The sequence below is a fragment of the Microbacterium murale genome, assembly GCF_014635185.1.
Classification (GTDB): domain Bacteria; phylum Actinomycetota; class Actinomycetes; order Actinomycetales; family Microbacteriaceae; genus Microbacterium; species Microbacterium murale.
In genome coordinates, this window is sequence record NZ_BMCM01000001.1 from 225,360 (window position 1) to 1,129,659 (window position 904,300).

The window sequence follows — 904,300 nt, forward strand, 5'->3', positions numbered from 1 at the left end:
CCCCGCGATGGGAAGGAAGATCACTCCACCGGTGATGGTCAGCAGCCGCTCGCCGGATTCCGCTTCGAGATCGGCCCAGTCCCGGTAGGCGGACTGCGCCAGACGGACGTACTGGGTTGCGCCGTATGAGGTCCGCACGATGCGCGAGGTGTCGTGCGATGCTCCGCGCACGTGCCCGAGTTCATACTGCTCGAAGGCGACGACCTTCGCCCCGCGACGGGCGAGCTGATACGCGGCGGCGCTGCCGAGCGCTCCCATTCCGACGACTGCGACCTCGAATGACTCCATGACGCTTCACTGCTCCTTCTGCGGGTGGGATTCACGCAAGTGTGAGGGAGTGCGCGGGCCCTCGTATATGGATCGAAGCTCCATGTTGATCGGGTCAGGATGTGTGGGATGCACGGCGAACGCTCGCTCGTCACACGAGAAGGTCCGTCCCGTTTCAGGGACGTTTCCGATCGCGCCTATCTCGGCTGCGAGGCTCAGACGGGTGCCGACGCTGATGCCAGCAGATCGTCCGGCCACCCGTCCGGGAGGGGCTCCCCTGTGCGGTCTCCGACCTGGCGCATCAGCAGCCGTGCAGTCTGAAGAAGATGACGGTTCATCTCATCGCCTGCTGTGCGCGGATCGCCCGCGAGCACAGCATCCACGATGGGCAGATGCTCTTCATGCACGTCCAGGAGGCTGCGCGAACGGTCGAACGTGGATGCGTCCATCACGAGAGTCAGCTCGCGCAGGGCGCGCACATGCGCGGTGAGTCGGTCATTGCCCATGGCGTCGAGGATGCGCTCATGCATCATGATGTCCCGTTCGACGAAGGCGGCCACATCGTCCTTCTGCGCCGCATCGCGCATGACCTCGAGATCTTCCTCGAGCAGTCGCGCTCGTTCTGGAGTGCAGTGCGCTGCCGCGAACCTGGTGGCGGGGACCTCGAGCAGCAGTCGCAGTTCGAAGATGCGCCGGATGTCGTCCACACCGATTCCTCGAACGCGAACGCCCCTGTTGCGTTCCACCGTCACCAGGCCTGCTTCTGCCAACCGCAGCACGGCGTCGCGCGTCGGTGTCCTTGAGACGTCGAAGCGCTCGGCGAGCGCGTAGATCGAATGGAGGCTGCCCTCGGCCAGCGCACCGGAGACGATCTCCATGCGCAGACGCTCGAACAGACGATCCGAGATCGTCGCACGCTCGTGCATCGCCGCCTCCTGCTGCCGCCACACGCGGCAGTCGACTCTACCCGCTCGACAGCACGCGGTGCATCTGCAGGCGCCACGCCGGGCGCGCTGCAGATGCCCCACCGTCGATCAGTGCGTGACCCAGGCGTTCTTCAGGTTGTAGCGCGATCCATACGGATCGGTGGCGTACCCGTGGAACGTGTCGGCGTTCCACATCTCGAACTTCTGCGGGACCGCCATCGGGATGAGGATGAGGCCCTGGTCGGCGACCTCGGTCGTCAGCTGTTCGATGAGGTCTGCCTTCTCGTCGGCGTCGGATGTGGCCTTCGCCTCGGCCAGCAGGGCCTTGGCGGCATCTGCATCGGCGTTGCCGTCCCAATGGTTCATGGCTCCGGATTCCGACAGGAACGGGTCGAAGTAGAACGTCGGGTCGGCACGGTAGCTCCACGGCAGCGACACGAGATCGGTGAAGGTCTCACCGGCCGTGAAGATCGGCGAGAGCTCTGATGCCGGCGTCGCCTTCAGATCGAGCGTGATACCGGCCTCGGCGAGCTGCTGCTGCATTTGCTCGTAAATGGGATGCTGCGACTGGACGGCATCCGAGAAGTACGACAGCACGATCGTCGGGTTCGGCTGCCCTGCCTCGTCGAGCAGCTTCTTCGCGGCGTCCACATCCCTGGTGTAGTTCGGGGTGTTCTCATCCACGCCTGGGGTGGCCGGGTCACCGGCGGGGACGACGAGCGACTCCTCACCGTGTCCGAGCATCGCGACATCCACGAGATCCTGCCGGTCGAGCGCCAGTGAGACGGCCTGACGGACGCGGACGTCCGAGAGCGGACCCGACTCGGGGTTGATGAAGATCGGCAGCGTCTGAGTGAAGGCGGGATCGCCCAGCGTGAAACCGGCGGCCACCGCTTGGTCGGCGATGCTCCCGTCGCCGAACCACGCCGCATCCGCCGTGCCCTGCTGCAGAGCCGCCAGACGTGTGCTCTCATCCGCGATGATCGGCATCTCGATCGTGTCGAGGTAGGGCTTGCCCTCCTCCCAGTAGTGCTCGTTCTTGGAGAGCGTCATCGAGACGCCGTCCTCCCAGGCAGTCAGCTGGAACGGACCGGTGCCGAAGGTACGCGTCTGACGCTCCTCTTCGGTGGCGTTGCCGTAGCCCTCACGGCCGACGATCATGAAGGTCTCGCGGTGCGCTGCGGCGTTGAGGAACGTGCCGTTGGGCTGGCTGAAGGTGAATGTCACTGTGAGGTCGTCGGTCGCGGTGACCGACTCCAGTCCGAGGAGATAGGCCTTCTTGCTCGTGGTCGCCGCCTGGTAGCTCTCAAAGGTGTAGACGACGTCGTCCGCGGTGAAGTCTGATCCATCCGCGAACTTCACACCTTCTCGGAGCGTGAACACGTAGGTGAGCTCGTCGGGCTGGTCGTATTCGAGGGCGAGGCCCGGTTGGATCTCACCGTTCTCGTCTCTCGTGAGCAGGGTCTCGTATGCCTGGTCCATGATCGTCTGTGCGGCGAGGGCCGTGGCGACCATGGGGTCGACACCTCCGCCGAGAGGCTGGATGTCGATCGCGTAGGTGGCTGTACCTCCGGCGACCGGCTCACCGGCGTCGCCGGTTCCGTCTGGTCCGGTGGCGGATGGGCCGCTGCAGGCCGTCACCGCCAGGGTCAGCGCGGCGATGGTGCCGAGCAGGGATAAACGCAGGGAGTGTTTCATCGTGATGTCTCCTTCAATGCATTCTTGGTGGGAACTCCTCGACCAGGGCCGATCGAGGAGTGGTTGAGAATGATGTTCTCGGGGTCGTCGCCGCCTCCGACCCTGACGATCTGTTCGGCGACGAGGCGGTGCAGCAGCAGGCGCATCGCATCGGTGTTGCCGCCGACGTGCGGGGTGACGAGCGCGTTCGGCAGATCCCACAGCGCATGTCCATCCGGCAACGGCTCCGGATCCGTGACGTCGAGTGCCGCGGACAGCCGTCCGGATGTCAGCTCCGCGACGAGCGCCTCGGTGTGCACGACGGGCCCGCGTCCGACGTTGACGACGATCGCGCCGTCTGCGAGCGCGGCGAGGATGCCGGCATCCACGAGACCGGCCGTCTCGGAGCTGAGCGGCACGGTGCAGATCAGGGCGTCTGCGCCCTGAACGATCTCGGCGAGCACCGAGACCGGGTGGATGACCGTGCCGTCGTGGAGGGTGCGCCCGGTGCGGGCGATGCACACGATCTCCGCCTCGAAGGGTGCGAGGCGTCTGACGACCTCGCGGCCGATGCCGCCGTGGCCGAGGACCACGACGCGCTTGCCCCAGAGACCGGGGCTGCGGGAGTTCGCCCATGTCGCCTGCTGCGCGAACGCGGGGATGCCACGGCTCGCCGCGAGCAGCAAGGTGCAGGCGAGCTCGGCGGTCTGATGTTCCATGGCGCCGGCGGCGTTGGCGAGCACAGCGTGCGGCGGCAGGTGCGTGGCGACGCCTTCGCTGCCGAGCGAGAGCAACTGAACGAGGCGGGCGTTCGTCGCGAGCGGAAGCGATGCCGCCAGCGCGGGGATCCCGACGTAGGTGGGGTTGGGAGTGGGGCTGGTGGTGTGGAAGGGCGAGACGACGACGTCGATGTCAGCGGGGTCGGCGCCTTCCGGGGGCGAGAGGAAGTCCCAGCCGATCAGCCGAGCCGTGACGCGCCCGCCGATGAGCCGCTCGATCTCAGCGCGGTCGATGACGGGTGGCAGGGAGACGGTGATCATGACACTTCGTTCCAGGCGCCGTCGAGCACCGTCGCGCGCACGCCGATCGCAGCGATCTCGGATATGTCGACATCGATCGGGCTGCGCTCCAGCACCGTGAAGTCGGCGAGGAAGCCGGAGGCGACGCGGCCGAGACGATCCTCCATCCCGGCGATCCACGCGCCGTTCACCGTGACCGTGTTCAGCGCCTCGGCGACCGTGAGCTGTTCGCCGTCGCCGATGATCGCTCCGCTGCTGCTGGTTCGATCGGCGAGCACCTGCACTGCCCGCAGGGGCGACCCTGCCAATGGGCGATCGGTGCTTCCGACAATGCGGATGCCGGCATCGGTCAACGACCGTCCGCGATACAGCCACGGCGCACGGCTGACACCCATCTGCGCCACGAAGTCGTCGCCGGAGTCATAGAGGAACGACGGCTGACTGACGATCGCGATGCCGAGTCCGGCCAGCACGGAGATCTGGTCGGGACGGATGAGCCCGCCATGCTCGATGCGATGACGACGATCGATGGTGCCGCCATGAGATGCTGCCTGCCGGAAGGCTTCGATCGCGACGTCGATCGCCTCGTCGCCGATCGCGTGCACGGCCAGCTGCCAGCCGGCGCGGTGCCCGTCCACGATGCCGGCGATCAGGTCCTCTGGGTCGATGCTGTACTGCCCGCGCTCGTCCGAACCCTCATAGGGTTCGGTGAGCCGCGCGGTGCGCACCATCATTCCGCCGTCGATGACGACCTTCAGCGCGCCGATGCGAAGGCGGTCGGAACCGAGACCGGTGCGAAGGCCGACGTCGAGACCTCGCTCGAAGCCGTCGCCGTGTCCGCCGAGCACAGGGTGCAGCGCGTCCAGGCTCGGCATCAGCTGCATGCGTACCGGGATGCGACCGCTCTCTAGCAGCCGCAGATGCGTGCTGATATCGAGCGGGTTGAGACTGCCGATGCGGCCGCCGGCCCCGGCATCCATGCAGAAGGTCACGCCTTGCCGCCGTGCCGCCTCCGCGGCGATCTCGATCGTGCGGCCGGCCTCGTCGAGCGAGAAGGGCAGCCGCTGGGCGCGGACGAGATCCTGTTCGACCTCGTGGAGGACGCCCAGATTCCGCTCGGCGAAGTCGCGGTCCACTGCGCCGGGGATGTCGCGGATCACGGAAGAGGAGATCACGGAGGAGTGGCTGGAGATGTGACGCGCCCAGGCCTTGCGCCCACCGGCGGCGCGATCCAGTTCTGCGGCCGTGAGGTCGCGTCCGATCACCCGCTGGTCGTAGCCGCTGATCTCGACCCACTGCTCGGGGGCGAACGACGCTGAGCCGTCGGCGATGATCGTGAGGGCCTCATCGACGGTGCCGGCAGCGCTGATGTCGATGGCGAGCAGACCCTGGCCGGTCAGCTGCAGGTGGGTGTGCGAATCGATGAATCCGGGAAGGACGGCCGCCCCGCCCGCATCGATCATCTCCACGGCATCCAGGCCCGCGACGTCGTCGTCGAGACCGACGACACGGCCACGCCACAGACCGATCCGGCCCGCGGTGGGGCGTTCGGGATCGAGGGTGACGACCTGCGCGTTCTCGATGATCGTGTCGAGTCGCATCAGTGACCAGGCCTCCTCGCGTCGGGCTCCTGCAGGGTCTCGGTCATCCGCTCGGCGACCATGCGTGCCTCCTCATCGGCAGAACGTCGAAGATGCTCCTGGGTGGCGATCCTGTCGGCCTGCGTGCGGTTCTGCCCGAACTTCGTCTTTGCCTGGGCACTCTCCACGTGGATGCGGAAACCCATGACGAGCGGCAGCAGACTGTCGATCCGCTTGTCGGCGACATCGTCGATCTTCCAAGGTCCGCCGTCGGACGGACTCTTCAGAGCCTCGTGGACACGAGTGAGTTCGACGAGGTGCGCACGGAGTTCGCTCGTCTCGCTCATCGGCTCGCTGCGTCCCTGCAGGTGAGCGACGCTGAAGTTGTAGGTCGACAACCCGGGTGCCGTGTACCAGTCGGGGCTCACATACGCGCGCGCTCCGTGGAAGATGCACAGCACCTCCTTCCCCGCGGCGATCGCCTCGGAGAGCGGATCGACCCGCGGGATGTGACCGATGAGCGTCATGCGCTCACCGTCGTCTTCGAGCAGCAGAGGGAGGTGCGCTGCGCGCATAGGGGCTTCCACGACGAGTGTGGCCAGGGCGTGCGCGCTGATGAGCTGCGCGACTTCTTGGCGGGAATCTGCGGAAAAGAGTGGATTGATCCACATGTGTTCTAGTACACTTTCTAACTATGCTAGCTGATGATCTCCCCACCCTAGTGTCGTCGAGCGCGATAGCGAAAGCCTTTTCTGCGGCGATCGCCAGCGGGGAGCTCGCCGTCGGCACTGCACTCCCGTCGATCCGCTCGCTCTCTGAAGAGATCGGCGTGAGTCCTGGCACGGTCGCCCTCGCATTCCGCCTGCTGCGCGAGCGAGGCGTGATCACGTCTGCGCATGGCAAGCGCAGTCGTGTCGCAGAACGCCCACCGATCCCTCGCCCGTTCCGCCTTCCGCTGCCGGACGACGTACGCGATCTGTCCACGTCTTCGCCGGACCCCGCGCTGCTTCCCGACGTCGGCAGCTTCCTCTCCCCCGACCTCTACGCACCGCGCCTGTACAACACGCCCGCGCTGGATGACGCGCTCGTCCCGATCATGTCGGCGCAGTTCGCCGCAGACGGCATCGACGGGCAGCTGACCGTCGTCAACGGCGCGCTGGATGGCATGGAGCGGATTCTCGCCACGCACCTCCGCCCTGGCGATGCCGTGATCGTCGAGGACCCGCAGTGGGTCTCGTCGCTGTCGCTGTTCCGCGTCCTCGGACTCACGGTCGTGCCGGTGCCTGTCGACGACGAGGGCATGATCCCGAGCGCTCTCGCCGAGGCGCTCGGATCCCGCCGGTCGGCGGCGCTTATCCTCACGCCACGCGCCCAGAACCCGTACGGCTCGGCTCTTTCCCCCGAGCGCGCCGAGCGTCTGCGCGCTGTCATCGCGAAGACGCCGGAGCTGATCGTGATCGAGGACGACCATGCGAGTCTCATCGCGGGAGCCCCCGCGTCGACCTTGGCCACCGGTCGCCAGAAGTGGGCGGTCATCCGCTCGATGAGCAAGGCGCTGGGGCCGGATCTTCGGATCGCTGTGATGAGCAGCGACGCGGAGACGGCCGATCGCGTGGAGGGTCGACTCCTGCTCGGGCCCGGCTGGGTGAGTCACCTGACACAACGACTGGTCGCCGCCGTGCTGTCCGATGAGCAGGCGGTCGCGCAGATCGCGACTGCGGAGCGCGTGTACACGGAGCGACGGAGCGCCTTCGCCGGCGCGCTCGCGGACCGCGGCATTCCGAGCGTCGGACGATCGGGCATGAACGTGCTCATCCCCGTCGCCGAGGAGAGCACTCTCGCCGGCTTCCTCCTCACCCGCGGCTGGGCGGTCAGAACCGGCGAGCCGTTCCGCCTCCACACACCGCCCTTCATCCGGGTGACGACCGCCGCTCTGAAACCGGAGGATGGCGTCCGCCTGGCCGACGATCTGCGATTCGCGCTGGGCGGAGAGCGCTACCGACCGGCGTGAGCGGTTGACATACTGCCGCCGCCTGTGAGTAGCATGCTACTCATGTCCCTCGTTGAGCCAGAGCTGTCGCGGTCCGACGTGACCGACGTCGTCTCAGCGCTGCGCCGCGCAGTCGGCGGCGAGGTCGACGACGGCAGCCGCCGCCGTGCCGAGTACTCCAGCGACGCCTCCAACTATCGGGTGCCGCCGCGCGTGGTCGTCTTTCCCCGGGATGTCGACGATGTTCTGGCCGTGGTCGATACGGCCAGAGCGACACGCACTCCCCTGACTTCACGCGGCGCCGGGACATCTGTCGCGGGCAACGCCGTGGGCCCCGGGATCGTGATGGACTTCTCCCGGCATCTCTCGACGATCCACGAGATCGATCCTGTCGAACGCATCGCCCGTGTCGACCCTGGCGTCGTGATGGCCCGCCTCCAAGATGCCGCTGCGCCCTTCGGCCTGCGGTTCGGGCCCGATCCCTCCACATGGGCGCGTTGCACGATCGGCGGAATGATCGGCAACAACGCCTGCGGATCGCACTCCCTCGCTTACGGGCGCACAGTCGACAACGTCATCGATCTCGACGTCATCGACGGCCGCGGGAGACGTTTCGACGCAGCATCCGGTTTTCATGCCGTCACCGGCATGGACGCCTTCGTCAGCGCGAACATGGCGACCATCCGCACCGAGCTGGGCCGCTTCGGCCGCCAGGTCTCCGGCTATTCGCTCGAGCACCTGCTGCCCGAGAACGGGCGCTCACTCGCCAAGGCGCTCGTCGGAACCGAGGGCACCTGCGCCGTCATCCTCGGCGCGACAGTGCGGCTCGTCGAGAAGGCGACCGCCCCTGTGCTCATCGTGCTCGGCTACCCCAGCATGGTCGCGGCGGCCGACGATGTGCCGAATCTGCTCACGCATCGTCCCGGTTCGATAGAGGGCCTGGATGCCCGGCTCGTCGATGCGGTGCGCGATGCCAAGGGTGCGGGTGCCGTCTCGGCGCTTCCCGAGGGCGCCGGCTGGCTGCTCGTCGAGGTGTCGGGCGAAGACCTGCGCGATGCCGAGGCCGGCGCCGCGCGTCTCATCGCGGATGCCGCGGCGATATCCTCCCGAGTCATCGCCGACCCCGTCGCCGCACGGCCGGTCTGGCTCATCCGCGAGGACGGAGTGGGGTTGGCCGGGCGCACCGCGGCCGGAGCGCAGGCCTGGCCCGGTTTCGAGGATGCCGCGGTACCACCTGAACGGCTCGGGCAGTATCTGCGCGACATGGACGAGCTGTTCGATCAGCACGGGCTGTCCGGCATGCCGTACGGGCATTTCGGCGACGGCTGCATCCACGTGCGCCTGGACATCCCGCTCGAGAAAGACGGCTCGGCCCTGCGTGCGTTCATGGTGGATGCCTCTCGCCTGGTCGCGAGTCACGGTGGATCGCTCTCCGGAGAGCACGGCGACGGGCGTGCACGCAGCGAGCTGCTGCCGCTGATGTACTCGCCCGCCGCGCTCGAGGCATTCGCCGGATTCAAGCGCCTGTTCGATCCGGACGACCTCTTCAATCCCGGCGTCATCGTGCGCCCCGCCGCAGTTGACGCCGACCTGCGCCGCCCGCAGGCCCTCCCGCTGCTGCGCGCCGACGGCATGGCCTTCGCACACGACGACGGAGACTTCACGAAGGCTGTGCACCGCTGCGTCGGCGTCGGCAAATGCCGCGCAGACAACACGGCATCCGGCGGATTCATGTGCCCCTCGTATCTCGCGACCTCTGACGAGAAGGACTCGACCCGCGGCAGAGCACGCGTGCTTCAGGAGATGATCAACGGGCAGCTGGTCACCGACGGATGGGCCTCGGCCGAGGTCGAAGACGCACTCGATCTCTGCCTGTCATGCAAGGCCTGTGCGAGCGACTGCCCCGCCGGGGTCGACATGGCGGCGTACAAGGCGGAAGCACTGCATCGTCGGTACCAGGGGCGATTGCGTCCGATCACGCACTACGTTCTCGGCTGGCTGCCGCGCTGGGCACGGCTCGCGTCGCCCTTTGCTCCGATCGTGAACGCTGCCCTGCGCGTTCCCGGTGTCAGCCGCCTCGCGCTGCTGCTCGGCGGCATGGACACTCGCCGGTCGATCCCCTCCTTCGCCCGCCGCAGCTTCCATTCCTCCGCACGCAAGCGCGAGCGCGGGCGCCACAGCGCCCCCGCCCCCGCGCAGCGTCGGGTGCTGTTGTGGGCCGACTCCTTCTCCGACAGCTTCAGCCCGGACATCCCTGTCGCGGCCATCGAGGTGCTCGCGGATGCCGGAATCTCCGCCGTGCTGCCGGAGAGCCCGCAATGCTGCGGCCTGACGTGGATCTCGACCGGACAGCTGAACGGGGCGCGGCGCAGACTGACCGCTCTCGTCGACGCCTTTCATCCCTACGTCGCGGACGGCGTGCCGATCGTCGGCCTCGAACCCTCGTGCACGGCGGTGCTGCGCTCCGACCTGCTCGAGATCCTTCCTGACGATCCGCGGGCACGCGATATCGCCCGGAACACGTTCACGCTCGCCGAAGTGCTCACCGGTCGCACGCCCGTCAGACCTGATCCTTCCTGGAGTCCCCCCATCCTGGACGGCGCCGAGATCGTCGTGCAGCCGCACTGCCATCAACACGCCGTGATGGGCTTCGCCGCCGATGCGGAGCTGCTCGGCCGGATGGGCGCGACCGTCACGGAGCTCGCCGGATGCTGCGGCCTGGCCGGCAACTTCGGTATGGAGCGCGGCCACTACGACGTCTCGGTCGCCGTAGCCGAGAACGCGCTGCTCCCGGCGTTGCGCGCCAAGTCGGAGACCGCGGTGTTCCTCGCCGACGGCTTCTCCTGCCGTACGCAGGCCGACCAGCTCGCCGACATCCCCGGCATCCATCTCGCCCAGCTCATCTCCGGCGCGCAGGACCGCGCGCCCCGACCGAAGGACCGCACATGACCACAGCGACCGGCATCTACATCGACGGCGCCTGGCACGACGTGTCGGAGCACCGGGAGAACATCAACCCGTCCGATCACAGCGACGTCATCGGACTGTTCGCCAGGGCGGAGCGCTCTGCCGTCGACGACGCGGTGGATGCCGCCACCCGCGCTTTCCCCTCCTGGTGGCGCTCCTCACCGCAGCGTCGTGCCGATCTGCTCGAGGCGGTCGCCGCCCGGATCATCGCCGATGCCGACACGCTGGGCACGCTGCTGGCGCGCGAGGAGGGCAAGACTCTCGTCGAGGCGAAGGGCGAGGTGATGCGCGCCGCGCACATCTTCCGGTTCTTCAGCGGCGAGGCGCTGCGGATGCACGGAGAGCGTCAGGCGTCGACACGCGAGGGCGTGACCGTGAACCTGCTGCGCGAGCCGCTCGGAGTCGTCGGGATCATCGCGCCGTGGAACTTCCCCATCGCGATCCCCGCATGGAAGGCCGCACCAGCACTCGCCTACGGCAACACCGTTGTCATGAAGCCGGCCGAGCTGGTTCCGGCGAGCGCCGTCGCGTTGACCCGCATCATCCACGACGTCGGCTTCCCACCGGGCGTCTTCAATCTCGTCACCGGTTCGGGGTCGGTCATCGGCGACGCCATCGCCGCGCATGAGGGCGTCGCCGCTGTGACTTTCACCGGGTCCGAGCCGATCGGGCGCCGGGTCGCGGCGACCGCGGTAGGGCGCCTGGCTGAGGTACAACTCGAGATGGGTGGGAAGAACCCGCTGATCGTCCTCGCCGACACGGACCTCGACGTGGCCGTCGACTGTGCGGTGCAGGGCGCCTTCTACTCCACCGGGCAGCGGTGCACGGCATCCAGCAGGCTCATCGTCGAGGCGTCGATCCATGATGAGTTCGTCGATGCCGTGCTCGGCCGGATGGCGCAGTTGCGTGTCGGACACGCGCTGGCGGATGCGACGACGATCGGCCCCGTGGTCGACGAACGGCAGTTGGAGACCGATCTGCGCTACCTCGGGATCGCCCGCGGCACCGCGGGTTCCATCGTCCACGGCGGCGAGGTGATCGACAGCGACACCGAGGGAAACTTCCTCACTCCGGCGCTGATCGTCGGAGCGAGCAATTCCGACACCGTGAGCCGCGAAGAAGTGTTCGGCCCGGTCGCATCCGTCATCAGCGTCAGCGACTACGACGAGGCCGTCGCGGTGGCGAACGACACTCCGTTCGGACTCGTCGCCGGCATCTGCACGCGCTCACTGCGTGCGGCGGAGGACTTCCAGTCCCGCTCCGACACCGGCATGGTCATGGTGAATCTGCCGACGGCCGGCGTCGATCCGCACGTGGCGTTCGGGGGACGAAAGGGCTCGAGCTTCGGACCCCGAGAGCAGGGCGCTCACGCCCGCGACTTCTTCACCCAGACGAAGACGGCGTACGTGCGTCCCTGATTACGCGGCGCAGGCTCTCGAGCCGTACGGCTGCCTGCACTCGGAAGCGGAACTCGGAGTCGTCCCACTCGCCTTGGAGGAGTGCGTGAACGCGTTGCAGACGCTGCTGCACGGTGTTCTTGTGGATGTGCATCTTCTCTGCGACCGCCTGGCGACTCTCCCCGCTGTCGAAGAAGCATGCCAACGTCTCGAACAGGGCCGTACCTCGCCGCTCGTCCCAGGAGAGGACCGCCCCGAGCAGGTCGCCCACGAACCGTGTCGCCGACTCCGGGTCCGCGGCCGCGAGCGAGTGATACGGCGCGAACAGATCGGATGACACGGTGGTGGCCTCGATCCCCAGCGCGGGAAGGAAGCCGAGGTCGGCCGTTGCACGCTCCACTGCGCCGGCGAGACCGGCGGTCCCCGTGACAGGGCTGCGCGCCACCGCGGTCAACGCCTGCTCGCGCAGCCGGTCCGCCAGGATCCGTCGCACGCGCTCGCTCTGAGCCACGGCATCGCCGGTCGTCCAGGCGATGATCAGACGATGATCGCGATGTGCGACGAAGCCATCCTCTGCGACGGCTGCGGCGGCCATCGACGCGGCATCCGCCACGTCACGATCTCGCAGATCGATCACCGCGCAGCCGATGATCGGTGCCGAGAACTCCACGCCGTCATCGCTCGCCGAGTCGGAATCGCCATCGTCGATCACCTTCAGCAGCCAACGCGCGCGGCGCTCTGCGCGAAGCGCGCTCGCCGCCTCGCGCTTGAATGAGACCAGGGCCGCCACATGACCTGCGCGCTCGAGTGTGCGCTGGTCGACATCATCGATGTCGCCGCTGCCCTTCGAGCCGCTCCCCTCCGCGATGATCGCGCCGACGATGCGGTCGGCACCGAGGATGGCGACGAGAATCCAATGCGATCCACGTGCCTCGAACGATTCGGCGTGGCCGCTCGCCTGGCTGGCCTCCATCGCATCGCGTATGGCCCGACGGGGCGGTAGCGTCCCGTCTCGATGCAGCGCACGGCCATCCTCGTCGAGCGCCCAGACTTTGCGTTCCAGACGGCGCGCGACGGTGGAGACGAGATCGACGACCGTGGCGCCGGACATCACCGCCGAGGTCAGTTCTTCGTGGATGCCGCTCGCACGCTCGGTCGCCGCGAGATGCCGCTCCAGCTCGCGATACGCCTCCTCGGCGCGCGCTGTCGCGGCGGCCCGTTCGGCGAGAGCTCGCGCCGTGTGGAGGACGGCGGCCGCGTGGTCGGCGAACGCGGAGAGGAGAAGAATCTCTTCCGGCGTGTATTCGTAGCCGAAGCGGTTGCACGCGAAGAGCGCACCGAGCACCTCATCGCCGACGGCGAGGGGCACTCCGAGGAAGGAGACCAAGCCTTCCGCCTCGACCGCTGCGTCGATACGGGGGTCGTGCGGTGTCTCGCTCATCTGCTGATAGCGCGCGACCCACGCTGGTTCTCGCGTGCTCGCCACCTTGCTGGCGAGCCCGAAGCCCGCGGGGACCAGCAGGTCGCGGAACTCCGGAGTCACGGTGCCCGCCGAGTGGCGCACGCGGAGATCGCCCGCGTCATTCTCGACCTCGGAGAGGTAGGTGACGTCGGTTCCCATGAGCTCGTGGGCTCGTTCGACGAGACGCTTCAGGACGTCGTCGACGTCTTGAAGGCGCACGAGTTCGCGTGCGGTGGAGAAGAGCGCCTCGACTTCGGCCGCCCGGCGGCGCAGACGCGCGTTGAGCAGCTGGGACTCCCGCACGGAGGCGATGACTTCGCCAGCATCCGAGGCGCTCATGCCCGATCGTTCGAGAATCCCTCCCACGCCGGCATCCGACTGCCCTGGTTCGGCGCGCGAAGCGGCGAGCACCTCACGAGCGAGCTCGGAGGCGGTGAGCTCCGAGCCAGCCATATGACCCTCCGTCTGGATTCGAACGCGCGATCCGCTCAGTCTATGAGCTTGTGAGAGGGGAATACCGGTGCCCGGCGCTCGCCGAAAGCCGCCAACCCCTCCCGCGCATCATCGCTGGTGAAGGCTGCCTGTCCGAGCTGCGCCTCGAGGCGGAACGCATCCTCGAGCGGCAGGTCGGAGAGAGCGCGCACGGCGCTCTTGATCGTGGCGACGGCGGTGCGGCTCTTCGACAGCAACTCGTCCGCGATCCCGTGCGCGGCATCCAGCAGGTCAGCCGCCGGCACGATGCGATTCAGGATGCCGTAGCGCAGGGCGGTCTCCGCGTCGATCCGGTCGCCCCGGAGCATGAGATCCATTGCGAACGCGTAGGGGATCTGTCGGACGAGCCGGGCGAGCGTTCCGCCCGCCGGCACCACCCCGACACCGGTCTCGGGAAACGCGAAGCTCGCCTCCTCCGTGGCGAGCCGAATGTCGGTCGACAGCAGGATCTCGAAGCCGCCGCCCAGGCACAGTCCGTTCACCGCGGCGATGACCGGTTTGTCCAGCTGCGTGTGCTTCTGATGCGCAGCATCCCATTCGCTGATGTCGAAGCGTCCCTCTGTGAGAGCCGGGATCGACTCGCCGAGATCGGCGCCGACGCAGAACGCACGGGGCCCTGCGCCGGTGAGGATCGCCACGCCGATGCGAGGATCGTCCCTAACCTCGGCGAATGCCTCTCCCAGCTGCTCGTACATGGCGAGAGTGAGCGAATTGAGCTTGTCCGGGCGGTCGATCGTGATCACCGCAGTCGCGCCGGAACGATCCAGCCGAACCCGCCCCATCAGATCGTCCCCGCGTCGCGCAGCGCATCGATCTCGTCGCTCTCGAAGCCGAGCAGATCACGCAGGATCTCGGCGGTGTGGGCGCCCTTGTCCGGAGCCCTGCCGCTGGTGCGCGCAGGAGTGACATCGAGCTTGACCGGTGACCCGAACGTCCGCAATGATCCGTATCCCGGATACGTGGTCTCCACGACCATGTCGCGGGCCGCGATCTGCGGATCCTCGACGACCTCGCCGATGTCCTTCACCGCGCTGAGCGGCACCAGGTCTCCGGCGAGTTCCTCGAGTTCCTTCTTGGTGCGGCCCTGGAACCATCGCTCCACCATCGGCTTGACCCGTTCGCGGTAGACGACCGCGTCGAAGCGGTCTGCCATCGCATGCAGGTCGGGGTTGCCCGCATGGTCCTCGGCGTCGCCGAAGATCTCGCAGGAGATCTTCCAGAACTTGTCGGTGTAGCCGCCGAAGAAGACGAAACCGTCCTTGCAGGGGAACAGCTCGTACGGGCGGACGAAGGGGTGCGCGTTGCCGAGCGGCTTCGGGATCGTTCCCTCCGTCGTGTACGCGACGACCGCGTTCTCGGTGAGAGTCAGCACGGAATCCTGCTGCGAGATGTCGACGAGCTGTCCCTTCCCGGTCGACTCGGCGTGACGCAGCGCGGCGAGAACGCCGATGACGCCGTACAGGCTCGCCGCAAGGTCGCCGATGATCGTCCCCACCCGCGTCGGCGGGCCGTCGGCCGCGCCGTTCATCGACCACAGCCCTCCGGTGGCCTGCGCGCTGTTGTCGTACGCAGGCCGCTTGCGGTACGGCCCGGACTGTCCGTACCCGCTGAGTGCGGCGTAGACCAGTCGCGGGTTGACCTCCCGCAGTCGCGAGTAGCCGATGCCGAGCTTGTCCATGGTGCCCGGACGGAAGTTCTCCACCAGCACGTCCGCACTGGCGACGAGCCGCTCCAGGAGCGCAGCGCCCTCCGGGTGTTTGAGGTTCGCGGTGAACCCGAGCTTGTTGCGGTTGTACTGTGCGAAGAAGCCGCTCATCGGCTCATCGCCCTCGCGGTCGAGCATCGGCGGGAACGTGCGGGTGTAGTCCGGGTCATCCGGATGCTCCACCTTGATCACTGTCGCGCCGAGATCCGCGAGGATCATGGAGCAGTACGGCCCTGCGACGACGCGGGTCACATCGACCACGACGACGCCGGCGAGGGAGCCTGGAGTCGCGTCGAAGTTCCCCAGAGCGGCCAGGGTGTCGCGGATCTCATCGGTGATCATCGTGCGTTCTCCTCGATCTCGGCGGCGGCGGATTCGGCGGTGGTGGATTCAGCGGTGGTGGTCTCGATGCCGGCCGAACGCTCGGAACGGCGCTGCAGCCGGTGCAGCAGGGTGGATGCCGCGAGCGTGATGAGTCCCGCCACGACGATGTACACGGCGATCGACCACGATCCGCCAGTCGATGCGAGGAGCTCGAGATAGATGACGGGGACGAACGCGGAACCGACGATCGTGCCGATCCCGAGCGCGAGGGACATGCCGGTGTAACGGATTCGCACCTCGAAGGCCTGGGCGTAGAGGACGCCCAGCGTTCCATAGGTCGCGCAGAAGCCGACAGTCGTCGCGATGTAGGCCACGTATGCGGCGACAAGGCTGCCGGTGTCGATGAGCCAGAACGCCGGGAAGGCCACCACGATCGACAGGACCGTCCCGATGGCGAAGACACGCCACACGCCGAACCGGTCTGCGAGCCAGCCGGCGAGGGGAAGCCCCGCCAGCGCGAGCACCGAGCAGACTGTGGCGATGACCAGCATGTCCGAACGTCCGTGGCCGATGAACTCGGTGCCGTACGTGAGGCTGAACGTGAACAGCATGTAGAACACGGCCCCGATGACGGCGAAGCTCAACGCGGCGAGCAGCACCTGAGCGGTGTGCGTCTTGAGGGTGTCCCAGAGCGGAACGCGCGCCTCTTGACCTGCGCGGCGCATCGCCTCGAACTCCGGCGTCTCCGCGATGCGCAGTCGGATGAACAGCCCGATCAGCACGAGGACAGCGCTGACGAGGAAGGGGATGCGCCAGCCCCAGGCCTGGAAGGCATCGCCGGGGAGTGCGACGAGCGGCAGGAAGATGAGGGTCGAGAGCGTCAGGCCGAGTGCGAGTCCGACCTGCGGGAAGCTGCCCAGGAATGCTCGACGCCCGGGTTTCGCGTGCTCGACGACCAGAAGCACTGCTCCACCCCATTCGCCGCCGAGGGCGAAGCCCTGGATGAACCGGAGGAGCATGAGGATCACCGGCGCCGCAACGCCGATCGTCTCGTACGTCGGCAGCAGGCCGATGACGAACGTCGCCGCTCCCATGGTGACGAGGGAGACGACCAGCACCTTCTTGCGGCCGATCCGATCCCCGAAGTGGCCGAAGACGATCGACCCGAGTGGGCGACCGAAGTAGCCGACGGCGATGCCGCCGAACGCGAGGATCGTGCCGACCAGCGGATCGAAGTCAGGGAAGAACAGCGCATTCAGGATCAGCGCGGCCGCGGTCGAGTAAGCGAAGAAATCGAACCACTCCACCGTCGTACCCACGACGCTCGAGGCGACGATCGTCCGAATCTGCGACGGGGGCGCCACGTGTTCGTCCGCGGGCGTCTCTACCGTGCTCATCTCGCTCCATCCCGCGACCGTCACCGGTGAAGATCGCTCCTCAGCGATCGTGGCATCGACCGCATCCGGCGCATATGGTCGCTTCGCCATATTCATGCAGCCCGAAGTAGCGGTCTCGCACATGTCCAACGCCTTCTGCGGGAGGCGCAGTTCTACCCGCCGCGTTCGTCCGAGCGGGGAGATCGCCGACGGCGAGCGAATGTTGCGGTGTGTGTCGGCTCTTGTTGGCCGATGCACGACGGCGACCTACCGTATGGAAGAAGACATCCGCCGACCGAGGAGATCATCGTGTCCACCCCGCTGCACCGCCTTTCACCCCTCGAGGTGACGGAGCGTGCGGCGTGCATGTGCGACCACGGCGACGTCTGCTCCTCGTTCGCACCAGGACACGCCCTGCATCTGATTCAGGCGCGCCTCGCGTCGGCGACGCCGAGCGACTGGGTCGACGGGATCGTCGAGCAGGCGGATGCCGTCACCGGCGAGCTGCGTGTGCGCAGTCTCGACGGCGATCAGCACTCGCTCTGGAATGCGTCCGGTGCCGCGCTCGAGGCGCCGGAGGGCACGCCGGTGGCTCTGCACTCGCGATACAACGTGCTCGCCGTCGGTCGCGTGCAGTTCAACGTCGCCGCGGTCTGAGCGGCAGGACTGCGCTCAGGCGGTCGCCATCATCATGTTCTTCATGTCCATGCAGGCGTCCATGCATGCCTTGCAGGACTGTGCGCACATCTTGCAGACCTCGCTGTGAGCGGCGTGCTCCATGCACTCTTCCATGCACATCTGACACATCGCGATGCAGGCGTCGAGCATCGCCATCATGACTGCGGGCGTCATGCCCTGCATCCGCATCATCGAACGCATCATGGTGTTGCACATATCTGCGCAGTTCATGCATGCCGGCGCGCAGTCCATCATCTGCATGGAACAGACCGTGCACGCCTGCTCACAGGCCGCGCACGCATCCATGCACGCCTGCATGACCGCCATGTCCATCGCTTCCATGCCCGGCATCGCCTTCACATCCGCCGACATGGCACCCATCATCATCGAATCCATCGCACACCGCTTTCGTCAGGGCTTTCGCCTTCGAGAAGCGGGCAGGAGACCCGCCTGACGCCAGCGTAATGCCGTTGCGCGCGGGCGTCGATGGCGATCTTGCGCGGTCGCGTCCCGCCCCGGCCACCAGGGCGTAGTCTCATCACCGTGCCGGCATTCTCCTCGCTCCAGCGGCTCGTCATCAGCATCGCCGTCCTCGCATCGTTCGTGACGTTCCTCGACGGAACGGTCGTCACCGTCGCGCTGCCCGCGATCAGGGACGAACTCGGCGGCGGCATCACGACCCAGCAGTGGGTGGTCGACGCCTATCTCATCACGCTCAGTGCTCTCATCCTGCTGGCCGGATCCCTGTCCGACGCGTACGGCCGCGTGCGCATCATGCGCATCGGCCTCATCGCGTTCGGCATCGCATCCGTCGCAGTGGCAGCGGCGCCGGAGCCGCTCACGCTCATCATCGCCCGTGCCCTCCAGGGTGCCGCAGGCGCCCTGCTCGTGCCGAGTTCACTCGCCCTCATCATGGCGACCATGCGCGGCGAGCTGCAATCACGGGCCATCGGCGTGTGGACGGCCTTCACCACTGGTGCTCAGATCGCCGGTCCGCTCCTGGGCGGACTGTTCGTCGACCTGCTGTCGTGGCGGTTCGTCTTCCTCATAAACGTCATCCCGATCGGCATCACGCTCATCCTGCTCGCTCGCCTGCACCTGCCCGATCAGCCGCGTGGCGCGCGCGTGGACTGGTGGAGCGGGATGCTGTGCGCGGTCGGTCTCGGCGCGGTGGTGTTCGCCCTCATCGAGCAGCCGAACCTCGGTTGGGGCTCACCCGCGATCTGGATCCCGGGTCTCGTCGGCGTCGCACTGTTCATCGTCTTCCTGCTGCGCCAGCCCAGCTCGCCCGCACCGCTGATGCCGCTCTCGCTCTTCAACGCCCGCAACTTCGCATGGGGCAACCTCGCCACCCTGTTCATCTACGCCGCGCTCTCCTTGAACGGATTCGTCATCGGCGTCTACCTGCAGGAGGGTGCGGGACTTCCCGCGACCGCGGCGGGCCTGGCGAGCCTGCCGATCACGATCCTGATGATCCTGCTCAGCTCGCAGGCGGGCGCGTGGGCTGGCAAGCTCGGGCCGCGGCTGTTCATGACGGTCGGGCCCTTGCTGATGGCCGCCGGCGCGCTGCTCCTTCTCACCGTCTCGCTGGAGTTCAGCTACTGGTGGCAGGTGCTCCCGTCGATGATCCTCCTCGGACTCGGACTGTCACTCACTGTCGCACCGCTCACCTCTGCCGTCCTCGGCGCCATCGACGAAAGCCGTTCGGGCATCGCATCCGCCGTCAACAACGCGATCTCCCGCGTCGCCGGTCTCATCGTCGTCGCCATGCTGTCGACGATCGTCGGCGGCACGCTCGACCTCGACGGATTCCACAACGCGGCATGGGTCACCGCGACGCTCATGGCGCTCGGCGGAGTGATCTCGTGGATCGGCATCAGGCGACCGGTCGCGCAACCCAGCGAACCCGCTGATCAGCCGCACACCTGACCCGCCGGATCACCGCCCGAGCGCGCCGAGCAGCTCCACGAAGTGGTCGAGGTCGGCCGGCGACCAGGTGCGCAGCCGCTCGCCGATGCGTCCCTCATAGCGAGCACGCGCGATCGCGATGCGCTCCTGCGCGAGATCTGTCGCGACCAACAGGCGTGCACGCCGGTCTTCGGGATCGGGGACGCTCTCGACCAGACCGAGTTCTTCCAGTTGACGCACCTGGCGGCTCACGGCCGACTTGTCGGTCTGCAGCCTCTCGATGATCGCGCTGGCAGACGTCGCCTTGCCGCTCGCGATCGAGGTCAGCACCTGGTAGCCGAGCGGCTGCAGGTCGGGATGCACGGTGACAGCCGCCTCGCGCCAGCTCACGCGGATGCGCGCGAAGAGCCGGCCCAACTCATGTTCGACCCTGCTGACCGCCTGGTCGAGTTCGCTGCCTTCGAGCACCCCGTCGCCGGTCTCAGGATCGGATGCTGCGGCGCCGGGAGCCACGGGTTCGGGAGACGACGCACTCATGATCGCCAGTGTACGGCGAAGCCCCGCCGCAGCACGCCTCGGGGGCGATGGCTGCGACGGGGCTTCTCCTGCTCGGACATCAGACCTCGGCGAGAAGGCGGAACACCTTCGATGCGGCGTGAAGCTCGTCGGGCGTCAGCTCGGCGAGGATCTCGCGCAGCCGCTCGGCGTGGTCGCCTCTCAGATCGGCGAGGATCTCGCACGCAGCCGGCGTCGCCGTGAGCACACGCTGGCGTCCGTCGTTGTCGTCCGGGCGCGATTCGAGAAGATCGAGATCCTCCAGCATCCGCACCTGACGGCTGACGACCGACTTGTCCATCTCGAAGCGATCGGCGAGCTGATGCGCGTTCGCGTTGCCCGCCCTGGCGATGAACGTCAGCAGCTTGTAGCCGGATGGCTGCAGCTCGGGGTGGATCCGTGCAGCGGCTTCCTTCCAGAGCGACCTCGCCCTCGCGAAGATCAGGTTCAGATGTCCCTGGAACTCCGCGAGGGCTTCATCGATGTCGGTCGGCACCGCAGTGTCGGCGGCGGTCATGTCAGCGCCCGTTCTCACGATCTTCGCGCTCGAGCACGGTCACCGAACCCGTGGTCGGAGATGAGGACTCAGCGGTGCTGATGCGGATGGTGCCGGTCGACGTCGTCGCTCCCACCTCGGCCTCGGCGAACTCGATCGCGGATTCCTCTGCCTGATCGCGCAGCTGTTCGGCGGCGTTCTTCGTCGACAGCGGCTTGTTCCTGATGAAGGCGATCGCGATGATCGACAGCACGGCGAGCGGGATCGCGATGATGAAAGCCTCTGCGATGCCTTGACCGTAGGCGGATTCGACGATGGTGCGGATCGTCTCTGGCATCTCGGACATGTTCGGGACATCGCCGGATGCGAGGTGCTTCAGAGCGTCGATCTCGTCGGGAGTCGTGGGCGTGAAGCCCTTCAGCCCGCTCGCGATGTACGTGCCGACACTCGTCGACAGCACGGAGCCCATGATCGTGACACCGATGGTGCCGGCGATCGTACGGAAGAAGTTGACGTTCGAGGATGCGGCGCCCAGCTGCGTGGGAGGCGTGTCGTTCTGCACGATCAGCGTGAGGTTCTGCATGACCATGCCGAGGCCTGCGCCGAGCACGAACATGTAGACCGCGACGAGCGGGAACGGCGTGTCATAGCGCAGGGTGGCCATGAGGCTGACGCCGACGGTCGCGAGCACGGAGCCCGTGATCATCCAGCCCTTCCACTTGCCGAACCGGCTCACCAACTGGCCGATGATGATCGAGGCGCCCATCTGACCGATGATCATCGGGATCGTCATGAGGCCGGACTCGGTCGGCGTGGCGCCGCGCGCGAGCTGGAAGTACTGCGCCAGGAAGACCGACGTGGCGAACATCGAGACGCCGATCGCGATCGAGGCGATGACCGACAGCGTGAACGTGCGGTTGCGGAACAGCGACATCGGGACGATCGGTTCCTTCACGAAGAACTCGACCGCGATGAACCCGAGGATGGCGACACCGGAGAAGACCGCGAGCATCACGCTGGTCGACGAGTCCCACTCGAACTGGCTGCCGCCCATCGACACCCAGATCAGCAGGCTCGAGACGCCGACGGCGAGCAGGACGATGCCGAAGTAGTCGATCGACACCTTGGTGCCGCGCTGGGGCTTGGGCAGGTGCAGCGTGAACTGCAGGAGGATGAGTGCCACGATCGCGAAGGGAACACCGACGAAGAAGTTCGCGCGCCACCCCAGCGTGTCGGTGATGAGGCCACCCAGAAGCGGGCCGCCGATGGTGCCGAGCGCCATGATGCCGCCGACGACGCCCATGTACTTGCCTCGTTCACGCGGCGAGATGATGAGCGCGACGGCGATCATGACCAGCGACATCAGGCCGCCGACACCGATGCCCTGGATGACACGCACCGCGATGAGCATGTTGGTGTCGGTCGAGAATCCGGCGATCACCGTACCTGCGGTGAAGAGGATGAGAGAGAGCTGGACGAGGATCTTGCGATCCATGAGGTCGGCGAGCTTGCCCCAGATCGGCGTGGAGACCGCGGTCGCCAGAAGGCTCGCGGTGATGACCCAGGTGTACTGGGACTGGGTGCCGCCGAGGTCGGCGATGATGACCGGCAAGGATGTCGACACGATGGTGCCGGACAGCACGGCCACGAACATGCCGACGATGAGGCCGGAGATCGCGGTGAAGACCTCGCGCGCAGAGCGCTTGGTCTCCGGGGTGGGTGAGGTGTGGGATGTCAAAGTGGAATGCTCCTGCGTCAGAAAGTTGATCTACATCAACGATAGACGCATAGTTGCTTCAAGTCAACTGTAGCGCGATGTCAACTAATCGAGTCACCTCCGGGCTGGATAGGCTGACTCCGTGATCAGAGTGGGGGATGCGGTCGGCAGAGCACGCGGCGCCGTCGTTCGCGTTTCTCGCACCGCCTTCAGCCGGCGAGCCGCACCCGCGTGGATCGCCGGAGCTGCCGTAGTGGCCGGCCTCGTGACGATCGTCGCCTTGGGCGGACTCGGCAGGAGCGAGGCGACGCCGACTCTCCTCACCGCCGGCGATGAAGTGAGGATGCCGCTCTACGCCGTCACTGTGCTCGACGCTGCGCTCACCGACGAGGTCGAAGAAGAATCCTTCAGCGCAGAGCCCGGCGAGACGTTGGTGATCGTCACAGTGCAGCTGGAGAACCTCACCGACCGGCCGATCGGCGTCGGTCTGGCTGCCGACAAGGTGGAATCGCACCTCATCGGCCTGAGCAACCCTCTCCTCAGCCTCACGGGCATGACACCGACCGAAAGACCTCGGGTATGGCGCGGCGACGGCTCCGCGGGGCCCGTCTTCCTTCAGCCGGGAGTGCCGAGCGAGGTCACGCTGGCATGGACCGCACCGGATGCCGTCTTCGCAGACGGCATCGTCGAACTCGACGTGTACGAGGCCGTCGAGTCACACGGTCAGATCCTCATCTCGGCCGACCACATCAACTGGCGGCGCGGCGACCTCACCGCGAGGATCACCGTCGATACGAAGGACGGCCGATGAAGCGCGCCCTCCCCTGGCTGCTCGGTGCGGCGCTCGCCCTCACGGCCGGCGTCATCAGTGTCAACACCCCGGGCGACGAGGTGTACCGCGCTCCGTTCCTGATCCAGGGCGCAGGCGGTCAGCATCCGGTGACTTCGCGCACGTTGACCGCGACGGTGCTCGACACGTCATTCGCCGACCGGGTGACGGTCGACGACGCCGATTGGCATGCCGACGGCAACTGGCTCGTCGTCACCGTCGCAGCGTCGGCACCACGGACCGAGGTCGATGCCCGTATCCAGCTCGCGACACTCGTGATCGGCGACCGGGTCTTCCGATCGAGCGAGCGTCCGGGCGACTCCATTACGGATGCCGATCTTCGCGTCGGCGTCGACACGGTGGGGATGCTGGCTTTCGAACTTCCTCCGGACGTGCAGACGGGCAGCGGCGAGCTGCGCCTGACCACCTCTTTCGCCACCCCGGTGCTCGACGACGTCGTCGTGCTGCCGTTGTCGCTCGATGATCTGCCGCGGGTTGAGAACGTCGATTTCGCCGCCCCGACGCTGGCCGTCTCGTGAGGCAGCGCATCGTGACGTGGTGGAAGCGCCGGCGCGTGGCCGTGGCGGCACTCGCTGTGGCCGCGGTCGCCAGCGTCGGTGTGCACGTGTGGCTGGATGTCATCCCCTCGGTCCAGTCCCAGGCGCAGACCATCACGAACATCGACGATGGCGACAGCGTCGAGATCGCCGGTCAGACGATGTCTCTGCGCTCGGCACGGTGGGATGAGTTCGAGGCGCCGGAAGGGATGCGAACGGTCAGCGTGCGGCTGAACGCCGGCGGCGGCGAAGACGCGACCTGGTGTCGTGAGTTCATCCTGGCCGAAGCGCATGGCGATCGGGCGTGGCTGGATGCTCGCTCCGTCGTCGATGTGCCGTACGACGCGGGCGAGGCCTCGTGCCGCGACGAGTCATTCGCCTACGAGATCCTTGCGGTCTTCCTCGTCCCTGACGATGCCGTCGGGCCCTTCCACTTCGACATTCCCGGCGAACCCGGTGATGTGACCCGATTCACCGTCGAGGAGTGACTCGTCGGCGTCTGCGCCGCCGACCGTCTCCCTCGAGTCGAGCCCTGCCTCCGGGCGCGCGATGACCGCGTCATACGCCGTGGCCACGATCGCCACGCGCAGCGGCTCGGCGACGGCGGCCACCGCGATGGTGAGGAGCGGCAGGAAGGCCGACCAGAACCAGGTCTCGTGGCCTCCCACCGTGCGCAGCAGGGCCTGAGTACCGAGTCGTTCGGCGAACGCCCAGAGCGCGTACGCGAGCACAGCCGCTCCGAAGATGACCGGCCCGCCTCGCCAGACGACGGCGACTGCCGCCCACAGGCTCTCGAAGCGCTGGAGCATCGTCCGTGACAGCGTCGCGGCTGTGCCGCGCAGTGCGGCGAGGCCTCGCTCGACCGGCGCCGGTGCAGAGCTGAAGGTCGTGCCGTAGATGACACCGGCGACGGCCAGCCAGGCGGCGGGGACGAGCAGCACGGCGGCGAACACGCCGAAGATCCACAGCATCCCCTCCCACAGCGCCGCGATCGGAGCGATGTTGAGCGCGAACCAGTCGCCGATGCCCTGCAGCCAGCCCATGCCGGTCGTCCCGTCGAGCCACTGCCTGGTGTCTCCCCACCACTGGACGACGAGGGTGAAGAGCATGAAGGTCCACAGCACCTCGGCGTAGGCGGCGAGCGCCAGCGTCCACGAGGGGAGCCGCGCGCTGTACTTCGAGAATGCGAGACGGGCGGCGAGCGCGATCACCAGCACGGTGATCGGCAGCACGCCGACTGACACCAGGCCACCTCGATCGCCGAGCTGCTCGGCGTCGAAGTTCGCGTCGTAGAACGCTATTGAGCTCGCGATGTTGAAGAACTCGTACAGGTCGGTGTTCAGCATCCCCCACGCCGAGTAGAAAGCGAAGAACGGCAGGATCGACACGAGGACCACCCGTCCGAACTCCCGGTATCCCTCGGTCGCGGGCGCCGCGACGTGCGGCAGCGACCGCCGCACGGTGAGGTACATCGCGACGTACGCGATGAGCTTCGCCGCGACGGCGAGCGGAAGCAGCAGCAAGCCCCCGAGTGTCGTGTGCCCGCCGACGAAGCCGGCGAGCTGCAGCAGCAGCTGGTGCACGGCCTCTCCCCCGAGGTACCACGCGATCAGCGCCGGCCAGTGCCGCGCGAGGATGCGCCCGAACGTGCGGAGGGGCTGTGGCATGGACCTAACGTATCGGAGCGGGCTCCGAGGGATGCGGTTCATCGCCGACAGCCAGCTGCGCTTCGCGCAGCGCCGTTCGCATCCGCCTTAACACGTCTGCGTTGGCCGGGTCGGATGCGACGTTGCGCACCTCGTCCGGATCCGCATCGAGGTCGTACAACTCCCACTCCCCGGGATAGGTGAACGTCCCTGTCCCGGGGAGGCCAAGCCCGTCGTTGTAGAAGTAGATGAGCTTGTGGCGCGCCGTGCGGTAGCCGTAGTGCGCAGGCGCGCGATGGAAGATGTCGTCGTGCTCCCAGTAGCGGTAGTAGAAGCCGTCCGGCGCTTCGGAGCCGGCCACACCGCCGAGATCGCCCAGGAAGCTGCGGCCCTGCATCTGCGGCGACACATCGACGCCCGCGGCATCCAGAATCGTCCGCGCGAAATCCACGTTCGTGACGATGCCCTCATGCCTGATGCCCGCTGGGATCTGCCGCGGGTACGACATCACCAACGGCATACGAATCGACTCTTCGTACATGAAACGCTTGTCGAACCACCCGTGATCGCCGAGGAAGAACCCCTGATCGGAGGCGTACATCAGCAAGGTGTCATCGAACTCGCCGCGCGCCCGAAGCCAGTCGCTGACGCGCCCGACGTTCTCGTCGACCGCGTCGACGCATCGCAGGTAATCCTCCATGAAGCGCTGGTACTTCCACAGCGCCTCGTTCTCGTAAGAGAGCCCGGCCGGAGGATCCGCCTTCAGGTCGTCGGTGTTGAGGTTCTCGGCGATGCGCATCGCCGCACGCCGCGACGACGACGTGCGTGTGGCATAGTCGTCGCCCCAGGTGCGCGGAACCGGGATTGGCTCGCGATGACGTTCAGCGTGCCGCTCGGCCGGCTGCCACGGGCGATGCGGTGCCTTGTGCCAGATGAGCACGCACCACGGTTCATCTCCCTCGAGCGATTCGAGCCAGCGCAGCGCCAGATCGGTGATCAGGTCGGTCGCGTATCCCTTCTCGGTGCGCAGACCGCCAGCACTGAGGAAGGTCGGGTCGATGTACTCGCCCTGCTCGATCAGCACGTCCCAGTAGTCGAACCCCTCGGGGTCATGCCCCTCACCGTCGCCCATGTGCCATTTGCCGACGATCGCGGTTCGGTAGCCGGCATCCTTCAGCTGCGACACGAACGACCGCTGCGACGCGTCGATCGGCGTCACCAGAGTCGTCACGCCGTTGATGTGGCTGTAGGTCCCGGTGAGGATCGACGCCCGGCTCGGAGAGCACAGCGAGTTCGTCGCGAAGCAGTTCTCCACGAGCGCACCAGCCTCCGCGATCTCATCGATCCGCGGTGTCGTGTTGACGACCGAGCCGTATGCGCCGATGGCGTGCGCGGCGTGGTCGTCTGTGAGGATGAGCACCACATTCGGGCGCCGTGTCATGCGAGCGATGCCTCATCCCCGCTGACGCGATACGTCGTCTCGTCGAGGCCCGACTGGGTCGGATCGTAATCGACCTCCCCCACGTCATACATCGTCGTCATCCAGTGGTAGAAGTTATCGCCGCGCTCGCGCAGCACGGTGTAGAGCCGTTTCATCATTCGCTGGCGCACCGGCACCATCTCCGGATGGTCGTAAACGTTGAGAAGCTCATCCGGATCGGCGTGCAGATCGTAGAGCTCGTTCACGGAATCGGGATTCACGACCAGCTTGTGATGGTCATCTCGAAGCATCCGCTGCGGATACGGGAAGTGATGTCCGTGGAACTCGCACACGATGTCCTGGGCCCAGTCCGGCTGCTGCTCGCCCCGCGCCATCGGCAGCAGGCTGCGCGAGTCGATCGCCGGCGAAGGGTCGATTCCCGCGAGATCGAGTATTGTCGCCGTGGCGTCGAGCAGGCTCACGAACTCGGTGCGCACCTGGCCAGCACGTCCGCCCGGCACCCGCAGAATGCCCGGCGTGCGGTAGATGTCCTCATACATCGCAGGACCCTTGTCATGCAGCCGATGCGATCCGGTGAACTCACCGTGGTCGCACGTGAAGAACACCGCCGTGTCGTCGACGAGCCCGAGTCGCTCGAGCGCGTCCATTACGCGACCGATCTGCTCATCGATGAGCGCCACATAGCCCCAGTAGATCGCGATGAGCTTGCGCGTCACCTCGAGAGGCATCGTGTCGAAGGTCCAATGCGCGCTGTAGTTGCGCTGCACGGGCGGCTTGCCCTCGAACGTCTCGGCGATCGACTTCGGAAGTTCGATCTGCTCCGGATCGAACATGTCGAAGTACGCATCGGGAACGATGTACGGCAGATGCGGACCGAAGAAGTTCAACTCGAGGAAGAACGGCTTGCCGTCACGCTCCGTGTCCGCCGCGTATTGCTCGAGAAGCTCGATGGTCCGCGTGGCCAGGTAGTACTCGAAAGTCGCCTCCACCGGCTGGTGGAGCCGGGCAGCCAGAAGGTTGCCCGGCCCGCCATTGGGCAGCGTGCCTCGGATGCGGTCACTGATCCGGTAGGGCGGAAGGTCGCGCTCGCGCAGGAAGCCGAGGTAGTCCTCGTTCTCGACGGGGTTGTGCCAGCCGGGAAGATCAGGACCGTCGAAACCGAAGTCCGCGGCGTTCTTCTCGGTGCCGGCGTGCCATTTGCCGACCAGGCCGGTGTTGTATCCGTTCTCTCTGAGCGCCTCGACGAAGGTGAAAGTGCCTTCGGCGAGGTCTTCGCGATACCCGACGTTGCGCTCGTGGTTGGCGAGCACTCTGTGGCGGAACGGCGCCTGCCCGGTGAGCAGGCTCGCCCGCGCCGGCGTGCAGATGGCGGTCGGTGTGTACCAGCGATCGAACCGCGTACCGGTGCGCGCCAGCTCATCGAGCACAGGCGTCGCCGCCAGGGCGTTGCCGTACGCCCCGAGCGTGTCCGCGCGGTGCTGGTCGGTCATGAGGAAGAGGATGTTGCTCGGCATTAGGAACTTACTCGCCAGCCTTCAGGAACAGGTCACCGGTGTAGAACTCGGACGGGTCGACAGGGGCCTCGAGCTTGCCGGCCTCCACGAAGTAGTCGACCATTCCCGACAGCCACTTGTTGACAGTGCCGTCCTCGGTCATCGTGTCGATCTCGTCGAGCGACAGAACCTGCACGTTTCCGGCGTCGGCCTTGACCTGCTCCGGGTCGAGTGCCGAGAACTCTGCGGTGAGCGTGATCGCCTCGTCGAGGTTCTCCGCCCTGAACTCGGTCGCGTCGCGCAGCGCCTTGAGCACGCGGTCCACCTTCTCCGATTCGTCGGCGACGACGTCATTGCCGGCGACGAACACGGTCGGGAACGACACGGTGTCCTCGAAGTCGCTGTTCTCCGCGAGGGTGACGAGGTCGGGCACCTGCTGTTCGACTGTGGCGAGCGCGGGGTACCAGAATCCGGCGCCGTCCACCTGCTTCGACGACAGGGCGGCGACGATCGCCGCCGGCTCCATCGCGACAGCGTCGATGTCGTCCTTCGTCATCCCCGCTTCCTTCAGTGCGAGCGTCAGGATCATGTCACCGGACGTGCCCTCCGGATAGGCGACGGTCTTGCCCTTGAGGTCTTCGATCGAGTCGATACCGGCCTGCGCGACCACGCGGTCGGCCTGGCCGAGGGTGTTGATGGCCACGACCTTCGCCTGGCCGGACGCCGGCAGCCACATGGCGCCGGGACCGATGTAGCCGAAGTCCAGATCGCCGGTGCCGAGCGCCTGGATCTGCAGCGGACCGTTGGTGAAGGTCTGGGCGTTCACCTTGAGTCCGTACTTGTCCCAGAGTCCCTGGTCCTCAGCGATGGCCAGCAGGCTCGTGCCGTTGAAGTCGGGGATGTAGCCGAAGTCGACGTCGAGCACGTCGTCGTACTCGCTCTCGACATCCTCTGATCCCGTGTCGCCGCCAGGCGCGGTGCAACCGGCGGCGAGGAGCAGGACAGCGGCGCCCACGGCTGCGGAGCCGAGGATTTTTCGGGTGATTCGCATTGCATTTCCCTTCGGATGGGTAACGCGTCAGGACGACGCGGTTCCGGCGACGATGCCGGCTTCTTGGTGGTAGACCGAATGCCATACGCGGTTGCGCAGTTCGGTGAACTCCGGGCTGAGCCGGACGTCTTCCGCGCGCGGATACGGCAGGTTCACATCGATGACGTCGTAGATGCGCCCAGGGCGAGCGGCCATCACGATCACGCGGTTTCCGAGGAATACGGCTTCATCGACGTCGTGCGTGATGAACATCACGGTGCGCTTCTCACTGCTCCAGGTCTCGAGCAGCTGTTCCTGAAGCTTCACGCGGGTGAGTGCGTCGAGAGCCCCGAACGGCTCGTCCATGAGCAGGATCGACGGGTTCACCGCGTACGCACGTGCGATGGCGCAGCGCTGCTTCATGCCGCCGGAGAGCATCTTCGGCAGCGCGTCGGCGAACTGCTCGAGGCCGACCATCCGGATGAAGTGCTCGGCGCGCTCACGACGCTCGGCCTTGGGAAGGCCCGCCAGTTTGAGACCGAACTCGACGTTCTTGCGCACGGTCAGCCACGGGAACAGCGCGTACTGCTGGAAGATCACTCCGCGCTCCGGGCCCGGTCCGTGCACACTCTTGCCGTCGACGAGCGCTTCTCCGGCGGTGGGCTCTTCGAGCCCCGCGAGGATGTTCATCAGTGTCGATTTGCCGCACCCGGACGGGCCCACCACGGTGACGAACTCGTTGTCGGCGATGTCGAGATCGACCCGTTCGAGTGCGACGAACTCGGTGTCCTTGAGTTCGAAGGTCTTGCGGATGCCGCGGACGGAGATCTTCGCGGGGTTCGTTGTGTCGTTCATCGGCGTTCCTGCCATGCGGTGAGCTTCGTTTCGGCCAGAAGAAGAAGTCGATCCATCGCCAGGCCGAGGATGCCGATGATCACGATGTTGACGAAGATCGTCGCGAGGTCGTAGTAGATCTGGGCCTGCTGCATGCGGAACCCGAGACCGGCCTGCGCGGCGAGCAGCTCCGCTGCCACGAGCGTCGCCCAGGCGGAGCCCAGCCCGACTCGCATGCCGACGAGGATGAACGGCGTCGAGGCCGGCACGATCACCCGTGCGAAGATCGTGCCGTCCTTCGCACCCAGTACTCGCGCCGCGTTGATCAGCGTGCGGTCGACGCTGACGACTCCCTGGTAGGTGGAGATCACACAGGCGAGGAATGCCGCGAGGAAGATCACGAACACCTTCGGAAGCTCGCCGATACCCATGAGCACGAGCACGAGCGGCAGCAGTGCCAGTGGCGGGATCGTGCGGAAGAACTGGATCCACGGTTCGAACAGGCCGCGCGCCGCGGTGTACCAGCCCATCAGGAAGCCGACCGGGATCGCTGCAGCCGTGCCGAGCACGAAGCCGGTGAGCACGCGAGCGAGGCTCGCGACCACGTCCTCCTGGACGATTCCGGCGTTCCACATCTGGATCGCCTTCTGCAGCACCTCGGGTGGCGTGGGCAGCTGCAGTCCGCTTTCGGCGAGCACCCACCAGATGGCGATGCCGCCGACGATGGACACCGCGTTCAGGATGACCAGCTTCATGCGCTTGGACATCCGTCGCCGCGGCGCCCTGCGTCCGGTGCCTGGCCCCGGGAGTGCGACACCGGTCGTCGCGGTTCCTCCGGATGCGACGGATCGAGCCGCCGCCTGCTCCATCGAATCGGTCACTTCGATCACCTGCTCCATCGGTCGCCCCGTAGGACATCTGCTCTGGGTCGTGCGCTCATCGTGCGCTCCTTCGGTGCTGGGGTGCGGGTTCGGCCGACTCGGCGTCGGGGTAGCCGGCCAGCAGGGGGGATTGGTGGAAGATCGCGGCGATGGCGCCGAGTGCCCCACCGTCGTCACGCAGTTGCGCGGCGCGCACGATCTGGGGCTGATCCGAGGGAATGGAGTACAGCTCGAAACGCAATGCCGCCGCAGCCGCCTCGACGAGCGCGGGCGCGACGTGCACGATCTCGCCCGCGATGACGACTTCGCGCGGGTTGAGCACCATGGCTGCGGCGCCGAGGACTCGGCCGATGGTCGAGCCGACATCGCGGAGCACCGCGTCGATGTGCGGGTCACCCTTCGCCACGGCCGCCTCGAGGTCGTCGAGGCTCTCGATCTGCACCCCGGCTTCGCGGCAGGCGCGCATGATCGCGGGGGCGGATGCGATCGTCTCCAGGCATCCGCGCTTGCCGCAGCGGCAAGTGGTACCGGTCGGGTCCGCTGTGACGTGACCGAGCTCCCCCGCGAACCCGCGCGATCCGGTGGCGAGACGTCCGGAGACGACCAGGCCGCCGCCGACGCCGTCGGCGAGGCGAAGGTAGAGGAGGTTGTCGACGGCATCCGGTCGGGCGATCGCCTCGGCGAGCGCCGCGAGCCTGGTGTTGTTGTCGACCATCACCGGTGCAGCGAAGCGGGCGGCGAAGGCGGCTTCGACGCCTTCGGGTGCGATCCGGCCCTTCCAGTTGACGGCAGGTCGGGCGGAATGCTCGGCCGTGTACGGACCCGGCACGCCGATCCCGACTGCCTGCAGTGCTCCGAAGTGCACTCCGGTCTCTTCGGAGAGTCGGTCGATGCGGTCGAATGCCTGGTTGATGCGGTCCGGCCACGCCGTACCGTCGGCATAGCGCGCGACCCCTTGCGCGATCACTTCGTGCGAGGCGTCGGCGACCACGATGTTCACTCGGCGGTGGCCGAAGTCGACGCCGAGGTACTGACCCGAACCCGGGTCGAGCGCGAGCCGCTCGGCAGGCCGTCCGCTGCCGGCTCGGGTCGACGCGTCGGTGTCTGCCACAACGATCGCTCCGCGCTGAAGAAGCTGCGCAGTGATCTCGGAGAGCGTCGTGCGCGACAGCCCGACGCGTGCCGCGAGGTCGCCACGGCTGAGTGCTCCGTGTGCGCGCAGTGCAGCCAGCACGCGCTCCTCGTGCGTTCTGCGCACCAGGGCGTGGACTCCGATCGTCATTGACATGAGAGCAAGATTCTCAGGGTCGAATTTTTCCGTCAACACCCCGACAAAAAAATCCTCGTATTTGATCGCACAGCGTCAGAACCACTGCCCCGGCCCACTTCTGCGGGCCGGGGCAGCAGCACTATGTGACGGTGACCGTGATCGGCTTGGACGAGGTCTCACCGTGCTCATTGATGAAGACGACGACCAGCGTGTGCGTGCCGGACGCGACACCGGCGAGCTCGACGTCGGCGTGCTGTGCGGCCGGCGTCGCAGAGGTCAACGAGCCGGACCCGACCTCCGCACCGTCGAGTTCGAAACGGTACGCAGTGGCGTTCGTCCCCCACCAGAGGTCGGCAGTGACGGTGAATGCGTCGTCGCGATCCCAGTTGTCGTGCGAGACGATCGGCACTGACGGAGCGGCATCGCGTACTGTCACCGTCGTCGAGGTCGTGCTCGTCGCGCCGTACGGGTTGATCAACTCGGCGGTGTACTCGTATGTGCCGTTGTCTCTGCCCTCGACGGGAACGACGACGTGCTGCGGCGCGCCCGGGGTCACATCGAGGGGCCGCTCGTGCACCAGGTCTCCGTTCTCGTAGACGCGCACCGAACGGCCCGGCGTGCCCCACCACAGGTCCACCGCGATCTCGTAGTCGCCGTCGTGAAGTCCGTACTCGTGGCCGCTCGTGTCCGAGAGCGTCGCACGGCCAGGGGCCCGCGATTCGATCGACCCCTGCGCGACCGCCAGCAGGTCGCCGTTCGGGCCGGAGTGCTCCAGCCGCACGACACCGGGCAGCGCGGCGTCATCGATCTTCGACGGCTGCGCCCAGTATCCCGCGTTGGGATTGCGGAAGAACGTCGCCCAGACCGTGCCGTCCTCATCCTCGAACATGTTGTTGTGGCCCGCGCCGATCGCGGCTGTGTATCGGGGCGAGTACGGCCCCTCGAATGAATCGGAGACGGCGACGATCGCGTCGTACTGGTCCTTGACGCCGCCCGAGTCGGGCAGATATGACCACGTCGGATCGTCCGGCGTGCCGAACTTCAACGCCCACGCGGCGTGCATCAGGTAGTACTTGTCTCCGACCTTGCTCACCGTCGCTCCCTCGAGGTAGGGCTCAGGATCGTACGCCTGTTGATCGAAGCGCGGCAGGTCCGTCGGGTTCTCAAGGTTCTCCATGTCCGGCGTCATCTTCGAGTAGAGGTCGTTGTGCAGCACGAGATAGGTCGCGTCGCCGTCCTGGAAGAGGCCGCCGTCGATGTGGTAGTATTGCGGGTTCGTCGCCTTGACCGGTTCGCCCAGAGGATGCTCGATGCTCGCCTCGATATTGCGGTACGGCCCCTCCGGCCCTCCATCACTGACGAGCATGAACGTGCCGGTGAGTCTGCTCTGGTCGCCCATGGTCGCGGCCAGGTACCACTTCCCGTTGATGTAGTGCAGCTCGGGCGCCCACACATTGCCCGCCTTGGTGGCCGGGTTGTTCGGGTTCCTGTACGACTGCCAATCCGCCACGACCGTGCGGTCGGATGTGTTCTCGCCGACGAACTCGGGCGACCATACCTTGCCCTTGGGCTGGTCCGGGTGGATGCCGGTGGTGTCGACCAGGTTCCACGGCCCTTCCAGGGATGGGGCGATCCACACATAGATCCCGTCATTCCACGGCGCGGCCTTGGTGAGGCCCGGCACGCGGGTCGTGCCGGTCGCGACGTACATCGTCGCGCCGTCGACCTCGAAGCGGTTCACGTAGGTGTCCCTGATCCACACCTGTCCCCGCTCTTCATCCTGCGGACGGAGCTCGAGTTCGAGGATCATCGAGTTCTGGTCGTCGGGCATCAGCTCCGGACTGCCGTCGGCCGCGCCGTACGGGGCGTCGGGCATTGCCTGTGTTGCCGCGGCGAGTGCGGAGGAGTCGGTGCCAGCGGCGCCTCCTCCGCTTCCCACGAGCAGGGCCGCTGTCAAGGCTGCGGCGGTGAGTACAGCTGTCGGGGATCGCATGGGATGGTTCTCCTTCATCATCGAAGACGCCGAATGGGTGCGCGTCAGCGCCGTGCCAGTGGCACGACGGGTATCGGATCCTCGTGGGGTTCCGCGGTCGCTCAGACTCGCCGCGCACGAGGATGCTGGGTGTGTCCGACCCATGAAACGGGCAGCGATTTAATCCGTCAAGAGGCCGGCGGAAAGAGATCCGGCAGCCGTCTCCTCCGCTGCTGCTCAGCCGGAGTGCAGGGCGGTCAGGATCACGACAGCGAGCGAGACGAGGCCGATGGCGAGGACGAGCGCGGCGAGAACCGCGATAATCGACGCCCCGGGCAGCACCCCGCGATCGCCGTCGCGGACGAGCACGCTGTTCACGGCACGGTACCGCCGGCGCGCCGCGAGCCAGAGCGTGGCTGCCAATGCCAGTCCGGCGACGCCGCCGAACGCCCATGCCGGATGTCCGAACGCGACGGGCAGCAGGCGCAGAGCGATGAGTGAGCCGGCGCCGAGGGCGAGTGCCGTGCGGCGCCACGCCAACTCGGTGCGCTCCGGCTGCAGCCCAGGGTCGAACAGAGTCATCGCAGCAGGATTGCGAGCAGCAGGAGCAGACCGGCGAGCGAGACGGCGACCCCGAGCACCGCGCCGAGCGGCGACGACGGCAGCGGCTGCGCGAGGCGCATCGCGCGCTCTGCCCTCCCCCACCCGAACCAGGCCAGTACGGGTGTCACGATGCCGGCGATGACGAGCACGAGCGATGCTGCGAGCCGCAACCCTTGGTGCAGTTCCAGTCCGAGGAGCTCGAGCGCGACGCCACCGGCGAGTAAGGCGAGTGCGGTGCGGATCCAGGCGAGGAAGGTGCGCTCATTCGCGAGGGTGAAGCGCGCGTCTGGCTCTGTCCCATGGCCGTACACCGATGTGGGAAAGCGCGCGCGGCCGCTCACAGGGCCACCGTCCGGAACCCGGCGTTGCCCATGGACGAGTCCGGCGTGTTCTGCGAACGTGCCGAGTTGCGGTAGCGGTTGCAGTACGAGATGTGGCACAGGTAACTGCCCCCGCGCAGCACCCGCGCGTCGCCACCGGCAGGGCCGGTCGGGTCGGATGCCGGCGATGAAAGGTAGTACGAGGCATCGAAGCGGTCGGCGCACCACTCCCACACGTTGCCTACGGGCTGCCACAGCCCGTAGGCGTTGGGAGTGAAGGTGCGCACCGGGGCCGTCGTCGACCAGCCGTCCTCCTCGGTGTTACGCGTCGGGAACTCTCCCTGGAAGATGTTCGCGCGCCAGCCACCGGCATCCACCTCGTCGTCGCCCCATGGATACTTGGCGCCCTCGATACCGCCGCGCGCGGCGTACTCCCACTCGGCCTCGGTGGGCAACCGGCGCCCCGCCCACTCGCAGTACGCGACGGCGTCATTCCAGCTCACGTGCACTGCCGGGTGGTCGCCGAGTTCGTCGACGCTCGACCCTTCCCCGCCTGGGCGGCGCCAGTCCGCGCCACGCACTCCGCGCCACCACGGGGTCTGCGGCGGTACGCCAAGGATGTCGTCCTCCGGAGCCGTCACCGCGAGGTGGAAGACCGCCGAATAACCGAATTGCTCGGCCTCGGTGCGATACCCCGTGGCATCGATGAACGCCGCGAACGCTTCGTTGGTGACCGTGGTCGCGTCGATCGAGAAGGTTGAGAGCGAGACCGGATGCCGCGGCACCTCACCGTCCGCGACGTTGCGATCGCCGGAGGAATCGCCCATCACGAAGGTGCCGGCGGGTATGACGACCTGCTCGATCCTGTGGGTCCCACTTCTCCCCTGCGCCGTGGTGCGTTCCGAGCGCGCGCCGATCGAGAGGAGGGCCGAGCGCGCCGGAGCACCGCATCCGCAATCGCAACCCGCTGAATCGTCAGCCATTTCCGTCCTCCGTATCGACGCCGTTTCGATGGTACCCACGCTGCGACGGCTCGCCGACTCGCGAGAGCTTTCGCAGCGCCGCAGGGTGCGCTCGCGCTGATACTGTGACGTCGGTGGACGCTGTGTCCCTGGGGCCGGCCGAGCTGGAGAGAACTCGACATGAAGCGAATGCCACGATGGCGTCTGGCGCGGTTCGCGATGCTGGCCGCGGTGGCGGTGCTCGTCGGGACGATCGCCCCTTCTCTCACGTCGAGCGCTCCCGCGACGGCTGCGACGGACGGCCAGATGGTGTACCCGGCATCGGGATCGATCGTGTCCAAGGTGGGTGACGGATGCCGCTCGAACTACCGCGATCATGACGGCATCGACATCTCGGGTCAGGGCGGTACACCCATCCTCGCCGCATACGACGGCGTCATCAAGACGCGCGGCTTCAGCAACAGCTACGGGTACTACGTCGACATCCAACACACGTCCGGGTACGTCACGCGCTACGCCCACATGGTCGCGCAGGGATCGGTCGCCCCTGGTGCGCAGGTCGTGCGCGGCCAGCAGATCGGCATAGTCGGCAACACCGGCGCGTCGACGGGCGCGCACCTGCACTTCGAGGTGTGGCGGAACGGATCCGTGTACACCGCGATCAACCAGGGCTTCGTCTGCCTGTCCACCGTCACGCGGGGCGGAACAATCCCGCTGGTCTTTCCCGGGCTCGGCACGGCTGCGCCCGCACCGGTGATGACGGGCGATTACAACGGCGACGGAAAGGCCGACCTCCTCGGCGTCGCCGGAGACAGCGATCTTCATTTCCTCGCGGGCAACGGGAGCGGCGGGTTCCTCAAGGGATCGATCATCACCAGTGCGTGGGGAATCCACCGGCACCTGACCCACACGGATCTCAATGGCGACGGCCGCTCCGACATGCTCGTCGCGCGCAGCGACGGAGTGCTCGAGTACTACGCGGGGAACACCAGCGGCGGGTTCGGTGCGTACGGCACGCCGGGCTCCGGGTGGTACGGGATGCTGCATGTGACGTCGGGCGCCGACTTCACGGGTGACAGTCATCAGGATGTCCTCGGCGTCTCAGCAGCCGGTGTTCTCACGATCTATCGCGGAAACGGCACCGGGGCGCTCCCGGGACCGCATACGGTGGCCGGGAGCGGCTGGAACACCATCCGGTTCATTGCCGGCGGCGACTTCAACGGCGATCGGCTCGGCGACATCATGGCCGTCGGCAATGACGGCAACCTCTACTTCTATCCCGGGCTCGGCGGCCGATTCGGCACCAGGGTCACGATCGGCAGTGGTTGGGGCGCGATGACGGCGTTCACCGGGGGCGTCGACTACAACGGGGACAAGAATGCGGACCTGATCGCGCGCACCTCGTCGGGTGAGCTCTACCTGTACCCGGGAGACGGGACGGGAAGGGTCAGGGGCGGAACACTCATCGGCTCCGGGTGGGGCGGGTACCTGCAGATCGAGTGACGCGCCGGGGTCGAGACCGGACATCGGTGTCTGCGTGCACTCTCTACGATGAGACCATGACCTCAGCTCCGAAGGCCTCGACCATTGCTGTCGTTCTCCTGCTTCTCGGAGGGGCGCTCAGCGGCTGCGCGCCGGAGGCGTCGGAAACGAAGCCGACGCCCATGGCTGGGGAGACGTCGACAGCCGCCTCCCCATCCCCGACGCCTGGTCCTGTTTCACCGACCGCTTCGCCGGAGCAACCAGAGACTCCCCCGGCGTTCACCGAGAGTGAACTGGTGCAGATCTGCATCGACGCGACGACGTCCGCGTACGACCCCGGTGTCGTATTCGATGCCCAGGGCGCGCGGATCGAGAAGCGCACGGTGCCGCCGGAATGGCTCGTGCTGGTGCCCGCTCAGACCAACGGCTACGACGGGGAGTCCGTGTGCACGATCGGCGGCTCGCCGGCGGATCCGGACATCGAGATGGCGTCGGGATCCATTCAGCCGCTACCGGAGGAGCAGATCCAGCGGCTCATCCGCGGCGAGAACGAGGGTGGGGAGTGACCAGCCGATCGCTGGAGCGCGTCACGCGCACGTGGATGCTCTTCATCAGCGGCTGATCGCTCTGCGCACTGAAGTCGGCGTTGCCGACCAGGACGTTCATCTCCGGCATGTAGCCCGCAGCGCTTCCCCGAGGGGTGTCGTACGCCACCGCGCGGTACTCGCGCAGTTCGCGCTGCGAACCGTCCTTCGATGTCGAGACGATGTCGACGAGGTCACCCTGCCAGATACCCCGGTCGCGCATGTCGGCCTCGTTCAGGAAGATGAGCTCGCGCAGGTTCTTCACGCCGCGGTAGCGGTCGCTGGCGGAGTAGATCGTCGTGTTCCACTGGTCGTGCGAGCGCATCGTCTGCAACACCAGCATGTCCTCCGCCGCCGGCCGTACGTCGTGCAGGGCGGGAGCAGAGAAGTCCGCCTTGCCTGATGGCGTGCGGAAGTCGCGCTCGCGAGCCGGCTGCGGGATGCGGAAGCCGTTCGGATGCGAGACGAGCTCGTTGAAACCCTCGAAGCCGGGCAGCACCTTCGCCATCACGTCGCGGATCAGGGCGTAGTCCCGCCCATACGACTCCCAGGGCGTCGCACTGCCGGGCATGGTCGCCCGCGCCATGCGCGCGATGATGTCCGGCTCGGAGAGCAGGTGCTCGGATGCCGGCTTCTTCTTGCCGACCGACAGGTGCACCATGCTCATGGCGTCCTCGACGGTCTGGCCCTGCAATCCGCTGGCCTGCTCGTCGCGTTCGGTGCGTCCGAGGCACGGGAGGATGAGGGCCTTCTCACCGTGCACGAGATGGCTGCGGTTGAGTTTCGTGCTGACCTGCACGGTCAACGCGCACTGGCTCAGCGCCTCCGCCGTGTACGTGGTGTCGGGCGCCGCGAGCACGAAGTTGCCGCCCAGACTGACGAAGACCTTGACGGCGCCCTCGTGCATCTTGTGGATGCTGGCGACGGTGTCGAGCCCCGGCTCGCGCGGCGATGTGATCCCGCAGACCTCGTCGAGCTTGTCCAGCAGCCAGGCCGGCGAATGGTGGTTGATGCCGCAGGTACGGTTGCCCTGCACGTTGCTGTGACCGCGGACCGGCGCCGGCCCTGCACCAGGGCGCCCGATGTTGCCGCGGAGCAGCAACACGTTCGTGAACTCGCGGACCATGTCGACCGCGTGCTCCTGCTGGCTCACCCCGAGACACCAGCTGATGATCGTCTTGTCGGCCTTCAGGTAGATCGCACCCGCCGCCCTGATCTGCTCCTCTGTGAGGCCGGACTGCTGCACGAGCTCAGCCCACGGCGTCGCCTCGACGACGGCGCGATACTGCTCGATCCCCTGGGTGTGCTCGGCGATGAATTCGGTGTCGAGCGCGTTCGGGTCGGTCTCGGCCGCCTCGAAGACGACCTTCGCGATGCCGCGCATCAGCGCCATGTCTCCGCCGATGCGCACCTGCAGGTCGAGCGTGCCGGTCTCGTGCGTCTTGAAGAGCGCCATGTCGACGAAGTCGTGCGGCACGATGGTGCGGCGGGATGCGGCTTCGATGAGCGGGTTGACGTGCACGACCTGCGCGCCGTTCTTCACAGCATCCGACAGTGCGGTCAGCATGCGCGGAGCGTTCGAGGCGGCGTTCACGCCGAGCAGGAAGAGGGCGTCGGTCTGCTCCCAGTCCTCGACCGTCGTGGTGCCCTTGCCGGAACCGATCGATGCGGTCAGTGCGCGGCCGGAGGCCTCGTGGCACATGTTCGAGCAGTCCGGCATGTTGTTCGTGCCGTACTCGCGGATCATCAGCTGATAGAGGAAGGATGCTTCGTTGCTGAGCCGTCCGGAGGTGTAGAAGGTGGCCTCGTCGGGGCTGTCCAGAGCGCGCAGCTCCTCGCCGATGAGCCTGAAGGCATCGTCCCAGCTGATCGGCGCGTAGCGGTCGGTCTCGGGGTCGTAGACCATCGGCTCGGTCAGTCGGCCGGCGTTCTCCAACTCGTGGTCGGTCCACTGCGAGAGCTCGGTGACGGTGTGCTGCGAGAAGAAGCCGCTGCCCACGCGCTTGTGCGTCATCTCCCACGTGACGTGCTTCATGCCGTTCTCGCAGATGTCGAGCTTCAGCCCCTTCTGGTCGTCCGGCCATGCGCATCCAGGGCAGTCGAAGCCCTTGATGGGATGGTTCATGGTGAACATCGCCAGCGCGCCGCTCACCGGCCGCTTCGATTCCAGCAGCACCTCGCCGACCGACAGCGCCGCGCCCCATCCTGCCGCGGCGTGCTCGTAGTCCTCCTGCGACCACGGCCGCGTGGTGACGGGCCCGTATCCGCCCTGCCTGGGTTCGGACGACATCAGTCCGAGCGCTGCGCCGTGCTTGCGGTCGTCATCGATGGTCATGTCCTGCACCTTCCGTCACGAGCAGATCGTCGGATGCCGCCTGCTCCACCCGCACGCGGTGCGGATGCGAGTACACGTTCATGCTCCGCCCCCGGAGGAATCCCACCAGGGTCAGACCCGACTTCTCTGCGAGCTCGGCGGCGAGCGACGAGGGTGCGGACACTGCGGCGAGGACCGGGATGCCGGCCATCACGGCCTTCTGCACGAGCTCGAAGCTGGCCCGGCCCGACACCTGCAGCACGGTCCCGCGCAGGGGCAGCCGGTCGTTCAGCAGCGCCCAGCCGATGACCTTGTCGACGGCGTTGTGACGGCCGACGTCTTCACGCAGCACGAGGAGTTCGCCGGTGGCCGCGCTGAACAACGCCGCCGCGTGCAGTCCGCCGGTCTTCTCGAAGACGTCCTGTCTCTCACGCAGCCGCACCGGGTACGTGACGAGATCCGCGGCATCGACGACCACGTCATCGCCTGCGACGTCGTAACGGGAGACGGTCTCCACCGCGTCGATGCTGGCCTTTCCGCACACACCGCAGGAGCTGGTCGTGTAGAACGCCCGAGCGACGTCGGGTGCGGGCGGCGGCACACCGGGAGCGAGCGTGACATCCAGCACGTTGTACGTGTTCTCCACGCCGCCCGTACCAGGCCCACCGCAGTGGATCGCCGAATGGAATTCCTCACCAGCGCCGATCACGCCCTCGGAGACGAGGAAGCCGGCGGCGAGCTCTACATCAGCACCAGGGGTGCGCATCGTCACGGCCAGCGGTGTTCCGCCGACGCGGATCTCGAGCGGCTCCTCGACGGCGAGCGTGTCGACTCGACGGACGACACCGTCGTCCAGTGCGATCCTCATCACCGACCGCCGTGTCGTGATCCGGCCCATGCCTTCGAGCGTACCCCCGGCTGCGGCTCAGGGACGGGCTAGCGTTGGATCCGATGATCACGATCGACGAGCACCGCGCGCGCATCCTCCACGCCGCCGGCCGCCTGCCCGCAGTGGAGAGCGCCCTCACGGATGCGCAGGGCCTGGTGCTCGCGAGCGACGTGGTCAGCCGCTGGCCCACACCGCTCTTCGACAACTCGGCGATGGACGGCTACGCCGTCCGCGCGGCGGATGCCGTGGCCGGCGCAACGTTGAGGATCGTCGCCGACGTGGCTGCCGGGTCGGACGAGGATCCCGTGCTCGGGCAGGGCGAAGCGGCGCGCATCATGACGGGCGCCGCGATCCCTTCCGACGCGGATGCCGTCGTGCCGCTGGAGCACACGGATCTGGGCACCGCGATCCGTGCCGTGGCGCCCGAACAGATCACGATGCTCGTCGCGCCGGAACGCGGCGCGCACATCCGCCGCCGCGGCGAGGATGCGCCGAGCGGGGCGCTGGCCGTGGCATCCGGAACACCACTGAGCCCGTGGCAGCTCTCCGCCATCGCCTCGGCGGGATTCGAGCAGGTGGCTGTACGCCCCGCCGCCCGAGTCGCGATCATCTCGACGGGCAGTGAGCTCATCGCGCCGTCCGGTACGCCCGCGCGCGGGCAGATCCCCGAGTCGAACTCCGTGCTGCTGGGTTCGGCCGTGCGGAATGCGGGCGCCGTCATCACCAGCATCCGCGTCGTCTCCGACGACCCCACCGAGCTTCGAAACGCGCTCGACGATGTGGATGCCGACGTCGTCATCCTCTCCGGCGGGGCGAGCGTCGGGGCCTTCGACGTCGTCAAGGCGGTGCTCGGCGGTGAGCACGGTGTGCGATTCGATCAGGTCGCGATGCAGCCGGGCAGGCCGCAGGGTTTCGGCGTGCTCGATTCGGGGCTGATCGCGTTCTGCCTTCCGGGGAATCCGGTGAGCGTCGCCGCATCATTCGAGATGCTCGTGCGCCCCGCACTGCGGCAGATGGCCGGGTTCACCGTCGTCGACCGGCCTCGCGTCGTCCGTGCGGCCGGATCTGCGTGGGCCAGTCCCGAGGGGCGAGTCCAGATCCTGCCCGCAGTGTTCGACGACGAGACCGTCCGGCCGGCGACGCGAGGTGGGAGCGGCTCTCACATGGTGACCTCGCTCGCCGCCGCCACCGCGTTCGCCATCGTCCCCGCAGAGGCCGCACGCGTGGAAGAGGGAGACGCCGTGACGGTGCTGGTCTTGTCATGAACGTGCCTGCCACTGCGGCGCTCGTGCTGGCCGGTGGGCGGTCGTCTCGGCTGGACGGCGTGGCGAAGGCGACGGTCGAGGTCGACGGCATCCCGCTGATCGATCACGTGTACGCCGCGGTCCGTGCGTGCACACCGATCATCGCGGTCGGACCGGACGATATCGGACGCTCCGGCATCCGTGTCGTGCGCGAAGACCCTCCGTTCAGTGGACCGGCAGCGGCCGTCGCTGCCGGTGTCGTTGCTCTCGATGGTTCGGATGCCGTCGAGGCGTGGCTGCTCGCCTGCGATCTCCCCCGCGCGACCGAGCTCGTCGCGCGGCTCTCGGAGGTGCCGATCCCCCACGGTGCCGACGCCGTCGTCGCCATGGACGGCGAGGGTCGGATGCAGTGGCTCGCCGGCCGCTACCGCGTCTCCGCGTTGAGGGACGCCGTAGCGCAGCATCCGGAAACCGCCGGAGTGTCGATGCGGAAGCTCTTCGAAGACCTCCGCCTTCACCCCGTCGATGACGACGGCACTGCGGTCGATCTTGATACCTGGGCGGCCGTCGAGGACTATCGAAGCACGCGAAAGGACGACCATGCCTGATGCTCCCGAAGACCTCGACGCCTGGGTCACGGCGCTCGCCGAATCCCTCGGACTCCCTGCCAACCAGCATCCGATCGGCCTGCTGCTCGACCTCACCCGCGATGCCGCGCACGGGGTCGTGCGTCCGGCCGGCCCGTTGACGACGTACCTCGTGGGACTCGCGGTCGCGCAGGGCATGACGGTCGAGGATGCTGTCGCCCGCGCCCGCTCGTCGATCGACGAGTGGAGGACCGACCCGCCGGAACCGGCCTGAACGGGCCGCAACCTACCTGATCGGGTAGGGGCAAACGGTTCGAGAGTAGGTATCTTCCTCGGCGCGACTGGGACAGTCTGGATGTGCGGAGATCCTCCGCCCACGAGGAAGGACGAAGATGTCTGGAAACAGAGCGGTCGCGTACGAGGGCCCCGGGGTCGTGAAGGTGATCGACACCGCCTACCCCGACTTCGAGCTTCACGACGGACCAGGAGTGAACCCCGCGAACGTCGGTCGCAAGATTCCGCACGGCGTCATCCTCCGCACGGTCGCGACCAACATCTGCGGGTCGGATCAGCACATGGTGCGCGGTCGCACGACGGCCCCTGAGGGGCTCGTGCTCGGTCATGAGATCACCGGCGAGGTGGTCGAGGCCGGCCCGGATGTCGAGTTCATCAAGGTCGGCGATATCGTCTCGGTGCCGTTCAACATCAGTTGCGGACGCTGTCGCAACTGCAAGGAGGGCAAGACCGGCATCTGCCTGAACGTCAATCCTGACCGCCCGGGCAGCGCGTACGGCTACGTCGACATGGGCGGATGGGTCGGCGGGCAGGCCGAGTACGTGCTCGTGCCGTACGCGGACTGGAACCTGCTGAAGTTCCCGGACCGCGACCAGGCGCTGGAGAAGATCCTCGACCTCACGATGCTGTCCGACATCTTCCCCACCGGTTTCCACGGTGCTGTCACCGCCGGAGTCGGCGTGGGCTCGACCGTGTACATCGCCGGCGCCGGACCCGTGGGTCTCGCGGCGGCGGTCGGTGCGCAGCTGCTGGGTGCCGCCGTCGTGGTCGTCGGTGACATGAACGAGGATCGCCTTGCGCAGGCGCGCAGCTTCGGCTGCGAGACCATCAACGTCGGCGAGGGCTCGGTGCCCGACCAGCTCGATCAACTGCTGGGGGTGCCGGAGGTGGATGCTGCGGTCGATGCCGTCGGCTTCGAAGCGCGCAGCGAGGGCCACGGGGCGAAGGCCAAGGAGGCCCCGGCTACCGTGCTCAATTCGCTCATGGATGTGACGGGCGCGGGCGGCGCTATCGGCATCCCCGGTCTTTACGTAACGGGAGATCCCGGCGCGGTCGACGATGCAGCCAAGGTCGGATCGCTCTCGATCAGTCTCGGCACCGGCTGGGCGAAGTCGCTCTCCTTCACCACCGGACAGTGCCCGGTCATGAAGTACAACCGGCAGCTCATGATGGCGATCCTGCACGACAAGGCGCATATCGCCACCGCGGTCAACGCCAAGGCGATCACGCTGGACGAGGCGCCGCAGGGCTACGCCGAGTTCGACGCGGGCGCCGCCACGAAATACGTCCTGAACCCCAACGGATACATCAAGGAGCAATCATGACCACCGTCAACCTCGAAGACGCACGTCGCGTCATCGCCGCCGCCGAGAAGAAGGCCACCGAGATCGGCCAGCCCATGAACATCGCCGTCGTCGACTCCGGCGGCAACCTCGTCGCGCACGTGCGACAGGACGGCGCATGGATCGGCAGCGTCAACATCTCGATCAACAAGGCGTGGACCTCGAAGGCCTTCGACATCTCGACGAAGGATCTGGGCGACAACTCGCAGCCGACGCAGCAGTTCTTCGGCATCCAGAACACGAACGGCGGCAAGGTCGCGATCTTCGCCGGCGGCATCCCGCTCGTGCGCGAAGGCGTGGTCGTGGGCGCAGTGGGCGTCAGCGGCGGCTCCGGCGAGCAGGACCACTCTGTCGCAGAAGCCGGAGCGGCAGCGCTCTAGGCATTCACGAGAGCTCCCCGCCCAGACGGGTGGGGAGCTCTCGGGTAGGTTGGCGTCATGTACAGCGAGGATGCTTCTCCGGGAACACGCCGGCTCCTGGTCGATCTGGACCGCACCGTCGCGGATCAGGCCGATCGCCACGCGCTGGAACTCGAGTCTCTGCTGGCGATCCTGAGGTCGCCACGGCTCGACGACCGATCGGCGAGATCGTCCGCGATCGACACGGCGGCGTCGGCGCTCGTGCGACTGAGGACCGAAGCCGACGAGCAGCGCAGCTCGATACTCGAGCCGGTCGTCGGAGCGTTCGCGCGACTGAGAAACGATCTGCGCCCGCTGGAGCGGTTCGGTTCTCTCGAGATCCAGTTCGTCGAGCCGCCCGCCACCGGACGGGCTCTGCCCAGCGAGGTCGCCCACGCCGCACGGGCGATCGTCCGCAACACCATCCTCGGCCTGGTCGACGGCGGCGAGGTCAATCGCGTTCGCGTGCAATGGGACTGCGACGGGCTGAACCTTCTCGTCAGCATCCGGGACGACGGGCGCGGCAATCTGACCGTGCACGACGAATCGCTGCGTCCGATCGCCGAGCGCGTCAGCTCCCTCGACGGCGTGCTGAGCGTGGATGCGACGCCGGGGTGGGGTTCCTCTGTGGATGTGCGGCTGCCCCTGGATCCGCGGTCCGACACCAAGCCGCTTGCGAGCGGAGTGCTGCTGACCGTGCGCGAGCACGATGTGCTGCGCCTCGTCACGGCCGGAGAGCGCAACCAGGCGATCGCCGCTCAGCTCGGGATCAGCGCCAACACGGTCAAATTCCACGTATCGAACCTGCTGCGGAAGGTCGGCGCCAGCACGCGGGCGGAGCTGACGGCGCTTGCGCTGGCACGGTAGGACTACGCTTCGGGCTCCTCCTGCAGAGCACGGACCTCGATACGGCACTGCAGCGCGGCGGACGCCATGGTCGCCCATTCGACTGCGGCATCCGTATCGGCAGCCTCGATCACCCAGAAGCCGCCGACGTATGAGGCCGCCTCCACGAACGGCTCGTCGAGCACCTGCGTCTGGCCAGAGGAGACATCGACGGTCTTCGCGCTCGAAGGCGGGTACAGGCCACCGGCGAAGACGAAAGCACCGGAATCCTTCAGCGCGGTGTTGAACTCGTCGACGGCTGCCATGACCGCGGCGAGCTCCGCCGGGTCGAACTCCTGCATCGACTCCATCGTCGGCTCGGTCGCCGAGTCGTGCGGCACGGTCAAGAAGTACTGAGTCATGATTGATCCTCTCGGTTCTGGGCCACCGGATGTCGCCCTCTCACTACTACGTCGAACGAAACAAGCACGGATCGACATCGTCCGAAAGCAATTCCCGAAAGACGGCGTTCCGGGCAGGATGGAACCATGACCATCCACCCTCTCGAATCCCGACCGTGGCTCGATTCCTATGCGGAGGGCGTCCCTGCGGAGATCGAGAAACCGACGCAGACGCTGCCGAAGATGATGTCGGCGAGTGTGAAGGCATTCGGAAGGCGCCCAGCGCTTGAGTTCTTCGGTGCTGTCACGACATATCGGGATCTCGGAGAACAGATCGAACGCGCGGCGGAGGGGTTGCGGCGACTCGGAGTCGGCAAGGGAGATCGAGTCGCCCTGGTGTTGCCCAACTGCCCGCAGCATGTCGTGGCCTTCTACGCGGCGCTCCGCCTCGGTGCGATCGTGGTCGAGCACAATCCGCTCTACACGCCACGCGAGCTGAGGCACCAGTTCGAGGACCACGGTGCGCGCGTCGTGGTCGTCTGGGACAAGGCCGTGGACGTGGTCGACGGCCTTCCCGCAGACCTCAAGGTCGAGCACATCGTGAGCGTCGATATCACGGCCGCGATGCCCTTCTCGAAGCGTCTGGCGCTTCGCCTTCCCGTGTCGAAGGCTCGTGCGTCCAGAGCGAAGTTGACCGGCACTCCCAAAGCACGGCACCTCGTCGCCTGGAAGCAGTTGGTCAGTCACAAGCGGCTCTCCCGGCGCGTGGCCGGGCCGACGCTGAGCGACACGGCTCTATTGCAATACACGAGCGGGACCACGGGCACTCCGAAGGGCGCGATCCTCACCCACTCGAACCTCCGCGCCAATGCGATGCAGGGGCGGGCTTGGGTGCCAGGACTCGTCGATGGCGAGGAGACGTTCTACGCCGTGCTGCCCCTGTTCCACGCGTACGGCATGACGCTCTGCCTGACCTTCGCGATGAGCATCGGGGCGAAGCTCGTCCTCTTCCCGACCTTCGATCTGGGTCTGGTCACCGAGGCCTCGCGGTCGAGCCCGCCCACCTTCCTCCCGGCCGTGCCGCCGATCTACGACGCGCTGGCCCGTGCGGCTTCCCGCGGAACCATCGATCTCTCGACGGTCAGGTTCGCGATATCCGGAGCGATGAGCCTGCCCGTCGCCACAGTGCAGCGTTGGGAGGAGGCGACCGGAGGTCTACTCGTCGAGGGCTACGGCATGACCGAGAGCTCACCGGTCGCGCTCGGCAATCCGATAGGACCGACCCGCCGTCCCGGCACTGTCGGCGTGCCGTTTCCCAGTACGGAGATCCGGGTCGTGGATCCCGGCGATCCCGCCGTCGATATGCCGGCCGGCGAGCGCGGCGAGCTCCTCATCCGAGGCCCGCAGGTCTTCCAGGGGTACTGGGAACGGCCGGGCGACACCGCGGATGCCCTGCTGGCGGACGGCTGGCTCCGCACCGGGGACATCGCCGAAGTCTCCCCCGATGGGTTCGTGACCATCGTCGATCGCCTCAAGGAGCTCATCATCACGGGCGGGTTCAACGTGTCGCCCAGCGAAGTGGAGAACGCTCTGGAGGCGCATCCCGATGTCGTCGGTGCCGCCGTTGTGGGTCTTCCGCGGTCCAGCGGAGGTGAGGAGGTCGCCGCTGCCGTCGTGCTCCGAGAGGGCGCTGCGCTCAATGCGGATGCCCTGCGAGATTTCTGCCGCACCCGGCTCACACCGTACAAGGTGCCTCGCCGCATCGTCGTCATCGACGACCTGCCTCGGTCGCTCATCGGCAAGGTTCTGCGTCGCCAGGTGCGGGAGCGGATGCTCGCTTAGGTCGTCATCGCGACCTGGATGCGGCGGTCGAGATCATCGAGCTCGGCGAGCAGCTCAGCGGCCACCCAGACACGATCGCGCTTGCGGCCGGTGATCTCCTGAATGAACCCGGCGTCGGCGAGCTGTTCTATCGCCAGGTAGGTGGCCTGCGCCGACGCCCCTGATCGCGTTTCGGTCTCCGCTGCGGTCATGACCGGGTGGTCATAGAACGCGGGGATGAGGGCCGCGGCCGCGGAACCGTTCCGAGGTCGCAGCTCCTCCATCCATTCGGCGGGAAAAGCCTTGATACGTGCGATGGATTCTCGTGAGCAGATCGCGGCAGACTTCGTCGATCGTGCGAACAGGTCGATCACCGGCGACGGCTCACCCTTGCGATATTCGCCGAGCGCGGCGAAGTAGTCGTCGCGCTTCGCGAGCAGGCCACTGGCGAGAGGGACTACGGCGTTGCGAGTCACACCTCGGCGGCGGAGCACGGCCGACACCATGGCGCGACCGATGCGACCGTTGCCGTCGGTGAAGGCGTGGATCGACTCGAACTGGGCGTGCCCGATCGCCGCCTGCGTCAGCACGGGGACATCGTCACGGTTGAGGTAGGAGATCAGATCGTGGATCAATGCGGGCACCCGCTCGGGGGCGGGCGGCACGTGCAGGGCGTCTCGAGGAGAGTAGTCGCTTCCGCCGATCCAGTTCTGCATGTCCCGCAGACGCCCGGCGTAGGACGCTTCCGTCGGATCGTCCTGCATCAGCGCGCGGTGCGCCACCAGGAGATCGTCGAGCTCGAAGCGTCCGCGGTCACCGACGACCGTGACCAGGCTGTGCAGCGCGGTGCTCGCGGCCACCATACTGGTCGCCGAGGTGTTCGAGCGGTTGCCGGCGAGAGCCTTGGCGTAGTCAACCGCATCAGCGGTGATGCGTTCGATCTTCGACGACGCGACCGACTCCGTGCGCATCATGAAACGGCTCATCGCCGCCGAGTGACCCTCGGCATCCGTGTCCGCCTGGGCCACGGCGAGCAGAGCCTCCTCAGAGGTGACGACCGTCTTGACGGGCGGGAGGTAGTCCAGCTCCGCGATCATCGGAGGGATCGTCGCGTCGACGAAGCTCAGCATCCGATCTGCTCGTGTGCCTCCGCGCATCTGTTGCCGCCATGGCAGCACTTCGACGTCATGCGCAGGCCATGGCGTACCGAGCCGCTCAGGTGATCCCATACTTGATTATCTCACACGATAATCAAGGTTTGCCGGTGCAACCTTGATTAATTGCACCACTGTTCAAGGTGGCCACGCCACACATGAAGAAACCCCCGATTTCTCGGGGGTTTCCATGGCGGTGACGGTGGGATTTGAACCCACGGTAGGGGTGAACCTACACAACATTTCGAGTGTTGCACCTTCGGCCGCTCGGACACGTCACCGCGGAAGAGTTTACGCGACCCCGGCCCCTCGCGCGAATCGGCGAGTGGCGGGCTCTCACCAGGCTGCAGCGACCTCGGCGTGCGTGCGCAGAATCCCCTCGGTGGTGCCCTCGGGCGCCCGCCCGATACCGCACTCGGTCGCAACGCCGAACGCCTCGGCGACAGCGGATGCCGCAGCGATCCGCCGCAGCGCCCCCTCGACGCCGTCCTCCCGGTGCACGAGCCCCAAGTAGAGCTCGGCGACCGGAGCAAGCGAGGCGAGCGGCGTGAAGTACTCCGCGTCATCGCGCGCGATCGGCACCGGCAGATGCAGCCACGTCAGCTCGCGACCCGATGCCGCGATGACGGCGTTCGCGTAGCGGACGAGAGTGCCGGCATCCGTCGGTTCGAAGAAGTGCTTCTCACCCGCATCGCCGTAGCAGAGGTGCACCCCGGCCTCGACGTCCGCGGGCACGGCGTCGACGAGCACGGCGAGCCGTGCGACCAGCCCGACGAAGGGGTCGCCCTCCCACCAGGCATCCATCACCTTGCCGTATCCCGCGGCATGTTCGATGATCCCCATCTCGCTCGCGACGTCCCACTGCACCGCAAGATCCTCGTGCGGCACCGCAGCCAGGATCTCATCCAGTTCTCGCAGCATCGCCGCCGTGTACACCGGCTCGAACGCCGCACGGTCCTCGCCCGAGAAGAACGACGAGATGATCGCCACCGGCGTCGGCAGCGACACCTGGAAGCGGATGCCGGCCGGCACAGCCCCTTCGTCGCGCAACCGCCTGAACACCGCATATGACTCGATCGCAGCATCCGCATAGCCCAGCGGCGGCGGCACGATATCCGCCGCATCCACACCGTCGGCGATGCGGAGAGGACGCGCATCCAGCCCCGCCTTGAAGGGGATCGGCTGATCGCCCACCCGCTCGATGCCGTCGGCCTGGCCCAGCACGTCGGGCTGGAACATGATCCAGTGGAACCTCTTACCCACCTCGCCGTCGGGGATGCGCTTGAGCCGATCGTCCAGCAGCGCCGCCGCCGTACGCATCGTCGTCTCGGCATCATCGAAATTCACACTGCCCACGAGGAGGGCGCCCTGCGGCTGAGTCATGCCTCCAGGCTATCCGCCCGGGCGGTGCCGGTCGCGGCATCCTGCTTTGTCGGCACCCGCTGGTTAGGATGGCCTTACGAGCGGACGGAGACGCCGGCCCGGAAAGGTTCACCACATGAGCTTCATCACGTCATCGGCGTTGCAGGCGACGGGATACGTCACCCTCGACCGATACGACCAGGCGGCCGACCCTGCAGAGTGGCTGGACCTCGAGTACGTGGGCTGGCGATCTTCCGGCATCACACGATTCGCGCCTCTCGCAAGCTACGCGGGCGACATCGAGTGCAACGGCTTCTGGAACCACACGCCCCCGCGTACCGACAAGGATGGCGTCTGGATCCCGTCGCAGGTCGAGAAGGCGCCGAACCTCGCCCGACGAGCGCAGGAGCCGGGTGCGAACGTCGGCCGGTGCCGCGTGATCGAGCTGCAGCCCAACACGTATGCCGATGCGATCTACAACCTGCACCAGGACGACAACAACCGCATGAACGAGGAAGGCGACGGCTGGGTCGTCCGCGCCTGGTTCAACCTCACCGATGACCCGGACTCGCTTCTCATCCTGCGCGAGGATCGCTTCGACCCGAGCACCGAGGTGCGACTTCCGCTGCCCGCCGGCAGCCGCATCATCGTCGACACACAGCGCTTCTGGCACGCCGTCTGGCATCGTGGCCCCTCGCCGCGCTATTCGCTCATCACGTCATGGACTTCGGGGCCGGAGCTCGACGCGTACATCGAGGCGAACCATGGCGAACAGCATCCGCAGACCGTCGCACTCGATCCGCAGATCATCGACGCGGCTCAGGTCGAGATGCACCGGCGCATCGAGGAACGCCGCAAGGCGTTCGAGGCGCAGGGCATCGTGATGGAGCCGCCCGCCGACCTGTACAGCTGAGGGGCGGCGCCTCGCCGAGCGGGCTGCGAGGTGGCTCCTTTGGCCGCACCGACGCGCGGGATGCGGCATATCGCGACACCTCCCCACGCGCGACAGCCGCGCCGCCCGCCCGAGGTGGTCCCTTTGGCCGCATCCGCACGAGCGATGCGGCATATCGCGACACCTCACGGGACGAACAGGCGCTCAGACCGTGCGGCCCCCTTCGATCCGCACGACCCGGTCCACTGTCCCCTCCGGCGGCTCGACGTGCGAGATGAGCAGCACCGACTGCTCGCCCGCGGCGCCCAGCAGATCACGCAGCAGGGCATCGGATGCGTCGGGATCGACCCCTGCGGTCGGCTCATCCAGCACGAGCACGGGGAATCCGCGCAACAGGGCTCTGGCGAGCGCGATGCGCTGCGCCTGACCGCCAGATACCAGAGCGCCGCGGTCGCCGACGCGCGCATCCAGTCCGCCGCGTTCCCGCACCCACGCGCCGAGGCCGACTCGGTCCAGCACGTCGAGCAGCTCCTCGTCGGTCGCGGTGTCGCGGGCGAACAGCAGATTCTGACGGATGTCCTCGTCGAACAGCTGCGGGCTCTGCTCGCACAGTCCGACGGTACGTCGAAGAGCAGAGCCCGATAGCACCGCGGCATCCGTCCCGCCGATCGCGTACTCGCCCACTGAACGCAGGAAGCCGACCAGCACCGCCGCCAGCGAGCTCTTGCCCGCGCCGCTCGGCCCAGACACGAGCACGCGCTCACCCACAGCGAGATCGAGCGATACTCCGCGCAGCGCCGGTGCGCCACCTGGCCAGGACGCACGTACGTCGCGCAGGTGCAGCGCCGTTCCGGCCGGAACGTCGTCGGTGCCGGCATCCGGTCGGAGCTCCTCCGGCACCGACGACGGCAGCACGTCGACGATCCGCTGGGCGCTCGCCCGCACGCTGCGCCATGACGACGCCGCGATCGGCACGGCGCCGAACACCTCGAAGACCACCATCGGCACGAGAACGACGACCGCGAGCCACGGTCCGTCGATCGCGCCGGTCACCAGGCCTGGTGCTGTGACGGCGAGCGCCCACACCGACGCCACCCCGGCGAGCACCGACACGACACCGGCAGCGACCGCCTGCGCCAGCGACCCGCGGGTGACCGCCCGGCGAAGAGCGCCATCGGCCCGCTCGACGCGCATGCGGGCCTCGGGCTCGGCGCCGTACGCGAGCAGCACGTCGAGACTGCCGAAGTAGTCGACGACGGATGCTGAGAGCTCGGCCCGCAGCGACGAGATCTGCAGCTCGGCCCGCGAACCGAACAGCCAGCCGAGTCCGACCGCGACCAGCGCCGCCACCACGAGGCATACTGCGAGCGTGAGTGCTGCGGGCGGCGACACGAACGCGACGAAGCCGACCGCACCGACGGCGACGACAGCCGTCACGGCAAGCGGCTGCACCACGCGCAGCGGCAGATTCTGCAGGTTCTCGACATCGTCGACGAGCGCGGAGAGCACCTGTCCGCGGTCCGTCTTCCCAAGGCCCGCAGGCGAAAGCGGAATGAGCCTGCGCACCATGTCGGAGCGGGTCGCGGCGAGTTGGCGCAGCGCCGCATCGTGACCCGAGAGCCGCTCCAGGTAGCGGAAGACGGCACGCGAGACCGCGAAGAAGCGCACGCCGACCACCGCGACCGACAGCGGCACCAGGGAATCGACGATCGAGGCGCTGATGATCAGCCAGCCGCTCACCGCGAGCAGTGACACGGCTGCGGCCGCCGACAGCACGCCCCAGATCAGCCCGGGCAGGAATCGCCGCACGGGCGGCTGGGCGAGACGCAGGATGTTCTTCACACGACCACCCCCAGCGCCACGACCTGATCGGCGATTGCGCGCGCGGTGCGGCGGTGTGAGACGAACAGGACCGTGGCGCCGGCATCCGCCCGCTCTCGGAGCGCAGCCCACAGGCGAGCCTCGGTACCGGCATCCAACGCACTCGACGGCTCGTCGAGCGTGAGCACGCGCGCGGGGTCGGCGGCATGCCGATACAGCGCCCGCGCGACGGCGACGCGCTGCGCCTGCCCGCCGGACAGCCCGCTCCCCTGCACTCCGAGTTCCTGGGCCGGGTCAAGATCGGCTGCGCACGCGTCATCGAGGGCTTGGCGGATGCCGTCGGCATCCGGGTCCGGATCGCCCAGCGCCACGCTCGAGGCGATCGTGCCCTGCATGAGTCCCGGCGCCTGGCCGGCCCAGGCGAGCCAGTCGGAGGGGGCGAGGGTGCGGACGTCGCCGCCGGCGAACACCGCGTCGCCCTCGAAGTCCGTCGCACCCCGCAGCGCAGCGAGCAGGCTGGACTTTCCTGAGCCGCTCGGGCCCTCGATCAGCGTGATCGTGCCGGGGCGTGCGGTGAACGAGACCGGCGGGAGGTCGCGGACTCGGAGGTCGGCCACGTGCAGGGTGGCGGCTTCGACCGGGGCGGATTCGACCGGGGTAGCGGCTTCGACTCGCTCCGCTCGCTCACCCCGTTTCGTCTCGCTGCGCTCGCTCAACGACCCGCGGCCGAACCCCTGCGGGTCGTTGAGCGACGGAGCGGAGCGACGGAGACGAAACGGGTTGAGCGAACGAGCCGAAGGCGAGGGAGTCGAAACCTGGCTCCCGCCAGCATCCAGCACATCGAACACGTCTTCGGTCGCCGCCACGCCCTCGGCCGCGGCGTGGAACTGCACCCCGACCTGGCGGATCGGCAGGAACGCCTCGGGCGCGAGCAGCAGCACGAACAGTCCGACCTCGAGCGGCATATCTCCGGCCAGCAACCGGAACCCCACTGTCACGGCGATGAGGGCGACCGCGAGCGATGCGAGCAGCTCCATCGCGAAGCCGGAGAGGAACGAGAACCGCAGCACCTTCATCGTCTCGCGGCGGTACTGATCGGCTGTGGCCTCGATCTGCGTCGCGGCCCGTCGATCGCGGCCGAACAGCCGCAGCGTCGCCAGCCCCTGCACCGTGTCGGCGAAGCGTGCGGCGAGATGCTGCAGCGTCTGCCACTGCTTGCGCTGGACGGTGCGAGTGGCGATGCCGATGAGGATGAGGAACAACGGGATCAGTGGCAGAGTGATTGTCGCCGTCAGCCCGCTCGGCCAGTCCTGCCACCACATCACGAGCACGATCACCGGCGTAGCGATCACGGTCAGTACGAGCTGCGGCAGATACCGCGAGAAGTAGGTGTCCAGCGCCTCCAGCCCATGGCCGGCCGTCACCGCGAGCGAGGCCTGATTGCGCCCGGCCAGCCACCCCGGTCCGAGCCGCCCGACGGCTCTGATCAACCCCGACCGCAGCTGCATGCCGGTGCGCGCCGCGGCGGCCGTGCCTGCGGCATCGGATGCGGCGATCAGCGCCCCCCGCAGCAGCGCGAGCCCGAGCAGCCAGACGAGCGACGCCACAACTGAGCGGCCGGCAAGAACCCCGGTGACGGCATCCGTCAGGAACCACGCGAACGCGATGACGACCACGGTCTGCAGCACGCCGATCACTGCGGCGAGGACGAAGAATCCTCGCGCGGCACCGGCGTACCGCAGCAGCCTCGGATCTACAGGTTTCACGCGTGCGCCGGCGCCCCCTCGATCGATGCGCGAGTGACGCGCTTGCGGAACACCCAGTATGTCCAGCCCTGGTACAGCAGCACCAGGGGCAGTGCCACCAGGGCCGTCCAGCTCATGATCGTCAGCGTGTACGGAGTGCTCGATGCGTTCTCGATCGTGAGGCTGTAGGCCGGGTCGATCGTGGACGGCATCACGTTCGGGAACAGCGCCGCGAACAGCATCACAACCGCGAACAGCGTGGTGGCCGCGCCGAATCCGAACGCCCACCCCTCGCGTCCGCGAAGGTTCGACGCGATCGACAGCACCAACGACAGTGCGGCGAGCGCGGCCAGCACGAGCACCGCGATCGAGAAGTGCGCGGTCACCGTCCACACCAGGAAGACCGCCGCGACGACCAGCGTCACCAGACCTGCGCGGAAGGCGAGGCGCCTGGCATCCGCGCGCAACTGCCCATCGGTCTTGAGCGCGACGAACGTGACGCCGTGCGTGAAAAACAGCAGCAGCGTCACGGCGCCGCCGAGCAGTCCGTACGGGTTCAGCAGATCGAACACCGTGCCGATGTACACGTGCCGCTCGTCCAGTGCGACGCCCTGCACGATGTTCGCGAATGCGACGCCCCAGAGGAACGCCGGCACGGCCGAGCCGATGACGATCATTCGGTCGAAGCCCTGCTTCCACTTCAGCCCGTCGCGCTGGTGCCGGTACTCGAACGAGACGCCGCGCAGGATCAGCGTGAGCAGGATCAGCAGCAGTGGCAGGTAGAAGCCGCTGAACAGCGTGGCGTACCACTCGGGGAACGACGCGAACAGGCAGGCTCCGGCGACGATCAGCCAGGTCTCGTTGAGATCCCACACGGGACCGATCGTGTTGATGATCTGTCGGCGGGTCACGTCGTCGCTGTTCTTACCCACGCCGCCGAGAAACGGCAGCGACATCCCGACGCCGAAGTCGAAGCCGTCGAGCACGAAGTATCCGACGAAGAGGAAGGCGATGATGCCGAACCAGAGTGTTGCAAGATCCATTTCGCATCCTTCCGATCAGTACACGGCCGACGGCGCTGGCGCCGCCTCGTCATGGGTCTCGGTCGTGTCCGGGCCCTTCTGGGCTGCCCGGATGATCAGCTTGACCTCGACGACGGCGAGCGCGGCGTAGATCACGGTGAACGCGATGAGCGAGATCAGCACCTCAAGCCCGGATGTACCGGGAGAGACGCCGTCGCGGGTACTCATGAGCCCGAACACGATCCAGGGCTGGCGCCCCATCTCGGTGAAGACCCAGCCGACGATGTTCGCGAGCAGGGCGAGCGGGTACGACCAGATCGCGAGCTTCCACATCCACTTCGCCGGCGGCTTCTTCGCACCCTTGCGCGTGACCCAGAGTCCGACGAGGGCGATGAACGCGTGCAGCATCCCCAGGCCGATCATCCAGCGGAACGCCCAGTAGGTGATCCAGAGAACCGGTGCGAAGTTGTCGATCCCGAGGTCCGCGTACTGCACGGCATACTCGGCGTTGAGATCGTTGATGCCGTGCACGCAGGCGTCGAGCGTATGCGTCGACAGCAGCGACAGCAGGTACGGCACCCGGATCGAGAACAGCTCCGAACTGCCGTCCGGCGTGCCGAGCGTGAACAGGCTGAACGAGGCGTCCGCACCGCAGACGGTGTCGAAGGTCGCCTCGGCCGCCGCCATCTTCATGGGCTGCGCCGCGTACATGGCGAGCCCCAGCTGGTCGCCGGTGAGCGCCACACCGGCGGTGGACACCAGCATCCCCCACAGGCCGAATTTCAGCGAGATGCGCATGGTGTCGGTGTGCTGGCCGCGCATGAGGTGCCAGGCCGAGACCGAGATGATGACTCCGGCGGCGAACATGAATGCGCCGAAGATCGTGTGCGGGAACGCGGCGAGCGCGACCGGGTTGGTCAGCAGCGCCCAGATGTCGACGAGTTCGGCACGGTTGGTCACCGGGTTGTACTCGTAGCCGACGGGGTTCTGCATGAATGCGTTGGCGGCGATGATGAAGTACGCCGACAGGATGCTGCCGATCGAGACGCACCAGATGGTCGCGAGGTGCAGCTTCTGCGGCAGCTTGTCCCAGCCGAAGATCCACAGTCCGATGAAGGTCGCCTCGAAGAAGAAGGCCAGCAGTCCTTCGAACGCCAGCGGTGCGCCGAAGACATCGCCGACGAAGCGCGAGTAGTCCGACCAGTTCATGCCGAACTGGAACTCCTGCACGATTCCGGTCACGACGCCCATGGCGAAGTTGATGAGGAAGATCTTCCCGAAGAATCGCGTCAGGTGCAGATAGTGGATCTTGCCGGAACGCACCCATGCCGTCTGGAAGATCGCTGCTGCCAGCGCCATGCCGATCGTGAGGGGCACGAACAGGTAGTGGTAGATGGTCGTGAGACCGAACTGCCATCGGGACAGCACCAGTGGATCAAGCCACTCCATCAGAGGACTCCTTCTCTCGAAGGTGCATTGCCTGCACCCGGGAGTGGGCCGGAATCGGCCCGCAGACGAGACGTCGTTGGCGTTGATTCCAGTATCCCGCGCGCCCCATCCCGGCATGGCCGAAAAGGGCCTCAGGGCGATAGGGATGTCGGATGCCGTCGATAGCGGCGAGACATGGCCGACGGCGCGGGCGTCGGTGTCGGATGCCGCGGCTAGCCTGTAGGCATGGCAACCCGTCGTCCCGCTCCTGCTGCTTTCGTGTGCACCGAATGCGGATGGACGACCTCGAAGTGGGTCGGCCGCTGTGGCGAGTGTCAGCAATGGGGCACCGTGCAGGAACAGGCGGCGAAGACCGGCATCCTGCGCCAGATGACACCGCTCGCGCCGGGAGCGGATCGCGCTGCGCGCCCCATCACCCAGATCAGCACGGTCGACACGCCTCGTCGCTCGAGCGGCGTGGGAGAGTTCGACCGGGTTCTCGGCGGCGGCATCGTTCCAGGTGCGGCGATCCTGCTGAGCGGCGAGCCCGGAGTCGGCAAGTCCACTCTGCTGCTCGAGGTCGCGGCCCAGGCTGCGCGCGGCGGTCGCCGGGTGCTCTATGCGAGCGCCGAGGAGTCCCAGGCACAGGTGCGACTGCGCGCCGAGCGCACCGGGGCGCTGCACGACGAGTTGTACCTCGCGAGTGAGACCGACCTCGCCACGATCCTCGGCCACATCGACGAGGTGAAGCCGCAGCTCGTGATCATCGACTCGGTGCAGACCGTGTCATCGTCGCTCTCAGACGGCGCGGCGGGCCAGCCCAGTCAGGTGCGCGAGGTGGCGGCCACCCTGATCCGGGTGGCGAAGGAGCGGAGCCTCCCGATCATCATCGTCGGGCACGTGACCAAGGATGGGCAGGTCGCCGGCCCGCGCATCCTCGAGCACCTCGTCGACGTCGTCTGCCACTTCGAGGGTGATCGGCAGACCGCGCTGCGGTTCATCCGCGCGCTCAAGAACCGCTTCGGCCCCACCGATGAGGTCGGCTGCTTCGAGATGACCGGCGACGGCATCGCCGAGGTGCCAGACCCGAGCGGGCTGTTCCTCGGACATGGTTCGACCGAGCCTGGCACCTGTGTCGCGATCTCGATGGAGGGTCGCCGAGCCCTGCCCGTCGAGGTGCAGGCACTCACGGTCGAATCCACCGCACCCAATCCCCGTCGCGTGGTGTCTGGGCTGGATTCGGCACGTGTGGCGATGGTGCTGGCGATCGTCGAGAAGCGCGGTCGCATCCCCACCGGAAAGCTCGACGTCTACGTGTCCACCGTCGGCGGCGTGCGGTTCACAGAGCCCGCGGCAGACCTCGCGATCGCGATCGCTGTGGCAGGTTCGATCCAGCAGTTCTCGGTGCCGCGCACGATCGCGGCGGTCGGTGAACTCAGCCTCGCCGGCGAGGTGCGCGCGGTGACCCAGGCGGCGCAGCGGCGCTCCGAGGCGAAGAGACTCGGATACGACCAGGTCTTCGATGAGCGCTCGAAATCGCTGGATGCCGCGCTGAATGACGTGAAGTCACGCAGTCGGTCGTCGCATCCCGCGAAGCCGCGCCGCGAAGTCGACGCCCCGCCGTTCTGAGTCGAGGCTTCGATGCCCTGTCAGGCGTCGAGTGCGGCCAGCAGCTCGTCCGGCGACGCCTGCATCGGATGCGGCCCCGCGATGTCCAGGAACACCGTGGTGATCGTGTCGCGGTGCGTGGTCAAGAATCCGTGCAGCCACTGCGGCGAGTAGATGCCGACGCCAGGAGGCAGATTCGCTGGCTTGTTCTTGGCGTCGCTGAACAGCAGAAGCGCGACGTCCCCGGTAGTCGCATCGCGGTAGGTCCAGACCTCGCCACCGTCGAGCGGGTTGTCACGGTCGCCTGACCTCAGCAACGGCACGACCGTCGTACCGTGGCGCAGCGCAAGCGCCACGGCTGCCATGTCCTGCTTCTCGAGCGCCTGCGCGAGCGCTTCGGAGCGGAACTCCTCCGGCGCGGGCTTCCTGCCCGCACCCTTCGACTTCTTCGCTGCCATGCATCCAGCCTAGAGACTGATCACGATGGGCCGAGTCGGAAGCGAGGGAAACGATTGGGGCCCTCTCGAGTAGTCCAGTGGGGACTGGAGTACTCGAAAGGGCCCTCGAACTCTCGAACGGTGAAATGTCGAAGCGCTGGGGACGCTGTGAACGACGCCACTGGGGATGGCTTGCACCGAAGATCTCGAGAGCTGTTCCAATGGTATCCCAAAGTCACGCGGTCTGTCTGCATGGGTTGCGCGAAACGCGGTCAGCGCCGCCGCGTCCCAAGTCGACACGCGTACTCAATAGAGCAGGATCTGGCGTGTCTCGACGCCCTCGAAGCCGCCGATCGACACCGCCACGTGATACGAGGCTCCGCCACCCGGCGCGCGCGGACGGTTCTCCTGATCGCACGTCGCGACGTCGGAGCGCGTGCGGTCCCACTGCACCGGCGTGGCGCTCGTCACCGTCTGCCCCGCCGCGAGCGTGACGACCATGCTGCTGGGGCTCTCCTGGCAATCCGTGGAGCGCCACCACGTGTCGCTGCCGCTGGCCACGGTGAACACCTGAGTCGTCGAGCCGACATCGATCGTGCAGTCCGCATCCCCCTTGTTCGTCAGCGAGATCGAGAGCTGAGGGAGCACGCCCGAGGGATAGGTGTCGGCATCCGTGACCGCTTCGACGGTGACATCGCGCGCTTGGCACGGCGCTGCGGTCGCAGGCTCGTCGGAGGTCGGTTCCGGCGAGGGGGTGTCCGTCGCCGTCGGTGTCGAGGTCGGGGTGGATGCCGGCGTGGACGTGGACGTGGGCGCAGGTTCTGCCCCGGCATCCGCCCACGGCTGTGCGATGGCGAGCCAGACGCCGGCAGCGATCGCCGCGACCAGCAGGATCAGGCCACCGAAGAAGACGAGTCGCCGCCGCCGGTAGACGGCCGCTGTCCTGGGGCGCCCGCTCATCACAGGTTCTTCAGCATGCGCGTGTTGCCGAGGGTGTTCGGCTTCACGTGCGCGAGATCGAGGAACTCCGCGACACCCTCGTCGGGGCTGCGCAGCAGTTGCGAATAGACATCCGGATCGACGACCTGCTCGCCGATCTGCGAGAACCCGCGGCGGGTGAAGAAGTCGACCTCGAACGTGAGGCAGAACAGTCGCCGCAGGCCCAGCGCGATCGCGCGCTCCTCGAGCCCCTCGACCAGGGCACGCCCGACGCCGTGGTGCAGCCAGTCGTCGCGCACGATCAGGGTGCGCACCTCGCCGAGGTCCTCCCACATGACGTGCAGCGCACCGCATCCGATGAGTTCGCCGTCACGCTCGGCGACGACGAACTCCTGTACGTATCCGTAGAGCACCGCGAGATCCTTGCCGAGCAGGATGCGTCGCTCGACCAGCGGCTCCAGCAATCGATGGATGCCGAGGATGTCGGCGCTGCGCGCCGGGCGGACGGTGTACTCGCTCACGTGTCCAGCCTAAGCTCGCGGCGCCTCATGCCCTGTATTCGCATACTGGTTGCCGCAGGCAACTATCGGAGTAGAATGAGGTCGTGCCCACTGATCCGAAGTCTCCGTCCGCAGCGCTGCTGGCGTCTCTCACGCACCTCATGACCAACTGGGCATCCACTCGCACTCAGGCTGCGGTCGCCGAGGCGGCGGGCGTCGAAATGGATCCGATCGACCTTCCCCCGCTGTACGTGCTCGGACTTCTCGGGCCGTCCCGCGCAGGAGATCTCGCCGCTGCGATGCACGTGACCCGGCCGACGATGAGCAAACAGCTCGCGCGCCTCGAGCGTGCGGGTCTCATCGAGCGACACGTCGATTCAACCGACGGCAGAGTGACCATCATCGATCTCTCCTCGAGCGGCGCCGCCGCACACGAACTTCTCGTCGCACGCGGCGTCGAGATGCTCGACGAGGCGATCGCGGACTGGGACGATGCCGACGCCGCCCGGTTCGCCACCCAACTCAGTCGATTCGTCGATGCGCTGAGCACCAGCACCGACCCAGCCGTTCACACACCCGTGGACGCAACCATGCGGCCGTCACAACGGCCGCGAAACGGAGGAACCCCATGACCCGCACCTATGTCGTGACCGGATCCGCTTCCGGCATCGGAGCGACCACCGCTCAGCTGCTGCGCGACCGCGGCGAGCGAGTGATCGGCATCGATCTGAACAACGCCGATGTCGAGGCAGACCTGTCCGCTCCCGAAGGACGCACCGCCGCAGCAGCGAAGGCGATCGAGATCGCAGACGGCATCATCGACGGCGTGATCGCGTGCGCCGGAATCTCGGCTCCCATCCCGAAGACGATCTCGGTCAATTACTTCGGCGTCACCGAGCTGCTCGAGCAGTTGCGCCCGGCACTGGCGAAATCCGAAGCGCCGCGCGCGGCGGTCGTCTCCTCCATGGCGTCGTTGCAGCGCCACTCGGCCGAGATGGTCGACGCCGCCCTCGACGGCGATGAGGCGAAGGCTCTCGAGATCGGTGCGGAGCTGTCCGCACAGGGACCTCAGGTCGGATACCTCGTGTACCCGTCGTCGAAGCGTGCTCTGTCGCGCTGGGTGCGCCGCCAGTCGATCTCTCCCGAATGGGCCGGTAACGGCATCCCACTGAACGCCGTCGCCCCCGGCACCGTGCTGACGCCGATGACCCAGAAACTTCTCGAGACCGAAGAGAGCCGCGCGATGGTCGACGCGAACGTTCCGATGCCGCTGAACTACCACCAGCCGCCGGAGTCGATCGCGAACCTGCTCATCTGGCTGACGAGCGTAGAGAACACCCACATGGCCGGCCAGGTCATCTACGACGACGGCGGCGCCGAGGTGTCGTTGCGCGGAGACGACGTCTGGTCGTGGGCTGACAAGAAGTAGTCGCAGATACGAGAACGGGCGGATGCCGAAGCATCCGCCCGTTCGTCGTCTATGGGGGCCTACTCGCCGGAAGCCGCCGCCAGGTCGGGGCTCGAGGTGATCGCGCCACCGGTGTTGATGCCGACCGAGACCTTCTCGCCGCGCGGGGCGGTCTCGAACTGGAACTTGCCGTCCTCAGCATCCACCTTCACGTGGTCGCCGGGGTTGAGCTCGCCGTGGAGGATCTTCTCCGACAGCTGATCCTCGATCTCGCGCTGCATCGCACGACGCAGCGGGCGAGCGCCGAGCGCTGGGTCGAAGCCGATCTCGATGAGACGCTCCTTGGCCGACTGCGACAGCTCCACCGTCATGTCGCGGTCGAGCAGACGGTCGCTGAGGCGCTTGACGAACAGATCGACGATCTGCACGAGCTCGGGCTTGGACAGCTGCGGGAAGACGATGACGTCGTCGACGCGGTTGAGGAACTCGGGCTTGAAGTGCCGCTTGAGCTCTTCGTCGACCTTGCCCTTCATCCGCTCGTAGCTGGTCTGCGCGTTGCCCTCGATCTGGAAGCCCACCGGGCCTCCGGCGATCGCGGACGAACCGAGGTTGGTCGTCATGATGATGACCGTGTTCTTGAAGTCCACGACCCGACCCTGACCGTCGGTGAGCCGACCCTCTTCGAGGATCTGCAGCAGCGAGTTGAAGATGTCGGGGTGCGCCTTCTCGATCTCGTCGAACAGCACGACGCTGAACGGCTTGCGGCGCACCTTCTCGGTGAGCTGGCCACCCTCTTCGAAGCCGACGAACCCGGGAGGGGCACCGAACAGCCGCGAGACGGTGTGCTTCTCGCCGAACTCGCTCATGTCGAGCGAGATCAGGGCGCCTTCGTCATCGAACAGGAATTCGGCGAGCGCCTTGGCGAGCTCGGTCTTTCCGACACCGGTCGGGCCGGCGAAGATGAACGAGCCCGAGGGGCGCTTCGGGTCCTTCAGACCCGCACGCTGGCGACGGATCGTGCGGGAGAGCGCCGCGATGGCCTCTTCCTGCCCGACGACGCGCTGGTGCAGCGCCTTCTCCATGAAGACGAGTCGGCTCGACTCCTCTTCGGTGAGCTTGAACACCGGGATGCCGGTGGCCTGAGCGAGGACCTCGGCGATCAGGCCCTCGTCGACCACTGCTGCGGTCGCGACGTCACCGGAACGCCACTGCTTCTCGAGGCGCAGGCGCTCGGCGAGCAGGCTCTTCTCCTCATCGCGCAGGGAAGCGGCCTTCTCGAAGTCCTGCTCCTCGGATGCTGCTTCCTTCTGCTCGCGCACGGCGGCGATCTTGTCGTCGAATTCGCGCAGCTCGGGCGGGCTGGACAGGATCGACAGGCGCAGGCGGGCGCCGGCCTCATCGATCAGGTCGATGGCCTTGTCCGGGAGGAACCGGTCGGCGACGTAGCGGTCGGCGAGGTTGGATGCCGCGACGATCGCGCCGTCGGTGATCTGCACCTTGTGGTGCGCCTCGTAGCGGTCGCGCAGTCCCTTGAGGATGTTGATCGTGTGGGGCAGGCTCGGCTCGGCGACCTGGATCGACTGGAAGCGGCGCTCGAGCGCAGCATCCTTCTCGAAGTGCTTGCGGTACTCGTCGAGCGTCGTCGCACCGATCGTCTGCAGCTCGCCGCGGGCGAGGAGAGGCTTCAGGATGCTGGCCGCGTCGATCGCGCCCTCTGCGGCACCCGCACCCACGAGGGTGTGGATCTCGTCGATGAAGACGATGATGTCGCCGCGTGTGCGGATCTCCTTGGTGACCTTCTTCAGGCGCTCCTCGAAGTCACCGCGGTAACGGGAACCGGCGATGAGCGAGCCGAGGTCGAGCGAGTAGAGCTGCTTGTCCTTCAGCGTCTCGGGCACATCGCCCTTGACGATCGCCTGGGCGAGGCCCTCGACGACGGCGGTCTTGCCGACGCCAGGCTCCCCGATCAGGACGGGGTTGTTCTTGGAGCGGCGGGAGAGGATCTGCATGACCCGCTCGATCTCCTTCTCGCGCCCGATCACCGGGTCGAGCTTGTTGTCCCGGGCAGCCTGGGTGAGGTTGCGGCCGAACTGGTCGAGCACGGCGGATCCGCCCTGGGCGGCCTGCTGGCTGTCGTTCGTGGTCGCGCCGACGGCGGCGGGCTCGCGGCCAGGAGCACCGGAGAGCAACTGGATGACCTGCTGGCGCACCTTGTTCAGGTCGGCGCCCAGCTTGACGAGCACCTGAGCGGCGACGCCTTCACCCTCGCGGATGAGGCCGAGCAGGATGTGCTCGGTGCCGATGTAGTTGTGGCCGAGCTGCAGCGCTTCGCGCAGGCTCAGCTCGAGCACCTTCTTGGCGCGCGGCGTGAACGGGATGTGGCCGGTCGGCTGCTGCTGGCCCTGGCCGATGATGTCCTGCACCTGCTCGCGGACGGCGTCGAGGGAGATGCCGAGCGACTCCAGGGCCTTGGCTGCGACGCCTTCGCCCTCGTGGATGAGGCCGAGCAGGATGTGCTCGGTGCCGATGTAGTTGTGGTTGAGCATCTTCGCCTCTTCTTGGGCGAGGACGACGACACGACGGGCACGGTCTGTGAATCTCTCGAACATTGTCAACTCCTTGGTTCGCACGGGGCGAATGCACTGACGCCAGACGGCTCTTCAGCGCCTGTATATCGAGAGTAACGACCGCGCCGGTCGGGCAAGGCCGTGTTCGCCGTCGGCATAGCGCGCCGCTGCGTACTCACGCCGAGCTGAGCAGCACGACCGCGACGCCCGCTGCAGCGAGCCCGACGGCGCGACGGAGGGTGAGGCACTCGTGCAGCACGAAGATGCCGAGCAGCACCGGAATCGCCGGGTACAGAGAGGCCAATGTCACGGCGATGGCGAGCAGCTGCTCCCTGGTCGCCAACAGGTAGAGGGTGAGCCCGAGCGCTGCGCCGGCGCCGATGAGTGCAGCCTTCGCCGTGTCCGCGGCTCTGACGGGGCCGACATTCTTGGCCATGACCAGCACCGGCGTGAGTACGAGGGCGGCGGCGACGGCTGAAGCGAGCGCGAGCACTCGTCGACTCTCCCTCGCCCGCGACTTCTCGAACAGGGCGTGTCGCCGGAAGCGCCGGTGGACTAATGTTCCCGCCCGGGGTTGACGGCATTATCGACAGTCGTTATGTTAACGGAAGTCGATAACAACGATATTCGATATGGAGGATCACATGGACACGCGCAATGGACGCCCATCGATGGTCGAAGGCGTGACTCTCGGACTGGTCGCGACTGGCGCCGTGAGCATCGGAGTCGCATCCGTCGTCGGCGCAGTGGGCGCGGGGATCGAGATCTTCGGGTCGCCGGTTCCGGTGAGCCTGCCGGTCGACGGCGCGGAGATGACTTCGCTCTCAGATGCCGACGGCATCGCCGCTGCGGAGTACACGCAGTCGCTGGTGTCGTTCGAGACGCTGGATGCGGGAACCCGCTGGCTGCTGCTCGCAGAGATCGCGCTGCCGGCGCTCGCGACGGTCATCGTGTGCGCGGCGCTGTGGTGGCTGGGGCTGTCGTTGATCCGGCAGCGGGCGTTCCGCAAGTCGATGGTTCCTGTTCTGGCGACGGCGGCGTTCGCACTCGTCGTGACGGGCATGATCGGTCCGCTGTTCGGTGCGATTGCTCGTGCTCAGGTGGTCGACCAGCTCACGGCATCCGGCGCCGACACGGGTGGATTCTGGATGTTCCTGTTCGAGTTGAACCCGGCCTCGATCGGCTGGGGCATCGCTCTGGCACTCGTGGCGACCGCGTTCGAAGTCGGTCAGCGGATGCAGCGCGACACGGCAGGGTTGGTGTGACGATGGCTCGCACTCCCGAACTCCAGGCTCGGCGCGACCGCAGCGACCTCGTGACCGGCATCATCGTCGGCGCACTCGTGATCGCATTCCTGCTGTTCCGCGGCGCGAACGCCGTCGCATCCCTCTTCGCAACGCCGGGCGCCGTCACCGTCGACGCCCCCATTCCAGCTCAGGTGATCTCGACCGGGCTGGGCGAGGGGGCGGAGGCGACGATCACGAGCGGCACCCTCGTCGTCGCTGATGTCAGCACCATCAGCGTGGTCTGTCTCGTGCTCGCCATCGTGCTCAGCACTTTGGGGCTCGTCGCGGCAGCTGCTCTCGGTGTGTGGAGCTGCATCCGGATGCTGCGCGGGAGGGTCTTCGACCAGGTGAACGTGCGGCTGCTGTTCGGCTTGTCGATGAGTCTTCTGATCGCCTGGGCGGGAGAGTACTGGTTCCGAAACATGGGACTCAACGGCGTCTTCGCCGCGCTGGACGATGAGTTCCGCGGCCAGACCGCACTCAACCTTGCGGGCATCTCGCTCGCGGTCGCGGCGGTCGCCGTCGGTGTGCTGGTGCTCGTCTTCCGTCGAGGCGCGGCGCTGCAAAAGGATGCGGAGGGGCTCGTATGACTCCGGCGACCTCCGAAGAGGAGGACACCGGCATCCACTGCCGGCTCGATGAGTTGCTCGCGGAACGTGGGATGACGCTGACCGAGTTGAGCGCGAGGGTCGGGGTGAGCATCGTGAACCTCTCTGTTCTGAAGAACGACCGGGCGCGGGCGATCAGGTACTCCACGTTGCGGGCGATCTGCGACGTGCTCGGGTGCGAGGTCGGCGAGCTGCTGGTGCTCGCTGAACAGCGATAGGGACGCACTATCGCTATTTCGCGATGGCACACCACAGAAGCGTTGGCCGCGCATTCGACCGGGCTCTTCGGAATAGCTCTGCGAGCGATCCGCCCGCCTCAGGCGGCGGGCCAGAATCGCTTCTCGGGTGGGTCGATCCCGCCCCAGGCATAGGACAGCGCCGCTCGTCGATGCAGCACGAATTGCTCTCCGTCGCGGTGATGCAGGAGGAAGTCACCTCTGCCGTTGCGGGTGATCCGCCACCGGCCGTGATGCAGGTTCATGTGGTGAAAACGACATAGCAGGATGCCGCGGTCGATGTCGGTGCGCCCCGCATCCGCTTCCCACTCGTCGATGTGGTGCGCTTCGCAGTATGACGCGGGCCGATCACAGCCCTTCCAGCGGCACCCGCCGTCGCGAAGTGCGAGCGCGATGCGCTGCTTCGGTGTGAACAGGCGCTGCTCACGCCCGACGTCGAGGGGATTGCCGCAAGAGTCGACGGTCACTGGAGTGACCCCGCTCTCGCACATGCGCTGCGCGACCGCGCCGTTGGGCATCGCGAGGAGTCCATCCTCGGTGTGCGCGACCGGCGCGAATGCTCCACCTGCTCCGACGACCTGGACGAGTCGCACTCCCGCCTGGCGCGTGCCGAACACACTCTCGGCATCGGCGAGGACACCGGCACGGAGCACGTCCATGAGCAAGTCGTACGCGAGTTGGTCATTGGTGCGCGGGTCATCAGCGAGATCTGCAGCGCGAGCCTTCTCCTCAGAGTCGACGAATCGCGGGCCACCGCGCCGAGGGCGCAGAGCGGCGTCGAACATCGCCGCGAGGAACGCACCACCCTCGTCGTCGCACGCCATGCTCGCGCGCAGCACGCCGTCGGCATCGCGGTACGTGCGGAACATCCGCTTCTCGTGCCTGGCCAGGAATCGCGCCTCGGCTCCTTCGGCGTCGAGCAGATCGCGGATCATGCGGGCCGCCGCGCCCAGTTCTTCAACAGTGCGTTCTGTCGCCTCCGCGATGAGCTGTTCGCAAGCCTGCGACCAAGCCTCGCGGTTCGCCGCTTCGACCGCAGCGAGCTCCGCGGTTGGCAACGCGTCGTCAGGTGCCGGTGGCGCCCCCAGGCCGCGCCGGATCGCGTCGTACTGTGCCGTCGTCAGCGCCCCGGTCTGCAGTGCGATGCGCAGCGGCTCATGCCAAGGCGCGGGCTTTCCCGCATCACAACCGGCATCCTCACCATTGCGACCGGCGTCCGCGTCAGCATCCGCTTCGTCGGCCTCACCGGCGCCTCCCGAATCGCCCTCGGCACCCGTTCCTCCGGCGCCAGAGGCCCCCGCGCCCTCGAGCAATCCCTGCCCCACGCGAACGTCGCGCGCGGCCTCACCCTTCGTCGACCCGGTGAGTTCTTGCACAAGGCTCGCGGACGATCGATGCCCTTGCGACTGCGCCAATCCGGAGTGCCCAGAGGCACGCGTCGACCTGTCTCCGATGATGCCCGCAGCCACGACTCGGATCTGGTCCGCTGCTCGTGACACTTTCGCTGATTCCCGCAGGACGGCGAGGATCTCGGCATCCGCCATCTCCACCATCCGTGTTGTCGCCTGCTCGAGGTCGGCACCCTCGCCGAGCCGCTCACCCAGCGTGGGGATGAGCGATGCAACGTCGGTGAAAACTGCCATAGTTCATACTCTCAGTGACTACTGACATTCGAAACTAAATACGCACTTCTGTGGATAACTCGCTCCAGATCCGCCTGAACCGCGACGCGAGGTGAGCGTGATGGCGGCATCGATCCGCTCAGGGAACCAGCCTCGAACCATACGAAGCACCACTCTGTGCCAAATAACGCAAGCGCCCGGCGAAAGAGTGAACACCGCACTTTCGGTCGACATCGGACATGTTCAACCCGGAATCACAAGCCGCTCAGCGACAAACCGGTTAGCGCCTCGCGACAGCGGAGTTCGCCGGCGCCACGGGCATCCCTCCCCATCGGGACGGCCCTCCCGATAACACTCGACTGCGTAGGCTCGAGATCATGAACATCGACCGGAACCTGCGCTCCCGCATCCTCATGACCCTCCCGATCGCGGCCGTGGCACTCTCGCTCGCGGCCTGCGCCGGCGGGCCGGGCGGCGGCTCCGGCGGATCGGACCGCCCCTCAGCCGACGAACTCAGCACCGGCATCACGAAGATCCTCGAAGACAGCGGGCAGAGCGACCTGCTCACCGCGGACCAGGTCGACTGCATCGCCGGAGAGTTCCTCGACTCCGAAGTCTCCGATCAGGACCTCAAGAACATGGCCGGCGGAGAAGATCTGCAGACTTCCGAGGAGGCGAAGCAGCTCGTGACGACGACCATGCAGGAGGCCGTCACCACCTGCGCGGCCACCGAGTGACCTCGCGCGGCTGAAACAGCTTTCAAGGATGACGGATGCTTCGGCATCCGTCATCCTTCGTCATCTCCGCACCGAGAACGCACAGCGGCTCCTAACGTTGATGGGCACGGCGCACATCCAGCGCCCTTCGACTTGGAGTCTCATGAGCAGCACTACCCGCGCCCAGAAAGCGCCTGACAACCGCAGCCCCGCCCGCAAGCTCCTGACATCGTTCGGGTTCCAGATCCTTGCGGCCCTCGTCCTCGGCATCGCCGCCGGGCTCATCGCCGTACAGCTCGGCGCCAGCAAGGAGAACCCGACCGTCCTGTCGGACACCCTCGGCACGATCGGCAGCTCCTACGTCACCCTGCTGCGCACCGCAGTCGTTCCGCTCGTCTTCGCCGCGATCGTCGCGAGCATCTCGAACCTCCGCCGAGTGCAGAACGCCGCGCGCCTCGCCGGCCAGACCCTGCTCTGGTTCGCGATCACCGCCTTCATCGCGGTGACCATCGGCATCGTGCTCGGACTCGTCCTCCAGCCCGGTGCGCGTGCCGGCGAGGGCCTCGAGACCGGCGAGCCGCACAACGTCGGCTCCTGGTGGAACTTCCTGATCGGTCTCATCCCGCAGAACTTCCTCGGCATCGAGGTCGGAACGTCCCTGGACGCGACCACCGGCGAGGCGACGTCAAGCGTCGACTTCAACATCCTCCAGATCATCGTGATCTCCGCCGTCGTCGGCATCGCCGCGCTCAAGGCCGGACGCAAGGCCGAGCCGTTCCTCGCCTTCACCGAATCATTCCTCAAGGTCATCCAACGAGTGCTGTGGTGGATCATCCGCATCGCGCCCATCGGCACCTTCGGCCTGATCGGAAACGCCGTCGTCCAGTACGGATGGGACAAGCTCACGTCGCTCATCTGGTTCGTGGCCGCCGTGTACATCGGCCTCGCACTGGTGCTGTTCGTGGTGTATCCGATCCTCGTGAAGACCCACGGGCTATCGATCAAGCAGTACTTCTCGGGCGTGTGGCCCGCAGTGCAGTTGGGCTTCGTCAGCCGTTCATCGCTGGGCACGCTCCCGCTCACGCAGCGCGTCACCGAGCGCAACCTCGGAGTGCCCAGCTCGTACGCGTCCTTCGCCGTGCCCTTCGGATCGACGACCAAGATGGACGGATGCGCGGCCATCTACCCCGCGATCGCCGCGATCTTCGTCGCGCAGTTCTTCGGCCTCGAACTGAACTTCATCCAGTATCTGCTGATCGTCCTGGTCTCGGTCGTCGGCTCCGCCGCCACCGCCGGCACCACCGGCGCGACCGTGATGCTCACCCTCACCCTGTCGACGCTCGGCCTGCCCCTCGAGGGCGTCGGACTGCTGCTCGCGATCGACCCGATCCTCGACATGGGCCGCACCGCGGTGAACGTCGCCGGCCAGGCGCTGGTGCCCACGATCGTCGCGAAGCGCGAGGGCATCCTCGACGAGGAGCTCTACAACGCTCCCCGCGAGGGCCTGCCGTTCGCCGACGATTCGGACGAGGATGCCGTGTACGAGGCCGCTGCGGAAGCGGAGCCCGCGAACCGCTGACGCTTCCCGCGAGACCGAGTCTGCGGCGCGAGACTTCCGTTCCCACGGCAGGTTTCGTGCCGCAAACTCGGTTTCGCCCCACGAAAAGGAGGGCGCCGCTAGGCGCGCCCCGGAAGCCGCATCGCCCCTCGCGTGTCCAGCGCCAGCTCCTCAGCATCCATCGCCGTGATCAGCTCGCGCATCACTTCGTCATCCAGGTTCCCGGCATCGCGTTCCTCCAGCAGAACCTCGCGCCGCACCTGCAGCCAGCCGCGGGAAAGCGCGACCATGTCCTCTGCGGACGGCCGCGCAGCCGCTTCCTCCGTCTCCTGCGCATGATCGGTGTCGGCCTCGACCCTGGTCATGCGGTTCGCGAACGCGTCGAACATCGCGACCTGTTCCGGTCCGTACTTCGCCGCCCATTCTTCGCGCTTGCCCGTGAGAAACGCCTTGCCCGCCTCGCGGCTGCGCGCGCGCACCGAGGCGAGGGCGCGCTCGTCCGCCTCGTGATCGACGTCGCTCGCCACTCCGAGACGACGGATCAGCAGCGGCAACGTGAGACCCTGCAGCAGCAGCGTGCCGACGGTGACGATGAACGCGACGATGACGATCGCATGCGAGGGTCCGGTTGGCAGCTCCGCAATATCGGCCGCGGCCAGCGCGGTCGCCAGAGTCACGACCCCGCGCATGCCGGCCCAGGAGATCACCGCGTTGTCCTTCCACGTCAGCTGCAGCCCGGCCATCCGCTCTCTGACGATGTGCGTACGCAGTTCCTCCGCGCTGTACGATCCCCACCGCTTCGACTTCTGGCGCCGCGCATCGAAGGCGCCGGACGCGACCGTTCGATCCCATCGGGCCAGGCGCCGACGGTCCTGGAAACTCGCCCACGCATGCGCGGGATAGATGAACAGCGGTCGTACCACCAGCACGACCAGCAGCACGGCCGCCGAGAGCCACAGGATGTGCTCGACCGACTCATCGCCGAGGTCATTCAGCACGCGCCGGAACTGCAGCCCGATGTACGCGAACACGAAGCTCTCCAGCAGCAGATCCGCCGACAGCCACAACGGGGCCTCCTGCTGCCTGGTCGTGTAGTCGGTGCGAGGAGCGTTGTATCCGACGTACAGCCCCATCGCGACGACGGCGAGCACGCCGGATCCGCCGAGGTGCTCGGCGATCGCATACGCCCCGAACGGCACGAGCAGCCCGAAGGTGCCGATCACGACAGGGTCTGCGACCCGCATGCGCAGCTGATGCAGGAGGATGCCGAACACGAGGCCGATCACGACGCCGATCACGACCGCGAGAATGAACTGCCAGATGCCGTCCCACACGGTGATGGCCGCACCACCGATGATCGTCGCCGCGAACACCCGGTAGAGCGTCAACGAGGTGGCGTCGTTGATGAGGCTCTCCCCCGAGAGCACCGTCATGACGCGCCTCGGCAGTCCGAGCTTTCGACCGATGGCGGCAGCGGACACGGCATCCGGAGGTGCGACGATCGCACCGAGCAGCAGTGCACCCGGAAGCGTGAGCGCAGGGAAGATGAGCCAGGCGACGAGACCGGCCGCGGCCGCGGTGAGCAGCACCAGCCAGATCCCGAGCCTGCGGATCTGCGGAAGGCTGCGCTTGAATCCGACGAACGACACATCCAGCGCCGCGGAGTACAGCAGCGGAGGCAGCACGAGATTGAGCAGCACGTGCCCGTCGATCGTCATCTCCGGCATGAAGGGCAGGAAGGATGCTGCGAGCGCGACAACCGTGACGAGCAGAGGTGCCGGCCAGCCTCGCCATCTGGCGATCGCCGCCACGATGACGGCTCCGACAAGCACGTAGAAGATCTCGGCATCCATGTGTGAATGTTAGCGATGCTGACAATGGGCCAGGACGGAATGCCGGCGCGATGCCCGAGGTTGCACCTCACGATGACTTCTGCAGCCCCCGCCCTCTCCGTCCTTGACCTCGTCCCGGTTCGCACCGGCCAGACCAGTGCGGAGGCTATCGCGGCATCCCTCGGTCTCGCCGAGATCGCCGACCGTCTCGGCTATCGCCGCTACTGGTTCGCCGAGCACCACAACATGCCCGCCGTGGCATCCACGACTCCCCCGGTACTGATCGCCGCCGCAGCCTCGCGGACCGAGCGGATGCGACTGGGTTCGGGTGGCGTCATGCTCCCGAACCACGCGCCGCTGATCGTCGCCGAGCAGTTCGCCGCCCTCGAGGCGATCGCGCCTGGTCGCATCGATCTCGGTCTCGGTCGCGCCCCCGGCAGCGACCCCGTGATCACCCAGCTGCTGCGCACGACGGGCACCACCAGCGACGTCGAGCAGTTCCCGCGCTACGTGCAGGACATCTCACTGCTGCTCTCGGGCGAGGGCGCGACCGTGCGCTTCACCTCCGGCGGCGAGTACACCGTGCACTCCACGCCGGCGGCGACCGGCGCGCCCGTCGTCTGGCTGCTCGGCTCGAGCGACTACTCGGCCCAGCTCGCAGCATCCCAGGGCCTTCCGTATGTCTTCGCGAACCACTTCTCCGGCCAGGGCCTCGAGCGCGCGCTCGATCTCTACCGCTCCGGCTACCAGCCCAGCGAGGCGCATCCGGAGCCGCGCACCTTCCTCACCGTCAACGCGGTCGCCTCGCCGACGGTCGATGAGGCCGAGGCCCGTGCCCTGCCGCAGCTGCGCATGATGTCGCGCCTGCGTCTGAACAAGCCCCTCACGGCCCTCGAGACGGTCGAGGAAGCACTCGCCGCCGAAGCGGATGCCGCGACCGAGCAGGTCGTGCAGGCGGCACGGGAGCGGTGGTTCGTCGGCACCGGAGAGTCGGTCGCCGCAGAGGTGCGCGCGTTCGCCGAGACCTACGGTGTCGACGAGGTCATGCTCTCCCCCGTGGCGGGCGCGTACAACGCCGAGGCGATGGATTCCGCCGCAGGTCGGGCGCACACGCTGGAGCTCATCGCCGCCGCGCTGTAGCGGCGGCTGGGTCGGGGTCTGGCCTTATCCGCGGCCCGGGGGTACCGTCGGCAGTGCCGGCATTGTCGGCCATGTCGGAAGGGAGTTCGATGATGAGCACCACTGCGTCTGTGAACAGCAAGACCCGAGGACTCTGGGTCGCATACGGAACCAACGGAGTCGTCGGCAGCATCCGCCATTCAGACGACGGATATGTCGTCGTCATGAGCGCAGCGGATGCCGCGACCGGCACCTACCCGTCGCTCGAAGTGGCCAAGGGTGCGCTGTACTCGCACATGATCCCCGGCAGCGGCTGGCCGCGCTACCAGGAGCACTGAGGGCGGTTACTCCTCAGGGGCGCCGGAGAGCAGGTCGCGCAGCCAGTCGCGCGCCTCGACGAACACGTCGTCGGCGTAGCGGTCGGGATAGTGCACGATCTGCCGATCGGCGCGCGGGTACGAGCCGAGGAACACCACGCGCGGACTGAAACGACGGATGCCGAGCAGGGCGTCGGCCATCCGCTCGTCATGCACGTGTCCGTCGGCGTCGAGCACGAACCGGTATCGGCCCAGCTCGTCGCCGATCGGGCGCGACTCGATCAGCGACAGGTTGATGCCGCGAGTCGAGAACTGCTCGAGCATCTCGAGCAGCGAACCGGGGCGGTCATTGGGCAGCTCGACGATCAGCGACGTCTTGTCGGCGCCGGTCGGCATCGGCGGAGTCGCCGTGCGCGTCACGAGCACGAAGCGCGTGACGGCAGAGGTGTTGTCGCCGATCTCCGAGGCGAGCACATCGACGTCGTAGTGCTCCGCGATCCCTGGAGGAGCGATCGCCGCCTGAGCCGGCAGCGTGCCGTCGAGCACGCCGATCGCGGATGCCACGTTGCTGGCGGCAGGTACGTGGGAGTGCCGCGGCAGATGCTCGCCGAGCCATCCGTGGCACTGCGCGTACGCCACCGGATGCGCGGCGATCGAGGTCACATCCTCGAGCTTCGTGCCCGGCGCTGCGACGAGGACGAAGTTCACCTTGACCAGGTACTCGCCGATGATGCGAAGGCCCGGCAGCGTCGCGAGGGCATCCTGAGTGGTGGAGACGCCGCCCTCGATGGAGTTCTCGATCGCGATCATCGCCGCGAAGCTGCGGCCCTCGAGCACGTCGGCGAGCGCCTCGCCGACGTTGAGCACGGGCCGCCGCTCCTGACCCCACGCCTCTGCCACCTGGTCGAGTGCGGCTTCCGTGAAGGTCCCCGCTGGTCCGAGGTAGCTGTAGGTGCGCCGTTCAGTCACGCGTTTCACCCTAGCCCTTCCATCGGCTGTGAGAACCGGGTGGCGATGATGCGCGCAGAGCGAGATCGGGGCAGACTGAACTCATGACGAGCCGTGCCGGCCTCCCCGCGGAGGAAAGTGACCTCATCGATGTCGACGAACTGATCGCCGCGTACTACGACCGCGTGCCGGATCCGTCGGTTCCGGCACAGCGAGTGGTGTTCGGCACCAGCGGGCACCGCGGCTCATCGCTGTCGAAGAGCTTCAACGAGCAGCACATCCTCGCCACCACCCAGGCGATCGTCGACTACCGCCGTTCGCAGGGGATCACCGGCCCGCTGTTCCTGGGCCGCGACACGCACGCGCTGTCACTGCCGGCGGAGCGCAGCGCGATCGAGGTGCTGATCGCCAACGATGTCGACCTGCGTGTCGACTCCCGTGATTCGTACGTGCCGACTCCCGCACTGAGCCACGCCATCCTCACGCACAACCGAGCCCTGGCTCCGGATGCTGCGGGTCGGGCTGACGGCATCGTGGTGACCCCGTCACACAATCCGCCACGCGACGGCGGATTCAAGTACAACCCTCCGCACGGCGGCCCGGCCGACACCGATGCGACCGGCTGGATCGCCGACAGGGCGAACACGCTGATCGAGGGCGGTCTGGAGGAAGTGAAGCGCAAGAGCTTCGCCGACATCGATTGGGATTCGCTGCCCAACTACGACTTCCGAGGCGCCTACGTGCGCGATCTGTCGACGATCATCGACATCGACGCGATCAAGAAGGCGGGCGTTCGGATCGGCGCGGACCCACTGGGCGGAGCGTCCGTCGAGTACTGGCAGCTGATCAAGGAGCTGCACGGTCTCGACCTCACCGTCGTGAATCCCGAGGTCGATCCGACGTGGCGTTTCATGACGCTGGACTGGGACGAGAAGATCCGGATGGATCCGTCGTCCCCGAACGCGATGGCCTCGCTGGTCGCTCGGCGCGGGGACTTCGATGTGCTCACCGGTAACGACGCCGACGCCGACCGGCACGGGATCGTCACCCCGGATGCCGGCCTCATGAACCCCAACCACTACCTCGCCGTCGCGATCGACTACCTCTTCTCGCACCGGGCGGAGTGGCCGAGGGATGCCGCGATCGGCAAGACCCTCGTCTCGTCGATGATCATCGACCGCGTCGCCGAGTCGCTGGGGCGTCGGCTGCTCGAGGTACCGGTGGGTTTCAAGTGGTTCGTGCCAGGGCTGCTCGACGGCACCGTCGCGTTCGGCGGCGAGGAGTCGGCCGGGGCATCGTTCCTGCGGCGCGACGGGAGCGTGTGGTCGACCGACAAGGACGGCATCCTGCTCTGCCTGCTCGCCGCCGAGATCATTGCCGTGACCGGCAAGAGCCCGTCTGAGCGCTACGCCGAACTCGAGCAGGCGTTCGGATCATCCGCGTATCAGCGCGTCGACGCCCCGGCAACTCCGGAGCAGAAGGCCACGCTCGGAAAGCTCGCGCCGGATGCCGTGACCGCCACGACCCTCGCGGGCGAGAAGATCACGGCGAAACTGTCACATGCACCGGGCAACGGCGCCGCGATCGGCGGGCTAAAGGTGCAGACCGAGCATGCGTGGTTCGCCGCACGGCCGTCCGGCACGGAGGACGTCTACAAGCTGTACGCCGAGAGCCTGCTCGGCGCCGAGCACCTCGCCGAAGTTCAGGAAGAGGCTCGCGCGGTCGTGTCGGCCGCGCTGGGCGGCTGACACGACCGCAGCGGGTCAGTCCGCGACGGCAGGGGCGCCGAGCAGCTCGCGCACGCGGCTGGAGACCCGGTGGAACTCCGGCGTCTCCAGCACCGTCGCATAGTCGCGCTCAGCCGGCAGGTCGACACGGTGCTCCTCGAGGATGCGCCCTGGCCGCGGGCTCATGACGACGACACGGGTGGCGAGGTAGACGGCCTCGGCCACCGAGTGCGTCACGAGCAGCACGGTCGTACCGGTCTGGCTCGTGATCCGGTTGAGTTCGACGTTCATCCGCTCGCGCGTCAGCGCGTCCAGCGCACCGAACGGCTCGTCCATCAGCAGTACACCCGGCTCATGCAGCAGCGCGCGGCACAGCGACACACGCTGCTGCATGCCTCCGGACAGCTCGTGCGGAAGCGCCTTCTCGAAGCCGGTCAGCCCTGTCATCTCGATGAGCTCGTCCGCGCGGGCCTGCGCCTTGCGCATGTTCATGCCGCGCATCTCCGCCTGCAGCAGGATGTTGCCCCGCACGCTCCGCCACTCCAGCAGAGCGGCCCGCTGGAACACGAACCCGATGTCCTGCCTCGGCCCGCGGACCTCGTCTCCCTTGAGCTTGATCGATCCGCCGCTGGGAGTGGTGAGACCGGCGACGGCCTTCAGGAGCGTCGACTTACCGCATCCGGACGGTCCGGCGATCGTGATGAACTCCCCCGCCTTCACATCGAGGTCGACGCCTTCGAGCGCCGTGACCTGTCCGCGCTTGGACGCGAATGTGATCGCGAGGTCCTTGATCTCCAGCACGGATTCGCCGCTGGGTGTCGCCGTCATGTCTGCTCTTTCCTGAATCTGCGTCGTCGGCATCCGAGGACTCGCTACTCGCCTGGCGCGAAGGACGCGTCGAAGTACGTGTCGACGTCGCCGTCACCGGAGATGAGTCCGGCATCCGTCAGCACGGTGAGGGTCGCCTCCCAGTCTTCGGTGGCGTTCACGCCGGGCGCCTTGCCCTCGGTGGCATCCGTGGTCAGAAGCTTGATCGTCTCTTCCCACTGGTCGAGCAGAACATCCTTCTCGGGCATCTGCGGGTCCTTGCCGTCCATCGCGGCGACAGCCGCCTCCGGGTCTTCCTGTGCGGCGGCGAACGACTCACTCGTCGCGGCGACGAGCTCCTTGACGAGTTCGGGATCGCCCTCGATCGTCGAGACGGGTGCGATGAGACCGTTGCTGAAGAAGTTGAGTCCCGCGTCCGAGTAGCGCAGGTAGGTCATGTCCTTGCCGCTCTTCGCGGCGATCGTCGGACCCTGGTCGTGCGCGAATCCGATCAGACCGTCGACCTGTCCGGAAAGGACTGCTGCGATCTTGCCTGCGGCATCGAGGTTCTGCTGGGTGACGTCGGATTCGCTCAGCCCGACGGCCTCGAGGTAGGCGGGGAACGTCGTGGTCGGTGCATCGCCGGCAGAGACCGCGATCGTCTTTCCCTTGAGATCTTCCGGCTCCTCGATGCCGGAGTCTGCGAACACCTGCACGGCGGAAGGAGTCGTCTGCAGGAAGACACCGACGCTCTTGATCGCGACGCCCTTGTCGATGTTGGCGAGCACAGCCGGGGTGTCGGCCCAGCCGAAGTCGACCTGTCCCTGACCGACCGCCTGTGCGGTCTTGGTCGAGCCCTGACCGGCCTTGATGGTGAGGTTGATGCCGTGCTCCTCGAAGATGCCCTGCTCGACGCCGTAGTAGAACGCGGCGTGCTCGCCATAGGGGTACCAGTTGAGCATGAGGGTCACATCGGTCATCTCACCCGACGCCTCACCTCCGTCTCCGGCCGGGGCCTCGTTCGCGCCACCGCATCCGGTGAGGGCGAGCGCGGATGCCGCGATCAGAGCGATCGAGCTGAGGACGGTTCCTGACTTCTTCATCAGTTTTCCTGCTTTCCTTGGGGTGCAGTCGGTGCTTCTGGGGCTGGATATTGTGCGCGGTCAGAGCCGCACGGTGGCCGAAGCGACATCGCGCTTGGACGCGTGCCACGGGATGAGGAACTTCTCGGCGATCTGGATGATGCCGAAGAGGATGACGCCCATGAGCGACATGATGATCAGTGCCGCGAAGAGCATCGCGGTGTCGAGGTTGCCGTTGGCCTGGAGGATGACGTAGCCGAGACCCTCGTTCGCGCCGACGAACTCGCCGACGACCGCACCGGTGACGGCGAGGGTCGCAGCCACCTTCAGCCCGGAGAGCAGTTCCGGCAGAGATGCCGGGAGTCGCACCTTGAGGAAGGTCTTGAACTTTCCCGCGCCCATGGTCGAGGCGAGCTGCAGGATCTCCGGATCGACGGTGCGGAGCCCGGCGAGACCGGAGATGACGACCGGGAAGAACGCCATCAGGACGGCGACGAGGATCTTCGGCTCCGCGCCGAACCCGAGCCACACGACGAACAGCGGGGCGATCGCGATCTTGGGGATGACCTGGGCGAACAGGATCACGGGATAGAGCGTCTGCTCCAGCCCCTTCGAGTAGACCATGACGACGGCGACGAAGAGTCCGACGACGACGGCGATGATGAAGCCGATGACCGTCTCGTAGGTCGTCACCCAGGTGTGCTGCATCAGGTACGCGAAGTTGTCGGCGAACGCGTTCCAGGTGTCGGCCGGGGACGGGATGATGAACGGCTGCACCCACTTCAGCCCGGTGGCGATCCACCACAGTGCGAGCACCGCGATGACGAAAACGACCGGGTGCCAGTTGCGTGACAACCAGCCGGCGATCGCGTTCGGCTCGCGGTGATCGCGGTCCTTGCCCTGCGCGACGGCGAGCGTCATGGTGGCGTTCTCGGGTGACGACATGGAATCCTCGACATCTTCGTCTGTGGGTGCGGGGTAAATCTGGGAAAGCGTATTCCCATCGGCGTTGGTGCGAGTTTATGTCTCCGATCGGGCCGTGTCAATCTGCCCGGAAATCGACACTCCGACTCGCTCGCGCTCGCTCAGTGCGGGTCTCCGCGAGAACCGTGCCGGCGGCGGTCAACCAGCGCGCAGGATCGGCGAGGGCCGCGTCAGCCGAGCCAGCGAGCTCGGTCAGTGAAGCGGATGCCGCGAACAGAGCGCGATCGGCATCATCGGTGATGCGTCCGGCGACGATCAGCGCCGGCACATCGGCATCCGCGGCGAGCGCGGCGACGAAAGATGGCACCTTGCCGTCACCCGACTGACCGTCGTAGGAGCCCTCACCGGTGATCACGACGTCGGCAGCACTCACCTCCGAGGCCAGAGAGATGAGTCGCGCGACCTCTCCTGCGCCGGGCACGAGTCGCGCTCCCCAGGCCACGAGCGCCCCGCCCACCCCGCCGGCAGCGCCCGCACCGCTGGTGGACGCATCCAGTTCGAGCAGTTCGGCGAGACGGACGAGCGCGGCATCGACGCCGTCGCGATCGGCGGCATCCACCAGGCCCTTCTGCGGGCCGAACACGTGGGCGGCACCGCGCGGGCCGGTGAACGGGTTCGTCACGTCGGAGAGCACCAGAATCTCGGGGGCGGCACGCAGCTCCGACAGATCGGCGTGTGCGACTCGCAGCAGACCGCGTGCGCCGGACTCGACTTCGATGCCTTCGACATCAAGGAATCGTGCCCCCAATGCCGACAGCATCCCGATGCCGCCGTCCGTCGACGCGCTCGAGCCGATCCCGAGCACGAGGCGCGAGACGCCGTGGTCGAGCGCGGCGGCGATCGCCTGGCCGAATCCGCGGGAGTGCGCCCCGAACGGGCGCAGCTCGTCGAGCAGCTCGATCCCGGACGTCGAGGCGAGGTCGATCACCGCAGTGCCGTTCGGCGCGTCGTCGGATGCCGGAAGCAGCAGCCAGTCCGTCGCAACCGGCACGCCGGCCGGGCCGTCGACCGTGAGCGGCATCCTCCGCGAGCCCGTGACCGCGGCGGCGAACGCCGACACCGTCCCTTCTCCCCCATCGGCCATGGGTCGCAGCACGATGTCGGCTGTGGAGTCGGCCGTGAGCCAACCGCGCGCGATCGCCGCCGCGGCATCCGCTGCCGTGATCGTGCCCTTGAAGCTGTCCGGGGCGATGACGACGCGGGTCATCGTCCGACCGCCTGGGCGGTCGTCGAGAGGGCCGGCGTGCTCGCACGCACGAGCACCTCGAGAGGAGCGTCGGTCTGCTGCCACTCGTCGTCGACCGTCGCTCTGAACGCCTGATAGCCGAAGTCGCTCAGCGGCACGCGGACGGTGGTGAGCTGAGGGGTGACGTCGCGGCTCGCCGGGGTGTCGTCGAACCCGCACATCGCGATGTCGTCGCCGACCGATCGTCCCGCCTCGCGGATGGCGGTCATCGCCCCGATCGCGATCACGTCGCTGAGCGCGAAGACGAGCGTGCCCGGTTCCACACCGTCGGCGAGTGCGGCCGCCATTGAGGACACACCCGATTCTCGGGCGAAGCTGCCGCGGTACTCCCGCAAGACCGTGCCGCCGCCGGCTTCGAATCCGGCGTGGAATCCACCAAGGCGATCATCGGATGTGCGCACGCCCTCCGCCGCTCCGATCGCGATCGCCCGACGGTAACCGAGGCGCGCCATCTCGCTGCCCAGGCGTTCAGCGCCTCCGTGGTTGTCGATCCGGATGCTGCGATCCCCGCCCGGCCCGAATGTGACGGTGCGCGCGCCGAGCGAACGGAACACCTCGAGCTCCTCGGCGGTGGAGCCACCGCCGTCGTCGGTGCGCGATGCGGCCAGTATCACACCGCGGGGATGCTGGCCACGCAGCGCCCGCAGGATCTTCCTCTCCCGCGCGTCGTCGCGCTCGGTGATGGCGACCGTGACGATCAGGCCTTCCTCGTCTGCGCCGCGCGCGACGCCGGAGGCGATCAGTCCGAAGAACGGGTCGGCGATGTCGGCGACGAGCAGTGCGATCACCGCGGAGGTCCCCCGCGCCGTGGCTTGAGCCGAGGCGTTCGCGGTGTAGCCGAGCCGATCGGCGGCCTCCTCGACGCGCTCACGGAACGACTCGGCGACCTTGCGCGTCGAACCGTTCAGCACGCGGGAGGCCGTCGCGAGAGACACCCCGGCCTCACGTGCGACATCGTGCAGCGTCGGCGTCTCGGAGCGCGGACGCGATTCACGGGGTGTCATGCGTTGATCCTAACGAGCGGCTGCGGAGCGAATGGCGCCGCGCAGCGTCGCGGTTTCGGCGGCGAGAAGGTCGGGGTCATCGCCCGGTACGAACTCCAGCAGCGCGTCGCGCGGAGTGGGGCTGCTGTCGGCTGCGGCCGCGAAGATCCGACGCCACAGCTCGCCGCGGTCGTGCAGGCGCAGCCGCTGGGTCTCCGGCCACCACGAGAAGACGTGCATCGCGCTGACGTGCGGCGCGATCGCCTCGTACTCCGAGACCGCGAGGTCATCGGACGCGGCGACCGTCGGCTGCCAGTACGTGCTGAGCGCCGCACTGTCGACCTCGTCGAGCACGCGCAGCGTGGCGGATGCATCGTCGGCGAGCGTGCCGGAGTGGAACTCGAGCGCGAGGCCGATGCCGCGCCGTTCGGCTTCGGATGCCGCGGACCGCAGCCGCGCGATGGTCACGGCCCTCTCGCCGGGCGTCGCGTCGGCGGAGCCCACGCGCCCCGCCCATACGCGTACGCGGTCGGCGCCGAGTGCTTCAGCGCTGTCGAGGATCGGAGTGATCTCCTCCCCTTCCTGTGCGCGGAAGTACGAGCCGTAGGAGGCGACGGCGAGCCCGGCATCCGATGTCGCCTTCGACACCTGCTCCGCACGAGCGGTGTCGCCCGGAGGAACGTGCACGTCGCCGCCCCACTCGATCGCCTCCAGCCCGGCATCGGCCGCGAGAGCGACGATGCGCTCGGGGGCGAGTGCGCGGAAGGTCACCGAGCACAGGCCAGGACGGATCGTCGTCATGGAGTCATCCTCTCAACCCGCGCCGCGTGATCACCTCAGGTGAGGGCTCACCGTCGCGGTGAACGCCTCGGCCGTGCGCCGCACCACGTTCTGGGCGCTGTCGGCCCAGATGTCGGCGTTGAAGATCTCCACCTCGATGTCGCGGTCATAGCCGGTCGCGACCACTGCCTCGGTGAGCGAGGCGAAGTCGATCACACCGTCGCCCATGTAGTGCCGCCCGAGCAGCACATCGACGGGCAGCGGGGTCTTCCAGTCGCACACCTGATACGTCGCGATACGACCCTCGCGGCCCGCACGGGCGATCTGTTCGAGCACCTGCGGATCCCACCAGATGTGGAACGTGTCGACGGCCGCCCCCACGACATGTGCGTCGAAGTCCGCGGCGATGTCGAGCGCCTCGCCGAGCGTCGAGACGACAGCACGGTCGGACGCGTACATCGGATGCAGCGGCTCGATCGCCAGCGTCACACCGGCCGCCTTCGCGTCCTCAGCAAGCGCACCGATCGCATCGCGCACGCGCTCTCGCGCACCGACGAGGTCGCGGTCGCCTTCGGGCAGTCCGCCGGCGACGAGCACGAGCACGGCCGTCGATCCTTCCGCGCCGGCCGCGGCGAGCGTCGCGGTCTCCTCGATCGCCCGGCGGTTGTCGTCGAGCGCTGCGATCCGTTCGGCACCTTCCGGGAGCGTGAAGAACCCGCCACGGCAGTGCGTGGAGAATCGCAGCCCTGAGTCGGACAGCATCCGCGCCGCCACGTCCAGCCCGACCTCGTTCACCGGCTCGCGCCAGAGACCGATCGCCTGGATGCCGGCGCCGGCCGTAACCTTCAACGCCTCTTCGAGGTTCGCGTACTTGATCGTGGCCTGGTTGATCGACAGGCGCGGATCTGCGGCGCTCATGCGACGGTCCTTCCTGCATCGATGCCGTTCAGCCGCAGCATCCCGTGCCAGCGTTCTCGGGCCAGTTCGGGGTTCTCGAGGGCGAGCGAGGTGTTCGCGAGCTCGATGATGCGGCTGAGGTGCGGCAGGCTTCTGGCCGAGTGGAGTCCCCCGACCATCTGGAACGCGGGCTGGTGACCGTTGAGCCAGGAGAGGAACGCGACGCCGGTCTTGTAGTAGAACGTCGGCGCGGCGAACACCTGGCGGCTGAGTTCCTCGGTGGGGCCGAGGATGCGCCGGTACGCCTCGGGGTCGCCCGCGTCGAGCGCTTGGATCGCGGCGGATGCCACGGGCGTGATCGCCGCGAATGCTCCCAGCAGTGCGTCGGAGTGCGTGCGCGTGGTCGTTTCGACGCGCTCCGCTTGCTCAACGCGTTTCGTCTCGCTGCGCTCGCTCAACGACCCGATGTCACCGCCGATCAGGCCGACGTAGTTGAAGTCGTCGCCGGTGAACATGCGCACGCCCTCGGGAAGGCGCTCGCGCACGGAGATCTCGGACTCCGCGTTGAGCAGACTCATCTTGACGCCGGCGATCTTGTCCTGGTTCTCGGCGATGATCTGCAGGAGCACTTCGGATGCCGTCTGCCAGTCCTTCGCGCCGAAATAGCCCTCAAGCGCAGGGTCGAACGCGGTTCCGAGCCAGTGCAGCACGACCGGCACGGTCGCGGATTGCAGCACCTCGCGGTACACGCGGCGGTAGTCCTCGGCATCCTTCGCCACCCGCGCGAGGTGGCGGGACGCCATCAGCACAGGGCCGGCGCCGGCTTGCTCTTCCGTGAAGTGCAGCTGCTCCTTGTACGCGTCGATCACCTGGTCGAGCGTGATGTGCGCCTCTTCGACGTGGTCGGTGTTGACTCCGACGACGACCGATCCGCCCTCTTCCCGCGCGACCTGCGCGCTGCGGGCGATGAGCTCGCGGGTCGCCGCGGCATCCAGCCCCATGTTCCGCTGGGCGGTGTCCATGGCATCGGCGACCCCGAGGCCCCAGGAGTAGACATTGCGGCGGAACGCGAGCGTCGCGTCCCAGTCGATGTCGGCCGGCTGCCCCGGCGTGTTGTCGGCGTGCACCTTGGGCACGACATGCGCCGCGGCGTAGGCGACGCGGCTTCGCAGCGGAGCGGTCGGACGTGTGTAGATCCCGGACTCGTTCAGCGCAGCATCCGATGTGCTGCCGTCAGGAGAGAGAAGCCTCAGCGTGTTCATCAGAGGGACAGCTTCTCGATGGCGATCTTGCGGCCCTCGGCGCTCGAGGTCAGCCCTGCCTCGGCGAACTGCACGCCCTTGGCGCCGGCGAGCAGATCGAAGGGGTAGTCGGTGCCTTCGACGAACGAGGTCAGATATTCCTCCCACTGCTGCCGGAAGCCGTTGAGGAACACGTCGTTGGTCGGAACGCTCTGCCAGTCGGCGTCGTAGTCGCGGGTGTCCTCGAGGTCGGGGTTCCACACCGGCTTGGGGGTGGCATTGCGCGGCTGGATCTTCGCCCCGAACAGTCCGACCACGGCCGAGCCATGCGTACCGTCGACCTGGAACTCGACGAGCTCGTCGCGGTTCACACGAACGGTCCAGCTGGAGTTGATCTCGGCGACGATGCCGCCCTCGAGCTCGAAGATGCCGTAGGCGGCGTCTTCCGCCGTCGCGACGTACTTCTCGCCGTTCTCGTCCCAACGCTCCGGGATGTGGACCGCCGCCTGCGCGTAGACGCTCTTGACCTCGCCGAACAGGTTCTCGAGCACGTAGTTCCAGTGCGGGAACATGTCGGTGATGATGCCGCCGCCGTCTTCCGTGCGGTAGTTCCAGCTCGGGCGCTGCGCCGGCTGCCAGTCGCCCTCGAACACCCAGTAGCCGAACTCGCCGCGCACCGAGAGGATGCGGCCGAAGAAGCCGGAGTCGATCAGGCGCTTGAGCTTCTGCAGGCCTGGGAGGTAGAGCTTGTCGTGCACGACGCCGGTCTTGACTCCGGCATCCTTCGCGAGGCGTGCGAGCTCGAGGGCCTCCTCCAACGACTCGGCGGTGGGCTTCTCGGTGTAGATCGCCTTGCCTGCCGCGATCGCCTTGCGGATGGCGGACGCGCGCGCCTTCGTCACGAGGAAGTCGGCGTAGATCTCCCACTTCGGATCGGCGAGGGCCGCGTCGAGATCGGTCGTGTAGTCATCGATGCCGTGCAGGGCGGCGAGTTCGGCGAGCTTGGCCTCGTTGCGTCCGACCAGGATCGGCTTGACCGTGACCTTCGTGCCGTCGGCGAGCTCGATGCCGCCCTGATCACGGATGGCGAGGATGCTGCGCACCAGGTGCTGCCGGTAGCCCATGCGCCCGGAGACGCCGTTCATGATGATGCCGATCTCGCGGGTCGTCGCCTGTGACATGTGTGATCCGTTCTGTGGGAAGCCGCTGTGCCACCCGATGGGTAAGCGCTTTCCGACATGATGTCACGTTCGAGGCGATCGACGCAACCGCCGTTCTCGGGCGCCGCCACGACCGGGCTGCGGCTCAGGCCCTGGCTGTGCTGTGCCTCTCGATCAGGCGGGTGCCGATGATGCGCCTGACATCCTGGTCGGATGCGGCGACCTCGGTCACCTCGCCTTCGATCTCGGCCACCAGCGCGTCGACGGCAGCGACGGCGAGCGCCGTGAAGTCCTGGCGGACCGTGGTCAGCGGCGGACGGTAGTTCGCGGCATCCGGTACGTCGTCGAAGCCGATCACGCTGACCTGATCGGGCACGACGTGCCCCTGCTCTGCGAATCCGCGGATGAGCCCGAGTGCCATCTGATCGTTCGCGCTGAATACGGCAGTCGCCTCTGCCAGTTCGACCGCTGCGAGGTAACCGGACTCGGCCGACCAGTCGCCGCGCACCAGAGGGTTCGGGGTGATCCCCTCCGTCTGAAGCGTCTCGCGCCAGCCGCGCTCGCGCTCCGCAGCGGCGAACGAGTCCGCGGGGCCCGCGAGGTGCCAGACGTTCTCGTGTCCGAGCGCGAGGAGCCTGCGCGTCGCCGCCGCCGCACCGCCGGCGTGGTCGCTGTGCACCACGAGCAGTCCGGAATCCGCCGGCGCATCCACGACGACGAGTCGCAACCCCTGCGGTCGATCCTCGGCCGTGGCGAGCGCGGAGGCCTCGTTCAACACGATCGCGCCATCCACGCCCTGATCGCGCAGCCGCTCGAAGGCGTCGGAGACCGTGTCGCCCGCGGTGACGAGCAGAAGTGCGTAGCCACGTTCCTCAGCCGCTTCCGCTGTGGCCTGCAGCATCCGGGAGTTTCCGACTGTGGCGAGCGTCGTCACTACGAGGCCGATCGTCTGGGTGCGTCCGGTGCGCAATGCGCGGGCGGCGCGATGCGGGCGGTAGCCGAGTTCGACCATCGCCTTCTCGACACGAGCGCGCGTGGCGGGATCGACGCGGGGGCTGCCGTTGACGACTCTGGACACCGTCTGGCCGGAGACTCCGGCGCGGCCCGCGACCATGGCCATCGAGACACGGCCCGAAGTCGGTCTTGCACCACCCATCCGACTCTCCCTCTTGCCGTTCACAGCTCACAACTCCTGAATGTTGACGTTACCACCGCCGGAGAGGTACCGTGTTGACGTGAACATCGAAGAATCTCCGGAGTTGCGCGCAACCGAACTCGGCGCCGGCGTCATCAAACGCTCCACCACGCTGGCCGACGGCCGCGACCTCATCTACTACGACGACCCGGGCACCACCCTGGGCGCAGAGCGCGCCGTCGACGCCCGCACCCTCGATCCGCGCCCCGACACCGCGACGATGCGCCTCGACATTCTCACCGGCGACTGGATCACGGTCGCCGCGAACCGCCAGAACCGCGTCATGATGCCGGGCGCCGACGCCGATCCGCTCGCACCGCAGACGCCGACGAACCCCTCGGAGGTTCCGTCGCTCTACGACGTCGCCGTCTTCGAGAACCGCTCTCCCGCCTTCGGCCCCGCACTCACCGAGGCTCTGGGCACCGCGCCCGCCGCGTCGAACCCGCCTCGCGGACTCGATGACCTCGACGCCCTCGGTCTCGGCCGCACCCGCACCTCGGTCGGCCGCTGCGAGGTCGTCTGCTTCAGCCCCGACCACTCCGGCTCGTTCGGCACGCAGTCGGTCACTCGCGCCCGCACCGTGATCGAGGCATGGGCCGACCGCACCGCCGCCCTGTCGCAGCTGCCCGGTATCCAGCAGATCTTCCCGTTCGAGAACCGCGGCGAGGCGATCGGCGTCACGCTGCCGCATCCGCACGGCCAGATCTACTCCTACCCGTACATCACGCCGCGCACCCAGCGGTTGCTGGAGAGCATCGATCGCACGGCGCCCGATCTGTTCCAGCGCATCCTCGAGTTCGAGCAGGGCTCTGAGCGGATCGTTCTCCAGGGCGAGCACTGGACGGCGTTCGTGCCGTTCGCCGCGCGCTGGCCCGTCGAAGTGCACCTGATGCCGAACCGTCACGTCGCCGACTTCGCCGAGACGACCGAGGCCGAGCGCGATGAGCTCGCCCCGCTCTATCTGCGCCTGCTGCGCGGCGTCGATGCGCTCTACGAGACCCCGACCCCGTACATCGCCGCGTGGCATCAGGCTCCGGTGAACGTCGCGCGCGACTCGGTGCGACTGCACTTGGAACTCACGAGCCCGCGCCGCGGCGCGGACAAGCTGAAGTTCCTCGCCGGCTCCGAGGCAGCCATGTGGGCATGGACAGCGGAGATCCCGCCGGAGCAGTCCGCCGCACGGATCCGCGAGGCCATCGCACGTGCAGAGGAAGCCAGCGCATGACCGCTCAGGACGACGCGACCACGCTCTTCGAACAGTTGACCGGTCAGTCCCCCGACGGCATCTGGTCGGCGCCTGGTCGCGTGAACCTGATCGGCGAGCACACCGACTACAACGACGGCTTCGTGCTGCCGTTCGCGATCCCGCATCGCACATATGCCGCGGTCGGCATGCGCGACGATGGGCGCATCCGCGTCGCGTCGACATTTGCCGATGACGCGCCGGTCGAGGTAGCCCTCTCCGAGCTCGCGACGCTCTTCCCCACCCCTACCGGTGAAGCCCCGGCGGTCGCCGAATGGGCGGCGTATCCGCTCGGCGTCGCCTGGGCGCTTCAGCTGGCCGGCGCCGCAGGACAGGGCGTCGACATCGCGATCGCATCCGATGTCCCCGTGGGCGCTGGACTGTCGTCGTCCGCCGCGATCGAGGGGGCGACAGCATCCGCCCTCAACGACCTCTGGGACGCAGGACTCGACCGCACAGCGCTCGCCCGTATCGGCCGCCGCGCCGAGAACGAGGCGGTCGGGGCCCCCACCGGGATCATGGACCAGATGGCATCCATGCTCGGCGAACCCGATGCGGCGATCTTCCTGGACTGCCGCACGCTCGACGCGAATCTCATCCCAGTCGGCATCGCCGAGGCCGGACTTGCGATCCTCATCATGGACACCCGCGTGCAGCACGCGCACGCAACCGGTGGCTATCGCGAGCGCCGTGAGGCGTGTGAACGCGGTGCCGCGATCATGGGTGTGCCGTCGCTGCGTGACGTGTCCGTCGACGATCTCGCTCGTGCCGAGGAGCTCATGGATGATGTGACCTTCCGCCGCGTGCGCCACATCGTGACCGAGAACCAGCGCGTGCTCGACACCGTCACCACGTTGCGGGAGAGTGGCGCCAGTGCCATCGGCGACCTGCTCGTCGCGTCGCACGCGTCGATGCGCGACGATTTCGAGATCTCGGTCCCGGAACTCGACACGGCGGTCGAATCCGCGCTGGCTGCGGGTGCCATCGGTGCACGCATGACCGGCGGCGGCTTCGGCGGTGCCGCGATCGCTCTCGTCGAGCAGGGCGCGGTGCACGCTGTGTCGGATGCCGTGACCGCCGCCTTCGCGGCATCCGGATTCGCATCACCGCACCTCTTCACGGTGACCCCCGCTGCCGGCGCCCGCCGCGACGCCTGACCGCGAGACCGCAACACCACGCCGAGACCGCGGCGAATCGCGTACGTCTCGGCGTGGTGTTGCAGGCTCGGCGAGCTACTCGGCGTCGGCCTCGGCCAGGACTCGTCGGATGTCGTGCCGGCTGCGGATCTTGCCCGTCTTGATCCCGTCGGTGATGACGACCTCCTGCGAGGCCGTGACGACGGGAACCTCTTCGCCCTCGGCATCCAGGATCTTGCCGTCCCTGATCGTGTCGCCGTCGAACAGGGTCTCGTTCGCGAGGAGGCGGGCGAGATCCTCCTCACGGATGACGCGTCCCGTTCCGGGGATGAAGGCGGAGCGCTCGGCCGACTTCCCGCCCAGGTGGTTGAAGAGCAGGTTCAGCAGCACGGCCATGATCGCGGCGGACGAGATGCCGGAGTGCAGGATGATGCCCACCCAGCTCGGCAGCGCGTCGTAGAACGTGGGCATGACGACGGGGATCACGCCGAAGCCCAGCGAGACGGCGACGATCACCATGTTCATGTTGCCCTCGTAGTTCACCTTCGCGAGCGTGCGGACGCCTGCTGCCGCCACAGACCCGAACAGCACGATTCCCGCTCCACCGAGCACGGGCGGCGGCACGGCTGCGACCAGCCCGCCGACGATGGGCAGCAGCCCGAGCACGACGAGGATCACTCCGCCGGCGCTCACGACGAACCGCGACTTCACGCCGGTGATCGCGACGAGCCCGACGTTCTGCGCGAATGCTGACTGCGTGAACGAGTTGAACACCGGGGCGACGGCGGACGAGATCATGTCGGCGCGAAGGCCGTTCGCGATCCGCTTGGAATCGACCTTGGTGCCGACGATCTCGCCGACCGCGATGATGTCTGCCGTGGTCTCGGTCATGGTCACGATGATCACTATGAACATCGAGATGATGCTGGCGATGCCGAATGTCGGAAGGCCGAACGCGAAAGGCTGCGGGAGCGCCACGATCCCGCCGTCTGCGATGTTCGAGAAGTCCGCCCATCCGACGATGCCGGCGAACGCGGTGCCGAGCACGATCGAGATGAGGATCGCCAGCCGCGAGACCGTCGGAGACGCGACCTTGCTCAGCACGAGCACGACGAGCAGCGTTCCCATCGCCAGGCCGATGTTCTGCAGACTCCCCCACATCGGATCCTCCGGCGACGTGCCGCCCATCGCCCAGCTCGCCGCGACCGGCATCAGCGTGAGGCCGATCGTCGTGATCACGGTTCCGGTCACGACGGGCGGGAAGAACCGCACGATCATGGCGAAGAAGGGAGCGACGATGAGGCCCGCGACGGATGCCGCGATCACGGCGCCGAACACACCGGGAAGCCCCTCGCCCGCGGCGAGGATGGCCGTCATCGTCGCGACGCCGGAGAACGAGACGCCCTGCACCAGCGGCAGCTGCGATCCGAAGAACGGCACACCCCACGACTGCAGGATCGTGGCGAGACCACCGATGAACAGGCACGAGGCGATGAGGAGGCCGATCTCGCCCGGCGCGAGGCCGGCGGCATTGCCGATGATGAGCGGCACCGCGATGATGCCGCCGTACATCGTCAGCACATGCTGCAGTCCGTAAGCGAAGGTCGGGCCGAGGCGGAGCCTCTCGTCTTCAGGTCGGCGGGTCCTGGGCGTTCTCGACATTGATCTCTCCGTTGAGGTTGTCATGGGCTTGCAGTACTTCCGAATCGTGGAAGCTATTTTCCACAATTGCGATAGCGGCGATGCTAGCACCGAATGATCTCGCGTGCTAGCGTACGAGCGCCGGCCCTCCACGAGCCGGCCGGCGGAACAGCAGACGCCGAGAAACCTGAGCTGGCGGCCCGAGCCCCAGCCCTGTGTCGCCAGAGAGTAGGCGACACCATGACACGTATCTGGCTCCGCGATCCGCTCGCGATTCACCTGGGATCGGATGCCGATCCCGCGGCCGCTGCGCGCGGCATCGTCGTCGACACGGCGCTCGGAACGATCGTCGAATTGGTCGGTCGTGGCGAGCAACCACAGGTCGACGAGGTGTTCGACGCCGGCTCGCATGTGATCACGCCCGGCCTCATCAACACGCATCACCACTTCTACCAGACCCTCACCAGGGCCTGGGCGCCGGTCGCGGATCTTCCGCTGTTCGGGTGGCTCGTCAACCTGTATCCGGTATGGGCGCGGCTCACCCCTCGGGCTCTGGAGCTGGCGACGACCGTGGCGATGGCCGAACTGCTCCAGTCCGGCTGCACGACGGCGGCCGATCACCACTACCTCTTCCCGACCGGCATGGACGATGCGATCGACATCCAGGTCGACGTCACCCGACGGCTGGGCATGCGCGCGATGCTCACGCGTGGTTCGATGTCGCTCGGAGAGGACGACGGCGGGCTGCCTCCGCAGCGCACCGTGCAGGATCCAGATGTCATCCTCGCGGATTCGGAGAGGCTGGTGAATCGCTACCACGAGCGCGGTGACGGCGCGAGGGTGCAGATCGGCCTCGCACCGTGTTCGCCGTTCTCGGTGACGACGTCGCTGATGGCCGACTCGGCGACGCTGGCGGAGCGGCTCGACGTGCGACTGCACACCCACCTCGCCGAGACGCTGGACGAGGAGCAGTTCTGTCGCGAGCGCTTCGGCATGCGCACGGTCGAGTATCTGGACTCGGTCGGATGGCTGTCGAATCGCACCTGGCTCGCGCACGGAGTGCACTTCAACGAGGACGAGATCGCGGCGCTCGGTGCCGCGGGCACTGCGGTCGCGCACTGCCCCACCTCGAACATGCGCCTGGCAAGCGGCATCGCGCGTGCCGTGGAATTGGAGGATGCCGGAGTGCCGCTCGGGCTGGGCGTCGACGGTTCCGCGTCGAACGATGCCTCCAACATGATCCGCGAGGTGCGCCAGGCGCTGTACCTGCAGCGGCTGCGGTACGGCACCGAGCAGGTCTCGAGTGCGCGCGTGCTCGACTGGGCGACCGCCGGATCCGCAGCTGCCCTCGGCCGCACCGACATCGGCCGGATCGCCGTCGGCATGCAGGCCGATCTCGCGATGTTCCGGCTCGACGGCCTCGCGTTCTCCGGCTCTCACGACCCGATCGCCGCTCTCGTGCTGTGCGGCGCTGAGCGCGCCGACCGCGTCATGGTCGGCGGCGAGTGGCGTGTGCGCGACGGCGAGGTCGTCGGCCTGGACGTCGAGGCGCTCATCGCCGAGCACCAGCAGGCCGCCCGCGCCCTCGTCGCCGGCGTCTGACACCCGTCCGGCAGGCGGTGTCGGGCCTGAAAGAATGGATGCTTCGAGGAGAAGGAGCCACATGTCCTGGATCGTCACCGGCGGAGCCGGCTACATCGGAGCGCACGTCGTGCGTGCACTCGCGGATGCCGGGCTCACACCGGTCGTGCTGGATGACCTGTCCAGTGGCGTCGCGTCGTTCGTCCCGGAGGGCGTGCCGTTCGTTCAGGGCAGCATCCTCGATTGCGACCTGGTCGAGAAGGCGCTCCGCGACCACCGGGCCGAGGGCGTCATCCACGTCGCGGGCTTCAAGTACGCCGGGGTCTCGGTGCAGCGGCCGCTGCACACCTACGCCCAGAACGTCGAGGGCACGCGCGTGATCCTCGAGGCGATGGAAGCCGCCGGCGTCAGCAACATCGTCTTCTCCTCCTCCGCTGCTGTCTTCGGCACCCCCGACGTGCCACTGGTCGTCGAGGAGACCGCGAAGAAGCCGGCGAGCCCTTACGGTGAGTCCAAACTGATCGGCGAGTGGATGCTGCGTGACCAGGCGATCGCGACGGCCGAGTCCGAGCATCCGCTGCGCCACACCTCGCTGCGCTACTTCAACGTCGTCGGATCCGCCGACCCGACCGTCTACGACGTCAGCCCCCACAACCTCTTCCCGATTGTGTTCGAGGCGTTGCTCGCCGGCAAGACTCCCCGCATCAACGGTGACGACTACGCCACGGAAGACGGCACGAACGTGCGCGACTACGTGCACGTGGGCGACATCGCGGCCGCTCACGTGGCGGCAGCCAAACGCCTGGCGTCCGGCGAGAGCATCGAACCGGCGTACAACCTCGGCTCCGGCGACGGCCTGAGCGTGAAGCAGATCATGGATGCCGTCGTGCGCGTCACCGGCATCGACTTCACGCCCGAGATCGGCCCTCGCCGTGCCGGCGACCCAGACCGCATCGTGGCGACAGGCGAGCTCGCCGCCCGCGACCTGGATTGGAAGATGCGCTATACAGTCGACGAGATGGTGCGCACGGGCTGGGAGGCGCGGCGCGCGGCCGAGTAGACCGACTCAAGGTGCTGCGACGACGTCGCGGGCGCGGATCGGGTAGAGGAAGAAGCACACCCACGCCAGCATCGTGAAGGCCATCGGCACGACGGCGAGCATGATCCGGATGCCGCCGTCTACGGCATCCGGCTGAGCATCGCCGAGCGCGGCATCGAAGCCGCTCGCATTCAGCACCCACGCGGCGACGACCGCCTGCAGCACCACGGACCCGCGCACGACGAACCCGTTCACGCCGAAGTACACGCCCTCACGCCGATGCCCCGTGCGCGCGGCGTCGTCGTCGATGATCTGGGCGAGCACGACCTCGAGCAGCTGCAGCAGTCCGCCGACTCCGACACCGACCGCGACGCCGACCAGCGCCGCACCGAGCACCGAACCCGGCACCAGGTAACCGAGCACCGCGACGGCGAAGACTCCGACCGCCCAGAGCACCGCCGTCCGCGGCGACGTGCGCTGCACCACCCTGCTCCACAACAGGATCGCCGGGATCGCGACGACGAAGATCACACCGAGAAGGATGCTGCTCTCCCCCTCCGCGGCATGCAGCGAGTACCGCGCGTAGAACGGGATGGCCGCGAGGATCACGGCTATCGCGGTCTGCACGAACAGCGACCCGAGCACGTACGGCACGAACGCGCGGTTCGCGAAGGTGTAGCGCAGCTGCGCCGTCCACTTCATCGGGGCTTCCAAGGCGACCTCGCCTCGACGCTCGAGCATCCCGCCGGCGAACGACCAGACGAACAGCACCAAGCACACCAGACCCAACGCGATCGCCATGCCGGGCCAGCCGATGCTGTCGTACAGCAGCGGGGCTCCGGCCGTGCCGAGGATCATGCCGACGATCGCGAACACCTGCCGCGGCACATTGCCGCGGGAGCGCTCGGCCGTCGTGCGGAAGATCTCCGGGAACAGCGCGGAGATGTTCAGCACGACCACCACGAACGCGATGTCGTACACGGCGACGACGACGAGGAACCAGGCGATCAGGCCGCCTGCGGACAGCGCCGGCGGCATCCAGATCAGCGCGAACGCCACGACGAGCGGAACGATCCCGAGCCCGATCCAAGGAATCCGACGCCCCCACGGCGTGCGGATCCGGTCGGACAGCGCCCCCACCAGCGGGTTGAGCAGGGCGTTCAGGATGCCGTGCGCGATCATCGCGGCAGCCACCCATTCCGCAGGCACGGCGAGGTGGGCGACGTAGAAGTAGACGACGAACGCGGAGAACGTCTGCGCCATCAACTGGATCGGGAACCCAGAGGCCCCGAATGCCACAGACTGAGCGCGGGTGGGCGCAGCATCCAGACGACGATCGCGGATACGCGCTGCAAGGCTCATTGCTAAGGCTCCCGTTGGCGCTGCGCGTCACTCAAAGATTGCGTTGCACACTGCGCAGCGCACGCCAGCTTATCCGGATGAGTCCTTCCTGCTCGATGGTTTCGCGAATGACAGGATCGGAGAGCAGCCGCCGCTCGTAGCCGCGTTTCGCCGCGCCGTAATCGACCGCGGCGCGCAGCTCGTGCCCGTCGACCATCGGATGCAGATAGATCTCGGTCACCCCCGCAGGCACCGCGCGCAGCAGCGCCACGAAGCCGTCACGGATCTGCTCGTACGTCTCTTCAGCGTCGGTGCCCTCGCCCGCCAACTCGAACGGATGCGTCCAGAGTCGGTCGAGGATGACGATCCCCGCAGCGTCCGCGGCTGCAGTGGCACGGTCGAGCGCCGGCTGCATCGCCGTGTCGATACCGACGCCGTCGGCGATCCGGGGCAGCCGGAACGGAAGCCCGTGACGGGAGGCGAGCGCGAACACGGGGCCGAGGAAGTCCCTCCCGGTGTAGAGCCCGTAGACCGAACCCATGTGGTTGTCGAGGTGCGTGACGTCGACGCCGGCGGTGAGCGCGGCGTCGATCTGCGCCGCGAGTTCGGCCGTGACGTCTTCCATCGATGCCCGTTCTTCCACGGTTCGCACCTCGGTCGGGAAGCAGCCGTCGCGATCGACGAGGCTCGTCCCCGCGCCGGTCAGCGGGCGCCAGCGGTAGCGGCTCCACTCGCTGGTGAGCACGAGGTGCACGCCCACGCTCGCATCGGGATGCGCAGCCGCGAACTGGAGCGCTTCCGGCGCCCATGCGCACGGCAGCATGACCGTCGATGAATCGAGGTGACCGGCGACCAGCAGCTCGGTGATCGCCTCGTTCGCCGCGTGGCACATGCCGAAGTCATCCGCGTTGAGGATGATCGCGCGCGCTTCGCCGCCGAGTCCAAGTCGGGTTGTGAGATCCGATGGCGCCGTCATCGGGCGACCATGCCGCCGATTGAGGCGAACCTGGCGAACATGGATTCACGAAGGGCGGATGCCGCCTGACCGATCGCGCCGACCATCGTCGCCTCTCTCCCGAACGCCGAGGGGACGAATCGCAGCGCGAGCAGATGCGACAGCGCCTCTGCCGCGCGGTCGACCGCGGCCACGAAACACGGATGCGCCGCGTGACCCGCCAGGACGAACGCCTCCGGATCGATCACCAGCGTCACGCTGCCCGCGACGATCACGAGACGCCTCGCCAATTCGTCGACCATCGCCTTCGCCGCGGTATCGCCATCGGCACAGGCGTCGAGGTGCACCAGCAGCGGGTCAGCCGGATCCCTGCCGTGCAGGAGCGCGAGATCCTCCACGACGTCCTCGTTGAGCACAGGCACGCCGATCGGCACCGGCGGCTGGGGAACGTATTGCACCTCGCCCGCGATTCCGGCGGCGCCGCGACGCAGCACCCCGTCGAGAACGGTGCCCGCGCCGAGTCCCTGGTCGATCATCAGGAGCGTGAAGCTCGACAGGTCCTGTCCGACTCCGTTGTCCGATTCGGCGAGCGCGGCGAGGTTCACGTCGTTCTCGATGTGGACGGGGCACTCGACGTGGGCGACGAGAGCTGTGCGGAACGCACCGCCGTCCGGCCCCTGGTCGTCTCTGATCTCGCCGTCGGGCGTGACGATCCCCGGCATGGCGACGACGACATGGCGCAGCGGCCCCCGCGCATCCTGGCGGCACTCGGCGATCAGAGCGGCGATGTCGGCGGCGCGCTCTTCGATGTGACCGAGCGGCGCATCGCTCTGGGCGCGTACTGCACCGGTCGGGTCGACGAGCGTGACGTGCATCGAGGCGTGGTCGACATGCACGGCCGCCGCGAATCCGAGCCCCGGATGAAGGGAGACCCGGGTCGCCGCCGGACCACGCGTGGCTCGGTCCACCCCAGCGGTTGCTACGGCGTCCCCGGCTTCGAGCATCCGAAGGACCTGAGTGACGGCTGTCCGCGACAACCCGGTCTCACCCATCAACTCCGCTCGAGTCAACGGCCCGCGTCGTGCCAGCGCCTCCAGGATCGCTCTCACGTTCATCGTTCGCAGCAGGGTCTGTGGACCCGCCAGAGGTTTGGTCACAACGTTTCCTCGTGCATCGTTGCGGCCAGTATGGCACGCCGTGTCTCACATAGCGACACTTTGTGTCGCACTCATCAGACGAAGATCACGAGGCACCCCGATACTCTCTAGTCGTGACCGCATCGCCCATCGCCACCACTGCTTCCGGTCGCGTGCGCGGCTTCTGGCGAGACCACGGCACACCCGCGGCATCCGCAGCCTTCCTCGGCATCCCGTTCGCCAGAGCGCCTATCGGCGCACTCCGATATGCGGCGCCCGTGCCACCCGAGCCGTGGACCGACGTGCGCGACGCCACTGAGTACGGCGCCACCGCGCTGCGCGCAACGGGCACCGACACACTCATCCCCGAGCCCGCGATCGCCGGCGACAACACCCTGAACGTGAACGTCTTCACGCCCTCGTTGGATGCGTCACTGCCGGTTCTCGTGTGGATCCACGGCGGCGGCTACACCGAGGGCTCACCCGCAAGCCCCTGGTACGACGGCAGCACCTTCAATCGCGACGGCGTCGTGACGGTGTCGATCTCGTACCGGCTCGGTTTCGACGGGTTCGGCTTCATCGAGGGCGCGCCCCACAACCGCGGAGTGCTCGACTGGATCGCCGCCCTCGAATGGGTGCAGAAGAACATCGCGGTCTTCGGCGGCGACCCGAGCCGCGTGACGATCGGCGGGCAGTCCGCGGGCGGCGGAGCCGTACTGGCTTTGCTCGGGATGCGGTCGGCGCAGCATCTGTTCCGCGGAGCGATCTCGATCTCAGGTGCGCTGGCCGACGTGCCGCTCGATCACGCTCGAGAGCGCTCGAGTCGGCTGGCTGCGCTCGCAGGCGTCACCGCCGATGTCGAAGGCTTCCGCTCCGTCGACGAGGCCGCACTGCACGGTCTGCAGAGCGAGGCCGCGAGCGCCAAGCACGGCCTGGCCGCGCTTGCCGATCAGCTTGCGAGCGGCCCGTCGTGGGGGCCGATGATCGACGGCGACCTCATCTCCGAGGCGACCGTCGACGCGCTGCGTGCGGGGGTCGGCGGCGACAAGCCGCTGCTGCTGGGCGCCGCCGATGACGAGTTCACGATGGTCGCGGAGCGCGAGCGATCGAAGCTGCGACTGATCCCCGCGGCATTGCTGATGCGCCTCTTCCTCGGCAATCGCGATGCACGCCGGGCGTACCTCGAGGCGAATGCGCCGCAGCGGGCGAAGGGCACCGCCGCGATGATCGGGCGCTACATCAGCGACCACGTGTTCCGCGCGCTCGTGCCGCGCGTCGCGGAGGCGAGGAACAGAGCGGATGCCCCGACCTGGGCCTATCGGTTCAGCTGGGTCTCGCCCGCCAAGGGCTGGGCGTGCCACTGCCTCGACGTGCCGTTCTGGTTCGACGGCCTCGACCGGGAGCGGGTGGAGGCCCTCGCGGGGGCGCACCCACCCCAGTCGCTCGCAGACGAGATGCACGCGGCCGCGGTGCGCTTCATCACGGATCGGGATCCGGGCTGGCCGGCCTGGCGTTCACGACCGGGGACGACACGGGTGTTCGACGGGGCGGGCCCGCACGTCACCGATACTGCCTACGACAGCGTGCTCGCACTGCTCTGACGCTCAACGACCCGAACGAGCCCCGAGCCGTTCGAGGATCTCGCGCACGATCTCCTCGGGCGTCTTGTCGACCACGACGACCATGCCGGCCTCGTCGGAGTCGAGCTCTTCCAGCGTCGCAAGCTGCGAATCGAGCAGCGCTGGCGGCATGAAGTGCCCCGTCCGCGCATCCGCCCGACTGCCGAGCAGTTCCCGCGAGCCGTGCAGATGCACGAACAGCACGCCGGGCGCCGCCGCGCGGATGCGGTCCCGGTAGACGCGACGCAGCGCGCTGCAGGCCAGCACGAGACCATCGCTCTCGTGAGCGGCGAACCGGCCGCCCACCGCATCGAGCCACGGCCAGCGGTCCTCGTCGGTCAGCGGCGTCCCCGCGTTCATCTTCGCGCGGTTGGCCTCCGAGTGCAGGGGGTCGGCGTCTTCGAACGTGACGCCGAGCGCCGCGGCCAGAGCGATCCCGACCGTGGACTTGCCTGCGGCCGAGACGCCCATGACACAGATCAGAGGCGCGCTCTCGCCCGGTCTCGCATCACCAGTCATGAACAGTTCCGTCGGCGAGGCGGTTGTACGGCAGGTAGGCCTGCTCGTACGGGTACTTGCCCGCCTCGTCCATGTTGAGCTCGACACCGATGCCCGGGTTGTCACCCGGGTGCAGCAGGCCATCCTTCCAGGTGAACGACTGCTCGAACACCTGGTCGGTCTTCGCGCCGTGCTGCATGTACTCCTGGATCCCGAAGTTGTGGATCGCCAGCCCCAGGTGCATCTGAGCCGCCATGCCGACCGGCGAGATGTCGGTGGGGCCGTGGAAGCCCGACTTGATCTGGTACAGCGCCGCGTAGTCCATGGTCTTCTTCAGCGGGGTGATACCACCCATGTGGGTGACTGCGCCGCGCATGTAGTCGATGAGCTGGTCGCGGATGAGGTCCTTGAAGTCCCACACCGTGTTGAAGATCTCACCGATGGCCAGCGGCGTCGTGGTGTGCTGACGGACGAGCTTCAGCGCCTCCTGGTTCTCAGCCGGGGTGCAGTCCTCGAGCCAGAAGAGATCGTACGGCTCGAGCGACTTGCCGAGCTTCGCGGCCTGCAGCGGCGTCACACGGTGGTGGCCGTCGTGCAGGAGCGGCATCTCAGGGCCGAACTCGTTGCGAACAGCTTCGAAGACACCGGGGAGGTGACGCAGGTACGCACGGGTGTCCCAGTCCTCCTGCACCGGCTTCGCACCCCGGCGTGCCGGCTCGTGGTCGTAGCGCGCTTCGCCGCCGCCGGTGTCGGCCGCCTGCGACGCGATGCCGTAGATGGCCTTGAGGCCCGGGACGCCGGTCTGCACGCGGATCGCGCGGTAGCCCTGCTCCTGGTGCGAGCGGATCGAGTCGAACAGCTCGGGCAGCTCCTTGCCCGACGCGTGGCCGTACGCGAGCAGACCCGAGCGGGATGCGCCGCCGAGCAGCTGGTACAGCGGCATTCCCGCCGCCTTCGCCTTGATGTCCCACAGCGCCATGTCGACGGCGGCGATCGCGGCCATCGTGACCGGACCGCGGCGCCAGTAGGCCGAGCGGTACAGGAACTGCCAGGTGTCCTCGATGCGCGACGCGTCGGAGCCGACCAGCAGCGGCACGACGTGCTCCTGCAGGTATGCGACGACCGCCAGTTCTCGGCCGTTCAACGTCGCATCGCCGAGACCAGTGTGCCCCTCGTTCGTCGTCAGCTTCAGAGTGACGAAGTTGCGGTCGGGGCTGGTGACGATGACTTCAGCCTTTTCGATGATCATGATTCCTCCAGGGTGTCAGTTCTGAGTGAAGTTCGCGGCGGCACGGGCGACCGCTGCGACGATTTCGGGTTCTGTGAGGCGCTCGTCGATCAGCGCGAGCAGCGCCGGGATCGCGCCTTCGCCCCGAGACGCGGCATCGGCCACTGCCTGGCCATTGGTGTCCTCCGGCAGCGCGCCGTCCAGCGCACGAGCGGCCCACGCGCCGAGCACGCGGATGCTTGCAGCTCCATCGCGACCGGCGGAGCGCTCGGCGAGCAGCACCTCGAGGATGCGCAGGCGCAGCTTCGTCGTCCCGTCCTTGCCGATCTGCGCGAGCAGGTGCTGGATGCGGGCGTTGTCGAAACGCTCCAGAAGAGCAGCACGGTAGTCGTCGATGCCGAGGTGCGGCTCGGTGAGATGACGTGCGGCCTCATCCCACAGCTCGTTCACCCAGCCGCGGATCACCGGATCGCCGATCGCCTGCGCGACGGTCTCGTGGCCGCGGGCTGCGCCGGCATACGCGAGGAAGGAGTGCGAGCCGTTGAGCAGCCAGAGCTTGCGACGCTCGAAGGGGTCGATGTCGTCGACGAAGCGCGCTCCCGCCTTCTCCCAGGCAGGCCGGCCGGCGGGGAACTCGCCGCTGATGACCCAATCGTGGAAGGGCTCGGTGACGACCGGGCTGCGGTCGTCCCACCCGGTCTCGTCCCTCACGAGCTCGATCTCGGCCTGCGTGGTCTTCGGCGTGATCCGGTCGATCGACGTCGACGGGAAGGCCACGTGCTCATTCAGATAGGCGAGCGTGTCGGATGCACCGGCGAGTCGAGCGAACGAGGTCAGGGCCCGCTGCGTCAGCTCGCCGTTGCCGGGCAGGTTGTCGCACGAGACGACGGCGATCGGCCCCGCATCCGCACGACGACGCGCCTCGAGCCCGACGAGCAGTCGCGCGAGGGCCGTGGTCGGCGCGCTCGACAGCTCGAGGCGGTCCGCGGCGAGATGCGTGCGCAGCCATTCGACGTCGGCAGCGACGGTCTCGTCCGCGAGATCTGGCTCGTGCGCGGCATCCAGCGCGTACCCCGCCTCGGTGATCGTGAGGGTGACCAGCGCCGTGGCAGGGTCGGCGAGGGTCTCGGCGAGGACATCGACGCGGGCCCCATCGACCGCGTCGACGATGCTGTCGATGAGTGCGATGCTGTCGCCGGCCGCTGATCGCTCGATCAGCGAGTACAGGCCGTCCTGCGCATCGAGTTCCTGCGCTGCCGCGGGGCTGCGCCCGGTGAAGGAGCGGATGCCCCATTCGTTCGCCTCATCGACGATGTCGGTGTACCAGGCCTGGTGGGCGCGGTGGAAGGCGCCGAGCCCGAGATGTGCGATGCGGACCGGCGCACGATCGAACGAGCGCCCTGCGCGATCGGCCGCCGCTGCGCGACTCAGCGCGGTCATGACCGTCTCGGTCACAGCTTGAACGCCTTCCGCGGCACGGTGGTGACGAGATCGACCGCGATGCGCTCGGCCTGCGCCAGCGGGATGCGCCCCTCGCCCACCAGGCGCGCGAGGAAGGCGGAGTCGAGGCGGCGAGCCATGTCATGACGTGCCGGGATCGACAGGAACGCCCTGGTGTCGTCGATGAAGCCGGAACCGCGGTAGAAGCCCGCGGTCTCGGTAACGGACGCACGGAAGCGGAGCACGGCATCCGGTGCATCGAGGAACCACCACGGCACCCCGATGAAGACGCTCGGGTAGAAGCCGGCGAGCGGAGCGATCTCACGCGAGTAGACCGTCTCGTCGACCGTGAACAGCACGACGTGCAGACCGCGCTCGAGGCCGTGCTTCTCCAGAAGAGGACGCAGGTTCTGCGTGTACGACGTGGTGAGCGGGATGTCATGGCCGGTGTCGGGCCCGAAGCCCTCGAAGGTCGCCGAGGAGTGGTTGCGGTAGACACCGGGATGGATCGTCATGACGAGACCGTCGCGTGCACTCATCCCCGCCATCCGCAGCAGCATGTTGCCGCGGAACTCGCGCGCGCCTGCGGCATCCAGCTCGCCGGCGACCGCACGACGATAGAGAGCGGATGCTTCGTCGTCGGTGAGGTCGACCGTGTAGGGCTCGATGACACCGTGATCCGCAGAGACCGCTCCGTGCGCGATGAAGTGCGCTCGGCGGGCTTCGAGCGCCGCGAGGTAGCCCCGGAAATCATCTGTCGCCGTGCCGTTCGACGCAGTGAGGCGCTCGACACGATCGGCGAAACCGGCAGCCGTCGGGTCGAGGTAGGCGTCAGGACGGAAGGTCGGAAGCACTCGACCGCGGAAGGTGTCGTCCGCGGCGAGTGCCGCGTGCACGGCGAGGTCGTCCATCGGATCGTCCGTCGTGGCGAGGACCTCGATGCCGAAGCGCTCGAACAGCGCGCGCGGCCGGTACGCGGGATCGCTCAGTCGCGCGGCGATCGCGTCGTACGTCGCGTCCGCCGTCTCGGCGGACGGCTCCACGTCGATCCCGAAGAGCGTGACGAGCTCATGGGTGAGCCAGTAGCCCGATGCCGTGCCTGCCAACAGCTGCCAGTTCTCGGCGAACAGTCGCCACACGGAGCGAGGGTCGGCGCCGGCAGCGCTTCCCGCGCCGAGCGATGCGAGATCGACACCGGCGGCATGCAACAGGCGCGTGACGTAGTGGTCCTTGGTGATGAACAGCTCTGCCGGGTCGGAGAACGGCAGATCGTCGCGCAGCATCGCCGGATCGACGTGACCGTGCGGGGAGATGATCGGCAGGTCCGCGATCGACGAGTACAGATCGCGAGCGACGCTCCTTAGCGCGGGTTCCACAGGCAGGAGGCGGTCGGCATCGAGTTCGAGCGGTGCAGGCATTCCTCCATGATTCAGGCGCCGCGCAGGGACGTCAACCGGTTGCCATATGTGGCCATGGGATCCGTTTCGCGTCGGAATCACTCCGAATCGATGTTCACGGCGACGCGGTCGAATCCCGCGCCGCGCACCGCGCGCAGCACTTCGGCGCGCAGCGGTTCGCCCGTGATGGACGCGATCTCGCCGAGCGGAACATCGAGGCAGGCGAGGCCTCCGTAGGGGCGGACGCGCACGTGCCCCAGGCCGAGGCGCCCCAGCTCCGACTCTGCCATCTCGGTCTCAGCGAGCATGTCCTCGTTCAAGAGGTTCCCCATCGTCGTGCGCACAGCGCTGCCTGTTCTTCCCCTCATTCAGGCGTGGACGGCAAGAGACCGCAATCGGTTGCCATCAGTTGCACGTCCGGCTTATGCTCACCGCATGACGGACGAAGGCAAGTACGGCGGAGGTCGGAGGTCGCGCCCGACGATCTATGACGTCGCGGCCGCGGCCGGCGTCGCCCCTTCGACCGTGTCCAGGGCCTTCTCACGCCCTGGCCGAGTGAACGCCGAGACTGCGGAGCACATCCGGCAGGTCGCGACAGAGATGGGATATCGCACCAATCCGCTCGCCCGCGCACTGCCGACGGGCAAGACCTCGCTGCTGGCGATCATCGTCGCCGACGTCACGAACCCGTTCTTCTTCGAACTGCTGCGCGGCGCGGACGACACCGCGACGAAGGCGGGCTACACCCTCCTGGTCGCCGACGTGCAGGAGTCGGTCGAGGCGGAGCGTCAGGCACTGGACCGGGTGCTCCCGATGGTGGAGGGCGTCGTGCTGGCGACATCGCGGATGTCGGATTCGTCGATCAGGGTGGCAGCGAAGCAGCGCCCGACCGTCGTCCTCAACCGTTCGATGAGCGATATCGCCAGTGTCGCGACCGACAACGCACGCGGCATGCGCAGAGCGGTGGAGCATCTCGGCGCGCTCGGGCACACGAGCATCACCTACGTGGCGGGCCCCGACGCCTCGTGGGCCAACGGCATCCGCTGGCAGGCGCTGCGCGAAGCGTGTCACGAGCTCGGGCTGCGCGCACGCCGGATCGGCCCGTTCTCGCCGACGCAGGCCGGTGGCCTCTCCGCCGCCGGCGAGCTCGCGGCGACACCGAGCACCGCGGTGATCGCCTACAACGACCTGCTGGCGATCGGCCTGATGCGCGGGCTGCAGAGCCTCGGCATCCGCATTCCCGACGATGTCTCGATCGTCGGCTTCGACAACATCTTCGGCGCCGACTTCTGCACCCCGCAGCTGACGACGGTCGCGGCTCCCCTGCGCCAGCTCGGCGCTGTGGCGGTGCAGACGCTGCTCGATGATCTGCGTGGCACACCGCGAGTGCCGCGGACGTCACCGGGCGGACCGCTCAAGACCGCACTGCTGCCCGCGCGGCTCGTGATCCGCGCGTCGACGGGGCCGTCGCATCCGACCAATGACTGGCCCAACGGCGGGCGTCCGGCCGCCGACGAGGGCGACGAAGACTGATCGCAGCGCCGTGCGAGCGGGCGCGGCAATCCGTGGCAACTGGTTGCCAGATTCTCGATGCAGATGGATGAATGAATGGTGGCCGGACCGATCGACGCCGATCGTCATCCGAAATCACAGCGCTCAAAGGAGAACCACATGCGGAGCAACACCAGGGTCGCCCTCATCGCGACCACAGCGATCACCGCCCTCGCACTCGCCGGATGCTCAGGCGGAGCCGGCAACGGCGGCGAAGGCGACGGCGGCAGCACGAGCACCACAGTCATGAAGCTCGCCCTCAACCAGCCAGAGACGCACCCCTCGTTCATCGCCCTCGAGGCGTTCGGCGAGCAGCTCAAGGAGGACACCGACGGCCGCTGGGACATCGAGGTGCACGCGAACAGCACACTCGGCAACCAGGACGAGTACCTGCAGTCGGTCAGCCAGGGCGTCATCGACCTCGCGATCGTCTCGGCGCCGCAGCTCGAGAACCTCAACAAGGACTTCGTACTCTTCAGCCTTCCGAAGGTGTTCGATGACATCGATCACCAGATGTCCGTGCTCTCCGACGACGAGATCGTCGGCGACCTGTACGGCTCGCTGGCCGAGAGCAACAACATCGACGTCGTGGGCGGCCTCACCCAGGGCGAGCGCAGCATCTACCTGAAGGACACCATCGCGGAGACGCCCGCCGACCTCGAGGGCAAGAAGATCCGCGTGCAGGAGAGCCCCGTCTTCATGGCGATGATCGAAGCCCTCGGCGCGTCTCCCACGCCGCTGCCCTTCGGCGACGTCTACAGCGGCCTGCAGTCCGGTGTCGTCGACGGCGCCGAGAACAACGAGATCTCGTACTTCAGCAACAAGCACCACGAGGTCGCACCGTACTTCTCGTTCACGCGTCACCTGGTCGGCGCCGACTTCCTGATCATCAACAGTGACACGCTGTCTGAGATGTCCGAGGAGGACCGTGCGGCCTTCGACGAGGGCTGGACGGCTGCGTGGGAGCAGCACACCGAGCTGTGGAAGACCGACACGGAGAAGGCGATCGCCGACGCTGAGGCCGGCGGAGCCGAGTTCTCCGAGGTCGACACCGAGGCCTTCACCGAAGCGCTCGAGCCGCTGCTCGACGAATTCCTCACCGAGGACTCGCAGACCACCCTTTACGAAGCCATCCGCGGCGCTGCAGAGTAAGGACCAGACGCGACCGGCAAGAGGGCGCTGAGGGGCCGATCAGGTCCCTCCAGCGCCCTCTTCTCGGGCCGCGTCCCGCTCCACCCGCAACGACGCGTGCGAATTCGGCGACAGCATCCGCTGCCTGCCTGAACGGAGGACACCGTGACCACGAACCCACCCGACGATGCCGATCAGGGTGCGCCCGATCGCCCCACCCGATGGCACGGCCCACTCGCCGTGATGAATCGCGTCCGCAAGGGCGTCGACCTGCTGCTCGGCTGGCTGTGCATCATCGTCTTCGTCGCGCTGGTCGCGATCGTCGCCTGGCAGGTCTTCACCCGCGAGGTGCTCAACAACACGGCGCCGTGGACGCAGGAGGCCGCGCAGTACAGCTTCGTCGTCCTCGCCATGATCGCCGCCGCCTACGTGTTCTCCGAGCGCGGGCACATCGCGGTCGAGATCCTCATCGAGAAGCTCCCGCTGCTGTGGCGTCGCGCCGCAGCCGTCGTGATCGAGCTCATCGTCATCTTCTTCATCGTCACCGTGTTCATCATCGGCGGCATCGCCGTCGCGCAGAACGCCTGGCACCAGAGCCTCTCCTCGCTTCCGCTGACGATCGGCGAGATCTACATGATCATGCCGATCGCCGGAGTGCTCATCCTGTTCTACTCGATCGTGCAGATCATCGGACTCATCGCAGGCGTCGAGGACCCGACTCCCGACACCAACGACATCAGTGAGGCGATCTGATCATGGACCCCATCACCCTCATCGCCGCGGTCGTCCTGATCGCCGGCATCGCGATCGGCATCGCCATCGGCCTTCCCGTCGCCGTCGCCATGGGACTGCCATCCGCCATAGCGATCTTCATCCTCCTCGGAGAATGGGACGGCGCGACCTTCACCGCCGCTCAAAAGATCTTCCAGGGCAGCAACTCGTTCAGCCTGCTCGCGATACCGTTCTTCATCCTCGCAGGCGGACTCATGAACACCGGTGGCATCGCGGCCCGCCTCATCGATCTCGCGCAGGTCGTCGCGGGTCGCCTTCCCGCCTCGTTGGCACAGACCACTGTCGTGGCGAACACCATGTTCGGCGCCGTCTCCGGCGCGTCGGTCGCGTCGGCCGCAGCCATCGGCACCGTGCTGACGCCGCGGATGCGTCAGGAGAAGTACGACCCCGCGTTCTCCGCGGCCGTCAACGCAGCATCCTCGCCCGCCGGCATGCTGATCCCGCCGAGCAACACGTTCATCGTCTACTCGCTCGTCTCGAGCACCTCGATCGGCGCGCTGTTCATGGCAGGCGTCGGTCCTGGACTGCTGTGGGCCGTGGTCTGCGTCACGGTCGTCGCACTGTATGCACGCAAGCATCCAGAACTGCGGATGCCGAAGGGCACGCCCCGCCCGACGTTCGGGCAGACGATGATCGTGTTCCTGAAGGCGCTCCCGGCGCTGCTCATGATCTTCGTCGTGATCGGCGGCATCCTCAGCGGGTTCTTCACCGCCACGGAGTCCGCGGTGATCGCGGTGCTCTACTGCTTCATCCTCGGGCTCATCCAGCGCACCCTTCCGGTGCGTGAGCTGCCGAAGATCATCCTCGAAGCCTCGAAGGTCACCGGCATCATCATGCTGCTGATCGGCGTCTCCGGCATTCTCGGCTACGTGCTGGCGTTCGCGCGCATCCCGCAGCTGGTCACCGAGGGTCTGCTCGGCTTCACAGACAACGTCGTGGTCGTGCTCATCATCATCATGATCGTGCTGCTGCTGGCGGGAACCGTGATGGATCCGACGCCCGCCATCCTGATCTTCACGCCGATCTTCCTGCCGGTCGTGACCGCCATGGGCGTCAGCCCGATCCACTTCGGCGCGATGATGGTCTTCAACATGTGCCTCGGCAACATCTCCCCGCCCATCGGCAACAACCTGTTCGTCGCGGCAAGGGTCGGGAACGTGCGCATCGAGAAGGTCATCACGCGCCTGTGGCCCTTCTTCTGGGCGCTCGTCGTCGGCCTGTTCATCGTCGCCTTCGTGCCGGCGCTGTCGATGTGGCTGCCGGAGACGCTCGGCCTGATCCGCTGAACACCCGATCCGCTGACCCCGTGATGCCGCCGGCCGACGAGTACCGTCGACCGGCGGCATCGTTTCGGTGCTATCCGACGACCGCGATCTCGTTGGGGACCTGTGGGAGTTCCCCGGTCGCGAGGGTCTCGCCGGTGGCGGCATCCAGCGTGATGATGGTGCTGTTCGCCGCGTCGGTCACATAGACGACGTCGCCGAGGGCGGCGATCGCCGGGTGCGGCTGCTGCCACTCGCTCGGCCCCTCCCAGGCGTCGATCGCGTCATAGGATGCCGTGACGGCACCGGTCGCCGGGTCGATGACGTGCAGCCTGCCGTCGGAGCCGATGAGCACAGCGTCACCGCTGTCGACACGCGTCACGCCGCGGAACGTGTAGCTGATGCCGTCAGGAAGAGCGACCTTGTCGAGGGTCTTCGCCTCGGTGTCGACCAACGCGATGTCGGTCAGGAGGTAGCCCTCCATGTCGGGGTCTTCCTTGTAGTCCATCACGACGAGCGGGCTGTTCTCGGAGACATACGCGTTGCCGATGCGGCCGAACTCGTCAGGAGAAGTGAGCTTGGTGATCTCGCCATCGTCGAAGACGAGCGCGCCGTTCTCGCAGCCGAAGACGACCGCCTCACCCTTCGCGGTGCCCTCGCCGTGCACTCCGGGGCACTCGGCACTGGTCGCGATCTCGGCGCCGGCGGCATCCACGGCGCGGATGCCGGAGCGACCCGTCGCATCGCCGACAGTGGTGACGAAGGTGCCGTCCTCGAGCACCACCGAGACGCCATGGTGCGCTTCCACTCCTTCGATGACCTGCGCCTCGGGAAGACTGCCGTCGGTGTCAGCCAGGGCGTCCGTGTCGAAGACCGTGGTGTCGCTGGTCGCATCGTCGTAGAGCACCGTCTTGCCGCCGTGTCGGACGACATGCCCTGCGGCAGCGGCTTCGACGACGTGGTCGGTGAGTTCGGGCTCGCGCACGTCGAGCAGCTGGAAACCCTCCGACGTGGTCACGAAGGCGTGCCGCCCGTCGCCTGCGGGGTTGAGGCGGACGAAGTCCTCGGTCGGCAGGTCATCGATCACCTCGAGGGTCTCGCCGTCGACGATCAGCACACCGCCGGCGTACGCCACGGCGACGCGCGGACCGTCAGCCGCGGCATCGGCGCCGGCCGGAGCGGAGTCGGGCGTCTCCGCGGCCGACCCCGCGCTGCATCCTGCCAGCAGGAGGGCTGCGACTCCTGCGCCGACCGCGAACCGCGCGGCTCGTTTCAGCTGTGTCATGGTTTTCCTTTCGTCTCGCCCTCTCGGGCGGGGGTGTCGCCCTCTCGGGCGGGGGTCATGGGCTCAGGCCCTTGGCGATGCGCTCGGTGTTGACGTGCATCATGTCGAGATACGTGTCGCCGGGTTCTCCGGGCGGCGCGAGGGACTCGGTGATGAGCTCGACGACAGCGACCTCTCGATCGGCCTCCTCGGCGAGCACCTGGACAAGTCGGTCGGGTTGCGACGACTCGGCGAAGATCGTGCGGACTCCGGCCTCGTCGATCGCGTCGACGAGCTCCTGGAGGTCTGCGGGGCTGGGTGCCGCGAGGGTCGTGCCGCCCGGGATCGCCGCCCCCAGCAGCGCGACGTCGTAACGACGAGCGAGGTAGCCGAAGACGTGATGGTTGGTCACCAGAGCACGGTGCTCTGCGGGGATCTTCGAAAGCGCAGTCGTCATGTGCTCGTCGAGCGCGCTCAGCTCCTCCCGGTAGGCCGCAGCCGCGGCGAGCACGTCATCGCCGGCGTCACCCGCGATCTCGGCGAGCGTCGGAGCGAGCGCATCCACGACGAGGATCATCTGCTCTGGGTCGGTCCAGAAGTGGGGGTCGGGACCGGCGCCCTCCGCGTACTCGAGCACCTCGACATGGTCACCGGCCTCCACGACGGGCACGCCCTCGTCTGCGGCGGCCCCGACGTGCTGAGCGAGGCCCTCCTCGAGCCCGAGTCCGTTGGCCACGATGAGCTCGGCGTCGCGCAGGCCCGCGGCCTGCTGCGCGGAGAGCTCGAACGAGTGCGGATCGGCCCCGGGTGCCATGAGGGTCACGACGTCCAGATGCGCACCGGCGATCTCGGAGACCACGTCGCCGAGGATGTTCGTCGTGACGTAGACGCTCGGTCGGTCTGCCGCGGAGGGCGCGCATCCGGCGAGGACACCGGCGGCGGCAGCCACAGCGAGTAAGGCGGTGGTGGCCCTGCTGATCCCGCTCATCGGCCGGTTCCCGCGAGGTGCAACGGCACGGTGTCCGTCTCGAAGGTGCGGGCGATGCGGGCGCCGTCAGCCGGATCGATCTCCCACATCGCGTGCTCGGCAGGGCCGTTCAGGTACGCCCTGTTCTGATCGACGACGAAGGTCACGCTCGCGGCGAGATCGGGATCGGCGATGGATGCTGCGACGAGCGGCTCCGTCCGCGCGACGACCTCGCCTCCGGCGAGCACGAGCAACGATCCGCTCGCGGTGAGCGCCAGCATCCGATCCGCATCGTCACCGACTGCCGTGACCCGCACGATCTCCTCGCCGAGATCCTGGAACGTCCAACTGCGACCGCGCGCGTCCAGCAGCCACACTCCGCTGTCTCCGGCGAGCGCAGCCGCGCTCGGGCGGCCCTTGCGCCCGGCGAAGTCGCTCGCCGCCGGTGCGACGCCCGCGGGGTACGCGATGCGCTCCCAGTCGGACGGCTGACCTCCGACAGAGAGAGCCGCACCGTCCGCACAGCCGATGACTGTCCCGACGACCGTCGTGATGGTCCCCGCCGCGTTCACGCACGGAATGGATTCGCCCTCCGTTCCGTCCGCATCCACGACGCGCAGCGTCTGTGCGATGCCCTCGGCATCCGGCTCCGTGATGACCGCTCCTTCGGCCAGCGGGACCACGAGACCCGCGTGCGGTTCGACCGGGACGCGGAAGAGCTCGACGATCTGCCCGTCGGCGAGTGCCGGCGTGTCGATCAGCATGGCTTCGTCGTCGAACAGGATGCCAGTACCGACCTCACCGACGACCACTGTCGCGAGTCCGCTCCCTTCGATATCGCCGATCACGCGGGACGGCGCCTCGTAGTAGTGGAAGTGGTCGATGTGGCTCCAGGTCCAGACGCCGCTGTCGATGACCGTCACGGATCCCTCCCTGATGCCGAACAGATACCGCCCGTCGCTGACGAGATCGTCGATCGGCTCGATCTCTCCCAGCACCTCCGATTCCTCGTCGAGCAGATCGAGGTGGTGCACCGCGCCCTCGGCATCCACAGTCGTCAGATGCAGGGCGGGCTCGGCGAGCTCGTGCGCGCCGGCGATCTCGCCATGCCCGTCACCGGCGGCCTCCTCCGTAGAAGACGCGGGAGCTGACGGGGTCGGGGCGCATCCTGCCAGGGTGAGGAGGAGGATGCCGGAAGCGGCGGCGGTACGGGTTCTCATGAGGTCCTTTCGATGAGGGCGTGCCGGCGCCCGGCACCGTGCGCGGAGAAGAGTCCATGGAGCGCGGCGGACACGGCCGCCGCCACGATCGCGACGAACGCGATCGTGGCTCCGGCGGCGGTTCCCGCATGCCAGGAGATGAGCAGGCCGACGGCGACCGAGGCAGTGCCGATCACTGCCGCGAGCGCCATGATCGAGGGGATGCGTGTGGCCCAGCGTCCTGCGGCGACGGCAGGGCCGAGCAGCATGCCGACGACGAGTAGCGAGCCGACGGCCTGATACGCCGCGACGACCGCGAGGGTGATGAGGCCGACCAGCAGGACATGCGCGATCTGCGGGCGCAGCCCCAGCAGCTGCGCCTGCCGCGGGTCGACCGTGACCGCGACGAACGAGCGGTGGCCGAGGGCGGCGACGACCAGCGCGACGACAGCGACGATCGCAAGCATGAGCACGTTGCTCGGTGCGGCGGCGAGGATGTCGCCGAACAGGATCGCCGTGGCATCCGTCGCGAAGCTGCGCGAAGCGGAGATCACGACCACGCCGAGCGCGAGACTCGCCACGAACAGCAGCCCGATGCTCGTGTCTGCGGAAAGACGCCCGCGGCGTTGGAGCGCACCGATGCCCAGGGACATGCCGGCCGCGCTGACCGCCGCGCCGAGAACCGGCGGGATCCCGAGCAGTGTCGCGACGGCGATTCCGGGAAGCATTCCGTGTGCCATGGCCTCGCCGAGGAACGCCATACCGCGCAGCACCACCCAGGTGCCGACGACACCGCAGATGACCGCGACGAGGGCGCCCGTCAGCAGTGCGCGCTGGACGAACACGACGGTGAAGGGATCGAGCAAGGAGGACACAGTGAGCGACTGTAGCAGTTATTGAGAATGATTTTCATTTGCAATAATGGCAGGCGTGTCGACTGTTCCCCTTCTCCTCCCCACCACCCGCGTGCTGTCGTGGCGCGATGTCGCCATCGATCTCGGCGGCCATCCCGCCCTCCGCGGCGTCGATGCCGAAGTGCACGCGGGGAGGCTGCTCGCCGTCATCGGGGCCAACGGCTCCGGCAAGTCGACGCTGCTCGCGGTGGCCGCCGGGCTCGTCTCGCCGCACCGCGGCACAGTGGATCGACGACCCGGCATCCGCATCGCGCTCGTGCCGCAGTCCACGCCGCTCGCGCCGCATCTGCCACTGAGCGTCAGGGACATCGTCATGATGGGCACGTGGGGGCGGCTGGGTGCGTGGCGCCCATCCCGGCGGGCTGATCGAGATCTGGTCCATGAGGCCATCGCCACCGTGGGACTGTCCGACCTCGCTCGACGGCCCGTCGGAACACTCTCCGGCGGACAACGGCAGCGTGTTCTCCTGGCGCAGGCGCTGGTGCAGCGCGCCGACCTGGTGCTGCTCGATGAGCCGATGGCCGGGCTCGACTCGCGCTCGCGTGAGATCATCGCCGCGACGATCGACCGGCTCACCGCCACAGGATCCGGGGTCGTCGCAGTGACGCACGACGTCGCGGAGTTCACGGCTGTGGACGATGTCCTTGAACTTCAGGACGGCCGGGTGCTCAGAAGGTCGTGACCTCGGCGTGCGGCATCCGCTGCGTCATGACGTGCACGGCTTCCGGGTTGTCGTCGACGAGCACGGCTTCGCGGCCGAGGGCGGATGCCACCGCCCCTGTCGTGCCGCTGCCGGCGAAGAGGTCGAGCACCCGGTCGCCCGGCCTGCTCGAGGCCTGCACGATCCGGCGGATGATGCCCTCGGGCTTCTGAGTCGGATAGCCGGTCTTCTCGCGCCCCGTCGTCGGCACGATCGTGTGCCACCAGACGTCGGTGGGCAGCTTGCCGCGCGCCGCCTTCTCAGCGGTGACGAGCCCTGGCGCCATGTACGGCTCGCGGTCGATGTCGTCGGAGTTGAAGACGTGCCCACCCGGCGTCTTCACGTAGACGAGGATCGTGTCGTGCTTGGTCGGCCAGCGCCTACGGGACTTGGCGCCGTAGTCGTAGGCCCAGATGAGTTCGTTGAGGAAGCAGTCGCGCCCGAACACGGCGTCGAGCATCACCTTGGCGTAGTGCGCCTCGCGGTAATCGAGATGCAGGTAGAGCGTGCCGTCTTCGGCGAGCAGGCGCCAGGCCTCCTCGAGTCTGGGCATGAGGAAGTCGCCGTAGTCATCGAAGCTGTCGTCGTAGCTGCGCAGCATGCCGCGGACACGCTCGTACTGATGCCCGTGGAAGCCGTGGCGGACCTCGCCGGTCTGCTCGTCCTCGCCCGAGGACCGACGGGCGGTCACGACCTGACGGTTCTGCGCACGGCCGGTGTTGAAGGGCGGGTCGAGGTAGACGAGCGTGAAGGATGCCGAGGGCAGCGTCTGCGCGACCGCGAGGTTGTCGCCCTGGATGATCGTGACGGACCCCGGCGGAACGTCCGTCACGGGACGCTGCACTTATGGAACACGGTGCAGCCACGCGTCGGTCGCGAACTTCGACTCCACGAGCGCCTCCGCATCGGCGTACTCGTCGGCGGTGATCGTGCCGTCCTCGGCATCGGTGAGCGACCGGAAAGTGGCTTTGAACCTCTCGATGATCTCGGCCCGGCTGAGGCCGGTCTGGGTGCGGAGAGGATCGACGCGCTTCGCGGCGGAGGTCGTGCCCTTGTCGCTGAGCTTCTCGCGTCCGATGCGCAGCACCTCGGTCATGACCTGACCGTCGATGTCGTACGAGATCGTCGCGTGGTGCAGCACTCCGCCGTTCGCGAGACGCTTCTGCGCGGCTCCGCCGATCTTGCCGGTGGGGCTGGCGATGTCGTTGAGCGGCTGATAGGTTGCGTCGATCCCTACCGACTTCAACGCCTGCAGCACCCAGTCGTCAAGGAACGCGTAGGAATCGGCGAACGTCAGGCCCTGCACGAGGGATGCCGGCACGTACAGCGAATAGGTGATGATCTGACCGGCCGCCATGAGCATCGCACCGCCGCCGGAGATGCGTCGGACGACGTCGAAGCCGTGCTTCGCGGCACCTTCGGGATCGACTTCATTGCGGTACGACTGGAAAGAGCCGATCACGACGGCCGACTCGTCCCACTCCCAGATCCGCAACGTCGGCCGGCGACGGCCCTCGCCGACGCGGGACGTGAGCACCTCGTCGAGCGCGAGGTTCATGCGCGGCGAGACCGCCTTCTCGTGCACGATCTCCCAGTCGAAGTCGCGCCAGCCGGGAGCAGTGACGAGTGCGCGGCGCACGGCGGTTCCGACCGATTCGGGGTTGAAGCCGAGCAGTTGGGCCCCCGCGGGCAACGCCTCGCGGACCGCCGCGGCGATGGCCGTGGCATCCGTCTCGACAGGCAGTCCGTTGACCGCCGCGTTGATGTCTTCGAGAGCGCTGTCTGGTTCGAGGAAGAAATCGCCGGCGAGGCGGAAGTCGGTCAGCCGGCCCTCCTCGACCTCGAGATCGACGACGACGAGCTTTCCACCGGGGACCTTGTACTCACCATGCACGAGTCCAGCTTAAGCCGCTCACCCTTCGACAGGCGCCGGGATGTGCTTGTCGAGCCACGCGAGCAGGTCGGCGCGCACCTCGTCCTGCTGGAGTTCGTTGAAGATCTCGTGCCGTGCATCGGGGTAGACCAGCGTCGTGACATCGGTGAGGCCCGAGCGGCTGCGGTACTCTTCGGCGAGCTTGTGCACGCTATGCGGGCCACCTACCGGATCGTCGCGACCGACCAGCAGCAGCATCGGGATGTCGCGCCCGAGATCCTTCGCCGGCCGCCCGTACAGCTTCAGCGCCTCGACGGGGCCGAACAGCTTCAGCAGCGGCACGTTCGTGGTGAGCGGGTCGTCGTCGAACGTCTTCCACACCGCGGCATCGCGGCTGAGCCATTCGTAGCCGGACGCCTCCGCGGCCTCCCATCGCGCGTTCAACGGTGCGGCGTTGAGATCGCGCGGCGTGCGAAGCGCCGAGCCCGAGAGGATCACGGCATCCCACGCCTCCGGATGATCGTTGACGAGCATCTGCGCGAGGAACGACCCCCAGGAATGCCCGAGCAGCACCAGAGGCAGGTCGGGATGCTCCTCGCGGATGATGCCGGTGAGCTGCCAGATCGCGTCCTTCGCGGCACGCATCCCGCCCTTGCCGAGCTTGCCGAGTTTCGCCGATTCGCCGTCGTGCTGGCGGATGCCGGTGCGTCCATGCCCGCGATGATCGTCGGCGTACACGATGAAGCCGGCACCGGTCAGCGCGGCGATTAGCGCCGAGTAACGGCCGGCGTGCTCGCCGACGCCGTGCAGCAGTTGCACGACCCCGCGGGCCGCCCCCACCGCCTCGTGGACGTCGTAGACGATCGCGACGCCGTGCGCGTCGGTGAACTCCGAGGTCTGGGGCATGCGTCGAGTCTACGTATCAGGCGCGTCCGCGTCAGCGAGATGTCGGATGCACCGCAACCGCCGTTCATCCGTCGGCAGCCACGGCCGCCGCATCCGCTCAGATTCCGAGCGCCTCCCGCACGGCGAAGGCCGCGATGCGGTCGGTGACCTCGTAGCCTCCGACACCATCCGAGGCCGACCCCATGCGAACGCCGGGCCCTTCGCCGTCGACAACGCGCTTCGCCGAGAAGTGCAGCGCGTCGACGCCGGTCGCCACGAGAGCAGAGGCGCTGCCGGCCACCACGCCGCTTCCGGCCATGATCTCGATGCGACCGTCCGCGACGGCGACGAGGGCACGCAGCGTGTCGACGCCCTCGATCGCGGTCGACGCTCCGCCAGATGTCAGCACGCGACGCAGCCCGAGATCGATGGCGCGCTCCAGCGTCACCGTCGGGTCGGCCGTGACGTCGATCGCGCGGTGCAGCGTCACGGAAGCCTCCCCCGCGGCGTCGCGCAGTCGGGCCATCACATCGACGTCGAGAGCGCCGGAGGCGTCGAGCGCTCCGACGACCACGCCGTCAGCGCCTTTCTCGATCGCCCACTCGACGTCGCGCACCGCGAGCGCGATCTCGTCGGCGTCGTAATGGAATCCGCCGGCACGCGGCCGGATGAGCACGTGGATCTCCGGGCCGTTCTCCCGCGCTGCCTCGCGTGCGAGTTCGAGTGTCGCCGGCGACGGCGTGAGGCCGCCGAGTGCGAGCGCCTGGGCCAGCTCGACGCGCGCAGCGCCGACCTCACGTGCGACGCGAACGCCGGCCGGATCCTGGACGGCGAGTTCGAGTGCGATGTTCACGGCATCCATTCTGCCCCCATTCTCAGGAAATTTAGTTAGACTACCTAAGTAATGACTGAACCCGATGACCTTCTGCACGCGACCGCCACCGATCTGCGCCTCGCCACCTTCCGCCTCGCCAGGCGCCTGCGCCGCGAGCGCGCCGTCGACAGCATCAGCGACGCGCAGTTCGCCGTGCTCGCCTGCCTGCGCGGCAACGGCCGACTGCCGGTGGGCGAGCTCGCCCAGCGAGAGCGCGTGAGCGCGCCGACGATGTCGAACATCGTGGATGCGCTGGCCGAGAGCGGCCACGTCGTCCGCGTGCCGAGCGACGAGGACCGGCGGCGCGTCTACATCGAGATCACCGACACCGGCACCGAGATCGTCGCCGCGACCGTGCAGAAGCGCGATGCCGCGCTGGCCGACGCGCTCGCCGAGTTCGACTTCACCGACGACGAGCTGCGCACGCTCCGGGAAGCGGCATCCCTGATGCGGAAGGTGGCCGAACGATGACCGCGATGTTCCGCTCTTTCAGCTCGTTCAACTACCGGATCTGGTTCCTCGGCGCTCTCGTGTCGAACGTCGGCGGGTGGATGCAGGCCACCGCACAGGACTGGGTCGTACTCACCGAACTGACCGACAACGACGCCACCGCGATGGGCTTCACGATGGCGCTGCAGTTCGGGCCGCCCCTCGTGCTGGTCAGCCTCACCGGCTGGGTCGCCGACCGCTTCGACCGGCGCAAGATCCTGCTGCTCACGCAGACGGTACTGATGGGGCTCGCAATCGGCGTCGCGGCCCTCCTGCTGACCGGCATCATGACCCTGCCGCTGATGTTCTGCTTCGCACTGGCCTTCGGCATCACGAACGCCTTCGATGCACCCGCACGTCAGGCGTTCGTCTCCGACATGGTCACGGTGGGCGACGCGTCGAACGCCGTGGCGCTGAACTCGGCGTCGTTCAACATGGCGAGGCTCATCGGCCCCGCCGTCGGAGGCCTGCTCATCGTCGCGGTCGGCACCGGCTGGGTGTTCGTGATCAACGCGGCGACCTTCCTCGCGATGCTCGTCGCCCTCGTGCTGATCCGCTCCCGCGAGCTGCTCCCCCGCATCAAGAACACCGGGCGGACGGGTCTCGCCGAGGGTTTCCGCTACGTCTGGGGTCGGAGCGACCTCAAGGTGACCTTCGTCATGGTGTTCCTGATCGGTGCGTTCGGCATGAACTTCCCGATCTACGCGTCGACGATGGCGCTGGAGTTCGGCCGAGAAGCCGATGGCTACGGCGTGCTGAGCTCGGTGCTGGCGATCGGATCCCTCGTCGGCGCCCTCCTGGCCGCGCGTCGCGATCGTGCGCGCATCCGTGTGCTGGTCATCGCGGCCGGCGGGTTCGGTGTGGCATCCGTGATCTCCTCGTGGATGCCGACGTACTGGAGCTATGCGGCTGTGCTCATCTTCGTGGGGTTCTCCACGGTGTCGATGCTGACCACGGCGAACGGCTATGTGCAGACCACGACCGACCCCGCGCTGCGCGGGCGCGTCCTCGCGCTGTACATGGCCGTGGTCATGGGGTCGACCCCGATCGGCGCGCCCATTGCCGGTTGGATTACGGATGCCGCCGGCCCCCGCGCCTCCATCCTGTTCGGCGGCATCGCAGGTCTCGTCGCCATGGCGGTGGGTGTGACATGGATGCTGGCCTCCGGGCGTCTGCACCGGCAGAAGAACACCCGCTTCCGCCTGACGCTCGACGAGACGCGGCCGATCTCCGTGATGCGCGCCGACCCCGTCGAGTTCAGCGACGAGGTCGCCGCCGCCACCACGCCGATCCGCACAGTGCGCGCGGACTGACACTCCCGCTCTCCGCCGCGCCTGACTAGCGTGGTGTCATGAGCGAACCGGGGGAAGAGCAGATCACGGATGCCACGGCATCCGCCACCACGGACGTGACGGATGCCGGTGCACCAGCGCCGAAACGCTCCCTCCCGCCTGTACAGCGCTGGGTGTTCTGGCCGGCGGCGGTGATCGTGATCGTGTTCGTGGCGTTCACGCTCATCGCCCCCGGCATCGCCGAGAGCATGTTCAAGACGATCCAGACCACGATCGTCAACGCCTTCAACTGGTACTACGTGCTCATCGCCGCGATCTTCGTGGCGTTCAGCCTGTACCTCGGATTCAGCCGATTCGGCGACATCAAACTCGGCAAGGATGACGACGAGCCGGAGTTCTCGCTCATGAGCTGGTTCTCGCTCCTGTTCGCCGCCGGCATGGGCATCGGGCTGGTGTTCTACGGTGTCTCGGAGCCGCTGACGCACTTCGTCGACCCGCGCCCAGGGGTGGCGGGAACACCCGAGCAGCTGGCCCAGGCGGCGCTCGGTCAGACGTATCTGCACTGGGGCGTGCACGCCTGGTCGATCTACGTCGTCATCGGTCTCGCGCTCGCCTATGCCATCCACCGCCGCAAACGCCCGATCTCGATCCGTTGGACGCTGGAGCCCTTGCTCGGCAAACGCGTCGAGGGCGGTTGGGGACACGCCATCGACGTCATCGCGCTCGTCGGCACGCTCTTCGGCGTCGCGACGTCACTGGGTCTCGGTGTGCTGCAGATCAGCGCCGGGCTCGACGTCGCCGGCATCGCCAAGCCCGACGCCACCACCCAGGTGATCATCATCCTGGTGATCTCCGTGTTCGTGCTCGCCTCGGTGCTGTCCGGCGTCACCAAGGGCATGAAGTGGCTCTCGAACATCAACCTCATCATGGCCGGCATCCTGGTCCTGTATCTGCTGGTGGTCGGACCGACCGAGTTCCTGCTGCGCGACTTCGTGCAGTCGCTCGGCTATTACGTGCAGAACTTCGTCGGTCTCTCGTTCAACGTCAGTGCCTTCCAGGGCACCGCCGGCGAGGAATGGCAGGCGCAGTGGACGTCGTTCTATTGGGGCTGGTGGATCTCGTGGGCCCCCTTCGTCGGGATCTTCATCGCACGCATCTCGAAGGGACGCACGGTGCGCGAGTTCGTCGCCGGCGTCATCCTCGTGCCGACGTTGCTCGGCATCCTGTGGTTCTCAGTGCTCGGCGGCTCGGCACTCGCGATCGAGCTGGCAGATCCAGGCACCCTCACCAATGCCGAGGGTGAGGTCGACCTGCAGGGTGCACTGTTCGAGATGCTGCAGCACGTGCCGGGGGCAGGGATCGTCAGTGCCGGCGCGCTGCTGCTGATCGCGATCTTCTTCGTCACCTCCGCCGATTCGGGCGCCCTGGTGATGGGGATGATCGCGACCGGCGGGCAGCAGAACCCGAAGCGCTGGATCCGCACCTTCTTCGTGCTGGTGACCGCAGCACTCGCGATCGCACTGCTGCTCGCGGGAGGTCTTACCGCCCTGCAGACGGCGGCGATCACCATCGCCCTGCCGTTCAGCGTCGTCATGCTGCTGATCTGCTGGTCGACGATGGTGGCGTTCATCCGAGAACGTCGTGCGTACGCCAGAGCAGAGCGAGCGCAGCTCATCGACAAGATCGGCGACTACTACGGACTCGAAGTCGAGTCGCGTGACGAGACCGGAGTACTGGGTGCGCAGCCGCGCTGGCTGCGAAATCTCCAGCGCCGCCTCGGGCTGCCTGTCGCGCCGACCACGCCGATCCGCATCCCCGTGGAACTGCTCAGCGCGGAGAGCCGAGCGGATGCCGGCCCTGCGATGCTCGACGTCGACGACCTGGTGTCGGCGGACGAGCTGTCTGCTCACGACGACCAGGATGTGCCGTCGCACGGGGAGGATCAGGAGCCGCCAGTGCGCTGAGCACGGTCTCCGAAGCCGCCGCGACCGCCGATGTGCTGTCCACGCACGCGGTGGCGTTGACCGTGTGCGAAACGTACATCGCCGCGTGACATGCCGACTCCTAATGTGGGTGCGACCGCCCACGAAGGAGTGACATGACCGACGTCGCCGCTGCCACTGACATCGACCGATCCGGACTCGACACCAGAGACCAACGCCGCCGCGCCATCATCGGCAGTTCCGTCGGAACCATCATCGAGTGGTACGACTTCACGCTGTACGGGCTGGCTTCGGCGCTGGTGTTCGCGCCGCTGTTCTTCCCCGGTGCCGGCAGTCTTGCCGGCACCCTGGGCGCATTCGCGACATTCGCGGTCGGCTTCGGCGCCCGCCCGATCGGCGGCCTGATCTTCGCGCACTTCGGCGATCGCATCGGCCGCAAGGCCACTCTGCTCACGACCCTGCTGATGATGGGCCTTGCCACGACCCTCATCGGCCTGCTGCCGACAGGAGAGACGATCGGCATCTGGGCACCGATCCTGCTGATCGTGCTGCGCCTGTTCCAGGGCGCGGGCGCCGGTGCGGAGTTCGCCGGCGCGATGACCATGGCCAGCGAATCCGCGCCGACGAAGAACCGTGCGTTCGTCGCGGGGTTCCCGGGTTCTGCCGTGTACGTCGGCATGGCGCTGGCCACCTGCTTCTTCGCCCTGGTGAGCCTGATGCCCAGCGACCTCTTCCTGGCGTGGGGCTGGCGCATCCCCTTCATCGCCAGCATCGTGATCGTCGCATTCGCGCTGTACTTCCGTCTCCGGGTGAAAGAGACCGCCGCGTTCGAGGCGGCCGAGCGCAAGGGCGAGGTGACATCGGCGCCGCTCGTCGAAGCTGTCCGCACGCACTGGCGGATCCTGCTTCCCGGCATGGCGTTGTTCGTCTTCGCCCTGCCGTGGGTCTACGTCGTGCAGACGTATTCGCTGAACTACACGACCGGCACTCTGTCGGTCGACCCGACGCACGCATTGATCGGGCTCGTGATCGCAGAACTGCTCACGATCCCTGTCACGCTGCTGTGCGGCCGACTCGCGGACCGCATCGGACGCAAGCCGGTTCTCATGGCGGCGGCGATCTTCGGCGTGGTCTTCGCGTTCCCGATGTTCTGGCTGTTCAACACCGAGAACTCCTGGCTCGTCGGCTTGTCGCTGATCCTCGGACTCGCGGTGATCCAGGGCGGAACGATCGGAGTCAGCGCCGCGATGCTAGCTGAGCTGTTCCCCACCCGCATGCGATGGAGCGGCATCGCGATCTCGCGCGAGATCCCGGCCGCCCTGGTCGGTGGCACTGCACCGCTCGTCGCGACCGCGTTGGTGGCCGCCACCGGCGGTTCGCCATGGCTGGTGGCCGGCTATCTCGTCGCGCTCAGCGTGATCGGCATCTTCGGCATCCGATTCCTCCCGGAGACCCTCCAGCGCGGGGCGGAGGCCACGGAGCTTCAGCGCTGACAGCCGAAACGGGGTGGCCGGTTTGAGAATCGGCCACCCCGTTTCGCATCCAGCGCTCAGCCCTCGAGCACCAGCCTCAGCTGCTCGAGTGCCCAGTCGATCTCGGTGCTGCGGATGACGAGCGGCGGTGCGATGCGGATGGTCTGTCCGTGCGTGTCCTTGACGAGCACGCCGCGTTCCATCAGCTTCTCGCTGATCTCCCGGCCCGTACCGCGCGCGGGGTCGATGTCGACGCCGGCCCACAGGCCCGCGACGCGCACAGCCGTGACGCCGTGCCCCAGGAGCTTCTGCAGCCCCGCATCGAGATGAGCACCGAGCGTGCGGGCGCGCTCCTGGAACTCGCCCGTCTCCAGCATCTCCACGACGCGCAGTCCGACGGCCGCAGCGAGGGGGTTCCCGCCGAACGTGGAACCGTGCTCCCCCGGCCGGATGACGCCGAGCACGTCTCGATCGCCGACGACGGCCGAGACGGGAAGGATGCCGCCGCCGAGAGCCTTGCCCAGCAGGTAGAGATCGGGGACGACGCCTTCACGGTCGCATGCGAACGTCTCTCCGACGCGGCCGAGCCCGGCCTGGATCTCGTCCGCGATGAACAGCACGTTCTTCTCGGTGCAGATCTCGCGGACGCGCGTGAGATAGCCCTCCGGCGGGATGATCACGCCTGCTTCGCCCTGGATCGGCTCGACGAGCACGGCGGCCGTGTCATCCGTGATGGCGGCGGCGATGGCATCCGCATCTCCGAACGGCACCACGTCGAAGCCGGGCGTGTACGGCCCGAAGTCGTCGCGCGCCGAGTCGTCGTCGCTGAAGCTGACGATCGTCGTCGTGCGGCCGTGGAAGTTACCGGCGGCGACGACGATGCGCGCCTTGCCCGGCGCGATGCCCTTGACCCGGTAGCCCCATGCACGAGCGACCTTGATGCCCGTCTCGACTGCTTCGGCGCCGGTGTTCATCGGCAGCACGATCTCTTTGCCGCACAGCCGGGCGAGAGCCTCTGCGAACGGCTCGAGCCGGTCGCTCATGAACGCACGGCTGACGAGCGTCACGCGATCGAGCTGCGCTTTCGCGGTGGAGACGAGTTCCGGATGCCGGTGTCCGAAGTTCACGGCCGAGTACGCGGCGAGCAGGTCGAGGTACCGCTTGCCTTCGACGTCGGTGACCCACGCGCCCTCACCGGAAGCGACGGTGACGGGCAGCGGAGAGTAGTTCTGGGCGACGTGCGCCTCGGTGCTCACGGCTGCGGTCGTCATGCGCTCTTCTCCTCGTCGCCTGCCGCACGCAGCTCGAGCGTGCAGCACTTGATGCCTCCGCCGCCGAGCAGCAGCTCGGACAGATCGACGGTGATCGGGTTGTAGCCGCGTTCGCGCAGCTGCTTCTCGAAGCCGGTGGCGCGGGGCGAGATGATGACGTTGTAGCCGTCGCTCGCCGAGTTCAGCCCGAACACCGCGCCGTCCGCATCGGCGACGAGGATGGCATCCGGGAAGCGCTCCTCCAGGATCGCGCGGCTGGCGTCGTCGAAGGCACCGGGCAGGTACGCGATGTTGGCGCGCTCCGGGCCACCGTTGGCCGCACCCTCGACCGGGTCGAGCACCGAGATGGCCGTGTCGAGATGGTAGAAACGCGGATCGATGAGGTTCAGGGAGACGACCTCACGGCCGAACACCTCGCCCACCTCACGATGGCTGTCGCCCGTCGAACGGAAGCCTGTACCGGCGAGGATGGTGTCGCCGACGAGCAGGAAGTCGCCCTCGCCCTCGTTGACCTCTTCCGGCTCGATCGTGTCGAATCCGCTCGCGCGGAACCAGTCGGCGAACGCCGGCGCCTCGCCTGCACGCTCGACGAAGCGGAACTTCGGCACGTATGCGCGCCCGTCGATCACGAAGCCGCCGTTGGCCGTGTAGACCATGTCGGGGAAGCCATCGAGCGGGTCGATCAGCTCGACCTCGTGGCCGAGCTCCAGGTAGAGATCGTGGAGCTTCTGCCACTGCGCGACGGCCTTCGCGGTGTCGGTGGGCTTCGCCGGCTCCATCCACGGGTTGATCTTGTAGCTGACCGTGAAGTGCTCAGGACGGCACATCAGGTACCGGCGATGATGAGCGGTGCGGGTGGCGGTGGGTGCGGTGACAGTTTCTGGCGTCGACATCTTGCTCCTCGAAAGAGATGCGGCGGACGCTGTCCAGGGGCCCGGCGGAAGTTCGACTCGCCGCTCACTGCAGAGACTAGCGGGGAAGATGCGACGCAGGCACGCCAGTGATCATTCTGGCATCCGAATCTGTGCGCACGCCAGCGGCGCGTCGCGTGGATACCGCTTCTCCCCTACTCCTCCCGGCCGCGCACGACGACCTTGCCAACGGTGTGTCCGGACTCGAGGCGTGCGAGGCCGTCCGCCGCACCATCCCACGGAAGGATCTGCTCGATCACCGGCGTGATCCTCCCGTCGGCGGCGAGCGCCACCAACTGCTGATTGATGTCGCGCTTCGACACGGCGGCGACGGGACGGATGCGGCGCCGCGATCCGACGGACAGGAACATCGCGCGCAGCATCCGCGGGATCGGGCCGAGTACGTGACCGCCGTCGCCGGCGACCATGGCGATGACGCCGGTCGGCGCCAGCAGCCGCCTCAGTTGGCGAAGCGGTGCCGCGCCCGCGATGTCGATGATCGCGTCGAAGGTCGCGGGGAGCGTCGACAGATCGGTCTTGCGGTAGTCGAACGTGCGGGTGGCGCCGAGGGACTCCACCACAGCGCGATTGGGCTCGCCGCAGGTCGCCCACACCTCGGCCCCGCGCAGAGCGGCGAGTTGCACGGTGAAGGTGCCCACTCCCCCGGACGCGCCGATCACGAGAATGCGCTGCCCCTCACGGATACCCGCGACGTCGAGAGCCTGAACGGCGGTGCCGCCCGCGATCGGAAGGGTCGCTGCAAGCTCCGGCGCGAGCGCATCCGGCCGCGCGACGAGCCGATCGGCACGCGCGACGGCGTAGGGAGCGAGTCCGCCGCCGGCGTCGAGTTCCACCACGACCTCGTCCCCGATCAGAGCCTCGTCGATATCCTCGGCGACCGCGATGATCGTGCCTGCGACATCGATGCCGCGGATCGGCTGCTTCGGCCTCCGCAGGCCGAAGACCGGGCGCAGCAGCAGGGGGTCGCCGAGCATGATGCGCACGTCGGCGGCGTTGAGTGCTGTGGCACGGATGCGCAGCAGCACTTCTCCCCTCCGCGGCTCGGGTGTCTGGACGATCTCACGCCGTGTGCCGCTTGCGGAGCCGTACTGGTCATTCAGCCACGCGGGCATGGTCTTCGCGATCGTGGTGTTCATCTCAATCCTCCGGGTACTGGAAGAGGTCGTCGATGCCGACCTCGAATGCGCGGGCGATCTGGAAGGCGAGCTCGAGCGTGGGAGAGTACCTGCCCTGCTCGATGGCGATGAGCGTCTGCCGTGTGACGCCGATACGGCCGGCGAGATCGGCCTGGGTGATCCCGGCCTGCTCACGTCGGGAGCGGATGCTGTTGGTGACGAGTGTGGGCTTGACCATCAGATGAGCCCCCGACGGTAGGCGATGATCCGCGCGATGCTGCCTATGAACGTGGAGACCGCGAAGCCGAGGAACATCGCGTTCGCGATCCAGAACACGTCGGCGCCGACGGCGCAGAGCGCGATGACACCGAGACCTGCGATCACCAGGAACGAGTGCTCGACGCGACCGCCCATCTGATCGATGTCACGGTCACGGACATCGGTGGTGGTCGCGCCCTTCGGGTCGCGGAGACCCGCGAAGATCCCCCAGAGGATGCTGAGCACGATCGTGCCCGCGATGCTGATCCCGATCGCCCAGAGCATGATCGGGAACCAGTCGACGGACGTGAGCGGCCTGCCCGCCGCCTGCTGGAGGACCACGATGATGTAGCCAGGGATGACGACGATCACGGCGAGCAGCGTCGACCAGGTGTTGCGTTCCGTGTAGACCATGACGCACCTCCGATGTAAAAGATTCTTGACACTTTGAAAGGTACTGCCATCACGGCATCCGTGTCAAGAATCTTTTACATCGAGATCTGCGACCGATCAGATGACGTCTGCGCTCCAGTCGTCGGGATTGCCGAAACGGTGCGCGGTGATACTGATCGCCTGCTCATGCAGGAAGGGCAGCAGCTCCAACCGCCCGGCCGAGGTGACCTCGTCGTCGTAGACGGCGACGTCGGGATCGCCTCCCACAGCCTCCGCCAGCGCGCGGTGCAGTCTGGCGACGGCACCGCGCCCGCCGACGAGTCGCACTCGGCTGCCCGAGGCGCGGCTCGGGTGGTCGGCACGAACGTCGCTGGAGGCCGAGTCCTCGCGCCGCAGCATCCGCTCGATCCACTCCGTGTCGCTCTCCACCGCGATGAGCGCACCGAGGTCGCCGAGCGCCGTGCGCACTCCGGCCGGAAGCCCCTCGGCGATCGACACGAAGAACCCTGCCCCGGAGCGGATACCGGCGACCACCACCCGAAGCACATCCTGAAGCGGGGCATCCGACGTCGCACGCACCACCACGGGAACCGGCCGATAACGGAACAGGTTGCGCTCGACGCCGAGCTGCGACACGTCACGCACCTGACCGAACTCACGATCCCAGGCCACCGCATCCGACAGCGCGGACTGACGCAGCCATTCGAAGGCTTCGAAGTCCAGGGATGACTGCGCGGACTCGATGAGTCCGGAGATGCGACTGTCGAGCCCACGCAGATGCAGTGTGCTCGAGGCTCTGCCGCGCGGCAGCGAACGCCACGTTCCCAGGCCGATCAGATAGTTCGGACCACCGGCCTTCGCGCCGGGTCCGACCGAGGAGCGCTTCCAGCCGCCGAAGGGCTGGCGCTGCACTATCGCTCCGGTGATTCCGCGGTTGACGTAGAGATTTCCGGCCTGCACCCGATCGAGCCAGAGCGCGAGGTCGTCGGGATCCTGGGTGTGCAGCCCGGCGGTCAGGCCGTATGCCACGTCGTTCTGCAGGTCGATCGCGGCAGAAAGGGTCGGGGCGTGCATGATGCCCAGCACCGGACCGAAGAACTCCTCTCGGTGGAATCGCGATCCAGGATCCACTCCGACGCGGATGCCGGGCCGCCACAGTCGTCCGGACTCATCGCCGCCGACCAGCGAGGGCTTGATCAGCCACTTCTCATCACCTTCGAGCTCTGACAACGCCCAGGCGAGTTTGCCCTGCGGCTGCTCGATGACCGGACCGACCTCCGAGAGCGGATCGGTCGGCCATCCGATGTTCAGCGAACGCACCGAATCCGCCAGCTGGCGGGCGAAGCGCTTGGAACGGCCGACCGGGCCGACGAGGATCGCGAGCGACGCGGCCGAGCACTTCTGGCCCGCGTGGCTGAATGCGCTCTTCACGAGATCGGCGACGGCGAGGTCGAGATCGGCGGACGGCGCGATGACGATGGCGTTCTTGCCGCTGGTCTCCGCGAGCAGCGGCAGGTCGGAACGCCACGAGCGGAACAGCGCGGCGGTGTCCCAGGAGCCGGTGAGGATGACGCGATCCACCGCTTCATGCGCGATGAGCTGCTCCCCCAGGTCGCCCTCCTCGATGTCGACGAGAGTGAGGACGTCTCTCGGGATGCCCGCCTGCCAGAGCGCTTCGGCGACGACCGCCGCGCATCTCCTGGCCTGCGGCGCCGGCTTGAAGAGCACGCCGGAGCCGGCGGCGAGCGCCGCGAGCACACCGCCGGAGGGTATCGCGATCGGGAAGTTCCACGGCGGTGCGACGACGGTGACGCGGGCCGGCTCGAATGCCGCACCGGCGACGGCATCAAGTTCGCGCGCCTTCGCGCCGTAGTAACGGGCGAAGTCGACGGCCTCACTGACCTCGATGTCCGCCTCGGAGAACACCTTGCCGGTTTCGGATGCGGCGACCTCGATGAGTTCGCCGCGGCGCGATTCCAGCGCGGCGGCAGCGCGCAACAACGTCTCGGCACGCTCGGACGCGGGACGTGCGCCCCATGCGGGCGCCGCGGCGCGCACCCGCGCGATCCGCTGCTCCAGCACGGCGGCGTCGTCGATCCTGGCGGCGAACAGTGTGGATTCGCCGGCCGTCGACGTCTCGATACGGGCGCGGATGCCATCTGCCCACTCCCGGTTCGCGGGAAGAACAGGGTCAGTGTCGGTGGTGTTCGCGAAGCCCGGTGCCCCCGCGGAGTCGGATTCCGCCTCGCGGCGTGAATACACCGCCGTCTCGACGTATGCCTCACCGTCCGACCCGTCGGAGCCGTCCGACCCGCGCGCGATTCCGAGCACGGCCATCGTGAGGTCTCCGTCGTCGCTCTCAGCGGCAGTCATCGGTCTCAGTGATTCGTGCACCGGCATCTGCCGGTTCTGAATGCGGAACGGGACGAGTCGCATCGTGCGGTCATCCGCACGTTCCAGCGCCTGGAGGAATCGCCGCCGTTCCCGCTCGAACAGGCTCTCGTCGGCGTGCAGTTCGAATGCTGCGGAGAGGAAGTTCTCCGGTGCAGCGCTCTCGTCGAGCCGCCTGACCAGGTAGCTGATCGCCACGTCGAACTCATCGGGCCTGACCACCGGCACGTAGAGCAGCACCGGGCCGACGACGCGCGATACGGCCTGCGCCTGCCCCTGCGCCATGCCGAGCAGCATCTCGAACTCGACGTCGTCCGTGACACCGCGTTCGCCCGCGAGCAGCCAGGCATGCGCGATGCCGAACAGATTGTGTCCGGCGACCCCGACCCGTACCGCAGAGGTGTTCTCCGGGCGCAGGGCATCATCGAGCAGCCGCAGGTGGTTCGCATCGGTGTCGAGCTTGGTGTCGTAGGTGGCGAGCGGCCACCCGTGCATCACGGCATCCACTCGCTCCATCGCGAGGTTCGCGCCCTTGACAAGCCGGATCTTGATCTTCGCGCCGCCGTGCTCGACGCGCACCTTTGCCCACGCGGTGAGCTCACGCAGCGCCTCGAGGGCATCGGGCAGGTAGGACTGCAGCACGATGCCCGCTTCGAGAAGCAGCAGACGGTCGTCTTCGAGGATGCGGGTGAACACCGCGATCGTGAGATCGAGATCGCGGTACTCCTCCATGTCGAGGTTGATGAAGGTGCCGTTGGACGCGGCGGTCAGATACAGCGGAAGCAGGCGGGCGGCGACCGCGTCGACGATCTCGTCGAACGCCCACATCGACATGTGGCTGATGACGGACGAGACCTTGACCGACACGTAGTCGACATCGTCGCGCTTGATCAGATCATGGATGCCGTCGAGCCGGCGCTTCGCCTCCGCCTCGCCGAGCACGGCTTCGCCCAGCAGGTTGAGATTCAATCGCGCGCCCGTCTCTCGCAGCTTCTCGATCGCGGGACCGAGCTTCGCCGGACGTGCATCGACGACGAGATGCCCGACCATGTCACGCAGCACGCGCCGTGCGATCGGCACCGTCGGCGCGGGGAGCACCGGGGCGATGCCGCCACCGAGACGTACGGCTCCGCGCAGATACCAGGGTAGGAAGTCGGGCACGATCGGCGCGATCCGCTGCAACTGGGCGGCGGCGGCGCTCAGCGACTCGGGCCGCATGACACCGTCGACGAACCCGAGCGTGAACGGAAGACCGTTCTTGTCCTGCAGCACGGCGGCCAGACGCGAGGCCGCCGGGTCGACCTCGGCCTCTGCCGCTTCGGCGATCCAGCGACGCGCGAGTTCGACCGCCTGATCGGCGAGTTGATCGGCTCCGCGGAACGACGACTCTGACATGTGTTCAGCCTAGGAGCGCGGGACCCGCTTGAGGCGGTGACACTCTATGCTGTTGCCGTGGCGGGGGCGAACAAGGCGCAGGAGTCTGTTTCCGGCGCGCCTGCAGCATCGTCGAACGCCGATGCACGGGCGAAAGCTCTCGGCTGGGCGCGGCAAAGCATCGATCTCGTCCCCACGTCCTGGATGATCACCGGAGCCGCTGCGGTGCTGCTCGCGGCGACGGCGCTGTTCGGCGGGCTCGAGGCCGCCGCCGTCGACCCGATCGCCGAAGTGGTTGTGGGCGAGACCGTCACCGGCTCCGACCTCGAGATGACCATCACCGGGGTCGAACTGCGCGACGACCGCGGCGAGCTCGCAGTCTTCCCCGACGAAGAGCAGGGCGAGCGAGTTCTGGTCGTCGCAGTCGATGTCGTCAACACCTTCACAGCGCCGCGCAGCTCCACTTCCCTTTCGGAATCCTCTCCGGTGGTCGACGGCATCCGCGTCACGGGTGTCGATGAGAAGGGCGAGGTCTTCCGCGCCGACGACGCCCTCCGCTCCCCGATGCTGCAGCCGGACGTCCCTGTCCGTCTGCTGCTGACGTGGATCGTCGGGCCCGACGATTTCGCCGGCGGCGATGAGATCGCTCTCACCCTCCCCGACTCCACGCACTACGTCGGCACGAGCGTCATGCGCGGCGACTATTGGGATGAAGTGCAGGTCGGTGCGACTCTGTCGACGACGATCGATGAGGTGTCTGCGCCGTGAGAAGACATGTCCTCGTGTGGCTGCTGACAGCCGCCCTCCTCGCCTGCGCTTGGCTGGTGTCCAAAGCGACGCTGCCGGATGACGCCACGATCGCGCCTTTCGTATCCGCCGCCCAGATCGGTGAGCAGTCGAGCGTGCGCAACCTCGTCGTCACGGTGACCGACGTCCATCTCAGCACCGGCGTGAAGGATGCCGAAGGGTGGTCGGCCGAGGGCACCTGGCTGATCGTCGATCTGGAGGCGGCGACAGCGGGCACGCAAGATCTCGGCACGCTTTCGCTTGCGCAGTTGACCATCGGGGAACGCACCTTCAGCGCCACCGACCGTGGCACGACCTTCAACCGACAGCGCCTCGTCACCGGTGTTCCGCGCGCCGGCAGCCTCGCCTTCGAACTCCCCGCCACTGTCGCCGACGACCGGGCCACACTCCGCCTGGGAGTGCCGTCGGGCGCCATCGGCGAGGTGCTGAGCGACGGAGTGATCGACCTGCCGATCGACCTCGGCGCGCTGTCCGGAGAGACCGGAGTCCTGCTGCAGGAGAATGGCTGGGCGCGCCGATGACGATCCCCTCCCCACCTCTGCCGGCCGCAGCTCCTGAGTCTCCCGTCGCTCCCACGAGTCCCTCCTCGTGGTGGCGGAGCAATCTCCTGGCACTGGTCGCGCTCGTGGTGCTCATCCCGATGACCACGGCCGCGGTGGGATGGCAGGAGTGGTATCAGTACTTCGGCTTCGGCGCCCGCGCTGTCACCGGCATCGAGGTGGCGGAGAAGGACACGGCTGACCTCGTGGGAGCGACATGGGGCCCCGTGCGCGGCGGCGAGGTGGAGGACGTCTCGGGGCTCGATGTCCCGGATGACACCCGCCTGATAGCCGTGGCAGTGCCCGTCGACGCGAGGGCGGAGGGAATCGGCTGCGAGACACCGAAGCTCGTGGAGCAGTCGACGGGTCGCGAGTGGCGCCCGGTGCGCCTTGAGATCGGTCTCCTCTCCAGTCCCGACGAACCGGAGACGTGCATCAGCGACGAGCTGGGCGAGTACGAGATGATCGTGCCATTCGTGGTGCCCGACGATGCCGAAGGGCCGTTCTGGGTCGATGTCAGGCCCTACGACGCCGGCGGCTCGTTCCTCAGGTTCTCGTTCGAGCCCTGACCTCCGATGACGTCCCTGGGCGTCGCGTCGACGACCGCAGCCGCGACAGCATCCACCGATGACGGCAGGAGCCCTGCCGCGTCGGCCACGGCCCGCATCTCCGACTCCGCGGAGGTCACGGCCGCGGGATCCGCGCGCTCCTGCTGTTGCTGCTTGCGACGTAGACGACCGAGCGTCGCGTCGTAGGCGCCGCTGATCACGGCGATGCGCAGCGGCTCGATGACGAGCACGGGGATGAGGGAGACCAACGGCGTGACGATCGACCAGAAGATGAATTCGTGGGGACCGATGAGCCGGGTGATGCCGAACGCGAGGTACGACTCCAGCGCTTTCACCGCCACATAGACAAGGGCATACGAGGCGACGAGCAGGGGGCCGGCGCGCCACATCAGCAAGAGTGCGCGTCCGATCGGACGGAAGCGGTTTCCGAGCTCGTCGCCGAGGTCGCGAAGTCGGCGCACCAGCGGGTTCGGAATCTCCTTCGTGTGTTCGCGGAAGCGCGAGATCAGTTGATTCTCCACTCGCAGCTTCTCTGCGACGATCGCCTGCCCGAACACCACTCCGGCGATCGTCAGCCAGGCGAGCGGAGCGAGAAGCACCGGCCCTGCCTCTGCGAGCACCCAGCCGACGCCTTCCCACAACCAGCGCAGCGGCGCGACAGCATCCAGCACCTGCTCGCGCACCGACTCGAGGAACGCCATCGCCGCACGGCTGTCGACCCAGCTCCTGATCGAGTCAAGAAGGTCGCCGAGCACCATGACCGAGAAGAAGACCCAGACGACCTCGAAATACACCGCGACCGGCGACAACCAGGACGCGAGCTTCGCCGACCACTTCGACCACGCCCAGCGTCCAGCGAACGCCAGCACGATGATCGCGATCGTCCATGCGTTCACCGGCAGGTTGAGCACGGTGTCGTCGGCGCTCACCGGGCCCTCTCCGTTCAGCGTCGATACCGCGATGATGCTGCTGCGCACTTCCAGCGCACGCGAGGAGTATGCCCGCACGTCCTCGCCCAGCAGCCCCTGCGCCCAGTACACGGCGAAGAACGGCAGGATGCCGGCCAACAGTGCAGTGAGAAAGGTCCGGCGCCGGTCGGCTGCGGATTCCGGCAGAGGAGCGACCTCTTGCAGGTTGCGCAACCCGTCGCGCAGCACCAGGAACATCGCCACGAGGCTGACGAGCCTGGCGAGAATCGCGATCGGCAACACGAGGAAGCCGAGTGTCGCGGACGATGCGCCCACGAAACCGGCCACCTCTGTGATCACGTAGTGAACGAGGGTGCCGGCGAGGTACCACGCGATCAGTGCGGGCCAGTGCCTCAGCAGCACGCGCCCGGCGGTCGTCAGGATGGCCAGCACACGCTCACATTAGCGGGTGGGAGCCGTCGAGCTCACTGCCAGATGCTCGGGGCATCCGCGCGGGTGGTCGGCAGGGCGGATGCCGTCGCCCACTCGTGAACCCACGCCTCGACGTCCGGAAGGCCCTCTGGCCTGCCGACGGCGGCGAACAACTCCTGGTGCGACAGGGTGCCGCCGCTGCGCTTGAGCATCCGGGCACGGATGATCGCTCTGGCGTAGATCTCACCGTCGACGACGGCTCGGTGTTCGAGGTAGATCGCCTTGTCGTCATGACCGAGCAGGCGCGACTCGATGTCGAAACGCTGCCAGAGCTGCAGCGACTTGCGGAACGTCACCGTCTCAGCGGAGACGACGGCGTACCAGCCGTTGCGTTTCATCGCGTCGGTCATTCCCGTGCGGCCGAGCAGGTCCCAGCGGCCGAGGTCGAACAGCGACAGATAGCGGCCGTTGTTCATGTGGCGCAGCACATCGATGTCGGTGGGAAGGGTCGTCACTCTGATCCGTCCGACGTCGCCGGGTGGAAGCTGCCCTTCTCGGCGCAGTCGACGGCGCGCACGCCACATCACGAGAAGGGTTCGCCAGATCACGTTCACGAGGAACGATAGTAGCCAGCGGCGTATGATCCGCGAACTCCGTTGTGGGAATCTGACAGTCGCGTCGCTCGATTTCACCTTCGCCCGAGGCGCGCGTAGAGTCACGGGCATGAGCGCCGAAGCCCAGCCTGAAGTCATCATCCGTCCGGTCCGCGATGTGGATGCGGAAGCTCTGGGTCGCGTGCACGCGCAGTGCTGGCACGAGACCTACGACCACCTGATCAGCAAGGCTGCGCTCGAGCGCGTGTCACCGCGGCGCATGGCCGAGCTCTGGACCCATTGGGCAGCGCAGGGCGACGACTTCACGATGCGTGCGGCGCTGGTCGACGGCGAGATCGTCGGCTTCGTCGGCTCGGGACCTGCACGCGACAAGGATGCTCCGGCATTCCGCGAGCTGTACTTCATCTACCTGCTCGACCAGTGGCACTCCACCGGCCTCGGCCAGAAGCTCTTCGATGCGGCCGTCGAGAAGGACGAGCCGCTGTACCTCTGGGTCGCGGAGGACAACCCCCGCGCCCACCGCTTCTACGCGCGCAACGGTTTCATCCTCGACGGCGCGAGCCACACCGAGCCGTTCCTCGGCGAGACGCTCACCGAAGTCCGCTTCGTCCGCTGATACGTCGGCAACGACAACCGAAACCCCGTCTTCGTGCCGAGACCCCGTCGTACGGGTGTCAGTACGACGGGGTCTCGGCGATAGAGCGGGGTCTCGGCGTCGGTCGTGGGGTCAGCGCGCACTGACGTTGCCGAACAGCTTCGCGATCGGCGCGAGGACCAGAGGTCTGGCGGCGACCCACGCTGCGGCGATGACGACGAGCGATGCGACGAGGAACCAGAAGCCGGTCCAGTTGTCGGCGTAGGCGTTCGGGTCGGTCGAGCCCTGTGCGGCGTACATGTGATTGAGGTTGCGCAGCGCGCCGGTCGCGAACACGAGGAACACGTGGATCGCGATGAAGACCACGAAGTAGAGCATCACCGGGAAGTGCAGCGCACGCGCCCACTCGACCGGATACGCCTTGTTGAGCTTCGTGGCGTTCTTCGGCCAGATGCCGCTCATGCGCACGCCGGTGATCGCGGCGAGCGGTGCGGCGATGAAGATTGTGGTGCCGTAGGCGAGCTGCTGCAGCGAGTTGTAGTTCACCCAGCCGTTCTCGGTCGGCCAGTCCAGCGACACGTACTGGAGCGCGGCAGACAGCGCGTTCGGGAAGACCTCCCAGCTGGTGGGGATCACGCGCATCCACTGCCCTGTGACGAACAGCAGAACGACGAACACGATGCCGTTCACCAGCCACAGGATGTCGAGTGATTGGTGGAACCACAGCGTCAGACTGATCTTGCTCTTCTTGTTGCCCCGCGCCGTCCAGAACGCGGTGGGGCGTTTGTCGTTTCGCACCGAGAGACCGGAACGGATGATCAGCACCATCAGGAACACGTTGAAGAAGTGCTGCCAACCCAGCCAGCCAGGGAAGCCGACAGGGGCACCCTCTGGCAGGTGGTACTCGCCGGGGTAGGTCTGCAGGAAGTCCTGCATGCCCGACAGGCTCAGCAACCAGCGCACGAACAGCACAGCCATCGCGGCAGCGCCCAGCAGACCGATACCGCCGACGATGACGGCGCCTGCCCACTGCGCTTTGGTGAACGGGCCGATTCGCTTCGGCTCCGGTGCGGGCACCGCACGCGTGAACGCGTTCTTGCCCGGGAACACCGTGCGCTGGAACGGCAGCGGCGTGCTGACGTCGACCGTCGCGACGGCGGTCGATGCCGGGATCTCGGATGCTTCGATGAAGTCGTCGGCCGGTGCGGCGAGGTCTTCTTCGACTGCGACAGTCACGGCGGCGACCGCAGTGATGCCGGCAGGAGGCCAGGGCTCGCCCCCGGGTGCGCGGGGCAGGCCGCGGCGGAGCGTTTCGCCACCGGATGCTGCGACAGGAGCCGACGTTTCGACTCCCTGCGGTCGCTCAACGCGTTTCGTCTCGCCTTCGGCTCGCTCAACGCCCCGCAAGGTCGGAGCTGTGGCCACGGTCGGAGCGGAGGCCGAGGGCGGTGCGGAGATAATTGGAGCGGGAGGTGGAGTCGCAGCTGCGGCCTCGGCACCGGCGGGAGGCCAGGGCTCTCCCCCGGGGGTGCGGGGAAGTCCACGCCGCAGCGTCGCCCCCTGCGGGTCGTTGAGCGACGAGGGCGAAGCCTGAGGAGACGAAACGGGCTGAGCGACCGTCAGGGAGTCGAAGCCTTCTTCAGCGGCCGGAGCGGCCGTTTCGACTCGCTCCGCTCGCTCAATGCGCTTCGTCTCGGTCGCTGCGCTCTCTCGCTCAACGACCCGAGACGTTGCGTCCGCCGGCGCCTCGCTCGCAGCATCCGTGACCTCGACGTCGCCGGCCGGGGGCCAGGGCTCGCCACCGGCCACGCGCGGCAGGCCGCGCCTGAGCATCCGCGTCGCCATGGCTACTTCTTCCGCGCTTCGAGCGCCTCGACCACCTGCGGCACGATCTTGAACAGGTCGCCGACGATGCCGAAGTCGGCGACGTCGAAGATCGGCGCCTCGGCGTCCTTGTTGATCGCGACGATGTTCTTCGCCGTCTGCATGCCGGCACGGTGCTGGATCGCACCCGAGATGCCGACCGCGACATACAGCTGCGGCGACACCGACACACCGGTCTGACCGACCTGGTGCGCGTAGGGTATGTACCCGGCATCGACGGCGGCGCGCGAAGCGCCGATCGCGGCGCCCAGAGCGTCGGCGAGCTGCTCGACGAGCACGAACTGCTCCTTCGAACCGAGACCACGGCCACCCGAGACGACCTTCGTCGCACCGCGCAGCTCCGGACGCGACGACTCCGCCTCGACGACCTCGATGGTCCCCGCGCTCGCGGCGGCAGCACCGGACGCCGTCACCTCGACCGTCTCGACGGTCGGCGTGCCGACAGCTTCAGCACGGACGTCCACGGCACCCTGGCGAATGGTGATGATCGGCGCGCCATAGGTCGGCGCCGAGTCGACGAGGTAGGCGCCGCCGTAGACGGAGTGGTGGGCGACAATGCCCTCGTCGTCGCGGGAGACGCCGATCGCGTCCACTGACAGGGCCAGCTTCTCGCGTACGGCGAGGCGACCGGAGACGTCGCGACCGGCGATCGAGTTCGACACCAGCACAGCGTCCGGCTGCACCTTCTGGTAGGCGGCCTGCAGGGCATCGACCAGCGGAACCGTGAGAGAAGTGGCATCCGCGTCAGCCGTCAGCACGACCGACGCGCCGGCAGCTGCCGCGGCATCCACGGCACTCTGCGATCCACCCGGTACCAGCGCGACCGGAGATCCGATCGTCGACGCAGCACCGATGAGCGCCGCTGTCGAACTCGCGGCGTCACCTACAGGAGTCACGTCCACGAGGACGAGGATCGAGTCGTCGGGGTAGCTCATCGTCACACCAGCCTGTTCTGCACGAGGTACTCGACCAGCTTCGCGCCGGCGTCGCCCTCATCGGTGATCTTCACGCCCGCCGCACGCGGGGGCTTCTCGGAGACCGTCGTCATGATCGTCCGCGGCGCCGCCGCGGGATCCGCTGAGACACCGAGTTCGTCGAGGGACAGTACTTCGAGCGGCTTCTTCTTCGCCGCCATGATGCCCTTGAAGTTCGGAAAACGCGCATCCGGCAGCGCCTCGGTGATCGAGATCACCGCCGGGAACGACACCGACACCGACTGGTTGCCATCGTCCGCGGCACGGGTGCCGGAAACTCCATCGGCCGTGATCTCCACGGCGTTGAGAGCGGTCGCCTGCGCGTAGCCGAGATGCTCGGCCAACATCGCGGGGATGACGCCACCCGAACCGTCGGTGGAGAGGTTCCCGGTGATGACCAGGTCGGGTTCGCCGCGACGGATGGCCGCGGCGAGCGCTTCGGCGGTCAGTCCGAGGTCGGCGCCGGCGAGCTGCTCGTCGGCGACGTGCACTGCGGATGCTGCGCCGATCGCGAGTGCACGACGGATCGACGCCGTCGAGGACTCCGAAGCCATCGCGAGCGCGACCACCTCGGTGCCGTCGTTCTTGTCCGCATACGACAGGGCGACTTCGAGAGCGCGTTCGGTGATCTCATCCAGAACCACATCACCGGCCGCACGATCGGCCAACCCGGTCTCCAGATTCAGCTTGCGATCGCCATAGGTGTCTGGCACCTCTTTGACCAAGACGAAGATCTTCATCGACTACTCCTCACGACAAGGTCGATTCTAGTCAGCGAGACCGAATGAAATCGAGTTTCACTCATCATGATACCCAGATTCATGCTCGACATCACCGTCCCCACGTCGTTCTGCCGATACGGTTGAATCGTGGCTTTCCCCCGTCCCCTTCCCACCGATCCGCTCGCCGAGGCGAAGCGGCAGTGGCTGGCGCACGGCTGGTCGGATGCCGCGGACGGCATGACCGTGGTGACATCGGTGATGCGGGCGCAGCAGCTGCTGCTCTCGCGAGTGGATGCTGCGCTCAAGCCCTTCGCCCTCTCGTTCGCACGGTTCGAGGTGCTGCGCCTGCTCGCGTTCAGCCGCACGGGCCGGCTTCCGCTGTCCAGCGTCGTGGCCCGCCTGCAGGTGCACGCCACAACAGTGACGAGCACGGCGGAACGCCTCGTGCGCGACGGTCTGATCCTGCGCGAACCGCATCCGCACGATGGACGCGCCGCCATGCTGGCACTCACGGAAGAAGGCCGCGCGTTGGTCGAGCGCGCGACGACCGCGCTCAACGGCGAGGTGTTCAGCAATCCCGGCATCAGCTCGACGGATGCTGCGGACCTCGTCGCGATCGTCGCCCGCCTGCGCAAGAACGCCGGCGACTTCACCGAGCCGCGTCCGCAGCCGGATCCGCTCTGATGGCACGACGCCGCTGATGGCACGGTTCACTCTCGAACGCGTCATCCGGGCCACGCCGGCCGAAGTCTTCGCCGCGGCGATCGACCCCGCCCTGCACGTGGAGTCGATGGCCCGTTATGGCGAGACCATGGTCAAGGGCCCTGACGGCGGCGTCTTCACCGAAGGCTCGACCGTGACCTGGCGCGCGCGACACTTCGGAGTGCCGTTCCACCTCACCTCGGTCGTCTTCGACATCGACCCTCCGCGCCGGTTCCGCGATCGCCAGACGAAGGGTCCCTTCGCCTGGTTCCACCACGAGCACGTGTTCGAAGAGCACTCCGAAGGCACGCTCATGCGCGACACGATCACCTTCCGCTCGCCGTTCGGTCCGATCGGCACGCTGGTCGACCGGCTGTTCATGCGCGAATACATGCGGCGACTCATCGACGAGCGCAACCAGATGCTCGCGGAGACCCTCGAAAGATGACATCGGCCGTTATAACCTGGGCGCCATGACCGAGTTGCATCTGAAGACCGTACTGGAGGGCCGCGGCCCCGCCGCCGCGATCGTACTCAGCGACGAACAGGTCGAATCCCTGGGCGCCGGCAAGGCATTTCCCGTCGTGGTCGACTTCGGCGATCGCAGCATCCGCCTTCGCCTGTCCCGCATGGGTGGACAGAACATGATCGGATTCAGCAAGGCCGCGCGCGCGGAAGCCGGCGTCGAGATCGACGACGAGATCGAGGTGACGATCAGCCCGGACACCGCCGAGCGCGTCATCGAGATCCCGCCGGCGCTGGCCAAGGCACTGGATGCCGATCCCGCCGTCCGCGCGGCCTTCGAGAACCTGCCACCGTCCAAGCGCAAGGAGATGGCGCGTCAGATCGCTGACGCGAAGACTGACGAGACCCGCACGCGCCGGCTCGAGAAGATCCTCGACGCGCTCGGCGAGTAGTCGCGACGTTTCGACTCGCTCCGCTCGCTCAACGCGTTTCGTCTCCGTCGCTCCGCTCCCTCGCTCAACGACCCGCAGAAGCACGATCCGCGCGGTCAACGATCCGACCCGCAGAAGCTCAGCGGCCAGCAGGCAGCAGTATCCCCGCGGTCAGCGGTTGGTGAAGTCCGGGCTCCGCTTCTCGCGGAAGGCGGACATGCCCTCCTTCTGGTCGGCGGTGTCGAAGAGCGCGGCGAACGCCTGCTTCTCATGCGCGAGACCGTCGGCGAGCGGCGTCTCCATCGCGGCATCCAGCGCGGCCTTCGCGGCGTAGAGGCTCGGCAGCCCCTTGGATGCGATCGTGTCGGCGAGCGTCGTCGCCTCGGTCAGCAGATCGGATGCCGGCACCACCCGTGACACGAGACCAGCACGCTCCGCTTCCTCAGCGCCCATCATGCGGCCCGAGAGGATGAGCTCGGCGGCCTTGTAGTAGCCGACCGCGCGGATCAATCGCTGCGTGCCGCCCATCCCTGGAATGACGCCGAGGTTGATCTCCGGCTGCCCGAACTTCGCGGTGTCAGCCGCGAGGATGATGTCGCACATCATCGCCAGCTCGCATCCGCCACCGAGGGCGAACCCGCTCACTGCCGCGATGACGGGAGTGCGGACGGCGGCGAAGTCGTCCCAGGCTCCGAAGTGGTCGGTCGCTCGCATGTCGGCGGCCGACATCGACTCCATCTCCTTGATGTCGGCGCCGGCGGCGAATGCCTTCTCCGAACCAGTCACCACGATCGCGCCGATGCCATGATCCGCGTCGAACGCGACGGCTGCCGCAGTGACCTCCTGCGCGAGCTGCGAGTTCAACGCGTTCAGCGCCTGCGGCCGGTTGAGGGTGATCCACCCCACGCGTCCGCGCCGCTCGACCAGGATCGTCTCGTACTCGGTCATGGATGACTCCTCAGTGGTTGGGAAACGTCACTGACGATCATCACACCTGTCCGTCGCGGATGTCGGTGATGATGCCGGAGAAGTCCCTCCCGCCGCCGGAACCCGCGGCGAATGCGGCATAGATCTCCTGCGCGAGGCGGCCCATCCGCGCATCCGTCGAAGTCTGCTCGATCGCCTGCAGGGCGAGCCCGAGGTCCTTCGCCATCAGGGCACCCGCGAATCCCGGTTGATAGTCGCGGTTCGCGGGACTCGTCGGCACCGGACCCGGAACAGGACAGTTCGTCGTCAGCGCCCAGCACTGACCTGAGGCGTTCGCTGCCACGTCGTACAGCGCGTCATGCGAGAGTCCGAGCCGCTCGCCGAGCACAAAGGCCTCGCCCACCACGATCTGCGAGACCGCGAGGATCATGTTGTTGCACACCTTCGCGGCCTGCCCGAGACCCGGCCCGCCGCAGTGCACGATGCGCTTGCCCATCGCCTCGAGCAACGGGAGCGCTGCGGCGAAGTCGTCGTCGGATGCGCCGACCATGAACGCGAGCGTCGCATTCTCGGCCCCCACCACACCGCCGGAGACTGGCGCATCGATGTTGCGATGCCCAGCCGCGATCGCCAGCGCGTGCGCGGCCTGCGCCTCATCCACCGCGATCGTGGACGACTCGATGAACAGCGTGCCCGGTCGCGCTGCGGCGAGCAGGCCGCTCTCGTACGCCTCGATCACATGCCTGCCCGCCGGGAACATCGTGATGACCACGTCGGCGTCGGTCGCGGCATCCGGTCCGGACTCGGCGAGCGAAAGACCGGCGGTCGTTGCGGCGGCCCGCGCAGCATCCATCACATCGAACGCGATCACGTCGTGGCCGGCCGCCTGCAGGTTGCGCGCCATCGGCAGCCCCATGTGCCCGAGGCCGAGGAATGCGATTCTCATGACGCCGCCTTGAGGGCATCGCGTCCGACGATCATGCGCATGATCTCGTTGGTCCCTTCCAGGATCTGGTGGACGCGCAGGTCCCGCACGACCCTCTCGATCCCGTAGTCCTGAAGGTACCCGTAGCCGCCGTGCAGCTGAAGGGCATCATTGGCCACGCGGAATCCCGCATCCGTCGCGAAGCGCTTGGCCATCGCGCATCGCACGGTCGCGTCCTCCGCGTGCTCGTCGACGGCGCGCGCACCGTCTTCGACGAGCAGCCGCGCCGCATGCAGCTCGGTCTCCATGTCGGCGATCGCGAACACGATGCTCTGCTTCTCGGCGAGCGCCTCGCCGAACGTGAAACGCTCGTGCACGTAGCGCCGCGCCTGATCCAGCGCCCAGCGCGCACCGCCGAGCGAACATGCCGCGATGTTGAGCCGGCCGCCGTTGAGCGCCGACATCGCGATCGCGAAGCCCTGCCCTTCCACGCCGAGAAGAGCGGATGCCGGTACCCGCACCTCATCGAAGATCACCTGCCGCGTAGGCTGGGCATGCCAGCCCATCTTCTTCTCCGGCGCGCCGAAGGACAGGCCCTCCGCGTCACCGGGCACAAGGAATGCCGAGATCCCTCGGGCACCAGCCTCGCCGGTGCGCGCCATCACGACGTACACGGCAGCCTCGCCCGCGCCGGAGATGAACTGCTTCACCCCTGTGAGTACGAATTCCTCCCCGTCGCGGATCGCGCTGGTGGCGATGGCTGCGGCGTCGGATCCGGCACCGGGCTCGGTCAGACAGTACGCACCGAAACCCGTCATGCCGGTGAGCTCCGGCAGCCATTCGCCGCGTTGCGCATCGGAGCCGTAGGTGTCGAGCATCCACACCACCATGTTGTGGATGGAGATGTATGCGGCGACCGCGGGGTCGCCCTTCGCGAGCTCCTCGAAGATCGCGACCGTGTCCACGCGCGACAGTCCTGTGCCACCGAACTCCTCGTCGACGTAGATGCCGCCGAGGCCCAGGTCGCCGGCACGCTGCAGGGCCTCGCGGGGGAAGATGTGGTTCTCGTCGCGTTCGGCGGCGTACGGAGCGAGTTCGGCCTCGGCGAACTCGCGCACCGCGTGCAGGATGGCCTCGCGCTCCTCGGTGGTTGTGGTGATCATCGTCATCGGGGATCCTCTCGCCTTGTGGGCAGATCGTGATGTGGTCGGTGGTTTTCAGTGCATGGTCGGGATGACGAAGCTCGCGCCGTCGCGCACACCGTGCGCGGGCCAGCGGCTCGTCACCGTCTTGGTCTTCGTGTAGAAGCGGAAGGCGTCGGCGCCGTGCTGGTTGAGGTCGCCGAAGCCACTGCGCTTCCAGCCTCCGAACGTGAAGTACGCGATCGGCACCGGGATCGGCACGTTGACGCCGACCATGCCGACGTTCACCCGAGCGGTGAAGTCGCGGGCGGCGTCTCCATCGCGAGTGAAGATCGCGACGCCGTTGCCGAACTCGTGATCGGATGCCATGGCCAGCGCCTCTTCGTAGTCCGCTGCGCGCGCGATCACCAGCACCGGGCCGAAGATCTCCTCGCGGTAGATCGACATGTCTGTCGTGACGTGGTCGAAGAGGGTCGGGCCGAGGTAGAAGCCCTCCTCATGCCCGGCGACCGCGAGCCCTCGTCCGTCGGCGAGCAGCGTGGCGCCGGCGTCGATTCCCTGCTGAATGTAGTCCTCCACGCGTTCGACTGCGGAGCGTGCCACGAGCGGCCCGTAGTCGACGTCCTCGGCGAGGGACGGCCCGACGCGAAGCTGACCGACCCGCTCCGTGAGCTTCGCCGCGAGCGCCTCAGCGGTCTCGTCACCGACGGGAACGGCGACCGAGATCGCCATGCAGCGCTCCCCCGCCGAACCGTAACCGGATCCGATCAGCGCGTCGGCGACCTGATCGAGGTCGGCATCGGGCATGACGATCATGTGGTTCTTCGCCCCGCCGAAGCACTGCGCTCGTTTGCCGTGCGCTGTCGCGGTCGAGTAGATGTACTCGGCGATCGGCGTCGATCCCACGAATCCGACGGCCTGGATGCGCGGGTCCGTCAGCAGCGTGTCGACGGCTTCCTTGTCGCCGTGGACGACGTTGAAGATGCCCGCGGGCAGACCTGCTTCGAGGAAGAGCTCGGCGAGGCGCACCGGCACGGACGGGTCGCGCTCGCTGGGCTTGAGCACGAAGGCGTTGCCTGCGGCGATGGCGGGACCCGCCTTCCACAGCGGGATCATCGCGGGGAAGTTGAACGGCGTGATGGCGGCGACGACGCCGAGCGGCTGGCGCATCGAGTACACGTCGATACCGGTGCCGGCCTCGGTGGAGTACTCGCCCTTGAGAAGGTGCGGCGCACCGGCGGCGAACTCGATCACCTCGAGACCGCGCTGAATGTCACCCTTGGCGTCATCGAAGGTCTTGCCGTGCTCGCTGGAGAGCAGCGTTGCGAGCTCGGTCATGTTCTTCTGCACGAGATCGAGGAAGCGCAGCAGCACACGCGCACGCTTCTGCGGGTTGGTCGCAGCCCACGCCGGCTGCGCTGCCTCGGCATCGTCGATCACGCGACGCACCTCGCCTTCCGAAGCCAATGGCACTCGTGCCTGCACGGTGCCTTCGCTCGGGTCGAAGACGTCGCCGAAGCGTCCATCCTTCGGGGTGAGAAGCGATCCGCCTACAAAGTGGGGGATGATTCGAGTCATTATGCCATGTCCCTTCGTGCCTTCTTTGGCACGATGAACAGATTACTCTGCCATCCGCGGATTTACTAGGGCGTCCATGTATTTACGGCAACGCAGACCGGAGCAGTCGATGTCGCGTGTTCCTCGGCAGTTCACCGCCCGGTCACCTTCGACACGTACAACTGCAGATGCGCGGAAGAACTCAGACCGGATCGGGTAGTCAGGACTTTCCGCGCGACGGTGAGCAAAGCTCCCGAGACCCCCGCCGAATCGGGTCGGCGGGGGTCTTCTCCGTCTCGAGGCGACCTGCGTTGGCGAAGCTCCGCGGCTCGAAGCAAACACGAAACAAAGCCCGCATACACTCGGATCCGCCACAAGCACGCTTTTTCTCCGAGGGGCCCACCATGTCCAGCGTTCCGATCACCGTCTCCATCCGCCGCGAGGTGGATCCCGCACGCATCTCCGAGGCGACCGCCTGGGTGCAGACCGGCGTCAATCTCGCGAACAAGCATCCGGGATTCCTGGGCTCAGGGTGGGTGCGCGCCGGCGAGGACTCGCAACTCTGGCACATGCTGTACCGGTTCGCCAGCACCGAGACGCTCGACGCGTGGGAGCAGTCGCCGGAGCGCACGTGGTGGCTGTCGATGGGCGAGGGCTTCGTGCGCAGCGCGCACTCGCGCCGGCGCACCGGGATCGAGGGCTGGTTCGACGAACCGGCGACCGGATCGATCCGGATTCCGGATGCCACCACCGTCGAGGATGCTCCGCCCGCACCGCCGCGATGGAAGCAGGCCGTGACGATCTGGCTGGGATTCTTCCCCGTCAATCTGCTCTTCAGCCTGGCGATGACCCCGGTTCCGGGCTGGGGCGAACTGCCGCTCTGGCTGCGGGTGCTCGCGACGACGATCGTGCTGACGCCCATCATGACCTACTGGGTGCTCCCCTGGGTCACGCGGGCGCTGCGCGGCTGGCTGGCACGCTGAACGACGAACGGCCGGGGGCTCACGCCTCCGGCCGTTCTCAGTTCGATGTGCGGATCAGTCCCAGGTGACGGTCGGAGTCTCCTGGGCGAAGTCGACCGACGGCGTGTCCATGTAGCCGCCGAACAAGACCTCGAACTCCGAGGTCGTGCCGTCCTTGGTGCCCTGAAGCGTCATGTCCACGTCGGGAGTGTCATACGTCGAGACGAGTGTGGGCGTGGAGTAGTCGACCTCCGGCAGCATGCTGTCGAGCGTCGCCTGACCGTCGCTGGTGATCGTCCTGGTCACCGAGCCGTCGACCGGGGTGTAGCCGCTGAGGTCGATGTCGGTGATGTCCATGCCACACGGCGTCGTGAGAGTCTTCATCGCCACGCACTCCTCGATCGCCGTGCGTACGAGTGAGCGGAACGTCGCGGCGCCGTCGTCGGTGAGCACCGGGTAGATGTCCCAGAACAGCTCGCTGTCGGCATCCGTCGTGAGCGTGAACGTATCGGTGTCGGAGTCAAGCGCGAACTCTTCATATCCCAACGCGAGTTGGTACGCGCCGGGGAAGAGCGACGTCGAGGAGTCGGCAGGCTCGGCGCCGTTCACGGTCAGGCCGAGGCCGTCGAAGTTCGTCAGCGTCGCCATGACCAGGCCGTCGCTGATCAGCCATCCGTCTTCGGAGGAGTTGTACGCCGTGAAATCGCGTTCGATCGTCTCCCCACCGACGGCGAAGGATGCCGAGACCGTCGCCTCGTACTCGCTTGCGTCCTCGGACTCCTCGACGACGATGTCGGTGATCGGAGCGAGCTCGAGCGAGGCGCCGAGCACCTCGTCTGTGAGCAGGCTGTCGTCGGCGTAGGTCTCGACGAACGCGATCGCTGCCTCTGCGTCGCCCTCGGACAGCGCGGTCAGGTACTTCTCCACCGCATCGGATGCTGTCGGGGCAGCCCCCCGCAGAAGATTCGGCACGACGATCGCAGCGGCGATCAGGAGTACCAGTACCGCGGCGCCGCCGATGATGCCGAACAGCAGGCCCTTCGACATCGGCTTCTTCGGCGCGGCCGGTGCGGCCTGGTAAGCGCCCGGAGGATATCCGCCGACGGGATATCCCTGAGGCGCGTTGGGGTCGTAGACCGGCGCTGTTCCGGGGTACGCCGCGGCGTTCGGATCGTACACCGGGGCGTTCGGGTCGTGCGCCGTGACGTTCGGATCATACACCGGGGCAGCCTGGTACGCGGGTGCGGCCGCGGCCTGGTGCACGGGCGCTCCGGGAATCTCGTGACCCCCTGGGGCCGCGGGCGGATACCCGGGCGCTCCGCTCACCGCAGCATCCGGCACGGCAGCATCCGGCACGGCAGCATCCGACGCCGCGCCATCCGACGAGAAGGTGCCGTCGAATCCGTGCTGTCCCGCGGCTGCCTCGTTCACCGGCTCCGGCACATTCGGCGGGGTGGGCGGGGGATTCTCGGGCGTCTCGTTGGTCACGGATCCCATCGTATGGCCAGAACGAGACGCACCTCACGGGCAGAGATGCCCATGGGCGATGCGGTCAGATCGCGCGGAAACGCCAGGATGCCGCGGCTTCGGCCCCCGGTTCGAGCACGATCAGATCCACCTCGGAGTTGAATGCGTCGGGTGGGCACGTCATCGGCTCGACCGCCAGACCGATCCGGCTGTGCGCGGCATCGTCCGGAAGGTCGGCCGTGTGCACCTGAACCCACGGACAGCTCTCGTCCCAGCTCAGTGCGACGCCGTGGCCGTCCGCCGCGACGACGCGCACCTCGGCGACGCCGCCGGTGAGTGCGAGCTCGGTGAAGGCGTGATCGATGAACACGTCGCCGATCGGGCGCGCGGCGCGGAAGTCCCATTCCGGATGCGCATCGACCGATTCCGCCGCGACCGGGCTCAGCCGGTCGGGTGTGACGGTGAGCACCTCGGATGCTGGGAGCGTGAGCGTCCAGTCGTCCACGCGCCCTTCGCCGCCCACCAGATACGGATGCGGACCGGTGCCCCAGGGCGCAGCATCCGCCCCGATGTTGCGCGCGGTGACCGTCTGATTCAGACCGTCTGAATCGAGACGGAACTCGACGGCGACCTCGACGCGGAACGGGTATCCGAACTGCGGTTCGATCACGGCGACCAGCACGACGCGGTCATCTTCCACGACGCGGTCGGTGAACTCGGTCCACGCCAGCAGGCCGTGCAGTGCATGCCCGCGGGCGGGTTCGGTGATCGGCAGCTGATGCTCGGCGCCGCCGAACGAGTAGCGGCCGTCGACGATACGGTTCGGCCACGGCGCGAGCGTCGCGCCTCTGTACGCCGGGCGCACCTCGTCGGCGTCGAAAGGCACGATGAGGTCGCGATCGTCGAACGTGAGTGCGCGCAGTGTGGCGCCGACGCTCGCGATGGCTGCTTCGTAGCCGTGCGCAGAGATGCGCAGTTGACGGCCGGATGCAGGGATGGGAGCGCTCATGTCTTCGACGATAGCCGCCTGATTCACAGCCCCTGCGCCAGCCGGTAATAGGCCTGGTTCCACCGCACCTGCTGCTGGAACTCGGGCAGCGTGGTGTCGTCGTCGATCACGAGCAGTTCGACCTCTGCCATCTCGGCGAAGTCGCGGAACGCCTCGAGTCCCACGGCGGTCGACATGACCGTGTGGTGCGCGGCGCCGGCCGTGAGCCACGCGGCGGCACTGGTGTTGAAGTCGGGGGCCGGCTTCCAGACGGCACGGCCCACGGGCAGGTTCGGCAGAGCCGCCCGCGGTTCGACGTTCTCGACGACGTTCGCGGTGAGGCGGAAGCGGTCGCGCATGTCGCTCATGGCCACGACGACGGCGGGGCCGGGGTCGGCCGTGAAGACCAGGCGCACCGGGTCGTCCTTGCCGCCGATGCCCAGCGGGTGGATCTCGAGCATGGGCTTCGCCGTGGTGAGCGATGGCGAGACCTCGAGCATGTGCGCACCGAGGATGAGCTCGTCGCCGGGGGTCATGTCGTAGGTGTAGTCCTCCATCAGGCTCGCGCCACCGGGCAGACCGGCGCCCATGACGTTCGCGATGCGGACGAGCACGGCGGTCTTCCAGTCGCCCTCGGCGCCGAAGCCGTAGCCCTCGGCCATGAGCCGCTGCACAGCGAGGCCGGGGAGCTGCTTCAACGCGCCTAGGTCTTCGAACGAGGTCGTGAACGCGCCGAACCCGCCCTCTTCCAGGAACGAGCGCAGCCCGATCTCGATGGCTGCCCCGTCGCGCAGTGACTCATGCCGGTCGCCGCCCTTGCGGAGTTCCGGAACGACCTCGTAGAGCTCCTCGTACTCGGCCACCAGCGTGTCGACGTCCGACGAGGATGCCGCGGCGACAGCATCCGCAAGCTCGTTCACGCCCCAGGTGTTGACCTGCACGCCGAAGCGCAGCTCCGCCTCGGTCTTGTCGCCCTCGGTGACGGCGACGAAGCGCATGTTGTCGCCGAATCGGGCGAGCTTCAGGCTGCGGGATGCCGCGAGCCCTGCGGCAGCGCGCTGCCAGGTGCCGATCTCCCGCTGCACGCGCGGGTCGCCCGCGTGGCCGACGACGGTCTTGCGCGGCACGCCGAGGCGGGTCTGGATGTAGCCGAACTCCCGGTCGCCGTGGGCGGCCTGATTCAGGTTCATGAAGTCGAAGTCGATGTCGGACCACGGGAGCTCGACATTGGCCTGCGTGTGCAGGTGCGCGAGCGGCTTCTGCAGGGCGTCGAGGCCTGCGATCCACATCTTCGCGGGGCTGAACGTGTGCATCCAGGCGATCAGGCCGATGACGTTGTCGTCGGCGTTGGCCTCGAGCGCGATGCGTTTGATCGCGGCGGAGTCGGTCAGCACCGGCTTCCACACGATCTTCACCGGCACATCTGCAGCAGCATCCAGAGCCTCGGCGATCGTGCGCGACTGCTCGGCGACCTGCGCGAGCGTCTCGGGGCCGTACAGGTGCTGGCTTCCGGTGAGGAACCAGACCTCGTAGGCGTCGAGAGAAGTAGTCAAAGACATGGTGCGTGGTCCCTTTCGCGGGAGATCAGAGCGAGTCGACCGCGGCGGACTCGATGGCGAGGCCGGCGCGATAGCGGGTGAGGTACGTGGCGAAGCCGGCGACATCCGCCGGGTCCGGTGAGACGGTCGTGAGGGATGCCGCGGCGAACACCTGCTCTTCGAGGTAGGTGCCGAGATCCGCGGAGTCGGAGTGCGCGAGATACGAGGCCAGCACGGCGATGCCCCACGCACCACCCTCCGATGCCAGCGCGCCGACGGCCACAGATGCGTCGAGAGCGCCGGCGAGGAAGCGCTGTGCGACCCCTGCCGTGCGGAACATGCCTCCGTGCGCGAACATGCGGTCGAGCTCGACACCCTCGGCTTCGAGCACCTGCATTCCGAGGGCGAGCGTGCCGAAGACGCCGTAGACCTGCGCCCGCATGAAGTTCGCGAGCGAGAAGTCGCTGTCGGGGGTGCGCACGAACAGCGGCCGCCCCTCGTCGAGGCCGGCGATCGGCTCACCGGCGAGGTGGTTGTAGGCCAGCAGGCCACCGGCATCCGCTTCGCCGTCGAGTGCTTCGCGCAGCAGCGCGTCGAAGACCGCGTCGTCGTCGACGGGTTGTCCGGCTGCTGCCGCGAACCGCGTGAACAGGCCCGCCCATGCGGCGAGCTCGCTGGCGCCGTTGTTGCAGTGCACCATCGCGACGGCGTCGCCTGCCGGAGTCGTCACGAGATCGAGTTCGTGGTGCACGCTCGTGAGCGGGCGCTCCAGCACGACCATCGCGAAGATGCTCGTGCCCGCCGAGACGTTGCCGGTGCGCGGAGCGACCGAGTTGGTCGCGACCATCCCGGTGCCGGCGTCGCCCTCGGGCGGGCAGAGGGGGATGCCGGGTCGCAGAACGCCGGTCGGATCCAGCAGTGCCGCCCCTTCGGCCGTGAGCGAGCCGGCCGAGGTGCCCGCAGGGAGTACGCGGGGGAACAGTTCGCCAAGAGGCGAGGGCAGACGGTCGGCCGCGAGGACGGAGTAGGCGTCCAGCATCTCCGCGTCGTAGTCACGGGTCGCGGAGTCGATCGGGAACATGCCCGACGCGTCGCCGACGCCGAGCACCCTCTCGCCCGTGAGCTTCCAGTGCACGTAGCCGGCGAGCGTCGTGACGAAGTCGAGCTGCGGCACGTGCGGCTCTTCGTCGATCACCGCCTGGTGCAGGTGCGCGATCGACCAGCGCAGCGGGATGTTCACGCCGAGCAGGCCGGTGAGCTCGGCGGCCGCGACGCCGGTGTTGGTGTTGCGCCAGGTGCGGAACGGCACGAGCAGATCGCCGGCAGCATCCAAGGCGAGGTAGCCGTGCATCATCGCCGAGATGCCGATGGCACCGAACGTGTCCGGGCGCACACCGTGGCGCTTCTCCGCGTCGCCGATGAGGTCGGCGAACGCCGCCCGCAGCCCTTGCCAGACCTCGTCCAGCGCGTAGGTCCAGAGGCCGCGCTCGAGGCGGTTCTCCCACGCGAAGGATCCGGTCGCGAGAACCTCGGTGGCGTCGGAGCCGATCAGGCACGCCTTGATGCGGGTCGAGCCGAGCTCGATGCCGAGGCTGGTGCGGCCTTCGAGGATGTCGTCGTGGGCGCTCATCGTCGGGTGTCTCCGCTCTGGCCGTACACGTTCTGGTATCGGTTGTAGAGGCTGTCGATCGACTCCTGCGGGATGGGGATGAGCGGACCGGCCTCACGGGCATAGTGCACGGTGCGAGCGACGTCCTCCACCATGACCGCGGCCTTCACGGCATCCTTCGCGTCCGTTCCGATCGTGAACGGGCCATGGTTCTGCATGAGCACGGCGCGTGAGCGGTGTCCGCTGAGCGTCTCGACGATGCCGCGCCCGATCGAGTCGTCGCCGATGATCGCGAACGGGCCGACCGGGACCGGCCCGCCGAACTCGTCAGCCATCGCGGTGATGACGCACGGGATCTCCTCGCCGCGCGCGGCCCAGGCGACCGCGAAGGTCGAGTGGGTGTGCACGACGCCGCCGACCTCTGGCATGTTCCGGTACACGTACGCGTGGGCGGCGGTGTCGCTGGACGGCGATCGTTCACTGCCCTCGCTGCCCGCGATGACATCGCCGTCGAGGTCGCACAGGATCATGTTCTCGGGTGACAGGTCGTCGTAACTCACGCCCGACGGCTTGATGACGAACAGATCGGCGCTGCCGTCTTCAGACACCCGCACTCGGCCCGAGACGTTGCCGCCGGTCCAGACGATGAGGTTGTAGAGGACCAGCTCGCTGTGCAGACGGGCGACATCGGCCCGAGCGGCGGCGATGGCCGCCTCGACCTCTGGGGTGAATGCGGGGGCTTCGTTGCTCACGGGTTCCTCATCGGATGCTGGCAGGGACTGTGACCGGTCACAGTGATGTGCTGAAAGTGTACGTGCGCGGCCGCGCGAGCGTCAAGGTTGTGCGCACGCTGCCGTAGGGCGGCGCGCGGTCAGCGCGGCCGGGCTACCGAATCTCGGGCGACGAGGACGGGGGCGATCGGCGCGAGGGCGGATGCCGCGGCATCCGATCCTCCGATCAGCGAGGCAACCGCGCGACGAGCGAGTTCCTCGAAATCCTGGCGCACGGTCGTGAGCCGTGGCCAGTAGTACGCGGCATCGGGGACGTCGTCGAAGCCGACGACGCTGATTTCGTCCGGCACGGCGACGCCCACCTCATGCAGACCGCCGAGTAGCCCCAGCGCCATCTGGTCATTCGCCGCGAACACCGCGGTGACGTCGGACGCGAGCACGGCCCGGGTGGCCTCGTATCCAGAGCGTGCGGTCCAGTCGCCGACCAGCATCAGCGCAGGATCGAGTCCGCGATGAGCCAGCTCGGCCGCGTACCCCTCGGTGCGAGACTCGGCTTCCAGCCAGTCGGCAGGGCCTGAGAGATGCGCGATGCGGGAGTGCCCGGCGTCGGCCAGCGCCCCGACCGCGAGGCGAGCCCCGGCAGCCTGATCGACGGAGAGACCACGGGATCCGTGACCCGCCGAATGCAGGGTGAGCACGGGAACCCCCACCCGCAGAGTGTCGAGAGCGCGAAGGGTGCGAGCGTGCGGGGCGACGACCACGATGCCCTCCACGCCCTGTGCCACGAGGTGTTCGACGGCGGAGATCACGGAGTCGTCATCGCCGGCGTCGGCGAAGGCCGCACTCACCCAGTAGCCCGCAGCACGTGCCGCGTTCTCGATCGCGGCGATGCTACGCGAAGGTCCGTACTGCAGCGCATCGGATGCGAGCACACCGAGAGTGCGCGATCGCCGCGTCCCGAGGGCTCGCGCCGCGTTGTTCATCCGATAGTCGAGTTCGTGCATCGCCTGCAGCACGCGGGTCTTGGTCTCAGGCGCGACATCGGGGTGGTCGTTCAGCACACGCGAGACGGTCTGCCGGGAGACCCCGGCGAGCGCGGCAACGTCACGGACGCCGACGGTGCGTCCGGGCCTCGAGGATACGTCGTTCATCGCCCCGAGTGTACGGCGCGCACGTCGACAGAGGCGCCACTCGCCGCTGCCGGGCCTCTCGCGCACGCCGTTACACTGACCGAATGACAGCGATGCCTCCCCCGCGCGCGACGATGAAGGATGTCGCCGCCCTCGCGGGGGTCTCGCCCAAGACCGTCTCCAACGTCGTCACCCGCACCGTCCCCGTCCGCGAGGAGACCAGGTCGAAGGTCGAAGCGGCAATGCAGCGTCTTGACTTCGTTCCGAACCTCAGCGCCAGGGGCTTGAGGAAGGGGCGCTCCGGGATCATCGCGCTGGCGCTCCCGGATCTCGCGACCGCCTATTCCGCAGAGCTGATGCAGCTGATCGTCGCCGGCGCGCATGATCGCGGGCTCGCTGTGCTGATTGAGGAGACGGCGGCAGAACCGGAGCGCGAGAGTGAACTGCTCGCACGGGCGCGCGCGCACCTCATCGACGGGCTCATCCTGAATCCGATCCGCTTGGAAGACAGCGTGATCCGCTACGCGGGCCGACTGCCACCGCTCGTCGTGATCGGCGAAGTCGAGCAGCATCGCGCCGATCACGTACGCATCGACAGTCGCCTCGCGGCCGCGGACGCCACCCGCCATGTGCTGGCGCGCGGCGCGAGACGCGTCGCGGTGATCGGTGCCGACGGCGACGACTCGATCGCGACCGCGACGAGCCGGCTCCGCTTGGAAGGCGTGCACGACGCCCTGCGCGACGCGGGCATCGTGCCCGATCCCTCGCTCGAGGTCAACCGCCTGCCGTGGGCGATGGCAGGCGGTGCGGATGCCACCCACATCCTGCTCTCCCGCAAGGTGGCATTCGACGCCATCGTGGCGTTCACGGATTCCCTTGCGGTCGGCGTACTGCACGCACTGCACGATCACGGCATCCGCGTTCCAGATGATGTGGTCGTCACCGGATTCGACGATGTCGAGATCTCGGAGTTCTCCTCCCCCGCCCTCACCACGGTCGCGTTGGACCGCGGGGAGTTCGCAGAGGCAACCCTCGATCTGCTCGAGACGAGGATCGACGATCCCACCGCTGCGCCGCGATCCGTGACCGTTGCGCACCGCCTCGTGGAACGCGCGAGCACAGCACGACCTCCCGCCGGCTACCGCCCCTGAGGCAGCCCGCCGATCACCGACCACCGATTTGTCGATGGATGCTTGCGCGGCAGATTACATCGATGTAATGATGTAGGCGCCTACCCCCTGGTCACGAAGGAGTGACGATGACACCCCCGCTCGATCTGTCCCGCAGACAATTCCTCACCGCCAGCTCGCTGGCCGCCGGCGCAGCCCTGCTCGCAGGGTGCGCTCCCGGTCAAGTCAGCGCATCCGACACCCAGACTTTGCAGTTCTGGCACCTTCTGAGCGGCGGTGACGGCGTCACGATGTCGTCGCTGCTCGATGGGGTCAACGATGCACAGGATGCATACCGGATCCGCCCCACGGTGCTCGCCTGGGGGACGCCGTACTACACGAAGCTCGCGATGGCAGGTGCCGGCGGCCGTGCTCCCGACGTCGCGATCATGCATGCCACCCGCGTCAACGGGTGGGCGCCCGGCGGGCTCCTGGACGACTGGGATCTCGACCGGCTCGCCGATCTCGGCGTCGACAAGAGCACCTTCCCCGCTCCGATCTGGGAGAAGGGCTTCGTCGGCGACCGGCTCTTCAGCGTCGCACTCGACGCGCATCCGTTCGTCATGATGTTCAACACCGACGTCTGCGACGCAGCCGGCGTGCTCGACACCGACGGGCGCCTGCAGGAGACGGCATCCCCCGAGGAGTTCCTCGATCAGCTCCGCACCGTCAGCGGCACGGCCGAGGGCCATGCGCTGTCGTACGGCTATCTCGGCGACGGGGCGCAGATGTGGCGGTTGTTCTACGGCCTCTACGCCCAGCACGGACTCGCCATCGAGCTGCCGCTCGGCGGCAAGGCCGTGATCGACAAGGATGCCGCGGTCGAGTCCCTCACGTTCATGCAGACTCTGCTCGACGGCGAGATCGCCGCCGCCCAGAACGACTACGGCTCCGCGATCGCCGAATTCGCCACCGGCAAGAGCGGCATGCTGATGACCGGCGTGTGGGAGCTGCGCACGATGCAGAACGCCGGCATCCCGTTCGACGCGACGATGATCCCCACCCTGTACGGAACCCCGGCCGTGTACGCCGACTCCCACTCGTTCGTGCTCCCCCACCAGACGAACGCCGACGAGACCAAGCGCGAGCTGACGTATCAGTTCGTGGCGGATCTGTTGAAGGGCTCGTTCGGATGGGCGGAGGCCGGGCACATTCCGGCGTTCCTGCCGGTCACCGAATCCGCGGAGTACGCCGATCTGATTCCACAGGCGCACTACGCCGAGGCCGCGGAGCACGTCGTCTACGACCCGACCGCATGGTTCACCGGATCGGGCTCGAGCTTCCAAGAGGATTTCGGTGCCGCCGTGCAGGGAGTGCTGCTCAGCGGAGACGACCCGGCTGCCGCGATCGACCGTTTCGAGGCGCGTGCGAACACCATGCTCGCTCAACCCAACCCGGCTGACCCCGAAGGGAAGTGGAAGCCATGACCACCTCTACCACCGGCTCTGTCGCCGCCTCCGGCGCTGCCACGCGCACGATCGTCACAGGCTCCGCTTCCGGCATCCGCCTCCGTCGCGCCGGGAGCCGCAATCGCGAGCAGCTCATCAGCTGGGCGTTCCTCGCACCGTTCCTCGTCGCATTCGCGCTCTTCCTCATTTGGCCGATCGTGCACGGCATCTATCTCAGCTTCACCGACCAGTCCCTGACCGGCGCCGGTGGCGGATTCGTCGGATTCGCCAACTACGGCGAAGCCCTGACGGACCCGGTGATGTGGCAGTCGATGTGGAACACCGTGTGGTTCACGCTGCTGTCCACCGTCCCCCTCGTCGTGATCGCGCTGCTCATGGCAGCCCTCGTCGACCGCGGCCTGCCCGGTCAGTGGCTCTGGCGGCTGTCGTTCTTCATGCCGTATCTGCTCGCATCCACCGTGATCTCGCAGATCTGGGTGTGGATCTTCAACCCCCAGATCGGCGCGGCGAACAACATCCTCAAGGCCTTCGGTCTCGAGCCGCTCGCCTGGCTGCAGAACCCAGACACGAACATGATCTCGATCGTCATCGCGACGGTGTGGTGGACGGTCGGATTCAACTTCCTGCTCTACCTCGCCGCCATGCAGAACATCCCCTCACAGCAGTATGAGGCGGCGTCGCTCGACGGTGCAGGACCCTGGCGTCAGTTCTGGTCGATCACGCTCCCGCAGCTGGGACCGGCCACCGTGCTCATCCTCATCCTGCAGATCCTCGCCTCGCTGAAGCTGTTCGACCAGGCGTATCAGATGCTCGGCGGCGTGGCGAGCGACACCACCCGTTCGATCGTGCAATACATCTACGAAGCCGGCTTCGTCAACTACCGATTCGGCTACTCGGCCGCGATCTCATACGTGTTCTTCGCCCTCATCGTCATCATCGGCGTCGCGCAGGCCCTGGTCTCGCGTCGTCGGAAGGAGCTGTGATGTCCACCGCCACTCTCTCCCACACCGAGACGATCACGGCACCCGGCGCGCGTCGCCGGCGCCCGCACCTGCCGGGCCAGAAGCCGTTCGGACCGCTGCGCGTCGCCGCATTCGTGGTGCTCGCCCTGCTCGCGATCGGCTGGTTGCTGCCGTTCCTGTGGGCGATCGCCACGGCGTTCAAGACCGAGACGGATGCCGCGTCAGGCGACCCGTCATGGATCGGTGCGACCGGGCCCACTGTCGACGCCTTCGCCGCGATCCTGTCTCAGGGCAACGTCTACACCTGGGCGTTCAACAGCCTGTGGACATCGGCCGCTGTGACCCTCATCACCCTGGCGATCTCAGCGCTGGCCGCATACGCGTTCTCCCGCCTGGACTTCACCGGGCGCAAGTGGCTGTTCGTCGTGGTCATCGCGTCGATCATCGTGCCCCCGCAGGTGCTGATCATCCCGCTGTTCTACCAGATGCTGACCTTCAACATGATCGACACGTACTGGGGATTGATCCTGCCCCAGGTCGTGGTGCCGGCGATGGTCTTCATCCTCAAGAAGTTCTTCGACGCCATCCCGATCGAGCTCGAGGACGCGGCACGCGTCGACGGCGCGAGCAGGTTCCGCATCTTCTGGTCGATCGTCCTGCCGCTGTCGCGTCCGATCCTCGCATCCGTGGCGATCTTCGTGTTCATCGGAGCGTGGAACAACTTCCTCTGGCCGTTCCTGGTCATCAACGACACCACGCTGATGACACTGCCGGTCGGCCTTCAGACCGTGATCAGCGCCTACGGCGTGCAGTATGCGCAGGTCATGGCGCAGGCTGTGCTCGCCGCCCTCCCGCTGATCATCGTGTTCATCATCTTCCAGAAGCAGATCGTCAAGGGCGTCGCGACCAGCGGCTTCGGCGGTCAGTAGTCCCATCCCGCACCGGCATCACCGCCAGAAACAAGGAGAGCAATGTCCCACGCCCGTATCACCATCGACCGCGACTACACGATCGCCGACGTGCCGCGCAGGCTCTTCGGCTCGTTCGTCGAGCACATGGGCCGCTGCGTGTACACCGGCATCTATGAGCCGGGGCATCCCCAAGCCGACGAGCGCGGCTTCCGCAAGGACGTGCTCTCGCTCGTCAAGGAGATGGGGCCGACGGTGATCCGCTACCCCGGCGGCAACTTCGTCTCGGGCTATCTCTGGGAGGACGGGGTCGGCCCTGCGGCAGATCGACCTGTGCGCATCGACGGCGCCTGGCACACGATCGAGACGAACGCGTTCGGTCTGCACGAGTTCGTGGACTGGGCGAAGGAGGCGGACGTCGAGATCATGGAGGCGATCAACCTCGGCACCCGCGGGGTCGAAGAAGCGCGTGCGCTGGTCGAGTACGCGAACCACCCCGGCGGCACCTACTGGTCCGACCTGCGTCGCAAGAACGGCGCAGCCGATCCGTTCGACATCAAGCTGTGGTGCCTGGGCAACGAGCTCGACGGTCCGTGGCAGATCGGCCACAAGACGGCCGCCGAGTACGGCCGCCTCGCACAGGAGACGGCGAAGGCGATGAAACTCGTCGATGACTCGATCGAGCTCGTCGCTGTCGGATCGTCGAACCGCGGCATGCCGACGTTCGGCACCTGGGAGCACACGGTGCTCACGCACGCGTATGACGAGGTCGACTACATCTCGATGCACGCGTACTACCAGGAGCACGACGGCGACGCCGAGTCGTTCCTCGCCGAGGCCGTGGAGATGGACGCCTTCATCGAGGGCGTCGTCGCGACGATCGACGCGGTGAAGGCCGCGGGCAAGCACACCAAGCAGGTCGACATCTCGTTCGACGAGTGGAACGTCTGGTACCAGTCGGGGCTCGACACCGAGGACCAGCCGCACCAGGTGTCGAAGTCGTGGCGCACGCACCCGCGCCTCATCGAGGACACCTACTCGGTGACGGACGCCGTCGTCGTCGGCACCTTCCTCAACAGCCTGCTGCGCCACGGCGACCGGGTGCGCATCGCCAATCAGGCGCAACTCGTCAATGTCATCGCCCCGATCCGCTCCGAAGAGGGTGGGGCGGCCTGGCGGCAGTCGACGTTCTGGCCCTTCGAGCGGATGGCGCGCCTCGCGCGCGGGCAGATCCTGCGCCTCGCCGTGTCGTCGTCGCAGATCAGCACCAAGCGATACGGCGACGTGGATGCCGTCGACGCGGCCGCGACGTGGGACGAGGAGACCGGCCGACTGGTCGTGTTCGTCGCCAACCGCTCGCTGGAGGAGTCGAACGACCTCACTGTCGATCTGCGCGGGCTGGGCAACCTTCGGGTCACGAACGCCGAGACGCTGACGATCCCCGAAGACGGCGACCGATTCACCGCGAATCTCGAGAGCGCGCCCGACTCCGTTCGGATGGTGCCGCTGCCCGGCGCCGAGATCGTCGACGGGGCGGTGCGGGCGAGCCTGCCGCCGCTGTCGTGGTCCGTGATCGAGCTGGAGGTCGCGCGGTCCTGAACCGCTCGTCCAGGTCGCGGTTCTGCCGTTATCCGTGCGGAGTAACGGCGCAACCGCGACCTGGGAGCTAGCCTCGGGTGCATGGGACTGTTCCGAAATGATCCGCAACGGGTGCGACTCGAGTCGCAGGACGTCGAGCTGAAAGCGACTCGCGCGCCGTGGAGCCTCTGGGCAGACGGGTTCGGCAAGCTCGGCATCCGTGCGATTCAGATCATCGTCGTGGTCGCCGTCCTGGCCGGGATCATCTTCGCATTCCAACAGCTCACGCTCGTCACGATCCCGCTGATGATCGCTCTGATCCTCGCCTGTGCCTTCAATCCCGTGATGGGCTGGATGCGGCGTCGCGGTGTGCCGTCGCTGCTGGCGACCGTGATCACCCTGCTCGGGATCGTCGTGATCCTGGGTGCGCTCGGCTGGCTGATCGTGTGGGCCGTTCTCGATCAGTGGGACGATCTCTACTCACAGGCGGAGGAAGGCTTCCAGCATCTGCTCGCCTGGTTGCAGACACTGCCGTTCGACTTCCTGCAGCCCGAGCAGATCGACGAGTGGGTCGATACGCTCACCGAGTTCGTCACGAGCGCACAGTTCGGCTCCGGCGCCATCGCCGGAGTCAGCGCCGTCGCCAGCTTCGTGACCGGCCTCGTGCTGATGGTGACGATCCTGTTCTTCTTCCTGAAGGATGGCCCGCGGATGTGGGAGTTCCTGCTCCGCCCGTTCCGCGGTCAGGGCTATGTTCGAGCTCGCCGGATCGGAGACAAGACCGTCAGCACCCTCGGCTCGTATGTGCGCGGCACCGCCACGGTCGCGGCAGTGGACGCGATCGGCATCCTCATCGGCCTGCTCATCCTGCAGGTTCCTCTCGCCATCCCGCTCGCCGTGCTGGTCTTCCTGCTCGCCTTCATCCCCATCGTCGGAGCGACCGTCGCCGGAATCCTCGCCGCCCTCGTGGCACTGGTGGCCAACGGCTGGGTGAACGCCCTCATCGTGGTCGGCATCGTCGTACTGGTCAACCAATTGGAGGGAAACTTCCTGCAGCCGGTGCTGATGGGACGCTCGATGAAGCTGCACGCCTTCGTCATCCTCGTCGCCCTGACCGTCGGCACGGTGCTGGGTGGCATCGTGGGAGCCATTCTCGCCGTGCCGATCACAGCCGCACTGTGGGGCGTGATCCAGGTGTGGGACGGTCCCCATCTCCCCGCGCGCTGGGCGCGACCGAAGTTGTCCGAGAGCACCTGACCGGAAGGTCTGGACGTCAGAGCCGCTCGATGATCGTCGCGTTCGCCATGCCTCCGCCCTCGCACATGGTCTGCAGGCCGTAGCGGCCACCGGTCGCTTCGAGGTGATCGACGAGCGTTCCGAGCAGACGCGTCCCGGACGAGCCGAGCGCGTGACCGAGCGCGATCGCGCCTCCGCGGGGATTCAGCTTCACAGCATCCGCGTCCAGCTCCGCGGCCCAGGCGAGCGGGACGGAGGCGAACGCCTCGTTCACCTCGTACGCATCGAGATCGGCCATCGTGAGATCGGCGCGCTCGAGGATGCGTCGAGTGGCGGGGATCGGACCGGTGAGCATCATCATCGGATCGTCGCCGACCACGGAGAAGGCGTGGAACCGGGCGCGGGGGCGAAGCCCGAGAGCCTCGGCGCGCTCCGCACTCATAAGCAGGGCGGCGGATGCGCCGTCCGTCAGCGGTGAGGAGTTGCCTGGCGTGATCTGCCATTCCAACTCCGGGAATCGCGCAGCGAGTGCGTCGGTACGGAACGCGGGCTGAAGTCCGGCGAGCTTTTCGGCGGTCGTTCCGGGGCGCACTGTCTCGTCGGCTCGTGCGTCCGGAGCCTCGTCGACCGCGATGACAGTGCCGTCGAAGAACCCGTCCGCCCAGGCCTGGGCTGCGCGCCGGTGCGACTCGGCCGCGTATGCGTCGAGCTCTTCCCGGCCGATTCCCCAGCGCTGCGCGATCAGCTCAGCCGAGACGCCCTGGTTGACCAGGCCGTCGGGGTAGCGGGCGCGCAACCGCGGCGACATCGGCGATCCACCTGCGGCGGACGACCCGAGCGGAACGCGGCTCATCGACTCCACGCCGCCGACCAAGACCGCGTCGTAGGCGCCTGCGATGATCCCCTGGGCCGCGACGTGCACGGCCTGCTGACTGGATCCGCACTGCCGATCGATCGTCGCGCCCGGGATCGTCTCGTCGAATCCCGCTGCGAGCACCGCCTGTCGGGCGATGTTCATCGACTGGTCGCCGACCTGGCTGACGCAGCCGAGGAGCACGTCGTCGATCTGCCTGGACTCCAGGCCGTTGCGCTCAAGGACCTTCTGCAGCGTTCCCGCGGCGAGATCCACAGGATGCACGTCCGACAGCATCCCGCCGGGTTTGCCGCGCCCCACCGGGGTGCGGACGACGTCGACCAGAACCGCTTCGCTGCGCTCCGTCATGATTCTCCCTCGGTGGGTTCCGGGCGGATCAGCCCGCTGCCTCTTCCGGCCGTTCCAGCACGTCGATCGCCGCGGTGTCCGGCTCGTACTCCGCGATATGCCGCTCATCAGGGCCGTTGTACGCCGACAGGGGGCGGATCAGGGCATTGGATGCCTGCTGCTCGAGGATGTGCGCGGTCCAGCCGGAGATGCGCGCGGCGACGAACAGTGGGGTGAAGGTGAGCGTGTCGTAGCCGATCAGGTTGTACGCCGGGCCAGACGGGTAGTCGAGGTTCGGGTAGATGCCCTTCCGCTCGACGAATTCCCTCTCGAGCGTCTCGTACAGCTCCGCCACGTCGGGACGGTCGTAATGCGCGACCAGGGTGTCGAGCGCGGCCTTCATCGTCGGCACTCGCGAGTCGCCACGCTTGTACACGCGGTGGCCGAAGCCCATGATCTTGCGCTTCTCGGCGAGCGCCTTGTCGAGCCATCCCGAGACCTCGGACGCACCGCCGATCTCGTCGAAGATGTGCATCACGGCCTCGTTCGCGCCGCCGTGCAGCGGGCCCTTCAGCGCGCCGATCGCACCGACGACCGCAGAGTACAGATCGCTCAGTGTCGACGTGATCACTCGTGCCGTGAATGTCGACGCGTTGAACGAGTGCTCCGCATACAGGATCATCGAGCGGTTGAACGCGTCGACGACCACAGCATCCGGCTCCTCGCCGAAGGTCAGCCACAGGAAATTCGCCGCATAGTCGAGATCGTCACGCGAGTCGACCGCCTCAAGCCCGCGACGACGACGCTGCCCGTACGACACGATCGCCGGCAGGGCGGCGAACAGCTGCAGGCTGCGCTGCAGATTCTCCTCCGGCGTGCCGACGGCATCCAGAACATTGCTGATGCCGGCAGTCTCGATCGCACCGATCACGCTGACCGCGGTGCGCACCTCGTCCATCGGATGCGAATCCAACGGCAGACGATCGATCGCATCCTTGACCTCGGGGGCGAGTGCGCGATGCGCACGCTCGGTGGCTCGCTGCTCATCCAGTTGTTCGTCAGTGGGCAGCTCGCCATGCCACAGCAGGTACGCGACCGCCTCGAACGACTGCGTCGCCGCCAGCTCCTGCACCGGGTATCCGCGGTAGAGCAGGCTGTTCGTCTCGGGGTTGACCTTGCTGACCGCCGTCTCATCGGCGATGACCCCTGCGAGGCCCTTCTTGATCTCGTTGTCAGCCATTGCTCACTCCTTCGTAACGGTGAAGTTGAAGACGCCGGAGTCGAAGTGGTTGTACGACTCGTAGTCGATGAGGTCGTAGAGGTCGGCGCGGTGCTGCATCTCGCCGAGCTTCGAGGTCAGATGCCCCTCTTCGTTCAGCGTATCGAGTGCACGGCCGGTCGCGCCCATCGCGATCCGCAGCATCGACACCGGCCAGATGACGATGTTCACCCCGACATCCCTCAATTGATCGACGGAGAAGAGGTCGCTCTTGCCGAACTCGGTCATGTTCGCCAGGATCGGCACGTCGACTGCCGCCCTGATCGCGGCGAACTCCTCGAGCGAGCGCATCGCCTCGGGGAAGATCGCATCGGCGCCGGCATTCACCAGCGCCTTGGCCCGGTCCTTCGCAGCCTCGAGTCCGTCGACGGCGGCGATGTCGGTGCGCGCCATGATGAGGAAGTTCTCGTCGCGCCGAGCGTCGGCGGCGGCACGGATGCGCTTGATCGCGGTCTGCTCGTCGACCACGGCCTTGCCGTCGAGGTGACCGCACCGCTTCGGGTTGATCTGATCCTCGATGTGGGCTCCGGCAAGCCCCGCGTCCTCGAGGGTCTGGATCGTGCGGGCGACGTTCATCGGCTCGCCGAAGCCGGTGTCGGCGTCGATGATCGCGGGCAGCTCCGTCATCCGGGCGATCTGCTGACCGCGGCCGGCGACCTCGGTGAGCGTCGTGAGGCCGATGTCGGGCAGGCCGAGGTCGGCGGAGAGCACGGCACCCGAGATGTAGACGCCCTCGAACCCCTTCTGCTCGATCAGCTGCGCGCTCAGCGGGTTGAACGCGCCGGGGAATCGCAGCAGCTCACCGGTCGCGAGCCGCTCGCGGAACAGCCGCCGCTTCTCGGCGGGAGTGGTGGTGGAGTACAGCATCAGAACAGCCCCCTGGTGACGGGCTCGGATGCCACGACACCCGGCTTCGCGATGATCGACAGCTCTGCGACCTCTGCTGCGGTCAGTTCCGGAAGACGCTGCACGAGCGACAGGAACCGTTCGATCTCCTCAGGCGACAGCACCGGTGCAGCCAGCAGGCGGAACTTGGCGATGTAGTTGTCGCGGGCGAACGGGCGGGCACCCAGCGGGTGGGCATCGGCGACGGCGATCTCATCGACCAGCGTCGACCCGTCCTTGAAGAGGATCTCCACACGGCCGCCGAAGGCCTTCTCCGCGATGTCGTTCGAGTGGTAGCGGCGGGTCCACTCGGCGTCCTCGAGGGTCGTCACCTTGTTCCACAGCTCGACGGTGTCCGCTCGCGCGGCCCGTTCCGGCGAGTACGAGTCGACATGGTGCCAGGTGCCGTCCTGCAGCGCCACGGTGAAGATGTACGGGATCGAGTGGTCGAGCGTCTCGCGCGACGCGGTCGGGTCGTACTTCTGCGGGTCGTTCGCACCAGAGCCGATCACGTAATGCGTGTGGTGGCTCGTGTGAAGAACCACAGAAGCAATCGCAGACGTGTCGACGCCTTCGTTGTGCAGTTTGCGAGCGAGGTCGATCCACGCCTGCGCCTGGTACTCGGCCGAGTGCTCCTTCGTGTATGAGTCGAGGATCGCGCGCTTGGCCTCACCCTTGGCAGGCAGCGGCACCTCGTACGCGGCATCCGGGCCGTCCAGCATCCAGGCGATCACGCCGTCTTCACCCTCGTAGATCGGCGACGGGCTGGTCTGGCCGCGCATTGCGCGATCGACGGCCTCGACGGCCATCTTCCCTGCGAAGGCCGGCGCGTGTGCCTTCCACGTCGAGATCTCGCCCTTGCGGCTCTGCCGTGTCGCGGTCGTGGTGTGCAGCGCCTGGCTCACGGCCTGGTAGATCGTCTCCGCGTCGAGGCCGAGAAGTGTGCCGATCCCGGCGGCGGCCGAAGGCCCGAGGTGCGCGACATGGTCGATCTTGTGCTTGTGCAGGCAGATCGCCTTCACCAGGTCGACCTGGATCTCGTATCCCGTCGCGATGCCGCGCACGAGCGCCCGGCCGTCGGCGCCGGTGTGCTGGGCGACCGCGAGGATCGGCGGGATGTTGTCGCCTGGGTGGGAGTATTCGGCAGCGAGGAAGGTGTCGTGGTAGTCGAGTTCACGCACCGCGACGCCGTTCGCCCACGCCGCCCACTCGGGGCTGGTGTGCTTGTCGAGCGGGGCGCCGAACACGGTCGCACCGCTGCCTCCGGTAGAGACCGGGTGGCTGAACGCCTGGTCGCGGGCCGCGATGATCGGGCCCCGGGTGAGGGATGCCGCGGCGACGGAGGCGTTGTCGATGATCCGGTTGATGATCATGTCGACGACGTCCTGCTCGACCTCGACGGCGTCGGTCGCGACCTCGGCGATCTTCCAGGCGAGCTGGCCTTCGCGGGGCAGGTCTTCTTCGCTCTTGTAGACGCGGACGTGGTGGGTGACGGTCATGACTGGCCTCTGTTCTCGGTGTGCTCGGAGTTCTGGGTGATGTCGATGTTCTGGATGCTGTCGAGGATGCTCGTGAGCGCATTGCGCAGATGCACGTGCGTGGCGTGGGCGGCGAGGTCGCCGTCGCGCTCTGCGAGGGCTTCGGCGATGAGCCGGTGCTCGGCGACGGATGCGGCGAGCCGAGCCGGGTTGTCACGAGACAGCCGGCGCACTCGCACGAGGTGCGTGCGCACGGTGCGCAGGGCGGCGGCGATGTAGTCGTTGTCGACCGCGGCATCCACTGCCCGGTCGAAGCGCGCGATGAGCGCGTAGTAGTCGTCGCGGCCCGTCGCCGCGTCGAGGGATGCTCCGGCATCCGCGAACTCCGCGGCAAGGCGTGCGAACAGCTCGGCGTCGCCGCGCACTGCGGCGAGACGGGCGGCCGACTCCTCCAGCGCGCGCCGGATCTCGAAGAGCGATCGGATGTCGTCGGCATCGATGTCCGTCACGACCGTGACCCTCGGCGATTGCTGCTCGACCAGGCCATCGGCGCTGAGCTGCTGCAGCGCCTCGCGCAGCGGGGTGCGACTGACGCCGAGCCTGGCGGCCTGCTCGACTTCGGCCAGGACTGTGCCTGGGGCGAGCTCGCCGGACTGGATCTCATCGAGCAGCGTCGCGTAGGCGCGATCACTGGCTCTGGTTCGCTCGACTGCGGTGCTCACAGAGCTAGTGTATACACAATTCCCGAACTTGCCGCCCTTGTAGTCCGCGCTAGGGGATCAAGGTATACAAACACGTCAGCCGGCGTCGGTCACACCTTCGTATAGTCCGATCGAGTTGCCGTCTGGGTCACTGATCGCCGCCCACCAGCTCGTCTCGCTGATCGGCTGCTTCTCCAGCAGGACCGTCGCGCCGGCCTCGACGGCAGCGGCGATGGTCTCGTCGATCGAATCGACCTCGACGTACGAGCGCGGCTGCGTGAAGTCGGCGCTGCGCGGGGCGAGCCCTCCCCCGCTGATCTTGTTCGGTGCCTGCCACATCGGGTAGTCCTCGAACCCGGGGATCTCCGCGATCTCCCAACCGAACAGCCCCGAGTAGAACGTCTTGGCCCGTTCCATGTCGCCCACAGGGATATCGATGTGGGTGATGTCTCCGTGCGCCATGACGGCGTCCTCTCCTACGAGTGATCCGGGCCCGTGCGAGCACCGGCACGGCCAGTTTCGTCCGGCGCGTCCTGGACTTCAAGAGCATCCACGAACTGTTCACCCGGTGGGGCGAGTGCTGGGTCCCCCGTCTCCGCAGCCGCGGGCTCACCGAGCTTGACGACGACCACTCCCGCGAGCACCAGAGCCGCCCCGAGACCCTGCAGCAGGTTCGGCAACTGACCGAGCAGCAGCCATCCGAAAAGCAGCGCCGCCACAACTTCGGCGAGCGCGATGAACGAGGCCAGCCGCGAGCCGAGCAGCCGCGTCGACACGATCCCGAGCACGTACGCCAGCGCGGTCGCGATGATCCCGATGGCGAGCACCGGCACGAACCACGGGACGGTTCCGAACCGGTAGGTGACGTCATCCGTGTTCCAGGCGATCGGGAGCACGCCGATGAGGCCGGCGACGGTCAGACCGATCGCGCCGACGAAGAGGCCGGACCCGGCGAGCACCAGCGGAGGGAGACCAGTGTCGCTCTTGGCGGACAGGATGAAATAGGTCGCCGCACCCACCATCGCGCCGAACGCCCAAAGCACACCGCCGACGTCGACGATGCGCCCAGAGAGCACATCGAGCATGAGGAAGAGGCCCGCAAACGCGATCAATGCGCCCAGGATGCTGCGACCGGTGGGCTTCTCGCCCCGCCGCAGCCACAGCCAGAGCACGACGGCGATCGGTGCGGTGTACTCGATGAGCAGCGCGAGGCCGACATCCATCACGGCGACCGCCTGGAAGTAGAACAGCTGTGTGGCGGTGACGGCGAGCAGCCCGTACGCCGCGATGATCCCCGCGTTGCGCACGAGCAGCCGCCACCGACCACGCAGCGCGATGACGGTCGGGATGAGCAGCACGAGCGCCGCGACCCAGATCCGCACGGTCACCGCTGCACCCGGCGTCCACCCCGCGTCGATCAGTCCGCGCGCCCAGGCGCCGGACATCCCGAACGCGAACGCCGCACCGATCGCGAGCGGTAGTCCGAGCCGCAAGCCGGATCGGACACGGCTGTCATCTGCCAAAGTACTCATGATCGATGACGCTATCCGCCTCGGTTGTAAGGTGTCAATATGCTCTTCACAGATGACACGGTCGAAGCGCTGCGCGCCGCGGTCCACCTCGCCAACACCGCAGAGGACCCGGACACGCTCGCATCGCGCCACGACTTCGACGAGTTCCTCGCAGCCTTCCCCTACACGGGCCGCATCGACCACGATGCCGATGAGCTGTCAACCCTGCGCAGCCTGCGCCCGCGCCTGCGCAGGATGCTGCTCGCTCCACGTGACGCGATGGTGGAAGAGATCAACGACGCTCTGCGCGACGTGACGTTCGACGCCCACGTCGTCCGCCACGACGGGGCCGACTGGCACCTGCACGCCGTCGCCGACGACCGACCACTCACCGAACGCATCCTCGCCGAAACAGCGATGGCGCTCCTCGACGTCGTTCGCGCAGACGAGAGCAGCCGACTCGCGGTGTGCGCAGACGCGGAGTGCGAGGGGATCGTCCTCGACCTCTCACGCAACCGCTCCCGCCGCTACTGCTCCACGACCTGCACCAATCGCAACGCCGTCGCCGCGTACCGCGCACGCCAGCGGTAGCCGCCCGCAGCCTCAGCCCGCGCGGTACCCGGTGTGGTCGGGGTTGTCTTTCAGCGCCCAGCCGTCGCCGTCCGCGACCACGAGGTTCTTCATGCCGCCCGCCTCTGCGATCACGGCGTAGTCCTGCCCCGCATCGGCCGCGTAGCAGAACAGCGTGACGAACGGCTCGTCGCCCACGTTCACGCTGCGATGGATCCAGTGGCCGGGCACGTTGACGGCCTGGCCTGGCGCGAGCTCGACGGCCGAGGTCTGCCCGTCGAGCGTCTCCAGCAGCATCACGCCGCGCCCGCTCAGGCAGTAGTACAGCTCGGCCCGATCCGCCACGGCGTGCAGATGCCCGCGGGTCACGGCGAACTCCTCCCCGTACAGGCCCGGCAGCACTGTGCTGGTGCCGACGATCAGTGCGCCGGGGCCCTCCTGGTAGCGCTGGTCGTCGACCCAGTAGACCAGGTCGTCCGTGCCGCGCTCGCCGACGGCATCCTGCCACGCCTGCTCATCGCGGTAGACGCCATCCATGTCACCGAGGTATTTCTCATAGCGGCGGGACCGCCCCTCTATGCCGCCCTGCGGCGAGATCTCCAGCAGGGTGGGGACATCCACGGCGGTTGGGGTGCTCACGATGATCTCCTACGACTTGTAACTACAGGACTTGTAATGACAGGTATACTCCAAAACAGCACGATCAGGAAACCGCAACCAACGAAGCAGGCACGCACGTGATCATCGCCCACGACCTCGGCACCACCGGGAACAAGGCCTCACTGCACCACGACGACGGCCGACTCGTGGCATCCACGACCGTCGGCTATCCGGCGCACTTCGCCGCCGGCGGCGTCGCAGAGCAGAACCCTCAGGACTGGTGGAATGCCGTCGTATCGGCGACCCGCGACCTCCTCGCCCGCACGGCGACCTCGTCGGCCGACGTGCAGGGACTCGTCGTCAGCGGCCAGATGATGGGCGCGGTGCTGCTCGACGGCGACGGCCGTCCTGTGCGCCCGGCGATCATCTGGGCCGACACTCGCGCCGGCGCACAGCAGCGTGAGCTCGAACGTGCACTCGGCGCCGAACACGCATATCGACTCCTCGGGCATCGACTCAACCCGACCTACTCGGTGGAGAAGGTCATGTGGGTGCGCGACAACGAGCCCGATGTGTGGGCCCGCGTGCGCCGCTTCTGCATCGCCAAGGACTACATCGTGCTCGGCCTCACCGGGCGCCTGGCGACCGACCGCTCCGATGCCTCCGGCACGAACGCCTACGACCAGCAGAGCGGCGACTGGTCGGACGAGGTGCTGACAGCGGCACGACTCGACCGATCACTCTTCCCCGAGATCCTCGACTCGACGGCGATCGCCGGTTCGCTCACGGATGCTGCCGCAGAAGCCCTCGGGTTGCACCCGGGTGTTCGGGTCGTGATGGGTGGTGGCGACGGGCCGATGGCCGCCGTCGGATCGGGCATCGTCGCACCCGAGGACGGCGCGTACGTGTCGCTGGGCACGTCATCGTGGATCTCGTTCGCGTCACACACGCCACTGGTCGATGAGGGCATGCGCACCTTCACGTTCGACAACGTCGTGCCCGGATCGTTCGTGCCGACCGCCACGATGCAGGCCGGCGGCGCCTCGATCCAGTGGATCAGCGAGGCGCTCTCCCCCGACCCCGCGAAGCCCGAGACGGCTCGGCTCACGGCCGAGGCCGGCAGCGATCTCGACACGGAAGACCTCTACTTCCTGCCCTACCTGCTCGGCGAGCGCTCCCCCATATGGGACCCGAACGCGCGCGGCGCCTTCGTCGGCATCGGCCGTCATCACACCCGCCAGCACCTCGTCCGCGCAGTGCTGGAGAGCCTGGGGTACAACCTGCTCACCAGCATCCATGCCTTCCGCGAATCGGGCGCGACGATCGACCGCATCGACGCCGTCGGCGGCGGTGCGCAGAGCGACGTGCTGCTGCAGATCCTCGCCGATGTGTGGGGCGTGCCGGTGCGGCGACGCACGATCGTCGAGGAGGCGAACAGCCTCGGTGCCGCCGTCACCGGTGCAGTCGGGCTCGGGCTCGCCGATTTCTCCGCCGCGCGGGAGCTCAGCGAGGTGACGGCGGAGTTCGTTCCGGATGCCGGGCGCCACGGTGTGCATGCGGCGCGGCACGCGCGCTTCACGTCCGCGTACGACGCCCTGGCGCCGTGGTTCGCCGCAGGAGCACGCTGATGGGCATCATCCTCGCCACGAGCCGCTCATTCTCGGACGGCGACATCGACCTCGTCGCGCGAGCGGCGGATGCCGGGCACGAGATCGTCCGAGGGCCGGCGCACCACGAGCTCCACACGCTCGCTCCGCTGCTCGCGATAGCGGATGCCTGGATCGCGGGCACCGGCCCCGTCACGGCCGCGCATCTGGATGCTGCACCGAACCTCAGGGTCATCGCCCGCTACGGCGTCGGCACCGAGGCCGTCGACATCGACGCGGCCGAGGCTCGCGGCATCCTGGTCACCAACACGCCGGGCGCCAACGCCGATGCGGTCGCCGACCACGCCGTCGGCCTCATGCTCTCTGCCCTGCGCTGCATCCCCGACGGTGACCGGCGCGTGCGCGACGGCGACTGGGGTGTGCGCCGCGGACGTGAGCTCGGCGCCGCGACCGTGGGCATCGTCGGCTTCGGCCGCATCGGCCAAGGCGTCGCCAGGCGGCTGAGCGGGTTCGGCCCGCGCATTCTCGCGGCCGATCCGTTCCTACCGGCCGAGCGCATCCGCGAACTCGGCGCCGAGCCCGTCGAAGTCGACGAGCTGTTCCGCACCGCCGACCTCATCACCCTGCACGCTCCGGGAGGGCAGCAACTCGTCGCGGGTGCTCTGCTCGACAGCATCCGACGCGGCGCGATCATCGTCAACACCGCCCGGCCCGACCTGGTCGACGAGCGCGAGGTCGCACACGCGCTGCGCGACGGCATCCTCGCCGGCTACGCCGCCGACACGCTCGACGGCGACACCGCGGCATCCGCCAGTCCCCTGCTCGCCCCCGAACTGGCCGACCGCGTGATCGTGACCCCGCATCTGGGGGCGCAGACGACACAGGCCGTCGACAACATGGGCTCCATGTCGCTCGACGACGTGATCGCCGTCCTCGCAGGGCGCGAGCCCGCCTTCCCCGTCATCCGAAAGGCCGCATCATGACCGCTCCTTCGTCCGATTACATGGGCTTCGTCGGCGTCACCACCGGTTCGTCGTCGATCATGAAGGTGTTCCCGCTGTGGGCCGACATCCTTGGTCTTCCCACCCGCACGCTCGTCGGGCACGACCTGCCGATGGACGCCGCGCCCGAGTTGTACCGCGCGATGGTCGAGCAGATCCGCGACGACCCACATCACCGCGGTGCGCTCGTCACGACGCACAAGATGAATGTGTACGCGGCGGCATCCGACCTGTTCGACGAGCTCGACCCGTTCGCGGTGTCGTGTTCGGAGATCTCCAGCATCGCCAAGCGGGGCTCACGCGTGTCCGGACGGGCGAAGGATCCGATCACGGTCGACCTCGCGCTCAACGACTTCCTGCCCGCCGACCACTTCGTGCGCACCGGCGCCGAGGTCGTCATCCTCGGCGCCGGCGGCTCGGGCACCGCACTCAGCTGGGCGCTCTCCGAGCGGGCCGATGCCCCCTCCCGTGTGATCGTGACCGCGCGCGACGACGAGAAGCTCGAACACCTGCGCGAGGTGCACCGCCAGCACGGAACTCGCGACGGGTTCATCGAATATGCGCGGACCGATGCTCCGGAAGATGCCGCCGCGATCGTCGCCGCAGCGCCTCCCGGATCGCTCATCGTCAACGCCACCGGGCTCGGCAAGGATCGCCCAGGCTCTCCCCTGCCGGACAACGTCGTCTTCCCCGAAGGCGCGTACGTCTGGGAGTTCAACTACCGCGGCTCGCTGGAGTTCCTGCACCAGGCGCGCGCGCAGGAAGCCGAGCGCGGACTGCATGTCGTCGACGGCTGGCGGTACTTCATCCACGGCTGGTCGCAGGTCGTCGCCGACGTCTTCGAACTCGATCTCACTCCCGAGGTCGTCGAACAGCTCGCGGAGGCCGCCGAGGGAGTGCGCTGATGATCCGCACGGTCCTCGGCGACATCGACCCGGCGCTGCTCGGGTCGACGAACTACCACGAGCACCTCTTCCAGGTGAGCCCGCTGCTACCGGGCGATGAGCTCGACGATGAGGATGCCTCGGGCGCGGAAGCCGCCCTGTTGAAGGGCAGCGGCTTCACCGCGATGGTGGATGCCACGCCGTTCGGCCTCGGTCGGAATCCGGAAGCCATCGCACGCATCAGCGCTTCCGCCGGGCTGCACGTCATCGCCACGACCGGCCGCCACCGCGAGGCGCACTACGGCGAAGAGCATCCGATGCAGGTGTGGACGGCCGAGCAGCTCGCGGAGCTCTTCATCGGCGAGGTGACAAGAGGGATGCCCGTGGACGACGCCGTCGTCTTCGAGAGCCCCGACGTACCGCTCGCCCGCACGCCCGGAGGCAGGCCGGTGCGCGCAGGAATGCTCAAGGGCGGGCTCGACTACTGGCGGATCAGCCCGTTCGAGCGCACCACGCTCGACGCTCTGGCCACCGCGCACCGTGCGACGCACGCGCCGATCATGGTGCACCTGGAGTTCTGCACCGCGGCGCACGAGGCGCTGGATCTGCTCGCGGCGGAGGGCGTGGCATCCGATCGGGTCGTACTCGCGCACGCCGACCGGGATCCGGATGCCGGGCTGCACGCCTCGCTCGCCGAACGCGGCGCGTACCTCGGCTATGACGGCTTCGCTCGGCCTCGCACCCGCTCGGATGCGGAGCTGCTCGGCCTGACAGAGCAGGTCGTGTCACAGGTGGGAGCTGACCGCATCCTTCTCGGCGGCGACGTCGCGCGCCGCACTCGCTACATCTCCTACGGCGGCATGCCCGGCCTCGCCTACCTCGGCGACAGGTACCTGCCCCGGCTGCGGTCGCTCATCGGCGCGGATGCCGTGGAGCGGATGCTGGTCGCGAACCCCGCCCGGCTTCTCACGCTGGCGTGATCCCGACGGCGCTGCCGCACACTTGCAGGTCGAAAGCACGGATGCAGGGTCAGAAACCGCATTCCTGACCTGCAGGTGTGCTTTTGGACCTGCATCTGTACCGCTCCGGGGCATCGCCCGACAGCGGTGCGGGAGCGCGCCCTCAGCGAGGCTGACGCGGGTCCCGCAAGGCGGACATCGCCGCAACCAGACTCTCGTGGATGTACTCGAGTTCGGGAGAGGAGAAGTCCGACCAGTCCTCCGCACCCGCTGCCCCGTCAGCGCCATCTGCTTCCCAGTCTGCACCGCCTTCGGCATCCGATTCCGCTGACCACTCACTCGCTGCTTGCGGCTCATGCCGGTACACCCACCACAGATTCCCGGACGGATCGGAGAAGCGTGAGAAGGTGTCGCCGAAGAAATCGGTGGGGCGGGTCACGATGCGCGCTCCCAGGCGCTGTGCTCGTTCGAGCGTCGCCTCCACATCGTCGACGTACACCTGAACGAACCCAGGGGTGAAGGGCCAGTCCGGCTTGCGGTCGGCGATCGTGATGACGGAGTCTCCGATGCGCAGTTCGGAGTGCAGGATGAGGCCGTCGGTATCGAGAGTACGTGCCTCCGCAACATCGACAGCACCGAAGACATCGATGAGGAATGCGATGATCCTTGCGGCGTCGTCAGTCATGAGGAATGGATTGATGGTGTTCGAACCTGCGGGTCGAGCGGGCACAGAGGTCATGATCGTCCTTTCGTCGCGGTCATCATCCCAGCCCATCAGGACATGTGGTGTCCTCGATCGAGAAGGCTTTTCGACGAAGAAGCGGCCCCTCACCCGAAGGTGAGAGGCCGCCCGTGACGCGTCAGATCACTCGTAGAGGACCGCTGCGATGTCCTCGTCTTCGATGTTCTTGGCGTCGTACCAGTACGAGCCGGTGTCGTAGAACTCCTCGACCGAGTCGCCGTTGGCCGCGTCGTATGCGGCCTGGACAACCTGCTCGCCGATGCCGATCGGGTCCTGCGTGATGGCGCCGGCCATGGTGCCGTCCTTGATCGCGTTGATCTGCGCGGCACCCGAGTCGAACCCGATGATGGTGATCTTGCCCTTTTCGAGGTTCAGCTCGTTGACGGCGTTCACGACGCCGATGGCCGAGCCCTCGTTGGTGCCGTAGATGCCCTTGAGGTCGGGGTGAGCGGCGATCATGGCCTTCGCGATGTCAGCCGACTTCAGGTGGTCGCCGTCGCCGTACTGGATGTCGACGATCTCGATGTCGGGGTAGTCCGCCTCGATCTTGTCGACGAAGCCGTCACGACGCTCGACACCGGTGGAGTTGATCTGCGAGTGACCGACGATGGCCACCTCGCCCTCTCCGCCGATGAGCTCTGCCATGTGCTCGGCTGCCAGGGCTCCGGCGACCTTGCTGTCGGTGGCCGAGAGGCTCAGGCCCACGTCGCCGTTGCACGGTGCGTCGAAGTAGACGACCGGGATGTCCTTCGACTTCGCCTGCTCGAGCGGGGCGACGCACGCCTCGGGGTCGAGGGCGGCGTAGGCGATGGCATCCGGGTTCTTGTCGATCGCCGCGGTGAGCATCTCGAGCTGCTGCGCGATCTCGGTCTCGGCAGCAGGGCCCTCGAACGTGATCTTCACGCCCAGCTCTTCGGCCTTCTGCTCGGCGCCCTTCTTGACGGCCTGCCAGAACTGGTGCTGGAAGCCCTTCGAGACGAGGGCGATGTACATCTCGCCGTCGCCGCTGCCGCCGTCTGTGCCGCCACCCTCTTCGATGACGTCACCGCCGCCGGCGCAGCCGGCCATGACGAGAGCGGATGCGGCCACGAGTGCCGCGAATGCGGTCTTCTTGCCAAATCGCATTGGAAACTCCATTGTTCTGTGTGTGCCGGACAAGCCGGCGCTGTGGTGGACAGGGAAGGAAACGATCAGGTTCGCTGGCGGTTGCGCAGCGAGTCGAGGAACACGGCCAGCAGCACGACCACGCCGACGACGACGTTCTGCCACTCGGTCTGGATGGACAGGATGCGCAGGCCGTTGACGAGCACGCTCATGATGAGCGCGCCGATCACTGTGCCGAGGATCGACCCACGACCGCCGAGCAGAGACGTGCCGCCGATGATGACCGCGGCGATCGCCTGCAGCTCGTAGCCGGTGCCGATCTGCGGCTGCGCGGAATCGAGGCGGGAGGCGATGATGATGCCCGCGATGCCGGTGAAGGCGCCGGCGAACATGTAGATGAGGATCGTCCAGCGGCGGGTGTTGACACCCGACAGGCGCGTCGCCTCCTCGTTCGAGCCGATCGCGAACGTGTAGCGACCGAGCAGCGTCTTCGACAGCACGATGGCGGCGATGATCGCGAGCACGGCCGTGATGAGGACCGCATTCGGGATGCCGGGGATCAGCACGCCGAGCGCGATCTTCTTGAAGTCCGGCGCGGACGTCGAGAAGTAGATCGGTGCGACGCCGGAGATGACCAGTGCGAGGCCGCCGGCGATCATCATCATGGCGAGCGTGGCGATGAACGGGGGCAGGCGCAGGAACGTGACGTTGAGACCGTTGATCAGTCCCATCAGCACGCCGGTCGCGATGCCGCCGAGGATGCCGACCCACACTGGCAGGCCCATGTTCGTGACGAACACACCCGTCATGACGGCGCACAGCGCCATTCCGGTTCCCAGTGACAGGTCGATGCCACCGGTGATGATCACGAAGGTCGTGCCGAGGGCGAGGATGCCGATCACCGCTGTCGACAGCAGCACGGTGGCGATGTTGCTGAAGGTGAAGAAGTTCGGGCTGGCGATCGAGAAGAAGATCAGCAGGACGACGAGCGTCCCGAACGCGAGCGACTGCTGAACCTGACGCTTCAGGAAGCCGGCGACGTCACGTCTGTCGGTGTCTTCGTTCACGGCCTGCTGGATGACGGTCGTCGTCTCTCCGGACTGCTGTGGGGTGCTCATCAGTCTTCCTCCCCGTGGGCTGCGAGTTGCATGATCTTCTCCTGGCTGGCTTCTTCGTTGCGGAGGGTTCCGGTGATCCGGCCGTTCGCGAACACCGCGATGCGGTTCGCGACACGCAGGATCTCGGGGAGCTCCGACGAGATGACGATGATGGATTTTCCGGCGTCAGCGAGCTGCTGCATGAGCCGGTAGATCTCTTCCTTCGCGCCGACGTCGATCCCTCGGGTCGGCTCGTCGAAGATGAGGATCTCGCAGTCGCGCATCAGCCAGCGGGCGATGACGACCTTCTGCTGGTTGCCTCCGGAGAGCAGCTTGACGATCTGGTTCACCGACGGAGTCTTGACGCGCAGCTGCTGCACGTACTGCTTGGTCTGGTTCTTGGCCTTGCCGTCGCCCATCCAGCCGAGCGCGCCCGCATAGTTGCTGAGCGAGGCGAGGACGGTGTTGAACGTGACATCCTGCTCGAGCATGAGACCGAGCTGCTTGCGATCCTCGGAGAGGTAGCCGACGCCGCGGCGCACGGCATCCTCGGGCTGGTGGATCTTCGCATCGCGGCCGTTGATCCTGATCGTCCCGGCGCTGCGCGGGTCCGCGCCGATGACCGCACGGGCGGTCTCGGTGCGACCGGCGCCCATGAGGCCGGCGAAGCCGAGGATCTCGCCCCTGTGCAGTTGGAACGACACGTCCTTCAGGAGCGTCTTCGTCGACAGGTTCGCGACATCGAGCACGATCGGCTCGTCCTGGTGCTCGCGGGCCGACGGGCGCGTTCCCTCGTCGATGACCCGGCCGACCATCATCTCGATGATCTTCGGGACGCTGATCTCGCTCTTCTCCAATGATCCGATGTAATGGCCGTCACGGAGCACGCTCACCCGATCGGCGAGCCTGCGCAGCTCGTCCATGCGGTGGGAGATGTAGACGATGCCGGTGCCGTCGGCCTTGAGCTGCTCGATGAGCGTGAACAGCGTCTCTGTCTCGCTGTCGGTGAGCGCCGAAGTCGGCTCATCCATGATGAGCACCTTCGCATTGAACGACAGCGCCTTCGCGATCTCGACCATCTGCTGTTCGGCGACGGTGAGCTCGCCGACCTTCTGACGCGGATCGAGGCGGATGTTCAGGCGCTTCAGCAGCTCAGCGGTCTGGCGGTTGAGCCGTCGTTCGGAGAGAAGTCCCGCCGAGGTGGGCTCACGGCCGATGTAGATGTTCTGCGCGACGGTGAGGTCGGGCATGAGGTTGAGCTCCTGGTGGATGATCGTGACGCCGAGCTGCTGCGCCTGCAGAGGGCTGGTCAGCTCGACCTGCTGCCCCTCGAACGTGATCGTGCCCTCGTCGCGCGTGTAGATCCCGGAGAGGATCTTCATGAGCGTCGACTTGCCCGCGCCGTTCTCGCCGACGAGAACCAGCACTTCGCCCGCGTGCACTTCGAGGTGCACATCCTTGAGTGCCTGCACGCCAGGGAAACCCTTGCTGATGCCTTCCACCCGGAGGATGGGATCGCTCATGTGCTCACCTGCTCCCTTGAAGGTCGTACTCGGTTCCACCATGGAATCCATTTCAAACATCGGATCAATTGTGCATGTCGGACCGCATCTGCACAAGTTGTATCTAAATGTACCTAACCCGATCCCATCATGGTAGACCTGTAATAACAACTTCGTCACGGATTTGCGCGAACGCGCAGCGAAAGGGAACGACATGCTCATCGGCGCGCACGGACTGGTCTTCACCGGCACCTTCGACGAGGCGGGCCTGCGACGCGCCATCGAGGGCACGAAACACGCGGGATTCGACCTGATCGAAATCCCGCTGATGGATGCCGCGGGCTTCGACTCGGCTCTCGCCGGCCGGATGCTGCGCGACAACGATCTCGCCGTGACAGCATCCCTCGGCCTCACAGCGGCGACCGACCTCACCAGTGAGGACCCGGCGGTCGTCGCAGCCGGAGTCTCGATGCTGGAGCGCTGCCTGGATCACGTCGCGACGATGGGCGGCGACGTGCTGTGCGGCGTGATCTATTCGGCGATGGGCAAGTACATGACGCCGCCGACGGCGAAGGGCACCGAGAACAGTCAGCACGCGATCTCCGCTCTCGCGGCGAAAGCGGCGGAGCGCGGCATCCGCCTCTCGCTCGAGGTCGTGAACCGCTACGAGTCGAACGTCTTCAACACCGGCAGGGGCGCGCTCGGCTACCTCGACGGCGTCGACGGGGATGTCAGCGTGCACCTGGACACGTACCACATGAACATCGAGGAGTCGGATTTCTTCCAGCCCGTGCGCGACGCCTCCAAAGCCGGAAAGCTCGGCTACGTGCACATCGGCGACAGCCACCGCGGTTACCTCGGCACCGGCACCGTCGACTTCGCGACCTTCTTCCGCGCGCTGCACGACGTCGCCTATGACGGACCGGTCGTGTTCGAGTCGTTCTCGTCGGCCGTGGTGAGCGCCGAGCTGAGCAACACGCTCGGGATCTGGCGCAACCTCTGGCAGGACTCGGATGACCTCGCCGCGCACGCGAACCGCTTCATCCGCGATGCGCTGCACGCCGTGAGGACGATCGACCTGCACTGATCCCCTACGCAGAGGCGTGCCCCACGACGCCCTTGCGCAGCAGCGCATTGCCGTACTTGCGCGTCTCGCCGGTGCGCACCATGAGGTACGCCGGCTTCGCGACCTCGTAGTACGCGAAGCGCTCGACGAAACGAGTGGTCTCGGCGCTCACGCCTGCGGCGTCCATGAGCTCGCGCTGCACGTCGAGCACCTCGCCGTCGGCGGATTCCATCAGGTCGAGCCCTGGCGCATCGTCGAGCGGGATCACCGTGCGGATCGCGGCCAGCACCTCGGGCGTCGTCGTGCCGGGCAGGTCGACCACGCGTTCGCCGAGACCCCAGGCGGGGAAATGCGCGTCGGCGATCACGACGGCATCCGAATGCCCCATCCGGTCCAGATGCAGCAGCAGCTCACCTGTGAGCAGCGGGTGGATTCCTTCGAGCATGTCTTGTCCTCGATCTCGGGTCAGGGCAACGTGTTCAGGCGGGGATGAGTCCGTCGGCGGCGAGCTCCGCCCAGAACTCGTCGGGGATCGTGAGCGCGGCGAGCGCGGCGTTCTGACGCACCTGCTGCGGGCGCGAGCTGCCGAGCACCACCGACTTCGTCGCGGCATCGCGCAGCGGGAACTGGATCGCCGCCGCCGGCAGCGACACGTCGTGCGCGCCGCAGACGGCGACGATGCGCTGAAGCCGGTCCCAGATCTCGTCCGGAACGCCGCCGTATTCGTAGCGACCATCGCGTGTCGGCTCCGCCTTCGCGAGCAGGCCGGAGTTGAAGACGGATGCCGCGACCACACCGGTGCCGCGCTCGTGGCACGCAGGCAGCACGTCGGCCGCCGCTGGCTGCTCGAGCAGGGTGTAGCGACCGGCGATCATGATGATGTCGAGGTCGGCCTCGCGCACCGATCGTGCCAGTGCCTCGGAGGTCATCGATCCGATGCCGATCGCCTGCACGCCCCCCTCGGAGCGGATCGCCTCGAGCGCAGGGAACGCCTCGGCGAGCGCGAGGTCGAGATCGTGGCGCTCCGGGTCGTGCAGGAAGACGAGGTCGATCCGGTCGAGTCCCAGCCGCTCGCGCGATTCGTCGAGAGAGGCACGGATGCCGGCATCCGAGAAGTCCCACACGCGCTGCAGGTCGTCCGGCACGAAGAAGTCATGCGCGGTGTCGAGGCCGCCGTCGAAGTCGGGGTTCGGGCGCAGGAGCCTCCCGGCCTTGGTCGAGACGACGAACTCGTCACGCGGCTTGGTCTGCAGGAACGCGCCGAGGCGTCTCTCCGACAGCCCGAGTCCGTAGTGCGGCGCGGTGTCGTAATAGCGGACTCCGCTCTCCCACGCGGCATCCAGAACCGCCCATGCTTCGTCGTCGGAGAGCTCACGGAAGAGGTTCCCGACGTTCGCAGCGCCGTATCCGAGTGCCGGCAGCTGCAGGTCAGTCGATGACATGCTCGCCCTTCCAGGTGTACTTCGCGATGCTCTCCGCCTTCATCTCCATGCTGACACCTGGCGCGGTGGGCGGCATGTACGAGCCGCCCTGGATGTCGGTGGGCACGACGAAGTGCTCGTGCAGATGATCGACGAACTCGATCAGTCTCCCCTCAAGGGTGCCGGTCACGGCGACGAAGTCGAACATCGACAGGTGCTGCACGGCCTCGCAGAGCCCGACCCCGCCGGCGTGCGGGCAGACCGGGACGCCGAACTTCGCGGCGAGCAGCAGATTGGCGATGTTCTCGTTGACCCCGGCCACGCGCACGGCGTCGATCTGCATGACCTCGATGGCGTTCGCCTGGAGCAGTTGTTTGAAGATCATCCGGTTCTGGGCGTGCTCGCCGGTCGCGACGCGGATGGGGGCGATGCCGCGGGCGATCTCGGCGTGACCGAGGATGTCGTCGGGGCTGGTGGGCTCCTCGACCCAGGCCGGGTTGAACTCGGCCAGCGCCTTCACCCACTCGATCGCCTCGGAGACCTCCCAGCGCTGGTTCGCGTCGATCGCGATCGGGAAGTCAGGTCCGACGACCTCGCGTGCCTTGCGGAAGCGGCGGATGTCGTCGTCGAGGTCTGCCCCGACCTTGAGCTTGATCTGGGTGAACCCGTCCGCGAGGGCCTCCAACGCGAGGCGTTCGAGCTTCTCGTCGGAGTAGCCGAGCCATCCGGGGCTCGTGGTGTAGCCCGGGTAGCCGGTGGCGAGCAGTTCGGCTTCGCGCTCATCCCTGCCGGCGACGCCTGCGCGCAGGATCTCGAGTGCGTCCTCGGGGGTGAGCGCATTGGTGAGGTAGCGGAAGTCGACCAGCGCGACGAGCTCCTCCGGCGTCATCCGGGCGAGCAGCTGCCAGAGCGGCAGGCCGGCGCGCTTGGCCTTGATGTCCCACAGCGCGTTCGTTACGGCGCCGATCGCCATGTGCATGACGCCCTTCTCAGGGCCGAGCCAACGCAACTGCGAGTCGCCGATGATCTCCCGGAACGTGGCGCCCATGTCGTCCAGCATCGGTTCGATCTCTCGACCGACCAGGTGTCCGGCGAGTGCATCGATCGCCGCGACCTGCACGTCGTTTCCTCGTCCGATCGTGAAGACGAACGCATGCCCCTCGACGCCGTCAGCAGCATCGGTGCGGATCACCGCGTACGCGGCCGAGTAGTCGGGGTCGGGGTTCATCGCGTCAGAGCCGTCCAGGCTCAGCGACGTGGGGAAGCGGATGTCGGTGGTCTCGAGTGCGGTGATGCGGCTCACGGGGAATCCTCTCCTCGTGCAGCACGAATATTCTGCACGGATCTCTTGGAGTGTAAACATCGGATGTCTATACTGTCAATCAGACGTGCCGCCGAACGGCGGCTTCCCCGAGAGGCTGGAGAACCATGAAGTTCGCGCGGCTTGGCGCCCCTGGATCCGAGATTCCCGTCCTGGTCGACGGTGATCGACACTTCGACCTCAGGTCGGTGACATCCGATGTTGACGGTGATTTTCTCGCCGGCGACTTCCGCGAGCGCGTGGATGCGGCCCGCGCCGCGGGCGAGCTCCCGGAACTCGAGGGAGCAGCGGATCTTCGCATCGGCGCGCCGATCGCACGCCCGAGCGCCGTGATCTGCATCGGCATGAACTACGCAGCTCACGCAGCGGAGTCCGGCTCTGAGCCGCCGAAGATTCCGATCATCTTCCTGAAGACGCCGAACACCGTCGTCGGCCCGAACGATGACGTCACGATCCCCCGCGGCAGTGAGAAGACCGACTGGGAGGTCGAACTCGGCATCGTCATCGGCGCACGAGCGGCGTACCTCGACTCCCCCGATGAGGCCGACGCGCACATCGCCGGCTATGTCGTGGCGAACGACGTCTCGGAGCGCGCCTTCCAGATCGAGGTCTCCGGCGGACAGTGGTCGAAGGGCAAGATCGCCCCCGGCTTCAACCCGACCGGCCCATGGCTGGTGACTCCTGACGAGGTCGACGTCGACGACCTCAACCTGAAGAGCTTCGTGAACGGCGAACCCCGTCAGGACTCGAACACCAGCGACATGATCTTCGATGTGCGCACCATCGTGCACCATCTCTCGCAGTACGTCACGCTCGAACCGGGCGACCTCATCCTCACCGGCACCCCGCAGGGCGTGGCCCTGTCGGGCAAGTACCCGTACCTGAAGCCCGGCGATGTCGTCGAGATCTCCATCGACGGACTCGGACACCAGCGGCAGAACTTCGTGGCATGGGAGGCGACCCGATGAGCGCTCCACTGGAAGGCCTCGTCGCGATCGTCACCGGTGGCGCTTCGGGCATCGGCGCGGCGATCGCCACCCGCCTGCACGCCGACGGGGCACAGATCGCGGTGCTCGACCGCGACACGTCCGGCGCCGACGAGCGCTTCGCCGCGTTCACTGCCGACGTCTCCGATCGCGCGAGCGTGGATGCCGCGGTCACTGCCGTCGCAGGCAAGTTCGGCCGCATCGACATCGTCGTGAACAACGCCGGCATCGGCGCCATCGGCGACATCAGCGCGAACGACGACGAGGAGTGGGCACGGGTGCTCTCTGTCAACGTCACGGGCATCGCACGCGTGACCGCGGCCGCACTCCCCTGGCTGCGCAAGTCACCCGCCGCTGCGGTGTGCAACACGGCATCCATCGCCTCCTCGACCGGCCTGCCCGCGCGCGCCCTCTACAGCGCATCGAAAGGCGCCGTCTCGGCACTGACCCGCGCCATGGCGGCCGACCATCTGCGCGAGGGCATCCGCGTCAACGCCGTGAACCCCGGCACGGCCGACACCCCGTGGGTCGGGCGCCTGCTCGATCAGGCCGCCGACCCCGGAGCCGAGCGCGCGGCACTCGAGGCGCGGCAGCCGCACGGGCGCCTGGTCTCGCCCGACGAGGTCGCCGCGGCTGTGGCGTACCTGGTCGGCCCGTCCGCAGCATCCACCACCGGCACGTTCATCGAGGTCGACGGAGGCATGGCGCAGCTGCGCCTGCGGGCGGAGTAGTCGCCGACCCCGACGCCCCGTCCCGCCGTCGACGCCCCCTCGTGTCGACGTGTTCACGAGGGGGCATCGGCGGTCAGAGGGGGCCTCGGCGAAAGGGGCGCGTCAGACCCGGTAGAACCGCTCGGCGTTGCTCCACAGGATCGCATCGACATCGACGGCGCGTGAAACGGCCCAGGATGTGACGGCATCAGTCCACGCGCCGATCGCGCCGGCATCCAGCGCCGCATCCGCGCCGCCGTTCCAACCGGATGCCGTGACCGCCGACACCGGCCAGTCGCTGCCGATCATCAGTCGGTCGGGCCCGAACGCCTCCAGCGCCGCGTCGAAGAACGGCTCCATCTGCGCCGGGCTCCACGACCCGCCGGCCTCGGCGGGCAGCCCGGAGAGCTTGCAGAAGACCTGTGAGTGCACGGCGAGCGCTCCCATCGCATCCGCCCACTCCGCAGACGGCAACGACGATGCCGCGGCCGTCCCCACCGCGGGCTTGCCGAGGTGATCCAGCACGATGCGAAGCTCCGGCATGTCCGCCGCGAGCCGGATCACATCGCGCATCTGCGCTTCACCGCGCACGCACGCATCGAACGTCAGGTCTCGTTCGACCAGCGCCGCCGCTCCCGCGCGGAACGCCGGCGTCGCGGCGAACCCGTCCGCCTCACCCTGCAGCAGATGCCGCACCCCGACGACGAGCGGGCGCTCAGCGACAGCATCCAGGTGACGAACCGTCGCCGCCCCGCGATCGAGCCGGGCGCCGGCGACGATCCCGCGCACACCGACCTGAGTGGCGAGCGAGGCGACCCAGTCGATCTCGTCGAGGTACTGCGCCTCGATGCAGTCGGCCTGCACGAACACGAAACCACGCTCGCCATCGACCGCGCCGACGGCGCTCGCCACCTCATCCGCCGCGAACCGCGCCCGCAACGGTCCCGAAAGCCACGGATAGTCGAGGAGCGACGGATCCCACAGGTGCAGATGTGAATCGAGAACGCGCATGGCACCATCCTGCCCCAGACATCCGATCAATCGCTAGGATGACGATCATGGCTGTAACCGATGAGGCGATCGAGAAGATCAAGTCGATGATCGTGTCCGGCGAGTTGTCTCCCGGAGACCGCCTCCCCCCGGAGAAAGAGCTCTCCGAACGCCTCGGCCTCTCGCGCAACTCGATGCGCGAAGCCGTGAAGGCTCTCGAGGTCATCCGAGTGCTCGACGTGCGCCGAGGCGACGGCACCTACGTCACCAGCCTCGAGCCGCACCTGCTGCTCGAGGCGATCTCGTTCGTCGCCGACATGCACGACGACGATTCGCTGCTCGAGATCTTCGCGGTCAGACGGATGCTGGAATCTCAGGCGACCGGACTCGCCGCGACCCTCGGCACCACCGAGGGGATCGACGCGCTGCACACCGAGCTGGACGGCATCGACTCCGACGTCTCCGTCGATGCGCTCGTCGAGCACGACATCCGATTCCACCGCGACATCGTCCGCATGGCGGGCAACACCTATCTCGCCAGCCTCATCGAGAGCCTCAGCGGCCAGACAGTGCGCGCACGCATCTGGCGAGGACTCACGGAACAGGGTGCGGTCGAGCGCACGCTGTCGGAGCACCGCGGCATCGCCGATGCGATCGCGCAGCGAGACCCGAACCTCGCCACATCGCTGGCCACCGCGCACATCGCCGGCATCGAGCGCTGGCTGCGCCAGGCGGTCGCCGTCACCGAGAGCGGCGCCGAGGCGTAGCATCCGCGTCGTCGACTTCCGCGGCCCGTCGCGCACGGCTCAAACCCCGATGCGCCCCATCGCGGCGTCGAACTCCACGGCAGAGCTGTCGCTCACCGGATGCTGCAGCACCTGATCCAGCACATCCGGCGCAGCCGTGAAATACGGCACACCCGCCAGTCGCAGCGACACGATGTCGTCGGCCGAACGCAGGCTCGCCGCCAGCACGTTCGTCGCGCTCCCCGCGCACACGGCCTGCATCTCGGGGATGAGCGCATCACCGTCGACGCCGGCATCCCGCAGGCGCCCGAGATACGGCGCGATGTACGCCGCACCGATGCTCGCCGCGGCGAGCGCCTGTGCGACCGAGTACACGGCGGTGACGAGCACGGTCGCACCGTCGGAGACCAGTGCGGATGCCGCGGCGAAGCCCTCGGCGGTCGCCGGAACCTTCACTGCCACTCGATCACCGAGCCCGCGAATTGTCTCGGCGTTGCGCAGCAGTTCGGCACGGGAGGAGCCCCAGGTCTGGAAGAAGATCTCCCGCGCGCCCTCCTCCGCCCACTGCGAGTACAGCGAGGGAATCTCGGCCGCCGTGCGGCCACCGCGCTCGAGGATCGTGGGGTTCGTGGTCACGCCGTGCACCACTCCGGCCGCGAGCAGCCGCGACACGCGTTCGGTGTCGGCGCTGTCGACATACAGGCGCGGGGCGATGGCTGCAGCGGGCATGGAATCGACTCCTTGTGACGAACCTGTCGTTACAAGTTCGGATTCGGCTAATGTAATGACAGGAAACGGCCCTGTCAAAGCGGGCCACGTCGAAGGAGCCACATGGCCACCCCCTCCACCGAAGGACGCAACGGCGTCGTCATCGTCGGCAGCGTCACGGCGGATGTGACCACGTTCTCCCAGCGCCTTCCCGCGCGTGGCGAGACGATCCTCGGCGATCATTTCACGCTGATGCTGGGCGGGAAGGGCGCGAACCAGGCCGTGGCGGCGGGCCGGGCCGGCGCGCGGACGAGCTTCGTCGGCTGCGTCGGCGACGACCTCTTCCACGACCTGGTCGTCGACGGGCTCACGGATGCCGGCGTCGATCTCACGCACCTGCGCACCGTTCCCGGTCCGACCGGCGTTGCCCATATCCGCGTCGACGCCTCGGCGCAGAACGACATCGTCATGGTGCCGCTCGCCAACGCCGAGCTGAACACCGATCAGATCGATGCCGCGCTCGACGCACTCGCTCCGTCCACTTCGGTGCTGTTGACCCAGCTCGAGACGCCGTCCGCGCTGACCGCGCACATCACCGCCAGGGGCCGCGAACTCGGCATGACGGTCATCCTCGACCCTGCCCCCGCCGCTCCGCTGCCCGCGGAGGTCTGGGCGAACATCGACATCGTCACGCCGAATGAGACCGAGGCCTCGATCCTCAGCGGCATCGAGGTGACGGATGCCGCGACCGCGGAACAGGCCGGGCGCTGGTTCCTCGACCACGGCGTCGCGGCCGCCGTGATCACCCTGGCGGCTCAGGGCTCGTGCGTCGTCACGGCCGACGGCGCGACGCTCGTGCCGCCGTTGCCGGTCGCGGCCGTCGACACCACTGCCGCCGGCGATGCGTATGCCGGTTACCTCGGCGCTGCGCTCGCGAACGGCGCCTCCCTGACCGACGCGGTCCGCCTCGCCACGGCCGCCGGCGCACTCACCGTCACGAAGCAGGGCGCCTCGCCGAGTCTGCCCGTCCGTGCAGACGTGGACGCCTTCCTGGCGTCCAGAGTCTGATCGCCAGAGACCAGGAGCCCGCGATGCGCAAGACCTCGACCACCATCAACCCGGCTCTGTCGCGCGTGATCAGCGAGACCGGGCACACCGATCTCATCGTCGTGACGGATGCCGGGTTGCCGATCCCGCCCGGATCCGAGCGGATCGACCTCGCCTATCGCCCAGGATCCCCGGCCTTCTTCGATGTGCTCGACACCGTGCTGGCCGAGATGGTCGTGGAGGGCGCGACGGTGTCGGCCGAGGTCGAGAAGCAGAGCCCCGAGGTGCTGGCCGGACTTCGTGAGCGGCTACCAGGCATCGAGATCGAACTCGTGCCGCACGTCGAGTTCAAGAAGCGGACGCACGGCGCACGCGCGTTCGTGCGCTCCGGCGAATTCACACCGTACGCGAACGTGATCCTGCACGCGGGGGTGGCGTACTAGATGGCCGCCACAGCCCCGGCCAGGCCGGCCGCAACCGACGCGATCGACCGGCACTCCGCCGCTCCGATGTACGACCAGCTGCGCCAGTTGATCATCGACGGCATCACCCGGGACGGCCTTCAGCCGGGCGATCCGCTCCCCGGCGAGCACCGACTGTGCGAGCGTTACGGCATCTCGCGCACGGTCGTACGGCAGGCTCTCGCGCAGCTCGAGCACGAGGGCCTCGTCGAACGCGTCAAGGGCAAGGGCACTTTCGTGTCGCGGCCGCGCACGAGCGAAGCGCTGGTCCATACGCTGATCGGCCTGTTCGACGACGTCGAGCGGCGCGGTGGACACGTGCACAGCGACATCCTGCGGCACGAGCGGACGGATGCCGATGCCGACGTCGCCGCAGCCCTCGAGGTGCCCGTCGGGTCTGCGGTCATCGCGCTGGAGCGGCTCCGCCACGTCGACGGCGAGCCGTGGTCGCTCTCGACGACGTGGATGCCGGATGCCGTCGGCGCCTTCACCCTCGACGTCGACCTGTCCGAAGCCTCGTTGTATCGCGTGCTCGCCGAGCACGGCATCCGCGCGACCGACGGCGTGCGCTCCGCCGAGGCGACCGTCGCGACCCACGACCAGGCTCAGCAGCTGGATGTCAGTGCGGGCTCTGCGCTGCTGCGACTGCGCAGCATCAGCCGGGACGCGAACGGGACGCCGATCGAGTACTTCGTCGCTCTGCACCGCGGCGACCGCTCACGATTCGAATTCCAGCTTCGCCAGGAGCAGTCCCAGGCGTCGCTGCTGCACGTCGACGGCGACGGCGGCACGTCGCGAGCCGGTACAGTCTCTCTCTGAGGGTGATTGATCTCCTCGGAAGGGACGACGATGGTCGACGAGCAGCCCCACCAGCATGACGATTCCGCACCGCCGCTGGCTGACCTCAGCACCCGCCCGAGTCCGGTTCCCGGCCCCTTGACGAAGCCGGCGCCCGTCATCCGTCCGCCGAAGAAGCGCCGACGCTGGGTGGTCATCGTCGCCGTACTGGTCGTGCTGGCAGGACTGATCGCGGGTGGCATCGCGTGGAGCAACTCCCTGCAGGCTGCACCGCAGACGTGGCATTCGAGCACCGCGCTCGGCGACGAGAACCCTGTGCTCCTCACCGTCTGACCGCACAGCTACGCTCGAACCCATGACCTCCTGGACCAGCAACGCCATCTCCCTGCTGGAAGCCGACGCCAACCGCAGCGCCGACACCCATCTGCACGTCTTCCCCCTGCCGATCGAGTGGGGCATCGACCTGTATCTCAAGGACGAGTCCGTGCATCCGACCGGCTCACTCAAGCACCGCCTCGCGCGCTCGCTGCTGCTGTACGGCCTGGTGAACGGGCGCATCAAAGAGGGCACGACCCTGGTCGAGGCATCCAGCGGGTCGACCGCCGTGTCAGAGGCGTACTTCGCACGGATGCTGGGACTCGACTTCGTCACGGTGGTGCCCCGATCGACCAGTCCCGAGAAGATCGCACTGATCGAGTTCTACGGCGGGCGCTGCCACTACGTCGACCGTGCGCCCGACATGTACGGCGAGGCCGAGCGTCTGGCGTCTGAATGCGGCGGCCATTATCTCGACCAGTTCAGCTACGCCGAGCGGGCGACCGACTGGCGCGGCAACAACAACATCGCCGAGAGCGTGTTCAGTCAGCTCTCGCGCGAACGGCATCCGATCCCCGAATGGATCGTGGTCGGCGCTGGAACCGGAGGAACGAGTGCGACCTTCGGCCGGTACGTCCGTTACCGCCAGCATCCCACCAAGGTCGCTGTCGTCGATCCTGAGGGATCCGCGTTCTACGGCGGCTGGAGCACCGGGGCCGCCGACTACACGACCGGCACACCCAGCCGCATCGAGGGCATCGGCCGACCCCGCGTCGAGCCGTCGTTCGTGCCGGGCGTGATCGACGAGATGCTGCAGATCCCGGATGCCGCATCCATCGCCGCCATCCGCCTTCTCAAGGAGCGCACCCTGCACTGGGCGGGTGGTTCGACGGGCACGAACCTCGTGGGCGCGTTCCAGCTCATCTCGCGGATGCGCGCCGCCGGCGTGACCGGCAGCGTCGTCACCCTGATCTGCGACGGCGGCGCCCGCTACGCCGGCACGTACTACTCCGACGAGTGGGTCGCATCCCAGGGCTGGGACCTCGCCCCGCACCGCGCCCAGCTCAACCGGTTCCTCGAGACCGGCACCTGGTAAGCCCCCGCTCCATCGATGGGGCGACGACGGCGGCGGGTGATCCGGCTACGCTGACGGCATGACCACTCTGATCCTCACCGTCGCCGGATCCGACCGCCCTGGCCTCGTCGCAGCCGTCGCCGATGTCGTCGACACCCACGGCGGAAACTGGGAGAACAGTCAGCTCAGCGAACTCGCCGGGGTCTTCGCCGGAGTCATCCAGGTGTCGGTGACACCCGAACGCCAGGACGAGCTCACCTCGGCGCTGCACGCCCTTGACGGGATGCTCACGGTCGCCGTGCACGCCGGGTCGGATTCCGCGCCTGCCGCCGCACGGCCGATATCGCTGCAGATCCTCGGAAACGATCGGCCAGGCATCGTCCGCGAGGTCTCCACGGTGCTGCAGGCGCATGGCGTCAGCATCGAGAAGATCGACACCGAGACCAAGGATGCCGCGATGGCCGGTGGCCGTCTGTTCGAGGCATCCGTGACGGCCGAGGTTCCGGCATCCGCCGACCTCGACGCGCTGCGCGCAGACCTCGAGCGCCTCACGTCCGAGCTTCAGGTCGACATCACCCTGACCTGAGCTGACCTTCGCCGAGACCCCAGGTTGCTACCGAGACCCCCTGCTGCAGGCGTGAACAAACGGGGGTCTCGACAAGAACCTGGGGTCTCGGCGGAAGTGGATCAGACCAGGCGGCGCTTCGGGGAGACTGAGTAGGTGTGCTCGGCGTCACGGTTGACCGTGTCGCCGAGCGCGGTGTCGATCGCGGCGAGCGTGTCGGCGTCGAGCGTCACGCCTGATGCCTTGACCGTCTCGGCGAGCTGCTCGGGGCGGGATGCTCCCACCAGCGCCGCCGCGACGTTCTTGTTCTGCAGCACCCAGGCGATCGCGAGCTGCGGCATCGAGAGTCCGGCCTGCTCGGCGATCGGCTTGAGCTTCTGCACGGCGGTGAGGATGTCGTCCTGCAGGTACCGCTTGATGAAGTCGGCGCCGCTGTGCGGGTCGGTCGCGCGTGAGCCGTCCGGCACGGGCTGTCCTGGCAGGTACTTTCCGCTGAGAACGCCCTGCGCCATGGGCGACCAGACGATCTGCGAGATGCCGAGCTCTTCGGATGCCGGTACGACCTTGCCCTCGATCACTCGATGCAGCATGGAGTACTCCGGTTGGTTCGAGATGAGCTGCACGCCGAGCTGCTTCGCCAGCGCGTGGCCTTCACGCAGCTGCTCTGCCGTCCACTCGCTGACGCCGATGTACAGCGCCTTGCCCTGCCGGACGACATCGGCGAATGCCTGGAACGTCTCCTCCAGCGGGGTCTCGTGGTCGAAGCGGTGCGCCTGGTAGAGGTCGACATAGTCGGTGCCGAGGCGCTTCAGCGATCCGTTGATCGACTCGAGAATGTGCTTGCGAGAGAGGCCGGTGTCGTTCGGGCCCTTGGGACCGGTCGGGAAATAGACCTTCGTGAAGATCTCGAGCCCTTCGCGGCGCTGACCCTCGAGCGCCTTGCCGAGCACGACCTCCGCGGCGGTGTTCGCGTAGGTGTCTGCGGTGTCGAACGTCGTGATGCCGGCATCCAGTGCCGCGTGCACGGTCTTCACCGCGGCGTCGTCGCCGACCTGTGATGCGTGAGTGACCCAGTTGCCGTAGGTGATCTCAGAGACCTTGAGACCGCTGTTGCCGAGATAGCGATAGTTGACCATGTCTCAACGCTAGCGGCTGACGAAACGACGTGGGTCGGCTCGGTCGTACTGTGTCACGCCTGCTGAGGAGACTGATGCTTGCGCAACCAGAATTCGGTCTGCGCGACGTGGCCGGCAGCGGCAGCCGACGCCGCCACCGGGTCTCGCGCTTCGAGACCACGCAGGATCGATCGATGTCCGGCGTCGGAGAGCAGCTTGATCTGCGCGGCGTCGTCGGTGGTGAAGATCCGGTACGCCCGCGAGCGAGATCGGAGCACGTCGAGCAGTGTGGCCAGGGCATCGTTGCCCGCGATGTCGGCGATCGCGGAGTGGAACTCGTTGTCCAGCTCGGAGAGCGCCTCATCGTCCGTGACCGCTTCCAATCGGTCCAGCAGAGCATCCAGTCGCGCGATCGTCTCCGGGTCGACCCTGGCCGCCGCGAGGCTGGCCGCATGTGCCTCGAGAGCGCGGCGCAGCTCGTACAGCTCGATGATCGAGTCCAGGGGCAGCAGGCCGACGGTGAGACCGAGCCCCTTGATCAGATCCGCGGCGTGCAGCTCGGAGACGTAGCTGCCGGATCCGTGCCGGGTGTCGATCACCCCGAGCGCAGACAGGGTGCGGATGGCCTCGCGCAGCGGCCCCCTCGAGACGCCGAGCCGTTCGCACAGTTCGCCCTCGCTGGGCAGCCGGTCGCCCGGGCGCAGATCGCCGTCGGCGATCAACGCACGCAGGCCGTGCAGTGCCGTCTCCATCGCGCCCATGCGCCTGCTCTCTCTCGGGCGCCGTCGTGCGCCGACCCACAGTCGGAGTCTGCCGCGCCGACACTGATGCACCAAGTTGTATTACGACTTTGCTAAATCTACGTCCTATAATCGCGTTTCTCGGCACTCTGTGGCAAAGTTGTGCAACAAGTTTCCTTTCAGTGATCTTCCCGAACGAGGCACCATGCAGCAGCCGACATCCATCATCGCCCCGGTGCAGCTGGCATCCGGCATGCGTGCCCGGGATGCCTGGCCCCTCGATCCCGCGATCATCCACCTCAATCACGGCTCGTTCGGCGCCGTGCCGACAGAGGTCGTCGAGCACCAGAACGCGCTGCGCGAGCAGGCCGACCGCAGCCCGGTCGGATGGTTCCCCCGCATCGCGGAGCACGTGGCGGATGCTCGCACCAGGGTCGCCCCGTTCGTCGGCGCCCGCGCAGAAGACACCGCGTTCGTGCCGAACGCCTCCGCCGCAGCGACGGTCGTCTATAACAGCCTCCGCCTCTCCCAAGACGACGAGATCCTCGTCACCGACCACGGGTACGGCGCGATCACGATGGGGGCGGCGCGTCTCGCACGTCGTTTCGGTGCGCAGGTGCGCGCCGTGCACATCCCGTTGTTCGCCACCGCCGAAGATGTGGTGGAGCTTTTCCGCCTGGCGATCACCGGCCGCACCCGCCTGATCGTCGTGGATCAGATCACGTCCCCCACCGCCCGCGTGCTCCCGACGGCTGAGATCAGCGCACTCGCGCGGGAGCGCGGCATCCGCGTGCTCGTCGACGGCGCGCACGCGCCGGGTCTCGTCGCCGATGCCGCGACGGTCGGCGGCGGTGACTGGTGGTTCGGCAATCTGCACAAGTGGCCCTGCGCCCCACGCGGTTCTGCGGTGCTCGTCACGGCCGATCCCGACCGCCAGGATCTCTGGCCGCTCATCGACTCCTGGGGTGCGCCTGAGCCCTTCCCCGGCCGCTTCGACACGCAGGGCACGATCGACGCGACCACGTACATCAGCACGCCGGCCGCCATCGAGTTCATCGAGCGGGAGTACACCTGGGAGCGCACGCGCACCACGATGCGCGAACTCGCCGACCTCGGCGCGCGGATGATCGCCGACGCCGTGCAGCCGTATGTCGCAGACGACGCACTCGTGCAGCTGCCCGCAGCCGTCGACGCCATGCGGCTGATCCGCCTTCCCGACGGACTGGGCAAGACCCGCGAAGAAGCCGACGATCTGCGCATGACGCTGTTCGACCGTGTCGGCGTCGAGACCGCGTTCACGAGCTTCGAAGGCCGCGGTTATTACCGCCTCTCCGTGCACCTCTACACCGAGGTGAGCGACTTCGAGGCGTTCGTCGAGCGCTGCATACCGGAGATCCTCCGCGCGGCCGAGGCCGCAACATCCTGACCTGAATACCCCCGAGAAAGCACCACACACGAAAGAGGTACGTCATGAAGCGCACTCGTCTGACGACGATCGCCGGCGTGGGCACAGTCGCCCTGCTGGCTCTGACCGCATGCTCCGGCGGCGGCTCCGATTCCTCCGCCGAGGGCGGCGACGTCGAACTGCAGATGGTCGAGAGCCTGACCAACCCCGCGCGCACCGAGCTGCTGCGCGGCCTGCTCGACGACTTCGAGGCCGAGAACCCCGGCGTCACGGTCAAGCTGGTCTCGCCGCCCACGGAGCAGGCCGACCAGACCATCCAGCAGATGCTGCAGTCCGGCTCCGGTGTCGACGTGCTCGAAGTGCGCGACATCACCGTCGGCCCGTTCTCGAACAACGGCTGGCTGTACGACATGAGCGACGACCTCAAGAGCTGGGACGGCTGGGATGCCCTGACCGACAACGCGAAGGCCGCCGCCGAGGGCGATGGCGAGAGCTACTTCGTCCCGTACGGCTTCTACGGCCTGTCGCTGTTCTACCGCACCGACCTCGTGGAGGAGGCCGGTTTCGACGGGCCGCCCACCAGCTGGGAAGAGCTCCTCGAGCAGGCATCCGCGATCCAGGACCCGGCGAACAACACCTACGGCTACGCGTTCCGCGGCGGCCAGAACGGCAACACGAACGTCGTCGCCGCCATCGAGGCCTACCTCGTCGACGACCTCGATCCGAGCGATGCCTTCCGCCTCGAAGACGGTTCGACGATCTTCGCGGCGCCTGAAGCGCAGGATGCCGTCGACACGTACTTCGACCTGTTCGAGCAGGGTTCGCCGCCTTCTGCCGTGTCGTGGGGCTACCCCGAGATGGTCGCCGGCTTCACGAACGGCTCGACCGCGTTCCTGCTGCAGGACCCAGAGGTCATCGCGACCGTGCAGGAATCCAACCTCACCGAGGACCAGTGGGACACCGCACCGCTGCTGACCGGTCCTGACGGCAAGGCGGCGCAGCCGCTTGCGGTCGCCGGCTGGGGTGTCGCCGAGGCGAGCACGCACAAGGCGGAGGCCGTGGAGCTGGTCGAGTTCCTCTCCTCCGCCGAGCCCGCCACCGAGTTCGCCCAGGCCAACAGCCTCGTGCCGATCATCGCCGCCGCATCCGACGACGAGTTCTACTCGACGGGTCCGTGGACCAGCTACGTGACGATGACCGAGAACCCGGACACCTACGTCAACGTGCAGCAGCCGCGTGGCGTCAGCTGGTGGACCGAGTGGATCCAGAAGTCCGATCAGGACGTGCAGAACGTGTTGCTGGGCAACATGACCACGAAGGAACTGCTCGAGTCGTGGGACGCGTACTGGGTCGAGAAGTACGCCTCTGAAGAGGGCTGATCATGACAGTGCTGACGCGTGCGGGGCGCTCCACCGATGAATCCGGTGGAGCTGCCCCGGCGCGGCCGGGGAAGAAGGTCTTCCGCAGTCGTCACGCCTGGACGATCCTCGCCTTCCTCGCCCCCGCCATCCTGTTCGTCTGCTGGTTCACGTACTACCCGATGCTGCAGGGCGTGCGCATGGCGTTCCACGACTGGAACCTGTGGGATCTCACCTCCACCCCCTTCGTCGGGTTCGACAACTTCACACGTATCTTCAGCGACCCGGTGTTCCCCCAGGTCGCGTGGAACTCGGTGCTGTGGGTCGTCGGATCGCTGGTGCCGCAGTTCGTCATCGGCTTCCTGATCGCCCTCGCCCTGCGCACCCGGTTCCGCTTCCGCGGCGTGTACCAGGCGCTCGTGTTCTTCCCGTGGGCGGTATCCGGCTTCCTGATCGGGATGCTGTTCCGCTGGATGTTCAACGCGGAGTTCGGTGTCATCAACGACCTGCTGATGAAGGCCGGGCTGATCGACGCCCCGCTGCCGTGGCTGGCCGATCCGAAGCTCGCGATGGTCGCGGTGATCGTGGCGAACATCTGGTACGGCGTGACGTTCTTCGCGATCATGATCCTCGCCGCGTTGCAGTCCGTCCCGGACGAGATGCTCGAGGCCGCGAGCCTCGACGGTGCAGGCAAGCTCCGTCAACTGTTCTCAGTGATCATCCCGTACATCCGGATGACCCTGATGCTGACCGTGCTGCTGCGCGTGATCTGGATCTTCAACTTCCCCGACATCATCTGGGCGATGACGAGGGGCGGGCCTGCGAACCAGACCCACATCATCACCACCTGGATGATCAACTACACCCAGCAGGGCAACTACGGCATCGCCAGCGCGATCGGTCTGATCGTCGTCGGGTTCCTGTTCGTGTTCTGCGCCTTCTACCTGATGGCGATGAGGAGGGCGAACCGATGAGCGCCACCGCACAGATGGTCCTTCCGGCCGGCACACGACAACGGCCGATCGGACGCCGCAAGAAGAAGATCTCCGGCCTCGGCATCCTGCGCTTCGTCGGACTCGCCGTCTGGCTGCTGATCACGCTGTTCCCGCTGTACTGGATCGCGCTGACCTCGTTCAAGGCTCCGGCCACGGTCAACGTGTACCCGATCGAGTACTGGCCGAGCCAGCCGTCGATGCAGAACTACGCCAACCTGTTCGAGACGAGCAGCTTCGGGGTGTTCCTCGCGAACTCCGCGATCGTGGCGCTGATCGCCGGTGTCACGAGCACGTTCATCGCGCTGCTGAGTGCGTTCGTGATCGCGCGGTTCGAGTTCCGCAGCAAGGGCGCGGTGCTGATCGCGTTCCTGCTCACGCAGATGATCCCCGCGTTCATCGCGCTCGGTCCGCTGTACTCGATGATGGCCGACCTCGGCCTGGTCGACAACAAGTTCGGACTGATCCTCGTCTACGTCGCGATCTGCATCCCGTTCTCCACCGTCATGCTGCGGGGTTTCTTCGAGAACGTCCCCGTGGCGCTCGAGGAGGCGGCGATGATCGACGGATGCTCGCGCCTCGGCGCGCTGTTCCGCGTGCTCGTGCCGGTCATGACCCCCGGCATCATCGCGGCGTTCATCTTCAACTTCGTGAACTGCTGGAACGAGCTGTTCCTCTCGGTCGTGCTGATGCACTCCGAGGAGAATCGCACTGTCCCCGCGGCGCTGAACGGCTTCATCTCGACGTTCAACGTCGACTGGGGTTCGATGTCGGCTGCCGCCGTCGTCACGATCCTTCCGACGATGGTGCTCTTCGCTCTCGCGAGCAAGTGGATCGTCCAGGGCCTGACGGCGGGAGCCGTCAAGGAGTGAACCGCCCCGTCAGGACCGGGCGTCGACGCGCGCCCGGTCCGCGGTGCGCACGGCGAGCTTCTCGCCGAGTTCGCGAATCTCCGCGGCAAGGAGGTCGCGTTCCTTCGTGTCGGACTCGTACACGTAGGTCGTGGATCCGTGCGTCGCTCCGCTGTACGTCACGATCCCGCGCTCGATCTGCGCGTGGACGGCCTCGGGGATCCGATGGCGCTCGAAGCTCTCCTCGTCGTCGCCGGCGACGATGACCAGATGGATCGTCAGGCGATCCAGCATCCCGAACTGCGCGGCACCCGGCGTCGGGTCGTACGCCCACTTGCCGACGAACACCCGGTCGATCCACCCTTTGAGCAGCGCGGGCATCGACCACCAGTACATCGGGAACACGAGGATCAGGTGCTCTGCCCGATCGATGCGCTCCTGCTCGGCGACGATCTCTGCCGGCACTTCACCCCTGCCGCGGTACAGCTCCAGATCGGCATCCGTGAACCTCGGGTCGAAGTCCTCGGCGGCGAGGTCGGCGAACTCCACCTCGCCACCGGCCGCCCGGATCGCGTCGAACGCCGCACGCGCGGTGCCGTGGGTCAGTGATTCGCGATCGGGGTGCGAGACGACGACGAGACTGCTCATGGACTTCCTCCGGTAGAGTTGTTATGTACTAAGCGTAGGTTACTGATGGTACATAAGACAAGGAGGTGCCGGATGCCGCGACAGAGGCTGTCTCGAGAGGACAGGTACAGCCAGCTGATCGACGTCTCGTGGGCGCTCGTGCGCTCAGAGGGCGCGGACGCCCTGACGCTCGGCCGCCTCGCCGAACGAGCCGGCGTCGCGAAGCCGGTCGTCTACAGTCATTTCGCCTCCCGCGCCGCTCTGCTGGCCGCCCTCTTCACAGAATTCGACGGTCGCCAGACGGCGATGCTCGAGGAGTACCTGGACGCCGCCGATGAGTCTCTGCACGGACGCGCGCGGGCCATCGCCGACTCGTACGTCGAATGCGCGCTCGCCCAGGGGCGAGAGTTGACCGGCGTGCTCGCCGCCTTGGAAGGCTCACCGGAGCTCGAGCAGGTCAAGCGCGAATCAGAGCGTGCCTACTCCGCGCGGTGCCGGGAGATCCTCACTCCGTTCGGCGGCGCAGATGGCGTGCGGCCCGCGTCGTTGACCGCCGTCTTCGGGGCCGCGGATGCTCTCTCGCAGGCGGCGGTGACGACTGCTCTCCCCGCCGATCAGGCGAAGGAAGAACTCTCCGCTCTCATCGTCACGGTCATCGGCAGGGACTGACCCGCCTCGCCCTGCTGCTCAGGTCGCCTGCGTGGCGGGCTGCTCGGTCACGATCGCGGCCCGGTCGCGGAAGCCGTCGGCGGTGACCTTGTCGAGCGCCACCTGCTTGCGGATCGCAGCCGTCTTCTCGTACAGCGATGGCTCGCCGAAGCTCGTGAGAACCTTCACGAGCACCGGCAGCAGTTCGATCATGAAGAACAGGGCGGCGATGAGCCAGTGCGCCCAGAGGATCGCCGGTTCCTTCTCGGACAGGCGGTTCAGGCCGCTGATCTGGCTGAGCAGGCCCGTGGCCCCGGCGTTGCCGCCGGCGACGGCATCCGCCCTCGCGTTGTAGGCGGCGAGAGCCTGGTCATAGCCGTCCCTCGCGGCCGGAAGCTGAGTCTGCGCCTGCTCGCGGTTCTGCGACTCGGACGCCGAGGTGTTCTCCTTCGCGGCGGTGCCCGCGGATTCCAGCGCGTCGTTCGCATCGCGCTGCTGCGCGGCGAGAGCGTCATAGGTCTGCTGCGCCTCGGCGAGCTGCGCCTCGGCGGCGTCGGAGCTCGCGCCCTCGCCGTTCACGCCGGTGCAGCCTGGCACGGTACCGGCGCCCTCACCGGTGAGCTCGCACTGGTACAGCGCACGCGCCTGGTCGATGACAGCCTGCTGGTCGGCCATCTTGGCGTTGAGGTCGTCGACTGTCGCCTGGGCTGCGGATTCGCTGGCGGATGAGGAGTCGGTGCCGGCGACGATCCCGGTGGCGGCCTGGTTCTCCAGCGTCGCGACGCGGTCGGATGCCGCATCGAGCGCCAGCTTCTCCGGACCGGATTCCAACGCCTCCTGGTCGGACTGCGCCTGGACGATGTTGGTCGCGGCGACCTCGCGGGAGATGTCGTTGTGGAAGATCTGCAGCACGAGCGGCTCGGCGACGACGAAGCCGATGATCACGGCCATGATCACACGAGGGATCGCGAGACCGATGAGCTTCCAGACGTTGCGGGTCGACGTCATGGTCGAGGTGAGGAACCGGTCGAGGTTGAAGATGATCAGCGCCCAGATCATCGCCAGCGGAACCGCGAGCCAGATGATCGCCTGCACGCCGGTCGTGAGCGCGAAGAGCATCGAGATCGCCGAGACGAGTGCGGTGCCGGCGAGCACGAAGAACATCTGCACGAAGCGCGAGGTCTCCCCCGGCACGCGGTCGAGGATCTCGCCGTCGGCGCCGCCCAGGATCGCGAGAGTGCGCAAACGCGAACCCGGCGTACGGGGACGACGCGGGCGGCGGATGCGCTGCTGCCGCTCGGGCTTCACGCGCGTGGCGGTGGTGGGTGCGGCATCCGGCTCCGCGGGAGCCTGGCGCTGCGGCGTCGTTCCGATGAAGGGGTCGTCATCGACGCTCCCGGCATCGGCGACGGGAACGTCTTCGCCGTCGGTCGCGTCGTCGACCGACGTGGAGTCGGAACCGGTGGGCTCGAACTCGCGCAGGAAGTCGAGGTCATCGGTGTCGGCGTTCGAGTCGTCGTCGAGGATGATCTGACCCTGCGAGTCGAGTCGACCCGGTCGATGGGCGGAGTAGGGCATCAGGACAACTTACGGAAGAGCGCCTGTGGGCGCGGTGCGAAACCCCTGCGAGCGGCTCACAGGTTCTGGTGCCTGCCGCCTCAGGCCATCGCGGCCGCGGCGACCTCGTCCTCGGTGGTGGCCACGAGCTGACCGCACGCGCCGTCGATCTCCTTGCCGCGGGTGTCGCGGAGGGTCGTCGGCACGCCGGCGTCGTTGAGGCGCCGCACGAACTCGTTCGTGACCTCGCGGGTGGATGCCGTCCACACCGACTCCGGAGTCGGGTTGAGCGGGATCGGGTTCACGTGCACCCAGCCGCGGCCTCGAGCGTTGAGCTTCTCCGCCAGGAGGTCGGCGCGCCATCCGTGGTCGTTCATGTCCTTGATCAGTGCGTATTCGATCGAGACGCGGCGTCCGGTCTTCTCGTAGTACTCGCGCGCGGCATCCAGCGCCTCATCGACCTTCCACTTCGAGTTCACCGGGATGAGCTCGTCGCGCAGGTGGTCGTCGGGTGCGTGCAGAGAGAGCGCGAAGGTGACGGGGATGCCTTCGTCGGCGAGCTTGCGGATGGCCGGCACCAGGCCGACTGTCGACACCGTGATGCCGCGAGCGCTCATGCCGAGGCCGTGCGGCTGCTCTGCGACCATCGTGCGGACGGCATCCATCACGCGCTTGTAGTTGGCGAGCGGCTCGCCCATGCCCATGAACACGATGTTCGAGACGCGCTCCATGCTGTGGTCGTCGGACTTCTTGCCGCCGAGGCCGCCCTCGGCGATCAGGCGGTTCGCGCGGACGATCTGCTCGATGATCTCGGCGGACGACATGTTGCGGGTCAACCCCGCCTGGCCGGTGGCGCAGAACGGACAGTTCATGCCGCATCCGGCCTGACTCGACACGCACAACGTGATGCGCCCCGGGTAGCGCATCAGCACCGACTCGACGAGAGCACCGTCGTGCAGTCGCCAGAGGAATTTGATCGTGTCGCCCTTGTCGGTCTCGAGCCGGCGCACCTCGGTGAGCAGAGGCGGCAGCATGCCGGCGACGAGCTCCTCGCGCTGAGCGGCAGGCAGGTCGGTCATCTCGGCCGGGTCGGACGTGTAGTGCGTGAAGTAGTGCGTCGACAGCTGCTTCGCGCGGAACCCGGGAAGGCCGAGCTCCTTGACCTTCTCGATGCGCTCTTCGACTGTGAGGTCGGCGAGGTGAACCGGCGGCTTGCCGCGCTTCGGGCTCGCGAACTGCAGCAGCGGGCGCCCCGACTCGTCCTTCTTCTGCGTCCAGCCCTCGGTGCGGGGGCGCACCTGCGGGGCGGCGGATGCCGTCTTCGTAGCGGCGGGACCCGTCGAGCGGATGCGGGAAGACTCAGTCATGTCTCCAAGGGTACGCGGTGGCGGGTGGGAAGCGGCTGGTCGCCGTCTTGTCACTACAACCTGCGCGATGCGCGAGAATGGAAGCGTCACCGATCGAGGAGCTCCCATGACCGACCGTCTCGCCCGTGCCCGTGCCACCGGCGTTCTCGCCGTACTGCGCGCCCCCTCCCCCGAGCAGGCGCTCGATGCGGCCGAAGCGATCATCCGCGGCGGCGTCGCCGGCATCGAGGTCACCTACTCCACGCCGGACGCTCCGGCCGTCATCCGCGAGCTCATCGCCCGTCACGGCGACACCGCGTATATCGGCGCCGGCACCGTGACGACGCTCGAGCAGGCGACGGCAGCTGCGGATGCGGGTGCCGAGTTCCTCGTGAGCCCCGGCACACTGCCCGATCTCACCCGCGCGATGCTCGACACCGGACGCGTCGTGATGACGGGAGCGATGACCCCGACCGAGGTCATGGGCGCACTCGCACTCGGTGTCGACGTCGTGAAGATCTTCCCCGCGTCCCTCGGCGGTCCCTCCTACCTCGGAGCCCTGCGCGGACCGTTCCCCGATGCTCCGCTCATGCCCACCGGTGGCGTGAAGCCCGACAACCTCGCCGAGTGGTTCGCCGCGGGCGCGGTAGCCGTCGGAGCGGGCGGCGACCTCGCGAACTCCGCATCGATCAAGGCCGGCGACTGGGCCGACCTCACGACGCGCGCCGAAGCCTTCGCCGCGGCGTTCGCCGCCGTACGCGGCTGAGCGTGCCCGAACTTCTCCCCTGGGCGTGGGTCGTCCTGGGGCTCGCCGCGCTCACGATCGGCCTCGCGAAGACCGCGATCCCCGGTGGCGGCATCCTGCCCGTCGCGCTTTTCGCGGCCGTGCTTCCGGCGCGGACATCGACCGCCGCGCTGCTGCTCCTGCTGATCGTCGGCGACATGTTCGCACTGATCGCGTATCGGCGGCATGCGCATTGGCCGACGCTGCTGCGGCTGGCGCCGGCTGTGGTCGCGGGCCTGGTGGCGGGGTTCGCCTTCCTCGCGCTCGGAGACGACAGCATCGTGCGCCGCGCGATCGGTGTGATCCTGCTCGCCATGATCGCCGTGACGCTGTGGCGCCGCTGGCGCCAGCGCAAGACGGATGCCGCGGCCGCCGAGCACGGCATCGTGGTCGCGTCGACCTACGGCGCGCTGGCCGGCTTCACGACGATGGTCGCGAACGCCGCGGGTCCGGTGATGTCGATGTACTTCCTCGCGATGCGCACACCGGTGCAGGTGTTCCTCGGCACCTCGGCGTGGTTCTTCGCGATCGTGAACCTCGTGAAAGTGCCCTTCCTCGCGGGTATCGGCCTGTTCGACGGCCAGGTGCTGCTGATGGATGCTGTGCTGGTCCCGTTCGTCGTCGTCGGCGCGCTCGTCGGAGTGCGCGTGGCGCGGAGGATGAAGCAGCAGGTGTTCGACTGGATCGTGATCACCCTCACGATCGTCGGCGCCGTCTACCTGCTGCTCTGAAGTCCGTCCGCTGCTCGCAGCCTCAGCCGAGGAAGATGTCGGGGAACAGCCGGGCGTCGGGGGTACCGGGCACGGCGGCGTAGCCGGAGAAGTCGGTCACACCGTCGGCCTCCAGCACGTCCTCCACGATCAGGCTCTGCCCGGTGTACTCGGCAGCGGTCTTCGTGAGAACGGCGTACGCGGCATCCGCATAGATCTGCGGTGTGCGGCTCGCAGCCATCACCTTGTCGCCGCCGAGCAGGTTCTGCACCGCCGCGGTCGCGATCGTCGTGCGCGGCCACAGCGTGTTCGCGGCGATCCCGTCGGAGGCGAACTCCGCTGCGAGTCCGAGCGTGACCATCGTCATGCCGAACTTCGCCAGCGAGTAGCCGGTGTGTGCGCCGAGCCACTTCGGGGTGGGATTCAGCGGCGGCGAGAGCGACAGGATGTGCGGGTTCGAGGCCTCGCGCAGCTGCGGGATCGCCGCACGCGACAGCATGAACGTGCCGCGCACGTTGACGTCCTGCATCAGGTCGTATTTCTTCGCACCGAGGTCGAGCGAACGCGACAGATCAATGACGCTGGCGTTGTTGAGCACGATGTCGATGCCGCCGAACTCGCCCTGCGTCTTCATGACGGCCTCGGTGATGTCATCGTCCTCGCGCACGTCGCCGACGATGGGCAGCGCGTTGCCGCCGGCCGCCCTGATCTGCTCGGCGGCCGTGTGGATCGTGCCCTCGAGCTTCGGATGCGGGGTGTCGGTCTTGGCGAGCATCGCGATGTTCGCGCCGTCCGCCGCCGCGCGCAGCGCGATCGCCAGTCCGATGCCGCGGCTGCCGCCCGACATCAGGATCGTCTTGCCTGCGAGGTTGCTCATGCTGCTCCTTCTTCTGCGTTCGGGTCGCACTTTCCGTCGCTTTCCGACGCTGCGAGCGGCAGAAACTGCGACCTCAAAGTGCGGATCACTTCGGCGCCATCCGGATCGCGCCGTCCAGGCGGATCGTCTCGCCGTTCAGATAGTCGTTCTCGATGATGCTCATGGCCAGTGCCGCGTACTCGGCGGGGCGCCCCAGCCGGGCGGGATACGGCACCTGCTGCCCGAGCGACAGCTGTGCGGCTTCGGGTAGGCCTGCGAGCATCGGCGTCTCCATGATGCCAGGAGCGATCGTGCAGACCCGGATGCCGTAGCGGGCGAGCTCGCGCGCGATCGGCAGCGTCATGGCATGCACGCCGCCCTTCGACGCCGAGTACGCCGGCTGGCCGATCTGGCCGTCGAACGCGGCGACGGATGCCGTGTTGACGATGACGCCGCGATCGCCCGAGTCGGAGGGGTCGTTCTTCGCGATCACTGCGGATGCCTGCGAGGTGACGTTGAACGTGCCGACGAGGTTGATGCGGATCACCCGTTCGAAGTCCGCGAGGACCACGGGAATGCCATCGCGATCGAGCACCTTCGCCGGCGGGGCGATGCCGGCGCAGTTCACGACGATGCGCAGCGGCGCCACGTCGTTCGCGGCGGCGACGGCGGACGCGGCATCCTCGGGGCTCGTCACGTCACCGGGGGCGAACGCTCCGCCCAGCTCAGCGGCGAGCTCCGCGCCCTGAGATGAAGGAAGATCGAGCAGTGTGACGTGCGCGCCGGCGGCGGCGAGCGCGCGTGCGGCGGCGAGGCCGAGGCCTGAGGCGCCACCTGTGATCAATGCTCCGGATCCCTGGACCTGCATGTGTTCTCCTTCGAACGGCTGTGCAACTCAGTTCCAGCATACGCAGTTCTCAGTCCCACCCTGGCGTCATAGCGCGAACGGGTGTTGGGTGGAGGTATGCAACTGCGTCGCAAGCGAGCCTACGACACCCCTGCGGCGGCGGATGGCTTCCGTGTGCTGGTGGATCGGCTGTGGCCGCGAGGTCTCGCGAAGGATAAGGCCGAGATCGACCTGTGGGCCAAGGACACGGCACCCAGCCCCGATCTGCGCAAGGCCTGGCATGCGGCATCCGACGACGACTGGAACGACTTCGCCGACCGCTACCGTACAGAACTCGCGAACGAGTCGGCCCCCGCGCTCGAGAACCTCGCCGCAGACCTGAAGCAGCACGGTGTCGTCACGCTCGTCTACGCCGCCCACGACGTGGAGCACAACCATGCCGTCGTGCTCGAACAGGCACTGAGTGAACTGCTGTGAGCATCCCCTCCACACACATCGAAGTACCCTCGCGCGTGCGCGAGCTGGCCTGTCGCGCGACGCTCGCGCCGGTGTGGCACAACAACATCGGCGGGCTCACGTTCCGCACCGACGACGAACGCTTCATCAAGTACGGTCCTCTCGACGCCGAGGCGAACATGCGCGATGAGGCTGAGCGGATGCGGTGGGCATCCCGATGGACAGCCGTGCCGGAGGTGATCGACCAGGGACAGGATGAGTCCCACGAATGGCTCGTCACGGTCGCCGTCCCCGGCGAGAGCGCTGTGGCACCGCGGTGGATCGCCGAGCCCGCAACGGCCGTGAGGGCCGTGGGCGAAGGTCTGAGGGCGCTGCACGACGCACTGCCGGTCGGCGAGTGTCCGTGGAGTTGGGGCGTGCCGGAGCGTGTCGCCAACGCCGAGGCCCGTGGCATCCACGTCCCCGACGCGATGCGCGACGCGCCCCCGATGGATACGCTCGTCGTCTGCCATGGCGACGCGTGCGTGCCGAACACCCTGCTGGATGCCGACGGTCGGTGGCTCGCGCACGTCGACCTCGCCGCACTCGGTACAGCCGATCGTTGGGCCGACATCGCCGTGGCATCCATGAGCACGACCTGGAACTACGGCCCTGGGTGGGACGACGCGCTCATCGAGGCCTACGGCGTCGAGCCCGACCGTGAGCGGCTGGCCTACTACCGCGATCTGTGGAATGCGACGTGATGGCCCATCCGATCATGTTCCAGGACGACGACCCGCTGCTGGCGAGGGTCCGCACCATCGCGCTCGCCTTTCCCGAGGCTGAGGAGAAGATCAGTCACGGGCGCCCGGCGTTCTTCACGCAGAAGGTGTTCTGCTACTTCGGCGGCTCCGTGCGCATCGATCAGGAGTGGGTCGCCCATGATGCGGCGATCATGGTGCGCCCCGACCCCGCCGACGATCCGGCTCTGCGTCAGGATCCACGGTTCTGGGTTCCCGCCTACCTCGGCCCCTCTGGTTGGCTCGGCATCGACCTCGACGCTGAGAAGGAAGGCGCCGACACGGACTGGCAGGAGATCGCCGAGCTCATCGACGCCTCGTACCGCGTGACCGCGCCCCGGCGACTCGTGCGGGAGCTCGACGCGCGCTGAGACGCCGCTCCTGACGTGAAACACCATTGCAGGCGTGGTGTCTCACGCAGCGCGTGGTGTCTCAGCTCCAGACGAACCGGAACGTGCCCAGCAGCACGGCCGCCGCCAGAGCGAGCGCCATGATCACCGCGCCACCGAGCAGCGCGACGCCGTCGCGCGCGTGCAGGCGCGACGGGCGGGACCAGGTGCGCGGGATGTCGGACCCGAACCCGCGCGCCTCCATCGCCATCGCCAGCTTCGTACCGCGCCTGACCGCGAAGACGAGCAGCACGAAAGCCATCGAGAAGAACCGCCTGAGCGCTCCGCGATCTCCGACGCCGCGTGCACGGCGGGCGAGGCCCATCGTGCGCCAGTCGTCGAGGAACAGCCCCAGCATCCTGGTCCCGGCGAGCACGCCGAGCACGAACCGGCTGGGCAGCTTCGCGACCTGCGCGAGAGCATCGGCCAGCTCGGTCGGATCCGTGCGACCGAACAGCAGGATCGTCGGCAGCCCCAGCGCCAAGACTCGGAGGCTCACGGCAATCGCGAGACTGACCGAGTCCTCACTGATGGTCGCGAAGCCGAAACTCCAGTAGATGCGTCCGGCCGGTTCCGCATACAGCAGCATGCTGAGCCCGGCGACGGGCGCGAAGATCACAAGCGGAAGCAGACGCTTCAACACCGTGCCCCATCGCAGACCGGTGAGCGGCAGGCACAGCAGTTGCAGTCCGATCGCGACGAGACCGCTCACGACGTCGATCGACGCGAACAGCGGCACGGACAGGAGCAGTGCGAGCACCACCTTCGTCACAGGATTCACACCGTCGAGCCACGCGCGGCGCACCGTCTCGATTTCGATGCCTGTGCTCACGCGGCCGGCTCCAACACGATCCGATGCCCGCCGACGTGACGGATCACGCCCTCATCGTGCGTCACGGCGACGACCGAGGTGCCCGATGCGATCTCCTCCTGCAGCAGTGCGACCAGCTCGATCCAGCCACGCCGATCCTGTCCGAACGTGGGCTCGTCGAGCACGATCACCTCTGGGGATGCCGCGAGCACTGTCGCGACGGACAGTCGACGCTTCTGCCCGCCGGACAGGGTGAACGGGTTCGCGAGAGCGAGATCCGACAGGTGCAGGCGCTCGAGTAGCGCGTCGACGACGGATGCGGTGCGCGCGGCATCCCAACCCAGTGCCTTCGGTCCGACGCTGAGTTCGTCATGCAGGGTCTGGGTGAGGAACTGGTGCTCCGGCTCCTGGAAGACCGTGCCGATGCGCGTGAGCAGCTCGCGCGACGTCCACCGGAACGGTCGATGTCCGCCGCGTCCCGCAAGAGGCGAGGCAGCGACGACCTCACCCTTGTGCTCCGGGATGAGACCGGCGAGTGTGAGCGCGAGCGTCGACTTGCCGACGCCGTTCGGGCCCGTGATGACCGTCGCGCTCCCTCGCGGCACGCGGACGTCGAGCCCGGATTGCACGACGGTGCGCGAGGTGCGGGCGATCGCGAGGCCGGTCGCGGAGAGAACGGACTCGGCCGCATCCGGAGCCGCGGGAAGCACCGACAGTTCGATGTCCTGGTCGGGCACCCACACCCCGGCATCCGCCAGCGCGTGCCCGTGCTCGGCGAACACCTGCGCGGGCGAGCCGTCGGCGAGAAGACCACCGTCGGCGGCGAGGACGATGACGCGGGTCATCAGGCCCACCCAGACCGGAGTGCGGTGTTCGACGACGATCAGCGTCGCACCCGTGGCATCGACGACCCGCTCGACGCTCGCGCGCACCTCAGCGACGCCTTCAGGGTCGAGGTTCGCTGTCGGCTCGTCGAGCAGCAGCAGCCCCGGCCGCATGGCCAGCACACCGGCGAGCACCAGACGCTGCTTCTGTCCGCCGGAGAGTGCTTCAGTAGGACGACGCAGCGGCACGTCCAAGCCCACGGCCTCGAGTGCCTCCGTCACGCGCGCGGGGATCTCGGATGCTGGAACGCCGAGGTTCTCGCATCCGAACGCGACGTCGTCGCCGACCTTCGACAGCACGATGCCGGCATCCGGCTCCTGCATGACGAGGCCCGCCTTCCCTCGTCGCGACTCGGGAGCGGCGCCGTCGATCAGAAGCGACCCGGTGCGCTCGCCCTCGTCAGCGTCGCCGAGCACCCCTGCGAGCCCGGCGAGCATGGTCGACTTGCCCGCACCGGATGCGCCGAGCAGCAGCACGCGCTCGCCCGGCTCGATCGTGAAGGAGACGTCGCTGACAGCGGGGCGCTTCCGTCCGGCATAACGCCAGCCCCAGCCCGCAGCCTGCACGCGGGCCGGGGTGGCATCGGTCATGCTCAGACCTCGCGCGCGAGTTCTCTGCCCGCGGCGAAGCGGCTGAGCGCTCCGGTCTTCGCCAGTGCACGCACGAGCAACCAGCCGACGACGCCGGCGAGGATCGCGCCCGAGACGGCGACGCACACGAGGTAGATCGTGTTGAACTCGAGGGACTTGAGGATGTTCGGCGAACTGCCGTAGAACAGCTCGAACACCCATGCGGCGACGGCTGCGCCGACACCGGCGAGGGCTGCGACACCGATCCCGAACCGGCGATACAGGAACAGCGCGAAGATGAGCTCGGCGCCGAGACCCTGCACGAGGCCGGACAGGACCGTCGAGACGCCCCAGACGTTGCCGATGAGCATCGAGACGATCGCGGCGACCACCTCGACGACGAGGGCAGCGCCCGGCTTGCGGATCACGAGGCCGCCGATGACACCACCGATCAGCCAGATTCCGACGGCGACACCGCCCAGCCCGGGGGTCACGGCATCCGCAGCCCCGAACCATGCGCCGCCAACGACGTTCCAGCCCCAGAACAGCAGCCCGATCGCGACGCCGAGGACGGCGGCGACGACGATGTCGACGACGCGCCAGCGCCAGGGATTCGCGCCGGTGCCGGTGGATGTGGCGTGGGGCGTGCGTGTAGACGTGCTCATTTGAACTCCTCCCTGCGCTGGCATGACCCAGATCAGGTTCGACGGTCGAAGCGCTGGTCGCTCCCTCTCAGCCCGGCTCGCCGGACTCCCGTGGTTGTGCTGACGATCATACCCAGGTTCGAAAACGTCTGCGCCGGCTCGCAGCACCGTGCAGCGCGGGCGCAGCGCGTGGACCGCGTGAACGCGCGGTGCGGCACCGGATTCGGTAGCGTGAACAGGTGACCATTGATGACGCGACGCCCGAGACCGGGACTCTCACCCGGCGTGAGCTTCGTGCGGGCACGGGCGCTACCGAGACGGTGCGCCCGCCGGCCCTGCCCTTCAGCGATACGGCGAGCACGTCGGCCCCTGATGCTGCCGACCTCGACCCGGTGACGGATGCCGTTCTCGCCGCGGACGAGCCCACGGCATCCGCCGCTTCCACAGTGCAGTGGGCCGACAGGAACCAGCCGGCGACCGTGTTCACCTGGCTCGATGTCGACACCGTCGAAGAGAGCACCCGTCCTGCCGATCTCGATCGGATAACGATGCGAGAGACCGGTCCGGATCTGCTCGCTGATGCGCGACTGCGTCCGACGCTGTTGCGTGCGCGCTGGCTGGTGCCGATCGTCGCAGTCGCCGCCCTGGTGCTGGCGTACGCGGCGACTGTGTTGTTGTGGCCGCTGCACGAGGTGCCCCCGACCGTCGAGGCCGTCGAGTTCGAGACTGTCGCCGCGCAGATCGCGGCTCCCGCGTGGCCGGTCGCCGGCAGCGCGGGCGTGGGCATCGCAGGGCTCTCATCGGTCACGTCATCTGCGGACGCCGTATCGATCGCCAGCGTGACGAAGGTGGTCACAGCCCTGATGGTGCTGGATCGGATGCCGCTTCAGCTCGGTGAGCAGGGACCCGAGTTCGCCTTCAGCTACAGCGACAGCGTCGAGTACTGGGATTACCGTCGCGCGGATCAGTCGGCACTGGATGTGCCGGTCGGCGGAGTACTCACCGAATATCAGTTGCTGCAGGGCACCCTGCTCGGGTCTGCGAACAACTACGTCGACCGCCTGGCACGCGAGATCTGGGGCTCGGATGCCAGCTTCGCGGATGCCGCGGCGAGGTGGCTCGCCGACCGCGGGCTCTCCGGCATCACGGTCGTGACACCGTCGGGCTTCGATGAGGGCAATGTCGCCACTCCCGAGGCCCTGCTGCAGCTCGGCGAGCGTGCGATGCAGAACCCGGTGTTCGCGGAGATCGTCGGAACGGTCAGCGTGGACATCCCGGGTGCCGGCGTCGTCACGAACACGAACGGGATGCTCGCAGACCCTGGTGTCGTCGGCATCAAGACAGGAACGCTCGTGGGGTGGAGCATGCTCACCGCGAAAGATGTCACGATCGGCGACACGACCGTCCATCTTTACGCCGCAGTGCTGAATCAGGGCGACGACGCCGAGCGTCTCGCGGTGACCCGTTCCCTGTTCGCCGACGCCGAGGCCGCACTCGAGGCGATGGCACCTGCGGTTCCGTCCGGGACTGTCGTCGGTACGGTCGACACCCTGTGGGGTGCGAGCGTCGATCTCGTCACGGACGAAGACGCGACTGTGCTGCTGTGGAATGGGGCGGCTGCCGGCGCCAGCGCGACGCTCGCTCTCGGCGACGAGGAGCAGCGTGACGCCGGCGATGAAGCGGGCACGCTCAGCGTGAGCGGCCCCCTGGATGCCGTGGATGTCGGCGTCTCTCTGTCGGATGAACTGTCGGGCCCGAGTCCGTGGTGGCGTCTGACGCATCCGTTCGAGCTTCTCGGTGTTGTGGCCGGCTGACGCGCAGCCGGCCACAACCTCCGAACTCAGAGACTTCCGACCTCAGAGACCCGTCGGCTCCTCGGCGTCGACGTCAGCCGCGCCCGCGGGAACAGCGTCCGGCTCGGCCTCTCCGGTGACGACCACGGGCGTCGTGCCGGTCATGGCCTCCTCGGCATCGATGTCGGTCGCGGCCTGCTCGAACTGCGACTGGTACAGCCGCCAGTACGCACCCTGCGCCGCGATGAGCTCGTCATGCGAACCCTTCTCGACGATGTCGCCGTGCTCCATCACGAGGATGAGGTCGGCGTCGCGGATGGTCGACAGACGGTGCGCGATCACGAACGACGTGCGCCCCTGGCGCAGTGCCGCCATCGCGTGCTGCAGCAGCAGCTCGGTGCGAGTGTCGACGGCGCTCGTCGCCTCATCGAGGATGAGGATCGATGGCTTCGCCACGAATGCGCGCGCGATCGTGATGAGCTGACGCTCGCCGGCCGAGACATTCGCCGCATCCTCTTCGAGAACCGTCTCGTAGCCGTCGGGAAGCGCGTGGACGAAGCGGTCGACGTACGTCGCCTTCGCTGCATCCAGCACCTCTTCATCGGTCGCCGATGCCCGGCCGTACCTGATGTTCTCCAGGATGGAACCGGCGAACAGCCACGGGTCCTGCAGCACCATACCGGTGCGCGAGCGCAGCTCGGATCGGGTCACCTTGGAGATGTCCTGACCGTCGAGCAGGATCCGGCCGCCGCTGAGCTCGTAGAAGCGCATGATGAGGTTCACCAGCGTCGTCTTACCTGCGCCGGTGGGTCCCACGATCGCGACCGTCTGACCCGGCTCCACCCGGAACGAGAGGTCGTTGATCAGCGGGCGCTCCGGCGTGTACGAGAACGAGACGTTCTCGAACTCGATGACGCCCTTGCCCTCGACGAGGGCCGGTGCATCAGCAGCATCGGGATCCTGCTCATCGGCGTCGAGGAGGTCGAAGACCCGCTCGGCCGAGGCTGTGCCGGACTGCACCACAGCAGCCATGCCACCCAGCTCGCTCAGCGGCTGGGTGAACTGCTGCGAGTACTGGATGAACGCCTGCACGTCGCCGAGGCGAAGCTGACCGCTCGCGACCATCAGGCCTCCGAGCACGGCGATGCCGACATAGGTCAGGCTGCCGACGAACGTCATGGCCGGCATGATGATCCCCGACAGGAACTGCGCCTTGAAGCTCGCCTGGAACAGCTCTTCGTTCTCGACCTGGAACTTGTCGAGTGCATCCTTCTCACGTCCGTAGACCTTCACCAGCGCGTGACCGGAGAATGCCTCCTCCACCCGTGCGTTCAGGCGACCGACCTTGCGCCACTGCGAGCCGAAGGCCTTCTGCGACCTGGGACCGATGACGCCGAAGATGACGCCCATGAGCGGCAACGCGACGAGGGCGACGAGCGCCAGCTGCCATGAGATGGAGAACATCATCACCAGCACGCCGACGACGGTGAGCACCGATGTCAGTGCACCCGAGAGGGACTGCTGCATTGCGGTGGTGATGTTGTCGATGTCGTTCGTGACACGCGAGATCAGTTCGCCGCGCTGCACCTTGTCGAAGTACGACAGCGGCAGACGGTTGATCTTCGCCTCGACGGATTCACGCAGACGCCACATCGTTCGCACCATGATGACGTTGATGACGTAGCCCTGGATCCAGGTCAGCAATGCGGCGCCGACGTAGATGGCGAGCACAGAGACGATGATCCAACGCAGTCGCTCGAAGTCGATGCCCGCGCCGACCTGGAAGTCGGTGAATGCCGCGACCATGTTCGCGAAGTCATCTTGACCCTGCGACCGCAGGATCTCGATGACCTGCTCCTGCGATGTACCGGCAGGAACGCCGCTGTCGCCGAGCGTCTTCGAGATGAAGCCCTCGTAGATGATGTTGGTGGCCTCGCCGAGCACCTTCGGCGCAGCGACCGTCAGCACGACTCCGAGCGCTCCGAGGATCGAGACGAAGACGAACCAGAGGGCGGAGGGCTTCAGCAGACCGATCATCCGGCCGAAGCTCTTGCCGAAGTTGTCGGCCTTGCCAGGGGCGGGGGCGTCCCACCCTCCGGCATCCAGGCGCGCCGCGTCGGCGAGCTCGGCTTCATACTGCTCTTCTGCAGTGAGCTGTTCCGGCGTGCTCATGCGTCCACCCCCAGCTGCGATTCGACGATCTCCCGATAAGTCTCATTGGTGGCGACCAGTTCGTCATGAGTGCCGACACCGACCATTGCGCCGCCGTCGAGGACCACGATGCGATCAGCATCCATGATGCTCGACACGCGCTGCGCGACGACGATCTTCGTCACCTCAGGCAGTTCACGCCACAGGGCCTGCCTCAGTCTCGCGTCCGTCGTGAGGTCGAGTGCCGAGAACGAGTCGTCGAAGATGAGGATCTCCGGCTGGTGCACGATCGCTCTGGCGATCGCGAGTCGCTGGCGTTGCCCGCCGGAGACGTTGGTACCGCCCTGAGCGATGCGCGACTCGAGGCCATCAGGCATCTCCTCGACGAAGTCGCGGCCCTGTGCGATCTCGAGCGCCTGCCAGAGCTCTTCGTCCGTGGCTTCCTCTCGGCCGTACCGCAGGTTCGACGCCACTGTTCCGGTGAACAGGAAGGGTCGCTGCGGAACCAGGCCGATGGTCTTCCACAGCGCGTCGACGTCGGCTTCACGCACATCGGTGCCATTGACACGCACGGCGCCGCCTGTGACGTCGAACAATCGTGGGATCAACGAGACGAGTGTGGTCTTGCCCGCACCGGTGGAGCCGACGATCGCGACCGTCTCTCCCTTGTTCGCGCCGAAGGAGATGCCGGACAGCACCGGAGCCTCGGCTCCCGGATACGTGAACTCGACGTCTTCGAGCATGACCGTGCCGGGCGCGCTGAAGTCGGCGACGCCGTTGTCCGGGCGGTGCATGCTCGACTCGGCATCGAGCACTTCGCCCACGCGCTCGGCCGAGACGGCCGCACGAGGGATCATCATCGCCATGAAGCTCGACATGATCACGCCCATCATGATCTGTCCGATGTACTGCATGAACGCGAACAGGGTGCCGACCTCGACGTTGCCCGCGTTGATCTCGATGCCGCCGAACCAGATCACGCCGACGACGGTGACGTTGAGGATCAGCATGAACACGGGGAAGAGCAGCACGAAGAGCGAGCCGATCTTGCGCCCGAGGATCATCAGCTCCGTGTTGGTGTCGCGGAAGCGCGCTTCTTCGATGGGTTCGCGGACGAACGCGCGCACCACACGGACACCGGTGAGCTGCTCGCGCATGACGCGGTTGATCGCGTCGAGCTGCTTCTGGTTGCGGCGGAACAGCGGAACCATGCGACCGATGATGAGTACAGCGACGATCAGCAGTGCCGGCACCGAGACAGCGATCAGCCAGCTCAGTCCGACATCCTGCTGGACGGCCATGATGATGCCGCCGATCGCCAGCAGCGGGGCGGTGACGAACATCGTCGCGCCCATCATCGCCAGCATCTGCACCTGCTGCACATCGTTCGTGTTGCGGGTGATCAGCGAGCCGGCGCCGAACTGCGACACCTCGCGTTCGGAGAAGCCGCTCACGCGGGAGAAGACGTCGGCACGGATGTCGCGCCCGACGCTCATGGCCGCCTTGGCCGCGAAATAGGTGGCGACGATCGAGCAGATGATCTGACCGAGCGACACGACGAGCATGAATCCGCCGGTGCGCCAGATGTAGCCGGTGTCGGCCTGGGCGACGCCGTTGTTGATGATGTCGGCGTTCAGGCGCGGCAGGTAGAGCGTGGCGAGCGCGCTGGCGAACTGGAAAACCAGGACGCCGACGAGGAGCCATCGGTATTTGGAGAGATAGCGGACGAGGAGTTTTCCGAGCATGAAAGTGTCCTTGTGGGGATAGGGGCAGCGAGTGCCACAGAACAGATTGTCACGAAGCTCGGACATTCGAAACGACGAAGGAGGATTATCCGCTCAGGGCGAACGATCCGCTGGTCATCGGCGGATTCTGCACCGCGTACAGCAATAGCCGAATGCGCTTCTCAGCCGAAGAGCGGCACCTCTGGCGAGTACGCGCGGGCTGCGGCGCCGGCATCCGGCTCCAACTCCGCGAGCGTCGCCGGCTGCCACTTCGGCGAGCGATCCTTGTCGACCAGCTGGGCACGGATCCCCTCGACGAGATCGGGGTGGTGCGTCCCGAACCACAGCACGCGCCGGTACTCGCCGATAAGTGCATCCCGCAGGTCGCCCTCGCGTGCCTCGCGGACGGCGTCGAGCGTCACGGCGACTCCGGTCGGCGAGAGCTCCGCGAGCATCGTAGCTGTATCGGATGCCGCGGACTCGGTCCGCGCGGAGAGCCTATGAACGACCTCGCCGATCGTGTCCGCCGAGAACACCTCGTCGATCCAAGCGCGCTCGTCAGCGAGGGATGAGCGCTCCGGCGTCTCGTCGAAAAGCAGCACGAGCTCGGAGGGACTGGTCGGGTCGGCACGCTTGCCGAGGGCCTCGCGCAGCTCGTCGAGGTGCGCGGAGGGCACGTAGTAGTCCGCGAAGCCGGCGTACACGGCATCCGCTCCGGTCATGGTGGTGCCGGTGAGTCCGAGGTACTCGCCGATGCGACCAGGGGCGCGGCCGAGCAGATAGGTGCCGCCGACGTCCGGGGTGAACCCGATCCTGGTCTCCGGCATCGCCAGGCGACTGCGCTCGGTCACGATGCGGATGGCGGCGTGGCCTGCGAGGCCGATGCCGCCGCCCATCGTGATGCCGTCGGCGAGCGCGACGACCGTCTTCGGGTACTGCGCGATCATCAGGTTCAGCGCGTACTCCTCGCGGAAGAAGTCGCCGACGCCGTCGTACTGCCCGCTGGTGATCTGGTCGTAGAGCCCGCGCACGTCGCCGCCGGCGCAGAGGCCGCGATCGCCGGCCCCGTCGATGAGGACGATGTCGATGTCGGTGTCGTCGCGCCAGCGGTCAAGGGCTGCGGTGAGCTGACGGATCATGTCGAGATCCAGCGCGTTGATCGCCTTCGGCCGGTTCAGGGTGAGCCGTCCCAGTGATCCCTCGGTGCGGACGAGAACAGTGGGTGCCGCGGTGTTGTCAGTCACGAATGCCACGTTACCCGCCTGTTTCTTCACGCTTTGCACAGTGCCGACGCGAGATTCTGCGTGTTTTCCGACAAGATAGAGAGAACGCCCATCGCAGAAAGGCCCCGGATGCCAGACGGACAGCTGATCGAGTTCGATCACGTGACGAAGCGCTTCGGTGCTGTCGCCGCAGTGTCGGACTTCTCCGCGCGCGTCAACCCCGGTGTGGTGACGGGATTCCTCGGACCGAACGGCGCGGGCAAGACCACCACGCTCCGGATGCTGGTCGGCCTCGAACGCCCGACTATCGGTACGACCAAGATCGGCGGCAAGCGGTTCTCCGAATTGCGCGAACCCGCGCGCGTGATCGGTGCGATGCTCGAGAACCCCGGCTTCCGCGCCCGTCGCACTGTCGAGCGTCACCTGATCGCGACGGCCAAGGCGAACAGCATCCCGCTGTCGCGCGTCGGCGAGCTCATCTCGTTCGTCGGTCTCGGCGACGACGTCGAGACCCGCATCGCCGCCCTCTCGCTCGGCATGCGCCAGCGACTGAGCGCTGCCACCGCACTCATCGGCGACCCGGGTGTGCTCGTGCTCGATGAGCCGGCGAACGGTCTCGACCCCGAAGGCATCCGCTGGATGCGCACTCTCATCCGCCGTCTCGCCGACGAAGGACGCACCGTGCTCGTGTCGTCGCACGTGCTCTCCGAAGTCGAGCAGACCGCAGACGAGATCCTCGTCATCGCCCGCGGCGAGCTGAAGTTCGCCGGCACGATGGAAGACCTCGCCGACCCCAGCAGCGGACCCGTCGTCGTCGACGCCGCGGATCGTCCTGCCCTGTCCGAAGCGCTGCGCGGCGCAGGGTTCGAGTTCGAGATCCTGCGCTCCGGCCTGACCGTGCGCGGCAGCGACGCCGCCAGGATCGGGGCTGTGACCGCCGGTGCCGGCGTGGCGCTGACCACGCTGCAGCAACGCGGTCCGACCCTCGAAGACGTCTTCCTCGATCTCGTGAACGACCGGTACGTGCGCGTCGAGAAGCCCGCGACGAATGACCCCGCACTGTTCGAGATGCCGGTCGAAGACGAGCAGCTTCGGCTCGATTCTGCCGCTCAGCCCGTTTCGGCACCGGCGACGTCATCGCCTGCGCTCGACGACCAGGCGGCCGACGGCCCCGTCGATTCCGATTCCGAGGCCGAGGCCGCTGAACTCGACGCAACAGGTGATTCCACTCAGGTCGTTGAGCCGGCTGCGGGAGAGACGAGACGCTCCGAGCGAGCCGCACGAGTCGAAGCGTCCGCGAATTCCACCGACGACGACCGACCGCTCCCCGGCATCGCCGGACTCGCGGCCGTCGCCAGTCTGTTCAACACCAACACACCCTCATCCACTTCGGCTGCGGATGAAGCGGTTTCAGATGGCGCCGGCGCCGGCGAAGCCGAGAGCGATCCCGCCGCCGAGCTGTCGTCCACCGGCTCGAGCGATGAGGGAGATGCCGAGTCGGATGCTGAGTCATCGGATGCCGAGGGCATCGACCTCGACGCGACCCGCGTCATCGACGTCGTTCCCGGCGCCGAGCCGACCGCGTCCGCCGCGTCCTCCGACGTGCCGTTCGCGGGCGACGAGCCTGCTCCGTCATCGGTGTCGGCGGAGACGTCCGACGAGACCGACCCGACCGAAGAGTTCTTCGACGCGTTCACGGGCGATCCGTCATCCGACGATGACGATGCGCCCGACGCGTCATCCGGCGACGCGTCAGAAGGCGACGCGTCAGAAGGCGGAGACGCAGAGACCGAAGACTCAGGGGACGGCGACTCGAACTCCGACGAGTCCGCGCACGAACAGCACTGATCAGACGGTACTGACGTCAGTACTGATCACACGGGGCGTGGCCGGATGACCGGACGCTGACGTCCCTTCACGACCGGTATCGGCGCCGTGCTCGCGATCTCGACGACATCGACGGGCTCTTCTGTGACGTCGAGGCGAAGCGCCTGCGTGAGGGAGAGTCCGTGCCTGGTCGTGAAGATCAGCCGCTGGAACTGCTCATCGCCTTCGAGGTCGATGACGACGCTCGGGCGACGGCGACGGATGAGCACGAAGTCCGTCGTCGCTGCGGCCTTCCAGGTTCCGGCCGCGAGGATGCTCGGGATGTGCGTGCCCGGTCCAGGCACGCCGCGCAGCCACGTCCACGCGTCATCGGTGAGCTGCACCTTCGTGATGGTGTCGCGCGCGACTCGCAGATTCTCGCGATGGAACGTCGCAGCGCGTTCAAGCGGGGAGAGCACAACCTCAAGCTGTGTCTGATCCAGCAGCAACGTCACCATGAACCCAGTCTGCCAGCGACGCCCTGCAAACTGTCTGCGACTTCCTCACAGGACGGCAACAATCCGGTTGTGTGATTCCGCCAGGAGTCACGAACGCGAGGCGGATGCCGCGGCAGCGGCCGCAGCCGGCAACGCCGCCTCGATGCGGGACAGGGCCGCATCGTCGTGCGCGGCGGTGAGGAACCACGCCTCGAACACGCTCGGCGGCAGGGCGATGCCCTGCTCGCGCATCGAGTGGAAGAAGGGGGCGTAGCGGAACGCCTCCTGCGCCTGCGCCTCGGCATAGGTGCGCGGGGCGTTCTCCGCGAACACCACACCGAACAGGTTTCCGGCCCGCGGCACGGCGTGCACGACACCAGCGTCGGTGAGGGCCGCATCCAGGGCATCCGCGACACGAGCGGCCGCAGCATCCACCCGCGCGTAGACGGCGGGCGTCGCGAGCCGCAGCGTCGCGAGCCCCGCCGCCACCGACAGCGGGTTCCCCGAGAGTGTGCCCGCCTGGTAGACCGGCCCGGTGGGGGCGAGAAGATCCATGACATCGGCGCGACCGCCCAGCGCGGCGAGCGGCATGCCTCCGCCGACGACCTTGCCGAACGTGATGATGTCGGGCAGGTACTCCTCACCGAGCGAGGCCTGCAGCGCCCAGTATCCGGCGTGGTGCACCCGGAAGCCCGTGAGCACCTCATCGAGGATCATCAGCGCACCGTGCGCGTGCACGGTGTCGGCGATGAAGCGGTTGAATCCAGCATCGGGTTCGACCACGCCCATGTTCGCGGCTGCCGCCTCGACGATCACGGCGGCGATCCGGTCGCCGTGCTCGTCGAAGACGGCTTCGAGAGCGGCGCGGTCGTTGTATCCGATCACGAGCGTCTGCGCCGCGATGGGAGCGGGAACGCCGGCAGAGCCCGGCAGCGCCAGCGTCGCGATGCCGGAGCCCGCCTCGGCCAGCAGACCATCGGAGTGCCCGTGGTAGTGCCCGGCGAACTTCACCAGCAGATCGCGGCCGGTCGCACCGCGCGCGAGGCGGATCGCGGTCATGGTGGCCTCGGTGCCGGTGGAGACCAGGCGGACGCGTTCGATCGGAGCGAGGTCGCCCACCCGCACGCGTTCGGTGATGAGTCGGGCGAGTTCGACTTCGCCTTCCGTCGGCGCTCCGAAGGAGAGGCCGCGAGTCGCCGCTTCCTGCACCGCGGCGACGACGTCGGGATGCGCGTGTCCCAGTAGGGCGGGCCCCCACGAGGCCACCAAGTCGACATACTCTTCGCCGGCGGCATCCGTGACCATCGCACCCTTCGCGGATGCCAGGAATCGCGGTGTCCCGCCGACGGAGCCGTACGCCCGCACCGGAGAGTTCACTCCGCCGGGGGTGACAGCGCGCGCGGCGGCGAACAGGTCGTCGTTGCGATCATTCATGGGAATCCCCCTCAGTCGCGAAGCCAGCCTGCGGCCTCGGTCGCCCAGTACGTGAGCACGGCGTCGGCACCGGCGCGACGGATCGACAGCAGCGATTCGAGCACAGCCGCACGACGATCGATCCAGCCGTTCGCGCTCGCGGCCTCGATCATCGCGTACTCGCCGGAGATCTGATATGCCCACACCGGAATATGCACGGCATCGCGAACCTCACGGAGCACGTCGAGGAAGCTCATGGCCGGCTTGACCATGACGATGTCCGCGCCCTCGGCCTCGTCGATCAGCGCCTCGCGCAATCCCTCGCGACGGTTGCCTGGGTCGAGCTGATACGTGCGGCGGTCGCCCTGCAGCTGCGAGTCGACCGCCTCGCGGAACGGTCCGTAGAAGGCGCTCGCGTACTTGGCCGCATAACCGAGAAGGAGCGTGTCGGTGAAGCCCTCGGCGTCCAGTCCGCGACGTATCGCCGCGACCTGGCCGTCCATCATCCCCGACAGCCCCAGCAGGTGCGACCCTGCCCGCGCCTGCGCGAGCGCCATGGCGACATAGCGTTCGAGCGTCGCGTCGTTGTCCACCGAGCCGTCATCGGCGAGAACGCCGCAGTGTCCGTGATCCGTGAACTCATCCAGGCACAGGTCGGTCTGCACGACGAGCGCATCGCCGACCTCCTTGATCAGCGCGGTGGTCGCGACGTTGAGGATGCCGTGCGGATCATCCGCACCGGAGCCGATCGCGTCGCGTACTGCAGGGACGCCGAACAGCATCACACCGCCGACGCCTGCCTCTGCCGCCTCGACAGCGGCGCGACGCAGCGAATCGAGCGAGTGCTGGGCGACGCCGGGCATCGACGTGATCTGCACGGCCTCGGAGATGCCCTCTCGCACGAACATCGGCAGCACGAGCTGCCGCGGCTCCAACGAGGTCTCGCGCACCAGGTTCCGCACCGCCGACGACTGGCGGAGCCGGCGCGGGCGGATCTCGGGGAAACTCACGGCGCGAACTCGTCGGCCGCGTGCGGGAGGGTGAAGTGCGAGACCGCGTCGATGAGCGCATCGACGGTCTGCCTGTCGGCGACCACGGTGATCGGCAGACCCGCCTTTCGGGCGTCCTTCGCGGTGCGAGGGCCGATGGCTGCGAGCAGCGTGTCGTCCGGGATGTCGGGGAACTGCTCGCGCACCTGCTGCGCGACCGATCCGCTGGTGATGAGGATCGCATTGATCCGGCCGCTGTCGACATCACGGCGGATGCGGTCGGTCACCGGCACGCCGACCGTGCGATAGGCGACGATGCTGGAGACCTCGTGACCCGCCGCGATGAGCGACCGGGTCAGCACGGGCTTCGCGATCTCGCTGCGCAGCGTCAGGATGCGACGGGGCGACGGCTCGAGGGCGAGCAGCTGCTGCGCCATGCCCTCGGCCGAGTTGTCCTCCTCTGGCACGAGCGCGACCTCGTAGCCGACGGCCTGCAGTGCTGCCGCTGTCGTCTCGCCGACCGCGGCGATCTTCGTCGATTTGGGAACGACCGCACGGTGCGCGAACAGCACATCCACCGTCGTTGCGCTGGTGATCGTGAGCCAGTCGAACTCTCCGGCGGCGAGTTTCGTCAGTGCGTCGTCGAGCGCCGCCTGGTCGTTCGTGGGGCCGAAGTTGATCAGCGGCGCGACGACGGGAACGGCTCCCTGCGCGCGGAGGCTCGCGGCGACGCCGTCGCCCCAGGGGCCTCCTCGCGGAACGAGGACGCGCCAGCCGGTCAACGGCTTCTCATGATTCGTTTCGGGTGTGATGCTCATCAGGATTGCTCTCGGGAGACGAGTCCGGCCGCCCCTTGATCGAGCAGCCGACGGGCGACAGAAAGCCCGATCTCGCGCGCTGCGTGATTCGGGTCCGCACCATCGGCAGCATCCGCTCCATTGCCACTGCCGTTCAGACGAATATACCCCCGGCGCAGAGGTTCGGTGACGTCGAGGCCGATCCGGCGGTCACCTTCCGGCGCGTAGACAACGGTTCGTACACGCACAGTGTCACCCGTGACAACCGCATGCGCCGCCATCGGCGCCTGGCATCCGGCATCCAATCCCTCAAGCACGCCGCGCTCCACGGTGATCGCGAGCCGAGTCGCCTCGTCGTCGAGCTCTGCGAGGGCGGCGAGGAGTTCTGCCGGCGCGTCCGCTGTCGTCTCGACGGCGAGCGAACCCTGCCCAGGCGCGGTCGGCCACTCGGCGAGGCCGAGTTCCTCGCGTGCGAGGGTCACTTCGGATCCGATCCGCGACAAGCCGGCGGCGGCGAGGATCACGGCATCCAGCTCACCGGATTCGACCCGTCCCATCCGCGAGCCGATGTTGCCGCGGATGTCGATGACCTCCGCACGAGGCGCCCGACGACGCACCTGGGCGATGCGCCGCGGCGAACCGGTGCCGACCTTCGCGCCGGGGCGCAGCTCGTGAAGCGGCGTGCCGTTCTTCGTGAGCACGACGTCTCGAGCGTCTTCGCGCGCCGGCGTCGCGGCGATCACCAGCCCGTCCGGCTCAGCCGTCGGCAGGTCTTTGAGCGAGTGCACCAGGATGTCGCACTCACCGCTGAGCAGCGCTTCACGCAGACGCGTCGCGAAGATGCCCATGCCGCCGATCTCGGACAGCGATGCACGGTTGGTGTCACCTTCCGAGACGATGGGGACGAGCTCGACCTTGCGTCCGGAGATCTTCTCCAGCGCGGCGGCGACATGCCCGGACTGCGCCTGCGCGAGTGCGCTTCGGCGCGTGCCCAGAAGGATCGGGCGCTGACGGATCAGAGTACTCATCACGGCCTACTGCAGAACGTCCGCGATCTCGTCGAAGCGGAGCCTGCGGCCCGTGAAGAACGGGACCTCCTCCTTCACGAATCGACGAGCCTCGGTGTAGCGCAGGTCGCGCATGAGATCGACGAGTTCGGTGACGTCGTCGGCCTCGAGGGGAAGGATCCACTCGTAGTCGCCGAGGGCGAAGGCGGCGACGGTGTTGGCGATGACGCCCTTGAACGCCGCACCCTTGCGTCCGTGATCCGCGAGCATCCTGCGCCGGTCCTCTTCGGGAGCGAGGTACCACTCGGGTGTGCGCACGAACGGGTACAGGCACAGCCAGTCCTTGGGCTCGACGCCCCGGAGGAACCCGGGCACGTGCGCGCGGTTGAACTCGGCGTCGCGGTGCACACCCATGACGTTCCAGACGGGCAGCAGCGTGCGCAGCAGCTCGGTCCGGCGAAGGCGGCGCAGCGCCTTCTGAAGTTCTTCGGCCGTATCGCCGTGCAGCCACACGAGCAGATCGGCGTCGGCCTTGAGCCCCGAGACGTCGTAGAAGCCGCGGATGGTGACGCCGGAGTCCTCGATGTGCCCGGAGATCGTCTCCAACTCGGTGGCGTCGGTCTCGGCAACCGGTGCATCGGGATTGCGTCGCCATACGGCCCAGAGGGTGAAGCCGGTCGGGTTCTCTTCGCTCGCGTCGGACATGCGTCCAGTCTGCCCCTTTCTCGAGGAAGGAGCGAATGCTGACGGCGGGACGTCAGCGGGCGAGAGCGCGCGCGATCGCCCAGACGAGAGCACCGGCGAATGCGGCGACCCCGACGGCTGCGGCGACCGCGCCGACCGGGTTGCGATCCGCGAACACGCGCGCTTTCGCCACGCCTCGAACCGAGGCCTTCTCGATGCGACGGGGAAGGTTGCCCTTGACCTCGATCGCCGCGAGTGCGGCCTTGAGTTCGGCACGAGCGGATGCCACGGGGTCGGTGATGCCGGCAGGAACGGCGGTACGGGGCAGGTTGAGTTCAGAGTTTGTCATCACCGGCATCCTTCACGATTCGAATATCGGTCGCGACGGCCTGGCCGGGGTTCTCCCGGCGCAGCACCTTGCGGAATTTGAGCAGCCCGAACACCGCGCAGATCAGGACGCAGAGAAGCAGCAACCCGAGCACGGCGAGCGCGGACAACCAGACCGGCCACCACGACGACAGCCCGGCCACCGCGAAGACGAGGATCATCGGGATCAGCCAGAACAGGAAGAACAGCGCGATCAGGAACCAGACGCTGCCGATGCCGGCGTCCTTCGCGGTGCGCGAGATCCAGACCTTCGCCGCCTCGATCTCGGCCTTGACGAGCTTGCTGACGAGTTCGGGGAGATCACCGAGCAGCGTCAGGAAGCTGTCGTCGGCGCGGTCACGGTATCCGCGGACCATGTCAGTTCCCGTTCGTCGTCTTCTTCGCCGCGGAGCCCGTCGACGTGCTCGAGGAGCCGGCGCCCGTCTTGGCTGCGGGCTTCTTGGCAGCGGGCTTCTTCGCGGCCGCCTTCGCGTCTTCGATCACGTCTTCGGCCACATCGGCGACGTTCTCCGCCGCCTTCTTGGTGGTGGCGATCGCGGAGTCGAGCTTCTCGCCAGGAGTCGTCCCGTTACCGGCGGACTTGGCGACCTTGACGATCCCAGACCAGACGGCACCCGGAATCGCTGCGGCCTTGTCGCCCGCGAACGCCGTGAGCTTGGTGACCTGCTCCTGAACCGGGTCCAGGTGCCAGACCTTGAGCCACTGCGTCTTGATCTGCTCGTAGCGCTCGCGTCCGGCGCGCGTGCCGAGTACGTAACCGACGCCGAGTCCGACGACGAGTCCGATCTTCCCCTTCATGGGGTCTCCTCACGTTGTTCCGGTCAGGCCGCAGGATTCTGCCCCTGTCGGCCAGGTACCCAGCGTAACCCCATATGCCGATTTCGGCATCTATACCTCAGGGGGTTGACAGCCAGAGTTCACTTACGTCCAGAGCAGTGCCCTGCGCAGGCGATCAGCCTCGTTCTTCGCATCCGGGATGACCTGGGCCAGGCCCGTTCCGGCGAGCCACGCCCCGACGACGGCGAGGCCGTCGACCTCCTGAACGGCTGCCCGCACCGCCAGGCGACGCTCAGCCGCTCCGATGAGGGACGCCGGCTGCGCCTGCGTGAATCGAGCCCGATGCGAGTCGACGAGCATCGACTCCGCGAGCGGCACCCCGAGCATGTCGGCGGCCTCGCTCAGCGCGAGTCGAGCGGCCTCCTCGTCGTCGAGTCGCGCAGTGGCAGCAGGCTCTCCCTGTGCGCCGAACGACACCCGCACGATGTGACGGCCGGCTGCTGTCTCGCGCAGCCACGCCCACTTCGCGGTGGCGTGCGTGAGCGCCTTGGCCGCGTGGCTGCCCGGCACCGTGAGCACACCGGTGCCGCGCGGCGCGGCATCGAGCGCCGGGGCGTCGAGCAGCAGGCTCACGATCTCGATCTCCGGGGCGGCGCCCGGAGCACCGAGCGCATCGACGTGGGCGTCGAGCAGTGCACGGGCACTGGGCTCGGCGGTGGCGACGATGACGGCATCCGCCGTGAGCGTCTCCGTGCTGTCGTCCACGTCTTCCGCGGCGTCCGCCCCGTCCTCGCCGGCGGTGTCGGCCTGGAACGTGACGGTCCACCGGTCGCCGTCCCGAACCAGGGTCTGCACATCGATGCCAGTGCGAACGACGCCACCGAGCTCGGTCAGGTCATTCGCGAGCGCGTCCACGAGAACGCTCATACCGCCGGCGAGCGCCTCCACGGCGGAACCGGGGGCCTTCTTCGCACGGTCGGCGCGGTCCGCGAGCAGCTGAGCGACGCCTCCCGAGAGCGAACCAGCCCTGGTCATGGCCTCGTTGAGACCTGGCGCTGCGACTTCGGTGTCGACGCCGTCGGGATGCGCCGAATAGACGCCGGCGGTCACAGGGGTGACCAGTCGACGCAGCACCTTGTCGCCCATGCGCGACGACACGAGCTTGCCGAGGCTGTGCTCCTTGCCGATCGTCAGCGGCGGTCGCAGCCGGTCGACGTACGCGCGCCACGCTCCGCCCCAGCCGATGATCCGACGCACGTCGTCGGCGAACGGGTTCGAGGGGATGCCGAGGATGCCGCCCTTGGGGAGCGGGGCGGGGGCGACGCCGGGAACACCGACCAGCCACGCACCTGCCGGGTTCGGGGTGACCACGCGATCGGTGAGACCCAGATCGGCGAGCAGATCGCGCACGTGCCCGCCGCGCGTCGCGTAGCTCTCTGCCCCGGCATCCACCACGATCGAGTCGAGCTCGGCACGGCGGACGGCGCCGCCCAGGACCCCTGCCGCCTCGAGGAGCGTGACCTTCATGCCGACTTTGGCGCACTCACGGGCGGCGACGAGACCGCCGATGCCGCCGCCGACCACGATGACGTGGCGTTCGGCCGCTCTGGCCGCGAGTTCGACTGGATCGTCCGTCATGCCTGCGCCGACTCCGTTCGCGAGTGCACCAGTTCCACGATGCGGGTGAGCTGGTCAGGGTCTGTCTCCGGTGGCACGCCGTGGCCGAGGTTGAGGATGTGCGCACGGGCAGCACGGCCGCGCTCGAGCACGTCGAGCACATGCGTCTCGAGAACCTCCCACGGCGCAGACAGCAGTGCCGGGTCGATGTTCCCCTGCACGGTGACGTCGGGGCCGAGGATGCGGGCGGCCTCATCGAGCGGCTGGCGCCAGTCGACGCCGACGGCGGATGCGATGCCGTCGAGTCTCATGTCATCGAGGAACGGGCCAGTACCGACTCCGAAGTGGATCACCGGGACGCCGAGGTCCGTCACCGCAGCCTTGGAGTGCGGGGCGATGAACGCGCGATAGTCGGCGGGGTTGAGTGAGCCTGCCCACGAGTCGAAGAGCTGCACAGTCGCCGCCCCTGCGTCGCGCTGCGCCTCGAGGAAGCGGCGGGAGATCCGCGAGAGCCAGCCGGCGAGACGATTCCAGGCTTCGGGGTCTGTGTGCATCATGGCGCGGGCGCGGAGGTGCTCTTTTGAAGGACCGCCCTCGACCAGATAAGCGGCGAGCGTGAACGGCGCACCGGCGAATCCGATCAGCGGGGTGTCGCCGAGCTCGGCGGTGACGATGCGCACGGCCTCGGCGATCGCCGTCGTGTCGAGGGTGTCCGGATCGATCGCGGTGATCCGGTCGACATCAGCGCGCGTGCGCACCGGCTCTGCGAACACCGGACCGCGACCGGGCTCGATGACCACGTCGACGCCCGCCAGACGCAGGGGGATGACGATGTCGCTGAAGAAGACCGCCGCATCCACGCCGTGGCGACGCACCGGCTGCAGAGTGATCTCGGCCGCGAGGTCGGGGGTCAGGCACGCGTCCAGCATCCGGGTGCCGACGCGGAGCTCACGATATTCGGGAAGGGAACGTCCGGCCTGACGCATGAACCAGACCGGGGTCTGCTCTGGTCGATCTCCGGCGAGTGCGCGCAGCAACGGGGCAGTGGATGAGGACATGCGTCCATCTTCCCATCCGGTCTCTGTGGGCGCCCGGTGGCCGCGTCCAGGAGGCACTCCGGAAGGCGGCGTAGGATGTCCTTGTGCTGCTGTGTGTGACGGCGAACCACAAGACCGCCTCTTTCGAAATGCTCGAACGACTGAGCCGCACCCCCGACGACGTCGCGCCGAATCTTCTGCGCCTCGCTCCGTGCGTGCAGGGGGCAGTCGTCGTATCCACGTGCAACCGCTTCGAGGCGTACGTCGAGGTCGACGAACCGGTGACCGCAGCCGGCGCCGTCGGCGTCGAGGCCGTGCTCGAGGCGATCGAGCAGTCCGCCGGCATCCCCACCGAGGAGTTGGACGGCGCGTACGCCGTGCACTCCGGCCGCAGGGTCGCCGAGCACCTGTTCGCTGTTGCGTCGGGTCTGGAATCCGTCGTCTCCGGCGAGGGCGAGATCGCCGGCCAGGTGCGGCGCGCGCTCACGACAGCCCGTAAGCACGGCACCACCTCCCCCGAACTCGAGCGGCTCTTCCAGCGAGCCAGCCAGGCGCAGCGCAAGGTCAAGAACGTCACCGCACTGGGACGTGCCGGCCGGTCGCTGGTCCGCCTCGCGCTCGAACTGGCCGACAGTCGCATCGCCGACTGGTCCGCCGAGCGCGTGCTCCTCGTGGGCACGGGTTCGTACGCCGCCGTGACGCTCGCGACACTCCGTGAGCGCGGTGCGACGAACATCTCGGTGTACTCGCCGTCCGGCCGTGCAGAGCTCTTCGCCAAGAAGCACGACATCACGGCCGTTGCCGAAGCCGATTACGCGCGCATCGCGACGGCGTCGAGCCTGCTGATCACCTGCACCACCGCGACCGAGCCCGTGCTCGGCCGTGCTCAACTGCAGGGTCAGGCACGAGACTCGGCTGCCGGATGCCCCATGGGCCAGCAGACCTCGCAGCTCGTGATCGACCTGGGCATGCCGCGCAACGTCGACCCCGACATCGCGAGCCTCGAGGGCGTCGCGCTGCTCGACCTCGAGACGATCCGTCTGCACGCGCCCCTCGAGGAGCTGCAGGCGACGGATGCCGCGCGCACAGTGGTTCGCGAGGCCGCAGACACGTTCCACGTCGTCGGCGCGCAGCAGAGCGTGACGCCTTCGGTCGTCGCATTCCGCACGCACATCCTCTCGCTCATGGAAGCCGAGATCGAGCGCGCTCGCTCCCGCGGCGACGAAGGCGGCAAGGTCGAGCAGGCCATGCGCCACCTCGCCGGCGTGCTGACGCACACCCCGACGACGCGGGCGCACGAGCTCGCGGCTCAGGGCCGCGGCGACGAGTTCGCTGCCGCGCTCGAGACGCTGTACGGCATCACGGCCGAGGTCGCCACCGAGGCGCCAGCGGCCGAATCCGCCTGAGCCGCCGTTCGCCCGCCCTTCACATTGCACTTCTGGTCACCTGGCCCTTCACATCACCGGGGACGCCGCCGCCGACGCGCTGCTGACCGACAACCGGCTCGCTCTGCTGGTGGGGATGCTGCTGGACCAGCGTGTGCGCTAACCATTAACTGCGCGAAGACCCACACCGTGAGAGTGTGGGCCACGAGGAGGCGCGAATGACACAGGATCTGTACTCGGACGCGAGGCTGTACGATCTGCTGTTTCCGGCGAGCAAGGCAGCCGTGGATTTCTATCGCGCCGAAGCCGATGGCAGGGGCGGGCACGTGCTCGAACTCGGATGCGGAACAGGTCACAAGCTGATCCCGATCGCGGCCGATGGACACCCGAGCGTCGGCCTCGACCTGTCGCTGGACATGCTGACTGAGGCGCGGCAGAAGGCTGACGAGCGCGGCGTGTTTGTCGAGTGGCAGCAAGGCGACATGCGCGACTTCGACCTGGACAACGAGTTCGACCTCATCTTCATCGCTGGCAACGCACTGCTGCACCTGCACGAGGCTGACGACATCGTGCAATGCTTCCGCGCGGTCAGGCGGCACCTCGCGCCCGGCGGACGGTTCGCATTCGACGTCTTCAATCCCAATGTGCGTCTCCTGGCTGACGCCGACGGGGTCCGGCGCCCGCGCACATCATTCACCGATCCAGGCCGCGGCGATGTCCACGTCGATGTCGCCGACGCCTACGATGCTGCCGCGCAGGTGACACGCGGAACCTGGCACTTCTCGACGGACTCCGAGCCCGACTTCCAGACGGTGTCAATCGAGGTGCGAAGCATCTTCCCCCAGGAACTGCCGGTGCTCCTTGCGCACGCTGGACTCCGACTGGTCGAGCGCCTGGGCAATTGGGACGGCAGCCCCTTCGGGGCGGACTCCTCGACCCAGCTCTGCATCTGCGAATCCGCCGCCTGGTCGTAAGAGAGGATGGACTCATGGCCCTTCACATCACCGGAGACACCGCCGCCGACGCGCTGCTGACCGACAACCCGCTCGCTCTGCTGGTGGGGATGCTGCTGGACCAGCAGGTGCCCATGGAGACCGCGTTCGCCGGCCCGCTCAAGATCGAGCAGCGCACAGGTGCGTCGGATGCCACGGCGATCGCCGGCATGGACCCCGAGGCCTTCCTCGAAGCATTCCGGCAGACGCCCGCCGTGCACCGATTCCCGGGCTCCATGGCGACCCGTGTGCAGACGCTCTGCCAGGAGCTCGTCGATTCCTGGGGCGGCGATGCTGCAGCACTCTGGACCCAGGACGACCCGGACGGCCCCGAGGTGCTGCGTCGGCTGAAGAAGCTGCCTGGATTCGGCGAGCAGAAGGCGAAGATCTTCCTCGCACTGCTCGGCAAGCAGTACGGATTCACGGGTGAGGGGTGGCGCGAGGCATCCGCCCCCTACGGTGATGACGGCTCGTACCGCAGCGTCGCCGACATCGTCTCGCCCGAGTCTCTGACGAAGGTGCGTGAGCACAAAAAGGCGATGAAAGCTGCGGCCAAAGCCTCGGCGTGAACTTGTCAAGGCCCGTTCAGTCGAAGACCCGGTGACGCAGACTGGTCGGCAACGAGCCAGGGAGCGCGCATGTCGAGAAACGTCCGAAGGATGAACTGCCCGCCCGAAGCCGTCTTCCGCGTGCTGGCGGACGGCTGGCTCTACCCGGGCTGGGTGGTCGGAGCTTCGCGTATGCGCGATGTCGACGCCGCGTGGCCGCAAGCCGGATCGACACTGCATCACTCCGTCGGAGTCTGGCCCGCGCTCCTCGACGACACCACCAGCGCCGTGACCTGGGATCCGCCGCGCCGCATGGTGATGACCGCTCGGGGCTGGCCGATCGGAGAGGCGCGCGTGACGATCGACGTCAAGCCGTTCGGAGCCGGATGCCTGGTCCGCATCCAGGAAGAGGCGGTCAGCGGACCTGCGAAGGCACTCCCTTACGTGTTGACCGACGCGCTGCTGCAATGGCGCAACGCCGAGACGCTGCACCGGCTGGCGTATCTCGCCGAAGGGTCCGCACCCATGAGCACGGCATCCGATTCGGAGATCACATGACACCCCGCTCCTTCGATGTCGACGCCACCGTCGTCGGCGCCGGGCCCAACGGTCTCGCCGCCGCGGTCACGCTCGCACGCGCAGGACTCTCTGTGCGGGTCTTCGAGCGCGCCGCCGCCGCAGGGGGCGGAGCGTCGACCGAGGAGCTCACTCTGCCCGGCTTCCGTCACGATGTGTGCTCCGCGGTGCATCCGCTCGCCTTCGAATCCCGCTTCTTCCGCGAGTTCGGACTGACGCGTCGCGTGCCGTTCGCCGTGCCGGAGATTTCGTTCGCGCATCCGCTCGACGGCGGCAGGGCGGGGATCGCCTATCGGGATCTGGAGCGTACGGCAGAGAACCTCGGCGCGGACGGCAGGGCGTACGCGAGCCTGATGCGCCCTTTGGTCGAGCGATCGACGAGGGTCGCCGACTTCACCGGCGACACCCTCCTGCGCGTCCCGCGGGACATTCCGACCGCCCTGGCCTTCGGCCTGGCAGCGCTGGAGCAGGGCAGCCCGCTGTGGAATGCGCGCTTCCGTGAGGACGCCGCGCCGGCCATGCTCACAGGGGTCGCGTCGCACTCGATCCTGCCGCTGCCCGGCCTGGCCAGCTCCGGCGCGGGCCTTGCCCTGACCTCGTACGCGCATGCGAAGGGGTGGCCGATTCCGATCGGCGGAAGCCAGAGCATCATCGACGCCATGGTCGCCGATCTTCTCGCGCATGGCGGCGAACTCGTGACCGATCACGAAGTCGGCTCTCTCGACGAGCTGCCGGCGTCTCGCGTGACGCTGCTCGACGTCACGCCGCGTGCGCTGAGCAGGATCGCCGGCGAACGGATGCCGCAGCGCTACCGCAAAGCGCTCGGTCGATTCCGCTACGGCAACGCCGTCGCGAAGGTGGACTTCGCCCTCTCCGCGCCCGTGCCGTGGTCCCATCCTGAGCTCGGTCGCGCCGGAACCCTCCATCTCGGCGGCACCAGGGCGGAGATCGCGGCAGCCGAGAATGCCGTCGCTCATGGCACCCTCTCGGATTCCCCGTACGTCCTCGTCTCGCAGCCCTCGCTGTTCGACGAGACCAGGGCCCCCGCCGGACAGCACACCCTGTGGACCTACACGCACGTGCCGGCTGCCTCTCGTGCTGACAGGTCGGAGGCGGTCATCCGACAGATCGAACGGTTCGCACCGGGTTTCCGGGACACGATCCTGGGGATGTCGTCGCGCACGGCGATGGATGTGGAGCGGCACAATCCCAACTATCTTCGCGGCGATATCTCTTCGGGGACGCCGGATCTCGCGCAGCTGCTGCGTCGCCCTGTTGTCAGCCCGGATCCGTGGAAGACGCCGATGCACGGCGTCTACCTCTGCGGCGCGTCGACGACTCCGGGCCCAGGAGTGCACGGCTTGGCGGGCTGGCACGCGGCGCTGAGCGCGTTGCGGAACGACTTCGGGACGAGGATGCTGCCGAACCTCTCACCGGATCACGTTTCTGCTGGAGAATGAATCCATGAAGCAGACCGGTTCGAACATCGCCACCCTGATCGCCACCGCGACTCCCGCGGCCAGACGACGGGATGCCGAGACTCTGACCGCCCTGATGCAGGAGGTCTCCGGTCGCGAACCCGCCGCCTGGGGAACGATCGTCGGCTTCGGTTCGTGCCATTACCGCTATCCGACGGGCAACGAGGGCGACATGCCCATCCTCGCGTTCGCACCGCGCAAGACCGCCTCCACCATCTACCTGGACGACACCGGCCGATACCCCGAAGAGCTCGCGCAGCTCGGGCCGCACACCACCGGCAAGGGATGTCTGTACATCAAGGATCTGGAGAAGGTCGATCTCGCCGTGCTCCGCGGCATCCTGGAGAGCACGCTCGCGTGGACTGAGGCCGGGGGCAACGACCAGGTGGAGATCACCGTCACCGGCTGACGCTGCGACAGCGCCCCTCTTCGCTCGCCGGCGTGCGCATCAGCGCAGCACCTCGACCAGCGCCACCCACGAGACGACGATCGCCGAGACGATCGCAAGGAGACATCCGGCGGCGGCGAGGTGCAGGCCGGACGGATGCCCCGCCCACACCATCACGCCGGCGACGACATACGCGGCGAGCGGGAGGAAGCCGATCAGGTATTTGAGGGGTCGAGCGCGGTCGGCAGGGTCGGGATCTCGTGCGATCAGACGCGTGACGTTCACCTGGAAGGCTGCGGCGAGCAGCGTCACCACGATGATCAGGCCGCCGTACCAGGCGAGATCGAGGTCGGGCACCAGGCCGAGCGCCGAGACGGCGAGCGCGAGGACGAGGGCCGCGATCCCCGCCAGCAGCCGCGCGGTGAGCGTGCGCGACTTGACGATCTCGGCGATGTTGACGCTCGCCGCGACGATCACGAGTCCGGCGAGGGCCGCGGTGGCACCCGCCATGGCGACGTTGAACTCGCTCCACTGCGCGATCATGCGGACAGCATAGACCCGGCATCCACGCCGCCGAGGACGCCGCGATCGGGGCCCATTGCAAGGGCCCCGTCACGGACGTCAGCGCAGGCTGGCGAAGAACGATCGGATATCACCCGCGACCAGCGCGGGACGCTCGAGCGCGGCGAAGTGCCCGCCCTCGTCGAAGCGGGTCCAATGCACGATGTTGTCGTTGTCGCGCTCCGCGAAGACGCGGATGGTCTGGAAATCGTCCTTGAATACGGCGACCCCGGTACGGGCGTGGCTGACCTGCGGCTCTGCCTGGACTCGTGCGTTCTCGAGGTAGCTTCGGCTCATGCCGCTGGCGGCGTTCGCGAACCAGTTCACGCTGACCTCGAGCAGGATCTGCGCGAGTGTCACGAGCGAGGTCCCGTTGCCGAAGCTGTTGAAGAGCTCGCTGTACGCCAGCAGTCCGAGCGGTGAATCGCTGAGGCCGACCGCGACGGTCTGCGGACGCGACGCGTTCATGGTGTTGTATCCGCCGACAGATTGGAACCACTGCATGTGCTCGAGCCCGGCGTAGTCAGCGGGCTCGAGCTTCTCGAATTCGGCCGGGTCCCCGGACGGGAACGAGAACAGCTGCAGCACATGGAGGCCGAGGAAACCGTCCGGGTTCAGCAGACCCAGTTCGCGGGCGACCATCGCGCCGTTGTCCGAACCATGAATGCCGTAGCTGTCATAGCCGAGTTCGCGCATGAGCCGGTCGTAGGCAGCTGCTACGCGCGCGGTGGTCCATCCGGATGAGGTGAGCGGCTGCGAGAAGCCGTAGCCAGGAGCATCCGGTATCACGACGTCGAACGCGTCCTCGGCCCGCCCGCCGTGCGCCACCGGGTCGACGAGCTCGTCGATCATGTCGAGGTAGTCGACGGACGATCCGGGATAGGTGTGGGCGAGAAGCAGCGGCGTCGCGCCTTCATGCGCCGACCGGACGTGGATGAAGTGGATCGGCTGCTCGTCGATCTCGGCGATGAAATGCGCTCGTTCGTTGATCTTCGCCTCGGCATCGCGCCAGTCGAACGCACGCCAGGCGTCGACGGCCTCGCGAAGGTAGGAGTTCGGGGTGCCGGCATCCCAATCATCCGTCGGAGCGGGCTGCGGCAGACGGGTGCGGGCGAGTCGGTCCTTGAGGTCGGTGATCTCGGCCTCGGAGACCGAGACGGTGAAGGGGCGGATGCTGATCTGGATGTTGGTTTCGCTGTTCATGTCATCGACGATAGAAGCGCAATAGGTAGGATCAGTTCCTAATAGGAATCTCTTCCGAGGAGTGCTCACATGGCCGATCCGACCGCTCGCCTGCTTCGGCTGCTGGCGCTACTGCAGACGGGTTCGGCGCGCTCCGGACGAGAGCTGGCCGATCGGCTCGGCGTCTCCGGTCGGACGATCCGCAACGACATCGATCGGTTGCGTGAACTCGGATACCCGGTCGATGCGACGCGCGGCGCGATCGGTGGATATCGTCTCGGCGCGGGCGGGACGCTCCCGCCCCTGCTGCTCGATGACGACGAGGCCGTCGCCGTGACCGTCGGGCTGCGCGCCGCCGGTGGCGTCGCCGGCGTGGAAGAGGCGGGTGCGCGCGCGTTGGCCAAGCTCGAGCAGGTGCTGCCGTCACGGTTGCGTCCGATGGTCGATGCACTCCGCGCGAGCGTGGATCGCGCACCCGAGAACAACGACACCGACGCCCCCGACCCCGAGGTCGACGCCGCGGCACTGCAGGCCATCGCGAGCGCGATCCGCAACGAGGAATGGTTGCGCTTCGACTACTCGGACGCGCCAGTGCTCGTCGAACCGTACCGTCTGTTGACTTGGCACCGCCGTTGGTATCTCGTCGCACGCGACCCGCAGTCCGGCGATTGGGACACCTACCGCGTCGATTGGATGACCCTGCGTATGCCGACGCGCCGCCGGTTCGACCCCAGGCCACTGCAAGGCGGCGACTACACCGGGTTCGCAATGCGCACGATCGCGGTGAGCGGCTGGATCGTGCATGCGAGACTGCGGATCGACGCTCCGGCCGAGGCGGTGCTCGACCGGATCCACGCCGCGGTCGGCGTCGTCGAGCCGGTCGACGAGGACCACTGCATCCTCGTCACCGGCGCTGACAGCCTCGATACCGTCGCGGCGTACATCGGGATGCTGATGATGGACTTCACGGTCGAATCTCCCGCAGAGCTCATCCCCCGGCTGCGGCTGTTGTCCGAGCGCTACTCGCGGGCCGTCGCGGGCTCGTCCGCGTGAGCGCCGCCGTCAGCGACCGCCGTAACGTGCGACGATCTCCTCGGTGAGCGGCGGCCAGATGCGCTTGTGCTCGTCGCCGAAGGCGACGCCGGAGAGGAACGCTGCGCCGAGGTCACGGGAGCGGTCGATGAGCAGGAAGCTCCCCTGCCCGCCGAAGTGCCCAGCGGTCTCGGGCGGCAGGGTGTCACTCATCCAGTGCGGACTCTTCGTGCCTTTGAGCTCGAATCCCAGTCCCCACCGATTGTCGTCGAACGAGCCGTAACCGGGCACCACGCCGCGCAGCCCCGACCGTGAGACCGCAAGCGCAAGGTCGCGCAGCTCGACCGGGATCAGCGTCGGACGCAGCACCTCACGTGCGAACGTCAGCAGGTCTTCGATCGAGGCCAGGTAGCCTGCGGACGGCCGACCGGTCACGACGATGTCCTTCATGCCCAACGGCACGGTGACTTCGCGGGCCATCCAGTCGGCGAACGGCATACCGACAGCATCGGCCACGTGCGCGCCGAGTGCGTCGAACCCGGCGTTCGAGTAGATGCGCCGCGTTCCGGGCGCCGCCTGCGTCTGGTCGCCCTCGAAGGGCAGTCCGCTGGTGTGGTCGAGCAGGTTCAACAGCGTCGAGCCCTCCGGCCCGGCCGGCTCGTCGAGGTCGACGAGCCCACGCTCGACGGCGATCAGTACACCCCAGGCCGAGATGGGCTTTGACACCGACGCCAGCGGGAGGACCGTGTGCGCGTCACCCTGCACGGCGAGCGTATGCTCAGGATCGGTCACCCCGACCAGGGCCGTGTGGGGGAAGCCGTCTGTCGCTGCGAAAGTCGTGGTCTCCACCGCCCCATCGTCCCATGCCGCGGCATCCGCATGCCAAGCCGGGCAGCACGAAGCCCCGATTCAGACGTCTGAATCGGGGCTCCGGATGCCGTGGCTCAGGCGCCCTTGAGGCGCTCGGCCAGGTACTCGTGGAGCTTCTCGACGGGGATGCGCTCCTGCGCCATCGTGTCGCGGTCGCGCACGGTGACGGCGTGGTCGTCGAGCGAGTCGAAGTCGACCGTCACGCAGAACGGCGTACCGATCTCGTCCTGACGGCGGTAGCGGCGACCGATCGCACCGGCGTCATCGAAGTCGATGGCCCAGCGTCCGCGCAGCGAATCGGCGACCTCACGGGCGAGCGGCGAGAGCCTCTCGTTGCGCGACAGCGGAAGGACGGCGACCTTGACCGGCGCGAGTCGCGGGTCGAGCTTGAGCACCGTGCGGGTGTCGGTGCCGCCCTTGGCGTTCGGCACCTCCTCCTCGACGTACGAGTCGACGAGGAACGCCATCATCGAGCGGGTGAGTCCGAACGAAGGCTCGATGACGTACGGCGTGTAGCGCTCGCCGGATGCCTGGTCGAAGTAGGACAGGCTCTGGCCGGAGGCCTCGGAGTGGCTGGAGAGGTCGTAGTCGGTGCGGTTGGCGACGCCCATCAGCTCGCCCCACTCCTTGCCGGGGAAGCCGAAGCGGTACTCGAAATCGATCGTGCCGGCCGAGTAGTGCGCCCGCTCGTCCTCCGGAACATCGAAGCGACGCATGTTCGCGGTGTCGATTCCGAGGTCCTCGAACCATGCCCAGCATGCCTCGACCCAGTGCTCGAACCACTCCTGCGCCTCGGCGGGAGGCACGAAGTACTCGATCTCCATCTGCTCGAACTCGCGGGTGCGGAAGATGAAGTTCCCGGGCGTGATCTCGTTGCGGAACGCCTTGCCGACCTGGCCGATGCCGAACGGCGGCTTCTTGCGGCTGGCGGTGAGCACGTTCGCGAAGTTCACGAAGATGCCCTGCGCCGTCTCGGGGCGCAGATAGAACAGTCCGGACTCGTCGTCGACGACGCCGAGGTAGGTCTTGACGAGGCCCGAGAACGCCTTGGGCTCGGTGTACTGCCCCTTGTTGCCGCAGTTCGGGCACGGCACGTCGGCCAGGCCGTTCTCGGCCTTGCGTCCCTTGCGCGCCTCGAAGTCCTCGATGAGTGTGTCGGCGCGGAAGCGCTTGTGGCAGCTCAGGCACTCGACCAGCGGGTCGGTGAAGGTGGCGACGTGGCCGGAGGCCTCCCACACGCGCTTCGGCAGGATGATCGATGAGTCAAGGCCCACCATGTCGCCGCGTCCGCGGACGAAGGTCTGCCACCACTGGCGGCGGATGTTCTCCTTCAGTTCCGTGCCGAGGGGGCCGTAGTCCCACGCGGAACGCGAACCGCCGTAGATCTCACCCGCTTGGAACACGAACCCGCGGTGGCGGGCGAGGCTGATGACCTTGTCAAGACGGGACTGTTCGGCCACGGTGGCTCCAATGGTCGGGAGAGATTCGGATGCTGCGCGCGGACATGCCGCGGCATCCTCCATCCTATCCGCGCCGACGCGACCGATTCAGCCCTCGACTGCGGCAGCGGCGGCGGCCGCGCGCACCAGCCACGCCGGCGTCTTGCCCGGGCGTGCGAACGGCACGAGCCGCCCGGCTGCGCTCTCGGCCACGAGCTGCTCGGCGCGCGCGATGCGGGTGGCAGGGCGCTTGGCTGTTGAGATCCAGTGCCGCACGGCCTTGCGGTACCCCGCGGCTGCGGCATCGAGGAACGCCTGCGCTGCAGCGGAAGAGTCGAGCACGGCCTGCACCTCCGGCTCGAGTTCTGCGTCATCGTTCTCGTGCGAGTAGGTGCCGGTGCGGTCTGCGCTCCTGGCCTCGAACGCGGCCAGACCGGCGGATGCCATCTTCCCCTCGGCCACGAGCCGCTCGACGTGCGCCACGTTGACCTTCGACCAGGTGCTGCCCGCCTTTCGCGGAGTCCACCGCTGGCGACGCCGATCGTCGTCGATGGGCTGCGACACGGAGTCGATCCATCCGAAGCACAGAGCCTCTGGCACGGCATCCGCCCACATCAGACCCCGATCATGGACGTGCGCCTTGCGCACCTCCATCCACAGTTCCGCCTCGGAGGCGTGATACAGCTCGAGCCAGGCGCGGAACTCCGCCGCGTCGCGGAAGAACACCGCAGGCTTCTCCGCCGAGCCGCCCGCCTGCCCTGCCTCATCGTCCATGGAAACAGGATGCCACGAGCATCCGACATCGACTCAACGGTTGGGGAAGGCCTCTCCCCCACCCGCGGCGAGCGACTCGGCGACGATCACGATGTGTTCGTTCATCATCTCCTCCGGCATCGCCGGCATGCTCTGCTCCCAGTACGGCAGGATCGCGCCGCGCCCCTGCATCATCCCCGCCGGGCGGGCGTACGCCCACAGATGAAGGTGCGCCGAGCCGTCGTTCCACCGCGAGAAATGGCAGCGCGCGACCGCGGGGATCATCTTGGTGGCCTCCGACAGTCGCTGCAGCACAGGGCCGAGACCTGCAAGAACCTCGATCGGGGCGTCTTCGAGCTTCACGTGGCGGCGCGGCGAGATCGAGCCGATGAACGGCAGCCCGACGCCGCCTTCGAAACCCGAGCTCACCTGCCACTCGTCGTCGTGCCAGATCGTGCGCTTCGACGGTTTGCAGTGCCCGCATTCCGAGGCGTCGACCTCGCCGCGCCGCGGCTGCTCCGGAACGAGCATCGGCTCGAGCGGCAGCAGCTCGAACGCGGCGATGCTGGGCACCGGACCGCTGCCTGGCACGCCGCTCGTGTCGAGAGTCTCACCTATCGGCGCCCAGCGGTGCCACTCGGTGTCGGCCGGATGCTGTGCGAGATCGTCCTCGGATGTCATGCGTCCATGAAACCAGAGACTGTCAGGACGGCATGCGCGCGACGATGCCGATCTCCTCGGATGCGGAGGCCAGCCGCTCGTCGTAAGTCCATAGCTCGTCAGCCCCGACTGCCACCGCCGTCGCGAGGTGTATCGCGTCGAGGGACCGCAGTACAGGGGGCCCGATGATGCGGGCGCTCTCGAGGATCGGACCGGTCATCGGCGCGACGCCGATACCCTCCATGGCGAGGGCTGAGGCGACCGAGATCTGTCGTGGGTCGTGATCATCAAGTCGCACCCGCAACGCTCGAGACACCTCGACACGAGCAAGGGCAGAGGCGATGAGCAGATGTCCTCCTGCGACTGCCTGTGTAAGCGCGGTCGAAAGTGCGGCCTGGTGCTCCTCCTTCGAGACTCGCTTGATGAGCGCGCTCGAATCCACGTAGATGCTCACAGGCGATCCTCACGCAGTTCCTCGAGGATCTGCGCCATCGTCTTCCCCGGAGGGGGAACGATCGTCGGCGTCACGGGCCGGTACGGTCGCTCAGGTGGAATCACCCAATCCGGGTACGGCGCTCCACGCTTGGCCTCGCCGATCCCGAGATGTTCATCCACAGCGCGTCGGAGGATCTCCTGCTGGCTGACGCCCGTGCGCTGCGACTCGACGCGCAACGCTGCTGCCGCGTCATCGCTCAACCGCAGATTCATCGCCATGGGAGAACGGTACCAAAACCGGAGACCGATGGTACCAAAATCTGAAACTCACTCGGTGAAAAGGTATCCCTGCTGCACATCGAAACCGGCGACGCGCAGGCCCCGCCCGAGCAATTCCTCCATCTCGCCGCGCAGCCGCAGCCGCCACTCGTGCGCCGCGTCGGGGTCGGACGCGCGCATTCCCTCGACATCGGAAGGGATCTCCAGCGTCGCGACGACCGACTCCGCCGCTGGGTGCTTCGCGATGTCGGCGAGCGCCCACTCGACGTCGAGCCGGTCGCTCTCGTCACCGGCGTCCCCGCCTCCGAAGATGCCGTACTGGTTCACCGCGTATGCGGTCACCCTTGCGCCCAGCACGGTGAGGAAGAAGTGCGCGTTGCGTGCGACGAGCGGATCGAAGGTCCACGTGATCCGACCGACCTCCCGCGAGAACGCCCACTGACGCTGGTGCTCTTTGAGCTCGCGCCCCCACCCGCGGCCGCGGTATTCGGGAATCAGCGCGGTGATGTGCGAGTGCATCGTGCGCTGGCCGGGAACGCCGAAGAAGGCGACGGATGCTCCGACCATGCGCTCGGTCCCGTCCTCGCCGTCGAACAGCCCGACGACGTAGTTGCCGGATTGCTGCAGCGCACGCAGTGTGCCGGCATCGATGACGCGCTCGGGTCCGCGGATGGAATCCAGCAGGCTCTGCGCGTCGATGATGAGTTCAACGGTGTCCAGGTCACGTATGGTTCGCACGTCCCCAGTCTGCCCCTGATCGGCCCAGATGCGGAAAGCGCGGGCAGAATCACGGCTCGCGACGTCGATGATCAGGAACCGACGAACTCCTCGGTCAGGCCGAACTCGGGCCTCTCTCGCACATCGACGGTGGCACCCAGACCGTCGGTGTCGAGGACGATGATCTCGTTCGCTCCCGATCTCCAGAGCGGGGCCGGGGCATAGAGCGTCTGCTGCGGGCCGACCTTCCAGTAACGGCCGAGCAGGAACCCGTTGAGCCACACCATTGCTTTGTTCCCACCGGGGAAGGCGAGCCAGGCGTCCGCCGGAGTTTCGACGTCGATGGCCGCACGCGCGACGCCGGCGACGCGTCCGTCGTCGGCCGCACTCTTCGCCGTCACGTCGGCGGAGGCGACCGCATCCGCCGCTTCCCACGCACCCGCGGAAGGCACCCCGTCCCGAGGGAGTGCACGGTGCGTCCACCCGTGCACGAAGCGCCGACCGTTGATGCGCACGCCGCGCATGATGCCCTTGCCCTCACCAGTACGCGGACCGTAGTTGATGCGTCCGAGGCTCTCGACGATGAGCGTCAGCAGCGCTCGTCGCGCGCCGCCCGGCAGCGACAGCGACAGTCGTCCGTCGCGCTCCAGCGTGCCGACCCGCTCGTCATCGATGAAGACGGTCGCCCGATCGTGCAGGGTGTCGATGTCGATCGTCGCATCCGCAGGCACATCGACCTGCGCCTGGTAGACGACGATGCCGTCCTCCACGCCGAGTTGCTCGAATGTCTGCGGCATCGGTGTGCTCGCGCCGGTCATCGGCAGCGTCTCCGCGAAGTCGCGCAACGACGTCACCGGCTGCAGCGGCACCGACTGCGCGGCCTGTACCGGTGCGGGTTCGGGGCGCTGCGGCAGTTCTATTGCGTGGAAGGGAGCGAATGCCGTGCGGAGTGCCTCGAACTTCGCGTTCAGCGATCCGTCTTCGCCGATCGGAGCATCCGAGTCGTAACTGGTGATCGTCGGCTGCAGTGCACCGTCGTGATTGGCGCCGTTCCACAGCCCGAAGTTCGTGCCACCGTGCGCCATGTAGATGCTGACGGATCCACCTGCGGCGAGGAGCTCGTCGACCGTGCCGATCATGCTCTCAGCAGAGCGCACGTGATGCGGCTCACCCCAGTGGTCGAACCATCCGCCCCACAACTCGCTGCACACGAGTGCGTCTTCGGGGCGACGCAGCTCCTGCGCCGTGGCGACGCCTGTACCGAAGGTGAACGTCGGCAGCGCGCCGGCCACCGAGCCGTGCGTCAGCATGTCGGGCGTGATGCCGTCGGCCGTCGTGAGCAGCTCGACGATGCCTCGCGAACGCAGAGCGTCGCGCTGGTGCTCGAGGTACGTGTGATCGCTGCCGAACGAGCCGTACTCGTTCTCGATCTGCACGGCGACGACGGGCCCACCGAAGGCAGCCTGAAGCGGCACGATGCGCGGGATCAACTCGTCATACCAGCGGTCGACCGCGGCAAGATACTCAGGATCGCTCGTGCGGAGGGCGCTCACCCGTCCGGTCAGCCAGAACGGCAGACCACCGTTCGACCACTCAGCGCAGATGTACGGGCTCGGGCGCAGATAGACATCGAGCCCCACGTCGCCGGCCAGCCGGATGAACGATTCCAGGTCGCGCCAGCCGTCGAACTGCGGCTCGCCCTCGGTGCGTTCGTGGAAGTTCCAGGCCACGTACGTGTCGACGGTGTTCGCGCCCATCGCGGCGAGGCGACGAAGACGATCCTCCCAGTAGTCCGGATGCACGCGGAAGTAGTGCAGCGCTCCCGCGAGGATCCGGTACGGCTGTCCGCTCCGGAAGAGTCGCCCGTCCCGCCGTGTGATCGCGGGAGAGACATCTTGAGAGAACGAGGATGCGTGGTTCAAGAGGACTCCTGCGTGACTCTCGCTCCGACCCTTTCGGAGTGCGGCGGATGCGCGTCGTGCGCGACCGCGCATGACTCTACCTGATGGCAGCCATGTCGCCCATCCGCGCCCACCCGGGCTGAGCACCGATAGCCTTGCACGGTGGGAGACAGAGATGACAGAGCTAGAAAACGCCTCTCCCGCACCCCGAATCGTGGCCTAACGGTCGCGGTCCTCGCCTTCGCCGGCCTCTGCGCCTCGTTCATGTTCACCCTGGTGGTGCCTCTGCAGGCCGAGCTGCCCACGCTTCTGAACGCCTCTCGCGAAGACACCACCTGGGTCGTCACGATCACGCTGCTCGTCGCCGCCATCGCGACACCGATCTCCGGCCGTCTCGGCGACATGTACGGCAAGCGCCGCGTCATCGTGGTGCTGTTGGCGGCGCTCATCGTCGGCTCGGTGATCGCAGCGCTCTCCGGATCGATCGTCGGCGTGATCATCGGCCGCGCCCTGCAGGGCGGGGTCACCGGTGTCATCCCCCTGGGCATCGCGGTCATGCGCGACATCCTCCCGGCGAACCGACTCGGCACCGCCGTCGCCCTGATGAGCGCGACCATGGGCGTCGGCGGTGCGCTCGGGATGCCGCTGGCCGCGTATCTGGCGATCAACGCCGACTGGCATTCGCTGTTCTGGCTCGCCGCAGGTCTCGGCGTGATCGGTCTCGTCCTGGTCTTCCTGTTCGTGCCGGAGGACGTGCTGCTCTCCCCCGGCCGCCTCGACGTACTCGGCGCGATCGGACTGGCAATCGGCCTCACCGGGCTGCTGCTGTACGTCTCACGAGGCGCCGAGTGGGGCTGGACGTCGCCCGTCGGACTCTCACTCCTGATCGGCGGCATCCTGGTACTGCTGGTCTGGGGCTGGTATCAGCTGCGCACCAGCGAACCGCTGCTCGACCTGCGCGTCGCAGCACGGCCTGCCGTGCTGTTCACGAACATCGCGGCGATCGGCATGGGGTTCGCCCTGTTCTCCTCGAACGTCACGTTCCCGCAGATGCTCGAGCTGCCGGTGGAGAGCGGCTCCGGTTTCGGGCTCGACATGTTGACCGCGGCATTCATCATCATGCCCGCGGGCCTCGTCATGATGGTGATCTCGCCGTTGTCGGGCTGGCTCGAACGCACGGTCGGACCCCGGCCCCTGTTCACCGTCGGCGCCGCAGCGATCGTGCTGGCGTACGTCTACGTGTTGATCTGGTCATCCGAGTGGTGGCACATCCTGATCTCGAACGCGATCATCGGCGTCGGCATCGGCTTCACGTTCGCCGCCATGCCGATGATCATCATGCGCTCGGTGCCCGCGAACGAGACCGGCGCCTCCAACGGGCTCAACGCACTGTTCCGCTCCGTCGGCACGTCCAGTGCCTCCGCAGTCATGGGCGGTGTGCTCGCGGCGATGAGCGTCGAGATCGACGGAGTGGCTGTCCCCACCCGCGAGGCGTTCGACGTCTGCTTCTGGCTGGCGATCGTCGCCGGAATTGTCGCGCTGGTGCTGTCGCTGTTCATCCCGAAGACACGCTCCGTCGAACGGCATCCGTCACTGCCCAGCTGACGCGCTCGGTCTCGAACGGGCCCGCGACAGAATGCGTCAGAGCGTGAAGCCGTCCGGATCGCCGGGCCGCGGCGACCGCAGCCTTGCGGGGACTGGCCACGGCAGCACGAACTGATCCGTCGCCGTGCGATTCATATCGCCGTAGTCGTCGATCTTCACCACGATGCGGCCCGGGGCGCCGTCGCGATCCGGGGTGACCTCGACCATGCGCACTCGAAGCGGGCGTTCGGCCTCACCGTCGAGCATCCACGGCTCGGCGAGCCATGACAGGCCGTGCTCTTCCAGCGCAGCCTCGGCGTCGAGCCATTCGATGGGCTCGGAAATCGAGCGACCCAGCACATCGACGGCGACCCAGTCGTCACCCGCGGGGTGGATCCAGCCGAGCAGCTCGCCGTCGTCGCGGCGATGCGGGGTCCAGTCATCCATCCGACGAGGGTACCTCGGTACAGATGTCAGCAGGAATCACGGATGTCGGTCGAGAACCGCGGTTTTCGACCGACATCCGTGATCTGGACTGACAAGTGGCCGGGCCCAAGGTTCGACCCGATCAGGTTCGGAGTCAGGCGCGGACGGCGTAGCCGCCGGTCCAGCTGATCTGCTCGCGGACGGCGAGCACCATCTGCAGGAAGCCGAGGGCTTCGAGCTCACGCGCACGCTTCAGCGCACCGGCATCCGCCACCTTCAAGCCACCGGCGGTGACCACGTCGGCGAGCAGCTTCTTGGCCGCGTCATCGTCGCCGGCGAGCTGCACCACGGTGGGGGCGCCGCCCAGCTCACCCGAGGCGAGGGTCGCGGCGAAGTTCGTGTTGAAGGCCTTCACGACGCGAGCGCCGGGGACGGATGCCGCGAGTTCCGCTGCAGCCGATGAGTCGGCGGGAACGACGAGTCCGTCGAACGTCGCGAAGTCGACGGGGTTGGTGATGTCGACGACGACCTTGCCCGTGAGGTGGTCGCCGTAGGTGCCGGCGATCTCGGCGAGCGCCGGGTAGGGCACGGCGAGGACGACGATCTCGCCCTTGATCGCGTCGCCGACGACGCCGGCCGTCGCACCGATGGATGCGGCAGCGGTTCCGGCCTTCTCGAGGTCGCGCGCCAGGATCTGCACAGTGGAGCCGCCCTTCGCGGCGATGCCGGCGATGGCCTGGCCCATGTTCCCGGTTCCGATGACGGTGATCGCGGTCATTGTGTTGCCTTTCGTCAGAGCCGGTGCACTTTGTTGCTTCGGCAATTAATATTCACAACCAACTTGCCCCGACAACTATTCCCGACAGAATGGGACCATGGCCGCACCCCTTCCCCGCATGACGCAGGAGCAATCCCGCGCCTGGCTCGCACTGATCAGCACAGCCGAGCTCCTTCCCGCCGCGCTCGACGCGCAGCTGCAGCGCGACGCCGACCTCACCCACTACGAGTTCATCCTGCTCAGCACCCTTCAACGCGGGGGTGCCATGCGCCTGAGCGATCTGGCCGCGGCGACGAATGCGACGCTCCCCCGCTGCTCGAAGGTCGTCAGCAGGCTCCAGCAGCGCGGACTGCTCGAGCGGGCGGAGAGCACGACGGATCGTCGCAGCGTGCTGCTGAAACTCAGCAGGCAGGGCCGCCGCCGATTGGTGCTCGCCACACCCGACCACTTCGCCACCGCGCACCGGCTGGTGCTCGATCGCCTCACACCCGCGCAGCTCGATGCCCTCGCCGACGCGCTCGAACCCGTCGTGCAGGCCCTCGATCCGCAGCAGAGATTCGGGCCCTTCTGAGCGGCTCCGCTCCTGCACCGTCACCCACGGTCACGCGAATCGGCGCCGCCGCAGCATCCGGCTAGATTCGAAGACATGAGCACGATCGCCACCACCACCGCCGGAAGCCTGCCACGCACCGAAGCCCTGATCGCCGCGAATGCAGCGCGCGCCATCGCCGACGACGGCTTCACCCTCGAGTCCACACCCGCGTTCGAGCAGCTCGTGTCCGACGCCGTGGCGGATGTCGTCGCGAAGCAGCGCGCGGTGGGCATCACCCAGGTCGGCGACGGCGAGTTCGGCAAGGCGATGTCGAACCCGCGTGACTACGGAGCGTGGTGGGGATACTCCTTCCAGCGCGTGAGCGGCCTGTCGCTCACCGACAACAACCTGTTCACGCAGCCGACTGCGGTGTCGACACCAGGGCGCATCGAGCTCACGAGCTTCGTCGATCGCCGTGATCGTCACCTCTTCCCCGATGTCTACGCCGACCCGCACTCCGGCGCCTTCGAGGGGAAGCCGGCGACCGAGTTCCCGACGACGACGGGGCCCGTCCGTTACATCGGGCAGGATGCCGTCGCCGCCGACATCCGGCATCTGAAGTCGACTCTCGCCGACGGTGAGCAGGGGTTCCTCACCTCGATCGCCCCTGGCTCGGCCGCCCGCGTGTGGAACGAGCACTATGCGAGTCACGACGAGCATCTCTGGGCGTGGGCCGAAGCGCTGCGTGAGGAGTACAAGGCCATCACGGATGCCGGGCTCATCGTGCAGCTGGATGATCCTTCGCTGGCCGAGAACTGGGACCAGATCAACCCAGAGCCCAGCGTCGAGGACTACCTCGCCTTCACCGCCAAGAGCATCGAGGCGCTGAACTTCGCGACCGAGGGTCTGCCCAAGGAGCTGCTGCGGCTGCACCTGTGCTGGGGCTCATGGCATGGACCGCACGCCACCGACCTCGAACTGGCGCGTCTGCTGCCCGCGGTGCTCAAGGCGAACGTCGGATCGATCTCATTCGAGGCCGCCAACGTCCGTCACGAGCACGAGTTCGGAGTGTGGGCGGATACTGCGGTTCCCGACGACCTCGTCCTCGTCCCCGGCGTCGTCAGCCACGCCACGAACGTCGTCGAGCACCCCGACCTCGTCGCGCAGCGCATCGAGCGCTTCGCGAACATCGTCGGCCCCGAGCGCGTGATCGCCTCGACCGACTGCGGCCTCGGGGGTCGCGTGCACCCCGACATCGCATGGGCGAAGCTCGAGGCGCTGGGCGAGGGCGCACGCCGCGCGAGCGCCTGACCCGCGCCCAGGCGATATGCGCCCGCGCGGCGCTCTCAGTGCGTGTACTCCATGAGCTCGAGCCCGAGCACGCGGAATGCGTCATGCGCGCGCAGCCGGTGGGTGATCGAGAGGTCATCGAAGCAGACGATCATCGCGTACGCGATCCCTGCTCTCGGCCCGGCGAGCACGCCCGCTTCCGCGCGCACGCCGCGCTCACGGCCCGTCTTGTTGATGAACAGCAGACCGTGCGCGTCATGGTCGTGCGCGAACGGGTCAAGACCTGTGGATGCCGCGACCAGACTCAGATCGTGATTGAGGCTAAGCCACTCCGAAACCTGCGCGCTGACAGGGACATCCACGGCGGCGGAGTTCACGAGTGCGGAAAACAGTCCCGCAAGCTCGCGTGTCGTTCCAACCGCGAGATGCGGGGCGTCATCCGGTCCTCGCTCGTCCCGGAAGCGGTCGAGCAGCGCAGTGTTCGTGAGACCGAGCGAGTCGACGCGCTCATTCACGCGATCGTCTCCCACGCGGGCCAGAAGCGCATTCACCGCCATCGGATCGCCCGCTGTCGCCGCGAGCACCGCGAGGTCGACGAGGGGCAGGGCCGGAGCCCGAAGATTGCGCCAGACGCCCGCCGACGTCACCAGGTCGGTCGCGGAGCGATCGACGATCTCGAGCGGATCCAGTGCACCCGACTCGAACCCCGCGGCGACCTCAATCAGCAGCGGCACCACACCGAGACCGGCGATCGGCATCGTGACATGGTCATCGCCTGCGAGAACCTCTGCGCCGTTGTCGAGGTCGGTGACGTGCACCGACACCTGGGCACCGGCATCCGCCAGCTCCTCGAGCGCTCGTAAGGTGGCGACGAAAGACCGTCGCCCCACCGCCGCACGGCGTGGGAGACGTCGGTGGCTGCGTTGTGATCTGCGCAGCGTCGCAGGCGGCGAAGGCTCGGGGGGAGTGCCCACGCATGTTCCTTCCCGGGAAGGTGCTTTCTTGGGGCCGCCAGGGGCTCGCACCCCGGCAGCACTGGCTATCGTAACCCCACCCGCTCCGCAGTTGTCACGGCCTGGGGGCAAAGATCACCAGATCGTCACACGCTGTTCGCGGGGAAGGTGCAGCGCGTCCGCCTCAGCGACGTCGAAGGCATCGTAGAACGCATCGATGTTGCGCACGATCTGGTTGCAGCGGAACTCGTTCGGCGAGTGCGGGTCGATCGTCAGCAGGCGCACCGTCTCGGCGTCGCGGCTCTTCTGCTGCCACACCTGCGCCCACGACAGCAGCAGCCGCTGCACGCCGGTGAGACCGTCGATGACGGGCGACTCGGCCGCGTCGCCGCTCGAATCGACACCGAGCGACAGCTCGTACGCCTTCAGCGCGATGCCGAGGCCGCCGAGATCGCCGATGTTCTCGCCGATCGTCAGCGCGCCGTTGACGTGGTTCTCGGCAGCGAGCCCAACCGGCACGAGCGCGTCGTACTGGGCGATCAGGGCCTTCGTGCGCTCCTCAAAGGCTGAGCGGTCGGCATCCGTCCACCAGTCGTCGAGCTTGCCCGAGCCGTCGTAGCGGCTGCCCTGGTCGTCGAACCCGTGACCGATCTCGTGCCCGATCACGGCGCCGATGCCACCGTAGTTCGCTGCGGCATCGCGGGAGGCGTCGAAGAACGGGTACTGCAGGATCGCGGCCGGGAACACGATCTCGTTCATCGAGGGGTTGTAGTAGGCGTTGACCATCTGCGGCGGCATGTGCCACTCATTGCGGTCGATGGGCTTTCCCACCTTGTCGATGTTGCGGTCGTGCTCGAAGATGTTCGCGCGGCGGACGTTGCCGAAGATGTCGGCGGCGTCGATCTCGAGGGTGGAGTAGTCGCGCCACTCCTCGGGGTGGCCGATCTTCGGCGTGAACGCATCGAGCTTGGCGAGGGCCCGCTCGCGGGTCTCCGGGCTCATCCACTCGAGCGTCGTGATGCTCTGCCGGTACGCCTCGATCAGGTTCGCGACGAGCTCGTCCATCGCGGCCTTCGCGGTCGGCGGGTAGTGGCGATCGACGTAGACCTTGCCGATGGCCTCACCCAGTGCCCCCTCGGTCACGGAGACGCCGCGCTTCCAGCGCTCGCGGATCGTGGGGACTCCGGAGATCTCAGTGCCGTAGAACGAGAAGTTCTCCTGCACGATGTCGTCGGTGAGGTAGGGAGCGGCCGCGTGCACGACATGCGCGCGCAGCCATGACTTCCACTCGTCCAGACGGTCCTCGGCGAGCAGACCGCCGAGGCCCTCGAGTGCGCTCGGCTGCGAGACGACGGCTTCGGCGAATGCATCCGGGTTCGTCGGCACGACCGCGTCTCGCCACGGCGCGAGGTCGACGCCGATCAGGCTCTGGAGTTCATCCCAGGTCTTGAGGTTGTACGTGGCGACGGCGTCGCGGCTCGCGACGTTGTCCCAGTGGTGCGAGGCGATCTGCTTCTCGAGCTCGAATGAGCGCTCGGCATCGGCCGCGGCATCCGCGATGCCGGCGAGTGCGAGCAGACGCTCGAGGTGGGCGCGGTACGCCGCGCGGGTGCCTTCGAAGTTCTCGAGGCGGTAGTAGCTCTCGTCGGGCAGCGAGAGGCCTGACTGCACGAGGATCGGCACGTAGCGCTCAGGGTTGCCAGGGTCACCGTCGACGTAGAGGCCGATCAGGTGCGCACGGCCGTCGCGCTCGTAGGCCCCGACGGTGGCGAGGAGCGAGGGGATGCTGTCGATCCGATCGATCTCGGCGAGGGTCTCTGCGAGCGGGGTGACACCGGCGGCGGCGATGCTCGCGGTGTCCATGAAGCTCGAGAACATGTCGCCGATCTTGCGCGCAAGAGTGTCCGCCTCGGCGTTCTGCGATTCCTCGATGATCGCGCGGACGTCTTTCTCGGCCTGCTCGGCGAGCAGGTGGAACGAACCCCACCTGGCCTTGTCGCCTGGAATCTCCGTGCGCTCGAGCCACGAGCCGTTCACGTAACGGTAGAGATCGTCCTGCGGGCGGATCTCGGAGCTGAATTCTTCGGTGGCGAGGCCTGTGGGGAGAGCATCAGTCATGATGTCCACCCTAAACGCGCTCTCGGACACGTGAGTCGTTCGGATTGGATCGTCTGCGGTGGGATCGCGCGAGGCAATGGTGCGAAGAACACTTTCCGGGTTTCGCCGGCGTTCTAACCCCGGTATTCCTTCTTCCGTCGACGGAACCGGTGCCGAGGCGGTTCTGGCGCCGCGACGTGTGCAGGTCGTGCGGCACGGCGCTCGCGCCAGGCCTCGATCTCGGCATCCACATCTCGGGTCTTGGTGACCACCGGCGGACCGCCCTGCAGTTGGCGGCGGGCGGAGATGACCCGCTTGTTGAAGTCCTCCAGCACTTCGCGCACATCGCTCTCGCGAGCGAGCTGATCGAGGCTGGCGTCGAGCTCGCGATCTTCCGTGCGCAGCAACAGCGCGGGCGGGCCGAGGCCGGACAGGTTCTCGGTCTCGATCTTGCGGCGGATCCACCAGTCGGGGTCGTGGTGCGTGCCGAGACCCTCGATGGGCTTGCCAGCGCCGGGCAGATCGTCGAACTCGCCACGACGGATCGCCAGCTGGATCGCCGTCTCGACGAACTCGTGCTGGTTCTCGGCGGTGAGTTGCATCGGGGGCGCTTCGCCCTCGGCATCCTGCTCATCGTCGTGCCGCGCCCGGTATCGGGCCGCAGCGTCTCGAGGATCAGTCATCGTCCACCTCCGGATGCCGGTTCCTCCAGCCTACGACGACGGGGCGCCCGTGTCGCCGAGACCCCATAGGCTCGAACGGTGACCGCGCGCCAGACCCTCAATCGAGAGATCCTGCGCCTCGCCGTCCCCGCTTTCGGCGCGCTGGTCGCGGAGCCGGCGTTCCTCATGGTGGATGCTGCGCTCGTCGGCCACCTCGGCGTCACGCCGCTCGCCGGCCTCGGCATCGCGAGTGCGGTGCTGCAGACGATCGTCGGGCTCATGATCTTCCTCGCCTATTCGACGACGCCGGCGGTCGCTCGGCGATTCGGCGCCGGCGACAAGCAGGATGCAGTGAGCGTCGGGATCGACGGCATGTGGCTGGCGCTGGGCCTCGGTGCAGTGCTCGCAGTCGCGGGCGCGCTCTCCTCACCGTGGCTGGTCTCGCTGTTCGGCGCATCCGATGAGGTGGCCGAGCAGGCAGACACCTACTTGGCCATCTCGATGTGGGGCCTGCCAGCCATGCTCATCGTTTTCGCCGCCACCGGCCTGCTGCGCGGAATGCAGGACACCATGACCCCGCTGTGGATAGCGGGGGCCGGATTCGGCGCGAATGCACTGCTGAACTGGCTGTTCATCTACGGCTTCGGCTGGGGTATCGCCGGCTCAGCAGCCGGCACGATCGTCGCGCAATGGAGCATGGTCGCCGCCTACGTGGTCATCATCGGCCGCCTTGCCCGTCGGCACTCGGCATCGGTCCGTCCTCAGCGCGACGGCGTCCGCGGCTCTGCGCGGTCAGGCGGCTGGCTGTTCCTGCGCACCGTGAGCCTGCGCGTCGCCCTGCTCGTCACGGTCGGCATCGCCACGGGCATCGGCACCACCGAGCTCGCCGGATGGCAGGTGGTCTTCACGATCTTCTCGGCCGCGGCCTTCGCGCTCGATGCACTCGCGATCGCCGCGCAGGCGTTGATCGGCAAGGGCCTCGGCGCCGGTGATATCCCCGGTGTTCGACGGGTGCTCGCCCGTACGGTCGCCTGGGGCGCGTGGTTCGGAGTGATCGTCGGCGGTCTGATCGCCGCGCTGTCTGGCGTGATCGGGCTCGCCTTCACCGGCGACCCCGCCGTCGCGGCCCTCATCCAGCCCGCCCTCATCGTGCTCGCCGTGGCGCAGCCGATCGCAGGGATCGTGTTCGTGCTCGACGGTGTGCTGATGGGATCAGGTGACGTGCGATACCTGGCGATCGCCGGCGGACTCAACCTCGTGCCGTTCCTGCCCGCGCTGTGGATCATCACGCTCGTCGGCGTCGACGGCACGGCCGGGGTGACCTGGTTGGCGGTGACCTTCTTCGGCGTGTACATGCTCGCCCGCTTCGCGACACTCGGCTGGCGGGTCAAGACCGGTGGATGGCTGAGCGCGTCGGTGTGACACACACACCCGGTGCGTCAAGATGTCGGTATGCCCATGGCCTGGCCCGGCGACAGCGCGACAGTCGTGCGCTGGATACGATCCACTCTCGAACGCGCCCGCGACTCGGGCGAGATCGGCCTGAGAGGGCTTGACGACATCGAAGTAACGGCCGCACTGTCCGGATACGATCTCGAGCACCTCACCATGGATGCCACCGGCTCGAAGCTCACGCTCGGCTGGAACGCGCCGCCGATACCAACCGACCCCGTCACGAACGCTCCCGTCGCCGAAGACACCCGCGAGCCGGAGATCATCTCCCGCGAGCACGGCCTCGTGAAGAGCTTCCGCTTCTCCGCCCGGCCGATGCGTATCGAGCGCAGCCCGCTCAACATCGAAGTGCAGGCGTTCGACATGCCGATCGTCTGGCTGACCGCCGCCGAGCCCGCCAAACCAGGTGTCCCCGAGAGCGCCCACACGATCGCCCCCGATGATGATCTCGGCGACATGCGCGGCACCTTCCACACCTCCATCGCCACGAAGAACCTGGTTCCGCTGATCACCTCCGTCGCACGGCCGATGCTGCGCGAAGGCGGCATCCACCTCGGCCGGTTGCGCGTCGAGGTCGTGCAGGACGGCGGCGACGGCATCCGCATTACGGCATACGCCGGTGTGCGCTGGAGACTGCTCATGGCGTCGGCGCGAGGCGAGGCGCGGATCGCAGTGACGAAGGATGCTGTCATCACGGTCCGCGACCTCACGCTCGGCAGTCGCAACCTGTTCGTGAAAGCCGCTCTGTTGTTCGCCCGAAAGCACGTGCGCGCGATCGTCGGCCGGTCGATCGACCTCAACGAGTCGCTCGCCGCCGACGGCACAAACCTGCGTCTTCACGATGTGCGCGTCGCCACCGGCGAACAGCTCAGCGTCGAGGGGCGATTCGGCTGAGCGGCCCAGGCTCCCGCGGGACGACAGGAGCAGCGTCCTCGCGGCGAGCCATGGCGTAGCCCCACGTCGCGAGCGCGAGCAGTGGGCCCCACAGCCAGAACGGGAACGCGAACACGAACTCGAGGACCTGTCCGATGCTTCCATCGCTCAGTGTGCCCTCCATCACCGACAGCATCATGTCGACGCCGCCGACGGTGAACAGCGCCGCGACGATGGATGCCGGCACCACGGCGAGGGCGACCGGCACCGGGCGCCCGCCCAGACCTGCCATCCATCGCGGGAACCGCCGGCCCCACGGCAGAATCAGCCCGAGTGTCAGCAGCCCGCCCGTCAGCATCGCGGCGCCGAGGCTCAGCCCGGTGAACAGCGTCCCTGGGGCCGCGGCGAGATCGGCGCTGCTCGGCGCGAGCAAAGGCCAGGGCGTCAGCCAGGATGCCCGAGCGATCGTGTACGGCAGTGCGCAGCATGCGGCCGCGACGGTGATCGCGGTCCGGTGACGCAGCACCCAGGTGGCGAGGCGGCCGCGGTGTGCGCTTCGCCCGATCACCAGGCCGGCGATGAGGCCGACGGACGCGACCAGATACGCGCCGGCGTACAGCACACCCGGAAGCTGCTCGACGAATGCCGGGCCGAACCGGCTTGCGACGTCCGCGGCGTTCAGGCCGACGATCGCCCAGGTCGCGATGGCGGCGACCGCAGCGATCGCGACGACACCCCACCACGGATGCCGCCGCACGAGCAGCACGGTCATCACGACGACGCCGAGGATCACGACCACCGCGAAGGAGTACCCGGCGATGGGGATCAGCCCGCCAGGGGTCAGCAGAATCATGGCGACGGACACGACGACGGTCGCAGCGCGGAGGAGCGCAGTTGTACGACCGGCGCGACCTGCGGCGTACCCGAGCAGTCCGACGGCGATGCCCGCGAGACCGACAGCGAGGCTGAGCGCCGCGTCGACCGCATCCGGCAGCACGCGCCCGGCTAGCCCCGGAGCGACCTCCTCCATCCAGCCGAGCGATCCGGGGGCGATGAGGCGGATGCCGCCGACGAAGGCCAGCACGGCAGAGCAGAGCACGACGACGAACGTCAAGAGGGAGCGGATACGTGAGTTCATGACTTCACGGTACGAACGCGGCGCCGTCACTGGCATCGCCTGCTGCGGTGGTCTTGCTCACCCGTGCGGGTGAGTTCGGTTCGGCTCTCAGCCGCGCGGGCGCAGCACGCCGTGCTCGTACGCCCAGATGACCACGTGGATGCGGTCGGGCAGACCGAGCTTCGAGAGCACCGCCTTCACGTGCGTCTTCACCGTGTTCTCCGAGAGGAACAACCTGCGGGCGATGTCATCGTTGGCGACTCCGGTCGCCAGCAGTCGCGCGATCTCCTGCTCTCGTGGGCTGAGGACGGCCAATGCGTCTGTCGCATCCGTCGCCGGCGCACCCTCCCGTACGAACCCGAGGAGCGCCCGAGTCGCACTCGACGACATCACTGCCTCACCTGCGGCGACCGCGACGACGGCGTCTGCGAGCGCCTCGGGCGTCGCATCCTTCGTGAGGAAGCCGCTGGCTCCCTCACGCACCGCGGCGTACACGTACTCGTCGAGATCGAACGTGGTGAGCACCAGAACGCGAAGGCGTGGGCGCAGCCGCAGCACCTCCCTGGTCGCCGCGATGCCGTCTGTTCCCGGCATCCGGATGTCCATCAGTACGACGTCGACGGGGTGCGCACGGAGGTACTCGATCGCGGCGTCACCCGAGTCGACGGATGCCGTGACCTCCAGCCGCTGGTCGCGCGCGAGTAGCGCGGCGATGGCTTCGCGGAACAGCGCCTGGTCATCGGCGATCAGCACTCGAACGCTCATTCGACTCCTCCATCCGCGGCATCCGCATACGGCAATTCGATATGCACTCGCCATCCCCCCGAAGGCTCGAGGCCTGCGCTGAGGCTGCCCCGTGCGAGGCGGACACGCTCGGCCATTCCGATGAGGCCGAGGCCGCTCCCGGGGCTCGCCGGGCCGGGGCCACCGCCGCCGTCATCGTCGATCGTCGCGATGACGTGATCCGCCGCCCATTCGAGCCGCACGACGATCCGCCGTGGCGCCGCAGTATGCCTGACCGCATTGGTGAGCGCCTCGCGCACAGCATGGTGCACGGCGATCAGCGCATCCGATCCGAGCCTGTGCGGTGTGCCTGTCTCCTCGAACTGCACATCGGTCTCGGAGCTGCGCACGGACTCGACCAGGGCGCCGATCGCGTCGATGCCGGGCGTTGGCTCTCTCGGCGCATCGGCATCCGCGGCGATCGCACCTCGCATCGCGCGCAGTGCCTCCCGCCCGGTGTCGGAGACGATGTGCAGCGCGCGAGTACCGGCATCCGGATCGTCGCGGATGAGGGCGCGTGCGACATCCGCCTGCGCGATCATCACGGTCATGGAGTGCGCGACGACGTCGTGCAGGTCGCGGTTGATCCGCATCCGCTCGGCCACGATCGCCTCGCGGACGCGAGTGCGTTGGCGCTCCTCGGCGTACTGACCGCGCTGTCGCTGCAACAGACCGATCGCCCACGCGGCGGCGATCATCGCGGCGAGCCCGACGAAGAGCCCGATCCGGATGCCGTCAGGCATGGCCGACGCCGGCGTCCAGGCGATCACGGCCGCACCGAGCACTCCGATGCCGAGGGCTGCGAGACCGAGGCGAAGCGTGCGGAGGGCGGCGACCTCGCCGACGCAGAGAAGGTAGGCGAAGGATGACGGGAACAGCGCGGCCGGTGCTCCGGCGACGCCCTCGCCTCCCGGCAGCAGCGCGAGCGCGAACATCGCGAGGCTGGCGGCGGCGAACGCGATGACGGGGAATCGCACCGAGACCAGGGAGGCGGCATGCACGAGCGTGAAGAGTGCCGTGATCACGGCGGCGGCTGCGGGATCGGGCACTGCCTGCGCTTGAACGATCGCGATCAGGCTGGCCGGCAGCAGCAGCACCGTCATGGCGATCGCGAGAATCACATCGGGGCGGTTGAGTACACGCCAGCCGTCAGAAGTGGAGATCTTCCTCACGGCGCCGGACACGGCCCCATGCTCTCACGGGCGAGTTCGGCGGCGGATCACCCGCGAGGGTGAACCTCAGCTCGCGTACCGGCGGCACCACTCGTACATGATCACCGCGCCGGCAGCACTCGCATTGATCGAACGCGTCGAGCCGTACTGGGTGATCTCGATGTGTCCGGATGCCGCGGCGATCGCCTCTTCGGTCAGCCCAGGTCCCTCCTGACCGAACAGCAGCACGCAGCGCTCCGGAAGGTCTGCCTTGTCGACGGGCACGGCCCCCTCCACGTTGTCGACCGCGATGATGGGGATGCCCTCGGCTGCCGCCCAGGTTACGAACGAGGCGACGTCCTCGTGGTGGACGACGTGCTGATAGCGGTCGGTGACCATCGCGCCGCGCTTGTTCCAGCGGCGGCGGCCGATGATGTGCACGGTGTCGGCGAGGAAGGCATTCGCGCTGCGCACGATCGAGCCGATGTTCATGTCGTGCTGCCAGTTCTCGATCGCGACGTGGAACGGATGCCGGTGCGTATCGAGGTCGGCGACGATCGCCTCCATGCGCCAGTACCGGTAGCGATCGATGACGTTGCGGGTGTCACCGTTCTCCAGCAGTTCGGGGTCGTACTGCTCCCCCACCGGCCACTCGCCTTCCCAGGGTCCGAGTCCGTGGGTGGTGCGCTCAGGGGTGTCGGTCACTCAGCCAGCGTAGTCGGGCCAGCGTAGGCTGGAGCCGTGGCATCTCCAGCGGCAGACGACTATCTGAAGACCGTCTATGCGCATACCGAATGGCAGGATGCCCCGATCACTCCCTCGCAGCTCGCCGCGAAACTGGGCATCGCCCCTTCCTCGGTGACGGAGATGGTGAAGAAGCTCGCTGCCTCCGGGCTGGTCTTGCATGTGCCGTACGGCGCCGTGCGCCTGACGGATGCCGGCGAGCGGCGAGCCCTGTCGATGGTGCGCCGCCACCGCCTGATCGAGACCTGGTTGGTGAGCGAATTCGGCTACGGCTGGCACGAGGTGCACGACGAGGCCGAGGTTCTCGAGCACACGATCAGCGACCGCCTGCTCGAGGGCATCGACGAGCGGCTCGGTCGCCCCCGTTTCGACCCGCACGGCGATGCGATCCCGAACGCCGCGGGCCACGTCGCGCGCGAGCCGTTCGTGCTGCTGGCACAGGCACCGGTCGGGCACGAGGGCCGCGTGCTGCGTGTCTCCGACACCGACCCGGATCTGCTGTGCGCCCTGGAAGAGCTGGGGCTGTCGGTGTCTTCCGTCGTTCGAGTGACCGAGGGTGGCGTCGAGATCGACGGCGCCACCGCGCAGCTGCCGGACGGCGCCGTCGACGTCGTGTGGCTCAGCGCGTAGCATCCGCCGGCCAACGCCCACGCGCACACGTCACAGCATGACGGCGGGGCCGAGGACGTATCCTCGGCCCCGCCGTGTGCCGTCCGTCTCTGCGCGGATCAGACCTTCAGGTCGTGAAGACGAGAGCCGTCGGTGCTGAAACTCGCGGTGGCGGTCGCGATCGCGCCGACGATGCAGATCACTCCGGCGTAGATCACGACCGGCCAGATCCCGCCGCCTGCTGCCGCCATCAGTGCGGTGCAGATGAGCGGAGCGAGGCCGCCGCCGAGGGTGTTCGAGAGCTGGTAGCCGATGTTCACACCGGTGGTACGTGCCTCGGGGTCGAACATCTCGACCAGCATGGTCTGCAGCGTCGCCTGCATCGCGACACCGGGGATCACGAAGCCGATGATCATGCCGAGCCAGATCATCCACAGGTTGCCCGTGGAGTAGAGCAGGAACGTCGGCCATACGAGCGCGGCGAAGGCGATGCATCCGGTGATGTAGACCTTGCGGCGTCCGATCCGGTCGGAGAGCGCCCCGTACGCGGGGGCGACGAAGATCTGCAGTGCCCCGACGATCATGGTGCCGGCGAAGCCCTGCCACGCCGGGATGCTCTCCTGGTTGACCATGTAGGAGATTCCGAAGGTCAGCACGATGTAGCCGGCGATGCTCTGCGGCAGGCCGATGAGGATGCCGAGGATGGCGTTCTTCGGGTGACGGAACACCTCGATGAGGGGCTGGTTCTTGACGCCTGCCGCGATCTGGATCGCCTTGGTGTCCTTGAAGTCGTCGGATTCCTCGAGCTTGGTGCGCAGCAGGATGGCGATGATCGCGAGCACCATGCCGAGCAGGAACGGGATGCGCCAGCCCCACTCGAAGAACCACGACTCCGGGCCGAGTCCGAGCCCTGCCATGAGGCCGGCGGAGGCCACGTTCGCGATGCCCGCGCCGCTGATGAGGAAGGCGCCGTACATTCCGCGCTTGCCCTTGGGTGCGTGTTCGACGACCATGGTCGCCGCTCCGCCCATCTCGCCGCCGACGAAGAAGCCCTGACACATGCGGAAGAACACGAGCAGGATCGGGGCGAGAAGCCCGATCGCGGCCGTCGGCGGGATGAGGCCGATGCCCGCTGTGGCGATGCCCATGCCGACCACGGTGATCATCAGCGTCATCTTGCGGCCCACTCGGTCGCCGATGATGCCGAAGACGATGCCGCCGACGGGGCGGAGGAAGAATCCGACCGCGAAGGTTGCGAACGACTGCATCTGAGCGATGATCGGGTCGCCACCGGCGAAGAACACGACCGGGAACACCGCTGCCGACGCGAGGCCGTAGAGGTAGTAGTCGTAGTACTCCATGAGAGTTCCGATCGCACCACCAGCGATCGTGCGCTTCTGCTTCTTGCTCAGCTTCGCGCTCAGCGTCGGCGTGGCTGTCGTTGCCGCGGCCATAGATACCTCCGGGTTGTCCAGATGAGAGTGCCTGAGACCGATCAGCTTCGGGCAGCGTCGATCGGGCTACAGACAACATAACCGCATCTGAACACTTCGTCTATGAGGTGAACGTTTCGTTAATGTAAATCCGTGCGGAGGGGTCAGTCCCGTTCGGTGCGCACCTGGTCGAGATAGGCGTAGGCGGTGACCTTCGAAATGCCGAGCCGCTTCGCCACGGTCTCGACGCCGCGCTTGACGTGGAAGGCGCCGAGCTCATCCAGCATCCGCAGCGCCGCCATCCGATCGGCCTTGTCCATGAGCGCGACAGGCCGCCCCACGGCGGCGATCGCATCAGCGATCATCGTGTCGAGCAGAGTCGCGATGTCACGCGCGTGGAACTCACGCTCGCGATTCGGCGCCACAGACGTCGGCAGCACGGCTGCCAGGACATTCTGGATCGTCTGCAGCGGCGTCAGATCGATGTTGATGCACAGCGCCGCGATGATGTGCCCGTCAGCATCGCGGTAGTACACCGACGAGCAGTGCAGCTCTCGGCCGTCCGCCGTCCGACCCGGATAGCCGAACTCGTCGTGCTCCGCCGCCTCGTTCTTCATCACCTCGAGGCCGAGGTTCGTGGAAGGACCACCGATCTCACGACCGGTGACATGACCGTTGACGATCGCGTAGATCGAATGGTTCATGTCGCGCTGACTGAGGTCGTGCAGCACCACTTCGCAGTGCTCGCCGACCGCACCGGCGATGGCGTGCATCACGGGACCGAGTACGGCATGAGCGTCTTCGATGCTCGCGAAGCGCCCCTTGTTCACCGTCAGACCGAACTGCTCTTCCACGGCGCGCACGTCCCATCGACATCGGGCATCATCAGATGCCTGCGAGTCTACGCGGGCTTCCCCACGGTGCGAGGCGTGAGTCGTCCGCACGCCGAGTACCACCGGCGCACGGACGACTCACGAAGCGGTCACGCGGCGGGCAGCGCGGCGACGACGTCGATCTCGACGAGGATGTTCGCGAGCTGCGAGCCGACAGTCGTGCGCACCGGGTACGGCTGCGTGAACGACTCGGAGTAGGCCGCGTTGAACTCGGCGAAGTCGGCGAGATCCTGCAGGTGGACGGTCGTCTTCACGCAGTCGTCGAGCGTCAGTCCGTGCTCGGCCAGCACTGCGCTGATGTTCTTCAGCACCTGGCGGGTCTGCGCGGCCGCGCCCTCCGGAACCTCACCGGTTGCGGGATCCTGCGGACCGAAGCCCGCGGTGTAGAGGAAGCCATTGGCCACGATTCCCTGGCTGTAGGCACCGGCGGGCTGCGGTGCGTTGGTGATCTGGATGCCCTGCTTGGCCATCTTCTCTTCCTTTCTGTTGGTGATCCGGTGGATCGATCGGCCGATCAGCGCAGCGCGTGTGCGATCTGTTCGGCCGCCTGTCGGAGGAGCGGAACGTGCCCCTCCAAGTGCGTGAGGTCATGGATCATCCGCAGTGCGGTGATCGAGACGGCGCCGACGACGCCTGCAGGGGTCGTGATGGGAACGGCGACGCAGTTCACGATCTCCTCGAACTCGCCCTGGTCGACAGCCCAGCCGCGGGCCGCCGTCTTCTCGAGTTCCGCGTCGAGCTCGGCCCTGGTGGTCAGCGTCTGCGCGGTGTGACGTGTCCAGTCGGCACCGGCGAGCACGTCATCCCGGCGCTTCTGCGGTAGCTCCGCGAGGATCGCCTTGCCCACCGCGCTGCGGTTCGGGTGCACCGGCGATCCGATGCGCGAGTACAGTCGCACCCGGCGCGGATCCTCGACCTTGTCGACGTAGAAGATCTCATCTCCGACGAGTCCTGCGACGTGCACGGTGTTGCCGACGACGCGATGCAACTGCCGCACCGGCACGTGCGCCGCCTCCTTCAACGCGACATCCTCAAGGGCGGCCGCGCCCAGGACTGCGAGACGGAAAGCGACCGCGTAGGTGCCGTCGTCCCGCCGGCGCACGAAGCCGACCTTCTGCAGCGTCTGCAGCTCGCGGAACATCGTCGAACGATGGATGCCGAATTCCACGGCGAGTGGAGAGACGGCCTTGGGTTCGTCGGCGAGCGAATCGAGGATCGCGGCGGCACGTTCGACGCTCTGCGACATCTAGACCACGTCCTCTCGGTCCAGGGCATCTCGGCGCAGGCCGCGTCCTGGCAGCGCGGCCGTCAGCTCGCCACCGGCGAGAACGGGGACGCCGGCGACGAGGACGTCGTCGATGCCGATGGCCTCGCGCAACGGCTCCGCATACGTCGCCCGATCCGCCACGATGCGCGGGTCCACGACGACGAGATCGGCCACCGCACCCGGCTCGACGACGCCGCGCCGACCCAGACCGAAGCGGTCTGCCGTCGTGCGCGAGAGGTGCCTGGCGGCATCCCCCCAGCTCCAGGTGCCGAGTTCGCGCACATACTCGCGCAGGTAGCAGCTGAACGTGCCACGGGCACGCGGATGCGGGTGCGCGCCGATGAAGATGCCGTCGGAGCCCGCGACGTGCGATGGGTGGGCGAAGATCTTTGCGAGCTCCGATGCCGGCCGCTCATGTGCCACCGCCATCACGACGTTGGCCCGCAGTCGGGTCGCCGCCAATACGTCGAGTGCGAACGAAATCGGATCGGTGTTCGCCTTCTCGGCGGCGATGGCGATCTTGAGCCCGTGCGTCCAGTCGTACTCGGCGGCGGGCACATGCGCGAGCGTGAGCATGTGTGGCCAGTCCGGTCCGAGGCTCGGATTGCCGTCGATCCTGGGGAACCAATCGCGACGCAGACGCTCGCGCTCATCAGAATCGGCGAGGGCGACGAGCACGTCATCTACGGGCTGTGCGGTGAGGTCGGGTGGGAGCAGCGGCATGCTCATGAGTGAGCAGCCCCGGATGTACGGATAGGCGTCGAACGTCGCCTGCAGTCCCCGCGCGGCGAGCGCGTCCATCTGTCCGATGACGATGTCGGCGTCGGCGTGGAAGTGCGAGACGTGCACGGCGAGCGGCGCTCCGGAAGCCGTGCCCGCGCGCTCGGCGATCGCCGCGATCTCGTCGATGCCTGCGGCGGCGTTGCGCTCGTAGCCGCCGCGCATGTGGCTGACGTAGACCCCGCCCGCACGGGCGACGTGCGCGCAGAGTGCGGCGATCTCATCGGCGTCCTGGAACAGGCCTGGCACATAGTCGAGACCGGTCGAGAGCCCGACGGCGCCGTCGGCCATGCCCTGTGCGACAAGTTCTGCCATCGCGGCGAGCTGCGCGGCATCCGCCGGCTCCTGTGATCGACCGCACACCTCCCAGCGCACGGTCCCGGCGGGGATGAGTACGGCGGCGTTGAGCCGGGATGATCCGTCGATCGCGGCGAGGTAGTCCGCGATGCCGCCGCCGGTGTAGCCGGCGAACGGACCGTTGATGGCGCCGAAGTACTCGGTCGCGTAGGCGCCGTCGCCTGGCGCGTACGAGACGCCGTCCTGGCCGGCGATGATCGTCGTGACGCCCTGTCGCAGCAGGGCGCGTTGCACGCCGGCGTCGTCTGCACGACCGGTGAGCAGACCATCCGCGTGCGAGTGCGCGTCGATGAATCCGGGCATGATCAGCCGGTCGGTGCAGTCGATGACGTGATCGTCGGGTTCGGCGGCGACTTCGCCCACCACGGCGATGCGTCCGTCCAGCACGAGCACGTCGGCGCGCGTCGTGTCGTGCTCACCCACGACGGAGCCGCCGCGAAGGACGATCCGAGGGATCGGTCCGTCCGTCATCAGAAGAAGGTGTGGATCAGGTCGACGACGACGTCGGAGTCGACCGATTCGACGACGGGCAGCACCGTCCACTTGTCGAAGGCGGTGCACGGGTGCGACAACCCCAACCGCACCAGATCTCCGATGGCGAGCTCGCCGCCGTCTTCGAGACGCACGTAGCTGTGCTGGTCGTTCATGGCGGAGACGGATGCTCCGGGCAGGAGCTGCCACGCGGCGCCGAGCTCCGCGGTCGTCCCGCGCGGGATCGGCAGACCCTCGTCGAACGGGAAGTCGCGCTTGCCGCCGTCGATCAGGGCGAGGCCGGGCTCGGGGTGCGAGACGACACGGCCGACGCCGAACATGCCGGGGATGAATCGCGGCTCATCGTCGCTCGCGCGCGCCTCGTCGAACGGCGAGATGCCGCGATAGAAGCCGTCGTCGTGAACGATGTAGGCGCCGGAGCGCAGCGTGAACAGCGTGCGGCCTCCGCCAGTCCGCTCGGCGTCATCCGCGCCGGCCCCGGCGTCCGCGAACACCTTCGCGACGAGATCGAAGTACGCGCTGCCACCCGCGGTGACGTACACGTCGCCGTCGTCGTAGAGGTGGCCGATGCGCTCGTGCAGTTCGACCTGGCGGCGCAGGTAGGTCTCGACCGCGTCGATCGCGCGGATGCTGCGGTCGTGCGCGAGGCTTCCCTCGTAGCCGGCGACGCCGGCGAGACGCAGAACGTCGGATGCCGCGATGCGCTCGGCGATCTCGATCGCTTCGTCGATCGTGCGGGCACCCGTGCGTCCGCCTTCGCCTCCGAGTTCGACCAGCACATCGACTTGTCGCGGCGCGGCCGCCTCACGGAGTGGGGCCTCCATGGCCTCCACCGTGGCGATGGAGTCGGCCCAGCAGACGAAGCGGAAGTCGACGTCGGCGAGCTCACCGGCGAGGTAGCGCAGGGAATGCGCATCGACAGCGGCGTTGGCCAGCATGATCGAGGAGACGCCGAAGGAGCGGGCAGTACGCACCTGCCCCATGGTGGCGAGCGTGATGCCGAGCGAACCGGCATCCAGCTGTCGCTGCCAGAGCGCGGGAGCCATCGTGGTCTTGCCGTGCGGCATGAGTTCAAGGCCGCGCTGCGCGCACCAGGCCGCCATGACCTCGACGTTGTGGCGCATCGCCGCATCGTCGAGAACCACCAGCGGCGTCCAGAACTCCGACAGCCGCGGCCCGGAGCCGAGGAACTCCGCCGTCGTCATCCCGACCGCTCTCTCGGGTAGGCCCTTGTGCCGAGCCGTCAGCCGGATCTCCGCGAGTTCGTTCATCTGTCGTCCTTCCATCACATCAGGGTGTGCGTATGTTGCAACGTGAATTGCAGTTGACGCTCACTCTGGTCACACTCGAAGTGTAGTCGCGCTCGTGCCGTGACTCGTCCGTGCTCTCCAGAGCAGCGCTCCTCGAAAGGCGACACCCTCGTGCTCGACAACTCCTCCCTCGCAGCCCTCTTCGGCGACGTCCCCCTGATGGCGATCCTGCGAGGGATGGGCGCGGAGCGCACGCTCGCTGTCGCCACCGCCGCGTGGGACCTCGGGATCACGAGCGTCGAGGTACCGGTGCAGACACCTGACGATGTCGAGGCGCTGCGCGTGCTGGCCGACGCCGCCAAGGAGCGCGGGCTGACGGTGGGCGCGGGCACTGTGGTCTCCGTCGAGCACGTGCGCCAGGCCGCGGACGCCGGCGCATCCTTCACCGTCAGCCCCGGGTTCGACCTTGAAGTGGTGCAGGCGTCGCACGATGCCGGAATGCCGGCATTGCCCGGTGTGGCCACCGCCACCGACGTGCAGCTGGCGATGAAGTCCGGGCTCACGTGGCTCAAGGCGTTCCCCGCGTCGCTCCTCGGCCCCGGTTGGTTCAAGGCCATGTCCGGCCCGTTCACTCAGGTGAACTTCGTCGCGACCGGGGGCATGGATTCGACGAACGCCGCCCAGTACCTCGACGCGGGCGTACGCGTGGTCGCGGTCGGCTCCGCGCTCGAGGATTCCGCGCAGCTCCCCGCGCTTGCGAGCCTGCTCCGCGCGTAGCATCCGGGGCCTCTAGGCTGAGCACATGGCTGAACGCTCTGAGATCGAATGCTGGCTCACCGACATGGACGGCGTGCTCGTCCATGAGAACGAGGCCATCCCCGGCGCATCCGAGCTGCTCGCCGGGTGGGAGGCCGCCGGCATCCCGTACCTGGTGCTGACGAACAACTCGATCTTCACCGCGCGCGACCTCTCGGCACGGTTGCGCTCCAGCGGCCTGAACGTGCCGGAGGACCGGATCTGGACCTCCGCTCTGGCCACCGCGGCATTCCTGCAGCAGCAGGTGCCTGGCGGCTCGGCGTTCGTCATCGGCGAGGCCGGCATCCTCACCGCCCTGCACGACGCCGGGTTCGTCATGACCGAGACCAATCCCGACTTCGTCGTCGTCGGCGAGACCCGCACCTACTCGTTCGAGGCGATCACGAAGGCCATCCGCCTGATCAACCGCGGCGCGCGCTTCATCATCACCAACCCTGATGCCACCGGTCCGAGCGTCGAAGGTCCCCTGCCCGCGACCGGTGCTGTCGCCGCGCTCATCACCAAGGCCACGGGGCGCGAGCCGTACGTGGTCGGCAAGCCCAACCCGATGATGTTCCGCTCGGCGCTGAACAAGATCGGCGCGCACTCGAAGCGCACCGGCATGATCGGCGATCGGATGGACACCGACGTCGTCGCCGGCATCGAGGCCGGTCTGCACACCGTGCTCGTGCTCACCGGCATCAGCGACCAGGTCGAAATCGAGAAGTACCCGTTCCGCCCCGACGAGATCGTGAACTCGGTCGCCGATCTGCTGCCGTCGGGTTCATCGGAAGGCTGACACCATGGATCAGCGCGACCTGCTCTTCCTCGTGATGATCCTGATCGGGGTCAGCACCCTGACCGTCATCATCGTGCAGTGGGTCCGCTCACGCCGACGTGGCCGCGGCGACGACGATGGCCGCTCAGGCAACTGGTGGGAAGGCCCCTGGGACGACGACCGCAAGCACTGATGAGCGCCGCGGTCAATTCAGGGTCAGGCTGCGGACGGATGCCACCGGCTCCGGCATCCGCAGAGGGCCGGCACCAGGGGTGATCGCGCCGAGGATGCGCGGCTCGCGCGCTCCTGTTCCGCCGGGGATGACGGCCGGGACGCCGTGCATGGTGCACCAGCCGATCAGCGCGAACAGGATCGCCTCCTTGTTGTCTGCCGATGCACCGAGCTCGTCGGCGAGCACGACCTCGGTGTCCGACAGCGCAGCTCTGAGGCCCTCCATGATCAGTGGATTGTGGCATCCGCCGCCCGACACGGCGAGGAATCCGATGCCCGCGGCGCGCACGTCGTTCGCGACGGTCTGCACCGTCAGCTCGGTGAGAGTGCGCACGAGGTCGGTCACGCGCACGTCACGTCCCAGCGCGGACGCGTGCGCGCGTACGTAGTCGAGGTGGAAGTGCTCCTTGCCGGTGCTCTTGGGCGCGGACAGGGCGTAGTACGGATCGGCGAGCAGCGACGCGAGCAATGCGTCGTCGACGTCGCCGGAGCGGGCGATGCGCGCGTCTTCGTCGTAGCCGAGCGGGTCGAGGCCGTACTTCGCGATCACGGCGTCGACGAGCGCGTTTGCCGGGCCGACGTCGTAGGCCGCGATCGCATCATCGGAGACGATCGTGATGTTCGCGATGCCGCCGAGGTTCAGTGCGGCCGACGTCCCGGCGCGCCCCCGCAGCAGCAGTTCGTCGAGGAATGACACGAGTGGCGCACCGTGCCCGCCGGCAGTAATGTCACGGATACGCACATCGGAGACGACCGGGGCGCCGACGCGCTCAGCGATCCACGCCGGCTGACCGATCTGGAGTGTGCCGCGGGCATGGCCGTCGTCGACCCAGTGGTAGACGGTCTGCCCGTGGGTGCACACCGCATCGACGCCGCCGACGGATGCTGCGGCATCCGCCGCCACGTCGGCGAAGGCCTGCCCGATCAGGGTGTCGAGCTCGGCCACCTCGGCGAGCGTCGTCTGCGCCGGAGGCAGCGCCGCCACGAGCCGCGCGCGCAGCGCGGGCTCGTACGGGACGCTGTCCTCGTGCAGCACCGTGCCGCGCACAGCACCATCCGCCTCGCTGAAGTCGACGACCGTCACGTCGATCCCGTCGTGAGAGGTTCCGGAGAGCAAGCCGAGTACACGCATCCCTCGAGCCTACGTCGCGTGCACTGCCTGCTGATCCCCGGGAGCCTGTTCCACCCGTCGGAGGCTGTTGCACATGTCGGAGGTATCCGCCGGATTCCTCCGACGTACGCCACAAGCTCCGACGTGCGTCACACCGTCGGCCACATCTCCTACCTGAGCACGAGTGCGGCGGCACCGATCAGCGGCCCTTCGTCTCCCAGCCCGGAGCGCACCACGCGCGCGCGTCGGGAGTAGTCGTGTGCGGCACTGGTGGTCAGTGCCTGCTGCACGAGGTCGATGTAATCGCCCGACACCCTCGAGAACCCGCCGCCGATCGCGATCATGTCGAGGTCGACGAGCGTCGCGGCATCCGCCAGCGCCTCGCCCACGGCTTTCGCGGATCGTTCGATCGCGGCACGCGCGATCTGATCGCCGGATGCCGCGTCGCGGGCGAGATCCTCCCCCGTCGCCCCCGTCCATCCTTGAGTCTGTGCCCACGCAGCGCTGGCCGGCCCGGAGGCGATCTCTTCGAGCGTCAGTCCGCCCTCGCGTCGCACCTGGCCGAGGTGACCGGCGTTGCCAGAGGCGCCACGGATGTACTGCCCGCCGACGACGAAGCCGCCGCCGACGCCCGTCGACACGACGATCGACAGCGACGAGCGCGCCTCGCGAGTCGCGCCGAGCCAGGCTTCGGCGAGCGCGAGCGCACCCCCGTCGTGCCCGAACACGGTGTTCACGTCTCGACCGAGAACAGCGGATGCTGCGCCGCGCACCGCCCCGGCAAGACCGTAGCCGCGAGCCTCGGGCATGTTGACGGGGAGGATGGACCCGGTCGAGAGGTCGATCGGGCCTGCGCTGCCGACGCCGGCACCCACGAGCTCGGCGCCTTCCGGCAGCCGTGCAAGTGCATGCGAGACGACGGCCTCGACCGCGGCATCCAACGATGCCGGCGTCGCGGTGCGACCGGTCGCCTGCCGACTGCGGCTGCCTGCGACCAGCACGCCGTCATCGCCGACGAGCGCGGCTTCCAGCTTCGTGCCGCCCACATCGACGGCGAGTGCGTATCGAGTCATGCGCCGAGGATCACTGCGGGTCGAGCCCGAGATCGTCGAGATCGAAGGCGGCCAGCCACTGCAGCCCCTCCGCCTCGATCGCGGCCTGCGCGCCGGTCTTGCGGTCGACGATCACGGCGACGGCGACGACTTCTGCGCCCTCGCGCCGCAGCACCTCGACCGCCTTGAGCGCGGACTGCCCCGTGGTGGAGGTGTCTTCCAGTACGACGACGCGCTTGCCGGCGACGTCTGCGCCTTCGATCTGACGACCGCGGCCGTGGTCCTTGGGCTCCTTGCGGACGACGAACGCATCCACCGGACGGTCAGTGGCGACAGATGCGTGCAGCACGGAGTTCGCGATCGGGTCGGCGCCGAGGGTCAGGCCGCCGACAGCAGCGGCGTCGAGGCCGCCGATCAGGTCGAGCATGATGCGGCCGATCGCGGGGGCCGCCCTGTGGTCGAGCGTGAGCCGGCGCATATCGACGTAGTACGTCGCCTGCTTGCCGCTGGAAAGGGTGAAGTCTCCGTGGAACACCGCCTCGTCCTTGATGAGAGCGAGGAGGGACTGTCGGTCTGCGTCGAGTGCGGTCACGGCATCCAGCTTAGAGCCGCTGGCATCCCCCCTGTGGTGCGCCTATCGTGGGCTCTGACATCGCCCGAATCAGTGCAGGAGGTCCCATGCTCTCGTACGACCCATACGCCGAACTCGCCACGCTGCGCGATTTCGCGCCTCTCGAGTTGACCAGCCCCGACTTCGAACCGGGCGGACCGTTGCCGTTGTCCGCGTGGTCGGCCAATCGAGGCGGCGAGGATCGCACGCCGGCATTGCAGTGGTCGGGCGCGCCGTCGGGTACCCGAAGCATCGCGATCTCATGCTTCGATCCGGATGCTCCGACCGGATCAGGATTCTGGCACTGGGCCGCCTACAACCTGCCCGCATCCGCCCGTTCGCTCGCCAGCGGCCTCGGCGATCTCGCCGCACTTCCGCACGGGGCGACGGTCCTGCCGAACGAGTCGCGCTCCGAGCGATTCATCGGCGCCGCCCCGCCGGAGGGCACCGGGGTGCACCGTTACTTCTTCGTCGTGGATGCGCTGGATGTCGACGCCCTCGACATCCCGGCGGGATCCACCCCGGCGGTGCTGGGCTTCAACCGGCATTTCCATTCGCTCGCCCGCGGTGTGCTGATCGGCACCGCCGACCCTGCAGAGCGCTGAGGCCTCAGCCGAAGCCCCGCATCAGCGCCATACGGCGGTGTCGGGGTCGATGCCGTGCATTCGCGCCGATTCATCGATGATCTGCCGGAACCAGCTGGCGAGTCCGTGACGGATGCCGTCGTAGTGTGCGGCGAACCCCGGGTCGGCCTCGAACATCTGCCCCAGGCACACCTGCATCTCGCGCGTGAGGGTGAAGAAGTTCGAGAACAGTTCACGGTGCCGTTCGACGAGTGCCTCGGCGTCAGCGCTGCCCGGAGCGACACCCGCCGACATGGCATCGCCGAGATCGCGCTGGAGCACCGACATCGCATCCGACAGAACGCGCCACTGCTCCGGCGTGCGATGCGCCGATCGCTCGGCGAACTGCGCCCATTGATCCGTGCCGCCCCATAGGTTCCGCGCGTTCTGCGGACCGCGCGGATCCCAGTCTTCACCGAAGATGTTCTTCTGATCTTCGTCGCTGAGCAGGATGCCGCGCTCGTGTGCATCGGTCATCCGCTCCAGGCGCCGATCGAGGCGTCGCAGGTCGTCGATCTGCTCCGCCAGCTGCGCACGCTGGCGTCGGAGCGTGGTGCCGGCATCGGTCTCCGCGTCATCGAGAACCTCGCGCACTGCAGCCAACCCGAGCCCCGCCTCGCGATACGCGACGATCCGCTGCAGACGCTCCAGGTCCTCTACGGTGTACTGGCGGTACCCGGCTGCCGTCCGCACGGAGGGTGACGCCAGAGCGACCTCGTCCCAGTGATGCAGGGTTCGCACGCTCACACCGACGAGCTCGGCGGCCGCGCCTACGGTCAATCCGTCCCGCCCGAGGGCGGCGTCGCGTTCAACCATGAACACCATTGTCGCCCTCCTTCCCGCCCTCAGGCGCAGGGATGCCGGTGGCGATGAGATCTCGCGCCTCCTGGCTGTCGGGGTCGAACTCGCGAGGGGCCGTGCAGATGACGCGCACTCCTTCGGGTGTGGTGACCTCGACATCGCGGGTGATCCAGGCCGTGTCGCGTGGCCCGCTCACGCTCCCCGGAGACAAGTCAGCACACGCGTCGGCGATCTCGGTGATCTGACTGAGGACGCACGAGAAGCTGACGGTCATCGCAGGCGTCTCCATGTCCGCGGTGTCAGGACCCGGCACCAGCAGCACGTCCTGATAGGCCCAGCGGCGCAGGTGCACGACCTGGCCGGGGTTGCTGAACAGTTCTATGAAGCCGAGCCCCCTGACCCAGAAATCGGTCGAGGCCACGAGGTTCGACGTCGGAATCGTCACGAAAGCGGGCATCGCATAGATCCCGCGGAACACCTCCGGAGCCACGGCCTGCATGCCGCGCTCCGAGGTCTGGCCCATCTCGAAAGCATCGAAGTAATCGCTCATGTACGACAGCTTCCGGCCTCACGCGACGTGAGGGTCAAGTCGCAGAGGAGAGGGCCATCCCGAGCAGGGCGATGTCTGGCGTCGCCCTTAGGCTGGATGCATGCGCCTGGCCACCTGGAACGTCAACTCCATCCGCACCCGCGTGCGCCGCACCGTCGAGTTCGCCGTGCGTGAAGACATCGACGTGCTCGCGATGCAGGAGATCAAGTGCAAGCCTGAGCAGTTCCCCTATGCGCAGTTCGAAGAGGCGGGATATCAGGTCGAGGTTCATGGCCTCAACCAGTGGAACGGCGTCGCGATCGCGAGCCGCCTGCCCATGACGGATGTGTCGACGGCCTTCGACGGGATGCCGGGCTTCGCGAAGGGCCATGAGGGGCCGGATGCTCCGCTCGAGGCGCGTGCGCTGGGCGTGACGGTCGAGGGCGTGCAGATCTGGAGCCTGTACGTGCCGAACGGCCGCTCATTGGACGACCCGCACTACGCGTACAAGCTGCACTGGCTCGACGAGCTTCGCCAGCACGCGGCATCCGCTCTGCAGAAGAACCCGAATCTGCCGCTGGCTCTCGTCGGGGACTTCAACATCATCCCGTTCGATTCCGACAACGGCGATCCAGACATCGTCGAGGGCGTGTCGACCCACGTCTCACCGCAAGAGCGCGCAGCGTTCTTCGCCTTCCAGGATGCCGGGCTCACAGACGTCGTGCGCCCGCTGCTGCCCGAGGGCTACACCTACTGGGACTACCAGCGACTGAAGTTCCCCCGCAACGAGGGCATCCGCATCGACTTCGTGCTGGGCTCCCCCGCACTGGCTGGAGCAGTCACCGGAGCATCCATCCACCGCAACGAGCGCAAGGGCGAACAGCCCAGTGATCACGTGCCGGTGGTCGTCGACCTCGACTTCGGCGGTGCCGACGATGACGACGACATGCCGATGATCTTCGCCTAGAGCCACGGCTGGCGAGAGCGCCGCTGAACAGTCCGGCGTCAGTATCCCCGCGGCGTCACAGATCGATAGGGCCGGGTGAGGGAACTTCCGTCGGCAATCCGCCGTCGAGGATTCGCTCGACCATGCCGATCGCACGATCGGTGAGGCCGTCGGCCGGATAGTAGTCCTCGTAGTGCTCCTCGGCTTCCTCCAGCGTGGTGATGCTGCAAAGGGCTAGGAGCTGACGAATGTCGTTCACGTCGCGTCCGGGTCGGTTGGCGCGGAGCTTCATGGCAAGAAGCGCCTCCTTCGAGGCGACCTGGATGACGACGCCCTCGCGGTCGTAGATCGTCTCCCACTCGACGACCCGACGGCCGAACGTGGGCACCGAACCCGCATGCTCCACCGCGAAGTTGAACCAGCCGGGGCTCCACCCTCGCCGATCCCCCACACGCGAGGCCGCGGCGAGGACAGCGTCATCACTTCCCGGCTGGATATGAAGGGAATCGAGGTCTCCGGTCGTACGCCGGTCGAAGTACCTGATGACGAGCGCGGCACCACCGACCAGGCGTATGCCCGCGACTTCTCCAGCTGCATGAAGCTCCCCCACAAGGTCGCGGAGACCGGAGATGATGTCGTCGCGATCGAGGGCATCGGTCATCAGACGCTCGCCAGAGTATCCCGCCAGACAAGCACGCCACGCTTGAGGAACTCAGCAGGCACATCGTCGGGTGCTGGGATCGGGTCGGCAGGGTCGACGTCCAGAGAACGAGGCACCCTGAGCCGTCGGTTTGTGCCGTCAACCCACGCCGGAGCGGGGAGCCCCTCTTCGCTGAGGCGCAGTTCGACAAGAGCGGCAAGGGCAGCATCCCAGGCACGGTCACCAGTGGGTTCCGGCTCGGCGAGGCCGAGCACGCCGCGCACAAGGCCACGTTCGAAGGCGAGGTTGTCACCCAGCTGGATGAGTTCGCGAAGAGCACTGTATTTGTCGCCCGTACGAAGGTGTCCACGGATCGCCGCCGCGATGGTCGCTGCATCGTCCCGCCGCGTCGGTGCCGAGTACAGGCGGTGGCCGGCGCTGCCGAGGAAACGTTCGATGGTGCTGAACTCGGCCTCGCGGCCGCCTTCAAACCGCGAGACTCGCCCCTGGTCCACGTTGGCTCGTTGGGCAAGGTCGCCCTGAGTGAGGCCACGGCTCTTCCGTGCAGCGCGCACGAGCGCTGATGCGTTACCCATGTCGCCACCTCCAATAAATGTTCTCAGAGACATATTCTACTCCGAGTTTGGTGGAAGAGCATCGCTTCGAGTGCCTGCGAAACGTCAATCCCCCATGGTGCCGGTGCGCACCGGGCCGGGCGCGGGCGCATAGCGCAGGTTCATAACCCCGTTGTCTCCGACCTCGGCGCCGAGCAGCGTCAGGTTCGCGGCGGAGGCGCCGTCGGGGAACACCTTCTTGCCCTGGCCGAGCACGACCGGGTAGACCCAGAGCTGCAACACATCGAACAGCTGCTCGGCGAGCAGCGTCTGCACGAGGTCGACGCTGCCGATCACGTGCACATCCTCGTGCTGCGAGCGCAACTGCGCGATCTCGGCCGGGAGATCAGCGCCGACGCGCGAGCTGCCCTGCCATCCGAGCTCGATGTCGGCGTCACGCGAGGCGACGTACTTCGGCACCCGATCGAACAGCTGCCCGATCGGACCCTCCGGCCCGGTCGTGTGATGCGGCCAGTACGCGGCGAAGATGTCGTACGTGCGACGGCCCAGCAGCAGTGCGTCGAGAGTCAGCATTCCCTCCATGACGCTGCGGCCCACGGCCTCACTCTCCAACGGCGCCTGCCAGCCCCCGAAGGGGAAGCCGTCGGAGGTGTCCTCCTCCGGACCCCCTGGTGCCTGCGCGACGCCGTCGAGAGTGGTGAACAGATCGATGATGATGCGGCCGGTCATGATGCGGCTCCTTGCAATTCGAATGAAGCGATGTGGAAGGTGGAGGCGAAGGAGTCCAGGAAAGACTCCTCCCCTCGGACGACCGCGACGATGTCCTGCGCGATCGCCTCGACGGGCGTGATCTCGCCGCCGATGAGGCGGCGGATGCCGGGGCCGGCGACGAGCACAGCATCCGGTTCACCGTCCGGCATCCGCCCGCCGACGGGTGGCGCAGGAGGCGCGATCTGCGCGACCGTCAACTCCCCGCTACGCACCTGCGCGCGCAGCGCGACGTCGCCGACGTGCAGCTCGTAGTCGGCATCCGCCGCCCCTTCGGGCTGGAACGCCGTGCGCAGTGCCATCGTGAGCGAGTCGGGAGTGACGGCATCGCCGGGCGATGGGTCGCACATGGCCTGGAAGCCCCAGCGCCCGATCGCGAGCATGATCGGCTCCAGCGCACGCCCGTACGGAGTGAGCTCATAGACCAGCCCGCAGTTCTTCAGCGGCACTCTGCGCACGACTCCGCCCTCCTGCAGATCCTTCAGCCGAGTGGAGAGGATGTTCGTCGGAATGCGCGGCAGGCCCTGCTTGAGATCGGTGTATCGCCTCGGCCCCACGAGCAGGTCGCGGACGATGAGCATCGCCCATCGTTCCCCGATCAGTTCGACGGCCGTCGTGATCCCGCAGTACTGGCCGTAGCTGCGCGCGGCCACGTCAGGACGCGGAGCCCTGCTCGGCCATGTACGCCTCGGGCCCCTTCTCGACGGCCTCTTCGCTCATGTAGAGGAATCCGAGGCTGTTGCCGTCCGGATCGTCCAGGTCACGGGAGTACATGAAGCCGTAGTCCTGTGCGGGCTTCGGCTCGGTGCCGCCGGCGGCGAGTCCCTTGGCGATGATCGCGTCGACGGCCTCGCGAGAATCCTGGCTGAACGAGACCGAGACCTGGACGGACTCGTTCGGATCGGCGATCGGCTTGTCCGTGAACGTGGCGAAGAATTCGCGCTTGAGCACCATGAAGTAGATGTCCTCGCTCCACACGACGCAGGCGGCGTTCTCATCGGTGAACTCGGGGCTGATGTCGCAGCCGAGCCCGGTGTAGAACGCCTTGCTGCGCTCGAGATCGGTGGTGGGGAGGTTGACGAAGACCTTGGTTGACATGCTGACTCCTTTGTCGGATTGTCGGCGCCGGCGCGGTTGTCGGGCCCGTTGAACGTCATACTTGCAAAAAACAAGTATGGGTGTCAATAGCAGAGCGGCCCGAATCCACCGCAGGGCGGATGCCGCGGCATCCGCTTCCCCGTACCGTTGAGGCATGTCCGCACCATTCCGCGCGCTCACGGCGCGCCAACGCCGATCCGACGCGCTGCTGGCCGCCGTCGTCTTCGTCGCCGGCGTCATCAGCGCCGCGCTCTCCGCGGTGTCGGAGATCTACGGTGACGAGCAGGCGCCGCTGTGGCAGGCGCTGGTGTATCTGGTGTTCCTGGCAGCGCCTCTCGCCCTGCGCCGCGTCTGGCCCGCCCAGGTCGCGATCATCGTCTCGGTCGCGTACTTCATCGCCGTCACCCTGCGGATCCCCGAGCTGTACGCCGGCAACATCGCGATGTTCATCGCGCTGTACACAGTCGGCGCCTGGATGGCGAACCGGCGCGCGGCGATGATCGTGCGCGCCGCGATCATCGCCGGCATGTTCATCTGGCTGATGGTCACCAGTTACCGAGACGCGATCGACACCGCACGCGAGGAGGACGTCATCGCCGGTGCGATGTCGCCGTACCTCGCGTTCATGATGCTGCAGCTGCTGGTGAACGTGCTCTACTTCGCCGGCGCCTACTACTTCGGCGAGCACGCCTGGAAGTCGGCGATGCAGCGTCAGGCGCTCGAACAGCGCACGGCGGATCTCGAAAGCGAGCGCGAGGTCACCGCGGCGCAGGCCGTGGCGCTCGACCGCGTGCACATCGCCCGCGAGCTGCACGACGTCGTCGCCCACCACGTCTCGGTGATGGGCGTGCAAGCGGGAGCGGCACGCATGGTGATCGATCAGGACCCCGCAACGGCGAAGAAAGTACTCGCTGACATCGAAGGCTCGGCACGCGAGGCGATCACTGAGCTGCGGCATCTGCTCGAGACGCTGCGTTCTCCTGGGCATGACCCCGAAGACGCGTCGACGGTCACTATCGACGACATCGCCCAGCTCGTGGAGGCATCGACCTCCGCCGGCGTGCCCACCGAGTTCACCGTGATCGGCGACCAGAGATCCGTGCCATCGGTCACGCAGGTGAATCTGTACCGGATCGCGCAGGAGTCACTCACCAACGTGCGCCGCCATGCCGGCGCGGGAGCCACGGCAGACGTGCGCCTGCGCTACCTGGACACCGGCGTCGAACTCGAGATCGTCAACACCGGTCGCGCCGTACTGACGCCGCGGTCGGGGATGGGACAACTGGGCATGCGCGAACGCGCGCTGGCGTCGGGCGGCACGATCGAGTCCGCACCGCGCGAGCGCGGAGGTTGGCGGGTTCGCGCGCACCTTCCCGTCTCGGCACCCGTCGCGCTGTCGGGAGCGACGGCATGAGCGATCCGATCCGCGTCCTCATCGTCGATGATCACGCGACACTGCGCGCCGGTTTCCGCACCATCCTCGACATCCAGCCCGACATCACCGTCGTCGGTGAGGCTGCCACCGGCGCGGAAGCCGTGGCGGCGGCATCCGCTCTCCGACCCGATGTGGTCACGATGGACGTGCAGATGCCCGACATGGACGGCATCGAGGCGACGAGGCGCATCGTCGCCGAGCGCGAGGTGACGGCCGCGATCGCGATCGTCACGACATTCGATCGCGACGATTACCTGTTCGCCGCGCTGGATGCCGGAGCGAGCGGCTTCCTGCTCAAGAACGGCACGCCGGAGGATCTGGTCACCGCCGTTCGAGTGCTCGCGGCGGGCGACGGGATGCTGGCGCCCGAGGTGACGCGTCGCGTTGTGCGACGGTACGCCTCGACCGCGCCGGAAGCCCCGTCCCCTGCCCGGGGAGTCGCGCTCGTCGAGCCGCTCACCGACCGTGAGGCCGAGGTGCTCTCACTCGTGGCCGAGGCGATGAGCAATGCCGAGATCGCGACGCGACTGTTCATCGGCGAGGCGACCGTGAAGACGCACGTCTCACGCATCCTTCAGAAACTCGGTGCCCGTGACCGCGTGCAGGCCGTCGTGTTGGCGCATCGCAACGACCTGGTGTGAGACGAAGCCTCGGCTGTGCCGATGGGAGGAAAACGCATCAGAGCTCGCGGGCTGAGATACGATTTCCTCCCATCGATGCGCTGATTACGCGTTCACGAGCTCCGCGGAGTGCTGCACGCGTGAGATGAGGCCGTTGAATGCCTCGAGGTAGCCGACCAGGAAACCTGCCGTGCTGTCGTCGGTGACCTGGCCGTCTTCGGTGAACAGGCCGGGGCGGTCCTGGATGAAGCCCTCAGGCTGGCCCATGGTGATCGCGCTGAAGTGGCCGAGGATCGCACGCAGGTGCTGCTGGGCGGCGGCGGTAGCGACGCCGGAGCCCGAAGCGCCGATGACGGCGACGGGCTTGCCGAAGAAGGACATCTCGCCGTAGGGGCGGGTCGACCAGTCGAGGGCGTTCTTCAGCACGCCGGGGATCGAGCGGCTGTACTCGGGCGTGACGATGATGACGCCGTCGACAGCGGCGATGGCCTTCTTGAAGTCGGTCGCCACCTGAGGGAAGTCGCCGTCGAAGTCGGGCGAGTAGAACGGAAGGTCCTTGATCTCGATCTCGACGAGTTCGGTGCCTTCGGGGGCGAGGTTCGTCAGCACGCGCGCCAGACGGCGGTTGATGGACGTGCTGGAGATGCTGCCGACGATGTAGCCGATGGTACGAGTCACAGGTGTGTTCCTTCTGTTCGGGCTCGGACATGAGCCATGTGCAATCACAGGTGGCAACGCACCCTTCTGGAATTATATTCCGTTGCATAGAACGGAATGTCCGTCGCAGGGGGGATGCCGGCGGGCCGAGGCGCCTCGTAGCGTGGAGGCATGCGATGCATTGAGCGAAGGAACGAGTCGAGATGACCTCAGGAACCCTCCAGCTGACCGGCATAACGAAGAGCTACGGCACGCGCCGGGTGCTCGACGACGTCACCTTCCCCGTCGCCGCCGGCCACCTCACCGGCTTCGTCGGCGGCAACGGCGCAGGCAAGACGACCACGATGCGCATCGTGCTCGGGCTGCTCGCCTCCGACGGCGGCTCCGTCACACTCGGCGGCACGCCGCTGACGCCGGAGGCCCGTCGCCAGTTCGGCTACATGCCGGAAGAGCGCGGCCTGTATCCGAAGATGAAGGTGCTCGAGCAGGTCGTCTACCTTGCTCGCCTGCATGGCTTCAACAAGACGGATGCCACGACGCGGGCGACCGCGCTGCTGGAGGAGCTGGGCCTGGGCGAACGGTTGAACGACAACCTCGAGGCGCTCTCGCTCGGAAATCAGCAGCGGGCGCAGATCGCAGCATCCCTCGTGCACGATCCCGAGGTGCTGATCCTGGACGAGCCGTTCTCGGGTCTCGACCCGCTCGCCGTCGAGACCGTCGCCGGCGTGCTGCAGGAACGCGCGGCGCGCGGTGTCTCGGTACTGTTCTCCTCGCACCAGCTCGACGTCGTGGAGCGCCTGTGCGACGACCTGGTGATCATCGCAGGCGGAACGATCCGCGCTGCAGGACCCCGCGATCAGTTGCGCGAGCAGCACTCCGCACCGCGCTGGGAGCTGGAGAGCAGCGGCGATGTCGGGTGGCTGCGCGAGGAGCCGGGCGTGAGCGTCGTGGACTTCGACGGCGGCAACGCCGTGTTCGACGTCGACGAACCGGCAACAGCGCAGCGTGTTCTCCGCCGCGCGCTCGACGGCGCCGAGGTCTCGCGCTTCGCCCCCCAGCATCCATCGCTCTCGCAGATCTTCAAGGAGGTCATCCAGTGACCGTTTCGACCGGAACCTCGCTCTCGCCGGCGCAGGGCGTCTGGCTCGTCGCCGAGCGCGAGCTCAGCACGAAACTGCGCAGCAAGGCGTATCTCATCTCCACCGGCATCCTGCTGCTCATGGCCCTCGCCGGCGTGATCTGGGCCGGCATCGCGAGCGCCACTCCGAGTTCGACGCCGATCGCGGCGACGAGCACGGCGGCTTCCGCCCTTCAGGGCGCGGAGGGCTACGAGATCACCGACGTCGCCGACCGCGCCGAGGCAGAGAAACTCGTCGCCGACGGAACGGTCGACGCCGCGGTCATCGATGACAGTTCATCGCCCACCGGCATGGTCATCATCGCCGACAAGGAGGCACCGCAGTCGCTGCTGATGATGCTCTCCGAGTCGCCGCCCGTCGAGCTTCTCAATCCGGATGCCGGCGCAGGCGGACTGCGCTATCTTCTGGGCATCGGGTTCGGCCTCGTGTTCATGATGTCGGCGATCACCTTCGGGTCACCGATCGCGACGAGCGTCGTCGAGGAGAAGCAGACCCGAGTGATCGAGATCCTGCTCTCGGCGATCCCCGCACGGATCCTGCTCGCCGGCAAGGTGATCGGCAACACGCTGCTGGCGATATCGCAGATCCTGCTGCTGGTGGTGGTCGGCACGATCGGCCTCATGGTGTCGGGGCAGACCGCCGTACTGCAGGGCATCGGCGGGCCGATCGCCTGGTTCGCGGTGTTCTTCTTCTTCGGCTTCATCCTGCTCGCGGCGATGTTCGCGGCGGCGGGTTCGATGGTCTCGCGCCAGGAGGATGTCGGCGCCACCATGACGCCGGTGATGTACCTGACGATGATCCCGTACTTCCTGGTGATCTTCTTCGGCGACAACCCGGTGGTCATGACCGTGCTCTCGTACGTGCCGTTCTCGGCTCCGGTGGGCATGCCGATCCGACTCTTCTTCAATGAGGCGGCCTGGTGGGAGCCGCTCGCCTCCCTCGCGATCATGCTCGTGGCGTGCGTCGTCGTGGTGCTGATCGGCGCGAAGATCTACGAGAACTCGCTGCTGAAGATGGGGGCACGAGTCAAGCTGCGCGAGGCCCTGCGCGGCTGAGGCGCGGCCACGCTCATTGGCGGAAGGAAATCCCGGGTTCCCACGGTCGGGAACCCGGGATTTTCTTCTGGGTATTGCGCTCCCGAGTCACACGTGTTTCACTCCTATTACAACTTTCAGTAATCACTGAAAGTTCATTGACGACTGAACCGGATCCGTTCTAGCGTGCGAGGAACAGGCTGCACCCGAGCAGCCCATCCCGCCGCAGACGTTCCGTACGTTGTGGCTCAAGGAGGAGTTATGCACAGCAAGGCACGTCTGTTGGCAGCCGCATCAGCGGTGGTGGCGCTCACGCTCACAGGATGTTCAGCAGGGGCGACGGATGATTCCGCCGACACGTCCGATCCGATCAGGTTCGCCGTCGAGCAGCCGGATTCGATGATCCCCGGCAATCAGTTCAGCTCGTACGTGATCCTGGAGTCGATCTTCGCTCCGCTCACACAGGTCGACGAGGACGGCGAAGTCTCGTTCGTCGCAGCGGAGTCCGTCGAATCAGACGACGCACTGACCTGGACGATCACGCTCCGCGACGGCTGGACGTTCCACGACGGTGAACCCGTCACCGCGCAGGATTATGTCGACACCTGGAACTACGCCGCCTATGGCCCGAACGCCTGGGTGAACGGCCCCCAGCTGGCGAACGTCGCCGGCTACGCCGACCTGAACCCCGCCGAGGGCGAGCCGGTCGCGACCGAGCTGTCCGGGCTCTCCGTCGTCGACGATCGCACCTTCACCGTCGAGCTGTCGGCACCCGACCGCCAGTACCCACTGCAGCTCGGAATCGGCCAGACCGGCCTGTACCCACTGCCCTCCGAGGCGCTGGACGATCTGGAGGCCTGGGAGCAGGCACCGATCGGGAACGGGCCGTTCGAGCTCGCGGACGGCTGGAGCGAGTCCGACCCGATCGAGGCTGTCGCCTACGGCGACTACGCCGGAGATGCTCCGACGCTCGATGCCGTGACGTTCGTCCCGTACCTCGACACTGCGACTGCCTACACGGATGCCCTCGCCGGCGACATCGACATCGCGGCGATCGCCCCGGGTCAAGCCGTTCAGGCACGCAACGACTTCGGCGACAACGTCTACGAGCTCGACGCCCCCGGCGTCGACTTCCTCGGCTTCACGCTCTCGGATCCGCGCTTCTCGGATGTCCGCGTCCGCCAGGCGATCTCGATGGCGATCGACCGCGAGGCCATCAACGACGCGGTGTTCGGCGGATCCCAGGTGCCCGCCAGCTCCCTCACCGCGCCGAGCATGCCCGGTGACCCAGAAGGCGTGTGCGGCGAGTACTGCGAATTCGACCCGGATGCCGCGAAGGCACTGCTCGAGGAGGCGGGTGGCTTCGACGGGGAGATGAAGGTGCACTTCGTCGCCAACTGGGGCCAGGAGGACTACTTCGAGGCGATCGCGAACCAGCTGCGACAGAACCTCGGCATCGAGGCGGTCGTCGCAAGCCCGTCCGCCGACTTCGCGGCCTTCACCGAACTGGTGCAGAACGCCACGACCGACGGGCCGTTCCGCGCCCGATGGGGCGCGCTCTACCCGAGCCAGCAGAACACGCTCACGGCCGTGTTCACCGCCACCGGCGAAGGCAACTTCGGCGCCGGCGGCTACAGCAGCCCCGAGGTCGACGAGCTGCTGCGCCAGGCGAACGCGGCGGACACGCTGGACGAGTCCCTGGCCGGATACGTGGCCGCGCAGGAGCGAATCCTGCAGGACTTCCCGACCGTGCCGATGTTCGGCAACCGCTACCTGTACGTGACCAGCGACCGCATCGCCGAGTTGCACACGAACGCGGGAGCGGTCGACACGGCCAACATCGCCGTCGCCGACTGACCGGCGACTCACGTACCCAGGACGGAGCAGACAGACAGTGCACGACCCCGCGACGGCGCTCGGCACGACGGAGGACATCCTCCGTCGTGCCGGCGCGGTGCCCCCGCTGACCAGCATCCCGACGGTGGATGTCCTCAACGCCGACCTCGAACGCCTGCGCTCGGAGCACCCCGACCTCATCTCACGCGAACGCATCGGAACGAGCCGGCTCGGTGAGCCGATCTGGCTCTACCACGCGGGCACGGGACGCCGATCGGCGCTGATCGTGGGCGGGGTGCATCCGAACGAGCCGATCGGTTCGCTGACGATCCTGCACCTGGTCGAGCAGCTCGTGACCGACAACGATCTGCGCATCGACTGCGACACGGCGTGGCACATCGTTCCGTGCGCCGACCCGGACGGGATGCGCCTGAACGAGGGCTGGTTCGCCGATCCGTCCGACCGAAGTCTCTACACCCGCGAGTTCTTCCGCCCCGCACCCGACGAGCAGGTGGAGTGGACGTTCCCGTTCGCGTACAAGAACGCCTATTTCGACGCCATGATGCCCGAGACGGTGGCGCTCGCCAGGGCCATCGACCTCACCGCCCCCGACCTGTATGTGCCGCTGCACAACAGCGAGGGCGGCGGTGCGTACTTCTACTTGTCGCGCCCCGTGCCCGCGCTCTATCCGCTGCTGCACGAGATCACGGCATCCTGCGGTGTACCGCTGCACACCGGCGAACCAGAGGGTGCGCACTTCGCCGTCCTCGCCGACGCGATCTACGAAATGGGCACGCTCCAGGACGCCTACGACTGGACCGAGGAGGCGGGCCTCGACCCGTACCCGCCGGGCAGCGCCGGCGACGCGTCGACCTCCTACGCCCGTCGCTACGGAACCCTCTCCCTCATCGCCGAACTCCCCCAGTTCGGTGACCCAACCGCCGATGACGCCTCACCGACCGATACGGTCCACCGCGATGCGCTGCGCCGCTGCGGCGAGCGCCTCATCGAGACCGGTCGCATCCTCACCGAACTCATCGCGACGGTCGACCCGTACGTGCGCATGGACACCCCGCTGCTGCGCGCCGCGCGCGTGTTCTCGCCGATGGCCACGGGTGCCGGCGAGGCGGATCTTCGCCGCGCCGATACCGAGGACGACCGGCTCGCCACCGTCGCGGAGCTCACGAGTCTGGACGGAGTGGTGAATCTGCACCGCCTCCGGTGGGGCGGGATGCTGCGGCGCGCACTGTCCGCCGAGGTCGCCGCCGGCGTCGCCAGCCCCGAGGTGCGGCGGGCGGCAGCCGAGATCCAGGAGGTCTTCGACGGGTGGCTCGCCGAGGCGAGCGCGGGACGCGACGCGCCTCCGCTGCCGCTCGCGAAGGTCGTCGGCGTGCAGTACGGGGCGATCCTCGCCGCCCACGCACAGCTGGAGACCCGCTGATGCGGATGACACTGGGGATTCTGCAGCGACTGGCCGGTTTCGTCCTGGTCTTCCTCGGAGTGACCTTCATCATCTACGTCGCGGTCTTCAGCCTCCCGGGCGACCCGATCCGTGCGCTGGCCGGCGACCGGCAGCTCCCGCAGTCGGTGGTGGATGCCATCAACGCGAAGTACCTTCTCGATCAACCTCTGTGGGTGCAGTACACGAACTACCTCGGCAACCTGCTCCACGGCGACCTCGGACTCGATCTCACCGGACGCACAGTCGCCGACAAGCTTGCGGCCCGGTGGCCCGTGACCATCACCCTCGCTCTCACCGCATGGACGCTTCAGGTGATCCTCGGCCTCGCGGTCGGCATCGTGTCGGCGCTCAAGAAGGGCACAGTGATCGACAAGGGGCTTCTCGTCATCACGATCGGTCTCAGCTGCATCCCCGTCTTCGTGCTCGGTATCACGGCGCAGATCATCTTCGGCGTCCGGCTGGACTGGCTGCCGGTTGCCGGCGTCAGCGAGGGATGGCCGCTGTCGTACCTGCTCCCCTCGCTCGTGATCGCCGCGATCGGCCTCGCCGCCGTGTCACGACTCGTGCGCGGCTCGATGATCGAGAACCTCGAGGCCGACTACGTGCGCACGGCCCGCGCGAAGGGCATCGGTGAAGGTCGCGTCGTCGGCCTGCACGTCATGCGGAACTCCCTCATCCCCACGGCGACCTTCCTGGCGACCGATCTCGGCTTCCTGCTCGGCGGCACGGTCGTGATCGAAGGCATCTTCAACCTTCCCGGTGTCGGGAATCTGCTGTTCACGGCGATCCGCGATCACGAAGCTGCGATGGTCGTCGGCGTCTCCACTGCGCTCATCATCATCTTCCTGATCACCTCGCTGCTCGTGGATGCGATTCACGCGCTGCTCGACCCGAGGATCCGACGTGCCTGAGATCCCTCCCATCACCGCGAAGATCCCGGCGCCGAAGACGACGGCCGTCTCGCTCCCGCAGACGACGCGACCGTCGGCATGGCGGCTGCTGCTGCGCAGGCCGCTGTTCTGGGCGGCATCCGTCATCCTCTTGATCATGCTCGCCTTCGCCATCGCACCGGCAGCCTTCGCAGGGCTGTTCGGCAACGGCGACCCTCGCGCCTGTGACCTCGCGAACAGCAAGGTCGAATCGGCGCCCGGTCATCCGTTCGGCTTCGATCTGCAGGGGTGCGACATCTGGGCGGGCGCTGTCTACGGCGCGCAGGCGTCGATCACGGTCGGTCTCCTCGCCACCGGGATCGCCCTCGCCATCGCCCTCGTGATGGGCCTGCTCGCCGGTATGGGCGGCCGCATCGCCGATTGGATCGTCTCGCGCCTGACCGAGGTCTTCCTCGGCTTCCCCTTCCTGCTGGCGGCGATCGTCGTGCTCAACATGTTCGGCACCCGCAACGTGCTCACGGTCGGCATCGTGCTGGGCGTCTTCGGATGGCCGATGATGGCGAGGCTGATGCGCGCGTCCGTGCGGTCGGTCACGAAGGCCGACCACGTGCTCGCCGCTCGCACCATGGGTCTCGGCATCGGGCGCATCATCGCCCGCTACGTCGTGCCGAACGCCGTGCAGCCCGTGATGCTGATGGCGACGCTCACGATCGGCGGCGTCATCGTGGCGGAGAGCACGCTCACCTATCTCGGCATCGGACTCTCGTCACCGGCGATCTCCTGGGGTCTGCAGATCGCCGCCGGCTCCCGGGTGTTCCAGACGGCGCCTCATGTGCTCGTGCTGCCCAGCATCATGCTGGCCATCACCGTGCTCGCCGTCGTCGCGCTCGGTGAGGAGCTGCGCACGGTCTTCGATCCGCGTGAGCGTCGATGAGAGTGGGATGCTGATGACGCAGAAGAAGGGATCGAACATGGCGGAAGAAGCCCCGGAGCAGATCGACAAGCGCGTGCAGATCGATGAGCGCGAGGAGTACCGGCGACAGTTCGCCGAGGAGATCAGCCTGATCTGGGAGATGACCGGCACCTCGCGCATGGACGGCCGCGTGCTCGGCTATCTGATGATCATGGATCAGCCGTACATCTCATCGGCCGATCTCGCCGAGGCGCTCAGCGCCAGCACGGGGGCGGTGTCGATGGCGACCAGGCGCCTGATCGACACCAATTACATCCGCCGCCACTCCGTGCCAGGCGACCGCAGCCATTACTTCAAGGCGGAAGAAGACCCGTGGGGAAGCTTCCTCGCGAACGAGCGCCGCTACTTCGACCGGCATATCGCCTCGATCGACTCGGCGCTGAGCTGGTTGGGTCCGGAGGAGGCGGAGGCTCGCATCCGCCTCACGAACGGACGCGACTACCTGGAGTGGATACAGGAGTACCACCACAAGATGCTCGGTGACTGGCGAGAGCACAAGCGCGCCCGTGATGCGGGCGAGAAGAAGGCATGAACATGACCGCGCCGAGCAGCGAACCGATCCTCAGCATCCGGGATCTGCGCGTGCATTTCGGCACCCGCGATCCGATCGAGGTCGTGCACGGCCTCGATCTCGACATCGCACCAGGCGAGGTCGTGGCGGTCGTCGGCGAGTCCGGTTCCGGCAAGTCCGTGACCGCTCTGTCTGTGATCGGCCTCCTACCGGAGAACGCCCACGCCACGGGATCGGTGAAACTGCACGGCCGCGAGCTCATCGGCCTGAAACCGGCAGATCTGCGTCGCATCCGCGGAGCCGAGGTCGCGCTGATCTCGCAGGATCCCGTCGCCTCACTGAACCCGGTGTTCACGATCGGCTTCCAGGTCGTCGAGGCGGTGCGCGCGCACAGCCACGGGCTCAGCGCCGGCGCCGCACGCCGACGCGCGATCGAGTTGCTCGAGCTGGTCGACATCCCCGATCCCGCCCGGCGCATGAAGCAGTACCCGCATGAGCTCTCCGGCGGACAATGCCAGCGCGTCGGCATCGCCATGGCGCTGGCATCCGATCCTCAGCTTCTCATCGCCGATGAACCGACCACCGCGCTGGACGTCACGGTGCAGGCGGAAGTGCTCGATGTGCTCGCCCGTCTCGGTCGCCGCGACGGTCGTGCTGTGCTGCTCATCACGCACGACATGGGCGTCGTCGCCGAACTCGCCGATCGCGTCGTCGTCATGCGCGAGGGCGAACTCGTCGAACAGGGTTCAGTGCGCGGCGTGCTGCTGCAGCCGACCGCGGCGTACACGAAGCAGCTGCTCAGCGCCGTACCACGCATCGGCGAGCGCCCCACGGTGACCGAATCCGAGACCGAAGCCCCGCTCGTGCTCGATGTCACCGATCTGGAAGTCACCTATGGCGGACGCCTCCGCGGCCTCTTCCGCGCTGTCGAGGGCGTCAGCCTGCAGGTGCGCAGGGGCGAGATCCTCGGGTTGGTCGGCGAGTCCGGCAGCGGCAAGTCGACCATCGGCCGTGCGATCATCGGCGCGGCTCCTGTGACCGGCGGCTCCATCGTCGTCGACGGCATCGACATGCGCGCGGCGAGCAGAGCGGTGCGCAGAGAAACACGGCGACGAATCGGTGTCGTGTTCCAGAACCCTGCGCTCTCGCTCAATCCCCGCTACACCGTGCGGCAGAGTGTTGAGGAGCCGCTTGCCGCGATCAAGGGGCTGCGCGGCAGCGAGCTCAGCGATCACGTGGATGCGCTCCTCGACTCGGTCGGCCTCTCCGATCGTGCCGGACGCTACTCGCATGAGCTCTCCGGCGGGCAGAAGCAGCGCGTGGCGATCGCGCGCGGAGTGGCGCTGGATCCGGCCCTGCTCATCGCCGACGAGCCGACGAGCGCGCTGGACGTGTCGGTGCAGGCCCAGGTGCTCGACGTGTTCCGCGAACTGCAGGAGCGACTGAAATTCGCATGCGTGTTCATCAGCCATGACCTGGCTGTCATCGATGAGCTGTGCGACAGCGTGACGGTGCTGCGCCGCGGTGCGGTCGTCGAGTCGGGTTCGCGCGCGCAGGTGCTGCAGCATCCGACCGACGACTACACGCGCAGGCTGTTGGCGGCGGCGCCGGTGCCCGATCCCGACGTGCAGCAGGAGCGCAGGGCCGCACGGTTGGCTGCCACCGTCTGACGCCGCATCCCGCCGTAAGTGGTTCGTCATTCTGCGTCATCCGGAATATGCGCGCGCATGGAGAGGTTAGCGTAGGAGCAACGCGGACAACGGGGTCGGCCCAGATTCTGACTCCGAAAGGCACCATGAGCACGTCCACCATCGAGCGCAACGCTGAGACATCCGTACCCGTCCTCGACATCCTCTCGGCCCGCTGGAGCCCCCGTGCCTTCGAGGCCGAGACCCCGATCGACGAGGACAAGCTCGCCTCTGCGTTGGAGGCCGCTCGCTGGTCACCCTCCGCGAGCAACACCCAGCCGTGGCGTTTCATCGTCGCCCGACGTGGCACTGAACTGCACGCGAAGATCGACGCGGCGCTGATGGGCTTCAACCGCGAGTGGGCCGGCAGGGCCGCCGTGCTGATCGCCGCGTTCGCGGAGCAGACGGATGCTGACGGCAACCCCCGCCCCTGGGCGCAGTACGACCTCGGCCAGGCCGTGGCCCACCTCTCCGTGCAGGCTCATTCCGACGGGCTCTTCGTGCACCAGATGGGTGGCGTCGAGCGCGATCGGCTCGCCGAGCTCCCCGGCGTCGAAGACCGCTTCGCGCCGATCTCGGTTATCGCCCTCGGCGAGCTCGGTGACCCATCGGCGCTGTCCGAGAAGCTGCAGCAGCGCGAGGTCGCGCCGCGCACACGGCGTTCGCTCGCGGAGACCGTGATCGCGTCGGCCTGAAGTCCCGGGCTGGGCGCTTCGGCATCGCCACGGGTCGTTGCGCGAGCGGAGCGAGTCGAAACGGGTGAGCGAGCGGAGCGAGTCGAAGCCGCTTCAGTGCGTGCGCAACCCGTCCAGCGCGACGGCGAGCACGTCGTCCGCCAGTTCGGCTGCACCCTCCGGGCCTGTCGGCCGGTACCACTCGACGATCGAGTTGACCATGCCGAACAGCAGCCTCGTGGCGACGGATGCACCGATATCGGCGCGTACGGAACCCTCGGCCTGAGCGGCCCGCACCAGTACTGTCACCTGGTCATCGAAGGCACGCCGCCGCTCGAGCGCCGCGCGTTCGACGTCGCTGTTGCCGCGCACCCGCAGCAGCAGCGTCACGAATGCGAGCTTGTCGACGAGAACCCGCACGGCGCCGCGCAGCACGTGCTCGAGCCGATCCCCCGCCGGTCCAACGGTGGCGCCCGGCTCATGCAGCACGGCTTCCAACGACCCCATCGCCTCGTCGAGGGCGAGTTCGAGCAGGCGCTCCTTCGACGCGTAGTGGTGGTACAGCGCGGACTTCGAGAGGCCGAGGCGCTCGGCGAGCGACGACACCGAAGTCGCGTCGTACCCGTGCTCGATGAACACCTGCACGGCGATCTCGAGGATCTGCCGCTGGTCATAGCCGGGGCGCCCACGGCGCACAGCGGGCACCGACACCACGGCGTCTTCGGACGATGACACTGACACGCGCTCCAGTCTGACACCAGCGATTGCCGACGCCGCGCAAGCTTGGCATAATAATTACTGAACGATCGGTCAGCAACTGACGATACCGCCAGACGACGCAGTCGGGAGCGCGCATGAACGAGGAGCCTCTCGTCATCGATCGCAGCCCCGACCGCGTCGTCGTCCGGCTGAACCGTCCCGACAAGCGCAACGCGATCGACCGCGAGATGATCGACGCCCTGCACACACTGTGTGCCGAGCTCGAGGTCGAACCGCGCATCCTGATCCTCACCGGTGTCGACGGCGTGTTCGCGGCCGGCGCCGACATCACCCAGTTGCGCGCCCGCCGCGCCGAAGACGCCCGCCGCGGTATCAACGCCCTGGCGTTCATCCGCATCCACGAACTGCCCATGCCCGTGATCGCCGCGATCGACGGTTACGCACTCGGTGGTGGCGCCGAGCTCGCGTATGCGGCGGACATCCGCCTGGCCACGCCGGCGCTGAAGATCGGCAACCCCGAGACCGGTCTCGGCATCATGGCCGCGGCCGGAGGCACCTGGCGACTGCGCGAGATCGTCGGCGACGCGCTGGCGAGCGAGATGCTGCTCACCGGACGACTGCTCACGGCAGACGAGGCGCTGGGCGCCGGCCTGGTCTCCGGCATCCATCCGGCATCCGAACTGATGACGACCGCGCATGCGATCGCGGATCGCATCGCCGCGAACGATCCGCTCGCCACCCAGCACACCAAACGGGCCATGCGTGCACCGCGTGCGGCGCATCCCGACATCGACGGCGAGCTGCAGGCCGAGCTGTTCGAGAGCCCGGAGAAGATGCGCCGGATGACCGAGTTCCTGGAGAGGCGAGGTCGTCGATGAAGGTAGGTGTTCTCGGCGGAGGCCGTATGGGCGCCGGGATCGCGCATACGTTCCTGCTGGCCGGCGACGAGGTCCTGGTCATCGAGCAGGATGTGGAGTCGGCGGATGCCGCAGCATCTCGGATCCGCGAAAGTCTGGTGCGCTCCGTGAAGCGCGGCACCACGACGCACGCGCTGGAAGATCTGACCGACCGCCTGCAGACAGGCACTGAACTCACCTCATTCGCAGACCGCGACCTCGTGATCGAGGCCGTTCCCGAAGACCGTGCGCTCAAGTCCGAGGCGCTCGCCCGCGTGGAGAGCGTGCTGGCCGTGGATGCGGTGCTCGCCTCGAACACCTCATCGATATCGATCGACGCGCTCGCCGCACCTCTCGCACGGCCGCAGAGCTTTCTCGGGCTGCACTTCTTCAACCCCGTGCCGTCGTCATCGCTCGTCGAGATCGTGAGCGGATCCGCAACCGATCCGGCCCTCGTCGTTCAGGCCCGCGGCTGGGTGGAGGCGTTGGGAAAGACGCCGATCGTCGTCCGCGACTCCCCCGGATTCGCGTCCAGCCGACTGGGTCTCGTCCTCGCACTCGAGGCGATCAGGATGCTGGATGCCGGCGTCGCCTCGGCGGAGGACATCGACCGGGCTATGGAGCTCGGGTACCGGCATCCGATGGGCCCGTTGCGCACCACCGACATCGTGGGACTCGATGTGCGACTCGGCATCGCCGAGGAGCTGTGCCTGACGCTCGGCGAGCGCTTCGCCCCGCCCTCGCTGCTCAGGCAGATGGTCGCGGACGGCCGACTCGGCCGCAAGAGCGGCGAAGGCTTCTACAGATGGGATGACGAATGAGCGAGGTTCTGCCCGGTTACATCAAGGGCGCATGGTGGACGCCGGAATCGGACGCCGGCGCGCTGATCGTCCGCGACGCGTCGACCGGTGCGGAGATCACCCGCGTCAGCACGGACGGCATCGATCTGGCCAGCGCGCTCGAGTACGCCCGCACGGTCGGTCAGGCGTCGCTCGGCGCACTGACCTTCCACCAGCGCGCTGTGCTGCTCAAGCAGTTCGCGCTCGCCCTTACGGAGCGCAAAGACGAGCTCTATGCCCTCTCCGCGCGCACCGGGGCGACGAAGTCCGACTCCTGGGTCGACATCGACGGCGGCATCGGCGTGCTGTTCGCCTACTCCGGCAAGGGGCGACGCGAACTGCCCAACAGCCAGGTGTTCGTCGACGGACCGATCGAGCCGCTCTCGAAGGACGGCACTTTCCTCGGCCGGCACGTCTTCACGCGGCTTCCGGGAGTCGCGGTGCAGGTCAACGCGTTCAACTTCCCGGTGTGGGGGTCGCTCGAGAAGTTCGCGCCCGCGTTCCTCGCCGGGATGCCGACACTCGTGAAGCCCGCGACCCCGACCGGCTATCTCGCCGAGGCCTTCGTGCGCATCCTTGTCGAGTCGGGACTGCTGCCGGACGGGTCGCTGCAGCTGGTCAGCGGCAGCGTGCCCACGCTTCTCGAAGAACTGCGCCTCGGCGACGTCGTCGGCTTCACCGGCAGTGCATCGACCGCGTCAGGATTGCGCGCTCGCACGCCGGGCGGCGTGCGGTTCACCGCCGAGACCGACTCGATCAACGCCTCCGTACTCGGCCCCGACGCGACCGACGGCACGCCCGAGTTCGACGCCTACGTGCGCCAGCTGGTCACGGAGCTGACGACGAAGGCGGGGCAGAAGTGCACCGCGATCCGACGGGCGATCGTGCCGACGGCATCCGCCGACGCCGTGATCGACGCGGTGCGCGCCCGACTCGAGGCCAAGGTCGTGATCGGCGATCCTCGTGCGGAGGACGTGACGATGGGTCCGCTCGTCTCTCTCGCACAGCGCGACGAGGTGCTACGCCAGGTGCAGGCGCTGCAGGATGCCGGTGGCCGGATCGTCATCGGAACCAGCGATGCACCGGAGGTGCGCGGCATCGATGGCTCGTCCACGGCCGACGGCGCCTTCGTCGCCCCGATGCTGTTGCGCTTCGACGACGCGAACGCGGATGCCGTGCACGAGGTCGAGGCGTTCGGGCCAGTGGCTTCCCTGCTGACGTATGGGACGCCTTCCGAAGCGGCGGCGCTGGTCGCCCGCGGCGGGGGCTCACTCGTCACGAGCGTCGCGACGCACGACGCTTCCTTCGCGACCGAGCTCATGACCGGCATCGCCGCCTCGAACGGCCGCGTACTCTTCCTCGATCGTGACGATGCCCGCTCGTCCACCGGACACGGCTCGCCGATGCCCGGCCTCGTGCACGGCGGACCGGGTCGCGCCGGCGGCGGCGAAGAGCTCGGCGGCATCCGCGCGGTGCTGCATCACATGCAGCGCACGGCCGTGCAGGGTTCGCCCGACATGCTCACGGCGCTCACCGGAGTGTGGCATGCCGGCGCGTCCGCGCGGGCGGACGGCACCCATCCGTTCCGCAAGTCATTGGCGGAGCTTCGGATCGGCGACCGCATCGCCTCGGCGTCCCGCGAGGTGACTCTGGACGACATCGAGACGTTCGCGCACTTCACCGGCGACACGTTCTACGCGCACATGGACGAGAAGGCCGCCTCCGCCAACCCGTTCTTCCCCGGACGCGTCGCGCACGGTTATCTGCTCGTCTCCTGGGCTGCAGGGCTGTTCGTCGACCCCGAGCCCGGTCCCGTGCTCGCGAACTACGGGCTGGAGAACCTGCGCTTCATCACTCCGGTCTCGCCCGGCGACAGCATCCGCGTCGACCTGACCGCGAAGCAGATCACGCCTCGTGAGACCGACGAGTACGGCGAGGTGCGCTGGGATGCCGTCATCCGCAATCAGAACGACGACACGGTCGCGACGTACGACGTGCTGACGCTCGTGGAGAAGGAGCGCTCAGCCGCGTAGCGCGAGCACGAACGGCAGCACCTCGGTCGCCCCAGCCTGCCGAAGGGAACGGGCGGCGACGGTGAGGGTCCACCGACTGTCGGCTTGGTCGTCGACGAGCAGCACCGGCCCATCGGGGATCTCGAGGCCATCGGCGCTGAAGCGATCCCAGAGACCGGCGAGCCGGAACGCGCTGTTGCCGCCCGGCTGCCCGGTGGGCCCGCCGTCGACGGGCGTCAGCGTGCCGATGAAGGGCAGCTTGCCGATCTCGGCGATCCCGTGCGCGAGCGAATCGACGAGCAGGGGACGCGATCGCGACGGCATCGCGACGACCGCGACGGGGCGCTCGGCCCAGCCCCAGCCTGCGAGCACCCGCACGCAGCCGGCGAGCACCTGCGGGGTCACCTGCTCATCGGGCGCACCCGCGGCGAACAGAGTGCGCAGCGTGCCGCCCCATCCGAGGTCGGTGAGTCGAGCCAGCGCCCGTCCGCTGCCGGCCTGCTCACCCGCAGGAATGCGCCCCTTCGCCGGAACCCCGAGCCGGTCGGCACCGGTCGGCCACATGCGGCGCGGGTCGATCGCGACGCCGACCCGATCGAGAGACTCGGATGCCGCGGACGTCGCCGCCGCTCCGATCTCACGAGGGAACCATGTGCCGGCGCAGTTGTCGCACCGCCCACACGGCGCCGCCGTGTCGTCATCGAGCGAGCGCTGCAGGAACTCCATGCGGCATCCGTCGGTCTGCTCGTAATCGATCATGTGCTGCTGCTCGGCGACGCGTTCGGCGGCGATGCGGGCATAACGATCCGCGTCGTAGACCCATGGTTCGCCGGTGGCGACCCACCCGCCCTGCACGCGCCGCACCGCGCCGTCCACATCGAGCACTTTGAGCAGCAGCTCGAGCGGGGTGCGACGGATGTCGACCATCGCCTCGAGTGCGGGCGTCGAGATCGGTGTATCGCCGAGGGCGGCGATCACGCGCTCGGCGCGCTCCTGATCGGGCATGGATGCCGTGGCGAAATAATGCCAGATGTCGCGGTCCTCCGGCCCGGGCAGCAGCAGCACGTCGGCGCTGTCGCTCGCACGCCCCGCGCGCCCCACCTGCTGGTAGTACGCGACCGGCGACGACGGCGCCCCGAGGTGCAGCACGAACCCGAGGTCGGGCTTGTCGAAGCCCATGCCGAGAGCGCTCGTCGCGACGAGCGCCTTCACCTCGTTGCGTTTGAGCATGCCCTCCGACTCCTCACGCTCATCGGTGTCGGTCTGCCCGGTGTACGCACGCACCTCGTGGCCGCGCTCGCGCAGCAGTCGGGCGGTGTCGACGGCCGCGGCGACGGTGAGCGTGTAGATGATGCCCGATCCGGGCAGGTCGTCGATATGTCTGAGCAGCCAGGCCAGCCGGCGGGCCGCATCGGGAAGGCGCAGTACGCCGAGTCGCAGGGATGCGCGGGCGAGCGGCCCGCGGATCGTGAGCACACCGTCGCCGGCCGGGTCTTCTCCCGCGCCCGTGACCCCGAGCTGCTCTTCGACGTCGGCGACGACCCGGCTGTTCGCCGTCGCGGTCGTGGCGAGCACGGGCACCTCGGCGGGCATCTCGGCGATGAGATCGCGCAGTCGCCGATAGTCGGGGCGGAAGTCGTGCCCCCAGTCGCTGATGCAGTGCGCCTCGTCGACGACGAGCATGCCGATGCGGCGCACGAGCGCTGGCAGCTGCTGCTCGCGGAAGGCAGGGTTGTTCAGCCTCTCCGGCGACACCAGCAGCACATCGACCTCATCGCGGTCGAGCTGGGCGAGCACGTCGCCCCATTCGTGCGCGTTCGTCGAGTTGATCGCCACCGCGCGCACGCCGGCGCGTTCGGCCGCCGCGATCTGGTCGCGCATCAGCGCCAGCAGCGGCGATACGAGCACTGTGGGGCCGGCGCCCTGCCGGCGCAGCAGCAGGGTGGCGACGAAGTAGACGGCGGACTTGCCCCAGCCGGTCCGCTGCACCACGAGCGCCCGTCGGCGCTGGGCGACCAGCGCCTCGATCGCTTCGTACTGCCCCTCGTGGAAATCGGCGTCGGGGCGGCCCACGAGTTCGCGGAGGGCCGCGAGGGCGGCAGCGCGAGTGTCGACGGCAGACATTGAGGCCATGTCCCCACTCTGCCTTAGGCGACTGACACACTGGCTGGGCGTCGGGAACACGGGAGCCCCAGAGGACCGGCCGCACGCCCCGTCGCATCGTCTAGCGTGGAATGGTGATCACCCGCGAACTCGCAGTCGCACTGCGGCGGGCCGGCCTCGTGTGGCACCCTCAGAGCGGCGACCGATTCCTGCTCGACCTCCCCGACGAGGTCGAGCTCGAGGTCGAGGCCGAGATCTTCACGGTCAGCGAGATGACCATCGAAGCGCGTCGCACGCCGCGCGGCACCGACCTCGCGTTCAACGGCACGACCGAGTGGGCGCTGGATGCGGTCGAGCTGGCGGACGCCGTGTGGCTGCCCCGCGAGGATCAGCTGCGCGAGCTTCTGCGCGGCACCTTCCGCAGGCTGGTCCGCCTGGAGGATTCTTTCGTGGTGGAGATCGAGATCAGCGGTGAGGCGCTGCGTTTCGAGCATCCCGATCCTTCCGAAGCGTACGGTCGGGCGCTCCTGGAGCTCGTCTCCCGCTCCCGCTGACGCTCGAAGCCCCTCGCGAACTACGGCCTGGAGACCCTGCGCTTCATCACTCCGGTCTCACCCGGCGACAGCGTCCCTGTCGACGGTATATATCTCGCGCTGCCAGTACGACCTGGTCGCCAGTTCACCCTCCTGGGCAGTCGCATTCGCTGCCGCTGTAACACTGGCAGTGCAATGGCTGGAAATCCGCTTCTGTCACGGTGGCGCGCACGTCCAGCTCCTCAAAGGGGATGGGGTCGCCGTGTCGCTCGAAGAAGTTTTCTACGTCGCTGAGCCGGTGCCCCTGGCCGTCCGAGCAGTCGGCCGGGCCGGTGTGGATGGCCGACTCGGTCGTGGGGAATCGAAGCGTGAAGCACACCGTCGCGTTACGGGATTCGTAGAACCATCCGCCGCCAGTGCTCGCACCGGCACTCGTCGCGAGTGTCAGTGTCGCCGCGTCGGGCGAAGAGGCGACTCCCAGGAGCGTGTAGGCGCCTTCACCCACCGCGAATGCAGGGTCTCCGTACGCTGGTCTCGCGTCGGACACGAACGAAATCCCCGGGAGGGTTCCTTCCGGGTCTGTAGCCAGCGCCCCCCTGAACTGCCACAGATCGTCTTGCGCGCTTTCGATCATGGAGGCGAGGCTGCCTTTCAATCTGTCGTCGAGCGATGGCATCATCAGGCTCGTCGAGCAGCCCGCTGTGGCCGTGATCACTCCCCCGAGCACGGCGAGAACGAGCATGCGCCGCGCCACAATCATTATTAGTCGCACGGTTCCATTCATGCTGATCGGGTCTCCTCCCGCTGAAGCGGCCGGCGTCAGCCTTGTCCAGGCGCGCCCCACGTGCCGCCACCGGGAGGTGTCGCACAGACGGCGGAATCGGTGAGAGCGGCGACTTCTGCGCGGACGGCAACGCCGTCATCCATTCTCGCCAGGGTGTAGACGACTCCTTGATACGTCCCGTCGGCAGGTGTGTAGCCGACGGTCACTCCGTCGATGTCCTGATCGTCCGGCCAGGGTCCGACTGCCGTCGTAACAAGATCGCCGGTGGGATTGGACATCAGCCAATTGGCGGCCGCCGCGACAGTCATGTTCGGAATCGTCCAGAAGGCTTCCAGTTCTTCGACGGGCTCGCATACCCATCCCGTGTAGGAACTGAAAGCGAACGGGGAAGACTGCGATCGAACAGCCCCGGACGGCAGGGCAGCGGCATCCAGCCATGCCTGAGCCTGCGCCTGTGCCGCGGGGTCGGAGGCAGACTGCGGCTCACCCGTGGAGGGCGCTGCCGTCGATTGGGGTGGAGGAGACGACACCGCCGAGGCGCAACCGACAACTCCTATTACGATCACCGCCATGGCTGATGCAATCGGCAGAACCTTTCTGCTTCGAATCATCATCTCCCCCTGTTAGCAGTCACCCCACGAGAGCTCGGCAGCGCGTCGAGCGCCCGCGTCTCAATGTAGCGAGAGCATACGGCACGCACGAGCGAGTCGTGGCCCCACCCATCACCATCCTCGCGGTACTTGCCAGCCGAAAGCGTTCGTCCGTTGACCAGTACGGCGAGCGTTTACGGCAGACTCCCGAGCTCCGCCCAGAGACCGCACCGAGACGATCGTTTCCGGCGGGCTACCCGTGACTCAAAGTGCAGTCGGATTCGTCGTGTCGGCGAATGCTTGATCCATGGCTTCATTGTGGAGTAGGCGTCGAAAACTGCAACGGATGCCGCTTCCTGGAGCGCGGACAAAGTTCTTCAGAAAACTTTTCTGATCAGCCCGTTTTTCGGCTCGGAATGTCGGTGGCCCTCGGTTGAATAGGAGGTATGAACAGCATTGTCACTCACCTCGAAGACCTCGACAGGTCTCTCGCTGAGGCGAGTCGTGATGCGTTCGGTCGCGAAGAGATTCCCGATCTTGCGGATGCCGAGATCGCCGCGCTTCTTGAACTGAGCGGCAGCATCCACAAACGAATCGAGGGTCTGCAGGTTGAGGCGGCCGTCCAGGTGCTCGAACGGTCTGCGCCGATGCGCGACGACAAGCTCACGGCGAAGTACGGATGGTCACGGCCGGTCGACCTCGTGCGGGTGCTGACACGCAGTGAGACGCGCGATGCGAATCGCGTGATGAAGGTCGCCAGGTTGTTGAGCCGGGCTCGGGGGATATCGAACGGCGAGTTCCTTCCCGCGCGTTACCCCGCACTGCGCGAGGCGATGGTGACAGGATCGGTCGGCGTTGCCGGTCTGCTCGCGGCGATGGAACCGCTGGAGCAATCCCGCCGCCGAATCCTCGACGACGAACGACTGGAGGCCGACCGGCAGCTCGCCGACGTCGCTCGTGGGATCAGCCGCAGCGCAGACGGCGGTGTGAGCATCGGCCCGCTGCCCACACCGGAAGACCTGCGGATACTGTCGCAAGTGCTCGCCGCTTACCTCGATCCTGATGGTGCAGAGCCATCCGACGAGATCGGCGCGCGCGCCCGGAGTCTTACGCTCGGACGGGAGCGCGACGGCAGTGTGCCTCTGCGCGGAAATCTTCTCCCCGAAGTGGCCGGTCAATTGAAGTTGCTGCTGGACAGCATCCTCAATCCTCGAGTCGATGGGCCAGATGATCCGACGACCGGAGTGCACTTCACCGAGAGCGCCGACGAAGAGACGACTCCGAACGGCGATCCGCATACCGACTCGATGTACCTCGACCAGCGGACCAGAACGCAGAAGATGCACGATGCCTTCGCGATGATCATCAACGGCGCTGCGCGTGCGGGCGAGTTCCCGCAGATCGGTGGTGCGTCGCCGACCCTCGTGGTCACCGTCAGTGCTGAAGACTACGCAGCGGGCAGCGGGTGGGCAACGGTGCTGAACACCGGCGACCGAATCCCCTCGCGCGTGGCCGCGCAGACCGGGTGCTCCGGCGGCATCCAGCGCGTGCTGTTCGATGAGAACGGTCGGATCGCCGCCCTCGGCACTTCCGCGCGCATCTTCAACGCCCTGCAGCGCCGGGCGATCACCCTTCGTGACGGCGGCTGCATCATCCCCGGCTGCACGGTGCCGGCATCCTGGTGCGAGATCCATCACGTCACCGAGCACGCCGACGGTGGCCCCACCCATACCGACAACGGCGCACTGCTGTGCTGGTGGCACCACCGCAATCTCCACCTCTCGGAGTGGCGGATCCGTATGAACCGCGGCGTCCCCGAGATCAGAGGACCGCTGTGGTGGGATCGCGAGCAGAGATGGCATCCGGCCGGACTCCCGCGACCGCGCGCTCGAGAACGCGCAGGATGACGGTCGCCCCGACTCGGAGTGATGCGCGAGCCGTGCGCATGTGAGACAATTACTGAACGTACGGTCAGTAATAACGTACCGCGACGAAGGAGTCGGGATGACCACCGCACCGGAAGCCCCCAAACCGGACACGATCAGCGACGAGCAGCGCCGTTTCGACGAGATCATCGCCGCAGACTCGCGCATCGAGCCGCGCGATTGGATGCCGGATGCCTACCGTCGCGCGCTGATCCGCCAGATCGGTCAGCATGCGCACTCCGAGATCATCGGCATGCAGCCCGAGGGCAACTGGATCACGCGCGCCCCGAGCCTGAAGCGCAAAGCCATCCTGATGGCGAAGGTGCAGGATGAAGCGGGTCACGGGTTGTACCTGTACTCGGCCGCGCAGACTCTCGGCGCCACGCGCGATGAGATGACCTCGCAGCTCATCGAGGGCAAGGCGAAGTACTCCTCGATCTTCAACTACCCCACCCCGACATGGGCTGACATGGGCGCGATCGGCTGGCTCGTCGACGGCGCCGCGATCTGCAATCAGGTGCCACTGTGCCGCGCCTCATATGGGCCGTATGGGCGGGCGATGATCCGTATCTGCAAGGAGGAGTCGTTCCACCAGCGGCAGGGCTTCGAGATCCTGCTGGCACTGATGCAGGGAACGGATGCGCAGCGCAGGATGGCGCAGGATGCCGTGGACCGCTGGTACTGGCCGAGCCTGATGATGTTCGGTCCTCCGGACGGCGACTCCCCCAACTCGGCGCAGTCGATGGCGTGGAACATCAAGCGGTTCTCGAACGACGAACTGCGCCAGCGCTTCATCGGGATGCTGATGCCGCAGGCCGAGGCGCTCGGGATCACGCTTCCGGATCCGGAGCTGCACTTCGATGAGGAGACGCAGCAGTACGTCGGCGGCGAGATCGACTGGGCCGAGTTCTTCGAGGTGCTCGGCGGCAACGGACCGATGAACGCCGAACGACTGCGGGCCCGGCGCGAAGCGCACGAGGACGGCGCCTGGGTGCGCGAGGCGGCCGCGGAGTACGCGCGCAAGCAGGCCGCCCGGAACTCGAGCTCGAAGGAGGCCGCGTGATGGTCAGCACCGAGACCGCCGCCGAGACCTGGCCGCTGTGGGAGGTCTTCGTCCGCGCGAACCGCGGCATGAGCCACGTGCACGCCGGATCCCTGCACGCGCCGGATGCCGAGCTCGCTGTGCGCAACGCCCGCGACCTGTACACGCGCCGCGGGGAGGGCACCTCGATCTGGGTCGTGCCGGCGGATGCCATCACGACGAGCGATCCGGACGCCAAGGGTTCGTTCTTCGAGAGCCCTGCGGGCAAGAACTACCGCCACGCGGTGTACTACACGGCGTCCGAGGGGGTGCCGCACCTATGAGTGATTCCCGTCCACTTCCGCACGTCACCGTCGACGAGCTCTACCTCGCCGCCGAACTCACGGGCGACTCCAACGCCACCGCGACTCCCGCCGTCGCCGAGTACGCGCTCTGGCTCGGCGACGACGCGCTGATCCTGTCGCAGCAGCTCGGCGGATGGATCGCCCACGCGCCCGAGCTCGAAGAAGACGTCGCGCTCGGCAACATCGCCCTCGATCTGCTCGGCCATGCGCGATCGCTGCTGCACTATGCCTCTACAGCTTGGGCGGGCACAGCCGATGGCCGTAGCGAGGACGACCTGGCGTACTTCCGTGACGAGCCCGAGTTCCGCAGCGCGTGGCTGTTCGAGCAGCCGAACGGAGACTTCGCGCAGACGATCGCACGGCAGCTCGCGGCATCCGCCTACATGTTCGAGCTCTATTCGGCGCTGCGCACGTCCGAGGATGCGACGCTCTCCGCGGTCGCCGAGAAGGCGCTGAAAGAGGTCGACTACCACCGCGACCACGCCGTGCAGTGGACGCTGCGCCTCGCCGGCGGCACCGAGGAATCGCGACGCCGGATGATCCGCGCGGTCCGCGATGTCTGGCCGTACGTCGACGAACTCTTCCGCGACGAACCGTTGATCGACGAACTCGACAGCATCGCGGTTCGCCCGTCGACGCTGCGGGCAGGATTCGACACGGCGATCGCCGCGGTCTTCGCCGAGGCGGAACTCGAGACTCCCGATGTGAAGGCATCGTCCGGCGGCGGGCGGCGCGGCAGCCACTTCCCCGCCATGGGGCACCTCCTCGCCGAGATGCAGGTCTTGGCCAGACAGCATCCGGGGGCATCATGGTGAGCACTGCCACCACGCGCCGCGAGCACGTCTGGGCGGTCGCCGCCACGGTGACCGACCCGGAGATCCCCGTCCTCACGATCGAGGATCTCGGCGTCCTCCGCGATGTCACGCTCGACGGCAGCCGAGTGATCGTGACGCTGACCCCGACGTACAGCGGATGCCCCGCGCTCGACGCGATGCGCGACGACGTGACCCTCGCGCTCGCCGCCGCCGGGTTCGACGACGTCGAGGTGCGCACCACCCTGTCGCCGGCGTGGACGACGGACTGGATGACGGATGCCGGCAAGCAGAAGCTCCGCGACTACGGCATCGCCCCGCCGCACGCGCGTGCCGCACTCGGGCAGGGGCCGATCCGGTTGCAACTGGCGGTGAAGTGCCCGCGCTGCGGCTCGCTCGACACCCGCGAGATCGCCCGCTTCGGTTCGACGTCGTGCAAGGCGCTCTTCGAGTGCCGCGCATGCCTCGAGCCCTTCGACCACTTCAAAGTGCTGTGAACACGACCACGCGCCGCCGAGGGCGCTTCCACGAGCTCACCGTCTCCGACGTGCGACCGCTGACGGCGGAGAGCATCGAGGTCACGTTCGCGGTGCCGCCGGAATTGCAAGGCGAGTACGACTACCTCCCTGGCCAGTACGTGGCGCTCCGCGCGCACGTCGAGGGGCATGAGGTGCGCCGCAGCTATTCGATCTGCCGACCGCCGACCTCCGGCAGCATCAGTGTCGGCATCAAGCGCGACCGCGGCGGCCTGTTCTCGGTCTGGGCGCACGAGCACCTGAAGCCCGGCGACCGCATCGAGGTGATGAGTCCCGAGGGCACCTTCACCACGAACCTGCCCGACCTCGACCATGCGCACATCGCGGGCATCGCGGCGGGCTCGGGCGTGACGCCGATGATGGCCCTCGCCTCCCACGTGCTGGCGTCGTCGCCGACCGCGCAGTTCAGCCTCGTCTACACGAACCGTGCCACGCAGGATGTCATGTTCCTCGACGACCTCGCGGATCTCAAGGACCGCTACCCCGCACGCCTCGCCCTGCACCACGTGCTCTCCCGCGAGCAGCGCACGGCCCCGCTGCTCTCCGGACGCATCGATGCAGACAAGCTCAACGCCATCTTCGACGATCTGCTGCCCCCGGCGACGGTCACGGAGTGGTTCCTGTGCGGGCCGTTCGATCTCGTCGGTCTCTGCCGCGAGACGCTCGAGGGTCGGGGGGTGCCGCACGACAGCATCCGCTTCGAGTTGTTCACGAGCGATGCCGACGGCCCGCGCATCGATCGCGGACGCCCCGTCGTCATCGGCGAGGGCGACGAGACGCGGCGCATCGAGTTCACCCTCGACGGGCTTTCCTCAACCGTGGAGTCGCCGGTCGCGGCGAACGAGGCGATTCTGGATGCTGCGCTGCGGGTGCGCGGCGATGTGCCGTTCGCGTGCGCCGGTGGCGTCTGCGGCACGTGCCGCGCGCGGCTGCTCGAGGGTGAGGTGCGCATGACGCAGAACTACGCGCTCGAGCCCGACGAGATAGAGAGCGGTTACGTGCTGACCTGCCAGTCCCACCCGACGACCTCGAGTGTCGTCGTCGACTACGACGCGTGATCCGACCCCACGCGTGACCCACGAGAGACCGGAGCGAACATGATCGACCTGACCATCGCCGACGACGTCGCCCACGTGGTGTTGAACGCTCCGGACAAGCGCAACGCGCTCGACGTCGAGGCGCTGACAGAACTCGGCGAGGCGTACGACGCCGCCGAGGCCGCCGGCGTGCGCGCTCTCGTGCTGCGCGGCGAAGGCCCCGGATTCTGCGCCGGACGCGACATCGCCGGGGTCGATCCCGCCACAGACGACGTGACCGGATACCTCGACGGGCTCGTCGCTCCCCTGCTGAAGAGGATGTCGGCGTTCCCCGCACCCACGTTCGCCGCCGCGCACGGCGCATGCCTCGGCGTCGGACTCGGCCTGCTGATCGCCACAGACGTCGTGTACGTCGCCGATACCGCGAAGATCGGCTCCCCGTTCGCCGCGCTCGGCGCGACGCTGGACTCCGGCGGGCACGCCCTGTTCTTCGAGCGGCTCGGAGCGCACAAGACCCTTGATCTCATCTACACCGGGCGCCTCATGAGCGGCACGGAGACGGTGCAGTCGGGGCTGTTCTCGCAGGTGCTGCCGGCAGCCGACGTCGTCGCAGCGACGGAGGCCGCGGCATCCCGCGCCGCCACCGGTGCGACACAGGCGTTCCTCGCCAGTAAGCGCCTCGTCACCCGACTGCGCGACGAGCGCCTCGCGCTGTGGGATGCCGTTGCCGAAGAGAACGCGAACCAGGCCTCGCTGCGCGACACCGTGGACTATCGCGAGGGCTTCGCCGCGTTCCAGCAGAAGCGGCCGCCGGAGTTCACGGGGAAGTAGCCCTCGGCCGCGAGGCATCGTCGCCCGCGTGAGACGTCATCGCCGGCGTGAGACACCACGCCGGGTGTGGTGTCTCACGCGGGAAGTGACGTCTCGGCGGGTGAGCGGCCGGGGGTGCGCGACAGCACGACGCCGATGATCGCCGTCGTGACAGTGCCCAGCCAGCCGAGAAACGCGACGAGCACGGCGCCGGCGAAGATGTCCGACGACGCGTTGCTGCTCATCCATCCCCAGGTCGAGAGCACGGAGCCGAACGGAGGCGAATCCCCGCCGTCGACGATCGTGAACATCATCACGAGCAACGCGGCCCAGGTCACCCAGCTGGCGATGTTGTAGGACAGGCGGGTGCTGCGGGCGACCTTCGCATCGCGGTCGAAGACGACGATGATCGGCGCGATGTACATCGCGATCGTGACGAACGGCACCGCGAGGATCCCGAATGCGGCCAACCACCCCAGCGGAGCTCCGAACAGGGCCCGCCCCCACAGCACGAGCAGCGGCAGCAGCACCGGGGCGATCCAATGGAAGACGCGAACGAACCGACCGGAGAGTCTCATACGGCCACCGTAGCGGAGCGCGCTTCGCCCTCCCGAGACACCCGCGCCGAAGCCCCTCTCTAGCGTCCGCGCCCCACCTGATTCACGCGTGTCAAGAGGGGCGTCGGCGACCACGAGGGGCCTCGACGAATGGTGCCGTCGCGGTCACTCCGAGGTCAGCACCAGCCCTGAGCCATCCGCGGCCATGTCGACCCGCACAGAGTCGCCGTCGCGCACTCCGCCCGAGAGCAGCGCCGTCGCCAGCTTGTTCTGCACCTCGTTCGTGATGAGCCTGCGCAGCGGACGCGCCCCGTACACCGGGTCGTATCCGCGCTCCGCGAGCCACGATCGGGCATCCGGCGTGACCGCGAGCGTGAGCCGGCGTTCGCGCAGCCGGGTGTGCAACTGGTCGATCGCGAGCTCGACGATCTGGGCCAGGTCGTCCTGTGTGAGCGCCTGGAAGATCACGATGTCGTCGAGACGGTTCACGAACTCCGGCTTGAAGGACTGACGCACCAGCGCCATGACGCTCTCGCGCTTGTCCTCGAGCGAAAGCATCGGATCGATGAGGATCGGCGAGCCCAGGTTCGACGTGAGGATCAGGATGACGTTCGAGAAGTCGACCGTGCGTCCCTGTCCATCCGTCAGACGGCCGTCGTCCATGACCTGCAGCAGCACGTCGAAGACCTCGGGGTGCGCCTTCTCGATCTCGTCGAGCAGCACGACGCTGTACGGGCGACGCCGGACGGCCTCGGTGAGCTGACCGCCCTGCTCGTAGCCGACATATCCCGGAGGAGCACCGACGAGCCGTGAGACGGTGTGCTTCTCGCCGTACTCCGACATGTCGATGCGCACCATGGCGTGCTCGTCGTCGAACAGGAACTCGGCGAGCGCCTTGGCGAGTTCGGTCTTTCCCACGCCGGTCGGACCGAGGAACAGGAACGATCCGGTCGGGCGACCTGGATCGCTGATGCCCGCACGAGAGCGGCGCACAGCATCCGACACCGCCTGCACGGCGTCCTTCTGGCCGATCAGTCGCTTGCCGAGCTCGGACTCCAGGTGCAGCAGCTTCTCGGTCTCGCCCTGCAGCAGTCGCCCGACGGGGATGCCGGTCCACGCTGCGATGACGCCGGCGATGTCTGCTTCGGTGACCTGGTCGCCCACCATGCGGCCTTCGCCGTCCTCGGACTCTTCGGACTGCTCGGCCGCGATCAGCTCGCGCTCCAGCGCCGGGATGTCAGCGTACAGCAGCCGAGACGCCTTCTCGAGGTTGCCCTCGCGCTGCGCGCGTTCGGCGTCGCTGCGCGCGGCATCCAGTCGGGTCTTCAGATCGCCGACCTTGTTCAATGAGGCGCGCTCGCGCTCCCACCGCTCCTGCAGCTCGCCGAGTCGCGACTGCTCTGCGGCGAGGTCTTCGCGCAGAGTGGCGAGCCGCTCCTTCGAGGCGGCGTCCTTCTCCTTCTTGAGCGCGAGCTCTTCGAGCTTCAGCCGGTCGACGTGCCGGCGCAGCTCATCGATCTCGACGGGAGCCGAGTCGATCTCCATGCGCAGGCGGGATGCCGCCTCGTCGATCAGATCGATGGCCTTGTCCGGCAGCTGGCGCGAGGGGATGTACCGGTTGGAGAGAGATGCCGCGGCGACCAGCGCGCTGTCGGAGATCGCGACCTTGTGGTGCGCCTCGTAGCGCTCCTTGAGCCCGCGCAGGATCGCGATGGTGTCCTCGACGGTGGGCTCGCCGACATAGACCTGCTGGAAGCGGCGCTCGAGCGCGGCGTCCTTCTCGATGAACTCGCGGTACTCGTTGAGCGTCGTCGCGCCGATCAGGCGCAGCTCACCACGCGCGAGCATGGGCTTGAGCATGTTGGATGCCGCGACCGAGCCCTCGCCGCCGCCAGCGCCCATCAACGTGTGCAGCTCGTCGATGAACGTGATGACCTGACCGTCGGACTCGGTGATCTCCTTGAGAACCTGCTTCAGGCGCTCCTCGAACTGGCCGCGGTACATCGCGCCGGCCACGAGGGCGGAGATGTCGAGCGTGATGAGCTCTTTGTCCTTCAGCGACTCGGCGACGTCTCCCGCGACGATCCGCTGCGCGAGGCCCTCCACGACAGCCGTCTTGCCGACACCCGGCTCACCGATCAGCACGGGGTTGTTCTTCGTGCGGCGGGTGAGCACCTGGCTGACGCGCCGGATCTCGCTGTCGCGCCCGATCACCGGATCGAGCTTGCCCTGACGCGCGCGATCGGTCAGGTTGATGCCGAACTGCTCGAGGGCGGACTGCTGGTCGTTTTGCTGCGGCTGTGCGGGGTTGGTCATCGTGTCCTCCTGGACTGCTCCTCTTCAAATGCGAGTGGTTCAAATGCGGGGTGACTCAAAGTTGAGTGCTGATGACTCAAGTTTACCTCAACTGCGTGTCTTCTGCACAGCATCCCAGAGCGCACGAGCGACGTGACGTTTCGACCCATCGGCCGTCGCGACGACCGCACCGCCGTCCCCGATGACCTCGATCGCGTTGTCGGCCTTCTCGAACCCGTGGTCGGCATCCGCGAGGTTGACCGCGAGCAGGTCGACGCCCTTCCGCTCGCGCTTGCGCCGGGCGCGTTCGCGCCGCTGCTCCGGGTCGGACAGCGTCTCCGCCGCGAAGGCCACGATCGTCTGCCCCTGCGGACGGGAAGCAGCGAGGCCGGTGACGATGTCCGGGTTCTCGACCAGGTCGATGCGGTCCAGGATGCCGGCCTCTTTGGTCAGTTTCTGATCCGATGCCTCGGCCGGCCGATAATCCGCGACGGCGGCCGCCATGATCACGACGTCGGCGGATGCCGCGGCATCCGTCATCGCCTCACCGAGCTGAGCGGCAGTGCCGACTGTGCGCACCCTGATACGTGGATGCCGCACCTCGGCGAGCACGTCGGCTGTGATGTTCGCGGCGACCAGGTCGACATCGCCGCCGCGAGCCGCGGCCTCGACGGCGAGCGCCACGCCCTGCCGTCCGCTCGATCGATTGCCGAGGAAGCGCACCGGGTCGATGGGCTCGCGCGTCCCGCCCGCCGAGATGACCACGCGCACTCCGGCGAGGTCCTGCGGCTCCAGGAGCGCGAGGGCGGCATTGACGATCTCGTCCGGTTCGAGCATCCGACCTGGGCCGGAGTCACCGCCGGTCAGCTCGCCGTCACCGGGGCCGAAGACATGCACCCCGCGCTCGCGCAGGGTCTGGATGTTCGCCTGGGTGGCCGGATGCCGCCACATCTCGGTGTGCATCGCGGGGGCGATCGCGACCGGTGCCGTCGTCGCCAGCAGCGTCGTGCCGAGCAGATCGTCGGCGAGCCCCGCGGTCATCTTCGCGATGGTGTTCGCAGTGGCCGGCGCGACGATCACGAGTTCCGCCGCTTGACCGAGCGCGACGTGCCGCACCTTCGCCACGTCATCGTGCACGCTCGTCGTGACGGGGTTGCGGCTGATCGCCTCCCAGGTCGGCGCGCCGACGAATCGCAGTGCGTCCTCGGTGGGGATCACGGTGACATCGTGCCCTGCCTTGATCAGCAGTCGAACGAGATGAACGCTCTTGTACGCGGCGATGCCGCCAGTGACTCCGACGACGATGTTCATGGTTCGATTCTGCCCTGTGTCGGCACGGTACGGGCGTGCGCGTCGAACGTTCAGGTGACGACCGCCGCCCCGGAGGCGTAACGTGACGGGACATGAGCACTTCTCCTCCGGTGTCCTCGACGCCAGCCATGGGATCCGCCGATAAGGGCTTCTTCGGCCACCCGCGCGCCCTCGCGCACATCTTCGGCGTCGAGATGTGGGAGCGGTTCAGTTTCTACGGCATGCAGGGCATCCTGCTCATCTACCTCTACTACTCGGCCACCGAGGGCGGCTTGGGCATGCCGGAGGCGGTGGCCGCCGGCATCGTCGGCGCGTACGGCGGCGCCGTCTACCTGTCGACGATCCTCGGCGCATGGATCGCCGACCGATTGCTCGGCGCAGAACGCGTGCTCTTCCTCAGCGCAATCGTCATCGTGGCTGGACACGTCGCGCTGGCACTGCTGCCAGGGTTCGTCGGGGTCGGCGTCGGCCTCATCCTCGTCGCCATCGGTTCCGGCGGGCTGAAGGCGACGGCCACCGCGGTCGTCGGCACGCTGTACTCCGCAGACGACACGCGGCGCGACGGCGGCTTCTCCCTCTTCTACCTCGGCATCAACCTCGGCGCATTCCTCGGCCCGCTGCTCACCGGACTGCTGCAGTCCACGATCGGTTTCCACTGGGGCTTCGGACTCGCCGCCGTCGGCATGACCGCCGGCCTCGTGCAGTACTCCTTCGGTCGTCGCGCGCTTCCCGACGAGGCGAGGAAGGTCTCGAACCCCCTGCCGCGGCGCGGATACCCGCTGGTCGGCGGCATCGCAGCCGCAGCGGTGGTCATCATCGTCGTGCTCGTCCTCACCGGGGTCATCCGCGCCGACAACCTGGCGCTGGTCGTCATCATCACGGTCATCGCCGCGACGATCGCGTACTTCGCCGTGATCCTCGGCAGCCGCAAGGTCACCTCCGAGGAACGCAGTCGCGTGTGGGCGTTCGTGCCGCTGTTCCTCACCTCGGTGGCGTTCTGGTCGCTGTACCAGCAGCAGTTCACGGTGCTCACCGTCTACTCCGACAAGCGCCTGAACCGCGACCTGTTCGGCTGGGAGATGCCGGTGTCGTGGGTGCAGTCGATCAACCCGGTGTTCATCATCGTGCTGTCGGGCGTCTTCGCCTGGCTGTGGACGCGACTCGGCAGCCGCCAGCCGTCGACACCCGTGAAGTTCGGCCTCGGTGCGATCGTCATGGGCGGAGCCTTCCTGCTGTTCCTGCCCTTCGCCGGGGGTGGCGAGAACTCCACGCCGCTGCTCGCGATCATCGGCATCCTGTTCGCCTTCACGGTCGCCGAACTGCTGCTCTCCCCCGTCGGTCTGTCCGTGACGACCAAGCTCGCCCCGCAGGCGTTCCACACGCAGATGGTCGCGCTGTTCTTCCTGTCCGTTTCTCTCGGCACGGCCCTGGCCGGTCAGCTCGCGGTCTTCTACGATCCGACGAACGAGGTGCCGTACTTCCTCGTACTCGGACTCATCGCAGCGGCAGTCGGCATGGCGATGCTGCTCGGAGCCAAGCCGGTCCTGCGCCTGATGAAGGGCGTGCGGTAGCGATCCGTCCGGCATCCGGCAGCGCCTAGACTCGTTCGCGTGTGCACCGTCGTGATCGATGTCGCTGAACCAGGAGGGTCGCGACTGCTTGCGGTCCGCGATGAAGATCCGGAGCGCGAGTGGGATTCACTCGGCGAATGGTGGCCGGAGACGTATCAGGGCGTGGTCGGCATCCGCGATCGTCGCGCGGGCGGAGCGTGGCTCGCCGCGGATCCGAGAACAAGGCGACTCGCCGTGCTGCTCAACCGGGCCGACACCCTCGATCTTCCCGAGGATCAGGTGCTCACCCGCGGCAGCCTCGCGCTGGAGTCCGTCGCCGGCCGCTCGCCGTCGGCGCCGTTGCGGATGCATGGGTTCAACCTTCTCGAGGTCGGGCCGGATGCTGCGCGCGTGCTGTCGTGGGACGGTGAGAGCCTGACCGAGACCCCAGTGCCGACAGGCGTGCACATGATCGCGCACGACGGACTCGATGACCCGGCGACCGCGCGCATCGCCAGATGGCTGCCCGAGTTCCGAGCTCACGCCGCCAAGTCGGACGATTGGGATGCTGAGTGGACCGCACTGCTCGCGACATCCGCTGCTCTCGACCCCACCGACGACGCGGCGATCATCCGCGACAACCGCCCGCACGGCTATCCGACGCAGTCGCTGCTGTACTGCATCGCCGCCGTCGACCACGCGGCGCTCGACGTGCGCCAGACGACGCTGCCGGCGCCGGGACACTGGTTGCACGCCGAAGGCTGAGGCGTTCAGGCGGCGGGTTCATCCACGCACGCGAACTTCGCGCGATACGCCGTCGGCGTGGTGGCCAGTACCCGCGCGAAGTTCTGCCGCAGCACGGCAGCCGAACCGAAGCCGCACTCGACGGCGATCGCGTCCAACCCCAGATCGGAGCGCTCGAGTAGACGCTGCGCCTGGATGATGCGCTGCCTGGCCAACCACGCCGCCGGGGTCGCACCGTGCTCCGCCTTGAACCGGCGGGCGAAGGTGCGCGGAGACATGTGCGCGCGTGAGGCGAGCTGATCGACGGTCAACTCCTCACGGAGGTTCCCGATCGCCCAGTCCGTCACGACGGCGAGCGAGTCGCTCTGCGCGACAGGCAGCGGACGATCGATGTACTGCGCCTGGCCGCCATCGCGCTGCGGCGGCACGACCATACGGCGAGCGACGCGGTTGGTGAGCTCGGCACCGATCTCCTGCCGCAACAGGTGCAGGCACGCGTCGAGACCCGCAGCCGTACCAGCGCTCGTGATGATCCGCCCGTCCTGCACGAACAGGACATCGGGATCGACGTCGACCTCGGGGAACATCGCCGTCATCGTGTCGGCGTACATCCAATGCGTCGTCGCCCGGCGGCCGTCGAGTACACCTGCCTGTCCGAGGATGAACGAACCGCTGCAGATGCTGAGCAGCCAGGCACCCCTTGCGTCTGCATCGCGCACCACATCGAGGATGCGAGGGTCGGTGGCGCCCCACCACGTGCGAGGGATCGGGCTGACGACGACGAGATCGGCCTCGTACGCGAACGAGAGGTCTTCCTCGACGTTGATGGAGAAGCCGAGCTTCGAGGCGACCTCGCCCGGTTCGGCGGCGACGACGCGGAAGTCGAAGTTCGGCACACCGTCATCGGTGCGATCGAGACCGAACGCCTCGCAGGCGACCCCGAACTCGAACGGCGAGAACCCGTCTTGAACGATGCAGGCGACGGTCTTCATGGCACTCCTTCACGTGTGAACCTGACGATCACAGTTTGGCAGTTTTTCATTGATGCATGTCCATCCTGCCACTCGTGGCATGAAAACACCAGGCGTAGCATTTCTGCCATGTTCATCATCATCCTTCTCGCAGCGCTCGCCCTCAGCGGCCTCGTCGCGACCTTCGTGGAATTGCGTCGGGACGGCTTTCGACCAGTCGCGACGGACTGGACGCGCGTCGCCGAGCGCGACAGCATCCAGAACGCGGAGTCCGCTCCGATCTACCGCTGACGCGCGGGCGACGGATAGGCTCAACGCCATGAGCGACCCGCAGCAGAGCCCGGTTCCGCCCTACGCTCAGAGCGCGGGTCAGCCGCCGCAGCCGGCCTATCCGCCGCAGCCGACCACGAGCGGGGCGCCGGCGCCGAGTGCGCAGCACTACTACCAGGGCGGTGCCCAGCCGCCCCAATACTCCCAGCCTCAGTACGCGCAGCCGCAGTACGGGCAGCCCGCGTACGCCTCGGCCGCATCCGGCAGGGCCGACACCAACACTCCAGGCCGGATCGGCTTCATCGTCGGGCTCGTCGGGCTGGCCTTCAGCCTGCTGACGAACGTCATCATCCAGATCATGATCCGCTCGGCCGGCTATCAACTGATCGGCCTCGTCAGCGGCGCGCTGTCGGTGATCACCTTCCTCGCAGCACTGACGGCACTCATCCTCGGCATCATCGGACTCCGTCGGGCCGGCGAACCTCATGGACTCGCGGGAATCGCGACAGGACTCGGCGGCGCGGGCGTCGTCGGCGCGGGATTCAGCTTCATCCTCAACGCGGTCAGCTCGTTCCTCTACTTCTGAGGAACGGCGCGCGGCGCTCTCAGCGCTCCGCGAGCACGCGTTCGTAGAGCTCGATCATCGCCGCCGTGCGAGACGACTGGCGGAAGGCCGCTGCGACGTCCGGATCGGGCGACGGCGCGTTCCCTGCTGCGATGTCGGATGCTGCGCGCTGAAGCGTCTCGGCGAGCGCGGTGACCGACGCATCCGGCACTGCCCACAGGCCGCCGCGCAGTTCGCCGGCGATGTCCGGATCGCTGACGACGGTCGGCGTGCCCAGCGTCGCCGCTTCGAACGGCGTCATGCCCTGCGTCTCGAATCCGATCGACGTCTGCACCACGGCATCCGCTGCGGCGATCCTGGCGAGAGTCTCGGCGTACGGCAGGCGACCGGCGAATCGGATGCCATCATGACCGCGGGCGATCTTCTCGGCGGCGCGCAACTGCCCGCCCCCGCCGATCACCTCGACATCGGCATCCACGCGCGATTCGACGACCGCCTCCAGGAACGGCAGCAGCCGCTTCTCCGGACTCATCCGCCCGAGCCACACGAAGCGCGGGCGCCGCGGGCGCGAGACATCATCCTCGTCATGAGACACCACGCCAGAAGCGGTGTCTCGTGCAGCTGCTGGCGTCTCGTCCACGACACGCGCAGCGAGCGTCTGCGCGAGCAGTTCGTCGTCGATGCCGTTCCACACCACGTCGACCCGATCGAAGACTCCGTGCTGCTCGAGCCGGCGCGCGAAGTGACCCGAGGGCGCAGTCACAGCGCTCGACCCCTGCGCGATGCCCCGCAGGAACGCCCAACCATCACTGCCGGCGATCGACTCACCGATGCCCCGCATCGCGGCCCGCCGCCAGAGGTTGAGCACGGCCAGCACCGGCCGGTGCAGCGGGGTGACGGCGGCCATGCCGACGTCGACGCGATTGTGCATGGTGTGCACCACAGGGATGCCGTGGCGATGGGCGAAGCGATGCCCGATGAACGCCCCCCAGAAGTCGGCCTGCACATGCACGAGGTCGACGGGCGGTCGATGTGCGAACGCCAGATCGAGGAAGCGATCGGTGCGCCGCCCCGGCCACGACATCGAGTACTCGCGGTCGACCGTGATCGGCATCGAGGGCAGGTCCAGGTAACCGGCATCCGCAGCGCGCGGCAGATGCATCGCGGGGGCGACGACCGTCACCGTGTGCCCCGCGCGCTCAAGGTATCGTCGCTGCAGCCTCATCGACACCTGCGCGCCGCCGAGCGACTCCAGGTGCTGATCGCCGAAGAAGACGATGTGCATGGATCAGGCCGGCAGCGGTTCGTCGCGGTAGAGCGCTTCGAAGGTGTCGAGCGTGCGGTTGATGTCGTGCACGATGACGCCGTCGAGCGAGGCCTGCTGCATCCGCTCGTACTCGGCGGGCTCTGCCGTGAGCACGTCGGTGAGGCGTGCGGCGAGGTCTTCGGCGTTGCCCGGTTCGAACAGGTAGCCGTTCTCCCCGTCGTGCACGAGGTGCGGCAGCGCGACAGCATCCGCGGCGACGATCGGCAGCGCCGAAGCCATCGCCTCCATGGTCGCGATCGACTGCAGCTCGGCGATCGATGCGATCACGAACAGGCTCGCCCGCGAGAGCAGAGCGCGGAGTTCTTCGTCCGTGGTGCGGCCGTGGAACGTGACGCGGTCGGCGAGACCAAGTTCGGCCGTGAGTCGCTCGAGGTTCTTGCGCTGATCGCCGCCGCCGACGATGTCGAACGTCACGTCGAGCGCAGGATCGAGCTTCGTCATCGCCTGCAGGATGACCTCGACCTGCTTCTCGGCCGTGAGGCGGCCGACGAAGATGATGCGATTCTTCTCACGCGGGGCGACCACAGGTGTGTACTGGGTGCGATCGATGCCGCAGCTGATGGGGATGACGCCCTGCACCTCGACGGTGCGCTCGAGGAAGTCAGCGGCGCGACGGGTCGGCGTGGTGATCGCCCGCGTGAGGTCGAACGTGCGCTTGGCGTCAGCCCAGGCGAACTTCAGCACCAGATTGTCGACCCACTTCGGCAGGGTCGTGTGATCGAGGATGTTCTCGGCCATCACGTGGTTGGTGGCGATGATGGGGATGCCGCGCTCGTGGGCGATGCGGGAGAGACCACGACCGATCACGATGTGCGACTGGATGTGCACGACGTCCGGCTTGACCTCATCGAAGATGCTGCGCGTGTGGTGCTTCACGCGCCATGGCCACACGAACCTCAGCCAGTCGTGCGGCGCCCAGCGCACCGACGGCAGCCGGTGCAGCGTCATGGGCTCGCCCTCGATCACCTCGGTCTGGGGCTTCGCCCTGCGGTACTTCCGGTTCGGCGCCACGACGTGCACGTCGTGGCCGCGCTGCACGAGGCCTGCTGCCAGCCGCTCGGCGAAGCGTGCGGCACCGTTGATATCGGGGGCGAATGTGTCGCAGCCGATCACGATGCGCAGCGGTCGATCACTGCGGGGCGGGGCGGGCTCGGGGGCGCTCGACGGGGCGACCTTGTCGATCGGAGCGTCAGAGGAGGTCACGGATGGCAGCCTTACGGTACGCGTCGGGGAAGAGCCCGGTTCAGGGCGCTGGCAACTCTACCCGAGCGGTCTGCGGGCCTTAGGGAGGCCAGCCGCAGTCAGGGCGCCCGCGCAGGGTCATCCTCTACCGTGGTGACATGCGCATCGCCAGCTCCGCAGACCCGCAGCTCTGGATCCCCGTGACGGATTCCTTCGGATGGAAGGGCCGCCGTCACCGCAAGGCCGCATTGCGGATGCTGATGGGCAACGCCGTTCAGGCCGGCGGCGGCACGCCCGCCCGAGGAACGCGCATCGGCGCGTGGGCGATCAGCCAGCTGGCACCGGCCATGATGAAGCGCGCGGACGGCCGCGTTCTGGTGTGGACGTGGAAGGCCGAGCCCGAACTCGTCGTCGCGATGGCGACGACGCAGGAGCTGACGAACGACGTGCGCACGGCCCGGGCGATGATGCCGATGGAGTACGACGACACCGAGTCATTCCCCACCAGGCTCGGCGTCGGCGAGAAGCTCGTGATGTCCTTCCCCGAGCAGCCGTCCGCACCGCCGTTCGCCACCTACACGTGGGACACCGGAACGCACCTGGTGACGCTGACAGCGGTCGGCGGTTCCCGCGAGACGTTCGGCACGCTGATCCCTGCGCTGGACGACCTGGCCCGCAGCATCCGCATCGCTGACGACCTGGAAGGCGGCGAGGCACGCGACGTCCTGCGGATCGATCCCGCCTGATCGGATTCAGTCGCGAACGAATTTAGTGAAGTAGGGTAATGATGTAGTAGCATCACTACCATGAACCCGCTGCTTCTCGACCGCCTGCTGCAGATCGCCGACCTCTTCCAGAAGGACATGGCGCGCGCATTCGAGGGCACCGGATTGACGACCTCGCGAGTGCATCTGCTGTGGGTGCTGCAGCATGCCGGACCGTCGACGCAGCAGGCGCTGGCGGCGCTCTGCGCCGTGAGCCCCCGCAACATCACCGGCCTGGTGGACGGGCTGGAGCGCTCCGGCCACGTGCGCCGCACGCCCCACCCGACGGATCGTCGGGCTGTACTGGTCGAGCTGACCCCCAGCGCCGTCACGACCATGACGCGGATGCAGCAGGAGCACGTCGAGCTCAACGAGGCCCTGATCTCGGCGATCGCGCCGGAAGACCGTGACGCCGTCCAGCGCGGGATCGCGGCCCTCGCAGATCACCTCGGGACGCTCGTGGCCGAAGCCGAGAGCGCCACATGAGCACCACGACGATCGACACGACGTCCCCATCCGTGTGGCGGCGCTTCCTCTCACTCGCGCACCGCGCGCTCCTCGCGGAGTTGCGCATCTACGCGAGCATCGGCCGAGCGATCGCCCGCCGCCCGGCAGTGCCCCGGGGTGGCACCGGGATCGGATACCACCGCCCCGTGCTCACCATCCTCATCGTCTTCATCGTGCTGTCCGCGATCGAGCTGCCGATCATCGACCTGATCGTGCACCGCTGGCCTGCCGTACGTATCACCCTCCTGATCATCGGCATCTGGGGGCTCACCTGGATGATCGGACTGCTCTGCGCGATGCTGCTGCGCCCGCACTCCGTGGGCCCCGACGGCATCCGGGTGCGCAACGGGCTGGAGGTCGATGTCGCACTGCCCTGGGACGAGATCGCATCCGTCGCGATCTCACGGCGCATCGACGAGCCCAAGCAGCCGAGGATCGACGGTGCTGAATACGCCGAGCGGATTCAGGACGAGACCAACATCGAGATCGAGCTGGAGCGGCCGCACGCCGTGCGACTGCCCGGTCTCCCGCCACGAGGCGGCGAGCATCTGGTCACCTCCGTGCGCATCTGGGCCGACGATCCTCGAGCGTTCCTCGATGCTGCCCGACCATTCCTCCTCGCTGCGGACTGACCGCCCGACGAGCCGCGTCGTCACATCAGCGAGCCATCGCCTGCCATCATTGGCCGATGAGCACCACGTCGGCACGCCCGCCCTCTCGCACCGAGCTCCTCGAGCAGGGCCGCAGCGCCCGACGAGCGGCGCCGCGCGCGGATCTGGCGCTGCTCTCGAATGCTCCCCGCGATCCGTTGGGCATCCTCGCCGAGCAGGATGCCACTCGCCTGCCCGATCTCGTCCCGCTGCGAGCCGAGCGCATGGCGGCGAGCCCCTTCGCCTTCTACCGCGGTACTGCCGCCCTGATGGCAGCAGATCTCGCGAGCGCGCCGCACTCCGGCATCCTGGTCGCCGCATGCGGCGACGCGCACGTGTCGAACTTCGGCTTCTACGCCTCAGCGCAGCGCGCCCTCATGTTCGATCTGAACGACTTCGATGAGGCCGCGTGGGCGCCGTGGGAGTGGGACGTGAAGCGACTCACCGCGAGCATCGTCGTCGGCGGGCAGGCGTCCGGTCGCGCGGATGCCGTGATCGAGCACGCCGTGCGCGCCGCGGTGAAGGCATACGCTCGCGGCATCCGCGCGAACACCGCGCTCAGCCCGACCGAGCGCTACTTCACGCACTTCGACGTCGAATCCACCAAGAAGATGCTCGATCACGACGCGCAGCGCGCCATCCGCAAAGCCGTGAAACAGGCGCGGCGCCGCACCGGCGAACGCGCAGTGCACCGCCTGACCGAGACGGACGCCGACGGTCGGCGACACTTCGTGCACCAGCATCCGACCGTCAGCGCCGTGGAGCCGGAGCTGCATGACCTCGTCGACGACCTGGTAGAGCAGTACCGCCGCACCGCCAGCAGCGACATCGCCCTGCTGTTCCAGCACTTTGCGGTGTCGGACGTCGCGCGGCGGGTGGTCGGCGTCGGAAGCGTCGGCACCCGCTGCTATCTGGTGCTGTTCCAGGACGGCGAGGGCCACACGCTGCTCATGCAGCCGAAGCAGGCGTCGCAGAGCGTGCTGGTGCAGTACGGCCGCGTGGCACAGCCGACGGTGCTCACCGAGCTCATCGACTCGTCCGGCGAGGGCGCCAGAGTCGTCGCAATGCAGCGGATACTGCAGGCGCTCTCCGATCCGTTCCTCGGACACCTGCGCAGTCGCAACGGCGATTTCTACGTCCGCCAGTTCCACGACATGAAGGGCGGCGTCGAGGTCGAGGAGCTCGACGACGGGCCCTTTGTCACCTATGCCAGGGCCTGCGCGGCGACGCTCGCGCGTGCGCACAGCCAATCGGTGACGGCGACGGCGGTGGCCGGGTACATCGGCGGCGGCAGGTCGATCGCCGACGCGGTGCTGTCGTGGAGTCGCGAGTACGCGGCTGTCTCACTCGCCGATCACCGGGCGTTCATCGCAGCACGCAGACATCCCGCAGTCTGATGGACTACATTGGCGGAGGCAGCGGGCGATCGCTCGGCTGCCTCACGACCGCATCTGAGGCGGTCTGCGAAGACGGAAGCGAGGTGGTACTCCCATGAGTGGTGATAGTTGCCATCAGCATCCGGACTCCGCTGTCGCTCTCGCGGCATCACACCTCTGACGTCTCGCGCGGGTGTCCGGCTTCGACCGATCCGTCCAGCCGACGATCATCAGCGCCTCCTGCTGCGCTTCGTGTCGGCCTGCCCGAAAGAAGCTCTCCATGACCACGGAGCAGATCCCCACCCAGAACCTCGACACCGCAGACCTTCTCGACTTGATCGAGCAGAGCCTGTCGCGTCGAGACCTCGCCGCAGCATCCGCCACTCTGTCACCGGTGCCGACCTGGCAGATCGTGCAGGTTCTCGAACGACTGAACCCGAAGGATTGCGCTGTCATGTACCGGCTGCTGCCGAAGCAGCAGGCGGTGGAGGCTTTCGAGGCGCTGTCGCCTGAGCTTCAGGGTGAACTCGTGCGCAGCCTGCAGGACGCCGAGATCGCCGCCCTGTTCGCCGAGATGGACCCGGACGATCGGGTCTGGCTGCTCGACGAGCTGCCCGCATCGGTCGCTCCGAGGCTGCTCCGCGGACTCGCGCCGAGGGAGCGGGACCTCACGGCGTCGGTGCTCGGGTATTCGCAGGACTCGATCGGCCGGCGCATGAGCCCGGAATACGTCACCACGCACCCCGATCTCACCTCCGCCGAGACGCTGCGCCGGATGCGTGCACGTCTCGCCGATGCGGAGACGATCTACACGCTTCCTGTGACCGATCACGCGCGCCGCGTCGTCGGCGTGGTCAGCCTCCGCGACCTGCTGACCGCGGATGACGACGCTCTCGTCGAGTCCCTGATGCAGGACGCCCACACGGTGCCGGCCGACTCCGGCGCCGAGGCCGCCGCGCGCGATTGCACAGACCTCGGGCTGCTCGCCGTCCCGGTCGTCGACAGCGAGCATCGCCTCGTCGGCATCTTCACGATCGACGACGCCGCGCGCATCCTCAAGCGCGAGGAGAGCGAGGATGCTGCACGCCAGGGCGGTGCGGAACCTCTCACCCGGCCCTACCTGTCGACGCCGATCCGTCGGATCGTGCGTTCGCGCGTCGTGTGGCTCCTGGTGCTCGCCGTCGGCGCGACACTGACCGTGAAGGTGCTGTCGGTCTTCGAGGCGACGCTCGAACAGCTCACCGTGCTGGCATTGTTCGTGCCTCTGCTGATCGGCACAGGAGGCAACACCGGGAACCAGGCCGCGACGACGGTGACCCGCGCGCTCGCGCTCGGCGAGGTGCGTCCGCGGGATATGGTGCGGGTCCTCACCCGCGAACTGCGGGTGGGGCTTTCGCTCGGCGTACTCCTCGGGCTGCTGGGATTCGGGATCACCGCGCTGATCTACGACTGGCAGATCGGACTCGTGATCGGCTGCACGCTCATCGCGGTGTGCTCGGTGGCCGCGACGATCGGCGGGATCATGCCGCTGGTCGCACGGACGATCCGGGTGGACCCTGCCGTGTTCTCGAACCCGTTCATCACCACGTTCGTGGACGCCACCGGCCTCGTGATCTACTTCGTCATCGCCAAGGCGATCCTCGGGATCTGAGCCGGTCGGTCCCCGTCGATCGGCGACCGCGGGTTCGACACCGTGGCAGTCCTCCGTAGAATCGCCGGATGACGTGAACCGCGTCGAAAGGGGAGGCTGACGGCAGTGAGGGCACGAACGACGTTCGGCGCACTTCGCCTTGCCACGGCGGCCTTGTGCCTCACTGCGCTCGTTCACCGGTTGTTCTGGGGCCTGAGCTCGCAGACGATCGCCGGGCGCAACTTCTTCGCGTACCTCACCGTCGAATCGAACTGCGCACTCGTCGTCCTGCTCGTGATCGGCGGCGTCCTCGCTTTCCGACGCGACGACGATCCGCGGTGGTTCAGCGTCGCCCTCTCGCTCGTGCTCACGTGGACGATCACCGCGGGGCTCGCATTCGCGCTCATCGTCTGGCAGGCGGGGCTCCGCGGCATCCGCGTCGACGTGCCGTGGTCGGATCAGGTGCTGCACTTCTGGCTGCCGGCGTTCACCGCGATCGCATGGACGCTCACACCGGGGCACCGCTCCGTGCCGTGGTGGATCATCCCCGGATCCCTGGTGTTCCCGCTCGTGTGGGGCGGCGTGACGATGTGGCGCGGGCCGATGATCGGCTGGTACCCGTACTACTTCCTCGACCTGCGCCAGGTGAGCGGGATCGGCGAGTTCCTGCTGACGAGCGCGCTCGCCCTGGCGATCTTCGCGCTCATCGCCACCGTGCTCGCGGTGATCAGCCGGGTCAGCCCGTCGCGGCGGAAGGCAGGAAGAGCTCAAGCGATGTGAGCGCCGACAGTAGTGCGCCCTCCTCCTTGAGCTCTGCGAACGTCTCCGCGTCGTCTCCGCCGACGATGCCCACCAGCAGATTCTCTCCGGTGACCGGAAGCAGGTTGATCCAGGTCCGCACGGCCACCGTGTTCTCCAGCACCAACCCGCCGTCGACGCTCTGCTGATCGCCCACGACGTGCCAGATCGTCGCCTCGGTGTCCCAGAACGGCTCGTCATAGCGCAGCCAGATCGTCTCGATATGGCCCATGCCGAGGGCGTTCAACGCGCCACGATGGGCGAAAGGCAGCGGTGGGGCGAACTCGATGCCTTCGCGTTGCAGCACGCCGAGCGGAACGGTGACCACGACCCGGTCGAACGACGTCGACTCCCCTGTTCCGAGCCGCAGACTGACGCCTGAGTCGTCGTAGGCGATGCGGGTCACGGGCGAGGACAGCGTCAGCTGGGCATCCCCCAGCCGCTCCTGCACGAACGCCGTGAGATCTCCGATGAACCCTTGCGCGGCGGCGAGCGGCATCGCAGGGGGGAACCAGGCTGAGAGCTTCTCCGCTTCGGCCCCCGTGGTGGTCGCGAGGTACGCGAGCAGCGCGGCGAGAGTCGGCTCTTCCGGGTCCGCGCCTGTCGCGGTGAGAGCCTCGGTCAGCGAGACATCGGCCGGGAGCGCCTGCGCCGCCGCGATCGCGCTCTCGAGCGGCGCGTTCACCGGGGGCTCGATAGCACCCTCGGCTGAACGCCACATCGCGGTCGCCAGTTCCACCGTCTCGGCGAGGGCGGCGGTGTCATCGTCCGCCCCGACCAGCCATCCGCCGAGCTGCACGGGCAGCGGCCAGTCGTCGTCGATCTCGGAGTGGATGCGTCCGCCGACACGATCGCGCGCTTCGAAGACGGTCACCTCGACGTCGAGGTCGGCGAGATCAGCCGCGACGGTCGCGCCGGCGAGACCCGCGCCGATCACGGCGATGCGCTCGCCTGCTTCCACGGTGGCACGCAGTCGCATCGCCGCGCTCTCACCCGAGTGGATGGCGCCTCGCATCGTGCCGGGGTTGTCGACGTCGGTCGCCTCGCCGGCGAAGTAGACCCGCCCCTGGACGGGCTCAGCAAGCGTCTGGCGCGTGGCGGACTGCACGCCGATGCGCGTGTAGCTCACAGCACCGCGCGAGAACGGGTCGGTCGCCCATTCGCTGCGCATGCTCGCGGCGGGCGTGGGCACCTTCGTCGTCGGCAGCGGAGTCGGGGTGCGCGTCGGGGTGCGCGTCGGCGCCGGCTCAGGGGTGCAGGAAACAAGCAGCACGCCGAGAGCGCCTGCTCCGGCGCCGATCAGCAGCTCGCGACGCGTCATCCTCATCGTGTGGCCACACTACCCGCTGCGCCAATGCCTCGGGACCGACCCGAACCTCTAAACCGCAGCACCACGCCGAGACAACGGCGATTCGCCGCTGTCTCGGCGTGGTGCTGCGCTCTCGTAGGAGTGGAGGAGGACTCAACCGCGAACGTACTCCTCGAGCACGACGCCCGACTCGTACGATGTGATCCCTGTCGGGCGGAAGTCGGCCGGCGCGTAGTCGCGTCCTTCGAACAGCGGGATGCCGTCGCCGAACAGCACGGGGTTGCGCTTGAGCGCCAAGCGGTCGATCTCGTCTCGCAGCACCGCTGCGAGCGCTCCGCCGCCGCAGAGCCAGATGCCCTTGCCGTCCTCGGCTTTGAGTTCGCGGACCACCTCGACGGGGTCGCGGTCGGTGAACTCGACGTCGTCGGATCCGGTGGGGGCCTCGTGTCCGCGTGTGAAGACGACCTGACGGAAGTGGCGGTACGGACTCGGCAGCTCAGGAAGTCCGACGGCATAGGTGTTCCACCCCATGAGCACGGTGTCGAACGGACCGCCCTCGATCGGCAACCCTGCCCTCTCGGCGAGTTCGGTCGGCGCGGTGCCCCGGTACTTCTCGCCGATGCCGGCGGCGTGGTCGCCCTCGAACAGGAAGCGGTCGAACTCGCCGCCGGGACCGGCGATGAATCCGTCGATGCTGACAGCGACGTAGTAGGTGAGTTTTCGCATGATTCTCCAATAACTACAGGTGCAGTGATTGGAGACTACAACAGGTGCAGTGGTTGCGCTAGGGTCATGCCATGGCGAAGAACGAAATGCGGCGCAACCTGCTCGCGGATGCCGGCATCGCAGTGCTGGCACGCGAAGGCTCTCGCGGGCTCACACATCGTGCGATCGATGCGGAGGTCGGCGTGCCCGTCGGAACGACCTCCAACTACTTCCGCAGCAGACAAGCCCTCGTCGCCGGGATCTTCGAGCGGATTGGTGCCCGCCTCGCTCCGGCGCCTGAGGACCTGGAGGCTCGCGCAGAGGCGCAGCCCAGCCAGGAACTGTTCGCGGACTACATCCGCGACATCGTGCGCAGGCTGCTGGCACAGCGTGACGTCACGGTCGCACTCTTCGAACTGAGGCTGGAGGCCGCTCGCAACCCCGAACTCGCTGCGTCACTCAGCGAATGGCAGCGCGCGGGATTCGACGGCGACGTCGCCTTCAACGAGGCAGCGGGCCTCCCTGGTGGACGCCGAGAGGTCGCACTGTTCCACTACGCGATCGACGGGCTGGTCTTCGATCAGCTCACGTCACCCATCGACCCAGGCACCTCCACAGATGCCGTCGTCGACGCCCTCGTCGCGGGCTTGCTGCCCGCCTGATCTCGCTCCCAGCATCCCGCCGCCCTCGGCGAGAAACTACTTCCGGCGTGAGACACCACGGGTTGCTTGGTGTCTCACGCCGGAAGCGATGTTTCACACCTGGCCGCGCGGCGGTCAGACCGCGACGTCGCCGATCAGGTTCACCTTGATGCCCATGCCGTCGAACATCGCCGCCTTCGCGATGAGCGCCTTGTCGGCGGTCTCGGCATCCGGAGCATAGACGAGCTGCGCGTGGTTCGCCTTGTGGCGTGCCATGAACTGGTCGCGCGAGACGCCGTGCAGCACGACGTGCGCGAGCGGCCATTCCTCGTTCGTCGCCGCCTTGCGGCGCTCGGTCTCCGCAGCCGGCAACTCGACGACTGATGCGCGGAAGATGTCGGCCTGAAGGATGCCGTCGGCGATGAACACGCGCGAGAGCACGATCTCACCGGGCTTGGAGACACCGTTGAGGGTGGCGCCGCCGGCCGGGAAGAAGACGTGACCCTGACGCCATCCCTCCGCCTTGTCCCAGCCGCCGAGGTGCGAGGCCGGCACCGAGCCGGAGATCTCGTACGCCCAGACGAACTGGCCGTCGTACTCCTCGCCCCAACGCACGTCGTGCAGCGTGTTGTCCGGCACGAGACCCATGGCCCGCCACACGCGATCGGTCACCAGCGCGTCGACCGCGACGCCCTCGTCGGCCTCGTTGAAGTGCGGGAAGGCGCGGCCTTCGTGCAGCACCCGCGACCCGTCGCGCGAGGTCACCGGAGGGCGCTCGGTGGAGTTCAGGATGCCTTCAGCGAGGTCGGATGCGGGGACGAGGTCCTTGAGACCCTGCTGGTACTGGATGCCGACAGCATCCAGACCGAAGTCGTCGGCGATGCGCAGGGCGGCGATGTACATCTTCATCTGCCACTGCACCTGCTCGCGGGTGAGCTCAGTGGTGCCGTCCTCGCCGTAGCGGAAGGTCATGCCGTGGTCGATGAGCCAGTCGTAGGCGGCATCCGCCTCGTCCTCCCGCACCTGAAGCATCTCGGCGTACAACGCCGACTGCGACAGCCGCTCCTTGTAGATGCCGGTCTGGTTGAGCAGTTCGTCGTCGAAGATGGCGTTGTACATGCCCATGCAGCCCTCGTCGAAGACGCCGATGATGGCCTTCTCGTCGCGCAGTTGCGCTGCGAGCGCCTCACCGAGCTGCTTCTCTGGGCTGTCAGGCAGGGCCGGCAGTTCGCGCACGTGCGAGTAGTCGTGGGTGATCGTGCCGGTCTCGATCCACTCCTGGATGGTCGCCTTGAACCAGTCGTCGGAGAAGTCGACCGACCAGGTCGACGAGTAGGGCTTGCCCATCTTCGTGAGTCCGGCGTTCAGGCCCAGCAGGCCGACCAGCCCCGGCCAGTCCGGTGCGAAGTTCGCGGTCGTGAGGATCGGGCCCTCGTGCGTGCGGAGCCCCGCGAGCACGTGGTGCGAGTACTGCCAGTTGGCGATCGCGACGATCAGCGGGGCGTCGGTCGGGATGTTCTTGAAGACCTCCATGCCCATGCGCTGGCTCGAGATGTAGCCGTGGCCGGTCTCCGGATCGACGTCGAATGCGCGGATGACGTTCCAGCCGAGCTCGTTGAAGACGCCGGTGACGCTGACCTCGAGCGCGGCCTGCGTCGCCCATCCGCCAGTGTTGGCGGCCTCACGCAGGTCACCGGAGGTGATCAGGTATGCGGTCTTCGGGGCGGATGCCGGGCGGGATGCCGCGGCGGGAAGGGTGTAGGTGCTCATGATTCCTCCGGGGTTGGGGTCTGTGGAAGTCGCGCGGTGTGAGATTCACCGGCGACGAGTCGGATGCTGCGGGCGATGCTCTCGCCGCGAAGCAGCAGTTCGTCGATGTCGAGGGTTCCGCCGTCGAGGCGCAGGGTGAGTCCGGATGAATCGATCTCGACTCTCCCCCAGCCCGAGCCCGTCGTGAACAGGCTGCGCAACGGTTCGTTCACGTCGCCGGCCGGGGCGAAGGCGAGAGTGCGCGCCGGCGCATCCCACTGCGCTCCGCTCGCGCCGAGCAGCAGCGCCCACGATGCGAGGGAGCGCGCGTAGTGGTTGCCGCACTCGATCTCGTTCCAGGGGTTTCGATGTGCGCCGTCATAGCGTGCCCGCAGCGCACGTTCGACGAGCAAGGCGTCGTCGAGACGATCGGCGAACAGCAGCGAGGCTGCGACCTGATGCTCGATCCCGGTCCAGACCTCGTCCGAGTAGACGAACGGAATGGCCGGCCGGCCGCCGTTCGGCCACGACGCGAGCAGCAGGCCACCCTCGTCGTTCAGTGCGTAGACGCGCTGGGTGCTCTCGTGCGCGGAGAGATCGGAACGATGGTTGTGGCCGACGATGGCTGCGAGCGCGGAGTCGACATGCTCCTTGGGCAGGATGTACCCGAGCCCGCCGACGAAGGCGTGGAACTGTCCGAGCAGCTGATCCGAGAGCACGCCGTCGCCGTACTGATAGCGGTGGCTGTCTGGATCATCTATGACCTGCCGGTAGTACTCGCCGTTCCACAGCACGGCGTCCATGGCCGCCGCGACACGGTCGGCCTCGGCCGCCCACGACTGTGCTTTCTCGCTCTCGCCGAGGTGAGACGCCATGCGCGCTCCAGCTCGTAGAGCGGCAAGGTAGACGCCGTTCGCCAGCGGCTCGATGCCGTGGAACTCGATGTCGTAGGTGTTGTGCAGCTCGCCGTCGAGCAGGCCGTCGCCGTCGCGATCCCACTCGCTAGCGGCATAGTCGAGCGAGCGGGATGCCGCGGGCCAAAGTTCGGTGAGGAAGTCGTCGTCGCCGCTGAAGCGCCATTCGCGATGCAGGCGCAGGAGCGTGCCCAGCTGGCCGTCCACCGCCGGCCCCATGAACCATGACGGTCCGCCGAAGATGCGATTGCCGCGGAACTTCTGTGCACCGGAGTCATCGGTCTCGAGCAGATACTCGGCCCGGCGTGCGCTGCGCTCGAGCGCAGGGAACAGCCATGCGAGCGTCTGCGCGTACGACCACACGTGCGTGCAGGTCCCCTCGCACGACCCAGAGTGATCGAACGACCCCTCCCAGGCGGCGAAGACCGGGCCGTCGCCGAGATCGGGGTTGGGCGATTCCAGCACGAAGGCGGTCGTCGAGCGGATCGCGGCGATGTTCGCGCCGATGGCATCGGTGAGCGCGGGGTCGAGGCTGCCGCCGTACAGCGCGTCGACGAACGCTTCGGTGCTCTCTTCGAGTGCAGGAAGATTCGCGTGCAGGTGCGCAGCGGCCGACCAGGCGTCCGGCCAGAGCGTCGCGTAGCGGTTCTTGACGACGCCGGAGGCCTCCGCATCAGCGGCGACGATGTGGCCATGCCAGCCACGCGATCGGTTCGGGAAACTCCACGACAGCACGAACTCGAAGTCGACGCTCTCGCCCGGCGCGATGGTGTGCACGATGCCGAGGGATCCGGTGCGGATGCGTGGGAGCCGCGCCATCATCTGCTCTTCGGTGAAGGTGCCATCGGCCGCATCATCGAGCTCGGCGAACAGGCCGCGCGGACGATCTTCGAGCGTCAGTCGGGGCTCAGGTGCGAGCATCCCGTCGTCGGTGAGATCGTTCCAGAACAGGCGTGCCCCATCGGGCCAGTAGCTCGTGACCCATTGCGGTTTCACGGTGGTCGCGGCATCCGTCGTCGTGAGACTCAGCGTTCCATAACCGGGGTCGACGTTCGGCAGGTCGATGCTGAAATCGAGTCCCCGGACGGCTCCGTCGTCTCGCCACTGCACGGATTGAGTACCGCGCATGCCCCACGGCGCATTTGTGCCCGGCTTCGCGCGGCCGGCGGTGTGCGACATGCTGCCGACGACCGTGACGGCGGCCGGGGTCGTACCGGGATTCGTGACGCGGTAGCGCAGCACCGCGGCGGGGATTCCGGATGCGTCGGAATCCAGCGGAACGAACGGCGTGAAGGCGTGCAGCGTCACATCGACCGGCAGCACCTCATCGGTGAAGTCGACATCGACGACGGGATATTCGCCGTGCAGCGTCGCGGAATCCAGCCGCGGGAGCCCGGCGAGCTGGTCGAAGGCGTATCCGGCATCCGCGTCGTGGCGACCCTCGAGCCGCGCCTCGAGCACTCGTGTCACCGCCGGCCCATCTTGCGGAGCGGCATGGATCGCGAAGAACGAGTGCGGGTTGCGCCTGCCCTTGTCCGGCAGGTTCTCGAACTCCCAATCGCGCAGCTCGCCTCGCGCACCGATCGACACGTTCCCGGTGCCGATGCCGCCGAGCGGAAAGGCGGTCGCCTGGGAGGTGTGCGGGATGCCGCGCGCGCGACGTGGGTCGTCGCCATGTCGCCGCTCACGCATGGGACGCTCCTCGTTGTTCTGCCGCAAGTTCGTGGGCGACGTCTTTCGTGCCTTCATACAGCCGCACGTAGCGATCGAAGAGCGTGTCGTAGAAACTGCGGAGGTCGGGGTTCGGCGTGATGGTCTGCGTGATCGGGTTCCAATCGGCGATCGCGGGTGCCGCACCGTCGGCGGCGATGGCGGATGCAGCGAGGAATGCGGCACCGTAGCTGGCGCCGATCGTGGTCGCCGGCACCTCCTGCACGAGGCCGGTCACATCCGAGATGACCTGAAGCCAGAGCTGCCCCTGCGTTCCGCCGCCGACCGCGACGATGCGGCGGATGTCGGCACCCGCAGCCCGCATGGTCTCGACGTTGTGGCGCACCCCCAGCGCGGTCGCCTCGAGTGCGGCGCGGTACAGATCGCCTCTGCCGTGCTCGAGCGTGAGCCCCGCGACGATGCCGCGGGCGTCGGGGTCCTGAATGGGCGTACGCTCCCCTGCGAAGTACGGCAGGATCAGCAGGCCTCTGGCGCCCGCGCCCGAGGCTTCGGCCTCAGCGAGGAGTTCCGGATAGTCGGATCCGGTGAGGTCTTTGAGCCACGCGGTGAGTGCGCCGGAGGTGGAGAGTCCGCCTGCGAGGTTGCGCGTGCCGGGGAACGCCCCGGCCGTGGTCCACATCGACGGCGTGCGCAGCGTCTCCGCGCCGGTCGCGACGAGAAACATCGTCGTGCCGTACATGAGCATGAGATCGCCGACCTCGTGGGCGCCGACGCTGACCGCCTCAGTCCACGCATCGATCGTCCCGGTGATGACCGGTGTGCCCGCCGGGATGCCGGTGAGAGCTGATGCCGCGGCTGTCACCTCACCCGCGATGTCGCCCGCCCAGGTGAGTCGCGGCTGCGCGATCGTGCCGGCGTACCGCTGCCACCACGGGTCGTACCAGGTCTCGTTCTCGATGTCGTAGAGCGGAGACGTCTGACTCGCGGACTGGTGGTCGAGCACATAGGCGCTGGTGAGCTTGCGGGCGAGCCAGGATGCCGGCATGAAGAAGCGCCGGGCGTCGGTCCACGCATCCGGTTCCTCGTCGGAGATCCAGGCGATCTTCGCGCCGCCCGCCTGAGAGGTCAGGGTCGATCCGCCGACGCGGGTGATCTCGTCGATGCCGAGTTCGTCCGTCATGCGCGCGATCTGGGCACCGGAGCGCGTGTCGACGCCGTAGAGGATCGCGGGTCGCACGGGCTCGTCATCGGCGTCGGCGAGCAGCACGCACGGGCCCATCCCGCTCACGCCGACGGCGGTGATCTCCGCATTTGGATGCGCCGTGGTCAGCTCATTCGCAATACTCACGAACTCGTCCCACCAGATGTGCGCATCCATCTCGACCCATCCGGTGTGGGGACGGTCGACCTCGTGGGCACGTGTTGCGGATGCCAGGATCCTGCCATCCTTTGCTACCAGTACGCCCTTCGTGCTCGACGTTCCTACGTCGACTCCGAGTGTGTACTTTGCGGCGTCATTCGTCATCGATCTGCTCCTGCCCCGGCTGGCCGGTCGGCTCGTCCTGTGAAGTGCACGGCGAGCTCCGAGATCGACGTGCAGTGCCGCCCGCCGCCGGCCGGGCCGGCGATGCGGATGCCGTCGGCGTCGACGGCCGGGAACTCGAAGCGGAACTCGCAGAAGCCGGTGGCGCTCGGGTCGCACGGGTACGCCGGAACGATACTGCAGCCGGGCGCATCGAACCATTGGCCGTCGATGCGAACCTCCACCCTCGGCCCCTCGGTAAACCAGCCGCCGGTGTAATCACGCGGACCGGAGGTGAGAACGACAGTGTCCATCCGCATGGCCCGCGGCCAGGTGTATCCCCAGACGTCGGCCGCTCGCACCAGCCCGTTCCAGCTCTCCTCGCTGCGACTGGTGTCGCCGTCGTTGAGAATCTCCACCCGGCCGCGTCGCGCAGCCGAGACGACCGGTACGACGCCGGTGGAGGGGTCGGCGAGATTCCTGCTCGCGTCCGCGACATTGATGGGCCGGCCGGACCGGTAGGGTGTGAGCGTCATCCGGCGCAGCGAGAACCGGTAGGTCGTCCCCGTGTACGAGTCCGAGCCGACGAACCAGTTGCTCTGGATCCACATCTCGAGACCGTCGTCGCTGATGAACTTCGACGGCATGGTCGTAGCGTAGCCGCCGTGCTTGGCATGCGGGCTCAGGGGGCCGTCCCATGGGTAGGGTCCGAAGTCCTGCTCATGGAACAGCTCCCACGGCCCCCACGGCTGAGGCGACGAGTAGAACTGGAACGTGAACTCCGTCCACGACGTGTAGAAGTAGCGCTTCAGCGGTGCGTTATAGACGACACCGCCCTGCCCCAGAACGGAATGGCCGCCCGCGCCCATCTCGGTGTTCTCGTCGTACAACCGCCTCGTGTCGGTGAGGACGGGCACCCTCGAGTCCTGGCCGGCATCCCACACGGGTACGCCGTCGGCGTCGAGGCCAGCGAAGTACTGCCACCGGCCGATGTCCTGGATGGCGTCGATCGGCACCCGTGCGAGGAACAACTCCGTCGGGTCGGGCACGACCCGGCTGTACGACGTGCGCCAGTTGCCGTCGAGACCGTAGGCGTAGGCGTACCGGGCGCCGTCGGATCCGAGGACCGCTGACCCGCTGTTGCTCTGGCCGAAGTCGAGGAACATGATCGTGGTGAACGCGTAGTCCGTGAACATGGGCTGCGCGGTCGCGATCCAGGTGCACCCGTGATCGTCGGAGCGGACGATGCTCGCGGATGGGACGTGGTCGAAGGCGCCGCGGGCGTCTCCGTACGCGAGATCCTGCACGGCGAGGTAGAGCTCGTCGCGGCCGTCGCCGTTGCCGTCGACCGCCAGCATGCCGGTCGGTTTGCTGTTGTAGACAGCCGGATCTCCCCACACCGGGCTTACCGCACGCTCGGCCGCCAGTCGCTCTCCGGTGATCCCTTCCGCAGGCGTGCCCTCCACCCTGTTCACGACGACGTCACCGAACGCGCCGTCCGAGAACCCGGCACCGTCACCATTGGCCGTGTACAGGTGGCCGTCGTCCGCCCACGCCGAGGGCCAGAGATCGCCGTCGCTGTCGCTGCCGACGGATTCGCCGTACTCGACCTCGACAGTGGCGAAGCCCGCACGAGCGGCCGGATCGGGGATCATCTTGTTTCCTTCTGTCATGAGATCAGCCCTTGAGCGCGCCCGCCAGTGTGCCGGTGATGAACTGACGCTGGAAGATCAAGTAGACGATCAGTGGCGGAGCCATCACGATGAAGGTCGCCGCCGCGAGACTGGGCACGTCGATCGAGTGCTCACCGACGAAGTAGCCGAGTCCGGCCGGCGCAGTGCGCATCTCGGAGTTCTGTATAAGCACCAGGATGAGCAGGAACTGGTTCCAACTCCAGATGAACGTCAGGACTCCGAGGGTCGTCAGTGCCGGTCTGGCACCCGGAACCAGCACTCGCCAGAGGATCTTCCAATCTGTGGCGCCGTCGATCTGCGCGGCTTCGATCAGTGCTCGCGGAACGCTCCGGAAGTACGCCGTCATCCAGAACACACCGAACGGGATGAACAGCCCGATCTCGCTGAGGATGATCGGCCAATACGATCCGATGAGACCCAGCGACTGAAAGTCGAAGTAGAGCGGGATGATGATCATCTCGACGGGCACGGTGAGTCCGAGGATGAGATACAGGTAGAGTGCGCTGCGTCCTCGGAAGGTCATCGTCCCGAATGCGAAGCCGGCGAGGATCGAGATGAGCAGTGTAGCCGGAACAACGCATAGCAGGATCAGGAAGCTGTTGCGGATGAGGAGCGCGAAGTTCGCGTCCGTCCACGCCCGCGCGAAGTTCTCCCAATGCGGGACTTCGGGCCACTGCACACCGCTGACGAGCGACCCGGCCGGCTGAAGCGACGCGAGGGCGAAAGCGCCCAGCGGGGCGAGGGTAACGAAGGCGATCAGCACGAGGAAGAGCGTGCTGATCGGCTGCGCGCGCCTGAGCCGTCTCACGATTCCGCTCCACTTCGATCGATCTTGTTCACGAGAACCACGTACAGTCCGGTGATGACCATGAGGCAGATCGCCAGCGCCGAAGCGGCGCCGATCTCACCGGTCGTGAATGCCAGTCGATAGACCAGCAAACCCGGGACGGTCGTCGAATTCCCCGGCCCGCCCCTGGTCGCGATGAAGATGAGGTCGAACGTGGCCAATGCGGCGATGCCGGTGATGGATGCCGCGAGCGCGATCTCGCGCCGCAGACTCGGAAGCGTGACGGCGAAGAACTGCCAGATCCGCCCTCCCCCATCGACGGTGACCGCGTCGTACAGTCCGGAATCGATCTTCTGCACTCCTGTGAGAAAAAGCGTTAGACACACTCCGTAGAGCGCCCACGTGCCGACCAGCCCGATCGCAGGCAGTGCAGTGGTGAAGTTGCCGAGCCAGCCTTCGACCGGCCCGGCGATCCCGAAGAACCCCAGCGTGGAGTCGACGACTCCGTCGGCGTTGTACATCCAGCGCCAGATGATTCCGACGGCGACCAGCGGCACGACCTGAGGAAGGAAGTAGACGGTTCTCAGCACGGTCAGCCCAGGGCGCGGTCCCGGTCCGATGAGCGCGGTGACGAGCAACGCGAGCAGAATCGGCAGCAGAGTGAAGAAGAACAGCAGCACCAGTGCGTTTTTCAGCGCGCCGAGCAGCAGTGGATCCTGGACCAGCGCTAGGTAGTTGTCCACGCCCGCCGATGTCGCCGCAGTCAAGCCATCCCAATTGACAAAGGAGAGGTACAGCGTGTGCAGCCCGGGCAAGACGATAAGCAGCGTGAAGATGATGACGGCCGGCAGCACGTAGAAGTACGCCGACCGCTGCGTGCGCCGAAAGCGACTGTTTCGCCTCCTGTTACTCGTGATACTCACTCCACGCCTTCTGTACGTCGGCGGAGAAGTCCTCCGGGGTGCTGTTTCCGGCGAGAACCAGCTGCAGACCGCCGGTGAGCACATCGAGCAGCGCAGGGGCAGACTGATCCGGGAAAATCACGGCGCCGTCCGCTTCGGCGAGCCGCGCGTATGCATCCGCGATGTCGGCGTTCACGCCTTCCAGCCCATCGTTGCCTTCGGGATTGAGGGACAGATTGCCGGTCACCGTCACTCCGGGCGCAGCCTCCTTCGAGTAGAGGAAGTCGAGGAACGCCACGGCCGCCGTGGGGTGCTCGGTCTTGGCCGACACCGAGAAGGCGGCCACCGAGGCGGTCGCGACCTGCGGCCATGAGGCTTCGTCCATGGGCAGGAGGAAGAAGCCGACGTCGTCACCCAGGCTCTCCTCGAACGCATTGGCATTCCAGGAGCCCGTGATGAGGTAGGCGCTGGAGCCCGCGGCGAACTTCGCAGCGGCATCCGCATCGCCGGTGCCGTTGGCTGACGGAAGGTAGTAGCCCTCCGAAGCCCACTCCTGCATGGTCGCGGCGGCATCGGAGATGGTCGACGAGATGTCTGCACCCTTCTGGCCGAAGAGCCAGGAACGCAGGTCGTCCGAATCCGAATGCGCGTTGAGGACCGCGGCGAAGTTGTGGATGCCGCCGAAGTCGAGGGCCCCGAGCTGGAGGGGCAACGAACCGCTCGCCTTGACCTTCGCGAGCGCGTCTTCAAAGTCCGCGAAATCAGCGGGCACCTCGGTCACCCCCGCAGGCTCGGTGAGACCCTTGTTGTAGAACACTCCGACGAGGGGCACGGTGCTCGGGGCCGCCAGCAGTGACCCTTCGCCCATGGTCTTGCCGTCGGCGCTGAAGCGTGTCTGGTCAAGCAGCGAGCCGGGGATGACATCCGCCCAGCCATAGGCCTCTTCGTAGGGTGTGAGGTCGAGGATCAGGCCCGCCGCACCGAGCTCACGCACCGGCGTGTTGTACTGCACGATGTCCGGCGGGTTCTCGGACTGCATGACGAGCTTGATGGTCTTCTGATAGTCGGATGCCTCGGTGTATTCGTGCTCGACGTTCACCTGCGGATATTGCTTCTCGAAGGCCTCGATGACCATTTCCATCGACTCGCTGTTGTCCCAGTCGGCAACCCTGAGCGTCACTTCTTCGTCCGGAACCTCGGTCGAGACCTTCTCCGATCCGCCGCCAGAATTCGACGCGGTCGGGGTGAGGAAATTGCAACCTGCGAGCGTTCCGGCGGTGATGAGAGCAAGGGCTCCCGTAAGAAGCACGCGTCGAACCTGTCGTGAGCGCTGTGCGAACATGTGGATCCTTTGACGATGTGCCGTCATCTCTGAGGGCATGGACTCGGGCTGGACGAAACGAACGGCGTTCAGAGAACGGCATCGGTCGACCTGCGTCACAAGTATTGAGCATGAAATCGATTTCGTCAACTGGCGAGCGACGGTCACGAGGAAGCAGCCGCCGAAGGTCAGAGGACTGTCGCGCTGGATGGAAACCGATTACGGACGTTCGTCAGCGCGGGACGCTGGCCGCCCGCAGTTCGTTGCGCAGTACGACCGTGCGCGAGGGCTGCTCGTCGCCGCCAATCCGCTCCAGCAGCATCTTCGCCGCCGTGACCCCCATGTGACGTGCGGGCAACCGAACGACCGTGACGGCCGTGGGCGAGAGAGTCGTGAACGGCAATGAACCGATGACGGCGACACCGACCCTAGGAGGCGTGAGCCCGTGCTCGGTGAGCACCTGGATCGCACCGACACCGATGAGGTTGTTGCCGGCGACGACGGCGTCAGGCGGCTCCGGCATCGAGAGGAGCTCCTCCATCGCGGCGCGACCGCCGTCGACGCGGAAGGTCGCGAAGCGCAACAGCGCTTCGAGGTCGGCATCGGGCTGCGCGTGAGCGAGCGACGCTCGCCAGCCGGACGCACGCTCGGCAGCCGTGTCGATGTGCTCCGGCCCGCCGATGTACGCGATTCGCTGATATCCGGCGTCGATCAGTGCCCTCGTCGCCGACGCTCCCGCAGCACGATTGGCCATCACCACGCCGTCGACGTCGTAGGTCGTGCTGCGGTCGACGGCCACCACGGGCCGACCGGTCGCCAGAATCAGATCGAGATCAGACTGCTCGGAGGCGGTCGCGATGATCACGCCCGACATGTTCTCGGAGATCGCGATCTGCAGATACGTCGATTCCTTGTCGACCTGCGCGTCAGTGTTGCACAGCACCACCGAGTAGCCGGCCTCCGACGCGACATCTTCGACTCCACGCGCCATTTCGGTGAAGTACGGGTTCTCGATGTCGGGGATGATCAGCCCGATCACCTCGGAGCTCTGCCGGCGCAGCGTGCGCGCTGTGCGGCTCGGAACGAACTTCAACTCCTTCGCAGCATCGCGCACGGCCTTCGACTTCTCGACGGAGACGCTCGTACCGTTGAAAACGCGTGAGACAGTCGCCGGAGACACGCCGGCCAGCTCTGCGACGTCATAGATCGTGGTCATGCCCACCCTCACTGCATACTCCGGCCGAACCGGGCGTGATGCAACAGTATCGCGCGTAGGGCGTTTTGTGGCGCGTAGGCCTGAAATCGATTACAGTGGTGACGATCTCGCTGCACCGGCATCGCCGCTGCACATCCCACATAGACACAAGGACGTGAAGAAGAGATGACTCTCGCACCCTCCGATCTGGCAACGATCGCGGCCCTGCGCCCGGTTCAGACCCGATCGATCTCGCCGGAGAACTTCGATGGTTCCGTCGGCGGAGGCGGGCGGGCGACTGAGGGCACGGGCGCGGAATGCGCTCGCGATCTCGGCGCCGGCTGGAAGATCTCGCCGAGCGTCGACATCAAGGCGGGCGAGACGTTCGACCTCGCGAACATCCAGGGCGCGGGCAAGATCACCCATATCTGGATCACGACCCATACCGACAACTGGCGCACACTGCTGCTGCGCGCCTACTGGGACGGCGCGGAAGAGCCCGCCGTCGAGGTGCCGTACGGCGACTTCTTCTGCAACGGCTGGGGCGTGTTCGCACAGGTGAACTCGCAGACCATCGCCGCCAACCCGCACGGTGGTTTCAACTCCTACTGGCCGATGCCGTTCCGCGAGAGCGCCCGCCTCACGGTCGAGAACACCTCTGACCTTGACGTTCGCGTCTACTACCAGGTCACGTACGAGATCGGCGGCGATTACTCCAACGACGCCTATTTTCACGCGCAGTGGCGCCGGTCGAACCCGCTCGAGGACAAGACCCCCCACGTCATCCTCGAGGGCATCGAGGGTCAGGGACAGTACGTCGGCACCTACATCGCCTGGGGCGTGAACTCCAACGGCTGGTGGGGCGAGGGTGAGATCAAGTTCTACCTCGACGACGACACCGACTATCCGACGATCGCCGGCACGGGCACCGAGGACTACTTCGGCGGTGCGTGGAACTTCGATATACCAGGCAAGGGCTACACCGAGTTCTCCACCCCCTACCTCGGCATGCCTCAGGTGATCAAACCCGACGGCCTGTACGTGAGCCAGCAGCGCTTCGGCATGTACCGCTGGCACCTGCTCGATCCGATCCACTTCACCACCGGCATCCCCAAGGTCGACATCCAGGCTCTCGGATGGCGCAGCGGATGGCGTTACCTGCCACTGCGTGACGACATCGCCTCCACTGCCGTGTTCTACCTCGACCGGCCTACCGCTCGCCGCCCGAGGACGCCCAGCGCCGACGACCTGGAGGTTCACTTGGCGACGGGTCCGGTCCCTGACATCGGCGCGACGCCTCCCCGCGCACCGCGGGACTGACGGCCGATGCGCCGGACCGTCGCGATGGTCGCGCTCACTGCGTCGATTATGTTCACCGCCGGTTGCTCGACAGCGGGCGGTTCTGGAACAGGCGGAGACACGGGGCCGTTCTCGGCCGTCATCGAGGATGCACCCACCGCGATCGGGGTCTCCGATGGCGACCTCTGGCCCAGCTGTTGGTCGGACGACGACGCCCTCTACACGGCGAACGGCGACGGCGCGGGGTTCGGAAACGAGTTCAGCGACATCGTAATGAACCGGGTCACCGGCACCCCGGCATCCGACGATCTAGAAGGCGAAGGACTCGCACTCGGCGATGAGCTCGGCCAGGTGTGGTCGGGCGAGGGGTTCACGCGCAAGCCGACCGGCATGCTGTGCACGGACGGCACGATCTTCCTGGCTGTGCAGGATCTGGCTCGGGATTTCAATGCCGCTCCCGCCGCAACGATCGCGCACAGCGACGATCACGGCCAGACCTGGAAGTGGGACACGGCCGCGCCGATGTTCGACGACGGCGTGTTCACGACGATCTGGTTCGCTGATTACGGTCAGGACGCGGCATCCGCCCCCGACCCCGAGTACGCGTACGCCTACGGACTCGACGGCAACTGGCGCGACTCGTTCTCGGACGTCGTGCCAGACCCCACCGAGCTGTTCCTTGCTCGAGTGCCGGTCGACTCGGTGCAGGATGCCGCGGCGTGGCAGTTCTACGCCGGCGAACCGGGCGATGCCGAGGCGACCTGGACCGGCGACATCGCCTCGAAGCGTCCGGTGCTGATCGACGAGCGACGCCAGCATGATCTGAGCGTCATCTCGCAGGGCGGCGTGACGTATCTGCCGAAGCACGACCGTTATGTCTATACGTCCTGGACGGAGTTCACATTCGAGTTCTACGAGTCGCCGACTCCATGGGGACCGTGGGAGCCGTTCCTGACGGAAGACTTCGGGGAGTACCCATGGGATGCAGAGCAGATCGGCGGGTACGGCACGACGATCCCCTCGAAGTTCGTCTCAGAGGACGAGAAGACGATGTGGGTGCAGTCGAACGTGTGCCCATGCGCGCCGGCGGGTACCACCTCGTACTGGTTCGGGCTGCGCGAGATGACGCTGGAAGATTCCGCCAAGTGAGACGAGGATGACGACATGACCGACGCAACCTATCCAGATCTTGACTGCAAGCTCGCCGTCGTCACCGGCGGCGGCCGCGGCATCGGGCTCGCGACCGTCCGGCGGCTGCTCGATCAGGGCGCGCGGGTCATCGTCGTCGACCTGAACATGACGGTCGGCGATGTCGGTCAGGCGGATGCGGATGGCTGGCAATCGGTGAGCGGTGAGGTCGAGCTCGACTTCGTGCGCGTCGACGTGACGGATCCGGATGCTGTCGCCGAGTTCGCCCGCATCGTCGCAGAGCGCCACGGCGCTCCGGACGTCGTGCTGAACGCCGCCGGTATCGTTCGCTCGGCGAGCGCGGAGGAGATGAGCGCCGCAGACTGGCGCCAGGTCGTGGACATCAATCTGTCCGGCGTCTTCTACGTCTCGCAGGCACTCGGGCGTCTCATGCTCGACGCCGGACGCGGTTCGATCGTCAACATCGCGTCGATGAGCGGCGCCATCAGCAATTACCCGCAGAAGCAATCCAGCTACAACGCCTCCAAGGCCGGCGTCGCCCATCTCTCTCGCACGCTCGCGGGTGAGTGGGCCAGTCGCGGCGTACGCGTGAACTCGGTCTCGCCCGGTTACATCGCGACAGATCTGACTGCGGCCCTCCTGGAGCGGGAGCCGGAGTTGGGCGTCACGTGGCGCGAGCGCACGCCGATCGGCCGCCTGGGTACGCCGGACGAGGTGGCATCCGTCATCCTCTTCCTCGCGTCGGACGCCTCGAGCTTCGTCGTCGGCACCGACCTCGTCGCGGACGGCGGCTACACGGTCTGGTGAGATTCGGTCGGTGACCGAATCGAGAACGGGTATGGCGCCGCTATCAGTGGTCGCGCATGGCGCCGTCATCACTCCACGCGTTCCAGAGGTCTGCGTAGCCTCCGGCGGCTGACACGAGTTCGTCGTGCGTGCCGAGTTCCACCAGGCGCCCTGCGTCGACGACGGCGATGCGATCCGCGTCGTGCGCAGTGGACAGCCGATGCGCGATGGCGATGACAGTGCGACCGGCCAGCGCGGCACCGAGCGCCGACTCCAGTTCGCGGGCGGCTCCCGGATCCATCGACGATGTCGCCTCGTCCAGCACGATCGTGCGCGGGTCGGCGAGTACGACTCGCGCAAGGGCGAGCTGCTGCTCCTGTGCGCCGCTGAGCACATGACCGCCTCTGCCGACCATGGTGTGCCATCCTTCCTCCAGCGCGGTGATCCACCGCTGTGCTCCGACCGTCGTCAGCGCCGCTGACAACTGCATGTCATTCGCATCTGGGCGCGCGAGAAGAACGTTGTCGCGAATGCTCGTCGCGAAGATGTGGCTCTCCTGCGTCACGAGCAGTACGGCACGGCGCCGATGCGCGACGTCGAGCTCGGCGAGGTCGACTCCTCCGACACAGACGCGGCCGGCAGCCGGCGAGTCCAGCCCCGCGAGCAGGCGCGCCAGAGTCGACTTTCCCGCTCCGGATGGTCCGACAACAGCCAGACGCTCGCCCGGAACGATGTGCAGCGACACCCCGTGCAACACCTCCCGGCCCGCGCGATAGGCGAAGCGCACATCATGCAGCTCGACATCCCCCGAGGCAGGACCAACGGCAGGGTCAACGGCAGTAGCCGCGGCGGGGTGCGCGATGGGGACTGGGTCATGCTCCTGCGGCGTACGGCTGATGCCGAGAACACGGGCGAATGATACGAAGCCGCGCTGCAGCTCATCCGTGCACTCGATGAGCGACTCCATCGGAGCGACCAGCGCGGATGCGTACAAGGTGACAGCGACCACGGCGCCGATCGAGACCCGCCCATCGATCGCGAGCCAGCCGCCCCACGCAAGTGAGGCGAACACCGGAATCGCGAACGAGAGGTTCGACCACGGCAGCATCATCTGGCGCAGACGGATACGCCCGACCGCCGCAGACCAGTGCGCGCCGATCGTCTGATCTATCGATCGGTTGCGCGCATCCTGAAGGCTCAGCGCCTCGACGGTGCGAGAGCCGGACGATGTCTCGTGCACCGACGCGAACATCGCGCCGTAGCTGCCACCCAGCCGGTGGTAAACCGCGGGGGCCCGGCGCACGTACCATCGCATCACCACCACCAGCAGCGGCAGCGCGAGCAGGTACACCGGCGCGATCAGAGGCGCGGTCAAGGCAGCGGCGACGACGGTGAGCACGACGGTCACCACGGCGATGAGCGTCTGAGGTATCGCATCACGCACCGTGCCGCCGAGCGAGCGGACATCCTGCGTGGTCCGCGTGACGAGCTCACCTGTACCACCGCGTTCGATCAGGCCGATCGGCAGCCGCAGCGCGTTCCTCATGAACTCGTCGCGTACGCCGCGGAATACGTCCTCGCCGAGCACGAGTGCAGTCCGCGTCGCCAGTAGCAGCAGTGCCGCCTGCGTTACGACACTGACGATCATCCCTCCGCAGAACAACGCGATGACGCCACCATCAGCTCCCGCATCCAACCGATCGATGAGTGCCCCGAACAGCTTCGGCGGTGCGAGAGCGGCCACAGCCGCCGCCCCGTAAAGCACCGCGATCAGGACGAACCGGCCGCGCCGATCACGCCAGAAATTCGACAGCGCAGCCCACACGTCGCGACTGCTCGCGATCGGGAGTGTCGGATCACTCATCGTGTCGCCTCCTTCTCGTCAGCGGCAGGTTCCGGTTGTGCTCGCAGCACAGCGGTGACGTAGGCGCCGTCTCTTCTCAGCAGTTCGTCATGAGTGCCGTCGGCGCGCACCTCGCCGTCTATGACGAGTGCGACTCGATCAGCGACGCTCAACACGAGCGGGCTCGAGGTGACGATGATCGTCGTGCGCCCTCGGCGATGTGAGCGGATGCCGTCGGCCATTCGCTCCTCGGTGGCGGCGTCCACGGACGAAGTGGGATCGTGCAACACGAGAACCTCGGGCTCGGAGAGCAGGGCTCGCGCTGCTCCGAGCCGCTGGCGCTGGCCGCCGGAGAACTCGATGCCTCCCTCGCCGACGAGCACTCCCAGACCACCGTCCACCGACTCGATGACGTCGAGCGCATCGACGCTTCTCACCGCTCGCAGCAGTGCATCGTCGTCGTGCTGAGCCCACGGGTCGAGCACGCTGCGCAGCGTTCCACTGAAGAGGAACGGTACGGGGTCGGAGACGACGACAGCGCTGCGGACCTGCTCGATCGGCAGTCGGCAGATGCTGTCGCCATGCAACCGTACGGCAGGCGCCACGGCATCCGGCTCGTCAGCGTCCTTTCCTTCGACGTCCATTCGTCCGAGCCGATCCACGAATTCCCTCGCCTCGGAAGAGTTCGGAATCACCACCGCGAGCAACTCGCCATCCCGCACGGTCACACCGGTCCGCTCGTCTACGAGCGCCGGCATCTCCGCTGCGGCATCCGACGCTCGGCTCTCCCCGTCCTGGGCCCACAGCGGGTCGACCTCCAACACGTCGACGACCTTGCGTGCACCGATGAAGCCGGAGACCACGACTCGCAACACCTGGTTGAACAGCGCCACCGGCATCATCATGAAGCCGGCGTAGCCGTAGAAGGAGACGAGCTCGCCGACTTGCAGGTCGCCCTGAGCGACCAGCCCGGCGCCGATCCACGTCAGCGTGGCGACCAGGATGCCGGCGATGAGCACGTTCAGGCCTTCGGCAGCCGCCAGCGGCCAGGACGCCTTCTTCGCCGCTTTACCCAACTGCGACGAATGCGTGCGAAAGCGCGACAGGAACTGCTCCTCGCCGCCAATACCGCGCAGCACGCGCATTCCTTTGACGCTGTCGGCGGCGACGGCGTTCATCTGCTCCGAGGCTTTGCGGACGATCCATTGCCGCTTGTGCAGAGACTTCACGAGCGCGAACTGCACGAGTGCGAACGCCGGTACGCCGACGACGACGAGCAGGCCGAGCAGCAGCGAATCACGCAACAGCAGCGCGGACACCGTGATGAACGCGACCAGCGAAGAGATCAGGGAACCGACGTTGATCGGAATGAAGCTGATCGCCCAGGAATCCGACGACGCCACCGTCACCATCGCTCCCGCCGGCAGCTTCTGGTCGGCTGCCACCGTCACCCTGGTCGACGCACGGGCGATCACCTGACTCACCCGGCTCGAGGCGCGCTCGAAGTTCACCGAACCGGCGCGGTCACGAAGACCCTGAATCAGCGAATGCTGCAACTGAAGCCAGATCACGACCGCGAGCCAGCGCAAGAATGCGGCAAAGTCGCCGGCGACGAGGCCTTCGTCGATCGCGCGTCCGATGGCCCAGGGCGTGAGGGCGAGTCCCAGCAGCCAGATGATGTCGCACACAGTTCCCTGCACAACGGTGGTCCACTGCATCCGGGTGATCCAGAGTAGGAAGCCGCCGGGCGTCACCCCAGCCGGCGGCGCGGTGTACGGTTCGGGGACGGCGCGCATGGGCGCTCCTTAAATTCGCTGAGTGAACACGGGAGTCGCCGTCGACCCGATTCGGCGTCGACGGCATGGTCCTTCACCTCGATCGGGTGCGGACTCGACGTTCTGTGTCACTTGCGCATGTCGAGCACACTATCGGATTTTCTATGAAACCGATATCAGCATGGGTAAAGCAATCGCTATCACCGTCGTTTCCTCGCTCACCGTACGATCGAGGCATGACCGACTCTGCGCTCGTCCTGGTCGCCAACGCCGGCGAAGGATCCATCAGCACCTTCCGCCTCAAGAACGGGAGGATCGAGCTCCTCGCCGTCACTGACGGACTCCCCGGATGCTCGACCTTCGCTGTCGACTCCGACCGCGATCTCGTCTATGCGGGTGTGAAAGGCGAGCCCGCCGGCATCCTGACCCTGTCGCTGGACCGCCAAAGCGGACGGCTCACTCCGCAGTCCCGGCTCGATCTCCCAGGCGGGGGCATGAATTATCTCGCCATCGTGCGGGGTGGCACAGCGCTTCTTGGTGCGTCATACGGCGGCGGCTACGGCATCAGCTGCCCGGTTTCAGGCGACGTCGTCGGCGAGCCGGTTTCGAAGATCGAGTTCCCGAACCTGCACTCGGTGTTGCCGAGCGTCGATGGCCGATTCGCCTACTTCGTGTCGCTCGGCGCGGATATCGTGGCGCAGTACGCACTCGACGGAGACTTCCGACTCGTACCGCTGACCCCGCAGACGGTGGAAGCACCGGCCGGCAGCGGCCCGCGCCACCTCGTGCTGAACGACGCACAGGACGCGGCGTACGTGCTCACCGAGTTCTCCGGTGAGGTGCTCCACTACTCTCGCGACGCCCGGAGCGGGCGGCTCGAGCTCCGCGACGCGACCACCGCGTACGACACGACCAAGGACCTCGGCCACAGCGTTTTCGGCGCTGACCCGCTTGCGAACCACTACATCTGGGGCGCCGACCTGCACTTCGGCGCGGGGGGCAACTGGCTGTGGAGCTCGGAACGCACCGAGAGCACACTGGGTGCGGTGGCAGTGGCCGATGACGGATCGGTGTCGGCACCGACGCGCTTCACCGTCACCGAGACACAGCCACGCGGGTTCGCCGTCAGCCCCGACGGCGCCTATCTCATCGCCGCCGGAGAACGGTCGACGACCGTCTCCCTCTACGCCGTCCGCGATGATGAGCTCGAACTGCTTCAGCGGGCCGAAACCGGCACCGGCGCGAACTGGGTGCGCTTCGTCTGACCAACAACGGTCCACGGAATCTCGGTAACGCGAAGGCGAGCCGCACCATATGGGATCAGGTCGATCATCTGCACGTCTCCTTGCACAGAAACGGGACTCATCGGGGGTGCTGCGGCCGCGCCGTGCTCGACCCGCCACCCCGGGGCCCGACTCGCCGAGGCGCGCAGTCGCATGGGAGCGCCGTCCGGAGTGAACGGCTCATCCCCGAGCGGTCCGCGCGCGAGCTCAACCTCGGGTCGCTTGGCACCCGGGTCGAGCACGAGTGCGAGATTCCATGGGCTCAGCGGCAGCACCTCCCACATCTCGTGTGGCGGCTCGCCGCCGATCACGCGCCATCCCTCTTCGATCGCAGCGGCGAAGACGATCGGGCCACGGGTCAGAGTCACAGCGTCGTTGAATCCGCGTCGCACCTCGACGGGGACGTCCCACTGCAGCACGATCCGATGCCGGCCGCCCCAGTGCCGATCGAGCGTGATCGACGTCCCGGCGGACGGCGAGAGCGGTTCCTCCCCGTCGACCGTCACCGTCGAATCGCGCGCCCAGCCGGGAATCCGCAGATGCAGCGGGAAGGCCGCTCCGGTACCGGCGGTGATCTCGATCATCACACGATCCTCGAACGGATACTGCGACTCCACCCGCACCCGCACAGCGGCACCCGTCACCTCGGTGTCGATCTCGCACGGCGCGTACGAGATCGCTGCTAGTCCGCCATCCTGGCTTCGCATCCACAGACGGGACGCGAACTTGGGCCAGCCCTGGTGTCGATTCGCCGTGCAGCAGCCGAAGTGCGGAGCGAGCGCGAAGGTGTTCGACTCCGGACCGTTGTTCGTGTACACACGGTCCTCAGTGACGTGGCAGATCACCTGGTTCGCCTGCTGATCGTACTGGTGGGCCGATTCGTCCGAGCGCGCGCTGGCGGGCAGCGCATTGAACGCGAGGCGTTCGAGGCGGTCTGCGACGTGCTCGTCGGCGCCCCACGCCTCCAGTGCCGTCTCCAGCGAGAACATGAGCTCCACGACCGTGCAGGTCTCGGTCCCCTGCGACGGATTCGTGCCGGCGAGGTGCTCGTCGCTGGTGAACAGTCCCGTCGCTTGGCCGTGGTGCCGGTCGAGTCGCTCGAGCATCGACGAGAACGCCGCGCGTTGCCGTTCATCGCCGCTGGCCCGCCACCACACAGGCATCGCCTTCAGCCCCATCGCGATGTTCACACCGTGCGTGGCGAGGAAGTCGTCGTTCATCCACACGCCGTCGGCACGGTCCTCGAAGCTGTGGAGAACGGCATCCGTCACCTTCTCGCGGTACGGAAAGGTCTCCGCGTGCTCGGTCCAGTCGTAGCCCTGTTCGCGCACGAGCACGGCAACCTCGAGCAGGGTATCGTCGCCGGTCTGCTCGTGCAGTTCGAGGATCGACATCACGAGGTCGGCCCACCTCACCCGCCCCCACTCATGCAGCGGGTGCGCAGCGAGGACGTGGCCGATCCGCTTGACCAGGCGCACGGCGGCCGGGATGATCCGCTTGTCGCCGGTCGCAGAATGGAACTGCAGGAGCGCCTTCAGGACGATCATCCGCGGCCACACGTCATAGTCCCCGAAGTCGGCGTGGTGCAGTTCCGATGGGTCGCCGGCGGCCGGTCCGATCCATCCGTCGTTCGTCTGATGCTCGATGATGTGGTCTACCCAGCGAGTGACCTTCCCGATGAGTTTCGCGTCGCCGGTCAGGAAGGCGAGCGGCACCATGGCGTCGAGCCAATACGGTCCGCGCTCCCATCCCTCTGCCGGTCCGCCGATCCACCCGCTGTCGCGCACATCAGGCCAGAACTCGTCAAGTGTGCCGCCCATGCCCGTCAGCTGGCGATCGAGCTGGCCTCGCAACCATCCGGCCGGCCGCAGCTGTCCGAGCGGGAGTGGTGTCAGAGTTCGCGCGAAGGACGCGACGGAATCGCGCGCTGTCGGAGTCATGGTGCCTCTGCCTACTTCAGCCCCGCCATCTTGATGTTGCCGATGATCTGGCGCTGGAAGATAAGGAACAGGATGACCACGGGCGCGGCCGCGAGCACGGAACCTGCCATCAGCAGTCCCAGTTCCGTCGAGCGCTCGGAGCGGAACGTCGCGAGGTACTGCTGCACGACGAAACGCTCAGGGCTGGTGATCGTCAGGATCGGCCAGACGTAGGAGTTCCAGTACGCGAGGAACGCAGTGATGCCCATCACGACGAACGGCGGCTTCGACAGCGGCAGGAAGATCCGCACGAAGATCGCGAATCGTCCGCATCCGTCGAGCATCGCCGCCTCTTCGAGGCTCGCCGGGATGTTGAGGTAGAACTGCCGGATGAAGAACACCGTCGCCGCGCTCGCGGCTCCTGGCAGAACGAGCACCGCGAGGGTGTCGAGCATGCTGAGCTTGGTGACGACGATGAAGCTGGTGAGGAGGATGGTCATGGCCGGAATGAACATCGTGGTGATGACGATCGTCCAGATCGTCTTCTTAAACCGGAACTCCAACCGTGCGAAGGCGTACGCCGCGAGCGAGTTGATCGTGAGGCTGAGGAGCGTGAACAGGACGGCGCCCATGAACGTCCACCCCATGGTGAGCGTGAACGTGGGATCCGCCAGGATCTGCACGTAGTTCTCCCACTTCCACACCTCCGGGAAGAACTGGAACGGCGTCTGAATGACCTCGGTCTTCGACTTGAAGCCGGCGATCACCATCCATGCGAGCGGGAAGAGCGCGGCCACCAGGAACAGGAGTCCGGCGATCCCCTTGCCGATGAGCACCAGCCACGAGCCGGGTGTGCGCGGCAGCGGCTTGCGCTGGGGCTCTTTGCCTGCGAGGACGATCCGCGTCGTGTCCTGAACGATGGCCATCTCAGTCCACCAGCCTCTCCGAGTTGACGAATCTGAAGACCACGGCCGAGACCGTGCCCAGCACCACGAACATCAGCAGGGCGGCGGCGATCGAGTAGCCGACGTTGATGTCGTTGCGGAAGTGATTGAAGATGAACAGGTTCGGCAGCATGGTCGAATCCAGAGGCCCGCCGTTCGTCATGACGAGCGGAAGTTCGAACTGCTGAATCGCGGCGACGAAGCCGGTGATCAGAAGGTAGAGGAGGATGTTCTTCATCTGCGGGAGTGTGATGTAGGCGGTCTTCTGCCACCAGTTCGCGCCCTCCATCGCGGCGGCCTCGTAGAACTCCTGCGGGATGTCGACCATCGCCGCCACCATGATCAGAGACGTGAGCCCCATGCCCAGCCAGATCGCAGGGACGGCGATCGCGAGCAGTGCCCATGCGGGATCGCCGATCCAGGCGATCGGGTCGATGCCGAAGAACGCGAGGAACCAGTTGAGCAGGCCGCCGGAGTAGTCGTAGATGAGTACGAAGATGATCGAGGTGATCACCGCGGAGATGATCGTCGGGATGTAGATGCTGACCTTCAGGATGCCGGCGAACCTCTTGCCGACGCTGACGACCAGACTGGCGAAAAGGAATGCCAGGACCAGCATGGGCGGCACGGTCAACGCCACGAAGCCGAAGCCGCGGGCGACCGACGCCCAGAACAGCGGGTCTGACATCACATCCGTGAAGTTCTTCCAGCCGACGAACTCAGGGTCCTTGTAGAAGCTCCAGTTCTGGAACGAGAGGTAGCCCGCGTAGATCGCCGGCCAGATCACGAAGATCCCGAGCAGCACCACCACCGGCACCAGGAACCAGTAGGCGATCTTGTCGTCCCGGAATCGATGCCGGTTCTGCCTCTGCCGGATCATCCGGCGTTCTTGCACAGCTTGACTGGCCATGTCCACCTCATCGTTCGGGTGCGTCACGGTTCGAGGGCCGGGATGATCCCGGCCCTCGACGTGAGCGCTGTCAGTTCTTCGGAGCCTTATCGGCCAGTCCGTCGCGGTCGATCACGGTCTGGATCGCCTTGTTCGCGGTGTTGATCGCGTCATCGGCAGATGCTGCGCCCTTCATCACGGTCTCGAGCGCGGTTCCCACTGCCAGGGACACGTCCCAGGGATAGGTCGGCTCGGGGATCGCGGTGGGTGCGATCTCGTTGACGATGATGTCCGACCAGGGTGCGTCGGCGGCTTCGTCGCTCTCGGCGACGGCATCCTGCACGGACTGCCGGACCGGCACCTTCGTGAACTGCGTGTCGACGAAGAACGGCACGACGTTCTCCGGGTCGCCGGCGATCGCCCAGCTGAGGAACTCACCGGCGGCCTCGGCGTTCTTGGTCTTCGCGTCGACGACCCACTTGAAGTTGCCGAGCGTGGTGGCCGTGCGGTCGTCGGAACCCGACGCACTCGGGAACGCGCCGATGCCAATGTTGGTGAGCATGTCGGGGTAGTCCGACCCCATCTCCGACATCGTCCACGAGCCGGAAACCTTGAAGGCGACCTTCTGCTCGCCGAAGTCCTTGCCCTCGACGTAGGCAGCGAGCGGCTGCTTCGGCATGTACCCGTTGTCCCAAAGCGACTTGTACTGCTCCATAAGATCGCGGTAGCCGTCATCGTCGATGTTCGGCGCGGTCCAATCGTCGGTAAGAGCGGTGTGCCCGGCGAAGTTGTACTGCTGTCCGACGGACGACCAGGCGAAGGTGGCTGCGTCCTGCGCGGGAGAGATGCAGTATTGGCCCGAGGCAAGCGTCGGCTTGATCTCAGCGCAGGCGGCCAGGAGTTCGTCCCACGTTTCAGGACCGTTCTCCGTGTCGACGCCCGCCGCGTCGAGTAGCTCCTTGTTCCAGTAGAGCACGGTCTGCGGCTCAAGCAGCAAGGGGTAGGCGTAGTAGGTGCCGTCGATCTCGGAAACCGACTTCGCGGAGTCAATGATCTCGGCCAACGCGTCCTCAGGGACGATGGAGTCGAGGTCGTGCAGTTGCCCGGCGTTCACCGCATCCTGGATGCTGCCCGAGTGGGTGTAGACATCAGGCGCCTTGCCCGCGGCCTGGGCGGCCTTCATCTTCTGATCCCACGTGTCGCCGGGAACCTCGGTGTCGACGACCTTGATCTCGTCCTGCGACTCGTTGAATTTCTTGACGATGCCCTCGTACCACTCGTTCTCGACCGGAGTGAACGTCCGGTGCCAGAACTGAATGGTCGTGACTCCGTCTTCTCCTCCGCCGTCTCCGGCGGACTCGCCGGGGGTGCTGGAGCCGCAGCCGGCCAGCAGACCGACTGCGGTGACCGCGCTGAGGGCCGACAGAGTGATCCGCCTTCTGCGGGATGTGTTGATTGCCATGGGTTCCTCCTCAGGAACGTGACTCGACATCGAGTCATGCTGTTCGGGCTGGTGCCAGGGAGCCGGTTGATCGGGTCGCCGTCGACCGGTAGACGACACGCTAGACGAAATCGATTTCAAGCACAAGCGGGAAAGAGGCGAATGCGAGGAGAATTCCCGCATCCGCCTCTCCCACCTCACCGAATCAGTGTCCGGTCTGCCTGCGGCGAACGGCGGTCATCACGCCTCCCGCCACGAGCAGCAGAGTGCCGATGACCAGTGGCACGATCAGCGCCACGCCATCGGAACCCGTCGCCGCCAGCGGCCCGCCGTCGCCGCTTCCGCCCGATGCAGGAAGCGCACCAGGCGCCGGGTCGGTCGGTCCGCCCCCGCCAGGTGCCGTCGGCGGAACCGTGACTGGCGGGTCGGTCGGATCCACCGGGTCGGTCGGATCCACCGGGTCGGTCGGATCCACGGGATCGGTCGGATCCACGGGATCGGTCGGATCCACGGGATCGGTCGGATCCACCTTGACCACGGCGAGATCATCGATCTGCACCCACCGATCGCCGTTCAGCGCCGTCCCGACGAAGGCCTCGACGCTGGTGGCCGATCCGGAGTTGAACGCGACCTCGAACCGCTGATAGGGCGCGACCGCGGTGAAGCCGGTCGATCCGAGCGCTGCCGCCCCTGGACCGACCTCGCGCACACCGAAGGTCCCGTCGGCCGGCACACCTCCCGTGATCACGAAGCCCGAGAAGACGTAATCCGTGTTCGGCTCGACGGCGACTGCCTGATGCACGTCCACGGTGCCGGCGTTGCTGCGCATCCACGCTTGGCGACTGCCCGCATACGACCAGGCGTGATTCGTGTCGATCCCGCAGTTGCCGTTGCACGCCCAAGGTGCGGCGATCGTCGAGCTATGTTCGAAACTGGGGTTCTGGATGAGATTCGGGTTCGTGATCGAGCCGTCCTCGTCGAGGTGGACGCGCACGAGGAAGACGTTGTACGGATCCCACTGCGACATCGCGACGTAGAGATCAGGACCCGACGACCAGGGGTGGATGTATCCGCCGTAGAGGCCAGGATAATCGAGCGAGTTCGCGATGCCTTCACCCTGCGTCCAGGGGCCTTCCGGGCTGTCTGCGGTTCGCAGCAGCATCGTGCCGTCGGCCTTGCCGTCCAGAGTCACCATCAGCCATTTCCCAGTGTACTCGTTGAACTGCACGGACAGCTCGGAGTTCATCGGAGGCACGATCGCGACGGCGTTCGTGCCGTCGCCCGCACTCCATGCCGCACCGTCCCAGTACCGCCAGGCCGCCTTGTCGAGCATGTCGGTCTCCGCGACGCGCGCGACATGGACGGCGCCGAGACGGCCGTTCGGCGTGCCGAACATGTAGACGTACCCGTCGCGCTTCTCGAAGGCGACCATCTGGAACGGATGCTGCGGACCATCCGGATCCGCCCACTGCGACGCCGTCGCCGTGTTCTGCCAGGTCGGGCCGTCGGTGGAGTTCCACGTCTCGCCGTTGTCGTCCGAATACGCGATCCGGCTGAAGTTCGTCCACCACTGGCCGGGGGGACCCCACTCGCGCACCGACATGAATGCCATGTACTGCCGATCGCCGACCGCGATGCCGGCCGTCGGAATCGTGGTCATCTCGTCGCCCGAGATCTTCTTCGACGGGATCAGCTCGCCCGCATGCCCCGGCACATCCTCAACCGCGGAGTCGAAGCTCATGCCGTCGCTGAGGTCGGTGTCCGTGGAGCGCAGGAGCACATTCGAGCGCCAGTCGCCTCCGCCGCCGCCCGGCCCTCCCCAGTCCCCGAACGTGTCGCCGAAGGCGGTGAGCACCTCGTCCTCGCCGTTGTCCCACATAATCCCGAGGTCGGTACCGGTGACCCGCCATCGGTCGGCCACGTCGGTCGTCGCGCTGCTTCCGGTCATCTGCGCGATCATCACCGCCGGTGACGACGGGAGAGGTTCAGCAGCAGCGGCACCGGTACCGGCGGCGCCGAGGCCGGCGATCGCCAGCAGTGCGCCGACGGCGCACGCGATCCTCGGCCGCGCTCGGCGTCGAGCGAGGCGGGGAGATGAAGGTGGGGTCACGACGTTCCTTTCGACACGCTCCCGCCGCGCGACGGGCACCACGAAACAACGGTGCGAGCATCGCGGCGAGGAGCTGATTGGCATCGGCATCCGGTCGGAGGACAGCATCGTCACCCGCGAATGAAACCGATTTCAACACAGAATAGGGAGAGTCGCGCGACCCGTCAAGAGGCGCGTTCGAGATCGGCCGAGAACCAGAACACGTTGTACGGCCCCCACAGCGACAGCGTGAAGTAGATCGTCTGACCATCGCCCGACACGTATCGCGGGTTGAGGTACGGCGAGTAGAGACCGGGATGGTCGGCGCCCGAAACCAGTTCGTGGGGATCGCCCCATGGCCCCCATGGCGTGGCCCCTTCTCGGATGTACGCGGTGCCCGCGTCCGAGTACGTCATGATCCAGCGGTCGAGATAGGTCGACCACATCACCGACAGCTCGCCGATGGTTCCCTCGACGATCGTCTCGGCATCCGACATCTCGGAACTCCAATGCGGCTCCGCGCCGTCCGCCCCGACGAAGTACTCGTAGGAGGTCTGATCCTCGACCGCTTCCTCCGTCGCGGGCACACGCATGAGCTGAACACCGCCGAAGCGTCCTGATGGGATCGCCCAGAAGTAGACGTAGTCGACGCCGTCCTCGGTGACCGGCACTGTCGCGAACTGGACGAAGTTCGAATCCCCCGGCCACTGCACGCCCTCGACCGGCATCCAGGAAGCGCCGTCATCACGCGAGACGATCAGCGCGGAGTGGTTCGCATCCCAAGCGCCCGGCTCGCCCCAGTGGCGCACAGACATGTACGAGACGTAGATCGTCTCACCCACCGCGAAGCCGTAGGTCGGAATCTTCGTGACCTCGCCTTCCGCGTCGTTGGCGTCGTGATCGCCCTCGGTGAGCGCGGCGGCCAGCCCGATGTCATCCGTGACCCAGTCGTCGAAGGTGATGCCGTCGCTCGGGTCGGCATCCGTCGTCCAGGCCGCGACATTGGAGCGCCAGAACCCTCCCTGCCCTCCGATGGACTCGGGATCGCGTTCGCCGAACGTGTCGCCGAAGAAGAAGTACGTCCTGTCGTCGACGTTCACCATGGAGCCCAGATCCGTGCCGGCGACAGAGACCGACGAGGTGTCGTTGATCGCGTCCGGCCCCGTGAGCTGAGCGATCTCCGTGAGATTCGAGACGCCGTCGAGAACGAACGGCTTGTCCGGATTCGGATCGACGATCACGCTCGCTCCACTTGAACATGCCGCGAGCCCGATGGCCAGCAGAGCGGATGCTGCGACCGCAGCGGTACGGCGAACGGACGTGCGGTCATGTCGCATGATCCTCCTCGATCAGCGCCACTCTAGCGAAATCGATTTCAGGTCGCTACCGTGTTCAGGATGCACTCATCATGGACACGACCAGAGCCGACCGAGAACACCGAGCCGCGCTGGGGGCACGCCGACGGCATGCAAGTCGGCATTCCGCCGATCCCCGGGCCACGCGGGCTGCTGCGGATCTTCACGCCATACCTCGACCACCCCCGCGAGCGTCTGGTGAACTTCATCGCGATCGAGCCCGTCGTCGAGGGGCAGACCGAGCGCGGGTACTCCGAACTCGAGCCGAGCACGCTCGATCCTGGCCTGCGCGGCAAGCGCCTCTGGTCCATGGATCGCCCAGGCGACGGCCCCGACGGTGTCGCGCAGGGCGTGACCGAAACCATCGACGGCGTCGAGTGCCTCACGGTCTGGATCGGCGTCGAGCGCTTCGACAGCGGGGCGGATGTGCGGGTGCGCGTGCGTTTCCGAGCCGATCGCCCGCACGAGGTGGAGGTCGCCGGCTTCGCCGAGGATGCGTCGGCGCCGCTGAGCCACCTGATCCTCACAGCCACCATGGGCAACTGGGCACGACTGCGCACACTGGAGCTCTCCGACCGCACAGTGACTCCGGCTGAACTCTGGCCCGGGTTCTCCGGCACGGCATTCGCCGAGCACGCCCGATTCGCGTTGTCCGAGTTGCGACGCGACGGCGAGGCCGCTGTCGTGAGCGCCGTCGGCGATGAGACCGAACCGTGGTCCGCCGTCTACTCCGACGACACGGCGAAGCACTGGCACTTCTTCGGCCGCCTGGCCAGACAGACGTGGACCGTCGATGACCCGCATCCAGAGCTCGAGGCACTCGTGAACGCGCGGTGGTCGTACTGGGCGAGCGCGTCTCCCATTCCTGGCGGACCCGCGTTCGAGAACTTCGAGGTCGTGGAGCCGTTCAGGCAGGGCGCGGCGTTCCGGTTCTCGGTCGAGCCGCTGGATTGATCACGCGAGAGGGGCGCGGGCTCAGCGGTGCCGCGCCACAACCTGCGCGACCGCTTCGCGCTCAGCATCCGTCGGCTCGGCGATGGCCATGCGGCAGTGCGTGTCGGTGACGCCGAGGGCGCGATAGCCCTCTTTCATGCGCGCCATGTCACCGCCGATGAGCGAGACGACCTCGTCGACATCCGCCTGCGCTGCGGCGATGGCGGCGGCGTCTCCCGAACGAGCGGCATCCGCCAGCGCCCGGAACGGCTTCGGCGTCACCGATGAGACGCCAGAGACGACACCCTGGGCGCCCGCTCCGACTGCGGCGATGAGGTCACGGTCGGCGCCGGTGTAGAGCTCGAAGCCCTCGGGCACCACGGCGCGGTATGCAGCGATCTCTTCCAGCGACAATTCGCTGATCTTCGCGCCGACGACGTTCGGCAGGGCGGACAGCCGTACCAGGAGCTCAGGCGAGACCGGGTTTCCACTGCGCGCAGGGTAGATGTACACGTACAGGCGCCCGTCGCCGACCGCATCCGACACGGCCTGGAAGTAGTCGAAGATCGCGTCATCGGTCGAACGCAGGTAGTACGGGGTGAGCGCGGCGAACTCGGTTGCACCGAGGTCGCGCGCGATCCGTGTGAGCCGAACGGCTTCGAAGGTGCTGGGCTGGCCGACGTGCACCACGACGCGCATCAGATCAGCGAGCTCTGCGAGCGCGGCCTCGATCAGAGACGTGAATTCGGCCATGTCCACAGCGGGGAACTCACCCGTCGTCCCGAGCACGAAAGCGCCCTCGTTGCCCGACTCCCCCACGAACCGGAAGATCGCACGCGATCCCTCGAGATCGAGGCTCCCGTCGCGGTGGAACGCGGTCGGAATCGCCGTGAGGATGTCGTAACGGGTCACTTCTTGTTCTCCTTGGAGTTCTTGCGAAGCCGACGGCTCTTCGCCGCCTGCGGGTTGCGCACCGTCGAGGTGAGCAGGTCTGGGTCGGCGGCGAGCTCTTCATGCGCCTTCGAGAGCTGCGTCACGCTTGCCGTGTCGAGCACGGAATCGGCGAAGGATGCGCGCTCTGCGCGGGGCTTGCGTGCGGCGCGGATCGCAGGCATCACGATCGACAGCACAGCGAGCACGAGCAGCACGATCGCGATCGGGCTGACGACCTCGAAGAACGGCCTCGTCGGCAGGATCGCCAGCGTGCGGGCCAGATTCTCCTCGGCCAGCGGGCCGAGCAGCAGCCCCAGGACGACCGGCCCTGCCGGCACCTGCATCCGCTTGAGCAGCACTCCGACGACACCGAACACGAGCATCGTGATGACGGTCGAGAGGCTGTTCGACGTGGCGTAGGTGCCGATGATGCAGAAGATCAGGATGCCGCTCCACAGGTACGGCTGCGGCACATCGAGCAGTTTCACCATGCCCTTCATGCGCACGAGGCTGAGTCCCAGAGAGAGCAGGGTGGCGACGAGCATGATGCCGACGATCGACACGACGAGGTCGGGCCGCTCGGTGAACAGCGTGGGGCCGGGGGTGATGCCCCAGATGATCATCGATCCGATCATGACCGCCATCACCGAGTCACCGGGGATGCCGAGCGCCATGGTCGTGGTGAGCGATCCGCCGAGTGTCGCGCTGGATGCCGTGTCGGATGCCGCGACGCCCTCGATCGAACCCTTCCCGAACATCTCCGGGTGCTTGGAGGCCTTGCGGGCGCGCTCCCAGCCGATGAGTCCCGCGATGTCGCCACCCGCGGCGGGGATGAGCCCGACGCCGAGACCGACGGCGCCTGCGACTGCTGTGGCGCGTCCGCTCTGCTTGAATTCGGACTTGTTCGGCCACCAGCGACCGAGACTCGAGATCGGACGCACGTGGCTCTTGCGGTGGGTGAGCAGCTGATCGAACAGTTCGGCGATGCCGAAGAGCCCGATGATGACGGCGATGAAGTTCACGCCTTCGACGAGATCGAGCGAACCGAACGTGAAACGCTTGTCGGCGGTGGCCGCGTAGGTGCCGACGGTGCCGAGCATGAGTCCGAACACGCCGGCGAGGATGCCCTTGAGCATCGACTTCGACGAGATGCCGATCATGATCGCGATGCCGAACACGACGAGCGCGAACAGCTCGGGCGATTTGAAGTAGTCGCGGGCGAAGCTCGCGATCGGCACGGCCGCCAGCGCGAAGAGCACGAGCGAGGCGAGGATGCCGACGGCCGAGACGATGGCCGACATAGTGAGGGCGAGGCCGGCCCTGCCCTGTTTCGCCATCGGATAGCCGTCGAGCGTGGTGGCGATGGATGCCGGAGTACCCGGAGTGTTGATGAGGATCGACGGCACCCGGTCGCCGAAGTTCGCGGCGACATAGATCGTGAGCAGCACCGCGAGGCCCTGCACGGGTTCCAGAGTCATGGTGAAGCCGGCGGCGAGCGCGACGGCCATGGTCGCCGTGATGCCGGGGAACGCCCCGACCATGAAGCCGAGCAGCAGTCCGACGAGCATGTACAGCAGGATCGAGATGTCGAGGAGCGAGTTCAGCCCCTCCAGCAGCGGGGTCATAGCGGGATCCTCAGCAGCATCCCGAACACGACGTAGATGAACGCCGTGATGGATGCGGTGTAGATGACGAGACTCAGCCAGCGCCGGTGCCCGTAGACGAGCATGAGGCCGGCCATGAGCAGGGCGGCGGCGATCGGGAACACCTCGACGCGGTAGCCGAACAGGATGACGGACCCGAGCGACCACAGCGCGATGAACGCGATCGAGATCACGAGCGTCGCCGCGACCCGTACGACGCCTCCCGGCTGGATGCGCTCGATGTCCTCACGGCCCGGCGCGGGTCGGGTGATGGCGATGACGAGGAGCACGATCGCCACGACGATGCCGGTGACGGCAAGGACCATCGGCCAGAAGCGCGCATCGATCTGCCCGGGAGCAGCCTCGCGCCGGAGGGAGATCTGAGTGGTGAGCGCCAGGTAGCCGACGGTCACCGCGAGCGCGACGATGGCGAACGCGATCTCAAGCCCACGCGACGGCGTCGCGCCCTGGTACTCGTCGCTCTCGGCGACTTCTGTTGAAGACATGTGCTTCCTCCGACGGATGCGGAGGTCGGAGAGTGACCCCGACCTCCGCAAGGTGATCAACCCAGCAGATCCTGGAACAGCGCGAACTGTTCGCCGACGAACTCGGTGAACTCGGCGGAGTCGCGGTAGACGACCAGGTTTCCGGCGTCTTCCTGGAACTTCGTGTAGGTGTCGGATTCGACGGCCTCCTTGATGGCGGCCTCGAGGGTGTCGTGCACGTCATCCGGCAGGCCTGCCGGAGCGTAGATTCCGCCCCAACCGCCGAAGACGAGCTCGGTGCCGATGGCCTCTTCCGCCGTGGGCACGTCTGGTGCGTCGGGGTGGCGCTCATCGTTCATCACGGCGAGGATGCGCACTGCGTCGCCCTGCGAAAGTGCTTCGCCGAGCCCGGAGACCGCGGCGACGGTCTCACCGGACGCAGCCGCGGCGACGGCGGGTGCGCCGCCGTCATACGGAACCGGAGTGACCTCTCCGCCGGTCTCCGCGCCCAGCGCGATGCTCGCCGCCTCCCAGATCGAACCGGCGCCCGAGTTGGCGATCGTGACCGGTGCCGTCTTGGACTGTGCGACGAGATCTTCGAGCGTCTGGATGTCGCTGCCGGCCGACACCGTGATGACGCCGGGGGCGAGCATGATCTGGCCGAGCATGTCGAAGTTCTCGGGCAGGACGTTCGCATCCTGCGTCGTGTTGAGCATGGCGATCTCGACCGGGCCGAAGCCGATCACGTAGCCGTCGGGGTCCTGCTCGGCGACGTACTCCATCGCGAGCGCACCGGCGGCGCCAGGCATGTTCTCCGGGATGACACTGACGTCGAGGATCTTCTCGAGTTCGGTGGCCAGCGCGCGCGACGACAGATCGGAGCCACCGCCAGGGTTGGCCTGGATGATCAGCCGGATGTCCTTCTCGGGGAAGGAGGACGCAGCATCGCCGCCCTCTTCCACCTTCGTGCATCCGGACATGATCAGTGCGGCTGCGGTGAAGACCGCGGCGGCTGCGAGCACGCGGTTCACACGCTTGATGGGCATCTTTGCTCCTCTTTGAGTGCAGGTGGGGACCGTACCAACGGACCCGAGCGTAGCATTGTTGACTGTTAACAGTCAACGTCGCATGGGTCGTCGATGTCCGAGGTCGTCGGGGCAGGGCCGCGGACGCGGGACTGCCAGGTCAGGGCAAGCGGATCAGGGTCGCCGCTGCGACAGCTCGCTGAGCATCCGATCGCGCGCACCGTCGAGATGCTCGGTGAGCACGGTGGCGGCCTGCTCGGGCGAACCGGTGCGCATCACGTCCATGAGCCTGACATGATCGCCCGACGACTCGTGCAGGTCATCGTCGTGATTGATCGTCACCTCGAGAAGTGCTGAGAAGGTGGGCAGGTACTGCTGCCATGCGCCCGCCAGCCGCGGATGGTCGGCGAGGGCGTAGATCTGCGAATGGAACTCGAGATCCGCAGCGACGAACGCGGCGTGATCGCCGGAATCGGCGGCCTCTCCCATGCGTCCGACGGCCGCAGCCATCGCTGTCCAGCGTGAGGGGTCCTCGACGCGCATCGCCCGCGACAACGCCAGCTGCTCGAGGGCGCCCCGCAGGCTGTAGAGCTGATCGACGTCGTCGTGGGTGAGGCCGACGATGTACACCCCGCGCGGGCGCTGCACCTCGACCAGCTTCTCGAAGCTCAGCTGCGTCAGGGCGTCGCGGATCGGACCGCGACTGACGGCGAACTCCTCGGCCAGCGCTTCCTCGGTGATGCGCTCGCCCGGAGCGAGCTCTCCACGAACGATGCGCTGTCGCAGCACACCCGCGACCTGGGCGCCAAGAGATTCACCGCGCTTCACTGTCTGCGTCAAGATGACCTCCTGTTTACTGTTGACAGGATACACACCCGGCAGCCATCGGCGCACTGAGGAACAGGGTCGAGGCGTCAGTCCTCGCCGCGACCGCCCGGCCGCCACAGCACGATGTCGGTGGAGCGGCGGATGCGGCGGCCGCTCGGCACGGGGACGACGCCGCTCGCACCGGCGGCGAACACACGCACGCCGGGGCGGTTCTCGCGTTCGGCGCGCAGTGCGCCTTCGAGATCGACGACTCTGCGGCGCAGCATCCGCACCTCGTCCTCGAGATCGAGCAGGCGAGCGATCGCGGGCAGGCTCATGCCATCGGCGGAGAGGCGGGCGACCTCGCGCAGCTGGGCGATGTTGCGTGCCGAGTAGCGGCGGGAGCCGCCGCGCGTGCGACCAGGGACGACGAGTCCTATCCGGTCGTACTGACGCAGAGTCTGCGGGTGCATGCCCGCGAACTCCGCGGCGACGGCGATCGCGAAGATCGGGGCGTCTTCATCCTCGACCATCGCGATCACCTCCGCTCGACCCGTTCATCAGGCCTGCGCCTTCGCCATCAACTCCGCACGCGGGTTCTCCTTCGGCTCCAGGTCGTGGAACTTCTGCAGCGCTTCGCGCGCGGCATCGTCCAGGTGCGTCGGCACCGCGACCTGCAGCTCGGCGAGGAGATCGCCCGTGCCCTTCGACGATGCGACGCCGCGGCCCTTGACGCGCAGGACACGTCCGGAGGGCGTACCCGGTGCGACACGGAGCTTCACGATGTCGCCCGCCAGGGTCGGCACCTCGATCGTCGCGCCGAGCGTCGCCTCGGTGAAGGTCACCGGCACCGTCAGGCGCAGGTTCAGACCGTCGCGAGTGAAGACCGGATGCGGACGCACCTTGATCTGCACGACGATGTCGCCGTTCTCCCCACCGTCGGGAGATGGGCGACCGCGGCCCCGCAGACGGATCTTCTGCCCGTCTGCGACACCGGCAGGGATCTTCACCTTGAACGGCTTGCCGTCCTCGCCCTGCAGCGAGATGGTCTCGCCTTGCACGGCGGTCGCGAAGTCGAGCGTCGTGCGCGCAGTGACGTCCGCGCCCTTCTGCGGTCCGCCGAATCCGCGGTATCCGCCGCTCGTCTGGCCGAAGCGGCCGGAGCCGAAGTTCCCGCCCTGACTCTGATTGAACATCGCGAAGATGTCCTCGAAGTCGGCGTTGCTCTGGCCCCGCCCGCCCTGACCGAACCGGCTGAACACGTCTTCGAAGCCGCCAGCGCCGCCGCCGCTCGCCGTGAACCGCGCACCCGAACCCATGGCCCGGATCTCGTCGTACTCCTTGCGCTGCTCCGAATCCGAGAGCACCGAGTACGCCTCGCTGATCTCCTTGAACATCGCCTCGGCCTTCGCATCACCCTGATTGGAGTCGGGGTGGTACTTGCGCGCGAGTTTGCGGTACGTCTTCTTCAGATCCGCATCACTGACGTCCTTCGCGACGCCGAGCGTCTTGTAGAAGTCCTTGTCGAACCAGTCCTGGCTAGCCATCGATCACCCGCCTACTCAGCGGGCACCGCGACGACGACCTTCGCCGGGCGCAGCTCGACATCGCCGAGACGATATCCCACCTCGACGACCTCAAGGATCGTCGAGGATTCTGCGCCTGGAGTCGGCTGCTGGAAGATCGCCTCATGGTGCTGCGGGTCGAAGATCTCGCCCTTCTCCCCATAGGCGACGACGCCGAGACGCTCGACCATTGCACGGATCTTCTCGCCGATCACGAAGAACGGCGTCCCGTCGACGAGATCGCCGTGCTGGGTCGCACGGTCGAGGTCGTCGAGCACGGGGATCAGGCCCTTGGCCGCTTCGCCCTTCGCGCGGTCGATCTCGAGCTGACGCTGCTCTTCGGTACGCCGACGGTAGTTGGCGTACTCGGCCTGCAGTCGCTTGAGGTCGTTGAGCAGAGTGCTCTCGAGGTCGGCGAGCACGGCGTCCTCCGCCGCGGCCTCACCGGTCTGCTCCGCGCCGAGGATGTCGTCGACCGTGAGGTCGTCGTCGGATCCTTCGGCAGCGGCAGCCTCCGCAGAGTCAGGGTTCTCCTGCGACGCTGCGCCTTCCTGCGGCGATGGGCCGGATGCCGCAGCATCCGACCCCTCGTCCTCAGGAACTTCACCGTTCTCGTTGAAGTTCTTGTCTGTCATGGTTACTTCTTCTCGTCCTCGTCTTCGACGACCTCGGCGTCGACGACGTCCTCCTCGTCGGAGGCGTCACCGGCCGGGGCCTCGCCCTCAGCGGACTCGCCGGCTGCGGCATCCGCCTGGGACTGTGCGTAGATCGCCTCACCGAGCTTGCCCTGCGACTCGTTCAGCTTGTCGAACGCCACCTTCACGGCGTCGTCGTCCTCGCCGGCGAGAGCCGTCTTCAGAGCATCGACGTCAGCCTGGACGGTGTCCTTGACGTCGGCGGGGAGCTTGTCCTCGTTCTCCTTGATGAGCTTCTCGATCGAGTACGAGAGGGTCTCGGCCTGGTTGCGCTGCTCGAGAGCGTCTGCACGCTTCTTGTCGTCAGCGGCGTTCTCCTCCGCCTCGCGGACCATGCGCTCGATGTCTTCCTTCGACAGCGACGAGCCGCCGGTGATCGTCATCGACTGCTCCTTGCCGGTGCCCTTGTCCTTGGCGGACACGTGCACGATGCCGTTCGCGTCGATGTCGAACGTGACCTCGACCTGCGGGATGCCACGGGGAGCCGGAGCGATGCCCGTGAGCTCGAACGTACCGAGCGGCTTGTTGTCGCGGGTGAACTCGCGCTCGCCCTGGAAGACCTGGATCGCGACGGACGGCTGGTTGTCGTCTGCCGTGGTGAAGGTCTCGCTGCGCTTGGTCGGGATGGCCGTGTTGCGCTCGATGAGCTTGGTCATCCGGCCGCCCTTGGTCTCGATGCCGAGGCTCAGCGGGGTGACGTCGATGAGCAGGACGTCCTTGCGCTCGCCCTTGAGGACACCGGCCTGGAGCGCGGCTCCGACGGCGACGACCTCGTCAGGGTTGACGCCCTTGTTCGCTTCCTTGCCGGTCTCGCGCTTGACGAGTTCGGCGACGGCGGGCATACGGGTCGATCCACCGACGAGCACGACGTGGTCGATGTCTGCGACCTTGACGTTCGCCTCGCGGATGACGTCCTCGAAGGGCTTCTTGGTGCGGTCAAGCAGGTCCTTGGTGAGGTCCTCGAACTTCGCGCGCGTGATCGTCTCGCTCAGCGACACGGGGCCCGACTCGGTCAGAGACAGGTACGGCAGGTTGATCGAGGTGCTGGTCGAGGAGGAGAGCTCCTTCTTCGCCTGCTCCGCAGCCTCCTTCAGACGCTGCAGGGCGATCTTGTCGCCCGAGACGTCGACGCCGGTGGTCTCCTTGAACTGCTTGATGAGGTGGTCGACCAGGCGCTGGTCCCAGTCGTCACCGCCGAGGCGGTTGTCACCTGCAGTCGAGCGCACCTGGATCGTGGAGAAGTCGTCGTCCTTGCCCACCTCGAGCAGCGAGACGTCGAACGTTCCGCCACCGAGGTCGAAGACGAGGATGAGCTCGTCTTCCTTGCCGCGGTCGAGGCCGTAGGCCAGAGCGGCGGCGGTCGGCTCGTTGATGATGCGCAGCACGTTGAGGCCCGCGATCTCACCGGCTTCCTTCGTGGCCTGACGCTCGGCGTCGTTGAAGTAGGCGGGGACGGTGATGACGGCATCCGTCACGGTGTCACCGAGGTAGGACTCGGCGTCGCGCTTGAGCTTCATGAGGATGCGCGCGGAGATCTCCTGCGGCGTCCACTTCTTGCCGTCGATCTCGAAGCTCCAGTCGGTGCCCATGTGGCGCTTGACGGATGCGACGGTGCGGTCGACGTTCGTGACGGCCTGGCGCTTCGCGGTCTCACCGACGAGCACCTCGCCGTCCTTCGTGTATGCGACCACCGAGGGAGTGGTGCGGAAGCCCTCGGCGTTGGCGATGACCTTCGGCTCGCCACCTTCGAGGACGCTGACGACGGAGTTCGTCGTACCGAGGTCGATTCCAACAGCACGTGCCATGTGATTTCTCCTTCTGTTGCTGACGTTGGTTGATTCTTAAACCTGCGGCGACCAGGGAAACCTGAGTCGCGATGACTCAACTGTAACGCGATGTCGAATATCTGTCAAAGCAAACTTGATATGAGGTCGCTCAACTTTCAACAGGTCGTGTTCGGCCGATGCCCCGTGTCGACCTCCGCCAGCCACAGCATCAGTTCGGGGATGGACGCATCCGCTGCGAGCGCATGCGTGATTCCGGGGAACCTGTGGAAGACGACATCCGCCTCCTGTGAGCAGAGGAGTTTCACATAGTCCTCGGTGGTGCTCGGCACCACGAGTTCATCGGCGAGGCCTTGACCCACGAAGATCGGCACGTCGATCTCCTGCCCGCCGGCACTGTTCTCTTTCAGCAGCGTCTGCCAGGGTTCGGTGGTCGCGGGGTCCGAGCTGACGTAGGCGCCCACCAGCGGGTCGGCGATCGCGTGGATCTCCTTCGTCTGGGTCAGCAGACACAGCGCCGCCATCTTCGGCGTCGCGGCGAGGCCCGCCGGTGTCAGGATCGCGTCGATCTCGTCCTTCGAATAGCGGTCGGCATACGCTGCCTCGTACGCGGGGATCGCGAACGAGGCGATCGTGGTGCCGGAGAGGTTCACGATGTCGTCCGACATCAGGGCAATGAGGTTCGCCGCAGGCGCGGCCACGGCGACACCTTCCAGCTTCAACTCCGGTGCGTATGAAGATGCCCGCTCTGCGGCGAACAGCGCGGCCTGGCCGCCCTGCGAGTGACCCCACAGCAGCAATCGGTCGCTCGCTCCGGTGCCGGTCAGGGCCCGCGCGGCCCTGGCTGCATCGAGCATGCTGTTCGATTCGGGGATTCCGAGGAGATACGAGGATGCCCCTTCGACACCGAGCCCCGGGTAGTCGGTGGCGGCGATCGCATATCCCGCGGCGAGCAGTTCGTGCAGTCCTTCGATCAATTCGAACGGATCGAGCCCGAGCGACGGCGCGCATCTCGCGGCGGCGCCGGTCGTCGGGTGCGCCCAGGAGACGACGGTGCGGCCGCCATCCGGGACCGGCCCGTCCGGCACGATGACCACACCGGACACCGCGATGTCGGCGCCGGCCAGATCACGCGAGTGATAGAGCACCCGCCACGCTGTCGAACCGATCGGAGCGCTCGCGATCGGTTCGCTGCGGATGATCGTTCCAGGCGCCGCAGCCTTCAGCGGCACCGGCGGCACATAGAAGGGTGCATCGGTCTTCTGCTCGGCGGAGCCCTCGGCCACCCGGCGGATGGCCTCGACGGCGATCAAGGCGATCACCACCAAGAAGATGGCGACGACGACGAGAACCCAGCGACGCGAGCGGGTGCGCATGGTTCTTTCTAGCGCATCGACCGCTGTCGTGGTGCTACGCGTGCGACTTCGATCACTTGCCGCCGGGAGGGCCGATCGTCAGGAGGATCACGTAGAGCGCGATCACGGCGGCGGCGATGAGGGCCACGAGCACCCATGCACGACGCAGGAACCAACGCATCGTGCGGTCGTACCAGGTGCGGTCCTGCGGATGGTCGGTCTCCTCGAGACGCCACTCACCCTTCAGGCGGCCGGAGCGATGCAGCCAGATCTCCATCGGGATCGTGGCGTAAGGCACGATGGCGCTGGCGACGGCGAGCACGCCGACGCCGATCGACCAGCGCTGGTTGAACGCGACGAGGATCGCCGTGGCCCCATAGGAGAGGAAGACGAATCCGTGGATGCCTCCGGCGATCGTGACCACGATCGGTGGCGCCCCGACGGCTCGCGCGATCAGCGCGGCGATCAGAAGCGTCCACGTGATCGCCTCGGCGATGGCGAGGACTCGATAGAGGCGGGCAGGCGTGCGGAACATCGTGCTCCTTGCGGGTTGGGTCGTCACAAGCCTACGCAAGCCGATTGCGAGGTCACGTGCTCCCCGCCTCATCCGAAAGGTTGATATCGCGCGGCCTGCACCCTGATCGTCTCGTCGGAATAGCCGGACGTGCTCATGCGTTTGAATGAGAGGCGCACCGACCCTTGCTGGTGCAACGCCACTGTTGCCCGCCGTGACGCCGCGGTCCGCGCGACACGACCCTTTCTCCTAGCATCGAAGAGACATGTCCACACCCCTCACCGCTTCCGAAGACCACGCCCGCTGGCAGTCCGAACGTCGCGACGCCGTGACGGCGCGTACCGGCAACCTCGCACTCATCGAGACGCGGTGGACCGGCTCTGAGCGCCCCGATCTCGCCGCCGAGCAACAGGGCGCGGCGTCGGCATCCGTCACGGTGACGGCACTCGAGCGCAAGGACCTCACGACCGGAGAGGCCGAGTACGGCCTGCGCGTCTGGGATGCGGAGTCGCCGGCGATCAGGGCGTTCGACCACATCGACACCTACGACTACGACCCCGACTGGGTCATCGAGGCGCAGTTCACGCCGGTCGACAGCGATCGCACCGTGCCGTTCGAGCACATCCGCGACAACGGCGGCTCCCGTGAACTCGTCGTCCCCGGCGACATCACCTTCACCCTGGGCGGGGTCGCGCATCGGCTCGCCGCGTTCGACGACGCCGGCTCACTGCTGCTCGTCTTCGGCGATGCCACGAACGGCGCAGAGACGTATGGCGCGGGTCGCTTCCTCTTCGTTCCCTGCGACGCCGCAGAATTCGGCGCTGAGGGCACCGTCGTCCTCGACTTCAACCGCGCCTTCGTGCCGCCGTGCGGCTTCTCCGCGCAGTACAACTGCCCGATGCCGCCCGCACAGAACCGCTTCGCAGAGCCGATCCGCGCCGGAGAGAAGAACGTCGTCTTCCAGGGCGACTTCGACATCTACGCCGCGCTCTGACCCGTAACCAGAAACCAACCCCGGAGAAACCCCTTGAGAAGACCACTCGCGCTCGTCGCAGCCATCGCCGTCTCGGCGCTCGTCCTCGTCGGCTGCTCACCGAGTGGGGGCGAGACGGCCGAGGAAGACGCCAGCATCCACATCGGCTCGCTCTACGAACCGCAGAACCTCAGCAACACGCAGGGTGGCGGCCAGGGCGTCACCGAGGCATTCAACGGCAACGTCTACGAGGGTCTTTATCGGCTCACCGACGACGGTGAGGTCGAGCCGCTTCTCGCGACGGATGCCGAGAAGAGTGAAGACGGACTCACCTACACGGTCACGCTGCGCGACGATGTCACCTTCCACTCCGGCAAGGCGCTCACCTCGGCAGACGTGAAGGCCAGCGTCGAGGCCGTGACCGCCGAGGACTCGCAGTCCGCCCGCGCTTCTGCCTTCACCGTCATCTCGGGCATCGAGACGCCGGACGAGCAGACCGTCGTCTTCACGCTCTCCGAGCCGTCGATCTCGTTCCTCTACAACCTCGCCTACATCTGGATCGTCAACGGCGAGGCCGACGACCTCACCACGGCCGAGGACGGGACCGGCCCGTACACGCTCGACGAGTGGAAGCAGGGCAGTACCCTGACTCTCACCCGCTGGGACGACTACTGGGGCGAGGCCGCCAAGAACGGCGAGGTCGTCTTCAACTACTACACCGATGCGACCGCACAGAACAACGCGCTCCTCACCGGCGAGATCGATCTGATCACCAGCATCCAGAGCCCCGATGCGCTGGCGCAGTTCGACAACGACGACTACACGATCAGCGAGGGCACCTCCACGACCAAGGAGCTGCTCGCCTTCAACGATCGCGTCGCCCCCTTCAACGACCCGCTCGTCCGCAAGGCGATCTACTCGGCGATCGACACGCAGAAGCTCCTGAACTCGATCTGGGCCGACTACGGCACGCTCATCGGATCCATGGTGCCGCCGACCGACCCCTGGTACGAAGACCTCACCGACGTCAACCCGTACGACGTCGATCTCGCGAAGCAGCAGCTCGCCGAGGCGGGCTTCCCGAACGGCTTCGAGTTCACGCTCGACACCCCGAGCTACGACCCGCACCCCGCCGTCGCGGAGTTCCTGCAGTCCCAGCTCGCCGAGGTCGGTGTCACGGTGAACATCAACACCATCAGCGCCGACGAGTGGTACACGAAGGTGTTCCAGGAGCGCGACTTCGAGGCGACGCTGCAGGAGCACGTCAATGACCGCGACGTCGTCTGGTACGGCAACCCCGACTTCTACTGGGGCTACGACAACGCCGACGTGCAGCAGTGGGTCGCCGAAGCCGAGCAGGCAGCGACACCCGAGGAGCAGACCGAGCTGCTGAAGAAGGTGAACGAGCAGATCGCCGAGGATGCCGCGAGCGTCTGGCTCTACCTCTACCCGCAGATCGTCGTCGCCTCGGCTGACGTCACCGGATACCCTGTCAATGGCTTGAACTCGCAGTTCTTCGCCTACGACATCGTCAAGTCCTGATCCGCTCGCAGTGTGTGTGAGGGCCCGGACAGCGGCTCTCACACACACTGACTCATTGCGTGCTCATGCTCCCCTACCTCCTCCGCCGCCTCGCGTTCCTCGTCGTGTCGCTCGTCGTCGCGATGGTCGTGATCTTCGTGCTGCTGCGACTGCTGCCCGGCGACCCCGCGAACGCGCTGCTGTCGGTGGACGCCACGCCGGAGCAGATCGCGGCGGCGCAGGCGCAGGTCGGATCGGACCAGCCGCTCGCGCAGCAGTTCTTCACCTGGGCCGGGCAGATGCTGCGCTTCGATCTGGGCGACTCGTACATCAGCACACTCCCGGTGGCGCCGGAGATCGCATCCCGCCTGCAGATCACCCTCCCGCTGACGCTCCTCGCATTCGCACTGGCACTGGTCATCTCGGTCGTCGTCGGCATCACGGCCGCCGTCAAGTCCGACCGCTGGTACGGGTCGGTGCTCTCCGGCTTCTCGCAGCTCGGCATCGCCGTGCCGGTGTTCTGGGTCGGCATCATCCTGGTCTGGATCTTCGCGCTCGGACTCGGCATCCTCCCGTCCGGCGGCTTCCCACGCGACGACTGGGAGGATCCGGCCGAAGCGCTGCGCGCCCTCACCCTCCCGGTCATCACGATCGCACTCGTCATGAGCGCCTCGCTCGCCCGCTACGTACGCGCGGCCACGCTCGATGTGCTGGGCAGCGACTATCTGCGCACTGCACGGGCCGGCGGCTCCGGCCTCGGCGAAGCGCTGCTGCGGCACGGACTGCGCAACGGCGCGGTACCGGTCGTCGCCATCCTCGGCATCGAGCTCTCGACGACTCTGCTGGGAGCGGTCGTGGTCGAGAGCGTCTTCTCCCTCCCCGGCCTTGGCAGCATGCTGCTGACCGGGATCGAGCAGCACGACTTCGCCAACATCCAGGGCGTGCTCGTCGTAAGTACCCTGTTCGTGCTGCTCGTCGGCTTCGTCGCCGACATCGGTCAGCGCCTGATCGATCCGCGCCTGCGCGGCAGTGTGGCGGGTAACCGATGAGCGCCGTGATCGAGCAGGAGCTCGAGGATGCTGCGCCGCACCGCCGCATCGGCCGTCACGCGACCCTCGTGCTCGGACTCTCGCTGACCGGGCTCGTCGTGCTGCTCGCGGTGGTCTCCCTCGTGTGGCTGCCCTACCCGCCATCCGACATCAGCGGAGGACGCCTCGAAGCACCCAGCGCCGCACACCTGCTCGGCACGGACAAGCTCGGACGCGACCTCTTCACGCAGCTCATGATCGGCGCGCGCATCGCGCTTCTCGTCGGCATAGGCTCGGTCGCCCTCGCCGCTGTACTGGGCGTGCTCATCGGTCTCGTCGCCGCGTTCGCCCGACCGTGGGTGGATGATTCGCTCTCGGCCACGCTCGACGTCGTGATCGCCTTCCCCGTGCTGCTGCTGGCGATGCTCGTCGTGGCGGTGCAGGGCGCTTCCCTGTGGTCGGCGATCCTCGCGATCGGTCTCGCGATGTCTGCAGTCGTCGCCAGGCTCACCCGCATCCTCGCCCGCCGCGTGCTGCAGGAGCAGTTCATCACCGCTGCGCGCACGAGCGGCACGCGCTGGCCCGGCATCGTGCTGTTCCACGTGCTGCCGAACATCGCCCCGACGCTCGGCGTGAACCTCGCACTCCAGTTCGGCGCGGCGGTGCTGGCCGAGGCGAGCCTGTCGTACCTCGGACTCGGCGCGCCCCCGCCGAACGCCTCATGGGGTCGCCTATTGCAGGAGGCGCAGGGCACAGTGCTCACAGCGCCGGTCGGGGCGATCGCTCCCGGCGTTGCGCTGGTCACGCTCGTACTGGGCGTGAACTTCGTGGCCGACGGCCTCCGCGACTTCATCGACCCGACCCGCAGGAGGCAGCGATGAACCTTCTCGACGTCTCCGGCCTGACCGTCTCTGCCGGCCGGCAGCGTCTGGTCGACGACGTGTCGTTCACGATCGCTCCGGGAGAGCGTGTCGGTGTGATCGGCGAATCCGGTTCCGGTAAGTCGGTGACCTCGCTCGCGGTCACCGGGCTCCTGGCCGACTCTCTCACCGCCTCCGGGTCGGTGCTGCTCGACGGCACGCAGGTCGTCGGTGCTCCGGACAGAGCGCTTCGTCCGCTGCGCGGCCCGGTGGCCGGCATCCTGTTCCAGGAGCCGCTGACGGCGCTCGATCCGCTCATGCGCGTCGGACGGCAGATCGCCGAGCCGATGCGTCGCCATCTCGACCTGCGTGGAGTCGCGCTGCAGGATGCCGTGCGCGCTGCGCTCGAAGACGTGTCGCTGCCCGACCCGAGGTTCGCGAGGGCGTTCCCGCACGAGCTCTCCGGCGGACAGCGTCAGCGCGTCGCCACAGCGATCGCCCTCGCCGCACGGCCGAAGCTGCTGATCGCCGACGAGCCGACCACGGCGCTCGACGTCACCGTGCAGGATGAGATCCTCACTCTGCTCGACCGGCTGGTCTCGGAACGCGACATGGCGCTCATGTTCATCAGTCATGATCTGGCCGTCGTGAGCCGCATGACCGACCGGGTCGTCGTGATGCGCGGCGGGCGGGCGGTCGAGCAGGGAACGGTCGAACAGATCGTCGGCGAACCACACGATCCTTATACGGCGGCACTGGTCGCGAGCGCGCGGGCGCTGGATTCCGCCCTCGACGCGCCGGCATCCCCGTCGGCGGACGGAGAGGTGCGCCGATGAGCATCCTGGAGTTGCGAGGCGCCGGATTCGCCTATGGCCACCGCACCGTGGTCGACGATGTCTCGCTCGAGGTTTCGGCGGGTGAGGCTGTGGGCCTCGTCGGCGAGTCGGGCGCCGGCAAGTCGACCATCCTGTCGCTGCTGCTCGGGCTCGCGACGCCCCGTACAGGCGGCGTGCACTTCGACGGCGTACCGCTCGACCGACGTGATCGCCGGCTCATGCGGCGCTTCCGGGCGAACGTGCAGACCGTGTTCCAAGACCCGTACTCGTCACTCGACCCTCGTCAGCGCATCGACCGCATCGTCGGTGAACCGCTGCGTTCGCTCGGCATCGCAAGCGGTGGCGAGGCAAGACAGGCAGTGGCGGATGCTGTGACCTCCGTCGGTCTGGACGTCGACGTGCTCCAGCGATACCCGCATGAGTTCTCGGGCGGACAGCGTCAGCGCATCGCGATCGCACGTGCGATCGTCTCCAAGCCCCGCGTACTGCTCGCCGACGAACCCGTGAGCGCGCTGGACGTGACCACCCGCATCCAGGTGATCGACCTGCTGCAGCAGCTTCGGCGCGAGACGGGGCTCGCGCTGATCATGGTCTCGCACGACCTCAGCGCTGTCGCAGCACTCTGCGAACGGACCGTCGTGTTGCAGAACGGCCGCGTCGTCGAGGCCGGAGCGACGACAGATGTGCTGCACGACCCGCAGACCGACTACGCCCGCACCCTCGTGTCGGCGATCCCGCGCCTGCCGTCTGCGCGCGCCGCGGAATAGCCCCGGCATCCTGATCGTTGCCACCACCATGGCGACGATCGATCAGGCGACACTGGAGCGTGTGCTCGCAGGAGTGAACGTGGTCTCCGGTGCCACACGGCGCATCGAGTTGCCGGCATCCGGCGTGCTTCCGCTCACCGACGGCGTCGTGAGTTTCGTGCACGTGATCTCGGGTGCCGTGCGCGGCCACCCGCCGCTGGCGAGCGGCTGCACCCTCGGCGTCGACCGTCTGACCCGGGCCATCAGCGTCAGTCAGCCGGCTGCTCCCGATCTGCTCTCTGCGGGCGGAGCGCTGCTCACGCTCGGAGACCGCTCGGTCATCCTCGATGCCTCGCAAGGCGCCACCCTGGTCGTGGGTGAGCTGCGGCTCTCCGACCCGACAGCGCTGCACATGGTGCCGGGCTTCGTGGTCGTCAACGATTTCGCTGCACTGGAACCGGCGGCCGCCGCGCTCGCGGCGCAGCTGGGGCTGGACCCGTTCACCACCGACGACGTGCGCTCGGGTGATCCGGTGATCTGCCGGATGATGGCGACCACCGTGCTGCTCTCGGTGATCCGCGCGTGGGCCGAGATCGGATGCGTCCCGGACGAATGGGCTGCCCGATCTCACGACCCGTTCCTCGACCGCGTGATCGCCGCGATTCACCAGGCGCCCGGCCGCGAGTGGACGGTCGAGTCGCTCGCGGGTGTCGGCGCGATGTCGCGCTCGGTTTTCGCCGAGCGGTTCCGCTCCGTGATCGGCCGATCGCCGGCGAGCTATGTCGTCGGCGTGCGGATGGATGCGGCGAAGTCGATGCTCGCTGCCGGAAGTACCGTGTCGGAGACCGCGCGGGAACTCGGCTACTCGTCGGATGAGGGCTTCAGCCGCGCGTTCCGCCGCCACTCCGGGATGACGCCCTCGGCGTGGCGGGCGCAGCGCGTCGTCGTCGCCGCCTGAGGCGCGGCCTCGGCGCCACCCCGGTCAACCGCGCACGCGGTTCGAGAGTCCGAACAGGATCGCACCCACCACGAGCGCGACAGCGCCGAGGCCGTACGACGGCTCCACGCCGATGCTGTCGACGAGGACGCCGCCCAGGCCCGCGGCGATCATGATCGCGCCCTGGAATCCGACGACGACGAGGCTGCCGCCGGCTTCGAGGCGGTCGGGCATCCGGTGCCCCACCCAGGTGTTGACCACGATCAGCCATGACGCGAAGAAGAATCCCCACACGAACACGGCGATTCCGACGCCGAGAACCGTACCCGAGAGCAGGATGGTCGCGGCGACCGCCACCGCGATCACGGCGGGCGCCAGTACGGCGAACAGCCGGAACGAGCGGTCGATGATCAGCCCGATCGTGAGGTTTCCGATCAGACCCCCGACGCCGAACACCGCCAGCAGCACGACGATCGTGCCGGCGTCGACCTCCGGAATCCGCTCGAGCGCGAGGCGGACGTACGTGTAGGCGAGGAAGTGACCCAGCACGACCAGCACGTGACCGGTCAGTCCCAGTCCGATGCCGGGGCGCCGGATCGTGTCGGCGAGCAGCGCGAAGCTCGATGTCTGCGCTGCGGGAACCCGCGGCAGCATGGTGCGCAGCGCCACTGCCAGCAGGCCGGTGACGATGCCGGCGAGAGCGAACACCGCGCGCCAGTCCATCACCTGGCTCAGCATCACGCCGACCGGAACGCCCGCGACAGTGGCGAGCGAGGTGCCGGCAGAGGTGAACATCACCGCGCGTCCGAGTCGTTCCGGGCCGGCGATGCGCACGGCGACCGTGATCGACATCGACCAGAAGGTGCTCAAGGCGGCGCCGAGCAGGAAGCGCGCGAGAAGGATGATGATCAGATTCGGCGAGACCGCGACGATGAGGTTCGACGCCGCCGCGGCGAGAGCCATCCAGACCAGAAGGGTTCGGCGATCGACTCTGGGGAACACCATTCCGACCGTCGGCGCGACGATGAAGCCGACGAGCGCGGTGACCGTGACGGTCTGCCCGGCCTGGCCCGGCGTGACGCCGAGCGCATCCGCCATCTCGGTGAGCATGCCGTTGGGCAGGAACTCGGCCGTGACGAGGAGGAAGCTCAGCAGCATCATGACGACGAGGGCGCCGTAACGGATCCGCTCGGCAGGGGCGGAGACGTTCACGGGTATGGATGCGGTCGTTGTCATGGTTCCATGCTGGCAGGCGAGCGGATGCCGCACCCGACTGCGCGTCCGCAGCATCCGACCATTCGTCCGCCGTCATGAAGTTCGGCGCAGTACGTGACAGGGCCGCACCCTCGCGGTATTGTCGGATGGCACCGGGGCCGCCCCGGGGAAGAACCGAGCGGAAGGAGCCGAAGATGTCCACTGTCTTTGTCGCGCCTCTCGCCGACATCCTTCCCCTCGAGGCCACCCGCTCCTGATCCGCGTGTGGTCTCCCTTCCGGAGCAACCACCGTGACTGATCCCTTCGCGTCATTCGACGCATCCTCTTCCTTCTCACTCGATTCCACGCTCTCGTTCGCCGACGTCGAACCCGGCGACGGCCAGCGCTGGTCGACGTGGCCGGCGATCACTCCAACTGAGCGCGGGCCACAGCCATGGCCGGAGTGGGTCGTGACCTCTGCCGGCGCGCTCGACACCGAGCTCGGCATCCTCAAGACGGGCAAGGAGGCCGACGTGTTCCTGATCGAGCGCGCCGTGCCCGATGATCCGACGCAGCGCACGCTGCTGGCGGCGAAGCGCTACCGCAGCGAAGAGCACCGCTCGTTCCATCGGTCGACGGTCTACACCGAGGGCCGTCGCGTGCAGAACTCGCGCGATGCGCGCGCACTCGCGAAGAAGTCGTCGTTCGGACGAGAGGTCGCCGCCGCCGAGTGGTCGTTCGCCGAGTTCAACGCCCTGTGTCGGATGTGGGAGCTCGGTGCCCCGGTGCCGTACCCCGTGCAGGTGAACGGCACCGAGGTGCTGATGGAGTTCATCGGCACAGAAGCGACGGCGGCTCCACGGCTCGCACAGGAGCGCGGCGACCGTCATGTGCTCGCGGACTACTTCACGCAGGTCGTCGACCTCATGCGCATCTTCGCGGCTGCGGGCTTCGCCCACGGCGACCTGTCGCCGTACAACCTCCTCGTCCACGAGAGTCGGGTGCGCGTGATCGACCTGCCGCAGATCGTCGACATCATCGCGAACCCGCAGGGGCTCGATCTGCTGCATCGCGACTGCGTGAACGTGTGCGACTGGTTCGCCAGGCACCGAGTCGACTGCGATGCGGAGGAACTCTTCGCGGAGCTGATGGCGTCGTCGTACGCGTGAGCGGCGGTGCCACTTCGAGGACTCCGGCGCGGCGCGCCGCTACCTCTCGTTCACCGGATCCCGCCAGACTTCGAGCATGAGCGCTTCCGACAACGACGCCGTTCCGACTCCGGGCCCCACAGCCAACAGCGGCGCGGTCGCCGTCGTGGGCTTGGAGCTGCGCGGCGACACCGAGGCCCCGAAGAAGCAGATCTATTCATGGGCGCTGTGGGACTGGGCGACGCAGCCCTTCAACACCGTCATCCTGACGTTCATCTTCACGGCGCTCTACCTCACGACCGAGGCGTTCCTGCCGGCGGACATCGCAGCGCTCGCGGAGGACGACCCCATCCGCAAGACTGCGGAGGCCGGGCTCGCCTCGGGGCTGGGGCTGGGCTCCACGATCGCCGCTCTCGCGATCCTGATCCTCGCTCCCGTCCTCGGCCAGCGCGCCGACGCGGCAGGGCGCCAGAAGCTCTGGCTCGGGATCGGCACCGGTGCGCTGATCGCCTGCATGCTCGGCCTGTGGTTCGTCGAACCGACGCCGACGCTGTTCTGGTTGGGCGTCGCTCTCATCTCGGCCGGTTCCGTGTTCGGCGAGATCGCTGCGGTGAACTCCAACGCCATGCTCATCGGCATCGCGAACCCTAAGACTGTGGGCAAGATCTCCGGACTTGGTTGGGGTTTCGGCTATATCGGCGGCGTCCTCGCCCTCGTCATCGTCATCGTCTTCTATGCCTTCGACTGGTTCGGAGTCTCCGACGATGCAGGCCTGCCGTTCCGCATCATTGCGCTCGGGTGCGCGATCTGGGCGATCGTCTTCTCCATCCCGATCTTTCTCAACGTCCCGGAGCCGTCGCTCGGGCGTCCTGAGCGGCAGGTCGGTTTCTTCACGTCGTACGTGCTGCTCGTCAAGGACGTCATCGGCCTATACCGCTCCCCCGAGACGCGGCCCACGTTCTGGTTCCTGCTCGCCAGCGCCGTCTTCCGCGACGGGCTCGGCGGAATCTTCGCATTCGGCGCGATCATCGCCGGTCAGGTCTTCGGCTTCAAGTTCCTGGAGCTCGCCATCTTCGGCATCGCGGCCAACCTCATCGCCGGCATCTCGACCATCCTCGCCGGCCGCCTCGACGATCGGTTCGGCCCCAAGCGCATCATCCTGTTCGCACTGGGCGCGATGGTGATCGCCGGTCTCGCCGTGTTCTTCCTCGTGGACGCCGGCACCGTCGTCTTCTGGATCGGCGGCCTGGTCCTCTGCGCATTCGTCGGCCCGGCACAGGCGGCATCGCGATCGTTCCTGGCGCGCGTCACGCCGGCCGGGCGAGAGGGCGAGATCTTCGGCCTCTACGCCACAACCGGCCGCGCCGCGAGCTGGATGGCCTCTGGCGCATGGACGCTGCTCATCGTGCTCACCGGCGCCACTTCGTTCGGCATCCTGGGCATCATCCTGGTGCTGCTGCTCGGGTTCCTGCTTCTGCTGCCGGTGAAGGCTCAGCAGAAGGTCTGAATCCTCACCTCTCGGCGAGAACCGCCTCCTCCTCCTGCGCCCCGGCGTACCGGTTCTCCGGGATGCCGAGTCCGAGGTTCCCCCGCAGCGTGTCTGCCTCGTACTCGGCGCGGAAGACACCTCGGTCCTGCAGGATCGGCACGACCTCATCGATGAACCGACCCAACTGCGCCGGATGGCCGGCGTGGATGTTGTACCCGTCAACGCCGCGCTCCTCGAACCACTCCTGCAGGCGGTCAGCGACGGCCTCGGCCGTGCCGGTGAATGGTCCACGATCACGACGAAGGCTCTGCTGCACGGTCTGACGCAGCGTCCAGCCCTCCTCGGCCGCGCGTCCCGCGATGCGTTCGGCCTGCGTGCGGAAGCTGTTCTGCGCGTATCGCAGAGCCTGCTGCGGGAACGGCGCATCCAGATCGTACTGGCGGAAATCGTGCCATCCGAATGATCGGCCGAACTCCCCCAGCGCCTGCACGAAGGAGTGGTCGCTCGAGCGGTAATGCTGCTCGAGGTCGACAGCCTCGTCATCCGTGTCGCCGATGATCACACCGACGCCAGGGAGGATGAGCAGGTCCTCGGGCCGGCGGCCGTACTTCGACACCGCCCTGCCCTTGATGTCGTCGTAGAACGCCTTGGCCTGGGCGAGCGACGCCGCGTGCGTGAAGATCCCCTCCCCGACCTCGGCACCCAGATCTCGCCCCTGTTCGGAATCTCCGGCCTGGAAGATGACCGGCCGACCCTGAGGCGGACGCTCCAGATTCAGCGGCCCCTTCACGGAGAAGTACTCGCCGCGGTGGTTCAGCTCATGCAGCTTCGACGCATCGAGGAACTGCCCCGTCGCCCGATCACGCGGCAGGGCATCCGGCTCGTACGAGTCCCACAGCGCCTGCACGAGCTTGACGTGCTCGCTGGCCCTGCCGTAGCGCGTGTCGTAGTCGTAGTGCTCATCGAGCGAGTAGTTGCCCGCCGTGCCGGCATCGCCACTGGTCACCACGTTCCATCCCGAGCGGCCGCGGCTGATGTGATCCAGCGACGCGAACCGGCGCGCGACGTTGAATGGGGCGTTGTAGGACGTGGTGAGCGTGCCGACCAGGCCGACGTGCTTCGTGTGCGTCGCAACCCCCGACAGCAGCGTGAGCGGCTCGAGCCTGCTGAGGTAGTGCGGTGGGGAATCCGGGGTGATGTACTGACTGTCCACGATGAAGACGAGATCGAACTTCGCCTCCTCCGCCTTCTTCGCGTACTCGATGTACCAGTCGATGTCGACGCTGGCATTCGCGGGGATTTCAGGATCGAGCCACAGGTTGTGGTTTCCCGGGCCCCCGGAGCCGGTGAGTACCAACCCGAGTTTGAGCTGTCGCTTCGTCATGACTCACGCCTCCACGAGGGCGGATGCGTCGGTATCCACCGCATAGCGGTTCTCCGGCACCTTCAACCCGAGATTTCCGCGCAGCGTCTCCGCCTCGTACTCGGTGCGGAACAGTCCGCGCTTCTGCAGGATCGGCAGCACCTCCTCGGTGAAGCTGTCGATGTCGTCCGGAGTCCGCGCGCGCAGGTTCAGCCCGTCGGCTGCGCGACCGAGGAACCACTTCTCGATCGTGTCTGCGACGGTCTGCGCACTGCCGATGAACGGCGAGGGCTTGTACTGCGCGGACTCCTCCACGACCTGGCGCAAGGTGAGCTTCTCCTCGCGCGCCCGTTCGATGATCGCCTGCGACCGCGTGCGGCCGCCCTTGTCCGCGAGAGCCGCGACATCGGGGAACGGCGCATCCAGATCGTGCTGCGAGAAGTCATACGCCCCGAATCCGCGGCCGAAGGCAGCCAGCTTGCGATCGAAGTCGTTGTCGGACTCGTAGATCTCGCGGGCACGGTCGTGTGCCTCAGCATCCGTCGACGCGATCACCGGCGTCGCGCCGACGAGGATGACGAGGTCGTCCCAGTGCCGGCCGTGCGCGGCGAGCCGTCCCTTCACGTCGGCGTAGTACTCGACCGCCGATTCGAAGTCCTCGCCGGGTGCGTAGATGCCCTCGGCGACCTCCCCCGCGAGGGTCTTCCCTTCTTCCGAGATGCCGGCCTGGAAGATCACCGGCTGCCCCTGCGGCGAGCGCGAAAGGTTCAGCGGACCGTCCACCCGGAAGTTCTCGCCCCGATGGTTCAGCGCGTGCAGCTTGGTCGGATCGAGGAACAGGTCGTTCTCGACATCGGCGACGAACGCGTCGTCCTCGTACGAGTCCCAGAGTCCGCGGATGACCTGCACCGCCTCGAGCGCACGCCCGTAACGCGTCGCGTAGTCGAGGTGCTCTTCCAGGCCGTAGTTGCGCGAGGTGCCGGTGTCGAAGCTCGTGACGACGTTCCAGCCTGCCCTCCCGTGGCTGATCTGGTCGAGCGACCCGAAGCGGCGGGCGAGGTTGAACGGCGAGTTGTATGTGGAGCTCGCCGTACCGATGAGCCCCAGATGCTTCGTGTGCGTCGCGACGGCGGAGAGGAGCGTGAGGGGCTCGAGACGGTTCAGGTAGTGCGCCGGGTAGGTCGCGTTGATGAACTGGCTGTCCACGATGAACAGCGCATCGAAGAGCGCGGCCTCGGCCTGCTTCGCCCTGGCGATGTACCAGTCGATGTCGATCGAGGCGTTCTTCGGGATGCGGGGGTCCTTCCAGAGGCTGTGATGGCCTGGGCCGCCGACCCCGTAGACGCTGAGGGCGAGCTTGAGCTTTCGTTCGGACATTTCGGTCTCCATGGTTCGGATGCGTTGGGTGGTTCGGATGTGTCGGATGCTGCGGATCGTCAGTGCGCGTCGAGCAGTCGACGCAGCTCGGCGCGCTCCTCGCGGGCGATCGCCCCGGTGTGCAGGCTGGGCGCGGATCCCACCAGGAGCCTGGTGTACGGATGCTGCGGCTCGCTCACGACGTCGACTGTCGGCCCCGATTCGACGATCTCTCCGCGGTACAGCACGAGCACACGATCGGTGACGCCGGCGACTGAGCCGAGATCGTGCGAGATGAACACCAGTGACGTGCCGGCAGCCCGCAGATCGTTCAGGATCTCGAGGACCGACACCCGGTTCGCGGCATCCAGAGCGCTCACCGGCTCATCGAGGATGAGGACACGCGGTTCGGTGGCCAGTGCGCGGGCCAGCAGCACGCGTTGGCGCTGCCCGCCGGAGAGCTCACCGGGAAAGCGCTCGAGGAGCCGGGGATGCAGCCGCACCTGCTCCAGCCGGAAGGCGATGCGATCCCGGATCTGCGCTTTCGACAGCCGCCCTTGCAGGCGCAGCGGCTCGGCCAGCGAATCGCCGATGGTGAGGTCGGGATCCAGCGCACGCAGCGGATCCTGGAACACGTACTGGATCACACCGCGGCGGCGGAAGTCGCGCCACTGGCCGGGTCTGAAGGAGGTGACCTCTTCTCCACCGACCGCGACTGTTCCCGCTGCAGCGGGGACGAGCCCGACGATCGCGCGTGCGATCGTCGACTTCCCCGACCCGGTCTCCCCGATCACTCCGACCGACTCGCCGGCCCCCACCTCGAACGAGACATCGTGGATGATCTGCTTGCGGTTCCGCCCGGTGCCGTAGGAGACAGCGAGCCCTCGGGCCTCGACGACGGCATCAGACATGACCCACCTCCACCCGTTCCGCGGCGGGCACGTGCCCTGCGACCGGGTTGCGACGGAACCGATCCAGGCCGTAGGTGTTGTGCTCATCGATCAGCAGGCGGGTGTATTCGTGCTCGGGTGCGAACAGGATCTTCTTCGCGTATCCGTGCTCGACGACTTCGCCGTGGCGCAGCACCAGCACGTCATCGCAGGTCTGCGCGACCACGGCGAGATCGTGCGAGACGACGATGAGGGCGAGTCCGTGCGACTCCTTGAGGTCCATCAGCAGATCGAGGACCTCGGCCTGCACGGTGACATCGAGCGCCGTGGTCACCTCGTCGGCGATGAGGATCCGCGGCTCCAGCGAGATCGCCGACGCGATCAGCACACGCTGCAGCATCCCGCCGGAGAGTTCATGCGGGTAGCTGCGATAGACGAGTTCGGGGTCTCGCAGCCGCACGTCCGCGAGAAGCTCCAACGCGCGCTGCTTCGCCTCACGACGCGTGCGTCCCCCGCGCACACGCAAGGCCTCGGCGAGCTGGGGCCCGACGCGCAGCGACGGGTTGAGGTACGAGCCGGGGTCCTGGAACACGGCCGTGATGCTCACGCCGCGCAGCTGTTCCCAGTCGCGGGCGGTGAATCCGGCGATGTCCTGGCCGAACAGCTCCACCTTCCCACCGGAGACCTCGAAGAGCTTCGGCAGAATGCCGAGGATCGCGCGGCAGGTCAAGGTCTTGCCGCTGCCGGATTCGCCGACGATGCCGACCACCCTCCCCGGATGCAGATCGAAGGTGACACCGCGGACGATCTCCTCCCCGGTGTGGCGGTGTGAGATGCGCACGTCGTCCAGACGCAGGATGCTGTCGGTCATGATGAGCTCCTTCCGGCGAGCGCACTGCCCGTCTGATCGGTACCCGATGGCGCGTCGACGCCGCGGCCATTTCGACGCCGGCTGCGCACGGCATCCCGCTCGGCGAGCAGGGTGCGCCCCGACTCCCCCGCGACGTCACGGATGACGTCGGCGAGGAGGTTGAACGCCCAGACCGTGAGCATGATCAGCACGGTGGTGAAGATCGGCGCATACGGCCGGTAATTGAGATATCCGAGGTCGCTGGCGAGCACGCCACCCCACGACGGTGCGGGTGGCTGGATGCCGATCCCGAGGAACGTCAGGCTGGAGACGACCACGAATCCGATGCCGAGCGTGTTCGCCGTGGCGATCGCGATCGGGGGCAGCACCTTGCTGAACACGTGCACGCGCACGATCCAGTCGGTGCGGGCCCCGGAGAGGACCGCCGCTTCGACGTACTGCGACTTCGCCACGCTCATCGTCGCGGCACGCGAGACGCGGTAGAACAGTGGCGAGACCATGATGCCCACGACGAACATCGCCTGCGGGATGCCGTTGCCCAGCAGCGCCGTGGCAGCGACGGCGAACACGAGGAACGGCAGGGCGATCAACGTGTCGACGAAGCGCAGCGTGAGCCACTCGAACACGCGGCCGAGGTAGACCGACAGCACCCCGGGGATCGCCCCGACGAACAGGGCGATCGCGGCGACCTGCACGGCACCGAAGACGCTGATGGTGGATCCGGCGAGGATCCGGCTGAGCACGTCACGACCGAGGTAGTCGGTGCCCAGCCAGTGCGCGGCCGACGGGTGCGACAGGATGTCGTCGGTGCCGGCGAGCGGATCGTAGGGCGCGAGCACCGGGCCGAGCAGCGCGAGGAGCGTGATGAACACCAGGAAGGCGGCGGCGAACCGACCGGCCGGCAGCGCGAGGATGCGACGGACCATCTCAGACTCCTCTCGCGGAGGCGGGGTTGAGCCGCACGAGCAGCAGGTTGACGATGAGGTTGAAGACGACCACGAGCACGATCGCGACGACGAGCACGCCCTGCACCGAGGGGACATCTCCGCGGCTGGCCGAGTCGGCGGCGAACTTGCCGAAGCCGGCGAGTCCGAAGATCGCCTCGGTCACCACCGCACCGCCGAGCAGCGCGGGGAACTTCATGCCGAGCACCGTGAGCGCAGGACCTGAACCGTTGCGCAGCACGTGGCCGAAGAAGATGCGACGCGAACCGAGTCCGCGCATCTGCGCCCCGGTGACGTAGTTCTCGCGTCCGGCCTGGATGAGTCCGACGCGCATCTGGCGGGCGAGGTCGGCGACCGTGTCGAAGCTCAGCGCGATGGCGGGCAGCCACAGGTGCCAGAGCCAGAGCCCGACGCCGCCCCGCTCGATCGGCACGTAGCCTGCGGAGGGGAACCAGCCCAACGAGACCGCGAAGACGGCGACGAGCGCGATGCCGACGACGAAGGACGGCATCACCGAGATGACCGTGGTGAAACCGGTGATGGAACGGTCGAGCAGGCTCGTCGGATACGCGGCCGCCAGGACCCCGAGACCGAAGCCGAGCACGATCCCGATCAGGAGCGCGAGCCCCGCGACCGAGAGGCTGATGCCGGCGCGCGACGCGAGCAGGTCGGTGACGCTCGCGCCGTTGTACCAGCTGTTGCCGAGGTCGCCGTGCAGGATGCCGGCGAACCAGTCGATGTACTGCACGAGGAACGGCCGATCCAGGCCCCATTCGTGCTCGAGGGCGGCGACCTGCTCGGGGGTGGCGGATTCCCCCAGCTGCAGGTGTGCGGGGCTCAACCCGCTGAGACCCTGCAGCGCGAAGGTGATGAAGGTCGCGAACAGGAAGACGGTCGCGAAGACGATCACGGTGTGCGCGACGATGCGCGCGAGCGTTCCCACGTGCGCGTTCAGGCGCGGCGGGCGCGGGACTGCGGATGCTGCGGCAGGCGATGCGATGGCGGTCATGTGCTGCTCCTCTCTGTTCGTGTTCGTGTTCGTGTTCGAATTCGTATTCGTGTTCGTCTTCGTGCGCGGAGCCGGCATCACGCCGGCTCCGCGCATCCGTCACTCCCCGATGGTGACGCCCGTCAGGTTGATCTGCCCCGGGATCTGTTCGAGATCGGAGACCTTAGGGGACTTCACGACGAGCGTGGGTGTGCCGACCGTGAAGATGAGCGCCTCGCTCTGCAGTCCGGCGCGGGTGGCGGCCTGCAGGTTCGCGGCGTAGTCCGGCGAGTCCAGCGGTGTCTCACGGGCGACCTTGATGGCCTCGGCGAAGCCGTCGGGCTCGTACGGGGTGGACAGGTTCAGCGGACCGTCCGGTCCGAAGTGCGCCGTGAGCGTCTGCACCGGCGACTCGCGGCCGGTAGTGCCGTACGTCGACAGGGTGAGGTCCTTCGCGAAGAAGGGCGTCGCCCAGTCCGGTGCCACCGTGATGTTCGCGGTGATGCCGATGGCGGCGAGCTGCGATTGCACGATCTCATTGGAGACGGCATCCGTGCTCACAACGAAGTCGACGACGATCTCTCCTGGCTCGTACCCGGCGTCCTCGAGGATCTGCTTCGACAGCTCCGGGTCATACGGCCAGAGGTCCTCCGACTCGGGGTCATAGGCGACGTACCCTTCCGGGAACGGCTGCGTCGTGGCGTAGCCCAGACCGAACGTGACCTTCTCGAGGAACTCGTCACGGTTGATCGAATGCCGCACGGCCTCGACCACGGCCGGGTCGTTGAACGGGGCCTTGTTGATGTTCAGGCTGATGTTCGATGCGGAGTACACCGGGTGCTGCGAGACATCCAGGCCCGCGTCGATCGCCGTGTCGTACTGCGACGCATCAAGGCCATACGCGAAGTCGTAGACGCCGGTCTCGATCGAGGCGACCAGCGTGGACGGGTCAGGTGCGGTGGAGAGCTCGAGACGGTCGATGTGGATGTTGTCGGCGTCCCAGTAGTCCTCGTTCTTCTCGAAGTAGATGTGCGACTCGGGGACGTACTCGGTGACCGTGAAGGGGCCGGCGCCGACTGGCCACTGGTCGAGTTTCTTTGGGTCCTCTGCGGCCGTGGGGCTGGTGATCTGCGCCGTGCGCTTGCCCAGCAGCAGGGGAATCTGATGGTCGACCTGGTTGAGATGCACCGTGACGTCGAGTTCGCTGTCGGCCGTGACCGATTCGATCGAGGTGAGATCGCCGAACAGTGCCGAGTTCTCCTGCGTCTTCGCGCGCTCGATGTAGAGCTTGATCGCTTCGGCGTTCACCGGTTCGTCGTCCTGGAAGGTGAGGCCCTCACGGAGGTGGAAGGTGACCGCGGTGCCCTCGTCGTTGTAGTCCCAGCTCTCAGCGAGGCCGGGAGCCGCATCGCCGTTCTCATCGATCTCGGTGAGTGACGCGTAGGCGAGAGCGGTGAGGTTGAAGTTGAAGCCGGAGCCCTGGACGACCGGATCCCAGTGCGCGGGGAGCGTCGCGGCCCAGCGGAGCACCTTCTCCTCGCCGTCGCCGGTGGCTCCGGACGGCGATGCCGCGCACGCCGTGAGCGCAAGGGCGCCCACGAGCACGGCCGCGGCAGCCGTTCGAAGTCGAGTGATTCTGCTGGTCATGGTTCGGGTCCGTTCTGCTGTGTGGAAGTCGATGTTCGGGGGTGCTGGCAATCATTCGCGGGGATGCATATGCCCGGGAGGGGTCGTGTCACAAAGCTTCTGCGGGCGTCACACAGCGACATACAGCCGCTGTATGACGCCGGCAGGGCGCCCCCGTTCGGGAGGAGTTCTCCTCGTCGGGAGGAGACGACGCTCCAGTCCTTCCTCCCGAGCGGGAGTTCTCCTCCCGAACGTGAAGCCCGCCGCGTCACAATTCGTCCGCTGCCGTCACACGGAGACACGGATCCCAGCCGGCATCCGACTCTGGCTACCGTGACCGCAGGCGCACCGAAACAGCGCCGCCGGCCAGATGGGCCGCTGTCGAAGGGAGTCGCCATGGGCGACGCAGGATCATTCCGTCTCGGATTCCTCACACACGTCGAGGGTGGTGAGAACGTGCGCGAGTCGTACCGCAACGCGCTGGAGCTGTTCGTCGCCGCCGACGAGCTCGGCTTCGATTCGGGCTGGGTGGCGCAGCATCATTTCGGCGATGATGCCGCCGGCGGCCTCGGCTCGCCCTGGGTGTTCCTTGCGAATGCGGCAGCGCGCACGCGCAGCATCCATCTGGGAACGGCGGTGACGCTGATCCCGCTCTACGAGCCGATCCAGCTCGCCCAGGATGTCGGCCTGCTCGACGCGATCTCGGACGGCCGCGTCGAGCTCGGCGTCGGAACGGGCTTCGATCCTGTGGCGTACGGCATCTACGGCCGCGACTTCGAACGGCGAAGAGAGCTGACGACCGACTACTTCGCCGCCGTGCGATCCGCCCTGCGCGGCATCCCCCTCGACGCCCAAGGCACAGTCTTGAAGACGGCGTCCCCCGCGCTCGCCGACGAACGCAGCTGGCACGCCGTGTTCAGCGCGGAGGGTGCGGCGCATGTCGCCGGCGAAGGCGCGAACCTCCTACTGAACCGTGCGACCTACGGGTATGAGGAGCGCACCGACGTCGTGCAGCGGGCATGGGCCGAGCGCTACCTGGCCGAGTGGACGCAGCCGCGCGCGCCGCGGATCGGTCTCTCCCGGCTCATATTCGCCGCGGAGGACCGGCAGAGCGCACTCGGCCACATCGGCGACGCTCTCATCGACAACGTGCGGCGTGCGAACGCAGGCGGCAGACCCCTCGGCGAGGAGACGCTGGAGAACGCGCTGTTCCGCTATCACGCGCACTACGGACATCCGGACGAGGTCATCGCGCAGTTGCAGGGCGAGCAGGTACTGCCCCTCGCGACGGACCTGTTGGCGCAGTTCAACCCGGCCCGGCCGACGCTGGATGCCTCGATCAGGGCGTTGGAGCTGCTGGCGACCGAGATCGCACCGGCGCTCGGCTGGAAATCCGCCCGCGAGAAGGTGGCCGCCTGAGCGGCCGGAGGAGACATCATGAGCATCGCAGAGACGGCCACCACGTTCGCCGCGGAATGGCAGGACTGGCACGAGGCGCTCGAACGGCGCCGACGCGAGCCGCACGGTTTCCTGGCGTACACGAGTTTCAATCTGCTCAGCGCCGATCCCCAGCGCTTCGACGACGTACCAGGGTCGTGGACCACAGGTCCTGATGGCGTGTCCGTCGAACTCGATGCGGGGCAGGTGCTCGACGTCGACGGTGTCGCGGTGCGGGGCCGGCACGACTGGGGCGTGATCGCCGAGCGGACCTTCCATCGCGCACGCTTCGAGGATGCCGTGATCGAGGTGTCCAAGCGCGGCGGACGTGACATCGTGCGACCGCTGCATCCCGAGCACGAGCTGCGTACCGGGTACCGCGGCACTCCGACCTTCACGCCGGACGAGCGGTGGGTGATCGAGGGGATCTTCGATCCGACGGATCCGCGCGAGATCCCGATCGCCGCGGCGATCGACGCGATCGAGCACACGCACGTGACCCCGGGCAGAGTGCGATTCGCCGTCGACGGCGTCGAGGTCGCGGTCACGCTGATCTCGCGGGGAGCGGATGCCGCGACCGTGCTGTTCCGCGATTCGACGAGCGGCGTGACCACCTATGGTGCGAGCAGAACCCTCAGCGTGACGCTACCCGAGGGCGACGACCGACGCGTCGTGCTCGATTTCAACCGGGCGAGCAACCTGCAGTGCGCATACACCGACTACTCACCCTGCCCGTTGGCGCCGGTCGAGAACTGGCTTCCGTTCGCGATCGAGGCCGGCGAGAAGACACCGCTCGATCGCACCTGACTCAATTCCCCCAGTTGTCGGCGAGCTTCGACAGCAGACGGGCGAGTTCGCGGGCCTCTTCATCAGTGAACGACTCGAGCGCCTTCGACAGCACCTCACGCCGCTCGCCCCGCATGCCGCGGGCGATCTTCTGGCCGGTCTCCGTGAGGGCGATGCGTGTGCGACGTGCGTCGTCGGGGTCGGCCTCTCGCTGCACGAGCCCGCGCTGAACCCCCTGCTGCACGAGTCGCGAGGCGCGCGGCTGGTCGACGCCCACGGCCTCGCCGAGCGCGCTCACACTGAGCGGTTCGGATGCCGCGGCCAGAGCCTCCAGCATCCGCATCCACGCGGGCCCGCCCAGACGTCCCCCGGGCCCGCCGGCCCACGGCGGAGGGACGATCCCGCGACGGCCGAGCGGCGAGTGGTCGCCGTGCCCATGGCCATGCGCGTGATGATCCCCCGGGAAATCTCCGCGCATCCCATGCGGACCGCCGCGTCCTGGACCGTGCGGTCGTCGTCCGCGCAGACGCCCGAGGGCCTGCGCGATGATCTCGGCCGGGTCTGGATTGTCTGTGCTCACGCGTTCGATTTTACATGCGACTTGACATGTATCCGCATTGCATGTCACACTACATATACATGCACAGTTACAAGCAAAGGATTTTCCCATGAACACCATCAACCCTGATGAGAATTCCCGCCCGTTCGGATTCTGGCTCAAGGCCGTCGATCGCCTCATGGCGGCCGAGTTCGCCTCCGCCTTCGAGTCCGAGGGCATCACGCGCCGCGAATGGCGCCTCCTGAACGTCATCGACGGCACGGTTCCGGCCGACCGTCCGAAGAGCGATCGTCCGCTGCCCGCACACAAGCTGGCGCGGCTGATCGAACTGGGCTGGGTGACGGATGCCGAAGGCACCTGGACCCTGACCGCCGAAGGCCGCACGGCCAAGGAACGCCTCGGCGGCATCGTCGACGGCATCCGCGCGAAGGTCACCGACGCGATTCCCGCTGAAGACCTCGCCACCACCATGGCCACCCTCGAGAAGCTCGCCCGCACATTCGGCTGGGACGAGGAGACCCCACTCCCCCGCGGACGCGGACGTCGCGGCTTCGACCCTCGTGGATTCGGCCGAGACGGCTTCGAGCGCGAAGGCTTCGACCCTCGTGGTTTCGGCCGAGGACGCGGTCGCGGGTTCGGCCCGCACGGCTTCGGACCCCGCGGATTCGGCAAGCCCGGATTCGGCCCGCAGTCCTTCGACCACGAGGGCCATGGCGCCCCCGACTACGACGGACGCGGACACTGCGAGCATGGCGACCGCCGGTTCGCGCACGACGCCGACCACGGCCACCGTGGTGGCCCGCGCGCTCACAATGGACGCGAGGGCTACGAGCACCGGGACCACGGCCGCGGTCGGGCGCACTTCGCACGCTTCGTGCAGGGCTCCTACGAGCGCGGCTTCGACGCCGGATTCGCCCGCGGTCGCGACGCGCAGTGACAATCACCCACCGGTCCCACGCGGGGCCGGGCTCACCAATGGCGGATGCTTCGGCATCCGCCATTGTCATCTATCGAGAGTGATGACCAGATCTGACGGAGCGCCCGCCGCGATGAGTCGTTCGGTCATCGCCGCAGCGGCGAGTGCGTAGGGACGGTCGTCGTTCATGAGCAGCGAGCGCGAGTTCGATTCTTCGTACAGCGCGATCAGGTGGAACGCGAGCACTTCTGCACCCGCGTTGTCGATCGTCAGCTCGTCGGCGTCGACGGCGAATCCGACCTGCGCCTCGATGTAGCCGTACCAGTCGGTGGACGCAGCACGCACGGCGTCGCTCACCATTCCCGGTTTGGAGTCGACGTCGGCCGCCGTGGCCGCGAAGAAGCAGCCGCCGGCGAAGACCCGATCGCGCGAGTAGGTCATCGCGCCGCGCAACAGTGCCACAAGTCGCGACAGCCCGCGCGGCTCGTCGCGCGCCGGAGTGATGACGCGATCGATGAAGATCTCCCTGGCCGCCGCGACGGTCGCGAGCTGCAGCGCTTCTTTGCTGCCGAACAGCGTCGCGATGCTGCTCTTGCTGCGACCGGACGTTCCCGCGAGCCGACCGATCGTCAGGCCGTCGAGCCCTTCGACCGAGGCGAGATCGGTCGCGCTGGACAGCACGACACGCCTGGTGGCGTCGCCGCGGGTACGCCGCCCATCCTGGACGAGATTCTCTGCCATAGCGCTAGTGTACGCACGATCGTTCGTATACTCTACATACGATCGTACGTATTCATTGACCGAGGAACTCATCGACCCAGGAACGAGGAATCATGTCTGCTTCCGTCGCTGCCCTTCGGCGCAGCATCCGCATCTCCGCCGCGATCTCGCCGACGATCGCCGCCCGACTCGCGCTTTTCGCGTTCTTCCGACCCGGTCCGAAGATGGCTGTGCACGAACGCGATGCCGCGACCGATCTCGCCGGGCACCGCGAGTACCTCCGCTTGCGCGGTCGCGATGTCGCCACCTACCGATGGGGCACGGGCGAACGCACGGTGCTCGTGCTGCACGGCTGGCAGGGACGCGCTTCGCAGCTCGCGCCGGTCGTGCACGAGCTGGTCGCGGTGGGATGCACCGTGGTGTCTTTCGATGCGCCGGCGCATGGCGCCTCAGACGGTCGACGCGCTGACATCACCGACTGGCTCGACGTGAGCGCCGAACTGGCGCGCCGCCACGGCGGTTTCGACGCGGTGGTCGGACACTGCTTCGGTGGCCTCGCGGCTCTGGCGTTCGCGCGTGATGACGCGGCGATCCGGTCGGTGGCCGTGATCGCCGCAGCTGCGAGCCCCGCAGCCTTCCTGCACGAGTTCAGCACGATGCTCGAGCTCGACGACGAGACGCATACCCGGTTCGAGCGACTCTTCTATGCACGGCTGGGTGAGACGCCGGCCATCGCGATCACGCACTATGACGCCGTCGCGCACCCCCTCCCGGCCACGACAGAGTTGCTCGTCGTGCACGATCGAGAGGACCGACGGATGCCGGATGCCGGATCGCTTCGCCTTCACGACGCGCACCGCGGCCAGTCCAGACTCATCCGCACGAGCGGCCTCGGTCACGCCAGGCTGCTCTCGGATGACGCCGTGCTCGACGCGATCGTCGAGATGACGACCGGCGGTGTGGATGCTGTCGACGCCGTCCGATCTCAGGCAGGCGACTGGAAGAACGAGGCCATCGACAGCGCGACAGTCGCCCCCTCGGAAGACGCCGACGCCGACGGGGCGTTGCCGACGAGGAATCCGATCAGGACGATGGCGCCGATGAGCAGCACCGCGAGTACGGCGAAGATCGTCACCGTCCAGCCGCGGTAGCTGGTCCCTTCCGTGCCGCCGGCGGCCGGACTGACGTAGTTCCGGCTCGCCTCATCACGGGCCGTGGCGGCCCGCGAAGCGGCGGCTCGAGACTCGGCTTTCTGCGCAGCGGTCGGGGGCACGACCTCCTGCTTGTGGGCGGATGCCGAGGTCCACGTGTCGTTGGGCGCCCAGGTGTTCCGCTTGCGCAGTGCGGGCTCGCCAGTTGCGGCATCCGCATTCTCCGAAGGCGCCGGCGGGATCACAGGCTCCGCGCTGGGAGCCGGCGCCGCTGCGCCGAACTTGGGTGGCGGCGGCACCTCGAAGCCTTCGATGGCCGCCTCGGCGTCGGGAATCGCGACGGTCTCCGGCGCCGGGACAGCGAAGGGCTCCACGCCCGGGGCAGCGGCGGGCGGAGCCGACGCCGCCGATTCACCACCAGACACGGGCGCGTCGGTGGTGGCATCCTCGCCGGGATCTTGCGGTTCTTCCGTGTTTTCGCCGCTCACGCTCTCGATACTACGTGTGACGCGGCGATCCGCACCCGGTCATCCGGCGATATGCGCGAGTCAGCCGCCGACCGACCCGAGGTCGGTGTTGCCGACGTCGGTGCGGTGGAAGTTCTGGAACGAGCGGGATGCCGTCGGCCCGCGCTGCCCCTGGTACCGGTTTCCGTACGGGCCGGAGCCGTAGGGGTTCTCGGCGGGCGAGGTCAGACGGAAGAAGCACAGCTGCCCGATCTTCATCCCGGGCCAGAGTTTGATCGGCAGAGTCGCGACGTTCGCGAGCTCGAGCGTGACGTGACCGGTGAAGCCGGGGTCGATGAATCCGGCCGTGGAGTGCGTGATCAGGCCTAGGCGGCCGAGTGAGCTCTTGCCCTCGAGTCGCGCGGCGATGTCATCCGACAGCGTGACCTGCTCGAACGTCGCGCCGAGCGCGAACTCACCGGGGTGCAGGATGAACGGCTCGTCGGGCTTGACCTCGATCAGGTGGGTGAGGTCGGGCTGATCCTCCGACGGATCGATGAACGGATACTTGTGATTGTCGAAGAGCCGGAAGTACCTGTCGAGTCGCACGTCGATGCTCGACGGCTGGATCATCTCCGGCTCGTGCGGAGCAAGACCGATCTTGCCGGAGGCGAGTTCTGCTCTGATGTCGCGGTCGCTGAGAAGCACGGGTACAGCCTACGGCCACATGGCGGCGAGACCATTTCCGATGGCGGAGAACCCGAGCACGAGGAAGAGAACGCACATGATCGTGTGGTTCTCACGGACGAGCCAGGCGTGGAGCGATTCGAGCGGCGCGCGCAGGCGCGATGCAGCGACCAGGTAGGCGATCACCGGAACGAGGACAGTGGATGCCGCGATCGACGTGAAGAGGACAATGCCGACGACGATCCCGTCGAGTGCGAGGCCGGATGTGCCGAGATCGACAGCCACTGTGGTGCTGAAGATGATGTTCTTCGGATTCACGACGGAGAGGAACAGGCCGAGCCGGAGTGCGCCACCGAACCCGAGCCCGTCGACCTTCTGCATCCATCCGGGCAGTGGCGGGATCTCACCGTTCGCCGGGCGCTTGCGCCACTGCCTGCCCGCGAGGAACAGCAGGAGCGCACCGAGGACGAGCTTGATCACGCCTTCCCAGATGCTGGGGCCACTGGCGTTGTGCGCCGGCAGGAACGTCGACAGGGCGGTGAGCGTGACGATGACGACGAGGATGCCGACGAGCCACCCGGACAGGAATCCGACGCTGCTCGTTCGCGCCTTCGGGCTCAGCAGGGTGAGGATCACGACGATGATCGGCAGCGGGCTGATCGCGATGCCGAGTGCGAACGGAAGAAGCTCGCCGATGACGGTGCCCACCCAGGCCTCAGTTCTCCCCCACGAACGCAGAGGTCAACAACAAGCATGGCCTGTCGCATCGAGCTTTGGCCATGCGCGCGACTGCAGGTAGGCTTGCCTTCACCTGTTCTTCATGAGCAGGTTCGGGACTGTAGTTCAATGGCAGAACTTCTGCTTCCCAAGCAGATAGCGCGGGTTCGATTCCCGTCAGTCCCTCCACTGCACCTCTACCCCGCGACGCCGTCTTCTGCTTCGATGGCCTCATGCCTCACGACGTCGTGAATCAGCCCCCGCCTCGCACGGACCTCGACGAGTACGCGATCAACACGGCATTGGTCGAGGGAGTCGAGCGTCACGACGCGACCTGGGCTCACCATCGCCTGCATCTGACGGGTCAGCGGGTCGGCACAGCATCGTTTCAGCGCGATGCCGAGCACGCGAACCGTCGCGAACCCGAGCTGCACACGCACGACCGCTACGGGCACCGTATCGACGAGGTCGAGTACGACGATTCATATCACCGGATCATCGGCGCCGCGGTCGCAGATGGCGCGCACACCGGCGCGTACGTCGAGCCGATGCCCGGCGCGAACGTCGCGCGAGCTGCAGCCTTCATGCTCTACGCGCAGGTCGAGCCCGGACACGCGTGCCCTGTCTCGATGACGCATGCCGTGGTGCCGGTTCTGCAGCAGCACGGCGAGACCGCCTGGCTCGCTCGCACCCTCAGCACGAGCTACGACCCGGCACTCGGCGCCGACAAGCGCAGTGCACTGTTCGGCATGGCGATGACCGAGAAGCAGGGCGGATCCGACGTGCGGTCCAACACGACGACCGCGACGCCGATCGGCGAGGGACGATACCTGCTGAACGGTCACAAGTGGTTCTGCTCCGCACCAATGTCGGACGCCTTCCTCGTGCTCGCCCAGGCACCGGGCGGACTGTCCTGCTTCCTCCTGCCGCGTACTCTCGACGACGGCTCCCGCAACGGCATCCGCATTCGACGTCTCAAGGACAAACTCGGCAACCGTGCGAACGCCTCGAGCGAGGTCGAGTACGAGGATGCCGTCACCACCCTCGTCGGCGAGGAGGGCAGAGGCGTCCGCACCATCATCGACATGGTCGCGCGCACTCGCCTGGACTGCGTTCTGGGGTCGACCGCAGGCATGCGTCAGGCGACAGCCGAAGCCGCATGGCATGCACGGCATCGATCGGCATTCGGTCGGGCGCTGATCGACCAGCCGGCCATGACCGCGGTGGTCGCGGACCTGCAACTCGAGACGGAGGCGGCCACGGCGACCGCGCTGCGGCTCGCCCGCGCGCACGACGACGATGCCTCGGATGAGGAGATCGCCTTCCGTCGCCTCGCCACTGCGGTCTCGAAGTACTGGATCTGTAAACGCGGGCCGGGCCACGCGTACGAGGCCCTGGAGTGCCTGGGCGGCAACGGCTACACCGAGTCGTTTCCGCTCGCGATGCGCTACCGGGAGCAGCCGGTCATGGCGGTGTGGGAGGGATCAGGCAACGTGATCGCCCTTGACGTGCTGCGCGTACTCAGCCGTGACGGCGACTCGCTCGCCGCGTTCGACGCGGAGGTCGCCCGCGCCGCAGGTGTCGACTCAAGACTCGATGCACGGATCCGCCGCACCCGCGAACTTGCCCGCGAGGTGGCATCCGATCCGCAACCGGATGCCACCGCACGTCGCCTCGTCGGTGCCCTCGCGCTCACCCTGCAGGGCGCGCTGCTCGTGCGCCACGCACCTCATGCCGTCGCCGACGCATTCTGCGCGACGCGTCTGTCTGGCGACGCGTACGACGGTGCTCTCTACGGCGCACTGCCGAGAGCGGTGGATGCCGCGGCCATCGCCGCTCGCGCTTAGGCGCACCCGCCCAAACCCGATCAGAGTGCGAGAATCAGGGTCGACACGAATAGAGGCGATCACATGGCAGACCGGTTCAAGGTCGGCGACCACGTCGGTTGGAACTCGGAGGCCGGACACGTCAGTGGCCGCATCGTGAAGGTGCACACCACCGATTTCGATTACAAGGGTCACACGCACCGCGCAAGCGACGACGACCCGCAGTACGAGATCAAGAGCGACAAGACCAATCACGTCGCCGCACACAAGGGCAGCGCGCTGAAGCGCCTTTCCGACTGAGCGAACCTCGGCGTCCAGCCTGCGATTCAATCAGTGACCCGCGCCGCCACGATCCGAGCGGTCGCCTCGGGATCCATCCGGTGCCCCACGGATTCCGGCACCTGCAGGAATTCAGCATCCGGCATCGTCTCCGCGAGACGCGATGCCGCGGACACGAGGAACGGCATCGTCTCGACCCCGCACAGGATCGTCACCGGCATCCGCACGCCACGCATCTCGGCCGACGGGGTCGCCACACGTCGGGTCACCATCGTGTCGTAGATCGTGGACCGACCGAGCGGCGCGATCTGAGCGAACGCCGGTGAGGCGCGGAACTGCTCGATGAAGGCCTCCGGCAGACCGACGCCCTCGCGCTGGAACAGCACGACAGCCTCCTCCGGATGCCCGTCGTCGACGAATGCCTGAAGACGATCTTCGAGATCCGGTGCGGGGTCATCCTCACCGAATCGAAACGGCGGCTCGGAGAGGAACAACCGCGAGATCGGCACGCCCTGCCCTGCGGCGAACAGTGCGAGGACAGCACCGGATGAGTGGCCGATCACGGCGGTGTCAGGACCGGATGCCGCGATGATCGCAGCCAGATCCTCCACCTCTCGCTCTGGCGCTGCGGTGTCGCTGTCGCCGCTGTCGCCTCTGGCACGCCGGTCGTAGGTGATCGCACGCAGCCCGGCATCGGCGAAGGCGCGGGCGATCTCCGCCGCATCGTGCGCGGTCGACAATGCGCCATTGATGATGACGATCGTCGGGCCCGCACCGTCCTCGTGCATGGCGATGAGGGTTCCGTCCGCAGACGTGACGTGCTTCATCGTTCAAGGCAACACCCGCGCCGTGAGCGCGTCAAGGGCTGAGTATCCCCGCGAGCAGTCAGTCCGTCCGGCCCGAGTACAGCTCACCCACCGGGACCGCTGCCGAGAGCACGTTGCCGGGCTGGGCGAGCGGGCAGGCCCACGCAGGGTCATAGGCGCAGGACGGGTTGTAGGCGAAGTTGAAGTCGAGCACGATCGTCCCGCGCTCGGCATCGGATCCGAGGTCTGCACCCTTGATCGTGTCGATCAGGTAGCGCCCGCCCCCGTAGGTTCCGCCGGGCTGTCCGGCGAGTGCATCGCGCACCGGGATGAACAATCCGCCGCCGTATGACATCAGGCGCCACACGTCGAGCGCTCCGACATCCGGGATCTCGACCTTGCCGATCCGCTCGAACGGCACGACCCCGTCAGTCCCTGTCGCGAACTCGAAGCCGCCTGGGTCGGCGGGCAGGATCGGCAGTTCGAAGCGCCACTCCGCGTCGTCGGAAGCGATGGACAACCCCTCGAACAGGGCGCGATCCTCGGGCAGCAGCGGAGTCGCCGGGTGCCGCAGCATCAGATCGTCCCGCTCGATCCGCCAGAGTTCGTGCGCATCCTCCGGAGAATCAGCACGCCACACTGCCGCGTAGAGGGCGAAAACACGGCGGCGCCAATCGACGACCTCGGTGGCCGTGCGCGCGTTCGTTGCGATCATGTGCCCCAGGCTACGCGGGTCGCCTCACGCTCCCGGCGTAGCGCGCGTCAGCTCACGCGGATGAGCGAGCGCTGCCAGCCGGATGAGCCGTTCGGCGCGATGGGCGCGCGCTCCTCGATCTGGAGATCGCCATTCTTGTTGACGGCGCGAACCGCGACGTAGTGCGTGCCCGGTGTCGCATCCCATTCCATGAACCACTGCACCCAGGTGTCGTCGTTGATGGGCGTCGACAGGGTCGCCGGCATCCACTCGCCCTCATCGATGCGCACCTCGACCCGCTCGATGCCCACGGTCTGCGCCCAGGCGACGCCGGCGATCGGGATGCGCCCGGCCGACACCGCTTCGCCGATGCTCGGGGTGTCCAGACGGGACGAGAACTTGATCGGCGCCTCGGCGCTGTATCCGCGCGGCGTCCAGTAGGCCTCGTCATCGGCGAACGTGGTGACCTTGAGCTCGGTCAGCCACTTCGTCGCCGACACGTAGCCGTACAGGCCTGGCACGACCATCCGCACCGGGAAGCCGTGCTCGAGCGGCAGCGGCTCTCCGTTCATGCCGACCGCGAGGATCGCGTCGAGCTCGTCATCGACGAGTGCCGCGAGCGGGGTGCTCGCGGTGTATCCGTCGACGCTGCGGGAGAGCACCATGTCTGCACCGGACTTCACGCCGGCCTTGCGCAGCACATCGCGCAGCGGCACGCCGAGCCACATCGCGTTGCCCACGAGCTCGCCGCCGACCTCGTTCGAGACGCAGGTCAGGGTGATCGCGTACTCGTCGACGCCCATGTCGAGGATGTCCTGGAAGCTCATCTCGACTCTCTGGTCGACCATGCCGTCGATCACGAGACGCCAGGTCTCGGGATCGATCGTTGGCACGGTGAGCGCAGTGTCGACCCGGTAGAAGTCGTCGTTCGGGGTGAACAGTTCGCTGAGCCCCGGAACATCGAGTTCCGCGCCTTCGGGCACCTTCACGGTCGTGCGCGGGGCCGGCAGCTTGAGTGCCTTGCGGATCGTCTCCACGGATGAGACCGCCATGCTCACGGTTCGGGCCGTGATGCCGACGACGACGGCGGATGCTCCGGCAATTGCCGCCAGAACGAAGAACCGTCGCCGATTGAGCTCCTTCGGGGCCCCGGGGGTGTCGACGACGAGGTCGACCTGAGCATCTTCTTCTTCTCGGTGATTCTCCACGGCGGCGGATGCAGATGCGCGCCATGCCCGCAGGCGTCGGACGAGGACGACCAGCAGGACCGAGCCGGCGATCGTTCCGAGAACCGGCGGAAGGAATGCGAGCGGCGTCACGCCGGAGCGGGTCACGATCGCGGCGGTCGAGAGCACTCCCGCGATGACCAGCGCGACAACTCCGAGGGGAGGACGCACGAGTTGCAGAACACCGGCGATCGCCGAGGCGATCACCACGGCAAGGCCCAGCCCTGCCAGCAGAACGATCTTGTCGTACTCCCCGAAGGTGGCGATCGCGAATTCCTTGAAGGGCTGCGGCACGATGTCGATCACGAATCCGCCCACCGCGAGGATGGGACTGGCTCCACGCGCGAAGAGCAGAGCGAACAGCTCAGCGGTTGCGAGGAAGACCGCACCGCCGATCACGCCCGCGAGCGCCGCCCACGCGATGAATCGTTTGCCTCTGTTGCGCTTTGCCACGATGTCCTCCAACTTCACCTGTGAAGGTGTGCTCCACCTCTATTCGGAGCCGGAGCGGAATCGGATGTGTTCGCGGCGCTCACCCGACCCCGCACATCAGATCCTCGTTACGCTGGAAACGGAGCGGCACAGCCGAAGCCCGTTCCAGGCTCAGATCGAGAGGACGGGCGCGGATGTCACCCCAGGACTTCGACGCGATCACGGAAGCCGACCTGCGCGAGGCAGGCAGCATGAAGTGGACGATGTTCCCGGACATGATCGGGGCGTTCGTCGCCGAGATGGATTTCGGCGTCGCACCGGCGGTGAAGGACGCTGTGAACGAGGCTCTGGAACGCGGACTCACCGGCTACCTCCCGGCCGGTCTCGCCGACGACCTCGCCCAGGCGACCGCCGCCTGGTACGCGGATTCGTACGGCTGGGACGTGCCGGCCGAGCGGGTGCACCACGCGCCGGATGTCATCGCGGCGTTCGAGTTCGCGATCGAGCAGTTCACGAGTCCCGGTGCCGCCGTCATCGTGCCGACCCCCGCCTACATGCCGTTCCTGATGGTGCCGCAGATGCATGGCCGCCGCGTCATCGAGGTGCCCAGCATCGAGGTCGACGGCCGCTGGCAGATCGATCACGACGCTGTGACCGCAGCCTTCACCGACGGTGGCGAGTTGTTCGTGCTGTGCAATCCTCACAATCCCCTCGGCACGGTCTCCACGCGGGAAGAGCTCGAGCGCGTCGCCGACACCGTCGCCGCAGCCGGAGGACGGGTGTTCTCCGACGAGATCCACGCCCCGCTCGTGTACTCCCCTGCCCGGCACATCCCGTATGCCTCGATCTCCGAGACCGCGGCCGGCCACACGATCACCGCGGCATCCGCCTCCAAGGCCTGGAACCTCGCGGGCCTCAAATGTGCGCAGATCATCCTGTCCAACGATGCGGACGCGTTGCTGTGGGAAACCGCCGGCGGATGGGTCGGCCACGGCACGTCGACGATCGGAGCTGTGGCGAACATCGGCGCCTACACCGGCGGGGCGGGCTGGCTGCAGGAGGTCGTCGAGTATCTCGACGGCAACCGTCGGCTGCTCGCCGAACTCGTCGCAGAGCATCTACCGGACGTCCGGATGACGACGCCGGAGGGCACTTACATCGCGATGTTGGACTTCCGCTCCACCGGACTCACCGGCGACCTCGGCACCTGGTTCCGTGAGAACGCCGGCGTCGCGATGACCGACGGAGCAGCCTGCGGCGTCGCCGCCGTCGGCTTCACCCGCTTCGTCTTCGCGATGCCGAGGCCGCTGATGAGAGAGGCGATCATGCGGATCGCCTCGGCGCTTGCGGATCGCACTGTGTCAACCACAGCCGGCGCAGCGCTCTGATCACGGCGCTACGCCGCTGACCCCTCCTCAGAGGCGTCATCAGCCGGCGGAAGCCCGTCGAACCGCCGCCAGATCTGGGCGAAGAGCAGCCCCAACGAGCCGGCGAGGGCAGCGATGATCACCGCCGTGAAGAGTTGGCTGGGATCGAGAACCTCCGCGACGACGAACAGCGAGACGACGAAGGCGACAGCGCAGAGGCAGGTGATGATCCTGTCCTGCATTCGATACCACTTCCTCGCTCGCGCCGGAATATCGCGCTCTCCGGAACTGCGTCGGTCCAAGAAGAGCGCGATGAGCATGAGCGGCACGACCTGCATCGCAGTTTCATAGAGCAGCACTGCATCTCCTCATTCGGGTTTCGACGCGGGCGTCGCGCCATGGTCGGGTCGTTCGTCAGCGATGAGGATCGCTCGGCGGAGTGCGTCGCGCTGCGCAGCGTTGTACAGCTCGGGCATCACGTCTCGCAGAGTGGCATCGACGAGGTCGCGCTCAACACGCGTCCCGGATTCCTTCTCGTTCAGCCACGGATAGTCAGCACGGTGTCTGGCGAGCAGCGGAGCCATGCGTTCAGCCAGCTCCTGCTTGGTGCTTTCACTCGCGTCTGCGGCGAGGTCGTTGTAACCCCGTTCGATATCGGACGGCTCGACCTCGATCATCCGTCTGATGTCACTCAGAGCATCCTGATCGAAGAAGCGCGTGTAGATCGTGATGAGTGCCCGATCCGCATCGCTGAGGTGGTCTGCGACGGTGCTGAAGCCGAGAGGGACATCGAGCGAGGTCGGGTCGTCGAGCATGAAAGCCAGCTCGGTGCGTGCCCGCTGGAGTCGTTCGATGCTCGTCGCGAGTTCAGCGTCGATCATCCGGAGTGCATCGTGGGCGTCACCGCCGTCTGCACCCAGCGAATCGACGCGATCCAGTGGCATACCGAGCTCGCGCAGTCGACGAATCCGGATGAGGCGGGCGAGATGATGCGTCTTGTACTGCTTGTATCCATTGCTTCGTCGTTCGGGCTCTTCGAGGAGCCCGACCCGGTGGTAGTGACGGATGGCATTCACCGTGGTGCCCGCCAGTTCGGCGAGCTCACGAGTGCTCCACGCCATCCCGACTCCTCACTGCACCTCTGCGGGTGCGCCACTTCATCCACGCTATGTCCATCGGTGACGGATTGCACGAAGATGTCACATCGTGCACGTCGCTCCCTCCTCGGGGACCTCGAGGTCGATCAGATAGGCCGCCGCGACCGCGTCGACGCAGTCGTTCATCCCCTGCGCGACGATCGTGTGCCCCTGACCGTCCACCGTGAGCAGCGCGCTTCCCAAGGTTTCCGCGAGACGTATCCCGCCCTCGTGCGGTGTCGTGGGGTCTCGGGTGATCGAGACCACGAGCGTGTCCGGCAGCCCTTCGATGTCCTGCGCGTACGGGAATCCGAGAGTGGGCTCGGCCGGCCAATGCTCGCACCCGTCACGCGCACCCGCGGTCACATCCACGCCGGGATCCATGAACGGTGCGCTCTCGTACGTCGCGGTGCGGAGCTCTCCGCCCTGCTCCGGGGTGAGACGCTCTTCGTCCATGCAGTTGATGGCGTAGTTCGCCTCAGGCGTGTTCGGCCATTGCCCGCTCTCGCTGCGCGGACTGAACCCGTAGAGCAGCTGCATCAGCTGATCTCCCCTGCCTTCGGTGACGACCTCGGTGATGCCGGCGATGATGGCCGGCCACGACGCCTGGTTGTAGAGCCCAGCGATCATGGCCCCGACCGCGTCATCGAAGTCCAGTTCTGTCTCCAGCGCGGGAATCGGATCGTCGCGCAGCGGCTGGAAGATCTCCTGGAACCTCGCCGTCGCCTGCTCCGGATCCGTTCCGAGCGGGCAGTCGGGTTGCGTCGCGCACGAGGCGGCCAGCTCGTCGAACGCGGCCTGGAAGCCGGCGTATGCGTTCACCCGGGACTCGAACGTGCCCTCGGACGGATCCCGACCGCCGTCCAGCAGCATCGCGCGCACGTTCTCCGGGAACATCTCCGCGTACACCGCGCCCAGACGTGTCCCGTAGCTCTGACCGAAGTAGGTCAGCTCGTCTTCGCCGAGGGCCGCTCGGAGAACATCCATGTCGCGAGCGGTGTCCCTCGTTCCCATGTGGGTGAGCGCGTCGATACCACCCGACCCCTCGGCGCATTTCTCCATGATCGCCCTGGTGTCGTCTTCGGTGAACTCGACCGTGGTGCCCTGTGATCCCAGCGCCACCGTCCCGGCATCCGCTTCCTCGTCTGTGTAGCAGTCCGCTGCGGGGATCGTGGAGCCGACGCCTCGCGGGTCGAACCCGACCACGTCGAAGGATTCGGTGATGGGGCTCTCGACCAGGCCCGCCGCCGTGATGATCGCGCCGGTCAGACCCGATCCACCAGGGCCCCCAGGATTGATCACCATCGGCCCGAGCGATTCCCCCCTGGCAGGCATGCGCAGCACCGCCACTGACGCGAGTTCGCCTTCTGGTTCGGCATAGTCAAGGGGCACGTCGAGACGGGCGCACTCCGCATCGGGCACAAGCCCCAACAGCTTCTCGTCGTCATCGGTCACCGCGTAATCGGCGCCGCACGCCTCCCACGAGAGTTCCTGATCGTAGAAGGCGTCGAGATCCGCCGTGGATGAATCGGATGCGGTGTCCTCCGCCGGCGTCGGCGCGCAGGCCGCCAGCGACAGGGCCACGGCGAGCGCCCCGAAACCGGCGACGACGGGAAGCCCTCGCCGCCGCATGAATTCTCTCTTCGGTCGTCCTGCCTCGTTCACGTTCGTCCCTTCGTCACGTTCCACACAGCACACACTGTGTTCTGGGAACAGGGTCAAGTACCGGAGGCTGAGAAAGTATGCCCAGGGTCTGCGTTTCGCGCCTAGCCTGAGAAGATGGCGACCTCCGCGATGTCTGCAACGCGCTGGGCAAAACTGCTGGTGCTGGTCCTCCCCCTCGCCGTGTCGACAGGTTGCGCTGCCGCCGATGACGTGGAGAATACAGCGCAGTCCGGGGCGCCGGCGACGTCCGAAGTCGTCGTCGACGGTCTGGACGCCCCGTGGTCCGTGGCGTTTCACGACACGACCGCGCTGGTCAGCGAACGCGACTCCGCGCGCATCCTCGAACTCGACGGCACGGGCGGCGCTCGCGAAGTCGCGGTGATCGAAGGCGTCGCTCCGGCCGGCGAAGGCGGACTCCTCGGCATCGCCGTTCACGATGATCATCTGTACGCCTACTACACGGCCGCTGACGAGAACCGCATCGACCGTTTCGAGCTGACCGGTGAGCCCGGGGCGTTGGGCCTCGGCGCTCCCGAGCGCGTGTTCGACGGCATCCCTGCCGCAGGCAATCACAACGGCGGCCGTATCGCCTTCGGTCCAGACGGCATGCTCTACGCGACGACCGGCGACGCCGGCGACCGGCAGAACGCACAGGATCTCGAGAGCCCAGGCGGCAAGATCCTCCGTCTCACACCCGACGGCGGGATTCCGGAGGACAATCCGTTCCCCGCGTCGCCCGTGTACAGCCTCGGACACCGCAACGCCCAGGGCATCGCGTGGGCAGGCGACGGCACCATGTATGCCAGCGAGTTCGGGCAGGACACCTGGGATGAGCTCAACGTGATCGAGCCGGGCGGCAACTACGGCTGGCCCGAAGTCGAGGGCATCGCCGAGCAGGACGACTTCATCGATCCGGTGCAGCAGTGGTCACCGCAGGACGCGAGCCCGAGCGGCATCGCCGTCGTGGGAGACGTGATCCTCATCGCGAGCCTCCGCGGCGAGCGCCTCCGCGAGGTTCCGCTCGCCGATCTCACCACCTCGACCGAGCACCTCGTCGGCGAGCACGGGCGTCTGCGCGACGTCGTGCTCGCCCCCGACGGATCAACCTGGGTGATGACGAACAACACCGACGGACGAGGCGCCCCCGGGCCGGACGACGACCGGATCCTCAGGGTCGCCATCGATTGACGCCGCGCGAGCGGATCACGCCGGTTCCGGCTGCGCCTCCGCCGTTCCTTCGGGACCTGCCGTCGGGATGATGTCCAGCGGCATCGTGCTGGTGTCGAGCAGTTCGTTCTCGTCCTGCTCGGCGACGAGTTCCTTGGCCTCGGCACGAGTCTCCACGCTCGGGAACGAGCCCTTCAACGGCCGCTTCGCGGTCTCTTTCATCGACAGCATCGCCACACCGCCGAGCGCGGCGAAGAACATGATGTAGAACGCCGGCATGTAGGTGTTGCCGGTCAAGTCGATCAGCGCCTGGCTGAACAGCGGCGTCGTGCCGCCGAACAGCGACACCGCGACGTTGTAGGCGATCGCCATCGCTCCGAACCTGGATGCTGTCGGGAAGAGTGCAGGCAGCGCGGATGCCGAGATCGCGACGTAGAACGCGACGGGGATCGCCACCATCGCGAGGGCCAACATGACCGCCCACTCCTGGCCGATCTGCATCACGGTGAACGCCGGCACCATGAGCACGATCGTGGAGATCACGGCGATCCCGTACACGGGTCTGCGACCGATGCGGTCGGACAGCTTTCCGATCAGCGGCAGGCATGCACTCATCACGACCAGGACGGGCACCGTGGCGACGGCCGCCATCAGATTCGAGACGCCCACTTCGGTCTCGAGATACGTCGGCATGTAGCTGGTGAGCGCGTAGCCGGCCGTGTTGGTCGCCGACACCAGGGCGATGCCGATCAGCACCTCGCGCCAGTGGTGGCGGAAGATGCCGATGATGCCCTGGCGCGCAAGCGGGTCGTTCGGGTCCCCTTCGCGCTCCTCCTCCGGCTCCGCCTCGAATGCCGGGGTCTCGGGGATCTTCAGGCGGAACCAGATCGCCACGATGCCCAGCGGGATCGCGATCAGGAACGGGATGCGCCAGCCGAACTCGGTCATGGCATCCGGGCCCGCGTTCGCCTCGGCGATCCAGGTGGTCACCGCGACGACCGATGCGCCGGCGGCGAAACCGATGTACGAGCCGACGTCGAGGAACGATGACCAGTAGCCGCGCGATCGGTCGGGCGAGAACTCGGAGACATAGGTGGTCGCCCCGGCGTACTCGCCTCCGGTGGAGAAGCCCTGCACCATCTTCAGCAGGTACAGCGGCACGATGGCCCACAGCCCGATCTGCGCCGAGGTCGGCAGCACGCCGATCAGCGCGGTCGCGATCGCCATCATGGCCATCGTGAAGAACAGCACCCTCTGGCGCCCGATCCGGTCGCCGAGCGGACCCAGCACGATTCCGCCGAGCGGGCGCACCAGGAACGAGATCGCGAACCCGAACAGCGTCAGCAGCAGGCCGAGTCCGCCTGGCGCATCGCCTGTGAAGACCGTCGTCAGGGTGACGGCGAGATAGCCGTAGACACCGAAGTCGAACCACTCCATGAAGTTTCCGACCACGGTGCCGGAGATCGCGATGCGCAGTTTCGACTTCTTGATGACGAGCACGTCGTCGACTTCGAGTCGTCTGCGACGGACGATCGCCTTCTTGCCGCGCCGCGGACGCGCCTTCGGATCGGATGCCGCGGATCTGCCCGCGTCGGATGCAGGAGTGGTGTTCGACATGGGTGATCCCTTCAGCCCTGTCCGTCGAACATGGCCTTGTAGCCCTGCCCGCCGACTTCGATGCCCTTCACGATACTCAGACCCGATTCCATCGGCGACAACTCGTGCGGCGTTGCCCCTTCTCGCGGGTGATGGGCCCGGAGTGCCACGCAAGCCGATTGCAGGTCGGTACCTGGGGAGGACGTGCCCGCCGACCCCGCTCCGTAGCGTTGACGACATGATCACAGCAGAAGGCCTCACGAAGAGGTTCGGAGACAAGACCGCGGTGCAGGACGTGTCGTTCACGGTGCAGCCGGGAACCGTCACAGGGTTCCTCGGCCCCAACGGCGCCGGCAAGTCCACCACGATGCGCATGATCGTCGGCCTCGACAAGCCCACTTCGGGCCGGACGACGGTGAACGGCAAGGAGTACCGACGCCTGCGCGCACCGCTCACCGAGGTCGGGGTGCTCCTCGACGCGAAGGCCGTGCACACCGGCCGTACAGCCAGGAACCATCTTCGAGCGATGGCGGCGACCCACGGCATCCCGTCGTCGCGGGTCGACGAGGTCATCGATCTCGCCGGTATCGGCTCGGTCGCCCGTAAACGCGCGGGCAAGTTCTCACTGGGCATGGGTCAGCGGCTCGGCATCGCCTCGGCGCTCCTCGGCGACCCGCACACGCTCATCCTCGACGAGCCGGTCAACGGCCTCGACCCGGAGGGCGTCCGGTGGGTGCGTCAGTTCGTCCGCTTCGCCGCGTCCGAGGGCCGCACCGTGCTGCTGTCCAGCCATCTCATGAGCGAGATGGCGCAGACGGCGGATCACGTGATCGTGATGGGTCGCGGACGAGTACTGGCGGATGCCCCGTTGAATGAACTCGTCCGGTCCTGGACCGCCACGACGGTGCGGGTCCGAAGCCCCCGTGTGGCGGATCTCGCATCCGCGGTCGCCGCCGCGGACGTCGAGATCGTCAGCACGAGCCCGGATTCGCTCGAGATCGTCGGGCTCCCGGCATCCCGCATCGGCGACATCGCCGCCGACCGAGGCATCCCCCTGCACGAGCTCACGCCCAGCAACGGCTCGCTCGAGGACGCCTACCTCGCACTCACCGGCGAATCGGTCGAGTACCGTTCCGCCGAATATCCCGCAAAGGAACTCGCATGACCACCACAGCCGCACCGGCGATGCGCACACGAGCAGCCTCGCCGTACCGTCTCACCTTCGGGCGCCAACTGCGCAGCGAATGGATCAAGCTCTCGACCCTCCGCTCCACGTGGTGGTCGATCGGCATCACCGCCGTCGTCACGATCGGCGTCGCCCTGCTGATCGCGCAGTCGATGGACGTTCCCGGCTTCGAACCGATCCAGGCCGTCGTCTCGCCCGTGCAGTTCACGATGCTGCTCGCCGGCGTGCTGGGTGTCATCGCCGTCACCGGCGAGTACTCGACGGGGATGATCCGCTCCACACTCGCGGCCGATCCGGTGCGCGGCTCCGTCCTCGCAGCCAAGGCGATCGTCATCGCGGTGTTCCTCTTCATCGCATCGCTGGTCATCTCGCTCGCCGCAGCGCTCGCGGTGTCGCCGATCTTCGCGTCCAGGGATATGCCGTTCCCCTGGGGCACCCCGGCGGACTCGATCCTGCCGATCTTCGCCGCGGCCGTGTCGATGGCGGTGTTCGCCCTGATCGGCGTCGCGTTCGGCTTCATCCTGCGCTCCGGTGCGGGTGCGATCGCCGCGACCGTCGGGCTGCTGTTCATCCTTCCGATCGTGATGAACATCTTCGCGATGCCCGGAGACGAGTGGCGCTGGATCATCGATGTCTCGAACCACCTGCCGATGTCGGCCGCGCAGAGTGCGATCCTTCCCCAGGACGGCTGGGGACTTCCCGTCGGCGAGGCATATCTGACGCTCGGAGCATGGGTCGCAGCGGGGATGCTGTCGGCCTGGGCCGTGCTGCGCACCCGCGACGCGTGACAGCGCGACGCCGCGAAGCACCGACGCGTAGAGTCGAGGCCGTGTCGAAACAGCGCAGCCGCAGCGCCTTCTCCAGCGAGGAGGAGGAGCTGCGGCTTCCGCGTCCCCCTGGCATCATCCGCCGCTTCTGGGCGCGACATCCGGTCTTCGCCGACGTCCTCATCGCGGTCGTGTGCCTTCTCCTCTCGATCGCACCGGCGACGGTCTTCACCACGTACGGCACACCGCCCGATGGCGGCGCCGTCATCGCCAACATCGTCATCGTGGCCTTGGTCGTGGTCACCTGCGCTCTGCTGCTGCGCCGCCGCCAGTGGCCGGTCGTCGTATCCGTTTCCGCGTACACCGTGGCGATCGCCTACCTGTTCGTCCTGGACCCCACCGGGGGTCCCCTCCTTCTCGTGACCAGCTACGCGCTTGCGGTCTACCGCTCAACTCGCGCCGCCTGGATCGGGCTGGCAATCGGCATCGGCTCACTGACTCTGGTCTCTCTGCTCCTCCAGATGACCGGAGCCATCACACTCCAGATCGCGCTGAACGGCGTCCTCGGTCAGCTCGTCCTCGCCCTCATCGGAACGCTCATCGGTGTGAACGTCGGTGGCCGCAAGCGCTATATCGAGGCGGTGATCGGCCGGTCCAGACAGCTCCTGACCGAACGCGACCAGCAGGCGCAGATCGCGGCATCCGCAGAGCGCGCCCGCATCGCGCGCGAGATGCACGACATCGTCTCGCACTCCCTCACCGTGATCGTCGCGCTGTCGGAGGGCGCAGCGGCGACGGGCGATCAGGAACGCGCGAGGGATGCCGCGACCGCTGCCGCCGCGACCGCCCGCGGTGCTCTCGCCGAGATGCGATCCATGCTCGGGGTGCTGCGGGACGGCGAATCGGACGTTCCGCTCGCACCGACCGAATCGGTGTCGCCGAACACCACCGTCGCCGCCGCTCAGAACGCCGGCTACCCCGTCACGCTCACCACCACGGGTGAGCCGCACGTGCCGCCGGCCGTGGGCTTCGCGATCGGCAGGATCGTGCAGGAGGGGATCACCAACGCCATGCGACATGCCAGGAGTGCAACGAAGATCGCCGTGCGCGTGGACTACTCAACCGATCCGGTCGTCATCGAGATCCGCAATGACGGCGTCGCCGGTCCGGCCGGCAGGACGGGCTACGGGCTGCGCGGGCTGCGCGAACGTGCCGCCCACGTGAACGGCACGGTGCATTCCGCCCCGGTCGGCGACGGCAGCTGGTTGCTGCGCGCCGAGTTGCCAGCGGCATCCGGACCGAACACCACCGACATCGCCACCGACGCAGCAGAGGATGCACAGTGACCGACCCCATCCGCGTACTTCTCGTCGACGACCAGGAACTGATCCGCGTCGGGTTCCGACTGGTGCTGGAGGCGGAGCCCGACATGGTCGTCGTCGGCGAAGCCGGTGAAGGTGAGGCCGCGATCGCACGGTCGCGGGACCTCCGCCCGGACGTGGTGCTGATGGACATCCGGATGCCGGGAGTCGACGGCATCGCCGCGACCGAGGCGATCGTAGAAGCGCTTCCCGAAACACGAGTGCTCGTTCTGACCACGTTCGACCTCGATGAGTACGCGTTCGGCGCGATCCGCGCGGGCGCGAGCGGATTCCTCCTCAAGGATGCGCAGCGGCACGAGCTGACCTCGGCCGTGCGAGCTGTGCATCGAGGCGACGCCGTGCTCGCGCCGCGCGTCACCCGCCGGCTGCTCGGGCATCTCGGACCGCAGATCACACCGATGAGCGACGAGCCCGATCCCACTTCTTCGCTGACAGAGCGCGAGCGCGATGTGTTCCTCGCCATCGCTCGCGGTCTCACGAACATGGAGATCGCTCAGAGCCTGTTCCTGAGCGAGTCCACGGTCAAGACCCACGTCGGTCGCGTGCTGATGAAGCTCGAGGCACGCGACCGCATCCAGGCTGTCATCCTGGCGCACCGGTACGGTCTGGCGTGAGAGGTCAGGCCGCGCGGTCCCGACCATCCCTGATGCCGCGACGCCAATCCCGCGGCGTCACGCCGTGCACGCGCCGGAACGCTCGTGTGAAGGTGGTCAGGTCGCTGAACCCCGCCTCGTACGCGACCCACTCGATCGTGCGATCCGGTGCGTCGCGCAGCAGCCGCTCGGCGATACGCAGACGCTCGGCACGCAGCACCGACGCCGGCGACAGTCCAACCATCTCGAACACCTGGTAGAGGCGGCGTCGCGAGACGAAGTGCTCTCTCGCGACCGCATCCATATCCAGACCCGCCACCGTCGCGTTCGTGCGCAGGTACTCCTGCACCGCATGGCGCAATCCCCGTGAGGTACGAGGCACGCTGCTGCCCTCACCGAATGAGGAGCGGATCATCACAGCCGCGAGATCGCGCACGGTGTCGCCGACTTCCGCCGTGGCGCCGTCCGGAAGCGCGTCGACATACGAGAAGAGATTCCTGGCGGCCGGTGCTCGCCATCCACTGGGCAGCGCGAGTCGCCGCATGGCGTCCTCCACCATCATCCGCGGAAGGCCGAGCGACGCCCGCGACACCTGCACGATGAGCTGCTGCTGGCCGGGTGGCGAGTAATCCAGGTAGTACGGCCGATCGGTCGCATAGATGCTCACCGACCCTGGACGCACCGCGGCGGATCCGCCGCCTGCGGCGACCGTGCCAGACGAAGACCGCTGAAGCGAGAGGTGCAGGTCATCGCTGTGTGCATGGTGGGCCAGGCTCTCGGTGCGATCCGCACTTGTACCGCTCGTGGTCACAAGCGCGACGGAGACCCGCTCGTCCAGCCCGGTGTGCTCCATCCGTCCCTGGAAGTAGGGCTCGAATCCCGCACACCGCAACGGCACGAAGCATCCGCTGACGACCGTCTCCCAGTCATCGGCGCTCTCCACTTCGAGAACAACCACGTTCGCCTCCCAGTGGCATGGAGCCTACCCCGCAGCGCGGCAGGTTACGAGAAACGCTGACCGCACTGCACAAAACGCCGATTCGAGGAGTGCACACAACGCCCACCGCGGTGCACGGAACGCCGGAACAGCAGGTGGCACCCGGGGCGAGTCTGGTGGTCACCGAAACGACGGGAGAGAGATGTCGTTCTTCACACAGGACACCTGGCACGGCCGCGGATACCTCGGCGGCTGGATTCACTTCGATCAGACCGCGAAGGTCACGTCGCCGTCGACCGGCGAAGTGCTCGCCGAGATCGGCATGGGCAGCCCGGCGGAGATGACCGAGGCGATCGAGAGGGCGGATGCCGCGCAGCGCGACTGGGCCGCCTTGCCTGCCGAGCGACGCGCCGCCGTCATGCGCAGGGCGGCCGCGCTGCTCGAACAGCACGGCAGCGTCCTCAGCGACTGGCTCATCGATGAGGCAGGATCCGCGCAGGGCAAGGCCGCCTTCGAAGTCGGTCTCGTCACCGCCGAGCTGCATCTGGCCGCTGCGACCGCCATGATGCCCTACGGCGAGCTGCTCACCTCATCGCTTCCCCGGCTGAGCATGGCGCGCCGCCGCCCCGTCGGAACGGTCGGGGTGATCTCGCCGTTCAACTTCCCGACGATCCTCGCCGCGCGTTCGGTGTTCCCCGCACTCGCCCTCGGCAACGCGGTGGTGCTCAAACCCGATCCCCGCACCGCGGTCTCCGGCGGGCTGTTCCTCGCCGCACTCCTCGAGGAGGCCGGGTTGCCCGCCGGCGTGTTCGCCGTCGTCCCCGGCGGCGTGGACACGGCATCCGTGCTGATCGACCACCCGGCTGTGCCGGTGATCTCATTCACCGGATCGACTCAGGCCGGCCGAGCGATCGGCGAGCGCGCCGGACGCAACCTGAAACGCGCGCATCTCGAGCTCGGCGGCAACAACGCCATGATCGTGATGCCGGATGTGGATGTGGCCGCCGCAGCCTCCGCCGGCGCCTGGGGCTCATTCCTGCATCAGGGGCAGATCTGCATGACGACCGGCCGTCACCTCGTGCACGCAGATGTCTACGACGAGTACTCCGAGCGTCTCGCTGCGAAGGCGAACAGCCTCACGGCGGCCGATCCGTCGACCGGTGCCCCGCTCGGTCCGATCATCGATGCCGGTCAGCGCGACCGGATCCACGATCTGGTGACGGCGACGACTGATGCCGGAGCCACCCTGCTGGCCGGCGGCGAGTACACCGACCTCTTCTACCAGCCGACAGTACTCGGCGACGTGCGGACCGATCACCCCGCCTACGCCCAGGAGGTGTTCGGGCCCGTAGCGCCGCTGCTGCGCTTCGAAGACCTCGACGAGGCGATCGATCTGGTCAACGCCAACGAGTACGGTCTGTCGGTCGCGATCCTCGCCGGCGACGCCTTCCGGACGTACGAACTCGCGGAGCGCATCGACGCCGGCATCCTGCACATCAACGACCAGACCGTGGACGACGAATCGCAGGCCCCGTTCGGCGGTACCGGGGCGTCCGGCACCGGCGCGCGCTTCGGCGGTCACGCCGCCAATATCGAGGCCTTCACCGACACCCAGTGGGTGACCATGCAGTCCCGCATCCAGCAATACCCGTTCTGACCCGCCCGAGATCACAGCAACATCGATGAGAGGAAGTGCGAAGATGCACCGTCCAACCCGAAAGATCCTGCGCTCTGCCGCAGTCGTCACCGTCGGAGCCCTGCTCCTGACGTCCTGTTCGAGCACACTCGACGATGAACCCGTCGAGCCCGACGCCGACGGCGACTCCAGCGCGGCCGTCGAGGCAGCGAACGAGTTCCTGGAGCCGTGGCTCGGCGGCGCCGAGAAGAACCTGCTGATCGATGAGCCGTTGAGCGAGCCCATCGCGCCCGGCACCCATGTGGTCTACCTCGACGTGGGCACCCCGGTGAGCGCGGTGATGTGGGACAACCTGCAGGAACCGGCACAGCTTCTCGGCCTCGACCTCGAGCGTGTCGAGACCGGCCGTGACGCGCAGAGCATCAACGCGGCTATGAACACCGTCGTCGAGCTCGAACCGGACGGGGTGATCAACATCACCCTCGACCCGATCTTCTTCGAAGGTCAGATCGCGCAGCTCGAAGCGCTCGGAGTTCCAGTGGCCAGCGGATCGGTGATGAACACGGTCGAGTTCGGGCTGCCCGAGGCGTTCAACGGCCCCGACTGGATGACCATGAACGGGGAGGTGCTGGGCGCTGCCGCGATCTCGCGCTCCGGAGGCGCGAGCGAGTTCGTCTTCTACAACGTCCCCGAGTTCCCGTTCTCGTCCTACGAACTCGATGGCGTCAAGAGCCGCATCTCCGACCTCTGCCCCGACTGCACACTGCGTGTGGTCGACATCCCGATCGCCGAGCTCGGCTCGACGGCATCCGACCGGGTCGTCAGCGATCTGCAGGCCAACCCCGGCACGGAGTACTTCATCGCCGCAGTCGACGAGGTGCAGATCGGCCTGCCGCAGAAGCTGTCGCTCGCCGGGCTCGATGTCGACGGCATCGCGATGTGGCCGGCACCGCCGAACTACGAACAGCTCGCAGCGGGCGATCAGGATGCCACGCTCTCGGTGGATCTGAACCTGATGATGTGGACCGTGCTCGATCAGCTTCTGCGCGAGATGAACGGCCAGGAGTACGAATGGCCGGACACCCTCACCCGGGCGTCGACGCTGACCCGCATCACCGATGAGGAGAACGCCCCGGAGGATCCGGTGCTCGGCTACGTCGCCATCGACGACTTCCGGGATCGCTTCGCCGCGAACTGGCTCGTCGACTGATCGACGGTGTGGGGCGCACATCCGGCGCCCCACACCACACCCCTCGAAAGGACACCTGTGTCTGAAGATCTGTCACAGCCGCTGCTGCATGTCTCCGGCCTGCTGAAGGCATTCCCCGGCCTCACCGCGCTCGACCACGTCGACCTCGACGTGCGCTCCGGCGAGATCGTCGCGATCGTCGGACACAACGGGTCAGGCAAGTCGACGCTGATGAAGATCCTCGCCGGTGTCTACACCGCGGATGCCGGCGTGATCGAGACCGCGCACGGCACAGAACTGCACTTCATCCACCAGGATCTCGCGCTGATCGGGCAGCTGTCGGCGAGCGAGAACCTCGCCCTGCATCGCGGCGAAGGCGCAGCTGCGCTCTCCCCCTATCGCGACCGTCAGCTGACCGAGCGCGCACGAGAACTGATCGCTCGCTTCGGCCCGGTGTTCGACGTCACCTGCCCTCTGAGTGCACTCACGCCCGCGCAGCGCGCTGTGGTCGCGATCAGCCGAGCGATGGACGGCTGGACGCATTCACGCAACGTCCTCTTCCTCGACGAACCCACCGAATCCCTGCATCGCGGCGAGGTCGATGTGCTGTTCGAGGCCGTACGCCGACTCGCTGCCGAAGGTGCGGGAATCGTGTTCGTCTCACACCGGCTGGACGAGGTGCGCTCCCTCGCCCATCGCATCGTCGGACTGCGCGACGGCAAGAAGGTCGCTGACCGGCCGACCGCCGAGATGGACGAGTCTCACCTCATCGAGATCGTCACCGGTGTCGAGCCGGCAGCCGCTGCCGAGCGCCCGATCCGTGAACGCGGAGCGGCGGCATTGCAGGTACGAGGATTACGCGGCGGCTCGGTCGAGTCGATCGACCTCGTACTGCACGCCGGGGAGATCGTCGGCGTCGCCGGAACACTCGGATCCGGTCGCGAAGCGGTGCCGTCGCTTCTGTACGGCGCGACGGACGCCGACGCCGACGAGTATGTCGTCGCAGGCCTCGACTACCCGCATCCCACTCCCGCGCTGAGCTTGACGCACGGGATCGCCTTCGCACCTGCCGATCGCGGCCGGCTGGCGATCATCCGTGACCTCAATGCCCGCGAGAACTTCACCCTCCCGCATCTCGCCCGCACCCGCAGAGCGTTCGCTCCCATCTCGGGCACCGAACGCGCAGAGACCGTCGCGGCGTTCGCTGAGTACGACGTGCGTCCGGCCCGCACCGAACAGCGCATCTCGCTGTTCAGCGGCGGCAACCAGCAGAAGATCGTGATGGCGAAGTCGATGCACCAGCGCCCGAACGTGCTGCTGCTCGACGAGCCGACCCAGGGCGTCGACGTCGGCGCAAAAGCCGCGATCTACGCGGCGATCGACCGCGGAGCCGCCGCCGGCACAGCGGTGCTGGTCAGCTCGTCCGACGCCAAAGAGCTCGCCCTGCTCTGCGACCGCGTGATCGTCATGCGCGACGGCCGCGTGGGGGCCGAGCTCACGGGCGGCGCGCTCACCGAGCGGCGGCTCGTCGCCGAAGCTTACGGGCTGCCCTGACCGGCAGCATCCACCTGCCCAGACCTGAAACCGCCGCCCCGAAGGAGCCCCCGTGTCCGTGACCCGAGCCGACATCGCCCACGCGCTGTCGTTCCGCAACATCAGCGCTCTCTACATCTTCGCGATCCTCTTCATCGTGTTCTCACTGTGGATCCCGGAGAAGTTCCTGCAGCCGGGTGTGTGGCGCTCGCTGCTGGATGCCGAGGCGCTGACCGGCATCGCCGCGCTCGCAGCCCTGATCCCCCTCACCGCCGGCGCCCTCAACCTCGCGATCGGCGCACAGGTCGGGTTCTGCGCCATCCTGTCTGCGTTCCTGCTCGGCAAGATCCACATGCCGATCGTCCTGCAGTTGCCGGCAGTCATCGTGGTGGGTGGGCTGATCGGACTCGTCACCGCGCTGGTGATCACACGCCTCAAGGTCGAGCCGATCATCGCGACGCTCGGCATGAGCTCGATCCTGCTCGCGGGAATGGCGTGGGTGTCCGGCAGTCAACAGATCCTCGGACTCGACCCCGCGTATCGCGAGATCGCCGCTGCCCAGTTCGCAGGCATCACGGTGCCGGTGTGGACGCTGCTGGGTGTCGCGATCGTCAGCTGGTACGTGCTGGAGCGGACTCCGGTCGGTCGCCGTCTCTACGCGGTCGGCTTCAACCCCGAGTCCGCACGTCTCGCCGGAATCGGGGTCGAGCGTCTGCAGATCGGAAGTCTCGTCGCAGGCGGCGCTCTCGCAGCGCTCGCCGGTGCGTTGCTCACCAGCCGTCTCAACGCCGGCGACCCGACGGTCGGACCGAGTTTTCTGCTCCCGGCGCTGACCGCGGTCTTCCTCGGATCGACGCAGTTCAAGGGCGGTCGGTTCAATGTGCTCGGCACGATCGTCGCCATGTACGTTCTGGCCGTCGGGATCAAAGGGCTGCAGCTCGCGGGGTCTCCCCGCTGGGTCAACGACCTGTTCTACGGCCTCTCCTTGCTGCTGGCTGTCGCACTGTCGCAGTGGGAGAAGAGCTCGCGGCGCAGTTCGGCGATCGGCCGGGTGATCGGCGGAATGAAGCGGAAGACGAGGACGCCGTCCTGAGCGATCAGTGCCCGCCCTCCATGGCCCTGCGGTCGATCTCCTCCTGGTTCTCGACATACGGAGTGCCATGGGTGTGGAAGGTCGGGACAGTCTTCATCCCCCAGGCCTGGCCCTTGGCGCGCTCTGCCTGCGACCACTCCACCACGGGGGAGTCGGGATCCAGGATCAGGCGGGCCTGGGCGTTGGCGAACTCGATGCGGTTGCCGCCGGGCTCCCAGACGTAGAGGAAGAACGTCTGATTGATCGCGTGCTTGTAGGGTCCGTACTCGATGTGGATGCCGTTCTCGAGACAGATGTCGGCCGCCTTGAGAACGTCCTCACGCGAGTCCGGTGCGAACGCGAAGTGGTGGAACCGCCCTCGCTCCCCCGTCCAGTCGTCGGAGTACACCACGTCGTATGACTTCTGATGTAAGCGGAACCACCAGGCGCCGTAGCCGCCACCGTCGAGCTTCACCCGTTCGGACTCGCGCGCCATCATCACGTCGCGCCAGAATTCACCGGCGGCGTCCACGTCGCTGGTCAGGTAGTTGATGTGGTCCAGCCGCCGGGTGTTGATCCCGCGGCCCGGGTACGCCGACGCCTGGTTCTTCAGCGCAGGACGATCCTCGTCATCGGGCACATACTGCTCGGTGTCGTAGTACAGCGCCATGAGATGCCCATCGGGATCCTCGAACTCGAACGACCGCCCGACGCCGACCTCCGGCTCGCGCCAGCCGTGCCCGAGCCCCGTCTTCTCGATCGCCGCGACGCGACGTTCGAGCGCTTCCGGCGACGTCGTGCGGTAGAGCGTGCGCCCTACGCCGTTGGTTTCGGATGCCGTGAGCTTCAGCGAGTACACCTGATATTCGTCCCAGCACCGGAGGTAGGCGGAGTCGCCGACACGTGCCACCTCACGCATCGCGCAGATGTCGCGGAAGAAGTGCAGGCTCTCCTCGAACCTCGGCGTGAACAACTCGATCGCGCCGAGGTGGGCGAGATCGAAATTCTCTGCGACGGCCATGACGGGGGTCCTCTCTGACCTGGTCAATGTAGGGCCGCATCCGATACATTGTCAACAATCTTGCTGACCTTGAAGCTGCGGAACGCAGGATGTTCTCGAGACCGCCGCCGCATTCGTGGTGCAGGATCGAGAGGACCATCACTCGAGAGGACACGTCCGGTGCCTGAGAATTCCGACGTTCGAAATCAGCTGCGCGACGCGATCCTTCGCGGCGCCTACGCCCCGCGCCAGCGGCTCATCGAGGCCGATCTGGCAGCCGAGTTCAAAGCCAGCCGTTTCACCCTGCGCAACGCCCTCATCCAGCTCGAAGCCGAAGGGCTGGTCGAGTTGCAGCCGAATCGGGGAGCACGTGTTCGGGAGATCACCGTCGAGGAGGCCATCGAGATCACGGAGATCCGACAATCGGTGGAAGCCCTCGTCGCCGCGCGAGCGGCTGAGCGGGTCACCGACGAGCAGATCGACTTCCTCCGCTCGCTCGGCGCCGAGATGCGTGAGGCTGTCGATCGCAACGAGCTGATGCGCTATTCGGAACTCAACGCTTCGTTGCACGGCACACTTCGCGAGATCGCGCATCATGCGACGGCCGATCGCGTGCTCACCCAACTGCATGGCCAGATGGTGCGCCACCAGTTCCGACTCTTCCTGCTCCCGGGCCGCCCCAGCACATCGCTTCCTGAGCACTTGGCCATCATCGACGGCGTCTGCGGGCGCGATCCGGAATCAGCGCGAAATGCGATGGTGGCTCACACCGGGAGCGTCATCACGACGCTGCGGTCGTTCGACGACGCCGCAGCGTCCGTCTGAACAGATCGACTCAGATTGTTATCAATCTCGTCAACGTAATTGACAACGACGTCACGGCGTGGGTACCGTCAGGCACATCGGCGGCACAGCAGCCCTCGATGACCCGAACCATTGACACGACGGAGTGACATGAAAAAGGCAGGCTTCTTCGCCCTCGCGGCGATCACCGCTCTGGTTCTGAGCGGATGCACCGACTCGGACGCCCCGGCAGACGGCGGCGCCGACGACGGAGACTCCGGCAGCTCGGCGGAGCTGACTCCGGTCACGGTCGGGGTCATCCCGATCGCCGACACCGCCGCGATCTACCTCGGCGACGATCAGGGCTTCTTCGAAGACGAGGGCCTCGACCTCACGATCGAGACAGCTACCGGTGGCGCCGCGATCGTGCCGGCCGTCGTCTCCGGCGACTACCAGTTCGGCTTCAGCAACACGCTGTCGCTCATGGTCGCCGCCGATCAGGGGCTCGACATCAAGATGGTCAGCTCCGCAGTCGCCACGACGGGCGACACGAGCAAGGACATGGGCGCGGTCATCACGAAGGCCGACTCCGGCATCTCCAGCCCCGCAGATCTCGCCGGCAAGACCGTGTCGAGCAACAGCGTCGGCAACATCAACGACACCGTTGTGCGCACTGTCGTCGATGAGGCGGGTGGAGACTCCTCGACGATCGAGTTCGTCGAGGTGCCGTTCCCGGACGCGATCGCCGCCGTCGAGAACGATCAGGTCGATGCCGCGTTCGTCGTGGAGCCGTTCATCACCTCTGCGCTGGATGCCGGCCTCGAGGTCGTGAGCTACGCGTACGCCGAGTTCGACCCGAAGCTCGACATCGCCGCGTACTTCGCGCTCGGCGACGTCGACCCCGACCTGCTGGAGAAGTTCCAGACGGCGATGACGAAGTCGCTCGAGTACGCCGATGCGAACCCGGATGCTGTCCGCGAGATCATGGCGACCTACACGAAGACCGACCCGGCGGTGCTGGCGGAGATCACTCTGCCCAAGTACCCGACCGAGATGGATCGCGCCTCGATCGAGAAGCTCGCCGCGGCGGCGCAGGAGTACGGCGTGCTCAAGGCCGAACCGGACTTCGACAACCTGCTGCCGTGACAGCTGTCATCAACACTCTGACGGAGGTGCGGCGGCTGCGTCGTCGCACCTCGTCGGGGAGCGGCATGGTGCTCGGGGCGATCGGGGTGATCGGTTTCCTCGGCATCTGGGAAGCCGTCTCGCGGCTGGGCCTGGTCAGCTCCCGATTCGTGCCGCCGGCCAGCGAGGTGCTCGTCCGCTTCGGCACGTACGTGGTCGACAAGGCATTCTGGCGCGACGCCGGCTCGACCATGCTCAGCTGGTCGCTCGGCCTGCTCATCGCCGTCGTCGCCGGCACTGTGCTCGGGTTCCTGATCGGCTCGAGCAGGTTCCTCGAGCGATTCACGCACTCGACGATCGAGTTCCTCCGCCCGGTGCCATCCGTCGCCCTGATCCCGCTCGCTGTGCTGCTGTTCGGCACCAAGATCCAGGCCGGACTCCTGCTGATCGTGTACGCCGCGTTCTGGCAGGTGCTCCTGCAGGTCATCTACGGCGCGAAGGACGTCGACCCGGTCGCCGATGCCACCGCGCGCAGCTATGGTCTCAGCCGGTTCCAGCGCATCCGCCACGTCATGTGGCCGACGGCACTGCCGTACCTGATGACCGGCATCCGCCTCGCCGCCGCCGTCGCGCTGATCCTCGCGATCACCGCTGAGCTCATCATCGGCACTCCCGGCCTCGGCAAGCAGATCGCGGAGACGCGCGAGGGCGGAGACATCACAGGCATGTACGCCCTGATCCTCGCCACAGGGCTCATCGGCGTCGCGATCAACCTCGTCGTGCGATTCGTCGAGCGCCGCGTGCTCGTGTGGCACACCTCGGTGCGGATGGAGGCAGTCGGATGAAGTTCTTCAAGTCCGTGTTCTTCCTGCTCGCGCTGCCGATCATCCTCGTACTGCTGTGGTGGATCTCCACGATCGTGAACCCGACGTTCTTCGTGCCGACGCCCGGCGAGCTGATCACCACCTTCTTCGGCACCTGGTTCGGCGATCGGTTCACGGAAGACGTACTGCCCAGCATCGGGAGGCTGTTCCTCGGCATAGCCGGGTCGATCATCGTCGGCGTCGTGCTCGGCATCCTGATCGGATCGTTCCGTCCGCTGCGTCAGCTTCTCGAGCCGCTGCTGGAGTTCTTCCGCGCCATTCCGCCACCCGTGCTGCTGCCCCTGCTGATGATCATCATCGGCGTGAACTGGCGGATGCAGGTGTTCGTGATCATCTTCGGATCGCTCTGGCCCGTACTTCTGAACACCGTCGAGGGCGTGCGCGCCACCGACGAGGTGCAACGGGACACGGCACGCAGCTACGGGCTCGGTCGCCTCGACCGGCTGCGCTACCTGACCCTGCCGGCGGCCGCCCCGCAGATCCTCACCGGGGTGCGGCAGAGCCTGTCGATCGCCCTCATCCTGATGGTCATCTCCGAGCTCTGGTACACCTCCGCCGGCCTCGGGTTCACCATCGTCCAATTCCAGCGCAACTTCGCCATCCCGGAGATGTGGAGCGGCATCCTCGTGCTGGGACTGATCGGTCTCGGCCTCGCGGTGCTCTTTCGCTACGTCGAGCGCTACATCCTCCGCTGGTATCACGGATTGAGAGAAGTCCAACGTGAGTCTTGAAACCACCACACCCGTCCTGCGCGTCGACGGACTGCGCAAGGTCTATCCGCCGGCGACACCGGGCGGCGAGAGCGTCGAGGCGATCCGCGATCTGACGTTCAGCATCCCGCAGGGGCAGCTGGTCTGCATCGTGGGCCCGTCCGGCGCCGGCAAGACCACACTGCTGAAGTGCATCGCCGGGCTGCTGCCCGCGACGGCAGGGAAGCTCGAGCTCGAGGGGAAGGCGATCACCGGTCCCCCGCGCACGATGGCTGTCGTCTTCCAGGAGTACGGCCGCAGCCTCTACCCCTGGATGAGCGTGCAGGCCAATGTGGAGCTGCCGCTGAAGAGCGCAGGCAGCTCGAAGGCCGAACGACGCGAGCGCTCCAGCGAGGCACTGCACGCCGTCGGACTGGACGGCTCGGAAGACAAGTACCCGTGGCAGCTGTCCGGCGGAATGCAGCAGCGCGTCGCGATCGCCCGCGCCGTCGCGTACCGACCGCAGATCCTGCTGATGGACGAACCCTTCGCCGCCGTCGACGCGCAGACCCGCGCCGACCTGGAAGACCTCGTGCGCAAGATCTGGAAGGAACTCGGCGTCACCGTACTGTTCGTCACGCACGACATCGATGAGTCGGTGTATCTCGGTCAGCGCGTCATCGTGCTGTCGAACCGGCCGACGGTCGTGCAGGACGACGTCACGATCGACCTGCCGGATGAGCGCGATCAGCTGTCGACGCGGTCCGATCCTCGATTCGTGGAACTGCGCCACCACATCTACGGTGAGATCCAACGGGCCAAGGGCAACAGCGGCGGAGACGAGCAGGTCGCGGCAACCGCCTGACACCCACTCGGTCTTCGTTCTGAGAGGACTCCGATCATCGCCGACCCCCAACGCCCCCGCACGCTTCACGGCGTCGTGGCAATCGTCGCGCTGTGCCTCGTCGCAGTCATGATGCGGCCGGCGATCTCGGCGGTCGGTCCGCTGATCGACCGCATGTCCGCGGACACCGGCATCCCGCTGGCGCTTCTTGGCGCGCTGTCGACGATCGTTCTGATCACGTGGGCAGTGGTGTCGCCTTTCGCACACGGCTTCGGGCGGCGACTTGGGCTGGGAGGGGCGGTGCTCGCGGCGCTCGGCCTGCTCGGCGTCGGCTTGGTCGTGCGGTCGCTGCCGGGGTCGAGCGTGTGGCTGTGGATCGGCACCGGGCTCATCGGCGTCGCGCTCGCGATCGGCAATGTCCTGATGCCCGCCGTGATCAAACGCGACTTCCCGTTGCGCGTGCCATTGATGATGGGCGTGTACTCGGCGATCCTGGGCGGCGCAGGTGCCGTGGCATCCGGTCTGGCTGTTCCTTTCGCAGAGCTCAGCGGAGGCGATATCGGGGCTGGATGGCGGATGTCGCTCCTTCTCACCGGGGGTGCGGTTCTGCCGTTCGCGCTGATCACCTGGTGGCTCGCGAGTCGTCGCGGGATGCGCACAGCAGCACCGGTGGGACGCGCGCCGCGCACCGGGATCTGGCGCGATCCGGTGGCGTGGCTGGTCGCCGCCTACATGGGCGTGCAGTCGACGAGCTTCTACGTGCTGGTCACCTGGCTCGCCTCAGTGTCGATCGCGACCGGGCGCAGCGCCGCGATCGCCGGGGTCGACGTCATGGTCTACCAACTGTTCTCGCTCGTCGGCTCGCTCGCTGTGGCGCTGGTCATGCGCGGGCACGGCGAACGGATCACGCCCGCCCTGCTTCCGGTGCTCGGTGTCGCCGGGGTGGTCGGACTGATGATCTGGCCCGGAGCGATCGGATTCTGGGTCGTGCCACTGGGGCTGTTCTCCGGCGCATCACTCGGAGTCTCACTGACCCTGATGGCGCAGCGCGCACGCGATCACAGCACCTCGTCCGCACTGTCGGGAATGTCTCAATCCGTCGGCTACGCCATCGCCGCGATCGGACCGGTTCTCTTCGGTGCGATCCACGCCGCCACCGGAAGCTGGACCCTGCCACTGGTCGTCCTCCTGGTGACGATGACGCTGCAGGCGGTCTTCGGCGTCTACGCCGCCCGCCCGCGTTTCGTCCTCGAGCGCTGAGCCCTCCAGGCGAGACTGCAACACCACGCCGAGACAGCGGCGAATCGTCGCCGTCTCGGCGTGGTATTGCAGTCTCGGGAAGGACTACTTCGTCGTGAACGGCAGCACGAGCCTCGACGGATGCGCGGCGTCGCGGTAGACCTTGTGCGTCACGGGGCGCCCCACCGGAAGGTGGAACGCGTCCGGCGGCAGCAACGCGTTGTGCTCGTCGGCCAGCGGCTCGTCGTTCGACAGCTCCGCGATCAGCCGGTGCCCCGGCAGCAGCGTCGCCGCGAATGGGTAGATCCGCAGCACGTACTCCTCGATCTTGCCCGGCTCGACCGGCACCGCACGGGTGTGCGGATGGATCGGGTCACCCTCACGCGTGCGTTCGAGATCGAGCTCACGATGCGACGCCTTGAGATACGCCGACGTCAGCAACTGCCGCTTGCCGCCGGGCGCCTCGTCCCAGAACCGCATGATGAGGTTGGTGTCGGGCTGATCGATCTCGACGAACAGGTGCGCGGCGCCCGTGCCGATCATCTCGACCGGCTCTTCGAATGCCGGCGTCGCCCAGCGCAGCACCTCGACCTTGTCGGTAACGGTGAGCGGCGCCTGATAGAAGCCGTCGGGGGCCGCGGCCGTCGCATCCATCGTCTCGGGCTCGGACGAGAGCCGCCCGCGAGTGCGCAGGAAGAGCGGCTTGTGCTCGACGGGCTTCGGCGGGAACTGGTCGCCGGTCGCGTACTCGCGCGTACCCTCGACGAACACGCTCACAGCGGGCTCGTCCATCACACCGTTGTCGATGCCCTTGATCCAGTGGTCGTACCAGCGGAACATCTTGTCGTGCTCTTCGACCCACGGCCGCGACTGCATCGGAGGGTACGAGCCGATCGTCAGCTTCTTCGGACCGCCGAGCTGGTTGAAAGCCTCGATCGTGCCGTCGATGGTCCACCCTCTCCCCTGGTCGATCTGCAGCCACACCGGCACCTCGACCTGCGCGGCGAGGTTCACCGGGTTGCGCTCCTCGTACCACTCACCATCGAGCTCGTTGGTGATGATGTCGAACCACGCCTCGTGGTTGGTCGGGTAGTGCAGCGTGTGCACGAGGTTCGGCCATGCCTGCACATCCGGGTCGGCCAGGCGCGCAGCGACGCGGGCCTTGACGTCTTCGTCGGAGAGCGTCTCCAGCATCCGGCTCTTCACGCGGTCGGTGAACGCCCAGCCGCTGTCGCCGCCGCGGCCCTCACGGGCGGCGCGGGGCATGAACCACATGATGCCGCCGTGATAGGTGGTCTCGTAGAAGTCGAAGTGTCCGCCCGAGATGAACAGCGCCTTCAGGTGCGGCGGACGCTCGGCGGCCGCCAGCAGCTGCATCGACCCGAAGTAGGAGATGCCGATCATGCCGACGTTGCCATCGCACCATGGCTGCGCCGCGACCCACTCGATGAAGTCGTACGCGTCCTGACCGAGCGAGACGCCGCCGGCGTTGTAGTTGCCGATGTGCTCGCCCTCAGAACCGCCCGAGCCGCGCAGGTCGCCGATCACGTGCACATAGCCCTCGTCGACCACGCGCGCGATGTCGCCGGCCTCGATGCAGCCGTCCCACATGGGCGAGGGGCGGCGCTGCGGCGGCATCGTCAGTGCGAGCGCCTGCAGCTCCTTGCCGTAGGGGCTCAGCGCCACGAGCGCCGGGCGAGGCTCGTCAACGGAGGCGCCGTAGGCATCGGCGACGAGGGCGACCCCATCGCGCATCGGCACCTGCAGATCCTTTTCGACGCGGATGGATCGTCCGGCGGTGTCGATCGTGTGAGTGCTGCTCATGAGTCTGCTCCAGGGTCGGGGCTGAAGTGCGTGACGTACGCGTTCATCGTGGTGAAGAAGGGGGCAGGTTCCAGCGTCGGGTCTCCGGTATAGCCGAGCTCTTCGGCGACGAGCTGGAACGGCGCGTACGGAGAATCGGTCTCTCGCAGGCCGCTCGCCAGGTGCGGGAGAACGGATGCGCGAATGCGCGCCTCGTTGTCGAGGCTTCCCTGAAGCGCGTCGAACGCATCAGTGACATCCAGCACCTCGGGCAGCGGCGAGCCGTCCGCACGACGATAGGGATGGCCGAGATACATGCGTTCGGGCCTGACGAGGTCGCGCAGGAACTCGAGACTCGCACGGTAGCGGTCGGGGTCCTCGTAGCCGGGGAATCCGGATGCTGCGCCGTAGGCCTGCACGGCGTCGCCGACGAAGACGTCGCGGGTCTCGTCGACGACATAGGCGACTGCACCGGCAGTGTGGCCGGGGATCGAGTGCGCAGTGACGCGGATGCCATCGCCGAGGTCGAGCACCTCGCCGCCGTCCAGGACGACGGTCGGCTCCATCTCACCGCTGATCGCGGCGCGGAGCAGTACCTCCTCCTTCGCCTCGCCCTCGGGGTCGGTCAGCCAGCGTCCTCGACCGGAGCGCCACTCGTCGACGTGCGCCTGCCGCGAGCGCAGCATCGGCGCGTCAGCACGATGGATGACGACCTCGGCCTTGCGCCCGGTGAGCTCCCACAGCGCATGCGCACCGCCGACGTGATCGATGTGGCCGTGCGTGAGCAGGATCCAGCGCACGTCCTCGATGCGACGTCCGATCGCCTCGAGTCCGGCGCGCATCCCGTCGATGGACTCGGTGACTCCGGTGTCGACGATCGCGGGTTCCGGCGCATCGATGAAGAAACTGCGCAGGCCGAATCGCCCCCACGGGGCGACGAGCGGGTGGATGTCGACCATCAGGCGTCCTTCACGAACGCGGCGGTCTCGGCGAATGCCGCACCGTACTCGGGCAGCCACGAGAAATGCTGCACGAAGCCGTGTCCCGCCCCCTCATGACGGTGCACGACCGTGCGCACTCCGGCATCCTTCAGACGCTGACCGTACAGCTCGCCCTCGTCGCGCATCGGATCGAACTCGCCGGTGAGGATGAGCGCCGGTGGCAGCCCCGTGAGGTCTGACCGCTTGATCGGCGAGACGCGCGGGTCGATCGGATCGGCGCCGGAGTCGAAGTAGAACTGGTTGAACGGCGCGATACCGGCAGTCTCCATGCCGTAGCCGACGGCGTTCTCGACCATGGACGGGTAGCGCTCGGGATCCAGATCGAGGTCGACCGACGGATAGTAGAGAACTTGGTGCGTGATCCGGTCGATGCCTCGATCGTGCAGAGCGGATGCCACGACCGTGGCGACGGTTCCGCCCGAGCTGTCGCCGACAAGCGCGAGAACACCACCATCCCAGCCCGCTGCTTCGCCGTTCTCGAGAAGCCACTCGACGACGCCCGTGACGTCATCGATCGCGGCGGGGAACGGATGCTCCGGCGCCAGGCGGTAACCCACCGAGAACACGCGCAACCCCGTCGCGATCGCCAGTTGGCGCGCGATGTGGTCATGTGTGTTCAGGCTGCCGAGGAAGTACGCGCCGCCGTGGATGTAGACGATGGCTCCGGTCGCGGCATCCGACTGCGCGTACACCCGCACCGGGACGTCGCCGGCGGGAGTCGAGATCGTGCGATCGTCGACGTGCGCGACCGGGTGACGGTCCTCAAGGGCGGGAACCTGCGCCTCCTCCCCCGCGCGCATGGCGGCGGGATCGAGGGGCGCTGCGTCGTCGGTATCGGGCTCGTCGTGCGGGAAGGATGCCAGGACGCGGGCGATCTCGGGATGCAGTGGCATGGGTCCGTCTCCTCAGTTGGCGGATGCGGGCTCGGGGGTCGCAGGCCCGGCAGCGTCCGAGTCGGCGTGCTGACCGGGGAATCCGTCATCGAGCGCACCGGGGTCCCACCCGTTGCGCGACACGAACTGGTACCCGTCGGTGATCGGCTTGCGTGCGGCTTGGAAGGCTGCGAGTCCCTCCTTCGCCGAAGGGGCCGAGGCGAGAGCATCCGCCAGTCCCTTCGCGTCGAGGATGGCCGAGTTCGCCCCCTGCCCCTGGTGGTGCAGCATGGCGTGGGCCGCGTCGCCGACGAGCACCACCGAGTCGCTGTGCCAGGTGTCGACCGGATCGATGTCATAGGCTGCGCGGCAGTTGATCGTGTCGATGTCGATCGACTCGGTGATGTGCTCGAAGCGCGGGTCGAAGCCCTTGAGAGATGCCACGATGACCTCGCGGGTGACCACCGGCGACCAGGTCTCATCGTCAGAGGGCACCGTGATGTCGAACGACACCTGACCGCGGTGACGCAGCGGCAGCAGGTAGAGGTGCCGGTTGGTGGGGGCGTCGAAGTAGACGCGGAAGTCGTCGTCCTCGTCGAAGACACCCGGCACGAGCGAGATGTCGAACACGGCGCGGTAGGCGTGCTCATGCGCGAACACCGGAGCGTTGTCGCTGAACAGAGCCTTGCGCACGCGCGAACTGATGCCGTCGGCGCCGATCACCAGATCGGCCGTGACGCTCTCGCCGTTCTCGAACGTGACCGTGGCGGTGTCGCCGTTGTCGACGATCGACTCCATCCGGTGGCCGAACTTCACCATGCCCTCTGGCAGCACCGACATCAGCGCATCGATGAAATCCCGGCGGTGGATGAGATGCGTCGTGGTGCCGAACAGCTCCTTCTCGGGCCACTCCTCGGCGTGCACGAGATCGTCCTGCGGGGTGAGGATGCGGATGCCGTTGCTCGCTGTGCTCACGGCGGCGATGGCATCGTATGCACCCCACTCGCGGAATGCATCCATCGACGACGGACGAAGGCCGATGCCCGCGCCCACTTCGCCCGACTGGCGGGCCTGCTCGTAGACGGTGACGTTCGCGCCGCGCAGGCTCAGCGCCTTGGCGGTCGATGCGCCTGCGTATCCGGCGCCGATGATGGCGACGTTCAGTCCGTTGAGATCCATGGTTCACTCGCCTTCGAGAGGGGTGGTGGGCGCTGGTGTGGTGGTCGAGAAGAAGTCGGCGACGTTTCCGACGAAGAGCTGGTCGATGGTGGCGTCATCGACGCCGTCCTGCCTGAGGTCGGGGATGAGCTGCTCGAACAGGTAGTTGATCGTGTGCCCCTTGACGCCCGGCCAGCCCAGCGGGCTGCAGTTGGCGTCGGCGGCGACGAGCACCTTGTCGATCTGGCCCGAGCGCAGGTAGCGCATGAGGTGCTGGAAGCGCTCGTCGCGGTGGCGGCCCCAGAACGGCGGGTCTGGGAGCTCGAGGTCATAGCCGAAGGTGTCGAAGCCGATGCGACCGCCGGCCGAGACGATGCCCTCTTCGTCGACCTTGCCCTGGCTGACTCCGTCGTCGGCGTGGCCGAACAGCACGCGGGTGAGCGGCAGGCCCTCCTCGTTGAACACGTCGATCGCGGACTGCGCGTCGACGGCGAGGTGCGTGATGATCGGCGCACCCGTCGCCAGCGAGGCACGAGCGGCTGCGCGGTAGATGCGCAGGTCGAGCGGCAGCATCTTGAATCCTCGGCTCACGCCGACCTTGATGATGCCGGCCTTGCCGCCCGTGCGGCCGATGCCGACGGTCAGCTCGTGGATGAACTGGTCGGCCAGGTACTCGACGCTCGCCTCGGCGAAGTGCTTCAGTGCCGTGTCGCCGCCGACGAAGCCGGTGGACGCGATGATGTTGATGCCGGTCTTCTCGGAGATCGACTGGTAGTAGTCGATGTCGCGGCCGTTGCAGATGCCGGTGGCATCCACGAAGGTCTGCCCGCCGTACTCGGCGAACTTCCGCAGCTTCGGAATCGTCTCCTCGTAGCGCTGCTCTGGCGTCTTCCACCAGCGGGTGTCGAGCTCGCTGCCCGGCATCCCGTAGCCGATGTGCTCGTGGATCGAGGTGAAGCCGAGCTGCTCCACGGCGATGGGTCCGGTGACGGTGTTCACGCGGGTCATGTCAGGCCTCCTTCACGGCGAGCGCGGGCTTCACAGTCAGCAGAGCTGCGGGGTTGTCGACGAGGATGCCGCGGATGCTGTCTTCGTCGAGACCGAGGGCCGTCAGTTTCGGGGCGAAGCCGGTGAGCACGGCGTCGTAGGCGACGTCCGTTTCCGGGTGACCCTTGGCGACGCCGACGGCGCCGGCCGAGAGCAGGATGCGGGAGCCGTGGCCGGCGACGATGAGCTCGGCCACCAGGGCTGCGCGCTCGTCGTCGCTCAGGAGGTCGGCATCCGACTGTCCGACGTGGTCGATAGCGACGTTCGCGCCGCGCTCGACCACGGCGCGGATGATGTCGGCGGAACCGGTGCGGTCGAGGCCGCCGACGATCACACGATCAGCCGTAAGCCCCTCGGCGAGCGCGAGTTCCAGCGCACCGATCGGGTCGTCGGCGGGCGCCGAGAACGACAGGGCGACACCCGACTGCGTGGCCGCGCGAGCGGCACCCTGCAGCAGGCTGTCGTCGGTCGGAGTGGCCCCCGCGGTGGTCTGGGTGGTGACGATAAGGCCGGCGGAGGCGCGGCGTTCGACCCGCGGGATGACCATGCCGTCGGTGGCCTCGGCGGCGAACAGCTCAGCGAACCGCTCGGCGGGCCACGGCGTCGGCGGGTTGGTCTGCGGAGTGAGGAAGTAGCCCCCGAGGTTCTCCTCGGGGCCCATGCCGGTGGATGCCACGATGTGCACGCCCGTCGTGCGAGACAACGCCTCGTACAGCGGCAGGTCGCGGCCGTGGAACATGCCGGTGCGGTCGACGATAGTGCCGCCGCCGGCCGCCTTGAAGCCCTCGAGCTTGCCCTTGAGGACCTCGAAGATCTCAGCGCGATCGATGTCGATGTCGTACGCGTACTGCGCTCCCGGCACCACGGACAGCAGCGCCTCATGGATCGCGACGACGCCGAGCTCATCGGCCGCGACCGGCCCCAAGACCGTGTTGACGGTTGTGCTCACAGGGTTCCTCTCCGTTGAGTCTTCGCCCCCAGACGCACGACGTCGCGTTCGGGGGATGTGTTGATCCTGCCATTCGCTTTACAGTCTGTCAAGCGACTTGGCGCAATGGACAGAGAAAGCTTTACAAGATGCAAACCCAAGGCTTTACTGTCTGTAAAGCCTTCCGCCACGGCGGCGGAAGTACGCACGAGACTCGAGGACGAGAATCATGAGGACAGCACCCGCATCAGACATCGACCTGTTCGCCGACGACGTGCTCGTCGATCCGTATCCGACGTACGCGACCCTGCGCGAACTCGGCGCGGTTGTGCACGTGCCACGCAACGACGTCTACGCCCTCACCCGCTACGACGCCATCCGCGACGCACTTGCCGACTGGGAGTCGTTCTCCTCAGCCACGATCGGGTTCAACCCGATGGTCAACGAGGCACTCGCCGGCACCTCCCTGCGCTCCGATCCGCCGGAGCACACCACGCTGCGCGCGACCCTGTCCGAGAATCTCACCCCGCGTGCGCTGCGCGGCCTGGGCGTGCAGATCGAGGCGAAGGCCGATGCGCTCGTCGCCGAGCTCGCCGCGCGTGGCGACTTCGAGGCGATTGACGACCTCGCCCGCGCGTTCCCGCTCGAGATCGTCGCCGACCTCATCGGCTTCACCGGCGAGGTGAAGGAGAACATGATGCGCTGGGGCCAGGCCGCGATGGAGGTCATCGGCCCGATGAACCAGCGCACGCAGGAGAACTTCCCCATCGCCGGCGAATTGTACGGCTGGTGCAGCAACGTCACCGCTGCCGACCTCGCTGAAGGATCCATCGGACGCGGCATCTTCGACGCCGAGACGCGCGGAGCGATCCCCGAGGGCAGTGCCGGCCACATCATCCACCAGTACCTCGGCGCAGGTGTCGACACCACGGTCGCGTCGATCGGCAACATCGTGGCGCTGTTCGGTCGCCACCCCGAGCAGTTCGAGCTGGTGCGTCAGGATCCCTCGCTCATCTCCGCGGCCTTCAACGAGGTGCTGCGGTACTGGGCACCCGTGCACGCGTGGGGACGGCGCGCCACCCGCGACGTGGAGCTCGACGGCATCGTGATCCCCGAGGGCGCCCAGGTCGCGATCCTCTTCGGCGCGGGCAACCGTGACCCCCGCCACTACGAGAACGCCGACGTGTTCGACATCACCCGCAATCCGGTCGACCACCTGTCGTTCGGATACGGTCCGCACGGCTGCGCCGGGCAGGGACTCGCGCGACTCGAGGCCCACGCCGTGATCCGCGCACTCGCCGTGCACGTCGGGTCGTTCTCACTCGGCGACGAGATGCGCGAGCCGTCGAACATCACCCGCAGCATCCGCACCCTGCCCGTGCACGACGTCGTACCGGCGTGAACGTGACCACCGTCAGAGAGGACACCCCATGATCATCGAGCTCGACCGCCCCCGCTGCGAGGGTCATGGCCTCTGCGAAGAGGCCGCTCCCGACCTCATGCACCTGGACGACGACGGCGAACTCGTCGTCGATGTTCCCGAGGTCGAAGGCGCCGATGTCACCCGCGCGCAGGCCGCCGTGCGGGTGTGCCCGGTCGCTGCACTGCGCCTGGTCAGTCCAGATGCGGCCGACCCCGCAGCCGCCTCGGAATGACCATCAACCGCCTCGAACGCGTCGTCGTCGTGGGCGGTGGGATCGCCGGCCTCACCGCCTGCGACACACTCCGCGAGCGCGGCTTCGACGGCGATCTGGTCGTCATCGGCTCGGAGTCGCACGCCGCATACAGTCGCCCCGCGCTTTCGAAGGCGCTGCTGAAACTCGACGGCGACCTCACCGCCCATGAGCTCTCGCCCGCCACCCACGGCGCGAGAGAGCTTCGCGGTGTATCCGCGATCGGGCTCGACATCGAGCGCCGTACAGTCTCTCTCGACGACCGTGACGATCTGACCTACGACGGGCTGGTCATCGCAACCGGCTCGCGCGCGCGGCGCCTCAGCGATCACCCTGGCGAACTGACGCTGCGTGGTCTCGACGACGCGCACGCTCTGCGGGACCGGCTCGAAGGGCGCCCAGAGGTTGTCGTGCTCGGCGGCGGAGTGCTCGGCATGGAGATCGCTTCCGGCGCTGTCGCCGCTGGATGCCGCGTCACCCTGATCGCGACATCCGAACCGATGTCGCGGCAGCTGGGGGCGCACGTCGCCGGCATCCTCACGACATCCGCCAGAGAACAGGGTCTGCGCATCGTCGTCACGGCGTCCGCGAGTGTGGATGCTGAGGGTGAGCGAGCCGTCGTGCGCACCGCCGACGGCTCGATGTATACCGCCGACGTTCTCGTCAGCGCAGTCGGCGACGTGCCGAACACGGAATGGCTCGGCGCCTCCGGCATCCTCAGCGGTGGGCGACTCCTCGCCGACGAGTACGGGCGCATCGCGCCGGGGGTGGTCGCCGCGGGTGACGTCACGGGCTGGGGGCCGGGCGCCATCCGCACCCCGCTGTGGACCAGTGCGATCGAGCAGGCGAGGGCCGCGGCATCCGCTCTTCTCGACCCTGAGGCTCCCGCGCTGCGCTTTCAGAACTACTTCTGGACCGAGCAGTTCGGCCACAGCGTCAAGGCCGTGGGGCCCCTGCCCGTCCGGGGAGCGCCCGAGGTGCTGATCGGCGAACCGGATGCCACTCCGTCACTGCTGCGCTGGCACGGCGCCGACGGCACGCGCTCGGTCATGGCGATCGATCACCGCATCCCGATACCCCGGCTGCGCCGACTGACGGACGCCTCTTTCGACTGAACCCCTGCCTGCACAAACAGAGAACCGGCCCCGGAGATGATCTCCGGGGCCGGTTCTCGGTGGTTCGGGAACTACTCCGCGATGACCTGCTCACGCTTGGTACTCGGCAGGAACAGCGTCAGCACGGCCGATCCGACAGCGGCGAAGGCGGCGACGATGTAGACGACGCTGAATCCGCCGCCGAGCGATGATCCGGCCAGACCCATGATGTCGCCCTGCGCCGCGGTGATCGATGCGACCGCGCCCTCGACGGCCTCAGCCGGAGCACCCGCAGCAGACATCTCGCCGGCGAACTGCCCGACCACGCCCTCCCAGCCCGAGAGCCACGCGAGCGGCGGGACGTGCGAGAGGCCCTCGACGGCCTCGGGCGGGATGCCGGTTCCCTGCAGCACGCTCACAATCGGCAGTGCGAACGCCGACGCGCCCACCCCGAACGCGATCGCCGAGCCGACCACAGGGCCGAGAGTGAAGCCGAGGTCACGCATCAGACTCGTCGTGGCCGAGGCCATGCCGATCTGATGCTCGGGGACCGTGTTGATCGCCACGGCCGTGATCGAGCCGATCGTGAGCGCGAAGCCGACACCGAGCAGCAGCAGGGGCAGGAGGAAGTCGGTCCACGGGGTACCGCCGAAGCGGGCCGGAACTCCGATCGTGTACGACGACAGCCAGAAGCCGGAGATCGCCATGAGCGCGAAGCCGCTCGTGAGCAGCCAGCGAGGCGCTACCGAGTGGATCAGGCGGCCGACGATCGGAGACAGCACGAAAGCGGGACCCTGGATCACCACGAACAGCACGCCGATCACCCAGACCGGCTCCTGGGCGAGCGCGCCCATCGAGATCGAGGTCGCGAAGCAGATCGCGAGGAACGCGAACATTCCCGTCACGGCGACGATCGCCGCGGTCGAGTAGGTGCGGTTGCGGAACAGTTCGAGGTGAAGGAGCGGAGACGGCGACCGCAGCTCGATGATGACGAACGCCACCAGAAGCACGACGCCGATGATGTATGCCGCGATGACCTGCCAGTATCCGAAGCCGTGATCGACCGCGGTGACCGTCGCGTAGAGCACGGCGATGAGGCCGAGCGCGAACGTGATCTGGCCCGGCAGGTCGAGACGGCGGCCGGCCGGAGCCGACGAATCTCGCGTGGTCGCTGAGACCGCGACAAGCACCACAGCGACCGCCGCGATGATCCAGTACGAGACGCGCCATCCGCTGAACTCGTTCGGGGCGCCCGGCTCTGCTCCCGGGATCGTGAAGAACTGCGCGGTTACACCGGCCATGACCGGCGAGATCACGGCGCCGAGTGACAGGAAGCCTGCCCAGGTGGCGATCACACGAGATCGTTTGGCGCGGTCGGGTGTGAGCGCCGATACCATCGCGAGTCCGATCGGGAAGAGCAGACCCGCCCCGATTCCGATCACGGCCTGGGCGAAGATCATGAATGCGATGTCGGTGGCGAGGGCAGAAAGCGCTGCGCCGAGAACGACCATCAGGGAACCTGCGATCATCAGCTTCTTACGGCCGAACTTGTCGCCGAGCAGGCCGAAGGTGAGCTCGAAGGCGACGATGCCGATCTCGAAGATCGCGGTGATCCAAGTGAGCCCGGCGCCGGTGGCGTGGAACTCGGCTGCGAACGCGCCGTTGAGCGCGCCGGGCACTGCGTAGGCGGTCTGTGCCAGAGTCACGGACAGGAAGGCGGCGATGAAAGTCGCCCGCACTGACCCGCGCGAGGCGATGATCGTACTGGTCTGCGTTGACATGGTGGGAACTCCTTTGTCCCTGATGCGTGGATGCGGTGGACCCGCGGCTCGGGCGCCGAGGTCTACGCCAAGAATGGCCTTCACTTTATAGCTTGTCAAGCGAATGTACGGACTGTTATGTGGTTAGTGTTGGCGCATGGCAAATCTTCGCGAGAAGCAGAAGCAGCAGACACGGCAGTCGCTGCTCGATCACGCGCTGCGGCTCTTTCAAGAACAGGGGTACGTCGCCACCACGATCGATGACATCGCCACGGCAGTCGGCACGACGCGCGTGACGTTCTACGCGCATTTCCCGAACAAGACCGAGCTCATGCGCGCGCTGTTCGGCGAGCTGAATCGTCACCTGGATCGCCGCGAGGACTCCGAACACGGATCGACGGCGGGCTCCCTGGTGGATGCTGCGAGAGAAGGCAGCTTCGACGCGATCCGCGCCTGGATCGGCGCGCAAGCAGAGCGCTGGCCCGACATCCGGCCGTACATCACCGTGGTCGAAGAGGCGTCGGCCGTCGACCCGGAGATGCGGGACCTTCGAGAAGCATGGTTCGGTGAGGTCATCGACGACATCACGACCGGCCTCGCCGCCGCAGGCCGCTTCGACGAGGCCACGCGGAGGTACCGCGGCTACCTGGCCATGGAGCTCCTGAACAGCGCGAACCTACGATGGATCCAGCACCCCTGGTCACTTGATGACGGTCCGGAGCTCGACATCCTCGCCGTCGCGTGGACGAGCCTGCTCGGAGACTGAAGGCATCGGTCACCGCCCGGATACGGACTCGCTTCGCTCCCGCCCGGCGAGATCGATCAAGAATCAGCCACGACGTCCACGATCGCGATGCGCTCATACGGGCGGCCGATGTTGTTGAGCCGTGGTGTCACCTCGTCCACAGCAAAACTCTTGATCTGCGAGACAAGCGCAGCGATCAGCGCATGCGACTCCATGCGTGCAAGCCCCTGACCCGCGCATCCGTGCGTTCCGTATCCGAACGACAGATGATCGGTCGGGTTGCGGGTGATGTCGAACATCTGCGGGTCCTTGTAGTGGCGCGGGTCATGGTTGCCCGCCGACAGCAGCAGTGCGACCTGCGCGCCCGCGGGAATGACCGTTCCGCCCACCTCGACCGCATCCTTGACGAATCGCCCGATGACGGGGAGCGGTGCCATCGTTCGAAGCACCTCGGCGAATGCCGACGCGATCAGTGTCGCGTCTTCGCGCAGCATCCGATACTGCTCCGGGTTGCGCCCGAGCAGGATCGTCGCGTTGCCCAGCGCCGCGATCGTCGTCTCCATGCCCGCCACGACGATCTGCTCGATGAGGATCGACCGGTTCTCGTAGGGGATCTCTCCACGATCCGCGGCGGCGAAGATGCCGCGACCCAGGCTTCCTTCGCGCAGGTCCTCCGCAGTGAGGCGTCCTCGCGTCCAGGCGAACATGCCACCGGCCACCGGAAGCCCCGCCCGACCGCGCTCGTTGAGCGGGCCCTGCGCATTCAGGGCCGCCTCGGCCCAGACCAGCAGCAGGTCACGCTCCTCACCCTGCACGCCGATCATGTCGACGACGACCGAGAGCACGAAGTCGCGAGCGAAGTCACTGTGACCGTCGAACGCGCCACGGCCCGCAAGGCCTCGCACATGTGCTGCGCCCTTCGCTTCCATCTCGGCCTTCAGCCCGCGCAGCGCACGCGGAGTGAGATTCTCCATGAGCGCGTCCCGCAGCTGCTTATGATCCGGCGGATCGGTGGCGATGGTCGTTCCGACCATGATGTCGTTCATCCTGTCGTTGAACGCGACCTTCTGCGACGAGAAGATCGCGGGGTCGTTCAGGATGCTGCGGATGTCGTCGTAGCGCGTGATCGCCCACAGCTCGCACGCCGGCAGGTACACGACGGGAGCGAGTTCGCGGAGCTCGTCCTGAACGGCCTGCGTGCTCCGCAGCACATCATCGGAGAACAGATCCAGGTCGTCGACGGTGACGGGCCGGACGCCGGTGCGAGTGGTCATGAGCAGTCCTTCGGGTAGGAGCGGGTCGGGGCGTGGAATCGGATCCGGCGGTGAAATCGGGTGGATGCCGGATGCCGGCGGATCAACGAGCGTGCAGGCGAACGGGCAGGGCGGACATGCCACGCACGACCGGGTGGCTACGGCGCACCGGGTCGCCGATCAGCTCGATGCGATCGACGCGCTTCAGCAGTGAAGTCATGAGTGCCGCCGCCTCGAGCCGCGCGAGCGCCTGGCCTGCGCATCCGTGTGCGCCAAACCCGAACCCGACGTGGTCGATCGGCCGGCGCTCCGGCCGGAAGAGGGCAGCGCCTGGAAAGTGCCGATCGTCGCGGTTCGCCGACCCGAACGACAGCAGCACGCGCTCGCCGGCCGGCAGCACGAATTCGTCGTAGGCGACGTCGCGGGTCGTCACGCGGAAGAAGCCCTGGATCGGCGACTCCAGCCGCACGATCTCTTCGAATGCGCCGGCGGCGAGAGACGGGTCGGCGACGATCCGCTCCCAGGCCTCCGGCCGCGTGGCGAACAGGTGCAGCAGTGACGACAGCGCGTTGACGGTGGTGTCCATGCCCGCGACGAGGTAGCCGTTCATCAGCCAGACGCCCTCCTCGTGCTCGATGAGGCCGTCGTCGACGGCATCCAGAATCGCGCTGCCCCACGAACCGGACCGCAGGATCGATCGATCGCACTTGGCGGCCATCCACCCGAAGTAGTGGCCGGCCTCGGGCAGGCGTTCGGCGAGCTCGGGCGTCAGCGGCCCGAACAGGCGATTGACGACGTCGGCGCCGGGCAGCAGCGGCTCGCGATCGTCCTCAGGCAGGCCGATGAGGTCGGCGACGACCGACACCGGGATGACCTCGGCGATGTCGGTCACTGCGTCGAGGCTGCCGCGATCCACGGCATGCGCCACCAGGGCGTCCACCTGCGCGAAGATGTCGTCGCGCACCGCGGCCATCGCGCGCGGTGACGTCTTCGACGAGAGCACGGAGCGAAGAACCGGGTGCCGCTGTCGGTCGGAGGAGATCACGGACGACGTGTGCGACTCCTCGAGCAGGCCGGTGCCGCGCGCGGTCGAGAACGTCTGGTCGTCGGCGAGCGCGGCCCGCACATCCTCGTAGCCCGGCAGCACCCAGGTCTCGTGCGCGGGAAGCTGCATCACGCGACCGAGTTCGCGCCACTGCCGGTATCCCTCGAACGGGTCGTGGGTGAATTCCGGCGCGAACGGGTCGAGGTCGCTGTGCTGGACGGTCGCCGGGAGCGTGGTCATGTGCAGATTCCACTTCTTCGTGTGATCCAAACGGTAGTATTTACTACTGTTCCCATAATGCGAGGATGAGGGGGAGATTGCAAGCCTCAAGATCGACGCATCCCTCAAGAGCAAGAGAACCGATGAGACCTCCCCGTCAGCAGCGCAGCCGGCAGACCTGGCAGAGCATCGTCGACGCTGCCCTGATCGTGCTCGAGCGCGAGGGGCTGGGCGGCTTCACGATCGCCGCTGTCTGTGCGGAGGCGGATGTCGCACCGACCGCGATCTACGCGCGGGTGTCGAGCAAGGACGAGCTGTTCGCCGCTGTCTACGAGAGCGGAAATCAGGCGCTCGCCGATGACGGGCTCATCTTCCTCGACGACGAGCGATGGGAGTCGCTCACCCTCGACGACGCGGTCGATCGCGCCGTCGAGGAACTGATGGCGATCGTCAGCCGACGAGCCGGATTCCTGCGCGCGGTCGTCAAGATCGGCGGGGATGACCTGGACGCTCGGCGCACCGGCTCCGAGCGGGTGGCGCAGCTCGGGGAGCAGTTCTGCCATGCCATCCTGTGCGGCCGTACGGATGGCGAGGTGCTCGCGACGCGCGCGGCCGCCGCGTTCCGGCTCGTGTACTCCGCGCTGTTCTTCGATGCGATCCATGGGGAGGACTTCGGCGCGGTCGTGCGCGTCGACGACGCCGAACGGCACGCGGGCCTGCGCGCCGCGGCCCACGCACTGCTCGCGGTGCCCTGATGCCCGCCCGCACCCGTTCCGTGCGCAGTCAGGCGCGGGCACGCGACTTCGGCCAGGCGCTCGACGGATGGGGTCACTTCACCGATGCGGGTGGCCTGGACGCTCCGCCCGGAGAGTGGATCCGCGCCGATGGCGAGCTGATCCGCGGCGGCCTCGACCGCACGCAGCTCGACCTGCTGAGCGTGAGCGCCCCCGGACTCGTCGTCACACGCATGGCCGAGCACGTCGCGCGGACTCCGGACGTCAAGCACATCGTCGTCGTGCAGCTCGAGGGCACCAGCGTCCTCACCCCGACCGACGGTCGTCCGCCTGTGCACCTCGGGCCGGGAGATCTCAGCTACGGCGATCCGACCGTCCCGTACCGGTGGGAGTTCGAGGGCCCACTGAGCCTCATGATGCTGCGGGTGCCGTTCGCGGCCTTCCCGCTCGCGCCGGCGTCGCTGCGTCCGATCCTCGGGCAGCCGTACAGCTCGCGCGAGGGGTTCGCGCGCCTCGCCGTCGGGTTCGCCCGTGACGTGCTCGCCGACGCTGATCTGCTCGGTGGGCCGACGGCGCCGCGAATCGTGCAGAACGTCGTAGACCTGTTCGCGACCATGCTCGCAGGTCGCTTGGCCGAGACGCACTCGGACGATCCGACCCAGCCCGCATTCCGTCGCGTGATCGGCTACATCGCCGAGCGCTTGACACCGCCGTCATTGACGCAGCCGCTGGGCCTGCCGCAGATCGCACGCGCCGTCGACATGTCGCCGCGGTACGTGCAGTCGCTGTTCCAATTACGCGGGATGACGGTGTCGGGCTGGATCCGGCAGCGCAGGCTCGAGGTCGCCCGCCAGGCGCTCGCCGATCCCGCGTGGGCCGGAGCCGACATCGCGCAGGTCGCAGCAGCGCACGGCTTCTCAGACCACTCGCACTTCACGCGCGTGTTCCGCTCCGCCTACGGCGAGACCCCCAGCCGGTGGCGGTCGGACGCCGGCTGAGGGTCTCGATTGCCTGGTTCAGGACGCCTGGCGATCCAGAATTTGCGCGAACGCTGCTCGCAGCACCGCCCCGGGGTCCTCGGCGCGGTGCGTCTGGCGCAGCGCGATGTGGTGGTCGGGGCGGACGAGCAGGCAGCCGTCCTCGTCGATCCCGCCGCGCCGGCCGAAGTCGCCGTAGAGGTCCTGGACATCACCGACATGACCGATCCGCACCACGACGAGGTCGATCCCGAACTCCGCGGCGACCGTGGGCGCGGCATCCGCCCATGCCTGGCCGCGGTCGCGCGTGACGAGCGTGAACCGCTCGTTGCCCGTGATGTCGAGCGTAGACACCGTGTGCGTCGCGTCGCCGACCCAGGCGTGCAGGATGCGCGCACCGGGGTGGCTGGTCGGCTGGATGTACAGCTGCGCGTCACGCTCGTACGTGAGTTCGGTGCCGTCGTCGACGACCGCGGACGACGTGTAGACGTGGTTCATCTCCACGCCGTGGGCCTCGAAGATGTACGACTCCTCGTCCAGCGCCTCGCGCAGGCGGCGCCGGCGCTCGGCACCGGCATCCGATTCCTCACCGAGCTCGGCGAACGTCGCCGAGCGCTCCTCGAGCGGCAGCGACGGGTCAAGGCCGATGGCGGGCAGGAGATCGGCGCCCAGGACCCAGCTGTCCACGGCGCGGTTCACGACCTGCGCACCGATCGGCTGGCGCTCGGCGCTGTAGCTCTCGAGTAGCCCCGGTCCGGCGAGATCCTTGACCGCGAGGGCGAGCTTCCACGACAGGTTGAACGCGTCCTGGATGCACGTGTTCGCGCCGAGGCCATTGGTCGGGGGATGCCGGTGCGCGGCGTCTCCGGCGACGAACACCCGGCCCTTGCCGTATTCGGCCGCGACGACTCGGTTGATGCGCCACGGGTACAGACCCTTGATCGTCACCTCGACGGTGTCGTCGCCGATGGCCCGGCGGATCTCGTCCGCTGCCTCCTCGGCGGTGAGGCGCGAGTTGCGCTCGCCGAGGTAGACGAGGGATGCCGACCACTCGTGCCACGGGCGCACCATGCGGATCATCGCGCGGGCCGGGCCCTCCGGACGGTTCTGGATGATCTCGTACAGCGACCCAGGACGGTGCGCGACGTAGCGGGACAGGTCGGCCTCGAAGCTGATGTTCAGGGCGTTCGCGAGTCCGGACTCGCCGACGTACTCGAAGCCCAGTGCCGTGGCGACCGGGCTCTGCCCCCCGTCGGCAGCGACGAGGTACGCCGCGCGCAGCGTCTCGGCCCTGCCGGTGACACCGTCGACGACGTGGACGGTGACGCCGTCGGCATCTTGCTCGATGCCGGTGAACGATGTCTGGAACCGGATGCGCGCGCCCAAACGCGCGGCCTCGCCGAGCAGGATCGGCTCGAGGCGGTTCTGAGGGATGTCGCATCCCTCGACGGGACTGGCCGTGAGGTACTCGCTCTGGCGCGAGGGGTTGTTGCCCCACGACCAGGCGCGGCCGAGCTCTGTGCCGTTGAAGCCCGTGGCGACGATCTGGCTGGCCATCGTGCCGCGGGGCGATGCCTGCTGCTGCACCGCGTCATCAAGTCCGAGGGCGCGCAGCACCTCCATGGTGCGCTGGTTCGTGATGTGGGCGCGCGGGGAGTCGGCGACCCAGGTCTCGCGGGTGATGACCGTGACCTTGACGCCGTGGCGCGCGAGCATGACGGCCGTCGCGACGCCGGTGGGGCCGGATCCGACGACGATGACGTCGTTCTCCGCGGCCTCGCCTTCGATGTGCTGGCGTGCAGATGACCAGGATGTGCGGGTGAGGTTCTCTGCCATGAGAACTCCGTTTCTTCGCTGAAATGCCCGCCGTCGATGGCAGGCAGAACACCATCCTCCGTCGCGCATGCAGAATGCGCTTGCGTGACTGCGCATGGACACTGGCTGATTCGCGCACGACGTCAGCATCACGTCTCGAGAACCGGCATGGATGATTCACCGCGAATCTCCCGAGCGTGCAGGCGCCCGTCCACTTCCGACCACCGAGATCGCGCTTCTTGAACAGGTGATCGGCTCACCGGCATCGACTGTCGGCGAGCTCGCCGGTTGCCTCGGTTTGCAGGAGCCGAACGTGAGCACGGCGTTGCGCGCTCTGGAACAGTTCGGGTTCATCACGCGGCGCCGAAGACGCCGGGAATCTCATCGTCAGACTCGCGCTGCGCGCAACTCTGTCTCGATGAGGGATGCCGTGTGCTGCAGGGCCGGCAGCAACTCGGCCCGCACGTCCTCGGCCGCCCCGCGAGCGGTGCTGGTTGAGACGTTGAGTGCTGCCGTCGCCCCGGAGCGCGTGACCAGCGGAACAGCGATCGAGCGCAGCCCCTCTTCGAGTTCGCCGTCCACCATCGCCCACCCCTGGTCCCGCACGGCGTCGACCTCGGCGATGACCGCGGCTCGATCGGCACGAGTGCGCGGCGTGTACGCGACCAATTTCGACGCATCGAGCACAGCGGCGGCATCCGCTTCCGGAAGCGCGGCCAGCAGCACCCGCCCCATGCTCGTCGCGAATGCCGGAAGCCGTGTGCCGATCGTGATGCGCACGCTCATGATGCGGCGTGCAGCAGCGCGGGCGACGTAGACGATCTCGTCGCCGTCGAGCACGGCGACTGAGACCGACTCGCCGATCTGGTGCGACAGCGCGTCGAGGTGCGGCTGCACGATCTCCGGCAACGACAGCGATGAGAGGTAGCCGTAGCCGAGCTCAAGCACCCGCGGGGTCAGCAGGAATCGAGCATCCGCTGTTGCCCGCACGTAGCCGAGCTGCTCGAGCGTGCGCAGGAACCGTCGGGCCGCGGCCCGTGGGATCTCGGCCCGGCGGGCGACCTCGGCGAGGGAAAGCTCGGCGGGTTCACCGTCGAAGGTCCTGATGACCGCCAGCCCGCGTGCCAGCGACTGCACGAAATCGGCCGTCGCCGCCGCGTCGGCAGTGGGCGCAGCATCCGATTCGGTCACTCGAGAACCCTATCGATGACTCAGCGCTCGAGAACGACGGCCAGGCCCTGCCCGACACCGATGCAGATTGCGACCACGGCGACTCCCCCGCCTCGACGGCGCAGCTCGTGGGCGGCGTGGCCGATGATGCGGCCACCGGATGCGCCCAGCGGATGCCCGATCGCGAGCGCACCGCCGTGGATGTTGAGCTTGTCGGGGTCGAGTTCCGGCCAGCCACGAAGGCATGCGAGCGACTGCGATGCGAACGCCTCATTGAGCTCGACGAAGTCGACATCGGCCCAGGTGCGCCCGGCGCGGGCGAGTGCCTTGTTCGCCGCTTCGATCGGCGCGATCGGGAACTCGTCCGGATCGACGCCGTGTGCGCCGCGCCCTGTGATCCGCGCGAGCGGTTCGCCCGGCAGCGCGCCCTCGGCACCCAGCAGCACGGCGGATGCGCCGTCATTGATCGACGAGGAGTTTCCGGCCGTGACCGTGCCGTCCTCGGCGAACAGCGGCCGCAGACCGGAGAGCTTCTCGATCGTGGAACCGTCGCGGATCCCCTCGTCACGAGCGAGCTCGGCACCGGGCACCTGCACGATCTCGCCGTCGTAGATGCCGGCAGCCCATGCGCGGGCCGCCAGCTCGTGCGAACGCACGGCGAACGCATCCTGCTCTTCGCGGGCGATCCCTGCGACCCGAGCGGTCTTCTCGGCAGCCTCGCCGTTCGAGATGGTCCAGGCTGTCGGCAGCGCACGGTTCGTCATGCGCCAGCCGATCGCGGTGTTCCACATCGTCTGGTTGCCGGTCGCCGGGTACGGCTTCGCCGACTTCTCCACCACGAACGGCGCGCGACTCATCGACTCGACGCCTCCCGCGAGGATGATCTCCGCGTCCCCCGACTCGATCGCGCGCGAACCCTGGATCACAGCCTCCACGCTCGACGCGCACAGCCGGTTCACCGTCACTCCGGTCACCGAGGTCGGGAAGCCCGCGAGCAGCGCACCCATCCGGGCGACGTTGCGGTTGTCCTCCCCCGCCTGGTTGGCGTCGCCGAAGATCACGTCGTCGATGCGCGCAGGGTCGAGCCCGGTGCGCTCGACGCTCGCGCGCATCACGACCGCGGCGAGATCATCAGGGCGGATGCCGGCGAGCGCACCGCCCGCGCGACCGAACGGCGTGCGAACGGCGTCATAGATGTGCGTGGTGGTCATGACAGCTCCAGTCCGGTCAGCGCAGCGAGGGATTCGACAGTATTGTCGCCGAACGCCTCGCGCACACGGAAGCCCTCGGAGGCGACGTCGAATACCGCATGATCGGTGTAGACGCGGCTGACGCAGCCGACGCCGGTGAGCGGGTAGGTGCACGAGGCGACCAGCTTTGGCGACCCGTCCTTGGCGAGCAGGTCGGTCATCACGTAGACGTCCTTGGCGCCGATCGCGAGATCCATCGCGCCGCCGACCGCCGGGATCGCCCCGAGAGCACCAGTGGACCAGTTCGCGAGGTCGCCGTTCTGCGCGACCTGAAAGGCTCCGAGCACGCAGACGTCCAGATGCCCGCCGCGCATCATCGCGAAGGAGTCGGCATGGTGGAAGTACGCCGCCCCCGCGAGAGCGGTGACCGCCTGTTTGCCGGCGTTGATAAGGTCGGGATCGACTCGATCGGATGCTGGAGCCGGGCCCATGCCGAGCAGACCGTTCTCGGTGTGCAGGATGATCTCGAGGTCGTCGGGCAGATAGTTCGCGACCAGCGTCGGCGCACCGATGCCGAGGTTCACGAACGCCCCTTCGGGGATGTCGGCGGCGATCCGGGCGGCCAGTTCGTCGCGGGTGATGCGGGTGCTCATGATGCGACCTCCTCTGCGACAGCATCCCCTTCGACGGCGTGCAATGGCCGGCCCTCGAGATCGACCCCGCCGATGAATCCTCCGTCGTGCAGCCAGCGTCGCTCGCCCACGGCGACGACACGGTCGACGAAGATGCCGGGCGTGACAACGGTCTCGGGGTCGATCGCGCCGAGGGGGACGATCTCGTCGACCTGCACGATCGTCGTGGTGGCGGCGGTCGCCATGATCGGACCGAAGTTGCGTGCCGTCTCTCGGTAGACGAGGTTGCCCCAGCGGTCGCCCTTGAGGGCGCTGATGAGTGCGAAGTCGGCCGCGATCGGGTACTCGAGCACGTAGCGGCGCCCGTCGATGACCCGCTCCTCCTTGCCCTCGGCAAGCTCGGTGCCGACGCCGGTCGGCGTGAAGAACCCGCCGATGCCGGCTCCGGCGGCACGGATGCGCTCCGCGAGGTTGCCCTGCGGCACGAGCTCCAACTCGATCTTTCCCGATCGGTACAGATCGTCGAAGACCCATGAGTCGCTCTGCCGCGGGAACGAGCAGATGATCTTGCGAACCAGCCCCTTGGCGAGGAGCGCGGCGAGGCCCGCATCACCCTGGCCGGCGTTGTTGTTGACGATCGTGAGGTCGCCGGCACCGTGTGCGATGAGTGCGTCGATCAGCTCGACGGGCTGACCCGCCCGCCCGAAGCCGCCGATCAAGACGGTAGCGCCGTCAGGGATGTCGGTGACGGCGGATGCCGCATCCGGCACGGTCTTGTCGATCACTGCGCCTCCTTGCTGTGTTCGCTGTGCGAACGCTGGTTCGCTGTATGAACAGTGTACGGCAAGGCCCCGACGGATGTCAGCGGGAATCACAGATGTCAGCCGAGATCGCCGATCCGGACTGACATCTGTGATCCGGACTGACATCTGTATCGGGCCCGCGGGCGGCTCGCGGATCAGTCGGTGGGCGCGAACAGCTCCGGCATCCGCGCGCGAACCTGCTCGATGTCTGCGAAGACCGCGCGAACGTGACCGCGCAGCAGCTCGATGGCACGCTCCCGTTCGCCGCCGACCAGGGCGTCCAGTATCGCGGCATGCTCGGCGATGTACGCCGCCGGTGTCACCTCAGCGAGACCGAGCCTGCGGGCGCGGTCGAGGTGCGCACGCTCCGAGGCGATCGCCTCCCAGGCACTCTCGTGTCCGGACAGCGCCAGCAGCCCGCGGTGGAATTCCTCATCCAGGGCGACGAAGGCCGCGATGTCACTCTCGGTTCCACGCTGCCTCGCGACGTTGTCGGCCAGGCGGGCGATCACCTGCGCGTCAAGATCGTCCCCGGCTTGCTGCAGGCCGCTCGTCTCGACCGCCTCGCGGATGAACTGCGCATCGGCGACGCGTCGCGGATCGACGCGCGAGACGAAGGTGCCCACTTGCGGCACGACCTCGACGAAGCCCTCCTGACGCAGCATGATCAGGCACTCGCGGATCGGCGTACGGCTGACTCCGAGATCGGCAGCGAGCTGGTTCTCGCTGAGCACCTCCCCCGGCGCGAGCTCGAGCGAGATCACCCGCTGCCGCAGCTCGGCATGCAGAGCAGTGCGGCTCGCCGGCCGCGGTCGGGGTTGACGCACGTCGTCCAATCTATGACACCCAGCCATCGGTTGTGCGCTTGTGTACTTGTATATTAGTCACCTATAGTTGATCGACCCGTCGCGCGCGCACCGGATATCGGCGATGATCCAACCAACGCGCACCGTGACGGATGGCCCACCCGGAACGCCAATGAGAGGCGACGTCATGTCATCGACGACAGCACCCACCCAGCCACGCGACCCGTACATCCTCGACGCGGCCGACGTCCGAGAACCGCCCCGCGGGTGGAAGGCGAGCCTCAAGTACTTCGGTCCCGGCTTCCTCACCAGTGCCGCCGTCGTCGGCTCCGGCGAACTGATCACGGCCACCGCACTGGGAGCCCAGGCCGGATTCGTCCTGCTGTGGATCGTGCTGATCTCCACGCTCGTCAAGGTCGCCATCCAGGTCGAGATCGCCCGCTGGTCCATCTCGACCGGCCGCGCATCGATGGAGGGCTACAACGACGTCCCGCCGAAGATCCTCGGCCGCAGCTGGATCTCGTACATCGGCATCCTGATGTTCCTGCAGATCATCATCGGCCAGGGCGGCGTGATCGGCGGGGCGGCGCTCGCACTCAGCATGCTCGCCCCGGTCGGCGGCGACCCGTTCTCTCTCGCCTCTATCGGCGTCTGGCTCGGCATCCTCATCGCCATCGCGATCGCCGTCCAGATCACCAACAAGTACTCGCTCATCGAGGGCCTCGCCACCGTCATGGTCGCGATCGTCACCCTGCTCGTGGTCTTCATGGTCTTCGGCGTGCAGTTCACACCGTTCGCGTGGACCGCGGCCGACCTCGGCGAGGGGCTGCTGTTCCAGATCCCGCTGGGCACCATGGGCATCGCCCTGGCGATGTTCGGCATGACCGGCGTCGGCGCCGGCGAGATCACCGCGTACTCGTACTGGTGCGTCGAGAAGGGCTACGCCCGCTTCACCGGCCCGAACGACGGCTCTGACGCCTGGGTCAAGCGCGCACGCGGTTGGATGTCGGTGATGAAGAAGGACGCGATGCTGTCGTGGGCCATCTACACGATCTCCACAGTCGCGTTCTACGTGCTCGGCGCGGCCATTCTGAACCCGCAGGGGGTCGTGCCCTCCGGCACCGACATGTTCGACGTACTGGCGCGCATCTTCACCGACACGCTCGGCGAGTGGACCCGCTGGATCTTCCTCATCGGCGTCGCGCTGACGCTGTTCAAGACGGCGATGGCGAACATCCCCGGATTCGCCCGCCAGGTGGCCAACACCCTCGCGATCTTCGGAGCGTTCGACTGGCGCGATGTGAATCGCCGCAACCTCTGGCTCAAGGCGCTCGTCGTGATCCTGCCGATCACCTGGGGCATCTTCTATCTGTTCATCCAGTCGCCGTTCCTGATGATCGTGCTCGCCGGAATCGGCAATGCGATCTTCCTGATGGCGATCGTCGTGGCGACCTGGTATCTGCGCACCACGCAGATCGACAAGAGGGTCGCCGACGGCAAGTGGTTCACCGTGTGGCTCGCGATCTCGTCACTCGCCGTGTTCGCGGTGGGCGTGCTGTCACTGATCGATCTGTTCTGATCCGGCATCCGGATCGCGAGAGAGGAAAATCATGAAGGCCGTCATGGTCCATGCCGCGAACGACCTGCGCGTCGCGGAGGTGGCGTCACCGGATGCCGGTGACGAGGGCGTGCTCATCCGATTGGCGTATGGCGGTATCTGCGGCAGCGACCTCTCGTACTGGAAGCACGGCGCATCAGGCACTGCCGTCCTGAGCGAACCTCTCGTCCTCGGGCACGAGGTGTCGGGCACTGTCGCGGCGATCGGCGCCGCGATCACGGCGGAGGCGGCCGCGGCCGGTGTCGAGATCGGCACGCCGGTCACCGTCCACCCTGCGACACGGGTCGGCGATCCAGCCGACTGGCCGGGGGCCGCCGAGCGGACCAACCTGTGGCCGGTCGTGCGCTACTTCGGGTCGGCCGCGTTCACGCCGCACGAGCACGGCGGCTTCTCCACTTCTCGCAGGGTGCGCCTCGATCAGCTGCGAGTGCTGCCGCCGGAGGTGTCGCTGCGCACCGGTGCCGTCGTCGAACCGCTGTCCGTGGCCCTGCACGCCATCGCGCGGGCAGGCGAAGTACGCGGGCGCACCGTGCTCGTGAACGGCTGCGGCCCGATCGGGTCCCTCGCGATCGCGGCACTGCGTCAGGCCGGGGCTGCACGCGTGATCGGCGCCGACGTCTCCGCGCATGCGCTGTCCGTCGCCTCAGCGGTCGGTGCGCATGAGACCGTGAACGTGGGCCTCGGCGAGAAGCTGCCCGAGAACGTGGACATCGTGATCGAGGCATCCGGCGTCGCCGCCGCCCTCGGCGGCGTGATCGGCGCGACCAGGCCCGGTGGCGTGATCGTGCAGGCTGGCAACCTGCGCGCCGGCGCGATCGAGGCGAACATCGCCGGCATCGTCACCAAGGAGATCGACTACCGCGGCAGCTATCGGTTCGCCGACGAGATGGACGCCGCGATCCGGATGCTGGCCGACGGCCTCGACGTCTCAGCCGTGATCACCCACGAGTTCTCGATCGACAACGCAGAAGAGGCGTTCCGCACTGCGACGACGGCGGAGGCATCGAAGGTGCTGCTGCGGCTCGCGGAGTGAGCCCTGCAGTGGCTGACGCCGGCTCCAAAACTATATTCATCGGAATACTTATGGCCGAGATCTGTTTACCATGACAGAGGCGGAAGCCCACCGGCATCCGCCTCGTTCGTATCTCGATGACTCGCCCGCAAGCCGGGGAGAAGAAGGAGAAGGATGACAATGGCTGAGAACAAGGCTTCTGAGAACAAGGTCGCACTCGTCACCGGAGCAGGACAGGGAATCGGGCGCGGCATCGCGCTGAAGCTCGCGTCGGACGGGTTCGACATCGCGGTCGTGGATCTGCCGTTCCAGGAGGAGAAGGCCGCCGGCGTCGTGTCCGAGATCGAGGCGCTGGGCCGCAAGGCGATCTTCGTGGGCGCCGACGTCTCGAAGAAGGACGACATCGTCGCCGCGGTCGACCGCGCCGCCGCAGAGCTCGGCAGCTTCGACGTGATCGTGAACAACGCCGGCATCGCCCAGGTCAAGCCCTTCGAGGAGATCACCGAGGAAGAGCTGAACAAGATCTTCGCGATCAACGTGAACAGCGTCGTCTGGGGTATCCAGGCAGCGGCCGCCAAGTTCACCGAGCTCGGCAAGAAGGGCCGCATCATCTCGGCCGCATCGATCGCCTCCGTCAAGGGCTTCCCCATCCTCGGCGCCTACTCGGCCTCGAAGTTCGCGGTACGCGGGCTCACCCAGGTCGCCTCACAGGAGCTCGCACCCAAGGGCATCACGGTCAACGCGTACGCCCCCGGCATCGTCGGCACCGGCATGTGGGACGAGATCGACAAGCGCCTGTCCGAGATCAACGGCAAGCCGATCGGACAGAACCTGAAGGAGAACGTCGAGAGCATCAGCCTCGGCCGCATCGAGACCCCGGAGGACGTCGCGGGAGTCGTGTCGTTCTTCGCCGGACCGAACGCCGCCTACGTCACCGGGCAGACCCTGCTCGTCGACGGCGGGATGCTGTACAGCTGACGCCACTGCGGAGGGCGCGCCGCCGGGATCCCCGCGCGGCGCGCCGTCCGAACGTCAGACCTTCGCGGCATCCGCGGCGCGAGTCGCCAGCGGGCCGAGGAAGGCTGCGTTCGGGTCAGTCCCGTTGAGATGCCAGTCACCGACGATGCGCGCCTTATAGACGCGCGGGTTGTGGGATGCGACGGTGCGGGCGTTTCGCCAGTGCCTGTCGAGTGCCTTCTGCTCGCCGAGGGCGGAAGAGCTGAGGGCGTCGAACAACAACGTGGATGCTGTCAGCGCCGCGTCCGTGACGGTCAACTGCGCCTCGTACACCGCGATCGTCGCGGTGTGCAGCGCCTCCACGACGATCGGATCGTCACTGCCGGGGTCCGGTGCCAGCAGACTGACGATGTCGTCGAGCCCGCGTGCCGCCCAGCGGACAGATGCTTCGGCCGCCGACGCGAGCGCCGAGACGCGCCCGACGACCTCCTGGATCTGAGCATCCTCGCGCGGCACCGACCCCAGTCCCTGCGGGTACGCGCGCGGGCGAGTGCGGACGGCATTCACGAGGTCGCGCTGCGCAGCACGGGAGATGCCCGCGAGAGTCGCGAGGTGATTCAGCTGGTAGACCGCTTCCTGATACCGGGAACGCGCCGCGAACGGATACCAGGACCCGGCAGGCAGCTCGACGTTCTCGAGAACCGTCGTACCGCTGCCGGTTAGTCTCTGACCGACACCGCTCCAGTCGTCGATGAGCGTCACCCCGTCGGCATCCGCCTCGATCAGTACGAGGCTGACATCGGCGGCATCCGGGCCCTTGGCGAGCACATGGATCCAGTCCGCGAACAGGCTGCCGGTGCTGTAGAACTTCTCGCCGTTCAACAGGAACCTGCCGTCCTGCTCCACCAGCACCGTGCGCATGTCGAAGAACGAGTCGCCTCCGGTCTCCGACCACGCTCCGCCGAACAGCGCACCCTCGGCGATCTTCGCGCGCCACCTCTCATTGCGACCCGCCTCGTCGTCGAAGAGCACGTCCTCGACGAACGCGAAATGGTTGCGCCAGATCTGCGGGAAGTTCGAGTCGGCGGCGCCGAGCTCGAGCAGCAGCACGTGCTCCTGCTCGAGGGTCGCATCAAAGCCGCCCTCGTCACGGGACAGACGCACGGCCCCGAAGCGGGCCTCTTTCAGCCAGGCGATCTCCTCGTGAGGGAGTCGGCGGGTGAGATCGCGTTCGGGAGCGCCGGCGGCGATGCGTTCGAAGATGGGGCGGAAATGCTCGATCAGCTCTGATGTGGCGATGCCGGCAGGAGCCGCGTATCCGGTGGACATGTCCGCCTCAGGCCAGCGCACCGGTGCGGGCGGCCTCGGGCGACGCCTGACCGGCGAACGCCCCGCGATAGCGCGCCGCCGGGTGGCGGTCGTTGAGCCGCGGCGCACCGAACAGCTTCTCGCGCAGGGTGCCAGGTGCGTACTCGGTCTGAGCGAGTCCACGCTCGCGAAGGATCGGAAGCACCTTGTCGGCGAACTCCTCGAACGACCCGGGGATCACTGCGTTGATGACGTTGATGCCATCGACTCCGGCTCGTTGCCACTTCTCGAGTTCGTCGGCGATCTGCTCGGGGGTTCCGACGATGAGGTTGTTGCGCGTCACGCGCGATGCGAGGTCGGCGACGGTCGGCTCGCGATCGGTGATCGAGCGGCGCAGCAGTTCGGTGAACCCCTTCGCGGTGTTGGTGTCGACGTCCTTCAGCTCCGTCTCCGGTGGGTATGTTCTGCCCGTGCGATCGACGATGGCGGAGTGCGCGAGGAACCCCTCGTGGCTGGACCAGCTATTGAACTCCTCGGCCTTCTGCTGCGCCTCGGCCTCGGTGTCTGCGACGACGAACGTCAGGCCCTGGAAGAACTTGATGTCGTCGGGTTCGCGTCCGTGCTCGACGGCGAGCGCTCGCGTCTCGTCGATCTGCCACTTCGCGATCTCGGGGTTCGGAGCGATGATGAAGACGGCCTCTGCGTTGCGGGCCGCGAACCGCCGCCCCGATTCGGACGACCCAGCCTGGAAAAGCAGCGGCGTGCGCTGGGGCGACGGCGATGGCAGATGCGGCCCCTCGACGCGATAGCGCTCGCCTTCGTGGTGGATCTTGTGCACCTTCGTGACGTCGGCGAAGACGCCGCTCTCCTTGTCCTTCAGGACGGCGTCCTCATCCCAGGAGCCCTCCCACAGTTTGTAGACGACGTCGACGTACTCCTCGGCCCAGCGGTAGCGCTCGGCGTGATCGGTCAGCTGAGGGAGTCCGAAGTTGCGCGCCCCGTTGTCCTGCGTGCCTGTCACGATGTTCCACGCGATCCGGCCACGGGAGATGTGGTCGAGCGTCGAGACCTGTCGAGCGAAGTTGAACGGGTGGTTCTGCGCCACGTTCGAGGTGAGCGCGAGTCCGAGATTCTCGGTGACCACGGCGAGGGCTCCGAGCAGCACGGTGGGGTCGTTGCTCGGGATCTGCAGTCCGTGCCGGACGTACACCTCGTAGTCGGCGTCGGCGTCTCCGTAGTGGCCGACGACGTCCGCGAAGAACATCGCGTCGAACTTCGCGGCCTCGAGCGTCTTCGCGAGGTCGATCCAGACGTTCACATCCTCGAAGTCGACCTGGCCGGCATCGGGCCTGCGCCAGTGTCCGTGTTGGATGTGCGAATTCGTGTTCATCACGAATGCGTTGAAACGGAGGGGACGATGAGCGCTCATGACTACGAGAATGCCTGCGTCACGTCACGCGCGCGCGAGTGTGTCGAAGGATCACCGCAGGTTACGCCGTGCGTCGCGTGCGGGCGGCTGCGTCCTGCAAGATGGGAACGCTCGGGCTTCAGGGCGTACTGAAGTTGTGCTCGGCCTTGATCGGCTGGGCCGCCTCAGCGGCGAGGAACGCGAGCACCTCGGCGGCATGGCCAGGCGAGGCGGATGCTGTCACCACGGCGCCCGCGAATACAGTGTCGATCGCACAATCGGAGGGCATGACGCCGAGGATGCGGATGCCGGGCTGGCCGACGAGCTCGCTGAGCTGCTGGAACCCGAGATCGACGACTCCGGCGGCAACAGACTTCGCCACGGGGATGCCGGGCTTCGCCTGCATGAGCCGGTCGCCGACTTCGTCGGTCAGGCCCCAGTCGTCGATCATCTGCACGAGCGCTGTGCCGCTGGGCCCGGTCGAGTACCCGATCCGGGTCGCGGAGCGCAGAGCCTCGCGCAGCTCCGCCGCATCCGCAAACGCGGTCCCCTCGGGGCGCGTCGCCGGCTCTGACGAGTGCGACGGCACGGCCACGGCAACCTGCGACAGCACCAGCGGCGTCACCGTCGCAGCATCCACATGGCCGGCATCCGCCAGCTTCACGAGAGCACCGGATGCGAGGAACACGAGGTCGAACGACTCGCCGGCGGCGACTCGCTCCGCAGCGTCCACTCCCCCGACCGAATCGATGTCCAGCTCGGGCAGCCCGGCTTCGACCGCAGCGGCCGCGAGATCGGCGAGAACATGACGGGTCGCCATCGAGGAAATGGCCCTCACGCGGCATCCTCGAACGTCTCGGCATCCACCTCGGCGGCGGGACCGGGCGCATAGCGCGGTCCCGCAACCGTGGACGTGGAGATCAGCGCGCCGGCGCGGGCCAGCAGGGAATCGTCGATCGTCAGCGCGGTAGCCTCATGATTCTCACGCATATGCGAAACACTCGTCGTCCCTGGGATCGGCACGACATGCTCACCACGCGACAGCAGCCACGCCAGTGCGAGCTGCGCCGGAGTACATCCGGCCTCTGCGGCGAGCGCACGCCAGGCCGGCAGCAGTGCGGCGTTGGCGGGCCAGTTCTCCGGCTGGAAGCGCGGCATCGCCCGTCGGATGTCCTTCTCGGTCAAGGAGGCAGGGTCACCGACCGCGTCGCCGAGGAACCCGCGCGCCACCGGCGAGAACGCGACGAGCGCGATCCCATCGTCCGCCGTCGCGGAAAGCATCCCCAGTTCGGGATTGCGACTCCACAGCGAGTACTCGTTCTGCACGGCAGCGATCGGGGCGACGGCTTGCGCCTCGCGCAGGCGCGCGACCGACACCTCAGAGAGTCCGGTCGCGCCGATCTTCCCTGCGTCGACCAGCGAAGCCAGCGCGCCGACGCTCTCGCCGATCGGCACGCTCTTGTCCCAGCGGTGCAGGTAGTAGAGGTCGATGTGGTCGACGCCGAGGCGCCGCAGCGAAGCATCCACCTGCGCACGCAGCGTCGCGGGACGACCGTCGATGACCTTCACGCCGTCGACCATCGCCATGCCGCCCTTGCTGGCGAGCACGACCTCGTCGCGGCGACCCTTCAGAGCCTTGCCGACGAGTTCCTCGTTGCGGCCGCCACCGTACAGCGTCGCCGTGTCGAGGTGCGTCACGCCGTTGTCGAGCGCTTCGCGCAGCAGTGCCAGGCCTTCCTCTTCAGACGGCGGGATGCCGTAGGCGTGGCTGAGGTTCATGCAGCCCAGTCCCATGCGGGGAAGGATCACGCGAGTTGCTCCTCCAGCTGACCGAGCACGCGGTAGCAGTCGATCACCTGACGAAGCGACGAGTTCGGCTCGCGGCCCTCGCGGATCGCGGCGATGAACTCACGGTCCTGCAGCTCGATGCCGTTCATGCTGACCGCCACGTTCGAGACGTCGATCTGCTCTTCCTTGCCGGTGAAGAGGTCGTCGTAGCGCGCGATGTAGGTCGCGGTGTCGCCGATGTAACGGAAGAACGTGCCGAACGGGCCGTCGTTGTTGAACGACAGCGACAGGGTGCAGATCGCGCCGGTCTCGCTCTTCAGCTGGATCGACATGTCCATCGCGATGCCGAGCTCGGGATGGATCGGCCCCTGCAGCGCATGAGCCTCGACGATCTTGCCCGCCTGGTAGGCGAAGAGATCGACCGTATGCGCGGCATGGTGCCACAGCAGATGGTCAGTCCACGAGCGCGCCTCGCCCTTGGCGTTCGTGTTCGTGCGACGGAAGAAGTACGTCTGCACATCCATCTGCTGCACGTTGAACTCGCCGGCGGTGATCCTGTCGTGCACGAGCTGGTGCGAGGGGTTGAACCGGCGCGTGTGACCGACCATCGCCACGAGGTCCGCCGCTTCGGCCGCCTCCGCCGCAGCGAGGGTGGCTTCAGCATCCGCCAGCGAATCCGCCAGGGGGATCTCGACCTGCACGTGCTTGCCGGCCGCCAGCACGGCCTGCGTCTGCTCGGCGTGCAGACCGGTCGGGGTCGCGAGGATCACGGCATCCACATCGCCACGCTCGAGAACGCCCTCGAGCCCGACGACCGCGTTCGCGACGCCGTACTGCGTGGCGACAGCATCCGCCTTCTCCTGCGAGGTGGCGGCGACGACCGTCACCTCGGCGTCCTCGATGTTCTGAAGGCCGTCGAGGTGCTTCATTCCGAAGGCGCCGTTGGCGCCGACGACGGCGACGCGGATCTTGTCGGTCATTCGCTCTCCCTTTCGCGTTTCGATGTGTCGCACTTCGATATCAGGATGTCAGGCGTTCGCCACGGCCGCGGTCTCCGCAGGCTCGGGGGCATGCACCTGGTCCGCGGGCTCAGCCACGCCTGCTTCGTCGTCGGCGAGGTCGGTCTTGCCGACCGGGTTGCTGAGAACGAGGTGGCCGACCGCGGTGTTGGATGCCGGCACGTGGTAGAACCGGTGGTTCATCTTCGGCGCCTCTCCGCCGAACTGGTCATCCATCGCGCCGCGCGCGATCAGCCAGTCGACGAGCTCGATGCCCTCGGAACCCGCCTCGTCGACGTACTCCATGTGCTGCCACTCGGTCAGGCCGAGCGGATCCTCGATGAGGTGATCGAGGAACGCGTTGTCCCACTCCTCGTTGATGAGACCCGCGCGCGGACCCTGCAGCTGGTGGCTCATGCCGCCGGTGCCCCAGATCTGCACGTTGAGCTCTTCGCCGTCCCACTTGTCGAGCGCGCGACGCAGTGCGCGGCCCAGTTCGTAGCAGCGGCGACCTGAGGGCACCGGGTACTGCACGACGTTCACGGCGAGCGGGATGACCTTGACCGGCCACTCCTCATCCGGGGCGTGGTCACCGAAGACCAGCGACAGCGGCACGGTGAGGCCGTGGTCGACGACCATCTCGTTCACGAGTGTGAGGTCGAAGTCATCCTGGATCACCGACTGCGCGATGTGCGCGGCGAGCTCGGGGTAGCCCTTGACGCCGGGAACCGGACGCGGGCCGTAGCCCTCGTCGGCGACGGGATACTCCGCGCCCGTGCCGAGCACGAACGTCGGGATGATGGAGGCGTCGAACGCGGTGGCGTGGTCGTTGTAGACGAGGATGACGACGTCGGGCTTCTGCTCCTTGGCCCACTTGCGCGTCCACTGGTAACCGTCGAACACCTTCTTCCAGTACGGCTCCTCGGTCTTACCGAGGTCCATCGCGGCGCCGATCGCCGGCACATGCGACGTGAACAGCGCCGAGGTGTACTTCGCCGGCGCGTTCGGCCGGAACGTGTCGGCCTTCTCGCCCGGCGCGGGAGGAGTCCAGCCGTCGAGGTCCTTCAGACGGTTGCCCTCGGGGCGACGTCCGCCGCCGACCATCATGTCGCGGTAGGCCGCCTCGCTCATGCCGGTCATGGAGCCGGCCATCTGCTGGAAGCTCATTCCATGCGTCGCGCCGATCTTGCTGAGGAAGTAGATGTTGCCGCCCTCGTCGATCATGGTGTTCATGTCCATGTCGAGCACGGCCTGCCGCTGCCGGGCATTGAGAGGCCACTCGTCGAGGTAGGCCTCCTGGTCGGCGAGGAAGCGCTCTCGGTTCTCCGGCTTCATCAGCGACATCGAGAACTGGTTGAGGTGATAGCCCTTACGAGCCTGCTCGGCGTCGTAGATGGTGGTGCCTGGAACGTCCTTGTACGGCTTGTCGAGTGCCATGATCATGCTCCTTCTTGCCAGTAGAGGCGGCGCGGGTTGTCGACGAGCAGCTTCTGCTGCAGGTCGGGCGTCGTCGCGATCTGAGGGATGTAATCGACCAGCAGCCCGTCGTCGGGCATGTGGTCCTTCAGGTTGGGGTGGGGCCAGTCGGTTCCCCACAGCACGCGGTCGGGGAATTCCTCGACCACGCGACGGGCGAACGGCACGACGTCGGTGTACGCGTGCTGCTCACCATCGAGGGCGCGGGGCCCCGAGACGCTGAGGCGCTCGGGGCACGAGACCTTGGTCCACACGTTCTGGTTCTCACGCATGAACCGCAGGAACAGCTCGAACTCAGGGCCGTTCGGGTCTTTGGTCACGTCGGGCCGGCCCATGTGGTCGACGACGACGTCTGTCGTGATGCTGGAGAAGAAGTCGTAGAGCTCGGGAAGGTCTTCGGCTTCGAAGTAGATGACGACGTGCCATCCGAGCGGGGCGATCTTCGCGACGATCTCCTGAAGCGAATCGGTGGGCACGCGATCGACGAGGCGCTTGACGAAGTTGAAGCGCACGCCGCGCACGCCAGCCTCGTGGAGCTCTGCCAGCTGCTCGTCGGTGACATCGCGGCGGACTGTGGCGACGCCGCGCGCACGACCTTCGCTGCGGCGCAGTGCGTCGACCAGGGCAGTGTTGTCGGCACCGTGGCACGTGGCCTGCACGATCACGTTGCGGTCGAACCCGAGGTGGTCGCGCAGAGCAAACAGCTGCTCTGCCGAGGCATCACACGGGGTGTACTTGCGCTCCGGAGCGTAGGGGAACTGCTCGCCGGGGCCGAAGACGTGGCAGTGCGCGTCGACCGCGCCCGCCGGCAGGCGGAAGGTCGGCGTGGTCGGGCCGTCGTACCAGTCCAGCCAGCCCTCGCTCTTGGTGAAGTCACCAGTGGTGACTCCATGTTCGATACCGGTGTGCGCCATCTCAGTCCTCCACGTATTCCAGGCCTGCGGCGGCCAGCGGCTCGCGCATGCCGTACAGGTCGAGTCCGAGCACGCCTTCACGGAACTTCTGGCGCTTGGACTCCTCGTTGTCCTCGCGCTTCTGCGAAGCATCCGCTACCGCGCCCACGAGTTCACGAGGAACCACGACGACGCCGTCGACGTCGGCGACGACCACGTCACCCGGGTTGACGAGCGCGTTCGCCGCGACGACCGGGATGTTGACCGAGCCGAGCGTGGCCTTGACCGTGCCCTTGGAGTTGATGGCGCGCGAGAACACCGGGAAGTCCATCTTCTCGAGGTCGGCGACGTCGCGGACACCGCCGTCGATCACGAGACCCTTGCAGCCCCGGGCAGTCAGCGAGGTGGCGAGCAGTTCGCCGAAGAAACCGTCCTCGCTCTCGGTGGTGCAACCGGCGACGATGACGTCGCCTTCCTGGATCTGCTCGGCGGCGACGTGGAACATCCAGTTGTCACCGGGCTGCAGCAGCACGGTGACGGCGGGGCCGCACAGCTTCGCGCCGTTGTAGGCGGGGCGGATGTAGGGGCGCATCAGGCCGACGCGGCCCATCGCCTCGTGGATCGTGGCGACGCCGAACTGCGAGAGCCGGGCCACGTCGTCGGGGTCGGGACGCTGGATGCTGGTGCGGACGATGCCGAGGTTGTTGAGTCGCATTCTTGGGCCTTTCAGAGCTTCTAGAGTCAGAGTCCGCGGGCCTTGAGGGCACGGTCGAGACGCGGGTAGACGTTGCGGGCGTTGCCCTCGAAGACCAGGTCGCGCTGGAAGTCGCTGAGGTTCGTCGTCGCGTCGACGTAGCGCTTGGTGTCGTCGAAGTAGTGGCCGGTGCGGGGGTCGATGTCGCGGACGGCGCCGATCATCTCGCTGGCGAACAGGATGTTCTCGGTCGGGATGACGTCGGTCAGCAGGTCGATGCCCGGCTGGTGGTAGACGCAGGTGTCGAAGTAGACGTTGTTCAGCAGGTGCTCTTCGAGCTCGGGCTTGCCGAGTGCCATCGCGAGTCCGCGGAACCGGCCCCAGTGGTACGGCACCGCACCGCCGCCGTGCGGGATGACGAGCTTGAGGTCGGGGAAGTCCTTGAACAGATCGCCCTTGAGCAGCTGCATGAAGGCGGTCGTGTCGGCCCCGAGGTAGTGGTCGCCGGTGGTGTGGAAGACGTCGGGCCGGCAGGTCGTCGAGACGTGCACCATGGCGGGGAGCTCGTACTCGACGAGCTTCTCGTAGATCGGGTACCAAGAGCGGTCGGTGAGCGCGGGAGCAGACCATTTTCCGCCGGACGGATCGGGGTTGAGGTTGACGGTGACGGCGCCGAGTTCTTCGACTGCACGGGTCAGCTCGGCGATGGTGGTCTTCGGGTCGACGCCTGGCGACTGCGGCAGCATCGCGCCCATCAGGAAGCGGTCGGGGAACAGCTCGCTGACGCGGGCGACGAGATCGTTGCAGATGCGTGCCCACGTCTCGCTGACGGTGAAGTCGCCGATGTGGTGGGCCATGAACGACGCACGGGGGCTGAAGACGGTGAGGTCGCTACCGCGATCATTCATCAACCGCAGCTGGTTGGCCTCGATGGTCTCGCGGATGTCGTCATCGCTGATCTTCAGGTCGGCGGGATTCGGCGCTTCACCGTTCCCCTTCGTGAAGGCGATCTGCAGGTCACGCCAGGCGCCCAGCTGCGCAGGGGCGGTGGTGTAGTGGCCATGGATGTCGATGATCAACGCGTGTCGTCCTTGTCACTCGGATGCTGAACTCGGATGCTGCTGGTCCCGACTCTAGGTCGGGTGCTGTATATAGTCCAATAGATGTGAAGCACGTTCTCCATAGAGAGGATCGATAGATGGCGCTGGCGGATCTGAACCAGTTGCGGACCTTCGTGGTGCTCTACGAACTGCGCAGCGTGACGGCCGCGGCAGAGCGGCTGCATGTCACGCAGCCGACCGTCAGCTACACGCTGCGGCGGCTGCGCGAGAAGTTCGGCGATGAGCTGTTCCGCCGCGAGGGCCACGACATGGTGCCGACCGCGAAGGCCACCGCCCTGTTCGCGCCGCTGCACGAGGCTCTTGCCCAGATCGACGAGACGGTGAGCGACCCCGAGGCTTTCGAGCCGGCCGGCTTCAGCGGCGAGCTCTCGCTCGGTCTCACCTCGATCGGCGAGCAGACGTTCCTGCCGCCGATCATGGCGGCACTCGCTCGCGCGGCATCCAGTCCGCACCTGCAGGTGGCGCGTCTGGACTCCGATCAGGTCGAGGACGGCCTCATCCGCGGCACGATCGACCTGGCGATGACGGTGTCCATGATCGGCAGCCCGCGGCTGTGGCGCACGCACGTGCGTGCGGTCGAGTACGTCGCCCTGTCGTCGGGGCAGCATCCGCTTCCCTCGACCGGGCCGGACATGTTCGATGGCCGGCACTTCGTGCGCGTCTCGGCGCGCGGCGGTCACGTGTTCCCGCTGCAGGCGCTGACCGAGCACGGCCTCATGCCGCAGGTCGCGCTGACCGTCGAGGAGTATGCGACCGTGCCCGCCGTGCTGGAGGCGACGGATCTGATCGTGCTGCTGCCACGGCACGTCGCCGAGGTGTTCTGCGGCTGGTTCCCCGGGTTGCGCATCGCCGAGCTCCCCTGGCCGGGACAGAGCACGCCCGTGTCGCTCTACACGCGGCGGGAGGCCAGTCTGTCTGCGGCACAGAGATGGTTCCGCTCGGTGGTGCTGGATGCTGTCGCCGCGGGTGAGTATCGGCGGCGGTCCGGCTAGCGCGCGCATCGAGACTTGCATCGCCAGCATCCGAAGTCGAGCACCGCCCGATCCCACGGCAGCGTCAGTCGAGGGTCGCGTTTATACACCCACGCGCACGGGGCGCCATCCTCGGCGTTCACCTGCAGCACCCAAGCGTCCGCCTTTTCGTCACGAATCAATACCGGCTGGAGGTCGGCGTCTTGCGGAGCGTCTGCGAACGGCACGATCTCGTCAGTCGACCTGGAAGATGTCCACCGTCACACGATCTGCGCGGTGGGGAGGACGCAGGCTTCCGACGCACACGACGTCGTTCAGCCACGCCGACGGCCCGTCGAGGTCCACCTCGAACTGCGGCTGCGTGCGGCAGTACCATCCCTCGTCCGGCTGCGTCTCCCCGCTGAAGATCCGACGCATGGTCTCGTCGTCCTGCGTTCCCCATCCTTCGTTGGTGATCATGATGTGCTCACCGGTGTCAGTGCGCAGCGTGTACCTTGCCCACAGATGGGTGATTCCGTCGGTGCGCGCAACATTCCAGTCCGCCCCGCCCGGCAGGATCTTCCCATTCAGCCTTGGCCCGGAGAAGAAACCTCCGGTGATGGGAATCACCCGCCGCACGCCAGCCGCGGTCCTGCCCACCTCCAGCGCGGGTGCGAGTTCCACTTCCAACGTGGTCAAGTGTGACAGCGCGAGCATCATGCGTTCTCTTCCTCGGTGATGGCGGGTGCGAGATTCGACTGATCATCCGGCTTCGCCAACTTGCGCATCACGATCAGCACGATCAGCGCCGACACGACCGAGAGCCCGGCCATGGCGAACAGGCCGAGGTCGAATCCCTGCTCGAGAGCTGCCGTTGCGATGGGCGCGACGATGTCTCGAATCGGATCGGGAAGCGGAGCGTTCGCGACCGCGAGCGGTCCTCCGGCTGCGAACACCTCGTTCGCCACTCCGGCGACCTCCGCAGGAAGCTCACCGGAGTTCAACTGCTGAGCGGTCGACGACGACGCCGTGCCGATCGCGACAGCGGCGACCACCGCGGGCCCGAGCGTCTGTCCGGTTTCGCGCACCAGGCTGGTGGCTCCGGATGCCATCCCGATGTGCTCGCGGCTCACGGAGTTCACGGCTGCGGCCGTCAGGGAGGTGAACATCACGATGAAGCCGATGCCGAGGAGGAGGATCGGCACCGCCAGCGACAGCAGGTCGGTGGTGCCATCGGCCAGCATCGCGAGCCAGACCTGCCCCACGGCCAGCAGCAAGAGACCGATCACGAGCAGCGTGCGCGGCGAGACGCGATGGATGAGCTTCGGAAGCCACCCGGCAAGCGCGAGCGGCACCAGTTGGATGAGCACGAACGGGAGGGCGACCATGAGGGGCGCCGCGTGCGCGATCGGACCGAGCTTGATCGCGACGGCGTAGGCAGTGCCCATGAAGCTGAGCATGCCCAGCAGCCCGGCGGCAGCCGCAGCCGCGAATGCCGGGATCTTGAGCAGGCGGACCTGGAACATCGGATTCTCACTGCGGGCCTCGATCCAACCGAACAGCGCCAGAGCCACCGCCGCGACGACGAATCCAGCGATGACCTCGATGCTGCCGTATCCGGCCTCGGAGCCGTGGATCACGGCGAAGATCAGTGCCACCAGACCCACGATCACCGTAATCTGGCCGGGCCAGTCGAGCACCCGCTTGTGCACGGACCGGCTCTCGTTCGCGAAACGCGCCACCAGCGCGAAGGCCACGATCGACGCCACGAGGATCGGGAGGAAGGCCGAGCCGAGACCGAACTGCTGCACCATCAGAGCGCCCGCCAGGGGTGACACCGCCGCCCCGAGCGAGATGGCGATGGCCCAGCGCGAGAGCGCGTGGGCTCGCGACTCGTCGTCGGGAGAGTACTCGGCTGCCGATGCCAACGTCGACGGCAGCAGGATCGCCGCACCGAGACCGAGCAGGACCAACGCGATCGCCAACACGATCAGAGTGGATGCGACCATGCCGACCACGGCGCCGATGGCGACAACGCCGAGACCCAGCAGCATGAGCCTCTTGCGTCCGAAGATGTCGCCTAGCACGCCGAAGTTCAGCTCCAGCAGCGCGGTTGGGATGAAGACGGCGGCGGTCAACCATGTCAGTTGCGTGGCGCTTGCGCCGAAGGTGACCTGAATCGAGTCGTTCAGTGGGGCGAGGACCGTCAAGCACATCTGAGCGACGAAGACCGCGGCTGCGGAGGTCCAGATCGTCGGACCGTGCATCGCATGCACAATCGAATCGCGGGGGGTTGGAGAACTCACGAAGCTACCTCCTCGTAGCGGAATGGGATCCGGCGGGCCGGGCGAAGCGCTGTCTCTGCGGACTCGGGTGGCACTTCAGCGACAAGTCTCACCATCTGGCTCACTCCCCCGCTTCTCTCCTGACGAGGAACTGTCCTATCGTGATTGTTGTCCAACGACAGATTCGACGAGGAGATCCCCATGCGTCAGTGGTTGCTTTCGCTGTCCCCGGCACATCCGGCGACATCAGCGGCTTCGCCGCGCCTACGGGCCCTCGCCGAATCTCGGGTCGGCACGGGGGCAGCGGACTGGGCTGCCGAGCTCACACTCGCCGTGATCGCCCGATTGTCGGATCAGATGCATGATGTGAGTTCACCCACGGAGATCGCCGGGGCGCGCGGCTGCGAGGAATGCCTGCTGACCACCCTCATCGGGCTCGCCGACAGCAGTGCCGGCAGCATCGTCACACCCGAGGCCGCCCTCGACGACGCGAGAGTGGCCGCCCGCGCGGCGATTCCGCTGGATCGCCTGCTCCGGATCGTGTGGGCCTGCCACGCCGCTGTGGAACAGCAACTGCTCGACGTCATCGGCGAGCGCGCTGAGCCGTCCGAGCTGCTCGACGAGGTTCGGGAGCTCGTCAGGCTCCTCGCTCAGTTCATCGATCGCTACGTGCACGACATCAGCTCCATGTACGCCACCGAACGACTCGAGAGCGAGAGCCGGCTTCTCGTCGAGAGGCGCCGTATCGTCGACGCCGTCCTCGGCGGCCAGGATCCCGCGGCGGGAACGGAGGCGACCGTCGGCCTGCGCTGGGACGGATATCACCTTGCGGCAGCCGGGTGGGCCACATCGCGCAATCGTGCCCTCGGCTCCGAAGACAGCGCCTACCGCTTCGCCGAGCGCGTAGCGAGACAACTCGGCGGCAGCTGGTTGGTCGTGGAGCGCGGCGATCACGTCGAATTCCACTGGGCGTTCCCGCACGCAGGCGCCTTCGACAGCGCCGTATTCGACGCTGGGAAGCCTACCCGCATGCGGATCGCGCTCGGCACCGTCGAACGCGGGGTCGCCGGATTCGTCGGCACGACGCGAGCTGCGCGCGCAGCTCGCGCGATCGGGCTGACAATGAACCGTCCGTCGGATGTGGTTCGCTACGACGACGTGGGACTGCTCGCGCTGCTGTGTGCGGACCGTGACCAGGCCCGAACGTTCACGCGTCGCGAACTGGCCGGCCTGCTCGGCGCTGATCCCAAGACCGAAGCGGTCCGCGAGACGCTGCGGTACTTCCTCCTGGAGGGGCGCAGCCGACAGGTCGCCGCCGCGGCCATGCACGTGGCGGCGACCACCGTCGCGTACCGCGTCAAACGCGCGGAGGAGCTGCTGGGCAGGTCTACGACCACGCGCACGCAGCAGACGGTCGCAGCCCTCGAGTTGGCTCACGCCTTCCCGGACCTGGTCGCGACACCTCGGTGACCACGGGTGCCCTCACCACCGACAGCGAGGCCACACCCTCCCCAGGTCAGAACGGATAGCGCGCGATGTCGGACTGAATCGTGACCCACTGCAGGTCGCAGAAGGTGCTGAGGTTCGCCGACCCGCCGAAGTGACCGCCCGTGCCCGATGCCTTGGTGCCGCCGAACGGGGCGACGGCCTCGTCGTCGACGGTCTGGTCGTTGATGTGCACGGCTCCCGACTTGATCCGGTCGGCGAGCTCGAAGGCTCCGTACGGGTTGCCGGTGAGCACCGAGACCGACAGTCCGTACTCGGACGAGTTGATGATGTCGATGGCCTCGTCGACGGTGTCGTACGTCGTGATCGGGGCGACCGGTCCGAAGATCTCCTGCGAGAACGCCGGAGCGTCGTGCGGCACGTTCGACAGCACGGTCGGCCGGTAGAACAGGTTTTCGTAGGTGCCCCCGGCGCTCAGCGTCGCGCCGGCGGCGACCGAGTCCCGCACGATGCCGTCGATCTTCGACAGCTGACCGGCGTCGATGATCGGTCCGAGAGCGTTGGTCGGATCGGTCGGGTCGCCGACGGTGATGCGGTTCGCGATCTCGCTGAGCTTGGCGGTGTACTCCTCGGCCATGGAACGGTGCACGAGGTGACGCCCCGTGGTCATGCAGATCTGCCCCTGGTGCAGGAACGATCCCCACGCGCCGGCGGATGCCGCGGCATCCACGTCGGCGTCGGGCATGACGAGCAGGGCGTTGTTGCCGCCGAGCTCAAGGTGCAGCTTCTTCAGCAGCGGAGCCGCGGCCTCGCCGATCTTGCGACCGGCGGCCGTGGAACCCGTGAACGAGATGCACGGCACGTCCGGGTGCGCGACCAGCGCGGCACCGACGTCTGCCCCTCCTGGCAGCACGTGCAGCAGCCCATCGGGCAGACCGGCTTCGGCGAGGATCTCGGCGAGGGTGAGTCCGCCGGCGACGGGCGTGCGCGGGTCCGGCTTCAGGATCACGGCGTTGCCGAGCGCGAGCGCCGGGACGATCGAGCGGGCCGACAGGATCGACGGGAAGTTGAACGGACTGATCACGCCCACCACGCCGACGGGCACGTACCGACCGATCGAGGTACGCGGCTTCATGCTGCGCAGCAGCTGTCCGTAGGGCTGAGCGGCCAGGCCCGCACCCTCGGCGAACTCGGAGACGACCAGGCCCGCCTCGAATGCGGCCTTGCCCGCTCCGGACCCGGACTCGGGGATCAGCCAGTCGGTGAGCCGCTCGGGCGCGGCCTTCAGGATCGCCGACGCCTTCGCCATGACGGCGGCACGTTCGGTGTACGGCAGTGCCGCCCACGCGACCTGCGCCTTGGTGGCCTCGGCGACTGCGGTGTCGAGGTCAGCGGTGGTGGCCTGGCCGACCGTCGCGATCACCTCACCCGTTGCCGGGGCCAGTACGTCGAGGGTTCCACCCTCACCCGCCACGAAGCCGCCGCTCGTGTAGATCTTCTCTTCCCAGATTGTGGTGCTCATCGTTCATCCTTTTTTCGTGGTGTGAGGTGAGTCAGGCGGCGTTCTCACGCTGCGCGGCGATGGCAGCATCCAACTGCTCCGCCTCGGCCCACGAACCGTGGAACGCGAACGGCACGCGCACGGGCAGCTTCACCCGGGCCAGCGGTGCGGCGGTGAAGGACACCGTCTCATGCACGAGCAGCTCGGACAATCCCGTTTCGCGGTTCCACCACAGCGACAGCAGGTAGCCATCGTTCTCGGCGTTCGCGCCACGGCGCTGCACGAACACGGGCTCGCTCGGGTTGGTCAGCGCATCCTCGCCCTCGATGACGATCGTCTGCCCGGTCTCGAAGTCGAAACGGGCGAGGCCGTCGGTCATCGTCTCCGGGGTGAGGTCGCGCGTGGTCGCGAAATAACCGAACTGCTGCTTCTGGCCGAGGAGCGCGTCGTTGATCATCGGGAACTCACCAGCCACACCGCTGAGCATCCGATTGGACGCCTTCTTGGTCACCGGGTCCAGCTCGAACCTCCACGCCATCGCCGGCGGGAACCAGCTGTGCGAAGCCACCGGGTCGTCCGGGTGCTCGGCCGGGTTGCCCAGGCGCGAGATGACATGCAGGTCGACGACGATGCGGTCCTCGGTCTCGTAGGCGTTGAAGAAGTGGGTCGGGGCGAGCATGAGTCCGGTGTCGTACCAGGTCACCTTCTTCGTCCGGCGGTCGAGCACCGCGAACCGGCTGCCGTCCGGCACGGCATCCTCGTCCCAGAGCACGCCGGGGCGGCCCTGCATGATCCGGTCCATCCGGAACTGCGTGGGCGAGATGAGGAAGATCGCGTGGTGCTCGCTGACGATGTAGTCGTGCACCATCGCGGGGCAGCCCATGTCGAACGTGAAGCTGTCGATGATGTTCGCGTTGCGGGCATCCGCCTCGTACCAGGTGAGATTCTGACCGACCGCGGCGAAGAAGAGCATGTTGCCGCTGTGCGGGTCGATCTTGTAGTGGGCGGTGCACAGCACGTCGAGGCCGCCGTTGAAGTCGTAGTTCCCGAACGTGTCGAGGGTTCCGGCATCCAGCGACTGCGGCAGGCCGCCCTCGAAGTACACCAGCAGGTGGTCGGCGAACAGGCCGACGTTGGTGTTGGCGACGTTCTTCGCCGGCGGAGCACCGGCGGGCATCTGGGCCGGCGGCGCGGCCAGGCCATTCACGAAACCGCTGTAGACGGCCTCGCCGGCCTCGACCTCGATCTTCATCGAGTCGGTCATGACCCACTTCATGCGAAAGGAGGCCTTGCCGTCGCGGATGTAAGTCGCCGCTACGCCGCCATCGCCCTCCCACCAGTGGTAGCGATCGAGGTCGCGCGGGGCGAAGCGGGGGTTGTTGGCGATGCGGAACAGTGCGCCCGCGAGGTCCTCGGGCAGCTTGCCGATGACCGGCAGGTCGTACGCCTCGGACTCCTCGGCCCATGGTGCGAACGGGCCGTTCAGGAACTTGTTGGCCGTGTCCCACTGCACATCCGCCGGGTGGCGCTCAGCGGGCTGAGGGCGCGGCACGATCGTGGTCGGGTTCACCAGTGGCACATCACGCATGGGGGCTCCTTCGAATCGGATCAGGTCAGTGGGTGCGTTCGGACGGCCAGATGCCGTGGCTGCCGGGCGCGAGGATGCCTGCCGGATCGACGGCATCCTTCAGGCGGGAGTAGAAGCGGTGCAGCGCTCCGTCACCGGCGCTGTACAGGGATGCGATACGGTCCTGGATGGTGACGTGGCCGCGGTACTCGCTCCAGCCCCATTCGGCGGCGCGGTCGATCATCTCGTCGGCTGCCGCCCTGGCACGCGCGGCCTCTTCGGGGTCGCTGCTGTCGAAGATGATCATGCAGGCGCCGATGAGCGTGCGCGATTGCGCGATCCAGCCGAAACCGGCGACGAGGTCGTGCTTGTCGAGGATCTCCATGACCATCGCCTCGTGCTGCGCCGCAGCCTCACCCGTGAACGGGATGATCGGCGAGAAGTCGAAGTGCCCGACGGTCGGCCCGAAGTGCTTGCGCAGCATGTCGAGCAGGAACTGGTTCGGGATGCCGGCGGGCACGAGGTCCAGCGGGTGGACCTCGTGCGGGTCCACATCGCCCGGGTAAGTGCGCAGGTCGACGATCGCGCCCGGGATGTGTGCGACGGCTTCGCGGACGATCGCCTCGCGCGCGCTGATGAGCGACGGACGCCCGTAGAAGCCGACCCGCGCGTTCACGCGGCCGGGAGGGAAGACGGCCGACATCTTCTGCTTCTTCGATCCGCCACTGGTGTCGTCCCACGGGGCCATACGGCCGCCCTCCGGTTCGGGCGAGCTGACGATGAGCGGATGCCCCTGGATGGTGCCGTCCTGCACGAGCGGGCCGAGCGCGTCGATGAGGGCCGGGATGCGGGCAGCGTCGTCGAGGATCACAGAACCGACCGTGAAGGCCTCGGGCTGGGGCGCGAGCCAGATGCCGAGCTTGGTGATGATGCCGAAGTTCGACTGCAGGAACAGCGAGTCGATCGACGGGCCGAAGCCGCGCTTCGCGCGGGCGCCGAGGGCGTTGTTCGGCAGCGCCCACAGTCCCGTGCGCAGCACGGTGCCGTCGGGAAGGACGACCTCCATGCCGGCGACGGCGGAGGCGTGGTCGCCGAACTCGGTGTAGCCGACGCCGTGTTCGGCGGTGTTGCCGACGACGCTGCCCCAGCCGAGGTCGGGGGTCGAGATCCACAGCTTCGCGCCGCGCTTGCTGATCTCCGCGTGCAACTCGGTGAACGAGACGCCGGGTTCAACGATGGCGTAGCCGCCCTGCTCGTCGAGCTCGAGCACCTGGTTCATGCGGCGGAGGTTCAGGCTGATCGACCCTCCCACGACGGGCGCCGCTCCGCCATAGCCGTAGTTGCGGCCCTGCGAGCTCGGCCACACCGGGACTCCGGCTTCGGCTGCGATGCGGACGATCGCCTGCACCTCTTCGACGGACGCGGGCTGCACCACGACGGCGGGCTCGGGCGTGGGCGTCAGGCTCGTGGCCCACGGATCCAGGAACTCGGCCGCGTCATCGCCGATGAGCACGTGATCAGCTCCGACGATGTCGGCGAGCCGGGCGCGTAGCTGCTCCGACGCGACCTGGACTTCTGCGCCTTGGGCGATCGACATTCAAACTCCCGTGTTCTTCAGCCGCGCCACTCCTCATAGTGGCGTTACACGATAGTCTTCATCGTCGAGCTGCCCTATTTCTCGATCTGCGGTGATGAAGCAGGATTGGAAAATTATCGCGGCGCGACAGTTCACGATCGACGCGGCCGATCGCCTGGTGGAGGGCACGACTCCGGAGTTATGCGGAGGCGTCGGCGGCGTCGCCGCGCTCGAGCATCTGCCACAGCACGCGGAACAGGGCCGCGGACTCGGCCGAGTCCATGTGCGCGGTGAGCTCGCGTTGCACCTCGACCACCAGCGGCGCGAGGCGCTCTCGCTCGGCAGCACCATGAGCGGTGAGCGCCACGACGTTGCGGCGCGCATCGCCCGCCGCACGCTGACGGGTGATAAGGCCCGACTTCTCCATCCGCCGCACCAGATCCGCGACCGTCGATCTGTCGAGATCGACCTCGTCGCCGAGCTCGCGCTGGCTCGCCGCGCCAAGCCGTTCGAGCACGGCGAGGATGCTGTACTGCGTACTCGAGATGTCGGGCGAGGCCACCCGAGCCCAGGTCGACAGGTGCAGCTGCTGCGCGCGGCGGATGAGGTTGCCGACGTGCCGCTGCGGCTCGGGGAGATCTGCCATCGTCATCACGGCATCCATCCTTCCTTCTTCAGATGAACAGGTGTCCGATCGCCACAACCATGACACCGTCCGGACGCACATAGCTGGTATCGCCTGCCGTGAGAACGACCTTGGCCCTCAGTTCCGACGCCCGTTGCAGGGTCACCTTGGCCTCCAGTGCGAGAAGACTGCGCGCCGCGGCATCCACCGCCTTGGATCCGCCGAGCTTGACCTCGAACGCCGACGTTTTGACTATCACTTCTGCGATGAGCCGACGACCACTTCAGCGCCGACCGGCAACAGGAAGTCGGCGAAGAAGTCCCGCAGCTCGTCGCGCGCCGACAGCGGCAGGACGTGCGCGATGTACTGGTCCGGCCGGACCACGACGATCGCACCTTCCTCTGCGATCCCGCGCCGCGCGAAGATGTCGTCGGCGGGGTCAGCTGCCCATACCTTCTCCCAGTCCTGCAGCCCGAGCGGACCCGTCTTCGGCACGAGCAGCGCGGGCAGCGACGTCACGTCGACGTCGTGGTGCGAGCCGCGGAAGATCCCGTGCACGTCGATCACGCTGTCGATGTCGGCGTCCGCTGCCGTGAACGTGCGCACGGGCGAGTCCGCATCATCTGCCAACCACGTCGCGAGATCGCGCAGTGCTGCACCCGAAGCGTCGCCGAAGGCGTAGATGCGCCAGCGTCCGTCGGCGCTGTGGGAGTGCCCGAGCTGCATACGGCGGGCATCGGCCACGCGGCGGACCGGCGCGGAGTGGAACCGCGTGCCGATCTCGAAGCCGGTCGCGAGCTGCTGGTGCTCAGGCGATCCCGTGAGCGTCGACGGCGTGTACGTCGTCGCGAGCCCGGCGGTGTACCGGCCCTGGCGGGCGAACTCGGCCTGCATGTCGGCGGGCGAGACGCCGCCGCGCTCCGGATGCTCCGGGTCGAGCGCCGGCTGCGCGATGAACGCCGACCAGTGCTTGTCGAACGCGATGAGATCAACCGCTATTGCCTGACGCTCCTCCGAGTATGTGCGCAGCAGCGCAGCATCCGAGCGTCCCTGCAGAACGGCGGCGAGCTTCCAGCCGAGATTGAACGCGTCCTGCATCGACACGTTCATGCCCTGCCCGGCCTTGGCACTGTGCGTGTGGCAGGCGTCGCCCGCGAGGAACAGGTGCGGTGTGGCATCCGCCGCGGATTCCGGGGACAGATCATCGAAGCGATCCGCGACCCGCTGACCGACCTCGTAGACGCTCGACCAGGCGACCTGCTGCACATCGATCGAGTAGGGGTGCAGAATCGCGTTCGCGACGTCCGCGAGCTGGGTGGCCGTGGTCTTACGGATCTCCGCATCGCCTGCCTCAACCACGCCGAGGTCTACGTAGCAGCGCACCATGTTGCCGCCCTCACGCGGGATCATCAGCAGGCTGCCCTTGCCGGCGGACTGCACGACGTTCTTGGTGCGCCAGTCGGGGAAGTCGGTCGTGGCGAGCACGTCCATGACGCCCCACGCGTGATTGGCCGCATCACCCTCCAGGCGGATGCCGAGAGCGCGACGCACGTTGCTGCGCGCGCCGTCGCAGCCGATCACGTACTTGGCGCGGACGGTGAACTCCTCGCCCTCGGTCCGCCGCAGGGTCGCGATGACCGGATGCTCCGACGAGGTGTCCATCTCGTAGCCGATGAACTCCACGCCGTAATCTGCTTCGAGCCTGCTCGCGGACTTCGCCGCGTGATCGAGCAGGAACTGCTGCATGCGCGCCTGGTTCACGATCACGTGCGGGAACTCGCTGAGTCCTGCAGGAGTGTCATCGACCCAACCGCTGCGCGCGATCTTGGATCGGTCGTCGTCGGAAGGGCCCCAGAACCGCACCTCGTTGACCCAGTACGCCTCACGGACGAGCGCGTCGGCGAGACCGAACGCCTGGAACATCTCGACCGTACGGCACGCGACACCATCGGCCTGTCCGACCTCGAGCGGGCCCGACCGACGCTCGATGACGCGCGTCGTGATGTCGGGGAACGCCGCGAGCTGCGCGGCGAGCACGGTGCCGGCGGGCCCGGTGCCGACGATGAGCACGTCGACTTCGTTCGGGAGCTCGGCAGCGCGGTCCCTCGTCTGCGGCGCCGCGGGCACGACGTCCGGGTCACCGGGGCGATATCCGTCGCGGTAGAACTGCATGGGATCTCCTTCGATCACTCCGGCTGTGGCGACACTGCCGATCCAAATTCGTTGGGGTACCAACGATAGCACGTGGACGAGACCCTTGCTCAGTCCGGCGTCAGTTCTTCTTGCGGTTCCAGCTGGCCTTCGCCGGGGCGAAGGGGCTGCGCACGTGGATCGCCCACGTCGAGTGCGGGTGGATGCGCAGCAGCGCGGTCTCGTAGAACGACACCGCGTCCGCCGTGAGCGACGGGAGAACGGCGTCCTTGTCCGTGGTGTCCTCCGCGCGAGGACGCAGCGCCTTCCAGACCAGCTGCACCTCGGGAGCGCCGGTGGGGATGCCCTCGATATCGAGCACCGCGCGGTCCCACGGCAGAGTGAGCCGCGGGTCGCGCTTGTAGACCCAGGCCCGCGGGGCGCCGTCTTCGGCGTTGACCTGTAGCACCCAGCAGTCCGTGGCATCGTCGCGGATGAGCACCGGCTGCAGATCGGCATCCTGCGGAGCATCCGCGAACGGCACGATCTCATCCTCGTCCGGCACCCACGCGGTGAACCCCTCCGGAAGACTCGCGACCAGTTCTGCGAGATCTGCGGCGACGACGCTCACGTCGATGTTCTCGCGCGCACGGATCGGATGCCCGAGCCAGCGATCGAGCGCGGCCCCACCCGACAACCACCAGCGCACGGATGCCGCGGCGAGGAGCCGGGCGACCGCCTGGGGCTCGAGCGGCGCCCACGGCGTCGCTGAGGTGGGGGTGGAGGAGGGCATGGGACGAGGTTACCCGGGTCTGACCATTCGGCATCCGCTCACAAGGCGACTGACAGGTGGCAGGCTAGCCGCATGGCGAACTCCCGCTCCGGCGACTCGATGACGGATCGGATCGTGCGCGTGCTCGACACCTTCACGACCGAGCGCACGATGCAGACCGCCACGGAGATCGCCGAGCGCACCGGCCTGCCGGCATCCACTGCGCACCGCATCGTCGGCGACCTCGTCACCGCCGGGCTGCTGGAGCGCGATGAGGACCATCGCATCCGCCTCGGCATGCACCTGTGGGAGCTCGCCCTGCGGGGCTCGAGCGCGCTGCGGCTGCGCCAGGCCGCGCTGCCGCACATGGAGCACGTGCAATCACTGATCCGCGAGCACACCCAGCTCGCCGTGCTCGAGCAAGAGGAGGCGCTCTTCCTCGAACGGCTCTCGCATCCGGATGCCGGCGCCAACATCACCCGCATCGCCGGCCGTCTGCCAGTGCACGCGTCGTCGTCCGGCCTGGTGCTGCTCGCCCACGCCGATCCTTCGATCCGCGCGCGGGTGCTGGACGGCCCGTTGCGTGCGGTGGCGAGGGAGACGGTGACGGATGCCACGACGCTGCGCGCGATGCTCGCATCGATCCGGCGGCGCGGATACGTCATCGCGCCAGGGTCCATCGAAGCGGTCTCCACCGGCGTCGCCGTGCCGGTGCGCGATCGGGGTGAGGTCGTCGCCGCACTGTCGGTCGTGCTGCCGCGGGATGCCGCGACCGAGCCCGCCGTCACGGCTCTGATGGATGCGGCCAAGGGCATCGAAGCGGACCTGCGGGCGATGCGTTGAGGTGAGGCGGCGGCTTCGACTCGCCTGCGGCTCGCTCAACCCGTTTCGTCTGCGCGGCCTGCGGCCGCTCCGCTCAACGACCCACGACCCACGGCCTGCCTGGTTCTCATTCAATGGGAATCAAGCGCATATGCGGGTGACGACGCCGCAGACTGGTGCGCAGCATCCCTGTCGAAGGAGACACCATGATCACCAGCATCCGCACCCGCGTCGCGATCGTCGGGGCGGGCCCAGCGGGGCTGATCCTGTCGCACCTGCTCGCCGACGCCGGCATCGAGTCGATCGTGATCGACCAGCGATCCCGCGACGAGATCGAGCACACGATCCGCGCCGGCATCCTCGAGCAGGGCACCGTCGACCTGCTCACCGCGATCGACCCGAACACCCGCGTGCACACGATCGGCGACCGGCACGACGGCATCGAGCTGCGCTTCCAGGGCGAGGGACACCGCATCGACTTCCCCGGGCTCGTCGGTCGCAGCGTCTGGCTCTATCCGCAGCACGAGGTCCTCAAAGACATGCTGCGGCTGCGCCTCGGCGCCGGCCAGGATCTGCGCTTCGGCGTGACAGCATCCCGTGTCGAAGACGTCGAGAGCGAACGCCCTCGCGTGTTCGCGACCACCGCCGACGGCGAGGAGCTCACGATCGAGGCCGACTTCGTGGTCGGCGCCGACGGCTCGCGCTCTGTCGTCCGCCCCGCGATCACCGGCGACTCGCGCAGCGGGTACTTCCGCGAGTACCCGTTCGCCTGGTTCGGCATCCTGACCGAAGCGCCGCCCTCGGCAGAGGAACTCATCTACAGCAACTCTCGCAACGGCTTCGCCCTCATCAGCCAACGCAGTCCCGAGGTGCAGCGCATGTACTTCCAGTGCGCACCCGACGCCGACCCGAATGCGCTGACCGAGGAGCAGATCTGGGAGACGCTGCAGTCACGCGTTCCGGGCACGACGCTCAAGGAAGGCCCGATCTTCCAGCGCGACGTGCTGCGCTTCCGCAGCTTCGTGGCGCACGAACTGCGCCATGGTCGCGCAGCGCTCGTCGGCGATGCCGCCCACACGGTGCCGCCGACCGGGGCGAAGGGCATGAACCTCGCGATCGCCGACGTCGTGCTGCTCGCTCGCGCCCTGCGAGCGCTGCTCAACGAGAGCGACGAACGCCCGATCGACGGCTACGCCGAACAGGCGTCGCGTCGCATCTGGAAGGCGCAGCACTTCTCGTGGTGGATGACGAGCATGCTGCACACCGCACCCGACGCGAGCGACTTCGACCACCTCCGCCAGGCCGGAGAGCTGCGGTCGGTCGTCGAATCCGAGGCCGGTCGCACCTTCCTCGCCGAGGCGTACACGGGCTGGCCCATCGGCTGAGGGCTCAACCGGACGTCCGTTGCGCGAGCGCACGCGCATCGTGCGGTGCATGGCCCCGGGCGTCGTTGTCGAAATAGATGTAGACGTCCCGAGGGGGCTCGTCGCCCTCGCCGTGGGCCCAGCGCCTGATGAGTCCTGCCCACTCATCCAGCTCGGCATCCGTATATCCGCTGTGGTAGAGCTCCTGGGCACCGTGCAGCCGCACGTACACGTGATCGGAGGTCAGCGCGTCGAAGCGCGGAAACCGACCTGCGGTGTCGGCGACGACCATCGCCACGCCGTGCTCACGCAGCAGATCGTCCGCATCCCGGAAGCTCTCGGCTCTCGGCTCCAGTGCGTGACGGATGGGCCGTTCCTCGTCGATCTCCAGCCACGTCTGCCCCGCGAGGCGCGCATCGTGACGTTTCGCCAGGGCGAGCGCCTCGCCGGTCGAACGCGGAAGCAGTGTGAAGAACGCTCGAGCAGCTCGGGCTGGAACTCCTGCCGCTCCGGAAGCTGCCACAGCACCGGTCCGAGCGCCGGTCCCAGTGCGAGAACACCTGAGGCGAAGAAGTTCGCGAGAGCGGTCTCGACGTGACGCAGGCGCAGCATGTGGGTGACATACCGAGAGCCCTTGCCGGCGAAGACGAATCCCTCGGGAACCGAATCGCGCCAACGGTGATAGCTCGCCGGCCTCTGCAGCGAATAGAACGATCCGTTGAGCTCGAGCGTCGAGAAGTGCTCCCCGATGTACTCGAGCTCGCGGCGCTGAGGGAGCCCGACCGGATAGAAGTCGCTGCGCCATGAGGCATAGCGCCACCCGGATGTGCCCACCCGTACGACGCCGGATGCCACGGCGCGCGCCGATCAGCCCCGCGCGGCGGGCTTCCGGTTCTCGGCGCTGACCATCCATGCGAGCTGTTCGAGCCTCTCGATGATCGCGTGCAGGATGTCGGCGCTCGTCGGATCCGCCTCGTCGACGTCGTCGTGCACGTCGCGCATCGTGTGCACGACCGCCTCGAGCCGGACCGTGATCAGGTCGACCGTCTCACTCGTGTCGATCTCACCCTGCGGATACTCGGGCAGGGTGGTGGTCGCCGCGACGACGTCGCTGCGACCGTCCGGCACCGCATGCAGCGCCCGCATCCGTTCGGCGACGGTGTCGCTGAACTCGCGCGTCGCCTCGATGATCTCGTCCAGCTGGAGGTGCGTGTCGCGGAAGTTGTGGCCGACGACATTCCAGTGCGCCTGCTTGCCCTGCATGGCGAGTTCGATGAGATCGACGAGCACCGCCTGAAGGTTCTCGCCGAGCTGCTTCGATGCGACGAAGCCCTTCTCGGCGTTCTGTCGACGCGTGCTCTTCTCGCCCGTTCCTCCGCGTGCCGCGCGGCGCGTGCTGGCGGGGTCCTGCTTACCGGATGCTTTCGTCGTTGCCATCATGGACCCGACGGTAGCGGCGACCTGTCGGCGACACCCAGGGCCTTGACAAGAGGTGCGTCACCTCACCAACTGATTGCCGGAGCGAGCGACCGAAGGGCTGATCACAGCATCCGCATCCGGTACCCACGCAGCAGCTCCGCCGATGCGGAACCGCGCCCGCTCACCAGGCAGCAGCGTCACGAGTCCTCGATCGACCGTGGCCGAAGGATCGAGCTTGTCGACCAGGAGTGTGAGGTCGCGCACCAGGCCCTCGGCCGTGATCGTCACGTCGTACCCGCCGTGGTCATCCACAGCCTCCACCTCGGATGACAGTCGCGCCGCAGTCAGCGCGCTGTCGCGCGGCTCGGCGAACCACCACAGCCCACGCGTGCCCAGCGCCTCGATCGTCACCAGCTCTCGTGCGGCATCGCCCGCGACGGCGAGCGATGCGGGCACGTCGATGCGCAACGTCTCGCGCGCTGCGACCTCGACGTGCACGGCATCCGACGCGAGAACAGCGCCGTCGAAACCGATGCGACGGACGACGACCTCGCCCCGCCAGGCATCAGCCGTGTCGTTCGACAGCACTCCGACCAACCCGACGGACCCCTCTGCGGGATCCGCAGGCTGCACCGACACCGTCCGAGGCGCGAACGCGTTCTTCAGTGCGAAGTACAGCGGCTTCTCCCGCCCGTCGCCGTCGATCGCCGCCCACGACGTCACCGGCCAGCAGTCGTTGAGCTGCCACACGATCGCGCCCACATTGTGAGGGGCGAGCGAGCGGAACCACTCGAGTGCGCACGTCACGGCGTTCGACTGATTGAGCTGCATGGCCCAGTGCCACGTCTCGATGTCCTCCGGCACGCGGTAGTGCGAGACGAGACCGCCGGTGAGCTTCGCGTTGCCGTCGGCCGCCTTCTGATGCACGATCATGCCCGGCGACTCCGGGGTGAGCGGATCGTCGCTGATCGCCCGGGTCAGCGTGGTCCATGTCGGCGGCCCCTGCCATCCGAACTCCGCGACGAAGCGCGGTCTGTGCTCGCGATACGTGGGCCAATCACGGCGGTTCCACTGCTCCCACAGGTGCATCGAGCCGTGCTCCTCGTCGTTCGGATGCGGTCCGGTCTGCGCGGTCCCGTCCCATCCGCCGCCGGGACTGAACGGGCTGCCCGGCGCATAGGGCACGTGCGGTGCGAGCTCGGCGATCAGTGCGGGCAGCAGCTCGTAGTAGTAGTGCGCACCCCAGGTCCTGCCATCCAAGACGTTCTTCCAGCCCCAGTCCTCGTAGCCCCAGGTGTTCTCGTTGTTCCCGGTGAGCAGCACGAGCGATGCCCAATGCGCGAGACGGCTGATGTTCTCGCGTGCCTCCGCCTCGACCTCGGACCGCAGCGGATCCTCCTCGGCATACGCGGCGCACGCGAACAGGAAATCCTGCCACACCAGAAGCCCCAGCTCGTCGGCGAGGTCGTAGAAGTCCTCCGACTCGTAGATCCCGCCGCCCCAGACCCGGATGAGGTTCAGATTGGCATCCTTCGCCTGCTGCAGCCGTCCGCGGTAGCGGCCACGGTCGACGCGGCTCGGGAACGCGTCGTCCGGAATCCAGTTCACGCCCTTCACATAGATCGGCTGGTCGTTCACGATCAGCGTGAACGGCGTGCCCGCGGCATCCGGCGTCGTATCCCAGCGCACGTCGCGGAAGCCGACCCGGCGCGACGCCTCATCGAGCACTGTGCCTTCCGAGGACAGCGAGACCTCGACGTCGTACAGCACCGGTTCGCCGTATCCGGTCGGCCACCAGCGCTCGACGGCGTCCAATCGCACGCCGGCCTGCACATGCTCGGCATCCGCTGCGACCTCGATGACCTCCGTCACGTCGCCGATGCGTACCGTCAGCGACAGGGCAGCGGATGCTGCGCGCTCCAGCGCCGCGTGCACCCAGAGCACGCCACCGGAGCCCTCGGGCTGCGCGTGCAGGCTCACCTGCGCGAGCCGCGCATCCGACCACGATTCCAGGCGCGCCTCGCGCCAGATGCCGCTCGTGTACGTGGCGATGCCCCAGTCCCATCCGAAGCTGCACGCCGACTTGCGGATCGCGTCGTACGGCAGCGGGTACGGGCGCGGGCGCACGCCGAGGGCGACGCTCTGCTCGTTCGCGTATCTCACCGGACTGCGGAACGCGACCGTGAGCTCGTTGTCTCCCACGGTCAGGATGCGGGTGACGTCGAAACGGTAGGAACGGTGCTGGTTCGCGACCTCGGCGATCACCTGGCCGTTGAGCGTGACCGTCGCGACCGTGTCGAGACCGTCGAAGACGAGATCGTGCCGTGCAGATGCCCGCAGCACCTCATCCGACAGTGAGATCGTGGTGCGGTAGGTCCAGTCGACCAGGCCGATCCAGGCGAGCGCGGACTCGTTGTCGTCGAGATAGGGGTCGGGGATGAGACCTTCGCGCAGCAGATCGAGGTGCACGACCCCAGGCACCGTTGCGGGAATCGGATCAGCGCCGACCTCGGCAGGACCGGATGCCGCATGCACCTGCCATGCGGCGGCGAGCGGAGTGCGGACGAGGCGAGAATGCACGGAGGTGGTCACTGACCAACTGTGCCGCGCTCAGCCCCCTGAAGTCCATCCCCGTCGCGGCCGACCTTCTCGGCGGCGCGCGTCACGCGTGCGCGGAAACGCCACGCCGTCACCACCAGCACCGCGGCCGCCAGCACGACAGCGGTGGCAGCGACGCCCGGCGCCGCCGGATCTTCGGACCATCGTCCGACCGCGATCCACACGAGACCCCATGCCGTGGCGACAGCCGGCGCCCACCGCCCGCCGCGCCAGGCCGTGAATACGGCGATGAGACCGGCGAAGATCAGAGTGAGGACTCCGGGCACTCCGGGGGCCTGCGCCCACGCGTCCATCCCGACGGCGGCGAGCCAGGCGGCCAGGTTCGCGGCGGCCGCGACCGTCACCCACCCCAGGTAAAGACCGATCGTCCCGTCGACGAGCACGATCTCCGCGATCGTGCCGCGCCTGGGCCTGCGGCAGACCCGGACGAAGGTGACCAGCAGCACGCCGAGCAGGATCACGATGATCACGAACGACTCCGCGATGCGCCACGCCTGCACGCACATGAGCCACACGGCGTTCAGAAGGGCGGATGCTGCGACGCCGTAGCCGACCGCTCGATGAAGCGGCTTCGCCGCCTGGGATGGGACCAGCTGCCAGAGCGCGTACGCCACCAGGCCGAGGTAGATCACCGACCAGATCGCGAACGCGACCCCGGCTGGTGCGAGCACGGTGGCGTCTGCGGCGAACGCACCGCCCGCGGCATCCGGCATGGGCGTTCCGCCCAGCAGACCTGAGCCGAAGACTGCGGCGACGACCGCTCCCGCGACCGTCAGTGCGACGACGATGCGGCGGACGCGGTCAGACTTCTCCGTCTGGGGCATGCCCCCACATTAGACGCGACACCGCGACGACTACTCGGCGGGCGGCGGCGTGGCGCAGATGGCGAGGTCGGTGATCGCCTGGTGATACTGCTCGGCGGTGAACGGCAGCCCGAATTCGGGAGCCGTCTGACCATCCGCTGCCGGCGCCTTGGACGCGATGGCCGCGAGCTCCCAGGCGAGATAGGCGGCGGGTGAGCTTCCGGCCGTGGAGTTGTTCAGCACGACGGCGACGGTGAATCCGGTCTCAGGGTCGGAGTATGCCGCGGTCGCGTACCCGGGAGTGTGCCCGTGCTGCCCGATCAGGGGCCCGACGAGGTACGCGCCACCCGTGGCCTGGTACCACGACGGGGCGCCTTCGCTGGTGGGAAGCGGAGTCGAGTAGCGATCGGGCTTCGCGCCCTCCTCGCGCAGGCCCTGGCGCGCCGTCGCCTGCACATACCGGCCGAGGTCATCGATGGTCGAGACCACACCGGAGTCGGTGAATCCGGTGCTGGCGGAGAGCACCGTGATGTCGACGGGTGCGGTGCAGTCGTATCCGCCTTCGATGGCCGAAAGGTGATTGCCGCTGAGCGCGTTGCCGCCCGGTGCCGCGGCCTTGGAGCCGGGGAGCGACGTGTTCGCGAGTTCCAGCGGCTCTGTGACGTACTCGGCGATGAGCCGGGACGCGCTCTTGCCCGACGCGCGCTCCAGAGCGAGACCGAGCAGCAGGTAGCCGGCATCCGAATCGCGGTATGTCGTGTGCGGCTCGAGCTGATCCTGGCCGAGGCCGAAGGACGCCAGCTCCAGCGGCGGCCACTCCCGCGCCGGGGTGTTGAGCAGCATGCCCGTCACCGCGGCCTCGGACGAGCCCACACCGCTGGTGCCGTTGCAGAGGTCGAGCAGCGTGACGTCTTCGAGCTGCGCGACGCCGGAGACGTACTCGGGAACGGACGCATCCAATGCGACGACGTCATCATCGGCGAGCCCGTACAGCACATCGCAGGTCATCATGCGCGTGACATCGGCGACACGGAAGGTCATGTCCGTCGCGACGGCGGTCTGATCCTCGACCGACTGCGTGCCGAGGCCAGTGACCCAGGTGCCGCTCCACGGCACCCACACTCCGACGACCGCTCCGGTCGCGCCCGTCTCGACCATCGCGTTCTCCACGGCGGCCTGAAGCTGGGCTGCGGTGTCATCCGGCAGCGCGGCATCGACCTGTTCGGGCGGCGTGTAGGAGAAGGAATCCTCTGACGAGCAGCCGGTCAGGACGAGCGCGAGCGCAACGGCGCCTGCGGCGGCGGCACGCCAGCGGCGCGACGAGAGAAGGTGCATGAAGGTGGCTCCCGGAAGATTTATGTTCCCGAGTCTAAAGCGCACATCCTGAAACACATCATCCGCCGCCGCCGCTCCGAGGAGACGTACAGTGATGACGTGCCTCACATCTTCGAATCCGACGTCGTCGCCGCCATCCTCCACCACATGAACGTCGACCACGCCGACGACAACATGCTCATCGCGCGTGCCTTCGCCTCGGCATCCGATGTCGAGATCACCAAGGCCGTGATGACCGACCTCGACGGGTACGGCGGCGTCTGGCAGATCACGCGCGCCGGCATCCCGGAAGAGCTCCGTGTTCCGTGGCCGAGCGGTGAGATCTCCGAGCGGCCGGCCGTGCGTCGCGAGGTCGTGGCCCTGTACGACGCCGCGTGCGAGAAGCTCGGCATCGAGCCACGTCCGCACTCCTGAGGATCTGCGCTTTTACAAAGGTTAGGTTGCCCTTACACTGGCGGTATGGCCGATATCGTCTCCTTCTCCGCCGCTCTGCGTGAGCGTTCCTCGGGTTCGCACTCGCGCAGCGAGCACGCCGGGTTCATGTCCGACCTGCTCAAGGGCGAAGGCTCACGCGAGGACTACGTCGCCCTCGTCGCGCAGCACTACTTCATCTACGAGGCACTGGAGGCCGTCGGCGAGCGCATGCGCAAGGACCCGGTCGCCGCCGTGTTCATCAGCGACAAGCTGACTCGCCTTCCCGCCCTCGGAGCGGATCTCGAGTTCCTCATCGGCCCGGACTGGCGTGAGAGCATCACCCCACTGCCGACGACGCAGCGCTACGTCGACCGCATCGATGAGGTCGGTGCGACCTGGGTCGGCGGGTTCGTCGCACATCACTACACGCGCTACCTCGGCGACCTCTCCGGCGGCATCTTCATCGGACGCGTCATGCAGCGCCGGTTCGGCTTCGAGACGAACGGCGTCGGCTTCTACCTGTTCGACGACATCGCCGATCCCAACGCCTTCAAGGACGTCTACCGCGAACAGTTGGATGCCGCGCCCTGGGACGACGCGGAGCGCGAGCGCGTGATCGATGAGGTGCTGCTGGCGTACAAGTTCAACACCGAGCTGTTCCACGACCTCGACAAGGCTCGCGCGGCAGCTTAGGCGTTGACCTCGGGTGTCGACGCCCGCTCCCACGCTTCCCGCATGAAGCGGCGCACATCCTCATCGACCCTGATGTCGCTCGGACGCAGCGGCCTGGAGAGGTACAGGCCGTCGAGTGAGGTCAGGCGCGAGAGTGCCACGTAGGTCTGCCCTGGCGCGAACGCTCCTCCGCCGAGATCGATGATCGCGCGGTCGTACGTCTTGCCCTGGGACTTGTGGATCGTGACCGCCCACGCCAGGCGCAGCGGGAACTGCAGGAACTCCGCGATCACGTCGCGGCTGAGCGTCTTGGAGTTCTGATCGTAGGAGTAGCGGAACCTCTCCCACACGGCCGGCTCGACGTCGACGTCCTCGCCGTCGATCTCCACGCGCACCGATCCACCGAGGATGCGTTTCACGGTGCCGATCGTGCCGTTCACCCAGCGCGGCGGCTCGCCGCTCATGGAGACGTCATTGCGCAGGAACATGACCTGCGCCCCGATCTTGAGCTTGAGTTCGGCATCCGCAGGATAAGAGGAATCTCCGCGCCCGAAGTCGCCGTTGATCTCGGCCCGCGCTGTCTGCTCCTTGCCGGCGAGCGCCGCGAGATGGCGACGGTTGATGTTGTTGACGATGTCGTTGCGGGTCGCGAGCGTGATCATCGGCACCTCGCCGGGTTCGGGCTCGGGAGGTGTGCGCGCACCCTGCTCGTTCAGGACACCGGCGATCTCCGCCGTCACCCGCCCGTAGCGCACGGCGTTCAGCATCGCCTTGAAACCGTCATCCGACTGCCGGTGGATCTGCACCAGCTCGCGCACGTGCAGCTCGGCACCGTGCCTGCCGAGGTCGATGAGTCCGTCGGATTCGCCCATCGTCGCACCGGCCCACACCTTCGCGTCGAAGAACCAGAACGAACGGTAGTGATCCTGCACGTAGCGCAGCTCATCGCCGCGCGGCGGCACGGGTGCCAGCTGGTACGGGTCGCCGAACATGACCACCTGCACGCCTCCGAACGGCTCCGCCCGCCGGCCCCTGGCCTGCCGCAGCGCGCGGTCCATGCCGTCCATGAGGTCGGCGTTGACCATCGAGATCTCGTCGATCACCAGTGTGTCGATGGCGTTGAGGATGCGGCGGGTGGCGTCGTTCTGCTCGATCTCGCTCTCGGCGATGAGACCGATCGGAAGACGGAACAGCGAATGGATCGTCTGCCCCTCGACATTCAGCGCCGCAACCCCGGTCGGCGCGCAGATCGCGATCTGCTTCTCGGTGTTCCAGGCGAAGTACTGCAGCAGCGTCGACTTGCCGGTTCCGGCGCGGCCGGTGATGAAGACGTGCTCCCTGGTGTCCTCGATGAGCCGATACAGCTCCTGCTGCTCGGATGAGAGGGCGGGAAGAGACACGACTCTCATGGTACGTGCCTGCTCGGCGTCACAGCTCACGGCGCTCGGCACTGTCTCAGGCCGCCCTCCTAGACTGGCGCCATGGATCAGCCCCAGCCGACGACGCCTCGGCGCCGCCGACTCTGGGTCGACCTCACGACGCTCGCCGTCGTCGGCGTGCTTCTCGTCGGGGCGATCGCCGCCGGCGGAGCGGCACTGTACAAGGAGTACTACGGTCCTGGCGCCTTCGTCACGCGTTACCTCGAGCTGCTGGCGTCCGGTCGCGCGGCCGATGCGCTGCAGGTACCGGGGGTCGCCATCGATCGCGCCACCCTCGAGGATGCCGGTATCGAGGAGACGGCATCCGAGGCGCTCCTGCGCCAGGCTGCTCTCGCCCCCCTCACCGATGTCGACGTCGTGAATGAGGCCACCGTCGACGGCGTCACCTCTGTGACCGTCTCGTATGTGGCAGGTTCCCACCCCGGCAAGAGCACCTTCGATGTGGAGCAGGACGGCTGGGAGGGCGTGACCCCGAACTGGCGATTCGCCCGCACGCCTCTTGCGGCGGTCTCGCTCACCGTGCTCGGCTCTGACCGGTTCGCTGTCAACGGATTCGAGATCGATCGCCGTCAGGTGTCATCCGCCGGGATGGAGGCCGCGCCGCTGGACGCACTGCCGATGCTGGTGTTCACACCCGGCCTGTACTCGATCACGGTCGACACGGCAATCTCCAGTTCGCCGGGAGTCAGCATCCTGGCCGATTCCCCACTCACGCAGACGCCGGTCGACATCCAGACGCAGCCGACCGAGGAGTTCCTCTCGGTCGTGCAGACACGGGTCGAGGAGTTCCTCACCGAGTGCACCACCCAGCAGGTGCTGCAGCCGACGGCCTGCCCGTTCGGACTCGAGGTCCAGAACCGCATCGAAGACCTGCCGACCTGGACGATCAGCCAGCAGCCGACGGTCACGGTCGAACCGAACGGTGCAGCGTGGGAGATCCCCGCGGCCGAGGCCGTCGCGCACATCGAGGTCGACATCCGCTCCCTCTTCGACGGCTCTATCGAGCACGTCTCGGAGGATGTGCCGTTCCGCGTGAACGGGACGATCGACATCCTCGCCGACGGATCGGCGTCGATCAGGGTGGGTTCCGCCGGGGAGTGAGCGGTCAGCCCTCTCGGGCCTTCTGACGCGCATCTCGATCTGCCAGAGCGGCGAGCTGCGCGTTGTACTCCTCGAGCTCGGCGTCACCGGTGCGGTCGGCGTGGCGGTCGTTGCGGCGCTGCACCTTGGTGTCGTCGCGACTCCACTGGATCGCCACCGTGATCGCGACGATCAGAGTGGGTATCTCGCCGATGGACCAGGCGATGCCGCCGCCGATGTACTGATCCTCCATCGGCGTCGGGCCCCACGTGCGCGCCATGGAGCCGAACCACTCGGCGACCATGAGCCCTTCCTGCATCATGATCGCGATGCCGAAGAACGCGTGCATCGCCATGACCGCGATCAGGGTGATCAGCCGTCCGGGAAACGGCAGACGGTACGGGACAGGGTCGATGCCCACCAGGCTCATGACGAAGAGGTAGCCGGTGATCAGGAAGTGGATGACCATCCACTCGTGGCCGAGATGCTCATACATCGACCACCGCACGAGATCGGTGAAGTAGAACGCCCACAGCGATCCGATGAACAGGCCGGCCGCGACGAAGGGATGGGTGATGACCCTCGAGAACGGGGAGTGCACCGCCCACATGATCCATTCGCGACCACCGCGGGTGCCGTCGTCGCGCTTGTGGATCGCCCGAAGTGCGAGCGTGATCGGCGCCCCGGCGACCAGCAGCAGCGGGATCGCCATCGTGAGCATCATGTGCCCGAGCATGTGCACGCTGAAGAGGTAGTCCTGGTACAGGTTGATCGGCCCGCAGGTGACCCACACGAGCATGATCAGCCCGAGGACCCAGAAGATCGTGCGGTGGATCGGCCAGCGGTCGCCGCGGCTGCGCATGCGCCAGACGCCGGCGAGATAGAAGAACAGTCCGAGCGCGGCGGCCATCGCCCACAGGATGTCGATGTCCCAGCCGGTGAACCACATGTCGATCGTGAACTCGGGCGGCAGTGGGGAGTCGGTGAGCAGCTCGGCCGGTGTCTTCAGGATCGCAGCGGTCTCACCGGTCGGCGGAGGCGTACGCGCGAGCGCCGCCGCAGCTCCCGAAGCCAGCCCCATCAGGGCGACTTCGCAGAGCACCAGCATCCAGAACCAGCGCGAAGCGCTCTCGCCACCGAGGCGAGGGATGAGGCGTGCGCGATACCAGGCTCCGAGCAGACCCATCCCGCCGAGCAGCACGGCCTTGGCGATGATGATGAGGCCGTACGGCGTCCAGAGTCCGTCCCAGCCGCCGAGGCCGACCGTTGAGCGCATGATGCCTGATACAGCTACCACGAAGAACGCGGCGATCGCGAGCGACGAGTAGCGGCGCACCAGGGCGGTGTGGTCGATGCCCTTCGCGCGATGCAGCACGATCAGCAGGAACAGTCCGCCCAGCCAGACGGCGGCGCCGACCGTGTGCAGCAGGATCGAGTTGACGGCTATGACGTGACCGGCGAGCTCCCCGGAATGGCCCTGGGTGGCCAACGGGAGCAGAGATGCGACGGCGATTCCCGCCGTGAAGAGAGTGGATGTCCAGCCGCGCCACGCGAAGGCGAGGATCGTGACGAGCGCGCCCATGATGGTCGTGATCAGCCAGGCCTGGCCGAGGGGAAGGGTGAGCAGGAAGCGTCCGAGCTGCTCACCGAACTGCTGTTCGAGGCTGAGCTGCACGTTGAAGGCGCCGAGGAAGGTGAGGAACGCGGTCACCGCGGACGAGACCGTGAAGACGGCTGCGCCGATGGATGCCGCATCCAGCGCCGTCTCGAAGGGCTTCTCCCCCGCACGCAGCGCGAACAGGGCGAGCACCATCGAGCCGATCATGACGGCTGCGCTGATGTTGTTCACCATCCGCGCGGCCGGGAGACCCCAGCGCACGAAGGGTCCTGGATCGCTGAGCAGCAGCGGCGCTGCTCCCCCGCCGAGCTGCAGCGCGACCAGGAGCGCGACGACGGCTGCGACGGCGAGGATCACGAGACCGGCCGCACGATACGCCGACGCGCGTGTGGTGCGCAGGCCGGGAGAAGTCACCCTTCCAGCCTAAGCGCGTACGGCTTGCGGCGCGGACGACCGCGAACAGCACGAAGGCCGCCCCCATCGAGCAGGGGCGGCCTTCGAAAGGAGCTGTCTTACTTGACGGCTGCCTTGAGCTTGGAACCGGCGGTCACCTTGACGCGCTTGCCGGCCGGGATCTTGATCTCGGCGCCGGTCTGGGGGTTGCGGCCCGTGCGAGCTGCGGTGTCGACCTGCTCGAACGAGATCCAGCCCGGGATCGAGACCTTGCTGCCCTTGGCGACAGCGTCGGAGACGGTGCCGAAGAGTGCGTCGAGGACACCCGAGACGGTGGCCTGGCTCTGGCCGGTGGCGCTTGCGATGCTCGCGACGAGCTCGGTCTTGGTGATGGACTTGTCAGCCATGTCAGCCTCCAGCGACGAAGTGTCGCATCGTTGTGGTTCGGGAGGCGGATGCCGCCCGCTGGTCGAGTGACCGCCTCGAATGTATCAACCACTGCCCACATTTCCGCGTCATTTCGCGGGTTTTGGGGTTTTCATAGGCGTGTCGCGGTGCAGATGTGACGATTGTGACTCGAGTGACGTGGTTTCAGCCGCGATGAGATGCGACCACGCCACGAGCTGTGCGTTCGAAAGCGGGCCCCACATCGCCATCCAGATAGCCCCCGACCAGTGCCGCATCACGCAGCAGAACCAGGGATGCGGCGACCTCCGCCGGCGCCCTCAGCCCGGCCGCCGCGGCGAGTGCTTCGAGGCTCGAACGGAACCATTCGCGATGCTCGGCGATGAGCAGACGAACCGGGCCGTCGGCATCCGGATATTCGGCTGCCGCGTTGATGAACGGACATCCTCGTGTGTGCCGACGGGTGACATCGGACGCGATGCCGTCGATCGTGAGGTCGATGAGGGCGTCCGGCTCGTCCGTCACGGCCAGTGCAGCGTCCAACAGACCACGGAGATAGGCGTCCTCGCCGCGCAGGTAGGCAAGCACCAGATTCTCCTTGCCCGCGAACTGCTTGTACATCGTCGCTCGGGTGACACCGGCTTCCGCGATGACGCGGTCGATGCCGACCGCGTGGATGCCCTCCTCGTAGAAAAGGCGGCTCGCGGCTTCGAGGAGGCGCTCACGCGCGGCGCTCGGCCTCTGAGTGGTGTCGTCAGGAGTGCTCATGCGTTGGTCCTTCCCCTCTCATCGTGGCATCCGGATCCTCGGCTCCCGAATTCTCTTCGAGTTCTGGGAATAGACTGCAGTAGACCGAACGTTCTGTCTACTATCACGATATCGCAGTCCGGAAGACGCCGGGCCGAAAAGGAGAAGAAACAATGAGCATCACCGAGAAGGCACCGATCGTCCTGATCCACGGACTGTGGATGACGCCGAAGAGCTGGGGCACCTGGGCGGAGAGGTTCCGTGCACAAGGTCATGAAGTGATCGTGCCCGGCTGGCCTGGGATCGACGACCGCAGCGTGGCCGACATCCGTCGCGATCCGAACGCGCTCAAGGGCATCGGTCTCAAGCAGATCGCCGACAACTACGAGCGCATCATCCGCGCACTCCCCCAGAAGCCGATCATCATGGGCCACTCGTTCGGCGGCGTGCTCACGCAGATGCTGGCCGACCGCGGTCTCGGAGTCGCCTATGTCGGCGTCGCCCCCGGGCAGACGGCCGGTGTGACGACGCTCCCCCTGTCGACGCTGTGGACCGGGACACCGATCCTCTCGAATCCGTTCGGGAAGAACGGGGCGAAGCCGCTGTCGAAGCGCCACTTCCACTTCACATTCGGCAATGACCTCTCGCGATCGGCATCCGATTCCCTGTGGGAGGAATACGCGGTCAACTCCTACAACCGGGTCTTCTTCGAGGGAGTGGCGTCCGCATTCGACGAGAAGAACGGCGTCACCCACGTCGACTACGCGCGCAAGGATCGCGCACCGCTGCTGATCATCACGGCCGGGATCGACCACGTCGTGCCTCCGGCGATCGGACGCGCAGTGTTGAAGAAGTACACGGACTCCGGCAGCCCGGCGATCGTGGACTACAAGGAGTTCCCCGGCCGCACCCACCGACTGGTCAGCCAGGACGGCTGGGAGGAGATCGCCGACTACGCGCTGGACTGGGCGGTGTCCCGCTCAGCGGCGTCAGTCGCCTGAGTGCGGGGTGGGTGCCTCGGTTCGGGATGGGCGCGCCCTGGGGTGCAGGGCGTGGGCGCCTGGGTACGGGGTGGGTGCCTGGCCGGGGCACCCCGACTGGCACCCTGTCGGGAGGAGAACTCCGCGATGGGAGGAGGATGCCACGGCATCCGTCCTCCCGAGGGCGTGAAGTCCTCCCGAGCAGGTGCGAGCAGATGCCGAGCGGGTGCGGGCAGGTGCCGATCGGGTGCCGAGCAGGTGAGGCGAGCAGTGCATCACGCCGAGAGGTGCAGGCGCTGACCGATCGCGGCCAGAATCGTGGCCTGCACCACGGCCCACTGGTTCATGAGTTGCTCGTAACTGATACGGATCACGTGGTATCCATTCAGCTTCAGGAGCGCATCGTGCGCGATGTCGCTCGTGCGCTGCGCCCCGACATGATGACCTCCGTCGATCTGGACGACGAGACGCTCGCCGATCAAGAAGTCGACCCTATGTCCGAGAATCCACACCTGCGGCGTGATCGGAGTATTCAGCCAACTCAGACGCGTGCGGAAGATGCTCTCCGTGCCGGCATCCGCGAACGGACGCGCGTCGGCAAGCAACCGACGTGCCGCCGGCGGCAACGGAGCGCGCTCGAGCATTCCCGGATCGACGAGATTCTTTCGAAGTGCCGATTCCCATGTCGCCAGAGCGCTCTCATATGACTGGCATCGCGCCACGAGGATCAGAGCGTTCTCCAGTGTGTCCTCGCAGGAATCCGGGACGCGCGGAAACTTCGGTACATCCCAATGAATCACCCCACGAGAGACAGCGGCGTGCCCGGAATGGGGTGGCGCCGCCACATGAGGTTCGGTGCTGTCGAGCACCCACAAGCCCTTTCTCGCCGCGAGCGTCACACAAGTGAGCACCACACCTCGCCGAGCAGCGGTGACGAGCATGGCATCCGCGTTGCACAACGCTACCCATCCCCGTCGCACCGAGACGACTTGGCCGCTGCGCACCGCGAGCCGGAGCGCATGCTCCGTCACGCCCGCGCGTCTCAGAGTCGCCACTCGAGCGACACCAGCGCGCTCTGACAGCGCCTCGATCGGGTTCATGTGTCGATGATGACGGGATGCGGCATCCGGTCTTCACCCAGAAGTCGCGTTCCGTGGATGGCTCGCCCGCCACGCCAGTTGTGGAGGAAAAGTCGTCGGGAGGAGTTCCCCCTCTCCGGAGGAGAATCCCAAGGCAGGAGTCCTCCCGACGCGGAGTTCTCCTCCCGAGAGGGAGCGCAGAAGCCCCGACACGCAGAAGCTCAGGCACGCAGAGGCTCAGGCACGCAGAGGGTCAGGCACGCACAGCCCCTGCAACACACACCCCGGGCACGCAGAAGGGGCGAGGATCCGAAGATCCTCGCCCCTTGAAAGCGTTGCTTACCAGCTCGACTTGGTGATGCCGGGCAGCTCGCCACGGTGTGCCATGTCGCGGAAGCGCACACGCGAGATGCCGAACTTCGTCAGCATGCCACGGGGGCGGCCGTCGATGGCGTCGCGCGAACGGACGCGCACCGGCGATGCGTTGCGCGGCAGCTTCTGCAGGCCGACACGAGCAGCCTCGCGGGCTTCGTCGGTTGCGGCAGGGTCGACCAGGGTCTTCTTCAGCTCGGCACGACGGGCGGCGTAGCGCTCGACGATGACCTTGCGCTGCTCGTTACGAGCAATCTTGCTCTTCTTAGCCATGTTTAGCGCTCCTCTCGGAATTCGACGTGCTTGCGGACGACCGGGTCGTACTTCTTCAGCACAAGACGGTCGGGGGTGTTGCGACGGTTCTTCTTGGTCACGTACGTGAACCCGGTGCCTGCCGTCGAACGCAGCTTGATGATCGGACGGATGTCCTGAGACTTCTTGGCCATTAGAGCTTGACACCCTTCGACTGGAGGTCCTTGACGACGTTCTCGATGCCGCGGACGTCGATCACCTTGATGCCCTTGGCGGACACGTTCAGCGTGATCTTACGGCCGAGCGACGGCACGAAATAGGTCTTCTTCTGCACGTTCGGGTCGAAGCGGCGCTTCGTCCGGCGGTGCGAGTGCGAGATGGTGTGACCGAAGCCGGGAACAGCTCCTGTCACCTGGCACACTGCAGCCATGTGATTACTCCTTCATTACCGTGAGGCCGGACGGCCTCACCCAAGATCCCTTGTCTGCGCGCCGCACCTCTCGGACGAACCAGGAGGGAGACAGCACACGAACTACGCACAGGAGTGTGCGCAGACAAGGAGTCAGTTTAGCATGGCCTGCGCGTCGGCTGCGCCCCGCCCCCAGCGGAACGGCGAGACGGATGGGTCTCCCTCGATCCAGAACCTCCAGGGGAACGCGTGCGTGCCGGCGTGCCCGGCGACCCCGACGCGTGGCCCCGTCGCGATGCGGACGGCGCCCTCGGCAAGCCACAGCCCGGCACTGGCTCCGTGCATCTCGGCCCCGGTGATCGCGTCGATCCCGTCGTGGAGCGGATGCCGGAGGCCCGACACCTGCCCGAATCGACCAGGACCGCGGGCGAGGTCTCTGCCTGATCTGCCTGATCGCTCAGTCGCAGCATCCGCGCCCTCGACGACGGAACCTGCACGCAGCAGCACACCTCCGGCGATCCCGTCGGGCGCGCACACGACGTTGACGCACGAGTGGATGCCGTGACTGAGGTACACGTAGAGGTGTCCAGGCTCGCCCCACATCGTGGCGTTCCGCGCGGTTCTGCCCATCCGCGCGTGGGAACCGGGGTCTGCGAGCGCGCCGGTGCCGCGGCCGTGATAGGCCTCGACCTCCGTGATCCTCAGTCGCACCTCGGCTCCGCCAACCACTGTGCGCAGCTCGCCTCCGAGCAACCTCGGTGCCACCTCCAGCGGCAGGGCTGCGAGGTCGTCTCGGTTCGCGCGGCGAAGCGTCATGAGCTCAGAACTGCGGCGCCATCTGGCACCACGACGCATCGAAACCGGTGAGCACGACCATCTCATCGCCGGAGCGCAGGTCGATCAGGTGCGTCTGCAAGGTTTTCGGAAGCGGCACGAGCAGGTCGTCGTAGGGGTTCTCGACCAGCTTCGGAGCGACGGTCACTGCGACGTACTGCCCGCTCGGCGACGGGCACGCCTGCAGGATCGCGTTTCCGGAGGCGACGTCGAACAGCGAGGTCGCCGCACCGTCATCGTCGACTCTGATGATGGCCTGCCCGGTGGGAAGACCGACCTCATCACGCGCCACGACGTGTCGCAGCGTGCCGCCAGGAAAGGGGGTGATCGTCGTCGCCACTCCGAAGTCGGGCTCGGATGCCGCGAGCGGGGTCTCAGAGCCGTCGGCGAGGTTCAACTCCACGGTGCTGCCGTCGGCCCTCCGCACGATCGCGGTGTACGTGCCGCGCGAGATGCCGAGCAGGCTCATGGCCATGCCCATGTTCTGCGCCCCTGCGTCACCGGATCGATCATCGAGCGAGAGGGTGCCGGCGAAGTCGATGAACAGCACCGCGGCCGAGTCGGGCACGAACTGCCATTCAGCGATGCTCGCCTCGGCGTCGCCGACCTCGATGATGTGCGGCTCGTCATCACCGTCGAGCGATTGGGTGACGAGCACACTCGCACGCCCGGTGTCCTCGCTGAGTTCCCGGTCGGAATAGGTGTAGCCGACGAGACCGCCGCGCTCGGAGACCTGCACCGAACTGACATAGCCGTCACCGGGCAGGGTCAGCTCGCGGACGTTGTCACCGTCGTGGTCCATCACCAGGATGCGTGACCCGTCGTCATCCTCGACAGCGACGACGAGCCGCGTCGACGTCGAGCGATAGTCGTTGATGCGCGGATGCGTGAAGACGGGCACGGCATTCTCGCCGCCGAGGTCGGTGCGGAATATCGAGTCGTCGTCATCGGACCGGTTGAGCAGGAAGATCTTGGCCGCGGGTGTGGTGAACGTGGTCGACAGATCGGATGCCGGTCCGCCGCCGGTACCGGTGGCGCCGTCGACCCGTACGGTGTACTCGGTCGCGTCGTCGAGAGGGACCGTGAAGCGGATGCCGATGCTGCGGCCTGCGGCGTCAACAGTGAACGGCACTGCCGGCTCGACCGTGACCTGTGACGCGTCGATCGGCTGCAGCGACTGGTTGGCCGTGAGGATCACACGACTGCCCGAGACGTCGATGGCCTCGGCCGCATCGACCTGGACGTCGCTGACCCGCGGACCCTGGAAGAGGCTGACCGCTCCGAGTCCGCCGACCACGACGACGAGCACGGCGACGACCGCGAGGATCGTATAGAGGAAGCGGCGGTCGGGGGTTCGTTGCTGCGGGTCGTTGAGCGGAGGCGACGGAGGCGCCGGAGACGAAACGGGCTGAGCGACCGGAGGGAGTCGAAGCCATTCCCCCTCTGGCGCGCGAGGGACCTCAGGCGGGTTCGGCGCTTCGTTTCGACTCGCTGACGCTCGCTCAACGCGTTTCGTCTCGCTGTGCTCGCTCAACGACCCGCGTGGGGAGTCATCCTCGGCGCCTGCGGCGTCTCGCTCTGCGGCCTCGCGGGCGGCGCGCGCTTCGGCGCGGGTGCGCGGCGCGTCCGGGTGATCCTCAGTACTCATAGGGATCCCCTGGCTCATCGATCTCGACCACAGAGGTCGGAACGACGCGGAGCGATCCATCGCTGTCGGCGGTCACCTTGCCGGTGACTTCGATCCACTGCCCTGTGCTGAACTGCCCCTTGCCGCTCTCGCCGGCATCGACGCTCACCGGCACTGCGGCGGGCTGGGCATCGATCACGCAGTGCGTGATGATCATGCGGGTGAGGTTCACGGCATCCGCATCGGCGCCGGGCGTGACGAACCCGGTCAGCGTGACGGTCGAACCGTCGTACGCCTCTGGGCGGGTCGCAGTGGCGAAGACGCTCGACCACTCCCCGACGCCGAAGGTCGTGGTGTCCGCGACGCCGAGTGTCGGGGTGTCTGCACCGGCGAAGAGGGTGCCGGTCGCGTCAGCGCGCGACATCGCGAGTTCGACGGACAGCGATGCGGGCGGCAGCACGAGCGCGGCCACGACGACGCCGCTCGCGACGACTCCGGCCGACACGACGCCGGCGAGTTTGAGTGCGCGCCGGGGAGATGCCGCGGCATCCGACTCGTCATCCGCATGTCCGTGATCATGGCCGTGATCCGTCTCCGCGCCCAACGGGAGCGTGCACGACCAGATCGCGCCGGCGAGCACGACGACGGCTCCGGCGCATGCGAACCAGATCGACTCGGGGCTGATGTAGAGCGTGAGCCGCCCCGTGATCCCCAGTCCGAGCGTCACGACCGAGATGCCGACTGCCAGGCCGAGGCCGAGCCAACGCGTCGCGATGGCTCGCCAGCGGGTGCGGGACTGCTCAGCCAAAGACGTTCACCCCGATCCCGATCGCGAACGCGCTCATCACCACGACCGCGACGACGCCCACGAGAGTGCGCGTCGTGAAGGTCGTGCGCAGCAGCGCGAGCATCTTGATGTCGACCAGCGGCCCCACCAGTAGGAACGCGATCAGCGCACCAGACGAGAACGTCGATGCGAATGACAGCGCGAAGAAGGCGTCGACGTTCGAGCAGATCGCCACCGTCATCGCGAGCGCCATCATCGCGACGATCGAGAGCACCGGGTTCGAGCCGATCGCGAGCAGCATGTCGCGCGGCACGAGCACCTGCACCGCACCGGCCAGCGCGGAGCCGATGACGAGGGCAGGCATGACCGCGCGAAGCTCGATCAAGAACTGCGTCAGGCTGCGACGCGTCGGAGTGCCGTGCTCGTGCTGCACCCGCTCGCAGGTGGCGGTGAACTGCTGGGTGAGCAGGGCGTCGGGCGAGGGATGGCGGCTGTAGATCCAGCCGATGAGGTTCGCGATCAGATAGCCGCCGACGAGCCGGGCGACCAGGATGCCGCCGTCCCACCCGAAAGCCGCATGAGTGGTGATGATCACGATCGGGTTCACGATGGGCGCCGCGATCAGAAAGGTCATCGCCTCCGCAGGTGCCAGACCGCGCATCATCAGGCCACGGGCGAAGGGCACGTTGCCGCACTCGCACACCGGGATCAGCATCCCGAGCAGCGACAGCACCGCACGACGGGCCCATCCTCTCGTAGGCAGCCAGCGCTGGATGAGATCCGGCGGCAGCCACACCTGCACCACGATCGACAGCACGACGCCGAGTACGACGAACGGCAGTGCCTCGATGAGAACGCTCAGCGCGAGCGTGAGACCGTCCTGCGCGCGGCTGGGAAGCGAGTCCTGGAACAGCGCCGGCGCGAATCGGTCGATCAGGAACAGCGCCGCGATGATGACGACGCCGATACCGACGCCGATCCACGGCGAGCGAGGGGCACGCTGGTTGCGACCGAACCCTGCGGCAGTCGACGCGCGCGGTGGGCTGACGGTGCTCACGCGGACGCGGATCCCTCAGCCGCTGCGCGCCTGTTCGCGCACGGGGTGCACAGTCCGAAGATGTCGACGACGTGCTCAGCCTCGCTGAAGCCGTGCAGCGATGCGGTGCGCTGCGCCCAGGCCTCGACGTCCTTCGCCTCGATCTCGACGGTGAGCCCGCACGAGCGGCAGATCAGGTGGTGGTGATGCCCTTCGGTCGAGCAGGCGCGGTACAGTGCCTCGCCCTCGGGGCTCTGCAGCGAGTCGGCATCACCGGCGGTCGCCAAGCCCGACAGCGCACGGTAGACCGTGGCGAGACCGATGCCGGTCTTCTCCTCACGGAGCGTGGCGTGCAGGGTCTGCGCGCTCACGAAACCGCGCGCATCCGCGAGCGCTTCGCGCACTCGCTCGCGCTGCCAGGTATTGCGCTGAGCCATACCGAGAGTCTAGGCCGCGGCGCTTGTCACGGGCTGAGAGCGACGCTTCACCCGCGCGCGCGAGCGCTGCACCACCCAGCATCCCGCGTAGATGAGGAACGAGATCGTCGTGATGTACGGGCTCACCGGCAGCGTTCCGGCGAGCGCGAGCAGGATGCCGCCGACCGCGGAGACGAAACCGAACAGCGCCGCGAGCAGGGGCACCGTGAGCGGGCCGGCAGCCACGCGCATGGCCGCGGCGGCGGGCGTCACGAGAAGCGCCATGACCAGCAGCGCACCGATGATGTGCACGCTGACCGCGACGATGAGGCCGAGCAGAACCATGAACGCCAGGCTGAGCGCTCTGGTCGGGATGCCGCGGGCGGACGCAGCCACATCGTCGAGCGAGTCGAACCGCAGCGGATTCCACATCACCAGCAGTCCGATCAGCACGAAGGCGCTGATGCCGATGAGCCAACCGAGGTCGGGACTGGACACCGAGACGATCTGCCCGGTGAGCAGGCTGAAGCGGTTCGCGCTGCGTCCGTCGTAGAGCGACAGGAACAGGATGCCGAGACCGAGGCCGAACGGCATCAGCACGCCGACGATCGAATTGCGATCGCGCGCCTTCGAGCCGAGGATGCCGATCAGGATGGCGGCGACCAGCGCGCCACCCAGGGACCCGGCCACGACGCTGCCGCCGAACAGCAGGGCCGCTGCGGCACCGGCGAACGACAGCTCGCTCACGCCGTGCACGGCGAAGGCGAGGTCGCGCTGCATCACGAAGACACCGATCAGGCCGCCGACGATGCCGAGTACCGCGCCCGCGATGATCGAGTTCGCGAGCAGGGCCACGAGCGCGCCGTAGTCCTGGAAGGAGAAGACGTCTCCCCAGTCGATGCTGTGCACGATCATGCGGGCACCTCCGCGCAGCATCCGAGCACGAATGCCGACGCCGGGCCGAGCACCGACGTCGGAGAAGTGCAGCTATCTCGGGGCGATTCGTGTGATTCCTCCGAAGAACGTGCAGTTCTCCGAAGTTGCTGCACACCCGTCGGCGCGATCATGCGACTTCTCCCGCGTCGTGGTCATGGTGCGGCTCGGCATCGGGCACCCCGACGACGACCAGGCGGTCGCCGGCGCGGAGCACGAAGACCGGAGTGCCGTACAGATCCGTGAGCACGCGGCTCTGCAGCACCTCGTCCGGGGTGCCGAGCACGAAGCGGCCGCCCGCGATGTACAGGATGCGGTCGACTCTGCCGAGGATCGGGTTGATGTCGTGGGTCACGAACAGCACGGCGGCGTCGCGCTCGCGGCGCTGGCGGTCGATGATGTCGGTGATCCCGAGCTGGTTGGCCAGGTCGAGGTTCGACAGCGGCTCGTCGCAGAGTAGCAGCGTCGGCGCATCGGCGAGGGCCTGACCGACCCGCAACCGCTGCTGCTCTCCGCCGGAGAGCAGTCCGACGCGACGATCAGCGAAGTGCGATGCTCCGACGCCCTCGAGCAACGCGTCGACTCGCGCGCGATCGCCGCGGCGCGGGATGGGCAAGCCGAACCGGGTGCCGTTGACGCCGAGCGCGACGACATCGCGCGCGCGCATGCTCGTGTCGGGCGGAAGGGGACGCTGCTGAGGGATGTAGCCGATGCGCGGATTGCCGCGGCGCACGGGGTGTCCAGCGACGCGGATGCTGCCCGAACTCAGCGGCTGGAGGCCGAGGATCGCCCGCATGAGCGTGGTCTTGCCGGAGCCTGACGGCCCGAGCACGGCGATGAACTCACCGGGTTCGACGGTCAGATCGAGTCCGGACCACAACTCCCGGTGCCCGCGGTGAAGCGCCGCGCCCGTGATCTCGAGCACCGGCGCCGCGGCCGGCCCCTGAGCGCCCCCACTCACTTCTGGAGTGCGGCGGCGAGGTCCTGGATCGCATCACGCATCCACTCAGAGTACGACGATCCGTCCTCGAGCAGCTCCGTGAAGGCGACGACGGGGATGCCGGCGGCCTCTGCCACCTCCTCGACACGCTGGGTCTCGGCTCCACCGGTCTGCGCATTGGTGAGCAACGCCTTCACCTCACCGCTGTCGATCACGTCGAGAGCGGCGAGCAGAGTCGCTGGTGCGACATCGGTGCCCTCTTCCACTGCTTCGGCGAATCCTTCAGGTGTCACATCGGTGAGGCCTGCAGCTGCGGCGATGTAGCCGGGCAGCGGCTCGGTGATGAACACGGATGCGCTGCCGGCCTCGGTGCCGATCGACTCGAGCTCGGCTTCGAAGCCCTCGAGGTCGCTGACGATCTCGGCGGCGGCGGCCGTGAAGTCGGCTTCGCCGTCGGGGTCGAGCTCGCTGAACTCGGCCGCGATGCCCTCGACGACGTGGATCATCGTGTGCGGGTCGAACCAGACGTGCTCATTGAAGCCCTCGATGTGGTCGTGGCCCTCGTGGCCCTCCTCTTCCGCATGATCCTCTTCTGCGTGCTCATCGCCCTCGGCATCCTCGTGGCCCTCGTTGCCGGGATAGTCGTGCGAGAACGAAGCCGCCGTGAAGATGTTCACGTCGGAGTCTCCGATCAGGGTGTCAATGAACGCGTCGTATCCTCCGCCGTTCTCGATGACCAGCTCTGCGTCCTGCACGGTCAGGCGATCGCGCGCGGATGCCTCGTAGGAGTGCGGGTCCTGCGAAGCCGAGGTGATGATCGAGGTCACATCGACGCGGTCACCACCGATCTGCTCGGCGAGTGATCCGTAGACGTTGGTGCTGGCGACGACCTGGATCACGTCGTCGCCCCCGCCTGCATCGGCCGCGGGCGTGGCAGAGCATCCGGCGAGGACGAGAGCGGAGACGGATGCGAGCGTGAATGCGACGACGGACTTCATGCCTTCGACTCTACACGCTAATGATAACCATTCTCACCACGGCGAGCCTGAGACGAACCGAAGCCTCAGCTCGGCGCGATCCAGGCCGTGGCCTCGCCCGGCAGCAGCTGCCCGTCGAGTGCGAGGCTCGAGAGCACGACGCTCGCAGCATCCGGGCCGAGATCAAACGATTCCTCGCCGAAGTTCGTCACGATCTCCCAGCCGTTCGGCCTCGCGAAGCGCAGCACGTCCGCACGGCCGGTCTCGATCCACTCCAAGCTCTCGCCTGTCTGCAGCAGATGACGCCGGCGCAGCGCCTCACGGTAGAGCGAGAGCGTCGAAGACGGATCGGCCGCCTCGACATCGACGGCGTGCTGGGCGAACCAGGCCGGCTGCGGCAGATGCGCACCGTCGGAACCGAATCCGAACGAGGATCCGGATGCCGTCCACGGCAGCGGTACGCGGCATCCGTCTCTCCCGAAACCGTCGAATGACGCGCCACGGAAGAACGAAGGGTCCTGTCGCTGCTCGGCCGTGATCGCCGCGACCTCGTGCAGCCCGAGCTCCTCGCCCTGGTAGAGGTAGGTGCTGCCTGGGAGGCCCAGCAGCAGCAGCGTCGCCGCGTTCGCCCGGCGCGCGCCGCGTTCACGATCCAGTTCGTCCTCCGGACCTCCTGCCTCGACCCACTCGACGCCCTGCTTGCCCGGACGCCCGCCGAGGGGAGGCAGCCCGTAACGGGTGGCGTGCCGCGTGACGTCATGGTTGGAGAGCACCCAGGTCGTCGAAGACCCGGTCGCCCGCGCCTGCTCGAGGTTGTCGGCGATGATGCGGCGGAACTGGTCGGCAGCGAAGTCTGCGACGAGAAGGTCGAAGTTGAACGCCTGACCGAGGCCCTCGGCTGAGGCGTACTTCGCGCGTCGCTCCGGCGTCTCGACCCAGGCCTCGGCGACCGCGGTGCGCGGCGGGTCGTACTCATTGAAGACCTTCCGCCACTCGGCGTAGATCTCGTGCACCTCGTCCCGGTCAGCCAGCGGGTGGCGGCCAGAGGAGCGGTCGAGCTTCTCCAGCTCTGCGCGGGATGGCAGCGGCTCCGTGAGATCCTTCGTGAGCATGTGCGCGACATCGATGCGGAAGCCGTCGACACCGCGGTCGGACCAGAAGCGGAGCGTCCTCAGGAAATCCTCGCGGACTTCGGGGTGATCCCAGTTCAGATCCGGCTGCTCGGTGGCGAAGCTGTGCAGGTACCACTGACCGTCCTCGACGCGCTCCCACGCGGGTCCGCCGAACGCCGCGCCCCAGTCCGTCGGCGGCTCGGATCCGTCTGCCCCGCCGCCCTCCCTGAAGATGTATCGCTCCCGCTCGGCCGAGCCGCGCCCTGCGGCGAGCGCCTCCTGGAACCACTCGTGCAGGTTCGATGTGTGGTTCGGGACGATGTCGACGACGACTCGGATGCCGCGTTCATGCAGTGCCGCGACCATCACGTCGAAGTCGTCCAGGGTGCCGAGCCGAGGATCGACGTTGCGGTAGTCGGCGACGTCATAGCCGCCGTCGGCGAGCGCGGAGGGGTAGAACGGGCTGAGCCACACCGCATCGATCCCGAGCTGTGCGAGGTAGTCGGCGCGGGAGACGATCCCGGGGATGTCGCCGAGTCCGTCTCCGTTCGCATCCGCGAAGCTGCGCGGGTAGATCTGGTAGACGGCGGCCTGACGCCACCACTCTGCTGTCTTCTCGTCTGCCGTCTTGTCGTCGCGGGTCTCGGTGAGAGGCGCATCGGTCATGAGTGGTGCTGCTCCTTCGGTGTTTCGGTGGTCTTCGAGAGGATCGGGTGTCAGCCCTTGACGGCGCCCTGCGTGACGCCTTCCATGACGAAGCGCTGCGTGAACAGGTAGGCCAGGATCGCGGGCGCCATCGCCATCAGATACGAGGCGAACGACACGTTGTAGTTGTTGCTGAATTGGGTCTGGAACAGGTTCTGCCGCACCGGCAACGTCTGCAGCGCCGGGTCGGAGATGATCAATGACGGCATCATGAAGTCGTTCCAGGCGTAGAGGAACGCGAAGATGCCGACCGTGGCGCTCATGGGTGCGAGCAGCGGGAAGATCAGCTGCCAGAAGGTCTGCCACGTGGTGGCGCCGTCAATTCGGGCGCTCTCCTCCAGCTCGATCGGGATGGATCGCAGGAAGGCCGTGAACAAAAGCACGCTGAAGCTGAGCTGGAACATCGTCGCGAGGATGATCACGCCCAGCGGGTTGTCGAGTCCCACTCGTCCCGTCAGCTGGATCTGCGGCAGCGCCACTACCGGGAACGGGATGAACATCGCCGCGAGCAGGTAGAAGAACGAGTAGCGGAACAGCCGCCGATCCCAGTTGCGCACGATCGCGTACGACGCGAACGCGGCCAGCAGGATCGTCGCGATCACGGTGCCTGCCGTCACCAGCAGCGAGATCGCGGCGCCGACCGGGAACTTGGTGAGATTCCACGCCTGGACGAACCCGTCGATGCTGAACGGTGCGGGCAGCGAGAAGGCGTTGCCGTCGACCGCCTGCCCCGTGGTCTTGAACGCCATCGAGATCGTGACGTAGAGCGGCAGCAGCACGGTGACGGCGCACAGGATCAGGATGATCGTGCCCGACCAGTTGACGCGCTCCATGCGGATGCGCGGCTTCTTGCCCGCGGTCTGAGTGGTGATCGTCTGCGTCGACATCAGAGCGCATTCCTTCCGCGAGTCAGCGAGAGCTGGAGGAGCGAGATGAGCACGGCGACGATGAAGAAGATCGTCGCGTTGGCCATCTGATAGGCGTAGTCGCCGCTGTTGAAGCCCGCGATGATGGTCATGGCGACGCTGCGGGTCGCGGTCCCCGGACCGCCGTTGGTGAGGCCGACGATGATGTCGTAGGCGTTCAGGAAGCCCTTGAATCCGAGGATCACGTTGATCACGACGTACCCGGCGACGAGCGGGATCGTGATGCGCGTGAGCTGCTGGGTCTTGCTCGCACCGTCGATGCTCGCCGCCTCGTACACGTCGTTCGGCACCGAGAGCAGGCCGGCGATGTAGATCAGGAGGGCACCGGGAACGGCCTGCCATGCGGTCACGATGACGATCGCCACCCAGGCGAGATCCGGGTTGGCGAGCAGGCTCGTGGAGAGCCAGGGGATGCCGGCGGCCGCTCCAGCGGCAGGAATCGAGTTCGAGAAGAGGAAGTTGAAGACGTAGGCGATGATGATGCCCGAGATCACCATCGGGATCACGAAGATCGTGCGCAGTCCGGTCTTGAATCGGATGCGGGAGGTCAGTCCCACCGCCAGGAGGAAGGCGATCACGTTGACCACGATCACGGTGGCGATCGAGAAGCCGAACGTGAACAGGTAGCTCTGCAGGATCGCCGGGTCGCCGAACATCGCGATGTAGTTGGTCACCCCGTTGAAGCTCCACTCGCCGATGCCGATCGAGTCGGTGAAGCTGAAGAAGATGCCCATGACGGCCGGGAGGGTGATCGCGAGCGTGAAGAGCACGAGCGTCGGAAGCAGGAACAGGTAGTAGATCGGCTCGACTCGGCGCGTATGCCGACGGAGCCCCCGTCCCTGTCCGGTGACGATGGACGTCGTGTCCGTCGTCGGGCTGTTCGGCCGCGTGGTGTTCGCTGATGCGGTGGTGCTCACGGTGCGGACTCCTCTGTCTCGCCGGCTGCCGCATCGCCTGTGGTGGGGATCGGGGCACGGAAGGCGATGCGAGCCCAGTCCGCGTCCATGGTGCGCAGCGTCGAGGTTGTCGAGGCGCCGAGCACCATCGCCTGCGCGTAGTTCATCACCGGGATCGTCTTGGGCACGAGGACCGATGGCCCCTGATAGATCTGCCCGTTCTCGTAGTACTCGATCATCCCCTCGATCCGCGGATCGTCCGGGGCCGGAGCGTCCTTGGTCGGTGTGAAGCCGAGCTGAGACGCGTTGTACTCCTCGATGTTCTCGGGGAGGTACAGATACTCGAGGAAGTTGCGTGCCGCCTCCTGGTGCTTCGACCCTTCCGGGATCATCGCACCGAGGTCCATGTTCACGCGCACGCCGAGGTCGGCCGGATCATCGGTGGTGGGCAGTGGGAAGGTGCCGAGCTCGAGGTCGGGTGCGGTCTTCGCGATCTCGCCGAATGCCCACGGCCCCTGCATGTACATCGCCGCCTCGCCCTTGCTGAAGGCGAGGTTGCCATCGCCGTAGCCTCGGCTCGCGGCATCCGCATTCGTGTATTCGTCCGCGAGCTGCATCATCTGCTCCATGGGCTCGGCGAACTCCTTCTCGAACGAGACCTCGGAGTCGGGTCCGACCGCGGCGCCTTCGACCGCCATGGCGTCGAAGAAGTCGATCGTGTCGACCGAGCCGCCGATCGCGTAGTCGTACCAGCCCTGCCCGACGGTCCAGTCGTCCTTGAAGGTGCCGTAGAACGGGTCGATACCAGCCTCTTTCAGCTGGTCGCAGAGCGCGATCAGCTCGTCCCAGGTCTGCGGGATCTCGAGCCCCTGCTCCTCGAAGATCTCCTTGTTGTAGATCACGGAGGCCGCCATGACCGAGTAGGGCAGGGCGCTCGTGCGGCCCTCGCACGATCCGTACTGCTCCATGAGCGGCTGCAGATCGTCTCGGATGCTGGCCGCGGCATCCGTATCGGAGAGGTCGATGAGGGCGCAGCGCTGCACGAAGCGCGCGATCTCGTAGTTGTAGTTGCCGAGGATGAGGTCGGGCGGGTTGCCACGCACGAAGCTGGCCGAGATGACGTCCGGTCCTGACGTGTCGATCTCCACGTGCACGTCGTCCTGAGACGAGTTGTACTCGGCGACGAGATCCGTCATGAAGGGGATCGCCTCGCGTTTGTTGAACGTGAAGCGGATCGTCTCCGCACCTGAGCCGGCCGCACAGCTCGTGAGGGCGGCCCCGACCATCGCGAGGCCGAGAGCCCCGGCGGTCATCCGCAACGCCCGTGTTCGTTTCTCAGACACCATCGTCCTTCCGATCCTGTAGATCCGCCCACTAAATCTAGCGAGCGAATCTACTCTGCCGAGAGGTACTCTCTCATTGGAACGTCAGGAAGGTCAAGGGGTGACAGAAGTCTCGAGAGGTCTCGGAACCGGACGCGCGAGCGTCGGCGCCGTGCTCGACTTCGCCTGGGACGCCGGCGAGTTCACCGCCAGCGACGTCATGGCCCGCACCTCGCTCACCCGTTCCACCGCGATCGATGCGATCGACACCCTGGTCGGCGCCGACATGCTGCACGAACTCCCCAATGCCCGCGTCGCCGGGAGCTACCGCTCCGGTCGCCCCGCGCGGCGCTTCGCCCTCTCCCCTGACCTCGGAGTGGTCGTCGGGATCGACGCCGGCGACACGCACCTCGCCGTGACCGTGGCGGATCCGCTCGACCGCACGCTCGTGCATCACCGGGTGGAGATCTCCTCGGACCAGTCGGCCGACGAGCGCAGGGGCACGATCCTCGAGCGGCTGCGTGCGGCGCTCGAGGAGGCGGGCATCCCCCGAGACCGTGTGCTCGCGCTCTGCGCCGGCGTCGCCGCCCCTGTGAACCGCGAGGGCATCTCGCCGCCGCATCCCGACGGTTTCTGGGAGCGGACGAACCCCGGCCTCGCAGACGCGCTGCGCGACTGGGCTCCCGTCGTGGAGATCAAGAACGACGCGCAGCTCGCCGCGATCGCCGAAGGCGCGGTCGGCGCTGCGATCGGATACCGCGACTACGTCGCCCTGCTCGCCAGCGAGCGCTTCGGCGGTGGAGTGGTCGTCGACGGGCACGTGCTGCACGGTGCGCACGGCGGCGTCGGCGAGAGCATCGTGTTCGATCACATCGTCGGCGTCGGCTCGGCCTTCGGGCTCCGATACGCCGTGCAGGACCAGGTCCGCGCCGCGGTCGAGAAGGGCGAGATCGCGGTGAACAGCGCCCTCGGACACCTGGCCGGCAGGCGGCACATCGACCCACGCCTCGTTCTGACGCTCGCCGCCTCGGGAGACGCGGATGCCGTGCGCATCACCGACCGCGTCGGCGCGACCCTCGCGCGCGTCGTCGGAGTGCTCGGCAGCATGTACGACCCGTCGCGCGTGATCGTGTGCGGTGCGGTCGCCGAGAGCATCGAACCAGTGCTCGCCGCGGCCCGGCGCATCCTCCCCGATGAGCTTCATCTGCCGGCGCCGGAGATCCTCGCATCAGCGCTGGGGGCCGAGGTCGTCTCCGTCGGAGCCGTCGCGACCGCCCGTCGTGCGGCCCGCGAGCGGACGGTGCCCCAGCTCGCGGAGCGGCGGCTCAGCGAGCTCGCCTAGCGGCGATTTCTCGTCACTCCGTGGCATCTCGCAAGTCGAAACGGTAGGCGATCCCGTCGCTCTCGCGTTGCTGCCCCGCGACGAACCACTCCTGCCCCTCGGGAGCGGGATGCTCCTCCGCGTAGGCGGCCAGTATCTGCTCTTCCACAGAGGACCGGGCCTGTCGCCCAACCCACGCGTTGAGGTCATCAGTAAATTCTGACATCAGTGGACGCCTCTCCCTTGGTCTTTCAACGAGGTCTCAGATCAGTCGACGAGCAGCGCCGGCTCTTCCAGGATGCTGGCGACGTCGGCGATGAAGCGGCTCATGCCGTCGCCGTCGATGACGCGGTGATCGAAGGACCCTGCCACCGTGGTGACGAACCGCGGACGCACCTCGCCGTCGACGACCCACGGCTTCTGGCTGATGGTTCCCATCGCCACGATGCCCGCCTCCCCCGGGTTGATGATCGGGGTTCCGGCATCCATCCCGAACACTCCGATGTTGGTGATCGTGATCGTTCCGCCCTGCTGATCCACCGGCGGGGTCTTGCCCTCGCGCGCGGTGAGAGTGAGGCGGTTGAGCGCCCGCGCGAGCTCGCGCATGTTGAGGTCCTGCGCGTCCTTGATGTTCGGCACGAGCAGTCCGCGCGGGGTCGCCGCGGCGATGCCGAGGTTGACGTAGTGGCGCACCGAGATCTCGGCACCGCCCTCGGTCTCGACCCAGGCCGCGTTGACCATCGGGTTGCGGCGTACGGCCCAGATCACGGCGCGCGCCACGATGAGCAGCGGCGACACCTTGATGTCGGCGTAGTCCGGTGAGGTCTTCAGGCGCTTGACGAGTTCCATCGTGCGCGTCGCGTCGACCTCCTTCCACACCGTGACGTGCGGCGCGGTGTACGCGCTCTGCACCATCGCCGATGCGCTGACCTTGCGCACGCCCTTGACGGGGATCGACTCGGTGCGCGAATCCGAATCGTGAGAGGCGGATGCGGCGACACCGCGGGCGAGGCCGACCGGTGCGCTCTTCGGCGCCACCGTCTCCTCGCGTACCTTGCCCCACTCGGGAGTCTCGATGTTGCGGAACACACTCGCCTGCGAGGCCTGCTTCACCACGTCGTCGCGGGTGACTTCGCCGTCAGCGCCTGTCGGGCTGACCGAGGAGAGGTCGACACCGAGGTCGCGGGCGAGCTTGCGGATCGGGGGCTTCGCGATCACGCCGACCGACGAACGCACGGGGCGCACGGCAGGGCGGGTACGCCGAGAGGTCGCGCCGGCGCCGGTGCCGTACCCGACGAGGACCGAGCCGCCGGGCTCCTCCGCGGGGGCGGCGGGCTGCGGCGCGGCAGCGGGTGCAGCATCCGACGCGAAACTGATGATCGGGGTCCCGACCTCGACCGTCGTGCCCTCGCCGACCAGCAGATCGCCGACGACACCCGCGTACGGCGACGGCAGCTCGACGAGCGACTTGGCCGTCTCGATCTCGCAGATCACGTCGTTGATCGCGACGTCGTCACCGGGGGCGACCTTCCACGTGACGATCTCGGCTTCGGTCAGGCCCTCGCCGACGTCGGGGAGGTTGAAGTTCTGCGTGCTCATTGCGAGTCCTTTCGGAACAGAGTCAGTAGGCCAGTGACCGGTCTACGGCCTCGAGGATGCGGTCGGCATCCGGGAGGAAGGTGCCCTCGAGCTTCGCGGGCGGGAACGGTGCGTCATAGCCTGACACTCGCAGCACCGGAGCCTCGAGAGCGTAGAACGCGCGCTCCATCACGGTCGCCGCGATCTCGCTGCCGACACTCGTGAAGCCAGGGGCCTCCTGCGCGTAGACCACGCGACCGGTCTTGCGAGCCGAGTCGAGGATGGGTCCGTAGTCGACCGGCGACAGTGACCGCACGTCGACGACCTCGCAGCTCGTGCCCTCGCTCTCGGCGAGCGCGGCGGCCTGCAGCAGTGTCGTGACCATCGCGCCGTGACCGACCAGAGTCACATCCGTGCCGGTGCGCACCACGCGCGACGCGTGCAGAGCCGCGGCGGACTGCTCGAGGTCGACCTCGCCCTTCTGCCAGTACTTGCTCTTCGGCTCCAGGAAGATGACCGGATCGTTCGACGCGATGGCCTCCTGGATCATCCAGTACGCGTCGTTCGGCGTCGACGGCGCGACGACCCGCAGACCAGGGGTGTGGGCGAAGTACGCCTCAGGGCTCTCCTGATGATGCTCGATCGCGCCGATGTGCCCGCCGTAGGGGATGCGGATCACGATCGGCATCGAGAGCGCACCCTCGTGCCGGTTGGTGATCTTCGCCAGCTGCGAGGTGATCTGGTCGAACGCCGGGAACACGAAGCCGTCGAACTGGATCTCGCAGACCGGGCGGAAACCCGCCATCGCGAGGCCGATCGCCGTTCCCACGATCCCCGACTCCGCGAGCGGCGTGTCCAGCACTCGCTTCTCGCCGAAGTCGCGCTGCAGGTTCTCGGTGATGCGGAAAACCCCGCCGAGCTTTCCGATGTCCTCGCCCATCAGCAGCACACTCGGATCGTCTTCCATGGCCTTGCGCATGCCGGCGTTGAGGGCCTTGCTCAGCGGCATCGTCTCGAGCGTCATGCGTGGGCTCCCGGCTGCTCGAAGGATGCTTCGTACTGCTCGCGCCACGCGCGCTGCTCATCCATCAGCGGATGCCGCTCGCTGTAGACGTGATCGAAGATCTTGTTCGCCGGTGGCGACTCGATCGCGAGCGTGCGGACGCGGAGGTCTTCGGCAGCATCCGCCGCCTCGGAATCCACGTCGTCGAAGAGCGCTCCGGCGGCGCCGCGCCCCTCGAGGAAGGCGCGCATGCGCGGAATCGGGTCCCGCACCTCCCACGATTTCTCCTCGTCGCTGGTGCGGTACTTCGTCGGGTCGTCGCTCGTCGTGTGCGCGCCGAGGCGGTACGTCTCCGCCTCGATCGCGCGGGGGCCCTTGCCCGCACGCGCCTCGTCGAGCGCGACGCGCGAGACGGCGTAACTCGCGAGCACGTCGTTGCCGTCGACGCGGATGCTGTCGATGCCGTAACCGGCGCTGCGCTGCGCGAAAGGCACGCGGGTCTGCGTCGCGACCGGAACGGAGATCGCCCACTGGTTGTTCTGCAGGAAGAAGACGGTCGGGGTCTGGTAGCTGGCGGCGAAGACCATCGCCTCGTGCACGTCGCCCTGACTGGAGGCGCCGTCGCCGTAGTAGACGATCACAGCTTCATCGCGCTCCGGGTCGCCGGTGCCGGAGCGGTCGCCGAAGTTCAGGCCCATGGCGTAGCCGGTGGCGTGCAGCACTTGAGAACCGAGCACCAGGGTGTACAGCCGCGTGTTGCCGTTGGCAGGATCCGTCGGATCCCAGCCGCCGTGCGAGATCCCGCGCATCAGCTTGATGATGCCGATCGGGTCGACGCCGCGGATCCGTGCGACGGCGTGCTCGCGATACGAGGGGAACAGCGTGTCCTGCGTGCGCGCGGCGCGGGCTGATCCCACCTGCGCCGCCTCCTGGCCGCGACTCGGCGGCCAGAGCGCCAGCTGCCCCTGGCGCTGCAGGTTCGTGGCTTGATTGTCGATGGCGCGGATGACGACCATGTCGCGATAGAACTGCTCGAGCTCTGCATCACTGATCGCTTCGATCAGGGGCAGGTACTGCTCGGCGGCAGGGCTGGGCGCGAAACGGCCATCCGCCTCGAGGACGCGGACGAGATCAGTCTCTGACGAGGTCACCGTCTTACGCTATCCGAGCCGGCATGCCCCGTCACGCATACCTAGGACGCCCTCGTATCTGCCCGGAGCCCGAAGAAACCGCTGGTCAGCGGACAGTGGAGGCGACGTGGAGCACCCGGTCGATGGAGGGCTCCTCGCCGACGGAGATGCGGATGCCGTCACCGGAGAACGGCCTGACGACGATGTCGGCGGCCAGGAATGCGGCGGCGATCTCGTCGGTACGGTCGCCCGTGGGCAGCCACACGAAGTTGGCCTGGCTGTCCGGAACCTCCCAGCCCTGCGCGCGCAGCGCGGTCACCAGGGCGGTGCGGCGCTCGACGATCACCGCGACCCGGTCGAGGAGTTCACCCTCGGCGTCGAGGCTCGCGATCGCGGCGGTCTCGGCAGCGGCTGTGACGGACAGCGGGATGCCGGTGGCCCTGGCGGCGTCGAGCACCTTGGCGTGGCCGATCGCATACCCGACCCGGAGACCTGCGAGGCCGTACGCCTTGGAGAACGTGCGCAGCACCACGACGTTCGGATGGTCCTCGAACACGCGGGCCCCGAGGCCGTCCACCGCGTCCTCTGCCGTGACGAACTCGGCATACGCCTCATCGAGGATGATCAGCACATCGGCCGGGACCCTGGCGACGAACGCCGTGAACTCGTCGGCGGTGATGATCGGGCCGGTGGGGTTGTTCGGCGTGCACAGCAGAACGGCGCGGGTGCGATCGGTGACGGCATCCGCCATCGCGTCGAGGTCGTGGCGCGCGTCGGCGCTCAGCGGAATCGGCACGCCGGTCGCACCGGCGACGAGTGGCAGCCCGGGGTAGGCCTCGAAGGAGCGCCAGGCGTAGACGACCTCATCACCGACGGATGCCGCGGCCTGCACCAGCTGGTACAGGATGGCGACGCTTCCGCTGGCAACGTGGACCTGGTCGAGGTCGACGCCGTAGCGCGCTGCGAGGCGCTCACGCAGACGGGTGGCTGTGGCGTCCGGATAGCGGTTGATCGGCGTGGTGTGCGCGAGGGCCTCGAGCACCGACGGCAGGGGCTCGAACGGATTCTCATTGCTGGAGAGTTTGAAGGCATCCGGACCCGCCTGCTTGCCCTGCCGGTACGGCGCGAGGGCGGCGATCTCTGGGCGGATGCGGGGAAGGATCGGCTCGGTCACGAGGTCAGTCTACGAGCGCGATGCGCTGTCGCACTCCTGGCAGCGCTGGTACCATTTTGGTATGGCTATGACTGTGAGACTTCCGGAAGAGACCGATGCGCAGCTCAGCGAGCTGGCCGCGCGTCGACACACGTCCAAGCATGCGCTGCTCATCGAAGCGGCCAACCGGTTCCTTCGCGAAGAGGTGACAACCGATCAGGCCGTCACCATCGCACTCGGTGTAGCCGACCGTTACTCCGAGTTGCTGAAGAAGCTCGAAGACGCGTGACCCGATACGTCGAGCTGCCCCACGCCGTCGGCGTGCTCAACGCCCTCGGACTTCACGTTCGTGACATCGGGCTGCTCTCGTCCGCGCTCGCGCGCCCGTCGAGCTCCATGTTCGGTGTCGAGGCCTACCCGGAAATCGAGGTCAAGGCCGCGTCGCTGTTGTCATCGCTGAGCCAGAATCATCCGCTCTTCGACGGCAACAAGCGCTTCTCCTGGATCCTCACCCTGACATTTCTGGAGATGAACGGCATCATCATCGACATGGATGTCGAGACAGCATTCGATCTCGTACTCCGCACCGCACAGAACAAGGCATCACTCGAGGAGATCGCCGAGGACTTCCGCACCCACATCCGGTGACAACCGCCACCCATCATGCAAGACTGAATCCACAATGCGCTTCATCATCAGAGTCGTCATCAACGCGTTCGCCCTGTGGGTGGTCACGCTGATCCCTGCACTGCAGGTCAACATCACCGCGTTCCCTCCGGGCGAGACCCTGCAGCTGGTGCTCACGCTGCTCGCGGTCAGCGCGATCTTCGCGCTGGTCAACACGATCATCGGCACGGTCGTGAAGATCCTGGCGTTCCCGCTCTACATCCTCACGCTCGGACTCATCGGCCTCATCATCAACGGCTTCCTGCTGTGGTTGACCGCGTGGATCACCTCCGGCTTCGGCTGGGGCCTGACCGTCGGCAGCTTCTGGTGGGGCGTGCTCGCGGCGATCATCATCTCGATCATCAACGCGGTGTTCGGCGGCATCCTCCGCCCGCAGAAGAAGCAGCGCCGCGACTGATCGCTGTGCGCGATAGTTCCCGCGCACGCCAGTTCCCGCCGCGAGTCACTCCCGCTGCGCGACGTACTCGGTCGATTCGATCGCCACCGCCTCATTGAGCTCGCGGGCCTTGTCGAGCCATGCGTCCAGCCGGACGTCTCCGGAGGCGTCGACCATCTCGGCGGTCTCGGTATAGCTGTCCATCAGGTGCGCCGGGAAGAGCACATCGAAGGGATCGCCGTCCCTGGTCACGACCAGGCTGTCCGGGGAGCCTGTGCCACCGGGCGACCCGCCACCGGCGAGACTGCTGACCGCATCGTCGGTGTGCCGGAACTCGATCAGCAACTGGTCTTCTCCGACCGTCGGATGAACAGGGCTGCCGGCGGTCACCTGCACCGTCACGTCGAACTCGCTCTGCGATGACAGGTAGGCGGCGTTCATGGCCGACTGCGAGTGCGCATACACGTGCAGCTCGTCGCCGGGTCGCGCGCCGGCCGCCTCCAACGCCTCGACCGTCGCGGCATACGATGCCGATTCCTGGCCGGTGTACAGGTCGAGGTTCGATTTCAGATCGAAGGGCTCCTTCGGATCCAGGCTCGGCTGCGTCCCCTTCGCGTAGAGCACGAACCGGTTCGTGCCGTCGGCCATCGTGTACTTCTCGACCTTGAGTTGCGCGCCACTCGCTCCCGGAAATCGCCGGAACGCCTCAGCCAGGCTCGTCGGAGGGGCGATCGCCGTGGACGTCCTGACAGGCGTCACCGAGACCGGCCCGCCGCGTCCGGACAGTGTCGCGTTCGGCGCAAGCCGGCCGGTGCCGGTCGCTGCGACCGACGCCGCCATGAGCAGCACCCCTCCCAGATTCAGGTCGGATCCTCCCGACAAGGCGGAGGGGCCCAGGTAGAGCTGCTCGCCCAGCCCAGCGAACCGCTTCTCCTTCCAGCCGGCGAGCAGCCACTGCTCCATCTCCGTCACCCGAGGATCGGATGCCTCAAGCTGCGCGATGCGCGCATCAAGTGCGAAGGCCTGCGCCGTGTCCTGAATCGCGAGCGCGGCCAGTTGCGCCCTGAGCTCGACGAGTTCGTAGACGTCGGCCATCAGCAGGGTGTTGGAGGACGCGGTTCGGCATTCGTCGTACAGCACCTCCGCCCGCTCCGCGCTCGCCCAGAGCGACACGGTGTCGACCTGACCGCTGAGGTTCGGCGTGCCGACGATGAAGCCGTAGGCGCTGCGGATCGCGGCGGCCGCATCCGCGAAACCCGGCGCGATTCTGCCCATGGCCTCGGCCACCGCTCGAAGCGCCTCGGGGTCGACGGCGATCGCACCGCCATGTGTGATGTCGACGCCGTCACTCATGACCGACCCGCTGCCTCGAGCTCCCACAACCGGCTGTTCAGCACGCCCACCTCGGCCATGGTGCGGTCCTTCAGGTCGATGATGAGCGCATGCAGGGCACGCACGCCGTCGGCCTGCCATTCGCTCGCCTCAACGAGGGGAAGCAGCCCGGATCCGGCATCCTCGAAGGCGGTGATCGCCTCACTGATGGCGCGTTGCGCCGAGAACCACCTCCAGAGGTCGTCCGAGGCCGGGGACGAGGTCGCGATGATGTTCAGCATGCGCCAAGGATGCCGCGTGCCTTCCTCCGGCGGTGCGGGCTGAGGCGCGAATCGTGCAGAGTCGGCCCACCGGCGCGATGGTGCAGAAAGAGAGAGTGCGACTGTGCAGGAGGGATGCCGACAGGCAGAATGGGACGCGTGACATCGCCCGAGCCCTTCCGCGTCATCTTCGTGTGCACGGGCAACATCTGCCGCTCTCCCATGGCGGAGGTGGTGTTCCGCGACCTCGCCGAGCGCCAGGGGCTCGGAGCACGCATCACCTCGAGCAGCGCCAGCACGGGCGAGTGGCACGTCGGCGAGCGCGCCGACAACCGCACCATCGAGGCTCTGGAACGCCGCGGGTACGACGGGTCCCGCCATCGCGCGAAGCCGTTCACCGCGGCATCCTTCGCTGACAATGATCTCGTCGTCGCGCTGGATCGCACGCATGAGCGCATCCTGCGCGAATGGGCGCGCGATGAGGACCAGGAGGGCAAGATCACCCTGCTGTTGTCGTTCGATCGCGAGGCCGAGAACCTCGACGTGCCCGACCCGTATTATGCGGAGGCCCAGATGTTCGACGCCGTGCTGGCTATGATTGAGACCGCGACCCGAGGCCTGTTCCGTCAGCTCGAACCCGCCCTGCGTTCCCGCCGTACAACGCCCCGCACGTTGCCCCAGAACTGAGTTGGGGCCCGATCAGGAGGACTCCCCTGACTTCCCCGAACTCCTTCCCCGTCCAGCCGCTGAGCCCCCTCGACGGGCGCTACCGTCCGGCTGTCGCACCGCTCGGCGACTACCTCTCCGAGGCCGGTCTGAACCGCGCTCGCGTCGAGGCCGAGGTCGAGTGGCTCATCGCCCTCACCGACCGGTCGCTGTTCGAGACGTCGCCGCTGGCGGATGCCGACAAGGAGCGCCTGCGCGGCCTCTACCGCGACTTCGGGCAGAACGAGATCGACTGGCTCGCTGAGAAGGAGGCCGTCACGCGTCACGACGTGAAGGCCGTCGAGTACCTCGTGCGCGACCGCCTTCAGGCGCTGGGTCTCGACTCGATCGCCGAGTTGACGCACTTCGCGTGCACCAGTGAGGACATCAACTCGGTCTCATACGCGCTCACTGTGAAGCGCGCCGTCGAGGATGTGTGGCTTCCGGCGTTCGACGGCCTGATCGCCAAGCTGCGGGAGCTGTCGGTCGAGCATGCGGATGCTGCGATGCTGTCCCGCACGCACGGTCAGCCGGCTACCCCGTCGACCATGGGCAAGGAGCTCGCGGTCTTCGCGTGGCGCCTCGAGCGCGTGCGCGCCCAGATCGCGGCATCCGAGTTCCTCGCGAAGTTCTCGGGCGCGACGGGCACCTGGTCGGCCCACCTCGCCGCGGATCCGGATGCCGACTGGCCGACGATCGCCCGCGAGTACGTCGAAGGTCTCGGCCTCGGCTTCAACGTCCTCACCACCCAGATCGAGTCGCACGACTGGCAGGTCGAGCTCTATGACCGCATGCGTCATGCCGGCGGCATCCTGCACAACCTCGCCACCGACATCTGGACCTACATCTCGATCGGCTATTTCACGCAGATCCCGGTCGCCGGCGCCACCGGATCGTCGACCATGCCGCACAAGATCAACCCGATCCGGTTCGAGAACGCCGAGGCGAACCTCGAGCTGTCGGCGGCTCTGCTGGGATCACTCTCGCAGACGCTGGTGACATCGCGGATGCAGCGCGACCTCACCGACTCGACCACGCAGCGCAACATCGGCGTCGCGTTCGGGCACTCGCTGCTCGCCCTCGACAACCTGCGTCGCGGCCTGAACGAGATATCGCTGGCCCGCGACGTGCTGCTCGCCGACCTCGACGTGAACTGGGAAGTCCTCGCGGAGGCCATCCAGACCGTCATCCGCGCCGAGGTCGTCGCCGGACGTTCGACGATCAGCGACCCGTACGCACTGCTGAAGGAGCTGACCCGCGGTCACCGCGTCGGGGCCGCGGAGCTGGCATCCTTCGTCGATGGCCTCGAGATCGGGGATGCTGCGAAGCGGCGTCTGCTCGCTCTCACGCCGGCGACGTACATCGGCATCGCCGAGCGCCTCGCGAAGTAGGGCGCAGGGCGGCATTTCGCCGCCGAAGGCGTCAGCGCTCAGAGCTGGAGGAACCGGGTTCTCCGCTGCCGTCAGCGTCGTCCCCGGGCTCTTCGTCGTAGAGCACCGGCCGGTCGATCGTCTTGTCCTGGTAGTCGCGCGGGTCGACCGCGAGGATCAGCATCGACATGATGAGCAGCGTGACGATGAAGGCGCCACCGCCGATGACGAGGCCGAGGGCGATCGGAGTGAGGCCCTGGTAGGAGCCGTTCGCGATCGACGCGTTGACTCGTGAGGTGAACGCACCGGTCGACACCAGTGTGACCACGGCCGCGAAGATGCCGCAGACGAGCGCGATCCCGAGCAGGTGCAGCGGGCGCAGCAGCTCTCGACGATTGGCCTTCTTCTCGCTCACGCGGCTCCTCCACTCTCGACCGAGGCGCTCGCGGCGTCATCGGTGTCGGCATCCTTCGTCTCGTCTTCCGTCGCGTCGGTGCGATTCGGCGAGAAGCCGGCGATCGCGAGGAAGACGGCGACGATGGCGGTGTAGCCGCCGAACATGCCGACGGCCAGGATGATGCCGGTGAGCGTCAGTGCTTCCGCCCCGTCGACCGAGTACTGCAGCGAATAGCCTGCCGGGATGACGAGCAGGACGACCGCGAGGAGGAGTCCGAGCGCGCCGATGGTGATGGCATCCTTCGCCGTCGGATCGGTGCGCCGGGCGCGGAGTCCGGCGATGAGTTCGACGAGACCGGTCGCTGCGGCCCAGATGATCACCACGACGAAGAACACTCCGTCGGTGCGCCAGGTGGGGATGCCGCTGGCGACTGCCGTGAGCAGGTCGATGACGCCGAGCAGGATGAGAGGCCAACGCGAACCGGAGGGCACGGCGAGCCAGGCGCCGAGCACGAAGATGAACCCGCTCGCGGCGACGAACCCGCCGAACACGGCGAATCCGACGGCAGCCGAGTGATCGGGCGAGAACGTGATCATGAGCGCCGACACCGCCGCGAAGAGCGCGCGCAGCAGTTGGATGTTGCGCACGGTGAAGGTGCGGGCTGGGGCAGACATGACGATTCCTCGGTCTTCCGGGGTGGTATGTCCAGTCTACGCGTGGGCGAGGAGCCGGCGTGCCCGACGCCTGCGGTGCCACTGTCGGGTTCGGTGGCGTCCCCAGAACGCTCACCGAACCCCACAGTTCACGCAGGGGGCCCTGCGTCGAGTCCGACCATCGTCGCAGAAGCGGGCGCCGCCTGCGAAGATCTGACCCGTGACCCGCGCATGACGCCCCGGGCCCGAGGTGCCTGCGACTGGTCCTAAGCTCAAGGTACCGAGTGCTTCTTCACATACCTGGGGGAGGTCTGTGATGTACGAAGAAGATTCAACAGGCACGACTGATTTCGCGACGGCTCTGCGAGCCGCGATCACCGCACGAGGCATCACGCTCGCGCGGTTGCGGGAGCGGTTGACGGCCAGCGGCAATCCCGTCTCCGCAGCCACTCTGAGTTATTGGCGCTCCGGAGCCAGGCGTCCGGAGGGCCCGCAGTCGCTCGCGGCCGTCGATGAGATCGAATCGCTGCTGCACATGGATGTCGGATCGCTGCGCCGGCTCGTCGGTCCGAGCCAGCGCGTCGGCCCCATCGGCACGCCGCAGTATCCGCTTGCGGCCGCGCTGCTCGAGAGCGCGACCGCCGACACGTTCATCGCACTGGGCGCTCCGGTCATGGACCCAGGACGCGATGTCTCCACCACAGCCGTGACAGAAGTGGGCGCCGACGGATTCGTGGCCTCGCGCACCACGCGCACGCTGCTGCAGAGCACCGCCGGCACGATCACGAACGTGCCCTACCTCGACCTCACGCCAGGCGTGCGCACGCCGGCTCCGATCTTCAGCGTGGTCTCCGGTGGTCACATCTCGCGAGTGCACTCGCACCCGAGCGGCGAGGTGCACGGAGCGATGTTCGAACTCGAACGCCCGTTGGGGCCGGCGCAGACGACGATGCTGGAATGGAAGCTGGAGTTCCCTCCCGGGTATCCGCCGAACACCGAGACGGGCCACGGCGTCGCCCGTCGCGCCCGTGAACTGGTGCTGTGGACCAGGTTCCACCCCGACGCGCTGCCGGATTGGATCGAAGAGGTCGAGGAGACGCCGACGGAGACAATCGTGACCCCGCTCTTCCTCGACGGCGCCACGACCATCCACCAGGTACGACAATCCTGGGGACCGGGGATGCTGGTGCTGCGCTGGGGGTTCGGCGAGCGCGAGTGACGTGGCTGCGCGCGGCCACACACCGATAATGCGGATTTAGCGGCGCCCGCGCTGACGCCTCGGGCAGGCGTCAGCCGCTAATAATACGCATTATCAGATTGACCGTGCGCGCCGTACAGCGCAGACTTCTGTCTCGTCACCATGCCGCCATCGGGGCGGAACATCAGATCGAGGAGGATCGATGCCGCGTCACCGCTTCACGCAGGCCGACGTCGCCGCGATGGCCGGCGTCAGCCAGTCGACGGTCAGCTTCGTCCTTAACGGGAACGCCCCGGCCGGCGTCCGCATCTCCGAGGAGACCCGCAAGCGCGTACTCGACGCCATCCGCATCACGGGCTACTCGGCCAACCCGGTCGCGCAGCGCCTGGCAGGCGGGCGCAACCAGATCCTCGGCGTCTTCACGTACGAGGCGACCTTCCCCCGCGGCGGCCGTGACTTCTACGGCGCGTTCCTCGTCGGCATCGAGCACGCGGCCGAGCAGCTCGGCGTCGACATGCTGCTCTTCACCTCGGCACGCGTCGTCGACGGCCGACGCCAGCTCGCCCGCGACGGCTGGCAGCGCCTCGGCATCGCCGACGGCTGTCTCCTGCTCGGCCAGCACGAGGATCGCGGCGAACTGCAGCACCTTCTCGACACCAAGTATCCGTTCGTGTTCATCGGCAAGCGTGTCAGCGAAGGGCGGCTCCTCCCCTACGTCGGCGCCGACTACCTCACCGCGACGTCTCGCCAGGTGGAGCGGCTCATCGAGAAGGGCCACACCAGGATCGGGTACGCCGGGCCGCAGGCCAGTGATCAGCCGACACTCGATCGCGTCGAGGGATATCGGCAGGCCATGCGCGCCCACGAGCTTCCGCTGCGCTTCGTCGACGTCCACGACGTCGCTGGTGCCGCGGAGGAGATCGCAGAGCGACGTCTCACATCGATCCTGGTCGCACCGGAGAACTACCCGGAAGAGCTCGCGGACGAACTCGAGTCCCGCGGGCTGCGCGTGCCGGACGATGTGTCGATGCTGCTGCTCGGTCAGCCGCTTCACCCGCGCCACGGCGGTCGCAGCTGGTCCGGCTTCGCGGTCCCGCGCGAGGAGATGGGTGCACGTGCTCTCGTGCTGCTCTCTCGGATCGTCGACCAGGAATCCCCCGCGCCGCGTTCCCCGGAGGGGCGGATGCCGAATGCCCCCGCCCTGGACGAGTCCGACTACCACCAGATGCTCGATTGCCCCGACATCGACGGCGCCTCGCTCGCCGCAGCCCCGACCACCGCCCGCAACACCGAAGGAACCATCCGTGACCACGCGTGAACTGACCGCCGACATCCTCATCGTCGGAGCCGGCCTCGGCGGCATCGCGGCCGCACTCGCTGCCGCCGACCGAGGAACGAACGTCGTCCTCACCGAGGAGTATCCCTGGATCGGTGGGCAGCTGACCTCTCAGGCCGTGCCGCCGGACGAGCACCCATGGGTCGAGGAATTCGGCATCACCGCCCGTTACCGCGCACTGCGCGACGGCATCCGCGACGTCTATCGCCGGCGTTACCCGCTCATCGACGGAGCCCGCGATCGCGCCGACCTCAACCCCGGTGCCGGCTGGGTGTCGAAGCTGTGCCACGAGCCGCGCATCGCCGTCGGCGTGCTCGAGGAGATGCTCGCCCCGCACCGCTCGACCGGCCGCATCCGCCTGCTCGAGCGCACCCGCCCGATCGCGGCGACGGTCGACGGCGACCGCGTGACGGGCGTGACCCTCGAGTCGGTCGTCGGCGAGGGCACCATCATCGTCACCGCGCCGTACGTGATCGACGCAACCGAGACCGGCGAGCTGCTGCCGTTGACCGGCACCGAGTTCGTCACGGGGTTCGAGTCCCGCGCCGAGACCGGAGAACCGAGCGCCCCTGACGCCGCTCAGCCGGACAACATCCAGGCGCTGAGCGTCTGCTTCGCGGTCGAGCACGTCGACGGCGATCACAGGATCGAACGCCCGGAGAACTACGACTTCTGGCGCGAGTACGCACCGGCCGCCTGGCAGGGCGAGCGGATGCTGTCATGGCAGGCTCCGAACCCGCGCACGCTGCAGATCGGCACTCGCGCGTTCGAACCGAACCCGGGTGACGACGTGCTCGAGGTCGATGCCGACCAGTCCCGCAACGCGGGCGACCAGAACCTCTGGAACTTCCGGCGCATCGCGGCGCGCGACCTCTTCGAGCACGGCTTCTACGCGAGCGACATCTGCCTCGTCAACTGGCCGAGCATCGACTACTTCGTCGCCCCGGTGATCGGCGCGACGAGGGACGAAGAGCTCGCCCACTACGAGGCCGCGCGGCAGCTGAGCCTGTCGATGTTCTACTGGATGCAGACCGAGGCGCCGCGCGCCGACGGTGGATTCGGCTTTCCCGGCCTGCGTCTCCGCCCCGACGTGATGGGCTCGGCCGATGGCCTGGCGCAGGCGCCGTACCACCGCGAGTCCCGCCGCATCCGCGCACTCACGACGATCACCGAGAACGACGTCTCGTACGCGATCCGCGGCGACGAGGGTGCGACCCGCTACGAGGAGTCGGTTGGGGTCGGGATGTACCGAATCGATCTGCACCCGTCGACCGGCGGCGACACCTACATCGACGTGGCATCCACGCCGTTCGAGATCCCGCTCGGCGCCCTCATCCCGCAGCGCGTGACCAACCTTCTCGCGGCGAACAAGAACATCGGCACGACGCACATCACCAACGGCTGCTACCGGCTGCACCCGGTGGAGTGGAACATCGGCGAAGCCGCCGGGCACCTTGCCGCGTTCTGCGTCGCGAACGGCACGACGCCGCACGCCGTGCACGCCGACACCACGCAGCGCGCCACCTACCAGGGCGAACTCGACGCCACCGGAGTCGAGCGGCACTGGCCGGAGGGCCGCGTCCACGCGTACTGAGACCTGCACCACACCCGAACACCACGATTCACAGAATGGAGAGACCCATGAGCTACCCGCAATCACGTAGACGTGCACCCCTCGCGGTAGGCGCCGGCATCGCAGCCGTCGCCCTCACCCTTGCCGGATGCGGCAGCAGTGGCCCGACGGAAGCCGAGACGCCAGACGAACCGGTCGAGCTGCGGATGACCGTATGGACAGCTGACGAGACGCAACTCGCGCTGTTCCAGGAGATCGCCGACGCATACGTCGCCGAGAACCCCGAGCTGGTCTCGGGCGTGACGTTCGAGCCGATCCCGTTCGACGCGTACACGACGACTCTGACCACTCAGCTCGCCGGCGGCAACGCACCCGATCTCGGCTGGATCCTGGAGAGCTACGCACCCGAGTTCGTGCAGAGCGGCGCGCTGGTCGACATCGCACCGACGCTGCAGGAGGCCGAAGGATACGAGTACGACGACCTGCTGGACTCGTCGCTCGCGCTCTGGCAGCAGGATGACGGACTCTTCGCCTATCCGTTCTCGAACAGCCCGTTCGCGATGTTCGTCAACACCGACCAGCTCGCCGCGGCGGGTCAGCCGAACCCGGCCGACCTCGTCGCCTCCGGAGACTGGACCTTCGACTCCGCGCGCGACATGTCGGCCGCTGCGGCCGCCGCGTCGGGGAAGCAGGGGCTCGTCGTCCGCGACTTCGACTACAAGGCCTGGGAGGTGCTCGCCTCGGTCTGGAACGGCTGGGGTGCGGCGCCGTGGAGCGAGGACGGCACGCAGTGCACGTTCACCGATCCGGAGATGGTCGACGCGATGACGTGGATCCACGACGCGGTCTTCAAGGATGCGGCGATGCCTGGACCCGGAGTCACCGCCGACTTCTTCGCCGGTGACTCGGCGATGACGATCACGCAGATCAGCCGCGCATCCGCTCTCGACGACTCGTTCGCCTGGGACATCGTTCCGCTCCCCGCGGGACCGGAGGGCCAGCAGAACGTCATCGGCCAGGCCGGCATCGGCGTCTTCGCGAATGCGAAGCACCCCACGATCGCTGCCGACTTCCTCGCGTACTTCACCGACCCGGAGAACGCCGAGAAGCTCGCGACGTACTTCCCGCCGCCCCGTGAGTCGCTGCTGAACGCCGAGACCCTGGGCGCCGCCAACCCGAAGCTCAGCGAGGAGCAGCTGCAGGCGGTCGTCGTCGACGGCATCCAGGACGCCGTCACCAAGCCGACGCACGCCAACTTCGCGAAGCTGCAGGACACCGTGCGGGCTGAGCTCGACGCGCTGTGGACGGCGGATGCCGATGTCGAGGCCGTGCTCGAAGACACCTGCGGCGCCATCTCACCGCTGCTGGAGGGCTGATACCGCATGACCACCACCGCCGCCAGCGGCGCGGCTGAGACCACGGAGCGGAGGGGACGCGCAGAGCGTCCTCCCCGCCCCGCGGGTGTGCGCCGGCGTCGCTCGGCTGCCACTCGCGGCGACTGGATCGTCGGTTACACGATGGTCGCACCGGCCGTGCTCGGTGCGCTCGCCTTCGTGATCGCACCGCTCATCGCCGTATTCTGGTTCTCGCTGCACGACTGGAACGTCCTGGCGAACACGTTCGTGTTCTCCGGAACGGAGAACTACGAGCGGATGCTGAGCGATCAGGGTCTGCATGATTCGCTGCTCGCGAGCCTGTGGTTCTCGATCGGCCTGGTCGTGCTGAACATCACGCTCGCGCTGTTCCTCGCCGTGCTGCTCAATCAGAAGCTGCCGGGGACGACCACGTTCCGCACCTTCTTCTTCTCACCGGTGGTCGTGTCGCTGGTGGCGTGGACCATCGTCTGGAGCTTCCTGCTGCAGGCGGACGGTGGCATCAACGGATTCCTCTCGCTCATCGGCGTCGACGGACCGAACTGGCTGCGAAACGACTTCACGGCGATGGTGTCCGTGATCATCGTGCAGGTCTTCAAGAACGTCGGCATGAACATGATCCTGTTCCTCGCCGCGCTCCAGGGCGTGCCGGAGGAGATCATGGAAGCGGCCCGCATCGACGGTGCTGGCGCGTGGCGTCGGTTCCGCTCGATCACCCTGCCGATGATCAGCCCGACGATCCTGCTGGTCTCGATCCTGACGATCGTCGGATCGCTCGAGGTCTTCGCCCAGATCGCCGTGCTCACCGGCGGCGGGCCGGGAAACTCCACGACCGTGCTCGTGTACTACCTGTACCAGCAGGCGTTCCGCTTCAACGACTTCGGCTATGCGAGTGGCATCTCCGTGCTGCTGTTCATGATCGTTCTGGTGCTCACCCTCATCCAGTGGCAGACACGAAAGAGGTGGGTCTTCAATGAGACCTGACGCTCCCCTGGCAGACGTCGACCCGATCGACACGACGACCGTCGTGACCGGATCGACCATCCCTCCGCGCCGCGTGCGTGCCGGCAGTTCGCGCGCCAAGCGTCGGTGGGTCTCGATCGGACTCGTCGTACTGCTCGCGATCATCAGCATCCCGTTCATCTTCCCGACCTGGTGGATGGCGACATCGAGTCTGAAGCCGATGAGCGAGATCCTGCGCAAGGTCCCGACGCTGTGGCCGGAGAATCCGAGCTTCGACGCGTACGGCGAGGTGTTCCGCCTGCAGCCGTTCGCGCAGCAGTACTGGAACAGTCTCTACATCGCGGTGATCGTGACCGTCGGAACGCTGCTGGTCGCGGCGATGGCAGGCTACGCGTTCGCGCGGATCCGCTTCCCCGGTGCCAACGCGCTGTTCCTGATCGTGCTGGTCGGCCTGCTCGTGCCGAGCGAGGTGACGATCGTGCCGCTGTTCCGCCTGGTCAACGGCATGGGCCTGATCGACACCCACTGGCCGCTGATCGTGATCCCGATCTTCGGCGCACCCGCCGTGCTGTCGATCTTCATCATGCGCCAGTTCTTCCTCGGGCTGCCCACCGAGCTGGAGGAGGCCGGGCGCATGGACGGCCTCAGCCGTTGGGGGATCTTCTGGCGGATCGCCTTCCCGCTGTCACGTCCGGCACTGGCGGCGGTCGCGATCTTCACGTTCCTGAAGTCGTGGAACCTCTACCTCGAGCCGATCGTGTACCTCTCGAGCAAGGACATGTTCACCCTGCCGCAGGCGCTGACCCAGTACGTTGATGCCTACGGCGGGCCGATGTGGAACGTGCAGCTCGCCGCGACGACGTTGACCGTCGTGCCCGTGCTGCTGGTGTTCCTGTTCGCGCAGAAGCAGTTCGTGCAGGGGCTCGCGCACAGCGGGCTGAAGGGGTGACGCCCGGGCCGGCACTTCGACGGAAGAAGAGTTTCGGGGCTTCTCACCGCTCGGAACCCATGAAACTCTTCTTCCGTCGCGCCTAACTGGCGACTTCACCGGATTCTTGGCCAGACCTTCCAGGTATCAATGCCCGAGAGCGTCCGCACCGCGGCATCCAGGCGTGCTCGCGGAATGTCCTGGCTCCGTCCAGACCCGCCACGCGTGCCGCTTTCGTCGGCAAGACGGAACCCGACGCCGCTCCGTCCGGCCCGTTCCTCATACCCGCCGGCGACGACCGTCTGCACATCCCATTCCATCCTGTCGGCGATGCGCTCCCAGTCCTCATCACACGCATCACAGGTGCAGACCGGATAGAGGAAGTCGTGCAGGAGGCCGGCGTGGATCATCGCTGAAGGATGCGAGGTGAACACGAACGTCAGCGACGCCGCGAACGGGTCCGCCGGCGTCACGCGCACGGCTCGCTCAACGTCGCCGCGGGGATGCATCAGATCGGAAGCCAGCGATACATCGTCTTCGACGGTCACTTCGTACACCGCGACCAGCGCATCGATCAGGGCCGCAGCAACCCGGTGCAGCGGACGGAAGCGCTCGACGTTGGAGAGCACTGAGTACGAGTCCTCCGGTGGCGATTCCCCTCCCCAGCGGTTTCCATAGTCGATCACGACCCCGTCCGCGTCGCGGAACTCGACAGGCTCGATTCTCGGCCGGCGGTAGGAATCCATGCGGCTAATCCCCCGTGGCCACCGGGCGACCTGGAGTGTTCGACCACTGGCTCCAGGATCCGTGGAAGATCTTCGCGTCGATGCCCGCCTCGGCGAGCACCAGGGCGGTGTGCGCGGCCGTGATGCCCGAGCCGCAGTAGGCGGCCACCGGGGTGCCATCGGCGATGCCGGCATCCGCGAAGTTCTTCTTCAGGGTCTCGAGGTCGAGGAGCGTGCCGTCGCCGGCGACATGCTTCCCGGTAGGAAGGTTCACGGCTCCGGGAATGTGGCCGGCGATCGGATCGAGCGGCTCGGTCTCGCCGCGGAAGCGCTCCGGCGCGCGCACGTCGAGCAGCACACCGGATGCGGGGAACTCAGCCGCTTCGTCGATCGTGAGACTGCCGCCCGAGAGATCCGTGAGGGTCGCCGTGCCTGGTTCGGGGGTCACGTCGCCCGTCTCCGTGTCGCCGGCGGCATTCTTCCAGGCCTGCCAACCTCCATCGAGCACCCGCACATCGACACCGCCGTGACGCAACAGCCACCACGCTCGTGCCGCAGGTAACCCGCCGGCATCGTCATAAGCGACGACCACGTCGCCGTCGTTCAACCCCCACCGGCGCGCAGCATCCTGCACCTGCGAGGTCGACGGCAGCGGATGCCTCCCCTCGTCAGGCCGGCCGTGCCGGGTCAGCTCGCTCTCGAGATCGACGAACACCGCTCCGGGGATGTGGCCCTGAAGGTACTCCTCCCGGCCATCCGGCTGCGTGCGTCCGCCCGGAACGCTCAGACGCCAGCGCACATCGATCACGCGCACGGCGCCGTCGCGCACCAGCTCAGCCAACTCATTCACACTCACCAGGTGGGACATGGTTCCAGGCTACGGCGACTCGAGGTCGCCACGGGCAGTGCCGCTCGTGTGCGGCGCCGGTGGACGCACATCCGCCTCACCAGCGCCGCACGACGGCGTCGTCATCGCACGCGGCTCGCGTCAGCTCGGGAGCAGCCCGTACCCGTTCCCGTGGCCATTCCCCGGACCATTGCCGTGGCCGTTCCCCGGACCATTGCCGTGTCCGTTCCCAGGACCGTGGCCGTTCCCAGGACCGTGGCCGTTCCCAGGACCGTGGCCGTTCCCGGGACCGTGGCCGTTCCCGGGACCAGAGCCGTCCTCGCAAGCTGCCAATTCATCCTCGCTCGGCGTGAACCGCAGCCAGTCGAATCGCGCCTCGGTGTCGGGAGCGCTCGTGGCACCGCGGAACGCGGACACTCCGACGCCGGTGGCCGCGAGCACATCCGACTCGATCGGCTGGCCGATGCGGATGAACTTCTCGCCGTCGGTGGACAGCGAAGCTGTCACCCATTCGCCGTCGCTGCTCATGCGCAACCACACGGTGCCACCCATGTCAGCCGGTGGGAAGACGCTGTCCTCCCACGTCCAGGTGTCGAAGCGATCCTTGCCGTTGTTCTTCCAGGTGAAGTCGAATCGCTGACCCTGCAGGGCGTGCGACCACACGAGCTTGGCGTTGTTCGCATCGTCGCGGTACAGCACGAGTCCGGCCTGCTGATAGTTGGCCGTCGGCGCATATTCCAGCTCGGTCGTGACCTCCCACGCCCCGTCCGGAACCGGCAGCTGCGGGATGGTCGCGCCGCCTATCGACGTGGTCGGAGACGACATCACCAGATCGCCGTCTTCGACGCGCTGCCGGTCCTCGCCATCGCGGACAACGCTCCACGCCTCGCCCAGAGCATCGCCGTCGAACTCATCCGAGCCCTCGCCCGCGCACAGTTCGTACATCGGATCTTCGGAATGGGTGTTGAGCGGATCGCGCGTACCCTCGGGGTCGAGCACAGCATGCGCGATCGTCGTGCCGCTGCGTCCGCCGATCTCGAAGATCATGTGAGTGACGCCGTCCTCTTCCACGATCTGCGGCGATGACGCGCGTCCTTCCTCCGGCGGGAACGGGCTCGGGATGTACAGGGGCATCGGGTCGCCGACGCTACGGAGGTTCTCATCCAGCCTCTTGGCGAAGATCGTCCCCGCGCTGGAGCCGTAGAGCACGTACTGCGCGCCGTTCCATTCCCAGATCTCCGGGCCTGCGACGTTCGTCCCTTCGACGACAGTCGGTTCGACGACCCACCCCGGCTGCGCCTCCCAGTTGATCAGGTCGTGCGAGTACGCGAGGCCGATGCGCCGCACGTTCGAGGTGTCGTTGACCATGAAGAACATGGCATGCTCCCACCCGTTCTCGGGGTACGGATTGTCGAAGATGCGGTTGTACGAGGTCTCGGTGGCGTTCTGGCCGAACTGCTCGGTCGTCATCACGACGCCGCCGTAGTCGAAGTGCACACCGTCCTCCGACGTGGCATAGCGATCGGTGGTGTTCTCGCCGTGGAAGTAGAGGAACACCTGCCCGGTGTCCTCATTCCACACGGCATCCGGTGCGGACACATGCGAGACGTCGTAGATGCCGTCCCAGACGTTCGACACGATCGGGTTGGCGTCGTAGTGGGTCCACGGCCCGTCGAGCGAATCGGCGTACATGAGGTTGATGCCGCCGGGGGCGTCATGCGGCGCGTAGTAGACGTACCACTCGCCGAGAGGGTTCTCGAGATACTCCCCCGCGTGGAACACGGACGGGAAGATGAACTCGTTCCCCGGATTCCAGGTCTCGTCCGTGAATCGATCGATGATCGGACCCTGCGTGGTGAAGACCGGCAGTTCGTCTTCCGGGGCAGCGGATGCCGCGGTCGACGCCGTTCCTGCGATGAACGCAGTGGCGACGAGCGTCAGCGAGACCGCTGCCGCGGCGATTCTCCTTCGAATGGCCATGGACCTGCTCCTCTCGGCGCCTTCATCGGCGTCGCTCAGGCAAGGCGCCCGCCTTGCTCACAGCGCCTGATCGTACCCACGCCCTGGCGTCGCAGTCACGGCCATAATGCGCATTATTTGGCGGTGCGAGGGATTATTCGGATGCCGGCCCCGAAGTAGCAGGAACGCGAGAAGGGCGCCCAGCAGCCGTGCTGCGGGCGCCCTTCTCGACAGTTGGATCGGCCTCAGGCCTTGGCGTCGTCCTCGTCGTCGTCGGACTCATCATCGTCGCCGTCTTCATCAGACTCGTCGCCCTCTTCGAGGTCGTCGTCTTCGCCCTCGGGCGCCAACTCGATGATCTCGTCGCCCTCTTCGAGCACGTCCACATCGTCTGCGTCATCCGTGCCGTCGTCGTCCGCAGCGTCCGATCCGAGCACGCCGTCGGGGCGGATGAGCTCGCGCACCTCGGCCATGAAGCTGTTGAGCTGCTGCTGCTGCCAGCGCAGCTGGCGGGTGCGGTCCTCGGCGTCGCGCAGCACCTCGGTCGTGTGCCCGGTGACCGTGCTGACGATCTTCTGCGCCTTCACTCGTGCACGCTCCAGCGTCTCGCGCGCACGCACCTGGGCGTCGGCCTCGATGGCCTGAGCCTGCGAGCGCATCAGGCGCTCGTAGTCGTCGGCCTTCGCCGAGATGCGCTTGGAGTGCTCCAGGGATGACGCGACCTGCTCATTGGCGTCGGTCGTGATGCGCTCCGCGTGGGCGACGGCCTGATTGTGCAGCAGCAGGAACTCCTGCTGCGCGTCATCCTGCCGGCGGGTGAGGGTCTCTTCGAACTCCAGCACGCGTGCATTCATCTCGCGCACCTCGCGCTCGGCATCCGACCGCTGCTGGCTCGTCTCGCGGGTGACCATCGAGCGCAGCGCCGCCGAGCCCTTCTCGGCCTCGGTGCGGACGGTCGCCGCCTCCTGCTCGGCCTGGATGACCTTCTCGGATGCGTGCGCCGCCTCGCGCTGGAGGGTCGCCTCGTGCGCGGTGTACTCGGTGTCGATCCGAAGGCGCACCTGATCGGCGTCGTGCTGCGCCTGCGCGGTGATGCGGTCGACCTCTGCGGCGAGCTCGACCCGACGCGACTCGGCCTCCTCGCGGGCGGCTTCGAGAAGACGCTCGGCCTGCACGGCCGCGTTCTGGATCAGGACCGATGCCTGCTCCTCGGCGACACGGAGCACCGCCTCGAACTGCAGGCGCGACCCCTCGGTCTCGGCTCCTGTCTTCGGCGCATCGACGAGCTCGCTCGTGAGCGTCGCTACCTGCTGCTCGGCGTCGTCGGCCTGGGCGCGAGCGGCAGCGAGATCGGCTTCCAGCGCCGCGATGCGGTCATCGTTCTGCGCCTCGAGCTCGGCGATGCGGGCTTCGCGCTCGACGAGCGTGGCCTCGAGATCCGAGCGCGCTGACTCGACATCGCGGCTCACGCCTGCACGGGCGTCCGCGAGGTCCGCATCCGCCCGCTGCACCTGCATCCGCAGGCCGGCGAGCGCAGCATCCACCTCTCCGCGGTCGTATCCGCGGAATCCGATCGTGAAGTTGCCCTGTTCCCTGGTCTGGCCCTGCGCGAGCTGGTCGAAGAAGTCGGCACCGTGCTCGTCGACGTTGTTCTCGGCGGAGTTGCTCACAGGAAGTGCCTTTCTGGAGGTGCTCACCGAGCGGCCCTCGCGACGCACAGCATCGGCGAGGGAAGGTGACGGTTTGCAGAAATTGGGGGGAGGATCGAGCTGCGGACTCGGTACTCAGCCTAATGAGTTCGCCTCTCTTGCGGAACCGCGAGATGTCCCTGTCTGTGCCTGCGCGAGGTGCGCCGTTGCGACGACAGCGGATCGCACGGATAAACTGCCGCCGACCCCCGAGAGAAGGATTCCGCAATGCCGCGTTTCGATCTGCCACTGGAGGAGCTACGCTCCTATCGCCCCGACGTCGCGGAGCCCGCGGACTTCGACGACTTCTGGGAGCAGACGCTTGAGGAATCACGTGCGGCAGCACAGCCCATCGAGCTGCGCCGCATCGACTCCCCGCTGCAGTCGGTCGAGGTCTACGACGTCACATTCAGCGGATTCGGCGGCGACCCGGTGGGCGGATGGCTGCTGCTCCCCTCCGACACCGACGAGCCGCTCCCTGCGGTCGTGGAGTTCAACGGCTACGGCGGAGGCCGGGGCCTGCCGCACGAGCGCCTGGGATGGGCCTCGTCCGGCTACGCGCACTTCTTCATGGACACCCGTGGGCAGGGCAGCGCATGGGGCACCGGCGGTGTCACGGCCGATCCGCACGGCTCAGGACCGGCGACGCCCGGCTTCATGACCCGGGGGATCGACGACCCCAGCACCTACTACTACCGCCGCGTCTACACCGACGCCGTGCTCGCGATCGACGCCATCCGCTCGCTCGACCGGGTCGATGCGGCACGAGTGGCCGTGTGCGGCGGAAGCCAGGGCGGCGGCATCGCGATCGCCGCCGCCGGACTCTCCACCGGACTCATCGCCGCGATGCCCGACGTGCCCTTCCTCTGTCAGTTCGAGCGCGCCGTCGGGCTGACCGGGCGCGACCCGTACAACGAGATCGTCCGGTATCTGTCGATCCATCGCGGCACCGAGGATCGCGTGTTCGAGACGCTGTCGTACTTCGACGGTGTGAACCTCGCGCGCCGCGCCACCGCCCCCGCCCTCTTCTCGGTCGCCCTGATGGATCCGGTGTGCCCGCCGTCAACGGTCTTCGCCGCACGGAACAGCTGGGGCGGCGTCGCCGAGATCGCCGAGTACGCCTTCAACGAGCACGAGGGCGGGCAGGGAGTGCAGTGGCAGAAGCAGGCCGCCTTCCTCGCTGAGCAGCTCGCCGGCTGAGAACTAGCGGCGCCGATACTCCTCGTCGGTGACGTGCTCGAGCCAGGTCGTCGTCTCGGCCGGATCGTCGGCTCCCTCGAGCAGCGCGAGGTGCTGCATGAAGCAGTCCCCTGTCGCGCCGTGCCAGTGCTCTTCACCCGGTGGGGTGTAGATGGTCTGACCCGGCGCGGCTTGCACGACGGTGCCGTCCCGGGTGCCGCAGAGCGCGACACCCTCGGTCACCCGAAGATACTGTCCGCGCGCATGCGAGTGCCACGCTGTCCGAGCACCGGGCGCGAAGCGCACCAGTCCGCCGGACATCCGCTGATCAGCATCGTGCGGAGCGATGATCGGGTCGAACCAGACGTCGCCGGTGAACTGCTCCGGTGGGTTCTTGACGGTCGGGATGCGGGGTTCGATGTTCATGGGTCTCCTCTCGGCGTTCGTCGATCAGACCGTCAGCAGCACCTTGGTGGCGCGACGCTCATCCATCGCCTTGTACCCCTCGGCTGCGTCTTCGAGCGGCAATGTGAGATCGAACACGTCACCGGGTGTGATCTTCCGCTCCCAGATGAGCTGGATGAGCTCGGGAAGGAAGCGACGCACCGGCGCGGGTCCGCCATGCAGGTGCACACCGGAGAAGAACAGCTCCTGGCCTGGTAGCGCCACGTCGTGCGAGACGCCGACATAGCCGACGTGTCCGCCGGCGCGAGTCGAGCGGATGGCCTGCATCATCGACTCCTGGGTGCCTACGGCTTCGATCACGGAGTGCGCTCCGAGCCCGTTCGTGAGGTCCTTGATCTTCGCCACGCCCTCATCGCCGCGCTCTTCGACGATGTCGGTCGCGCCGAACTTCCGCGCCAACTCCTGACGGTCGGCGTGCCGGCTCATGGCGATGATGCGCTCTGCACCGAGTTCCTTCGCGGCCAGGATGCCGAGGAGCCCGACGGCTCCGTCACCGACGACTGCGACGGTCTTGCCCGGTCCGACCTCCGCGGCGACGGCGGCGAACCAGCCGGTGCCGAGCACGTCGGATGCCGCGAGCAGCGCCGGGATCAGGTCGGCGTCCGGCTGTCCAGGGGTCGCGACGAGCGTGCCGTCAGCGTGCGGGACGAGGCTGTACTCCGCCTGCGTTCCGTACTGCCCCATCGGCACGACGTGCACGCAGCGGGACTGGTATCCGGCCTGGCAGATCTCACAGGTGTTGTCGGATGCCATGAAGGACCCGACGACGAAGTCGCCGACTTTGATCGTGTTGACGTCCGCGCCGATCTCTTCCACGACGCCGACGTACTCATGACCCATCGGGGCCTCGTGCACCGCATCGGTGCCGCGGTACGGCCAGAGGTCGGACCCGCAGATGCAGGTCGCTGCGATCTTGATGACGGCGTCCGTCGGCCGGGTGATGGTCGGCTTCTCGCGCTCTTCGACCCGGACATCGCCGGGTCCGTACATGACTACTCCACGCATGTGGTTCTCCTTCTTACTGTCAGTTCTTGGTCTTGGTCCTGCTCAGCCCCGCAGGGCGCGGATCCGCTCGAGGTCGGCGATGGCATCGGCCGGCTCCGAGTCGACTGGCATGTTGTCGGCATCCTTCGCCCCATCCAGCTCCACATCCGCGGCGAGCGCGGCGAACAGCGGGTCGAGGTCGGTCTGCGCCGGACCGCGCTCTGCCACGAGTTCCAAGGTCTTGCCGACGGCGGCATCCGACGTCAAAGCGGCCACCAGCACCTCGGCGATCTGTGATCGGGCGATCACGCCGTCCGCGGGGCTCTCCGCATGACGAGTGTCGCCCTGAAGGAAGTGCAGTTCGTGCTGGTCGTCGGCGTTGTAGTCGAACCATGCCGGGCGGACGATCGTGTACGGATGCCCGCTTGCGCGCACGAGCCGCTCGGCCCGCCGCTTCCAGTCGTGCGCTTTGTTCGAGCGATTGAATGCGCCGTCGCGGCCGGTCACGCCGATCGCGGTCATCTGCGCGATGCGCACCGGTCGGTCACCGATGGCCTCGAGGATGCCGCGCACACCGCCGTAGTCGACGTCGCGGTAGCCCGTCTCGTCGCCATGCGTGCCCTGAGTGAAGACGACGGCGTCGATGTCGCGGACGGCATCGACGAGCGTGGACGGGTCGGTGAGGTCGCCGACGACGGTGTTCTCGCCGCCGCCACGGCGACTGAGGATGCGGATGCTGTGGCCAGCCGCCTGTGCGACGCGGGCGACGTGCCGGCCGACGCTTCCGGTTCCGCCGACGAGGAGGATGTTCAGAGTGGTCATGGTTCCCCTTGGTTGTCTCAGGTGCGGGCTGCGGTCTTGATCTCGGCGAGGGCGCTCATGAAGCCCTCCGAGCATCCGCTGGCCCCTGCGAGCCGGTCCATTGCGATGCTGTCGATATCGACGCCGAGGATCTCTGCATCGATCGCTTCGGCGAAGCGCTGCTGGTGTCCGAGCGACGTCGAATCCTCGGCCGGTGTGGTGAGACTGACATCCACGACCACATCAGCCTCGAGAGTGAGAGTGACGTCCTGATGCGACGGCAGCGACCCGTACCAACCGGTCGCCTCGTAGGTGCCGTCCGTGTAATCCATTGCCGGTGTCCCATCCGTCGCTGGGGCCTCAGTTGCCGTGGATGTCGGGGCCGGTGTCGCGGTTGCTGTCCCGTCGTCCGGAGCGGCAGAGCAGCCCGCGAGCCCTGCACCGAGGATCACGGCGCCGACGGTCGCCGACACTCTGGGGGCCAGGAACACAGATGTCGGCGCATTCGGGCGAATCCGTCCGACATCTGTGAATACGACCCCCGGAGTGTCGCCCGCCGTGCGGGTCATGCTTCCGGGATCTCCCGTCCGAAGCTCTCGAGCGTGATGTCTTCGGGCTCTGGTCCGCGACGCACATCGGTGTCGAGCGCATCGATGGAGGAGAGCTGCTCCGCCGTGAGCTCGAAGTCGAAGACGTCGAAGTTCTCGGCGATGCGCGCGGGGCGCACCGACTTCGGCAGCGCAGAGCGGCCCTGCTGCAGGTGCCAGCGCAGCATCACCTGCGCGGGGGACTTTCCATACGACGCGGCGATCGCCTTCAGCGTCTCGTCGTCGAAGGCGGATGCCCCGTTCGGTCGGTACGCCGTGATGCCGCCGATCGGCGACCACGCCTGCGTGATGGTTCCCGCCGCCGCATCCGCAGCCTGCACCGCGCGCTGCTGGAAGTAGGGGTGCACCTCGATCTGATTGATCGCCGGGACGATGCTCGTCTCTGCGGCAAGCCGCTGCAGGTGATCGACCATGAAGTTGCTGACCCCGATGGCGCGGACACGGCCGTCGGCGACCAGCGTCTCGAGCGCCTTGTAGGCACCGGCCGTCAGGTCGAAGCGCGACGGCAGCGCCTGGTGCAGGATCAGCAGGTCGAGCTGGTCGACGTCGAGCTTGCCGGTCGACTTCTCGAAGGCGTGCAGGGTCTCGTCGTAGCCGTAGTCGCTGATCCAGACCTTGGTCTCGATGAAGATCTCGTCGCGTGGGATGCCGGAGACGCGGATCGCCTCGCCGACCTCTCGCTCGTTGCCGTAGGCGGCTGCGGTGTCGATCAGGCGGTATCCGGTCTCGAGAGCCGAGCTCACGGCGGCGACGGTCTCCTCGGGTGCGGCCTGGAAGACGCCGAAGCCGAGGGCCGGCATGGCGACGCCGTTGTTCAGGGTGAGATTCATGGTCATGCCTCCAGTGTGCGGGTGGGTCGGGTGGAAAGGGAGGTGCTGACAGTGCCTCCCACAACGGGAATACGGGGTCTTGACGGGACGATCAGGGCCAGGGCGAGGATCAACGCGACGCCGAGCAGGACGGCGGCGGCCGTGAGAGCCGCCGAAACCTCGCCGGTCAGTGCCGTCTCCGTGGCCTCGCCCTGGACGTCGGATGCCGCGGCCACCGCGACGAGTACGCCGAGGCCGAGCGACATCCCGACCTGATGGAACGTGTTGACGACGCCGGAGGCCGCACCGGCATCCGCCGTCGTCGCGCCGGATATGCCGAACGTGGTCATCGGGGCGAACGCGAGACCCTGCCCGGCGCCGATGAGGAGCATGGGAAGCGCGACGCCGGTGACGTAGGCACTGTCGGGCGCGAGGCGACTGAGCCACAGCATCCCTGCCAGTGTCAGCGCGACGCCGACGACCAGCGGCCAGGTGTTGCCGACCCGCGCGACGAGCCGCGGGATCGCCATCGCGACGACGAAGTTCACCAGCGTCATCGGCAGGAATGCCAGCCCTGCCTGCATCGCGGTGAATCCCAGTACGCCCTGGAGGAACTGGGTCGTGAAGAAGAAGAACCCGATCATCGCGCCGAGGTAGGTGAGGCGCACGAGATAAGCGCCGGTGCGGATGCGGCTGCTGAAGAGGCGCAGCGGCATGATCGGCTGGGCGGCGCGCGATTCGGCGAGAACGAAGACGAGGAGGAGCGCTGTCGCCGCAGCGAAAGATGCGAGCGTGAGCAGGTCACCCCAGCCGTCCTCAGCCCCGTGCAGCAGAGCGAACACCAGTGCACCGATGCCGAGTGTGGAGGTGATGGCGCCAGTGGCATCGAAACGACCGGGAGATGTCGGTGTCTCGGGCAGGAACCGCGGGGCGAGCACGATCATCGCGATGCCGATGGGCACGTTGATCCAGAATCCAGCGCGCCAGCTCAGCAGTGTCGCGGCGGCACCGCCGACCAGCATCCCGAGGCTTGCGCCGATCCCGGCAGTGGCGGCGTACCAGGCGACCGCCCTGTCACGTGCCGCCCCCTCGAAGCTCGCCGTGAGCAGCGACAGCGCCGAAGGAGCGACGATCGCAGCGCCCACGCCCTGCAGTGCGCGCGCGGCGATGAGGATCCATGCCGTCGGGGCGAGGGCGATCAGCAGGGATGCGATCGAGAACACGGCCAGACCGAAGACGAAGACCCGACGGCGACCGAGGATGTCGCCGGCCCTGGCGCCGAGCAGCAGAAGCCCGCCGAAGACGAGCGTGTAGGCGTCCTGCACCCAGGCGAGCTCCGCGGGTGCGAGACCGAGGTCGACCGCCAGGGAGGGCAGCGCGGTGAAGATCACCGAGTTGTCGAGCAGGATCATGAAGTAGCTGACGAGGATGACCGTCAGGATCGCTGCAGTGTTCCTCGAGCCGGGGTTCTTCGTGCCGGGGTTCCGCGTTCTGGTCATGGATCCATTCCACTCGCGCCCGCACGTTCCAGGCAGTGGCGCGTGTTCCCGGTACTGCCAGTGCCTCCCTCATCGCGGCGAGGCGGCGTACCTTCGGAGCATGGACACCCGCAGCGAAGTGCGCGAGTTCCTCTCCACGAGGCGCGCACGCATCACCCCCGACCAGGCAGGACTGCCCGCATACGGCGGCAACCGCCGCGTGCCTGGTCTCCGCCGTGAAGAGGTCGCGATGCTCGCGGGCGTCAGCGTCGACTACTACACCCGGCTCGAGCGGGGCGATCTCTCCGGAGCATCCGACAGCGTGCTCGATGCGCTCGCCAGAGCACTGCAGCTCGACGATGCCGAGACGGCCCACCTGTTCGATCTCGCCCGCACGGCGAACGCGTCGCCGGTGGTGCGCAAGCCCCGCAAGAAGGCGGACGGTCTGCGCCCCAGCATCCAGCGTCTGCTCGACGCGATGACCGGCGCGCCCGCGCTCGTGCGCAACAACTACTTCGACTATCTCGGCGCGAACGCGCTCGGCCGCGCACTGTACGCACCGCTGTTCGCCGAGCACGAGCCCAACAGCGCGCGCTTCGCCTTCCTGAATCCCGCGGCGCAGGACTTCTACCCCGACTGGGAGCGCAACACCCAAGACCTCGTGGCGACGATGCGCGGCGAAGCAGGCCGCAACCCCTACGACAAGAGGCTCACCGACCTGGTCGGCGAACTGTCGACACGAAGCGAGCGGTTCCGCGTTCTCTGGGCGGCACACAACGTGAAGTACCACCGCACCGGGGTGAAGCGGATCAACCACCCGACGTTCGGTGAGTTCGAGCTGACCTACGAAGCATTCGAACTGCCGGCAGACCCTGGACTGCAGCTGTCGACGTACACCGCAGAGCCGGGGACGCCGTCGGAAGAGAAGCTGAAGCTGCTCGCCAGCTGGGCGGCGACGGATGCCGCGGCAGAGGTGCCGGTGCACCCAGAGGCGTGAAGCGCGAGCCCCGACCTCGAAACATTCCGGAATCATCGGCCTTCTACGCTTGAACAATGGCGAAGCACGCATCCGGCTGGAACCCCTCTGACGACGGCATCAACTTCCACACCCGCAAGTGGGTGCGTCCGGAGGATCTGAACGCGAACGGGTCGCTGTTCGGCGGCAGCCTGCTGAAGTGGATCGACGAGGAGGCCGCGATCTACGCGATCGTGCAGCTCGGCAACTACCGCGTGGTGACCAAGCTCATCTCGGAGATCAACTTCGAGGCATCCGCCCTGCAGGGAGATCTCATCGAGATGGGCCTGACCGCGACGCATTTCGGTCGCACCTCTCTCACGATGCGTGCAGTGGTGCGCAACATGATCACGCGCAAGCGCATTCTCACGATCGAGAAGATCGTCTTCGTCAGTCTCGGCGAGGACGGGCATCCCGTGCCTCATGGCTACTCGAACATCACCTACGATCGTGACCGGATGCCGCACAAGCACCCGGGCACGGGCACGATCAGGCTCCCCTCCGCCTGAGTGCGAGCTGTCGCGTTCTGCTCTGAGCAGAACAGCGGTGACACCGACGAACGTCAGGGTTACCGTGAACCATGGCCGAGATCGTCCCGTTCCCCCGCACACCCCACCCCTCTCGCAGCCCGCGCCCGCAGAACGGGCCGGAGCCGCTCTGGCGGCATCTGCTCGGAGATCAGCTCCGGCGCCGGCGGCATGAGCGTGAAGAGACCCTCACCGAGACAGCCGACAAAGCCGGTGTCTCACCGCAGTACCTCTCCGAGATCGAGCGCGGGCTGAAGGAGCCGTCCAGCGAGATGATCGCCGCGGTCGCCGGGGCCCTCGACACGACGCTCATCGAACTCGCCAGCAGCGTGGCAGATGAGCTGCGTATGGCCTCGGCGCCGGCATCCGCTGCCGTGTCAGTCGGCGCTCGCGGCGCGCTCGCTCTCGCCGCCTGAGTCGCGCATCTCACCCGCTCGGGTGAGGCGATTCGCCCTGCGGAGGGATGGCCGCGACCCGGGGCCGCTTCACGATTGAGGCATGACACATCCGGACACGGCCGCATTCCCCGACTCCGCCTCAGATGATCGCTCCGCCGAGCCACGTCGTGACGGCGCATCCGTGCGTCCCGACCGGCTCACGGTCGCGGGCGCGATCTCCCTGCTGACGATCTCGGCGTTGCATGCCGTGGTGTTCGCCCTGCACCCGTGGTGGGGCCCCTGGATGGCCGGACCGTTCCGAACCACCCAGCTGCCGACGGATGCGGCGGTGCAGTTCTGGGGACTTCCGGGCGGCTTCGTCGTTCCCGGCGTACTGCTCGCGCTCCTCATCCTTCGGGCCGGCCGACGCGGCGACACCGTGCCGCTGTACATCGCGCTCACGCTCGGCATCTGGGCGCTCGTCTGCATCTGGATCGTCGGCCCGAGCGGCTTCCTGCTGCTGTTGATTCCGACCACTCTGCTGCTCATCGCGAGTCTCAGGTCGCGGCGCGGTGTCCCGCGTCGTGGGTGACGGCGCCCTACCCCCGCTCCCCCAGCACGGTGTCGATCAGCCCGTAGTCGAGCGCGGTGGATGCTGTGAACACCCGGTCCCGATCGGTATCGACGCGCAGCGTCTCGACGGTGCGACCGGTGTGCCTGGCGAGCACGGCCTCCATGTCGGCACGCACCCTGACCACCTCGTCGGCGGCGAGGATGAGATCGGGGATCGCCCCGCGCGACTGGCCGGCCGGCTGATGCAGCACGATGCGCGCATGCTCGAGCGCCGCGCGCTGCTCCGGCGCTCCGGCGGCCGCGAGCAGGGCCGCTGGTCCGATCGCCTGCCCGACGACAGTCGTCGCGATGCTCGGACGGATGTGCTGCATCGTGTCGTAGATCGCCAGCGCCGCACCAGGGTCGCCGCCCTCGCTGTTGATGTAGAACTGGACGCCCGTGTCAGGGCTGTCTGCATCGAGATGCAGCAGCTGCGCGATCAGGGCGTTCGCGACGCCGGCGTCGATTCCGGTGCCCAGATAGATCACGCGCTCCGCGAGCAGGTGCGAGTAGACGTCCATGACACGCTCACCCCGCGGATGCTGCGCGATGACGTTCGGGATCGTGTAGCTGCTCATGACTTCGCTCCTTCCGTGGCGGATGCCGCGGCATCCGTCCCCAATCCGACCCGCGCGCGACGGCGCGGCATGACCTCTGCGACCGAACTGACGATCGCGTCGATGAACCCGTACTCCTCGGCCTGTGCGGCCGTGTACCAGCGGTCGTGCAGCGAGTCCTCGAAGATGCGCTCGGCGGGCTGACCGGTGTCAGCGGAGATGAGCCCGAGCACGGTGTCGCGCATCTGGCGCAGATCGTCGGCCTGCACCTCGATCTCGACGGCGGAACCGCCGATGCCCGCCGACCCCTGATGCATGAGGATGCGCGCGTGCGGCAGCGCGCGGCGCTTGCCCTTCGTGCCGGCGGAGAGCAGGAACTGCCCCGCGCTGGCAGCGGTTCCGAGTGCGAGGGTGGCCACATCGTTCGGGATGAGGTGCATGATGTCGCGGATCGCAAGCATCGACGGCACCGAGCCGCCCGGTGAGTGGATCCACAGGGCGATGTCGGCGACCGGATTCTCCGCAGACAGCGTCAACAGCTGCGTCATCAGCAGCGTGCCGTTGTCGTCGTCGAGGGCGCCGTCGAGCACCAGGATGCGGTCGTGGAAAAGTGCGCGTCTGGCCTCTGGACCGAAATGCGGGATGGGATTCTCTTCGCTCATGACTTCAGCCTGTGACGCGGGAGCGGGGCCGGCGCCGGAATCCGCTCACGGCGGTTCTGCCCTGGGCAGAGAACCTCCAGTCCCGCCCACCGCCGCCCCGACAGCGAACCACCCCGGCGCGAGCGATGCGCCGGGGCGGTTCAGTCGTTCAGGGCCTCAGGCCGCCAGTGCGAGAGCCCGACGGTGCTGCACGCGGTGACCGATCCAGAAGCCGATCGCGATCAGGCCGACCAGGACTGCGCCGAGCATCCACGGCAGCATCGAGGGTGCCGCTCCGGCCGTAGCTGTGGCCAGCGTGCCGGAGCCGTCGGCGATGAGACCGTTGCCCGCCGCGAGGTCGGCAGCACCGGCCGCGAGAGTCTCGCCGCCGTCTGCGATCTCGCCCGATCCGTCCGAGATCGTGGCCGCTCCCTCCGAGAGCGCGCCGACGCCGGTGTCGAGCGTCGAGGCGCCGGTGGCCAGCGTCGCCGCGCCTGCCGCGAGTGCCGCTGCGCCCTCGTCGAGGCTGGTCGCGCCGGAATCGATCCTGATCGAACCGGCGTGCAGCGAAGTCGCACCCGCGGCGAGGGTGTCCATGCCCCCGGCGAGACTGTCCGCGCCGGCGGCCAGCTCAGCTGTGCCGTCCTTCAGCGGCTGCAGACCGGTGGAGAGCTGCTGCGCACCGGTGGCGACCTGAGCGGTTCCCGCCTTGAGGGGCTGCGCACCGTCTGCGAGCTGCGATGCACCAGCGGCGAGTTGCGTCGTGCCATCCGTCAAGGGGACGATCCCTTCGGCGAGGGCGGAAGCGCCGGTGGAGACCTGCGCGGTACCGGCCTTCAGCGCCTGCGTGCCGACGAGCAGAGCGGGTGCCCCTCTCTCCGCATCGACGAGAGCCACCGTCCCCGGCCACCCCTGCGCGACATTGCCGTTGACCAGCGCGTTGGCACCGGCCGCCACCTGTCCGGCCGCGGTTGCGGCGTTCAGCGTTCCTGCGGCGAGCGCGGGTGCGGCAGCAGCCGCGCCGGCGATGCCGTCGACCTGTGCGTCGACGCCCGCCGAGAGTGCCGCGAGCTGCTGGAACTGCGCGTTGTCGGGATTGGCTGCGGCGAGCTGCGCGAGTGCATCGGCCAGCTGCTGGGAGTTGCCCGGCGCGCTGCCGGCCGCGGCGGTGATGGCTGCAGCGGACCCCTCACTGGCGAGGAACTGCAGCTCGGGGGTGACGGCTGCCGCGAGGCCGGCGTTGAGCTGATCGGCGCCGGCGAGCACCTGCCCGGCGACCTGGTGGGCTCCGGCGACCCCGGCGGCAAGGCCGGTCACGCCGTCGAGTACTGCCGTGGCTCCGGCATCCGTCTGCTGTGCGCCGGCAGACAGGAGCTGTGCGCCTTCCAACGCCTTCTGCGCACCGGCATCCACCTGCTGGGTTCCGGTGGAAAGCCGGGTCGCGCCGTCGAGCACCGACTGCGCACCGGCGTCGATCTGCGCCGCACCGGTCGACAGGCTCTGCGCACCATTCAGCGCGGCTTGCGCACCCGAGTCAGCCGATGCCAGTCCGGCGGTGAGCTTCTGAGCGCCGAGCAGCGCATTCAGTGCGCCCTCGCTGAGCTTCCCGGCTCCCGCTGCCGCATCCGATGCTCCGGCAGCCAACGTGTCCGCGCCCGCGGCCAGCGAGGCTGCACCTGTCGATGCGCTCTGCGCGCCGGTGGCGAGTTTCTGCGAGCCGGCATGCGCACTCGCTGCGCCCTCGGCGAGCTTCTCGGTGCCGTCGGCCAGCGTGCCGGCTCCGGTGGAGAGATCGTCTGCGCCGGCGGCCAGCTGGGTCGAGCCGTCCTTTGCCGTCAGTGTGCCGTCGGACAGCTCGGCTGCACCTGCGGAGATCTTGCCTGTCGTCAGGAAGAACAGAATCACCATCGCGGTCAGCAGCAGGCTGAGGACGATGACGGTGATGCGCATGCCTCGGCCGTGCGCGTGGGTCGTAGAACTCATCATTGGGGCTCCAGGGTCAGTGGCGTCGTTGCCACCCGCAGTGTAAGTACGTCGTTCTTGCGCCTTCGCTTACTTTGATCATTGAAACCAAGTTTCAGTGGTCGCGATACTCGGTCTTCTGTGGCGACTCGACAGAACCCATTGACTTGGAGTCAACAATCGTTCCGGCCGCCTATCGGTGCGCGCTTGTTTTCGGTGTGCCTAAAAGGTAGGTTTTCGGTGTGCCTAAATCTCGCAGCGTCAGTGCCGCTCCGTCTGCCGGGTCGGTCGCGCGCGCCGTGGCACTCGCCGCCGGTCTCACCCTCGCGCTGTCCGGCTGCGCGGGTCCGGATGCCGTGACCGACGATGACCGCCCGGTCGTGCTGACCACTTTCACGGTGCTCGCCGACATCGCCGAGAACGTGGCGGGCGACCACCTGCGCGTGGAATCGATCACGAAGCCGGGCGCCGAGATCCACGGCTACGAGCCGACGCCGGGCGACGTGCGCAAGGCTGCGGACGCCGATCTGATCCTCGACAACGGGCTCAATCTCGAGGTGTGGTTCGCGCAGTTCGTCGAATCGGTCGAGGTGCCGCACGTGGTGGTCTCGGACGGCATCGACGTGATCGACATCACGGAAGACGCGTACGCCGGCAAGCCCAACCCGCACGCCTGGATGAGTCCGGCGAACGCGCAGCTCTACGTCGACAACATGGTCTCGGCGTTCAGCGACCTCGACCCCGTGCACGCCGATGACTTCGCCGCGAACGCCGACGCATACAAGGCAGAGCTGCAGCAGGTGCAGGACGATCTGACCGACGAACTCGCGGCGTTGCCCGAGAACGAACGCGCCCTGGTCACCTGCGAGGGTGCGTTCTCCTACCTCGCCAGGGATGCCGGCCTCACCGAGGCGTACATCTGGGCCGTGAACGCCGAGCAGCAGGCGACGCCGCGTCAGATCGCCGACGCGATCGAGTTCGTGGACGACAACGAGGTGCCGGCGGTGTTCTGCGAATCGACCGTGTCCGACAAGGCGATGCAGCAGGTGGTGCAGGCGACGGGTACGAGCTTCGGCGGCATGCTCTACGTCGACTCGCTGTCCGAGGCCGACGGCCCGGTGCCGACGTATCTGGATCTGATCCGCCACGACGCCGACCTGATCGTCGCAGGCCTGACGGGGAGCGGATCATGAGCTCGATCGACGTCAGCGGCATCACCGTGCGGTACGGCGACGTGCTCGCTCTCGACGATGTCTCGCTCACGGTGGAGCCCGGACGCGTCACAGGGCTGATCGGCATGAACGGATCGGGGAAGTCGACACTGTTCAAGTCGATCATCGGCCTCGTGCGACCGGCCGCAGGACAGGTGCGACTGGAGGGAGCGGATCCGGCATCCGCTCGTCGGCGCGGGCTCATCGGCTACGTGCCGCAGAGCGAGGACGTCGACTGGACCTTCCCCGTGTCGGTGCGCGACGTCGTGATGATGGGCCGTTACGGACAGCAGGGTATGCTGCGGCGAGCGCGTGCTGCGGACAGGGATGCCGTCGACGAGGCGCTGGAGCGCGTCGAGCTGACTGACCTCGCCGACCGGCAGATCGGGCAGCTCTCCGGGGGGCAGCGCAAGCGCGCCTTCGTCGCACGCGGCATCGCCCAGGGTTTGGCAGAGCGCGCCGGCATCCTGCTTCTCGACGAGCCGTTCGCCGGCGTCGACAAGCGCAGCGAGGCCACGATCGTGCGACTGCTGCGTGAGCTCGCAGCGGCCGGCAGCACGGTGCTCGTCTCGACCCACGACCTGCATGCGCTCCCCTCTCTCGCAGACGAGGCCGTGCTGCTGCTGCGACGGGTGCTCTTCCACGGTTCTGTCTCAGAGGCGCTCGAACCCGGAAATCTCGCGCGCGCGTTCGGGCTGGAGAGCGATGCCGATCAGGAGGAGGCGCCATGATCTGGGAATGGATCCTCGAGCCCCTGCAGTACGACTTCATGGTGCGGGCGCTCGTCACCACCGCCGTCGCCGCTGTCGTGTGCGCGGTGCTGTCGTGCTGGCTGGTGCTGGTGGGCTGGTCGCTGATGGGCGACGCGGTCTCGCACGCGGTGCTGCCAGGAGTCGTGCTCGCGTACATCTTCGGAGCACCGTTCGCGTTGGGCGCCCTGGTCTTCGGGCTTCTCGCCGTCGGCCTGATCGGCCTCATCCGCGGCACGAGCAGGGTCAAGGAGGATGCCGCGATCGGCATCGTCTTCACGACGCTGTTCGCGCTCGGACTCGTGCTGATCTCGGTCACCCCCAGCCAGACCGATCTCAACCACATCATCTTCGGGAACATCCTCGGGGTCTCCACCGGTGACCTCGTGCAGATCGCTATCCTCGCGGCAGTCGCATTCGGCGTGCTGATCATCAAGCGCCGAGACCTCACCCTGTACGCATTCGATCCGACCCACGCGTTCGCGATCGGGCTCTCGCCCCGCCTGCTGGGCGCCCTGCTGCTCGGCGTGCTCGCGCTGACTTCGGTCGTCGCTCTGCAGGTCGTCGGCGTGGTACTGGTCGTGGCGATGCTGATCATCCCCGGCGCGACGGCGTATCTGCTGACGGACCGCTTCGGGCGGATGCTGGTGATCGCACCCGTCATGTCGGCGCTGTGCAGCGTGGTCGGGATCTACCTCAGCTATTGGATCGACGCGGCATCCGGAGGTCTCGTCGTCGTCGTGCAGGGGTGCGTGTTCGCGCTCGTCTACCTCTTCAGCCCGCGCCAGGGGGTCATCGGGAAGAGACTGCGGCGGCGTTCGCCGGTCGGTGCGGCCGCATAACGGTCGACGCCGCGAACGCCTGGGCGAGGTCGGCGATGAGGTCGCCCGCGTTCTCCAGTCCGATCGACAACCTCAGCACGTCGGCGTCGGGGCGCGCGTCGGCCGGCACCGGGCGGTGGGTGAGGGCGGCCGGATGCTGGATGAGCGAGTCCACTCCGCCCAGTGACACGGCGTGCGTGAACAGTGCCACCGACGAGGCGACGGCTTTCGCCGCCGCGTAGCCACCGCTCATCCGCATCGCGATCATCGCTCCGGTGCCGCGCATCTGACGCTCGAGGATGCCGCGCGGATCACCGTCAAGCCCGGGATAGAACACCTCATCGACCTCGGGCTGATCGATCAGCCACTGCACGATCTGTTGGGCGTTCTGCTGCTGCTGGCGTATCCTGACCGGCAGCGTGGTGAGGCCGCGATGCAGTAGATACGCGCCGAGCGGATGCAGCAGCCCTCCGGTGACCGCACGCACGCGTCGCAGTGCCTCGGCGATCCGCTCACTGCACGCCACGACTCCGGCGATCACGTCGCCGTGGCCACCCAGGTACTTGGTCGCGCTGTGCAGCGACATCGCGGCGCCGTGGTCGAGCGGGTTCTGCAGCAGCGGCGTCGCGAACGTGTTGTCGACGACGACGGGCACGTCCCCGGCGGCCGCGACGATCTCGGCGATGTCGACGAGCTCGAGCGTCGGGTTGGCCGGGGTCTCCACGACGACGAGCCCGGTGTCCGCCCGCATCATCGACCGCACCTCCGACGGATGGCAGTAGGTGGTCTCGGTTGCGAGCAGGCCGGAGCCGAGCAGGTGATCCGTGCCGCCGTAGAGCGGCCGCACCGCCACGACGTGAGACTTGCGCGCCGCACTCGTGTGCGCGAGGATCACCGCGGTCATCGCCGCCATGCCCGACGAGAACGCCACCGACGCGTCAGCGTGCTCCATCTCGGCGAGAGCGTCTTCGAAGCGAGCGACCGTCGGGTTCCACAGTCGCGCGTAGACCATGCTGCCGTCAGCGGGTGGTCGGCCTCCCGTCGCCATCGCCTCGTAGGAGTCGCCGCCGCGTTCGATGTCCGGCAGCGGATTCGTGGTCGACAGATCGATCGGCAGGGCGTGGACACCGAGTTCGGCGAGGTCGGCCCTGCCGCTGTGCACGGCCATCGTGTCGGGATGCAGATGCTGGTCGGTCATGCTTCCAAGGTGCCCGAATCCCAATCAAGATGGGAGAATTCGACAGCATCCGCCATGAAGCTCGCACAATCCGCATTCTTCAGCAAATCGGTGGGGCGAGGAGGAGATGAGATTGGCCAAAGCACAACTCGATGAAGTCGACCTCGAGATCCTCGCCGCGCTCAGTGTTCGCGCAGACCTCACGAACAAGGCACTCGCGCAGCAGCTGGGGCTGGCCGAGTCCACCTGTGCGCACCGGGTTCGCAGCCTGCGCGATCGCGGCATCATCCGCGACACCCGCATCCGGCTCGACGCGGCCGCGCTCGGCTATCCGCTCGAGGCGATCATCAAGGTGCGGTTGGCGAACCACACCGGCGAGAAGGTCAACGCGCTGTTCGATGCGCTCGTGGCGACGCCGCAGGTGCTGCAGGTGTTCCACGTCGCCGGCGTAGACGACTTTCTCGTGCACGTCGCGGTGCGCGATGCCGTGGCCCTCCGCGACATCGTCCTGGAGCACATCACGGTGCATCCGGTCGTGCGCGGCACCGAGACCCAGCTGGTCTTCGAGCTGCGCGACGGCCGCGGGGTGCTCGGGTAGCGAAACGCTCAGCGGCGTAGCAGCTTCTTCCACCGCCGCTGCACGATGATCGGCACTGGCTGGGTGACGACGGCATCCACATTCAGCGAGCTGTTGTCGGGCCCGACGAGCGCGATCGGGGTGGTGAGAGTCGGCTCGAGCGGATCGACGGGCATTCTCGCGAGGGCGCGATGCGCACGCATGTACGCGGGGACGAGGATCACGACCGCGCCGACCCACGCCAGCGGGTTGCTCGCCGCAACGCCGCCGAATCCGAGAATCGCACCGAGCACGACGGCAGCGCCGACGCGCATGAACAGTTCGACCACGCCGGTGATCGTCGGGATCATCGCCTGTCCGAGCCCCTGCAGTGCGCCGCGCAGTACGAACAGCACGCCCAGCAGCGCGTAAGTCGATCCGTTGATGATGAGCATGAGGTGGGCGCTCTCGACCACTTCGTCCGACCCATCGCCGACGAACAGCCGCACGAGATGGGTTCCGAACGCGATGAGCACCACGCCGAGGATGACGGAGGCGATGACGGCCATCCAGAGCGCCTGCTTCACGCCGGCGCGGATGCGGTCGGGCCGGCGTCCGCCGAAGTTCTGCGCCACGTACATCGACACGGCGAGGCCCAGCGAGGCGAGCAGCGCGGTCGCGAGGCTGTCGACGCGGCTCGCGGTCGTGTACGCCGCGACGGCTTCCGCCCCGAGCATGTTCAGCGCCACCTGCACGACCAGCGTGCCGATCGCGATGATCGAGGCCTGGAATCCCATCGGCAGGCCGAGTCGCAGGTGATCGGCGATGTCATCGCGCGTGACCTTCCAGTCCGCGCGCCGCACGTGCAGCATCGGCATCCGACGCCTGACGAACTCGAGGCAGAGCAGCACCGAGACCGCCTGCGAGACCACGGTCGCGAGCGCAGCGCCGGCGACACCCCAGCCGACCGGTCCGACCAGCACGACGACGAGCACGACGTTCAGCGCGCACGCGATGGTGAGGAAGATCAGCGGGGTCTTGGAGTCGCCGATCGCGCGGATGATCGCGGAGAGGTAGTTGAAGAACATCGTCGCGCCGCCGCCGAGGAAGCTCACCTGCGTGAACAGCGTGGCCTCGGCGAGCAGCTCGGGCGGCGTCTGCATGAGCACGAGCACGGGTTCGGCGAGCAGCGGCCCGCCGATCGTGATCAGGATGCTGGCCGCCGCCGACAGCAGCGTGCCGGTGGCGACCGAACGCCTGACGGCTGCATGGTCCTTCGCGCCGAACGCCTGCGCCGTGGGGATCGCGAAACCGCTCGTCATGCCCCACGCGAAGCCGAGCAGCAGGAACAGCAGGCTGCCGGTCGCCCCGACGGCGGCGAGCGAGTTCACGCCGAGCTCGCGGCCGACGACGATCGTGTCGACGACCTGGTAGAGCTGCTGCACGACATTGCCGATGAGCAGCGGGACGGAGAACGACAGGATGACACGCCAGGGGCGGCCCGTGGTGAGGGAGATGGCCATGCGGAGGAGAACTTCCGGAACGCGGGGGGATGGGGGATCGGATGCCGGGAACGACGAAGCGACCAGTTTATCGAATCGATTCGGCAAGGGAAGACCTACGGCGAAGATCATGCCGAAGGTGCAGGATGGACGGATGAGTCGCACTGCCACCGCCGCCACCCTCGCGATCCGCGAGATGCGCCGGCATCTCTTCGCGCACGCCACGGATTACGACACCGCAGTCGAGGGATTCCGCTGGCCCGAGCTCGACGAGTTCAACTTCGCTCTGGAGTGGTTCGACGTCGTCGCCGGCGAGAATCCGGATCGCCCTGCCGTGCAGATCGTGTCCGCCGATCTCAGCCTTCAGAGCTGGAGCTACGGCGAGCTCTCCGTCCGTTCCGATCAGGTCGCGAACTGGCTGCGCGGCCTGGGAATCGGCCGTGGTGATCATCTGATCGTGATGCTGAATAACACGATCGAGCTGTGGGAGGTGATGCTCGCCATCACCAAGATCGGTGCGGTCGCCGTTCCGACCTCGACTCTGCTCTCGGCATCCGACCTCGTATTCCGCGTCGAGCACAGCCACGCCACGGCCGTCGTGACGCTCGGCTCGTTGAGCGATCGCCTGAGCGCGATCGACGATGCAGTGCAGCGGATCGGCGTCGGCGACGTCCCCGCCGGATGGCACGACTTCGCCGACTCGGCGAGCGCACCGCGCGACTTCGAGCCCGACGGGCCGACACCGGCGGGAGACACCAGCCTGCTGTACTTCACATCCGGCACGACGAGCCGGCCGAAACTCGTGCAGCACACGCACGTCTCCTACCCGGTCGGGCACCTGTCGACCATGTGGTGGCTGGGCGTGCAGCCAGGGGATGTGCACCTGAACATCTCCTCCCCCGGGTGGGCGAAGCACGCCTGGTCGAGCTTCTACTCGCCGTTCCTCGCCGAGGCGACCGTGTTCGTCTACAACTACGACCGCTTCGACGCGAACACGCTGATGCAGGTCATGGACACGCATCACGTCTCCACGTTCTGCGCCCCGCCGACCGTGTGGCGGATGCTGATCCAGGCCGACTTGTCACGTCTCGCGCACCCGCCGCGCGAACTCGTCGGCGCCGGCGAGCCGCTCAATCCCGAGGTGATCACCCGGGTGCGGGATGCCTGGGGAGGAACGATCCGCGACGGATTCGGCCAGACCGAGATGACCGCGTGCGTCGGCAACTCCCCCGGCCAGATCGTGAAGGACGGCTCGATGGGCAGACCACTGCCCGGCTATCCGGTCGTGCTGCTCGACCCGGTCACGGGCGAGGTCACCGATCACGAGGGCGAGATCGCGCTGGATCTCGCGGAGTCGCCGCTCGGCCTGATGGCCGGGTACTACGACGACCCGGAGAAGACCGCCGAATCACGTCTCGGCGGATTCCACCACACCGGCGACATCGCCTCACGCGACGAGGACGGCTACCTCACGTACGTCGGGCGGGCCGATGACGTCTTCAAGGCCTCCGACTACAAGATCTCGCCGTTCGAGCTCGAGTCGGTGCTGCTGGAGCACGACTTCGTGGTCGAGGCCGCGGTGATCCCGAGTCCGGACCCGACGCGCCTGTCGGTGCCGAAGGCGTACGTGTGTCTGCGGGCGGATGCTCCGGCCGAAGCCGACGCTGCACGGGCGATCTACGACTTCGCCAGGGATCGCCTGTCGGCGCACCTGTGGGTGCGGATCATCGAGTTCGTGCCCGAGCTGCCCAAGACGATCTCCGGCAAGATCCGCCGGGTCGAGCTTCGGGCACGCGAAGCGGAGCGCGTCACGGCCGGCGACGCCGCAGGGCAGCACCTGGACCGCGACTACCGCTGAGCCGCCGATTCTTCAGCGCTGCTAGCGCTGAACCAGAACCGTACCGAGGCTCGCGCCGCCGAGCCCTTCGGCGCGGCGCGGGCGGGTGGGAGCGGGACCGGCGCCCACCGGCTCCGGCCGCTCAGGTCGGCTCGGGCGCCTGTTGAGCACAACCCGCACGAGTGCTCCGATCACGAGCGCCGCAACCAATGCCCCGCCTGCGGCCGCGGTCGGGATCCACTGCCCGGAGAAGCCGGCAGCGATGCTGAGCATCATGCCGACGATCCAGACGGCAGTCGCTCCGCCACTCAATCCCACCGCTCCGCGCGCGAGCGCGACTCCGGCGATGATCGCGCAGAGAACGGCGATGCCCGCTCCGACGAACCCGACCGGCAGGAAGAACGCTGCCAGCTCTCTTAACGCACTCATTGACGACATATCGTCCAAACCCCCCGGTTCAGCCTCCGTGTACTCAAAGATACGGAGCTTCCGCGGCGTCCGCATCCATCTCGAGGATGATGTTACGCAATCGGTCCCGGCGCCCCTCCCTGTCACAGCTCGTGACTCGTCAGGGCTGCAGCCCCGCGATCGCCGGGGCGAATCCGAGGCGCTTGTTCGCGCAGCATCCGGGTCGGCAGACGTCGAACCATGCACTCAGCGCCGTCGCGTTCGCTCGCTGCTCCACGGGGCGCCCCGAGACCCGTTCCTGCACCAGGTCCACAAGCGCGTCGACGAAGGCCGGATGCGTGCCAGGCGTCGGCGTCCGCAGACTCCACAGGCCGAGCCGCGCCGCCGTCTCGATCGCCTCGGTGTCGAGATCCCAGATGACCTCCATATGGTCGCTCACGAACCCGATCGGAACGATCAGCACCGCGCTTCGATGTTCGAGCGCCTCGAGTGCGTCGTTGATGTCGGGCTCGAGCCAGGGCTGCGAAGGAGGACCGGACCGCGACTGGTAGACGAGCTGCCATGACACTCCAGGCGCCGCTGCGGCCATGACCTCCTCCGCGACGGCGCGGTGTTGTGCCGCGTAGCCTCCGCCGTCGACGTCGGCGAACAGGCCCGCTCCGGAGAGCTCTGCATCCTGCGTCGGGATGCTGTGCGTCGAGAACAGCACCTCGATGCTCGACGCGTCGTGCCCTGCCTGCGCCGCAGCGGCGATCCCCTCTCGCACACCCTCGATGAAGGGCTGGATGAAGCCGGGGTGCGAGAAGAACTGCCTGACCTTGTCGATCTGGATGATCCCCTGCGTACCGCTCGCCTCGAGCGCGTCGGCCCAGTCCTCCCGGTACTGCCGGCACGAGGAGTAGGAGGAGTACGCGCTGGTCGGGATCGCGAGCATCCGGCGGATGCCGTCGTTCGCCGCACTCGCGAGCGCCTCATCGAGGTAGGGCGACCAGTTGCGGTTGCCCCAGTAGACCGGTAGATCAAGACCGGCCTCCGCGAGGGCCGATTTCAGCGCCTGGCGAAGAAGTCGATTCTGGTCGTTGATCGGACTCACTCCGTCGAATCGGCGGTAATGGTGGGCGACCTCTTCCAGGCGCTCGTCGGGGATGCCGCGGCCCCGCGTCACATTGCGGAGGAAGGGCAGCACGTCGCCCTGGCCCTCCGGGCCGCCGAAGCCCGACAGCAGAATCGCGTCGTAGGCGACGGGTTCGGTGACGTGCTCCGGGCCGGACTGCGCCGCCGGCGTCGCGGACGGCACTTTCGCGCCATGCTCGAGGTGGATGCTGGTCGCCCTCGGAGGCTTCGTCTCGCGACGCCCATCCTGCCGCTGTTCTGACGTACTGCTCATGTTGATGCCTCCTGCTGACCGATGATCGTGCGACCACTGTGCGCGGCGCCGTCCGCCGCGACCTTCTCCCACTCGGCGATCGGACCGCTGACGACCGTGAAGCCCGGATGCGGATCGGGAACCGGCAGGTCGCGCCATCGCTCCCACACCGTCGGGCTGCGGTGCTCGAGCTTCGCCAGAAGGTGCTTCCACTCGTAGGCGAGCTGGCCGTCGTTCACGATCAGCGTGCGCGCGTACCCGGTCGTACGGATCTTGTCCCGCGCGAAGCTGTATCCCCGCGCATCCGCTTCGTCGACGATCGGGGTCAGGTAATCGCCGATCGCCGCGCACGGGTCGTCGGTCTCCTGGAACCGTCGCAGCTGCGGATGCCGGGAGTAGCCTCTGCCCGGCTCTGCGATCACGGCCTGGGCGAGAAGTCCTTCGCGCCAGCATGCCGTGAGCGCCTGGCGATCGAAATGCTTAGGGTGCACCGACCAGAGCCTCATGCCGCCTCCCCCGGTGTGCGCTCGGCTGCACGCAGGATGCTGGTGGCCATGCCGTTGAAGATCACGCCGTGGAACGGCAGCAGCATCGCCCAGTACAGCCGGCCGGTCAGGCCCTTCGGGAAGTACACGGCGCGTTGGCGGTAGCGGCTTCCGCCAACGGCCGGCTCGACGCCGAGTTCGAGCCACCCCCGCCCCGGCATCCGCATCTCTGCTCGCAGGCGCAGTGTGCGCCCGTGCTCGACCGCCTCCACGCGCCAGACATCGATCACATCGCCGGTGTGCAACCGTGTCGGATGCCGGCGGCCCCGCCGCATTCCGACACCGCCGACGAGCCGATCGATCCAGCCCCGCGCGGCCCACGCGAGCGGGAAGGAGTACCAGCCCTTCTCGCCGCCGATCGACTCGATGACATCCCACACGGCAGCTGCGGAGGCGGAGGTGCGCCGCTCGCGCAGATCGGTGAAGACAGTGTGCCCTGCCCAGTCGGGATCGCTCGGGAGAGGATCACTCGGCGCACCGGGCACCGTGGCGCTCTGCCAGCTCGTCTCGATCTCGCCCTCCTCCTCGCGCTTGAGAGCGAGCCTCACGGCCGTCCGATACGGGAGCAGGCCGCCATCAGGAGGTTCGATGTGATCGTCGATGTCATGTTCGGTCATGACGCAGTCGTTCTGCAACGACGCGATGATGGGGACCGCGATCTGCCGCGGAACTGGGCTGACCAGGCTCACCCATTGCGAAGCGAGCCATGGTGTGAGCACGGGGAGGGCGGCGATCCCGCGCTGCGGGAGACCAGCCTCGACCGCGTATCCGTTCATCATCTGGCCGTAGCGGAGGATGTCTGGCCCACCGATGTCGAACGTGCGGTTGAGCCCGTCCGGAAGGTCGACGGCTCGCACCAGGTAGCGCAGCACGTCACGGATCGCGATCGGCTGCACATGGTTGCGCACCCATCGGGGCGCCGGCATGTACGGCAGCACCTCGGTGAGGTGCCGGATCATCTCGAACGACGCCGACCCGGAGCCGATCACGATACCGGCCTGGAAGACGACGGCAGGCACGTCGCCATCGAGGAAGGTCTGACCGACCGCAGCCCTGGATGAGAGGTGCTTCGACAGCTCGGCGCCGTCGGGGTGCAGGCCGCCGAGATAGACGATCCTGCTCACGTTCGCGGCGGCGGCGACCTCGGCGAACTGCTCGGCGTCGCGCTTCTCGGCATCCACGAAATCACGACCGGCGCTCATCGAGTGCACCAGGTAGAACGCCACATCCACCCCGTTCATCGCACGGCGCGTGGCGACGGCATCCGAGAAGTCGCCCTTGAAGACCGTGACCTGCTGCCTCCACGGCACGTCGCGCAGCTTCCACGGCGAGCGCACGTACACGCTCACCTCGTGACCGGCGGCGAGGAGCTGGGGAACGAGTCGGCCGCCGATGTAGCCGGTGGCGCCGGTGACGAGCACTCGAGTCATGCGAACAGTCCTCTCGTCGTGCAGAGAATGAGCAGCAGGGTGATCGCGAAACCCACGGCGTAGTTGATGAAGAGGAAGCGGCGCCAGGCGCGGTTGACGTCGCCGGAATGCACGTCGTCCACGCGCAGATACGGTGCCGCGCTGATCAGGTACGGCAGTGCGGCGAGTGTGGCGAGGTTCGCCGGCCACGGCGTGAGGAGCATGAGGAATCCGGCGACGGCCCACAGCACGAACGCGAACCAGACGGTCTTGGATGCGCCGAGCACGGTCGCGATCGATCCGATGCCGGCTTCGCGATCGGGCACGATGTCCTGCACCGCGCCGAACGCGTGGCTCGCCATGCCCCAGCAGAAGAACGAGGCCATCGTCACGGCGATCGGCGCGGTCACCGTCGTGCCCGCGAGTGCCATCGCGTAGAGCGCGGGCGTGACGAAGTGGGTACTGGATGTGATCGAGTCGAGGAACGGGATCTCCTTGAACCGCAGGCCGCGCACGGAGTAGGCGACGACGGCGAACAGGCTCACCGCGAGCACCACCCATGAGATCGGCCGCTGCGCACCCATGATCAACAGCGCGATCACGAAGGGCGCGGCGAGCAGGCCCGAGGCGAGCAGTGTGACGCGGTGCAGCCGCGGCGGCAGCTTCGCCCCCTCGGCTCCGCCCTTGCGCGGATTGGCGAGGTCGGACTCGTAGTCGAAGACGTCGTTGATGCCGTACATCGCGAGGTTGTACGGCACCAGGAAGAACAGGGTGCCGACCACCAGCGCGATGTCCACGCGGCCGGTCGTGAGCAGATAGACCGCGGCGAACGGATAGGCCGTGTTGATCCAGCTCAGCGGGCGCGAGGCGGTGAGCAGCGTGCGGCTCGTCGAGATGATCTCAGGCATCGCGACTCTCCTCTTGAGGGCGGGAGCGCCCGCGGGCGGCGGTGTCTCCGGCGCCGCTCTCGCCGGCGCCGCCGAGCATCTGCCAGACGCCGCTGAGCAGCAGGGCTCCGGCGACCGGGTAGAGCAGATCCTCGATCGGTATGAGTCCGAGGCGCACGCCCGAGATGTGCTCGACCCCGTAGTCGAAGAAGCCTGCCGTCATCATCACGTTGTCGAAGATGACGGTGAGGATGACGAGGGATGCCGTGGCCACCGCCCAGGAGGACAGATACGTCGCAAGCGACCCGTGTCGTCGTGCGTGGGCAGCGCCGAGGACGAACACCAGGAGCGCGACTCCGATGAAGGGGAGCGACATGAGCAGATATGTCATCGGCTGCTCCGCTTCGCCGGCCCGTGGCGTCGGTGTCGCAGATGCCGCCACCCGTTGAGAAGGATCAGCGTGAGGTAACCGAGGAAGACGAGGAAGATCAGTTCTTCGAGCGGGAACTCCGGAGCGAGGACGATGCCGGTGGCCCAGCGCGAGTCGACGTGACGGAACACACCGAGGCTGATGCCCACCGCATCCCAGACGATGAAGAACCCGACGCCGATGAGCAGCACGGCCGCAGAGATCAGAGGCCTGCGCGCGAAGACCAGCCGGAAGCGCACATCGAGCAGGATGAGACACGCGAGGCTCACCAGCAGTGCTGCGGCGTAGACGAGATTCACGGTTCCTCCAGTGGCCCTGGAGAGTGGTCGCCCCTGACGTGCTTGAGCACGAGTTCGGCGCTGATGAGACACATGGGCAGTCCGACTCCCGGCACCGACGTCGCGCCGGTGTAGTAGAGGCCGTCGACGCGTCGTGACCGCGTCACCCCGCGGAAGAAGGCGCTCTGGGCGAGTGTGTGCGCCGGCCCCAGGGCACTGCCGCGGAAGGTGTTGAACTCCGTGGCGAAATCCGCCGGCCCGAACGTGCGCCGCACGACGATGCGCGACTTCAGGTCGGGGATACCCGCCCACGTGCAGATCTGATCGATCGCGCGGTCTGCGACCAGGCGCACGAGCTCATCCCCGCATCCGTCGACGCCGCCGTGACCGATCTCGGTGTCGGCGGGGAGCGGTACGAGGACGAACAGGTTCTCGTGTCCCTCCGGTGCCACGTCGCCGTCGGTGGCGCTCGGCTTGCACACGTACAGCGACGGCGCCTCTGGGATGCGGGTGGGCGATCCGAATATCGCGTCGAAGTTGTCGTGCCAGTCGTTCGAGAAGAACAGCGTGTGGTGGCGAAGCTGCGGCAGTTCTCCTTGCACGCCGAGCATGACGAGCACAGCGCTGGGTCCGGACACCTGCGCGCCCCAGCGCTTCTCCGGATACGACCGGTCGGCGGGCTCGAGCAGCACCGTCTCGGTGTGATGCTCGTCGATCGCCGAGACGACGATGTCGGCATAGAGCCGGTGCGCCTCGCCGTTGCGGGTGAACTCGACCGACCGCACCGCACCGTTCGCGCTCGAGATCGCCTGCACATCGCTGCCGGCGAGGAGTTCGACCCCGCTCTCACGCGCGATGTCGACGAGTGAGGCGACGAACGCGCGGAAACCGCCCAAGGGATACTTCACACCATCGACGAGATCCATGTGGCTCATCAGGTGGTAGAGCGCCGGAGCGGCGAACGGCGACGTGCCGAGGAAGACAGCCGGATACGCGAGGATCTGCCGCAGACGCAGGTCTTGGAATCGGCGTGCGGCGAACGACCACAGCGATCGGGTCAGCAGCGGGAGCACGGCGGGCGCAGCCGCCAACACGTCTCCCGAGGTGAAATCGCGCCACGAAGAGAACGGGTTGTAGAGGAAGGAGCGCACCGCCGCGCGATACGTCTTCGTCGCGGACGCGAGGTACGTGCGGATCCGGCCTCCGGCCCCGCTCTCCCGGCTCTCGAAGAGATCGGCGACGGCGCGCTCCCCCGCCGGTACGTCGATGGCCTCTTCCGGCTGGTGGCCTGCCGGCTCGCCGTAGATGCGGTAGCCCGGCTGGAGCGGCACGAGGTCCAGTTGCTCCGCGGTGGTGGTCCCGACCATCCGGTAGAAATGCTCGAACACCTCCGGCATCAGGTACCACGACGGCCCGGTGTCGAACGTGAAGCCGTCCTTCTCCCACACGCCCGCGCGGCCGCCGAACTCGCCGTTCTTCTCGAGGAGGGTCACATCGTGCCCGTCACGCGCGAGCAGGCACGCGGCGGCCAGGCCGCTCACGCCTCCGCCGACGACGACGACCCTCTTGCCCCTCACCGGCGAGCTTTCATCGCTAGGGCGCGCACAAGGATCCGCGCCTTGACGGGATCGGGCACGCGCACCCTGGTCGTCATCAGCACCGAGGCAGGTGCCGCATCGATGCGGTCGGCGAGCTCACCGAACATGGCCCTCGCGGCCCAGACCGCGGGTCGGCACGAGGGGTGGAGGAGCGGGATGGACGCATCGGCCACGCGGAGATCCTCCCGGATGGATGCGACGGCCTCAGACTTCGACGCCTCGCTGAGCGTCGGCGCGGGACCGGCCGGAGCCGCGGCCGGAAGGTAGGTGCGTCCGAGCTCATCGTGATCGCCCGCGAAGTCGCGCAGGAAATTGACCTTCTGGAAGGCCGCCCCCAGGCGGCGAGCGCCCTCCTGGAGTCGTTCGCGCTCACTCTCGTCGCGAACCACCCCGGCCTCGAACACGGCCAGGCACATGAGGCCGACGACCTCGGCTGATCCGTGGATGTACTCGTCGAGCTGGGCCTCATCGAACACGCCCGCCTCGATATCTCTGCGCATCGAGGCGAAGAACGGCCCGCACAGGTCCATGCCGATCCCGTGCGCACGGGCAGTCACCGCGAAGGCATGCACGACGAGGTTCGTGCTGAAGCCCAGCCTCAGTCCGCGTTCCGTCTCGGCCTCGAGATCGTCCAGCATCGCCGCTCGCGCCTCGCGGTCGACTCCTGCGGCCTCGGCGGGCCCATCGACCAGTTCGTCGGCGATGCGCACGAGCGCGTAGATGCGTGCGATGTGATCGCGCACCGAGCCAGGGAGGAGACGACTCGCCCAGCCGAACGACGTCGAGTAGCGACGGATGACGACGCGCGCGCTGACGTTCGCAGTCGCGGTGTAGAGGGCGAGGTCGGTCGAATTCATGAGGTCCGCGCATCGCATGTCGAAACCAGGTCGACCAGCTGGTGGATCATCGCGGTCGGCAGATGCGACTCGCGGATCAACCGGTGCACCTCGTCGCACCGTTCGGAGATGAGTGACTCGACGAACAGCAGGGCGCCGGATTCCTCGATGACGCGGCGAAGGCTCTCCGCCTCGGAGGCGCCCATCTCGTCGTCGCCGAAGTACGGCGCGACCGTGGCCCAGGCGGCGTCCGAACGCGCATACGAGATCAGAAGAGTCTCCTTCCCCTCGCGCAGATCGCCGAAGGTGGACTTTCCGGTCTCACGCTCGTCGCCGAACACTCCGAGGACGTCGTCGCGCAGCTGGTAGATCACACCGATGCGACGAGCGATCACCGTCAACTCGTCGACGACGCGCGACGGCGCTCCGGCGAGAACTGCAGCGAGGGTGAGCGGCGCCTGGAACGAATAGGCTGCGGTCTTCTGATCGACCATGGCCAGCACGTCTTCCGAAGTCGCGGACTCCAGCTGCAGGCTGAGCCAGACATCGTGGTGCTCACCTGCCGCGCTCTCGAAGACGGTCTCGTCGAAGATGTCGAGCACGGTCCGCCTTCGACTCTCGTCCACGTCGATCCCGGCGAGCACGGAATGCGCGAGGGTGAGCATGAGATCGCCTGCAAGCAGCGATGACGCTTCTCCCCAGGCGTGCGCCTCACGCCTGCTCGCTCCGCGCAGCAGCGCCTCGGATGCGAATCTGCCGGTGATGTTCATCTCGCCGCGTCGGACCAGATCCCGGTCGATGACGTCGTCGTGGATCACGAGCGCGACATGAAGCAGCTCGATGGCGCAGGCAGCGTCGACAGCCGCGCGCTCGTCGGTACCGCCGAGCGCGCGATACGCGTCCAGCAGCAGTCGCGGACGCACCTTCTTGCCGCCGAGCGCCATGCGCTCCAGTGCATTCCAGAGCTGCGCATAGGGCGTCGAGAACGCACGCGAGTGCTCTTTCCTCCTGGCGACGAGTTCGGTGAGCCTCGTGTCGAAAGCGGCAGTGACATCATCGACGCCGACGGCGCTGTCACGCATGCTCGCGCTCCCCAGCGCCACGGCCGACGCCGTTGTCGTGCCCGCCACCGGGAAGATGCGGCAGAACCTGTGGAAGGTGCTCCACGAGCCAAGGGCTGAAGGCCCATGGGGCCTTGGCGGCTGCGAGCGCGAGTTCGGATGCCGTCGTCCACTGCGCCTGTGCGACCTCATCCGGATTCAACGAGAGGTCGGACGCCGCCCTGGCGATGAAGACCGGGCAGTGCTCGTTCTCCTGGATGCCGGAGGCATCGCGCGCGACGTAGCCGAACTCCGGTGCCACGCACTCGATCATATCGACTGAGAGGCCGAGTTCGAATGCTGCCCGACGGCGGACGGCATCCTCCATGCTCTCGTCAGGAGCCGGATGACCGCAGAACGAGTTCGTCCACACCCCCGGCCAGGTCTGCTTCGTCAGCGCTCGCCTGGTCACGAGAAGGCGGCCTTCGGTGTCGACAACATGACAGGAGAAGGCGAGATGCCGAGGTGTCGATGTGCCATGAGTGCTCGCCTTGCTCTGCGTACCCACCCGGGTGCCTGCATCGTCCACCAGAACGACCATCTCCACTGCACTCACCCCATTTTCGTTAGCTAAGCGAGAGTTCAACTTATCATAAGAAATGTATGCTGAAACAGTGCCAGATCCGAAGCGCGACGTCCCCGAAGACGCCGGCATGCGCTATTTCTCCCGTGATTCAGACCTGGCGGATCGCTCACATCTGACCGAAGCCGATGTCGACCAGTGCGTCAGGGTCATGGAGGCGCTGCGCGGATGGCAGGAGGCCGCCCGAACGCTCTCGGAGGCGTCGAAGCGGTACATGAAGCTCAACGAAAGCGACATGCGCGCGATTCGGATGATCATCCGCGCGCAGCAGCAGGGACAGGTCGTCACTCCGAAGGACATCGCCCGCGAGGTGGGCATCTCGAGCGCGTCGACGACGAAGCTGGTCGATCGACTGGTCGCAGGGGGCCACCTGGTTCGCACGCAGCATCCGAGCGACCGTCGCACCGTCTGCATCGAAGTCACCGAATCCACCCGGATCTCCGCCCACGAGACGATCGGGCGCCAGCACGCACGCCGCTTCGCCGCCGCCGCCGCGATGTCGCCCGAAGACCGGGATGCGGTGATCCGCTTCCTCACAGCGCTCAGCGAGGCAGACGAGCCTCAGGGCGAGCTCGCCTGAGCGTCAGCGGAATTTCCGGTGCAATGATGGAAACGTGGCCGCCCCTCTCGCTGAACTGACCCGCATGCCGAATCCGCAGCTCGTGTATGCCGCTGACGGCACGCGGCTCGCGACCTACACCTGGGGCGACATCGATGCCCCAGTCGTCGTGATCGTGCACGGCTTCGCGTCCAACGCACGCGACAACTGGGTCCTCACCGGATGGGTGCGCGACCTCACGCAGGCGGGTTATCGGGTGCTCGCGCTCGATCAGCGCGGTCACGGAGCCAGCGACAAGCCGCACGAAGCCTCGGCGTACGCCATCCGCACGCTCGCGACCGATGTGGAGACGGTCATGGACGTCTACCTCGTCGAAGAGGCGGTCTACGTCGGATACTCGCTCGGAGCCAGGGTCGGCTGGGAGGTCGTGCGCGATCTTCCGCAGCGCATCTCCCGCGCGGTGCTCGGCGGTGTTCCGGACGGCATCCCGCTCGAGCGCCTCGACGTCGACCAGGTGCGCGCGTACGTCGATCACGGCGAGCCGGTGCAAGATCAGACGACGAAGAACTACATCGCCCTGACCGAGCGCGTCGCCGGCAATGATCTGAACTCACTTCTCGCGCTGGCCGAGGGGATGCGCCAGACGCGCACCGTCGACCCCGACCCGTCGAACGCACCGACCCGCCCGATCCTGTTCGCGACGGGATCGAAGGATGCCATCATCGAGGGCTCCCGGGCCCTGGCGGATGCCGCGCCGCACGGCCGGTTCTTCGAGATCCCCGAGCGGAATCACTTCAACGCGCCGGGCTCCCGCGCGTTCAAGGACGCCGCACTGGCGTTCCTCGGCGAAGCCGACGACTGACCTCGACCTCGGCCGGCGCATCGCCATCGGCATCCGGTCTACGCTCGGATCATGACCACTGTGATCCCCGCCATCGTCGCGCCCTCCGCCACCGAGCCGCTCTTCGTCGGCACGATCGAACGCCGCGACGTCGGCGCGAAGGACGTGCGCATCGACATCCGCTGGGCTGGCATCTGCCACTCCGACATCCACACCGTGCAGGGCGATTGGGGCGCGCAGCAGTACCCGCTGACGGTCGGACACGAGATCGCCGGCACCGTGGTCGAGATCGGCTCCGAGGTGACGAAGTTCGCAGTCGGCGACCGCGTGGGTGTCGGATGCCTCGTGAACTCGTGCGGCGAGTGCGAGAACTGCGCAGCCGGCAGCGAGCAGCACTGCCTGAAGGGCGCGATCGGCACCTACGGCGCCACCGACGTCGACGGCACGATCACGCAGGGCGGATACTCCACCGGCGTCGTCGTCACCGAGGACTTCGTGCTCCGGTTGCCGGAGGCGATCCCCTACGAGAAGGCCGCTCCCCTGCTGTGCGCGGGCATCACGACATACTCGCCGCTGCGGCACTGGAACGCCGGTCCCGGCACGCGGGTCGCCGTGGTCGGTCTCGGCGGACTCGGTCACATGGCCGTCAAGATCGCACACGCCATGGGCGCCGAGGTCACAGTGCTGTCGCGCTCGCTGAGCAAGAAGGACGACGCGCTCGCGCTCGGCGCTGACCACTACTTCGCCACCGAAGACCCGGAGACATTCCGGTCGCTGCGATCGAGCTTCGACCTGATCATCAACTCCGTCTCCGCCGCGATCGACATCAACGCATACCTGAAGCTGCTGGCGATGGACGGCACGCTGGTGAATGTGGGCGCACCTGCCGAACCCATGTCGGTGAGCGTCGGAACACTGATCGGCGGTCGTCGCTCGTTCGCCGGATCGAACATCGGCGGCATCGCCGAGACGCAGGAGATGCTCGACTTCTGCGCCGAGCACGGCATCGCACCAGAGATCGAGATCACCTCGGCCGATCAGGTCAATGAGGCGTGGGCCAGGGTGCTGGCATCGGATGTGCGCTACCGGTTCGTGATCGACATCGAGACGCTGACGGCCTGACGCGCCATTGACACCGATCATCAAACCGGTTTACACTTTCGTCAAACCGGTTCACACGCGCCTCGATGCGAGTGCTCCGGTCACAGCTACGAGGAGGTGGCATGACCCGCACGACGATCGCCGATGTCGCTCGCGAAGCCGGCGTCACGAAAGCGACGGTCTCGCATGCCCTCAGCGGCAACCGGCCGATCTCGGACGAGACCCGCAGCAAGGTGCTCGCGGCAGCGGAGCGCCTCAACTGGGTGCCGAGTCAGAGCGCGAGAGCGCTGGCGACCAGTCGAGCCAACGCGATCGCGGTGGTTCTCGCCCGTGACCCTGAGGTCATCGCCAACGACTCGTTCTTCCCCGCATTCATCGCCGGAGTCGAGTCCGTACTGGCGCCGACTGAGACGGCGCTCATCCTTCAGGTCGTCCCCGACCGCGCGGCAGAGGAACGCGCCTATCGGGCGCTCAGTCGCGGTCGGGCGGACGGAGCGCTCCTGCTCGATCTCCGCACGGACGACTGGCGGGTCCCGCTTCTGGGCGAACTGAACCTGCCGACGGTGCTGGTCGGCGCCTACGACCAGCCGAGTGGATTCTCGTGCGTCCGCACCGACGATGCCGCCCCCGTGCGTGAGATCGTCGCAAGGCTCCGCGCGGACGGACACGAGCGCATCGCCCACGTCTCAGGACCGCTCGACTACGTGCACTCGAAGGCGCGCGCGGACGCATACGTCGATGCCATGGGCGGCGATTCGCTGCTCCGCGAAGGGGACTTCACCGCCTCAAGCGGCCGCGCTCTGACCGCCGAGTTGCTGGCCCTGCCTGACCGCCCGTCCGCCATCCTGTACTCGAACGACACCATGGCGATCGCCGGTCTGTCCTACGCCCGCTCCCAGGGTCTCTCCGTGCCGCGCGATCTCGCCATCTCCGGATTCGACGATGATCATCTGTCCGCGCATCTCTCCCCGGCGCTGACGAGCGTCTCGTCCGATCCCGCCGCGAGAGGCCGCGCGGCGGCCCGCCTCCTGCGGGAAGGCATCCTCGGCGCGGAGCCGCGCACCGAGCTCGTCGACTGCAACGTCGTTCATTTCCGCGAGAGCACCGAATCCGCAGCATCCACACCACCAGCATCCACACCTGCACCACCCGAAGTGTCAAGGAGGACACCATGAAGAAGACACGCGCAACAGCGGTCATCGCCGCCGTCGCACTCGTCGCCACCGGATGTTCGTCCGGAGGCGGAGGAGGCGGCGAGGGCGGAGCCGAAGGCACCGGACCCATCGACGTCTGGCTGTCCAACAACGAGCAGGAGGTCGCATGGGGCACCGCCGTCGTCGAGGCCTGGAACGCCGAGCATCCGGACGAGAAGGTGACGGCGCAGGAGATCCCGGCCGGGTCCTCCTCTGAGGAAGCCATCACGGCCGCGATCACCGCAGGCACCGCCCCGTGCCTCGTCTACAACGTCGCGCCGGCGGCCGTCTCAGGCTGGGTCAAGCAGGGCGGACTCGTCGACCTCAGTTCGATCGAGGGCGGTAGCGACTACATCAGCGAGCGGGGTGGGGACGTCGAGTCCTACGCGAGCGACGGCAGCTTCTACCAGCTGCCGTGGAAGTCGAACCCGGTCATGGTCATGTACAACAAGGCGCTGTTCGAAGCCGCGGGCATCGATCCCGAGGATCCGCAGATGAACACGTACGATGCCTTCCTCGAGGGCTCGCGCGCGATCGTGGATTCCGGTGTGCAGAGCGCCATCTGGCCGGCGCCGACGAGCGAGTTCTTCCAGCCGTGGTTCGACTTCTACCCGCTGTACCTCGCCGAGACCGATGGCACGATGCTCGTCGAAGACGGCAAGTCCACCTTCGATTCGGATGAAGGACGCGCCGTCGCCGAGTTCTGGAAGACGTTCTACGACGAGAAGCTCTCGCCGAACGAGGCATCCACCGACGACGCGATGTCGGCCGGGACCACGGCGATGCAGCTCGCGGGCCCATGGGCGATCCCGTCGTATGCCGAGACCGTCGACGTGGGCTTCATGCCGGTTCCGACGAGCGACGGCCGTGAGAGCCCGACGACGTTCGCCGACTCCAAGAGCGTGTCGATGTTCACCGCCTGCGAGAACCAGGCCACGGCGTGGGAGTTCCTCAAGTTCTCCACGAGCGTCGACAGCGACGGACAGCTCCTCGAGCTCACCGGGCAGATGCCGATGCGCACCGACCTCACTGGCACATACGGCGACTACTTCGAGGCGAACCCGAACTACGTCGCATTCGCTGAGCAGGCCGAGGCGACGGCCGACGTGCCCAGCATCCCGAACTCTGTGGAGGCATGGCAGGCCTTCCGCAACGAGTACTCCGCAGCGGTGATCTTCGGCAAGGAGTCGATCGACGACTTCCTCAGCACCGCGACCTCGAAGATCGACGAACTCGTCGCCGAGTGACCTGATGACCGACAAGCGGCGGCTGCGCACCCGATTGCTGGGTGCGCAGCCGATCGGTGGCCTCTTCTCGCTGCCGTACTTCGTCTTCGTGATCGCGATCTTCGCGTATCCACTCGCGTTCGCGGTCTACATCGCGTTCCACGACTACTTCTTCACCGCACCCAACGTCGAAGTCGATCGGCCGTTCGTCGGGTTCGACAACTTCGTCACCGTGCTCACCGATCCGCGGGTGCTCGGGTCCTTCCGCAACACCCTGGTCTTCCTGGTCATAAACGTGCCGCTGACCGCCGTGCTCTCACTCGTGCTCGCGGCGGCGCTGAACACCGGCATCCGCTGGGTGGCCGCCTACCGGGTCGCGTTCTACGTGCCGTATCTGACGGCGAGCGTCTCGCTCGTCGGCGTCTGGATGCTGCTGTTCTCGGGCAACGGCCTGATCAACACGATCCTCGGTCCGCTCGCACCCGAACCGTCCTGGCTCGTGAACAGCGGCCTGGCGATGCCGATGATTGCGCTCTATGTAACGTGGAAGCAGCTGGGCTTCTACATCCTGCTGTACCTCGCCGCGCTTCAGAACGTGCCGAAGGAGCTCTACGAATCGGCCGAGACCGACGGAGCCGGCGCCTTCAAGCGATTCCTGCACGTGACAGTGCCCGGCGTGCGCAGCGCCACCACGCTCGTGCTGATCCTGTCGATCATCACCGGCGCCAACCTGTTCACAGAGCCGTACCTGCTGACAAACGGCGGCGGTCCGGACGGGGCCTCGTCCACGCCCGTGCTGCTCATCTACCAGCTGGGTATCCAGCAGCAGAACCCTGACACGGCGGCTGCGATCGGCATGATCCTGGTGATCCTGGTCGGGATGCTGTCACTGGCCGCCAACCGCGCGACGAGGGAGAGATGATGATGAGACGCAGAAGCAAGATCCCTCGCATCCTGAGCATCATCCTGCTCACGATCGCAGCGATCGGGTTCGCCTTCCCGTTCTACTTCATGATCGTCGGCGCATTCCAGGAAAGCCCCACGAACGCCCCTGACGAGCTCTTCCCGACCAGCGGCTGGACCGTCGACAACTTCGTCGCGATCGATTCGCGGATCGACCTGGCCGGTTCGTTGCTGAACTCGCTGATCTTCACGGCGGGCGTGCTGCTGGGCACAGTGGTGTTCGGCCTCCTGGCCGGGTACGCGATCGCACGCCTCGACTTCCGCGGCCGCGGTGTTATCTGGGTGCTGATGCTGCTCGTGCAGATGGTGCCGTTCCAGCTGCTCATGATCCCGCTCTACGTGCAGATCACCCGCAACTACGGCCTCGGCGACTCCTACATGGGCATGATCCTGCCCTTCCTCATCAACACGACGGCGGTGTTCATCTTCGTGCAGTTCTTCAAGGCGCTGCCGGTGGAGATCTTCGAAGCGGCGCGGATCGACGGCGCAGGTGAGATCCGCCTGTTGACGTCGGTGGCGATCCCGCTCATCCGTCCCGTGCTGGTGACCGTCGTCCTCGTCACGTTCATCGGCCCGTGGAACGAGTTCCTCTGGCCGTTCCTCATCACGAAGGACGCCTCGCTCCAGCCGCTCGCGGTGTCGCTGGCGAACTACATCAGCAACGTCGCGCAGTCCACTGCCAACCCGAACGGGGCGATCCTCGCCGGCGCCACGGCGCTCGCGTTCCCCGTCGTGATCCTGTTCATCGTCTTCCAGCGGTTCTTCAGAGCCACCGACCTCGGCGCAGCCGTCAAGGGCTGATCAAGCACTGTCTAGCCAGAAAGGGCATCCATGTTCACCGGAGCCACCTTCCCCCTCGGCCCGTTCACCCCGTTCGAGGGAAACCCCATCCTGCGCCCGCGCGGCGACAGTTGGGAATCGTCCAACCTCTACAACCCGGCCGCGCTCGTCGACGCCGGCGAGGTCGTGCTGCTCTACCGCGCGCATGCGGACGACATCGTGTCGCACATCGGGATGGCCAGATCCAGCGACGGCGTGAACTTCACTCGTGAGGATGCGCCGATCCTCTCCCCCTCCGAGGACTACGAGCGCTTCGGGTGCGAGGACCCTCGGATCGCGCTGATCGACGGCACCTACTACCTCACCTACACAGGCTGGGATCGTCACAGCGCACAGCTGTGCCTCGCGACCTCGTCGGACCTTCGCACCTGGACCAAGCACGGGCCGCTGTTCGAGGACTTCGACACGTTCAAGACGATGGACCCGCGCGGATTCAACTGGTCGAAGGCCGGAGTGATCGTGCCGGTGAAGATGCACGGCAAGTGGTGGATGTACTTCGGCGAGGGCGCGATCTACTGGGCGACCAGCGACGATCTGATCCACTGGACGCCCGGCACAGCCGACACCGATCCGATGTACTCCCCGACGCCAGGCACCTGGGACGAGGCCCTGGTCGAGATCGGCACCTCGCCCGTGCTGGCCGACAACGGACTGCTCGTCTTCCTCACCAACGGTGCGACGCGCACGGTCAACGAAGACGGCTCGGTCGACGTCGACTACCGGTGCGGCCAGATCGCCATCGACCCCGATGAGCCGACGAAGGTGATCGCCCGGCTTCAGGAACCATGGCTGCGTCCGCAGACGTTCGAGGACACCAACGGTCTCGTCTCGAACGTGACGTTCGTGGAGGGGCTGGTGAAGTTCAAGGATCGATGGTTCGCGTACTACGGCCAGTCCGACACGACTCTGGCCGTCGCGATCCACGACCCGGCTCAGCCCTGGGGGCGGGCCCTGCGCGCGGGGTGAGGCCCTGCGCGCGGGGTGAGGCCGGTCGCGCGGGGTGAGGCCGGTCAGGCGCTCGCGGCCTGTTCGCGCTTCGGCAGCACCCATCCCGCGCGCGGGAAATGGCAGGTGTACCCGTTCGGGTATGTGATCAGATAGTCCTGGTGCTCGGGTTCGGCCTCCCAGAACGGACCTTCCGGCTCGATCGTCGTGACCGCCTTGGCCGGCCACAGCCCGGATGCATCGACGTCGGCGATCGTCTCACGGGCGATCTGCTCCTGCTCGGGGCTCAACGGGAAGATCGCCGAACGGTAGCTCGTGCCGATGTCGTTGCCCTGACGGTTCAGCGTCGAGGGGTCGTGGATCTGGAAGAAGAACGCGAGGACGTCGCGGTACGTCGTCTTCGTGGGATCGAACACGACCTCCAGGGCTTCGGCGTGACCGGGGTGATTGCGGTAGGTCGCGTAGGCGTTCTCGCCGCCGGTGTAGCCGACTCTGGTGTCGAGCACGCCGGGCTGGCGACGGACGAGGTCTTCCATGCCCCAGAAGCATCCGCCGGCGAGGACCGCCGTCTCGGTGCCTGGTGTGCGGGTGATGGTTCCGGTATCGGTCATGATGGACCCTCCTCGGGTGATGATCTGTCACCCCTTGAGAACAGTCTCACCGCTTCGGGCATTCCGCACCACATCGAGGTTCCGGGCGACAGCGGCCAGGGCATCGGGCCAGTAGTCTTGCTTTCCTGAACATCTAGGGGGACGCATGTCGGTTGGTCTGCTCGCCGTCGTCGACGACATCCTGAGTGCCGCGATGAAGGCATCCGCGAAGGCCGCAGGCGTCGTGATCGACGACGCCGCCGTCACGCCGCAGTACGTGCAGGGCATCTCGCCGGCACGCGAGCTGCCGGTGGTCGCGAAGATCACGCTCGGCTCGCTCGCGAACAAGTTCGTGATCATCATCCCGATCGCGTTGCTGCTGACGGCATTCGCGCCGTGGGTGCTGCCGTTCCTGCTCATCCTCGGCGGCACGTACCTCTGCTTCGAAGGCGCCGAGAAGGTGCTGGAGTGGTTCGGGTTCCATCACGGTCACGCCGATGAAGGCGCGCGCAATGAGAACAAGCTCGTGTGGGGCGCTATCCGCACCGACCTCATCCTGTCGACCGAGATCATGCTCATCTCGCTGTCGAACCTCGACGCAGGGCTCAGTATCTGGATGACGCTCGCGATCCTCGCCGTCATCGCACTGCTGATGACCGTCATCGTCTACGGAGCGGTCGCACTGCTCGTGAAGATCGACGACGTCGGGCTGAAGATGGCGAAGAATCCGTCGCGTCGCGTGCGCCATACCGGCACGCGGATCGTGCGCTCGATGCCCGCGGTGTTCCGCGTCATCAGCGTCGTCGGAACCGTCGCGATGCTGTGGGTCGGTGGCCATCTGCTGCTCGCGAACCTCGGCGAGGTCGGGCTCGTGTTCTTCAGCGACATGCTCCACGGCATCCACGACTTCCTCGCGCCCGCCGGTGCTGTCATCGCCTGGATCGGCGAGACATTCGTCTCGGCCGTGGCCGGGCTCGCGGTCGGGCTCGTGGTCGTCGGGGTGGTGCTTCTGATCGGACGGATGCTGGGCAAGGAGCCGAGCTTCCATGAAGGCGAGGAATCGCCGGTGACGGTGGCCGCGTAGCTCGCTGTCTCGGGGTCGGCGGAGGGCTTTTCCGCGGATGGGTACAAGCGTAGCCTCGTCGGCATGGACGTCTTGGAGCAGGTGCTTCCGAAAGAGTTCCACGCCACCGGCGGCGTCGAAGACTGGCGCGTGCTCTTCTGGGGAGCGCATGCGTTCTATCGCACCTCGTCATTCGCACAGGCGGCAGAGTTCGTTGGCGCGATCTCCGTCGCAGCGACGACCGTCGGCCATGAACCGGATGTGGATGTGCGTCCTGAGGGCGTGGTGATCAGGACGACCTCACGTGCGGACGGCGCGCTGAGTCGCAAAGACGTCGACCTCGCGATCGCGGTCAGCGCGGCTGCCCGCTCCATGGGGCTGGTCGCAGACCCCAGCATGCTGATGGTGGTCGGCATCGCAGTGGCGCAGGACGCCGGAGTCGACACCCGCCCGTTCTGGGAAGCCGCATTCGGCTACCGCCGATTGGGGGATGAGGATCTGATCGATCCTCTGCGGCGCGGACCGCACCTCTGGTTTCACGAACTCAATCCTGCGCGCCCAGGTCGTGGACGGACACACATCGATGTGTCGGTGCCGGCGGATCAGGCCGAGGGACGTGTTCGAGCGGCGATCGCTGCCGGCGGGCGCATCGCTGGCGAGGAGATCGCACCCGAGTCGTGGACGATTGCATCGCCTGACAATCACGGCGTCGATATCGCGGGGTGGGCCGACATCGAGGCGTGATGTAGAACTCAGTCGCTTTCCTCAAGAGGAACGAAGCTGTAGCGGCCGGCATCCGCTCGCCTGTGCGGGATGCCTTTGCGGATGTCGACGACGGTCATCACACCCGCGACCGGAACGACCAGGCGCCCGCCTTCGGCGAGTTGCGCTTCCAGTCGCACCGGAATCGTCGTCGCTTGTGCGGAGACGAGGATGCGGTCGAACGGCGCCTCATCGGGGAGGCCCAGTGTGTCGGGGACGGCTGCCCGGATCTCGGCGTGCGCCCCTGTCTCCACGAGACGTTCGCGTCCGTAGCTCACCAGTTGGGGAACCAGTTCGACGCCGATGACGGTGCCCTCCGCGTCGGCCAAAGCGGACAATATGGCGGTCGTCCATCCCGAGCCGCTTCCGACGTCGAGCACGCGGTCGCCGGGTCGCACATCGAGCAGCGCCAGCATCCTCGCCACCGTCGACGGCTGCGAGTTCGTCGCGTTCCAGCCGATCATCACGGGGCGGTCGCCTTCGGCCAGATGGCGCACTTCTGGCGGCAGAAAATCTGCCCGGGAAATTGAGGACATCGCGGACCGCACACGGGCTTCCGCTGCGGGATCCACCGTGATTCCAGACATGATCCGAACGTACGCCGGAGGGTGTCGGGGTGCCAGTGGGGTGTTTCGTCGGTGACGATCCCCCAGTCGACTCTTTCTGCACAGGTGTGTGATTCAGAGGGGTTGTCCACAGTTCGTGAATGTGGTCTGATCTGGGGTTTGAATGTCGGTGGCCCTCGTTTGAATGGGGGTATGGGATCACTGGCGGAGGAGTTGGCGGGCGTCGATCGGTTGTTGGCCGATGCGATGGGTTCCTCTGGCGCGGATGGTGCGGGGGCGGATGCTGCGGATGGTGACTTGCGGTTCGCTGGTGATGATGAGCTTCTCGCTGTGGTCCAGGTGTTGGGGCGTGTGCAGCGGCGGTTGGATGGTGCGATCGTGGCGGTGACGGATCAGGTCGTGGGGCGGGATGAGTGCGAGCGTGAGGGGCGGTTGTCGACGCGGGCGGGATGCCGGGATGCGGCCGAGCTGCTGCGCCGCACCCTGCTCGTGGACGGGCCGGCCGCACGCCGGTGTGTGGCCGCGGCGGGGGCGGTGCGCCGTGAGGTGGACATCACCTCCGGTGGGATGTTGCCGGGGAAGTTCCCCGAGCTGGCGGACGCGTTGGCGGACGGGGTGCTGTCGGTGGGCGGGTTCCTGGCCTGCACGACCCCGTTGGTGAAGGCGGTCCGGGTCGGTGTGGCGGACCGGTTGGCGGCGGATGCGGTGCTGGCGAGGTTCGCGGCCGGGCTGCCGTTGGACGGCACGGATCCTGGCGATTCGGGGGTGGCGCCGGCGCCGACGGTGGATGAGCTTGCCGCGCTGGCGGCGCATATCGTGGCCCGCCTGGATCCAGATGGGGCGGAGCCGTCGGATCGGGCCGGGCGGCGGCGGAGGTATTTCACGATCGGGAAGCTCCGCGACGGATCCGTCCCCGTGCGGGGTGAGTTGTTGCCGGAGGTCGCGGCGCAGTTGCAGAAGCTCGTCGATTCCCTGTTGAACCCGAAAGCCGAAGACACCGGCAGCAGCAGCACCGTGCGGTTCCGGCCCTCGGACGACGACGGTGACGGCGAACGCAGCGACGACAGCAGTCACGGCGACGACGAGACCAGCGATGACGGGACCGGTGGCGGCGACAGCGACGACGGCGGGACCAGCGGCGCCCGCAATGACACCCACTTCGGCAGGGGCGATCGCGGCAACGGTGGCGCCGGCGCTGATGACGGCGATGACGATGATTGGTTCGATGCGAAGTACTCCAGCAGCACCGAGTACGAGGCCGGCGAAGAGGTCTCGGATCGTGCCGACGGGCTCCCCGAACACAAGGCGAAATCTCCGCCGGTGGAGTTGGCGGACCTGCGCACCCACGCGCAGAAACGTCACGACGCGTTCGCGACCGCCCTGATGGTCGCCGCCGCCTCCGGGGGCATGCCCACCCTGGGTGGTGCGGCACCGACCCTGGTCGTCTCGGTCACCGCGGAGGACTACGCGCACCGCACCGGCCGGGCCAGGATCGACAGCACCGGATACGACGTCCCCCTCGGCGCGGCCGATCATGCCGGGTGCGCGGGAGGTGTGCAGCGGGTGCTGTTCGACGAGAACGGTGCGATCGTCGCGATCAGCACCAGTGCGCGCCTGTTCAACGCGACCCAACGCCGCGCGATCGTGCTCAGAGACCGCGAATGCCTCATCCCCGGCTGCGACGTGCCCGCCGACTGGTGCGAACTCCACCACGTCGAAGAACACGCCCGCGGCGGACCCACCCACACCAGCAACGGCGTGCCCCTGTGCTGGCACCACCACCACACCCTCGACGAAGGCATCTGGAAGATCCGCATGCGCAACGGCATGCCAGAGATCCGCGGCCCCAACTGGTGGGACCCCTATGCCAAATGGCGATCACCCCACCACAACTACACCGCCGTCCACGACGCCCTCAACCACGCCCTCGACCACGAACGCCACACCGAGCCCGAATCCGCATCGAACACCCGGTGACATCGACCACGACCACGACTGTTTACCCACCCGGAACACCCGATGACTCCGCGCGGTTGACCCTCACATGAGGCAGCTGACTGACATCGACGTCGTCGTGTTCGACGTGCTGGGAACTCTTGTCGATGAAGCGACAGGATTACGGACGGCGGTTCGCGAGGCGATTCCCGACGCCGACGTTCGGCAGGTGCAGTCCCTGGCCCAGGATTGGCAGCGTTTCGTCGCCGATCAGCAGACCGAGATCGCAGAAGGGCGTCGCGCCTACGTCGACTCGGAAGTGCTCGATGCAGAAGCCGCTCTCCATGTTCTCGCCGCCGCAGCGGCCCTGGGCATCGCTGTGGCACCCGGTGTCACGACGACGCCCGATGTCGCAACGGCACCCGGCGCCTCGGTAGAACTGGCGGCGACGAATGAGGTGGGCGCAGCATCCGATACCGTCGCCCGCCTCGCAACCGCAAGCAGGCGCCTTCTGCCATGGCCGGATTCCGTCGCGGGACTCGAGCGGATTGCCGCACGCGTGCCGATTCTCGCGCTGTCCAACGCAGCGCCGACGACGCTCCTCCACCTTGCCGCGCTCACCGGCCTGCGTTGGCATCACGCTGTGACCGCCCACGAAGTCGCCGCCTACAAGCCGGCGCCGGCGCTCTACCGACGCGCGGTGCAGGTCGCCGACCGCGCACCAGAGCGGATCCTCATGGTCGCCGCGCACGCGTGGGACCTCCGCGCCGCACAAGACGCCGGCATGCGCACGTGCTACGTCGATCGGCCGGTCGGCGATCCGCCCACGGCATCCGATCGCTTCGACGCGTCCGTCGCCGGGCTGGACGAGCTCATGACATCCCTCGGGTAATCTTCAGAACGAACACACATGTGCTCCGGGGTCGGTGAAATTCCGAACCGGCGGTCATAGTCCGCGACCCGCTGCTCTTCGGAGCGGCGGTTGAACCGGTGGAACTCCGGTACCGACAGTCAAAGTCTGGATGGGAGAAGCACAGCGTGAGCTATGCGCGGCGACGCGCATGTCAGAGCGCAGCATCCTCCTCGGCAGCATCGATGCCGAATGGAGAACGATGGACATCCTGCGCTGGCTGGTCGAAGCCTTCAACTCGCAGTGGGTACTGCCCGGTGGGCAGAGCCTGCTCATCCGCGAGGTCGTCGGCAACGTCTTCGGCCTCGCCAGCGCACTGGGCGGCATGCGCCGCAAGGTCTGGGCATGGCCGGTCGGCATCGTCGGCAATCTGCTGCTGCTGACGGTGTTCCTCGGATCCATCCTCAACCCCGCCCATTCACTGCCGAACTTGCTCGGTCAGGCAGGGCGCCAGATCATGTTCATCGCCGTCGCGATCTACGGCTGGATCCGCTGGCGACAGCTGAAAGCCGGCGGCGGGCAGGTGACTCCACGCTGGGCACCGAACAGCGCACGCGTCGGACTCGTACTCGTCATGATCATCGGAACGATCGCTCTGACGCCCCTGTTCCGTCTGCTCGGCTCGTGGGAACCGGTCTGGGCGGATGCCTGGACCTTCGTCGGATCGCTGCTCGCGACCTACGGCATGGCGAAGGGCTGGACCGAGTTCTGGCTGATCTGGATCGCCGTCGACGTCGTCGGCGTGCCACTGCTCTTCAGCTCCGGGTACTACGCCACCGGCTTCATGTACGTGTTCTACGGCGTCTTCACCGCCGTCGGATTCGTCGTCTGGTGGCGCGCGCACGCGAACGCCAAGCCGAAGATCGACACGATCATGCCCGACCCGCGCATAGCGAGGACCGACCAGAATGGAGAGTGATGTTCGACAGCCCGCTCTCCGCCTCGGCCTACGAGGTGCTCGGCGTCGACCCCACCGCCACCGCTGACGAGATCAAGCGCGCGTTCCGCCTGCGCTTGCGCCAGACGCATCCGGATGCCGGCGGCGATGCTGCCGCGTTCAACCAGGTGCAGCGGGCGTGGGAACTGGTCGGCACGGTCGAAGCCCGCGCCGCCTACGATCCCGGCCACGGCTTCTCGGCCGACGAGGTGACCTGGAGCGGTTGGCAGGCGCCTCCTGCCCGCACCGACACCCGTCCGAAGGCACGCTCCTATGGACACCCGGGCGGTTGGCGTCGCGAGCGCTACCTGTCATTGATCCGCGAATGGGCGGGCCACGGCGTCGAAGTTCCCGACCCTTACGACCCGGCGCTCGTACGCTCAGCACCGCATGAACTGCGCCGAATGCTCGCCGACGCCCTCGCCGAAGAGGAGACCGCGCGCACCGTTTCCGACCTCGGCATGGGCTTCACCGTGTGGCACGACGTCGCGACCGGCCCGGAGCCCGACGCGAAGCTCGACCACGTCATCCTCAGCCCGTCCGGCCTGTACGGCGTGCTGTCCGAGGACTTCGGCGAGGTCGTCCGCTTCCGACGCGGCGAGATCATCGGCCCGGCCGTCGACGGCGCCGCACCCATCGCCGCTCTCCTCGCCCGCATGCGCGTCGTCGCACGTTCAGCTCGCGTTCGCTTCGGCGGAGCGATCGTCGTGCTGCCCGACGACGACCTCGACCAGGCAATCACGCCCCTCGGGAAGGTGCGCGGCGTCCCTGTGGTCGTCGTGCGCCGCAGCGCGCTGCACACCGTGCTGCGCCAGGGCGTGCCGGGCGCGCGCGACATCGGCGGCAACGAGCTGTTCGATGTGCGCACGCGCCTGCAGCACGCCGTGCGATTCGTCTGAGCGACGGGCTCAGATCGAGCCGAGCGCTCAGCAGAACGAGCTGACCGCCTCCCACGCCGACGCCACCTCGGCCTGACCCTCACGGGTCACGGCCGCTTCGATCAGGCCGTACGAGCGATCGGAGGCGAAGAACACCTCATTGGGGTTGTCGAGACCGTAGGGCTCGAGATCGACGACGAAGTGATGCTTGTTGGGCATCGAGAAGCGGATCTCCGCGATCTCAGGATGTGCTGCGAGAACCGCGCGCCCCATGTCGAACAGCGTCGCCTGCAGCGCCGCCGAGTATTGCCGCGTGAACTCCTCCAGCAGGATGCGCTTCACATCCGCGTAGATCTCATTGAAGTCCAGATCGCGAGCATCGGCATCCTGGGCATACCGCCAGCGCGCCGAGACGTCGGTGGCGAGGATGCGGTCGGTAGTCTCCTTCAGCGACGTGTATCTGTCCTTCGGGAACCCGACGAATCCGGACTGCGTGGTCTTGAGCACCGTCAGTCCCTTCAGCCCGGCGATGATGTGCCGCTCCGCCCCCTCGGCGACGACGACGGCCGTGCGCGTCTCTTGCCCCGATCGGACGAAGGAATGGTCGTGCCCTTCGCCGTCGACCTGGATCCGATCCCACGCGTAGCTCTCAGCGAGCCAGCGTCCGCCCTCGACCCAGTCGAACGAGCTCGTGAAGTGGTCGGAGAGTCTCAACAGGAATGCCTCGGGCGAGCCGATCCCGTCGCGCGCGAACGAGAACACGGTGTTCTTCTGGGTGTCGGTCGCGACGACGTGGCCGTTGTCGCCGTCGAGATGCGCGGCCTCGAAGTCGCCACGCAGCTGCGAGGTGACGTTGAGGTCTTCGATCGAATGCCGGTCGCCGTCTCTGGTGACCTTGACGACGCGGACCTCGGCCTTGCCGTACTGGTTCGGTCCGAGGATGATGCCGTCGTCAGGCGTCTCGGCGGCGGTCTCGGTCTGGCGGCGGGTCATGATGTCGGTCATCGTTCTAACTTCCTCGGTAGGTCGAATATGCGAAGGGACTCAGCAGCAGCGGCACGTGATAGTGGCGCTGCTCGTCATCGACGACGAAGGTGAGCACGACTTCGGGATAGAAGGTGGGGGTGTCGGTGCGGGCGAAGTACCCGCCGGTGTCGAAATGGAGCCGGTACGTGCCGGCGGGCACGGCCTCGGGGCCGAGCTGCTTCGCCCGGCCGTCGGCATCCGTGACGCCCTCGGCGATCAGCATCCATTCGCCATCCCGGAGCGCGGAGAGCACGACCGACACGCCAGGAGCCGGCAGCCCCTGCACAGCATCGAGGACGTGGGTCGTGATGTGCGACACAGCAGTCATGCGATGATCGTTCCTCTCAGTCGGAGCAATGCGATCTCTCGCAGCTGCCCGGCGATGATCCGCTCTTCCGAGTCGGGGTCGTGCTGCAGGCGTTCCCGCAGACTCGATAGGATCTCTGCCGCGGTACGTCCGGCCGCACGGATCAGGAAGACCCGGCCGAAGCGCTCCTCGTACGTGAGATTGCCCTCACGAAGCGCCTGCTGCACGTCGGCGTCGGACGGGTCGACCCCGGCCTGCTCCGAGCGCGAGAGCGTCGCCTCTCTACTGTCCCCTCCCGCACGCTCGCCGATCCGAGGATGGTGAGCGAGGGCCGAATCGATCTCCTCGGTCGTGAACGGATCGGCGGCCTGCGCCGCCGCCACCACGAGAGAGTCGACCGACTCGTAGGGACGGCGATCGACGATGTCTTCACACCATCGCGTCACGTCGATACACGGCCGGAGCGCGGTGACGGCATCGCCCCGCTCCGCCAGATTGAATTGCTCAAGCAACATTGCTTGATCTCTTTCTCTTGCGTGCTGGCATCCACGGTGTAAGGAATACGGGAGAAGTTCTCTCGTATCGTGGAACTGTTATTTCAGCATACGACAATTATATGACTGGATGCTGGTGCTCGCAAGCCCTGCGCCCCAGTTCAGCGGTCATTTCAGCAGGGCATCCCGGAGACGGGCGACGTGCCCTTCAGGGTTGACGTTGTACTCCACGGACGAGATGACGCCGTCGGCATCGACCACCGCTGTGGTGCGGATCAGACCATCGAACGTGCGGCCGTTCACCGTCTTCTGCCCCCAGGCACCCCATTCCTTGGCGACGGCGGAATCCTCGTCGGAGAGCAGCGGGAAGCTCAGCTGCTCGGCCTCCGCGAACTCCGCGAGCCTCGACACCGGATCGGGTGAGATCCCGAGCACCGTGTATCCGGCGCCCTGGAACGACCCGAGATTGTCGCGGAAGTCGCACGCCTCTGTGGTGCAGCCTGGCGTGAACGCCGCCGGGTAGAAGTAGACGATCACGGGTGTGCCGCGCAGCTCGGAGAGCGTGCGCTGGTTTCCGGATGCATCGGTGAGCGTGAAGTCCGGAGCCTTCTGGCCGACCTCGAGCTCTTCGGTTGAGTTGATCATGCGGTTTCTCCATTCTCGATAGGTTCGGCGGTTCTCCGACTGGCCGGGTCTTCCCGACGCAGCAGCCGGCCGCGAGGCGCGTCGCTGTCGACCGGCACTCCGGCGAGGTAGGTCGTTCGCACGATACCCGTGAGCTGCTGCCCGTCATAGGGGGTGATCGGATGCCGGTGCGCGAGCCGCTTCGCGTCGACGGTGAATTTCTCCTCCGGGGCGAAGACGGCGAAGTCGGCAGCTCCCCCCTCGACGATGCGGCCCTTGTCGACCAGACCGACCCGTGCGGCCGGCTTCTCGGCCATGAGCGACACGACTTGCTCGAGCAAAAACCCGCGCTCACGCGCATGCGTCCACACGAGCGGGAGCCCGAGCTGCAGCGAGGCGATGCCGCCCCACGCCAGCGAGAAGTCGCCGTCGCCGGCGAACTTCATCTCCGGCGTCGATGGCGAATGATCGGAGACGATGTAGTCGATGATCCCCTCCGACAGTCCGCGCCAGAGTTCTTCGCGATTGTCGCCCTCGCGAATCGGCGGACAGCACTTGAACGCGGTGCTCCCGTCGAGGATGTCTTCGGCGGTGAGGGTCAGGTAGTGCGGGCACGTCTCGACCGTGAGATCGACGCCGTCGGCACGCGCCGCGGCGATACGACTCAACGAATCGCCGTTCGACAGATGCAGGATGTGCGCGCGGACGCCGGTGTCCACGGCGCCCTGGATCACCTCGGCGATCGCCGCATCCTCCGCGGAGCGCGGTCGCGAGGCGAGGAATGGCGCGTATTCGCGGCTGCCCGGCTGCACGGACTCCTCGATGATGTGCGCGTCTTCGGCGTGCACGATCAGCAGCGAGTCGAGCTCGGCAAGCACCGCCATCGCCTCGCGCATCTCCGCCACCGATACCTCGGGGAACTCATCCACACCGGAAGGGAGCAGGAAGCACTTGAAGCCGTACACGCCCTCATCGTGCAGCGGGGCGAGTTCGGCGATGTTGCCGGGGATCACGCCGCCCCAGAAACCGACGTCGACGAAGACGCGCCCCTCGGCCACGGCGCGCTTCTCGTCGAGAGCAGCGACAGAGACGGTGGGAGGGATGCTGTTGAGCGGCATGTCCACGATCGTCGTGACCCCACCCGCCGCCGCAGCCCTCGTGGCGGACTCGAAACCCTCCCACTCGGTGCGACCCGGCTCGTTGACGTGCACATGAGTGTCGACGAGCCCGGGCAGCAGCACCTCGTCGGCCGCGAGCTCGACGATCCGGTCGGCGTCGAGTCCGGTGCCGACTGCGCCGATGCGAGCGATACGACCACCCTGCACTCCGACCTCGGCCGCCACGAAGGTGCCGTCGATCAGGGCTCGTCCTCGGAGGACGAGATCGTAGCGCTGTGCGGGAGCGGACGATGCGGGCTCAGGCGTCGCGGGACCGACCGCCTCGAGGATGTCGCGCACCAGGCTCTCGGCGAGCTCTTCGAGCAGCGCCCCGGCCTCGGTCATGCTGCGCTGCGCATCGGGCTCCAGCTCCGACAGCGCACGCACCCCGGCGAAACCCGCATCCGAGATCGATTCGGCAGACAGCGTCGTCCGCCCGCACACGGCGTACACCGGCAGCCCGGCGACGGCGGCGGCCCTGGCGACGCCGACCGGGGTCTTCCCCATCAGGCTCTGCTCGTCGAGGCTTCCCTCGCCGGTGATGACGGCATCCGCTCCGTTGAGTTTCGCGGCGAGGCCGGTCTCTTCGAGCACGACGTCGACGCCCGCGCGTCGGGTCGCGCCGAGCGCGATGGCCGCGAACCCCACGCCACCGGCAGCGCCGGCGCCCTGTCGAACGGATGCCTCGGCGGCCGGGACGGCGAGTCCGCCAGCGGCATCCAGCACTTCGACCAACCTCGAGAGACCGGCCTCAAGCGTGGCGACGTCTTCGGCAGTGGCGCCCTTCTGGGGACCGAACACCTCAGCGGCGCCCGTCGGCCCGGTCAACGGATTGTCCACGTCGCTCGCCAGGACGATCTCGGCGTCGGTCAGTCGCGCATCCAGTGCGCTGAGATCCACAGATGCGAGACGCCCCAAAGCGGCACCTCCCGGCGGCAGCTCTTCGCCCTCCGCGTCGAGGAACCGCGCGCCGAGCCCCTGCAGCAGACCGGCCCCGCCGTCGGTCGATGCGCTGCCACCGATTCCGAGCACGATGCGCCGGCATCCGACATCCAGCGCCGCTCGGATGAGTTGACCGGTGCCGAGACTCGTCGCCCTGAGCGGGTCCTTCCGTCCTTCCAGCAGGTCGAGGCCGGACGCACGGGCCATCTCGACGACCGCCTCGTCACCGCGCACCGCGAACTCCGCCGAGATCTGCCCTCCGGTGGGTCCGGCGACGAGCGCGGTTCGCGATTCGAAGCCGGCGGCGAGCACAGCATCCAGAGTTCCCTCGCCTCCGTCGGCGACGGGAACGGTCACGACCTCGATCGCTGGATCCACGCGCCGCGCTCCCGAGGCGACCCTTTCGGCCACCTCGGGAGCCGTCAGCGACCCTTTGAACTTGTCGGGGGCGATGACCAGACGCATCTCAGACCTTCGCGAGCGAGAGGATCGCGGTCGGAGCATCCTCGGGCGTCACGGCGAGCTCGCCGAACTCGTTCACGTTGTCGAGTTCGGTGCCCATCGGAATGTTCGTCACGCGCTCGAGGATCGCTTCGACCACGACGGGAACCTGGTGCTGATCGATGAGTGACTGCGCCTCGGCGAATGCCGCGGCGAGGTCTTCGGGGCGCTCGACACGGATCGCCCGGCATCCGAGTCCCTCTGCGACCTTGACATGGTCCACACCATAGCCGTTCGCCGTGCTGCCCTCCACGTGCGGAGAGTTGATGTTCTCGAACGCCAGTGACACCTCGAAGTCCATCTCGAAGCCGCGCTGGGCCTGACGGATCAGCCCGAGGTAACTGTTGTTCACGACGACATGGATGTAGGGCAGCTTGTGCTGCGCGCCGACCGCGAGCTCCTCGATCATGAACTGGAAGTCGTAGTCGCCCGACAGCGCGACGACCGTCTCGCCCGGCTTGCCCCGGACGACACCGAGGGCCGCAGGCCCTGTCCAGCCGAGCGGCCCTGCCTGCGCGGCGTTGATCCACTTGCGCGGACCGAAGACGTGCAGCAATTGCGCGCCGGCGATCTGCGAGAGCCCGATGGTCGTGACGTAGGTGGTGTCCTTGCCGAAGGCGCGGTTCATCTCCTCGTACACGCGCTGCGGCTTCATCGGCACGTCGTCGTAGTGCGTCTTGCGCTGCAGCGTGGCCTTGCGCTCGCGGCTCTCGTCGGCCCAGGCGGAGTAGTCCGGCAGAGTGCCCGACATGCTGCGCTCCCGCACGACCTCGAGGAACGCATCGAGGGCGGCACCGGCATCCGACACGATCCCGAAGTCCGGCGCGAAGACGCGACCGATCTGCGTCGGCTCGATGTCGACGTGCACGAACGTGCGGCCCTCGGTGTACGTGGAGACACTGCCGGTGTGGCGATTCGCCCACCGGTTGCCGATGCCGATCACGAAGTCCGACGCCAGCAGCGTCGCGTTGCCGTATCGATGCGCCGTCTGCAGGCCCGCCATCCCGGCGTTGAGGTCGTGGTCATCGGGGATCGTGCCCCAGCCCATCAGGGTCGGGATGACCGGGATGCCGAGCACCTCTGCGAACTCGACGAGTTGAGCCGACGCACCCGCGTTGATGATGCCGCCCCCGGCGACGATGACCGGATGCGCGCTCGCGGTCAGCATGTCGATCGCCTTCTCGGCCTGCACTCTGCTCGCGCAGGGCTTCGCGATCGGCAGCGGCTCGTAGGCGTCGATGTCGAATTCGATCTCGGTCTGCTGCACGTCGATCGGCAGATCGATGAGCACCGGTCCTGGTCGCCCTTCGCGCATCAGCTGGAACGCCTTCTGGAAGGCGCCAGGTACCTGAGCCCCCTCCATGACGGTCATCGCCATCTTCGTGAGCGGCTTCGCGATAGTCTCGATGTCGACCGCCTGGAAGTCCTCCTTGTGCAGCTTGGCGACCGGAGCCTGTCCGGTGATGCACAGGATCGGCAGCGAATCGGCCCAGGCCGCGTACAGCCCGGTGATCATGTCGGTGCCGGCGGGGCCGGACGTGCCGATGCAGACGCCGATGTTGCCGTCTGCGGCGCGGGTGTAGCCGTCAGCCATGTGGGCGGCGCCCTCGACGTGGCGGGCGAGGGTGTGCCGGATGCCGCCGTTGGCGCGCATCGCGGAGTAGAACGGGTTGATGGCGGCCCCTGGCAGGCCGAACGCCTCGATGGCGCCCTCCTTCACCAGGATGGCCACGGCGGCGTCTGCCGCGCGCATGCGGGTCATTTCGTGCTCCTAGGTCTGGTTTTCGGGGTTCACTCGCGACCAGCGAATGCCGCGGTCAGCTTGAACAGCCCGGAGTGGTCGAGGCCGGCATCGCCCTGCTGCACGGCGGAGCCGACGAGCTGGGCCACGTGGGCGCCGAGCGGAATGGTGATGCCGGCCTGTCGTGCGGCGGCGGTGATGATGCCCATGTCCTTGTTGTGGAGGGCGAGTCGGAAGCCGGGGGCGAAGTCGCGATCGAGCATCTTCTGCCCCTTCTGGTCCAAGACCTTTGAGCCGGCGAGACCGCCGCCGAGCACCTTGAGCGCGGCATCCGTGTCGACGCCGAAGGCCTCGAGGAAGATGATCGCCTCGGCGAGCGCCTGGATGTTCACGGCGACTATGAGCTGGTTCGCGGCCTTCACCGTCTGGCCCGCGCCCGCAGGTCCGACGTGGACGATCGTCTTTCCGACCGACTGGAGGATCTCGAGAGCTGCGGCGAAGTCGTCGTCGGTTCCGCCGACCATGATCGACAGCACGGCGTCGATCGCCCCCTGCTCTCCACCCGAGACGGGAGCGTCGACGGCGCGGAGGCCGGCGGCGATCGCCTCGTCGGCGAGTTCCTTGGCGACATCGGGGCGGATGCTGGACGCATCGATCCACAGCGCCCCATTCTTGGCGTGCGCGAAGATGCCTTCTTCGCCGCGGACGGCGGCTGCGACATCCGGGGAGTCCGGCACCATCGTGATGATGACGTCGGCGTCCTTCACGGCTTCAGCGATTCCGCTCGCGCCCTGGCCGCCCGCGGCGACGAGTTCGTCGATCCGGTCCTTGCTCAGGTTGTATCCGGTGACGGAGTGTCCGGCGGCGATGAGGTTCTTGGCCATGGGAAGGCCCATGATGCCGAGGCCGATGACTGCGATGTTGCTCATGATTGTTCCTTCGGTACGGGTGCGGCGTCGATGCCGCAGAAGTGGGGCGTGTTCAGCGCGTTTCGCCGACGGCCTGTGCCGCCCACGCGAATGCGGTCTCGATCGGCGCCTTGTATTCGAGGCCGATGTAGCCGGAGTAGCCGAGCTCCTGGCTCCGCGTGATCCAGGCATCGATGGGCAGTGAGCCCGTTCCTGGTGCGCCGCGCCCGGGGGCATCCGCGATCTGGATATGGCCGAACGAAGCGGCGTGCTCTTCGATGACCTGCGGCACATCGTCGCCGTTGACCGCGAGGTGATAGAAGTCGGCGAGCAGCGCGAGGTTGCGCGCGCCCGTCGAGGTACGCACGTGCGCGATCACGTCCAGCGCATGCGCCGCGGTGCGCAGCGGGTAGCGCTCGGCGCCGCTGACCGGCTCGACCAGCACGGTGCCCCCAATGGCAGCGACGGCCTCGGCCGCGGCGGCGAGGTTCTCGATCGCCACGGCGTCCTGGGCGGCCGGATCGATGCTGGGGATGCGGTTGCCGTAGAGCGCGTTGAAGCCCTTGGTGCCGAGCGCACCGCCGATGCCGACGACGACGGCCAGATTGTCGCGGAACTCCTTGCCGCGCGACGGCCAGGAGACGAGGCCGCGGTCGCCGTTCGGCATGTCGCCGGCGTTGAAATTCAGACCGGTCAACTGCACACCGGCGTCGCGGATGGCGGCGATGAACGCGTCGACCTCGTGGTCGAGCGGCACGGAGGTGGAGAACGGCCACCAGAACTCGACCGCGTCGAATCCGGCGGCCTTCGCCGCGGCCGGGCGCTCGAGCAGCGGGAGCTCGGTGAGAAGGATCGAGCAGTTCACCGTGTACGTCATTTCGACTCCTTCGTCGCGTGAGATGGTTTCCATATTGTGGAAGAGAACTTCTGCTAGATGAAAGTCTAAGACGAGAGTGGTGGGCTGTCAATGGTCGGCGTCGGCGTCACGGTCATGAGGGCGGGGTTCCCGCGCTGGGAAGAAGAGTTTGCGGGGTTTCCGGGCTGGGGGAGCCCCAAAAGTCTTCTTCGCTCCGCGGTGGATGGCGACGGGGCCGGGCTGGGCGCGAGGGCTGGTGGGTGCGGGCGACTTGGCCTGCACGAAGTGGGATCGGAAGGGGTTCTGCACCGGTCGCGCCGATCGCAGAATGCCGGCTCCTTCTCGTACGCGAACATCAGGGATGCGACAGAAGGTCCGACTGCACCGACGCCTGGGCGATGCGTTCTCCGTCGCGAGCGCCGCGGCCGCCGGTATCGGCTCTGACCGGCTTCGCGCTCGCGAACTGCACCGCCCGTTCCGCGGCGTTCGCTCGATCGAGGCGCCGGAGACGTTCCAGGAGTACCTGGGCTGCTACGCCCCTCGCCTGAAGTCGGGCCAACGGTTCGGAGGCATCACAGCGGCGCGGGACTGGGGCCTCCCGCTCCCCTCGGAATGGACTCCGAAAGAGCCGCTCGAGGTCGTCGTCACGTCATCCGCAGCTCCGCCGAAGATTCGAGGAGTACGTGGACGCCGTCTTCGCGAGAACCGCGCCACGACGTTCACTCTCAGAGGGCATCCCGTCGTCGACCCCGTCGCCGCATTGTTCATGTGCGTCGGGGAACTCACTGTCACGCAGTCGGTCGTGATGCTCGATGCGCTGTTGACGACGGCATCCAACTATCCCGATCTCGGTCCCGGAAGGCCGCTGAGCACGCGAGATGAGATCTCCCGACGACTCGAAGAATGGGGGAAGTTTCCCGGATGCGGAACGATCCGCGCCGCACTGTGGCGCGCCCGCGAGAGGGTGGAATCGCCGAAGGAGACCGAGACCCGTCTGCTGCTCGTCGACAGCGGGCTGCCCGAGCCCAGCGTGCAGCATGAGGTGTGGGCCGATGGGCGGCTCCTCGGCCGAACCGACCTCGCCTACCCTGAGCAGCGGATCGCGTTCGAGTACGAGGGCGACGGCCACCGCACGGACAAGGACCAGTGGCGCAAGGACATCCAGCGGCAGCGGCATCTCGAGGGTCAGGGGTGGATCGTGATCCGCCTCACCCAGGCCGACCTCGACGAGCCGGAGCTGCTGGTCGCCAGCATCCGGCGCGCGATGGCCGCCCGCCGCAGGTGACCGGGTCGCCCGTGACTCCGACGTCCCCGGATGCCGGATGCCAGATGCCGGAAGCAAGAAGAGTTTCCGGGGTTTTCGGGCGGGATGATCCCGGAAACTGTTCTTTGGTCGCGGCGCGATGGGCGCCACCAACGTGTCGACGCGTCCGGCGCGGCCCGTCAGCCCCAGGGTCGCGGATCCGCACCACGGGTCAGCATGACCTGGCGGTTGACGTCCTTGTAGAGCAGGTACCGGAACGGTCCGGGTCCCCCCGCATAACAGGCCTGCGGGCAGAAGGCGCGCAGCCACATGAAGTCGCCCGCCTCCACCTCGACCCAGTCGTCGTTGAGCCGGTACACGGCCTTGCCCTCGAGCACGAAGAGGCCGTGCTCCATGACGTGCGTCTCGGCGAACGGGATCGATCCGCCGGGCTGGAACGTCACGATGTTGACGTGCATGTCGTGCGACAGGTCATCCGGATCGACGAAGCGCGTCGTCGCCCATGCCCCGTCGGTGTCCGGCATCTCGCGCGGAGTGACGTCCTGGTCGCGCGTGACGAACGACTTCGGCGGCTCGATGCCCTCCGCGCGTTCGTACGCCTTGCGGATCCAGTGGAACGACGTCGTCCCCGCGCCGTCGTTCGACAACGACCACGCCTCCCCCGGCGCGATGAACGCATAACCGCCTTCGGCGAGAACGTGCGACTCTCCGGCGAGAGTCAGCGTCAGCTCTCCCGCCGTGACGAACACGACGCCCTCGACGCCGGCCTCCGGCTCGGGGCGGGAAGCTCCGCCGCCCGGCTGGATCTCGACGATGAGCTGCGAGAACGTGGTGGCGAATCCTGCGATCGGACGGGCGATGATCCACGAGCGCGTCTTCGAGAAGCCGGGCAGGTTGCTCGTGACGATGTCGCGGAAGACGCCTTTGGGGATGACCGTGTACGCCTCTTTGACGATGGCGCGATCCGTGAGCAGCGTGCTCTGATCCGGCAGACCGCCGGCTGGCGTGTAGTAGCCCATGATTCTCCTCCTCGAGTGGTTGGTGAGCTCGCGTCAGGCGCGGGCGAGAGCGTGGTCGGCGAGCCGAGGGTGAGCGAGTGCGGTGAGCGCGTCGACCCGGATGCCGATGTCGGCAGTCACCTCGTCCGCGTCGATCGCCCCGCACTGCACTCCGCGGAGCACGAACCACGCCAGCGCCCGCGCCGTGGCCGGCTCGTCCATGACAGCGCCCTCTTCTTGCGCGAGGTAGGTGCGCAACCGCGACGCAGCGTCGGTATACCCGTCGCGATAGAACGCGTAGGTGGCGAGATAGCGCGTGGCCAACTGGTGCGGATGCAGGTCCCAGCCCTGATAGAAGCCGCGTTCGAGCGAGCGCCGCACGAGTCGCGCGTGCAGCGACCATGCCTCGGCCGCGCGCTCGCCCACCGGCAGGATGTTGGTCGAGCCGTCAGAGAGTCGGATGCCGGTGCCTGCGACCGCGAGCTGCATGACCTGCTTCGCGAGATCGGCGGCCGGATGCTCCATCGACTGATACTCCGCGGCGATGCCGAGCGAGGCACTGTAGTCGTAGGTGCCGTAGTGCAGACCAGAGATGCGGCCCGGGGCGACGACGGGCAACTGCGCCAGCGGCGAGCGCCCGTCGGCCCCGAGCACGAGCTGGGGCGTCTCGACCTGCACTTCGAAGCGCAGACGTCCGGCATCCAGTCCGTGTGCACGCTCGAGAGCCGCCACGGCGATGACCATCGCCTCCACCTGCGCGGTCGTCGTCACCTTCGGCAGGGTGAGCACCAGACCGTCGGGCAGACCGCCGGCCTCGAGCAGACCGCCGATGAACCGATCGAGAGTGCGAAGGCCGCGGGCACGCGTCGGCTTCTCGAAGCATTTGAAGCGGATGCCGATGAAGGGCGGAGCCGACCCGGATGCCACGGCATCCGACACCTTCGACGCGGCCATCGCGACATCCGTGTCTTCCGCGTCGCCGCGATCGCCGTAGCCGTCCTCGAAATCGAGTCGCAGGTCTTCGATCGGCTCCGTGGCGAGCTTGCGCGCCACCCTACCGGCCACATCGCCGATGAGACCGGGCTCGATGCCGACCTGAGCGGCGAGGTTCTCCATCCCACCGGCCGCCTCGACCGCGGCGAGCGCCTGCGCACCCCACTGCGAGGCGAGATCCGGCGTGAACCGATCCGCGGGAACGTAGACGGTGTGAACAGGCTGACGCGCACCGCTGTCACCCGGATAGACCGTGTCGAGGAGGTCGTCCGTCGCGGCGAGGTGCTGATCGATCTTCGCCATGTCGGCGTCGCTGAGTCCGTTGCTCATGCGGGCACCGTTGCGGCGGCATCCGTGAGCAACTCGTATGCCGGCAGGGTCAGGAAGTCGACGTACTCGTCGTCGAGGCAGATCTGCGAGATCAGGCGGGCCGCGGGCTGGTAGTGGTTCTCGAATTCCTCGTCACTGACGTCACCAGCGATCTTCGAAACCTCTTCGGCCAGCAGACGCTGCACGAGGTCAGGGGTCACTTGCTCGCCGGTATCGGCGAGTGGGGTGCCGTTACGCAGCTGCTGCCAGATCTGCGAGCGCGAGATCTCGGCGGTCGCAGCATCCTCCATGAGGTTGTTGATCGCGACCGCACCGTTGCCGGAGAGCCACACCGCGGTGTACGTGATGGCGACGGCGAGATTGGTGCGCAGGCCGGCCTCCGTCGCGCTTCCGGATGCCGACGTCACGTCGAGCAGCTCATCGGCAGTGACGGACACCTCGGGGCGCTGGCGATCGAGCTGATTGGGACGCTCGCCGAGCACGGCGTCGAAGACCTCGCGGCAGATCGGGACGAGGTCGGGATGTGCGACCCACGATCCGTCGAAGCCGTCGCCGGCCTCACGCGTCTTGTCGGCGTGGACCTTGGCGAAGGCAGCCTCGGTCGCCTCCACATCTTTGCGGTTCGGCACGAAAGCGGCCATGCCGCCCATTGCGACGGCGCCGCGCCGGTGACAGGTCTTGACGAGCAGCTCGGTGTAGGCGCGCATGAACGGTGCGGTCATCGCGACGTCGGCGCGGTCTGGGAGGCTGAATGCCTCACCCTGGTCGCGGAAGACCTTGATCAGGCTGAACAGGTAGTCCCAACGTCCGGCGTTGAGACCCGAGGCGTGGTCGCGGAGTTCGTAGAGGATCTCGTCCATCTCGAAGGCCGCAGGGATGGTCTCGATCAGCACCGTGGCGCGGATCGTCCCCTGAGGGATGCCGAGAGCATCCTGAGCATGCACGAACACATCGTTCCACAGTCGCGCTTCACGGTGGCTCTCGAGTTTCGGCAGGTAATAATACGGACCGTGTCCGTTGGCGATGAGCTGGCGGGCGGTGTGGAAGAAGTGCAGCCCGAAGTCGACGAGCGACGCACTGGCGCGTTCGCCGTCGATCAGCACGTGACTCTCGGAGAGATGCCAGCCCCTGGGCCGCGCGACCACGGTGGGACGGTGCACATCCGTGCGCAGGGCATACGGCTTTCCTGCGGGCGACGTGTAGGCAAGCGTGCCGCGGGCGGCATCGCGGAGGTTCCGCACGCCTTCGATGACGTTCTCCCAGGTGGGGCTCGAGGCGTCTTCGAGGTCGGCGAGCCAGACGCGTGCCTCTGAGTTCAGCGCGTTGATCGCCATCTTCGCGGGAGCGGCGGGGCCGGTGATCTCGACTCGACGGTCTTCCAGCGCGGCCGGCGCTGCCGCGACCTGCCAGTCCGCCTCGCGGATATGGGCGGTCTCTGCCAGGAAATCGAGGCGCCCCGTGCGGGCGACCTGCTCGCGGCGCAGCTGGCGTGCGAGGAGCAGTTCGCGCCGTCTGGTGTCGAATTCACGGTGCAGGTCTTCCACGAAACGGAGTGCGTCTGCGGTGAGGATGTCGTCCGCCGCGTCGATGCGGGGCTGACGTGTGATCTGGATGGTCATGCGACCCCTTCTGTCATGTGGATAATAACCTCCACAATACGGAAGTTTCAAGAGCACGCCCGATTCGCTGATGGGATAGCCTGATCGGGAAGTCCTTTCCACCATGTGGATAAGTGTCGAAGTCGAGAGGTTTCTCAATGCCCGCTGCAGCATCCGACGGCGTGAAGTCCGTCACCCGGGTCTTCGACCTGCTCGAACTCATCGCCGACGCCGGCGGGGACGTCACCCTCAGTGAACTGTCCGCGTCAGCCGAACTGCCGCTGCCCACGATCCACCGGCTGCTACGGACGCTCGTCTCTCTCGGCTACGCCCGCCAGCTCGCGAACAGGCGCTACGCCCTCGGCCCTCGACTGGTGCGACTCGGCGAGGCCGCGAACCGCAAGTTCGGCCGGATCGCCATGCCGCAGCTCAAGGACCTCGTCGAGCGACTCGGCGAGACGTCGAACCTCGCCACGATCGACGGTGACCGCGTGATCTACGTGTCGCAGGCGCCGTCTCCGCACGCGATGCGCATGTTCACCGAGGTGGGCCGGCGCTCGTACCTGCACTCCACCGGTGTCGGCAAGGCGATCCTCGCGCAGATGAGCGATGACGCCGTCCGCGACATCGTCTCCCGCACAGGGATGCCGCGTGACACCGAGCATTCGCTCGCCACCATCGACGCGCTGCTGGCCGACCTCGCTGTGACGCGCGAGCGCGGCTACGCGATCGACGACGGCGAGCAGGAGATCGGTGTGCGCTGCTACGCCATGGCGGTGCCCGACATGCCCACGCTCACGGCGGTCTCGGTCTCCGGCCCTGTCGCCCGCGTCGACGAGGGCTTCGCCGAGCGGGCCATTCCCGTGCTGCGCGAGGTCGTCGCCGAGATCTCCGCGCTCTCCAGCGCGACCTGAGCACAGCCCCCTTGTGGGCCACTGAACAGATCCTGCACACGCTGTCGGGAGGATTTCTCCCCCGACGGAGGAGACTTCGTTCGGGATACTCCTCCGATCAGCGAGATCTCCTCCCATCCGGGCGAGCGCGCGGGGAGGAGCTTGCGCAGGCCTGGGAACGCGTCACGCGCGACCTCACGCGCGACGCACTTGACCGAGCCCGACGTTCGGCCTATCCTTTCCATGGAACAGAATAGTGTTTCCGAATGCTGGAAACAGGACAATCTGTTTGACCCCCACCCGGCAGCGTCAGGCGCCTAGACTCGCATCACTGGATCCGAATCTGCGCCCTTAGCACTGCCGGATCTGAGGAGATCCACCTATGAATGACATCGCCGTCAACGTAAACGGAAAGAGCCGCCCGCTCACGGGCGCTCCTGCACACACCACCGCCCTCGACTGGCTCCGCGGTGCCGGACTCTCGGGCGCCAAAGAAGGCTGCGCCGAGGGGGAATGCGGCGCCTGCGCGGTGCTTCTGGCCACGCCGACCCCCGAAGGCGGCACCGCGTGGACCTCGGTGAACTCCTGCCTCGTGCCCGTCTACGCACTCAACGGCCAGGAGGTCATCACCTCTGAAGGATTGGGCAGCCCTGACGCACTGCACCCAGTGCAGGACAAGCTCGCCGAAGCCGGCGGCTCGCAGTGCGGCTACTGCACTCCCGGGTTCGTCTGCAGCATGGCGGGCGAGTACTACCGCGACGGTCGCGAAGCAGTGGTCGAGAGCGCCGACGAGGAATGCCCTGTCCACGACGGCGAGCACGGACCGAACGGATTCGACCTGCACGCGCTCAGCGGCAATCTCTGCCGGTGCACCGGTTACCGCCCGATCCGCGACGCCGCCTACGCACTCGGTTCGCCCGAGAGCGATGATCCCCTGCTGCAGCGCCTCGCCGACCCGGCGCCCCTCCCGGTCGCCACGGCGGCCACCGTCGATGGCTCCCGCTTCATCCGCCCGGCGTCCTTCGACGAGACCCTGCGCCTGCTGCGGGACGAACCGGATGCTCTGCTCGTCGCAGGCTCCACGGATTGGGGCGTCGAGGTCAACATCCGCGGCTCCCGGGCGCCCCTCGTCGTCGCGATCGAACACCATGAAGAGCTGCGCAGGCTCGTCGTCACCGACGACGAGATCGAGATCGGCGCCGCACTGCCGCTGTCCGAGATCGAGTCGCGCCTCGGCGGCACAGTTCCGCTGCTCGCACAGCTGTTCCCGCAGTTCGCCTCCCGACTGATCCGCAACCGCGGAACCATCGGCGGCAACCTCGGCACCGGATCGCCGATCGGCGACACTCCCCCGGCACTGCTGGCTCTCGGCGCCCACGTGGTGCTGACGTCCGCTGACGGCGAGCGCGAAGTCGACCTCGCCGAGTACTTCACGGGCTACCGCCAGTCCGTCAGACGCGCAGACGAGCTGATCCGCGCCGTGCGCATCCCTCGACCGCTCGCGAAGGTGACCTCGTTCCAGAAGATCGCCAAGCGCCGCTTCGATGACATCTCCAGCGTCGCGGTCGCGTTCGCCCTCGACATCGAGGACGGCGTCGTCACGGCGGCGAAGATCGGACTCGGCGGTGTCGCAGCCACCCCGTTGCGCGCTCGCGCGACGGAAGACGCCCTGGTCGGGCAGCCATGGAATGTCGGCACCGTCCGCGCAGCATCCGAGATCCTCGGCGGTGAGGGCACCCCGATGTCCGACCACCGCGCGAGTTCGGAATACCGCGCGCTCATGCTCAACACCGCGCTGCTCAAGCTTTACAGCACGACCGTCCTCGACAACAAGGAGGTGTCGGCATGAGTGCTCTCGCCGACCGTCCAGCCAACCCCGTCGTCGGAATCCGCGCCCCGCACGAGAGCGCCGCCCTGCATGTGACGGGCGCCGCGATGTACACCGACGACCTCGCCGCCCACACCGCCGGCGTGCTCACCGCCTGGCCGGTGCAGTCCACCAACGCCCACGCCAAGGTCACGATCGACGTCTCGGGCGCCTACGAGGTGCCGGGCGTCGTCCGCGTGCTCACCGCCGACGACGTGCCCGGCGTCAACGACGCGGGCATCAAGCACGACGAACCGCTGTTCCCCGACGAGGCGATGTTCTACGGCCACGCCCTCGTCTGGGTGCTCGGCGAGACGCAGGAGGCAGCGCGCCTCGGCGCCGCGGCCGTCAAGGTCGAATACGAGCCACTTCCGTCACTGATCACGATTCAGGATGCCGTCGACGCCGACTCCTTCCAGGGCATCGCGCGCACGGTCGAACGTGGGGATGCGGCATCCGCTCTGGCATCCGCGGCGCACGTCTTCGAGGGTGTGAGCGAGTTCGGCGGCCAGGAGCACTTCTATCTCGAGACGCAGGCGTCGTTCGCGAAGATCGACTCCGAGGGTCAGTACTTCGTGGAGTGCTCGACGCAGCATCCGTCCGAGACGCAGGAGATCGTCGCGCACGTGCTCGACCTCTCCTCGAACCAGGTCACCGTGCAGTCGCTGCGCATGGGCGGCGGGTTCGGCGGCAAGGAGATGCAGTCGCACGGTTTCGCGGCGATCGCCGCACTCGGCGCGAAGCTCACCGGTCGGCCGGTGCGGCTGCGCCTGAACCGCACGCAGGACATCACGATGACCGGCAAACGGCACCCCTTCCACATCTCGTGGAAGGTCGGCTTCGACGCCGATGGTCTGCTGCAGGGCCTGGATGCCGTGCTCACCTGCGACGGTGGATGGAGCCTCGACCTGTCCGAGCCGGTGCTCGGCCGCGCGCTCTGCCACCTCGACAACGCGTATTGGATTCCCAACGTGCACGCGCTCGGGCGGATCGTGAAGACCAACAAGGCGTCGAACACGGCGTTCCGCGGATTCGGCGGCCCGCAGGGCGTGTTCCTCATCGAGGACATCCTGGGCAGGGTCGCTCCCGCGCTCGGCATCGACGCGCTCGCGCTGCGCGAGAAGAACTTCTACCAGCCTGGTCAGAGCACGCCGTACGGCCAGCTCGTGAAGGATGCTGATCGCCTCGGCACCATCTGGAATCAGCTGCACGACGAGGCAGACATCGACGAGCGTCGGGCGGAGATCGCTCGGTTCAACGCCGGCAGCCCGCACTCCAAGCGCGCACTCACGATGACGCCGATCAAGTTCGGCATCTCGTTCAACTTCGCCGCCTTCAACCAGGCCGGCGCGCTCGTGCACGTCTACAAGGACGGCTCGGTGCTGATCAACCACGGCGGCACCGAGATGGGCCAGGGCCTGCACACCAAGATGCTGCAGGTCGCCGCGACCGCACTGGGCCTCGAGATGCATCAGGTGCGCCTCGCTCCAACCCGCACCGACAAGGTGCCCAACACCTCGGCCACTGCGGCATCCTCGGGCGCCGACCTCAACGGCGGTGCGGTCAAGAACGCGTGCGAGCAGATCAGGGAGCGGATGGCTGCGGTCGCAGGGCGCCTGCTGAATGTCGACGAGCGCGATGTGCGCTTCTCGGGTGGTCTGATCACGGGTCTCGGCAACACGTCGCAGACCCTGACCTTCGCCGAGGTCGCAGAGGCCGCCTACCTGCAGCGCGTGCAGCTCTTCGCGGCCGGGTACTACCGCACGGAGGGACTGCACTGGAATCCCGAGATCATGCAGGGCTCGCCGTTCAAGTACTTCGCCTACGGCAGCGCCGCGACCGAGGTCGAGGTCGACGAGTTCACCGGTTCCTACACTGTGCGCCGCGTCGACATCGTGCACGACGTCGGCGACTCGCTCTCGCCGATGCTCGACATCGGACAGGTCGAGGGCGCGTACGTGCAGGGCGTCGGCTGGCTGACGCTCGAAGAGCTGCGCTGGGACACCAGCGACGGTCCGCACCGCGGTCGCCTGCAGACGCAGTCGGCATCGACGTACAAGCTGCCCAGCTTCTCGGAGATGCCCTCGGAGTTCAACGTGCGCCTGTTCGAGGATGCGCGTGAGGACGGCGCTGTCTACGGGTCGAAGGCCGTCGGAGAGCCGCCGTTCATGCTCGCATTCAGCGCGCGTGAGGCGATCCGCGAGGCCGTCGGCGCGTTCGGGCCGGAGGGCCACATGGTCGAACTCGGTTCGCCTGCGACGCCGGAGGCGGTGTTCTGGGCGGTCCGCGCCGTGCAGCGGGCCGCGGCAGAGACTGCGCCCGACCGCGCGGGAGCCCACCAGCTCGCCGCCGTTCGCTGATCGGACGCGGGATGGACTGGCTCGACGCCCTGCAGGATCTGCGCACACGGCGCGTTCCCGCCGTCGTCGTGACCATGGCGCTCGTGCGGGGCCACGCGCCCCGCAACGGCGGCGCGAAGATGGTGGTCTCGCCCGATGCCGTGTTCGGCACGATCGGGGGTGGCAATCTCGAGGCGACCGCGATCGATCGGGCACGGGCGATGCTCGCGGCCGGTTCGGGCGAGCCAGAGCTGCTCACGCTCACGCTCAGCGACAAGGCGACGACGGAGTACGGCGTGCAGTGCTGTGGAGGAGAGGTCACGATGATGCTCGAGCCGATGCGGGTCGTCCCCGTGGTCGCGATCTTCGGGGTGGGGCACGTCGGGCTTGAGCTCGCGCGCATCCTCTCGCGGCACGAGATCGATCTGCACCTGATCGATTCCCGCCCCGAGATGCTCGCGCCCGAGCGTGTGGGTGAGCCGGGTCGAGACGGCGTCTTCGCGGATGCTGTCGCCAGGGTCCACATCACGCACTCCCCTGTTCCGGAGGCGGCACTCATGACGCTGCCCGCCGACGCCCACGTGCTGGTGATGACGCACGACCATGTCGAGGACCTCGCCGTCGTCGACCAGTCGCTTCGTACCGACGGCATCCGCTCGATCGGCCTGATCGGCTCATCGTCGAAGTGGGCGCGCTTCCGAAAGAAGCTCACCGAACTCGGGCACAGCGACGCGGATCTCGCCCGCGTCACCACCCCGATCGGCGTGCCCGAGGTCTCGGGGAAGCAGCCGGCGGTCATCGCGGTCAGCGTCGCCGCCCGCATCCTCCAGCTCATCGACGAGGCCGCGCCGGTCGCCGTCGCGGGTGACGACCTGTGACCGACGCTCCACACGCTTCTGCGATCGTCACCGGTGCCGGCAGCGGCATCGGGCGCGCGATCGCGCGCGCTTTGCTCGCCGGCGGATTCGGGGTGACGCTGGCCGGCCGGCGCAGCGGGCCGTTGCTTGAGACTGCTGCGGGCGATCCTCATGCACTCGTCGTCGAGACCGACATCACCGATCCCTCTCAGGTGGAGCGCCTGCTCGCTCGCCACGTGGAACGCTTCGGGCGGCTCGACATCCTGGTGAACAACGCCGGCGTGTTCGGTCCGAACGCCGACATCGGAGACCTCATCTCCGCCGAGTGGGAGTCCACGCTCGCCGTCAACCTCACCGGCGCGATGCTCTGCGCAGGTGCGGCCTTCCGACAGATGAAGGCGCAGTCGCCGGTCGGCGGTCGCATCATCAACAACGGCTCAATCTCTGCGCAGACGCCGCGCCCTCGTTCGGTCGCGTACACGACGACCAAGCACGCCATTGCCGGGCTCACGAAGTCCATCGAGCTCGACGGACGTGCGCATCGGATCACCGCGACCCAGCTCGACATCGGCAATGCGCGCACCGAGTTGATCGACCGGCTGGTCTCCGACGGTGCGCTGCAGGCGGATGGCTCACGTCGACCGGAGCCGACGATGGATGCCGGGCACGTCGCCGACCTCGTCGTTCAGCTCGCACGGATGCCGCTCGAGGTCAGCGTGCCGCAGCTGACGGTCACAGCGGCCGGAATGCCGTTCATCGGCCGCGGCTGAAGGCGCGGCTGCGGGTTCGGCTGCGGTACGCGGCACGAAGGTCAGTCGGTACCCGCAGTGCGCACCTGGTGCCCCCGCACGAATGCCAGCGGAAGAGTGAGCAGCGCGAGCGTCGCGGCGGCGAGCAGCGCGGGCGGGAACGAGAACGCCGATGCGAGCAGCCCGACGACCACTGCGCCGAGCCCGGTTCCGGCGTCGAAGCCGATGTTCCACACCGCGCTGGCGACCACCTGGTCCCGCCGTGGCACCGCGGCGAAGGCTGCTCCGAGGGTGAGGTTCTGCAGGGCGCCGTACGCGATGCCGATCAGGGCCATGCCCGTCAACAGCATCCCTTCTCTCCCGGTATCGGCGGCCGCCCACGCGGTAGCGATCAGCCCCGCGATGGTCACGAGCACGAACGGCCACATCAGCCGCTGTGCGCCGACGCGATCGGAGAGGTGCCCGATACCCCACCGGGTGAGCGCTGCCAGTCCCGTCAGCAGAAGCAGCCCGATGGTCGTGATCATCGCCGAGACGCCGAACTGCGGCACGAACGTGATGAGCGCGCCGCCGGCGAGGGTGACCCCGAGCAGCAGGAACATCGGCGGCAGGAGTCCGAGGTAGCGGCGCACGCCGCGGTGCGCCTCATCGGCCGGATCGGGATGCGGCGGCAGTTTGTCGATGCTTCGCCCCAGCCGCGCCGCCGCGAAGATGCCCAGGACGGGTGCGGTCGCGAGCAGAAACACGAGCCCGAAGCCCAGCTGCTCGGCGATCCACGGAGCCGCCGGAAGCAGGAGAACCTGGGGACCTGCGATCCCGAGCCCGAACGCGCCGATCGCTCTGCCGCGCCGCGCGGGCTCGACGAGCTCGGCGACGGCGCCGCTGCCGCACACCGTCAGGACGGCGAACCCCGCACCGCGCACGGCGGCGAGGAGCAGGATCGGCGTCAACGCGTCGGAGAGCAGATGCGCTGCCGCGGGCAGTCCGAGCAGCAGCATGCCAACGACGAGCACTCGTGTCCAACCGAATCGGCGCAGCGCGGCGGGGACGAACAGCTGCGAGAGGACGGTGAAGAGCATGAAGACACCGGTCACGAGCCCTGCTCCGGCCTCGTCCGCTCCTCCGCGCACCGCCCACAGCGGGGCGATCGGCATCAGCAGCGCGTATCCGGAGAACCCAGCGACGACCATGCCGAGCAGGGCGGGCATGCCGGGCGCGCGCCACACCGACGCGGCGGCTCCTTGGTCGGGTGCGCTCTTCGATGCGGGGATCCTGCGTGATCGCATCCGTCCATCCTTTCATCCGGTACGTCCGGGCCGGCGGCGCCGTCTTCGACCGCGGGCGCCACGCGCCATCCGCGTCTCCCCCGGCCGGTCTTCGCGCGCAGTGCCAGAAGAGTTTCCCGGGTTCCCCTGCGCTCCGGGCCGTGAAATCCTTCTGCCATGCGCCTGGATGCCACGACCGATCCGGATGGGGGGGCCCGCTCGTCTCGGATGCCGAAGGTTCGGGAAGCGGGGAACGCGACTGCGCCCGGCGCCGCGCGAGCGGAACCGGGCGCAGAGCCGCTGAGCGTCAGCCCGCGAGCAGCTGCTCGATCGGGCCTCGGACGAAGTAGAGCGTGAAGCCGACCGCGACCACCCACATCAGCCAGTGCACCTTGCGGGCCCGGCCCGACAGCGCGTTCACCAGCGTCCAGGAGATGAAGCCGACGCCGATGCCGTTCGCGATCGAGTAGGTCAGCGGCATCGTGACGATGGTGAGGAATGCCGGGAGCACGACCGCGAACTTGGTGAACTTGATCTCCTTGATCTGCGACATCATCATCGCGCCGACGACGACCAGGGCTGCGGAGCCGACCTCGATCGGCACCGTCAGCGTGAGCGGTGTGAAGAACATCGACAGCAGGAACAGCGCACCGACCACGACCGAGGCCAGGCCCGTCCGGGCTCCTTCCCCGATGCCGGAGGCGCTGTCGACGAACACGGTGTTCGACGATGTCGACGTCGCACCGCCGGCAACCGCTCCGAGGCCCTCGACCACGAAGGCGGAGCGCAGGCGCGGGAATGTACCGTCCTTGTACGCGAGGCCGGCGTTCTTGGCGAGGCCGGTCATCGTGCCCATCGCGTCGAAGAAGTTCGAGAACACGAGAGTGAAGACGAGCATCGTCGCGGCGAGGGCGCCGATGCGGCCGAACGAGCCGAACAGGTCGAACTGGCCGATCAGGCCGAAGTCGGGGATCGTGACCAGCGAGCTGGGCAGCTCGGGAATGGTCATGTGCCATCCGCCCGGATCCTCGACGCTCGGTCCGAGCTTGAGGAACAGTTGCACGACGATCGCGACGATGGTGGCGCCGATGATTCCGATCAGGATGCCGCCCGGCACCTTCCGTGCGACGAGCACGCCGATCACGATCAGTGCCAGCAGGAAGATGAGCGTCGGGACGGACGTGATCGAGCCGCCGTCGCCCAGCTGCACCGGCGGGCCGCCTGGCGTGCGGGTGACGAATCCCGCGTCGACGAAGCCGATGAACGCGATGAAGAGGCCGATGCCGACCGTGATCGCCGCCTTGAGCGGCGCGGGCACGGCGTTGAAGATCGCGGTGCGGATGCCGGTGGCTCCGAACAGCACGATGAGCAGGCCGTTGATCACGACGAGGCCCATGGCCTCGGGCCACGTCACCTGGCCCACGACCGACACGGCGAGGAACGAGTTGATGCCGAGCCCTGCGGCGAGCGCGAACGGCAATCGTGCGACGAGGCCGAAGAGGATCGTCATGACGCCGGCGGTGAGGCCGGTGGCCGCGCCGATCTGGGCGGTCTGGAGCGCGTTGCCGGCGACGTCTGCCGTGCCGCCGAGGATGAGCGGGTTGAGGATGACGATGTAGGCCATCGTCACGAACGTGACGATGCCTCCGCGGATCTCTCGCCCGAACGTCGAACCGCGGCGGCTGATCTCGAAGAACCGGTCGAGTCCGTTCCTGGGTTCGGCGTCGACGGTGGTCGTCGCGCCGGTGGGCAGCGGCGGGTGGACGATGGTCTGCGTTGACTCGTCCTCGGACTCGCCGCGAACCGATGTGGTTGAAGTCATCTTCGGCTCCGCTCAGTAGTCGACACGAGTGGTCGTCTGGTTCCACTCGGTGAACGCGGCGACCCGCTGCTGCGGCGGAAGGGGCTCCTGGGCGACCGGCATGATCGCCCTGTCTTCGCTCGTGCCCTCGAAGTACCGGTAGAAGACGGCGTCGTCGAAACCGGCGTCGGCTGCGTCGTTGCGGTCGGCGGCGAAGTACACCTTCTCGACCCGCGCCCACAGTGACGTGGCGAGACACATCGGGCACGGCTCGCAGCTGGTGTAGAGCACTGCGCCGGTCAGGTCGAACGTGCCCAGCGCCTGGCAGGCGTTGCGGATCGCCGTGACCTCGGCGTGCGCCGAAGGGTCGAGGTTGGCGGTGACGCGGTTGACGCCTTCGAAGACCTGTCCGTCGGCGGAGACGATGATGGCGCCGAACGGGCCGCCTGCATTGCGCACGTTCTCGGTCGCGAGATCCACCGCGCGGGCCAGGTACTCGGCGGGGGTGGGGACAGTGTCTGCAGCTGACGGTGCCGTGGACGGGGTGATACCGATCGTGTCCATGTTGGAGAGATTCCTTGCGTCGGACGCTGATGCAACGAGGTCTGGCCGGGTGTGCGCGTGATCCTCGTCGATCCGCTGGCTTCTGGTTTCTTCCCTGCCCGTTGATCACGGGTTCCGGGGCTCTACGACAGTAACAGCGAAACGGCCGGACGTCCATGTTTTTTGGAATTGGTTTTCCGTATTGCGAGATTCGCGATTGTGGATCCGCTGATGCGGGACTATCCTTCATTTCATGACGCAATTTCGGATTAGCGAGGCGGCCGGCCTTCTCGGCGTGAGCGACGACACCGTGCGCAGGTGGTGCGCCGACGGCATCCTCTCGGTCTCCCGTGACGACTCGGGGCGCCAGGTCGTCGACGGCGCCGAGCTCGCCGCCCATGCCAAGACCATCGCCGCTGAAATCGCCGACGTCGGCGACGTGCGCCGCAGCGCCCGCAACCGCTTCACCGGCCTCGTGACGAAGATCGAGATCGACGGGCTCATGGCCCAGGTCGAGTTGCAGTGCGGCCCCAATCGCGTCGTGTCGCTGATGTCGTCAGAGGCCGCCCGCGAGATGAACCTCGACGTCGGATCCAAGGCCGTGGCCATCATCAAGGCGACCATGGTCATCCTCGAAGCAGAAAGAGACACCCGACAGTGATCACTCCCCTCCTCCGACGTGCAGCCGCCATCACCACGATCATCGGCGCCCTCGGACTCGCAGGTTGCGCAGGCAGCACCGCGGATGCCGGGCCCTCTGCCGGTTCGGATGCATCAAGCGCCGACGAACTCACCGGCGAACTCACGATTTTCGCTGCGGCCTCGCTCTCTGGCGCTTTCGACGAACTGTCCGCGGAGTTCGAGAAGCAGCAGCCCGATGTCGACGTGCTGCCGATCAGCTACGACGGCTCGTCGGTGCTGGCGACGCAGCTGATCGAAGGCGCCGCCGCCGATGTGTTCGCCTCGGCGGATGAACCCAACATGGCGAAGGTGACCGACGAAGGTCTCGCCGACGACGCATCCGCGTTCGCGACGAACATCATGCAGATCGCCGTCGCGCCCGGCAATCCGCACGAGATCGACGGCCTGGAAGACCTCACCGACACCTCGCTGCTCACGGTGCTGTGCGCCCCGGAGGTGCCCTGCGGGAACGCCTCGCACACCCTGCTCGACGCGGCCGGTCTGGCCCTGACACCCGCCAGCGAAGAGCAGAACGTCACGGCGGTGCTCACGAAGGTGAAGTCGGGCGAGGCGGATGCCGGGCTCGTCTACCGCACCGATGTCACGGCTGCAGGAGACGAAGTCGAGGGGGTCGAGATCGAAGGGGCGGAGAAGGCCACCAACGTGTATCCGCTGACGACGCTCGCGGATGCGCAGAACGCGCCGGCCGCGCAGGCCTTCGTCGACTTCGTACTCTCGGACGCCGGCCAGAAGGTGCTCGCGGACTTCGGCTTCGGGGCTCCGTGACCCGTTCCGCCGAGATCCCTGCCAATGCGCCACGGCGTCTCGGCAGCCATGGGTCGGTGACGAATCTGCCGCCGTGGCTGCTGATACCAGCGGCGATCGGCACGCTGCTGCTCGTGCTTCCGTTCGTCGCTCTGCTTGTGCGGCTGGACTGGGCAGGGGTTCCGGCGGCGATGACGTCGCCCGAGGCGCTGCAGGCCCTCGGGCTTTCGCTGTCGACGGCGACGATCGCCACCGTGGTCTGCGTGCTTCTCGGCGTTCCGCTGGCACTCGTGATCGCGCGGAGTCCCGGATGGCTGGCCGCGATGCTGCGGACGCTCGCGACGCTTCCGCTCGTGCTGCCTCCGCTCGTCGGCGGCATCGCGTTGCTCTCATTGTTCGGGCGCAACGGGCTGCTCGGCGATGCCCTCGCTCTCGCCGGTCTGCGCATCCCGTTCACGACCGTCGCCGTGGTCATCGCACAGGCGTTCGTCGCCCTGCCGTTCCTGGTGATCTCGGTCGAGGGCGCGCTGCGCACCGCCGGCACCGGTCACGAGCAGGTCGCGGCCAGCCTCGGCGCACGGCGCTTCACGGTGTTCCGGAGGGTGACGCTGCCGCTGGTCGCACCGGGCCTCATCGCAGGCACGGTGCTGTGCTTCGCCCGCGCGCTCGGCGAGTTCGGGGCGACGGCGCTCTTCGCCGGAAACGCACCGGGCGTGACCCGCACGATGCCGCTGGCGATCTACACGGCATTCAACGGCGCCGGGGTGCGTGAAGACACGGCTGTCGCGCTTTCGCTCATGCTCATCGTCGTGGCGCTGGCGGTGCTCGTGCTGATGCGCAGCTGGCGAGAGGATGCGGTGCGATGACTCTCGCCGTCGACATCCGCGCCCGGGTCGGAGGCTTCACGCTCGAGGCGGCGATCGCCGCGCGTGCCGGCGAAGTGCTGGCGGTGCTCGGACCGAACGGCTCGGGCAAGTCGACCCTTCTCGGCGCGATCGCCGGGCACCTGCCGATGGTTGACGGCTCCATCGCTCTGAACAGCCGTGCGCTGAACGCCCTGCCGCCCGAACGGCGGCGGATCGGGCTGCTCGGGCAGCGCGCGATGCTGTTCCCGCATCTCACCGCACTCGAGAACATCGCCTTCGGGCCGCGGGCACAGGGCGTATCCCGCACCGAGGCCCGCGATGCCGCCCACGAGTGGCTCGCCGAAGTCGGACTGGCGGAGTTCGCACTGCGCCGTCCGGCGCAACTCTCCGGCGGTCAGCAGCAGCGAGTCGCGCTGGCCAGGGCGTTGGCGGCGAAGCCGGATGCCCTGTTGCTGGACGAACCGTTCGCGGCGCTTGACGTGCAGACCGCGACGCAGGCCAGACGCCTGATCCGCGAGCAGCGCGATCGCATCGGCATTCCGATCGTGCTCGTCACGCACGACGCGATGGATGCCGTCGTGCTCGCGTCGCGCACCGTCGTGCTGAATGACGGACGCGTCGTGCAGCAGGGCGAGACCCGCGAGGTGCTCGGTCACCCGAATTCGCCGTTCGTCGCCGCCATCGCCGGGGTCAATCTCGTCACGGGCATCGCCGACGGCGACGGCCTGTTGCAGGTGGATGCCGGAGACGCATCGGTTCCAGGATCGGGAATCCGTTGGATCGGACTCGGCGACCCGTTGGCGCCGGGCGAGGCTGGCACGGCGGTGTTCTCGCCCGGGGCCGTTCGGCTTCGACCGGTCTCGGAGTCGGATGGCGGCACGGAGCAGGATGACGGCACCGAGCTGTTCGGCCAACGCTTCGACCCGCTGACGCTCGCTCAGCGCGTTTCGTCTCGCTCCGCTCGCTCAACGTCCCGCGGTTCGCGCTCGCCGAACACCTGGACGGGGACCGTCGCGCACTTCGAGGCGATTCCCGGTGGAGTGCGGCTGTTCACCGCCGAGCATCCCGACATCGCCGTCGACTGCTCGTCCATGATCGCCGTTGACGCCGGCGTGCGTCCCGATGCCGTGCTGTCGTTCTCGATCGACGAACAGGACGTCTCCGTGCGCCGGTCGCTCTGAGCGGTGCTACCGTTGCCCACACGAAAGGGACGGCGATGGCGATCATTCCGATTCCCGCACCAGGGCGGGTGACAGGGGCGTCGCGCCTGCCCTCGACCGGCGGGCTGGTCGACCGGTTCGACCGCCCGATGCGCGATCTGCGGATCTCCGTGACCGACCGCTGCAATTTCCGCTGCGTGTACTGCATGCCGCGCGCGGTATTCGGTCGCGACTATGCATTCCTGGATCGTGATGAACTGCTGAGTTTCGAGGAGATCGAGCGGATCGCGCGCGTCGCGGCCGCCCACGGCGTGCGTAAACTGCGCCTGACCGGCGGCGAGCCGCTGCTGCGTCGCGGCATCGAGGAGCTCATCTCACGGCTCGCGGCGCTGCGCACGCCGGAGGGCGACAAGCTGGAGATCGCCCTCACCACGAACGGCTCGGCGCTGACCGTGAAGGCGCAGGCACTGAAGGATGCCGGGCTCGGCCGCCTCACCGTCTCGATCGACTCGCTGGACGACGAACTGTTCCAGCGGATGAACGACGTGCGCTTCCCCGTCTCGCGTGTGCTGGACGGCCTTGACGCGGCCCACGCCGCCGGCCTCGGCCCCATCAAGCTGAACATGGTCGTCAAGCGCGGACTGAACGACGGCGAGATCGAGGCGATGGCGGCCCATTTCAAGGGCACCCCGTACACGCTGCGGTTCATCGAGTACATGGACGTCGGCACATCCAATGGCTGGTCGCTCGACGAGGTGGTGCCATCGGCCGAGATCGTCGAGCGGATCAGCGCACGGCATCCGCTCGAACCGGTGGGCGCCACGGTGACGGGCGAGACCGCCCAGCGCTGGCGCTACACCGACGGCTCGGGTGAGATCGGCGTGATCTCCTCGGTGACCAACACGTTCTGCGGCACGTGCAATCGGGCGCGCATCTCGACGGAGGGCAAGCTGTTCACCTGCCTGTTCGCCTCAGAGGGGCACGATCTGCGGGCGCTGATGCGCGGTGGCGCCGACGACGAGCAGCTCGCCGCAGCCATGGCGGCGATCTGGGGCGCTCGGGATGACCGGTACTCCGAGATCCGCTCGAGCCTCACCCCAGAGCTGCGCGCCTCGCGCCAGCGCATCGAGATGAGCTACATCGGGGGTTGACTCGAAACTGCAAGACCACGCCGAGCCGGCCCGGTTTCGCCGCATTCTCGGCGTGGTGTTGCAGTCTCGCGGGAGGTCAGAGACCGACCCACTCCGAGACGCCGTCTTCGTAGTGCTGTCGCTTCCAGATCGGCACGCCGCGCTTGATCTCCTCGACCACGAGCTCGCACGCGCGGAACGACTCCGCGCGGTGACCACCGGATGCTGCGGCATACAGGGCGATGTCGCCGATGCGCAGATCGCCGACGCGATGCGCGGCGGCGACCAGCAGCCCGGTCTCGGCCCGCACCCGCTCGACGATCTCGGCGAGGAACCGCGCAGCATCCGGATGCGCACGATAGTCGAGCGAGCGCACCGAGCGCCCACCGTCGTGGTCCCGCACGACACCGCAGAAGGTGACGATGGCGCCGTGCTCGTCCGAGCCAACGGCGGCGCGGACGGCCGCCTCGTCGATCGGTTCCTCGGAGATCAGCGCGAAGGTCGTCGTCATGAGGTCACGTGCTCCATCCGAGCGGGATTCCTGCTCGCATCATCCGGCACTGCATCGCCGACCACGTCTCCGCCGACGGCGACGAAGGCCTGGATGCCGCCGGCGAGATACGTCACGCGGAACCCGCGCTCGATCAGCGTGCGCACGGCGCGGCGGGAGCGCGGGTCGCGCTCGCAGTAGATGACGATCGGCTCGTCGCTCGAACCCTCCGGGATCTCCCCTGCGTCCAGACGGCCCAGCGGCAGCAGCTGCCCACCTGCTATGCGCCGCGCGCGCGCCTCGTGCGGCTCGCGCACGTCGATCAGCCGTACCGGTCGGTGCTCTCTCATCCACTGCAGCAGCTCGGCGGCCGATGTCGTCGCCGCGTCATCGGCTGCCGGCTCGCTGCGCACTCCGCAGAACTGCTCGTAGTCGATGAGTTCGGTCACCGGCGCACGCATGTCGTCAGCGGCATATGCGATCTCACGCGTGCGGGCCGTGAGCGCGTCGTAGAAGACCACCCGACCCAGCAGTGGTTCGCCGATCCCCACGATGAGCTTGACGACCTCGGTCGCCATGAGCGATCCGATCGCGGTGCACAGGCTCGGCAGCACTCCGCCGAGCTCGCACGAGAGAGTCTCGTCGGCCGGCGGCGGTGAGGGGAACAGGTCGCGGAACGTCGGCCCGTGTTCGCGCCATGCCACTCCGACCTGTCCGTGGAAGCGCAGGATGCTGCCCCAGACGAGCGGTTTGCCCGCGAGCTCCGCCGCGTCGTTCGCGAGGTAGCGTGTCGGGAAGTTGTCGCTTCCGTCGACGATGAGGTCGTAGCCCTCGACGATCGCGGGCAGGTTCTGCGACGTCAGTCGCTCGCGGTGGACGATCAGTTCACGCGCGGGGTCGATGGCCCGCACGGTGTCGGCGAGCGAGTCGACCTTCGCCCGCCCGATGTCGCCCGTGCCGTGGCTGAGCTGACGGTGCAGGTTCGACAGCTCGACGACGTCGTCGTCGGCGACCCCGATGGTGCCGATGCCGGAGCCGGCGAGAATGGGAACGATGGCGCTGCCGAGTCCGCCGGCGCCGATCACGAGCACGCGGGCCGCCGCGAGTCGCCGCTGCGCGTCTTCACCGAACCCGGGCAGCATCAGCTGACGGCTGTAACGTGTGATGCGCTCGGGCTCCAGCGCGGGGCCCGGCTCGACGAGCGGGATCATGGTTGCAATAGTACGCGTCGAACTCCGCCAGTCGGCAGCGAGTTTCCACGATACGAAGATCGAATTCCACACTCTGAACTAGAATGGACAGCATGGCAATCGTGACGGTGCGATACTTCGCTGCCGCCTCTGAGGCAGCGGGTCGCGAGCAGGAGGAGCTCGATCTCGGCTCCGATTCGACCCTCGGCGGGCTGCGCGAGGTTCTGGTCCGCAATTACGGCGAGCCGATGGCGCGCGTGCTCCGGTCCGGCTCGTTCCTTCTCGATGGCGTGGTGCGCCGCGACCTCGCCCATCCCACCGGCGCGCAGGTCGACATCCTTCCGCCGTTCGCCGGAGGATGATCGAACCATGACTTCGAACCCAATCGCCCCGGCGCAGCACCCGGCCACCCCGGCGGAGCACGCCGACGCCGTGTCGCAGTTGCTCGCCCCGATCTTCGACAGCCTTGCCGATGATGCGCGATCCGAGTTGATCGCGCTGAGCCGGGGCGCAGCATCCGGCCGTGTCCTGGCGGCGGATGTGCGCAGCCCGATCACCGTGCCGCCGTTCCGGAACTCGCAGATGGACGGATACGCCGTCCGCGCTGCCGACCTGGAATCGGCCGCCGCCGATGCCCCGGCGACTCTGCGCATCGGCACGACCAGTGCCGCCGGCGACGCCGTGCACGAACACGTTCCCGGCACTGCTGCGCCGGTGATGACCGGTGCGCCGATCCCCTCGGGAGCGGATGCCGTCGTGCCGATCGAGATCGCGGATCCGCCGCGCTTCATCGGCATCGGCACCGAGACGGGCGAGAGCTCCGCGGACACCACAGTCCGCTTCTACGCGCCGGTGCAGGCCGGTGCGTTCGTGCGTGAGGCGGGTGCCGACCTCGCAGCGGGGTCGACGATCCTGCCGGCCGGCACGCGGCTGGGACCTGCGCAACTGGGCTCGCTGGCCTCCGCCGGAGTCACCGAGGTGCGGGTGCGGGCGCGTCCGGTCGTGCTGCTGCTCTCCACCGGTCATGAGCTGCGTGCACCGGGCGACGAGCTCGAGCCGGGGCAGATCTACGACGCGAACACCGCGTCGCTCACGGCGGCGATGGAGGACTCCGGTGCGATCGTGCAGGTCGCCTTCGCCCCGGACGACGCCTCGGCCGTGCTCCACGCGATCGCACAGCATCCGGATGCCGACCTGATCGTCACGACCGGCGGAGTCAGCGCCGGCGCCTTCGAGGTGGTGCGCGACGCTCTCGAGCCGGCCGGCGTGCGGTTCGGAAAGGTGGCGATGCAGCCGGGCGGTCCGCAGGGACTGGGGACCGCCCGGCTGCATGAACGAGCGGTGCCCGTCATCGCGTTCCCCGGCAATCCGGTCTCCGCCCTGCTGTCGTTCGAGATGTTCCTCCGCCCGATCCTGCGCAGGTCCGCCGGGCTCGATCCCTGTCGTCGTGTGCAGCGGGCCCCGTTGGCCGAGGCCCTCAGCTCCCCGCGCGAGAAGCACCAGATCCGTCGCGGACGATTGCGCGCGGACGGTAGCGTCGAGGTGGGAGCTCCTGGTTCGCACCTGCTGCACGACTACGCGCGGGCGACGGTCCTGGTGCACGTTCCGATCGGCGTCGACGCGCTCCCCGCGGGCGCCGAGGTCGAGGTATGGAGAATCGATGAGTGACCTGACGCACCTGCGTTCCGACGGCTCGGCCCACATGGTCGATGTCACCGACAAGGCGGTCACGCGACGCGAGGCGCGCGCACAGGCGGTGCTCGTGACGACCGAAGAGGTCGTGGCGAAGATCGCCGACGGCTCGCTGCCGAAGGGCGAGGCACTGGGAACGGCACGTCTGGCCGGCATCATGGGCGCCAAGCAGACGTCGAACCTGATCCCGCTGTGCCACCCGCTGCCGCTGACCAAGCTCTCGGTCGACCTCGAACCACAGGGCGACCGCGTGCGGATCGTCGCGACCGCGGTGACCAACGGCGTCACCGGCGTCGAGATGGAGGCGCTGACCGCCGCGAACATCGCGGCCCTGACGCTCTACGACATGATCAAGGCCGTCGACAATCGCGCCGTGATCACCGACGTGCTCGTACTGGCGAAGTCGGGCGGCAAGAGCGGCGACTGGTCTCGCGAATGACCAGGCGCGCCGCGGTTCTCGTCGCCTCGACCCGTGCGGCGGCGGGGACATACGAGGATCGCACCGGTCCGGTGGTCGCCGAGTGGCTGCGTGCCCGCGGTTTCGAGGTGGCAGGTCCGGTCGTCGTGGCGGATGCCGCGATCGCCGATGCACTCGCGGAGCTGCTCGCGGAGCATCCGGATCTGATTCTCACCACCGGCGGAACCGGCGTCTCACCCGATGACCGCACACCGGAGGCGACCAGGAAGCTGCTGGACCTGGAGCTGCCTGGCATCGCCGAGGAGGTCCGAAGGCGCGGAGCCGCCATCACACCGACGGCGATCCTCAGCCGGGCTGTCGCCGGTGTCGCCGGCCGCACGCTCGTGATGAACCTCCCCGGCTCGACCGGCGGGGTGCGTGACGGGCTCGCCGTGCTCGACGACGTTCTCGATCACCTGCTCGACCAGATCACCGGTGGGGACCATCCGGGGCACTGAACGTCCCTGCGACGCGCGGCACCCGACCGGACGATTCTGTGCAGGGAAGACCGTGACCAATGTCATGCCGATAGGGGACGGTTCGGCACTCCCTCGCGCTCCGGGCCGCTTGTAGCGTCGATCTCACGGACGTAGAAGGGGATGACGAATGGTGCGCAGAGCCAAGCCGGGAGACGATCACCCGCTGCAGCGATATCGCTGGTGGCAGTTGTTCTCACGCTCGCTGTTCCATCTGCGCCTCGAAGGCGTCACCGGTGCACCGGAGGTCTGGTCGGTCGACGTCCGCCATGGCGGTGACTCGAACGGAGAGGTGTGGGCCCTGCTCTACCTCGACGGACGCAACCAGTCACGCTCCAGGCTTCCCGCGGCGTTCCGCATCCCCGGTGGCATAGTCGAAGTGGCCACGAGCAGCTACGGCCTCAAGCGCTGTCACTACGTCGCCGAAGACGGGACAACTCGGATGCTGGTGCCCGATCGAGCATCCGCCGAGGGGCGACGTGCTCGCCTGGATCAGAGCAGTCCGACCTTGAGCCGCGCGATCGGCGTCGTGTCGGTGGTCGTACTCTTGATCGCACTCGTGCTCGGTGTGCCGCAGATCGTCGAGGACATCACGCGGATACCTCCCGTGGCCGACGCCGTCGGTACGTTCGTCAGCCCGATCCAACTCCCGGCGTGGACGAACATCACGCTGGTCGTCGCGGCACTCGTGGCGAGCACCGAGCGTGCCCTTCGCATGCGCTACAACTGGATACTCGACGGCGGCCTGTTCGACGGCGATGATTAGGTCATGGGCAAAGTCGCATGGGGATTCACGAGCTCGATCGACGGCTTCATCGCCGGCCCCGGTCACGACATGAGCTGGCTGTCGGCCTCGGAGCCGATGGCCGAGGGCATGACGGCGAGCATGGCCGGCGAGGTGGGAGTGATCATCTCCGGCAGATCGGGCTACGACGCCGCGAAGGCCCAGCAGGACGAGCGCGACGAGATGACCTCAGAGGCGTACGGCGGCGCGTGGTCGGGCACCGAGTTCATCCTCACGCACCGGCCGGAGGAGATCGCGGATGATCCGACGATCGTCCCGCTGAACTGCGATGTCGTCGAGGCGATCCGCCGCGCACGGGAGATCGCCGGCGACAAGGACGTGCAGATCATCAGTGCGGACATCGCCCGCCAGGCTCTGGAGCACGATCTGATCGACGAACTGCAGGTCTTCGTCGCTCCGGTGTTCCTCGGCGACGGCATCCGGATCTTCGATGTCCCCGGCGGGCGCCGCTACGACTGGGAGCTGGTCGAGATGTACGAGGGCGCAGAGCGCAGCTTCGGGCGGACGTACCGGCCGAAGCGCACCCAGCGGTGAGTCACCACCGGATGCGCAGGAACTCCTGACGAAGCCGCGCCCCTCGCGGCGGGTTCAGGCTCTCGACCCACGAGATGCGGCCCAGCAGGTGCGCACGGAAATCGTCGAGACTGCGGTGATTCTGGGTGTGCGGACCGTGGAGGACGCAGTTGTGGATCGTCGCCTTGAGCCGATCGAAGTCGGCGCGCGAGACGTTGGCGCGCTGGTTGACGACGATCCCTGTAACGGTCTGTCTGACTCCCTGACGCCTGACCCTCGTCTTCCGCGGGTTGGCCAAATGCCCTTCGTCTTCGATGATCCGCTGCACTCCGCGGATGAAGGCATCCGGGCGCTTGGCGAGTGTCGAGCCGCCGCTGAACGCGAGGTCGTCCGCGTATCGCGTGTACGTCGCATCGACGGCATCCGCCCATCCGGTCAGTCGTGAATCGAGACGCCGGATCGCGAGGTTGGCGAGCATCGGCGAGGAGGGAGCGCCCTGCGGCAGATGACTCGTTGCCAGAGCCTGGCGCAGGGCGAACCGCTCTTCGGGTGAGCCGCCGGGCGGCATGGCCGCGAGCACGCGCGGAGGGACGGCGTTGGTGCACAGCCCGGTGATCACGTGCGAGACGGGTTCGGACAATCCCGACTGACGGAGCGTGCCGAAGATGCGGCCCGCTGTCACACGGGCGAAGAATGTGGTGAGGTCGAGCGATATGACGATGTCGGATCCCGTGTGGTGCGCGGCCCCGGTGACCGCGCTGCGGCCGGGGACGAAGCCGTGGGCGGCGCCGTTCACGGGAATGAGGCCGAGCACCCTCTCCAGGAGCGTGCGCTGCACACGGCGCATCCGCTGCTCGGGGATCTCCAGCAGTCTGGGGATCCGCCCTGGCCGTGCGCGCCACTCGTACTGGTAGTGGTGCAGTGGCCCTGGGCGCGCGCGGCGATTCCACTGCTTCGTGTCGGCGAGCCACTGGAGCCGTCCGACGTCCAGATCGAGGAGGACGGCGAGATCCGGGATGCTGTCGATACGGGGAAGCGGGCCCGACGGCGGCTGCGACGTCGAGGGACCGACGACGTGGTGGTGGATGCGCAGCGGCGAACGGCGCTCGTCTGCCTTGCGCACCGCCTCGATGAAGTCGGGCGCGCGGAGGATCACCGAGGTGAGCAGGCGTGGGGCATCGACGGGTGCGCGGACGAATGCGCTCATCACGTCGCCCACGAGCGGTGTGAGCCATCGGCGACGAGCTCCCATGACGAACGCTCCGGTTCGGATCAGCTCTTTCGGCGCCCAGACCTCTGACGCGAGGAACGCGTCGGCCAGAGATGCGGCCACGGACGACGGCAGCGGGCGCGGCGTGCGAGCGAGCACACGTGATGCGGTGGTGGCCGCCATCAGAGGGCAGTCATGGAACGGGCGCCGGCCCGATCGTCGTGCGGCGTGCGATGGCCTGCGTACGACTCATCCATCAGTGCGGGCGCTGTATTGCGCGAAGCGCAAGGAGGCGCCTGCGGCGTTCGTTCCAGGTCAGACTGCGTACCCCGGGGTGACCCCGGAGAGAGCGGAACACATCGTGAACCACTCGCCTCGTCCGCAAGCCATCGCACGGCGCCACGATAGCAAGGAACACCGACGTCCGGACGGCACCGCCAGCATCCGGTCCCCGCGCGGGGCGGTTAGCATTCAGGAATGACGAACGCTGATCAGATCGACGACGTGCCCATCGGGGGCGAGGTCATCCGCCTCGGGCAGTTCCTCAAGTTCTCCGGCCTGCTCGACTCCGGCGGCAACGCCAAGGAGGTCATCATCGACGGCTACGTCGACGTCAACGGTGAGACCGAGCGCCGCCGCGGGCGGCAGCTGCACGACGGCGACCTCGTCACGTTCGAGGGACGGACGGTCCGCGTTCGGCCGTGAGGCCGAAGTGAGCCTCACCGGTTCCAGTGCCGCAGCTTCTCCGGATTGCAGACGACCCAGAGGCTCGACAGCAGCCCGGATCGCATCTCGCCCGTGATCGCGCCGACCACCGAGTCGCCGCGCGTGAGGATGAGTCCAGGGGCGCCGTTGATCGACGCCTTGATGATCACAGTCTCCGGTGTCATCAGAGATGCCAACCCGGATGCCGCGGGCACCCGGCCTTCCGATGACGTCGAGGCGGCGGGGACGAGGCCACCGCTGTCGATGGTCAGCACCACGTCGCGGTGCAGAACCGTGTGGACGTCGTCGCCGTTGCCGGACATCATGGCTGTCGCCAGCGCATCGATCGTGGCGCTGTCGGGCGCGCCACGACGCCTCCGGCGCGCCCACGCCGGGTACTGCCTCCGGGTCATGCGCCGACCGCGGCGACATGCCGGAGCTTGGGCGGACTCATCACCCAGAGAAGCTGAAGGATGCCGTCGTTCGAAGCCGTGACGGTCACCATCGTGGTGACCTCGCCGTTCTCTGTGAGAGTCGCCGCGGGCTGGCCGTTCACCTGGACCCAGTCGATCGACTTGCCGATCCAGAAATGGTGCGCGAAGGCCGCGACGAACTTCGCCACCCTGCCGCGCCCGATCACCGGGATCCTTGCCGCGAGCTTGACGCCGTTGCCGTCCGAGTAGCTCACGACATCGGCAGCGAAGAGGCTTTCGAGTTCCTGGGCGTCGCCCTTCTGCGCGGCGACGAGGAATGCCTCCAGCAGTCGGCGCTGAGCGGATGGCTCCACCGCCACATGGCGAGTGGATTCCAGATGCGCGCGCGCCCTGCTGACCAGTTGCCTGGCGCTGACGACGGTGGACGAAATCACCTCTGCGATACGCGGATACGGATAGTCGAACGCCTCGCGCAGGATGTACGCCGCCCGCTCGGTCGGGGTCAGCTTCTCCAGTGTCAGCAGGATCGCGAACTGCAGCGCCTCAGCACGCTCTGCGCCGAGGGCCGGGTCGTCATCCGTGTTCACGGGCTCAGGCAGCCAGGGGCCGATGTACGTCTCGCGCTTCGCGTGCGCGGACTGCAGCACGTTGATCGACAGCCTCGTTGTGATCGTCGCGAGGAAGGCAGCGGGCTCGAGGATCTCCGTCCGATCGGTGCTCTGCCAGCGGATCCAGGTCTCCTGCACGATGTCCTCCGCATCGGCAACGGTGCCCAGCATCCGATACGCGATCCCGAACAGGCGCCGTCGGTGCGCCGCGAAGACGGCAATCGCGTCGTCGAGGTCGTCGGTTCGTGCGTGAGCGTCGTTCTTCACCATCACAGCTCCCACCTCTCAGCGCGATCCGACAAGTCTCCGGCGTCCCTCATCGTGCACCCAAGATTCCAGGGTGGTGGGCCCCAAGCGCAAGGGGGCATGCGGGAGCAGCGAATCACCGGAAATGTTGAAGCCGACAGGGGTGATCTCATCATCCTCGACGACGTAGCGCGGGTCGTGGTCTGTCCGCAGCACGCGATGGACGAATTCCGGCAGCAGCAGCTTCTCCGGACCGCCCACGTCCATCGCGCCGCCGAGCGGAGTACCCGTCGCCATCTCCACGAGGACCTCTGCCACATCCGAGGCGGCGATCGGCTGCACAGGCTTCGAGGGCAGCCGGACGGTGTCAGCGATGGTGTTCCATCCTGCGATCACCCTGGCGAAGTCGTAGAACTGCGTGGACCGCAGGATCGAATGGGGAATCGGCCCTGTCTGCACCAACCGCTCCTGCGCGCGCTTCGCGGCGAAATAGCCATCCGCACCGGCATGATCCGCACCGACGATGGAAAGGAGCACATGGTGCTTCACGCCGGCTCGTTCCTCAGCATCCAACAGACGCTGAGTGGACTCCTCGAAGAAGGCGCGAGCAGCCGGGCCGGCAAGGTCTGGCGAGTTGGTCACATCGATGACGGCATCCGCATACTCGAGCGCGCTGTCGAGACCTCGTCCCGTTCTCGCATCCACTCCGCTCGTCGGCGACGCCACGACGACAGCCTGCGCGTGTCGTTCCAGTCTTTCGACGACCATGCGGCCGACCTGTCCGGTTCCGCCCATAACAACGATTCGCATCTCGCCCGCTCCGTTTCTGGATCCGCGCCGTCCGCGCAGTTGGTCTCCTGGAAGCTCTGACCGATCAGCCCCGCGATCTGTGACAGAGTCGCCGAAGTCTCCTCAATCGCGCACTGCTCCGCCTCCTGCCGACGACCTGTCGAGGTTCGCCGCGCGAATCCGGCGACGTTCATATGACAGCGTCGCTGCGAGCAGCAGGATCCCGAACACCACCCCCGTGATCTGCGCGGGCAATGATGCCGTGTCGAATCCGATGATCAGCACGAGAGCCGCAAGCGCGCCGCCGAGCACCGCATTCACCGCGCCGATCATGCTGGCCATGGTGAACAGGAACGATGAGCGGGCGTAGCGCACCCCCAGCTCGCCGGTGCGCGGGTCATCGAGCGCGATCAGTGCAGCACCGGCAGGATGCAGGCCGGCGAAGTGCTCACGGATCCGCTCCATGCGCTGGCGCACGGTGATGTTCTCGACGCTGTTGTCGACCAGTCGCACCACGGTGAACCATCCGAGCATGAAGATCGTCGGGAACACAGTGAAGGTGAGGGCGCCGAGCAGATCGGGCGCGTCGCCGGCGAACCCGATCGCCACGAGCCCGCCCGAAAGAGTGGACAGGTAGATCGTGGACCGGGTTCCCGATTCGCTGATCGTCGAGCTCGCAATCGACTGCAGTACGAACTGTTCCGTTCCCAGCGCGTTGTTCAGCGCCGCGGAGTCGGATGCTGTTTCCATCTCTGTCTCCTTGAATCGTCGTTGATATGGAAGACCGATCCGACGGTCGAATTGTGACGGGCGAACGCAGCCACGGATGCGGCAGCGCTCGAACCATGTCACAGGATCGGCGCCCTCCCGGTCAGAGATCGTGGCGTCATGGCGGCATCCGTCGATCGCGGCGCCATCGATCAAAAGGAGTCGAATGAACAGCAGCCTCAAGGACCAGGTCGTACTCGTCACCGGCGCATCGTCGGGTATCGGCCGGGCGACCGCGCTCGCCCTCTCCCGCGCCGGCGCGAAAGTCGTCGCCGCGGGGCGCCGACTCGAGCAGTTGAACGCACTCGTCGAGGAAGCATCGGGAGAGATGATCGCCGTCGAGCTCGATGTGACGCGTGCGGAGGCCGTGAACCTGGCGGTCGCTGAGGCGGTCACACATTTCGGACGGCTCGACGCGCTCGTCAACAATGCGGGTGTGATGCTGGCGGGCATGATCCTCGACGCCGACACCGAGCAATGGGTGCGGATGGTCGAGACGAACCTGCTGGGATCGATGTTCGCCATCCATGCCGCACTGCCGCACCTCATCGAGAGCCGCGGAGCGATCGTGCAGGTCTCGTCGACCTCCGGACGCATCGCGTCGGCCGGCAGCGGGGCCTACGCGGCGACGAAGTTCGGGATCTCGGCGTTCGCCGAGTCGCTGCGGCAGGAGGTGACGACGTTGGGCGTTCGTGTCATCGTCGTCGAGCCGGGCTTCGTCGACACGGAGCTCACCACGCATATCACCGACCCGGTGATGCGGGAGGCAGCGGCGAGCATCGGCGACTCGATGCGCACGCTCCAGCCGCAGGACATCGCCGAGGTGGTCGTCTTCGCTCTCGACCAGCCAGAGCATGTCGCGGTGAACGAGATCCTCGTGCGCCCGACCGATCAGGTGCGCTGAGCGGAGCGCGCTCGGGCGGACGCCACCCCGGCAGACGTGTGACGCGCCGTCGGATCGCGACGGCGCGTCACACGGTCAGGGGGTGCCGCTGCCGTCTCCTGGCGGCCCAGCGACATCGAGCACAGCATCCGCGAACTCGAGCGGCGCCTCCGCCGGCAGGTGATGGCCGGCATGCGCGATCTGGCGATGTTCCCGTGCACCGGTGAACAGGTGCGCGTGCTGCGAGCCGTCCGTCGCGGGGAAGTTGCCGTCCGCTGTTCCGTCCAGGGTGATGGTCGGAACACTGATGGCGGGTGCCGCTGCGAGGCGCTGCTCGAGGGCGTCGTAGAGTGATGCACCCGATTCGAGCCCCAGCCGGTGACGGTACGAGTGGATGACGACGTCGACGTAGTCTGGGTTGGCGAATGCCGCCGCAGCCCTGTCGACATCGAGATCCGTGAACCGCCATTCCGGTGAGTTCCGGCGCCAGATCACGTCGGCGATCTCGCGCCGATTCTCTTCCAGTCCTTGTCGACCACGTTCGGTGGAGAAGTACCAGAAGTACCAGGAGCCCGCTTCGAGGTCGGGACGGATCGGATGCTGCGAGCCGGCGATGTCCTGAATGAGATAGCCGTTCACCGACACCAGCCCCGAGATCCGCTCCGGCCAGAGTGCCGCGACGACGCACGCCGCCCTGCCACCCCAGTCGTAGCCGGCCAGGGTGGGCTCGTTCAACTCGAGCGCGTCGAGAAGAGCGAGCAGATCGGCGCCGAGCGCGGCCTGCTGGCCGGATCGCGGAGTGCGAGCGTCCAAGAACCGGGTCGGCCCGTGACCACGCAGGTAGGGCACGATGACCCGGTAGCCCGCGTCGGCGAGCAGCGGAGTGACCTCTGCGTAGCTGTGGACGTCGTACGGGAATCCGTGCAGCAGCACGACCGGGTCCCCGCCTGGGTCTCCGACGTCGTGGTACGCGACCGACAGCTCGCCGGCGTCGATGCGACGGATCGGCGGGAACGACGACATGGCTACGCGGCGCTCGATGAGAGACCGGCGACGTAGGCCTTGCCCGCCTCGGCGATCACCTCGGCGACGACGTCGGGGTTCGAGACCGGAACCGCATGCGAGGCCCCCGCGATCTCCCGGGTTCCCTGCGACCCCGCACGCACGGCTCCATCGCGGAGCACAGCCGGCGGAATGTTGAGGTCCTGGTCGCCGAACACGTGCCACGACGGAATGCTCTTCCACGCCGGCCGCTGCGTCGACAGCCCGTCCGAGAGCGCGGCCTCGGTGACAGGACGCTGGGTCGCGCCCATGAGCGCAGCGACATCCTCTGCGACGTCGGCGGCGAACTGGTGGTGGAAGACGTCCTGACGGATCGCGAACTCGTTGCCCCCGGTGGCGACCGGATAGGCGACGAGCGCTTCCCCCAGCGTGCTTCCCGGTGCGCTGTTCGAGAGCTCGAAGGCGCTCTGTCCGGTTTCAGGGGCGAATGCGGAGACGAACACGAGTGCGACGACGTCCGCGTTGTCGGCTGCCGCCTCTGTGATGACGAGGCCTCCGTAGGAGTGCCCCACCAGCACGACGGGGCCTTCGATCGAGGCGATGACGTCACGCACGTAGGCGGCGTCACCGGCGAGGCTGCGCAGCGGATTGGCGACGGCGACGGCGGTCACTCCGTGCGTCTGCAGTCGCTGGATGACGCCGTTCCACGATGCAGACTCGGCGAACGCGCCGTGGACGAGGACGATGGTGGGCTTCTGGTCGGTCATGATCTTCTTCTCTCTGGTTGATGTTGCGGGTATTGCGGGGTGGTGTTCGTTCGTTGTGGGAGTCAGGCGTTCGCGAACGCCTTGCGGAGAATGTGGACGGCCTGCTCGATCGCGGCGGTGCTGGCAGCGGATCCGCGGAGGGGGTTGAGCATCATGAAGTCGTGGATCGTCGCGTCGTAGCGCGCGAGCGTGGTGCGGACTCCCGCCTGGATGAGCTTGCGGCCGTACGCCTCGCCTTCGTCGCGGAGGACGTCGTTCTCGTCGACGATGAGGAACGTCTCCGGCAGGCCCTTGAGCTCGTCGACGGGTGCGCGCAACGGTGACGCCGTGACATCCTTGCGGGTGTGCTCGTCGGGAAGATAGCTGTCCCAGAACCACGCCATCGCGTCGGCGCGGAGGTGGAACCCCTCGGCGAACTCCCGATAGCTCTCGGTGTTCTGACCGGCATCCGTCACGGGGTAGTACAGCGACTGATGGATGAAGGCGACGTCACCGCGCCGCTTCGCGAGGATCGCGACGACCGCGGCCATGTTCCCGCCGACCGAGTCGCCGGCGATGGCGAGCTTCGAGGCGTCCAGCCCCTTCGCCTCGCCCTCGTTCGTGATCCAGCGGGCGGTCGCGTAAACCTGTTCGATGGCGACCGGATGCTGCGCCTCTGGTGACCGGTCGTACTCGACGAACACAACCGCTGCGTCCGCTCCCGTTGCGAGATCGCGCACGAGCCGGTCATGTGTGCCGGCATCGCCGAGCACCCAGCCGCCGCCGTGCACGTAGAGGACCACCGGCAGGGGCCGATCCGCTCCGACCGGCTTGACGATGCGCACCTGCACGTCGCCGACGTCGGCGGCGACGGTGATCCACTCGTCGACGACGTCGGGCTTGTCGATCGGTCCTGCCTGGACGTCATCCAACAGCTTTCGCGCGCCCTCGACGCCGAGGTCTGTGAGAAACGGAGGCGTGGATGCTGCATCGGCGAACGCCTGAGCGTCCGGCTCGAGAATGTGGTCGGTCATTTCTGATCCTTTCGTGTGATGGATGGGGTTGCCAGAAGAGACCGGGCGACTTCGACGTCTGTGACGAGATCTGCCGTGTGGATTCCGATGCTCGGGAATTGTCACAACCGCGGAGGCTGACCGGTCAATGGAGTACGGACGGGCGTCCGTGGCGAATCGACATACAAAGGAGCAGCGACATGAGAATCACGGTTATCGGTGGAACAGGTCTGATCGGCACAAGACTCGTTCGAACCCTGCAGTCGACCGGTCATGAGATCTTCGTCGCGTCGCGTGCGACCGGTGTGAACTCCTACACCGGCGAGGGGCTGGACGATGCGTTGGCCGGCGCCGAGGTCGTCGTCGATGTCTCCAACTCCTCGTACACCGACGAGGAGGCTGCCCGCGAGTTCTTCTACACCTCCACGATGAATCTGCTCAGCTACGGCGAAGCCGCCGGTGTGCGCCATCACGTCGCGCTCTCAGTCGTCGGCACCGATCGTCTGGCTCGTGCTGAAGGCGGATACTTCATCGCCAAAGAGCAGCAGGAGCGTCTCATCTCGGCATCACAGCGACCGTTCTCACTCGTGCACGCGACCCAGTTCTTCGAGTTCATCCGCAACATCACGGATCACGCCGTGCGCAGTGGTGTCGTGCGCGTCGCGGACGTGCTCATCCAACCGATGGCGGCCGATGATGTCGCGAATGCCGTCGCTCAGACCGCACTCGGCGAGCCGCTCTACGGCACCGTCGAGTTCGGCGGACCTGAGGTCTTCACGCTCGACGAGTTGGCAGTGCTGGATCTGCGCTACCGCCACGACGAACGCGAGGTCGTTCCCGACCCGCTGGGCACGTACTTCGGAGCACGACTGACACACCGCGACCTGCTGCCGGAGGCCACAGCCACGATCGCGCCTACGCGGTATCACGACTGGCGGGTCCAGAAGCCCGTCAGTGAGCGATCTTCAGCTATTCCTAGATAAAAGCTTTCTTTTTAAAAGATCACGCGCTAATCTGTCGCTCGGTTGCGACGCACGCAACCTTCCCGACTGGAGCGGCTCATGACCCCGTATCCGCAGTACGTCTACTCTTCCGACGACGAGGCGCTGGACGTGTTCCTGCGACATCGACCGCGGCTGTTCGGCATCGCCTACCGGGTGCTGGGAAGCGCTTTTGAGGCTGAGGATGTCGTGCAGGAGACGTGGATCCGATGGCACTTGTGCGATCAGTCGGAGGTACGAGATCCGGGCGCATTCTTGGCGACCACGACCACTCGCCTGGCGATCAACGTACTCGGCAGCGCGCACTCCCGCCACGAGACGTACATCGGCCCCTGGCTGCCGACCCCCGTCGACACGTCAGACGATCCGACACTCGGAGCCGAACGGGCCGAAGCCCTGGAGTTCGCGACACTGCTCCTGATGGAGCGCCTTACTCCTACTGAGCGAGCGGCCTATGTGCTGCGGGAGGCGTTCGCGTACCCGTATCCACGGATCGCAGAGATCATCCGCACGACAGAGGTCGCGGCTCGGCAACTCGTCAGCCGCGCACGCAGACACCTGTCGGCTGATGCTCCGCATGTCGCTGATCGAGAAGCGCAGAAGAATCTCTTTCGCGCGTTCCTCGACGCGGCCCGGGGAGGCGACGCCACTGCGCTCGAACGACTTCTGTCCGAGGACGCTTGCTTCCCTCGCACCCGATTGAATAGCTCTCTACGGTCTGGCCTGCTAGGTTCGAGCCGTGGCAAAGTCAGTCAAACCGCCCGTCGTGGCACTCGATGACATGGTGTGCTTCAACGTGCACTCTGCTTTCCGTGCAGTGGCATCCGTATACCGACCACTGCTCGAGCCCCTCGGAGTGTCCTACCCGCAGTACCTCGTGCTCGCCGTCCTCTGGGAGAACGACGACCTCCCGGTCGGCAAACTCGTCTCGCGGCTGCAGTCCGACTACGGCACGATCACTCCGCTGCTCAAGCGCATGGAGAAGCAGGGACTGATCGTCCGTGCACGCAACCTCCAGGATGAGAGATCCGTCCTCGTCAGCCTCACTCCGGATGGCGACGCTCTCCGGGTGCACGGCCCACGGATCTATCAGGCCGTCACCGAGACCTTCGGCTTCACGCCCGAGCGCGCAGCAGCTGCTCTCGAGGTATTGCGCTCGATCACGAACAGCGTCTCGCACAACAGCAGATGACACCGCCCTGTCACACCTGACGACGCCCTCCTGTCTTAGCTGGTGGATGCCACACGGCACCCTCCAATCGGAAAGGCATGAAATGGCAAAGATCGTCGTCATCGGAGGCACCGGCCTCATCGGCTCGAAGGTCGTCGCGAAGTTGACCGAGCACGGCCATGAAGCAGTGGCCGCTTCGCCCAACACGGGAGTCAACTCCCTCACCGGCGAGGGCCTCGCCGAAGTACTCACCGGCGCGAGCACCGTCGTGGATGTGTCGAATTCGCCGTCGTTCGCACCGGACGATGTGCTCGAGTTCTTCACCACCTCGACCCGCAACCTGCTCGAGGCCGAGGCCGAGGCAGGCGTCACCCACCACGTCGCTCTCACGATCGTCGGCACGACCCGGCCGCAGAACATCCCGTACTTCGCCGCGAAGGTCGCGCAGGAGAAGCTCATCCGCGAGTCCGGCATCGCGTACTCACTGGTGCACGCCACGCAGTTCTTCGAGTTCGTCGGCAGCATCGCCGACATCTCGACCGACGGCGACATCGTTCGCCTGCCCGGCGCGCTCATCCAACCCATCGCGGCTGAGGATGTCGCCACCGCCGTGGCACGCGCGGCAGCCGGCACGCCGCTCGGCGACGTCGAGATCGCCGGCCCGGAAGCATTCGGAATGGACGAGTTCGCCCGCCGCGGACTGACCTTCCGCGGCGACCCCCGCACGGTCATCCGTGACGACGATGCGCCGTACTACGGCGCCAAGATCGAGGAGCGCACTCTCATCCCCGTCGACGGGGCGCAGATCTTCGAGACCACGCTGGAGGAGTGGCTGCCGCTCAACCCGCCGCGTAAGTAGTGAACCGTCCGGTGGGCGCGCTGGTGCATCCCGCGCTCACCAGGGGTCTTCCACTCCGACTCCGAGCCACCCGGCCAGATCAGTGAGTTCGGCGCGCACCATATCCTTCTCTTCTGGCTCGAACGGTGTGAGTTCGTGGACGGTGTTGATGCGCAGCATCCCGCGTTCGTGATCGACTTCGGCGTCGAGCAGTCCTGCGAATCGATCCCCCAACAGGATCGGATGCGCGAAGTAGCCGTACCTGCGCTGAGGCTTGGGCTTGAACTGCTCGAGCACGTACGTGAAGTCGAACAGCTCGGTCAGTCGCCCGCGGTCGAACAGGAAGCCATCGTACGGGTTGAGGAACGCGACTCGTCCGCCCGGGTCGTCGTCGAGAGTCGCGAGCGCGACCGGATCCACACGGAACTTCCACCGGCTGCCCTCCACCGCTGCGGGTTCACCGGTCTCCTTGCCGACGCCGTTCCAATGCCAGTGCGGCTTCGCGATGCCGGCCGCCTGCAGTTGACGTTCTTCGAGCAGTCGTGCGGCCTCGTCGTCGTCGTACTCGGGAAGGTCCTTCGGGTACACCCGCTCGGCCAGATCCCACACTCGCTGGCGGCCCTCGCGTCGCGCGATGGCGACTTCCCCCTGCCGCATCAAGAACTCCAGCATGTGGATCGCCTGGTTCGGGCCGTACCAGCCGTCGGGTGCACGGCGCACCTGCGCGGTATCGGGGATGTCGCTCGCCAACAGCGGACCCTCCGCGCGCAGGCGCGCCAGCACCTCACCGCGGAACCTGTCATTCGCCGCGAGCCATTCCCTGGTGCTCTCGCGGGTCGGCCACCGCCGCATCGCCGGCATCATCAGCGGCAGCAGGCTCATCGGCCGGAACGTGCCATCGAATTCGAACAGCATCCGATCGTCTTCGACCGCCTTGGGCAGCTGGCCCGTCTCGTATCCCCAGCCGATGCGCGACCACAGGATGGTGTGCTCACACGGTGCGATCGTCGCGGTCGGGTCGATCTTGATCGCACCGAGACGCTCGGCGACCTCGACGACGTCGCCGGGACGGTCGGCGTCGAGTGCCTGCGCGCGCACCACGATGCGCCGCGCCTGCTCTCGCGTCAGCTGATGCGTCACGTGTTCCAGGGTAGCCACGGGCGCGGCGCGACCGCGATGAAGACGACGCTCAGCGCGAGCAACGGGAGAACGCACAACGCGATGATCGAGTAGCCGCGTTCATCGGGGAAGACCGCCCCGGTAGAGGTGGCGATCGCGAGCATGACGCCGGCGAGCGCGCTGCCGATGCTGAATCCGACGCTGCGGATGACCTGGTTGATCGACAACACGCTAGAGGTCTCCTTCTGCGGCACATCGTCCAGCAGAAGCCTCGGCATGATCGCGGAGACCCCGCCGACGCCGAAACCGAGCACCGCCATCGACAGCAGGGTCACGATGAGCGAACCAGGACTCATCGCGAACACCCCCGCCGCAAGAGCGACGAAAGCGGCGTGGATCACGAATGCCCACCGCGCAGACACCCGGGCGGTCAACCAAGGCGTCAGCCGCCCGGCGAAGAAGCCGAGCACGGAGAACGGGATGAGTGCCGCGCCCGCGAGCACACCTGACAGGCCCAGCCCGTATCCGGCATCGGGCGGCGTCTGCACATAGCGAGTGAGCGCCGAGAACAGCAGGTACATGCCCGCACCTGAAGTGAGCATCGCCGCGTTCGCGCGCAGGACCGCACCTCGAGCGAACAGCGTGAGGTCGATCAGCGGCCCGGTGGTTCGACGTTCCACCGCGACCCACCCGGCGAGCGTGAGCATCGCGACGAGGAGGACGGATGCGCCGATCCATGGCACGTCCCAGACGGAACGCTGCGCGATCACGAGGAGGATGCCGAGGGTGCCGATCCCGAGCAGCACCGCGCCGGGGATGTCCACTCTGGTGCGCGGCCCCGGCGCGTCTTCTGGGATGCTGCGCCACGCGACGATGACGGCAGCGAGCGAGAGCACGAAGCCGACCCAGTATGCGGTGCGCAGCCCGGCGAGCTGATCGATGAGAGCCATGACCGGATACGCGACGCCGATTCCGATGGTGGAGGCGACGGAGACCGTGGCTATCGTGGTCTGCGCCCGCTCGGCGTGCAGGTGCTCTCGAGCCACGCTCATCAGCAGGGCGACGACGCCGAGTCCGAGTCCCTGCAGCGCGCGACCGATCAGCAGTACCGCGAACGGCAGCGGAATCGCAGTGAGCAGCCCGCCCACGGCGACCAGGCCGAGGGTGATGAGGATCGTGGCGCGCCGTTGCGGGCCGGAGCCGAGCCGTCCGAGCACCGGCGCAGCGATAGCGCCGGCGAACAGGGTGATGGTCAACGTCCACTGAGCGCCGTCCAACGGCACATCGAGATCGAGCGCGACGGCGGTGATCAGCGGGGCACCGACGCCTCCGATCACCGCCCCGAGGAACGCGACGGTCACGACAGCGGGGCCCAGGCCGCGGTTCGGCCGGTTCGATCTCAGCTGATGCGTCACGACTTCCACGATATCCAGCCGTGCTCCCCGCCCATCTGCGTTAGTGTCTCGGCTAGACGAAGCTGCTCTGCTCCGGGCGGGTGGGGCTTCTGAGCGAGGGGACGATCTGATGACCCGTATGGTTCCGCGACGGAGTCCGGAAGCTCAACGAGCCGAGCAGCTGTCCGAGCTGCCGCCGTCACTGCGCGATCGCCTCGATCAGGGCCGACACGACCATGTCGGCGAGCACTGGGCAGGTGGCCTTCCCGCACAGTACGGCGTGGCGCCGAAGCTGCGCATCGGACGCGAACGATGGTTCAACGTCCTCTGGCTGTTCCCCGCGGTGATCGTGCTCGGCGGGCTGGGCGTCCTCGTCGCACGCGGGCTCGTCACGATGCCGGCCGTGCAGGACTTCATGCGCACGTTCCCTGGCGCGAGCGATGTGCCGGAGGGCACCCCGGAAGGGTTTCCGGCATGGATGCGGTGGCAGCACCTCCTGAACATCCTCTTCATGATCTTCATCATCCGCGCAGGGCTCAGCATCCTCGCCGATCATCCGCGCCTCTACTGGTCGCGGCACTCGGTACCGGGGCGCGAGTGGCTCCGCTTCCAGAAGCCCGTCCCCGACGACCCGACCTACACGGCCAAGGCCGATTCCCTCACGCTGCCGGACCAGATCGGTCTACCAGGGCGTCGCCACTCGATCGGTCTCGCGCGATGGTGGCATCTCGGGGTCGACATGCTGTGGCTGCTCAACGGCGTCATCTTCGTCGCACTGCTGTTCGCAACCGGGCACTGGGCTCGCATCGTGCCCACGAGCTGGGACATCATCCCGAACGCCGTCAGCACGGCCCTGCAGTATCTCTCCCTCGACTGGCCGACCGACACGAGTTGGACGAACTACAACGCGCTGCAGCTGATCTCGTACTTCATCACGGTCTTCGTCGCCGCGCCGCTGGCGATGCTGACCGGACTGGGGATGTCGCCTGCGCTCTCGACGCGGTTCCGGCGGATCAGTCGCGTGTTCAGCATCCAGTTCGCCCGCTCGCTGCACTTCCTGGTGCTGTGCTGGTATCTGTTCTTCGTGGTGGTGCACGTGACGCTGGTCTTCGCGACCGGGGCGTTGCGCAACCTGAATCACATGTACGCCGGCGACGACACGTCCTCCTGGGTCGGATTCGGACTCTTCGCCGCGTCGGCCGCCGTGCTCGTGGTGATCTGGGTCGCAGCGACGCCGTTCACCTACCGGCATCCGCGCGCGGTGCGCCGCTTCGGGATGGCACTGATCGGACCGGTGCAGCGACTGTTCGAACACGTCGACGGCCGCCCGGGCGAGTACACCGAGAAGGACATCTCGACCTACTTCTGGGCCAACGGTCGCGTTCCGGACAGTGCGGAGTACAAGCTGCTGCAGGATGGCGGTTTCGCCGACTACCGCCTGCAGATCTCGGGCTTGGTCGATCGACCGGCGTCGTTGTCGCTCGCCGATCTTCGTGCGCTGCCGTCGCACGAGCAGATCACCCAGCATTTCTGCATTCAGGGCTGGTCGGGTGTCGCCAAATGGGGCGGTGTGTCGATGTCGTCGATCCTCGACCTCGTCGGGCCGAAGCCCGAGGCGCGGTGGGTGGTGTTCTACTCCTTCGCCGAAGGCTCCGACGGCGGCCTCTACTACGACGTGCAGGAGCTCGCGCAGATGCGGTACGAACTCACCATGCTCGCGGTCGACATGAACGATGAGCCGTTGTCATTCTCGCATGGTGCCCCCGTGCGGTTGCGCAACGAGGTACAGCTCGGCTTCAAGATGGTCAAGTGGATCCAGGGCATCGAGTTCGTCGACCGCTTCGACGATGTCGGTGGAGGTTCGGGCGGGTACAACAACGACCATGAGTTCTTCGGCTATCGCCAATCGATCTGATTCACCGATGCGAACCCGTCTGATCGCCGTCGTCGACGCGCTGCCGCCGAACGCCTTCGCCGCGGTGATGGCGACCGGCATCCTCGGCGTCGCCCTCACGCACATCGTCTCCGCGCCGGCCGGCATGGCACTGTTCGTCATCGCCGAAGTGATCCTGCTCGCGTTGCTGACCGCCACCATCATTCGGGCGTTCCGCGATCGTCGCGGAGTCATCGCCGATACGCGTGAAGTCGGACGTGCCCTGGGTTGGTGGACGTTCCCGACGGCTGTCGCCGTGAGCGCCGCGCTTGCCGACGCCCTCGGGATCGTGGGCGTGCTCTGGCCGGCGCTGATCGTCGCCGCGCTGTCGTGGCTCGTCCTCAGCTACGTCGTCCTGCCGACCGTGCTCAGCCGGCACACCGGCTCGCCCCTTGCCGACGCGGTGGACGGGAGCTGGCTGCTGCTCGTCGTCTCCACGCAGGCACTCGCGATCGTCTGCGGTCTTGCCGGCGCCGCGGTCCCGGCGATCGTGCTGTGGGGAACCGGGATCGTGCTGTACTTCCTGCTCGCCTCCGCGCTGCTCTCGCGACTGCTGCGCAACTCGGTGGGCGGCCATGCCGCACCCACCGTCTGGATCGTCATGGGAGCCACCGCCGTGTCTGCTCTCGCCGCGACCCGCATCGCGAACCTCGAAACACTGCATCCACTCGTCCCGTTCCTGGACGGCGCGGCCGTGATGCTCTGGGGGTTCGGCACTCTCAGCATCCCGTACCTGATCCTGCTCGGCGTGCGCCGCTATTTCATCTACCGCGAACCTGTCCGATTCGAGTACGGGCTCTGGTCGGTGGTCTTCCCGCTGGGCATGTACGCGACCGCCACGCATGCGCTGGCGTCGGTCGTGCATGCGGACGTTCTCGACGTCGTGGCGATGATCGCCCTCGTCGCGACCGCGACGGCCTGGATCGGCGTGGTCATACTCGCGATCATCGCGTTCGTCTCGATCGGATCGGGTTCCCCGGGGGGCACCCGAGCGCAGCGTTGACGACGCAGCATCCGACGGGGGCGAATACTCACGCTCAGTGCTCGTGGGCCTCGTCGCCGTCTTCCTCGAGGAGCATCCCGACCGATGTCGCGCACGCGTCGCCACGCCAGGCTTCGAGGCCCTCGCGCACCGCGAAGACGGCGATGATGAGGCCCGCGATCGCATCCGCCCACCACCAGCCGAAGAGGCTGTTGAGCACGAGCCCGACGAGCACGGCGGCGGAGAGGTACGTGCAGAGAAGGGTCTGCTTGGAGTCGGCTATGGCTGTGGCAGATCCAAGCTCTCGTCCTGCACGACGCTCGGCGAATGAGAGGAACGGCATGATGACGACGCTGAGCGCGGTGATCGCGATTCCGACGGACGAGTGCTCGACCTCGACGCTCACAACGAGCACGAGGATCGAGCTCACACTCACGTAGGCCGCCAGAGCGAAGAATGCGGCGGCGATGACCCTGAGCGTGCCTCGTTCCCAACGCTCGGGGTCACGGCGAGTGAATTGCCAGGCCACTGCGGCCGCCGAGAGCACTTCGATCGTCGAGTCCAACCCGAACCCGATGAGGGCAGCCGAGGAAGCGAGCGTTCCAGCCGTGATGGCGACGATTGCTTCGATGACGTTGTAGACGATCGTCGCGGTGACGATCCAGCGGATGCGCCGCTGCAGAACGTGTCTGCGGGCACTGGCGGCGACGTTCGAGGCAGTCATGCGCACGTGCAGTCCTCACCGGCGCAGCATCCGGGTTCGACGTGGAGAACGACGCGCAGGAGCTCATCCAGCGCGGGAGCCAGGTGGGAGTCCGCGAGCCGATACGACGTGCGTCGCCCTTCCGGAACGGCCTCGACCAGACCGCATCCGCGCAGGCAGGCGAGCTGGTTGGACATCACCTGACGTGAGACGCCCAGCGCGTCGGCGAGTTCGGACGGATACGCCGCTGCCTCCCGCAGAGCGAGAAGCACACTGGTGCGGGTCCGATCGGACAAGGCGTGACCGAGCCGCGCGAGCGCGGCGGTGTGCGTCACCGTGGCCGTCATCGTCATCATGCGGTCGACGATACAGCGTTTTCTGAACAATTGTCACCGACATGTGTGCGGGGTGTGACATCGCTGAGCGGGGTGATGTCGACGATGATCTTCCGCACAGCGACAACGCTGATTGGCGAAGACACCTGGCCTTGACCCTCAGCGGCATCTGAAGCACGAGGCGCGCTTCCTAGTTGAAGTCCCCACCGGTCGCCATGTCCGCGAACCGCGAGTAGTGGCCCTGGAACGCGAGGTTGATCGTCGCGGTCGGGCCGTTACGGTGCTTGGCTACGATGAGGTCGGCCTCGCCCGGACGCACGTCCTTGTCGTAGACGGAGTCGCGGTGCAGCAGTATCACCATGTCGGCATCCTGCTCGATCGAGCCCGACTCTCGCAGGTCGCTGATCTGCGGCTTCTTGTCCTGACGTGCCTCTGAACCACGGTTCAGCTGCGACAGCGCGATGACCGGAACCTGGAGCTCCTTCGCGATGAGCTTGAGGCTTCGGGAGAACTCCGAGACCTCCTGCTGACGCGACTCGACACGCTTACCGCTCGTCATCAGCTGCAGATAGTCGATCACGACCATGCGCAGGCCCTCGCGCTGCTTCAGACGGCGGCACTTGGCGCGGATCTCGACCAGCGTCATGTTGGGGCTGTCGTCGATGAAGAGGGGGGCGTCATTGATGCGGCCGCGGGTCGCGGCGACCGTGGTCCAGTCGCGCGGGTCGAGCGTTCCCTTGCGCATGTGCTGCAGCGGAATCGCGCCCTCTGCGCTGAGGAGACGCATCGCGATCTCGCTCCGGCCCATCTCGAGGGAGAAGAAGACGGTCGGCTGGTTGTGCCCGATCGCAGCTGCCCGCGCGATGTCCAGCGCGAGCGTCGACTTGCCGACGGCGGGCCTCGCCGCCACGACGATCATCTGTCCGCCGTGCAAGCCGTTCGTGAGTTCGTCAAGCTCTTTGAAGCCGGTGGGCACACCCGTCATCGAACCGTCGCGGCCGCTGGCCGCCTCGATCTCTTCCATCGCGGCATCCACCGCGACCGTCAGGGGCACATAGTCCTCAGTGGTCTGGGTGCCGGTGACGGCGTAGATCTCAGCCTGAGCGTTGTTGACGAGATCGGTCGCGTCGCCCTGGCCGTCATACCCGATCTGCACGATGCGCGTGCCTGCGTCGACCAGGCGGCGCAGGATCGAACGCTCGGCGACGATGCCGGCGTAATACCCCGCGTTCGCGGCGGTCGGGACGATCGAGGTCAGCGTGTGCAGGTAGTCGGCGCCGCCGGCGCGGCCCAGCTCGCCGGTCTTGATCAGCTCATCGGTGACGGCGACCACGTCGGTGGGCTCGCCGTGCGAGTACAGCGAGAGGATCGCCTCGAAGATGAGCTCGTGCTTGGGGATGTAGAAGTCGGCGCCCTTGAGGGTCTCGATCACATCGGCGACAGCATCCTTCGAAAGGAGCATTCCGCCCAGAGCACTCTGCTCGGCGAGCAGGTCGTGCGGCGGCACGCGCTCTGGCTTGCGCTGGCCCCCGAGGCGCTCCTCCGAGATGTCGGCAATCGACACTGTGCTCCCTTCGATGCGCTTGCTGCTGGTGCGGCGCGGGATGTGTGATCTCCGGTTGCCGTACGACGGCGGGTGTTTCCGCGGTTGCACAGAGCGAACCACGTACCTCCGACATCTCGTCGCTCGTCCACGCTAGAAGGGCGCCTCAGCACCCGCAACACAGCCTGTGGATAACTATGTGGAGAATGTGCGGAGAACCTCGGAGTGTCTGTGCACAACGGATGTGGATAACCCTGTGACACATCCCGATATCCAAGTTTTTAATGGTCGTTGAACAGGGATTCCGCTATTCCCCAGCCTGTGGATGACAATCTGTTTAAACACTCGATTGAAGGTTGGGCCCGCAACCGCGGGGTGTGTACAACCTGGGGAGAAGTCAAGCCTGATTTTTCCCGGGCGCGTCAAGTTGGGCTCGCGCGAGAAGGGGCCGGTCAAACCTCAATTAGCTCTGGACACGGTTCTTCGACACGAGTAAGTTCAGGCAGGACGCATTCGCGTCGAGAACGTTCCTTTCGGAGGGGGAGGTGAACGTGGCCGTTGCTGCATCCCGTCGGATCTTGAGCGGCATCGCCTGGGTCGCCTTCGGCGTGCTCGCGTGGGCGACGTTCACCGTCCTGATCGGCGGCAGCGCCGCACATGCCGAGGAAGAACCCGAAACTCCACTCGGCACTCTCACCTCGCTCGTCGGCTCGACGGTGGAAGAGGCGGCCTCGCTCGCGACTCCGCTCGTCACCGACGTCGTCACCCCGGTTGTCGAGACTGCGGTCGCGCCCGTCGTGCAGCAGACGGCGCCGCAGGTCGTCGAAAGCGCTGTCGAGACCGTGCAGTCGACTCCGGTCGTCGGTGATGCCGCTCAGCCCGTTCTCGACTCGGTCGCCCCGGTCATGACCGATACCGTCGAGACCGTGAGCTCTCCAGTCACCGACGTACTCCAGAGCGCCCCGGTGGCGACGATCACCGAACCGGTTCTGCAGACGCTCTCCGGCGTCGCAGGCGGAGAGGTCGGCGAGCTCCTCACCGATCTCGGCGTCACCGGTGCGGTTCGAGAGGTCGCCGGAGCCGTTGATCGCACCAGCGACCTGCTCGGCGGCACGGTCGAAGCCACAGTGCCTCCCGTGCTCGGATCCCTGAATCCGCCTGTGACACCCGATCCGCCCGACGCACCCGACACGGCACCCGTGTCAGAAGCGCCCGATCATGCGGTCGATTCGGATGCTCCCGCTTCCGTGCGCGTCGACGACACGGTCGTCCGCGCTGCTTCCGAAACAAGCACCAGTCGGATATCGGCTCGCCTCTTCGAACAGCTCAGAGCCGCAGCATCCGATCCTGACATCGCCGAACAGGACTCCGCCGTCCCCACGCGACCGCACGACGCCCCTCAGGCGCCGCCGGCCGCGCCGTCCGGGACCTCGACCGCCGCCGGATCCAGTGGCGGCTCACACAGCGACGCTGCCCGCCTCGACGACTCGGCAGCCGACCCGCTTCGTGCCTGGAAGCGAACTCTCGGCGCACTGGATGACGCACTGCCGTCATCACCGGTCGCCGACGCCGACGTCTCTCCTGACTGACCGGGGTCTCGTCATCCCTCGTGGATGACCGACGTGTGCTGCGCGCGCACATCTGATCGCGCGCATCCAACCGACCCCATTTCAGTCAGGAGCTGAATCACCATGCATAAAATCATCAAGCACGCCCTCTGGGGCGTCGTGGTAGCCGGCGGGATCACCCTGCTCGGCGCCACAGCCGCCAGCGCGGCAGAGACCGACGGAGAGGACGGGATCCTCTCCGGAACTCAGGCGGTCATTCCCCTCTCGGTACCCGGCGACGTCGTCGGCAACGCGGTCTCGGTGCTCGGCACCTCCTCCGTGGAGGCACCGGCGACTGCACCCGCAGCACCGGCACCAGCACCAGCGGCACCAGCGCCGGCACCTGCGCCGGCATCGGAGGCCACGACGAGCGGCGCGGAGGGCGTCGCATCCGGTAGTCAGGCCGTCGTGACGGTCGACGTCCCGGTGACCGTCCAGGACAACGCGGTGAGCGTCCTCGGCTCATCTTCAGCAGCCGCCCCTGCCGCCGCTCCCCAAAGCGATGACCCCCAGTCATCGCCGAGTGCGGCTCCCCAGGCCGATGCTCCGGCGGCAGAGGCGGCACCCACCACCACATCGGGCATCGATTCGCTGCTCGGCGGCACCCAGGGGCTGGTGCAGGTGAACCTGCCCGTCACGGTCACCGGCAACGGTGTCGCGGTGCTCGGCGACAGCGACGTGACGGCTCGGGAGGGCGCGACGGCACCGGTGTCATCGACGGACGGTCCGTCGATGTCGCCCACACCGGATGCTGTCACCGACGGGTCCGATTCGATCGCCAGCGGCACACAGGTCGTCGCTCCGGTAACCGCACCGGTCACGGTCGGCGGCAATGCGATCAGCGTGCTCGGCACCAGTGACGTGAGCGCAGGCGCGCCCGCGACCACGGGGTCGGCCACGTCCGCATCATCCGCTGCGGCCGGGACCTCTGGGGCGTCATCGATTCTGCGTGGCAGCCAGGTGGTCGCGCCGGTGACGGCACCGATCTCGGCGGTCGGCAACGCCATCAGCGTCGCCGGCACCAGCGCTGTCACGAGCGGCGGGACCGCTACCCCCGGGGACGCCCATGCGGCACCGGCAACCCAGCCGAACACCGACGGAACCGATGGCACCGCCAGCGGCACCCAGGTCGTCGCACCCATCACCGCCCCGGTGGCAGTGACCGGCAACGCGATCTCCGTCCTCGGGGAAAGCGCAACCACGACCGACGGGACAGCGGGAGACAACGGCACGGCACCGGCAACCCAGCCGAACACCGACGGAACCGATGGCACCGCCAGCGGCACCCAGGTCGTCGCACCCATCACCGTCCCGGTGGCAGTGACCGGCAACGCGATCTCCGCCGTCGGGACGAGCGCAGTCACCGGAGGTGGTGCATCCAGCATCCCCTCGACCGGCGGCACCATTCCGGCGGGCGGGGCGCAGACCGACGGTACTGGCTCGCTGCTCGGCGGAACTCAGATAGCTCTGCCGGTCACCGCACCGATCACGATCGGCGGCAACGCCGTCGGCATCATCGGAGACGCGACAGTCACAACCCCGGGAACGGACCCCGGTACCGACCCCGGGACTGATCCTGGCACCGACCCTGGAACCGACCCCGGGACGGACCCCGGGACGGACCCCGGGACGGACCCCGGGACGGACCCTGGAACGGACCCTGGAACCGACCCCGGCACCGACCCCGGGACCGGGACTGACCCTGGAGCCGCGTCGACCCCGAGCGGTCAGGCCGGCAACGTCGTGCAGGCAGACGGTGAGACACTCGCCGCGACCGGAGTGGACTTCCCGTTCGCCCCGGCGGCGCTTGCGCTCACGATGCTGCTGATCGGAGCCGGACTGCTGCGCCGCCGCATCGCGGCGTGACCACCGCCGACAGGCCGGCGGTCGCACAAGCGGTCGTCGGTGTGTCGGAGTGCGTGCAGAGGAAGCTCAGGCATCCCCTCCTGAGCGCTTCACGCTGCGGATGTCTGACGCAGCCCTTCTGCTAGACGCACATGGCCGGATGCCCCGGGTCCCCAGCCCGGGGCATCCGATGCGCCGTGAACCGGGAGACGGACGCCTCAACGACGGATGCCCCGAAGTCCGAAGACTCCGGGGCATCCGAACGATGCAGCGAGCGCTACTTGGCCGCGACGACCTGAAGGGTGATGACGGCCACGACGTCTTCGTGCAGACGCACGGTCGCCTCGTGGTCACCGGTCGACTTGATCGGCGAGGTGATGGTCACCTTGCGCTTGTCGATCGTGCCGAGACCGGCAGCCTCGACAGCGTTCGCGACGTGCTCGGTCTTGACAGAACCGAACAGGCGTCCGGCGCCGCCGGCCTTGACGGCCAGACGAACCTTCGTGTCCTCGATCTTGTCCTTGAGAGCCACAGCCTCGTCGCGATCGTGGATCGCGCGCGACTTGCGTGCGGCCTGGATCGACTCGACCTGCTTTGCGCCACCACGGGTCCACGCCGTAGCGAAGCCCTGGGGGATGAGGTAGTTGCGGGCGTACCCGTTCTTGACCTCGACCACGTCGCCGGCGCTTCCGAGCCCGGCGACCTCATTCGTGAGAATCAGCTTTGCCATGTCGATACCCCTTAGCGGCCAGCGCCGGCGTAAGGCAGGAGCGCCATCTCGCGTGCGTTCTTGATCGCCGTGGCGATCAGACGCTGCTCCTGCACCGAGACACCGGTGATACGACGGGCGCGGATCTTGCCGCGCTCCGAGACGAACTTGCGAAGGGTTGCGACGTCCTTGTAATCAATGACGCCGACCCGGATCGACTTCGCGGGAGCGGTGGGCTTGCCACCCTTCCGCGGCTTGCGGCGGTCGCCGCTCGACTTTCCAGCCATGGTTATTCCTTATTGATGAGCGGATGCCGGGCCTCTTGCGAAGCTCGGATCCAGAAGTTGTTCAGAATGGGGTGTCGTCGCCGAAGCTGCCCGGAGTGCTCCAGGCATCTGCGCTGGTCGAGGAACCGGGCGTTGACCACGGCTCCTCCGACACCTGCTGCTGCTGCGCTGGACGCTGTCCACCGCCGCCGCCACCGGCACCGCCGGAAGCGGCACGGGTGACCTGTGCCGTCGCGTATCGCAGGGACGGGCCGATCTCGTCGACCTCGAGCTCGATGGCCGTGCGGTTGTTACCCTCACGGTCCTGGTAGGAACGCTGACGAAGACGACCCTGCGCGACAACACGCATGCCCTTCGTCAGTGAACCCGCCACGTGCTCGGCGAACTCGCGCCACACGGACGCACGGAGGAACAGCGCATCGCCGTCCTTCCACTCGTTCGCCTGACGGTCGAAGGTTCGCGGCGTCGATGCGATGGTGAAGTTCGCCACCGGCAGCCCGTTCTGCGTGTAACGCAGCTCGGGGTCGGCCGTGAGGTTTCCCACCACGGTGATGACGGTTTCGCCGGCCATGAGCCTTAGGCCTTCGCTGCCTTGGCAGCCTTGCGAGCTGCCTTCTCCTCGGAGCGCTTGGCTTCGAAAGCGACCATCGCCTGAGCTTCTTCTGAGCGAAGAACCTTGGTGCGCATGATCTGCTCGTTCAGGCCCAGCTGGCGGTCGAGTTCCTTCGTGGCATCGCTCGTCGCGGTGAAGTTGACGACGGCGTAGATGCCCTCGGTCTTCTTCTGGATCTCGTATGCAAGACGGCGCTTGCCCCAGATGTCGACCTTGTCCACAGTGCCACCATCGTTGGTGATGACCTTGAGGAACTTGTCGAGCGTAGGGGCTACCTGGCGCTCGTCGATCTCGGGGGTCAGAATGACCATGAGTTCGTACTGGTGCGTCACTTACCCACCTCCTTCGGACTAGAACGGCTTCCGGGCATTTCCCGAAAGCAGGAGGGTGTGTGCACGTGCCCGGCCGTGCGCGCAGGATGCACGCAGAAGACAGACAACCTGGACAGTCTAGCTGATTCTCGCCTCGGGCGCGTCCGGTCGCCCGACATGACGGACGGTCTCACTGAACTTGAGCGAAGGCTCGTCGTCGACGGACAGCGAGAGGACGACCGTCTCGACGACCGGACGCGCCTCGATCTGCCGTTCCACGTCACGCAGACGCCGCGCGACATCATGCTCGCGTTCGTCGCCGGCGAGGTCGATCTCGGCCACGATGAACAGGCGGTTCGGTCCGACGTACTCGATGTGCAGATAGGTGACGCGTTCGATCGCGGGGGCGGCGAGCAGCGCGGTGCCGACGCGCGATCGCAGCTCGGGCGACGCGCTCGTTCCCACGATGAAGGCGAGATTGCGTCCGATCAACAGAACGGCCACGACGGCCAGGAGGATGCCGACCAGGATCGACCCGACAGCATCCCAGGCGGCGACTCCGGTCATCTGGTGCACCGCGATGGACCCGCCGGCGAGCGCGAGGCCGATGAGCGCCGCAGCATCCTCGAAGAAGACCGCCCGCAGCGTCGTGTCGCTTGTCTCGATCACGAAGTCCCATGTCGAGCTTCCGCGTTCGCGGGCGAGGCGGCGCGAGCGGATGAGCGCCTGCGTGAACGACGCGCCCTCGAGCACGAACGCCACGGCGAGAACGATGTAGGCGACGAGGGGACTCTCGACCGGCTCGTCGGATCCCAGTTCCTGGATGCCGTGCATGATCGACACGATCGCGCCGGCCGTGAAGATCCCGAATGCGGCGATCAGCGACCAGACGAAGGCGCTGCGACCGTATCCGAGCGGATGCCGTTCGTCTTTCTTGCGTGCGCCCTGCCGGTCGGCGATCAGGAGGAAGATCTCGTTGCCGGCATCGGCCCACGAGTGCGCCGCCTCAGCCACCATCGATGCGGATGCCGTGATGATCGCGGCGACCGTCTTGGCGACCGCGACGAGCAGGTTGGCGAGAAAGGCGATGAGCACGGTCACGCGGACAGGTTACGCCCGCCGGCGGCACGAGACCGAGTTTCCCGCACGAGACCGCGCTGGCCGGGCTCGGTCTGGTGTCGCAGACTCGGTCTCGCCCGAGGATGTCAGCGGCTCAGCGCCGAATCGGGTCGTGATGCGGCGTCGGCTCAAGCGTGTAGTCCGTGGTCGCATCCGACCAGGTGTCCTCGCCGGCCTTGCCGCGCGCCCGCCGCATCGACAGGATGCCGTTCACGAGCGGCGCACCGACGCCCAGCGCAACGCTTCCGAGCAGCGAACGATCCTCGCCCGCGAGCACGCTCTTGCGGTGCCACGCCGCGTGGAGCGCGCCGCCACGACCCGTCGGCACGACCTTCGCGCGTAGGCGTCCTTCGCGGCGCAGCGCGACGAGCTCCTCGACACAGCGCCACCAGTTCGTGTGCGACTGCGGATGGAAGTAGTTGTCGCGCTGCCAGCCGGCGAGCGGATGCCGGAACCTGCGCCCGACGACCTCCTCGGCCCCGCCCAGCAGACCGCTGCCGGTGAACACCGTGTTGAGCAGGGCCTTGTGCACACCGAACATGTCGAGCGCGATGACGGGGACCTTCTGCGCGAGCGCCTCGATCGCCGCGGTCGAGCTGACCGTCACCAACCCCTCGGCACGTGCGAGCGCCGTCGACATCGGCTCGTGGGAGATGACGAGGTTGTCCGGGCGGCGGGAAAGCAGATCGGCGTACGCGTCGCGCTCGAGATGAGCCTCGGCCTCGCCGGGGCGTGAGCGCAATTTGACGACGACGCGCTTCGCCGGATCCGCGACGGCCGCGAGGCGCAGCATCTCGGCGATCTGCTCGCGCTCGTGCCGCGCCGCCGGCACCAGTGCCTGGGCGGCGAACACGAGATCCGTCCCGCCCTGTCTTGCGATCGGGGCGGGGGCTGGTCGGGCGGCTCGTGAGGCGCCCGACGTCGATACACCGACCAGTTCGCGCTGCTCGACGCGAGCGGACGCTGCCGTCACAGCATCCGGCGCCATCTGCGCGAAGGGAAGGGTCGCAAGCGCGGTCGGCACCTGGATGCCGATGCGACGACCGAGCTCGGCGAAGGCCCGCTCCTCACGGTGCGAGTGCACGACCATCAGGTCGCTCTCCCGCCGGTACTCCAGCGCCCCGCGCTGCGCGGGGATCGACATTCCAGGCAGCCCGCTCACCACGATGGGTCGCCGAGCCAAGCGGTCGATCTGGCGTGCGATCAGCCGCACGAACGGTCCGCGTCCGGAGAGCACGACCACGTCGGGCTGATGCCCCCTCAGCCATCCGTGCACCTCGTCGAAGCCGAGGCGGGTGACGTCGGCATCCGTGAAGCTCGTCCCGGTGAGCGCCGTGCGCTCCTGCGCGGCACTCACCGTGAGCGGCGTGCGCACCAGCAGCATGTGGCGGCGGATGCCTTCTACACCCGACAGCAGCGACGCCGACCATTTCACGAACGAATCGGCATCCGCGATCGCGACGACGCGCAGCTCGGTCGTGCTCATGACCGTGTTCATGCTCATGCCGGAACGCGACGCAGCTTCGCCATCGGGGCCTGCTCGCCGGGGAAGACGCGCTTGACGCCGTCGCCGAGTGCCGTCTCGATCACGCGGATATCGCGCACGAGGTGCGAGAGCCCTGTGGGCTCGAGCGATGCGGCGTGGTCGGAGCCCCACATGGTGCGATCGAGCGTGATGTGCCGTTCGACCGCGACCGCGCCGAGTGCGACGGCGGCAAGCGATATCTGCAGACCGCGCTCGTGTCCGGAGTAGCCGATCGGCACGCCGGGGTAGCGGTCGCGAAGCGTCGTGATGACGCGGAGATTGGCCTCCTCCGGCTCCATCGGATAGGTCGATGTCGCGTGCATGAGTACGACCCGGTCGGTGCCGAGCGTCTCGAGCGCACGATCGATCTGCTCGATCGTCGACATGCCGGACGAGAGGATGACGGGCTTGCCCGTCTCACGCAGCGCAGTCAGCAGCTCGAGGTCGGTGACGCTCGCCGAGGCTACCTTGTGCGCCACGACGTTCAGTTCTTCCAGAAACGCGACGCTGGGCACGTCCCACGGCGAAGCGAACCAGTCGAGTCCGCGCAGCGTGGCGTGGTCGCCGACCTCCACGTACTCGTCGCGGCCGAACTCGACGCGGCGGCGGTAGTCGAGGTAGGTCATCGTGCCCCACGGCGTCTCCCGCGGCACGTCGCGCATGTGCTCGGGCGTGGAGATCTCCGGAGTGCGCTTCTGGAACTTCACGGCATCCGCGCCGGCGTCCGCCGCGACGTCGATGAGTCGCTTGGCGATGTCGACGTCGCCGTTGTGGTTCAGGCCGATCTCGGCGATGACGTAGGCGGGTCGACCGCCTCCGATGACGCGTGATCCGATGCTGACAGTCATGATGTTCCTCCAGTCGTCGTGCCCCTCATTCCTGAGTACGCCGCGACTGTGAACACCGCGCGAACCCGGGGTTACCGGGGTTGGTCGGCTGTCAGAACGCGCTCGATCAACTCGCGCACCGCGCCCTGCCCACCCGACTTCGCCAGCACGACTCTCGCCGCGGCGCGCACCTCGTGGTGTGCGTTCGCGACGGCGACGGGCCACCCGACGATCCGCATGGCGGGCAGGTCGTTGACGTCGTTGCCGAGATAGGCGATGTCCGCGAGGGCGATCCCGTTCTCCGCGGCCCACGCGGCGAGCGCCTTCTCCTTGTCGTCGATGCCGTGCAGCACCGGGACATGGAGCTTGTCGGCCCGCGCCCGCACGACAGGATTGACCTCGGTGGAGAGGATGAGCATCGGGATGCCGGCACGCCTGAGTCGCGCGACCCCCATGCCGTCTTCCCGGCTGACACGCACCTGCTCTCGGCCCTCGGCGTCGACCAGCGCGGTGTCGTCCGTGTGCACGCCGTCGAAGTCGGTGACGACCGCCTTCACCGCGATGCTCTCTGGCTGGTCCACGAGGACGGCGAGAGCGGATGCCACGGCGAGCTGCTGATCGTCATCGATCTCGATCGCCGTGCGCTCTGGCACCTCGACGATTCCGATCCGGCCGAAGAAGCGGTGGCCCGCCCGGCGGAAGCCGTCTGCCTGGAACACGTAGAACGCGCCGGTCTCGAGGTAATGCGGCTCGCGATCCTGGCGGCGGGGGCGGTGTGCGGCGTCGTGGTTGATCGCCTCGGCCGTCGGGCCGCCGCCGTCATTCCCATCGTTGCCCCCACCGGAATTGCCCCCACCGGAATCGCCTTGCCGCCAGAGGAACCCGTACGTCTCGTGCGCCGAGAACATGCTGTCGTATCGGCCGGAGCGCACGTCGTCGACCGCGACGTCGATGCGGTCGCCGGGGATGAACGGCGACGTCGCCTGGATGAAGACGACGACCGCCACCTTCTCCCCCTCGTCTTCCAGGGCGTCGAGCGCGTGCAGCACGGCACTCTCGGAGGACGCGGTGTCACCGGAGATCTCGGCACGGCGGCGGATGACGCGCGCGCCTGCCGCGGTGCTGAGTTCTGCGATCTCGTCGTCGTCTGTGGAGACGACGACGAGGTCAACCTGGTCTGCGGCGGCGGCTGCCCGCACGGCCCGCTGGATGAGCGGGATGCCGCCGATGCGGCGAAGGTTCTTGCGCGGTACGCCCTTCGACCCGCCGCGCGCCGGGATGACCGCGACGGTGAGGCCGCTCGCGCGCCACTTCGCGGCATCCGCGGCATCGATCGGTGGCGCGGACGCCGAAGAGTGGCGCGCCTGGTCGTCATCGACGTATCGGGTCATAGTCCGCGCGCCACCTTCCAGATTCGTGCGGCGCGTCGGCGCGCACCTCGGATCGTAAGCCGGATCTCCTCTGCCCTGCCCACTCCCCCGGCCGAGCGCAGTACGCGACGCACGATCGGCTCCGCGGGAGCGCCGGGGAGCCGGAGGTGGAGGAGCCGTTCCCGAGCGAAGTAGCGGTCTCGCTCGACCTGGTCGAGCCGGCCGAGCAGCTCCTCGGCCCGAGGCCGAAGGTGTGCGGCGATCTTCGGCTGCATCGCATACCCGACGGCGTCGATCAGCAGCTGCAGCTGCGCCGGTTCGCGATGGCGATCGTCCGCACTGGTCAGCGCGTCGACGATCGTGGCCGGCACGCGGTTGCTGTTCTCGAACGGGGTGAGCCTGCGCAGCACGGTCTGCGTTCCCGACGACTCGATCGGACGGTCGAACAGCGCCTGCACGGTCGGGAGCGCGGTCGAGAACCCCGCGACGACTCCGGCGACGTCGAGGCGTTCTGCGACGAGCTCGGCCGACTCGACGCCGCGGTACTCGACGAACTCGGCCCCGTGGCGCTCGGCCCGTTCCCGCACGGCGTCGGTGACCAGGGGCGGCGCGGACGGATGCGGCTTGAAGACGATGCGCCGTGGATTCCACGCTGCCGCCCGATCGATCATGTCGCGCTGCATCGCGATCTCCTCCGCAGGCGACACGAGGCCCAGTGCAGACAGATACTGCCCCAGCACCAGCACGCTCGGCGTGCCGTCGACGAGAGCGTCGAGCTGCGGGTCTGCCGCGCTGGTCTCCCGCAGCACCTTCCGGAACGCGGCCGGCGGTACCGGCATCCGCTCTGCGCCGCCTCCGCCGGTACCGCCGAATACGAGCGGCTCCACGCCGGGGACGACGTCGGCATACACGACACGGCCGACCCGCTCGACGACGGTGCGCGGAAGCTTCACCCGCATCGGCGAGTACGTCATCAGTCCGTCGCCGATGATCGTGATGCGGGCGTTGGGGAACAGCGAGAGCAGCGTGCGCGCCGGGGCGACCTGCGGGCTCTGCACGAACAGCTCGAGGTCGTCGTCGAGGCTCCAGGCGCGGGCGAGGAGACGGTTCAGGATCGGGAGGTCCGCCGCGACAGGATGCCAGGAACTCGGATGCTGTGGCGAGAGGATCTCGTCGAGAGGCTCGATGCGATCGAAGCGCGCGCACAGCGACCGGAGGTTCGACTGCTCGTGGATCGCGAGGCTCGTCTCGGGTATCCGTGCGGAGTTCACCGGTACGAGCACGCGCTCCTCGCCCGCCTCGATGATTCCCTCATCGAGTGCGGCTGCCGCCGTCGTGAGTCCATACGCGCTGTGCAGGACGAAGAGCTGGGTCATCTCGCGTGTCCCGCCTCACGCAGCGTCCGCGCGAGCACGCGACGCTTGGATCCCTCCAGACGGTCGAGCGCGTGTGCGACATCTGCCGGGTCGAGAGTGGCGAGCAGGTCGCGGATGCTGCCGCGCATCTCGCGCCGCAGCGACGGCGTCATGCGCCGGGATCGCACGATGTGATGCGAACTCAGCGCGAGGGCCGTGCGCACCACCTTCGGCATGAAGCGGTGTGCCTCGGCATCCTGCTCCACGGTCTGCACCACCTGCGACAGCGCACGCGGGAAATCGAGCTGGCGCCGGTCGCGCACCTGGGTGAGCGAGGTTGCTATGCCGCGGCGGTAGAGCAGCGTCGGGGCGTCGACGACGGCGAACGACGCGGCCTGCAGGTGCAGCCGCCAAATCCACGGACGATCCTCGGCGGTGAAGAGTCCCTCGGGGAAGGCGGCGAGGCCCTCCTCGAGGATGCGCCGGTGGAAGATGCCCGCCCAGGCGTACGGATAGTCGACCATCGTGGTGTCGTCGGCGGGGAGGATCGCGTCGCGTGGCGATGCCACGACTCCCCGCCAGGCGAATGGGGCACGCACGATCTTGCGCGCGGATCCGGTGACGCGCACGTGATCGGTACGGAGGAAGTCGCATCCGAGTTCGCGCATACGCGAGGCGAGCACCTGCAGCCGGCGCGGCTGCATCCAGTCATCTCCGTCGATGAAGCAGAACGCGTCACCTTCGACGTGCGCGAGTCCCTGGTTACGCGCGGTCGCCAGCCCGACCGGTCGTGGATTGACGAGCACCTCGGCGCGCGCGAAGCGCTCCGCGTAACTGCGCATCTGATCGCCGGTGCCGTCGCTCGAACCGTCATCCACCGCGACGAGCTTCAGCGCGGACGGATCGTCGAACTGCCGCAGCAGCGTCTCGAGGGTCGTGCCGATGTAGGGCGCAGCATCCTTCGCGGGAAGGATGACGGTGACGAGCGGTGTGCGCACTGGGCTCCCGGTGGGTCGGTGGGCGTCCGGAATGCTCGCACTCGCACCTTGCCGTGTGGTGGCGCCGGGGTGAACGGCGGGTATCTGGGCCCGCGTGTTCGAGAGGAGCACAACTGCTCGGGAGGAGAACTCCCTGTCGGGAGGAGAGATACCCCGCAGGGCTCCTCCCGATGGGGAGAAGTCCTCCCGGGAGCGCGTTGAAGAGCACGTTGCACGCGCCCGGGTTAGCGTAGGCGAGTGAGCATGCCCTCTCCGCAACCGTTGAGCTTCGACGCCCGCGCCCTCACCGAGCCTGTCGACGCGCGTGCGGTGCGCGCCTTCAGCGCCGCAGCGCGTGCAGGAAACACCTCGTCGACGTCCGCGACGAAGGTCATCACGATCGTCGTCGTGTCGTTCATCGGCCTGGTGTTCCTGACCATCCTGATCCCCACCGTGTCTTTGCTCATGGTTGGTATCAGTCGAGGCGGGCCGCTCTTCCTGCTGTTTCCCGTCGTGATCATCGCGGTGATCGTGGTCGGCGGAGGGCTGCTGGTCTGGTTCTCATTCCGCAACCGCAGACTCATGAACTACCGCCTCAGTCGCTTCGCTGCGGCGAACAACATGACCTATGCGGGTGAGATCGACGACCCACCGCTACCAGGCATGATCTTCACCCTCGGTCGCGCCCGCAAGGCGGGGCAGCTCGTCCGCGGGCACAGCCCCCGTTTCGTCGAGTTCGGTAACTACCAGTACACGACGGGTTCCGGGAAGAACTCGACGACGCACAAGTGGGGCTACGTCGCGGTCAAGCTCGATGTACCGCTGCCCAACATCGTGCTCGACGCCCTCGGCAACAACGCCGTGTTCGGCACGAACCTGCCGGCGTCGTTCCAGAAGGAGCAGAGGCTTTCGCTCGAGGGCGATTTCGACAAGTACTTCACGCTGTACTGCCCGGCCGGCTACGAGCAGGATGCCCTCTACCTGTTCACGCCCGACATCATGGCGCGCTTCGTCGACAGCGCCGCACAGCTTGACGTCGAGATCGTCGACGACTGGCTGTTCCTGTACACGAAGCGCGAAGCGTCGACGCTCGATCCGAACACGTGGGCGTGGTTGTTCGGCGCTGTCGGTGCGCTCATCACGAAGCTCGACCAGTGGGCCAGGTGGCGTGATGACCGGCTGATCGCAGAGCAGGGCCGCACGTACTCGCAGGCCCAGGCTGCTGCTGCCGCCGCTGCGTCCTCCGGCCCGGTGCCCGCCGCACCGTCGCTGCCGTTCGCAGCCCCGGTCGGGATGCTGACACCGCCGCCCGGCGTCGCGCAACAGGGCAGGCGTCTGAAGCGCAGTGGACGCTGGGTGCCGATCGTGATCGTGGTGGTCTTCGCGATCGGATGGTTCTGGCTGCGCACCCTCAGCTGATGGGCTTTCAGGGTGAGCGCTGTCTGGGGAACCGCGCTCACCCCATCCCCCCTGGGACCGAAAGAAGACGTACTCCCTCCGAACGGACGGCTGCGCCGTCCGACGCCTGAAATCAGCTGGGGGCTGATCATTCATGGCGTATGCCGTGACGGTATCTCGAACGAGGTTGCACGCAGTTGCAGACTCAGCTCGGGTCGAGCAGCCTGCAACCAACACCGAGTAGACCTCCCGCACCCGGCCGCGCTGCATCCCTCATACCGACGCCCCCTCCCGCCGTCCACGCCCCTCCCCAGCGACGTGTCTGCAAGGGGGCCTCGGCGAGAAGAGGGGGCGTCGGCGGAGGTAAACGGATGCGGGCACAGCGCGCGGGACGCGCCAACATTACGTTTCGCACACTACTGCGCAGTGCGTGGTAGTGTGCGATGCATTGAAGGGGGTCCTGTGGATACGACGCAACTGCTCAAGGGCGTACTCGATGTGGCGGTGCTCGCCGTTCTGCGGCAGGAGGACGGCTATGGCTACGACATCGTCCGCCGTCTGCGCGACGCCGGGCTCGGAGACGTGGGGGACGCCTCCGTCTACGGCACGCTCCGTCGCCTCTACGCCGCCGGCTCGTTGTCGAGCTACGTCGTGCCGTCCGAGGGCGGCCCGCACCGCAAGTACTACGCCATCAACCCGCAGGGCGTGAAGTCGCTCGATGCGCAGACCGCCAGCTGGGCCGAGTTCGCCACGGCGATGAGTGGTCTGCTCACACCCGCCCGCACCGCATCCCGCACGATCGGAGAGAAGTGATGAACAGCCTTGAGACCTCGCTCGATGAGCGCATCCGCACATTCGCCGACGCCGTGCGCGCTCACCTGGACGACCTCCCCGCAGATGAGGTCGACGACATCATCGTGGGACTCACCGCCGACCTCGCCGAACAGGCGGCGGACGCGGGCGGAGTACTCGAGCTCGGTGATCCGTCCGCCTACGCCGCAGAGCTGCGATCGGCTGCGGGCCTGCCTGACCGGTCGGATGCTGTGAAGCACGAGACCGTGCGCGAGAGAGTGTCCCGACGCCTCGGGTACATCGCCGACAGCATCCGCCGCAACGCCTTCGGTGTGTGGCTGCTCGACCTGCTCGTCGCCCTGCGTCCGGTCTGGTGGGTGCTGCGAGGCTTCGGAATCTACGGGGTCGCACACGCACTGTTCGGGTCGCCGTCGTTCGGCGGCACCGGATCGGTCCTGCCGGACACCCTGTTCGGATGGCTCATCCTGCTCGCGATGATCATCGTCAGCGTGCAGTGGGGTCGCGACCGCTGGCTGCCTCGGAACGCGCTGCGGCACATGCGCACCGTGGCCAGCGTGATCGCGGTGATCGCGCTGCCGTTCGCCCTCGCCTCGGTTCTGATTCCGCGCGTCGAGTACGTCGACAACGGCGCCTACGAACAGCCCGGCCTGCTGCTGGACGGGGTTCAGGTCGGCAACGTCTTCGCGTACGACGAGAACGGCGAGCTCATCGAGCGCGTGCAGCTTTACACCGACCGTGGAACACCGCTGAACCTGTTCGGCGGAACGATCGAGGAGGGCGTCGACGGCACATGGCAGGGCTTCGGGTGGAACGGTGACGACCCTGTTCGCGTACCGTTCCGCGATGCCCGTGAGGCAGAGGTCTGGAACATCTACCCGCTCAAGGAGGGCAAGGTCGATCCGAACACCGGCAAGATCCGTACTTCGACGGTCAGGGATGCGGCCGCACCGTTCCTGCGTGCACCCGGCCTCATCACGCCGTCAGCAACGCCTTCACCGACGCCTTCGCCAACGCCCTCCCCGACGCCCTCACCGACCGAGGCTCCGATCGACGGGGTCACGCCGACGCCGGAGCCGTGACGATCGCGGCGGGTGAGCGCGCCATCGTCACCCGGCCGCAACCCATTCCCGCACCGAGGCGTCGAGCACGTCCCCCAGTGTGCTGAGTGCATCCGTGTCGCGCATCGCAGCGCCGATCCGCTCGGCGTTCTCGCGATAGGCCGGGTCGTTGAGCACCTTCCCCACGGCATCTCCGACCTGATCAGGGGTGACGGTGCTCGCACGCAGATTCACCCCGGCACCAGACCATCCGACCCTCGCCGACACCTCGACCTTGTCCTCGGTCTGACCGGCGACGACGATCGGCACGCCGTGCGCCAGCGCCTGCTGCACTCCGCCGTACCCGCCGTTGGTCACCATCACATCGACCAGCGGGAGCAGGCGATCGTACGGAAGGTAGTCGGCGACACGGACATTGGCGGGCAGGTCGCGCGGGAGCGCATCGACGGGCCGACCGCCGGTCGAGACGACGACGAGGACATCGGATGCGGCGAGCGCGCTGATGGTCGGCAGCACCACCTGCCCGAATTCGGAGTTCGCGATCGTCCCCTGCGTGACGTGCACGACAGGCCGTGAGCCGTCCAGGTCCGACCACCAGGCGGGCAACGTGCGATCGGACTTCGGTGATGGCAGCGGCCCGGCGAAGTGCACGGTCGCAGGCAGATCGGAGCGGGGATACTCGAACTCCGGCACGGTGAACTGCACATAGGCGTCGGCGCGGCCTGCCCAGTCGAGCACGAATCCGCCGAGTTCCCGGCCGACCTCACGTCGCGCCATGTCATCCGCTTCTCGTTGGATGCCGCCGAAGATCGCCCGTTCGGCGATGGTCCGCAGCACCGCGTTGCGCAGTCGGCCGATCGGCCCGGCCATGGGAGTGACGCCGAGACCGAACGGGGCGGCGTCACGGCTGCGGGCACCCAGCGGGAAGATCCCCAGCACCACGACGGGCGGGCGCTCACTCGGCGGCAGCAGTTGCAGCAGCGCTCCCCCGACGAACAGCGGCTCCGTGAGAACGGCATCGACGTGACCGGCCGCCAACTCGGCCCGCACCGCCGCCAGCTGCGTCGCACCCGGTCGCACGAACAGATTGCTCATATCGAACCGCAGAGCGGCGGGACCCGTGAGCCCGACCCGCTCGGGGAACGCAGCGTCCGCGTCGTCGAGGTCTATGTCGGCCTCACTCGGCAGCGCGACGAAACGCGCACCCGCCGCCGCGACGTCTGCTGCATATCGGGGACTGGTGAGGAAACCGACCTCGTGGCCGCGCGCGATGAGGTGACGGGTGATCTGCAGCAGTGGCATGACGTGGCCATGCGCTGGCGTGCAGGTGATGAGGTAACTGGACATGGCGGGTTCTTTCCCTAAGATTGAATGTACCCCCGTAGTATTCATCACCCCGTAAGGAAAGTCAATGACGGATGCCGTTCCCCGCGCCTACCGATCCGAGCTGCGAGCACGGCAGGCCAAGGAGACGCGCGCGCGGATCGTCGCGGCATCCGCCGATCTGTTCGCCACGCGTGGCTATCAGGCCACCACGATCGCCGCCATCGCACGGGAGGCCGGCGTCTCTGCCGAGACGGTGAAGACGGCGGCGGCGAAGGCCGAGCTGCTGATCGCCGCATTCGAGGTGACCTTCTCCGGATCCGAAGCCGCGGAGTCGCTCGCCGATACCGAGGTCGCCGCCGGAGTCATGGAACTACCCGACGACGTCTTCCTCGACGCCGTGCTCGCTCAGATCACGACGGCCAACTCCCGTGGCCACGCGCTGTGGACCGTGCTTCTCGGCGCGGCATCCTCCGATCAGGTCGTCGACGAGGCACTGAAGAACATCCTCAAGCACCGCGCGGCCGACTACCGTCTACTGGTCTCGGAGCTCCTGCGCCGGGGCATCGCGAAAGAACTCACCGACCCGGATGCGACGGCCGACGTGCTCTCATTCCTGCTGTCGCCGGAGAGCTACCAGCAACTGGTCGTCCAATCCGGCTGGACGCCGGAGCGCTACGGCTCGTGGCTCCGGGCCGCTGTGCTCGCAGAGATCGCGAAGTAGGCGAGACCGCGGATCACGTCAGCCCGAAGTACTCCAGCTCCGCGTCGTTCAGCATCCGGGAGCGGATGAGGAACCGCATCCCGGTCGGACCCTCCACGCTGAATCCCGCGCCACGACCCGGCACGACGTCGATTGTCAGGTGCGTGTACTTCCAGTACTCGAACTGCGACTCGGACATGTACACCTCGATCGGAGCATCCATGCCCGCCTCGATCTCCCCGAGCAGCACGTCGCTCGGCCCGGTGATGAACATGCCGATCGGATAGCACATCGGTGATGAGCCGTCACAGCATCCGCCGGACTGATGGAACATCAGCGGACCGTGCTGCGCCGTGAGATCGCGAAGCAGGGATGCCGCGGCATCCGTCACGTCGACCCGCTGGTGGGTGCCGATGCTCACCATCTCGTCTTCCTCTCCATGGTTTTCGGGCGGGAACTGCCTCTGGAAGATGTCATGTGCTCCCGCAGCGCCCGCCCGAAATCTGTTCAGCAGGTTCAGAAGAAGCCCATCGGGCCCTCGGCGTACGACACGAGGAGGTTCTTCGTCTGCTGGTAGTGATCGAGCATCTTGAGGTGGTTCTCCCGCCCGATGCCGGACTGCTTGTATCCGCCGAACGCGGCGTGCGCCGGGTACTGGTGGTAGGTGTTCGTCCACACGCGACCTGCCTGAATGGCGCGGCCGGCGCGGTAGGCGGTGTCTCCGCTGCGGGTCCAGACACCGGATCCCAGTCCGTACAGGGTGTCGTTGGCGATGTCGATCGCATCGTCGTAGTCGTCGAAGCTCGTCACGGCGAGCACGGGTCCGAAGATCTCCTCCTGGAAGATGCGCATGTCGTTCGTGCCCTCGAAGACGGTCGGCGTGACGTAGAAGCCCTCGCTGAGATCGCCGCCGAGATCGGCGCGCTCTCCACCCGTGAGCAGCTTCGCTCCACCCTGCTTGCCGATGTCGATGTAGCTGAGGATCTTCTCCAGCTGATCGTTGGACGCCTGCGCGCCGATCATGGTGTTCAGATCGAGCGGGTTGCCCTGCACGATCTTGCCGACGCGGTCGAGGCCGTCGGCGAGGAAGCCGTCGTAGATCGAACGCTGGATGAGGGCGCGGGACGGGCACGTGCACACCTCGCCCTGATTCAGCGCGAACATCGCGAAGCCCTCGAGCGCCTTGTCGTAGAAGGGGTCGTCCGTCGACCGGGCGACATCCTCGAAGAAGACGTTGGGCGACTTGCCCCCGAGCTCCAGCGTGACTGGAATGAGGTTCTGCGAGGCATACTGCATGATCAGGCGGCCGGTCGTTGTCTCGCCGGTGAACGCGATCTTGCGGATCTTCTTGTGCTGCGCGAGGGGGGCGCCCGCCTCGATGCCGAAGCCGTTGACGATGTTGACGACGCCGGCCGGCAGCAGGTCGCCGATGATCTCGAACAGGAACAGGATGGATGCCGGAGTCTGCTCTGCCGGCTTCAAGACGATGCAGTTGCCTGCGGCGAGCGCCGGTGCGAGCTTCCACACCGCCATGAGGATCGGGAAGTTCCAGGGGATGATCTGCCCGACCACTCCCAGCGGCTCCTGGAAGTGGTACGCGACCGTGTTCTCGTCGAGCTGGCTGAGCGAGCCCTCCTGGCCGCGCAGCACGCCGGCGAAGTAGCGGAAGTGATCCACGGCGAGGGGGATGTCGGCGGCCAGGGTCTCACGAACCGGCTTGCCGTTCTCCCACGTCTCCGCGACCGCGATCTCCTCGAGATGCTGCTCCATGCGGTCGGCGATCTTGTTGAGCACGATGCTGCGTTCGGCGGGACTCGTCCTGCCCCATCCTGCGAACGCCTGCCATGCGACCTCGACGGCGCGATCGATGTCTTCCGCCGTCCCGCGGGCGACCTCGGTGAACGGCTTGCCGTTGATCGGGCTGACGTTCTCGAAGTACTGGCCCTTGACGGGTTCGACGAACTCGCCGCCGATGTAATGCCCGTACCGCGGGCGGTACTGCGCCACGGCGCCGTCGGTGCCAGGGGCTGCGTAGGCGGTGGATACGGTCTCTTCGACGATGGTCATGTGCGTCTCCTTCGACGGGCAGCAGCACTGCTGCGGGCTTTGCGTCGAAGGTATGCCGCGCCACGTTGCGCGCGGGTGCGCAGCGTTGCATCCGGTTGCGCTCAGTCGCCCTGGAGCTTCTCGATCCGACTCACGAGTCCTGTGCGGCGCGGCGAGCGCGCGGGGAGCATCTCGAGGCACAGCCGCAGCACCTCTTCATCCTCTGCACCCTCGGGGATGTCGGCGTAGGAGAGGAGCACGTCGATGCTGGCCTCCGTGAGCATCGCCTCGCGGAGCGCGGCACGGATGCCGTCGCGCATCTCCTCCACTCCCGGGGCAGTGGATTCCGGGAGCACCGGTCCTCGATATGAGCTCAGGGCGACGCGATGGGCACCGCGGTCGAGCAGCGACAGCACGTTGTGCGCATCGGTCTCCAAGGGCATGCCGAGTCGATACGGCCGCGATTCCGGCGCGAGTTCGGGCACGGAGCGTTGAAGGACCTTCCGCAGCCGCACCATCTCAGGACGCAGCGTGTCTGGCGACGCGCCCTCGCCGTACACGAGCTCGGCCAGGCGATCGGCCGACATGCCCTGTCGGTGGATCGCGAGCATGAGCAGGATCTCGGCGTGCCGCGCACTGAGCTCGACGACCGACTCGGAGTCGTCGGCGAAGATCTCCAGACGTGCACGATCTCTTCCGAGCACCCGCAGCATCGCCCTGGTCGGCACCGGTTTGCGCGCGGACCTGCGAGGCGACGGAGGCGCGATCGTGCTGCGGGCCCGCAGCCTGGCCACCAGCAGCTCTGACTCGACTGCCCTCGCCGTGGCATCCACCAGCAGTCGGGCCTGCGGCGTCGCGACCTCTGGGCCTCCCGTGACGTCGATCACGCCGAGGATCCTCTTCGTCTCCGGGTCGAGCACCGGCGCCGCCGTGCAGGACCAGGGATGCACGAGCCGGTTGTAGTGCTCCGCCTGATGGATCTGCACCGATTCGCCGAGCTGGAGGGCCGTACCCGGCGCAGACGTGCCGACCGCATCCTCTGACCAGTCGGCCCCGGCGACGAACCCCATCTCGCCACTGAGCACTCTCTTGTCCAGATCGCCCTCGACCCAGAGCAGACGGCCCGCATGATCTCCGACGGCAACGATCACGCCTGACGTCGCCGGGTCACCGGGCAGCAGCAGCCCGCGGATCATCGCCATCGCGTCGGCGAGCGGATGCTCGAGCCGATACCGTTCGAGCTCTTCCGCATCGAGTGCAAGAGGAGGAAGACCCTCGGCACCGACGCGCTGCCGCCAGGAACGCTCCCACGAATCACGCACCAGCGGACGCACGTGCTCGAGTCGTCGATCTCCGAGGTTCCCCGCCACGAGTTCCTCGTGCGCACGCTCGATGATCAGTCGCGATGCCTCGGCGGAGACGTCACGCGATGCTGACCATGGTGATGACACGGCTGTCCTGTCGTCGGTGACGGAGCGTGGTCCCAGTGTACGAGCATCCTGAACGGCGAGACCGAGTTTGCGGCACGAAACCGAGCGTCCTGCGGTCTGTCTCGTGCCGCAAACTCGGTCTCGTCGAAGCGTCAGCCCCGCGCAGCCCACCACTCGCGCAGGCGCTGCTCGGCGACCTCCGGGCCGAGCACGCCCTCATCGAGGCGCAGGTCGAGCAGGAACTTGTAGGCCTCGCCGATCTCGCGGCCGGGCCCGATGCCCAGGATCTTCTGGATCTGGTTGCCGTCGAGCTCTGGACGCATCGCGTCGAGCTGCTCCTGCTCGCGGAGGTCGGCGATGCGCTTCTCGAGGTCGTCGTAGGCACCGGCGAGGCGCGAGGCCTTGCGCTTGTTGCGGGTCGTGACATCCGCGCGGGTGAGGATGTGCAGACGGTCCAGCAGATCGCCGGCGTCGCGCACGTAGCGGCGCACCGCGGCATCCGTCCAGGTTCCCTCCGCATAGCCGAAGAAGCGCAGGTGCAGTTCGATCAGGGTGGAGACGGCATCGGTCGTGTCACCGTCGAAGCGCAGTGCCTGCAGGCGCTTGCGCGCCATGCGCGATCCGACCACGTCGTGATGGTGGAACGTGACCGCTCCGCCTGGTTCGAGCTTGCGGGTGCGAGGCTTGCCGATGTCGTGCAGCAGCGCGGCGATGCGCAGTGGCACATCCGGTGCAGCATCCGGATGCCGGGAATGCTCCAACTCGATCGCCTGGGTGAGCACGGTCAGTGAGTGCTCGTAGACGTCTTTGTGGTGGTGGTGCTCGTCGACCTCGAGGCGCAGCGCGCTGACCTCGGGCAGGAACTCCTCGATGAGCTCGGTGTCGACCAGTACCCGGATGCCGCGCGCAGGGTCGTCGGTCTGCATGAGGCGCACGAGCTCGCCCTGGATGCGCTCCGGGCTGACGATCTTCAGCGTCTCGCGCAGTCGACCGATCGCATCGAGCGTGTCCGCTTCGATCTCGAAACCGAGTTGTGCGCTGAAGCGGGCGGCACGCAGCATCCGGAGCGGGTCGTCGCCGAAACTCACGTTCGGGTCCGTGGGCGTGCGCAGGATGCCGGCGACCAGATCCTCCACGCCGCCGGTCGGGTCGATGAGTTTGACGGATGGAACCTGCAGCGCCATCGCGTTGACCCGGAAGTCACGGCGCACGAGGTCACCGTCGATCGTGTCGCCGAACTCGACGGTCGGCTTGCGAGTCACGCCGTCGTAGCTGTCGGCGCGGTAACTCGTGATCTCGACCTGCTCGCCGCGCACCTTGGCGCCGATGGTGCCGAAGGCGCGGCCGATGTCCCACTGCGTCGACGAGATCGGCGTGACGATCTCGAGGATCTCGTCGGGTGACGCGTTCGTCGTGAAGTCGAGATCGTTCACCTCTCGCCCGAGCAGCGCGTCGCGCACCGGACCGCCGACGACGGCGAGTTCGAACCCGGCGGCCTGGAAGGCACGCGCAACCTCGGCGACGACGGGACCCTCGGCGAGCGTGCGCAGGCGATCGAGCCCTTCGGCCATGTTCAGCATGGATTCCAGGTTACCGGGGTGCGCGCTCTCTGTTTCCGGTGCCGAATCCCAGACGCCTCGACCACCAGTCGGCGTGTCGGTACGGGATCGCCCTCCAACACGCCGTTGCGTCCACCGAGCGTCTGGTAACTGGAACGGGGCGGGATGTGGACCTGCTCCGGGATCAGGGGGCGAGCAGTCGGCGCAACACCAGAGCAGGAGCGGATGCCGCGACCGCAGCACGCTCGCCCGCGTCAGCAGCTTCCGCCGCCAATACCCACTCGTCAATGGCGCGCAGCACGGCGAACGTCACTTCGACCTGCAGCTCGAGGGGAAGATCATCGCGCACCTGTTCTGCTTCTCGACCCACACGGATCACGGCTTCAACCCAGGCGTGCACGGCATCCAGCAGCTCGCGGCGGGCGCCGCCGGACACGTCAGAAGACGCAGGATCACCGGAGGCAGAAGCGCCCGGCAGATAGAAGATCCGTCCGAGATGCTGCATCGCCGGGGTCGCGGACAACCTTGCGATCTCCTCCAGCAGCGCATCGACGCGTCGCCAGAACGCTCGCGCCCCGAACTCCGACGGCGCCGGCGGCGTCCACTGCGCGCGCACATCGGCGATCAGCATCCGCACCACCGCGTCGAACAGCTCATCCTTGGATCCGACGAAATGGTAGAACGAGCTCTTGCTCATGCCCGCCGCGCGGATGATGCGGTTCAGCGACGCGCCCTCGTATCCGGAACGCTCGAACTCCGCCACCGTCGCATCGGCGAGCGCTGCGCGACGCTCCGGGCTCAGTCGCGTCGGGTCGGCCTCGGCGCTGTCGCTGTGCATCGTCATGCCCATGATCATACTGGACCACCCGGTCCAGAGGGCGTAGTGTTTGGACCAGCTGGTCCACGCACAGCACAAGAGGAGAACATGATGATCGTCGAGACCGGCCTGCAGACGCAGATCGAATCCCAGCGAGACGATCGCCTGCGCATCCTCATCGCCGGCGCCGGAATCGCGGGCCTCACCCTCGCCGCCCTGCTGCGGAGGCAAGGGCTGCATCCCGTGCTGATCGAGCGGATGCCGCGGATGGACCATCCGGGCTACATGCTCGCGCTCATGCCGACTGTCGATCCCGCGCTCGAAGACATCGGCGTGCACGACGAGTACCTCGCCCGCAGCGCGCCGCTGAGCCGTTACGCGTTCCGCTCACACCGGGGCCGGACGCTGCGCTGCGATGATCTCGGCGCTCTGCTCGCGCTTCACGGGGACTACCAGGGCGTCGAGCGTGGCGCGCTCATCGACGTGCTGACGACGAACGACTGCCCGGTGACCTTCGGCACGACCCTCACCGGGTTCAACCATGGCGATGTCACGTTCAGCACCGGCGAGCGGGCCTCATTCGACCTGGTCGCCGTCGCCGACGGCATCCATTCCCGCACCCGCGACCTGCTCGACGTCGGTGACGTGTCGACCGTCGACACCGGCTGGGCCGGCTGGGTCACCTGGTCGGACGTGCTCGGCGACGATCCGGCGCTCGGCGAGGAGCTGTGGGGCGACGGCTTCTTCCTCGGCGCGTACCCCGTCAAGGATCGACTCGGAGTCTTCCTCGGCGGACCGGTCGCCGATCTCGAGGTCGGGCCGTCCGCATTCGTGGCGCGGGTTCGGGATGCGGCCCCGGAGTCAGGCGATCGCCTTCGAGCTGCGCTGGATGCCGTCGCAGCCGACCCTGATCCGTACCTGTGGCCGCTCACCGACGTCCGCGCAGAGCGGTGGGTCGTACCGGGCGCCGTACTGCTCGGGGACGCGGCATCGGGATTCCTGCCGACGGCGGGCATCGGCGCCGGCATGGCCATGGAGTCGGCGTGGATGCTGGGACGGATGCTGGCGCACGCCGACCGCACGAACGTCGCCGCCCTGCTCGCCGAGTGGGAGCGGGTGCAGAAACCGCGAGTCGAATCGGCACAGTCCAACTCGCGGATGCTGGCGCGCATGATGTTCCGCCGCGGCAAGGCGGTGGCGTGGCTGCGCGAGACGGCGATGCGGGTGCTTTCGGTGCGGTCGGCTCTGGGTCCGATCATCGACCTCGTCGCCGATCAGCCCGATCCGGACGCCGCCGCCCGGCGGGTGCTCAACGACCTGTGAGGTCGCGCATCTCCCTCGCGTGTCGACGGATCATCGACATCAGGCTCGTCGACATGACGAACGCGCCGACGGCGGCGATCCCGATGAGGATCCAGATGCCCTGTGTCGGGTCGATGAGCCCCAGCACGTAGACGGCGATGGCAGCAGCGGCGAGCGCGATGCCTTCGACCAGCGCGATCGTGACGAGGAGTCGTGTCTGACGCCGCTGATGCTGCCGCTTGAGCTCTTCGACGCGAGAGTCGTTCGAACTGCCGTTCAGCGAGTAGCTCATGCCCGAAGCGTAGCGGGGCGACGCCTCAGGCCGGGTCGCCCTGCACTGGTCCCTCGGTGTTCGGCTTCCATCCGAGCGCCCGTGCGACGTGGGTCGCGAACGACTCGAGCACGTGCAGGTTGTAGTCGACACCGAGCTGGTTCGGGATCGTGAGCATGAGCGTGTCGGCGGCCATCACGGCCTCGTCGGCGAGAAGCTGCTCGATCAGCACATCCGGCTCTGCCGCGTACGTCTTGCCGAACGTCGAGCGGAAACCGTCGATGATGCCGACCTGATCGCCGTTCTCCGCGCTGCGCAGGCCGAAATAGGCACGATCCATGTCGTTGACCAGCGGGAACACGCTGCGGCTGACCGAGACGCGCGGCGTACCGGTGTGACCGGCGGCCTTGTACCCCGCACGATACAGATCGATCTGCTCGCGCTGCAGCTCGTGGAACTGCGCGCCGGTCGCCTCGGTGAGAAGCGTCGAACTCATCATGTTGAGTCCCTTGCGACCGGTCTCCTCGGCCGTGGCACGTGAGCCCGAACCCCACCAGATGTGGTCGCGCAACGTCTCGGAACGCGGCTCGATCGCCAGGTATCGGCCCTCGCCGACCTGCTGCGGGTCGCCCTGCACGACGCCCGCGCCGTCGATCGCCTCGAGGAACAGGTCGAATTTGTCACGGGCGAGATCGGCACCGCGCGGGTCGTCCGATCCGACGTACCCGAACGCCTCGTAGCCGCGCAGCGCGGTCTCGGGTGAGCCACGGCTCACGCCGAGGGCGATACGACCGCGGGCGATGAGGTCGAGGGCCGCCGCTTCCTCGGCGAACTGCAGGGGGTTCTCGTAGCGCATGTCGATCACGCCGGTGCCGACCTCGATGCGCTCGGTCTTCGCCGCCATCGCGGCCAGCAGCGGCATGGGCGACGCCGCCTGACGGGCGAAGTGATGCACGCGCACGTATGCGCCGTTGACGCCCAGCTGGTCAGCACCGACGGTGAGGTCGATCGTCTGGTGCAGCATGTCGCCGGCGGTGCGCGTGCCTGAGCCGGGCACAGGTGCGTAGTGCCCGAACGAGAGGAATCCGAAAGCCTTCATGTTCTATGCAACCGAATGGATGCCGTCGGCATTCCCCGAATCGGCGACGAGGAACCCATCCAGCACGAGCCGGCGGATGCGGGGTTCGAGGTCGTTCCACAGATCGACGAGCGGCACGTCGAACAGATCGGCGAGCGCAGAGACGATCTGAGTGACGCTCAGCTCGCCGTCGCACGCTCCGACGAATCCGGCGAGCGCCGAGTCCACGGACACCGTGCGGCCGAAGCCGCCGCCCTGGCGCAACTCGATAACACTCGGATCGTCGTCGCCCGGCATGTAGTGGCGTGCCTCGGTCACATCCGGTGCGGTGACGAGAGTGTGCGGGATGCCGCCTGCCAGCGAGTCGTGCGCGTCGAGTCCCTCGCGCAGCGCCCGACCTGGTGCCGAGAGCGGCTGCGACACCGACTCGAAGCGGCGCAGGCGAGCGGGCTCCGCATCGGCAGGCCGACGCAGCAGCACGTAACCGAAGCCGATCGCGGTGACCTCGCGATCGGCGAAGTCGTCGAGCCAGGCCTCGAGCATCCGGCCGAAGGCGTCCTCACGTGGAGTCGTGCCGCCGTCGCGGATCCACAGTTCGGCGTAGCCGAGCGGGCTGAGTTCTTCGCGCTGGATCACCCAGGCGTCCAGCGCGGGGTCGACCCACGACTCGAGTCGGTCCAGACCCGCGGCAGCGGGGAGCGACTCCCAGTTGCCGAGCAGTTGGGCGATGCCACCGGGCGTGAGATGCGCTGGCGCATCGCGCACGAACTGCTCCACCAGCGCATCACCGATCAGCCCGCCATCGCGGTATTCGTAGGCCGTCACGCCCTCGATGCGCGGAGTGATGACGAACGGCGGATTCGAGACGATCAGGTCGAACGCCTCCCCCGCCACGGGCTCGAACATGCTGCCCTTCCGGAACGTCACGTTGCCCACGCCGTTCAGGCGCGCGTTGAGCTCGGCGAACGCGAGGGCCCTCGTCGAGATGTCGGTCGCGACGACTTCACCTGCGTGGCGGGAGACGAGAAGGGCCTGGATGCCGCATCCGGTGCCGAGGTCCAGCGCACGGCCGACCGGCACAGGGACGATCAGCTCGGCGAGCGTGCGCGACGCCCCGCCGACACCGAGCACGTGGTCTGCGGGCAGCGCGGTACCGAGGGCGAGCTCGTCGAGGTCGCTGGCGATCCACCACTCGCCGATGCCCTCGGCGTCCACGAACGACTGGGGACGGATCAGTGCCGCAGGCGTGAGATCCTCTTCATCCTCGGAGAACCGCGCCAATCCGAGACCGACCAACCCTTCGAACCCGAGGCGCGGCAGCGCGTGATCCACCAGTGTGATCGGCTGCGGCATCCCGAGCACGAGAAGACGACCGAGCGTCGCCAGCGCGCCCACATCCCGCGCGATCACGCGCAGCACGGGTTCGCGCACGCCGCGACCGAGCGCGTCGTCGGCCTCTTGACCCCACAGACGCCGAAGCGGCTCGGAACGGAAGTCGGCAGCATCCAGGTCGGCCGCCAACGCGGCGACGAGAGACGGATCGGGTGTGGGTGGGAGCGCGTCGGACACGGCCGTCACTCTACGCGCCTTCAGGGTTCCCCTACCCCACCCGCCTAGAATCGCAGGGTCACAACTCACGGGCTGACCCGCCGCGGTGCCCGAGGAAGACCAGAGACGTTGATCAGCCCCCGATTCAGCCGTCGTGCGCGCGCGCAGCGCCGTGCACGCGGTGCCGTCGTGTTCGCGCTGGCCGCCGCGCTCATCCTCGCGCCGCAGTTGACTGCCATGACACCTGCGGTCGCCGACGAAGACGCACCGGATGAGGGGATCGTCGAGCTCTCGCTTTCGGCGGGGGTCCACGGAGTCGCACAGCCGGGTTCCGCTCTGCTGACCACCGTCACGATCGACAACGGCACGCAGGAACAACTGGCGGCCGGTCAGGTCACGGTCGAATTGAGTCGCACTCCTCTCGCCGACGGCGCCGCACTCACCGCCTGGCTCGACTCCGGAGACGCACCGGGCGCATTCGCGTCGCTCGGCACCGAGGAATCCGAGGCGGTCGCGGCATCCGAGACGTCCGCGCTCTCCGTGGCGACGCCGGTCGGCGTGCTCGGCACTCTGCCGGCGGGTGTGTATCCGATCAGGGCCAGCCTCACCGCCGACTCCGATGCTCCCGCAGCACCGTCCACCGCGCAGAGTGTGCTCGTCATCCACGCCGATGCCGACGCTGCCGCGCAGGTCGCGGTGCTCGTGCCGATCACGGCGACGCCGGCGGACGGCGGGCTGCTCACCGCAGAGGAGCTCACGACACTGACCGCCCCGGACGGCGCGCTCACCGCACAGCTCGACGGCGTCGCGGGCACCTCTGCAGCTCTCGCGGTCGACCCGCTGATCCCCGCCGCAATCCGCGCACTCGGCACCGCCGCGCCGGCGAGCGCACTCGACTGGCTCACGCGGCTCGAGGCCCTCCCCAACGATCGCTTCGCACTGCAGGCCGGAGATGCGGATGCGACGACGCAGTCGCGTGCGGACCTCCCCGGGCTCCTGGCACCGCTGCCCCTCTCGTCGTACCTCGATCCGGAGAACTTCTCCACCGAGGCGACCCCGACACCGACACCGACGGCTCCGACCACGCCCACGCCATCGCCGACGCCGTCGGAGCCGGAACTGCCCACCGATTCAGAGCTGATGTCGATCGAGCGCGCGACGCCGGCCGTGCTCTGGCCGACGGCAGGGGTCGACACCGCAGATCTCGCGACGTTCAGCGAGTGGATGGCGACGGATGCGACGACGATCTTGCCGTCGACGGCGATCGCAGCATCCATAGGCGCTGCCGCCGACATCGACGGCAATCGTGTGCTCGTGACGGACGCGGCGGCCTCGGCCGCGCTTTCGGATGCCGCCGCCGAGACCGATGACAGCGCCCGCGAGCACGACATCGCCGCGGGGATCGCCCATCTCGCGCTCACCGGCCCTGCAGCGTCCATGCTCGTGGGCCTCGAGAGGAACGAGACACGCACGGCCGAAGCGCTGCGCGAGACCATCCTCGCTGTCTCGTCGATCGCCGACCCGACCGGCTTCGACGCCCTGCGTACGGGCTCGCCTCAGTCGGCGACCCTCCGGGTGTCCGAGACGGATGCATCAGCATCCGCCGACCGCGGCGCGCTGTTGAACACCCTTCTCGCCGATGAGTCGCGTCTGACGGCGTTCGCGACGATCCTCGAGGATCCGCTCGTGCTGCTGTCGCCCGAACGCCTTCAGATGCTGCGGGTGCTCGGCGTCCGCGACGCGGCGGCTTATACCGACGCGGTGTCCGCACACAGGATCGCGACGACGACCACGCTCGATTCCGTGGGCGTTCAGGAGCCCAGCGCCATCCAACTGTTCACGTCGGCGGCGCCGCTGCCGGTGTGGGTGCGCAACGATCTGCCCTGGCCCGTCACCGTGCAGCTGACAGCCACACCGTCCGACGCGCGACTCGATGTGCAGCCGTCCACTCCTGTCGAGGCCCTGCCTGCCAGCAACACACGCGTCAAGGTTCCCGTGGAAGCGCGCGTCGGCAGCGGCTCGCTCAGCGTCGACTTCGCCCTGTCCTCGCCGACCGGTGTGCGCATCGGCACCGATCAGACCGCGATGGTCACGGTGCGCGCCGAATGGGAGAGCATCGGTCTCGTCATCCTCGGCGGCGTGATCGCCCTGCTGCTCGCCCTCGGAATCGTTCGCACAGTGGTGCGTCGACGCAAGGATCGAGTGGATGCCGAAGACGAAGCCGACGACGGAAACCGCGCCCCAGCATCCGGGGAATGACTCGCGGTTAACATTGGTTGAAGCATCCGAGGCAAGAATTCTAAGACGGGGAGCACATGCGTCAGGTCATCATCATCGGTTCGGGTCCTGCAGGATTCACGGCCGCCATCTACGCGGCGCGCGCCAACCTGAAGCCGCTTCTCATCGCAAGCTCCGTCGAGGTCGGCGGCGAGTTGATGAACACGACTGAGGTCGAGAACTACCCCGGTTTCCCCGAGGGCATCCAGGGTCCGGAGCTCATGGCGAAGTTCCAGGAGCAGGCCGAGAAGTTCGGTACCGAGGTCGTCTACGACGACGTCACCTCCCTCGACCTGAACGGTCCCGTCAAGAGCGTCACGCTCGGCAGCGGTACGACGCACGAGGCCGCGACGATCATCTACTCGACCGGTTCGGCGTACCGCAAGCTCGGTATCGAGGGTGAAGAGCGCCTCTCCGGCTACGGCGTCTCGTGGTGCGCGACCTGCGACGGCTTCTTCTTCCGCGAGAAGAACATCGCCGTCGTAGGTGGCGGCGACTCGGCGATGGAGGAGGCGACCTTCCTCACCCGCTTCGCCACGAAGGTCTACGTCATCCACCGCAAGGACACGCTGCGCGCCTCGAAGATCATGCAGGAGCGTGCCTTCGCGAACGAGAAGATCGAGTTCATCTGGAACAGCGAGGTCGAGGAGATCACCGGCGGCGACAGCGTCAACGGTGTGAGGCTGCGCAACACGGTCGACGGCACGGTCAGCGAACTCGCCCTCGACGGACTTTTCGTCGCGATCGGCAACGACCCGCGCACCCACCTGGTGCACGACAAGCTCGACCTTACCCCTGAGGGCACGATCTGGGTCGATGGCCGCTCTTCGCGCACGTCGGTTCCCGGTGTCTTCGCTGCGGGTGACGTGATCGACCCGACCTACCGTCAGGCCATCACGGCTGCCGCAACCGGCACGATCGCCGCTCTCGACGCCGAGCACTTCCTCGCGGATTTTGACGACGCCTCCGTGGAGTTCCCCGCGGCGGAGGCGGCGGAGATCATCGCCTGACGGGAACACATTCCCTTCCCGCGCTGTTGTAGCGGGTGAAACTTCAATCCAAGGAGAAATCTGATGACTGCCAAGGTAACGAGCCAGGCGACCTGGGACCAGGATGTGCTGCAGGCCGAAGGCCCCGTACTCGTGGACTTCTGGGCCGAGTGGTGCGGGCCGTGTCGCATGGTCGCGCCGGTGCTCGACCAGATCCAGTCGGAGAACCCCGACAAGATCACGATCGTCAAGCTCAACGTCGACGAGAACCCCGAGCTCGCCATGAAGTACCAGATCACGTCGATCCCGGCGATGAAGGTCTTCCAGGGCGGCGAGGTCAAGACGACCATCATCGGTGCCAAGCCGAAGCCCGCGCTCGAGAAGGATCTCGCCGCATTCATCGGCTGATCAGCTTTTTCTCTGGCCCGTCCCTCCGTGTGGAGGGGCGGGCCTTTGTCTGTCCGGCCTATTTCTCGTAGACGGGGACCGACGGCATCCCGCGGTCCCGACGTGCGCGATCCACGATCTCCTGGATGACCGCCGTCTTGCCGGCGTTGTACGTTCCCCGCCCGTGCTGAGCATCGTTCGCGGCAGTGATCTTAGCGTCTTCGTACCGCCGCGCGTCTGCCGGATGCGCGATCAACCAGTCCCGCAGGATGCGCTGATTGACGGCATCCCATTCCTCGGCAGCGAAGAAGTGGGCGATTCGGGTACGCTCACCACCCTCCTCGAACACCATGACGGGATGTGTCCGTACACGGCTGCCGACGCGCCAACCAGCGCGAACCAGATGCGGCGCGTGCCGTTCGAACTCAGCCCTGTCTGTGACGCGGATGGCGACATCGATGATCGGCTTCGCGAGCATCCCCGGCACTGAGGTGGAGCCGATGTGCTCGATCGTCCAGTCCGGATCACCGATCTCACACAGTTCGGCGGCGATCGCCTCGAACCGACGTGGCCATTGCGGGTCGTATGGAACGAGGGCGAGCGGCATCAGGAGACGTCAGCGACCGTGGTGTCCCATTTGCGATGCCGCGTCTCCACACCCAGCAGACGCCACACCGCCGGGGTCAACTCCGGGTACTCCAGTGCGATCTGGCGCATCACACGGTAGTTGCGTGTCGCGTTGGGTCGCACACCGTCATTGGCGGCGATGTTGTCCGCTCGCAACAGGTACACGACGAGCTCGTCCACACTCGGCAGATCTTCCATGAAGTCCCACGGGTCTTCACCGCTCAGAAGGCGCTCCTGGATGAGCACAGCCAACTCATCCGCTGCCTCAGCCCTCAGTACTTCGAGGCTGGCACGACGCGGAACGGCTTCTGACATGGTTCAAGCCTACGCGCGCTTGCTGCCGCCCCGGCGCGGAAGATTCACAACATCGGTCATCGTCTCGAGCTCGCGCCCCTTGGTCTCCGGCACTTGGTAGAAGACGAAGAAGAACGACACGATCGCGAAGAACGCGTAGAAACCGTACGCGAATGTGAGGCCGATCTCGGCGAAGGCGGGGAACGTCGTCGAGATGAAGAAGTTCGCGATCCACTGCGCGGCCGCGGCCACAGCGAGGGCGCCGGCACGGATGCTGTTCGGGAACATCTCCCCCAGCAGCACCCAGACCAGCGGACCCCAGGTCGCACCGAAGAACACGACGAAGCCGTTCGCGCAGATCAAGGCGATCAGCGACCAGGGCTCCGGGAGTACGACACTGCCGTTCTCCAGCGTGCCGAACGAGAATGCCACCGACATCATGCCCAGCGTCACGGCCATGCCGATCGAACCGGTGAGCAGCATCGGGCGCCGCCCGACCTTGTCGACAAGCAGGATCGCCACGATCGTGACGACGATGTTCGTGACCGAGGTGATCACCGATGTCATCAGGGCCTGGGACTCGTCGAACCCGACGGACAGCCACAGCGTCGTCGAGTAGTAGAAGATCACGTTGATGCCTACGAACTGCTGGAAGACGCTCAGCAGGATGCCGACCCACACGATGGGTTTCAATCCGAAGCGATCCCCGCGCAGGTCGCTCAGCGACTCACGCTTCTCGGCATTCAGCGTCGAGCGGATCTCTTCGATCTTGATGTTCACGTCGGTCTCGCCCGAGAAGTCGAACAGCACCTGAGATGCCTTGTCGATCTGTCCGCGCGCCACCAGGAAGCGTGGAGACTCCGGCAGACGCAGCGCCATCACGCCGTAGACGACGGCCGGGATCGCCTCGACCATGAACATCCAGCGCCAGGCTTCGATTCCGAACCACAGCACGTCGGCCGCGGATCCGGCGATGTTCGCCAGGAGCGCGTTGGAGAGCAGCGCGGTGAAGATACCGGTCACGATCGCGAGCTGCTGCAGGGATCCGAGTCGGCCGCGCACCTTCGCCGGTGACACTTCGGCGATGTAGGCCGGCGCGATGACGGATGCCGCACCGACTCCGATGCCGCCGATCACGCGCCAGATGATGAGGTCGATGACTCCGAATGCGAGGCCGGAACCGATCGATGAGGCGAGGAACAGCACCGCGGCGATCACCATCACGGGGATGCGACCGAGCTTGTTCGCCAGGCTGCCGGCGAACCACGCTCCGACCGCGCAACCCAGGAGAGCCGACGACACGGCGAAGCCCTGCAGTGCCGGTCCGAGGTCGAACGCTCCGGCGAGAGCATCCACCGCTCCGTTGATCACGGCCGTGTCGAAACCGAACAGGAACCCGCCGAGTGCTGCGGCGATGCTGATTCCCACGACTCTCGCGCTGAGTCGGCCGGCCGTGCGCTTCTTCTCTGACATGTGCTCTCCCCCGTCTGTGCTCACTCTAGGAGTTCGTGCAGCTACACCGCGATGAAACGGTCAGATATTCAGGATCCGTAGCCCTCTTCGCCGAGTTCCGAGAGGATCCGGTTGAGATCCTGAATGGACGCGAATTCGATCGCGACCTGGCCTTTTCTTGCACCAAGAGTGATCTTCACCCGGGTGTTCAGTCGGTCGCCGAGCTTTCCCGAGACCTCGTCGAGATACGCCCGACGTGCGCCCGGCTGCGGTTTGGGAGTCTTCGTCCCTGCCGAGGAGGAAGATTTGGCCGCTTCCTCGGTGGCGCGGACGGAGAGGTCTTCGTTGATCACCTTGTCTGCGAGTCTCTGCATCGCCTCGGGGCTGTCGAGGGAAAGCAGCGCCCGAGCGTGACCTGCCGAGAGCACGCCGGCTGCGACGCGCTGCTGCACGGGTACCGGAAGCTTGAGAAGCCGGATCGTGTTGCTGATCTGCGGACGCGAGCGGCCGATGCGCGTCGCGAGTTCTTCTTGGGTGATTCCGAAGTCCTCGAGCAGCTGCTGGTAGGCCGAAGCCTCTTCCAACGGGTTCAGCTCGGAGCGGTGCAGGTTCTCGAGCAGCGCGTCGCGCAGGAGGTTCTCGTCGGCGGTCTCCCTGACGATCGCCGAGATCGCGTCGAGTCCGGCTTCGCGGGCAGCGCGCGTGCGGCGCTCCCCCATGATCAGTTCGTAGTCGCCGTCGGTGTTCTTGCGTACGATCACCGGCTGCAGCACGCCGAACTCGCGCACGCTGTGCACGAGCTCGGCGAGGTCGTCCTCGTCGAAGTGCGTTCGTGGCTGCCGCGGGTTCGGAACGATCAGCTTCGGATCGATCTGGATCAGGTGGATGCCTGGCACCGCAGCAAGATCGGGGGCTTCTGCGGGGAGCTCGTCGGGGACCGTGATCGTCATGTCAGCGGCGGGTCGCAGAGATGCGCCGGGGAAGAACACGTCGACCGGACGTTCCGACTGATCCGCCGTGGGGATGAGTGCGCCGATTCCTCGGCCCAATCCGGTGCGCTTGGCCATCAGTTCTCCTTGCTCTGCGTCTTCTGGGACGCGATCTCGACAGCGGCCTCACGATATGCGATCGCTCCGGCGGATGTTCCGTCGTACGCGATCACCGTCTGGCCGAAACTCGGCGCCTCCGACACTCGCACCGAACGCGGGATGACCGTGTGCAGTACCTGATCGGGGAAGTGCGTGCGCACCTCATCCGCTACCTGCTGCGCCAGACGGGTGCGCCCGTCGTACATGGTGAGCAGGATCGTGGAGAGGTGAAGCTCGGGATTGAGGTGCTTCTGGATCATCTGGATGCTGCCGAGCAGCTGACTCAGACCCTCCAGTGCGTAGTACTCGCACTGGATCGGGATGAAGACCTCGGATGCTGCAGTGAAGGCGTTGATCGTCAGGAGCCCCAGCGACGGAGGGCAGTCGATGATGACGAAGTCGACGGTGTTCTCGTCCAGGTATGCGCTGAGGGCGTTGCGGAGTCTGTGCTCACGTGCGACCTGAGCGACGAGTTCGATCTCTGCACCTGCGAGATGGATCGTGCTGGGCGCGCATAGGAGGTTGGGTGATTCCGGGCTCTGCTGAACGATGTCAGCAAGAGGAACATCGTCGATCAGAACGTCGTAGACACTCGGCGTCTCCGCATTGTGCGGTACGCCCAGGGCTGTCGATGCGTTGCCCTGCGGATCGAGATCGATGACCAGAACCTTGGCACCGAAGCTTGCCAGGGCGGATGCGACATTGACCGCGGTCGTCGTCTTGCCGACGCCGCCCTTCTGGTTCGACACCGTGAGTACACGCGTGTCCCCATCAAACTGAACGGTTGTCGCCTCCAGCGCACGCCTGCGCGCGCTCAGATCAGCGATCTCGCGTGCCAGTGGAGTGTCTACCCCGAAAGTACTGTTCGGTGCTGCCTTTTCAGACTGTTTCACGTGAAACATCCACTCCTTTCGGGACCGTGTTCCACTCTAATCGCTGGGGCGGACGTTTCTGACCCGAGCCGGGCTTGAGAGACCTTCCTCCCGGGCTCCGGGATGCCGGCTCTCTCGCAGAACGGGTACCCTCCCCGCAAGCGGGGACCCCTCCCGATGCTCGTTCGTCCGGCATCCCTGCGCCCGTCAGTTCCTTCGAACATGGATAAGACCATCCAGAACTTAGTGGGGTGTCGTACAGAGACGGGCTGTCGTATCTCTGCATTGTCAGAGATGTTTCACGTGAAACGGCCCGGTGGTGGTCAACCTCATGTTGTTGAGACATATGACTCAAGCACCCACCCATCCCTGCGACGGGATGGATCTGGATGGCGGCGGTCCTGGTGGCCATCGGTCATCCCCTGTCGTGAACCTTGACGGTACCGATGATGCACGCCGATGGAGAGGAAGAATGTCGCGATGACGATCTGCTGTGGGGTGCGCCATTCGCCCGCCGCTTGCGCCTTGTGAGCACCAGTTCGGTCATCGGCGATGACGAATCATTCTGCACACGTGGACTACGACTGATCCGATGGCGACGGATGTCGCACTCAAGCGAATGTTTCACGTGAAACACGACCCGAACTGCCCACGACGCCTGAACTCGCGGAAGCGGTGAACTTCACGTCGACGCACCGCACTCACTCAGTGCGTTTGTCAGCGGAGTCTCCCCGCCTTAACGACCGTAGAAGCGCCAAAGAAGACGGATGTTCCACGTGAAACATCACCCAGCTCTCCGCAACATCACCCACCCATCCGCAATGAGGAGCGGCGAAGCTCGCTCGTTCCCCCGCAGGTGCAGGAGAGGGCGCAGGGATGCCGGACGAACGAGCATCGGGAGGGGTCCCCGCTTGCGGGGAGAGTACCCGTTCTGCGAGAGAGCCGGCATCCCGGAGCCCGGCAATACGCATCCCGGAGCCCGGTAGTAAGGTACTCAGCTCCGTAGAAAACCTAGCCCCGAACAGTAGCCCTGACGACCCGAGTCGTCTCGTCGAGCAGGCCTTCGCCCAGCACTTCAACGCGCACGTCACTGAGCCGATACTTCTTGATCTGCTTTGCAGCGGCGTCGATCTCAGCCGGCGCGTTCATTCCCTTGAGCAGCGCGAGCTCTCCCCCATCACGCAGCAAAGGCGCTGTGAAGGGGATCAGTGTCCGCAGGGCGCTGACGGCGCGTGCCGTGACGAAATCGAAGTTCCCGACCGCACGTACATCCTCTGCGCGTGCTCGCAGCACTTCCACGTTCTCAAGTCCGAGCTCGGCAACCTGCTCGTTGAGCCAGTTGACGCGGCGCTCCATCGGCTCGACGAGAGTCCACGTCACGTCCGGCCGCGCGATCGCGAGCACGAGTCCTGGCAGCCCGGCGCCTGATCCGATGTCCGCAACAGTTCCACGGAAGATCGGCGCAGCGATCGCGCTGTTGAGAATGTGGCGGTTCCAGAGGCGGGGAAGCTCAAGGGGGCCGATCAGTCCACGCTCTTCACCGTGCTCCGCGAGTGCAGTCGTGAACTGACGAGCGAGATCGATTCGATCACCGAAGATCGATGCGGCGACGACTGGCTCCAGCTCGAGTGAAGTCATGCCGATCCCCCGCGATGTTTCACGTGAAACATCAGCGACGACGGATCACCGTGTGGCGATCGGCGCCGTCGCCGTAGGACTCTGAAACCAGTTCGCGGTCAGCGACGATGTCGTGCACCAGCTTGCGCTCATAGCTGGACATCGAAGGAAGTGACGCCTGTGATGCACCCTCGTCGAGCTTCACGACCGCGGCGTCCACCAGCTTCTCGAGCTGTCGGCGACGTGCATCACGGGATCCACCGACGTCCAGGATCAGACGAGAGAAAGAACCGGTCTTGCTCTGCACTGCGAGTCGGGTGATCTCCTGAAGTGCCTGCACTGTGTCTGGGTCAGCAAGCACGGAGATGTCCTCACCCTCCGCGTCGACTGACACATAGGCCCGTCCCTGGCGCACGTCAAGATTAAGATCCCCGTCGATGTCTGCGATGTCGAGCAGTTCCTCGAGGAAGTCCGCAGCGACATCGCCCTCGTGCTCGAGCTGCTCTACGGTCGGCTCAGAACGATCAACAGTGCGCTCGACGACGTTCTCACCGGTCATGAGTTGGGGCCCTTCTTCTTGGCTCGCTTCTTACCCACCGGCTGCTGGCGCTTCGGTGCGCTCTGCTTGGCCTTCTCGGCCTCATCCAGCATCCGCTTCTGCTCCGCCTCGTACACCGACATCGGGACGACCTTGCCGGAGGAGTCGATCGCCTTGCCCTTGCGTGCCAGACGCTCTTCGCGCGCCTTGGCTGCTTCGGAGCCAGGGGTCGGCATCTCGCGGATGACGAGGAACTGCTGTGCCATGGTCCAGAGGTTCGAGATGAACCAGTACACGACGACGCCGAGCGGGAAGAACACGCCGGAGAAGATGAAGCCCAGCGGCAGCACGTAGAGCATGATCTTCTGCATCTGGTACGCCTGGCCGGTCTTGGCCTCGGGCGACAGGTTCTTCGAGATGATCTGCAGCTGCGTGAAGAACTGCGATCCGATCATCAGCACGACGAGGATGACCAGCAGCACGATGGCGATCGTGTTCTGAGTCTCGACAGCCTGACCGAGGGTCCCGTGCAGCGACACCGTCCCGAAGATCGTGGCGTCATAGAACTGCTTCGTCAGCTCGGAGCTGAGGAGCCCGACGCCTCCGAGGTTGTTCTGTGCATGTTTCGTGACGTCGTTGAGCACGCTGAACAATGCGAAGAAGATGGGCATCTGCACGATCAGCGGCAGACAGCTCGACATCGGCGAGGTGCCGTGCTTCTTGTACAGACCCATCGTCTCGCGGCTCATGGCCTCACGAGAGAGCTGATCCTTCTTGCCCTTGTACTTCTCCTGGATCTTCTTCATCTCAGGAGCGATTTCCATCATCTTGCGCTGGCTCTTGATTTGCCGCACGAACAGGGGAAATACTGCTCCACGAACGACAATGACCAGTCCGACGATCGAGAGGATCCAGGTGATTCCGGATGCCTCCGGAAGTCCGATCGTGGTGAACAGCCAGTGCCAGGCGACGAGGATGAGCTCAACAGCCCACTTCAGCGGCCACAGGATGGTGCCGAGCAGGTCGAAGCCACCACCACCACCGGCATCCGGGGTCGGGGTCGCAGAGGCGAGCAGAAGGTCAAGACCCACTGATCAGTCCTTTCGGGAAGGTACGACGAAACCTCGAGCGGTCAAGTCGTATCGGAAGTGGTCATGAGGACGAACGTCGTCGACGCCGCCTTTGGTCCAGGGATTGCAGCGCAGGATCCGCCATGCCGAGAGCACCGCTCCCTTCACGGCACCGTGCTGCTGCACCGCACCTACAGCGTAAGCCGAGCAGGACGGGTAGTACGCACAGACGTCTCCGTAGAGTGGGGAGATCACGGCGCGGTAGCCGGCCAGGAATCCCAGGACGAGATTCCGCGGCACGAGCGGGATGCTGCGCACGACGTCGCTGGCATGCAGATGCCCCGAGCCCATGGCGTAGGAGGGAAGCGCACTCATGCCGAAGCTCGTTCGCGACTCAGACGCGCCAGACACCGGGTCACATCGGCATCGAGCTCAGCGAACGTGGCGGTCGCGGACGCAGGAAGGGCACGGATGACGACATCCGTGCCCTCGGGAACGTCTGCGATCACCCGTGCGCACACGGCTTTGAGCCGTCGACGTACGGTGTTGCGGATCACAGCGGTGCCCACCTGCTTGCTGATGATGAACCCGAATCTGGGTTCACGTGCTTCACCGGTCGCCAACATTGACGTGATGACTCGGGCGCCCCCGCACCGAACACCGCGACGGACGACCGATCTGTAGTCGGTGCCTCGCGTCAGTCGGAACGGACGGGCGAGCACGAGGCTTACGCCGAGAGCTCGGTGCGGCCCTTCGCGCGGCGAGCAGAGAGGATGCCACGGCCGGCGCGCGTGCGCATACGGGCGCGGAAACCGTGCTTCTTGGCGCGGCGGCGGTTGTTGGGCTGGAACGTACGCTTGGTCATGGGATCACTCCGGGAACGCTGTCACCGGATGTGTACGACCGGAGACATAGGGAACTGCCCGATTTCGGACATAAGTCAACCGATTAAGGGTACGTCTTACCGGCGCAGAGGGCAAATCTCCACGCCACGACCGGTTCGAGTATCAAGACTCCGCACAGCAATTATCCACAACCTCGACACTCGCGGGCTGCGCAACACACCCGCGGTTTTCCACAGGCAGGTTGCCGTTCACAGCGCGGATGACTACCGTGGCATCCGAAGTTATCCACAGGGGGGAAAGCCGATTCGGCCCACCCTCCGCGAGCCCTTGCCCGGAGCAATATGTCCTCTCCTGCCCAGCCCGACGTTCCGATCTGGGCGCAGGTGGCGGATCTCCTCGATCACGACGACCGCGTGACGCCCCAGTTGCAGGGCTTCCTGAGTCTCGTGGTTCCTGCCGGAGTCATGGGCGCGACGCTCTACCTCGACGTGCCGAACGACCTCACGGCGGCACAGATCAACAAGCGTCTTCGCATGCCGATCATGGAGGCGCTGACTCACCTCGGTGACGAGGTCACGGCGTTCCGCGTGGTCGTGAATCATGAGCTCGCCGAGCAGCCCACGGCGCCGATCGTCGTCGCGGACTTCAATCGTTCCGACATGCCTCGCAGCGAATCGCCCATGGAACAGCCCACTCCCATGCGCCATGAGTCCAGGCTGAACCCGAAGTACACGTTCGACAATTTCGTGATCGGCCAGTCCAACCGGTTCTCGCACGCGGCCGCAGTCGCTGTCGCCGAGGCGCCGGCCAAGGCGTACAACCCGCTCTTCATCTACGGCGACTCGGGCCTCGGCAAGACGCACCTGCTCCACGCGATCGGCGACTACGCGCAGTCCCTCTACACGGGAGTGAAGGTCCGCTACGTCTCCAGCGAGGAGTTCACGAACGACTTCATCAACTCGATCGCCAACAACCGCGGCTCTGCGTTCCAGGCCAGATACCGCGACGTCGACATCCTCCTCATCGACGACATCCAGTTCCTTCAGGGTCGCGCCGAGACGCAGGAAGCCTTCTTCCACACCTTCAACACGCTGCACGATCACAACAAGCAGGTCGTGATCACCAGTGACGTCGCGCCGAAGCACCTCACCGGTTTCGAAGACCGGATGCGCAGCCGCTTCGAGTGGGGTCTGATCACGGATGTCCAGGCGCCCGACCTCGAGACGCGCATCGCGATCCTCCGCAAGAAGGCGCAGAGCGAGGCACTGCACATCCCCGACGAGGTGCTCGAGTACATCGCGACCGTTGTGTCATCGAACATCCGCGAACTGGAGGGCGCCCTCATCCGCGTCTCGGCGTTCGCGAGCCTGAATCGCTCATCGCTCGACATCTCCCTCGCCCAGACCGTGCTTCGCGACATCATCGACACGGCAGAGGACAACATCATCTCGCCGACAGACATCATCACGGCGACCGCGCAGTACTTCAAACTCACGGTCGACGACCTGTACGGATCGAGTCGTTCGCAGCAGATCGCGACCTCACGCCAGATCGCGATGTATCTGTGCCGCGAGCGTACGAACCTGTCGTTGCCGAAGATCGGGCAGCTGTTCGGCAACCGCGATCACACGACCGTGATGTACGCGTACAAGAAGATAAGTGAGCTCATGAAGGAACGTCGCTCGATCTACAACCAGGTCACCGAGATCACCACGCAGCTCGGCCGACGCTGAAAGACGCCCTTTCGGAGAGTTGACAGCACCAGGGCGCATCAGATAAATGCCGCTTTGCACATGTGGATAACTTGTGGATGAATACGTGCCGAGTTCGGGACGAATGTGTGCCGATCGCGACAACCTGTGGATAACTCGGAATGACACTGATGTCACCCACACCCTGTTTTAGTGCGGATTCCTCACTGATTCCACATCTCACACAGATGTAGTTCCCTACTCGCGATTGATATCCACCGAGTTATCCACAGTTTCCACAGCGGTTAACACCATTAAGGAGTTAACCCTTTGAGAGTCCGATCCGATCACCTCAAGAGCAGGAGAACTCGTCGTATGGCGCATCGCTGCTGTGGGGATACGATGGGAACCCCTGACGGGGGTCCACCCGTCTCAGTTCTTGTGATTACGACGAGGGAGCGCCCGTGAGGTTCCAGGTCAACCGCGATGTCTTCAGCGAAGCTGTGTCATTCGTCGTCAAGCTGCTTCCCCAGCGCAACCCGCAGCCGATCCTCGCCGGCGTCCTGATCGAAGCGGGCGAGCAGGGGCTCACCCTCTCGGCATTCGACTACGAAGCATCAGCCCGCACGACGATCGAGGCAACGGTCGACACACCTGGCACGATCCTCGTTCACGGCCGACTGCTCTCCGACATCGCCAGCCGTCTGCCGAACGCGCCGATCGAGATCGCCGTCGAGGAAGACGGCGGCATCACCGTCAAGTGCGGATCCGCACGGTTCACCCTGGCCGCCATGCCGGTTGAGGAATATCCCTCCATTCCCGAGGTCTCCGGATCTTCCGGCGTCGTCCCGGCAGACGACTTCGGCACCGCGATCGCCCAGGTGGGCTTCGCAGCGTCCCGTGATGACGTGACACCAGTGCTCACCGGCGTGCAGCTCGAGGTGTCAGGTCACAATCTCAGCCTCGTCGCCACCGACCGCTATCGGGTGTCGCTTCGCGATGTGCCCTGGGACGGCGACGCTCCCGAGCAGACGGCACTGGTCCCCGCCCGCACGCTGACCGAGGTCGGGAAGACATTCGGGCACGCCGGCACGATCCAGGTCTCCTTCTCGGGTCAGGGCGATCGTGAGATCATCGCGTTCACCGCGGGCAACAAGACCGTCACCTCCCTCCTGATCAAGGGCAATTTCCCGCCAGTGCGTCGCCTGTTCCCCGAGCAGACGGAGCACTACGCGGTCGTCAACACCGCCGACCTGATCGAAGCTGTCCGACGCGTCGCCCTGGTGCTCGATCGCGCTGCTCCGCTGCGCTTCACCTTCACATCCGACAGCGTGACGATGGATGCTTCGGGCAGCGAGCAGGCGCGCGCATCAGAGTCGGTGGATGCCCACCTCTCCGGCGGCGATGACGTCACTCTCGGATTGAACCCGCAGTACCTGACCGAGGCGCTCAGTGCGGTCAGGAGCGAATTCGTGCGGGTCACGTTCACCTCGAGCGACAACGCGAACAAGCTCAGCCCGGTGCTGATCACCAGCCAGACCTCCGTCGACCAGGCCGGCAACGACTCGTTCAAGTACCTGCTCCAGCCCAACCTTCTCCTCCGCTGACCTCTATCACCGGCCCGGCGTCCTGTCCGTGGCAAAAGGTAGGGTGAACCCGTGATTGTGGAGCATCTGAGCCTGGTGGACTTCCGCAATTATGCGACCGCCGAACTCGCCCTGCTCCCCGGCCCGAACGTGCTGGTCGGCCGGAACGGTCAGGGCAAGACGAATCTCGCAGAAGCAGTGGTCTTCCTTGCGACTCTGGGCTCGCATCGGGTGTCGTCGGATGCGCCGATGGTCAGAGACGGTCAGGATTACGCCGTGATCCGCGCGCGTCTCTCCGTCGGCGAGCGAAAAGTGCTCGCCGAAGTGCAGATCAACAGGCAGGGCTCGAACAAGGCACGCATCAACGGTTCGCCCTCGAAGACCAATGAGCTTCCGCGCTACGCGCACGTCGTGTTGTTCGCGCCGGAAGATCTGCAGATCGTCCGCGGTGATCCGTCGTCGCGGCGACGCTTCGCCGATCAGCTGCTGATCCAGCGCACCCCGCGGATGGCCGGGGTCCTCGGCGACTACGACCGTGTGCTCAAGCAGCGCACCGCGTTGCTGAAGTCGGCCCGTGCCCGCGGCATCCGCGGCGAAGCCCTCGCGACTCTCGATGTCTGGAACGACAAGCTCGTCGCGCTCGGATCCGAGATCATCGATCAGCGGCTGCGTCTCGCGACCGATCTGCAGCAGCCGCTGGCCGACGCGTACACCGCGATCGCCGGCGCGGATCACACCCCGCAGATCGAGTGGGCGCTGTCGGTGCGCGGTGGCGACCCCGAAGAGGGCGAAGAGGGATCGTCGGATTCACGCGGCGAGATCGCCGAGATGTTCCGTGCAGCCCTGGAGGCGAAACGCACGCAGGAACTCGACCGCGGGCTGACTCTCGTCGGTCCGCATCGCGACGATCTGCTCCTGCGCGTGCGCTCCCTGCCGGTCAAGGGGTACGCATCGCACGGGGAATCCTGGTCGGTCGCACTCGCGCTGCGTCTGGCATCCGCCGAGCTGCTGCGTGCGGAATCGCCCGCCGGCGACCCGGTGCTGATCCTCGACGATGTTTTCGCCGAGCTCGACGCGGATCGACGACAGCGACTCGCCGGCCTCACGGTGGGCTACGAACAGGTGGTGGTGACCGCCGCGGTCGAGGAGGATATTCCAGAGGAGCTGCATCGCCACGTCGTCCGAATCGACGCCGGAACGATCACGGACGACCGCGCCGGATCCGAGCAGAGCAGCGGCGAGAGCACCACCGAGCATGGCCCCGACAACGCTGAGGAGGACGTCGATGAGTGACGCGGCATCCGACATCCCCGAGACGGTCGCGACCTACCTGCGCGTTCGCGGCCTGAAGCCGAGCTCGAAATCCTGGAAGCGCAAGCGCCGCATACGTGACGACGATGACAACGCCCCGTTCACGCCCGGCCGCGATCCGGGTGTCCTCGGCGCCGTGCTCGACAAGCTCAGCCGGGACTCCGGTTGGGAGATCACTCTCGCCCGCGAAGACCTGGTGCGGCAGTGGGCGGATCTCGCCGGCTCAGACACCGCGAAGCATTCCGAACCGGTGTCATTGGAGAACGGGATGCTGACGGTCAAGTGCGATTCAACGGCCTGGGCGAAGAACCTCCAGTTCATGCGGGCGACCATCCTCACCGAGATCGGCAGACGCTACCCGCAGGCGGGTGTGAATAACCTTCGTTTCATCGGGCCTGACGTTCCCTCCTGGAAATGGGGCCCGAGAGCCGTCCCAGGGCGTGGTCCACGCGATACCTACGGGTAGGACACCAAGCGAGGCATCCCGATCGATTTCAGGGCCACACACGGCCGTATAGCCACGTCATCCCCTCCCGGACACGCTAGACTGGGAATTCGAGATATCGATGTGGAGAATCACCTCTGATGACGCCTGAAACCCCTGCTGACGAGCCTGAATCGACAACCGGGGGCACCCCCGAAGCTGAGCGAACCATCACCCCGAAGCAGAAGCAGCAGGGCGAGTACGGCGCAAACGAGATTCAGGTCCTTGAAGGTCTCGAGGCCGTTCGCAAGCGCCCCGGTATGTACATCGGCTCGACCGGGCCCCGAGGGCTCCATCACCTGGTTCAGGAGATCGTCGACAACTCCGTCGATGAAGCGATGGCCGGACACGCCGACACGATCCTCGTCACGCTCCTGGCCGACGGAGGGGTCAGAGTCGTCGACAACGGCCGCGGTATCCCCGTCGACCCGCACTCCTCGGACCCGAGCAAGTCGAGCGTCGAGGTCGTGCTGACGATCCTGCACGCCGGTGGGAAGTTCGGCGGTGGCGGGTACGCGGTCTCAGGTGGCCTGCACGGTGTCGGCTCCTCGGTCGTCAACGCGCTCTCCACGCGCTTCGACATCACTATCAAGCGCCAGGGCCATGTCTGGAACCACAGCTTCAGCAACGGCGGTGTTCCGCAGAAGCAGGGGCTCATCCAGGGCGCCCAGACCGAAGAGACCGGTACGGACATCACGTTCTGGCCGGACCCCGAGATCTTCACCGAGGGTGTCGAGTTCGATTACGAGACCCTCCGCACACGTTTCCAGCAGATGGCATTCCTGAACAAGGGTCTGAGCATCGAACTGCGCGACGAGCGTGAGGGCGCGATGTATGAGGTGGAAGAAGAGGGCACCACTGTCACCAAGCAGCGGGCCGACCTCTTCCTCTACGAGCGCGGTCTCGTCGACTACGTCGAATATCTGAACAAGGTGCGTCACGCCGAAGTCGTCAACGACGAGATCATCGACTTCGAGTCGGAAGACCTCGAGCGCAAGATCTCGCTCGAGGTCGCGATGCAGTGGACGACGGGCTACACCGAGAACGTCTTCACCTACGCGAACACGATCAACACGCATGAGGGCGGTACGCACGAAGAGGGCTTCCGTGCAGCACTGACGACACTCGTCAACAAGTACGCCCGCGCGAACAACCTGCTCAAGGAGAAGGACGACAACCTCTCCGGCGACGACGTGCGCGAGGGCCTGACAGCCGTCATCTCGATCAAGCTCGGCGAGCCGCAGTTCGAGGGACAGACCAAGACCAAGCTCGGCAACACCGAGGCGAAGGCGTTCGTGCAGAAGGTCGTCGGCGATCAGCTCGGTGACTGGTTCGACCGCAATCCCGCCCAGGCGAAGAACGTCATCCGCAAGGCGATCGATGCCGCCACCGCTCGCATGGCGGCACGCAAGGCGCGCGAGACCGCGCGCCGCAAGAGCGTCTTCGAATCGGCGGCGATGCCGGACAAGCTGAAGGACTGCACCAGCAAGGACCCGTCGATCAGTGAGATCTTCCTTGTCGAGGGCGACTCGGCAGGCGGCTCGGCCGTGCAGGGGCGCGACCCGCACACGCAGGCGATCCTCGCTCTTCGCGGCAAGATCCTCAACGTCGAACGTGCACGCCTCGACAAGGCGCTGGGCAACCGCGAGGTCCAGGCGATGATCCAGGCTTTCGGCACCGGCATCGGCGAGGACTTCGACATCGAGAAGGCGCGCTATCACAAGATCGTGCTGATGGCGGATGCTGACGTCGACGGTCAGCACATCACCACACTGCTGCTCACCCTGCTGTTCCGCTACATGCGCGGACTCATCGAGGCCGGATTCGTCTACCTCGCGATGCCGCCGCTGTACCGCCTCAAGTGGTCGAACCAGCCTCACGAGTACGTGTACTCGGATGCCGAGCGCGACGCCCTGCTCAAGCACGGACTCGACAACGGCAAGCGCATCCCGAAGGACAACGGCGTGCAGCGCTACAAGGGTCTCGGCGAGATGAACGCCAAGGAACTGTGGGAGACCACGATGGATCACACCACCAGGACCCTCCGCCAGGTGACCATCGAAGACGCCGCATCCGCGGATGAGATCTTCAGTGTGCTGATGGGCGAGGACGTCGAATCCCGACGCAGCTTCATCCAGCGCAATGCGAAGGACGTCCGCTTCCTGGACATCTGACGCGCAGGAACTCTGAGCGACGACCGGAACTGAAAGAAACACATGACTGACGAAGACCGCCCCGACGCGACACCCTTCCACGAGCACGGAAAGATCGACCAGGTCGACTTGAAGTTCGAGATGGAGCGCAGCTACCTCGACTACGCCATGGCCGTCATCGTCGGCCGTGCGCTGCCGGATGTGCGCGACGGTCTCAAGCCCGTGCACCGCCGTGTGATCTACGGCATGTACGACGGCGGTTACCGCCCGGACAAGTCGTTCTCGAAGTGCGCTCGCGTGGTCGGCGAGGTCATGGGTCAGTACCACCCGCATGGTGACACCGCGATCTACGACACCCTCGTGCGTCTCGTGCAGCCCTGGGCGCTGCGCTACCCGCTCGCGCTCGGCCAGGGCAACTTCGGCTCCCCCGGCAACATGGGCGCCGCCGCTCCTCGGTACACCGAGACGAAGATGGCGCCGCTCGCGCTCGAGATGGTGCGCGACATCGAAGAGGAGACCGTCGACTTCTCCCCGAACTACGACGGTCAGACCCAGGAGCCGGACGTTCTGCCGGCCCGGTTCCCGAACCTGCTGGTCAACGGGTCGGTCGGCATCGCGGTCGGTATGGCCACCAACATCCCCCCGCACAACCTGCGTGAGGTGTCGGCCGCTGCGCTCTGGGCGCTGGACAACCCCGACCTGCCTCGTGAGGAGCTCCTCGAGGGACTCATCCAGCGCATCCCCGGTCCTGACTTCCCGACCGGCGCGCAGATCCTCGGATCCAAGGGCATCCACGAGGCGTACCGCACCGGACGCGGCTCGATCACGATGCGCGCGGTCGTCAACGTCGAGGAGATCCAGGGCCGCACGTGCCTCGTGATCACCGAACTGCCGTACCAGGTGAACCCCGACAACCTCGCGGTGAAGATCGGCGACCTCGCCCGTGACGGCAAGATCACCGGCATCGCCGACATCCGCGACGAGACCAGCGACCGCACCGGTCAGCGCCTCGTCGTCGTGCTCAAGCGGGATGCCGTCGCCAAGGTCGTGCTGAACAACCTGTACAAGCACACCCAGCTGCAGGACAACTTCGGCGCGAACATGCTGGCGATCGTCGACGGCGTGCCGCGCACGCTCGCGCTCGACGGGTTCATCACGAACTGGATCGCACACCAGATCGACGTCATCGTCAGGCGCACGACCTTCCGTCTGCGCAAGGCGGAGGAGCGCATGCACATCCTGCGCGCATACCTCAAGGCGCTCGACGCGCTCGACGAGGTCATCGCGTTGATCCGCCGCTCCCCCACGGTAGACGAAGCCCGCACCGGTTTGAAGTCGCTGCTCGACATCGACGACGTGCAGGCCGACGCGATCCTCGCGATGCAGCTTCGCCGCCTCGCCGCGCTCGAGCGTCAGAAGATCATCGATGAGGCCAACGAGATCGAGGCCCAGATCGCGGAGTTCAAGGCGATCCTCGCCGACGAGGCCCGCCAGCGCACGATCATCCACGATGAGCTGACCGGTATCGTCGAGCGTTTCGGCGACGACCGTCGCACCCACGTGCTGCAGGGCTTCGACGGCGACGTCTCGATGGAAGACCTCATCGCCGAAGAGGAGATGGTCGTCACCGTCACGCGCGAGGGCTACATCAAGCGCACCCGCAGCGACAACTATCGCTCGCAGCACCGCGGTGGCAAGGGAGTCAAAGGCGCGCAGTTGCGTGCGGATGACATCGTCGAGCACTTCTTCGTCACGACGACGCACCATTGGCTGCTGTTCTTCACAGACAAGGGTCGTGTCTACCGCACGAAGACGTACGAGGTGCCGGAGGCCGGCCGCGATGCGAAGGGACAGCACGTCGCGAACCTCCTCGCCCTGCAGCCGGACGAGAACATCGCGCAGGTGCTCGACATCCGCGACTACGCGGTGGCCGACTATCTGGTGCTCGCGACCCGTGACGGCCTGGTGAAGAAGACGCGACTGACCGAGTACGACACCAACCGCCAGGGCGGCGTCATCGCGATCCGTCTCCGCGAAGAGGATGAGCTGGTCAGTGCCCTGCTCGTCGACAACACGGATGACATTCTGCTCATCTCCCGTCACGGCATGTCGCTGCGCTTCAACGCCACGGATGACGCGCTGCGCCCGATGGGACGCGCCACCGCCGGCGTGAAGGGAATGAGCTTCCGCGGCGAGGACAATCTGCTCTCGGCATCCGTCGCCGACGAGAACGCGTTCGTGTTCGTCGTGACCGATGGGGGCTATGCGAAGCGCACCGCCGTCGGCGCGTATCGCGTTCAGGGACGCGGCGGAATCGGCATCAAGGTCGCCAAACTCAACGACGACCGGGGCACTCTCGCGGGTGGTCTGATCGTGTCCGAGGACGACGAGGTCTTGGTGGTTCTGTCCAGCGGCAAGGTGGTACGCTCTGCCGTGGCCGAGGTGCCCGCCAAGGGCCGTGACACCATGGGAGTGGTGTTCGCCCGGACATCCGAGAAGGACCGGATCCTCGCCATCGCACGTAACGGGGAACGCCGCATCGTCGAAGAACTGGACGAGGCGGACCCCGACACTGAGACCCCTGAGGAAAGCAACGACGTATGAGCACAGTAGCCGACAAGCTGGCGAAGAAATCGACGCGTAAGACCGGCGGCAAGCAGGTCCGCCTGCGCCTGGTCTACGTCGACTTCTGGTCGGCTGTGAAGCTGTCGTTCCTTGCCGCCGTCGCGCTGGCGATCGTGACCATGGTCTCGTTCTTCCTGATCTTCCTCGTGCTCCAGGCGACCGGCATCATGTCGCAGACAGACGAGTTCGTCGGCAACATCACCGACGGATCGGTCTCGCTCGCCTCTCTCATGGGCCTGCCCCAGGTGATGGCGTTCGCCGCGGTCGTGTCGATCCTGAACCTGATCGTGGTCACCGTGCTGGGCGCCGTCGGCGCCGGCATCTACAATCTGGCGGTCAAGGTCACCGGCGGGCTGCTCGTCGGCTTCACCTCGAACTGACTTCTCGACGCGCTCGACGATCGAGCGAAGGGACGGATGCCGCGGCATCCGTCCCTTCGTCATCAGACGACGCCCGCAGTGCCGAGCAGTGTGCCGATCAACCAGGTCGCGGCCAGCGCGAGCGCTCCGCCCACAACGAGGCGTATCGACGGCCGAAGCGGCGGCGATCCTCCGATTCGTGCGGCGACCGCGCCCGTCACAGCGAGGGCGATCAGAACGGCGACGAACGTGACGGGCACCCGCCACTCGGGCGGGGGGAGCAGGATGGCCAGCAGTGGCAGCAGGGCGCCGAGCGTGAACGCGATCGCAGACGACAGGGCCGCGTGCCAGGGGTTGACCAGGTCTTCCTGATCGATGCCGAGTTCGACCTCGAGGTGGGCGGCGAGTGCATCGTGCGCGGTGAGCTCTTCTGCGACCTTGAGCGCCGTCTCATCGCTCAGCCCTCGGTCACGGTAGAGACCCGCGAGTTCGGCGAGCTCAGCATCCGGCATCGTCCGCAGCTCTTCGCGTTCCTTCGTGATGAGCGCCCGTTCGCTGTCGCGCTGGCTGCTCACCGAGACGTATTCGCCGAGCGCCATCGAAACAGCGCCGCCGACGAGGCCGGCAAGGCCCGCGGTCAGCAGCGCCGCGTTGTCAGTGGTCGCGCCGGCGACGCCGACGACGAGTGATGCGACGGAGACGATGCCGTCGTTGGCACCGAGCACTCCGGCGCGCAGCCAGTTCAGTCGCTGTCCGATTCCGCCGGCGTGCGGTTCTCCCTCATGTGCGGTCATGGCTTCAGTGAAGCAGATCAGATCGTCGTAGTCGGGAAAACCCGAACGGAGCTCTCCGGGTGACACGGTGTCGCGGCCCGCGACCTGCGGCCTACGTTTGAGGCATGACCACTCAGACTGTCCCCTCCGCGGTGTCCCAGACGCCGGCGAAAACGCCGCCGCTGCGGCTGTTCTTCACAATCCTGCATCTTGCGGCGCTCGGCGTACTCGGTGGTGGCGTCATCGGAATCCTGGCCGCCACCTTCGGAACCGGCCTGGCCCTGCTCTTCGTCCTCGGAATCGGACTGCTGTTCCTGGTGGGCTTCGTCTACGCCCTGTTCGGGCTCGGCTGGTTCGAGATCGTTCGCATCAGAGGGCTGTACGGCCTCGACGTGCCCGACCTGCAGCCTCGCCGCCGCCAGCGGTCCGGTTTCGGGGGCTGGCTGCGCTCGCTCGGTCGTCAGAGCATCGACGGGCGCATGTGGCGGGCAGTGGCGAGTTTCGTCATCGCGTGCATCTTCGGTGCACTGGTGCTCCGGCTCTTCTGGGCGCTGGTGTTCGCGGCTATCACCATCTTCGCGCCGCTCGGCACCGCGGAGACCGTGTCGATTCCGCTCGCCTTCGGTGTCGGTCAGATCGGCGTGGAGTGGGCGGTGCTGGTCGGCATCCTCGGCGTTCTCGCTGCCGTCGCCGGCATCATCGGCCTCGCTCTTCTGCATCGCACGATCAGCCGTGCACTCGTCGTTCCCAACCGTGAGGCCGAACTGACCGAGCAGGTGCGCACGACCAGTGCACAGCGTGAAGGCGCCGTGCGTGCGGCCGACGTCGAGCGCACGCGAATCGAACGCGATCTGCACGACGGCGTCCAGCCACGCCTGGTCTCGGTCGGGATGACCCTGGGCCTCGCGCACCAGAAGATCGATGACGACCCGGCTCAGGCCAAGGACCTGATCGCCGAGGCTCACACTTCCACGAAGGCCGCCATCACCGAGCTGCGACAGCTCGCACGCGGCATCCATGCGTCGGTTCTCGACGATCGAGGGCTGGATGCTGCGCTCTCCGCCCTCGCCAGCAGATCGCACATCCCGGTGCAGCTCGACGTCCGCATCGACGGACGCTGCAGCCGCGATGCCGAAGCCGCCGTGTACTTCTCGATCGCAGAGTCGCTCACCAACGCCGCCAAGCACTCGCGGGCAAGCGAATGCCGGGTGGTCGTGCGGCTCCGCGAAGGGGGCGTGCTGTGGGCCCGCGTCGAGGACAACGGCATGGGCGGTGCGCAGGTCCAGCCCGGTGGCGGACTCGACGGCATCTCGAACCGTGTGCTCGCTGCGGGCGGCACTTTCCGTCTCGACAGCCCGCAAGGCGGTCCCACATCGCTGGAGGTGAGCGTGCCATGCGCATCCTGATCTGTGAAGACTCCGTGCTGCTGCGCGAAGGCCTCGTGCGACTGCTCGAGGACTCGGGCCACGAGGTCGTCGCTGCTCTGCCCGACATCGAAGGCCTGACCGACGCCGTGCGGACGACGGATCCTGAGCTGTGCATCCTCGATGTGCGCCTTCCCCCGACGTTCACCGACGAGGGCATCCGCGCGGCACTCGGGCTGCGGAAGACGCATCCCTCACTTCCCCTGCTCGTGCTTTCGCAGTACGTCGAGGAGCGCTACGCGAGTGATCTGATCGCCGCGCAGGGCGGCCCACTCGGCTATCTGCTCAAGGACCGCGTCGCGGATGTGGCCGAGTTCGTCGCTTCAGTCGAGCGGATCGCGGAAGGGGCTTCCGTTCTTGACCCGGAGGTGGTCGCACAGTTGCTCACCCGTCGCAATCGTGACGATCGGATGCTGCAGCTCACCGAGCGTGAGCGCACAGTGCTCTCACTCATCGCCGAGGGCAAGTCGAATCAGACGATCGCGGGACTGCTGTTCCTCTCCGAGGGCAGCGTCGAGAAGTACATCACGTCCATCTTTCAGAAGCTCGGCCTCGAACCAGAAGCCGGTAACCGGCGAGTGCTCGCCGCGCTCGCCCATATCGAGAACACCGGGAGCGGCACTGGGCCGCTCACAAACCCGCCACTCGGGAATCACCCACAGACAGGAGCGGCACGATGAACGCCGAAGCAGAGAACAATCAGGGTGGACATGATGTGCCGCTCAGCCCGCCACCGGCGCAGCAGGCACCGTCTCCGGGTGCTCCGGCGTCGGGCAGTTCTGTACAGGGTCCTGAGACCCCGCGCGGGTCCGGCGCGCGAGCGGGTGCCGTCGCGATCGCCGTGTTCGGCGGCGTCGCTCTCCTCGCGACCGGCGGCACGGCGGCAGTCGCCGCCGTCAACGACGCGAGTACCCCGGTCGATTCCCATCAACAGATCGATGCCTCGGGCATCACGGGTATCGATCTCGATGTCGGCGGCGCGGAGGTGCGGGTTGAGTTCGGTGATGTCCAGCAGGCACAGCTCGAGATCTCCGGTAGTGGCGACGACCGTTGGAGTCTTTCGCGCGACGGTGACGAACTCGTCGTGAACAGCCCGGAGATGAATTTCGGTTGGTGGTTCGGCGATTGGTTCAACGACGACCAGAGTGTGGTTCTGACCCTGCCGGACGAGCTGCGCAGTGAAAGGCTCGACGCCGACATCTCGCTCGGCGCAGGAAGTCTCGACGTACAGGGTGACTTCGGTGACATCGACGTCGAGGTGGGCGCCGGTGCGCTGTTCATCACGGGATCGGCGGACACCATCGAGGCGGATCTGAGTGCGGGGCGCGCCGAGTTCGACCTGGCTGACGTCTCCACCGCCGATTTCTCGATCTCTGCAGGACGGCTGGAGGCCGAGCTCACCGGGACAGCACCGCGTGAGGTGCAGCTCGATGTGAGCGCTGGCTCGCTCGAGCTGACACTGCCTGACGAGGAGTACGACGTACGTCAGGATGTCAGTGCCGGATCGCTCGACAACGGGCTGCAGACGTCGTCGAACGCGCGGAATTCGATCGTGGCCAGCGTCTCTGCCGGCAGCGCGGTTCTGCGCCCCGGTGACTGACCGACGTCGATTCGGATTTTCCGTCGATCTCCGGTAAAGTCTTGGAGGTTGACGGGGCTATAGCTCAGTTGGTTAGAGCGCTTCACTGATAATGAAGAGGTCCCAGGTTCAAATCCTGGTAGCCCCACTTTTCACCTCAACTAAACACCCTCGCGGGGCCTTAGCTCAGTTGGTAGAGCGCCTGCTTTGCAAGCAGGATGTCAGGAGTTCGAATCTCCTAGGCTCCACAGGATACGAAGAAGCGTCGCCCAGATTCGGGTGGCGCTTCTTCTGTTTTCGCACGGTGGTGACGTGGTCCGGCGGATGACGCCTTGCAGGCGCGATCGCCACGATGAGTGGGCGGTGAAAGAAGGGTTTCCGGGGTTCATGGAGCCTTGAATCCCGGAAACCCTTCTTTCCTCAGGACGGTCGGTACCGAACCGGACGTTCACTCCTGTGCTGCGGGATTCGCGTGTTACTGATCATGCCTGAGGTATCGCGACTGCATCCTTGCAGACATGGTGTGCTTCCGGCACAGTCCGCCGCATTCTCGATCGCGGCCGACGTAGGATCAAGGGGTGCTGATCGGTCTGATGCGTCCCGTGGAAACCCACTCCGTCGACGTCGAGGCGGCAGATCTCGCCGGCGTTCAGACGCAGCTCGCGACGCATCGCCCTGAGGGCTTCGACCTCGTCTCGGCCCCGGTCGTGATGATCAAGGGCGCCGCGATCCTGAAGGCGAAGGGCACGTTCCAGAGCCGCGACCGCATCGAACAGATCGAGGCCGACGACATGGACGCGCTCCTCGCCAAGGTTCCAGAGGGCTGGCAGCTCCTGAACGTCCGCGCGAGCTGACACACCCTCACGCGCGTCGCCGACGCACCCCGTCGGCCAGCGCGGTCAGAGCCTCTGCCGTGGCATCCCATCCCATGCAGGCATCCGTCACGCTCTGCCCGTAGACGAGTCGGGTGCGGCCGGCCGAGACATCCAGCTTCTGCGCACCCGCGACGAGGTTGCTCTCCAGCATCACACCGGCGATCGCGGCACCGTCCGTGGCGATCTGCTCGCCGATCTCCGCAGCGACGATCGCCTGGCGCACGTGGTCCTTGCCGCTGTTGCCGTGGCTCGCGTCGATGACCACTCGCGGCGCGAGCATCGCCGCGTCCAGTCGGCGAGATGCCTCCGCGACGTGCGAGACACCGTAGTTCGGCCCATCGGCGCCGCCGCGCAGGATCACACCGGTGTCGGGGTTGCCCGTCGTCGCCACCAGACTCGCGCGACCATCCGCGCCGATGCCGAGGAACGCCTGCGGAGCGGATGCTGCGGCCGCAGCATCCAGCGCCACCTGAAGCCCGCCGTCCATGCCGTTCTTGAATCCGATCGGCATCGACAGACCGGATGCCAGTTGTCGGTGGATCTGGCTCTCCGTCGTGCGCGCGCCGATCGCGCCCCACGTGATGAGGTCGGCGGTGTACTGCGGACTGATCGGCTCGAGGAACTCCGTGGCGCACGGCATCCCGAGCGCGGTGACATCGCGCAGGAATCCGCGTGCAAGACGCAACCCCTCCTCGATGTCGTGGCTGCCGTCGAGGTGCGGGTCGTTGATCAGGCCCTTCCAGCCGATCGTCGTGCGCGGCTTCTCAAAGTACGTGCGCATCACGATCAGCAGGTCTTCCCGGTGCTTCTCCGCCTCGCGCACCAGCCGACCGGCGTACTCGAGCCCTGCGGCGGGGTCGTGGATCGAGCAGGGGCCGGCGACCACGAGCAGCCGGTCATCCTCCCCCGACATGATCGCGCGGACCTGGTCGCGCGTGCGGGAGACCAGCGAGGCGCGCTCCACCCCGACCGGCAGTTCGGCGGCGATGTCGCCGGGCGTGGGAAGAGTCGTGAACTGTGAGACGTGCAGATCGGCTGTCGCATCGAGAGTGTTCATGGGTCCTGTCCTGTGATCAGGCGGACCCCGGATGCAGAGCCCGCCGATGAAACGGCGAAAGCCAGAGCAATGCTCTGGCTTGTCGGCTCTGAAGGTGTGTGGTGTGCGCTAGATCAGCGCCGGCCCCTCCAGAGCCGACTCGAAATACGCATACCAACGGGTTGTCATGCGAAAGACACTACCCCATGCGCGACGCATCGGTTCCACCGAGACAGCAAGACCACGCCGAGACGGCGGCGAATCGACGCGGTCTCGGCGTGGTCTTGCAGTTTCGCGAGGCGAGGTCCCGGATCAGCCCAGCGGCGTGAAGTCGCGGTTCGCGATGTGCGTCGGACGCGGGCTCTTCGCGGCGAACGGATCGACCAGCGCGTTCTCGACGCTGTTGAACACCATGAAGACGTTCGAGCGGGCGTACGGGGTGATGTTGTTGCCAGAGCCGTGCATGATGTTCGAGTCGAACCACAGCGCGGAACCTGCGGCCCCGGTGAACTGGTCGATGCCGTACTCGTCGGCCATCGCCGTGATGGCGGCGTGGCTCGGCACACCGGCCTCCTGCGCCTGCAGCGACTGCTCGTGGTTGTTGTCGGGTGTCTCGCCGACTGCCGGCACGAACGTGCGGTGCGAGCCGGGCATCACCATGAGTCCGCCGTTGAACGGATAATTGTCGGTCAACGCGATGGACAGGCTCACCGCCCGCGGGATGGGCATGCCGTCCTCCGCATGCCAGGTCTCGAAGTCGGAATGCCAATAGAAGCCGGTGCCCGTGAAGCTCGGCATGTAGTTGATCCGAGTCTGGTGCAGGTACACCTCCGAGCCGACGATCTGTCGCGCCCTATCGAGCACCTTCGGATCGCGGGCGAGGGCCTCGAGCACTGAACTCAGCTTCTCGACCTCGAAGACCGATCGCACGGTGCCCGTCGTGCGCTCCGTTATCAGGCGGTCGTCGCCCTGCAGCGCCGTGTCGGATGCGAGCCGGTCGAGTTCGTTCGAATACGACGCGACGTCATCGGGTGAGATGAAATCGTCGAGGATCGTGAAGCCGCGTCGCTCATGCGCCTGCAGTTCATCCTCGGAGAAGGGGCCATCTCCGGCTGTCCCCCACACTGCGGGCTGCGTTCGGGTGATGAAGTCAGAGGGCTGCGAAAGCCGGGTCGGGAACAGGTCCTCTGCGGTGGTCGTGGTGGTCATGCGTCGTTCTCCTGTCTCTTGCGGATGCTCTCTCTTGCGGATGCTGTGATGATCCCGGTCACGCGGGTTCGGTGACCAGCGGGTACACGCCGTTCTCGTCGTGCACCTCGCGCCCTGTGACGGGCGGGTTGAACACGCACACGACGCGCATCTCCGTGCGCGGACGCACCTCGTGCTTGTCGTGGTCGTTCAGCAGGTACAGCGAGCCGGGGGCGAGCTGGTGTGTCTCATTCGTGCCGAGATCGGTGATCTCGCCCTCGCCGGCCACGACGAACACGGCCTCGATGTGGTTCGCGTACCAGAACCGGCTCACAGTGCCCGCGTACAGTGTGGTCTCGTGTACCGAGAAGCCCACCTTCTCCTTCGCGAGCACGATGCGCTTGCTGCGCCAGTTCTCGGTCTTGATGTCGGCGTCGGTGTCGGTGATCTCATCGAGTGTGCGGACGATCATGCGGGGGTGTGCTCCTTGCTCTGTGCGTTGTGGTGGTCGGCGATGTCGCCTTCGGCGCGATCGGCGTCGTGATCGATCGTGTGATCGGCGGCGTGCGGGTCGGGCTCACCGAGCACGGCGCGCACCGACTCGTCGATGATCCGCAGTCCGCGCTCGAGCTCGACGTCGGTGATGGTCAGTGCGGGGAGAATCTTCATGACCTCGCCCTCTGGGCCCGAGGTCTCCATGAGCAGTCCGCGCTCGAAAGCGGCCCGGCACACGGCATCCGCCAGCTCGCCTGAGGGGAACTGCAGACCGCGCGCGAGACCGCGGCCCTTCGCGATGAGCTCGTGCTGCGGGTAGCGGGCGACGAAGGTGTTGAACCATCCCTCGACGCGTGCGCCCTTGGTGATGGTGGAGTCGCGCAGCTCGTCATCCGACCAGTAACGGCGCAGCGCCGCAGCGGCCGTCGCGAACGCCGGGCTGATGCCGCGGAACGTGCCGTTGTGCTCTCCCGGCTGCCAGACATCGAGCTCGGGCTTGATGAGCGTGAGCGCCATCGGGATACCGTAGCCGGAGATCGACTTCGACAGGCAGACGATGTCGGGAACGATGCCGGCCTCTTCGAAGCTGAAGAAGTCGCCGGTGCGCCCGCAGCCCATCTGGATGTCGTCGACGATCAGCAGGATCTCGTGCTGCTTGCACAGGGCCGCGAGCTGTCGCAGCCATTCGGCGCGCGCCGCGTTGATGCCGCCCTCGCCCTGCACCGTCTCGACGATCACGGCGGCCGGGATGTTGAGCCCGCTGCCGGAGTCTTCGAGCAGCCGCTCGAAGTAGAAGAAGTCGGGGTAGTCGCCGTCGAAGTAGTCGTCGTACGGCATCGGCGTCGCGTGCACGAGCGGTATGCCGGCTCCGCCGCGCTTGAGCGAGTTGCCGGTGACGGACAGCGCGCCGAGTGTCATGCCGTGGAAGGCGTTGGTGAAGTTCACCACGGATTCGCGGCCGGTCACCTTGCGGGCGAGCTTCAGTGCGGCTTCGACCGCGTTCGCGCCGCCGGGGCCGGGGAAGACGACCTTGTAGTCGAGGTCACGAGGCTTCAGGATGACTTCGTCGAGTGCCTCGAGGAAGTCGCGCCTGGCCGATGTGAACATGTCGAGGGAGTGCACGATGCGGTCATCGGCGAGGTAGTCGAGGAGCACGCGCTTGAGCTCTGGGTTGTTGTGCCCGTAGTTCAGAGCGCCTGCACCGGTGAAGAAGTCGAGGTACTCCTTGCCGTCTTCGTCGTACATCAGGCTGCCGATCGCACGGTCGAACACGACGGGCCATGCGCGCGAGTAGCTGCGGACTTCGGATTCCAGCTGAGTGAAGATATTCATCGAGTGGTGGTTCTCCTCCTTGATTGATCACGTGCGGGGAGCGCACGCCGCCCCGGGTGGGCGGAAGTGACGGCTACATCGACGGGCCGATCTCGTAGAGCCGTTCGGGTTCGTGATGCGCAGCATCCGACGGGTGCGTCAGATGCGCGCTCTCGAAGAGGGGGGTGACGACCATCGGCGCGTCGTTCCAGCGACGCGCGAGGCTGCGGAACGTCTGCTGGGACGCGGCGTTGTCGTCGGTGATGGTGGTCTGCAGGATGCGGACGGGCGGACTCACGACGTCGTCGTGGAGCAGGTCGTCCAGCATCCGGCCAGCGAGGCCGAGCCCGCGGAATCGCTCGTCGACGGCGACCTGCCAGATGAACAGGCAGGAAGGGTCTGCCGGGCGGCGGTAGCCGATGACGAAACCGGCCGGCTCACCGCCCACGAGTGCGATCCGGCATGTCGAGGCGAAGTCGCGGGCGTAGAGCACGTACGCATACGAGGAGTTCAGATCGAGCGTCTGCGAATCGCGGGCGATGCGCCACAGCTCGATCCCCTCATCGACCAGAGGCGGTCGGATCAGGCTCGTCTCACCCGACCGCGCATCGGTATGCGAGGCCTGAACTGACGTGCTCGGCTCGAGAGAGCCGGGGGAAGTCAGAGCGTGTCACCGTCCCGGATCGGGGTGTGCCGCTCGAAAGAATTCATGTCCATGGGGTGTGATCTCCGCTGGGTGAAACAGCTTCGGTCCGTCTTCCACACTGTCATGCACGCCGGTCGACCTCAAATCCATGACGGCCTGATCGCCGTTCGCGAAGCGCTGTGGGATGCTGGGCGCATGAGCCTGCCGCACGACGATATCGATCCCGATGGCCTCCTGGAGTACTCCGTCGTCTTCACCGACAGATCGCTGAATCACATGTCGGCGCGCTTCGTCTCGGTGCTGCAGCAGACCTTCGAGATCCTCGGTGCGGCGTACAACGCCCACACGACGGCCATCGTTCCCGGGGGCGGCACATACGCGATGGAGGCGGTTGCACGCCAGCTCGCGACCGGCCGTCGCACCCTCATCGTGCGCAACGGACTGTTCTCGTACCGGTGGTCGCAGATCCTCGAGACCGGCGGCATCAGCGACGACGTGACGGTGCTCGCCGCCCGGCCCGATTCCGACGACGTGCAGGCGACGTGGGCGCCGGCGCCCCTTGAGGAAGTGGTCGCGGCGATCCGCGCTCGCCGCCCAGAGGTGGTGTTCGCCCCGCATGTCGAGACGGCTGCCGGCATGATCCTTCCGGACGACTACGTCCGTGCACTGGCGGATGCCGTGCACGAGGTCGGCGGCCTGCTCGTGCTGGACTGCATCGCCTCCGGCGCAATGTGGGTAGACATGAAGGCCCTCGGCGTCGACGTGCTGATCAGCGCCCCGCAGAAGGGCTGGAGCGGATCGCCGTGCGCGGGCTTCGTCATGCTCAGCGAGGCGGGTGCGGATGCTGTGCGCTCACGAACCTCGACGAGCTTCGCCGCCGACCTCGGCAAGTGGCTGGCCATCGCCGACGAGTACCGCGCCGGCCGTGCGGCGTACCACGCGACCATGCCCACCGATCCGCTGACCCACAACCTCGCCGCGATGATCGAAACCCGCGACCGCGGCTTCGAGGCGCTGCGCGCCGCACAGATCGAACTCGGCACCCGGGTGCGTGAGCTCCTCGCAGAGCGCGGATTCCCGTCCGTCGCGGCCGCAGCGTATGCGGCACCCGGGGTCGTCGTCGTGCACACGGATGATCCGGCGCTGAAGTCCGGTGCGGCGTTCAAGGGGCAGGGGCTGCAGATCGCGGCCGGAGTGCCGCTGCACTGCGATGAGCCGGACGGGTTCTCGACATTCCGGATCGGACTTTTCGGTCTCGACAAGCTCGCCGACGTCGACGGGACGGTGTCGCGGCTCGCCGCGGCGCTGGACTCGATCTCGCGCTGACACGTTCCCTGCCAGACTGACGCCATGACGACAGTCTTCACCGGCCGCATCCGCCCGCTCGCCGGAGTCAACGAGCCAGACACCGAGGCCGATGTAGAAGTCGAGGCTATCGCCGTCGCGGATGGCCGCATCGTCGCACTCGGCACTGCCGCCGCACTGAAGGCGCAGCATCCGGATGCCGACACCGTGGCGCTGGACGGCTGGGTCATGCCCGGCCTCATCGAACCGCACGGGCACCCCGCGTACTCGTCGATCCTGCTGTCGAACCTCGTCGTCGACATCCGGCCGGTCACGATCCCGGATGCCGCGGGCGTGCTCACCGCACTGAAGAAGGCCGTCGCGGACGCCGAAGGACAGGCCGTGTTCGCGAACGGCTGGGATGCGCTGCTGCAGCGCGGGCTTCCCGACCCCGACATGCGCTGGCTCGACGAGCTCGCAGGAGACGTTCCGCTCGTGGTCATTCACAACTCCGGGCACTCGGCGTACTTCAGCAGCGCGGCCGCTCGTGCGGCCGGCGTGAACCGGGACACGCCTGATCCCGCAGGTGCCCACTTCGCCCGGGATGCGAACGGCGAGCTCGCCGGCGTCGCCTTCGAGGAGGCAGCCGTCGAGCAGGTCGTCGCACCCATGCTCGCTCGTGCGCAGCAGCACCTGCCCGAGCTGCTCGTCGCACACCTGCGCGACCTGTCGCGCCGCGGCATCACGACGGTCTCCGATCTGTCGTGGAACCCCGACCTGAATCCGCTGATCCAGTCTCTGCACGCGCAGGGTCAGCTGCCGGTGCGCCTCCGCTGGTACGAGATGTCACGGCCCGGCGGCACGGCAGCACCGCGCGGCGATGACGATTCGATGTTCCGCCAGACCGGTGTGAAGACCTGGTCGGACGGCTCCCCCTGGATCGGCAACATCGCCACCTCGTTCCCGTATCTCGACACCCAGGCGACGCGTGATCTCGGCCTCGAACCGCACCACGTCGGCACGGCGAACTACACCGCGGAGCAACTGTTCGAGATCGCCGAGCCCTACGCGGCGGGCGGGTGGCAGCTCGCCTGTCATGCGCACGGCGACCGGGCGATCGAATCGACGCTCGACGTGTACGAGCAGATCATCACCCGATACGCACTGACCGATCACCGCTTCCGTCTCGAGCACTGCGGCGCCATGACGGCCGCGCAGTTCACGCGCGCAGCATCCCTCGGGGTCACCGTCAGCTTGTTCGTCGACCACATCACCTACTGGGGCGAGGTGCTCGTCGACGACCTGTTCGGCGCCGAGCACGGCGGTGCATGGGCGGATGCCGGCGCGGCGTTCGCGGCCGGTCATCGCGCCACGTTCCACAACGACGGCTGGGTCACGCCGAATGAACCGTTCCGCAACATGGCCGTCGCCGAGACGCGCACGACGCGAAACGGATACCGGATGCCGGGCGGCACGCCCGTCACGCGCGCCCAAGCCCTCGCGGGTCAGACGACGAACGCCGCGTGGCAGCTGTTCAGCGAGCACGAGGTCGGATCCCTCGCACCCGGCCTGTTCGCGGACTTCATCGTGGTCGACCGCGATCCGGTGACCGTCGCGGCTGACGAGCTCGCCGAGACGGTGGTGCGGGCGACCTACCTCGCAGGCGCGAAGGTGATCTGACGACCGCGGCAGTCACAGTAGTGTGAGGCGCATGGATCTGCGTGTCGCAGCATATGCGGTCGTCACCGATGACGACGACAGGGTACTGCTCGCGCGGTGGACCGAAGGTCGACGCAACGCATGGACGATGCCCGGCGGTGGGCTCGAAGCCGGGGAGGACCCGGAAGACGCCGTTCGCCGTGAAGTCCGCGAAGAGACCGGCTACACGGTGCACGTGCAGGAGCTTCTCGGCATCCATTCCCGGGTGATCCCCGCCGGCAGGCGGGTGAAGCGATCGGATGCCCCGCTGCACACTCTGCGGATCGTCTACCGCGCCAAGATCAGCGGCGGCAAGCTGCGCTTCGAGGAGAACGGCTCCACCGACATGGCGGGGTGGTTCACGCTGCCCGCGGTCGCGGAACTCCAGCGCGTCAAGCTCGTCGACATCGCGCTGCGGATGGCCGAGATCCTCTGAATCAGTCGCGCGGCTCCTCAGGAACCGTGATGTCGGCGACCGTCGCGCCGTAGGCGGTGATCAGATCATCCGCGTCGACGAAGAGACTGTATCCGTGCGCACCCGCACCCATCGCGACGCGCTGGCCGACGATCGATTCGTCGGCGTAGATCGGCCAGTCGGTGGTGCTGCCGATCGGGACGATGGTGCCGCGTTCGTATCCGGTCGCGGCCAGTGCGAGCTCGGCCTCTGGCAGGCGCAGCTTGTTCACGCCGACGACGGCGCGCAGCTTGGGCCACGAGATCGATCGTCCGCCGGGGACGAGTGCGAACAGGTAGGTGTCGTCTGTGCGCTTGACGACGAGCGTCTTGACGATGCCGGACGGGTCGAGCCCGAGCAGTGCGGCGGCTTCATGCAGGCTGTTCGCCTGAGGCCGCTCGCGGATCTCGATGTCGAGACCACGCTCCGCCGCGGCATCCCGCACGCGCGAATGCGGATCAGCCCCGTCAGGGACTGATCCGCCGGAGCCGGCGTGGCTCACGCGTCGGGGGCTGAGAGCGGGTCGTCAGCGACCCAGAGCTCGTCATCCGTGCGCAGTGCCTGCCATGCGGCGTAGAGCACTCCGACAGCCGCAGCCGCGCCGAGGATGATCGCGATGACCGAACCGACGCCCGGGCCCTGCTTCTTCTTCACGATGCGTCCGCCCGTGAACTCGAGGCCCTGACGCTTGGCGTTCGCGACGTCCCACGCGGAGAGCGCGGAACCGACGACACCGCCGACGATCGGGACGACCTTGTCGTCCACGACGTGGCGACCGAGCTTCACGCCGCGGTTCACGGTCGGGGCGACACGGCGGTTGTAGGCGTCCTGCACGACAGGAAGCACCTGCTCACGACCGACGTTGCCGAGCTGACGGCTGGCCTCGCGTGCGACCTCGGCCGCATGGCCGACGACCTCCTGCTGGGATTCCCACAGCTCGGTGGCGTTGTCGCGCAGACGGCGCAGTTCTTTCTTCCGCTTGCGGGTGAGGCTCACGATGTTCTCCTGTCGACTTGGAGTACGGGTTCCCCATCTTGCCAGACGAGACTGGATGCCGGCAGTGATTGTGCCGACCCTTGTCATCCGGAGCCGCACGCGCTAACGTCACCGCGCTTCCGGCCAGCACACTGCAAGCTCTGCGACAATGGGGGCATGGCTCAGCACTCTCACGTCGCAACCCTGCACACCAACCACGGCGACATCGTCGTCAACCTCTTCGGCGACCACGCCCCGAAGACGGTCAAGAACTTCGTCGGCCTGTCCGACGGCACCCAGGAGTGGACCGACCCGGCGACCGGCAAGCCGGGCGAAGGCGCCCTGTACACGGACGTCATCTTCCACCGCATCATCCCGAACTTCATGATCCAGGGCGGCGACCCGCTCGGCAAGGGCGTCGGCGGCCCCGGCTACAACTTCGACGACGAGATCAACATGGAGCTCAACTTCAACGAGCCCTACATCCTCGCCATGGCCAACGCAGGTCTGCGTCGCAACGCGATCACCGGTAAGGCCGAGGGCACCAACGGCTCGCAGTTCTTCATCACGACCGACCCGACGCCGTGGCTGCAGGGCAAGCACACGATCTTCGGTGAGGTGGCCGATGACGCCTCGAGGAAGGTCGTCGACGCCATCGCCGCCGTTCCCACCGCGGCCGGCGACAAGCCGCTTGCGGACGTCGTCCTCCAGTCGGTCGACATCGCCGCCGTCTGAGTTCAGACGTCTCTCAGGCCGATCCGGATGACGACACCCGAGTTCGCGAGCAATCGTGACAACTTCTGCTACCGCCATCCGGATCGGCAGAGCTTCGTACTCTGCCAACGGTGCATGCGCACCATCTGTCCCGAGTGCCAGACGCAGGCGGCCGTCGGCGTCATCTGCCCGGAGTGCATGAAGGCCGAGCGCGGCAGCCGCACTCCAGCGCAGAAGCGCGCTCAGCGGCAGTGGAGCGGACGGCCTCGTGCGCGTGGCTCGCTCACGGCCGTTCAGTCCGGTCGCCCGATGATGACCTACGGGATCATCGCGGTGACCGCTTTCGTCGGCCTGCTGCAGCTCATTCCGGGCCTCGACGTCACGGGTCTGCTGCTGTTCCACGTCGGCTATCTCTTCCCCGACCTGTCGGGATTGCCGTTCCAGCCGTGGCGTCTGATCACCGCGGTGCTGGTGCACAGCGGCATCTGGCACATCGGTCTGAACATGCTCGCGCTGTGGATGATCGGCCGGAGCCTCGAGCCGATGCTCGGACGCTGGCGCTTCCTCGCGCTCTACGTTCTCGGCGGGCTCGGCGGCTCGGTCGCAGTCGCGATCATCTCCCCCGGCAGCGCGACGATCGGCGCCTCAGGCGCGGTGTTCGCGCTGTTCGGAGCCCTGCTCGTGATCGGCCTGCACCTCGGCGCCAATATGACCGGTCTGTTCGTGCTGCTGGGCATCAACCTGGTGATCGGGTTCGTCCCCGGCTTCAACATCGCGTGGCAGGCCCACGTGGGCGGTGCGGCCGTCGGCGCTCTGGTCGGTCTGATCGTCCTGCGCACGCGCAAGCGCAGTCAGCGAACCTGGCAGATCCTCCTGCTGATCGCCCTCGCCGCCCTTCTCCTCGCCGCGGTCTTCATCGTCCCGCCCCTCCTCCTCGGCGTCTGAGGAGGCGCCTGGCCTGGCACCTTCACTCCCGGTCAGGAGTTGTTAACACCCTTGTCCCTCGTTGTGAATAACACCCGTGTAATTCATCCCCAGGCTGTGGATAACTCTGTGTACAACTTCTCCCGGAGTCCGGGCCGCAAGCGAAAAGGCCCTCGCAGATGCGAGGGCCTTTCGAAGATCAATGGATGCCGACTCAGCGCCACCGCGTCGTCATCAGGAATCCGATCAGCGCGATGCCGAGGCCGATGGCGAGGTTCCACGAGCCGATGCCCGGAACCGGGAACTGCATGCCCGAGATGTAGAACACCAGGATCCACGCCAGGCCCAGCAGCATGAAGCCGAGCATCACGGGCTTGAACCACACGGCGTTCGGTGCCGCCTCGCCTTCCGCGCGCTCGACAGCGGGTTCTTCGCTCTTACGGTCTCGTGCCATGGGGTCAGTCTACCCAAGACGGCGATGACTGCCTGCTTCGAGGGCAGGTGTCCACCCTGGCGGGATAAGATCTCGCCTATGAGTGCAGCCGGGCCGTCGACGAGCGCGCGCACCCGGCATTCTCGGCGGCGCTCACGGGCCACGTTCACGAGCGTTCTGGGCGAGCTGCTGCTCACCGCCGGCGTGCTCGTTCTGCTCTTCGTCGCCTGGCAGATGTGGATCGGCGACATCATCATCGGCGCCCAGAGCAACAACGCCGGCAACGCGGTCTCGCAGAGCTGGGAGCAGCAGCCTGCCCCCGAGCCTCCGCCGGTCGTCGAGAACGATGACGGTGCGACCTGGTTCGAGCCTCCGGTGCTGCCGCATCCGGCACCTGGTGAGACGTTCGCCCAGTTGCGGATCCCCCGGTTCGGCGACGACTACAACGTGGCGATCGCGGGCGGAACGACGCGTCCGATCACCCTCGACAACGGCTGGATCGGCGTGTACGACCAGTCGGTGATGCCGGGGGAGGTCGGCAACTTCTCCGTCGCCGGCCACCGCACAACGTGGGGCGCTCCGTTGAACCGGATGGACAAGCTCCATGTCGATGATGCGATCGTCGTGGAGACGCAGGAGGGCTGGTACACGTACCGCTTCCGCACGCTCGAGTACGTGCAGCCGAACGAGGTGGACGTGCTCCTCGATGTGCCCCAGGTGCCCGGAGCCGCCACGGGAGAGCGGTATCTCACCCTGACCGCATGCTCGCCGCTGTACTCGCTCGCGGAGCGCATCGTCGGATACGCCGTGTTCGAGGGGTTCCAGCCTCGCGCCGAGGGCGCTCCGGATTCGATGGCTTCCGTCGATCAGGTCGCATCCCCGTCCCTGTAAGGAGGATCAGATGTATGCAGCGCTCTGGCGCATCCTGCCCGGCCCCTGGTGGCTGCGGCTGTTCATCCTGGTGGTCGCGGTCGCCGCGATCGTCTACGGCCTGTTCTTCTACGTCTTCCCCTGGGTGAGTCCGCTCATCACGCCCGGCGAGGTCGACCTGGAGTGAGCGTGCGGGTGCTGGTCGTCGACAATCACGACAGCTTCGTGCACACGCTCGTCGGCTATCTGCGAGAGCTCGGTGCGGTCGTCGAACTGATCGAGGCGGATGCCGCGGATGCGGCGGGCTTCGCGCGTCTCCTGCCCGACTTCGATGCCGTGCTGATCTCGCCAGGGCCCGGTAGACCCGAGGATGCCGGGGCGTCGGTAGAGATCGTCGCACTCGCCGCCGTGCGAAGGATGCCGCTGCTCGGCGTGTGCCTCGGGCATCAGGCGATCGGCGCGGCGTTCGCCACCGCGGTCACCGAGGCACCGGAGCTCATGCACGGCATGGTGTCCGCGGTTGTGCATGACGGCTCGGCCCTGTTCGACGGCATCCCCTCGCCCTTCGATGCCGGGCGCTACCACTCGCTCGCACTCGCCGAAGCCGAGCTGCCGTCAGCTCTCCACGTGACCGCGCGCACGGCATCCGGCACCGTGATGGCGATCACGCATGGCGAACTGCCGATCCAGGGAGTGCAGTTCCACCCCGAGAGCGTGCTCACCCCGCACGGCTATCGCCTGCTGGCGAACTGGCTCGCGCAGGGCGGATCCCCGGATGCCGTCGAGCTGTCGGCCCGTCTGCATCCACTCGCCGGCTAGCGGCAGCGCGTCACTACTTCGCCGCAGCGGTGCAGTACCGCAGCTGCACCTCGGAGTGCACCGGGACATCGCCGGGTGCGGCAGACATCGACGCGATGGTCGCCGGGTCGGTGGCGGCGCAGTCGGCCAGCTCGGCCGGGATCGCGGTGAGGCCGAGTTCTTCGAGCTTCGCGGTGGCGGCATCCAACGTCCAGCCCGTGACATCGGGCAGCGTGACCTGACCGCTGGCGACGACGAGATCGACGACGGTCTTCGGCGCGATCTCCGCCCCGGCCTCGACACTCGCCTCCAGCACCGTGTCGGCGGCGCTGTTCGGATCGTTGCGCTGAATCACCGTGCCGAGCTCGAGACCCTCCTTGCTCAGAGCGTCCTTCGCCGCAGCCTGCGAGAGCCCGACGAGGGTGGGAGCCTTGACGGTCTCGGTGCCGGAGGAGACATAGATCGTGACGCGCTGCCCGGCCTCGACGGACTGTCCGCCCTCCGGATCGGTGCGGATGACATTGTTCTCGGTGATCGTGGCGCTCGCCTCGTAGACGAGCGTGGACTGCAGGTCCAGTTCTTCGAGGTCTTGCTGTGCGCGCTCGTACGACACGTCGATCAGGTCGGGAACCGTGCGTGACGAGGTGGGGATCTGCTCGCCGCGGGGCATCGTCAGCACCCAGACCAGCACGGAGATGAGCAGCACGGCGAGCAGAGCGACACCCGCCCAGATCCACACCACGGGTGGACCGGATTGCGTGCGCGTCATCGTCGTGTCGCTGCTGAGCTGGCGCAGCGACCGCGCTGTCTCCTGCGCCTGGCGGGGGCTCGGGCCGTACAGCTCGCTGGTGAGTGCACCGAGCTGCTTCTTGCTCGGCGCCTTGCCCGCTACGGCGTCGTCGAGCGCAGCGCGGAAGTGCGCGGCATCCGGATACCGCTGGTATGGATCCTTCGCGAGCGCGCGCAGCACGATCGGGTCGAGGGCCCCGGGGGAGTCCTCGTTCACCTCGGTGGGCGCCAACGGCGTCTCGCTCACGTGCTGGTACGCGACCGCGACCGGGGACTCACCACGGAACGGCTGACGTCCGGTGAGAAGCTCGTAGAGCACGATGCCGGTCGAGTACAGGTCGGCGCGCGCGTCGACCGGCTCGCCCTTGGCCTGCTCGGGCGAGAAGTACGCAGCAGTGCCGATGATCTGCGTGGTCTCGGCGACCGTCGAAGACGAGTCCGACACCGCGCGGGCGATGCCGAAATCCATCACCTTGACCTGGCCGGCCGGGGTGACCATGACGTTTCCCGGCTTGATGTCGCGGTGGACGACGCCGGCCCGGTGCGAGTAGTCGAGCGCCTCGAGGATGCCGTCGACGTAGCGCACCGCATCCTCGACGGGGACAGGCCCCTCGGCGATGATCTCCTTCAGCTGGCGGCCCTGGACCAGCTCCATGACGATGTACGGCTCGCTGCCGGCGGAACCGACGGCGGGAGCGCCATGCGGAGCCGACGTCGGGTCGCCGGCGTCGTAGACGCGCACGATCGACGGGTGCGACATGCGCGATGCCGCCTGAGCCTCCAGGCGGAAGCGGGTGCGGAAGGCCGTGTCGCGGGCGAGATTCGGATCGAGGATCTTGATGGCGACCTCGCGCCCGAGCGTGACGTCGTAGCCGCGGTAGACCTTCGCCATGCCACCGTGTCCGATGAGCTCATCCACGCGATATCGCTCTGCGATGATGCGCGGCTCTGCGGACACGTGTAGCTCCCCCTGGTGTGGCAACGTCATGGACTTCCTAAGGTTACCCTCAGCACCTCTGAGACTACTCTCAGCCTTCGCTGCCACCGCTGTCGTCGCCGGGCAGGACCGAGGCCGGCTGGATCGTCACGGACAGCGGCGGCGACGAGGGAGTCACGCGCTCATCCGTGCTCGCGCATGTCGCCGTGTACGTCGCGATCAGCTGCTGTCCCTCCGCGTCGGCGACCGTCACCTCGGCACTGCGCTGCGTCGGCGGGAAGTTCGGACCCCCGGACACGAACGTGCCGTTGGTGAGCTGCACCGTGTAGCGGGTGAGGTTCGTGCCGCTGGGGCAGACGAAGTCGCTTCCCCACGAGACGGTGACCGTCCCACCGGCGACGGGATCGCCGGAGATCGCGGGAGCATCCGCCGGCGCGGGCAGCGCAGCACGGTCGCCATAGGTGGTCAATGTGATGGTCTGATCGACCGCGACGTTGCCGAGCGGCTCGACCTTGTAGACCTTGCCGACCTGATCGTCTGACCCAGCGGGATCCCCTGGGACGCAGCTGATGTCGGTGAACCCGTTGTCCGTCAGCGTCGTCGTGGCCGTGGAGCAGTCGAGTCCCACGAGGTTGAGCGACGCCACATCCACGCGATCCGTGGTCGGAGTCGGCTCGGGCGACGGTGTGGTGGGCTCGGGCGCCGGCGTGGTCGGCGGGGCTGATGTCCTCGTCGGATCCGCGTCGGGCTCGCCCTGGTTCAACAGCGCGAACACCGTGCCGGCGAGCACGATGGCGATGAGCGCGATCAGTGCGATCAGCGGCCACGTCCAGGGACTGCGCTTCTTCTTCTTCTTGCCCTCGACGTCGGTGCCGTCGCCATCGGCGGGCAACGCCGAAGTGGTCGGGAGGATGCGCGTGGTGCCGTCGTCGCCGGTGGCGGTGAGGATGCGGGTGGCGTCATCGCCCGCGACTCCACCGGTCGCGATGGCGGGAACGGCGATCGCCGCGGAGTTCAGGTCTCCTCGGCGCAGCGCCTGCGCTGCACGAGCCACGGTGGCCGATGACGAAGGCCGGTCGGCCGGCTTCTTCGCGATCATCGCCATCACGAGGTTCTGCACCGGGATCGGCACTGTCGGCGGAAGCGGCGGCGGCTGCTCGTTGATCTGCGCCATCGCGATCGCGACCTGCGACTCGCCCGTGAACGGACGCTTGCCGGCCAGGCACTCGTACGCGACGATGCCCAGCGAGTACGTGTCGGTCGCCGGCGATGCCGGGTGTCCTGAGGCCTGCTCGGGCGACAGGTATTGCACGGTGCCCATGACCTGACCGGTCGCGGTCAGCGGCACCTGGTCGGCGATGCGGGCGATGCCGAAGTCGGTGATCTTCACTCGGCCGTCCGGCGTGATCAGCAGGTTGCCCGGCTTGATGTCGCGGTGCACGAGACCGGCCGCGTGCGCAGCCTGAAGAGCGGATGCCGTCTGGGCGACGATGTCGAGGGTCTTGTCGGCGCCCAGGGCGCCGTCGCGCTCGAGCAGCGTGGAAAGCGCCTCACCGGGGACGAGTTCCATGACGAGGAACGCGCTGCCGTTCTCCTCGCCGTAGTCGAAGACGCTGGCGATGCCCTCATGATTGACGAGTGCGGCGTGACGGGCCTCGGCGCGGAAGCGCTCGAGGAAACCCGGATCCCCCATGTACTCGTCCTTGAGGATCTTGATGGCGACGGTCCGTCCGATGACGTGGTCTGTCGCTTCCCAGACCTCGCCCATGCCACCGATCGCAATACGCGACTGAAGCTCGTATCGACCACCGAACGACACACCCTGCGTCGGCCTCATCTGTTAAGCACCGCCTCAATGACCTTCTTCGCGATCGGGGCGGCGAGCGTATCACCGGATCCCGACTGTCCCATTCCGCCGCCGTCTTCGACGACGACCGCCACAGCTACCTGTGGGTTGTCCGCCGGTGCAAAACCGGTGAACCACAACGTGTACGGCTCGTCGCCATCGTTCTCGGCCGTCCCCGTCTTACCGGCGACGTCGATGCCGTCTATTCTTGCACCCGTCGCGGCACCGTCTGCGACGCTCGCCGTCATGGCATCGGTGACATCGTCTGCGACATCCGCCTCCGTGGCGCGACCGAACTCGCTGTTCTCGTACTGACGGACCACCGAGAGGTCGTTTCCGATCACGGCATCCACGAGCCGGGGATTCATCACCACTCCGTCATTCGCGATTCCGGCCGAGACCATCGCCATCTGCAGCGGCGTCGCGGTCACCTGACCCTGACCGAACCCGGTGAGCGCCGTCTGCGCGTCATCGAGTCCGCGCGGGTAGCGGGAAGCGGTCGATTCGAGCGGCGTGGAGAAGCGCTGGTTGAACCCGAACTTCTCCGCCATCTCGAAGATCGTCGCGTCGCCGAGTTCGACAGCGAGTTCGGCCATCGGGATGTTGCAGCTGAGGCGGACGGCATCGGCGATCGTCACGGTCGATCCGGAGCCGCATGTGCCGCCCGTGGCGTTCGAGACCTGTGAGGAGGAACCGGGCAGTGTGTAGCGAGCCGGGTTCGGGAGTGTCGACTCTGGCGTCCACTCCCCTGTCGCATAGGCGGCCGCGGCGACGAGCACCTTGAACGTCGAGCCAGGGGGGTTCAGGTTGCCGGCGATCGCACGGTTCTGCAGCGGGTTCGGCTTCAGCGCGTCGAGCGCGTCGTACGCGGCCTCGGCCTGTGAGCCGCTGTGCACGGCGACCGCGTTGGCGTCGTAGCCGGGCGTGGAGACCATCGCGAGGATGCGTCCCGTTGCCGGTTCGATGGCGACCACGGCACCCTGCAGATCGCCGAGGGCCTCATAGGCGGCCTGCTGAGCCGCCGCATCCAGAGTCAGCTCGACGCTGAACCCGGTCTGCGGCTGGCCGGACACGATCCGCTCGATCTCGGCGAGGAACGCGCTCGCGCCGGTGCCGGAGAGGTCACCGTTGAGGGCGTTCTCGATGCCGGTCGACGACTGCAGCGCCGGGTTGAAGAAACCGGTGACGCTCGACCACATCGGCGAATCGGTGTAGATGCGCTGGTACTGGAACTCGTCCTCGCTGGCCACGGAGTACGCGATCTGCACGCCGTCGGCGATGATCGACCCGCGCTGGATCTCGTAGCTGTCCAGCAGCGAACGCGTGTTGCGATCGGCCTGCCCGAGTTCGTCGGCCGCGACGACCTGGATCCAGCTGGTCGCGGCGAACAGCGAGAGGAACATGAACAGCATCACGATGCTGAGTCTGCGGAGCTCTTTCGTCATCCGATCACCACCCTGGGCTGGCGGCGCACGCCGTCGGAGATGCGCAGCAGCAGTGCCACGATGAGCCAGTTCGCGACCAGCGACGATCCGCCGGCGGCGAGGAACGGCGTGGTCAGACCGGTCAGCGGGATGACGCGCGTCACGCCGCCGACCATGATGAACACCTGCAGCGCGATGGTGAACGAGAGCCCGGTCGCGAGGAGCTTGCCGAAGTCGTCCTGGCCGGCGATGCCGATGCGCATGCCGCGGCTGACGAACACCATGTACAGGGCGAGGATCGCGAACAGGCCGATCAGCCCGAGCTCTTCTCCGAGGCTGGGGATGATGTAGTCACTGTGCGCGAGCGGTGTCACGGTCGGGCGTCCCTGGCCGAGGCCGGTGCCGATCAGGCCGCCGTGGGCGAGACCGAAGATGCCCTGCACGAGCTGGTAGCTGCCACCCGCGGCATCGATGATCGCGGGATTGAACGCATCGAGCCAGTTCGTGAAGCGGCCCTGCACATAACTGAGGATCTGTGTGGCGACGGCGACGCCTGCGGCGACCATGACGAGGCCGATCAGCACCCAGCTGGTCTTGCCGGTGGCGATGTAGAGCATCGCGATGAACATGCCGAAGATCAGCATTCCGGTGCCGAGATCGCGTTGCACCACGATGATGCCGAGCGAGATCAGCCAGACGACGATGACGGGTCCGAGTTCGCGCATCCGCGGCCAGGTGATGCCGAGGAAGACCTTGCCGACCGAGGTGAGGCTCTCGCGGGTGCGCACCAGGTAGCCGGCGAAGAAGATCGCCAGGCAGATCTTGGCCAGCTCACCCGGCTGGAAGGCGAAGATTCCGCCGATCGTCACCCACACGTCGGCGTTCGAGCCGGATGCTCCGAGCCCGGGGACGAACGGCAGCAGCAGGAGGAGGATTCCGGCGAGGCCGAACAGGTACGTGTAGCGGAACAGCACCCGGTAGTTGTGCAGCAGGATGACGATCGCGATGGCGCCAGCGAGCGAGATGCCCGTCCAGGCAAGCTGCTTGGTCGAGTACGCCTCCCACCCGGTGTTGTGCAGCGCGATGTCGATCCGGTAGATCATCGCGATGCCGAGGCCGGTGAGCAGCGTCGCGATGGGCAGGACGAACGGGTCGGCGTCGGATGCCACGACGCGCAGCACGAAGTGCAGGGCGAAGGCCAGCACGGCGAGCCCGCCGCCGATGAACAGGATGAAGGGATCGATCAGCCCGAGCGCGCCGAGCTGCACCAGGCACAGCGCGGCGCCGCTGATCGCGCAGGCGAACAGCAGCAGCCAGAACTCGCGGTTGCGCTGCGTCTGCGGCAGCCGCATCCGCTTGAGTGCCTTGATGACCGCGGTGTCGGCGGAGACGTCGGTGCTCGTCATCCGGCATTCCCCCCGTTCGTCGCGGTTGGCGTCGGAGTCGGAGTGGGCGTCTGCGTCGGAGGAGGTGTCGGCGCGGGGGTCTCACCCGTGACGGCCTCGGATCCGGCCCGCAGACGGTCGACGATCGCCATGGCGTCTGACAGCGAGCGCGCGTTGATCGTCCGCTCCACCGAGGCGCGCTGGTAGGGCGGCAGGTCGGCGAGCAGGATGCCGGTGTCCTCGAGCTCGGTGGACAGCGAGATGGGGCCGATGTTCTGCTGAACACCCTGGAAGATCACGACGCTGTCTTCGTCCGCCCCGACGAAATAGCGCGTCTGGGTCCAGCTGTAGGCGAGCATTCCCGCACCGGTGAGCGCGAGCAGAACGACCAGGAGTGCGGCGAACCAGCCGACGCGGCGGCGCTTCGCGCGGCGGCGATCCTCCTCGATGAGCTCTTCGAGGTAGTCGGCGGCCGGTTCGAAGTGCGAGGGCTCGTTCGCGGCCTGGCGCACCGGGTGCAGCCAGTTCGTGCGCGCAGGGCGGACGGCGGGGATGAGCACGCCGGATGGAGTGGATGCTGCGCCGACGACCGTCGGGGTGCCAGAGGAGACCGGGTGCACGCCGCCCACCTCGACGAGCACGACCGTGACGTTGTCGGGGGCGCCGCCGTCGAGCGCCTGCTTGAGCAGGTTGTCGGCCGTGCGTCCCGGGGGAAGCCCGAGCCGCATGGCCTTGAGGATGTGCGGCTCGTCGACGACGCCGGAGAGGCCGTCGGAGCACAGCAGCCAGCGGTCGCCAGGGAGGGTGGGCATGACGAACATGTCCAGCTCCGGGTCGTGGTCCATGTCGCTGAGCACGCGCATCAGCACCGAGCGGCGCGGGTGGTAGCGCGCCTCCTCTGGCGTGATGCGACCGGAGTCGACGAGCCGCTGCACGAACGTGTGGTCGGCGGTGATCTGCGTCAGCTCGTCGTCGCGGTACAGGTAGATGCGCGAGTCGCCGATGTGGCCGATGACGGCGTGATCCTCGACCATGATGATCGCGCTGACGGTCGTGCCGAGTCCAGCGAGCTCAGGGCGCTCTTTGGCAGCGCGGATGAGGTCGCCTGCGGCCGTGGTGACGGCTGCCTGCAACGAGGCCTGGGCCTCGTCCACGTCGGGGAACGGATGATCCAGGCGCTCGAGCCGCTGGATCGCGATGCTCGACGCGACATCGCCGCCCGCGTGGCCGCCCATGCCGTCGGCGACTGCGAAGAGGTTGGCGCCGGAGTACCCGGAGTCCTGGTTGTTGGAGCGCACCTTCCCGGTATGGGAGATCGCGGCGCTCGAGCCTTCGAAGACCATGCCGGCGTCAGGCTCGCAGCTCGAAGGTCGTGGCGCCGACCTTGACGGCGTCGCCGATGTCGATCGGGACGGGCGCTCCCGAAATGCGCTTTCCGCCCAGGTAGGTGCCGTTGGTGGAGTCGAGGTCCTGGATCGCCCAGGTGTCGCCGCGCAGCAGCAGGCGGGCGTGGTGGCTGGAGGTGTAGTCGTCGCGGATCACGAGACCGGATTCGCTCGAGCGGCCGATCGTCATCGGCTCCGTGCCGAGGGGGAGCTCGAGCCCTGCCTTGGGGCCGGAGGTGATGACGAGCTTGGAGACGCTGTTCACCCTGGCGGCACCGCCGGCGCGCGGCGAGGGCGAGGCCTTCGGCTTGGCGGCAGCGGGAGCCGCGACGGGAGCGCCGCCGGCGGCTTCGGCGGGGAGCTTGCGCACCTTCACACCGAACAGGTCGGCCCGCAGCGAGTACACCACGCCGAACACGAAGAACCACAGCAGCACCAGGAAGCCGATGCGCAGCAGCAGGAGGACGAGTTCACTCATCGGTTCGCCCCCGACGGTCGGTCGGCTGCCACAGGGACGACCCGGAAGACCAGGTCGGTGCGACCGATCGTGATCGTGGTGTCGGTGGGCAGCGGCGCTTCGCGCACCTTGGTGCCGTTGACCTTGGTGCCGTTCGTGGAGCCGAGGTCGCGCATCATGGCGCGCTCGCCGTCCCAGAGGATCTCAACGTGCTTTCGGCTGGAGCCGGCATCGGCGATCGTGATGTCGGCGTCGCTGCCGCGTCCGATGACGCTGCGGGCCTTGGTGATCGAGTGGCGACGCCCGTCGACGTCGACGACGGCTTGCCAGCTGACGCGTCCCTCGGCCGTGCCGGAGTTCACGCGCACCGTGCCTGTGGCGACCTTCTCGTCCGCTTCGAGGACGATCGAGACCGGGCCTGAGAAGCTGTAGCCCTGCGCCTTGGCGTGCGCGTTCATCAGAGCGTGCAGCTCTTCTGTGAGCGCGCCGCCGAGTCCGTGCATCCGCTCGAGGTCGTCGGCGCTGAGGCGCACGACGTAGCTGTTGGGCGCGATGATGCGATCGCGGCTGACGACGGCGGCCTTGATGTCGGCCTCGCGGCGGAGCGCTGAGGCGATCTCCACCGGCTGTATGCCGCTGCGGAAGGTCTTGGCGAACGCACCGTTGACGGCGCGCTCAAGACCCTTCTCAAAGCTGTCAAGTAGTCCCACTGGGCTCCTCTGGCATGGCGGCGGTAGCAACATCGTAGCCAGGTGAACTGTATATGCGCCTCTTGAGGCCCTTCGGGCGTCGAACAACCACACTCTGCGTGAGACACCACGGCGCCGACGATGTCTCACGCAGGATGTGATTTCTGGTTGCGGTTGCGGGCGCCGCGCGGGTTCGGTGCACGTGAAAGTGCGTGATATCCTCGTGAAGTTGACTTCTTCGGAACGAGACACTCGCGCGAGTGGCGGAATGGTAGACGCGCTGGCTTCAGGTGCCAGTGTCCTTACGGGCGTGGGGGTTCAAGTCCCCCCTCGCGCACAGCGAGTGAAAACCCCCGACCTGGGATCCAGGCCGGGGGTTTTTCTGCACTCCTCGAAAGCGACGACCATGGATCACTCACTTCACACCACTTCTACGACGCCCTCTGACGCCGTCTCGAGAAACGACCACCGCACTGCGCTGGTGCTCGCCGGCGCGGGCGCTGCGGGAAACGCCTGGCAGCTGGGCCTCATCGCGGGGCTGTCCGCTGCCGGGGTCGATCTCCATGCGGCGGACCTGATCATCGGGACCTCGGCCGGATCGACGGTGGCGGCCCAGATCACCAGCGGCACGCATCCGTCCGACCTGTACGCCGCCATCATCGCCGAAACGCCCCCGCCGACTCCCCGGAGCACCGGTACGGATGCGAGGCGTGCTCCGCGTCTCTCGGGGCCGGCCTACATGGAGTGGTCAGACGCGATCATCGCCTCTGCGAAGGATGCATCCGACATGCGCCGCAGGTTCGCCATGGCCGCGCTCGAAAGGGACACGTCCGACGGAGCCGATGGTGCGCGCTGGCGCAGCACAGTGGCGGCTCGGCTCCCGAACCACCACTGGCCGCGACAGCGAGTCCTCATCACAGCGGTCGACGCGCATACTGCCGAACCTGTCGTGTTCGATCGCGACAGCGGAATCGAATTGGTGGATGCCGTCGCCGCCAGCACCTCTCCGATGACGCCGTACCCCATCGGTGAGAAGCGCTATCTCAACGGCGCCTATCGTCGCGGCTCGAATGCCGACCTCGCGGCCGGCTACGCCCGGGTGCTCGTGCTGGACCCGTTCAGCGGCAGAACCAGGCAGCCACTGGAGTGGGGCATGGACCTCGCGACCCAGGTCGATGAATTGCGCGCAGCCGGCAGCACAGTTGAGACCGTCTTTCCCGACGCCGGCTCCGGCGACGTGTTCAATGCCAATGCGCTGGATCCATCGACGCGTCCACCTGCCGCGCGTGGAGGCTACGTACAGGGGCGCGCCATGGCCGGCCAGTTGGGGGAGTTCGCCTGAGGTCTCACAGCCCGAGCCGATCGAACGGGATGCCGCGCACCACGCGCCGCCATGGATGCTCGCCGAGTGTCCACAGCATCCGCCCCTCCGGATCGAGCGCGAGATCCTCGCAGCCGATCGGCAGTTGAACCTCGCTGCGCTGGAGCGCGGCGCCCTCGCCGTCCCACAGCGCACCCGGCTGCAGGCCGCGCGACTGCGAGACGAATCGTCGATCACCCCACTGCACCGCGCCCTGCATACGCGCGATCTGCGGAGAGCCCTGGTCGACCAAGACGAACGAACCGTCGACATCGGCCGGGATCGTGAACTCGCCGATGCGTCCGAGCTTGTCGCCGCGGTACTCGCCGATGAGCACGCGAGGCTGCGATGTGCCGCCCTCGTCGAACACCCGCCCGAGGAACGAACACCGCAGTGGCACCGGATGCACCCGCACGCGAACAGCCGCCAGCGCCACCGCGCCGAAGCCGCGACCGCGGGCTCCGACCACGCGCCGCGCGGCAGCCCCGCGAAGCCGTCGCGATTCGCTGAGATCGAACTCCCAGATCCCCTGACCCGTGGCGGCGACGAACAGCCGATCACCGAACCAGGCGAGGCCGCCGGCGTGAATCTGGGCGGGGACGAGCTCGCCGTCCTCGCTTTCGATCGTGAGGGCGACATCGAGGTGCCGCGAGCGCTCCAGATCGATGAACGTCACTCGGGATGCGAGATGCGCACCGCTCTTCTCCTTGCGGAACCAGCTCACCGCGAGCGTGCGGCGGCCCTGCCACGTTCCGAAGTCGACGCCCTGCGGATACCACTTCGTCGTGTACGTACGCGCACTGAGCCACTTCAGCTCCACGACACCACGGCGCCGGTGGCGCATCGGACGCCACATCGACCCGAAGAGCCCCGAGAGTCCGAACATCTCAGATCCAGCCGCGCTCTTCCGCGACCAGCACGGCCTGCTGGCGGGTGGTGACGTGAAGCTTGCCCAGCACGGTCGACACGTGGTTGCGCACGGTTCCAGGGGCGAGCGACAGTGCGCGCGCGATCTGCCCTGTCGTCTCGCCGCGCCGACCTGCCCGCAGCACGTCGAGTTCGCGGTCGGTCAGGGGGCTTCGTTCGTCGCTCAGCGCGTCGGCCGCGATCTCCGGATCGACGTAGCGCGCACCGGCCGCGACGCGCCGGATGACTTCGGCGACCTCGTCCGCCCCGCGTGACTTCGGCAGGAACCCGGCGACCCCGGATGCCAGCGCTCGCCGCAGCACGCCCGGCCTGGCGTGACGCGTCACGACCACGCAGCGAATGGACGTCTGGCGCCGCAGGCGCTCCGCCACCTCGACCCCGTCGAGCCCCGGCATCTCCAGATCGAGCAGGCAGACGTCCGGTGTCAGGCGCAGGGCCTCCGAGAGAGCCTCCTGACCGTCGGCGCATTCCGCCACCACGTCGATGTCGTCCTCCAGTCGCAGCAGAGCGGCCAGGGCCGAACGGATCATCGCCTCGTCATCGGCGAGCAGTACACGGATCATCGCGCGTCCTCCCCCAGGTCTTCGACCGGAACGGTCACGACGACCGCGAACTCCTGCTTTCCGCGTCGTACTTCCAAGGTTCCCCCAGCTTCTGCGGCCCGCCGACCGACGCCCTCGAGCCCCGCGCCGTCACCGGACGCCGAGTTCCCGGCCGAGTCGTTCACGATCTCGTACCGCCACGACCCGCCGTCCCTCTTCAAGGAGAGCTGCGCCCACTTGCCGCCACCGTGACGCAGGACGTTGGTCGTGGTCTCACGGATGACGGGGCCGAGAACGGATGCCGGCGCATGATCCGCCTCGGCATCGATGCTCGCCTCCGCCGACGTGCCGGCAGCGCGCAGCAGATCGACCGCGTTGGCGATCTCATCGCTCAGCGGCGCCGAACGGAACCGCATCGCGAGATCTCGGGTGCCCTGCTGTGCTTCGGCAACGCTCCCCCTCGCGGCGCGAAGCTGCTCGAGCGCAGCATCCGGGTCCTTCGTCATGAGCCGCTCGGCGAGTTCGAGCTGGAGCGCGATGACCTGAAGGTGATGTCCCTGCAGATCGTGCACGTCGGTCGCCACCCTCAGGCGCTCCTGCGTCGCCGCGAGGCGGCTCTCCGACGCGCGCGCCCGATCGAGGCGCACCAGCACGTCCCACCACCACAGGGAGGCGACGGTCATGGCCGGCAGGATCACGGAGAACGAGACGAGCGGACCGAAGGTCGTCATCGTGTCGGCCGGCGCCGTCCTGATGTCGATCACCGCGAGCCCGATGAGCACGACCGTGGCTGCGAGCATCACGCGCAGGCGCACGCCCGACTGCCAGTTGAGGAGCATGAGCGACTGCAACAGCGGGAGAGCGCCGACGATCCACATCCCCGTGACGGTGCCGGCCGTGATCGCGTAAGCCACCGTGATCAGAAGCGGCAGCAGCTGTCGGCGCCACAGCACCAGCGGCGCAGCATCCGTGCGGTGGCGATAGTCGACCATCAGCGCCACGGTCGACCCCACCCACAGCAGTCCGCCGACGGTGACGGCGACCGATGCCGCCGGTGGACGGGCGACCGATGCCCACACCGCCAGCGTGGTGGCGAGCACGATGCCGATCTCGAAGACGAGCAGGGCCGCGATCGTGTAGTACCAGGTGGCCGTGATCCCCCTGTCGAGGCGCAGGGAACTGCGCTGCACCGCCGTCGGGGAGCCGTCGGGAACGGGAGCGGACGAACGGGCCATGTCGACCACATTACGGCCATGACACATGTCACCCGTCGGCCGTGCGATCACCCCGGAAAGCGGTGACAGCGCCACACTTCTGCGCGTGAGAGGAAACCGATGGACTGGAGTCATCGCCGGGGAGACGCCCGGTCGGTTGCAACGACAGGAGCATCCCATGAATCTCATCGAGACCTTCCAGAACCTGGTGGCCCAGGTGCCGGAGCTGGTGCAACCCCTCATCGTCGCCCTGGCCGGCGCGGTGCCCTTCATCGAAGGCGAGGGTGCAGCGACCATCGGCATCATCGGCGGCATCCATCCGGTGATCGCCGCAATCTCCGCGATCGTCGGGAATTTCCTCTGCGTTCTGGTGCTGGTGCTGCTGAGCTCAGGGGCGCGTAACGCGGTGGTCAGCCGCCACCACGAGCGCAAGGCGCGTCTGGCCGCTGAGGGCACCGCCGCAGGCAGCGTCACCGTGGTCGATGCGGAGGATGAGGCCGACGGCAGCCGCAGTGCTGCCCGCAAGGCGAAGTTCCGCCGGGCGCTCGACCGCTACGGCGTGCCGGGCGTCAGCCTGCTCGGCCCGCTCCTTCTCCCCACGCAGTTCACGGCGACGATGCTCGCGGCATCCGGCGTCAGCAAGGCCCGTGTCCTGATCTGGCAGGCCGTCGCGATCGTCGGATGGACCACGATCCTCTCGGTCTTCATCGGCAGCGTCGTCCACGCCGTGAGCTGAGGACATCGCTCAGTCGCGTACTCCGAACAGGTCCTGACCGTGCTTCTGAAGCACCGCGTAGGCGTCGCCGTACGTGCGCGGCAGCTCGGCGCCGGGCTCGTACTTCTCCAGCAGCAGCCCGATGAGGCCGAGCGCCGGTGCGGTGAGCGGTCGATCGCGGTGTGCGGCATCCGTCGGCTTGGCGCGCCGTGCTTCCGGGTTCTTCGGCACATAAGGACTGTGCACGTCCGGCCAGAGCGCCGGTTGCCGAGGCGTCTTCAGCGTCACGGCATTGCGCATGCTGGGGGCGTCGGCGTCGCGACGGGTGAGCGGGCTGAGACCGTGCTGCTCGCAGAGCGTCTTGACGACCGATCCGTGGTGCATCTCGTCGTTGATCACGGTTCCGGCGGCGGTGTGCGCCGAGATCACGATCGCGGGCACACGAGCGCCAAGGCGATCGAACGTGAAGCCCATCTCTCCGGGCTCCGCCGGTTTCGTCGGCGGCGTCGCGGCGGGTGGGGCGACGTGGTCGTAGATGCCGCCGTGCTCATCGAACGTGACCAGCAGCATGGTGTTCATCGCATTCGAACCGTCGCTGGTGCTCGCGCCGCGAACCGAGGAGTAGACCTCCGCCAGCAGGGCCTCGGCGGCCCGGATGTCGGAGAGCGCACTGTCGTACGTGGCGCCGTCTGACTCGTGCACGACCTTCGGCCGGCTCACCGGCGGATGCATGTCGTTGTGGTCGAACACCATTCTGGGTTCGATGAACGCGTAGTCGGGGAGGTGCCCGGTACGGGCATCGTCATGGAACTGCTCCATGCTGCGGAAGTTCGTCTTCCAGTACTTCTCTATCGACGGTGCATGCAGCATCCCCGTGAGCGAGGCACCCTGATCGGCGTCGTAGTACACCCGCCAGATCTTCCCCGCATCCTCGAGGCGATTGAAGATCGTGGGCACCGCCGGCGCATCCAACCACTTCGACTGTCCGCCGTTGTGCACATTCGTCACGAAGCCGTGCGACGTGCTCGCATGGAAGAAGGAACGGTTGCAGAACGTCTGCGACGGCACGGCGCAGTGCCAGTGGTCGTAGACGGCGAAGCCGCGTGCGAGAGCGGAGATCACCGGCAGCATCTCGGGTGCGAAGCCGCCCATCACCGCCGCATACTCTTCCGGCGTCGGGTCCTTGCCCCGCTCCAATCGGAAGTTGATGATGTAATCGCGGACGAACCCCGACATGGTCGCCTCGCGCTTGTCGCGCGGCGCATTCCAGGGGGCAGCGAGGTCGTGAGCGGCTAGATCCGCGTTCGTGTCGGGGTCGACGACGTCGAACAGCTGGGTGTTGACGTGCGAGTAGAACTCGCCTGGATCAGGGTCGGGCTGACTCATGATCTGATCGGTCGTGCCCTCATACACGTGTGCGGGCACCACCGTCCCGTCTGGTGCGGCATTGCTGTGGTCGCCGTTCTGCAGCCCTTCGAAGGTCTGACCGTTCGGTACGGAGTCGGCCGTGTAGAGCCTGCCGAGGACATGGTCGAAGCTGCGGTTCTCGAACATCAGCACGACGACGTGATCGAACCCAGGCTCGCGGCGAGCGGGCAGGGGCGTGAAGCCGTACGTGGCGTCGGGGTCGCCGTGGCCTTGGAAGCCCCGTGTGACGGCGGCTGCGCCGATCGCACCGGCCGCGATGCCGGCGGCTCCGATGCCGGAAGCCCGCAGGAAGCTGCGTCGGGACTGCCGACCGGCGTGCTCGTCGCCGGCTTCGTCGCCGTGTTCGCCCGCATCCTCCATTCCCGAACAATACTGCGGTCACACCCCGCTGGGCGAGGTGTCCAGAGCGCATGATCAACCTTTTGAGCGATGTCGGGATGGGGTGTCGCTGATGGGCTGGAAGCATGACAGCTACTCGCGCGCGCCTACCCGACCGGCTCACGTCCCGGCGGGGCGCCTGGATCTCCCTCGGCATCGTGCTCCTCACCTTCGTGGCCCTGCTCGGTCTCTTCAGCCGTATCGACGGCCCGACCGGAAACGAGACGGCGCCGCCGGACTCCGAGTCGTCGCAGGTGAGCGCATTGCTGGACGAGTTCCCGAACGCGGATGAGCAGTCGGTGCTCGTGGTCGCGTCTCGAGCGGATGCCGCAGACCTCTCCCCCGCGGACGTCGCCGCGCTGGAGGACATCGTGCCGGCGCTCGACGCGCACACCGGTCTGGAGTCCTCGGGACCGACCGTGAGCGATGACGGCGCGGCCGCGGTCATCGTCGCGCCGATCACCGTCGGCGCCGACAATGCCGAAACCGCCGAGATCATCAAGGACCTGCGCGCCGAGGTCGCGGGTCACGCGCCGACCGGACTGACGCTGCTGGTCACCGGAGGACCGGCATTCGGCGCCGACGTCACGAGCGCCTTCGACGGTGCCGACTTCACGCTGCTGCTCGTCACGATCCTCATCGTCGCGGTGCTGCTGATCGTCACCTACCGCTCCCCCATCCTCTGGCTGCTCCCGCTGGTGATCGTCGCGTTCGCCGACCAGCTCGCCGGCAAGGTCACCGGCGCCGTCGGCAACCTGCTCGACCTGCAGTTCGACTCCGGGATCATCAGTGTGCTGGTCTTCGGCGCCGGCACGAACTACGCGCTGCTGCTCATCTCCCGCTACCGCGAGGAGCTGCTGGTCGACGACGATCACCGCACGGCGCTCAGCGCCGCCTGGCGCAAGACCATGCCGGCGATCCTGGCGTCGAACATCACCGTGGTGCTGGCCCTGCTCACCCTGGCGCTCGCCGTCATCCCCGGCACCCGCGGCCTCGGCATCTCTTCCGCCGTCGGCCTGCTGATCGCGCTCGCCGCCGTGCTCTTCGCGCTCCCTCCCCTCCTGGCGGTGTGCGGACGCAGGGTGTTCTGGCCGTTCGTGCCGAAGCCCGGTGCGAATGCCGAACAGGGGAAGGTGTGGAAGGGCATCGCCACTTCGGTGATGCGCCGCCCGTGGCTGAGCCTCGGTGCCGGTGTGCTTGTGCTGGCGGTGATGGGTGCAGGCCTCGTGGGGACGACCGTGGGACTGAACCAGGTCGAGAAGTTCCGCGTGCAGTCCGAGTCCGCGGCCGGTCTCGAGGTGCTCGGCGATCATTTCCCGCCCGGGGAGTCCCAGCCGATCTTCATCGTCGCGAACACGGCAGAGGCCGAGAGCGTGCTCGACAGTGTGGACGAGGTCGACGGCGTGGTCCGTGCGCACCCGATCGGTGAGACGACCGATGGTGAGTTCACGAAGATCATGGTGACGGGCGAGTACGCACCAGGGACACCCGAGAGCCTCGACCTCGTCACCGAACTGCGCGAGATCGTCCACGACGTGCCGGGAGCGGATGCCGCCGTCGGCGGTGCCGTGGCGACGGATCTGGATGCCAGGGCAGGAAACCAGCAGGATCTGCTGCTCATCGCTCCGCTCGTGCTCGCCGTCAGCTTCATCGTGCTGCTCGTGCTGCTGCGCTCGCTGGTCGCGCCGGTGGTACTGCTTCTGATCAACGTCGGCAGCGCCGCAGCGGCGATCGGCGCAGGGTCGTGGCTGAGCCGGATGCTGTTCGATCAGCATGCGCTCGATCTGCAGGTGCCTCTGCTGGCATTCCTCTTCCTCGTCGCGCTGGGTATCGACTACACGATCTTCCTCGTGCACCGCGCCCGTGCGGAGGCCGAGCATCACGGCACCCGCGAGGGGATGGTGCGGGCGGTCTCGCACACCGGTGCCGTCATCACCAGCGCCGGGATCGTGCTCGCGGCGGTGTTCGCGGCGCTCGGCGTGCTGCCGCTGGTGACTCTCGGTCAGCTCGGACTGATCGTCGGGGTCGGCGTGATCGTCGACACGCTGGTGGTGCGCACCGTCATCGTTCCGGCGGTGTTCGGGGTGCTCGGTGATCGGATCTGGTGGCCGCGGCGTGCGCCGGCTGATCTCACGCAGCCGCCGGCTGCGGGGCGCTGACGAGTGCGCGGAGCCCGGCGACGCCGGAATCACGATATGCGGCGCGCTGGCGCTCTGCGCCGTTCCCCTCGCGGAGGATGCGTGCGAGGTGCTCGTCCACGAATGCCCGGTCGTCGCTCAGTTCGAGTGCGGGTGCGACGGTTCCCCGCAGCGACTCGATCGCCTGGCGGGCGGAGAGCGGCTCGCCGGTCGCCGGATGCGCAAGCGTCGCATCCATCCCCCACCTCGCCGCCGACCACAGCGAGGTCTGAACGGCATCCGTGTCGTGCACGTGGCTGTCGGGTGGCGCTGTGTCGGCCAGCGCTGTGACGACCAGTGCTCTGCAGAGCGTGGCGAGCAGGAGCGTGTCGTCTGCCGAGAGCTGGGCGTCGAAGACCCGCAGTTCGAGAGTCGGATAGCGCGCGGACACACGGGCCGCCCACGCCACGGATGCCGCATCCGGAATGATGTGCGCACGGATCAGCCGATCCACGGTGGCGTGATAGTGATCCGCGTCGACGAACTGCGGCGGCGCCCCGAACAGGGGCAGACGGCGCATGATGATGCTTCGCCAACTGTCATGACCGGTGTCACAGCCGTCTGCGAAGGGCGAGTTCGCCGACAGCGCGAGCAGCACCGGCAGCCATGGGCGAACCGCGTTCAGCGCACGGACCCTCGCCTCGGCATCCGGAACCTCGACATGCACATGCAGGCCGTTGACGTGATGGGTGTCGCTGATGCGCCCGAGCCAGTGCGCGATCTCGCCGTACCGGTCGGAGGCGTTCACGGTGCCTGTCGGGCCGACGCCGAACGGTGTGCCAGTGCCGACCGCCACCGCGCCGTTGCTGCGCGCGAAGTCGGTAAGCGCCGAGCGGCACGACCGCAACTGCTTCTCCGCCTCGGCGACCGTCTGCACGGGCGAAGTGGCGAATTCGACCTGCGAGGTGAGGAACTCCTTCTTCACAGCGCCTGTGCACTTCTCCGGCCGGGTGCTGCCGGGCGGAAACGTGCCCGTGCCACCGGTCAGCGCGTCGATCGCGGCGCTGCCAAGCGGCACGGGCACAAGCGTCTCCTCATCGAGGAGGGCGAACTCCTCTTCTATACCGAAACGCGTCATGTCCGTGCTCCGGAAGGAGGAAAGCCGGAAGATCCGCCTCAGTGCTCGAAGGCGTCCTTCGCCTTGTCTCCGGCCTTCTTCAGATCGGCCTTCGCCTGCTCGGCCTTGCCCTCGGCTTCGAGCTTCTCGTTGTCCGTGGCCTTGCCGGCGCCCTCCTTGAAGTGACCGGCGATGTCCTCGGCGGTGTGCTTCGCCTTGTCTCCAATGCCCATTGATCCATTCCTTTCGTCGGGGATCGGGTGATCCGTGAGATCGACTCTCACACCGCCGCGGTGATTCGACGACGGGGTTGACGGGCGCGGCGACGACGGTTAGGGGTGACGGCTAGGGGTGAGTGCGCGGTGCGGCAGCGGGAGCGGCATCCAGCGGTTTCGCGACGATATCCCGCGGTTCGAGCGGGATGAGATGCCGGAGGTGACCTCCGTGCTGTGCATCCCATCCCGTCCCGAAACCTGCGATCCACGTGGGATCATTTCCCCGAACCTTCAGTGGCCTCGTCCTGGATCCTTATGGACGAGGTCGCTCATCCTCCCCTAATGTGAAGGAGCATGCGCACGGGGGTGATCGTCGCCGTTTTCCCCAGAATCCGGATTTCCCCAAAGCCCGACGATCCGCGCATGCGGTGGGCCCTCTCGAGTAGGTCAGTCCCCAAATGTTCTATCCGCGGGAGCCACTATCGAGTCATCATCCCACGATTTTTCAGATTTGTCCCCCAAATGGGGGACAAGATTAGTGGTTTGGGGTTAGGGTGTTTTGTGACGCACCCTCCGGTCGTCTTTGGCCCTCACCGCTCCCCCCGCGGTGAGGGCCGCACTATTTTCGCCGTCCTTCGCCCTGCGCGCAGCCGACATGACGCTCGTGCAACATTTGGGTTACCTTCTGCTTCGGGCTATTCCGCTCCGGCGCTGCACAGATATTGTGGGCATCGTCGGGGCACCCTGCGTCGGCACACATTTCAGCAGAACGGCAGTACATGAGTACCCAAGGCACGGTCAAGTGGTTCAACTCGGAGAAGGGCTTCGGCTTCATCTCCCCCGATGACGGCGGCGCTGACGTCTTCGCGCACTACTCCGCCATTGAAGCAAGCGGCTACCGCTCACTCGACGAGAACCAGCGCGTCGAGTTCGAGGTTGCACAGGGCCCCAAGGGCCTGCAGGCCGAAAACATCCGCCCCATCTGAGGCCGATACACACGACGCTCTCCGTCCGGGCGCACGTCAACAGCGCGCTCCCGGCGGGGAGCGCCGTGCGCTGTGGCGCCGTGCGCTTTCTCGCGTGCCCTATGCGAGCAGCAGCGCTCTGAGCGCATTGGCGTCCGCCGCGCGAGACACAGCGCCGTCGCCCTCCGAGGTTTCGCCGAAACCCCACTCGGCGAAGATGACCGGCACTCCGTGCTCGGCCGCGCCTTCCACATCGTGGTGGCGATCGCCGACGAGTACCGGGTTCGAGGTGTCGACACCCGCCGCCTGCAATCGCTCCAGTGCCCAGCCGACCACATCCGACTTGCTGTCGCTGCGCCCGATCGTGCCACTGCGCGCGCCGGAGACGGCGGCGAACAGGCCGAGCAGATCATTGTGCTCAAGGATCGCGGTGACCTGGTTCTCGGGCTTCGTGCTCGCGGTCGCCTGGGGGATGCCTGCGGCGGCGACCGCGCGGATGACATCGGGGATGCCGTCGTAGATGTCGACGGACGCGGCATAGCCGTCGCGGGCGGCGAGTGCGCGGTAGCGCGCGAGGGCATCCTCGGCCTGGGTCGCGCTCAGGCCCGCGAGGCTCTGGAACGACTCGTACATCGGCGGGCCGACCCACCGCGGCAGTGAAGCAGGGTCAGGGGCGGGCTGACCGAACGACGCGAGCACTTCCATGAGGCGGGGGAAGATGCCGGGCGTCGCGTCGGCGATGGTGCCGTCGACGTCCCAGAGCACGCAGGAGTAAGGGGAGTGAGGCATTCCTCAAGCCTATGGGCGCTCGCCCGCGCGTCAGAACAGCCGCGGTACTCCGGACTCGATGCCCTTCATGTCGTCGTAGTCGAGAACGAGGCAGCGGATGCCGCGATCCTCGGCGAGCACGCGTGCCTGGGGCTTGATCTCCTGGGCGGCGAACACGCCCTGCACCGGTGCGAGGTGCGGGTCGCGGCCGAGGAGTTCGAGGTAACGGGTGAGCTGCTCGACGCCGTCGATGTCGCCGCGACGCTTGATCTCCACCGCGATGGCGATGCCATCAGCATCGCGCACCATCAGATCGACGGGGCCGATCGCCGTCGGGTACTCGCGACGAACGAGGGTCGCGCCCTCGCTGATGCGCTCCACCTGCTCGGCGAGCAGGCGCTGCAGGTCGGCCTCGACGCCGTCCTTCTGCAGACCGGGATCGATGCCGAGCTCGTGCGCGGAGTCGTGCAGCACCTCATAGATCTGCACGCGCAGTGCGTCGCCGGTCTTCTTGTGCGTGACGCGCCACACGTCGATCACTCCGGCGCCGGCCTCTTCCTCACCCGGAATCTCTGTGACGAGGGTGCACGGCGGGCTCATCCAGTTCAGCGGTTTGTAGCTGCCGCCGTCGGAGTGCACGAGCAGACTGCCGTCCCCCTTGTGCACGAGAAGACGCGTGGCGAGGGGAAGGTGGGCATTGAGCCGGCCGGAGTAGTCCACGGCGCAGCGGGCGATGACGAGACGCACCCGTCGAGCCTACTTCGTCGTCGACTCGGCGTTCGCATTCTTGAGCGGTCGGGCGGCGCCGGACGCGAATCCGGATGCCGCGACCAGCGCGACGAGGATGAACAGCGTGTTCAGCAGGCCGATGTGCTCGCTGATCAACCCGAGGATCGGCGGGCCGCCGAGGAACGCGACGTACCCGATCGTGGCTGCCGCGCTGACGCGCGCGGCAGCCTTGGCCGGGTCGTCGGCTGCGGCCGACATGCCGAGCGGGAATCCGAGTGATGCGCCGACGCCCCACAATGCCGCGCCGACGAAGACGAGAGGGAGGGTGGGAGCGAGGATGAACAGCAGGATGCCGCCGGTGGCCGCCACCGCGAGGATGCGCAGCACCAGTACGCGGCCGAACCGGTCGACGAGCGGCCCGCCGAAGATGCGCACCGTCGTCATCGCCACCGAGAACACCGTCAGCGCTGCAGCGCCCATGGCCGCACCGGCGCCGTGGTCCTCGCTCACGCCGAGTGCCAGCCAGTCGTTGGCCCCGCCCTCGGCGAAGGCCATCCCGAGCATCACGACGCCGAGGGCGTAGGTGCGCGGTTCGCGCCATGCGGACAATGCCACGTGCATGCGCTCGCGCCAGTGCGGCTTCTCGCCGGACTCGGCAGGATCGAGAGTCGCGTCACGGTTCGGCACGTTCGCGATGCATACGAACGCCGCGACGAAGATCAGTGCGGCGACCACTGTCGCGTGGAATGCGACCGTGAGGTGCGTGGTGGCGGCGAACCAGCCGAGGCCGGCTCCTATGACGGTGCCGAAACTGAAGAACGCATGGAACAGCGGCAGGATCGTCTTGCCTGCCTCCTGCTCGATGGCGGTCGCCTCGACGTTCATCATGACGTCGAGGCATCCGTTGCCGTAGCCGAACAGCGCGAGGCCGATGATGACCACGGGGAAAGACGCGAACACCGTTGTGCCGACACCGATCAGAACGAGACCGATCGCGAGGGTGATCATCAGCGACAGCATCCCTCGACGCGCACCGGTGCGCGCCATCACTGCCGGGCTCGTGGAGATGCCGAGGATCGACGCGATGCCCATGCCGAGCAGCAGCAGACCGATCTGCGCGTTGTCGATGCCGAGGGCGATCTTGATGTCGGGCACGCGCGACGCCCAGGTCGCGATCGAGACGCCGCTGGCGAGGAAGATCGCGAAGATCGCGTTGCGCCAGCGCACGTACTGCGAACGGGTGAGGGCGGAGTCCATGGACAGAGCGTATCGAATCGATTCGATTTTCGGAAATGTCGGGTTATCCTCGGACCATGACGCCGTCCTCTGCCCCGTCCTCTGCGCCACGTCGCGCGACGCTCGCAGACGTCGCGCGCGCGGCCGGCGTTTCGACGTCAACGGCATCGGTTGTCTTCAGCGGCCGCACCAGGGTCTCGGACGCGACGCGCGAGCGCGTGCTGGCCGCGGCGGCCGATCTCGGGTACGCGGGTCCCGACCCCCGAGCGGCATCGCTTCGGCTCGGCCGAAGCGGCATCGTCGCCGTGGTTCTCGAGGGTCATCTGCGGGCTGCATTCCTCGACCCTGTGACGATTCCGATGATGGACGGACTCACCGACGGTGTCGCCTCGCTCGGTGCGGGAGTGCTGCTGCTGCGCGACGAGCCGGGGGAGGGCGAGGTCTCCGCGCTGGCGACGGCACCGGTCGACGCGGTCGTGCTGATCGGATGCTCCGGACGAACCCGCGCGTCACTGGAGATCGTGCGGAGCCGAGGCCTGCCGGTCGTCGTGATCGAGGGGGACGCGGGGGAGGGGATCCCGCAGATCACGCTCGACAATCGTGAGGCCGCGGCCGAGATCGCCAGGCACATCCAGGGTCTCGGACACGAGCGCGTCGCCGCCGTGACGCTGCCGTTGGACAGCGATCGCATCCGCGGTCGGATCATGGACGATCGACTGAGACGCGCAACGATCGACGTCACCATCGAGCGACTGGCCGGTGCGCGGGATGTCTACCCAGACCTGCCCGCGGTATCGGCCGGTAGCAGCTCGATCGACGACGGCGTGATCGCCGGACGCGCGCTGCTCAGCGATCCCGCCACCCGCCCCACGGCGATCCTCGCGCAGAGCGATCTTCTCGCCGCCGGCGTGATCCGGGCGGCTGAGGACCTCGGTCTTCGCGTACCGGATGATCTCAGTGTCGCCGGCTTCGACGGCATCCGAGTCGACGGCATCGGACCGCACATGCTCACGACCATGGTGCAGCCGGCCGTCGAGAAGGGCAGAGCGGCGGGGGAGCAGGTCGCCCGGATGCTGCGCGGCGAGGCGGCGCAATCGCTGCATCTCACCTGCCGTTTCCGCGCCGGAACGACGACCGCTGCCCCCGCGATCTGATCGCAGAGGCGAGATCCGACTGCACTTGCAGAATCTCAGGACGGTATGAACCGGTAAACTCGAAGAAACCCCGCCCGCCTGTGCCGTAAGGCCTCGACGAGCCATTGAGGAGCCGCTTATGCTGTTGCTCCTTGCCGTGTTCCTTCTCGGGGCTCTTCTTCTCCCTGCGTTGGTACGTTGGCTCGGGGCGCGGGCATTCGCGATCGGCGCTCTCATTCCCGCCGCGGCATTCGTCCAGGCGCTCGTGATGACGCCCCAGGTGCTCGACACCGGTTCGGCGCCGTTCGAGAGCGTGGAGTGGATCCCTCAGCTCGGCCTGAACCTGTCGATGCGCATGGATGTGCTGGGCTGGGTGCTGACTCTCATCGTCACCGGTGTCGGCGCCCTGGTGCTGCTCTACTGCCGCTGGTACTTCCACGACGAGGCGGGTGAGCTCGGCCAGTTCGCCGGTGTTCTGCTCGGCTTCGCCGGTGCGATGTACGGGCTCGTGCTCACCGATGACCTCGTGATGCTCGTGATGTTCTGGGAAGTCACCAGCATCCTGTCGTACCTGCTCATCGGCCACTACCGCCGTCGTGCGGTAAGTCGTCGTGCCGCGCTGCAGGCACTGCTGGTCACCACGCTCGGCGGGCTCGTGATGTTCGTCGGCGTCGTGCTGCTGGTCGTCGACACCGGCACGTCGAGCATCACCGAGATGCTCGAGCTCGCCCCCACCGGGCCGGTCGTGAACGCCGCCGTGGTGATGCTGCTGATCGGGGCCCTGAGCAAGTCGGCGATCTTCCCGTTCCACTTCTGGCTCCCTGGCGCGATGGCGGCTCCGACGCCGGTCAGCGCATACCTGCACGCCGCCGCCATGGTCAAGGCCGGCATCTACCTCATCGCGAGGTTCGCTCCGATCTTCGCGCTGTCCGAGCCGTGGCGTCCGATCGTGATCTCGTTCGGTGTCTTCACGATGCTGCTCGGTGGAATCCAGGCTCTGCGCGAGACCGACCTGAAGCGCATCCTCGCATTCGGCACCGTCAGCCAGCTCGGATTCTTCACCGTCATGGTCGGCTACGGCACGCAGGCGACGGCGCTCGCGGGGCTGGCGCTCGTGGTCGGGCACGCGCTGTTCAAGTCGGCACTGTTCCTGATCGTCGGCATCATCGACCGTCAGCTCTCCACTCGTGACATCGATGAACTGTCCGGGGTGGGCAGACAGGCTCCCGCCATGGCGACGATCGCGTTCATCTCCGTCGCGTCGATGGCGGGCATCGCTCCCACGATCGGTTTCGTGGCGAAGGAATCGGCGCTCACCGGGCTGCTCGACGATGCGCTGGGCGGCTCGACATGGGCGCTCGTCGCCCTGATCGGTGTCGTCCTCGGATCCATGCTCACTGCGGCATATGGGGTCCGATTCCTGTGGGGGGCGTTCTGGAAGAAGCGCGACGAGCGCGGCGAGCGGATGCCGGATACGGAATGGCCAGATCCTCCGGTCGGATTCCTCTCGGCCCCGATGATCCTGGGCGGAGCGACCATCGCACTCGGGATCGGCGCTCCGGCACTCGACACCGCACTGCACGGCTACGCGGTGACAGCCGTACCAGGCCTGGATGCTGACGGTGTGGCGGTCGAGGGTCCAGGACACCTCGCACTGTGGCACGGATTCGAACCGGCGCTGGGCATCTCGGTGCTCACGGTCGTGCTGGGCTTCGGCCTCTTCCTGCTCAGCAGGCGCACGGGGTGGGACCGCAAGGCGCGAATGCTGAAGTTCACAGCCGCAGATGTGTACTTCGTGGTGATGCGCGGCGTCGACCGGCTCTCGGTCATCACCACGACACTCACGCAGCGCGGTTCGCTTCCCGTCTACGTCGGCACGATCTTCATCGTCTTCGTCGCCGCGGAGACCACGGCACTGCTCGCCAGCGACGTCGATCAACTGAACCTGTCGGCGTGGCACACCCCGACCCAGATCGCCGTCGCGCCGATCATGGCGATCGCCGCCGTCGTCGCGGTGCAGGCGCGTAAGCGCTACACCGGCGTGGTGCTCGTCTCGGTCACCGGCCTCGGCATGGTCGCGCTGTTCGCGACGAGCGGCGCCCCCGACCTCGCTCTCACCCAGATCCTCGTGGAGACCGTCACGATGGTCACTTTCGCCCTCGTGCTGCGACGCCTGCCGTCGCGCATGGGCGAGCACAACGCCTCGGTCTCCCGCATCCCGCGTGCAGTGCTGGCGATCGGCGTCGGCGTCACGATGGCCTTCATCGCCGTGGTCGCGACGCAGGCGCGCATCGCCGACCCGATCTCGATCTCGTTCCCCGAACTCGCATACGAACTGGGCCACGGGAAGAACGTCGTCAATGTGGCGCTCGTCGATCTGCGCGGCTGGGACACGATGGGGGAGCTCTCCGTGCTCGTGCTGGCTGCCACCGGCGTGGCATCCCTCGTGTTCGTCACCCACCGCGCCGACATGCTGTCGCAGCGTCCGTCGCTGCCCAAGCGCATCAGGCGCAAGGCCCGGATCGCTCCGCTCGTCGAGACGACCGACGGCATCCGCTTCCAGACGCTCGAGAACCGCAGCAGCCCTCGGGCCTGGCTCATCGGCGGCCAGCAGATGAAGCCCGAGAACCGATCGATCCTGCTCGAGGTGATCGTCCGCATCCTGTTCCACACCATCATCGTCGTGTCGATCTACCTGCTGTTCGCCGGACACAACGGGCCGGGCGGCGGATTCGCCGGCGGACTCGTCGCCGGCATGGCCCTCGTCATGCGCTACATCGCGGGCGGACGCTGGGAGCTCGGCGCGGCAGCGCCGACGGATGCCGGTCGCCTGCTGGGCGCCGGGCTCATCCTCGCCGTCGGCACCGCAGTGGTTCCGCTGTTCTTCAACCTCGCGCCGTTGACGAGCACGTTCTGGGAGTGGGAGATCCCCGGCCTCGGCCACATGGAGTTCGTCACCTCGACGATCTTCGACGTCGGCGTCTACCTCGTCGTCATCGGCCTCGTGCTCGACGTGCTGCGCAGTCTCGGCGCCGAGGTCGACCGGCAGGCCCAGGAGATCCGTACTCGGGGGGTGAGCGCCTGATGGATGTCTCACTCACCCTCATCATCGTGATGGCGGTGCTCTTCGCCTGCGGCGTCTACGCGATGCTCGAGCGCAGCCTCACCCGCGTTCTCATCGGATTCCTGCTGCTGGGCAACGCCACGAACCTGCTGCTGCTCATCGTCATGGGAGTGCCCGGAAATGCGCCGTTCTTCGGCACAGAGGGCGACATGAGTGATCCGCTCCCGCAGGCGCTCACGCTCACGGCCATCGTGATCACATTTGCCGTCTCCGCCTTCCTGCTCGCTCTGATCTACCGCTCCTGGCAGCTCGGACAGGCCGACACGGTGGAGGACGACGAAGCCGACCTCGCCCTGCGTGCCCGCACCGACGAGGACGAAGACGTCATGGACGACGAGGACGACGTCGCTGAAGAAGAAGCCACCACCGACTTCGTCGACGTGCGCACCTCGCCGATCACCGTGCTGCACATGCGCGATCACGCCTCGATCCAGGATGACGCCCCGATGGACCGGCCGTGGGTGTCGCGCGAAGAACCGCGCGAGGACGCGCCCAGCGATGCGCCCGAGGCATCATCCGACGATGAGGGGGATCGCACATGAGCGCGCTCGTCCCCCTGCTCGTCGCCCTTCCGCTTCTCGGCGCCGCGATCACCCTGGTGTTCGGTCGCAGTCCTCGCCTGCAGGTGTTCGTCACCGTCGCCGCGCTCGCCGCGGTGGCCGTGATCGCCGCCGTGCTGCTCATCGCGGTCGACGGAGGGTCCCCTCTGGCCGTGTCGGTGGGCGGCTGGCCCGTGCCGTTCGGCATCGTGCTCTACGTCGACAGGCTCGCCGCCCTGCTCGTGCTGATCTCCAGCATCGTGCTGCTCGCGGTGCTGCTCTTCTCGATCGGCCAGGGCGCAGCAGACGGCTCGGACGAGACTCCCATCTCGATCTTCAATCCGTCGTACCTGATCCTCGCGGCCGGCATCTTCAACGCCTTCATCGCTGGCGACCTGTTCAACCTGTACGTCGGGTTCGAGATCCTGCTGGTGGCGTCGTACGTGCTGATCACGCTCGGCAGCACTGAGTCACGCATCCGTACCGGCGCGGTCTACATCGTCGTCTCGCTCGTCTCGTCGATCATCTTCCTCGCCTCGATCGCGATGATCTACGGCGCTCTCGGCACCGTCAACATGGCGCAGATCGCCGAGCGGATGACCGAACTGCCGCAGGAGACGCAGCTCGTGCTGCATCTGATGCTCGTGGTCGCGTTCGGCATCAAAGCGGCCATCTTCCCCGTGTCGTTCTGGCTGCCGGACTCCTATCCGACAGCGCCGGCGCCGGTCACTGCGGTGTTCGCCGGATTGCTGACCAAGGTCGGCGTCTACGCGCTGATCCGCACCGAGACGCAGCTGTTCGCCGAGAACAGCATCGACACGCTGTTGCTGATCGTCGCGCTCGCGACCATGATCATCGGCGTGCTCGGCGCGGTGGCGCAGGCGGAGCTGAAGAGGATCCTCTCGTTCACGCTGGTCAGCCACGTGGGCTACATGATCTTCGGATTGGCCATCGCGACCCCGGCGGCGATCGGTGCGACGGTCTACTACATCGTCCACCACATCGTCGTGCAGACGACCCTGTTCCTCGCCGTCGGACTCATAGAGCGCAGAGCCGGCAGCACGTCGATACTCAGGGTCAAGGGGCTGCTGAAAGCGGCGCCGCTGCTCGCCGTGCTCTACTTCGTGCCGGCCATCAACCTCGGCGGCCTGCCGCCGTTCTCCGGGTTCATCGGCAAGTTCGCGCTCTTCGAGGCCGCGGCATCCGTCGGCACTCCGATCATGCTGGTGCTGATCTTCGGCGGCATCCTCACCTCACTGCTCACCCTCTACGCGCTGATGCGCGCCTGGAACCTGTCGTTCTGGCGTGAGGAAGAGGACTCGGCCGAGACCGATGGCCGCATCGAGTACCTCGGCAACGCGCCCGCCGCGGACGAGCAGCAGGAGCGCCGCCACATCCCGCGGATCATGACGCTCGCGACCGGGGGCATGGTCGGCGTGACGCTGCTGCTGACGATCTTCGCCGGTCCCCTCTATGCACTGTGCGATCGCATCGGCGACGCGCTGCTTCAGCCCGTGAGCCTCGTACAGCTGGAAGAGGAGGTGGGACCGTGACTCCTGAGAAGCAGCGCCATCGGCTGCATGACGTCTGGCTGCAGCTTCCGTTCCTCGCCTGGCTCATCGTGCTCTGGATGCTGCTGTGGAACCAGTTCACGCTGCTCTCGTTCGTCACGGGGCTCGTCGTCGCCGTCTTCGTCACGCGCGTGTTCCGTCTGCCGACCATCGAACTCTCGGGGCGCGTCAACTTCTGGTACGGCGCGCTGTTCGTGGTGCAGTTCCTGTTCGCCATCCTTCGCGGTGCGATCGCCGTGTCGATCCAGGTGTTCGACTTCCGCCGTCAGCCCGGTGCGGCGATCATCGCGGTGCCGCTGAGATACGCCGACGACCTGATCATGACGCACGTCTCGGTCACGTCGTCGCTGATCCCCGGTTCGCTGGTGGTGGAGACGGATCGCGATCGCCGCGTTCTCTACCTGCACATCATCGGCGTGCGCACACGAGCCGACGCGGATGCGCAGCGCGACGGCATCCTGCGCTGGGAGAAGCGGATCGTGCGGGCGCTGGGCAGTCCAGCGCAGTATCGTGCCCTGAAAGCCGACGAGCGCGCGGGAGGTGGCCGGTGAACGTTCTGATGATCATCATCGTGGCGGTGTTCAGCATCGCGGCGATCCTGACGATGTTCCGGATCATCCGCGGCCCGTCGATCCTCGACCGCGCCGTGGCATCCGACGTGCTCCTCACCGAGGTCATGTGCGTGCTGGGTGCGGAGATGGCGATCAACGGACACACCCGCAGCATCCCGGTGCTGCTCATCATCGCGGCGGTGGGGGTCTTCGGATCGATCTCGGTCGCCCGCTACGTGGCGAGAAGGGACAACACGACATCATGAACGTGTTCGACTTCGAGATCCCGGATGCCGTCATCAATGTGACGGTGCTGGTGCTGATCCTGCTCGGCGCTGTGCTGTGCCTTTCGGCCGCGGTCGGGCTGCTGCACTTCCGAGACGTGCCTTCCCGCCTGCACGCGGCGACCAAGCCGCAGGTGCTTGGGGTGATCCTGATCTGCCTGGCCGTCGCGCTCGCTCAGCGATCCGTCGGCGGCATCCTGCTCGGGCTCGCGCTCGTCGCACCCATCGTGCTGATGCAGTTCGCGACCGCACCCCTGTCCGCGCACATGGTGGGTCGTCAGGCCTACCGAAACGGAACGACGGAGGAGCGCCGGCTCGTCGTCGATGAGCTCGCCGAGTCGAAACAGACCCCGCCGGGGGCCGGGTAGGTCTCTTGCGGGCCCGGCAGTATCGTGGGCCGGAACGCGGACGACGGAGGGTGGCGCATGAACGCACAGCCGGGATGGTACGACGCCGGGGTGCCAGGGGTGCAGCGCTGGTGGGACGGCGCGCAGTGGACCGTGCATGAGCGCGGGGGCGAATCAGTGTGGGCCGCGGCGCAGCCGATCCAGCATCCAGCGTCAGCGGCTCCGATGGGCTGGTTTCCGGTGGTGGGCACCTCAGATGTGCGATGGTGGGATGGCGCTGGGTGGACGCCATACCGTCTTCGAGACGGCAGGCCGCGCCCGGATGCCTTCGCGATAGAACCGGGAGGCAACGGGTTCGCACTCGGCATCGTCTTCATCGCGCTGAGTATCACCCAGTTCAGCACCTCTCAGTTCCTCGACGGGCAGCCCTTCTTCGCCTTCACCCCCTTCGTGTTCCTGGTGGCCGGTGCCCTCTGGCTCATCGGAGGCTTTCGCACGCGTCAGCTGACCGCGCACCCCGCTCCGTCGACTGCGCCGGTTTTCGATGCGTCGACCCGTCCGCTCCCCGGTGAGGTGGAGGGAGCCGGAGCCGGGTGGTTCGCGGTGTCCGGCTACGTCACTCGCTGGTGGACGGGAACCCGGTGGAGCGCCTATGTCGGGCAGAAGATCGGCGTGCGACCGACCCAGCACGGCGAGCGCTCGTACCGCGTCTCAATGATCATCGGGTGGGTCTTCGCCGGGCTCGGCGCGCTGGGCACGGTGCTCGGATTCGTACTGATCTACGCGCTGGGTCGATGGGTGGGCGTGGCCATCGCCGTCCCCGGATTGATCGGCCTGCTGATCGGCGGACTCGTGGTCGTGCTCACCTACATCCGCCGGTACACGATGATCCTGCCGTCGCAGGCTCCGCCGCTCGACTGACCTCGCGCTGTTCACAACTCCGCAGAGAACCGGCGATCTCAGGCGGATCGGTGCGGATCAGCCGTCTTGCCGTCCGTCCTTGAGGAGTTGTGAACGTGAGTTGACCGTTCACCCTCCCTCCACTCGATACAGTCGGCCAAACTTATCCCCGATAGACGCCTTTCGGGGCTCAGCGGTCGGTAGCGCACGCCGAGAATCCTGTGATGAGCGACAACCAGAAGAGCGTGGCCGGCACGGTGCCGGGTTGCATATACGAAAGTGGTCTTCACCCGCGCCGAGCTGACAGGATCAGGCATGTCCGGGCGGGACATCACCGAAGCGGTGCGTTCGGGTCACCTCCTGCGGCTTCGGCGCGACCGCTATGCGCGAGTGCCGATCGATGAAGACGTCGCCGAGGCCGTCCGCGTCGGCGGTCATCTGTCTTGCCTTTCATTACTGAAGTCGATGGGGATCTTCGTGCTGGTGTGCACGGGCCTTCACGTGCAGATCACGCAAGGCACATCCAGGATCCGGAAGCCGAAGTTCAGGACCACGAGGCTGCACTGGAACCCCGTCCGCGAGTGCGAGACCATTCATGCGGCGCACCTGCACGATGCTTTGAGGCAAGCGATCCGCTGCCAATCCGCGAGGGCGGCCCTCGCCACTCTCGACAGCGTGCTGCATCACAAGCTGATGACGCTGAACCAGCTTGAAGGCGTGTTCTCGACCCTGCCGGCGCGCTACGGGGTGCTGCTGTCTCTCGTCGACCCGACAGCCGCATCCGGTCCGGAGACGTTCATGCGTTTGATCCTGCGAGCACTCGGACTGCGGTACGAGACGCAGGTCCACCTCCCGGGGGTCGGCTACGTGGACTTCCTCGTGGAGGGCTGGCTCATCATCGAGTGCGACAGCAAGGAATGGCACGAGGGCTGGGACAAACAGGTCGAGGACCGACACCGAGACATAGCCGCCGCGAAGCTCGGATGCGTGACGATCCGGCCGCTGGCAAGCGAGATCTTGCATGATTCAGCCCGGGTGCGAGAGTCCGTCGCGTCCGTCATTGAAGTACTCGGTCCGCGTTTCATGCCGGACGCTGTTCGCAACTCCTCAAAGACGAGGAGTTCGGTGTCCTGTACGCGTGCGAAGGCTACGATTCTGGCAAAATTAGAGGAGTTGTGAACGAGAGGCGAAGCAGCCGCGCGTCAGAGCGAGCGGGCGAACTCCGAGATCAGGTCGGCCGCCAGTGCGGCGTCGCTGATCAGGGTGCCGTGGCCGTGATCGGGGATCTCCTTCATCTCGGCCGGCCCTGGTACGAGACCGACGATCTTGCGGCACCAGTTCACCGGCGCGAGCGGGTCGCGCTCACCGCGAAGCACGAGTACGGGGCACTTCACCTGCGCGTATGCCTTCTCGGGCTCGTGCACGACCGTGGCGCGGATCTTCCGGATCAGATGCGGCCCGCCACGCAGGTACTCGCGGGCTCCGCGCCACAGCACCTCCGGACGCTCGCCGACCAGATCGCGCAGCAGGTACGTCGCCTGCTCCCGGATGCTGCGCGTCGCACTGTTCACCGTGGGACCGGCGAGTACCAGACCGTCGACGAGCTTCGGATGCCGCGCCGCCAGTTCAGCGCCGATCTGGCTGCCCATCGAATGACCGATGATCACGGCATCCGTGACGTCGATGCTGCGCAGGAACGCCGCGATCAGGTCGGCGTGCCGCGCCATGGTGAGCGTGCGCTCCGGCTCCGGCGCCTCACCGAATCCCGGCAGATCGAGGGCGATGATCCGCCCGGGGAGGCGTTCGACGAAATCGAGGTAGACGCTGCGCCCCATCCCGATGCCGTGCACGAGTACGTAGGGACGCGCGCCGGTGCCGAAGTCTTCGGCGATGAGGGTCGCGCCGCCGTGCTCGAACTCGATGACGGATGCTGGCGCGCCCTCAGGAGCGAGAAGACGAGAAGGCATGGATCGACCCTATCGAGGGATGCTGACTGCCAGCGGCGTGGGCGGGCTGTGTCCGCGCCCTGTGTGAAACTGTCATGTGCCTTCGCAAGACCCCACCCCGACCGACACCGTGAAGCCCCGCATGCGAGAGCGCCTGGCGCAGACGTTTGCCGACCCGGTGCTGCGCGCGCTGGTGACTGCGACCGCGGTGTCGCGCATCGGTCGAGGAGTCTTCCTCACGGTCACCGTGCTGTTCTTCACGCTGATCATCGGGCTGAGCGCCGGCGAGGCCGCAGTGGTGCTCGCCGTCTCCAGCGCGTGCGGCGTGCTCGCATCATTCCTCGGCGGATGGCTCGCTGATCGGTGGAGCGCACGCCGCCTGGCCTATGTCTTCGAGACGCTCGGAGGGTTGCTGCTGGCGACCTACGCCTTCGCCGACACCTTCGTCGCAGCGCTCGTGATCGCGAGCCTCGCGGGGTTCTTCGACACGATCGGGTACTCGTCGCGATCCGCCATCATCGCCAGGGGATTCGCACCGGAGCGGCGGGTGCGCGCCCGGGCCGTGCTGCGCACGGTGACGAACCTGTCGATCGCGATCGGCTCAGGCATCGCCGCAATCGCGCTGGCACTGGGCACCGCTGAGGCGTACCGGGTCGTCATCGTCATCGCGGGTGTCATCGGCGTGCTCGGTGCGCTGCCGCTGCTTCGGCTGCCGGCGTCCGTCGACGCCCCGGTGCGCGAGGTCGACGCCGTGCTCACCGAAACCGGATCGATCGACACTCGCGGCACGGCCCAAGCCACCCTCGCCGCGAGGCTGGACTGGCGCCGCCGCTCGCCGTGGCGCGATCCGCGGTACCTGCTGCTCTCGTTCCTCTCGGCGGTGTTCGGCATGCAGTTCGGTGTCGCAGAGCTCGGGATGCCGCTGTGGGTGACGCAGCGTACGAACGCTCCCGAGTGGGTCGTCGCCGTGCTGCTGATCGTCAACACATCGCTCGTCGTGCTCTTCCAGGTGCGCGCGTCGCGCGGTACCCATGACATCCGCATCGCGGGGCGGGTGACGATGATCGCCGGGTGGCTGATGGCCGCGGCCTGCGTGATCTACGCGCTCGCCGCCGGTCTGCCGGCCTGGATCGCGATCGTCGTGCTGATCGCGGCAGCCGTGACGCACACCTTCGCCGAGATCCTCTCGCAGGCAGGGGCCTGGGGACTCAGCTTCGAACTCGCCGATCCCGTGCGTGCCGGTGCCTATCAGGGCGTGTTCGGCATGGGGTTCTCGCTCGGCGCGCTCGCCTCGCCCATCGTCGTGAATGCGACGGCGATCACATTCGGACTGCTCGGATGGGTGATGCTCGGTGCGATCTTCCTCACCGCGGCGTTCGGCATCTGGGTGATCTCGCGGCGCGCCGCCACCGCGGCCGGCTGAGCCGAGGACGCGGACTCGCCTAGCCGCCGCTCAGAGCACGGCCGAGAGGAAGTCTCTGGTCCGCTGCTCCTGCGGATCGCTGAAGATGTCCTCCGGCTTGCCCTCTTCGACGATGCGACCGCTGTCGAACATCAGCACTCGATTCGAGACATCACGGGCGAACTGCATCTCGTGCGTCACGATCAGCATCGTCACATCGGTGTCGCGGGCGATGTCGCGCAGGATGTTCAGCACCTCGCCGACCACTTCGGGGTCCAGCGCGCTGGTGACCTCGTCGAGCAGCAGGATCTCGGGTTCCATCGCCAGCGCCCTCGCGATCGCGACGCGCTGCTGCTGACCACCGGAGAGCTGGGTGGGGTGGGCGTTCTCCTTGTCGGGCAGCCCGACCTTCTCGAGCAGCGCACGGCCGCGCTCGATCGCTTCCTTCTTGGAAAGTCCGAGCACATGCACCGGCGCCTCGATGATGTTCTCGATCACGGTCATGTTCGGGAACAGATTGAACTGCTGGAACACCATGCCGATGCGCTTGCGCATCTCATTCTTGTGCTTCTCCTTCAGCTCGACCCGCTTGCCGTCCCGCGAGTAGTGCGTGAGCGGCTTGCCGTCGATGAGGATGTAGCCTTCGTTCGCCTCTTCGAGTGTCATGACGAGCCGGAGGATGGTCGTCTTCCCCGACCCACTGGGTCCGATCAGCGTGACGCGGTCGCCCCTGCGCACAGTGAAGTCGAGGTCGTGCAGCACGACGTGATCGCCGAAGCGCTTCTCGACCTTGTCGAACAGGATCGCCGGCAGCTCACCGTCATCGAGCGTGATCGCACCGGTGTGGGTGTCAAGCGGTGGTGTACTCAAGACGTTTCTCCAATCGTCTGGCCAGCAGTGAGCTCAGAAGGCTTGCGACCAGGTAGATGAGTCCGGCGATGATGATCGCCTCGACGAAGCGGAAGTTCTTGCTGCCGTACAGCTGCGCCTGGCGCACCATCTCGACGACGGTGATGACCATGAGGAACGGAGTGTCCTTGAACATGGAGATCACGTAGTTGGCCAAGGCCGGCAGCGTGGAGCGCAGCGCCTGCGGGATGATCACGGCGGTCCACGTGCGTCCGGGTGACATCGACAGCGCGGTCGTCGCCTCCCACTGGCCAGGCGGAACCGCGTCGATGCCGGCGCGGTAGACCTCTGCCATGTAGGTGGCGTAATGGATGCCGATGATGATCGTGCCGAGCACGAGAGGCGGGACCGTCGTGAACACGTAGTACGCGAACAGCAGCTGCACCACGAGAGGTGTCATGCGCACGAAGTTCATCAGCAGAGTGATGACGGCGGCGATGGGGCGCGGGGCTGTACGGCGCCCGAGCGCGATCGCGAGTCCGAGGATGGCGGCGATGATGCTGCCGATGATCGTCACGACCAGCGTGACGGTGAGGAACTTCTCCAGGATGTCGGGGAACGCCGCAATGGCGTGATCCCAGCTCCAGAAGCTGTTGTCGTCGTTCATGCGGCCTGACCAGCCCCCTTCATGTCGGGGACCGGTGTGGTGGTGATGGAGTCACGCCACTTCCCGCCCTGCCCGAGACGGTGCTTGGCGCGCGTCTCGAGCGCGTTCATGCCCAGCGTGAGCAGGTAGGCGATCGCGAAGTAGATGAGCAACCCGAGTCCATACGCGAAGTACACGTCGGTCTGCACACGCAGCTTGTTCAACTCGGCCGTGAGGTCGACGATCGTGATCAGGTAGACGACGGCCGTGCCCTTCAGCAGCTGGATCAGCAGGTTGTTCAGCGAGGGGAGCATGAGCGCCCAGGCCTGCGGGAAGATCACCCGCCACATGCGGTGCGAGCGGGACAGGCTCAGGGCTGTGGTCGCTTCCCACTGACCGGCCGGCACCGAGTTGATCGAGCCGCGCACGACCTCGGCGCCATAGGCGCCGTAGTTCAGGCCGAGGGCCAGGATGCCGGTGAAGACGGCAGGCATCTCGATCTCGAACGGCGGCAGCGGCAGCACGAAGAAGAAGAAGAACAGCTGCACGAGCAGCGAGGTGCCGCGGAACAGTTCGATGATCGTGCGGGCGATGCCGCGCAGCACGATGTTCTCGAATCGTGCCAGCAGCCCGAGGCCGATGGCGACGATGATCGCCAGGAGGGCGCCGCCCGCCGTCAACTGGAGCGTGATGAGCACTCCGTCGACGAGTTGGGGCAGCGCCCGCCAGAGCGCGTCGAAATTCTCAGTCACAGGAGCCGGATCAGCCCAGCTCGCCGGAGCAGAGCTGCTCGGTGGTCAGATCGGCCGGGGGCAGGTTCTCCGCGGTGAAGCCGAACGGCTCGACCAGGTCGAGGTACTTCGTCTCATCGCCGGTGATCTTGGCGAGTTCCTCGTTGTAGGCCTCGAGCAGCTCGGTGTCGTCCTGGCGGAACACCGTGGCGCCGGCGCCGATCTGCTCGACCCCGTCGATCTCCTGCACGAAGGCCTCTGTGGTCTCGACGTCGTCCATGCCCTCTGTCATCCAGTTGAGCGAGACGGCGGTCAGAGTGAAGGCGTCGGCACGACCGGACTGCACGATCTCGATACCGGCCTGGGCACTGTCGACCGGCACGGTGTTCGCGATGCCGAGGTCGGTCGCGTAGCCCTCTTCGATCGCACCCGACTGCACCGCGAGCGTGACGTCTCCGGCCGCGGCGACCGAATCGAGGTCGCTGAGGTTCTTGGGGTTGCCCTTGGGGACGACGAGGGTGGTCGTGTACATGATCTCGGGATCACTGAACGCGGCCTCTGCGCAGCGCTCAGGGAGGATCGACATGCCGGCGCTCACAGCGTCCCAGCGGCCGGCGTTGAGCCCGGGGATCAGCGAGTTCCAGTCGACCTCCTCGACCTCGATCTCGTCGATGCCGAGATTCTTGAAGATCTGCTCGTGCATCGCGATGGTCGCGCCCGTCGGCTCGCCATCCTCGACCCACGAGTACGGCTGCTCGGAGGCGATCGCGAGTGTGATCTTGCCCTCTTCCTGCGCCTTCTCGAGCGTGTTCATGCCCTCGGTGTCGCTGCCGCCGCCTGATGAGCACCCGGCGAGAAGGCCGAGCGTCAGGGTTCCGACGGCGACTGTGGCGATGCCGATCCGTGTCGTTCTCTTCGTCATGATGTCCTCGCGTTCCGTATGAGTTCCGTATCCGGGCGCTCTGCACGGGCGCCGTTGACCGTGCCCCAGACTATGGAATCTGTCGATGGATGTACAGTCAGGCGCGCAGATTGTCGACACGTATACAAAAACGTGATCATGAGGCAGACTGAGGAATCCTGATTCGACTTCGCAGAACGACGCGGAGGATCGACAATGAGATGTCCGCGGTTTCGCGCGACGGCTGGAAGGGATGCACATGGCTTCACACACCCCTCGCGCGGTTTCGCCGATCTCAATGGTGCGCGTCGCGCGACCGTCGACCGTCGACCTCATCACCGCCGAACTGCGCAGTGCCATCTTCACCGGCGCTCTGCCGGTGGGCAGCCCCATCGGCGAGGTCGAGATGTCGTCGCAGCTGGGCGTGAGCCGCAGCCCGCTGCGGGAATCCACCCAGCGACTCGTGCAGGAGGGGCTGCTCACCGCATCCCCAGGCCGCGGCATGCGAGTGAGCGTCATCGGCCCCGAGCACGTCGCCGACGTGTACGACGCGCGCCTTGCCATCGAGGCCCAGGCCGTGCGGCTGATCATCAGGTCGGGTGCCGCGTCGGTACTCGACAGGCTTGAGAACGCGTATGCCGAGCTGGTCGCCGTGAGCGAGGGGACGGATGCACGCGCCATCGGCGATGCCGACATCGAGTTCCACCGAGAGCTCGTCGATTCGGCGCGCAGTCGCAGACTGACGCAGTACATGGCGACGCTCGCGATCGAGACGCGCATCGCCAGCTTCAGCGACCCGGGCGGCTACACCGTTCGCCGTTCTGTCTCGGACACCTATCGGCAGTTGCTCGACGCGCTCGCCGCGGGTGACGTGCCGGCGGCGTTCCTCGCACTGGAGCAGCAGTTCGCCGAAGCCGTCGCGAGGTTGACCGGCAAGGACGACGATGTCGAGACGGTCGAGACTCCGGCCGATGCCGCGCCGCCCGCGATCGGACCGATCGAGCTCACCGAAGAGGTCTGATGGCGGCTGCCGAGATGCCGGTGCTCAGTCCGTCGGCGCCAGCACCAGCGTGTCGACGGTCGCCTCATCCACGGCATCCGCGGTGAACGCCCACGGCGTCTGGACGCCGCGTGACCAGTTCTCGGTCTGATCGACGTAGTGCGCGTGGAACGGATGCCCTGAGGCGCCGGTCAGGTGATTCCACGTCGACGCGTCGAAGTCCGACAGGTCGATGACCATGCGCATGGAGGGCACGGTGGTCGTGGCGTATCCCTCGCCGAGTTCCCAGCCGGTGGCGTTCACGACCGACGGCCCGCCGCCGACGGGATAGGGTCCGCGGTTGAACAGCGCTTCGATCGGGGCGATGCCGGATGAGCCGAGCGTGGCGTTCTTCAGCGTGATGGCGTGCAGGTCGCCCCAGTTCCATCGCGAGACCGCCGTGCCCTGCAGACCGGCGAGCTCGTCGTAGGCCTGCTCGGCAGACAGGGCGAGCATCTCTTCCATTCCGGAGACGTCGATGTTCTCGTTCGTCCAGAGCGGGTCGGTCGGGTCGTCGAGCAGCGCCGAGACCACCGTGAACAGGCGGCCCTGACCGTCGTGCGGCAGCGGCTTCTCGCGCTGCTCGAACAGGTTCAGCACCAGGTTCGACCACAGCACGTTCGCATAGGCGGCCGCTGCCGAATCCGCGTTGTTCTGCGCATCCCAGGTGCGCAGCAGCGCGATGGCGTCTTCAGGGCCGGTGCCCTTCACCTCGATGTCGGCCACGACCGCCGCGAGCTTCTTGCCGATCCACATCTCGTTGTCGTTCTGGATGTCGCGCATGTCCTGCGCGGTGAGCGGTGCCGCCGCTGCGCGGCGTTCGATCATGTGGGTGATCCGAGCGGCGCGGTAGCCGTAGTCCCAGTCGCGGGAGAGGAAGTGGTCGTAGTCGTCCGTGACGATCGCGTTGTTCGCCGTGACGATGTATCCCGAGCTCGGATTGTAGGAGACGGGCAGCTCTTCGAAGTCGATGAACCCGGTCCAGTCATAGCTGCTGTCCCAACCGGGCTGCGGGATCCATCCGTCACCTGCGCCGCGGATCGGCAGACGGCCGGGCGCCTGGTATCCGATGTTGCCCTCGACGTCAGCGTAGATCAGGTTCTGCGCCGGCACATCGAACAGCGATGCCGCATACCGGAAGTCTTCGAAGTCCTGAGCCGTGGCGAGGGCGAAGATCGCGGTCGCGGTGCTGCCGGCATCCAGCGCCGTCCAACGAAGGCTCACGGCGTACTCGCCCGAGAGTGCGGCTGACGCATCCGTCTCTCCCTGGGTGAGGGCGTCGCCGTCTGCCGCGACCTGACCGTCGGCGACGGCGGTGAAGTCATCGGTGAGGCCGGAGATGATCGGACCGTGCACGGTCGAGCGGATGGTGAGATCGATGTCGTCTCCGCCGGCGACCTTGACCGTCTCTTCGCGCACGTCGAGCGGCACGAGGGCGCCATCGCGCCAGTACTCATCTCCGTCGACCTTCTCGATGTAGAGGTCGGCGACGTCGGTCGTGAGGTTCGTGAAGCCCCAGGCCACCTGGGCGTTGTGGCCGATCACGATGCCCGGTAGGCCGGAGAACGAGAAGCCGCCGACGTCGAACGGGCATTCGTCGGTGACCTCTGAGCAGCGCAGCTGCACCTGATACCAGACGGACGGCAGGGATGACCCCAGGTGCGGGTCATTCGCCAGGAGAGGCATGCCGCTCTCGGTGAGCTGACCGGAGACGACCCACGAGTTCGATCCGATGCCCTCGCCGACATCTCCGACCAGCATGCTCGCCGCCGCGACGACACTGTCGGCGTCCTGCCACTCGATCGTGGACACCGCGGTCTGCACCTGCGAATCGTCGGTCGTACCCGCATCCGTCGAGAAGGCGGCGGGCGCGGCATCCGTTGCCGCCTCGAGGGCGGGCACCGTCGACAGCTTGGGAACGATCACCGGGTTCTGGTCGAACGGATACGCGGGGTAGAGCTGTTCGAGCAGATCGACGCTCTCGGCCGGGACCGCTGGGTCGCCGACCTCGGCGACCAGAAGTGCGCGCTCGGTCTCGTCTTCGATGTTCGTGCGCAGGTCCCATGCCATCGCCTTGAGCCAGGCGACGGAATCCGCCGGTTCCCACGCCTCGACCTCGTAGTGGGGGTTCTGTATGCCGAGAACGGCATATTCCAGGGAGAGGTCGGCGCCGTCACGCGTTTCGAGGTACGCGTTCACGCCGTCGGCGTATGCCTGGTAGTAGGCGAGCGTGGTCTCGTCCATCGCCTCGACCTCCTGCTCGGCGACATCGCGCCAGCCGAGTGTGCGCAGGAACATGTCGGTCGGGGCCTGCGATTCGCCGAACATCTCGGCGACGCGGCCTGATGTCACGTGCCTGCGGAAGTCCATCTCGAAGAAGCGATCCTGCGCGTGCACGAAGCCCTGCGCGTAGAACAGGTCGTGCGAGGAGTCGGCGGTGATGGTCGGCACGCCGAGGTCGTCGCGCTGCACGGTGACCTCTGCGGCGAGCCCGCCGAGTTCGATCTCGCCGGCGGTCTGCGGGAACGACCGCTGGATCGTCCAGACCACGAAGAACGCCGCAGCGACCGCGATCACGGTCAACCCGGCGACGACTCCGAAGGCGATGCGGCCGATCCTGACTCCCAGACGGCGGGATGCAGGAGATTCGACAGGTTCGATCGTCATTGAGCGTTCTTTCAGGGTCGCCGGCGGGATCCGGTCTCACCGTTCCCAGGAGCGCGTTTCGGGACGCGCTCTGGAAGCCTACTCTCGATCGCCATCGCGCCGACTCACCCGATCAGACTCGGCTGCAGATCGCGCAGCGTGCGGCGATGCGTCATCCGTGTCACGCCGATCATCGCGAGCAGCAGTGCGCCGACGAGCCACATCGCGAGCACTGCCAGATCCCACCACGCACGCGCGAAGTTGCCGCCGTACATGAGTTGGCGCATCGCATCCACGACATAGCCGAGCGGCAGCACGTGATGCAGCGCGGCGAGTGGTGCAGGAAGGGTCTGCCACGGGAATGTGCCGCCCGCCGTGACCAGTTGCAGCACCATGAGCACGAGTCCGAGGAACTGACCCACCGACCCCAGCCACACGTTGAGTGCCAGGATGATCGCCGCGAACGTCGCTGACGCGAGCACCATGACCCCGAGCGTGCCGAGCGCATTGTCGAAGCGGAACCCGAGCGTGATCGCCAGAATGCCCATGAGCCCCACCATCTGCAGCGCACCGAGGGCGGCAGGGGTGAGCCAGCCGGCCAGGGTGATGCGGACGGGGGAGTGCAGCGCGGTGACGGCCCGGCGAGACACGGGCTTCACGATCAGGAACAACGCGTAGATGCCGATCCAGGCCGCCAGTGCCGCGAAGAACGGAGCGAGCCCCGCGCCGTAGTCCTCTGCCGACGCGACCTTGTCGCTCGAGACACGCAAGGGATCGGAGATCGTGTCGGCCTGGGCCTTGCGCAACTCCGGTGTGGATGCCGGAATCTGCTCCACCCCGTTCGCGAGGCCGTCGCGCAGTTCGACGGTGCCGTCGGCGAGGGTGGCGAGGCCGTCGCGCAGTTGGATGGCGCCGTCGTTCGCCGCGGCAGCACCGGTCGCCGCAGCGCTGGCGCCGGTCGCCACTGTGCTGGCGCCGTCGGACAGCGTGCGTGCGCTCGAGGCCAATGTGGCCGCGCCCGCGGCGAGCTGATCGATCCTGCTCACAGCATCCTGCACTGTGGTGTTGCCCTGCTGCAGCCGCTCTCCGAGCGGATCCAGTTTGGCGAGCACGGCGTCGATCTCCTCCTGCGTCAGTCCCTGAGATGCAAGGGTGTCTGCGATGTCAGTGCGGATCTGCGGGAGCGTGTCTGCGGCATCCTGCACGATGCCTCCTGCCTGATCGGCGACGTCGGCGATCTGCTGATTGCCGTCGCTGACCTGCTGCGCACCATCGGCGAGCTGGGAGGCGCCGCTCGCGAGCTGAGCCGTTCCGTCGGCGAGCTGCGCGGTGCCGTCTGCGAGCTGTGTGGTCCCGTCGGCGAGCGTCACGCTGCCGGTGGATGCCGTGGCTGCACCGTCCGCGAGCTGGGAGGCACCGTCCGCCGCATCGGACAAGGAGTCGCGCACATCGCTGAGTCCAGTGAGAAGGCGTTCGGCTGCTTCACTCCCGACCATCTGGGCGACGGAACTGCGGATCTTCTCCACCGCCTGCGTGCCCATGGAAGAGGCCAGGTAGTTGTTGGCGTCGTTCGTCTCGAGCTCGATGACCGCCTGGTGCGGATCCGTACCGGAGGCCGACGTCAACGCTGCGGAGAAGTCGGAGGGGATCGTCACGGTGAAGTCGACCGTGCCGTCGTGGAGCGCCGTGGTCGCGGCATCCGCCGTCATCTTCTGCCAGTCGAAGGCATTGCCCTCGACGAGGTTCTCGGCGACGTCGTCACCGTAGTTGACGGTCTCGTCCGCTCCTTCGGCGTTCGTGCTGGTGGCGCCCTCGTCCTGCACGACCAGCGCGACCGGCACCTCGGAGAACTTGGCGTACGGGTCCTGATTGGCCCACAGGTAGAGGCCGCCGTAGAGGATCGGTACGCACATGAGAGCGATCAGGGCGATGATGCCCATGCGGCTCGCCGTGAGGCGCCGCAGCTCGGCGGCGATCATGGGGATGACCTTCATCGCAGGCCTCCTTCCTCGTTCGGGTCGTCCTCGTCGGTGTCGTTCTCGGCCAGCTCCAGCACCAGCGGGGGGATCGGACCGGAAGCGTTGATCGCCTCCAGCTCGTGCATGCGCTCGAGGGCGACGGCCGCGGAGCCGCCGATGATGACGAGCATGGCGTAGCCGCGGTCGGCGAACTCCGACGCGATGCGCCACCACCCGTCCGGGCTGCCGCCGTGGCGGTCGGGAGAGACGAGCACGATACCCTCGGTGCCCTTGCGCAGCACGGCGAGCTCGCACATGATGCGCACGCGCGCGGCCGGGTCGACGTTGCCGATCGGCACCGAAGCCAGTTCTGCGAAGCCGAGCTGCGTGAGCCAGCGGCGGGCGTGGATCGGCGTCGCACCGACCCCCGCGAACATCAGTTCCTCTCCGACGACTCCAGCAACGGTGATGTCGGCGTGAGGGTCGCTCACGTCCGGCGCGTCCACGAGGGCGATCGTGCGCCGCAGCAGGCGATTGTCCGTGTCGCCGTCGATCGTCACTCGACCGGTCTCCGGGCTCATCCGTCCGCTCGCGATCAGGCCGAGCACCGTCGGGCGTTGTTGGGTCTCGGCCAGGGCGAACCGCACGGCGCCGGTGTGGAATTCGAGGCTCGTGGGGGGCAGAGCCTGGCCGCCGCGCCCCTTGCTCACGTTGTGGAGCGTGATCCTCATGCGTCGACCTCCTGGTCGTGCTCGATCGAGGTGCGCGAGGTGGCGATCGTCTCGGTCTGGATGATCTCGGGATGCCTGGCGAGCAGTGCGTCGGCGTCGCGCCAGGAGAGCCCGGCGATGCTCAGGACGGCGCGGACGGCGGTGGCCGCGGCATCCGGGCCGATCAGATCGACGCGCACGACCGCACGGGCGGTCTCCTCGATGAGACGGGCGAGTACGTCTCCGGGCACGTCGGTGCGCAGCGTGCCGGTGCGGCGCCCACGCTCCACGATCTGCGACACCGTCCGGCGCAGCGGCGCGAGTGCGGCGGCGGTGTCGGCGACGTGCGCATCGTCGAGCGCGATGGCGGTGACCGTCTGGATGTGTGCGACCTCGTGCCAGAGCCTGGAGGCGAGCTGGGCGAGCGCCACACGGGCGTCGTCGGCGAGCGGCTGCTCGGCGAGGGCGTTGAAGCGCTGCGCGCCGATGCGGATCAGCTCGGCGATCAGAGCGGAGCGGTCGTCGAAGTGGCCGTACAGTGCTCGACGCGAGAGGCCAGCGGTGCGGGCGATCAGGTCGATCGAGGCGTTGGGGTCCCGGGTGAGCGCGGTGCGGGCGGCGACCAGGATGCTCTCGCGATTGGCCTGCGCGTCGCGGCGGGGTGCGCGAGCTGCTGTCATGCGACCTATTCTACGATCTTGCACACTATTGTGCAAGATCGTGTGTGCGGGAGCGAAGATTGGCCGTCGCCGGCTCAGTCGTCGCCGGCGACTCCTACGCGTCGCCTCGCGTTCATCAACCGCTCACCGTCACGTCATGGAAGGTGAGTGCGCGCTCCCTAGCCTCGTCAGGTCCGACTGCCCAGAGCCATCCGAGATGGAGTCAACCGACGACATGCCCATTCCACGCAAACCCTTGAGACGCGCCGGCGCCGGAATCATCGCAGTTTCACTGGCCGCGACCGCATGCATCACGTTCAGCACCTCGGCAGCGAACGCCGACGAGCTGCCCGAGAGCTTCATCGACACGGCATCCACAACCTGGAACTACTCCGACACCAATGTCGATCCGGCCGCTGGAGCGTCCGATCGCCTCGTCTGGACCGGTGCCGACTACGACGCGTCGTCCTGGAAGAGCGCCGTCGGCGCCTTCGGCGCGAAGAACGGTCAGCCCACCGGCCTCGGATCGTCCTTCCCGGTGACCACCTTGCTCTCGCAGTACATCGCGGGCACGACCGACGATGTCCCCACCTTCCACTTCCGCACCGCGTTCGACGTCGACAGCGCGCAGCTCGCAGAGCTCAGCGGCCTGACCGCCACGGTCACCTACGACGATGCGCTTCAGGTGTTCGTCAACGGCGAGAAGGTCGCGGGCTTCGAGGACGAGCGGGTCGAGGCCGCAACGGAGACCGAGCGCAACCTCACCTACGCCGGCAACAGCAACGGCGACCCCGTCACCTCGACGTTCACGATCGACGCCGAAGACCTCGTCGAGGGCGAGAACACCGTCGCCGTCGCGCTGTACCAGGACCGCATCAGCAGCTCGGACATCTACTTCGACTTCAAGAGCCTCACGCCCGTCGTCGAGGGCGAAGAGCCCGCGACCGCCTACAGCGACATCGTGCTGAACATCGGCTCCGATGAGACGAGCCGCAACGTCACCTGGTACACGAACACCGACAGTGCGCAGACGCTGCAGTACGCCAAGGGTGCAGACGCAACGAGCTTCCCGACCACGGGCGTCACGACGATCGATGCGGCCGGCGCCGCGACCACGAGTGGCGAGTTCAACCGCCGCGCGGCCATCACCGACCTCGAGGAGAACAGCTCCTACGTGTACCGGGTCGGATCCGAGTCGGCCGGCTGGTCCGAGCCGAGCGTCTTCACGACCACCGCCTTCACCGGCGACTACGAGTTCCTCTTCTTCGGTGACCCGCAGATCGGCGCCTCCGGCAACGCGCAGAGCGACGGTGCTGGCTGGGCCGAGACGCTCGACATCGCCACCGAGACGTACCCGAACAGCGAGCTGCTGTTCTCCGCAGGCGACCAGGTGAACACGGCATCCAGTGAATCGGAGTACGAGTACTACCTCGCACCCGAGCAGATGACGCAGATCCCCACCGTCCCGGTCAACGGCAACCACGACGTCGGATCCAAGGCGTATGAGCAGCATTACACGGTTCCGAACCTCGACCCCAACGCCGGTGCGGCCACGAGCGGATCATCCTCCGGAGGCGACTACTGGTTCACGTACAAGGACGTGCTCTACGTCGTGCTGAACACCAACAGCGATGACGACCAGAGTCACATCGACTTCATGGAGAAGGTCGTCGCCGAGCACGGCGATGAGGCAAGCTGGCAGGTGCTGGCGTTCCACCACTCCATCTACTCGGTCGCCTCGCACGTGTACGACACCCAGATCGAGCGCCTCCGCAATGCGCTGCCGACCGCGATCTCGGACCTGGGTTTCGACCTCGTGCTGCAGGGTCACGACCACAGCTACACCCGTTCGTACCTCATCAAGGACGGCGAGCTCGCCAACGCCGAAGAGGTCGCAGGACAGTCGGAGATCTCCGCCGGCGAGGGCGAGGTGCTCTACGTCACCGCCAATTCGGCGAGCGGTTCGAAGTACTACGACGTCAAGGCGCCTGACGCCTGGTACGGCTCGGTCATCAACCAGGAGAAGGTGCGCAACTACTCGCACATCGAGGTGACCGGGTCATCCATCACGGTCAAGACCCTGCGCAGCGAGGTGCACGGATCGGATGCCGTGAACAGCGTCGTCGACGAGGTGACGCTCGTGCGTGACGATGTCACCGCTCCGGAGATCACCCTTCCCGAGAACGACGAGATCGTCCAGGGCGAGGAGTTCGACCGGCTCGAGGGCGTCTCCGCCGCCGATGATCGCGACGGCGACCTGACGTCGTCGATCGAGGTCACGGGAACCGTCGACGTCGACACGCTCGGTGATTACGAGCTCGTCTACACGGTTTCGGATGCTGCCGGCAACGCGGCTTCGGCCACCCGTACGGTGACCGTCGTCGACGCTCCGGTCGTCACGCCTCCGGCGGACGAGGCCACGATCGCGGTCTCGGGTGAGGCCGTCCAGGGTGGGAAGATCACGTTCGCGGGCAAGGGCTTCACCGCCGACGAGTCCGTGACCGCCGTGGTGCACTCCGATCCCGTCGAGCTCGGCCAGTTCGTGGTCGCGGCTGACGGCACGCTGAGCATCGGATGGACCATCCCGGCGGACTTCGCCACGGGTGGCCACTCGATCGTCATCACGCTGGCCGACGGCACCACCGTCACCGGCGAGTTCACGGTGGCAGCGGCTGCCGCAGCCGGTGGCGGCCTCGCCACCACGGGTGCGGAACTGCCGCTCACGATCCTCGGGATCGCGCTGATCATGCTGATCGGCGGCGGCATCCTCGTCGCCCGTCGCCGGCTGATCGCGAACCGCGACTGAACCGTCAGGATGCCCCGGGCTGCTGCAGCCCGGGGCATCCGTGTCTCCTGGAGAACCCATGCGTCACCGTCTTCTCGCCGCCGTGCTCGTCGCGGTGGCTCTGGTGCTCACCGGGTGCGCGGTGGGTGAACCGAACGCCGACACCACGCCGTCGTCGGCCGAGACACTCGACCCCCAGCTGGTCCCGGGCTCGACGCTTGATGCGTCAGCGGTGACGGATGCTGCCGCTGACGGCTTGCGACTTGCGGTCGTCGCGCCGGCCGAGATCGGCGAGCAGGAGCAGGCCGCGCTGGACGAGATCGACGCCTTTGCCGGTCGCAGTGGCGGATCGGTCGTCGTGCATCCGAGTGTCGATGAAGCCCTTGCCGACGACGCCGATGTGGTCGTCGGGATCGGACCGAGTATGGTCGGCGCGATCGATCTCGCGTCTGCCGCGAATCTGGAGAGGTCGTTCCTCGTCCTGGGCTCTCAACTCGCCGAACCGACCGGCAATGTCATAGCCGTGGTCTGGCCCGGTGCCGATGAGCGCGCCGTGTTCGCGAATGAGGAACTGCCGTTCCTCGCCGCCGACACCTACGCGGGGCGGGCGATCGAGACAGGCCTCGGCGCTTTCGCATCCGGCCTCGACGGGCAGGTGATCGCGCTCGACTGAACGCGCCGAACCACTTGTCGGCGTCTGATGACCGGCGGGTCAGTCGGTGCCGGAGTCGAACGCCGCGCCCTCGGACGCCGTGTCGACGGCATCCGCCAGCTTCTCGTCGCCGTGATCGACGGAACCGGTGATCTCGGACGCCTCGCCCGCGGTGACGCGTCCGACGAGCTCGCCCGTGGCCCCGCCGACGAGGCCGAGGCTCGCGTACTGCTCGAGGCGCGAGCGCGAGTCCGCGATGTCGAGGTTGCGCATGGTGAGCTGTCCGATGCGGTCGACCGGGCCGAAGGCGGCATCGCCGACGCGCTCCATCGACAGCTTCTCCGGTCCGTACGAGAGGTTCGGGCTGACGGTGTCGAGGATGGTCCAGTCGTCGCCGCGGCGCAGGCGGATCGTGACGGTGCCGGAGATCGTGAGGCCGACCCAGCGCTGGATCGACTCGCGCAGCATGAGCGACTGCGGCTCGAGCCAGCGTCCCTCGTACATCAGGCGGCCGAGGCGGCGGCCCTGCTCGTGGTAGGTCGCGAGGGTATCCTCGTTCAGGATGCCGTTGACGAGGCGCTCGTAGGCGATGAAGAGCAGCGCCATGGCGGGGGCCTCGTAGATGCCGCGTGACTTCGCCTCGATGATGCGGTTCTCGATCTGGTCGCTCATGCCGAGGCCGTGGCGTCCGCCGATCGTGTTCGCCTCGTTCACGAGTGCCACAGGATCGCTGTACTCGACGCCGTTGATGGCGACCGGGCGGCCGGCTTCGAAGGTCACGGTGACATCTTCGGTCTCGATCGCGACCGAAGGGTCCCAGAACTTCACGCCCATGATCGGGTCGACGGTCTCCAGCGAGACGTTCAGGTGCTCGAGGGTCTTCGCCTCGTGGGTGGCGCCCCAGATGTTGGCGTCGGTCGAGTACGCCTTCTCGGCGGCGTCACGGTAGGGGAAGCCGTGCTCGACGAGCCATTCGCTCATCTCCTGGCGGCCGCCGAGCTCGGTGACGAAGTCGGCGTCGAGCCAGGGCTTGTAGATCCGAAGGCGCGGGTTGGCGAGCAGGCCGTAGCGGTAGAACCGCTCGATGTCGTTGCCCTTGTAGGTGGAGCCGTCGCCCCAGATGTCGACGCCGTCCTCTTTCATGGCGCGCACGAGCATGGTGCCGGTGACGGCGCGGCCGAGGGGGGTCGTGTTGAAGTACGTCTTGCCGCCGGAGCGGATGTGGAACGCACCGCACTGCAGTGCGACAAAGCCCTCTTCGACCAGTGCGGTCTTCGCATCGACGATGCGGGCGATCTCCGCGCCGTACTCGAGTGCGCGCCCGGGGATGGACTCGATGTCATCCTCGTCGGGCTGGCCGAGGTCTCCGGTGTAGGTGCAGGGGATCGCGCCCTTGTCGCGCATCCATGCGACGGCGACGGAGGTGTCGAGTCCTCCGGAGAAGGCGATGCCGACGCGCTCGCCGACGGGCAGGGACTGGAGGACCTTGGACATGGCGTCCATTCTATCGGCGCGCGGCGTGGCGCCCGTTCGGGCGACTGGATGCTGCGCCGATCGCCCGCTCGCAGGTCAGACGAGCTTCACATCGACTCCGAGTGCCTGATACGTCGGAACGGCGCGTCGGTCGCAGGACAGCAGACGGATTCCGGACTCCCGTGCGGCCAATGCGACGAGCCCGTCGTAGACGGCTCCGCCGGCGATACCGGATTCGGCGAGAATCGAAACGGCCCGGACCGATACGTGGGAATCGAGTGCGACAGAATTCGGGAAGGCTCGCTGGATCATCTCCGCGGCCCTCGGTGCTGTCACACGGGATGCTCCTGGCAGCCTGGTGAGCACTGAATACGTCTCGGCCGACGCATGTCCGGCCAATCCGCGGGTCAGATGGCGCGTCATTTCACGCAAGGTGTCGTGGCGGGGATCATCCCTCAGCATCAGCGCGATCGCTGCACTCGTGTCGAACAGAATCTCAGCGCTGGTTGCCAAGGCGCAGTTCCCGAATGTCATCATCGGTCAGGGTGGGGCCACCGGTGATGACGAGCAGGCCGTCCTTCTCGACGACGTTGTCGTGCGTCTCGACCTCGATGCGGATACCAGTGCCGTCCATGATCAGATCGACTGGCCCGGGAATCATCCCAAGACGCTCGCGCAGAGCTGCGGGGATCACGATCCGTCCTGCCTTATCCATGGTTGCCTTCATGCCATCAGAATACCATTGGAATGGTGCGGGCGACAGTGCCAGGGTGATTCGAGGAGGTGCGCATGATCCAGGCGGTGCTGTGGGGTGCGGTGGCGGCCGCGCCGCTGTTCATCGGCGCAGTGCTCGCGCTGCTGCGCAAGTGGCCGCCGAAATGGCTCGGTATCGTGCTCGGATTCGGCGCCGGAGCGCTGATGGCATCGATCGCCTTCGAGCTGTGGGAGGAGGGGCTGAACCTCGGCGGTCCCATTCCGCTCGTCGTCGGCGTCGCCGCCGGTGCCCTCTGCTACTACGTCGCCGACCGCATCGTCGAGCGCCGCGCCTCCGCTTCACAGGGGTCGGCCGGCGGCCCACTCGCGGTCGGCGCCCTGCTCGACGGCATCCCGGAACAACTCGTGCTCGGCATCGGACTGGCCTCCGGTGAAGGTGTCAGCGTCGCCCTCGTCATCGCGATCGTCGTCTCCAACCTGCCCGAGTCGATCGGCTCGGCCGCCGACCTGCTCGACGGCGGCATGAAGCGATCTCGTGTGCTGTCGCTGTGGGCAGGCGTCGCCGTCGTCTGCGCGATCGCGACGATCGCCGGCTACGCACTCGCGGATGCGGTGAGCCCCGAGTTCCGCGCCGGAGCCAGCGGCTTCGCTGCCGGAGCCCTGCTCGTCATGCTCGTCGACTCGATGGTGCCCGACGCGCAGTCCAAGGCGAAGGAGTCGACGGGCCTCGCCACCGTTCTCGGATTCGCGCTCGCCGCAGGGCTGTCGCTGGGGGCGTGAGACCGAGCATTCGGCTACTGCCTCCCGTACTTGCGGAAGGCATTCTGCTTGGACGTCCGCAACGCGACGCCGATCATGGTCCATGAATCACCGGCTTCACGAGCCGCCGCAACTGCGGAGCGAAGTCGGGCATCTGCCGTCCCGACCGCATCACGCGCTGCCGCGATCTCACGGAGGTGCCTTGCGTCACGCATCGTTCCCGTGCCGATGCTGTCGATGAATGCATCGATATCTGTGTCATGGATGCGAGGTGGACTGGTCTTTGACATTGGGGGACTCCTCAGAGGAATCGATAGCGACTTGGTCGAAGTATGTCGGCGTGAATGATGAGGGCGGGGTTCTCGGCTGGCACGAGCACCAGCTCAAGAAAGTGGCCAGCACGGTCAGCCCCGATCACGAGGATGCGAATCTCTCCGTCATATTCCTGCTCTCGGTAACGAATCATGTGGTCGAGTGCATGCAGCATGTCGGCGTCCGGGATTCGGTGCTTTCGCGCACTCTGCGCGATCCGAACACCGTCATCATATCGTTTACGCGTCATAATCGTCAATGTTTTGATGACGTAACTGTCTGGCCAGATTGCCCATACCCTGATTCAAGTCGTCGGTGCCTACAGCCAAAGGCACTAACGAACGATCGGTGGAGAACCACGTTGGTACTCGACCTGTGGAGTGCGAGTTACGGGTGGCGGCCACCGAAAGGGCCGCGGCTCAGGACCCGGGGTACTCCTGCATCCGTGTCTCGAACTCCTCGCGGTCGCCCTCGCTGAGCAACTGGGGAGCGAGGAAGTAGATCTGCAGCCCCTCCAGAGGCTCGCCCGTGCGGGCGCTCTGCGCCTCGCGTTCGCCGGCGAACTCTCCGGTGGGGTCGTTGGAGAGGTCGTAGAGCACGGCGTAGAAGCGCAGCGGATCCGGGTAGTTGTCGGAGTAGTACTCCCAGGTGTTCTGCTCACGCGGATCGGCGCTGCCGTAGAACTTCTCCTGGATGGCGTCGTCCATCCCCGACGACGGCTCGTTGAACGAGTACAGACCGTACATGCCGTACTCGGTGACGACCTCTTCGATGACGTCCATCACGGCGACCTTGCGGTCGTAGTCCTGGATGGGCTCGTTCGTCATCCACGGCACTGACGTGTACTGCACCAGCATCGACTCCCCGCCGTAGCCGTTGCGCTCCGGACGGAGGTTCTCGGTACCGGCCTCGGTCCACGTGTAGCCGAACTGCGTAGACAGGCGATCGCGGATCTCGGCCAGCATCTCCTCGCTCTGCGCCCGCACCTCCTCGAGCGAAGGCTGCGCGAGGACCGTGCTCGAGGAGGTGTCCTTGATCCCGGGGTACGCCTCCTCGTGCTTCTGCTCCTCGGTCTTCTCACCTTCATAGTTGCCTGACGCCGAGGTCTGCAGCGCGCTCATCGCACCGACGGTCGCGACGTTGAGCATGAGGGTGACGATGAGAGCGGATGCCGCGAGTACCCGCCCGCGGCGTGAGAACAGTGCAGCGATCACGACGGCGAGCACGACGAGCTGCAGCGTCAGCATCGTCACGCCGTACAGCGCGTCCGTGCCGCCGGACAGCAGCGTGCCGAGCAGCACGACCGCGAAGAGGATCGCCGCGACCAGAGCGACCCAGCCGATCACGTTCGCCGGCTGTTTATCCTGCGTCGCCTCGGCCGTGCTGATCACCGGAGCGCCGGAAGGCAGTGCGGTCTGCACGCGCTTGGCGCCGTGATAGCCGCCAGGCGGCGGCACGGGAGGTGCGCCCTCGGTACCGGCGATGTAACGCGCGCGCTGCTTCTCGGGCTCTACCATGGCTTGTCCGTCCCGCCGCCGGGGCCGTCTTCGTCGCCCTGGTTCTGCTCGCGCTCCTCGGCGCCCTGATCGAGCTTGTCCTGCAGCTCGTCGAGCTTGTCCTGGTCGGGCTGCTGCGGCTGCTCCTGCTCTTCGCCGTCGCCCTCCTGGGGCGGCGACTGCTGCACCTGGGCCTGCTGCTGCTTCTCCTGCAGCCGATCGCCGAGTTCATCGAGGGTGTCGCTCATGCTGCGGTCGGGATCGGGGGACTGCGAATCGGCCTCTTCGCTGTTGCACTCCTCCGGCGTCTCGGCCGTGATCTGCAGCGCCTCGCCGTACAGCTCCGCCCCGCCGGGTCCGTCGCCCCCGTCGACCGCGGCATCGCCCTGGCGTTCGATCACGATCGCAAGGTTCACCCGCACCGCGCACACCTCGAGGCCGTGAGCCAGGGGCAGAGCCTCTTCGAGCTTCACGCGAGCACCGTCGAGATCCTCGGATCCTGCCAGCGCGGTTCCGACGTTGTACGGCGCCTTGTACGGCTCGAACCAGTTCAGGAACTCCTGGCCCTCGGCCGCCGCCGTCGAACCCGCGTAGTCGGCGACGACATAGGTCGTGATCGCCTGGTGTGCGAACGCGTACATGCTCAGCAGCTTGCCGACGAACAGCAGCGCCGCGATCGTGAGGGGCAGGGTTCCGATCGCGACCCAGCGGCGGATGCGCCGGCGTCGACGGTTCGCCGCGAGCAGAGCGGCCGCGGCGTCCGCCTGCGTCGGTGCGCCGGTCATGCGTCACCTCCTGACGGCGGGGCTGGTTGTTCACTTCGACTCGCTGGCGCTCGCTCAGTGCGTTTCGTCTCGCTGCGCTCGCTCAACGACCCGTGGGCGCTGCGCTCGCTCAACGACCCGCGAGTGCGCGGTCGGGCGAGTCCGCGCATCTGCGCGATGAGGATCGTGGCGCGGGCGATCTCGACGCCGAGCAGCAGCACCATCACGAGGGCGAAGATCCAGTAGAGCTCGATGACATTGCCGACCGACCCCGACTCCGTGTAGTTCGTCGTGGTGGTCGGCGCCTCCGGCAGCTCGATGTCAGCATCGACGGAGCGCAACTGGTACTCCACTCCGAGGTCGTCGGCGATGGTCTGCAGATTCGCCTCGTCGACAACCGACATAGCCTGCTCGCCCTGATACTCGATGTACTCGCCGCCCTCGTCGGACGAGAGGCTCCCGGAGGTGACCTTCATCGGCCCGCCTTCGCTGGTGCCGTAGCCGAGCACCGCGCCGCCGTCGGTGTACTCCGCGCTGGCAGAGAACGATTCGGGCTCGGTGCTGACCGTCTGCTCGCCGTCGCCGAGGTAGAACACCATCCGCGAGCGGTCGGGAGCCGATTCGGCTGCGGCCTGCAGCGTCTCCTCGACCATGGCGCTCGCGATGCCGATCGAGCTGCCCCGCGACTGCGCGGTGACCTCGGGGCGCAGCACCTCGAGCGAGGAGATCAGTGCCGTGGCATCGGTGGTCAGCGGGAGCCGCAGCTCGGCGGCCGCGTCGAAGCTGATCAGCGCGAAGCGCGCTCCCGGGTACTCGTCGACGATCGACTGCACATCAGCACGGACGCCGTCGAGCCGCTGCGCGTCGCCGTCCCAGTCCTCCGCCACGATGCTCGCGGTGGTGTCGACGACGATGAGGATGTCGGTGTCTGTCGCGAGGGTCTCGGTCGCGCCCCCTGGAATGCCGGGGCGCAGCAGCATCATGAAGCAGGCCAGCAGCATCAGCAGGCGCAATCCCCAGATGACCGGTGGGGCGCCGGTGCCGGCATCCGCTGAACCGGCCTGAGGACGCACCGCCTTCACCAGCATCCAGACGACGACGAAGGCGACGGGCGCGAACAGCAGCACCAGCAGGAAGATGTTGAGCACGGGTTGGAAGATCACAGCCTGACCCTCCACAGCAGCACCACGAAGCCGAGGGCCATGACCAGCAGCACCGCGATCCACAGATTCGGGTTGTCGGTCCACACGACCTGTGCCTGGCCGCGCAGCTCGGTCGCCTCCTGCTTCTGGACGTCTTCGATGATGTCGGAGACGGTCGTGGTGTCGCGCAGGCCATAGGCCTTGCCGCCGGTCGCCTCGGCGGCAGCGACGAGCTCCGCGCTGATGTCGGTGTCGACGCCCTGCACTGGATTGAGCGCGAAGACTCGCACCCCTGCGGATGCCGCGTAGTTCGACGCCTCCTCGAGGGTGACGATGGAGTCGCCGTTCACCTCGTTGTCGGTGGCGAGGATGATCGAACGGGAACGCTCGTCATCGAGGTGATCGAAGCGCATGGCGCACGATGCGAGCCCGTCGCCGATCAGCGAGGCGCCTGGACCGTTGAGCGTGCCGACCCAGTGCTCAGGGACCTCCTCCATGTAATCGAAGCTCTCGCGGATGCTCTGCAGGTGCGTGCGGATGAAGTCGTAGTCGTCCGTGAGCGGGAAGATCTGCACGGGCGAGCTGTTGAAGATCGTCAGGCCGATGCGCTCGCCCTCGAAGCCGTCGAGCAGCTCTTCGAACACACTGAGCACCTCGACGTCGACGTCGCTCATCGACCCCGAGACGTCGAGGCAGAGCATGATGTCGCGGCTGGTGTTGACCGGCTGGATCGTCTCCGATGCCATCGGCCGTGCGGCCACGACCCCTGCGATCATGCTCGCGAGCACACCGAGCGCGAGCACGCCGGCGAGGGCGACGGTGCGGCGCCGGACGGCGTGCTGGAAAGACGGCAGTGCGCGCAGCCGCTCCGCTCGAGCGATCGGGGCGCTCTGCTGTTCGCGATGGCGAGCGTTTCGGCGAAGGCCGATGAGGAGCCCGACGCCGATCGCGATCACGATGACGGCGACCGCGATGAGGATGACCCACCAGTTCGCTAGTGCCATGAGCCCACCACCTTGTGCGCGGCCTCGACGCCGGCGATCGGATCGACCGCCGGTCCCTTGCGGAAGATGCTGGGGTAGTAGTGCCGCTGCAGCGCATCGATCAGCGCCGGCGGTACACCGAGCCGCACGAGGTCGTCGAGGGCGAGCACCGGGGCCTCCAGGCCGCTGTACTCGTTGACGAATGTGCGAACGACCCGGCTGAGCTCGAGGTTGGCGTGACGCGCCGTGAGCGAACCGCCTCGGTAGTCGGCCTCGATCTGCGCGATGCGCTCGTGATACTCCTGCCGCAGTTGCGTGAGCACGTCGGCGGTCATCGGCGCCGACGTCTGCGTGTCGCCGTACAGAACCATGCCGCGTCGCGGCTTCGTCAGGAAGAGCAGCAGCCACGCGCAGAGGATGAGGAGCGCGATGATGCCGAGCGCCAGCAGCATCCATCCCCAGCCGTACTGCGCGGGAGGGTAGAGCTCGTCAGTTCCGGACATCGGCCCTCCGGTTCAGCATGCGCAGCAGTTGCGGCACCGCGTCATCCTGGGTCTCGAGGGCTGTGTGGCTGATCTCGAGGCGATCGAGCAGCTCGTTCAGCCGCGCGGCATCCGCCTGCGTCTGGGCGATGAGCTCGCCGAGCACCTCGCGGTCGCCGTGCACGAAGTCGGGAACGGCCCATCGCGTGTTGACGTCGGCGCGCACCGAGTGCGAGGCGTGATCGAGCACGGGATTCGCGTCGCGGAGCGTGACCCACAGCACGTCGTGCTGCACGCGCAGACGGCGCAGCATCCGCTCCGTCTCGTCGGTGATCGGCGCATCATCGGTGATGATCACGACGATGCAACGGCGCGCGATCGTGCGTGCGACATAGGAGAGGAGTGCGTCGCGATCACTGGGCACGCGGCCCTCGCTGGTCGCCTGGTCGATCGTGCGGAGGGCGTGCTCGAGCGCCCCTTCGCTGCGCCCTGGTGCACGCCGGCGCACGCGCTCGGCATCGCCGTGGACGACGCTGAAGTCGTCGCCGTGGCGGAGGGCCAGGATGCCGAGGGCGCCTGTGGCGAGGATCGCGAGGTCTTTCTTCGGCTTCTCGTCGTGGGCGAGCGCCGTCATCGACCTGCCGGTGTCGACGACGAACAGCACGGTGTGCATCCGGTTCGCGCGGTGTCGCTTCACGAGCGGAGTGCCGAGGCGTGCGGTGGCGCGCCAGTCGATGTCGCGCACCTGATCGCCGTACTCGTACTTGCGCAGGTCCTCGAAGTCGAGGCTGCGTCCGTGCAGCAGTGACGCGTAGGCGCCGTCGAGCGCGTGCATCGACTTCTGCGACGAGTGGATGAAGAGCTTGCTCTTCACCTGCGTGATCAGGCTGGCCATGGGAACTACTACGGTGTGGGGACTGCGGCGAAGATCTGGTCGATGATCTCCTCGCTGCGGATCCCCTCGGCATCCGCCTCGAACGTGAGCAGCACGCGGTGACGGAGGATGACGTGACGGAGCGTGCGGATGTCTTCCGGAAGCACATGCGAGCGGCCGTTGAGCAGAGCCAGGGCGCGGGATGCCTGCAGGAAGGCGATGCTGGCGCGGGGACTGGCGCCGTACTTGATGTAGCGCGCGCGATCCTCGCCGATGTATGGGCCGGGGTTTCGGGTCACATAGGCGATCGAGACGATGTAGTTGCGGATCGCCGCGTCGACGTAGATGCGGCTCGCGACATCCTGCAGCAGCTGCACGTCTTCCAGGGAGACGGCACTGGCGACGTGCCGGTCGGGGTCGAGCACGCCGGAGTCGATGCGCCGCAGGATCTCGAACTCGTCGGAGGGGCTCGGGTACTCGACGATCTCCTTGAGCAGGAAGCGGTCCATCTGCGCTTCTGGGAGCTCGTAGGTGCCCTCCTGCTCGATCGGGTTCTGCGTCGCGATCACGAGGAACGGCTTCGGGAGGTGATGCACCTCGCCGCCGATCGTGGTCTGGTGCTCCTGCATCGCCTCGAGCATCGCCGATTGGGTCTTCGCGCTCGAACGGTTGATCTCGTCGAGCAGCACGAAGTTCGCATGCACCGGGCCGAGCACGGTGCGGAACGATCCGGTGGCGGCGTCGTAGATCTGGTTGCCGGTGATGTCGCTGGGCAGCAGGTCAGGCGTGCACTGGATGCGCTTGAAGCTGGCCTTGACGGTGTCGGCGAGGGTGGATGCCGCGGTCGTCTTGGCGAGTCCAGGCACCGACTCGAGCAGGATGTGGCCGCCGGCGATGAGCGAGACCAGCAGGCTCGTGCGCAGCCGCTCCTGGCCGACCATCTTCGCGGAGTACGCGTCGGAGACGACCTTCAGCACGTTCGCGGCGCGGGTCATCTCCGCGTCGCTCGGCGTGGAGTCGGGGCGGGCTGCGGGAGTGGCGCGCTGAGCGGACTGGGCGGGCGCCGGCGGTGCGGACTGCTGAGGTGCGGGAGCCGCAGCGGGCGCGGGTGGCCGCGGGGGCGGCGGTGGGGAGGCTGCCCCGGAAGCGGTGGCGTTCGACTCGTTCATCACTGTCTCCTCGCATGCGCGGGAGAACGGTGCTCCGATCTCCCCCACAGGCCAGCGTAATCGCAGCATCCGACTCGGACATCCTGGAGCGACGGGCAGAGATCCCCATTCCATCGACCAATATACTTGTGTAGTCCTATATATGCATGGTCTACTATGATCATGCAACTGCGTCACGCCATCCTCGGCCTGCTCGACATCGCACCCCAGAGCGGATACGACCTCGGCCGTGCCTTCGCCGGGTCAGTCGCGCACTTCTGGCACGCCGACCAGTCGCAGATCTACCGGACCATCGACCGGCTCGAAGCCGACGGCGTCGTGGCGACCGAGCTCATCGTGCAGACAGGGCGTCCCGATCGCCGCGTGCATGCGCTGACCGACGCCGGTCGCGCGGAACTGCATGCCTGGTTGCGCTCGCCGGTCGAGTCGCCGATGCCGAAAGAGCCGTTCCTCGCCCGGCTCTTCTTCGCCGAGCCGCTCGGCGTCGAGGGCGTGCTCGCACTGCTCGACGAGCGGGCGGAGGCCATCCGCGCTGAGCGCGAGCAGCTTGCCGGGATTCCGAGGGTGACGCAGGGACTCGGCGCTGTGCTGCGCACTGCGACCCTCGACGCTGGTCTGCGAGGAGCAGACGCTGAGCTCTCCTGGCTCGCGGACGTAAGGGATGCCGTGGCCGAGGAGCTGACGTGACGAAGAGGTACCCCATCGAGCACGGCCCGCGTGCGGGCGAGTCGATCATCCTGTTGCACGGGGGCAACGTCGGCAACTGGATGTGGGAACCGCAGGTCGACGGACTCGCCGGCCGTCACGTGATCACTCCGGATGTCGTGGCCTACGGCGCCCGGTCAGCAGAGTGGTGGCCGGGACTCGACGGCGCGGCCGACGACATCGCCGACATCATCCGCGAGCGGGCGATCGGCGGCAGGGCGCACGTCGTCGGCCTGTCGATGGGCGGCGTGATCGGCGTGCACCTCGCCATGCGGCATCCGGATCTGATCCGATCGTGCATGGTGACCGGTGCGCCGATGACCGGGGTGGGCGGATTCGAGCGTCGGCTGGCGGAGCTGCAACTGCGTTCGTGGGACAAGCGCTGGTTCTGGAGCATGCAGGCGGCGATGTTCCGCATCCCGGCTGACGCGCGTGAGCTGTTCATCTCCGACGGGATGGGCGTCAACAAGGGTGCCGCGTCGCGGATGTATCGCGAGATCTTCGACGGGTCGATGCCCGATGGCCGCTCCGGATACACCGGTCCGATGTTCGCGATCGCCGGCGGGAGGGAATCCAGGAGCGTGGCTGCGGCGTTCCCTGCGCTCGTGGCGGCGATGCCGCAGACGCGCACCTGGGTGGCTCCGGGGATGCGCCACGTGTGGAGCATCCAGGACCCGGATCTGTTCACGAGGACGATCGTGGATTTCGTCGACCGTGATGTCGTGCCGGTCTGACCAACTGGACTTCTATCCGGCGACGGCACCGAGTGAGTCGTCCTCTTCCACGATCGCCGAAGAGCGGATGCCGCGGCGGCGTCCCATCCAGATGACGAGGGCCGCGACGCCGATGATCGCGGCGGCGATCCCGATGATGTAGCCGATGACCCCCGCGTATCCGCCCTGGATGTTCGGGTCCAGGAAGGGGTACGGGTACCACCAGTGGTTGCCGTGGGCTGGTCCGATGATGAAGTTCGCCCTGATCAGCGTGTACACCGCCCAGACGATGGGGAATGCGGCGGCGGTGAGCATCGTGCTCCAGGGCAGCGCACGGCGCCGCGGCGCGAACAGCACGTCGGCGAGCAGGAACAGCGGGATGATCACGTGCAGGGTCTCGTTGGTCCAGACATCCGAGATGCCGGCGATCGCGATGTTGCGCAGCAGCAGGTTGTAGACGATGCCGGTCACGATCATGTAGGTGCTTGCGCACAGGAGGAGGGTCGCCAGCCAGGCGGGTTCCGGTGTCGCGTCGTGCCTCGTGCGCAGCATCCAGATCGCCGAGACGATCAGTACGACGGCGGCGATGAGGTTCGACAGGATCGTGAAATAACTGAAGAAATTCGCCACCACGGTCGGCACGTGACTGGCCCATGGGGTGTCCGCCGCGATCGCGTTGCCCACAGCCAGCGAGAACTGGCGGATGATCGCCGCGAGTCCGAGCACTGCTGCGGCAAGACGTGCGTATGGCCACCACTTGTTCATGTTTCCTCCGCGCTCACTGTAGCGACCGCGCCGCGTCGCGTGACGAAGGTCGCAGAAAAGTCTCGATATCGGAGCGACGGTCACGATAGGTTTGGCGCATCTGACGGGGAAGAGGGCGCCTCGTTCATGCCTGGGGGGGACCGGGAGGGGGAAAGTCGTCCTGAGACGGTGTGAAACGGCGGGGGCAGTCAGTGACGCAGGAGAACACGTCAGAGGAGAAGACCGGGCGGAACAGAGGAAGGTTGCGGTTCACCCGAGGTGGGCTCAGCATCCAATCCAAGCTTCTGATCATGCTGCTCGGTGTGAGTCTGGTCTCCTCCGTCGTCGTCGGTGCGATCGGATTCGTCAACGGCCGCGAGTCGCTGCATGCGGCCGCGATCGATCAGTTGACCACGATCCGCGAGATGCGCGCAGCGGAGATCACGGAAGCGATCGGCGACGTCAAGCTCGATGCATCATTGCATTCCCGCAACCTGAGCGCTCAGACGATCTCCGCCGAGTTGAACACCGCTTTCGACGAACTGCAGCAGCAGGAGATCACACCTGAGCAGCAGGCGCTGCTGGAGGCGTACTACGCGGATGCCTTCATTCCCGAGTTGGAGGAGCGCACCGGGGATGAGTACGGCGATACCGCGTTCATCCCTGAGTCGAACGCCGGGAAGTATCTGCAGCTGCAGTACTCGATGGGGAACATCGACTTCGATGCGGACTACGACAAGCTGCTGAACCTGAACGACTCCGGCGATGGCACCACGTATGCGCAGGCGGCCGGTCGCTACGGCGACTACTTCACCCGACTCATCGACCAGGCCGGTTATGAAGACGCGCTTCTGCTCAACCTCGAGGGCGATGTCGTGTTCTCGGCGTACAAGGGCGCCGACCTCGGAACGAACCTCAACACCGGGCCGTATCGCGACACCGCGTTCGCGCAGACCTACCGCGACACCATCGCCACGAATTCCGTCGATGCCGTCGGCATCACCGACTTCGAACGCTGGGTCCCCTCCATGAACGTCCCGACGATCTGGGTGATCTCGCCGGTGGGCAATGACAGCCGCGTCACGGGGGCCATCGCCTTCCAGGTGTCGCTCGACACCATCAACGACGTGATGACCGGTGGGGAGCAGTGGAAGGAGCAGGGGCTCGGAGACTCCGGTGAGGTGTATCTCGTCGGACGTGACGATCTCATGCGCAGCACCTCGAGGCTCCTCTTCGAGGATCCGGAGGCCTACGCGCAGCGAGCGACGGACGGCGGAACAGCGCCGAGCATCGCGGAGCGCGTGATGGAGATCCGTGGTCCTGTGCTTCTCCAACCCGTCACGACATTCGCCGTGGAAGAGGCGCAGGCAGGTCGTTCCGGCACCACACAGGGGCCCGGATACCTCGGCCAGGACAGCGTGACCGCATATGCGCCACTGGAGATCGAGGGCCTCGACTGGGTGATCATCGCGCGCATCGACTCCACCGAGGCATTCGCTCCCGTCACGGACTTCACCCGCAATGTGCTGCTGTCCCTCCTGGGCATCCTGCTCGGCGTCTCCTTGCTGTCGCTGCTGCTCGCCCAGGTCTTCACCCGTCCGATCCATCGTCTGGTCGGAGCGGTGCACCGAGTCGCCGAGGGCGATCTCGATGTGCAGGTGCCTCAGGGCTCGCGGGACGAGTTCGGTGAGCTCGGCAGCGCCTTCAACGACATGGCGTCGAGTCTGCGGATCAAACAGGAGCTCATCGAGGAGCAGCAGAAGGAGAACGAGAAGCTGCTGCACACGCTCATGCCCGAGAGTGTCGCGAACAAGTACAAGCAGGGCGACGAGGCGATCTCGGAGGCTCATGAGAACGTCTCCGTCGTGTTCGCCGAACTCGTCGGATTCGATGAGCACGCCCGTGGGCTCTCTGCCGAGGAGGAGATCGGACAGCTCAACACCCTCATGCGCGGCTTCGACGAGGCCGCCGAGAAGGCAGGGGTGGAGAAGGTGCGCACACTCCACGGCGGTTATCTGGCTTCGTCGGGCATGGTGATCCCGCGGGTGGACAACGTGCGTCGCAGCGTGGAGTTCGCTCGGAACCTCGTCGGAGTGATCGACCGGTTCAACGTGCAGAACGGCACGTCTCTTGCGCTGCGCGCCGGTGTCGATTCCGGAACAGTGACGAGCGGACTCGTCGCCCGCACCAGCCTCGCCTACGACCTGTGGGGCGACGCCGTGAACCTCGCGTATCGCGTGCGCTCCGTGACGGGGGAGCCCGGAATCTACGTCAGTCAGACCGTGCGGGATCGCACCCAGGAGCTCGTCGACTACGTCGAGGCGGGCACAGTCGAGTCGCAGGGCAGGACCGAGACCGTGTGGAAGGTGGTGTGAGATGACCGAGGCGTTCCAGGACGGCTGGGCATGGTGGGTGATCGCGCTCGCCGTAGGAGTGCCGGTTCTGCTCGTGGTGCTCACCGAGGTGATCGGCACCCTGACGCGACGGAACAACCCCGTCGCCGGTCCGCTGCGGCTGCTGCGCAACTGGGTGGTCCCGGCCGGCGCAGTGCTCGCACTGCTGGCCTTCGCGATCCAATCGCCTGCCGACCAGGTATGGGTGCGGGTCGTGGCGACCGTGTTCGGATTCCTCGTGATCCTGCTCGTGCTCTCGTCGTTCAACGTGGCGCTCTTCGCGAACGCCGCGCCAGGATCGTGGCGGGACCGCATTCCGACGATCTTCGTCGAGATCGCCCGGCTCGCCCTGGTGGTCGTCGGTCTCGCTCTGCTGTTCTCCTGGGTGTGGGAGGCGGACGTCGGCGGACTGATCACCGCGCTCGGCGTCACTTCGATCGTGATCGGCCTCGCGTTGCAGAACGCCGTCGGCGGCGTGATCTCCGGACTGCTGCTGTTGTTCGAGCAGCCGTTCAAGATCGGCGACTGGCTCGACACCGGCGGCGTGAAGGGGCGCGTCGTGGAGGTGAACTGGCGTGCCGTGCACATCAAGACCGGTGCCGGCATCCAGATCGTGCCGAACTCGACCCTGTCCGGAGCATCCTTCACGAACATGAGCGAGCCGGAGGGACCGTATTTCGCGACCACGTCCGTGAGCTTCTCGACTGACGATCCGCCGCACGAGGTGATGGCGCTGCTGCTGGAGATCGCAGACGCGTTGCCGATGCGGTTGCGCGAACCGCGAGCATCCGTCGACTACGCCGGTGGCGGTGCCTACGGTGTGTCGATTCCGGTCGCCGGCCCCGCCGATGCCGGACGAGCGCTCTCGATGTATCTGTCCTGGCTCTGGTACGCCTCGCGCCGCCGGAAGTTCGCTCTCGACGGCGACTCCACCGATCCGCTCGCCGAACCCCAGCGCCTCGTCGAGGCTCTGGCGGTGATCGCACCGACTCTGCACCTGCGCGAGGAGGATACCGAATCGCTCCTCGCCTCAGCCCGGCTGGAACGCTACGGCGTCGGCGAAGTCGTCCTGCCGGCGGGAGTCATTCCCGATGAGGTGAAGATCGTGGTGTCCGGAAGGGCCGTCCTCTCGCTCGATGTCGACGGCGGAAGGATCGACTTCGCCGGAGCGGACACGGGCGATCTGATCGGTCAGACCGCACTCACACGCGAGCGCACTCAGGCGGTCACGGTCGCGGGGGAGATCCTCACCGTCGTCGTGATCCCTCTCGCGACCGTGGATAGCCTGATCCGGACGCGGCCGAGGCTAGCTGCCGAGATCGGCGCGTCACTGGAGCTCAAGCGGAAACTCGCGGCTGAGACGCTGGCGGGTCTCGGCGTCGAGCAGAGTCGACTCCTCGGGCGTTGACGCCGATCCGACGAGTCCGACGTGTCAGCGGAACCTCTTGAGTTCGTCAGTGTCTGTGCTGCTGCTGGCGGAACAAGTCCGCCTGGAAGCGATAGGCATCTCCGCGATAGCGGTTGACGCCGAGTAGCACCGGGGTTCCGTCGGCGACGTACGCGGTCTCTTCTCCGACGAGCACGGGGGAGCCGACACTCGCTCCGAGGAGTTTCGCGAGCGGAGCGTCAGCGATGGCCGCGGTGACGCTGTACGCGCTGCGATGGATGGCGACGTCGCATTCGTCACGCAGTAGCTCGTAGAGCGAGTGGTCAGTGAGATCGATGTCCATAAGTGCGCGTGCGCGCTGCTCCGGGAGGACCACGACATCGAAGCAGACCGGATTTCCGTCGAGGCCACGCAGGCGATCGATCTGGATGACCGGCGAAGTCGGAGCGATCCGGAGACGATCTGCCTCGTCGATGGTTGCCGGACGGACTTCGCGACGCCGCACTGTGGACGTCGGTCGAAGTCCGCGCGCCAGAGCCATTTCCGTGAACGACTGGAGCGTGCTTGGCGGCTCGCCGACGACTCGCGGCGGCACGAACCAGCCGCGCTGAGCGGAGCGACTGACACGTCCCTCGGCTTCGAGCGCACCGAGAGCGGCACGTAGCGTCGACCGGCTGACGCTGATGCGCAAAGCGAGATCGCGCTCCCCTGGCAAGCGCGTCCCGGGCGCGAAAACGCCGAGCGCGAGATCCTGAGACAGGTGTTCGTATGCCTGCGCGGCGGCCGGGGTCAATACCACGACGACAACATACCACGACGCCCATCTGGATCGATTTATCGCCGAAGTGGTATTTGACTGGTGCAACTGGTCCATTGGTGTTAGCGTTCGAGATGTTCTCGGAGCCCGACTCCGCAGACCCTCTCGAGCAATACCCGACCACCACGATGGAGTGAACGATGTTGTCGAAGAAACTGCGCGCCGTAGGCGCGCTTTCTGCAGGTCTGGCCGCAGCCTTGGCATTGTCCGCCTGTGCTCCGGGCGGCGGCGCCACGCAGAGTTCAGGGCCCACTGACGTCTCGGACGACGTCGCCGGCGCCGGGGACGTCACACTGAAACTCTCCGACTTCTGGGGCTCAGCCGAGGAGGAGTGGATCACCACTCTGATCGAGAAGTTCGAGAAGAAATATCCCAACGTCACAATCGAGCGCACCCGTGAGGATTGGGGACAGCTGACCAGCACACTGAACCTGCAGCTGCAGGACACCGGCGGCCCCGACATCGCATCCGCGAACAACGGGTGGTCGTCGCTGGGCACCCTGGCAAAGGGCGGGCTCGTGCTCAACCTCGACGCCTACGCCGACCTGTACGACTGGAACGACGAGGTGCCGACGACGATCGCCCGTCAGAACCAGTTCACGAGCGACTTCAAGACGATCGGCGAGGGCGCGTGGTTCGCGACTCCACTCGCTCGGGCCTCCCTCATCGGTGTCTACTACAACGCCGACATGCTGGATGACCTCGGGATCGAGGCGCCCGGCAGCCTCGATGACCTCGAGGATGCCGCAGCCGAGATCAAGGCGGCCGGCAAAGTTCCGTTCAGCTACAGCGGCCTCGATGGGAACACGGCGGCGCTGCTCGGTCTTCAGTCGCTGTACGGTTCGGCTGACGACATCAACGACTTCGTCTACGGCAGTGAAGATGTGACCGCAGCGGACACCGGCTTCAACGACGCTGCGACCACGCTGAAGAAGTGGGGCGACGACGGCTGGCTGATGCCGAACTTCGAGGGCCTGGACTACCAGACCTCGCTCGCCAACTATCTCGACGGCGACAGCGTCTTCCGCTTCGAGTACACCGGTTCGCTCGGCCTGTCGGGTGACCAGCTCGATGAGTTCGGATACATCCAGCTGCCGCAGGTAGACGACGACTCCACGGTCGGCGTGGGCGCAGCGCCCGGCGCCATGGTCATCTCGGCCAAGTGCGAGCACCCTGACGTCGCCGCAGCGTTCCTCGACTTCCTGATGTCTGAGGAGGCGAGCCAGACGGCCGTCGACCTCGGTCTGGTTCCGATGCTCAACGATGTCGAGACCCCAGACTCGCTCAGCCAGAGCGGCGAGGCCGCGGCGACGTCCACCCTCGACTCCGACGACGGCTATGTACCCTACTTCGACTGGGCGAGCCCCACGATGCTGGACATCCTCTCGCAGAACACGCAGTTGCTGATGGCCGGCAAGACGACCCCCGAGGACTTCACGAAGGCTGTCGACGACGACCGGAATGCCTTCCTCGCCGAGTCCGGATCCTGACAGATGGCCATCCCCGATCTCGGTGTCGCCACGGGCCATCGGCCAGGCGGCGACACCACGGCCACCGAGTTGATCGTCACTGGGGGGAAACGCCGCCGCACATCGCGTGCACGTCGTCGCTCTCGTCGGGCGGGGCTGCTCTTCGCGCTTCCGGGGCTGGCGCTGTATGCCGGTGTCGTGCTGTGGCCGATGGTGCAGTCGATTCAGTACTCGTTCTACAAGTGGGACGGTGTCTCGGCATCCGTGTGGGTCGGGTTCCAGAACTACATCAACTTCTTCACCGATCCCGTGCTGCGCTCGACGCTGGGAAACGTGCTCGTGCTGCTGATGTTCTTCGCCGTGCTGCCCATCGCGCTCGGGCTCTTCTCGGCTGCGTTGATCACACGCTCGCGTCAGCCGGGCATGGCCGTGTATCGCTGGATCTTCTTCCTGCCGCAGGTATTGACCAGCGTCGTCACGGCGCTCCTGTTCAAGCGCATGTACGCGCCGGAAGGACCGATCAATGAAGCACTGCGCGCAGTCGGGCTGGATGTCCTCGCCAAGAACTGGCTAGGTGACTTCACCTGGGCGCTCCCGGCAGTCGGCGTCATCGGAACCTGGGTCACCTTCGGATTCTGCATGGTGCTGTTCATCTCGGGCGCATCCTCCATCTCGACGGATCTCTATGAGGCGGCGCGCATGGACGGCGCAGGACCGATCCGGGAGTTCGTGTCGGTTACCCTCCCCGGCCTCCGTGGCCAGATCGCGGTGGCGCTGACACTCACCATCACAGCGGCGCTGCGCGCGTTCGACCTGATCTGGATCACGACGCGTGGGGGTCCTGGTACCTCGACGCAGACACCGGCTGTCGCGCTGTACAAGGCGGCGTTCGTGAACCCGAACGTGGGTCAGGCGGCTGCCATCGGCGTCGTGATGGCCGTGCTGTGCCTCGCGATCGCTCTCATCATCACTCGGGTCTCGGAAAGGGAGTAATCGTGTCATCGCGTTCCGAGAAACTCTGGAACTACATCATCCTCACCGTCATGGCCCTGATCGTGCTCTGGCCGGTCGGCACGTTCCTCGCCGCCTCTCTCAGTCCCGATCGTGCAGGGCGCCCGTCAGGCGACCTGCAATGGGGCAACTTCATCACCGCGTGGAACAGCGCCGAGTTCGCGCGCTCGATGACGGTGTCGCTCATCATCACGGTGGTGGTGGTGATCGTCGGCGTGCTGCTGGCACTGCTCGGGGGGTACGCGTTCGGTGTGCTGGGGGTGGTCGGCGAACGATTCCTGTTCCCGGTGATCCTGCTCGGGATGATGGTCTCGCTCGAGGTCATCATCGTCCCGCTCTACTACCAGTTCCGCACGATAGGTCTCACGAACAACCTGTTCGGCGTGATCCTCATCCACCTGGGCATGGGCGTCCCGTTCGGCGTCTTCTGGATGCGCGCTGCCTTCCGAGCGCTCCCGCGTGCCGTCTTCGAGTCGGCTGAGCTAGACGGCGCAGGACCGCTGCGGATGCTGTGGTCGATCGCCGTCCCGAACCTCATGCCGGCCGTATACACGCTGATCCTGCTCAGCTTCATGTGGACGTGGAACGACTACTTCCTCTCGCTGGTGTTCCTGCACGGCGACAACCAGACGGCGACGGTCGCGCTGGGAGTGTTCCAGGGCAAGTTCGTCACACAGATCAACCTCATGGCGGCCGGCGGTCTCATCGTCGCGGCGCCCGTACTCGTCCTGTACGTGATCTTCCAGCGCAAGTTCATCTCCGGCATGCTCGCCGGTGCCATCAAGGAATGACACTGCGTCATCCGCTCGATACGAAGGCAGCAACAGTGCAACTCTCTCCCCAGATCCTCGACTCGGCCGATGAGATCGGCGAAGCCGTCGCAGGCCTCATCGTCGAGCGGCACAGCGGCGCGATCGACCGACCGTTCCTACTCGGGTGCCCGAGCGGACGTACCGCTGTTCCGGTGTACTCGGCGCTCGCTCGCCGTGCTGCAGCCGGCAGCGATCTGTCGCGACTCATCATCGTGATGATGGACGACTACGTCGTGCATGCCGAGGACGGTCTATTCCGCGTCGTCGATTCCGCTGCCTCGTACTCGTGCCAGCGTTTCGCACGGGAGGATATCCTCGCCCCGATCGCCGAGGCCGCGACGGCTGCGGGCACGGTGGCGCCGCAGCAGATCTGGACGGCAGACCCGGCGGATCCGGCGGAGTACGACCAGCGCATCGCGGACGCAGGCGGCATCGACGTCTTCCTCCTGGCATCCGGAGACAGTGACGGGCATGTGGCCTTCAACCAACCGGGCACGGGGCGTGACGCGAGAACGCACCTGGTCGATCTCGGTGAGGCCACGCGACGCGACAACATGGGCACGTTCCCCGAGTTCACTCAGTTGGACATGGTGCCACGCAAGGGCGTCACGGTCGGTGTCGACACGATCGCGGGCCAGTCCGCCGAGGCGATCATGATCCTCAGCGGCGAGAACAAACGCGAGGCGTTCGCACGCATCACCGCGGCGGACTCGTACGACGCCCAGTGGCCGGCGACGATCATCACCGAATGCCGCAACGCACGAATCGTCGCCGACCGCAGCGCCGTATCCGTGCGGGTATGAACGTCGTCGGCGTCGTCCTTCAGCATCTGCCCTTCGGCGGAGCCATCGCACCCCGCACGCCGCCTTGGCACACAGCATCCATCGACCATCAACCCGAATCGGAGCACGAATCATGAAAGTCACCCTGATCGGAGCAGGCAGCCGCGAGTTCGCAGGCAAGATCGTCCGTGACCTCCTGCTCAGCGAGCCGATCGCGCAGAAGGATCTGGAGATCGTCCTGATGGACATCGCCGCAGAGCCGCTCGCCGAGATGGAGGCGTACACCCGCCATCTCATCGAGCGTCTTCGGCATTCGGCAACAGTCTCATCGACCACAGATCTCGACGCGTCCGTCACCGATGCGGCCTTCGTCGTCACGGCGATCGAGGTCAACCGCTACCACTACTGGTCGCAGGACTTCACGGTGCCGCGCAAGCACGGCTTCAAGCAGGTCTACGGAGAGAACGGCGGCCCTGGGGGGATGTTCCACGCGCTGCGTCAGTTCGGACCCTTGCTTCAGATCGCCCGCGCGATCGAAAAGCACGCACCCGATGCGCTGTTCCTGAACTTCTCAAACCCCGAGCACAAGGTCTGCGAAGCGATCTCGAGGCTGACGTCGGTGAAGGTCGTCGGCCTCTGCCACGGCTACTTCTACGGCGTGCGTCAGATCTCCGCGTTCCTCGACATGCCGCGCGAGCGACTCGACCTGCCTGCAGCGGGCATCAACCACTTCACGTGGTTCCAGGCGGTGCGCGACCGTGAGACCGGAGAGGATCTGTACCCGCGTCTGCGCGAGATCGAGCGCGAGGCGAACTGGGTGTCCGACTGGCACGAGATCGGACTCTCCCGGATCCTGTTCCGCCGCTTTGGGCTGTGGCCGTCGCCGAGCGCCAATCACATCGGCGAGTACATCTCCTGGGCTGAGGACTACGTCCCGGCGCAGCTGCAGTACTTCCATGACCCCGCGGACGGTTCGCCCTGGCGCCCCGGTGTCCCGACACCGGAGTGGTACTACGAGATCCGCTTCGCCGACACCGACCGTCCATTCCACGCGCCACGTCCTGATGCTTCACTCGAGCGGTCTTTGGAGGACACTCCGATCGAGTCGTCCGAGGAGCTGGCGATCCCGATAATCGAGTGGGTCGCTTGCGGCGTCGAGCGCGACCTTCCGGCCGTGAACATCCCGAATCGCGGTGCGATCCCAGGGCTGCCGGACGAGATGGTGGTCGAGGTGCCGGCGAGGGTTGAGAACGGCGAACTCGTTCCGATCCAGATGGAGCCGCTGCCCGAGGGCATCCTCGCGATGATCCAGTTGCACGGGTCCATCCACAAGTTGCTCGTCGAGGCGTACGCCGAGCAGTCGAAGCAGAAGCTGCTCCAGGCGATTCTGCTCGACCCGGTGGTCGATTCTCACAACCGCGCGGTGGCGATGCTGGACGAGTTCCTCGAACTTCAGGCTGACGCGCTGCCGCCCCTGACCTGATCCGTCCGCGGCATCTCCACTCCGAAAGAGAATCCATGACACTTCCTCGCTTCGACTTCGAGACCGTGTTCGACGTTGACACTGTGCTCGCCGAGCTCACGTTGGAAGATAAGGCGTCGCTGCTCTCCGGCCTCGACGACTGGTTCACGCAGCCGATCGACCGGCCGGGGATGACGCACGCGGTCCCGTCAATCGAGGTCGGTGACGGCCCGCACGGTCTGCGCAAGGAGACCGGCGTCGACATGGTGTGGGTGCCGGCGACCGGATTCCCCACGGCATCCGCGATGGGGGCGTCATGGGACAGGGAGCTCATGCGTCGGGTCGCAGCGGCGATCGGAGAGGAGGCGAGGGCTGAAGGCGTGCAGGTCGTCCTCGGGCCCGGTGTGAACATGAAGCGCTCGCCGCTGTGCGGTCGCAACTTCGAGTATTTCTCGGAGGATCCGTTTCACGCCGGCGAGATCGGGGTGGCGTACGTGGCGGGACTTCAGTCGACGGGTGTGGGTGCGTCGCTCAAGCATTACGCGGCCAACAATCAGGAGATCGAGCGGACTCGCATCTCCGTCGTCGCCGATGACCGTACCCTCCGCGAGACCTACCTTGCAGCTTTCGAGCGGGTCGCCCGTCAGGCCGATCCGTGGACGGTCATGTGCTCGTACAACCGCATCCATGGCATCCACGCATCTGAGAATCGCTGGCTCCTGACGGAGGTGCTCCGCGAGGAGTGGGGCTATCAGGGCGCCGTCGTCTCGGACTGGAACGCGGTCCACGACCGGGTCGCTGCGCTCCGGGCCGGACTGGACCTGGAGATGCCGGGGACGGCGGGGAGGACGGACGCGGAGGTCGTTGCCGCCGTGCGCGCGGGGGATCTCGACGAGGCCGTGGTGGATGCCGCAGCGCGACGCGTGCTCGCCCTTGTCGCCCGCGCGTACCCTGGCGCCGACGTCGTCGATGGCCCAGTCATGCAGCTGGGCCACGTGGCGGGCGACCGCCTCACAGAAGAGCAGCTGCGCGTCTTGAAGGCGGATGAGCACCACGCGCTGGCTCGTGAGGCCGCCGCGGCGTGCATCGTTCTGCTGCGCAACGAGCCCGGACCATCTGGTGCCCCGGCGCTTCCGCTGAACGAGAGCGGCGGTCGCATCGCCGTGATCGGCGCTTTCGCCGAACACGCGCGCATCCAGGGCGGTGGGTCATCCGGGGTCGATCCGACCCGCGTCGATGTTCCCCTGGATGAGATCCGCGCGGTCATGGGCGCCGACCAGGTCTCGTACGCTCCGGGGTACGTGTATCTGCCGAAGAACGCCTATCAGGACGACAACGTCGCGACGCTGTCAGCCCATGGGATCACATTGGTGGAGGAGCGGCCGAAGGTCGCGCGCCGATCCGCGACGCTGGCCAAGGAGCTTCAGCTCGCCGAGGCGATTCAGCACCTTGCAAAGGCCGAGCCGTCCGATACCGCTCGCCGGTTGATTGGCGAGGCGCTGACGACCGCGCAAGAAGCGGAGACGATCGTCATCTTCGCCGGTCTCCCGCTCGCATTCGAGCAGGAGGCCAATGATCGCGACACGCTCGCGCTTCCGGAGGAGCAGAACGTCCTCATCTCCGCGCTTGCGGATCTGCGTGATCAGACCGGAGCCGCACTCGTCGTCGTCCTCGCGAATGGCTCGCCGGTGACCATGGAACCCTGGCACGACCGGGTGGACAGTATCGTCGAATGCGGACTCGGTGGGCAGGGCGTCGGCGCCGCAATCGCAGAAGCCCTGTTCGGGCGGGCCAACCCCTCGGGTCGGATCGCGGAGACATACCCGCTGGCGATCGAGGACAGCCCCGGATTCCCGAACTGGCTCGGTGAGCGCGGCGTCGTGCTCTACGGCGAGGGCGTGTTCATCGGCTACCGGTGGTACGACGCACTTCGGCGGCCGGTTCTCTACCCCTTCGGACACGGACTTTCCTACACGTCGTTCGGGTACACCGATCTGAACGCCGAGATCGTGGATGCCGCTGCCGGGCACGTGCGCGTCACGTGCAGAGTCACCAATGGAGGCTCCAGGGCGGGTGCCGAGGTCGTGCAGTTGTACGTCGGCGATCCGGATGCCGAGGTCTCGCGGCCGGTTCGGGAGTTGCGTGGCTTCGAGAAGGTGTACCTCGAGCCCGGGGAGTTCGCGGACGTCAGCTTCGACCTCGAGAGCCGGGACTTCGCGTATTGGGATGCAGCCGCCGACTCCGGCGAGAGCCGACTCGGACTGTGGCGGCGCGAGGGCGGCGACTTCATCATCGAGGTCGGGGCGTCCTCGCAGGACATTCGGCTCGCGCAGACGATCTCGCTGCCCGATGATGTGTCGATCCCTGCGCTCATCCGCGACGCCGAACTGCAGGGTGCTGGCACCTCACGGTTTTTTCAGGGGCACGCAGGCTGAGCCTGCGAACGCTCGAGGCGGAGGGAGCGGGCGGGCTTCAGCCCCGTATCCGACTGCGGCGCCCTGCCACGAGCAGGAGCGCACCGCTGAGGAGCGTGATCAGCCCTCCGGCGATGAACGGCGCGCTGTCAGCACCGGTCGTCGCGAGGGGACCGGAGCCTCCTCCGTTCGCGCCTGGTGCCTGACCACCTGGTGCCTGACCGCCGGGCGTCGTGGGCGGATCCGTCGGGTCGACGGGGTCGACCGGATCGGCGATCAGCGCGAAGTCCTGATCGACGATGACATCACCTGAGGCGGTGATCGTGGCCGTCACGCTCGCCGGACCGTCGACGGTATAGCCGTCGGGAGCGACAACCGAGATGTCGTAGGAGCCGGGCGGCAGGTCGCCGAACCGATAGCCCCCGTCGTCGGCCGTCGTGGTGGTGGTCGTGCCAGTCGGCCCCTCGACCGTGACTGTCACGTCGCCGAGCGGTTCCCCATCGCCGTCTGTGATCGTGCCTGCGAGCGAGCCCAGCCTGGCCAGGTCGAAGTCCACTCCGGTGAGGTCGGTGCCGGCCACGGTCTCATTCCGGGTGGCGGGCGTCACCGCGACGGTGCCCGCGGGAACGGTGATCGCCACGTCATACGTTCCGTTTCCGATTAGCGGGAACGAGTAGCTTCCATCGCTCGCCGTCGTGGTCGTGAGCGTGCCGCCCGGCCCTGTCGCGGTGACGGTCACACCGGCCATGCCGGAACCTGCTGCGGTCACGGTTCCGGAGAGCGAAGCGATGTCGCGAACGGTGAGGTCGACGACGGCATCTGCTGTGCGGAGGTCAGCGGTTCCGGTGCCGACGACGCCGACCTTGCCAGGCGGAGGGGTCGCCGTGACCTGGTATCCGTCGGTCGCGAAGTAGCCGGGGAAGGAGTAGAGGCCTCCACCCGCCGTCGTCGTGTTCGCGACGACGTTGCCGTTCGCGTCGGTGAGTGAGACGGAGACACCGTCAATCGGGCCGTCGTCCACATCGCTGACCGTGCCCGTGATGTCTCTCGCCATCGAAGCGAACCAGGTCTGATAGATGGGGAAGCCCGAGCGTTGGGAGTATTCGAAGGTGAGAGTGCTGATCGAGACGGTGGGTTCGAACCATGCGGCTGCACCGGCGGTGTCCGCTGCGGTCGGGTTTCCCATGAGGGTCATAGTCGAGGCATCCCAAGTCGGAATATCCCCGACATACCCCGAGCACGCGATCCCGGTGCCCGAGCCCGGTGCGCAGTAGTTGAATGCATCCCGGAAGCCGAGGTCCGCGGCGGTGAGTGCGGCACCGCTCGCCGACGTGCCGGAGATGCGCAGGGAGTCGGCGTCGATGTCGCCGAGGGCGAAGGCCCAACCCGACGACGGAGCAGGCGTGGCGAAGGTGTAGGTGGTGGTGGACGGGGTGGTGGCCGTGTTCGCCTGCGGGCGGAGGTTCAGATAGGGCTGGTTGCGGCTGGATCCGTACTTCGCCCCGATCGGCGTGCCCTCGGACAGCCAGGTCGAAGCGCCGGAGATGACGCCGATTCCGCCCCCGCCGAGCGAATTGCTGGTGATCGTCGCGGTCAACTCCGGCTGTCCGGCAAGCGTCATGGACGACGTGAAGCTCCCGCCCGTGCCGGAGAGCGGATCCCATGATGCCCACGCGGTGGTCGTCACGGCGGATGCCGAAGGCGCGATCGCCAGGCTCAGCGTGGCAGCCACGAGAACCACGGCAAGAGTCCGTCCGGACTTTCGATGACGCGCGGAGGTTTCTTGACGAGAGTCATCGTGGCGCATCGCCTCAGTCTGCCGGTGGCGAATCACCACCGCAATCCCCGTGCGCGATGTTCACCGTCGTCACTCACCGCGGGGCGTCGCCGCATCCGCGTGACGAGAACGCCGAGCAGACAGAGCGCGCCGCCGATGAACATCATCAGCGTCGGAACCTCGCCGAGGATCATCCACGACATCAGGATCGCGATCGCCGGTACGACGTAGGTCGTCGCGGACGTCTGCCCGGCAGTGCTGCGCTGGAGCACGTACGCCCAGGTGGTGAAGGCGATCGCGGTCGGGAAGATGCCCAGATACACGACCCAGAGCGTCGCATCCAGCGGCGCGGTCTGCAGGTCGGCCACGAGACGGCCCGCCCACGGCAGCAGAGCGACCGTGCCCGCGATCGCCCCGAGCCAGGTCAGCGTCGTCGCGTCGACTCCCGAGGTGAGCAGGTGTTTCTGCACCAGCGTGCACCCGGCGTACATCACGGCGGCGAGCAGGGCGAGCAGCAGACCGGTGATGTCCAGGCCGGCGCTCGTGTGGGAGTTCATCCCGATCAGCACCACGCCGAGGAAGGCGATCGGAGCGCCGATCAACAGCGGCTTGGGGAAGCCCTCGCGCAGGAACAGCCCGCTGAAGACGACCACCATGAGCGGAGCGAGATTCACGACCATCGCCGCAGTACCGGCGTCGAGTGTGCGCTCGGCGCTGTTCAACGCCAGGTTGTAGATGCAGAACCAGCCGACGCCCCACACGACCACCAGCAGCCAGTGGCGCCGTGCGGGAAGGCGGATGCCGTGCCGAAGAGCGAGGATGCTCAGCGCGACCGCGCCGACCGCCATGCGCAGTAATGCCAGTGCACCGGGGTCGAAGTGCGGACCGGCGCCGCGGATGCCGATGAAGGCCGACGCCCACAGCACGACGGTGACGAGAGCAGCGATGAGGATGAGCGACCCCCGCGATCTCTGCGCAGCGACTTTGGGCGCGGTGACGTCCGGCACGTGCGGCGTGGGATGGATCGGCACGTCAGGCATGATCCGATCCTCGCAGCGACCACCGACACCGTCGATCACCCGGAGAGCCAACTGCCGTGCATTTTCCGCCAGCCTTTGAAGTCGCCGTTTCACCGCAGGGCGGGGGCCGACGGCATCCGCACACCCCTTCGGTAGGATGGAGAAGCCCGATCGGGCGCAGCTACGCGGCAGAAGACCCAGGGGGTTACCCATGCCAGGAATCGTGATCGTCGGCGTCCAGTGGGGCGACGAGGGCAAGGGCAAGGCGACCGACCTGCTCGGCGACCGAACCGACTGGGTGGTGAAGTTCAACGGCGGTAACAACGCCGGGCACACCGTCGTGGTCGGCAACGAGAAGTACGCGCTGCACCTGCTTCCCTCCGGCATCCTCTCGCCGGGTGTCACGCCGGTGATCGGCAACGGCGTCGTCATCGACCCCGAGGTGCTCTTCGACGAGCTCACCGCGCTTTCCGCCCGCGGCATCGACGTATCCAAGCTCAGGGTGAGCGCGAACGCGCACCTCATCACCCAGTTCCACCGCACGCTCGACAAGGTGACGGAGCGCTTCCTCGGCAAGCGCAACATCGGCACGACAGGGCGCGGCATCGGGCCGGCCTACGCCGACAAGATCAACCGCGTCGGCATCCGCGTGCAGGACCTCTTCGATGAGAACATCCTGCGCCAGAAGGTCGAGGGTGCGCTCGATCAGAAGAACCACCTGCTGGTGAAGGTCTTCAACCGCCGCGCGGTGACGGTCGACGAGATCGTCGACGAGCTGCTCTCCTATGCGGAGCGGCTGCGTCCGATGGTCGCCGACACCGGACACCTGATCGACGAGGCGCTCGACCGCGGCGAAGTCGTCGTGTTCGAGGGCGGCCAGGCGACCATGCTCGACATCGACCACGGCACCTATCCCTTCGTCACCTCGTCGACCGCGACGGCGGCGGGCGCGGCATCCGGATCCGGCGTCGGACCTGGGCGCCTCGACCGCATCGTCGGAATCGTCAAGGCCTACACGACGCGCGTCGGCTCTGGTCCGTTCCCGACCGAGCTGTTCGATGAGAAGGGCGACTGGCTGCGCTCAGCCGGCTTCGAGTTCGGCACCACCACCGGCCGACCCCGCCGCGTCGGCTGGTACGACGCGCCGATCACGCGGTACGCGACCCGCATCAACGGCATCACCGACCTCGTGCTCACCAAGCTCGACATCCTCACCGGTCTTGAGCAGATCCCCGTCTGCGTCGCCTATGACGTCGACGGCGAGCGGTTCGACGATGTGCCGGTGAACCAGACCGACTTCCATCACGCGAAGCCGATCTACGAGAGCTTCCCCGGCTGGAGCGAAGACATCTCCACCGCCCGCACGTTCGAAGACCTGCCGCAGACGGCGCAGGAGTACGTGCTCGCGCTCGAGAAGATGAGCAAGACCCGCATCTCGGTGATCGGTGTCGGCCCTGAACGCGACCAGGTGATCGTGCGTCACGACCTGCTCGACTGAGGCGCCGTGCGCGGTGATTCGGCGCGGGAGGTGGCGCTGGTGGTCGCTGATTCGCGACGGGTGCGGCACAAGGCGACACCTGCCGGCGCGGCGGGGATGCTGCTCGGGATGGCGAGTTCGGGAGGTGGCGCTCGTGGTCGCTGATTCGCGGCGGGTGCGGCACAAGGCGACACCTGCCGACGCGGCGGCCGGGCGTCCTCTCGACACGAGGAGACAGTTGTGACGCAGTTCTGGGTCGGCGGCTACGGCGCCGGCATGGGCGGGGATGCCGACGGTATCGGTCTGCTCGAGGGCGACGAGGGGCGCGAGCCTGCCACGCTCGCCTACCGCGGTGCGGTGACGCAGACCGCGTCGCCGTCCTGGCTCGCGCGGCATCCGTCTCTCGACGTCGTCTACGCGGCGCTCGAGGGCGACGGCACCGTGCAGGCGTTCGCTCGCTCCGGCCAGTCGGCTCTCGCGCCGCTGGGGCGCCCGGTCGCGGCGGGGGATGGCGTCTGCCACCTTGCCGTTGCCTCGAGCGGCTCGTACCTGATCGCCAGCTGCTACGGAGACGGCCGGGTCGTGCGCGTCGATCTGTCCGCGGACGGATCACTCGTGAAGTCGACGCTCGCGGCTCACGCACAAGACCCATACGATCCGGATGCCGCACTGGATGCTGCGGGAGACGACCCTGCGCAGCCCTCGGCGCAGGAGGTCGCAGCGGCCATGCTGCGCAGCGGTTCCATGACGTTCGAGCAGCCCGCGGCTGAGGTCGAGGCCCCGCCGCGTTCGGGGCTGCTGCTCTTCGACGACGTGCTTGGGTTCAACACTCCACCGGCACCTGAGCCGCAAGCGGCGGTCGAAGAGACGGAACAGCCGGCCCGTTCATCGCACGCGCACGCCGCTGCATTCCTTCCAGACGGACGCATCGCGACCACCGACCTCGGGTTCGACCTCGTACGCATCTGGCGGCCGACACAGGGCGGACTGACGCTCGATCACGAGGTCGTGCTGCCGATGGGCATCGGGCCACGGCACATGGTCGTGCATCCGAGCGGGCACCTGCACGTGGTGACCGAGTACTCCTGCGAGATCTTCACGCTCGCCGTGCAGCCGGACGGGCGCTGGGCCCTCGCCGCCGCGACTACGGTGACTCCCGCCGCCGAGATCGGCACCGATTTCCCCGCTGAACTCGCCCGCTCCCGCGACGGGGAGACGCTGTACACGGCGCTGCGCGGCAGCAACACGATCGCCGCGCTGCGCGTGCGTGGGGCAGGTGAAACGGTCGAGCCGCTCGCGCTCGCCGAATCCGGAGTGGACTGGCCGCGCCACCACCTCATTCATGACGGCGCCCTGCTCGTCGCGGGGCAGCGCTCGAACGAGCTCAGCGTTCTCGACCTCGACGACCGCACTGGTGCGCCTCGCGGCATCCTGCACCGCACCCCGGCGCCCGCGCCGACCAGCCTGCTGCTCGCGCGCTGAGGCGGCGCGGGAGCACACGGTGTTGCGCTCGTCGGATTGTGTTGCGCCGGTCGGAGGATATTGCCGGATACCTCCGACAGGCGTACCAGGCTCCGCCGTGCGCAACATACCGATCCAGAACAACCGGCTGGTCGGAACGTGGATGCGGGGTCAGCGCCAGCCGGACGTGACGGCGATCGTCCCGAGTGCCGTGAGCGTCACGAGCATCCAGAGGATGGCGCCAAGCACGAGCGGTCGCCATCCGGCGCGGCGCAGCGCCTGGACGTCCGTCGACAGGCCGATCCCGGCGAGTGCCATCGCGATGAGGAAGACGCTGACCTGCACGAGCGCGTCACGCGGAGCATCGGGGATCACGCCGAGCGAATTGATGATCGCCACGGCGATGAACCCGACGAGGAACCAGGGAACGAGCTTCGCGATGCGCCGCCCAGTGAGCCGCGCACCGTCCGCACTGCGCCGCGCCTCCATGACCGAGAGCCCGACACTGATCGGGATGATCATGAGCGTGCGCACGAGCTTGACGACGACGGCGAACCCGAGTGCCGCGGTGCTGTACACCCCGGCTGCGGCCACGACGGAGCTGGTGTCGTTGATCGCCGTGCCGGCGAGCAGGCCGAACGTGTGCGGGTCGAGGTTCAGCGCGTGGCCGAGCAGAGGGAAGAGCACCACGGCGAGGATGTTGAAGAGGAAAATCGCCGAAACGGCGTAGGCGATCTCGGCGCTCGCCGCGCCGATCACCGGTGCGACGGCCGCGATCGCGGATGCTCCGCAGATGCCGGTCCCCACGCCGATGAGCGTGGTGAGACGACGTTCCGTGCGCAGCATCCGTCCGACGAGCCACGCGCCGAGCAGGCACACGAAGAGTGTCGTCAGCATGATCGGCAGCGATTCGAGTCCGACCTGCAGGATGCTGCCGATCGACAGTTGCACGCCCAGCAGCACCACCGCGAGCTGCAAAAGGAACTTGCCGGAGTATGTGATGCCTGGCTGGATGCGGGCATCCGTCGCCGCGAGGCCGCGCATCGCTCGAGGGCGCAGGAGCGACAGCAGCACGCCGATCACGATCGCAGGCACCGCCGATCCCAGCACGGGGAAGACGGCGCCGATGCCGGTGGCGATGAGTGCGATGGCTGTGGTGACGAGCACGCCGGGCAGCACCTCGGCGCCTCGGTCTACGAGACGTGCGGGCAACGTGGCTGCGGGAGAGAACTGCACGATTCCACCCTCGCGGATGATGGCGATGACCCGGTAGAGGTCTATCGTCGATAGGGATACAAGATTGGACTGTGGGGTCGCGAATGCAGGGTGTTCCAGATATCGACGCGCTCCAGCTGTTGTCCGCCGCGGTGCGATACGGCTCGATCTCTGCGGCGGCACGAGAGAGCGGCGTGACGCAGCAGACCGCGTCGGCACGGTTGCGCAGTGTCGAGCGGCAACTGGAGATGGAACTGTTCCGCCGTACCCCGCGGGGCGTCGTGCCGACGCCGGCGGGCGAGACGCTCGCATCGTGGGCGGAGGACGTGCTCGCCGGCGCTGAACGGTTCCGCGCCGGGGTGGAGACTCTGCGTGATGAGCGCAGCCGTGAGTTGACGGTGGCGGCCAGTCAGACCGTCGCAGCGCACATGGTGCCGTCGTGGCTGGTCGCGCTACGGGTGAGACAGGTGCGTGCCGGTCGCGCGCCGACCGCCGTGCGGCTGCTCACCGCCAACAGCGTGGAGGTCGAAGAGCTCGTGCGCTCCGGATCCGCCGATCTCGGGTTCATCGAATCGCCCCTCCTTCCCGCAGGACTGTCACAGACGTCCGTGCGCACCGACGCTCTCGTACTGGTCGTCGCTCCAGGTCACCCTTGGACGGCGCGCGCGGAGGTCACGATGGCAGAGGTCGCGGACGCCGAACTCGTCGCCAGGGAGGAGGGCAGCGGCACCCGGGAGACGTGGGAGACCGCCGTGCGAGCGCGTCTCGGACGGGATGTGGTGCCTCCCGCAGTCGTTCTTCCGACTTCGGCTGCGGTGCGCTCGGCGGTCGCCGAGGGCCTGGCCCCCGCACTCCTGTCCGAGCTCGCGGTCGCCGACGACGTGCGGCTCGGACGCCTGGCGGAGGTCTCGATGTCAGGTCCGCCAGTGGTGCGTCCGATCAGTGCGCTCTGGCGTGGAAAGGCGCGAGATCTGACTCCCACGAATCGTGAACTTCTCGATGTGGCGGTGGACGGCGGCGCGCTCACTCGGCCGCCGCTGCCGCCGGCTTGAGCCACCGAATCGGCCCTGCACCCTTGCTCCCCAGCACATCGGCAGGGTTCTGCAGCGCGCAGGAGTTCAGGCTCAGGCATCCGCACCCGATGCATCCGTCCAGGTCTCCTCGAAGATGCTCGAGCTGTCGGATGCGCGCGTCGAGCTCATCGCGCCAACGCTGAGAGAGGCGCGCCCAGTCCTTCTTGGTGGGTGTGCGACCCTCCGGCAGCGACTCGAGCGCTGAGCGGATGTCCTTGAGCGGGATGCCGACACGCTGCGACACACGGATGAAGGCAACGCGCCGCAGGGTGTCACGGCAGTAGCGGCGCTGATTGCCGTCGGTGCGCTCGGAGTGGATGAGGCCGTTGCGCTCGTAGAAGTGCAGGGCAGAGGATGCCACGCCGCTGCGGCTGGAGAGTTCGCCGATCGTGAGCTTGCGGTGCTTGTTGCCGTCCAACTGGGGCATGCGCTCCTCCTGACGTCACTGCCGGCTTGACCTCAACCATAGTTGAGGTTCTAGCGTCAGGGGAATGACAACGGACACAGGAGAGGTGCGGGCCGTCGGTGCCGCCGCACCCGGCATCATGAGCGGCACGTTCCTCTGGATCACGATCGGTGCGTGCGCCCTCGTGTTCCTTGGGGCTTTCGAGTCGCTAGCGGTCACGACGGTGATGCCGGTGGTGAGCGCCGAGCTCGGCGGTGAGCGGCTCTACGCCCTCGCGTTCGCCGGCCCGCTGGCCACCGGGGTGATCGGCATGGTGGCCGCGGGGAACTGGTCGGACCGCCGTGGACCGACGGCGCCGCTGTACTCGTCAGTGGCCGCGTTCGTCGCCGGCCTGCTGATCGCCGGGCTCGCACCGACGATGGAGATCCTGGTGGCCGGCCGCTTCGTGCAGGGGTTGGGCAGCGGCGGCATGATGGTCGCACTCTACGTCGTCGTCGCCAGGGTGTACCCGCAGGACAAGCACCCCGCGATCTTCGCCGCATTCGCCGCAGCTTGGGTCGTGCCGTCGCTGATCGGGCCGACGATCGCAGCAGTGGTGACGGATCTGTGGAGCTGGCACTGGGTGTTCCTTGGCGTCGTCGTGCTCGCTCTCGCCGCGCTGTTCATGGTGGTGCCGGCGTTGCGGGGCCTGTCGCGCGACGGCGACACGTCGACGCCCTGGGCGCTCGGGCGTCTCGCCTGGTCCGTCCTCGCGGCGCTCGCCGTGCTCGCCTTGAATCTCGTGGGCGATGTTCCGGGCGTCGGCCCGGTGCTCGCCGTCGGTGCGGTGGTCGTGGCGCTGATCGCCGTGCGACCGCTGGTGCCGCGGGGAACGTTCATCGCGCGCCGAGGTCTGCCGTCGGTGATCCTCGTCCGCGGGCTCGTGGCGGGCGCCTTCTTCGGCACGCAGGTGTACGTGCCGTACCTGCTGACTGATCGGTACCTGCTCACCCCCACCCTCGCTGGACTCGCGTTGACGGGCGGCGCGCTGGCATGGTCGACCGCGTCGACGGTGCAGGGAAGGATGGGCGCACGGCTCTCGAACGTGATCGCCCTGCGGATCGGAACCGCGCTGGTGCTGATCGGCATCGCGCTCGTCCTGGCGACCGCTGCTTTCGGGTGGGATGCCCTGGTCATCGTCGCGGCGTGGATCGTCGCCGGCTCGGGCATGGGGCTCATGAGTCCCCGAAGCAGCGTGCTGACGCTGTCGCTTTCGACACCCGCGAATCAGGGCTTCAACAGCGCCGCCATGACGGTCGCCGATTCGTTCGGCAGCGCAATGGTGCTGGCCATCACCGGCACGCTGTTCGCCGCATTGGCGACGACGGCGGATCCCTTCACGGCCGTGTTCGCGCTGACCGTGGTGATCGCCGTCGTGGCGGTGATCCTCGCGCCTCGAGTCGCTGGTGGTCGCGTTCACGAGGAGGTCGGAGCATGAGGGCGGTCGTGCAGCGCGAGTTCGGTGGGCCGCAGGTGCTCGTCGTCGAGGAAGTCGGTCGACCTGATCCTGCCGAGGGACAGGTCCGCATACGAGTCGCTGCCGCAGGAGTGCACGCGGTGGACACGAACATCCGGCAGGGAGATGGCCCACCATCGATGCCACGACCATCGCTTCCCATGACGCCGGGTCGCGAGGTCGCGGGCACAGTGGATGCAGTGGGCCCTGACGTGGACGCCTCGTTCATCGGTGCGCAAGTGGTGGCGCACGTCGGCTTCCTGAACGGCGGCTACGCCGAGTACGCGCTCGCTCCGGTCGTCGCACTGCACACAGTTCCAGACGGCGTGACGTTTCCCCAGGCCGTCGCATCGATCGGCACGGGCCGTACGGCACAGTACGTGCTGGAGGAGGCGCGCGTGCAGTCGACAGATGTCCTGATCATCCCTGGATCATCAGGAGGACTCGGCAGCCAGCTCGTGCAGCTCGCCCTCTCGATGGGGGCCGCGGTCGTCGCGCTCTACGGTGGCGAGGCGAAGCGCGCGGTCGTGGAAGGGTTGGCGTCGGATTCCGAGAGATTCTTCGCGCTGGATGCCACGGACGAGTCCTGGCCGTCGCAGATGGCCGCGTTGCTCGGAGAGCGCGAGCCGTCGCTGTTGATCGACGGCGTCGGTGGTGTGACGGGCCGCGCGGCCTTCGAGGCCTTGGGCCGCGGTGGGCGTGTGGTGATCATCGGATGGTCGAGTGGTGAGGTGCTGCGGATCGACACGGATGACATCGTCGACCGGTCGTTGACGGTGACGGTTCCACTCGGACGCCCGTTGCCGCAGCTGCGCGAACTGGAGGCGCGGGCGCTCGCCGCGGTCGCTGACGGGCGCGTGCATCCGCCCGTCGACGAGTACGCCCTCGAGCGTGCCGCAGATGCGCACGCGGCGATCGAGCAGCGCAGGCAGCGGGGGAAGGTCGTGCTGATCCCGTAGCCCGGACCGGCGCCCGTTCGCCCCTGTTGCACCTGTCGGAGGGTGTTACACCTGTCGGGCTTTCCAGGGGAAAACCTCCGACGGGCGCAGCACCCTCCGCCATACGTCACACCGCGGGCGGGAACTACCCGGGGTGACATCGCGTTGCATCCAGGCAAGACTGGTGCGACACCGGTTCCGACGGAGGGCGACGCTATGCCGACAGAAGAATACGACCTGATCGTCCTGGGCGGCGGCCCCGTCGGCGAGAACGTCGCCGACCGAGCCGTGCAGGGCGGACTCACCGCGATCATCGTCGAGAGCGAGCTCGTCGGCGGCGAATGCTCGTACTGGGCGTGCATGCCATCCAAGGCATTGCTGCGATCCGCGCAGGCGCTGCGGGCGGCTCAGCACGTGGCTGGTGCCGCCGAGGCGGTCACTGGAACCCTCGACGTGCGTGCGGTGCTCGCCCGCCGCAACTCGTTCACGAGCGACTGGTCGGACGACGGCCAGGTGAAGTGGCTCGACTCGGCCGGCATCGACCTCGCCCGCGGCCACGGCCGCATCACCGGTCCACGCGAAGTCACGGTGACGGCCGACGATGGCACCACGAAGGTGCTGAAAGCCCGCCACGCGGTCGCGATCAGCACCGGAACGGATGCCGCGATCGCACCGATAGACGGATTGGCGGATGCTGCGCCCTGGACGAGCCGCGAGGCGACGAGTGCGCAGGAGATCCCGGCATCCCTCGCCATCATCGGCGGTGGCGTGGTGGCTGTTGAGATGGCCACCGCCTACGCGGGCCTGGGCTCGAAGGTGACGCTGATCGCACGCAGCGGTCTGCTCGAGAAGATGGAGCCCTTCGCGGGAGAGCTGGTCGAGAAGGGGCTGCGCGAACTCGGCGTCGACATCCGCACGAACACCGGCACGACCCGCGTCGCGCGCGACGCTGCGGGAGTGACGGTGACGCTCGACGACGGTACGGATGTCGTCGCGGAAGAGGTGCTCGCCGCGACCGGCCGCTCCCCACGCAGCGGCGACATCGGACTCGAGACCGTCGACCTCGAACCGGGCAGATACATCAAGACGGACGAGACCCTCCGCGTGCCGGGCAGCGACTGGCTGTACGCGGTGGGCGATGTCAACGGGCGCGTGCTGCTGACCCACCAGGGCAAGTACCAGGCCAGGGCGGCGGGCGACGTGATCGCGGCGCGTGCGAACGGGGAAGACATCGATGACGCGGCGTGGGGGCGTCACGTCGCGACCGCCGACCACGCCGCCGTGCCGCAGGTCGTGTTCGGAGAGCCTGAGGTCGCATCGGTCGGACTGACGGCCAAGGCCGCTGAGGATGCCGGATACCGGACCCGCGTGATCGATCAGGATCTCGGGGCGATCGCCGGCTCCAGCCTGCGCGAGGACGGGTACAGCGGGCAGGCGCGCATGGTCGTCGACACCGAGCGCGACGTCATCCTCGGCGTCAGCTTCGTGGGTCCGGATGTCGCGGACCTGCTGCAGGCGGCGACCGTCGCGATCGTCGGCGAAGTCCCGATCTCACGGATGTGGCACGCGGTGCCCGCGTACCCGACGGTGAGCGAGGTCTGGCTGCGACTGCTCGAGCAGTACGGACGCGATTCGGCCTGATTGTTTCCCACATTGACGCCCGACGCGCAAGCCCGCACCCGTTGTCCGTGATGTCTTATACGCTCGAACCCGAATCTGAGGAGACATGACCATGAAGGCTGTACTCGCAGGAACCGTCATCGCCGAGGCCGACGAGAGCGAGCTCATCGCGATCGAGGGCAACTGGTACTTCCCGCTCACCTCTGTGACGCCGGGAGTGCTCGTGGAGAGCCCGACTCCCTATACCTGTCCGTGGAAGGGCGAGGCGCAGTACTACTCGCTGCACGTCGACGGCGAGACGCACTCGGATCAGGCGTGGGGTTACCCGAACCCGTACCCCACCGCGTTCGAGCGCCTCGGCAAGGACATCTCGGGACACATCGCCTTCGGACCGGACGTCGAGGTCGGATCATAGGCCGGGCAACGGAAGCAGGGCACTCATGATCGAGTTCCGTTCGGTCACGAAGAGGTTCCCCGATGGCACACTCGCCGTCGAGGACTTCAGCCTCGTGCTGCCGTCACGCAAGACGACGGTGTTCGTCGGATCATCCGGATGCGGCAAGACGACGCTGCTGCGCATGATCAACCGCATGGTCGAGCCGACCGGCGGCGACGTCGAGATCGACGGCGAGAGCGTGCTCGACAAGAACCCGGTGAATCTGCGACGCGGCATCGGCTATGTCATGCAGAACTCCGGGCTCATGCCGCACTTCACCGTGATCGACAACGTCGCCACCGTGCTGCGACTGACCGGCACGTCCAGGAAGGATGCGCACGAGCGCGCCCGCACACTCCTCGACACCGTCGGGCTCGACCGCGCGCTCGCCGACCGCTACCCGAGCCAGCTCTCGGGCGGGCAGCAGCAGAGGGTCGGAGTGGCACGCGGCCTCGCGGCCGATCCGAACATCCTGCTGATGGACGAGCCGTTCGGCGCCGTCGACCCGATCGTGCGCGCCGATCTGCAGCAGGAGCTCATCCGACTGCAGCAGGAGCTCGACAAGACCGTCGTCTTCGTCACGCACGACATCGATGAGGCGTTCCTGCTCGGAGACCAGGTGGTCATCCTCGACAAGGGCGCCCGCATCGTGCAGGTCGGCAGCCCGAGCGAGATCATCGAGAATCCCGCCGACGACTTCGTGACGGCATTCATCGGCGCCGAGCGCGGCAGGAGGGCGCTGAGGATCAAGCAGACCTCGCGCGGCCGGGTGGTCGTCGATTCCGAGGGTCGCACGCAGGGCGCCCTTCTGGATGACGATGCCCCGGCGGATGCTCCGTCCGAGGTGCGCGCCGGGGGGGCCGGAACCTCGTGAACTGGATCGCCGACAACTTCGGCCTCATCCTCGAGCTGACGCTCGCGCATCTCTGGCAGAGCGCGATCCCGATCGTGCTCGGTTTCCTGCTGTCGCTGCCGTTGGGATGGGTCGCATGGCGGTACCGACTCGTGCGGGGTCCAGTGGTCATCCTCACCGGGCTCCTGTACACGATCCCCTCTCTGGCGCTGCTCATCCTGCTCCCCGCGGTGATCGGCATCTCGACGCGTGATCCGGCGAACCTGATCATCGGCCTCACCATCTACGCGATCGCGATCCTCGTGCGTGCGGTCGCCGACGGCCTGGATTCGGTCGACCCGGCCATCCGGCAATCAGCGACGGCGATCGGCTACGGCGGATTCCGCAGGTTCTGGACAGTGGACTTCCCCCTCGCGGCGCCGGTGGTCCTCGCCGGGCTCCGCGTGACGGCAGTGAGCACGATCTCGCTCGCCACTGTCGGCATCCTGGTGGGCGTGGAGAACCTCGGCTACCTGTTCACCAACGGTCTGCAGCGGCGCATCATCGCCGAGGTGTTCGCCGGCGTCATCGCCGTGGTGGTGATCGCCCTCGTCATCGATCTACTCCTTCTGCTCGCCGGACGCGCACTGATGCCGTGGACCCGCGCGGTGAAGAACCCGAATGCCGCGCGCCGACCCGCCCGCATCGTCAGGGCGGCCGCATGAATCTGTTCGCCCAGGCCCTCGCCTGGCTGTTCTCCCCAGAACGGCTGGAAGGCCAGTACGCGCTGCCCGTCCTGCTCGGACAGCACCTGTTCTACACCGTCATCTCGGTGCTGATCGCGGCGGTCATCGCCGTTCCGGCCGGCTGGCTGATCGGCCACACCGGCCGCGGGCGCGAGGTGGCCGTGGCGATCTCCGGCGCGGCACGCGCGGTGCCGTCGTTCGGACTCATGGTGCTTCTCGTGCTGCTGCTGGGCGTGCTGCGCGTGCCGCAGGCCGCGACCATCACGTTCGTGCTGCTCGCGATCCCCTCCCTCCTCGCCGGCGCCTACACGGGTCTCGAAGCCATCGACCGTCGGGTGATCGACGCCGCCCGCGCCACCGGGATGACCGAGTGGCAGATCTTCTGGAAGGTCGAGGTGCCGCTCGGACTGCCCCTGCTCGTCGGCGGCCTGCGCGCCGCGACTCTGCAGGTGATCGCCACGGTCACGATCGCGGCCTACGTGAACCTCGGCGGCCTCGGATGGCCGATCATCCAGGGCATCCCGCTGCGCCGATTCGACCAGGTGCTCGGCGGTGCCATCCTCGTCGCAGTGCTCGCGCTGATCGCCGACATGTTGCTCGCCCTCGCCCAGAGAGCGGCTGTTCCCGCCGGCATCCGCATCGCCACCCCCGGCTCCCAGACGCCGCGAGCGACCAGGCGCGCAGCATCCGCCGAGGCGGCTTCCGCCCGAGAAGATTCCGCCGCACCCGCCACGGCCTCCACCACTTGACCAGCACTCCCCACCAGGAACAGCACTCCCCACCAGGAAGGAACATCATGTTCACCGCACGAAAGTCACGCCTCGCCCTCATTGGCGGCATCGGGCTCGCCGCCTCGCTCGTGCTCGCCGGCTGCGCGAGCAGCAACCCGCTCGACACCCCCACCGAAGACGGCGGCGAGAGCGCCGGCTCCGACACGATCGTGATCGGCTCGCAGGCCTACTACTCCAACGAGATCATCGCCGAGATCTACGCCCAGGCGCTCGAGAACGCCGACTTCACCGTCGAACGCGAGTTCAACATCGGTCAGCGCGACGCCTACATCCCCGATCTGGAGTCCGGTGCGCTCGACCTGTTCCCGGAGTACACCGGCAACCTGCTGGAGTTCTACGACGACTCGGCCGACGTGACCAGCCCTGAGGACGTGTACGCGGCGCTCCAGGACGCGCTGCCCGACGGATTGACGGCGCTCGACTACGCCGAGGCCAGCGACCAGGACACCTATACCGTCACGAAGGAGTTCGCCGAGGCGAACGACCTGACCTCGATCGCCGACCTCGCGAACCTCAGCGAGAAGGCCACGATCGGCGGCGCGCCGGAGTTCGAGCAGCGTCCGTACGGGCCTGCCGGCGCCAAGGAACTGTACGGCGTCGACCTCGCCTTCTCCGCGACCGGCGACACCACGCTGGAGTCGCTGCTGGCCGGCGAGATCCAGATCGCCGACATCTACAGCGCAGACCCGGCCTTCGAGACCGAGGACATCGTCGCGCTCGAAGACCCGGAGAACCTGATCCTGGCATCGAACGTCGTGCCGATCGCCTCGAGCGATGTGTCCGATGAGATCGCCGATGTCATCAACGCGGTCAGCGCAGCCCTCGGTGCCGACGACCTCGTCGCGCTCGGAGTGCAGAGCACGGTCGACGAGAAGTCGCCCGAGGATATCGCCAAGCAGTGGCTGGAAGACAACGACCTGCTCTGATCACGCAGGATCGACACACGCAGGATCGAAGGGCCTTCCGGTGCACGCCGGGAGGCCCTTCGACGCGTGCGGCACGCGGCGCCTGAGACAATGGAGCCCATGGCCATGGACTCACGCGCATGATCTCGAAGCGCGATATCGCTCAGCGACTCGACATCCCCTTGGAGATGGTCGACCGTCACGGCCTCGGCGACGGTATGAGCGAGGCAGCGTTCGCGGCGCTCGAGCAGGATCCGCCCGCATGGCTCATCCAGTCGCGGGCGAACCGCAAGAAGGGTGCGCGCCCTGTTTGGGCGACCCTGACCTGCGACGTGTGCGGTTACACCGAGACGGCCAGGCCCAAGAAGTGGTGGCCGGAGTTCACCTATCTGATGTGCGGTCACCATTCGCTGAGCGAGCTTCCGAAGCCGGCATCCGGCCACCACCGAGGTGAGTTCGAGGGCGTCGGAAGCCGATTCGTCGGCATCGTCGATCAGAGTCTCTGACCGATTCGAAATCGGGGCTCTAGATCCTCGAGTCCTGACGTGGGATCCAGATCTTCTTGATGATGATCAGGATGGATGCCGCGACCGGCACCGCTACGAGCGCTCCGAGCAGCCCGAGCAGTGTTCCCCCGACCAGGGCGCCGATGACGACCAGCGAACCGGGGATCGAGATCGCCCTGTTCATCACACGCGGCGTCAGGAAGTACGACTCCACCTGCATGTAGATCAGGTAGATCACCGCGAACACCAGCGCCAGGACGATGTTGTCGCCGAACAGCGCGATGCCGGTGCCGATCACCCAGAACAGGAGCGAGCCGACGAGCGGGATCAGCGTGATGAGGAAGGCGACGACGGCCAGCAGCAGCGGGAACGGCAACCCGAGCGCGGTGTACAGGATCAGCACGACCATCGCGTTGATGAACGCCAGCGTCACCATCCCCATGACATAGCCGCCGACGGAGTCGGTGATCTGCGTGCTGATGATGTCGGCGTTCGCACGGTCGCGTGCCGGCACGAGGCGCAGCATCGCTGCCTTGATCCCGGGCAGCGTCGCCACGAAATAGATGATGAGCACGAGCACGATGACCGCGCCGGAGATGCCGTTGGCGATGGAGGCTCCGACCTGCAGTGCGCCGCCGCCGATCGCGGCGATGTTGCCCGGGTCGGTGAGGAAGCCCTGCACGTCTCCCACGAGCGACTCGAACTGGTCGCCGAACTGATCCTCCAGGGTCGCGTAGAGATCGCTGCCCTGGAAGTCCGAGATCATCCCCGGGACGTCCTTCACGAAGGATGTGATCTGCGTCACGACGACCGGAACGATGGCCCAGATGATCAGGCCCAGCGCGACGATGAGTGCGAACAGGACGATCAGCACGCCCCATCCGCGAGTCAGACCGCGGCGCTCCAGGAAGCGCACGGCGGGGTCGAGGCCCAGCGCGGCGAACAGCGCGAGTGCGATGTAGATGATGACCGTCGAGAGGTTCGACAGCGCGAGCCCGAGCAGGATCGCGGCGAGTCCGCCGAGGGTCACGAGGAATCCGAACACGAACGGCCGCTCGATACGCGTCCAGAACGAGCGGTTCGACAGCACGGGCTCGATGACCGGCTTCGTCCTGATCTCCGGTTCTGCCGGCGGCTCCGCCTTGGCAGCCCTCTGCTTCTTCGGCTTCACCTTCGTCGCGGCTTCGGCTTTCGTCGCGGCCTCGGCCCGCCGGGAGACCGGCGCTTCGGCAGCGGAGGAATCGTCGGATGCCGCAGGCTCTTCGATGCTCATGCGCTCACTCTATGGCGTGCATAACGCCCAGGCAGGAGCCGCACCAGCGGTCCGTCGCGATATCGTCGTACCTGCGACCAGGAGGAGACACATGACCGAGGCAGAAGACGCCCGCGCCGAACTGCTGCGGCTGCGCGGCAGCATCGACAACATCGACGCCGCGCTCATCTACATGCTCGCCGAGCGGTTCCGCGCGACTCAACAGGTCGGCGTTCTCAAGGCCGAGCACGACATGCCGGCATCCGATCCGAAGCGCGAGGAGCAGCAGGTCGCACGCCTGCGAGCCGTGGCGGAAGAGGCGCACCTCGACCCCGAGTTCGCCGAGAAGTGGTTCAACTTCGTCGTCGCGGAGGTCATCCGCCACCACACCGAGGCCAAAGAGGGACGCTGACCAGATGACTCGGCCGGCGATCGATGACAGGGATGCGCGTTTCCGGCTCGGGATCATCGGCCATGGGATGTGGCCGTCCACGTACCTCATCCCCGGCGCGCGACAGCTGGACGACGTGGATGTCGTCGCCGTGTGCGGTCGCGATTCCGCACGGGCATCCGAATTCGCCGATGCGCACGGCATCCCGCGTTCCCATGACTCGATCGATCGGATGCTGACGGTCGAGGATCTCGACGGGGTGATCATCGCAACTCCTCCGCGTCAGCATGAGGAGGCGGTGCGAGCCGTCTCGGGCTTCAGAGTCGCCGCCCTCTGCGAGAAGCCCCTCGCGCTCGACGTGGACAGCGCCCGCCGCATCCGGGATCTGCTCGCGGGCCGCCCGGCACTCACCGGGTTCACGCTGCGATGGCAGCCGCTGTTCCGCGCACTCCGCGGCGTGATCAGCGAAGGTGCGGCCGGCCAGCTGCGGCACGTGCGCATCCGCTACGTCCAGTCCTCCGCCGCGACGCCGGCGCGAGGCTGGGGCTGGCATTTCGACGCGGCCGACGAGCCGCTGGGCGTCGTGTCGGACCTCGGCCCGCACGCCGTCGACCTCGTGCGGTGGATGCTCGGCGACGTGACCCAGGTCACCGCCTTCGCTCGCACGACGATCTCCGAGCGGACGGATCCCGAATCCGGTCGCGTTCGCCGGGTCACCAACCACGACGACGCGGATCTGCACCTGAGCGTCGAGTCGGGCGCGACCGCGTCATTGACGATCAGCCGCGTCGCACCGGATGCCGGGGTGCCGGGCGCGATCATGATCGAGGTCCTCGCTGACGAGGGGTGGATCAGGGTCGACTCCAACGAGGCGGACGTCGTCATCGGCACAGCATCCGGAATCCAGCGGCGGCCGGTCCCAGCCATGTCCTTGCTCGACGGTGCGGGATCGCAGATCAGGGACTTCGTCCGCGTCTCCCGCGGCGAGCACGTGGAAGGGCTGCCGAGCATCGAGGATGGCTTTCGGGCGCAGCTCGTGATGGATGCCGTCGCCCGGTCGCTCGACGCGGGCGAGAGCGTTCTCGTCAGACGGTGATCATGCCAGGCGGTGTCGATCCCATCGGCGCCCCCTCTGACCGTCGATGCCCCCTCGCGTGCCCGTAGGTGCGAGGGGGCGTGGGCGACAACCAGGGGCGCCGACGAGGCGTGCTACCTCGACGTTCCCTGCGACACCGATCCCTGCAGCTGGCGCTGGAAGAAGATGTAGACGACGAGCACCGGCACGATCGTGATGATCACGGCCGCGAACAGCGCGCCCTGATCGACCTCATATCCCGCGGCCGATGCGAAAGCCGCCATCCCCTGCGAAAGCACGTACTGCGAGGTGTTCGGGTTCAATGCGACCGGCAGCAGGAACTGGTTCCACAGGCCGAGGAAGTTCAGGATCCCGACGGCCGCAAGGCCCGGCTTCGCCATCGGCAGCATCACCTGGAAGAAGGTGCGCCACTCGCTCGCGCCGTCGACATATGCGGCTTCCTGGATCTCGTACGGCAATGACTTGAAGAACGAGTAGAGGAAGAACACCGTGAACGGCAGGGCGAAAGCCACGTACGTGATGATGAGGCCGGGCAGGGTGCCGAGCAGTCCGATGCCCTGCAGGACGAAGAACAGCGGCACGATCGCGAGGAACACCGGGAAGGTGAGACCGGCGAGCATCAGGTAGTAGATCACCCTGCTGCCCGGTACCGAGAAGCGCGCCAGCACATACGCGCACATCGCGCCGAGCAGCATCACCAGGAACAGCGCGACGCCGACGACGATCACGGTGTTCAGGAACATCTGACCGAAGTTGTACTTCGTCCAGGCGTTGACGTAGTTCGTGAAGTCCCACGACGACGGCAGCGTGAAGGGAGACGCGAAGATCTCCGACGTGGACTTGAAAGAACTGAACAACGTCCACAGCAGGGGCAGGATCACGATGATCGACCAGATCGCCAGGACGATATGCGAGATAGTCGCGACGACCTTGTCGCCGCGCGTCACCGTGGTCTTGCGGGTGGGAAGGGCGTTCCTGCGAGCGCGCTTCGGGTCGATGGCGATCAGCGCCCGGGTCTTGTCGCTCATAGCCGTCCCTCGTCGTCCTTGCCGCCCGTGAACCTGTTGACCAGGAATACGACCGCGGCGAACAGCAGTGTGATCACCGCGAGCACGACGCCCATGGCGCTGGCCAGACCGAACTGGCTCTTCTCGAAAGCGGTGCGGTACAGGTACTGCGACATCACGAGAGTGGTGTTTCCCGGACCGCCGGTCGAATTCAGGGCCGCCATGTAGACGAACGCGTCGAGTGCCAGGATGCCGATGTAGATGTACGCGGTCTGCACGTTGTCGCGGATCAGTGGCAGCGTGATCGAGATCGTCGTCCGGAATCGGCCGGCACCGTCGATGCGGGAGGCCTCGTAGATCTCGGACGGGATGCCTTTGATCGCAGCGATGAACAGCACCATGTAGAAGCCGACCATGCCCCAGATGATCACGAAGATCGAAGCCCCCATCGCGGTCCGCTCATCGCCGAGCCACGCGAAGCCCTTCACGTCGAGCCCGGCAGCGTCGAGGATGCCGTTGAGCAGGCCCTCCGGTGAGTAGATCAGCGCCCAGAGGATGCCGATGACGATCGCGGGGATCACGTACGGGAAGAAGGAGACGACGCGGTAGAAGCTCGATCCGGCGAGGCCTCGGACCTGGCCTGTGCTCGGCCCTCCGACGGTGATCATGCTCGCGAAGACGAGTGCGACCGAGAGCGTGATCAGCGGCACGGCGATGGCCAGGACGATGTTGTTGCCCATGGCCTGAAGGAACGTCGAGTCCGTGAAGAGACGGACGAAGTTCTGCAGCCCGACAAAGTCCATCTCGGGTGTGAACCCGGTCCAGTTCGTCATCGAGTAGTACACGGCCTGCACGAACGGCGAGATCACGAAGATCAGGAAGACCGCCACCGGCAGGACGAGGAACACCAGCAGGAAGGAGACGTAGTCGAAGGTCAGCGGACGCCTGCCAAGGCGGGGCGGCCGACGCCGCCCCGCCTTGGCAGCCGTGACGGCGACGGTGTCCAGCGCCGCGTCAAGACCTGGAGCAGTGGTCACTTGATCTCGATTTTGGTCACCGAGTCGTCGTTGCGGACCTTGTCAGTGAGATCCTGCAGTTGCTTCGTGATCTCTTCGACCGTCATCTTGCCGTCGAGGAACGAGTTCCAGATCGGCAGCTGGTCGCCGTTCATGCCGTACAGGTTGTAGAACTTGATCGTGAAGACGTTGTCGCCGGCGGCTGCCAGCAGCTTGCCCTGCGACTGAAGAGCGGTCGAGCCGAAACCGTCCTCGGGGACGGTGTCCTTGACGATCGTCGGGGCGAGCTTCTCCTTCGCGAAAGCGACTGCCGACTCCTTCGACAGCATGGTGCGCAGCAGTTCCTTGCCACCGGCCGGGTTCTTCGCCTTGCTCGGCACGATGAACGGCTCGCCGGCCTCAGCACGCATGAACCCCGCCGGCGTGGTCTGGCTGCCATCGAGCGGGAGCTCGGCGATGCCCATCATCTCGAAGCCCTCGGCGGTCTGCGACTTCATCTCGTTCTCGATCCACGAGCCGGACGGGTACAGCAGAGCCTCCTGCTTGTTGCTCCACTGCGCCTGCGCCTCGGTGAACTGAGTACCCGAGCCGCCCGGCTTCACGTACCCCGACGCGATCAGGTCGTGCAGGATCGTCAGGATCTCCTGGATGACCGGGTTCGACCAGCATCCCTCCTCGAGGTTCTCGAGCGGCAGGCGCACGTCGTCGCCGCCCTGGATGACGGCGGAGTCGATGACCATCGTCTGGTAGTAGGTCGCGGCCTCCTTGCCCCACAGGAACAGGAACTTGCCCTGTGCCTTCGCGGCTTCGCCGAGGGCCTTCAGGTCCTGCCACGACGTCGGAACCTGCCAGCCGTTCTGCTCGAACAGGCTGGACGAGTACCAGATGCCGTACACGGTCATGACGTAGTTCAGTGCGACGAACTTGCCGTCGAACGTGCCTGGCTCCTTGACTCCGGCGAACAGGGTGTCGCTGATCTTCGTGCCTTCTAGGTTCTCGGAGTCCAGCACCTCGGTCAGATCTTCGAGCTGTTCGATGATCGTGTTCCAACCGATGGAGTTGGCGCCGGAGTTGTCGACCAGGTCCGGCGGGTTGCCGCCGACGAAGCGCGGCTGCAACTCGGTCGCGATCTTCGTCGAGGGGGAGACCTTGACGGTCACGCCCTCCAGGCCCTTGCTCTTCTCCATGATCTTCGCGGCGTTCTCGACGTAGTCGACGCCGTAGCCGCCGTTGAAGATGACCGCATCGACGGTCGTGTTGGCCGCGACGCCGAACGGGTTGTCCGCGGTGACTTCGCCCTTGGGCCCGGCCGCGCCTCCGCCGCCCGGTGCTGCGCAGGATGCGAGGGACATGCCAAATGGCAGCAGCAGCGCCGTCGCTGCCGCGCCGCGCAACAGGTTGCGGCGGCTGATGGAGGTTTGTGTGAGTTCCATCTTCGTACCTTTCATTGTGGTGATCAGTGTTCGGGTTCAGGCGCCCCGGCGGATGCGACCGCGATAGCGGTCTTCCAGGACGGAGTTGTGCTCATCGCCGCCAGGGATGTTGGCGGAGATGTACATCGGGGGAGTGTCGCCGCGGTCGGCGATGGTGCGTGCCACCCCGAGGGTGAGCAGCTGGGCGATGTACGCACCGGTGATCGACGAGATCGCACCCGCACCGATGCCGCCCGAGACCTCGAGGGTCGTGTCGCCGTAGGGGGCGAGGTTGTCGATCACGACGTCGGCGACGTCGGCGAGACGCTTGCCGGACGGATGCTTCGGTTCGACGCGCATGGTGTGCTCCATGCTCGTCACCGCGATCACGCTGTGTCCGCGCTCCTTCGCCCACAGCGCTGCACCGACGATCGATCCGTTGACACCGGAGTTCGAGGCGATCATGAAGACGTCGCCCTCGCCGACCGGAACGGTCGCCATCAGCTCGTCGACCAGCCAGGGCTCCCGCTCCAGCGCGCTGGTCAGCACGTCGGCCTCGCGATCGCCGTGCATCACGAGGTCGCGCAGCGCGAACTTGTTGGTCGGGATGAGTCCGCCGGCACGGCCGGAGATCTCCATCGCGAATGCCTCGGAGTGCCCGGTGCCGAAGGCGTGGATCACTCCGCCGGCATCCAGTGCCGCGACCATCAACTCGATCGCGGGATCGAGGGCGCCGGCCTCGGCACCCGCGGTGAGGCGGGTGAGGCGCTCGTTCGCCTCACGGAACAGGTCGGACGGTGTCGCGGTCAACTCGCAGCCTCCTGGATCTCGGACGGGACTTCCGCCGGCGCTTCCGCCTCGCGCGGGTTCAGCGTTCGCGGTCGACGGTGTGCCGACACCGCTGTCGCGGTGGCGGCGAGGCGCCTCGTCGCGGGATCGAACATCTGCTGGGCGATGAGCAGGTAGAGCAGGTCGATCACGAAGAGCTGCGAGTGCTTCACGGACATGTCGTCGGGTCGCAGATAGCCGACGGGGGCCGCAGTGGTTATCGACACATCGGCCACATCCGCGATCCAGCTCTCGTCGTCGTGCGTGATCGCGACGGTGAGCGCTCCGACGGCTCCGGCCTGCGTGAGCATCTGCACGGTCTCATTGGTCTGCCCGGTGCTGGAGACTCCGATCGCCACGGAGCCCTCGTCCTGAAGCGAGGCACTCGCCAGACCGTCGTGCACATCCGACCATGCGTGCGAGCTGATGCCGATGCGGTGCATCCTGCGCTGGAACTCCTGCGCGATCCCCGCACTGCCGCCGAGGCCGTAGATGTCGACGTGGCGGCTGGCGGTGATCGCGCGAGCGGCCCGGCCGACGGCATCCAGATCGATGCCCTCCCGCGTCGTCTCCAGACCGCTCACGTGCACGTTGAGCAGCGTGCGCAGGATCTTCTCGGGCGAATCGGTCGGCTCGAACTCGGCGCCGATGTCGGAGATCCACGCATGCTCGGCGGAGGCGTGTCCGAGCTCGGTCGCGATCGCGACGCGGAACTGCGTGTACCCGGCGAAGCCGAGGGATCGGCAGAAGCGCGTGACGCTCGCAGGCGAGCTACCCGCCCGCTCGGCGAGTTCGGTGATCGTCAGTTCGGCAGGTGTGGTCGGGTTCGAGATCACCAGATCGGCGATCTTCGACAGCGCGGCGGGCATGGCATCACGACGCTCGGCTATGCGGCCGGCGATCGCGCCATTGCCCGTGCTCATGCTGCGTGGCACCATTGCCCCCAGAACTCGTCGCAGTAAGTCTCCGTTGCGTTGAAAACTATTCTCACCGTCGAGGAACGTCAAGTTAGGGCGGATAACAAATGGGTCACGACACCCTGATGCTGGGACTGGACGCCGGCGGGACGTCGACCAGAGCAGTGCTGACGACGAGCCAGGGGGAGTGCATCGGGTACGGCGTAGGCGGGCGTGGGAACCCCATCGCCGCAGGTGCCGACCTCGCAGCCGAAGGCGTGCTGGATGCTGTCGCTCTGGCTCTTGCCCCCTCATCGCGCAGCCTGGCGGATGTGTCGGTGATCACCGCGGCGATGGCGGGGCAGAAGGCCGTCGAGGGTGAAGGCGGATGGCTGCGCGATCGACTGGCTGCCGAAGGGTTCGCCGGCACGCTCACCTTCGAATCGGATCTGTTGGCGACGTACTCCAGCGGCTCGGTGGAACCGTTCGGCTACGCGATCGTGGCCGGAACCGGCGCGTGCGCCGTCCGTGTCTCGGGAGGCCGGATCGAGGCGACCGCAGATGGGCTGGGCTGGCTGCTCGGCGACCGCGGGAGCGGCTTCTGGATCGGGCGCAGGGTGGCGAGGGCGGTCGTGCGGGATCTGGACGATGCGGGGCCGGCGACGGCGCTGACCGACGCAGTGCTCGAGCGTCTCGACATCGTCGAGGATGCGACCCGCAGAGAAGGCCGCTCGCGCACACTCGAGAATCTGGTCGGCTCGCTCTACGGTGTCCGCCCGATCGAACTCGCCGCTCTCGCGCCGCTCGCCTTCACGGCTGACGACCCGGTGGCCGAGAGCATCCTCCGTCGAGCGGGCGAGCACCTCGCCGATTCGTTCGCCGCTGTGCTGTCCGGGCCGGGGCCGCTCGTCGTCGGAGGAAGCGTGCTCTTCCGGCCGAGCGAGGTCAGGGATGCCTTCATGCAGCGCCTCGGCGATTCCGCGGCCGGTCTCGAACTGCTTCCGGTCGTCGATGGGGCCGTCGGAGCGGGCGTGCTCGCGCTGCGTGCCGGCGGGGCTCGGCTGTCGTCCGAGACGCACGCCAGGCTCTGCGAGTCGATCGAGCGCTTCCGCTGATCCCGACCAGTGCCGCATCATGTTCGATACTCTATGATCGAAAGTAGACACAATCAATCAAAATAAAGCATTCTTCGAAAGGCTCGACTACATGACCGACTCGGTCCCCGGCGCGTTCATGCGTGCGGAGCTCTTCTCCCAGCCCGAGACCTGGGCGCGCGCCGCCGACATGCGTGACGAGCAGAAGCTGCTTCCTGCCGCAGGCACCCGTGTCGCCGTCGTCGGCTGCGGTACTTCGTGGTTCATCGCGCAGTCGTATGCCGCTCTGCGCGAGACCTCCGGCCTCGGCATCACGGATGCGTACGCGGCATCCGAGGCGTTCCTCGACCGTGACTACGACGCCGTCGTGGCGCTCACTCGTTCGGGAACCACCAGCGAGGTGCTCGAGCTCGCCGAGCAGATCAAGGGCCGCATTCCGGTCATCGGCGTGATCGGCGACCCGACCTCGCCCCTGGTCGACCTGGTCGACGAGGCCGTGCTGATGCCGTTCGCCGACGAGCAGTCGGTCGTGCAGACGCGCTTCGCCACCACCGCGCTCACGCTGTTCCGCGCCTCGCTCGGCCTCGATGGCGACGTCGCGCGCTCGATCACGGATGCTTCGGCCGTGCTCGCCGCCACCGACGATGCCGCGCTCGCCGAGGCCGAGCAGTACACGTTCCTCGGCCGCAACTGGACGATCGGCCTCGCGCATGAGGCCGCTCTGAAGATGCGCGAGTCGTCGCAGTCGTGGACCGAGTCGTACCCGTCGATGGACTACCGGCACGGCCCGATCGCGATCGCCGCTCCCGGCCGCATCACCTGGCAGTTCGGCGTCGCACCCGAAGGGCTCGCAGACCAGGTGCAGGCGACCGGCGGCCGCTTCGTGCAGCACGACGTCGACCCGCTCGCCGATCTCGTGCGTCTGCACCGCGTGGCACTCGAGCGGGCCGTGGCCAAGGGCCTCGACCCCGACCTGCCCCGCAACCTCACCCGCTCGGTCGTCCTGGACGCGTGATGGCCCCCGCCGAGACCGCAACACCGCGCCGAGACGGCGGCGAACCGTCGCCGTCTCGGCGCGGTGTTGCAGGTTCGCGGGTTCCGGATGCGCGGGCGTCCGCGCGGCTCGGGATCGGTGAGGGGGCGGCGGTGCTCGCCTTCGACGTCGGGGGCACGGACATCAAGTCGGCGATCTTCGACGCTTACGGCACAGCCCTCGGGCTGCGCCGCACACCGACACCGCCGCTTGGCGATGAACCGGCGGCCGCGCTGATCGAGGAGCTGGCGCGTCTCTCGGACGAGCTGCGGGCGCAGCATCCGCAGGTCGTACCGGCCGCGCTCGGTTTCGTCGTGCCGGGGATCGTCGATGCGGATGCCGGGATCGGCGTCTTCGCGAGCAATCTGGGCTGGCGTGATGCACCGCTTCGCGACCTCGCGGCAGAACGGCTGCAGCTGCCGATCGCGTTCGACCATGACGTGCGTTCGGCGAGTTGGGCTGAGCACCGGCTCGGCGGCGCACGTGCGCACGACGATGTCGTGGTGCTGATCATCGGCACCGGCATCGCGGGTGCCATCCTCGTGGGAGGCGAGCCGTACACGGCGGGCGGCTACGCCGGCGAGATCGGGCACTCTCCCATCGCCGACGGACCCGAGTGCGCGTGCGGAGCGCGCGGCTGCCTCGAGGCCATCGCCTCGGCAGGCGTCATCGCCCGCCGCTACGCCGCAGAGACCGGCACCACTCCCGACGGAGCCAGGGACGTCATCGCGCGCGCGGCCGCCGGCGATGCCGTCGCCGCGCGCATCTGGGACGACGCGCTCGACGCGCTCACGATGTCGCTCGCGCAGCTGACCGCGATGTTCGCACCCCAGGCGATCGTGATCGGCGGCGGCCTGTCTCTCGCCGGCGGTGCGCTGTTCGACGAGCTGCGTACACGGCTCGCGGCCAGGCTCAGCTTCCATCGGATGCCGGAACTGCTGCCAGCCGAACTCCAGGGCAACGCCGGACTCATCGGTGCGGCCCTGCGTGCCAGGGAGCTGACATGATCCTGACCGTCACCGCGAACCCCGCGCTCGATCTGACGTGGGAGATCGACCGCATCGAGATCGGCGGCACGCACCGTGCCGACACCGGTGCTGTCCGTGCCGGCGGCAAGGGCCTCAACGTCGCCAGGGTCGCTCACGCACAGGGCTTCGATGTCCGCGCACTGACGACCTGCGGCGGGGCGACAGGCGCAGAGCTGCGCGATGAACTCGAGGCGAGCGGGATGCCGCACGTGCTCATCCCGGTCACCGCACCCACCCGGCGCAGCGTCGCGTGGGTCGATCGCTCACTCGGCGACACCACGATCGTCAACGAACGCGGCGTGAACCCGAGCGTGGAAGAGTGGTCGGCATTCACCGCGGCTGTGCGCGGGCAGGCCGCCGCGGCATCCGTGCTGGTGATCTCGGGCAGCTTCCCGCCCTGCGCACCGTCGAGGCTTCTGCCGGAGCTCATCGCGGCGGGTGCCGGGCGCCCCGTGATCGTCGACACCTCCGGACCAGCGCTGCTCACGGCGGCGGATGCCGGAGCATCCGTCCTCAAACCGAACAAGGCCGAACTCGCCGAGGCGACCGGCATGGCCGACCCGATCGACGGGGCGCGCGCACTCATCGCCCGCGGGGCGGGGCTCGTGCTGCTGTCGCTCGGCGCCGAGGGCATGTATGCGGTCACGGCCGATCGGGTGCTGCGCGCCCGACTGCCCGAGCGACTCGCCGGCAACCCGACCGGAGCGGGCGACGCGGCTGTCGCCGCCGCCGCGACGCTCCTTGCCGAGAAGGTCGGTGCCGCAAGCGACAGTGCGAGCGACCTTGCTGCTGACCCGGCCGCCTCGGGCTTCGACCCGGAAGCGATCCTGCGCCGTGCGACCGCGTGGTCGGCTGCGGCAGTGCTCATGCCGCTCGCGGGCGAGATCCACCCCACGTGGCGCGACCTCCAACGCGCGCTGATACTCGACACCGTTCCCGGCGAGACATCACCGCCGACACGACACGCCACCGCGCACGAGGTGTCTCATGCCGCAGATGGTGTCTCACCCGTTCCCGCCGCATCACACGACCCGGAAGAGCCCGCATGACCCTCGTCTCCGCCGCTGACCTCGTCCGCGCTGCCGCCACCCAGAACCGCGGGATCGGCGCGTTCAACGTGATCCACCTCGAGACGGCAGAGGCGCTGGTCGCGGCATCCGCTCAGGCAGATCTTCCGGTCATCCTGCAGATCTCGCAGAACTGCGCGAAGTATCACGGCGCGCTCGAGCCGATCGCCCTCGCCACGCTCGCGGTGGCGCGCCGGGCCGAGACCCCGGTCGCCGTGCACCTCGACCACGCCGAGAACCCCGAGCTCGTCGACGAGGCCATCGCCCTCGGATTCGGTTCGGTCATGTTCGACGGCGGCGCGCTGCCCTACGACGACAACGTCGCTCTGACCCGCGCCGTCGCCGCCCGCGCGCATGCCGCTGGCGTCTACGTCGAGGGTGAGCTGGGTGAGGTCGGCGGCAAGGACGGCGCGCATGCGCCCGGCGTGCGCACGGATCCGGACGAGGCTCGCGCGTTCGTCGCCGAGACCGGAGTCGACGCATTGGCCGTCGCGGTCGGCTCGTCGCACGCCATGACCGATCGCAGCGCGTCACTCGACATCGCGTTGATCGGCCGGCTGCGTGCGGCGCTCCGGCAGAGCGGCCGGAATGGTGCGGATGTGCCGCTCGTGCTGCACGGATCGTCCGGCGTCGCGGATGCTGTCATCATGGATGCTGTGCGCGCAGGCATGACGAAGATCAATGTGTCCACGCATCTGAACGGCTTCTTCACGCGGGCGGTGCGCTCGATTCTCGACGGCGACGAGGGCCTGGTCGATTCGCGCAAGTACATCGCTCCCGGACGTGCGGCGGTTGTCGACGAGGCGGCGCGGATGCTGCGACTGTTCGCGCTGCAGGACGCACAACCCACCACTTCCGCCGCGTCTCAGGAATCGGTGTGAAGCGCGCATCGCGGTTGACTGCGATCCTCGACCTGCTCGCTGCCCAGGGCGAGGTGACTGTCGAAGAACTGGTCGAGCGGCTCGATGCGTCTCCGGCGACGGCGAGGCGCGATCTCGACAGCCTCGCCGAGCAGCGGCTGCTCACCCGCACGCATGGCGGCGCGGTGGCGCAGTCGGTCGCCTACGAGCTGCCCGTCCGCTACAAGAGCCACCAGCGCACGCATGAGAAGGACGCCATCGCGCGCGCAGCATCCGCACTCGTCACGACCGCATCCGTCGTCGGGCTTTCGGGCGGAACGACGACCACGGCGATCGCGGCGGCGCTCGCCGCCCGCGCCGACCTCGGCGAGTTCACCGTCGTCACCAACGCGGTGAACATCGCCGCCCAGCTGGCGACCAGGCCCGACATCAAGGTCGTGGTGACCGGCGGAGTGATCCACTCCCGCAGCTACGAGCTCGTCGGTCCGTTCGCTGAGCAGCTGCTCAGCGGCATCCGCCTCGACATCGCCTTCATCGGCGTGAACGCGCTCTCGGCCGAAGACGGCGCGAGCACCCACGACGAGCGCGAGGCCGCCGTCAACCGGATGATGGCGTCGCGTGCCGCGCGGGCCGTCGCGGTGGCCGATTCAAGCAAGATCGGCCAGGCGGCGTTCGCGTTCGTCGGCGGTCCGGAGCTGTTCCCGACGGTGATCACGGATGCTCCGGCCCCTGAACTCGCGGATGCCGGCTACGAGGTCGTTGTGGCCCGCTGAGCCGCCGTCACCCCGCTACTCGCTCGGCGGGGTTGACGGGGCGCAGACACACGAAGGGGTGCGCGCGAGTGAAATCGCACGCACCCCAAGTAGTCGGTGTCTGTCGTCTACGTCCCCGAACGTAACCCCAGTGACTGGCGCCCCCTCGCGCTCCGTGACCCTCCTGGAGCGCTTCGCCTGACACCTTCCGCATATCAGGAGCGATGAGCATCCCTCCTGATACATCGGAACGGGAATTCACTTAGAATCCGCTGCCGTGGCACTGGAACGGGGTTCGGTGGCCGGTCGCCTCGGACGCCGCGGCCAGTGCGACGGCTGGGCTGTCGCCTCGGCTGAGGCCTACATGAACCGCGGCCAGGAGGGTGCTGGCGATGTCGTCGGAGACGACTGCGGGAGCGGCGATCACGCTGCGCGTCCCGGCGTGCAACCACACCCGTGTCATCCCGAGCGCCTCCTCACCCCACCGCACCGACGAGTGCCCGAGTTCGCAGGCCGAGAGCACGACCGTCTCGGGTGCGTGCGGGATGAGATCGACGTCGTACCCGAACAGTGTGCCGTCGACGAGCTCGAAACCGGCGAACAGCGGGTTGTCGACGGCGTGGTGCCCATGAGCGGCGATGTGCAGCAGGTCGACGCGTCCGGCGAGGTCGGTGACGGCATCGACTCTCGCATTCTCGCCGGTGAGCACGGCCGGGTCGGACCAGGCGGATGCTGCGGCACGCACCTCTTCGACGGCGCGGGGAACGCGCGGCCCGCCGGCGAACCCCACGAACCTCATCGGCGCTGCCGCCGGGCGCTCCTGCATCCATCGCGACGCCGACGTGGCGAGAGTGAACGGTCGGGCGTGATTGGTCGGCAGCATGGCCCACGGGATGCCGGCGAGGAGGCCGGGCACGGTCAGCACGAGGCGGCGAGCGCCGATCGCGGCACGCACCGGAGCGAGTAGTGCGTCGTCGAGGCGCAGCATCCGATCGTCCAGCGCGCGAGCGACCACCTCTGCCATCGGACCGCTGCGGATGGAGGCCGACACGTCGAGGTCTGCGCGCAGCCCGTCGGAGGCGCGCTTCACGTCAGGCCAGTCGAGGTCGACGATGCGGCTGGCGTCGGCAGTCGTGACGAGGCACAGCAGGGAGGCTCCGGTGAAGACGTAGGACAGCACTGCGGTGTCCGGATCGAGCGAGGCCCTCAACTCGTCGAGCGTCACCCGTGGACGCAGGTCCCCGGCGCCGGTCGCCGTCCACTGGCGGTCGCGCACTCGATCGCGCAGCGTGCGCACCTGGGGATCGGTGGTCCATTCAGTCCCGGAGAGATCTGTGCGCAGCATCCGCAACGTCGCCAGGTCGTCGGCGAGATGACTGTCGCGGGGCGGACGTACGGGGGCCACCTGTTGGCTGAGGTGGCGTGCACGCTCGGACCAGTCGAACAGGATCGCGGGGTCCCGGCTGTCCCCCGCGGCTGCGAGCCCTCGGAAGATCAGACCGGTGCCGTGCATCGCAAGCGACACCTGCAGGTCGAGCGCGCCGAAGGATCGTTGCCAATCGGAGAGGAGGTCGAGTCCGTGGGCCGCATGGCGACGGGCTTGCGCTGCGCGTCCGTGCGCCTGCGCGCGAGCGGCGCGCACCTCGGCGGCGCGCAGGCGCAACGGAGTCGGGGAATCACGCGGAAGCCGGGGGAGGCGCTCAGCCGGATCGCCATCGCCACGCTGATCGGCGGCGAGGGCGGCGCTGAATCGCACGGCCGTGGCTTCGGCGGGGAATCCGCAGGTGTTGAGCGCATCGACGGTCGCGGCGAATTCGGCGGCGGTCGGGAGAGCGGCATCGCGTCCGCCGATGCCCAGGCGATCGTTGGCGACCGCATGGGCGAGTCGGGCATCAAGGCGAATGGCGTCGCTGCGCGCGGCCCAGCTCTCAGCACCGAGCGCGCGGAACCGGCGGGCAGCCGAGCGAGCGACCCCCTGCGCCCGCTCGGGGTCGTGCCGGACCAGCGAACGGGCGAGGTGGTACTCCGCCTCGGCCTGTGACTGGCGCATCCGGGCCGCTCCGAACGTCGTGGCGACGCTGTCGAGCAGGCGTTCCGCCTCGTCGACGAGGCCCGCGTCGCGCAGCACCTCGGCCCGATCGAGGTCGCTCATCGCCGCACCCTCAGGGGAGGAGGCCGCGATCACCGGGCGCGACCTGGCCATGAGCTCGAGAGCTTCGACGAGGTCGCCGCGCAGCAACGCGGTGTAACCGAGGTTGTGGCGTGCCTCGGCGGCCGCGGCGACGTCGCCCTCGGCCTCGTAGATCGTGACCGCCTGTTCGAGATCGGCGGTGGACGCGGCGAACGCCCGTCGGTGCATGTGCACGAGAGAGCGGTTCAACAGGCAGTTGGCGCGCGCTGTGCCGCTGAGGCCCGTGATCGCTCGGGTGAGCATCTCGTCGGCGTCGTCCAGGCGTCCCGCGCGCGTGAACAGGACGCCCAGCTGGCCTGCGATGATCGCCTGGGTCTCGACGCTCACGCCGTCGCGGTCGAGTGCTTCGCGGCACAACGCCTCGGCCCGCACCGGTTCGCCGGTCTGCGCGAGCACGTACGCCATGGTCCCCGCGATCCGGGACTGCAGGTCCGCTCCGGCATCCGTCGCCCGCGAGGCCGCACGTTCGAGGAGCCGGCGCGCCTCTGCGTACCGCTGCGCGTTCGAGGCGTCGCGTCCTCGCTCATACAACTCACGCGCAGTAGTCCCCATGCTCTCAGGATGCCGTGTCCGCCCCGCACGCGAAAGCCTCGGGCGCCGGTACAGATGGCGGCCCAAAGGTACAGATGTGGGTTCACACACCGTGTTTCGACCGACATCTGTGAAAATCCACCGACATCTGTACCGCGATCAGCCGAAAGCGGTGCGGTCAGCCGGAGGGCGGTGGGGTCATCCGAAGGGCGCGAGGGGCGGCAGCTCCTTCAACACGGCATCCGCTGCCTTCTTCACCACTGCTGCGGGCGCGCACCCGTCGTGCGGTACGACTCCGAGGCGGGCGGCGATCTTCCCTGCCACATACGGCGCCGCGAACGACGTGCCGCTCCAGGCCGCGAAGCCGCCGCGATAGTCGTCCGGATCGATCGTCTCGCGGGGGAGGTCGCCGATGTCATCCCTGGTGACGGCCTGCGTCCCGCCCGTGAAGCCCGGAGTCGTCGAGACCACCGCCGCCCCCGGCGCGAAAGTCCGCACCCATGGTCCGACGTTCGAGAACAGCGCCAGCGATCGGCGGGAGGGATTGAGCGCCCCGACCGACACCAACGGCACCGCCTTGTCCGCCGAAAGGCCGTTGTCGGCGCCGGGCCATGCCCACAGAGACGCGGGGAACGATGGGCGATCGATCGCGTCGTTGCCCGCGGAGCACACGATCACCATGCCCAGTCGGCGCGCCGTGCGCAGCAGCTCGTACAGCAGCAGGGAGAACTGTCCGTCCTTCGGAGTCTCGTGGTAGTACCCGAGCGACAGGTTCAGCACGTCGATCGGTCGACCGCCTTCTGCTCCCTCCACGAACCGCCGATGCAGCTCCACGAGTGCCGCAAGCGCTCGCAAGAACGTCGACTCGTCCACCACTCCCAGCGACCCTGCGACCCGGATCGAGAGGATGTCGGCATCCGGGGCAGTCTGGCGCATCAGGCCCGCGATGAACGTGCCGTGCCCTGCCACCGCATCGATCTCGCCGTCGAGCTGCCCGTAGAGGTCGGGGTAGACCTCGGGGTCATCGGCGCCGGTGAGGCCGATCGGTGTCCCATCCAGCTCCACCGTCCTGGTCACGATCGAATCGGGCAGCCACTCGTGCACGCCGCATCCCGTGTCGAGCACCGCGATGACCGCCCTGCGCCCGCTCCCCTGGTCCGCAGTGCGCACTGGCGCGGCGCCGATCCAGGCGATCGGCTGCCTGCCACCACGACCCGGTTCCATGTAGTCGTCGCTTCCGACGGCGCCGGCTCCGCGCACCGGATTCGTGCGTGTGAACGGGTTCGTCCGCGTGAACGGGTTCGTGCGTGTGAACGGATTCAGCCCGACGGGATCGATCGCGAGCACGTGTTCGAGGCCGGCACGCGGCATGGGGCCGCCTGTGATCTTGCGTGCGCGCTGAAGCACACGCCAGGCGTCCGGCGCCACGGGCGATTCGCCCGCACCGGGCTCGTCCGGGGTGGTGAGTTGAGCGCGATGCAATCCGGGAACGTCCGGGAGGGTGTTCGCACGTCGCCCCGCACGCAACACGTCGTCCGCGTCGACCTGCAGCCGCCATCCGAAGGTCCCCGCGGCCTCCATCAGCGCCTTGAGGTCGCGGTCGTAGGCGCCGTTCTCGTCATCGGGATGCTCGGTTATCAGCATCCGATCCGGCAGATAGGCCGTCGGAAACGCGCGGATGCCCTCGACGGGATCCACACCGGGATCGAGCGCCGCACCACGGGGGATCGACCCCTCGGCGCGGTCCTGCCAGCTCCAGCCTCTTGGGTGCTCCATCAGATCTCCCTCTCCGCGGCGTCAGTGCCGGGCTCGTCCTCGTGACTGCGTACGCTCTCAGACTTCGAATTGCGGCGTGAGCAGATCCTTCGCAGCTCCGGTGATGATGAGCAGTGCACGGCTGAGTCCCGCGGGTATCTCGTCGAACGCGCACCGACCCTGCTCGTCCGGTACAGCCGTCCAGATGCGCTCGCCGCGCCCCTCGCCCTGAATCAGACGCAGCTCGGCGGCGTCGGCATCCACCCAACCGTCCACTCGGCGCCGACCGCTCGCCGTGCGGCTGATGTGCAGCAGGATGCTCGCCTTGCCGTCGCTGAATTGCAGCGTGGTCGTATCGCTGTCGCCGCGAACGGCTGCGTGCGCATTCTCCATCAGCGTCAGCAGAGCGTACTCGCGCGAGACATCTGCGACCGCGACCGCGGCGATCATGCGGTCGGCGAGACCCTGCGGCATCGGATCGATCTCGTCGATCGTTGTGCGCAGGAGCGCGAAGAGCTCATCATCCGAGCGGCTCATCATGACCTCCCTCGGCCGGCGCGAGCCCCGTGCGCACCAGCTCGGTGCGCAGCTTCGCGAGGCATCGTCTGCGAGTCGGGCCGATGCTGCCGATCGGCATGTCGAGGTCGGTGGCGATCGTGGCGTAGTCCGGTCGGTCATCGAAGGCCACGACGCGCAACAGTCGCTGGCAGCGTTCGTTGAGCGTGCTGACAGCGGCCCAGATGCGTCGAGCCTCGTCGGATGCTGCGACCTCGGTCTCGGCCGATTCCTGTGGCGGAAGCATGGGCTCGAGCAGATCGTCCGCCGTGGCATCCGCTCGTCGCTGCCCCTTGCTGACCCGCCATGCCTCGCGGCGCGCGGTGACGGTGAGCCAGCCGGAGACCGCCCGGCCGTCTGCGATCCTGTCGTGTCCGCGCACGAGCGCGAGCCAGGTCGACTGCACGACGTCTTCAGCGAGTGAGCGTTCGAGCCCGTACGCGCGTACGACGTGCCACAGCACGGGGGTCATGAGGCGCACCAGGTCATCCATGGCACGCCCGTTTCCGGAGCGCCAGTCGGCGAACAGATCAGCCGCGCGTTCCCAGCGCGCCGATCCGTCGCTGACGGCGCCCGCGGGAGAGGCGTCGGTCATGAAGATCATTGTGCTCACATCTACCAGGAGCGCGGCAAGGGGTCTCTGATACATCGGTCGCGAAGCTCGGCCGCGCCTAGGCTGAAGGGGTGACCCTTCTTGCTGTGCTCCTGTTCGTCAACGCGGCCTTCAACGTCATCGTGTGGCCGCGTTTCTACAAGCGGGTCGCGAACGACCCCAGGGCGCGGGATGCCGATGGCAAGGCCACGACGTTCCTCAAGGTGCATGCCGTGTTGATCGCAATCGCACTGGTGATCGCACTGGTTTCCGTGATCGCCGGCATCGCCGCGCTCGCCGGCGCTCTCTGACCGACTTCAGGGTGAATCACTCGAACCGGCGTGCGTGGGCTGACCATCCGGCTTCGACGGGTAGTGCGCGCAGCCCTCGATTCGCGACGGCGAGCAGCACCGAGATCGCGCACAGGACGGATGCCGTGACGAGCGTGTTCTCGCGTCCGATCGCAGCGAGTCCGAACCCGGCGATCAGCGGGGCGAGGGGCATCGCCCCCATGCCGAGGACGGCGGATGCACTGTTCGCCCGGCCGAGCAGTTCGGTCGGCGTCGCGACCATGAAGTAGCCCATCAGGGCGGCGTTCACAGCGGGGACGAAGAACACCGTCACCGCGAGGACGACCACCAGTGCCAGCGGTTCGTGGGCGGGAATCATCCCGAAGACGCCCAGGGTCGCGACACCGAGCCCGCCGATGATGACGACGCTCGCGCGCACCCTTGACACCAGGAGCGGCGCGATCAGTGCTCCGACCAGCATCGCGACTCCCGCGCCAGTGGCGAGCAGACCGATCGTGATCGTGGAGTGGCCGGCCTGCTGCAGCGCGTAGATGACGGTCGTCATGGCCGTGCTGAATCCGAGGTTGACGATCGTGGCGACGAAGAGGACGCCGCGCAGGTCCGGACGGGAGATCAGCCACCGGAATCCTTCGGCGATCTCGCGCAGCGCGTTCGGGCGTCCGATCGCCACGGCCGCGGCCGCCAGGCCGACCTCGGATGCTGCCCCGTCTGCGTCTGAGGGGGCTGAGCGCCGCAGCATCCATGCCGTCGCCATCGCGATCACGTGGCACACCGCCATCGCGGCGCCGATCAGCCATGCTCCCGCCGCGAGCAGCACGCCGCCCAGAGGTCCGCCGGCGAGCTGCAGCACGGCGTCGCGTCCCTGGTTCGCCGCTTGGGCTCTGCCCATCGCATCGTCAGGAACGATCTCCTTCAGCGCGCTCTCGCCCGCGATGTCGAAGAATCCGGCGCGCGCGGCGAGGGCGACATCGATCACCAGCAGCGTCACGAACGTGAACGCATCGGTCAGGGCCAGGGCGGTGAACGCCCCCGCGAGCACGACGCCGGCGGCCGAACCGATGATCATCATGACGATGCGGCTGTGCCGGTCGGCGAGCACGCCGCCGAAGACGGTGGTGATGGTGCGGATCGTCATGCCGACCGCGCTGATGATGCCGGCCTGCGCCGGATCATTCGTGACGAACAGCGCGATCAGCGGGATCGCGAAGCCGAACAGCGCGGACGCCAGACCCTTGGCGGTGTCGCTGATCAGCCACGTGATGTAGCGGACATTGCGCGTCAGACGGTGGGCGATTGCGGTGGTCATGTGTTCGAGAATAGATCCGCAAGAGAAATTGCGCAACTAGAATTGCGCAATATCTGTTGTGGATAGGATGGCGGCATGGCAGATGAGACATCCCCGGCGGATGCGCAGCCCGACGCGGAGGCCGTGCATTCCGACGCGAAGCCCATGCAGCCCGGCTCGAGACCCGTGCACGCTGACGCCCGCCAGGCGACAACCGCGATGCTCAAGGCCTACGCGCATCCGCTGCGCCGGCGCATCGCCAAGTCGGTCGCCGGCCGCGGTCATGCTCGTGCCGCCGATGTCGCCGCGGACCTCGGCGTCGCGGCCAACAGTGTGAGCTTCCACCTGCGTGTGCTCGCAGATGCCGGACTCATAGAGGAGGCGCCGGAGCACGCCCGCGACAAGCGCGATCGGGTGTGGAAGGCGACCGACGGGTCGTGGAATGTCGGCTCGCCGGAGCATCCGATCGCAGATGAGGAACTCGGCGGGGTGCTGATGAACGCCCTCGCCGACGATCACGTCGAGATGATGCGGCGCGTCATGGCCTGGGCGCCGGAGTACGTGTCCGGGCGCGACCCCGCGACGCACGGCACCTTCTCACAGGCGAACCTGCGACTCACCGAGGCGGAGTTCAAAGAGATGGAGCGGCGGATCCACGAGGTCATCAGAGAGGTCGAGGACGCCCACGACCCCGATGACCCTGCGACTCGCATCTGGGGCCTCGACATCATCGCGGCCGACGACACGATCTGATCGGGGTCTCACCGCGACCCCGGCGCCTCGGCCGCTCGATCGCTCGGCACTCGATCGCCCACAGCCTCGGACGCTCGATACAGATGTCGGTCGAAAGGAACACCTGTCGGCTCAGATCCCGGATCTGGACTGACATCTGTGATCTCGACCGACGGTTGTACAGCCGAAGGGCCCGCGATCTCCGAGGATCGCGGGCCCTACAGCGCCGGCTACGGCTTCGCCCGACGGAACGCGAGGAACGAGATCCCTGCGAGCACCGCGACCGCGACCAGGCCCCACAGTGCGAGTCCGAGGGCTCCGAGATCGAGGATGCCGAGCCACACCTGCTCCCACAGCTCGAGCCGCGTGATGAGGTAGATGATCCCGAGCAGCACGAGTCCGACAGCGACTCCGACGACCGTGATCACCACGGGGCCCCAGCTCTTGTAGATCGTGGCACCGGTGAAGCCGACCACGAAGAAGAACAGCGCAAGAGTGAAGTAGACGACGAACGCTCCGAGCGGCCCGGCCTCCCACAGCCACGGCAGGTGGAAGACGTAGCCGTTCACGCCGTATCCGTTCGTGAGCATCTCGATCCCACCGCCGATCAGGAACAGCACGCCCATGAACGCGCTGCCCAGGATCGCCGTGATCAGGGTGCCGACGAAGAACTCGCGCCGGGTGATGCTCATCGCCTGTGAGAACGGGAAGGTCAGGGTCATCGCCGACAGCCCGACGGCGAAGAAGACCCACAGCGGAGCCTGACCGCCGCCACCGTATTTGGGTTCGTCGACGGGGATCATGGCGTAGATCAGCACCGACAGGAGCACGGAGCCTGCGAGGACGATCAGCGGCACCCAGATGAAGGTCTGCTTGTTGATCAGCTGCAGACGGATGACATTGAGCGTGCGGGACATCAGCGGACCTCCTGGTTTTCTGCGCTGGCCTTCTGGGTGAGGCGGACGATGAGCTGCTGCAGGGAGACGGGTGCGAGATCGAGACCGGATGCCGTGACCTCCGCGCGTTCCTCGGGCGAGAGCGCCCCGAGCACGGTGACGGACGCCACTCGTCCGAGCTGATCGCGATGGAGAACTTCGCGCGACGCCGCCCAGGCGTCGACCTCGGTCGAGTCGCCGACGACGGTCACGGCGCGGTCGCGCACGGCATCCGTCTCCTCGTTCAGAAGGATCTTGCCGTCATCGATCACGATGACCCGCTCGATGAGGTTCGCGACCTCGTCGATAAGGTGCGACGAGAGGATGATCGTGCGCGGATGCTCGGCGTAGTCCTCGATGAGCCGGTCGTAGAAGATCTGCCTGGCGACGGCGTCGAGTCCGAGGTAGGGCTCGTCGAAGAACGTGATGTCGGCGCGTGAGGCGAGCCCGATGATCACGCCGACGGCAGACAGCTGCCCGCGGGAGAGCTTCTTGATCGTCTGCTTCATCGGCAGCTGGAAGTCCTTGATCAGCTGCTCGGCGAGTTCCTGATCCCAGTTCGTGAAGAACAGCGAGGCGGCCTTGAACGCGTGGCGGGGCGTCGCGTCATCCGGGTACTTCTGGCTCTCGCGGACGAAGCAGATCCTGCTGAGCACGCGGGCGTTCTCGTACGGATGCTCGCCGAACACCTTCACATCACCGGCGGTGGCGAAGTTCTGTGCGGTGAGGATCGACATGAGGGTCGTCTTGCCTGCGCCGTTGCGACCCAGCAGGCCGTAGATGGCATCGCCCTCGAGCGACAGCGACACGTTGTCGAGTGCGCGCTTGTCCTTGTAGTGCTTGGAGAGGTTGTTCACCTCGATGACGGCGGTCATGCGGGGTTCCCTTTCTGGCTGGATGCTGCGGCGCGGTCACGCAGCAGCGTTGCGAGGTCGTCGGCGCTGAGGCCGAGTGTGTACGCCTCGGCGAGCATCGGGTCGATGTAGCGGTCGGCGAATGCGGAGCGCCGTTCGCCGAGCAGAAGCTCGCGGGCTCCGGTCTGCACGAACATGCCGATTCCGCGGCGCTTGTACAGCACTCCCTTTTCGGTGAGCATGGCGACTCCTTTCGCGGCGGTGGCGGGGTTGATCCGGTAGAAGGCGGCGAGCTCGTTCGTCGACGGAGCCTTGGACTCCTCCTCGAGCGAGCCGTCGAGGATCGAGTCCTCGATCTGCTCGGAGATCTGGAGGAAGAGCGCCTTGCCTTCTTCGATCACTGATGCCTCCACGGTGGTCAGTTGGTTACTTACTCGACTAACTAACCATAGAACCCTGGGCGCGTCAACCCCTTCGCCGAGACCCCGTCTTCGTGTCGAGACCTCACGTTGCTGGCGTCAATGCGATGGGGTCTCGGCGGAACCCTGGGGTCTCGGGGCCAGGCCGGGGTGAGTGGCGAGGTAGGGCGTCAGCCGCGCAGGTCGCGGGCGCGCAGCGCAAGGGCGGATGCCGCGGCGAACACCAGCCCGACACCCCAGGTCAATGCGAGCCCGCCGACGTCGACACCCTCGGCGAGCGGCGACTGCCGGAACACCCAGGCATACGGCGACAGCGCGTTCAGCCACTCGAGGTCGTCGGACTGCTTCGCGAGTGCCTGCAGGATGTACCCGAGCACCGCGATCCCCGCACCCACACCCGTCGCCCAGATGCGGCGCCCGGTCGCCGCGCCCGCAAGCAGCGCGGCGCCGGCGGTGAGGAAGGCGAGACCGACGAGTGCGGCGCTCGCGCCGACGATGCGCACCGGTTCCAGCTCGAGTTCGGCGGGGCCGTTCAACGCCCAGATCACGAGCCCGGCGGAGGCTCCGAGCCAGATCAGGCGCACGAGCACGGAGAGCGCTGTCTCCAGCGCATACTGACCGCGCCCGATGCCGTGCGCGAGGTCGAGTTCGGCGCGGCCGCTCTCCTCCGCGGTCGCCAGTGACGCGCCCCAGATCACTGCCGCGATCGTCATCAGCAGGAACCCCATGAGTCCGTAGAACGTGGCCTCGGTGTAACCGGCGCCGCTGGCGATCTGGTCGTAGCCGAGCGTGTCGACCAACTGCTCGGGCATCGAGTCGATGAGCTGCTGCATCTGATCGCTGGCACCGATGCTCGGATACAGCGGCAGGTAGAGGAACAGCACGGCGGTGATGCCGATCGTCCAACCGAGCAGGCTGCGCCACGATTCCCGGATGCTGCGCCGGAACACCGGCAGGATGCTGCGCATGTCAGTGCCTCCGTCCGCGGCGAGAGCGCCGGGTGCGTGGCGCTCCTGTCTGCTCGTCGATGCCCCCGCCTGTCGCCGAGGCCCCCGCGCGGCGACGTCGTTCACGGGGGGCGTCGTCCGCGTGAGGGGGCGCCGATGCATCGGCAGGCCGCGACCGGTCGCCGTACAGCCGCAGCACCGACTCCTCCAGATCGGGCTCTTCGACCGTGAGATCCTGCACCTCGTGCTGCGCGAGCGCCTTCACGAACGGATCGATCGCCCCCTCGATCGTCGTCGACAGCTGCACGCCCTCACCGTGATCGGTGACGTCCAGTCCTTCGACGCCGGGGAGCTTCTCGAACGCCGCGCGGGCGGCCGCGGCATCCGATCCTCCGATGCGCACACGCACGCGGCGCACGGATCCGAGACGGAGCGAGGCGACGTCTCCCTCGGCGACGATGCGACCGGCGCTGAGCACGGCCACCTCATCCGCCGTCTGCTGGATCTCGCTGAGCACGTGCGAGCTCAGCAGCACGGTCTGCCCGGCATCCCGCGCTTCGCGCACCATCGCGAGGAACTCGCGCTGCACGAGCGGATCGAGTCCGCTGGTCGGCTCGTCGAGGATGAGCAGCTCCGGGCGATGCATGAACGCCTGGATGAGCCCGACCTTCTGCTTGTTGCCCTTCGACAGCGTGCGCACCGGTCGGTCGAGATCGACGCCGAGACGATCGGCGAGGTCACGGGCGGTGCGCAGCACGGATGCCGAAGAGCCGGCCGATCCGGACACCTCGGCGTAGAACGCGAGCAGCCGGTGCCCGCTCGACCGGCCCTCGAGATGCAGCTCGCCGGGAACGTATCCGATCCTCCGCCGCAGCGCCGCTCCGCCGTGGCGAGGTTCCTCGCCGAGTACGCGGACCGTGCCGGAGGAGGGGCGGATGACGTCGACGAGGGTGCGCAGGGTCGTGGTCTTGCCGGCACCGTTCGGTCCGATCAGCCCGAACACGGTGCCGGGGTGCACGCGCAGGTCGAGCTCGTGCAGCGCGATGTTGCGCCCGTACCGCTTGTGCAGGGCGCGCACTTCGATGGTGTCGGTCATCGCTCCTCCTCGGTGTCGGGCTTCGCCTCGTCGACGGGGTCGGATGCCGCGGCATCCATCGCCGCGCGCGCCCCGTCGAGGAACGCGCCGGTCGCGTAGATGCCGTGCGTCAGCAGCTCCATCATCGGCAGTGTCGTGCGCAGCAGTCCTGCCGGACTCAGCTGATCCTGACCGAGCGCCCGCGTGACCTGCGTGCGCATCACGACCGGTGCGAGTCCCATGAGGGCGACGACGAGTGACGTCATCTCCGGGTCGCTCATCGGCTCGAGCAATCCGGCGTCGCGCTGCTCGTCGAGCACGGATCGCGTGCCGGCGAGGATGCTGTCGAACAGGCGATCCGCGGCGGGAGAGCCGTCGATCAGCATCCGGGCGAGGTAGTCGATGTACGGGCCGTAGCGGTCGATGTCGTGCAGTGCGGCGCGGACGCGGTCCGTCGTCGGCGCGTCGATGAGCTCGTGGTTCTCGTCGGTGAAGATGCTGACGACGTAGTCGTCGCAGATCGTACGCAGTGAGGTCTTATCGCCGAAGTGGTGCACGATCAGCGCCGCGCTGACACCGGCATCGGCGGCTATCGTGCGCAGGCTCACCGAGTCGAAGCCGTCCCGGCCGAACGCGGCGATTGCCGCGTCGCGGATACGGGCGCGAGCGGTGAGATCATCTGCCACTGAACGCATGTACAGCATGCTAAACATGCGTTCAGTCAGTGTCAAGACATCGCACTCCTAGTCTGGGGAGATGGACTTCTCCTACGCCTCGCTGCGCCGATTCCCCGACGTGGAGGCGCCGAACCTGCAGGCTTGGGATGCTACCGACGAGCTCCTCGTCCAGCGTGCGCTCGCCGCGGACGTGCCGGGCGATGCGATCGCGGTGATCGGCGACGAGTACGGCGCGATCACGCTGGCGCTGACGGATGCCGGATACGACGGCATCCGCGTGCACCAGGATCTCGCCACCGGGCGCCGAGCGCTGGCGCGCAATGCCGCCGAGCTCCGCCTCGGGGGATTCGCGTCGCACGAACTGGATGCGTCGCTGCTCGAAGGTGCGCGGCTTGTGCTGCTGCAGTTGCCGAAGGCGCTCTCCGAGTTGGAGGAGATCGCGGATGCCGTGGCCCGCTGGGCCGCGCCAGACGTGGTGCTCGTGGCCGGAGGGCGCGTGAAGCACATGACGCTCACGCAGAACGAAGTGCTCGGGCGGGTGTTCGGGACCGTGCAGGCGCAGCGCGCCGAACGGAAGTCGCGGCTGCTCGTGGCATCCGATCCGCTGCCCGTGCCGGATGAGCCGCCGTATCCGCAACGGGCGGAGCACCCCGAGTTCGGCCTGACCCTCGTCGCGCACGGCGGAGCATTCGCCGCGAACCGCATCGACATCGGCACCCGCGTGCTGCTCGAGGTGCTGGCGGAAAGGTCTCGACTCGCTCCGCTCGCTCAACCCGTTTCGTCTCGCTCCGCTCGCTCAACGACCCGCGAGGATGCTGCCGAAGAAACGACCCGCGTCATCGACCTCGGCTGCGGCACAGGAGCACTCGCCGCCCACTACGCGCTGAATCACCCCGATGCCCGCGTCACGGCGACCGATCGTTCAGCCTCAGCCGTGGCATCCGCCCGTCAGACGATGATCGCGAACGGCGTCGCCGACCGCGTGATGGTGACGCACGACGACGCCGGCTCCGAGCTCCCAGGCGGCAGTGCCGACCTCATCTTGCTGAACCCGCCGTTCCACCTCGGCGCGAGCGTCCACACCGGGGCGGCGACCCGCCTTTTCGAAGCCGCGGCGAGACTTCTCCGCCCCGGCGGCGAACTGCTCACAGTGTTCAACTCGAGCCTCCTCTACCGCCCTGAACTGACGAGATTGATAGGCCAGACCGAGCAGTTGCATCGAACGGCGAAGTTCACTGTGACCCGCAGCATCCGCCGCTGACACGCCAACACGCAGATTGTCGACATTCGACAGAATCCCCGTTCAGGCAACAAAAAGGTGCCGCATCGAGTCGGTCGAGATTTGCCCCTGACCGGCCCTTTTGTTACGTTGAAATGTAGGCCTTTCGGCTTATAGACCAGTCCGCGGTCACGTCCTTCATTCGATGAGCTGTGCTGCGAAGAGGCGTGGGCGTACGGTCGATGTTCTTTGCGCGGATCCGAAATCCGTTGCCTGAGCCGCCAGCGCGACACTGTCGAAGCGGCCTCGTGATCATCACCCGGGCGTAACCGAAGTCGGCTCCCGAGACCCGAAGAACCGGTGAGCCACCGGGAGAAACGTGACCGAAACCGCTCTCGAAGCGCGCCATCTTTTCAAGGTGTTCGGAAGGAATCCGAACCAGGCCGTCCGCCGCCTGAAGGCGGGCGAATCCCGCACCGACACACTGGATGCCGGGACCGCTGCCGTCATCGACGCCAGCTTCACCGTCAACCGCGGTGAGATCTTCGTCATCATGGGCCTGTCCGGATCGGGCAAGTCCACCATCATCCGCATGCTCAACGGGCTGCACGAGATCACCGACGGTTCCGTCGTGATCAACGGCGACGAGATCGCCGGAGTGCCGGCATCCCGCCTGCGCGAGATCCGCCGCGAGAACGTGTCGATGGTGTTCCAGCACTTCGCGCTCCTGCCGCACCGCACGGTCGCCGCGAACGTCGCCTACCCGCTCGAGCTCAAGGGCGTCGGCAAGGCCGAGCGCGCGGCCAAGGCCGATGAAGTGCTCGCCATGGTCGGCCTCGACGGCTGGGGCGACAAGCTCCCGTCCGAGCTCTCCGGTGGAATGCAGCAGCGCGTCGGCATCGCCCGCGCTCTCGCCGCCGACACAGACATCCTGCTCATGGACGAGGCGTTCAGCGCTCTCGACCCGCTCATCCGCCGCGAGATGCAGGAACAGCTTCTCGAATTGCAGCAGAAGCTGCAGAAGACCATCGTCTTCATCACGCACGACCTGAACGAGGCGATGTTCCTCGGCGACCGCATCGCGGTCATGCGCGACGGTCGCATCGTGCAGATCGGCACTCCGGAAGACATCCTCACGGATCCTGCCAACGACTACGTCGAGCAGTTCGTACAGGATGTAGACCGTGCACGCGTGCTCACGGCATCCAACGTCATGGAGCGCCCGCGCCCCGTCGTCGCCGACAACGCCGGCCCTCGCACGGCACTGCGCCAGATGCGCGACGCCTACATGTCGGCCGCGTACGTCACCGGCCGCGACCGCAAGCTGCTCGGAATGGTCACCGACCGCGATGCCGTCAAGCTCGTGCGCAAGGGCGAGACGTCGCTGAAGTCGATCCTGAAGCCGGTGCCGCAGAGCGTTTCAGAGGACGAGGTCCTGATGAACCTCTTCGTCCCCGCCGTCGAGTCGCAGCTGCCGCTCGCGGTCGTCGATGCCGAAGGGCGCCTGACCGGCGTCATCCCGCGCGTCACGCTGCTCGCAGCTCTCGGGCCCGGCCCGAACTCCACCGAGGAGATCACCTTGCCGCTTCCGCCTGTCTCGCACGCCGAGATCGCCGCGGTGCTGGGTGAGGCGGCGGATGCCGTCGCTCCTGAGGCCGCGACTGAAGGAGAGGTGCGCTGATGGATGGATTCCGCATTCCGATCGGCGAGTGGGCCGCGGCAGCCGTCGGCTGGGTCAAGGACAACCTCGAGGGCCTGCTCGATTTCATCTCGTTCATCGTCAAGTTCCTCGTCAACGGTCTGACCGATGTCCTCCTGGGCACGCCGATCGTCGCGCTCATCATCATCGCCGCGCTGATCGCCTGGGCAGTGCGCTCGATCTGGATGGCAGTCGGTACGGCGGTGTCGTTCGCGCTGATCCTCAGCATGGGGCTGTGGGTCGCGGCGATGCAGACGCTGTCGCTCGTGGTCGTCGCCGCGCTCATCGCGGTGGTCATCGCGATCCCGCTGGGCATCTGGTCGGCGCGCAACGCCACGGTGCGAACAATCATGAAGCCGATCCTCGACTTCATGCAGACGATGCCGGCCTTCGTTTACCTCATCCCTGCGATCGTGTTCTTCAGCATCGGCGTCGTGCCCGGGCTTGTCGCCACGGTGATCTTCGCCCTGCCTCCCGGCGTGCGTATGACCGAGCTCGGCATCCGAGGCGTGGACTCCGAGACGGTCGAGGCCGGACACGCGTTCGGTGCGACACCGGGGCAGATCCTGCGCGGCATCCAGCTTCCGCTCGCGATGCCGACCATCATGGCCGGTGTCAACCAGGTCATCATGCTCTCGCTGTCAATGGCGGTCATCGCCGGCATGGCCGGGGCCGACGGCCTCGGAAAGCTGGTCGTTCAGGCCATCTCGACCGTGAACATTGGCAAGGGCGTCGAAGCCGGCCTCGGCGTCGTGCTGCTCGCCGTCTTCCTCGACCGCGTCACCGCAGCACTCGGCACGCCGAACGAGCACCCGTCGTCGCTGCTGGGCATGATGGCTCGCCGTCGCGGTGCGCGGCAGGCGGAGAAGGCGGATGCCGCGAACCTCGAGGCCGACCGAGCTACAGCCAAAGGCATGCGCCGCGCGGCTCCCTGACCCATCCCTCACCCATACGAAACGCAGCAGAACATACGGAAGGAAAGCACCATGAAGAAGTTCCGGCACATCACAGCCGCCGTGGCCCTGGGGGCCGTGGCATCCCTCGCCCTCGCCGGTTGCGCGACGGGCAACGACACCGCAGGCGGAAACGGCGGCGGTGACAGCGAAGGCGGAGACAAGGGCACCATCACCCTCGGCTTCATCCCCTCCTGGACCGACGGCCTCAGCATGGCCTACCTCGTCCAGGACCAGCTCGAGAAGCTCGGCTACACGGTCGAGCTCGAGACGCTGACCGAGGCGGGCCCGCTCTACACCGGCCTCGCACAGGGCGATGTCGACATGTTCCCGTCGGCGTGGCCTGAGGTCACGCACGCGGAGTACATGGAGACGTACGGCGACGACCTCGAAGACCTCGGCGCGTACTACGACAACGCCAAGCTCACGATCGCCGTGCCCAGCTACATGGACATCGACTCGATCGAAGACCTCAAGGGTCAGGCTGCCCGCTTCGACGGCAAGATCATCGGAATCGAGCCCGGCGCAGGCCTCACCGGCGTGACGCAGGACTCGATGATGCCCGAGTACGGCCTCGACGGTGAGTACACCCTCGAGACGTCGTCGACCTCTGGCATGCTCACCGTCCTCGGTGAGGCCATCGACAACGAAGAAGACCTCGTCGTCACGCTGTGGAAGCCGTTCTGGGCGAACAGCAAGTACGACGTCAAGGAGCTCGAGGACCCGCTGGGTGCGATGGGTGAGGCCGAGACGCTGAACTTCATGGCGCACAAGGGCTTCGCCGAGGAGTTCCCCGAGGCCGCTGAGCTCGTCGAGCAGATCAAGCTCGACGACGACCAGTACGGCTCGCTCGAGGACCTCGTCGTCAACGAGTTCGGCGAGGGCCAGGAGGCCGAAGCCGTCGACAAGTGGCTCGAGGAGAACGGCGACCAGTTCGACTGGGTCGTCAAGGACTGACTCTCTTCACGCTCAGTGAGCGTCACGAGGGCGTCGCGGCTTCGGCCGCGGCGCCCTTCGTCGTCTACGGGACGATCGAGTCGATGTACCCGCCGTCGACGCGCACCGCGGCTCCCGTCGTGGCGGATGCCAGCGGCGAGGCGAGGTACGCCACCATGTTCGCGATCTCCTCTGGCTCGATCAGCCGCTGCAGCAGCGACTGCGGCCGGTGCAGGCGCATGAATTCGCGCTGCGCCTCTTCCCAAGGAAGGGCGGTGTCGACCAGTTCGTACACGAACGTCTCCACGCCGCCGGTGTGCGTCGGGCCGGCGAGCACCGAGTTGACCGTGACGCCGGTGCCGGCGGCATCCTTCGCGAATCCGCGGGAGACTGCGAGGAGCGCGGTCTTCGACATGCCGTAGTGGATCATCTCGGCTGGGATGACGACCGCCGAGTCGCTGGCGATGTTGAGGATGCGTCCCCATCCGCGCGACTTCATGCCCGGGAGCGTCGCGCGGATCAGGCGCACGGCGGCGAGCACGTTGACGTCGAAGTAGCGGCGCCATTCCTCGTCGGTGATCTCCAGCGCGTCAGTCGCACCGAAGATGCCGAGGTTGTTGACGAGCACGTCGATGTCGCCGGTCGCGGTGAGCACAGCATCCGCCCCTTCCTGATCCGTGACGTCGCCCGGAGCCGCGATGAACTCGCGCTCGGCCGACTCCGCCTGCAGTTCGGCGATCGTGGATGCCACGGTGTCGGCGCTGCGGCCGTTGATGGCGACGCGCGCCCCCGCGTCGGCCAGGGTCGCGGCGATGGCCCTTCCGATGCCCTGGGTGGAGCCGGTGACGAGTGCGGTCTTGCCGCTGAGATCGATGCGCATGGTGGATGCAACCACAGCCGGGTCGGATTCATGCCGCGGCTCACCGATGCACGGTGCGCGCAACCCCCTGCCGCATCTGGGCGACGCGCGTAGCCTGAAGGCATGGACGGTTTCGCGGCTGTCGACTTCGGGTTCGCGCGCGAAGTGCTCCAGCGGGGCATTGCGGCGCTGTTCTTCGTCGCGTTCGTCTCGTCGCTGAACCAGTTCCGTCCGCTGCTCGGAGAGCGGGGGCTGCTGCCCGCGCCGGCGCTGCTGGAATGGGCCTCGTCCTCGAAGTCGAGAGGGCGGATGCTGCGCCCCACACTGTTCCGTCGCATCCGCTACACCGACCGCCGACTGGCGACGCTGTGCTGGGCGGGCATCGTCGTCTCGGCGCTGCTCGTCGCCGGCATCCCGCAGTTCGCGCCGCCGTGGGTGCCGATGGTGTGCTTCCTCGCGCTGTGGTTCGGGTACATGTCGATCACCAGCATCGGGCAGACGTTCTACGGCTTCGGGTGGGAGATGCTGCTGCTGGAGGCCGGGTTCCTCGCCGCCTTCCTCGGTTCGCGGGATCAGCCGCCGCCGACTGTGGTGATCGTGCTGATGTGGTGGCTCGTGTTCCGACTGGAGTTCGGTGCGGGCATGATCAAGATCCGCGGCGGACGGGAGTGGCGCGACCTCACGGCCCTCACCTACCACCACGAGACGCAGCCGATGCCTGGGCCACTGAGCCGGCAGGCGCATCTGCTGCCGCGCTGGTTCCACAAGGGCGAGGTACTGGGAAATCACTTCGCGCAGCTGGTGGTGCCGTTCTTCCTGTTCGCCCCGCTGCTCTCCTTGTGGGTGCCGGGACCGGTGCCCCAGATCGTCGGCGCCGTCGCGGGGGCCATCGTCATCGTGACGCAGCTGTGGCTCGTCGCCACCGGCAACTTCGCGTGGTTGAACTGGGCGACGATCGTGCTGGCCTTCTCCGCCGTGGGGGTGCCCGGGGCGTTCGGTGCGCCGACGACTGCCGCCGGTGCGGCGGCACTCCCGCTCTACTGGATCGTGATCACCTCGGCCATCGGCATCCTGTACCTCATCGTCAGCTGGCCGGCCCTGCGCAACCTGTTCGCCCGACGTCAGCTGATGAACGCGAGCTTCAATCGGTGGCAGCTCGCGAACGCCTATGGCGCGTTCGGCACCGTCACGAAGGACCGCATGGAGATCGTCATCGAGGGCACTCTTGATGAGGACCCGGATGCCGCGATCTGGCGCGAGTACGAGTTCAAGGGCAAGCCCGGCGATGTGCGCCGCGTGCCGCGGCAGTTCGCGCCGTACCATCTGCGCCTCGACTGGCTGATGTGGTTCCTGCCGCTCGGGCGCTCATTGGATGACTGGTTCACGATGCTGCTCGCACGGCTGCTTCAGGCGGATGATCCGACGCTCGCGCTGCTGCGGGTCGACCCATTCGCTGGGCAGCAGCCGCGATGGGTGCGTGCGCTGTCGTACCGCTACCGGTTCGCGACAAGGGAGGAACGGCGGCGCGACGGTGTGGTGTGGGTGCGCGACCGCAGGCACGTGATCGTCGGGCCCGCGGAGCTGCCGTGACTGCCGACCGGCGGTCATGGCAGACTTCCGACGTGGATGAACGCGCTGTTCCCGACGACTTCGACGACTTCTGGCAGTCGCTTGCCGCCCGTGCGCGCGAGGTGGAGGTGAGGCCGAGTCGCACACCAGTGGACGGCGGCATCGAGCTGATCGAGTACACGTCGCTCGACGGAGTCCGCCTCGGTGGATGGCTCACCCTGCCGCCGGGCGACATCCGCTCCGCCGTGATCGTCGGCCACGGCTATGGCGGTCGTGCCGAACCTGAGCCGTGGTGGGCGCCGGCCGACGCGGCCGTGCTCTACCCCGTCTCGCGTGGTCTGCCGACTCTGTCATTGGTCGACGGCATTCCGTCGGATGGCGCGGAGCATGTGCTGCACGGCATCCGCTCCCGGGAGACGTACGTGCACGGCGGGTGCGCGGCCGACGTCTGGTGCGCGATCACCGCGCTCGAAGAGCTGCTCGACGCGCGGCTGGGCGAGCAGCACGGCGGCCTTCGGCTCGGCTACTTCGGGCCGAGTTTCGGCGGCGGGATCGGCGCGATGGCCCTCCCGTGGGACGACCGCATCGACGCGGCCTCGCTGCACGTGCCGTCGTTCGGCGCGCACGCGCGGAGGCTCGCGGTGCCGAATGAGGGCAGCAGCGCGGCCGTCGGTGCCTGGGTCCGCGAGCATCCGGAGGCGTGGGATGTGCTCGACTACTTCGATGCCGCGACGGCGGCCACCCGCATCCGCGTTCCGACGATCGTCGCCGCCGCGCGTGAGGACCCGTCGGTGCCTCCGGTCGGGCAGTTCGCCGTCGCGGATGCTGTTCCCGAGCAGCATCGCAGGGTCATGGTGATGACGGCCGGGCATCGCGAGTATCCGGAGGAGCAGGCGGAGATGGCGGCGTACGCGGCAGCGACGCGGGAGCTGTTCGCCGCCGTGGGGTGAGATCGCGCGCTACGACGCGTCGTGCTTCGGCTGCCGGATGGGCTCCGGCTGAGGCGTGCGCTCCGGCTGCGGTGCGCGCTCGGGCTGCGTGCGCTCGGGTTCGGAGGCGCCATCGGAGGTCGGGGCCGGAGTCGGACCCGTCGTGATCTCCCTGGCGACCTGCTTCTCGAGCACGGTCACGGCGTCGTCGCTGAGCACGATGAGCCCCTCGAGCTCTTCACGCACGCGCTTGTATGCGACGTTGCGCTCGGCCTGCGTGGCCGACTCGTCGACGGCGACCTTCAGCAGTTTCTGTGCGCGGTCGAGCTTCTTGCGCTCGGCCTCACTGAACGTGGAGTTGCGCAGCCGGCGGGCTTCCTTCTCGGCGATCTCGAACGCGACGGCGTAGTTGCCGACCGCATCCAGATACTCGCTGATCTGCTGATCGCTGACCTTCGCATCCGCAGAGGAAGGCCGCAGCGCGTCCGCGGTCTTCTTCGCCCGTAGGAACGCGGCCGTCAGCGGCTGGCGTCCGTCGCTCATGGCGGGGAAGGCGATGAGCTTGGCGACGTCGAGCTCGTAATCCAGCCACCGGGCGGTGATCTCGTCGTGCTCGGCGAAGAGCCGCTCGAGCAGCTGATTCGACGACGGCTGCGCATCGGAAGCGATCTCGCGCCGCTTCCTCGACGGTGCGACCTGGCCGCGCGCGGCGAGTTCAGCGGCCTTGAGCTCGCCCTTGAGGCGCAGTGTCTCGAGGCGTCGCTCGTGCCGGCGCTTCGCGCCCTGCTCCCACGCCTTCGCAGCCCCGCCGGCCATTCCCATGATGGGGAAGATGAGCCACCAGAAGCTGCCCGCCCACTGCCAGAACTCTTGCATGATGGCTTCAGCCTACTGCGATGACTCCCTCGCCACCCCTCTCCGCTCGGCGAACCCACGCGGCAATCTCAGCGGATGGGAGCGCTGCTGCGTCCCTCTGCTCGTCCGGTCATCTCCGCGTCGAATGTCTCCTGTGCGATTCGCATCTGCTCGGCGTACACCGGCTGCTGCAGCCGTGCCCACATCACGTCCTCCGGCACGTCCTCGACGTGGGCCATGACCCACCAGATGTTGCCGAACGGATCCTTGATCCGTCCGCCGCGCTGGCCGAACGCGTTCTCCGCGATCTCGGTCACGACCTGACCCCCCGCAGCGATCGCCCTCTCGAAGGCGGCGTCCGCATCGGGCACCCATACGCGCAGAAGGCTCGGCATCACCGGCCACGCCGGGTCGCGGTCGAACGCCAGCACGATGGTGTCGCCGATCTTGATCTCGGCGTGACCGATAGCGCCGCTCTCGGTCGCGACGCGGCCGAGCTCTTCCCCTTCGAACGCGCTGGTGACGAAGTCGAGGAATGCCCCGGTGTCTTCTGTGGTCACCCAGGGGGCGACGCTCGTGTAGCCGGCAGGTGCGGAATTGTTCTGGTCCATCTCGGTTCCCTTCGAATCCGGTCTTTTGTCATCGGCAACGTTAGATTCGAACTAGGGCGAATATCGTCCTACTTCTCGAGGAGAGTTGTTCCATGGCTGATCCGACGTCGCGACTGCTCACCCTGCTGTCGCTGCTGCAGACCTCTCGCACGTGGTCAGGCAGCGAACTCGCCGAGCGGCTCGGCATCACGCACCGCACAGTTCGACGCGATATCGACCGTCTGCGCGAGATGGGATATCCCATCGATGCCGACCTCGGCGCTCACGGCGGCTATCGACTCGTGGCGGGCACATCGATGCCGCCGCTTCTCCTCGAGGACGATGAAGCCGTGGCCGTCGCACTCGGGCTGCGCACGGTAGCCGTTCACGGCCTCCCAGGACTCGAGGATGCCGGCGTCCGAGCACTCGCCAAGCTGAGCGTGTCGCTTCCCTCTCGACTGCGGTACCGCGTCCGCACGCTCGGCGCGACGGCGATGACCTGGTCCCGCCCGTCTGGCGACGCGGTCGACCCTGACGTTCTCACAGTGCTGGCCGCCGCGACGGCGAGTCAGGAACGTGTCCGCATGCAGTACGAGGATCACGGCGGCAATCTCACCGCGCGGCATGTCGAACCGCAGCGCCTGGTCAACGCCCATCAGCGGTGGTACCTCATCGCTTTCGACATCGATCGCGGTGCGTGGCGCCATTTCCGCGCGGATCGCGTCACCTCACTTCGAGCCACCGGAGTGCGTGCGACGCGCGGGCTCGTACCGGAGGAGAGTGTGCTGGCCCACCTCGAGCGTTCCGAGTCGGCCATGGCCCCGACGTACCGTGCGGACGTGACGCTGCATCTGCCGTTGGACACCGCCCGGGCTCGGCTGCGCGACTACCTCGGAACCGGTGAGCTGGTGGCTGAGGAGGGTCGCACGCGGTGGCGCAGTGCCGAGGACACCGTCGAGTGGCTGGCCATCCGCCTGCTCACGCTGGACTGCGACTTCGTCGTGCACGGGCCGCCGGCACTGAGGGCCCAGCTCGACAGCATCCACCGACGAACCGGCTGAACGTCCAGTCGCCCCGTCAGCGTCCGGGCGCAACCAGCCCCGTCTCATACGCCATCACCACGAGCGCCGCACGGTCGCGGGCGGCGAGCCTACCGAGCAGGCGGCTGACATACGTGCGGGCGGTGGAAGGGCTGAGGAAGAGGTCGGCGGCGATCTCGTCGTTCGTGCGCCCGCGGCCGACGAGTGTGAGCACCTCGATCTCGCGTTCGCTCAGTCCGTCGAGCTGGGTTCGATCGATGACCGTTCGTGATGCGGCGGCGCGCATGACCGTTGCGGTCACCGACGGCGACAGCAGTGAGTCGCCGTCGGCGACCGTGCGGATCGCGGCGCGCAGGTCTTCCGGTGACACGTCCTTCAGCAGATATCCGGACGCGCCGGAACGGATCGCCTCGTAGACGTTCTCGTCTTCGTCGAACGTGGTCAGGATCAGGACTCGGATACCGTCGAGCGCAGCATCCGCGACGATCGCCCTCGTCGCCTCGAGGCCGTCCATCACAGGCATCCGGATGTCCATCAGCACCACGTCGGGACGCAGCTCGCGCACGCGGGACAGGCCGCTGCGCCCGTCCGGCGCCTCCTCGACGACGGTGATGTCGCCGTCGCGCTCGGCGAGCGAGCGCAGGCCGGCGCGCACGAGTTCCTGGTCATCGACGATCACCACACGAATCGGTTCGTTCACGACTCTCCTCCTGCCCGCGCCGGAATCTCGGCGCGCACGATGAATCCGCCAGGTGCAGGATGCGCGGTGAGCGTGCCGCCGAGCAGATCGGCACGCTCCTGCATGCCCCTGATGCCGGCACCCGTACGCTGGCTGCCTCGCGCACTGGTGCCGTCATCCACGATGCGCAGGGCCAGCGTCCCCTCCACCGCGCGTGCGGTCACTCGAACCGTCGAGGCGCCCGAGTGCCGCAGCACGTTGGTCAGCGACTCCTGCACGATCCGGTAGGCCGCAGCGTCGACGGAGCGTGACAGCGCATCGGATGCGACCGAGATCTCGGTCTCCACGCGCAGCCCGGCCGTCCGCGCCGCGGCGAAGAGCGGTTCGAGCGCCGCCAGACCCTGCACGGGCTCCGGACCGGAGGCGTCGTCCGACCGCAGCACCTTCACCGTCCGACGCAGCTCACGCAGCGCATCCGATGTCGCCGCGCGCACCTGATCGAGCGCGGGGCGTGCGGCCGCAGCATCCGGCGCCTCGGCGGCGACCCCGGCATGCAGGGACGCGACCGAGAGCGTGTGCCCGATGGTGTCGTGCAGATCGCGGGCGATCTGCATCCGCTCCGCCTGCATCCTGGCATCTGCGGCGTGCGATTCTTCAGCGGCGGTGAGTGCGGCGATCTGCGCGGTGCGCTCCCGCGACTCACGGGCGAGACGCACTGCGGAGCCGAGGGCGATGGCCGCAGCGGCGAGCGCCAGCTCGGTGACGAACGTGTAGCCGTTGAGCGTCGCTTCCGGCTCTGATCCGTCGAGGCGGAAGTAGGTGGCGACCGCGAGCAGCACGACGGCCGACCCGACGGCCCAGTACGTGCGATGCTGCTCCGCCGCGGAGAAGAGGGCGCCGATCGCGGGGAGCACCATGCCGACCGGCGGCAGATCCAGCGTGTAGTACGCGAAGATCGCGAGCAGCGTCACGACCAGCGTGGTTCGCGGCAGCCGACGGCGCACGAGCAGGATGAGTCCGAATCCGAGCGCGAACGCGTATCCGCCGAACGAAGTGCGACCGACCGGATCGGCGGCGATGACGACCGCGAGCACCAGAGTCACTGCGATCGCGAGCCCCGCGTCGGCGAGTCGTGGGTTCACCTCGCTGCGCATGCCTCCAGCGTAGGAGGGCGGGGTGGCGTGCGCGATCCCCCCATGTCGACGGCGGTAGTCGCTTCCGGGCGACATCGACGTGGTGGGACGTCGCCTCCTGACGGGGCGAAGTGACGCTCCAGCGCCGATGTGCCGTGCGCGGCTGCTGGCGAGGCTGGATTCATGACTGAGACGACCCCCTCCACGACCGCCCGACCCGCACTGCCCTGGCTGCTCATCGTCGGCCTCGCCTCGCTCTCGCTGCTCTGGCCGCTCACGAACCTGATCGGCATCGGCCAGGGAGCGCCGCGGGCACTGACGATCATCGCGGTCGTCGCCGTGACCTGGATCGCCGTCGTCGGCTTCGGCCGGGTGCCGCGGCCGGTGCTCGTGCTGACGCTCACCGGACTCGCCCACGGCGCGATCTCTATGATCGTCGCGGCGATCTTCGGCGGCGTTGACGGCCCCATCTGGACCGCGTTCGCCGCCCTGGCCATCGACACGTTCTGGGGTGCCGTCGCCGGGCTTATCGCCCTTGCGATCCAGAAGATGCGGAAGCGGGCGTGAAGCGCATTCCGAGCGGAGTGCGCATCGCCGCTGCGCTCGCCGTGGTCGCGGCATCCGCAGCCCTCCTCACCGCATGCGACACGTTCTCCACCACCACGGTCGCCGAACAGGACTTCGTCAACGAACTCGCCATCCCGCCGCTCGCCGATTCCACCGTCGAGGACGGCGTGCGCACCTTCCAGTTGACGGCGCAGGAAGGCACGACAGACTTCCCCGGCATCGGGGATGCTGAGACCTGGGGCTTCAACGGATCGTTCCTCGGCCCGACCCTTCGCGCCGAACGTGGCGAGCAGGTCGCATTCGAGATCGACAACCAGCTGCCGGAGGCGACCAGCGTGCACTGGCACGGGATGCACCTGCCCGCTGTGATGGACGGCGGCCCGCATCAGATGATCGAGCAGGGTGAGACGTGGCGGCCGACGTGGACGATCGATCAGCCGGCGTCGACGCTCTGGTACCACCCGCATCCGCACGGCGAGACGGAGAAGCATGTCTATCTCGGCCTCGCCGGCATGTTCATCCTCGACGACGACGCGAGCCTGGCTGCCGATCTGCCGAGCGAGTACGGCGTCGACGATCTGCCGCTCATCGTCCAGGACAAGGAGTTCGACGGCGCCGGGCAACTCGTGCTGAATGACGACGGATCCGAACCGGGGACGCTGGGCGACACCGTCATGGTCAACGGCACGGTCGGCGCATATCAAGACGTGACCACGGAGCGGGTGCGCCTGAGACTGCTGAACGGATCGACCGCGCGCACGTACACGTTCGAGATGCCGGATCGTCCTATGACGATGATCGCGTCCGACGGCGGCTTCCTCGATGCTCCGGTCGAGATGGATCAGATGCGCCTCGCGCCGGGCGAGCGCGCCGAGGTCGTCGTCGAGTTCGAGCCGGGCGAGACCGTGCGACTGCGTTCGTCGAAGACCGACCTCGGTGGCATCGTCGTGCCCGCGACCTCTGGTGGAAACGACGAGTTCGACGTGCTGGAGTTCCGGGCGGCCGACACGCTGACACCATCGCCCGAGCCGACATGGCCGCAGGCGCAGGATGCTGTCGCCGACGAGCTGCATGAGGACGAAGCATCCGTCACTCGAGACTTCGTGCTGAACACCCGCGAGATCAACGGCGAGCAGATGGACATGAACCGCATCGACGAGATCGTGCACGTCGGCGACACCGAGGTGTGGGAGGTGCGCAGCACGCAGCCGATTCCGCACAGCTTCCACATCCACGATGTGCAGTTCCGAGTGCTGAGCATCGACGGGCAGGCACCGCCGCCCGAGCTTGCGGGTCCGAAGGACACGATCTACCTCAACCCGAACCTGACCTACCGGCTGCTGGTGCGCTTCGAGGACTACGCCGATCCGACCATGCCGTACATGTACCACTGCCACATGTTGCTGCATGAGGACGAGGGGATGATGGGGCAGTTCGTCGTGATCGAACCGGGGGATGAGGACAAGGTGCGGGCGCCTGAGCATTCGGAGCATGTCGACGACTCGGATGACGCCGTGATCGGCGGTCACTCTGGGCACTGAGGTGCCACGGCCGCGCGCCCTCACCGTGCTGGGTGGCTGACGAGTTGGAGTCGCCGCTGCCTCGCTGGAGGCATCACAGGTTGACGCGTACGCCGAGTTCGGAGAAGTGCACGTTCTTCGGACCGATCGCCCCCGAACTCTCCGAAGAAGATGCACTTCTCCGAGGATGAGGTGCTGGCATCCCGCCGGACGGCGTGTCAGGATGACCACGACTCGGCTCACGGCGGGCCGGACTGAACGGTGGGAGCGGATATGCAGCTGGCCATGATCGGACTCGGCAGGATGGGCGCGAACATCGTCCGGCGTTTGATGCGCGACGGGCACGACTGCGTCGTCTACGACGTGAACGCCGATGCCGTCGCCGCACTCGTCGCGGAGGGTGCCACCGGCGCCGACAGCATGGCCGACCTCGCGGCGAAGCTGACCCCGACCCGGGTGGTCTGGATGATGGTGCCCGCCTCGCTCACCGGCAAGGTCGCCGAAGAGGTGGCGGCCGTTCTCGACAAGGGCGACATCCTCATCGACGGTGGCAACTCGAACTACCGCGACGATGTGCGCAGGGCCGCGAAACTGCGCGAGAGCGGCATCGAGTACGTCGACATCGGCACCAGCGGCGGTGTCTTCGGACTCGAGCGCGGCTACTGCCTCATGGTCGGCGGCAGCGACAGGGCGTTCGAGCACATCGAGCCCGTGCTGCGCACGATCGCTCCTGGCGTCGGTGAGATCGAACGGACACCCGGGCGTGAGGGTGACCTCACGCCCGAGGAGCAGGGCTACCTGCACTGCGGTCCGTCCGGCGCCGGGCACTTCGTGAAGATGGTGCACAACGGCATCGAATACGGCATCATGGCGTCGATCGCCGAGGGGCTCAACCTGCTCGAGAACGCGGATGCCGGTGTGCGCGAAGCCGAGCACTCGGCCGAGATCGCGCCACTGGAGGAACCCGAGTTCTACCAGTTCCCCATCGAGACAGACAAGGTCGCCGAACTGTGGCGCCGGGGGTCGGTGATCTCGTCGTGGCTGCTCGACCTCACCGCCGCCGCGCTGCACGAGAACCCAGGCCTCGAGGGGCTCGCCGGTCGCGTCTCGGACTCGGGCGAAGGTCGATGGACGGTCAAGGCCGCAGTCGATGTCGGTGTTCCAGTGCCGGTGCTCGCGGCGTCGTTGTTCGAGCGCTTCTCCTCACGCGACGAGGATCAGTTCGCGAACCAGGTGCTCTCGGCGATGCGGCTGCAGTTCGGCGGGCACAAGGAGCTGCCGGCCGGTGACGTGCTTGAGGCGGGCGCCCGCAAGGCCGACGCCGGTTGAGCGGCGCTCGGCGCTGCGCGCCTGTCGCGACACGGATGTCAGTCCAGATCACGGATGCCGGTCGAAAACAGCTGTTTCGCGCCGACATCCGTGATTCGAGCCGACATCTGTAGCCGGTGCTCTGGCGGCGCCGCGGCGCGGCGCGGCCACGGTGAGCGAGTGCGGTGCGGTCACGCCCTCGGCGCCCTCTCGTCCGCCCGGAACCGCTGCGCCCCGAGCACGCCGAGCAGCCGGATCTTCTCCTCATCCTCGCTGCGAGGCGCCGCAGTCAGCACGAGCAGCGCCTGACCGCGGTCCTCCGTGAAGAGCACCTGGCAGTCCACTTCGATCGGCCCGACTTCCGGGTGGAGCAGTGTCTTGTGATCAGCGAAGCGCTGCGCGACCTCGTGCCGTTCCCACAGCGCGCGGAACTCCTCGCTGCGCCGTGACAGCTCGGCTACCAGCATCCCGGCCTGCGAATCAGGGCCCATGGCGCCGTATGCGGCGCGCAATCCGGCGACCTGCGCGCGGCTGTTGCGGGCGTGATCGTCCTCGGGATAGTGGGCCCGTGCCTGTTCCGGCTGGATGAACCAGCGATACGGTTCGTAGCGCTCGAACCCGGCACGGCCGAGGTTGTCGCCGAGCAGTGCTGCGGCCAGCGCGTTCTGCACCAGCGTCTCGCCGAGGGTCGAGATGATCAGGGCAGGCGTGTCGTGCAGCCGGTCGAACACCCGCTGCAGTGCAGGTGCGACGTGATCGGACGGCGTGATGCGATCGGGCACCGCGTGACCCGCGGCGCGGTACAGGTAGTCGCGTTCGTCGGCGGTGAGGCGAAGCGCACGGGCGAGTGAGCTGAGCATCTGCGTGCTGGGCTGCGGTCCTCGTTGCTGCTCGAGCCGTGTGTAGTAGTCGGTCGACATGAGCGCGAGCTGCGCGACCTCTTCGCGGCGCAGGCCCGGCGCGCGCCGGCGCACTCCAGCCGACAGGCCGACGTCGCCGGGCTGCAGCTGCTCCCGGCGTCGGCGGAGGAACACGGCGAGGGCTTCACGATCCATTCCTCCATCATGCGCGCCCGACACTGCGGTTATCCAGGGATCGCTGATCCCCCGACAATTGCTCTCTGCCGCGCGCCGCCGGCTCGATCGAGACTCGAAACATGCGAATCAACGGAAACACCATCTTCATCCCCGGCGCGACCAGCGGCATCGGCCTCGCGCTCGCGCTGCGCCTCCACGACGCAGGCAATCAGGTTGTCATCGGTGGTCGCCGCACCGAGTTGCTCGCGGACATCGCCGCGCAGCATCCGGGAATCGACACCGTCCGGATCGACACGGCAGATGCTGCCTCCATCGCCGCCGCAGCGCACGAGGTGATCGCGCGGCATCCGGATCTCAATGTGCTCGTCACGATGGCGGGCATCATGCGCGCGGAGGACTGGACGACACCCGGCAGTTTCCTCGAGAACGCCGAGGCCACGGTGACGACGAACCTCCTCGGCCCGATCCGGCTGATCTCGGCGTTCGTCGAGCATCTACTCGCGCAGCCGGATGCCACGATCATGACGGTCTCGTCGGGACTGGCGTTCGCGCCGCTGCGGGTGACGCCCACCTACAACGCGACGAAGGCCGCGATCCATCAACTCAGCGAGACGCTGCGGCTGCAGTTCGCAGGCTCGAGCGTGAGCGTGGTCGAACTCGTGCCGCCGTCGGTGCAGACCGAACTCATGCCCGGACATCAGGACGACCCGTTCGCGATGCCGCTCGCTGAGTACATCGACGAGACGATGACGATTCTCGAGACGCAGCCGGACGCTGCCGAGGTGCAGGTCGAGCGCGTGAAGTTCCTGCGTTACGGCGAAGCGCGCGGCGATCAGGCGCAGGTCATCAGGGCGCTGAACGGGTCGGACGCGCTCGCCGCGAACTGAGTTCCCGGGCGCGCGACCACGAGACCGGTTGCCGTGCGCCGGGCTCAGGCACTGGGCTCAGGCGTCGGCATCCGTCTCGTCTGTGTCGTCTTCGTCCTCGTCTGCGACCTGTGCCGGCGGGAGGTCGTCGAGATACGCGCGGTCATCGTTCGGGTCGCCGGTGCCCTTGTCGAGACTGGTCTCGATGGGGTCGTCCATACGGGGTTCGCCGGTGTTCGGATCGCTCATGGGGTGCTCCTGTTCGTCGGTGTCCGCCCAGCGTCGTCCGGCCGATTCGCGGTCACCAGAGGGTTGACAATCGCGATCGTCCGCATGGTCAGCGTCCGAGCTTCTCCGCACATGGCACGCAGAGGGTGGCGAACGGCCGGACACGCAGCCGCGCGATCGGGATGCTGCGACCGCAGTTCGCGCAGACGCCGTAGTCGCCGGCATCCATTCGAGTCAGCGCATCGTCGACCTGCTGCAGCTCGTCGCGGGCCCCGTCGAGCAGCCCGCTCAGCCTCGACCACTCGGCCGACAGCGGCACGCCCTCCGGATCGTGCTCGTCATCATCGCTCTGGCTGCTGCGATCGTGCATGAGCTCGGTGAGCGTGGCGGAGAGGGACTCGGTGCGATCGTGTGCCTCGCGGCGCAGCACCTCCAGCAGGGCGCGCAGCTCGGAGTCCGTCATGGTCTCAGAGTAGTGGTGAGCATCGCGGCACAGATGTAGGTCAGGAATCACGGATGTCGGTCGAAACCCGCTGTTTCGACTGACATCCGTGATTCCCGGCCGACAGGTGTACCGACCCGGTGCTACTCGAGCCACTCCGTGACGAAGCGATCGTTCGCGTGCACGTGCGTGGCCTCGTACGTGCCGCCGTCCAGCACCTCGAACCGGTGCGACACGAGTGCGGGGACGACGAGGATCTGACCTCCGGCACCGACGACCTGCTCGTCGCCGACCGTGAACAGCGCCCGACCCCGGTGGATCACGAACGTCTCCGCGTACGGATGCCGGTGCAGGCGTGGTCCTCTGCCGGCAGTCGTGATGTACTCGCGCATGATGCTCACCGGTGAGCCGAGCAAGTATCCCTCGATGTCTTCGTCGCGTGCGACGTCTACGGGCTGGATGGTCATGGTTCCTCCGTTCACGCCCGAGGGTACGCCCGTCCTGTTGTGCGCGGAACCGTTGTCGGTCGTCACGCTCCCGCACGAGGATCCAGCAATGTCGATCAAGCAGAGCTCTCGGCTGAGCAACCTCGCGCACGTACTGACGTTCGCAGCTCACCGCCGCACGCTCGTGCTGCTGGCGCTGAATGTCCACGGGCACGGCGAGCTCGGCTGGGCGACCCGCGTCACTGGGTCGTGGAGGCCGCGGTGCGACCCGTCTCGCGCGAGATGTGGCTGCGCGCGTGCGTGACGGCGTCGTCCATCGAGGTGAAGAGGTGTCTGTGATGACGCAGCGACGCCAGCACCCCGATCGTGCGGAACAGATCCTCATGCACAGGCTGCACACCCTTGATGAGCACCGTCACGCCGCGTCGCTCCAGGGACTGCACGATGTCCTGCAGGGCGTGCGCCCCACTCGCGTCGACATGCTCGAGTTTTGACATGCGCAGGATGACGACGGTGGCACCGCGCATGCGGGTGATCTCCTCGAACACGCGATCTGCGGACGCGAAGATCAGGGGCCCGTCGATGCGCACGACCGAGATGCGCTCATCGCCGGCCAGCGGCGTTCCCGCGATCTCCTCCCGCTGCACTCCGGTGCCGCGCGAGAGGTTGCGGATCGCGAAGACCCCCGCGAACACGATGCCGATGACGACCGCGATGATCAGGTCGAAGGAGACGGTGACGATCGCGGTCACGATGAAGGCGGCGGCATCCGATCTGGCCGACTTCAGGATCGATCGCATCGTCGCCTTATGCACCATGCGGTACGCGGTCAGCATCAGCACGCCCGCGAGGCCCGCCAGCGGGATCATCCCGACCGGGCCCGACAACACGAGCACGAACAGCAGCAGCACGATGGCGTGGACGATCGACGCGAGGCGCGTGCGGCCGCCAGAGCGCACGTTGACGGCGGTGCGCGCGATGGCCCCGGTTGCGGGCATTCCGCCGAAGAGGCCGGAGCCGATGGAGGCGATGCCCTGACCGACCAGCTCGCGATCGGGGTCGTATGGGCCGGTGTCGGCGAGCGATGAGGCGACTCGCGCCGAGAGCAGCGACTCGATGGCCGCCAGCGCGGCGATCGTGAGGGCGGGGCCGAGCAGGGATGCCGTGCTGCCGAGTGTCAGTGTCGGGAAAGTCGGCATCGGCAGGCCGTCTGGCAGGGCGCCTATGACGGCGAGAGGGCTGTCGATGACGAGGCAGAGGATCGTCACGATGGCGATTCCGGCGAGGGATCCGGTGATGCCGGGGTGCAGGCGCTGCGCGAGGAGCATGCACGCGATGACGATGAGGGCTGCGCCGACCGCCCACGGCACGTACGTCCAGTCGGCGCTGCTGATCGCCTGGATCGCGGCGACGAGTGCGTTGGAGCTGTGGCTCGCAGCATCTGCCTGCCCTCCCACCGTGAGTGACGGGACCTGCTGCAGGAAGATGATGACGGCGATGCCGAGCGTGAACCCCTCGATCACCGGCCAGGGGATGATGCTGACCGCCCGGCCGAGGCGCAGCGCCCCGGCTGCGAGCACGATGACACCCGCCATGATGCTCACCAGTGCGACGGCGCCGACGCCGTGCTGCGCGACGATCGGCAGCAGCACGACGACCATGGCTCCGGTCGGTCCGGAGACCTGCACGTTCGATCCGCCGAAGATCGCCGCGAGCACACCCGCGATGATCGCCGTGATGAGCCCGGCCTCGGCGCTCACGCCGGAGCTGACGCCGAATCCGAGGGCCAGCGGAAGCGCGACGATGCCGACCGTGAGTCCGGCGACGAGGTCGCCCTTCCACGTGCGGCGCAGGTCACGGTAGTCGGGGCGGGAAGGCAGGAGGCCGCGGATGTATGCCGTGGCTCGAGTGGCGGATGTCACGGACGGGCCTGACCGAGTGCCGGCAGCGCGTCGACCTCGTCGATACGCTCTCCGTCGGAGCGCACGATCTCGAGCAGCAGCGCCCTGGCGACCGCGAGCATCTCGGCGGTGCGGCGGTCGGCGAGACGGTAGTAGACGTGGCTGGCACGCCGCTCGGACACGACGAGTCGGTGACGGCGCAGCACGGAAAGGTGCTGCGAGAGATGCGACGCCTCGAGCCCGGTCTCCTCGCCGAGGCGCGCGACGCTCACCTCGTCGGCATCCGAGAGCAGTTCGAGGATGCGAATGCGGAACGGGTGGGCGAGTCCCTTGAAGAGGTTCGCCTTCACTTCGTACAAGGGGCGGTGTGCGTCACTTAGTGGCATGATGAACTCATCATATCGAACGTCAGCGGGATAAGCCCCGCCCGACCGTGACCGCGCTGCCGCCGGTGTTCGCCTCGAGACCCGATCGATGCCCGTGCGAGAAGGCCGAACGATCGGCGCCCTGGCGCGCTCGTCCCCGGCGATGCGGAATCGCGTCGACCACGGCATCCACCTGATCCTGACGATCCGCGAGCACGAGCGCAGTGCCCGAACCTGATTCCTCCACGATCGCGGCACGACTCTCACGCAGGCGCTGGGCGGCACCGATGCCGAACCCGCGGATGAATCCGCTGCGCGCGCGACGCTTCTCGCTCTCGGAGTGCCATCGATACATCTCCCGACGGCTCGCCCACCACGCCCTCATCGCGACCATCACCTGCACCTCGAGGCTGGCCGTAAGGATCTTCGCCTGCTGCACATCGGACGTGAATCCGACGAAGTACAGGATGAATCCGCCGCCCGGCCGCTCCGACTGCATCGGCCTGATCGAGCCGAGCGCGAAGGCGACGTTCCCGCCCAGTTCACGGATGTCTCGCGCGTAGGAGCCGGTGAAGACCATCTGCTCCTGCACGATCTCTTCGCGCTCCTGACCCAGCTTCGCTCGTCGCGCATCGAGCCGCGCCTGCTCGATGCCGTACTTCACCATCAGGCGTTCGGCGTGCTCGGTCAGCGCCTCGGCCTCTTCCGGCGTCGTGCTCTCGGCCTTCGCCAGCAGCTTCGCGATCAGATCCAACTTGGATTCGCTCATCGTGTCCTCTTTCGTCTGCGATGCCACTCAGTCTTCGCAGACGCTCCGACATCGCAGAGCGCGATGGCGTGAAGGGTGGATGCTTCGGTGAAAGGCCGATCCTGTGGAGGAGGAGTCGGGGGGGCGGAACTCAGCCGAAGAGCAGCGACAGCACGGTCGCGCCGCCACCGCCGAGGATGAGCGCGATGATCGTCGTCCAGGCGATGATGCGGATGCGCTTGTTGCGCTTCGCGTTGAGGTCGCCGTAATCGTCGTCGACGTGCCGCTCGACGTCGCTCATACGGGCTCCGAGACGGTGGGGCCGAAGGCCGCGGGCAGGGTCGCCCGCGAACGCTCGCGCAGCTCGGATGCCGAGACCGTGAACAGTCCCGTCACTTCGAGGTCGGAGACCGTGTCGGTCACGCCGATGCGCAGCACCGGGTATCCGCGGCCTTCGCACAGGCCCTGGAACTTCACGTCATCCTCGCGGGGAACGGTCACGATGACGCGGCCCGTCGACTCGGAGAACAGGGCGGATGCCGCATCCACCCCGTCACGATCCATGAGCTCGGTCAACCACACCCGGGCACCGACGCCGAAGCGCATGACGCCCTCCGCGAGAGCCTGGGCGAGCCCGCCCTCAGACACGTCGTGCGCGGAGGAGATCAGCCATTCGTCGCGCGCGGCGCCGATCAGGCCGGCGAGGGTCTTCTCGCCGGCGAGGTCGACCTTCGGGGGCAGTCCGCCGAGGTGGTTGTGCACCGTCTCCGCCCACGCCGAGCCGGACAGCTCGGTCGAGGTGGTGCCGAGCAGGTAGATGTTCTGGCCCTCGTCCTGCCAGGCCGACGGGATGCGGCGCGAGACGTCGTCGATGATGCCGAGCACGCCCACCAGCGGGGTGGGGTGGATCGGGGTGTCGCCGGTCTGGTTGTAGAACGAGACGTTGCCTCCCGTGACCGGGGTGCCCAGCTCGTAGCATCCGTCGGCCAGGCCGTCGACCGTCTGGCCGAACTGCCACATGACCTCGGGGTTCTCGGGGGATCCGAAGTTCAGGCAGTCGGTGATCGCGGTCGGGGTCGCGCCGGTGACGGCGACGTTGCGGTACGCCTCGGCGAGGGCGAGCTGTGCGCCCGCATACGGGTCGAGCTGGCAGTAGCGGCCGTTGGCGTCGGTGGAGATCGCGAAGCCGAGGCCGGATTCCTCGTCGACGCGGATCATGCCCGCGTCATCCGGGAACGAGAGTGCGGTGTTGCCGAGCACGTAGTAGTCGTACTGGTTGGTGATCCAGCTGGTGTCCGCGAGGTTCGGGGATGCGACGAGCAGCAGGAACTGCTCGCGCAGCACGTCGGCGTCGTCGGTGCGGGGCAGGAGCTCAGCAGCATCCGCCTGCAGCGCGTCGATCCACGTCGGGTAGGCGACCGGACGGTCGTAGACGGGGCCGTCGACCGCGACCGTCGACGGGTCGACGTCGACGATGCGCTCGCCCTGCCAGTCGATGACGAGGCGGCCGTCACCGGTGACCTCGCCGAGCACGGAGGTCTCGACCTCCCACTTGTTCACGACTTCGAGGAACGCCTCCAACTTGGAAGGAGCGACGATGGCCATCATGCGCTCCTGCGACTCCGACATGAGGATCTCCTCAGCGGTCAGCGAGGGGTCGCGCAGCAGCACGTTGTCGAGCGAGACGTGCATGCCGCTGTTGCCGTTGGCTGCCAGCTCACTGGTCGCGCACGAGATGCCGGCGGCGCCGAGGTCTTGGATCGCCTCGACGAGCTCGCCCTTGTAGAGCTCGAGGCAGCACTCGATGAGCACCTTCTCGGCGAAGGGGTCGCCGACCTGCACGGCGGGGCGCTTGGTCGGGCCACCGTCGTCGAAGGAGTCGGACGCCAGGATGCTGGCGCCGCCGATCCCGTCGCCGCCGGTGCGGGCGCCGAAGAGAACGACCTTGTTGCCGACGCCCTCGGCGTTCGCGAGCTTGAGGTCTTCGTGACGGAGCACGCCGACCGCGAGGGCGTTCACGAGCGGGTTGGCCTGGTAGACGGAGTCGAAGACCGTCTCGCCGCCGATGTTGGGCAGACCGAGGCAGTTGCCGTAGAAGCTGATGCCGGCGGTGACGCCGTGAACGACGCGCGCGGTGTCGGGGTGGTCGATCGCGCCGAAGCGGAGCGCATCCATGACGGCGACCGGGCGAGCGCCCATTGAGATGATGTCGCGGACGATGCCGCCGACGCCGGTGGCCGCGCCCTGGAACGGCTCGATGAAGGAGGGGTGGTTGTGGCTCTCGGCCTTGAAGGTGACGGCCCAGCCCTCACCGACGTCGACGACGCCCGCGTTCTGGCCCATGCCGACCATGAGGCGTTCCTTCATCTCGTCGGAGACCTTCGCGCCGAAACGCTTGAGGTAGTTCTTCGACGACTTGTAGGAGCAGTGCTCCGACCACATGACCGAGTACATCGCCAGCTCGCCGGAGGTAGGGCGACGGCCCAGGATCTCGCGGATGCGGGCGTACTCGTCTGGCTTGAGTCCCAGCGCCGCGTACGGCTGTTCCTTCTCGGGAGTCGCTTCGGCGTTGCTCACGGAGTCGGGGACGTGCTGACGAGTGGATGCTTCGGGGGTGGGGGTGGTCACGCGCACTCCAAGATCAGGGCCGGCGGGGCGTGGTCAAGTCTACCGGCGGTTCACATGCGTGAATCTGTGCGCAACCGGCTAACGCAGCGCCTCGCGTGCGAACGGCCTCAACAGCGGGCTCTCCTCGTCGAATCGAGGCAGGCGTGGTGCGTCCCCGAGCTGATTCAGCACCCGTTGCGTCCAGAAGGTCGCGTGGCCGATGTCCTGCTTGGTGAACCGCCATCCGGTCGATGACTGCCATCCGCACACCTCCAGGCCGAAGGCGACGGAGCGCCACCGGTCTTCGCGCGGTCTGCCGTCGGCTATCGCGAGGAGCAGCAGAACCGCGGCATCCGTCTCGGCATCGCTGAGCTTTCGATACAGGCCCTCGGCGATCAGTCGCAACTGTGCTGGGGCATCGCCGAGCGCCTTCTTCGCCGCCGCGCTCAGCAGCAGGCGGCCCTTCTGCACACGCACGAGCCCGATGCGCTGCGCTGTCTCGCGCAGCACGGCGATCGGAGGAGTGACGTCTTCGCGGTTACCCTTGCCGATCCAGTCGGTGATCCAGCCGAGTTCGGTCATGCCGGCGAGCACTGTGGACTGCGGCATCCACCCTGCGGAGGTCAGGTCGAGGCCATCGGCGCCGACCGCGTCCATCAGCCATGCGAACGGGCGAATGATGCGCGCCGCGGTCTCGGGGTCGATGCCACCCGGCCCGAGGATGTTGGTGAACTGCAGATGCTGACGCAACTCTGAGCGGATCGGCGGCGGCAGTACGGAGGCGAACTCGGCGATCGGCGACCCCTCGTGCACATCGCCCGTGAGCCGGTGCTCCACGACCTTGACGAGGCCAGACATGTCATTCGGCGATATACCGGATGCGCCGGGATTGAACATCAGATTCAGCTCGGACTGCACGCCGATGAGGTCGAACATCCCCGGCCCACGCGGTGCCCATGGCCCGACCGTGGTGTCGATCCAGTCGACGATCGACTCGTGCTCCGGATGCTGCGGGTCGGCCGCGATCGCGGTCTTCTCGGCGTAACCGCCCACGCCGCCGGAGTCTTCGAACGGTCCGCGGTTCGCGCCGTCGAGCAGCACGACCGTGGTGAGGTGGGGTTCGGACGGCACCTGTTCGACGATGTCCAGGCGGTGGACCCATCCGTCACCGAAGTCGTATTCGTACCAGAGCGGTCCGCCATCCCGCAGCACGTCGTCGACCGTGAAGTCATCTTCGGAGAGCGTGCCCTCTTCGCTCTCGATGTCGAGAGCTTCCCATCGCCGTGACGGATGCTGAGCGCGAGCGTGCGGGTCAGCGTCTGTGAACGCGTGCAGGTGCGACTCGCGCCATCCCATGATCGTCTGCAGCGCGAGGTGCAGCATCCGAAGGCGGGCGCTCCCTTCGATCTCGAACGTGCGCCAGATCTCGGGTTCGCTGCCGACAAGGGTCATGTGCAACCGGTGGCGGGTCATGGGTCGAGCGTAGAGCGGGGTGGGGACACGCGCCGCAGAACTGCGATCAGCTGCGCTCGCCCGCCCGGTCCACGATGCGCCAGGTCGCCGGCAGCAGCCCCGCCATCGCGACGATCTTCACGGCATCGCCGATGAGGAACGGCAGCACGCCGAGAGCGAAGGCTGCGGCGAGGTCGATGCCCGCGAACGCGGCGAGCCACGGCACGCCGAACGCGTAGATCGTGAGCGATCCGACGGCGGCGAGCCCAAGCGTCGACCACACAGAGCGGTCGGAGCGGCGGCGGGCGAGTGCGCCGACGATCAGCGCAGCGACGACGTAGCCGACGATGTAACCGAACGATGAGAATGCCCAGCCGGATGCACCGTGGGCGAACAGCGGCACTCCGACGAGGCCGAGCACGAGGTACAGCCCGGCGCTCGCCGACCCCCGGAGCGGCCCGAGCGCCGCGCCGGTCAGGAGCACGGCGAAGGTCGCGAGCGAGATCGGTACAGGCGTGAACGGCAGCGGGATCGTGATGTACCCGGCGACCGTGATGAACGCCGTGCCGATGATCGTGAGGACGACATCGCGCACTCGCGCGCCCTGCCGAGAGTTGACGCCGATGAGATCGGCCAGCACGGGGAAAGTGCGGCGGGTGGCTGCTGCGGTGGACATCGGTCTCCTTGGGGTCTTACTGAACGGTGCTCTCCTGAACAGTGCTCACTAGAACAGTGTTCACCTGAACGGTGTTCTGTAGAGTAGCAGGATGAACGCCGTTCCTGCATCCGCCCGAAACGACCGAACCGGCGTCGTCGACGCGGCGATGCGCGTGCTGGGCGAGAACGGCCTGCCGGGGCTGTCGATGCGGCGGATCGCCGACGTGCTCGATGTGCAGGTCAGTGCGCTGTACTGGCACTTCCCGAACAAGCAGACCCTGCTCGCCGCCGTGAGTGAGCGGATCGTCGCGCTGAACAACAAGACTCCGGATGCTGCGCCCGACCTCGCCGCCATCGCGACGACGCTGCGCGAGAGGTTGCTCGCCCACCGCGACGGCGCCGAGCTGGTGTCGAGCTCACTGGCGCTCGGACTGCTCGAACTGCCGAGCCGAGCGCAGCTGGAGAAGGCCGCGCTCGCCGCAGGACTGGATGCGACGTCCGCGGGCATCGCGGCGGACACCATCGTGCACTACGTGATCGGCTTCACGTTCTACGAGCAGCAGCGCGTTCACGCCGCTGTGGTCGGGGCTGTGGATGCTTCGGCCGATCTCACACCCGTGCAGGTCGGGGACCGGGTCGACGCCTTCGATGCCGGGCTGAAGATGGTGGTCGCCGGTGTGCGGTCAGCCGCCGGTGCGCATAGAAGTCGTTGACCTTCAACGGCGACTGGCCGTGTCCCACGGGCTGACGAGATCAATGCCCGTGCCGACGAAGTCGGTGAGGTTGCGCGTGGCAAGCGTTCCGCCGGACACCGCGGCGATGGCCGCGATCTGCGCATCGGCGATGCTGATGGGCGTTCCAGCGGCGGTGCGTGCCGCGATGACGGCTCCGTACTCGAGAGCTACGGCCGTGGTGAACGAGAGGATGCGCTCCTCGAAGCCGTCCAGCGCGAGTTGGAATGCTTCTGCAAGGCGATCCCGGCGAGCGCCCGTCGGGAGCAGTGCGATTCCGGCCGCGATCTCGCCGACGGTGATCGTCGTGGTCCAGATCTCTCCACGCGGAATCTCATCGAGCCAGGCGACGACGTCCGGATTCGGCTCCGCGCGCATCAGCTCGGAGATCACGTTCGTGTCGAGGATGATCACGTCAGATCGACGGGCTCGGAGAACTCGGTGCGTGCGGGAATCTCAGGAGCACCGGCACCAGCGAAGGTTGTCGTAAGGAAGCTGCCGAAGCCGCGGTCGTTCTCGGTGCCCTTCGCCGCGGCAGTCAGAATGGAGCGAACCTCGGCCTCCATCGATCGGCCCTCTCGTGCCGCGCGCAGCTTGAGCGCACGCACGATACGTTCGTCGAGCCCGCGCACTGTGATCGTCGACATGGTGTCTCCTGACGGCATTGCTGTCATTGCTGTCACAAGTTTACCTCCAGACGGGTCGTCGGGCGACTGTATCGAGTCACGTCACCGCGCTGGATGACCTGTGGATAACGCGACCCGGATCTGATTGAGCGCTGCGCTGGATAGATCGTCGCCATAGCAGCATCCGCTGCGCACGCAAGGGGGTTATCGGTCCACCTGGGCCGTCGTAAGAAGGAGTGTGGAACAAGACGTAAGGAGACGCCATGGCTGCAGGTGACATCGAGACGTTCCGCCGGGATGGGTTGTGGTTCAACCGCATCGAGGGCGAATCGCGCACCCTCGGACCCGGGTTCGAGAAGGAGAAGGAGGCGATCGTCGCGGGGCGGGAAGCCGCCGTCGCCAGGCAGGTCGATCACAATCTGAAGTTCTCCGAGGGCCCGACGGATGACATCGCGGCCTACGGCACGAACCCCCGCGACGTCACCCCAAATGGAATCGGCTGACCCGGCCGATCACGCGCCGGGCATGCTGCTCAAAGCGTGCGTCAACGGTGCCAGGGATGTGTCCGAGCATCCACGACTCAGTGCCGACGCGCGAGCGGTCGCGGCAGACGCCGCGGCCGCCGTTGCGGAGGGAGCGGGAGCGATCCACGTGCACCCCAAGGGCGGCGCCGGTCGCGACAGCCTCGCGGCCGGCGATGTTGCGCGGTGGCTCAGCGCGATGCGCGATGCGTGTCCTGGCGTGCCGATCGGCGCGACGACGGGGGCGTGGGCCGCGCCCGAGGTGAGGAGTCGGCTCGCCGCCATCGCCGAGTGGACGCACCTGCCGGACTTCGCCTCAGTGAACTGGCATGAGGATGGCGCCGACGAGGTCGCCGCGCTGTTGCTGAGCCGAGGTGTGGAGGTTGAGGCAGGCGTCTGGAACGCGGAGGGTGCGGAGCTCTGGGCGCGCTCGCCTCATCGCACCGAGTGCCTGCGAGTGCTGATCGAACTGCCCGACATCCCGTCCGACGACGTGCGCGACGTGGCTGACGATCTGATCGGGCGAGTCACGACGGCGGAGAGAACAGTGCCGGTGCTCCTTCATGGCGAACAGCGCTCGACCTGGGCGGCGTTCGACCTTGCGGCCGAGCGCCGCCTGGATACCCGGATCGGGCTGGAGGACTGCCTCTCTCTGCCCGACGGCCGCATCGCGCCGGACAACGCGGCGTTGGTCAGGGCCGCGATCGAGAGGATCGCGGCCCGGTGACCTTCCACGCGCCCTTACTGCACCGACCAACCGCCGTCGCTCGCGACGATCGCACCGTTGATGTTGACGGCGTCGTCCGACAGCAGGAATGTGATCGACGCGGCAAGCTGCTCGGCCGTCGCGACGGTCGGGATGGCCTGCTGGAACGGCGCAAGACGCGCGGACCCGGCCTCCGACATGTTCGGAGGCATCGGGATGCCGGTGGCCACGCCGCCCGGAGCGACCGAGTTCACGCGAATGCCCTTCGGCCCGTACATGAACGCCGCCGACTTCGTGACGCCGATGATGCCGTGTTTGCTCGCCGTATAGGCATTGCCCGACGCGTTGCCGCGCAGACCCGCCTCGCTCGAGACGTTGAGGATCGCGCCGCCACCCGCAGCCTCCATCAAGGGCAGCACGGCGCGCATGAGCTTGAACGGTGCAGTGAGGTTGATCGCGATGACGCGGTCCCACACGGCATCCGGAGTCTCGCCGGCCGGCGAGAAGTCGTCGTTGATGCCGGCGACGTTCGCGAGGCCGTCGATCCTGTCTCCGGCGGCCGCGACCACGGCGTCGATGGACTCCTGCTTGGTGAGGTCGCCTGCGACCGTGACGATGTCGGCATCCGTGATTTCCGCCTTGAAGGCATCGAGCTTGTCGGCCGCGATGTCGACCGCGACGACGCGTCCGCCTTCGCGGGCGATGCGCGATGCCGTCGCCTTGCCGATTCCGGATGCTGCGCCGGTGACGATGATCGTCTTGCCGGCGAAGCGGCCAGAGGTGGTCTTCTCGACCCAGCCGGCGGGAGCGTCGTCGGTGGGGATCTCACCGTTGTTGGCCGCACGGACGAGGTCGTCGACGACCGACTGGGCCATCGCGCCCTGGCTGAGGACGACCATCTGCTGCAGCGGCAGTCCGAGAACGGGCGTGAGGGAGTCGGCGTCGGCGCCGGCCTGGGCGAGCATGCCGCGGACGAGCTCGCCGCCGATCGGATCATTCAGCCATTCGCCGATGGTGGAGTGTGCGGTCAGTGCCATGATTCTCCCTTTCAATCGAGTTTCGCAACGGTGCGTCTACTTACCTGTAATCGTACTCCTCGATACTCTGAAACGGTGCCGAGACCTCGCAGTGAGAAAGCACGCCAGGCGGTGCTGGCGGCGATGCGTCGTGCCATCTCGGCCGAGGGCTACGCCGCCGTCACGATCGAGGGTCTCGCCGCGGAGGCCGAAGTCTCGAAGCAGACGATCTACCGGTGGTGGCCGTCGAAGGCCGCGATCCTCGGCGAAGCGCTGCTCGAGGGCTCGATCCCCGGTGGGGACATCCGGCTGCCTGTGACCGACGACCTCGAGGCAGACCTTCGGGCTTGGTTCTCGGCGGCGTCGGTGGGGCTGGGAGAACCGGAGTCGGTCGCGCTCGCGCGTGCGCTGATCGCCGTGACGGCGACCGATCCCGATCTCGGCGCGGCTCTCAACGAGCGCTTCGCGAGCCCCATCGTCGAGTGGGTGGTCGCGCGGATCGCGGTGGCGAAGGATGCCGGAGACGTGCGAGCGGATGCTGACGCAGAAGCCATCGCGGATCAATTCGTCGCCACGGCGTCGTACGCCGCGCTGCAGGGGCGGCCGCTGACCGCGGAGCGCGTTCGTGTCACGGTCGATCTGCTGCTGCGAGGCATCGCGGCGTAGTCGGACTGCGGGAATCGGCGGTGCGACCGCCGCGCTTCGCTGAAGGGCTGCACGGCGTGACCGATGCCTGCGGCATGATCTTCTTCCGCCCGACACGGTCGCCGAAAAGACCGAGCACGATCGTCCCTACACAGACGCGCGATATACGCCACTCCGGACGAGGCCAGCGAGAGCGACAATCCTCGCCGAGCAGTGTGACCTGCGACGTGGTTCAGTCTTCAGGCCGGGGTTCGGCGGAATTGGCGATCTTCCAGGACTGCAGGAAGCGTAGGAACGCCGTAGCACCGGGATCTTGAAGCCCGATGCTGCGCTCCTGCAGCCACGACGCCCTGCCTCGCCGGGACTGCAGCGCCTTCGACGTATCGACGCCGCGCTGGGCCGCCTCGATCGCGGCATCCAGGCGGCCGTCCTCGGTTTCCTGGAGCGCTTCCGCAGCCGGGAACATCGCGTCGAGGATCGTCTTCTCCCCCACCTGAGACTTTCCTCGCTGACTGATCGACTCGGCCGCGGCAAGAGCGAAGCGATTCACGTCCTCCTGCTCGATTGACGTCGCGTCTCCCCACGTGCGCGACCCGGCCAGCAGAGCTCCCGCGACGAGCGCCGCCATCGTCGACGGATTCGCGTTGGCGAACGCCTTCGCACATGCGAGCACCACCTCGGTCGGTGTCGCGCTCTCGGGCAGTTGTTCCAGCGCGTCGTCGACCGCCTTGGCGCCCAGCGACACGGTGATCCCCAGATCGCCGTCACCCAGCGCCTGATCGAGTTCACCGAGCTCGTCGGCATAGCCGATGAACGTTTCGAGGGTTCCGCGGACAGCCTGGTTGAGTTCGTTGCCGTTCATGCGTTGTTCGGGGTCTCCATGAAGAAGGGCGAGCGCGCGGGTGCATCTAGGAGCGCGAGTCGATCGTCGTTGAGGACGAGAAGAGAGATGGAAGCGCCGGCCATCTCTAGGCTTGTCGCGTACTCGCCGACGTAGTTCTTCGCTATCGAAACACCAGCATCGCTCAGGATGCCGTGCACACGGCGATACAGGACATACAGCTCTTCCAGCGGCGTGGCGCCGAGACCGTTGACGAGAACGGCTACACGGTCGCCGTTCGTCACTCCGAGGTCCTTCACGAGCCGCTCGGTGAGGTGCTCGGCGATCTCATTCGCGGACTCCAACTCCCCTCGCCGGATGCCGGGCTCGCCGTGGATGCCGATGCCGATCTCCATCTCGTTCTCGGCGAGTTCGAAACTGGGCTTGCCTGTTGTGGGGAGGATGGTCGGCGCGAGCCCCACCCCCATCGTCGCCGTGTGCTCGATGATGTCCTCCGCGATCGTGGCGACCTGCTCCAATGAATCGCCGCGCTCAGCCGCTGCCCCCGCGGCCTTGTAGGCGAAGAAGATCCCGGCCACGCCGCGACGATCTGCGGCGCGCTCCTTCGGCTGGCTCGCGACGTCGTCACGGCCGAGCACCGTTTTGGTCGGGATGCCCTCCAGCTCGGCCATGTCTGTCGAAAGATCGAAATTGAAGACGTCACCGCCGTAGTTGCCGTACAGGTAGAGCACCCCAGCGCCCCCGCTGACCGCTTTCGTCGCCTCCAGAATCTGCGCCGACGACGGCGAGGAGAAGACATTCCCGATTGCGACGCCGTCGCACAGCCCGTGACCGACGTACCCCTTGAACAGGGGGAGATGACCTGACCCGCCGCCGGTGACGATGCCGACCTTTCCTTCCACCGGGGCATCGGCGCGCACGAGCACCCGGGGGTCGTCGCCCGGCGTCTTCACCAGTGTGGGGTGAGCCAGCAGGATGCCTTCGACGAACTCCTGGACGAAGTCCTGTGGGTCGTTGATGATCTTCTTCACGATTGCACCTTTCTCTGTGCGTAGGTCACGGGGCCGGGGCGTGTTCGGCTGCGGGGTCGGGAACGCGTGCTCCTCGTCGACGCCGTCGCCAGGAGAACTGATCGACGATCATCACGACGATGAGGATGATGCCCTGAGCGATCGCGTATTCATACGAAGAGAGGCGAAGTGCCGTGAATCCGCTCGAGACGATCTGCAGGGTGAGGGTGGCGAGCACGACGCCGGCGACCGACGCGAAGCCGCCGGTGGGATTCGTCCCTCCCAGCACGGCGATGACGATGACGAGGAGCACGTAGGACGCGCCATAGTCCGCGGATGCCGTCGGGTTGCGTGAGAGGAAGAGCACCCCCGCGAGTCCGGCGAGAGCGCCCCCGAGGATGTAAGTGCTCATCAGCACACGTCGACTGCGGATGCCGGAGTACTTGGCGGCTACGGGGTTGGCACCCTCCAGCTGGATCTTGCGTCCCAGCGGCGTTCTGTTCACGATGACGGCGATCAGTACGGCGATGAGTACGAAGACGAGGAACAGGGCCGGGACGGGACCGAGCGCGACACGACCGAAATCGGTGAATGCCGAGGGAGCGCCGTACAGCGTCGATCCTCCGGTCCAGACGATCGCGATCCCGTTGAGGATCTGCATCGTGCCGAGCGTTGCAAGGATCGGAGTGATCCCCACGACTGTGATGAGTACGGCGTTGAGCAGTCCGCACAGTACGCCGACCAGCACGCCGACCAGGACGAGCGGGACGCCGAGCGCTTCTGCGAGCTGTGGGTCCTGTGCGGCCACCGCGGTGAACAACGTCGAGATGGTGATGGCGGAGAGGTTGGCGATCGCGACGAGCGAGAGATCGATGCCGCCGGTGAGCATCGCGAGCATCATGGCGATCGCGATGACGCCGATCTCGGGAGCTGCGACCATGATGTTCTGAAGATTGATCGGGTTGAGGAAGACCCGCGGATTGAGGAACGCGAAGATTGCGAAGGCGATGACGAGCGCCCCGATCATCCTGCCGGTGCCCCGGTTCGCACTCGCCCGATCGATGACATCTCGCGTCCACGATCCGACGCGATCGTTCATGCTCCGCACCGGGTTCTGTTCTGGCGTCGAGGTGCTCATGCTGCACCCCCGTTCGTGGACGCGAGATTCGGGTCGTCCACCGTGTGCACGCGTTTCGCCCGACGGCGCGCGGTCACGGCCTGGATGCCGACTCCGAGAATGAGCAGGATCCCGACGGCGGCGCGCAGCCACGCGCTCGGCACACCGGCGAGGAGCAGGCTGTTGTTGATGACCTGGACGAGAAGGACCCCGAGTGCGGCGCCGATCACGGAACCTCGGCCACCGAAGATGGAGGCCCCGCCGAGAACGACGGCTGCGATGATGTCGAGTTCATCGCCCACCAGATCCTGCGGGTTGGCGCTGCGACTCATGATCATGTGCGCGACCCCGGCGAGAGCGCCTAGAACGCCGACGATCACGTACACGGTGATCTGCGTGGGTACGACGCGGAACCCCGCTCTCCGCGCGGCCTCATAGTCGCCACCTATCGCATAGAGCGACCGGCCGAACATCGAATAGCGCAGCATCCACCAGACGATCAGCGTCAATACGAGCGCGAGCAGCACCATGACGTGCAGATACGCGCGACCCCGATCGGTCGCGAAGTCGATGACATTCACTCCTGCCAGCGCGGCCATCGACGGGGGCAGATCGGCGTAATAACGGGAACCGACGTACGTGAACATCGCGCCGATGAACAGTCCCTGCGTGCCCAGTGTGACGATGAGGGTGGGCAGACGGAATCTCGCGATCACGACTCCGTTGATCAGCCCGAGCACGGCACCGATTCCGACGGCGGTGGCGAAGATCGCCAACACTCCGGGATCCGTCCCCGAGCCGAGGAAGAAGCTGACCGCAGTGTAGGAGGAGAAGATCGCCACTGCGGCGAAGGACACGTCGATCCCGCCCGTGATTATGACGATGAGCACAGCAAGCGCGAAGATCATCGGCACCGTCGCACTGCGAAGGATGGAGAAGGCGGTGTTCGCGGAGAAGAACGCCGGGCTCAGTATCGACATCATGATGACGATGACGAGCAGGACGAGCGCGAGGATCCCCTCGTTGTTCGCACCGCGGAGCCGGAGGAGGATCTGCATCAGGCCGCCATCCTCTCCTGGATCGTCTCGACAGTGATGTCACCGTCGGTCAGTTCGTGCGAGAGGTGCCCCTTGCCGACCACGAGGACGCGATGGCAGCACGAGACGAGTTCCGTCGCGTCATCCGAGATGACGATCACCGCCATACCCTCTGCGGCTTCAGCGCGCAGCAGGTCCAGGATCTGAGACTTCGATCCGACGTCGACGCCGACCGTCGGACCGTTGAGGATCAGGATCTTCGGATGCGTCGCGAGCCATTTCGCCAGCACGACCCGCTGTGCGTTGCCGCCGGACAACGAACGCACAGGTGCAGCCGAGGTGGGAGCGTTGATCCGCAGCCCGGAGAACAGTCGGTCGATCGTGGCGGTGATACGCCGCCGGTCAAGAGTGCGCCATGGAGTGCGACAAGAGTCGAGGGAGCTGGCGACGATGTTGTCGGCGATGGGCTTCTCAAGGAAGAGCCCCTGCGTCAGGCGGTCTTCAGGGACATAGCCGATGCCGGCGGTGATCGCATCCGCGATGGTTCGAATGAGCACCTGCACGCCGTCGACGTGGATCGTGCCCTCCTCCGCTGGCCGTACGCCGAAGATCGCCTCGGCGATCTCCGTGCGGCCGGACCCGAGGAGCCCCGTGATGCCGAGGATCTCGCCTGATCGGACAGTGAATGAGATGTCCTGGAACGCGCCGGTGAGCGTGAGCCCATCGACCTGGAGACGCGTACGGCCCTCTCCGGGGAGTTCACTGACAGCGCGAGACTCATCGAGTTCGCGGCCCGTCATCGTCTCCGCGATCGAAGACCTCGTGAAGTCCGACGTCGCTCCGGTCGCGATGACACGTCCCGAACGCATGATGGTAAGGCGGTCCGAGATCGTCAGCACCTCGTCGAGTTTGTGGGAGACGAACACGAGTGACACCCCTCGCGCACTCAGTTTTTCTACGACGGCGAACAGCCTGGCGACCTCTGTGTGGGTGAGGGCGGTCGTGGGCTCGTCCATGATGATGATGCGCGCTTCATTGACCAGAGCGCGGCAGATGGCGGTGAGCTGGCGGTCCGCGACGGAGAGCTCCCCCAGCTCGTCGTCCAGATCGAGGTCCAGCCCGAGTTCGTCGATGATCGCCCTGGCGCGGGGCCGGGATGCCCTGGCACGGTATATCTTCTGCCGTGCTGCGACAGCCGAGGTGAGCACGATGTTCTCCCCGACCGAAAGATTGGGGAAGAGGGAGAAGTCCTGGTAGATCACCTGGATGCCCGTTGTGATCGCCGACGTCGTGTTCATCTTCGCGTGCGAGACGCCGTCGACGATGATCTCTCCGCGGTCGGGGCGCTCCGCACCGGCGATCACTTTGATCAGGGTCGACTTGCCGCACCCGTTCTCTCCGGCGATGCAGTGCACCTCACCCGGGAGGAGATCGATGGAGACGCCGTCGAGCGCAAGCACTCCGCCGAATCTCTTCGAGATGTCACGCACGGAGAGGACGGGCCGTGCGTCGAGTTCTTGAGAGCTGCTCATCGATGTCTTTCTGACGACGACCTCGGGGTCGGCGCCATGCGGCGCCCACCCCGGGAGTCTGGTCTTCTCGGGCTAGAAGTCGTACTCCGCGGCAGTCTCGGCATCCGCCGCGACCGAGGCGTTGCCGACGAACACGTTGTCGAAGCCCTCCAGCGGCTGAAGGTCCTCATAGCCCTCGATGCCAAGGTCGGTACCAGCCTCGATCGTGCCGCCGTCAGCGAGGATCAGCGCGATCGCCAACTGGGCCTTGCCTGCCAGTGCCGGGTCCCAGAAGAAGATCTTGTCGATGGAACCGTCGGCCAGGTACTGGTTCGCCACCGAAGGGATCGAGGTTCCCATGACGCAGATGTCGTCTTCGAGGCCTGCCTCCTGCACCGCACGGGCGATGCCCGGAACGTCATTTCCGGCTGAGCCCTGGAAGCCCTTGATGTTCGGGTACTTGGCGAGCACTTCCTTGGCCCGTTCGTAAGCCGTCTCCTGGTTGTCGGTCGACTCGATCGGCGTTTCGACGCGGGTCATGTCCGGGAAATTCTCCTGCTGGTTCTCGTAGGCGGCCTCGACCCACTCCATGTGCGTCTTGGCGGTCAGCCCTCCGACGAACTGCACGTACTCGCCTTCGCCGCCCATGCATTCGCCGAGGTTGTCCATGATCTCGGAGCCGTAGGAGGCGTTGTCGAATGCTTCGATGTCGATATCGACGTTCTCCATGCCCGTTGCCTCATGCGAGACGACGATGATGCCTTGATCGCGCGCCTGTCCGAGCACGTTGGCGAGAGCCTCGGGGGAGTTCGGGACCACCGTGATCGCGGTCGGCTGCTGGGCGATGAGGTCCTGAACGATGGCCACCTGCTTCTCCGGGCTGACGTCATCTGCCCCTTCCTGGCGGGCGTCGACGCCTGTCTCTTCGGCCCATTCGTCGACGCCGACGGCCATACGTTGGAACCACGGGATGGTCTGCGCTTTGACGACCGTGATCATCGTCATGTCCTCGGCGCTCGTGGAGCCGCCGTCACCGTCGGTATCGGCACCGCCTCCGACGGTGGTGCACCCAGCGAGGGCGAGGGCCGCGAACGCGGCTACGGCCGCTGCGGCGATGGAGCGATTGCGAATCATTCGTTACTCCTTTGTGAACGAGGGCCAACGGGGCGAGCGAATGCAGGTGTCGGGCGAGCCGTGCCACGCTCAGTAGGACCGTATTGCGGGCGGCTCACGATGTCAAGCGTTTATGCGCACGACTCTGCGTGAAACCACGCACGTTCAATCGCTAGACGCGCATAATGCGCGCACCCTCTGCGAATGACGCGAGCCGTCTCTCGTGAAGGTCGTGGCTAGACGGAAAGCGCCAGCTTCTGCGCGTTTTCGCGCAGAAGAGCTTTCGCATCCACCGGTCGGGGTTTACTCTCGGTTAGGAAGAGAGGTGGTGACGAGTGTCACGACAAGCAGAGATCGTCGATGCCCTGCAGGATCACGGGTTCCAATCAGTACGCGAATTGGCGCAGCGCTTCGACGTGACACCGTCCACCGTGCGTCGAGACCTGGAGCGGCTCGAGAGGATGGATCTCATCCGTCGCACCCACGGCGGCGCGATACCGGTTCAGCAGTCTGAGACGCCGCATCAATTCAAGGAGGAGTTGCACCTCCCGGAGAAGGCTGCGATCGGACGGGCGATGGCAGAGCGTGTACTCCACGGCCAGACGATCATCCTCGACGGCGGTACGACGAATCTGGAGGTCGCGCGCCACCTGGATCACCAGCGGCTCACCGTGGTCACCAACGATCTGCGCATCGGGCTCGAGATCGCGCGTAAGGGCACGATGCACCTGGTCTTCATCGGTGGAGAGCTGCTGCCCAACGCGTTCACGATGTGGGGACCGACATCCGTCCACCAGCTGTCGAACCTGCGAGTGGACGTCGCGATCTTCGGCGCGGACACGGTCAACGACGAGGGCCTCTTCAACAGCAGCAGCTATGAGATGGAACTCAAGCGACTCATGCGCTCGGTCGCAAAAGAGGCGTTCTTCGTCGCCGACAGCTCCAAGTTCGGTCGCGAAGCGCTCTTCAAGGCCTTTGGCGTCGACGACTTCACGGCAGGGATCACCGACGATCTCCTCGACCCGATCCGCGCATCTCACTTTCCCATCCCGATAATCCAGGCGAGTGTGCAGCGGAAGTAACCCAGCTCTGGTGTCGAGCAGGGACGCCAGCGAGGACACCTCGGTGGCTGCCCCGACGACAGACCTCCCGTGTCCCGGCACCGGGACCGCCTCGCACCGCCGAGCACGTAAGGTCGTGGGGTGTCCGCATTCGCCCTGAAGTACGCCCTGATCGCGCTGGCGATACTCGTCGTCGCCGCCGGTGTGTGGTGGGCGATGAAGCGTCCGAACCGTTCCAAGCGTGCGCCGTCGCGCATGCGGATGCCGATCTTCGTCCCGCTCGCCGGATGGCTGCTGCTCGCGATCGGATTCCTTCTGGCTCTGAGTGCATTCACCTCCCGCTACACGGCCGATCTGCTGCCGATGCGCATCGCCTCGCTGGCGATCGCCGCCGGCGGGGTGTTCTTCCTGGTCATGTACAACAACTGGTACATCGATGCGCGGTCCGACGAGGTGCAGTTCCGCACGATCCTCGGGCGTGAGCATGTGATCAAGTACGTCGACATCGTCGACTACCGGATGCGCGAGATGAACGGTCAGCCGAATTTCCGGGTGCGCTCGGCATCCGGAGTGAAGCTCAGCATCAACCCGCGGATCTTCCCCGTCGAGCCGCTGTTCGAGGCCATCCGCTTCCGCGAGCACACCGGCCGCTGGCCGCTGGTGGGCGAGCGGCGCTAGCCCTGCCCGCCCACCGCTCACGCGCTCGCCGCGGTGCGCCCGTCCACGAACCTCGCCTGCGCACGGTCGTGGCGCTTCCCCACCGCAACGTGTTCGGTCGCGGCAGCGAGCCCCATCGGCTTGGTCGCGACGTAGATGCTCTCGGCGCGATCGACGAGGAACGTCTCGTGCCAGATCCCGACAGCGCCAGGCGCCTTGCGGGCCGCCTTGTTGAACGCGGTCCAGGCCGGGCGATGCTCCTGTGACGGAGCGGATGCGTAGGCGTAGAGCTTCTCCGTCGACGACCAGTACTGCACGACGTACGGGCCGCCGCTTCCGAACAGCAACTGGTATCCGAGGAATCCGGATTCTTTGTCCATGGACAGCTCGCGCAGCATCCGGGGCATCGCCATGAATGCCGGTACCCAGAGATCCGGTCGCCACCAGCGGTTGATCTGCATTCCGATGTGGAACACGACGAGTTCGCCCTCGTGGCGATGGGTCATGCGGCCGTTGACGACTTCGGACATGGTTTCCTCCTGACTAGATAGCTTTACTATCCATAATGGATAGCGATACTATCGATGTCAAGAGGTGACCATGAGAATTTCTGAACTGTCGGCGCAGACGGGTGTTCCCGTGCCGACGATCAAGTACTACCTGCGCGAGGGGCTGCTGCCCGAGGGGGAGCGCAGCGCGCCGACTCAGGCGGCTTACGGCGAGACGCACGTGCAGCGTCTGCGCGTCATTCGCGCGCTGATCGCGGCCGGTGTCAGCATCGCCGAGACGCGGAGGGTGCTGGAGGCGCTGGACGATCCGCCGGCGGATGCGCATCGCCTGCTCGGGACGGCGCATGCCGCGATCACGCCGCCGGTCGACGAATCGCTCGACCTGACCGCGGCGCAGGAAGCCGTCGCCGGACTCGGCTGGAAGCCCGGCATGTGCGACGAGGCCGTGCTGCACGACGTGGCACGGGCGCTGCAAGGACTCGAGAACGCCGGGTTCGATCTGGCGAACGGCGCGCTGCCGGTGTATCTGAAGAGCATGCGCGATGTGGCGGATGTCGAGATCGCCGGAGTCCCGGCCGAGTCGGTGGAGGCTGCGGTCAGATACGTCGTGCTCGGGTCGGTGCTCGTCGAGCCACTGCTGCTGGCGCTGCGACGCGTGGCGCAGCAGGTGGCGTCGGCGGAGCGATTCGGCGGGGCGGATGCCCAGTGAGGGGCGGATGCTGCGCGGTTAGGCTGAAGGCATGAACAAGAACAGCGTGTGGACCATCGTCGGTGTCGTCGTCGCGGTCATCGTCGCGTGGTTCGTCGTCAGCGCCCTGTTCTCGGTGCTGTGGTTCATCGCCAAGCTGGCGCTCGTCGCCGTGGTCGCCGTGATCGTGTACCTGGTGCTGCGCGGAGCGTTCAGCAAGCAGGAGTAGCGCGAGGGACGTAAGGCGATCGGCCGGGGTCGGGGTCGGATCTCAGCGCGGCCCGCATGAGGCTCGCTTGGAAGAAGACTTTCCGGGGTTCTCGCGCGTGCGAACCCCAGAAACTGTTCTTCCCTGGCGTCGTGCCGAGCCGGATGCGTCCAACGTCGCCGTCTGCGCGGTCGTCATCGGGTCACGCCGACCGGGTAACTGTAGACGTCCGTCTCCTCGACGCGATGGCTCGGACCGTAGTCGATGAGGCGTTGCCGCACGAGGTCGCGCTTCCCGATCGCCCACGCGGGAACGACTTCCGGCCACCTGGCGGCGCTTGGGAAGTACGTCACGAAGGGCCGCACGCCCCAGCCGCCATCGAAGTACAGGCCGCGGGACCCCTCCCAGTAGAAGACCTGCTCCTTCCAGCGGAACTCGATCTCGTAGTCAGACTCCGTGCTCACATCGTGAGCCTAACGGCGGCGCGGGGCTCGCACGGAAGGAGACTTTCAGGGGTTCTCGCGCCTGCCAACCCAGGAAACTCTTCTTCCATCGCGCATAGGTCGGGGTCAGGCGGGAGCGGGCATGCAGGGTCTACTCACCCGCGCAGCAGCGCACGCAGGGTCTGGATGCTGTCGGCCTCCGCCGCGGTCTTGTCGGGGCGATACCCCTTGACGCGGGCGAAGCGCAGGGCGATGCCGCCGGGATAGCGGGGCGAGGTCTGCACGCCGTCGATCGCGATCTCGACGACGAGTTCGGGGCGCAGGAACACCGCGTTCGCCGTCCGGCGCGTCTCGTATGACGGGAACGTGTCGGTCTGCCACTGCAGCAGCTGATCGGTGAGCCCTTTGAAGGTCTTGCCGACCATCACGAAGCCGCCCGGCTCGCCGAACTCGCCTTCTGGGTCGTGGGCGCCGAGGTGCAGGTTCGAGAGCTTGCCGCGCCTGCGTCCCGATCCCCACTCGGCGGCGAGTACGACGAGATCGTAGGTGAGCACGGGCTTCACCTTCACCCACGACTTGCCGCGCCGCCCGGCCGTGTACGTCGATCCGATCGCCTTGACGAGCACGCCCTCGTGTCCTGCGGCGAGCGCTTCGCGGGAGAGCTGCTCGGCAGCGTCCGCATCGGAGGTGACGATTCCCGGCATCCGCCATTCACCCGCGATCCGCTCGAGTTCTTCGAGGCGGAGGGCGAGGGGCTCGTCGATGAGGTCGCGGCCGTCGACGTGCAGCAGGTCGAAGAACCATGGCCGCAGCAATACGTCGCGGGCGACATCGGCGCCGAAGCGCGACATGGTCTGCTGGAAGGGGCGAGGTCCGCCGTCTTCGTCGAGTGCGAGCGTCTCCCCGTCGAGGATGAGGTCGCGGGCGGGCAGGCTGCGCACGATGTCGACGATCTCGGGCACGCGGTGCGTGATGTCGGCGAGGCTGCGGGTGTAGATGCCGACGTCGTCACCGTGCCGGTGTACCTGGATGCGGGCGCCGTCGAGCTTGTACTCGACGGATGCTTCGCCGGTCAGCTCGAGCGCGGCCGACGCGGTCGCGGCGGTGCCGGCGAGCATGGGTGACACGGGTCGTCCGACCTGCAGGCCGACATCGTCGAGCTGCTCGGCGGTACCGGTGAGAGCGACGAGGGCGGTCTCGCCGAGGTCGCCGGAGAGCATTGCTGCGCGGCGCACGCTGGCGACCGGGCGGTCAGAGGCGCGGGCGATCGCGTCGAGCAGCACGCCGCCGAGCGCACCGGTGCGCAGTTCGCCGAGCATCGCGCGGGCGAGGAAGTCCCACTCGCGGGCGGTGGCGCCGGACGCGAGATCGGTGAGCAGGCCGGTGCGGACGGCGGCCGAGCCGGACCCGGATGCCGCGGCAAGCGCATCGAGGGCATGATCGACGTCGGCGATGGTGAGGGTGGGTTCGTCGGCGTGGGAGATGTCGAGCGCAGTGAGGCCGCGCCATCCGACGCCCAAACGCCCCTGACGCGGAGCGGCGAGCAGCAGCCCGATGAGCACGGGGACGTCGTCGGGCTCGGCGCGTTCGAGCAGTTGGGCGAGCGCGCCGGTCTTCGCCAGTCGCGACGATGTGGCCGCGACCGTCTCTGCGGTGTCTGCGAGCTCGGAGAGCTTCATGACGGCATTCTCGCACCGAGCTCGGACGTTGCGGGTGCATGTCGTGAACGACCGTGCGGCATGGTGGCAATGCGGCGGTGTCCGCCGGCATCCGACGTTCGTGGACTCAGCTCGCAGGTGCGAAAGCCCGCGCGACGATGCGTCGAAGCACCTCGCGGCGACGCTCATGATCCTCGATGTCGTCGTCGCGTGTGGCAGTGAAGGTGGCGCTCGCCGGCGACCAGGTCATCGACATCGCGATGACGGTCGTGAGCACATCGAAGGGCGTGAACCAGGGGTCGATGTGGCCCGACTTCTGACTCGCCTCGATGGCGCGGAGCTTGGCTTCGTCGAGGCTGTCCGCGTCGATCGTCAGATGGCCGGTGGAGCGGCGTTCCAGGCGAGCCCAAGTCGCGAGCCGCACGAGCTCGGGGGTCTCGAGGTACTCGTCGTACAGGCGCACGGCATAGCCGGGCAGGTCGTCGCCGTCGATGGGGACCGCGTTCACGATGCTGTCGAGCGCGACCGAGAAGACGGCCTCGAACAGGGCGCTCTTGTTGCCGAAGTAGGTGTACAGCTGCGCCTTGTTGGCCTGCGCCGCCGCGGCGATGCGGTCGACGCGCGCCCCGGCGATCCCGTGCTCTGCGAACTCGGCGCTCGCCGCATTGAGGATGCGCTCGCGCGTGCTGTCTCCTCGTTTCATCCCTCCAGAGTAACGAACCGGTTGGTTGCATTCGGGGCGAGCAGGGCGTAGCGTCTACGACGGTCAAAACAAACTAGTTGGTTACTTAGCCTTGCGGCGAGAGAGAAAGCACCCATGAACCGAACCCCTGCATTCGTCGCGACGTCGTCCGATGCGCCACTTACGCTCCAGACGATCCAGAGGCGAGACCTGCGACCGCACGACGTCTCGATCGACGTCACCTTCTGCGGGGTGTGCCACTCCGACCTCCACGAGATCCACCGCACCGGAAACAAACCGCTCGTCCCCGGCCACGAGTTCGTCGGCACCGTCAACGCGATCGGCACGGACGTCACGCGATTCCGGATCGGGGATGCTGTCGCCGTCGGCAACATCGTCGACTCCTGCGGCGCGTGCGCCATGTGCCTCGCGGGTCAGGAGAACTACTGCGTCGCGTTCCCGACCCTGACCTACGGCGGCAACGACCGTGTCGACGGAACCGTCACCCAGGGGGCCTATGCCAGCACCTACGTCGCCGACGAGAAGTTCGTCTACCCGCTGCCCGAGAGCCTCGATCCGGCCGGAGTCGCGCCGCTCATGTGCGCGGGCATCACGGTGTGGGAGCCGCTCGTCCACTGGAACGCCGGGCCGGGCGCGACGGTGGGAGTCGTCGGCCTCGGCGGACTGGGCCACCTCGCCGTGAAGTTCGCGCATGCGCTCGGGGCGAAGGTCGTGCTGTTCACGACATCCGCGCAGAAAGCGGCGAACGCGAGCGAGCTGGGCGTCGACGAGATCGTGATCTCGACCGACCCGCAAGCGATGACCGATCAGCACAACCAGCTCGATCTCATCGTCGACACGGCGTCCGCGCCGCACGATCTCACGCCATACATCCGGGCGCTGGCTCTCGACGGAACCCTGGTCTCGCTCGGGGCACTCGGGTCGATGCAGTTCGATCCGATGGCGCTGCTCATCGGCCGCAAGAGCCTCGCGTCAGCCGGCAGCGGCGGCACGAAGGGGACGCAGGCGATGCTCGATTTCGCCGGCGAACACGGCATCACCGCCGACGTCGAGGTGCTCCCCGCCCGCGACGTGAACATCGCGCTCGAACGGCTCGAACGCAATGACGTGCGGTTCCGGTTCGTGCTGGATATGCGGGAGATGTAGTCGGGCACTCAGCCGTTAGCGTGAGGTGGCTCTCCGTCAGCGGCCAACGCCATCGCGAGATCCGTCGAGGGTCGTGTCCGGCGCGTCAGCGCGAACCGTGACCGGTGGAGGCTCGGAGCATCACGTCCGGCTCGATGTATTCGGCGACGACACCTTCCGTCGCGGTGCCGTCCAGGATCGCGAGCAGTCGCTGAGTGGCGCGGCGGGCCACCTCGGCCACCGGCAGACGGACGGTCGACAGCGGCGGATCCATATATCTGGAGAAGGGATAGTCGCCCCAGCCGATGACCATGACGTCGTCCGGTACGCGGATGCCGCGATCGCGCAGCGCCGCATAGATTCCGAGCGCGAAGTAGTCGTTGCCCACCAGGAAGGCGTCCGGGATGCGACCGCTTTCAAGCAGGTCCACCCCGACCCGGTGGGCATCCTCTCCGCGCCAGAGGGATGCGCCGCGAGCCGTCCGACGTGAGGGGACGAGCGCCGTCCTGCGTGAGTCGAACGGGATGCCGTGGGCTTCGAGGGCGTCGCGGAAGCCGCCGAGTCGGTGAGCCACGGTCGAGATCTGCAGGTCTTCCTCGACGAGGATGATGTCGCGCGCGCCGCGTTCGAGCAGAGCGGTCGTCGTCATGCGCCGACCGGCCTCGTTGTCGGTGGAGTAGAAATCCGCCTCGAGATCGGGCAGCTCGCGCGCGACGATGACCAGGGGGACGCCCGCTTTCGTCACTGCTGTCCACGGATTCGACCGTCCCTGCACCGGAACCGCGATGATGCCGTCGACCCCTGATCGCAGGGCGGTGTCGACCGCGAACTGCTCTCGGTCGGGATCCTCATCCGAGAGCAGCAGCAGCAACGTGTACCCCTTCTGTATCGCCTGCTCTTCGATCTCGGCGACCAGGTCGTTGAAGAAGGGGTTGGCGAGATCCGTGATGATCACGCCGATCGTCCTGCGGGAGCCGAGAACAAGGGAGCGGGCGTGCGCATTCGGCACGTAGCCGATGCGCTCGGCCTCAGCCTTGATCTGCGCGCGCGTGGCATCGCTGACCCCCGGCAGATCTCTGAGCGCGCGCGAGACGGTGTTGACCGTGAGGCCGACTGCCTCGGCGACGTCCTGCAGGGTTCGTCGCCGAGGTGCACCCGTCGATCTGGGCATGTGTGGACTCCGATCACTCCTTCAATTCAAGATAGATGCGGAGCATGGGCTCCGTCTCTCCTGAAAGATGCGTGCTGCGCAACCTTAGCCAGAACCCGAAGTTCGTCGCCGAAATCGAGACGAATCCCGAGGCGTTCGATTCCACGGGGGCGATGCCCTCATGATCGATCCAGTTCAGACCATCCGGTGAGATCTGCACACGGAACTCGACCGTTGTACCCTCGGCCGGCTTCAAGAAGTGGATCCACCAGCGAGCCTCGCCTGCCCACGCCACCTCGAACGGCTCGGTGTCGTGCACCCCGTCGAGGTCGACGCCGCGCTCGATGACGGCGCTCTGCGACTGTCGCATGCTCATGATCGGATCACCAATCTGCCGAGATGACGGCGGAGTCGAGGAAGAGGAAGTTGCGGTGCGGCCCAAGTGTGCGCACCGAGAAGTAGAAGTTGAGCAGAGTCTCGAGCGACTCATACTTCTCGGCATACGGCGGCACCGGAACATCGCGAAGGTCGTAGACCGTGTTGTTGAACTGGAGTTCGACGTTCGACCGCGTACTCGTGTCGATGAGGAAGCGCACGTAATGCCAGTTCACCTTGGTGGGCACCTCGTTGAAGCAGGCCTCCTGACGCTCATCGCTCAGGTAGCGCCAGTCCTCGGGATTCGGAGCCGTGAAGTCGCTGTACCGGCCGTAGTCGTGCTTGCCCTCGAAACGCTCATGCGGTGTGGGCTCGGCGACGGTCGGGTACATCCACTTCTGGATGATGTGACCCTCTTCGTCGGCGTTCTGGAAGCGCATGACGTTGTGATAGCGAACGCCCTCGTGGCTGAGATCCGTCGCCACGGTGAACGATCCGAACTGCGCCTCGGACGGATGCGAGTTCGCATCCCACGTGATGTCGCCGTAGCTGTTCGCCTCTTCGCCACCCCCGAGGTTCGCCTCGACCTTCCAGGCGAGGTGCGCCTCGATCTGCAGCAGCCCGCGTCCTGCCATCGTCAGACGACGGATGGCGGTGGCCGCATGACCGGGGATGTTGCGGGTCGCGAGCTTGAGCGAGTATGTACCGGTCATTCCGCCGTGCGTGCCGACGTCGAAGAAGTTCTGGTTCGAGAGTTGCGGCGGGCGGAAGTCGCGGAAGTGCTCATCCATCGAGTCGAGATCGCCGCGGCCGTTGTAGTTGCCGCCGAGCTCGACCCATCCGTGGGCGCCTTCGTTGAAGTCGTCGAAGGTCAGGATGCGCGCGAGCGGATTGAACTTCGACAGGCGCAGATCGCTGCTGCGGATCGCGTCACGCAGGCTTGCTGCGGTGCTCGCGACTTCGGGGGTAGTCACCTGTGACTCCTTGACGTTGTGTCTGGCCCCGGCATCGGTGTCGGGGCGATGTGAGGCAACATTAGTGTTATCGTCACCGGCTGTCAAAGGCCAATTTTACGCAGAGGGCCTTGCAACGCTCGTTCTGAGGAATCCCCGTAAATTCAAGGGAAAATCTGAAGGGTTGACAATTGCGCCGGGATGCGGGAGGTTCATTAGCGATAATGTTCTTGGGTTCGAAGCTGAACTCAGAACCCGTACTCGGAGGTCTACGGTGACCTCTCTCGGAGGTTGACATGCTCGGTTACACGATCCGGCGGGTGCTGCTCGCCGTCTTCGTGCTCTGGGGCGTCGTGACCGTCGTCTTCATCATCGTGCGGCTTGTTCCGTCTGACCCCGCGGTGCTCGTCGCCGGGATCGACGCGACACCGGAGCAGATCGCTACGATCCGCGCACGGATGGGCCTCGATCAGCCGCTCGTCGTCCAGTACATCGGCTACGTGGCCGGCGCGGTCAGGGGAGATTTCGGTATCTCGTACACCTACGGTGCGCCGGCCATGGAGCTCGTCGCGCAGGTGCTGCCGAACACGGCACTGCTGGCTTTCCTCGGCTGCACGCTCGCCGTCATCGTCAGCTTTCCGCTCGGCCTTCTCGCAGCTCTCCGGGTCAACCGCTTCACCGACCGGGTCGTCACCACCGCGAGCCTGTTCACGCAGGCGCTCCCCGGGTTCTGGGTCGGCGTCGTGCTCATGCTCGTCTTCTCCCAGATGCTGCGCCTGCTGCCGAGTGCGGGCCTCGGCAGTCCGGATGCGCTCGTGCTCCCCGTCGTGACCGTCGCGCTGCCCTTCATCGCGATCCTCACCCGCATGACCCGCAGCGGTCTTCTCGAGGTCGTCGGCGAGGGCTACATCACCACGGCCCGCGCGAAGGGCCTGTCCGAGCGGATCGTGATCCTGACCCACGCCGCACGCAACGCCCTCATCCCGGTCGTCACACTCGTCGGCCTCGAGTTCGGCGCACTGCTGGGCGGTGCGGTCATCACCGAGACGGTCTTCAGCTTCCCTGGTGTCGGCAAGCTTCTGGTCTCCTCGATCCTCTCCCGCGACTACAACCTCGTCCAGGCATGTGTCGTGATCATCGCTGCGGCGTTCGTCATCGTGAATCTGCTCGTCGATCTGCTCTACGGCTACCTCGACCCGAGAGTGAGGCTTGCGAAATGACCGTCCCACCCACGATCGCGATGCAGACGATGCAGCGCGCTCATCGAGCGCGTCGCGGGGTCATCGTCCGGATCACGATCCCTCTCGTCGTCATCGGCCTGTTCATCGTCGGTGCCATCGTCGTGCCGATCCTCTATCACTTCGACCCGCTGCACACCGACGTGCTGCTGCGCCTCAAGGCCCCGGGCACGACCCTCCCCGACGGATCGTTTGCGATCTTCGGCACCGACCAGGTCGGGCAGGATCTCTTCGCCCAGATGATGATGGGTGCGCGCGTCTCACTCACCGTCGGCGTGTGTTCGCTGCTCTTCGCCGGAGTGTTCGGCGTGCTCACCGGGCTGCTCGCCGGGCACTTCGGTGGCTGGGTCGACAACGTGCTCATGCGCATCGCCGACGTGCAGTTGGCGTTCCCGTCGATCCTTCTCGCGATCCTCCTCGCATCGGTGCTCGGCCCGAGCCTGTGGAACGTCATCGTCGTCATCTCGATCACGAACTGGGTCGTCTTCGCCCGTGTCACCCGCAGTCAGGTGCTCACCCTTCGCAGTCGCGAATACGTCGAGGCCGCCCGAACCCTTGGCGCGAGCCACTGGCACATCATCGTGCGCACGCTGCTGCCAGGCTGCGTCGCTCCGATCCTCGTCGTCGCCACCGTCGAGTTCGGGCACGTGGTGCTGCTCGAGGCGGCGCTCTCGTTCCTCGGAGTCGGCGTGCCCCTCGGCATCCCCAGCCTCGGAACCACCATCAGCAACGGCACCGCGTATCTCAGCACCGCGTGGTGGATCTCGACCCTTCCCGGCATCGCGCTCGCTGCTCTCGTGCTCTCCACCGGAGTGCTCGGCGACGCCTTGCGCGACCGATTCGACCCGAAGTTGCGGAGCGCCTGATGACGATCTCCCATGCCCCCGAGGCACGAACCCCCAACGCCAGCGCCGGTGAGCCGCTGCTGAGCGTGCAGGATCTTCAGGTCGAGTTCTCCACCTCGGCCGGTGTCGTGCGTGCACTCGACGGCGTGAGCTTCGACGTCGGACCCGGCGAGACCGTCGCGGTCCTCGGCGAGTCCGGTTCGGGGAAATCAGTCACTGCCCAGGCCATCATGGCGCTGCTTCCCCAGCCCGCGGGCTCCATCGTCGGCGGCCGCATCCTCTTCGGGGGCCGTGACCTCGCCGCGGAACCGGTCTCGAAGGTGCGGGAGCTCTGCGCGACCGAGATCGCGATGATCTTCCAGGACCCGCTCAGCTCGCTCAACCCGGTGTACCGGGTCGGCTGGCAGATCGCAGAGCTGTTCCGACGTCGCCGTGGCACGCCCAAGCAGGAGGCGTGGGCGAAGTCGCTCGAACTGCTCAAGCGCGTCGGCATCCCCGACGCCGAGACCCGCATCCGCGACTACCCCCACCAGTTCTCGGGCGGGCAGCGCCAGCGCATCATGATCGCGATGGCGATCGCCCTCGAACCGAAGCTGCTCATCGGGGACGAGCCGACGACCGCGCTCGACGTCACGGTGCAGCAGCAGGTCATGAACCTTCTGGCCGACCTGCAGGCCGAGTCCGGCATGGGAATGATCCTCATCAGTCACGATCTCGGCGTCGTCGCCGAAGTGGCCGACCGTGCCGCGATCATGTACGCGGGCCGGATCATCGAGACCGGCGGTATCCGACAGGTCTACGACCACCCTGCGCACCCGTACACCCGCGGTCTGCTGGATTCGATACCGAGCACCACCTCGGGTGAGCGGCTCAAGCCGATCGTCGGCTCGCCCCCGAATCTGCTCGCACTGCCGACCGGATGCTCGTTCCATCCCCGTTGCCCATTCGCCACCGAACTGTGCCGCACGACCTCTCCGGCTCTGCGCCAGCCCGAAGGCTGGAGCGCCGGCCATCTTGCGGCCTGCCACCGTTCCGAGGAGGTGCTTCCCCATGACTGATCAGTCGAAACCGCTGCTGAGCGTCGAACATCTCAAGGTGTCGTATCCGATCCGCTCCTCGATCCTGTTGCGCAAGACCGGAGAGAACGTCGCCGTCTCCGACGTGAACTTCGAGATCCGACCCGGCGAGACCGTGGGGCTGGTAGGTGAGTCCGGATCGGGCAAGTCGACGATCGCGCGCACGATCATCGGGCTCGTGCCCGCAGCCGACGGCATCATCCGCTTCGAGGGCAACGACATCACGGAGCTCTCCCTGCGTCAGATGAAGGACATGCGCCGTGACATGCAGATGATCTTCCAGGACCCGTACGCCTCACTCAACCCACGGCTCACGGTGCGCGACATCATCGCCGAGGGGTGGCGTGTGCACACGGGCATCGTGTCGCGCGAGCGCTGGACGGCCGAGGCGAAGGATCTCATGGAGCGGGTCGGGCTCAACCCGGACTACTCCGATCGGTATCCGCATCAGTTCTCGGGCGGTCAGCGTCAGCGCATCGGCATCGCGCGGACCCTCGCGCTGCGGCCGAAGCTCATCATCTGCGACGAGGCGGTCAGCGCGCTCGACGTCTCGGTGCAGGCGCAGGTGCTCAACCTTCTCGAGGACCTGCAGGCAGACCTCGGGCTCTCGTACCTCTTCATCTCGCACGACCTGTCGGTCATCGAGCACATCTGCGATCGCGTGCTGGTGCTCAACAAGGGCGTCGTCGTCGAGGAGGGTACGGCCAGGGAGCTGTTCGACAACCCGCAGCATCCTTACACGAAGGCGCTCATTGCCGCGGTTCCGGTCGTGCGGCCCTGGCTGGAGGAGACATCGTGAGCCGGACCATCACCGTGCACCTCGTGCGCCACGGCGAGTCGCTGTGGAATGTCGAAGGGCGCTATCAGGGCCAGCAGGATTCGGGTCTCACGGCCGACGGGCGAGCGCAGGCCGCGCAGTTCGCAGAGCTCTTCGCGCTGCAGGTGCCGGCGCCCGACCTCGTCGTCTCGAGCGATCTGCCCCGCGCGAAGGATACCGCCGCGCGCTATGCCGAGCGCACTCGGACGAGCGTCAGCTACGACCCGGCGCTGCGAGAGATGAGCGTGGGGGACTGGGCAGGTATGACGCTCGAGGAGGCTGAGCGGCAGCATCCCGAACTCGTTGCCGCGGTCGCCGCCGGCGAAGATCACCGACGCGGAGGGGGCGAGACGTTCGGTGAGACCCGGGAGCGGGTCGTCAGGGCGATCGAGCAGGTCACAACCCGGCTCGAGAAGGAGGACGGCGACCGGGTCGCCGTGGTCTTCACGAGCGGCAACCCCATCCGGCTCGCCGCGGCTCACATGCTCGGCATCCCATCGCCGGGTCACATGCCGCTCGGGGCACCCGACAACTGCTCCGTCACGACCTTCCATCTGCGTGACGGGCGCAGCGAGGTCGTGCGCTACAACCATGACGTCGCGCCGGCTCGTCCGGCGGACCCGAGGGAGATCTCGTGACCGTACCGCTCACCTTCATCGCTCAGACCCACAACCTGTGGGGCGATCATCATGCCGCCGAGCGGGAGACCGCGATGCGCGCCCTCTACGAGCTCCGCGCTCCCGACCTGCTCGCCACGCAGGAGACGCGCGCCTGGTCGCGGGACCTGCTGGATGCCGCGATGCCCGGTCACGACCGCGTGAACGACGATTTCCCCGGGTGGGAGAAGCAGAGCAACCTGTGGTGGAACCGCGAGCTGTTCAGCGAGATAGAGCACGGCGCCGAGGATGTCGGCATCCATGACGCGAACGCCCGCCTGTTCTGGGTGCGGCTGCGCGTCGCAGGAGGAGACCGGACGATCCTCTGGACGACAGCGCACCTCTCGTACTCCGGCAACGCGGTCGAGGTCGAGACGGGGATCAACCAGCGCACGCCGCAGGCGCATCGCGTCGTGGAGGAGCTCGGGCGGCTCGGGGAGGACGACGAACCGGTCTTCTTCGCCTCAGACACGAACGCGATCGCGACGGCCATCTGGGTGATCGGCAACGCCGGCTACCTCGACTCTTTCAGCGCGCTGAACCGGCAGGCTCCGCCGACGCATCCCGTCGTGCCCAATCCGTTCCGCGAGACTGTCGGCACGCCGAAGTCGCCCGTCGCGAGCCCGCACAAGACCATCGACTACATCTTCTTCCGAGGACCAGTGCGCCCGCGCAGCGCCGAGGTCGTGGAGTTCTTCGATCGGGGGATATCGCCCAGCGATCATCACCCGGTCGCATCAGCGTTCACCCTGCCAGGCCAGTCCGGGCTCGAGTGAGCAGCACCAAGTCGGACCCGACAAACCAAGTCACATCGAATCAAAGGAGACAGCAATGACATCGCTACGCGCAAAGATGCGCTCGATCGCCGCAGTCGCGGTGGCCGGAGCTCTTCTTCTCACAGGGTGTTCGGGCGGAGGCGGTGGTGGAGGCTCGACAGAGCCGCTGCCAGACGACCAGCAGACCCTCACCTACATCCCGGCGTACGGCTGGGCCGCGTCCGACATCTCGCAGGCGCCCCTGGAGATCGGCATCAACATGGCGATCTCGCAGACGCTCGAGACTCTCGTCACGCTCGACGACGAGAACCAGCCGCAGCCCAAGCTCGCCGAGTCCTGGGAATGGACCGACGACACGACCCTCGTCTTCCACCTGCGTGAAGGCGTCACCTACTCCGACGGCACGCCCTTCACCGCTGCCGACGTGAAGGGCTCGATCGAGCGGTACATCGCGTGGGAGGCCGCGCTGAAGACGGTGCTCTCCCCGATCCAGTCGGTCGAGGCCACCGATGACCTCACCGTCACGATCAAGACCGCAGGCCCATCGGGAACACTGGTCGGCGTTCTCTCGATGGTCTACATCGGAAAGGCCGAGTTCTCGCATCCCGACACGATGATCCAGGCCGACAACGACTACTGGGCTCAGCCGGTCGGGACCGGACCGTTCATCATCGACGACTACGTCGCCAACGACCACTTCACCTTCGTGCGCAACGAGGACTACTGGGGTGAGAAGGCGAAGCTCCAGAAGCTGACGATGAAGCAGATCACCGACGTCAACGGCAAGATCACGGCGCTGTCGAACGGTCAGGCGCAGATCGTGGGCGACGTGCCCTACGATCAGGTCGCGCAGGTCGAGGCGATGAACGACGTCAAGTTCGTGCAGGAGAGCAGCCTGAACTATTACTTCCTGTGGTTCGACAACAAGAACGAGTTCCTCAAGGATCAGCGCGTCCGCGAGGCGATGTGGGCAGCTCTCGATCTGAAGACGATCCAGGAGTCGCTCTACGGCGACACGGCGAAGACCATGACGTCGTTCTGCCCCGAGGCGGCCTTCGGATGCGTCGAGCCGACCGACGGCATGGTCGAGTACGACCCGGAGCACGCGAAGGAGCTGCTCGCCGAGGCCGGATACCCGGACGGCTTCACCGTGGACGCGATCTACAGCACCGCCAACGGCGCCGGTTTCGCCAACATGATGCAGGCGTTCATCTCGGCCTGGCAGGAGATCGGTGTCACGGTCGAGCCGCGGGCTCTGGATGCCGCGTCCTGGCTGAAGGAGTTCGGCACGGTCAACGAGGCGGATGGAACGCACGCATGGGACATGGACGTGCAGCCGAACCAGACGATCACCGGTGACGCCGACTACACGATCTACCGTCTGTACAACTGCACGGCGGCTCGTCTCGGGTACTGCAACGAAGACCTGGACGCGCTGACGACGAAGGCGCAGCAGCTCACCGATCCCGATGAGCGCCTGGAGCTGTACCAGCAGGCGATCGACATCATGCGGGCCGACACACCGGCGATCCCGCTGCTCGAGATCAACGTCAACGCGGCGATGTCCTCGAATGTCGAGGGTCTCGTGATCCCTGCGAACGAGTTCATCGACTTCAGCTCGGTGTACCTCACGCAGTGACAGCTGATGGCGGGGGCGGCGCGAGCCGTCCCCGCCATCGTCGTCTCAGCATCCACTTCCCGGCATCCGAGTACCGCATCCAAGTCCACGTATCCAAGGAGAGCAAGCGCATGCAGAAAGTCCTCAGTTACGACCGCGGCCTGGAGCGGTTCAACCCGCTGGCCAGGGTCATCACCTACGACGATTTCGACACCGGGTACAACGGCTGGCTGGATCTCACGCCGAACTTCGTCTACGACGACTACGGGTCCTTCGATTCGGTCGTCGACCTCTCGAGTTGGGCTCCCACGCAGCTCAGTTCGGGCGCGATGCGGTTTGCCTCTTCGCACGGGTCGATGGAGGGCACGTACTCGCTCAAGCTCAGCACTGCGCCGACCGGTGGCCCGCACACCGAGCCGCCACGGCCGGGGAGTATGGGGCACGCGATCAAGCGACTGTCCAGGTTCGGCGATCCCGATCTCATCCAGATCGAGGCGTGGTACTCGTACACGCCGGCGCAGGACCGCTTCGGGATCGGCGAGGACGACATCCGCGCGTTCGGCTTCTTCTTCGATGTGCAGGATGCCGAGCACCGATACATGCCGGGCGTCAGGTACGTCAATGCGCTCGGCGGGAAGCCGGTGCGCAAGTGGCAGTACTACCGGGTCGCGGATGGTGTGAGCAGGGCGGACTGGAACTTCGGTGTCGAGGACGGCTGGTGCGTTCCGGGCGTGGACAACCAGTGGTACGGGCGCCGGTTCGAGGACGGCTCCACCGATGGGTATCAGTGGATCCCCGGCGGTGAGCAGCAGCTGGTGTTCAACGAGAGCCCGGACAAGATCAACTGGATGTACTTCCGGCTCACTGTCGACGTGCGCCAGAGGCGTTATGTCGAGCTGCAGTCAATGGATCAGGTATTCGACATGCGCGAGCTGGCTCCCACTCTCGTGCCGGGCTACAAATCGATCAAGGACCTCATCAACCCGGTGTTCTTCGTCGAGACCGACACCGATCGGACCGTGAACCTCTACCTGGATTCGGTCGTGTACTCGTGCGAGTGAACGGGGCCGTCGCCGAGCCCGCGCGCGAGACTCCGGTCGTCGGGACGTTCGACGTGATCGTCGCCGGCGGCGGTCCGGCGGGAGTGATCGCCGCGATCGCGGCGGCGCGCGGCGGGGCGCGCACCCTGCTCATCGAGCGGTACGGGTTCGTGGGCGGGATGGCGACGAGCGCACTGGTCACGCCGATCAGCGAGTTCCGCGTCGGCGGGCGTCAGCACATCGGAGGGATCCCTCTCGAGCTCATGCGGCGTGCGGCAGCGCTGGGCGGGGCCGAACTCGAACGCGACAGCGGCAACTGGCCGGTCAACGACGAGATCTTCAAGCTCGCCGCGCAACGGCTGCTGCTGGAGAGTGGCGTGACGCTCTTGCTGCACACATGGATCGCGGATGCCGTGGCCGAGGACGGTCGGGTCAGTCACGTGATCGTTCAGAACAAGGCCGGTCGGGTGGCTTACGCCTGCGAGTCGGTGGTGGACTGCACGGGAGATGCGGACATCGTGCGCGCGGCTGGGCTGCCGGCCACCAAGGGCGATGTGCTGCAGCCGGCGACCCTGTGGTTCCAGCTCGGCGGCGTCGACACCGACGCGCTCGGGTACGTCTTCGGGGATGCTGTGGACGGCATCCTCCCCGTGTCGGAGTCGATCCGCGCCCGGCTGGCCGAACTGCACGAGGCCGGTGAGGTGCCGCTGTTCGGCGGCCCGTGGATCAACAGTTTCTTCCACGACGGGCTCGTCAGCATCAACGTGCTGCGCGAGGCCACCGACGCGAGCGATCCGGAATGGTTCTCCCGCACCGAGACGAGCCTGCGCGAGAAGATGCACGCGCTCATCGACGTGCTCCGTCGGGAGTTCCCGGAGTTCCGGGATGCGTGGCTGGCGAAGTCGGGCATCCAGACCGGGGTGCGCGAGACGCACCACATCGTCGGGCTGTACGAGCTGACCGGAGACGACATCATCCATCCGAAGGCGTTCCCCGACACGGTGGCGAAGGGCGCGCACACGATCGACATCCATCACACGGACAGCATCGATCAGAGTGACTTCGTCATCCTCCGCCACCCCTACAACGTGCCGTTCCGTGCTCTCGTGCCAGAGGGCAGCGAGAACGTCGTCATCGCCGGGCGGTGTCTGTGCGCCGATGGCCCCGGATTCGGATCCGTGCGGGTGATGGCGACGTGCATGGCGATGGGTCAAGGGGCGGGAACCGCCGCCGCGCTCGCCGTGCGTCACGGCCTGACGATGGGCGAGATGGACTTCGACCTGTTGCGTGCTGCGCTGATCGACGACGGGGCGATCATCGACTTCGACAACGTCCACGTCGAGAACATCGCGGCACTCGCCGGAACTGACAGGAGCTGAGTCATGCTGCAGAACAACACCTCCGTGCTGGCCAGGAGGGTCGTCATCGATGGAGACTTCGCGACGCTGGCGTACGAGGCAGGATGGGCGCGTGAGGCCGTCGTCTTCGTGCAGGTCGAGGGCGGTCATCCCGATCTCGTCGTGGCGACCGAGATCTCGCCGGACGGGATCAACTGGATCCGTCGCGGTGAGCCCGCGACGCTGTCAGCGGATGCGACGATCGCAGAGCTTTCACTGTCGGCGTTCGGCAACTGGCTGCGGGTGACGGTGACGGGTGCGTCGCCGGAGGCACCCGCCCGCATCCTCATCCACGTGAACGGGAAGAGCTGAACGGGCGACGTGTGACCGGCCGCAAGCACATCGCCCATCAGGGCGTGCACCTGCGCGCGACGATCGCCGGGGAGAACTCGCTCGAGGCGCTGAGGCTCGCCGCTCGCGCCAGGTTCGAGTGCGTCGAGATGGATGTGCGACTGAGCCGCGACGATGAATTCGTCGTCATGCACGACGAGACGCTGAACCGCACCTGCCTCGATCGGCACGGTGGCGAGCTGACCGAACTGGTCCCGGTGTGGAGCAGAACGCTCGACGAGCTCAGGGAGGGGTACGTGCTCAGGGCTCGTGAGTCGCAAGTCCGCGAGCGGATCCCCACGTTGCGCGAGTATCTCGAGGAGGCACGCCGACTCGGCATCCTGCCGTTCATCGAGCTGAAGCTGCACGACCAGCCGCGTCGCGTCTACGACGATCTCCTCGACATGGCTTCGGAGATCCTCGGGCGTGACGGATTCGTGATCACGTCGAACAACAATGCCAACCTCCTCATCCGCGGTCTGGGGGTTCGCGACGTCACGCTGATGGGCATCCTGTATCAGACGACGTTCGAGGAGATCGAGGGGCTGGGCGGCACGATCATGGCCATCAGCCTCACGCGGTTCGACGCAGCCGAGCACGCGGCGCTGGCCCGGCGCGCCCATGAAGCGGGGATTCTCACCGAGACGCACGTCGACACCATGGCGATGCTCGCTTGGGCGGATGAGCGCGGGATCGAGTATCTGTCGACCGACGTCATCGCACCGGATGCCGCGGCCGAGGCGTCGGTCGTCTTCGCCGCGGATCTGCAGGCGGCCGCGCACGACGGGCTTGCGGAGAACGGCGTTGTGACGCTCGACCCCGGACAGCGGCTGACGGTCGCCTCGCCGGAAGTGCCGTTCGGCGCGGCCTTCCTCGAGATGCGGATGTCGGGAGCGTGCGACGGGCGGTTCGCCGGGCAGGAGTTCACGGTGGATGCTGCGGAGAGCACCCGCGTTCGTCATCAGTTGCTTCTGAGTCGGAGGCGCGCCGAGCTCAGTTTCGTCGCCCGCTCGGCGTGCGTCATCGAGAGCATCGGGCTGAAGGTCACAGAGCTCTGAGGCGCGCGGGATTCATCCCCAGTGCGGGTGCCGCGCCACGGCAACCGGCACACACGAATCGAAATGCGTATTGACGTGAAGCTCAGGACTGGTATCGTTACCAACACCGATCGAGGAGGATCACATGGGACAGAGGCACACAGCACTGAAGCGAGTGGGCGGTTTCGGCGTCGCACTCGTAATGGCGTTCGGGCTCGCAGCCTGCGCGCAAGGGTCGTCCACTGGGGGCGGCGGCGACTCGAACGTCGTCACACTGAACGGTGATCGCGCCGACTTCACAGAGGCATACGCGGTTGCTGGCGAAGCGCTCGAGGAATCTGCAGGCTTCGGCCTCGAGGCGCGCAACGTGCCCTCGACCGAGAACTACCAGCAGATCGTGCGCTCTTCGCTGAAGACCGACAGCACGACCGACCTGGTGAAGTGGTGGAACGGGTATCGACTCCAGGAGCTCGCACGGTCCGGTGGGCTCGCGGACCTCACCGACTCATGGGACGCCGCTGTCGAGAAGGGCTGGGTCAACGAAGACACTCGCGACAGCTTCTCCTACGACGGCAAGGTCTATGGCCTTCCCATCTACAAGTCCTACTGGACGATCTTCTACAACAAGAAGGTGTTCGCCGACGTCGGCATCGAAGTGCCCACCACCTGGGCGGAGTTCGAATCGAACAACGATGCGCTCAAGGCCGCCGGCGTCACGCCGCTGTTCGCCACGCAGGAGGCCGGCTGGACTTCGTTCATCTGGTACGCGGAGATCCTGTCCAAGCTCGACCCTGACTTCTATCAGAAACTCATGGACGGAGAGGCGAAGTACACCGATCCGACATCGCGCAAGGCGATGGAGATCTGGTCCGACATGTTCGCCAAGGGCTGGTTCACCTCACCGGACACTGCGTGGGACAACGAGCCATCGCTGTTCGCAGCGGGCACAGTGGCACAGGTTCCGATGGGGTCCTGGCGCAACGGGCTGTTCGCCGACACCATGGATCAGGCCGACTACGGCGCATTCCTCCTGCCAACCGTCGAGGAAGGCGTGCAGCCGTCCGTGATCGTCGAGTCGGGCGTCATCACGATGGCGGCTAAGGCACCCAACGCCGAGGGCGCGCAGGCAGTGATGGACAACTGGCTGAGTCCGGAGGTGCAGCAGCCCTGGGCGGATGAGATCAAGGACACCTCGGCGAACCCGATGGTGGGTACCGACGACCCCGTGCTCGGTTCGATGCTCGAGCAGGTCAAGGCCAACGAGCCGGTCGAGCTGGTGCGCTACTGGGAGGCGGGCCCTCCCGCCCTGATCGAGAGTGGCGTGCAGTTCTTCGGCGCCTTCATGGCAGACCCCTCTCCGGCGAACATCGATCCGACGCTGCAGAAGCTGCAGGATCTGGCTGACACCGAGTGGGCGAACTGGAAGGCAGCCGGCAAGTGACGGGTTCCGTGACGTCGGTCCGTCCCAAGGGAGCCCCCTCGTCGACGGGCCGACGTCCCGGAACGCTCGGAGGTCGGTTGCAGGCGATCCCGTTCCTGCTGCCGGCCGTGGCGCTCGTCGGCGTCATGCTGCTCGTCCCCTTCGCCGCGACGGTCTATCAGAGCTTCACGAACGACGACGGATTCACCGCCGACTTCATCGGGGTCGACAACTTCTTCCGGTTGGCCAGCGACCCGCTGTTCGGACAGTCACTGTTGAACACGGTGATGTGGACGGTGGGAACACTGGTGCTGCCGGTCGGCATCGGTCTGCTCGTCGCCGTGTTCACGTCGCAGATGAAGGGCGGCAAGTGGCTCCGGCTCGCATTCGTCCTGCCCTACGCGCTCTCCGGCGCCGCGACCGCTGTGATCTGGGGCTTCATCCTGCGATCCGACGGTGCGCTCAACCAAGCCATCGCATTCTTCGGCGGTAGCCCGGCGGCATCGGGATGGCTGCTGGAGTGGCCAACGAACACCATCGTGATGATCCTCGCCAATACTTGGCAGGCAACCGGTGTGGCGGTCATCCTCTTCCTCGTCGGACTTCAGGCCATTCCGTCCGAGACCGTCGAGGCCGGCGCCCTCGACGGAGCGACCGGTTACCGGCTGTTCTGGCACATCATCGTTCCTCAACTGCGTCCGGTCACCGTCGTCGTCATCGGGATGTCGATCGCGAACAGCCTGCGCGTGTTCGACATGATCTGGCTGCTCACCAAGGGCGGCCCCGGAGGGTCATCCGAGACGCTCGCCGTGACCATGTATCGACAGACCTTCATCATCAGCGACTACGGCTATGGCGCGGCGGTCGCGGTGGTGCTGGCAATCATCGTCGTGGGCGCGTCCTGGGCCTATCTGCGACAGCAACTGAAGGAGAGCTGAGCCATGGCCCGACTCATCCGCAATGTCGTCTTGACCGCACTGGCCGTCCTCTGGCTGGTTCCGGTGTATCTGCTGATCGTGAACGCGCTCACACCGGTCTCTGAGTATCACGGAGAGCCGCGCTGGCTCCCGGGTGGATTCGCGCTCATCGAGAACATCGTCGCGGCCTGGAACCAATCCTCGCTCGGCCTGGGAATGCTCAACAGCCTGCTGTACGCGACCTGCTCCGCGCTGATCGCGGTGCTGGCTGCCGGGCTCGCCGGATTCGCCGTCGTCGTGATGCCGGTCCGCCGGCCGACGATCTGGTTCTGGTTGATCTACCTCGGCACGCTGCTTCCGCTGCAGATCTTCCTCGCGCCGTTGTTCAAGGCCTATGTCGGCGCGAAGATGTACGACACATCTTTCGGCATGATCCTCATCTACGCCGCGATCTGTGTGCCGTTCGCGTTCTTCATCGTGCGCAACTACCTCACGACCATCCCGCCGGAGATCGCCGAGGCTGCGAAGCTGGACGGCGCGGGTTGGGGCAGGCTGTTCGCACAGATCCATCTGCCCCTGATTCGATCGTCGCTGTTCGCGGCATTCATCTTCCAGTTCACCTGGGTGTGGAACGATCTGCTGTTCGGCATCACGCTGACGACCAGCCCGGATCGGCGCCCGGTCATGGCAGCTCTGGCCGAGATCAACGGCGGTTTCGTGAATGTCGGCCCGCCGGTGGTTCTGGCGGCCGCGCTGCTGGCCTCACTGCCGACGGTCGTGCTGTTCCTGTCGTGCCAGAGGTTCTTCGTGAGCAGCCTGAAGGCATCCGCCTGAGCCGGTCACAGAGGCAGGAGCTTCATCATGCGATGGCACAGCGACCCGAGTTGGTTGATCGACGACCCTGAGCACCAACGGATGCTGTCAGGCGAGGCCGATCGCCTCCGGAGCTTCTTCGCGGAGCCGCCGGGCCGGAAGCGATTCGGCTGGCGCCGATTCGACGGGTCTGTTGACACGGAACGACCGCTGGAGCTGTACAGCGTCGCTCGGCTCGTTCATTGCTTCGGCGTCGCGCGGATGCTGGGTGATGAACAGAGCGACGAGCAGGCGGGTGGATGGGCAGCCGATGGCGTGGAGCTGCTGCTCACCGAGTTTATGCACCCGAGCGGCGGTTTCTTCGATGCCGTGACGTCGGACGGGCTGCCGGTTTCGGAGACGCGCAGCGCCTACGGACATGCGTTCGCTCTGCTGGCTGGCGCCACCGCGGTTCAGGCCGATGTGCCGCGTGGAGCTGAGCTGTTCGGTCGTGCTCGTGACGCGATCGACGATCTGTTCTGGGATGCGGGCGTCGGGGCGGCGGTCGACGAAGTCGATGTGCATGCGCGGCCGGTGTCGGACTACCGGGGGCAGAACGCGAACATGCACCTGACCGAGGCGTTCCTTGCGTCCTATGAGCTCACGCGAGAGCCGGAGTTCTTGCATCGGGCACGTGGACTCGCCGAGCGTTTCGTGCTGAAGGGTGCCGGGTCACGTGAATGGCGGGTACCCGAGCACTACACCCGCGAATGGGAGGTCGACGAAGAGTACGGCCGCGAGCAACCACTCGATCAGTTCCGTCCTTTCGGCGTGATGCCGGGGCATGGTCTGGAGTGGTCACGGCTCGTCCTCGGCATCGCCTCCCACGACCCGAGTTTCGATCGTGCCGAGGAGGCTGCGCACGGTCTGTTCGCACGCGCGGTCCAGGACGGCTGGGACACCGAGAAGGGCGGGGTGAGCTACACCACGGACTTCAGCGGTGAGGTCGTCGGATCCGCGCGAATGCACTGGGTGGTTGCAGAGGCGCTCGCAGCGGCGGTCTGGTTGGCCCGCACCACCGGGAGCGCGGAGTACGCGGAGTGGTACCGCCGGTTCTGGGACTGGACGGATCGGCACGTGATCGATCGCGTCGGCGGCTCGTGGTGGCATGAGCTCGGCGCCGACAACCGTCCGGCATCACATACGTGGCCGGGTAAGCCGGATCTCTACCACGCCTACCAGGCGGTGCTCAGCGCCGGGCTGCTGCGGCCGACCGGTTTCGCAGCCGCAGCAGCCCGTCACGATCTGTGATCTCTCAGTTGTCGCTCGTGCGGGATCCGCGCACGTAGGCCTTCAATGTGGCGAATCGCTCGCTCCGGGAGCGCTCGGTCCGCTCGATCCGGTAGGGGCCGACGGATGCCGGGATGATGAACGTCTCGGCGTAGTGGACGACGAACGGCTCGAACGATCCGGTCGGACTGACGACCCGTGCCTCGTCGCCCTCGACGAGGTTGATCACGTTGACGGTGCCCTCGGTGTCGTGATCGGCGCCCTGGGTGAACCAGTGACGTCGGGTCTCGATGAACTCGAGTTCGTGCAGCCCGGTGCGCTCCTCGGTCACGTCGCCCTCGGTGCGGAGAGTCTCGACCTGATCGATGAGGTTCTCGTTGACCCACTCAGTGTCACGATCCCACTGGATGTTCTTCACGCCGTGGTCGAGGTGCACCGGGCGCGGGATGCCGTCGAGCCCGACCCGTCCCCAGTCCCACAGTTTGAACGTGAAGGTGGAGGGGGTGGCTGAGATCTCGAGCACCATCGAGTTGGCACCCGAGCAGTGGATCGTGCCGGCGGGGATCGCGAAGTGGTCGTGCTTGCGTGCCGGAAAGGAGTTGATGTAGGTCTCGGCGGGGAAGGGCGCGCCGCCCTCCTGGGCAGCGTGGAGGTCTTCGACCATCTGCTGCTGATCGATGCCGGTCTTGGTGCCGAGGTAGACCACGGCGTCGTCGTCGGCGTCGAGCAGGTAGTAGCTCTCGTCCTGCGTGTAGGCCATGCCGAAGGTGTTGCGGATGTAGTCCTGCAGCGGGTGCACCTGCAGGCTGAGGTTGCCGCCGCCCATGGTGTCGAGGAAGTCGAAGCGGATCGGGAAGTCCGCACCGAAGCGCGAGAAGTTCTTGGCTCCGAGCAGCTCGATCGGCTGCGCGAACACGAGGTCGATCGACGGGATCTCGATGACACCACCGTCGCCCTCGAGCAGCAGCGAGTTTTCCTCGGGCACGCAGTCGAAGCACCAGGCGTAGTTGTCCTTCGCGGGGTCGAGCCCGATGACCTTCTTCATCCACTGGCCGCCCCACACGCCGGGGTCGAAGAACGGTACGACGCGGAAGGGACGGGTCGCGGCGTCCCGCAGCGACTGGCGGAAGGCGCTGCCGGTGATCATCCCGGCATCCGGAGAATCGGGGTGCGGCTCGGCCGGAGCGATCGCGTTGCCGTCGACGACGAAGTCGACGGTGTCGAACAGCGAGCGCTTGTGGCGATCGGCTGTGCGCCATTCGACGTAGAAGCCGCGCTTGTACTTGCGCAGGCCGTCTTCGTCCGCGTTGTCGGCACGCCAGTTGGTGGCGCCGGCACGCTGGCGCAGCTGGATCTCCCAGCGAGCCATGTCGACGATGACCGTGGTGGGGCTCTCGATCTTGTCGGCGAGCAGGCCGGCACCCCAGCCGACGACGACGGTTCGCTCGGCGATGCCCGATGCCATCTCGTCGAGCTTGGCAGCCTCGTAGAAGTCGCTGAGTGCGAAGTGGCTCATGACGCCGAGCACGCGGTCGTCAGTGAGGTGCGGAGTGATCAACTGCTCGATCTCGTCGACGGGCCGCGCGGCGTCTTCGACGTCGACGATTTTCCAGTCGGGGAGTGCCTCGCTGATCTGCCGTTTGAGGGCGGGGATGTCGACGCCGGGGTAGGTGTCGACGAGGAGTGCGCCTCCCCGAGACGCGGCGGTCTCAGCGGCGGTCTGCCAGGCGGCGGATCCGCGGAGGATCTTCTCGCCCGCGGGCAGATTCACGGTGGGCTGGGTGTCGTACCGGCCGCGTTCGGTCTGGTCGCGGGTGTCGCTGATCGGCGTGCTCAATGCTTCTCCTGGTCTTCGTGGGTCTGGGGATGCGCGCTGCGGGCGAGAGTGCTCAGCCCGCGGGCTACGGAGTATTCGGGTTCCGGCGGCACGATGAACCGCGGCGGCGTCATGGATGGCCATAGGTGTTCGCGCACGTATGCCTCGACGGGCGCGCTGACGGCGTCGCCGGCGCGAAGGATGCCACCCGAGAGGATGACGACGCTCGGGTCGTACATGTGAATCAGCGTGACGACGCTCGCACCCCACACCCGCAAGAAGCTGTCCCGAATCTCCGCGTGGTCATCGGACTCGAACAGCTCCTTGACACTGAGTCGATCGCTTCGTTCGCGCAGCGCCCAAGCACTCGCCAATGTCTCCCCGCACCCGACGTTCCCACAAGGACAAACCGGCCCGTTGATGTCGACGGTGACGTGACCTCCGAGAATCCCGGCATGCCCGGTGATCCCGCGCAGCGGGACACCATCGATCATCGCTGCGGTGCCGATTCCGGTTCCGAGGGTCACGAGCACCGCGTCGCGCTCGCCGCTGGCGGATCCGGTGGAGGTCTCGCCTATGAGCGCCGCGCGCGCGTCGTTCTCGACGACAGCCGGCAGGCCGAACTCGTCATCGGCCCAGACGCGCAGGTCCAAGTCGCGCAGGAAGTCGTACTTGTCGTTGGCGTGCAGCATGCGTCCGGATGCCGGCGACACGACACCAGGGACGGCGATGCCGACCGCAGTCGGTGTGCCCGTGACTCGAGCGGAGAGCTCGCGGGCTGCTGTGACGGCAGACGCCAGGTCGGAGGCGTCGCCTCTTACGGGCAGATTCTCCGAAGCGACGAGCGCACCGTCATCTATGACAGCGAGCTTGATCTCGGTGCCCCCGAAATCGATGCACAGCTCCATTGCATTCTCCCATCGACTGTTTGGTAACGTTACCAAACTGGATGCCAGGTGTCAACTGAGGTCACATCGAAGCCCGCTAGCGCAGATGCATCCGCAGCGACACCGGCAGCTCGACCTCACGAGTGTCTGCATCCCGTTGTCCGCCGTCGAGTCGATCGAGCAGCAGTCGCGCCGCGATGCGCCCCAGCTCTCTCGGGTCGTGATCGATGACGCTGATGGGCACGGGCGAGAGCTCCGCGAGCTCGAAATCATCGAAGCTCATGAGCTCGGGGAACTCGTCGACCGGGCGGGTTCCGCTGTTGATCTGCGCGCTGATCTCCTTGAGTGCACCGATCGCGTTTCGGTTGTTCGCACAGAAGATCGCCGTCGGCGGGTTGTCGCCCTGCAGCAGTGCGCGAGTGGCATCCCGCGCCTGTTCGACCGCCTGCTGATTGGTGGCGACGAGTGTGGGGTCGATCTGGAGTCCATGCTCCTCGTGGGCCCGGGCGAAGCCGTTGTAGCGCCGCTCGCCCGTGAAGATGGCCAGGCTGTTGCCGAGGTATCCGATGCGAGTGTGACCCGCATCGATCAGGGCTGTTGCACCGTCGTAGGCGCCCTCTTCGTCAGCGAGCACGACGCTGTCCGCGGCCAGGCCGTCGACGCGACGTGAGGCCAGTACGACCGGCACTCCCTGCGCCTGTGACTGCGCGAGATGGCCGGAGTCGGTGCCGGCCGGAACGACGATCAGTCCGTCGACGCGTCGCCCGAGGAAGTCGCCGACGAGCCCTGCTTCACGGGCAGCATCCTCCGAGGTGTTGCCGAGCAGGATGCGGCGCCCGGTGAGCGCTGCTTCTTCCTCGACTCCGAGCGCGAAGGTGCTGTAGTAGGGGTTGGCGATGTTGGTGATCGCGACGCCGATGAGTCCACTGCTGTGTCCTGGGCGGATGCTGCGGGCGTTCTCGTTTCGGTGATATCCGAGTTCGGCGACGGCATCCATCACCCGCTTCTGCACGTCGGGCTTGACGTTCACCCCTCCGGAGAGCGTGCGCGACACGGTCATCGGGCTGACGCCCGCGCGCAGCGCGACTTCTTTCACCGTCGGGCGATTCGCTCGCTCCCCCATGGCTACCTCCGCACTTCGCTCACACCCTTCGGGAACGTTATCAGGCTCCAACTGGCACGGGCATTTGCGCCACCCGAAGGACCATTGACGCGTCCGCAGGCGGCTGATAACGTTACCAATCGCAGTCACGACGAAGTACTGAGATGCAGGGAGTGAATTGTTCATGAGATCCCCGAAGCTTGGCTTGCAGAAGCGGATGCTGGCAGGCCTGACAGCCGCCGTGCTGACGAGCGGAATGCTGGTCGCCGCGGCCGACGCACCTGCCGCGCTCGCGAGTTCCACGTCTGACCAGGCGCGCGACTACGTCGGGCTCGTGAATCCATGGGTCGAAGCGGACATCGCGAGGTTCTTCTTCTTCCAGTCCGCCAGCAACCCGTTCGGAATGGTGAAGCTCCGCCCCGACACCACGACTCACCATGCGCGTGGCACGGGCTATCGCCAGAACGAGAACGACGTCAAGGGGTTCAGTCACCTCCACGACTGGCAGCTGTCCGGCGTGCAGGTGATGCCCACTTCCGGCGAGAGCGTCAGCAAGTTGGAGGGCGACACGGGGTGGCAGTCGCACGTCGAGCACGACGACAGCGAACTCGCCCAGCCCGGTTACCACCGGCTGCACCTCGACCGGTACGACATCGATGCCGAGCTGACGACGACCGACCGGGTCGGGATGCACCGTTACACCTACGGCCAGGACGGTCCGGGCGAGATCATCGTCAGCCTCGGCGGCGTTCTCGGCGAGGCCGTCATGGACGACGCCCACGTGACGCGCGTCAGCGATCGTGAGATCGAGGGGTACGTGAACCAGCACGGCGAGCGTTACCCCGGCCGGCACGACACGACCCTGTACTTCAACATCCAATTCGACACGCCCTTCGACTCCATGAGCGGATGGGCGGATGGCGCGCTGGTCGAGGACGGTGCGGCGGTCGACGAGGTCACCGGACCCGATTCCGGGGTCTACGTCAACTACGACCACCTCGACGCGGGCGACCAGGTGCAGATGAAGGTCGCACTGTCGCTGACGGGCACAGAAGGGGCACGCCGAAATCTCGAGGCGGAGCTGCCCGGATGGGACTTCGACGGCGTCAAAGCCGCGTCGCAGGACAAGTGGAACGAGATGCTGGGCCGGATCGACGTGCAGGGCGGCACCGATCAGCAGCAGGAGAAGTTCTACACCGACCTCTTCCACGTCCTCGCCGGTCGCAGCACGGTCAGCGATGCCGACGGCGCGTACATGGACGACACGTGGAACATCGGCCAGGTCAAGCAGATCCCGACCGATGAGAACGGCGAGCCGGAGTTCGCCATGTACAACTACGACGCCCTGTGGCTGACCCAGTGGAACCTCAACTCGGTGCTCGGTATGGCGTACCCGGAGATCTACTCGAGCATCGTCAAATCGCAGCTGCAGATGTACGACGACGGCGGGCTGCTTCCGCGGGCGCCTGTGGCGGGCAACTACTCGATGGTGATGACCGGCTCTCCCATCACCAACTTCATCTCCGGTGCGTGGAACAAGGGCATCCGCGACTTCGACATCGACAAGGCGTTCGACGCGATGCTCGACGCGCAGTCGCTGGGTGGGCTGTACGACAAAGCATCCTCCGACTATCTCAACTGGGGCACCGGCGGCAACCGCTCGTACCTCGATCTGGGATACGTGTCGAACGAATCGACAGGTCAGAGTGCGGGCCAGACACTCGAGTACGCGCATCAGGATTGGGTGCTCGGGCAACTCGCGGACGGGCTCGACAAGAAGGGCATCAACGCGTCCCAGTTCGCCACCGCGACAGCGTCCTCACGCCTCGACGACAAGCACGCCGCAGAGCACGCCGTCGATGGCCGGCCGTTGCGCGCGCCGACCGACGTGGAGTGGCGCTCCAACGGCGAACAGAACCCCTGGATCGACTTGGCGTGGGACGAGCCCCGCCTGATCGATCACGTAGTGCTCAGCGACCTGGCCGATCCTGAAGACAACGCCCGTGCCGGCGAACTCAGCTTCAGCGACGGCAGCAGTGTCACGGTCGACGAGATCCCTGCCGACGGGAGTGACAAGGTCGTGGAGTTCGACCCGCGGAACGTCGACTCCGTGCGGTTCACCGTGACCGGCGGCGAGGGCGAGAACGTCGGCCTCAGCGAGATCGAGGCGTGGGATGACACGGATCTCGGCGACTACCTCACCGATCGGTCGCAGAACTGGCGCAACGTCTTCGACGAGGAGGTCGGGTTCGCCCGTGCCCGCAACGCCGACGGCAGCTGGCGGGCGAACTTCGATCCGATGTCGTCCAGCGGCTTCAACCAGGCGAACTCGTGGCAGTCGACCTGGTTCACCACGCACGACGTGATGGGTCTGGCCAATGAGATGGGAGGCGAGGCGGCATACGCCGACAAGCTCAACTACGCGTTCGAGCAGTCCGGGATGGGCCAGTACATCGGCGGGTACGGTGACAGCGCCGTCAATTACGGGAATCAGCCCGGCCTTGAGATGGCGCACCTCTTCAACTACGTGGGCTATCCGTGGTTGTCGCAAAAGTGGGTACGTGAGATCAAGGAGGAGGTCTACGGTTCGACGGCGACCGACGATGGTTACGGTCACCACGACGAGGATCAGGGTCAGATGGGCGCGCTCAGTGCTCTGATGGCGATCGGGCTGTTCGAGGTGACCGGCGGCGGGCTGGAGGATCCGGTCTACGACATCACCTCGCCCGTCTTCGATGAGATCACGATCAAACTCGATCGTGACTACTACGAAGGCGACGAGTTCCGCATCGTCACACACGACAACTCGGCCGAGAACCTCTACATCCAGAGCGCGCAGCTGAACGGCGAGCGTCTCGATAACGCGTGGTTCGGCCATGACGAGTTCGCTGCGGGCGGGACGCTGGAGCTCTGGATGGGCGCAGAGCCGAACAAGAGCTGGGGCGTCGACGAGCTGCCGCCGTCGGAGTCGGCATCCGAGGGCAAGCAGCCCGTGTTCGCCTCCGACATCGAGCTCTCGGGGCCCGACCAGATCGTCGAGCCGTACAGCTCGACCGCGTACGGCGCAACGGTGACCCCGGACGACACCTTGCTCGAGGAGGTCTACTGGTCGGTGACCGAGCCAGACGGATCCGCGACCGACAAAGCGACGATCGACAAGTTCAGCGGCGTCCTGACCGTCAACCACAGTGACGGCCAAGTCGCCGTGACGGCGCGCTCCGCGGACAGCGGTGGGGTGAGCTCGACGAAGCTGGTCGACATCGCCTTGGATCCGGATCTGCTCAGAGGCAACGCCGCACGATGGCCGGGAGTCACGGCCACGGCGTCGTCGCAGTACAACTCGGGCTACGCTCCCGCGAAGGCTGTGGACGGTGTGATCGGGCAGAAGGACAAGGGTGACTGGGCTTCCAAGGGAGAGAAGAACCCCTGGATCGAGCTGAAGTGGCCGGAACAGGTGCAGGCCGACAAGATCGTCCTTTACGATCGTCCGAGCGAAGATGACGCCAACGGCGGCACCCTCACCTTCAGCGATGGCAGCACGGTCAAGGTCGAGGGTATTCCCGCCGACGGCACGGCGAAGGTCATCGACTTTGAGATGAGGACGTTCGATTCCGTGCGGTTCCAGGTCGAGGGCGGCAGCGGCCCGAACGTCGGACTGTCCGAGCTCGAGGTCTACGCGGTTCCCTACGGGCCCAGCGCGCCGCTGAACGTCGTCGCGGAGGCCGCGGACCGGTCTGCGCTCGTGTCGTGGGATGCTCCGGAATCCGATGGCGGCGTGCCGATCACGGGCTACCTCGTCACGCCCTACCAAGGGGATGTGGCGCTGGAGCCGCTTGAGGCGGCGGGCGATGCCACCGAGCTGAGCGTTCCGGACCTCCTGCTCGGGGAGACCTACCGGTTCTCTGTGACGGCGCAGAACATGGCCGGTGCGGGGGAAGAGAGCGCACTGACTGAACCGGTGCGCATTGGGCCTCCAGCGTGGGAGAAGGGGACGGTCTACGACACCGGAGATGCAGTGTCGTACAAGGGCGTCGCGTATGTCGCGCAGTGGTGGACCACTGAGGTGCCCGGCGCGTCGGCGACTGGATCCTGGATGGAGCAAGGTGCAGTGAGCACGTGCGCCGAAGGCGACGTCGCTGCATGGACGGACTCGCAGGTCTATGCGGGCGGCGAGCACGTCGTGTTCGACGGCGAGGTGTTCGAGGCGCAGTGGTGGACGCGCAACCAGCAGCCCGGTGAGAAGAATGGCCCTTGGGGGTTGGTTGGGGACTGTTGAGCGTGTGGAACGCACGCACAGCGCGTAAGGAGATCACCATCAGGTCGTGATGCACAAGGTCCACGAGGGCGTGCTCCACCTGCGCTACCGTGTACGGCATGGATGACCTCTTGGCCCATGCGCGAGGCATCGTCGACGGCATCCGCTACCTCACGCTGGCCACCGTCGATGCGGGCGGTGTTCCGTGGAGCACGCCGGTCTACTTCGTGGCCGACGATGAGCTGGAGTTCTTCTATTGGATGTCGTCGGCGACGTCGCAGCACTCACGGAACATCGCCGCGCACCCTGAGGTGAGCCTGGCCGTGTTCGACTCGACGGTGCCGCCGTACTACGGGCGCTGCGTGTACGCGAGCGGAGTTGCTGAAATGCTCGTCGGCGACGAGCTTCAAGGTGGGCTCGAGGTCTACCCGGGTTCGGACGAGCGGGGCGGGTCGGAGGTCACGGAGGACGACGTCACCGGTGCGTCACCATGGCGGCTTTACCGCGTGCACGCGACTGCGCTCTGGGTGCTGTGTCCGCGCGCGCCACGGCAGTCGTGTGAGCGGCATGGACGCGCGGACGACCATCGGGCGCAACTGCGCGGCGGGGCGGTGCCGGTCTGAACGATCGGTGAGCGGGATGCGGAGGCCGCAGCCGTTCGCTCCCTGTCGACCCGTCGTGCAGATCGTCGAGCGAGTCGAAGGCGGACGACACGTGCGTCCGCAACGACATGACGCTGATGCGACCGGGTCGGGTCGCGTCCCAAATTGAACGCGACCGCTCGGCTCACTGCGACGCAGGCTCACTCCGGATGCTGGCAGGCTCACTCCGGATGCTGGCTGTGATCCTCGACGTCGGGTTCTGCCCGGAACAGATCGGCGACTTCTTCCTCCGGCCGGGGCGCGACGTTCTCGTCGAGCTCGATCTCCGGCACGGTGGCCTCGCTCGGCCCGGGGATGTGCTCCCGGCGTGACTGGTCGTTGTGGGAATCCACGGCGGCTCCTTCGTTCTGTGGCAGCCTGCGCGCGTCAGGCTCAGAGATCGACCTTGCCGCTTTCGCCGCCGTCGTAGCGATCCCCGGTGATCTTCGACTTCACGAAGCTGAATGCTGTGGCGATCCTTCCGCCCGGGGTGTCCCAGTACTCGGCTGAGTCCGCGGTGAACTTGAGTACGCCGACGGCGGGGTCGTCTGGACCGTCGGGGAACCAGGCCTCGACCACCGGGTTCCACAACTCGTTGAGCTTCTCGCGGTCATCGACGAGTCGGGCCGTGCCCGAGAGCGAGACCCAGGCGTCACTCGAACTGAGCGAGACGTTCGCGTGCGAGTCGGCGGCGAGATCTCTGATTGGCGACGAGTTCTTCGAGACGAGGAACCACAGGTCGCCGTCGAACTCCGCCTCCTGCACCGTGAGCGGGTGCGCGACGAGCGTGCCGTCGGCGTGGCCGGTGACGAACATCGCGAATCGGAACTTCTTGACAAGTTCTGCGACCTTGGTGCGATCGTCTGTGGAGTCAGTCATGTCGTTCACCTTTCTCTTCCGTTCCATCTGTCGCAGTCAACGATGCGCTCTCTGTGCATTCGTGGGAACGGGGTTGAAAGCGACGCACATCAGGGATATGGGCGAGGTGATCTCGGAGCCCGCCACGGGGTGTTCGTCACATGTCAGCGATCCTTGGCTTCACCCGCCGGTGCGCCGACACGGCCGAAGTCGCTGGCCAACCATCTCTCGATCGACGGGAACGGGAACTCTCGAGACGAGTGCGCGCCAGGCAGGATGCTGGTCGACTGCATCCGATCCAGTCGAAACAGGCGCCAATCTCCTCGGTCGATGTCGAAGCCGACGACGTACCACTGCCGGTTCCGTAGGAAGTGGCGGTGCGGCTCCACCATGCGCGCGGACTGCCGCCCGTGCTGGTCGGTGTAGTCGAAGCCGACGCGTGCTCCCTGGGCAACCGCATCGGACAGGATGCCGACGAGCGCCCAGTCCACGGGTGCGGGCGACTCCTGCAGGATCTGGGTCGAGATCGCGGTGGCGGCCGCACGTCGGCGCAGGGCGGGCGGCAGCGTCTGCTCGAGCTTCGAGCGGGCAACGGACGCCGACGGGTCATCGGGGGCCCAGGTCTCGAGCACGAGCAGACTCGTGATGATCGTGGCGACCTCATCGGCGCTGAGGAGCAGCGGGGGGATCTTCGTGCCTGGGCGCAGTTGGTATCCGGCCCCGGGACCCGGTCGGGACTGCACGTCGTACCCGAGCTCCCGCAGTCGTTGCGTGTCTCGCCGCACGGTTCGTTGGCTCACTTCCAGTCGCTCAGCGAGCGAGGCAACACTCCAGTCGCCGCCTGTCTGGAGCAGAGAGAGCAGACGCAGGGTGCGATTCGATGGCGAGTCCACGATTCCATGATCGCCGAAGATACGGCCAAAAACAGGCCGCATCTGGTTCTAGTGTTGCCAGTCACAGACGAAAGGACTCGCCATGCGAATCGCTGTCACCACCCCCAACGGCAACGTCGGTCAACACCTCACGCGGATGCTGGTGCGCGCAGGCATCCGGCCGCTGCTGCTCGCCCGGCATCCAGAACAGATATCCCCGGAGCTGATCCCCTACGTCGATGTGGCGCGCGCGGACTCGCAGAATGCCGATGAGGTCGTGGAGGCGACTCGCGGCGTGAACGCCATCTACTGGGTCGATCCGTCGGTCATGTCGGAGTATCCGCTCGCGGATTACGCCCGCGCCACGGAGGCTCTCATGCGTGCGGTCGGCGAGAACGGTATCGGTCGCGTCGTGTTCCAGAGCAGCATCGGCGCCGAGAAGCGCCACGGCGCCGGTGAGATCGACGGGCTCGCGGCGACCGAGGTCGCGCTGGACGGTCTCGACGTCGACGTCACCCATCTGCGGTGCGGCTACTTCTTCACCAACCTGCTGCTCGATGTCGAGTCGCTTCGCGCAGGTCGCCTGACAACCGTGCTGCCACTCGATGCGCCGATGGCCTGGGTGGCGCCACGCGACATCGCTGAGGTCGCGGCGCTGACGCTGCTCAATCGCGAATGGACCGGAGATCGCGTGCAGGCTGTGCACGGGCCTGAAGACCTGAGCTGGTCGCAGGTCGCCGGGATCCTGACCCAGGAGCTCGGACGAGAGGTGATCGTCGAACGGGTCGCGGATGAGGAGATGCTGCGGCAGTACGTCGACGCAGGGATGCCGGGGGCGATGGCAGATGCCGTGCTGGGGATGTCGACCGGGCTGCGCGACGACTTCACGCCCGAGCAGGAGCGGTCGGTGGTGACGACCACTCCGACGACGTTGCGGGCGTGGGTGCGGGAGGAGTTGGTGGGGTGACGGGCGACGCCGCGTGAAAGTCGGTTGCGTCTGTCGTTGGATGCTTCGCACGCAACGATGCCTGCTTGATGCTGGCGTGCAGAGGGGGTTGAGCAGCGGCCACTGCACTGACCACCCGCCGTCGCTCGCGACGATCGCGCCGTTGATGTTCACGGCGTCGTCCGACAGCAGGAACGTGATCGACGCGGCAAGCTGCTCAGCGGTCGCGACGGTCGGGATGGCCTGCTGGAACGGCGCAAGACGCGCGGACCCCGCCTCTGACATGTTCGACGGCATCGGGATGCCGGTGGCCACGCCGCCCGGAGCGACCGAGTTCACGCGAATGCCCTTAGGCCCGTACATGAACGCCGCCGACTTCGTGACGCCGATGATGCCGTGCTTGCTCGCCGTATAGGCATTGCCCGACGCGTTGCCGCGCAGACCCGCCTCGCTCGAGACGTTGAGGATCGCCCCGTGACCAGCCGTTTCCATCAGGGGCAGCACGGCGCGCATGAGCTTGAACGGCGCGGTGAGGTTGATCGCGATGACGCGGTCCCACACGGCATTCGTCGTCTCGCCGGCGGGGGAGAAGTCGTCGTTGATTCCGGCGACGTTGGCGAGGGCGTCGATCGCGTCCTGTTGGGTGAGGTCGCCGGCCGGCACTGGAGCTGCGGCGGGCTGTGTCAGAAGTTTCGAACGATAGCAAAAACGGCATCGGCCGATCTTGACGCGGCACGTCCTACTTCGGGGCAGACTCGTTCACTAGCAGACCTGCAAGCCAATCTGCATGATGATCGAAGGTCACGAGATCAGTTCCGTCAACCCACACCACGTAAGGTGACTTTCGACTCGCAAACCAGTCCCAGGCCCAAAAATCGGTTGGCGGCGCGTGGTCGAACGCAAGAACCAACTCGGGCGCCTCCCCGGTGATCTCACGATTGCGAAATGCATATTCTTCGAGCTGGGCCCACCCGGACCTCACTTGCGCGGCAAGGTTGGAGCTCGTCCAGGTCTTGGCCTCAAACAGCAGGTGTCGAGAGGCGCCATCGAACGCATGAAGGTCGTACCCGCCTGGTTGTTCATCAACTGAGAAGCCGCAGCTGCGCAGACTCCCGGCGAGTGCATTGAGGACACGTCGGTGCCCTCGGGTGGCTTTCTCGAGCAGCTGACGGCGGCGCTCTGGGTCTGATTCGTAACTTGCTCGCTCGATCACGATCGATGTATCCGCTTCAACGTAGTCGACGGACTTGCCGAGTGCGGACCTGCCGCTCTTCACGCCGTTCGTGCTTGGCTGTGAAGGTAGTTCGTGGACACCCTGTTGGCGGTCCTCTTGAGGCTGAGGTTGGATCTCTGTGCCTGTATCTGTTGATACGGTCGTCGATGAAGCGCCTTCAAATAGTGTGAAAAACCGTTCGTCATCGAGCGCGAGTAGGTTCTGAAGCCTGCTGGCGGAGTAGTCATTGCCCCAGCGGGACCAGTATGGACTTCCAGCGAAGAGTGCCGTGGCGAACGAAGCAGCCGGAACTCTTATTGTTGGATCCCCAAGCAGGTCAGCGAGACTGCTTGAGGTGGGTTCAATTGACCAGTATCCGACCGTGCCGTTCGAGTCCTTGCCGCGACGAAGCAACTTCGGTCGTGGACGCGCCCTTGTCTCCGACCATGAAGGAAGGCCAGTTCCTCGCTTATCCGGATTGAAGCACAATGCGTCGGCGCCAGCTGCTCCGCAGAGCCCTGTGTGCACTTCGCGAAAGGCGCAGTCGAATCTGTGTTCCGTCACATACTCCGCTGACTGCAGATACGCCGGATCTAGTGGTGCGTTGCAGCCTATACCGCCCTGAATATCAAATGAGTTCCGCCAGTTGTTAACGGCGGGCGACAAGCCCTTGAAACTCGTTGTGAACGGCTTGTAGATGGGACCAGTTGCCGACTCCGGGAGAAAGTCAGGCGCTTTGGCCCACGTGGGGTCGCATACTTTAAGCTGCAGGTCGCTTGTGGTTGTCGCGTCACCTACCGGCGGGATCATGAATCGACTGGGATCGGTGCGGTGGAGTAGAACGGCAACTGCCACACCAAAGTTGGGACCGCCGGGACGTTGCCCCGCGGTGGAGAAGGTACTTAGGTCCGCGATGGCCGCCTTGAAGTCCGATCTCTCCTTCTCCGTTGCGTCCGGCATGCGTCAAGTCCTTACAGCGTGGGTGTGATCATGCAAGAAATCTTCACTGCTGAGGCGCCCCGTCGCCCAGCGGGCGAACGCAGGCCTAGAGGCTGAGGCGACAAAGGGCTGTCGTTCTACGAGGGAGGGGAGGTCCATGATGGCTTCCTCGACAGTGACAGGATACGTTTCCGCGCGATTGACACGATGGCCTTCGCGTCGTCCCAAGCATCGATCCAATGGGCCGTCGGGCGCGGTGACGGATTCTCCACGCCGGGCCACCAGGAAAACGCGCCGCCTCATCTGGGGAACGCCGAACTGTTCAGCTGCGAGCACCCAAGGGCGGGCGACTGGATAGCCAAGTTCGTTGAGTGTCTCGATCAGGTCCCGCGCCACTTTCCCTCCGCGTGCGGTCAGTATGCCTTCGACGTTCTCGAGAACGACTGCGTCGGGTTCAAGCGCGTCCACGAAGTCGAGAAAAGCAACCGCGAGGTCACTGCGCGGATCGCTCGGGTCTCTAAAACCGGCGTGCGAGAAGCCTTGGCATGGTGGACCTCCGATGAGCGCGCTCGGGCGAGATCCATTTAGCTTCTGTCGGATGGATGCGTAGAGGTCTTCGCGTACTCGAGGGTCCGATAGGTCCGCACCTACCAGTAGTGTCCGGTCTGAATTCGGATCCGCGATCGACTCGGTAGGCCTGTTGAATGCGTACGTTCGCAGCGCGGACTCGTTGCTGTCGGCGGCGACTGCTACAGACATTCCGGCGATTTCGAATCCGAGAGAAAGTCCCCCGGCGCCTGCAAACAAATCGACGACGGGTCCGCGATCCACCCCGCTCTCGAGCAACCGACCTGCGACAGCGCGGCCAAGCAACGGTGGCACAGCGTTTCCGATCTGCTTTCTAATTGCGCCGTCGCCGCCGATGAATGCGTATGAATCGGGAAAAGACTGCAGTCGGGCCGCTTCTCGATGCGATAGCGTCCGATCCTCCACCGGGTGGATGTTGGTGCCGTTGCCTGGGCGGTTGTAGTAAGTAGCCACGGTGTAGGAGGGTTGCTCGGGTCGCAGTCGGCCATAGTATGTCGTCCGGACAACTCCGCGCTCCGCGGACATTGCTCTGATCTGTTTAAGCCGTTCCGACGGGACAGACTCCGGGATCTGTTGCCAATTACCGCCGATCGGGATGTGTCGGATCATTTCGTAATCGAGTTCGGACAGCGTGTTCAGCTCGTGTTGCATCCAGGTTCGTTCTTCGCGGAGATGCGCGGGCACACCGTGCCGACGGAACCAGTCCAATAGGCCAATGCACTCCTCAGCCCCGCGGGGATCCAGAATCTCCTCAAGAAGTGGCCTGGCCATGCTTGCCGTCAACCCCATTCCGAAGCAAACCAGCGCATCAATCAATCGCTCTACACGTAGTGCGAACTCCGACTCGGCTTGAGACCCAAGGTTCGACCTTACGGTCGCCGAAGTGGCGACTGCTTCAAGGATCGCGCGGTCCTGCAGCGGCCAGGGCAACTGATCGAGCTCGCCATTTGAAACGTGATTGTTCGCGTTGTGAAGCCGGAACCACCACTCCGCAGGCGCGCTGTTCAGGAAACCCAGCAAAGCTGCTCGCATTTCGGGGTCGCTGACCGCCAGATAGTTGCATGAGTTGGAAACGATGGAACCTGCGGGCACCTCTGCGAAGCTGAGCCGTCTTGACTTTCCCATATAGGCGACCTGTCGTCCGACGATGCGCGCCATTTCGGAGTCGACCCACTTGGCCCGCGATGTCAACGCAGTGACCCCAGCTTCGGTCACCCAGCCCGGCTTGCTTGACGATGCCACATCGGACAGGTCATATCGTTGGACATGGTCGCCGCGGACGACTCGCGCACTCCCGGGATGCTCGCTGAGCATCCACTTGTCGGCCGTTAGGTCGAGCTCACCCCGTGCGTTCTTGACATCCAAATCGGCGATTCGGGGAAGGCGGACCACTTGTTCAAACGCAGCTCGTACTTCGGGGCGCATCATGGGGATGCGAAGTTGTTCGTCACGCGTATTCAAGATCTCGCTATAGCTCACTTCATACTCGGTGCCGTCATCGAGACTGCGCCCGCGGACGCTGATCTGGATCGACTCATGGCCCCCGTCGCGGTCCGCCACGACGATTCCTGTCGGTTGATTGACCGTGGGAAACAATTTTGCGTCCTCGGGGTAGAGCACGATCTGCTGGACGTGGCGGTCTCGCAGAAGTAGTTCACGAATGTCTCTTGACAGAGGGCCGCTTGTCCAGGAGGACGGTGCGATGCATACCATCCGCCCATTCGATGCGAGCCCCTCCATGCCCGCAGCCATGAACACGCGCTGATGGTCAAGACCGCGTTCGCGCAGACCGAGACGAGTGGCGGTCGCCGAGTAACGGCGCTGCGTTGAGCTTACCCATGCGTGTCCGGCGGCCACGGCTGCATCAGCGTTCGCGGCTTTGGTCTCCGCATTGGTGGCCTCGGATTTCAAATACTTCACGCGGCCATACGGAGGATTCATCACCAGGACATCGGGCTGGACCAATTTCGAATCAAAGAGCGCGATCGCGTCGCCAGCTTGCACGCGCACGACAGTCTGTAGATTCAATCGCTCAATCACCGCGGTGATAATGCGCTCTGACAGCGCTGAGAGGTACGGACTTAGCTCCCACGCGTGAGCTTGGTGAATCGGAACGCCGGTGCGAGCGGCCTCGACGAGAAGACCGCTCGTGAGCATACCCGTTCCAGAAGCGGGCTCGAGGGATAGCCATACTTCGTCGCGACCGTCAAGGGCAAACTTTGCCATCTCGCTCGCAACGGACGGCGGAGTGAAGAACGTTCCTGCGCGCTTCGCGCCTGAGAGGTTTCTGACTGTAGCGCCGGTGCGGGGGTCGACGTACGTGTGAAAGGCCTTCTGAGTAAGCGTCGCGACGGCATAGGCGAGAACAAGAGGATCTTGTACTCGCCCGATAAGGTCAGCGACTGCGAGGTCGTTCAAGTCAATTGTGTGGGCAAGAGTGCGCACGTCATGCTCGTCCTGCGCGAGGGATGCGGTCTCGCTCAGTGGGGTTGCCTTCAGTTGCTGCTGCAGTTCCGTGAGGGGGGCATCCATCGCGTGGCGACCAATCGCGGAAGCCGCGCGCGTTCGAGCTTCAACCGCGAACTTGCGAGCGGCTGCTGTGATCTGTTCCGATGGAACGATCGGGGTGTCGGGTCTGGATGCCGCGATTGTCAATTGATCTCCCATCGATGCGATCGTATCGTCGTTGTCGCGTGCGTGCGGGCAACACGTCGGTCCGGCTTGCTCCGCAAGACCCGTAATCACCGACCGTACTTCAGGTCTCTGACATTCTGGCTCGCTGAGAGGTTCGGCTGGTCGAATGCCCTCCACCCGCAACTCGTGCGTCTGTGGATGAGTCGGAACTCCAGCCGGGATCCCGCCTACTCGAAGCTGAGTGGGCTCGGTCTGATCGAGCGAGGCCTAGTTATGTGGTGCTAGCGACGGATCTTCGTTGCTTCGAGTGAGTGCCTCGCTGATGTCCCGAGCGCTTACCATCAACAATTCCGGACCCCCGAAGAGATCTATGGCGTGTGCCACGACCGTCGACCCAGTAGCCGCGATCGTATACTTCCGCGGCTCCACCTCACCGGACACATACAAGAGATGCACCTCCGACACTCCAGCCGTCACTGCATATGCGAGCGCTTGGTACACGTCGGCGTTGGGCGGTGACCCATTGCTGTCGCCCCATACCTTGTACTTCGTGTCGGCCACGGTGATGACCCGACCGCCACGAGAGATCACGATGTCAGGGCGTATCCTCACCTCGCCGCCGGTATCCAATCGCCAGTCTGAGACCTGTAGATCCACATCGAACCCGGCCGGACGCAGCGTTACCTGGAGCACGCGCCCGACGAAGTCCTCGTATACTTTGGCGACATTGAGCAAGAAGGTTGCCCCTTCACTCGCGCCCTGAGAATGAGCCCATGAAGTCGTTTCGAGGATCCATCGCGCGAGGCGAAGCGCCGGTTGATAGTGCGCATTCAACCGTGATTCGCGCGGCAGCGTGACGGACATCGCCGGACGGAGTTCCGATACGTCGGCGAAGAGCGTCGTGGTGACGCCAGCTCGGTCAATCACTCGACTCGGAAGCTGCTCGATCCGCATTAAGGCTCGAAGTGCGGCCTTGACGATTCGGTTCTCCGCAACATCCTCGGTGTAGTCGTCGTAGGTGAGCTCGATCGGGACCGGAAGGCCGGGGCGCGACTTCAGCTGTCGCGCAACGTCCCAGCGGCCGCGGACCACCGTCCCCGTTTCATTGACTGGGATATATCCCTTGAGTAGACCGCGACTCGTCGCGTCATCGACCGCGCTAAGAAACGCTGATGCAAGCGCCGACGGCAGGTCCTCGTCCGCTTCAAATGCGAAATGAGCGTCCCGCACGCTGGCTTGGACGCCCGAATACGACGCCATGAAGATCAGGCTGCGCAACGGAGTCTTCGGCTTGACGATGATCCGCACGTCGTCGATTGCGACGACGCCGACGCGATTCACATCAGTAACTCGCCACGACCCCATGTCCGACGTCGGCAGCACACGACAGAATCGCAGCTCCTGCAGACGTGCCGCTTGCGACGGGCTGAGGGAGACAAGAGATTCGCCCTTCTCGGCGATCTCCTGGACTTTGATCGCGGTGGCCGTAAGGCTCATGTCTCCGGCGCTGCCTCCGGTTGTGCAGACAGCGCACCCAGCAGCGCGTCCAACCCGTACTTCACGTGCACATCGACCCCGGTGCCGATGTGGCGTTCCTCGAGGAGAGGCAGGATGCTTTCCTCCCACACCGCACGCAGGTCGTCGGCGCTCAGGTCGCCCGATCGCAACAGGTGGCTGGGGCCGATACGGTCCTCGCGATCGCGGATGCTCGCGTTCAGTTGGTCGAATAGTGCAGCGACCGGCAGCGTCTGCGGATGGTGCTTCGCCCAGCGACCGAGGATCCCCTTCACCGGCTCGACATCAGGGTGCAGTTCGAAGAACGAGAACCTCCGCCGCATCGCGGAATCTAGCAGCGCGATCGATCGGTCTGCTGTGTTCATTGTTCCGATGATCAGCACGTTGGCCGGCAACATGAAGGACTTTCCGCCATCGTCACCTGATCCCGCGTACAGCACGTCGATCGCGTCGTCCCGGTACTCAAGTAGGTAGTACAGCTCTCCGAACACCTTGCTGAGGTTGGCCCGGTTGATCTCGTCGATCATCAGTACGTGCGGCACATCGGGGTTCTTGCGTGCTTCATCTGCGATTTCGCGCAAGGGGCCGCGCGTCAAGGAGAACGACAGCTGGCCGACAGCATCCGTCACAGGGCGATAACCCGCGAAAAAGTCCTCGTACGTGTACGACGGATGGAACTGTATGCGCTTGACCACGCTGCCCGGCTTGCCGAGTCGATCAGCGAGCGCACGCGCGACGTATGTCTTCCCCGTTCCTGGGGGACCGTAGAGGATCACCTGGCCCCGACGATGCAGTGCCTTCGTGACCTTTGCAAGCCACGCGCCGTCGAGGTGTGTGGCCGCGGCGAGTTCGACCACATCGACATCGGTGGGGACGAAGCCACGCGGATCGAGTGTTTCGTGCGCCGTATCCGGCGGCTGAATCTCTTCCTCGGGTGGCATCACCGGAGGCACCGTCTTCCACCGGGCCTCAAGATCGCCGTAGAGGTCTACGGGCTTCCCGGCCTTGATCTGAAGAGCGATGATGATCGCTTGGAGGTCGGCATCCGGGTCATCGGAGAATTCCCCTCCGATCTCGCCAACGAACGCCTCGCGGATGCGCGTCCGATGGTCGGTGGAGACGATGGGGCCGAAGAAGCCGGGGTGAACGAGATAGAGAAGCGCGTATCGCTGAGTAGGGAATCCATCGTTCTTGCCGAGGACGAGATCCCGCCATGCGTGCGGATCGTCGAGTGCCCGCTGCTGCTCGTCATCGTTGAGTTCTGTCCATGAAACAAGAACATCGAGGATGACGGTGATCGCACGATTGACGTGCGACTGCATGCCCTGGCCGGGGTTGAAAGCGCCGCCGGCGAATGCCCTGTCGAAGACCTGCGGAATCTCGACGGGGTGCCGCATCGTGTTGAGGGCGGATTCGACCCGTTCCCGCTTCTTCGCGTGGCCCATGACGTTCGCGATTGGGAGCAGCTGGAAGGCGAGAATCTCCGCCATCAGGAGCTTCTGATCCTCGGTTGCATCGGCGAGCTGCAACTCGAGGTTTGCCGTGAAGCCACGCCCCTCGATCTTCTCGGCGGCCGCCCACAGCGCGCTCAGGCCGCGGATGTTTTGAGCGGTCCATACTTCGCGGCCGGGCGAGAAGGCGGAAAGGCCCTTGCGTAGACCTTCTTCCACGATGACTTCAGCTGCCGACAAGAGCGCGCGCTGTTTGGAGTTGCCGCTCACCCACCTCTCGGGCAACGCCTGCTCAACTTCGTTGACCCTGCGGTCGCGTTCAAGTGTCCAGAGGCGGCGAGCCTCACGGTAGAGGTCGTTGCCTGGATGAGTGTCGAGTGCGGCGATTCCACTCTGGGTGATCGCCCATTCCCCAGTAAGTGCTGGGTTCTTGCGGAGCCAACCAGCCGCAACGAGGTCCGAGCTGGCGAACCGCCAGTTGGTGGAACCCCGCGGGAGGCCCCTGGTGTTGATCTCCGACTCGTACGGGGTCAAGGGCACGCGCAATAGACACTGACCCCAAATGTCCTCGATCGACACGTATCGTCCGTCGGACGCTGTTTCCGCGAGGATCTCGAGAGCGCAACGTGCGCGCTCTGAGGTCTTGAGTTCTTTCTCCATCGTGCTCCTCCGCGTCGGACTCGATTGCGAGTCTAAGGTCAGCACTCAGATGCGCACCCTGCCGTGAGCTCCTGAACTAGAGCCCACTCAGCAACTTGCCTTTCGCTCCAGCAAATTCGTCGTCCGACAGAATTCCTTCCCGATGAAGCTCGGAAAGCTCGCGTAGACGATCAGATAGAGACGGCGCGGCAGCTTGCATAGCGGCAACCGCAACAACTTCTGGCTCCGAGATCTGTTCAGGTTCCGCGCTGATACCGAGCACGGTGTTCCCAGCTTCCACTAGCGCTCGCGCGACTGCGTCGTGTTCTTTCTTGCTCACCTTGAACATGCCGTTGTGCTGTTGATTGGTGAGTGTGTGAATGGCAACGTCTGTCGCGATGACGAGATCGGATTTTCTCGCGGCGTTGGCGGCGAGTTGATTGATCCCGCTTGCGGCGACGCCGATCGCGGTGCCTTTGCTCAGCAGTTTCCCGCCCTTTACGAGGCCCGACATCGCCTGCATAACCGCCCCTTCGAGCGGCGAGCCCGGTGCGACTTCAGCCGTACGTGCAGCGTCCGCTTCTGATCCGCCAAACGTGATCGACCGCAGCTTCTCGAACGGTGTGTTCTTGGTGATCTCGGCCGTGCGGGCGTAACCTTCCCGCGCTTCGGCCACTCGGACGTATCCGCCCTCATAGAGCTCGATCGTTGAGAAACCGAAGACGCCACTTGTAACCATGGGCCCGGCAGCGACGGCGCGTTCCTGGTGTGCTCGGACTTCCTCCGCGCGCGCGGCCTTTCGGTCTGCAGCGACCTTCTTGACCGAAGAGCCAAACTTGGACCACATACCAGCGCTCGCTGGCTGCTCGTCTGCAACATCGAGAGTGACCGGTGCAGGCGGAAGCGCGAGCGCCGATGCAGGCGTTCGGAGCTGATCAGTCCATGCCGATCCGTCCCAGTACCGCTCACTGCCACTGCCGTCCGGGTACCACCCCGCTGGTGCTTGCTCGCTCATGGATTCATATTGGCATGAATGGACACCAGCAGCGGTGCGGGGGGAGTTAACAGGATGACGAGGGTGCGCGCGGCGGGCGCCCGGCTCCCCACCCGGGCCCCCGCCGCACATCACTCCTTACGGCTGAACGAACACCTCATCAGCGAACATCCCGGGACTCACACGGATCTGCACCGTTTCGCCATCGGGCACGAGGAACGCCCGCGAACCTGTCGCCGACGCTCCGTTGTAGAGCTCGTCGATGCCGAATTCGTCAGCCAGCACGACGATGCTGTCGAAACTGTTGATGACGTTGCCGGCGCTGGTGACGACGTCTACGCCGACCTCCATCGAGGTGCCCGACTCTGCTCCGCTGTACGTGATCGTATAGTTCACGATCTCGTAGTGCGAGCCTGCCGGTGCCGGCTCGTTGAACGCGTTCCCCTCAGCAACGGCGGTGGCGCCGTCAGCCGCGTGACTGTTCATCACGACGGTCCAATCAGTCGAACTGATCTGTGAGCCCAGCGGGTACGGATTCTCGCGCGTGCCCTGCTCGGCAGCATCCGCCGGCTCTTCCTCGACGGTGGGCGCGGCATCTTCCTCAACGGGCTGCGTGACCGTGGTCTCGGTGTCGCCGAAGGCCTCGCTCGCGGCGTTTGCGATCACCGCGAAGAAGACGACGAAGCCGACGATCGTGCCGACGATCGAGACGATCAGGCCGACGACGCCCATCCACTTGCGGTCGCCCTTGAGGAACAGCGACACGATGCTGAGCACGAACGCGATCGGCAGCAGGACCCAGCCGACGATCAGTGCGCCGGGGATGCACGCGAAGATGAATCCCACGATGGCGACGATCATCGCGACCAGTGCGACGATGTTCGTCTTCTTGGGTGCGGATGTCGACGCATCGGCGAACGGCATGGGCGGAGGCACCGGCTGCGGAGAAGGTGCAGCGGGAGGGTTGGGTACGGACATGTGATTCTCCTTATGGAGTGTGCGTGAAGCACCGGCCTGCCCCACGACGAATGCCGTAGGACGCCGACTCGCACGCACAACGAATAGTGCCCCAATCAGGGCGCGATTCTGGAGTTCGGGTAGAACTCTGTGGTCCGTGCGGACCGGCTGTTTCAGACCATAGAGAAGGGGTCAGACATTGGTCCGATCCCACCTGACCAAAGGTCGATGCCGAAGCGGTGATTCGGCGTTCCGTCCCGCTGCAGCGGGCAAAGAACTTGTGTTCGATTTTTTCGAATTGAGGAGTAGAATGGGCGTATGAGCACCTCGACTGATGTGCCCCGCGGCGCACGCAAGGCACAGACCTATCTCCCGGAGGCAGAGGGTCGCGATGAGCTTCTCGATTTCGCTGAACTGTTGCGCGAGCTCGAGGGGTATCTGGCGCAGAACTCGTCCAAAGCAGCACTTGTCGACCCTCAAGGCAACGCCCGCCCGGTTCCGGATGAGATCTTCCGAATCCTCGACCAGGTGACGAATGCGCTCGCTGCGGGCGAAGGAATCACGATCGTTCCGCAAGGCGCGACGATGACGACGCAGCAGGCAGCGGATTTCCTGGGGATCAGCCGCCCGACGCTTGTTCGCCTTTTGGAAGCCGATGACATCCCCTTCGAGAAGCCTGGTCGTCATCGTCGAGTCCGACTCGAAGATCTGGTTTCGTACCAGGCAAGATTCCGCGCCGAACGTCGCGCCGCTCTCCGTGAGCTGCAGCAGACCACTGCCACCGCGAAGATCCGGATCGGAGACCCGAACAGCGTGAAGCGCATGAAGGAGCTGGACGCTGAGTGAGTTTTCCTGCGTTCTTCGACACGAATGTCCTGTATGGGGCGCTGATCAACGACTTCATTCTCGAACTCGCTGATCGCGGTCTATTCCGGCCACTCTGGTCGAAGGATGTGATGGCCGAACTCGCGAAGAACCTGGTCGCGAACGGTGAGGATCCGCGCCTAGTCGAGAAGCGTGTTGCCACGATGGAGCACTACTTTGCGGACGCGATGGTGACGGGCTACGCCGATCTCGTTTCGACGATGACGAACGATGAGAAAGACCGACACGTCCTCGCGGCCGCGGTTCGCGGTGGCGCGGAAGTGCTTGTCACGTTCAATATGAAGGACTTCCCTGCGGACTCAGTGGAACCGTTCGACCTCGAAGTCGTCCACCCCGATGATTTCCTTCTGGACCAGCTCGACCTGTTCCACGCGCCCACGTTGCGTGCCTTGGTCGAACTCGTTGAGGGATATGACTCCCCGACGATGACCATCGACGACTTTCTTCTTGCGCTCATCCGAGCCGGCGTGCCAAAGTTCGCGGAAGCCGTTCGCGCCAGGCTCTACTGATTCTCCGCGAACTAAGCTCATCCCCATGCCCTGGCGCACCATCGAGCTCCACGTCGACCGCGACAGCGTCGCCATGGGCGACGACGTCGAATCCCATGCAAGGACGACGACGCTTCCCAGAGGCGCGCTGCTCAGCGCCGCGATCGAGCAGTGCTCGCCCGAGATCAAAGCCCAAGGATGGTCATGGGTCGCCGTCGTGGATGGCACGGTCGCCGCAGTCTGGTCAATCGATCACGGCGCGCAGCTGCTCGTCGCAGATCGCAAGCTCACGCGCGGCCCGATCGACATACACTTCCGCTACTACGTCCAGATCGATCCAGGATGGCTCTTCGACCGTCTCGCACAGGGCGCCCGCGCCAACCTGCGAGAGCTCGAACACGAGTACGCTCCGATCGCGCGCGAGAAGTACCGGGCCGAGCTCCGCCGTCGCGAGCGGGAGATCGATGCCCGGCTGCTGAGTTCCGAATGCATCGAGGCCATCCGGCACTACCGGGCCGACGTCACGTTGCACGCTGACGTCGCCTGCGAGTTCACCCACCAGGGCGAGCCCTGGGTGGTGAAACGCGCCGACACCATGTTGCAGGTGTTCCGCGGCGGAGGCGGTCCGATCGCGTCGATCCGACCCCATGCACTCGGGGAAGCGTGGCTCGTCGGAATGCTCGGCGCCTCCGCCCGCATCGCTGCGGCCCTTCCGGACCTGCCCGATATCGACCCTCTGCCAGGCCTCGAACTCGAACCGACGGGAGGACGGTGGATCTCGCACGGAGCGACCGTCGTCCAGGTCAGCACGGAGCTCGCCGCCCGCGTCGCCCGACTCGCCTTCGGGCGTTCGGTTGCCGAGGTGCGGACGCTTCTCGAAGTCTGAACCCTCTACCCGAAATCCCCTTCAGGAGGCGTTGTCTGCACCTGAAGCCAGGTCCACAAGTCCGGAGAGTTCTGCTGCGGTGGCGCGGAGTGCCGACACCACGCGAGCCTCGACCTCAGGGTCGAACTTCTCGATCGGGATTGAACAGCTGATCGCGTCGACAGCCGAGCCCCCATGCGGGATGGCAACGGCAACGCAAGCGAGTCCCGGAGTATTCTCACCAATCTCGCGCGCCCACCCTCGTTCGCGCGTCTTCGCGAGATCAGCGAACAGCGACGGACGATCAGCCAGCGTGTGCGGCGTGCGTGACTCAAGCTCCTTCGGCAGCAAGGCGTCGACGACGTCGTCGGAGCGAGCTGAGAGTAGTGCCTTCCCGAGGGAACAAGCATTTGCCGGAAGGCGCCGACCCACGCGTGATGTGCTCCGTAGATGATGCGTCGATTCCCTACTGGCCAAGTAGATGACATCGCTGCCGTCCAAGCGTGCAACGTGGACCGTTTCGTCCAGTTCTTCCCCCAAGCGACGAAGCAATGGTCCGGAGAACTGGGCGACGAGATCGCGTTCCAGATATGACGAACCTGCCAAGAGTGCGCGGAGGCCGATGCTGTAGCGCCCGGCGCCCGGCTCGAACTGCAGCCAGCCGCGTCCGACCAGCGTGCGGAGCAGGACCAGAAGACTCGACTTCGGATACGGAAGCTCGCGGTGTACCTCTGCAAGCGACATCGGACGTGGGGACGAGGCGAGCAGTTCCAAGAGCTCGACCGTCCGCAGCGCACTCTTGACGGATGTCGGGGCAGTCTCCGTGACCGTGGTCGACGCCATTGTGTACCTCCGAGGTTAGATCTACCGGTCAAAGATTAGCGTTTGACAGCGCATTCCGTTCGGCCTAGTGTAACTCATGCACATATGTGAACGTTATGCAGAGAGGCGAACAAATGCTCAGTGGATTGCTCTTCTTCCCCGTCACCCCCTTCCACGAGGAGGGCAGTGTCGATGCGGAAGTGTTGGCATCCCACATCGAGCGCGGCATCGTCGCAGGTGCTGGTGCGGTGTTCGTCGCCTGCGGTACGGGTGAGTTCCACGCGTTGAGCGAGTCCGACTACCGGATCGCCGTGCAGACCGCGGTCGAGGTCGCCAACGGCCGAGTTGAGGTAGTCGCGGGTGTGGGCGGCGCCCTCCCTCTCGCTCAGAACTTCGCTGTCCTCGCCGCCGACGCCGGTGCCGACGGAACCCTCGTTCTCCCTCCGTACCTGGTGGCGGGCCCACCGCTCGGTCTGGCGAAGTACGTCACCGACATCGTTGATTCTGCACCTCTCCCCGCGATCGTCTATCAGCGGAACAATGCTGTATTTGACCTCGATAGCGCGCGTGCACTGGCGCAGCACCCGGGAGTCCGCGGCTTCAAAGACGGCATTGGTGATATCGCCCGCGTCAAGGCCATCCGCGAGGTCATCCTCGCTGAGACCGATCGAGAGTTCCTCTTCTTCAATGGGATGCCGACTGCTGAGCTGAGCCAACTCGAATATCGCGACGTGGGCGTTGATCTGTATTCGTCCGCAGCATTCGCTTTCGCCCCTGAGATCGCACTGGCGTTCTATCGGGCCTACGTCGACCACGACGATGTGACGGCCGAGCGAGTGCTGGACACCTTCTACCGGCCGTTCGCGCAGCTTCGCGACAGCGTCGAGGGGTACGCAGTCGCGCTCATCAAGGCTGGAATGACGCTGCGCGGTCACGACGCCGGGTCGGTACGACCTCCACTGTTGGACGTGCGACCCCAGCATGTCGAGCGACTGAACACCATCCTTGACGACGGGCTTCGCCTGGCCGACGAGCTGGCGCTGGCAGGCGCTCGATGAGTTCCATCGTCAACCGACTCTGACCCTCCACGGTCACCTTTGGTGACCTGACACCCGAGAGAAAACCGAGACTATGAAATCAAAGAAGATTATCGGAGCAACACTGGCCGTGACGACCCTCGCGGCACTTCTCACCTCGTGCGCCGGCGGCGATGGCGCGGGAGACAGCGGATCGACCACATTGACGTTCTGGGACGGCAACGCCATTCCAGAACGGACCGAGGTGTGGAAGTCGATTATCGCTGATTTCGAGGAAACGAACCCGGACATCTCGATCGACTATGTCGGCCTACCACAGGACTCGTCGGGGCAGAAGTTCGACAACGCGATCGCCACCGGCTCTGCGCCGGATATCGGAGTGGTGCCGCGGGGCGACGTTGCCAGCTACCAAGCTCAGGGCGGCCTCACACCCCTGGACGACTATCTTGCTGACAGCGATCTCGCGGACCAGATCACTCCGGACTATCTTGATCAGACGAGGGCCGCCTCCACCGATGGCAAGCTCTATGCACTGCCGACGCACGCCCTCGTCGACACGATCTGGTACCGCCCTGAGCTGTTCGATGCTGCCGGCGTCACGCCGCCGGACACGTGGGATGAGTTCTACGATGCGGCCGCTGCGATCACAGACGCCTCGGCCGGCCGCTTCGGGTTCACTATTCGAGGTGGAGAGGGCGGCGGCTACCAGTTGCTTGCCGATCTGTATTCGGCATCGGGGATTGACGAGTTCTTCGACAAAGACGGCAAGAGCACACTAAACGACCCGAAGAATCTTGATGCGCTCGAGAAGCTCATCGCGCTATATGGCAAGGACACGCCCGAAGCCGACGTCACGAACCCCTACCCCCAGATGCTCGCGCAGTTCCAGGGCGGGCAGATCGCGATGATGCAGCACAACATCGGGTCCTACCCGACGCTCATGAAGACGTTTGATGATTCACAGGTGAAGGCACTTCCATTGCCGCGCCCAGCAGCCGGCGAGGGCCATGTGGCGGTGTCCGGTCTCCTGCCGAGCATCGCGATCTACGACCCCGAGCACGCCGATGCGTCGTGGAAGTTCCTTGAATTCGTGATGCAGGCCGACAACGACAGTGCGCTCGCGGAGACCGCTGCGGGCATCCCGGCAAACATCGAGGCTCAGAGCGCTGATTGGGTGCAGGTGCAACCTGCCATCCAGATGGGCCTCGGCCTCATCAACGACCCTGAGACCGTGACTGTCGTCGCTCCGACTTATCTGCCGGAGTGGGCAGGGATCATCAAGACAGACGTTGAGCCGTTGTTCCAGAAGGTGCTCCTTGGTGAAGCCGAGCCGGCCGAGCTGCTGGACACCTGGGCTGGCCTTATCGATGAGGCCCAGGCGAAGTACGAGGAGCGAACCTCCTGATGACCGCCGCATTGGAAACCCGGCCGGCGTCGGCCGGCCGGGTGGGTAGACCGCCCGAACGGCCACCGCGGAGGAAGCGAAAAGGCCGCCTGACGCCGTACATGCTGCTCGCTCCTACCGCTGTTCTGATCGCCGTCTTCCTGGTGTATCCGGTGGGCAGCGTGTTCTACTACAGCCTGCAGAAGTACAACATCACCCAGCCCTACGACAACGGATTCGTGGGCTTCGATAACTTCGTCAAGATCTGGAGCGACCCCACCTTCTGGAGCAGCCTTCGCTTCACAGGTCAGTGGGTTGTGGTGGAAGTCGGCCTCCAACTCATCTTCGGCCTAATCCTCGCGCTCGTGGTGAACGAGACATTCAAGGGTCGCGGCATCGCCAGAGCCCTCTCCTTCGCCCCCTGGGCGGTTTCAGGGGTACTGACCACGACACTCTGGTTGCTCATCTACAACCCGATCTCCGGGTTCAGCAAGTACTTCGCAGACTGGGGCCTGGTGCCCTACGGCACGAGCATCCTTTCGAGCGGCGACGGTGCGTTCTGGGGAGCAGTCATCGCTGAGCTCTGGAAGGGCATTCCCTTCTTCGCGATCCTCATCCTTGCGGATCTGCAATCGGCCTCGCCCGAACTGTATGAGGCGGCGAAGGTGGATGGAGCCAACCGTGTGCAGCGCTTCTTCTATGTCACGCTGCCGCACATCAAGAACGCCATCATCCTGACGACTCTGCTCAGGGCCGTGTGGGAGTTCAACAACGTCGATCTGCTCTATACGTTGACGGGCGGTGGTCCCGGCGGTTCCACGACGACGTTGCCGTTGTATGTCGCCGATACCGCGGTCGACGCGAAGGAATTCGGCTATGGCTCGGCGCTCACTGTCGTGGCATTCTTCATCCTGCTGATCTTCTCGGCGGTCTATCTCCTCGCCAGCCGCGCCGGAAAGGACCTCGAGAAATGACCGTTGTGGATCTTCACACCAGCGAGGGCGACCTCGGCGCTGCGTCCGTCGTCGACGATCGTCCCGGTCGACGGGCACTGAGGAAGCGTCGCGACCCCGTTCGTTCGATTCTCATCTTCGTGCCGCTCGGCGTGCTGCTGCTGTTCACGCTGGTGCCGTTGTACTGGCTCGTGCTCTTCGCGTTCCGTGAGAGCGGCTCGACGGCGCTCCTTCCCATCCCTTTCACCTTCGACAATTTTGTGACGGTGTGGACCGGATCGGGCTTCGGCGTCTTCTTCATCAACAGCGTTGCAGTCGCGGCTGCGGGCCTCGTGATCACCACGATCCTGTCGGTGCTCGGCGGGTACGCCATCGCCCGCTACCGCTTCCGTGGCAAAGTCGCGCTGATGGTCGTGCTGCTGTGCACGCAGTTCGTGCCGGGCGCCATGATGCTCATCCCGCTGTTCCAGGTGTTGAATTCGCTCCAACTGATCAACAGTCTCTGGGGCCTCATTCTCGTCAACGCAGTTTTCGAGCTCCCGCTCAGCATCATCCTGATGGCCGGGTTCATTCGCAATGTGCCGATTGAACTAGAAGAAGCCGCCTGGATGGACGGCTGCGGGCGGTTCCGTGCATTCCTTGCCGTTGTGCTGCCTCTGCTGCGCCCAGCGATCGTAGCCATCGGTTCCTTCGCGTTCATCGGTGCGTGGAACAACTTCCTCTTCGCCTTGATGTTCTTGAACGAACAAAAGCTGTTCACGATCCCCGTGGGTCTGAACTACCTGATCGGTGAGTATGGAGTCGACTTCGGAGCGCTCGCCGCCGGCGGAATCATCGCCATCGTGCCAGTCGTCGTTGTGTTCGCTTTCGTGCAGAAGTTCCTCGTCCAGGGATTGAGTGCGGGTGCTGTCAAGGGCTGAGGTGATGGTGCTTGCGAGCGACGACGACCGACTCGGCTGGAGCGGTGTCGACTCCGTCGTGCGCGAGGGGGAGTGGTCGCAGCCGTGGCGGGTCGACGACGACGCCTGGTTGCGTCGGATTCCCCTCCTGCGCGAGCGTGCGGGTATGCCGGCAGGCGTGCGATGGGAGATGATCCTCGCTGACGTCTCGGAACTGAGTTTCGAGGTCGAAGTCGACGATCTCACTCCTGACGAATGCTCACCCATCGACGTCCAAAAACAGGGGGAGCCGCTGCTCCGCATCCCGCTTCGGGTCGGGATCAATCGCATTGCGATTCAGCTCGAGGGGATCGAGCGACTGACTGTGTGGTGGCCGCAATATGGCACGGTGCGAGTGGGCAGCGTGCACGTGAGCGCGGCCGGCCGGGCGAAGGCGCTGGTGCGCGCGGCGGACTCCGTTGGCACACCGCGCTGGACCGCTTATGGCAGTTCCATTACACAGTGCCGCACCGCGCCAGGCCCGACAGAGACCTGGCCGGCTCTGGTGGCGTCGAACCTCGGCTGGGATCTTCTCTGTCTCGGATTCGGCGGGCAGGCCCATCTCGATCAGGTCGTAGCCCGATCCATCCGGGATGCTCCGGCTGACATCATCACGCTCTGCGTCGGCGTCAACATCCAGGGTGCCGCTTCGCTATCGGCGCGCACACTCGGTTCTTCGCTCGCGGAATTCATCCGCACCATTTGCGATGGACAACCGCTCACGCCGATCGTGGTGATCAGTCCGATCTGCTGCCCTGATCGCGATTCCACCCCTAACGCTGTCGGCCTGACGCTCGGCGCGACGCGGGCTATCGTGAACTCCATCGTCGAGGACCTTCAGGATGAGGGCGACATGCACTTAGGTGTGGTCGATGGGCTCACTGTTCTTGGTTCTGCCGATGCGTCCCTCCTTGCTGATGGATTGCACCCAGACCCTGGGGGCTACCGGCTGATGGCGGAGCGACTCGCTCCTATCCTCGACCGAGAGCGCCGGGTACTGAACGCTCTGACCGATTCCTCTGCCGAAAGGATCATGCATTGACTGACGCAACGATCGACACTGTGACCATCACGATGTTCGACACACTCGCTCGTACATTTCGGGACTCTCACGGACACGATCATCCGAGTGAAGAACCGTTCGCAGTGGTAGCTGCGCTTTTGACCATCGTCGATTCGGACGGCGCATCCGGTCACACGATTGTGCAGGGCGACTACCTGCGCGAGTCCGTCGTGACGGACTATGTGCGCCCCGCGCTCGTGGGGCGCGATCCGCTCCGTCGCGAACGCATCTGGCATGACCTATACCTCGCACAGCGCGGCTCTTACGGCCGGTTGCATGACCGGGCGCTCACTTTCGTCGACCAGGCACTCTGGGATCTCGCAGGTCGGAAACTCGGGGTCCCTGTCTGGAAACTCGTAGGCGGATACCGCGACAGTGTGCCCGCCTACGCCAGCACGATGTGCGGCGATGAGGTTCCTGGCGGTCTCAGCAGCCCAGACGACTACGCCGCCTTTGCGGTATCGCTCGTGGAAAAGGGATACAAGGGCGTCAAGCTGCACACTTGGATGCCTCCCGTGTCGTTCGCTCCCGACGCCAAGATCGACATCCGGGCATGCGCGGCGGTCCGCGAGGCTGTAGGGCCCGACATCGCACTCATGCTCGACAGCAACCACTGGTACAGCCGGAGTGACGCTCTGTACCTGGCGCGCGAGCTGGAGAAGCTCGACTTCGCATGGATGGAGGAGCCGATGGACGAGTATTCGATGTCGTCGTACAAGTGGCTGCAGGCTCGGACAGACATGGCGATCGCCGGCCCCGAGAGCGTCGAGGGCAAGTTCCGTTCACGGGCAGAGTGGGCGGCGTCAGGCGCAGTCGACATGTTGCGGATCGGAGTGGGGAGCGCGGGCGGAATTACTCCGGCGTTGAAGGTATGCAGCCTGGCTGACGCCTTCGGAATGGACTGCGAGATCCACGGAGGCGGGCCAGGAAACCTGGCGGTTCTCGCTGGTTCGCACAACTCCCGGTGGTACGAGGCAGGACTGCTGCACCCGCACTTGGACTCGGTGACCCCGGCACCGCACTTGTTGTCGGTGATCGATGCGATCGACGCTGATGGTCTCGTGCACATGCCGACCGAACCGGGCCTTGGTGAGAGTATCGATCTCGAGTACATCGCAGCACATGTGAGGGACGAGCGATGACTGGCGTGAGTAGCGCCACCGATGCCCGCCTGCACGAAGTGGTTACGGCCTCACGATGGCTGGCGGCGACCTCCCTCGCGGAACGAGCGACCATCCTGCGAGAGATCGCCGTTGATCTTGATGAGCGGGCTGCGGAGATCGTCGCTGTTGCCGCCGAAGAATCGCTGCTGCCGATCGACCGCCTGCGCGGCGAACAGACACGGACCGTCAACCAGCTCCGGCTCTACGCCGACGTGATCGAAGAGGGAAGTTGGCTCGACGCGTCAATCACTCACGCGAAGCCGGACGCGTCGCCACCAGTGCAGGATCATCGGCGGGCAAACGTTCCTCTCGGTCCTGTGATCGTCTTCGCGGCGAGCAACTTCCCGCTGGCGTTCGGGATCGTGGGAACGGATACTGCGTCAGCTCTGGCTGCGGGGTGCGCTGTGGTTGCGAAGGGTCATCCTGGACATCCGCGCCTGGCTGTCTTGTTAGCTGGGATTGTTCAGGCTTCGTTGGCACGGCAGCGGGTTCCGGATGCGGCCTTCACCCTGCTGGACGCGGATGAGGCCGTGGCTGTGTTGGGCGACGCGCGGATCACGGCGGGCTCGTTCACCGGCTCGATCGGTGGGGGTACGGCACTCAAGCGGATCGCCGAAAGTCGAGAGGTGCCAATACCGTTCTATGCCGAGATGGGCAGCGTGAACCCCGTCATAGTCACAGCGGCGGCATGGCGGAATCGTCGAACAGAGATTCTCTCTGGCCTGGTCGACTCGATGACGGTGAGCAACGGTCAGTTGTGCACGAGTCCAGGTGTGTTGTTCGTTCCTGATGTGGCGTTGTCGCCGGAAGAGCTCGCTGGCTTCACCCGCGACACTTCGGCCGGCTCATTGCTCACCGATTCCATCGCCGACGGGTTCCGTGCCGGTGTGTGTGGACTGTCGGAGACCGCCGGTGTCGAGGCGGCAGGTGCACTTGTCGTAGTTGAGGGGCGATCCGCGCAGCCAGTGCTCTGGGTCACGGATGCATCGATTGTCGAAGCGTCGCCGGACGCGCTGGAAGAGCGGTTCGGTCCGTCATCGGTGGTGGTGCGCTACGACTCGCAGAGCCAGGTGCTTCGCGTGCTGGCGGGGATGGATGGGCAGCTCACCGCCTCGATCTTCGCTGAGCCCGAGGAAGAAATCGGCCCGCTGGTGCAGGTCTTGGCCAGCAAAGCGGGCAGGGTTCTGCTGAACGCGTGGCCCACAGGAGTGGCTGTGTCTTGGTCGATGCATCACGGTGGGCCCTGGCCGGCGAGCTCGTCAGCGCAGTTCGGATCGGTCGGCGCTGAGGCAATCGACCGCTTCACTCGCGCAGTCACCTATCAGAACTTCGCCGACGATCTTTTGCCGTTGCCACTGCGCGAGGACAACCCGTTGCGCATTCCCCGCCGAATCGACGGAGTGGTCACGCTGGTCGAAGAACCAGTCTGCCGCAGCACCATGCCGCGCAGCGAGACGAGTGGGTTCGCATCTGAGATGGGGAGTCCGTTGAGCCGTTGAGCCGTTGAGCACGTTCCCGGCATCCGCCAGCGACTTCACCCGGTAGATGTCATCGCGACGATCCTCTGCCACATCGGCGTCGCTCGCCAGCGCGACGTGCTCGATGCGGTGACGCACGTCGGGCCGCGGCGCGATGCGCCTCCTTGACAGCATCCAGCACGTGGGTGATCGCGCGGTCGCCGATCGCGTGCGTGGCGACCGTCCACCCTGCGCGTTGTGCGCCGACGATGTAGTCGCGTAGTTGGGAAGGGGCATGCAGCGGCACACCGAAGTTGTCGGCCAACTCCCTGACTACTGATGTCTCAGTACCACGCCGTCCGACCACACCTGCCGCGTGTATGAGCGGCATTGCGATTCGATGAGGTCCCAATCCAGCTCGGCTCCGATGCCGAGACCCTGCGGCACGTGGATGGTGCCTTGATCATCGATCGGCAGGCTGCCCCGCATCGGAAGCTGGTAGTTCTCCTCTGGCACGAAGTACTCGAAGTACTCGCAGTTGCGGATTGCGCAACTGACGTGCAGGTTGACCACATCCATGTAGTTCATCGTCGTGGTGTGCAACTCGCAGTTGAGTCCGAACCCCTCCGCCATGTGCGCAATCTTCAGCGTGCCCGTGATCCCTGCTTTCCAGCTCACGTCGGCGCGCACGATGTCGGCGGCGCGCTGCGCAATCGTCTGCGCGACCCCCCAGTGGGCTCCGCGCGTGGTCTCGGTCGCGGCGACGGGGATGTCGAGTACGCGGCATAGCTCCTGATACTTGTACAGTTCGAAGTCGCGGAAAGGCTCTTCGAACCAGTGGTAGTCGAGCTGCTCGAGTTCGCGCCCCACCCGGATCGCCTGATCCAAGGTGTATTCGGCTACCGGATCGGTCATCAGCACTTGTTCGGCGCCGAGTTCCTCACGCAGGCGACGGTGCACCTCCCGGTCGACGTCGACGGGGCCGGGCGGGTGGGCCTTATAGGCATGGATGCCGCGATCGCGGTAGTGCTTCGCCTCATCGACGTAGTCCTGCACTGTGGCATGGAAATTGCCGCTCGCATAGACCGGCAGACTCTCGCGGTATGCCCCGATGAACTTGTAGAGCGGAAGGCCCGCTTCGCGTGATGCCATGTCCCAGAGTGCGACGTCGATCGGTCCGGGTAGATACACCGGGAAGAACGTGAGGTGTCGGTCAATCGTCCAGAATTCATGCCAGATGCTCTCGCGGTCGTGTGGGCTTCTACCGAGCACGACAGGGGCGATGTTGTCGAGCAGATAGCCTTCGGTGACTTGCCCGCTTCTTGCTGCCAGACATGTCGCAACACCCTGGATGCCGTTGTCCGCGGTGAGGCGCACAACGATGACATCCCAATCCATTTTCGATGAGCCGGTGCGCTTCGCGTCGAACAGCTCTTGGCCGCGGGAGACCCACCAGGTCTCCATCTCGGTGATGATCATGCGCTGGTGTCCTCGTTGCGTTCACGCACGGCGTTGAGCGAGACGATCAGCGAGTGGTTGATGTGGAAGATCAGGGCGTCTTTCGCTTCCTGTTCGTTTTCCCGCAAGAGCGCCTCGACCACGGCGAGATGCTCGGGGTTGTTCTGCTCCGGGTGTGAGGCACCAGTGACGAGCGCATACATGGCCAGGCGGAACACGTGCGACATGAGCTCAGCGTGGATGCGGCTCATGGTCTCGTTCTCCGCGATCGAGACCAGGAACGTGTGAAAGGCGATGTCGAGTTCGTAGTGTTCGACGATGTCGGAGATGCTCGTCTCGCGGAAACGCCGCGCGAAGTCGAGCAGATCGCTCTTGGAATACATCGAGACGTACGAGGACATGACGGCCGGTTCCAACAGCTTGCGCAGCTGATAGACGTCGTTGATCGACTTCTCTGTGAAGGGTGTGATCCGCATGCCCTTGCGGGGGAAGATCTCGACGAGACCGTCGCGCTGGAGTGCGAGCAGAGCTTCACGCAATGGAGTGCGGCCATAGCCGTGTTCGTCCATCAGCTGCTTCTCGTTCAAGTCGGAGCCGGGAAGCAGATCGCACGTCTGGATGCGATCTCGTAGAGCTTGATATATCTGACTGGACAAGCCTGCGGGTGTCGTCTCTCCCACCACGTGCCTCCCTGTGTCTGGCGTCATTGCTGACTGGTGATTGAATCTTAGTGGTGTCGACGCTGATCATGGCCGCTTCGATTATTTGTCGCTGCACCACTTCTCTCGCAGTTCCAGTTGCGGTAACGCGATCGACGTTGTAGAAATATATCACTAGCGTTATATCGGCTCACAAATATATCTAGCCGCCAGTATTCGACGAAGACGTTGCGCTTCGTAACAACGACGTTCACGACAGGAGAGTCCTCATGACGGGCACCCGCATTCGCGACATCCGATTCTTCCGAGCCACCTCAGCCACATCGCGGCCGATCTCGGACGCTACGCACGACATCTCTGAGATCGCCTTCTACGTGATGGAGCTCGAGACCGTGGCCGGCGTCATCGGCCAGGGCTATCTCCTCGCTTTCCATTACTCCCCGCAGGCGATCTGCGGCGCCTTGCACGACCTTCGCCGCTTCATCCTCGATCGCGAGTACGACGTGCATCAGACGCGCGACGTCCAGAACGACTATGAGCGGGAGTCAGAGTACTTCGGCATCAGTGGCTTGCAGCGATGGGCTCTGGCCATTGCCAACGTCGCGATGTGGGACGCCTGGGCGCGACATCTCGGCCAGCCGATCTGGAAGGTGCTCGGCTCACACTCTCGCAAGGTGCCCGTCTATGGAAGCGGTGGATGGCTGTCCTACAGCGATGACGAATTGATCGATGAAGTCCTGGACTACAAGGGACGCGGATTCACCGCCGTCAAGATCAAGGTCGGCTCGCCCGAGATCGAGCGCGACGTAGAACGACTGCGCAGGGTGCGCGAAGCGGTCGGCAGTGGGCTCAAGATCATGATGGATGCCAACCAGGGGATGGACGTGCCGAGCGCGATCGCGCTGATCCACCGTGCCGCTGACCTCGACATCCATTGGTTCGAAGAGCCCATTCCAAGAGACGATTTCGACGGCTACGCCGCGATTCACTCGAAGACACGCATTTCCCTGGCAATGGGAGAGCGCGAGTACGACACCGTCGCCCTGCGCGAACTCCTGCGGCGGGGCGCCATAGACCTTTGGCAGCCCGACATCATCCGCCTCGGCGGTGTCGACGCATGGCGAGATTCAGCCGCGCTCGCCGCAGCGCACCGCATCCCGGTGTTGCCGCACTATTACAAGGACTACGACGTGCCTTTGCTGGCGACGGTCTCGAACGGATTCGGCGCGGAGTCATTCGACTGGATAGACGCGATCATCGATGAGCCGATGCCGATCGAGGGTGGCTTTGCCACTCCGCGGACGGGCGACGGCTGGGGATTCCGCTTTCTGTCTGAATTCCTGCACGAGGTCGTTGAGATCCCGGTTGTCAGCGACGGTATCGGAGTCAGCGCGATCGGAACGTCGGCATGAGCTCTGCGCACGCGATCTCGACGCGTCTGACCTCTCTCGAGGGACGCGTCGGTATCGTCACCGGTCAATCGAGTGGCCTGGGAACGGCGATCGCCGGGGTGCTCGCCGACGCTGGGGCGAAGGTATATGCCTTCAATCGCACGGTTCGCGAAGAGGCGGATCATGCCGGCGTCACCCAGTGGTCTGTGGATGTGACGGACGAGCAGGCCGTGACAGAGGCCGTGCGTCGCCTGGGAGAGTCCGAGGGAATCGACTTTCTCGTGAACAACGCGGGCGCGACAGTCAAGAGACGTGCCGAGGAGCTGGCGACGGCGCAGTGGCGCGACGTGCAGGACGTGAACATCGACGCGCTCTTCACTCTCGCGCGCGAGACATTTCCCTATCTCTCGAAGTCAGAACACGTGGGGCGCATCGTGAGCATCGCGTCGATGGCCGCGCACCTCGGGTTTCCCGAAGTGACCCCGTACTGCGCTTCCAAAGCCGCTGTGCTCGGACTCACACGTGGTCTCGCCATCGAATGGGCCCAGGACAATGTGCTGGTCAACTCCATCTCTCCCGGCTGGTTCCCCAGCGAGATGAACCGCAGTGTGCTCGAGGCTGACCCGGAACGCGAGCGACGTATCCTTGCGCGGATTCCGCTCGGTCGCTACGGCGATCCGCAGAGCATCGCCGATATGGCCCTCTTCCTTCTGAGTGATGCGGGCCGTTACATCACCGCCCAGGACTTCGCGGTCGACGGCGGCGCACTCGGTAAGGGGTTCTGAGCATGGTGGAGAATGCGCGCACCATCACAGGCATCGTGCTCACCGAGCCAGGAGTCGTACAGCTTGTCGATGCTGTCGCTCCTGTCCCGGCAGCGGGTGAGGCTCTGCTGCGGATGCGCTTCGGTGGCGTCTGCGGGAGCGACCTTGCGTCGTATCGTGGAATCTCTGCGTACGTCAGCTATCCGCGCACGCTTGGTCACGAGTTCTCTGCCGAGGTGGTGGAGGTAGGGCCGAACGATCACGGCATCGCGCCCGGGATGCTCGTCACGGCGCTTCCCTATTTCAACTGCGGCGTCTGCTATCCATGTCGGCGCGGACGCATCAACGCCTGTACCGAGAACCAGACGATGGGTGTGCAGCGCGAAGGAGCATTCAGCGAGCTGTTCACCATGCCGATCGATCGGATCTACGACGGATCGGGCATCGATCCTCGGGCCCTCGCTCTCATCGAGCCCTTCAGTATCAGCTATCACGGTGTCGGACGCATCCCGCTGGGCGCAGAGGATCGAGTCCTCGTCTTCGGCGCGGGAGCGATCGGAATACTCGCCGCCGTGTCCGCGAAGAGCCGCGGCGCGCAGGTGTACGTGACTGATATCTCCGCGGTGAAGGTGGAAGCGGCGGTGCGAGACTTCGGGCTCGACGGCGGTTTCGTAAACGACTCTTCTGAGTCGCTGCGCGCGAACATCGAACGGATCACCGGTGGTGACGGATTCGATGCGACCGTAGAGGCAGTCGGGCTGCCCGCAGCGTTCCTCGCCTGCGTCGAGGCCGCGTCCAGCGGCGGGCACGTCGTCGTCATCGGCGTTTCCAAGTCGTCTGCGGACTTCAATGCGACCGAGCTGCAGCGCAAGGAACTCACCGTCGTGGGCTCTCGCGCCGCCACGCGCAGTGACTTCGATGCCACGATGGCGCTCGTCCGAGACGGCCATGTAGATCTCGGCCCGCTGATCACGCGCGAGTTCAGCGCGGAGGCAATGCCCCAGGCGCTCGAAAATCTCGACCGCAACTCGGGCGAGATAACAAAGCTTCTCATCCGATTCTGACACCGGGCCAGCTGGCCAACACACTGAGTAGAGAGACGGGGAAACCCATGAAGATGAAGACCAGAGCGATGATGCTCACATCATCTGCAGCGATCGCGGCAGTGGCACTCACCGCATGTTCGGGCTCGTCCGCGCCGTCGACCGCCGAGGGACAGCCGGTGACGATCCAGGTCGGTTTCGAGAACACGGCCGACGAGCCGATCGGCCAGGCGGTGCAGCACTGGGCAGAGCTGCTGGAGGAGCAGAGCGACGGCGACATAACGCTGGAGCTGTTCCCGAGCAGCGCGTTGGGTTCCAAGAGCGAACTGATCGATCAGATGGTGCTCGGTGAGAACATCATCACCATCGCCGATGGAGCGTTCTATGCCGATTACGGGGTTCCGGACATGGGCATCATGTATGGCCCGTTCTTCTTCGACACCTGGGACGACGTCTGGACTCTGCTTGACAGCGACTGGTACGCCGAGCAGTCGGGCTTGTTGGACGAGAAGGGCCTTACACTCCTCGCATCGAACTGGGTCTATGGCGAGCGTCACCTTATGACGAATTCGCCCGTGATCGCCCCTGGCGACCTCCGTGGGCAGAAGATCCGTCTCGCCAACGCCAAGATCTATATCGAAGGGTTCGCGGCCCTGGGCGCGACGCCGGTCGGCATGGATTTGAGCGATGTGTATAGCTCGCTGCAGAGCGGTGTTATCGACGGCGTCGAGAATCCCTTGTCGACGCTGTACGGCGGGAGCTTCCAGGAGGTCTCTAAGAACGTTCTCCTCACCGGCCATATCAAGAACTTCACGACGTGGGTGGCGGGCTCGACCTTCATGGACACGTTGACCGATGAGCAGCAGCAACTGCTCTACGACACTGCCGAAGAAGCGGGCCTCTACAACAACGAGCTTCAGGAGAAGGCGGACGTCGAGTATCGCCAGTTGCTGGACGACGCGGGCGTCGCGATCACCGAGCTCACCGACGAACAGCGCGCTGAGTGGGCCGATGCGGGAAAATCGTTCTATGAGATGGGCGACACCTTCGGGTGGTCCGATGACCTCTACGACGTGACCCGTGAGGCTATGGGCAAGTAGCTCCCCACCAGTCGAACCGCTTCCATCAGAAAGCAGGTGAGCATGCGAAGGGCTCTCAAGACACTCGACATCGTCGAAGTAGTCGTCCTTATCGCCGTTCTCGTCTTCCTCGTCGCGTGCACTTTCTCCGGAGTCGTGCTGCGATACGTCTTCAACAACCCGTTCACCTGGATGGAGGAGGTTCAGCTGGCCAGCATGGTGTGGCTCGCATTCCTCGGCGGCTCGCTCGCGTTCCGCAGCCACGGGCACGTCGCCGTCGAGATCGTGATCGATTCACTGCCGACTGCAGCGCAGAGGACTGCCCGGATAGTGATCGG

The 904,300-nt window shown here is 67.0% G+C and carries 878 protein-coding genes, 5 tRNA genes, 4 pseudogenes and 2 riboswitches (2 of these 889 only partly in view); of the genes and pseudogenes, 387 read left to right on the forward strand and 500 right to left on the reverse strand.

All coding sequences use genetic code 11. The annotated features are described in order from the left end of the window. The 6 genes from solA to IEV67_RS01080 all read right to left on the reverse strand — a co-directional run. Positions 1-288 carry the 5' end (the start) of an N-methyl-L-tryptophan oxidase gene (gene solA / locus IEV67_RS01055; protein ID WP_188434681.1) on the reverse strand. Its footprint begins 843 nt before the window's first position, so the window shows 288 of its 1,131 coding nt (coding positions 1-288); the start codon lies at positions 286-288; the stop codon falls past the left edge of the window. Between the two features lie 194 nt (positions 289-482). Further along, positions 483-1,193 carry a GntR family transcriptional regulator gene (locus IEV67_RS01060; protein ID WP_188434682.1) on the reverse strand — a complete coding sequence of 237 codons (711 nt, stop codon included), beginning with the start codon at positions 1,191-1,193 and terminating at the stop codon, positions 483-485. Positions 1,194-1,301: 108 nt separating this feature from the next. After that, positions 1,302-2,891 (reverse strand): ABC transporter substrate-binding protein, encoded by a 1,590-nt coding sequence (locus IEV67_RS01065; RefSeq protein ID WP_188434683.1) that lies wholly within the window; start codon positions 2,889-2,891, stop codon positions 1,302-1,304. After that, positions 2,888-3,910: an NAD(P)-dependent oxidoreductase gene (locus IEV67_RS01070; protein WP_188434684.1), complete on the reverse strand. Its 1,023-nt coding sequence runs from the start codon at positions 3,908-3,910 to the stop codon at positions 2,888-2,890. The genes IEV67_RS01065 and IEV67_RS01070 overlap by 4 nt, the downstream gene beginning before the upstream one ends. Next, on the reverse strand, positions 3,907-5,490 hold the full coding sequence (locus tag IEV67_RS01075; protein WP_188434685.1) for an amidohydrolase: 1,584 nt from the start codon (positions 5,488-5,490) through the stop codon (positions 3,907-3,909). Before IEV67_RS01075 ends, IEV67_RS01070 begins: the two co-directional genes overlap by 4 nt. Continuing rightward, complete coding sequence (locus IEV67_RS01080) at positions 5,490-6,140, reverse strand: FMN-binding negative transcriptional regulator (RefSeq protein WP_188434686.1); 651 nt, start codon at positions 6,138-6,140, stop codon at positions 5,490-5,492. Before IEV67_RS01080 ends, IEV67_RS01075 begins: the two co-directional genes overlap by 1 nt. 23 nt (positions 6,141-6,163) lie before the next feature. On the opposite strand from IEV67_RS01080, the gene IEV67_RS01085 reads away from it, so the two are divergent. From IEV67_RS01085 to IEV67_RS01095, 3 genes are read left to right on the forward strand one after another with little or no spacing between them, the layout of a single operon-like run. Then, positions 6,164-7,480: an aminotransferase class I/II-fold pyridoxal phosphate-dependent enzyme gene (locus tag IEV67_RS01085; RefSeq protein WP_188434687.1), complete on the forward strand. Its 1,317-nt coding sequence runs from the start codon at positions 6,164-6,166 to the stop codon at positions 7,478-7,480. Positions 7,481-7,522: 42 nt separating this feature from the next. Then, positions 7,523-10,408 carry an FAD-binding and (Fe-S)-binding domain-containing protein gene (locus tag IEV67_RS01090; RefSeq protein WP_229702602.1) on the forward strand — a complete coding sequence of 962 codons (2,886 nt, stop codon included), beginning with the start codon at positions 7,523-7,525 and terminating at the stop codon, positions 10,406-10,408. Further along, entirely contained in the window at positions 10,405-11,844 is a 1,440-nt protein-coding gene (locus tag IEV67_RS01095; RefSeq protein WP_188434688.1) for an aldehyde dehydrogenase family protein, read from the forward strand. The genes IEV67_RS01090 and IEV67_RS01095 overlap by 4 nt, the downstream gene beginning before the upstream one ends. Here IEV67_RS01095 and IEV67_RS01100 read toward each other — a convergent pair. The 4 genes from IEV67_RS01100 to IEV67_RS01115 are packed head-to-tail and all read right to left on the reverse strand — an operon-like array spanning position 11,810 to position 17,293. Next, positions 11,810-13,738, reverse strand: a complete 1,929-nt coding sequence (locus IEV67_RS01100) for a helix-turn-helix domain-containing protein (RefSeq protein ID WP_188434689.1) — start codon at positions 13,736-13,738, stop codon at positions 11,810-11,812. The two genes, IEV67_RS01095 and IEV67_RS01100, sit on opposite strands and share 35 nt — an antisense overlap. 35 nt (positions 13,739-13,773) lie before the next feature. Beyond that, positions 13,774-14,559, reverse strand: a complete 786-nt coding sequence (locus IEV67_RS01105) for an enoyl-CoA hydratase/isomerase family protein (protein WP_188434690.1) — start codon at positions 14,557-14,559, stop codon at positions 13,774-13,776. Next, positions 14,559-15,824, reverse strand: a complete 1,266-nt coding sequence (locus tag IEV67_RS01110; protein WP_188434691.1) for a CaiB/BaiF CoA transferase family protein — start codon at positions 15,822-15,824, stop codon at positions 14,559-14,561. Before IEV67_RS01110 ends, IEV67_RS01105 begins: the two co-directional genes overlap by 1 nt. Continuing rightward, the gene (locus IEV67_RS01115; RefSeq protein ID WP_188434692.1) at positions 15,821-17,293 is read right to left on the reverse strand and encodes an MFS transporter; all 1,473 of its coding nucleotides are present in this window, start codon (positions 17,291-17,293) and stop codon (positions 15,821-15,823) included. The genes IEV67_RS01110 and IEV67_RS01115 overlap by 4 nt, the downstream gene beginning before the upstream one ends. A 198-nt stretch (positions 17,294-17,491) precedes the next feature. Between IEV67_RS01115 and IEV67_RS01120 the strand changes: the two genes are divergently transcribed. Beyond that, a complete protein-coding gene (locus tag IEV67_RS01120; protein WP_188434693.1) occupies positions 17,492-17,839 on the forward strand; it encodes a hypothetical protein in 348 nt (115 codons plus the stop codon). A 15-nt stretch (positions 17,840-17,854) separates the two neighbouring features. Here the strand turns inward: IEV67_RS01120 and IEV67_RS01125 are convergent, their stop codons facing one another. Further along, positions 17,855-18,256 (reverse strand): four-helix bundle copper-binding protein, encoded by a 402-nt coding sequence (locus IEV67_RS01125; protein ID WP_188434694.1) that lies wholly within the window; start codon positions 18,254-18,256, stop codon positions 17,855-17,857. Between the two features lie 147 nt (positions 18,257-18,403). Here IEV67_RS01125 and IEV67_RS01130 point away from each other — a divergent pair, with 147 nt between their 5' ends. After that, positions 18,404-19,789, forward strand: coding sequence for an MFS transporter (locus tag IEV67_RS01130; protein ID WP_229702604.1), 1,386 nt, complete (start codon positions 18,404-18,406; stop codon positions 19,787-19,789). A gap of 9 nt (positions 19,790-19,798) precedes the next feature. On the opposite strand, the gene IEV67_RS01135 is transcribed toward IEV67_RS01130, so the two are convergent. The 3 genes from IEV67_RS01135 to IEV67_RS01145 all read right to left on the reverse strand — a co-directional run bounded on the left by IEV67_RS01135 (position 19,799) and on the right by IEV67_RS01145 (position 22,557). After that, positions 19,799-20,305, reverse strand: coding sequence for a MarR family winged helix-turn-helix transcriptional regulator (locus IEV67_RS01135; RefSeq protein WP_188434696.1), 507 nt, complete (start codon positions 20,303-20,305; stop codon positions 19,799-19,801). Positions 20,306-20,384: 79 nt separating this feature from the next. Then, complete coding sequence (locus tag IEV67_RS01140) at positions 20,385-20,840, reverse strand: MarR family winged helix-turn-helix transcriptional regulator (RefSeq protein WP_188434697.1); 456 nt, start codon at positions 20,838-20,840, stop codon at positions 20,385-20,387. Position 20,841: 1 nt separating this feature from the next. Continuing rightward, complete coding sequence (locus IEV67_RS01145; RefSeq protein WP_229702606.1) at positions 20,842-22,557, reverse strand: MFS transporter; 1,716 nt, start codon at positions 22,555-22,557, stop codon at positions 20,842-20,844. Positions 22,558-22,678: 121 nt separating this feature from the next. Here IEV67_RS01145 and IEV67_RS01150 point away from each other — a divergent pair, with 121 nt between their 5' ends. Genes IEV67_RS01150 through IEV67_RS01160 form a run of 3 tightly spaced genes read left to right on the forward strand, consistent with a single transcriptional unit; the run spans position 22,679 to position 24,410 of the window. Continuing rightward, the gene (locus tag IEV67_RS01150) at positions 22,679-23,347 is read left to right on the forward strand and encodes a hypothetical protein (RefSeq protein ID WP_188434698.1); all 669 of its coding nucleotides are present in this window, start codon (positions 22,679-22,681) and stop codon (positions 23,345-23,347) included. Further along, positions 23,344-23,904: a hypothetical protein gene (locus tag IEV67_RS01155; RefSeq protein ID WP_188434699.1), complete on the forward strand. Its 561-nt coding sequence runs from the start codon at positions 23,344-23,346 to the stop codon at positions 23,902-23,904. The genes IEV67_RS01150 and IEV67_RS01155 overlap by 4 nt, the downstream gene beginning before the upstream one ends. After that, positions 23,901-24,410, forward strand: coding sequence for a hypothetical protein (locus IEV67_RS01160; RefSeq protein ID WP_188434700.1), 510 nt, complete (start codon positions 23,901-23,903; stop codon positions 24,408-24,410). Before IEV67_RS01155 ends, IEV67_RS01160 begins: the two co-directional genes overlap by 4 nt. Here IEV67_RS01160 and IEV67_RS01165 read toward each other — a convergent pair. The 11 genes from IEV67_RS01165 to IEV67_RS01215 all read right to left on the reverse strand — a co-directional run bounded on the left by IEV67_RS01165 (position 24,294) and on the right by IEV67_RS01215 (position 36,395). Further along, positions 24,294-25,589, reverse strand: coding sequence for a hypothetical protein (locus tag IEV67_RS01165; protein WP_188434701.1), 1,296 nt, complete (start codon positions 25,587-25,589; stop codon positions 24,294-24,296). The genes IEV67_RS01160 and IEV67_RS01165 overlap by 117 nt on opposite strands. Positions 25,590-25,593: 4 nt before the next feature. Next, positions 25,594-27,009, reverse strand: coding sequence for a sulfatase family protein (locus IEV67_RS01170; RefSeq protein WP_188434702.1), 1,416 nt, complete (start codon positions 27,007-27,009; stop codon positions 25,594-25,596). Further along, a complete protein-coding gene (locus IEV67_RS01175; RefSeq protein WP_188434703.1) occupies positions 27,006-28,523 on the reverse strand; it encodes a sulfatase family protein in 1,518 nt (505 codons plus the stop codon). The genes IEV67_RS01170 and IEV67_RS01175 overlap by 4 nt, the downstream gene beginning before the upstream one ends. Positions 28,524-28,530: 7 nt before the next feature. Beyond that, positions 28,531-29,553, reverse strand: a complete 1,023-nt coding sequence (locus tag IEV67_RS01180) for an aliphatic sulfonate ABC transporter substrate-binding protein (RefSeq protein ID WP_188434704.1) — start codon at positions 29,551-29,553, stop codon at positions 28,531-28,533. A gap of 27 nt (positions 29,554-29,580) precedes the next feature. Next, positions 29,581-30,387, reverse strand: coding sequence for an ABC transporter ATP-binding protein (locus IEV67_RS01185; protein ID WP_229702609.1), 807 nt, complete (start codon positions 30,385-30,387; stop codon positions 29,581-29,583). Further along, positions 30,384-31,247 (reverse strand): ABC transporter permease, encoded by an 864-nt coding sequence (locus IEV67_RS01190; RefSeq protein ID WP_229702611.1) that lies wholly within the window; start codon positions 31,245-31,247, stop codon positions 30,384-30,386. Before IEV67_RS01190 ends, IEV67_RS01185 begins: the two co-directional genes overlap by 4 nt. A 55-nt stretch (positions 31,248-31,302) precedes the next feature. Then, entirely contained in the window at positions 31,303-32,535 is a 1,233-nt protein-coding gene (locus tag IEV67_RS01195) for an ROK family transcriptional regulator (protein WP_229702613.1), read from the reverse strand. A gap of 121 nt (positions 32,536-32,656) precedes the next feature. After that, the gene (locus IEV67_RS01200; RefSeq protein WP_229702615.1) at positions 32,657-34,510 is read right to left on the reverse strand and encodes a family 43 glycosylhydrolase; all 1,854 of its coding nucleotides are present in this window, start codon (positions 34,508-34,510) and stop codon (positions 32,657-32,659) included. A 216-nt stretch (positions 34,511-34,726) separates the two neighbouring features. Continuing rightward, entirely contained in the window at positions 34,727-35,071 is a 345-nt protein-coding gene (locus IEV67_RS01205; RefSeq protein ID WP_188434708.1) for a DUF202 domain-containing protein, read from the reverse strand. After that, positions 35,068-35,433 carry a YidH family protein gene (locus IEV67_RS01210; protein ID WP_188434709.1) on the reverse strand — a complete coding sequence of 122 codons (366 nt, stop codon included), beginning with the start codon at positions 35,431-35,433 and terminating at the stop codon, positions 35,068-35,070. Before IEV67_RS01210 ends, IEV67_RS01205 begins: the two co-directional genes overlap by 4 nt. Then, positions 35,430-36,395, reverse strand: coding sequence for a formylglycine-generating enzyme family protein (locus IEV67_RS01215; protein ID WP_188434710.1), 966 nt, complete (start codon positions 36,393-36,395; stop codon positions 35,430-35,432). The genes IEV67_RS01210 and IEV67_RS01215 overlap by 4 nt, the downstream gene beginning before the upstream one ends. Before the next feature lie 159 nt (positions 36,396-36,554). Here IEV67_RS01215 and IEV67_RS01220 point away from each other — a divergent pair, with 159 nt between their 5' ends. Both IEV67_RS01220 and IEV67_RS01225 read left to right on the forward strand, forming a co-directional pair. After that, positions 36,555-37,877 (forward strand): VCBS repeat domain-containing M23 family metallopeptidase, encoded by a 1,323-nt coding sequence (locus IEV67_RS01220; RefSeq protein WP_188434711.1) that lies wholly within the window; start codon positions 36,555-36,557, stop codon positions 37,875-37,877. A 56-nt stretch (positions 37,878-37,933) separates the two neighbouring features. Then, on the forward strand, positions 37,934-38,422 hold the full coding sequence (locus tag IEV67_RS01225) for a hypothetical protein (RefSeq protein ID WP_188434712.1): 489 nt from the start codon (positions 37,934-37,936) through the stop codon (positions 38,420-38,422). Here the strand turns inward: IEV67_RS01225 and IEV67_RS01230 are convergent. Both IEV67_RS01230 and fdhD read right to left on the reverse strand, forming a co-directional pair. Next, a complete protein-coding gene (locus IEV67_RS01230) occupies positions 38,391-40,775 on the reverse strand; it encodes an FdhF/YdeP family oxidoreductase (RefSeq protein WP_229702617.1) in 2,385 nt (794 codons plus the stop codon). The two genes, IEV67_RS01225 and IEV67_RS01230, sit on opposite strands and share 32 nt — an antisense overlap. Next, positions 40,762-41,652, reverse strand: a complete 891-nt coding sequence (fdhD, locus tag IEV67_RS01235) for a formate dehydrogenase accessory sulfurtransferase FdhD (RefSeq protein ID WP_188434713.1) — start codon at positions 41,650-41,652, stop codon at positions 40,762-40,764. Before fdhD ends, IEV67_RS01230 begins: the two co-directional genes overlap by 14 nt. A 53-nt stretch (positions 41,653-41,705) precedes the next feature. On the opposite strand from fdhD, the gene IEV67_RS01240 reads away from it, so the two are divergent. The 6 genes from IEV67_RS01240 (at position 41,706) to IEV67_RS01265 (ending at position 46,376) form a co-directional block, all read left to right on the forward strand. After that, positions 41,706-42,908 (forward strand): molybdopterin molybdotransferase MoeA, encoded by a 1,203-nt coding sequence (locus tag IEV67_RS01240; protein ID WP_188434714.1) that lies wholly within the window; start codon positions 41,706-41,708, stop codon positions 42,906-42,908. Continuing rightward, positions 42,905-43,495, forward strand: coding sequence for a molybdenum cofactor guanylyltransferase (mobA, locus tag IEV67_RS01245; protein ID WP_188434715.1), 591 nt, complete (start codon positions 42,905-42,907; stop codon positions 43,493-43,495). Before IEV67_RS01240 ends, mobA begins: the two co-directional genes overlap by 4 nt. Beyond that, the gene (locus IEV67_RS01250; RefSeq protein WP_188434716.1) at positions 43,488-43,748 is read left to right on the forward strand and encodes a DUF6457 domain-containing protein; all 261 of its coding nucleotides are present in this window, start codon (positions 43,488-43,490) and stop codon (positions 43,746-43,748) included. The genes mobA and IEV67_RS01250 overlap by 8 nt, the downstream gene beginning before the upstream one ends. Before the next feature lie 118 nt (positions 43,749-43,866). Beyond that, positions 43,867-45,093, forward strand: coding sequence for a formaldehyde dehydrogenase, glutathione-independent (gene fdhA, locus IEV67_RS01255; RefSeq protein WP_188434717.1), 1,227 nt, complete (start codon positions 43,867-43,869; stop codon positions 45,091-45,093). Further along, positions 45,090-45,491 carry a GlcG/HbpS family heme-binding protein gene (locus IEV67_RS01260; RefSeq protein WP_188434718.1) on the forward strand — a complete coding sequence of 134 codons (402 nt, stop codon included), beginning with the start codon at positions 45,090-45,092 and terminating at the stop codon, positions 45,489-45,491. Before fdhA ends, IEV67_RS01260 begins: the two co-directional genes overlap by 4 nt. Before the next feature lie 57 nt (positions 45,492-45,548). Next, positions 45,549-46,376 carry a helix-turn-helix transcriptional regulator gene (locus IEV67_RS01265; RefSeq protein ID WP_188434719.1) on the forward strand — a complete coding sequence of 276 codons (828 nt, stop codon included), beginning with the start codon at positions 45,549-45,551 and terminating at the stop codon, positions 46,374-46,376. Between the two features lie 2 nt (positions 46,377-46,378). Here IEV67_RS01265 and IEV67_RS01270 read toward each other — a convergent pair whose 3' ends face one another. After that, positions 46,379-46,756, reverse strand: a complete 378-nt coding sequence (locus IEV67_RS01270) for a YciI family protein (RefSeq protein ID WP_188434720.1) — start codon at positions 46,754-46,756, stop codon at positions 46,379-46,381. A gap of 126 nt (positions 46,757-46,882) precedes the next feature. Between IEV67_RS01270 and IEV67_RS01275 the strand changes: the two genes are divergently transcribed. Beyond that, entirely contained in the window at positions 46,883-48,577 is a 1,695-nt protein-coding gene (locus tag IEV67_RS01275; RefSeq protein WP_188434721.1) for a long-chain-fatty-acid--CoA ligase, read from the forward strand. Here the strand turns inward: IEV67_RS01275 and IEV67_RS01280 are convergent. From IEV67_RS01280 to IEV67_RS01290, 3 genes are all read right to left on the reverse strand, one after another. Further along, entirely contained in the window at positions 48,574-49,785 is a 1,212-nt protein-coding gene (locus tag IEV67_RS01280) for a Fic family protein (RefSeq protein WP_229702619.1), read from the reverse strand. The genes IEV67_RS01275 and IEV67_RS01280 overlap by 4 nt on opposite strands. A 116-nt stretch (positions 49,786-49,901) precedes the next feature. Then, positions 49,902-49,991: transfer RNA gene (locus IEV67_RS01285), tRNA-Ser, on the reverse strand. Between the two features lie 55 nt (positions 49,992-50,046). Next, positions 50,047-51,093: a hypothetical protein gene (locus tag IEV67_RS01290; protein WP_188434722.1), complete on the reverse strand. Its 1,047-nt coding sequence runs from the start codon at positions 51,091-51,093 to the stop codon at positions 50,047-50,049. Between the two features lie 115 nt (positions 51,094-51,208). On the opposite strand from IEV67_RS01290, the gene IEV67_RS01295 reads away from it, so the two are divergent. Beyond that, positions 51,209-51,985: a hypothetical protein gene (locus tag IEV67_RS01295; protein ID WP_188434723.1), complete on the forward strand. Its 777-nt coding sequence runs from the start codon at positions 51,209-51,211 to the stop codon at positions 51,983-51,985. A gap of 183 nt (positions 51,986-52,168) precedes the next feature. On the opposite strand, the gene cydC is transcribed toward IEV67_RS01295, so the two are convergent. Genes cydC through IEV67_RS01315 form a run of 4 tightly spaced genes read right to left on the reverse strand, consistent with a single transcriptional unit; the run spans position 52,169 to position 58,001 of the window. Then, complete coding sequence (cydC, locus tag IEV67_RS01300; protein WP_188434724.1) at positions 52,169-53,806, reverse strand: thiol reductant ABC exporter subunit CydC; 1,638 nt, start codon at positions 53,804-53,806, stop codon at positions 52,169-52,171. After that, positions 53,803-55,551 carry a thiol reductant ABC exporter subunit CydD gene (cydD, locus tag IEV67_RS01305; RefSeq protein ID WP_188434725.1) on the reverse strand — a complete coding sequence of 583 codons (1,749 nt, stop codon included), beginning with the start codon at positions 55,549-55,551 and terminating at the stop codon, positions 53,803-53,805. Before cydD ends, cydC begins: the two co-directional genes overlap by 4 nt. Next, entirely contained in the window at positions 55,548-56,573 is a 1,026-nt protein-coding gene (cydB, locus tag IEV67_RS01310; RefSeq protein ID WP_188434726.1) for a cytochrome d ubiquinol oxidase subunit II, read from the reverse strand. Before cydB ends, cydD begins: the two co-directional genes overlap by 4 nt. Positions 56,574-56,588: 15 nt before the next feature. After that, a complete protein-coding gene (locus IEV67_RS01315; protein ID WP_188434727.1) occupies positions 56,589-58,001 on the reverse strand; it encodes a cytochrome ubiquinol oxidase subunit I in 1,413 nt (470 codons plus the stop codon). Positions 58,002-58,226: 225 nt separating this feature from the next. Here IEV67_RS01315 and radA point away from each other — a divergent pair, with 225 nt between their 5' ends. Next, entirely contained in the window at positions 58,227-59,609 is a 1,383-nt protein-coding gene (gene radA, locus IEV67_RS01320; RefSeq protein ID WP_188434728.1) for a DNA repair protein RadA, read from the forward strand. A gap of 20 nt (positions 59,610-59,629) precedes the next feature. On the opposite strand, the gene IEV67_RS01325 is transcribed toward radA, so the two are convergent. From IEV67_RS01325 to IEV67_RS01335, 3 genes are all read right to left on the reverse strand, one after another. Further along, positions 59,630-60,046 carry a dehydrogenase gene (locus tag IEV67_RS01325; protein ID WP_188434729.1) on the reverse strand — a complete coding sequence of 139 codons (417 nt, stop codon included), beginning with the start codon at positions 60,044-60,046 and terminating at the stop codon, positions 59,630-59,632. Positions 60,047-60,331: 285 nt separating this feature from the next. Continuing rightward, on the reverse strand, positions 60,332-60,985 hold the full coding sequence (locus tag IEV67_RS01330) for a hypothetical protein (RefSeq protein ID WP_188434730.1): 654 nt from the start codon (positions 60,983-60,985) through the stop codon (positions 60,332-60,334). Beyond that, the gene (locus tag IEV67_RS01335; RefSeq protein WP_188434731.1) at positions 60,985-61,485 is read right to left on the reverse strand and encodes an amino-acid N-acetyltransferase; all 501 of its coding nucleotides are present in this window, start codon (positions 61,483-61,485) and stop codon (positions 60,985-60,987) included. The genes IEV67_RS01330 and IEV67_RS01335 overlap by 1 nt, the downstream gene beginning before the upstream one ends. 83 nt (positions 61,486-61,568) lie before the next feature. On the opposite strand from IEV67_RS01335, the gene IEV67_RS01340 reads away from it, so the two are divergent. Continuing rightward, positions 61,569-62,096 carry a MarR family winged helix-turn-helix transcriptional regulator gene (locus IEV67_RS01340; protein WP_188434732.1) on the forward strand — a complete coding sequence of 176 codons (528 nt, stop codon included), beginning with the start codon at positions 61,569-61,571 and terminating at the stop codon, positions 62,094-62,096. After that, positions 62,093-62,893 (forward strand): SDR family oxidoreductase, encoded by an 801-nt coding sequence (locus IEV67_RS01345; protein WP_188434733.1) that lies wholly within the window; start codon positions 62,093-62,095, stop codon positions 62,891-62,893. The genes IEV67_RS01340 and IEV67_RS01345 overlap by 4 nt, the downstream gene beginning before the upstream one ends. A gap of 59 nt (positions 62,894-62,952) precedes the next feature. Here IEV67_RS01345 and IEV67_RS01350 read toward each other — a convergent pair whose 3' ends face one another. Further along, complete coding sequence (locus IEV67_RS01350) at positions 62,953-65,481, reverse strand: ATP-dependent Clp protease ATP-binding subunit (protein ID WP_188434734.1); 2,529 nt, start codon at positions 65,479-65,481, stop codon at positions 62,953-62,955. A 133-nt stretch (positions 65,482-65,614) separates the two neighbouring features. Next, on the reverse strand, positions 65,615-65,932 hold the full coding sequence (locus IEV67_RS01355) for a hypothetical protein (protein WP_188434735.1): 318 nt from the start codon (positions 65,930-65,932) through the stop codon (positions 65,615-65,617). A 151-nt stretch (positions 65,933-66,083) separates the two neighbouring features. On the opposite strand from IEV67_RS01355, the gene IEV67_RS01360 reads away from it, so the two are divergent. The 3 genes from IEV67_RS01360 to IEV67_RS01370 are packed head-to-tail and all read left to right on the forward strand — an operon-like array spanning position 66,084 to position 67,551. After that, positions 66,084-66,704 (forward strand): hypothetical protein, encoded by a 621-nt coding sequence (locus IEV67_RS01360; RefSeq protein WP_188434736.1) that lies wholly within the window; start codon positions 66,084-66,086, stop codon positions 66,702-66,704. Between the two features lie 2 nt (positions 66,705-66,706). Next, positions 66,707-67,315 (forward strand): hypothetical protein, encoded by a 609-nt coding sequence (locus IEV67_RS01365; RefSeq protein ID WP_188434737.1) that lies wholly within the window; start codon positions 66,707-66,709, stop codon positions 67,313-67,315. Then, positions 67,312-67,551, forward strand: a complete 240-nt coding sequence (locus tag IEV67_RS01370) for a helix-turn-helix domain-containing protein (protein WP_188434738.1) — start codon at positions 67,312-67,314, stop codon at positions 67,549-67,551. Before IEV67_RS01365 ends, IEV67_RS01370 begins: the two co-directional genes overlap by 4 nt. Positions 67,552-67,649: 98 nt before the next feature. Here IEV67_RS01370 and IEV67_RS01375 read toward each other — a convergent pair whose 3' ends face one another. After that, positions 67,650-69,212, reverse strand: a complete 1,563-nt coding sequence (locus tag IEV67_RS01375) for an HNH endonuclease signature motif containing protein (protein WP_188434739.1) — start codon at positions 69,210-69,212, stop codon at positions 67,650-67,652. Between the two features lie 356 nt (positions 69,213-69,568). Between IEV67_RS01375 and IEV67_RS01380 the strand changes: the two genes are divergently transcribed. Together IEV67_RS01380 and IEV67_RS01385 are read left to right on the forward strand one after the other, a co-directional pair. Further along, positions 69,569-69,928, forward strand: a complete 360-nt coding sequence (locus IEV67_RS01380; RefSeq protein ID WP_188434740.1) for a hypothetical protein — start codon at positions 69,569-69,571, stop codon at positions 69,926-69,928. Positions 69,929-70,070: 142 nt separating this feature from the next. Next, positions 70,071-71,486, forward strand: a complete 1,416-nt coding sequence (locus tag IEV67_RS01385) for a dicarboxylate/amino acid:cation symporter (protein ID WP_188434741.1) — start codon at positions 70,071-70,073, stop codon at positions 71,484-71,486. A gap of 98 nt (positions 71,487-71,584) precedes the next feature. Here the strand turns inward: IEV67_RS01385 and IEV67_RS01390 are convergent, their stop codons facing one another. Further along, entirely contained in the window at positions 71,585-73,318 is a 1,734-nt protein-coding gene (locus IEV67_RS01390; RefSeq protein WP_188434742.1) for a cation:proton antiporter, read from the reverse strand. 72 nt (positions 73,319-73,390) lie between these two features. Here IEV67_RS01390 and IEV67_RS01395 point away from each other — a divergent pair, with 72 nt between their 5' ends. Then, positions 73,391-74,437 carry an LLM class flavin-dependent oxidoreductase gene (locus IEV67_RS01395; RefSeq protein WP_188434743.1) on the forward strand — a complete coding sequence of 349 codons (1,047 nt, stop codon included), beginning with the start codon at positions 73,391-73,393 and terminating at the stop codon, positions 74,435-74,437. Between the two features lie 92 nt (positions 74,438-74,529). Continuing rightward, positions 74,530-74,754, forward strand: a complete 225-nt coding sequence (locus tag IEV67_RS01400) for a methyltransferase (protein ID WP_188434744.1) — start codon at positions 74,530-74,532, stop codon at positions 74,752-74,754. A 6-nt stretch (positions 74,755-74,760) separates the two neighbouring features. Here IEV67_RS01400 and pheA read toward each other — a convergent pair whose 3' ends face one another. Beyond that, a complete protein-coding gene (gene pheA / locus IEV67_RS01405) occupies positions 74,761-75,711 on the reverse strand; it encodes a prephenate dehydratase (RefSeq protein ID WP_188434745.1) in 951 nt (316 codons plus the stop codon). A gap of 74 nt (positions 75,712-75,785) precedes the next feature. Here pheA and pgm point away from each other — a divergent pair, with 74 nt between their 5' ends. Continuing rightward, a complete protein-coding gene (gene pgm / locus IEV67_RS01410; protein WP_188434746.1) occupies positions 75,786-77,429 on the forward strand; it encodes a phosphoglucomutase (alpha-D-glucose-1,6-bisphosphate-dependent) in 1,644 nt (547 codons plus the stop codon). A gap of 15 nt (positions 77,430-77,444) precedes the next feature. Here the strand turns inward: pgm and IEV67_RS01415 are convergent, their stop codons facing one another. From IEV67_RS01415 to IEV67_RS01460, 10 genes are all read right to left on the reverse strand, one after another. Continuing rightward, positions 77,445-78,236 carry an ABC transporter ATP-binding protein gene (locus IEV67_RS01415; protein ID WP_188434747.1) on the reverse strand — a complete coding sequence of 264 codons (792 nt, stop codon included), beginning with the start codon at positions 78,234-78,236 and terminating at the stop codon, positions 77,445-77,447. Between the two features lie 44 nt (positions 78,237-78,280). Next, positions 78,281-79,318, reverse strand: coding sequence for an ABC transporter substrate-binding protein (locus IEV67_RS01420; protein ID WP_188434748.1), 1,038 nt, complete (start codon positions 79,316-79,318; stop codon positions 78,281-78,283). A gap of 60 nt (positions 79,319-79,378) precedes the next feature. Then, complete coding sequence (locus IEV67_RS01425) at positions 79,379-80,242, reverse strand: ABC transporter permease (protein WP_229702621.1); 864 nt, start codon at positions 80,240-80,242, stop codon at positions 79,379-79,381. 97 nt (positions 80,243-80,339) lie between these two features. Beyond that, a complete protein-coding gene (locus tag IEV67_RS01430; protein WP_188434749.1) occupies positions 80,340-81,488 on the reverse strand; it encodes a glycerate kinase in 1,149 nt (382 codons plus the stop codon). Then, the gene (locus IEV67_RS01435) at positions 81,485-82,531 is read right to left on the reverse strand and encodes a LacI family DNA-binding transcriptional regulator (RefSeq protein ID WP_188434750.1); all 1,047 of its coding nucleotides are present in this window, start codon (positions 82,529-82,531) and stop codon (positions 81,485-81,487) included. Before IEV67_RS01435 ends, IEV67_RS01430 begins: the two co-directional genes overlap by 4 nt. Positions 82,532-82,540: 9 nt before the next feature. Then, positions 82,541-83,311: a sugar phosphate isomerase/epimerase family protein gene (locus IEV67_RS01440; RefSeq protein ID WP_188434751.1), complete on the reverse strand. Its 771-nt coding sequence runs from the start codon at positions 83,309-83,311 to the stop codon at positions 82,541-82,543. A 30-nt stretch (positions 83,312-83,341) separates the two neighbouring features. After that, positions 83,342-84,208 (reverse strand): sugar phosphate isomerase/epimerase family protein, encoded by an 867-nt coding sequence (locus IEV67_RS01445; RefSeq protein WP_188434752.1) that lies wholly within the window; start codon positions 84,206-84,208, stop codon positions 83,342-83,344. Next, positions 84,205-85,449: a dihydrodipicolinate synthase family protein gene (locus IEV67_RS01450; protein WP_188434753.1), complete on the reverse strand. Its 1,245-nt coding sequence runs from the start codon at positions 85,447-85,449 to the stop codon at positions 84,205-84,207. The genes IEV67_RS01445 and IEV67_RS01450 overlap by 4 nt, the downstream gene beginning before the upstream one ends. Further along, entirely contained in the window at positions 85,449-86,609 is a 1,161-nt protein-coding gene (locus IEV67_RS01455) for a Gfo/Idh/MocA family protein (protein ID WP_188434754.1), read from the reverse strand. The genes IEV67_RS01450 and IEV67_RS01455 overlap by 1 nt, the downstream gene beginning before the upstream one ends. A gap of 124 nt (positions 86,610-86,733) precedes the next feature. Next, complete coding sequence (locus tag IEV67_RS01460) at positions 86,734-87,744, reverse strand: LacI family DNA-binding transcriptional regulator (RefSeq protein WP_229702623.1); 1,011 nt, start codon at positions 87,742-87,744, stop codon at positions 86,734-86,736. Positions 87,745-87,823: 79 nt separating this feature from the next. Between IEV67_RS01460 and galT the strand changes: the two genes are divergently transcribed. Then, a complete protein-coding gene (galT, locus tag IEV67_RS01465; protein ID WP_229702625.1) occupies positions 87,824-89,008 on the forward strand; it encodes a galactose-1-phosphate uridylyltransferase in 1,185 nt (394 codons plus the stop codon). Next, positions 89,005-90,183, forward strand: a complete 1,179-nt coding sequence (gene galK / locus IEV67_RS01470; protein ID WP_188434756.1) for a galactokinase — start codon at positions 89,005-89,007, stop codon at positions 90,181-90,183. Before galT ends, galK begins: the two co-directional genes overlap by 4 nt. Before the next feature lie 75 nt (positions 90,184-90,258). Here galK and IEV67_RS01475 read toward each other — a convergent pair whose 3' ends face one another. Beyond that, a complete protein-coding gene (locus IEV67_RS01475; RefSeq protein ID WP_188434757.1) occupies positions 90,259-91,824 on the reverse strand; it encodes a nucleobase:cation symporter-2 family protein in 1,566 nt (521 codons plus the stop codon). A gap of 219 nt (positions 91,825-92,043) precedes the next feature. On the opposite strand from IEV67_RS01475, the gene IEV67_RS01480 reads away from it, so the two are divergent. Both IEV67_RS01480 and galE read left to right on the forward strand, forming a co-directional pair. Beyond that, the gene (locus IEV67_RS01480; RefSeq protein WP_188434758.1) at positions 92,044-93,405 is read left to right on the forward strand and encodes an 8-oxoguanine deaminase; all 1,362 of its coding nucleotides are present in this window, start codon (positions 92,044-92,046) and stop codon (positions 93,403-93,405) included. A 61-nt stretch (positions 93,406-93,466) separates the two neighbouring features. Then, complete coding sequence (gene galE / locus IEV67_RS01485) at positions 93,467-94,444, forward strand: UDP-glucose 4-epimerase GalE (RefSeq protein ID WP_188434759.1); 978 nt, start codon at positions 93,467-93,469, stop codon at positions 94,442-94,444. 6 nt (positions 94,445-94,450) lie between these two features. Here the strand turns inward: galE and IEV67_RS01490 are convergent, their stop codons facing one another. Genes IEV67_RS01490 through IEV67_RS01500 form a run of 3 tightly spaced genes read right to left on the reverse strand, consistent with a single transcriptional unit; the run spans position 94,451 to position 97,876 of the window. Further along, positions 94,451-95,785, reverse strand: coding sequence for an MFS transporter (locus IEV67_RS01490; RefSeq protein WP_188434760.1), 1,335 nt, complete (start codon positions 95,783-95,785; stop codon positions 94,451-94,453). 31 nt (positions 95,786-95,816) lie between these two features. Then, positions 95,817-96,740 (reverse strand): polysaccharide deacetylase family protein, encoded by a 924-nt coding sequence (locus tag IEV67_RS01495; protein ID WP_188434761.1) that lies wholly within the window; start codon positions 96,738-96,740, stop codon positions 95,817-95,819. Then, entirely contained in the window at positions 96,737-97,876 is a 1,140-nt protein-coding gene (locus IEV67_RS01500; RefSeq protein ID WP_188434762.1) for an ROK family transcriptional regulator, read from the reverse strand. The genes IEV67_RS01495 and IEV67_RS01500 overlap by 4 nt, the downstream gene beginning before the upstream one ends. Before the next feature lie 113 nt (positions 97,877-97,989). Here IEV67_RS01500 and IEV67_RS01505 point away from each other — a divergent pair, with 113 nt between their 5' ends. Continuing rightward, positions 97,990-99,456 carry a carboxylesterase/lipase family protein gene (locus tag IEV67_RS01505; RefSeq protein WP_188434763.1) on the forward strand — a complete coding sequence of 489 codons (1,467 nt, stop codon included), beginning with the start codon at positions 97,990-97,992 and terminating at the stop codon, positions 99,454-99,456. Positions 99,457-99,459: 3 nt separating this feature from the next. Here IEV67_RS01505 and IEV67_RS01510 read toward each other — a convergent pair whose 3' ends face one another. From IEV67_RS01510 to IEV67_RS01530, 5 genes are all read right to left on the reverse strand, one after another. Further along, positions 99,460-99,993: a gluconokinase gene (locus IEV67_RS01510; RefSeq protein WP_188434764.1), complete on the reverse strand. Its 534-nt coding sequence runs from the start codon at positions 99,991-99,993 to the stop codon at positions 99,460-99,462. Continuing rightward, positions 99,983-101,221, reverse strand: coding sequence for a D-mannonate dehydratase ManD (manD, locus tag IEV67_RS01515; protein WP_188434765.1), 1,239 nt, complete (start codon positions 101,219-101,221; stop codon positions 99,983-99,985). Before manD ends, IEV67_RS01510 begins: the two co-directional genes overlap by 11 nt. A gap of 15 nt (positions 101,222-101,236) precedes the next feature. Beyond that, a complete protein-coding gene (locus IEV67_RS01520; RefSeq protein ID WP_229702627.1) occupies positions 101,237-102,655 on the reverse strand; it encodes a mannitol dehydrogenase family protein in 1,419 nt (472 codons plus the stop codon). Then, positions 102,652-104,058 (reverse strand): glucuronate isomerase, encoded by a 1,407-nt coding sequence (gene uxaC, locus IEV67_RS01525; protein WP_188434766.1) that lies wholly within the window; start codon positions 104,056-104,058, stop codon positions 102,652-102,654. Before uxaC ends, IEV67_RS01520 begins: the two co-directional genes overlap by 4 nt. Positions 104,059-104,135: 77 nt before the next feature. Next, positions 104,136-104,345: an adenine nucleotide alpha-hydrolase family protein gene (locus IEV67_RS01530; RefSeq protein ID WP_188434767.1), complete on the reverse strand. Its 210-nt coding sequence runs from the start codon at positions 104,343-104,345 to the stop codon at positions 104,136-104,138. A gap of 127 nt (positions 104,346-104,472) precedes the next feature. On the opposite strand from IEV67_RS01530, the gene IEV67_RS01535 reads away from it, so the two are divergent. From IEV67_RS01535 to IEV67_RS01550, 4 genes are all read left to right on the forward strand, one after another. Next, a complete protein-coding gene (locus IEV67_RS01535; protein ID WP_188434768.1) occupies positions 104,473-105,570 on the forward strand; it encodes a LacI family DNA-binding transcriptional regulator in 1,098 nt (365 codons plus the stop codon). A gap of 138 nt (positions 105,571-105,708) precedes the next feature. Continuing rightward, a complete protein-coding gene (locus IEV67_RS01540; protein ID WP_188434769.1) occupies positions 105,709-106,740 on the forward strand; it encodes a TRAP transporter substrate-binding protein in 1,032 nt (343 codons plus the stop codon). A gap of 144 nt (positions 106,741-106,884) precedes the next feature. Continuing rightward, the gene (locus IEV67_RS01545) at positions 106,885-107,472 is read left to right on the forward strand and encodes a TRAP transporter small permease (RefSeq protein ID WP_188434770.1); all 588 of its coding nucleotides are present in this window, start codon (positions 106,885-106,887) and stop codon (positions 107,470-107,472) included. 2 nt (positions 107,473-107,474) lie between these two features. After that, a complete protein-coding gene (locus IEV67_RS01550; protein ID WP_188434771.1) occupies positions 107,475-108,797 on the forward strand; it encodes a TRAP transporter large permease in 1,323 nt (440 codons plus the stop codon). Between the two features lie 70 nt (positions 108,798-108,867). Here IEV67_RS01550 and aztD read toward each other — a convergent pair whose 3' ends face one another. Genes aztD through aztB form a run of 4 tightly spaced genes read right to left on the reverse strand, consistent with a single transcriptional unit; the run spans position 108,868 to position 113,078 of the window. Beyond that, positions 108,868-110,058, reverse strand: a complete 1,191-nt coding sequence (gene aztD / locus IEV67_RS01555) for a zinc metallochaperone AztD (RefSeq protein WP_229702628.1) — start codon at positions 110,056-110,058, stop codon at positions 108,868-108,870. Between the two features lie 55 nt (positions 110,059-110,113). Further along, a complete protein-coding gene (locus IEV67_RS01560; RefSeq protein WP_188434772.1) occupies positions 110,114-111,025 on the reverse strand; it encodes a metal ABC transporter substrate-binding protein in 912 nt (303 codons plus the stop codon). Continuing rightward, complete coding sequence (locus tag IEV67_RS01565) at positions 111,022-112,224, reverse strand: hypothetical protein (RefSeq protein WP_188434773.1); 1,203 nt, start codon at positions 112,222-112,224, stop codon at positions 111,022-111,024. Before IEV67_RS01565 ends, IEV67_RS01560 begins: the two co-directional genes overlap by 4 nt. Next, on the reverse strand, positions 112,221-113,078 hold the full coding sequence (gene aztB / locus IEV67_RS01570) for a zinc ABC transporter permease AztB (protein WP_188434774.1): 858 nt from the start codon (positions 113,076-113,078) through the stop codon (positions 112,221-112,223). The genes IEV67_RS01565 and aztB overlap by 4 nt, the downstream gene beginning before the upstream one ends. 55 nt (positions 113,079-113,133) lie before the next feature. On the opposite strand from aztB, the gene aztA reads away from it, so the two are divergent. Beyond that, positions 113,134-113,799 (forward strand): zinc ABC transporter ATP-binding protein AztA, encoded by a 666-nt coding sequence (gene aztA, locus IEV67_RS01575; RefSeq protein WP_188434775.1) that lies wholly within the window; start codon positions 113,134-113,136, stop codon positions 113,797-113,799. On the opposite strand, the gene IEV67_RS01580 is transcribed toward aztA, so the two are convergent. From IEV67_RS01580 to IEV67_RS01595, 4 genes are all read right to left on the reverse strand, one after another. After that, positions 113,786-114,649, reverse strand: coding sequence for a DNA-methyltransferase (locus IEV67_RS01580; RefSeq protein ID WP_306440964.1), 864 nt, complete (start codon positions 114,647-114,649; stop codon positions 113,786-113,788). The genes aztA and IEV67_RS01580 overlap by 14 nt on opposite strands. 12 nt (positions 114,650-114,661) lie before the next feature. Next, complete coding sequence (gene lplAB, locus IEV67_RS01585; protein WP_188434777.1) at positions 114,662-115,711, reverse strand: lipoate-protein ligase LplAB; 1,050 nt, start codon at positions 115,709-115,711, stop codon at positions 114,662-114,664. Positions 115,712-115,729: 18 nt separating this feature from the next. Beyond that, positions 115,730-116,596 (reverse strand): alpha/beta fold hydrolase, encoded by an 867-nt coding sequence (locus tag IEV67_RS01590; protein ID WP_188434778.1) that lies wholly within the window; start codon positions 116,594-116,596, stop codon positions 115,730-115,732. Between the two features lie 97 nt (positions 116,597-116,693). After that, positions 116,694-117,437 carry a copper homeostasis protein CutC gene (locus IEV67_RS01595; RefSeq protein ID WP_188434779.1) on the reverse strand — a complete coding sequence of 248 codons (744 nt, stop codon included), beginning with the start codon at positions 117,435-117,437 and terminating at the stop codon, positions 116,694-116,696. A gap of 42 nt (positions 117,438-117,479) precedes the next feature. Here IEV67_RS01595 and IEV67_RS01600 point away from each other — a divergent pair, with 42 nt between their 5' ends. From IEV67_RS01600 to IEV67_RS01615, 4 genes are all read left to right on the forward strand, one after another. Continuing rightward, positions 117,480-117,920, forward strand: a complete 441-nt coding sequence (locus IEV67_RS01600) for a MarR family winged helix-turn-helix transcriptional regulator (protein ID WP_033105917.1) — start codon at positions 117,480-117,482, stop codon at positions 117,918-117,920. Positions 117,921-117,925: 5 nt separating this feature from the next. Further along, positions 117,926-119,251, forward strand: coding sequence for an MFS transporter (locus tag IEV67_RS01605; protein ID WP_188435705.1), 1,326 nt, complete (start codon positions 117,926-117,928; stop codon positions 119,249-119,251). Positions 119,252-119,289: 38 nt separating this feature from the next. Continuing rightward, on the forward strand, positions 119,290-121,194 hold the full coding sequence (locus IEV67_RS01610; protein WP_188434780.1) for a BCCT family transporter: 1,905 nt from the start codon (positions 119,290-119,292) through the stop codon (positions 121,192-121,194). Positions 121,195-121,328: 134 nt separating this feature from the next. After that, positions 121,329-122,666, forward strand: coding sequence for an MFS transporter (locus IEV67_RS01615; RefSeq protein ID WP_188434781.1), 1,338 nt, complete (start codon positions 121,329-121,331; stop codon positions 122,664-122,666). Positions 122,667-122,722: 56 nt separating this feature from the next. On the opposite strand, the gene rocD is transcribed toward IEV67_RS01615, so the two are convergent. The 6 genes from rocD to IEV67_RS01645 form a co-directional block, all read right to left on the reverse strand. Further along, complete coding sequence (rocD, locus tag IEV67_RS01620; RefSeq protein WP_188434782.1) at positions 122,723-123,916, reverse strand: ornithine--oxo-acid transaminase; 1,194 nt, start codon at positions 123,914-123,916, stop codon at positions 122,723-122,725. Next, positions 123,913-124,809, reverse strand: a complete 897-nt coding sequence (gene ddaH, locus IEV67_RS01625) for a dimethylargininase (protein ID WP_188434783.1) — start codon at positions 124,807-124,809, stop codon at positions 123,913-123,915. Before ddaH ends, rocD begins: the two co-directional genes overlap by 4 nt. Positions 124,810-124,982: 173 nt before the next feature. Further along, on the reverse strand, positions 124,983-125,984 hold the full coding sequence (locus IEV67_RS01630) for an NAD(P)-dependent alcohol dehydrogenase (protein ID WP_188434784.1): 1,002 nt from the start codon (positions 125,982-125,984) through the stop codon (positions 124,983-124,985). A gap of 1 nt (position 125,985) precedes the next feature. Continuing rightward, positions 125,986-126,201 carry a helix-turn-helix transcriptional regulator gene (locus tag IEV67_RS01635; RefSeq protein WP_188434785.1) on the reverse strand — a complete coding sequence of 72 codons (216 nt, stop codon included), beginning with the start codon at positions 126,199-126,201 and terminating at the stop codon, positions 125,986-125,988. After that, complete coding sequence (locus IEV67_RS01640) at positions 126,201-126,635, reverse strand: hypothetical protein (RefSeq protein ID WP_188434786.1); 435 nt, start codon at positions 126,633-126,635, stop codon at positions 126,201-126,203. The genes IEV67_RS01635 and IEV67_RS01640 overlap by 1 nt, the downstream gene beginning before the upstream one ends. A gap of 96 nt (positions 126,636-126,731) precedes the next feature. Next, positions 126,732-130,400 carry a proline dehydrogenase family protein gene (locus tag IEV67_RS01645; RefSeq protein ID WP_188434787.1) on the reverse strand — a complete coding sequence of 1,223 codons (3,669 nt, stop codon included), beginning with the start codon at positions 130,398-130,400 and terminating at the stop codon, positions 126,732-126,734. Positions 130,401-130,457: 57 nt separating this feature from the next. Here IEV67_RS01645 and IEV67_RS01650 point away from each other — a divergent pair, with 57 nt between their 5' ends. The 3 genes from IEV67_RS01650 to IEV67_RS01660 are packed head-to-tail and all read left to right on the forward strand — an operon-like array spanning position 130,458 to position 132,294. Further along, the gene (locus tag IEV67_RS01650; RefSeq protein ID WP_188434788.1) at positions 130,458-131,147 is read left to right on the forward strand and encodes a hypothetical protein; all 690 of its coding nucleotides are present in this window, start codon (positions 130,458-130,460) and stop codon (positions 131,145-131,147) included. Continuing rightward, on the forward strand, positions 131,144-131,707 hold the full coding sequence (locus IEV67_RS01655) for a DUF4352 domain-containing protein (protein ID WP_188434789.1): 564 nt from the start codon (positions 131,144-131,146) through the stop codon (positions 131,705-131,707). The genes IEV67_RS01650 and IEV67_RS01655 overlap by 4 nt, the downstream gene beginning before the upstream one ends. Next, positions 131,704-132,294: a hypothetical protein gene (locus IEV67_RS01660; protein WP_188434790.1), complete on the forward strand. Its 591-nt coding sequence runs from the start codon at positions 131,704-131,706 to the stop codon at positions 132,292-132,294. Before IEV67_RS01655 ends, IEV67_RS01660 begins: the two co-directional genes overlap by 4 nt. Here the strand turns inward: IEV67_RS01660 and IEV67_RS01665 are convergent. After that, positions 132,249-133,655, reverse strand: a complete 1,407-nt coding sequence (locus tag IEV67_RS01665; protein WP_188434791.1) for a hypothetical protein — start codon at positions 133,653-133,655, stop codon at positions 132,249-132,251. The two genes, IEV67_RS01660 and IEV67_RS01665, sit on opposite strands and share 46 nt — an antisense overlap. A gap of 32 nt (positions 133,656-133,687) precedes the next feature. Beyond that, entirely contained in the window at positions 133,688-134,248 is a 561-nt protein-coding gene (locus IEV67_RS01670) for an acyl-CoA thioesterase (protein WP_188434792.1), read from the reverse strand. 109 nt (positions 134,249-134,357) lie between these two features. Between IEV67_RS01670 and IEV67_RS01675 the strand changes: the two genes are divergently transcribed. Further along, the gene (locus IEV67_RS01675; protein WP_188434793.1) at positions 134,358-134,864 is read left to right on the forward strand and encodes a GNAT family N-acetyltransferase; all 507 of its coding nucleotides are present in this window, start codon (positions 134,358-134,360) and stop codon (positions 134,862-134,864) included. A gap of 111 nt (positions 134,865-134,975) precedes the next feature. Here the strand turns inward: IEV67_RS01675 and IEV67_RS01680 are convergent, their stop codons facing one another. From IEV67_RS01680 to IEV67_RS01690, 3 genes are read right to left on the reverse strand one after another with little or no spacing between them, the layout of a single operon-like run. Further along, positions 134,976-136,688, reverse strand: a complete 1,713-nt coding sequence (locus IEV67_RS01680; RefSeq protein WP_188434794.1) for a cytochrome b/b6 domain-containing protein — start codon at positions 136,686-136,688, stop codon at positions 134,976-134,978. 2 nt (positions 136,689-136,690) lie between these two features. Continuing rightward, positions 136,691-137,662 carry an electron transfer flavoprotein subunit alpha/FixB family protein gene (locus IEV67_RS01685; RefSeq protein WP_188434795.1) on the reverse strand — a complete coding sequence of 324 codons (972 nt, stop codon included), beginning with the start codon at positions 137,660-137,662 and terminating at the stop codon, positions 136,691-136,693. Positions 137,663-137,664: 2 nt separating this feature from the next. Next, a complete protein-coding gene (locus tag IEV67_RS01690) occupies positions 137,665-138,441 on the reverse strand; it encodes an electron transfer flavoprotein subunit beta/FixA family protein (RefSeq protein WP_188434796.1) in 777 nt (258 codons plus the stop codon). Between the two features lie 129 nt (positions 138,442-138,570). Here IEV67_RS01690 and IEV67_RS01695 point away from each other — a divergent pair, with 129 nt between their 5' ends. The 3 genes from IEV67_RS01695 to IEV67_RS01705 are packed head-to-tail and all read left to right on the forward strand — an operon-like array spanning position 138,571 to position 140,042. Then, entirely contained in the window at positions 138,571-139,107 is a 537-nt protein-coding gene (locus IEV67_RS01695; RefSeq protein ID WP_188434797.1) for a MarR family winged helix-turn-helix transcriptional regulator, read from the forward strand. 16 nt (positions 139,108-139,123) lie between these two features. Next, positions 139,124-139,573 (forward strand): SRPBCC family protein, encoded by a 450-nt coding sequence (locus IEV67_RS01700; RefSeq protein ID WP_188434798.1) that lies wholly within the window; start codon positions 139,124-139,126, stop codon positions 139,571-139,573. Between the two features lie 25 nt (positions 139,574-139,598). Then, on the forward strand, positions 139,599-140,042 hold the full coding sequence (locus tag IEV67_RS01705) for a YdeI/OmpD-associated family protein (protein ID WP_188434799.1): 444 nt from the start codon (positions 139,599-139,601) through the stop codon (positions 140,040-140,042). 150 nt (positions 140,043-140,192) lie between these two features. Here IEV67_RS01705 and IEV67_RS01710 read toward each other — a convergent pair whose 3' ends face one another. Genes IEV67_RS01710 through IEV67_RS01725 form a run of 4 tightly spaced genes read right to left on the reverse strand, consistent with a single transcriptional unit; the run spans position 140,193 to position 144,593 of the window. Beyond that, positions 140,193-140,969 (reverse strand): enoyl-CoA hydratase-related protein, encoded by a 777-nt coding sequence (locus IEV67_RS01710; RefSeq protein ID WP_188434800.1) that lies wholly within the window; start codon positions 140,967-140,969, stop codon positions 140,193-140,195. 40 nt (positions 140,970-141,009) lie between these two features. Next, complete coding sequence (mmsB, locus tag IEV67_RS01715; RefSeq protein WP_188434801.1) at positions 141,010-141,894, reverse strand: 3-hydroxyisobutyrate dehydrogenase; 885 nt, start codon at positions 141,892-141,894, stop codon at positions 141,010-141,012. Further along, positions 141,891-143,036: an acyl-CoA dehydrogenase family protein gene (locus IEV67_RS01720; protein ID WP_373284442.1), complete on the reverse strand. Its 1,146-nt coding sequence runs from the start codon at positions 143,034-143,036 to the stop codon at positions 141,891-141,893. The genes mmsB and IEV67_RS01720 overlap by 4 nt, the downstream gene beginning before the upstream one ends. Positions 143,037-143,090: 54 nt before the next feature. After that, a complete protein-coding gene (locus IEV67_RS01725) occupies positions 143,091-144,593 on the reverse strand; it encodes a CoA-acylating methylmalonate-semialdehyde dehydrogenase (RefSeq protein ID WP_188434803.1) in 1,503 nt (500 codons plus the stop codon). A 383-nt stretch (positions 144,594-144,976) separates the two neighbouring features. Between IEV67_RS01725 and IEV67_RS01730 the strand changes: the two genes are divergently transcribed. Beyond that, a complete protein-coding gene (locus IEV67_RS01730; RefSeq protein ID WP_188434804.1) occupies positions 144,977-145,555 on the forward strand; it encodes an antibiotic biosynthesis monooxygenase in 579 nt (192 codons plus the stop codon). A 54-nt stretch (positions 145,556-145,609) separates the two neighbouring features. On the opposite strand, the gene IEV67_RS01735 is transcribed toward IEV67_RS01730, so the two are convergent. The 6 genes from IEV67_RS01735 to IEV67_RS01760 form a co-directional block, all read right to left on the reverse strand. Beyond that, a complete protein-coding gene (locus IEV67_RS01735; protein ID WP_188434805.1) occupies positions 145,610-147,022 on the reverse strand; it encodes a hypothetical protein in 1,413 nt (470 codons plus the stop codon). A gap of 64 nt (positions 147,023-147,086) precedes the next feature. After that, entirely contained in the window at positions 147,087-148,010 is a 924-nt protein-coding gene (locus IEV67_RS01740) for an aldose 1-epimerase family protein (RefSeq protein ID WP_188434806.1), read from the reverse strand. A gap of 23 nt (positions 148,011-148,033) precedes the next feature. After that, positions 148,034-149,548, reverse strand: coding sequence for an L-arabinose isomerase (gene araA, locus IEV67_RS01745; protein WP_188434807.1), 1,515 nt, complete (start codon positions 149,546-149,548; stop codon positions 148,034-148,036). Positions 149,549-149,573: 25 nt separating this feature from the next. After that, the gene (locus IEV67_RS01750) at positions 149,574-151,157 is read right to left on the reverse strand and encodes a xylulokinase (RefSeq protein WP_188434808.1); all 1,584 of its coding nucleotides are present in this window, start codon (positions 151,155-151,157) and stop codon (positions 149,574-149,576) included. Next, the gene (locus IEV67_RS01755; protein ID WP_188434809.1) at positions 151,154-151,888 is read right to left on the reverse strand and encodes an L-ribulose-5-phosphate 4-epimerase; all 735 of its coding nucleotides are present in this window, start codon (positions 151,886-151,888) and stop codon (positions 151,154-151,156) included. Before IEV67_RS01755 ends, IEV67_RS01750 begins: the two co-directional genes overlap by 4 nt. Before the next feature lie 119 nt (positions 151,889-152,007). Then, a complete protein-coding gene (locus IEV67_RS01760) occupies positions 152,008-153,018 on the reverse strand; it encodes a LacI family DNA-binding transcriptional regulator (protein ID WP_188434810.1) in 1,011 nt (336 codons plus the stop codon). An 83-nt stretch (positions 153,019-153,101) separates the two neighbouring features. On the opposite strand from IEV67_RS01760, the gene IEV67_RS01765 reads away from it, so the two are divergent. The 6 genes from IEV67_RS01765 (at position 153,102) to IEV67_RS01790 (ending at position 160,280) form a co-directional block, all read left to right on the forward strand. After that, positions 153,102-154,148 (forward strand): LacI family DNA-binding transcriptional regulator, encoded by a 1,047-nt coding sequence (locus IEV67_RS01765; RefSeq protein WP_188434811.1) that lies wholly within the window; start codon positions 153,102-153,104, stop codon positions 154,146-154,148. 107 nt (positions 154,149-154,255) lie between these two features. Further along, positions 154,256-155,593: an extracellular solute-binding protein gene (locus tag IEV67_RS01770; RefSeq protein ID WP_188434812.1), complete on the forward strand. Its 1,338-nt coding sequence runs from the start codon at positions 154,256-154,258 to the stop codon at positions 155,591-155,593. Beyond that, positions 155,590-156,558, forward strand: coding sequence for a carbohydrate ABC transporter permease (locus IEV67_RS01775; RefSeq protein WP_188434813.1), 969 nt, complete (start codon positions 155,590-155,592; stop codon positions 156,556-156,558). The genes IEV67_RS01770 and IEV67_RS01775 overlap by 4 nt, the downstream gene beginning before the upstream one ends. Then, complete coding sequence (locus tag IEV67_RS01780; RefSeq protein WP_188434814.1) at positions 156,558-157,466, forward strand: carbohydrate ABC transporter permease; 909 nt, start codon at positions 156,558-156,560, stop codon at positions 157,464-157,466. Before IEV67_RS01775 ends, IEV67_RS01780 begins: the two co-directional genes overlap by 1 nt. A gap of 42 nt (positions 157,467-157,508) precedes the next feature. Further along, a complete protein-coding gene (arfA, locus tag IEV67_RS01785; protein WP_188434815.1) occupies positions 157,509-159,044 on the forward strand; it encodes an arabinosylfuranosidase ArfA in 1,536 nt (511 codons plus the stop codon). A gap of 81 nt (positions 159,045-159,125) precedes the next feature. Further along, positions 159,126-160,280 carry an AI-2E family transporter gene (locus tag IEV67_RS01790; protein ID WP_188434816.1) on the forward strand — a complete coding sequence of 385 codons (1,155 nt, stop codon included), beginning with the start codon at positions 159,126-159,128 and terminating at the stop codon, positions 160,278-160,280. A 16-nt stretch (positions 160,281-160,296) separates the two neighbouring features. On the opposite strand, the gene IEV67_RS01795 is transcribed toward IEV67_RS01790, so the two are convergent. The 7 genes from IEV67_RS01795 to IEV67_RS01825 form a co-directional block, all read right to left on the reverse strand. After that, positions 160,297-161,481, reverse strand: coding sequence for a thiolase family protein (locus IEV67_RS01795; protein WP_188434817.1), 1,185 nt, complete (start codon positions 161,479-161,481; stop codon positions 160,297-160,299). Positions 161,482-161,509: 28 nt separating this feature from the next. After that, a complete protein-coding gene (locus IEV67_RS01800) occupies positions 161,510-162,700 on the reverse strand; it encodes a bifunctional 2-methylcitrate synthase/citrate synthase (protein WP_188434818.1) in 1,191 nt (396 codons plus the stop codon). A gap of 3 nt (positions 162,701-162,703) precedes the next feature. Further along, positions 162,704-163,606: a methylisocitrate lyase gene (prpB, locus tag IEV67_RS01805; protein ID WP_188434819.1), complete on the reverse strand. Its 903-nt coding sequence runs from the start codon at positions 163,604-163,606 to the stop codon at positions 162,704-162,706. Continuing rightward, positions 163,606-165,123, reverse strand: a complete 1,518-nt coding sequence (locus IEV67_RS01810; protein ID WP_188434820.1) for an MmgE/PrpD family protein — start codon at positions 165,121-165,123, stop codon at positions 163,606-163,608. Before IEV67_RS01810 ends, prpB begins: the two co-directional genes overlap by 1 nt. Beyond that, positions 165,120-165,824: a GntR family transcriptional regulator gene (locus IEV67_RS01815; protein ID WP_188434821.1), complete on the reverse strand. Its 705-nt coding sequence runs from the start codon at positions 165,822-165,824 to the stop codon at positions 165,120-165,122. Before IEV67_RS01815 ends, IEV67_RS01810 begins: the two co-directional genes overlap by 4 nt. A gap of 75 nt (positions 165,825-165,899) precedes the next feature. After that, positions 165,900-166,265 carry a VOC family protein gene (locus IEV67_RS01820; protein WP_188434822.1) on the reverse strand — a complete coding sequence of 122 codons (366 nt, stop codon included), beginning with the start codon at positions 166,263-166,265 and terminating at the stop codon, positions 165,900-165,902. Between the two features lie 14 nt (positions 166,266-166,279). Next, positions 166,280-167,335 (reverse strand): EamA family transporter, encoded by a 1,056-nt coding sequence (locus tag IEV67_RS01825; RefSeq protein WP_188434823.1) that lies wholly within the window; start codon positions 167,333-167,335, stop codon positions 166,280-166,282. A 39-nt stretch (positions 167,336-167,374) separates the two neighbouring features. Here IEV67_RS01825 and IEV67_RS01830 point away from each other — a divergent pair, with 39 nt between their 5' ends. Beyond that, the gene (locus tag IEV67_RS01830) at positions 167,375-167,905 is read left to right on the forward strand and encodes a CGNR zinc finger domain-containing protein (protein ID WP_188434824.1); all 531 of its coding nucleotides are present in this window, start codon (positions 167,375-167,377) and stop codon (positions 167,903-167,905) included. Positions 167,906-167,917: 12 nt separating this feature from the next. Here IEV67_RS01830 and IEV67_RS01835 read toward each other — a convergent pair whose 3' ends face one another. Next, complete coding sequence (locus IEV67_RS01835; protein ID WP_188434825.1) at positions 167,918-168,523, reverse strand: glucose-6-phosphate isomerase family protein; 606 nt, start codon at positions 168,521-168,523, stop codon at positions 167,918-167,920. Between the two features lie 98 nt (positions 168,524-168,621). Here IEV67_RS01835 and xylB point away from each other — a divergent pair, with 98 nt between their 5' ends. The 4 genes from xylB to IEV67_RS01855 are packed head-to-tail and all read left to right on the forward strand — an operon-like array spanning position 168,622 to position 172,956. After that, positions 168,622-170,112 (forward strand): xylulokinase, encoded by a 1,491-nt coding sequence (gene xylB, locus IEV67_RS01840; protein ID WP_188434826.1) that lies wholly within the window; start codon positions 168,622-168,624, stop codon positions 170,110-170,112. Continuing rightward, complete coding sequence (locus IEV67_RS01845) at positions 170,112-171,074, forward strand: NAD(P)-dependent oxidoreductase (protein ID WP_229702632.1); 963 nt, start codon at positions 170,112-170,114, stop codon at positions 171,072-171,074. The genes xylB and IEV67_RS01845 overlap by 1 nt, the downstream gene beginning before the upstream one ends. After that, on the forward strand, positions 171,071-171,997 hold the full coding sequence (locus IEV67_RS01850) for a shikimate dehydrogenase family protein (RefSeq protein ID WP_188434828.1): 927 nt from the start codon (positions 171,071-171,073) through the stop codon (positions 171,995-171,997). The genes IEV67_RS01845 and IEV67_RS01850 overlap by 4 nt, the downstream gene beginning before the upstream one ends. Beyond that, positions 171,997-172,956 carry a phosphotriesterase family protein gene (locus IEV67_RS01855; RefSeq protein WP_188434829.1) on the forward strand — a complete coding sequence of 320 codons (960 nt, stop codon included), beginning with the start codon at positions 171,997-171,999 and terminating at the stop codon, positions 172,954-172,956. The genes IEV67_RS01850 and IEV67_RS01855 overlap by 1 nt, the downstream gene beginning before the upstream one ends. 142 nt (positions 172,957-173,098) lie before the next feature. On the opposite strand, the gene IEV67_RS01860 is transcribed toward IEV67_RS01855, so the two are convergent. The 4 genes from IEV67_RS01860 to IEV67_RS01875 form a co-directional block, all read right to left on the reverse strand. Beyond that, positions 173,099-173,674, reverse strand: coding sequence for a VOC family protein (locus IEV67_RS01860; protein WP_188434830.1), 576 nt, complete (start codon positions 173,672-173,674; stop codon positions 173,099-173,101). A gap of 126 nt (positions 173,675-173,800) precedes the next feature. Continuing rightward, on the reverse strand, positions 173,801-174,802 hold the full coding sequence (locus IEV67_RS01865) for an ABC transporter substrate-binding protein (RefSeq protein WP_188434831.1): 1,002 nt from the start codon (positions 174,800-174,802) through the stop codon (positions 173,801-173,803). 65 nt (positions 174,803-174,867) lie between these two features. After that, the gene (locus IEV67_RS01870) at positions 174,868-175,899 is read right to left on the reverse strand and encodes an ABC transporter permease (RefSeq protein ID WP_188434832.1); all 1,032 of its coding nucleotides are present in this window, start codon (positions 175,897-175,899) and stop codon (positions 174,868-174,870) included. Beyond that, positions 175,899-177,401: a sugar ABC transporter ATP-binding protein gene (locus tag IEV67_RS01875; protein WP_188434833.1), complete on the reverse strand. Its 1,503-nt coding sequence runs from the start codon at positions 177,399-177,401 to the stop codon at positions 175,899-175,901. The genes IEV67_RS01870 and IEV67_RS01875 overlap by 1 nt, the downstream gene beginning before the upstream one ends. 193 nt (positions 177,402-177,594) lie before the next feature. Here IEV67_RS01875 and IEV67_RS01880 point away from each other — a divergent pair, with 193 nt between their 5' ends. Next, positions 177,595-178,467 carry a sugar phosphate isomerase/epimerase family protein gene (locus IEV67_RS01880; RefSeq protein ID WP_188434834.1) on the forward strand — a complete coding sequence of 291 codons (873 nt, stop codon included), beginning with the start codon at positions 177,595-177,597 and terminating at the stop codon, positions 178,465-178,467. Between the two features lie 4 nt (positions 178,468-178,471). Here the strand turns inward: IEV67_RS01880 and IEV67_RS01885 are convergent, their stop codons facing one another. The 3 genes from IEV67_RS01885 to IEV67_RS01895 are packed head-to-tail and all read right to left on the reverse strand — an operon-like array spanning position 178,472 to position 181,170. Next, a complete protein-coding gene (locus tag IEV67_RS01885; RefSeq protein WP_188434835.1) occupies positions 178,472-178,891 on the reverse strand; it encodes an RbsD/FucU family protein in 420 nt (139 codons plus the stop codon). A gap of 34 nt (positions 178,892-178,925) precedes the next feature. Further along, positions 178,926-179,888, reverse strand: a complete 963-nt coding sequence (locus tag IEV67_RS01890) for an aldo/keto reductase (protein ID WP_188434836.1) — start codon at positions 179,886-179,888, stop codon at positions 178,926-178,928. Further along, the gene (locus IEV67_RS01895; RefSeq protein ID WP_188434837.1) at positions 179,875-181,170 is read right to left on the reverse strand and encodes an L-fuconate dehydratase; all 1,296 of its coding nucleotides are present in this window, start codon (positions 181,168-181,170) and stop codon (positions 179,875-179,877) included. The genes IEV67_RS01890 and IEV67_RS01895 overlap by 14 nt, the downstream gene beginning before the upstream one ends. 125 nt (positions 181,171-181,295) lie before the next feature. On the opposite strand from IEV67_RS01895, the gene IEV67_RS01900 reads away from it, so the two are divergent. Both IEV67_RS01900 and IEV67_RS01905 read left to right on the forward strand, forming a co-directional pair. Then, entirely contained in the window at positions 181,296-182,156 is an 861-nt protein-coding gene (locus IEV67_RS01900; protein WP_188434838.1) for a fumarylacetoacetate hydrolase family protein, read from the forward strand. Then, entirely contained in the window at positions 182,153-182,905 is a 753-nt protein-coding gene (locus IEV67_RS01905; RefSeq protein WP_188434839.1) for an SDR family NAD(P)-dependent oxidoreductase, read from the forward strand. The genes IEV67_RS01900 and IEV67_RS01905 overlap by 4 nt, the downstream gene beginning before the upstream one ends. Before the next feature lie 102 nt (positions 182,906-183,007). Here the strand turns inward: IEV67_RS01905 and IEV67_RS01910 are convergent, their stop codons facing one another. Beyond that, complete coding sequence (locus tag IEV67_RS01910; protein WP_188434840.1) at positions 183,008-183,895, reverse strand: amidohydrolase family protein; 888 nt, start codon at positions 183,893-183,895, stop codon at positions 183,008-183,010. Between the two features lie 47 nt (positions 183,896-183,942). Here IEV67_RS01910 and IEV67_RS01915 point away from each other — a divergent pair, with 47 nt between their 5' ends. Further along, positions 183,943-184,641, forward strand: coding sequence for a FadR/GntR family transcriptional regulator (locus IEV67_RS01915; RefSeq protein ID WP_188434841.1), 699 nt, complete (start codon positions 183,943-183,945; stop codon positions 184,639-184,641). A gap of 39 nt (positions 184,642-184,680) precedes the next feature. Here IEV67_RS01915 and IEV67_RS01920 read toward each other — a convergent pair whose 3' ends face one another. Next, on the reverse strand, positions 184,681-185,349 hold the full coding sequence (locus IEV67_RS01920; protein WP_188434842.1) for a transaldolase family protein: 669 nt from the start codon (positions 185,347-185,349) through the stop codon (positions 184,681-184,683). 102 nt (positions 185,350-185,451) lie between these two features. Here IEV67_RS01920 and IEV67_RS01925 point away from each other — a divergent pair, with 102 nt between their 5' ends. Genes IEV67_RS01925 through IEV67_RS01950 form a run of 6 tightly spaced genes read left to right on the forward strand, consistent with a single transcriptional unit; the run spans position 185,452 to position 189,610 of the window. Further along, positions 185,452-186,396, forward strand: coding sequence for a ribokinase (locus tag IEV67_RS01925; RefSeq protein ID WP_188434843.1), 945 nt, complete (start codon positions 185,452-185,454; stop codon positions 186,394-186,396). Between the two features lie 23 nt (positions 186,397-186,419). Then, positions 186,420-186,818, forward strand: coding sequence for a D-ribose pyranase (rbsD, locus tag IEV67_RS01930; protein WP_188434844.1), 399 nt, complete (start codon positions 186,420-186,422; stop codon positions 186,816-186,818). Beyond that, positions 186,819-187,655 carry a GntR family transcriptional regulator gene (locus IEV67_RS01935; RefSeq protein ID WP_188434845.1) on the forward strand — a complete coding sequence of 279 codons (837 nt, stop codon included), beginning with the start codon at positions 186,819-186,821 and terminating at the stop codon, positions 187,653-187,655. It abuts the gene before it with no gap. 30 nt (positions 187,656-187,685) lie between these two features. Then, a complete protein-coding gene (locus IEV67_RS01940) occupies positions 187,686-187,967 on the forward strand; it encodes a hypothetical protein (protein WP_188434846.1) in 282 nt (93 codons plus the stop codon). 22 nt (positions 187,968-187,989) lie between these two features. Further along, positions 187,990-189,045: an L-cysteine desulfhydrase Cds1 gene (gene cds1, locus IEV67_RS01945; RefSeq protein WP_188434847.1), complete on the forward strand. Its 1,056-nt coding sequence runs from the start codon at positions 187,990-187,992 to the stop codon at positions 189,043-189,045. A gap of 58 nt (positions 189,046-189,103) precedes the next feature. After that, complete coding sequence (locus IEV67_RS01950) at positions 189,104-189,610, forward strand: glycine cleavage system transcriptional repressor (protein ID WP_188434848.1); 507 nt, start codon at positions 189,104-189,106, stop codon at positions 189,608-189,610. 101 nt (positions 189,611-189,711) lie between these two features. Here IEV67_RS01950 and IEV67_RS01955 read toward each other — a convergent pair whose 3' ends face one another. Both IEV67_RS01955 and IEV67_RS01960 read right to left on the reverse strand, forming a co-directional pair. After that, positions 189,712-190,725 carry an aldo/keto reductase family protein gene (locus tag IEV67_RS01955; RefSeq protein ID WP_188434849.1) on the reverse strand — a complete coding sequence of 338 codons (1,014 nt, stop codon included), beginning with the start codon at positions 190,723-190,725 and terminating at the stop codon, positions 189,712-189,714. A 53-nt stretch (positions 190,726-190,778) separates the two neighbouring features. After that, a complete protein-coding gene (locus IEV67_RS01960; RefSeq protein WP_188434850.1) occupies positions 190,779-191,465 on the reverse strand; it encodes a FadR/GntR family transcriptional regulator in 687 nt (228 codons plus the stop codon). Between the two features lie 184 nt (positions 191,466-191,649). Here IEV67_RS01960 and IEV67_RS01965 point away from each other — a divergent pair, with 184 nt between their 5' ends. The 4 genes from IEV67_RS01965 to IEV67_RS01980 are packed head-to-tail and all read left to right on the forward strand — an operon-like array spanning position 191,650 to position 196,071. Further along, positions 191,650-192,870, forward strand: coding sequence for an aminotransferase class V-fold PLP-dependent enzyme (locus IEV67_RS01965; RefSeq protein WP_188434851.1), 1,221 nt, complete (start codon positions 191,650-191,652; stop codon positions 192,868-192,870). A gap of 44 nt (positions 192,871-192,914) precedes the next feature. Then, entirely contained in the window at positions 192,915-194,228 is a 1,314-nt protein-coding gene (locus IEV67_RS01970; RefSeq protein WP_188434852.1) for an ABC transporter substrate-binding protein, read from the forward strand. Between the two features lie 2 nt (positions 194,229-194,230). Further along, a complete protein-coding gene (locus tag IEV67_RS01975) occupies positions 194,231-195,181 on the forward strand; it encodes a carbohydrate ABC transporter permease (RefSeq protein ID WP_188434853.1) in 951 nt (316 codons plus the stop codon). Next, positions 195,178-196,071, forward strand: a complete 894-nt coding sequence (locus IEV67_RS01980; RefSeq protein WP_229702634.1) for a carbohydrate ABC transporter permease — start codon at positions 195,178-195,180, stop codon at positions 196,069-196,071. The genes IEV67_RS01975 and IEV67_RS01980 overlap by 4 nt, the downstream gene beginning before the upstream one ends. Before the next feature lie 9 nt (positions 196,072-196,080). Here IEV67_RS01980 and IEV67_RS01985 read toward each other — a convergent pair whose 3' ends face one another. Next, complete coding sequence (locus IEV67_RS01985) at positions 196,081-196,698, reverse strand: NAD(P)H-dependent oxidoreductase (RefSeq protein WP_188434854.1); 618 nt, start codon at positions 196,696-196,698, stop codon at positions 196,081-196,083. A 72-nt stretch (positions 196,699-196,770) separates the two neighbouring features. Here IEV67_RS01985 and IEV67_RS01990 point away from each other — a divergent pair, with 72 nt between their 5' ends. Beyond that, complete coding sequence (locus IEV67_RS01990) at positions 196,771-197,346, forward strand: TetR/AcrR family transcriptional regulator (protein ID WP_188434855.1); 576 nt, start codon at positions 196,771-196,773, stop codon at positions 197,344-197,346. A gap of 18 nt (positions 197,347-197,364) precedes the next feature. On the opposite strand, the gene IEV67_RS01995 is transcribed toward IEV67_RS01990, so the two are convergent. Beyond that, complete coding sequence (locus IEV67_RS01995) at positions 197,365-198,903, reverse strand: DUF4407 domain-containing protein (protein ID WP_188434856.1); 1,539 nt, start codon at positions 198,901-198,903, stop codon at positions 197,365-197,367. Between the two features lie 80 nt (positions 198,904-198,983). After that, positions 198,984-200,249, reverse strand: coding sequence for a dual-specificity RNA methyltransferase RlmN (gene rlmN, locus IEV67_RS02000; protein ID WP_188434857.1), 1,266 nt, complete (start codon positions 200,247-200,249; stop codon positions 198,984-198,986). 106 nt (positions 200,250-200,355) lie between these two features. Between rlmN and IEV67_RS02005 the strand changes: the two genes are divergently transcribed. Then, the gene (locus IEV67_RS02005; protein ID WP_188434858.1) at positions 200,356-200,994 is read left to right on the forward strand and encodes a bifunctional 4-hydroxy-2-oxoglutarate aldolase/2-dehydro-3-deoxy-phosphogluconate aldolase; all 639 of its coding nucleotides are present in this window, start codon (positions 200,356-200,358) and stop codon (positions 200,992-200,994) included. 2 nt (positions 200,995-200,996) lie between these two features. Continuing rightward, complete coding sequence (locus IEV67_RS02010; RefSeq protein ID WP_188434859.1) at positions 200,997-201,743, forward strand: sulfite exporter TauE/SafE family protein; 747 nt, start codon at positions 200,997-200,999, stop codon at positions 201,741-201,743. A gap of 22 nt (positions 201,744-201,765) precedes the next feature. Here IEV67_RS02010 and IEV67_RS02015 read toward each other — a convergent pair whose 3' ends face one another. Both IEV67_RS02015 and IEV67_RS02020 read right to left on the reverse strand, forming a co-directional pair. Further along, the gene (locus tag IEV67_RS02015) at positions 201,766-202,599 is read right to left on the reverse strand and encodes an SDR family oxidoreductase (RefSeq protein WP_188434860.1); all 834 of its coding nucleotides are present in this window, start codon (positions 202,597-202,599) and stop codon (positions 201,766-201,768) included. Between the two features lie 85 nt (positions 202,600-202,684). Beyond that, on the reverse strand, positions 202,685-203,446 hold the full coding sequence (locus tag IEV67_RS02020; protein ID WP_188434861.1) for an SDR family NAD(P)-dependent oxidoreductase: 762 nt from the start codon (positions 203,444-203,446) through the stop codon (positions 202,685-202,687). Between the two features lie 96 nt (positions 203,447-203,542). Between IEV67_RS02020 and IEV67_RS02025 the strand changes: the two genes are divergently transcribed. Genes IEV67_RS02025 through IEV67_RS02035 form a run of 3 tightly spaced genes read left to right on the forward strand, consistent with a single transcriptional unit; the run spans position 203,543 to position 205,031 of the window. Beyond that, positions 203,543-203,902, forward strand: coding sequence for a DUF488 domain-containing protein (locus tag IEV67_RS02025; protein ID WP_188434862.1), 360 nt, complete (start codon positions 203,543-203,545; stop codon positions 203,900-203,902). Beyond that, on the forward strand, positions 203,899-204,624 hold the full coding sequence (locus IEV67_RS02030; protein ID WP_188434863.1) for an aminoglycoside 3'-phosphotransferase: 726 nt from the start codon (positions 203,899-203,901) through the stop codon (positions 204,622-204,624). The genes IEV67_RS02025 and IEV67_RS02030 overlap by 4 nt, the downstream gene beginning before the upstream one ends. Continuing rightward, entirely contained in the window at positions 204,624-205,031 is a 408-nt protein-coding gene (locus IEV67_RS02035; protein ID WP_188434864.1) for an MmcQ/YjbR family DNA-binding protein, read from the forward strand. Before IEV67_RS02030 ends, IEV67_RS02035 begins: the two co-directional genes overlap by 1 nt. Positions 205,032-205,092: 61 nt before the next feature. Here IEV67_RS02035 and IEV67_RS02040 read toward each other — a convergent pair whose 3' ends face one another. The 3 genes from IEV67_RS02040 to IEV67_RS02050 form a co-directional block, all read right to left on the reverse strand. Continuing rightward, complete coding sequence (locus tag IEV67_RS02040) at positions 205,093-205,881, reverse strand: energy-coupling factor transporter transmembrane component T family protein (protein ID WP_188434865.1); 789 nt, start codon at positions 205,879-205,881, stop codon at positions 205,093-205,095. Then, on the reverse strand, positions 205,878-207,335 hold the full coding sequence (locus IEV67_RS02045; RefSeq protein WP_188434866.1) for an ABC transporter ATP-binding protein: 1,458 nt from the start codon (positions 207,333-207,335) through the stop codon (positions 205,878-205,880). The genes IEV67_RS02040 and IEV67_RS02045 overlap by 4 nt, the downstream gene beginning before the upstream one ends. A gap of 2 nt (positions 207,336-207,337) precedes the next feature. Continuing rightward, positions 207,338-207,979 carry an ECF transporter S component gene (locus tag IEV67_RS02050; RefSeq protein WP_188434867.1) on the reverse strand — a complete coding sequence of 214 codons (642 nt, stop codon included), beginning with the start codon at positions 207,977-207,979 and terminating at the stop codon, positions 207,338-207,340. Further along, positions 207,970-208,081: riboswitch (TPP riboswitch) on the reverse strand. Its footprint overlaps the gene before it by 10 nt. A gap of 116 nt (positions 208,082-208,197) precedes the next feature. On the opposite strand from IEV67_RS02050, the gene IEV67_RS02055 reads away from it, so the two are divergent. Next, positions 208,198-209,772: a D-alanyl-D-alanine carboxypeptidase family protein gene (locus IEV67_RS02055; protein WP_188434868.1), complete on the forward strand. Its 1,575-nt coding sequence runs from the start codon at positions 208,198-208,200 to the stop codon at positions 209,770-209,772. 42 nt (positions 209,773-209,814) lie between these two features. Here IEV67_RS02055 and IEV67_RS02060 read toward each other — a convergent pair whose 3' ends face one another. From IEV67_RS02060 to IEV67_RS02070, 3 genes are all read right to left on the reverse strand, one after another. Then, entirely contained in the window at positions 209,815-211,923 is a 2,109-nt protein-coding gene (locus IEV67_RS02060; protein ID WP_188434869.1) for an ABC transporter ATP-binding protein, read from the reverse strand. Continuing rightward, complete coding sequence (locus IEV67_RS02065) at positions 211,920-213,647, reverse strand: ABC transporter ATP-binding protein (RefSeq protein ID WP_188434870.1); 1,728 nt, start codon at positions 213,645-213,647, stop codon at positions 211,920-211,922. The genes IEV67_RS02060 and IEV67_RS02065 overlap by 4 nt, the downstream gene beginning before the upstream one ends. Positions 213,648-213,808: 161 nt before the next feature. Continuing rightward, positions 213,809-214,870 carry an enoyl-CoA hydratase/isomerase family protein gene (locus IEV67_RS02070; protein ID WP_188434871.1) on the reverse strand — a complete coding sequence of 354 codons (1,062 nt, stop codon included), beginning with the start codon at positions 214,868-214,870 and terminating at the stop codon, positions 213,809-213,811. A gap of 108 nt (positions 214,871-214,978) precedes the next feature. On the opposite strand from IEV67_RS02070, the gene IEV67_RS02075 reads away from it, so the two are divergent. After that, entirely contained in the window at positions 214,979-216,697 is a 1,719-nt protein-coding gene (locus IEV67_RS02075; protein ID WP_188434872.1) for an ATP-binding cassette domain-containing protein, read from the forward strand. Positions 216,698-216,723: 26 nt separating this feature from the next. Here IEV67_RS02075 and IEV67_RS02080 read toward each other — a convergent pair whose 3' ends face one another. The 11 genes from IEV67_RS02080 to hemE all read right to left on the reverse strand — a co-directional run bounded on the left by IEV67_RS02080 (position 216,724) and on the right by hemE (position 225,881). Continuing rightward, positions 216,724-217,173, reverse strand: a complete 450-nt coding sequence (locus IEV67_RS02080) for a hypothetical protein (RefSeq protein WP_188434873.1) — start codon at positions 217,171-217,173, stop codon at positions 216,724-216,726. An 87-nt stretch (positions 217,174-217,260) separates the two neighbouring features. After that, positions 217,261-218,586: a glutamate-1-semialdehyde 2,1-aminomutase gene (locus IEV67_RS02085; protein WP_188434874.1), complete on the reverse strand. Its 1,326-nt coding sequence runs from the start codon at positions 218,584-218,586 to the stop codon at positions 217,261-217,263. 11 nt (positions 218,587-218,597) lie between these two features. Then, a complete protein-coding gene (gene hemB, locus IEV67_RS02090; RefSeq protein WP_188434875.1) occupies positions 218,598-219,575 on the reverse strand; it encodes a porphobilinogen synthase in 978 nt (325 codons plus the stop codon). After that, positions 219,572-220,372, reverse strand: a complete 801-nt coding sequence (locus IEV67_RS02095; protein WP_188434876.1) for a uroporphyrinogen-III synthase — start codon at positions 220,370-220,372, stop codon at positions 219,572-219,574. Before IEV67_RS02095 ends, hemB begins: the two co-directional genes overlap by 4 nt. Next, positions 220,372-221,379, reverse strand: coding sequence for a hydroxymethylbilane synthase (gene hemC, locus IEV67_RS02100; RefSeq protein WP_188434877.1), 1,008 nt, complete (start codon positions 221,377-221,379; stop codon positions 220,372-220,374). The genes IEV67_RS02095 and hemC overlap by 1 nt, the downstream gene beginning before the upstream one ends. A 6-nt stretch (positions 221,380-221,385) precedes the next feature. Further along, positions 221,386-222,063: a hydrogen peroxide-dependent heme synthase gene (hemQ, locus tag IEV67_RS02105; protein ID WP_188434878.1), complete on the reverse strand. Its 678-nt coding sequence runs from the start codon at positions 222,061-222,063 to the stop codon at positions 221,386-221,388. Positions 222,064-222,115: 52 nt separating this feature from the next. Further along, on the reverse strand, positions 222,116-222,391 hold the full coding sequence (locus tag IEV67_RS02110) for a hypothetical protein (protein ID WP_188434879.1): 276 nt from the start codon (positions 222,389-222,391) through the stop codon (positions 222,116-222,118). Beyond that, positions 222,378-222,785, reverse strand: a complete 408-nt coding sequence (locus tag IEV67_RS02115) for a phage holin family protein (RefSeq protein ID WP_188434880.1) — start codon at positions 222,783-222,785, stop codon at positions 222,378-222,380. The genes IEV67_RS02110 and IEV67_RS02115 overlap by 14 nt, the downstream gene beginning before the upstream one ends. A 1-nt stretch (position 222,786) precedes the next feature. Next, positions 222,787-223,227 carry a hypothetical protein gene (locus IEV67_RS02120; RefSeq protein WP_188434881.1) on the reverse strand — a complete coding sequence of 147 codons (441 nt, stop codon included), beginning with the start codon at positions 223,225-223,227 and terminating at the stop codon, positions 222,787-222,789. A gap of 123 nt (positions 223,228-223,350) precedes the next feature. After that, a complete protein-coding gene (hemG, locus tag IEV67_RS02125; protein WP_188434882.1) occupies positions 223,351-224,844 on the reverse strand; it encodes a protoporphyrinogen oxidase in 1,494 nt (497 codons plus the stop codon). Continuing rightward, positions 224,841-225,881 (reverse strand): uroporphyrinogen decarboxylase, encoded by a 1,041-nt coding sequence (hemE, locus tag IEV67_RS02130; protein WP_188434883.1) that lies wholly within the window; start codon positions 225,879-225,881, stop codon positions 224,841-224,843. The genes hemG and hemE overlap by 4 nt, the downstream gene beginning before the upstream one ends. An 83-nt stretch (positions 225,882-225,964) precedes the next feature. On the opposite strand from hemE, the gene IEV67_RS02135 reads away from it, so the two are divergent. From IEV67_RS02135 to IEV67_RS02160, 7 genes and pseudogenes are all read left to right on the forward strand, one after another. Then, positions 225,965-227,266: a glutamyl-tRNA reductase gene (locus IEV67_RS02135; RefSeq protein WP_188434884.1), complete on the forward strand. Its 1,302-nt coding sequence runs from the start codon at positions 225,965-225,967 to the stop codon at positions 227,264-227,266. Positions 227,267-227,306: 40 nt separating this feature from the next. Further along, positions 227,307-227,402: pseudogene (locus tag IEV67_RS18900) on the forward strand (HhH-GPD-type base excision DNA repair protein); the annotation flags it as partial. Between the two features lie 61 nt (positions 227,403-227,463). Beyond that, positions 227,464-228,219 carry a class I SAM-dependent methyltransferase gene (locus IEV67_RS02140; protein WP_188434885.1) on the forward strand — a complete coding sequence of 252 codons (756 nt, stop codon included), beginning with the start codon at positions 227,464-227,466 and terminating at the stop codon, positions 228,217-228,219. 14 nt (positions 228,220-228,233) lie between these two features. Further along, a complete protein-coding gene (locus IEV67_RS02145) occupies positions 228,234-228,806 on the forward strand; it encodes an HhH-GPD-type base excision DNA repair protein (protein WP_188434886.1) in 573 nt (190 codons plus the stop codon). Positions 228,807-228,875: 69 nt separating this feature from the next. Continuing rightward, positions 228,876-229,343 (forward strand): SRPBCC family protein, encoded by a 468-nt coding sequence (locus IEV67_RS02150; protein ID WP_188434887.1) that lies wholly within the window; start codon positions 228,876-228,878, stop codon positions 229,341-229,343. Continuing rightward, the gene (locus IEV67_RS02155; protein WP_188434888.1) at positions 229,340-230,821 is read left to right on the forward strand and encodes a phytoene desaturase family protein; all 1,482 of its coding nucleotides are present in this window, start codon (positions 229,340-229,342) and stop codon (positions 230,819-230,821) included. The genes IEV67_RS02150 and IEV67_RS02155 overlap by 4 nt, the downstream gene beginning before the upstream one ends. 4 nt (positions 230,822-230,825) lie before the next feature. Next, positions 230,826-231,248, forward strand: a complete 423-nt coding sequence (locus tag IEV67_RS02160) for a DUF1801 domain-containing protein (protein ID WP_188434889.1) — start codon at positions 230,826-230,828, stop codon at positions 231,246-231,248. Between the two features lie 39 nt (positions 231,249-231,287). Here the strand turns inward: IEV67_RS02160 and IEV67_RS02165 are convergent, their stop codons facing one another. Together IEV67_RS02165 and IEV67_RS02170 are read right to left on the reverse strand one after the other, a co-directional pair. Beyond that, positions 231,288-231,770: a hypothetical protein gene (locus IEV67_RS02165; RefSeq protein WP_188434890.1), complete on the reverse strand. Its 483-nt coding sequence runs from the start codon at positions 231,768-231,770 to the stop codon at positions 231,288-231,290. Positions 231,771-231,848: 78 nt separating this feature from the next. Further along, the gene (locus IEV67_RS02170) at positions 231,849-232,991 is read right to left on the reverse strand and encodes an epoxide hydrolase family protein (RefSeq protein ID WP_188434891.1); all 1,143 of its coding nucleotides are present in this window, start codon (positions 232,989-232,991) and stop codon (positions 231,849-231,851) included. A 69-nt stretch (positions 232,992-233,060) separates the two neighbouring features. Between IEV67_RS02170 and IEV67_RS02175 the strand changes: the two genes are divergently transcribed. Continuing rightward, positions 233,061-234,023 (forward strand): helix-turn-helix transcriptional regulator, encoded by a 963-nt coding sequence (locus IEV67_RS02175; protein WP_188434892.1) that lies wholly within the window; start codon positions 233,061-233,063, stop codon positions 234,021-234,023. 9 nt (positions 234,024-234,032) lie between these two features. On the opposite strand, the gene IEV67_RS02180 is transcribed toward IEV67_RS02175, so the two are convergent. From IEV67_RS02180 to IEV67_RS02215, 8 genes are all read right to left on the reverse strand, one after another. After that, complete coding sequence (locus IEV67_RS02180) at positions 234,033-234,851, reverse strand: serine hydrolase domain-containing protein (RefSeq protein ID WP_188434893.1); 819 nt, start codon at positions 234,849-234,851, stop codon at positions 234,033-234,035. Between the two features lie 95 nt (positions 234,852-234,946). Next, complete coding sequence (locus IEV67_RS02185; RefSeq protein ID WP_188434894.1) at positions 234,947-236,332, reverse strand: glycine--tRNA ligase; 1,386 nt, start codon at positions 236,330-236,332, stop codon at positions 234,947-234,949. Positions 236,333-236,419: 87 nt separating this feature from the next. Next, positions 236,420-237,085 (reverse strand): YdeI/OmpD-associated family protein, encoded by a 666-nt coding sequence (locus IEV67_RS02190; RefSeq protein ID WP_188434895.1) that lies wholly within the window; start codon positions 237,083-237,085, stop codon positions 236,420-236,422. 33 nt (positions 237,086-237,118) lie between these two features. Continuing rightward, positions 237,119-237,745, reverse strand: a complete 627-nt coding sequence (locus tag IEV67_RS02195) for a hypothetical protein (protein ID WP_188434896.1) — start codon at positions 237,743-237,745, stop codon at positions 237,119-237,121. Between the two features lie 22 nt (positions 237,746-237,767). Continuing rightward, positions 237,768-238,178 (reverse strand): type II toxin-antitoxin system VapC family toxin, encoded by a 411-nt coding sequence (locus IEV67_RS02200; RefSeq protein ID WP_188434897.1) that lies wholly within the window; start codon positions 238,176-238,178, stop codon positions 237,768-237,770. Further along, the gene (locus IEV67_RS02205) at positions 238,175-238,438 is read right to left on the reverse strand and encodes a ribbon-helix-helix domain-containing protein (RefSeq protein ID WP_188434898.1); all 264 of its coding nucleotides are present in this window, start codon (positions 238,436-238,438) and stop codon (positions 238,175-238,177) included. The genes IEV67_RS02200 and IEV67_RS02205 overlap by 4 nt, the downstream gene beginning before the upstream one ends. A gap of 48 nt (positions 238,439-238,486) precedes the next feature. Next, on the reverse strand, positions 238,487-239,176 hold the full coding sequence (locus IEV67_RS02210) for a GNAT family N-acetyltransferase (RefSeq protein ID WP_188434899.1): 690 nt from the start codon (positions 239,174-239,176) through the stop codon (positions 238,487-238,489). A 71-nt stretch (positions 239,177-239,247) separates the two neighbouring features. Further along, on the reverse strand, positions 239,248-241,077 hold the full coding sequence (locus IEV67_RS02215) for a glycoside hydrolase family 35 protein (RefSeq protein WP_229702638.1): 1,830 nt from the start codon (positions 241,075-241,077) through the stop codon (positions 239,248-239,250). A gap of 141 nt (positions 241,078-241,218) precedes the next feature. On the opposite strand from IEV67_RS02215, the gene IEV67_RS02220 reads away from it, so the two are divergent. Beyond that, positions 241,219-242,661, forward strand: a complete 1,443-nt coding sequence (locus IEV67_RS02220) for an MFS transporter (protein ID WP_188434901.1) — start codon at positions 241,219-241,221, stop codon at positions 242,659-242,661. Between the two features lie 36 nt (positions 242,662-242,697). On the opposite strand, the gene IEV67_RS02225 is transcribed toward IEV67_RS02220, so the two are convergent. Next, positions 242,698-243,087 carry a hypothetical protein gene (locus IEV67_RS02225; RefSeq protein WP_188434902.1) on the reverse strand — a complete coding sequence of 130 codons (390 nt, stop codon included), beginning with the start codon at positions 243,085-243,087 and terminating at the stop codon, positions 242,698-242,700. A 133-nt stretch (positions 243,088-243,220) separates the two neighbouring features. Beyond that, a complete protein-coding gene (locus IEV67_RS02230) occupies positions 243,221-243,844 on the reverse strand; it encodes an NADPH-dependent F420 reductase (RefSeq protein WP_188434903.1) in 624 nt (207 codons plus the stop codon). A gap of 97 nt (positions 243,845-243,941) precedes the next feature. Here IEV67_RS02230 and IEV67_RS02235 point away from each other — a divergent pair, with 97 nt between their 5' ends. Continuing rightward, positions 243,942-244,415, forward strand: coding sequence for a MarR family winged helix-turn-helix transcriptional regulator (locus IEV67_RS02235; RefSeq protein WP_188434904.1), 474 nt, complete (start codon positions 243,942-243,944; stop codon positions 244,413-244,415). Between the two features lie 75 nt (positions 244,416-244,490). Continuing rightward, a complete protein-coding gene (locus IEV67_RS02240) occupies positions 244,491-245,687 on the forward strand; it encodes a cobalamin-independent methionine synthase II family protein (protein ID WP_188434905.1) in 1,197 nt (398 codons plus the stop codon). Between the two features lie 35 nt (positions 245,688-245,722). Here the strand turns inward: IEV67_RS02240 and IEV67_RS02245 are convergent, their stop codons facing one another. The 3 genes from IEV67_RS02245 to IEV67_RS02255 all read right to left on the reverse strand — a co-directional run bounded on the left by IEV67_RS02245 (position 245,723) and on the right by IEV67_RS02255 (position 249,399). Then, positions 245,723-246,640, reverse strand: a complete 918-nt coding sequence (locus IEV67_RS02245) for a serine hydrolase (protein ID WP_188434906.1) — start codon at positions 246,638-246,640, stop codon at positions 245,723-245,725. Positions 246,641-246,754: 114 nt separating this feature from the next. Next, positions 246,755-248,737: a M13 family metallopeptidase gene (locus IEV67_RS02250; RefSeq protein ID WP_188434907.1), complete on the reverse strand. Its 1,983-nt coding sequence runs from the start codon at positions 248,735-248,737 to the stop codon at positions 246,755-246,757. Between the two features lie 113 nt (positions 248,738-248,850). Beyond that, complete coding sequence (locus IEV67_RS02255; protein WP_188434908.1) at positions 248,851-249,399, reverse strand: DnaJ family domain-containing protein; 549 nt, start codon at positions 249,397-249,399, stop codon at positions 248,851-248,853. A gap of 78 nt (positions 249,400-249,477) precedes the next feature. On the opposite strand from IEV67_RS02255, the gene IEV67_RS02260 reads away from it, so the two are divergent. Next, complete coding sequence (locus IEV67_RS02260; protein ID WP_188434909.1) at positions 249,478-250,800, forward strand: MATE family efflux transporter; 1,323 nt, start codon at positions 249,478-249,480, stop codon at positions 250,798-250,800. A 30-nt stretch (positions 250,801-250,830) separates the two neighbouring features. Then, the gene (locus tag IEV67_RS02265) at positions 250,831-251,724 is read left to right on the forward strand and encodes a hypothetical protein (protein WP_188434910.1); all 894 of its coding nucleotides are present in this window, start codon (positions 250,831-250,833) and stop codon (positions 251,722-251,724) included. Here IEV67_RS02265 and IEV67_RS02270 read toward each other — a convergent pair. From IEV67_RS02270 to IEV67_RS02285, 4 genes are all read right to left on the reverse strand, one after another. Further along, positions 251,699-252,841 (reverse strand): hypothetical protein, encoded by a 1,143-nt coding sequence (locus IEV67_RS02270; protein WP_188434911.1) that lies wholly within the window; start codon positions 252,839-252,841, stop codon positions 251,699-251,701. The genes IEV67_RS02265 and IEV67_RS02270 overlap by 26 nt on opposite strands. A gap of 87 nt (positions 252,842-252,928) precedes the next feature. Next, positions 252,929-253,585 (reverse strand): response regulator transcription factor, encoded by a 657-nt coding sequence (locus tag IEV67_RS02275; protein ID WP_188434912.1) that lies wholly within the window; start codon positions 253,583-253,585, stop codon positions 252,929-252,931. After that, entirely contained in the window at positions 253,582-254,787 is a 1,206-nt protein-coding gene (locus tag IEV67_RS02280) for a sensor histidine kinase (RefSeq protein ID WP_188434913.1), read from the reverse strand. The genes IEV67_RS02275 and IEV67_RS02280 overlap by 4 nt, the downstream gene beginning before the upstream one ends. Positions 254,788-254,841: 54 nt before the next feature. After that, positions 254,842-255,459 (reverse strand): TrmH family RNA methyltransferase, encoded by a 618-nt coding sequence (locus IEV67_RS02285; protein WP_188434914.1) that lies wholly within the window; start codon positions 255,457-255,459, stop codon positions 254,842-254,844. Between the two features lie 36 nt (positions 255,460-255,495). On the opposite strand from IEV67_RS02285, the gene IEV67_RS02290 reads away from it, so the two are divergent. Next, the gene (locus IEV67_RS02290) at positions 255,496-256,128 is read left to right on the forward strand and encodes a metal-dependent transcriptional regulator (RefSeq protein ID WP_188434915.1); all 633 of its coding nucleotides are present in this window, start codon (positions 255,496-255,498) and stop codon (positions 256,126-256,128) included. A gap of 98 nt (positions 256,129-256,226) precedes the next feature. Here the strand turns inward: IEV67_RS02290 and IEV67_RS02295 are convergent, their stop codons facing one another. The 6 genes from IEV67_RS02295 to IEV67_RS02320 all read right to left on the reverse strand — a co-directional run bounded on the left by IEV67_RS02295 (position 256,227) and on the right by IEV67_RS02320 (position 262,600). Then, on the reverse strand, positions 256,227-257,561 hold the full coding sequence (locus tag IEV67_RS02295) for an MFS transporter (protein WP_188434916.1): 1,335 nt from the start codon (positions 257,559-257,561) through the stop codon (positions 256,227-256,229). Between the two features lie 143 nt (positions 257,562-257,704). Further along, positions 257,705-258,403, reverse strand: coding sequence for a helix-turn-helix transcriptional regulator (locus IEV67_RS02300; RefSeq protein ID WP_188434917.1), 699 nt, complete (start codon positions 258,401-258,403; stop codon positions 257,705-257,707). Positions 258,404-258,522: 119 nt separating this feature from the next. After that, the gene (locus tag IEV67_RS02305; RefSeq protein ID WP_188434918.1) at positions 258,523-258,903 is read right to left on the reverse strand and encodes a RidA family protein; all 381 of its coding nucleotides are present in this window, start codon (positions 258,901-258,903) and stop codon (positions 258,523-258,525) included. 44 nt (positions 258,904-258,947) lie between these two features. Beyond that, positions 258,948-259,679 (reverse strand): IclR family transcriptional regulator, encoded by a 732-nt coding sequence (locus IEV67_RS02310; RefSeq protein WP_188434919.1) that lies wholly within the window; start codon positions 259,677-259,679, stop codon positions 258,948-258,950. After that, positions 259,680-261,308: an N-acyl-D-amino-acid deacylase family protein gene (locus IEV67_RS02315; RefSeq protein ID WP_188434920.1), complete on the reverse strand. Its 1,629-nt coding sequence runs from the start codon at positions 261,306-261,308 to the stop codon at positions 259,680-259,682. It lies immediately after the preceding gene. After that, a complete protein-coding gene (locus IEV67_RS02320; RefSeq protein WP_229702640.1) occupies positions 261,308-262,600 on the reverse strand; it encodes an alanine racemase in 1,293 nt (430 codons plus the stop codon). Before IEV67_RS02320 ends, IEV67_RS02315 begins: the two co-directional genes overlap by 1 nt. Positions 262,601-262,750: 150 nt before the next feature. Between IEV67_RS02320 and IEV67_RS02325 the strand changes: the two genes are divergently transcribed. Genes IEV67_RS02325 through IEV67_RS02335 form a run of 3 tightly spaced genes read left to right on the forward strand, consistent with a single transcriptional unit; the run spans position 262,751 to position 264,345 of the window. Then, positions 262,751-263,356 (forward strand): bifunctional 4-hydroxy-2-oxoglutarate aldolase/2-dehydro-3-deoxy-phosphogluconate aldolase, encoded by a 606-nt coding sequence (locus IEV67_RS02325; protein ID WP_229702642.1) that lies wholly within the window; start codon positions 262,751-262,753, stop codon positions 263,354-263,356. Between the two features lie 25 nt (positions 263,357-263,381). After that, the gene (locus tag IEV67_RS02330) at positions 263,382-264,173 is read left to right on the forward strand and encodes an HAD-IIA family hydrolase (protein WP_188434922.1); all 792 of its coding nucleotides are present in this window, start codon (positions 263,382-263,384) and stop codon (positions 264,171-264,173) included. 4 nt (positions 264,174-264,177) lie between these two features. Then, complete coding sequence (locus IEV67_RS02335) at positions 264,178-264,345, forward strand: hypothetical protein (protein WP_188434923.1); 168 nt, start codon at positions 264,178-264,180, stop codon at positions 264,343-264,345. 12 nt (positions 264,346-264,357) lie between these two features. Here IEV67_RS02335 and IEV67_RS02340 read toward each other — a convergent pair whose 3' ends face one another. The 3 genes from IEV67_RS02340 to pyrE all read right to left on the reverse strand — a co-directional run bounded on the left by IEV67_RS02340 (position 264,358) and on the right by pyrE (position 267,138). Beyond that, positions 264,358-265,515 carry an anhydro-N-acetylmuramic acid kinase gene (locus IEV67_RS02340; RefSeq protein ID WP_188434924.1) on the reverse strand — a complete coding sequence of 386 codons (1,158 nt, stop codon included), beginning with the start codon at positions 265,513-265,515 and terminating at the stop codon, positions 264,358-264,360. Positions 265,516-265,664: 149 nt separating this feature from the next. Continuing rightward, positions 265,665-266,567, reverse strand: a complete 903-nt coding sequence (locus IEV67_RS02345) for an ROK family protein (protein ID WP_188434925.1) — start codon at positions 266,565-266,567, stop codon at positions 265,665-265,667. A 10-nt stretch (positions 266,568-266,577) separates the two neighbouring features. Then, entirely contained in the window at positions 266,578-267,138 is a 561-nt protein-coding gene (pyrE, locus tag IEV67_RS02350; protein ID WP_188434926.1) for an orotate phosphoribosyltransferase, read from the reverse strand. Positions 267,139-267,224: 86 nt separating this feature from the next. Between pyrE and IEV67_RS02355 the strand changes: the two genes are divergently transcribed. Then, positions 267,225-267,761 carry a YbhB/YbcL family Raf kinase inhibitor-like protein gene (locus tag IEV67_RS02355; protein ID WP_188434927.1) on the forward strand — a complete coding sequence of 179 codons (537 nt, stop codon included), beginning with the start codon at positions 267,225-267,227 and terminating at the stop codon, positions 267,759-267,761. Between the two features lie 21 nt (positions 267,762-267,782). Here the strand turns inward: IEV67_RS02355 and IEV67_RS02360 are convergent, their stop codons facing one another. Next, a complete protein-coding gene (locus IEV67_RS02360) occupies positions 267,783-268,595 on the reverse strand; it encodes a MerR family transcriptional regulator (protein WP_229702644.1) in 813 nt (270 codons plus the stop codon). Further along, positions 268,588-269,130, reverse strand: a complete 543-nt coding sequence (locus IEV67_RS02365; RefSeq protein WP_188434929.1) for a VOC family protein — start codon at positions 269,128-269,130, stop codon at positions 268,588-268,590. Before IEV67_RS02365 ends, IEV67_RS02360 begins: the two co-directional genes overlap by 8 nt. A 100-nt stretch (positions 269,131-269,230) precedes the next feature. On the opposite strand from IEV67_RS02365, the gene IEV67_RS02370 reads away from it, so the two are divergent. Continuing rightward, the gene (locus IEV67_RS02370) at positions 269,231-270,076 is read left to right on the forward strand and encodes an exodeoxyribonuclease III (RefSeq protein WP_188434930.1); all 846 of its coding nucleotides are present in this window, start codon (positions 269,231-269,233) and stop codon (positions 270,074-270,076) included. 55 nt (positions 270,077-270,131) lie between these two features. Here IEV67_RS02370 and IEV67_RS02375 read toward each other — a convergent pair whose 3' ends face one another. The 5 genes from IEV67_RS02375 to IEV67_RS02395 form a co-directional block, all read right to left on the reverse strand. Further along, positions 270,132-270,716, reverse strand: coding sequence for a DUF6036 family nucleotidyltransferase (locus IEV67_RS02375; protein WP_188434931.1), 585 nt, complete (start codon positions 270,714-270,716; stop codon positions 270,132-270,134). Further along, positions 270,716-271,291 carry a helix-turn-helix domain-containing protein gene (locus IEV67_RS02380; protein WP_188434932.1) on the reverse strand — a complete coding sequence of 192 codons (576 nt, stop codon included), beginning with the start codon at positions 271,289-271,291 and terminating at the stop codon, positions 270,716-270,718. Before IEV67_RS02380 ends, IEV67_RS02375 begins: the two co-directional genes overlap by 1 nt. Before the next feature lie 84 nt (positions 271,292-271,375). After that, a complete protein-coding gene (locus IEV67_RS02385; protein WP_188434933.1) occupies positions 271,376-271,999 on the reverse strand; it encodes a dihydrofolate reductase family protein in 624 nt (207 codons plus the stop codon). Further along, complete coding sequence (locus tag IEV67_RS02390; protein WP_188434934.1) at positions 271,996-272,691, reverse strand: winged helix-turn-helix transcriptional regulator; 696 nt, start codon at positions 272,689-272,691, stop codon at positions 271,996-271,998. Before IEV67_RS02390 ends, IEV67_RS02385 begins: the two co-directional genes overlap by 4 nt. A gap of 1 nt (position 272,692) precedes the next feature. Next, positions 272,693-273,136, reverse strand: a complete 444-nt coding sequence (locus IEV67_RS02395) for a VOC family protein (protein ID WP_188434935.1) — start codon at positions 273,134-273,136, stop codon at positions 272,693-272,695. A 154-nt stretch (positions 273,137-273,290) separates the two neighbouring features. On the opposite strand from IEV67_RS02395, the gene IEV67_RS02400 reads away from it, so the two are divergent. Further along, complete coding sequence (locus IEV67_RS02400) at positions 273,291-274,550, forward strand: sensor histidine kinase (RefSeq protein ID WP_188434936.1); 1,260 nt, start codon at positions 273,291-273,293, stop codon at positions 274,548-274,550. Continuing rightward, on the forward strand, positions 274,547-275,212 hold the full coding sequence (locus tag IEV67_RS02405) for a response regulator (protein WP_188434937.1): 666 nt from the start codon (positions 274,547-274,549) through the stop codon (positions 275,210-275,212). Before IEV67_RS02400 ends, IEV67_RS02405 begins: the two co-directional genes overlap by 4 nt. An 84-nt stretch (positions 275,213-275,296) precedes the next feature. On the opposite strand, the gene IEV67_RS02410 is transcribed toward IEV67_RS02405, so the two are convergent. Then, the gene (locus IEV67_RS02410; RefSeq protein WP_188434938.1) at positions 275,297-275,869 is read right to left on the reverse strand and encodes an NADPH-dependent FMN reductase; all 573 of its coding nucleotides are present in this window, start codon (positions 275,867-275,869) and stop codon (positions 275,297-275,299) included. A gap of 182 nt (positions 275,870-276,051) precedes the next feature. On the opposite strand from IEV67_RS02410, the gene IEV67_RS02415 reads away from it, so the two are divergent. The 9 genes from IEV67_RS02415 to IEV67_RS02455 all read left to right on the forward strand — a co-directional run bounded on the left by IEV67_RS02415 (position 276,052) and on the right by IEV67_RS02455 (position 286,076). Next, a complete protein-coding gene (locus IEV67_RS02415; RefSeq protein WP_188434939.1) occupies positions 276,052-276,948 on the forward strand; it encodes an ABC transporter ATP-binding protein in 897 nt (298 codons plus the stop codon). Next, the gene (locus IEV67_RS02420; RefSeq protein ID WP_188434940.1) at positions 276,945-278,042 is read left to right on the forward strand and encodes an ABC transporter permease; all 1,098 of its coding nucleotides are present in this window, start codon (positions 276,945-276,947) and stop codon (positions 278,040-278,042) included. Before IEV67_RS02415 ends, IEV67_RS02420 begins: the two co-directional genes overlap by 4 nt. A 240-nt stretch (positions 278,043-278,282) precedes the next feature. Beyond that, complete coding sequence (locus IEV67_RS02425) at positions 278,283-279,878, forward strand: peptide ABC transporter substrate-binding protein (RefSeq protein ID WP_188434941.1); 1,596 nt, start codon at positions 278,283-278,285, stop codon at positions 279,876-279,878. 37 nt (positions 279,879-279,915) lie between these two features. Beyond that, on the forward strand, positions 279,916-281,298 hold the full coding sequence (locus tag IEV67_RS02430) for a M14 family zinc carboxypeptidase (RefSeq protein WP_188434942.1): 1,383 nt from the start codon (positions 279,916-279,918) through the stop codon (positions 281,296-281,298). Beyond that, positions 281,298-282,230: an ABC transporter permease gene (locus tag IEV67_RS02435; protein WP_229702646.1), complete on the forward strand. Its 933-nt coding sequence runs from the start codon at positions 281,298-281,300 to the stop codon at positions 282,228-282,230. The genes IEV67_RS02430 and IEV67_RS02435 overlap by 1 nt, the downstream gene beginning before the upstream one ends. Beyond that, positions 282,223-283,143 carry an ABC transporter permease gene (locus tag IEV67_RS02440; RefSeq protein ID WP_188434943.1) on the forward strand — a complete coding sequence of 307 codons (921 nt, stop codon included), beginning with the start codon at positions 282,223-282,225 and terminating at the stop codon, positions 283,141-283,143. Before IEV67_RS02435 ends, IEV67_RS02440 begins: the two co-directional genes overlap by 8 nt. A 13-nt stretch (positions 283,144-283,156) precedes the next feature. Beyond that, entirely contained in the window at positions 283,157-283,714 is a 558-nt protein-coding gene (locus IEV67_RS02445) for a GbsR/MarR family transcriptional regulator (RefSeq protein WP_188434944.1), read from the forward strand. Beyond that, positions 283,711-285,363 (forward strand): dipeptide ABC transporter ATP-binding protein, encoded by a 1,653-nt coding sequence (locus tag IEV67_RS02450; RefSeq protein ID WP_188434945.1) that lies wholly within the window; start codon positions 283,711-283,713, stop codon positions 285,361-285,363. The genes IEV67_RS02445 and IEV67_RS02450 overlap by 4 nt, the downstream gene beginning before the upstream one ends. 125 nt (positions 285,364-285,488) lie before the next feature. Further along, on the forward strand, positions 285,489-286,076 hold the full coding sequence (locus tag IEV67_RS02455) for a nitroreductase family protein (RefSeq protein WP_188434946.1): 588 nt from the start codon (positions 285,489-285,491) through the stop codon (positions 286,074-286,076). Between the two features lie 93 nt (positions 286,077-286,169). On the opposite strand, the gene IEV67_RS02460 is transcribed toward IEV67_RS02455, so the two are convergent. Next, complete coding sequence (locus IEV67_RS02460) at positions 286,170-286,796, reverse strand: TetR/AcrR family transcriptional regulator (RefSeq protein WP_229702648.1); 627 nt, start codon at positions 286,794-286,796, stop codon at positions 286,170-286,172. Positions 286,797-286,909: 113 nt separating this feature from the next. Between IEV67_RS02460 and IEV67_RS02465 the strand changes: the two genes are divergently transcribed. Genes IEV67_RS02465 through paaZ form a run of 3 tightly spaced genes read left to right on the forward strand, consistent with a single transcriptional unit; the run spans position 286,910 to position 290,543 of the window. Beyond that, positions 286,910-287,653, forward strand: coding sequence for an enoyl-CoA hydratase/isomerase family protein (locus IEV67_RS02465; protein ID WP_188434947.1), 744 nt, complete (start codon positions 286,910-286,912; stop codon positions 287,651-287,653). Continuing rightward, positions 287,650-288,492, forward strand: coding sequence for a 3-hydroxyacyl-CoA dehydrogenase family protein (locus tag IEV67_RS02470; RefSeq protein WP_188434948.1), 843 nt, complete (start codon positions 287,650-287,652; stop codon positions 288,490-288,492). Before IEV67_RS02465 ends, IEV67_RS02470 begins: the two co-directional genes overlap by 4 nt. Continuing rightward, a complete protein-coding gene (paaZ, locus tag IEV67_RS02475) occupies positions 288,489-290,543 on the forward strand; it encodes a phenylacetic acid degradation bifunctional protein PaaZ (RefSeq protein WP_188434949.1) in 2,055 nt (684 codons plus the stop codon). Before IEV67_RS02470 ends, paaZ begins: the two co-directional genes overlap by 4 nt. Here paaZ and IEV67_RS02480 read toward each other — a convergent pair. Then, positions 290,532-292,655, reverse strand: a complete 2,124-nt coding sequence (locus IEV67_RS02480) for a RecQ family ATP-dependent DNA helicase (RefSeq protein WP_188434950.1) — start codon at positions 292,653-292,655, stop codon at positions 290,532-290,534. The genes paaZ and IEV67_RS02480 overlap by 12 nt on opposite strands. Before the next feature lie 104 nt (positions 292,656-292,759). Here IEV67_RS02480 and IEV67_RS02485 point away from each other — a divergent pair, with 104 nt between their 5' ends. Then, entirely contained in the window at positions 292,760-293,179 is a 420-nt protein-coding gene (locus IEV67_RS02485) for a pilus assembly protein CpaE (RefSeq protein ID WP_188434951.1), read from the forward strand. Positions 293,180-293,303: 124 nt separating this feature from the next. Here the strand turns inward: IEV67_RS02485 and IEV67_RS02490 are convergent, their stop codons facing one another. Then, positions 293,304-293,942 (reverse strand): hypothetical protein, encoded by a 639-nt coding sequence (locus IEV67_RS02490; RefSeq protein ID WP_188434952.1) that lies wholly within the window; start codon positions 293,940-293,942, stop codon positions 293,304-293,306. Between the two features lie 35 nt (positions 293,943-293,977). Then, complete coding sequence (locus IEV67_RS02495) at positions 293,978-294,250, reverse strand: hypothetical protein (protein ID WP_188434953.1); 273 nt, start codon at positions 294,248-294,250, stop codon at positions 293,978-293,980. A 728-nt stretch (positions 294,251-294,978) separates the two neighbouring features. Between IEV67_RS02495 and IEV67_RS02500 the strand changes: the two genes are divergently transcribed. The 7 genes from IEV67_RS02500 to IEV67_RS02530 all read left to right on the forward strand — a co-directional run bounded on the left by IEV67_RS02500 (position 294,979) and on the right by IEV67_RS02530 (position 301,059). After that, positions 294,979-296,439 carry an HNH endonuclease signature motif containing protein gene (locus tag IEV67_RS02500; protein ID WP_188434954.1) on the forward strand — a complete coding sequence of 487 codons (1,461 nt, stop codon included), beginning with the start codon at positions 294,979-294,981 and terminating at the stop codon, positions 296,437-296,439. Between the two features lie 97 nt (positions 296,440-296,536). Beyond that, positions 296,537-297,520 carry a 1,2-phenylacetyl-CoA epoxidase subunit PaaA gene (gene paaA, locus IEV67_RS02505; protein ID WP_188434955.1) on the forward strand — a complete coding sequence of 328 codons (984 nt, stop codon included), beginning with the start codon at positions 296,537-296,539 and terminating at the stop codon, positions 297,518-297,520. After that, positions 297,520-297,822 (forward strand): 1,2-phenylacetyl-CoA epoxidase subunit PaaB, encoded by a 303-nt coding sequence (gene paaB, locus IEV67_RS02510; protein WP_188434956.1) that lies wholly within the window; start codon positions 297,520-297,522, stop codon positions 297,820-297,822. Before paaA ends, paaB begins: the two co-directional genes overlap by 1 nt. Continuing rightward, complete coding sequence (paaC, locus tag IEV67_RS02515; protein ID WP_188434957.1) at positions 297,819-298,658, forward strand: 1,2-phenylacetyl-CoA epoxidase subunit PaaC; 840 nt, start codon at positions 297,819-297,821, stop codon at positions 298,656-298,658. The genes paaB and paaC overlap by 4 nt, the downstream gene beginning before the upstream one ends. Further along, the gene (paaD, locus tag IEV67_RS02520) at positions 298,652-299,152 is read left to right on the forward strand and encodes a 1,2-phenylacetyl-CoA epoxidase subunit PaaD (RefSeq protein WP_188434958.1); all 501 of its coding nucleotides are present in this window, start codon (positions 298,652-298,654) and stop codon (positions 299,150-299,152) included. Before paaC ends, paaD begins: the two co-directional genes overlap by 7 nt. Beyond that, complete coding sequence (gene paaE / locus IEV67_RS02525) at positions 299,116-300,249, forward strand: 1,2-phenylacetyl-CoA epoxidase subunit PaaE (RefSeq protein ID WP_188434959.1); 1,134 nt, start codon at positions 299,116-299,118, stop codon at positions 300,247-300,249. Before paaD ends, paaE begins: the two co-directional genes overlap by 37 nt. 39 nt (positions 300,250-300,288) lie before the next feature. Next, positions 300,289-301,059: an enoyl-CoA hydratase/isomerase family protein gene (locus tag IEV67_RS02530; RefSeq protein ID WP_188434960.1), complete on the forward strand. Its 771-nt coding sequence runs from the start codon at positions 300,289-300,291 to the stop codon at positions 301,057-301,059. Positions 301,060-301,133: 74 nt separating this feature from the next. On the opposite strand, the gene IEV67_RS02535 is transcribed toward IEV67_RS02530, so the two are convergent. The 3 genes from IEV67_RS02535 to coaBC form a co-directional block, all read right to left on the reverse strand. After that, entirely contained in the window at positions 301,134-301,616 is a 483-nt protein-coding gene (locus IEV67_RS02535) for a hypothetical protein (protein ID WP_188434961.1), read from the reverse strand. Between the two features lie 144 nt (positions 301,617-301,760). Then, positions 301,761-303,911, reverse strand: coding sequence for an ATP-dependent Clp protease ATP-binding subunit (locus tag IEV67_RS02540; RefSeq protein WP_188434962.1), 2,151 nt, complete (start codon positions 303,909-303,911; stop codon positions 301,761-301,763). An 87-nt stretch (positions 303,912-303,998) separates the two neighbouring features. Beyond that, on the reverse strand, positions 303,999-305,201 hold the full coding sequence (gene coaBC / locus IEV67_RS02545; RefSeq protein ID WP_188434963.1) for a bifunctional phosphopantothenoylcysteine decarboxylase/phosphopantothenate--cysteine ligase CoaBC: 1,203 nt from the start codon (positions 305,199-305,201) through the stop codon (positions 303,999-304,001). Positions 305,202-305,293: 92 nt separating this feature from the next. On the opposite strand from coaBC, the gene IEV67_RS02550 reads away from it, so the two are divergent. Both IEV67_RS02550 and IEV67_RS02555 read left to right on the forward strand, forming a co-directional pair. Next, positions 305,294-306,772: a peptide MFS transporter gene (locus IEV67_RS02550; RefSeq protein ID WP_188434964.1), complete on the forward strand. Its 1,479-nt coding sequence runs from the start codon at positions 305,294-305,296 to the stop codon at positions 306,770-306,772. 39 nt (positions 306,773-306,811) lie between these two features. Next, on the forward strand, positions 306,812-307,516 hold the full coding sequence (locus IEV67_RS02555; protein ID WP_188434965.1) for an NRDE family protein: 705 nt from the start codon (positions 306,812-306,814) through the stop codon (positions 307,514-307,516). Between the two features lie 5 nt (positions 307,517-307,521). Here the strand turns inward: IEV67_RS02555 and IEV67_RS02560 are convergent, their stop codons facing one another. Beyond that, entirely contained in the window at positions 307,522-308,487 is a 966-nt protein-coding gene (locus tag IEV67_RS02560; protein ID WP_188434966.1) for a GlxA family transcriptional regulator, read from the reverse strand. Positions 308,488-308,595: 108 nt separating this feature from the next. On the opposite strand from IEV67_RS02560, the gene IEV67_RS02565 reads away from it, so the two are divergent. Together IEV67_RS02565 and IEV67_RS02570 are read left to right on the forward strand one after the other, a co-directional pair. Further along, complete coding sequence (locus IEV67_RS02565) at positions 308,596-308,757, forward strand: hypothetical protein (protein WP_188434967.1); 162 nt, start codon at positions 308,596-308,598, stop codon at positions 308,755-308,757. A gap of 28 nt (positions 308,758-308,785) precedes the next feature. Further along, the gene (locus IEV67_RS02570) at positions 308,786-309,322 is read left to right on the forward strand and encodes a hypothetical protein (RefSeq protein ID WP_188434968.1); all 537 of its coding nucleotides are present in this window, start codon (positions 308,786-308,788) and stop codon (positions 309,320-309,322) included. A gap of 19 nt (positions 309,323-309,341) precedes the next feature. On the opposite strand, the gene IEV67_RS02575 is transcribed toward IEV67_RS02570, so the two are convergent. Continuing rightward, entirely contained in the window at positions 309,342-310,586 is a 1,245-nt protein-coding gene (locus tag IEV67_RS02575) for a glycosyltransferase family 4 protein (RefSeq protein WP_188434969.1), read from the reverse strand. 3 nt (positions 310,587-310,589) lie between these two features. Beyond that, a complete protein-coding gene (locus IEV67_RS02580; protein WP_373284412.1) occupies positions 310,590-311,831 on the reverse strand; it encodes a glycosyltransferase in 1,242 nt (413 codons plus the stop codon). Between the two features lie 137 nt (positions 311,832-311,968). Between IEV67_RS02580 and IEV67_RS02585 the strand changes: the two genes are divergently transcribed. The 6 genes from IEV67_RS02585 (at position 311,969) to IEV67_RS02610 (ending at position 317,517) form a co-directional block, all read left to right on the forward strand. After that, positions 311,969-312,556, forward strand: a complete 588-nt coding sequence (locus IEV67_RS02585; RefSeq protein WP_188434970.1) for a hypothetical protein — start codon at positions 311,969-311,971, stop codon at positions 312,554-312,556. 60 nt (positions 312,557-312,616) lie between these two features. After that, positions 312,617-313,060, forward strand: coding sequence for a MarR family winged helix-turn-helix transcriptional regulator (locus tag IEV67_RS02590; RefSeq protein ID WP_188434971.1), 444 nt, complete (start codon positions 312,617-312,619; stop codon positions 313,058-313,060). Beyond that, a complete protein-coding gene (locus IEV67_RS02595) occupies positions 313,057-313,713 on the forward strand; it encodes a hypothetical protein (RefSeq protein WP_188434972.1) in 657 nt (218 codons plus the stop codon). The genes IEV67_RS02590 and IEV67_RS02595 overlap by 4 nt, the downstream gene beginning before the upstream one ends. Positions 313,714-313,769: 56 nt before the next feature. After that, positions 313,770-315,128, forward strand: coding sequence for a DUF2252 domain-containing protein (locus tag IEV67_RS02600; RefSeq protein WP_188434973.1), 1,359 nt, complete (start codon positions 313,770-313,772; stop codon positions 315,126-315,128). 259 nt (positions 315,129-315,387) lie between these two features. Then, on the forward strand, positions 315,388-316,758 hold the full coding sequence (gene mgtE / locus IEV67_RS02605) for a magnesium transporter (protein WP_188434974.1): 1,371 nt from the start codon (positions 315,388-315,390) through the stop codon (positions 316,756-316,758). A gap of 105 nt (positions 316,759-316,863) precedes the next feature. Further along, complete coding sequence (locus IEV67_RS02610) at positions 316,864-317,517, forward strand: Pr6Pr family membrane protein (protein ID WP_229702650.1); 654 nt, start codon at positions 316,864-316,866, stop codon at positions 317,515-317,517. Here IEV67_RS02610 and IEV67_RS02615 read toward each other — a convergent pair. Both IEV67_RS02615 and IEV67_RS02620 read right to left on the reverse strand, forming a co-directional pair. Continuing rightward, positions 317,474-318,856 (reverse strand): flavin monoamine oxidase family protein, encoded by a 1,383-nt coding sequence (locus IEV67_RS02615; protein WP_229702652.1) that lies wholly within the window; start codon positions 318,854-318,856, stop codon positions 317,474-317,476. The genes IEV67_RS02610 and IEV67_RS02615 overlap by 44 nt on opposite strands. Positions 318,857-318,997: 141 nt before the next feature. After that, the gene (locus IEV67_RS02620; RefSeq protein WP_188434976.1) at positions 318,998-319,570 is read right to left on the reverse strand and encodes a dihydrofolate reductase family protein; all 573 of its coding nucleotides are present in this window, start codon (positions 319,568-319,570) and stop codon (positions 318,998-319,000) included. A 71-nt stretch (positions 319,571-319,641) separates the two neighbouring features. Here IEV67_RS02620 and IEV67_RS02625 point away from each other — a divergent pair, with 71 nt between their 5' ends. Continuing rightward, positions 319,642-320,211, forward strand: a complete 570-nt coding sequence (locus IEV67_RS02625; RefSeq protein ID WP_188434977.1) for a TetR/AcrR family transcriptional regulator — start codon at positions 319,642-319,644, stop codon at positions 320,209-320,211. A gap of 114 nt (positions 320,212-320,325) precedes the next feature. Here IEV67_RS02625 and IEV67_RS02630 read toward each other — a convergent pair whose 3' ends face one another. The 8 genes from IEV67_RS02630 to IEV67_RS02665 all read right to left on the reverse strand — a co-directional run bounded on the left by IEV67_RS02630 (position 320,326) and on the right by IEV67_RS02665 (position 331,966). Next, entirely contained in the window at positions 320,326-321,960 is a 1,635-nt protein-coding gene (locus IEV67_RS02630; protein ID WP_188434978.1) for a fucose isomerase, read from the reverse strand. Continuing rightward, positions 321,957-324,545, reverse strand: a complete 2,589-nt coding sequence (locus IEV67_RS02635) for a GH116 family glycosyl-hydrolase (protein WP_188434980.1) — start codon at positions 324,543-324,545, stop codon at positions 321,957-321,959. The genes IEV67_RS02630 and IEV67_RS02635 overlap by 4 nt, the downstream gene beginning before the upstream one ends. Further along, complete coding sequence (locus IEV67_RS02640) at positions 324,538-326,049, reverse strand: FGGY-family carbohydrate kinase (RefSeq protein WP_188434982.1); 1,512 nt, start codon at positions 326,047-326,049, stop codon at positions 324,538-324,540. Before IEV67_RS02640 ends, IEV67_RS02635 begins: the two co-directional genes overlap by 8 nt. Continuing rightward, on the reverse strand, positions 326,046-327,719 hold the full coding sequence (locus IEV67_RS02645; RefSeq protein ID WP_188434983.1) for a glycoside hydrolase family 183 protein: 1,674 nt from the start codon (positions 327,717-327,719) through the stop codon (positions 326,046-326,048). The genes IEV67_RS02640 and IEV67_RS02645 overlap by 4 nt, the downstream gene beginning before the upstream one ends. 4 nt (positions 327,720-327,723) lie before the next feature. Further along, positions 327,724-328,548: a carbohydrate ABC transporter permease gene (locus IEV67_RS02650; protein WP_229702654.1), complete on the reverse strand. Its 825-nt coding sequence runs from the start codon at positions 328,546-328,548 to the stop codon at positions 327,724-327,726. Next, on the reverse strand, positions 328,545-329,450 hold the full coding sequence (locus IEV67_RS02655; RefSeq protein ID WP_229702656.1) for a carbohydrate ABC transporter permease: 906 nt from the start codon (positions 329,448-329,450) through the stop codon (positions 328,545-328,547). Before IEV67_RS02655 ends, IEV67_RS02650 begins: the two co-directional genes overlap by 4 nt. Further along, on the reverse strand, positions 329,434-330,771 hold the full coding sequence (locus IEV67_RS02660) for an ABC transporter substrate-binding protein (protein ID WP_188434986.1): 1,338 nt from the start codon (positions 330,769-330,771) through the stop codon (positions 329,434-329,436). The genes IEV67_RS02655 and IEV67_RS02660 overlap by 17 nt, the downstream gene beginning before the upstream one ends. 211 nt (positions 330,772-330,982) lie before the next feature. Then, complete coding sequence (locus IEV67_RS02665; RefSeq protein WP_188434988.1) at positions 330,983-331,966, reverse strand: LacI family DNA-binding transcriptional regulator; 984 nt, start codon at positions 331,964-331,966, stop codon at positions 330,983-330,985. A 165-nt stretch (positions 331,967-332,131) separates the two neighbouring features. Here IEV67_RS02665 and IEV67_RS02670 point away from each other — a divergent pair, with 165 nt between their 5' ends. From IEV67_RS02670 to IEV67_RS02680, 3 genes are read left to right on the forward strand one after another with little or no spacing between them, the layout of a single operon-like run. Beyond that, a complete protein-coding gene (locus tag IEV67_RS02670) occupies positions 332,132-333,265 on the forward strand; it encodes a glycoside hydrolase family 172 protein (protein WP_188434990.1) in 1,134 nt (377 codons plus the stop codon). Between the two features lie 6 nt (positions 333,266-333,271). Then, entirely contained in the window at positions 333,272-334,393 is a 1,122-nt protein-coding gene (locus IEV67_RS02675; protein WP_188434991.1) for a DUF4185 domain-containing protein, read from the forward strand. A 15-nt stretch (positions 334,394-334,408) separates the two neighbouring features. Next, positions 334,409-335,200, forward strand: a complete 792-nt coding sequence (locus IEV67_RS02680; protein WP_188434993.1) for an SDR family NAD(P)-dependent oxidoreductase — start codon at positions 334,409-334,411, stop codon at positions 335,198-335,200. Positions 335,201-335,243: 43 nt separating this feature from the next. Here IEV67_RS02680 and IEV67_RS02685 read toward each other — a convergent pair whose 3' ends face one another. Together IEV67_RS02685 and IEV67_RS02690 are read right to left on the reverse strand one after the other, a co-directional pair. Next, entirely contained in the window at positions 335,244-337,043 is a 1,800-nt protein-coding gene (locus IEV67_RS02685) for an ABC transporter ATP-binding protein (RefSeq protein ID WP_188434994.1), read from the reverse strand. After that, a complete protein-coding gene (locus tag IEV67_RS02690) occupies positions 337,040-338,818 on the reverse strand; it encodes an ABC transporter transmembrane domain-containing protein (protein WP_188434996.1) in 1,779 nt (592 codons plus the stop codon). The genes IEV67_RS02685 and IEV67_RS02690 overlap by 4 nt, the downstream gene beginning before the upstream one ends. A gap of 215 nt (positions 338,819-339,033) precedes the next feature. On the opposite strand from IEV67_RS02690, the gene IEV67_RS02695 reads away from it, so the two are divergent. Further along, positions 339,034-340,062: a lactonase family protein gene (locus IEV67_RS02695; RefSeq protein ID WP_188434998.1), complete on the forward strand. Its 1,029-nt coding sequence runs from the start codon at positions 339,034-339,036 to the stop codon at positions 340,060-340,062. Here IEV67_RS02695 and IEV67_RS02700 read toward each other — a convergent pair. From IEV67_RS02700 to IEV67_RS02725, 6 genes are all read right to left on the reverse strand, one after another. Beyond that, complete coding sequence (locus tag IEV67_RS02700; RefSeq protein WP_188435000.1) at positions 340,014-342,020, reverse strand: beta-L-arabinofuranosidase domain-containing protein; 2,007 nt, start codon at positions 342,018-342,020, stop codon at positions 340,014-340,016. The two genes, IEV67_RS02695 and IEV67_RS02700, sit on opposite strands and share 49 nt — an antisense overlap. An 11-nt stretch (positions 342,021-342,031) precedes the next feature. After that, positions 342,032-342,925 carry a carbohydrate ABC transporter permease gene (locus IEV67_RS02705; protein ID WP_188435001.1) on the reverse strand — a complete coding sequence of 298 codons (894 nt, stop codon included), beginning with the start codon at positions 342,923-342,925 and terminating at the stop codon, positions 342,032-342,034. A 1-nt stretch (position 342,926) separates the two neighbouring features. Beyond that, positions 342,927-343,853 carry a carbohydrate ABC transporter permease gene (locus IEV67_RS02710; RefSeq protein WP_188435003.1) on the reverse strand — a complete coding sequence of 309 codons (927 nt, stop codon included), beginning with the start codon at positions 343,851-343,853 and terminating at the stop codon, positions 342,927-342,929. A 70-nt stretch (positions 343,854-343,923) separates the two neighbouring features. Continuing rightward, entirely contained in the window at positions 343,924-345,294 is a 1,371-nt protein-coding gene (locus tag IEV67_RS02715; protein ID WP_188435005.1) for an ABC transporter substrate-binding protein, read from the reverse strand. 184 nt (positions 345,295-345,478) lie between these two features. Further along, positions 345,479-347,383, reverse strand: coding sequence for a glycoside hydrolase family 183 protein (locus tag IEV67_RS02720; RefSeq protein ID WP_229702658.1), 1,905 nt, complete (start codon positions 347,381-347,383; stop codon positions 345,479-345,481). A gap of 164 nt (positions 347,384-347,547) precedes the next feature. After that, the gene (locus tag IEV67_RS02725) at positions 347,548-348,699 is read right to left on the reverse strand and encodes a glycoside hydrolase family 183 protein (protein WP_188435008.1); all 1,152 of its coding nucleotides are present in this window, start codon (positions 348,697-348,699) and stop codon (positions 347,548-347,550) included. 60 nt (positions 348,700-348,759) lie between these two features. On the opposite strand from IEV67_RS02725, the gene IEV67_RS02730 reads away from it, so the two are divergent. Then, positions 348,760-349,671 (forward strand): hypothetical protein, encoded by a 912-nt coding sequence (locus tag IEV67_RS02730; protein WP_229702660.1) that lies wholly within the window; start codon positions 348,760-348,762, stop codon positions 349,669-349,671. Between the two features lie 21 nt (positions 349,672-349,692). On the opposite strand, the gene IEV67_RS02735 is transcribed toward IEV67_RS02730, so the two are convergent. The 11 genes from IEV67_RS02735 to IEV67_RS02785 form a co-directional block, all read right to left on the reverse strand. Further along, the gene (locus tag IEV67_RS02735) at positions 349,693-350,562 is read right to left on the reverse strand and encodes a dihydrodipicolinate synthase family protein (protein ID WP_188435009.1); all 870 of its coding nucleotides are present in this window, start codon (positions 350,560-350,562) and stop codon (positions 349,693-349,695) included. Continuing rightward, entirely contained in the window at positions 350,559-352,208 is a 1,650-nt protein-coding gene (locus IEV67_RS02740; protein WP_188435010.1) for a tripartite tricarboxylate transporter permease, read from the reverse strand. The genes IEV67_RS02735 and IEV67_RS02740 overlap by 4 nt, the downstream gene beginning before the upstream one ends. Further along, positions 352,205-352,732 (reverse strand): tripartite tricarboxylate transporter TctB family protein, encoded by a 528-nt coding sequence (locus IEV67_RS02745; RefSeq protein ID WP_188435011.1) that lies wholly within the window; start codon positions 352,730-352,732, stop codon positions 352,205-352,207. Before IEV67_RS02745 ends, IEV67_RS02740 begins: the two co-directional genes overlap by 4 nt. 56 nt (positions 352,733-352,788) lie before the next feature. Continuing rightward, positions 352,789-353,757, reverse strand: a complete 969-nt coding sequence (locus IEV67_RS02750) for a tripartite tricarboxylate transporter substrate binding protein (RefSeq protein ID WP_188435012.1) — start codon at positions 353,755-353,757, stop codon at positions 352,789-352,791. Between the two features lie 153 nt (positions 353,758-353,910). Then, positions 353,911-354,576, reverse strand: a complete 666-nt coding sequence (locus tag IEV67_RS02755) for a GntR family transcriptional regulator (RefSeq protein WP_188435013.1) — start codon at positions 354,574-354,576, stop codon at positions 353,911-353,913. A gap of 74 nt (positions 354,577-354,650) precedes the next feature. Continuing rightward, the gene (locus IEV67_RS02760; protein ID WP_188435015.1) at positions 354,651-355,076 is read right to left on the reverse strand and encodes a heat shock protein transcriptional repressor HspR; all 426 of its coding nucleotides are present in this window, start codon (positions 355,074-355,076) and stop codon (positions 354,651-354,653) included. Positions 355,077-355,103: 27 nt separating this feature from the next. Continuing rightward, positions 355,104-356,090, reverse strand: coding sequence for a DnaJ C-terminal domain-containing protein (locus IEV67_RS02765; RefSeq protein ID WP_188435017.1), 987 nt, complete (start codon positions 356,088-356,090; stop codon positions 355,104-355,106). A gap of 11 nt (positions 356,091-356,101) precedes the next feature. Then, positions 356,102-356,743: a nucleotide exchange factor GrpE gene (locus tag IEV67_RS02770; protein WP_188435019.1), complete on the reverse strand. Its 642-nt coding sequence runs from the start codon at positions 356,741-356,743 to the stop codon at positions 356,102-356,104. A gap of 2 nt (positions 356,744-356,745) precedes the next feature. Further along, positions 356,746-358,608 (reverse strand): molecular chaperone DnaK, encoded by a 1,863-nt coding sequence (gene dnaK / locus IEV67_RS02775; RefSeq protein WP_188435021.1) that lies wholly within the window; start codon positions 358,606-358,608, stop codon positions 356,746-356,748. 137 nt (positions 358,609-358,745) lie between these two features. Further along, complete coding sequence (locus IEV67_RS02780; protein WP_188435023.1) at positions 358,746-359,963, reverse strand: alpha/beta fold hydrolase; 1,218 nt, start codon at positions 359,961-359,963, stop codon at positions 358,746-358,748. A gap of 52 nt (positions 359,964-360,015) precedes the next feature. Further along, the gene (locus tag IEV67_RS02785) at positions 360,016-360,477 is read right to left on the reverse strand and encodes a DUF3817 domain-containing protein (RefSeq protein ID WP_188435024.1); all 462 of its coding nucleotides are present in this window, start codon (positions 360,475-360,477) and stop codon (positions 360,016-360,018) included. A 244-nt stretch (positions 360,478-360,721) separates the two neighbouring features. Between IEV67_RS02785 and IEV67_RS02790 the strand changes: the two genes are divergently transcribed. From IEV67_RS02790 to IEV67_RS02820, 7 genes are all read left to right on the forward strand, one after another. Then, positions 360,722-361,450 (forward strand): DUF1684 domain-containing protein, encoded by a 729-nt coding sequence (locus IEV67_RS02790; protein ID WP_188435026.1) that lies wholly within the window; start codon positions 360,722-360,724, stop codon positions 361,448-361,450. 33 nt (positions 361,451-361,483) lie between these two features. Next, a complete protein-coding gene (locus IEV67_RS02795) occupies positions 361,484-362,971 on the forward strand; it encodes an ABC transporter substrate-binding protein (RefSeq protein WP_188435027.1) in 1,488 nt (495 codons plus the stop codon). A 65-nt stretch (positions 362,972-363,036) separates the two neighbouring features. Further along, complete coding sequence (locus tag IEV67_RS02800; protein WP_188435714.1) at positions 363,037-363,999, forward strand: ABC transporter permease; 963 nt, start codon at positions 363,037-363,039, stop codon at positions 363,997-363,999. Further along, positions 363,996-364,859 (forward strand): ABC transporter permease, encoded by an 864-nt coding sequence (locus IEV67_RS02805; protein ID WP_188435029.1) that lies wholly within the window; start codon positions 363,996-363,998, stop codon positions 364,857-364,859. The genes IEV67_RS02800 and IEV67_RS02805 overlap by 4 nt, the downstream gene beginning before the upstream one ends. Continuing rightward, complete coding sequence (locus tag IEV67_RS02810) at positions 364,856-365,674, forward strand: ABC transporter ATP-binding protein (protein ID WP_188435031.1); 819 nt, start codon at positions 364,856-364,858, stop codon at positions 365,672-365,674. Before IEV67_RS02805 ends, IEV67_RS02810 begins: the two co-directional genes overlap by 4 nt. After that, a complete protein-coding gene (locus IEV67_RS02815; RefSeq protein WP_188435033.1) occupies positions 365,671-366,441 on the forward strand; it encodes an ABC transporter ATP-binding protein in 771 nt (256 codons plus the stop codon). The genes IEV67_RS02810 and IEV67_RS02815 overlap by 4 nt, the downstream gene beginning before the upstream one ends. A gap of 28 nt (positions 366,442-366,469) precedes the next feature. Further along, positions 366,470-367,378 (forward strand): helix-turn-helix transcriptional regulator, encoded by a 909-nt coding sequence (locus IEV67_RS02820; RefSeq protein WP_188435035.1) that lies wholly within the window; start codon positions 366,470-366,472, stop codon positions 367,376-367,378. 24 nt (positions 367,379-367,402) lie between these two features. On the opposite strand, the gene IEV67_RS02825 is transcribed toward IEV67_RS02820, so the two are convergent. Continuing rightward, positions 367,403-368,593, reverse strand: coding sequence for an MFS transporter (locus IEV67_RS02825; protein ID WP_188435037.1), 1,191 nt, complete (start codon positions 368,591-368,593; stop codon positions 367,403-367,405). A gap of 269 nt (positions 368,594-368,862) precedes the next feature. Here IEV67_RS02825 and IEV67_RS02830 point away from each other — a divergent pair, with 269 nt between their 5' ends. Together IEV67_RS02830 and IEV67_RS02835 are read left to right on the forward strand one after the other, a co-directional pair. Then, positions 368,863-369,720: a serine protein kinase RIO gene (locus IEV67_RS02830; RefSeq protein ID WP_188435039.1), complete on the forward strand. Its 858-nt coding sequence runs from the start codon at positions 368,863-368,865 to the stop codon at positions 369,718-369,720. 76 nt (positions 369,721-369,796) lie between these two features. Next, complete coding sequence (locus IEV67_RS02835; protein WP_188435040.1) at positions 369,797-371,206, forward strand: MFS transporter; 1,410 nt, start codon at positions 369,797-369,799, stop codon at positions 371,204-371,206. Positions 371,207-371,210: 4 nt separating this feature from the next. Here the strand turns inward: IEV67_RS02835 and IEV67_RS02840 are convergent, their stop codons facing one another. From IEV67_RS02840 to IEV67_RS02870, 7 genes are all read right to left on the reverse strand, one after another. Then, positions 371,211-372,572, reverse strand: coding sequence for an LLM class flavin-dependent oxidoreductase (locus IEV67_RS02840; RefSeq protein WP_188435042.1), 1,362 nt, complete (start codon positions 372,570-372,572; stop codon positions 371,211-371,213). Between the two features lie 3 nt (positions 372,573-372,575). Further along, positions 372,576-373,928 (reverse strand): NtaA/DmoA family FMN-dependent monooxygenase, encoded by a 1,353-nt coding sequence (locus IEV67_RS02845; protein ID WP_188435044.1) that lies wholly within the window; start codon positions 373,926-373,928, stop codon positions 372,576-372,578. Between the two features lie 59 nt (positions 373,929-373,987). Continuing rightward, a complete protein-coding gene (locus IEV67_RS02850) occupies positions 373,988-374,818 on the reverse strand; it encodes an ABC transporter ATP-binding protein (protein WP_188435046.1) in 831 nt (276 codons plus the stop codon). Continuing rightward, a complete protein-coding gene (locus tag IEV67_RS02855; RefSeq protein WP_188435048.1) occupies positions 374,811-375,668 on the reverse strand; it encodes an ABC transporter ATP-binding protein in 858 nt (285 codons plus the stop codon). Before IEV67_RS02855 ends, IEV67_RS02850 begins: the two co-directional genes overlap by 8 nt. Continuing rightward, complete coding sequence (locus IEV67_RS02860) at positions 375,665-376,594, reverse strand: ABC transporter permease (RefSeq protein ID WP_188435050.1); 930 nt, start codon at positions 376,592-376,594, stop codon at positions 375,665-375,667. Before IEV67_RS02860 ends, IEV67_RS02855 begins: the two co-directional genes overlap by 4 nt. 1 nt (position 376,595) lies before the next feature. After that, positions 376,596-377,621: an ABC transporter permease gene (locus IEV67_RS02865; RefSeq protein ID WP_188435052.1), complete on the reverse strand. Its 1,026-nt coding sequence runs from the start codon at positions 377,619-377,621 to the stop codon at positions 376,596-376,598. Positions 377,622-377,720: 99 nt separating this feature from the next. Next, positions 377,721-379,247 carry an ABC transporter substrate-binding protein gene (locus tag IEV67_RS02870; protein WP_188435054.1) on the reverse strand — a complete coding sequence of 509 codons (1,527 nt, stop codon included), beginning with the start codon at positions 379,245-379,247 and terminating at the stop codon, positions 377,721-377,723. A gap of 375 nt (positions 379,248-379,622) precedes the next feature. Between IEV67_RS02870 and IEV67_RS02875 the strand changes: the two genes are divergently transcribed. Next, a complete protein-coding gene (locus IEV67_RS02875; protein ID WP_188435055.1) occupies positions 379,623-380,645 on the forward strand; it encodes an LLM class flavin-dependent oxidoreductase in 1,023 nt (340 codons plus the stop codon). An 18-nt stretch (positions 380,646-380,663) separates the two neighbouring features. Beyond that, the gene (locus IEV67_RS02880) at positions 380,664-381,470 is read left to right on the forward strand and encodes a DUF1684 domain-containing protein (protein WP_188435057.1); all 807 of its coding nucleotides are present in this window, start codon (positions 380,664-380,666) and stop codon (positions 381,468-381,470) included. A 1-nt stretch (position 381,471) separates the two neighbouring features. On the opposite strand, the gene IEV67_RS18905 is transcribed toward IEV67_RS02880, so the two are convergent. Further along, on the reverse strand, positions 381,472-382,029 hold the full coding sequence (locus IEV67_RS18905) for a MarR family winged helix-turn-helix transcriptional regulator (RefSeq protein WP_229702662.1): 558 nt from the start codon (positions 382,027-382,029) through the stop codon (positions 381,472-381,474). 88 nt (positions 382,030-382,117) lie between these two features. Here IEV67_RS18905 and IEV67_RS02890 point away from each other — a divergent pair, with 88 nt between their 5' ends. Further along, positions 382,118-382,945, forward strand: a complete 828-nt coding sequence (locus IEV67_RS02890; protein WP_188435059.1) for a MarR family winged helix-turn-helix transcriptional regulator — start codon at positions 382,118-382,120, stop codon at positions 382,943-382,945. A 66-nt stretch (positions 382,946-383,011) separates the two neighbouring features. Here the strand turns inward: IEV67_RS02890 and IEV67_RS02895 are convergent, their stop codons facing one another. After that, on the reverse strand, positions 383,012-383,665 hold the full coding sequence (locus IEV67_RS02895; RefSeq protein ID WP_188435060.1) for a TetR/AcrR family transcriptional regulator: 654 nt from the start codon (positions 383,663-383,665) through the stop codon (positions 383,012-383,014). A 92-nt stretch (positions 383,666-383,757) separates the two neighbouring features. Between IEV67_RS02895 and IEV67_RS02900 the strand changes: the two genes are divergently transcribed. Beyond that, positions 383,758-384,795, forward strand: coding sequence for an alpha/beta hydrolase (locus IEV67_RS02900; protein ID WP_188435062.1), 1,038 nt, complete (start codon positions 383,758-383,760; stop codon positions 384,793-384,795). Between the two features lie 548 nt (positions 384,796-385,343). Here IEV67_RS02900 and dcd read toward each other — a convergent pair. Together dcd and IEV67_RS02910 are read right to left on the reverse strand one after the other, a co-directional pair. Further along, positions 385,344-385,949, reverse strand: a complete 606-nt coding sequence (dcd, locus tag IEV67_RS02905) for a dCTP deaminase (protein ID WP_188435065.1) — start codon at positions 385,947-385,949, stop codon at positions 385,344-385,346. A gap of 9 nt (positions 385,950-385,958) precedes the next feature. Beyond that, positions 385,959-386,636 (reverse strand): GAP family protein, encoded by a 678-nt coding sequence (locus tag IEV67_RS02910; RefSeq protein ID WP_188435067.1) that lies wholly within the window; start codon positions 386,634-386,636, stop codon positions 385,959-385,961. Positions 386,637-386,760: 124 nt separating this feature from the next. On the opposite strand from IEV67_RS02910, the gene IEV67_RS02915 reads away from it, so the two are divergent. The 3 genes from IEV67_RS02915 (at position 386,761) to IEV67_RS02925 (ending at position 388,771) form a co-directional block, all read left to right on the forward strand. Beyond that, a tRNA-Gly gene (locus tag IEV67_RS02915) sits at positions 386,761-386,834 on the forward strand. A gap of 44 nt (positions 386,835-386,878) precedes the next feature. Further along, positions 386,879-388,492 (forward strand): acyl-CoA dehydrogenase family protein, encoded by a 1,614-nt coding sequence (locus tag IEV67_RS02920; protein WP_188435069.1) that lies wholly within the window; start codon positions 386,879-386,881, stop codon positions 388,490-388,492. 63 nt (positions 388,493-388,555) lie between these two features. Continuing rightward, a complete protein-coding gene (locus IEV67_RS02925) occupies positions 388,556-388,771 on the forward strand; it encodes a hypervirulence associated TUDOR domain-containing protein (protein ID WP_188435071.1) in 216 nt (71 codons plus the stop codon). Positions 388,772-388,797: 26 nt separating this feature from the next. On the opposite strand, the gene IEV67_RS02930 is transcribed toward IEV67_RS02925, so the two are convergent. The 3 genes from IEV67_RS02930 to IEV67_RS02940 are packed head-to-tail and all read right to left on the reverse strand — an operon-like array spanning position 388,798 to position 391,932. After that, on the reverse strand, positions 388,798-389,577 hold the full coding sequence (locus IEV67_RS02930) for an alpha/beta fold hydrolase (protein ID WP_188435073.1): 780 nt from the start codon (positions 389,575-389,577) through the stop codon (positions 388,798-388,800). 58 nt (positions 389,578-389,635) lie between these two features. Continuing rightward, a complete protein-coding gene (locus IEV67_RS02935; protein WP_188435075.1) occupies positions 389,636-390,271 on the reverse strand; it encodes a DUF1684 domain-containing protein in 636 nt (211 codons plus the stop codon). Between the two features lie 47 nt (positions 390,272-390,318). Next, entirely contained in the window at positions 390,319-391,932 is a 1,614-nt protein-coding gene (locus tag IEV67_RS02940; RefSeq protein WP_373284443.1) for a molybdopterin-dependent oxidoreductase, read from the reverse strand. Positions 391,933-392,102: 170 nt separating this feature from the next. On the opposite strand from IEV67_RS02940, the gene IEV67_RS02945 reads away from it, so the two are divergent. Beyond that, the gene (locus IEV67_RS02945) at positions 392,103-393,296 is read left to right on the forward strand and encodes a MalY/PatB family protein (protein WP_188435080.1); all 1,194 of its coding nucleotides are present in this window, start codon (positions 392,103-392,105) and stop codon (positions 393,294-393,296) included. An 8-nt stretch (positions 393,297-393,304) separates the two neighbouring features. Here IEV67_RS02945 and IEV67_RS02950 read toward each other — a convergent pair whose 3' ends face one another. The 3 genes from IEV67_RS02950 to IEV67_RS02960 all read right to left on the reverse strand — a co-directional run bounded on the left by IEV67_RS02950 (position 393,305) and on the right by IEV67_RS02960 (position 396,100). Continuing rightward, positions 393,305-393,634, reverse strand: a complete 330-nt coding sequence (locus IEV67_RS02950; RefSeq protein WP_188435082.1) for a hypothetical protein — start codon at positions 393,632-393,634, stop codon at positions 393,305-393,307. Between the two features lie 9 nt (positions 393,635-393,643). After that, on the reverse strand, positions 393,644-394,396 hold the full coding sequence (locus IEV67_RS02955) for a helix-turn-helix domain-containing protein (RefSeq protein WP_188435084.1): 753 nt from the start codon (positions 394,394-394,396) through the stop codon (positions 393,644-393,646). A gap of 78 nt (positions 394,397-394,474) precedes the next feature. Beyond that, complete coding sequence (locus tag IEV67_RS02960; RefSeq protein WP_229702666.1) at positions 394,475-396,100, reverse strand: alpha/beta hydrolase; 1,626 nt, start codon at positions 396,098-396,100, stop codon at positions 394,475-394,477. 90 nt (positions 396,101-396,190) lie between these two features. Between IEV67_RS02960 and IEV67_RS02965 the strand changes: the two genes are divergently transcribed. Next, positions 396,191-397,264 (forward strand): PQQ-dependent sugar dehydrogenase, encoded by a 1,074-nt coding sequence (locus tag IEV67_RS02965; protein WP_188435085.1) that lies wholly within the window; start codon positions 396,191-396,193, stop codon positions 397,262-397,264. Positions 397,265-397,279: 15 nt separating this feature from the next. On the opposite strand, the gene IEV67_RS02970 is transcribed toward IEV67_RS02965, so the two are convergent. After that, on the reverse strand, positions 397,280-398,860 hold the full coding sequence (locus IEV67_RS02970; RefSeq protein ID WP_188435086.1) for an MFS transporter: 1,581 nt from the start codon (positions 398,858-398,860) through the stop codon (positions 397,280-397,282). An 11-nt stretch (positions 398,861-398,871) separates the two neighbouring features. Next, positions 398,872-399,009, reverse strand: a complete 138-nt coding sequence (locus tag IEV67_RS02975) for a hypothetical protein (RefSeq protein ID WP_188435087.1) — start codon at positions 399,007-399,009, stop codon at positions 398,872-398,874. 68 nt (positions 399,010-399,077) lie between these two features. Between IEV67_RS02975 and IEV67_RS02980 the strand changes: the two genes are divergently transcribed. From IEV67_RS02980 to IEV67_RS02995, 4 genes are read left to right on the forward strand one after another with little or no spacing between them, the layout of a single operon-like run. Continuing rightward, positions 399,078-400,004 carry an ABC transporter ATP-binding protein gene (locus IEV67_RS02980; protein WP_188435088.1) on the forward strand — a complete coding sequence of 309 codons (927 nt, stop codon included), beginning with the start codon at positions 399,078-399,080 and terminating at the stop codon, positions 400,002-400,004. Next, positions 400,001-400,813, forward strand: coding sequence for an ABC-2 transporter permease (locus IEV67_RS02985; protein ID WP_188435089.1), 813 nt, complete (start codon positions 400,001-400,003; stop codon positions 400,811-400,813). The genes IEV67_RS02980 and IEV67_RS02985 overlap by 4 nt, the downstream gene beginning before the upstream one ends. Positions 400,814-400,854: 41 nt before the next feature. Then, positions 400,855-402,138, forward strand: a complete 1,284-nt coding sequence (locus tag IEV67_RS02990; RefSeq protein ID WP_188435090.1) for a sensor histidine kinase — start codon at positions 400,855-400,857, stop codon at positions 402,136-402,138. After that, the gene (locus IEV67_RS02995; RefSeq protein WP_188435091.1) at positions 402,135-402,788 is read left to right on the forward strand and encodes a response regulator; all 654 of its coding nucleotides are present in this window, start codon (positions 402,135-402,137) and stop codon (positions 402,786-402,788) included. The genes IEV67_RS02990 and IEV67_RS02995 overlap by 4 nt, the downstream gene beginning before the upstream one ends. A gap of 4 nt (positions 402,789-402,792) precedes the next feature. Here the strand turns inward: IEV67_RS02995 and IEV67_RS03000 are convergent, their stop codons facing one another. Continuing rightward, entirely contained in the window at positions 402,793-403,725 is a 933-nt protein-coding gene (locus tag IEV67_RS03000) for a helix-turn-helix domain-containing protein (RefSeq protein ID WP_188435092.1), read from the reverse strand. Between the two features lie 181 nt (positions 403,726-403,906). On the opposite strand from IEV67_RS03000, the gene IEV67_RS03005 reads away from it, so the two are divergent. The 4 genes from IEV67_RS03005 to IEV67_RS03020 are packed head-to-tail and all read left to right on the forward strand — an operon-like array spanning position 403,907 to position 409,155. After that, complete coding sequence (locus IEV67_RS03005) at positions 403,907-405,361, forward strand: aldehyde dehydrogenase family protein (protein ID WP_188435093.1); 1,455 nt, start codon at positions 403,907-403,909, stop codon at positions 405,359-405,361. Positions 405,362-405,404: 43 nt separating this feature from the next. After that, positions 405,405-406,550 carry a sugar ABC transporter substrate-binding protein gene (locus IEV67_RS03010; protein WP_188435094.1) on the forward strand — a complete coding sequence of 382 codons (1,146 nt, stop codon included), beginning with the start codon at positions 405,405-405,407 and terminating at the stop codon, positions 406,548-406,550. 57 nt (positions 406,551-406,607) lie between these two features. Beyond that, a complete protein-coding gene (locus IEV67_RS03015) occupies positions 406,608-408,083 on the forward strand; it encodes a sugar ABC transporter ATP-binding protein (protein ID WP_188435095.1) in 1,476 nt (491 codons plus the stop codon). Positions 408,084-408,135: 52 nt separating this feature from the next. Next, positions 408,136-409,155 carry an ABC transporter permease gene (locus IEV67_RS03020; RefSeq protein ID WP_188435096.1) on the forward strand — a complete coding sequence of 340 codons (1,020 nt, stop codon included), beginning with the start codon at positions 408,136-408,138 and terminating at the stop codon, positions 409,153-409,155. A 4-nt stretch (positions 409,156-409,159) separates the two neighbouring features. Here the strand turns inward: IEV67_RS03020 and IEV67_RS03025 are convergent, their stop codons facing one another. Further along, positions 409,160-410,155 carry a VOC family protein gene (locus tag IEV67_RS03025; protein WP_188435097.1) on the reverse strand — a complete coding sequence of 332 codons (996 nt, stop codon included), beginning with the start codon at positions 410,153-410,155 and terminating at the stop codon, positions 409,160-409,162. 159 nt (positions 410,156-410,314) lie between these two features. Here IEV67_RS03025 and IEV67_RS03030 point away from each other — a divergent pair, with 159 nt between their 5' ends. From IEV67_RS03030 to IEV67_RS03055, 6 genes are all read left to right on the forward strand, one after another. Beyond that, positions 410,315-410,959 carry a GntR family transcriptional regulator gene (locus IEV67_RS03030; protein ID WP_188435098.1) on the forward strand — a complete coding sequence of 215 codons (645 nt, stop codon included), beginning with the start codon at positions 410,315-410,317 and terminating at the stop codon, positions 410,957-410,959. Positions 410,960-411,088: 129 nt separating this feature from the next. After that, a complete protein-coding gene (locus tag IEV67_RS03035) occupies positions 411,089-412,063 on the forward strand; it encodes an ABC transporter substrate-binding protein (protein WP_188435099.1) in 975 nt (324 codons plus the stop codon). Beyond that, positions 412,060-412,887: an ABC transporter permease gene (locus IEV67_RS03040; RefSeq protein WP_306440968.1), complete on the forward strand. Its 828-nt coding sequence runs from the start codon at positions 412,060-412,062 to the stop codon at positions 412,885-412,887. Before IEV67_RS03035 ends, IEV67_RS03040 begins: the two co-directional genes overlap by 4 nt. Further along, positions 412,884-413,657 carry an ABC transporter permease gene (locus tag IEV67_RS03045; RefSeq protein ID WP_188435100.1) on the forward strand — a complete coding sequence of 258 codons (774 nt, stop codon included), beginning with the start codon at positions 412,884-412,886 and terminating at the stop codon, positions 413,655-413,657. The genes IEV67_RS03040 and IEV67_RS03045 overlap by 4 nt, the downstream gene beginning before the upstream one ends. Further along, positions 413,647-414,480, forward strand: a complete 834-nt coding sequence (locus IEV67_RS03050; RefSeq protein WP_188435101.1) for an ABC transporter ATP-binding protein — start codon at positions 413,647-413,649, stop codon at positions 414,478-414,480. The genes IEV67_RS03045 and IEV67_RS03050 overlap by 11 nt, the downstream gene beginning before the upstream one ends. A 75-nt stretch (positions 414,481-414,555) precedes the next feature. Next, entirely contained in the window at positions 414,556-415,719 is a 1,164-nt protein-coding gene (locus IEV67_RS03055) for an MFS transporter (protein ID WP_188435102.1), read from the forward strand. Positions 415,720-415,803: 84 nt separating this feature from the next. Here the strand turns inward: IEV67_RS03055 and IEV67_RS03060 are convergent, their stop codons facing one another. From IEV67_RS03060 to IEV67_RS03085, 6 genes are read right to left on the reverse strand one after another with little or no spacing between them, the layout of a single operon-like run. Beyond that, on the reverse strand, positions 415,804-417,522 hold the full coding sequence (locus IEV67_RS03060) for a CocE/NonD family hydrolase (RefSeq protein WP_188435103.1): 1,719 nt from the start codon (positions 417,520-417,522) through the stop codon (positions 415,804-415,806). Beyond that, the gene (locus tag IEV67_RS03065; RefSeq protein WP_188435104.1) at positions 417,519-418,460 is read right to left on the reverse strand and encodes an MBL fold metallo-hydrolase; all 942 of its coding nucleotides are present in this window, start codon (positions 418,458-418,460) and stop codon (positions 417,519-417,521) included. The genes IEV67_RS03060 and IEV67_RS03065 overlap by 4 nt, the downstream gene beginning before the upstream one ends. After that, positions 418,460-419,395 (reverse strand): alpha/beta hydrolase, encoded by a 936-nt coding sequence (locus IEV67_RS03070; protein ID WP_188435105.1) that lies wholly within the window; start codon positions 419,393-419,395, stop codon positions 418,460-418,462. The genes IEV67_RS03065 and IEV67_RS03070 overlap by 1 nt, the downstream gene beginning before the upstream one ends. A 12-nt stretch (positions 419,396-419,407) precedes the next feature. Further along, on the reverse strand, positions 419,408-420,553 hold the full coding sequence (locus tag IEV67_RS03075; RefSeq protein ID WP_188435106.1) for an FAD-dependent oxidoreductase: 1,146 nt from the start codon (positions 420,551-420,553) through the stop codon (positions 419,408-419,410). A gap of 3 nt (positions 420,554-420,556) precedes the next feature. Then, positions 420,557-421,540, reverse strand: coding sequence for a phosphotriesterase family protein (locus tag IEV67_RS03080; protein WP_188435107.1), 984 nt, complete (start codon positions 421,538-421,540; stop codon positions 420,557-420,559). Position 421,541: 1 nt separating this feature from the next. Next, positions 421,542-422,528, reverse strand: a complete 987-nt coding sequence (locus IEV67_RS03085) for a phosphotriesterase family protein (protein ID WP_188435108.1) — start codon at positions 422,526-422,528, stop codon at positions 421,542-421,544. Between the two features lie 208 nt (positions 422,529-422,736). On the opposite strand from IEV67_RS03085, the gene IEV67_RS03090 reads away from it, so the two are divergent. Genes IEV67_RS03090 through IEV67_RS03100 form a run of 3 tightly spaced genes read left to right on the forward strand, consistent with a single transcriptional unit; the run spans position 422,737 to position 425,295 of the window. Then, on the forward strand, positions 422,737-423,909 hold the full coding sequence (locus IEV67_RS03090; RefSeq protein ID WP_188435109.1) for a cytochrome P450: 1,173 nt from the start codon (positions 422,737-422,739) through the stop codon (positions 423,907-423,909). 28 nt (positions 423,910-423,937) lie between these two features. Continuing rightward, positions 423,938-424,162, forward strand: a complete 225-nt coding sequence (locus IEV67_RS03095; protein ID WP_188435110.1) for a ferredoxin — start codon at positions 423,938-423,940, stop codon at positions 424,160-424,162. Further along, the gene (locus IEV67_RS03100) at positions 424,159-425,295 is read left to right on the forward strand and encodes an NAD(P)/FAD-dependent oxidoreductase (protein ID WP_188435111.1); all 1,137 of its coding nucleotides are present in this window, start codon (positions 424,159-424,161) and stop codon (positions 425,293-425,295) included. Before IEV67_RS03095 ends, IEV67_RS03100 begins: the two co-directional genes overlap by 4 nt. A gap of 71 nt (positions 425,296-425,366) precedes the next feature. Here IEV67_RS03100 and IEV67_RS03105 read toward each other — a convergent pair whose 3' ends face one another. Continuing rightward, entirely contained in the window at positions 425,367-427,055 is a 1,689-nt protein-coding gene (locus IEV67_RS03105) for an MFS transporter (protein WP_188435112.1), read from the reverse strand. 136 nt (positions 427,056-427,191) lie between these two features. On the opposite strand from IEV67_RS03105, the gene IEV67_RS03110 reads away from it, so the two are divergent. Next, positions 427,192-427,800, forward strand: coding sequence for a TetR/AcrR family transcriptional regulator (locus IEV67_RS03110; protein WP_188435113.1), 609 nt, complete (start codon positions 427,192-427,194; stop codon positions 427,798-427,800). Positions 427,801-427,856: 56 nt separating this feature from the next. On the opposite strand, the gene IEV67_RS03115 is transcribed toward IEV67_RS03110, so the two are convergent. Then, positions 427,857-429,053: a cytochrome P450 gene (locus IEV67_RS03115; protein WP_188435114.1), complete on the reverse strand. Its 1,197-nt coding sequence runs from the start codon at positions 429,051-429,053 to the stop codon at positions 427,857-427,859. 82 nt (positions 429,054-429,135) lie between these two features. Then, positions 429,136-430,317, reverse strand: coding sequence for a cytochrome P450 (locus tag IEV67_RS03120; RefSeq protein ID WP_188435115.1), 1,182 nt, complete (start codon positions 430,315-430,317; stop codon positions 429,136-429,138). A gap of 122 nt (positions 430,318-430,439) precedes the next feature. Between IEV67_RS03120 and IEV67_RS03125 the strand changes: the two genes are divergently transcribed. Continuing rightward, positions 430,440-431,051 (forward strand): TetR/AcrR family transcriptional regulator, encoded by a 612-nt coding sequence (locus tag IEV67_RS03125; protein WP_188435116.1) that lies wholly within the window; start codon positions 430,440-430,442, stop codon positions 431,049-431,051. After that, positions 431,051-432,028, forward strand: coding sequence for an AraC family transcriptional regulator (locus IEV67_RS03130; protein WP_188435117.1), 978 nt, complete (start codon positions 431,051-431,053; stop codon positions 432,026-432,028). The genes IEV67_RS03125 and IEV67_RS03130 overlap by 1 nt, the downstream gene beginning before the upstream one ends. Before the next feature lie 18 nt (positions 432,029-432,046). On the opposite strand, the gene IEV67_RS03135 is transcribed toward IEV67_RS03130, so the two are convergent. After that, positions 432,047-433,843, reverse strand: a complete 1,797-nt coding sequence (locus IEV67_RS03135) for an FAD-dependent monooxygenase (protein ID WP_188435118.1) — start codon at positions 433,841-433,843, stop codon at positions 432,047-432,049. A gap of 151 nt (positions 433,844-433,994) precedes the next feature. Between IEV67_RS03135 and IEV67_RS19135 the strand changes: the two are divergent. Next, positions 433,995-434,180: pseudogene (locus IEV67_RS19135) on the forward strand (MarR family transcriptional regulator); the annotation flags it as partial. A gap of 29 nt (positions 434,181-434,209) precedes the next feature. Here IEV67_RS19135 and IEV67_RS03145 read toward each other — a convergent pair. The 5 genes from IEV67_RS03145 to IEV67_RS03165 all read right to left on the reverse strand — a co-directional run bounded on the left by IEV67_RS03145 (position 434,210) and on the right by IEV67_RS03165 (position 438,444). After that, positions 434,210-435,013, reverse strand: coding sequence for an IclR family transcriptional regulator domain-containing protein (locus tag IEV67_RS03145; RefSeq protein WP_188435119.1), 804 nt, complete (start codon positions 435,011-435,013; stop codon positions 434,210-434,212). Positions 435,014-435,033: 20 nt separating this feature from the next. Then, a complete protein-coding gene (locus IEV67_RS03150) occupies positions 435,034-436,203 on the reverse strand; it encodes a thiolase family protein (RefSeq protein WP_188435120.1) in 1,170 nt (389 codons plus the stop codon). After that, positions 436,200-436,835: a 3-oxoacid CoA-transferase subunit B gene (locus tag IEV67_RS03155; protein ID WP_188435121.1), complete on the reverse strand. Its 636-nt coding sequence runs from the start codon at positions 436,833-436,835 to the stop codon at positions 436,200-436,202. The genes IEV67_RS03150 and IEV67_RS03155 overlap by 4 nt, the downstream gene beginning before the upstream one ends. Continuing rightward, positions 436,832-437,599 (reverse strand): 3-oxoacid CoA-transferase subunit A, encoded by a 768-nt coding sequence (locus IEV67_RS03160; protein ID WP_229702668.1) that lies wholly within the window; start codon positions 437,597-437,599, stop codon positions 436,832-436,834. Before IEV67_RS03160 ends, IEV67_RS03155 begins: the two co-directional genes overlap by 4 nt. A 173-nt stretch (positions 437,600-437,772) precedes the next feature. After that, on the reverse strand, positions 437,773-438,444 hold the full coding sequence (locus IEV67_RS03165) for a GntR family transcriptional regulator (protein ID WP_229702670.1): 672 nt from the start codon (positions 438,442-438,444) through the stop codon (positions 437,773-437,775). Between the two features lie 166 nt (positions 438,445-438,610). On the opposite strand from IEV67_RS03165, the gene IEV67_RS03170 reads away from it, so the two are divergent. From IEV67_RS03170 to IEV67_RS03180, 3 genes are all read left to right on the forward strand, one after another. Beyond that, positions 438,611-440,002, forward strand: coding sequence for an Nramp family divalent metal transporter (locus IEV67_RS03170; protein ID WP_188435124.1), 1,392 nt, complete (start codon positions 438,611-438,613; stop codon positions 440,000-440,002). A 31-nt stretch (positions 440,003-440,033) separates the two neighbouring features. Next, positions 440,034-441,074 carry an L-idonate 5-dehydrogenase gene (locus IEV67_RS03175; protein WP_188435125.1) on the forward strand — a complete coding sequence of 347 codons (1,041 nt, stop codon included), beginning with the start codon at positions 440,034-440,036 and terminating at the stop codon, positions 441,072-441,074. Between the two features lie 159 nt (positions 441,075-441,233). After that, positions 441,234-442,031 carry an acetoin reductase gene (locus tag IEV67_RS03180; RefSeq protein WP_188435126.1) on the forward strand — a complete coding sequence of 266 codons (798 nt, stop codon included), beginning with the start codon at positions 441,234-441,236 and terminating at the stop codon, positions 442,029-442,031. Positions 442,032-442,085: 54 nt separating this feature from the next. Here the strand turns inward: IEV67_RS03180 and IEV67_RS03185 are convergent, their stop codons facing one another. The 9 genes from IEV67_RS03185 to IEV67_RS03225 all read right to left on the reverse strand — a co-directional run bounded on the left by IEV67_RS03185 (position 442,086) and on the right by IEV67_RS03225 (position 451,654). Next, positions 442,086-443,339: an acyl-CoA dehydrogenase family protein gene (locus tag IEV67_RS03185; RefSeq protein WP_188435127.1), complete on the reverse strand. Its 1,254-nt coding sequence runs from the start codon at positions 443,337-443,339 to the stop codon at positions 442,086-442,088. 7 nt (positions 443,340-443,346) lie between these two features. Continuing rightward, entirely contained in the window at positions 443,347-444,747 is a 1,401-nt protein-coding gene (locus tag IEV67_RS03190) for an LLM class flavin-dependent oxidoreductase (protein WP_188435128.1), read from the reverse strand. Between the two features lie 118 nt (positions 444,748-444,865). Further along, complete coding sequence (locus IEV67_RS03195; RefSeq protein ID WP_188435129.1) at positions 444,866-445,564, reverse strand: substrate-binding domain-containing protein; 699 nt, start codon at positions 445,562-445,564, stop codon at positions 444,866-444,868. Next, on the reverse strand, positions 445,561-446,535 hold the full coding sequence (locus IEV67_RS03200; protein ID WP_229702672.1) for an aldo/keto reductase: 975 nt from the start codon (positions 446,533-446,535) through the stop codon (positions 445,561-445,563). The genes IEV67_RS03195 and IEV67_RS03200 overlap by 4 nt, the downstream gene beginning before the upstream one ends. After that, positions 446,532-447,494, reverse strand: a complete 963-nt coding sequence (locus IEV67_RS03205) for a Gfo/Idh/MocA family oxidoreductase (protein ID WP_229702674.1) — start codon at positions 447,492-447,494, stop codon at positions 446,532-446,534. The genes IEV67_RS03200 and IEV67_RS03205 overlap by 4 nt, the downstream gene beginning before the upstream one ends. 48 nt (positions 447,495-447,542) lie before the next feature. Further along, positions 447,543-448,949 carry a protocatechuate 4,5-dioxygenase subunit alpha/beta gene (locus IEV67_RS03210; protein ID WP_229702676.1) on the reverse strand — a complete coding sequence of 469 codons (1,407 nt, stop codon included), beginning with the start codon at positions 448,947-448,949 and terminating at the stop codon, positions 447,543-447,545. Between the two features lie 2 nt (positions 448,950-448,951). Beyond that, positions 448,952-449,902, reverse strand: coding sequence for an amidohydrolase family protein (locus IEV67_RS03215; protein WP_229702678.1), 951 nt, complete (start codon positions 449,900-449,902; stop codon positions 448,952-448,954). 1 nt (position 449,903) lies between these two features. Beyond that, positions 449,904-450,596: a 4-carboxy-4-hydroxy-2-oxoadipate aldolase/oxaloacetate decarboxylase gene (ligK, locus tag IEV67_RS03220; protein WP_188435130.1), complete on the reverse strand. Its 693-nt coding sequence runs from the start codon at positions 450,594-450,596 to the stop codon at positions 449,904-449,906. 26 nt (positions 450,597-450,622) lie between these two features. Further along, on the reverse strand, positions 450,623-451,654 hold the full coding sequence (locus IEV67_RS03225) for an amidohydrolase family protein (RefSeq protein WP_188435131.1): 1,032 nt from the start codon (positions 451,652-451,654) through the stop codon (positions 450,623-450,625). A 119-nt stretch (positions 451,655-451,773) separates the two neighbouring features. Between IEV67_RS03225 and IEV67_RS03230 the strand changes: the two genes are divergently transcribed. Next, a complete protein-coding gene (locus IEV67_RS03230) occupies positions 451,774-452,688 on the forward strand; it encodes a LysR family transcriptional regulator (protein ID WP_188435132.1) in 915 nt (304 codons plus the stop codon). A 213-nt stretch (positions 452,689-452,901) separates the two neighbouring features. Here IEV67_RS03230 and IEV67_RS03235 read toward each other — a convergent pair whose 3' ends face one another. Next, on the reverse strand, positions 452,902-453,366 hold the full coding sequence (locus IEV67_RS03235; RefSeq protein WP_188435133.1) for a DUF3237 domain-containing protein: 465 nt from the start codon (positions 453,364-453,366) through the stop codon (positions 452,902-452,904). Beyond that, on the reverse strand, positions 453,363-454,952 hold the full coding sequence (locus IEV67_RS03240; protein ID WP_188435134.1) for an MFS transporter: 1,590 nt from the start codon (positions 454,950-454,952) through the stop codon (positions 453,363-453,365). Before IEV67_RS03240 ends, IEV67_RS03235 begins: the two co-directional genes overlap by 4 nt. A 180-nt stretch (positions 454,953-455,132) precedes the next feature. Between IEV67_RS03240 and IEV67_RS03245 the strand changes: the two genes are divergently transcribed. Next, the gene (locus IEV67_RS03245) at positions 455,133-456,401 is read left to right on the forward strand and encodes a helix-turn-helix domain-containing protein (protein WP_188435135.1); all 1,269 of its coding nucleotides are present in this window, start codon (positions 455,133-455,135) and stop codon (positions 456,399-456,401) included. 46 nt (positions 456,402-456,447) lie between these two features. Here IEV67_RS03245 and IEV67_RS03250 read toward each other — a convergent pair whose 3' ends face one another. From IEV67_RS03250 to IEV67_RS03280, 7 genes are all read right to left on the reverse strand, one after another. Continuing rightward, positions 456,448-457,899, reverse strand: coding sequence for an aldehyde dehydrogenase family protein (locus tag IEV67_RS03250; protein WP_188435136.1), 1,452 nt, complete (start codon positions 457,897-457,899; stop codon positions 456,448-456,450). A gap of 31 nt (positions 457,900-457,930) precedes the next feature. Next, positions 457,931-459,466, reverse strand: a complete 1,536-nt coding sequence (locus IEV67_RS03255) for a carotenoid oxygenase family protein (RefSeq protein ID WP_188435137.1) — start codon at positions 459,464-459,466, stop codon at positions 457,931-457,933. Between the two features lie 25 nt (positions 459,467-459,491). Further along, positions 459,492-461,042: an FAD-binding oxidoreductase gene (locus tag IEV67_RS03260; protein WP_188435138.1), complete on the reverse strand. Its 1,551-nt coding sequence runs from the start codon at positions 461,040-461,042 to the stop codon at positions 459,492-459,494. A 178-nt stretch (positions 461,043-461,220) separates the two neighbouring features. Then, on the reverse strand, positions 461,221-461,673 hold the full coding sequence (locus tag IEV67_RS03265) for a MarR family winged helix-turn-helix transcriptional regulator (RefSeq protein ID WP_188435139.1): 453 nt from the start codon (positions 461,671-461,673) through the stop codon (positions 461,221-461,223). 22 nt (positions 461,674-461,695) lie between these two features. Then, entirely contained in the window at positions 461,696-461,905 is a 210-nt protein-coding gene (locus IEV67_RS03270) for a hypothetical protein (RefSeq protein WP_188435140.1), read from the reverse strand. Continuing rightward, on the reverse strand, positions 461,902-463,818 hold the full coding sequence (locus tag IEV67_RS03275; protein WP_188435141.1) for an FAD-dependent monooxygenase: 1,917 nt from the start codon (positions 463,816-463,818) through the stop codon (positions 461,902-461,904). The genes IEV67_RS03270 and IEV67_RS03275 overlap by 4 nt, the downstream gene beginning before the upstream one ends. A gap of 100 nt (positions 463,819-463,918) precedes the next feature. Next, positions 463,919-464,569, reverse strand: a complete 651-nt coding sequence (locus IEV67_RS03280) for a nucleotidyltransferase domain-containing protein (RefSeq protein WP_188435142.1) — start codon at positions 464,567-464,569, stop codon at positions 463,919-463,921. A 72-nt stretch (positions 464,570-464,641) separates the two neighbouring features. On the opposite strand from IEV67_RS03280, the gene IEV67_RS03285 reads away from it, so the two are divergent. Then, positions 464,642-465,391, forward strand: coding sequence for an IclR family transcriptional regulator (locus IEV67_RS03285; RefSeq protein WP_188435143.1), 750 nt, complete (start codon positions 464,642-464,644; stop codon positions 465,389-465,391). 185 nt (positions 465,392-465,576) lie between these two features. Continuing rightward, positions 465,577-466,755, forward strand: a complete 1,179-nt coding sequence (locus tag IEV67_RS03290; RefSeq protein WP_188435144.1) for a 4-hydroxybenzoate 3-monooxygenase — start codon at positions 465,577-465,579, stop codon at positions 466,753-466,755. Positions 466,756-466,759: 4 nt separating this feature from the next. Here IEV67_RS03290 and IEV67_RS19115 read toward each other — a convergent pair whose 3' ends face one another. From IEV67_RS19115 to IEV67_RS03315, 6 genes and pseudogenes are all read right to left on the reverse strand, one after another. Next, entirely contained in the window at positions 466,760-467,257 is a 498-nt protein-coding gene (locus IEV67_RS19115; protein WP_306440969.1) for a DUF72 domain-containing protein, read from the reverse strand. 5 nt (positions 467,258-467,262) lie between these two features. Then, a pseudogene (locus IEV67_RS19205) lies at positions 467,263-467,589 on the reverse strand (DUF72 domain-containing protein); the annotation flags it as partial. A gap of 12 nt (positions 467,590-467,601) precedes the next feature. Then, positions 467,602-468,171 carry a Dps family protein gene (locus IEV67_RS03300; protein WP_188435721.1) on the reverse strand — a complete coding sequence of 190 codons (570 nt, stop codon included), beginning with the start codon at positions 468,169-468,171 and terminating at the stop codon, positions 467,602-467,604. Positions 468,172-468,231: 60 nt separating this feature from the next. Continuing rightward, positions 468,232-470,745 carry a glycoside hydrolase family 2 protein gene (locus IEV67_RS03305; protein WP_229702681.1) on the reverse strand — a complete coding sequence of 838 codons (2,514 nt, stop codon included), beginning with the start codon at positions 470,743-470,745 and terminating at the stop codon, positions 468,232-468,234. Next, positions 470,742-471,596, reverse strand: a complete 855-nt coding sequence (locus IEV67_RS03310) for a TspO-related membrane protein (protein ID WP_188435145.1) — start codon at positions 471,594-471,596, stop codon at positions 470,742-470,744. The genes IEV67_RS03305 and IEV67_RS03310 overlap by 4 nt, the downstream gene beginning before the upstream one ends. Positions 471,597-471,626: 30 nt before the next feature. Then, positions 471,627-472,910, reverse strand: coding sequence for a serine hydrolase domain-containing protein (locus tag IEV67_RS03315; RefSeq protein ID WP_188435146.1), 1,284 nt, complete (start codon positions 472,908-472,910; stop codon positions 471,627-471,629). Positions 472,911-473,009: 99 nt separating this feature from the next. On the opposite strand from IEV67_RS03315, the gene IEV67_RS03320 reads away from it, so the two are divergent. After that, positions 473,010-473,324 carry a DUF2470 domain-containing protein gene (locus tag IEV67_RS03320; RefSeq protein ID WP_188435147.1) on the forward strand — a complete coding sequence of 105 codons (315 nt, stop codon included), beginning with the start codon at positions 473,010-473,012 and terminating at the stop codon, positions 473,322-473,324. A 45-nt stretch (positions 473,325-473,369) separates the two neighbouring features. Then, positions 473,370-474,017, forward strand: coding sequence for a biliverdin-producing heme oxygenase (locus IEV67_RS03325; RefSeq protein ID WP_188435148.1), 648 nt, complete (start codon positions 473,370-473,372; stop codon positions 474,015-474,017). Here the strand turns inward: IEV67_RS03325 and IEV67_RS03330 are convergent. Continuing rightward, positions 474,014-475,405 (reverse strand): ATP-dependent DNA helicase, encoded by a 1,392-nt coding sequence (locus tag IEV67_RS03330; RefSeq protein WP_373284416.1) that lies wholly within the window; start codon positions 475,403-475,405, stop codon positions 474,014-474,016. The two genes, IEV67_RS03325 and IEV67_RS03330, sit on opposite strands and share 4 nt — an antisense overlap. 72 nt (positions 475,406-475,477) lie before the next feature. Here IEV67_RS03330 and IEV67_RS03335 point away from each other — a divergent pair, with 72 nt between their 5' ends. Further along, a complete protein-coding gene (locus tag IEV67_RS03335; RefSeq protein WP_188435150.1) occupies positions 475,478-476,536 on the forward strand; it encodes a hypothetical protein in 1,059 nt (352 codons plus the stop codon). Between the two features lie 4 nt (positions 476,537-476,540). Here the strand turns inward: IEV67_RS03335 and IEV67_RS03340 are convergent, their stop codons facing one another. The 3 genes from IEV67_RS03340 to IEV67_RS03350 all read right to left on the reverse strand — a co-directional run bounded on the left by IEV67_RS03340 (position 476,541) and on the right by IEV67_RS03350 (position 479,699). Continuing rightward, positions 476,541-478,547, reverse strand: a complete 2,007-nt coding sequence (locus tag IEV67_RS03340) for a bifunctional copper resistance protein CopD/cytochrome c oxidase assembly protein (protein ID WP_229702683.1) — start codon at positions 478,545-478,547, stop codon at positions 476,541-476,543. A gap of 98 nt (positions 478,548-478,645) precedes the next feature. Next, positions 478,646-478,933, reverse strand: a complete 288-nt coding sequence (locus IEV67_RS03345; protein ID WP_033105720.1) for an HU family DNA-binding protein — start codon at positions 478,931-478,933, stop codon at positions 478,646-478,648. 184 nt (positions 478,934-479,117) lie between these two features. Beyond that, positions 479,118-479,699, reverse strand: a complete 582-nt coding sequence (locus IEV67_RS03350) for a TetR/AcrR family transcriptional regulator (protein WP_188435151.1) — start codon at positions 479,697-479,699, stop codon at positions 479,118-479,120. A 152-nt stretch (positions 479,700-479,851) separates the two neighbouring features. Between IEV67_RS03350 and IEV67_RS03355 the strand changes: the two genes are divergently transcribed. Then, the gene (locus tag IEV67_RS03355; RefSeq protein WP_188435152.1) at positions 479,852-480,679 is read left to right on the forward strand and encodes an alpha/beta hydrolase; all 828 of its coding nucleotides are present in this window, start codon (positions 479,852-479,854) and stop codon (positions 480,677-480,679) included. 254 nt (positions 480,680-480,933) lie between these two features. Here the strand turns inward: IEV67_RS03355 and IEV67_RS18910 are convergent, their stop codons facing one another. The 16 genes from IEV67_RS18910 to IEV67_RS03435 all read right to left on the reverse strand — a co-directional run bounded on the left by IEV67_RS18910 (position 480,934) and on the right by IEV67_RS03435 (position 495,302). Then, on the reverse strand, positions 480,934-481,302 hold the full coding sequence (locus IEV67_RS18910; protein ID WP_229702685.1) for an endonuclease domain-containing protein: 369 nt from the start codon (positions 481,300-481,302) through the stop codon (positions 480,934-480,936). 774 nt (positions 481,303-482,076) lie between these two features. Beyond that, complete coding sequence (gene rpsN, locus IEV67_RS03365) at positions 482,077-482,382, reverse strand: 30S ribosomal protein S14 (RefSeq protein WP_033105719.1); 306 nt, start codon at positions 482,380-482,382, stop codon at positions 482,077-482,079. A gap of 2 nt (positions 482,383-482,384) precedes the next feature. Next, positions 482,385-482,555: a 50S ribosomal protein L33 gene (gene rpmG, locus IEV67_RS03370; protein WP_033105718.1), complete on the reverse strand. Its 171-nt coding sequence runs from the start codon at positions 482,553-482,555 to the stop codon at positions 482,385-482,387. Then, positions 482,555-482,791 (reverse strand): 50S ribosomal protein L28, encoded by a 237-nt coding sequence (gene rpmB / locus IEV67_RS03375; protein ID WP_188435154.1) that lies wholly within the window; start codon positions 482,789-482,791, stop codon positions 482,555-482,557. Before rpmB ends, rpmG begins: the two co-directional genes overlap by 1 nt. Positions 482,792-482,923: 132 nt before the next feature. Further along, complete coding sequence (locus IEV67_RS03380; protein WP_188435155.1) at positions 482,924-483,586, reverse strand: DNA-3-methyladenine glycosylase; 663 nt, start codon at positions 483,584-483,586, stop codon at positions 482,924-482,926. Between the two features lie 4 nt (positions 483,587-483,590). After that, positions 483,591-485,252 (reverse strand): TolB-like translocation protein, encoded by a 1,662-nt coding sequence (locus tag IEV67_RS03385; protein ID WP_188435156.1) that lies wholly within the window; start codon positions 485,250-485,252, stop codon positions 483,591-483,593. Further along, the gene (locus tag IEV67_RS03390; protein WP_188435157.1) at positions 485,242-486,039 is read right to left on the reverse strand and encodes a TIGR03943 family putative permease subunit; all 798 of its coding nucleotides are present in this window, start codon (positions 486,037-486,039) and stop codon (positions 485,242-485,244) included. The genes IEV67_RS03385 and IEV67_RS03390 overlap by 11 nt, the downstream gene beginning before the upstream one ends. Beyond that, positions 486,032-486,973 (reverse strand): permease, encoded by a 942-nt coding sequence (locus IEV67_RS03395; RefSeq protein ID WP_373284445.1) that lies wholly within the window; start codon positions 486,971-486,973, stop codon positions 486,032-486,034. The genes IEV67_RS03390 and IEV67_RS03395 overlap by 8 nt, the downstream gene beginning before the upstream one ends. A gap of 98 nt (positions 486,974-487,071) precedes the next feature. After that, positions 487,072-487,491, reverse strand: a complete 420-nt coding sequence (locus IEV67_RS03400; protein WP_188435159.1) for a Fur family transcriptional regulator — start codon at positions 487,489-487,491, stop codon at positions 487,072-487,074. Between the two features lie 9 nt (positions 487,492-487,500). Beyond that, on the reverse strand, positions 487,501-488,385 hold the full coding sequence (locus IEV67_RS03405) for a metal ABC transporter permease (RefSeq protein WP_188435160.1): 885 nt from the start codon (positions 488,383-488,385) through the stop codon (positions 487,501-487,503). 148 nt (positions 488,386-488,533) lie between these two features. Beyond that, positions 488,534-489,364 (reverse strand): metal ABC transporter ATP-binding protein, encoded by an 831-nt coding sequence (locus IEV67_RS03410; protein WP_188435161.1) that lies wholly within the window; start codon positions 489,362-489,364, stop codon positions 488,534-488,536. Then, positions 489,361-490,341 (reverse strand): metal ABC transporter solute-binding protein, Zn/Mn family, encoded by a 981-nt coding sequence (locus IEV67_RS03415; protein ID WP_188435162.1) that lies wholly within the window; start codon positions 490,339-490,341, stop codon positions 489,361-489,363. The genes IEV67_RS03410 and IEV67_RS03415 overlap by 4 nt, the downstream gene beginning before the upstream one ends. 65 nt (positions 490,342-490,406) lie before the next feature. After that, positions 490,407-492,098, reverse strand: a complete 1,692-nt coding sequence (locus IEV67_RS03420; protein ID WP_188435163.1) for a glycoside hydrolase family 13 protein — start codon at positions 492,096-492,098, stop codon at positions 490,407-490,409. Positions 492,099-492,148: 50 nt separating this feature from the next. Beyond that, complete coding sequence (locus IEV67_RS03425) at positions 492,149-493,024, reverse strand: carbohydrate ABC transporter permease (RefSeq protein WP_188435164.1); 876 nt, start codon at positions 493,022-493,024, stop codon at positions 492,149-492,151. After that, a complete protein-coding gene (locus IEV67_RS03430) occupies positions 493,024-493,917 on the reverse strand; it encodes a carbohydrate ABC transporter permease (RefSeq protein ID WP_373284446.1) in 894 nt (297 codons plus the stop codon). The genes IEV67_RS03425 and IEV67_RS03430 overlap by 1 nt, the downstream gene beginning before the upstream one ends. Positions 493,918-493,976: 59 nt before the next feature. Beyond that, a complete protein-coding gene (locus IEV67_RS03435; protein ID WP_373284417.1) occupies positions 493,977-495,302 on the reverse strand; it encodes an ABC transporter substrate-binding protein in 1,326 nt (441 codons plus the stop codon). A gap of 100 nt (positions 495,303-495,402) precedes the next feature. Between IEV67_RS03435 and IEV67_RS03440 the strand changes: the two genes are divergently transcribed. Continuing rightward, complete coding sequence (locus IEV67_RS03440; protein WP_188435167.1) at positions 495,403-496,623, forward strand: ROK family protein; 1,221 nt, start codon at positions 495,403-495,405, stop codon at positions 496,621-496,623. A gap of 13 nt (positions 496,624-496,636) precedes the next feature. On the opposite strand, the gene IEV67_RS03445 is transcribed toward IEV67_RS03440, so the two are convergent. The 5 genes from IEV67_RS03445 to IEV67_RS03465 form a co-directional block, all read right to left on the reverse strand. Beyond that, a complete protein-coding gene (locus IEV67_RS03445) occupies positions 496,637-496,828 on the reverse strand; it encodes a hypothetical protein (protein ID WP_188435168.1) in 192 nt (63 codons plus the stop codon). Positions 496,829-496,869: 41 nt separating this feature from the next. Then, positions 496,870-498,201 (reverse strand): dihydrolipoamide acetyltransferase family protein, encoded by a 1,332-nt coding sequence (locus IEV67_RS03450; protein WP_188435169.1) that lies wholly within the window; start codon positions 498,199-498,201, stop codon positions 496,870-496,872. 22 nt (positions 498,202-498,223) lie between these two features. Next, positions 498,224-499,204 carry an alpha-ketoacid dehydrogenase subunit beta gene (locus tag IEV67_RS03455; RefSeq protein ID WP_188435170.1) on the reverse strand — a complete coding sequence of 327 codons (981 nt, stop codon included), beginning with the start codon at positions 499,202-499,204 and terminating at the stop codon, positions 498,224-498,226. After that, entirely contained in the window at positions 499,201-500,334 is a 1,134-nt protein-coding gene (locus IEV67_RS03460; protein WP_188435171.1) for a thiamine pyrophosphate-dependent dehydrogenase E1 component subunit alpha, read from the reverse strand. Before IEV67_RS03460 ends, IEV67_RS03455 begins: the two co-directional genes overlap by 4 nt. Before the next feature lie 85 nt (positions 500,335-500,419). Then, on the reverse strand, positions 500,420-501,487 hold the full coding sequence (locus IEV67_RS03465) for a histidinol-phosphate transaminase (protein ID WP_188435172.1): 1,068 nt from the start codon (positions 501,485-501,487) through the stop codon (positions 500,420-500,422). 61 nt (positions 501,488-501,548) lie between these two features. On the opposite strand from IEV67_RS03465, the gene IEV67_RS03470 reads away from it, so the two are divergent. The 3 genes from IEV67_RS03470 to IEV67_RS03480 are packed head-to-tail and all read left to right on the forward strand — an operon-like array spanning position 501,549 to position 502,550. Further along, positions 501,549-501,755 (forward strand): ribbon-helix-helix protein, CopG family, encoded by a 207-nt coding sequence (locus IEV67_RS03470; RefSeq protein ID WP_188435173.1) that lies wholly within the window; start codon positions 501,549-501,551, stop codon positions 501,753-501,755. Continuing rightward, positions 501,752-502,114 (forward strand): type II toxin-antitoxin system death-on-curing family toxin, encoded by a 363-nt coding sequence (locus IEV67_RS03475; RefSeq protein WP_188435174.1) that lies wholly within the window; start codon positions 501,752-501,754, stop codon positions 502,112-502,114. Before IEV67_RS03470 ends, IEV67_RS03475 begins: the two co-directional genes overlap by 4 nt. Before the next feature lie 34 nt (positions 502,115-502,148). Beyond that, positions 502,149-502,550 (forward strand): phage holin family protein, encoded by a 402-nt coding sequence (locus IEV67_RS03480; protein ID WP_188435175.1) that lies wholly within the window; start codon positions 502,149-502,151, stop codon positions 502,548-502,550. A gap of 45 nt (positions 502,551-502,595) precedes the next feature. On the opposite strand, the gene IEV67_RS03485 is transcribed toward IEV67_RS03480, so the two are convergent. Beyond that, the gene (locus tag IEV67_RS03485; RefSeq protein WP_188435176.1) at positions 502,596-503,882 is read right to left on the reverse strand and encodes a hypothetical protein; all 1,287 of its coding nucleotides are present in this window, start codon (positions 503,880-503,882) and stop codon (positions 502,596-502,598) included. Next, positions 503,879-504,142, reverse strand: coding sequence for a hypothetical protein (locus IEV67_RS03490; RefSeq protein WP_188435177.1), 264 nt, complete (start codon positions 504,140-504,142; stop codon positions 503,879-503,881). The genes IEV67_RS03485 and IEV67_RS03490 overlap by 4 nt, the downstream gene beginning before the upstream one ends. A gap of 138 nt (positions 504,143-504,280) precedes the next feature. Here IEV67_RS03490 and IEV67_RS03495 point away from each other — a divergent pair, with 138 nt between their 5' ends. Together IEV67_RS03495 and purB are read left to right on the forward strand one after the other, a co-directional pair. Beyond that, positions 504,281-504,808 (forward strand): low molecular weight protein-tyrosine-phosphatase, encoded by a 528-nt coding sequence (locus tag IEV67_RS03495; protein WP_373284418.1) that lies wholly within the window; start codon positions 504,281-504,283, stop codon positions 504,806-504,808. Between the two features lie 26 nt (positions 504,809-504,834). Then, the gene (gene purB / locus IEV67_RS03500) at positions 504,835-506,217 is read left to right on the forward strand and encodes an adenylosuccinate lyase (protein WP_188435725.1); all 1,383 of its coding nucleotides are present in this window, start codon (positions 504,835-504,837) and stop codon (positions 506,215-506,217) included. Positions 506,218-506,248: 31 nt separating this feature from the next. Here the strand turns inward: purB and IEV67_RS03505 are convergent, their stop codons facing one another. Together IEV67_RS03505 and IEV67_RS03510 are read right to left on the reverse strand one after the other, a co-directional pair. Further along, a complete protein-coding gene (locus IEV67_RS03505) occupies positions 506,249-506,611 on the reverse strand; it encodes a hypothetical protein (protein ID WP_188435178.1) in 363 nt (120 codons plus the stop codon). Further along, positions 506,608-507,267 carry an acyl-CoA synthetase gene (locus tag IEV67_RS03510; protein ID WP_188435179.1) on the reverse strand — a complete coding sequence of 220 codons (660 nt, stop codon included), beginning with the start codon at positions 507,265-507,267 and terminating at the stop codon, positions 506,608-506,610. Before IEV67_RS03510 ends, IEV67_RS03505 begins: the two co-directional genes overlap by 4 nt. A 295-nt stretch (positions 507,268-507,562) precedes the next feature. Between IEV67_RS03510 and IEV67_RS03515 the strand changes: the two genes are divergently transcribed. The 6 genes from IEV67_RS03515 to IEV67_RS03540 all read left to right on the forward strand — a co-directional run bounded on the left by IEV67_RS03515 (position 507,563) and on the right by IEV67_RS03540 (position 514,638). Continuing rightward, positions 507,563-508,465 carry a hypothetical protein gene (locus tag IEV67_RS03515; protein ID WP_229702687.1) on the forward strand — a complete coding sequence of 301 codons (903 nt, stop codon included), beginning with the start codon at positions 507,563-507,565 and terminating at the stop codon, positions 508,463-508,465. A gap of 181 nt (positions 508,466-508,646) precedes the next feature. After that, positions 508,647-509,762, forward strand: coding sequence for a LacI family DNA-binding transcriptional regulator (locus IEV67_RS03520; RefSeq protein WP_188435181.1), 1,116 nt, complete (start codon positions 508,647-508,649; stop codon positions 509,760-509,762). Then, positions 509,749-511,374, forward strand: a complete 1,626-nt coding sequence (locus IEV67_RS03525) for an FAD-dependent oxidoreductase (protein ID WP_229702689.1) — start codon at positions 509,749-509,751, stop codon at positions 511,372-511,374. The genes IEV67_RS03520 and IEV67_RS03525 overlap by 14 nt, the downstream gene beginning before the upstream one ends. 47 nt (positions 511,375-511,421) lie before the next feature. Continuing rightward, the gene (locus tag IEV67_RS03530) at positions 511,422-512,729 is read left to right on the forward strand and encodes an ABC transporter substrate-binding protein (protein WP_188435182.1); all 1,308 of its coding nucleotides are present in this window, start codon (positions 511,422-511,424) and stop codon (positions 512,727-512,729) included. 6 nt (positions 512,730-512,735) lie between these two features. Beyond that, positions 512,736-513,710: a carbohydrate ABC transporter permease gene (locus IEV67_RS03535; RefSeq protein ID WP_188435183.1), complete on the forward strand. Its 975-nt coding sequence runs from the start codon at positions 512,736-512,738 to the stop codon at positions 513,708-513,710. Then, positions 513,700-514,638: a carbohydrate ABC transporter permease gene (locus IEV67_RS03540; protein ID WP_188435184.1), complete on the forward strand. Its 939-nt coding sequence runs from the start codon at positions 513,700-513,702 to the stop codon at positions 514,636-514,638. The genes IEV67_RS03535 and IEV67_RS03540 overlap by 11 nt, the downstream gene beginning before the upstream one ends. Positions 514,639-514,733: 95 nt before the next feature. On the opposite strand, the gene IEV67_RS03545 is transcribed toward IEV67_RS03540, so the two are convergent. The 4 genes from IEV67_RS03545 to IEV67_RS03560 form a co-directional block, all read right to left on the reverse strand. Further along, positions 514,734-515,363 (reverse strand): DUF6226 family protein, encoded by a 630-nt coding sequence (locus tag IEV67_RS03545; protein ID WP_188435185.1) that lies wholly within the window; start codon positions 515,361-515,363, stop codon positions 514,734-514,736. Between the two features lie 4 nt (positions 515,364-515,367). Continuing rightward, positions 515,368-516,210, reverse strand: coding sequence for a sulfurtransferase (locus IEV67_RS03550; protein ID WP_188435186.1), 843 nt, complete (start codon positions 516,208-516,210; stop codon positions 515,368-515,370). A gap of 120 nt (positions 516,211-516,330) precedes the next feature. After that, a complete protein-coding gene (locus IEV67_RS03555; RefSeq protein ID WP_188435187.1) occupies positions 516,331-518,169 on the reverse strand; it encodes a beta-xylosidase family glycoside hydrolase in 1,839 nt (612 codons plus the stop codon). A gap of 224 nt (positions 518,170-518,393) precedes the next feature. Beyond that, positions 518,394-519,818: a coiled-coil domain-containing protein gene (locus IEV67_RS03560; RefSeq protein ID WP_229702691.1), complete on the reverse strand. Its 1,425-nt coding sequence runs from the start codon at positions 519,816-519,818 to the stop codon at positions 518,394-518,396. Between the two features lie 246 nt (positions 519,819-520,064). Here IEV67_RS03560 and IEV67_RS03565 point away from each other — a divergent pair, with 246 nt between their 5' ends. After that, positions 520,065-521,036, forward strand: a complete 972-nt coding sequence (locus IEV67_RS03565) for an acetylxylan esterase (RefSeq protein ID WP_188435188.1) — start codon at positions 520,065-520,067, stop codon at positions 521,034-521,036. A gap of 3 nt (positions 521,037-521,039) precedes the next feature. Here IEV67_RS03565 and IEV67_RS03570 read toward each other — a convergent pair whose 3' ends face one another. The 6 genes from IEV67_RS03570 to IEV67_RS03595 are packed head-to-tail and all read right to left on the reverse strand — an operon-like array spanning position 521,040 to position 526,181. Then, positions 521,040-521,441, reverse strand: a complete 402-nt coding sequence (locus IEV67_RS03570) for a (R)-mandelonitrile lyase (RefSeq protein WP_188435189.1) — start codon at positions 521,439-521,441, stop codon at positions 521,040-521,042. Positions 521,442-521,465: 24 nt separating this feature from the next. Continuing rightward, a complete protein-coding gene (locus IEV67_RS03575; RefSeq protein ID WP_188435190.1) occupies positions 521,466-522,485 on the reverse strand; it encodes a zinc-dependent alcohol dehydrogenase family protein in 1,020 nt (339 codons plus the stop codon). 42 nt (positions 522,486-522,527) lie between these two features. Beyond that, positions 522,528-523,286 carry an SDR family oxidoreductase gene (locus IEV67_RS03580; protein ID WP_188435191.1) on the reverse strand — a complete coding sequence of 253 codons (759 nt, stop codon included), beginning with the start codon at positions 523,284-523,286 and terminating at the stop codon, positions 522,528-522,530. Positions 523,287-523,303: 17 nt separating this feature from the next. Further along, positions 523,304-523,834: a hypothetical protein gene (locus tag IEV67_RS18915; RefSeq protein ID WP_229702693.1), complete on the reverse strand. Its 531-nt coding sequence runs from the start codon at positions 523,832-523,834 to the stop codon at positions 523,304-523,306. Then, positions 523,831-524,703: an aldo/keto reductase gene (locus IEV67_RS03590; protein WP_229702818.1), complete on the reverse strand. Its 873-nt coding sequence runs from the start codon at positions 524,701-524,703 to the stop codon at positions 523,831-523,833. Before IEV67_RS03590 ends, IEV67_RS18915 begins: the two co-directional genes overlap by 4 nt. A gap of 2 nt (positions 524,704-524,705) precedes the next feature. Beyond that, entirely contained in the window at positions 524,706-526,181 is a 1,476-nt protein-coding gene (locus IEV67_RS03595; protein ID WP_188435193.1) for an MFS transporter, read from the reverse strand. A gap of 100 nt (positions 526,182-526,281) precedes the next feature. Here IEV67_RS03595 and IEV67_RS03600 point away from each other — a divergent pair, with 100 nt between their 5' ends. From IEV67_RS03600 to IEV67_RS03615, 4 genes are all read left to right on the forward strand, one after another. Next, positions 526,282-527,157 carry a helix-turn-helix transcriptional regulator gene (locus IEV67_RS03600; protein ID WP_188435194.1) on the forward strand — a complete coding sequence of 292 codons (876 nt, stop codon included), beginning with the start codon at positions 526,282-526,284 and terminating at the stop codon, positions 527,155-527,157. 56 nt (positions 527,158-527,213) lie between these two features. Further along, complete coding sequence (locus IEV67_RS03605) at positions 527,214-527,684, forward strand: acyl-CoA thioesterase (RefSeq protein WP_188435195.1); 471 nt, start codon at positions 527,214-527,216, stop codon at positions 527,682-527,684. Positions 527,685-527,755: 71 nt separating this feature from the next. Next, a complete protein-coding gene (locus IEV67_RS03610; RefSeq protein ID WP_188435196.1) occupies positions 527,756-528,118 on the forward strand; it encodes a helix-turn-helix domain-containing protein in 363 nt (120 codons plus the stop codon). A gap of 82 nt (positions 528,119-528,200) precedes the next feature. Further along, positions 528,201-528,671, forward strand: a complete 471-nt coding sequence (locus tag IEV67_RS03615) for a hypothetical protein (RefSeq protein WP_188435197.1) — start codon at positions 528,201-528,203, stop codon at positions 528,669-528,671. Positions 528,672-528,678: 7 nt separating this feature from the next. On the opposite strand, the gene IEV67_RS03620 is transcribed toward IEV67_RS03615, so the two are convergent. The 3 genes from IEV67_RS03620 to IEV67_RS03630 form a co-directional block, all read right to left on the reverse strand. Continuing rightward, positions 528,679-529,269 (reverse strand): ClpP family protease, encoded by a 591-nt coding sequence (locus tag IEV67_RS03620; RefSeq protein WP_188435198.1) that lies wholly within the window; start codon positions 529,267-529,269, stop codon positions 528,679-528,681. Then, a complete protein-coding gene (locus tag IEV67_RS03625) occupies positions 529,266-529,910 on the reverse strand; it encodes a ClpP family protease (protein ID WP_188435199.1) in 645 nt (214 codons plus the stop codon). Before IEV67_RS03625 ends, IEV67_RS03620 begins: the two co-directional genes overlap by 4 nt. A gap of 156 nt (positions 529,911-530,066) precedes the next feature. Then, positions 530,067-531,872 carry a YhgE/Pip domain-containing protein gene (locus tag IEV67_RS03630; RefSeq protein WP_188435200.1) on the reverse strand — a complete coding sequence of 602 codons (1,806 nt, stop codon included), beginning with the start codon at positions 531,870-531,872 and terminating at the stop codon, positions 530,067-530,069. A gap of 221 nt (positions 531,873-532,093) precedes the next feature. On the opposite strand from IEV67_RS03630, the gene IEV67_RS03635 reads away from it, so the two are divergent. Genes IEV67_RS03635 through IEV67_RS03645 form a run of 3 tightly spaced genes read left to right on the forward strand, consistent with a single transcriptional unit; the run spans position 532,094 to position 534,653 of the window. Continuing rightward, positions 532,094-533,044 carry a metal ABC transporter substrate-binding protein gene (locus tag IEV67_RS03635; RefSeq protein WP_373284421.1) on the forward strand — a complete coding sequence of 317 codons (951 nt, stop codon included), beginning with the start codon at positions 532,094-532,096 and terminating at the stop codon, positions 533,042-533,044. Continuing rightward, positions 533,041-533,793: a metal ABC transporter ATP-binding protein gene (locus IEV67_RS03640; RefSeq protein ID WP_188435201.1), complete on the forward strand. Its 753-nt coding sequence runs from the start codon at positions 533,041-533,043 to the stop codon at positions 533,791-533,793. The genes IEV67_RS03635 and IEV67_RS03640 overlap by 4 nt, the downstream gene beginning before the upstream one ends. After that, entirely contained in the window at positions 533,790-534,653 is an 864-nt protein-coding gene (locus IEV67_RS03645; protein ID WP_188435202.1) for a metal ABC transporter permease, read from the forward strand. The genes IEV67_RS03640 and IEV67_RS03645 overlap by 4 nt, the downstream gene beginning before the upstream one ends. On the opposite strand, the gene IEV67_RS03650 is transcribed toward IEV67_RS03645, so the two are convergent. Continuing rightward, positions 534,604-535,830, reverse strand: a complete 1,227-nt coding sequence (locus tag IEV67_RS03650) for a trans-sulfuration enzyme family protein (RefSeq protein WP_188435203.1) — start codon at positions 535,828-535,830, stop codon at positions 534,604-534,606. The genes IEV67_RS03645 and IEV67_RS03650 overlap by 50 nt on opposite strands. Positions 535,831-535,936: 106 nt before the next feature. On the opposite strand from IEV67_RS03650, the gene IEV67_RS03655 reads away from it, so the two are divergent. Further along, positions 535,937-536,407 carry an Lrp/AsnC family transcriptional regulator gene (locus tag IEV67_RS03655; protein ID WP_373284422.1) on the forward strand — a complete coding sequence of 157 codons (471 nt, stop codon included), beginning with the start codon at positions 535,937-535,939 and terminating at the stop codon, positions 536,405-536,407. Between the two features lie 8 nt (positions 536,408-536,415). On the opposite strand, the gene IEV67_RS03660 is transcribed toward IEV67_RS03655, so the two are convergent. Next, positions 536,416-537,888 (reverse strand): MATE family efflux transporter, encoded by a 1,473-nt coding sequence (locus tag IEV67_RS03660; protein ID WP_188435205.1) that lies wholly within the window; start codon positions 537,886-537,888, stop codon positions 536,416-536,418. A 133-nt stretch (positions 537,889-538,021) separates the two neighbouring features. Between IEV67_RS03660 and IEV67_RS03665 the strand changes: the two genes are divergently transcribed. Beyond that, a complete protein-coding gene (locus IEV67_RS03665) occupies positions 538,022-539,725 on the forward strand; it encodes an AMP-binding protein (protein ID WP_188435206.1) in 1,704 nt (567 codons plus the stop codon). Positions 539,726-539,746: 21 nt separating this feature from the next. Here the strand turns inward: IEV67_RS03665 and IEV67_RS03670 are convergent, their stop codons facing one another. The 11 genes from IEV67_RS03670 to idi form a co-directional block, all read right to left on the reverse strand. After that, positions 539,747-540,133, reverse strand: coding sequence for a hypothetical protein (locus IEV67_RS03670; RefSeq protein ID WP_188435207.1), 387 nt, complete (start codon positions 540,131-540,133; stop codon positions 539,747-539,749). Positions 540,134-540,272: 139 nt separating this feature from the next. Next, the gene (locus IEV67_RS03675; protein WP_188435208.1) at positions 540,273-541,499 is read right to left on the reverse strand and encodes a ferrochelatase; all 1,227 of its coding nucleotides are present in this window, start codon (positions 541,497-541,499) and stop codon (positions 540,273-540,275) included. Next, positions 541,496-541,984: a pyrimidine dimer DNA glycosylase/endonuclease V gene (locus IEV67_RS03680; protein WP_188435209.1), complete on the reverse strand. Its 489-nt coding sequence runs from the start codon at positions 541,982-541,984 to the stop codon at positions 541,496-541,498. Before IEV67_RS03680 ends, IEV67_RS03675 begins: the two co-directional genes overlap by 4 nt. Next, entirely contained in the window at positions 541,981-543,453 is a 1,473-nt protein-coding gene (locus IEV67_RS03685; protein WP_188435210.1) for an SDR family oxidoreductase, read from the reverse strand. The genes IEV67_RS03680 and IEV67_RS03685 overlap by 4 nt, the downstream gene beginning before the upstream one ends. Beyond that, the gene (locus IEV67_RS03690; RefSeq protein WP_188435211.1) at positions 543,450-544,340 is read right to left on the reverse strand and encodes a prenyltransferase; all 891 of its coding nucleotides are present in this window, start codon (positions 544,338-544,340) and stop codon (positions 543,450-543,452) included. Before IEV67_RS03690 ends, IEV67_RS03685 begins: the two co-directional genes overlap by 4 nt. After that, complete coding sequence (locus IEV67_RS03695) at positions 544,333-544,710, reverse strand: lycopene cyclase domain-containing protein (protein WP_188435212.1); 378 nt, start codon at positions 544,708-544,710, stop codon at positions 544,333-544,335. Before IEV67_RS03695 ends, IEV67_RS03690 begins: the two co-directional genes overlap by 8 nt. Continuing rightward, positions 544,707-545,048 carry a lycopene cyclase domain-containing protein gene (locus IEV67_RS03700; RefSeq protein ID WP_188435213.1) on the reverse strand — a complete coding sequence of 114 codons (342 nt, stop codon included), beginning with the start codon at positions 545,046-545,048 and terminating at the stop codon, positions 544,707-544,709. Before IEV67_RS03700 ends, IEV67_RS03695 begins: the two co-directional genes overlap by 4 nt. Beyond that, positions 545,045-546,604: a phytoene desaturase family protein gene (gene crtI / locus IEV67_RS03705; protein ID WP_188435214.1), complete on the reverse strand. Its 1,560-nt coding sequence runs from the start codon at positions 546,602-546,604 to the stop codon at positions 545,045-545,047. The genes IEV67_RS03700 and crtI overlap by 4 nt, the downstream gene beginning before the upstream one ends. Beyond that, the gene (locus IEV67_RS03710; RefSeq protein ID WP_229702695.1) at positions 546,601-547,482 is read right to left on the reverse strand and encodes a phytoene/squalene synthase family protein; all 882 of its coding nucleotides are present in this window, start codon (positions 547,480-547,482) and stop codon (positions 546,601-546,603) included. Before IEV67_RS03710 ends, crtI begins: the two co-directional genes overlap by 4 nt. Further along, a complete protein-coding gene (locus IEV67_RS03715; protein WP_188435216.1) occupies positions 547,479-548,543 on the reverse strand; it encodes a polyprenyl synthetase family protein in 1,065 nt (354 codons plus the stop codon). The genes IEV67_RS03710 and IEV67_RS03715 overlap by 4 nt, the downstream gene beginning before the upstream one ends. After that, positions 548,536-549,117, reverse strand: coding sequence for an isopentenyl-diphosphate Delta-isomerase (idi, locus tag IEV67_RS03720; protein WP_229702697.1), 582 nt, complete (start codon positions 549,115-549,117; stop codon positions 548,536-548,538). Before idi ends, IEV67_RS03715 begins: the two co-directional genes overlap by 8 nt. 58 nt (positions 549,118-549,175) lie before the next feature. Here idi and IEV67_RS03725 point away from each other — a divergent pair, with 58 nt between their 5' ends. From IEV67_RS03725 to IEV67_RS03760, 8 genes are all read left to right on the forward strand, one after another. After that, a complete protein-coding gene (locus IEV67_RS03725) occupies positions 549,176-549,724 on the forward strand; it encodes a MarR family winged helix-turn-helix transcriptional regulator (protein WP_229702699.1) in 549 nt (182 codons plus the stop codon). Positions 549,725-549,758: 34 nt separating this feature from the next. Beyond that, a complete protein-coding gene (locus tag IEV67_RS03730) occupies positions 549,759-550,565 on the forward strand; it encodes an alpha/beta fold hydrolase (protein WP_188435218.1) in 807 nt (268 codons plus the stop codon). A gap of 51 nt (positions 550,566-550,616) precedes the next feature. Then, positions 550,617-551,666, forward strand: a complete 1,050-nt coding sequence (locus IEV67_RS03735; protein WP_188435219.1) for an NAD(P)-dependent alcohol dehydrogenase — start codon at positions 550,617-550,619, stop codon at positions 551,664-551,666. A gap of 101 nt (positions 551,667-551,767) precedes the next feature. Then, a complete protein-coding gene (locus tag IEV67_RS03740) occupies positions 551,768-552,820 on the forward strand; it encodes a LacI family DNA-binding transcriptional regulator (RefSeq protein WP_188435220.1) in 1,053 nt (350 codons plus the stop codon). Next, positions 552,817-554,085, forward strand: a complete 1,269-nt coding sequence (locus IEV67_RS03745) for an extracellular solute-binding protein (RefSeq protein WP_188435221.1) — start codon at positions 552,817-552,819, stop codon at positions 554,083-554,085. Before IEV67_RS03740 ends, IEV67_RS03745 begins: the two co-directional genes overlap by 4 nt. A 4-nt stretch (positions 554,086-554,089) precedes the next feature. Then, positions 554,090-554,986, forward strand: coding sequence for a carbohydrate ABC transporter permease (locus IEV67_RS03750; RefSeq protein ID WP_033105667.1), 897 nt, complete (start codon positions 554,090-554,092; stop codon positions 554,984-554,986). Continuing rightward, positions 554,986-555,828, forward strand: coding sequence for a carbohydrate ABC transporter permease (locus IEV67_RS03755; RefSeq protein WP_188435222.1), 843 nt, complete (start codon positions 554,986-554,988; stop codon positions 555,826-555,828). The genes IEV67_RS03750 and IEV67_RS03755 overlap by 1 nt, the downstream gene beginning before the upstream one ends. Before the next feature lie 30 nt (positions 555,829-555,858). After that, a complete protein-coding gene (locus IEV67_RS03760; protein WP_188435223.1) occupies positions 555,859-556,833 on the forward strand; it encodes a glycoside hydrolase family 130 protein in 975 nt (324 codons plus the stop codon). A 44-nt stretch (positions 556,834-556,877) separates the two neighbouring features. Here IEV67_RS03760 and msrA read toward each other — a convergent pair whose 3' ends face one another. Further along, positions 556,878-557,423: a peptide-methionine (S)-S-oxide reductase MsrA gene (gene msrA, locus IEV67_RS03765; RefSeq protein ID WP_084595680.1), complete on the reverse strand. Its 546-nt coding sequence runs from the start codon at positions 557,421-557,423 to the stop codon at positions 556,878-556,880. A gap of 145 nt (positions 557,424-557,568) precedes the next feature. Between msrA and IEV67_RS03770 the strand changes: the two genes are divergently transcribed. Further along, positions 557,569-558,486 carry a DUF808 family protein gene (locus tag IEV67_RS03770; protein WP_188435224.1) on the forward strand — a complete coding sequence of 306 codons (918 nt, stop codon included), beginning with the start codon at positions 557,569-557,571 and terminating at the stop codon, positions 558,484-558,486. A 63-nt stretch (positions 558,487-558,549) separates the two neighbouring features. Continuing rightward, positions 558,550-559,209 carry a 4a-hydroxytetrahydrobiopterin dehydratase gene (locus IEV67_RS03775; protein ID WP_188435225.1) on the forward strand — a complete coding sequence of 220 codons (660 nt, stop codon included), beginning with the start codon at positions 558,550-558,552 and terminating at the stop codon, positions 559,207-559,209. Positions 559,210-559,217: 8 nt separating this feature from the next. Here IEV67_RS03775 and IEV67_RS03780 read toward each other — a convergent pair whose 3' ends face one another. Then, positions 559,218-559,814: a protein-L-isoaspartate O-methyltransferase family protein gene (locus IEV67_RS03780; RefSeq protein ID WP_188435226.1), complete on the reverse strand. Its 597-nt coding sequence runs from the start codon at positions 559,812-559,814 to the stop codon at positions 559,218-559,220. Between the two features lie 171 nt (positions 559,815-559,985). Between IEV67_RS03780 and IEV67_RS18920 the strand changes: the two genes are divergently transcribed. The 4 genes from IEV67_RS18920 to IEV67_RS03800 all read left to right on the forward strand — a co-directional run bounded on the left by IEV67_RS18920 (position 559,986) and on the right by IEV67_RS03800 (position 564,474). After that, positions 559,986-561,770 carry an HNH endonuclease signature motif containing protein gene (locus tag IEV67_RS18920; protein ID WP_229702701.1) on the forward strand — a complete coding sequence of 595 codons (1,785 nt, stop codon included), beginning with the start codon at positions 559,986-559,988 and terminating at the stop codon, positions 561,768-561,770. Between the two features lie 67 nt (positions 561,771-561,837). Then, a complete protein-coding gene (locus IEV67_RS03790; protein ID WP_188435227.1) occupies positions 561,838-562,620 on the forward strand; it encodes an HAD-IA family hydrolase in 783 nt (260 codons plus the stop codon). Between the two features lie 17 nt (positions 562,621-562,637). Beyond that, a riboswitch (FMN riboswitch) is annotated at positions 562,638-562,766 on the forward strand. Between the two features lie 74 nt (positions 562,767-562,840). Then, positions 562,841-563,557 carry a nicotinamide riboside transporter PnuC gene (gene pnuC, locus IEV67_RS03795; protein ID WP_188435731.1) on the forward strand — a complete coding sequence of 239 codons (717 nt, stop codon included), beginning with the start codon at positions 562,841-562,843 and terminating at the stop codon, positions 563,555-563,557. Next, a complete protein-coding gene (locus tag IEV67_RS03800) occupies positions 563,557-564,474 on the forward strand; it encodes a J domain-containing protein (protein WP_188435228.1) in 918 nt (305 codons plus the stop codon). The genes pnuC and IEV67_RS03800 overlap by 1 nt, the downstream gene beginning before the upstream one ends. Before the next feature lie 27 nt (positions 564,475-564,501). On the opposite strand, the gene pucL is transcribed toward IEV67_RS03800, so the two are convergent. From pucL to IEV67_RS03840, 8 genes are all read right to left on the reverse strand, one after another. After that, entirely contained in the window at positions 564,502-565,458 is a 957-nt protein-coding gene (pucL, locus tag IEV67_RS03805) for a factor-independent urate hydroxylase (RefSeq protein WP_188435229.1), read from the reverse strand. 4 nt (positions 565,459-565,462) lie between these two features. Continuing rightward, positions 565,463-565,807, reverse strand: a complete 345-nt coding sequence (gene uraH, locus IEV67_RS03810; RefSeq protein WP_188435230.1) for a hydroxyisourate hydrolase — start codon at positions 565,805-565,807, stop codon at positions 565,463-565,465. Next, positions 565,804-566,301, reverse strand: coding sequence for a 2-oxo-4-hydroxy-4-carboxy-5-ureidoimidazoline decarboxylase (gene uraD / locus IEV67_RS03815; RefSeq protein ID WP_188435231.1), 498 nt, complete (start codon positions 566,299-566,301; stop codon positions 565,804-565,806). Before uraD ends, uraH begins: the two co-directional genes overlap by 4 nt. A 147-nt stretch (positions 566,302-566,448) precedes the next feature. Then, complete coding sequence (gene bcp / locus IEV67_RS03820; protein WP_188435232.1) at positions 566,449-566,925, reverse strand: thioredoxin-dependent thiol peroxidase; 477 nt, start codon at positions 566,923-566,925, stop codon at positions 566,449-566,451. Further along, positions 566,922-569,507, reverse strand: a complete 2,586-nt coding sequence (allB, locus tag IEV67_RS19145) for an allantoinase AllB (protein WP_373284423.1) — start codon at positions 569,505-569,507, stop codon at positions 566,922-566,924. The genes bcp and allB overlap by 4 nt, the downstream gene beginning before the upstream one ends. Then, positions 569,470-571,266: a glyoxylate carboligase gene (gcl, locus tag IEV67_RS03830; protein WP_188435233.1), complete on the reverse strand. Its 1,797-nt coding sequence runs from the start codon at positions 571,264-571,266 to the stop codon at positions 569,470-569,472. The genes allB and gcl overlap by 38 nt, the downstream gene beginning before the upstream one ends. A gap of 29 nt (positions 571,267-571,295) precedes the next feature. Then, the gene (locus IEV67_RS03835) at positions 571,296-572,345 is read right to left on the reverse strand and encodes a 2-hydroxy-3-oxopropionate reductase (RefSeq protein ID WP_373284424.1); all 1,050 of its coding nucleotides are present in this window, start codon (positions 572,343-572,345) and stop codon (positions 571,296-571,298) included. Next, entirely contained in the window at positions 572,227-573,030 is an 804-nt protein-coding gene (locus tag IEV67_RS03840; RefSeq protein WP_188435235.1) for a hydroxypyruvate isomerase family protein, read from the reverse strand. Before IEV67_RS03840 ends, IEV67_RS03835 begins: the two co-directional genes overlap by 119 nt. A 340-nt stretch (positions 573,031-573,370) precedes the next feature. Between IEV67_RS03840 and IEV67_RS03845 the strand changes: the two genes are divergently transcribed. After that, positions 573,371-574,294 carry a putative endonuclease domain-containing protein gene (locus IEV67_RS03845; RefSeq protein ID WP_188435236.1) on the forward strand — a complete coding sequence of 308 codons (924 nt, stop codon included), beginning with the start codon at positions 573,371-573,373 and terminating at the stop codon, positions 574,292-574,294. 158 nt (positions 574,295-574,452) lie between these two features. Here the strand turns inward: IEV67_RS03845 and IEV67_RS03850 are convergent, their stop codons facing one another. Genes IEV67_RS03850 through aceB form a run of 3 tightly spaced genes read right to left on the reverse strand, consistent with a single transcriptional unit; the run spans position 574,453 to position 578,213 of the window. Further along, on the reverse strand, positions 574,453-575,292 hold the full coding sequence (locus tag IEV67_RS03850; protein ID WP_188435237.1) for a bifunctional allantoicase/(S)-ureidoglycine aminohydrolase: 840 nt from the start codon (positions 575,290-575,292) through the stop codon (positions 574,453-574,455). A gap of 33 nt (positions 575,293-575,325) precedes the next feature. Then, positions 575,326-576,594, reverse strand: coding sequence for a DUF6986 family protein (locus IEV67_RS03855; protein ID WP_188435238.1), 1,269 nt, complete (start codon positions 576,592-576,594; stop codon positions 575,326-575,328). Then, on the reverse strand, positions 576,591-578,213 hold the full coding sequence (gene aceB, locus IEV67_RS03860) for a malate synthase A (protein ID WP_188435239.1): 1,623 nt from the start codon (positions 578,211-578,213) through the stop codon (positions 576,591-576,593). Before aceB ends, IEV67_RS03855 begins: the two co-directional genes overlap by 4 nt. Positions 578,214-578,350: 137 nt before the next feature. Between aceB and IEV67_RS03865 the strand changes: the two genes are divergently transcribed. The 5 genes from IEV67_RS03865 (at position 578,351) to IEV67_RS03885 (ending at position 584,918) form a co-directional block, all read left to right on the forward strand. Next, entirely contained in the window at positions 578,351-579,106 is a 756-nt protein-coding gene (locus IEV67_RS03865; protein ID WP_188435240.1) for an IclR family transcriptional regulator, read from the forward strand. Between the two features lie 361 nt (positions 579,107-579,467). After that, complete coding sequence (locus IEV67_RS03870; RefSeq protein WP_188435241.1) at positions 579,468-580,934, forward strand: xanthine dehydrogenase small subunit; 1,467 nt, start codon at positions 579,468-579,470, stop codon at positions 580,932-580,934. Then, positions 580,931-583,312: a xanthine dehydrogenase molybdopterin binding subunit gene (gene xdhB, locus IEV67_RS03875; RefSeq protein WP_188435242.1), complete on the forward strand. Its 2,382-nt coding sequence runs from the start codon at positions 580,931-580,933 to the stop codon at positions 583,310-583,312. Before IEV67_RS03870 ends, xdhB begins: the two co-directional genes overlap by 4 nt. A gap of 11 nt (positions 583,313-583,323) precedes the next feature. Continuing rightward, positions 583,324-584,169: a xanthine dehydrogenase accessory protein XdhC gene (xdhC, locus tag IEV67_RS03880; RefSeq protein WP_188435243.1), complete on the forward strand. Its 846-nt coding sequence runs from the start codon at positions 583,324-583,326 to the stop codon at positions 584,167-584,169. Beyond that, entirely contained in the window at positions 584,166-584,918 is a 753-nt protein-coding gene (locus IEV67_RS03885) for an SDR family oxidoreductase (protein WP_188435244.1), read from the forward strand. Before xdhC ends, IEV67_RS03885 begins: the two co-directional genes overlap by 4 nt. A gap of 41 nt (positions 584,919-584,959) precedes the next feature. Here the strand turns inward: IEV67_RS03885 and IEV67_RS03890 are convergent, their stop codons facing one another. From IEV67_RS03890 to IEV67_RS03900, 3 genes are all read right to left on the reverse strand, one after another. Then, on the reverse strand, positions 584,960-586,183 hold the full coding sequence (locus IEV67_RS03890) for an MFS transporter (RefSeq protein WP_229702703.1): 1,224 nt from the start codon (positions 586,181-586,183) through the stop codon (positions 584,960-584,962). A gap of 286 nt (positions 586,184-586,469) precedes the next feature. After that, a complete protein-coding gene (locus IEV67_RS03895; RefSeq protein ID WP_188435245.1) occupies positions 586,470-587,984 on the reverse strand; it encodes an NCS2 family permease in 1,515 nt (504 codons plus the stop codon). A gap of 12 nt (positions 587,985-587,996) precedes the next feature. Next, positions 587,997-588,527 carry a nucleoside deaminase gene (locus tag IEV67_RS03900; RefSeq protein WP_188435246.1) on the reverse strand — a complete coding sequence of 177 codons (531 nt, stop codon included), beginning with the start codon at positions 588,525-588,527 and terminating at the stop codon, positions 587,997-587,999. 232 nt (positions 588,528-588,759) lie between these two features. On the opposite strand from IEV67_RS03900, the gene IEV67_RS03905 reads away from it, so the two are divergent. The 5 genes from IEV67_RS03905 to moaA are packed head-to-tail and all read left to right on the forward strand — an operon-like array spanning position 588,760 to position 593,129. Further along, entirely contained in the window at positions 588,760-589,167 is a 408-nt protein-coding gene (locus IEV67_RS03905; protein WP_188435247.1) for a TOBE domain-containing protein, read from the forward strand. Beyond that, complete coding sequence (gene modA / locus IEV67_RS03910; protein WP_229702705.1) at positions 589,164-589,973, forward strand: molybdate ABC transporter substrate-binding protein; 810 nt, start codon at positions 589,164-589,166, stop codon at positions 589,971-589,973. The genes IEV67_RS03905 and modA overlap by 4 nt, the downstream gene beginning before the upstream one ends. 56 nt (positions 589,974-590,029) lie before the next feature. Further along, entirely contained in the window at positions 590,030-590,818 is a 789-nt protein-coding gene (locus IEV67_RS03915) for an ABC transporter permease (protein ID WP_229702825.1), read from the forward strand. Continuing rightward, positions 590,815-591,999 (forward strand): ABC transporter ATP-binding protein, encoded by a 1,185-nt coding sequence (locus tag IEV67_RS03920; RefSeq protein WP_188435248.1) that lies wholly within the window; start codon positions 590,815-590,817, stop codon positions 591,997-591,999. The genes IEV67_RS03915 and IEV67_RS03920 overlap by 4 nt, the downstream gene beginning before the upstream one ends. 35 nt (positions 592,000-592,034) lie before the next feature. Beyond that, the gene (gene moaA / locus IEV67_RS03925; protein WP_188435249.1) at positions 592,035-593,129 is read left to right on the forward strand and encodes a GTP 3',8-cyclase MoaA; all 1,095 of its coding nucleotides are present in this window, start codon (positions 592,035-592,037) and stop codon (positions 593,127-593,129) included. 76 nt (positions 593,130-593,205) lie between these two features. Here the strand turns inward: moaA and IEV67_RS03930 are convergent, their stop codons facing one another. Both IEV67_RS03930 and IEV67_RS03935 read right to left on the reverse strand, forming a co-directional pair. After that, positions 593,206-593,619: a molybdenum cofactor biosynthesis protein MoaE gene (locus IEV67_RS03930; RefSeq protein ID WP_188435250.1), complete on the reverse strand. Its 414-nt coding sequence runs from the start codon at positions 593,617-593,619 to the stop codon at positions 593,206-593,208. Beyond that, entirely contained in the window at positions 593,616-594,809 is a 1,194-nt protein-coding gene (locus tag IEV67_RS03935; RefSeq protein WP_188435251.1) for a ThiF family adenylyltransferase, read from the reverse strand. The genes IEV67_RS03930 and IEV67_RS03935 overlap by 4 nt, the downstream gene beginning before the upstream one ends. Before the next feature lie 92 nt (positions 594,810-594,901). Here IEV67_RS03935 and IEV67_RS03940 point away from each other — a divergent pair, with 92 nt between their 5' ends. The 6 genes from IEV67_RS03940 (at position 594,902) to IEV67_RS03965 (ending at position 598,752) form a co-directional block, all read left to right on the forward strand. Beyond that, complete coding sequence (locus IEV67_RS03940) at positions 594,902-595,150, forward strand: MoaD/ThiS family protein (protein ID WP_188435252.1); 249 nt, start codon at positions 594,902-594,904, stop codon at positions 595,148-595,150. Positions 595,151-595,157: 7 nt separating this feature from the next. Further along, the gene (locus IEV67_RS03945; RefSeq protein WP_188435253.1) at positions 595,158-596,456 is read left to right on the forward strand and encodes a molybdopterin molybdotransferase MoeA; all 1,299 of its coding nucleotides are present in this window, start codon (positions 595,158-595,160) and stop codon (positions 596,454-596,456) included. After that, a complete protein-coding gene (gene moaC, locus IEV67_RS03950; RefSeq protein ID WP_188435254.1) occupies positions 596,449-596,919 on the forward strand; it encodes a cyclic pyranopterin monophosphate synthase MoaC in 471 nt (156 codons plus the stop codon). Before IEV67_RS03945 ends, moaC begins: the two co-directional genes overlap by 8 nt. Continuing rightward, positions 596,916-597,395: a MogA/MoaB family molybdenum cofactor biosynthesis protein gene (locus IEV67_RS03955; protein WP_188435255.1), complete on the forward strand. Its 480-nt coding sequence runs from the start codon at positions 596,916-596,918 to the stop codon at positions 597,393-597,395. Before moaC ends, IEV67_RS03955 begins: the two co-directional genes overlap by 4 nt. A gap of 148 nt (positions 597,396-597,543) precedes the next feature. Continuing rightward, entirely contained in the window at positions 597,544-598,179 is a 636-nt protein-coding gene (locus IEV67_RS03960; RefSeq protein WP_188435256.1) for a hypothetical protein, read from the forward strand. 3 nt (positions 598,180-598,182) lie between these two features. Beyond that, entirely contained in the window at positions 598,183-598,752 is a 570-nt protein-coding gene (locus tag IEV67_RS03965) for a dihydrofolate reductase family protein (protein ID WP_188435257.1), read from the forward strand. A 1-nt stretch (position 598,753) separates the two neighbouring features. Here IEV67_RS03965 and IEV67_RS03970 read toward each other — a convergent pair whose 3' ends face one another. Beyond that, a complete protein-coding gene (locus IEV67_RS03970; protein ID WP_188435258.1) occupies positions 598,754-600,124 on the reverse strand; it encodes a reverse transcriptase family protein in 1,371 nt (456 codons plus the stop codon). A 294-nt stretch (positions 600,125-600,418) separates the two neighbouring features. Between IEV67_RS03970 and IEV67_RS03975 the strand changes: the two genes are divergently transcribed. Then, a complete protein-coding gene (locus IEV67_RS03975; protein ID WP_188435259.1) occupies positions 600,419-600,646 on the forward strand; it encodes an RNA-binding S4 domain-containing protein in 228 nt (75 codons plus the stop codon). A 14-nt stretch (positions 600,647-600,660) separates the two neighbouring features. Here the strand turns inward: IEV67_RS03975 and IEV67_RS03980 are convergent, their stop codons facing one another. The 4 genes from IEV67_RS03980 to IEV67_RS03995 form a co-directional block, all read right to left on the reverse strand. Beyond that, positions 600,661-601,059, reverse strand: a complete 399-nt coding sequence (locus tag IEV67_RS03980) for a sigma-70 family RNA polymerase sigma factor family protein (RefSeq protein WP_188435260.1) — start codon at positions 601,057-601,059, stop codon at positions 600,661-600,663. After that, positions 601,056-601,958, reverse strand: coding sequence for an RNA polymerase sigma-70 factor (locus tag IEV67_RS03985; RefSeq protein ID WP_188435261.1), 903 nt, complete (start codon positions 601,956-601,958; stop codon positions 601,056-601,058). Before IEV67_RS03985 ends, IEV67_RS03980 begins: the two co-directional genes overlap by 4 nt. A 15-nt stretch (positions 601,959-601,973) precedes the next feature. Beyond that, positions 601,974-602,744, reverse strand: coding sequence for an SDR family oxidoreductase (locus IEV67_RS03990; RefSeq protein WP_188435262.1), 771 nt, complete (start codon positions 602,742-602,744; stop codon positions 601,974-601,976). 102 nt (positions 602,745-602,846) lie between these two features. After that, positions 602,847-603,473 (reverse strand): hypothetical protein, encoded by a 627-nt coding sequence (locus IEV67_RS03995; RefSeq protein ID WP_188435263.1) that lies wholly within the window; start codon positions 603,471-603,473, stop codon positions 602,847-602,849. Between the two features lie 184 nt (positions 603,474-603,657). Here IEV67_RS03995 and IEV67_RS04000 point away from each other — a divergent pair, with 184 nt between their 5' ends. Then, entirely contained in the window at positions 603,658-604,395 is a 738-nt protein-coding gene (locus tag IEV67_RS04000; RefSeq protein WP_188435264.1) for an SDR family oxidoreductase, read from the forward strand. 75 nt (positions 604,396-604,470) lie between these two features. Here IEV67_RS04000 and IEV67_RS04005 read toward each other — a convergent pair whose 3' ends face one another. From IEV67_RS04005 to IEV67_RS04015, 3 genes are all read right to left on the reverse strand, one after another. After that, positions 604,471-605,397 carry an alpha/beta fold hydrolase gene (locus tag IEV67_RS04005; protein WP_188435265.1) on the reverse strand — a complete coding sequence of 309 codons (927 nt, stop codon included), beginning with the start codon at positions 605,395-605,397 and terminating at the stop codon, positions 604,471-604,473. Positions 605,398-605,399: 2 nt separating this feature from the next. Continuing rightward, positions 605,400-606,143, reverse strand: a complete 744-nt coding sequence (locus IEV67_RS04010; protein WP_188435266.1) for an alpha/beta fold hydrolase — start codon at positions 606,141-606,143, stop codon at positions 605,400-605,402. Positions 606,144-606,205: 62 nt separating this feature from the next. After that, positions 606,206-607,156: an alpha/beta hydrolase gene (locus tag IEV67_RS04015; protein WP_188435267.1), complete on the reverse strand. Its 951-nt coding sequence runs from the start codon at positions 607,154-607,156 to the stop codon at positions 606,206-606,208. A gap of 179 nt (positions 607,157-607,335) precedes the next feature. Between IEV67_RS04015 and IEV67_RS04020 the strand changes: the two genes are divergently transcribed. The 4 genes from IEV67_RS04020 to IEV67_RS04035 all read left to right on the forward strand — a co-directional run bounded on the left by IEV67_RS04020 (position 607,336) and on the right by IEV67_RS04035 (position 610,166). Continuing rightward, on the forward strand, positions 607,336-608,118 hold the full coding sequence (locus IEV67_RS04020; protein WP_188435268.1) for an SDR family oxidoreductase: 783 nt from the start codon (positions 607,336-607,338) through the stop codon (positions 608,116-608,118). Positions 608,119-608,196: 78 nt separating this feature from the next. Continuing rightward, positions 608,197-608,916: a sigma factor gene (locus IEV67_RS04025; protein WP_188435269.1), complete on the forward strand. Its 720-nt coding sequence runs from the start codon at positions 608,197-608,199 to the stop codon at positions 608,914-608,916. Continuing rightward, a complete protein-coding gene (locus IEV67_RS04030) occupies positions 608,876-609,328 on the forward strand; it encodes a MarR family winged helix-turn-helix transcriptional regulator (RefSeq protein WP_188435270.1) in 453 nt (150 codons plus the stop codon). The genes IEV67_RS04025 and IEV67_RS04030 overlap by 41 nt, the downstream gene beginning before the upstream one ends. Positions 609,329-609,410: 82 nt before the next feature. Then, positions 609,411-610,166, forward strand: coding sequence for an SDR family oxidoreductase (locus IEV67_RS04035; protein ID WP_188435271.1), 756 nt, complete (start codon positions 609,411-609,413; stop codon positions 610,164-610,166). A gap of 36 nt (positions 610,167-610,202) precedes the next feature. Here the strand turns inward: IEV67_RS04035 and IEV67_RS04040 are convergent, their stop codons facing one another. Together IEV67_RS04040 and IEV67_RS04045 are read right to left on the reverse strand one after the other, a co-directional pair. After that, the gene (locus IEV67_RS04040; protein WP_188435272.1) at positions 610,203-611,285 is read right to left on the reverse strand and encodes a DNA glycosylase AlkZ-like family protein; all 1,083 of its coding nucleotides are present in this window, start codon (positions 611,283-611,285) and stop codon (positions 610,203-610,205) included. Next, positions 611,282-612,679, reverse strand: a complete 1,398-nt coding sequence (locus IEV67_RS04045; protein ID WP_229702707.1) for an MFS transporter — start codon at positions 612,677-612,679, stop codon at positions 611,282-611,284. The genes IEV67_RS04040 and IEV67_RS04045 overlap by 4 nt, the downstream gene beginning before the upstream one ends. Before the next feature lie 109 nt (positions 612,680-612,788). Between IEV67_RS04045 and IEV67_RS04050 the strand changes: the two genes are divergently transcribed. Both IEV67_RS04050 and IEV67_RS04055 read left to right on the forward strand, forming a co-directional pair. Then, positions 612,789-614,573 (forward strand): molybdopterin-dependent oxidoreductase, encoded by a 1,785-nt coding sequence (locus IEV67_RS04050; protein ID WP_229702709.1) that lies wholly within the window; start codon positions 612,789-612,791, stop codon positions 614,571-614,573. Positions 614,574-614,580: 7 nt separating this feature from the next. Next, complete coding sequence (locus tag IEV67_RS04055) at positions 614,581-615,594, forward strand: tellurite resistance/C4-dicarboxylate transporter family protein (protein ID WP_188435273.1); 1,014 nt, start codon at positions 614,581-614,583, stop codon at positions 615,592-615,594. A gap of 34 nt (positions 615,595-615,628) precedes the next feature. Here the strand turns inward: IEV67_RS04055 and IEV67_RS04060 are convergent, their stop codons facing one another. The 3 genes from IEV67_RS04060 to dnaB all read right to left on the reverse strand — a co-directional run bounded on the left by IEV67_RS04060 (position 615,629) and on the right by dnaB (position 618,175). Continuing rightward, positions 615,629-616,297 carry a cation efflux transmembrane domain-containing protein gene (locus IEV67_RS04060; RefSeq protein WP_188435274.1) on the reverse strand — a complete coding sequence of 223 codons (669 nt, stop codon included), beginning with the start codon at positions 616,295-616,297 and terminating at the stop codon, positions 615,629-615,631. Then, a complete protein-coding gene (locus IEV67_RS04065) occupies positions 616,294-616,632 on the reverse strand; it encodes an ArsR/SmtB family transcription factor (protein ID WP_188435275.1) in 339 nt (112 codons plus the stop codon). Before IEV67_RS04065 ends, IEV67_RS04060 begins: the two co-directional genes overlap by 4 nt. Positions 616,633-616,801: 169 nt before the next feature. Beyond that, a complete protein-coding gene (gene dnaB, locus IEV67_RS04070; protein ID WP_373284425.1) occupies positions 616,802-618,175 on the reverse strand; it encodes a replicative DNA helicase in 1,374 nt (457 codons plus the stop codon). A 530-nt stretch (positions 618,176-618,705) separates the two neighbouring features. Between dnaB and IEV67_RS04075 the strand changes: the two genes are divergently transcribed. After that, positions 618,706-619,743 carry a hypothetical protein gene (locus tag IEV67_RS04075; protein WP_188435276.1) on the forward strand — a complete coding sequence of 346 codons (1,038 nt, stop codon included), beginning with the start codon at positions 618,706-618,708 and terminating at the stop codon, positions 619,741-619,743. Between the two features lie 102 nt (positions 619,744-619,845). Further along, complete coding sequence (locus tag IEV67_RS04085) at positions 619,846-621,627, forward strand: beta strand repeat-containing protein (protein WP_229702711.1); 1,782 nt, start codon at positions 619,846-619,848, stop codon at positions 621,625-621,627. 256 nt (positions 621,628-621,883) lie between these two features. Here IEV67_RS04085 and rplI read toward each other — a convergent pair whose 3' ends face one another. From rplI to IEV67_RS04135, 10 genes are all read right to left on the reverse strand, one after another. After that, positions 621,884-622,336 carry a 50S ribosomal protein L9 gene (gene rplI, locus IEV67_RS04090; RefSeq protein ID WP_033105628.1) on the reverse strand — a complete coding sequence of 151 codons (453 nt, stop codon included), beginning with the start codon at positions 622,334-622,336 and terminating at the stop codon, positions 621,884-621,886. A gap of 11 nt (positions 622,337-622,347) precedes the next feature. Continuing rightward, positions 622,348-622,602 (reverse strand): 30S ribosomal protein S18, encoded by a 255-nt coding sequence (gene rpsR, locus IEV67_RS04095; RefSeq protein ID WP_017829850.1) that lies wholly within the window; start codon positions 622,600-622,602, stop codon positions 622,348-622,350. Between the two features lie 61 nt (positions 622,603-622,663). Beyond that, positions 622,664-623,173 (reverse strand): single-stranded DNA-binding protein, encoded by a 510-nt coding sequence (locus IEV67_RS04100; protein ID WP_033105627.1) that lies wholly within the window; start codon positions 623,171-623,173, stop codon positions 622,664-622,666. A 5-nt stretch (positions 623,174-623,178) separates the two neighbouring features. After that, on the reverse strand, positions 623,179-623,547 hold the full coding sequence (gene rpsF, locus IEV67_RS04105) for a 30S ribosomal protein S6 (RefSeq protein WP_188435278.1): 369 nt from the start codon (positions 623,545-623,547) through the stop codon (positions 623,179-623,181). A gap of 117 nt (positions 623,548-623,664) precedes the next feature. After that, the gene (locus tag IEV67_RS04110) at positions 623,665-624,627 is read right to left on the reverse strand and encodes a cation diffusion facilitator family transporter (RefSeq protein ID WP_188435279.1); all 963 of its coding nucleotides are present in this window, start codon (positions 624,625-624,627) and stop codon (positions 623,665-623,667) included. A 112-nt stretch (positions 624,628-624,739) separates the two neighbouring features. Beyond that, on the reverse strand, positions 624,740-626,149 hold the full coding sequence (locus IEV67_RS04115; RefSeq protein WP_188435280.1) for a DUF6716 putative glycosyltransferase: 1,410 nt from the start codon (positions 626,147-626,149) through the stop codon (positions 624,740-624,742). After that, entirely contained in the window at positions 626,146-627,018 is an 873-nt protein-coding gene (locus IEV67_RS04120; RefSeq protein WP_188435281.1) for an N-acetylneuraminate synthase family protein, read from the reverse strand. Before IEV67_RS04120 ends, IEV67_RS04115 begins: the two co-directional genes overlap by 4 nt. Before the next feature lie 71 nt (positions 627,019-627,089). Beyond that, positions 627,090-628,388: an acylneuraminate cytidylyltransferase gene (locus IEV67_RS04125; protein WP_188435282.1), complete on the reverse strand. Its 1,299-nt coding sequence runs from the start codon at positions 628,386-628,388 to the stop codon at positions 627,090-627,092. Further along, positions 628,385-629,743, reverse strand: coding sequence for a polysialyltransferase family glycosyltransferase (locus IEV67_RS04130; protein WP_188435283.1), 1,359 nt, complete (start codon positions 629,741-629,743; stop codon positions 628,385-628,387). Before IEV67_RS04130 ends, IEV67_RS04125 begins: the two co-directional genes overlap by 4 nt. Beyond that, positions 629,740-630,720 carry a glycosyltransferase family 2 protein gene (locus IEV67_RS04135; protein WP_188435284.1) on the reverse strand — a complete coding sequence of 327 codons (981 nt, stop codon included), beginning with the start codon at positions 630,718-630,720 and terminating at the stop codon, positions 629,740-629,742. Before IEV67_RS04135 ends, IEV67_RS04130 begins: the two co-directional genes overlap by 4 nt. Before the next feature lie 243 nt (positions 630,721-630,963). Here IEV67_RS04135 and IEV67_RS04140 point away from each other — a divergent pair, with 243 nt between their 5' ends. The 3 genes from IEV67_RS04140 (at position 630,964) to IEV67_RS04150 (ending at position 633,989) form a co-directional block, all read left to right on the forward strand. Then, positions 630,964-632,118, forward strand: coding sequence for a hypothetical protein (locus IEV67_RS04140; protein WP_188435739.1), 1,155 nt, complete (start codon positions 630,964-630,966; stop codon positions 632,116-632,118). A gap of 441 nt (positions 632,119-632,559) precedes the next feature. Further along, positions 632,560-632,910: a PadR family transcriptional regulator gene (locus IEV67_RS04145; RefSeq protein WP_188435285.1), complete on the forward strand. Its 351-nt coding sequence runs from the start codon at positions 632,560-632,562 to the stop codon at positions 632,908-632,910. Beyond that, positions 632,910-633,989: a DUF1700 domain-containing protein gene (locus IEV67_RS04150; protein ID WP_188435286.1), complete on the forward strand. Its 1,080-nt coding sequence runs from the start codon at positions 632,910-632,912 to the stop codon at positions 633,987-633,989. Before IEV67_RS04145 ends, IEV67_RS04150 begins: the two co-directional genes overlap by 1 nt. Before the next feature lie 27 nt (positions 633,990-634,016). On the opposite strand, the gene IEV67_RS04155 is transcribed toward IEV67_RS04150, so the two are convergent. Then, positions 634,017-635,315 (reverse strand): nucleotide disphospho-sugar-binding domain-containing protein, encoded by a 1,299-nt coding sequence (locus IEV67_RS04155; RefSeq protein ID WP_188435287.1) that lies wholly within the window; start codon positions 635,313-635,315, stop codon positions 634,017-634,019. Between the two features lie 64 nt (positions 635,316-635,379). Here IEV67_RS04155 and IEV67_RS04160 point away from each other — a divergent pair, with 64 nt between their 5' ends. After that, positions 635,380-636,015 (forward strand): TetR/AcrR family transcriptional regulator, encoded by a 636-nt coding sequence (locus IEV67_RS04160; RefSeq protein ID WP_188435288.1) that lies wholly within the window; start codon positions 635,380-635,382, stop codon positions 636,013-636,015. A gap of 13 nt (positions 636,016-636,028) precedes the next feature. Here the strand turns inward: IEV67_RS04160 and IEV67_RS04165 are convergent, their stop codons facing one another. From IEV67_RS04165 to IEV67_RS04185, 5 genes are all read right to left on the reverse strand, one after another. Further along, on the reverse strand, positions 636,029-636,418 hold the full coding sequence (locus IEV67_RS04165) for a DUF779 domain-containing protein (RefSeq protein ID WP_188435289.1): 390 nt from the start codon (positions 636,416-636,418) through the stop codon (positions 636,029-636,031). A gap of 92 nt (positions 636,419-636,510) precedes the next feature. After that, a complete protein-coding gene (exaC, locus tag IEV67_RS04170; protein WP_229702713.1) occupies positions 636,511-638,061 on the reverse strand; it encodes an acetaldehyde dehydrogenase ExaC in 1,551 nt (516 codons plus the stop codon). Between the two features lie 101 nt (positions 638,062-638,162). Further along, positions 638,163-639,491, reverse strand: a complete 1,329-nt coding sequence (locus tag IEV67_RS04175; RefSeq protein ID WP_188435290.1) for a GAF domain-containing protein — start codon at positions 639,489-639,491, stop codon at positions 638,163-638,165. Between the two features lie 131 nt (positions 639,492-639,622). Next, the gene (locus IEV67_RS04180; protein ID WP_188435291.1) at positions 639,623-641,050 is read right to left on the reverse strand and encodes a CCA tRNA nucleotidyltransferase; all 1,428 of its coding nucleotides are present in this window, start codon (positions 641,048-641,050) and stop codon (positions 639,623-639,625) included. Between the two features lie 163 nt (positions 641,051-641,213). Continuing rightward, positions 641,214-641,873: a TetR/AcrR family transcriptional regulator gene (locus IEV67_RS04185; protein WP_188435292.1), complete on the reverse strand. Its 660-nt coding sequence runs from the start codon at positions 641,871-641,873 to the stop codon at positions 641,214-641,216. Positions 641,874-641,957: 84 nt separating this feature from the next. Between IEV67_RS04185 and IEV67_RS04190 the strand changes: the two genes are divergently transcribed. After that, positions 641,958-643,169, forward strand: a complete 1,212-nt coding sequence (locus IEV67_RS04190; protein WP_229702714.1) for an FAD-dependent oxidoreductase — start codon at positions 641,958-641,960, stop codon at positions 643,167-643,169. On the opposite strand, the gene IEV67_RS04195 is transcribed toward IEV67_RS04190, so the two are convergent. Genes IEV67_RS04195 through IEV67_RS04205 form a run of 3 tightly spaced genes read right to left on the reverse strand, consistent with a single transcriptional unit; the run spans position 643,156 to position 646,075 of the window. Continuing rightward, positions 643,156-643,440 carry a hypothetical protein gene (locus tag IEV67_RS04195; protein WP_188435294.1) on the reverse strand — a complete coding sequence of 95 codons (285 nt, stop codon included), beginning with the start codon at positions 643,438-643,440 and terminating at the stop codon, positions 643,156-643,158. The two genes, IEV67_RS04190 and IEV67_RS04195, sit on opposite strands and share 14 nt — an antisense overlap. A 25-nt stretch (positions 643,441-643,465) precedes the next feature. Further along, a complete protein-coding gene (locus IEV67_RS04200) occupies positions 643,466-644,518 on the reverse strand; it encodes an LLM class flavin-dependent oxidoreductase (protein ID WP_188435295.1) in 1,053 nt (350 codons plus the stop codon). Positions 644,519-644,521: 3 nt separating this feature from the next. Continuing rightward, positions 644,522-646,075 (reverse strand): class I SAM-dependent methyltransferase, encoded by a 1,554-nt coding sequence (locus tag IEV67_RS04205; RefSeq protein WP_188435296.1) that lies wholly within the window; start codon positions 646,073-646,075, stop codon positions 644,522-644,524. A gap of 99 nt (positions 646,076-646,174) precedes the next feature. On the opposite strand from IEV67_RS04205, the gene IEV67_RS04210 reads away from it, so the two are divergent. From IEV67_RS04210 to trxA, 3 genes are all read left to right on the forward strand, one after another. Continuing rightward, a complete protein-coding gene (locus tag IEV67_RS04210) occupies positions 646,175-648,304 on the forward strand; it encodes a DUF6049 family protein (protein WP_188435297.1) in 2,130 nt (709 codons plus the stop codon). A 56-nt stretch (positions 648,305-648,360) separates the two neighbouring features. Continuing rightward, entirely contained in the window at positions 648,361-649,332 is a 972-nt protein-coding gene (trxB, locus tag IEV67_RS04215) for a thioredoxin-disulfide reductase (protein ID WP_188435298.1), read from the forward strand. A 63-nt stretch (positions 649,333-649,395) separates the two neighbouring features. Continuing rightward, on the forward strand, positions 649,396-649,719 hold the full coding sequence (gene trxA, locus IEV67_RS04220; RefSeq protein ID WP_033105602.1) for a thioredoxin: 324 nt from the start codon (positions 649,396-649,398) through the stop codon (positions 649,717-649,719). A 58-nt stretch (positions 649,720-649,777) separates the two neighbouring features. Here the strand turns inward: trxA and IEV67_RS04225 are convergent, their stop codons facing one another. The 11 genes from IEV67_RS04225 to rpmH all read right to left on the reverse strand — a co-directional run bounded on the left by IEV67_RS04225 (position 649,778) and on the right by rpmH (position 658,121). Then, positions 649,778-650,305 (reverse strand): GrpB family protein, encoded by a 528-nt coding sequence (locus tag IEV67_RS04225; RefSeq protein WP_188435299.1) that lies wholly within the window; start codon positions 650,303-650,305, stop codon positions 649,778-649,780. Then, entirely contained in the window at positions 650,305-650,640 is a 336-nt protein-coding gene (locus IEV67_RS04230) for a tryptophan synthase subunit alpha (RefSeq protein WP_188435300.1), read from the reverse strand. Before IEV67_RS04230 ends, IEV67_RS04225 begins: the two co-directional genes overlap by 1 nt. A 9-nt stretch (positions 650,641-650,649) precedes the next feature. Beyond that, positions 650,650-652,092: a sugar porter family MFS transporter gene (locus tag IEV67_RS04235; protein ID WP_188435301.1), complete on the reverse strand. Its 1,443-nt coding sequence runs from the start codon at positions 652,090-652,092 to the stop codon at positions 650,650-650,652. Positions 652,093-652,160: 68 nt separating this feature from the next. Further along, entirely contained in the window at positions 652,161-653,138 is a 978-nt protein-coding gene (locus IEV67_RS04240) for a ParB/RepB/Spo0J family partition protein (RefSeq protein WP_188435302.1), read from the reverse strand. After that, positions 653,138-654,061: a ParA family protein gene (locus IEV67_RS04245; protein ID WP_188435303.1), complete on the reverse strand. Its 924-nt coding sequence runs from the start codon at positions 654,059-654,061 to the stop codon at positions 653,138-653,140. The genes IEV67_RS04240 and IEV67_RS04245 overlap by 1 nt, the downstream gene beginning before the upstream one ends. Positions 654,062-655,042: 981 nt before the next feature. Further along, positions 655,043-655,669, reverse strand: a complete 627-nt coding sequence (rsmG, locus tag IEV67_RS04250; protein WP_188435304.1) for a 16S rRNA (guanine(527)-N(7))-methyltransferase RsmG — start codon at positions 655,667-655,669, stop codon at positions 655,043-655,045. Positions 655,670-655,700: 31 nt separating this feature from the next. Then, positions 655,701-656,207: a Jag family protein gene (locus IEV67_RS04255; RefSeq protein ID WP_188435305.1), complete on the reverse strand. Its 507-nt coding sequence runs from the start codon at positions 656,205-656,207 to the stop codon at positions 655,701-655,703. Continuing rightward, the gene (gene yidC, locus IEV67_RS04260) at positions 656,204-657,277 is read right to left on the reverse strand and encodes a membrane protein insertase YidC (protein ID WP_188435306.1); all 1,074 of its coding nucleotides are present in this window, start codon (positions 657,275-657,277) and stop codon (positions 656,204-656,206) included. Before yidC ends, IEV67_RS04255 begins: the two co-directional genes overlap by 4 nt. Positions 657,278-657,280: 3 nt before the next feature. Then, on the reverse strand, positions 657,281-657,631 hold the full coding sequence (gene yidD, locus IEV67_RS04265) for a membrane protein insertion efficiency factor YidD (protein ID WP_188435307.1): 351 nt from the start codon (positions 657,629-657,631) through the stop codon (positions 657,281-657,283). Continuing rightward, entirely contained in the window at positions 657,628-657,978 is a 351-nt protein-coding gene (gene rnpA / locus IEV67_RS04270) for a ribonuclease P protein component (RefSeq protein WP_188435308.1), read from the reverse strand. The genes yidD and rnpA overlap by 4 nt, the downstream gene beginning before the upstream one ends. A 5-nt stretch (positions 657,979-657,983) precedes the next feature. Continuing rightward, positions 657,984-658,121, reverse strand: coding sequence for a 50S ribosomal protein L34 (rpmH, locus tag IEV67_RS04275; RefSeq protein WP_033105593.1), 138 nt, complete (start codon positions 658,119-658,121; stop codon positions 657,984-657,986). Positions 658,122-658,565: 444 nt separating this feature from the next. Here rpmH and dnaA point away from each other — a divergent pair, with 444 nt between their 5' ends. From dnaA to IEV67_RS04310, 7 genes are all read left to right on the forward strand, one after another. After that, on the forward strand, positions 658,566-659,834 hold the full coding sequence (gene dnaA, locus IEV67_RS04280) for a chromosomal replication initiator protein DnaA (protein WP_373284447.1): 1,269 nt from the start codon (positions 658,566-658,568) through the stop codon (positions 659,832-659,834). A gap of 422 nt (positions 659,835-660,256) precedes the next feature. Further along, positions 660,257-661,399: a DNA polymerase III subunit beta gene (gene dnaN / locus IEV67_RS04285; RefSeq protein WP_188435310.1), complete on the forward strand. Its 1,143-nt coding sequence runs from the start codon at positions 660,257-660,259 to the stop codon at positions 661,397-661,399. A gap of 51 nt (positions 661,400-661,450) precedes the next feature. Next, the gene (gene recF / locus IEV67_RS04290; protein WP_188435311.1) at positions 661,451-662,671 is read left to right on the forward strand and encodes a DNA replication/repair protein RecF; all 1,221 of its coding nucleotides are present in this window, start codon (positions 661,451-661,453) and stop codon (positions 662,669-662,671) included. Next, positions 662,664-663,155, forward strand: coding sequence for a DciA family protein (locus IEV67_RS04295; protein WP_188435312.1), 492 nt, complete (start codon positions 662,664-662,666; stop codon positions 663,153-663,155). Before recF ends, IEV67_RS04295 begins: the two co-directional genes overlap by 8 nt. A 119-nt stretch (positions 663,156-663,274) precedes the next feature. Next, a complete protein-coding gene (gene gyrB, locus IEV67_RS04300) occupies positions 663,275-665,347 on the forward strand; it encodes a DNA topoisomerase (ATP-hydrolyzing) subunit B (RefSeq protein WP_188435313.1) in 2,073 nt (690 codons plus the stop codon). A 42-nt stretch (positions 665,348-665,389) separates the two neighbouring features. Beyond that, positions 665,390-667,930, forward strand: a complete 2,541-nt coding sequence (gene gyrA, locus IEV67_RS04305) for a DNA gyrase subunit A (protein WP_188435314.1) — start codon at positions 665,390-665,392, stop codon at positions 667,928-667,930. Beyond that, entirely contained in the window at positions 667,927-668,331 is a 405-nt protein-coding gene (locus IEV67_RS04310) for a DUF3566 domain-containing protein (RefSeq protein WP_033105587.1), read from the forward strand. The genes gyrA and IEV67_RS04310 overlap by 4 nt, the downstream gene beginning before the upstream one ends. A 62-nt stretch (positions 668,332-668,393) precedes the next feature. Here the strand turns inward: IEV67_RS04310 and IEV67_RS04315 are convergent, their stop codons facing one another. Continuing rightward, positions 668,394-669,104: a VIT1/CCC1 transporter family protein gene (locus tag IEV67_RS04315; RefSeq protein ID WP_188435315.1), complete on the reverse strand. Its 711-nt coding sequence runs from the start codon at positions 669,102-669,104 to the stop codon at positions 668,394-668,396. 104 nt (positions 669,105-669,208) lie between these two features. Here IEV67_RS04315 and IEV67_RS04320 point away from each other — a divergent pair, with 104 nt between their 5' ends. The 6 genes from IEV67_RS04320 (at position 669,209) to IEV67_RS04345 (ending at position 672,940) form a co-directional block, all read left to right on the forward strand. Further along, a complete protein-coding gene (locus IEV67_RS04320; RefSeq protein ID WP_188435316.1) occupies positions 669,209-670,489 on the forward strand; it encodes a sensor histidine kinase in 1,281 nt (426 codons plus the stop codon). Then, positions 670,477-671,187 carry a response regulator transcription factor gene (locus IEV67_RS04325; RefSeq protein WP_188435317.1) on the forward strand — a complete coding sequence of 237 codons (711 nt, stop codon included), beginning with the start codon at positions 670,477-670,479 and terminating at the stop codon, positions 671,185-671,187. The genes IEV67_RS04320 and IEV67_RS04325 overlap by 13 nt, the downstream gene beginning before the upstream one ends. Next, the gene (locus IEV67_RS04330; protein WP_188435318.1) at positions 671,184-672,107 is read left to right on the forward strand and encodes a DUF4097 family beta strand repeat-containing protein; all 924 of its coding nucleotides are present in this window, start codon (positions 671,184-671,186) and stop codon (positions 672,105-672,107) included. Before IEV67_RS04325 ends, IEV67_RS04330 begins: the two co-directional genes overlap by 4 nt. Positions 672,108-672,160: 53 nt before the next feature. Continuing rightward, positions 672,161-672,234 (forward strand) — tRNA-Ile (locus IEV67_RS04335). 27 nt (positions 672,235-672,261) lie between these two features. Continuing rightward, positions 672,262-672,334: transfer RNA gene (locus tag IEV67_RS04340), tRNA-Ala, on the forward strand. Between the two features lie 330 nt (positions 672,335-672,664). After that, entirely contained in the window at positions 672,665-672,940 is a 276-nt protein-coding gene (locus tag IEV67_RS04345) for a hypothetical protein (RefSeq protein ID WP_188435319.1), read from the forward strand. Positions 672,941-672,947: 7 nt separating this feature from the next. Here IEV67_RS04345 and IEV67_RS04350 read toward each other — a convergent pair whose 3' ends face one another. From IEV67_RS04350 to ectA, 5 genes are all read right to left on the reverse strand, one after another. Further along, positions 672,948-674,018, reverse strand: coding sequence for a 3-deoxy-7-phosphoheptulonate synthase (locus tag IEV67_RS04350; RefSeq protein ID WP_188435320.1), 1,071 nt, complete (start codon positions 674,016-674,018; stop codon positions 672,948-672,950). A gap of 291 nt (positions 674,019-674,309) precedes the next feature. Beyond that, the gene (gene thpD / locus IEV67_RS04355) at positions 674,310-675,206 is read right to left on the reverse strand and encodes an ectoine hydroxylase (RefSeq protein ID WP_188435321.1); all 897 of its coding nucleotides are present in this window, start codon (positions 675,204-675,206) and stop codon (positions 674,310-674,312) included. Between the two features lie 58 nt (positions 675,207-675,264). Continuing rightward, a complete protein-coding gene (locus IEV67_RS04360; protein ID WP_188435322.1) occupies positions 675,265-675,657 on the reverse strand; it encodes an ectoine synthase in 393 nt (130 codons plus the stop codon). Next, a complete protein-coding gene (gene ectB / locus IEV67_RS04365) occupies positions 675,654-677,012 on the reverse strand; it encodes a diaminobutyrate--2-oxoglutarate transaminase (RefSeq protein ID WP_188435323.1) in 1,359 nt (452 codons plus the stop codon). Before ectB ends, IEV67_RS04360 begins: the two co-directional genes overlap by 4 nt. A 73-nt stretch (positions 677,013-677,085) precedes the next feature. Further along, entirely contained in the window at positions 677,086-677,577 is a 492-nt protein-coding gene (gene ectA / locus IEV67_RS04370; RefSeq protein WP_188435741.1) for a diaminobutyrate acetyltransferase, read from the reverse strand. Between the two features lie 255 nt (positions 677,578-677,832). Here ectA and IEV67_RS04375 point away from each other — a divergent pair, with 255 nt between their 5' ends. The 3 genes from IEV67_RS04375 to IEV67_RS04385 are packed head-to-tail and all read left to right on the forward strand — an operon-like array spanning position 677,833 to position 681,055. Continuing rightward, positions 677,833-678,963, forward strand: a complete 1,131-nt coding sequence (locus IEV67_RS04375; RefSeq protein WP_188435324.1) for an aminotransferase class V-fold PLP-dependent enzyme — start codon at positions 677,833-677,835, stop codon at positions 678,961-678,963. Between the two features lie 24 nt (positions 678,964-678,987). Continuing rightward, positions 678,988-680,601: an amidohydrolase gene (locus IEV67_RS04380; protein ID WP_188435325.1), complete on the forward strand. Its 1,614-nt coding sequence runs from the start codon at positions 678,988-678,990 to the stop codon at positions 680,599-680,601. Positions 680,602-680,632: 31 nt separating this feature from the next. After that, complete coding sequence (locus IEV67_RS04385) at positions 680,633-681,055, forward strand: NUDIX hydrolase (protein ID WP_033105576.1); 423 nt, start codon at positions 680,633-680,635, stop codon at positions 681,053-681,055. A 1-nt stretch (position 681,056) separates the two neighbouring features. Here IEV67_RS04385 and IEV67_RS04390 read toward each other — a convergent pair whose 3' ends face one another. Beyond that, positions 681,057-681,518 (reverse strand): aminoacyl-tRNA deacylase, encoded by a 462-nt coding sequence (locus tag IEV67_RS04390; protein ID WP_188435742.1) that lies wholly within the window; start codon positions 681,516-681,518, stop codon positions 681,057-681,059. Between the two features lie 53 nt (positions 681,519-681,571). Then, positions 681,572-682,069 carry a hypothetical protein gene (locus IEV67_RS04395; protein ID WP_033105574.1) on the reverse strand — a complete coding sequence of 166 codons (498 nt, stop codon included), beginning with the start codon at positions 682,067-682,069 and terminating at the stop codon, positions 681,572-681,574. Positions 682,070-682,225: 156 nt separating this feature from the next. Between IEV67_RS04395 and IEV67_RS04400 the strand changes: the two genes are divergently transcribed. Next, complete coding sequence (locus tag IEV67_RS04400) at positions 682,226-682,783, forward strand: peptidylprolyl isomerase (RefSeq protein WP_188435326.1); 558 nt, start codon at positions 682,226-682,228, stop codon at positions 682,781-682,783. A gap of 27 nt (positions 682,784-682,810) precedes the next feature. Beyond that, positions 682,811-683,707, forward strand: coding sequence for a rhomboid family intramembrane serine protease (locus IEV67_RS04405; RefSeq protein WP_188435327.1), 897 nt, complete (start codon positions 682,811-682,813; stop codon positions 683,705-683,707). A 193-nt stretch (positions 683,708-683,900) separates the two neighbouring features. Here the strand turns inward: IEV67_RS04405 and IEV67_RS04410 are convergent, their stop codons facing one another. Further along, positions 683,901-684,140 (reverse strand): cell division protein CrgA, encoded by a 240-nt coding sequence (locus IEV67_RS04410; RefSeq protein ID WP_033105571.1) that lies wholly within the window; start codon positions 684,138-684,140, stop codon positions 683,901-683,903. A 78-nt stretch (positions 684,141-684,218) separates the two neighbouring features. Here IEV67_RS04410 and IEV67_RS04415 point away from each other — a divergent pair, with 78 nt between their 5' ends. Genes IEV67_RS04415 through IEV67_RS04425 form a run of 3 tightly spaced genes read left to right on the forward strand, consistent with a single transcriptional unit; the run spans position 684,219 to position 685,808 of the window. Then, entirely contained in the window at positions 684,219-685,010 is a 792-nt protein-coding gene (locus tag IEV67_RS04415) for a class E sortase (protein WP_188435328.1), read from the forward strand. A gap of 10 nt (positions 685,011-685,020) precedes the next feature. Further along, positions 685,021-685,176: a hypothetical protein gene (locus IEV67_RS04420; RefSeq protein ID WP_188435329.1), complete on the forward strand. Its 156-nt coding sequence runs from the start codon at positions 685,021-685,023 to the stop codon at positions 685,174-685,176. Then, positions 685,173-685,808 (forward strand): anthranilate synthase component II, encoded by a 636-nt coding sequence (locus IEV67_RS04425; RefSeq protein ID WP_229702716.1) that lies wholly within the window; start codon positions 685,173-685,175, stop codon positions 685,806-685,808. Before IEV67_RS04420 ends, IEV67_RS04425 begins: the two co-directional genes overlap by 4 nt. 13 nt (positions 685,809-685,821) lie before the next feature. Here IEV67_RS04425 and pknB read toward each other — a convergent pair whose 3' ends face one another. The 7 genes from pknB to IEV67_RS04460 form a co-directional block, all read right to left on the reverse strand. After that, positions 685,822-687,534 carry a Stk1 family PASTA domain-containing Ser/Thr kinase gene (gene pknB / locus IEV67_RS04430; RefSeq protein WP_268238571.1) on the reverse strand — a complete coding sequence of 571 codons (1,713 nt, stop codon included), beginning with the start codon at positions 687,532-687,534 and terminating at the stop codon, positions 685,822-685,824. A 70-nt stretch (positions 687,535-687,604) separates the two neighbouring features. Continuing rightward, positions 687,605-689,350, reverse strand: coding sequence for a serine/threonine-protein kinase (locus IEV67_RS04435; RefSeq protein WP_229702718.1), 1,746 nt, complete (start codon positions 689,348-689,350; stop codon positions 687,605-687,607). Further along, on the reverse strand, positions 689,347-690,804 hold the full coding sequence (locus IEV67_RS04440; RefSeq protein ID WP_188435331.1) for a peptidoglycan D,D-transpeptidase FtsI family protein: 1,458 nt from the start codon (positions 690,802-690,804) through the stop codon (positions 689,347-689,349). Before IEV67_RS04440 ends, IEV67_RS04435 begins: the two co-directional genes overlap by 4 nt. Next, positions 690,801-692,189: an FtsW/RodA/SpoVE family cell cycle protein gene (locus tag IEV67_RS04445; protein ID WP_188435332.1), complete on the reverse strand. Its 1,389-nt coding sequence runs from the start codon at positions 692,187-692,189 to the stop codon at positions 690,801-690,803. Before IEV67_RS04445 ends, IEV67_RS04440 begins: the two co-directional genes overlap by 4 nt. Beyond that, the gene (locus tag IEV67_RS04450) at positions 692,186-693,511 is read right to left on the reverse strand and encodes a PP2C family protein-serine/threonine phosphatase (RefSeq protein ID WP_188435333.1); all 1,326 of its coding nucleotides are present in this window, start codon (positions 693,509-693,511) and stop codon (positions 692,186-692,188) included. The genes IEV67_RS04445 and IEV67_RS04450 overlap by 4 nt, the downstream gene beginning before the upstream one ends. Before the next feature lie 7 nt (positions 693,512-693,518). After that, positions 693,519-694,031 carry an FHA domain-containing protein FhaB/FipA gene (locus IEV67_RS04455; protein WP_188435334.1) on the reverse strand — a complete coding sequence of 171 codons (513 nt, stop codon included), beginning with the start codon at positions 694,029-694,031 and terminating at the stop codon, positions 693,519-693,521. Continuing rightward, positions 694,028-694,720 carry an FHA domain-containing protein gene (locus IEV67_RS04460; RefSeq protein ID WP_188435335.1) on the reverse strand — a complete coding sequence of 231 codons (693 nt, stop codon included), beginning with the start codon at positions 694,718-694,720 and terminating at the stop codon, positions 694,028-694,030. Before IEV67_RS04460 ends, IEV67_RS04455 begins: the two co-directional genes overlap by 4 nt. Positions 694,721-694,953: 233 nt before the next feature. On the opposite strand from IEV67_RS04460, the gene IEV67_RS04465 reads away from it, so the two are divergent. Further along, positions 694,954-695,036, forward strand: a tRNA-Leu gene (locus IEV67_RS04465). A gap of 69 nt (positions 695,037-695,105) precedes the next feature. Then, positions 695,106-696,041: a patatin-like phospholipase family protein gene (locus IEV67_RS04470; RefSeq protein WP_188435336.1), complete on the forward strand. Its 936-nt coding sequence runs from the start codon at positions 695,106-695,108 to the stop codon at positions 696,039-696,041. 4 nt (positions 696,042-696,045) lie between these two features. On the opposite strand, the gene IEV67_RS04475 is transcribed toward IEV67_RS04470, so the two are convergent. The 3 genes from IEV67_RS04475 to IEV67_RS04485 are packed head-to-tail and all read right to left on the reverse strand — an operon-like array spanning position 696,046 to position 698,763. Continuing rightward, entirely contained in the window at positions 696,046-696,945 is a 900-nt protein-coding gene (locus tag IEV67_RS04475) for a hypothetical protein (RefSeq protein WP_188435337.1), read from the reverse strand. A gap of 1 nt (position 696,946) precedes the next feature. Next, the gene (locus IEV67_RS04480) at positions 696,947-697,549 is read right to left on the reverse strand and encodes a response regulator transcription factor (RefSeq protein WP_188435338.1); all 603 of its coding nucleotides are present in this window, start codon (positions 697,547-697,549) and stop codon (positions 696,947-696,949) included. Then, a complete protein-coding gene (locus IEV67_RS04485; RefSeq protein WP_188435339.1) occupies positions 697,546-698,763 on the reverse strand; it encodes a sensor histidine kinase in 1,218 nt (405 codons plus the stop codon). The genes IEV67_RS04480 and IEV67_RS04485 overlap by 4 nt, the downstream gene beginning before the upstream one ends. Before the next feature lie 157 nt (positions 698,764-698,920). On the opposite strand from IEV67_RS04485, the gene IEV67_RS04490 reads away from it, so the two are divergent. Beyond that, entirely contained in the window at positions 698,921-699,478 is a 558-nt protein-coding gene (locus tag IEV67_RS04490) for a small multidrug efflux protein (protein ID WP_188435340.1), read from the forward strand. Between the two features lie 9 nt (positions 699,479-699,487). On the opposite strand, the gene IEV67_RS04495 is transcribed toward IEV67_RS04490, so the two are convergent. Then, the gene (locus tag IEV67_RS04495; protein ID WP_188435341.1) at positions 699,488-701,245 is read right to left on the reverse strand and encodes an alkaline phosphatase family protein; all 1,758 of its coding nucleotides are present in this window, start codon (positions 701,243-701,245) and stop codon (positions 699,488-699,490) included. Positions 701,246-701,349: 104 nt separating this feature from the next. Here IEV67_RS04495 and IEV67_RS04500 point away from each other — a divergent pair, with 104 nt between their 5' ends. Continuing rightward, positions 701,350-703,422 carry an MMPL family transporter gene (locus IEV67_RS04500; protein ID WP_188435342.1) on the forward strand — a complete coding sequence of 691 codons (2,073 nt, stop codon included), beginning with the start codon at positions 701,350-701,352 and terminating at the stop codon, positions 703,420-703,422. On the opposite strand, the gene IEV67_RS04505 is transcribed toward IEV67_RS04500, so the two are convergent. Together IEV67_RS04505 and IEV67_RS04510 are read right to left on the reverse strand one after the other, a co-directional pair. Beyond that, positions 703,394-704,518: a carboxylate-amine ligase gene (locus IEV67_RS04505; RefSeq protein ID WP_188435343.1), complete on the reverse strand. Its 1,125-nt coding sequence runs from the start codon at positions 704,516-704,518 to the stop codon at positions 703,394-703,396. The genes IEV67_RS04500 and IEV67_RS04505 overlap by 29 nt on opposite strands. A 38-nt stretch (positions 704,519-704,556) precedes the next feature. Next, positions 704,557-704,730, reverse strand: coding sequence for a CsbD family protein (locus IEV67_RS04510; RefSeq protein ID WP_188435344.1), 174 nt, complete (start codon positions 704,728-704,730; stop codon positions 704,557-704,559). Positions 704,731-705,491: 761 nt separating this feature from the next. Here IEV67_RS04510 and IEV67_RS04515 point away from each other — a divergent pair. Further along, positions 705,492-705,698 (forward strand): cold-shock protein, encoded by a 207-nt coding sequence (locus tag IEV67_RS04515; protein WP_033105552.1) that lies wholly within the window; start codon positions 705,492-705,494, stop codon positions 705,696-705,698. Positions 705,699-705,797: 99 nt separating this feature from the next. Here IEV67_RS04515 and IEV67_RS04520 read toward each other — a convergent pair whose 3' ends face one another. The 3 genes from IEV67_RS04520 to IEV67_RS04530 are packed head-to-tail and all read right to left on the reverse strand — an operon-like array spanning position 705,798 to position 708,431. Then, complete coding sequence (locus tag IEV67_RS04520; RefSeq protein ID WP_188435345.1) at positions 705,798-706,466, reverse strand: HAD hydrolase-like protein; 669 nt, start codon at positions 706,464-706,466, stop codon at positions 705,798-705,800. A gap of 30 nt (positions 706,467-706,496) precedes the next feature. Further along, on the reverse strand, positions 706,497-707,192 hold the full coding sequence (gene nucS / locus IEV67_RS04525) for an endonuclease NucS (protein WP_188435346.1): 696 nt from the start codon (positions 707,190-707,192) through the stop codon (positions 706,497-706,499). A gap of 9 nt (positions 707,193-707,201) precedes the next feature. Beyond that, a complete protein-coding gene (locus tag IEV67_RS04530) occupies positions 707,202-708,431 on the reverse strand; it encodes an MFS transporter (RefSeq protein ID WP_188435347.1) in 1,230 nt (409 codons plus the stop codon). A 56-nt stretch (positions 708,432-708,487) separates the two neighbouring features. Here IEV67_RS04530 and IEV67_RS04535 point away from each other — a divergent pair, with 56 nt between their 5' ends. From IEV67_RS04535 to IEV67_RS04575, 9 genes are all read left to right on the forward strand, one after another. Further along, complete coding sequence (locus IEV67_RS04535) at positions 708,488-709,564, forward strand: LacI family DNA-binding transcriptional regulator (RefSeq protein ID WP_188435348.1); 1,077 nt, start codon at positions 708,488-708,490, stop codon at positions 709,562-709,564. Positions 709,565-709,682: 118 nt separating this feature from the next. Continuing rightward, the gene (locus IEV67_RS04540) at positions 709,683-712,628 is read left to right on the forward strand and encodes a Na+/H+ antiporter subunit A (RefSeq protein WP_188435349.1); all 2,946 of its coding nucleotides are present in this window, start codon (positions 709,683-709,685) and stop codon (positions 712,626-712,628) included. Further along, positions 712,628-713,209 carry a Na(+)/H(+) antiporter subunit C gene (locus tag IEV67_RS04545; protein WP_188435350.1) on the forward strand — a complete coding sequence of 194 codons (582 nt, stop codon included), beginning with the start codon at positions 712,628-712,630 and terminating at the stop codon, positions 713,207-713,209. The genes IEV67_RS04540 and IEV67_RS04545 overlap by 1 nt, the downstream gene beginning before the upstream one ends. Beyond that, positions 713,206-714,759, forward strand: a complete 1,554-nt coding sequence (locus tag IEV67_RS04550) for a Na+/H+ antiporter subunit D (protein WP_188435351.1) — start codon at positions 713,206-713,208, stop codon at positions 714,757-714,759. The genes IEV67_RS04545 and IEV67_RS04550 overlap by 4 nt, the downstream gene beginning before the upstream one ends. Continuing rightward, on the forward strand, positions 714,756-715,328 hold the full coding sequence (locus tag IEV67_RS04555) for a Na+/H+ antiporter subunit E (protein ID WP_188435352.1): 573 nt from the start codon (positions 714,756-714,758) through the stop codon (positions 715,326-715,328). The genes IEV67_RS04550 and IEV67_RS04555 overlap by 4 nt, the downstream gene beginning before the upstream one ends. Before the next feature lie 8 nt (positions 715,329-715,336). Next, positions 715,337-715,594: an MrpF/PhaF family protein gene (locus tag IEV67_RS04560; protein WP_373284448.1), complete on the forward strand. Its 258-nt coding sequence runs from the start codon at positions 715,337-715,339 to the stop codon at positions 715,592-715,594. Next, on the forward strand, positions 715,591-715,980 hold the full coding sequence (mnhG, locus tag IEV67_RS04565) for a monovalent cation/H(+) antiporter subunit G (RefSeq protein WP_188435354.1): 390 nt from the start codon (positions 715,591-715,593) through the stop codon (positions 715,978-715,980). Before IEV67_RS04560 ends, mnhG begins: the two co-directional genes overlap by 4 nt. A gap of 57 nt (positions 715,981-716,037) precedes the next feature. Next, positions 716,038-716,880 (forward strand): DUF2510 domain-containing protein, encoded by an 843-nt coding sequence (locus IEV67_RS04570; RefSeq protein WP_188435355.1) that lies wholly within the window; start codon positions 716,038-716,040, stop codon positions 716,878-716,880. Between the two features lie 294 nt (positions 716,881-717,174). Further along, a complete protein-coding gene (locus IEV67_RS04575; protein ID WP_188435356.1) occupies positions 717,175-718,038 on the forward strand; it encodes an endonuclease domain-containing protein in 864 nt (287 codons plus the stop codon). 23 nt (positions 718,039-718,061) lie between these two features. Here the strand turns inward: IEV67_RS04575 and IEV67_RS04580 are convergent, their stop codons facing one another. Next, positions 718,062-718,826 (reverse strand): alpha/beta fold hydrolase, encoded by a 765-nt coding sequence (locus IEV67_RS04580; protein WP_188435357.1) that lies wholly within the window; start codon positions 718,824-718,826, stop codon positions 718,062-718,064. A gap of 121 nt (positions 718,827-718,947) precedes the next feature. Between IEV67_RS04580 and IEV67_RS04585 the strand changes: the two genes are divergently transcribed. Beyond that, positions 718,948-720,228 (forward strand): MFS transporter, encoded by a 1,281-nt coding sequence (locus IEV67_RS04585; protein WP_188435358.1) that lies wholly within the window; start codon positions 718,948-718,950, stop codon positions 720,226-720,228. Positions 720,229-720,258: 30 nt separating this feature from the next. Here the strand turns inward: IEV67_RS04585 and ehuA are convergent, their stop codons facing one another. Genes ehuA through ehuB form a run of 4 tightly spaced genes read right to left on the reverse strand, consistent with a single transcriptional unit; the run spans position 720,259 to position 723,355 of the window. Then, complete coding sequence (gene ehuA, locus IEV67_RS04590) at positions 720,259-721,041, reverse strand: ectoine/hydroxyectoine ABC transporter ATP-binding protein EhuA (RefSeq protein ID WP_306440980.1); 783 nt, start codon at positions 721,039-721,041, stop codon at positions 720,259-720,261. 16 nt (positions 721,042-721,057) lie between these two features. Next, on the reverse strand, positions 721,058-721,723 hold the full coding sequence (gene ehuD, locus IEV67_RS04595; protein WP_188435359.1) for an ectoine/hydroxyectoine ABC transporter permease subunit EhuD: 666 nt from the start codon (positions 721,721-721,723) through the stop codon (positions 721,058-721,060). After that, complete coding sequence (gene ehuC, locus IEV67_RS04600) at positions 721,720-722,454, reverse strand: ectoine/hydroxyectoine ABC transporter permease subunit EhuC (RefSeq protein WP_188435360.1); 735 nt, start codon at positions 722,452-722,454, stop codon at positions 721,720-721,722. Before ehuC ends, ehuD begins: the two co-directional genes overlap by 4 nt. A gap of 10 nt (positions 722,455-722,464) precedes the next feature. Beyond that, the gene (ehuB, locus tag IEV67_RS04605; RefSeq protein WP_188435361.1) at positions 722,465-723,355 is read right to left on the reverse strand and encodes an ectoine/hydroxyectoine ABC transporter substrate-binding protein EhuB; all 891 of its coding nucleotides are present in this window, start codon (positions 723,353-723,355) and stop codon (positions 722,465-722,467) included. 238 nt (positions 723,356-723,593) lie between these two features. Between ehuB and IEV67_RS04610 the strand changes: the two genes are divergently transcribed. Then, complete coding sequence (locus tag IEV67_RS04610) at positions 723,594-724,355, forward strand: GntR family transcriptional regulator (protein ID WP_188435362.1); 762 nt, start codon at positions 723,594-723,596, stop codon at positions 724,353-724,355. Positions 724,356-724,379: 24 nt separating this feature from the next. On the opposite strand, the gene IEV67_RS04615 is transcribed toward IEV67_RS04610, so the two are convergent. The 4 genes from IEV67_RS04615 to IEV67_RS04630 form a co-directional block, all read right to left on the reverse strand. Then, complete coding sequence (locus tag IEV67_RS04615) at positions 724,380-727,040, reverse strand: penicillin acylase family protein (RefSeq protein WP_188435363.1); 2,661 nt, start codon at positions 727,038-727,040, stop codon at positions 724,380-724,382. Between the two features lie 104 nt (positions 727,041-727,144). After that, positions 727,145-729,013, reverse strand: coding sequence for a YhgE/Pip family protein (locus IEV67_RS04620; protein WP_188435364.1), 1,869 nt, complete (start codon positions 729,011-729,013; stop codon positions 727,145-727,147). Continuing rightward, positions 729,010-729,708 carry a hypothetical protein gene (locus tag IEV67_RS04625; protein WP_188435365.1) on the reverse strand — a complete coding sequence of 233 codons (699 nt, stop codon included), beginning with the start codon at positions 729,706-729,708 and terminating at the stop codon, positions 729,010-729,012. The genes IEV67_RS04620 and IEV67_RS04625 overlap by 4 nt, the downstream gene beginning before the upstream one ends. After that, positions 729,705-730,367 (reverse strand): TetR/AcrR family transcriptional regulator, encoded by a 663-nt coding sequence (locus IEV67_RS04630; protein WP_188435366.1) that lies wholly within the window; start codon positions 730,365-730,367, stop codon positions 729,705-729,707. The genes IEV67_RS04625 and IEV67_RS04630 overlap by 4 nt, the downstream gene beginning before the upstream one ends. A gap of 196 nt (positions 730,368-730,563) precedes the next feature. Between IEV67_RS04630 and IEV67_RS04635 the strand changes: the two genes are divergently transcribed. Further along, the gene (locus IEV67_RS04635; RefSeq protein ID WP_229702720.1) at positions 730,564-733,152 is read left to right on the forward strand and encodes an immunoglobulin-like domain-containing protein; all 2,589 of its coding nucleotides are present in this window, start codon (positions 730,564-730,566) and stop codon (positions 733,150-733,152) included. 58 nt (positions 733,153-733,210) lie between these two features. Then, positions 733,211-733,804, forward strand: coding sequence for a type 1 periplasmic-binding domain-containing protein (locus IEV67_RS04640; protein ID WP_188435368.1), 594 nt, complete (start codon positions 733,211-733,213; stop codon positions 733,802-733,804). Positions 733,805-733,843: 39 nt separating this feature from the next. Here the strand turns inward: IEV67_RS04640 and argG are convergent, their stop codons facing one another. The 3 genes from argG to IEV67_RS04655 form a co-directional block, all read right to left on the reverse strand. Then, on the reverse strand, positions 733,844-735,277 hold the full coding sequence (argG, locus tag IEV67_RS04645) for an argininosuccinate synthase (RefSeq protein WP_188435369.1): 1,434 nt from the start codon (positions 735,275-735,277) through the stop codon (positions 733,844-733,846). Between the two features lie 75 nt (positions 735,278-735,352). Further along, entirely contained in the window at positions 735,353-735,793 is a 441-nt protein-coding gene (locus IEV67_RS04650; protein WP_306440974.1) for a PIN domain-containing protein, read from the reverse strand. Further along, a complete protein-coding gene (locus IEV67_RS04655; RefSeq protein ID WP_229702722.1) occupies positions 735,753-735,983 on the reverse strand; it encodes an AbrB/MazE/SpoVT family DNA-binding domain-containing protein in 231 nt (76 codons plus the stop codon). Before IEV67_RS04655 ends, IEV67_RS04650 begins: the two co-directional genes overlap by 41 nt. Before the next feature lie 62 nt (positions 735,984-736,045). On the opposite strand from IEV67_RS04655, the gene IEV67_RS04660 reads away from it, so the two are divergent. Beyond that, positions 736,046-736,750 (forward strand): ZIP family metal transporter, encoded by a 705-nt coding sequence (locus tag IEV67_RS04660; protein WP_033105532.1) that lies wholly within the window; start codon positions 736,046-736,048, stop codon positions 736,748-736,750. 280 nt (positions 736,751-737,030) lie between these two features. Here IEV67_RS04660 and IEV67_RS04665 read toward each other — a convergent pair whose 3' ends face one another. The 8 genes from IEV67_RS04665 to IEV67_RS04700 all read right to left on the reverse strand — a co-directional run bounded on the left by IEV67_RS04665 (position 737,031) and on the right by IEV67_RS04700 (position 743,951). Beyond that, positions 737,031-737,291: a hypothetical protein gene (locus IEV67_RS04665; RefSeq protein ID WP_188435370.1), complete on the reverse strand. Its 261-nt coding sequence runs from the start codon at positions 737,289-737,291 to the stop codon at positions 737,031-737,033. A gap of 169 nt (positions 737,292-737,460) precedes the next feature. Beyond that, entirely contained in the window at positions 737,461-738,558 is a 1,098-nt protein-coding gene (locus tag IEV67_RS04670; protein WP_188435371.1) for a hypothetical protein, read from the reverse strand. Further along, positions 738,552-739,322 (reverse strand): hypothetical protein, encoded by a 771-nt coding sequence (locus IEV67_RS04675; RefSeq protein ID WP_188435372.1) that lies wholly within the window; start codon positions 739,320-739,322, stop codon positions 738,552-738,554. Before IEV67_RS04675 ends, IEV67_RS04670 begins: the two co-directional genes overlap by 7 nt. Beyond that, a complete protein-coding gene (locus IEV67_RS04680) occupies positions 739,319-740,464 on the reverse strand; it encodes a vWA domain-containing protein (RefSeq protein WP_188435373.1) in 1,146 nt (381 codons plus the stop codon). Before IEV67_RS04680 ends, IEV67_RS04675 begins: the two co-directional genes overlap by 4 nt. Continuing rightward, entirely contained in the window at positions 740,461-741,447 is a 987-nt protein-coding gene (locus IEV67_RS04685) for a VWA domain-containing protein (RefSeq protein WP_188435374.1), read from the reverse strand. The genes IEV67_RS04680 and IEV67_RS04685 overlap by 4 nt, the downstream gene beginning before the upstream one ends. After that, the gene (locus tag IEV67_RS04690) at positions 741,438-741,929 is read right to left on the reverse strand and encodes a hypothetical protein (protein ID WP_188435375.1); all 492 of its coding nucleotides are present in this window, start codon (positions 741,927-741,929) and stop codon (positions 741,438-741,440) included. Before IEV67_RS04690 ends, IEV67_RS04685 begins: the two co-directional genes overlap by 10 nt. After that, positions 741,916-742,803 carry a DUF58 domain-containing protein gene (locus IEV67_RS04695; protein WP_188435376.1) on the reverse strand — a complete coding sequence of 296 codons (888 nt, stop codon included), beginning with the start codon at positions 742,801-742,803 and terminating at the stop codon, positions 741,916-741,918. Before IEV67_RS04695 ends, IEV67_RS04690 begins: the two co-directional genes overlap by 14 nt. Before the next feature lie 8 nt (positions 742,804-742,811). Then, the gene (locus tag IEV67_RS04700; protein WP_188435377.1) at positions 742,812-743,951 is read right to left on the reverse strand and encodes an AAA family ATPase; all 1,140 of its coding nucleotides are present in this window, start codon (positions 743,949-743,951) and stop codon (positions 742,812-742,814) included. Positions 743,952-744,113: 162 nt separating this feature from the next. Between IEV67_RS04700 and IEV67_RS04705 the strand changes: the two genes are divergently transcribed. Together IEV67_RS04705 and IEV67_RS04710 are read left to right on the forward strand one after the other, a co-directional pair. Next, entirely contained in the window at positions 744,114-744,638 is a 525-nt protein-coding gene (locus IEV67_RS04705) for a PadR family transcriptional regulator (protein ID WP_188435378.1), read from the forward strand. Further along, entirely contained in the window at positions 744,635-745,390 is a 756-nt protein-coding gene (locus IEV67_RS04710) for an alpha/beta fold hydrolase (protein WP_229702724.1), read from the forward strand. Before IEV67_RS04705 ends, IEV67_RS04710 begins: the two co-directional genes overlap by 4 nt. A gap of 12 nt (positions 745,391-745,402) precedes the next feature. On the opposite strand, the gene IEV67_RS04715 is transcribed toward IEV67_RS04710, so the two are convergent. Beyond that, positions 745,403-746,134, reverse strand: coding sequence for a Pr6Pr family membrane protein (locus IEV67_RS04715; protein WP_188435379.1), 732 nt, complete (start codon positions 746,132-746,134; stop codon positions 745,403-745,405). Positions 746,135-746,376: 242 nt separating this feature from the next. Here IEV67_RS04715 and IEV67_RS04720 point away from each other — a divergent pair, with 242 nt between their 5' ends. Continuing rightward, positions 746,377-748,488 carry an adenylate/guanylate cyclase domain-containing protein gene (locus IEV67_RS04720; RefSeq protein ID WP_188435380.1) on the forward strand — a complete coding sequence of 704 codons (2,112 nt, stop codon included), beginning with the start codon at positions 746,377-746,379 and terminating at the stop codon, positions 748,486-748,488. A 1-nt stretch (position 748,489) separates the two neighbouring features. Beyond that, positions 748,490-749,914: a mechanosensitive ion channel domain-containing protein gene (locus tag IEV67_RS04725; protein ID WP_188435381.1), complete on the forward strand. Its 1,425-nt coding sequence runs from the start codon at positions 748,490-748,492 to the stop codon at positions 749,912-749,914. Positions 749,915-749,960: 46 nt separating this feature from the next. Here the strand turns inward: IEV67_RS04725 and IEV67_RS04730 are convergent, their stop codons facing one another. After that, positions 749,961-750,692 (reverse strand): GntR family transcriptional regulator, encoded by a 732-nt coding sequence (locus IEV67_RS04730; RefSeq protein WP_229702726.1) that lies wholly within the window; start codon positions 750,690-750,692, stop codon positions 749,961-749,963. A gap of 158 nt (positions 750,693-750,850) precedes the next feature. Here IEV67_RS04730 and IEV67_RS04735 point away from each other — a divergent pair, with 158 nt between their 5' ends. From IEV67_RS04735 to IEV67_RS04760, 6 genes are all read left to right on the forward strand, one after another. Beyond that, the gene (locus IEV67_RS04735; protein WP_188435383.1) at positions 750,851-752,200 is read left to right on the forward strand and encodes an ABC transporter substrate-binding protein; all 1,350 of its coding nucleotides are present in this window, start codon (positions 750,851-750,853) and stop codon (positions 752,198-752,200) included. 3 nt (positions 752,201-752,203) lie between these two features. After that, positions 752,204-753,172: a carbohydrate ABC transporter permease gene (locus IEV67_RS04740; protein WP_188435384.1), complete on the forward strand. Its 969-nt coding sequence runs from the start codon at positions 752,204-752,206 to the stop codon at positions 753,170-753,172. 2 nt (positions 753,173-753,174) lie between these two features. Continuing rightward, complete coding sequence (locus tag IEV67_RS04745; protein ID WP_188435385.1) at positions 753,175-753,981, forward strand: carbohydrate ABC transporter permease; 807 nt, start codon at positions 753,175-753,177, stop codon at positions 753,979-753,981. 35 nt (positions 753,982-754,016) lie between these two features. After that, positions 754,017-754,805 carry a 6-phosphogluconolactonase gene (locus IEV67_RS04750; RefSeq protein ID WP_188435386.1) on the forward strand — a complete coding sequence of 263 codons (789 nt, stop codon included), beginning with the start codon at positions 754,017-754,019 and terminating at the stop codon, positions 754,803-754,805. A 112-nt stretch (positions 754,806-754,917) separates the two neighbouring features. Continuing rightward, the gene (locus tag IEV67_RS04755) at positions 754,918-756,267 is read left to right on the forward strand and encodes a family 4 glycosyl hydrolase (protein WP_188435387.1); all 1,350 of its coding nucleotides are present in this window, start codon (positions 754,918-754,920) and stop codon (positions 756,265-756,267) included. A 35-nt stretch (positions 756,268-756,302) separates the two neighbouring features. Continuing rightward, positions 756,303-758,681 carry a beta-glucosidase family protein gene (locus IEV67_RS04760; protein ID WP_188435388.1) on the forward strand — a complete coding sequence of 793 codons (2,379 nt, stop codon included), beginning with the start codon at positions 756,303-756,305 and terminating at the stop codon, positions 758,679-758,681. A gap of 37 nt (positions 758,682-758,718) precedes the next feature. Here IEV67_RS04760 and IEV67_RS04765 read toward each other — a convergent pair whose 3' ends face one another. Both IEV67_RS04765 and IEV67_RS04770 read right to left on the reverse strand, forming a co-directional pair. After that, positions 758,719-760,401, reverse strand: coding sequence for an MSCRAMM family protein (locus IEV67_RS04765; RefSeq protein WP_229702728.1), 1,683 nt, complete (start codon positions 760,399-760,401; stop codon positions 758,719-758,721). Between the two features lie 89 nt (positions 760,402-760,490). Next, positions 760,491-761,477: a DMT family transporter gene (locus IEV67_RS04770; protein WP_188435390.1), complete on the reverse strand. Its 987-nt coding sequence runs from the start codon at positions 761,475-761,477 to the stop codon at positions 760,491-760,493. Positions 761,478-761,667: 190 nt separating this feature from the next. Between IEV67_RS04770 and IEV67_RS04775 the strand changes: the two genes are divergently transcribed. Beyond that, positions 761,668-762,954, forward strand: coding sequence for an adenylosuccinate synthase (locus IEV67_RS04775; RefSeq protein ID WP_188435391.1), 1,287 nt, complete (start codon positions 761,668-761,670; stop codon positions 762,952-762,954). Positions 762,955-763,173: 219 nt separating this feature from the next. Next, positions 763,174-764,415 (forward strand): lactonase family protein, encoded by a 1,242-nt coding sequence (locus IEV67_RS04780; protein WP_188435392.1) that lies wholly within the window; start codon positions 763,174-763,176, stop codon positions 764,413-764,415. Positions 764,416-764,565: 150 nt separating this feature from the next. On the opposite strand, the gene IEV67_RS04785 is transcribed toward IEV67_RS04780, so the two are convergent. Beyond that, positions 764,566-765,630, reverse strand: coding sequence for a YeiH family protein (locus tag IEV67_RS04785; protein ID WP_229702730.1), 1,065 nt, complete (start codon positions 765,628-765,630; stop codon positions 764,566-764,568). Between the two features lie 83 nt (positions 765,631-765,713). Here IEV67_RS04785 and IEV67_RS04790 point away from each other — a divergent pair, with 83 nt between their 5' ends. Next, a complete protein-coding gene (locus tag IEV67_RS04790; RefSeq protein ID WP_188435393.1) occupies positions 765,714-766,661 on the forward strand; it encodes a LysR family transcriptional regulator in 948 nt (315 codons plus the stop codon). Here IEV67_RS04790 and soxR read toward each other — a convergent pair. Beyond that, on the reverse strand, positions 766,633-767,109 hold the full coding sequence (gene soxR / locus IEV67_RS04795) for a redox-sensitive transcriptional activator SoxR (protein ID WP_188435394.1): 477 nt from the start codon (positions 767,107-767,109) through the stop codon (positions 766,633-766,635). The genes IEV67_RS04790 and soxR overlap by 29 nt on opposite strands. A 64-nt stretch (positions 767,110-767,173) precedes the next feature. Here soxR and IEV67_RS04800 point away from each other — a divergent pair, with 64 nt between their 5' ends. The 9 genes from IEV67_RS04800 (at position 767,174) to IEV67_RS04840 (ending at position 775,357) form a co-directional block, all read left to right on the forward strand. After that, positions 767,174-768,565, forward strand: coding sequence for an MFS transporter (locus IEV67_RS04800; protein ID WP_373284430.1), 1,392 nt, complete (start codon positions 767,174-767,176; stop codon positions 768,563-768,565). Beyond that, positions 768,562-769,542: an alcohol dehydrogenase catalytic domain-containing protein gene (locus IEV67_RS04805; protein WP_188435395.1), complete on the forward strand. Its 981-nt coding sequence runs from the start codon at positions 768,562-768,564 to the stop codon at positions 769,540-769,542. The genes IEV67_RS04800 and IEV67_RS04805 overlap by 4 nt, the downstream gene beginning before the upstream one ends. A gap of 195 nt (positions 769,543-769,737) precedes the next feature. Further along, positions 769,738-771,162, forward strand: a complete 1,425-nt coding sequence (locus IEV67_RS04810; protein ID WP_188435396.1) for a dihydrolipoyl dehydrogenase family protein — start codon at positions 769,738-769,740, stop codon at positions 771,160-771,162. Positions 771,163-771,253: 91 nt separating this feature from the next. Further along, complete coding sequence (locus IEV67_RS04815; protein WP_188435750.1) at positions 771,254-771,556, forward strand: DUF427 domain-containing protein; 303 nt, start codon at positions 771,254-771,256, stop codon at positions 771,554-771,556. 25 nt (positions 771,557-771,581) lie between these two features. After that, complete coding sequence (locus tag IEV67_RS04820; protein ID WP_188435397.1) at positions 771,582-772,451, forward strand: ABC transporter ATP-binding protein; 870 nt, start codon at positions 771,582-771,584, stop codon at positions 772,449-772,451. Further along, positions 772,448-773,134: an ABC transporter permease gene (locus IEV67_RS04825; protein WP_188435398.1), complete on the forward strand. Its 687-nt coding sequence runs from the start codon at positions 772,448-772,450 to the stop codon at positions 773,132-773,134. The genes IEV67_RS04820 and IEV67_RS04825 overlap by 4 nt, the downstream gene beginning before the upstream one ends. Further along, a complete protein-coding gene (locus tag IEV67_RS04830) occupies positions 773,131-773,904 on the forward strand; it encodes an ABC transporter permease (protein WP_188435399.1) in 774 nt (257 codons plus the stop codon). The genes IEV67_RS04825 and IEV67_RS04830 overlap by 4 nt, the downstream gene beginning before the upstream one ends. Positions 773,905-773,951: 47 nt before the next feature. Further along, positions 773,952-774,872, forward strand: coding sequence for an ABC transporter substrate-binding protein (locus IEV67_RS04835; protein ID WP_188435400.1), 921 nt, complete (start codon positions 773,952-773,954; stop codon positions 774,870-774,872). Positions 774,873-774,991: 119 nt separating this feature from the next. Further along, on the forward strand, positions 774,992-775,357 hold the full coding sequence (locus IEV67_RS04840) for a hypothetical protein (protein ID WP_188435401.1): 366 nt from the start codon (positions 774,992-774,994) through the stop codon (positions 775,355-775,357). Between the two features lie 19 nt (positions 775,358-775,376). Here the strand turns inward: IEV67_RS04840 and IEV67_RS04845 are convergent, their stop codons facing one another. Continuing rightward, positions 775,377-776,630 (reverse strand): AI-2E family transporter, encoded by a 1,254-nt coding sequence (locus tag IEV67_RS04845; protein WP_188435402.1) that lies wholly within the window; start codon positions 776,628-776,630, stop codon positions 775,377-775,379. Positions 776,631-776,721: 91 nt separating this feature from the next. Here IEV67_RS04845 and IEV67_RS04850 point away from each other — a divergent pair, with 91 nt between their 5' ends. Both IEV67_RS04850 and IEV67_RS04855 read left to right on the forward strand, forming a co-directional pair. Further along, positions 776,722-777,021: a chorismate mutase gene (locus tag IEV67_RS04850; RefSeq protein WP_188435403.1), complete on the forward strand. Its 300-nt coding sequence runs from the start codon at positions 776,722-776,724 to the stop codon at positions 777,019-777,021. Between the two features lie 4 nt (positions 777,022-777,025). Then, on the forward strand, positions 777,026-778,096 hold the full coding sequence (locus tag IEV67_RS04855; RefSeq protein ID WP_188435404.1) for a Gfo/Idh/MocA family protein: 1,071 nt from the start codon (positions 777,026-777,028) through the stop codon (positions 778,094-778,096). A 113-nt stretch (positions 778,097-778,209) separates the two neighbouring features. On the opposite strand, the gene IEV67_RS04860 is transcribed toward IEV67_RS04855, so the two are convergent. The 5 genes from IEV67_RS04860 to IEV67_RS04880 are packed head-to-tail and all read right to left on the reverse strand — an operon-like array spanning position 778,210 to position 783,282. Continuing rightward, positions 778,210-779,124 (reverse strand): carbohydrate ABC transporter permease, encoded by a 915-nt coding sequence (locus IEV67_RS04860; protein ID WP_188435405.1) that lies wholly within the window; start codon positions 779,122-779,124, stop codon positions 778,210-778,212. Continuing rightward, positions 779,121-780,140: a carbohydrate ABC transporter permease gene (locus tag IEV67_RS04865; RefSeq protein WP_306440975.1), complete on the reverse strand. Its 1,020-nt coding sequence runs from the start codon at positions 780,138-780,140 to the stop codon at positions 779,121-779,123. The genes IEV67_RS04860 and IEV67_RS04865 overlap by 4 nt, the downstream gene beginning before the upstream one ends. Then, a complete protein-coding gene (gene ngcE, locus IEV67_RS04870) occupies positions 780,137-781,552 on the reverse strand; it encodes an N-acetylglucosamine/diacetylchitobiose ABC transporter substrate-binding protein (RefSeq protein WP_188435406.1) in 1,416 nt (471 codons plus the stop codon). Before ngcE ends, IEV67_RS04865 begins: the two co-directional genes overlap by 4 nt. A 36-nt stretch (positions 781,553-781,588) precedes the next feature. Further along, complete coding sequence (locus IEV67_RS04875) at positions 781,589-782,341, reverse strand: sugar isomerase domain-containing protein (protein ID WP_229702732.1); 753 nt, start codon at positions 782,339-782,341, stop codon at positions 781,589-781,591. After that, the gene (locus tag IEV67_RS04880) at positions 782,338-783,282 is read right to left on the reverse strand and encodes a MurR/RpiR family transcriptional regulator (protein WP_188435407.1); all 945 of its coding nucleotides are present in this window, start codon (positions 783,280-783,282) and stop codon (positions 782,338-782,340) included. The genes IEV67_RS04875 and IEV67_RS04880 overlap by 4 nt, the downstream gene beginning before the upstream one ends. A 101-nt stretch (positions 783,283-783,383) precedes the next feature. Between IEV67_RS04880 and IEV67_RS04885 the strand changes: the two genes are divergently transcribed. The 6 genes from IEV67_RS04885 to IEV67_RS04910 all read left to right on the forward strand — a co-directional run bounded on the left by IEV67_RS04885 (position 783,384) and on the right by IEV67_RS04910 (position 789,110). Then, the gene (locus IEV67_RS04885; RefSeq protein ID WP_188435408.1) at positions 783,384-784,370 is read left to right on the forward strand and encodes an N-acetylglucosamine kinase; all 987 of its coding nucleotides are present in this window, start codon (positions 783,384-783,386) and stop codon (positions 784,368-784,370) included. A gap of 91 nt (positions 784,371-784,461) precedes the next feature. Then, the gene (locus IEV67_RS04890; RefSeq protein WP_188435409.1) at positions 784,462-785,364 is read left to right on the forward strand and encodes an SIS domain-containing protein; all 903 of its coding nucleotides are present in this window, start codon (positions 784,462-784,464) and stop codon (positions 785,362-785,364) included. Further along, positions 785,364-786,389: an ROK family protein gene (locus IEV67_RS04895; RefSeq protein WP_188435410.1), complete on the forward strand. Its 1,026-nt coding sequence runs from the start codon at positions 785,364-785,366 to the stop codon at positions 786,387-786,389. The genes IEV67_RS04890 and IEV67_RS04895 overlap by 1 nt, the downstream gene beginning before the upstream one ends. Further along, the gene (locus tag IEV67_RS04900) at positions 786,386-787,459 is read left to right on the forward strand and encodes a 1-phosphofructokinase family hexose kinase (protein ID WP_188435411.1); all 1,074 of its coding nucleotides are present in this window, start codon (positions 786,386-786,388) and stop codon (positions 787,457-787,459) included. Before IEV67_RS04895 ends, IEV67_RS04900 begins: the two co-directional genes overlap by 4 nt. Then, the gene (locus tag IEV67_RS04905; protein ID WP_188435412.1) at positions 787,456-788,358 is read left to right on the forward strand and encodes a class II fructose-bisphosphate aldolase; all 903 of its coding nucleotides are present in this window, start codon (positions 787,456-787,458) and stop codon (positions 788,356-788,358) included. The genes IEV67_RS04900 and IEV67_RS04905 overlap by 4 nt, the downstream gene beginning before the upstream one ends. Beyond that, complete coding sequence (locus IEV67_RS04910; protein ID WP_188435413.1) at positions 788,355-789,110, forward strand: DeoR/GlpR family DNA-binding transcription regulator; 756 nt, start codon at positions 788,355-788,357, stop codon at positions 789,108-789,110. The genes IEV67_RS04905 and IEV67_RS04910 overlap by 4 nt, the downstream gene beginning before the upstream one ends. 241 nt (positions 789,111-789,351) lie before the next feature. Here IEV67_RS04910 and IEV67_RS04915 read toward each other — a convergent pair whose 3' ends face one another. The 4 genes from IEV67_RS04915 to IEV67_RS04930 all read right to left on the reverse strand — a co-directional run bounded on the left by IEV67_RS04915 (position 789,352) and on the right by IEV67_RS04930 (position 794,716). Next, on the reverse strand, positions 789,352-791,832 hold the full coding sequence (locus tag IEV67_RS04915; protein WP_188435414.1) for a CHAT domain-containing protein: 2,481 nt from the start codon (positions 791,830-791,832) through the stop codon (positions 789,352-789,354). 177 nt (positions 791,833-792,009) lie between these two features. Further along, complete coding sequence (locus tag IEV67_RS04920; RefSeq protein WP_188435415.1) at positions 792,010-793,587, reverse strand: S8 family peptidase; 1,578 nt, start codon at positions 793,585-793,587, stop codon at positions 792,010-792,012. Positions 793,588-793,644: 57 nt separating this feature from the next. Then, positions 793,645-794,103 (reverse strand): hypothetical protein, encoded by a 459-nt coding sequence (locus IEV67_RS04925; RefSeq protein WP_229702734.1) that lies wholly within the window; start codon positions 794,101-794,103, stop codon positions 793,645-793,647. Further along, a complete protein-coding gene (locus IEV67_RS04930; RefSeq protein ID WP_229702736.1) occupies positions 794,087-794,716 on the reverse strand; it encodes an RNA polymerase sigma factor in 630 nt (209 codons plus the stop codon). Before IEV67_RS04930 ends, IEV67_RS04925 begins: the two co-directional genes overlap by 17 nt. A gap of 89 nt (positions 794,717-794,805) precedes the next feature. Here IEV67_RS04930 and IEV67_RS04935 point away from each other — a divergent pair, with 89 nt between their 5' ends. Next, positions 794,806-795,024, forward strand: coding sequence for an SCO4848 family membrane protein (locus IEV67_RS04935; RefSeq protein ID WP_188435418.1), 219 nt, complete (start codon positions 794,806-794,808; stop codon positions 795,022-795,024). A 16-nt stretch (positions 795,025-795,040) separates the two neighbouring features. Here IEV67_RS04935 and IEV67_RS04940 read toward each other — a convergent pair whose 3' ends face one another. Continuing rightward, positions 795,041-796,330 carry an MFS transporter gene (locus IEV67_RS04940; RefSeq protein ID WP_188435419.1) on the reverse strand — a complete coding sequence of 430 codons (1,290 nt, stop codon included), beginning with the start codon at positions 796,328-796,330 and terminating at the stop codon, positions 795,041-795,043. 75 nt (positions 796,331-796,405) lie between these two features. On the opposite strand from IEV67_RS04940, the gene IEV67_RS04945 reads away from it, so the two are divergent. Beyond that, positions 796,406-797,062: an ArsR/SmtB family transcription factor gene (locus IEV67_RS04945; RefSeq protein ID WP_229702738.1), complete on the forward strand. Its 657-nt coding sequence runs from the start codon at positions 796,406-796,408 to the stop codon at positions 797,060-797,062. A gap of 209 nt (positions 797,063-797,271) precedes the next feature. Here the strand turns inward: IEV67_RS04945 and IEV67_RS04950 are convergent, their stop codons facing one another. The 6 genes from IEV67_RS04950 to IEV67_RS04975 all read right to left on the reverse strand — a co-directional run bounded on the left by IEV67_RS04950 (position 797,272) and on the right by IEV67_RS04975 (position 801,966). Continuing rightward, positions 797,272-797,958 carry a hypothetical protein gene (locus tag IEV67_RS04950; protein ID WP_188435420.1) on the reverse strand — a complete coding sequence of 229 codons (687 nt, stop codon included), beginning with the start codon at positions 797,956-797,958 and terminating at the stop codon, positions 797,272-797,274. After that, complete coding sequence (locus tag IEV67_RS04955; RefSeq protein WP_188435421.1) at positions 797,958-798,851, reverse strand: ABC transporter ATP-binding protein; 894 nt, start codon at positions 798,849-798,851, stop codon at positions 797,958-797,960. The genes IEV67_RS04950 and IEV67_RS04955 overlap by 1 nt, the downstream gene beginning before the upstream one ends. Then, complete coding sequence (locus IEV67_RS04960) at positions 798,848-799,231, reverse strand: GntR family transcriptional regulator (RefSeq protein ID WP_188435422.1); 384 nt, start codon at positions 799,229-799,231, stop codon at positions 798,848-798,850. The genes IEV67_RS04955 and IEV67_RS04960 overlap by 4 nt, the downstream gene beginning before the upstream one ends. Before the next feature lie 188 nt (positions 799,232-799,419). After that, on the reverse strand, positions 799,420-800,217 hold the full coding sequence (locus tag IEV67_RS04965) for an efflux permease Rv1217c-related protein (protein ID WP_188435423.1): 798 nt from the start codon (positions 800,215-800,217) through the stop codon (positions 799,420-799,422). Position 800,218: 1 nt separating this feature from the next. Beyond that, positions 800,219-801,292, reverse strand: a complete 1,074-nt coding sequence (locus tag IEV67_RS04970; protein WP_188435424.1) for an ABC transporter ATP-binding protein — start codon at positions 801,290-801,292, stop codon at positions 800,219-800,221. After that, positions 801,289-801,966 (reverse strand): TetR/AcrR family transcriptional regulator, encoded by a 678-nt coding sequence (locus tag IEV67_RS04975; RefSeq protein ID WP_188435425.1) that lies wholly within the window; start codon positions 801,964-801,966, stop codon positions 801,289-801,291. The genes IEV67_RS04970 and IEV67_RS04975 overlap by 4 nt, the downstream gene beginning before the upstream one ends. Before the next feature lie 61 nt (positions 801,967-802,027). Between IEV67_RS04975 and IEV67_RS04980 the strand changes: the two genes are divergently transcribed. The 4 genes from IEV67_RS04980 to IEV67_RS04995 all read left to right on the forward strand — a co-directional run bounded on the left by IEV67_RS04980 (position 802,028) and on the right by IEV67_RS04995 (position 806,776). Continuing rightward, entirely contained in the window at positions 802,028-803,209 is a 1,182-nt protein-coding gene (locus IEV67_RS04980) for a class I SAM-dependent methyltransferase (protein WP_188435426.1), read from the forward strand. A gap of 337 nt (positions 803,210-803,546) precedes the next feature. Beyond that, positions 803,547-804,848: a quaternary amine ABC transporter ATP-binding protein gene (locus IEV67_RS04985; protein WP_188435427.1), complete on the forward strand. Its 1,302-nt coding sequence runs from the start codon at positions 803,547-803,549 to the stop codon at positions 804,846-804,848. Then, positions 804,848-805,801, forward strand: coding sequence for an ABC transporter permease (locus IEV67_RS04990; protein WP_188435428.1), 954 nt, complete (start codon positions 804,848-804,850; stop codon positions 805,799-805,801). The genes IEV67_RS04985 and IEV67_RS04990 overlap by 1 nt, the downstream gene beginning before the upstream one ends. Before the next feature lie 51 nt (positions 805,802-805,852). After that, on the forward strand, positions 805,853-806,776 hold the full coding sequence (locus IEV67_RS04995; protein ID WP_188435429.1) for a glycine betaine ABC transporter substrate-binding protein: 924 nt from the start codon (positions 805,853-805,855) through the stop codon (positions 806,774-806,776). Positions 806,777-806,840: 64 nt separating this feature from the next. Here the strand turns inward: IEV67_RS04995 and IEV67_RS05000 are convergent, their stop codons facing one another. Continuing rightward, positions 806,841-807,635 (reverse strand): SDR family NAD(P)-dependent oxidoreductase, encoded by a 795-nt coding sequence (locus tag IEV67_RS05000; protein ID WP_188435754.1) that lies wholly within the window; start codon positions 807,633-807,635, stop codon positions 806,841-806,843. 102 nt (positions 807,636-807,737) lie between these two features. On the opposite strand from IEV67_RS05000, the gene IEV67_RS05005 reads away from it, so the two are divergent. Together IEV67_RS05005 and IEV67_RS05010 are read left to right on the forward strand one after the other, a co-directional pair. Further along, complete coding sequence (locus tag IEV67_RS05005; RefSeq protein ID WP_188435430.1) at positions 807,738-809,204, forward strand: lipase maturation factor family protein; 1,467 nt, start codon at positions 807,738-807,740, stop codon at positions 809,202-809,204. Between the two features lie 32 nt (positions 809,205-809,236). Beyond that, positions 809,237-810,133 (forward strand): acetylxylan esterase, encoded by an 897-nt coding sequence (locus tag IEV67_RS05010; protein WP_188435431.1) that lies wholly within the window; start codon positions 809,237-809,239, stop codon positions 810,131-810,133. 9 nt (positions 810,134-810,142) lie between these two features. Here IEV67_RS05010 and IEV67_RS05015 read toward each other — a convergent pair whose 3' ends face one another. Both IEV67_RS05015 and IEV67_RS05020 read right to left on the reverse strand, forming a co-directional pair. Next, the gene (locus IEV67_RS05015; protein WP_229702740.1) at positions 810,143-810,988 is read right to left on the reverse strand and encodes a hypothetical protein; all 846 of its coding nucleotides are present in this window, start codon (positions 810,986-810,988) and stop codon (positions 810,143-810,145) included. Between the two features lie 68 nt (positions 810,989-811,056). Continuing rightward, entirely contained in the window at positions 811,057-811,578 is a 522-nt protein-coding gene (locus IEV67_RS05020; protein ID WP_188435432.1) for a VOC family protein, read from the reverse strand. Between the two features lie 92 nt (positions 811,579-811,670). Here IEV67_RS05020 and IEV67_RS05025 point away from each other — a divergent pair, with 92 nt between their 5' ends. Next, the gene (locus tag IEV67_RS05025) at positions 811,671-812,618 is read left to right on the forward strand and encodes a helix-turn-helix transcriptional regulator (RefSeq protein ID WP_188435433.1); all 948 of its coding nucleotides are present in this window, start codon (positions 811,671-811,673) and stop codon (positions 812,616-812,618) included. A 16-nt stretch (positions 812,619-812,634) separates the two neighbouring features. Here IEV67_RS05025 and IEV67_RS05030 read toward each other — a convergent pair whose 3' ends face one another. Together IEV67_RS05030 and IEV67_RS05035 are read right to left on the reverse strand one after the other, a co-directional pair. Next, positions 812,635-813,297: a response regulator gene (locus tag IEV67_RS05030; RefSeq protein ID WP_188435434.1), complete on the reverse strand. Its 663-nt coding sequence runs from the start codon at positions 813,295-813,297 to the stop codon at positions 812,635-812,637. Next, the gene (locus tag IEV67_RS05035) at positions 813,294-814,430 is read right to left on the reverse strand and encodes a sensor histidine kinase (protein ID WP_188435435.1); all 1,137 of its coding nucleotides are present in this window, start codon (positions 814,428-814,430) and stop codon (positions 813,294-813,296) included. The genes IEV67_RS05030 and IEV67_RS05035 overlap by 4 nt, the downstream gene beginning before the upstream one ends. Positions 814,431-814,592: 162 nt before the next feature. On the opposite strand from IEV67_RS05035, the gene IEV67_RS05040 reads away from it, so the two are divergent. The 3 genes from IEV67_RS05040 to gnd all read left to right on the forward strand — a co-directional run bounded on the left by IEV67_RS05040 (position 814,593) and on the right by gnd (position 817,825). Then, positions 814,593-814,976, forward strand: coding sequence for a hypothetical protein (locus tag IEV67_RS05040; protein WP_188435436.1), 384 nt, complete (start codon positions 814,593-814,595; stop codon positions 814,974-814,976). After that, on the forward strand, positions 814,973-816,517 hold the full coding sequence (locus IEV67_RS05045) for a multicopper oxidase family protein (RefSeq protein ID WP_188435437.1): 1,545 nt from the start codon (positions 814,973-814,975) through the stop codon (positions 816,515-816,517). Before IEV67_RS05040 ends, IEV67_RS05045 begins: the two co-directional genes overlap by 4 nt. 252 nt (positions 816,518-816,769) lie before the next feature. Next, a complete protein-coding gene (gene gnd / locus IEV67_RS05050) occupies positions 816,770-817,825 on the forward strand; it encodes a phosphogluconate dehydrogenase (NAD(+)-dependent, decarboxylating) (RefSeq protein WP_188435438.1) in 1,056 nt (351 codons plus the stop codon). Positions 817,826-817,995: 170 nt separating this feature from the next. Here the strand turns inward: gnd and IEV67_RS05055 are convergent, their stop codons facing one another. Further along, positions 817,996-818,859 (reverse strand): helix-turn-helix transcriptional regulator, encoded by an 864-nt coding sequence (locus IEV67_RS05055; RefSeq protein ID WP_188435439.1) that lies wholly within the window; start codon positions 818,857-818,859, stop codon positions 817,996-817,998. A 101-nt stretch (positions 818,860-818,960) separates the two neighbouring features. Here IEV67_RS05055 and IEV67_RS05060 point away from each other — a divergent pair, with 101 nt between their 5' ends. Beyond that, positions 818,961-819,728 carry an SDR family oxidoreductase gene (locus IEV67_RS05060; RefSeq protein ID WP_188435440.1) on the forward strand — a complete coding sequence of 256 codons (768 nt, stop codon included), beginning with the start codon at positions 818,961-818,963 and terminating at the stop codon, positions 819,726-819,728. A 57-nt stretch (positions 819,729-819,785) separates the two neighbouring features. On the opposite strand, the gene IEV67_RS05065 is transcribed toward IEV67_RS05060, so the two are convergent. The 10 genes from IEV67_RS05065 to IEV67_RS05110 form a co-directional block, all read right to left on the reverse strand. Beyond that, entirely contained in the window at positions 819,786-819,956 is a 171-nt protein-coding gene (locus IEV67_RS05065; RefSeq protein WP_188435441.1) for a hypothetical protein, read from the reverse strand. A gap of 88 nt (positions 819,957-820,044) precedes the next feature. After that, positions 820,045-820,398 carry a TraR/DksA family transcriptional regulator gene (locus IEV67_RS05070; RefSeq protein ID WP_188435442.1) on the reverse strand — a complete coding sequence of 118 codons (354 nt, stop codon included), beginning with the start codon at positions 820,396-820,398 and terminating at the stop codon, positions 820,045-820,047. A gap of 122 nt (positions 820,399-820,520) precedes the next feature. Then, the gene (locus tag IEV67_RS05075) at positions 820,521-820,844 is read right to left on the reverse strand and encodes a cupin domain-containing protein (RefSeq protein WP_188435443.1); all 324 of its coding nucleotides are present in this window, start codon (positions 820,842-820,844) and stop codon (positions 820,521-820,523) included. Between the two features lie 218 nt (positions 820,845-821,062). After that, positions 821,063-822,745, reverse strand: coding sequence for a SulP family inorganic anion transporter (locus IEV67_RS05080; RefSeq protein ID WP_188435444.1), 1,683 nt, complete (start codon positions 822,743-822,745; stop codon positions 821,063-821,065). Continuing rightward, positions 822,742-823,110 carry an ArsR/SmtB family transcription factor gene (locus IEV67_RS05085; RefSeq protein WP_188435445.1) on the reverse strand — a complete coding sequence of 123 codons (369 nt, stop codon included), beginning with the start codon at positions 823,108-823,110 and terminating at the stop codon, positions 822,742-822,744. Before IEV67_RS05085 ends, IEV67_RS05080 begins: the two co-directional genes overlap by 4 nt. A gap of 22 nt (positions 823,111-823,132) precedes the next feature. Then, entirely contained in the window at positions 823,133-823,858 is a 726-nt protein-coding gene (locus IEV67_RS05090; RefSeq protein ID WP_188435446.1) for a DUF2786 domain-containing protein, read from the reverse strand. Between the two features lie 130 nt (positions 823,859-823,988). Then, the gene (locus IEV67_RS05095; protein ID WP_188435447.1) at positions 823,989-824,138 is read right to left on the reverse strand and encodes a hypothetical protein; all 150 of its coding nucleotides are present in this window, start codon (positions 824,136-824,138) and stop codon (positions 823,989-823,991) included. Continuing rightward, positions 824,135-826,465: a phosphoribosylformylglycinamidine synthase subunit PurL gene (purL, locus tag IEV67_RS05100; RefSeq protein ID WP_188435448.1), complete on the reverse strand. Its 2,331-nt coding sequence runs from the start codon at positions 826,463-826,465 to the stop codon at positions 824,135-824,137. Before purL ends, IEV67_RS05095 begins: the two co-directional genes overlap by 4 nt. Before the next feature lie 78 nt (positions 826,466-826,543). Further along, on the reverse strand, positions 826,544-827,917 hold the full coding sequence (locus IEV67_RS05105; protein WP_188435449.1) for a plasmid pRiA4b ORF-3 family protein: 1,374 nt from the start codon (positions 827,915-827,917) through the stop codon (positions 826,544-826,546). A 46-nt stretch (positions 827,918-827,963) separates the two neighbouring features. Further along, a complete protein-coding gene (locus tag IEV67_RS05110) occupies positions 827,964-828,572 on the reverse strand; it encodes a biotin transporter BioY (protein ID WP_188435450.1) in 609 nt (202 codons plus the stop codon). 91 nt (positions 828,573-828,663) lie between these two features. On the opposite strand from IEV67_RS05110, the gene IEV67_RS05115 reads away from it, so the two are divergent. Continuing rightward, on the forward strand, positions 828,664-829,266 hold the full coding sequence (locus IEV67_RS05115; RefSeq protein ID WP_188435451.1) for a TetR family transcriptional regulator: 603 nt from the start codon (positions 828,664-828,666) through the stop codon (positions 829,264-829,266). Between the two features lie 3 nt (positions 829,267-829,269). On the opposite strand, the gene IEV67_RS05120 is transcribed toward IEV67_RS05115, so the two are convergent. Both IEV67_RS05120 and IEV67_RS05125 read right to left on the reverse strand, forming a co-directional pair. Next, a complete protein-coding gene (locus IEV67_RS05120) occupies positions 829,270-829,698 on the reverse strand; it encodes a type II toxin-antitoxin system VapC family toxin (protein ID WP_188435452.1) in 429 nt (142 codons plus the stop codon). Beyond that, positions 829,695-829,931 carry a FitA-like ribbon-helix-helix domain-containing protein gene (locus tag IEV67_RS05125; RefSeq protein ID WP_188435453.1) on the reverse strand — a complete coding sequence of 79 codons (237 nt, stop codon included), beginning with the start codon at positions 829,929-829,931 and terminating at the stop codon, positions 829,695-829,697. The genes IEV67_RS05120 and IEV67_RS05125 overlap by 4 nt, the downstream gene beginning before the upstream one ends. 242 nt (positions 829,932-830,173) lie before the next feature. Here IEV67_RS05125 and IEV67_RS05130 point away from each other — a divergent pair, with 242 nt between their 5' ends. Further along, positions 830,174-830,413, forward strand: a complete 240-nt coding sequence (locus IEV67_RS05130; protein WP_188435454.1) for a hypothetical protein — start codon at positions 830,174-830,176, stop codon at positions 830,411-830,413. 22 nt (positions 830,414-830,435) lie between these two features. Beyond that, entirely contained in the window at positions 830,436-831,158 is a 723-nt protein-coding gene (locus tag IEV67_RS05135; RefSeq protein ID WP_188435455.1) for a 3-keto-5-aminohexanoate cleavage protein, read from the forward strand. A 14-nt stretch (positions 831,159-831,172) separates the two neighbouring features. On the opposite strand, the gene IEV67_RS05140 is transcribed toward IEV67_RS05135, so the two are convergent. After that, a complete protein-coding gene (locus IEV67_RS05140) occupies positions 831,173-832,174 on the reverse strand; it encodes an SDR family NAD(P)-dependent oxidoreductase (RefSeq protein ID WP_188435456.1) in 1,002 nt (333 codons plus the stop codon). Positions 832,175-832,249: 75 nt separating this feature from the next. On the opposite strand from IEV67_RS05140, the gene IEV67_RS05145 reads away from it, so the two are divergent. Next, positions 832,250-832,819, forward strand: coding sequence for a TetR/AcrR family transcriptional regulator (locus tag IEV67_RS05145; protein WP_229702742.1), 570 nt, complete (start codon positions 832,250-832,252; stop codon positions 832,817-832,819). Between the two features lie 211 nt (positions 832,820-833,030). Here IEV67_RS05145 and IEV67_RS05150 read toward each other — a convergent pair whose 3' ends face one another. The 6 genes from IEV67_RS05150 to IEV67_RS05175 form a co-directional block, all read right to left on the reverse strand. Then, complete coding sequence (locus tag IEV67_RS05150) at positions 833,031-833,660, reverse strand: DAK2 domain-containing protein (RefSeq protein WP_188435457.1); 630 nt, start codon at positions 833,658-833,660, stop codon at positions 833,031-833,033. Then, on the reverse strand, positions 833,657-834,670 hold the full coding sequence (locus tag IEV67_RS05155) for a dihydroxyacetone kinase subunit DhaK (RefSeq protein ID WP_188435458.1): 1,014 nt from the start codon (positions 834,668-834,670) through the stop codon (positions 833,657-833,659). The genes IEV67_RS05150 and IEV67_RS05155 overlap by 4 nt, the downstream gene beginning before the upstream one ends. 25 nt (positions 834,671-834,695) lie before the next feature. After that, positions 834,696-835,787, reverse strand: a complete 1,092-nt coding sequence (locus IEV67_RS05160; protein WP_229702744.1) for an ABC transporter permease — start codon at positions 835,785-835,787, stop codon at positions 834,696-834,698. Then, a complete protein-coding gene (locus tag IEV67_RS05165; RefSeq protein WP_229702746.1) occupies positions 835,784-836,824 on the reverse strand; it encodes an ABC transporter permease in 1,041 nt (346 codons plus the stop codon). The genes IEV67_RS05160 and IEV67_RS05165 overlap by 4 nt, the downstream gene beginning before the upstream one ends. Further along, positions 836,824-838,335, reverse strand: a complete 1,512-nt coding sequence (locus IEV67_RS05170; RefSeq protein ID WP_188435459.1) for a sugar ABC transporter ATP-binding protein — start codon at positions 838,333-838,335, stop codon at positions 836,824-836,826. Before IEV67_RS05170 ends, IEV67_RS05165 begins: the two co-directional genes overlap by 1 nt. 72 nt (positions 838,336-838,407) lie before the next feature. Further along, positions 838,408-839,448, reverse strand: a complete 1,041-nt coding sequence (locus tag IEV67_RS05175; RefSeq protein WP_188435460.1) for an autoinducer 2 ABC transporter substrate-binding protein — start codon at positions 839,446-839,448, stop codon at positions 838,408-838,410. Between the two features lie 314 nt (positions 839,449-839,762). Here IEV67_RS05175 and IEV67_RS05180 point away from each other — a divergent pair, with 314 nt between their 5' ends. Further along, complete coding sequence (locus tag IEV67_RS05180) at positions 839,763-840,509, forward strand: DeoR/GlpR family DNA-binding transcription regulator (protein ID WP_188435461.1); 747 nt, start codon at positions 839,763-839,765, stop codon at positions 840,507-840,509. Positions 840,510-840,629: 120 nt separating this feature from the next. Then, on the forward strand, positions 840,630-841,166 hold the full coding sequence (locus IEV67_RS05185) for a hypothetical protein (protein WP_229702748.1): 537 nt from the start codon (positions 840,630-840,632) through the stop codon (positions 841,164-841,166). A 17-nt stretch (positions 841,167-841,183) separates the two neighbouring features. On the opposite strand, the gene IEV67_RS05190 is transcribed toward IEV67_RS05185, so the two are convergent. Then, positions 841,184-841,675, reverse strand: coding sequence for a DUF4188 domain-containing protein (locus tag IEV67_RS05190; RefSeq protein WP_188435462.1), 492 nt, complete (start codon positions 841,673-841,675; stop codon positions 841,184-841,186). Between the two features lie 70 nt (positions 841,676-841,745). On the opposite strand from IEV67_RS05190, the gene IEV67_RS05195 reads away from it, so the two are divergent. Beyond that, positions 841,746-842,363, forward strand: a complete 618-nt coding sequence (locus tag IEV67_RS05195; RefSeq protein ID WP_188435463.1) for a MerR family transcriptional regulator — start codon at positions 841,746-841,748, stop codon at positions 842,361-842,363. Between the two features lie 31 nt (positions 842,364-842,394). Then, entirely contained in the window at positions 842,395-842,571 is a 177-nt protein-coding gene (locus IEV67_RS05200) for a hypothetical protein (RefSeq protein WP_188435464.1), read from the forward strand. 173 nt (positions 842,572-842,744) lie between these two features. Here the strand turns inward: IEV67_RS05200 and IEV67_RS05205 are convergent, their stop codons facing one another. The 3 genes from IEV67_RS05205 to IEV67_RS05215 all read right to left on the reverse strand — a co-directional run bounded on the left by IEV67_RS05205 (position 842,745) and on the right by IEV67_RS05215 (position 845,354). Further along, positions 842,745-843,014, reverse strand: coding sequence for a hypothetical protein (locus IEV67_RS05205; protein ID WP_188435465.1), 270 nt, complete (start codon positions 843,012-843,014; stop codon positions 842,745-842,747). A 134-nt stretch (positions 843,015-843,148) separates the two neighbouring features. After that, the gene (locus tag IEV67_RS05210) at positions 843,149-844,672 is read right to left on the reverse strand and encodes an ATP-dependent DNA ligase (RefSeq protein WP_188435466.1); all 1,524 of its coding nucleotides are present in this window, start codon (positions 844,670-844,672) and stop codon (positions 843,149-843,151) included. A gap of 106 nt (positions 844,673-844,778) precedes the next feature. Then, entirely contained in the window at positions 844,779-845,354 is a 576-nt protein-coding gene (locus IEV67_RS05215) for a TetR/AcrR family transcriptional regulator (RefSeq protein WP_188435467.1), read from the reverse strand. A 114-nt stretch (positions 845,355-845,468) separates the two neighbouring features. On the opposite strand from IEV67_RS05215, the gene IEV67_RS05220 reads away from it, so the two are divergent. Then, positions 845,469-846,500 (forward strand): NAD(P)-dependent alcohol dehydrogenase, encoded by a 1,032-nt coding sequence (locus tag IEV67_RS05220; protein WP_188435468.1) that lies wholly within the window; start codon positions 845,469-845,471, stop codon positions 846,498-846,500. An 85-nt stretch (positions 846,501-846,585) separates the two neighbouring features. Here IEV67_RS05220 and IEV67_RS05225 read toward each other — a convergent pair whose 3' ends face one another. From IEV67_RS05225 to IEV67_RS05235, 3 genes are read right to left on the reverse strand one after another with little or no spacing between them, the layout of a single operon-like run. Beyond that, positions 846,586-847,650, reverse strand: a complete 1,065-nt coding sequence (locus IEV67_RS05225) for a LacI family DNA-binding transcriptional regulator (RefSeq protein ID WP_188435469.1) — start codon at positions 847,648-847,650, stop codon at positions 846,586-846,588. Positions 847,651-847,663: 13 nt separating this feature from the next. Continuing rightward, complete coding sequence (locus tag IEV67_RS05230) at positions 847,664-848,005, reverse strand: hypothetical protein (protein ID WP_188435470.1); 342 nt, start codon at positions 848,003-848,005, stop codon at positions 847,664-847,666. A 7-nt stretch (positions 848,006-848,012) separates the two neighbouring features. Next, positions 848,013-848,978: a DUF6772 family protein gene (locus IEV67_RS05235; RefSeq protein ID WP_229702750.1), complete on the reverse strand. Its 966-nt coding sequence runs from the start codon at positions 848,976-848,978 to the stop codon at positions 848,013-848,015. A gap of 275 nt (positions 848,979-849,253) precedes the next feature. On the opposite strand from IEV67_RS05235, the gene IEV67_RS05240 reads away from it, so the two are divergent. The 15 genes from IEV67_RS05240 to IEV67_RS05310 all read left to right on the forward strand — a co-directional run bounded on the left by IEV67_RS05240 (position 849,254) and on the right by IEV67_RS05310 (position 864,227). After that, positions 849,254-850,177: an ABC transporter permease gene (locus IEV67_RS05240; RefSeq protein WP_188435471.1), complete on the forward strand. Its 924-nt coding sequence runs from the start codon at positions 849,254-849,256 to the stop codon at positions 850,175-850,177. Beyond that, the gene (locus tag IEV67_RS05245) at positions 850,174-851,061 is read left to right on the forward strand and encodes an ABC transporter permease (RefSeq protein WP_229702752.1); all 888 of its coding nucleotides are present in this window, start codon (positions 850,174-850,176) and stop codon (positions 851,059-851,061) included. Before IEV67_RS05240 ends, IEV67_RS05245 begins: the two co-directional genes overlap by 4 nt. Then, a complete protein-coding gene (locus tag IEV67_RS05250; RefSeq protein ID WP_188435472.1) occupies positions 851,061-852,098 on the forward strand; it encodes an ABC transporter ATP-binding protein in 1,038 nt (345 codons plus the stop codon). Before IEV67_RS05245 ends, IEV67_RS05250 begins: the two co-directional genes overlap by 1 nt. Further along, a complete protein-coding gene (locus IEV67_RS05255; RefSeq protein WP_188435473.1) occupies positions 852,091-852,915 on the forward strand; it encodes an ABC transporter ATP-binding protein in 825 nt (274 codons plus the stop codon). The genes IEV67_RS05250 and IEV67_RS05255 overlap by 8 nt, the downstream gene beginning before the upstream one ends. Beyond that, positions 852,912-853,571, forward strand: coding sequence for a histidine phosphatase family protein (locus tag IEV67_RS05260; protein WP_188435474.1), 660 nt, complete (start codon positions 852,912-852,914; stop codon positions 853,569-853,571). Before IEV67_RS05255 ends, IEV67_RS05260 begins: the two co-directional genes overlap by 4 nt. Then, complete coding sequence (locus IEV67_RS05265; RefSeq protein WP_188435475.1) at positions 853,568-854,365, forward strand: endonuclease/exonuclease/phosphatase family protein; 798 nt, start codon at positions 853,568-853,570, stop codon at positions 854,363-854,365. Before IEV67_RS05260 ends, IEV67_RS05265 begins: the two co-directional genes overlap by 4 nt. A gap of 55 nt (positions 854,366-854,420) precedes the next feature. After that, positions 854,421-856,004 (forward strand): ABC transporter substrate-binding protein, encoded by a 1,584-nt coding sequence (locus IEV67_RS05270; protein ID WP_188435476.1) that lies wholly within the window; start codon positions 854,421-854,423, stop codon positions 856,002-856,004. A gap of 110 nt (positions 856,005-856,114) precedes the next feature. Further along, a complete protein-coding gene (locus tag IEV67_RS05275) occupies positions 856,115-857,044 on the forward strand; it encodes a DUF6772 family protein (RefSeq protein WP_188435477.1) in 930 nt (309 codons plus the stop codon). Then, entirely contained in the window at positions 857,041-858,402 is a 1,362-nt protein-coding gene (locus IEV67_RS05280) for an FAD-dependent oxidoreductase (protein ID WP_188435478.1), read from the forward strand. Before IEV67_RS05275 ends, IEV67_RS05280 begins: the two co-directional genes overlap by 4 nt. 3 nt (positions 858,403-858,405) lie before the next feature. Next, positions 858,406-858,732, forward strand: a complete 327-nt coding sequence (locus tag IEV67_RS05285) for a DUF6385 domain-containing protein (protein ID WP_188435479.1) — start codon at positions 858,406-858,408, stop codon at positions 858,730-858,732. 11 nt (positions 858,733-858,743) lie between these two features. Beyond that, the gene (locus IEV67_RS05290; protein WP_188435480.1) at positions 858,744-859,808 is read left to right on the forward strand and encodes a glycerophosphodiester phosphodiesterase; all 1,065 of its coding nucleotides are present in this window, start codon (positions 858,744-858,746) and stop codon (positions 859,806-859,808) included. 124 nt (positions 859,809-859,932) lie between these two features. Then, positions 859,933-861,228, forward strand: coding sequence for an ABC transporter substrate-binding protein (locus IEV67_RS05295; protein ID WP_188435481.1), 1,296 nt, complete (start codon positions 859,933-859,935; stop codon positions 861,226-861,228). Between the two features lie 8 nt (positions 861,229-861,236). Beyond that, entirely contained in the window at positions 861,237-862,145 is a 909-nt protein-coding gene (locus IEV67_RS05300) for a carbohydrate ABC transporter permease (protein ID WP_229702754.1), read from the forward strand. Between the two features lie 3 nt (positions 862,146-862,148). Further along, on the forward strand, positions 862,149-862,958 hold the full coding sequence (locus IEV67_RS05305) for a carbohydrate ABC transporter permease (protein ID WP_188435482.1): 810 nt from the start codon (positions 862,149-862,151) through the stop codon (positions 862,956-862,958). A 27-nt stretch (positions 862,959-862,985) separates the two neighbouring features. Then, on the forward strand, positions 862,986-864,227 hold the full coding sequence (locus IEV67_RS05310) for an AGE family epimerase/isomerase (RefSeq protein WP_188435483.1): 1,242 nt from the start codon (positions 862,986-862,988) through the stop codon (positions 864,225-864,227). Positions 864,228-864,231: 4 nt separating this feature from the next. On the opposite strand, the gene IEV67_RS05315 is transcribed toward IEV67_RS05310, so the two are convergent. The 3 genes from IEV67_RS05315 to IEV67_RS05325 all read right to left on the reverse strand — a co-directional run bounded on the left by IEV67_RS05315 (position 864,232) and on the right by IEV67_RS05325 (position 868,032). After that, on the reverse strand, positions 864,232-866,043 hold the full coding sequence (locus IEV67_RS05315; protein WP_188435484.1) for a class I mannose-6-phosphate isomerase: 1,812 nt from the start codon (positions 866,041-866,043) through the stop codon (positions 864,232-864,234). Then, positions 866,040-866,930: an ROK family protein gene (locus IEV67_RS05320; protein WP_188435485.1), complete on the reverse strand. Its 891-nt coding sequence runs from the start codon at positions 866,928-866,930 to the stop codon at positions 866,040-866,042. Before IEV67_RS05320 ends, IEV67_RS05315 begins: the two co-directional genes overlap by 4 nt. A 76-nt stretch (positions 866,931-867,006) precedes the next feature. Beyond that, on the reverse strand, positions 867,007-868,032 hold the full coding sequence (locus IEV67_RS05325) for a LacI family DNA-binding transcriptional regulator (RefSeq protein WP_188435486.1): 1,026 nt from the start codon (positions 868,030-868,032) through the stop codon (positions 867,007-867,009). A 163-nt stretch (positions 868,033-868,195) separates the two neighbouring features. Between IEV67_RS05325 and IEV67_RS05330 the strand changes: the two genes are divergently transcribed. Next, complete coding sequence (locus IEV67_RS05330; RefSeq protein ID WP_188435487.1) at positions 868,196-872,287, forward strand: glycoside hydrolase domain-containing protein; 4,092 nt, start codon at positions 868,196-868,198, stop codon at positions 872,285-872,287. 98 nt (positions 872,288-872,385) lie between these two features. Further along, positions 872,386-872,889, forward strand: coding sequence for a pyridoxamine 5'-phosphate oxidase family protein (locus IEV67_RS05335; protein WP_188435488.1), 504 nt, complete (start codon positions 872,386-872,388; stop codon positions 872,887-872,889). A 200-nt stretch (positions 872,890-873,089) separates the two neighbouring features. Here the strand turns inward: IEV67_RS05335 and IEV67_RS05340 are convergent, their stop codons facing one another. From IEV67_RS05340 to IEV67_RS05350, 3 genes are all read right to left on the reverse strand, one after another. Continuing rightward, positions 873,090-873,260 carry a hypothetical protein gene (locus IEV67_RS05340; RefSeq protein ID WP_188435489.1) on the reverse strand — a complete coding sequence of 57 codons (171 nt, stop codon included), beginning with the start codon at positions 873,258-873,260 and terminating at the stop codon, positions 873,090-873,092. 40 nt (positions 873,261-873,300) lie between these two features. Beyond that, positions 873,301-873,786 (reverse strand): pyridoxamine 5'-phosphate oxidase family protein, encoded by a 486-nt coding sequence (locus IEV67_RS05345; RefSeq protein ID WP_188435490.1) that lies wholly within the window; start codon positions 873,784-873,786, stop codon positions 873,301-873,303. 143 nt (positions 873,787-873,929) lie between these two features. Beyond that, on the reverse strand, positions 873,930-874,658 hold the full coding sequence (locus tag IEV67_RS05350; RefSeq protein WP_229702755.1) for a helix-turn-helix transcriptional regulator: 729 nt from the start codon (positions 874,656-874,658) through the stop codon (positions 873,930-873,932). An 82-nt stretch (positions 874,659-874,740) separates the two neighbouring features. Here IEV67_RS05350 and IEV67_RS05355 point away from each other — a divergent pair, with 82 nt between their 5' ends. Beyond that, the gene (locus IEV67_RS05355; protein WP_188435492.1) at positions 874,741-875,604 is read left to right on the forward strand and encodes an NAD(P)H-binding protein; all 864 of its coding nucleotides are present in this window, start codon (positions 874,741-874,743) and stop codon (positions 875,602-875,604) included. Positions 875,605-875,706: 102 nt separating this feature from the next. On the opposite strand, the pseudogene IEV67_RS05360 reads toward IEV67_RS05355, so the two are convergent. The 7 genes and pseudogenes from IEV67_RS05360 to IEV67_RS05390 form a co-directional block, all read right to left on the reverse strand. After that, positions 875,707-876,240 (reverse strand): annotated as a pseudogene (locus IEV67_RS05360) (SDR family oxidoreductase); the annotation flags it as partial. Between the two features lie 82 nt (positions 876,241-876,322). Beyond that, the gene (locus IEV67_RS05365; protein ID WP_188435493.1) at positions 876,323-877,756 is read right to left on the reverse strand and encodes a glutathione S-transferase family protein; all 1,434 of its coding nucleotides are present in this window, start codon (positions 877,754-877,756) and stop codon (positions 876,323-876,325) included. Positions 877,757-877,759: 3 nt separating this feature from the next. Continuing rightward, entirely contained in the window at positions 877,760-880,990 is a 3,231-nt protein-coding gene (gene dcm, locus IEV67_RS05370; RefSeq protein ID WP_188435494.1) for a DNA (cytosine-5-)-methyltransferase, read from the reverse strand. A 234-nt stretch (positions 880,991-881,224) separates the two neighbouring features. Next, a complete protein-coding gene (locus IEV67_RS05375) occupies positions 881,225-882,454 on the reverse strand; it encodes an McrC family protein (protein WP_188435495.1) in 1,230 nt (409 codons plus the stop codon). Next, positions 882,451-884,583 (reverse strand): McrB family protein, encoded by a 2,133-nt coding sequence (locus IEV67_RS05380; RefSeq protein ID WP_188435496.1) that lies wholly within the window; start codon positions 884,581-884,583, stop codon positions 882,451-882,453. Before IEV67_RS05380 ends, IEV67_RS05375 begins: the two co-directional genes overlap by 4 nt. 76 nt (positions 884,584-884,659) lie before the next feature. Continuing rightward, a complete protein-coding gene (locus IEV67_RS05385; protein ID WP_188435497.1) occupies positions 884,660-885,577 on the reverse strand; it encodes a DUF2510 domain-containing protein in 918 nt (305 codons plus the stop codon). 117 nt (positions 885,578-885,694) lie between these two features. After that, on the reverse strand, positions 885,695-886,534 hold the full coding sequence (locus IEV67_RS05390; RefSeq protein WP_229702757.1) for a hypothetical protein: 840 nt from the start codon (positions 886,532-886,534) through the stop codon (positions 885,695-885,697). A 297-nt stretch (positions 886,535-886,831) separates the two neighbouring features. Here IEV67_RS05390 and IEV67_RS05395 point away from each other — a divergent pair, with 297 nt between their 5' ends. From IEV67_RS05395 to IEV67_RS05405, 3 genes are read left to right on the forward strand one after another with little or no spacing between them, the layout of a single operon-like run. Then, positions 886,832-887,359: a helix-turn-helix domain-containing protein gene (locus IEV67_RS05395; RefSeq protein ID WP_188435498.1), complete on the forward strand. Its 528-nt coding sequence runs from the start codon at positions 886,832-886,834 to the stop codon at positions 887,357-887,359. Then, on the forward strand, positions 887,356-887,907 hold the full coding sequence (locus tag IEV67_RS05400) for a PIN domain-containing protein (RefSeq protein WP_188435499.1): 552 nt from the start codon (positions 887,356-887,358) through the stop codon (positions 887,905-887,907). Before IEV67_RS05395 ends, IEV67_RS05400 begins: the two co-directional genes overlap by 4 nt. Positions 887,908-887,932: 25 nt before the next feature. After that, complete coding sequence (locus IEV67_RS05405) at positions 887,933-888,772, forward strand: hypothetical protein (protein WP_188435500.1); 840 nt, start codon at positions 887,933-887,935, stop codon at positions 888,770-888,772. 21 nt (positions 888,773-888,793) lie between these two features. Here IEV67_RS05405 and IEV67_RS05410 read toward each other — a convergent pair whose 3' ends face one another. Continuing rightward, the gene (locus IEV67_RS05410; protein WP_188435501.1) at positions 888,794-889,594 is read right to left on the reverse strand and encodes an IclR family transcriptional regulator; all 801 of its coding nucleotides are present in this window, start codon (positions 889,592-889,594) and stop codon (positions 888,794-888,796) included. A 95-nt stretch (positions 889,595-889,689) separates the two neighbouring features. On the opposite strand from IEV67_RS05410, the gene IEV67_RS05415 reads away from it, so the two are divergent. From IEV67_RS05415 to IEV67_RS05445, 7 genes are all read left to right on the forward strand, one after another. Then, positions 889,690-890,631: a 5-dehydro-4-deoxyglucarate dehydratase gene (locus tag IEV67_RS05415; protein WP_188435502.1), complete on the forward strand. Its 942-nt coding sequence runs from the start codon at positions 889,690-889,692 to the stop codon at positions 890,629-890,631. 73 nt (positions 890,632-890,704) lie between these two features. Beyond that, complete coding sequence (locus IEV67_RS05420) at positions 890,705-892,015, forward strand: ABC transporter substrate-binding protein (RefSeq protein ID WP_188435503.1); 1,311 nt, start codon at positions 890,705-890,707, stop codon at positions 892,013-892,015. A gap of 101 nt (positions 892,016-892,116) precedes the next feature. Next, on the forward strand, positions 892,117-892,968 hold the full coding sequence (locus tag IEV67_RS05425; RefSeq protein WP_229702760.1) for a carbohydrate ABC transporter permease: 852 nt from the start codon (positions 892,117-892,119) through the stop codon (positions 892,966-892,968). Beyond that, entirely contained in the window at positions 892,965-893,867 is a 903-nt protein-coding gene (locus tag IEV67_RS05430; RefSeq protein ID WP_188435505.1) for a carbohydrate ABC transporter permease, read from the forward strand. Before IEV67_RS05425 ends, IEV67_RS05430 begins: the two co-directional genes overlap by 4 nt. Before the next feature lie 169 nt (positions 893,868-894,036). Continuing rightward, complete coding sequence (locus IEV67_RS05435; RefSeq protein WP_188435506.1) at positions 894,037-894,927, forward strand: GDSL-type esterase/lipase family protein; 891 nt, start codon at positions 894,037-894,039, stop codon at positions 894,925-894,927. Next, positions 894,924-896,090: an enolase C-terminal domain-like protein gene (locus IEV67_RS05440; protein ID WP_229702762.1), complete on the forward strand. Its 1,167-nt coding sequence runs from the start codon at positions 894,924-894,926 to the stop codon at positions 896,088-896,090. The genes IEV67_RS05435 and IEV67_RS05440 overlap by 4 nt, the downstream gene beginning before the upstream one ends. Next, positions 896,087-897,610: an aldehyde dehydrogenase family protein gene (locus IEV67_RS05445; RefSeq protein WP_188435507.1), complete on the forward strand. Its 1,524-nt coding sequence runs from the start codon at positions 896,087-896,089 to the stop codon at positions 897,608-897,610. The genes IEV67_RS05440 and IEV67_RS05445 overlap by 4 nt, the downstream gene beginning before the upstream one ends. A gap of 291 nt (positions 897,611-897,901) precedes the next feature. Here IEV67_RS05445 and IEV67_RS05450 read toward each other — a convergent pair whose 3' ends face one another. After that, the gene (locus IEV67_RS05450; RefSeq protein WP_188435508.1) at positions 897,902-899,047 is read right to left on the reverse strand and encodes an enolase C-terminal domain-like protein; all 1,146 of its coding nucleotides are present in this window, start codon (positions 899,045-899,047) and stop codon (positions 897,902-897,904) included. Next, on the reverse strand, positions 899,044-899,733 hold the full coding sequence (locus IEV67_RS05455; RefSeq protein ID WP_188435509.1) for a GntR family transcriptional regulator: 690 nt from the start codon (positions 899,731-899,733) through the stop codon (positions 899,044-899,046). The genes IEV67_RS05450 and IEV67_RS05455 overlap by 4 nt, the downstream gene beginning before the upstream one ends. 221 nt (positions 899,734-899,954) lie before the next feature. Between IEV67_RS05455 and IEV67_RS05460 the strand changes: the two genes are divergently transcribed. From IEV67_RS05460 to IEV67_RS05480, 5 genes are all read left to right on the forward strand, one after another. After that, positions 899,955-901,097: a mandelate racemase/muconate lactonizing enzyme family protein gene (locus tag IEV67_RS05460; RefSeq protein ID WP_188435510.1), complete on the forward strand. Its 1,143-nt coding sequence runs from the start codon at positions 899,955-899,957 to the stop codon at positions 901,095-901,097. Next, positions 901,094-901,861 carry an SDR family NAD(P)-dependent oxidoreductase gene (locus tag IEV67_RS05465; RefSeq protein ID WP_229702764.1) on the forward strand — a complete coding sequence of 256 codons (768 nt, stop codon included), beginning with the start codon at positions 901,094-901,096 and terminating at the stop codon, positions 901,859-901,861. Before IEV67_RS05460 ends, IEV67_RS05465 begins: the two co-directional genes overlap by 4 nt. A gap of 2 nt (positions 901,862-901,863) precedes the next feature. Continuing rightward, positions 901,864-902,904, forward strand: a complete 1,041-nt coding sequence (locus IEV67_RS05470; protein WP_188435511.1) for a zinc-binding dehydrogenase — start codon at positions 901,864-901,866, stop codon at positions 902,902-902,904. 158 nt (positions 902,905-903,062) lie between these two features. Beyond that, a complete protein-coding gene (locus IEV67_RS05475) occupies positions 903,063-903,983 on the forward strand; it encodes a C4-dicarboxylate TRAP transporter substrate-binding protein (protein WP_229702765.1) in 921 nt (306 codons plus the stop codon). 42 nt (positions 903,984-904,025) lie between these two features. After that, on the forward strand, positions 904,026-904,300 hold the 5' portion of the coding sequence (locus tag IEV67_RS05480; RefSeq protein ID WP_188435512.1) for a TRAP transporter small permease. The gene runs 235 nt beyond the window's last position; only the first 275 of its 510 coding nucleotides appear in the window; the start codon lies at positions 904,026-904,028; its stop codon lies beyond the right edge, outside the window.

Excerpts from the sequence above, each read along its gene's own strand:
- IEV67_RS01630 (WP_188434784.1), bottom strand. The coding sequence starts at position 125,984 with ATGAACACCACGATCGCGAAGACCATGCCCGCGTGGCTGAATGACCAG.
- IEV67_RS02480 (WP_188434950.1), bottom strand. The coding sequence starts at position 292,655 with ATGGCCTCAATGTCTGCCGTCGACACTCGCGCTGCCGCCCTCGCGGCC.
- IEV67_RS02025 (WP_188434862.1), top strand. The coding sequence starts at position 203,543 with ATGCAACTGCGTCGCAAGCGAGCCTACGACACCCCTGCGGCGGCGGAT.
- rpmB (WP_188435154.1), bottom strand. The coding sequence starts at position 482,791 with ATGGCTGCAGTGTGCCAGGTGACAGGAGCTGTTCCCGGCTTCGGTCAC.
- IEV67_RS04515 (WP_033105552.1), top strand. The coding sequence starts at position 705,492 with ATGAGTACCCAAGGCACGGTCAAGTGGTTCAACTCGGAGAAGGGCTTC.
- IEV67_RS01770 (WP_188434812.1), top strand. The coding sequence starts at position 154,256 with ATGACACCCCCGCTCGATCTGTCCCGCAGACAATTCCTCACCGCCAGC.
- allB (WP_373284423.1), bottom strand. The coding sequence starts at position 569,507 with ATGCTCCGACCGCGATCCTCTCGCTCGCGAAGGTCTGAGATGCGTCTG.
- IEV67_RS03715 (WP_188435216.1), bottom strand. The coding sequence starts at position 548,543 with ATGCGTGACAGCGCCGTCGGCGTCGATGATGTCACTGCCGCTTTCGAC.
- IEV67_RS03260 (WP_188435138.1), bottom strand. The coding sequence starts at position 461,042 with ATGTCGATCGCCCAAGGCGCAGAAGTCCAGGTCGCGTCGGAGCAGCTA.
- IEV67_RS03695 (WP_188435212.1), bottom strand. The coding sequence starts at position 544,710 with ATGACATATCTGCTCATGTCGCTCCCCTTCATCGGAGTCGCGCTCCTG.
- IEV67_RS04955 (WP_188435421.1), bottom strand. The coding sequence starts at position 798,851 with ATGACCGCCGTCATCGAGGTGAACAACCTCTCCAAGCACTACAAGGAC.
- IEV67_RS01195 (WP_229702613.1), bottom strand. The coding sequence starts at position 32,535 with ATGTCAATGACGATCGGAGTCCACGCCCTGGTGCGCAGAACGCACGAG.
- IEV67_RS02160 (WP_188434889.1), top strand. The coding sequence starts at position 230,826 with ATGAAGCAGACCGGTTCGAACATCGCCACCCTGATCGCCACCGCGACT.
- IEV67_RS03250 (WP_188435136.1), bottom strand. The coding sequence starts at position 457,899 with ATGAGCACCACAATCTGGGAAGAGAAGATCTACACGAGCGGCGGCTTC.
- IEV67_RS01090 (WP_229702602.1), top strand. The coding sequence starts at position 7,523 with ATGTCCCTCGTTGAGCCAGAGCTGTCGCGGTCCGACGTGACCGACGTC.
- IEV67_RS02065 (WP_188434870.1), bottom strand. The coding sequence starts at position 213,647 with ATGCTCGGAAAACTCCTCGTCCGCTATCTCTCCAAATACCGATGGCTC.
- fdhD (WP_188434713.1), bottom strand. The coding sequence starts at position 41,652 with ATGGGCCGGATCACGACACGGCGGTCGGTGATGAGGATCGCACTGGAC.
- ehuD (WP_188435359.1), bottom strand. The coding sequence starts at position 721,723 with ATGAACGACGACAACAGCTTCTGGAGCTGGGATCACGCCATTGCGGCG.
- IEV67_RS03690 (WP_188435211.1), bottom strand. The coding sequence starts at position 544,340 with ATGCCTGAGATCATCTCGACGAGCCGCACGCTGCTCACCGCCTCGCGC.
- IEV67_RS04940 (WP_188435419.1), bottom strand. The coding sequence starts at position 796,330 with ATGACCACCGCAATCGCCCACCGTCTGACGCGCAATGTCCGCTACATC.
- IEV67_RS03235 (WP_188435133.1), bottom strand. The coding sequence starts at position 453,366 with ATGATGCTCGCGCTGTCACACTTGACCACGTTGGAAGTGGAACTCGCA.
- IEV67_RS04630 (WP_188435366.1), bottom strand. The coding sequence starts at position 730,367 with ATGACAGCAGCTCGCGCACCCCGCCGCGACGCGCAGGCCAATCGCGAG.
- IEV67_RS02155 (WP_188434888.1), top strand. The coding sequence starts at position 229,340 with ATGACACCCCGCTCCTTCGATGTCGACGCCACCGTCGTCGGCGCCGGG.
- IEV67_RS03120 (WP_188435115.1), bottom strand. The coding sequence starts at position 430,317 with ATGACCACGCTCCCGGCGACCGTCCAGCACAGCGACCTCGACCCGTTC.
- IEV67_RS05345 (WP_188435490.1), bottom strand. The coding sequence starts at position 873,786 with ATGACTGACTCCACAGACGATCGCACCAAGGTCGCAGAACTTGTCAAG.
- IEV67_RS01885 (WP_188434835.1), bottom strand. The coding sequence starts at position 178,891 with ATGCTCGAAGGAATCCACCCGCTGCTCACAGGTGAGCTGCTGCTGCAT.
- IEV67_RS04735 (WP_188435383.1), top strand. The coding sequence starts at position 750,851 with ATGTTGTCGAAGAAACTGCGCGCCGTAGGCGCGCTTTCTGCAGGTCTG.
- IEV67_RS02790 (WP_188435026.1), top strand. The coding sequence starts at position 360,722 with ATGTCCACACCCCTCACCGCTTCCGAAGACCACGCCCGCTGGCAGTCC.
- IEV67_RS05225 (WP_188435469.1), bottom strand. The coding sequence starts at position 847,650 with ATGCCCAGATCGACGGGTGCACCTCGGCGACGAACCCTGCAGGACGTC.
- IEV67_RS02935 (WP_188435075.1), bottom strand. The coding sequence starts at position 390,271 with ATGATCGCAACGAACGCGCGCACGGCCACCGAGGTCGTCGATTGGCGC.
- IEV67_RS05395 (WP_188435498.1), top strand. The coding sequence starts at position 886,832 with ATGAGCACCTCGACTGATGTGCCCCGCGGCGCACGCAAGGCACAGACC.
- IEV67_RS01605 (WP_188435705.1), top strand. The coding sequence starts at position 117,926 with ATGTTCCGCTCTTTCAGCTCGTTCAACTACCGGATCTGGTTCCTCGGC.
- hemE (WP_188434883.1), bottom strand. The coding sequence starts at position 225,881 with ATGTCCTCATCCACTGCCCCGTTGCTGCGCGCACTCGCCGGAGATCGA.
- IEV67_RS04705 (WP_188435378.1), top strand. The coding sequence starts at position 744,114 with ATGCAACTGCGTCACGCCATCCTCGGCCTGCTCGACATCGCACCCCAG.
- IEV67_RS05330 (WP_188435487.1), top strand. The coding sequence starts at position 868,196 with ATGAGATCCCCGAAGCTTGGCTTGCAGAAGCGGATGCTGGCAGGCCTG.
- IEV67_RS01925 (WP_188434843.1), top strand. The coding sequence starts at position 185,452 with ATGGCCACCCCCTCCACCGAAGGACGCAACGGCGTCGTCATCGTCGGC.
- IEV67_RS03895 (WP_188435245.1), bottom strand. The coding sequence starts at position 587,984 with ATGACTTCAACCACATCGGTTCGCGGCGAGTCCGAGGACGAGTCAACG.
- IEV67_RS04725 (WP_188435381.1), top strand. The coding sequence starts at position 748,490 with ATGACCGAGGCGTTCCAGGACGGCTGGGCATGGTGGGTGATCGCGCTC.
- IEV67_RS04840 (WP_188435401.1), top strand. The coding sequence starts at position 774,992 with ATGATCTCGAAGCGCGATATCGCTCAGCGACTCGACATCCCCTTGGAG.
- IEV67_RS03605 (WP_188435195.1), top strand. The coding sequence starts at position 527,214 with ATGGCGAAGCACGCATCCGGCTGGAACCCCTCTGACGACGGCATCAAC.
- IEV67_RS04610 (WP_188435362.1), top strand. The coding sequence starts at position 723,594 with ATGGCTTCACACACCCCTCGCGCGGTTTCGCCGATCTCAATGGTGCGC.
- IEV67_RS01915 (WP_188434841.1), top strand. The coding sequence starts at position 183,943 with ATGGCTGTAACCGATGAGGCGATCGAGAAGATCAAGTCGATGATCGTG.
- IEV67_RS02625 (WP_188434977.1), top strand. The coding sequence starts at position 319,642 with ATGGCGAAGAACGAAATGCGGCGCAACCTGCTCGCGGATGCCGGCATC.
- IEV67_RS02425 (WP_188434941.1), top strand. The coding sequence starts at position 278,283 with ATGCACAGCAAGGCACGTCTGTTGGCAGCCGCATCAGCGGTGGTGGCG.
- IEV67_RS03540 (WP_188435184.1), top strand. The coding sequence starts at position 513,700 with ATGAGACCTGACGCTCCCCTGGCAGACGTCGACCCGATCGACACGACG.
- IEV67_RS04225 (WP_188435299.1), bottom strand. The coding sequence starts at position 650,305 with ATGCCGCTCGCCCTCGTTCCATACGACCCGCAATGGCCACGTCGGTTC.
- IEV67_RS04085 (WP_229702711.1), top strand. The coding sequence starts at position 619,846 with ATGCATAAAATCATCAAGCACGCCCTCTGGGGCGTCGTGGTAGCCGGC.
- IEV67_RS02455 (WP_188434946.1), top strand. The coding sequence starts at position 285,489 with ATGAGCACGTCCACCATCGAGCGCAACGCTGAGACATCCGTACCCGTC.
- IEV67_RS02820 (WP_188435035.1), top strand. The coding sequence starts at position 366,470 with ATGGCGACGATCGATCAGGCGACACTGGAGCGTGTGCTCGCAGGAGTG.
- IEV67_RS01110 (WP_188434691.1), bottom strand. The coding sequence starts at position 15,824 with ATGATCACCGATGAGATCCGCGACACCCTGGCCGCTCTGGGGAACTTC.
- IEV67_RS05455 (WP_188435509.1), bottom strand. The coding sequence starts at position 899,733 with ATGACGCCAGACACAGGGAGGCACGTGGTGGGAGAGACGACACCCGCA.
- IEV67_RS02060 (WP_188434869.1), bottom strand. The coding sequence starts at position 211,923 with ATGAGCACGCCGGAACAGCTCACTGCAGAAGAGCAGTATGAAGCCGAG.
- IEV67_RS04835 (WP_188435400.1), top strand. The coding sequence starts at position 773,952 with ATGTTCACCGCACGAAAGTCACGCCTCGCCCTCATTGGCGGCATCGGG.
- IEV67_RS04450 (WP_188435333.1), bottom strand. The coding sequence starts at position 693,511 with ATGGTCTTCGAAGGCTCGAGCGCCGCGATCTCCCATACCGGGAAGGTG.
- IEV67_RS05380 (WP_188435496.1), bottom strand. The coding sequence starts at position 884,583 with ATGGAGAAAGAACTCAAGACCTCAGAGCGCGCACGTTGCGCTCTCGAG.
- xdhC (WP_188435243.1), top strand. The coding sequence starts at position 583,324 with ATGGACTGGCTCGACGCCCTGCAGGATCTGCGCACACGGCGCGTTCCC.
- IEV67_RS01870 (WP_188434832.1), bottom strand. The coding sequence starts at position 175,899 with ATGAGCACCCCACAGCAGTCCGGAGAGACGACGACCGTCATCCAGCAG.
- IEV67_RS04900 (WP_188435411.1), top strand. The coding sequence starts at position 786,386 with ATGATCCTGACCGTCACCGCGAACCCCGCGCTCGATCTGACGTGGGAG.
- rpsN (WP_033105719.1), bottom strand. The coding sequence starts at position 482,382 with ATGGCTAAGAAGAGCAAGATTGCTCGTAACGAGCAGCGCAAGGTCATC.
- IEV67_RS04150 (WP_188435286.1), top strand. The coding sequence starts at position 632,910 with ATGAACAGCCTTGAGACCTCGCTCGATGAGCGCATCCGCACATTCGCC.
- IEV67_RS05255 (WP_188435473.1), top strand. The coding sequence starts at position 852,091 with ATGACTGATCAGTCGAAACCGCTGCTGAGCGTCGAACATCTCAAGGTG.
- IEV67_RS01095 (WP_188434688.1), top strand. The coding sequence starts at position 10,405 with ATGACCACAGCGACCGGCATCTACATCGACGGCGCCTGGCACGACGTG.
- IEV67_RS01765 (WP_188434811.1), top strand. The coding sequence starts at position 153,102 with ATGACAGCGATGCCTCCCCCGCGCGCGACGATGAAGGATGTCGCCGCC.
- IEV67_RS04235 (WP_188435301.1), bottom strand. The coding sequence starts at position 652,092 with ATGTCAGAGAAGAAGCGCACGGCCGGCCGACTCAGCGCGAGAGTCGTG.
- IEV67_RS02660 (WP_188434986.1), bottom strand. The coding sequence starts at position 330,771 with ATGTTCGCACAGCGCTCACGACAGGTTCGACGCGTGCTTCTTACGGGA.
- IEV67_RS04660 (WP_033105532.1), top strand. The coding sequence starts at position 736,046 with ATGATCCAGGCGGTGCTGTGGGGTGCGGTGGCGGCCGCGCCGCTGTTC.
- IEV67_RS03800 (WP_188435228.1), top strand. The coding sequence starts at position 563,557 with ATGTTCGACAGCCCGCTCTCCGCCTCGGCCTACGAGGTGCTCGGCGTC.
- IEV67_RS01325 (WP_188434729.1), bottom strand. The coding sequence starts at position 60,046 with ATGGCAGCGAAGAAGTCGAAGGGTGCGGGCAGGAAGCCCGCGCCGGAG.
- IEV67_RS18915 (WP_229702693.1), bottom strand. The coding sequence starts at position 523,834 with ATGACCCGCACGGCGGGCGACACTCCGGGGGTCGTATTCACAGATGTC.
- IEV67_RS01900 (WP_188434838.1), top strand. The coding sequence starts at position 181,296 with ATGAAGTTCGCGCGGCTTGGCGCCCCTGGATCCGAGATTCCCGTCCTG.
- IEV67_RS02145 (WP_188434886.1), top strand. The coding sequence starts at position 228,234 with ATGGCCCTTCACATCACCGGAGACACCGCCGCCGACGCGCTGCTGACC.
- IEV67_RS01400 (WP_188434744.1), top strand. The coding sequence starts at position 74,530 with ATGAGCACCACTGCGTCTGTGAACAGCAAGACCCGAGGACTCTGGGTC.
- IEV67_RS01085 (WP_188434687.1), top strand. The coding sequence starts at position 6,164 with ATGCTAGCTGATGATCTCCCCACCCTAGTGTCGTCGAGCGCGATAGCG.
- IEV67_RS03385 (WP_188435156.1), bottom strand. The coding sequence starts at position 485,252 with ATGAGTACTGAGGATCACCCGGACGCGCCGCGCACCCGCGCCGAAGCG.
- IEV67_RS02075 (WP_188434872.1), top strand. The coding sequence starts at position 214,979 with ATGCCAGACGGACAGCTGATCGAGTTCGATCACGTGACGAAGCGCTTC.
- IEV67_RS03615 (WP_188435197.1), top strand. The coding sequence starts at position 528,201 with ATGACACATCCGGACACGGCCGCATTCCCCGACTCCGCCTCAGATGAT.
- IEV67_RS04620 (WP_188435364.1), bottom strand. The coding sequence starts at position 729,013 with ATGAAGGTCATCCCCATGATCGCCGCCGAGCTGCGGCGCCTCACGGCG.
- IEV67_RS03750 (WP_033105667.1), top strand. The coding sequence starts at position 554,090 with ATGACCGACAAGCGGCGGCTGCGCACCCGATTGCTGGGTGCGCAGCCG.
- IEV67_RS03840 (WP_188435235.1), bottom strand. The coding sequence starts at position 573,030 with ATGACGTACACGGTGAACTGCTCGATCCTTCTCACCGAGCTCCCGCTG.
- rsmG (WP_188435304.1), bottom strand. The coding sequence starts at position 655,669 with ATGACTTCACTCGAGCTGGAGCCAGTCGTCGCCGCATCGATCTTCGGT.
- IEV67_RS02845 (WP_188435044.1), bottom strand. The coding sequence starts at position 373,928 with ATGTCCGAACGAAAGCTCAAGCTCGCCCTCAGCGTCTACGGGGTCGGC.
- IEV67_RS03575 (WP_188435190.1), bottom strand. The coding sequence starts at position 522,485 with ATGCGTGGAGTAGTCATGTACGGACCCGGCGATGTCCGGGTCGAAGAG.
- IEV67_RS02750 (WP_188435012.1), bottom strand. The coding sequence starts at position 353,757 with ATGCCCATCAAGCGTGTGAACCGCGTGCTCGCAGCCGCCGCGGTCTTC.
- IEV67_RS03645 (WP_188435202.1), top strand. The coding sequence starts at position 533,790 with ATGATCTGGGAATGGATCCTCGAGCCCCTGCAGTACGACTTCATGGTG.
- manD (WP_188434765.1), bottom strand. The coding sequence starts at position 101,221 with ATGATCATCGAAAAGGCTGAAGTCATCGTCACCAGCCCCGACCGCAAC.
- IEV67_RS02680 (WP_188434993.1), top strand. The coding sequence starts at position 334,409 with ATGACCGACGCAACCTATCCAGATCTTGACTGCAAGCTCGCCGTCGTC.
- IEV67_RS04420 (WP_188435329.1), top strand. The coding sequence starts at position 685,021 with ATGTATGCAGCGCTCTGGCGCATCCTGCCCGGCCCCTGGTGGCTGCGG.
- IEV67_RS01230 (WP_229702617.1), bottom strand. The coding sequence starts at position 40,775 with ATGACCATCGATGACGACCGCAAGCACGGCGCAGCGCTCGGACTGATG.
- IEV67_RS02800 (WP_188435714.1), top strand. The coding sequence starts at position 363,037 with ATGCTCCCCTACCTCCTCCGCCGCCTCGCGTTCCTCGTCGTGTCGCTC.
- IEV67_RS02630 (WP_188434978.1), bottom strand. The coding sequence starts at position 321,960 with ATGAGCACCTACACCCTTCCCGCCGCGGCATCCCGCCCGGCATCCGCC.
- IEV67_RS04200 (WP_188435295.1), bottom strand. The coding sequence starts at position 644,518 with ATGAAGGCTTTCGGATTCCTCTCGTTCGGGCACTACGCACCTGTGCCC.
- IEV67_RS04920 (WP_188435415.1), bottom strand. The coding sequence starts at position 793,587 with ATGGAGCACCCAAGAGGCTGGAGCTGGCAGGACCGCGCCGAGGGGTCG.
- IEV67_RS04585 (WP_188435358.1), top strand. The coding sequence starts at position 718,948 with ATGCGAGAGCGCCTGGCGCAGACGTTTGCCGACCCGGTGCTGCGCGCG.
- IEV67_RS05245 (WP_229702752.1), top strand. The coding sequence starts at position 850,174 with ATGACCGTCCCACCCACGATCGCGATGCAGACGATGCAGCGCGCTCAT.
- IEV67_RS01425 (WP_229702621.1), bottom strand. The coding sequence starts at position 80,242 with ATGTCGTCACCCGAGAACGCCACCATGACGCTCGCCGTCGCGCAGGGC.
- argG (WP_188435369.1), bottom strand. The coding sequence starts at position 735,277 with ATGTCCAAGGTCCTCCAGTCCCTGCCCGTCGGCGAGCGCGTCGGCATC.
- IEV67_RS03275 (WP_188435141.1), bottom strand. The coding sequence starts at position 463,818 with ATGCAGTTCTACCGCGACGGATATCGCCCCGGTGACCCGGACGTCGTG.
- paaA (WP_188434955.1), top strand. The coding sequence starts at position 296,537 with ATGACCACCGCACCGGAAGCCCCCAAACCGGACACGATCAGCGACGAG.
- IEV67_RS02620 (WP_188434976.1), bottom strand. The coding sequence starts at position 319,570 with ATGCGAAAACTCACCTACTACGTCGCTGTCAGCATCGACGGATTCATC.
- IEV67_RS02585 (WP_188434970.1), top strand. The coding sequence starts at position 311,969 with ATGCGCATCGCCAGCTCCGCAGACCCGCAGCTCTGGATCCCCGTGACG.
- IEV67_RS05015 (WP_229702740.1), bottom strand. The coding sequence starts at position 810,988 with ATGCAAGAGTTCTGGCAGTGGGCGGGCAGCTTCTGGTGGCTCATCTTC.
- IEV67_RS01345 (WP_188434733.1), top strand. The coding sequence starts at position 62,093 with ATGACCCGCACCTATGTCGTGACCGGATCCGCTTCCGGCATCGGAGCG.
- IEV67_RS05165 (WP_229702746.1), bottom strand. The coding sequence starts at position 836,824 with ATGCAGATCCTCCTCCGGCTCCGCGGTGCGAACAACGAGGGGATCCTC.
- IEV67_RS03010 (WP_188435094.1), top strand. The coding sequence starts at position 405,405 with ATGCACCGTCCAACCCGAAAGATCCTGCGCTCTGCCGCAGTCGTCACC.
- IEV67_RS03330 (WP_373284416.1), bottom strand. The coding sequence starts at position 475,405 with ATGAGAGTCGTGTCTCTTCCCGCCCTCTCATCCGAGCAGCAGGAGCTG.
- IEV67_RS03745 (WP_188435221.1), top strand. The coding sequence starts at position 552,817 with ATGAAGAAGACACGCGCAACAGCGGTCATCGCCGCCGTCGCACTCGTC.
- IEV67_RS02955 (WP_188435084.1), bottom strand. The coding sequence starts at position 394,396 with ATGGCGTGGAGCACTCGTGAGCTCGCCGAACTGGCGGGCACCACGGTG.
- IEV67_RS02450 (WP_188434945.1), top strand. The coding sequence starts at position 283,711 with ATGAACATGACCGCGCCGAGCAGCGAACCGATCCTCAGCATCCGGGAT.
- IEV67_RS05060 (WP_188435440.1), top strand. The coding sequence starts at position 818,961 with ATGCGAATCAACGGAAACACCATCTTCATCCCCGGCGCGACCAGCGGC.
- IEV67_RS04190 (WP_229702714.1), top strand. The coding sequence starts at position 641,958 with ATGATCGTCGAGACCGGCCTGCAGACGCAGATCGAATCCCAGCGAGAC.
- IEV67_RS03570 (WP_188435189.1), bottom strand. The coding sequence starts at position 521,441 with ATGAACATCGAACCCCGCATCCCGACCGTCAAGAACCCACCGGAGCAG.
- IEV67_RS03090 (WP_188435109.1), top strand. The coding sequence starts at position 422,737 with ATGAGGACAGCACCCGCATCAGACATCGACCTGTTCGCCGACGACGTG.
- IEV67_RS02195 (WP_188434896.1), bottom strand. The coding sequence starts at position 237,745 with ATGACATCCGAGGACGATCTCGCACAGCATCCGGCCGACACCGAGTGG.
- IEV67_RS03835 (WP_373284424.1), bottom strand. The coding sequence starts at position 572,345 with ATGCCTGGATCACGCGGAGCCAGGAGCTCGGCTACTCCGGCTACATCG.
- IEV67_RS03530 (WP_188435182.1), top strand. The coding sequence starts at position 511,422 with ATGAGCTACCCGCAATCACGTAGACGTGCACCCCTCGCGGTAGGCGCC.
- IEV67_RS18910 (WP_229702685.1), bottom strand. The coding sequence starts at position 481,302 with ATGCTCGAGCGCGCTCCGTTGCCGCCGGCGGCACGTCGGTTGCTTGCC.
- IEV67_RS02685 (WP_188434994.1), bottom strand. The coding sequence starts at position 337,043 with ATGAGTGATCCGACACTCCCGATCGCGAGCAGTCGCGACGTGTGGGCT.
- IEV67_RS01995 (WP_188434856.1), bottom strand. The coding sequence starts at position 198,903 with ATGCCCTACTCCGCCCATCGACCGGGTCGACTCGACTCGCAGGGTCAG.
- IEV67_RS04245 (WP_188435303.1), bottom strand. The coding sequence starts at position 654,061 with ATGTTTCACGTGAAACAGTCTGAAAAGGCAGCACCGAACAGTACTTTC.
- IEV67_RS05020 (WP_188435432.1), bottom strand. The coding sequence starts at position 811,578 with ATGGACCAGAACAATTCCGCACCTGCCGGCTACACGAGCGTCGCCCCC.
- IEV67_RS03315 (WP_188435146.1), bottom strand. The coding sequence starts at position 472,910 with ATGCACCTTCTCTCGTCGCGCCGCTGGCGTGCCGCCGCCGCAGGCGCC.
- pucL (WP_188435229.1), bottom strand. The coding sequence starts at position 565,458 with ATGACCGACATCATGACCCGCCGCCAGACCGAGACCGCCGCCGAGACG.
- IEV67_RS03870 (WP_188435241.1), top strand. The coding sequence starts at position 579,468 with ATGAATGACATCGCCGTCAACGTAAACGGAAAGAGCCGCCCGCTCACG.
- IEV67_RS01960 (WP_188434850.1), bottom strand. The coding sequence starts at position 191,465 with ATGGGCGCGATGGAGACGGCACTGCACGGCCTGCGTGCGTTGATCGCC.
- IEV67_RS03215 (WP_229702678.1), bottom strand. The coding sequence starts at position 449,902 with ATGGCGCACACCGGTATCGAACATGGAGTCACCACTGGTGACTTCACC.
- IEV67_RS04055 (WP_188435273.1), top strand. The coding sequence starts at position 614,581 with ATGCGAACCCGTCTGATCGCCGTCGTCGACGCGCTGCCGCCGAACGCC.
- IEV67_RS02900 (WP_188435062.1), top strand. The coding sequence starts at position 383,758 with ATGTCTGCTTCCGTCGCTGCCCTTCGGCGCAGCATCCGCATCTCCGCC.
- IEV67_RS02305 (WP_188434918.1), bottom strand. The coding sequence starts at position 258,903 with ATGGCCAAGCAGGGCATCCAGATCACCAACGCACCGCAGCCCGCCGGT.
- IEV67_RS04845 (WP_188435402.1), bottom strand. The coding sequence starts at position 776,630 with ATGAGCATCGAAGAGCCTGCGGCATCCGACGATTCCTCCGCTGCCGAA.
- moaA (WP_188435249.1), top strand. The coding sequence starts at position 592,035 with ATGGCGATCATTCCGATTCCCGCACCAGGGCGGGTGACAGGGGCGTCG.
- IEV67_RS01140 (WP_188434697.1), bottom strand. The coding sequence starts at position 20,840 with ATGACCGCCGCCGACACTGCGGTGCCGACCGACATCGATGAAGCCCTC.
- IEV67_RS02005 (WP_188434858.1), top strand. The coding sequence starts at position 200,356 with ATGACCGACCGTCTCGCCCGTGCCCGTGCCACCGGCGTTCTCGCCGTA.
- IEV67_RS05065 (WP_188435441.1), bottom strand. The coding sequence starts at position 819,956 with ATGAGCGATCCGAACACCGGCGAACCCCGTATGGACGACCCCATCGAG.
- IEV67_RS04160 (WP_188435288.1), top strand. The coding sequence starts at position 635,380 with ATGACGGATGCCGTTCCCCGCGCCTACCGATCCGAGCTGCGAGCACGG.
- IEV67_RS01495 (WP_188434761.1), bottom strand. The coding sequence starts at position 96,740 with ATGACGGCGCCATCGGATCTCACAACCCGACTTGGACTCGGCGGCGAA.
- IEV67_RS01060 (WP_188434682.1), bottom strand. The coding sequence starts at position 1,193 with ATGCACGAGCGTGCGACGATCTCGGATCGTCTGTTCGAGCGTCTGCGC.
- IEV67_RS03735 (WP_188435219.1), top strand. The coding sequence starts at position 550,617 with ATGACCACTGTGATCCCCGCCATCGTCGCGCCCTCCGCCACCGAGCCG.
- IEV67_RS03970 (WP_188435258.1), bottom strand. The coding sequence starts at position 600,124 with ATGGCGGCCACCACCGCATCACGTGTGCTCGCTCGCACGCCGCGCCCG.
- IEV67_RS03285 (WP_188435143.1), top strand. The coding sequence starts at position 464,642 with ATGGCGAACTCCCGCTCCGGCGACTCGATGACGGATCGGATCGTGCGC.
- IEV67_RS02740 (WP_188435010.1), bottom strand. The coding sequence starts at position 352,208 with ATGACCCCGCTGCTGGAGGGGCTGAACTCGCTCCTCGACATCTCGATC.
- IEV67_RS03980 (WP_188435260.1), bottom strand. The coding sequence starts at position 601,059 with ATGACCCGGAGGCAGTACCCGGCGTGGGCGCGCCGGAGGCGTCGTGGC.
- IEV67_RS03025 (WP_188435097.1), bottom strand. The coding sequence starts at position 410,155 with ATGGCCGTCGCAGAGAATTTCGATCTCGCCCACCTCGGCGCGATCGAG.
- IEV67_RS03420 (WP_188435163.1), bottom strand. The coding sequence starts at position 492,098 with ATGACCGATGCGCCTCTCACCGAGACCCGCGACGACAAGACGGCAGAC.
- IEV67_RS02920 (WP_188435069.1), top strand. The coding sequence starts at position 386,879 with ATGCCTCACGACGTCGTGAATCAGCCCCCGCCTCGCACGGACCTCGAC.
- IEV67_RS02565 (WP_188434967.1), top strand. The coding sequence starts at position 308,596 with ATGTTCATCATCATCCTTCTCGCAGCGCTCGCCCTCAGCGGCCTCGTC.
- IEV67_RS05195 (WP_188435463.1), top strand. The coding sequence starts at position 841,746 with ATGAGAATTTCTGAACTGTCGGCGCAGACGGGTGTTCCCGTGCCGACG.
- IEV67_RS04475 (WP_188435337.1), bottom strand. The coding sequence starts at position 696,945 with ATGTTCGGACTCTCGGGGCTCTTCGGGTCGATGTGGCGTCCGATGCGC.
- IEV67_RS02965 (WP_188435085.1), top strand. The coding sequence starts at position 396,191 with ATGGCGACCTCCGCGATGTCTGCAACGCGCTGGGCAAAACTGCTGGTG.
- IEV67_RS04715 (WP_188435379.1), bottom strand. The coding sequence starts at position 746,134 with ATGAACAAGTGGTGGCCATACGCACGTCTTGCCGCAGCAGTGCTCGGA.
- uraD (WP_188435231.1), bottom strand. The coding sequence starts at position 566,301 with ATGTTGCTTGAGCAATTCAATCTGGCGGAGCGGGGCGATGCCGTCACC.
- IEV67_RS03290 (WP_188435144.1), top strand. The coding sequence starts at position 465,577 with ATGATCACCAGCATCCGCACCCGCGTCGCGATCGTCGGGGCGGGCCCA.
- IEV67_RS03890 (WP_229702703.1), bottom strand. The coding sequence starts at position 586,183 with ATGCGATCACGCAGGATCCCCGCATCGAAGAGCGCACCCGACCAAGGA.
- IEV67_RS04770 (WP_188435390.1), bottom strand. The coding sequence starts at position 761,477 with ATGCCTGACGTGCCGATCCATCCCACGCCGCACGTGCCGGACGTCACC.
- IEV67_RS05335 (WP_188435488.1), top strand. The coding sequence starts at position 872,386 with ATGGATGACCTCTTGGCCCATGCGCGAGGCATCGTCGACGGCATCCGC.
- IEV67_RS03335 (WP_188435150.1), top strand. The coding sequence starts at position 475,478 with ATGGATCAGCCCCAGCCGACGACGCCTCGGCGCCGCCGACTCTGGGTC.
- IEV67_RS04560 (WP_373284448.1), top strand. The coding sequence starts at position 715,337 with ATGATCATCATCGTGGCGGTGTTCAGCATCGCGGCGATCCTGACGATG.
- IEV67_RS02590 (WP_188434971.1), top strand. The coding sequence starts at position 312,617 with ATGAACCCGCTGCTTCTCGACCGCCTGCTGCAGATCGCCGACCTCTTC.
- IEV67_RS03060 (WP_188435103.1), bottom strand. The coding sequence starts at position 417,522 with ATGAGCAGCACTCACACGATCGACACCGCCGGACGATCCATCCGCGTC.
- IEV67_RS02360 (WP_229702644.1), bottom strand. The coding sequence starts at position 268,595 with ATGGTTGAACGCGACGCCGCCCTCGGGCGGGACGGATTGACCGTAGGC.
- IEV67_RS01680 (WP_188434794.1), bottom strand. The coding sequence starts at position 136,688 with ATGGCGACGCGGATGCTCAGGCGCGGCCTGCCGCGCGTGGCCGGTGGC.
- IEV67_RS01590 (WP_188434778.1), bottom strand. The coding sequence starts at position 116,596 with ATGCCCCAGACCTCGGAGTTCACCGACGCGCACGGCGTCGCGATCGTC.
- IEV67_RS02035 (WP_188434864.1), top strand. The coding sequence starts at position 204,624 with ATGGCCCATCCGATCATGTTCCAGGACGACGACCCGCTGCTGGCGAGG.
- IEV67_RS04950 (WP_188435420.1), bottom strand. The coding sequence starts at position 797,958 with ATGTCCCGCACGCTCAATGTCATCCGTCTGCAGCTGATCAACAAGCAG.
- gyrA (WP_188435314.1), top strand. The coding sequence starts at position 665,390 with ATGACTGACGAAGACCGCCCCGACGCGACACCCTTCCACGAGCACGGA.
- IEV67_RS01990 (WP_188434855.1), top strand. The coding sequence starts at position 196,771 with ATGCCGCGACAGAGGCTGTCTCGAGAGGACAGGTACAGCCAGCTGATC.
- IEV67_RS05445 (WP_188435507.1), top strand. The coding sequence starts at position 896,087 with ATGACTGGCGTGAGTAGCGCCACCGATGCCCGCCTGCACGAAGTGGTT.
- IEV67_RS04480 (WP_188435338.1), bottom strand. The coding sequence starts at position 697,549 with ATGATCCGTGTACTGCTCGCCGATGACGAGGCGATGATCCGTTCGGCC.
- IEV67_RS01795 (WP_188434817.1), bottom strand. The coding sequence starts at position 161,481 with ATGACGGAGCGCAGCGAAGCGGTTCTGGTCGACGTCGTCCGCACCCCG.
- IEV67_RS03760 (WP_188435223.1), top strand. The coding sequence starts at position 555,859 with ATGTTCACCGGAGCCACCTTCCCCCTCGGCCCGTTCACCCCGTTCGAG.
- IEV67_RS03245 (WP_188435135.1), top strand. The coding sequence starts at position 455,133 with ATGCGTCAGTGGTTGCTTTCGCTGTCCCCGGCACATCCGGCGACATCA.
- IEV67_RS02255 (WP_188434908.1), bottom strand. The coding sequence starts at position 249,399 with ATGACTGATCCTCGAGACGCTGCGGCCCGATACCGGGCGCGGCACGAC.
- IEV67_RS02760 (WP_188435015.1), bottom strand. The coding sequence starts at position 355,076 with ATGGTCGAGGATGAAGACGCCCCGATCTTCGCGATCGCCGTCGCCGCG.
- IEV67_RS01115 (WP_188434692.1), bottom strand. The coding sequence starts at position 17,293 with ATGGCGAAGCGACCATATGCGCCGGATGCGGTCGATGCCACGATCGCT.
- IEV67_RS01910 (WP_188434840.1), bottom strand. The coding sequence starts at position 183,895 with ATGCGCGTTCTCGATTCACATCTGCACCTGTGGGATCCGTCGCTCCTC.
- IEV67_RS04505 (WP_188435343.1), bottom strand. The coding sequence starts at position 704,518 with ATGACGCGTTTCGGTATAGAAGAGGAGTTCGCCCTCCTCGATGAGGAG.
- IEV67_RS03205 (WP_229702674.1), bottom strand. The coding sequence starts at position 447,494 with ATGACCGACAAGATCCGCGTCGCCGTCGTCGGCGCCAACGGCGCCTTC.
- IEV67_RS02275 (WP_188434912.1), bottom strand. The coding sequence starts at position 253,585 with ATGAGCGTTCGAGTGCTGATCGCCGATGACCAGGCGCTGTTCCGCGAA.
- IEV67_RS05200 (WP_188435464.1), top strand. The coding sequence starts at position 842,395 with ATGAACAAGAACAGCGTGTGGACCATCGTCGGTGTCGTCGTCGCGGTC.
- IEV67_RS04970 (WP_188435424.1), bottom strand. The coding sequence starts at position 801,292 with ATGACCGACACCATCGAAGTGCGCGCCCTGCACAAGCGGTACGGGCGC.
- IEV67_RS01685 (WP_188434795.1), bottom strand. The coding sequence starts at position 137,662 with ATGAGCTACCCCGACGACTCGATCCTCGTCCTCGTGGACGTGACTCCT.
- paaC (WP_188434957.1), top strand. The coding sequence starts at position 297,819 with ATGAGTGATTCCCGTCCACTTCCGCACGTCACCGTCGACGAGCTCTAC.
- IEV67_RS04015 (WP_188435267.1), bottom strand. The coding sequence starts at position 607,156 with ATGACCGACCACATTCTCGAGCCGGACGCTCAGGCGTTCGCCGATGCA.
- IEV67_RS02575 (WP_188434969.1), bottom strand. The coding sequence starts at position 310,586 with ATGCACATCGTCTTCTTCGGCGATCAGCACCTGGAGTCGCTCGGCGGC.
- thpD (WP_188435321.1), bottom strand. The coding sequence starts at position 675,206 with ATGACCACCACGACCACCGCAGAGGACCTGTTCCCGACCCGGCTTTCG.
- IEV67_RS02015 (WP_188434860.1), bottom strand. The coding sequence starts at position 202,599 with ATGAGCAACCTCGCAGGCAAGACGATCCTGATGTCGGGCGGCAGCCGC.
- IEV67_RS02670 (WP_188434990.1), top strand. The coding sequence starts at position 332,132 with ATGACTCTCGCACCCTCCGATCTGGCAACGATCGCGGCCCTGCGCCCG.
- IEV67_RS03610 (WP_188435196.1), top strand. The coding sequence starts at position 527,756 with ATGGCCGAGATCGTCCCGTTCCCCCGCACACCCCACCCCTCTCGCAGC.
- IEV67_RS04010 (WP_188435266.1), bottom strand. The coding sequence starts at position 606,143 with ATGACCGACCAGAAGCCCACCATCGTCCTCGTCCACGGCGCGTTCGCC.
- IEV67_RS04690 (WP_188435375.1), bottom strand. The coding sequence starts at position 741,929 with ATGTCCGGAACTGACGAGCTCTACCCTCCCGCGCAGTACGGCTGGGGA.
- IEV67_RS01180 (WP_188434704.1), bottom strand. The coding sequence starts at position 29,553 with ATGCGAATCACCCGAAAAATCCTCGGCTCCGCAGCCGTGGGCGCCGCT.
- IEV67_RS04675 (WP_188435372.1), bottom strand. The coding sequence starts at position 739,322 with ATGACCGGCGCACCGACGCAGGCGGACGCCGCGGCCGCTCTGCTCGCG.
- IEV67_RS05275 (WP_188435477.1), top strand. The coding sequence starts at position 856,115 with ATGCAGAAAGTCCTCAGTTACGACCGCGGCCTGGAGCGGTTCAACCCG.
- dnaK (WP_188435021.1), bottom strand. The coding sequence starts at position 358,608 with ATGGCACGTGCTGTTGGAATCGACCTCGGTACGACGAACTCCGTCGTC.
- msrA (WP_084595680.1), bottom strand. The coding sequence starts at position 557,423 with ATGACCGATACCGGAACCATCACCCGCACACCAGGCACCGAGACGGCG.
- IEV67_RS05160 (WP_229702744.1), bottom strand. The coding sequence starts at position 835,787 with ATGAGCACCTCGACGCCAGAACAGAACCCGGTGCGGAGCATGAACGAT.
- IEV67_RS02805 (WP_188435029.1), top strand. The coding sequence starts at position 363,996 with ATGAGCGCCGTGATCGAGCAGGAGCTCGAGGATGCTGCGCCGCACCGC.
- IEV67_RS02310 (WP_188434919.1), bottom strand. The coding sequence starts at position 259,679 with ATGTCGCAGAGCGTCGAACGTGCCGCCGCGATCCTCGATTCGCTCGCC.
- IEV67_RS01550 (WP_188434771.1), top strand. The coding sequence starts at position 107,475 with ATGGACCCCATCACCCTCATCGCCGCGGTCGTCCTGATCGCCGGCATC.
- IEV67_RS01530 (WP_188434767.1), bottom strand. The coding sequence starts at position 104,345 with ATGCTCGCTGAGACCGAGATGGCAGAGTCGGAGCTGGGGCGCCTCGGC.
- IEV67_RS02890 (WP_188435059.1), top strand. The coding sequence starts at position 382,118 with ATGAACACCATCAACCCTGATGAGAATTCCCGCCCGTTCGGATTCTGG.
- IEV67_RS05420 (WP_188435503.1), top strand. The coding sequence starts at position 890,705 with ATGAAATCAAAGAAGATTATCGGAGCAACACTGGCCGTGACGACCCTC.
- rbsD (WP_188434844.1), top strand. The coding sequence starts at position 186,420 with ATGCGCAAGACCTCGACCACCATCAACCCGGCTCTGTCGCGCGTGATC.
- mmsB (WP_188434801.1), bottom strand. The coding sequence starts at position 141,894 with ATGAGAATCGCATTCCTCGGCCTCGGGCACATGGGGCTGCCGATGGCG.
- IEV67_RS03790 (WP_188435227.1), top strand. The coding sequence starts at position 561,838 with ATGAGGCAGCTGACTGACATCGACGTCGTCGTGTTCGACGTGCTGGGA.
- IEV67_RS03665 (WP_188435206.1), top strand. The coding sequence starts at position 538,022 with ATGAGTCGCACTGCCACCGCCGCCACCCTCGCGATCCGCGAGATGCGC.
- IEV67_RS02085 (WP_188434874.1), bottom strand. The coding sequence starts at position 218,586 with ATGAATGATCGCAACGACGACCTGTTCGCCGCCGCGCGCGCTGTCACC.
- IEV67_RS02970 (WP_188435086.1), bottom strand. The coding sequence starts at position 398,860 with ATGTCGAACACCACTCCTGCATCCGACGCGGGCAGATCCGCGGCATCC.
- IEV67_RS04155 (WP_188435287.1), bottom strand. The coding sequence starts at position 635,315 with ATGTCCAGTTACCTCATCACCTGCACGCCAGCGCATGGCCACGTCATG.
- IEV67_RS05000 (WP_188435754.1), bottom strand. The coding sequence starts at position 807,635 with ATGCGCATCGATCTCAGCGGCAAGACCGCACTCGTCACCGGCTCCACC.
- IEV67_RS04800 (WP_373284430.1), top strand. The coding sequence starts at position 767,174 with ATGACAACGGACACAGGAGAGGTGCGGGCCGTCGGTGCCGCCGCACCC.
- IEV67_RS03170 (WP_188435124.1), top strand. The coding sequence starts at position 438,611 with ATGTCATCGACGACAGCACCCACCCAGCCACGCGACCCGTACATCCTC.
- IEV67_RS01985 (WP_188434854.1), bottom strand. The coding sequence starts at position 196,698 with ATGAGCAGTCTCGTCGTCGTCTCGCACCCCGATCGCGAATCACTGACC.
- IEV67_RS02810 (WP_188435031.1), top strand. The coding sequence starts at position 364,856 with ATGAACCTTCTCGACGTCTCCGGCCTGACCGTCTCTGCCGGCCGGCAG.
- IEV67_RS02770 (WP_188435019.1), bottom strand. The coding sequence starts at position 356,743 with ATGACAGACAAGAACTTCAACGAGAACGGTGAAGTTCCTGAGGACGAG.
- IEV67_RS02695 (WP_188434998.1), top strand. The coding sequence starts at position 339,034 with ATGACCGACTCTGCGCTCGTCCTGGTCGCCAACGCCGGCGAAGGATCC.
- IEV67_RS01295 (WP_188434723.1), top strand. The coding sequence starts at position 51,209 with ATGAGCTTCATCACGTCATCGGCGTTGCAGGCGACGGGATACGTCACC.
- IEV67_RS02370 (WP_188434930.1), top strand. The coding sequence starts at position 269,231 with ATGCGCCTGGCCACCTGGAACGTCAACTCCATCCGCACCCGCGTGCGC.
- IEV67_RS03600 (WP_188435194.1), top strand. The coding sequence starts at position 526,282 with ATGGACACCCGCAGCGAAGTGCGCGAGTTCCTCTCCACGAGGCGCGCA.
- IEV67_RS05465 (WP_229702764.1), top strand. The coding sequence starts at position 901,094 with ATGAGCTCTGCGCACGCGATCTCGACGCGTCTGACCTCTCTCGAGGGA.
- IEV67_RS05110 (WP_188435450.1), bottom strand. The coding sequence starts at position 828,572 with ATGTCCACCGCAGCAGCCACCCGCCGCACTTTCCCCGTGCTGGCCGAT.
- IEV67_RS01105 (WP_188434690.1), bottom strand. The coding sequence starts at position 14,559 with ATGGGGCGGGTTCGGCTGGATCGTTCCGGCGCGACTGCGGTGATCACG.
- IEV67_RS04485 (WP_188435339.1), bottom strand. The coding sequence starts at position 698,763 with ATGGCCCGTTCGTCCGCTCCCGTTCCCGACGGCTCCCCGACGGCGGTG.
- IEV67_RS01240 (WP_188434714.1), top strand. The coding sequence starts at position 41,706 with ATGATCACGATCGACGAGCACCGCGCGCGCATCCTCCACGCCGCCGGC.
- IEV67_RS02715 (WP_188435005.1), bottom strand. The coding sequence starts at position 345,294 with ATGGCAATCAACACATCCCGCAGAAGGCGGATCACTCTGTCGGCCCTC.
- IEV67_RS02230 (WP_188434903.1), bottom strand. The coding sequence starts at position 243,844 with ATGACCGCGATCACCGTCATCGGAACCGGGAACATGGGCCAGGCCATC.
- IEV67_RS03345 (WP_033105720.1), bottom strand. The coding sequence starts at position 478,933 with ATGGCTGACAAGTCCATCACCAAGACCGAGCTCGTCGCGAGCATCGCA.
- rlmN (WP_188434857.1), bottom strand. The coding sequence starts at position 200,249 with ATGACTGAGTCTTCCCGCATCCGCTCGACGGGTCCCGCCGCTACGAAG.
- IEV67_RS03265 (WP_188435139.1), bottom strand. The coding sequence starts at position 461,673 with ATGACGATGGCAGATCTCCCCGAGCCGCAGCGGCACGTCGGCAACCTC.
- IEV67_RS03850 (WP_188435237.1), bottom strand. The coding sequence starts at position 575,292 with ATGGGCTACTACACGCCAGCCGGCGGTCTGCCGGATCAGAGCACGCTG.
- arfA (WP_188434815.1), top strand. The coding sequence starts at position 157,509 with ATGTCCCACGCCCGTATCACCATCGACCGCGACTACACGATCGCCGAC.
- IEV67_RS02835 (WP_188435040.1), top strand. The coding sequence starts at position 369,797 with ATGAGCGCTTCCGACAACGACGCCGTTCCGACTCCGGGCCCCACAGCC.
- IEV67_RS03005 (WP_188435093.1), top strand. The coding sequence starts at position 403,907 with ATGTCGTTCTTCACACAGGACACCTGGCACGGCCGCGGATACCTCGGC.
- IEV67_RS05375 (WP_188435495.1), bottom strand. The coding sequence starts at position 882,454 with ATGAGCCTTACGGCCACCGCGATCAAAGTCCAGGAGATCGCCGAGAAG.
- IEV67_RS04670 (WP_188435371.1), bottom strand. The coding sequence starts at position 738,558 with ATGGTAGAGCCCGAGAAGCAGCGCGCGCGTTACATCGCCGGTACCGAG.
- IEV67_RS03775 (WP_188435225.1), top strand. The coding sequence starts at position 558,550 with ATGGACGTCTTGGAGCAGGTGCTTCCGAAAGAGTTCCACGCCACCGGC.
- IEV67_RS04315 (WP_188435315.1), bottom strand. The coding sequence starts at position 669,104 with ATGACCGCACATGAGGGAGAACCGCACGCCGGCGGAATCGGACAGCGA.
- IEV67_RS02110 (WP_188434879.1), bottom strand. The coding sequence starts at position 222,391 with ATGACAAACTCTGAACTCAACCTGCCCCGTACCGCCGTTCCTGCCGGC.
- rpmH (WP_033105593.1), bottom strand. The coding sequence starts at position 658,121 with ATGACCAAGCGTACGTTCCAGCCCAACAACCGCCGCCGCGCCAAGAAG.
- IEV67_RS05125 (WP_188435453.1), bottom strand. The coding sequence starts at position 829,931 with ATGTCGACGATCACAGTGCGCGGGCTCGACGAACGTATCGTGCGTGCG.
- IEV67_RS05470 (WP_188435511.1), top strand. The coding sequence starts at position 901,864 with ATGGTGGAGAATGCGCGCACCATCACAGGCATCGTGCTCACCGAGCCA.
- IEV67_RS03510 (WP_188435179.1), bottom strand. The coding sequence starts at position 507,267 with ATGTCTGCCCCAGCCCGCACCTTCACCGTGCGCAACATCCAACTGCTG.
- IEV67_RS04440 (WP_188435331.1), bottom strand. The coding sequence starts at position 690,804 with ATGACGAAAGAGCTCCGCAGACTCAGCATCGTGATGCTGTTCATGTTC.
- IEV67_RS02365 (WP_188434929.1), bottom strand. The coding sequence starts at position 269,130 with ATGAGCGATTACTTCGATGCTTTCGAGATGGGCCAGACCTCGGAGCGC.
- IEV67_RS03960 (WP_188435256.1), top strand. The coding sequence starts at position 597,544 with ATGGTGCGCAGAGCCAAGCCGGGAGACGATCACCCGCTGCAGCGATAT.
- IEV67_RS03175 (WP_188435125.1), top strand. The coding sequence starts at position 440,034 with ATGAAGGCCGTCATGGTCCATGCCGCGAACGACCTGCGCGTCGCGGAG.
- IEV67_RS05320 (WP_188435485.1), bottom strand. The coding sequence starts at position 866,930 with ATGGAGCTGTGCATCGATTTCGGGGGCACCGAGATCAAGCTCGCTGTC.
- IEV67_RS01370 (WP_188434738.1), top strand. The coding sequence starts at position 67,312 with ATGACTCCGGCGACCTCCGAAGAGGAGGACACCGGCATCCACTGCCGG.
- IEV67_RS03100 (WP_188435111.1), top strand. The coding sequence starts at position 424,159 with ATGACCATCAACCGCCTCGAACGCGTCGTCGTCGTGGGCGGTGGGATC.
- IEV67_RS05410 (WP_188435501.1), bottom strand. The coding sequence starts at position 889,594 with ATGGCGTCGACCACGGTCACGGAGACTGCCCCGACATCCGTCAAGAGT.
- IEV67_RS04000 (WP_188435264.1), top strand. The coding sequence starts at position 603,658 with ATGAACAGCAGCCTCAAGGACCAGGTCGTACTCGTCACCGGCGCATCG.
- IEV67_RS05220 (WP_188435468.1), top strand. The coding sequence starts at position 845,469 with ATGAACCGAACCCCTGCATTCGTCGCGACGTCGTCCGATGCGCCACTT.
- IEV67_RS01070 (WP_188434684.1), bottom strand. The coding sequence starts at position 3,910 with ATGATCACCGTCTCCCTGCCACCCGTCATCGACCGCGCTGAGATCGAG.
- IEV67_RS03380 (WP_188435155.1), bottom strand. The coding sequence starts at position 483,586 with ATGACGCTTCGCCGCGCGAACCGAGACGACCTCGCAGCCCTGCCGCTG.
- IEV67_RS04890 (WP_188435409.1), top strand. The coding sequence starts at position 784,462 with ATGACCGACTCGGTCCCCGGCGCGTTCATGCGTGCGGAGCTCTTCTCC.
- IEV67_RS05450 (WP_188435508.1), bottom strand. The coding sequence starts at position 899,047 with ATGATCATCACCGAGATGGAGACCTGGTGGGTCTCCCGCGGCCAAGAG.
- IEV67_RS04575 (WP_188435356.1), top strand. The coding sequence starts at position 717,175 with ATGTCCGGGCGGGACATCACCGAAGCGGTGCGTTCGGGTCACCTCCTG.
- IEV67_RS03105 (WP_188435112.1), bottom strand. The coding sequence starts at position 427,055 with ATGTCAACGCAGACCAGTACGATCATCGCCTCGCGCGGGTCAGTGCGG.
- aztD (WP_229702628.1), bottom strand. The coding sequence starts at position 110,058 with ATGACACAGCTGAAACGAGCCGCGCGGTTCGCGGTCGGCGCAGGAGTC.
- IEV67_RS03065 (WP_188435104.1), bottom strand. The coding sequence starts at position 418,460 with ATGGTCGACATCCACCCGCTCGTCGCCCCGTGGGGGCGATTCGGCCTG.
- IEV67_RS01875 (WP_188434833.1), bottom strand. The coding sequence starts at position 177,401 with ATGAGCGATCCCATCCTCCGGGTGGAAGGCATCAGCAAGGGTTTCCCT.
- IEV67_RS01215 (WP_188434710.1), bottom strand. The coding sequence starts at position 36,395 with ATGGCTGACGATTCAGCGGGTTGCGATTGCGGATGCGGTGCTCCGGCG.
- IEV67_RS04815 (WP_188435750.1), top strand. The coding sequence starts at position 771,254 with ATGAAGGCTGTACTCGCAGGAACCGTCATCGCCGAGGCCGACGAGAGC.
- IEV67_RS01440 (WP_188434751.1), bottom strand. The coding sequence starts at position 83,311 with ATGACGACGATCCGTCCTGGCCTGTGCTCGGTGACCTTCCGCGCACTC.
- IEV67_RS04760 (WP_188435388.1), top strand. The coding sequence starts at position 756,303 with ATGACACTTCCTCGCTTCGACTTCGAGACCGTGTTCGACGTTGACACT.
- IEV67_RS02675 (WP_188434991.1), top strand. The coding sequence starts at position 333,272 with ATGCGCCGGACCGTCGCGATGGTCGCGCTCACTGCGTCGATTATGTTC.
- IEV67_RS05035 (WP_188435435.1), bottom strand. The coding sequence starts at position 814,430 with ATGCGCAGCGAGGTGAACCCACGACTCGCCGACGCGGGGCTCGCGATC.
- IEV67_RS01270 (WP_188434720.1), bottom strand. The coding sequence starts at position 46,756 with ATGACTCAGTACTTCTTGACCGTGCCGCACGACTCGGCGACCGAGCCG.
- IEV67_RS04665 (WP_188435370.1), bottom strand. The coding sequence starts at position 737,291 with ATGACGCGTAAACGATATGATGACGGTGTTCGGATCGCGCAGAGTGCG.
- IEV67_RS01475 (WP_188434757.1), bottom strand. The coding sequence starts at position 91,824 with ATGTCGAGAACGCCCAGGACCCGCCGACCTGAAGACGAGAGGCTCCGC.
- IEV67_RS01730 (WP_188434804.1), top strand. The coding sequence starts at position 144,977 with ATGTCCAGCGTTCCGATCACCGTCTCCATCCGCCGCGAGGTGGATCCC.
- IEV67_RS03490 (WP_188435177.1), bottom strand. The coding sequence starts at position 504,142 with ATGCTGAACATCATCGCGACCTCGTCCCCGGCCTCGGACGACCTCTGG.
- IEV67_RS04240 (WP_188435302.1), bottom strand. The coding sequence starts at position 653,138 with ATGGCCAAGCGCACCGGATTGGGCCGAGGAATCGGCGCACTCATCCCC.
- IEV67_RS04570 (WP_188435355.1), top strand. The coding sequence starts at position 716,038 with ATGAACGCACAGCCGGGATGGTACGACGCCGGGGTGCCAGGGGTGCAG.
- gcl (WP_188435233.1), bottom strand. The coding sequence starts at position 571,266 with ATGACCCGCATGCGCGCGGCAGACGCCGCCGTGGCCATCCTGGTGAAG.
- IEV67_RS05215 (WP_188435467.1), bottom strand. The coding sequence starts at position 845,354 with ATGAAACGAGGAGACAGCACGCGCGAGCGCATCCTCAATGCGGCGAGC.
- IEV67_RS01705 (WP_188434799.1), top strand. The coding sequence starts at position 139,599 with ATGACCGAGTTGCATCTGAAGACCGTACTGGAGGGCCGCGGCCCCGCC.
- moaC (WP_188435254.1), top strand. The coding sequence starts at position 596,449 with ATGAGTGACCTGACGCACCTGCGTTCCGACGGCTCGGCCCACATGGTC.
- IEV67_RS02395 (WP_188434935.1), bottom strand. The coding sequence starts at position 273,136 with ATGTCAACCAAGGTCTTCGTCAACCTCCCCACCACCGATCTCGAGCGC.
- galK (WP_188434756.1), top strand. The coding sequence starts at position 89,005 with ATGACCGCTCAGGACGACGCGACCACGCTCTTCGAACAGTTGACCGGT.
- IEV67_RS01375 (WP_188434739.1), bottom strand. The coding sequence starts at position 69,212 with ATGGCAGTTTTCACCGACGTTGCATCGCTCATCCCCACGCTGGGTGAG.
- IEV67_RS02295 (WP_188434916.1), bottom strand. The coding sequence starts at position 257,561 with ATGGCCGCGGCAACGACAGCCACGCCGACGCTGAGCGCGAAGCTGAGC.
- IEV67_RS02710 (WP_188435003.1), bottom strand. The coding sequence starts at position 343,853 with ATGGCCAGTCAAGCTGTGCAAGAACGCCGGATGATCCGGCAGAGGCAG.
- IEV67_RS05130 (WP_188435454.1), top strand. The coding sequence starts at position 830,174 with ATGGCTGCAGGTGACATCGAGACGTTCCGCCGGGATGGGTTGTGGTTC.
- IEV67_RS01830 (WP_188434824.1), top strand. The coding sequence starts at position 167,375 with ATGCTCTTCACAGATGACACGGTCGAAGCGCTGCGCGCCGCGGTCCAC.
- IEV67_RS03990 (WP_188435262.1), bottom strand. The coding sequence starts at position 602,744 with ATGCGAATCGTTGTTATGGGCGGAACCGGACAGGTCGGCCGCATGGTC.
- IEV67_RS01635 (WP_188434785.1), bottom strand. The coding sequence starts at position 126,201 with ATGGTCAAGCCCACACTCGTCACCAACAGCATCCGCTCCCGACGTGAG.
- IEV67_RS01205 (WP_188434708.1), bottom strand. The coding sequence starts at position 35,071 with ATGACTCTGTTCGACCCTGGGCTGCAGCCGGAGCGCACCGAGTTGGCG.
- IEV67_RS04615 (WP_188435363.1), bottom strand. The coding sequence starts at position 727,040 with ATGACGATCGAACCTGTCGAATCTCCTGCATCCCGCCGTCTGGGAGTC.
- IEV67_RS02205 (WP_188434898.1), bottom strand. The coding sequence starts at position 238,438 with ATGGCGATGAATCTGCGGTTGAGCGATGACGCGGCAGCAGCGTTGCGC.
- IEV67_RS04655 (WP_229702722.1), bottom strand. The coding sequence starts at position 735,983 with ATGAAGGCAACCATGGATAAGGCAGGACGGATCGTGATCCCCGCAGCT.
- hemG (WP_188434882.1), bottom strand. The coding sequence starts at position 224,844 with ATGACGGACGATCCAGTCGAACTCGCGGCCAGAGCGGCCGAACGCCAC.
- bcp (WP_188435232.1), bottom strand. The coding sequence starts at position 566,925 with ATGATCAACTCAACCGAAGAGCTCGAGGTCGGCCAGAAGGCTCCGGAC.
- IEV67_RS01490 (WP_188434760.1), bottom strand. The coding sequence starts at position 95,785 with ATGAGCCTTGCAGCGCGTATCCGCGATCGTCGTCTGGATGCTGCGCCC.
- IEV67_RS05085 (WP_188435445.1), bottom strand. The coding sequence starts at position 823,110 with ATGCCACTAAGTGACGCACACCGCCCCTTGTACGAAGTGAAGGCGAAC.
- IEV67_RS04445 (WP_188435332.1), bottom strand. The coding sequence starts at position 692,189 with ATGACGAGCACCGACGTCTCCGCCGACACCGCGGTCATCAAGGCACTC.
- IEV67_RS04855 (WP_188435404.1), top strand. The coding sequence starts at position 777,026 with ATGACTCGGCCGGCGATCGATGACAGGGATGCGCGTTTCCGGCTCGGG.
- IEV67_RS03210 (WP_229702676.1), bottom strand. The coding sequence starts at position 448,949 with ATGGCACTCGACAAGCCGTACAAGGACGTTCCAGGCACCACCATCTAC.
- IEV67_RS02320 (WP_229702640.1), bottom strand. The coding sequence starts at position 262,600 with ATGAACGAACTCGCGGAGATCCGGCTGACGGCTCGGCACAAGGGCCTA.
- IEV67_RS03180 (WP_188435126.1), top strand. The coding sequence starts at position 441,234 with ATGGCTGAGAACAAGGCTTCTGAGAACAAGGTCGCACTCGTCACCGGA.
- IEV67_RS04320 (WP_188435316.1), top strand. The coding sequence starts at position 669,209 with ATGACCACTCAGACTGTCCCCTCCGCGGTGTCCCAGACGCCGGCGAAA.
- IEV67_RS04325 (WP_188435317.1), top strand. The coding sequence starts at position 670,477 with ATGCGCATCCTGATCTGTGAAGACTCCGTGCTGCTGCGCGAAGGCCTC.
- cds1 (WP_188434847.1), top strand. The coding sequence starts at position 187,990 with ATGACCTCCTGGACCAGCAACGCCATCTCCCTGCTGGAAGCCGACGCC.
- IEV67_RS02855 (WP_188435048.1), bottom strand. The coding sequence starts at position 375,668 with ATGACCGACAGCATCCTGCGTCTGGACGACGTGCGCATCTCACACCGC.
- aceB (WP_188435239.1), bottom strand. The coding sequence starts at position 578,213 with ATGACCATCCAGATCACACGTCAGCCCCGCATCGACGCGGCGGACGAC.
- IEV67_RS03415 (WP_188435162.1), bottom strand. The coding sequence starts at position 490,341 with ATGAAGTCCGTCGTCGCATTCACGCTCGCATCCGTCTCCGCTCTCGTC.
- IEV67_RS05435 (WP_188435506.1), top strand. The coding sequence starts at position 894,037 with ATGATCCTCGCTGACGTCTCGGAACTGAGTTTCGAGGTCGAAGTCGAC.
- IEV67_RS02080 (WP_188434873.1), bottom strand. The coding sequence starts at position 217,173 with ATGGTGACGTTGCTGCTGGATCAGACACAGCTTGAGGTTGTGCTCTCC.
- IEV67_RS04885 (WP_188435408.1), top strand. The coding sequence starts at position 783,384 with ATGGGTCACGACACCCTGATGCTGGGACTGGACGCCGGCGGGACGTCG.
- IEV67_RS02265 (WP_188434910.1), top strand. The coding sequence starts at position 250,831 with ATGCCCATGGCCTGGCCCGGCGACAGCGCGACAGTCGTGCGCTGGATA.
- IEV67_RS05140 (WP_188435456.1), bottom strand. The coding sequence starts at position 832,174 with ATGGCACTGACCGCACACTCCACCATCGGCGAATGGCTGAATGATCCG.
- IEV67_RS02945 (WP_188435080.1), top strand. The coding sequence starts at position 392,103 with ATGTCACCCCAGGACTTCGACGCGATCACGGAAGCCGACCTGCGCGAG.
- IEV67_RS01125 (WP_188434694.1), bottom strand. The coding sequence starts at position 18,256 with ATGGATTCGATGATGATGGGTGCCATGTCGGCGGATGTGAAGGCGATG.
- mobA (WP_188434715.1), top strand. The coding sequence starts at position 42,905 with ATGAACGTGCCTGCCACTGCGGCGCTCGTGCTGGCCGGTGGGCGGTCG.
- IEV67_RS03670 (WP_188435207.1), bottom strand. The coding sequence starts at position 540,133 with ATGAGTGCGTTAAGAGAGCTGGCAGCGTTCTTCCTGCCGGTCGGGTTC.
- IEV67_RS02690 (WP_188434996.1), bottom strand. The coding sequence starts at position 338,818 with ATGCGCGCCGTCCCCGAACCGTACACCGCGCCGCCGGCTGGGGTGACG.
- IEV67_RS01935 (WP_188434845.1), top strand. The coding sequence starts at position 186,819 with ATGGCCGCCACAGCCCCGGCCAGGCCGGCCGCAACCGACGCGATCGAC.
- IEV67_RS04895 (WP_188435410.1), top strand. The coding sequence starts at position 785,364 with ATGGCCCCCGCCGAGACCGCAACACCGCGCCGAGACGGCGGCGAACCG.
- IEV67_RS04495 (WP_188435341.1), bottom strand. The coding sequence starts at position 701,245 with ATGGAGGATGCGGGCGAACACGGCGACGAAGCCGGCGACGAGCACGCC.
- IEV67_RS01415 (WP_188434747.1), bottom strand. The coding sequence starts at position 78,236 with ATGACGGCGACACCCAGCGGCGAATCCGTGCTGGAGATCAAGGACCTC.
- IEV67_RS03975 (WP_188435259.1), top strand. The coding sequence starts at position 600,419 with ATGACGAACGCTGATCAGATCGACGACGTGCCCATCGGGGGCGAGGTC.
- gyrB (WP_188435313.1), top strand. The coding sequence starts at position 663,275 with ATGACGCCTGAAACCCCTGCTGACGAGCCTGAATCGACAACCGGGGGC.
- IEV67_RS02880 (WP_188435057.1), top strand. The coding sequence starts at position 380,664 with ATGAGCATCGCAGAGACGGCCACCACGTTCGCCGCGGAATGGCAGGAC.
- IEV67_RS01880 (WP_188434834.1), top strand. The coding sequence starts at position 177,595 with ATGCTCATCGGCGCGCACGGACTGGTCTTCACCGGCACCTTCGACGAG.
- IEV67_RS01940 (WP_188434846.1), top strand. The coding sequence starts at position 187,686 with ATGGTCGACGAGCAGCCCCACCAGCATGACGATTCCGCACCGCCGCTG.
- ddaH (WP_188434783.1), bottom strand. The coding sequence starts at position 124,809 with ATGTCGACGCCAGAAACTGTCACCGCACCCACCGCCACCCGCACCGCT.
- galE (WP_188434759.1), top strand. The coding sequence starts at position 93,467 with ATGTCCTGGATCGTCACCGGCGGAGCCGGCTACATCGGAGCGCACGTC.
- IEV67_RS01700 (WP_188434798.1), top strand. The coding sequence starts at position 139,124 with ATGGCACGGTTCACTCTCGAACGCGTCATCCGGGCCACGCCGGCCGAA.
- IEV67_RS04025 (WP_188435269.1), top strand. The coding sequence starts at position 608,197 with ATGACCCCGTATCCGCAGTACGTCTACTCTTCCGACGACGAGGCGCTG.
- IEV67_RS02495 (WP_188434953.1), bottom strand. The coding sequence starts at position 294,250 with ATGACTGTCGCGGCGGCCGCCAATTGGCTGATGTCCAATCCCACCGGC.
- IEV67_RS02850 (WP_188435046.1), bottom strand. The coding sequence starts at position 374,818 with ATGTCTGATGCCGTCGTCGAGGCCCGAGGGCTCGCTGTCTCCTACGGC.
- IEV67_RS01250 (WP_188434716.1), top strand. The coding sequence starts at position 43,488 with ATGCCTGATGCTCCCGAAGACCTCGACGCCTGGGTCACGGCGCTCGCC.
- IEV67_RS01380 (WP_188434740.1), top strand. The coding sequence starts at position 69,569 with ATGAACATCGACCGGAACCTGCGCTCCCGCATCCTCATGACCCTCCCG.
- IEV67_RS04740 (WP_188435384.1), top strand. The coding sequence starts at position 752,204 with ATGGCCATCCCCGATCTCGGTGTCGCCACGGGCCATCGGCCAGGCGGC.
- IEV67_RS01220 (WP_188434711.1), top strand. The coding sequence starts at position 36,555 with ATGAAGCGAATGCCACGATGGCGTCTGGCGCGGTTCGCGATGCTGGCC.
- IEV67_RS05115 (WP_188435451.1), top strand. The coding sequence starts at position 828,664 with ATGAACGCCGTTCCTGCATCCGCCCGAAACGACCGAACCGGCGTCGTC.
- IEV67_RS03985 (WP_188435261.1), bottom strand. The coding sequence starts at position 601,958 with ATGGTGAAGAACGACGCTCACGCACGAACCGACGACCTCGACGACGCG.
- IEV67_RS03325 (WP_188435148.1), top strand. The coding sequence starts at position 473,370 with ATGGCCGATATCGTCTCCTTCTCCGCCGCTCTGCGTGAGCGTTCCTCG.
- IEV67_RS04385 (WP_033105576.1), top strand. The coding sequence starts at position 680,633 with ATGGATCTGCGTGTCGCAGCATATGCGGTCGTCACCGATGACGACGAC.
- IEV67_RS02725 (WP_188435008.1), bottom strand. The coding sequence starts at position 348,699 with ATGCGACATGACCGCACGTCCGTTCGCCGTACCGCTGCGGTCGCAGCA.
- IEV67_RS04330 (WP_188435318.1), top strand. The coding sequence starts at position 671,184 with ATGAACGCCGAAGCAGAGAACAATCAGGGTGGACATGATGTGCCGCTC.
- IEV67_RS02120 (WP_188434881.1), bottom strand. The coding sequence starts at position 223,227 with ATGAAGGGGAAGATCGGACTCGTCGTCGGACTCGGCGTCGGTTACGTA.
- IEV67_RS02345 (WP_188434925.1), bottom strand. The coding sequence starts at position 266,567 with ATGACTCGATACGCACTCGCCGTCGATGTGGGCGGCACGAAGCTGGAA.
- IEV67_RS04435 (WP_229702718.1), bottom strand. The coding sequence starts at position 689,350 with ATGAGGCCGACGCAGGGTGTGTCGTTCGGTGGTCGATACGAGCTTCAG.
- IEV67_RS03155 (WP_188435121.1), bottom strand. The coding sequence starts at position 436,835 with ATGAGCACCCGCATCACCCGCGACGAACTGGCCGCCCGGATCGCCGCC.
- IEV67_RS04195 (WP_188435294.1), bottom strand. The coding sequence starts at position 643,440 with ATGAGCTACTCGCTGAACGGCAGTTCGAACGACTCTCGCGTCGAAGAG.
- rplI (WP_033105628.1), bottom strand. The coding sequence starts at position 622,336 with ATGGCAAAGCTGATTCTCACGAATGAGGTCGCCGGGCTCGGAAGCGCC.
- IEV67_RS02355 (WP_188434927.1), top strand. The coding sequence starts at position 267,225 with ATGCTCTCGTACGACCCATACGCCGAACTCGCCACGCTGCGCGATTTC.
- IEV67_RS01675 (WP_188434793.1), top strand. The coding sequence starts at position 134,358 with ATGAGCGCCGAAGCCCAGCCTGAAGTCATCATCCGTCCGGTCCGCGAT.
- IEV67_RS01710 (WP_188434800.1), bottom strand. The coding sequence starts at position 140,969 with ATGACCGAGTACGAGACGATCCTGGTCGAGCGGCGCGGACGCGTGGGG.
- IEV67_RS04975 (WP_188435425.1), bottom strand. The coding sequence starts at position 801,966 with ATGCGTTCAGTGGCAGATGATCTCACCGCTCGCGCCCGTATCCGCGAC.
- IEV67_RS03075 (WP_188435106.1), bottom strand. The coding sequence starts at position 420,553 with ATGGATCTCAACGGACTGAACGTCGCCATCATCGGCGCCGGATACGCA.
- IEV67_RS04640 (WP_188435368.1), top strand. The coding sequence starts at position 733,211 with ATGCGTCACCGTCTTCTCGCCGCCGTGCTCGTCGCGGTGGCTCTGGTG.
- IEV67_RS04120 (WP_188435281.1), bottom strand. The coding sequence starts at position 627,018 with ATGACTGTCAGCATCGGATCACGCGTCATCGGAGGCGGTCGACCCGCC.
- paaD (WP_188434958.1), top strand. The coding sequence starts at position 298,652 with ATGGTGAGCACTGCCACCACGCGCCGCGAGCACGTCTGGGCGGTCGCC.
- IEV67_RS01760 (WP_188434810.1), bottom strand. The coding sequence starts at position 153,018 with ATGAACGACGTATCCTCGAGGCCCGGACGCACCGTCGGCGTCCGTGAC.
- IEV67_RS01450 (WP_188434753.1), bottom strand. The coding sequence starts at position 85,449 with ATGAACACGCTGAGGCTTCTCTCTCCTGACGGCAGCACATCGGATGCT.
- IEV67_RS05040 (WP_188435436.1), top strand. The coding sequence starts at position 814,593 with ATGACTGAGACGACCCCCTCCACGACCGCCCGACCCGCACTGCCCTGG.
- IEV67_RS04295 (WP_188435312.1), top strand. The coding sequence starts at position 662,664 with ATGAGTGACGCGGCATCCGACATCCCCGAGACGGTCGCGACCTACCTG.
- IEV67_RS01460 (WP_229702623.1), bottom strand. The coding sequence starts at position 87,744 with ATGGGTGGTGCAAGACCGACTTCGGGCCGTGTCTCGATGGCCATGGTC.
- IEV67_RS02490 (WP_188434952.1), bottom strand. The coding sequence starts at position 293,942 with ATGAATGGAACCGTGCGACTAATAATGATTGTGGCGCGGCGCATGCTC.
- IEV67_RS04410 (WP_033105571.1), bottom strand. The coding sequence starts at position 684,140 with ATGGCACGAGACCGTAAGAGCGAAGAACCCGCTGTCGAGCGCGCGGAA.
- IEV67_RS02860 (WP_188435050.1), bottom strand. The coding sequence starts at position 376,594 with ATGGTCCGTCGCATCCTCGCGCTGCCGGCCGGTCGGTTCGCCGCCGCC.
- rpsR (WP_017829850.1), bottom strand. The coding sequence starts at position 622,602 with ATGGCTGGAAAGTCGAGCGGCGACCGCCGCAAGCCGCGGAAGGGTGGC.
- IEV67_RS02340 (WP_188434924.1), bottom strand. The coding sequence starts at position 265,515 with ATGCGTGTACTCGGCTTGCTCTCCGGAACCTCTCACGACGGGATCGAC.
- IEV67_RS01615 (WP_188434781.1), top strand. The coding sequence starts at position 121,329 with ATGACCGACGTCGCCGCTGCCACTGACATCGACCGATCCGGACTCGAC.
- IEV67_RS02500 (WP_188434954.1), top strand. The coding sequence starts at position 294,979 with ATGAACAGCATTGTCACTCACCTCGAAGACCTCGACAGGTCTCTCGCT.
- IEV67_RS02335 (WP_188434923.1), top strand. The coding sequence starts at position 264,178 with ATGGATCAGCGCGACCTGCTCTTCCTCGTGATGATCCTGATCGGGGTC.
- IEV67_RS05070 (WP_188435442.1), bottom strand. The coding sequence starts at position 820,398 with ATGACGGACTCCGAGCTGCGCGCCCTGCTGGAGGTGCTGCGCCGCGAG.
- paaE (WP_188434959.1), top strand. The coding sequence starts at position 299,116 with ATGCCTCGAGCCCTTCGACCACTTCAAAGTGCTGTGAACACGACCACG.
- IEV67_RS02980 (WP_188435088.1), top strand. The coding sequence starts at position 399,078 with ATGATCACAGCAGAAGGCCTCACGAAGAGGTTCGGAGACAAGACCGCG.
- IEV67_RS04535 (WP_188435348.1), top strand. The coding sequence starts at position 708,488 with ATGACGCCGTCCTCTGCCCCGTCCTCTGCGCCACGTCGCGCGACGCTC.
- IEV67_RS01155 (WP_188434699.1), top strand. The coding sequence starts at position 23,344 with ATGAAGCGCGCCCTCCCCTGGCTGCTCGGTGCGGCGCTCGCCCTCACG.
- IEV67_RS04455 (WP_188435334.1), bottom strand. The coding sequence starts at position 694,031 with ATGAGTGAACTCGTCCTCCTGCTGCTGCGCATCGGCTTCCTGGTGCTG.
- IEV67_RS05170 (WP_188435459.1), bottom strand. The coding sequence starts at position 838,335 with ATGAGCAGCTCTCAAGAACTCGACGCACGGCCCGTCCTCTCCGTGCGT.
- IEV67_RS03965 (WP_188435257.1), top strand. The coding sequence starts at position 598,183 with ATGGGCAAAGTCGCATGGGGATTCACGAGCTCGATCGACGGCTTCATC.
- IEV67_RS04185 (WP_188435292.1), bottom strand. The coding sequence starts at position 641,873 with ATGACGATGCACAGCGACAGCGCCGAGGCCGACCCGACGCGACTGAGC.
- IEV67_RS01330 (WP_188434730.1), bottom strand. The coding sequence starts at position 60,985 with ATGAGCGGGCGCCCCAGGACAGCGGCCGTCTACCGGCGGCGGCGACTC.
- IEV67_RS02140 (WP_188434885.1), top strand. The coding sequence starts at position 227,464 with ATGACACAGGATCTGTACTCGGACGCGAGGCTGTACGATCTGCTGTTT.
- IEV67_RS05405 (WP_188435500.1), top strand. The coding sequence starts at position 887,933 with ATGCCCTGGCGCACCATCGAGCTCCACGTCGACCGCGACAGCGTCGCC.
- IEV67_RS03710 (WP_229702695.1), bottom strand. The coding sequence starts at position 547,482 with ATGAATTCGACCGACCTCGCCCTCTACACCGCGACTGCGAACGTCAGC.
- gnd (WP_188435438.1), top strand. The coding sequence starts at position 816,770 with ATGCAGCTGGCCATGATCGGACTCGGCAGGATGGGCGCGAACATCGTC.
- IEV67_RS03680 (WP_188435209.1), bottom strand. The coding sequence starts at position 541,984 with ATGAGGCTCTGGTCGGTGCACCCTAAGCATTTCGATCGCCAGGCGCTC.
- IEV67_RS01275 (WP_188434721.1), top strand. The coding sequence starts at position 46,883 with ATGACCATCCACCCTCTCGAATCCCGACCGTGGCTCGATTCCTATGCG.
- IEV67_RS02375 (WP_188434931.1), bottom strand. The coding sequence starts at position 270,716 with ATGACCGATGCCCTCGATCGCGACGACATCATCTCCGGTCTCCGCGAC.
- IEV67_RS05095 (WP_188435447.1), bottom strand. The coding sequence starts at position 824,138 with ATGAGCGACGTCGAGCGGCACGTCGACGACGATTACGGCGACCTCAAC.
- IEV67_RS04510 (WP_188435344.1), bottom strand. The coding sequence starts at position 704,730 with ATGGGCATTGGAGACAAGGCGAAGCACACCGCCGAGGACATCGCCGGT.
- exaC (WP_229702713.1), bottom strand. The coding sequence starts at position 638,061 with ATGACCATCGTCGAAGAGACCGTATCCACCGCCTACGCAGCCCCTGGC.
- IEV67_RS03845 (WP_188435236.1), top strand. The coding sequence starts at position 573,371 with ATGCGACAGAAGGTCCGACTGCACCGACGCCTGGGCGATGCGTTCTCC.
- IEV67_RS03045 (WP_188435100.1), top strand. The coding sequence starts at position 412,884 with ATGAAGTTCTTCAAGTCCGTGTTCTTCCTGCTCGCGCTGCCGATCATC.
- IEV67_RS03955 (WP_188435255.1), top strand. The coding sequence starts at position 596,916 with ATGACCAGGCGCGCCGCGGTTCTCGTCGCCTCGACCCGTGCGGCGGCG.
- IEV67_RS04545 (WP_188435350.1), top strand. The coding sequence starts at position 712,628 with ATGGATGTCTCACTCACCCTCATCATCGTGATGGCGGTGCTCTTCGCC.
- IEV67_RS03080 (WP_188435107.1), bottom strand. The coding sequence starts at position 421,540 with ATGACCCGCGTGAACACCGTCACCGGACCCATCGCCGTGGAGCAGCTC.
- IEV67_RS01225 (WP_188434712.1), top strand. The coding sequence starts at position 37,934 with ATGACCTCAGCTCCGAAGGCCTCGACCATTGCTGTCGTTCTCCTGCTT.
- IEV67_RS04470 (WP_188435336.1), top strand. The coding sequence starts at position 695,106 with ATGGATCACTCACTTCACACCACTTCTACGACGCCCTCTGACGCCGTC.
- IEV67_RS03310 (WP_188435145.1), bottom strand. The coding sequence starts at position 471,596 with ATGCCCCAGACGGAGAAGTCTGACCGCGTCCGCCGCATCGTCGTCGCA.
- IEV67_RS05240 (WP_188435471.1), top strand. The coding sequence starts at position 849,254 with ATGCTCGGTTACACGATCCGGCGGGTGCTGCTCGCCGTCTTCGTGCTC.
- IEV67_RS01435 (WP_188434750.1), bottom strand. The coding sequence starts at position 82,531 with ATGACACCCCGTGAATCGCGTCCGCGCTCCGAGACGCCGACGCTGCAC.
- IEV67_RS04995 (WP_188435429.1), top strand. The coding sequence starts at position 805,853 with ATGAAGAAGTTCCGGCACATCACAGCCGCCGTGGCCCTGGGGGCCGTG.
- IEV67_RS05295 (WP_188435481.1), top strand. The coding sequence starts at position 859,933 with ATGGGACAGAGGCACACAGCACTGAAGCGAGTGGGCGGTTTCGGCGTC.
- IEV67_RS04830 (WP_188435399.1), top strand. The coding sequence starts at position 773,131 with ATGAATCTGTTCGCCCAGGCCCTCGCCTGGCTGTTCTCCCCAGAACGG.
- IEV67_RS05250 (WP_188435472.1), top strand. The coding sequence starts at position 851,061 with ATGACGATCTCCCATGCCCCCGAGGCACGAACCCCCAACGCCAGCGCC.
- IEV67_RS02150 (WP_188434887.1), top strand. The coding sequence starts at position 228,876 with ATGTCGAGAAACGTCCGAAGGATGAACTGCCCGCCCGAAGCCGTCTTC.
- IEV67_RS01100 (WP_188434689.1), bottom strand. The coding sequence starts at position 13,738 with ATGGCTGGCTCGGAGCTCACCGCCTCCGAGCTCGCTCGTGAGGTGCTC.
- IEV67_RS02870 (WP_188435054.1), bottom strand. The coding sequence starts at position 379,247 with ATGACCAGCAGAATCACTCGACTTCGAACGGCTGCCGCGGCCGTGCTC.
- IEV67_RS01905 (WP_188434839.1), top strand. The coding sequence starts at position 182,153 with ATGAGCGCTCCACTGGAAGGCCTCGTCGCGATCGTCACCGGTGGCGCT.
- IEV67_RS02640 (WP_188434982.1), bottom strand. The coding sequence starts at position 326,049 with ATGACGAATGACGCCGCAAAGTACACACTCGGAGTCGACGTAGGAACG.
- IEV67_RS02175 (WP_188434892.1), top strand. The coding sequence starts at position 233,061 with ATGGCCGATCCGACCGCTCGCCTGCTTCGGCTGCTGGCGCTACTGCAG.
- IEV67_RS02645 (WP_188434983.1), bottom strand. The coding sequence starts at position 327,719 with ATGACAGAAGGAAACAAGATGATCCCCGATCCGGCCGCTCGTGCGGGC.
- IEV67_RS04980 (WP_188435426.1), top strand. The coding sequence starts at position 802,028 with ATGGACTTCTCCTACGCCTCGCTGCGCCGATTCCCCGACGTGGAGGCG.
- IEV67_RS04180 (WP_188435291.1), bottom strand. The coding sequence starts at position 641,050 with ATGCTGAACATGGCCGAAGGGCTCGATCGCCTGCGCACGCTCGCCGAG.
- IEV67_RS02570 (WP_188434968.1), top strand. The coding sequence starts at position 308,786 with ATGAGCGACCCGCAGCAGAGCCCGGTTCCGCCCTACGCTCAGAGCGCG.
- IEV67_RS01430 (WP_188434749.1), bottom strand. The coding sequence starts at position 81,488 with ATGACCCGCGTCGTCATCGCCCCGGACAGCTTCAAGGGCACGATCACG.
- IEV67_RS04060 (WP_188435274.1), bottom strand. The coding sequence starts at position 616,297 with ATGACTGCCTCGAACGTCGCCGCCAGTGCCCGCAGACACGTTCTGCAG.
- IEV67_RS04255 (WP_188435305.1), bottom strand. The coding sequence starts at position 656,207 with ATGACCGGTGAGAACGTCGTCGAGCGCACTGTTGATCGTTCTGAGCCG.
- IEV67_RS05305 (WP_188435482.1), top strand. The coding sequence starts at position 862,149 with ATGGCCCGACTCATCCGCAATGTCGTCTTGACCGCACTGGCCGTCCTC.
- IEV67_RS01810 (WP_188434820.1), bottom strand. The coding sequence starts at position 165,123 with ATGACCGTCACCCACCACGTCCGCGTCTACAAGAGCGAAGAAGACCTG.
- IEV67_RS03920 (WP_188435248.1), top strand. The coding sequence starts at position 590,815 with ATGACTCTCGCCGTCGACATCCGCGCCCGGGTCGGAGGCTTCACGCTC.
- IEV67_RS01970 (WP_188434852.1), top strand. The coding sequence starts at position 192,915 with ATGAAGCGCACTCGTCTGACGACGATCGCCGGCGTGGGCACAGTCGCC.
- IEV67_RS02840 (WP_188435042.1), bottom strand. The coding sequence starts at position 372,572 with ATGACGAAGCGACAGCTCAAACTCGGGTTGGTACTCACCGGCTCCGGG.
- IEV67_RS02635 (WP_188434980.1), bottom strand. The coding sequence starts at position 324,545 with ATGCGTGAGCGGCGACATGGCGACGACCCACGTCGCGCGCGCGGCATC.
- IEV67_RS04810 (WP_188435396.1), top strand. The coding sequence starts at position 769,738 with ATGCCGACAGAAGAATACGACCTGATCGTCCTGGGCGGCGGCCCCGTC.
- IEV67_RS02550 (WP_188434964.1), top strand. The coding sequence starts at position 305,294 with ATGAGCACTTCTCCTCCGGTGTCCTCGACGCCAGCCATGGGATCCGCC.
- IEV67_RS01265 (WP_188434719.1), top strand. The coding sequence starts at position 45,549 with ATGTACAGCGAGGATGCTTCTCCGGGAACACGCCGGCTCCTGGTCGAT.
- IEV67_RS03405 (WP_188435160.1), bottom strand. The coding sequence starts at position 488,385 with ATGATCGTGCACAGCATCGACTGGGGAGACGTCTTCTCCTTCCAGGAC.
- IEV67_RS01455 (WP_188434754.1), bottom strand. The coding sequence starts at position 86,609 with ATGTCACAGGCGACGACCCGCGAGATCGGCATCATCATGAACGGCGTC.
- IEV67_RS01850 (WP_188434828.1), top strand. The coding sequence starts at position 171,071 with ATGACCGCTCCTTCGTCCGATTACATGGGCTTCGTCGGCGTCACCACC.
- soxR (WP_188435394.1), bottom strand. The coding sequence starts at position 767,109 with ATGCCCCAGTTGGACGGCAACAAGCACCGCAAGCTCACGATCGGCGAA.
- IEV67_RS04850 (WP_188435403.1), top strand. The coding sequence starts at position 776,722 with ATGACCGAGGCAGAAGACGCCCGCGCCGAACTGCTGCGGCTGCGCGGC.
- IEV67_RS02250 (WP_188434907.1), bottom strand. The coding sequence starts at position 248,737 with ATGACTGATGCTCTCCCCACAGGCCTCGCCACCGAAGAATTCAGCTCC.
- IEV67_RS01975 (WP_188434853.1), top strand. The coding sequence starts at position 194,231 with ATGACAGTGCTGACGCGTGCGGGGCGCTCCACCGATGAATCCGGTGGA.
- IEV67_RS01135 (WP_188434696.1), bottom strand. The coding sequence starts at position 20,305 with ATGAGTGCGTCGTCTCCCGAACCCGTGGCTCCCGGCGCCGCAGCATCC.
- IEV67_RS01185 (WP_229702609.1), bottom strand. The coding sequence starts at position 30,387 with ATGAACGACACAACGAACCCCGCGAAGATCTCCGTCCGCGGCATCCGC.
- IEV67_RS05365 (WP_188435493.1), bottom strand. The coding sequence starts at position 877,756 with ATGCCGGACGCAACGGAGAAGGAGAGATCGGACTTCAAGGCGGCCATC.
- IEV67_RS03630 (WP_188435200.1), bottom strand. The coding sequence starts at position 531,872 with ATGAGTTCTACGACCCACGCGCACGGCCGAGGCATGCGCATCACCGTC.
- IEV67_RS04635 (WP_229702720.1), top strand. The coding sequence starts at position 730,564 with ATGGAGTCAACCGACGACATGCCCATTCCACGCAAACCCTTGAGACGC.
- IEV67_RS01780 (WP_188434814.1), top strand. The coding sequence starts at position 156,558 with ATGTCCACCGCCACTCTCTCCCACACCGAGACGATCACGGCACCCGGC.
- IEV67_RS02665 (WP_188434988.1), bottom strand. The coding sequence starts at position 331,966 with ATGACCACGATCTATGACGTCGCAGAGCTGGCCGGCGTGTCTCCGGCG.
- IEV67_RS03770 (WP_188435224.1), top strand. The coding sequence starts at position 557,569 with ATGTCGGTTGGTCTGCTCGCCGTCGTCGACGACATCCTGAGTGCCGCG.
- IEV67_RS03035 (WP_188435099.1), top strand. The coding sequence starts at position 411,089 with ATGAAAAAGGCAGGCTTCTTCGCCCTCGCGGCGATCACCGCTCTGGTT.
- IEV67_RS02925 (WP_188435071.1), top strand. The coding sequence starts at position 388,556 with ATGGCAGACCGGTTCAAGGTCGGCGACCACGTCGGTTGGAACTCGGAG.
- IEV67_RS03625 (WP_188435199.1), bottom strand. The coding sequence starts at position 529,910 with ATGAGCGAAGAGAATCCCATCCCGCATTTCGGTCCAGAGGCCAGACGC.
- IEV67_RS01860 (WP_188434830.1), bottom strand. The coding sequence starts at position 173,674 with ATGACCTCTGTGCCCGCTCGACCCGCAGGTTCGAACACCATCAATCCA.
- IEV67_RS01360 (WP_188434736.1), top strand. The coding sequence starts at position 66,084 with ATGGACACGCGCAATGGACGCCCATCGATGGTCGAAGGCGTGACTCTC.
- IEV67_RS04500 (WP_188435342.1), top strand. The coding sequence starts at position 701,350 with ATGACAGCTACTCGCGCGCGCCTACCCGACCGGCTCACGTCCCGGCGG.
- IEV67_RS03130 (WP_188435117.1), top strand. The coding sequence starts at position 431,051 with ATGCCCGCCCGCACCCGTTCCGTGCGCAGTCAGGCGCGGGCACGCGAC.
- IEV67_RS04930 (WP_229702736.1), bottom strand. The coding sequence starts at position 794,716 with ATGACCGACGCCTCTCCCGCGGGCGCCGTCAGCGACGGATCGGCGCGC.
- IEV67_RS02595 (WP_188434972.1), top strand. The coding sequence starts at position 313,057 with ATGAGCACCACGACGATCGACACGACGTCCCCATCCGTGTGGCGGCGC.
- IEV67_RS01170 (WP_188434702.1), bottom strand. The coding sequence starts at position 27,009 with ATGACACGGCGCCCGAATGTGGTGCTCATCCTCACAGACGACCACGCC.
- IEV67_RS05135 (WP_188435455.1), top strand. The coding sequence starts at position 830,436 with ATGCTGCTCAAAGCGTGCGTCAACGGTGCCAGGGATGTGTCCGAGCAT.
- IEV67_RS05415 (WP_188435502.1), top strand. The coding sequence starts at position 889,690 with ATGCAGAGAGGCGAACAAATGCTCAGTGGATTGCTCTTCTTCCCCGTC.
- IEV67_RS02765 (WP_188435017.1), bottom strand. The coding sequence starts at position 356,090 with ATGGCTAGCCAGGACTGGTTCGACAAGGACTTCTACAAGACGCTCGGC.
- IEV67_RS03135 (WP_188435118.1), bottom strand. The coding sequence starts at position 433,843 with ATGGCAGAGAACCTCACCCGCACATCCTGGTCATCTGCACGCCAGCAC.
- IEV67_RS02535 (WP_188434961.1), bottom strand. The coding sequence starts at position 301,616 with ATGAGACTCTCCGGTCGGTTCGTTCGCGTCTTCCATTGGATCGCCCCG.
- IEV67_RS03255 (WP_188435137.1), bottom strand. The coding sequence starts at position 459,466 with ATGCGTGATGTGCCACTGGTGAACCCGACCACGATCGTGCCGCGCCCT.
- IEV67_RS01790 (WP_188434816.1), top strand. The coding sequence starts at position 159,126 with ATGGGACTGTTCCGAAATGATCCGCAACGGGTGCGACTCGAGTCGCAG.
- IEV67_RS02405 (WP_188434937.1), top strand. The coding sequence starts at position 274,547 with ATGAGCGATCCGATCCGCGTCCTCATCGTCGATGATCACGCGACACTG.
- IEV67_RS01445 (WP_188434752.1), bottom strand. The coding sequence starts at position 84,208 with ATGAGCGCCGCAGATCCGCGCCTGTCGATCAACCAGGCCACGATCAAG.
- IEV67_RS02240 (WP_188434905.1), top strand. The coding sequence starts at position 244,491 with ATGAGCACGATCGCCACCACCACCGCCGGAAGCCTGCCACGCACCGAA.
- IEV67_RS03590 (WP_229702818.1), bottom strand. The coding sequence starts at position 524,703 with ATGAATCTCACCCTGAACAACGGCGTCGCCATGCCGGCCCTCGGCTTC.
- IEV67_RS01855 (WP_188434829.1), top strand. The coding sequence starts at position 171,997 with ATGATCCGCACGGTCCTCGGCGACATCGACCCGGCGCTGCTCGGGTCG.
- IEV67_RS02400 (WP_188434936.1), top strand. The coding sequence starts at position 273,291 with ATGTCCGCACCATTCCGCGCGCTCACGGCGCGCCAACGCCGATCCGAC.
- IEV67_RS04860 (WP_188435405.1), bottom strand. The coding sequence starts at position 779,124 with ATGAGCGACAAGACCCGGGCGCTGATCGCCATCGACCCGAAGCGCGCT.
- uxaC (WP_188434766.1), bottom strand. The coding sequence starts at position 104,058 with ATGCCTGCACCGCTCGAACTCGATGCCGACCGCCTCCTGCCTGTGGAA.
- IEV67_RS04625 (WP_188435365.1), bottom strand. The coding sequence starts at position 729,708 with ATGAGGATCACGCTCCACAACGTGAGCAAGGGGCGCGGCGGCCAGGCT.
- IEV67_RS03855 (WP_188435238.1), bottom strand. The coding sequence starts at position 576,594 with ATGAGCAACGGACTCAGCGACGCCGACATGGCGAAGATCGATCAGCAC.
- IEV67_RS04005 (WP_188435265.1), bottom strand. The coding sequence starts at position 605,397 with ATGTCGTCGTTCCCGCCGATCCGTCGCATCGACGCCGGCGAGCTGTCG.
- IEV67_RS05055 (WP_188435439.1), bottom strand. The coding sequence starts at position 818,859 with ATGGATCGTGAAGCCCTCGCCGTGTTCCTCCGCCGACGCCGGGAGCAG.
- IEV67_RS04400 (WP_188435326.1), top strand. The coding sequence starts at position 682,226 with ATGGCTCAGCACTCTCACGTCGCAACCCTGCACACCAACCACGGCGAC.
- IEV67_RS01165 (WP_188434701.1), bottom strand. The coding sequence starts at position 25,589 with ATGCCACAGCCCCTCCGCACGTTCGGGCGCATCCTCGCGCGGCACTGG.
- IEV67_RS01845 (WP_229702632.1), top strand. The coding sequence starts at position 170,112 with ATGGGCATCATCCTCGCCACGAGCCGCTCATTCTCGGACGGCGACATC.
- IEV67_RS03190 (WP_188435128.1), bottom strand. The coding sequence starts at position 444,747 with ATGAGCGCTCATCGTCCCCTCCGTTTCAACGCATTCGTGATGAACACG.
- mgtE (WP_188434974.1), top strand. The coding sequence starts at position 315,388 with ATGACCACGGAGCAGATCCCCACCCAGAACCTCGACACCGCAGACCTT.
- IEV67_RS04915 (WP_188435414.1), bottom strand. The coding sequence starts at position 791,832 with ATGGGGACTACTGCGCGTGAGTTGTATGAGCGAGGACGCGACGCCTCG.
- IEV67_RS02700 (WP_188435000.1), bottom strand. The coding sequence starts at position 342,020 with ATGACTCCGACAGCGCGCGATTCCGTCGCGTCCTTCGCGCGAACTCTG.
- IEV67_RS01565 (WP_188434773.1), bottom strand. The coding sequence starts at position 112,224 with ATGAGAACCCGTACCGCCGCCGCTTCCGGCATCCTCCTCCTCACCCTG.
- xdhB (WP_188435242.1), top strand. The coding sequence starts at position 580,931 with ATGAGTGCTCTCGCCGACCGTCCAGCCAACCCCGTCGTCGGAATCCGC.
- IEV67_RS02560 (WP_188434966.1), bottom strand. The coding sequence starts at position 308,487 with ATGAAGACCGTCGCCTGCATCGTTCAAGACGGGTTCTCGCCGTTCGAG.
- IEV67_RS04100 (WP_033105627.1), bottom strand. The coding sequence starts at position 623,173 with ATGGCCGGCGAAACCGTCATCACCGTGGTGGGAAACCTCACGGCCGAC.
- IEV67_RS02745 (WP_188435011.1), bottom strand. The coding sequence starts at position 352,732 with ATGTCTTCAACAGAAGTCGCCGAGAGCGACGAGTACCAGGGCGCGACG.
- IEV67_RS03780 (WP_188435226.1), bottom strand. The coding sequence starts at position 559,814 with ATGTCTGGAATCACGGTGGATCCCGCAGCGGAAGCCCGTGTGCGGTCC.
- IEV67_RS01640 (WP_188434786.1), bottom strand. The coding sequence starts at position 126,635 with ATGGTCTACACGGAACGCAACACCTGGTCGACGCTGCTCGCCGTGATC.
- IEV67_RS01775 (WP_188434813.1), top strand. The coding sequence starts at position 155,590 with ATGACCACCTCTACCACCGGCTCTGTCGCCGCCTCCGGCGCTGCCACG.
- paaZ (WP_188434949.1), top strand. The coding sequence starts at position 288,489 with ATGAGCGAGGTTCTGCCCGGTTACATCAAGGGCGCATGGTGGACGCCG.
- IEV67_RS02815 (WP_188435033.1), top strand. The coding sequence starts at position 365,671 with ATGAGCATCCTGGAGTTGCGAGGCGCCGGATTCGCCTATGGCCACCGC.
- IEV67_RS04990 (WP_188435428.1), top strand. The coding sequence starts at position 804,848 with ATGGATGGATTCCGCATTCCGATCGGCGAGTGGGCCGCGGCAGCCGTC.
- IEV67_RS04050 (WP_229702709.1), top strand. The coding sequence starts at position 612,789 with ATGACCCGTATGGTTCCGCGACGGAGTCCGGAAGCTCAACGAGCCGAG.
- pnuC (WP_188435731.1), top strand. The coding sequence starts at position 562,841 with ATGGACATCCTGCGCTGGCTGGTCGAAGCCTTCAACTCGCAGTGGGTA.
- rpmG (WP_033105718.1), bottom strand. The coding sequence starts at position 482,555 with ATGGCCAAGAAGTCTCAGGACATCCGTCCGATCATCAAGCTGCGTTCG.
- IEV67_RS03905 (WP_188435247.1), top strand. The coding sequence starts at position 588,760 with ATGACGCAATTTCGGATTAGCGAGGCGGCCGGCCTTCTCGGCGTGAGC.
- IEV67_RS04965 (WP_188435423.1), bottom strand. The coding sequence starts at position 800,217 with ATGCGCAGCATCCTGCCGGTGTTCCGGCGCAGCATCCGGGAATCGTGG.
- IEV67_RS05175 (WP_188435460.1), bottom strand. The coding sequence starts at position 839,448 with ATGATTCGCAATCGCTCCATCGCCGCAGCGGCCGTAGCCGCGTTCGCG.
- IEV67_RS04755 (WP_188435387.1), top strand. The coding sequence starts at position 754,918 with ATGAAAGTCACCCTGATCGGAGCAGGCAGCCGCGAGTTCGCAGGCAAG.
- trxA (WP_033105602.1), top strand. The coding sequence starts at position 649,396 with ATGACTGCCAAGGTAACGAGCCAGGCGACCTGGGACCAGGATGTGCTG.
- IEV67_RS01175 (WP_188434703.1), bottom strand. The coding sequence starts at position 28,523 with ATGCCGAGCAACATCCTCTTCCTCATGACCGACCAGCACCGCGCGGAC.
- rocD (WP_188434782.1), bottom strand. The coding sequence starts at position 123,916 with ATGACGACCGCAGCCGTGAGCACCGAGGCGCACGTCGCCCAGAACTAC.
- dcm (WP_188435494.1), bottom strand. The coding sequence starts at position 880,990 with ATGGGAGATCAATTGACAATCGCGGCATCCAGACCCGACACCCCGATC.
- IEV67_RS02385 (WP_188434933.1), bottom strand. The coding sequence starts at position 271,999 with ATGACCGGCCGCATCATCATCGATCTGTTCACCACTCTCGACGGCGTC.
- IEV67_RS05190 (WP_188435462.1), bottom strand. The coding sequence starts at position 841,675 with ATGTCCGAAGTCGTCAACGGCCGCATGACCCATCGCCACGAGGGCGAA.
- IEV67_RS01800 (WP_188434818.1), bottom strand. The coding sequence starts at position 162,700 with ATGGCTGACAACGAGATCAAGAAGGGCCTCGCAGGGGTCATCGCCGAT.
- IEV67_RS02895 (WP_188435060.1), bottom strand. The coding sequence starts at position 383,665 with ATGGCAGAGAATCTCGTCCAGGATGGGCGGCGTACCCGCGGCGACGCC.
- IEV67_RS02470 (WP_188434948.1), top strand. The coding sequence starts at position 287,650 with ATGAAGGTAGGTGTTCTCGGCGGAGGCCGTATGGGCGCCGGGATCGCG.
- IEV67_RS05355 (WP_188435492.1), top strand. The coding sequence starts at position 874,741 with ATGCGAATCGCTGTCACCACCCCCAACGGCAACGTCGGTCAACACCTC.
- radA (WP_188434728.1), top strand. The coding sequence starts at position 58,227 with ATGGCAACCCGTCGTCCCGCTCCTGCTGCTTTCGTGTGCACCGAATGC.
- IEV67_RS04310 (WP_033105587.1), top strand. The coding sequence starts at position 667,927 with ATGAGCACAGTAGCCGACAAGCTGGCGAAGAAATCGACGCGTAAGACC.
- IEV67_RS01535 (WP_188434768.1), top strand. The coding sequence starts at position 104,473 with ATGACGGACGAAGGCAAGTACGGCGGAGGTCGGAGGTCGCGCCCGACG.
- IEV67_RS02600 (WP_188434973.1), top strand. The coding sequence starts at position 313,770 with ATGAGCACCACGTCGGCACGCCCGCCCTCTCGCACCGAGCTCCTCGAG.
- paaB (WP_188434956.1), top strand. The coding sequence starts at position 297,520 with ATGGTCAGCACCGAGACCGCCGCCGAGACCTGGCCGCTGTGGGAGGTC.
- mnhG (WP_188435354.1), top strand. The coding sequence starts at position 715,591 with ATGAACGTGTTCGACTTCGAGATCCCGGATGCCGTCATCAATGTGACG.
- IEV67_RS03945 (WP_188435253.1), top strand. The coding sequence starts at position 595,158 with ATGACTTCGAACCCAATCGCCCCGGCGCAGCACCCGGCCACCCCGGCG.
- IEV67_RS01510 (WP_188434764.1), bottom strand. The coding sequence starts at position 99,993 with ATGACTGGTGATGCGAGACCGGGCGAGAGCGCGCCTCTGATCTGTGTC.
- IEV67_RS02465 (WP_188434947.1), top strand. The coding sequence starts at position 286,910 with ATGAACGAGGAGCCTCTCGTCATCGATCGCAGCCCCGACCGCGTCGTC.
- IEV67_RS01280 (WP_229702619.1), bottom strand. The coding sequence starts at position 49,785 with ATGGGATCACCTGAGCGGCTCGGTACGCCATGGCCTGCGCATGACGTC.
- IEV67_RS01645 (WP_188434787.1), bottom strand. The coding sequence starts at position 130,400 with ATGTCAGAGTCGTCGTTCCGCGGAGCCGATCAACTCGCCGATCAGGCG.
- IEV67_RS04165 (WP_188435289.1), bottom strand. The coding sequence starts at position 636,418 with ATGGTGAGCATCGGCACCCACCAGCGGGTCGACGTGACGGATGCCGCG.
- IEV67_RS01820 (WP_188434822.1), bottom strand. The coding sequence starts at position 166,265 with ATGGCGCACGGAGACATCACCCACATCGATATCCCTGTGGGCGACATG.
- IEV67_RS05005 (WP_188435430.1), top strand. The coding sequence starts at position 807,738 with ATGGACGGTTTCGCGGCTGTCGACTTCGGGTTCGCGCGCGAAGTGCTC.
- IEV67_RS02875 (WP_188435055.1), top strand. The coding sequence starts at position 379,623 with ATGGGCGACGCAGGATCATTCCGTCTCGGATTCCTCACACACGTCGAG.
- IEV67_RS01740 (WP_188434806.1), bottom strand. The coding sequence starts at position 148,010 with ATGAGCGCTCCCATCCCTGCATCCGGCCGTCAACTGCGCATCTCTGCG.
- IEV67_RS05230 (WP_188435470.1), bottom strand. The coding sequence starts at position 848,005 with ATGAGCATGCGACAGTCGCAGAGCGCCGTCATCGAGCGCGGCGTCGAC.
- IEV67_RS03150 (WP_188435120.1), bottom strand. The coding sequence starts at position 436,203 with ATGACCACCACGCACATCTATGACGCCGTTCGCACGCCGTTCGGTCGC.
- IEV67_RS04490 (WP_188435340.1), top strand. The coding sequence starts at position 698,921 with ATGAATCTCATCGAGACCTTCCAGAACCTGGTGGCCCAGGTGCCGGAG.
- araA (WP_188434807.1), bottom strand. The coding sequence starts at position 149,548 with ATGTCTTTGACTACTTCTCTCGACGCCTACGAGGTCTGGTTCCTCACC.
- IEV67_RS05025 (WP_188435433.1), top strand. The coding sequence starts at position 811,671 with ATGGCTGATCCGACGTCGCGACTGCTCACCCTGCTGTCGCTGCTGCAG.
- pgm (WP_188434746.1), top strand. The coding sequence starts at position 75,786 with ATGACGAGCCGTGCCGGCCTCCCCGCGGAGGAAAGTGACCTCATCGAT.
- IEV67_RS01350 (WP_188434734.1), bottom strand. The coding sequence starts at position 65,481 with ATGTTCGAGAGATTCACAGACCGTGCCCGTCGTGTCGTCGTCCTCGCC.
- IEV67_RS04685 (WP_188435374.1), bottom strand. The coding sequence starts at position 741,447 with ATGGCACTAGCGAACTGGTGGGTCATCCTCATCGCGGTCGCCGTCATC.
- IEV67_RS04820 (WP_188435397.1), top strand. The coding sequence starts at position 771,582 with ATGATCGAGTTCCGTTCGGTCACGAAGAGGTTCCCCGATGGCACACTC.
- IEV67_RS04065 (WP_188435275.1), bottom strand. The coding sequence starts at position 616,632 with ATGATGACGATGACGGCCACGGTGACGCACACCGCCGCGCTCGCGCGG.
- IEV67_RS04905 (WP_188435412.1), top strand. The coding sequence starts at position 787,456 with ATGACCCTCGTCTCCGCCGCTGACCTCGTCCGCGCTGCCGCCACCCAG.
- uraH (WP_188435230.1), bottom strand. The coding sequence starts at position 565,807 with ATGACTGCTGTGTCGCACATCACGACCCACGTCCTCGATGCTGTGCAG.
- IEV67_RS03655 (WP_373284422.1), top strand. The coding sequence starts at position 535,937 with ATGAGATTGGCCAAAGCACAACTCGATGAAGTCGACCTCGAGATCCTC.
- IEV67_RS03935 (WP_188435251.1), bottom strand. The coding sequence starts at position 594,809 with ATGATCCCGCTCGTCGAGCCGGGCCCCGCGCTGGAGCCCGAGCGCATC.
- IEV67_RS01690 (WP_188434796.1), bottom strand. The coding sequence starts at position 138,441 with ATGAAGATCTTCGTCTTGGTCAAAGAGGTGCCAGACACCTATGGCGAT.
- IEV67_RS03355 (WP_188435152.1), top strand. The coding sequence starts at position 479,852 with ATGAGCATCACCGAGAAGGCACCGATCGTCCTGATCCACGGACTGTGG.
- IEV67_RS01890 (WP_188434836.1), bottom strand. The coding sequence starts at position 179,888 with ATGTCATCGACTGACCTGCAGCTGCCGGCACTCGGATACGGCGCTGCG.
- IEV67_RS03640 (WP_188435201.1), top strand. The coding sequence starts at position 533,041 with ATGAGCTCGATCGACGTCAGCGGCATCACCGTGCGGTACGGCGACGTG.
- IEV67_RS01315 (WP_188434727.1), bottom strand. The coding sequence starts at position 58,001 with ATGGAGTGGCTTGATCCACTGGTGCTGTCCCGATGGCAGTTCGGTCTC.
- IEV67_RS03230 (WP_188435132.1), top strand. The coding sequence starts at position 451,774 with ATGGCGCTGGCGGATCTGAACCAGTTGCGGACCTTCGTGGTGCTCTAC.
- ngcE (WP_188435406.1), bottom strand. The coding sequence starts at position 781,552 with ATGGAACTCACACAAACCTCCATCAGCCGCCGCAACCTGTTGCGCGGC.
- IEV67_RS02435 (WP_229702646.1), top strand. The coding sequence starts at position 281,298 with ATGCGGATGACACTGGGGATTCTGCAGCGACTGGCCGGTTTCGTCCTG.
- IEV67_RS04380 (WP_188435325.1), top strand. The coding sequence starts at position 678,988 with ATGACGACAGTCTTCACCGGCCGCATCCGCCCGCTCGCCGGAGTCAAC.
- IEV67_RS04350 (WP_188435320.1), bottom strand. The coding sequence starts at position 674,018 with ATGAACACTCTCGATGCGACAGCCGATCTGCACGTCTCACAGTTCACG.
- IEV67_RS03620 (WP_188435198.1), bottom strand. The coding sequence starts at position 529,269 with ATGAGCAGCTACACGATCCCGAACGTCATCGCGCAGCATCCGCGGGGT.
- IEV67_RS01390 (WP_188434742.1), bottom strand. The coding sequence starts at position 73,318 with ATGGATGCCGAGATCTTCTACGTGCTTGTCGGAGCCGTCATCGTGGCG.
- IEV67_RS05090 (WP_188435446.1), bottom strand. The coding sequence starts at position 823,858 with ATGAGCGAATCCAAGTTGGATCTGATCGCGAAGCTGCTGGCGAAGGCC.
- yidD (WP_188435307.1), bottom strand. The coding sequence starts at position 657,631 with ATGAGTGCGCTTCCCTCCTACGCCATGGGCTCGGGGCATCTGCATGCC.
- IEV67_RS01610 (WP_188434780.1), top strand. The coding sequence starts at position 119,290 with ATGAGCGAACCGGGGGAAGAGCAGATCACGGATGCCACGGCATCCGCC.
- IEV67_RS01980 (WP_229702634.1), top strand. The coding sequence starts at position 195,178 with ATGAGCGCCACCGCACAGATGGTCCTTCCGGCCGGCACACGACAACGG.
- IEV67_RS02415 (WP_188434939.1), top strand. The coding sequence starts at position 276,052 with ATGACCTCAGGAACCCTCCAGCTGACCGGCATAACGAAGAGCTACGGC.
- IEV67_RS01080 (WP_188434686.1), bottom strand. The coding sequence starts at position 6,140 with ATGTGGATCAATCCACTCTTTTCCGCAGATTCCCGCCAAGAAGTCGCG.
- IEV67_RS01260 (WP_188434718.1), top strand. The coding sequence starts at position 45,090 with ATGACCACCGTCAACCTCGAAGACGCACGTCGCGTCATCGCCGCCGCC.
- IEV67_RS02235 (WP_188434904.1), top strand. The coding sequence starts at position 243,942 with ATGGCCGCACCCCTTCCCCGCATGACGCAGGAGCAATCCCGCGCCTGG.
- IEV67_RS03480 (WP_188435175.1), top strand. The coding sequence starts at position 502,149 with ATGCGCTTCATCATCAGAGTCGTCATCAACGCGTTCGCCCTGTGGGTG.
- cydB (WP_188434726.1), bottom strand. The coding sequence starts at position 56,573 with ATGGATCTTGCAACACTCTGGTTCGGCATCATCGCCTTCCTCTTCGTC.
- IEV67_RS01955 (WP_188434849.1), bottom strand. The coding sequence starts at position 190,725 with ATGGTCAACTATCGCTATCTCGGCAACAGCGGTCTCAAGGTCTCTGAG.
- IEV67_RS01750 (WP_188434808.1), bottom strand. The coding sequence starts at position 151,157 with ATGAGCGCCCACGACGACATCCTCGAAGGCCGCACCAGCCTCGGCATC.
- IEV67_RS04405 (WP_188435327.1), top strand. The coding sequence starts at position 682,811 with ATGACGACACCCGAGTTCGCGAGCAATCGTGACAACTTCTGCTACCGC.
- IEV67_RS05075 (WP_188435443.1), bottom strand. The coding sequence starts at position 820,844 with ATGACCATCCAGCCCGTAGACGTCGCACGCGACGAAGACATCGAGGGA.
- IEV67_RS05105 (WP_188435449.1), bottom strand. The coding sequence starts at position 827,917 with ATGACCCGCCACCGGTTGCACATGACCCTTGTCGGCAGCGAACCCGAG.
- IEV67_RS02530 (WP_188434960.1), top strand. The coding sequence starts at position 300,289 with ATGATCGACCTGACCATCGCCGACGACGTCGCCCACGTGGTGTTGAAC.
- IEV67_RS04880 (WP_188435407.1), bottom strand. The coding sequence starts at position 783,282 with ATGAGCACGGGCAATGGCGCGATCGCCGGCCGCATAGCCGAGCGTCGT.
- IEV67_RS02330 (WP_188434922.1), top strand. The coding sequence starts at position 263,382 with ATGGCTGAACGCTCTGAGATCGAATGCTGGCTCACCGACATGGACGGC.
- IEV67_RS03425 (WP_188435164.1), bottom strand. The coding sequence starts at position 493,024 with ATGTCGACGCAGACGATCACCACTCAGACCGCGGGCAAGAAGCCGCGC.
- IEV67_RS05325 (WP_188435486.1), bottom strand. The coding sequence starts at position 868,032 with ATGGGGGAGCGAGCGAATCGCCCGACGGTGAAAGAAGTCGCGCTGCGC.
- IEV67_RS01725 (WP_188434803.1), bottom strand. The coding sequence starts at position 144,593 with ATGACTCGAATCATCCCCCACTTTGTAGGCGGATCGCTTCTCACCCCG.
- IEV67_RS05390 (WP_229702757.1), bottom strand. The coding sequence starts at position 886,534 with ATGTCCGTACCCAACCCTCCCGCTGCACCTTCTCCGCAGCCGGTGCCT.
- IEV67_RS03900 (WP_188435246.1), bottom strand. The coding sequence starts at position 588,527 with ATGGACACGATCGGTATCACCCCGTCCACGGCACCGTCAGCTGCAGAC.
- fdhA (WP_188434717.1), top strand. The coding sequence starts at position 43,867 with ATGTCTGGAAACAGAGCGGTCGCGTACGAGGGCCCCGGGGTCGTGAAG.
- IEV67_RS02785 (WP_188435024.1), bottom strand. The coding sequence starts at position 360,477 with ATGTTCCGCACGCCTGCCCGCCTCTATCGAGTCCTCGCCATCGCCGAG.
- IEV67_RS03515 (WP_229702687.1), top strand. The coding sequence starts at position 507,563 with ATGTACGAAGAAGATTCAACAGGCACGACTGATTTCGCGACGGCTCTG.
- hemC (WP_188434877.1), bottom strand. The coding sequence starts at position 221,379 with ATGAGTACTCTGATCCGTCAGCGCCCGATCCTTCTGGGCACGCGCCGA.
- IEV67_RS04945 (WP_229702738.1), top strand. The coding sequence starts at position 796,406 with ATGGCAGATGAGACATCCCCGGCGGATGCGCAGCCCGACGCGGAGGCC.
- IEV67_RS03125 (WP_188435116.1), top strand. The coding sequence starts at position 430,440 with ATGAGACCTCCCCGTCAGCAGCGCAGCCGGCAGACCTGGCAGAGCATC.
- IEV67_RS03535 (WP_188435183.1), top strand. The coding sequence starts at position 512,736 with ATGACCACCACCGCCGCCAGCGGCGCGGCTGAGACCACGGAGCGGAGG.
- IEV67_RS04530 (WP_188435347.1), bottom strand. The coding sequence starts at position 708,431 with ATGGACTCCGCCCTCACCCGTTCGCAGTACGTGCGCTGGCGCAACGCG.
- IEV67_RS02095 (WP_188434876.1), bottom strand. The coding sequence starts at position 220,372 with ATGAGCATCACACCCGAAACGAATCATGAGAAGCCGTTGACCGGCTGG.
- IEV67_RS05430 (WP_188435505.1), top strand. The coding sequence starts at position 892,965 with ATGACCGTTGTGGATCTTCACACCAGCGAGGGCGACCTCGGCGCTGCG.
- prpB (WP_188434819.1), bottom strand. The coding sequence starts at position 163,606 with ATGCTGTACTCCACCACCACTCCCGCCGAGAAGCGGCGGCTGTTCCGC.
- IEV67_RS04790 (WP_188435393.1), top strand. The coding sequence starts at position 765,714 with ATGCAGGGTGTTCCAGATATCGACGCGCTCCAGCTGTTGTCCGCCGCG.
- IEV67_RS01385 (WP_188434741.1), top strand. The coding sequence starts at position 70,071 with ATGAGCAGCACTACCCGCGCCCAGAAAGCGCCTGACAACCGCAGCCCC.
- IEV67_RS01365 (WP_188434737.1), top strand. The coding sequence starts at position 66,707 with ATGGCTCGCACTCCCGAACTCCAGGCTCGGCGCGACCGCAGCGACCTC.
- IEV67_RS03280 (WP_188435142.1), bottom strand. The coding sequence starts at position 464,569 with ATGCCCTCCTCCACCCCCACCTCAGCGACGCCGTGGGCGCCGCTCGAG.
- IEV67_RS01395 (WP_188434743.1), top strand. The coding sequence starts at position 73,391 with ATGACTTCTGCAGCCCCCGCCCTCTCCGTCCTTGACCTCGTCCCGGTT.
- IEV67_RS04035 (WP_188435271.1), top strand. The coding sequence starts at position 609,411 with ATGGCAAAGATCGTCGTCATCGGAGGCACCGGCCTCATCGGCTCGAAG.
- IEV67_RS03400 (WP_188435159.1), bottom strand. The coding sequence starts at position 487,491 with ATGGCTCAGCGCAATACCTGGCAGCGCGAGCGAGTGCGCGAAGCGCTC.
- IEV67_RS02115 (WP_188434880.1), bottom strand. The coding sequence starts at position 222,785 with ATGGTCCGCGGATACCGTGACCGCGCCGACGACAGCTTCCTGACGCTG.
- IEV67_RS03455 (WP_188435170.1), bottom strand. The coding sequence starts at position 499,204 with ATGACGCTCGAGACGATGCCGCTGAGCAAGGCCCTCAACGCCGGCATG.
- IEV67_RS03595 (WP_188435193.1), bottom strand. The coding sequence starts at position 526,181 with ATGACCAGAACGCGGAACCCCGGCACGAAGAACCCCGGCTCGAGGAAC.
- IEV67_RS02865 (WP_188435052.1), bottom strand. The coding sequence starts at position 377,621 with ATGACCGCCATCGCATCGCCTGCCGCAGCATCCGCAGTCCCGCGCCCG.
- IEV67_RS01560 (WP_188434772.1), bottom strand. The coding sequence starts at position 111,025 with ATGAGCGGGATCAGCAGGGCCACCACCGCCTTACTCGCTGTGGCTGCC.
- IEV67_RS04140 (WP_188435739.1), top strand. The coding sequence starts at position 630,964 with ATGCCCTCTCCGCAACCGTTGAGCTTCGACGCCCGCGCCCTCACCGAG.
- IEV67_RS05285 (WP_188435479.1), top strand. The coding sequence starts at position 858,406 with ATGCTGCAGAACAACACCTCCGTGCTGGCCAGGAGGGTCGTCATCGAT.
- IEV67_RS02445 (WP_188434944.1), top strand. The coding sequence starts at position 283,157 with ATGACGCAGAAGAAGGGATCGAACATGGCGGAAGAAGCCCCGGAGCAG.
- coaBC (WP_188434963.1), bottom strand. The coding sequence starts at position 305,201 with ATGAACATCGTCGTCGGAGTCACTGGCGGCATCGCCGCGTACAAGAGC.
- IEV67_RS01595 (WP_188434779.1), bottom strand. The coding sequence starts at position 117,437 with ATGGATGCCGTGAACATCGCACTCGAACTCGCCGTCCAGGATCCGGCC.
- IEV67_RS03445 (WP_188435168.1), bottom strand. The coding sequence starts at position 496,828 with ATGTCAGAATTTACTGATGACCTCAACGCGTGGGTTGGGCGACAGGCC.
- IEV67_RS01075 (WP_188434685.1), bottom strand. The coding sequence starts at position 5,490 with ATGCGACTCGACACGATCATCGAGAACGCGCAGGTCGTCACCCTCGAT.
- IEV67_RS03520 (WP_188435181.1), top strand. The coding sequence starts at position 508,647 with ATGCCGCGTCACCGCTTCACGCAGGCCGACGTCGCCGCGATGGCCGGC.
- IEV67_RS04775 (WP_188435391.1), top strand. The coding sequence starts at position 761,668 with ATGCCAGGAATCGTGATCGTCGGCGTCCAGTGGGGCGACGAGGGCAAG.
- IEV67_RS03300 (WP_188435721.1), bottom strand. The coding sequence starts at position 468,171 with ATGGCAACGACGAAAGCATCCGGTAAGCAGGACCCCGCCAGCACGCGC.
- IEV67_RS02985 (WP_188435089.1), top strand. The coding sequence starts at position 400,001 with ATGACCACCACAGCCGCACCGGCGATGCGCACACGAGCAGCCTCGCCG.
- IEV67_RS04115 (WP_188435280.1), bottom strand. The coding sequence starts at position 626,149 with ATGAGCATGAACACGGTCATGAGCACGACCGAGCTGCGCGTCGTCGCG.
- IEV67_RS02170 (WP_188434891.1), bottom strand. The coding sequence starts at position 232,991 with ATGAACAGCGAAACCAACATCCAGATCAGCATCCGCCCCTTCACCGTC.
- IEV67_RS01865 (WP_188434831.1), bottom strand. The coding sequence starts at position 174,802 with ATGCGATTTGGCAAGAAGACCGCATTCGCGGCACTCGTGGCCGCATCC.
- IEV67_RS03580 (WP_188435191.1), bottom strand. The coding sequence starts at position 523,286 with ATGACCACTCTGAACATCCTCCTCGTCGGCGGAACCGGAAGCGTCGGC.
- IEV67_RS02705 (WP_188435001.1), bottom strand. The coding sequence starts at position 342,925 with ATGGCCATCGTTCAGGACACGACGCGGATCGTCCTCGCAGGCAAAGAG.
- IEV67_RS03450 (WP_188435169.1), bottom strand. The coding sequence starts at position 498,201 with ATGAGCACGCAGAACTTCAACCTCCCCGACGTCGGCGAGGGCCTGACC.
- IEV67_RS04415 (WP_188435328.1), top strand. The coding sequence starts at position 684,219 with ATGAGTGCAGCCGGGCCGTCGACGAGCGCGCGCACCCGGCATTCTCGG.
- IEV67_RS02730 (WP_229702660.1), top strand. The coding sequence starts at position 348,760 with ATGCACTCATCATGGACACGACCAGAGCCGACCGAGAACACCGAGCCG.
- IEV67_RS02190 (WP_188434895.1), bottom strand. The coding sequence starts at position 237,085 with ATGGACGATGAGGCAGGGCAGGCGGGCGGCTCGGCGGAGAAGCCTGCG.
- IEV67_RS01600 (WP_033105917.1), top strand. The coding sequence starts at position 117,480 with ATGACTGAACCCGATGACCTTCTGCACGCGACCGCCACCGATCTGCGC.
- IEV67_RS05385 (WP_188435497.1), bottom strand. The coding sequence starts at position 885,577 with ATGAGCGAGCAAGCACCAGCGGGGTGGTACCCGGACGGCAGTGGCAGT.
- IEV67_RS04125 (WP_188435282.1), bottom strand. The coding sequence starts at position 628,388 with ATGACCCGATACGTCGATGACGACCAGGCGCGCCACTCTTCGGCGTCC.
- IEV67_RS02045 (WP_188434866.1), bottom strand. The coding sequence starts at position 207,335 with ATGACCGATGCCACCCCGGCCCGCGTGCAGGCTGCGGGCTGGGGCTGG.
- IEV67_RS04540 (WP_188435349.1), top strand. The coding sequence starts at position 709,683 with ATGCTGTTGCTCCTTGCCGTGTTCCTTCTCGGGGCTCTTCTTCTCCCT.
- IEV67_RS03675 (WP_188435208.1), bottom strand. The coding sequence starts at position 541,499 with ATGAGCAGTACGTCAGAACAGCGGCAGGATGGGCGTCGCGAGACGAAG.
- trxB (WP_188435298.1), top strand. The coding sequence starts at position 648,361 with ATGCGTCAGGTCATCATCATCGGTTCGGGTCCTGCAGGATTCACGGCC.
- IEV67_RS02615 (WP_229702652.1), bottom strand. The coding sequence starts at position 318,856 with ATGACGCGTCGCGAGCTGCTGATCGGCGCCGGAGCAGGCGCTCTCGGC.
- IEV67_RS01920 (WP_188434842.1), bottom strand. The coding sequence starts at position 185,349 with ATGCCCGCTGCAGCCATCGCCCCGCGCCTGTATGTCGACAGCGCCGAC.
- IEV67_RS03070 (WP_188435105.1), bottom strand. The coding sequence starts at position 419,395 with ATGCCACTGCATCCCGAGATCGCCCGCGTCCTGGCATCCTTCCCGCAC.
- IEV67_RS01480 (WP_188434758.1), top strand. The coding sequence starts at position 92,044 with ATGACACGTATCTGGCTCCGCGATCCGCTCGCGATTCACCTGGGATCG.
- IEV67_RS04520 (WP_188435345.1), bottom strand. The coding sequence starts at position 706,466 with ATGCCTCACTCCCCTTACTCCTGCGTGCTCTGGGACGTCGACGGCACC.
- IEV67_RS03545 (WP_188435185.1), bottom strand. The coding sequence starts at position 515,363 with ATGGATTCCTACCGCCGGCCGAGAATCGAGCCTGTCGAGTTCCGCGAC.
- IEV67_RS03865 (WP_188435240.1), top strand. The coding sequence starts at position 578,351 with ATGCCCGCTGCAGCATCCGACGGCGTGAAGTCCGTCACCCGGGTCTTC.
- IEV67_RS03470 (WP_188435173.1), top strand. The coding sequence starts at position 501,549 with ATGGCTATGACTGTGAGACTTCCGGAAGAGACCGATGCGCAGCTCAGC.
- IEV67_RS02050 (WP_188434867.1), bottom strand. The coding sequence starts at position 207,979 with ATGAGCACGTCTACACGCACGCCCCACGCCACATCCACCGGCACCGGC.
- IEV67_RS01065 (WP_188434683.1), bottom strand. The coding sequence starts at position 2,891 with ATGAAACACTCCCTGCGTTTATCCCTGCTCGGCACCATCGCCGCGCTG.
- IEV67_RS05210 (WP_188435466.1), bottom strand. The coding sequence starts at position 844,672 with ATGAAGCTCTCCGAGCTCGCAGACACCGCAGAGACGGTCGCGGCCACA.
- IEV67_RS01290 (WP_188434722.1), bottom strand. The coding sequence starts at position 51,093 with ATGACTCAGCCGCAGGGCGCCCTCCTCGTGGGCAGTGTGAATTTCGAT.
- IEV67_RS02780 (WP_188435023.1), bottom strand. The coding sequence starts at position 359,963 with ATGCGCACCCGCTCGCGTCGCTGGGTTCTCGTCGTCGTCGCCATCTTC.
- IEV67_RS04360 (WP_188435322.1), bottom strand. The coding sequence starts at position 675,657 with ATGATCGTCCGCACACTCGATGAGATCACCGACACCGACGCCGACATC.
- IEV67_RS02825 (WP_188435037.1), bottom strand. The coding sequence starts at position 368,593 with ATGACAACGACCGCATCCATACCCGTGAACGTCTCCGCCCCTGCCGAG.
- IEV67_RS01825 (WP_188434823.1), bottom strand. The coding sequence starts at position 167,335 with ATGAGTACTTTGGCAGATGACAGCCGTGTCCGATCCGGCTTGCGGCTC.
- dnaA (WP_373284447.1), top strand. The coding sequence starts at position 658,566 with ATGGGCGCGACGCTCTACCTCGACGTGCCGAACGACCTCACGGCGGCA.
- ehuB (WP_188435361.1), bottom strand. The coding sequence starts at position 723,355 with ATGACGAAGAGAACGACACGGATCGGCATCGCCACAGTCGCCGTCGGA.
- IEV67_RS02315 (WP_188434920.1), bottom strand. The coding sequence starts at position 261,308 with ATGACGGACGGACCGATCCCTCGGATCGTCCTTCGCGGCGGCTCCGTC.
- IEV67_RS05270 (WP_188435476.1), top strand. The coding sequence starts at position 854,421 with ATGACATCGCTACGCGCAAAGATGCGCTCGATCGCCGCAGTCGCGGTG.
- IEV67_RS01540 (WP_188434769.1), top strand. The coding sequence starts at position 105,709 with ATGCGGAGCAACACCAGGGTCGCCCTCATCGCGACCACAGCGATCACC.
- IEV67_RS04230 (WP_188435300.1), bottom strand. The coding sequence starts at position 650,640 with ATGTCAGAAGCCGTTCCGCGTCGTGCCAGCCTCGAAGTACTGAGGGCT.
- IEV67_RS04695 (WP_188435376.1), bottom strand. The coding sequence starts at position 742,803 with ATGGCCAGCCTGATCACGCAGGTGAAGAGCAAGCTCTTCATCCACTCG.
- IEV67_RS04130 (WP_188435283.1), bottom strand. The coding sequence starts at position 629,743 with ATGACCCAGCTCTTCGTCCTGCACAGCGCGTATGGACTCACGACGGCG.
- IEV67_RS03650 (WP_188435203.1), bottom strand. The coding sequence starts at position 535,830 with ATGACCGACCAGCATCTGCATCCCGACACGATGGCCGTGCACAGCGGC.
- IEV67_RS03940 (WP_188435252.1), top strand. The coding sequence starts at position 594,902 with ATGGCAATCGTGACGGTGCGATACTTCGCTGCCGCCTCTGAGGCAGCG.
- IEV67_RS05425 (WP_229702760.1), top strand. The coding sequence starts at position 892,117 with ATGCTGCTCGCTCCTACCGCTGTTCTGATCGCCGTCTTCCTGGTGTAT.
- IEV67_RS04805 (WP_188435395.1), top strand. The coding sequence starts at position 768,562 with ATGAGGGCGGTCGTGCAGCGCGAGTTCGGTGGGCCGCAGGTGCTCGTC.
- ectB (WP_188435323.1), bottom strand. The coding sequence starts at position 677,012 with ATGAATATCTTCACTCAGCTGGAATCCGAAGTCCGCAGCTACTCGCGC.
- IEV67_RS03565 (WP_188435188.1), top strand. The coding sequence starts at position 520,065 with ATGCCGCGTTTCGATCTGCCACTGGAGGAGCTACGCTCCTATCGCCCC.
- IEV67_RS01200 (WP_229702615.1), bottom strand. The coding sequence starts at position 34,510 with ATGCGATCCCCGACAGCTGTACTCACCGCCGCAGCCTTGACAGCGGCC.
- ligK (WP_188435130.1), bottom strand. The coding sequence starts at position 450,596 with ATGCGACTCAACAACCTCGGCATCGTCCGCACCAGCATCCAGCGTCCC.
- IEV67_RS05460 (WP_188435510.1), top strand. The coding sequence starts at position 899,955 with ATGACGGGCACCCGCATTCGCGACATCCGATTCTTCCGAGCCACCTCA.
- IEV67_RS04700 (WP_188435377.1), bottom strand. The coding sequence starts at position 743,951 with ATGAACGAGTCGAACGCCACCGCTTCCGGGGCAGCCTCCCCACCGCCG.
- IEV67_RS04550 (WP_188435351.1), top strand. The coding sequence starts at position 713,206 with ATGAGCGCGCTCGTCCCCCTGCTCGTCGCCCTTCCGCTTCTCGGCGCC.
- IEV67_RS02930 (WP_188435073.1), bottom strand. The coding sequence starts at position 389,577 with ATGAAGCACGTCACGTCTGCGGACGGAACCCTCATCGCCATGCACGAG.
- IEV67_RS05310 (WP_188435483.1), top strand. The coding sequence starts at position 862,986 with ATGCGATGGCACAGCGACCCGAGTTGGTTGATCGACGACCCTGAGCAC.
- IEV67_RS18920 (WP_229702701.1), top strand. The coding sequence starts at position 559,986 with ATGGGATCACTGGCGGAGGAGTTGGCGGGCGTCGATCGGTTGTTGGCC.
- IEV67_RS02270 (WP_188434911.1), bottom strand. The coding sequence starts at position 252,841 with ATGAACTCACGTATCCGCTCCCTCTTGACGTTCGTCGTCGTGCTCTGC.
- IEV67_RS01965 (WP_188434851.1), top strand. The coding sequence starts at position 191,650 with ATGCAGCAGCCGACATCCATCATCGCCCCGGTGCAGCTGGCATCCGGC.
- IEV67_RS05150 (WP_188435457.1), bottom strand. The coding sequence starts at position 833,660 with ATGAACGGCAACGAACTCAACCAGGCTGTCCGCGGAACCCTCGAAACG.
- IEV67_RS02225 (WP_188434902.1), bottom strand. The coding sequence starts at position 243,087 with ATGGATGACTGGACCCCGCATCGCCGCGACGACGGCGAGCTGCTCGGC.
- IEV67_RS03755 (WP_188435222.1), top strand. The coding sequence starts at position 554,986 with ATGATGAGACGCAGAAGCAAGATCCCTCGCATCCTGAGCATCATCCTG.
- IEV67_RS03685 (WP_188435210.1), bottom strand. The coding sequence starts at position 543,453 with ATGACTCGAGTGCTCGTCACCGGCGCCACCGGCTACATCGGCGGCCGA.
- IEV67_RS03115 (WP_188435114.1), bottom strand. The coding sequence starts at position 429,053 with ATGACCACTCGCACCGGCGTCCGGCCCGTCACCGTCGACGACCTGGAT.
- IEV67_RS03660 (WP_188435205.1), bottom strand. The coding sequence starts at position 537,888 with ATGGCCATCTCCCTCACCACGGGCCGCCCCTGGCGTGTCATCCTGTCG.
- IEV67_RS03930 (WP_188435250.1), bottom strand. The coding sequence starts at position 593,619 with ATGACGACGACCTTCGCGCTGATCTCCGAGGAACCGATCGACGAGGCG.
- IEV67_RS03185 (WP_188435127.1), bottom strand. The coding sequence starts at position 443,339 with ATGTCCACCGGATACGCGGCTCCTGCCGGCATCGCCACATCAGAGCTG.
- IEV67_RS04925 (WP_229702734.1), bottom strand. The coding sequence starts at position 794,103 with ATGAGCCGCTCGGATGATGAGCTCTTCGCGCTCCTGCGCACAACGATC.
- IEV67_RS01950 (WP_188434848.1), top strand. The coding sequence starts at position 189,104 with ATGACCACTCTGATCCTCACCGTCGCCGGATCCGACCGCCCTGGCCTC.
- IEV67_RS04580 (WP_188435357.1), bottom strand. The coding sequence starts at position 718,826 with ATGCCTTCTCGTCTTCTCGCTCCTGAGGGCGCGCCAGCATCCGTCATC.
- IEV67_RS02020 (WP_188434861.1), bottom strand. The coding sequence starts at position 203,446 with ATGCAGGTCCAGGGATCCGGAGCATTGATCACAGGTGGCGCCTCAGGC.
- hemQ (WP_188434878.1), bottom strand. The coding sequence starts at position 222,063 with ATGTCCGACGCGAGCGAAGAGAACCCGACCGGCTTCACCCTCTGGGCC.
- IEV67_RS03555 (WP_188435187.1), bottom strand. The coding sequence starts at position 518,169 with ATGGCCATTCGAAGGAGAATCGCCGCGGCAGCGGTCTCGCTGACGCTC.
- IEV67_RS03095 (WP_188435110.1), top strand. The coding sequence starts at position 423,938 with ATGATCATCGAGCTCGACCGCCCCCGCTGCGAGGGTCATGGCCTCTGC.
- IEV67_RS03740 (WP_188435220.1), top strand. The coding sequence starts at position 551,768 with ATGACCCGCACGACGATCGCCGATGTCGCTCGCGAAGCCGGCGTCACG.
- IEV67_RS03995 (WP_188435263.1), bottom strand. The coding sequence starts at position 603,473 with ATGGAAACAGCATCCGACTCCGCGGCGCTGAACAACGCGCTGGGAACG.
- IEV67_RS01420 (WP_188434748.1), bottom strand. The coding sequence starts at position 79,318 with ATGAAGAAGTCAGGAACCGTCCTCAGCTCGATCGCTCTGATCGCGGCA.
- IEV67_RS03485 (WP_188435176.1), bottom strand. The coding sequence starts at position 503,882 with ATGAGTGACGGCGTCGACATCACACATGGCGGTGCGATCGCCGTCGAC.
- IEV67_RS01660 (WP_188434790.1), top strand. The coding sequence starts at position 131,704 with ATGACGATCCCCTCCCCACCTCTGCCGGCCGCAGCTCCTGAGTCTCCC.
- IEV67_RS03350 (WP_188435151.1), bottom strand. The coding sequence starts at position 479,699 with ATGAGCACTCCTGACGACACCACTCAGAGGCCGAGCGCCGCGCGTGAG.
- IEV67_RS03550 (WP_188435186.1), bottom strand. The coding sequence starts at position 516,210 with ATGTCCCACCTGGTGAGTGTGAATGAGTTGGCTGAGCTGGTGCGCGAC.
- IEV67_RS04650 (WP_306440974.1), bottom strand. The coding sequence starts at position 735,793 with ATGATGACATTCGGGAACTGCGCCTTGGCAACCAGCGCTGAGATTCTG.
- IEV67_RS02540 (WP_188434962.1), bottom strand. The coding sequence starts at position 303,911 with ATGACCAACCCCGCACAGCCGCAGCAAAACGACCAGCAGTCCGCCCTC.
- IEV67_RS01720 (WP_373284442.1), bottom strand. The coding sequence starts at position 143,036 with ATGATCACCACAACCACCGAGGAGCGCGAGGCCATCCTGCACGCGGTG.
- IEV67_RS04020 (WP_188435268.1), top strand. The coding sequence starts at position 607,336 with ATGAGAATCACGGTTATCGGTGGAACAGGTCTGATCGGCACAAGACTC.
- IEV67_RS02380 (WP_188434932.1), bottom strand. The coding sequence starts at position 271,291 with ATGGGTAACGCATCAGCGCTCGTGCGCGCTGCACGGAAGAGCCGTGGC.
- IEV67_RS04375 (WP_188435324.1), top strand. The coding sequence starts at position 677,833 with ATGAGCCTGCCGCACGACGATATCGATCCCGATGGCCTCCTGGAGTAC.
- IEV67_RS03110 (WP_188435113.1), top strand. The coding sequence starts at position 427,192 with ATGGCAAATCTTCGCGAGAAGCAGAAGCAGCAGACACGGCAGTCGCTG.
- IEV67_RS02165 (WP_188434890.1), bottom strand. The coding sequence starts at position 231,770 with ATGATCGCGCAGTGGAGCGAGTTCAACGTCGCCATGGCGGGTGCCACC.